Origin of the sequence: Pseudomonas benzenivorans, from assembly GCF_024397895.1 — a bacterium.
Taxonomy (GTDB): Bacteria; Pseudomonadota; Gammaproteobacteria; order Pseudomonadales; family Pseudomonadaceae; genus Aquipseudomonas; species Aquipseudomonas benzenivorans_A.
The window spans coordinates 1,816,928-2,726,799 of record NZ_CP073346.1; the positions used below are offsets into that span (position 1 = coordinate 1,816,928).

Annotated in this window: 829 protein-coding genes, 4 tRNA genes, 1 other RNA gene, 10 pseudogenes and 1 riboswitch (1 of these 845 cut by a window edge); of the genes and pseudogenes, 447 read left to right on the forward strand and 397 right to left on the reverse strand. The window is 66.4% G+C overall.

What is annotated here, in order from left to right:
• On the reverse strand, window positions 1–1,228 hold the 5' portion of the coding sequence (locus tag KDW96_RS08555) for a putative bifunctional diguanylate cyclase/phosphodiesterase (RefSeq protein WP_255840498.1). The gene continues 1,169 nt to the left of window position 1, outside the view; only the first 1,228 of its 2,397 coding nucleotides appear in the window; the start codon lies at window positions 1,226–1,228; its stop codon lies beyond the left edge, outside the window.
• 487 nt (window positions 1,229–1,715) lie between these two features.
• Between KDW96_RS08555 and KDW96_RS08560 the strand changes: the two genes are divergently transcribed.
• Both KDW96_RS08560 and KDW96_RS08565 read left to right on the forward strand, forming a co-directional pair.
• Window positions 1,716–2,558 carry a DMT family transporter gene (locus KDW96_RS08560; RefSeq protein ID WP_255839996.1) on the forward strand — a complete coding sequence of 281 codons (843 nt, stop codon included), beginning with the start codon at window positions 1,716–1,718 and terminating at the stop codon, window positions 2,556–2,558.
• Window positions 2,559–2,619: 61 nt separating this feature from the next.
• The gene (locus KDW96_RS08565) at window positions 2,620–3,102 is read left to right on the forward strand and encodes an LEA/WHy family protein (RefSeq protein ID WP_255839997.1); all 483 of its coding nucleotides are present in this window, start codon (window positions 2,620–2,622) and stop codon (window positions 3,100–3,102) included.
• A gap of 1,647 nt (window positions 3,103–4,749) precedes the next feature.
• Here the strand turns inward: KDW96_RS08565 and KDW96_RS08570 are convergent.
• A complete protein-coding gene (locus tag KDW96_RS08570; protein ID WP_255839998.1) occupies window positions 4,750–5,718 on the reverse strand; it encodes a mechanosensitive ion channel family protein in 969 nt (322 codons plus the stop codon).
• Between the two features lie 164 nt (window positions 5,719–5,882).
• Here KDW96_RS08570 and KDW96_RS08575 point away from each other — a divergent pair, with 164 nt between their 5' ends.
• The 6 genes from KDW96_RS08575 to KDW96_RS08600 all read left to right on the forward strand — a co-directional run bounded on the left by KDW96_RS08575 (window position 5,883) and on the right by KDW96_RS08600 (window position 9,967).
• The gene (locus KDW96_RS08575) at window positions 5,883–6,512 is read left to right on the forward strand and encodes a glutaredoxin family protein (RefSeq protein ID WP_255839999.1); all 630 of its coding nucleotides are present in this window, start codon (window positions 5,883–5,885) and stop codon (window positions 6,510–6,512) included.
• A gap of 29 nt (window positions 6,513–6,541) precedes the next feature.
• The gene (locus KDW96_RS08580; RefSeq protein WP_255840000.1) at window positions 6,542–7,312 is read left to right on the forward strand and encodes a phytanoyl-CoA dioxygenase family protein; all 771 of its coding nucleotides are present in this window, start codon (window positions 6,542–6,544) and stop codon (window positions 7,310–7,312) included.
• A 100-nt stretch (window positions 7,313–7,412) separates the two neighbouring features.
• Window positions 7,413–7,799, forward strand: coding sequence for a hypothetical protein (locus KDW96_RS08585; RefSeq protein WP_255840001.1), 387 nt, complete (start codon window positions 7,413–7,415; stop codon window positions 7,797–7,799).
• Window positions 7,800–7,912: 113 nt separating this feature from the next.
• Window positions 7,913–8,257 (forward strand): zinc ribbon domain-containing protein YjdM, encoded by a 345-nt coding sequence (locus KDW96_RS08590; protein WP_255840002.1) that lies wholly within the window; start codon window positions 7,913–7,915, stop codon window positions 8,255–8,257.
• Between the two features lie 126 nt (window positions 8,258–8,383).
• Window positions 8,384–9,109 (forward strand): endonuclease, encoded by a 726-nt coding sequence (locus KDW96_RS08595; RefSeq protein ID WP_255840003.1) that lies wholly within the window; start codon window positions 8,384–8,386, stop codon window positions 9,107–9,109.
• Between the two features lie 120 nt (window positions 9,110–9,229).
• Window positions 9,230–9,967 (forward strand): substrate-binding periplasmic protein, encoded by a 738-nt coding sequence (locus KDW96_RS08600; RefSeq protein WP_255840004.1) that lies wholly within the window; start codon window positions 9,230–9,232, stop codon window positions 9,965–9,967.
• Between the two features lie 29 nt (window positions 9,968–9,996).
• On the opposite strand, the gene KDW96_RS08605 is transcribed toward KDW96_RS08600, so the two are convergent.
• Complete coding sequence (locus tag KDW96_RS08605; protein WP_255840005.1) at window positions 9,997–11,979, reverse strand: GGDEF domain-containing protein; 1,983 nt, start codon at window positions 11,977–11,979, stop codon at window positions 9,997–9,999.
• Window positions 11,980–12,289: 310 nt separating this feature from the next.
• On the opposite strand from KDW96_RS08605, the gene KDW96_RS08610 reads away from it, so the two are divergent.
• Window positions 12,290–13,096 (forward strand): NYN domain-containing protein, encoded by an 807-nt coding sequence (locus KDW96_RS08610; protein ID WP_255840006.1) that lies wholly within the window; start codon window positions 12,290–12,292, stop codon window positions 13,094–13,096.
• A 95-nt stretch (window positions 13,097–13,191) separates the two neighbouring features.
• Here the strand turns inward: KDW96_RS08610 and leuD are convergent, their stop codons facing one another.
• From leuD to KDW96_RS08630, 4 genes are all read right to left on the reverse strand, one after another.
• Window positions 13,192–13,845 (reverse strand): 3-isopropylmalate dehydratase small subunit, encoded by a 654-nt coding sequence (gene leuD, locus KDW96_RS08615; RefSeq protein WP_255840007.1) that lies wholly within the window; start codon window positions 13,843–13,845, stop codon window positions 13,192–13,194.
• 19 nt (window positions 13,846–13,864) lie between these two features.
• A complete protein-coding gene (leuC, locus tag KDW96_RS08620) occupies window positions 13,865–15,268 on the reverse strand; it encodes a 3-isopropylmalate dehydratase large subunit (protein WP_255840008.1) in 1,404 nt (467 codons plus the stop codon).
• A 76-nt stretch (window positions 15,269–15,344) separates the two neighbouring features.
• Window positions 15,345–16,283 carry a hydroxymethylglutaryl-CoA lyase gene (locus KDW96_RS08625; RefSeq protein WP_255840009.1) on the reverse strand — a complete coding sequence of 313 codons (939 nt, stop codon included), beginning with the start codon at window positions 16,281–16,283 and terminating at the stop codon, window positions 15,345–15,347.
• 22 nt (window positions 16,284–16,305) lie between these two features.
• Window positions 16,306–17,523, reverse strand: a complete 1,218-nt coding sequence (locus KDW96_RS08630) for a CaiB/BaiF CoA transferase family protein (RefSeq protein ID WP_255840010.1) — start codon at window positions 17,521–17,523, stop codon at window positions 16,306–16,308.
• Between the two features lie 699 nt (window positions 17,524–18,222).
• On the opposite strand from KDW96_RS08630, the gene KDW96_RS08635 reads away from it, so the two are divergent.
• The 3 genes from KDW96_RS08635 (at window position 18,223) to KDW96_RS08645 (ending at window position 22,381) form a co-directional block, all read left to right on the forward strand.
• Window positions 18,223–19,218: a TAXI family TRAP transporter solute-binding subunit gene (locus KDW96_RS08635; protein ID WP_255840011.1), complete on the forward strand. Its 996-nt coding sequence runs from the start codon at window positions 18,223–18,225 to the stop codon at window positions 19,216–19,218.
• A gap of 187 nt (window positions 19,219–19,405) precedes the next feature.
• Window positions 19,406–21,340, forward strand: a complete 1,935-nt coding sequence (locus KDW96_RS08640; protein ID WP_255840012.1) for a TRAP transporter permease — start codon at window positions 19,406–19,408, stop codon at window positions 21,338–21,340.
• Window positions 21,341–21,418: 78 nt separating this feature from the next.
• Entirely contained in the window at window positions 21,419–22,381 is a 963-nt protein-coding gene (locus KDW96_RS08645) for a D-2-hydroxyacid dehydrogenase family protein (protein ID WP_255840013.1), read from the forward strand.
• Here KDW96_RS08645 and KDW96_RS08650 read toward each other — a convergent pair.
• The 3 genes from KDW96_RS08650 to pnuC form a co-directional block, all read right to left on the reverse strand.
• Complete coding sequence (locus tag KDW96_RS08650) at window positions 22,378–23,301, reverse strand: LysR family transcriptional regulator (protein ID WP_255840014.1); 924 nt, start codon at window positions 23,299–23,301, stop codon at window positions 22,378–22,380. The two genes, KDW96_RS08645 and KDW96_RS08650, sit on opposite strands and share 4 nt — an antisense overlap.
• 111 nt (window positions 23,302–23,412) lie before the next feature.
• Window positions 23,413–23,937, reverse strand: a complete 525-nt coding sequence (locus KDW96_RS08655; protein WP_255840015.1) for an AAA family ATPase — start codon at window positions 23,935–23,937, stop codon at window positions 23,413–23,415.
• Window positions 23,934–24,500, reverse strand: a complete 567-nt coding sequence (gene pnuC / locus KDW96_RS08660; RefSeq protein WP_255840016.1) for a nicotinamide riboside transporter PnuC — start codon at window positions 24,498–24,500, stop codon at window positions 23,934–23,936. Before pnuC ends, KDW96_RS08655 begins: the two co-directional genes overlap by 4 nt.
• A gap of 201 nt (window positions 24,501–24,701) precedes the next feature.
• Here pnuC and KDW96_RS08665 point away from each other — a divergent pair, with 201 nt between their 5' ends.
• The 3 genes from KDW96_RS08665 (at window position 24,702) to KDW96_RS08675 (ending at window position 26,797) form a co-directional block, all read left to right on the forward strand.
• Window positions 24,702–25,577 (forward strand): alpha/beta fold hydrolase, encoded by an 876-nt coding sequence (locus tag KDW96_RS08665; RefSeq protein ID WP_255840017.1) that lies wholly within the window; start codon window positions 24,702–24,704, stop codon window positions 25,575–25,577.
• Window positions 25,578–25,584: 7 nt separating this feature from the next.
• A complete protein-coding gene (locus KDW96_RS08670) occupies window positions 25,585–25,758 on the forward strand; it encodes a hypothetical protein (RefSeq protein ID WP_255840018.1) in 174 nt (57 codons plus the stop codon).
• A 448-nt stretch (window positions 25,759–26,206) separates the two neighbouring features.
• Window positions 26,207–26,797 carry a hypothetical protein gene (locus KDW96_RS08675; protein WP_255840019.1) on the forward strand — a complete coding sequence of 197 codons (591 nt, stop codon included), beginning with the start codon at window positions 26,207–26,209 and terminating at the stop codon, window positions 26,795–26,797.
• 378 nt (window positions 26,798–27,175) lie between these two features.
• Here KDW96_RS08675 and KDW96_RS08680 read toward each other — a convergent pair whose 3' ends face one another.
• Both KDW96_RS08680 and aptA (KDW96_RS08685) read right to left on the reverse strand, forming a co-directional pair.
• Window positions 27,176–28,672 carry a CoA-acylating methylmalonate-semialdehyde dehydrogenase gene (locus tag KDW96_RS08680; RefSeq protein ID WP_255840020.1) on the reverse strand — a complete coding sequence of 499 codons (1,497 nt, stop codon included), beginning with the start codon at window positions 28,670–28,672 and terminating at the stop codon, window positions 27,176–27,178.
• 73 nt (window positions 28,673–28,745) lie between these two features.
• Window positions 28,746–30,092: an omega-aminotransferase AptA gene (aptA, locus tag KDW96_RS08685; RefSeq protein WP_255840021.1), complete on the reverse strand. Its 1,347-nt coding sequence runs from the start codon at window positions 30,090–30,092 to the stop codon at window positions 28,746–28,748.
• 120 nt (window positions 30,093–30,212) lie between these two features.
• Between aptA (KDW96_RS08685) and KDW96_RS08690 the strand changes: the two genes are divergently transcribed.
• Window positions 30,213–31,133 carry a LysR family transcriptional regulator gene (locus tag KDW96_RS08690; protein WP_255840022.1) on the forward strand — a complete coding sequence of 307 codons (921 nt, stop codon included), beginning with the start codon at window positions 30,213–30,215 and terminating at the stop codon, window positions 31,131–31,133.
• 69 nt (window positions 31,134–31,202) lie between these two features.
• Here the strand turns inward: KDW96_RS08690 and KDW96_RS08695 are convergent, their stop codons facing one another.
• Window positions 31,203–32,090 (reverse strand): PA4780 family RIO1-like protein kinase, encoded by an 888-nt coding sequence (locus KDW96_RS08695; protein ID WP_255840023.1) that lies wholly within the window; start codon window positions 32,088–32,090, stop codon window positions 31,203–31,205.
• A gap of 108 nt (window positions 32,091–32,198) precedes the next feature.
• Complete coding sequence (locus KDW96_RS08700) at window positions 32,199–33,089, reverse strand: LysR family transcriptional regulator (protein WP_255840024.1); 891 nt, start codon at window positions 33,087–33,089, stop codon at window positions 32,199–32,201.
• A 102-nt stretch (window positions 33,090–33,191) separates the two neighbouring features.
• On the opposite strand from KDW96_RS08700, the gene KDW96_RS08705 reads away from it, so the two are divergent.
• From KDW96_RS08705 to ada, 3 genes are all read left to right on the forward strand, one after another.
• A complete protein-coding gene (locus tag KDW96_RS08705; RefSeq protein ID WP_255840025.1) occupies window positions 33,192–33,833 on the forward strand; it encodes an NAD(P)-dependent oxidoreductase in 642 nt (213 codons plus the stop codon).
• Between the two features lie 52 nt (window positions 33,834–33,885).
• The gene (locus KDW96_RS08710) at window positions 33,886–34,167 is read left to right on the forward strand and encodes a DUF2218 domain-containing protein (RefSeq protein ID WP_255840026.1); all 282 of its coding nucleotides are present in this window, start codon (window positions 33,886–33,888) and stop codon (window positions 34,165–34,167) included.
• A gap of 90 nt (window positions 34,168–34,257) precedes the next feature.
• Window positions 34,258–35,289, forward strand: coding sequence for a bifunctional DNA-binding transcriptional regulator/O6-methylguanine-DNA methyltransferase Ada (gene ada, locus KDW96_RS08715; protein WP_255840027.1), 1,032 nt, complete (start codon window positions 34,258–34,260; stop codon window positions 35,287–35,289).
• Between the two features lie 7 nt (window positions 35,290–35,296).
• Here the strand turns inward: ada and KDW96_RS08720 are convergent, their stop codons facing one another.
• Together KDW96_RS08720 and KDW96_RS08725 are read right to left on the reverse strand one after the other, a co-directional pair.
• Window positions 35,297–36,070 carry a sulfite exporter TauE/SafE family protein gene (locus KDW96_RS08720; protein WP_255840028.1) on the reverse strand — a complete coding sequence of 258 codons (774 nt, stop codon included), beginning with the start codon at window positions 36,068–36,070 and terminating at the stop codon, window positions 35,297–35,299.
• A gap of 184 nt (window positions 36,071–36,254) precedes the next feature.
• Window positions 36,255–37,769, reverse strand: a complete 1,515-nt coding sequence (locus tag KDW96_RS08725; RefSeq protein WP_255840029.1) for a BCCT family transporter — start codon at window positions 37,767–37,769, stop codon at window positions 36,255–36,257.
• A 423-nt stretch (window positions 37,770–38,192) separates the two neighbouring features.
• On the opposite strand from KDW96_RS08725, the gene KDW96_RS08730 reads away from it, so the two are divergent.
• From KDW96_RS08730 to KDW96_RS08765, 8 genes are all read left to right on the forward strand, one after another.
• Entirely contained in the window at window positions 38,193–38,783 is a 591-nt protein-coding gene (locus KDW96_RS08730) for an amino acid synthesis family protein (RefSeq protein ID WP_255840030.1), read from the forward strand.
• Between the two features lie 26 nt (window positions 38,784–38,809).
• Complete coding sequence (locus KDW96_RS08735; protein ID WP_255840031.1) at window positions 38,810–39,643, forward strand: alpha/beta fold hydrolase; 834 nt, start codon at window positions 38,810–38,812, stop codon at window positions 39,641–39,643.
• Entirely contained in the window at window positions 39,640–41,121 is a 1,482-nt protein-coding gene (locus KDW96_RS08740; protein ID WP_255840032.1) for an aldehyde dehydrogenase, read from the forward strand. The genes KDW96_RS08735 and KDW96_RS08740 overlap by 4 nt, the downstream gene beginning before the upstream one ends.
• A 35-nt stretch (window positions 41,122–41,156) precedes the next feature.
• Complete coding sequence (locus tag KDW96_RS08745; protein WP_255840033.1) at window positions 41,157–41,642, forward strand: flavin reductase family protein; 486 nt, start codon at window positions 41,157–41,159, stop codon at window positions 41,640–41,642.
• Window positions 41,643–41,721: 79 nt separating this feature from the next.
• On the forward strand, window positions 41,722–43,173 hold the full coding sequence (locus KDW96_RS08750) for an NAD-dependent succinate-semialdehyde dehydrogenase (RefSeq protein ID WP_255840034.1): 1,452 nt from the start codon (window positions 41,722–41,724) through the stop codon (window positions 43,171–43,173).
• A gap of 22 nt (window positions 43,174–43,195) precedes the next feature.
• A complete protein-coding gene (locus KDW96_RS08755) occupies window positions 43,196–43,585 on the forward strand; it encodes a carboxymuconolactone decarboxylase family protein (RefSeq protein WP_255840035.1) in 390 nt (129 codons plus the stop codon).
• 94 nt (window positions 43,586–43,679) lie between these two features.
• Window positions 43,680–44,432 carry a GntR family transcriptional regulator gene (locus tag KDW96_RS08760; RefSeq protein ID WP_255840036.1) on the forward strand — a complete coding sequence of 251 codons (753 nt, stop codon included), beginning with the start codon at window positions 43,680–43,682 and terminating at the stop codon, window positions 44,430–44,432.
• 4 nt (window positions 44,433–44,436) lie between these two features.
• Entirely contained in the window at window positions 44,437–45,000 is a 564-nt protein-coding gene (locus tag KDW96_RS08765) for an NUDIX hydrolase (RefSeq protein ID WP_255840037.1), read from the forward strand.
• A gap of 21 nt (window positions 45,001–45,021) precedes the next feature.
• Here KDW96_RS08765 and KDW96_RS08770 read toward each other — a convergent pair whose 3' ends face one another.
• On the reverse strand, window positions 45,022–45,315 hold the full coding sequence (locus KDW96_RS08770; protein WP_255840038.1) for a DUF1330 domain-containing protein: 294 nt from the start codon (window positions 45,313–45,315) through the stop codon (window positions 45,022–45,024).
• A 94-nt stretch (window positions 45,316–45,409) separates the two neighbouring features.
• Between KDW96_RS08770 and ribBA the strand changes: the two genes are divergently transcribed.
• Together ribBA and KDW96_RS08780 are read left to right on the forward strand one after the other, a co-directional pair.
• Window positions 45,410–46,519: a bifunctional 3,4-dihydroxy-2-butanone-4-phosphate synthase/GTP cyclohydrolase II gene (ribBA, locus tag KDW96_RS08775; protein WP_255840039.1), complete on the forward strand. Its 1,110-nt coding sequence runs from the start codon at window positions 45,410–45,412 to the stop codon at window positions 46,517–46,519.
• A gap of 324 nt (window positions 46,520–46,843) precedes the next feature.
• Window positions 46,844–47,329 carry a flavin reductase family protein gene (locus KDW96_RS08780; RefSeq protein ID WP_255840040.1) on the forward strand — a complete coding sequence of 162 codons (486 nt, stop codon included), beginning with the start codon at window positions 46,844–46,846 and terminating at the stop codon, window positions 47,327–47,329.
• A 60-nt stretch (window positions 47,330–47,389) separates the two neighbouring features.
• On the opposite strand, the gene KDW96_RS22210 is transcribed toward KDW96_RS08780, so the two are convergent.
• Both KDW96_RS22210 and KDW96_RS22215 read right to left on the reverse strand, forming a co-directional pair.
• On the reverse strand, window positions 47,390–48,157 hold the full coding sequence (locus KDW96_RS22210; RefSeq protein WP_370295442.1) for a methyl-accepting chemotaxis protein: 768 nt from the start codon (window positions 48,155–48,157) through the stop codon (window positions 47,390–47,392).
• A 135-nt stretch (window positions 48,158–48,292) separates the two neighbouring features.
• Window positions 48,293–49,336: pseudogene (locus KDW96_RS22215) on the reverse strand (cache domain-containing protein); the annotation flags it as partial.
• A 208-nt stretch (window positions 49,337–49,544) separates the two neighbouring features.
• On the opposite strand from KDW96_RS22215, the gene KDW96_RS08790 reads away from it, so the two are divergent.
• Both KDW96_RS08790 and KDW96_RS08795 read left to right on the forward strand, forming a co-directional pair.
• A complete protein-coding gene (locus tag KDW96_RS08790; RefSeq protein ID WP_255840042.1) occupies window positions 49,545–50,588 on the forward strand; it encodes an LLM class flavin-dependent oxidoreductase in 1,044 nt (347 codons plus the stop codon).
• 216 nt (window positions 50,589–50,804) lie between these two features.
• Window positions 50,805–51,821, forward strand: a complete 1,017-nt coding sequence (locus KDW96_RS08795; RefSeq protein WP_255840043.1) for an ABC transporter substrate-binding protein — start codon at window positions 50,805–50,807, stop codon at window positions 51,819–51,821.
• A gap of 140 nt (window positions 51,822–51,961) precedes the next feature.
• On the opposite strand, the gene KDW96_RS08800 is transcribed toward KDW96_RS08795, so the two are convergent.
• Window positions 51,962–53,239, reverse strand: a complete 1,278-nt coding sequence (locus tag KDW96_RS08800) for an acetyl-CoA C-acetyltransferase (RefSeq protein WP_255840044.1) — start codon at window positions 53,237–53,239, stop codon at window positions 51,962–51,964.
• Window positions 53,240–53,332: 93 nt separating this feature from the next.
• Between KDW96_RS08800 and KDW96_RS08805 the strand changes: the two genes are divergently transcribed.
• From KDW96_RS08805 to KDW96_RS08850, 10 genes are all read left to right on the forward strand, one after another.
• Window positions 53,333–54,688, forward strand: a complete 1,356-nt coding sequence (locus tag KDW96_RS08805) for a 3-oxoacyl-ACP reductase (protein WP_255840045.1) — start codon at window positions 53,333–53,335, stop codon at window positions 54,686–54,688.
• Window positions 54,689–54,720: 32 nt separating this feature from the next.
• The gene (locus KDW96_RS08810; protein WP_255840046.1) at window positions 54,721–55,578 is read left to right on the forward strand and encodes a MaoC family dehydratase; all 858 of its coding nucleotides are present in this window, start codon (window positions 54,721–54,723) and stop codon (window positions 55,576–55,578) included.
• Window positions 55,579–55,625: 47 nt separating this feature from the next.
• Window positions 55,626–55,931 carry a nucleotide pyrophosphohydrolase gene (locus tag KDW96_RS08815; RefSeq protein WP_255840047.1) on the forward strand — a complete coding sequence of 102 codons (306 nt, stop codon included), beginning with the start codon at window positions 55,626–55,628 and terminating at the stop codon, window positions 55,929–55,931.
• Complete coding sequence (locus KDW96_RS08820) at window positions 55,928–56,677, forward strand: methyltransferase domain-containing protein (RefSeq protein ID WP_255840048.1); 750 nt, start codon at window positions 55,928–55,930, stop codon at window positions 56,675–56,677. The genes KDW96_RS08815 and KDW96_RS08820 overlap by 4 nt, the downstream gene beginning before the upstream one ends.
• A gap of 12 nt (window positions 56,678–56,689) precedes the next feature.
• On the forward strand, window positions 56,690–57,295 hold the full coding sequence (locus KDW96_RS08825) for a DUF4136 domain-containing protein (RefSeq protein ID WP_255840049.1): 606 nt from the start codon (window positions 56,690–56,692) through the stop codon (window positions 57,293–57,295).
• A 31-nt stretch (window positions 57,296–57,326) separates the two neighbouring features.
• Entirely contained in the window at window positions 57,327–57,887 is a 561-nt protein-coding gene (locus KDW96_RS08830; RefSeq protein WP_255840050.1) for a DUF4136 domain-containing protein, read from the forward strand.
• Between the two features lie 72 nt (window positions 57,888–57,959).
• Window positions 57,960–58,451: a GNAT family N-acetyltransferase gene (locus KDW96_RS08835; protein WP_255840051.1), complete on the forward strand. Its 492-nt coding sequence runs from the start codon at window positions 57,960–57,962 to the stop codon at window positions 58,449–58,451.
• A gap of 364 nt (window positions 58,452–58,815) precedes the next feature.
• Window positions 58,816–60,303: a SulP family inorganic anion transporter gene (locus KDW96_RS08840; RefSeq protein WP_255840499.1), complete on the forward strand. Its 1,488-nt coding sequence runs from the start codon at window positions 58,816–58,818 to the stop codon at window positions 60,301–60,303.
• 11 nt (window positions 60,304–60,314) lie between these two features.
• Entirely contained in the window at window positions 60,315–61,166 is an 852-nt protein-coding gene (locus KDW96_RS08845) for a universal stress protein (protein WP_255840052.1), read from the forward strand.
• A 168-nt stretch (window positions 61,167–61,334) separates the two neighbouring features.
• Window positions 61,335–62,456 (forward strand): GGDEF domain-containing protein, encoded by a 1,122-nt coding sequence (locus KDW96_RS08850; RefSeq protein ID WP_255840053.1) that lies wholly within the window; start codon window positions 61,335–61,337, stop codon window positions 62,454–62,456.
• A gap of 25 nt (window positions 62,457–62,481) precedes the next feature.
• Here KDW96_RS08850 and KDW96_RS22220 read toward each other — a convergent pair whose 3' ends face one another.
• Together KDW96_RS22220 and KDW96_RS22225 are read right to left on the reverse strand one after the other, a co-directional pair.
• Window positions 62,482–63,219: a methyl-accepting chemotaxis protein gene (locus KDW96_RS22220; protein WP_370295443.1), complete on the reverse strand. Its 738-nt coding sequence runs from the start codon at window positions 63,217–63,219 to the stop codon at window positions 62,482–62,484.
• A gap of 177 nt (window positions 63,220–63,396) precedes the next feature.
• Window positions 63,397–64,413 (reverse strand): annotated as a pseudogene (locus KDW96_RS22225) (cache domain-containing protein); the annotation flags it as partial.
• 458 nt (window positions 64,414–64,871) lie between these two features.
• Here KDW96_RS22225 and KDW96_RS08860 point away from each other — a divergent pair.
• Together KDW96_RS08860 and KDW96_RS08865 are read left to right on the forward strand one after the other, a co-directional pair.
• Window positions 64,872–65,609 carry an AzlC family ABC transporter permease gene (locus tag KDW96_RS08860; protein WP_255840055.1) on the forward strand — a complete coding sequence of 246 codons (738 nt, stop codon included), beginning with the start codon at window positions 64,872–64,874 and terminating at the stop codon, window positions 65,607–65,609.
• Window positions 65,606–65,932, forward strand: a complete 327-nt coding sequence (locus tag KDW96_RS08865; RefSeq protein ID WP_255840056.1) for an AzlD domain-containing protein — start codon at window positions 65,606–65,608, stop codon at window positions 65,930–65,932. Before KDW96_RS08860 ends, KDW96_RS08865 begins: the two co-directional genes overlap by 4 nt.
• Here the strand turns inward: KDW96_RS08865 and KDW96_RS08870 are convergent.
• On the reverse strand, window positions 65,923–66,942 hold the full coding sequence (locus tag KDW96_RS08870) for a zinc-dependent alcohol dehydrogenase family protein (RefSeq protein WP_255840057.1): 1,020 nt from the start codon (window positions 66,940–66,942) through the stop codon (window positions 65,923–65,925). The genes KDW96_RS08865 and KDW96_RS08870 overlap by 10 nt on opposite strands.
• Before the next feature lie 96 nt (window positions 66,943–67,038).
• On the opposite strand from KDW96_RS08870, the gene KDW96_RS08875 reads away from it, so the two are divergent.
• Window positions 67,039–67,947: a LysR family transcriptional regulator gene (locus KDW96_RS08875; RefSeq protein ID WP_255840058.1), complete on the forward strand. Its 909-nt coding sequence runs from the start codon at window positions 67,039–67,041 to the stop codon at window positions 67,945–67,947.
• 44 nt (window positions 67,948–67,991) lie between these two features.
• Here the strand turns inward: KDW96_RS08875 and KDW96_RS08880 are convergent, their stop codons facing one another.
• Window positions 67,992–69,029, reverse strand: coding sequence for a GlxA family transcriptional regulator (locus KDW96_RS08880; RefSeq protein ID WP_255840059.1), 1,038 nt, complete (start codon window positions 69,027–69,029; stop codon window positions 67,992–67,994).
• A gap of 122 nt (window positions 69,030–69,151) precedes the next feature.
• Between KDW96_RS08880 and KDW96_RS08885 the strand changes: the two genes are divergently transcribed.
• Window positions 69,152–69,733 (forward strand): OsmC family protein, encoded by a 582-nt coding sequence (locus tag KDW96_RS08885; RefSeq protein ID WP_255840060.1) that lies wholly within the window; start codon window positions 69,152–69,154, stop codon window positions 69,731–69,733.
• A gap of 243 nt (window positions 69,734–69,976) precedes the next feature.
• On the opposite strand, the gene pbpC is transcribed toward KDW96_RS08885, so the two are convergent.
• Entirely contained in the window at window positions 69,977–72,334 is a 2,358-nt protein-coding gene (gene pbpC / locus KDW96_RS08890; RefSeq protein ID WP_255840061.1) for a peptidoglycan glycosyltransferase PbpC, read from the reverse strand.
• Between the two features lie 160 nt (window positions 72,335–72,494).
• On the opposite strand from pbpC, the gene KDW96_RS08895 reads away from it, so the two are divergent.
• Complete coding sequence (locus KDW96_RS08895) at window positions 72,495–72,788, forward strand: hypothetical protein (RefSeq protein WP_255840062.1); 294 nt, start codon at window positions 72,495–72,497, stop codon at window positions 72,786–72,788.
• A 37-nt stretch (window positions 72,789–72,825) separates the two neighbouring features.
• On the opposite strand, the gene KDW96_RS08900 is transcribed toward KDW96_RS08895, so the two are convergent.
• Window positions 72,826–77,736, reverse strand: coding sequence for an alpha-2-macroglobulin family protein (locus KDW96_RS08900; RefSeq protein ID WP_255840063.1), 4,911 nt, complete (start codon window positions 77,734–77,736; stop codon window positions 72,826–72,828).
• Between the two features lie 175 nt (window positions 77,737–77,911).
• Between KDW96_RS08900 and KDW96_RS08905 the strand changes: the two genes are divergently transcribed.
• Together KDW96_RS08905 and KDW96_RS08910 are read left to right on the forward strand one after the other, a co-directional pair.
• Window positions 77,912–79,294, forward strand: a complete 1,383-nt coding sequence (locus KDW96_RS08905) for an MATE family efflux transporter (protein ID WP_255840064.1) — start codon at window positions 77,912–77,914, stop codon at window positions 79,292–79,294.
• Between the two features lie 10 nt (window positions 79,295–79,304).
• Window positions 79,305–79,760, forward strand: coding sequence for a DUF2214 family protein (locus tag KDW96_RS08910; RefSeq protein ID WP_255840065.1), 456 nt, complete (start codon window positions 79,305–79,307; stop codon window positions 79,758–79,760).
• A 58-nt stretch (window positions 79,761–79,818) separates the two neighbouring features.
• On the opposite strand, the gene speA is transcribed toward KDW96_RS08910, so the two are convergent.
• From speA to KDW96_RS08930, 4 genes are all read right to left on the reverse strand, one after another.
• A complete protein-coding gene (gene speA, locus KDW96_RS08915) occupies window positions 79,819–81,732 on the reverse strand; it encodes an arginine decarboxylase (protein ID WP_255840066.1) in 1,914 nt (637 codons plus the stop codon).
• Window positions 81,733–81,869: 137 nt separating this feature from the next.
• On the reverse strand, window positions 81,870–82,241 hold the full coding sequence (locus KDW96_RS08920) for a translation initiation factor Sui1 (protein WP_255840067.1): 372 nt from the start codon (window positions 82,239–82,241) through the stop codon (window positions 81,870–81,872).
• Between the two features lie 256 nt (window positions 82,242–82,497).
• A complete protein-coding gene (locus KDW96_RS08925) occupies window positions 82,498–83,031 on the reverse strand; it encodes an NUDIX hydrolase (RefSeq protein WP_370295399.1) in 534 nt (177 codons plus the stop codon).
• Window positions 83,031–84,098, reverse strand: coding sequence for a DUF2333 family protein (locus KDW96_RS08930; RefSeq protein WP_255840501.1), 1,068 nt, complete (start codon window positions 84,096–84,098; stop codon window positions 83,031–83,033). Before KDW96_RS08930 ends, KDW96_RS08925 begins: the two co-directional genes overlap by 1 nt.
• A 263-nt stretch (window positions 84,099–84,361) precedes the next feature.
• Between KDW96_RS08930 and KDW96_RS08935 the strand changes: the two genes are divergently transcribed.
• The 13 genes and pseudogenes from KDW96_RS08935 (at window position 84,362) to KDW96_RS08995 (ending at window position 102,352) form a co-directional block, all read left to right on the forward strand.
• Window positions 84,362–85,978: a response regulator gene (locus KDW96_RS08935; protein ID WP_255840068.1), complete on the forward strand. Its 1,617-nt coding sequence runs from the start codon at window positions 84,362–84,364 to the stop codon at window positions 85,976–85,978.
• Between the two features lie 1,585 nt (window positions 85,979–87,563).
• Window positions 87,564–88,073 (forward strand): annotated as a pseudogene (locus tag KDW96_RS22230) (methyl-accepting chemotaxis protein); the annotation flags it as partial.
• A gap of 105 nt (window positions 88,074–88,178) precedes the next feature.
• On the forward strand, window positions 88,179–89,954 hold the full coding sequence (locus tag KDW96_RS08945) for a protein-disulfide reductase DsbD (RefSeq protein WP_255840070.1): 1,776 nt from the start codon (window positions 88,179–88,181) through the stop codon (window positions 89,952–89,954).
• 123 nt (window positions 89,955–90,077) lie between these two features.
• The gene (gene aroQ / locus KDW96_RS08950) at window positions 90,078–90,521 is read left to right on the forward strand and encodes a type II 3-dehydroquinate dehydratase (RefSeq protein WP_255840071.1); all 444 of its coding nucleotides are present in this window, start codon (window positions 90,078–90,080) and stop codon (window positions 90,519–90,521) included.
• A 23-nt stretch (window positions 90,522–90,544) separates the two neighbouring features.
• Window positions 90,545–91,006 carry an acetyl-CoA carboxylase biotin carboxyl carrier protein gene (gene accB / locus KDW96_RS08955; protein WP_255840072.1) on the forward strand — a complete coding sequence of 154 codons (462 nt, stop codon included), beginning with the start codon at window positions 90,545–90,547 and terminating at the stop codon, window positions 91,004–91,006.
• Window positions 91,007–91,023: 17 nt separating this feature from the next.
• Entirely contained in the window at window positions 91,024–92,373 is a 1,350-nt protein-coding gene (accC, locus tag KDW96_RS08960; protein WP_255840073.1) for an acetyl-CoA carboxylase biotin carboxylase subunit, read from the forward strand.
• Window positions 92,374–92,537: 164 nt separating this feature from the next.
• Complete coding sequence (gene prmA, locus KDW96_RS08965; RefSeq protein ID WP_255840074.1) at window positions 92,538–93,416, forward strand: 50S ribosomal protein L11 methyltransferase; 879 nt, start codon at window positions 92,538–92,540, stop codon at window positions 93,414–93,416.
• A gap of 82 nt (window positions 93,417–93,498) precedes the next feature.
• The gene (locus KDW96_RS08970) at window positions 93,499–94,797 is read left to right on the forward strand and encodes a DUF3426 domain-containing protein (RefSeq protein ID WP_255840075.1); all 1,299 of its coding nucleotides are present in this window, start codon (window positions 93,499–93,501) and stop codon (window positions 94,795–94,797) included.
• 180 nt (window positions 94,798–94,977) lie between these two features.
• Window positions 94,978–95,976, forward strand: coding sequence for a tRNA dihydrouridine synthase DusB (gene dusB, locus KDW96_RS08975; protein WP_255840076.1), 999 nt, complete (start codon window positions 94,978–94,980; stop codon window positions 95,974–95,976).
• Window positions 95,973–96,293 (forward strand): DNA-binding transcriptional regulator Fis, encoded by a 321-nt coding sequence (fis, locus tag KDW96_RS08980; protein ID WP_255840077.1) that lies wholly within the window; start codon window positions 95,973–95,975, stop codon window positions 96,291–96,293. Before dusB ends, fis begins: the two co-directional genes overlap by 4 nt.
• A gap of 78 nt (window positions 96,294–96,371) precedes the next feature.
• Window positions 96,372–97,979 (forward strand): bifunctional phosphoribosylaminoimidazolecarboxamide formyltransferase/IMP cyclohydrolase, encoded by a 1,608-nt coding sequence (purH, locus tag KDW96_RS08985; RefSeq protein ID WP_255840078.1) that lies wholly within the window; start codon window positions 96,372–96,374, stop codon window positions 97,977–97,979.
• 199 nt (window positions 97,980–98,178) lie between these two features.
• Complete coding sequence (gene purD, locus KDW96_RS08990; protein ID WP_255840079.1) at window positions 98,179–99,468, forward strand: phosphoribosylamine--glycine ligase; 1,290 nt, start codon at window positions 98,179–98,181, stop codon at window positions 99,466–99,468.
• Window positions 99,469–99,580: 112 nt separating this feature from the next.
• The gene (locus tag KDW96_RS08995) at window positions 99,581–102,352 is read left to right on the forward strand and encodes a hybrid sensor histidine kinase/response regulator family protein (protein WP_255840080.1); all 2,772 of its coding nucleotides are present in this window, start codon (window positions 99,581–99,583) and stop codon (window positions 102,350–102,352) included.
• Window positions 102,353–102,376: 24 nt separating this feature from the next.
• Here the strand turns inward: KDW96_RS08995 and KDW96_RS09000 are convergent.
• The 7 genes and pseudogenes from KDW96_RS09000 to KDW96_RS09030 all read right to left on the reverse strand — a co-directional run.
• Window positions 102,377–102,721, reverse strand: a pseudogene (locus tag KDW96_RS09000) (beta propeller repeat protein); the annotation flags it as partial.
• A 116-nt stretch (window positions 102,722–102,837) separates the two neighbouring features.
• Window positions 102,838–103,305: a hypothetical protein gene (locus KDW96_RS09005; RefSeq protein WP_255837573.1), complete on the reverse strand. Its 468-nt coding sequence runs from the start codon at window positions 103,303–103,305 to the stop codon at window positions 102,838–102,840.
• Between the two features lie 34 nt (window positions 103,306–103,339).
• On the reverse strand, window positions 103,340–104,338 hold the full coding sequence (locus tag KDW96_RS09010) for a phage integrase (RefSeq protein WP_255837572.1): 999 nt from the start codon (window positions 104,336–104,338) through the stop codon (window positions 103,340–103,342).
• Window positions 104,338–105,615, reverse strand: coding sequence for a phage replication initiation factor (locus KDW96_RS09015; RefSeq protein ID WP_255837571.1), 1,278 nt, complete (start codon window positions 105,613–105,615; stop codon window positions 104,338–104,340). Before KDW96_RS09015 ends, KDW96_RS09010 begins: the two co-directional genes overlap by 1 nt.
• Before the next feature lie 456 nt (window positions 105,616–106,071).
• Window positions 106,072–106,461: a hypothetical protein gene (locus KDW96_RS09020; RefSeq protein ID WP_255837570.1), complete on the reverse strand. Its 390-nt coding sequence runs from the start codon at window positions 106,459–106,461 to the stop codon at window positions 106,072–106,074.
• Complete coding sequence (locus KDW96_RS09025) at window positions 106,454–106,669, reverse strand: hypothetical protein (RefSeq protein ID WP_255837569.1); 216 nt, start codon at window positions 106,667–106,669, stop codon at window positions 106,454–106,456. The genes KDW96_RS09020 and KDW96_RS09025 overlap by 8 nt, the downstream gene beginning before the upstream one ends.
• Entirely contained in the window at window positions 106,666–106,890 is a 225-nt protein-coding gene (locus KDW96_RS09030; RefSeq protein ID WP_213640738.1) for a helix-turn-helix domain-containing protein, read from the reverse strand. Before KDW96_RS09030 ends, KDW96_RS09025 begins: the two co-directional genes overlap by 4 nt.
• Window positions 106,891–107,017: 127 nt before the next feature.
• Between KDW96_RS09030 and KDW96_RS09035 the strand changes: the two genes are divergently transcribed.
• The gene (locus KDW96_RS09035) at window positions 107,018–107,278 is read left to right on the forward strand and encodes a DNA-binding protein (protein WP_255837568.1); all 261 of its coding nucleotides are present in this window, start codon (window positions 107,018–107,020) and stop codon (window positions 107,276–107,278) included.
• Window positions 107,279–107,403: 125 nt separating this feature from the next.
• The gene (locus KDW96_RS09040) at window positions 107,404–107,904 is read left to right on the forward strand and encodes a hypothetical protein (RefSeq protein WP_255837567.1); all 501 of its coding nucleotides are present in this window, start codon (window positions 107,404–107,406) and stop codon (window positions 107,902–107,904) included.
• 231 nt (window positions 107,905–108,135) lie between these two features.
• Here KDW96_RS09040 and KDW96_RS09045 read toward each other — a convergent pair whose 3' ends face one another.
• On the reverse strand, window positions 108,136–109,140 hold the full coding sequence (locus tag KDW96_RS09045) for a WD40/YVTN/BNR-like repeat-containing protein (RefSeq protein ID WP_255840081.1): 1,005 nt from the start codon (window positions 109,138–109,140) through the stop codon (window positions 108,136–108,138).
• A 14-nt stretch (window positions 109,141–109,154) separates the two neighbouring features.
• On the reverse strand, window positions 109,155–109,424 hold the full coding sequence (locus KDW96_RS09050; RefSeq protein ID WP_255840082.1) for a MoaD/ThiS family protein: 270 nt from the start codon (window positions 109,422–109,424) through the stop codon (window positions 109,155–109,157).
• A gap of 228 nt (window positions 109,425–109,652) precedes the next feature.
• Here KDW96_RS09050 and tspR point away from each other — a divergent pair, with 228 nt between their 5' ends.
• From tspR to KDW96_RS09065, 3 genes are all read left to right on the forward strand, one after another.
• Window positions 109,653–110,249 carry a MarC family protein gene (tspR, locus tag KDW96_RS09055; protein ID WP_255840083.1) on the forward strand — a complete coding sequence of 199 codons (597 nt, stop codon included), beginning with the start codon at window positions 109,653–109,655 and terminating at the stop codon, window positions 110,247–110,249.
• A 111-nt stretch (window positions 110,250–110,360) separates the two neighbouring features.
• Entirely contained in the window at window positions 110,361–110,930 is a 570-nt protein-coding gene (locus KDW96_RS09060; RefSeq protein ID WP_255840084.1) for a GNAT family N-acetyltransferase, read from the forward strand.
• Window positions 110,875–111,432 (forward strand): GNAT family N-acetyltransferase, encoded by a 558-nt coding sequence (locus KDW96_RS09065; RefSeq protein ID WP_255840085.1) that lies wholly within the window; start codon window positions 110,875–110,877, stop codon window positions 111,430–111,432. Before KDW96_RS09060 ends, KDW96_RS09065 begins: the two co-directional genes overlap by 56 nt.
• Before the next feature lie 62 nt (window positions 111,433–111,494).
• Here the strand turns inward: KDW96_RS09065 and KDW96_RS09070 are convergent, their stop codons facing one another.
• The 4 genes from KDW96_RS09070 to KDW96_RS09085 all read right to left on the reverse strand — a co-directional run bounded on the left by KDW96_RS09070 (window position 111,495) and on the right by KDW96_RS09085 (window position 114,856).
• On the reverse strand, window positions 111,495–112,310 hold the full coding sequence (locus tag KDW96_RS09070; protein WP_255840502.1) for a substrate-binding periplasmic protein: 816 nt from the start codon (window positions 112,308–112,310) through the stop codon (window positions 111,495–111,497).
• A 102-nt stretch (window positions 112,311–112,412) separates the two neighbouring features.
• The gene (locus KDW96_RS09075; protein WP_255840086.1) at window positions 112,413–112,679 is read right to left on the reverse strand and encodes a DksA/TraR family C4-type zinc finger protein; all 267 of its coding nucleotides are present in this window, start codon (window positions 112,677–112,679) and stop codon (window positions 112,413–112,415) included.
• 94 nt (window positions 112,680–112,773) lie between these two features.
• The gene (locus KDW96_RS09080; protein ID WP_255840503.1) at window positions 112,774–113,637 is read right to left on the reverse strand and encodes an isocitrate lyase/PEP mutase family protein; all 864 of its coding nucleotides are present in this window, start codon (window positions 113,635–113,637) and stop codon (window positions 112,774–112,776) included.
• A gap of 271 nt (window positions 113,638–113,908) precedes the next feature.
• The gene (locus KDW96_RS09085) at window positions 113,909–114,856 is read right to left on the reverse strand and encodes a substrate-binding domain-containing protein (protein ID WP_255840087.1); all 948 of its coding nucleotides are present in this window, start codon (window positions 114,854–114,856) and stop codon (window positions 113,909–113,911) included.
• A gap of 235 nt (window positions 114,857–115,091) precedes the next feature.
• Here KDW96_RS09085 and KDW96_RS09090 point away from each other — a divergent pair, with 235 nt between their 5' ends.
• The 3 genes from KDW96_RS09090 (at window position 115,092) to KDW96_RS09100 (ending at window position 117,667) form a co-directional block, all read left to right on the forward strand.
• Window positions 115,092–115,820, forward strand: a complete 729-nt coding sequence (locus KDW96_RS09090; RefSeq protein ID WP_255840088.1) for a VC0807 family protein — start codon at window positions 115,092–115,094, stop codon at window positions 115,818–115,820.
• A gap of 55 nt (window positions 115,821–115,875) precedes the next feature.
• Window positions 115,876–116,313, forward strand: coding sequence for a YqaA family protein (locus tag KDW96_RS09095; protein WP_255840089.1), 438 nt, complete (start codon window positions 115,876–115,878; stop codon window positions 116,311–116,313).
• Between the two features lie 88 nt (window positions 116,314–116,401).
• On the forward strand, window positions 116,402–117,667 hold the full coding sequence (locus KDW96_RS09100; protein ID WP_255840090.1) for an Hsp70 family protein: 1,266 nt from the start codon (window positions 116,402–116,404) through the stop codon (window positions 117,665–117,667).
• A 76-nt stretch (window positions 117,668–117,743) separates the two neighbouring features.
• On the opposite strand, the gene KDW96_RS09105 is transcribed toward KDW96_RS09100, so the two are convergent.
• The gene (locus KDW96_RS09105) at window positions 117,744–120,035 is read right to left on the reverse strand and encodes a YgiQ family radical SAM protein (protein ID WP_255840091.1); all 2,292 of its coding nucleotides are present in this window, start codon (window positions 120,033–120,035) and stop codon (window positions 117,744–117,746) included.
• 242 nt (window positions 120,036–120,277) lie between these two features.
• Between KDW96_RS09105 and KDW96_RS09110 the strand changes: the two genes are divergently transcribed.
• The 3 genes from KDW96_RS09110 to KDW96_RS09120 all read left to right on the forward strand — a co-directional run bounded on the left by KDW96_RS09110 (window position 120,278) and on the right by KDW96_RS09120 (window position 123,605).
• Window positions 120,278–122,140 carry a diguanylate cyclase gene (locus KDW96_RS09110; RefSeq protein ID WP_255840504.1) on the forward strand — a complete coding sequence of 621 codons (1,863 nt, stop codon included), beginning with the start codon at window positions 120,278–120,280 and terminating at the stop codon, window positions 122,138–122,140.
• Between the two features lie 216 nt (window positions 122,141–122,356).
• Window positions 122,357–122,722, forward strand: coding sequence for a VOC family protein (locus KDW96_RS09115; RefSeq protein ID WP_255840092.1), 366 nt, complete (start codon window positions 122,357–122,359; stop codon window positions 122,720–122,722).
• A gap of 181 nt (window positions 122,723–122,903) precedes the next feature.
• On the forward strand, window positions 122,904–123,605 hold the full coding sequence (locus KDW96_RS09120; RefSeq protein ID WP_255840093.1) for a helix-turn-helix transcriptional regulator: 702 nt from the start codon (window positions 122,904–122,906) through the stop codon (window positions 123,603–123,605).
• A gap of 17 nt (window positions 123,606–123,622) precedes the next feature.
• Here KDW96_RS09120 and dnaB read toward each other — a convergent pair whose 3' ends face one another.
• From dnaB to rnr, 7 genes are all read right to left on the reverse strand, one after another.
• A complete protein-coding gene (gene dnaB / locus KDW96_RS09125; RefSeq protein WP_255840094.1) occupies window positions 123,623–125,017 on the reverse strand; it encodes a replicative DNA helicase in 1,395 nt (464 codons plus the stop codon).
• Between the two features lie 117 nt (window positions 125,018–125,134).
• The gene (gene rplI / locus KDW96_RS09130; RefSeq protein WP_213639506.1) at window positions 125,135–125,581 is read right to left on the reverse strand and encodes a 50S ribosomal protein L9; all 447 of its coding nucleotides are present in this window, start codon (window positions 125,579–125,581) and stop codon (window positions 125,135–125,137) included.
• 21 nt (window positions 125,582–125,602) lie between these two features.
• Window positions 125,603–126,496, reverse strand: coding sequence for a YybS family protein (locus KDW96_RS09135; RefSeq protein WP_255840095.1), 894 nt, complete (start codon window positions 126,494–126,496; stop codon window positions 125,603–125,605).
• Between the two features lie 36 nt (window positions 126,497–126,532).
• On the reverse strand, window positions 126,533–126,763 hold the full coding sequence (gene rpsR / locus KDW96_RS09140) for a 30S ribosomal protein S18 (RefSeq protein ID WP_003246847.1): 231 nt from the start codon (window positions 126,761–126,763) through the stop codon (window positions 126,533–126,535).
• Between the two features lie 28 nt (window positions 126,764–126,791).
• On the reverse strand, window positions 126,792–127,217 hold the full coding sequence (gene rpsF, locus KDW96_RS09145; RefSeq protein ID WP_208708158.1) for a 30S ribosomal protein S6: 426 nt from the start codon (window positions 127,215–127,217) through the stop codon (window positions 126,792–126,794).
• Between the two features lie 212 nt (window positions 127,218–127,429).
• Complete coding sequence (rlmB, locus tag KDW96_RS09150) at window positions 127,430–128,185, reverse strand: 23S rRNA (guanosine(2251)-2'-O)-methyltransferase RlmB (protein WP_255840096.1); 756 nt, start codon at window positions 128,183–128,185, stop codon at window positions 127,430–127,432.
• Window positions 128,182–130,710: a ribonuclease R gene (gene rnr, locus KDW96_RS09155; RefSeq protein WP_255840097.1), complete on the reverse strand. Its 2,529-nt coding sequence runs from the start codon at window positions 130,708–130,710 to the stop codon at window positions 128,182–128,184. The genes rlmB and rnr overlap by 4 nt, the downstream gene beginning before the upstream one ends.
• Before the next feature lie 206 nt (window positions 130,711–130,916).
• Between rnr and KDW96_RS09160 the strand changes: the two genes are divergently transcribed.
• Both KDW96_RS09160 and KDW96_RS09165 read left to right on the forward strand, forming a co-directional pair.
• Window positions 130,917–131,003: transfer RNA gene (locus KDW96_RS09160), tRNA-Leu, on the forward strand.
• An 81-nt stretch (window positions 131,004–131,084) separates the two neighbouring features.
• Window positions 131,085–131,171, forward strand: a tRNA-Leu gene (locus KDW96_RS09165).
• 93 nt (window positions 131,172–131,264) lie between these two features.
• Here KDW96_RS09165 and KDW96_RS22235 read toward each other — a convergent pair.
• From KDW96_RS22235 to KDW96_RS09230, 14 genes and pseudogenes are all read right to left on the reverse strand, one after another.
• Window positions 131,265–132,149 carry a methyl-accepting chemotaxis protein gene (locus tag KDW96_RS22235; RefSeq protein WP_370295445.1) on the reverse strand — a complete coding sequence of 295 codons (885 nt, stop codon included), beginning with the start codon at window positions 132,147–132,149 and terminating at the stop codon, window positions 131,265–131,267.
• A gap of 21 nt (window positions 132,150–132,170) precedes the next feature.
• Window positions 132,171–133,115, reverse strand: a pseudogene (locus tag KDW96_RS22240) (methyl-accepting chemotaxis protein); the annotation flags it as partial.
• Window positions 133,116–133,340: 225 nt separating this feature from the next.
• On the reverse strand, window positions 133,341–134,636 hold the full coding sequence (locus tag KDW96_RS09175) for an adenylosuccinate synthase (protein WP_255840099.1): 1,296 nt from the start codon (window positions 134,634–134,636) through the stop codon (window positions 133,341–133,343).
• 54 nt (window positions 134,637–134,690) lie between these two features.
• The gene (locus KDW96_RS09180) at window positions 134,691–135,878 is read right to left on the reverse strand and encodes an ATP phosphoribosyltransferase regulatory subunit (protein ID WP_255840100.1); all 1,188 of its coding nucleotides are present in this window, start codon (window positions 135,876–135,878) and stop codon (window positions 134,691–134,693) included.
• Between the two features lie 37 nt (window positions 135,879–135,915).
• Window positions 135,916–136,101 (reverse strand): DUF2065 domain-containing protein, encoded by a 186-nt coding sequence (locus KDW96_RS09185; RefSeq protein WP_255840101.1) that lies wholly within the window; start codon window positions 136,099–136,101, stop codon window positions 135,916–135,918.
• Window positions 136,102–136,207: 106 nt separating this feature from the next.
• Window positions 136,208–137,077: a protease modulator HflC gene (gene hflC, locus KDW96_RS09190; RefSeq protein ID WP_255840102.1), complete on the reverse strand. Its 870-nt coding sequence runs from the start codon at window positions 137,075–137,077 to the stop codon at window positions 136,208–136,210.
• A complete protein-coding gene (hflK, locus tag KDW96_RS09195) occupies window positions 137,077–138,234 on the reverse strand; it encodes an FtsH protease activity modulator HflK (RefSeq protein WP_255840103.1) in 1,158 nt (385 codons plus the stop codon). The genes hflC and hflK overlap by 1 nt, the downstream gene beginning before the upstream one ends.
• 97 nt (window positions 138,235–138,331) lie before the next feature.
• Window positions 138,332–139,633 (reverse strand): ribosome rescue GTPase HflX, encoded by a 1,302-nt coding sequence (hflX, locus tag KDW96_RS09200; protein WP_255840104.1) that lies wholly within the window; start codon window positions 139,631–139,633, stop codon window positions 138,332–138,334.
• A gap of 14 nt (window positions 139,634–139,647) precedes the next feature.
• Window positions 139,648–139,908 carry an RNA chaperone Hfq gene (hfq, locus tag KDW96_RS09205; RefSeq protein WP_213639519.1) on the reverse strand — a complete coding sequence of 87 codons (261 nt, stop codon included), beginning with the start codon at window positions 139,906–139,908 and terminating at the stop codon, window positions 139,648–139,650.
• A gap of 100 nt (window positions 139,909–140,008) precedes the next feature.
• A complete protein-coding gene (miaA, locus tag KDW96_RS09210) occupies window positions 140,009–140,983 on the reverse strand; it encodes a tRNA (adenosine(37)-N6)-dimethylallyltransferase MiaA (RefSeq protein WP_255840105.1) in 975 nt (324 codons plus the stop codon).
• Between the two features lie 30 nt (window positions 140,984–141,013).
• A complete protein-coding gene (mutL, locus tag KDW96_RS09215; protein WP_255840106.1) occupies window positions 141,014–142,891 on the reverse strand; it encodes a DNA mismatch repair endonuclease MutL in 1,878 nt (625 codons plus the stop codon).
• The gene (locus tag KDW96_RS09220; RefSeq protein WP_370295403.1) at window positions 142,888–144,318 is read right to left on the reverse strand and encodes an N-acetylmuramoyl-L-alanine amidase; all 1,431 of its coding nucleotides are present in this window, start codon (window positions 144,316–144,318) and stop codon (window positions 142,888–142,890) included. The genes mutL and KDW96_RS09220 overlap by 4 nt, the downstream gene beginning before the upstream one ends.
• A gap of 9 nt (window positions 144,319–144,327) precedes the next feature.
• A complete protein-coding gene (tsaE, locus tag KDW96_RS09225) occupies window positions 144,328–144,756 on the reverse strand; it encodes a tRNA (adenosine(37)-N6)-threonylcarbamoyltransferase complex ATPase subunit type 1 TsaE (protein ID WP_370295446.1) in 429 nt (142 codons plus the stop codon).
• 26 nt (window positions 144,757–144,782) lie between these two features.
• Window positions 144,783–146,285 carry an NAD(P)H-hydrate dehydratase gene (locus KDW96_RS09230; protein ID WP_255840109.1) on the reverse strand — a complete coding sequence of 501 codons (1,503 nt, stop codon included), beginning with the start codon at window positions 146,283–146,285 and terminating at the stop codon, window positions 144,783–144,785.
• Window positions 146,286–146,343: 58 nt separating this feature from the next.
• Between KDW96_RS09230 and queG the strand changes: the two genes are divergently transcribed.
• The gene (gene queG / locus KDW96_RS09235) at window positions 146,344–147,429 is read left to right on the forward strand and encodes a tRNA epoxyqueuosine(34) reductase QueG (RefSeq protein WP_370295404.1); all 1,086 of its coding nucleotides are present in this window, start codon (window positions 146,344–146,346) and stop codon (window positions 147,427–147,429) included.
• Here the strand turns inward: queG and orn are convergent.
• Entirely contained in the window at window positions 147,426–147,968 is a 543-nt protein-coding gene (gene orn / locus KDW96_RS09240) for an oligoribonuclease (RefSeq protein WP_255840111.1), read from the reverse strand. The genes queG and orn overlap by 4 nt on opposite strands.
• A gap of 36 nt (window positions 147,969–148,004) precedes the next feature.
• A complete protein-coding gene (locus tag KDW96_RS09245) occupies window positions 148,005–148,805 on the reverse strand; it encodes a class I SAM-dependent methyltransferase (protein ID WP_255840112.1) in 801 nt (266 codons plus the stop codon).
• 129 nt (window positions 148,806–148,934) lie between these two features.
• Here KDW96_RS09245 and rsgA point away from each other — a divergent pair, with 129 nt between their 5' ends.
• On the forward strand, window positions 148,935–149,966 hold the full coding sequence (rsgA, locus tag KDW96_RS09250; protein WP_255840113.1) for a small ribosomal subunit biogenesis GTPase RsgA: 1,032 nt from the start codon (window positions 148,935–148,937) through the stop codon (window positions 149,964–149,966).
• A 47-nt stretch (window positions 149,967–150,013) separates the two neighbouring features.
• Here rsgA and motB read toward each other — a convergent pair whose 3' ends face one another.
• Window positions 150,014–151,048 carry a flagellar motor protein MotB gene (gene motB / locus KDW96_RS09255; RefSeq protein ID WP_255840114.1) on the reverse strand — a complete coding sequence of 345 codons (1,035 nt, stop codon included), beginning with the start codon at window positions 151,046–151,048 and terminating at the stop codon, window positions 150,014–150,016.
• 6 nt (window positions 151,049–151,054) lie between these two features.
• A complete protein-coding gene (gene motA, locus KDW96_RS09260; protein WP_255840115.1) occupies window positions 151,055–151,906 on the reverse strand; it encodes a flagellar motor stator protein MotA in 852 nt (283 codons plus the stop codon).
• A 113-nt stretch (window positions 151,907–152,019) separates the two neighbouring features.
• Between motA and KDW96_RS09265 the strand changes: the two genes are divergently transcribed.
• The 5 genes from KDW96_RS09265 to KDW96_RS09285 all read left to right on the forward strand — a co-directional run bounded on the left by KDW96_RS09265 (window position 152,020) and on the right by KDW96_RS09285 (window position 159,504).
• A complete protein-coding gene (locus tag KDW96_RS09265; protein WP_255840116.1) occupies window positions 152,020–153,546 on the forward strand; it encodes an HDOD domain-containing protein in 1,527 nt (508 codons plus the stop codon).
• A gap of 45 nt (window positions 153,547–153,591) precedes the next feature.
• Window positions 153,592–154,407: a rhodanese-like domain-containing protein gene (locus KDW96_RS09270; RefSeq protein WP_255840117.1), complete on the forward strand. Its 816-nt coding sequence runs from the start codon at window positions 153,592–153,594 to the stop codon at window positions 154,405–154,407.
• A gap of 35 nt (window positions 154,408–154,442) precedes the next feature.
• Entirely contained in the window at window positions 154,443–155,306 is an 864-nt protein-coding gene (gene asd / locus KDW96_RS09275; RefSeq protein ID WP_255840118.1) for an archaetidylserine decarboxylase, read from the forward strand.
• Window positions 155,307–155,553: 247 nt separating this feature from the next.
• The gene (locus KDW96_RS09280) at window positions 155,554–157,371 is read left to right on the forward strand and encodes a cyclic-di-GMP receptor FimW-related protein (protein ID WP_255840119.1); all 1,818 of its coding nucleotides are present in this window, start codon (window positions 155,554–155,556) and stop codon (window positions 157,369–157,371) included.
• A gap of 63 nt (window positions 157,372–157,434) precedes the next feature.
• Window positions 157,435–159,504 (forward strand): EAL domain-containing response regulator, encoded by a 2,070-nt coding sequence (locus tag KDW96_RS09285; protein WP_255840120.1) that lies wholly within the window; start codon window positions 157,435–157,437, stop codon window positions 159,502–159,504.
• A gap of 54 nt (window positions 159,505–159,558) precedes the next feature.
• Here KDW96_RS09285 and serB read toward each other — a convergent pair whose 3' ends face one another.
• Window positions 159,559–160,773, reverse strand: a complete 1,215-nt coding sequence (gene serB, locus KDW96_RS09290) for a phosphoserine phosphatase SerB (protein WP_255840121.1) — start codon at window positions 160,771–160,773, stop codon at window positions 159,559–159,561.
• A 175-nt stretch (window positions 160,774–160,948) separates the two neighbouring features.
• Between serB and KDW96_RS09295 the strand changes: the two genes are divergently transcribed.
• Entirely contained in the window at window positions 160,949–162,427 is a 1,479-nt protein-coding gene (locus KDW96_RS09295) for an AhpA/YtjB family protein (RefSeq protein ID WP_255840122.1), read from the forward strand.
• 78 nt (window positions 162,428–162,505) lie between these two features.
• Here KDW96_RS09295 and KDW96_RS09300 read toward each other — a convergent pair whose 3' ends face one another.
• The 10 genes from KDW96_RS09300 to thiC all read right to left on the reverse strand — a co-directional run bounded on the left by KDW96_RS09300 (window position 162,506) and on the right by thiC (window position 173,699).
• Window positions 162,506–163,213: a PqiC family protein gene (locus tag KDW96_RS09300; protein ID WP_255840123.1), complete on the reverse strand. Its 708-nt coding sequence runs from the start codon at window positions 163,211–163,213 to the stop codon at window positions 162,506–162,508.
• A gap of 145 nt (window positions 163,214–163,358) precedes the next feature.
• Window positions 163,359–165,608, reverse strand: coding sequence for a DNA topoisomerase IV subunit A (gene parC / locus KDW96_RS09305; RefSeq protein WP_255840124.1), 2,250 nt, complete (start codon window positions 165,606–165,608; stop codon window positions 163,359–163,361).
• 7 nt (window positions 165,609–165,615) lie between these two features.
• Window positions 165,616–166,140 (reverse strand): retropepsin-like aspartic protease family protein, encoded by a 525-nt coding sequence (locus KDW96_RS09310; RefSeq protein WP_255840125.1) that lies wholly within the window; start codon window positions 166,138–166,140, stop codon window positions 165,616–165,618.
• Complete coding sequence (locus KDW96_RS09315) at window positions 166,137–167,120, reverse strand: esterase-like activity of phytase family protein (protein ID WP_255840126.1); 984 nt, start codon at window positions 167,118–167,120, stop codon at window positions 166,137–166,139. The genes KDW96_RS09310 and KDW96_RS09315 overlap by 4 nt, the downstream gene beginning before the upstream one ends.
• On the reverse strand, window positions 167,120–169,018 hold the full coding sequence (gene parE / locus KDW96_RS09320) for a DNA topoisomerase IV subunit B (RefSeq protein ID WP_255840127.1): 1,899 nt from the start codon (window positions 169,016–169,018) through the stop codon (window positions 167,120–167,122). Before parE ends, KDW96_RS09315 begins: the two co-directional genes overlap by 1 nt.
• Before the next feature lie 16 nt (window positions 169,019–169,034).
• Entirely contained in the window at window positions 169,035–169,652 is a 618-nt protein-coding gene (locus KDW96_RS09325) for a YqiA/YcfP family alpha/beta fold hydrolase (protein ID WP_255840128.1), read from the reverse strand.
• A gap of 77 nt (window positions 169,653–169,729) precedes the next feature.
• Window positions 169,730–170,545: a 3',5'-cyclic-AMP phosphodiesterase gene (gene cpdA, locus KDW96_RS09330; RefSeq protein WP_255840129.1), complete on the reverse strand. Its 816-nt coding sequence runs from the start codon at window positions 170,543–170,545 to the stop codon at window positions 169,730–169,732.
• 132 nt (window positions 170,546–170,677) lie between these two features.
• Window positions 170,678–171,130 carry a DUF1249 domain-containing protein gene (locus KDW96_RS09335; RefSeq protein ID WP_255840130.1) on the reverse strand — a complete coding sequence of 151 codons (453 nt, stop codon included), beginning with the start codon at window positions 171,128–171,130 and terminating at the stop codon, window positions 170,678–170,680.
• Window positions 171,121–171,720 carry an ADP-ribose diphosphatase gene (nudF, locus tag KDW96_RS09340; protein ID WP_255840131.1) on the reverse strand — a complete coding sequence of 200 codons (600 nt, stop codon included), beginning with the start codon at window positions 171,718–171,720 and terminating at the stop codon, window positions 171,121–171,123. The genes KDW96_RS09335 and nudF overlap by 10 nt, the downstream gene beginning before the upstream one ends.
• Window positions 171,721–171,815: 95 nt before the next feature.
• Entirely contained in the window at window positions 171,816–173,699 is a 1,884-nt protein-coding gene (gene thiC, locus KDW96_RS09345; RefSeq protein WP_255840132.1) for a phosphomethylpyrimidine synthase ThiC, read from the reverse strand.
• 99 nt (window positions 173,700–173,798) lie between these two features.
• Window positions 173,799–173,906, reverse strand: a riboswitch (TPP riboswitch).
• A 220-nt stretch (window positions 173,907–174,126) separates the two neighbouring features.
• Between thiC and KDW96_RS09350 the strand changes: the two genes are divergently transcribed.
• On the forward strand, window positions 174,127–175,566 hold the full coding sequence (locus KDW96_RS09350) for a TolC family outer membrane protein (protein WP_255840133.1): 1,440 nt from the start codon (window positions 174,127–174,129) through the stop codon (window positions 175,564–175,566).
• 84 nt (window positions 175,567–175,650) lie between these two features.
• Here the strand turns inward: KDW96_RS09350 and waaA are convergent, their stop codons facing one another.
• Window positions 175,651–176,934 (reverse strand): lipid IV(A) 3-deoxy-D-manno-octulosonic acid transferase, encoded by a 1,284-nt coding sequence (gene waaA, locus KDW96_RS09355; protein ID WP_255840134.1) that lies wholly within the window; start codon window positions 176,932–176,934, stop codon window positions 175,651–175,653.
• 33 nt (window positions 176,935–176,967) lie between these two features.
• On the reverse strand, window positions 176,968–177,852 hold the full coding sequence (locus tag KDW96_RS09360) for a LysR family transcriptional regulator (RefSeq protein ID WP_255840135.1): 885 nt from the start codon (window positions 177,850–177,852) through the stop codon (window positions 176,968–176,970).
• Between the two features lie 86 nt (window positions 177,853–177,938).
• On the opposite strand from KDW96_RS09360, the gene KDW96_RS09365 reads away from it, so the two are divergent.
• From KDW96_RS09365 to KDW96_RS09380, 4 genes are all read left to right on the forward strand, one after another.
• A complete protein-coding gene (locus tag KDW96_RS09365) occupies window positions 177,939–178,271 on the forward strand; it encodes a DMT family transporter (RefSeq protein ID WP_255840136.1) in 333 nt (110 codons plus the stop codon).
• 64 nt (window positions 178,272–178,335) lie between these two features.
• Entirely contained in the window at window positions 178,336–179,508 is a 1,173-nt protein-coding gene (locus tag KDW96_RS09370) for an NAD(P)/FAD-dependent oxidoreductase (protein WP_255840137.1), read from the forward strand.
• Window positions 179,508–180,317, forward strand: a complete 810-nt coding sequence (locus KDW96_RS09375; RefSeq protein WP_255840138.1) for an aldo/keto reductase — start codon at window positions 179,508–179,510, stop codon at window positions 180,315–180,317. Before KDW96_RS09370 ends, KDW96_RS09375 begins: the two co-directional genes overlap by 1 nt.
• Window positions 180,318–180,356: 39 nt before the next feature.
• Window positions 180,357–181,313 carry a metal ABC transporter ATPase gene (locus KDW96_RS09380; protein WP_255840139.1) on the forward strand — a complete coding sequence of 319 codons (957 nt, stop codon included), beginning with the start codon at window positions 180,357–180,359 and terminating at the stop codon, window positions 181,311–181,313.
• A 37-nt stretch (window positions 181,314–181,350) separates the two neighbouring features.
• Here the strand turns inward: KDW96_RS09380 and hldE are convergent, their stop codons facing one another.
• The 4 genes from hldE to msbA all read right to left on the reverse strand — a co-directional run bounded on the left by hldE (window position 181,351) and on the right by msbA (window position 186,983).
• On the reverse strand, window positions 181,351–182,772 hold the full coding sequence (hldE, locus tag KDW96_RS09385; protein WP_255840140.1) for a bifunctional D-glycero-beta-D-manno-heptose-7-phosphate kinase/D-glycero-beta-D-manno-heptose 1-phosphate adenylyltransferase HldE: 1,422 nt from the start codon (window positions 182,770–182,772) through the stop codon (window positions 181,351–181,353).
• A 100-nt stretch (window positions 182,773–182,872) separates the two neighbouring features.
• Window positions 182,873–184,267, reverse strand: a complete 1,395-nt coding sequence (locus KDW96_RS09390; RefSeq protein WP_255840505.1) for a PIG-L deacetylase family protein — start codon at window positions 184,265–184,267, stop codon at window positions 182,873–182,875.
• 2 nt (window positions 184,268–184,269) lie between these two features.
• The gene (locus tag KDW96_RS09395; RefSeq protein WP_255840141.1) at window positions 184,270–185,166 is read right to left on the reverse strand and encodes a GNAT family N-acetyltransferase; all 897 of its coding nucleotides are present in this window, start codon (window positions 185,164–185,166) and stop codon (window positions 184,270–184,272) included.
• The gene (gene msbA / locus KDW96_RS09400) at window positions 185,166–186,983 is read right to left on the reverse strand and encodes a lipid A export permease/ATP-binding protein MsbA (RefSeq protein ID WP_255840142.1); all 1,818 of its coding nucleotides are present in this window, start codon (window positions 186,981–186,983) and stop codon (window positions 185,166–185,168) included. Before msbA ends, KDW96_RS09395 begins: the two co-directional genes overlap by 1 nt.
• Window positions 186,984–187,130: 147 nt before the next feature.
• On the opposite strand from msbA, the gene KDW96_RS09405 reads away from it, so the two are divergent.
• Together KDW96_RS09405 and KDW96_RS09410 are read left to right on the forward strand one after the other, a co-directional pair.
• Window positions 187,131–188,315, forward strand: coding sequence for an O-antigen ligase family protein (locus KDW96_RS09405; protein WP_255840143.1), 1,185 nt, complete (start codon window positions 187,131–187,133; stop codon window positions 188,313–188,315).
• The gene (locus KDW96_RS09410) at window positions 188,315–188,953 is read left to right on the forward strand and encodes a phosphotransferase (RefSeq protein WP_255840144.1); all 639 of its coding nucleotides are present in this window, start codon (window positions 188,315–188,317) and stop codon (window positions 188,951–188,953) included. The genes KDW96_RS09405 and KDW96_RS09410 overlap by 1 nt, the downstream gene beginning before the upstream one ends.
• 18 nt (window positions 188,954–188,971) lie before the next feature.
• Here KDW96_RS09410 and KDW96_RS09415 read toward each other — a convergent pair whose 3' ends face one another.
• The 15 genes from KDW96_RS09415 to glnE form a co-directional block, all read right to left on the reverse strand.
• Window positions 188,972–189,607: a CatB-related O-acetyltransferase gene (locus KDW96_RS09415; RefSeq protein WP_255840145.1), complete on the reverse strand. Its 636-nt coding sequence runs from the start codon at window positions 189,605–189,607 to the stop codon at window positions 188,972–188,974.
• Window positions 189,608–189,613: 6 nt separating this feature from the next.
• Complete coding sequence (locus tag KDW96_RS09420) at window positions 189,614–190,498, reverse strand: glycosyltransferase (RefSeq protein WP_255840146.1); 885 nt, start codon at window positions 190,496–190,498, stop codon at window positions 189,614–189,616.
• Window positions 190,495–191,646, reverse strand: coding sequence for a glycosyltransferase (locus KDW96_RS09425; RefSeq protein WP_255840147.1), 1,152 nt, complete (start codon window positions 191,644–191,646; stop codon window positions 190,495–190,497). Before KDW96_RS09425 ends, KDW96_RS09420 begins: the two co-directional genes overlap by 4 nt.
• Window positions 191,643–192,524 (reverse strand): DUF6625 family protein, encoded by an 882-nt coding sequence (locus KDW96_RS09430; protein WP_255840148.1) that lies wholly within the window; start codon window positions 192,522–192,524, stop codon window positions 191,643–191,645. The genes KDW96_RS09425 and KDW96_RS09430 overlap by 4 nt, the downstream gene beginning before the upstream one ends.
• A gap of 42 nt (window positions 192,525–192,566) precedes the next feature.
• Entirely contained in the window at window positions 192,567–193,682 is a 1,116-nt protein-coding gene (locus KDW96_RS09435; protein WP_255840149.1) for a glycosyltransferase, read from the reverse strand.
• A complete protein-coding gene (locus tag KDW96_RS09440) occupies window positions 193,669–195,423 on the reverse strand; it encodes a carbamoyltransferase family protein (protein WP_255840150.1) in 1,755 nt (584 codons plus the stop codon). The genes KDW96_RS09435 and KDW96_RS09440 overlap by 14 nt, the downstream gene beginning before the upstream one ends.
• Before the next feature lie 11 nt (window positions 195,424–195,434).
• Window positions 195,435–196,904: a lipopolysaccharide kinase InaA family protein gene (locus KDW96_RS09445; protein ID WP_255840151.1), complete on the reverse strand. Its 1,470-nt coding sequence runs from the start codon at window positions 196,902–196,904 to the stop codon at window positions 195,435–195,437.
• On the reverse strand, window positions 196,901–197,647 hold the full coding sequence (locus tag KDW96_RS09450; protein ID WP_255840152.1) for a lipopolysaccharide kinase InaA family protein: 747 nt from the start codon (window positions 197,645–197,647) through the stop codon (window positions 196,901–196,903). Before KDW96_RS09450 ends, KDW96_RS09445 begins: the two co-directional genes overlap by 4 nt.
• Window positions 197,644–198,378 (reverse strand): lipopolysaccharide kinase InaA family protein, encoded by a 735-nt coding sequence (locus KDW96_RS09455; RefSeq protein ID WP_255840153.1) that lies wholly within the window; start codon window positions 198,376–198,378, stop codon window positions 197,644–197,646. Before KDW96_RS09455 ends, KDW96_RS09450 begins: the two co-directional genes overlap by 4 nt.
• The gene (rfaP, locus tag KDW96_RS09460) at window positions 198,378–199,184 is read right to left on the reverse strand and encodes a lipopolysaccharide core heptose(I) kinase RfaP (RefSeq protein WP_255840154.1); all 807 of its coding nucleotides are present in this window, start codon (window positions 199,182–199,184) and stop codon (window positions 198,378–198,380) included. Before rfaP ends, KDW96_RS09455 begins: the two co-directional genes overlap by 1 nt.
• Window positions 199,181–200,302 carry a glycosyltransferase family 4 protein gene (locus KDW96_RS09465; RefSeq protein WP_255840155.1) on the reverse strand — a complete coding sequence of 374 codons (1,122 nt, stop codon included), beginning with the start codon at window positions 200,300–200,302 and terminating at the stop codon, window positions 199,181–199,183. Before KDW96_RS09465 ends, rfaP begins: the two co-directional genes overlap by 4 nt.
• A complete protein-coding gene (gene waaC, locus KDW96_RS09470; protein ID WP_255840156.1) occupies window positions 200,302–201,318 on the reverse strand; it encodes a lipopolysaccharide heptosyltransferase I in 1,017 nt (338 codons plus the stop codon). Before waaC ends, KDW96_RS09465 begins: the two co-directional genes overlap by 1 nt.
• Window positions 201,318–202,352 carry a lipopolysaccharide heptosyltransferase II gene (waaF, locus tag KDW96_RS09475; protein ID WP_255840157.1) on the reverse strand — a complete coding sequence of 345 codons (1,035 nt, stop codon included), beginning with the start codon at window positions 202,350–202,352 and terminating at the stop codon, window positions 201,318–201,320. Before waaF ends, waaC begins: the two co-directional genes overlap by 1 nt.
• A gap of 109 nt (window positions 202,353–202,461) precedes the next feature.
• Window positions 202,462–203,385 (reverse strand): branched-chain amino acid transaminase, encoded by a 924-nt coding sequence (locus KDW96_RS09480; protein ID WP_255840158.1) that lies wholly within the window; start codon window positions 203,383–203,385, stop codon window positions 202,462–202,464.
• A 72-nt stretch (window positions 203,386–203,457) separates the two neighbouring features.
• Complete coding sequence (glnE, locus tag KDW96_RS09485) at window positions 203,458–206,403, reverse strand: bifunctional [glutamate--ammonia ligase]-adenylyl-L-tyrosine phosphorylase/[glutamate--ammonia-ligase] adenylyltransferase (RefSeq protein ID WP_255840159.1); 2,946 nt, start codon at window positions 206,401–206,403, stop codon at window positions 203,458–203,460.
• A 272-nt stretch (window positions 206,404–206,675) separates the two neighbouring features.
• On the opposite strand from glnE, the gene aceE reads away from it, so the two are divergent.
• On the forward strand, window positions 206,676–209,321 hold the full coding sequence (gene aceE, locus KDW96_RS09490) for a pyruvate dehydrogenase (acetyl-transferring), homodimeric type (protein WP_255840160.1): 2,646 nt from the start codon (window positions 206,676–206,678) through the stop codon (window positions 209,319–209,321).
• An 11-nt stretch (window positions 209,322–209,332) separates the two neighbouring features.
• Window positions 209,333–210,982: a dihydrolipoyllysine-residue acetyltransferase gene (gene aceF, locus KDW96_RS09495; RefSeq protein WP_255840161.1), complete on the forward strand. Its 1,650-nt coding sequence runs from the start codon at window positions 209,333–209,335 to the stop codon at window positions 210,980–210,982.
• Between the two features lie 89 nt (window positions 210,983–211,071).
• Here aceF and KDW96_RS09500 read toward each other — a convergent pair whose 3' ends face one another.
• Window positions 211,072–211,602: a hypothetical protein gene (locus KDW96_RS09500; protein WP_255840162.1), complete on the reverse strand. Its 531-nt coding sequence runs from the start codon at window positions 211,600–211,602 to the stop codon at window positions 211,072–211,074.
• Window positions 211,603–211,679: 77 nt separating this feature from the next.
• Between KDW96_RS09500 and KDW96_RS09505 the strand changes: the two genes are divergently transcribed.
• Together KDW96_RS09505 and msrA are read left to right on the forward strand one after the other, a co-directional pair.
• Window positions 211,680–214,352: a putative bifunctional diguanylate cyclase/phosphodiesterase gene (locus KDW96_RS09505; protein ID WP_255840163.1), complete on the forward strand. Its 2,673-nt coding sequence runs from the start codon at window positions 211,680–211,682 to the stop codon at window positions 214,350–214,352.
• Between the two features lie 68 nt (window positions 214,353–214,420).
• Window positions 214,421–215,068, forward strand: a complete 648-nt coding sequence (msrA, locus tag KDW96_RS09510) for a peptide-methionine (S)-S-oxide reductase MsrA (RefSeq protein ID WP_255840164.1) — start codon at window positions 214,421–214,423, stop codon at window positions 215,066–215,068.
• A gap of 20 nt (window positions 215,069–215,088) precedes the next feature.
• Here msrA and KDW96_RS09515 read toward each other — a convergent pair whose 3' ends face one another.
• Window positions 215,089–215,937 (reverse strand): 23S rRNA (adenine(2030)-N(6))-methyltransferase RlmJ, encoded by an 849-nt coding sequence (locus KDW96_RS09515; protein ID WP_255840165.1) that lies wholly within the window; start codon window positions 215,935–215,937, stop codon window positions 215,089–215,091.
• A gap of 115 nt (window positions 215,938–216,052) precedes the next feature.
• Between KDW96_RS09515 and KDW96_RS09520 the strand changes: the two genes are divergently transcribed.
• The 5 genes from KDW96_RS09520 (at window position 216,053) to selO (ending at window position 225,806) form a co-directional block, all read left to right on the forward strand.
• Window positions 216,053–217,096 (forward strand): NAD(P)H-dependent flavin oxidoreductase, encoded by a 1,044-nt coding sequence (locus KDW96_RS09520; protein ID WP_255840166.1) that lies wholly within the window; start codon window positions 216,053–216,055, stop codon window positions 217,094–217,096.
• A gap of 81 nt (window positions 217,097–217,177) precedes the next feature.
• A complete protein-coding gene (locus tag KDW96_RS09525; protein ID WP_255840167.1) occupies window positions 217,178–218,980 on the forward strand; it encodes an acyl-CoA dehydrogenase in 1,803 nt (600 codons plus the stop codon).
• 133 nt (window positions 218,981–219,113) lie between these two features.
• Window positions 219,114–220,859 (forward strand): potassium/proton antiporter, encoded by a 1,746-nt coding sequence (locus tag KDW96_RS09530; RefSeq protein WP_255840168.1) that lies wholly within the window; start codon window positions 219,114–219,116, stop codon window positions 220,857–220,859.
• Window positions 220,860–220,895: 36 nt separating this feature from the next.
• A complete protein-coding gene (gene mscK, locus KDW96_RS09535) occupies window positions 220,896–224,240 on the forward strand; it encodes a mechanosensitive channel MscK (protein WP_255840169.1) in 3,345 nt (1,114 codons plus the stop codon).
• A gap of 99 nt (window positions 224,241–224,339) precedes the next feature.
• Window positions 224,340–225,806: a protein adenylyltransferase SelO gene (gene selO, locus KDW96_RS09540; protein WP_255840170.1), complete on the forward strand. Its 1,467-nt coding sequence runs from the start codon at window positions 224,340–224,342 to the stop codon at window positions 225,804–225,806.
• A gap of 39 nt (window positions 225,807–225,845) precedes the next feature.
• Here selO and KDW96_RS09545 read toward each other — a convergent pair whose 3' ends face one another.
• Entirely contained in the window at window positions 225,846–226,553 is a 708-nt protein-coding gene (locus KDW96_RS09545) for an aspartate/glutamate racemase family protein (protein WP_255840171.1), read from the reverse strand.
• A gap of 232 nt (window positions 226,554–226,785) precedes the next feature.
• Between KDW96_RS09545 and KDW96_RS09550 the strand changes: the two genes are divergently transcribed.
• Both KDW96_RS09550 and KDW96_RS09555 read left to right on the forward strand, forming a co-directional pair.
• A complete protein-coding gene (locus KDW96_RS09550; RefSeq protein WP_255840172.1) occupies window positions 226,786–228,576 on the forward strand; it encodes an SLC13 family permease in 1,791 nt (596 codons plus the stop codon).
• A 111-nt stretch (window positions 228,577–228,687) separates the two neighbouring features.
• The gene (locus KDW96_RS09555; protein ID WP_255840173.1) at window positions 228,688–229,968 is read left to right on the forward strand and encodes a bifunctional O-acetylhomoserine aminocarboxypropyltransferase/cysteine synthase; all 1,281 of its coding nucleotides are present in this window, start codon (window positions 228,688–228,690) and stop codon (window positions 229,966–229,968) included.
• 101 nt (window positions 229,969–230,069) lie between these two features.
• Here the strand turns inward: KDW96_RS09555 and KDW96_RS09560 are convergent, their stop codons facing one another.
• A complete protein-coding gene (locus tag KDW96_RS09560; RefSeq protein ID WP_255840174.1) occupies window positions 230,070–230,996 on the reverse strand; it encodes an alpha/beta hydrolase family protein in 927 nt (308 codons plus the stop codon).
• 63 nt (window positions 230,997–231,059) lie between these two features.
• Entirely contained in the window at window positions 231,060–231,956 is an 897-nt protein-coding gene (locus KDW96_RS09565) for a LysR family transcriptional regulator (RefSeq protein WP_255840175.1), read from the reverse strand.
• 79 nt (window positions 231,957–232,035) lie between these two features.
• Between KDW96_RS09565 and trxC the strand changes: the two genes are divergently transcribed.
• Window positions 232,036–232,470, forward strand: a complete 435-nt coding sequence (gene trxC / locus KDW96_RS09570; protein ID WP_255840176.1) for a thioredoxin TrxC — start codon at window positions 232,036–232,038, stop codon at window positions 232,468–232,470.
• A gap of 195 nt (window positions 232,471–232,665) precedes the next feature.
• A complete protein-coding gene (locus tag KDW96_RS09575) occupies window positions 232,666–233,463 on the forward strand; it encodes a universal stress protein (RefSeq protein WP_255840177.1) in 798 nt (265 codons plus the stop codon).
• An 87-nt stretch (window positions 233,464–233,550) separates the two neighbouring features.
• On the opposite strand, the gene KDW96_RS09580 is transcribed toward KDW96_RS09575, so the two are convergent.
• Window positions 233,551–234,324, reverse strand: coding sequence for a ParA family protein (locus KDW96_RS09580; RefSeq protein WP_255840178.1), 774 nt, complete (start codon window positions 234,322–234,324; stop codon window positions 233,551–233,553).
• Window positions 234,325–234,562: 238 nt separating this feature from the next.
• Here KDW96_RS09580 and KDW96_RS09585 point away from each other — a divergent pair, with 238 nt between their 5' ends.
• Genes KDW96_RS09585 through KDW96_RS09685 form a run of 21 tightly spaced genes read left to right on the forward strand, consistent with a single transcriptional unit; the run spans window position 234,563 to window position 252,332 of the window.
• Window positions 234,563–235,276: a beta-ketoacyl synthase chain length factor gene (locus tag KDW96_RS09585; RefSeq protein ID WP_255840179.1), complete on the forward strand. Its 714-nt coding sequence runs from the start codon at window positions 234,563–234,565 to the stop codon at window positions 235,274–235,276.
• The gene (locus tag KDW96_RS09590; RefSeq protein ID WP_255840180.1) at window positions 235,249–236,046 is read left to right on the forward strand and encodes a lysophospholipid acyltransferase family protein; all 798 of its coding nucleotides are present in this window, start codon (window positions 235,249–235,251) and stop codon (window positions 236,044–236,046) included. Before KDW96_RS09585 ends, KDW96_RS09590 begins: the two co-directional genes overlap by 28 nt.
• Window positions 236,039–236,299 (forward strand): phosphopantetheine-binding protein, encoded by a 261-nt coding sequence (locus KDW96_RS09595; protein ID WP_255840181.1) that lies wholly within the window; start codon window positions 236,039–236,041, stop codon window positions 236,297–236,299. Before KDW96_RS09590 ends, KDW96_RS09595 begins: the two co-directional genes overlap by 8 nt.
• Window positions 236,300–236,309: 10 nt before the next feature.
• Window positions 236,310–236,567, forward strand: a complete 258-nt coding sequence (locus KDW96_RS09600) for an acyl carrier protein (protein WP_255840182.1) — start codon at window positions 236,310–236,312, stop codon at window positions 236,565–236,567.
• The gene (locus tag KDW96_RS09605; protein WP_255840183.1) at window positions 236,564–237,109 is read left to right on the forward strand and encodes a COG4648 family protein; all 546 of its coding nucleotides are present in this window, start codon (window positions 236,564–236,566) and stop codon (window positions 237,107–237,109) included. The genes KDW96_RS09600 and KDW96_RS09605 overlap by 4 nt, the downstream gene beginning before the upstream one ends.
• The gene (locus tag KDW96_RS09610) at window positions 237,106–238,767 is read left to right on the forward strand and encodes an acyl-CoA synthetase family protein (RefSeq protein ID WP_255840184.1); all 1,662 of its coding nucleotides are present in this window, start codon (window positions 237,106–237,108) and stop codon (window positions 238,765–238,767) included. Before KDW96_RS09605 ends, KDW96_RS09610 begins: the two co-directional genes overlap by 4 nt.
• On the forward strand, window positions 238,760–239,494 hold the full coding sequence (locus KDW96_RS09615) for a glycosyltransferase family 2 protein (protein WP_255840185.1): 735 nt from the start codon (window positions 238,760–238,762) through the stop codon (window positions 239,492–239,494). The genes KDW96_RS09610 and KDW96_RS09615 overlap by 8 nt, the downstream gene beginning before the upstream one ends.
• Window positions 239,491–240,435: a lysophospholipid acyltransferase family protein gene (locus tag KDW96_RS09620; RefSeq protein WP_255840186.1), complete on the forward strand. Its 945-nt coding sequence runs from the start codon at window positions 239,491–239,493 to the stop codon at window positions 240,433–240,435. Before KDW96_RS09615 ends, KDW96_RS09620 begins: the two co-directional genes overlap by 4 nt.
• A complete protein-coding gene (locus tag KDW96_RS09625; RefSeq protein WP_255840187.1) occupies window positions 240,416–241,957 on the forward strand; it encodes an HAL/PAL/TAL family ammonia-lyase in 1,542 nt (513 codons plus the stop codon). Before KDW96_RS09620 ends, KDW96_RS09625 begins: the two co-directional genes overlap by 20 nt.
• Complete coding sequence (locus tag KDW96_RS09630; protein ID WP_255840188.1) at window positions 241,950–242,375, forward strand: acyl-CoA thioesterase; 426 nt, start codon at window positions 241,950–241,952, stop codon at window positions 242,373–242,375. The genes KDW96_RS09625 and KDW96_RS09630 overlap by 8 nt, the downstream gene beginning before the upstream one ends.
• On the forward strand, window positions 242,372–242,965 hold the full coding sequence (locus KDW96_RS09635) for an outer membrane lipoprotein carrier protein LolA (protein ID WP_255840189.1): 594 nt from the start codon (window positions 242,372–242,374) through the stop codon (window positions 242,963–242,965). The genes KDW96_RS09630 and KDW96_RS09635 overlap by 4 nt, the downstream gene beginning before the upstream one ends.
• A complete protein-coding gene (locus KDW96_RS09640) occupies window positions 242,934–245,339 on the forward strand; it encodes an MMPL family transporter (protein ID WP_370295409.1) in 2,406 nt (801 codons plus the stop codon). Before KDW96_RS09635 ends, KDW96_RS09640 begins: the two co-directional genes overlap by 32 nt.
• Complete coding sequence (locus KDW96_RS09645) at window positions 245,326–246,585, forward strand: NAD(P)/FAD-dependent oxidoreductase (RefSeq protein WP_255840191.1); 1,260 nt, start codon at window positions 245,326–245,328, stop codon at window positions 246,583–246,585. The genes KDW96_RS09640 and KDW96_RS09645 overlap by 14 nt, the downstream gene beginning before the upstream one ends.
• A 10-nt stretch (window positions 246,586–246,595) precedes the next feature.
• Window positions 246,596–247,339, forward strand: coding sequence for a class I SAM-dependent methyltransferase (locus tag KDW96_RS09650; protein ID WP_255840192.1), 744 nt, complete (start codon window positions 246,596–246,598; stop codon window positions 247,337–247,339).
• The gene (locus tag KDW96_RS09655) at window positions 247,336–247,836 is read left to right on the forward strand and encodes a DUF3261 domain-containing protein (protein WP_255840193.1); all 501 of its coding nucleotides are present in this window, start codon (window positions 247,336–247,338) and stop codon (window positions 247,834–247,836) included. Before KDW96_RS09650 ends, KDW96_RS09655 begins: the two co-directional genes overlap by 4 nt.
• The gene (locus KDW96_RS09660; RefSeq protein ID WP_255840194.1) at window positions 247,836–249,035 is read left to right on the forward strand and encodes a beta-ketoacyl-[acyl-carrier-protein] synthase family protein; all 1,200 of its coding nucleotides are present in this window, start codon (window positions 247,836–247,838) and stop codon (window positions 249,033–249,035) included. Before KDW96_RS09655 ends, KDW96_RS09660 begins: the two co-directional genes overlap by 1 nt.
• Entirely contained in the window at window positions 249,032–249,496 is a 465-nt protein-coding gene (locus KDW96_RS09665; RefSeq protein ID WP_255840195.1) for a hotdog family protein, read from the forward strand. Before KDW96_RS09660 ends, KDW96_RS09665 begins: the two co-directional genes overlap by 4 nt.
• A complete protein-coding gene (fabG, locus tag KDW96_RS09670; protein ID WP_255840196.1) occupies window positions 249,493–250,221 on the forward strand; it encodes a 3-oxoacyl-ACP reductase FabG in 729 nt (242 codons plus the stop codon). The genes KDW96_RS09665 and fabG overlap by 4 nt, the downstream gene beginning before the upstream one ends.
• Window positions 250,221–251,447, forward strand: a complete 1,227-nt coding sequence (locus KDW96_RS09675) for a beta-ketoacyl-ACP synthase (RefSeq protein ID WP_255840197.1) — start codon at window positions 250,221–250,223, stop codon at window positions 251,445–251,447. The genes fabG and KDW96_RS09675 overlap by 1 nt, the downstream gene beginning before the upstream one ends.
• A gap of 21 nt (window positions 251,448–251,468) precedes the next feature.
• The gene (locus tag KDW96_RS09680) at window positions 251,469–251,861 is read left to right on the forward strand and encodes a hypothetical protein (RefSeq protein ID WP_255840198.1); all 393 of its coding nucleotides are present in this window, start codon (window positions 251,469–251,471) and stop codon (window positions 251,859–251,861) included.
• A 27-nt stretch (window positions 251,862–251,888) separates the two neighbouring features.
• Entirely contained in the window at window positions 251,889–252,332 is a 444-nt protein-coding gene (locus tag KDW96_RS09685) for an excinuclease (protein ID WP_255840199.1), read from the forward strand.
• A 74-nt stretch (window positions 252,333–252,406) separates the two neighbouring features.
• Here the strand turns inward: KDW96_RS09685 and hemE are convergent, their stop codons facing one another.
• The 11 genes from hemE to KDW96_RS09740 form a co-directional block, all read right to left on the reverse strand.
• Window positions 252,407–253,480, reverse strand: a complete 1,074-nt coding sequence (hemE, locus tag KDW96_RS09690) for a uroporphyrinogen decarboxylase (RefSeq protein WP_255840200.1) — start codon at window positions 253,478–253,480, stop codon at window positions 252,407–252,409.
• Window positions 253,481–253,616: 136 nt separating this feature from the next.
• Entirely contained in the window at window positions 253,617–255,035 is a 1,419-nt protein-coding gene (locus KDW96_RS09695) for an FAD-dependent oxidoreductase (RefSeq protein ID WP_255840201.1), read from the reverse strand.
• A 33-nt stretch (window positions 255,036–255,068) separates the two neighbouring features.
• On the reverse strand, window positions 255,069–259,517 hold the full coding sequence (gene gltB / locus KDW96_RS09700) for a glutamate synthase large subunit (protein WP_255840202.1): 4,449 nt from the start codon (window positions 259,515–259,517) through the stop codon (window positions 255,069–255,071).
• Window positions 259,518–259,755: 238 nt separating this feature from the next.
• Window positions 259,756–261,336, reverse strand: coding sequence for an SPOR domain-containing protein (locus tag KDW96_RS09705; RefSeq protein WP_255840203.1), 1,581 nt, complete (start codon window positions 261,334–261,336; stop codon window positions 259,756–259,758).
• A 7-nt stretch (window positions 261,337–261,343) separates the two neighbouring features.
• Complete coding sequence (gene aroB, locus KDW96_RS09710) at window positions 261,344–262,450, reverse strand: 3-dehydroquinate synthase (protein WP_255840204.1); 1,107 nt, start codon at window positions 262,448–262,450, stop codon at window positions 261,344–261,346.
• A 51-nt stretch (window positions 262,451–262,501) separates the two neighbouring features.
• On the reverse strand, window positions 262,502–263,020 hold the full coding sequence (gene aroK, locus KDW96_RS09715; protein WP_255840205.1) for a shikimate kinase AroK: 519 nt from the start codon (window positions 263,018–263,020) through the stop codon (window positions 262,502–262,504).
• Window positions 263,021–263,023: 3 nt separating this feature from the next.
• On the reverse strand, window positions 263,024–265,102 hold the full coding sequence (locus KDW96_RS09720; RefSeq protein WP_255840506.1) for a type IV pilus secretin PilQ: 2,079 nt from the start codon (window positions 265,100–265,102) through the stop codon (window positions 263,024–263,026).
• Between the two features lie 54 nt (window positions 265,103–265,156).
• Entirely contained in the window at window positions 265,157–265,681 is a 525-nt protein-coding gene (pilP, locus tag KDW96_RS09725) for a type 4a pilus biogenesis lipoprotein PilP (RefSeq protein ID WP_255840206.1), read from the reverse strand.
• Window positions 265,678–266,301 carry a type 4a pilus biogenesis protein PilO gene (gene pilO / locus KDW96_RS09730; RefSeq protein WP_255840207.1) on the reverse strand — a complete coding sequence of 208 codons (624 nt, stop codon included), beginning with the start codon at window positions 266,299–266,301 and terminating at the stop codon, window positions 265,678–265,680. The genes pilP and pilO overlap by 4 nt, the downstream gene beginning before the upstream one ends.
• Window positions 266,298–266,870, reverse strand: coding sequence for a type 4a pilus biogenesis protein PilN (pilN, locus tag KDW96_RS09735; protein ID WP_255840208.1), 573 nt, complete (start codon window positions 266,868–266,870; stop codon window positions 266,298–266,300). The genes pilO and pilN overlap by 4 nt, the downstream gene beginning before the upstream one ends.
• A complete protein-coding gene (locus KDW96_RS09740) occupies window positions 266,870–267,934 on the reverse strand; it encodes a pilus assembly protein PilM (protein ID WP_255840209.1) in 1,065 nt (354 codons plus the stop codon). The genes pilN and KDW96_RS09740 overlap by 1 nt, the downstream gene beginning before the upstream one ends.
• Before the next feature lie 184 nt (window positions 267,935–268,118).
• On the opposite strand from KDW96_RS09740, the gene KDW96_RS09745 reads away from it, so the two are divergent.
• The gene (locus KDW96_RS09745) at window positions 268,119–270,539 is read left to right on the forward strand and encodes a penicillin-binding protein 1A (RefSeq protein WP_370295410.1); all 2,421 of its coding nucleotides are present in this window, start codon (window positions 268,119–268,121) and stop codon (window positions 270,537–270,539) included.
• 90 nt (window positions 270,540–270,629) lie between these two features.
• Here KDW96_RS09745 and KDW96_RS09750 read toward each other — a convergent pair whose 3' ends face one another.
• The 4 genes from KDW96_RS09750 to rpmE form a co-directional block, all read right to left on the reverse strand.
• A complete protein-coding gene (locus KDW96_RS09750; protein WP_255840211.1) occupies window positions 270,630–271,898 on the reverse strand; it encodes a malic enzyme-like NAD(P)-binding protein in 1,269 nt (422 codons plus the stop codon).
• A gap of 103 nt (window positions 271,899–272,001) precedes the next feature.
• A complete protein-coding gene (locus tag KDW96_RS09755; RefSeq protein WP_255840212.1) occupies window positions 272,002–273,441 on the reverse strand; it encodes a M48 family metalloprotease in 1,440 nt (479 codons plus the stop codon).
• Window positions 273,438–274,238, reverse strand: a complete 801-nt coding sequence (locus KDW96_RS09760; protein WP_255840213.1) for a thermonuclease family protein — start codon at window positions 274,236–274,238, stop codon at window positions 273,438–273,440. The genes KDW96_RS09755 and KDW96_RS09760 overlap by 4 nt, the downstream gene beginning before the upstream one ends.
• Before the next feature lie 26 nt (window positions 274,239–274,264).
• The gene (rpmE, locus tag KDW96_RS09765; protein WP_255840214.1) at window positions 274,265–274,480 is read right to left on the reverse strand and encodes a 50S ribosomal protein L31; all 216 of its coding nucleotides are present in this window, start codon (window positions 274,478–274,480) and stop codon (window positions 274,265–274,267) included.
• 168 nt (window positions 274,481–274,648) lie between these two features.
• Here rpmE and KDW96_RS09770 point away from each other — a divergent pair, with 168 nt between their 5' ends.
• From KDW96_RS09770 to KDW96_RS09815, 10 genes are all read left to right on the forward strand, one after another.
• A complete protein-coding gene (locus KDW96_RS09770; RefSeq protein ID WP_255840215.1) occupies window positions 274,649–276,868 on the forward strand; it encodes a primosomal protein N' in 2,220 nt (739 codons plus the stop codon).
• A 105-nt stretch (window positions 276,869–276,973) separates the two neighbouring features.
• Window positions 276,974–278,713, forward strand: a complete 1,740-nt coding sequence (argS, locus tag KDW96_RS09775) for an arginine--tRNA ligase (protein WP_255840216.1) — start codon at window positions 276,974–276,976, stop codon at window positions 278,711–278,713.
• Window positions 278,714–279,400 (forward strand): SPOR domain-containing protein, encoded by a 687-nt coding sequence (locus KDW96_RS09780; protein WP_255840217.1) that lies wholly within the window; start codon window positions 278,714–278,716, stop codon window positions 279,398–279,400.
• A gap of 150 nt (window positions 279,401–279,550) precedes the next feature.
• Window positions 279,551–280,084, forward strand: a complete 534-nt coding sequence (gene hslV, locus KDW96_RS09785) for an ATP-dependent protease subunit HslV (protein WP_255840218.1) — start codon at window positions 279,551–279,553, stop codon at window positions 280,082–280,084.
• A 26-nt stretch (window positions 280,085–280,110) separates the two neighbouring features.
• Window positions 280,111–281,451, forward strand: coding sequence for an ATP-dependent protease ATPase subunit HslU (gene hslU, locus KDW96_RS09790; protein WP_255840219.1), 1,341 nt, complete (start codon window positions 280,111–280,113; stop codon window positions 281,449–281,451).
• Window positions 281,452–281,505: 54 nt separating this feature from the next.
• A complete protein-coding gene (locus KDW96_RS09795) occupies window positions 281,506–281,880 on the forward strand; it encodes a gamma-butyrobetaine hydroxylase family protein (protein WP_255840220.1) in 375 nt (124 codons plus the stop codon).
• A 341-nt stretch (window positions 281,881–282,221) separates the two neighbouring features.
• A complete protein-coding gene (gene phaC, locus KDW96_RS09800) occupies window positions 282,222–283,901 on the forward strand; it encodes a class II poly(R)-hydroxyalkanoic acid synthase (RefSeq protein WP_255840221.1) in 1,680 nt (559 codons plus the stop codon).
• 156 nt (window positions 283,902–284,057) lie between these two features.
• Complete coding sequence (gene phaZ, locus KDW96_RS09805) at window positions 284,058–284,912, forward strand: poly(3-hydroxyalkanoate) depolymerase (protein ID WP_255840222.1); 855 nt, start codon at window positions 284,058–284,060, stop codon at window positions 284,910–284,912.
• Between the two features lie 176 nt (window positions 284,913–285,088).
• Complete coding sequence (gene phaC / locus KDW96_RS09810) at window positions 285,089–286,771, forward strand: class II poly(R)-hydroxyalkanoic acid synthase (protein WP_255840223.1); 1,683 nt, start codon at window positions 285,089–285,091, stop codon at window positions 286,769–286,771.
• A gap of 60 nt (window positions 286,772–286,831) precedes the next feature.
• A complete protein-coding gene (locus KDW96_RS09815) occupies window positions 286,832–287,446 on the forward strand; it encodes a TetR/AcrR family transcriptional regulator (protein WP_255840224.1) in 615 nt (204 codons plus the stop codon).
• Between the two features lie 60 nt (window positions 287,447–287,506).
• On the opposite strand, the gene KDW96_RS09820 is transcribed toward KDW96_RS09815, so the two are convergent.
• The 3 genes from KDW96_RS09820 to KDW96_RS09830 form a co-directional block, all read right to left on the reverse strand.
• Window positions 287,507–288,295: a phasin family protein gene (locus tag KDW96_RS09820; RefSeq protein WP_255840225.1), complete on the reverse strand. Its 789-nt coding sequence runs from the start codon at window positions 288,293–288,295 to the stop codon at window positions 287,507–287,509.
• A gap of 10 nt (window positions 288,296–288,305) precedes the next feature.
• Window positions 288,306–288,740: a phasin family protein gene (locus tag KDW96_RS09825; protein ID WP_255840226.1), complete on the reverse strand. Its 435-nt coding sequence runs from the start codon at window positions 288,738–288,740 to the stop codon at window positions 288,306–288,308.
• 117 nt (window positions 288,741–288,857) lie between these two features.
• On the reverse strand, window positions 288,858–289,136 hold the full coding sequence (locus tag KDW96_RS09830) for a polyhydroxyalkanoic acid system family protein (RefSeq protein ID WP_255840227.1): 279 nt from the start codon (window positions 289,134–289,136) through the stop codon (window positions 288,858–288,860).
• 157 nt (window positions 289,137–289,293) lie between these two features.
• On the opposite strand from KDW96_RS09830, the gene ubiE reads away from it, so the two are divergent.
• From ubiE to KDW96_RS09885, 11 genes are all read left to right on the forward strand, one after another.
• A complete protein-coding gene (ubiE, locus tag KDW96_RS09835) occupies window positions 289,294–290,064 on the forward strand; it encodes a bifunctional demethylmenaquinone methyltransferase/2-methoxy-6-polyprenyl-1,4-benzoquinol methylase UbiE (protein WP_255840228.1) in 771 nt (256 codons plus the stop codon).
• Window positions 290,064–290,681 (forward strand): ubiquinone biosynthesis accessory factor UbiJ, encoded by a 618-nt coding sequence (locus tag KDW96_RS09840; protein ID WP_255840229.1) that lies wholly within the window; start codon window positions 290,064–290,066, stop codon window positions 290,679–290,681. The genes ubiE and KDW96_RS09840 overlap by 1 nt, the downstream gene beginning before the upstream one ends.
• The gene (gene ubiB, locus KDW96_RS09845; protein ID WP_255840230.1) at window positions 290,678–292,267 is read left to right on the forward strand and encodes a ubiquinone biosynthesis regulatory protein kinase UbiB; all 1,590 of its coding nucleotides are present in this window, start codon (window positions 290,678–290,680) and stop codon (window positions 292,265–292,267) included. The genes KDW96_RS09840 and ubiB overlap by 4 nt, the downstream gene beginning before the upstream one ends.
• Window positions 292,268–292,333: 66 nt before the next feature.
• The gene (hisI, locus tag KDW96_RS09850; protein WP_255840231.1) at window positions 292,334–292,735 is read left to right on the forward strand and encodes a phosphoribosyl-AMP cyclohydrolase; all 402 of its coding nucleotides are present in this window, start codon (window positions 292,334–292,336) and stop codon (window positions 292,733–292,735) included.
• Complete coding sequence (locus KDW96_RS09855; protein ID WP_255840232.1) at window positions 292,728–293,060, forward strand: phosphoribosyl-ATP diphosphatase; 333 nt, start codon at window positions 292,728–292,730, stop codon at window positions 293,058–293,060. Before hisI ends, KDW96_RS09855 begins: the two co-directional genes overlap by 8 nt.
• A gap of 28 nt (window positions 293,061–293,088) precedes the next feature.
• Window positions 293,089–293,322 carry a twin-arginine translocase TatA/TatE family subunit gene (gene tatA, locus KDW96_RS09860; protein ID WP_255840233.1) on the forward strand — a complete coding sequence of 78 codons (234 nt, stop codon included), beginning with the start codon at window positions 293,089–293,091 and terminating at the stop codon, window positions 293,320–293,322.
• Window positions 293,323–293,334: 12 nt separating this feature from the next.
• Complete coding sequence (tatB, locus tag KDW96_RS09865) at window positions 293,335–293,703, forward strand: Sec-independent protein translocase protein TatB (protein WP_255840234.1); 369 nt, start codon at window positions 293,335–293,337, stop codon at window positions 293,701–293,703.
• Window positions 293,700–294,521: a twin-arginine translocase subunit TatC gene (gene tatC, locus KDW96_RS09870; protein WP_255840235.1), complete on the forward strand. Its 822-nt coding sequence runs from the start codon at window positions 293,700–293,702 to the stop codon at window positions 294,519–294,521. The genes tatB and tatC overlap by 4 nt, the downstream gene beginning before the upstream one ends.
• On the forward strand, window positions 294,518–295,225 hold the full coding sequence (locus KDW96_RS09875) for a 16S rRNA (uracil(1498)-N(3))-methyltransferase (RefSeq protein WP_255840236.1): 708 nt from the start codon (window positions 294,518–294,520) through the stop codon (window positions 295,223–295,225). The genes tatC and KDW96_RS09875 overlap by 4 nt, the downstream gene beginning before the upstream one ends.
• 372 nt (window positions 295,226–295,597) lie before the next feature.
• A complete protein-coding gene (locus KDW96_RS09880) occupies window positions 295,598–296,188 on the forward strand; it encodes a 2-hydroxychromene-2-carboxylate isomerase (protein ID WP_255840237.1) in 591 nt (196 codons plus the stop codon).
• A gap of 130 nt (window positions 296,189–296,318) precedes the next feature.
• On the forward strand, window positions 296,319–296,789 hold the full coding sequence (locus tag KDW96_RS09885; RefSeq protein ID WP_255840238.1) for a UPF0158 family protein: 471 nt from the start codon (window positions 296,319–296,321) through the stop codon (window positions 296,787–296,789).
• Here the strand turns inward: KDW96_RS09885 and dtd are convergent.
• Together dtd and pip are read right to left on the reverse strand one after the other, a co-directional pair.
• Complete coding sequence (gene dtd, locus KDW96_RS09890) at window positions 296,752–297,189, reverse strand: D-aminoacyl-tRNA deacylase (RefSeq protein WP_255840239.1); 438 nt, start codon at window positions 297,187–297,189, stop codon at window positions 296,752–296,754. The two genes, KDW96_RS09885 and dtd, sit on opposite strands and share 38 nt — an antisense overlap.
• Entirely contained in the window at window positions 297,186–298,157 is a 972-nt protein-coding gene (gene pip / locus KDW96_RS09895) for a prolyl aminopeptidase (protein WP_255840240.1), read from the reverse strand. The genes dtd and pip overlap by 4 nt, the downstream gene beginning before the upstream one ends.
• A gap of 126 nt (window positions 298,158–298,283) precedes the next feature.
• Between pip and KDW96_RS09900 the strand changes: the two genes are divergently transcribed.
• Complete coding sequence (locus tag KDW96_RS09900; RefSeq protein ID WP_255840241.1) at window positions 298,284–298,718, forward strand: hypothetical protein; 435 nt, start codon at window positions 298,284–298,286, stop codon at window positions 298,716–298,718.
• A gap of 36 nt (window positions 298,719–298,754) precedes the next feature.
• Here KDW96_RS09900 and KDW96_RS09905 read toward each other — a convergent pair whose 3' ends face one another.
• From KDW96_RS09905 to KDW96_RS09965, 13 genes are all read right to left on the reverse strand, one after another.
• Complete coding sequence (locus tag KDW96_RS09905; RefSeq protein WP_255840242.1) at window positions 298,755–300,677, reverse strand: autotransporter domain-containing SGNH/GDSL hydrolase family protein; 1,923 nt, start codon at window positions 300,675–300,677, stop codon at window positions 298,755–298,757.
• A 531-nt stretch (window positions 300,678–301,208) separates the two neighbouring features.
• Entirely contained in the window at window positions 301,209–302,783 is a 1,575-nt protein-coding gene (hutH, locus tag KDW96_RS09910) for a histidine ammonia-lyase (RefSeq protein WP_255840243.1), read from the reverse strand.
• On the reverse strand, window positions 302,770–303,612 hold the full coding sequence (locus tag KDW96_RS09915; protein WP_255840244.1) for a quaternary amine ABC transporter ATP-binding protein: 843 nt from the start codon (window positions 303,610–303,612) through the stop codon (window positions 302,770–302,772). The genes hutH and KDW96_RS09915 overlap by 14 nt, the downstream gene beginning before the upstream one ends.
• Window positions 303,609–304,460 (reverse strand): ABC transporter permease, encoded by an 852-nt coding sequence (locus KDW96_RS09920; RefSeq protein WP_255840245.1) that lies wholly within the window; start codon window positions 304,458–304,460, stop codon window positions 303,609–303,611. Before KDW96_RS09920 ends, KDW96_RS09915 begins: the two co-directional genes overlap by 4 nt.
• 83 nt (window positions 304,461–304,543) lie before the next feature.
• The gene (locus KDW96_RS09925; protein ID WP_255840246.1) at window positions 304,544–305,512 is read right to left on the reverse strand and encodes an ABC transporter substrate-binding protein; all 969 of its coding nucleotides are present in this window, start codon (window positions 305,510–305,512) and stop codon (window positions 304,544–304,546) included.
• Between the two features lie 41 nt (window positions 305,513–305,553).
• The gene (hutU, locus tag KDW96_RS09930) at window positions 305,554–307,218 is read right to left on the reverse strand and encodes a urocanate hydratase (RefSeq protein WP_255840247.1); all 1,665 of its coding nucleotides are present in this window, start codon (window positions 307,216–307,218) and stop codon (window positions 305,554–305,556) included.
• Window positions 307,219–307,564: 346 nt separating this feature from the next.
• Window positions 307,565–308,578 (reverse strand): ABC transporter substrate-binding protein, encoded by a 1,014-nt coding sequence (locus tag KDW96_RS09935; RefSeq protein ID WP_255840248.1) that lies wholly within the window; start codon window positions 308,576–308,578, stop codon window positions 307,565–307,567.
• 196 nt (window positions 308,579–308,774) lie between these two features.
• On the reverse strand, window positions 308,775–309,332 hold the full coding sequence (locus KDW96_RS09940) for a lipocalin family protein (protein ID WP_255840249.1): 558 nt from the start codon (window positions 309,330–309,332) through the stop codon (window positions 308,775–308,777).
• A 10-nt stretch (window positions 309,333–309,342) separates the two neighbouring features.
• The gene (bamE, locus tag KDW96_RS09945) at window positions 309,343–309,597 is read right to left on the reverse strand and encodes an outer membrane protein assembly factor BamE domain-containing protein (RefSeq protein ID WP_213639654.1); all 255 of its coding nucleotides are present in this window, start codon (window positions 309,595–309,597) and stop codon (window positions 309,343–309,345) included.
• Window positions 309,598–309,664: 67 nt separating this feature from the next.
• Window positions 309,665–310,267, reverse strand: coding sequence for a DUF924 family protein (locus tag KDW96_RS09950; RefSeq protein WP_255840250.1), 603 nt, complete (start codon window positions 310,265–310,267; stop codon window positions 309,665–309,667).
• A 3-nt stretch (window positions 310,268–310,270) separates the two neighbouring features.
• Window positions 310,271–311,278, reverse strand: a complete 1,008-nt coding sequence (locus KDW96_RS09955) for a class 1 fructose-bisphosphatase (protein WP_213639656.1) — start codon at window positions 311,276–311,278, stop codon at window positions 310,271–310,273.
• A gap of 112 nt (window positions 311,279–311,390) precedes the next feature.
• The gene (locus KDW96_RS09960; protein WP_255840251.1) at window positions 311,391–312,743 is read right to left on the reverse strand and encodes a DUF3999 domain-containing protein; all 1,353 of its coding nucleotides are present in this window, start codon (window positions 312,741–312,743) and stop codon (window positions 311,391–311,393) included.
• Window positions 312,740–316,318, reverse strand: coding sequence for a DUF2339 domain-containing protein (locus KDW96_RS09965; RefSeq protein WP_255840252.1), 3,579 nt, complete (start codon window positions 316,316–316,318; stop codon window positions 312,740–312,742). The genes KDW96_RS09960 and KDW96_RS09965 overlap by 4 nt, the downstream gene beginning before the upstream one ends.
• Before the next feature lie 245 nt (window positions 316,319–316,563).
• Between KDW96_RS09965 and KDW96_RS09970 the strand changes: the two genes are divergently transcribed.
• The gene (locus tag KDW96_RS09970; protein WP_255840253.1) at window positions 316,564–316,965 is read left to right on the forward strand and encodes a YkgJ family cysteine cluster protein; all 402 of its coding nucleotides are present in this window, start codon (window positions 316,564–316,566) and stop codon (window positions 316,963–316,965) included.
• A 72-nt stretch (window positions 316,966–317,037) separates the two neighbouring features.
• Here KDW96_RS09970 and gloA read toward each other — a convergent pair whose 3' ends face one another.
• The 3 genes from gloA to thiI all read right to left on the reverse strand — a co-directional run bounded on the left by gloA (window position 317,038) and on the right by thiI (window position 321,217).
• A complete protein-coding gene (gloA, locus tag KDW96_RS09975; RefSeq protein ID WP_255840254.1) occupies window positions 317,038–317,571 on the reverse strand; it encodes a lactoylglutathione lyase in 534 nt (177 codons plus the stop codon).
• Between the two features lie 206 nt (window positions 317,572–317,777).
• Window positions 317,778–319,598 (reverse strand): translational GTPase TypA, encoded by a 1,821-nt coding sequence (typA, locus tag KDW96_RS09980; RefSeq protein WP_255840255.1) that lies wholly within the window; start codon window positions 319,596–319,598, stop codon window positions 317,778–317,780.
• Window positions 319,599–319,762: 164 nt separating this feature from the next.
• Window positions 319,763–321,217 carry a tRNA uracil 4-sulfurtransferase ThiI gene (thiI, locus tag KDW96_RS09985; protein WP_255840256.1) on the reverse strand — a complete coding sequence of 485 codons (1,455 nt, stop codon included), beginning with the start codon at window positions 321,215–321,217 and terminating at the stop codon, window positions 319,763–319,765.
• Window positions 321,218–321,544: 327 nt separating this feature from the next.
• Here thiI and glnA point away from each other — a divergent pair, with 327 nt between their 5' ends.
• From glnA to ntrC, 6 genes are all read left to right on the forward strand, one after another.
• Window positions 321,545–322,951 (forward strand): glutamate--ammonia ligase, encoded by a 1,407-nt coding sequence (gene glnA, locus KDW96_RS09990; protein ID WP_255840257.1) that lies wholly within the window; start codon window positions 321,545–321,547, stop codon window positions 322,949–322,951.
• 142 nt (window positions 322,952–323,093) lie between these two features.
• A complete protein-coding gene (locus tag KDW96_RS09995; RefSeq protein WP_255837515.1) occupies window positions 323,094–324,056 on the forward strand; it encodes an IS1595 family transposase in 963 nt (320 codons plus the stop codon).
• A gap of 98 nt (window positions 324,057–324,154) precedes the next feature.
• Window positions 324,155–324,682: a DUF4124 domain-containing protein gene (locus KDW96_RS10000; protein ID WP_255840258.1), complete on the forward strand. Its 528-nt coding sequence runs from the start codon at window positions 324,155–324,157 to the stop codon at window positions 324,680–324,682.
• Window positions 324,683–324,699: 17 nt separating this feature from the next.
• Complete coding sequence (locus KDW96_RS10005; protein WP_255840507.1) at window positions 324,700–325,314, forward strand: DUF4124 domain-containing protein; 615 nt, start codon at window positions 324,700–324,702, stop codon at window positions 325,312–325,314.
• Between the two features lie 195 nt (window positions 325,315–325,509).
• A complete protein-coding gene (gene glnL / locus KDW96_RS10010; protein WP_255840259.1) occupies window positions 325,510–326,598 on the forward strand; it encodes a nitrogen regulation protein NR(II) in 1,089 nt (362 codons plus the stop codon).
• Entirely contained in the window at window positions 326,595–328,031 is a 1,437-nt protein-coding gene (gene ntrC / locus KDW96_RS10015) for a nitrogen regulation protein NR(I) (protein ID WP_255840260.1), read from the forward strand. Before glnL ends, ntrC begins: the two co-directional genes overlap by 4 nt.
• A gap of 270 nt (window positions 328,032–328,301) precedes the next feature.
• Here ntrC and KDW96_RS10020 read toward each other — a convergent pair whose 3' ends face one another.
• Window positions 328,302–328,742, reverse strand: a complete 441-nt coding sequence (locus KDW96_RS10020) for a hypothetical protein (protein ID WP_255840261.1) — start codon at window positions 328,740–328,742, stop codon at window positions 328,302–328,304.
• Here KDW96_RS10020 and trmL point away from each other — a divergent pair.
• Window positions 328,741–329,202 (forward strand): tRNA (uridine(34)/cytosine(34)/5-carboxymethylaminomethyluridine(34)-2'-O)-methyltransferase TrmL, encoded by a 462-nt coding sequence (gene trmL, locus KDW96_RS10025; protein ID WP_255840262.1) that lies wholly within the window; start codon window positions 328,741–328,743, stop codon window positions 329,200–329,202. The genes KDW96_RS10020 and trmL overlap by 2 nt on opposite strands.
• Window positions 329,203–329,263: 61 nt before the next feature.
• Here trmL and secB read toward each other — a convergent pair whose 3' ends face one another.
• The 3 genes from secB to KDW96_RS10040 are packed head-to-tail and all read right to left on the reverse strand — an operon-like array spanning window position 329,264 to window position 330,464.
• Window positions 329,264–329,752, reverse strand: coding sequence for a protein-export chaperone SecB (gene secB / locus KDW96_RS10030; protein WP_255840263.1), 489 nt, complete (start codon window positions 329,750–329,752; stop codon window positions 329,264–329,266).
• Window positions 329,753–329,794: 42 nt separating this feature from the next.
• Window positions 329,795–330,049, reverse strand: a complete 255-nt coding sequence (gene grxC, locus KDW96_RS10035) for a glutaredoxin 3 (protein WP_255840264.1) — start codon at window positions 330,047–330,049, stop codon at window positions 329,795–329,797.
• A 1-nt stretch (window position 330,050) separates the two neighbouring features.
• On the reverse strand, window positions 330,051–330,464 hold the full coding sequence (locus tag KDW96_RS10040; protein ID WP_255840265.1) for a rhodanese-like domain-containing protein: 414 nt from the start codon (window positions 330,462–330,464) through the stop codon (window positions 330,051–330,053).
• Between the two features lie 143 nt (window positions 330,465–330,607).
• On the opposite strand from KDW96_RS10040, the gene gpmI reads away from it, so the two are divergent.
• The 3 genes from gpmI (at window position 330,608) to KDW96_RS10055 (ending at window position 334,834) form a co-directional block, all read left to right on the forward strand.
• Window positions 330,608–332,143, forward strand: coding sequence for a 2,3-bisphosphoglycerate-independent phosphoglycerate mutase (gene gpmI, locus KDW96_RS10045; RefSeq protein WP_255840266.1), 1,536 nt, complete (start codon window positions 330,608–330,610; stop codon window positions 332,141–332,143).
• A 106-nt stretch (window positions 332,144–332,249) separates the two neighbouring features.
• A complete protein-coding gene (locus KDW96_RS10050) occupies window positions 332,250–333,491 on the forward strand; it encodes a murein hydrolase activator EnvC family protein (protein ID WP_255840267.1) in 1,242 nt (413 codons plus the stop codon).
• A gap of 32 nt (window positions 333,492–333,523) precedes the next feature.
• Complete coding sequence (locus KDW96_RS10055) at window positions 333,524–334,834, forward strand: S41 family peptidase (protein WP_255840268.1); 1,311 nt, start codon at window positions 333,524–333,526, stop codon at window positions 334,832–334,834.
• A 59-nt stretch (window positions 334,835–334,893) separates the two neighbouring features.
• On the opposite strand, the gene KDW96_RS10060 is transcribed toward KDW96_RS10055, so the two are convergent.
• From KDW96_RS10060 to KDW96_RS10100, 9 genes are all read right to left on the reverse strand, one after another.
• Window positions 334,894–335,649: a substrate-binding periplasmic protein gene (locus KDW96_RS10060; RefSeq protein WP_255840269.1), complete on the reverse strand. Its 756-nt coding sequence runs from the start codon at window positions 335,647–335,649 to the stop codon at window positions 334,894–334,896.
• 129 nt (window positions 335,650–335,778) lie between these two features.
• Window positions 335,779–336,534 (reverse strand): substrate-binding periplasmic protein, encoded by a 756-nt coding sequence (locus KDW96_RS10065; RefSeq protein ID WP_255840270.1) that lies wholly within the window; start codon window positions 336,532–336,534, stop codon window positions 335,779–335,781.
• 103 nt (window positions 336,535–336,637) lie between these two features.
• On the reverse strand, window positions 336,638–337,372 hold the full coding sequence (locus KDW96_RS10070; protein ID WP_255840271.1) for a substrate-binding periplasmic protein: 735 nt from the start codon (window positions 337,370–337,372) through the stop codon (window positions 336,638–336,640).
• 135 nt (window positions 337,373–337,507) lie between these two features.
• The gene (hisF, locus tag KDW96_RS10075; protein ID WP_255840272.1) at window positions 337,508–338,278 is read right to left on the reverse strand and encodes an imidazole glycerol phosphate synthase subunit HisF; all 771 of its coding nucleotides are present in this window, start codon (window positions 338,276–338,278) and stop codon (window positions 337,508–337,510) included.
• Window positions 338,279–338,361: 83 nt separating this feature from the next.
• A complete protein-coding gene (hisA, locus tag KDW96_RS10080; RefSeq protein WP_255840273.1) occupies window positions 338,362–339,099 on the reverse strand; it encodes a 1-(5-phosphoribosyl)-5-[(5-phosphoribosylamino)methylideneamino]imidazole-4-carboxamide isomerase in 738 nt (245 codons plus the stop codon).
• A 38-nt stretch (window positions 339,100–339,137) separates the two neighbouring features.
• Window positions 339,138–339,398 carry a DUF2164 domain-containing protein gene (locus KDW96_RS10085; RefSeq protein ID WP_255840274.1) on the reverse strand — a complete coding sequence of 87 codons (261 nt, stop codon included), beginning with the start codon at window positions 339,396–339,398 and terminating at the stop codon, window positions 339,138–339,140.
• Complete coding sequence (gene hisH, locus KDW96_RS10090; RefSeq protein WP_255840275.1) at window positions 339,399–340,037, reverse strand: imidazole glycerol phosphate synthase subunit HisH; 639 nt, start codon at window positions 340,035–340,037, stop codon at window positions 339,399–339,401.
• A complete protein-coding gene (gene hisB / locus KDW96_RS10095; protein WP_108107293.1) occupies window positions 340,038–340,631 on the reverse strand; it encodes an imidazoleglycerol-phosphate dehydratase HisB in 594 nt (197 codons plus the stop codon).
• Window positions 340,632–340,769: 138 nt separating this feature from the next.
• Window positions 340,770–342,431, reverse strand: coding sequence for an OFA family MFS transporter (locus tag KDW96_RS10100; RefSeq protein ID WP_255840276.1), 1,662 nt, complete (start codon window positions 342,429–342,431; stop codon window positions 340,770–340,772).
• A 152-nt stretch (window positions 342,432–342,583) separates the two neighbouring features.
• Between KDW96_RS10100 and KDW96_RS10105 the strand changes: the two genes are divergently transcribed.
• From KDW96_RS10105 to dctM, 22 genes are all read left to right on the forward strand, one after another.
• On the forward strand, window positions 342,584–342,982 hold the full coding sequence (locus KDW96_RS10105) for an acetyl-CoA sensor PanZ family protein (RefSeq protein WP_255840277.1): 399 nt from the start codon (window positions 342,584–342,586) through the stop codon (window positions 342,980–342,982).
• Between the two features lie 12 nt (window positions 342,983–342,994).
• Window positions 342,995–344,101 (forward strand): NAD(P)/FAD-dependent oxidoreductase, encoded by a 1,107-nt coding sequence (locus KDW96_RS10110; RefSeq protein WP_255840278.1) that lies wholly within the window; start codon window positions 342,995–342,997, stop codon window positions 344,099–344,101.
• Window positions 344,102–344,162: 61 nt separating this feature from the next.
• Window positions 344,163–346,394, forward strand: coding sequence for an AsmA family protein (locus KDW96_RS10115; RefSeq protein WP_255840279.1), 2,232 nt, complete (start codon window positions 344,163–344,165; stop codon window positions 346,392–346,394).
• Window positions 346,391–347,470: an A/G-specific adenine glycosylase gene (gene mutY / locus KDW96_RS10120; protein WP_255840280.1), complete on the forward strand. Its 1,080-nt coding sequence runs from the start codon at window positions 346,391–346,393 to the stop codon at window positions 347,468–347,470. Before KDW96_RS10115 ends, mutY begins: the two co-directional genes overlap by 4 nt.
• Window positions 347,467–347,739 carry an oxidative damage protection protein gene (locus KDW96_RS10125; protein WP_255840281.1) on the forward strand — a complete coding sequence of 91 codons (273 nt, stop codon included), beginning with the start codon at window positions 347,467–347,469 and terminating at the stop codon, window positions 347,737–347,739. Before mutY ends, KDW96_RS10125 begins: the two co-directional genes overlap by 4 nt.
• A 90-nt stretch (window positions 347,740–347,829) precedes the next feature.
• Window positions 347,830–347,905, forward strand: a tRNA-Phe gene (locus tag KDW96_RS10130).
• Window positions 347,906–348,092: 187 nt separating this feature from the next.
• The gene (locus KDW96_RS10135; RefSeq protein WP_255840282.1) at window positions 348,093–348,284 is read left to right on the forward strand and encodes a hypothetical protein; all 192 of its coding nucleotides are present in this window, start codon (window positions 348,093–348,095) and stop codon (window positions 348,282–348,284) included.
• A 925-nt stretch (window positions 348,285–349,209) separates the two neighbouring features.
• Window positions 349,210–349,983, forward strand: a complete 774-nt coding sequence (locus tag KDW96_RS10140) for an ABC transporter ATP-binding protein (protein WP_255840283.1) — start codon at window positions 349,210–349,212, stop codon at window positions 349,981–349,983.
• Between the two features lie 17 nt (window positions 349,984–350,000).
• The gene (locus KDW96_RS10145) at window positions 350,001–350,753 is read left to right on the forward strand and encodes an ABC transporter substrate-binding protein (protein WP_255840284.1); all 753 of its coding nucleotides are present in this window, start codon (window positions 350,001–350,003) and stop codon (window positions 350,751–350,753) included.
• A 50-nt stretch (window positions 350,754–350,803) separates the two neighbouring features.
• Window positions 350,804–351,499, forward strand: coding sequence for an ABC transporter permease (locus KDW96_RS10150; RefSeq protein WP_255840285.1), 696 nt, complete (start codon window positions 350,804–350,806; stop codon window positions 351,497–351,499).
• The gene (locus tag KDW96_RS10155; RefSeq protein ID WP_255840286.1) at window positions 351,496–352,185 is read left to right on the forward strand and encodes an ABC transporter permease; all 690 of its coding nucleotides are present in this window, start codon (window positions 351,496–351,498) and stop codon (window positions 352,183–352,185) included. Before KDW96_RS10150 ends, KDW96_RS10155 begins: the two co-directional genes overlap by 4 nt.
• 40 nt (window positions 352,186–352,225) lie before the next feature.
• Entirely contained in the window at window positions 352,226–353,491 is a 1,266-nt protein-coding gene (locus tag KDW96_RS10160; protein ID WP_255840287.1) for a methyltransferase, read from the forward strand.
• 249 nt (window positions 353,492–353,740) lie between these two features.
• Window positions 353,741–353,816, forward strand: a tRNA-Thr gene (locus KDW96_RS10165).
• A gap of 161 nt (window positions 353,817–353,977) precedes the next feature.
• On the forward strand, window positions 353,978–355,033 hold the full coding sequence (rfbB, locus tag KDW96_RS10170; RefSeq protein WP_255840288.1) for a dTDP-glucose 4,6-dehydratase: 1,056 nt from the start codon (window positions 353,978–353,980) through the stop codon (window positions 355,031–355,033).
• Between the two features lie 12 nt (window positions 355,034–355,045).
• Entirely contained in the window at window positions 355,046–355,918 is an 873-nt protein-coding gene (gene rfbA, locus KDW96_RS10175) for a glucose-1-phosphate thymidylyltransferase RfbA (protein ID WP_255840289.1), read from the forward strand.
• Window positions 355,915–356,460 (forward strand): dTDP-4-dehydrorhamnose 3,5-epimerase, encoded by a 546-nt coding sequence (rfbC, locus tag KDW96_RS10180; protein WP_255840290.1) that lies wholly within the window; start codon window positions 355,915–355,917, stop codon window positions 356,458–356,460. The genes rfbA and rfbC overlap by 4 nt, the downstream gene beginning before the upstream one ends.
• Entirely contained in the window at window positions 356,457–357,326 is an 870-nt protein-coding gene (gene rfbD, locus KDW96_RS10185) for a dTDP-4-dehydrorhamnose reductase (RefSeq protein WP_255840291.1), read from the forward strand. The genes rfbC and rfbD overlap by 4 nt, the downstream gene beginning before the upstream one ends.
• A 256-nt stretch (window positions 357,327–357,582) precedes the next feature.
• A complete protein-coding gene (locus KDW96_RS10190) occupies window positions 357,583–359,394 on the forward strand; it encodes a sensor histidine kinase (RefSeq protein WP_255840292.1) in 1,812 nt (603 codons plus the stop codon).
• Window positions 359,391–360,779: a sigma-54-dependent transcriptional regulator gene (locus tag KDW96_RS10195; protein ID WP_255840293.1), complete on the forward strand. Its 1,389-nt coding sequence runs from the start codon at window positions 359,391–359,393 to the stop codon at window positions 360,777–360,779. The genes KDW96_RS10190 and KDW96_RS10195 overlap by 4 nt, the downstream gene beginning before the upstream one ends.
• Before the next feature lie 306 nt (window positions 360,780–361,085).
• Window positions 361,086–362,078, forward strand: a complete 993-nt coding sequence (gene dctP / locus KDW96_RS10200; protein WP_255840294.1) for a C4-dicarboxylate TRAP substrate-binding protein DctP — start codon at window positions 361,086–361,088, stop codon at window positions 362,076–362,078.
• A 141-nt stretch (window positions 362,079–362,219) separates the two neighbouring features.
• Entirely contained in the window at window positions 362,220–362,867 is a 648-nt protein-coding gene (locus KDW96_RS10205; RefSeq protein WP_255840295.1) for a TRAP transporter small permease, read from the forward strand.
• On the forward strand, window positions 362,864–364,147 hold the full coding sequence (gene dctM / locus KDW96_RS10210) for a C4-dicarboxylate TRAP transporter large permease protein DctM (protein WP_255840296.1): 1,284 nt from the start codon (window positions 362,864–362,866) through the stop codon (window positions 364,145–364,147). Before KDW96_RS10205 ends, dctM begins: the two co-directional genes overlap by 4 nt.
• A gap of 131 nt (window positions 364,148–364,278) precedes the next feature.
• Here the strand turns inward: dctM and KDW96_RS10215 are convergent, their stop codons facing one another.
• Entirely contained in the window at window positions 364,279–365,928 is a 1,650-nt protein-coding gene (locus KDW96_RS10215; protein WP_255840297.1) for an acyl-CoA synthetase, read from the reverse strand.
• Window positions 365,929–366,178: 250 nt separating this feature from the next.
• Between KDW96_RS10215 and KDW96_RS10220 the strand changes: the two genes are divergently transcribed.
• Window positions 366,179–368,086, forward strand: coding sequence for a beta-ketoacyl synthase (locus tag KDW96_RS10220; RefSeq protein WP_255840508.1), 1,908 nt, complete (start codon window positions 366,179–366,181; stop codon window positions 368,084–368,086).
• 55 nt (window positions 368,087–368,141) lie between these two features.
• On the opposite strand, the gene KDW96_RS10225 is transcribed toward KDW96_RS10220, so the two are convergent.
• Window positions 368,142–368,948: a helix-turn-helix domain-containing protein gene (locus KDW96_RS10225; RefSeq protein WP_255840298.1), complete on the reverse strand. Its 807-nt coding sequence runs from the start codon at window positions 368,946–368,948 to the stop codon at window positions 368,142–368,144.
• Window positions 368,949–369,086: 138 nt separating this feature from the next.
• On the opposite strand from KDW96_RS10225, the gene KDW96_RS10230 reads away from it, so the two are divergent.
• Window positions 369,087–369,743, forward strand: a complete 657-nt coding sequence (locus KDW96_RS10230) for a class I SAM-dependent methyltransferase (RefSeq protein WP_255840299.1) — start codon at window positions 369,087–369,089, stop codon at window positions 369,741–369,743.
• A complete protein-coding gene (locus KDW96_RS10235) occupies window positions 369,740–370,144 on the forward strand; it encodes a hypothetical protein (RefSeq protein WP_255840300.1) in 405 nt (134 codons plus the stop codon). Before KDW96_RS10230 ends, KDW96_RS10235 begins: the two co-directional genes overlap by 4 nt.
• Window positions 370,145–370,194: 50 nt before the next feature.
• Here the strand turns inward: KDW96_RS10235 and cysQ are convergent, their stop codons facing one another.
• Together cysQ and nudE are read right to left on the reverse strand one after the other, a co-directional pair.
• Window positions 370,195–371,016: a 3'(2'),5'-bisphosphate nucleotidase CysQ gene (cysQ, locus tag KDW96_RS10240; protein WP_255840301.1), complete on the reverse strand. Its 822-nt coding sequence runs from the start codon at window positions 371,014–371,016 to the stop codon at window positions 370,195–370,197.
• A complete protein-coding gene (gene nudE, locus KDW96_RS10245; RefSeq protein ID WP_255840302.1) occupies window positions 371,013–371,579 on the reverse strand; it encodes an ADP compounds hydrolase NudE in 567 nt (188 codons plus the stop codon). The genes cysQ and nudE overlap by 4 nt, the downstream gene beginning before the upstream one ends.
• Window positions 371,580–371,715: 136 nt before the next feature.
• Between nudE and yrfG the strand changes: the two genes are divergently transcribed.
• The 5 genes from yrfG to KDW96_RS10270 all read left to right on the forward strand — a co-directional run bounded on the left by yrfG (window position 371,716) and on the right by KDW96_RS10270 (window position 378,410).
• Entirely contained in the window at window positions 371,716–372,372 is a 657-nt protein-coding gene (yrfG, locus tag KDW96_RS10250) for a GMP/IMP nucleotidase (protein WP_255840303.1), read from the forward strand.
• Between the two features lie 120 nt (window positions 372,373–372,492).
• Entirely contained in the window at window positions 372,493–373,311 is an 819-nt protein-coding gene (gene fdhD, locus KDW96_RS10255) for a formate dehydrogenase accessory sulfurtransferase FdhD (protein ID WP_255840304.1), read from the forward strand.
• Window positions 373,312–373,480: 169 nt separating this feature from the next.
• Entirely contained in the window at window positions 373,481–375,127 is a 1,647-nt protein-coding gene (locus KDW96_RS10260) for a DUF6531 domain-containing protein (RefSeq protein ID WP_255840305.1), read from the forward strand.
• A gap of 17 nt (window positions 375,128–375,144) precedes the next feature.
• The gene (locus KDW96_RS10265) at window positions 375,145–377,895 is read left to right on the forward strand and encodes an RHS repeat-associated core domain-containing protein (protein ID WP_255840306.1); all 2,751 of its coding nucleotides are present in this window, start codon (window positions 375,145–375,147) and stop codon (window positions 377,893–377,895) included.
• Window positions 377,892–378,410 carry a hypothetical protein gene (locus KDW96_RS10270; RefSeq protein WP_255840307.1) on the forward strand — a complete coding sequence of 173 codons (519 nt, stop codon included), beginning with the start codon at window positions 377,892–377,894 and terminating at the stop codon, window positions 378,408–378,410. The genes KDW96_RS10265 and KDW96_RS10270 overlap by 4 nt, the downstream gene beginning before the upstream one ends.
• Window positions 378,411–378,983: 573 nt before the next feature.
• Here KDW96_RS10270 and KDW96_RS10275 read toward each other — a convergent pair.
• The gene (locus tag KDW96_RS10275; protein ID WP_255840308.1) at window positions 378,984–379,940 is read right to left on the reverse strand and encodes a LysR family transcriptional regulator; all 957 of its coding nucleotides are present in this window, start codon (window positions 379,938–379,940) and stop codon (window positions 378,984–378,986) included.
• Window positions 379,941–380,226: 286 nt separating this feature from the next.
• On the opposite strand from KDW96_RS10275, the gene KDW96_RS10280 reads away from it, so the two are divergent.
• Complete coding sequence (locus KDW96_RS10280) at window positions 380,227–381,273, forward strand: hypothetical protein (protein WP_255840309.1); 1,047 nt, start codon at window positions 380,227–380,229, stop codon at window positions 381,271–381,273.
• Window positions 381,270–381,848 (forward strand): c-type cytochrome, encoded by a 579-nt coding sequence (locus tag KDW96_RS10285; protein WP_255840310.1) that lies wholly within the window; start codon window positions 381,270–381,272, stop codon window positions 381,846–381,848. The genes KDW96_RS10280 and KDW96_RS10285 overlap by 4 nt, the downstream gene beginning before the upstream one ends.
• A gap of 225 nt (window positions 381,849–382,073) precedes the next feature.
• Here KDW96_RS10285 and KDW96_RS10290 read toward each other — a convergent pair whose 3' ends face one another.
• The 4 genes from KDW96_RS10290 to KDW96_RS10305 all read right to left on the reverse strand — a co-directional run bounded on the left by KDW96_RS10290 (window position 382,074) and on the right by KDW96_RS10305 (window position 387,339).
• Window positions 382,074–382,316 carry a formate dehydrogenase subunit delta gene (locus tag KDW96_RS10290; RefSeq protein ID WP_255840311.1) on the reverse strand — a complete coding sequence of 81 codons (243 nt, stop codon included), beginning with the start codon at window positions 382,314–382,316 and terminating at the stop codon, window positions 382,074–382,076.
• An 83-nt stretch (window positions 382,317–382,399) separates the two neighbouring features.
• The gene (gene fdhF, locus KDW96_RS10295) at window positions 382,400–385,243 is read right to left on the reverse strand and encodes a formate dehydrogenase subunit alpha (RefSeq protein ID WP_255840312.1); all 2,844 of its coding nucleotides are present in this window, start codon (window positions 385,241–385,243) and stop codon (window positions 382,400–382,402) included.
• A 15-nt stretch (window positions 385,244–385,258) separates the two neighbouring features.
• On the reverse strand, window positions 385,259–386,848 hold the full coding sequence (locus tag KDW96_RS10300; RefSeq protein ID WP_255840313.1) for a formate dehydrogenase beta subunit: 1,590 nt from the start codon (window positions 386,846–386,848) through the stop codon (window positions 385,259–385,261).
• Window positions 386,845–387,339 carry a formate dehydrogenase subunit gamma gene (locus KDW96_RS10305; RefSeq protein WP_255840314.1) on the reverse strand — a complete coding sequence of 165 codons (495 nt, stop codon included), beginning with the start codon at window positions 387,337–387,339 and terminating at the stop codon, window positions 386,845–386,847. The genes KDW96_RS10300 and KDW96_RS10305 overlap by 4 nt, the downstream gene beginning before the upstream one ends.
• Before the next feature lie 203 nt (window positions 387,340–387,542).
• On the opposite strand from KDW96_RS10305, the gene KDW96_RS10310 reads away from it, so the two are divergent.
• From KDW96_RS10310 to KDW96_RS10325, 4 genes are all read left to right on the forward strand, one after another.
• The gene (locus KDW96_RS10310) at window positions 387,543–388,631 is read left to right on the forward strand and encodes a substrate-binding domain-containing protein (protein WP_255840315.1); all 1,089 of its coding nucleotides are present in this window, start codon (window positions 387,543–387,545) and stop codon (window positions 388,629–388,631) included.
• A gap of 79 nt (window positions 388,632–388,710) precedes the next feature.
• Window positions 388,711–389,619, forward strand: coding sequence for a substrate-binding periplasmic protein (locus KDW96_RS10315; RefSeq protein WP_255840316.1), 909 nt, complete (start codon window positions 388,711–388,713; stop codon window positions 389,617–389,619).
• 203 nt (window positions 389,620–389,822) lie between these two features.
• Window positions 389,823–390,299: a YMGG-like glycine zipper-containing protein gene (locus KDW96_RS10320; RefSeq protein WP_255840317.1), complete on the forward strand. Its 477-nt coding sequence runs from the start codon at window positions 389,823–389,825 to the stop codon at window positions 390,297–390,299.
• Window positions 390,300–390,355: 56 nt separating this feature from the next.
• Window positions 390,356–390,808 (forward strand): YMGG-like glycine zipper-containing protein, encoded by a 453-nt coding sequence (locus tag KDW96_RS10325; RefSeq protein WP_255840318.1) that lies wholly within the window; start codon window positions 390,356–390,358, stop codon window positions 390,806–390,808.
• A gap of 59 nt (window positions 390,809–390,867) precedes the next feature.
• Here the strand turns inward: KDW96_RS10325 and KDW96_RS10330 are convergent, their stop codons facing one another.
• Window positions 390,868–391,287, reverse strand: coding sequence for a lysophospholipid acyltransferase family protein (locus KDW96_RS10330; RefSeq protein ID WP_255840319.1), 420 nt, complete (start codon window positions 391,285–391,287; stop codon window positions 390,868–390,870).
• 110 nt (window positions 391,288–391,397) lie between these two features.
• Complete coding sequence (locus KDW96_RS10335; protein WP_255840320.1) at window positions 391,398–394,235, reverse strand: AMP-binding protein; 2,838 nt, start codon at window positions 394,233–394,235, stop codon at window positions 391,398–391,400.
• Between the two features lie 186 nt (window positions 394,236–394,421).
• Between KDW96_RS10335 and KDW96_RS10340 the strand changes: the two genes are divergently transcribed.
• Window positions 394,422–395,729 carry an MFS transporter gene (locus KDW96_RS10340; protein ID WP_255840321.1) on the forward strand — a complete coding sequence of 436 codons (1,308 nt, stop codon included), beginning with the start codon at window positions 394,422–394,424 and terminating at the stop codon, window positions 395,727–395,729.
• Window positions 395,730–395,737: 8 nt separating this feature from the next.
• Here the strand turns inward: KDW96_RS10340 and KDW96_RS10345 are convergent, their stop codons facing one another.
• Both KDW96_RS10345 and KDW96_RS10350 read right to left on the reverse strand, forming a co-directional pair.
• Window positions 395,738–396,184 (reverse strand): acyl-CoA thioesterase, encoded by a 447-nt coding sequence (locus KDW96_RS10345; RefSeq protein WP_255840322.1) that lies wholly within the window; start codon window positions 396,182–396,184, stop codon window positions 395,738–395,740.
• Between the two features lie 61 nt (window positions 396,185–396,245).
• Complete coding sequence (locus tag KDW96_RS10350; RefSeq protein ID WP_255840323.1) at window positions 396,246–397,409, reverse strand: iron-containing alcohol dehydrogenase; 1,164 nt, start codon at window positions 397,407–397,409, stop codon at window positions 396,246–396,248.
• Window positions 397,410–397,617: 208 nt separating this feature from the next.
• Between KDW96_RS10350 and KDW96_RS10355 the strand changes: the two genes are divergently transcribed.
• Complete coding sequence (locus KDW96_RS10355) at window positions 397,618–398,667, forward strand: polyamine ABC transporter substrate-binding protein (RefSeq protein ID WP_255840324.1); 1,050 nt, start codon at window positions 397,618–397,620, stop codon at window positions 398,665–398,667.
• A 46-nt stretch (window positions 398,668–398,713) separates the two neighbouring features.
• On the forward strand, window positions 398,714–401,161 hold the full coding sequence (locus KDW96_RS10360) for a putative bifunctional diguanylate cyclase/phosphodiesterase (protein ID WP_255840325.1): 2,448 nt from the start codon (window positions 398,714–398,716) through the stop codon (window positions 401,159–401,161).
• A gap of 174 nt (window positions 401,162–401,335) precedes the next feature.
• Here KDW96_RS10360 and KDW96_RS10365 read toward each other — a convergent pair whose 3' ends face one another.
• The 4 genes from KDW96_RS10365 to KDW96_RS10380 all read right to left on the reverse strand — a co-directional run bounded on the left by KDW96_RS10365 (window position 401,336) and on the right by KDW96_RS10380 (window position 403,968).
• Window positions 401,336–401,746 carry an HPF/RaiA family ribosome-associated protein gene (locus KDW96_RS10365; RefSeq protein ID WP_255840326.1) on the reverse strand — a complete coding sequence of 137 codons (411 nt, stop codon included), beginning with the start codon at window positions 401,744–401,746 and terminating at the stop codon, window positions 401,336–401,338.
• A gap of 320 nt (window positions 401,747–402,066) precedes the next feature.
• Window positions 402,067–402,363: an SCP2 sterol-binding domain-containing protein gene (locus tag KDW96_RS10370; protein WP_255840327.1), complete on the reverse strand. Its 297-nt coding sequence runs from the start codon at window positions 402,361–402,363 to the stop codon at window positions 402,067–402,069.
• A 14-nt stretch (window positions 402,364–402,377) separates the two neighbouring features.
• Window positions 402,378–402,851, reverse strand: coding sequence for a hypothetical protein (locus KDW96_RS10375; RefSeq protein WP_255840328.1), 474 nt, complete (start codon window positions 402,849–402,851; stop codon window positions 402,378–402,380).
• Window positions 402,852–402,861: 10 nt separating this feature from the next.
• On the reverse strand, window positions 402,862–403,968 hold the full coding sequence (locus KDW96_RS10380) for a DSD1 family PLP-dependent enzyme (protein ID WP_255840329.1): 1,107 nt from the start codon (window positions 403,966–403,968) through the stop codon (window positions 402,862–402,864).
• Between the two features lie 79 nt (window positions 403,969–404,047).
• On the opposite strand from KDW96_RS10380, the gene KDW96_RS10385 reads away from it, so the two are divergent.
• Window positions 404,048–404,707, forward strand: coding sequence for a TetR/AcrR family transcriptional regulator (locus KDW96_RS10385; protein ID WP_255840330.1), 660 nt, complete (start codon window positions 404,048–404,050; stop codon window positions 404,705–404,707).
• A gap of 135 nt (window positions 404,708–404,842) precedes the next feature.
• Here KDW96_RS10385 and KDW96_RS10390 read toward each other — a convergent pair whose 3' ends face one another.
• Together KDW96_RS10390 and KDW96_RS10395 are read right to left on the reverse strand one after the other, a co-directional pair.
• Window positions 404,843–405,184, reverse strand: coding sequence for a cupin domain-containing protein (locus KDW96_RS10390; protein ID WP_255840331.1), 342 nt, complete (start codon window positions 405,182–405,184; stop codon window positions 404,843–404,845).
• A 382-nt stretch (window positions 405,185–405,566) separates the two neighbouring features.
• Window positions 405,567–405,728 carry a hypothetical protein gene (locus KDW96_RS10395; RefSeq protein WP_255840332.1) on the reverse strand — a complete coding sequence of 54 codons (162 nt, stop codon included), beginning with the start codon at window positions 405,726–405,728 and terminating at the stop codon, window positions 405,567–405,569.
• 238 nt (window positions 405,729–405,966) lie between these two features.
• On the opposite strand from KDW96_RS10395, the gene KDW96_RS10400 reads away from it, so the two are divergent.
• From KDW96_RS10400 to KDW96_RS10415, 4 genes are read left to right on the forward strand one after another with little or no spacing between them, the layout of a single operon-like run.
• Window positions 405,967–407,112: an MlaE family ABC transporter permease gene (locus KDW96_RS10400; protein ID WP_255840333.1), complete on the forward strand. Its 1,146-nt coding sequence runs from the start codon at window positions 405,967–405,969 to the stop codon at window positions 407,110–407,112.
• Window positions 407,109–407,897 carry an ABC transporter ATP-binding protein gene (locus tag KDW96_RS10405; RefSeq protein ID WP_255840334.1) on the forward strand — a complete coding sequence of 263 codons (789 nt, stop codon included), beginning with the start codon at window positions 407,109–407,111 and terminating at the stop codon, window positions 407,895–407,897. The genes KDW96_RS10400 and KDW96_RS10405 overlap by 4 nt, the downstream gene beginning before the upstream one ends.
• Window positions 407,898–408,815, forward strand: a complete 918-nt coding sequence (locus tag KDW96_RS10410) for an MlaD family protein (RefSeq protein WP_255840335.1) — start codon at window positions 407,898–407,900, stop codon at window positions 408,813–408,815.
• Window positions 408,812–409,450, forward strand: coding sequence for an ABC-type transport auxiliary lipoprotein family protein (locus KDW96_RS10415; protein WP_255840336.1), 639 nt, complete (start codon window positions 408,812–408,814; stop codon window positions 409,448–409,450). The genes KDW96_RS10410 and KDW96_RS10415 overlap by 4 nt, the downstream gene beginning before the upstream one ends.
• Here KDW96_RS10415 and KDW96_RS10420 read toward each other — a convergent pair.
• Window positions 409,447–411,393, reverse strand: coding sequence for a RecQ family ATP-dependent DNA helicase (locus KDW96_RS10420; protein WP_255840337.1), 1,947 nt, complete (start codon window positions 411,391–411,393; stop codon window positions 409,447–409,449). The genes KDW96_RS10415 and KDW96_RS10420 overlap by 4 nt on opposite strands.
• A 136-nt stretch (window positions 411,394–411,529) precedes the next feature.
• Here KDW96_RS10420 and KDW96_RS10425 point away from each other — a divergent pair, with 136 nt between their 5' ends.
• Together KDW96_RS10425 and KDW96_RS10430 are read left to right on the forward strand one after the other, a co-directional pair.
• Window positions 411,530–411,880, forward strand: coding sequence for an ArsR/SmtB family transcription factor (locus KDW96_RS10425; protein ID WP_255840338.1), 351 nt, complete (start codon window positions 411,530–411,532; stop codon window positions 411,878–411,880).
• Window positions 411,881–411,940: 60 nt separating this feature from the next.
• Window positions 411,941–413,017 (forward strand): flavin-containing monooxygenase, encoded by a 1,077-nt coding sequence (locus KDW96_RS10430; RefSeq protein ID WP_255840339.1) that lies wholly within the window; start codon window positions 411,941–411,943, stop codon window positions 413,015–413,017.
• A 100-nt stretch (window positions 413,018–413,117) separates the two neighbouring features.
• Here KDW96_RS10430 and KDW96_RS10435 read toward each other — a convergent pair whose 3' ends face one another.
• On the reverse strand, window positions 413,118–414,659 hold the full coding sequence (locus tag KDW96_RS10435) for a phosphoenolpyruvate carboxykinase (protein WP_255840340.1): 1,542 nt from the start codon (window positions 414,657–414,659) through the stop codon (window positions 413,118–413,120).
• A gap of 159 nt (window positions 414,660–414,818) precedes the next feature.
• A complete protein-coding gene (hslO, locus tag KDW96_RS10440; RefSeq protein WP_255840341.1) occupies window positions 414,819–415,712 on the reverse strand; it encodes an Hsp33 family molecular chaperone HslO in 894 nt (297 codons plus the stop codon).
• A 97-nt stretch (window positions 415,713–415,809) separates the two neighbouring features.
• Here hslO and KDW96_RS10445 point away from each other — a divergent pair, with 97 nt between their 5' ends.
• On the forward strand, window positions 415,810–416,616 hold the full coding sequence (locus tag KDW96_RS10445; protein WP_255840342.1) for a phosphatase PAP2 family protein: 807 nt from the start codon (window positions 415,810–415,812) through the stop codon (window positions 416,614–416,616).
• A gap of 33 nt (window positions 416,617–416,649) precedes the next feature.
• On the opposite strand, the gene KDW96_RS10450 is transcribed toward KDW96_RS10445, so the two are convergent.
• Window positions 416,650–417,048: an RNA-binding S4 domain-containing protein gene (locus KDW96_RS10450; protein WP_255840343.1), complete on the reverse strand. Its 399-nt coding sequence runs from the start codon at window positions 417,046–417,048 to the stop codon at window positions 416,650–416,652.
• A 116-nt stretch (window positions 417,049–417,164) separates the two neighbouring features.
• Between KDW96_RS10450 and rimB the strand changes: the two genes are divergently transcribed.
• Window positions 417,165–417,632, forward strand: a complete 468-nt coding sequence (gene rimB / locus KDW96_RS10455; RefSeq protein WP_440447121.1) for a retropepsin-like aspartic endopeptidase RimB — start codon at window positions 417,165–417,167, stop codon at window positions 417,630–417,632.
• A complete protein-coding gene (gene rimK / locus KDW96_RS10460) occupies window positions 417,629–418,534 on the forward strand; it encodes a 30S ribosomal protein S6--L-glutamate ligase (protein ID WP_255840344.1) in 906 nt (301 codons plus the stop codon). Before rimB ends, rimK begins: the two co-directional genes overlap by 4 nt.
• 8 nt (window positions 418,535–418,542) lie before the next feature.
• Here the strand turns inward: rimK and KDW96_RS10465 are convergent, their stop codons facing one another.
• Window positions 418,543–419,856 (reverse strand): ATP-binding protein, encoded by a 1,314-nt coding sequence (locus KDW96_RS10465; protein ID WP_255840345.1) that lies wholly within the window; start codon window positions 419,854–419,856, stop codon window positions 418,543–418,545.
• Window positions 419,857–419,911: 55 nt separating this feature from the next.
• Window positions 419,912–420,646 carry an osmolarity response regulator transcription factor OmpR gene (gene ompR / locus KDW96_RS10470; RefSeq protein WP_255840346.1) on the reverse strand — a complete coding sequence of 245 codons (735 nt, stop codon included), beginning with the start codon at window positions 420,644–420,646 and terminating at the stop codon, window positions 419,912–419,914.
• A gap of 221 nt (window positions 420,647–420,867) precedes the next feature.
• On the opposite strand from ompR, the gene KDW96_RS10475 reads away from it, so the two are divergent.
• The 9 genes and pseudogenes from KDW96_RS10475 to tssD form a co-directional block, all read left to right on the forward strand.
• Window positions 420,868–423,180 (forward strand): Tex family protein, encoded by a 2,313-nt coding sequence (locus KDW96_RS10475; protein WP_255840347.1) that lies wholly within the window; start codon window positions 420,868–420,870, stop codon window positions 423,178–423,180.
• 3 nt (window positions 423,181–423,183) lie between these two features.
• Complete coding sequence (locus KDW96_RS10480) at window positions 423,184–423,570, forward strand: PaaI family thioesterase (RefSeq protein WP_255840348.1); 387 nt, start codon at window positions 423,184–423,186, stop codon at window positions 423,568–423,570.
• A gap of 257 nt (window positions 423,571–423,827) precedes the next feature.
• Complete coding sequence (gene gshA, locus KDW96_RS10485) at window positions 423,828–425,408, forward strand: glutamate--cysteine ligase (protein ID WP_255840349.1); 1,581 nt, start codon at window positions 423,828–423,830, stop codon at window positions 425,406–425,408.
• Between the two features lie 111 nt (window positions 425,409–425,519).
• The gene (gene rmf, locus KDW96_RS10490) at window positions 425,520–425,723 is read left to right on the forward strand and encodes a ribosome modulation factor (protein WP_255840350.1); all 204 of its coding nucleotides are present in this window, start codon (window positions 425,520–425,522) and stop codon (window positions 425,721–425,723) included.
• Between the two features lie 359 nt (window positions 425,724–426,082).
• Complete coding sequence (locus KDW96_RS10495; protein ID WP_108490538.1) at window positions 426,083–426,601, forward strand: Hcp family type VI secretion system effector; 519 nt, start codon at window positions 426,083–426,085, stop codon at window positions 426,599–426,601.
• 171 nt (window positions 426,602–426,772) lie between these two features.
• Entirely contained in the window at window positions 426,773–428,863 is a 2,091-nt protein-coding gene (locus tag KDW96_RS10500) for a type VI secretion system Vgr family protein (protein ID WP_255840351.1), read from the forward strand.
• The gene (locus KDW96_RS10505) at window positions 428,860–432,096 is read left to right on the forward strand and encodes a hypothetical protein (protein ID WP_255840352.1); all 3,237 of its coding nucleotides are present in this window, start codon (window positions 428,860–428,862) and stop codon (window positions 432,094–432,096) included. Before KDW96_RS10500 ends, KDW96_RS10505 begins: the two co-directional genes overlap by 4 nt.
• 8 nt (window positions 432,097–432,104) lie before the next feature.
• On the forward strand, window positions 432,105–433,301 hold the full coding sequence (locus KDW96_RS10510; protein ID WP_255840353.1) for a hypothetical protein: 1,197 nt from the start codon (window positions 432,105–432,107) through the stop codon (window positions 433,299–433,301).
• An 11-nt stretch (window positions 433,302–433,312) separates the two neighbouring features.
• Window positions 433,313–433,508: pseudogene (gene tssD, locus KDW96_RS10515) on the forward strand (type VI secretion system tube protein TssD); the annotation flags it as partial.
• 135 nt (window positions 433,509–433,643) lie between these two features.
• On the opposite strand, the gene argA reads toward tssD, so the two are convergent.
• The 4 genes from argA to KDW96_RS10535 all read right to left on the reverse strand — a co-directional run bounded on the left by argA (window position 433,644) and on the right by KDW96_RS10535 (window position 438,292).
• Window positions 433,644–434,942: an amino-acid N-acetyltransferase gene (argA, locus tag KDW96_RS10520; RefSeq protein ID WP_255840354.1), complete on the reverse strand. Its 1,299-nt coding sequence runs from the start codon at window positions 434,940–434,942 to the stop codon at window positions 433,644–433,646.
• A gap of 144 nt (window positions 434,943–435,086) precedes the next feature.
• A complete protein-coding gene (gene argE, locus KDW96_RS10525) occupies window positions 435,087–436,238 on the reverse strand; it encodes an acetylornithine deacetylase (RefSeq protein ID WP_255840355.1) in 1,152 nt (383 codons plus the stop codon).
• Between the two features lie 69 nt (window positions 436,239–436,307).
• The gene (locus KDW96_RS10530; protein ID WP_255840356.1) at window positions 436,308–437,576 is read right to left on the reverse strand and encodes an inorganic phosphate transporter; all 1,269 of its coding nucleotides are present in this window, start codon (window positions 437,574–437,576) and stop codon (window positions 436,308–436,310) included.
• Window positions 437,577–437,614: 38 nt separating this feature from the next.
• A complete protein-coding gene (locus tag KDW96_RS10535) occupies window positions 437,615–438,292 on the reverse strand; it encodes a TIGR00153 family protein (RefSeq protein ID WP_255840357.1) in 678 nt (225 codons plus the stop codon).
• A gap of 114 nt (window positions 438,293–438,406) precedes the next feature.
• Between KDW96_RS10535 and KDW96_RS10540 the strand changes: the two genes are divergently transcribed.
• The 3 genes from KDW96_RS10540 to KDW96_RS10550 all read left to right on the forward strand — a co-directional run bounded on the left by KDW96_RS10540 (window position 438,407) and on the right by KDW96_RS10550 (window position 443,442).
• The gene (locus tag KDW96_RS10540) at window positions 438,407–439,771 is read left to right on the forward strand and encodes a CYTH domain-containing protein (protein WP_255840358.1); all 1,365 of its coding nucleotides are present in this window, start codon (window positions 438,407–438,409) and stop codon (window positions 439,769–439,771) included.
• A gap of 124 nt (window positions 439,772–439,895) precedes the next feature.
• Complete coding sequence (tfpB, locus tag KDW96_RS10545) at window positions 439,896–441,680, forward strand: type IV pilus assembly ATPase TfpB (RefSeq protein WP_255840359.1); 1,785 nt, start codon at window positions 439,896–439,898, stop codon at window positions 441,678–441,680.
• A gap of 55 nt (window positions 441,681–441,735) precedes the next feature.
• Entirely contained in the window at window positions 441,736–443,442 is a 1,707-nt protein-coding gene (locus KDW96_RS10550) for a sensor domain-containing diguanylate cyclase (protein ID WP_255840360.1), read from the forward strand.
• A 9-nt stretch (window positions 443,443–443,451) separates the two neighbouring features.
• Here KDW96_RS10550 and KDW96_RS10555 read toward each other — a convergent pair whose 3' ends face one another.
• Window positions 443,452–444,141, reverse strand: a complete 690-nt coding sequence (locus KDW96_RS10555; protein ID WP_255840361.1) for a murein L,D-transpeptidase catalytic domain family protein — start codon at window positions 444,139–444,141, stop codon at window positions 443,452–443,454.
• A gap of 138 nt (window positions 444,142–444,279) precedes the next feature.
• On the opposite strand from KDW96_RS10555, the gene KDW96_RS10560 reads away from it, so the two are divergent.
• The 4 genes from KDW96_RS10560 (at window position 444,280) to KDW96_RS10575 (ending at window position 447,728) form a co-directional block, all read left to right on the forward strand.
• Complete coding sequence (locus KDW96_RS10560) at window positions 444,280–445,869, forward strand: L,D-transpeptidase family protein (protein ID WP_255840362.1); 1,590 nt, start codon at window positions 444,280–444,282, stop codon at window positions 445,867–445,869.
• An 88-nt stretch (window positions 445,870–445,957) separates the two neighbouring features.
• On the forward strand, window positions 445,958–446,878 hold the full coding sequence (locus tag KDW96_RS10565; RefSeq protein ID WP_255840363.1) for an SPFH domain-containing protein: 921 nt from the start codon (window positions 445,958–445,960) through the stop codon (window positions 446,876–446,878).
• Window positions 446,879–446,881: 3 nt separating this feature from the next.
• Complete coding sequence (locus KDW96_RS10570) at window positions 446,882–447,331, forward strand: NfeD family protein (protein ID WP_255840364.1); 450 nt, start codon at window positions 446,882–446,884, stop codon at window positions 447,329–447,331.
• Window positions 447,332–447,422: 91 nt separating this feature from the next.
• Window positions 447,423–447,728 carry a DUF2388 domain-containing protein gene (locus tag KDW96_RS10575; RefSeq protein ID WP_255840365.1) on the forward strand — a complete coding sequence of 102 codons (306 nt, stop codon included), beginning with the start codon at window positions 447,423–447,425 and terminating at the stop codon, window positions 447,726–447,728.
• A gap of 64 nt (window positions 447,729–447,792) precedes the next feature.
• Here the strand turns inward: KDW96_RS10575 and gcvP are convergent, their stop codons facing one another.
• The 9 genes from gcvP to KDW96_RS10620 form a co-directional block, all read right to left on the reverse strand.
• Window positions 447,793–450,669, reverse strand: coding sequence for an aminomethyl-transferring glycine dehydrogenase (gene gcvP / locus KDW96_RS10580; protein ID WP_255840366.1), 2,877 nt, complete (start codon window positions 450,667–450,669; stop codon window positions 447,793–447,795).
• Window positions 450,670–450,754: 85 nt separating this feature from the next.
• A complete protein-coding gene (gcvH, locus tag KDW96_RS10585; RefSeq protein WP_255840367.1) occupies window positions 450,755–451,144 on the reverse strand; it encodes a glycine cleavage system protein GcvH in 390 nt (129 codons plus the stop codon).
• Between the two features lie 127 nt (window positions 451,145–451,271).
• Complete coding sequence (gene gcvT / locus KDW96_RS10590) at window positions 451,272–452,369, reverse strand: glycine cleavage system aminomethyltransferase GcvT (RefSeq protein WP_255840368.1); 1,098 nt, start codon at window positions 452,367–452,369, stop codon at window positions 451,272–451,274.
• 231 nt (window positions 452,370–452,600) lie between these two features.
• Window positions 452,601–454,217 (reverse strand): ABC transporter permease, encoded by a 1,617-nt coding sequence (locus tag KDW96_RS10595; RefSeq protein ID WP_255840369.1) that lies wholly within the window; start codon window positions 454,215–454,217, stop codon window positions 452,601–452,603.
• A 140-nt stretch (window positions 454,218–454,357) separates the two neighbouring features.
• Window positions 454,358–455,359, reverse strand: coding sequence for an extracellular solute-binding protein (locus tag KDW96_RS10600; protein ID WP_255840370.1), 1,002 nt, complete (start codon window positions 455,357–455,359; stop codon window positions 454,358–454,360).
• 107 nt (window positions 455,360–455,466) lie between these two features.
• The gene (locus KDW96_RS10605) at window positions 455,467–456,684 is read right to left on the reverse strand and encodes a 2-octaprenyl-3-methyl-6-methoxy-1,4-benzoquinol hydroxylase (RefSeq protein WP_255840371.1); all 1,218 of its coding nucleotides are present in this window, start codon (window positions 456,682–456,684) and stop codon (window positions 455,467–455,469) included.
• 98 nt (window positions 456,685–456,782) lie between these two features.
• Window positions 456,783–457,970 carry a 2-octaprenyl-6-methoxyphenyl hydroxylase gene (ubiH, locus tag KDW96_RS10610; protein ID WP_255840372.1) on the reverse strand — a complete coding sequence of 396 codons (1,188 nt, stop codon included), beginning with the start codon at window positions 457,968–457,970 and terminating at the stop codon, window positions 456,783–456,785.
• A gap of 4 nt (window positions 457,971–457,974) precedes the next feature.
• Complete coding sequence (gene pepP / locus KDW96_RS10615) at window positions 457,975–459,309, reverse strand: Xaa-Pro aminopeptidase (protein WP_255840373.1); 1,335 nt, start codon at window positions 459,307–459,309, stop codon at window positions 457,975–457,977.
• A 35-nt stretch (window positions 459,310–459,344) separates the two neighbouring features.
• Entirely contained in the window at window positions 459,345–459,896 is a 552-nt protein-coding gene (locus KDW96_RS10620) for a YecA/YgfB family protein (protein ID WP_255840374.1), read from the reverse strand.
• A 146-nt stretch (window positions 459,897–460,042) separates the two neighbouring features.
• On the opposite strand from KDW96_RS10620, the gene KDW96_RS10625 reads away from it, so the two are divergent.
• The 4 genes from KDW96_RS10625 to KDW96_RS10640 all read left to right on the forward strand — a co-directional run bounded on the left by KDW96_RS10625 (window position 460,043) and on the right by KDW96_RS10640 (window position 461,418).
• Complete coding sequence (locus KDW96_RS10625; protein WP_208707910.1) at window positions 460,043–460,252, forward strand: TIGR02449 family protein; 210 nt, start codon at window positions 460,043–460,045, stop codon at window positions 460,250–460,252.
• Window positions 460,249–460,563: a cell division protein ZapA gene (locus tag KDW96_RS10630; RefSeq protein ID WP_255840375.1), complete on the forward strand. Its 315-nt coding sequence runs from the start codon at window positions 460,249–460,251 to the stop codon at window positions 460,561–460,563. Before KDW96_RS10625 ends, KDW96_RS10630 begins: the two co-directional genes overlap by 4 nt.
• Before the next feature lie 30 nt (window positions 460,564–460,593).
• Window positions 460,594–460,772, forward strand: a non-coding RNA gene (gene ssrS, locus KDW96_RS10635) — 6S RNA.
• Between the two features lie 49 nt (window positions 460,773–460,821).
• Window positions 460,822–461,418 (forward strand): 5-formyltetrahydrofolate cyclo-ligase, encoded by a 597-nt coding sequence (locus tag KDW96_RS10640; RefSeq protein ID WP_255840510.1) that lies wholly within the window; start codon window positions 460,822–460,824, stop codon window positions 461,416–461,418.
• Between the two features lie 34 nt (window positions 461,419–461,452).
• On the opposite strand, the gene KDW96_RS10645 is transcribed toward KDW96_RS10640, so the two are convergent.
• Complete coding sequence (locus KDW96_RS10645; protein ID WP_255840376.1) at window positions 461,453–461,584, reverse strand: hypothetical protein; 132 nt, start codon at window positions 461,582–461,584, stop codon at window positions 461,453–461,455.
• A gap of 198 nt (window positions 461,585–461,782) precedes the next feature.
• On the opposite strand from KDW96_RS10645, the gene KDW96_RS10650 reads away from it, so the two are divergent.
• Window positions 461,783–462,232 (forward strand): EVE domain-containing protein, encoded by a 450-nt coding sequence (locus KDW96_RS10650; RefSeq protein WP_255840377.1) that lies wholly within the window; start codon window positions 461,783–461,785, stop codon window positions 462,230–462,232.
• Between the two features lie 25 nt (window positions 462,233–462,257).
• Here KDW96_RS10650 and KDW96_RS10655 read toward each other — a convergent pair whose 3' ends face one another.
• Complete coding sequence (locus KDW96_RS10655; protein WP_255840378.1) at window positions 462,258–462,662, reverse strand: flagellar basal body-associated FliL family protein; 405 nt, start codon at window positions 462,660–462,662, stop codon at window positions 462,258–462,260.
• Between the two features lie 156 nt (window positions 462,663–462,818).
• Here KDW96_RS10655 and KDW96_RS10660 point away from each other — a divergent pair, with 156 nt between their 5' ends.
• Window positions 462,819–463,796, forward strand: a complete 978-nt coding sequence (locus tag KDW96_RS10660; RefSeq protein WP_255840379.1) for an NADPH:quinone oxidoreductase family protein — start codon at window positions 462,819–462,821, stop codon at window positions 463,794–463,796.
• Between the two features lie 35 nt (window positions 463,797–463,831).
• Here the strand turns inward: KDW96_RS10660 and KDW96_RS10665 are convergent, their stop codons facing one another.
• From KDW96_RS10665 to trxA, 5 genes are all read right to left on the reverse strand, one after another.
• Complete coding sequence (locus KDW96_RS10665) at window positions 463,832–464,059, reverse strand: hypothetical protein (RefSeq protein WP_255840380.1); 228 nt, start codon at window positions 464,057–464,059, stop codon at window positions 463,832–463,834.
• 10 nt (window positions 464,060–464,069) lie between these two features.
• Window positions 464,070–465,038 (reverse strand): CDP-6-deoxy-delta-3,4-glucoseen reductase, encoded by a 969-nt coding sequence (locus KDW96_RS10670; protein ID WP_255840381.1) that lies wholly within the window; start codon window positions 465,036–465,038, stop codon window positions 464,070–464,072.
• Window positions 465,038–466,504 (reverse strand): 4-hydroxy-3-polyprenylbenzoate decarboxylase, encoded by a 1,467-nt coding sequence (gene ubiD / locus KDW96_RS10675; RefSeq protein WP_255840382.1) that lies wholly within the window; start codon window positions 466,502–466,504, stop codon window positions 465,038–465,040. Before ubiD ends, KDW96_RS10670 begins: the two co-directional genes overlap by 1 nt.
• 129 nt (window positions 466,505–466,633) lie before the next feature.
• Window positions 466,634–467,893: a transcription termination factor Rho gene (gene rho / locus KDW96_RS10680; RefSeq protein ID WP_255840383.1), complete on the reverse strand. Its 1,260-nt coding sequence runs from the start codon at window positions 467,891–467,893 to the stop codon at window positions 466,634–466,636.
• Window positions 467,894–468,138: 245 nt separating this feature from the next.
• Window positions 468,139–468,465 (reverse strand): thioredoxin TrxA, encoded by a 327-nt coding sequence (gene trxA / locus KDW96_RS10685; protein ID WP_208707902.1) that lies wholly within the window; start codon window positions 468,463–468,465, stop codon window positions 468,139–468,141.
• Between the two features lie 250 nt (window positions 468,466–468,715).
• Between trxA and ppx the strand changes: the two genes are divergently transcribed.
• Window positions 468,716–470,218, forward strand: a complete 1,503-nt coding sequence (ppx, locus tag KDW96_RS10690) for an exopolyphosphatase (protein WP_255840384.1) — start codon at window positions 468,716–468,718, stop codon at window positions 470,216–470,218.
• Here ppx and ppk1 read toward each other — a convergent pair.
• Window positions 470,205–472,406: a polyphosphate kinase 1 gene (gene ppk1 / locus KDW96_RS10695; protein ID WP_255840385.1), complete on the reverse strand. Its 2,202-nt coding sequence runs from the start codon at window positions 472,404–472,406 to the stop codon at window positions 470,205–470,207. The two genes, ppx and ppk1, sit on opposite strands and share 14 nt — an antisense overlap.
• 17 nt (window positions 472,407–472,423) lie before the next feature.
• On the reverse strand, window positions 472,424–473,437 hold the full coding sequence (gene hemB, locus KDW96_RS10700; protein WP_255840386.1) for a porphobilinogen synthase: 1,014 nt from the start codon (window positions 473,435–473,437) through the stop codon (window positions 472,424–472,426).
• A 211-nt stretch (window positions 473,438–473,648) separates the two neighbouring features.
• Between hemB and KDW96_RS10705 the strand changes: the two genes are divergently transcribed.
• From KDW96_RS10705 to KDW96_RS10720, 4 genes are all read left to right on the forward strand, one after another.
• Window positions 473,649–474,203, forward strand: coding sequence for a DedA family protein (locus tag KDW96_RS10705; protein WP_255840387.1), 555 nt, complete (start codon window positions 473,649–473,651; stop codon window positions 474,201–474,203).
• 146 nt (window positions 474,204–474,349) lie between these two features.
• A complete protein-coding gene (locus tag KDW96_RS10710; RefSeq protein ID WP_255840388.1) occupies window positions 474,350–475,180 on the forward strand; it encodes a dienelactone hydrolase family protein in 831 nt (276 codons plus the stop codon).
• A gap of 13 nt (window positions 475,181–475,193) precedes the next feature.
• Window positions 475,194–475,856 (forward strand): isoprenoid biosynthesis glyoxalase ElbB, encoded by a 663-nt coding sequence (gene elbB, locus KDW96_RS10715; protein WP_255840389.1) that lies wholly within the window; start codon window positions 475,194–475,196, stop codon window positions 475,854–475,856.
• A gap of 119 nt (window positions 475,857–475,975) precedes the next feature.
• On the forward strand, window positions 475,976–476,443 hold the full coding sequence (locus KDW96_RS10720; RefSeq protein ID WP_255840390.1) for a thioesterase family protein: 468 nt from the start codon (window positions 475,976–475,978) through the stop codon (window positions 476,441–476,443).
• On the opposite strand, the gene KDW96_RS10725 is transcribed toward KDW96_RS10720, so the two are convergent.
• Window positions 476,440–476,892, reverse strand: coding sequence for a YaiI/YqxD family protein (locus KDW96_RS10725; protein WP_255840511.1), 453 nt, complete (start codon window positions 476,890–476,892; stop codon window positions 476,440–476,442). The genes KDW96_RS10720 and KDW96_RS10725 overlap by 4 nt on opposite strands.
• 259 nt (window positions 476,893–477,151) lie before the next feature.
• Here KDW96_RS10725 and KDW96_RS10730 point away from each other — a divergent pair, with 259 nt between their 5' ends.
• A complete protein-coding gene (locus KDW96_RS10730) occupies window positions 477,152–477,925 on the forward strand; it encodes an SDR family NAD(P)-dependent oxidoreductase (RefSeq protein ID WP_255840391.1) in 774 nt (257 codons plus the stop codon).
• A gap of 9 nt (window positions 477,926–477,934) precedes the next feature.
• On the opposite strand, the gene rhtB is transcribed toward KDW96_RS10730, so the two are convergent.
• The 4 genes from rhtB to KDW96_RS10750 form a co-directional block, all read right to left on the reverse strand.
• Window positions 477,935–478,567: a homoserine/homoserine lactone efflux protein gene (gene rhtB, locus KDW96_RS10735; RefSeq protein WP_255840392.1), complete on the reverse strand. Its 633-nt coding sequence runs from the start codon at window positions 478,565–478,567 to the stop codon at window positions 477,935–477,937.
• A gap of 94 nt (window positions 478,568–478,661) precedes the next feature.
• Window positions 478,662–479,429 (reverse strand): TerC family protein, encoded by a 768-nt coding sequence (locus KDW96_RS10740; protein WP_255840393.1) that lies wholly within the window; start codon window positions 479,427–479,429, stop codon window positions 478,662–478,664.
• A 6-nt stretch (window positions 479,430–479,435) separates the two neighbouring features.
• Entirely contained in the window at window positions 479,436–479,735 is a 300-nt protein-coding gene (locus tag KDW96_RS22245) for a mechanosensitive ion channel domain-containing protein (RefSeq protein ID WP_370295448.1), read from the reverse strand.
• Window positions 479,736–480,019: 284 nt separating this feature from the next.
• Window positions 480,020–481,936, reverse strand: coding sequence for an ATP-binding cassette domain-containing protein (locus KDW96_RS10750; protein ID WP_255840395.1), 1,917 nt, complete (start codon window positions 481,934–481,936; stop codon window positions 480,020–480,022).
• 50 nt (window positions 481,937–481,986) lie between these two features.
• Here KDW96_RS10750 and KDW96_RS10755 point away from each other — a divergent pair, with 50 nt between their 5' ends.
• Window positions 481,987–482,451 (forward strand): TIGR02444 family protein, encoded by a 465-nt coding sequence (locus KDW96_RS10755; protein WP_255840396.1) that lies wholly within the window; start codon window positions 481,987–481,989, stop codon window positions 482,449–482,451.
• Here KDW96_RS10755 and KDW96_RS10760 read toward each other — a convergent pair.
• From KDW96_RS10760 to KDW96_RS10800, 9 genes are all read right to left on the reverse strand, one after another.
• Entirely contained in the window at window positions 482,448–483,431 is a 984-nt protein-coding gene (locus tag KDW96_RS10760; RefSeq protein ID WP_255840397.1) for an AlgP family protein, read from the reverse strand. The genes KDW96_RS10755 and KDW96_RS10760 overlap by 4 nt on opposite strands.
• Before the next feature lie 448 nt (window positions 483,432–483,879).
• Window positions 483,880–484,353 (reverse strand): sigma D regulator, encoded by a 474-nt coding sequence (gene rsd / locus KDW96_RS10765; RefSeq protein WP_255840398.1) that lies wholly within the window; start codon window positions 484,351–484,353, stop codon window positions 483,880–483,882.
• A 257-nt stretch (window positions 484,354–484,610) separates the two neighbouring features.
• A complete protein-coding gene (locus tag KDW96_RS10770; protein ID WP_255840399.1) occupies window positions 484,611–485,102 on the reverse strand; it encodes a disulfide bond formation protein B in 492 nt (163 codons plus the stop codon).
• A 146-nt stretch (window positions 485,103–485,248) separates the two neighbouring features.
• Window positions 485,249–486,496 (reverse strand): heme biosynthesis HemY N-terminal domain-containing protein, encoded by a 1,248-nt coding sequence (locus KDW96_RS10775; protein ID WP_255840400.1) that lies wholly within the window; start codon window positions 486,494–486,496, stop codon window positions 485,249–485,251.
• Complete coding sequence (locus tag KDW96_RS10780) at window positions 486,493–487,650, reverse strand: uroporphyrinogen-III C-methyltransferase (protein ID WP_255840401.1); 1,158 nt, start codon at window positions 487,648–487,650, stop codon at window positions 486,493–486,495. The genes KDW96_RS10775 and KDW96_RS10780 overlap by 4 nt, the downstream gene beginning before the upstream one ends.
• 16 nt (window positions 487,651–487,666) lie before the next feature.
• On the reverse strand, window positions 487,667–488,440 hold the full coding sequence (locus KDW96_RS10785) for a uroporphyrinogen-III synthase (protein WP_255840402.1): 774 nt from the start codon (window positions 488,438–488,440) through the stop codon (window positions 487,667–487,669).
• Window positions 488,437–489,375, reverse strand: a complete 939-nt coding sequence (gene hemC / locus KDW96_RS10790; RefSeq protein ID WP_255840403.1) for a hydroxymethylbilane synthase — start codon at window positions 489,373–489,375, stop codon at window positions 488,437–488,439. The genes KDW96_RS10785 and hemC overlap by 4 nt, the downstream gene beginning before the upstream one ends.
• 119 nt (window positions 489,376–489,494) lie before the next feature.
• On the reverse strand, window positions 489,495–490,241 hold the full coding sequence (locus KDW96_RS10795) for a LytR/AlgR family response regulator transcription factor (RefSeq protein ID WP_208707882.1): 747 nt from the start codon (window positions 490,239–490,241) through the stop codon (window positions 489,495–489,497).
• Complete coding sequence (locus tag KDW96_RS10800) at window positions 490,238–491,320, reverse strand: sensor histidine kinase (protein ID WP_255840404.1); 1,083 nt, start codon at window positions 491,318–491,320, stop codon at window positions 490,238–490,240. The genes KDW96_RS10795 and KDW96_RS10800 overlap by 4 nt, the downstream gene beginning before the upstream one ends.
• Window positions 491,321–491,575: 255 nt before the next feature.
• Here KDW96_RS10800 and argH point away from each other — a divergent pair, with 255 nt between their 5' ends.
• Complete coding sequence (gene argH, locus KDW96_RS10805) at window positions 491,576–492,970, forward strand: argininosuccinate lyase (protein WP_255840405.1); 1,395 nt, start codon at window positions 491,576–491,578, stop codon at window positions 492,968–492,970.
• Window positions 492,971–493,015: 45 nt separating this feature from the next.
• Here argH and KDW96_RS10810 read toward each other — a convergent pair whose 3' ends face one another.
• The gene (locus tag KDW96_RS10810; RefSeq protein WP_255840512.1) at window positions 493,016–493,714 is read right to left on the reverse strand and encodes a winged helix-turn-helix transcriptional regulator; all 699 of its coding nucleotides are present in this window, start codon (window positions 493,712–493,714) and stop codon (window positions 493,016–493,018) included.
• A 103-nt stretch (window positions 493,715–493,817) separates the two neighbouring features.
• On the opposite strand from KDW96_RS10810, the gene KDW96_RS10815 reads away from it, so the two are divergent.
• The 3 genes from KDW96_RS10815 to KDW96_RS10825 all read left to right on the forward strand — a co-directional run bounded on the left by KDW96_RS10815 (window position 493,818) and on the right by KDW96_RS10825 (window position 496,262).
• Window positions 493,818–494,759: a carbon-nitrogen hydrolase family protein gene (locus tag KDW96_RS10815; protein WP_255840406.1), complete on the forward strand. Its 942-nt coding sequence runs from the start codon at window positions 493,818–493,820 to the stop codon at window positions 494,757–494,759.
• Window positions 494,760–494,829: 70 nt separating this feature from the next.
• Window positions 494,830–495,264: a GFA family protein gene (locus KDW96_RS10820; protein ID WP_255840407.1), complete on the forward strand. Its 435-nt coding sequence runs from the start codon at window positions 494,830–494,832 to the stop codon at window positions 495,262–495,264.
• A gap of 236 nt (window positions 495,265–495,500) precedes the next feature.
• Entirely contained in the window at window positions 495,501–496,262 is a 762-nt protein-coding gene (locus tag KDW96_RS10825; RefSeq protein WP_255840408.1) for an endo alpha-1,4 polygalactosaminidase, read from the forward strand.
• 20 nt (window positions 496,263–496,282) lie between these two features.
• Here the strand turns inward: KDW96_RS10825 and KDW96_RS10830 are convergent, their stop codons facing one another.
• Window positions 496,283–496,744, reverse strand: a complete 462-nt coding sequence (locus KDW96_RS10830; RefSeq protein WP_255840409.1) for a chemotaxis protein CheX — start codon at window positions 496,742–496,744, stop codon at window positions 496,283–496,285.
• A 190-nt stretch (window positions 496,745–496,934) separates the two neighbouring features.
• Here KDW96_RS10830 and KDW96_RS10835 point away from each other — a divergent pair, with 190 nt between their 5' ends.
• From KDW96_RS10835 to KDW96_RS10850, 4 genes are all read left to right on the forward strand, one after another.
• Window positions 496,935–497,222, forward strand: coding sequence for a hypothetical protein (locus KDW96_RS10835; RefSeq protein ID WP_255840410.1), 288 nt, complete (start codon window positions 496,935–496,937; stop codon window positions 497,220–497,222).
• Between the two features lie 151 nt (window positions 497,223–497,373).
• Window positions 497,374–497,619, forward strand: coding sequence for a TIGR02647 family protein (locus KDW96_RS10840; protein WP_255840411.1), 246 nt, complete (start codon window positions 497,374–497,376; stop codon window positions 497,617–497,619).
• 121 nt (window positions 497,620–497,740) lie between these two features.
• On the forward strand, window positions 497,741–500,596 hold the full coding sequence (locus tag KDW96_RS10845) for a class I adenylate cyclase (RefSeq protein ID WP_255840412.1): 2,856 nt from the start codon (window positions 497,741–497,743) through the stop codon (window positions 500,594–500,596).
• An 18-nt stretch (window positions 500,597–500,614) separates the two neighbouring features.
• Entirely contained in the window at window positions 500,615–501,262 is a 648-nt protein-coding gene (locus tag KDW96_RS10850; RefSeq protein ID WP_255840413.1) for a glycine-rich domain-containing protein, read from the forward strand.
• Window positions 501,263–501,313: 51 nt separating this feature from the next.
• On the opposite strand, the gene rnk is transcribed toward KDW96_RS10850, so the two are convergent.
• The 3 genes from rnk to cyaY all read right to left on the reverse strand — a co-directional run bounded on the left by rnk (window position 501,314) and on the right by cyaY (window position 502,363).
• The gene (gene rnk / locus KDW96_RS10855; protein ID WP_255840414.1) at window positions 501,314–501,727 is read right to left on the reverse strand and encodes a nucleoside diphosphate kinase regulator; all 414 of its coding nucleotides are present in this window, start codon (window positions 501,725–501,727) and stop codon (window positions 501,314–501,316) included.
• Between the two features lie 119 nt (window positions 501,728–501,846).
• Window positions 501,847–501,963 (reverse strand): DUF1289 domain-containing protein, encoded by a 117-nt coding sequence (locus tag KDW96_RS10860; RefSeq protein WP_255840415.1) that lies wholly within the window; start codon window positions 501,961–501,963, stop codon window positions 501,847–501,849.
• A gap of 67 nt (window positions 501,964–502,030) precedes the next feature.
• Window positions 502,031–502,363 (reverse strand): iron donor protein CyaY, encoded by a 333-nt coding sequence (cyaY, locus tag KDW96_RS10865; RefSeq protein WP_255840416.1) that lies wholly within the window; start codon window positions 502,361–502,363, stop codon window positions 502,031–502,033.
• A gap of 433 nt (window positions 502,364–502,796) precedes the next feature.
• Here cyaY and lptM point away from each other — a divergent pair, with 433 nt between their 5' ends.
• The 6 genes from lptM to KDW96_RS10895 are packed head-to-tail and all read left to right on the forward strand — an operon-like array spanning window position 502,797 to window position 507,356.
• Window positions 502,797–502,922 (forward strand): LPS translocon maturation chaperone LptM, encoded by a 126-nt coding sequence (gene lptM, locus KDW96_RS10870; RefSeq protein WP_255840417.1) that lies wholly within the window; start codon window positions 502,797–502,799, stop codon window positions 502,920–502,922.
• Between the two features lie 9 nt (window positions 502,923–502,931).
• Complete coding sequence (gene lysA, locus KDW96_RS10875) at window positions 502,932–504,179, forward strand: diaminopimelate decarboxylase (RefSeq protein ID WP_255840418.1); 1,248 nt, start codon at window positions 502,932–502,934, stop codon at window positions 504,177–504,179.
• Between the two features lie 5 nt (window positions 504,180–504,184).
• On the forward strand, window positions 504,185–505,015 hold the full coding sequence (gene dapF, locus KDW96_RS10880) for a diaminopimelate epimerase (RefSeq protein WP_255840419.1): 831 nt from the start codon (window positions 504,185–504,187) through the stop codon (window positions 505,013–505,015).
• On the forward strand, window positions 505,012–505,710 hold the full coding sequence (locus KDW96_RS10885) for a DUF484 family protein (RefSeq protein WP_255840420.1): 699 nt from the start codon (window positions 505,012–505,014) through the stop codon (window positions 505,708–505,710). The genes dapF and KDW96_RS10885 overlap by 4 nt, the downstream gene beginning before the upstream one ends.
• A gap of 57 nt (window positions 505,711–505,767) precedes the next feature.
• A complete protein-coding gene (gene xerC, locus KDW96_RS10890; RefSeq protein WP_255840421.1) occupies window positions 505,768–506,664 on the forward strand; it encodes a tyrosine recombinase XerC in 897 nt (298 codons plus the stop codon).
• On the forward strand, window positions 506,661–507,356 hold the full coding sequence (locus KDW96_RS10895; protein ID WP_255840422.1) for an HAD family hydrolase: 696 nt from the start codon (window positions 506,661–506,663) through the stop codon (window positions 507,354–507,356). The genes xerC and KDW96_RS10895 overlap by 4 nt, the downstream gene beginning before the upstream one ends.
• Before the next feature lie 87 nt (window positions 507,357–507,443).
• Here the strand turns inward: KDW96_RS10895 and sutA are convergent, their stop codons facing one another.
• From sutA to glnK, 4 genes are all read right to left on the reverse strand, one after another.
• Window positions 507,444–507,770, reverse strand: a complete 327-nt coding sequence (gene sutA / locus KDW96_RS10900; protein WP_255840423.1) for a dormancy-specific transcriptional regulator SutA — start codon at window positions 507,768–507,770, stop codon at window positions 507,444–507,446.
• Between the two features lie 230 nt (window positions 507,771–508,000).
• The gene (locus KDW96_RS10905; protein ID WP_255840424.1) at window positions 508,001–509,251 is read right to left on the reverse strand and encodes an ammonium transporter; all 1,251 of its coding nucleotides are present in this window, start codon (window positions 509,249–509,251) and stop codon (window positions 508,001–508,003) included.
• Window positions 509,252–509,327: 76 nt separating this feature from the next.
• Window positions 509,328–509,558, reverse strand: a complete 231-nt coding sequence (locus KDW96_RS10910; protein WP_255840425.1) for a hypothetical protein — start codon at window positions 509,556–509,558, stop codon at window positions 509,328–509,330.
• Between the two features lie 36 nt (window positions 509,559–509,594).
• Entirely contained in the window at window positions 509,595–509,933 is a 339-nt protein-coding gene (glnK, locus tag KDW96_RS10915; RefSeq protein WP_003096476.1) for a P-II family nitrogen regulator, read from the reverse strand.
• Window positions 509,934–510,357: 424 nt separating this feature from the next.
• Between glnK and KDW96_RS10920 the strand changes: the two genes are divergently transcribed.
• Window positions 510,358–510,630, forward strand: a complete 273-nt coding sequence (locus KDW96_RS10920; protein WP_255840426.1) for an accessory factor UbiK family protein — start codon at window positions 510,358–510,360, stop codon at window positions 510,628–510,630.
• A gap of 37 nt (window positions 510,631–510,667) precedes the next feature.
• On the forward strand, window positions 510,668–512,164 hold the full coding sequence (locus KDW96_RS10925) for a YifB family Mg chelatase-like AAA ATPase (RefSeq protein WP_255840427.1): 1,497 nt from the start codon (window positions 510,668–510,670) through the stop codon (window positions 512,162–512,164).
• A gap of 24 nt (window positions 512,165–512,188) precedes the next feature.
• Here the strand turns inward: KDW96_RS10925 and KDW96_RS10930 are convergent, their stop codons facing one another.
• Window positions 512,189–513,109 carry a LysR substrate-binding domain-containing protein gene (locus KDW96_RS10930; protein WP_255840428.1) on the reverse strand — a complete coding sequence of 307 codons (921 nt, stop codon included), beginning with the start codon at window positions 513,107–513,109 and terminating at the stop codon, window positions 512,189–512,191.
• A 138-nt stretch (window positions 513,110–513,247) separates the two neighbouring features.
• Between KDW96_RS10930 and KDW96_RS10935 the strand changes: the two genes are divergently transcribed.
• Window positions 513,248–514,627: a NorM family multidrug efflux MATE transporter gene (locus KDW96_RS10935; RefSeq protein WP_255840429.1), complete on the forward strand. Its 1,380-nt coding sequence runs from the start codon at window positions 513,248–513,250 to the stop codon at window positions 514,625–514,627.
• Here KDW96_RS10935 and KDW96_RS10940 read toward each other — a convergent pair.
• Window positions 514,624–516,303, reverse strand: a complete 1,680-nt coding sequence (locus KDW96_RS10940; RefSeq protein ID WP_255840430.1) for a putative bifunctional diguanylate cyclase/phosphodiesterase — start codon at window positions 516,301–516,303, stop codon at window positions 514,624–514,626. The genes KDW96_RS10935 and KDW96_RS10940 overlap by 4 nt on opposite strands.
• A gap of 204 nt (window positions 516,304–516,507) precedes the next feature.
• Window positions 516,508–518,172 carry a putative bifunctional diguanylate cyclase/phosphodiesterase gene (locus KDW96_RS10945; RefSeq protein ID WP_255840431.1) on the reverse strand — a complete coding sequence of 555 codons (1,665 nt, stop codon included), beginning with the start codon at window positions 518,170–518,172 and terminating at the stop codon, window positions 516,508–516,510.
• A 179-nt stretch (window positions 518,173–518,351) separates the two neighbouring features.
• On the opposite strand from KDW96_RS10945, the gene rep reads away from it, so the two are divergent.
• Together rep and KDW96_RS10955 are read left to right on the forward strand one after the other, a co-directional pair.
• On the forward strand, window positions 518,352–520,364 hold the full coding sequence (gene rep, locus KDW96_RS10950; RefSeq protein ID WP_255840432.1) for a DNA helicase Rep: 2,013 nt from the start codon (window positions 518,352–518,354) through the stop codon (window positions 520,362–520,364).
• Window positions 520,365–520,431: 67 nt separating this feature from the next.
• A complete protein-coding gene (locus KDW96_RS10955; RefSeq protein ID WP_255840433.1) occupies window positions 520,432–521,004 on the forward strand; it encodes a xanthine phosphoribosyltransferase in 573 nt (190 codons plus the stop codon).
• On the opposite strand, the gene KDW96_RS10960 is transcribed toward KDW96_RS10955, so the two are convergent.
• The 5 genes from KDW96_RS10960 to dadA all read right to left on the reverse strand — a co-directional run bounded on the left by KDW96_RS10960 (window position 520,988) and on the right by dadA (window position 526,992).
• A complete protein-coding gene (locus KDW96_RS10960; protein WP_255840434.1) occupies window positions 520,988–523,123 on the reverse strand; it encodes an acetyl-CoA hydrolase/transferase C-terminal domain-containing protein in 2,136 nt (711 codons plus the stop codon). The genes KDW96_RS10955 and KDW96_RS10960 overlap by 17 nt on opposite strands.
• Window positions 523,124–523,249: 126 nt before the next feature.
• On the reverse strand, window positions 523,250–523,666 hold the full coding sequence (locus KDW96_RS10965; protein WP_255840435.1) for a c-type cytochrome: 417 nt from the start codon (window positions 523,664–523,666) through the stop codon (window positions 523,250–523,252).
• 123 nt (window positions 523,667–523,789) lie between these two features.
• Complete coding sequence (locus KDW96_RS10970; protein WP_255840436.1) at window positions 523,790–524,338, reverse strand: cupin domain-containing protein; 549 nt, start codon at window positions 524,336–524,338, stop codon at window positions 523,790–523,792.
• A gap of 103 nt (window positions 524,339–524,441) precedes the next feature.
• A complete protein-coding gene (gene alr, locus KDW96_RS10975) occupies window positions 524,442–525,515 on the reverse strand; it encodes an alanine racemase (protein ID WP_255840437.1) in 1,074 nt (357 codons plus the stop codon).
• Window positions 525,516–525,693: 178 nt separating this feature from the next.
• A complete protein-coding gene (dadA, locus tag KDW96_RS10980; protein WP_255840438.1) occupies window positions 525,694–526,992 on the reverse strand; it encodes a D-amino acid dehydrogenase in 1,299 nt (432 codons plus the stop codon).
• Between the two features lie 155 nt (window positions 526,993–527,147).
• On the opposite strand from dadA, the gene dadR reads away from it, so the two are divergent.
• Entirely contained in the window at window positions 527,148–527,636 is a 489-nt protein-coding gene (gene dadR, locus KDW96_RS10985) for a transcriptional regulator DadR (RefSeq protein ID WP_255840439.1), read from the forward strand.
• A 133-nt stretch (window positions 527,637–527,769) separates the two neighbouring features.
• On the opposite strand, the gene KDW96_RS10990 is transcribed toward dadR, so the two are convergent.
• Window positions 527,770–528,369 carry a LysE family translocator gene (locus KDW96_RS10990; protein ID WP_255840440.1) on the reverse strand — a complete coding sequence of 200 codons (600 nt, stop codon included), beginning with the start codon at window positions 528,367–528,369 and terminating at the stop codon, window positions 527,770–527,772.
• A gap of 109 nt (window positions 528,370–528,478) precedes the next feature.
• Between KDW96_RS10990 and gcvA the strand changes: the two genes are divergently transcribed.
• Window positions 528,479–529,396 (forward strand): transcriptional regulator GcvA, encoded by a 918-nt coding sequence (gene gcvA, locus KDW96_RS10995; RefSeq protein ID WP_255840441.1) that lies wholly within the window; start codon window positions 528,479–528,481, stop codon window positions 529,394–529,396.
• Between the two features lie 81 nt (window positions 529,397–529,477).
• Here the strand turns inward: gcvA and KDW96_RS11000 are convergent, their stop codons facing one another.
• A complete protein-coding gene (locus tag KDW96_RS11000; protein ID WP_255840442.1) occupies window positions 529,478–529,831 on the reverse strand; it encodes a YkgJ family cysteine cluster protein in 354 nt (117 codons plus the stop codon).
• A gap of 176 nt (window positions 529,832–530,007) precedes the next feature.
• Between KDW96_RS11000 and KDW96_RS11005 the strand changes: the two genes are divergently transcribed.
• Entirely contained in the window at window positions 530,008–531,321 is a 1,314-nt protein-coding gene (locus KDW96_RS11005) for an NAD(P)/FAD-dependent oxidoreductase (RefSeq protein WP_255840443.1), read from the forward strand.
• 34 nt (window positions 531,322–531,355) lie between these two features.
• On the forward strand, window positions 531,356–532,465 hold the full coding sequence (locus tag KDW96_RS11010) for an aminotransferase-like domain-containing protein (protein ID WP_255840444.1): 1,110 nt from the start codon (window positions 531,356–531,358) through the stop codon (window positions 532,463–532,465).
• Here the strand turns inward: KDW96_RS11010 and KDW96_RS11015 are convergent.
• Window positions 532,462–533,622, reverse strand: coding sequence for an MFS transporter (locus tag KDW96_RS11015; RefSeq protein WP_255840445.1), 1,161 nt, complete (start codon window positions 533,620–533,622; stop codon window positions 532,462–532,464). The genes KDW96_RS11010 and KDW96_RS11015 overlap by 4 nt on opposite strands.
• Before the next feature lie 142 nt (window positions 533,623–533,764).
• The gene (locus tag KDW96_RS11020; RefSeq protein WP_255840446.1) at window positions 533,765–535,258 is read right to left on the reverse strand and encodes an aldehyde dehydrogenase; all 1,494 of its coding nucleotides are present in this window, start codon (window positions 535,256–535,258) and stop codon (window positions 533,765–533,767) included.
• A gap of 231 nt (window positions 535,259–535,489) precedes the next feature.
• Between KDW96_RS11020 and aptA (KDW96_RS11025) the strand changes: the two genes are divergently transcribed.
• From aptA (KDW96_RS11025) to KDW96_RS11035, 3 genes are all read left to right on the forward strand, one after another.
• Window positions 535,490–536,827, forward strand: a complete 1,338-nt coding sequence (gene aptA / locus KDW96_RS11025) for an omega-aminotransferase AptA (RefSeq protein ID WP_255840447.1) — start codon at window positions 535,490–535,492, stop codon at window positions 536,825–536,827.
• Window positions 536,828–536,848: 21 nt separating this feature from the next.
• Window positions 536,849–537,214, forward strand: coding sequence for a cupin domain-containing protein (locus tag KDW96_RS11030; protein ID WP_255840448.1), 366 nt, complete (start codon window positions 536,849–536,851; stop codon window positions 537,212–537,214).
• Window positions 537,215–537,400: 186 nt separating this feature from the next.
• On the forward strand, window positions 537,401–538,309 hold the full coding sequence (locus KDW96_RS11035; protein WP_255840449.1) for a haloalkane dehalogenase: 909 nt from the start codon (window positions 537,401–537,403) through the stop codon (window positions 538,307–538,309).
• Window positions 538,310–538,410: 101 nt separating this feature from the next.
• On the opposite strand, the gene rpmG is transcribed toward KDW96_RS11035, so the two are convergent.
• The 3 genes from rpmG to radC all read right to left on the reverse strand — a co-directional run bounded on the left by rpmG (window position 538,411) and on the right by radC (window position 539,809).
• Window positions 538,411–538,566 carry a 50S ribosomal protein L33 gene (gene rpmG / locus KDW96_RS11040; protein WP_003464575.1) on the reverse strand — a complete coding sequence of 52 codons (156 nt, stop codon included), beginning with the start codon at window positions 538,564–538,566 and terminating at the stop codon, window positions 538,411–538,413.
• A 10-nt stretch (window positions 538,567–538,576) separates the two neighbouring features.
• Window positions 538,577–538,813, reverse strand: a complete 237-nt coding sequence (gene rpmB, locus KDW96_RS11045) for a 50S ribosomal protein L28 (protein ID WP_255840450.1) — start codon at window positions 538,811–538,813, stop codon at window positions 538,577–538,579.
• A gap of 321 nt (window positions 538,814–539,134) precedes the next feature.
• Window positions 539,135–539,809, reverse strand: a complete 675-nt coding sequence (gene radC, locus KDW96_RS11050; protein ID WP_255840451.1) for a RadC family protein — start codon at window positions 539,807–539,809, stop codon at window positions 539,135–539,137.
• Between the two features lie 138 nt (window positions 539,810–539,947).
• Between radC and coaBC the strand changes: the two genes are divergently transcribed.
• The 4 genes from coaBC to argB all read left to right on the forward strand — a co-directional run bounded on the left by coaBC (window position 539,948) and on the right by argB (window position 545,227).
• Window positions 539,948–541,156: a bifunctional phosphopantothenoylcysteine decarboxylase/phosphopantothenate--cysteine ligase CoaBC gene (coaBC, locus tag KDW96_RS11055; protein WP_255840452.1), complete on the forward strand. Its 1,209-nt coding sequence runs from the start codon at window positions 539,948–539,950 to the stop codon at window positions 541,154–541,156.
• Between the two features lie 30 nt (window positions 541,157–541,186).
• Window positions 541,187–541,642 carry a dUTP diphosphatase gene (gene dut / locus KDW96_RS11060; RefSeq protein WP_255840453.1) on the forward strand — a complete coding sequence of 152 codons (456 nt, stop codon included), beginning with the start codon at window positions 541,187–541,189 and terminating at the stop codon, window positions 541,640–541,642.
• 1,257 nt (window positions 541,643–542,899) lie between these two features.
• A complete protein-coding gene (algC, locus tag KDW96_RS11065) occupies window positions 542,900–544,294 on the forward strand; it encodes a phosphomannomutase/phosphoglucomutase (protein WP_255840513.1) in 1,395 nt (464 codons plus the stop codon).
• 27 nt (window positions 544,295–544,321) lie between these two features.
• Window positions 544,322–545,227: an acetylglutamate kinase gene (gene argB, locus KDW96_RS11070; RefSeq protein WP_255840454.1), complete on the forward strand. Its 906-nt coding sequence runs from the start codon at window positions 544,322–544,324 to the stop codon at window positions 545,225–545,227.
• Between the two features lie 82 nt (window positions 545,228–545,309).
• Here argB and KDW96_RS11075 read toward each other — a convergent pair whose 3' ends face one another.
• Both KDW96_RS11075 and pyrE read right to left on the reverse strand, forming a co-directional pair.
• Window positions 545,310–545,903, reverse strand: coding sequence for a DUF4124 domain-containing protein (locus KDW96_RS11075; RefSeq protein WP_255840455.1), 594 nt, complete (start codon window positions 545,901–545,903; stop codon window positions 545,310–545,312).
• Between the two features lie 29 nt (window positions 545,904–545,932).
• Complete coding sequence (gene pyrE, locus KDW96_RS11080) at window positions 545,933–546,574, reverse strand: orotate phosphoribosyltransferase (RefSeq protein WP_255840456.1); 642 nt, start codon at window positions 546,572–546,574, stop codon at window positions 545,933–545,935.
• A 93-nt stretch (window positions 546,575–546,667) separates the two neighbouring features.
• Between pyrE and crc the strand changes: the two genes are divergently transcribed.
• Window positions 546,668–547,447 carry a catabolite repression control protein Crc gene (gene crc / locus KDW96_RS11085; protein WP_255840457.1) on the forward strand — a complete coding sequence of 260 codons (780 nt, stop codon included), beginning with the start codon at window positions 546,668–546,670 and terminating at the stop codon, window positions 547,445–547,447.
• A 58-nt stretch (window positions 547,448–547,505) separates the two neighbouring features.
• Here crc and KDW96_RS11090 read toward each other — a convergent pair whose 3' ends face one another.
• Together KDW96_RS11090 and rph are read right to left on the reverse strand one after the other, a co-directional pair.
• Window positions 547,506–547,874: a DUF4870 domain-containing protein gene (locus KDW96_RS11090; protein ID WP_255840458.1), complete on the reverse strand. Its 369-nt coding sequence runs from the start codon at window positions 547,872–547,874 to the stop codon at window positions 547,506–547,508.
• 27 nt (window positions 547,875–547,901) lie between these two features.
• A complete protein-coding gene (gene rph / locus KDW96_RS11095) occupies window positions 547,902–548,624 on the reverse strand; it encodes a ribonuclease PH (RefSeq protein ID WP_255840459.1) in 723 nt (240 codons plus the stop codon).
• 142 nt (window positions 548,625–548,766) lie between these two features.
• Here rph and KDW96_RS11100 point away from each other — a divergent pair, with 142 nt between their 5' ends.
• From KDW96_RS11100 to KDW96_RS11125, 6 genes are all read left to right on the forward strand, one after another.
• Window positions 548,767–549,630 carry a YicC/YloC family endoribonuclease gene (locus KDW96_RS11100; RefSeq protein ID WP_255840460.1) on the forward strand — a complete coding sequence of 288 codons (864 nt, stop codon included), beginning with the start codon at window positions 548,767–548,769 and terminating at the stop codon, window positions 549,628–549,630.
• Between the two features lie 65 nt (window positions 549,631–549,695).
• The gene (gene gmk, locus KDW96_RS11105) at window positions 549,696–550,316 is read left to right on the forward strand and encodes a guanylate kinase (RefSeq protein ID WP_255840461.1); all 621 of its coding nucleotides are present in this window, start codon (window positions 549,696–549,698) and stop codon (window positions 550,314–550,316) included.
• Window positions 550,317–550,435: 119 nt separating this feature from the next.
• Window positions 550,436–550,699, forward strand: coding sequence for a DNA-directed RNA polymerase subunit omega (gene rpoZ / locus KDW96_RS11110; RefSeq protein ID WP_255840462.1), 264 nt, complete (start codon window positions 550,436–550,438; stop codon window positions 550,697–550,699).
• Window positions 550,700–550,758: 59 nt separating this feature from the next.
• On the forward strand, window positions 550,759–552,867 hold the full coding sequence (gene spoT / locus KDW96_RS11115) for a bifunctional GTP diphosphokinase/guanosine-3',5'-bis pyrophosphate 3'-pyrophosphohydrolase (protein WP_255840463.1): 2,109 nt from the start codon (window positions 550,759–550,761) through the stop codon (window positions 552,865–552,867).
• A gap of 141 nt (window positions 552,868–553,008) precedes the next feature.
• Entirely contained in the window at window positions 553,009–553,389 is a 381-nt protein-coding gene (gene ridA / locus KDW96_RS11120; protein WP_255840464.1) for a RidA family protein, read from the forward strand.
• A gap of 54 nt (window positions 553,390–553,443) precedes the next feature.
• Window positions 553,444–554,178: a hypothetical protein gene (locus KDW96_RS11125; RefSeq protein WP_255840465.1), complete on the forward strand. Its 735-nt coding sequence runs from the start codon at window positions 553,444–553,446 to the stop codon at window positions 554,176–554,178.
• Here KDW96_RS11125 and KDW96_RS11130 read toward each other — a convergent pair.
• Window positions 554,175–555,050, reverse strand: coding sequence for an SDR family oxidoreductase (locus KDW96_RS11130; RefSeq protein WP_255840466.1), 876 nt, complete (start codon window positions 555,048–555,050; stop codon window positions 554,175–554,177). The two genes, KDW96_RS11125 and KDW96_RS11130, sit on opposite strands and share 4 nt — an antisense overlap.
• Window positions 555,051–555,145: 95 nt before the next feature.
• Here KDW96_RS11130 and KDW96_RS11135 point away from each other — a divergent pair, with 95 nt between their 5' ends.
• From KDW96_RS11135 to KDW96_RS11145, 3 genes are all read left to right on the forward strand, one after another.
• Window positions 555,146–556,072, forward strand: coding sequence for a hydrogen peroxide-inducible genes activator (locus KDW96_RS11135; RefSeq protein ID WP_255840467.1), 927 nt, complete (start codon window positions 555,146–555,148; stop codon window positions 556,070–556,072).
• Window positions 556,073–556,081: 9 nt separating this feature from the next.
• Window positions 556,082–558,157 (forward strand): ATP-dependent DNA helicase RecG, encoded by a 2,076-nt coding sequence (recG, locus tag KDW96_RS11140; RefSeq protein WP_255840468.1) that lies wholly within the window; start codon window positions 556,082–556,084, stop codon window positions 558,155–558,157.
• Between the two features lie 93 nt (window positions 558,158–558,250).
• Complete coding sequence (locus tag KDW96_RS11145; protein ID WP_255840469.1) at window positions 558,251–559,657, forward strand: aminoacyl-tRNA deacylase and HDOD domain-containing protein; 1,407 nt, start codon at window positions 558,251–558,253, stop codon at window positions 559,655–559,657.
• A 60-nt stretch (window positions 559,658–559,717) separates the two neighbouring features.
• On the opposite strand, the gene KDW96_RS11150 is transcribed toward KDW96_RS11145, so the two are convergent.
• The 12 genes from KDW96_RS11150 to glcD form a co-directional block, all read right to left on the reverse strand.
• Complete coding sequence (locus KDW96_RS11150) at window positions 559,718–560,449, reverse strand: hypothetical protein (protein WP_255840470.1); 732 nt, start codon at window positions 560,447–560,449, stop codon at window positions 559,718–559,720.
• 65 nt (window positions 560,450–560,514) lie between these two features.
• Window positions 560,515–560,904 (reverse strand): helicase, encoded by a 390-nt coding sequence (locus tag KDW96_RS11155; RefSeq protein WP_255840471.1) that lies wholly within the window; start codon window positions 560,902–560,904, stop codon window positions 560,515–560,517.
• Window positions 560,905–561,052: 148 nt separating this feature from the next.
• Window positions 561,053–561,325, reverse strand: coding sequence for an HU family DNA-binding protein (locus KDW96_RS11160; RefSeq protein WP_208707821.1), 273 nt, complete (start codon window positions 561,323–561,325; stop codon window positions 561,053–561,055).
• Between the two features lie 186 nt (window positions 561,326–561,511).
• The gene (locus KDW96_RS11165; protein WP_255836328.1) at window positions 561,512–562,660 is read right to left on the reverse strand and encodes an NAD(P)/FAD-dependent oxidoreductase; all 1,149 of its coding nucleotides are present in this window, start codon (window positions 562,658–562,660) and stop codon (window positions 561,512–561,514) included.
• 84 nt (window positions 562,661–562,744) lie between these two features.
• Window positions 562,745–562,912: a rubredoxin gene (locus KDW96_RS11170; RefSeq protein WP_255836329.1), complete on the reverse strand. Its 168-nt coding sequence runs from the start codon at window positions 562,910–562,912 to the stop codon at window positions 562,745–562,747.
• A 115-nt stretch (window positions 562,913–563,027) separates the two neighbouring features.
• Complete coding sequence (locus KDW96_RS11175) at window positions 563,028–563,195, reverse strand: rubredoxin (RefSeq protein ID WP_213639853.1); 168 nt, start codon at window positions 563,193–563,195, stop codon at window positions 563,028–563,030.
• Between the two features lie 148 nt (window positions 563,196–563,343).
• Window positions 563,344–565,044: an L-lactate permease gene (locus tag KDW96_RS11180; RefSeq protein ID WP_255836330.1), complete on the reverse strand. Its 1,701-nt coding sequence runs from the start codon at window positions 565,042–565,044 to the stop codon at window positions 563,344–563,346.
• A 190-nt stretch (window positions 565,045–565,234) separates the two neighbouring features.
• Window positions 565,235–567,412, reverse strand: a complete 2,178-nt coding sequence (locus KDW96_RS11185) for a malate synthase G (protein ID WP_255836331.1) — start codon at window positions 567,410–567,412, stop codon at window positions 565,235–565,237.
• An 81-nt stretch (window positions 567,413–567,493) separates the two neighbouring features.
• Window positions 567,494–567,895 carry a heme-binding protein gene (locus KDW96_RS11190; protein WP_255836332.1) on the reverse strand — a complete coding sequence of 134 codons (402 nt, stop codon included), beginning with the start codon at window positions 567,893–567,895 and terminating at the stop codon, window positions 567,494–567,496.
• Window positions 567,896–567,907: 12 nt separating this feature from the next.
• Window positions 567,908–569,125 carry a glycolate oxidase subunit GlcF gene (glcF, locus tag KDW96_RS11195; protein WP_255836333.1) on the reverse strand — a complete coding sequence of 406 codons (1,218 nt, stop codon included), beginning with the start codon at window positions 569,123–569,125 and terminating at the stop codon, window positions 567,908–567,910.
• 3 nt (window positions 569,126–569,128) lie between these two features.
• On the reverse strand, window positions 569,129–570,193 hold the full coding sequence (gene glcE, locus KDW96_RS11200; protein WP_255836334.1) for a glycolate oxidase subunit GlcE: 1,065 nt from the start codon (window positions 570,191–570,193) through the stop codon (window positions 569,129–569,131).
• Window positions 570,193–571,692 (reverse strand): glycolate oxidase subunit GlcD, encoded by a 1,500-nt coding sequence (gene glcD, locus KDW96_RS11205; protein ID WP_255836335.1) that lies wholly within the window; start codon window positions 571,690–571,692, stop codon window positions 570,193–570,195. The genes glcE and glcD overlap by 1 nt, the downstream gene beginning before the upstream one ends.
• Before the next feature lie 257 nt (window positions 571,693–571,949).
• Between glcD and glcC the strand changes: the two genes are divergently transcribed.
• The 6 genes from glcC to KDW96_RS11235 all read left to right on the forward strand — a co-directional run bounded on the left by glcC (window position 571,950) and on the right by KDW96_RS11235 (window position 577,951).
• Window positions 571,950–572,723: a transcriptional regulator GlcC gene (gene glcC, locus KDW96_RS11210; RefSeq protein WP_255836336.1), complete on the forward strand. Its 774-nt coding sequence runs from the start codon at window positions 571,950–571,952 to the stop codon at window positions 572,721–572,723.
• An 83-nt stretch (window positions 572,724–572,806) separates the two neighbouring features.
• Complete coding sequence (locus tag KDW96_RS11215; RefSeq protein ID WP_255836337.1) at window positions 572,807–573,358, forward strand: chorismate--pyruvate lyase family protein; 552 nt, start codon at window positions 572,807–572,809, stop codon at window positions 573,356–573,358.
• A 113-nt stretch (window positions 573,359–573,471) separates the two neighbouring features.
• Window positions 573,472–574,362 carry a 4-hydroxybenzoate octaprenyltransferase gene (ubiA, locus tag KDW96_RS11220; protein WP_255836338.1) on the forward strand — a complete coding sequence of 297 codons (891 nt, stop codon included), beginning with the start codon at window positions 573,472–573,474 and terminating at the stop codon, window positions 574,360–574,362.
• 107 nt (window positions 574,363–574,469) lie between these two features.
• Window positions 574,470–575,159 (forward strand): phosphate regulon transcriptional regulator PhoB, encoded by a 690-nt coding sequence (phoB, locus tag KDW96_RS11225; RefSeq protein ID WP_255836339.1) that lies wholly within the window; start codon window positions 574,470–574,472, stop codon window positions 575,157–575,159.
• 77 nt (window positions 575,160–575,236) lie between these two features.
• Window positions 575,237–576,544 carry a phosphate regulon sensor histidine kinase PhoR gene (gene phoR / locus KDW96_RS11230; RefSeq protein WP_255836340.1) on the forward strand — a complete coding sequence of 436 codons (1,308 nt, stop codon included), beginning with the start codon at window positions 575,237–575,239 and terminating at the stop codon, window positions 576,542–576,544.
• A 66-nt stretch (window positions 576,545–576,610) separates the two neighbouring features.
• Complete coding sequence (locus tag KDW96_RS11235; protein ID WP_255836341.1) at window positions 576,611–577,951, forward strand: hemolysin family protein; 1,341 nt, start codon at window positions 576,611–576,613, stop codon at window positions 577,949–577,951.
• A 5-nt stretch (window positions 577,952–577,956) separates the two neighbouring features.
• On the opposite strand, the gene KDW96_RS11240 is transcribed toward KDW96_RS11235, so the two are convergent.
• From KDW96_RS11240 to KDW96_RS11265, 6 genes are all read right to left on the reverse strand, one after another.
• On the reverse strand, window positions 577,957–578,823 hold the full coding sequence (locus KDW96_RS11240) for a DMT family transporter (protein ID WP_255836342.1): 867 nt from the start codon (window positions 578,821–578,823) through the stop codon (window positions 577,957–577,959).
• A gap of 48 nt (window positions 578,824–578,871) precedes the next feature.
• Entirely contained in the window at window positions 578,872–579,660 is a 789-nt protein-coding gene (locus KDW96_RS11245) for a maleate cis-trans isomerase family protein (RefSeq protein ID WP_255836343.1), read from the reverse strand.
• 1 nt (window position 579,661) lies between these two features.
• Window positions 579,662–580,606, reverse strand: coding sequence for a cyclodeaminase (locus KDW96_RS11250; RefSeq protein ID WP_255836344.1), 945 nt, complete (start codon window positions 580,604–580,606; stop codon window positions 579,662–579,664).
• Entirely contained in the window at window positions 580,593–581,588 is a 996-nt protein-coding gene (gene eutB / locus KDW96_RS11255; RefSeq protein ID WP_255836345.1) for a hydroxyectoine utilization dehydratase EutB, read from the reverse strand. The genes KDW96_RS11250 and eutB overlap by 14 nt, the downstream gene beginning before the upstream one ends.
• 65 nt (window positions 581,589–581,653) lie before the next feature.
• Window positions 581,654–583,060 carry an aspartate aminotransferase family protein gene (locus KDW96_RS11260; protein WP_255836346.1) on the reverse strand — a complete coding sequence of 469 codons (1,407 nt, stop codon included), beginning with the start codon at window positions 583,058–583,060 and terminating at the stop codon, window positions 581,654–581,656.
• A 54-nt stretch (window positions 583,061–583,114) separates the two neighbouring features.
• Complete coding sequence (locus KDW96_RS11265; protein WP_255836347.1) at window positions 583,115–584,587, reverse strand: NAD-dependent succinate-semialdehyde dehydrogenase; 1,473 nt, start codon at window positions 584,585–584,587, stop codon at window positions 583,115–583,117.
• Between the two features lie 420 nt (window positions 584,588–585,007).
• Between KDW96_RS11265 and KDW96_RS11270 the strand changes: the two genes are divergently transcribed.
• The gene (locus tag KDW96_RS11270; RefSeq protein ID WP_255836348.1) at window positions 585,008–586,150 is read left to right on the forward strand and encodes a BCCT family transporter; all 1,143 of its coding nucleotides are present in this window, start codon (window positions 585,008–585,010) and stop codon (window positions 586,148–586,150) included.
• A gap of 36 nt (window positions 586,151–586,186) precedes the next feature.
• On the opposite strand, the gene KDW96_RS11275 is transcribed toward KDW96_RS11270, so the two are convergent.
• The 4 genes from KDW96_RS11275 to doeA form a co-directional block, all read right to left on the reverse strand.
• Complete coding sequence (locus tag KDW96_RS11275; protein ID WP_255836349.1) at window positions 586,187–586,666, reverse strand: Lrp/AsnC family transcriptional regulator; 480 nt, start codon at window positions 586,664–586,666, stop codon at window positions 586,187–586,189.
• Window positions 586,667–586,755: 89 nt separating this feature from the next.
• Window positions 586,756–587,784: a TRAP transporter substrate-binding protein gene (locus KDW96_RS11280; RefSeq protein WP_255836350.1), complete on the reverse strand. Its 1,029-nt coding sequence runs from the start codon at window positions 587,782–587,784 to the stop codon at window positions 586,756–586,758.
• A gap of 56 nt (window positions 587,785–587,840) precedes the next feature.
• Window positions 587,841–588,899 (reverse strand): N(2)-acetyl-L-2,4-diaminobutanoate deacetylase DoeB, encoded by a 1,059-nt coding sequence (doeB, locus tag KDW96_RS11285; protein WP_255836351.1) that lies wholly within the window; start codon window positions 588,897–588,899, stop codon window positions 587,841–587,843.
• Window positions 588,900–588,915: 16 nt separating this feature from the next.
• Entirely contained in the window at window positions 588,916–590,103 is a 1,188-nt protein-coding gene (gene doeA / locus KDW96_RS11290; protein ID WP_255836352.1) for an ectoine hydrolase DoeA, read from the reverse strand.
• Window positions 590,104–590,374: 271 nt separating this feature from the next.
• On the opposite strand from doeA, the gene ehuR reads away from it, so the two are divergent.
• The 3 genes from ehuR to KDW96_RS11305 all read left to right on the forward strand — a co-directional run bounded on the left by ehuR (window position 590,375) and on the right by KDW96_RS11305 (window position 593,755).
• A complete protein-coding gene (gene ehuR / locus KDW96_RS11295) occupies window positions 590,375–591,775 on the forward strand; it encodes a MocR-like ectoine utilization transcription factor EhuR (RefSeq protein ID WP_255836353.1) in 1,401 nt (466 codons plus the stop codon).
• Between the two features lie 147 nt (window positions 591,776–591,922).
• Window positions 591,923–592,459 carry a TRAP transporter small permease gene (locus KDW96_RS11300; RefSeq protein WP_255836354.1) on the forward strand — a complete coding sequence of 179 codons (537 nt, stop codon included), beginning with the start codon at window positions 591,923–591,925 and terminating at the stop codon, window positions 592,457–592,459.
• A gap of 18 nt (window positions 592,460–592,477) precedes the next feature.
• The gene (locus KDW96_RS11305) at window positions 592,478–593,755 is read left to right on the forward strand and encodes a TRAP transporter large permease (RefSeq protein ID WP_255840514.1); all 1,278 of its coding nucleotides are present in this window, start codon (window positions 592,478–592,480) and stop codon (window positions 593,753–593,755) included.
• A 72-nt stretch (window positions 593,756–593,827) separates the two neighbouring features.
• Here KDW96_RS11305 and KDW96_RS11310 read toward each other — a convergent pair whose 3' ends face one another.
• From KDW96_RS11310 to KDW96_RS11340, 7 genes are all read right to left on the reverse strand, one after another.
• Complete coding sequence (locus KDW96_RS11310) at window positions 593,828–594,724, reverse strand: peptidoglycan DD-metalloendopeptidase family protein (protein WP_255836355.1); 897 nt, start codon at window positions 594,722–594,724, stop codon at window positions 593,828–593,830.
• A 147-nt stretch (window positions 594,725–594,871) separates the two neighbouring features.
• A complete protein-coding gene (locus KDW96_RS11315; RefSeq protein ID WP_255836356.1) occupies window positions 594,872–595,771 on the reverse strand; it encodes a response regulator in 900 nt (299 codons plus the stop codon).
• A 107-nt stretch (window positions 595,772–595,878) separates the two neighbouring features.
• On the reverse strand, window positions 595,879–596,610 hold the full coding sequence (phoU, locus tag KDW96_RS11320; protein WP_255836357.1) for a phosphate signaling complex protein PhoU: 732 nt from the start codon (window positions 596,608–596,610) through the stop codon (window positions 595,879–595,881).
• 91 nt (window positions 596,611–596,701) lie between these two features.
• Window positions 596,702–597,535: a phosphate ABC transporter ATP-binding protein PstB gene (gene pstB, locus KDW96_RS11325; RefSeq protein WP_255836358.1), complete on the reverse strand. Its 834-nt coding sequence runs from the start codon at window positions 597,533–597,535 to the stop codon at window positions 596,702–596,704.
• Window positions 597,536–597,605: 70 nt separating this feature from the next.
• Window positions 597,606–599,222: a phosphate ABC transporter permease PstA gene (gene pstA, locus KDW96_RS11330; protein ID WP_370295449.1), complete on the reverse strand. Its 1,617-nt coding sequence runs from the start codon at window positions 599,220–599,222 to the stop codon at window positions 597,606–597,608.
• Window positions 599,223–599,303: 81 nt separating this feature from the next.
• Window positions 599,304–601,589, reverse strand: a complete 2,286-nt coding sequence (locus KDW96_RS11335) for an ABC transporter permease subunit (RefSeq protein WP_255836360.1) — start codon at window positions 601,587–601,589, stop codon at window positions 599,304–599,306.
• Between the two features lie 181 nt (window positions 601,590–601,770).
• Window positions 601,771–602,739, reverse strand: coding sequence for a PstS family phosphate ABC transporter substrate-binding protein (locus KDW96_RS11340; protein ID WP_255836361.1), 969 nt, complete (start codon window positions 602,737–602,739; stop codon window positions 601,771–601,773).
• A 255-nt stretch (window positions 602,740–602,994) separates the two neighbouring features.
• Between KDW96_RS11340 and KDW96_RS11345 the strand changes: the two genes are divergently transcribed.
• Window positions 602,995–603,396 carry an acyl-CoA thioesterase gene (locus KDW96_RS11345; RefSeq protein ID WP_255836362.1) on the forward strand — a complete coding sequence of 134 codons (402 nt, stop codon included), beginning with the start codon at window positions 602,995–602,997 and terminating at the stop codon, window positions 603,394–603,396.
• An 85-nt stretch (window positions 603,397–603,481) separates the two neighbouring features.
• On the opposite strand, the gene KDW96_RS11350 is transcribed toward KDW96_RS11345, so the two are convergent.
• Window positions 603,482–604,582 carry a TRAP transporter substrate-binding protein gene (locus tag KDW96_RS11350; RefSeq protein WP_255836363.1) on the reverse strand — a complete coding sequence of 367 codons (1,101 nt, stop codon included), beginning with the start codon at window positions 604,580–604,582 and terminating at the stop codon, window positions 603,482–603,484.
• Window positions 604,583–604,777: 195 nt separating this feature from the next.
• Between KDW96_RS11350 and KDW96_RS11355 the strand changes: the two genes are divergently transcribed.
• From KDW96_RS11355 to KDW96_RS11510, 32 genes and pseudogenes are all read left to right on the forward strand, one after another.
• Window positions 604,778–605,323, forward strand: a complete 546-nt coding sequence (locus KDW96_RS11355; RefSeq protein ID WP_255836364.1) for a TRAP transporter small permease subunit — start codon at window positions 604,778–604,780, stop codon at window positions 605,321–605,323.
• Window positions 605,316–606,692 carry a TRAP transporter large permease gene (locus tag KDW96_RS11360; RefSeq protein WP_255836365.1) on the forward strand — a complete coding sequence of 459 codons (1,377 nt, stop codon included), beginning with the start codon at window positions 605,316–605,318 and terminating at the stop codon, window positions 606,690–606,692. Before KDW96_RS11355 ends, KDW96_RS11360 begins: the two co-directional genes overlap by 8 nt.
• 119 nt (window positions 606,693–606,811) lie before the next feature.
• Entirely contained in the window at window positions 606,812–607,717 is a 906-nt protein-coding gene (locus tag KDW96_RS11365) for a D-hexose-6-phosphate mutarotase (protein WP_255836366.1), read from the forward strand.
• A 473-nt stretch (window positions 607,718–608,190) separates the two neighbouring features.
• Window positions 608,191–609,753, forward strand: coding sequence for a type VI secretion system protein TssA (gene tssA / locus KDW96_RS11370; RefSeq protein ID WP_255836367.1), 1,563 nt, complete (start codon window positions 608,191–608,193; stop codon window positions 609,751–609,753).
• A 33-nt stretch (window positions 609,754–609,786) separates the two neighbouring features.
• Window positions 609,787–610,293 carry a type VI secretion system contractile sheath small subunit gene (gene tssB / locus KDW96_RS11375; protein WP_255836368.1) on the forward strand — a complete coding sequence of 169 codons (507 nt, stop codon included), beginning with the start codon at window positions 609,787–609,789 and terminating at the stop codon, window positions 610,291–610,293.
• Between the two features lie 25 nt (window positions 610,294–610,318).
• Window positions 610,319–611,794: a type VI secretion system contractile sheath large subunit gene (gene tssC / locus KDW96_RS11380; protein ID WP_255836369.1), complete on the forward strand. Its 1,476-nt coding sequence runs from the start codon at window positions 610,319–610,321 to the stop codon at window positions 611,792–611,794.
• Window positions 611,795–611,800: 6 nt separating this feature from the next.
• The gene (gene tssE / locus KDW96_RS11385; protein ID WP_255836370.1) at window positions 611,801–612,205 is read left to right on the forward strand and encodes a type VI secretion system baseplate subunit TssE; all 405 of its coding nucleotides are present in this window, start codon (window positions 611,801–611,803) and stop codon (window positions 612,203–612,205) included.
• Window positions 612,206–612,216: 11 nt separating this feature from the next.
• Window positions 612,217–612,756 (forward strand): PAAR domain-containing protein, encoded by a 540-nt coding sequence (locus tag KDW96_RS11390; RefSeq protein WP_255836371.1) that lies wholly within the window; start codon window positions 612,217–612,219, stop codon window positions 612,754–612,756.
• A 2-nt stretch (window positions 612,757–612,758) separates the two neighbouring features.
• Window positions 612,759–613,358, forward strand: coding sequence for a T6SS effector amidase Tae4 family protein (locus KDW96_RS11395; protein WP_255836372.1), 600 nt, complete (start codon window positions 612,759–612,761; stop codon window positions 613,356–613,358).
• The gene (locus KDW96_RS11400; RefSeq protein ID WP_255836373.1) at window positions 613,358–613,966 is read left to right on the forward strand and encodes a hypothetical protein; all 609 of its coding nucleotides are present in this window, start codon (window positions 613,358–613,360) and stop codon (window positions 613,964–613,966) included. Before KDW96_RS11395 ends, KDW96_RS11400 begins: the two co-directional genes overlap by 1 nt.
• A 236-nt stretch (window positions 613,967–614,202) precedes the next feature.
• A complete protein-coding gene (locus tag KDW96_RS11405; protein ID WP_255836374.1) occupies window positions 614,203–614,721 on the forward strand; it encodes a hypothetical protein in 519 nt (172 codons plus the stop codon).
• Between the two features lie 14 nt (window positions 614,722–614,735).
• Window positions 614,736–616,529, forward strand: a complete 1,794-nt coding sequence (gene tssF, locus KDW96_RS11410) for a type VI secretion system baseplate subunit TssF (protein WP_255836375.1) — start codon at window positions 614,736–614,738, stop codon at window positions 616,527–616,529.
• Window positions 616,493–617,500, forward strand: a complete 1,008-nt coding sequence (gene tssG, locus KDW96_RS11415; protein ID WP_255836376.1) for a type VI secretion system baseplate subunit TssG — start codon at window positions 616,493–616,495, stop codon at window positions 617,498–617,500. Before tssF ends, tssG begins: the two co-directional genes overlap by 37 nt.
• A 13-nt stretch (window positions 617,501–617,513) precedes the next feature.
• The gene (gene tssH, locus KDW96_RS11420) at window positions 617,514–620,117 is read left to right on the forward strand and encodes a type VI secretion system ATPase TssH (protein ID WP_255836377.1); all 2,604 of its coding nucleotides are present in this window, start codon (window positions 617,514–617,516) and stop codon (window positions 620,115–620,117) included.
• Window positions 620,118–620,127: 10 nt separating this feature from the next.
• The gene (locus KDW96_RS11425; RefSeq protein WP_255840515.1) at window positions 620,128–621,639 is read left to right on the forward strand and encodes a sigma 54-interacting transcriptional regulator; all 1,512 of its coding nucleotides are present in this window, start codon (window positions 620,128–620,130) and stop codon (window positions 621,637–621,639) included.
• A gap of 17 nt (window positions 621,640–621,656) precedes the next feature.
• Window positions 621,657–623,630: pseudogene (locus tag KDW96_RS11430) on the forward strand (type VI secretion system Vgr family protein); the annotation flags it as partial.
• A 738-nt stretch (window positions 623,631–624,368) separates the two neighbouring features.
• The gene (locus KDW96_RS22250) at window positions 624,369–625,151 is read left to right on the forward strand and encodes a hypothetical protein (protein ID WP_370295451.1); all 783 of its coding nucleotides are present in this window, start codon (window positions 624,369–624,371) and stop codon (window positions 625,149–625,151) included.
• The gene (locus KDW96_RS11440) at window positions 625,148–625,822 is read left to right on the forward strand and encodes a DUF2931 family protein (RefSeq protein ID WP_255836378.1); all 675 of its coding nucleotides are present in this window, start codon (window positions 625,148–625,150) and stop codon (window positions 625,820–625,822) included. Before KDW96_RS22250 ends, KDW96_RS11440 begins: the two co-directional genes overlap by 4 nt.
• Window positions 625,823–625,902: 80 nt before the next feature.
• Window positions 625,903–626,865, forward strand: a complete 963-nt coding sequence (locus KDW96_RS11445; RefSeq protein ID WP_255836379.1) for a PoNe immunity protein domain-containing protein — start codon at window positions 625,903–625,905, stop codon at window positions 626,863–626,865.
• A 73-nt stretch (window positions 626,866–626,938) separates the two neighbouring features.
• Window positions 626,939–627,523: a hypothetical protein gene (locus tag KDW96_RS11450; protein ID WP_255836380.1), complete on the forward strand. Its 585-nt coding sequence runs from the start codon at window positions 626,939–626,941 to the stop codon at window positions 627,521–627,523.
• 98 nt (window positions 627,524–627,621) lie between these two features.
• On the forward strand, window positions 627,622–627,720 hold the full coding sequence (locus tag KDW96_RS11455) for a type VI secretion protein (RefSeq protein WP_370295452.1): 99 nt from the start codon (window positions 627,622–627,624) through the stop codon (window positions 627,718–627,720).
• A gap of 19 nt (window positions 627,721–627,739) precedes the next feature.
• A complete protein-coding gene (gene tagH, locus KDW96_RS11460) occupies window positions 627,740–628,936 on the forward strand; it encodes a type VI secretion system-associated FHA domain protein TagH (RefSeq protein WP_255836382.1) in 1,197 nt (398 codons plus the stop codon).
• A gap of 5 nt (window positions 628,937–628,941) precedes the next feature.
• The gene (gene tssJ, locus KDW96_RS11465; protein WP_255836383.1) at window positions 628,942–629,421 is read left to right on the forward strand and encodes a type VI secretion system lipoprotein TssJ; all 480 of its coding nucleotides are present in this window, start codon (window positions 628,942–628,944) and stop codon (window positions 629,419–629,421) included.
• A 3-nt stretch (window positions 629,422–629,424) separates the two neighbouring features.
• The gene (gene tssK, locus KDW96_RS11470; RefSeq protein WP_208707766.1) at window positions 629,425–630,756 is read left to right on the forward strand and encodes a type VI secretion system baseplate subunit TssK; all 1,332 of its coding nucleotides are present in this window, start codon (window positions 629,425–629,427) and stop codon (window positions 630,754–630,756) included.
• 1 nt (window position 630,757) lies between these two features.
• Window positions 630,758–631,639 (forward strand): type IVB secretion system protein IcmH/DotU, encoded by an 882-nt coding sequence (gene icmH / locus KDW96_RS11475; protein ID WP_208707765.1) that lies wholly within the window; start codon window positions 630,758–630,760, stop codon window positions 631,637–631,639.
• On the forward strand, window positions 631,636–635,157 hold the full coding sequence (gene tssM, locus KDW96_RS11480; RefSeq protein ID WP_255836384.1) for a type VI secretion system membrane subunit TssM: 3,522 nt from the start codon (window positions 631,636–631,638) through the stop codon (window positions 635,155–635,157). The genes icmH and tssM overlap by 4 nt, the downstream gene beginning before the upstream one ends.
• Entirely contained in the window at window positions 635,157–635,891 is a 735-nt protein-coding gene (locus KDW96_RS11485) for a PP2C family protein-serine/threonine phosphatase (protein ID WP_255836385.1), read from the forward strand. The genes tssM and KDW96_RS11485 overlap by 1 nt, the downstream gene beginning before the upstream one ends.
• A 10-nt stretch (window positions 635,892–635,901) precedes the next feature.
• Complete coding sequence (locus KDW96_RS11490) at window positions 635,902–636,906, forward strand: serine/threonine-protein kinase (protein WP_255836386.1); 1,005 nt, start codon at window positions 635,902–635,904, stop codon at window positions 636,904–636,906.
• A 37-nt stretch (window positions 636,907–636,943) separates the two neighbouring features.
• Complete coding sequence (locus tag KDW96_RS11495) at window positions 636,944–638,992, forward strand: type VI secretion system Vgr family protein (RefSeq protein WP_255836387.1); 2,049 nt, start codon at window positions 636,944–636,946, stop codon at window positions 638,990–638,992.
• Window positions 638,993–639,052: 60 nt separating this feature from the next.
• Window positions 639,053–641,389, forward strand: coding sequence for a DUF8812 domain-containing protein (locus KDW96_RS11500; RefSeq protein ID WP_255836388.1), 2,337 nt, complete (start codon window positions 639,053–639,055; stop codon window positions 641,387–641,389).
• A gap of 3 nt (window positions 641,390–641,392) precedes the next feature.
• Window positions 641,393–641,794 (forward strand): hypothetical protein, encoded by a 402-nt coding sequence (locus KDW96_RS11505; RefSeq protein ID WP_255836389.1) that lies wholly within the window; start codon window positions 641,393–641,395, stop codon window positions 641,792–641,794.
• Window positions 641,795–642,087: 293 nt separating this feature from the next.
• Window positions 642,088–642,843, forward strand: coding sequence for a lysozyme inhibitor LprI family protein (locus KDW96_RS11510; RefSeq protein ID WP_255836390.1), 756 nt, complete (start codon window positions 642,088–642,090; stop codon window positions 642,841–642,843).
• A gap of 61 nt (window positions 642,844–642,904) precedes the next feature.
• Here KDW96_RS11510 and KDW96_RS11515 read toward each other — a convergent pair whose 3' ends face one another.
• Entirely contained in the window at window positions 642,905–643,390 is a 486-nt protein-coding gene (locus KDW96_RS11515) for a hypothetical protein (RefSeq protein ID WP_255836391.1), read from the reverse strand.
• A gap of 467 nt (window positions 643,391–643,857) precedes the next feature.
• Here KDW96_RS11515 and KDW96_RS11520 point away from each other — a divergent pair, with 467 nt between their 5' ends.
• On the forward strand, window positions 643,858–646,056 hold the full coding sequence (locus tag KDW96_RS11520) for a M14 family zinc carboxypeptidase (protein ID WP_255836392.1): 2,199 nt from the start codon (window positions 643,858–643,860) through the stop codon (window positions 646,054–646,056).
• 104 nt (window positions 646,057–646,160) lie between these two features.
• Here the strand turns inward: KDW96_RS11520 and KDW96_RS11525 are convergent, their stop codons facing one another.
• From KDW96_RS11525 to purE, 5 genes are all read right to left on the reverse strand, one after another.
• Window positions 646,161–648,224: a cation:proton antiporter gene (locus KDW96_RS11525; RefSeq protein ID WP_255836393.1), complete on the reverse strand. Its 2,064-nt coding sequence runs from the start codon at window positions 648,222–648,224 to the stop codon at window positions 646,161–646,163.
• A 216-nt stretch (window positions 648,225–648,440) separates the two neighbouring features.
• On the reverse strand, window positions 648,441–648,974 hold the full coding sequence (locus KDW96_RS11530; RefSeq protein ID WP_255836394.1) for a DUF3299 domain-containing protein: 534 nt from the start codon (window positions 648,972–648,974) through the stop codon (window positions 648,441–648,443).
• 38 nt (window positions 648,975–649,012) lie between these two features.
• Window positions 649,013–649,258 carry a GlsB/YeaQ/YmgE family stress response membrane protein gene (locus KDW96_RS11535; RefSeq protein ID WP_255836395.1) on the reverse strand — a complete coding sequence of 82 codons (246 nt, stop codon included), beginning with the start codon at window positions 649,256–649,258 and terminating at the stop codon, window positions 649,013–649,015.
• Window positions 649,259–649,389: 131 nt separating this feature from the next.
• The gene (locus KDW96_RS11540; protein WP_255836396.1) at window positions 649,390–650,475 is read right to left on the reverse strand and encodes a 5-(carboxyamino)imidazole ribonucleotide synthase; all 1,086 of its coding nucleotides are present in this window, start codon (window positions 650,473–650,475) and stop codon (window positions 649,390–649,392) included.
• 148 nt (window positions 650,476–650,623) lie between these two features.
• Window positions 650,624–651,115 (reverse strand): 5-(carboxyamino)imidazole ribonucleotide mutase, encoded by a 492-nt coding sequence (purE, locus tag KDW96_RS11545; protein ID WP_255836397.1) that lies wholly within the window; start codon window positions 651,113–651,115, stop codon window positions 650,624–650,626.
• Between the two features lie 452 nt (window positions 651,116–651,567).
• Here purE and KDW96_RS11550 point away from each other — a divergent pair, with 452 nt between their 5' ends.
• Window positions 651,568–651,927: a VOC family protein gene (locus KDW96_RS11550; protein WP_255836398.1), complete on the forward strand. Its 360-nt coding sequence runs from the start codon at window positions 651,568–651,570 to the stop codon at window positions 651,925–651,927.
• Here KDW96_RS11550 and KDW96_RS11555 read toward each other — a convergent pair whose 3' ends face one another.
• Entirely contained in the window at window positions 651,928–652,920 is a 993-nt protein-coding gene (locus KDW96_RS11555) for a GlxA family transcriptional regulator (RefSeq protein ID WP_255836399.1), read from the reverse strand.
• 186 nt (window positions 652,921–653,106) lie between these two features.
• On the opposite strand from KDW96_RS11555, the gene KDW96_RS11560 reads away from it, so the two are divergent.
• From KDW96_RS11560 to KDW96_RS11580, 5 genes are all read left to right on the forward strand, one after another.
• Window positions 653,107–653,964 (forward strand): alpha/beta hydrolase family protein, encoded by an 858-nt coding sequence (locus tag KDW96_RS11560; RefSeq protein WP_255836400.1) that lies wholly within the window; start codon window positions 653,107–653,109, stop codon window positions 653,962–653,964.
• Between the two features lie 2 nt (window positions 653,965–653,966).
• Complete coding sequence (locus KDW96_RS11565; RefSeq protein ID WP_255836401.1) at window positions 653,967–654,761, forward strand: acyl-CoA thioesterase; 795 nt, start codon at window positions 653,967–653,969, stop codon at window positions 654,759–654,761.
• A 105-nt stretch (window positions 654,762–654,866) separates the two neighbouring features.
• Window positions 654,867–655,859, forward strand: a complete 993-nt coding sequence (locus KDW96_RS11570) for an AraC family transcriptional regulator (protein ID WP_255836402.1) — start codon at window positions 654,867–654,869, stop codon at window positions 655,857–655,859.
• Between the two features lie 229 nt (window positions 655,860–656,088).
• Entirely contained in the window at window positions 656,089–657,117 is a 1,029-nt protein-coding gene (locus KDW96_RS11575; protein ID WP_255836403.1) for a histone deacetylase family protein, read from the forward strand.
• A 109-nt stretch (window positions 657,118–657,226) separates the two neighbouring features.
• Window positions 657,227–658,339 (forward strand): polyamine ABC transporter substrate-binding protein, encoded by a 1,113-nt coding sequence (locus tag KDW96_RS11580; RefSeq protein WP_304665554.1) that lies wholly within the window; start codon window positions 657,227–657,229, stop codon window positions 658,337–658,339.
• Window positions 658,340–658,405: 66 nt separating this feature from the next.
• Here the strand turns inward: KDW96_RS11580 and KDW96_RS11585 are convergent, their stop codons facing one another.
• From KDW96_RS11585 to KDW96_RS11600, 4 genes are all read right to left on the reverse strand, one after another.
• Window positions 658,406–659,317: a metal ABC transporter substrate-binding protein gene (locus tag KDW96_RS11585; RefSeq protein WP_255836404.1), complete on the reverse strand. Its 912-nt coding sequence runs from the start codon at window positions 659,315–659,317 to the stop codon at window positions 658,406–658,408.
• Window positions 659,314–660,222 (reverse strand): metal ABC transporter permease, encoded by a 909-nt coding sequence (locus KDW96_RS11590; protein WP_255836405.1) that lies wholly within the window; start codon window positions 660,220–660,222, stop codon window positions 659,314–659,316. The genes KDW96_RS11585 and KDW96_RS11590 overlap by 4 nt, the downstream gene beginning before the upstream one ends.
• Entirely contained in the window at window positions 660,222–660,965 is a 744-nt protein-coding gene (locus KDW96_RS11595; RefSeq protein WP_255836406.1) for a metal ABC transporter ATP-binding protein, read from the reverse strand. The genes KDW96_RS11590 and KDW96_RS11595 overlap by 1 nt, the downstream gene beginning before the upstream one ends.
• A gap of 270 nt (window positions 660,966–661,235) precedes the next feature.
• Window positions 661,236–662,084, reverse strand: coding sequence for a LysR family transcriptional regulator (locus KDW96_RS11600; protein WP_255836407.1), 849 nt, complete (start codon window positions 662,082–662,084; stop codon window positions 661,236–661,238).
• A 166-nt stretch (window positions 662,085–662,250) separates the two neighbouring features.
• Here KDW96_RS11600 and KDW96_RS11605 point away from each other — a divergent pair, with 166 nt between their 5' ends.
• Together KDW96_RS11605 and KDW96_RS11610 are read left to right on the forward strand one after the other, a co-directional pair.
• Window positions 662,251–663,336 carry an amidohydrolase family protein gene (locus KDW96_RS11605; protein ID WP_255836408.1) on the forward strand — a complete coding sequence of 362 codons (1,086 nt, stop codon included), beginning with the start codon at window positions 662,251–662,253 and terminating at the stop codon, window positions 663,334–663,336.
• 17 nt (window positions 663,337–663,353) lie between these two features.
• Window positions 663,354–663,710, forward strand: a complete 357-nt coding sequence (locus tag KDW96_RS11610; protein WP_255836409.1) for a Rieske (2Fe-2S) protein — start codon at window positions 663,354–663,356, stop codon at window positions 663,708–663,710.
• Between the two features lie 168 nt (window positions 663,711–663,878).
• Here the strand turns inward: KDW96_RS11610 and KDW96_RS11615 are convergent, their stop codons facing one another.
• The gene (locus tag KDW96_RS11615; RefSeq protein WP_255836410.1) at window positions 663,879–664,784 is read right to left on the reverse strand and encodes a LysR substrate-binding domain-containing protein; all 906 of its coding nucleotides are present in this window, start codon (window positions 664,782–664,784) and stop codon (window positions 663,879–663,881) included.
• Window positions 664,785–664,956: 172 nt separating this feature from the next.
• On the opposite strand from KDW96_RS11615, the gene KDW96_RS11620 reads away from it, so the two are divergent.
• A complete protein-coding gene (locus KDW96_RS11620) occupies window positions 664,957–666,381 on the forward strand; it encodes an aspartate ammonia-lyase (RefSeq protein ID WP_255836411.1) in 1,425 nt (474 codons plus the stop codon).
• Between the two features lie 5 nt (window positions 666,382–666,386).
• On the opposite strand, the gene KDW96_RS11625 is transcribed toward KDW96_RS11620, so the two are convergent.
• Window positions 666,387–667,277, reverse strand: a complete 891-nt coding sequence (locus KDW96_RS11625; RefSeq protein ID WP_304665579.1) for a LysR substrate-binding domain-containing protein — start codon at window positions 667,275–667,277, stop codon at window positions 666,387–666,389.
• A 139-nt stretch (window positions 667,278–667,416) separates the two neighbouring features.
• Here KDW96_RS11625 and KDW96_RS11630 point away from each other — a divergent pair, with 139 nt between their 5' ends.
• From KDW96_RS11630 to KDW96_RS11655, 6 genes are all read left to right on the forward strand, one after another.
• On the forward strand, window positions 667,417–668,496 hold the full coding sequence (locus KDW96_RS11630; protein WP_255836413.1) for a tartrate dehydrogenase: 1,080 nt from the start codon (window positions 667,417–667,419) through the stop codon (window positions 668,494–668,496).
• A 258-nt stretch (window positions 668,497–668,754) separates the two neighbouring features.
• A complete protein-coding gene (locus tag KDW96_RS11635; RefSeq protein WP_255836414.1) occupies window positions 668,755–669,957 on the forward strand; it encodes an aromatic ring-hydroxylating oxygenase subunit alpha in 1,203 nt (400 codons plus the stop codon).
• 57 nt (window positions 669,958–670,014) lie between these two features.
• Window positions 670,015–671,463: an NAD-dependent succinate-semialdehyde dehydrogenase gene (locus tag KDW96_RS11640; protein WP_255836415.1), complete on the forward strand. Its 1,449-nt coding sequence runs from the start codon at window positions 670,015–670,017 to the stop codon at window positions 671,461–671,463.
• Between the two features lie 30 nt (window positions 671,464–671,493).
• Window positions 671,494–672,462: a PDR/VanB family oxidoreductase gene (locus KDW96_RS11645; protein ID WP_255836416.1), complete on the forward strand. Its 969-nt coding sequence runs from the start codon at window positions 671,494–671,496 to the stop codon at window positions 672,460–672,462.
• A 146-nt stretch (window positions 672,463–672,608) separates the two neighbouring features.
• The gene (locus tag KDW96_RS11650; protein ID WP_255836417.1) at window positions 672,609–673,715 is read left to right on the forward strand and encodes a PAS domain-containing protein; all 1,107 of its coding nucleotides are present in this window, start codon (window positions 672,609–672,611) and stop codon (window positions 673,713–673,715) included.
• A gap of 516 nt (window positions 673,716–674,231) precedes the next feature.
• Complete coding sequence (locus KDW96_RS11655) at window positions 674,232–675,887, forward strand: BCCT family transporter (RefSeq protein ID WP_255836418.1); 1,656 nt, start codon at window positions 674,232–674,234, stop codon at window positions 675,885–675,887.
• A 180-nt stretch (window positions 675,888–676,067) separates the two neighbouring features.
• Here the strand turns inward: KDW96_RS11655 and pdxR are convergent, their stop codons facing one another.
• Window positions 676,068–677,534 (reverse strand): MocR-like pyridoxine biosynthesis transcription factor PdxR, encoded by a 1,467-nt coding sequence (gene pdxR / locus KDW96_RS11660; protein ID WP_255836419.1) that lies wholly within the window; start codon window positions 677,532–677,534, stop codon window positions 676,068–676,070.
• Between the two features lie 89 nt (window positions 677,535–677,623).
• Here pdxR and KDW96_RS11665 point away from each other — a divergent pair, with 89 nt between their 5' ends.
• Genes KDW96_RS11665 through KDW96_RS11675 form a run of 3 tightly spaced genes read left to right on the forward strand, consistent with a single transcriptional unit; the run spans window position 677,624 to window position 679,422 of the window.
• Window positions 677,624–678,268, forward strand: a complete 645-nt coding sequence (locus KDW96_RS11665; protein WP_255836420.1) for an FMN-binding negative transcriptional regulator — start codon at window positions 677,624–677,626, stop codon at window positions 678,266–678,268.
• A gap of 2 nt (window positions 678,269–678,270) precedes the next feature.
• The gene (locus tag KDW96_RS11670; protein WP_255836421.1) at window positions 678,271–678,714 is read left to right on the forward strand and encodes a GNAT family N-acetyltransferase; all 444 of its coding nucleotides are present in this window, start codon (window positions 678,271–678,273) and stop codon (window positions 678,712–678,714) included.
• Between the two features lie 12 nt (window positions 678,715–678,726).
• Entirely contained in the window at window positions 678,727–679,422 is a 696-nt protein-coding gene (locus KDW96_RS11675) for a GNAT family N-acetyltransferase (protein ID WP_255836422.1), read from the forward strand.
• A gap of 6 nt (window positions 679,423–679,428) precedes the next feature.
• On the opposite strand, the gene KDW96_RS11680 is transcribed toward KDW96_RS11675, so the two are convergent.
• Window positions 679,429–680,247 (reverse strand): helix-turn-helix domain-containing protein, encoded by an 819-nt coding sequence (locus tag KDW96_RS11680; protein WP_255836423.1) that lies wholly within the window; start codon window positions 680,245–680,247, stop codon window positions 679,429–679,431.
• A 157-nt stretch (window positions 680,248–680,404) separates the two neighbouring features.
• On the opposite strand from KDW96_RS11680, the gene KDW96_RS11685 reads away from it, so the two are divergent.
• The 3 genes from KDW96_RS11685 (at window position 680,405) to KDW96_RS11695 (ending at window position 683,465) form a co-directional block, all read left to right on the forward strand.
• The gene (locus KDW96_RS11685) at window positions 680,405–681,850 is read left to right on the forward strand and encodes an alanine/glycine:cation symporter family protein (protein ID WP_255836424.1); all 1,446 of its coding nucleotides are present in this window, start codon (window positions 680,405–680,407) and stop codon (window positions 681,848–681,850) included.
• A 63-nt stretch (window positions 681,851–681,913) separates the two neighbouring features.
• Window positions 681,914–682,903 (forward strand): asparaginase, encoded by a 990-nt coding sequence (locus tag KDW96_RS11690; protein ID WP_255836425.1) that lies wholly within the window; start codon window positions 681,914–681,916, stop codon window positions 682,901–682,903.
• 106 nt (window positions 682,904–683,009) lie between these two features.
• Window positions 683,010–683,465, forward strand: a complete 456-nt coding sequence (locus tag KDW96_RS11695) for a GNAT family N-acetyltransferase (protein WP_255836426.1) — start codon at window positions 683,010–683,012, stop codon at window positions 683,463–683,465.
• Window positions 683,466–683,494: 29 nt separating this feature from the next.
• On the opposite strand, the gene glsB is transcribed toward KDW96_RS11695, so the two are convergent.
• The 5 genes from glsB to KDW96_RS11720 all read right to left on the reverse strand — a co-directional run bounded on the left by glsB (window position 683,495) and on the right by KDW96_RS11720 (window position 689,100).
• On the reverse strand, window positions 683,495–684,403 hold the full coding sequence (gene glsB / locus KDW96_RS11700) for a glutaminase B (protein ID WP_255836427.1): 909 nt from the start codon (window positions 684,401–684,403) through the stop codon (window positions 683,495–683,497).
• Window positions 684,404–684,495: 92 nt separating this feature from the next.
• Window positions 684,496–684,798: a DUF3240 family protein gene (locus KDW96_RS11705; protein ID WP_255836429.1), complete on the reverse strand. Its 303-nt coding sequence runs from the start codon at window positions 684,796–684,798 to the stop codon at window positions 684,496–684,498.
• 1 nt (window position 684,799) lies between these two features.
• Entirely contained in the window at window positions 684,800–685,741 is a 942-nt protein-coding gene (locus KDW96_RS11710; protein WP_255836430.1) for a sodium-dependent bicarbonate transport family permease, read from the reverse strand.
• A gap of 122 nt (window positions 685,742–685,863) precedes the next feature.
• Window positions 685,864–687,669, reverse strand: a complete 1,806-nt coding sequence (oadA, locus tag KDW96_RS11715) for a sodium-extruding oxaloacetate decarboxylase subunit alpha (RefSeq protein ID WP_255836431.1) — start codon at window positions 687,667–687,669, stop codon at window positions 685,864–685,866.
• Window positions 687,670–687,684: 15 nt separating this feature from the next.
• Window positions 687,685–689,100 (reverse strand): acetyl-CoA carboxylase biotin carboxylase subunit, encoded by a 1,416-nt coding sequence (locus tag KDW96_RS11720; protein WP_255836432.1) that lies wholly within the window; start codon window positions 689,098–689,100, stop codon window positions 687,685–687,687.
• A gap of 227 nt (window positions 689,101–689,327) precedes the next feature.
• Between KDW96_RS11720 and KDW96_RS11725 the strand changes: the two genes are divergently transcribed.
• Window positions 689,328–690,275 (forward strand): LysR family transcriptional regulator, encoded by a 948-nt coding sequence (locus tag KDW96_RS11725; RefSeq protein ID WP_255836433.1) that lies wholly within the window; start codon window positions 689,328–689,330, stop codon window positions 690,273–690,275.
• Here KDW96_RS11725 and KDW96_RS11730 read toward each other — a convergent pair.
• Together KDW96_RS11730 and hexR are read right to left on the reverse strand one after the other, a co-directional pair.
• The gene (locus KDW96_RS11730; protein WP_255836434.1) at window positions 690,217–690,441 is read right to left on the reverse strand and encodes a PA3496 family putative envelope integrity protein; all 225 of its coding nucleotides are present in this window, start codon (window positions 690,439–690,441) and stop codon (window positions 690,217–690,219) included. The two genes, KDW96_RS11725 and KDW96_RS11730, sit on opposite strands and share 59 nt — an antisense overlap.
• Window positions 690,442–690,537: 96 nt before the next feature.
• Window positions 690,538–691,407 carry a transcriptional regulator HexR gene (gene hexR, locus KDW96_RS11735; protein ID WP_255836435.1) on the reverse strand — a complete coding sequence of 290 codons (870 nt, stop codon included), beginning with the start codon at window positions 691,405–691,407 and terminating at the stop codon, window positions 690,538–690,540.
• Between the two features lie 111 nt (window positions 691,408–691,518).
• Here hexR and zwf point away from each other — a divergent pair, with 111 nt between their 5' ends.
• Window positions 691,519–693,006, forward strand: a complete 1,488-nt coding sequence (gene zwf / locus KDW96_RS11740; RefSeq protein WP_255836436.1) for a glucose-6-phosphate dehydrogenase — start codon at window positions 691,519–691,521, stop codon at window positions 693,004–693,006.
• A 3-nt stretch (window positions 693,007–693,009) separates the two neighbouring features.
• On the opposite strand, the gene KDW96_RS11745 is transcribed toward zwf, so the two are convergent.
• Window positions 693,010–694,257, reverse strand: coding sequence for an MFS transporter (locus KDW96_RS11745; protein ID WP_255836437.1), 1,248 nt, complete (start codon window positions 694,255–694,257; stop codon window positions 693,010–693,012).
• Between the two features lie 197 nt (window positions 694,258–694,454).
• On the opposite strand from KDW96_RS11745, the gene KDW96_RS11750 reads away from it, so the two are divergent.
• Window positions 694,455–695,372: a hypothetical protein gene (locus KDW96_RS11750; protein WP_255836438.1), complete on the forward strand. Its 918-nt coding sequence runs from the start codon at window positions 694,455–694,457 to the stop codon at window positions 695,370–695,372.
• A 12-nt stretch (window positions 695,373–695,384) separates the two neighbouring features.
• Here the strand turns inward: KDW96_RS11750 and KDW96_RS11755 are convergent, their stop codons facing one another.
• On the reverse strand, window positions 695,385–698,270 hold the full coding sequence (locus tag KDW96_RS11755; protein WP_255836439.1) for a putative bifunctional diguanylate cyclase/phosphodiesterase: 2,886 nt from the start codon (window positions 698,268–698,270) through the stop codon (window positions 695,385–695,387).
• Window positions 698,271–698,489: 219 nt separating this feature from the next.
• Here KDW96_RS11755 and uvrD point away from each other — a divergent pair, with 219 nt between their 5' ends.
• The 4 genes from uvrD to KDW96_RS11775 all read left to right on the forward strand — a co-directional run bounded on the left by uvrD (window position 698,490) and on the right by KDW96_RS11775 (window position 703,591).
• Entirely contained in the window at window positions 698,490–700,679 is a 2,190-nt protein-coding gene (gene uvrD, locus KDW96_RS11760; protein WP_255836440.1) for a DNA helicase II, read from the forward strand.
• Window positions 700,680–700,722: 43 nt separating this feature from the next.
• Window positions 700,723–701,817, forward strand: a complete 1,095-nt coding sequence (locus KDW96_RS11765; RefSeq protein WP_255836441.1) for a TRAP transporter substrate-binding protein — start codon at window positions 700,723–700,725, stop codon at window positions 701,815–701,817.
• A gap of 102 nt (window positions 701,818–701,919) precedes the next feature.
• Window positions 701,920–702,498, forward strand: a complete 579-nt coding sequence (locus tag KDW96_RS11770; protein ID WP_255836442.1) for a TetR/AcrR family transcriptional regulator — start codon at window positions 701,920–701,922, stop codon at window positions 702,496–702,498.
• Window positions 702,499–702,751: 253 nt separating this feature from the next.
• Window positions 702,752–703,591 carry a Tim44 domain-containing protein gene (locus KDW96_RS11775; RefSeq protein WP_255836443.1) on the forward strand — a complete coding sequence of 280 codons (840 nt, stop codon included), beginning with the start codon at window positions 702,752–702,754 and terminating at the stop codon, window positions 703,589–703,591.
• Window positions 703,592–703,759: 168 nt separating this feature from the next.
• On the opposite strand, the gene KDW96_RS11780 is transcribed toward KDW96_RS11775, so the two are convergent.
• Window positions 703,760–704,230 (reverse strand): aminoacyl-tRNA deacylase, encoded by a 471-nt coding sequence (locus tag KDW96_RS11780; protein WP_255836444.1) that lies wholly within the window; start codon window positions 704,228–704,230, stop codon window positions 703,760–703,762.
• Between the two features lie 254 nt (window positions 704,231–704,484).
• On the opposite strand from KDW96_RS11780, the gene KDW96_RS11785 reads away from it, so the two are divergent.
• The 4 genes from KDW96_RS11785 (at window position 704,485) to KDW96_RS11800 (ending at window position 706,960) form a co-directional block, all read left to right on the forward strand.
• Window positions 704,485–704,895 (forward strand): SMI1/KNR4 family protein, encoded by a 411-nt coding sequence (locus KDW96_RS11785; protein ID WP_255836445.1) that lies wholly within the window; start codon window positions 704,485–704,487, stop codon window positions 704,893–704,895.
• A 254-nt stretch (window positions 704,896–705,149) separates the two neighbouring features.
• On the forward strand, window positions 705,150–705,908 hold the full coding sequence (locus tag KDW96_RS11790) for an SDR family NAD(P)-dependent oxidoreductase (protein WP_255836446.1): 759 nt from the start codon (window positions 705,150–705,152) through the stop codon (window positions 705,906–705,908).
• 104 nt (window positions 705,909–706,012) lie between these two features.
• On the forward strand, window positions 706,013–706,495 hold the full coding sequence (locus KDW96_RS11795; protein ID WP_255836447.1) for an acyl-CoA thioesterase: 483 nt from the start codon (window positions 706,013–706,015) through the stop codon (window positions 706,493–706,495).
• A gap of 84 nt (window positions 706,496–706,579) precedes the next feature.
• Window positions 706,580–706,960: a DUF3301 domain-containing protein gene (locus tag KDW96_RS11800; RefSeq protein WP_255836448.1), complete on the forward strand. Its 381-nt coding sequence runs from the start codon at window positions 706,580–706,582 to the stop codon at window positions 706,958–706,960.
• 15 nt (window positions 706,961–706,975) lie between these two features.
• On the opposite strand, the gene blaOXA is transcribed toward KDW96_RS11800, so the two are convergent.
• The 3 genes from blaOXA to KDW96_RS11815 form a co-directional block, all read right to left on the reverse strand.
• Entirely contained in the window at window positions 706,976–707,758 is a 783-nt protein-coding gene (blaOXA, locus tag KDW96_RS11805) for a class D beta-lactamase (protein WP_255836449.1), read from the reverse strand.
• 84 nt (window positions 707,759–707,842) lie between these two features.
• A complete protein-coding gene (locus tag KDW96_RS11810; protein ID WP_255836450.1) occupies window positions 707,843–708,721 on the reverse strand; it encodes an alpha/beta fold hydrolase in 879 nt (292 codons plus the stop codon).
• Between the two features lie 105 nt (window positions 708,722–708,826).
• The gene (locus tag KDW96_RS11815) at window positions 708,827–709,789 is read right to left on the reverse strand and encodes a CobW family GTP-binding protein (RefSeq protein ID WP_255836451.1); all 963 of its coding nucleotides are present in this window, start codon (window positions 709,787–709,789) and stop codon (window positions 708,827–708,829) included.
• A gap of 109 nt (window positions 709,790–709,898) precedes the next feature.
• Between KDW96_RS11815 and KDW96_RS11820 the strand changes: the two genes are divergently transcribed.
• A complete protein-coding gene (locus tag KDW96_RS11820) occupies window positions 709,899–710,252 on the forward strand; it encodes an NADH:ubiquinone oxidoreductase (protein WP_255836452.1) in 354 nt (117 codons plus the stop codon).
• 13 nt (window positions 710,253–710,265) lie between these two features.
• Here the strand turns inward: KDW96_RS11820 and KDW96_RS11825 are convergent, their stop codons facing one another.
• Both KDW96_RS11825 and zigA read right to left on the reverse strand, forming a co-directional pair.
• Window positions 710,266–710,910, reverse strand: a complete 645-nt coding sequence (locus tag KDW96_RS11825; protein ID WP_255836453.1) for a DUF1826 domain-containing protein — start codon at window positions 710,908–710,910, stop codon at window positions 710,266–710,268.
• Window positions 710,910–712,118: a zinc metallochaperone GTPase ZigA gene (gene zigA / locus KDW96_RS11830; protein WP_255836454.1), complete on the reverse strand. Its 1,209-nt coding sequence runs from the start codon at window positions 712,116–712,118 to the stop codon at window positions 710,910–710,912. Before zigA ends, KDW96_RS11825 begins: the two co-directional genes overlap by 1 nt.
• A gap of 347 nt (window positions 712,119–712,465) precedes the next feature.
• Here zigA and KDW96_RS11835 point away from each other — a divergent pair, with 347 nt between their 5' ends.
• Both KDW96_RS11835 and KDW96_RS11840 read left to right on the forward strand, forming a co-directional pair.
• Window positions 712,466–714,358 carry a DUF294 nucleotidyltransferase-like domain-containing protein gene (locus KDW96_RS11835; protein ID WP_255836455.1) on the forward strand — a complete coding sequence of 631 codons (1,893 nt, stop codon included), beginning with the start codon at window positions 712,466–712,468 and terminating at the stop codon, window positions 714,356–714,358.
• The gene (locus KDW96_RS11840) at window positions 714,355–715,092 is read left to right on the forward strand and encodes a 3'-5' exonuclease (RefSeq protein ID WP_255836456.1); all 738 of its coding nucleotides are present in this window, start codon (window positions 714,355–714,357) and stop codon (window positions 715,090–715,092) included. The genes KDW96_RS11835 and KDW96_RS11840 overlap by 4 nt, the downstream gene beginning before the upstream one ends.
• A 60-nt stretch (window positions 715,093–715,152) precedes the next feature.
• On the opposite strand, the gene KDW96_RS11845 is transcribed toward KDW96_RS11840, so the two are convergent.
• Window positions 715,153–716,814 carry a BCCT family transporter gene (locus KDW96_RS11845; RefSeq protein ID WP_255836457.1) on the reverse strand — a complete coding sequence of 554 codons (1,662 nt, stop codon included), beginning with the start codon at window positions 716,812–716,814 and terminating at the stop codon, window positions 715,153–715,155.
• A 246-nt stretch (window positions 716,815–717,060) separates the two neighbouring features.
• Between KDW96_RS11845 and cls the strand changes: the two genes are divergently transcribed.
• Window positions 717,061–718,506 (forward strand): cardiolipin synthase, encoded by a 1,446-nt coding sequence (gene cls / locus KDW96_RS11850; protein WP_255836458.1) that lies wholly within the window; start codon window positions 717,061–717,063, stop codon window positions 718,504–718,506.
• A gap of 92 nt (window positions 718,507–718,598) precedes the next feature.
• Window positions 718,599–719,336 (forward strand): substrate-binding periplasmic protein, encoded by a 738-nt coding sequence (locus KDW96_RS11855; RefSeq protein ID WP_255836459.1) that lies wholly within the window; start codon window positions 718,599–718,601, stop codon window positions 719,334–719,336.
• Between the two features lie 118 nt (window positions 719,337–719,454).
• On the opposite strand, the gene KDW96_RS11860 is transcribed toward KDW96_RS11855, so the two are convergent.
• The 5 genes from KDW96_RS11860 to KDW96_RS11880 form a co-directional block, all read right to left on the reverse strand.
• Window positions 719,455–719,880: a DUF1850 domain-containing protein gene (locus tag KDW96_RS11860; RefSeq protein ID WP_255836460.1), complete on the reverse strand. Its 426-nt coding sequence runs from the start codon at window positions 719,878–719,880 to the stop codon at window positions 719,455–719,457.
• The gene (locus KDW96_RS11865; RefSeq protein WP_255836461.1) at window positions 719,877–721,904 is read right to left on the reverse strand and encodes a TRAP transporter permease; all 2,028 of its coding nucleotides are present in this window, start codon (window positions 721,902–721,904) and stop codon (window positions 719,877–719,879) included. The genes KDW96_RS11860 and KDW96_RS11865 overlap by 4 nt, the downstream gene beginning before the upstream one ends.
• Before the next feature lie 153 nt (window positions 721,905–722,057).
• On the reverse strand, window positions 722,058–723,011 hold the full coding sequence (locus tag KDW96_RS11870; RefSeq protein ID WP_255836462.1) for a TAXI family TRAP transporter solute-binding subunit: 954 nt from the start codon (window positions 723,009–723,011) through the stop codon (window positions 722,058–722,060).
• Window positions 723,012–723,393: 382 nt separating this feature from the next.
• Entirely contained in the window at window positions 723,394–724,737 is a 1,344-nt protein-coding gene (gene mifR / locus KDW96_RS11875; RefSeq protein ID WP_255836463.1) for a sigma-54-dependent transcriptional regulator, read from the reverse strand.
• Window positions 724,738–724,805: 68 nt separating this feature from the next.
• Entirely contained in the window at window positions 724,806–726,560 is a 1,755-nt protein-coding gene (locus KDW96_RS11880; protein WP_255836464.1) for a sensor histidine kinase, read from the reverse strand.
• A 122-nt stretch (window positions 726,561–726,682) separates the two neighbouring features.
• On the opposite strand from KDW96_RS11880, the gene KDW96_RS11885 reads away from it, so the two are divergent.
• Window positions 726,683–727,537: an AraC family transcriptional regulator gene (locus tag KDW96_RS11885; protein ID WP_255836465.1), complete on the forward strand. Its 855-nt coding sequence runs from the start codon at window positions 726,683–726,685 to the stop codon at window positions 727,535–727,537.
• Here KDW96_RS11885 and KDW96_RS11890 read toward each other — a convergent pair.
• From KDW96_RS11890 to KDW96_RS11930, 9 genes are all read right to left on the reverse strand, one after another.
• A complete protein-coding gene (locus KDW96_RS11890) occupies window positions 727,519–728,106 on the reverse strand; it encodes a LysE family translocator (RefSeq protein WP_255836466.1) in 588 nt (195 codons plus the stop codon). The two genes, KDW96_RS11885 and KDW96_RS11890, sit on opposite strands and share 19 nt — an antisense overlap.
• Before the next feature lie 129 nt (window positions 728,107–728,235).
• Entirely contained in the window at window positions 728,236–729,420 is a 1,185-nt protein-coding gene (gene cfaB, locus KDW96_RS11895) for a C17 cyclopropane fatty acid synthase CfaB (RefSeq protein ID WP_255836467.1), read from the reverse strand.
• Between the two features lie 81 nt (window positions 729,421–729,501).
• Window positions 729,502–730,287, reverse strand: a complete 786-nt coding sequence (locus KDW96_RS11900) for an HvfC/BufC N-terminal domain-containing protein (protein WP_255836468.1) — start codon at window positions 730,285–730,287, stop codon at window positions 729,502–729,504.
• On the reverse strand, window positions 730,278–731,123 hold the full coding sequence (bufB, locus tag KDW96_RS11905; RefSeq protein WP_255836469.1) for an MNIO family bufferin maturase: 846 nt from the start codon (window positions 731,121–731,123) through the stop codon (window positions 730,278–730,280). Before bufB ends, KDW96_RS11900 begins: the two co-directional genes overlap by 10 nt.
• A gap of 220 nt (window positions 731,124–731,343) precedes the next feature.
• Complete coding sequence (locus KDW96_RS11910; protein WP_255836470.1) at window positions 731,344–732,258, reverse strand: HD-GYP domain-containing protein; 915 nt, start codon at window positions 732,256–732,258, stop codon at window positions 731,344–731,346.
• A 224-nt stretch (window positions 732,259–732,482) separates the two neighbouring features.
• Window positions 732,483–732,737, reverse strand: a complete 255-nt coding sequence (gene bufA2 / locus KDW96_RS11915) for a BufA2 family periplasmic bufferin-type metallophore (protein WP_255836471.1) — start codon at window positions 732,735–732,737, stop codon at window positions 732,483–732,485.
• A 188-nt stretch (window positions 732,738–732,925) separates the two neighbouring features.
• The gene (locus KDW96_RS11920; protein WP_255836472.1) at window positions 732,926–734,380 is read right to left on the reverse strand and encodes an aldehyde dehydrogenase family protein; all 1,455 of its coding nucleotides are present in this window, start codon (window positions 734,378–734,380) and stop codon (window positions 732,926–732,928) included.
• A gap of 133 nt (window positions 734,381–734,513) precedes the next feature.
• A complete protein-coding gene (locus KDW96_RS11925) occupies window positions 734,514–735,875 on the reverse strand; it encodes an aminotransferase class III-fold pyridoxal phosphate-dependent enzyme (protein ID WP_255836473.1) in 1,362 nt (453 codons plus the stop codon).
• A gap of 47 nt (window positions 735,876–735,922) precedes the next feature.
• Window positions 735,923–737,332, reverse strand: a complete 1,410-nt coding sequence (locus KDW96_RS11930) for an APC family permease (protein WP_255836474.1) — start codon at window positions 737,330–737,332, stop codon at window positions 735,923–735,925.
• 196 nt (window positions 737,333–737,528) lie between these two features.
• Between KDW96_RS11930 and KDW96_RS11935 the strand changes: the two genes are divergently transcribed.
• Window positions 737,529–738,422 (forward strand): LysR family transcriptional regulator, encoded by an 894-nt coding sequence (locus KDW96_RS11935; protein ID WP_255836475.1) that lies wholly within the window; start codon window positions 737,529–737,531, stop codon window positions 738,420–738,422.
• Window positions 738,423–738,506: 84 nt separating this feature from the next.
• On the opposite strand, the gene maiA is transcribed toward KDW96_RS11935, so the two are convergent.
• The 3 genes from maiA to gtdA are packed head-to-tail and all read right to left on the reverse strand — an operon-like array spanning window position 738,507 to window position 740,966.
• Window positions 738,507–739,151, reverse strand: a complete 645-nt coding sequence (gene maiA / locus KDW96_RS11940; RefSeq protein ID WP_255836476.1) for a maleylacetoacetate isomerase — start codon at window positions 739,149–739,151, stop codon at window positions 738,507–738,509.
• 45 nt (window positions 739,152–739,196) lie between these two features.
• Window positions 739,197–739,895 (reverse strand): fumarylacetoacetate hydrolase family protein, encoded by a 699-nt coding sequence (locus KDW96_RS11945; RefSeq protein ID WP_255836477.1) that lies wholly within the window; start codon window positions 739,893–739,895, stop codon window positions 739,197–739,199.
• Between the two features lie 15 nt (window positions 739,896–739,910).
• The gene (gene gtdA / locus KDW96_RS11950) at window positions 739,911–740,966 is read right to left on the reverse strand and encodes a gentisate 1,2-dioxygenase (protein WP_255836478.1); all 1,056 of its coding nucleotides are present in this window, start codon (window positions 740,964–740,966) and stop codon (window positions 739,911–739,913) included.
• 176 nt (window positions 740,967–741,142) lie between these two features.
• On the opposite strand from gtdA, the gene KDW96_RS11955 reads away from it, so the two are divergent.
• Window positions 741,143–742,129: a LysR family transcriptional regulator gene (locus tag KDW96_RS11955; protein ID WP_255836479.1), complete on the forward strand. Its 987-nt coding sequence runs from the start codon at window positions 741,143–741,145 to the stop codon at window positions 742,127–742,129.
• A gap of 145 nt (window positions 742,130–742,274) precedes the next feature.
• Here KDW96_RS11955 and KDW96_RS11960 read toward each other — a convergent pair whose 3' ends face one another.
• Entirely contained in the window at window positions 742,275–742,769 is a 495-nt protein-coding gene (locus KDW96_RS11960) for a winged helix-turn-helix transcriptional regulator (protein WP_255836480.1), read from the reverse strand.
• Between the two features lie 143 nt (window positions 742,770–742,912).
• Here KDW96_RS11960 and KDW96_RS11965 point away from each other — a divergent pair, with 143 nt between their 5' ends.
• The 11 genes from KDW96_RS11965 (at window position 742,913) to KDW96_RS12015 (ending at window position 755,283) form a co-directional block, all read left to right on the forward strand.
• On the forward strand, window positions 742,913–743,227 hold the full coding sequence (locus KDW96_RS11965; RefSeq protein WP_255836481.1) for a hypothetical protein: 315 nt from the start codon (window positions 742,913–742,915) through the stop codon (window positions 743,225–743,227).
• Window position 743,228: 1 nt separating this feature from the next.
• A complete protein-coding gene (locus tag KDW96_RS11970) occupies window positions 743,229–744,530 on the forward strand; it encodes a DUF1329 domain-containing protein (RefSeq protein WP_255836482.1) in 1,302 nt (433 codons plus the stop codon).
• 676 nt (window positions 744,531–745,206) lie between these two features.
• A complete protein-coding gene (locus KDW96_RS11975) occupies window positions 745,207–746,292 on the forward strand; it encodes a TRAP transporter substrate-binding protein (protein WP_255836483.1) in 1,086 nt (361 codons plus the stop codon).
• Between the two features lie 79 nt (window positions 746,293–746,371).
• Window positions 746,372–746,980 (forward strand): TRAP transporter small permease subunit, encoded by a 609-nt coding sequence (locus KDW96_RS11980; protein WP_255836484.1) that lies wholly within the window; start codon window positions 746,372–746,374, stop codon window positions 746,978–746,980.
• A 16-nt stretch (window positions 746,981–746,996) separates the two neighbouring features.
• On the forward strand, window positions 746,997–748,367 hold the full coding sequence (locus KDW96_RS11985) for a TRAP transporter large permease (RefSeq protein WP_255836485.1): 1,371 nt from the start codon (window positions 746,997–746,999) through the stop codon (window positions 748,365–748,367).
• Between the two features lie 57 nt (window positions 748,368–748,424).
• Entirely contained in the window at window positions 748,425–748,670 is a 246-nt protein-coding gene (locus KDW96_RS11990) for a helix-turn-helix domain-containing protein (protein WP_255836486.1), read from the forward strand.
• Window positions 748,671–748,916: 246 nt separating this feature from the next.
• Window positions 748,917–749,432, forward strand: a complete 516-nt coding sequence (locus KDW96_RS22255; RefSeq protein WP_370295017.1) for a hypothetical protein — start codon at window positions 748,917–748,919, stop codon at window positions 749,430–749,432.
• Window positions 749,433–749,513: 81 nt separating this feature from the next.
• On the forward strand, window positions 749,514–750,779 hold the full coding sequence (locus tag KDW96_RS12000; RefSeq protein WP_255836487.1) for an OprD family porin: 1,266 nt from the start codon (window positions 749,514–749,516) through the stop codon (window positions 750,777–750,779).
• Between the two features lie 356 nt (window positions 750,780–751,135).
• Window positions 751,136–751,906, forward strand: coding sequence for a 3-hydroxybutyrate dehydrogenase (locus tag KDW96_RS12005; RefSeq protein WP_255836488.1), 771 nt, complete (start codon window positions 751,136–751,138; stop codon window positions 751,904–751,906).
• Between the two features lie 483 nt (window positions 751,907–752,389).
• A complete protein-coding gene (locus KDW96_RS12010; RefSeq protein WP_255836489.1) occupies window positions 752,390–753,316 on the forward strand; it encodes an IS5 family transposase in 927 nt (308 codons plus the stop codon).
• 287 nt (window positions 753,317–753,603) lie between these two features.
• Entirely contained in the window at window positions 753,604–755,283 is a 1,680-nt protein-coding gene (locus KDW96_RS12015) for a methyl-accepting chemotaxis protein (protein WP_255836490.1), read from the forward strand.
• Window positions 755,284–755,500: 217 nt separating this feature from the next.
• Here the strand turns inward: KDW96_RS12015 and KDW96_RS12020 are convergent.
• The 6 genes and pseudogenes from KDW96_RS12020 to KDW96_RS12045 form a co-directional block, all read right to left on the reverse strand.
• A pseudogene (locus KDW96_RS12020) lies at window positions 755,501–755,741 on the reverse strand (hypothetical protein); the annotation flags it as partial.
• Window positions 755,738–756,001 (reverse strand): annotated as a pseudogene (locus tag KDW96_RS12025) (transposase); the annotation flags it as partial. The pseudogenes KDW96_RS12025 and KDW96_RS12020, both read right to left, overlap by 4 nt.
• Window positions 756,002–756,201: 200 nt before the next feature.
• Window positions 756,202–757,545, reverse strand: a complete 1,344-nt coding sequence (locus KDW96_RS12030; RefSeq protein WP_255836491.1) for a short-chain fatty acid transporter — start codon at window positions 757,543–757,545, stop codon at window positions 756,202–756,204.
• A gap of 122 nt (window positions 757,546–757,667) precedes the next feature.
• The gene (locus tag KDW96_RS12035) at window positions 757,668–758,846 is read right to left on the reverse strand and encodes an acetyl-CoA C-acetyltransferase (protein WP_255836492.1); all 1,179 of its coding nucleotides are present in this window, start codon (window positions 758,844–758,846) and stop codon (window positions 757,668–757,670) included.
• Between the two features lie 182 nt (window positions 758,847–759,028).
• A complete protein-coding gene (locus tag KDW96_RS12040; protein WP_255836493.1) occupies window positions 759,029–759,685 on the reverse strand; it encodes a CoA transferase subunit B in 657 nt (218 codons plus the stop codon).
• 30 nt (window positions 759,686–759,715) lie between these two features.
• The gene (locus KDW96_RS12045) at window positions 759,716–760,414 is read right to left on the reverse strand and encodes a CoA transferase subunit A (RefSeq protein ID WP_255836494.1); all 699 of its coding nucleotides are present in this window, start codon (window positions 760,412–760,414) and stop codon (window positions 759,716–759,718) included.
• A 125-nt stretch (window positions 760,415–760,539) separates the two neighbouring features.
• Between KDW96_RS12045 and KDW96_RS12050 the strand changes: the two genes are divergently transcribed.
• Entirely contained in the window at window positions 760,540–761,478 is a 939-nt protein-coding gene (locus tag KDW96_RS12050) for a LysR family transcriptional regulator (protein ID WP_255836495.1), read from the forward strand.
• A gap of 185 nt (window positions 761,479–761,663) precedes the next feature.
• Here KDW96_RS12050 and glmS read toward each other — a convergent pair whose 3' ends face one another.
• From glmS to rpmH, 21 genes are all read right to left on the reverse strand, one after another.
• Entirely contained in the window at window positions 761,664–763,514 is a 1,851-nt protein-coding gene (gene glmS, locus KDW96_RS12055) for a glutamine--fructose-6-phosphate transaminase (isomerizing) (protein WP_255836496.1), read from the reverse strand.
• Window positions 763,515–763,524: 10 nt separating this feature from the next.
• On the reverse strand, window positions 763,525–764,295 hold the full coding sequence (locus KDW96_RS12060) for a DeoR/GlpR family DNA-binding transcription regulator (RefSeq protein ID WP_255836497.1): 771 nt from the start codon (window positions 764,293–764,295) through the stop codon (window positions 763,525–763,527).
• A gap of 178 nt (window positions 764,296–764,473) precedes the next feature.
• Window positions 764,474–765,838, reverse strand: coding sequence for a bifunctional UDP-N-acetylglucosamine diphosphorylase/glucosamine-1-phosphate N-acetyltransferase GlmU (gene glmU / locus KDW96_RS12065; protein WP_255836498.1), 1,365 nt, complete (start codon window positions 765,836–765,838; stop codon window positions 764,474–764,476).
• Window positions 765,839–765,925: 87 nt separating this feature from the next.
• Entirely contained in the window at window positions 765,926–766,354 is a 429-nt protein-coding gene (locus KDW96_RS12070) for a F0F1 ATP synthase subunit epsilon (protein ID WP_255836499.1), read from the reverse strand.
• Window positions 766,355–766,431: 77 nt separating this feature from the next.
• The gene (atpD, locus tag KDW96_RS12075) at window positions 766,432–767,808 is read right to left on the reverse strand and encodes a F0F1 ATP synthase subunit beta (protein ID WP_255836500.1); all 1,377 of its coding nucleotides are present in this window, start codon (window positions 767,806–767,808) and stop codon (window positions 766,432–766,434) included.
• A 30-nt stretch (window positions 767,809–767,838) separates the two neighbouring features.
• Window positions 767,839–768,699, reverse strand: a complete 861-nt coding sequence (gene atpG, locus KDW96_RS12080) for a F0F1 ATP synthase subunit gamma (RefSeq protein ID WP_255836501.1) — start codon at window positions 768,697–768,699, stop codon at window positions 767,839–767,841.
• 50 nt (window positions 768,700–768,749) lie between these two features.
• Window positions 768,750–770,294 carry a F0F1 ATP synthase subunit alpha gene (atpA, locus tag KDW96_RS12085; RefSeq protein WP_255836502.1) on the reverse strand — a complete coding sequence of 515 codons (1,545 nt, stop codon included), beginning with the start codon at window positions 770,292–770,294 and terminating at the stop codon, window positions 768,750–768,752.
• Window positions 770,295–770,315: 21 nt separating this feature from the next.
• Window positions 770,316–770,852 (reverse strand): F0F1 ATP synthase subunit delta, encoded by a 537-nt coding sequence (locus KDW96_RS12090; RefSeq protein ID WP_255836503.1) that lies wholly within the window; start codon window positions 770,850–770,852, stop codon window positions 770,316–770,318.
• Window positions 770,853–770,866: 14 nt separating this feature from the next.
• Window positions 770,867–771,337 carry a F0F1 ATP synthase subunit B gene (locus tag KDW96_RS12095; protein ID WP_255836504.1) on the reverse strand — a complete coding sequence of 157 codons (471 nt, stop codon included), beginning with the start codon at window positions 771,335–771,337 and terminating at the stop codon, window positions 770,867–770,869.
• Between the two features lie 57 nt (window positions 771,338–771,394).
• A complete protein-coding gene (gene atpE / locus KDW96_RS12100) occupies window positions 771,395–771,652 on the reverse strand; it encodes a F0F1 ATP synthase subunit C (RefSeq protein ID WP_003097235.1) in 258 nt (85 codons plus the stop codon).
• Between the two features lie 157 nt (window positions 771,653–771,809).
• Window positions 771,810–772,676 carry a F0F1 ATP synthase subunit A gene (gene atpB, locus KDW96_RS12105; RefSeq protein ID WP_255836505.1) on the reverse strand — a complete coding sequence of 289 codons (867 nt, stop codon included), beginning with the start codon at window positions 772,674–772,676 and terminating at the stop codon, window positions 771,810–771,812.
• Between the two features lie 16 nt (window positions 772,677–772,692).
• Complete coding sequence (locus KDW96_RS12110) at window positions 772,693–773,100, reverse strand: F0F1 ATP synthase subunit I (protein WP_370295020.1); 408 nt, start codon at window positions 773,098–773,100, stop codon at window positions 772,693–772,695.
• A 160-nt stretch (window positions 773,101–773,260) separates the two neighbouring features.
• Window positions 773,261–774,133 carry a ParB/RepB/Spo0J family partition protein gene (locus tag KDW96_RS12115; protein ID WP_255836506.1) on the reverse strand — a complete coding sequence of 291 codons (873 nt, stop codon included), beginning with the start codon at window positions 774,131–774,133 and terminating at the stop codon, window positions 773,261–773,263.
• A 10-nt stretch (window positions 774,134–774,143) separates the two neighbouring features.
• A complete protein-coding gene (locus KDW96_RS12120; protein WP_255836507.1) occupies window positions 774,144–774,932 on the reverse strand; it encodes a ParA family protein in 789 nt (262 codons plus the stop codon).
• 12 nt (window positions 774,933–774,944) lie between these two features.
• Window positions 774,945–775,592 (reverse strand): 16S rRNA (guanine(527)-N(7))-methyltransferase RsmG, encoded by a 648-nt coding sequence (gene rsmG, locus KDW96_RS12125; protein WP_255836508.1) that lies wholly within the window; start codon window positions 775,590–775,592, stop codon window positions 774,945–774,947.
• A complete protein-coding gene (gene mnmG / locus KDW96_RS12130) occupies window positions 775,592–777,484 on the reverse strand; it encodes a tRNA uridine-5-carboxymethylaminomethyl(34) synthesis enzyme MnmG (RefSeq protein ID WP_255836509.1) in 1,893 nt (630 codons plus the stop codon). Before mnmG ends, rsmG begins: the two co-directional genes overlap by 1 nt.
• A gap of 525 nt (window positions 777,485–778,009) precedes the next feature.
• Window positions 778,010–779,377, reverse strand: coding sequence for a tRNA uridine-5-carboxymethylaminomethyl(34) synthesis GTPase MnmE (mnmE, locus tag KDW96_RS12135; protein ID WP_255836510.1), 1,368 nt, complete (start codon window positions 779,375–779,377; stop codon window positions 778,010–778,012).
• A 75-nt stretch (window positions 779,378–779,452) separates the two neighbouring features.
• A complete protein-coding gene (gene yidC / locus KDW96_RS12140) occupies window positions 779,453–781,126 on the reverse strand; it encodes a membrane protein insertase YidC (RefSeq protein WP_255836511.1) in 1,674 nt (557 codons plus the stop codon).
• 2 nt (window positions 781,127–781,128) lie between these two features.
• Window positions 781,129–781,374 carry a membrane protein insertion efficiency factor YidD gene (yidD, locus tag KDW96_RS12145; protein WP_208707653.1) on the reverse strand — a complete coding sequence of 82 codons (246 nt, stop codon included), beginning with the start codon at window positions 781,372–781,374 and terminating at the stop codon, window positions 781,129–781,131.
• Window positions 781,367–781,768 (reverse strand): ribonuclease P protein component, encoded by a 402-nt coding sequence (gene rnpA, locus KDW96_RS12150; protein WP_255836512.1) that lies wholly within the window; start codon window positions 781,766–781,768, stop codon window positions 781,367–781,369. Before rnpA ends, yidD begins: the two co-directional genes overlap by 8 nt.
• A 15-nt stretch (window positions 781,769–781,783) precedes the next feature.
• Window positions 781,784–781,918: a 50S ribosomal protein L34 gene (gene rpmH / locus KDW96_RS12155; protein ID WP_002551315.1), complete on the reverse strand. Its 135-nt coding sequence runs from the start codon at window positions 781,916–781,918 to the stop codon at window positions 781,784–781,786.
• Between the two features lie 524 nt (window positions 781,919–782,442).
• On the opposite strand from rpmH, the gene dnaA reads away from it, so the two are divergent.
• Genes dnaA through gyrB form a run of 4 tightly spaced genes read left to right on the forward strand, consistent with a single transcriptional unit; the run spans window position 782,443 to window position 788,578 of the window.
• Window positions 782,443–783,909, forward strand: coding sequence for a chromosomal replication initiator protein DnaA (gene dnaA / locus KDW96_RS12160; RefSeq protein WP_255836513.1), 1,467 nt, complete (start codon window positions 782,443–782,445; stop codon window positions 783,907–783,909).
• Window positions 783,910–783,941: 32 nt separating this feature from the next.
• The gene (gene dnaN / locus KDW96_RS12165; RefSeq protein WP_255836514.1) at window positions 783,942–785,045 is read left to right on the forward strand and encodes a DNA polymerase III subunit beta; all 1,104 of its coding nucleotides are present in this window, start codon (window positions 783,942–783,944) and stop codon (window positions 785,043–785,045) included.
• A 7-nt stretch (window positions 785,046–785,052) separates the two neighbouring features.
• Window positions 785,053–786,156: a DNA replication/repair protein RecF gene (gene recF, locus KDW96_RS12170; protein WP_255836515.1), complete on the forward strand. Its 1,104-nt coding sequence runs from the start codon at window positions 785,053–785,055 to the stop codon at window positions 786,154–786,156.
• A 4-nt stretch (window positions 786,157–786,160) separates the two neighbouring features.
• The gene (gene gyrB / locus KDW96_RS12175; RefSeq protein WP_255836516.1) at window positions 786,161–788,578 is read left to right on the forward strand and encodes a DNA topoisomerase (ATP-hydrolyzing) subunit B; all 2,418 of its coding nucleotides are present in this window, start codon (window positions 786,161–786,163) and stop codon (window positions 788,576–788,578) included.
• A 198-nt stretch (window positions 788,579–788,776) separates the two neighbouring features.
• Here the strand turns inward: gyrB and KDW96_RS12180 are convergent, their stop codons facing one another.
• Window positions 788,777–789,385 (reverse strand): hypothetical protein, encoded by a 609-nt coding sequence (locus tag KDW96_RS12180; protein ID WP_255836517.1) that lies wholly within the window; start codon window positions 789,383–789,385, stop codon window positions 788,777–788,779.
• A 310-nt stretch (window positions 789,386–789,695) separates the two neighbouring features.
• On the opposite strand from KDW96_RS12180, the gene KDW96_RS12185 reads away from it, so the two are divergent.
• Window positions 789,696–790,658, forward strand: a complete 963-nt coding sequence (locus KDW96_RS12185) for an IS1595 family transposase (protein ID WP_255836518.1) — start codon at window positions 789,696–789,698, stop codon at window positions 790,656–790,658.
• A gap of 286 nt (window positions 790,659–790,944) precedes the next feature.
• Here the strand turns inward: KDW96_RS12185 and KDW96_RS12190 are convergent, their stop codons facing one another.
• The 4 genes from KDW96_RS12190 to glyQ form a co-directional block, all read right to left on the reverse strand.
• The gene (locus tag KDW96_RS12190; protein WP_255836519.1) at window positions 790,945–791,718 is read right to left on the reverse strand and encodes a lysophospholipid acyltransferase family protein; all 774 of its coding nucleotides are present in this window, start codon (window positions 791,716–791,718) and stop codon (window positions 790,945–790,947) included.
• 35 nt (window positions 791,719–791,753) lie between these two features.
• Window positions 791,754–792,290: a D-glycero-beta-D-manno-heptose 1,7-bisphosphate 7-phosphatase gene (gene gmhB, locus KDW96_RS12195; RefSeq protein WP_255836520.1), complete on the reverse strand. Its 537-nt coding sequence runs from the start codon at window positions 792,288–792,290 to the stop codon at window positions 791,754–791,756.
• 69 nt (window positions 792,291–792,359) lie between these two features.
• Complete coding sequence (glyS, locus tag KDW96_RS12200; RefSeq protein ID WP_255836521.1) at window positions 792,360–794,414, reverse strand: glycine--tRNA ligase subunit beta; 2,055 nt, start codon at window positions 794,412–794,414, stop codon at window positions 792,360–792,362.
• The gene (gene glyQ / locus KDW96_RS12205; RefSeq protein WP_255836522.1) at window positions 794,411–795,358 is read right to left on the reverse strand and encodes a glycine--tRNA ligase subunit alpha; all 948 of its coding nucleotides are present in this window, start codon (window positions 795,356–795,358) and stop codon (window positions 794,411–794,413) included. Before glyQ ends, glyS begins: the two co-directional genes overlap by 4 nt.
• 83 nt (window positions 795,359–795,441) lie before the next feature.
• Between glyQ and KDW96_RS12210 the strand changes: the two genes are divergently transcribed.
• The 3 genes from KDW96_RS12210 to KDW96_RS12220 all read left to right on the forward strand — a co-directional run bounded on the left by KDW96_RS12210 (window position 795,442) and on the right by KDW96_RS12220 (window position 797,368).
• Window positions 795,442–795,996 carry a DNA-3-methyladenine glycosylase I gene (locus KDW96_RS12210; protein ID WP_255836523.1) on the forward strand — a complete coding sequence of 185 codons (555 nt, stop codon included), beginning with the start codon at window positions 795,442–795,444 and terminating at the stop codon, window positions 795,994–795,996.
• A 97-nt stretch (window positions 795,997–796,093) separates the two neighbouring features.
• The gene (locus tag KDW96_RS12215) at window positions 796,094–796,981 is read left to right on the forward strand and encodes a lysophospholipid acyltransferase (RefSeq protein ID WP_255836524.1); all 888 of its coding nucleotides are present in this window, start codon (window positions 796,094–796,096) and stop codon (window positions 796,979–796,981) included.
• 123 nt (window positions 796,982–797,104) lie between these two features.
• Entirely contained in the window at window positions 797,105–797,368 is a 264-nt protein-coding gene (locus KDW96_RS12220; RefSeq protein ID WP_255836525.1) for a PilZ domain-containing protein, read from the forward strand.
• Between the two features lie 3 nt (window positions 797,369–797,371).
• On the opposite strand, the gene KDW96_RS12225 is transcribed toward KDW96_RS12220, so the two are convergent.
• The 5 genes from KDW96_RS12225 to def are packed head-to-tail and all read right to left on the reverse strand — an operon-like array spanning window position 797,372 to window position 801,937.
• The gene (locus KDW96_RS12225) at window positions 797,372–797,692 is read right to left on the reverse strand and encodes a tetratricopeptide repeat protein (protein ID WP_255836526.1); all 321 of its coding nucleotides are present in this window, start codon (window positions 797,690–797,692) and stop codon (window positions 797,372–797,374) included.
• A 45-nt stretch (window positions 797,693–797,737) separates the two neighbouring features.
• Entirely contained in the window at window positions 797,738–799,111 is a 1,374-nt protein-coding gene (trkA, locus tag KDW96_RS12230) for a Trk system potassium transporter TrkA (protein WP_255836527.1), read from the reverse strand.
• Window positions 799,112–799,123: 12 nt separating this feature from the next.
• Complete coding sequence (gene rsmB / locus KDW96_RS12235; RefSeq protein ID WP_255836528.1) at window positions 799,124–800,434, reverse strand: 16S rRNA (cytosine(967)-C(5))-methyltransferase RsmB; 1,311 nt, start codon at window positions 800,432–800,434, stop codon at window positions 799,124–799,126.
• The gene (fmt, locus tag KDW96_RS12240) at window positions 800,431–801,375 is read right to left on the reverse strand and encodes a methionyl-tRNA formyltransferase (protein ID WP_255836529.1); all 945 of its coding nucleotides are present in this window, start codon (window positions 801,373–801,375) and stop codon (window positions 800,431–800,433) included. The genes rsmB and fmt overlap by 4 nt, the downstream gene beginning before the upstream one ends.
• 55 nt (window positions 801,376–801,430) lie before the next feature.
• A complete protein-coding gene (gene def / locus KDW96_RS12245; RefSeq protein ID WP_255836530.1) occupies window positions 801,431–801,937 on the reverse strand; it encodes a peptide deformylase in 507 nt (168 codons plus the stop codon).
• A gap of 153 nt (window positions 801,938–802,090) precedes the next feature.
• On the opposite strand from def, the gene KDW96_RS12250 reads away from it, so the two are divergent.
• The 3 genes from KDW96_RS12250 to tsaC all read left to right on the forward strand — a co-directional run bounded on the left by KDW96_RS12250 (window position 802,091) and on the right by tsaC (window position 804,937).
• Window positions 802,091–803,116 (forward strand): LysM peptidoglycan-binding domain-containing protein, encoded by a 1,026-nt coding sequence (locus tag KDW96_RS12250; protein ID WP_255836531.1) that lies wholly within the window; start codon window positions 802,091–802,093, stop codon window positions 803,114–803,116.
• A gap of 86 nt (window positions 803,117–803,202) precedes the next feature.
• Window positions 803,203–804,303, forward strand: a complete 1,101-nt coding sequence (dprA, locus tag KDW96_RS12255; RefSeq protein ID WP_255836532.1) for a DNA-processing protein DprA — start codon at window positions 803,203–803,205, stop codon at window positions 804,301–804,303.
• A 76-nt stretch (window positions 804,304–804,379) separates the two neighbouring features.
• Window positions 804,380–804,937, forward strand: a complete 558-nt coding sequence (tsaC, locus tag KDW96_RS12260) for an L-threonylcarbamoyladenylate synthase type 1 TsaC (protein ID WP_255836533.1) — start codon at window positions 804,380–804,382, stop codon at window positions 804,935–804,937.
• 46 nt (window positions 804,938–804,983) lie between these two features.
• On the opposite strand, the gene KDW96_RS12265 is transcribed toward tsaC, so the two are convergent.
• Window positions 804,984–805,961, reverse strand: a complete 978-nt coding sequence (locus KDW96_RS12265; protein ID WP_255836534.1) for an NADPH:quinone reductase — start codon at window positions 805,959–805,961, stop codon at window positions 804,984–804,986.
• 188 nt (window positions 805,962–806,149) lie between these two features.
• Between KDW96_RS12265 and hemF the strand changes: the two genes are divergently transcribed.
• Complete coding sequence (gene hemF / locus KDW96_RS12270) at window positions 806,150–807,070, forward strand: oxygen-dependent coproporphyrinogen oxidase (RefSeq protein WP_255836535.1); 921 nt, start codon at window positions 806,150–806,152, stop codon at window positions 807,068–807,070.
• A complete protein-coding gene (aroE, locus tag KDW96_RS12275; RefSeq protein ID WP_255836536.1) occupies window positions 807,070–807,894 on the forward strand; it encodes a shikimate dehydrogenase in 825 nt (274 codons plus the stop codon). The genes hemF and aroE overlap by 1 nt, the downstream gene beginning before the upstream one ends.
• Window positions 807,895–807,977: 83 nt before the next feature.
• On the opposite strand, the gene KDW96_RS12280 is transcribed toward aroE, so the two are convergent.
• The 3 genes from KDW96_RS12280 to betC all read right to left on the reverse strand — a co-directional run bounded on the left by KDW96_RS12280 (window position 807,978) and on the right by betC (window position 812,151).
• A complete protein-coding gene (locus KDW96_RS12280; protein WP_255836537.1) occupies window positions 807,978–809,546 on the reverse strand; it encodes a SulP family inorganic anion transporter in 1,569 nt (522 codons plus the stop codon).
• Between the two features lie 90 nt (window positions 809,547–809,636).
• On the reverse strand, window positions 809,637–810,563 hold the full coding sequence (choX, locus tag KDW96_RS12285) for a choline ABC transporter substrate-binding protein (RefSeq protein ID WP_255836538.1): 927 nt from the start codon (window positions 810,561–810,563) through the stop codon (window positions 809,637–809,639).
• A 79-nt stretch (window positions 810,564–810,642) separates the two neighbouring features.
• Window positions 810,643–812,151, reverse strand: a complete 1,509-nt coding sequence (gene betC, locus KDW96_RS12290) for a choline-sulfatase (RefSeq protein ID WP_255836539.1) — start codon at window positions 812,149–812,151, stop codon at window positions 810,643–810,645.
• Window positions 812,152–812,264: 113 nt separating this feature from the next.
• Between betC and KDW96_RS12295 the strand changes: the two genes are divergently transcribed.
• The 8 genes from KDW96_RS12295 to KDW96_RS12330 all read left to right on the forward strand — a co-directional run bounded on the left by KDW96_RS12295 (window position 812,265) and on the right by KDW96_RS12330 (window position 818,663).
• Window positions 812,265–813,182, forward strand: a complete 918-nt coding sequence (locus KDW96_RS12295) for a choline sulfate utilization transcriptional regulator (RefSeq protein ID WP_255836540.1) — start codon at window positions 812,265–812,267, stop codon at window positions 813,180–813,182.
• Window positions 813,183–813,316: 134 nt separating this feature from the next.
• Window positions 813,317–814,228 (forward strand): D-alanyl-D-alanine endopeptidase, encoded by a 912-nt coding sequence (pbpG, locus tag KDW96_RS12300; RefSeq protein WP_255836541.1) that lies wholly within the window; start codon window positions 813,317–813,319, stop codon window positions 814,226–814,228.
• 169 nt (window positions 814,229–814,397) lie between these two features.
• On the forward strand, window positions 814,398–815,387 hold the full coding sequence (locus tag KDW96_RS12305) for a phospholipase C/P1 nuclease family protein (protein WP_255836542.1): 990 nt from the start codon (window positions 814,398–814,400) through the stop codon (window positions 815,385–815,387).
• Window position 815,388: 1 nt separating this feature from the next.
• The gene (locus KDW96_RS12310; RefSeq protein WP_255836543.1) at window positions 815,389–816,639 is read left to right on the forward strand and encodes a peptidyl-prolyl cis-trans isomerase; all 1,251 of its coding nucleotides are present in this window, start codon (window positions 815,389–815,391) and stop codon (window positions 816,637–816,639) included.
• Window positions 816,636–817,241 (forward strand): hypothetical protein, encoded by a 606-nt coding sequence (locus KDW96_RS12315; RefSeq protein WP_255836544.1) that lies wholly within the window; start codon window positions 816,636–816,638, stop codon window positions 817,239–817,241. The genes KDW96_RS12310 and KDW96_RS12315 overlap by 4 nt, the downstream gene beginning before the upstream one ends.
• 275 nt (window positions 817,242–817,516) lie before the next feature.
• Window positions 817,517–817,804: a hypothetical protein gene (locus tag KDW96_RS12320; protein WP_255836545.1), complete on the forward strand. Its 288-nt coding sequence runs from the start codon at window positions 817,517–817,519 to the stop codon at window positions 817,802–817,804.
• A gap of 105 nt (window positions 817,805–817,909) precedes the next feature.
• Complete coding sequence (locus KDW96_RS12325; protein WP_255836546.1) at window positions 817,910–818,389, forward strand: WGR domain-containing protein; 480 nt, start codon at window positions 817,910–817,912, stop codon at window positions 818,387–818,389.
• A gap of 55 nt (window positions 818,390–818,444) precedes the next feature.
• Window positions 818,445–818,663: a DUF6500 family protein gene (locus tag KDW96_RS12330; protein ID WP_255836547.1), complete on the forward strand. Its 219-nt coding sequence runs from the start codon at window positions 818,445–818,447 to the stop codon at window positions 818,661–818,663.
• A gap of 488 nt (window positions 818,664–819,151) precedes the next feature.
• Here the strand turns inward: KDW96_RS12330 and trpA are convergent, their stop codons facing one another.
• A complete protein-coding gene (trpA, locus tag KDW96_RS12335) occupies window positions 819,152–819,961 on the reverse strand; it encodes a tryptophan synthase subunit alpha (protein WP_255836548.1) in 810 nt (269 codons plus the stop codon).
• On the reverse strand, window positions 819,958–821,169 hold the full coding sequence (gene trpB, locus KDW96_RS12340) for a tryptophan synthase subunit beta (protein ID WP_255836549.1): 1,212 nt from the start codon (window positions 821,167–821,169) through the stop codon (window positions 819,958–819,960). The genes trpA and trpB overlap by 4 nt, the downstream gene beginning before the upstream one ends.
• A gap of 106 nt (window positions 821,170–821,275) precedes the next feature.
• Here trpB and KDW96_RS12345 point away from each other — a divergent pair, with 106 nt between their 5' ends.
• The 3 genes from KDW96_RS12345 (at window position 821,276) to KDW96_RS12355 (ending at window position 823,565) form a co-directional block, all read left to right on the forward strand.
• Window positions 821,276–822,163, forward strand: a complete 888-nt coding sequence (locus KDW96_RS12345) for a LysR family transcriptional regulator (protein WP_255836550.1) — start codon at window positions 821,276–821,278, stop codon at window positions 822,161–822,163.
• Between the two features lie 86 nt (window positions 822,164–822,249).
• A complete protein-coding gene (locus tag KDW96_RS12350; RefSeq protein ID WP_255836551.1) occupies window positions 822,250–822,465 on the forward strand; it encodes a dodecin in 216 nt (71 codons plus the stop codon).
• 95 nt (window positions 822,466–822,560) lie between these two features.
• Complete coding sequence (locus KDW96_RS12355; protein ID WP_255836552.1) at window positions 822,561–823,565, forward strand: LLM class flavin-dependent oxidoreductase; 1,005 nt, start codon at window positions 822,561–822,563, stop codon at window positions 823,563–823,565.
• A 13-nt stretch (window positions 823,566–823,578) separates the two neighbouring features.
• Here the strand turns inward: KDW96_RS12355 and KDW96_RS12360 are convergent, their stop codons facing one another.
• Window positions 823,579–824,001, reverse strand: a complete 423-nt coding sequence (locus tag KDW96_RS12360; protein ID WP_255836553.1) for a PA0061/PA0062 family lipoprotein — start codon at window positions 823,999–824,001, stop codon at window positions 823,579–823,581.
• 85 nt (window positions 824,002–824,086) lie between these two features.
• On the opposite strand from KDW96_RS12360, the gene KDW96_RS12365 reads away from it, so the two are divergent.
• Together KDW96_RS12365 and KDW96_RS12370 are read left to right on the forward strand one after the other, a co-directional pair.
• Window positions 824,087–825,196 (forward strand): aminopeptidase, encoded by a 1,110-nt coding sequence (locus KDW96_RS12365; protein ID WP_255836554.1) that lies wholly within the window; start codon window positions 824,087–824,089, stop codon window positions 825,194–825,196.
• Window positions 825,197–825,225: 29 nt separating this feature from the next.
• Window positions 825,226–825,456, forward strand: a complete 231-nt coding sequence (locus KDW96_RS12370) for a DUF1161 domain-containing protein (protein WP_255836555.1) — start codon at window positions 825,226–825,228, stop codon at window positions 825,454–825,456.
• A gap of 11 nt (window positions 825,457–825,467) precedes the next feature.
• Here KDW96_RS12370 and KDW96_RS12375 read toward each other — a convergent pair whose 3' ends face one another.
• Window positions 825,468–826,115, reverse strand: a complete 648-nt coding sequence (locus KDW96_RS12375) for an HAD family hydrolase (RefSeq protein WP_255836556.1) — start codon at window positions 826,113–826,115, stop codon at window positions 825,468–825,470.
• Between the two features lie 23 nt (window positions 826,116–826,138).
• Window positions 826,139–826,684, reverse strand: coding sequence for a gamma carbonic anhydrase family protein (locus tag KDW96_RS12380; protein ID WP_255836557.1), 546 nt, complete (start codon window positions 826,682–826,684; stop codon window positions 826,139–826,141).
• Between the two features lie 136 nt (window positions 826,685–826,820).
• On the opposite strand from KDW96_RS12380, the gene prlC reads away from it, so the two are divergent.
• Entirely contained in the window at window positions 826,821–828,869 is a 2,049-nt protein-coding gene (gene prlC, locus KDW96_RS12385; protein WP_255836558.1) for an oligopeptidase A, read from the forward strand.
• Window positions 828,870–828,880: 11 nt separating this feature from the next.
• Window positions 828,881–829,153, forward strand: a complete 273-nt coding sequence (locus KDW96_RS12390) for a YheV family putative zinc ribbon protein (protein WP_255836559.1) — start codon at window positions 828,881–828,883, stop codon at window positions 829,151–829,153.
• 72 nt (window positions 829,154–829,225) lie between these two features.
• Here KDW96_RS12390 and KDW96_RS12395 read toward each other — a convergent pair whose 3' ends face one another.
• Window positions 829,226–831,214: a sigma-54-dependent Fis family transcriptional regulator gene (locus tag KDW96_RS12395; RefSeq protein ID WP_255836560.1), complete on the reverse strand. Its 1,989-nt coding sequence runs from the start codon at window positions 831,212–831,214 to the stop codon at window positions 829,226–829,228.
• Window positions 831,215–831,530: 316 nt separating this feature from the next.
• Here KDW96_RS12395 and KDW96_RS12400 point away from each other — a divergent pair, with 316 nt between their 5' ends.
• The 7 genes from KDW96_RS12400 to KDW96_RS12430 all read left to right on the forward strand — a co-directional run bounded on the left by KDW96_RS12400 (window position 831,531) and on the right by KDW96_RS12430 (window position 837,085).
• On the forward strand, window positions 831,531–832,541 hold the full coding sequence (locus KDW96_RS12400) for a TIM barrel protein (RefSeq protein WP_255836561.1): 1,011 nt from the start codon (window positions 831,531–831,533) through the stop codon (window positions 832,539–832,541).
• A gap of 221 nt (window positions 832,542–832,762) precedes the next feature.
• Window positions 832,763–833,107, forward strand: a complete 345-nt coding sequence (locus tag KDW96_RS12405; RefSeq protein WP_255836562.1) for a nuclear transport factor 2 family protein — start codon at window positions 832,763–832,765, stop codon at window positions 833,105–833,107.
• Between the two features lie 127 nt (window positions 833,108–833,234).
• The gene (locus KDW96_RS12410; RefSeq protein ID WP_255836563.1) at window positions 833,235–834,227 is read left to right on the forward strand and encodes a thiamine pyrophosphate-dependent dehydrogenase E1 component subunit alpha; all 993 of its coding nucleotides are present in this window, start codon (window positions 833,235–833,237) and stop codon (window positions 834,225–834,227) included.
• Window positions 834,228–834,299: 72 nt separating this feature from the next.
• On the forward strand, window positions 834,300–835,277 hold the full coding sequence (locus tag KDW96_RS12415; protein WP_255840519.1) for an alpha-ketoacid dehydrogenase subunit beta: 978 nt from the start codon (window positions 834,300–834,302) through the stop codon (window positions 835,275–835,277).
• A gap of 10 nt (window positions 835,278–835,287) precedes the next feature.
• The gene (locus tag KDW96_RS12420) at window positions 835,288–835,524 is read left to right on the forward strand and encodes a biotin/lipoyl-containing protein (RefSeq protein ID WP_255836564.1); all 237 of its coding nucleotides are present in this window, start codon (window positions 835,288–835,290) and stop codon (window positions 835,522–835,524) included.
• Between the two features lie 10 nt (window positions 835,525–835,534).
• Window positions 835,535–836,317: a 2-oxo acid dehydrogenase subunit E2 gene (locus tag KDW96_RS12425; RefSeq protein ID WP_255836565.1), complete on the forward strand. Its 783-nt coding sequence runs from the start codon at window positions 835,535–835,537 to the stop codon at window positions 836,315–836,317.
• A gap of 21 nt (window positions 836,318–836,338) precedes the next feature.
• Complete coding sequence (locus KDW96_RS12430) at window positions 836,339–837,085, forward strand: lipoyl protein ligase domain-containing protein (protein ID WP_255836566.1); 747 nt, start codon at window positions 836,339–836,341, stop codon at window positions 837,083–837,085.
• A 53-nt stretch (window positions 837,086–837,138) separates the two neighbouring features.
• Here the strand turns inward: KDW96_RS12430 and KDW96_RS12435 are convergent, their stop codons facing one another.
• Window positions 837,139–837,930: an AraC family transcriptional regulator gene (locus KDW96_RS12435; protein WP_255836567.1), complete on the reverse strand. Its 792-nt coding sequence runs from the start codon at window positions 837,928–837,930 to the stop codon at window positions 837,139–837,141.
• A 97-nt stretch (window positions 837,931–838,027) separates the two neighbouring features.
• Between KDW96_RS12435 and KDW96_RS12440 the strand changes: the two genes are divergently transcribed.
• From KDW96_RS12440 to KDW96_RS12490, 11 genes are all read left to right on the forward strand, one after another.
• Complete coding sequence (locus tag KDW96_RS12440; protein ID WP_255836568.1) at window positions 838,028–839,023, forward strand: bile acid:sodium symporter family protein; 996 nt, start codon at window positions 838,028–838,030, stop codon at window positions 839,021–839,023.
• A gap of 88 nt (window positions 839,024–839,111) precedes the next feature.
• Window positions 839,112–840,170, forward strand: a complete 1,059-nt coding sequence (locus KDW96_RS12445) for a PA0069 family radical SAM protein (RefSeq protein WP_255836569.1) — start codon at window positions 839,112–839,114, stop codon at window positions 840,168–840,170.
• A 189-nt stretch (window positions 840,171–840,359) separates the two neighbouring features.
• On the forward strand, window positions 840,360–841,265 hold the full coding sequence (locus KDW96_RS12450; RefSeq protein WP_255836570.1) for a helix-turn-helix domain-containing protein: 906 nt from the start codon (window positions 840,360–840,362) through the stop codon (window positions 841,263–841,265).
• Window positions 841,266–841,480: 215 nt separating this feature from the next.
• Window positions 841,481–842,791, forward strand: coding sequence for an ABC transporter substrate-binding protein (locus KDW96_RS12455; RefSeq protein WP_255836571.1), 1,311 nt, complete (start codon window positions 841,481–841,483; stop codon window positions 842,789–842,791).
• A 92-nt stretch (window positions 842,792–842,883) separates the two neighbouring features.
• On the forward strand, window positions 842,884–843,816 hold the full coding sequence (locus KDW96_RS12460) for a carbohydrate ABC transporter permease (RefSeq protein WP_255836572.1): 933 nt from the start codon (window positions 842,884–842,886) through the stop codon (window positions 843,814–843,816).
• A gap of 10 nt (window positions 843,817–843,826) precedes the next feature.
• Window positions 843,827–844,660 carry a carbohydrate ABC transporter permease gene (locus KDW96_RS12465; protein WP_255836573.1) on the forward strand — a complete coding sequence of 278 codons (834 nt, stop codon included), beginning with the start codon at window positions 843,827–843,829 and terminating at the stop codon, window positions 844,658–844,660.
• 15 nt (window positions 844,661–844,675) lie between these two features.
• The gene (locus KDW96_RS12470; protein ID WP_255836574.1) at window positions 844,676–845,779 is read left to right on the forward strand and encodes an ABC transporter ATP-binding protein; all 1,104 of its coding nucleotides are present in this window, start codon (window positions 844,676–844,678) and stop codon (window positions 845,777–845,779) included.
• 33 nt (window positions 845,780–845,812) lie between these two features.
• Window positions 845,813–847,285, forward strand: coding sequence for a mannitol dehydrogenase family protein (locus KDW96_RS12475; protein ID WP_255836575.1), 1,473 nt, complete (start codon window positions 845,813–845,815; stop codon window positions 847,283–847,285).
• A gap of 62 nt (window positions 847,286–847,347) precedes the next feature.
• Window positions 847,348–848,289: a carbohydrate kinase family protein gene (locus KDW96_RS12480; RefSeq protein WP_255836576.1), complete on the forward strand. Its 942-nt coding sequence runs from the start codon at window positions 847,348–847,350 to the stop codon at window positions 848,287–848,289.
• Window positions 848,290–848,339: 50 nt separating this feature from the next.
• Complete coding sequence (pgi, locus tag KDW96_RS12485) at window positions 848,340–850,004, forward strand: glucose-6-phosphate isomerase (protein ID WP_255836577.1); 1,665 nt, start codon at window positions 848,340–848,342, stop codon at window positions 850,002–850,004.
• 246 nt (window positions 850,005–850,250) lie between these two features.
• Window positions 850,251–850,976: a carbonic anhydrase gene (locus tag KDW96_RS12490; RefSeq protein ID WP_255836578.1), complete on the forward strand. Its 726-nt coding sequence runs from the start codon at window positions 850,251–850,253 to the stop codon at window positions 850,974–850,976.
• Between the two features lie 50 nt (window positions 850,977–851,026).
• Here the strand turns inward: KDW96_RS12490 and KDW96_RS12495 are convergent, their stop codons facing one another.
• Entirely contained in the window at window positions 851,027–851,686 is a 660-nt protein-coding gene (locus tag KDW96_RS12495) for a hypothetical protein (protein WP_255836579.1), read from the reverse strand.
• 363 nt (window positions 851,687–852,049) lie between these two features.
• Here KDW96_RS12495 and coxB point away from each other — a divergent pair, with 363 nt between their 5' ends.
• The 4 genes from coxB to KDW96_RS12515 are packed head-to-tail and all read left to right on the forward strand — an operon-like array spanning window position 852,050 to window position 856,243.
• Complete coding sequence (gene coxB / locus KDW96_RS12500; protein ID WP_255836580.1) at window positions 852,050–853,174, forward strand: cytochrome c oxidase subunit II; 1,125 nt, start codon at window positions 852,050–852,052, stop codon at window positions 853,172–853,174.
• Between the two features lie 4 nt (window positions 853,175–853,178).
• Entirely contained in the window at window positions 853,179–854,762 is a 1,584-nt protein-coding gene (gene ctaD / locus KDW96_RS12505) for a cytochrome c oxidase subunit I (RefSeq protein WP_255836581.1), read from the forward strand.
• Between the two features lie 18 nt (window positions 854,763–854,780).
• Complete coding sequence (locus KDW96_RS12510; RefSeq protein ID WP_255836582.1) at window positions 854,781–855,344, forward strand: cytochrome c oxidase assembly protein; 564 nt, start codon at window positions 854,781–854,783, stop codon at window positions 855,342–855,344.
• Window positions 855,345–855,355: 11 nt separating this feature from the next.
• A complete protein-coding gene (locus KDW96_RS12515; protein WP_255836583.1) occupies window positions 855,356–856,243 on the forward strand; it encodes a cytochrome c oxidase subunit 3 in 888 nt (295 codons plus the stop codon).
• A 5-nt stretch (window positions 856,244–856,248) separates the two neighbouring features.
• Here KDW96_RS12515 and KDW96_RS12520 read toward each other — a convergent pair whose 3' ends face one another.
• On the reverse strand, window positions 856,249–856,452 hold the full coding sequence (locus KDW96_RS12520) for a twin transmembrane helix small protein (RefSeq protein WP_255836584.1): 204 nt from the start codon (window positions 856,450–856,452) through the stop codon (window positions 856,249–856,251).
• Between the two features lie 74 nt (window positions 856,453–856,526).
• On the opposite strand from KDW96_RS12520, the gene KDW96_RS12525 reads away from it, so the two are divergent.
• From KDW96_RS12525 to KDW96_RS12545, 5 genes are read left to right on the forward strand one after another with little or no spacing between them, the layout of a single operon-like run.
• Complete coding sequence (locus KDW96_RS12525) at window positions 856,527–857,258, forward strand: SURF1 family protein (protein WP_255836585.1); 732 nt, start codon at window positions 856,527–856,529, stop codon at window positions 857,256–857,258.
• A complete protein-coding gene (locus KDW96_RS12530; protein WP_255836586.1) occupies window positions 857,233–857,811 on the forward strand; it encodes a PA_0111/PP_0108 family redox-active disulfide protein in 579 nt (192 codons plus the stop codon). Before KDW96_RS12525 ends, KDW96_RS12530 begins: the two co-directional genes overlap by 26 nt.
• Window positions 857,812–857,820: 9 nt before the next feature.
• Entirely contained in the window at window positions 857,821–858,882 is a 1,062-nt protein-coding gene (locus tag KDW96_RS12535; RefSeq protein WP_255836587.1) for a COX15/CtaA family protein, read from the forward strand.
• Between the two features lie 25 nt (window positions 858,883–858,907).
• Complete coding sequence (cyoE, locus tag KDW96_RS12540) at window positions 858,908–859,807, forward strand: heme o synthase (protein WP_255836588.1); 900 nt, start codon at window positions 858,908–858,910, stop codon at window positions 859,805–859,807.
• 11 nt (window positions 859,808–859,818) lie between these two features.
• Window positions 859,819–860,454, forward strand: coding sequence for an SCO family protein (locus KDW96_RS12545; RefSeq protein WP_255836589.1), 636 nt, complete (start codon window positions 859,819–859,821; stop codon window positions 860,452–860,454).
• Window positions 860,455–860,538: 84 nt separating this feature from the next.
• Here KDW96_RS12545 and KDW96_RS12550 read toward each other — a convergent pair whose 3' ends face one another.
• Window positions 860,539–860,964, reverse strand: a complete 426-nt coding sequence (locus tag KDW96_RS12550) for a VOC family protein (RefSeq protein WP_255836590.1) — start codon at window positions 860,962–860,964, stop codon at window positions 860,539–860,541.
• A gap of 110 nt (window positions 860,965–861,074) precedes the next feature.
• Between KDW96_RS12550 and KDW96_RS12555 the strand changes: the two genes are divergently transcribed.
• Window positions 861,075–861,929, forward strand: coding sequence for a LysR family transcriptional regulator (locus tag KDW96_RS12555; protein ID WP_255836591.1), 855 nt, complete (start codon window positions 861,075–861,077; stop codon window positions 861,927–861,929).
• 122 nt (window positions 861,930–862,051) lie between these two features.
• Here KDW96_RS12555 and KDW96_RS12560 read toward each other — a convergent pair whose 3' ends face one another.
• From KDW96_RS12560 to zur, 7 genes are all read right to left on the reverse strand, one after another.
• A complete protein-coding gene (locus KDW96_RS12560; protein ID WP_255836592.1) occupies window positions 862,052–862,822 on the reverse strand; it encodes a MetQ/NlpA family ABC transporter substrate-binding protein in 771 nt (256 codons plus the stop codon).
• A gap of 43 nt (window positions 862,823–862,865) precedes the next feature.
• Window positions 862,866–863,531, reverse strand: a complete 666-nt coding sequence (locus KDW96_RS12565; RefSeq protein WP_255836593.1) for a methionine ABC transporter permease — start codon at window positions 863,529–863,531, stop codon at window positions 862,866–862,868.
• A complete protein-coding gene (locus KDW96_RS12570; RefSeq protein ID WP_255836594.1) occupies window positions 863,531–864,538 on the reverse strand; it encodes a methionine ABC transporter ATP-binding protein in 1,008 nt (335 codons plus the stop codon). Before KDW96_RS12570 ends, KDW96_RS12565 begins: the two co-directional genes overlap by 1 nt.
• 201 nt (window positions 864,539–864,739) lie before the next feature.
• A complete protein-coding gene (locus KDW96_RS12575; protein ID WP_255836595.1) occupies window positions 864,740–865,588 on the reverse strand; it encodes a PA5502 family lipoprotein in 849 nt (282 codons plus the stop codon).
• Window positions 865,589–865,674: 86 nt separating this feature from the next.
• Window positions 865,675–866,463, reverse strand: coding sequence for a zinc ABC transporter permease subunit ZnuB (gene znuB, locus KDW96_RS12580; protein ID WP_255836596.1), 789 nt, complete (start codon window positions 866,461–866,463; stop codon window positions 865,675–865,677).
• A complete protein-coding gene (znuC, locus tag KDW96_RS12585; RefSeq protein WP_255836597.1) occupies window positions 866,456–867,259 on the reverse strand; it encodes a zinc ABC transporter ATP-binding protein ZnuC in 804 nt (267 codons plus the stop codon). The genes znuB and znuC overlap by 8 nt, the downstream gene beginning before the upstream one ends.
• Window positions 867,256–867,741, reverse strand: a complete 486-nt coding sequence (zur, locus tag KDW96_RS12590) for a zinc uptake transcriptional repressor Zur (RefSeq protein WP_255836598.1) — start codon at window positions 867,739–867,741, stop codon at window positions 867,256–867,258. The genes znuC and zur overlap by 4 nt, the downstream gene beginning before the upstream one ends.
• Window positions 867,742–867,807: 66 nt before the next feature.
• Between zur and znuA the strand changes: the two genes are divergently transcribed.
• From znuA to KDW96_RS12605, 3 genes are all read left to right on the forward strand, one after another.
• On the forward strand, window positions 867,808–868,794 hold the full coding sequence (znuA, locus tag KDW96_RS12595) for a zinc ABC transporter substrate-binding protein ZnuA (RefSeq protein WP_255836599.1): 987 nt from the start codon (window positions 867,808–867,810) through the stop codon (window positions 868,792–868,794).
• A 145-nt stretch (window positions 868,795–868,939) separates the two neighbouring features.
• The gene (locus tag KDW96_RS12600; protein ID WP_255836600.1) at window positions 868,940–871,081 is read left to right on the forward strand and encodes an adenosylcobalamin-dependent ribonucleoside-diphosphate reductase; all 2,142 of its coding nucleotides are present in this window, start codon (window positions 868,940–868,942) and stop codon (window positions 871,079–871,081) included.
• A 40-nt stretch (window positions 871,082–871,121) separates the two neighbouring features.
• On the forward strand, window positions 871,122–871,808 hold the full coding sequence (locus KDW96_RS12605) for a TSCPD domain-containing protein (RefSeq protein ID WP_255836601.1): 687 nt from the start codon (window positions 871,122–871,124) through the stop codon (window positions 871,806–871,808).
• Window positions 871,809–871,829: 21 nt separating this feature from the next.
• Here KDW96_RS12605 and KDW96_RS12610 read toward each other — a convergent pair whose 3' ends face one another.
• Both KDW96_RS12610 and KDW96_RS12615 read right to left on the reverse strand, forming a co-directional pair.
• A complete protein-coding gene (locus tag KDW96_RS12610; protein WP_255836602.1) occupies window positions 871,830–872,780 on the reverse strand; it encodes a homoserine kinase in 951 nt (316 codons plus the stop codon).
• A 12-nt stretch (window positions 872,781–872,792) separates the two neighbouring features.
• Complete coding sequence (locus tag KDW96_RS12615) at window positions 872,793–873,077, reverse strand: DUF2782 domain-containing protein (RefSeq protein WP_255836603.1); 285 nt, start codon at window positions 873,075–873,077, stop codon at window positions 872,793–872,795.
• 74 nt (window positions 873,078–873,151) lie between these two features.
• Between KDW96_RS12615 and polA the strand changes: the two genes are divergently transcribed.
• Window positions 873,152–875,935, forward strand: a complete 2,784-nt coding sequence (polA, locus tag KDW96_RS12620; protein WP_255836604.1) for a DNA polymerase I — start codon at window positions 873,152–873,154, stop codon at window positions 875,933–875,935.
• A 335-nt stretch (window positions 875,936–876,270) separates the two neighbouring features.
• Here polA and yihA read toward each other — a convergent pair whose 3' ends face one another.
• A complete protein-coding gene (gene yihA, locus KDW96_RS12625) occupies window positions 876,271–876,909 on the reverse strand; it encodes a ribosome biogenesis GTP-binding protein YihA/YsxC (protein ID WP_255836605.1) in 639 nt (212 codons plus the stop codon).
• Window positions 876,910–877,157: 248 nt separating this feature from the next.
• Here yihA and KDW96_RS12630 point away from each other — a divergent pair, with 248 nt between their 5' ends.
• The 5 genes from KDW96_RS12630 (at window position 877,158) to KDW96_RS12650 (ending at window position 881,708) form a co-directional block, all read left to right on the forward strand.
• Window positions 877,158–877,448 (forward strand): c-type cytochrome, encoded by a 291-nt coding sequence (locus tag KDW96_RS12630; protein ID WP_255836606.1) that lies wholly within the window; start codon window positions 877,158–877,160, stop codon window positions 877,446–877,448.
• A 46-nt stretch (window positions 877,449–877,494) separates the two neighbouring features.
• Window positions 877,495–878,103 carry a c-type cytochrome gene (locus KDW96_RS12635; RefSeq protein WP_255836607.1) on the forward strand — a complete coding sequence of 203 codons (609 nt, stop codon included), beginning with the start codon at window positions 877,495–877,497 and terminating at the stop codon, window positions 878,101–878,103.
• Window positions 878,104–878,258: 155 nt separating this feature from the next.
• A complete protein-coding gene (locus KDW96_RS12640) occupies window positions 878,259–878,888 on the forward strand; it encodes a thiol:disulfide interchange protein DsbA/DsbL (protein ID WP_255836608.1) in 630 nt (209 codons plus the stop codon).
• Between the two features lie 22 nt (window positions 878,889–878,910).
• Entirely contained in the window at window positions 878,911–879,792 is an 882-nt protein-coding gene (locus KDW96_RS12645; protein ID WP_255836609.1) for an endonuclease/exonuclease/phosphatase family protein, read from the forward strand.
• The gene (locus tag KDW96_RS12650) at window positions 879,789–881,708 is read left to right on the forward strand and encodes a diguanylate cyclase (protein ID WP_255836610.1); all 1,920 of its coding nucleotides are present in this window, start codon (window positions 879,789–879,791) and stop codon (window positions 881,706–881,708) included. The genes KDW96_RS12645 and KDW96_RS12650 overlap by 4 nt, the downstream gene beginning before the upstream one ends.
• On the opposite strand, the gene KDW96_RS12655 is transcribed toward KDW96_RS12650, so the two are convergent.
• The gene (locus KDW96_RS12655; RefSeq protein WP_255836611.1) at window positions 881,705–883,123 is read right to left on the reverse strand and encodes a DASH family cryptochrome; all 1,419 of its coding nucleotides are present in this window, start codon (window positions 883,121–883,123) and stop codon (window positions 881,705–881,707) included. The genes KDW96_RS12650 and KDW96_RS12655 overlap by 4 nt on opposite strands.
• A gap of 193 nt (window positions 883,124–883,316) precedes the next feature.
• Here KDW96_RS12655 and KDW96_RS12660 point away from each other — a divergent pair, with 193 nt between their 5' ends.
• The 3 genes from KDW96_RS12660 (at window position 883,317) to KDW96_RS12670 (ending at window position 886,046) form a co-directional block, all read left to right on the forward strand.
• Window positions 883,317–883,910, forward strand: a complete 594-nt coding sequence (locus KDW96_RS12660; RefSeq protein ID WP_255836612.1) for a MarC family protein — start codon at window positions 883,317–883,319, stop codon at window positions 883,908–883,910.
• Complete coding sequence (locus KDW96_RS12665) at window positions 883,907–884,683, forward strand: N-acetylmuramoyl-L-alanine amidase (protein WP_255836613.1); 777 nt, start codon at window positions 883,907–883,909, stop codon at window positions 884,681–884,683. The genes KDW96_RS12660 and KDW96_RS12665 overlap by 4 nt, the downstream gene beginning before the upstream one ends.
• A gap of 133 nt (window positions 884,684–884,816) precedes the next feature.
• A complete protein-coding gene (locus KDW96_RS12670) occupies window positions 884,817–886,046 on the forward strand; it encodes a nucleoside recognition domain-containing protein (protein WP_255836614.1) in 1,230 nt (409 codons plus the stop codon).
• Here the strand turns inward: KDW96_RS12670 and KDW96_RS12675 are convergent.
• Entirely contained in the window at window positions 886,028–887,140 is a 1,113-nt protein-coding gene (locus tag KDW96_RS12675) for a DUF5924 family protein (RefSeq protein WP_255840520.1), read from the reverse strand. The genes KDW96_RS12670 and KDW96_RS12675 overlap by 19 nt on opposite strands.
• Window positions 887,141–887,337: 197 nt before the next feature.
• On the opposite strand from KDW96_RS12675, the gene KDW96_RS12680 reads away from it, so the two are divergent.
• The 3 genes and pseudogenes from KDW96_RS12680 to KDW96_RS12690 all read left to right on the forward strand — a co-directional run.
• Window positions 887,338–888,300 (forward strand): NAD-dependent epimerase/dehydratase family protein, encoded by a 963-nt coding sequence (locus tag KDW96_RS12680; protein ID WP_255836615.1) that lies wholly within the window; start codon window positions 887,338–887,340, stop codon window positions 888,298–888,300.
• Between the two features lie 156 nt (window positions 888,301–888,456).
• Window positions 888,457–889,428, forward strand: coding sequence for a TAXI family TRAP transporter solute-binding subunit (locus tag KDW96_RS12685; protein WP_255836616.1), 972 nt, complete (start codon window positions 888,457–888,459; stop codon window positions 889,426–889,428).
• 128 nt (window positions 889,429–889,556) lie between these two features.
• Window positions 889,557–892,082, forward strand: a pseudogene (locus KDW96_RS12690) (TRAP transporter permease); the annotation flags it as partial.
• Window positions 892,083–892,402: 320 nt separating this feature from the next.
• Here the strand turns inward: KDW96_RS12690 and KDW96_RS12695 are convergent.
• From KDW96_RS12695 to KDW96_RS12705, 3 genes are all read right to left on the reverse strand, one after another.
• Window positions 892,403–893,008: an RNA polymerase sigma factor gene (locus tag KDW96_RS12695; protein ID WP_255836617.1), complete on the reverse strand. Its 606-nt coding sequence runs from the start codon at window positions 893,006–893,008 to the stop codon at window positions 892,403–892,405.
• A 120-nt stretch (window positions 893,009–893,128) separates the two neighbouring features.
• Window positions 893,129–894,775 (reverse strand): Na/Pi cotransporter family protein, encoded by a 1,647-nt coding sequence (locus tag KDW96_RS12700; RefSeq protein WP_255836618.1) that lies wholly within the window; start codon window positions 894,773–894,775, stop codon window positions 893,129–893,131.
• A 189-nt stretch (window positions 894,776–894,964) separates the two neighbouring features.
• Window positions 894,965–895,636 carry a haloacid dehalogenase type II gene (locus KDW96_RS12705; RefSeq protein ID WP_255836619.1) on the reverse strand — a complete coding sequence of 224 codons (672 nt, stop codon included), beginning with the start codon at window positions 895,634–895,636 and terminating at the stop codon, window positions 894,965–894,967.
• Between the two features lie 172 nt (window positions 895,637–895,808).
• Here KDW96_RS12705 and recC point away from each other — a divergent pair, with 172 nt between their 5' ends.
• The 4 genes from recC (at window position 895,809) to KDW96_RS12725 (ending at window position 905,316) form a co-directional block, all read left to right on the forward strand.
• Window positions 895,809–899,078: an exodeoxyribonuclease V subunit gamma gene (gene recC / locus KDW96_RS12710; protein ID WP_255836620.1), complete on the forward strand. Its 3,270-nt coding sequence runs from the start codon at window positions 895,809–895,811 to the stop codon at window positions 899,076–899,078.
• Window positions 899,075–902,614 carry an exodeoxyribonuclease V subunit beta gene (gene recB / locus KDW96_RS12715; protein ID WP_255836621.1) on the forward strand — a complete coding sequence of 1,180 codons (3,540 nt, stop codon included), beginning with the start codon at window positions 899,075–899,077 and terminating at the stop codon, window positions 902,612–902,614. The genes recC and recB overlap by 4 nt, the downstream gene beginning before the upstream one ends.
• The gene (gene recD / locus KDW96_RS12720; protein ID WP_255836622.1) at window positions 902,614–904,452 is read left to right on the forward strand and encodes an exodeoxyribonuclease V subunit alpha; all 1,839 of its coding nucleotides are present in this window, start codon (window positions 902,614–902,616) and stop codon (window positions 904,450–904,452) included. Before recB ends, recD begins: the two co-directional genes overlap by 1 nt.
• Before the next feature lie 93 nt (window positions 904,453–904,545).
• Window positions 904,546–905,316 carry a substrate-binding periplasmic protein gene (locus KDW96_RS12725; protein WP_255836623.1) on the forward strand — a complete coding sequence of 257 codons (771 nt, stop codon included), beginning with the start codon at window positions 904,546–904,548 and terminating at the stop codon, window positions 905,314–905,316.
• A 9-nt stretch (window positions 905,317–905,325) separates the two neighbouring features.
• Here the strand turns inward: KDW96_RS12725 and KDW96_RS12730 are convergent, their stop codons facing one another.
• Entirely contained in the window at window positions 905,326–906,234 is a 909-nt protein-coding gene (locus KDW96_RS12730) for an AEC family transporter (RefSeq protein ID WP_255836624.1), read from the reverse strand.
• A 91-nt stretch (window positions 906,235–906,325) separates the two neighbouring features.
• On the opposite strand from KDW96_RS12730, the gene KDW96_RS12735 reads away from it, so the two are divergent.
• Complete coding sequence (locus tag KDW96_RS12735; protein ID WP_255836625.1) at window positions 906,326–906,730, forward strand: GFA family protein; 405 nt, start codon at window positions 906,326–906,328, stop codon at window positions 906,728–906,730.
• 26 nt (window positions 906,731–906,756) lie between these two features.
• On the opposite strand, the gene KDW96_RS12740 is transcribed toward KDW96_RS12735, so the two are convergent.
• The 4 genes from KDW96_RS12740 to KDW96_RS12755 form a co-directional block, all read right to left on the reverse strand.
• Window positions 906,757–908,709, reverse strand: a complete 1,953-nt coding sequence (locus KDW96_RS12740) for a DUF7844 domain-containing protein (RefSeq protein ID WP_255836626.1) — start codon at window positions 908,707–908,709, stop codon at window positions 906,757–906,759.
• Window positions 908,706–909,026, reverse strand: coding sequence for a DUF2388 domain-containing protein (locus KDW96_RS12745; RefSeq protein ID WP_255836627.1), 321 nt, complete (start codon window positions 909,024–909,026; stop codon window positions 908,706–908,708). The genes KDW96_RS12740 and KDW96_RS12745 overlap by 4 nt, the downstream gene beginning before the upstream one ends.
• Before the next feature lie 152 nt (window positions 909,027–909,178).
• Window positions 909,179–909,496 carry a DUF2388 domain-containing protein gene (locus KDW96_RS12750; RefSeq protein WP_255836628.1) on the reverse strand — a complete coding sequence of 106 codons (318 nt, stop codon included), beginning with the start codon at window positions 909,494–909,496 and terminating at the stop codon, window positions 909,179–909,181.
• Between the two features lie 97 nt (window positions 909,497–909,593).
• Window positions 909,594–909,800 carry a DUF1127 domain-containing protein gene (locus KDW96_RS12755; RefSeq protein ID WP_255836629.1) on the reverse strand — a complete coding sequence of 69 codons (207 nt, stop codon included), beginning with the start codon at window positions 909,798–909,800 and terminating at the stop codon, window positions 909,594–909,596.
• Between the last annotated feature and the right edge of the window lie 72 nt (window positions 909,801–909,872).

The following is a 909,872-nucleotide window of genomic DNA, read 5'->3' on the forward strand; positions in this document are numbered from 1 at the left end:
CGTTCAGCACCTTGAAGTTGTCCAGATCGATGAGAATGACCGCGCTCGTGCTCAGGCTTCGAGCGCTGCCCGACAGCGTGTGCTGCAAACGGTCCAGCAGCAGTCGCCTATTGGCCAGGCCGGTCAACTGATCGTAGAAGGCCAGTCGATTGACCTCCTGCTCATTTAGCTTGCGCTGGGTGATATCGGTGTTGATCGACAGGACGGACTGCGGCTGGCCGTTCTCGTCTCGCACCAGCGTTCCGCGACTTTCCAGGGTAGTGCAGCTGCCATCCTGGCGCCGAAGGGAGACCTCACCCGCCCAGTCTCCCGTCTCGATCAGGCACTCGAGGGCCGACTTGCAGGCGTCATCGCCCTGATAGATCAACTCTCGTGCCGATCGGCCGAGCGCCGCCTCCCCTGAGACCGTGTAGAGACGTTCGGCGCTCTTGTTCCAGTAGAGAATGCGCAGATCCATCCCGTGCACGACGATGGCGTCCTGCGCCTTGTCGAGCAATGACGCCTGCTGGCGGAACTGCCGTTCACTTTCGCGCAACTCCTGAAGATACCCCTCCCTTTCCGCGGCATACGCCTCCATTTCGCGCCGGATCTTGCTGCCATAGGCTACGGCCGCACTGACCATGATCAGCACGAACGCCATGATCGCGTACTCGACCTGGCGCAGCACCTCTACCGACTCCAGCTCTTCCTGCAGGAGCGTGCCTTGAATCTGGCCGACGCGCCCGCGCACGGTGGCGAGAGAGGCGAGCAGCTCGGCATATTTCCGGTCCATTGTGGCCATCCGCTTGCCGGCCCTATCAGGCTGATCCGCCTTGAAGAAGGAAAAGATCAGCGAAGCCTCGTTGACCATCTCCCCCATCGCCACATCGACGGCATCCACCTCATCCTTCAGCGCAAGCGTGAGGGCCTGGATATCCACACCGCTCCCGGCTTGATCCTCCATTCGAACCTGTAGCTGCGCTTTGGCCATTGCCAGGTGTTCGTTGAAGACGCGCAACGCCTCACTCATTCTGCGCGACTCCGCTTCGACCTCGAGGGTATCGAACACGTTGTTGCCAGGCGCGTTGACCTCGGAGGCGAAACTCCCCAGCGCCGAGTAGCTCGAGAGTTGCTGGACCCATGACTGGTTGGCCTGGATCGACCGGTGATAGGTGTCGACGATCTGATGATTCAAGAGCACACCGAGCACCACAACCAGCACATCGAATCCGGCAAGAAAGAAATACATGAGGTGCCATTTTTTCGAGCCAGAGCCGTGCTGATTGCCGAGGACATCGGCCTTGCCGCCATGTTCACCATCGGGAAAAACCATTGAAAGGCCTCCAACTGCACACTTTCTAGATCTGCCTGCAACAGTGCTTTCCGGAAACTCATCCGATTTCGATGCGACAACCTTTCTGCCCGAGGAGCTCACGCGACCAGCCCACGGTTGTTGGCGCAGAGGCCAATCCGCCTGCCGACATGGACGGCGATAGCGGTAAAGCGATAGTGCGAGTGAGGCGCCCTTTTACGAGGGTCGAGCAGATAAGGGGGAAGTCCGCATCGCGCCCTGCAAGGTGGCTTGGCGCCTCTAGATACGATAGTCAAAAAAACCCTTTCAGCAGGCTTGCGGTGACGACCGTCTTGAATGGTCGAGGACGGGCCACCTAGCCCGCGAGCGGCGGCGCGGCCCAATTGTGCTTAGATTGGCCGGCACCGACCGCCGCGGATTACCCATGACTGCTCGAACCCTGCTGCTGACCGCCTTGGCCATGGTTGCCTTCGCCGGTAACTCCCTGCTCTGCCGGCTGGCACTGCGCGACACGGATATTGACGCGGCCAGCTTCACCAGCCTGCGCATCGTCTCCGGCGCCCTGACCCTTTGGCTGCTGCTGCGCCTGCGCGCCAGCGACAACGCAGGCGCCGGCAGCTGGTTCGCCGCCGCTGCGCTGCTGGCCTATGCCGCGGCCTTCTCCTTCGCCTACCTCAGCCTGGATGCCGGGGTCGGCGCCTTGCTGCTGTTCGGTGCGGTTCAACTGAGCATGAGCGCCTGGGGCCTGTATCGCGGCGAGCGTTTCAGACGCCAGGCCAGCGCCGGCCTGGCGCTCGCGATCGGCGGCCTGCTGGCGCTGTTGCTACCCGGCGCCAGCGCGCCGCCGCTCGGCGGCGCGCTGCTTATGCTGCTGGCGGGCGTGGCCTGGGGGGCCTACTCCCTGCTCGGCCGTGGTGTGGCCGACCCACTGGCGGCCACGGCCGGCAACTTCCTGCGCGCCGTACCCATGGCACTGTTGATCAGCGCACTGCTGGTGGGCCAGGCCAGCTTGGACGTGGCGGGACTGGGCTATGCCGTGCTGTCCGGTGCGCTGACCTCGGGGGTCGGCTACGCCATCTGGTACAGCGCCTTGCGTGGCCTGCAAGCTTTCCAGGCCGCCACCGTGCAGCTCAGCGTGCCGATCCTCGCCGCCCTGGCCGGCAGCCTGCTGCTCGACGAGGCCTTGACCCTACGCCTGATAGTCAGCGCCGCGGCCGTACTCGGCGGCATCGCCCTGGTGCTGAGCGCCAAGCAGCACGGCCGCTAAGGCGGTCACCTCGACGCGATCTTCTATGCTCTCCCCACAGCCCGCCGTGGAATGCCGAACCATGCTTCTTCGCTCACGCCCTCTCCTGCGCGCCCTGCTGCTTTCACTGCTGGCCTGCAGCCTCAGCGCCTGCGCCAACCTGATGCTCGACCCGCTGCGCATCGACCTGGTCGGTCTGGAGCCGCTGCCAGGGCAGGAACTGGAAATGCGCTTCTCCCTGAAACTGCGGGTGCAGAACCCGAACGACGGAGCCGTCGACTACGACGGCGTGGCGTTGGAATTGGAGGTGAACGGGCAACCGCTGGCCAGCGGCGTGAGTGATCAGCAGGGGCAGGTGCCTCGCTTCGGCGAAGCATTGATCAGCGTGCCGGTGAGCATTTCCGCCTTCGCCGCGATCCGCCAGGCCTGGGGCGCCGCGGGCTATCAACCCGGCCAGGGTCTGCCCTACGCGCTGAGCGGCAAGTTGGCGGGCGGTTTGTTCCGGACCATGCGCTTCGAGGATCAGGGGGTGCTGAACTGGCCGGAGCCGCCCACCGCCCCTTGAACATCGCCGCGCACTGATCACACAGGGCAGCGGAAACCGCCCTCTTTCTCAGGCTGCGGAGCGCCAGGTGATCGAGACAGGTGCTCAGTGGTGACCGCGGCCCTGCTTCCCGGGTACGACACTTGAGCGCTTGAGCGGCGAAAAGCAGGTCCCGGTTGCCGCCAGGTGATGGCCCGGGCCGAAAACAAGCCGCTTGAGCGCGAGCCAGGTGCAGCGCAGCGTTGCCCACAGGGCTGCTCCGCAGGCGGCCAGGCTGAGTACGCGGTTCTGCGCGCCACGTTGCAAGTGCCGTGCGGAGAGCATGCGAGCGCCTTGTACAACATCGCCCGAGCCCTTATGAGGCCGCAGAAGACTGCTGAGGTAGTGCCCGGCGATGATCGGTGCATCGGCGTCGGACCAGTGATCGCTACTGCCTCCCGGATAACGACTCGGCATCGCCCGTGCTACTCGCGGATAGCCTCCCGGCATCCCCGTACTGCTCTTGGTACCCATTGTTCGTCCCGTCCTGTCGTGAGATCCACCGAATCGCCAGCATGGCGATCATTCTCATCCTCAGGCTTCCCAGCCGTGCCGCTTCTTCTCCGCCAACGGCTTGCAGCGCCACACTGAACAGCGCCCTTGCCGTGTTATTGGTTTAGCTGCGCCACGGACGAACGTCAAGACTCCGACAAATCATCAAGCCCACCTAAAATCCATACTAAATATATGAAACTAAAGACTATTCTCTAATTGTAAAAAATATAAAAAGCTTCCCTTATAGCCAATGAATAGCGCCATACATCCCCGTTTGATGCACGCTCGTCCGTTGGTTCGCCCACCTCGACGACCCCATTCGGGAACAGCCGCGGTCGATCGGCGTCGCGGCACAGTGGGCCCGCGTGGTGATTGGCCGATTCGTGATCATAGGGGATCGCCAAAGCCGCTTCGCTGGCAAACCGTACAGGGAGAATGGCGGGCGCCCAACGGCTGCCCTGTGCCGTCCCGGCAGCAGTCTTGGGTGTCCTACCAGGGTCACACGCCCCTTACCCGGCTTGGAGCAGCGCGCCATCCGAGCAATCGGCCCGGCAGCGCTGCCGTTCAGAGCACCACATCCACTGCGACCAGCGCCGCCAGCAGGGTGGCCGCCAACAACAAGAGCGAGCAACAGTGAACCCCGACAAGCGTTGATCTGTCCCTGACAGGTGCTTCCTTCTGCGTGGATGAACCGACCAGTAATGGCCGTGACTTTTCCCACCTACCCGCATTTCTGGCCATTTCATTGCCTCCCTCGTACTGCGCGACGCCAAGGGGCAAGGTCGCAGTCTGTGCTGCCGCACGGTAAGCGGGGAAAGAGCCAATGGCAGCATCCGCTTCCCGAATCAGGCTTGAACAGAACTCCCACAGGGGTCGAGAACGACTCAGGCGGACCATGCACCATTGCCCTGGCAGTGCAGCGAGCCGAGCTCCGCCCCGAGGGCGTTGGGCGCTCTTCTTTGCGCGAGCGTATCTAAGGTATTAGTAGCGCCAGGCGCTCACGTCAAAATCATGCCTTGGCCTGATACAGATCGATCAAACCTGATAACCACTTGATTAACAAAGCCATTCAATAACAACAGTCACTGAGCAAGGAGATGTTCGCCGCGGATCCGACATACGGTTCGCTGCCTCTTAGCGATGCGGGTCCTCACCCTTGCGCGGCGCATCGCCCGACACCTGCAGCCGTTGGCCATCGCCCAGATCCAGGCGCAGGCTGCCCGAGCGCAGGTGCAGGTCGCGCTGGGGAAAGGGAATCTCCACCTCGGCCGCGCGCAGTTGGTCCTCGATGGCCCACAAGAAGCGCGCATGGGTGGCACCGGGGGAGACCATCAGGTCGTGCTCGACCCACACCACCAGCTCGAACTCCAGGCTGCTGTCGCCGAAGCGGGTCAGCCACACGTCTGGCTGGCGCCCCGGCAGGCTGGTGATACAGCCCGGCACGTCCTCCACCGACTTGAGCACCGCCGCCTTGACCCTGTGCTTGTCGCTGCCGTAGGCCACGCCGAACGGCACATGGATGCGCCGGTACTTCTCGTCGAAGCTCCAGTTGGTCACCCGGCCGTTCACGAACTCGGAGTTGGGCACGATGATGTCGACCAGGTCGTTGGTGGTGATGCGCGTGTAGCGCATGCCTATCTCGGTGACCCGACCCATCACCCCGGACTGCAGGTCGACGAAGTCGCCGACCTTGAGGGTCTTCTCCAGCAGCAGAATCAGCCCGGAGATGAAGTTGCTGAAGATGTTCTGCAGGCCCAGACCGATACCGACGCCGATGGCGCCGCCGACCAGGGCGATGTTGGTCAGATCCAGGCCCAGGTAGCGCAGGCCCACCAGGGTGCCGATGATCCACACCGCGTAGCGGATGATGCGGGTCAGCGCATACATCCCCGAGGAGTTCATGTGGATGCCCTTGCCCCGCGCCGCGACGTTGTGCAGGCCGTGCTCGAGCAGCGAGGAGAACCACCAGGCGAAGAACAGGATCAGGCCCAGGCCGACCAGGCGGGCCAGGTGCAGATCGGTCTCGCCGATCTGCAGCCAGGGCGTGGTCGCCCAGCGCCAGAGGGTCTCGAGAACGTTGTCGGTGAGTTTGTCCAGTTCCATGCTCGGCGCCTGCGCTGGGGAAAAAGGGCGCGATGCACGGCCGCAGCCGTCTCGCTTGTCTGAGGATAGCTGCCAGCCCGCGCACGCCCCGCCAGGAAGGGTGCGCGGCGGTGCTTGGCTATGCTCAAGGGAGCGCCGCCAACCGACCCCATGCAGGCACGCCCATGAGCACCGCAGCCGTTCGCATCACCCTCTACCGCTGGGCCGGCGCCTTCGGCCCGTTGAAGATCAAGGTGCCCTGCGGCGAATGCGCCCTGACCCGCGACGTGATCGAAGACTGCCTGGCCTCCGAACTGGCCGACATCCCCGTGGAGCTGCAGGTGCGCGACTGGCTGAGCCTGTGGTGGCGCCCCCTGCTCAAGGGCGGCTGGCATGCGCCCATCGTGATGGTCGAGGGGCGGGTGATCAGCCAGGGCAACGCCCTCAATCGCGGGGTGCTGACCGAAGCGGTGATCGCCCACCACGCCGGTCGCAGCCCGGTCAGCGGCAACCACCTGTTCGGCAAGGCGAGCTGCCCGCACTGCCAGCGGGCCAAGGGCTACCTGACGCGCGCCGGCATCGACTTCCGCTACCACGACGTGGTCAAGGACTCCCGCGCCCTGTACGAGATGCTGGCGCGGGTCAAACCGCTGGTGGGGCCGAGCACGCCGATCACCGTGCCGCAGATCTGGCTGGACGGTCACTACATCGGCGGCGCCGACCAGCTCGGCGAGCGCCTGCACAGCAGCGTGGAGCCCAACCCCGAGCGCGGCCAGTCGTCCCTGGCGGTTCACGACCTGACGCGCCACCACTGAGGCGGAAGGCGCAAGCCGAGGAGCGAGCCATGCAGGCAGACCCCGTAGCGCCGAGCACCACCGCGGCGCACCTGCAGGCCCTGCACGGGCGCGGCTTCGTCCTGCTGCCCGGCGTATTGTCGGCGTCGCAGGTCGCCGAGCTGCGCCAGGCCATCGACCGCCTGCAACCGCAACACTGGGACTACAGCGGACTGCTCGACCACTACAAGTGCGTGTTCAACCGCGACCCGCTGTGGTTGCCCTACCTCGACCCACCCGGGGTGATCGACCTGGCCGAGGCCGCCCTCGGCGCCGACTGCCACGTCATCGGCCAGACCGCCTGGCGCTGCCACCCTGGTTTCGTCGGCGCAGAGCTGCACCTGGACTACCTGGTGATGCCGCTACCGCCAGTGCTGCTGGCCGATCCGGGGTTCGAGCTGCCGATGCAGATCCTCACGGCGCACCTTTACCTCGATGACATCGATGCCGACCTCTGCCCCACCCGCGTGGTGCCCGGCAGCCACCGCGCCGGTCGCGCGCCGCAGCCCGGCGAGCAGCACTGGCAGGGCACGCCGGCGCAGCCGGTGCTGTGCCGGGCCGGCGATGTGCTGATGTTTCGCAGCGAGCTGTGGCACGCCGGCAGTCGCAACCGCAGCCACGACCGCAGCCGTTACCTGCTGCAGGTGCACTACGGCCGGCGCATGGTCGCGCAGAAGTTCTCACCCTACCTGGCCTGGCGCTTCAACCCCGAGGTGCTGGCCGCCTGTACCCCGCGCCAGCGCCGCCTGCTGGGTGAGCATGAGGAAGCGGAATACGATTGAGGCGCGCCTTTACACAAGCTTTACTTCGCCCCCGCGGATTTTCGCCCGCATGCATGGTCAAAAAATAACCAACCCGGCAACTGCCGAAGGAGGTTCCTCCATGCTTGGCCGCTTTTCCCTGGTTAGCCTGCTGCTCGCCAGCCTGGTGATCAGCAGCGATGCCTCGGCACGCGGATCGCGGCACGATGCCGCGGTCGCCGGGGCGCTGGTCGGCGCGGTGATCGGCGGGGTGATAGTCGCCAACAGCCGCTACGAGCGCGCGCCTGTGTATGTCGAGATAGGTCCGCCGCCGCCCCGGGTGATCTACTACGAACCCTATCGGGGCTACTACTCGCCGCCGCGGGCGTACTACCACGCCTACCCACGGGTGGTCGAACCGGGCCACGGCTACAAGCCGCGCTTCCACAAGCATCACCACCGGCATCACCACAAGCACCACCATCGCCGTCATCACCGCCACGGCGGCTACTACGGCTCGCGCTGGTAGGCTCACCGCGCGGCGCCCTCGTCTATCCCGAGGGCGCGAGCGCGGGCGGCCTTATCGCCGCTAAACCCTATACACTGTGCGGCTTTCAGCCTATTGCCCTGCGAGGAGCCTCAGTGAGCACCCTGCCACCCTGCCCGAAATGTCAGTCCGCCTACACCTACGAAGACGGCCAGCTGCTGGTCTGCCCGGAATGCGCCCATGAATGGTCCGCCAGCGCCGAGGCGCCGGGCGCCGGCGAAGAGGCCAAGGTGATCAGGGATGCGGTGGGCAACACCCTGCAGGACGGCGACACCGTCAGCGTGATCAAGGACCTCAAGGTCAAGGGCTCGTCGCTGGTGGTCAAGGTCGGCACCAAGGTCAAGGGCATCCGCCTGGTCGACGGCGACCACGACATCGACTGCAAGATCGACGGCATCGGCGCGATGAAGCTCAAGTCCGAGTTCGTCAAGAAGGTCTGACAGCCGCCCATCGGGCGCTCCCGGGAGCCCGAGCAAGCCTTTGAAATTATTGAATAAAAAGGCGTCCTGTAGGCCTTTTCGGCGCCCCGAGCGGCTATCATGCGCGGCTTTTGCCCCGAGCCCCGTATGCCCCGCCTGCTTGTCCTGCTATGCCTGCTGTTCACCCTCCCCGTCCACGCCGAAGCCCCGCAGTCCTTCTCCGCCGCCAAGAAGATCGCCTGGAAGCTCTATGCCCAGCAGCAGACCACCTTCTATTGTGGTTGCGCCTATGAGGGCAACCGCGTGGACCTGGCCAGTTGCGGCTACCAGCCGCGCAAGCAGCTGCGTCGCGCCCAGCGCCTGGAGTGGGAACACGTGGTCCCGGCCTGGGTGATCGGCCACCAGCGCCAGTGCTGGCAGCAGGGCGGGCGCAAGAACTGCAGCCGCAACGATCCAGTATTCCGCGCCGCCGAAGCCGACCTGCACAACCTGGTGCCGAGCATCGGCGAGCTGAACGGCGACCGCTCCAACTACGCCCTCGGCATGCTCGGCGCCGCGCCCGACCAGTACGGCGCCTGCCCGATGCGCGTCGACTTCAAAGCCAGGACCGCCATGCCCCCGGTGCCGGCGCGCGGCGCCGCGGCGCGCATCTACCTGTACATGGCCGATCACTACCGCCTGCGCCTGTCGCGCCAGGACCGCCGCACCTACGAGGCCTGGCACCGCCAGTACCCGGTCAGCGCCTGGGAGCGCTGGCGCAACCAGCGGGTCGGCTGCGTCATGGGCCACGGCAACCCCTACGTAGGCGCCGTCGATCAGCGGGCCTGCACGCCGCAGCAGCGCGCCGGCACTTTCCATTCGTCCAACGGCTGACAGACGCAAATTCCTGGTCAACACTTGCCATTCGATAGCCGTACACACACACGACGGAGGGGCATTGCCCGACAGCCGCTGACCGTGCCATGCTCCGTCGCCCAGCCAACTGGAAATTCCATGCGCTATCTGCTGCTTTGCCTGCTTCTGACGCTTGGTTCCACCTCAATGGCCGAGCCCTGGAAGGTGGTCGGTGACGAGCAGTTCGCCCCCTACAGCTTTGTTGCCGGGCCCGACACGGCGCCCCAGGGACTGGACGTCGAGCTGATCAGCACCGTGCTGCGGACCGCCGGGGTCGACTATAAGCTGCGCCTGTACCCCTGGCAGCGGGTCAAACGCATGCTCGAACAGCGCATGGTCGACATGGCCTTCCAGTTCGCCGGCACCGCCGAGCGCCACGCCCAGTACCTGCTGGTCGGCCCGATCCGTACCGGCTCCACCGTGTTCATGACCACCCACAAGGTCCCCTTGGCCGACTGGCAGCAACTCAGCGACCTGAGCCCCTACGTCATCGGCCAGGTTCAGGGCTACGCCTATGAATCGACCTATGATCAGGCCGCCCTGAAACGTGACAGCGGCGCCCAGACCCCGCGGCAACTGGTGGCCATGCTGCTGGCCGGGCGCGTCGACCTGATCGTCGGCGACCACATCCAGCTGCTGCATTTTGCCCGCGAAATGCGGGGCGAACAGAAGCTGCGCATCCTGCCCAGTCCATTGACGCAGATGCCACGCTACGTCGCCTTCGCCAAGGACGACCAGGCGCGCGCCGAGCGCTTCGCCGCGGCGCTCGAGCGCCTGCAGAACGAAGGTCAGCTGGACGCCATCTACCAGCGCTGGGGCCTCTCCCCGCAAAGCTGAAGGCGACGACGTCGCCCCGTACCCGCCACTCAGCGCACCTCCAGTTCGAGGGTTTTCGCCTGATCGCCGCTACCGCGGATCAGCACGATCCTGGCCTGGTCGCGGCCATTCTGCTTGGCGAGATAGAGCGCGTCGTCGGCCAGTTTATACAGGCGCTCCAGGCTCAGGTCGGCGCCGGCCTGGACGCAGGCGATGCCGACCGACACGGTCAGGCGGCAGGTCGCCCCCTGCTCCGGCACCTCGATGACCAGGTTGCGCACCGCCTCGAGCACATGCCCCGCGAAGGCTTCCACCTTAGCGCCGTCGACCTGATCGCCGCTGGCGAACAGGGCGAACTCCTCGCCGCCGAGGCGAAAGCAGTGATCCCCAGCGCGCCGGTGCAGCCCAGCCAGGCATGCACCGAGCTGACGGATCGCCTGGTCGCCGACCCCATGGCCATAACAGTCGTTGATGAGCTTGAAGTGGTCGATGTCGAGGATTGCCAGGGTCGCCCACAGGGGCGTCGCCTGCAGGCGGACCAGGCGCGCCACTTCCAGCGGCACCACATGCAGGAACTGACGGCGGTTGTGCAGTCCCGACAGTTCGTCGGTGATCGCCAGCATGGCCAGGCGCTGGTTGGCCTGGGTCAGTGCCTCGGTGCGCGCGGCGACCTGGGCATCGAGGTCGCGGTTGGCCGCCAGCAACGCCTGACGCGAGGCCTCCAGCTCGCTCGCCGTCTCGCGAAAGCGCTTGGCCAGCAGGCCGAACTCGTCGCGGCGCCGCGGCAGTTCGCTGCCCTGCAAGGCGCTCAAGCCCTCCCCGCCGACCTTTTCGGTCACCCGGATGAAGCGCCGCAACGGCGCCAGCACATAGCGCGCGATCAGCAGCCAGAGCACGGCGAACTCCGAGAGCAAACCGAGCAGCGCAATCCCGAGGATGACCGTGGCGGCCGCCATCGCCTTGTTCTGCAGCAACTGCTTGGGATAGACGTTGACCAGGTACCAGTCCGGCCCGTCGATGCGGGTGTAGGCCAGGAAGGCATCCTCGGTCTCGACTACGCCGCTGCGCCGACTCTGCCCGGTGACGGCAGTGAAGATGCGCTGCAACTGCGGACGGGCTCCGTCGATCTTCAGGGCGCCACCGGCGGCCTGAACCTCCGCCAGCAGCGGCTCGTAGGCGACCAGGCTGCCATCGGCGGCGAAGGCCAGGTTCTCGGTGCCGTCCAGGGCATCCTTGAGGGTGCGCTGCACGAACTCGTCCAGCAGGATGTCCTGGCCCAGGGTGGCCACCAGGCGGTCTCCCAGGTAGACCGGCTTGAGGCTGCTGAGCATCCACATCTTGGCGGTCGCGTCGAAATAGAAGTGGGTCCAGACCGTTTGGCGCTGGGGATTCCGCGTTTCGTTGGCGCTGGCGACGAAGATTTCGTCGGGGAAATGGGTGTCGGCCGGCACCTGATGCAGATAGGGCACGCCGATGAACTCACCAAGCAGCAGGTTTTCCGGCGCCGACAGGAAATAATTGATGTATTGGCCGGTGGCGGTCCAGGCGCTGCCGTACCAGTCCAGCAGCCCGGCCATCAGGGCCGCGCGGTGGCGCAACTCGGGCGTCAGCTCGACGTCGCGTCCGATGAAGCCGGTGAAGCCGCGATGCTGCAAGCCGTCCTTGAACACCAGGCCGTCGTACCAGCCGCGCCGGGTGCGCCAGGTGCCGTCGGGCCAGGGCTCGAAGTAGTCATCGAACAGCGCGGTGCCGGTCGCCAGCGGCACCGCTTGCAGTTGCTCGAGCAAGGCCTGCTCCACCGCCTGATGGTGGCGTTCGGTCTGCAGGAACTGCTCCGAGTCACGCCGGCCGCGCTCGGCGATGAACTGCTCGAGCTGCTCGATCACGCCCTCCTCGAGCATGCCCGCCACATGGTAATAGCTGGCCACGCACAGTAGCGCGGCGATCACCAGGCTGCGCAGGGCACCGCGCACGATGATCTGGGTTCGCAGGGAGGTTCGCGCGGGCTCAGCAGCGGCTTTGTCGACGGTCATCGCGGTGTCTCGACTGCAGTCACAGGTTCGGATCGCCCTCGATGCCGGCGCAACAGACGCAGGCGGAAATCCAGTGGCGGGCAGCAGTTCGGTTGTTACGGGCCCGTCGAGATGCGCCGACGACGCAGGGCGCGGACGCCTGTCGTCCCTGCAGGCAGTTAGCCATCAAGCAGGTGGGGCGCGCAAGCCCCGCCGGCCGGGCCGATCAAGCGTTCGCCGAACCAGCCGACCAGGTGCACGTCCTGCCCGGGCCTGGCGCCACGCCGGCATCCGCAGTATGGTCGAGACACCTTCAGATCAAGGACGAGCCATGGCCGCCAAACCCAGCGCAACCCAGCAACAGAAGCTGCTCGCCGTACTGATCGACGCCGACAACGCCTCGGCCGCCATCGTCGAGGGCCTGTTCGAGGAAATCGCCAAGTTCGGCGTGGCCAGCGTCAAGCGTATCTATGGCGACTGGACCCAGCCCAACCTGGGCAAGTGGAAGCAGGTGCTGCTCGACCACAGCATCCAGCCGATCCAGCAGTTCGCCTACACCCGCGGCAAGAACGCCACCGACAGCGCGTTGATCATCGACGCCATGGACCTGCTCTACACCCGGCGTTTCGATGGCTTCTGCCTGGTCTCCAGCGACAGCGACTTCACCCGCCTGGCCGCCCGCCTGCGCGAGGAGGGCCTGACCGTATACGGCTTCGGCGAGGAGAAGACGCCCTCGCCCTTCGTCTCGGCCTGCGACAAGTTCATCTACACCGAGATCCTCCGCGCCGATGCCGACGAGCCGGCCGAAGGCACCGACAAGGCGCCGGCACCTGCCAGCGATGGCCCGGGCGCCGCGCCGGCCAAGGCGGCGACCAAGAAGAAGCCGCAGCGGGTGCCGGTGGACTTTATCGCCAAGCTGATCGACGACATCGACGACGAGGACGGCTGGGTCGAACTGGGCGTGCTCGGGCAGAACATCAGCAAGCTGCGCCCGGCCTTCGACGCGCGGCTGTACGGTTTCAAGAAGCTCAGCGAGCTGATCAAGGGCCAGGCCAAGCGCTTCGAACTGCAGGTGCGCGGCAGCAGTGCGACCGGCGGCGAGGCGCTGTATGTGCGCAATCGCAAGGCGGGGAAATAACGCGAGGCACGGCGGCCAGCCGGTCGACCAGGCCCCGCGGCCGAACACAAAAAAGGCCAGTCTCCGACTGGCCTTTTTTGTGTGGCGGGGAGCGATCAGGCCGGCGCCTGGCCGGCGAAGACCCAGGGTTCGGCCGCCTGGCGGGCGCTCTCGAAGTCGCGAATGCGCTCGGCGTGCTGCAGGGTCAGGCCGATGTTGTCGATGCCGTCGAGCAGGCAATGCTTGCGGAAGGGCTCGACCTCGAAGCGCAGCTGCCGGCCATCCGGCAGGCTGACGCTTTGCTCGCGCAAATCGACCGCCAACCGGTAGCCCTCGGTGGCCCCCACCGCGGCGAACAGCGCCTCCACCTCGGCAGGCGGCAGGACGATCGGCAGCAGGCCGTTCTTGAAGCAGTTGTTGAAGAAGATGTCGGCGAAGCTCGGCCCGATCAGCACCCGTATGCCGAAGTCTTCCAGTGCCCAGGGCGCATGCTCACGGCTCGAACCGCAACCGAAGTTGTCTCGGCACAGCAGGATGCCGGCGCCCTGGTAGCGCGGCTGGTTGAGGACGAAGTCCGGATTCAGCGGACGCGTCGCGCAATCCTGGTCCGGCTGGCCCTCGTCGAGGTAGCGCCAGGTGTCGAACAGATTCGGGCCGAAGCCGCTGCGCCGAATGGACTTGAGAAACTGCTTGGGCAGGATGGCATCGGTGTCGACGTTGACGCGGTCGATCGGTGCCACCAGGGCCTCGAACTGGGTAAAGGCTTGCATGGGGAGATCCTCGCAGGGTTCAGAGCTGACTGACGTCGACGAAATGGCCGGCCACGGCGGCGGCCGCGGCCATGGCCGGGCTCACCAGGTGGGTGCGGCCGCCGGCCCCCTGGCGGCCCTCGAAGTTGCGGTTCGAGGTCGAGGCGCAACGCTCACCGGCACCCAGCCGGTCGTCGTTCATGCCCAGGCACATGGAGCAGCCCGGCTCGCGCCACTCGAAACCGGCCTCGATGAAGACCCGATCCAGCCCCTCGGCCTCGGCCTGCGCCTTGACCAGACCGGAGCCCGGCACCGCCAGGGCCAGCGTGATGTTCGGCGCCACCTTGCGCCCGCGCAGCACCTCGGCGGCGATGCGCAGGTCCTCGATGCGCGCATTGGTGCAGGAGCCGATGAAGACCTTGTCCAGGCGGATGTCGGCGATCGCCGTGTGCGGCTGCAGGCCCATGTAGTCGAGGGCGTGCCTGAGGTTCTGCGCCTTGGCCGGATCGGGATGCTGGGCCGGGTCCGGCACCCGACCGTCGATGCTCGCGACCATCTCCGGCGAGGTGCCCCAGGTGACGTGGGGACGGACGACGGCCGCATCGAGCTCGATTTCCTGATCGAAGTGCGCCCCGGCATCGCTGCGCAGGGTGCGCCAGAACGCCACCGCGCGATCCCAGTCCGCACCGCGCGGCGCCATCGGCCGGCCATGCAGGTAGTCGATGGTCTTGTCGTCGACCGCCACCAGGCCGACCCGCGCGCCGGCCTCGATGGCCATGTTGCACAGGGTCATGCGCGCCTCCATCGACAGCGCCGCCACCGTGCGGCCGGTGAACTCGATGGCATGGCCGGTGCCGCCGGCCGTGCCGATCCGGCCGATCAGCGCCAGGGCCAGGTCCTTGGAGCTGACGCCGCGAGCCAGCTCGCCCTCGATGTTCACGCGCATGGTCTTGATCGGCGCCACCTGCAGACACTGGGTGGCCAGCACGTGCTCGATTTCCGAGGTGCCGATGCCGAAGGCCAGCGCGGCGAAGGCGCCGTGGGTGCTGGTGTGGGAGTCGCCGCAGACGATGGTCATGCCCGGCAGGGTCGCGCCCTGCTCGGGGCCGACCACGTGGAGGATGCCCTGGCGATGGTCGTGCATGCCGTACTGGGTGATCTTCAGGTCGCTGCAGTTGCGCTCCAGGGTCTCGACCTGCAGGCGCGCGACCGGGTCGGCGATGCCCATCAGGCGAACAGTGGTCGGTACATTGTGGTCGGCGGTGGCCAGGACCGACTGCGTCCGCCAGGGGGTGCGCCCGGCCTGGCGCAGGCCCTCGAAGGCCTGGGGACTGGTGACCTCATTGACCAGGTGGCGATCGATATAGAGCAGGGCCAGGCCATCGGCCTCCTGGTGCACGATGTGGCTCTGCCACAACTTCTCGAACAGGGTTTTCGCGGTCATCGCGCTTTCCTTCTTACGGATCAGTTTACGGATCAGTGGCGACCCCGGGACAGGGTCTAGACGGGGCGAGGGGCGCTCAGGCGGCGACGCGGCGCTCGCGCAGTTCGGCGCGCTTGCCGGCGCGCATCACCTGCCCCGGCACCTCGTGACCGAGCAGCTCAGGCAGGCCCCGGGCCAGGCCCAGCAGGGCATCGAGATCGACCCCGGTGGCGATGCCGCAGGACTCGAACATGTGCACCAGGTCTTCGGTGCAGATGTTGCCGGTGGCGCCCGGGGCGAAGGGGCAGCCGCCAATGCCGCCGAGCGAGGCGTCCAGGCTGGTGACCCCGGCGTCGACCGCCGCCAGCGCGTTGGCCAGGCCCATGCCGCGGGTGTTGTGGAAGTGCAGGGTCAGGGGCACGCCGGGGAAGGTCTCGATAAAGCGGCGACACAGCTGGGCGACCTGCAGCGGGTGGGCCATGCCGGTGGTATCGGCCAAGGTCACGCTGTGCATGCCCAGGCCCAGGTACTGCTCGGCGGCCCAGATAACCCGGTCCACCGCCTGATCGCCCTCGAAGGGGCAGCCGAAGGCGGTGGCGAGAGTGCCGTTGACCTGGGTCCGGCCGCCGCGCACCACGTCCATGACCTGGGCGAACTGCTCCAGCGACTGCTCGCAGGTCATGCGCATGTTGGCCAGGTTATGGCTCTCGCCGATGGACATCACCAGGTTGATCTCGTCGACGTCGCAGGCCAGCGCCCGCTCGCAGCCCCGCACATTGGGCACCAGCGCGACATAGGTCACCCGTGGATGGCGGGCGATACCACGCATCACCTCCTCGGCGTCGCGCAGGTTGGGGATGGCCTTGGGCGAGACGAAGGAGGTGACCTCGATCTTCGCCAGGCCGCTCTGCGACAGGCGGTCGATCAGGGCGATCTTGTCCGGCGTCGGCACGAAACGCGCCTCGCCCTGGAAGCCGTCGCGCACGGCCACTTCGTTGATGAACAGGCGCGCGGGGGCATTGGCTAGCAGACTCATGCGGTTCTCCTGAGGGATGTATTCAGACCACGCCTTGGGCGCGCAACTGTTGCAGGGCGGCGGCGTCGATACCGAGGCCAGCCAGCACCTCACCGGTATGCTGGCCCAGCTCCGGGCCCAGCCAGTCGGTGCCGCCGGGGGTGCCGCTGAGCTTGGGCACCACGCCGGGCAGCTCGATCGGCTGGCCGTCGGGCAGGTCGTGCTGCTCGATCATCTGGCGGGCGCGGTAGTGCGGATCGGCGTGGATGTCGGCGGCCGTGTAGATGCGCCCGCTCGGCACCGAGGCCGCTTCGAGGATCTCCAGCACGGACTCCAGGTCCCGCTGTCCGGTCCACTCGCTGATGGCCTGGTCGAGCCGGTCGTTGTGCTGGACGCGGCCATCGTTGCGGGCCAGCTGCGGGTCATCGGCCAGGTCCTGGCGGCCGATCGCCCCCATCAGGCGCTTGAAGATGCCGTCGCCGTTGCCGGCGATGATCACGTAGCGGCCGTCGCCGCAACGGTAGGTATTGGACGGCGAGATGCCCGGCAGGCTGGCGCCGGTGCGCTCGCGGACATGGCCGAAGCTGGCGTATTCCGGGATCAGGCTCTCCATCACGCCGAACACCGACTCGTACAGGGCCACGTCGACGAACTGGCCCTCGCCGTTGCCGTTTTTCAGGTGGTACAGGGCCATCAGCGCGCCGATCACCCCGTACAGCGAGGCCAGGCTGTCGCCGATGCTGACGCCGACCCGCACCGGCGGCCGGTCCGGGTAGCCGGCCAGGTTGCGCAACCCGCCCATCGACTCGGCGATGGCGGCAAAGCCGGGCCGGTTGCTGTAGGGACCGTCCTGGCCGTAGCCGGACACCCGCACCATGACCAGTTTCGGGTTGATCCGCTTGAGGTCTTCCCAGCCCAGCCCCCAGGACTCCAGCGTGCCGGGGCGGAAGTTCTCGATGACGATGTCGGCGTCCTTGACCAGGTCGCGGATGATGGCCTGGCCGGCTTCGGACTTGAGGTTGAGGGTCACCGACTTCTTGTTGCGGCTCTGCGAATACCACCAGAGCGAGGTGCCGTTGTGCAGCTTGCGCCACTTGCGCAGGGGGTCGCCGGTGCCGGGGGACTCGATCTTGATCACCTCGGCGCCGAACTGGGCCAGCAGGCCGGCGGCATAGGGACCGGCAATCAGGGTGCCCAGCTCGATCACCTTGACGCCCTTGAGCGGGCGCTGCTGATCCGCGGGGGTGGTCTGCGTATTCATCTGCGTTTCCTTTCAATCATTGCGTCGGCTGAAGGGCGATCGGCGAACCGCTGTCGGCTGCTTGGCCATCCACCCTGAAGTGCTTGCGGCGGCATGCGGCGTCGCGCCCTGGGCGCCCGCTGTCGCTCGACGCCGATTCGGTGCGGGTCCGCCTCGGCCTGCGATTCATACTGCAGAAGCCCTGCAGGCCCGCAAAACAGCAATGCGCGAAGCTGCCATCGTGAAATGCGATGGCAGAACCGCCCCGCTGCACGCACCGCAGCGCCAGGCCGCCATCCGCCGCTGGCCACGGCGTCGCCCGACCGCGGCAACCCGGGTCGATCCATTGGTCGACTGGACAAAACCGCGCATTCCGTGCCCTCCCTTCTCGAACCCGAACCGGCTGGGGCCGCGCCGGGGGCTCCACGGCGGGCTCTGCGAAGGATCGCGGGCAAGGGTCCAGGCCGCGGCCGGCGCCGCCATCGCGGCTCGCGATGGCAGCTTCGCGAGATGTAGCTTCCACCACCCCGGTCAGGGGGATAGAAAAGACCGCACGGTTGATGACCGATTGGTCATACCCCTGCTCCGACGACGGTCCCGGACACCGGTCCGAGGCATTGCGCCAAAGCACGGTCAACCGCAAACCCTGCAACAGTCCTGAAGACAATAAAAAGGCGCGCCGGCTTTCCGGCCCGTTCAGATCGCAAGGAGATCGGCCCCATGAACACCCTGAAAACCACCCTGAAGAACACATTCAAGCGCACCTGGCTGCCGGCCCTGGCCGCCGGGGCCCTGGCCTTCAGCGGCAGCGCCTACAGCCAGACCTCCTACAACCTTGGCGCGGTGCCCACCGGTACCGGCTGGTTCTTCGGCATCTCCGAAGGCGCCCGGGTGATCAACGCCAACACCCCCTACGAGATCACCATCCGGGAAACCGGCGGCACCTCGGAGAACGCCACCCGCCTGACCACCGGCGATATCCAGCTCGGCTTCATCGAGGCGCTGGTGGGCCAGGAGCTGTACAACGGCAGCGGCCGTTTCGAGAAGCGCGCCAACCCCGATGCACGCCTGATCTACTGGATCGCCCCGTCGACCATGCACTGGGCGGTCGCCCAGGATTCCGGGGTCAAGACCCTCAAGGACCTCGAGGGCAAGCGCTTCAACCCGAGCAGCATCGGCGGTGGCGGCGAATACATCACCGACCTGGTGTTCAAGTCCCTGGGCATCAAGCCTGACTTCCAGCGCATGCGCATCGACGATGCCGCCGAAGGCGTGGTCGATGGCCGCCTGGTCGGCTTCAGCTACAACGGCGTGCCGCCGATCCCGGCCTTCACCGAAGTGCACTCCTCGCGCCCGCTGCAGCTGCTGTCGCTGGATCAGGAGCAGGTGGCCAAGGTGGTCAAGGACCTGCCGTTCCTCTCCCCCGCGGTAATCCCGGCTGACACCTACCGTGGCATGTCCGAGGCCACCACCATGGGCATCTACATGGGCATCGGCACCACCAAGAAGGTACCGGAGGAGGTCATCTACAACATGACCAAGGCCTACTGGGAGAACCACGACGCGGTCGCCAACGCCTTCGCCCCGGCCAAGGGCGTGACCCCGCAGGACACGGTCAACAACGCCACACTGCCGCTGCATGCCGGCGCCATCCGCTACTACCGCGAGATCGGCCTCGACATTCCCGCCAGCGTGATTCCGCCGGAAGCGCTGTAAGCACGACACCTGCAAGCTGCGGCGGATCGGTCGAGGCACGACTGATCCGCCGCGTTCCCGCACGACCCGGCGCTCCCTTGCAGGGCGAGCCGACGCCGTTCCAGCAACAACCCGCTGACCCATGGCCGCAACCTCGGCCCCGGTTCAGCAGCCCCTCGGGCGCGAAGCTTCATTCAGGAGCGAGACAATGAGCACTAGCGTGAAGAACGCCGAAGTTATCGAGAAATTTTCCGAGGATGGCGGCAAGCGCAAACTGGTCGGGGGCTGGGCGCAGGCCCTGCGCCTGATCGCCAGCGCCATGGCCCTGTTCCACCTGTACACGGCGGCGACCGGCCCGGTGGCGACCCAGAACGCCGTGCACCTGATGTTCGCCCTGCCGCTGATCCTGCTGGCCTACCCCGCCAGCAACCGGACACGCGCCGGCGTGGCCTGGCTGGAACTTGTGCCGATCAGCCTCAGCGTGGCGATCAGCGCCTATTACATCTACCACTTCGAGCGAATCATCTACGACCTCGGCTACCTGATGCCGACCACCCTCGACCTGGTGTTCAGCGTCACCGCCCTGCTGCTGCTGCTCGAGGCCTGCCGCCGCGCCATCGGCCTGGCGTTCCCGATCCTGGTGCTGATCGCCCTGGCCTATGCCGCCTTCGGCCAGCACCTGCCCGGCGTCTGGGGTCACGCGGGCTTCCGCTGGGACGACCTGATGGCGACCTTCTACCTCGGGCCGACCGGCGTCTACGGCAGCCTGATGCGCACCTCCTCGACCATCATCATCATCTTCATCATGTTCGGCGCCTTGCTGGTCACCACCGGCGGCGGCGACACCTTCATCAAGCTGTCCTCGTCCCTGGCCGGTCGCCTGACCGGCGGCCCGGCCAAGGCCGCCACGCTGTGCAGCGCTCTGTTCGGCAGCATCAGCGGCAGCACCGCAGCCAACGTCGCCACCACCGGCATCTTCACCATTCCGCTGATGAAGCGCTGCGGCTACTCGCCGCGTTTCGCTGCCGCCACCGAGGCGGCCGCCTCCACCGGCGGGCAGATCCTGCCGCCGATCATGGGCGCTGCGGCCTTCGTCATGGCCGATGTCACCGGCACCAGCTACCTGACCATCATCGGCGCGGCGCTGATCCCGGCCCTGCTGTTCTACCTCGCCATCTGGATGAGCGTGCACTTCGAGGCCAAGCGCACCGGCGTGCAGCCGCTGCCCGAGTCCGAGCGCCCGAGCCTGCGCGAAGCCCTGGCACACTGGGAAACCCTGTTCATTCCGCTGGCGGTGCTGGTGGTGATGCTGATGGTACGCTTCACCCCGACCACCGCGGCCATGGCGGCCTACCTCAGCGCCGTGGCGATCTACCTGTTCTCCTGGCGCAGCCCCGGCCGCCTGATCGACCGCCTGAAGACCCTGCCGGCGGCCCTGGAGGCCGGCGCCATGACCGCCGCGATGATCGCGGTGATCATCGGCAGCGTGGCGATCATCGCCTCGGTCATCAGCCTGACCGGTCTGGGACTGAAGGTGTCCTCGGTGATCCTCGCGGTCAGCGGTGGCAGCGTCATCGTCACCCTGGTCCTGGCCATGCTGGTGGCGATCATCCTGGGCATGGGTCTGCCGACGGTGGCCGCCTACATGCTGGCCGCCACCGTGGTCGCCAGCGCCTTCGTCGAAGCCGGCCTGCCGGCGCTGTCCTCGCACCTGTTCATCCTGTACTTCGCGATCCTCTCCGGCGTGACCCCGCCGGTGGCCCTGGCCGCCTATATCGGCAGCGCCATCTCCGGATCGCACTGGTTCAGCACGGCGGTGACGGCCAGCAAGATCGCCCTGGGCGGCTTCCTGATCCCCTTCATGTTCATCTACCACCCGCCCCTGCTGGGCCAAGGCAGCGCGCTGGAGATCTTCCAGGCCAGCGCCACCGGGGTGATCGGCATCATCGCCCTGGCGGCGGCGACCATCGGCTACTTCCTGCGCCCCTGCGCCTGGTACGAGCGCCTCGCCCTGCTGACCTCCGCGCTGCTGCTGGTGTCCGGGGGCCTGGCCACCGACCTGGCCGGCATCGTGCTGATCGGTATCGTGCTGCTCTGGCAACACTGGGGCAACAAGGCGGCCACGCCGGCCGCGGTCATCTAGCACCGCCGCCCTCCACCCTCAACTCCATACGCGGCCCTCGGGCCGCGTATGCGTTATCCCTCCAGAAAAGGAACGCCCATGAAGGTCGTGATACTCGATGACTATCAGGATGCCGTCAGGACGCTGCCCTGCTTTGCCCTGCTGCAGGGACACGCGGTGCGGGTGTTCAACGACAGCACCCAGGACCTCGATGTGCTGGCCGCGCGCCTGGCCGGCGCCGAAGCCCTGGTGCTGATCCGCGAACGCACCCCGATCAGCGCCGCGCTGCTGGACCGACTGCCGGACCTGCGGCTGATCAGCCAGACCGGCAGGGGCATCGCCCATATCGACCTGAAAGCCTGCAGCCGGCGCGGCGTGGCCGTGGCGGTGGGCAGCGGCTCGCCCCACTCGACCGCCGAACTGACCTGGGCGCTGCTGCTGGCGGCGATGCGTCAGCTGCCCCAGGAGGTGGCGCGCCTGAAGGCCGGCCAGTGGCAGGGCAGCCTCGGTACCGGCTTGCGCGGGCGCACCCTGGGCCTGTTCGGCTTCGGCAACATCGGCCGCGTGGTGGCCGGCTATGGCCAGGCATTCGGCATGCGCGTGCTGGTCTGGGGCCGCGACAGCACCCTGGCGCGGGCTCGCGAGCAGGGATTCGAGACCGCGCCCAGTCAGCAGGCGCTGTTCGAGCAGGCCGACGCCCTGAGCCTGCACCTGCGCCTGGTGGAACAGACCCGCGGCATCATCGGCGCAGGCGACCTGGCGTGCATGCAACCGGGCGCGGTGCTGGTCAACACCAGCCGCGCCGAGCTGATCGAACCCGGCGCGCTGCTCGCCGCCCTGCAGGCCGGGCGGCCAGGGCGGGCGGCGGTCGATGTCTACGAAGAGGAACCGGCGCCGGACCATCCGCTGCTGCGCCTCGACAACGTGATCTGCACGCCCCACCTGGGCTACGTCGAACAGGACAGCTACCAGCTGTATTTCACAGCGGCATTCGAGCACCTGCTGGCCTTCGCCGCAGGCGCGCCGTGCAACCTGGTCAACCCCGAGGTGTTGGGCGCCTAGCCCGCCGGCTGCACCAGGTCGGGCGCTGCGCCGCCGGCCCGCCTGCGCAGATGGTCGACCAGCAGCCGGGCCGCCACCGGCAGGGCATCGTAGCGGCGCACGCAGATCTTCAGTTCGCGCCGCGCCCAAGTCTCGTCCAGGGGAATGATCCGCAGCTTCAGCGCCGGCGCATGCAGCCGCGCCACCGCCTCGGGCAGCACGCCAATGCCGTGGCCGGCCTCGACCATCAGGCACAGCACGTCATAGCCGGTGACCTGCATGCGCAGCTGCACGGCGCGCTCGCGCTCGCTGGCGACGCCCTGGATCAGGGTGTTGATCGCGCTGCCGGCATGCAGGCCGACGAAGTCGTAATCGAGCATCTCGTCGAGGGTCAGGCGCGGCCGGGCCGACAGGGGGTGATCCTCGGCGACTATCACCGCCAGGGTGTCCGGATGGTAGCCGAACACCTCGACCCCGGGAGGATGGCTGCCCGGGGTGTAGATGCCGATATCCGCGGCGTTGTCGGCCACCGCGCGGGTGACCGCGGTGCTGATCTTCTCCTCCAGGTGAATTTCCACCTGGGGGTGCTCGGCGAGGAAGTCCTTGAGTTCGCGGGGCAGGAACTGGGTGATCGCGGAAATGTTGGCGAACACCCGAATATGCCCGCGCACCCCGCTGGCGTAATCCTGCATCTGCACGTAGACCGCTTCCAGCTCATGCAGGGCGCGCCGGGCCAGGTTGAGCAGGGCAACGCCCGCCGCGGTGGGCTCGACGCCCTTGTTGGTGCGCAACAGCAGCTGGGTATTGAGGGTCGACTCGAGCTCGCTGATGCGCCGGCTGACCGCCGCCGCGGCGATGAACTCCTTTTCCGCGGCGGCGGCGATGGTGCCTTCCTCGACCACGCGGACGAACAGCTTCAGGGAAGTGGGATCGTGTTTCATGGCGTGTACCCGCCTCGGCGGCTCAGTCGTTGATTGCGCCACGGGAAACCGCCCCGTGCGGCTAAAGGGCAAATTATAGCGCCCGCCCCCAGGGCGAAGACCGGCCCGGGGTCACTCGCCCAGCCACTCGACCACATGCGCCAGGGCCCGCTGCTCGCGCTCCGTCCAGTCGCCCTGCAGGTTGTGGACGCGCTGGTCGTGGGCCCGCAGCCAGTCGTGGCAAGCCCGGTGAAAGCGCAGACGCGCATCCAGCTGCGGCTGGCAGCGCTGGCCGTCCTCGACCCAGGGCACGCCCTGGGGGTCGAGCAGCAGGTGCAGATCGTAGCGCCGCTCCAGCAGCGCCTGCTCGATCCAGACCGGGCAGTCGCCGAACAGCGTGCGGCTCCACAAGAGGTTGCTCAGCAGGTGGGTGTCGAGGATCAGCAGGGGCGGCGCCGCGGCGCGGGCCCGGTCCTCCCAGTCCAGCTGTCCGCGGGCGATCGCCGGAATATCCCCATAGCAGGTGTCGCGGCCCTGCTGCTCGATGAAATGACGCACGTACTCGCCGACCACCAGGCCGCCGAAGCGCGCCTGCAGGGCTTGGGCCAGCCAGCTCTTGCCGGTCGACTCAGGGCCGGTCAGCACCAGCACCTTCATGCGCCGGCCAGTGCCGGGGCGCGGCGCCAGCTCTGCCAGCCGTGCAGCGCCAGCAGGCAGAACAGGCCGTAGAGGCCGGCGGTGAGGTACAGCTCCTTGTGCACGAACAGGCCGACGAACACCACGTCCAGGGTGAACCACAGCGGCCAGCATTCCAGGCGCTTCTGCGCCATCCACACCTGGGCCACCAGGCTGAAGCCGGTCAGCGCGGCATCCAGCCAGGGCGCCGCGGCGTCGGTATAGGTGGCCATGACATAGCCCAGGCCCAGGCTGCCGGCGGCGCCGACCAGCAAGCTGAAGGCCAGGCCTGCGCCGCTCAGGCGCGAGACCTCGCGGCCCTGGTGCCGATCGCCGCCGTTTTTCCACTGCCACCAGCCATACAGCTGCAGCACGGCGTAGACCACCTGCAGCAGCATGTCCGAATACAGCTTCACCTCGAAGAAGATCCAGCTGTACATCGACACCATCACCAGACCGATGGGCCAGCACCAGATGTTCTGTTTGACCGTCAGCCAGACGGCGATCACGCCGAGCGTGGCGGCGCAGAGTTCAAGGGGCGACATCGCGAACCTCAGGAGAGTGCGCCGGGCGTGGCGCGGAAAAAGAGCGGCGAATTGTACCCAATCGCAGACACAGGCGCAGACCGGCCGCCGACCTGCCGCGAAAGGGCAGTTGCCCCTGCATTCTGGCGCGATCCCCCTTTGCCCCGGCGTTGCTCAATCCCTACTGTGTTTCGAACGATTCGCCAGGCCATGAGGAACACCATGAAGCACTCCAACGCCGCCGCGCGCCTGCCGGTCAACGCACAGTGGCTGCACTGCGGCGACCAGGGCGTGCCCGCCCACTTCTATCACGCCAACGGCTTCCCGCTGCGGGTCTACGAGCCCCTGCTCAGCCGCCTGGGCGGCACCCTGGCGCTCAGCGGCCTGGCCTGCCGCGCGACCTGGCCGGACATCGGCCCGCCGCCGCGGCGGCGCGACTGGCAACTGTATGCCGATGACCTGATCGCCTTCATCGAACAGGAGTACCGGGAGCCGATCGTCGGCATCGGCCATTCCCTGGGCGCCACCTGCACCATCCTCGCCGCCGCCAAGCGCCCGGAGCTGTTCAAGGCCCTGGTGCTGATCGAGCCGGCCATGGTTTCCCCCACGCTGGCGCGGCTGGTGCGCTGGCTGCCCAAGGCGCTGATGAACCGCACCGACCCGGCCAGGAGCACCCTGCGCAAGGCCGATCGCTGGCCCAGCCGCGAGGCGTTCCTGCAACAGTGCCAGAGCGCCCGGGGCTACAAGCGCTTCGGCGCCGAAGCGCTGCAGGCGCTGGCCCAGCACGCGGTGGTGGAAGGCGCCGACGGCCAGTTGCAGCTGGCGTTCCCCAAGCACTGGGAGGCGCACAACTACACCCAGCCGCCCAACGTGATGGCGCAGCTGCAATGGCTGCCGATGCCCTGCGTGGCGATACGCGGCAAGCCCTCGGTGTTCTTCACCGAGCAACTGTGGCAGGAGTGGCAGCGACGCTGCCCCCAGGCCCTGTTCCTGGAAGACCTGGCGCACGGCCACCTGCTGCCGCTGGAAAACCCCGCCGGCTGCCAGCGCCTGATCGAACAGGGCCTGAGCGCCATCGGCGTACTGCCCCAGCGCTGAGTTCGGCTTGCGGCTGCAACTGCTGCAGGTAGGCAGCCCGCTCGGCGATGCGCTGGTCGCTGCAGCCATCGGCGATGGTCATCATCACCGAGCCGACACGGCTCGGGTCTTTGTCGCGGAAACGGATTCGCTCATGGCCGGCCTCTTAGGCCTGCTGGCGCAGCACCGGGTCGGCGGTTAGCTGATTGAAGCGCTGCATCACCTCGTTGCTTGGCGAAGCAACCAAGCAGTGCAAGGGCGAGCGCACGCATGGCGGAATTCCTTTCCTGATTGATCGCGGGCTGAAATGTCAGCGCGGGACTATAGAGCCCCACACCGCAACGAACCCCGGCACAGACCAAGCAAAGTGCAGACTGTCTCGCCAGCAGGCACCGCCATGCTGGCATCCGCAGCATGTTCAACGTATCTAATGCTAAAGAAGGCCTGAGAACAGCCAGGCAGCACCCCGGCGACGGAAATATCCCCAGCACTGAGCGGCACTGACGAGGAGCCATCCCCACGACTTTAAAGCGCCACAAAGTCAATTTGCCATCACTCAGTGCAGCCGATAGCCTACGTAGCGCTTAGGGAACGAGCTCACTGCTGGAGGCGGCCCCTAGCGCCCCATGCAGTAACCACAAGGACTAGGTATGAAGAGATTCGCGTATCTGCTGGTACTCGCGCTTTGCGCAGGTGTAACTGGCTGCACCATCAACCACCCGATCGACAAGGATTATGCGGCCTACCTGGCGAACAATCAGGGTGAAAGTGCATTACCCAAGGCGCAAGGGCCAGCCGACTACCTGCTAGCCCCGGCCACCGAAACGCACCATTATGAATTCCGCTCGGCACTGGTCGGCCACGCCAACCTGTGGATCGTCGACTTCGGCAAGCTGCTCGACATGACCCTCGCTTCGCAAGACGTGCAACAGGCCTTTGAGGGACTCAAGCGCCACGATGGCGCAAGCAGCAGTGCACCGGTATTGCGTTTCGAGCTGATGCAGTATCGCTTTGAAGATTTCCGAGCCTACGTGACCTTGAACGTCGAGGTGGCCTCTGCCGGGCAGCAACTGTTCAGCAAGACCTATCAGGTAGAGGGAAAGAGCCAAGGCGGCAAGATGTTTTGGGGTGGCGCCTTCGCCATGAAAAATGCCGTACAACAGTCAACCAAACTGGCCATGGATGAGATCCTTCGTAACTTCATTAGGGATTTCAATCAACTCAAGCTTGCACAGAACTGACCGGGTTCCGAGTATCGGAAAGCTTGATCTGCCCGAGCCGCAGGCTGGTTAGCAAGTAGCCTGGATATCCGTAGGGTGGACAACGCGACGCTTGTCCACCCTCGATCTCGCGAACCTTGCCTGGCCTTGAAGTATCGCTTTCGCCCTCGCTTCGCGAAGCCCTTCGCTGGCGGGCGTAAATGCAGTTAACCCGGACAATGCCAAAGGGCACTCGCCGTAGAGCGAAACCCTCTGTTCAGGAGAGGCAAGTCACCCGGGTGCGCGCGGTGGAAAATGCTGCGCAGTTTTCCACCCTGCCCGCTGACCACGACCAGCACGGCCAGCAAACAAAAAGGCCAGTCTCGCGACTGGCCTTTTTGCTTACAGCTGGCGACTCACTCAGCCATTGCTGGGAAAGGCGAACTGCGCCGCCTCATGGCTGGCGCGCTGCGGCCAGCGCTGGGTGACGGCCTTCTTGCGGGTGTAGAAGCGCACACCGTCCGGGCCATAGGCGTGCAGGTCGCCGAACAGCGAGCGCTTCCAGCCGCCGAAGCTGTGGTAGCTGACCGGCACCGGCAGCGGTACGTTGACCCCGACCATGCCCACTTCGATCTCGTCGACGAACAGCCGCGCCGCCTCGCCGTCACGGGTGAAGATGCAGGTGCCGTTGCCGTACTCGTGCTCGTTGATCAGGGCCATGGCGGCTTCCAGGCTGTCGACGCGGACGATGCACAGCACCGGGCCGAAGATCTCGTCGCTGTAGATGCTCATCTCGGGGGTGACCCGGTCGAACAGGGTACCGCCGACGAAGTAGCCGTTCTCATGGCCGGCCACCTGCAGGCCGCGGCCATCGACCACCAGCTCGGCACCGGCTTTGATGCCGGCGTCGATGTAGCTGGTGACCCGTTCCTGGGCCGCACGGGTGACCAGCGGGCCCATGTCCAGGCCACAGTTGGTGCCGGCGCCGATCTTCAGTTCCTGGATCTGCGGGGTGATCTTCTGCACCAGGGCATCGGCGATCTGGTCACCGACGCACACCGCCACCGAGATGGCCATGCAGCGCTCGCCGCAGGAGCCGTAGGCCGCGCCCATCAGCGCGCTGACCGCGTTGTTCAGATCGGCATCGGGCATCAGCACCGCGTGGTTCTTCGCGCCGCCGAGGGCCTGCACACGCTTGCCGCGCTTGGTGCCTTCGCTGTAGATGTACTCGGCGATCGGGGTCGAGCCGACGAAGCTCAGGGCCTTGACCTCTGGCGCCTGGATCAGCGCATCGACCGCTTCCTTGTCGCCGTGCACCACGTTCAGCACACCCTTGGGCAGGCCGGCCTCGTGCAGCAGTTCGGCGATGTACAGGGTGGAGCTGGGGTCGCGCTCGGACGGCTTCAAGATGAAGCAGTTGCCGCAGACGATGGCCAGCGGGTACATCCACAACGGCACCATGGCCGGGAAGTTGAACGGGGTGATGCCGGCGACCACGCCGACCGGCTGCAGGTCGCTCCAGGCGTCGATGTCCGGGCCGACGTTGCGGCTGTATTCGCCCTTGAGAATCTGCGGCGCGCCACAGGCGAACTCGACGTTCTCGATGCCGCGCTTGAGCTCGCCGGCGGCGTCCTCGAGGGTCTTGCCGTGCTCTTCGCTGATCAGCCTGGCGATCTCGGCTTCGTGCTGCTCGAGCAGCTGCTTGAAGCGGAACATCACCTGGGCGCGCTTGGCCGCCGGGGTCTTGCGCCAGGCCGGGAAAGCGGCCTTGGCGGCGTCGACGGCCTGCTGGATGACGGCGCGATCGGCCAGGGCGACCTGCTTGGTCACCTCGCCGGTAGCCGGGTTGAAGACGTCTGCACTGCGGCCTTGGCCCTGGATGTGCTCGCCGTTGATCAGGTGGGCAATGGTAGTCATGGGAAGTCTCCGTCAATCGAATTCGTAGGGTGGATGGGCGGGCCGCGCAGACGCGCGCCCGCCACCGCAGGGCTTAATTCAGCTGGTTCAGGGTCTCGCCGACCGCGTCGAACATGCGCTCGAGGTCGTCGATCCTGGCGTTGAAGGTCGGCCCGAACTGCAGGGTGTCGCCGCCGAAACGCACATAGAAGCCGGCCTTCCACAGGGCCATGCCGGCCTCGAACGGGCGGATCACCGGGTCGCCGTCGCGCGGGGCGATCTGCAGGGCGCCGGCCAGGCCGCAGTTGCGGATGTCGAGGATGTGCTTGGCGCCCTTCAGGCCATGCAGGGCCTTCTCGAACTGCGGCGCCAGCTCGGCGGCCTGCTGCACCAGGTTCTCGCGTCCCAGCAGCTCCAGCGAGGCCAGGCCGGCGGCGCAGGCCACCGGGTGGGCCGAATAGGTGTAGCCGTGGGTGAACTCGATCATGTGCTCGGGCGAGGCCTGCTGCATGAAGGTGTTGTAGATCTCGCTGCTGGCGATGACCGCGCCCAGGGGCACCGCGCCGTTGGTGATCTGCTTGGCGGTGTTCATGATGTCCGGGGTGACGCCGAAGTACTCGGCGCCGCTCCACTTGCCCATCCGCCCAAATGCGGTGATCACCTCGTCGAAGATCAGCAGGATGCTGTGCTGATCGCAGATCTCGCGCAGGCGCTGCAGGTAGCCCACCGGCGGCACCAGTACGCCGGCCGAGCCGGACATGGGCTCGACGATCACCGCGGCGATGTTCGAGGCGTCGTGCAGCTCGATCAGCTTGAGCAGTTCGTTGGCCAGCTCGACGCCGCCGGTCTCGGCCATGCCCGGGGTGTAGGCCAGGTGCGGCTGCAGGGTGTGCGGCAGGTGGTCGACGTCCATGAACTGGCCGTACATCTTGCGGTTGCCGCCGATGCCGCCGAGGCTGGTGCCGGCGATGTTGACGCCGTGGTAGCCACGGGCACGGCCGATGAACTTGGTCTTGGCCGGCTGGCCCTTCAGGCGCCAGTAGGCCTTGGCCATCTTCACCGAGGTGTCGGCGCACTCGGAGCCGGAGCTGGTGAAGAACACATGGTTCAGCTCGCCGGGCATCAGGTCGGCGATCTGCTCGGCCAGCTTGAACGACAGCGGGTGGCCGTACTGGAAGCCCGGCGAATAGTCGAGGGTGCCGAGCTGCCTGGCCACCGCCTCCTGGATTTCCTTGCGCGAGTGGCCGGCGCCGCAGGTCCACAGGCCGGACAGGCCGTCATAGATCTTGCGGCCGCGGTCGTCGGTGAGCCAGCTGCCTTCGGCGGCAACGATCAGACGCGGGTCGCGCTGGAAGTTGCGGTTGGCGGAAAACGGCATCCAGTGAGCGTCCAGCTTGAGCTGGCTGGCCAGAGGCTGGAGGTCGGTCTGCGGCATGTTCATGGCGTGGCCTCGCAAAAGGGGATGTTCTGGTTTGGATCAACAGTTGCCAGCCAAGGTGCCACGGGAATACATTCAGAAAAACGTCACTTTTCTTATCCTTGGTTAATGGATCACTAAACAATGACCACGCGCCGCCCCGACCCCCTGGCCCAGGTCAGCGACTTCGAAATCCGTCTGCTCAAGCTGTTTCGCAGCGTGGTGGAATGTGGCGGCTTCTCCGCCGCGGAGTCCGTGCTGGGCATCGGCCGCTCGGCCATCAGCCAGCAGATGAGCGACCTGGAGCAGCGCCTGGGCCTGCGCCTGTGCCAGCGCGGCCGCGCCGGCTTCGCCCTGACCGAGGAAGGTCGCGAGGTGTACCAGTCGACCCAGCAACTGCTGGCGGCGCTGGAGAGCTTTCGCACCGAGGTCAACGGCCTGCACCAGAACCTGCGCGGCGAGCTCAACATCGGCCTGACCGACAACCTGGTGACGGTGCCGCACATGCGCATCACCAACGCCCTGGCGCGCCTCAAGGAGCGCGGCCCGGACGTGCGCATCCACATCCGCATGACGCCGCCGAGCGAGGTCGAACAGGGGGTCCTCGACGGCCGCCTGCACATCGGCGTGGTGCCCCAGGCCGGCGCCCTGTCCGGGCTGGACTACCAGAGCCTGTACGACGAGCGCTCGCTGCTGTACTGCGCGGTGGGCCATCCGCTGTTCTATGTCGACGACCAGCAGCTGGCCGACGAACGGCTGGATACCCAGGACGCCATCGCCCCGACCTTCCGCCTGCCGCCGGAGATCCAGCAGCACTACCAGCGGCTCAATTGCACGGCCAGCGCCTCGGACCGCGAGGGCATGGCCTTTCTGATCCTCACCGGGCGTTATATCGGCTACCTGCCGGATCACTACGCGAGCGCCTGGGTGCAGCAGGGCCGCCTGCGCGCGCTGAAAGCCGGCTCGCGCTACTACGACCTCAGCCTGGCCTCGGTGACGCGCAAGGGCCGCCGGCCGCACCTGGTGCTGGAGAGTTTCCTCGAGGCCCTGGCGGCCACCGGTTGATCGGCAGCCGGGGGCGAGGGCCCAGGACGGGAAAGCGGCACCCGGCGAGCGCCGGGTGCGGGCTGGGGGTTACTGCATCCAGGGCGGCGGCGGCTCTTCGCCGCGCGGCGCGTCCTCGGCATTCAGCAGGGCCTGGCGGCGCGCTTCCTCGGCCAGGGCGGCCTTGATCTCGCGCATCACCGCATCGACATCGGCGGAGTCCTCGGGATCGGCGAATTCACCGGTCAGCGGGCTGTCCGGGGTCAGCTTGCCTTCCTCGTACAGCGCCCACATCTCCTTGGCGTACTTGCTGAACTTCAGCTCCGGGGCGAACTGGCCGAAGTAGGCGGCCATGTTGCCGACGTCGCGCTCGAGCATCTTGAACGCATGGTTGTTGCCGGCCGCATCCACCGCCTGCGGCAGGTCGATGATCACCGGCCCCTCCGGCCCCAGCAGCACGTTGAACTCCGACAGGTCGCCGTGCACCAGGCCGGCGCAGAGCATCTTGACCACTTCCTGGATCATGAAGGCGTGGAACTCGCGGGCGTCGTCCGGGTGCAGGTCGACGTCGTTCAGGCGCGGTGCGACCCCGCCCTCGCCGTCGGAAACCAGCTCCATCAGCAGCACGCCCTCGAGAAAGTCATAGGGCTTGGGCACCCGTACGCCGGCGTTGGCCAGGCGGAACAGCGCCGCCACCTCGGCGTTCTGCCAGGCGTCCTCCTGGCCCTTGCGCCCGTACTTCGAGCCCCGGGCCATGGCGCGGGCGTCGCGGCTGTTGCGCACCTTGCGCCCTTCCTGGTATTCCACGGACTGGCGAAAGCCGCGCTTGTTGGCCTCCTTGTAGACCTTGGCGCAGCGCAGCTCATCGCCGCAGCGCACCACGAACACCGCGGCCTCCTTGCCGCTCATCAGCGGGCGTATGACCTCGTCGACCAGACCATCCTCGACCAGGGGTTCAATACGTTTTGGTGTCTTCATCGGCTTTGATCGCGGGTCCTGTGTTGCCCAATTCGCGTGTGCCGCCCCTTATACGGCAATCGGCGCCCATAACCCACCCTGACGCGACCATTACCCGACGGCGGATGCTCAATCTCGCAACAAAAGCTGTCGCAGCGCCTCGATGGCATAGCGCACCTTGGCCGGCTGGGCGTCGCGGCGCGGGGTGACCAGATAGATCCCCAGGGATGGCAAGTGCCAGCCAGGCAGGAGATCGCGCAGGCTGCCAGCCGCCAATTCCGCGCGTACCTCATGCGCCGGCTGCAGCGACACGCCCATCCCGGCCAGGGTGAACTGGCGCACCGCGAGGATGTTGTTGCAGCCGACCCGGCTTTCGATGCGCAGCTTCTCCTGCTCGCCCGCCGGCCCCTGGAGGCTGAGGGTGTTGAAGCGGGCATCGGTGTTCAAGGTCAGCCAGTCGAGGCCGACCAGGTCGGCGGGGCGGCCGATCGGTGCCCGCCGCGCCAGGTAGCTCGGCGCCGCACACAGCAGCATGCGCGCATCGCCGATATGTCGCGCCACCAGGCTGGAGTCCGGCTGACTGCCGACCCGAATCGCCAGGTCGATGCGCTGTTCCACCATATCGATCGGCTCGTCGTGAAAGAACAGTTGCAGGCTCAACCCGCCGTGCGCCTGCAACAGCGGCGCCAGGGCCGCGCAGATGGGTCCGCCGGCAAAGCCCACCGGGGCGGCGATGCGCAGCTCGCCGACCGGCGCATCGCGCAGTTCGGCCAGCCGCTGCTCGGCCTCTTGGGCCAGGGCCAGCACCTGGGCGCAACTCTGGTAAAAAGTGGCGCCGGCCTCGGTCAGGGTCAGCTTGCGGGTGGTGCGGTGCAGCAGACTGACCTGGGTACCGTCCTCCAGCTTGCGGATCTGCTGGCTGACCGCAGAGGGGGTCATGCCAAGCACCTCGGCGGCGGCCACCATGGAGCCGCGCTCGACCACCGTGGCAAAGATCGCCATGCGCTTGAGCTGTTCCATTAATTAGCCCTGCTTAATAGTTAAAGCGTTTTTAGCCTATTTTTCCGACCTTTATCCAGCTGCGATTATCTCCCTCGACGAAAATCACCCGAGGAGACACCCATGAACATCGCCCTGATCGGCGCCAGCGGCTTCGTCGGCGCCGCCGTTCTGCAGGAGGCCCTGAACCGTAGCCACCTGGTCACCGGCCTGGTCCGCCAGCCGCAGAAGCTGCCCGCGCACCCGGCGCTGAATGCCGTGGCTGCCGATGCCTATGACACCGAGGCGCTGGCCGCGGCCCTGCGCGGCCATGATGCGGTGGTCCACGCCTTCAACCCCGGCTGGGGCCAGGCGAACATTCGCGAGCGGTTCGTCCAGGGCACCCGGGCGATCTATGCGGCGACCCGGCAAGCCGATATCCAGCGCCTGCTGGTGGTCGGCGGCGCCGGCAGCCTGTATGTCGCCCCGGGCCTGCAGCTGATCGACACCCCGGACTTCCCCGCCGAATACAAGGAAGGCGCCGAAGGCGCGCGCCAGGCCCTCGAGCTGATCCAGGCGGAAACTGCGCTGGACTGGAGCTTCATCTCGCCGCCAGCGCTGCTGCAACCGGGCGCGCGCAGCGGCCAGTTCCGCATCGGCGGCGACCAGCTGCTGATGAACGGCGAGGCGCCGGCGAACATCACCGTGGCCGACCTGGCCGTGGCCATCATCGACGAACTGGAGCAGCCGCAACACGTCCGCCAGCGCTTTACCGTCGGCTACTGAGCCCCGGCAGCCGCGCCCCCGCGCGCCTGCACCACCCGTTTCTGGAGATCCCATGCCCCTGACCGCCACCGCCCATGTCGCCACCACCACGCCAGCCCGCTATATCGGCCGCCTGTGCAAGCACTTCGCCCACAAGATCCCGACCAGCTTCGACCAGCAGCAGGGACGTATCGAGTTCCCATTCGGCCTCGCCCTGCTGACCGCCGACGACGATGGACTGCGCCTGAGCGTGCAGGCCGCCGAAGTGGAGCAGCTCGACAAGCTCAAGCACGTGGTGGCCAGCCACTTCGAACGCTTCGCCTGGCAGGAAGCGCTGACGCTCGACTGGCAGTGAACGAGCCACCGGCGATTTGAAAGTGCGATTCGGATTGGCGGGATTGGCGCCAGCGCCGACAATCGAGCCATAGCCCCCAGGAGCCGCGCCATGCTCGATCCCGACCTCTGCTGGCAGGCCGTCTGCGCCCGCGACGCCGCGCGCGACGGCCAGTTCGTCTTCGCCGTGCGCTCCACCGGCATCTACTGCCGGCCGAGCTGCCCGGCGCGGCGGCCGCTGCGCGCCAACGTCAGCTTCCATGCCGACCCGGCCTGCGCCGAGGCCGCCGGCTACCGCCCCTGCCGGCGCTGCTCGCCCCGCGGTGCCAGCCCGGCCGAGCAGCTGGATGCACTGGTCGCCGCGGCCTGCCGCCTGCTCAGCGAACTGGAGCCGGCGCCGACCCTGGAACAACTGGCCGCACGCATCGGCCTGTCGCCCTCGCACCTGGTGCGCGCCTTCAAGGCCCGCACCGGGCTGACTCCCAGGGCCTGGCTCAAGGCCCGGCGCCGCGCCGAGCTGGAGGCCCGCCTGCCCGAGGCCGACTCGGTGCTGGAGGCGGCGCTGGCCACCGGTTATTCCGGCACCCGCGCCCTCTACGAAGCGCGCGAGGCCCTGAGCCCGGCGCAACGCCGTCGGCGCGGCGAAGGCGAGCGGCTGCGCTACGCCATCGCCCCCTGCCCCCTCGGCCAGCTGCTGCTGGCCAGCAGCGCCAAGGGCGTGTGCGCCCTGCTGTTCGGCGACAACGCCGCACAGCTGGAGTCGGAGTTGCAGCAACGCTTCAGCGCCGCCGAGCTGCAGCGCGACGACCCCGGCCTGGGCGACTGGCTGCGCCAGGTGGTACGGCAGATCGAAGAGCCCGAGCGCGCCGCCCGGCTGCCCCTGGACCTTCGCGGCACCGCCTACCAGCAACGGGTGTGGCAGGCGCTGCGGCAGATCCCGGCGGGCCAGACCCGGCGCTATGGCGAACTGGCCGCCGCCCTGGACAGCCACCCGCGCGCCGTGGCCCGCGCCTGCGCCAGCAACCCGCTCGGCCTGCTGGTGCCGTGCCACCGGGTGGTCGGCGCCAACGGCGCCCTGGGCGGCTATCGCTGGGGCGTCGAGCGCAAGGCGGCGCTGCTGAGCCGCGAACGGAACGAGAACTGAGCCGCGCTCAGCCTCGATACAGAGCCAGCAGTTCCGGCACCGCCTCGGCGATCAGGCTGCCGCCGGCCAGGAGCAGCAACACGAACACCAGAAGCCGCACCGCCCGCAGCGACAGCTTCGGCGGATAGCGGCGCACCAGCCAACTGAGCAGCATGACCAACGGCAGGGCCTCGGCGCTGAGCCACAGGGTGTCCAGCGACAGCTGACCCTGGACCGTGACCAGCCCCAGACGCATGGCCGCGTTGCAGGCGAATACGGTGATCAGGGTATTGCGGATCAGCTCGTAGGCCAGGGGCTGGCGATACAGGTGGTAGACGATCGGCGGTCCGCCGCTGGAGAACAGGCCGTTGAGCACGCCGCAGAGGCCACCGGCGACCCAGTACGCCGAGAAGGAAGAAGGCTGCTCGCGCGGCTTGCTCTGCAGCACCAGCATCAGACTGGCGAGGATGATCACCCCGCCCAGCAGCAGGCGCAGCCAGGCGATCTGCCGGCCGTCCAGGGCGCCCAGCCCCCAGATGCCGAGGCACACGCCGAGCAGGCTGCTGATCAACAGGGGCGTGAGAATCGTGCGGTCCAGCTGCGGCTTGGGGCCGGCCACCGTGACCAGGGCATTGCCCAAAGTGAGGATGCTGATCACCACCGCCACTTCACCGAGCGGCAGCAGCTGCAGGACGGCGACCAGGCCGATGAGGATCAGGCCGAAGGCGAAGCCGGTCAGGCACTGGGCGAAGGTGGCCAGGGCCACGCAGAAAAGGAACAGCAGGTGTGTTTCCAGGCTCATGCCAGCGTCCTTGTCGAACCGGCGGGCCCCGATGACTTGCGTCCGCAGGCCCGTCAGGGGTTGGCAAGCGCCGTTACTCTACCCCGCCATCTGAAACGATGCGACGCGCGAGCCCCTCGATACACCGATAGAAGGTCTCGCGCGCCGACTCACTCAATCAGCCGAAGGCTGGGGCGCCCAGAACTCAGGCGCCCTGGGCCTCCCGCACGCAGAGCGACTCGCGCTCTTCCTGGTGCAGTGCCCGCACCAGGCTGTAGCAGATCACCAGCAACACCACGGAGAACGGCAGCGCCGCGGCGATGGTCGCCGCCTGCAGGCCCTTCAGGCCGCCGGCCAGCAACAGCACACCGGCCAGCGCACCCAGGCCCAGACCCCAGATGATGCGGAAGCGCTGCGGCGGGTTCTGGTTGCCCATGGACAGGATGGTGCAGATCACCAGGGTGGCCGAGTCGGCCGAGGTGACGAACCAGCTGACGATCATCAGGGTAGCCAGGCCGGCCATGGCCATGGTCGCCCAGGACACGTTCAGCCCCTCGATGGTCTTGTACAGCACCATGGTCACGTCCGAGTTGGCCACGGCGTTCAGGTCGATGGCGCCGGCCAGCTGCAGCGACACGCCGGTACCGCCCATGATCACGATCCACAGGAAGGCGCCCAGGGTCGAGGCGAGCATGCCGCCCAGGACCACCTGGCGCACGGTGCGACCACGGGAGATGCGGGCGATGAACATGCCGACGAACGGGCCCCAGGACAGCCACCAGCCCCAATAGAAGATGGTCCACCAGCCCTGCCACTGACGCTCGGGGTTGGAATCGGTCCACATGCCCATGGGGATGAAGGTGGCCAGGTAGTCGCCCAGGCTGGTGGCGTACAGACCGAGGAGGAACACGGTCGGCCCTGCCAGCAGCAGGAACAGGAACAGGATGCTGCTCAGGCGGATGTTCCACTCGCTGAGCCAGAGGATGCCCTTGCGCACCCCGGACACCGCCGAGAGGGTGGCGACCACCGCGGTAGCCGAAATGAGGATCAGCTGATTGGTGGTGGAGATCTCGATGCCGAACATGTAGTTCAGGCCGGCGTTCATCTGCGACACGCCCAGGCCGAGGGTGGTGGCGGTACCGAACAGGGTGCTGAAGATCGCCAGCAGGTCGACCGCATGGCCGATCGGGCCATAGATACGCTCACCGATCAGCGGATACAGCGCCGAACGCACGGTCAGCGGCAGGTTATGCCGATAGGTGAAGTAGGCCAGGATCAGGCCGACGATGATGTAGATGCTCCAGCCGTGCAGGCCCCAATGGAACATGGTCACGCGCAGGGCGATCTGCGCCGCTTCCGGCGTGTTGGCGGCGACGCCGGCCATCTCCATGAAGGGGTTGCCCTGCATGTGCATCAGCGGCTCGGCGATGCTCCAGAACAGCAGGCCGGTACCGACCGCGGCGCTGAACAGCATGGCGAACCAGGAGAAGTTGCTGAATTCCGGACGCTCGTCGTCGCGGCCCAGACGCAGGTTGCCGAAGCGGCTGAGTCCGACCCAGAAGGTGAAGAACAGCACGCCACTGACCACGGCCACGTAGTACCAGCCCAGGGAGCTTTCGATCCACTGTTTGGCGCCGGTATAGAGACTGTTGGCCAGTTCACTGAAGGACACGGTGAACAGCACGAAGACCAGCACCATCACCAGGGATGAGATGGCCATCGTCGGATTTACGCCTGCGAACAGACGCTGAGAGCCTTGCATAGGATGTTCGCTCACGAGCGCGCCTCCTCCTTATTTTTGTATGGGACACACATAGAAGTGCTTGTCGCCAATGTCGCCTGCAACCGCTCGGGCGTTGAGTTTCCTCAGACGATGGCAGTCGTCCTCGGTCACTCCGGCAGCGCCCGAATGCGACCGCAGTGGATGCAGCAACATTCGCTTGTCATATGGTATACCATAGACCGGAATACAGAAGCAAAGCACTTGACCCGAGAAAATTCAGCTCGCGGTGATCGCTCCCGCTTCTAGCCAAGCCGCCAGCGGCGCAGGGCCACTGGATCGCTTGACTTGCCACGCTAGTCTTATGGTATACCATAATACGACTACGGCGATTACGCCCCATCCGCAGCCCAGGAGAGCCTAATGAGCTTTGAAATCCGCAAGATCGTCAGCTACGTGGAAGAAACCCTTATCGAAGGTGGCAAGGCCACCGACAAGCCGGTCACCATGGTCGGCCTGGCCGTGGTGATGAAGAACCCCTGGTCCGGCCGTGGCTTCGTCGAAGACCTGCGCACGGAAATCAAGGCCAACTGCTCCGAGCTCGGCGCGCTGATGGTCCAACGCCTGGTCGACGCCATCGGTGGCGCCGAGAAGATCGAGGCCTACGGCAAGGCCGCCGTGGTCGGCGCCGACGGCGAGATCGAACACGCCTCCGCGGTGATCCACAACCTGCGCTTCGGCAACCACTACCGCCAGGCGGTGAACGCCAAGAGCTACCTGAGCTTCACCAACAAGCGTGGCGGCCCGGGCACCTCCATCCAGATCCCGATGATGCACAAGGACGACGAAGGCGCGCGCTCGCACTACGTCACCCTGGAAATGCAGATCGAGGACGCACCGCGCGCCGACGAGATCGTGGTGGTCCTGGGCGCCTCCGACGGTGGCCGCCTGCACCCGCGTATCGGCAACCGCTACATCGATCTGGAAGAACTGGCCGCTGAGCAAGCCCAGTAATTGGACGGCGCGCGCAGGAGCAACCCATGATTCGGCTCACCGCTGAACAGACCCCGGCCGGCACCAGCTACCTGGCGACCGGCCAAGGCCAACCCGTGGTGCTGATCCACGGGGTCGGCCTGAACAAGGAAATGTGGGGCGGGCAGATCGTCGGCCTGGCCCCGCACTTCCGCGTGATCGCCTATGACATGCTCGGCCACGGTTCCAGTCCGCTGCCGCCGGCGGATACCGAGCTACCGGCCTATGCCGAACAGCTGCTGGAGCTGCTCGACCACCTCGACCTGCCCCAGGCGGTGGTGGTGGGGTTTTCCATGGGCGGACTGGTGGCGCGGGCCTTCGCCCTGCAGCACCCGACGCGCCTCAACGGCCTGGCGGTGCTCAACAGCGTGTTCAACCGCAACGCCGAGCAGCGCGCCGGGGTGATCGAGCGCACCAGCCAGGTCGCCGAGCACGGCCCGGCGGCCAACGTCGAAGCCGCCCTGACCCGCTGGTTCAGCCGCGAGTACCTGGCCGCCAACCCGGCACAGGTCGCCGCCATCCGGCAAACCCTGGCGAACAACGACCCGCAAGGCTACCTGACCACCTACAGGCTGTTCGCCACCCAGGACATGTTCGGCGCCGACGCGCTGTCGTGCATCCAGGTGCCGACGCTGGTCGCCACCGGTTCGCTGGACGCGGGCTCGACGCCCGAGATGGCCGAACAGCTGGCCGAGCGGATTACCGGAGCCCGGGCCGCCATACTGGAGGAACAGCGGCACATGATGCCGGTGGAATCGCCGCGCCTGGTCAACCAGCTGCTGCTCGACTTCCTCGAGCGCACCCAGCCCACTCCGCACCCCGTTAAGGAGATCCTTGCATGAGCCTCGAACGCTTTCGCATGTGCATCGACGGTCAGTGGCTAGATGCCCTGTCCGGCAAGACCTTCCAGAGCCTCAACCCGGCGCTCGCCGAGCCCTGGGCAGAGCTGCCCGACGCCGATGAAGCCGACGTCGAGCGCGCCGTCCAGGCGGCGCAGAAGGCTTTCGAGGGCCCGGACTGGCGCAACCTGACCGCCACCGCCCGCGGCAAGCTGTTGCGCCGCCTGGGTGACCTGATCGCCGAGAACAAGGAACAGCTGGCCCAGCTGGAAAGCCGCGACAACGGCAAGTTGATCCGCGAGACCCGCGGTCAGGTCAGCTACCTGCCGGAGTTCTTCCACTACACCGCCGGCCTGGCCGACAAGCTCGAGGGTGGCACCCTGCCCTTGGACAAGACCGACATGTTCGGCTACACCGTGCTCGAGCCGCTGGGCGTGGTAGCCGGGATCATTCCCTGGAACAGCCCGCTGTACCTCACCGCGATCAAGCTGGCCCCGGCCCTGGCCGCCGGCAACACCGTGGTGCTCAAGCCCTCGGAGCATGCCTCCGCAACCATTCTGGAGCTGGCGCGCCTGGCCCTCGAAGCCGGCATCCCGCCGGGCGTGGTCAACGTCGTGACCGGCTACGGACCGAGCACCGGCGCGGCGCTGACCCGCCACCCGCTGGTGCGCAAGATCGCCTTCACCGGCGGCGCCTCCACCGCCCGCCACGTGGTGCGCAGCAGCGCCGAGAACTTCGCCAAGCTGTCCCTGGAGCTGGGCGGCAAGTCGCCGAACATCATCTTCGCCGACGCCGACCTGGACAGCGCCATCAACGGCGCGGTAGCCGGCATCTATGCCGCCTCGGGACAGAGCTGCGTGTCCGGCTCGCGCCTGCTGGTGCAGGACGAGATCTACGACGAATTCGTCGAGCGCCTGATCGAGCGCGCCCGTCGCATCCGCATCGGCAACCCGCAGGATGACAACAGCGAGATGGGCCCCATGGCCACCGCGCAGCAGCTGGCGGTGGTCGAGGGCCTGGTCGCCGACGCCCTGGCCGAAGGCGCGACCCTGCGCCTGGGCGGCAAGCGTCCGCAGATCGAGGGCAACGGCTGGTACTACGAGCCGACCCTGTTCGAGTGCGACAGCAACTCGATGAAGATCATGCAGGAAGAGGTGTTCGGCCCGGTCGCCTCGGTGATCCGCTTCAAGGACGAGGCCGAGGCCCTGGCCATCGCCAACGACTCGCAGTTCGGCCTGGCCGCCGGCATCTGGACCCGCGATCTGGGCCGCGCCCACCGCCTGGCCCGTGACGTGCGCTCGGGGATCATCTGGGTCAACACCTACCGCGCCGTCTCGGCCATGGCGCCGATCGGCGGTTTCAAGAACAGCGGCTACGGCCGCGAGAGCGGCATCGACTCGGTGCTCGCCTACACCGAGCAGAAAACGGTGTGGATCAACCTCTCGCAAAGCCCCATGGCCGACCCCTTCGTGATGCGCTGAAGCGCACACGACCGGCAACATATAGGTAGTCAAAGATGATCGAACCAGGCATTTACAAAGAAGTGATGGGCTCGTTTCCCTCGGGGGTCACGGTGATCACCTGCCTCGACGCGGACGGCGGCATCGTCGGCATCACCGCCAGCGCCTTCAGCGCCCTGTCGATTGACCCGGCGCTGGTGCTGTTCTGCCCCAACTACGCCTCGGACTCCTACCCGGTGCTGCGGGCCAGCAAACGCTTCGCCATCCACCTGTTGTCCGCCGAACAGCAGGCGGAGGCCTACGCCTTCGCCGGCAAAGGCAAGGACAAGGCCAAGGGCATCGACTGGCAGCTCAGCGCGCTGGGCAACCCGCTGCTGAGCAAGGCCACCGCGATCATCGAGTGCGAGCTGTGGCGCGAGTACGAGGGCGGCGACCACGCCATTATGGTCGGCGCCGTGCAGAACCTGATCATCCCCGAGGTCGAGCTGACCCCGATGGTCTACCACCGCGGCAAGTTGGGCGCCCTGCCTGCCATCGCCTGATCGAGACCACCTGACATCTTTTTTGGGGTCGCCTGCCGTTCACCCTGGTGGCGGCCCCTTTTTTATTTCCGGAGCCGACATGACCCCAGCAGCCACACACCTGTTCCGCCAGCAGGCCTTCATCGACGGGCAATGGTGTGACGCCCAGGACGGCACCCAGCAGGACATCTTCAACCCGGCCAACGGCGCCCTGATCGGCCGGGTGCCGAACATGGGCAGCGCCGAGGCCCAGCGCACCATCGCCGCCGCCAATGCCGCCTGGCCGGCCTGGCGCGCGCGCACCGCCAAGGAGCGCAGCACCATCCTCAAGCGCTGGCACGCGCTGATGCTGGAGCATGCCGACGCCCTGGCGGAGATCCTCACCCTGGAGCAGGGCAAGCCGCTGGCCGAGGCCAAGGGCGAGATTCTCTACGCCGCCAGCTTCATCGAGTGGTTCGCCGAAGAGGCCAAACGCATCTACGGCGACACCATCCCCAGCCACAAGGGCGATGCCCGCATCGTCGTGAGCAAGGAGCCAATCGGCGTGGTGGCCGCCATCACCCCCTGGAATTTCCCCGCCGCGATGATCACCCGCAAGGCCGGCCCGGCCCTCGCGGCGGGCTGTCCCTGCATCGTCAAGCCGGCCCCGGAGACCCCCTTCTCCGCCCTGGCCCTGGCCGCCCTGGCCGAGCAGGCGGGCATCCCGGCCGGCATATTCAACGTCATCACCGGCGATGCCGTGGCCATCGGTGGCGAGCTGACCGCCAGCGCCGAAGTGCGCAAGCTGTCGTTCACCGGCTCCACCAACATTGGCAAGCTGCTCATGGCCCAGTGCGCGAGCACGCTGAAAAAGGTCTCCCTGGAGCTGGGCGGTAACGCACCGTTCATCGTCTTCGACGACGCCGACCTGGAGCGCGCGGTCGAGGGCGCGCTGATCGCCAAATACCGCAATGCCGGGCAGACCTGCGTCTGCGTCAACCGCTTCCTGGTTCAGGACGGTATCTACGAGGCCTTCGTCAGCCGTCTGGCCGAGCGGGTCGCCGAATTCAAGGTCGGCGACGGCTTCGCCGACGGGGTCAACCAGGGCCCGCTGATCAACGAGCGTGCCGTGGCCAAGGTCGAGGAGCACGTGCAGGACGCCCTGGGCAAGGGCGCGCGCCTGCTCTGCGGCGGCGAGCGCCACTCCCTGGGCAACGGCTTTTTCCAGCCGACCGTGTTGGCCGACCTGACCACGGAGATGAAGGTCGCCCGCGAGGAAACCTTCGGCCCCCTGGCCGCCGTGTTCCGCTTCAGCAGTGAGGCCGAAGCCGTGCAACTGGCCAACGACACCGAGTACGGCCTGGCCGCCTATTGCTACACCCGTGACCTGGGCCGCGCCTGGCGCATGAGCGAAGCCCTGGAATATGGCATGGTCGGCATCAACGAAGGGCTGATCTCCACCGAGGTCGCGCCCTTCGGCGGCATCAAGTCCTCGGGCCTGGGCCGCGAAGGCTCCAAGTACGGCATCGAGGACTACCTGGAAATCAAATACACCCTGATGGGCGGGCTGTAGGCCCGCATCCGAGGAGAGCGCCATGAGCAACGAAAAGTACGAAAAGGGGCTGGCGATCCGCACCCAGGTGCTGGGCGAGGCCTATGTCAGCAAGTCGATCGACAACGCCGACGACTTCAACCGCCCCCTGCAGGAGCTGGTCACCGAGTACTGCTGGGGCCATGTCTGGGGCCGCGACGGCTTATCCCTGGCCGAACGCAGCATGATAAACTTGGCCATGATTTCGGCGCTCAATCGCCCGCATGAGCTGAAGCTGCATATCCGTGGCGCCTTGCGCAACGGTCTCAGCCGTGAGCAGATTCGCGAGATCCTGCTACAGGTCGGCATCTATTGCGGCGTACCCGCTGCCGTGGACAGTTTCCGCATCGCCCGCGAAGCCTTCGCCGAGGCTGATGCCGAAAGCCAAGCCTAAACCCAGGCCTGAAGCAAACATTCCGAGCACCCTCGATCCAGCGATCTGGGTGCTTTTTGCTTTTTTACGGACAGTCCCAACCAGAGCGGAACCCATGAAACGCTTGCCTCTCGACGATAGCTTCAAGGTCAATCGCAACCCGGTCACCCTGCGCGAGATCGTGCTGGACAAGCTGCGCAGCGCCATCATGAACTTCCAGCTGCTGCCCGGCGACCGCCTGGTGGAACGCGACCTCTGCGACCGCCTGGGGGTCAGCCGCACCTCTGTGCGCGAAGCCCTGCGTCACCTGGAGTCGGAAGGGCTGGTGGAGTTCGCCGACGCCAAGGGCCCGCGCGTGGCCATCATCACCCTGGAGGATGCCCGCGACATCTACGAGCTGCGCTGCGTGCTCGAAGGTCTGATCGTCCAGCTGTTCACCCTCAATGCCAAGGCCAAGGACATTCGCGCCCTGGAGCGCGCCCTGGAGGCGAACCGCAAGGTCCTCGAGGAAGGCGAACTGCAGCAGGTGCTCGAGTCCGTGCAGGGCTTCTACGACGTGCTGCTGGAGGGCTCGGGCAACCACATCGCGGCGACCCAGCTGCGCCAGTTGCAGGCCCGCATCAGTTACCTGCGCGCCACCTCGGTGTCCCAGACCAACCGCCGCGGCAGCAGCAACCAGGAAATGGAACGCATCGTCGAGGCAATTAAGAGCGGCGACCCACAGGCCGCCCACCAGGCCTCGGTGGACCACGTACGCGCCGCGGCCAAGGTGGCCCTGGACTACCTGAAGTCCAAGCAGGAGGAGCCGGGCAAGCTGCGCGAGATCGCATCGCCCATCGCCCTCAACGACCCGCGCATCGGACGCTGACCCCATGACAGCCCCGCGCTTCTGTCCGCAATGTGGTGGCGACGGCCTGAACCGACAGGCACCACCCGGCGACACCCACGAGCGCCTGATGTGCGCGGGCTGCGGCTACATCCACTACGAGAACCCGAAGATCATCGCCGGCTGCATCATCGAGCGGGACGGCAAGTACCTGCTGTGCCAGCGCGCCATCGCGCCGCGCCCCGGCACCTGGACCCTGCCGGCCGGCTTCATGGAGCGCGGCGAGACCACCGAGGAAGCCGCCTTGCGCGAGGTGTGGGAGGAGAGTGGGGTGCGCGCCGAGATCCTCTGCCCCTATTCGATCTTCAGCGTGCCGAAGATCAGCGAGGTGTACATCATCTTCCGCGCGACGGTGCTGGAAGCGACCGGCCAGTTCGGCCCGGAGACCCTCGACTACCGCTTCTTCGCCCCGGACGAAATCCCCTGGGAGAGCATCTACTACCCGGCGATCCGGCAGATTCTCGAGCGCTACATCGAGGAGCGCCAGGCCGGGGTCTACGGCATCTACGTCGGCAACGACGACACCGGCAAGGTGCACTTCATCCGCTGAAGCAGTCGCCGCCGCACGGGGTCAGGGTACGCAGCCCTCGACTATGATCACCTCGGCCAGGGCCGCACCCTGGCGGTGGCCGCAGGCGTCCTGGTACTCGGCCGAGCGGTAGCAGGCCAGGGCCTGCTCGTAGGACGCGAATTCGATGACCACGCTGCGCTGCGGCGTCGCCCGCCCCTCCAGCGCCTCGGCGCGCCCACCCCGGGCCAGGATCCGCCCGCCGTGCTGGGCGATGGCTGCCGGCGCCCGGCAGCTGTATTCGCCATACTGCTCGGGGTCGGTCACATCGACATGGGCAATCCAGTAAGCCTTCATCTTTACCTCGGGTGCTCGTCAGAATTTCGTAATATGGTATACCATACGGCCTGTCGAACAACCGCTACCCATCGCAAACCCTGAGAGCATTGGCATGGCATTCAACAGCATCGAAGAAATCATCGAAGACTTCCGCCAGGGCAAGATGGTCCTGCTGGTCGACGACGAGGACCGCGAGAACGAGGGCGACCTGCTACTGGCCGCAGAAGCCTGCACACCGGCCGCGATCAACTTCATGGCCCGCGAGGCGCGCGGCCTGATCTGCCTGACCCTGACCGACGAGCACTGCCAGCGCCTCGGCCTGGAGCAGATGGTGCCGAGCAACGGCAGCGCCTTCTCCACCGCCTTCACCATCTCCATCGAGGCCGCCACTGGGGTGACCACCGGCATCTCCGCCGCCGACCGCGCGCGCACCGTGCTGGCCGCCGTGGCGCCGGACGCCAAGGCCGAAGACCTGGTGCAACCCGGGCATATCTTCCCCCTGCGCGCCCGCGACGGTGGCGTGCTCAACCGCGCCGGGCACACCGAGGCCGGCTGCGACCTGGCGCGCCTGGCCGGCTTCAGCCCGGCGTCGGTGATAGTCGAGGTGATGAACGAGGACGGCAGCATGGCCCGTCGCCCCGACCTGGAGAAGTTCGCCGCCCAGCACGGCATCAAGATCGGCACCATCGCCGACCTGATCCACTACCGCCTGAGCACCGAACACACCGTGACCCGCATCGGCGAGCGCGAGCTGCCCACGGTGCACGGCGACTTCCGCCTGATCACCTACGAGGACCGCATCGAAGGCGGCGTGCACATGGCCATGGTGATGGGCGAGATCGAGCGCGACGAGCCGACCCTGGTGCGCGTGCACGTGATCGACCCGCTGCGCGACCTGGTCGGCGCCGAGTACACCGGCCCGCAGAACTGGACGCTGTGGGCGGCGCTGCAGAAGGTCGCCGAGGAAGGTCGCGGCGTGGTGGTGGTGCTGGCCAACAACGAGTCGTCCCAGGCCCTGCTGGAACGCGTGCCGCAACTGACCCAGCCACGCCAGCAGTTCAACCGCTCGCAGTCGCGCATCTACTCGGAGGTCGGCACCGGCGCGCAGATCCTCCAGGACATCGGCGTCGGCAAGCTGCGCCACCTCGGCGCGCCGCTGAAGTACGCCGGCCTGACCGGCTACGACCTGGAAGTGGTGGAAACCCTGACGTTCGGCGGCTGACGCACCGCGGCAGTCGACTCCCGGCCAGCGCGCCACTGCGCCGGCCGATCCCCGCAGCCCCTTGCGCCTGCCGCCCAGGCCAAGGGGCTGTGTGTTTCCGGCCCCGATGCAGGCGCCTGGCTTCGGCCCCGTTCCCGCCCCCTAGTCAACCGGCCCTGGCCGAGCCGATCAGCAGCGGACGACCGTTCGCCGCCGACCACAAATAATTCTTGCGAACACTGTATTACGGTATACCATCATCCACATCGAATCGCCGGAACAAGCCGGCGATGCCAGCCCCACCATGGCTGCCGGTCGCAGCCACGCTCTGCCGAGGTACTCGAGATGATCGACGCAACTGCCTACAAACACGTCATGGGCTCCTTCCCCTCCGGCGTCACCGTGATCACCACCCTGGACGATAACGGCGGCATCGTCGGCCTCACCGCCAGCGCCTTCAGTTCGCTGTCCATGGACCCGGCCCTGGTGCTGTTCTGCCCCAACTACAGCTCCGACTCCTACCCGGCGCTGATCAAGAGCCAGCGCTTCGCCATTCACCTGCTGTCCGCCGAGCAGCAGGGCGAGGCCTACGCCTTCGCCCGCAAGGGCAGCGACAAGGCCAAGGGCATCGAGTGGAGCCTCAGCGAACTGGGCAACCCGATCCTGCGCAACGCCACCGCGATCATCGAGTGCGAGCTGTGGCGCGAGTACGAAGGCGGCGACCACGCCATCCTGGTCGGCGCGGTGAAGAACCTGATCGTGCCGGAGCAGGAAGTCGCGCCCATGGTCTATTGCCGCGGCAAGATGGGCGCCCTGCCCGCCTTCGCCTGAGCCTTCCCCCCTTGATACCCGCCCGGGGCTGGCGCGATCCGGCCCCGGGCGCGACACACCTCAGGTCTTGAAGCGCCGGATCAGCGCGCTCAGCTCCTCGGACAGGCCCGCCAGGGTCTTGGCATCCACGCTGGTGGTCCCGGCCAGGTCTGCCACCAGGCGGGCATCGGCGTGGATCTGGCTGATGTGCCGGTTGATGTCTTCGGCCACCTGATGCTGCTCCTCGGCGGCCGTGGCGATCTGGGTGTTCATGTCGCGAATCACATCCACCGCATCGCGAATCCGCTCGAAACTGGCACTCGCCTGGCTGATCGAGGCCACCGTCAGCTGCGACACCTCGAGGCTGCCCTGCATCTGCGTGCCCATCTGCTGGGTGCGCCGCGCCAGGCCGCCGAGCAGGCCATCGATTTCCTCGGTGGAGTCGGCGGTGCGCTTGGCCAGGGCGCGCACCTCATCGGCGACCACTGCGAAACCGCGGCCCTGCTCACCGGCGCGGGCGGCTTCGATGGCCGCATTGAGCGCCAGCAGGTTGGTCTGCTCGGCGATCGAGCGGATGGTGCCGAGGATCGACTGGATATCCTGGCTGTCCTGCTCCAGTTGGCGCATGGCGCCGGCCGACTGCTGAATCTCGCCGCTCAGACGGTTGACCCGCTCGACCGCCTCGTCGATCTGCCGCTGCCCGGCATGGGCCTGGCGCTGTCCGCTGTCGGCGGACTCGGCGGCCTGGGTGCAGGAACGCGCAACCTCATTGGCGGTCATGACCATCTCATGGAAGGCGGTGGACACCATGTCCACCGCCTCACGCTGGCGCGCCGCCACCTCGGCCATCTCCCCGGCCACCTCGCTGGAGCTGCCGGAACTGCTGTGAATCTGCCCCGCCGCCTGGCCGATGCGCTGGATCAGCTGGCGGATGCTGCCGAGGAACTGGTTGAACCAGCCGGCCAACTGCGCGGTTTCATCCGCACCGCGCACCGCCAGGCTGCCGGTCAGGTCGCCGTCGCCCTGGGCGATGCCCTCCAGGCCACCCGCCACCGAGCGGATCGGACGGACGATCAGGCCGGCGAACCAGGCGCCGACGAAGGCGAACAGCACGGCCAGGGCCAGGGCGATGGCGGCGATCAGCCACGCCAGGCGGGTGGCGGAACCGAACACCTCGTCCTGGCGAATCAGGCCAACGAAACGCCAGCCCAGCTGTTCGGACGGCCACACATTGGCCATATAGCGCTGGCCATCGATCTGCACTTCCACCAGGCCCTGCTCGGCCCGGGCCAGCTCGCTGTAGCCACCGCCCAGCTCCGCGAGGCGCTTGAAGTTGTGCGCCGGCTCGCTCGGGTCCACCAGCACGGTACCGTTGTCTTCCATCAGCAGCAGATAGCCACTGTCACCCAGCTTGATCTGCTTGACCAGGTCGGTCAGCTGCTTGAGCGACACATCGATATTCACCACCCCACCCGGGCTGCCCAGGCGGTTGGCGAAGCTGCGCACCGTGCTGACCAGCACCACATCGTCCGCCGCCCAATAGTAGGCCGCGGTGCGCCGGGTCTTGCCCGGCTCGGCCATGGCGGCCTGGTACCAGGGACGCGTGCGCGGGTCGTAGTTGCTCAGGTTCGGATCGCCCGGCCAGAACACATAGCCGCCCTCGCGGGTGCCCAGGGACAGGTAGGCGTAGGCCGGATGACTGGCGGCCAGGGCGGCGAACAACTCGAATACCCGCTGGTCCTGCGCGCCCATCTCGACCTGCGCGGCGTCGGCGGCGATATAGCGCTTGAGGTCGCCGTCGATCGCCGTGAGCTGCGGCTGACTGGCGAGAAAATCGACGTTCTGGCGGATGCTCTCGAAGAACAGCTGCATGGCATTGTCGACCTGGCGGATCTCCCGGGCGCTGCTGTCGAGGAACGCCGTGCGTGCTTCACTGCGCAGATTCAGGATGATCAGCAGCGCGACCAGGATGACCGGCACGCAGGCAATCACCGCGAACGCCAGGGTTAACTTCTGCTTGATGTTCATCCTCTCTCCTTGGGTACGGTGCGTTGGGCAGAAAAATTTTGTGGATACTGCGTATTATGGTATACCAACACACAACGTTCCGCTCAGCCATTTACTGGCCGTCTACCCGACGCAGCGGAATCAACCGCGATGCAGCGCCGCGCGCTCTTCACCCTTTCGGCCGACCACCGGGCTACGGCCGCTCAGCAACAGGTTCGAGGTAAATGCCATGAAGTTTTCATTGTTCGTGCATATGGAGCGCTACGACGAGCAAGTCAGCCATCGTCAACTGTTCGAGAATCTCACCGAGTTGACCCTGATGGCCGAGGCCGGCGGCTTCAGCACCGTCTGGATCGGCGAGCATCACGCGATGGAATACACCATCTCGCCGAGCCCGATGCCGCTGCTGTCCTACCTGGCTGGCAAGACCACGACCATTCGCCTGGGCGCCGGCACCATCATCGCGCCGTTCTGGCATCCCATCCGCGTCGCCGGCGAGTGCGCCCTGCTCGACGTGATCAGCAACGGTCGCATGGAAGTGGGCCTGGCCCGCGGCGCCTACCAGTACGAATTCGACCGCATGGCCGGTGGCATGCCGGCCTCCTCGGGTGGCCAGCACCTGCGCGAGATGGTCCCGGTGGTCAAGGCCCTGTGGCAGGGCGACTACGCCCACGACGGCGAGATCTGGAAGTTCCCCAGCTCCACCTCCTCGCCCAAACCGGTACAGCAACCGGGCCCGCCCGTGTGGATCGCCGCTCGCGACCCCGACTCGCACAACTTCGCGGTGAAAAACGGCTGCAACGTGATGGTCACCCCGCTGATGAAGGGCGACGAAGAAGTGGTCGACCTGATGAACAAGTTCGAGACCGCCCTGGCCAACAACCCCGAGGTGCCGCGCCCGCAACTGATGGTGCTGCGCCATACCCACGTGCACAGCGAAGATGACCCGGAAGGCTGGCAGGTCGGCGCCAAGGCCATCTCGCGCTTCTACCGCACCTTCGACGCCTGGTTCGGCAACAAGCAGACCCCGGTCAACGGCCTGCTGGCGCCGAGCCCGGAAGAGAAGTTCAAGGAGCGCCCGGAGTTCGAGCTGGAGAACATCCACAAGAACACCATGATCGGCACCCCCGAGGAGATCATCGCCCGCATCCGCCACTACCAGGAACTGGGCGTCGACGAGTTCAGCTTCTGGGCCGACAACGGCCTGTCCCACGAGGAAAAGAAGCAGTCCCTGGAGCTGTTCATCAAGCACGTGGTGCCGGCGTTCCGCTGAGCCCCAGCTGAGCAGCACAGAAAGCCAGATCAGCGATGATCTGGCTTTTTTCGTTCAGCCGCGAAAATGCGCATCCGCGACAGGATGGTAATAACCAGATCGTATAAATGTGCGGCCGGTCTAGTCATGTATTACGGCATGCTGGTATACCGAATCCCACAATTAGAACGCGATCCATCGCAGCATGGATTCGCCGCACACGCTGGGGGTTTGGTTATGAAGTTGGCAAGACCGGTTTTCGTCCTGTTGGGCGCCTTGTGGGTGGGCAGCCAAGTCGCTGAGGCGCAGGAGAGCCTGACCTTCGTCAGCTGGGGCGGCTCGACTCAGACCGCCCAGCAGAAAGCCTGGGCGGAGCCTTTCAGCCGGGAAACCGGTATCGCCGTTCAGCAGGCCGGCCCCACCGACTATGCCGCGTTCAAGGCCATGGTCGAAAGCGGCGACGTGACCTGGGACGTGGTCGACGTCGAACCGGACTTCGCCCTGCGCGCCGGCCGCGAGGGCCTGCTCGAGCCCATGGACTTCAAGCAGATCGCCCAGACGCAGATCGACCCGCGCTTCGTTACCCTCTACGCCGTGGGTTCCTTCTACTTCTCCTTCGTCCTCGGCTACAACAGCGAGCAACTCACCGCGCAGCCCCAGGACTGGGCGGCGCTGTTCGACACCCGCAACTTCCCCGGCAAGCGCGCGCTGTACAAGTGGCCGAGCCCTGGCGTTCTGGAACTGGCGCTGCTGGCCGATGGCGTTGCCGCCGAGCGCCTCTACCCGCTGGACCTGGACCGCGCCTTCGCCAAGCTCGAGCAGATCAAGGCCGATATCCTCTGGTGGGACAGCGGCGAGGAGTCCCAGCGCCTGCTGACCTCGGGCGAGGCCAGCCTGGGGATGTTCTGGAACGGCCGGGTCGGTGCCCTGCAGCAGAGTGGAGCGCCGGTCGGCATCAGCTGGCAGCAGAACCTGGTCAGCGGTGACTTCCTGGTGATTCCTCGCGGCGCCAAGAATGCCCGGGCCGCCAAGCGCTTCCTCGGTTTCGCCAGCAGCCCGCAAGCCCAGGCCGACTTCGCCATCCTCAGCGGCTATGCCCCTGTCAACCTGCAGAGCCCGAGCAAGGTGCCGGCGGTGCTGGCGGACAACCTGCCCAGCGCCCACAGCGACAGCCAGGTGACCCTGGATTTCAAATACTGGAGCAAGCACGGCGAGACCATCGCCGAGCGCTGGCAGGCCTGGCAGCGGCAGTAAGGCGGCTCGACGCCGACTTCGCGGCCTGCCGGGCTCGGTGTAGGCACAAAAAAAAGGCGGCCCCAACTGGCGGGGCCGCCCTCAATCATGGAGTTGCGTACATCGCGTGGCCGCGATGACAGACGGCCACAGTTATTGGATTACCTTTCCAGGATCGCGGTCACACCCTGGCCGCCGGCGGCGCAGATCGAGATCAGCCCGCGCCCCTGCCCGGCCGCCGCCAGCAGCTTGGCCAGGTTGGCGACGATGCGCCCGCCGGTGGCGGCGAACGGGTGGCCGGCGGCCAGGGAGCTGCCCTTGACGTTCATCCGGCTGCGCTCGATGGCCCCCAGCGGTTGCGCCAGGCCCAAGCGATCCCGGCAGTAGTCGGCATCCTCCCAGGCCTTGAGGGTGCACAGCACCTGGGCGGCGAAGGCCTCGTGAAGCTCGTAGTAGTCGAAGTCCTGCAGGCTCAGGCCGTTGCGCGCCAGCAGCCGCGGCACCGCGTACACCGGCGCCATCAGCAGGCCCTCCTGGCCCGTGACGAAATCCACCGCCGCCGCCTCGCCATCGCGCCAGTAGGCCAGCACCGGCAGGCCGCGGGCCTTGGCCCAGTCCTCGCTGGCCAGCAGCACCAGCGAGGCGCCGTCGGTCAGCGGTGTCGAGTTGGCCGCGGTCAGGGTACCGTTCAGCCCGCGGTCGAACACCGGCTTGAGGTCGGCGAGTTTGTCGAGATCGATGTCCGGGCGCAGGTTCTGGTCGCGGGTCAGGCCGAGGAAGGGGGTGAGCAGGTCGTCCTGCCAGCCCTCGGCATAGGCCGCGGCAAGATTCTGGTGGCTGGCCACGGCCAGGCGGTCCTGTTCGTCGCGCCGGATGCCCCAGGCCTGCGCCATCCGCTCGCAGTGCTCGCCCATGGACAGCCCGGTACGCGGCTCGCTGTTGCGCGGCAGCGACGGCGCCAGGTGGCGCGGGCGCAGCTGCAACAGGCTCTTGAGCTTGTCGCCGGTGCTCTTGGCGCGGTTGGCCTGCAGGAGGATCTTGCGCAGCCCCTCGCTGACCGCGATGGGCGCGTCTGAGGTGGTGTCGACGCCGCCGGCGATGCCGCAGTCGATCTGCCCCAGGGCGATCTTGTTGGCCACCAGCAGTGCCGCTTCCAGGCCGGTGCCACAGGCCTGCTGCAGGTCGTAGGCCGGCGTCTCGGCGGCCAGGCGCGAACCCAGCACGCACTCACGGGTCAGGTTGAAGTCCCGCGCATGCTTGAGCACGGCGCCGGCCACCACTTCGCCCAGGCGCTCGCCGTGCAGGTTGAAACGCTCGATCAGGCCCTCCAGGGCACTGGTGAGCATCTCCTGGTTGCTCGCCGTGGCGTAGGCGCTGTTGGCGCGGGCGAAGGGAATGCGGTTGCCGCCGACTACGGCGACGCGGCGCGGCTGGCTCATGCTGGACTCCTGACGATTCGGGGCTGGAATGAGGCTCAGGCTAGCCTATGGTTGCACTAGTGCACCGGGCGATCCGCCCATCAGGAGCCCGCCATGTCCGACCGCTACCTCGCCTTCGCCAACTCCGCCGCCGGGCGCCGCCTGCTGCGGGCCCTGGGCCTGCCGACACCGGTGCGCCTGGAGCGCTGGGCGGCCGGACACGCCCGAGTGCTGGACGGTGCCCTGCTGCTCGCCGGCGATGGCGACCTGCTCGCGTCCGTGCTGGGCTTCGCCCACCGGCTCAGCGGCGAACGCTACGCCGAACGCCCGGACCGCCTCGGCCTGCCCTGCTGGAAACTGGCGGAGGGTCCCCGACTCAAGGCCCTGGTGTTCGACGCCAGCGGTCTGAATCGCTTCGAACAGCTGAGCGCACTGCGCGCCTGCTTCCAGCCTGCGCTCAAGGGCCTGGGCAAATGTCCCCGACTGGTGCTGCTGGGGCGTCCACCGGAGAGCCTGGAGGACCCGCAGGCCGCCAGCGTGCAGCGCGCGCTGGAGGGCTTCAGCCGCTCCCTGGGCAAGGAGGTGCGCCGCGGCGGTTGTGTGCAGCTGCTGTATGTCGCCGCAGGGGCCGAACCCCAGCTGGAAGGCGCGCTGCGCTTCTTCCTCTCGCCCAAGAGCGCCTACGTATCCGGCCAGGTATTGCGCCTCGCCCCCTGCACCGCGCAGGTCAAGGACTGGACCCGGCCCCTGGCCGGCAAGCAGGCGCTGATCACCGGCGCGTCGCGCGGCATCGGCGCCGCCATCGCCGAGACCCTGGCGCGCGACGGCGCCGAAGTCGTGCTGCTGGACGTGCCGGCCGCCGAAGACGCCCTCGCCGCCCTGGCCGCGCGCTTCGGCGGCCGCGCCGTCACCCTGGACATCCGCAGCGAGGATGCTCCGCACAGGCTGGTGGAGGCCCTGCCCGACGGCATCGACATCCTCGTGCACAACGCCGGCATCACCCGCGACAAGACCCTGGCGAAGATGAGCGAGGCGCAATGGGACGCGGTCATCGAGGTCAACCTGCAGGCTCCGCAGCGGCTGACCCAGGCGCTGCTGCACGCGAACAAGCTGCGCGAGCAGGCGCGCGTGGTGTTGATCGCCTCGATCAGCGGCATCGCCGGCAACCCGGGGCAGAGCAATTACGCCACCAGCAAGGCCGGGCTGATCGGCCTGGCCCAGGCCTGGGCGCCGGCGCTGGGCGAGCGCGGCATCAGCATCAACGCGGTGGCACCGGGATTCATCGAGACCCAGATGACCGCCGCCATGCCCCTGGCCCTGCGCGAGGCCGGCCGGCGGATGAACGCCTTGGGCCAGGGCGGCCTGCCCCAGGACGTCGCCGAGGCGGTGGCCTGGTTCGCCCAGCCGGGCTCCGGTGCCGTCAGCGGCCAGGTGCTGCGGGTCTGCGGGCAAAGCCTGCTGGGCGCCTGACACCCATGCCCAACCTAGCCGAGGACAGCGTTATGGCCACCGACTGGCGCGAGCTTCCCGAACCACCTCCGCTGCCCGGCCTGTATGCCCGCGCCCTGTTGCGTCGCGGCATCCGCGGCCGCTGCCTGCCGGACCTGGGCCTGCGCTGTCCGGTCAGCGTCGAGCCCGAACACCTGGCGCGTTATCGCGACATCTGCGCCTTCGACGACGACGCCCGCCTGCCGCCCACCTACCCCCACGTGCTGGCGTTCGCCCTGCAGCTGCAGCTGCTCGGCGATCCGGCCTTCCCCTTCCCCCTGCTCGGCCTGGTGCACCTGGAGAACCGCATTCGCGTGCTGCGCCAGCTGGCCGGCCTGGGGCCCTTCACCATCAGCGTGCACACGGCCGACCTGCGCCCCCATGCCAAGGGCGCCCAGTTCAGCCTGATCACCCGCCTGGAGGACCAGCTCGGCCTGCTCTGGGAGGGCGACAGCGCCATCCTCTGCCGCGGCCTCACACTCGCGGGGCCGCCGCCGGATCACCAAGCGTTTCCCGAGCTGGCGCTGTCGGAGTTGGCGCACTGGCAGGCGCCCGCCGACATCGGCCGGCGCTACGCCCGTATCGCCGGCGACTACAACCCCATCCACCTGAGCGCCCTCAGCGCCCGGCTGTTCGGCTTTCCCCGGGCCATTGCCCACGGCCTGTGGAACAAGGCGCGCTGCCTGGCGGCCCTGGGCCAACAGCTGCCGCCGGCCGGTTACGCGATCGAGGTACGCTTCCAGAAACCGGTGCTGCTGCCCGCCGAACTGCGCCTGCTGGCCAGCGCGCCGGCGGCCCAGGGCCAGGGCCAGCTGCGCCTGCTCGGCGGCGACGACCTGCCGCACATGGTTGGCCGCTGGAAGGCGCTCTGACCCCGTGAAACAATGCCCGTCCCGCCGAACCCTAGCGCCGGAGCCCCATGGACCTCGCCGAACTCACCGCCCGCCTGCACATCATCCGCGACCGTAACGACTGGCGCCAATTCCACAGCCCGAAGAACCTGGCCATGGCCGCCAGCGTGGAGATGGCCGAACTGGTGGAGATCTTCCAATGGCTGAGCGAGGAACAGTCGCGCCAGCTGCCCGCCGCGCAACTGGAGCACGCCGGCCAGGAGGTCGGCGACATCGTCCTCTACCTGCTGCTGCTGTGCAGCGAGCTGGGCATCGACCTGGAGCAGGCGGTGCGCGCCAAGCTGGCCGACAGCGAACGGCGCTTCGGCCGATGAAGGACCGCCACTTCGACGAACTGGCCACCCGTTTCGCCGAAAAGATCTACGGCGGCGCCAAGGGCGCGATTCGCCTGGCGGTGCTCCAGGCCGACCTGGCCGAAGCCCTGCCGGACCGCCCGCTGCGGGTCCTGGACATCGGTGCCGGCCTCGGCCACATGGCCCTGTGGCTGGCCGGCCGCGGCCATCTGGTGACCCTGGCCGAGCCGGCCGCGCCCATGCTCGAAGGTGCCCGTGCGCGCTTCGCCGGCGCCGGCCAGCCGGCCACCTTCATCCAGGCGCCCTGGCAGGAGCTGCTCGGCCAGCTCAACCAGCCCTATGACCTGGTGGTCTGCCACGCGGTGCTGGAATGGCTGGCCGAGCCCGAGGCCATCCTGCCGGTGCTGCACCAGCTCACCGCCCCCGGCGGCTGGCTGTCGCTGGCCTTCTACAACAAGGACGCGCTGATCTACCGCAACCTGCTCAAGGGCCACTTCCGCAAGCTGCGCAAGGCCGAGTTCGCCGGCGAGAAGAGCAGCCTGACCCCGCAGCGTCCACTCGACCCGCGCGAGCTGGCGGCGCAACTCGACGGGCTTTGGCAGGTCGAAAGCCAGAGTGGCGTGCGAGTATTCCACGACTACATGGCGCCCGAGTTCCAGCTCAAGGCCGAGCCCATCGACCTGCTGGAAATGGAGCTGGCCTACCGCCGCCACCCGAGCTTCGCCGGCCTGGGCCGTTACCTGCACTGGATCTGCCGGCCACGCTGACAGGAGGACGCAATGACCCGAGTCGCCACGTTGCTGCTGTGCCTGACCCTGGCTGCGTGCCAGGGCCCGAACCCCTACAGCGCGCAATCCACGCCCCTGCCGCCGGCACCGGCACCGGCGCAGGCCGCCGAGGCGCTGGACCGCAGCGCCTACCCCGCCGCCCCACGCGACTACGCCCGCTACCGCAACTGGGCCTGGCACAACGACCAGCCGCCGGCCGGCAGCGCCTGGGCCAGCAGCGAGCAGGTGCAGGAGGCCTTGAGCAACGCCCTCGACCAGCGCGGCCTGCGCCCGGCGCAGAGCCCCGCCGCGGCGGACTTGCGCGTGCACAGCGAACTGCGCCTGGAGCGGCGCATCCGCCAGGTGATCGATCATTACGACGACCACTACGACCGTGGCTATTACGCCGACTACCCGGGCCACTGGGGACGCATGCCGGTGGAGCGCGCCTACGAGGTGGAGGTGCTGGTGGTGAGGATCGAGCTGTTCGACAGCCGCGACGGCCAGCCGGTGTGGCAAGGGCTCGCCGAGCTGCCCAGCGGCGGCAGCCAGGCCGAGCGCGCCGACGCCCTGCGCGCCGCCTGCAAGCGCGCCCTGCAAGGCTTCCCCCCGGCCTGAAGCCGAGCCCGCCCTCCGAGGAGAATCGACCATGCGCCTGTCCCTGTTACTGATCGCCAGCCTGCTGCTGGTGACGGCCTGTCAGGCCACCCGCCTCAACCGCGACTTCGACCCGCAACGCGACTTCGCCAGCTACCGCAGCTGGAGCTGGCAGGAACCGGCCGTGCAGTACAAGCCCGACGACCCCAGGCTGAACAGCGGCCTGACCGAACAGCGCCTGCGCACGGCGATCGCCGCCCAGCTCGAGCAACGCGGCCTGCGCGCCGCGAAGCCCGGGGCCACCGCCGACCTGCGGGTCCAGGCCTGGCTGATCGTCGACGACCGCCAGCAACAGGTCAGCACCAGCTACGGCGGCGGCTGGGCCGGACACTGGGGCGGCGTCTGGGGCGGCCCGGCCTATGTCGAGACGCGCACCCTGGACTACCAGGTCGGCACCTTGCAGATCGACCTGTTCGACGGCCGTGATGGCCAACTGGTGTGGCGCGGCAGCGCGGCGCAAAGCCTGCGCGGCGACGCCGCAGGCCCTGCCGAGCGCGACGCGACGATTCGCCAGACGGTGGCCAAGGTCCTCGGCCAGTACCCACCGCGCTAGTGCCGCCGAAACACGCGCACGCGAGGCTGCTAGAAACGAACCCAAGCGCCGTCCCGGCCAGCAGGAGCCCCCATGAACCACCCCGCCACTCTCAGCCACCGAGCCGCCTGCGAAGCCGACCTGGCGACCGTGGTCGAGTTTCCCCGGAGCGCCCAGGAACTGTTCTTCAGCTACCCCAGGGCCAGCTGGCCGCTGACCGTCGCGCAACTGGCCGCGGCCATGGCCGAACGCAACAACAGTACGGTGGCGCTGCTGGACGGCCGGGTCGCCGGCTTCGCCAACTTCTACCAGACGCAGGCCAATGAACTGTGCGCCCTCGGCAACCTGATGATCGCCCCCTGGGCCCGCGGCCAGGGCGTCGCGCACTACCTGATCGCCGAAATGGAGCGCCAGGCCCGCGAGGACTTCAATGCCACGCTCATGCGCGCCTCCTGTCACAACGACAACGCCGCCGGCCTGCTGCTCTATGCCCGGCTCGGCTACCGCGCCCGCGACATCGTCGAACGCCGCGATTTCCAGGGCCGCCGGGTGGCCCTGGTGCAGATGGAGAAGGCCCTGCCCTGAACGGGTCGAAGGCACCGGTGGGCCGCGGCCCGTTCGCCGGGCGGCCGATAGTCGCCGGCATCTGGCTGATTCGCCCTGATGGAGGCGCATCGCCTTGCCCGCGCGGGTGCGGCACGGGGCCCGCTGTGGTAGCGTAGGCGCCCTTTTTTGGCCCGCAGTCCCCGAGACGGCTAGCCATTGCGTGCGCCCAGGCGTCACGCGATCCGCCTAAGCTCAGTTGCGTCGAACCCTTCGCGCCAGGTGCGCGCCCCATCCGGGCCGCGCGCATGTCCGTACCGGGTCCTGGCCCCTTGCGCCCTCTGTCGCTCACCCGCTCCACCTTCGGCTTGTTCATGCCGACGGAGCACAGCCCATGGAACAGCCGATGCTGCACAGCCTGAAACAAACCTGGTTATTCAACATCCGCGGCGACGTACTCGCCGGCCTGGTGGTCGCCCTGGCGCTGATCCCGGAGGCCATCGCCTTCTCGATCATCGCCGGGGTCGACCCCAAGGTCGGCCTCTATGCCTCCTTCTGCATCGCCGTGGTCATCGCCTTCATCGGCGGGCGGCCGGGGATGATTTCCGCCGCCACCGGGGCCATGGCCCTGGTCATGGTGACCCTGGTCAAGGAGCACGGCCTGCAGTACCTGCTGGCCGCCACCCTGCTCACCGGGGTGCTGCAGATCGGCGCCGGCTACCTGCGGCTCGGCAGCCTGATGCGCTTCGTCTCGCGCTCGGTGGTCACCGGCTTCGTCAACGCCCTGGCGATCCTGATCTTCATGGCCCAGTTGCCCGAGCTCACCAATGTGACCTGGCACGTCTACGCCATGACCGCCGCCGGCCTGGGCATCATCTACCTGTTCCCCTATGTGCCCAAGGTCGGCAAGGTCATCCCCTCGCCGCTGGTGTGCATCCTGTCGATGACCGCCGTGGCCATGATCATGGGCCTGGACATCCGCACCGTCGGCGACATGGGCGAGCTGCCGGATACCCTGCCGATCTTCCTCTGGCCGGACGTACCGCTGAGCTTCGAGACCCTGGCGATCATCTTCCCCTACGCCGCCGCCCTGGCGGTGGTCGGCCTGCTGGAGTCGATGATGACCGCCACCATCATCGACGACCTGACCGACACCAACAGTGACAAGAACCGCGAGTGCAAGGGCCAGGGCGTGGCCAACATCGCCTCCGGCCTGCTCGGCGGCATGGCCGGCTGCGCGATGATCGGCCAGTCGGTGATCAACGTGAAATCCGGCGGCCGCGGTCGCCTGTCGACCCTGGTGGCCGGCGCGGTGCTGCTGCTGATGGTGGTGTTCCTCAGCGACTGGGTCAGCCAGATCCCCATGGCCGCCCTGGTGGCGGTGATGATCATGGTGTCGATCGGTACCTTCAGCTGGGACTCGCTGCGCAACCTCAAGAGCTTCCCGCTGTCGACCAACCTGGTGATGCTGGCCACCGTGGCGGTCACCGTGTACACCCACAACCTGGCCTATGGTGTGTTCGTCGGCGTGCTGCTGGCGGCGCTGTTCTTCGCCAACAAGATCGGCCACTTCCTGTACATCGACTCCGAGATCGATGCCGACGGCACCCAGCGCCGCTACAGGGTGGTCGGTCAGGTGTTCTTCGCCTCCGCCAACAAGTTCGTCGGCGCCTTTGACTTCAAGGAGGCCCTTGATAAGGTCGTGATCGACCTGTCGCGCGCGCACTTCTGGGACATCACCGCCGTCGAATCCCTGGACAAGGTGGTGCTCAAGCTGCGCCGCGAAGGCACGCAAGTCGAAGTTCTGGGCCTCAACGAGGCCAGCGCCACCATCGTCGACCGCTTCGGCGTGCACGATAAGCCGGATGCCGTCGACAACCTGATGGGCCACTAAGGAGCAACAGCATGAGCCACGTAATGGCATGCATCGACGCCTCGCCCGCCGCCCCGGCCGTGTGCGACTACGCCGCCTGGGCCAGCCAGCGCCTGGACGCGCCGCTGAGTTTCCTCCATGTGCTGGACCCGGTGCAGTACCCGCAACAGAGTGACCTGTCCGGCGCCATCGGCCTGGGCAGCCGCGAGCATCTGCTCGAGGAGCTGGCCGAGCTGGACGAGAAGCGCAGCAAGCTGGCCCTGGAGCAGGGTCATCTGATGCTCGAGGCCGCCAAGGCCCGCGCCGCGGCCGCCGGCGTCGCCGAGGCCCAGCTGCGCCAGCGCCACGGCGACCTGGTCGACAGCCTGGCCGAGCTGCAGCAGGACATCCGCCTGCTGGTGATCGGCCGCCAGGGTGAGGCCAGCGCCAGCCAGACCGAGCAGGTCGGCAGCCACCTGGAGAATGCCATCCGCACCCTGCAGCGGCCGATCCTGGTCAGCTGCGGCGCGTTCAAGGCGCCGCAGAGCTATATGTTTGCCTTCGACGGCAGCGCCACCGCGCGCAAGGGCGTCGAACTGCTCGCCGCAAGCCCCCTGCTCAGGGGCCTGCCTTGCCACCTGGTGATGGTCGGCGCCGACACCAACGATGCCTGGGAACAGCTCAAGGCCGCCGAACGGACCCTGCAGGGTTCGGCCAGCGAGGTGCACCTGGCGATCCGCGCCGGGGAGGTCGAGCCGACCCTGCACGCCTACCAGGCCGAGCACGGCATCGACCTGCTGGTGATGGGCGCCTATGGCCACTCGCGGATTCGCCAGTTCCTGGTCGGCAGCACCACCAGCCACCTGCTGCGCTCCAGCAACAGCCCGCTGCTGATCCTGCGCTAACCCAGACGCAGCAGCGCCCTCCCCTCGCGGCCGAATCGTCCTGATTCGGCCGCGACACCCCGTCCGCCCCGGGATTACGCCCGCCAAGCGCCATTATATGGCCACTATCCGATGCCGACGCCCAGGAAACGCTATGCTCTTACTCGGCTGCTTTAGTGATTACTTGCCATGACGCCTAGCGATATCCCTCAGGACCCCACGGCCTTTGCCCACTGGCGCGAAGCTCAGGACCTGCGTGCGCGCTCGCACCTGGCCGGGCTCTATTACCTGGTCGCCTGGCTGCTGGTGTGGATGATGAGCGCCGAGCCGACCGAGCATCTGGTGTTCGGCTTGGCCGGCACCGCCTGCTTCGGTTCGCTGTTGATCCTGCGCCTGGCGCACCGCTTGCCCGAGCAGAACACCCAGGCCCTGCTGCAGCGCTGGCTCAATCGCCAGTGGACGCTGATCCTGCTGGGCGCCCTGGCCTGGGGCCTGGCACTGGGCTGGATCATCCACAGCAGCGAGTTCGAGGAATCGCGCGTCATCGCGATCATGGCCACCATCGCCTTCAGCACCGCCAGCGTCTATCACCTGGCCATGCGCCGCTACCTGTCCATGCTGCTCCTGCCCCTGCTCTATGCACCCGGACTGCTGGCCCTGCTCCTGGACTGGCATACGCAGCGGGGCCACTTCGTCGCCCTGGTCGCCTACCTCAGCTACCTGGTGCTCGCCCTCAACCGCAACCGGCAGATGTACCGCGACCACCTGGCCCTGGAACTCAAACTGCTCGAGCAACAGCAGAGCCTGGAACAGCTCAGCCGCACCGACAGCCTCACCCAGTTGGGCAACCGCTACCAGTTCAACAGCCTGTTCCCGGTGATGGTGGCCAACGCCCACCGCCAGAGCGAGCCGCTGTCCCTGGTGCTGCTGGATATCGATTTCTTCAAGCGGATCAACGACGAGTACGGCCACACCTGCGGTGATGCCTGCCTCAGCGCCTTCGCCGAGCGCATGCGCGAGGTGTTCCGCCGCGACAGCGACGCCTTGCTGCGCCTGGGCGGCGAAGAGTTCGGCGTGCTGATGCCCAACACCCCGCTGGAACAGGCCCGCCAGCTGGCGGAGAGTTTCCGCCAGGAGCTGATGCAGCAAGGCTTCAACGTACAGGGCAACACCCTGCCGCTGACCGCCAGCCTCGGCGTCGGCTGCTTCGCCCCGGAGCGCGACAGCAGCGCCGAGGCCTTCTTCAAGCGCGTCGACGACGCCCTCTACCTGGCCAAGGACGCCGGCCGCAACCGCCTGGCCCTGGCCTGAGCGGGCCGGCAACCGGCCCCGAACACTAGAGGCGGAAGCTGCCCATCTGCTTGGCCAGGTCCTCGGCCAGCGCGCTCAGGCTGCGGCAGTCCTCGCGGCAGCTCAGCACTTCCCCGGCCGTGGCATGGGCCAGGTCGGCGATGCCCTGGACGTTGCGGTTGATCTCCTCGGTCACCGACGACTGCTCCTCGGTCGCCGCGGCCACCTGGGTGTTCATGTCGCTGATCTTCTCCACCTGCTCGGTGATGGCGCCGAGCGACTGGCCGGTGCGCTGGCTGGCCTGCACCCCGGTACCGGTGGCGGCCTGACCGGCGTGCATCGAGTTGACCGCGGTTTCCGCGCCCTGCTTGAGACGCTGGATCATGTCCTGGATCTCGTCGGTGGAGCTCTGGGTGCGGCTGGCCAGGGTGCGCACCTCGTCGGCGACCACGGCGAAGCCGCGGCCCATCTCGCCGGCCCGCGCCGCCTCGATGGCGGCGTTGAGGGCCAGCAGGTTGGTCTGCTCGGAGATGCCGCGGATCACCGCCAGCACCTGGTCGATGGACGCCACCTGACCAGCCAGCTCGCTGACCGCCTCGGCCGCGCCGCCGATGTCGGTGGACATCTTCTCGATGTGGGCGATCGACTGGCCGACCACCTGACGCGCCCCCTGGGCCTCGTCGCGGGCGCTGTGGGAGGCCTGGGCGGCGCTGCTGGCATTGCGCGCGATCTCCTGCACGGTGAGGCCCATCTCGTGCACCGCGGTGGCCACCATGTCGGTCATTTCCTGCTGGCGACCGGCGCGGCCGGCGGTGTTCTCCACCACCTGGGCGACCTGGCCGACGGCGCTGCGCAGACGCTCGCTGGTGGTCAGCACATCGCCGATCAGACTGCGCTGGCTGCCGATGAAGCGGTTGAAGCCGCGGGCCAGGTCGCCCAGCTCGTCGGCCCGCGACTCGTCCAGGCGGCGGGTCAGGTCGCCGCCGCCACCGCCGATCTCCACCAGCGCCGCGGTGACCTGGCGGATCGGCCGCACCAGACCGCGGGCCAGCAGCACCACCAGGCCGAGGAACAGCAGGGCCACGCCCACGCCGATCAGGCTGCTCATCCACAGCGCCTGGCGCGCCTCGGCGTAGATCTCCGCCTCGGGAATCTCGCTGACCAGCAACCAGTCCAGCGCCTGCAGCGGCTGGGCGATGGCCAGGAAGGCCTCGCCGTCGCGCTCGAAGCGCAGGGCCTCGCGGCGCTTGCCGAGCAGGCCGCCGGCCGCCTCGCTGCCGACCAGCTGCGCCAGCTCGCGGCTGTCGTTGAGTTCCGACTGCGGATGCACCTTGACCCGGCCGTCGGCGCTGACCAGATAGACCCGCCCGGCCTCGCCGAAACGGAAGTCGCGAATCATCTCGGACATGGCGCTGAGGCTGAAGCCGAGGCCGGCCACGCCCAGGGTCTTGCCGCCGACCGCGACCCGCTGGTTGATGAACAGGGTCGGCTGGCGGGTGCTCTGATCGATGTCGATATCCAGCGAGCGCTCCTTGCCGCTGTCGACGAAGCCGTAGAACCAGCCGTTGTCCGCCGGGCCACGGGTCAGGGTGCGCTTGAGCCCCTCGCCGGTGTAGTAGTAGCCGCTGTCCAGGCTGACGATAAAGGTGGTCAGGGCCTTCTGCTGCGCCTGCACGCCGGCCAGGTAGCGGGCGAAGGCGTCGCGCTGGGCGGCATCCTCACCGCTGCTCAGCCATTCCGCCACCAGGCTGTTCTGGGCGATGCCACGCGCCGCAGTGAGCGGCTCGGCGAGCACCCGTTCGAGGTCGTTGCGAATCGCCAGGATGCTCGCCGGCAGCGCCTCCTCGACCAGGTAGCGCTCGGCCAGGCGATTGACCACTGCGGTATAGATACCCACCACGATGAGGATGCTGGCGAGCAGCGCCGCACCCATGCTGAGGATCAACTGCCACTGAATACTGCGTTGCCAGAGGCGCATGGAGGCTCTCCCGTTGTTATTGTCGGATCACGGACGGTAGTTATTTTGGATACAGCATTGTGCACAAATTACCGATTTGTGACAGCCATGCTCCTTTATCGACGCCTGCCAGGCAGAGTTGAACGGGACGGGCGGCGGGCCGACGTATGGTTGCCCAGGAGACCGAGGCGAGCCGCTGAAACAGGCCGGCCATGGGCCGCCAGCGGCGCGCGCGTAAGGCCAGTGGGCGGATTGAGTCGCCCCGGGCCGAGCTGTGCATACCGGGGTCGCGACAGCCCCAGGCATGCCCACGCAGCGGGCCTGCCGGGGTGCAATTCTGCGTCGTGCATGGAACAGCAGCAGCGCGCGCGGCGCCCTAAGCTTGTGCCCCGCCCCAGCACCGAGGCGTCTCTTGCAAGCGCCGGACTCAGGCGCCTGTGCCGGCCCGCACTCACAGACAGGTAACGTCAGGAGACTCCATGGCCTTTTCCACAAACCCGGCCTTCCGTGCCGGCGCCAAGGCGGTCGCGCCCCTGCTTCCGGGGTTGGTTCCGTTCGGCATGATCGCCGGCATCGCCGCCATCGACGCCGGACTGTCCCCCGGGGCCGCCCTGGCCATGTCGTTCGTGATCTTCGCCGGAACGGCGCAGCTGGTGGCCGCGCAGCTGATGGGCCTCGGCACCTTGCCGCTGGTCATCATCCTCACCGCCCTGGTCATCAACGCGCGCTTCATCATGTACAGCGCCTCGATCGCCCCGCACTTTCAGGGCCTGAGCGGGCGTTGGCGCTGGCCCATGGCCTACCTGCTCACCGACCAGGCCTACGCGCTGAGCATCACCCGCTACACCCTCGAGCCCCAGGCCCCGGCCAAGCACCTCTATTACCTGGGCGCGGGGCTGCCGTTGTGGCTGGTCTGGGTGGCGTCCTGCGCCGCCGGCATCTTTCTCGGCGCCGGGGTGCCGGCGAGCTGGTCCCTGGAGTTCACCATCCCGCTGTCCTTCCTGGTGCTGCTGATTCCGTCGATCCGCGACCTGGCGACCCTGGCGGCGGCCCTGGTCGGCGGTGTGGTGGCGGTGGCGGCGGCCGGCCTGCCCCTCAACCTGGGCCTGTTCCTGGCGGCCGCCAGCGGCATCGCCGCCGGCCTGCTGGTGGAACGGCTGCAGCCGCCCGCCCCGCCGCCCATCGACACCCGCCCGCCCGCGAAGGACGCCCAATGACCAGCGACACCACCGCCTGGCTGATCATTCTCGCCATCGGCGTCGGCACCTACGCCCTGCGCCTGTCGTTCATCGAGCTGCTCGGCCGGGCCAGCCCGCCTCCCTACCTGCAACGCGCCCTGCGTTTCGTCCCGGCCGCGGTGATGGCGGCCCTGGTGCTGCCGGCCCTGGTCAACCTCGACGGCGCCCGCGACCTGTCCCTGGGCAACGAGCGCCTGCTGGCCGGCGCCCTGGCCGCCTTCGTCGCCTGGCGCACGCGCCAGGTGTTGCTCACCCTGGCGGTGGGCATGGCCGCACTCTGGTTGCTCCAGGCCTATGCCTGAGCCGCCCGGGCCGGCTCGGCGGCCGGGATGTCGACCACCACCTTGCCGACCGCCGCCCCGCTCTCCAGGCGCCGGTGCGCCGCCGGCAGCTCGGCCAGATCAAAGCGTTCGGCGTCCAGCAACGGCGTGATCCGCCCGTCATCGGCCAGACGCGCCAGTTCCCGGAGGATCTCGCCATGCCGGGCGCGCTCCAGATCGTGCAGCATGGGGATCAGCATGAACACGATATGGAGGCTCAAGCCCTTGGCGAACGCGGCGCTGAGGTCGTAGCTCTGCCGCGCCACCAGGGTCACCACCTGCCCTTGCGGTCGCGCCGCCTGGATGGCGAGGTTCAGGTTATCGCCGCCAACCGCATCGAACACCAGGTCGAAACCCAGCCCGTCGGTCAGGCGCTCGACGTAGTCGTCCGGGCCTTCGTCGCGGTACAGCACCACCTCATCGGCGCCCAACGAACGGGCCACGGCGGCCTTCTTCGGCGTCGACACCACCGCCGAGACGTGGGCGCCGCACGCCTTGGCGATCTGCACGGCGAAGTGACCGACGCCACCCGTTGCCCCGTACACCAGCACCCGCTGCCCCGCCCGTACCCGCGCCCGATCCACCAGCCCCTCATAGGCGGTGATCCCCGCCAGGGGCAGCGCCGCCGCCTGGCGCAGACTCAAACTGGGAGGGCGGCGCGCGAGCAAGTGCACATCGGCCGCGATGTACTCTGCATAGCTGCCGTGCATACCACGCACCCCGCCGGCGCAGCCGAACACCTGATCGCCGATGGCAAACGCGCTGACGCCAGCGCCCAGCGCCACCACCTCGCCGGCCACATCGGCGCCGAGCACGGCCGGCAGCTCTGGCCCGAGGGCCGAGCCGTTCAGGCGGATCTTGCAGTCCGCCGGGTTCACGCTGGTGGCGTGCAAGCGCACCAGCACCTCGCCGGGGCCCGGCTGCGGTTGGGGCCAATCCTGGTAGCTGAACTGCTCGGGTTCGCCCGGCCGATAGAGCACCTGCGCTTTCATGGGGATGCCTCCTGGGTTGTTTGCGCCAGTGTATTAACCTGACAAGAACAGGTTAATCGACCAATATCAGGCAGCTCTGTTCGAGATTATTTGAAAATGAACGAAGACGATCTGCGCCTGTTCCTGCGTATAGCCAGCCTCGGCACGCTCAGCGCCGCCGCCCGCGAGGCGCACCTGTCGCCGGCGGTGGTCAGCCACCGCCTGGCCCAGCTGGAGAAACAGTTGGGGGTGCGACTGTTTCATCGCACCACCCGCGCCCTCAGCCTCAGCGAAGACGGCCGGGTGTTTGCCCGCTACGCGGAAACCCTGGTCGAGACCATGGCCGAGGCGCGCGCTGCAGTGGCCGCACCGAACCAGCAGCCGAGCGGCTCCCTGCGTGTCACCTGCTCGGCCTCCTTCGGCCGCCAGCACCTGGGACCAGCCCTGGCGGCCTTTCTCGAGCGCTACCCGAGCCTGAAGGTCGACCTGCAGCTGTCCGACCAGATCGTCGACCTGGTGCAGGACGGCTTCGACCTCGGTATCCGCATCGCCCCCGTCATCGAGCCGGGCCTGGTCGCCCGCAAGCTGGCCGACAGCACCCGGATACTCTGCGCCGCGCCGCGCTACCTCGCCCGCCACGGCGCGCCAGAAGTCCCCCGCGACCTGGCCCGGCACCAGTGCCTGGTGCTGCACGAGCAGAACACCTGGACCCTGTGCCACGCCAATGGCGAGAAGTCCGCAGTGCACGTCAGCGGCCCCCTGCGCAGCAACCACGGCGAAAGCCTGCGCGACGCGTCCCTCAGCGGCCAAGGCATCAGCATCCAGTCGCTGTGGAGCATCCACCGCGAGCTGGCCGACGGCAGCCTGGTGCCGGTGCTCGCCGATTACCCCCTCGATGCCCAGTCGAGCATCTGGGCGGTCTACCCCAGCGGCCGCCTGCTCGCCGCCAAGGTGCGCTGCTTTATCGACTTTCTGCTGCAGCGCTGGGCCGATCCGCCCTGGCAGTCCCACGGCCGAACGCCCTGACGCCTGCCGCGATGGCGCCCTCAGGTGGCGGGCCGGCCTGAGTGTCAGCCCTCAGGCTCCGAGGCCTTCAACACCGGATGGAACAGGCGACGGTACTGGCTGGGGGTGAGGCCCGTGCAGCGCTTGAACAACCGGCGAAAGAAGGAAGGGTCGTCGTAGCTGACGGCGGCGCTGATCTCGTCCACCGGCAGCGCGCCGGACTCCAGCAGGCGCTTCGCCTCTTCGATCCGCAGGTTCTGCAGGTACTCGATCAGCGAGCTGCCGGTCGCCGCCTTGAAGCGTCGCTTCAGGGTGCGTTCGGGCACTTGCGCCTGCGCGACCACACCATGGATCACCCCGCTGGCGCGGAAGTGCTCGGCCAGCCATTCCTCGCAGGCGCGCACCACGTTATCGCCGTGCAGCGTGCGGCGGACCAGGGACTCGTAGGGCAGCTGGCCCTCGTCGTGCCACTTGAGCAGATAGACCTTGGCCACGCGCAGCGCCTCGCCCGGACTGCTGTGGCGGGCAATGATGTGAATGGCCAGGTCATGCCAGGAGGTCGTGCCTCCCGCGGTGACGATGCGCGCCGAACTGTTGGCGAACACCAGGTTCGGCTCCGGGCGAAAGCGCACCTCGGGGTAGCGCTTGCTGAACAGCTCCCGGTAGCCCCAATGGGAGGTGGCCTCACAGCCATCGAGCAGGCCGGTCTCGGCCAGCATGACGGCGCCGGAACAGGCGGAGTAGAGGGTGGCGCCCGCGGCATACTGGCGGCGGATCCAGGCCATCAGCTCGGGGTAGCGTCCGTGCAGGTCTTCATCGGGGCCCAGCCAGAGTTCGGGGAGGATCAGGATGCCCGCCCGGGGCTCGTCGGCAACCGCGCAGGCCGGCACCACGGGGATGCCGTTGCCGCAGGTGAAGGGCGCCTCGCAGGGCGAAACGATGTTCACCCGGAACAACGGGCGACCCGGCTCCGCGCTGACCAGGTTCTGCCACACCTGCCCCGCCGCCAGCAGCACGTCCACCATGCCGTAGAGGGACGAGCCCGCGGTCTCGGGAACCGCGACGATCAGGATATCCACAGGCCCCTGTTCTGAACGGTTCAAGGCGGCCTCCTCGCTCGGTGGCACGAATGCCCCTGTTTTGGCCAGAAGCCATCTTACTGCCGGGTGTTTGCGCGCCTATCGTAGATGCGCCGCTCCAAAAGCCAGCGGCGCCGGAGGACACCATGACAACCCAACAAAGCCAGACGCGCAACGGCCTGAACGTGCAGCAGATGGTGCAGACCGTCGAGGCCATCAAGAACGATCCAAGCTTGGCACGTTTCGAGTTCCGCGCACGCAACCAGTGGATCAACGGCGGCGAGAACCGCTCGACCATCAAGGATTTCTATGGCGCCGGGGCCGAGGACACCTCGCGCAGCGCCTCATTCGAGTTCATCAACGGCGAACCGCCGGTGCTGCTCGGCGGCAACGAGGGCGCCAACCCCGTCGAATTCCTGCTCCATGCCCTGGCCGGCTGCGTGACCACCACCACCGTGCTGCACGCCGCCGCCCGCGGCATCCAGATCCGCAGGCTCTCCACCGAACTGGTAGGCACTATCGACGTGCAGGGCTTGCTCGACCTGAATGCCTCGGTGCCGGTCGGCTACGAGCAGATTCGCATCAAGATGGACATCGAGGCCGACTGCAGCGATGCAGAACTGGACGACCTGCTCACGTTCGCCCAGGCGCACTCGCCGGTCTGCAACACCGTTTGCCGGCCGGTGCCGGTGACGGTTGAGCGGGTCAGGCACGCGAAGGCGGCCTGATACAAGGGGGGCTATTGGTCGTATCAGGTGCGCCGTCTGACGCTGCAGTATCGCGTTGCGGCGCTTTGAGAACGGGCAAGGAAAATGGAGCTGGGGACAGGGCTGCTGAACTGCCGGAACAGGCACGAAAATAGAACTGCCCCCATTCGCCCCCCCCCCCGCGTTGCAGTGCTTTCCTGATCCCGGACACCGACTCAGTCCATCGGCAATCACCAAGGCGCCGGCGCAACCTTACCCAGAGCTCTACTCATCCACGCGGAACTCCAGGCTCGCCGTCTGGCCACTTTCGTCCAATACGCTGAGCTGGTAGCGGCCGGAATTGGCGAACGCCTGGTCGAAGGCGGCGTCGGCGCCGGTTTCGCCCACGGGATGGCCGTCGACGAACCACCAGCGCCGGCCGCTGCCACCAATGGCCGACAGCTGCAGGCGCAACGGTTCGACCGTGGCGGCGGGACGCCGCAAGCGGTCGCCGTCGCTCACCCCGACGATGGACAAGGGCGCGACCTGACCGGCCTGGCGCGGCGCGCAGGTCGGGTCGATGGCCGGCAGGCGCGAGCTGCGCCGTTCGCGGCGCGGCAGCCAGGGCTCCAGCGGGGCCGGCCACAGGGCGATGCTGTGGGCCCGGGCGCCCAGGCAGCCGGCATCGACCCGCATGCCCTTGGCGTTGAGCCAGAGGGTTTCCTCGAGTCCCAGGCCCAGGGGCTGGTCCAGTGCCTGCAGGGTGGGCGGCGTGGTGCCGGCCAGGGTCCAGGCGAAGCGCTGGCGGCGGCAGTTCGGATCGCTGCGTTCGAGCGCCTGCCCCAGCGGCCAGCAGATCGCCGCCACGCCGACCTCGGCGGGCTGCGGCTGGACTGGCAGGCCGAGGCCGCGCTGGCTGTCGCGGTTGACCAGCAGGTCGTGCAGCTGCAGCAGCAGCGGCGCCGCCGAGGCCAGGCCGAACTGGCCGGGCACCGGGGTGCCGTCGGGCCGGCCGATCCACACCCCGATCACATGGCGCGGCGCCACGCCTATCGCCCAGGCATCGCGAAAGCCGTAGCTGGTGCCGGTCTTCCAGGCCAGGGCCGGGCGTTGTACCAGCTGCGCCCGCGGGTCGCGATCCGGCCGCGCCTGGCCGCTGAGGATGCGCCGCACTATCCAGGCCGCGCCGGGCGACAACAAGCGCCGCTCCTGCAGGGCGTCCTCGGGGCGCAGGCGCAGGCGCGCGGCCTTGCCGCCGCGGGCGAGGGCGCTGTAGCCGCTGACCAGGTCCTCCAGACGGCTGCCGACGCCGCCGAGAATCAGCGCCAGGTTCGGCTCGGCCAGGGGCGGCAGGGCCAGGGGCACGCCGGCATGCCGCAGCTCGCCGGCGAATCGCTTGGGCCCGTAGGCTTCCAGCAGCTGCACCGCCGGCAGGTTGAGGGAACTGGCCAGGGCCTGGCTGGCCGACACCGCGCCGCTGAAGCCGGCGGCGAAGTTGCCGGGCCGGTAATCGCCGTAGCGGCGCGGCACGTCCTGCAGCAGCGATTCGGAATGGATCAGCCCGGCGTCCAGGGCCAGGCCGTAAAGAAACGGCTTGAGGGTCGAGCCGGGCGAGCGCACGGCCTGGACCATGTCGACATGACCGAAGCGCCGGGCATCGCCAAGGTCCAGGGAACCGAGGTAGGCGCGCACCGCCATGCTCGGCACCTCGACCACCAGGATCGCCGCCGAGGTGCGCTCCGGCAGGCGCGCACGCCAGCCCAGCAGCAGGTCCTCCAGGCGCCGCTGCAAGGCCGCATCGAGGGTGCTGCGGATCAGCGGCGGGCTGCCCGGCACGTTCAGCCGCCGCGCCAGCAGCGGGGCCAGGCTGGGCTGGCGGCGCGGCGCCAGCAGCACCGCCTCCTCCAGGGCATCGCTGACCGCAGCCTGCGGCCACACGCCGAAACTGGCCAGGCGCCGCAGCACCTTGTCCCGCGCGGCCTGGGCCCGCTGCGGATGGCGGTCCGGGCGCAGGCGGCTGGGCGCCTGGGGCAGCACCGCCAGCAGAGCCGCCTCGGCGCGGGTCAGGCTGGCCGGCGACTTGCCCAGGTAGCTCCAGCTGGCCGCCGCCACGCCCTGCAGGGTGCCGCCGAAGGGCGCGCGGTTGAGGTACAGGCCGAGGATCTCCTCCTTGGACAGGTGCCACTCCAGCTGCAGGGTGCGCCACAGCTGCTTGAGCTTGCCGGCCAGCGAACGGTCATGGGGATCGAGCAGGCGCGCCACCTGCATCGACAGGGTGCTGCCGCCGGACACCACACGCCCGCCGCGCAGGTTCTGCCAGCTGGCGCGAACCAGGGCCAGGGGGTTGATGCCCGGGTGGTGGTAGAACCAGCGGTCCTCGTAGGTCAGCAGCGCCTGCAGGTAATAGGGCGAGACCTGATCGGCGGCCACCGGGTAACGCCACACCCCCTCGGCATCGGCGAAGCGCCACAGCGGCGTGCCGTCCTCGGCCAGCACCACCCGGGCCAGGTCGTCCTGCGGCAGCGGCAGGGGAAACAGCCGGTCGGCCAGCCACAGCGCGGCCAGCAGCACCAGCGGCGCGGCCAGCCAGCGCAGGCTGCGACGCCCCGGCAGGCGGCGCACGGCCCCGCTAGGCCCGCCCATGGCGCACCGCCCCTCGCGCGGCAGCGGGATCGCGCCGACGACCGCGCAAAGCGCCTGCGATCATCGCCAATGACTGGCACACTGAGCGCCAATCGCGACCAAGTGCCGCGCGCCGACCGGGGCGGGGCTTCGTGTTCGCAGGGCTTACGGGAACTATCAGATGCATGTAGAGAGCTTTTTCGAATGGCTGGGCCGGGCGCTTGGCGAGCTGATCCGTTTCATCGTCGAGGGCCTGAGCGGGTTTCTCGGAATTTTCGGCAGCGCGGTCAGCAGCTTTATCCATGGCATGTCCCAGGCCCTGGGGATCACTCCGTCGCTGCTCGGCATCGTCGTACTGGTGATAGGCCTGTTGCTCCTCTACGCGGCGCTGCGCGCCTTCCTGCGCCGCTCGATCATCGCCGGGCTGGTGTGGCTGTTCCTCGGCCTGTGGCTGCTCAGCGGCCTGATTCAATAGGCCCGGCCCGCCGCCCGTGGGGCGGGCCGCATCACCCTCAACGCTCCTTGACCACCAGGCGTCCCGGCGACTCGCCCAGGGCCTGCCAGTTCGGCCGGTACATCGATTCGACCTGCGGCGGCGGCACCCGGTAGCTGCCGGGGGTCACGGCGCGTGCCAGGTACAGCAGGTGGGCGGTGCCGTGGCCATCGAGGTCGAGGGCGGCGACGTAGCGATCGCCGCGAAACTCCTGATGCTTGAGCCGGGCATCGTGCATCGACCGCTGCCACTCCTGCACCGCGCTGCCGGCATCGGCCAGACTGGCGGCGCTCTGCGCCAGGTTCTGGTTCTCCAGCTCCAGGCCGGCCGGCAGCAGGTCGACCACCAGGGCGTCCGGCACCCGCTGCGTGGCGGCCACCGCCAGGTGCACCAGCACCAGCTCGCCACTGCGCAGGTCGCCGATGTCCAGCGGACGGCCGTCCATACCCAGGTATTCGCGGAAGATTCGCAGGTTCTCGCCACCGGCGCTCGGCGCCTGGGCCGGGTAGCCGGACAGGGTCAATTGCTGGTACAGCGGCTCGGTGCCCGTTGGGCTGATGCTCAGGGGGCCCGCCAGGTCCTCGCCCTCCAGCTTGATGCCGGACTGGCGGTCGCTCAGGTCGAAGGCGAAGGCCCCGCTGCGCAGCGCGGCCGTCCAGGCGGGCTCGGGCTTGCCGAGCAGACCGCGCCCGGCCAGGTACAGCGCGTTGCGCTCCTGGGTCGACAGCCAGCCCTGGGCGGCCACTTCGTCGGCCAGGGCGAACAGTCGCTGCTCGCGGCTGCCCGCCGCCAGCTCGTGCTCCTCCAGCAGCGCCAGGACCAGCGCCTGGTCGCGCAGGGCGCTGCCGTAGTCGGCCAACCAGCGGTCGCCGTCGCGGCTGCGTGTCAGGCCGGCGGCCAGGGCCTGCTCGGCGCGTGGCCGGTCGCCCATCGTCCGCAGGGCGACGGCCAGGTGCACCAGGGGCAAGCCGGAGCGGGCGTCGTCGCGGCGCTCGAACAGGCTGCGCAGGGCGCCCAGCGGCGCCTGCTGGCTGCGCGCCAGCACATAGCCGGCATAGGCCTGCACGGCGAAGCGGCTGTGGTTGGCGTTTTCGCTGAAGTCGACCTCGATCAGGTTGCGCTCCTGCAGGTAGCGCAACAGCCGCTCGTTGGCCTTCTTCAGGGCCTCGGCCGGCACGCCGAAACCCTGTTCGCGGGCCCGCAGGAGGAAATCGCTGACATAGGCGGTGAGCCAGAATTCCTCGTCACCGTCCGCGCCCCACAGGCCGAAGCTGCCGTTGTAGCGCTGCATGCCCAGCAGCCGCTCGATGCCCAGCTCGATGGCGCGGCGGCGCTGCTCCGGGGGCTCGGCCTGGATGCCGAGGCGCTGGAGGCTCGCCGCATCGGCATAGAGCGACGGATACAGGCCGCTGGTGGTCTGCTCCAGGCAGCCGTAGGGGTAGGCCTTGAGCGCGCGGATCTGCTCGCCGAGATTCAGCGGCGGGCGGCTGGACAGCACCAGGCGTGCCTGCAGGCCGGCCGGCTCGAAGGCCTGCAGGGCGCCGTCCGGCAGGTGCCAGGGTTGCCCCTCGAGCACCGCCCGGAACTGCCGCAACTGCGCCGGATAGGCCGGGCGCACCCCCAGGGTCCAGTCGCGACTGAAGGGCGGCAGCTGCTCGTCGGGCAGGCTCAGGCCCTGCACCTCGACGCGCACCCGGCCCTGGCCGTAGCCGCCGAGGGCGCGCACCGGGATGCGCAGGATGCGGCGTTCGCCCTTGGCCAGGCCGATCGCCCGTTCGCCATCGGCCGGCGCGGCCAGGCTCAGCTGCCCCGTCGCCCGCAACCGCACCTGTAGCTGCTGGGCCTGGCCGGACAGGTTGTGCAGGTCCAGCGCCAGGCTGGTCTCATCGCCACCGGCGAGGAAGCGCGGCGCCGACAGCTCGGCGATCAGCGGCGCGGCCACCCGGGTCTTGGCCTCGGCCACGCCGTAGCGCTCGTCGGTCCAGGCCTGGGCCATCAGGCGCAGCTCGCCGTTGAAGTCGGGGATGTCCAGGCTGACCTCGCCCTCGCCGCGCGCGTCCAGCAGCAGCGGCTGGCTCTGCTGGGCGACGATCAGCACGCTGGTGTCCGGGCGCTTGCCGCCGGCGGCCAACGCCGCGTCGCCACCGAAGGCCAGCTTGGCCACCCGGCCCTGACCGGCCTCGATCAGCTGGCCGTAGACGTCCAGCTGGTCGGCGCCATAGGCCTTGCGGCCGAACAGCGCGGCGAAGGGGTCGGGCGTGGGGTAGTCGGTGATATTGAGGATGCCGGCATCCACCGCCGCGACCAGCACCCGCGCCTGCTGCGCCGGGCTGCCGTCGGCGTTGCGCGCCTGCACCTTGATCGTCAGCGCCTGGTTGGGGCGCATCTGCGTCGCCGCCTCCAGGCTCAGCGCCAGCTGGCGCGGCGCGCGCTCGAGCGGCAGGTGCAGCAACCCCACCGCGCGCTTGGGCGTGGCGTTGCTCTGCCGCTCGCCGGGGCGAATGACCAGGGCGCTGATGTACAGGTCGTGGCGCGCCCAGTCGTGGGCAATGGGAATTTCGAACGCCTTGCCCGCGGCCGGCACCTCGATCTCCTGCCACCACAGCGGGCCGTCGCTGGACTCGACCAGCAGGTAGCCGCTGCCGGCGGCCGGCGGCGTCACCGTCACCCGGGCGCTGTCGCCGGCGACATAGGCCGGCTGGTCCAGGGCCAGCTTGACCTGGTCCGGACGCACCGCGCCGCCGCCGGCGTTGTCCTGCCAGCGGTAGCCGGCCCAGAAGCGCAGGCTGCTGAGCAGGCCGGTCTGGCCGTCTACCACCTCGACCCGGTACGGCCCCCACTCCACCGGGAAGCTGACCTTCGCCGTGCCGCCAGCGGCGACGCTGACGGGCTGCTCGCTGAGGGTCAGGTACTTCTCGTTGTAGTGATGGCTCCAGCCGTCGCGCTCGGAGAAGTTCCAGTAGTAGTCGCGGCGCTCGCGCACCAGGCGCACCGTCAGCTGCTCGGCGGCCAGCTTGCGGCCGACGGCGTCGGCCACCAGCACCTCGAACTCGGCCAGGCTGTCGGCGTCGACCTGCTCGCCGGCGAACAGCCCGCGCAGCCCCGGCAGGCGCTCGGCCGGCCACACCGGCTGCACCAGGCGGCGGGTGATGGGGCGACCGCCGGACTCCTGCAGGCTGGCCTGGAGGATCAGCTGCAGCGGCGACTTGGCCTCGCGCCAGCGGCTGTCAATCGCCAGGCGGGCCTGGCCCTGCTCGTCCAGCACGGTCTCCTCCAGCTCGATGTCCTGGCTCAGCTCCTGCTCGGTGATCGAGCCGAACTGGTAGCCCGGCAAGCCGGCCAGCGCCTCGCGCAGCGGCCGCACGTAGAGCTGGCCGCTGAGGCGGTTGCCGGCGGCCGGGGCGCCGTAGAGGTAGCGCCCGCTGACCGCGAACTCGGCGTCGTCCGCCGGCCTGAACGGTGCCTCGCGGCCCTTCAGCTCCAGCGCCAGGCGCTCGGGCAGGAAGTCCTCGACGGCGAACTCGTAGAGCTGCGGCTGGCCGTCGCCCAGGTCGAACAGCAGTTGCCAGCGCCCGGTCGGCGCCTCCTCGGCCAGGGCCAGGCGGTACTGGTAGAGGCCGGCGTCATCGGCCTGCCAGACGAACTTGCGGCTGACCTGTTCGTCCGGCCGGCGCACCTCGACGCTCACCGGCTGCGCCGGCACCGCGCGGCCATCGGCGTCGCGCAGCAGGCCGTTGAGCAGCACGGTCTCGCCCGGGCGGTAGAGATCCCGCGGGCCGAACACGAAGAACTGCAGGGGGTGCGCCCTGGGTCCGGCGATATCGAATTCGGCCAGGTCCAGGGCCGGCCCGGCCAGGCGCAGCAGACTGACCTGCTCGCCCTGGCGCGCCAGCAGCAGGTCGGCCTTCTTCGCCAGCGGCAGTTCGGCGTGGCCGGCCGCGTCGGTCTGGCCCACGGCCAGCTGGCGGCCCTTGTGGTCGAGCAGCTCCAGCTCGACTCCGGCCAGGGCCCGGCCGCCGTCCAGGGCCTGGGTGAACACGTCCAGACGCTTGCCGTAGCGGTGCGCGGACAGGCCGATGTCGCTGAGGCTGAACAGGGTGGCCGGCTGCGAGTAGGCGTAGCGGCCGGCCTCGCGCATCACGGCCAGGTACACCCCGGGCTGCTGGAACGGCGCCAGGCCGGCGATCGGCAGCAGCAGGGTCTCGCGGGTGTTGCGCGCGGGCTTGAGGTCGAAGCGTCCGCCATACACCAGCTCGGCCATCGGCAGCAGCTGCTGCGCCTCCCAGGTGTCCAGGTTGCTGCTACGCCCCCACTGGCCGAGAAAGCGCGGCAGGGCCTGGTCCTTGATGCGGAAGAACTCGACGTTGACCTGGTCGACGTTCAGGGCGATCACCGGCAGCCCCTCGGCCAGCCGGGTCGGCAGCAGCGAGCCGCGGCTGGCGAAGCCGACGCTGGGCTGCAGGTCGCGGGTTTGCAGGCGGCTGATATGTTCACCGGCCAGCGTCTTGCCGTTGATCCCGCGCAGCCCGGCATCCACGGTGAGCACCAGCTTGCGTCGCGGCTCCAGGTGGCGCAGGCGCAGCTCCATCAGATTGTCGGCCAGTTCCCAGGCGCCGTCGACCTTGCCCGCCTTGCTGTCGACCAGGTGCAGGCGCTCGGCGAAGGCCTGTTCGGGCTCCAGCGGCACCGAGAAGCTCACCGACAGAGCACTGGCGCCGTCCAGCTGGACCTCGGAGACATCCACCACACTCAGCTCGTGACCGGCATAGCGCGCGGCCAGGGCCTTGCGGTCGACCCGGGGCGGCGCCGGAGGCGCGCTGCTGGCCGGTGCCGACGCCGGCGTGGCGCTGACCTGGGCCGGCTCGGTGGCGGAATCACAGGCGCCGAGCAGGCTGAGGATAAGTGCCAGAAGCAATCCTTTGTTCGGCATCGCGGGCTCCAACTAGGGCGGGTGCTGGGCCGCACACTATAGCCGAGCGTGCCGCGCAGCGACGAGCGCGGACGGAGCAAAGCCGCGAGCGACGCACCGCCGGCGACGCCTTCGCCCTCGGGATTCCGCTACGGCCAGGCTCCCGGCCTATAATCGGCCATTTGCCGGAGCCACCATGTCCACACTGCTCGCAGCCTGGCAGCACCGCCCGAGCCACAGACGGGTCTGGGCCCTGGCGGCACCGATGATTCTCTCCAACCTGTCCGTGCCCCTGGTGGCGCTGGTCGACAGCGCGGTGGTCGGCCACCTGCCCCACGCCCACCAGCTGGCGGCGGTGGCGGTCGGCGCCAGCCTGTACACCCTGCTGGCCTGGACCGTGGGTTTCCTGCGCATGGGCACCACCGGCTTCGCCGCCCAGGCGGCCGGCCGCGAGGACGGCGGCGCCCTGCGCCAGGTGCTGTGCCAGGGCCTGCTGCTGGCAGGCTCCCTGGCGCTGCTGTTGATGCTCCTGGCGCTGCCGTTCAGCGGTCTGGCCCTGTCCCTGATGCAACCCTCGGCGGCGCTCGATGGACTGGCCCGCAGCTACCTGCACATCCGCCTGCTCGGCCTGCCCGCGGCCCTGGCCAGTTACGCCCTGATCGGCTGGCTGCTCGGCACCCAGAACGCCCGCGGGCCGCTGGCCATTCTGCTGACCACCAACCTGCTCAACGTGGCCCTCGACCTGCTGTTCGTGCTCGGCCTGCAATGGGGCGTGGCCGGCGCCGCCTGGGCCTCGGTGCTGGCCGAATGGAGCGGCGCGCTGCTCGGCCTGTACCTGGCGCGCCGCGCCCTGAGCGCCTATGTCGGGCGTATCGACTGGCCGCTGCTGCGCCGCTGGGCCAGCTGGCGCCCGCTGCTGGCGGTCAACCGCGACATCTTCATCCGCAGCCTGGCGTTGCAATCGGTGTTCTTCCTGGTCACGGTGCAGGGCACCCGCCTGGGCGACGCCACCGTGGCGGCCAACGCCCTGCTGCTCAACGGCCTGCTGCTCACCGCCCACGCCCTGGACGGCCTGGCCCATGCGGTCGAGGCGCTGTGCGGCCACGCCCTCGGCGCCCGCGACCGCCTGGCCCTGCGTCGCAGCCTGATCGTCGCCGCCGGCTGGTCGCTGCTGGCCAGCCTCGGCTTCGCCCTGTTCTTCGCCCTCGTGGGACACTGGTTCATCGCACTGCAGACCGACATCGCCGTGGTCCGCGCCACCGCTTTCGTGTACCTGCCCTACCTGGCCCTGCTGCCGCTGATCGCGGTGTCGAGCTACCTGCTCGACGGCCTGTTCATCGGCGCCACCCGGGCGCGGGAGATGCGCGACGCGATGCTCCTGGCGCTGCTGCCCAGCCTGGCGCTGGGCTGGCTATTGCGACCCCTGGGCAATCACGGGTTGTGGCTGGCCTTTCTGGCCTTCATGCTACTGCGGAGCCTCAGTCTGGGTGGCTATGCGTATCGCCTGACCCGCCGCGACGCGTGGTTCGGCGCCCCCGGGCCGGCCCGCCCTCGTCCAACCGACTGCCCCACCGAGTAAGGAAACTCCCATGGCCGAAGCCATTGCCGCCTACCTGCACTACCTGTCGATCTTTGTCCTGTTCGCCCTGCTCACCCTCGAGCACCAACTGTTCAAGCTGCCCCTGGACCTGCCCCGGGCGCGCAGCCTGGTGCGCCTCGACGCCGCCTATGGCATGAGCGCGGTGCTGGTGCTGCTCACCGGCGGCGCCCGGGTCTTCTGGTTCGCCAAGGGCCTGGACTACTACCTGCACAACGGCCTGTTTCACGCCAAGCTCACGCTGTTCATCCTGGTCGGCCTGCTGTCGATCGTGCCGACCCTGGTGTTCCTCGGCTGGCGCAAGCCCCTGAAGGCCGGCCAACTGCCCGAGGTCAGCCCGAGCCAGGCCAGACGGGTGACCCTGGTCGTCCGCCTGGAACTGCTCCTGCTGCTGCTGATTCCGCTGCTGGCGAGCCTGATGGCCCGCGGCTTCGGCTTCTTCGGCTGATCCCGCGGAAACGAAAAAGCCCGGCCAAGGCCGGGCTTTTTCATGCAGCCAAGGAGGCTCAGGACGCCAGGTAGGACGAGCGGGTCAGGCCCAGACGCAGGGCGTCGAGGAACTGGGTGCGCTCGCGGGCGCTGATCTTGGCGCTGGCCACCTTGTCGCGGTAGTGGGTCATCAGCTCCTCCGGCGACAGGTGCACGTAGCGCAGCATGTCCTCGATGGTGTCGTGGGTCTCGATGCCGGCGCTGTACACGCTGCCGTCCTGGTTCTGGTAGATGTTCACCGAGTCGGTGTCACCGAACAGGTTGTGCATGTCGCCGAGGATTTCCTGGTAGGCGCCGACCAGGAAGATGCCCAGCAGGTAGTCCTCGCCCTCGCGCAGGGCATGCACCGGCAGGCTGGTCTCGATGCTCTGCTCGTCGACGTACTGCTTGATCTTGCCGTCCGAATCGCAGGTCAGGTCCTGCAGCACGGCGCGACGCAGCGGCTCCTCGTCCAGGCGGTTGAGCGGCAGGATCGGCAGCACCTGGTCGATGGCCCAGGTGTCCGGCAGACTCTGGAACACCGAGAAGTTGCAGATGTACTTGTCGGCCAGCTTGTCGTTGAGCTCGTCGAGCACCTGGCGATGGGAGCGCTGGCGCGCCTTCAGCGAGTCGTACAGGCGCCGGCACACGGCGAAGTAGCACTGCTCGGCCAGGGCCTTCTCGCGCAGCCCGACCTTGCCCTCGGCGTACTGGGCGGCCACGTCGCTGATGTAGTGGGTGGCGCGCCAGTAGGTCTCGGTGACCATCTCGATGTCGGTGGGGCCGAGCAGCTCGACCAGGTACTGCACGGTCTCCGGCAGGCTGGCCTTGTCCTCGATCACCGGCACTTCGTCGTTGTGCTTCTCCACGTCGGTGACCTGCACGATCAGCACGGCGTGATGCGCGGTCAGGGAGCGGCCGCTCTCGGAGAAGATCCGCGGGTGCGGCAGCTCCTGGGCGTCGCAGAACTCCTTGAGCATGCCCACCACCACGCCGGCGTAGTCGTCCATGTCGTAGTTGATCGAGCTGGCGTTGCGCGAGTGGGTGCCGTCGTAGTCGACCCCCAGGCCGCCGCCGACGTCGACGTGATCGACCGGCAGGCCGAGGCCGCGCAGCTCGCCGTAGTAGCGGATGGCCTCGCGGAAGCCGTGCTGGTAGTCGGCCAGGTTGGCGATCTGCGAGCCCATGTGGAAGTGCAGCAGGCGAATGCCCTGGTCCAGCCCCGCCCCGCGGAAGCGCTCGACCACCGACAGCAGCTGCGCCGCGGACAGGCCGAACTTGGACTTCTCGCCGCCGGTGTCGGCCCACTTGCTCGAGGCCAGGGACGACAGGCGCACGCGCAGGCCGATCTGCGGGGCGACCTTGAGCTCGGCCGCCTCCTCGATCACCAGCTGCACCTCGGACTCCTTCTCGATGACGATGAACACGCTGTGGCCGAGCTTCTGGCCGATCAGCGCCAGGCGGATGAACTCGCGGTCCTTGTAACCGTTGCAGACGATGGTGCCGCCCTTCGGCGCCAGGGCCAGCACGGCCAGCAGCTCCGGCTTGGAGCCGGCCTCCAGGCCGATGGAGACGTTCTGCGTGGCGATGATGTTCTCCACCACCGCCTCCTGCTGGTTGACCTTGATCGGGTACAGGGCGGTGTACTGGTTCTCGTAGCCGAGCCGCGCGATGTTGGCGTCGAAGGCGCCGGTCAGACCGCGCACCCGATCCTGCAGGATGTCCGGGAAGCGCACCAGCAGCGGCAGGCTCAGGCCGCTCTCGCGCAGCTCCTCGACCTGGGCGAACAGGTCGATCGGCGTGCTGTCCGGGCCATTGGGACGCACTTCGACGCGGCCGCTGTCATTGATCGCGAAATACCCCGCGCCCCAATGACGAATGCCGTAGACGCTGCGGCTGTCCGCGACTGTCCACTGGCTACCGTCATCTTTGCGTGTGCGTCGTGCAGACATCGAGTTCTCCCTTGCTAGAGATAGAGGCCCGGGGGTCAACCCGGGCAACAGCGGATTAGAGTGAGTGAATGAACCCAGCTCGGCAGTCGACCATCGACTTGCCGAGGAAGTTTAGAAGACTTGGGGAAATAGCCCGGCTAGCCGCCGGACTTCTTCGCCTTGAAGCCGCGTTTGAGCAGTTCGTCGAGGAGCAGCTGGACGTGATCGCCCTGGATCTCGATCACCCCGTCTTTCAGTGCGCCACCGCAGCCGCAGCGCTTCTTCAGCGCGCTGGCCAGTTCCCTGAGCGGCTCTTCGGCCAGGGGCACGCCGCTGACGGTGGTGACCGTCTTGCCGCCACGGCCCTTGGTTTCGCGGCGCACGCGCGCCACGCCGTCGCCGGCGGGAATCTGGGTCTTGCTGCAGATGCAGGCGTCCACCGGTTGACTGCAGTCGGGGCAGTGCCGACCGCTGTCGGTGGAATACACCAGGCCGCCGAGGGCGGACAATGACGAAGCTTTCTTGACCACCGGCTTGTCCTCGTAGGGGTCAGGATAGCGACTGGCTGATGGGGATCAGCCGCGAAGCCCCACTCTGGCAGGGGCAGCGCAGCCGAGCTGGACGGCTCGGGCTATAGAGGGCGCGCAGTGTAAAGGCAAACTCCGGCGATGCTAAGTACAAATTTGCGCCATACCCCGACAGATTGGCGACCCCGTCCAACATAGCGCACGCCGCTGCGCCGCGATGTTGCACATATCCGTGCACGGGCCACCGAGGTCGACCGTTTCAGGCGGCCAGGTAGCGCCGCAGCGCCTCCAGCGAGTCCGGGCAGTAGGGCTTTTCGTTGGTCTCGGCCAGCGCCTGCTGCGGCGCGATGAAGTGCGCTTCCAGCACCTCCTCCGGCTGCAGCACCAAGGGCGCGTCGGAGACTGCCGAGAACACCGCGCACCACAGGCGATTGCCCGCCTGGTCGAAGAAGAAACGCTCGTGCTCGCGCAACTCGACCCCGGCGATACCCAGCTCCTCCGCCAGCTCCCGGGTCGCGGACTCGGCATAGCTTTCCCCGGCCAGCACCATGCCGCCGGCGGCCACGTCCCAGTAACCGGGGTACAGCGCCTTGCTCAGGGTGCGCCGGTGCACGCACAGCTGGCCGGCCGAGTTGAACAGCAGGATGAAGGTGCCGCGGCCGATCAGGCCGCGCCGGCTCAGCTCGGCACGCGGCAGGCTGCCGAGCAGCCGGTCGTGTTCGTCGACCCAGGCCACCCGCTCGGCGTCGGAGGCGGCCCGGTGGGCCGCCTCGGCCGCGGATAGCGCATCCATCAGCCCTGGCTCAGCAGGGTACGCAGGTCGATGATCGCCGCATTGGCCCGCGAGATGTAGTTGGCCATCACCAGTGAGTGGTTGGCCAGCAGGCCGTAGCCGCTGCCGTTGAGGATCATCGGGCTCCACAGGGTTTCCTGGGCGGCCTCCAGCTCGCGGATGATCTGCCGCACGCTGATGGTGGCGTTCTTCTTCGCCAGCACATCGGCGAAGTCCACCTCGATGGCGCGCAACAGGTGCGAAAGCGCCCAGGCCTGACCACGGGCTTCATAGAACACGTTGTCGATCTGCATCCACGGCGTCTCGTAGATGCCCTCGGCGATGCCGCCGGTGCCCTCATCGGTCAGTGCCGGGTCCGGCAGGTCGGTGTTCAGACGCACCTGACCGACGCTGGCGGACAGGCGCTGCGACAGCGAGCCGAGGCGGGTGGCGGCGTCGCCCAGCCAGTTGTTCAGGTTGTCGGCGCGGGTGAAGAACTGCGCGCCGGGCTGGCTCGGGTCGGCCAGGCGGGCCAGGTAGCGGTCCAGCAGCTTGATGCCGTCGCGATACTCCGACTCGGACGCCGGCAGCGCCCAGCTCTTGTTGTCGAAGTTGAAACGCGGCTCGGCCTTGGCCAGGTCGACGTCCTCGGTGGACTGCGACTGCGAGCGGGAGAAGTCCTTGCGCAGCGCCCGCGACAGATCGCGCACCTGCACCAGCACGCCATATTCCCAGCTCGGCATGTTGTCCAGCCACAGGCCGGGCGGCGCCAGGTCGTTGGCCAGGTAGCCGCCGGGCTTGTCCAGCAGGGTGCTGGCGACCTCCTTGAGGGTTTCCACCGTGGTGTAGCCATTGACCATCGGCCGCTCGGCTTTCTGCGCCGCGGCCTGGGCCTGCAGCTGCACCGGGAACAGTTCGGGCTCCTGGCTCCAGTACCAGCCGACCACCACGGCCAGCAGCAGGTAGAGGCCGATCAGGCTGCCCAGCACCCGGCCGAGCCAGCCGCCCCCAGATTTGTCGCGTGCGCTCTCGCCCGAATCTTCGAGGCTGTCGCGCACACCAGCAGCGCCCTTCTTCCAGTCCAGCATGGCAAAGTCCTTCATCTACGGCATTCGGTTGTCCGACCACAATCCCCGAAGGAGGTTGCGCGGCGGTCTTGCACTATAAGGGAAGCATAGGCCGCTGCGCAGCGCCGACCGGCAAACTTAATCCCCAGGCCACGACGCCTCGGTCGGCGAGATGGTGGGCTGCCGATACGGGACCGGCGGCACTGTTTTGCCCCGCGGGCGCTGCTAGCATAGCGCCAGCACGCGGAGCGCCGCGCGCGCCCACTCGTCAGTAGACCCCGGCCATGACCGACCACATCGACCCCAGCTCCGACCGCCTCAAGCAGCACTTCGCCCAGCGCGTGATCAACCAGGCCCGCCAGGTGCTGGAGGTCTGGCAACGCCTGCAGCGTCTCGACTGGAACGAGGCGCGCATGCTCGAACTGCGCGAGGCCGCCCAATTGCTGCAGCGCTATGCCGAGCGCTTCGAACAGGCCGAGCACCGCCAGCTGGCCGAGGGCATCGGCCATTGCATGCAGGCGGTGGCCGACAACCGCGGGCGCCTCAGCAGTGGCGTGATCAGCGAACTCAACCTGCTGATGCAGCGCCTGGCGCGCACCGGCCTGCGCCACGGCGACCGCTTCGAGCAGACCGTCCTGCCGCCGCTGCGCAAACCGGTGTACCTGGCCCTGCAGCATCTGGAGCGCGCCGAGCGCCTGGCCCAGCAGCTGGAATTCTTCGGCATGACCGCGCAACCGCTGGACAGCGCCAACGCCTTTCGCGCGGCGATGCTCGAGCGCCATCCGGCGGCCATCCTCATGGAAGTGGATTTCTCCGGCCCGGGCTGCGGCCTGCAGCTGGCCCAATCGGTGCAACAGGGACTGGAGCAGAAGATCCCTCTGCTGTTCTACAGCCACGACGACACCGACACCCCGACCCGCCTGGCGGCGGTAAGAGCCGGCGGCCAGGAGTTCTTCACCGGCACCCTGGACGCCTCCACCCTGCTCGAGCGCATCGAGGTGCTCACCCATGTGGCCCAGTACGACCCCTACCGGGTGCTGATCATCGACGACTCGCGGGCCCAGGCCACGCACACCGAGCGGGTGCTGAACGGTGCCGGCATCGTCACCCGCACCCTGACCGAGCCAATCCAGGCGATGGCCGAGCTGGCCGAGTTCCAGCCCGACCTGATCATCCTCGACATGTACATGCCGAACTGCACCGGCACCGAATTAGCCAAGGTGATCCGCCACAACGAGCGCTATGTCAGCGTGCCGATCATCTACCTGTCCGCCGAGGACGACCTGGACAAACAACTCGACGCCATGAGCGAGGGCGGCGACGACTTCCTGACCAAGCCGATCAAGCCGCGCCACCTGATCGCCACGGTGCGCAATCGCGCCGCCCGTGCACGCAACCTCAAGGCGCGCATGGTGCGCGACAGCCTGACCGGCCTGTACAACCACACCCACACCCTGCAGCTGCTGGAAGACGCCCGCTACCGCGCCCAGCGCGACGGCCAGCCGCTGAGCTTCGCCATGCTGGATATCGACTTCTTCAAGAAGGTCAACGACACCTATGGCCACCCCATGGGAGACCGGGTGATCAAGAGCCTGGCGCTGTTCCTCAAGCAGCGCCTGCGCAAGAGCGACCATATCGGCCGCTACGGCGGCGAGGAGTTCGCCGTGGTCATGCCCGGCACCGACGCCCAGACCGCGCGCCAGGTGCTCGACGGGATTCGCCGGCGCTTCGCCGAGATCCGCTACCCGGCGCACCCCCAGGACCTGTCCTGCACCTTCAGCGCCGGCATCGCCGAACTGCGTGGCGACCTCGACAGCAAGCGCCTGTCCCAGCAGGCCGACGAGGCGCTGTACCGGGCCAAGCACGGCGGGCGCAATCGGGTGGAGCTGTTCGGCGACTGAGGTCAACCCAGAAAAAACTGTGAAGCCCTCCACGCTGTCACGCTAACGTCATCAAAACGCAATAAGTTCATAGACTTAGCGGTCACCCCGTGACGGGGTGATCTACACCGTCTCATGTCGGTCGAGTTCTATGCGCCTGAAATCCCTCACCAACCTCAACACCCTGCTGCTGGTCGCCGTGTGCATCGCCCTGGGCGCCACGCTCTGGTGGTCGCAACGCGCCCTGGAGCGCCCCTACCAGTTGATGGAGCGCTACCTGAGTCTGTCGCAGCAGTTCCAGCAGCAGGTCGCGCGCAACACCCTCGACTACCTCGACAGCGGCGACGCCCTGCGTCACAGCAGTGCCCTGCAGGCCATCGACGACCTGGCTCCGGCCCTCGCCGCCCTGCCCGCGCAATTGGCCGAAGGCCTGCGTCAGAGCCTCGCCGAACTGCGCGAGTTCGGCGCCGGAGAGCTGCTCGCCGCCGGCAAGCTGGCCGGCGACCCCCAGGGCCTGCTGATCCAGGCCGAACGGGAAATGGCCGGCGCCCTGGAGCAACTGGCGCAGTATGCCGACAGCGCCGATGCAGGTGCCGCCCAGGCCTACCGTCGCCCGCTGTTCGACGCGGCCCAGCACTTAGGCCGCCTGGCCCAGGCCCGCAACAAGCTGGTGAGCAGCGGCCGCGGCGAACTGCTCGACGACGTCGAGCGCGAATTGACTGCGCTGACCCGCCAGACCGAGGCGCTCGACGCGCTGCCGCTGCTGGGCGTCGCCGAGAACAGCCAGTCGGCCAGCGACGGTTTCGCCGCCCTGCTCGGCCTGGACACCGACAACGACAGCAGCCAGGCGGAGGACCGGGGCATCGCCCTCAAGCGCGACCTGGCCGGCCTGCTCGGTCGCTACCCGGCCGAGCTCAAGCGCACCCAGGCCCTGGTCGAGCGACGCGGCCAGCTGCTCGAATCCACCCGGCAACGACTGGATACCGTGCAGCAGGCCCTGGGCGCCCTGGAGCCGCTGGTGCGCGCCGAGCACGGGCGGATCCAGGCCGAGGTACGCCTGATCCAGGGCTTGATGATCGGTCTGATCCTGCTCATCGCCCTGACCATCGACCGCATCCAGCGCCGCCTGACCCGGCTGCTCGAGCGACTGGTGCCGGCGCTGTCGGCCTGGGCCGAGGGCGACTTCGGCGGGGACATCCAGCTGGACACCCGCACCCGCGAACTGTGCGACATCGAGGCCTCGCTGAATCGCCTGCGCGCCTACCTGGTCGAGCTGGTCGGCACCATCCGCGAGCACGCCGAGCAGGTCGCCGGCTCCAGCCGCACCCTGGCCGACCTCAGCGGCGGCCTGCACGCCGGAGCCGAGCGCCAGGCCGGCGACACCGGGCAGATCCGCGACGCCCTCGGCGAGCTGGAGACCACCATTCAGCAGGTCGCCGGCGACGCCAGCCAGGCCGCCGCCGCCAGCCGCGATGCCGACCGCGCCCTGGGCCAGGGTCAGCAGGTCATCGGCCAGAGCCTGAGCGGTCTGCACGCGCTGGTCGGCGAAGTGCAGGGCAACGCCCAGGCGATCGAGCGCCTGGCAACGGAAACCGCGACCATCGGTGACGTGCTGACGGTCATCCGCGGCGTCGCCGAACAGACCAACCTGCTGGCGCTCAACGCCGCCATCGAAGCGGCCCGGGCCGGTGAAGCCGGGCGCGGTTTCGCCGTGGTCGCCGACGAGGTGCGCTCGCTGTCGCAGCGCACCAGCAGCGCCACCGCGGAAATCCAGGAGCTGATCGGCCGCCTGCAACTCGCCGCGCGCCAGTCGGTGGACGCCATGCGCAGCCAGGTCGAGCACGCCGAAACCACCGCCAGCCAGGCCGAAGCCGCCGACGGCGCGCTGGACGAGATCGTCACGGCGATCCGCACCATCGCCAGCATGGCCGAGCGCATTGCCGCCGCCACCGCCCAGCAGAGCGGCGCCGTCAGCGAGATCCGTGGCCACAGCGAACGCATCCACCAGCTCGGCGGCGACAACCTGCGGCGCATCGGCGCCGGACGCGACCAGGGCGAGCAACTGCTGCGCCTGGGCGAGCAGCTGCACACCGCGGTGCAGGCGTTCCGCCTGTAATCGGCCAACCATCCGCGCCGCGGACACGACCGCTTACAGCCTGGACCCTGCCACCCGGCCGCGGCCTTGGTTATGATGCGGTCATTAGCCGATTACGAGACCTCCATGCGCCGCCTGTTCTGCCTGATCCTGCTGCTGTTCGCCCTGCCCGCCGGGGCCGGCCTGCTCGACAACCGCCCCGCCTCCGCCCCGCTGGGCACGGCGCTGAACAACAGCGCCGACTTTCTGCCGGTGCGCGAGGCGTTCAAGCTGAGCCTGGTCGACAGCTCGGCCGACTCGATCAGGCTGCGGTTCGTCGCCGCCGAGGGCTATTACCTCTACAAGCACCGCTTCAAGTTCACCACCGAGCCCGTCGATGTCGGCCTGGGCGAGGCCCGCCTGCCCGCCGGCGAGCCCAAGACCGACGAGTACTTCGGCGAAGTCGAGGTCTACTACGGCGTGCTGGATATCGAGTTGCCTCGCGACAAGCCCGGGCAGCGCCCGCTTAACCTGCAGGTCACCTACCAGGGCTGCGCCGACAAGGGCCTGTGCTATCCACCGGAAACCGAGGTGCTGGCGATCGACGGCGGCCTGAGCGCCGGCGGCGGCAGCCCTGTCACCCTGGGCGCGACCTGGGGCTGGACCGACCTGGCGCTGTTCTTCCTCGCCGGCCTGGGCCTGACCTTCACCCCCTGCGTGCTGCCGATGCTGCCGATCCTCTCCGGCGTGGTGCTGCGCGGACGCCCCAGCAACCGCCGCGGCCTGGTCCTGTCCCTTGCCTACGTGCTGCCCATGGCGGCCTGCTACGCGGCGCTCGGCGCGCTGATGGGGGTATTCGGCGCCAGCCTGAACCTTCAGGCCATGCTGCAATCGCCCTGGGTGCTGGTGCCCTTCGCCGCCTTCTTCGCCTTGTTCGCCCTGGCCATGTTCGGCCTGTTCGAACTGCGCCTGCCGGCCTTCATTCGCGAGCGCCTCGATCGCAAGGCGGCGCAGACTCGCGGCGGCACCGTGGCCGGCGCCGCCACCCTCGGCGTGCTGTCCAGCCTGATCGTCTCGCCCTGCGTGACCGCCCCGCTGACCGGCCTGCTGCTGTATATCAGCAGCACCGGCGACGCCGTCGGCGGCGGCCTGCAGCTGTTCGCCCTGGGCCTGGGCATGGGCGCACCGCTGGTGCTGATCGGCGCTGGCGGCGGCGCCCTGCTGCCCAAGAGCGGCGCCTGGATGGCCGGCGTGCGCAACCTGTTCGGCGTGATGCTGCTGGCCGTCTCGGTCTGGCTGCTCGAGCGGGTATTGCCCGGCCCCCTGTCGCTGGCCCTGTGGGGCCTGCTCGCCGGCGGCGCCGCGCTGTTCCTCGGCGCCCTGGAGCTCGGCCCGAAAACCCACCGGCAGAAGCTCAGCCAGCTGGCCGGCCTGGTGCTGCTGGTCTATGCCCTGGCCAGCTGGACCGGGGCCCTGCAGGGTCAGGACGACCCGCTGCGCCCCCTCGGTCGGCCGGCGCCCCTGGCGGGTACGCCGACCACCCAGTTCGGCGTCGAAGGCTGGCAGACGATCAGCAGCCCCGCCGAACTCGAGGCCGCCCTGGTCGCGGCCAAGACCACCGCCCAACCCTTGCTGCTCGACTGGTACGCCGACTGGTGCATCAGCTGCAAGGTCATCGAACGCGAGGTCCTCAGCGCACCGCAAGTGGGCAGCCAGTTGAGTGCGTTTCGCCTGGTGCGTTTCGACATGACCGACAGCACCCCGGCCCAGCGCGCCCTGCTCGACCGCTACCAGCTGTTCGGCCCGCCGGCGATCCTGCTGTTCGACCCCAGGGGCGAGGAATGGCTCGACCTGCGCGTGGTCGGCGAGGTGGATGCCACGTCCTTCGCCTCGCGCCTGACCCAGGCGCGCGAACGCCTTTAAGGTTCGCAGTCATATATCTGCCGCAAACTACTGACATCGTGTCGGCTATTGCCGACAACTGGACAGACCTGCGCCATCTCCGGCATAGTCGCGCGCAGCACCAGAGACCTTAGGAACACGACCATGGCCACCTTGCTGGTATTGCACGGCCCCAACCTGAACCTGCTGGGCAGCCGCGAGCCGGGCGTCTACGGCGCCACCACCCTGGAGCAGATCAACCTCGACCTGGAGCGCCGCGCCCGCGAGGCCGGCCATCACCTGCAGTACCTGCAGAGCAATGCCGAGTACGAGCTGATCGACCGCATTCACGCCGCAAAAGGCGAAGGTGTCGACTTTATCCTGATCAATCCCGCCGCTTTTACCCATACCAGCGTCGCATTACGTGACGCATTGCTGGCGGTGAGCATCCCATTCATCGAAGTGCACCTGTCCAACGTGCACAAACGTGAACCTTTCCGCCATCACTCCTACTTTTCCGACGTTGCGGTGGGAGTGATCTGCGGCCTTGGCGCCAGCGGTTACCGGCTGGCCCTGGAGGCCGCGCTTGAACAACTTGAACGGCCCTGACCTCACCTGGGAGTGGAGCAACTATGGATATTCGTAAAGTCAAAAAATTGATCGAGCTGCTGGAAGAGTCCGGCATCGACGAGCTGGAGATTCGCGAAGGCGAAGAGTCCGTGCGCATCAGCCGCCACAGCAAGCAGCCGGCCTTCATGCAGCAGCCGGTCTATGCCCAGGCCCCAGCCCCGGCACCGGCCGCTGCTCCGGCCGCGCCTGCCGCCGCTGAAGCCGCCGCCCCGGCCGCGCCCAAGCTGAACGGCACCGTGGTCCGCTCGCCGATGGTCGGCACCTTCTACCGCGCCTCCTCACCCACCTCGGGCAACTTCGTCGAAGTGGGTACGAGCGTGAAGAAAGGCGACATCCTCTGCATCGTCGAGGCGATGAAGATGATGAACCACATCGAGGCCGAGACCAGCGGCGTGATCGAATCCATCCTGGGCGAGAACGGCCAGCCGGTGGAATACGATCAGCCCCTGTTCACCATCGTTTGAACCGGGGAGAGCCTGCGATGTTGGAAAAAGTCCTGATCGCCAACCGCGGCGAGATTGCCCTGCGCGTGTTGCGCGCCTGTAAGGAGATGGGCATCAAGACCGTGGCGGTGCACTCCACCGCCGACCGCGAATTGATGCACCTGGCCCTGGCCGACGAGTCGGTCTGCATCGGCCCGGCAGCCGGCACCCATTCGTACCTGAATATCCCGGCGATCATCAGCGCCGCGGAAGTGACGGGCGCCACCGCCATCCACCCCGGCTACGGCTTCCTCGCGGAAAACGCCGACTTCGCCGAGCAGGTGGAGAACTCCGGTTTCGCCTTCGTCGGCCCGCGCGCCGAGACCATCCGCCTGATGGGCGACAAGGTCTCGGCCAAGGATGCGATGATCAAGTCCGGCGTACCCGTGGTCCCCGGCTCCGACGGCCCGCTGCCGGAAGACGAGGAGACCGCCCTGGCGATCGCCCGCGAAGTCGGCTACCCGGTGATCATCAAGGCCGCCGGCGGCGGCGGTGGTCGCGGCATGCGCGTGGTGCACAAGGAAGAAGACCTGATCAAATCGGCCAAGCTGACCCGCAGCGAAGCCGGTGCGGTGTTCGGCAACCCGATGGTCTACCTGGAGAAGTTCCTCGGCAATCCACGTCACGTGGAAGTCCAGGTGCTGTCCGACGGCCAGGGCAACGCCATCCACCTGGGCGATCGTGACTGCTCGCTGCAGCGCCGCCATCAGAAGGTCCTGGAAGAAGCGCCCGCCCCATTCATCGATGAACAAGCGCGCGCCGAGGTGCTCGATCGCTGCGTAGCCGCCTGCATCGAGATCGGCTACCGCGGTGCCGGCACCTTCGAGTTCCTCTATGAAGACGGCAAGTTCTACTTCATCGAGATGAACACCCGGGTTCAGGTGGAGCACCCGGTCACCGAGATGGTCACCGGCGTCGATATCGTCAAGGAGATGCTCAGCATCGCCGCGGGCAACAAGCTGTCGATCAAGCAGGAAGACGTGGTGATCCGTGGCCACGCGCTGGAATGCCGGATCAACGCCGAAGACCCGGACAACTTCATGCCGTGCCCGGGCAAGGTCAAGCACTTCCATGCCCCTGGCGGCTTTGGCGTGCGGGTCGATTCGCACCTGTACAGCGGTTATACCGTGCCGCCGAACTACGACTCGCTGATCGGCAAGCTGATCACCTACGGTGCCAGCCGTGAAGAGGCGCTGGCGCGCATGCGCAACGCCTTGGAGGAGATCGTGGTCGACGGTATCAAGACCAACATCCCGCTGCACCGCGACCTGGTCATCGACAAGGGCTTCTGCCAAGGTGGCGTGAACATCCATTACCTGGAAAAGAAACTGGGTATGGACAAGCACTGACACTGCCATGTCGAACCACAAGGGCTGCCCACGGGCGGCCCTTGTCATTTCCGTCCCGGCGGAAACCGACGCGGTGGTAGGCTGCCCGCCCGTCAAGTAAGCTTGCCGACCTATCGCGGCACCCCGTTCGCTCAACACCACCGCATCGCGCAAGAGGTTTCCCCATGCCCTGGTTGCAAGTCCGTCTCGCCATCACCCCGGAACAGGCGGAAACCTACGAGGACGCCCTGCTCGAAGTCGGCGCCGTATCGGTCACCTTCATGGACGCCGAAGACCAACCGATCTTCGAACCGGACCTGGGCACCACCCCGCTGTGGTCGCACACCCATTTGCTGGCGCTGTTCGAGGCCGACACCGACGCCGACAGCCTGGTCGCCCACCTGCAGCTGCTGACGGGCGGCGCCCTGCCCGAGTACCAGCTGGAACGCATCGAGGACCAGGACTGGGAGCGCAGCTGGATGGACAACTTCCAGCCGATGCGCTTCGGCCGTCGTCTGTGGATAGTGCCGAGCTGGCACGCGGCGCCGGAACCGCAGGCGGTCAACCTGCTCCTCGACCCCGGCCTGGCGTTCGGCACCGGCACCCACCCGACCACCGCGCTATGCCTGGAGTGGCTGGATGCCCAGGCGCTGGACGGCTGCACCGTGCTCGATTTCGGCTGCGGCTCGGGCATCCTGGCCATCGCCGCGCTGCTGCTCGGTGCGCCACAGGCGGTGGGCACCGACATCGACCCCCAGGCCCTGGAGGCCTCGCGCGACAACGCCGGGCGCAATGGCATCGCCGCCGAGCGGTTTGCCCTCTACCTGCCCGCCGACCTGCCGCCGCAGCCGGTGGAGGTGGTGGTGGCCAACATCCTCGCCGGCCCCCTGGTGTCCCTGGCCCCGCAGATCGCCAGCCTGGTCAAGCCCGGCGGCCGCCTTGCGCTGTCCGGCATCCTCGCCGAGCAGGCCGAGGAAGTCCGCGCCGCTTACAGCGACAGCTTCGCCCTGGACCCGACCGCGAGCAAGGACGGCTGGGTGCGCATCAGCGGCGTGCGTCGCTGATGCCCTGCCCTGCTGCTTCGCCTGGCACTTGCGTTAGACTGATCGCCCTGTTTTACCTGCCCCAAGGCCGCCGGACCCGCGCATGAGCGAAAGCTTCATCACCCAGTGCCCCCACTGCCATACCAGCTTTCGGGTCAACCAGACCCAGCTGGGCGCCGCCCACGGGGTGGTCCGCTGCGGGGCCTGCCTGCACGTCTTCAATGCCGCCCAGCAGCTGCGCGAGCAGGGCCACGCGCTGCCCGGCGACGCCCCGGCCAAGCCGCCAGCCGCCAGCCCTGCAAGCCCAGCCAAGCCGCCTGCGCCGCCGAGCGCGCCAGCGCGACCGCCCGCCGGCGACGCCGTTGCGGGCAAAGCCCCCGGCAGCGAAACCCTGTGGATTCACGACGACCTCGACCTGGACAGCCTCGACCTCGATGAGGAGCTGGCGAAACTGGAAGAGCAGGAGCAGCAACTCTCCCGGCAGTTCATGGCGCTCGAGCAGCCGCCCCGCTATGCCGAAGCCTTCCGCCCGCTGAGCGACGACACCGCCGAGCACGCCGACGAACAATGGGCCGAGGCACTGCTGCGTGACGAAGCCCCCAAGGCCCCGCTCAGCCTGAGCCCGGGCGCTGCCGAGGAAACGCCGACGGAGCCGCCAGCCGCCAGCCAGGCGCCATCTCCCCCAGCGCCGCGCAACGAACCTCGCTTTGACTTGAGCGAGGCCGACATGGCTGACGCCCTGCCGCTCGAAGACGAATTGCGCCTGAGTACGACGCCTGACGAGCCCGTGCCGGAGCTGGACGAGCCCTTCATCGAGCCCGCCCGCAGGGACGACCGCAACGAGCCCGAGTTGCGCGACGAGCACCTGTTCGAGCTCGACGACGAGCCCCTGCAACTGGACTGGCAGCCACCACGCAAACCCTGGGCCCGCTGGCTCGGCTGGGGCCTGCTCAACCTGGTCGCAGCCGGCGCCCTGGCCAGCCAGTACCTGATCTATCACTTCGACGAACTGGCGCGCCAAGACGCGTATCGCCCTTGGTTCGAGCAGCTGTGCCCGAGCATCGGCTGCATGCTGCCGTCCAAGGTCGATATCGAACAGATCAAGAGCAGCAACCTGGTGGTACGCAGCCACCCCGAGTTCAGCGGCGCCCTGGTGGTCGACGCGATTCTCTACAATCGCGCGCCGTTCGCCCAACCCTTCCCGCTACTGGAAATGCGCTTTGCCGACATCAACGGCCAACTGCTCGCCAGCCGCCGCTTCAAACCCAGCGAATACCTCGCTGGAGAACTCGCCGGTCAGGCGGAGATGCCGCCGCAGACACCGATCCATGTGTCCCTGGATATTCTCGACCCAGGCGCCCAGGCGGTGAACTACAGTCTCAGTTTCCACTCTCCGGAGTGAGGCGAACGCGCAGCCGCGCCGGGTCGCACGTAGCAACCTAACCCTTGGCGATAAGGCCGCAGCTGTTCAGAATTTGTTCAAAACAGCCTTTATCCGGTCACCCAGAGCGGGTATTATTCCCAGCCTTTTTCGCACTCTCCTATTTGTCTCAACAGCACGTCTCTTGAGCAGGGAAGCCCTATGTCGGCGTTATGCATCGGCCCCTACAAGTTGCCCAATCAGCTGATTCTCGCGCCCATGGCCGGAGTCACCGACCGCCCCTTTCGCCAGCTGTGCCGGCGACTGGGTGCGGGTCTGGTCGTCTCGGAGATGGTCACCAGCGACGTGCGCCTGTGGAACACCCGCAAGTCCAGCCTGCGCCTGCTGCACGCCGGCGATCCGGAGCCGCGCTCGGTGCAGATCGCCGGCGGCGACCCGCAGATGCTCGCCGAGGCGGCCCGGCGCAACGTCGAACTGGGCGCCCAGATCATCGACATCAACATGGGCTGCCCGGCCAAGAAGGTCTGCAACAAGGCCGCCGGCTCCGCCCTGCTGAAGGACCAGCAGCTGGTGCGTGAAATACTGGATGCGGTGGTCGCCGCGGTGGACGTGCCGGTGACCCTGAAGATCCGCACCGGCTGGGACCGGCAGAACAAGAACGGCGTCGAGGTGGCGAAGATCGCGGAACAGGCCGGGATCAAAGCGCTGGCCGTGCATGGCCGCACCCGCGCCGACCTCTACACCGGCGATGCCGAATACGACACCATCGCCGCGATCAAGCAGGCGGTATCGATCCCGGTGTTCGCCAACGGCGACATCGACTCACCGGAAAAAGCCAAGGCCGTGCTCGCCGCCACCGGCGCCGACGCCCTGCTGATCGGACGGGCGGCCCAGGGCCGGCCGTGGATCTTTCGCGAGATAGAGCACTACCTGCGCACCGGCGAGAAGCTCCCGGCGCCGGACCTGCTCGAACAGGAACGGATCCTGCTTGAGCACCTGACCGCGCTGCACGTCTTCTATGGCGATGTAATGGGCGTGCGCATCGCCCGCAAGCATGTCGGCTGGTACCTCGCAACCCTGCCGGGCGCCAGGGAGTTCCGCGCCCAGTTCAACCGTCTGGACAGTACGGACGCGCAGCGCACGGAGATTCGCCTGTTTTTCGGCGACCGGCGAAACGATGGAGAGGGGGTGGCCGCATGACGTTGATGACCGAGAATTTAGTGAGTGGAATTGCACCCGTGAGTGACTGCACCAGTTTGAAACAGCACCTGACCACGCCGAGCGAAGAGGGCCAGACCCTACGCGGCAGTGTCGAGAAAGCGCTGCACAACTATTTCGCCCACCTGGAAGGCGCGGACGTCACCGACGTCTACAACCTGGTGCTGACCGAGGTGGAAGCACCGCTGCTGGAGACCGTGATGAACTACGTCAAGGGCAACCAGACCAAGGCCTCCGAGCTGCTCGGCCTGAACCGCGGCACCCTGCGCAAAAAACTCAAGCAGTACGACCTGCTCTAACGTCCCATACCCCCAGGCCGGGCGGCGCCACGAGGGGCCGCCCGGCCTGCTGATTTCCCTGCTCTGATGGACTCTGAAATGACCGACCAGACCACCCGCCTTCCCGTCCGCCGCGCGCTGATCAGCGTCTCCGACAAGACCGGCGTCCTCGACTTCGCCCGCGAATTGTCCGCCCTCGGCGTGGAAATCCTCTCCACCGGTGGCACCTACAAGCTGCTCAAGGACAACGGCGTCGCCGCCGTGGAAGTGGCCGACTACACCGGCTTCCCGGAAATGATGGACGGCCGGGTGAAGACCCTGCACCCGAAGATCCATGGCGGCATTCTCGGGCGTCGCGCCCTCGACGGCGAGGTCATGGCCCAGCACGGCATCCAGCCAATCGACCTGGTCGCGGTCAACCTCTACCCCTTCGAAGCCACGGTGGCCAAGCCTGATTGCGCCCTGGCCGACGCCATCGAGAACATCGACATCGGCGGGCCGACCATGGTCCGTTCGGCGGCGAAGAACCACAAGGACGTCGCCATCGTGGTCAACACCGGCGACTACGCCGCCATCGTTGAAGCACTCAAGGCCGGCGGCCTGAGCTACGCCCAGCGCTTCGACCTGGCACTGAAAGCCTTCGAGCACACCGCCGCCTACGACGGCATGATCGCCAACTACCTGGGCACCATCGACCAGGCCGCCGAAACGCTCAGCACCGAAAGCCGCGGCGCCTTCCCGCGCACCTTCAACAGCCAGTTCATCAAGGCTCAGGAGATGCGTTACGGCGAGAACCCGCACCAGAGCGCAGCGTTCTACGTCGAGGCCAAGAAAGGCGAGGCCAGCGTCTCCAGCGCCGTACAGCTGCAAGGCAAGGAGCTGTCGTTCAACAACGTGGCCGACACCGACGCCGCCCTCGAGTGCGTCAAGAGCTTCGTCAAGCCGGCCTGCGTGATCGTCAAGCACGCCAACCCCTGCGGCGTCGCCGTGGTCCCCGAAGACGAAGGCGGCATCCGCAAGGCCTACGATCTGGCTTACGCCACCGATACGGAATCCGCCTTCGGCGGCATCATCGCCTTCAACCGCGAACTGGACGGCGAAACCGCACAGGCCATCGTCGAGCGCCAGTTCGTCGAGGTGATCATCGCCCCGAAAATCTCCCAGGCCGCCCGCGATGTCGTGGCCGCCAAGGCCAACGTGCGCCTGCTCGAGTGCGGTGAGTGGCCGGCCGAGCGTGCGCCGGGCTGGGACTTCAAACGGGTCAACGGTGGCCTGCTGGTGCAGAGCCGCGACATCGGCATGATTGCCGCCAGCGACCTGAAGATCGTCACCCAGCGCGCGCCCAGCGAGCAGGAAATCCATGACCTGATCTTCGCCTGGAAGGTGGCCAAGTTCGTCAAATCCAACGCCATCGTCTACGCCAAGAACCGCCAGACCGTGGGCGTCGGCGCCGGCCAGATGAGCCGGGTCAACTCCGCGCGCATCGCCGGGATCAAGGCCGAACACGCCGGTCTGCCGGTACCCGGCGCGGTGATGGCCTCCGACGCCTTCTTCCCCTTCCGCGACGGCATCGACAACGCGGCCAAGGCCGGCATCACCGCGGTGATCCAGCCCGGCGGCTCCATGCGCGACAACGAAGTGATCGCCGCCGCCGACGAGGCGGGGATTGCCATGGTGTTTACCGGCATGCGCCATTTCAGGCATTAAAATCGGCCGCACTCGGACAGGCATCTGCGGCGTTGCCCGGCCCTTCCCCCATGCTCATTGCCAGAAGGCAACTGCGCTGGGTGAAGCGCCGGGCGCCTGGCATCCACCAGCCCGATCGCGACCTCGACATTCGTAGGGTGGATAGCGCTTCCCCTATCCACCAAACGGGCCGCAGGCCCGCCTCCTGAAGGAGAACCCCATGAACGTACTGATCATCGGCAGCGGCGGCCGCGAACACGCCCTGGCCTGGAAAGTGGCGCAAGACCCGCGCGTCGCCAAGGTCTTCGTTGCCCCGGGCAACGCCGGCACCGCCCTCGAGGCCAAGTGCGAAAACGTCGCCATCGACGTGCTGGCCCTGGAGCAACTGGCCGACTTCGCCGAAAAGAACGTGCAGCTGACCATAGTCGGCCCGGAAGCACCGCTGGTGAAAGGCGTGGTCGACCTGTTCCGCGCCCGTAGCCTGGACATCTTCGGCCCCAGCGCCGGTGCGGCCCAGCTGGAAGGCTCCAAGGCCTTCACCAAGGACTTCCTCGCCCGCCACAACATTCCCACCGCGGCCTACCAGAACTTCACCGAGATCGAGCCGGCCCTGGCCTACCTGCAAAAGGTCGGCGCGCCGATCGTGATCAAGGCCGACGGCCTGGCCGCCGGCAAGGGCGTGATCGTCGCCATGACCCTGGAAGAAGCCGAAGCCGCGGTGCGTGACATGCTCGCCGGCAATGCCTTCGGTGACGCCGGCTCGCGGGTGGTCATCGAGGAGTTCCTCGATGGCGAGGAGGCCAGCTTCATCGTCATGGTCGATGGCGAGAACGTACTGCCGATGGCCACCAGCCAGGATCACAAGCGCGTCGGCGACGGCGACAGCGGCCCCAACACTGGCGGCATGGGCGCCTATTCACCAGCGCCGGTGGTGACCGCCGACGTGCACCAGCGGGTAATGGACGAGGTGATACTGCCGACGGTGCGCGGCATGGCCGCCGAGGGCAATGTCTACACCGGCTTCCTCTATGCCGGTCTGATGATCGACAAGAGCGGCGCGCCCAAGGTCATCGAGTTCAATTGCCGCTTCGGCGATCCGGAGACCCAGCCGATCATGGTGCGTCTGGAGTCGAGCCTGGTGCTGCTGATCGAGGCCGCCCTGGCCAAGGCTCTGGACAAGGTCGAAGCGACCTGGGATCCACGCCCCACGGTGGGCGTGGTCCTCGCCGCTGGCGGCTATCCGGGCGACTATGCCAAGGGCGCGGTCATCGAAGGCCTGGACGCCGCCGCCGAACTCGACGGCAAGGTGTTCCACGCTGGCACCGCGCTCAAGGACGGCCAGACCGTCACCGCCGGCGGCCGCGTGCTGTGCGCCACGGCCATCGGCCCGAGCGTGGCCGAGGCCCAGCAGCAGGCCTACCGCCTGGCCGAGCGAATCCGTTGGGACGGTTGCTTCTACCGCAAGGACATCGGTTACCGGGCCATCGCGCGCGAGCGCGGCGAGGACTGAGGGCAGCCGTTGCCTTCCCCTGCCGAGGGCGGCCGCAAGTCCGCCCCAGGCATGGTCCTCGCGAACGCGCCGCAGCTATAATCGGCCCACTTATTTTCAAAGGGAATTCACCGTGCGCCGGCTGAGGATTGCCACAGGATTGTTTATCGGCCTACTGCTGATGGCGCTTGGTCAGTTGCCAGCGCAGGCGCAAAGCAGCTGGTCGGCGCTGAATGACGACAGCGCGACCCTGCAGCTCGACAATATCCGTGAGCCGCTGCACCGCTCGCGTTTCGCCCCGACTGAACTCGGCGACCTCTATACCCCTGGCGGTGACGCCGCGCTGTGGCTGCACTACCGCCTGCCGGCCAGTCAGCAGGCGCGCATGCTGCGCATCTTCGCCCCCTACCTGGCCTACCTCGACCTGTACGTGCTGCAGGGCGACCAGCTGCTCGATCACACCCGCACCGGCAGCAGCCTGCCGTTCTCCAGTCGCCCCCTCGCCAGCCGCGACTACCTGCTGCCGCTGCCGCAGGCCGACGTCCCCCTGGACCTCTACCTGCGCCTGGCCTCCGAGCACGCGCTGCGCCCGACCATCAGCCTGCAGAGTGCCAATGCCATCGCCGCCGACGACAGTCGCGCGCTGCTGCTCGGCCTGCTGCTCGGGGGCATGGGCATGTTGGTGATCTACAACCTCGTGCGCTTCGCCTACACCCGCGCCGCCAGCGGCCTGTGGCTGTCGGCGACCCAGGCTTGCCTGCTGCTGACCGCCATCAGCGTACTGGGCATCAGCAGCCCCTGGCTGGGCGAATGGCAGCCGCTGCAGCCGCAGATCGCCAACCTGTCGATGCTGGCGAGCATGCTCTGCGCCCTGGCCTTCACCGCCAGTTTCTTCCACGGCGTCTGTGCCAATACCCCGCTGCGCCGCCTGCTGCTCGGCGAGATCGTCGTGGTCGGTCTGCTCGGCGTAACCCTGCTGATCGCCAGCAACCTGCAGTTCAACCAGCTGGTCTACCTGCTGGGCGCCGTCAGCGGCCTGAGCATGCTGCTGGTTGCCCTGTATCACTGGAGCCACGGCTACCGGCCGGCGCGCCTGTTCAGCGTGGCGCTGCTGCTGTACTGCGCGGCCTTCGTCGGCGCCCTGCCCATCCTGTTCGGCTACTGGTCGCTGCAGACCGACTGGCTGGCCTACGGTCTGCTGGCCATGACCGTGGTCAGCGGCTTCATCATCAGCATGGCCCTGAGCGAACGCCAGCGTGGCATCGTCCAGGACCAGTTCAGCACCAGCCGCGCCCTGGCCGCCAGCTCCGCCGAGCTCAAGGCCAAGGCCGAGTTCCTGGCCAAGATCAGCCACGAGATCCGTACTCCGATGAACGGCGTACTGGGCATGACCGAGCTGCTGCTCGGCACCCCGCTGTCGGCCAAGCAGCGGGACTACGTGCAGACCATCCACAGCTCGGGCAACGAACTGCTCACCCTGATCAACGAGATTCTCGACATATCCAAGCTGGAGACCGGGCAGATCGAACTGGACGACGTGCAGTTCGACCTCAACGCACTGATCGAGGACTGCCTGGACATCTTCCGCGCCAAGGCCGAGCAGCAGAAGGTCGAGCTGATCAGCTTCATGCAGCCTCAGGTGCCCCGGGTGGTCAGCGGCGACCCGACGCGCTTGCGCCAGACCCTGCTGAGCCTGCTGGACAACGCCTTCAAGCAGACCGCCGAAGGCGAGGTGCTGCTGGTGGTGGCCCTGGACAACAGCGCCGACCAACCACGCCTGCGCATCGCCGTGCAGGACAGCGGCCAGCCGCTGCCGGCGGGTGAGCGCGAAGCGCTGCTGCATGCCGAGCTGAACACCCGTGACTTCCTCTCCGCCACCAAGCTCGGCGGTCGCCTGGGCCTGCTCATCGCCCGCCAGCTGGTGCGCCTGATGGGCGGTGAATTCGGCATCCAGAGTGGCGGCAAGCAGGGCTCGACCCTGTGGCTGACCCTGCCGCTCGACGCCGCGCGCCTCGAGCAGACCACCGCCGACCTCGACGGCCCCCTGCAAGGCGCCCGCCTGCTGGTGGTCGACGACAACGACACCTGCCGCAAGGTGCTGATGCAGCAGTGCAGCGCCTGGGGCCTGAGCGTCAGCACGGTGCCGTCCGGCAAGGAGGCCCTGGCCCTGCTGCGTACCAAGGCGCACCTGCGCGAGTACTTCGACGTGGTCCTGCTCGACCAGGACATGCCAGGCATGACCGGCATGCAGCTGGCGGCCAAGATCAAGGAAGACCCCAGCCTCAACCACGACATCCTGATCATCATGCTCACCGGCATCAGCAATGCGCCGAGCAAGATCGTCGCGCGCAACGCCGGCATCAAGCGCATCCTGGCCAAGCCGGTGGCGGGCTATACCCTCAAGGCCACCCTGGCCGATGAACTGGCCCAGCGCAGCACCGGCGCGCCGCAATTCACGCCGACCACGGTGACCGCGCCGCTGAACGTGCCCAATGACTTCCGCATCCTGGTCGCCGAGGACAACAGCATCTCAACCAAGGTGATCCGCGGCATGCTCGGCAAGCTCAACCTGCAGCCGGATACCGCCAGCAACGGCGAAGAAGCGCTCACCGCGATGAAGGCTCAGCACTACGACCTGGTGCTGATGGACTGCGAAATGCCGGTACTCGACGGCTTCTCCGCCACCGAGCAGCTGCGCGCCTGGGAGCAGGCGGAGAACCGCGATCGCACGCCGGTGGTGGCCCTTACCGCGCATATTCTCAGTGAACACAAGGAGCGCGCACGGCTGGCCGGCATGGACGGGCACATGTCCAAGCCGGTGGAGCTGTCGCAACTGCGCGACCTGCTCGAGCACTGGATCAGCGAACGGGAAGTCCGCCGCCAGCGCACCGCCCTGCCCTACTGACCTGGCATAGCGGCCTCGCCGAGTTCAGGCGAAGCGCAACGCATGGATCGGTGGCAGGTGACCGGCCAGCAGCTGCCAGGTCTCGCCCTGGTCCGCCGACCACCACAGATGACCGGTGGTCGAGCCCATCGCCAGACACTGCCCGCTGTCATCGATGGCCAGACCGTGGCGGTAGACCAGGTCGAAGCAGTGTGCCTGGGGCAAGCCGGCACTCAGTAGCTGGAAACTCGAGCCGCCGTCGCGCGTGCGGGTGACCACCAGGCGCTGATCCACCGGCACCCGGCACTCGTCCTTTACCGCCGGCACGAACCAGGCGGTGTGCGCCTCGGTCGGATGCACGACCACGGCGAAGCCGAAGGTCGAGGGTTCGATTCCCTTCGCCCGCTCCAGAATCCAAAAGATAAAGCCCTGTTTTTACAGGGCTTTTTCGTTTCCAGCCTTTCCGGTGTCGAAAATGTGTCGAAAGGCTTGGAAAGAGGAAGCAGCTAGCGCTGATGCGCCCGCCCTTCAAGCAAACCTCTCCCCAGAGAAAAGAACCAGCACTGCGCCAGTAGTGCCAACCCCAAGATGATGAAGAATCCCACCTTCGAGAACTGAAACGTTTCAGGCTCATACCTGGCCCAAAGAACAGGAATAGCCAGGAGAAGCCCAGTCAGTACGCGCCACAAAGAATGAAGTGCAGTCCCAATCTCTGCCCAAGTAGAGCGCCAGAAAGCCGAACGAGCCCTCATCAAATCTGTTCTCTTCCAGACATAGCGATCAAAAATCACAGCCACAAGATAAGGTGCCGGCAAGAAGAACGAATACCAGAGCACTGATTCAGGTGGCATCTGAGCCTTAACAACAGAATCCAGCAACTCAACCCCTCCAGACCAGTAAGCAATAAAGGCAGGCATGCTCCCCAAGGCGACAGCAATGATGAGCTCCTGATACAGCCTTTTGTGTTTGTCCATAAACCCTCAACCGGTCAATTTTGAAGCGCCATTATCATGGCATTAGGCCACTCCCCGCGAGAGGGCCCAATCTGATTGCATCATGCAAATGCTCAGGCGCCAGGTGTGCGTACCGCATCGTCATGCTCAGCGAGGCATGCCCCAGGATCTCTTTCAGCGTCACGATATGCCCACCGCCCATGATGAAGTGAGCCGCGAAGGTGTGGCGGAGGATGTGGCTGGATTGCCCCTTGGGCGGTTTGATCGAGGTTTCGAGCAGCACCTTGCGGAACACCCCTATACAGTTGCTGAACGGTCCATGCTCGCGCCAATGCGCTTGGATCGACTCCACCAGGGCAGGCGCCACCGGAACCGCCCTCACCCGCTTCGACTTGGTGTTGGCAAAGGTTATAACCCCCGCGCCGATCCTTTCCGGGGTCAAAGCCTGAGCCTCCCCCCATCGCGCCCCAGTAGAAAGGCAGATCACCGCGACCATGTAGGTGTGTGGGGCCGTATCGCGATTCCGTAGAGCCCCCAGCAACTCGGCTATCTGCGGCTTGGTCAGGTAGGCCAACGGCCTTTCCTGCAACCGAATGGGCTTGATGCGGGTGAAGGGACAAGGGAAGTCGAGCACGTCGAGCTTGTGCAGCTCGTTGTACACGGATTTCAGATAGCCGAGCCGATTGTTGGCAGTCTTACCTGTAACACCCAGGGCGAGCCAGCGGGCGCGAACCGTGGCGATCGCAGCGCCATCCACCTTACTGGCGATCGGGTCACCCATGAACTCAGCGGCAGCCTTGAGAATGGCGAACCTGCGAAGTCCATCAGAGAGCGCAACACCGTGCATCTCGTACCAAAGCTTCACCAGCTCGGAGAGGCGACGTTTGTCTTTAGGTCGCGGCGACCAATCCGCATCGACGATCATTTTGCTACGGCAGGTCGACTCGAACCGCAGGGCTTCCCCCTTGGTCTTGAACGTCTTGCGAAAGCGCTTGCCCTTGATGGGCTCTACATCGACCTTCCAACGTCCGTCTGGCAGTTGGTGGATCGCCATCAGACGGCACGCCCCCACCTCACCTGTCGTTCCTCGAGCAGGTCTTTTATGTGCCGGTAGATGTCACGCTCAGTCTTTTCCTTGGCCGCGTAGTGATCCCGTATAACGGGCCAACAGTCCCACTGTTTTAGGGTGGAGAACGCCTTTTTTGCGCCCACCTGCTCCCTTGCCAGTAGGCTTACGAAGTTTCCCAGGAACAGCTCCACGTTCTTGCCCGAGAAGCCCCGCGACGTTTTGTAGTAGCGCTTGTACTCGGTCTGATCGAGCAGGGAGTCCACCGGCAGATCGACCCGCACGTCATCGCGAATCAGGGTCCAGATCGCCTCGAAATGACCAGGGCGAGCCAGCAGCTTGAATTGCCCCAAGCCATAGCGCCACAGGCCGTCCAGATGGCCGGAGAAGGCGGCAAACGAGCGGGTGTCGATGGCCTCACCCGTCCGCACGTCAATGGAGCCGCTGGCGAACTGCTGGATGATCGAGTGGTGATAGCGCAGCTCCACCCGCCACACATCTTGCTCCGGGTCGTAGTTGTTGGGGTCGTCTGCGTCGAAGCTGTCGCGCCGCTTCCAGACGCTTTCCCAGTAGTCGAGCTTGTCCGTGGCGCGGGCCTGTTCGGTCTTGTTGTAGATGGCCAGTTGCACGCCACCGGCCGAACCGAACATGGAGGTTTCGCCGCGCCCGTAGACGCTCGACTTGGTCGCCCAGCTGACCTCACTGATTCCCGAGATATCCCGGTGCGTGCGGGCCTTGCAGTGCATCCGGGCGACCAGATCGGCGGGCGGCGTCCAGCCTTGCAGGTCCAACGCCAGATGGACCGCGCACTGGTTGATTTCCAGGTGGCTCAACACGGCGTCGGCGTAGTGGTCCAGGTGTTCTTGCAGCCGCTCCGGCGACAGCGCGTCGATCGCGTGGGGTGACACTTCGATCTTCAGGTGCGGGCCGATGTTGTCGAGCTTGGCGTTGAAGTTCTTGATCAGCAGGATCAGCCCAAGGTCGGCGTTTTGCAGCTTGTACTGGTAGCCCGAATCGCGGCCGACGCGACCCGAGTGCCAGCGCTGGCCGGCAAAGTCGACCATGACGCCCGGCGTTTCGAACAGCGCCATCACTTCCGGGCGGATCATGCCCCGGTACAGCTGACGCACCGTGTCGACGCCGCAGCGCAGCAGGCGGACTTTCGACAGGTCGGTGATCTTGGCGTTGCCGCGCTCAACGAACAGGCGGCCGGTTGGGCTTTCGAAGCCATCGAGGTTTAACCGAATCTGATCCTTAGCTTTCATTTTTCAGTTCTCCAACATTGACCAGTACTGGCCTGTTCATTTGGTATTTATCTGACGTGTTACAGGGACGTCAGCTGGCGGGGCGGCGCACCTGCGCGCTCGTGCCTCGCGCACACCTGTGCCGCCGCGCCCGCAGCTGACGCTTTCATCTATCCCGATGGCTGACTGCTGATTGCCCGGTGGCACGGCGACTACCCCGCTACTCCAGGGCGCGGCGAGAATCAGCAGCAGAAGAAGTCCGAGAAGGACTGGACGCGCATCCTGCACGGCCGGCAGGTGCAGCAGGCGGGGGCGATCAGCGAGGGAGGCAGGGGCTTGGCACGGGTGCTGGGCAGAGGCGAAGCACACCAAGGGCTCTGCCCTTGTCATCCCGCTCTTGCCGCCGAGGGCTCGGGAGCGCGGGGCGGTAAAGCTGCCCCTTGCTCCCATGGATAGGCTGATCATGGCCGTGATGCGTCAAGGGTGCGCTGCGCCCGTGCTTCCGTTCGCCGGAACGGTGGAGCTGTTCCGACGAGCCGGGAGCGCGGCCCTTGACCCAGCCTGGTTAGGACGGGCGATACGGCCCAGTACGTTGCCGGAACCCTGCCGGTCGCGGTACCGCATCGCCCGAATGGTTCGGATGGTGTTGAAGAAGATCTCGGTCGGAAAATCGGTGCTGTCGTTGAAGGGAACAGTCAGGAAATAGCCATCCTCGTAAACACCCTCGAGGGGCAACACCACGCCAACGATGTGCTTGAAACGCCAGATAGCTTCCGGGTCGTCGTCCCAGACCAGTTCAACGAGAACGGTCTGGCCGATGTAGCCGATAGCCGTAGCGGCATCCAGGGTGAGCGTTTGACTAGACATGGCTGTAGTCCCCCTCTTTGAAGGTGGTCTTGCCCTTGAGCAGGTCTTCACGCAAGCGCGCCAGATTGACCATGCGGAAGTCAGCCAGCTTGAGGCTGGGGATCGTTCCGTTATCCACCCAGCCAATCGCCTCCTCGACCGATATGCCGCTCATTTCGGCGAAGGTGATGACGCTACAGAGGTCCAGGCTCTCATCGGCTTTGCTCATGCCAACCACTCCTTTTCCAAAAGTTGCTGGGTCAGCAGTGCCACGTTGACCATGACGTGCTTACCTACCTTGTGTGAGGGGATGTAGCCGTTACGAATCCAGCCCCATACGGTGTTGTGGTCGTCGGCCATGCGAATCCAATCCGCGAACTCGCGCCAGGGCAGAACCGGCGGGGTCGGGAGCAGGCCTTTCGGAGTGAGGTTGCTTTCTTCCAAGTCCATGGGCTTTCCTGCACTATGTTGGTCTTTGTTGGGCTAGCGATATGGAATATATCCATATGGAAATCATCCATAAAACCTGCTCGTATGGCAACAGTCCATATGATTGTCTTTGACAATGAGTACCCGAATGCTTGATAGAGCCCTTGAATTGCTTGAGACGACGAGCCTCAAAGACCTTGCTGAGGTAAACAGCAAGGAATACGTGAGGTGGCAAAGCATCAAGCGAGGCAAGGCGAGGATTAGTGCGGAAGAAATTGAGCAGCTCGGGACGCTGTACCCGGGCTATCGCTGGTGGCTGATGACTGGTGAGGTTATGCCGGATAAAGGCCAGACCAGCCCCGAATACGACGAAGCCAACCGAAACTTGACCAGTCAAAACGCGGGATAGCAATCACAAAGGAAGTGACTAGACGCTGGTACGCCCGAACAAGGTCAAGGATGAGAGAAGGGTAAAAGAACAGGCTTGCGTTTGCCTGATGTAGCTTGTAGTCACGCCCGTCGAAAGGAGTCGACATGACCACACTTAAATTACTTACTACCGCCATTGTCTCTGCAGTTGTCACCGCTCCGTTAGCTATCTGGCTAACGAACACCCCTCCCCTCCAGAAAGAACTCACTATCCCCCCACTATTATTCTCAGAAGATAACGGAGAGCTGGTCATTTGGGGCGCATGGAGCACCATCGAAGGCTACAAACACCCATCCACCGTAGCCACTGAGATCCGTTGCTCCAAAGAGCTAATGACCTGCACAGAGGGTTTGGGAATGCTGCTCCTTCATGACTATGGTCAGGATTTGGAGGCCCAGACATTCACCTATCAAATAAACGATTGGAGTAGCGAAGCTATTAGCGCTATCGCTAAAAATCTGATGGTCGAGTGTTTGCAGAGAATGCTCTCCATCGACCTAAGTAGGCAGGCAGCGGTGCTGAGCTGGGCGCCAACTAGTACCTGTGATGATGGAGACACAGGGAAGGCCATTCTCATAGGCGATGAGGTTGATAACAGAGGTTGAGCCCCACCAGAGCTACCCCAGTAGGGCGATCAGAGACTAAACGTCAGTGACAATGGAAAGGTTGGGAGCCAGCATGACAACATTGGCCAGGCGGCGAGCTTTTACGGCAGCCCCCACCATGAGCAACTGTTTCAGTCCCACTAGCAGAGGTGACGGAATGAACGCTCTGCGCGAATGCGGCTTGAGCACCAATCGCCAACCCCATGACCACTACCGCACTAGCCAAATTTTTCAGAAACATACTTCCTCCTTAAAGCTTTTTCTCGGTCGTATTACGTGTAGCACCTTCTTTATAGCATGCTGGCCGCAGGCCATCGTATGGCCAGAGCAAAATAGACCTAGCAAGCAACGGCACCTAGTTTCTGGGTCGATAAAGTGTCGAAAAAATGTCGAAAACATAGACCAGAGAAGGCCTGCACTGACCTGAAGAGCGAACAGGGATGCCGCAAAATGCCTAGTTTTGGCCAAGATATGCCGGCGACAGACAGACTTGGAAACGGGTTCGACGCCCTCGATCTCGCGCCAATGCATGCCGCCATCTCGAGACAGGAAGATGCCGTTGTGATGCTGTACCCACAGGGTGTCCGGCTGGGCCGGGCAGGCCACCATGCGGTGCGGGTCCTGGATTTCCGGGGTATGGGCCAACTCCGGCGGCATATAGGCGGCACGCATGCCCTGGGTCCGGCAGACCCAGCTGGAACCAGCGTCGTCGCTGCACCAGCCCCCACCACAGGACACCGCGACCTGCAGCCGCGCGCTGTCGCGCGGGTCGATGCAGATGGAGTGTATGCCCGGCTGGTCGTAACCACCGCCGAACCACTGGGCACGTTCCGGCCGTTGCCACAGCGCATCGTTCAGCTCCCAGGACTCGCCCCGGTCATCCGAGCGGAACAGCGCCCCGGGTAGTGTCCCGGCCCAGAGTGTCTGCGGCTGGTCGACGCCACCGCACTCCAGCGACCAGATCATCTCGACCGAGGGCCCCTGTCCATCCGCATTGGCGGCGAAGGCCGGCGCGGCGATCTCGACCCAGTGGCGCCCACCGTCTGCCGAACGCCACAGCTTGGGACCGAAATGCCCCAGGTGGAGCGCCGCGTAAAGGTGGCCATCGCGCCGGTCGGCCAGCACCATGCTCACGGGCTCACCGAGGAAGTCGCTGCGCGCGAGCGCCCAGGCGCCGGCCGTTCGGGTAAAGGTCAGCAGTCCCTTGCGCGTGGCCACATGGAGCACATCCGCCATAGCCCTCACCTCCTTCATCCGCCGGAAAGCGCCTGTACCACGAAGATTTCGCTGCTGCCCACCACCCGATCACGCAGCCCCTGACGGTCGTCCACCTGGGTGCCATCGACGAAGATCGCCACGTGCTGGCGCAGTCGCCCCTGGTCATCCAGCAGGTAGCTGCGCAGCCGCGGATTGCGCGCGAAGACCTCCGCCAGCACCTCGCTCACCGTGGCGCCAGGCGCCTCGCACGCGGGGACGTCGAGGTGGCGCTGCAGATTGACGGTAAAGCTGACGTGGGCCATCGCGCGGCTCCCGACTGGCGCTCGCAACAATCACGGGTTCAAGCCACAGGTATAGCCGAAGTCGCCCGCGGGCCTGCGACCGGACGCCGAACGGTCAGGCCAACAAAGTTGCCCGCCGCACTGGAGATCGCACCGCCAATCCCGGATCATTCCCTCTCTAGGGCGACGGGCGGTACGCTGGCGCCCGATCTTCACGCTCAGCCCAAACCTCCAAGAGACGATTCCCCCATGGCGTCCGAGCTATTCAGTCTGTATTTGAAGTTGCTGGTGCTCTACAGCCCGTTCTTCGTGTTGTCCTGTTTTATCGGCCTGAGCCGCGGCTACACGGTCAAGGAACGCAAGCGTCTGGCCTGGAAGGTCGCCGCCGGCGTGCTGGTCGCCAGCGTGCTGCTGTACCTGTTCGGTCGGCACATCTTCACCCTGTTCGGCATCACCATCGACGCCTTCCGCATCGGCGCCGGCAGTGTGCTGTTCATCTCCGCCCTGGGCATGGCCCAGGGCAAGTCGGCGGTGCAGAGCGACAATGTGCAACAGGACGTGACCATCGTGCCGCTGACCATCCCGCTCACCGTCGGCCCCGGCACCATCGGCGCGCTGCTGCTGATGGGCGCCAGCCAGCCGCACTGGGACGACAAGTTACTCGCGGTGGTCGGCATCGCCTTGGCCAGCCTCACCGTCGGCGTGGTGCTGTACCTGTCCAACCAGTTCGAGCGGCTGCTCGGCGACCAGGGCCTGCAGATCGTCAGCCGGCTGATGGGCCTGTTCGTCTGCGCCCTGGCGGCGCAGATCATCTTCACCGGGGTGAAGAACTACCTGGTGCTCTGAACGGGGCCTCCCTGCCGCCCCGCGACAGAAGCCCGCTATGGACCGCACGACACGCGCAATGGACAATCGGCCAGGCTCGACCGCCGCCCCAGCGACCAACCGGAGGTGCGCATGGATTATGTGATTGGCGACGCCACGGCCGCAGACCTGCCCGGCATCCTGACCATCTACAACGACGCCGTGGCCAACACCACGGCGATCTGGAACGAGACCCTCGTCGACCTGAGCAACCGCCAGGCCTGGCTGGCCGAGCGCCAGGCCGCCCGTTTCCCGGTGCTGGTCGCGCGCACCGTCGACGGCACCGTGCTCGGCTACGCCAGCTACGGCACCTGGCGCAGCATCGAGGGCTTTCGCCATACAGTGGAGCACTCGGTCTACGTGCGCGACGACCAGCGCGGCCGCGGCCTCGGTCCCATGCTGATGCAGGCACTGATCGAGCGGGCGCGCGGCGCCGGCCTGCACGTGATGGTCGCCGCCATCGAGAGCGGCAACAGCGCCTCCATCCGCCTGCACCAGCGCCTCGGCTTCGTCACCAGCGGGCAGATGCCCCAGGTCGGCCGCAAGTTCGGCCGCTGGCTGGACCTGACCTTTATGCAACTGATTCTGCCCACGGAAGGGGATCCCCATGCATCCAGCTCTCCTGGCGAGCGCGACACTTCAGCCAACCCGGATCGGGCCTGAGCAGTTCGAGACCTATAGACAGGGGCTGGTCGAGTTGCTGATCGACGGTGTTCGCCACGGCGCGTCAATCGGCTTCCTCGCCGACCTTAGCCTGGCGGAAGCCAACGCCTATTTCGACGAGGTACTGACGGGCCTGCAGGACGGCTCGCGCCTGCTGTGGGTCGCCGGCGAGCCGTCACAGCTGCTCGGCAGCGTGCAGCTGTGCCTGTGCCAGAAGCGCAACGGCCTCAATCGGGCGGAAATCCAGAAACTGCTGGTGCTGGCGAGCGCGCGCAGAAGGGGCCTGGCCCGTGCGCTGATGCACGGCGTGGAAGCCCAGGCCCGCGAGCTGCGCCGCGGCCTGCTCTACCTGGACACCGAAGCGGGCAGCCCGGCCGAGTACCTCTATCGGTCACTGGGCTACACCTGCATCGGCGGCTTGCCCGACTATGCCTGCGGCCCGGATGGGCAATACCGGGCGAATGCCATCTACTACAAGACGCTGTCGAGCCCCGCCTTATGACGCCCCGCCAAAGAGCTGAGTAGGCGCGCGCCACGGCGCGGACAGACGGCAGTGCCCCAGTTTTAGGGCAGGGGAGGCTCGGCTGGCGATAGCGGGCTGCCACTCAACAGAGCAGCCGGCAGCGGCAGATCGGGGAACCAACGCCGATAGAGCTCGCCAAACTCCCCGGCACGTTTCATCTCATCCAGTGCCGCCTGCCAGCGCGCGACAATGGCCGGGGCGGTCGCGGGCGAAAAGGCCAGGTAGGATTGGTGTTCGAGAAAGACGAACTGCGGCTCAACCTGCTCCGGCGTCATCCCGGCCATCGCCAGCAGGGCCGGCAGCGCGAGCTCGCTGGCGGCCAGCAGATCGGCGCGGCGCTTGCCGAACATCTGCATCATCTTGTCGGGCGCCGTCACCGTGTAGAGGTCGGTGAAACCCCGGGCGCTAAGATACTCATGGGTATACCAGTTGCGAAGCAAGACCAGGCGCCCAGCGCGCGCCGCCTGCTCGAGGCTATCAATGCGCAGACCCGCGCCCTTGTGGGTGTAGAAGCGATTGCGCGTCTGCACCAGCGGCCCGACCCACTGGAACGCCTTTTCCCGCCCGGCGATACGGGCGATGGAGAACACCCCGCTGTTCGCCGAGGTCATCGCCTTGCCATAGCCACGCGTCCAGGGCCCCAGCTCGATCCGCACCCCGTCCCCCGTGCGCTCGGCCAGCGCGCGCACGACCTCGGTGGAAAAACCACTCAGCTCGCCGCCCTGACTGAAGTTCAGCGGCGGGTTTTCCTCGGTGTACAGGACCAGCTGCGCGGCATGCACCGGCAGGGCGCCCAGCAGGACAGCCCACACCAGCAGGCGCCCGCGCCGCAGAACCGGCCGCAGGAGGCTCAACACTTCAAACAAGACTCGCCCCCTTATCCAGGAAGATTGAATAGATCTGGCCGGCTCAGTGCCGGACGCTGGCCACCGAGGATACGAGAGCGCTCATGCAGAGCATCACCTTAGCTGACTGTCCTTGCTGCCCCGGCGGTTATAGCCGCCATTGGCCTTCAGCGCCTTGTCATGCTCGGACTGGCAGGCCACGCACAGGCGCACACCGGGGATGGCCTGGCGCCTGGCTTCGGGTATCGCCGCGTCGCACTCTTCGCAGTGACGCAGGCTCTCGCCCCGGGGCAGCTGGCTGCGGGCGCGGGCGATGGCGTCCTCGATGCTGCTGTCGATCTGTTCCTGTACCGCCCCGTCACTCGCCCAACCACCGGCCATGCCCATCTCCCAAGCACTCGTTGCAATGGCACTAGATATGCGCGCCCGCGCCCACGATTACAAGAGCGGCTCATCGGCTGGTGCCTGCCGAGGACTACTCCTTCACATTCATGAACTCTTCCGCCCAGACCAGGTACTCCTCGGGCAGGGTGTACTTGTGCGCCAGTTCCGAGGCGCTGAGTTCGGATGCCGCACCGCCGCGCTGCTCGCGCAGGCAGTCGTAGGTGGCCTTGATCGCGGCGAAGTAGGCGGCGTGGCCGTTGACCACGATGCGCACACCCAGCTTGGCCAGGCGCTCGTTGTCGCGCAGCTGGGGGTTGCCATAGGTGACCAGCATCAGCGGGACGCTCAGGGCGGCGGCGATCTGCTCCAGGTGGGCGAAGTTCTCCACGCCGACCAGACAGATGGCATCGGCACCGGCGGCCTGGTAGGCCAGCGTGCGGCGGATCACCTCGTCCACGGCCAGCACGCCGGCATGGGTGCGGGCGATGATCGCCAGCGCCGCATCGACCCGCGCCTCCAGCGCCGCGCGGATCTTGCCGACGCCCTCGTCGACCGGGATCAGGTCGGTGGACTTGCGCCCGAACTGGGCCGGCAGCAGGGTGTCCTCGATGGTCAACGCGGCGATGCCGGCGCGCTCCAGCTCGACCACCGTGCGCATCACGTTGAGCGCATTGCCGTAGCCGTGGTCGGCGTCGGCGATCACCGGCAGGCGACTGACCCGCCCTATGCGGGTGGCCTGCTCGACGAATTCGCTGAGGCTGATCAGGGCGAAGTCCGGCGCGGCGAGCACCTGCAGGGAGGCCACCGAGCCGCCGAGGATGCCCACCTCGAAGCCGAGATCGGCGGCGATCCGCGCCGACATGGGGTCGAAAACCGAGGCGGTGTGGAAGCAGTCGTTGCTGCTCAGCAGCGCGCGAAAGGCGCTGCGCAGCTCATGATGGGAAGCACGTTGCATGGTCGACATGGGGATCATCCAAAACGATGGGAAACGGGTCCGCGCAGTTGTTTTCAGAGGGATCGACAGGTCGCTGGCGTGAGCCTGGCCCGGCAACCCCGGAATGGTTGGGCGCAAGGTTCCGTAGCGGCAGGCCGCACTGCCGCAAGGGGAAAATAGCCGCCCACTCTACGAACAGCATGCCGCAATGCCAATGCGACGAAGGCACTAACCCTGCGCCACGGCCGATGCCGCCCGAACGCCGCGCGCCCGAGCGACTGGCGGCCCGCGTTCAGGGCCGTTCGGGCAAGGCCAGTAGTTTCCTGATCGCCGGGCTGTCGAGATTCTCCCGCGTCACCAGCACCGCGTCCAACTCGATCACCCGACGGCGCGGCTCGATACGCCCCGAGCGCAAGGCCTGTGCGGCCAATTGCACACCCTGGTAGCCCATGGCGTAGGGCTGCTGCACCATCAGCGCCTCGATCTGCCCGGCCTTGAGGGCATCGAGCAGTACGGGGTCGGCATCGAAGCCTACATGCAACAGCTGTCCCGCCTCCTGCATGCGCAGGAGCGCGGCGTAGGCCTGCCGGGTCGATGTGCCATTCGGGGTGAACAGCACATCGAGTTGCGGCAACTGCCCACGCAAGGCCTCGAAGGTGGCCTGGGATGGATCACCCAGGGGGCGATCGAAGCTGATGCGCAAGCCCGCAGCCTCCACCGCCTGGATAAAGCCGCGCTGCCGCGCGCTGGTCGAGGCGATCGCCGGCGTCATGCGTATCAACCCGACCCGCCCGCTTGAGCCCAGACGCTGGGCCACATAACGACCCGCCGCCTGGCCGGCCTGGTAGTTGTTGGTGGCGATCAGTGCCTGCACAGCGTCACCGCCGACATCGCGGTCGATATAGAAGGTCAGCACCCCGCGCGCCTTGAGCGCGCGGGCCCTGGCGTTGATCTCGGCGCCGGCCGGGGCGATGACCAGCGCCCTGCACCCCTGCTCCACGACCTTGTCGATCAGTTTCAGCTGAGTGGCGACGCTACCCTCCTTGCGAGGCCCACGCACGTACAACTCGATGCCGGCGTCCACGCCTGCCTGCCGCGCGCCCGCCTCCACCTGCTTCCAAAAAGTGTGGGCACTGGCCGATACCACGCCGATGCAGTCCTTTGCCGACACCGGACCTGACTGTAAGGCGCACAGCGCACAGAGCAGACAGGCCCATTGCACAGCCTTGGGGGACTGCATATTCGGACTCCCGCGGTCATCGCGACCGCCACTAACCGGATGATGTCACTTTAGTATCAACGGATTAGACCCGCCAGCACAATGTCGACCGCCGGCAGCCAACATCCCGGCAGCCATCGGACGCCGGATGGCGGGCGATTCGTACAACTTTGTCACAGTCCAGCCGACAATCGGGCTGGCGGGCGCGGCTCAGGCAGGCGATCATCGCCATTCTTTCCTGCGCTTCGACCGAGACATGACCCCTACCACGCCGAAACCCGCTGCCACGCACAAACCACGGCCACTGATCGACCTGCTGGTCAGCATCCTGATTCCCTCGCTGATCCTGATGAAACTCAGCGGCGAGTCGCGACTGGGTGCCGACGGCGCCCTGGTATTGGCCCTGGCGTTCCCCCTCGGCTGGGGCGCGCTCGAGCTGATCAAGTACCGCAAGTTCAACTTCATCGCCCTGCTCGGCCTGATCAGCGTGCTGCTCACCGGCGGCATCGGCCTGCTCAAGCTGGACAACCAGTGGCTGGCCATAAAGGAAGCCGCGGTACCCGGGCTGATCGGCATCGCCGTGCTGGTGTCGACCTATACCCGTTACCCGCTGATCCGCACCATGCTGCTCAACAAGGCGGTGCTCGATGTGGACAAGATCCACCAGCGCCTGGAACAGGGCGGGCACACGGCGGCGTTCGAAGCCCGCCTGCTGCGCGCGACCTACTGGCTGAGCGGCACCTTCTTCTTTTCCTCGGTGATGAACTATGTCCTGGCCAAGTGGATCGTCATCAGCCCGGCCGGCAGCGAGGCCTTCAACGCCGAGCTGGGCCGCATGAACCTGCTCAGCTACCCGATGATCGCCATTCCCTCGATGATCATGCTGATGGCCATCTTCTATTACCTGTGGCGCACCATCCACGGCCTCACCGGCCTGAAGCTGGAAGACATCATGGCCCACGCCGGGCAGGAATCGCAGTCCTGATTCCGCCTCGAGGCGCGTCACCCCGGGTGACGCCCCCAGCCGCGCCCCACTCCACATGCTGACCCTCTCGGCCTATTTCGGCCTGTTCTTCGCCGCACTCGGCGCCGCCACCCTGCTGCCGCTGCAGTCCGAGGCGGTGCTGGTCGGCCTGCTGCTCAGCGACGCCTACCCCGTATGGGCACTGCTGGCGGTGGCCAGCGCCGGAAACGTGCTCGGCGCCCTGATCAACTGGCTGCTCGGCCGCTACCTGGAACACTTTCGCCACAAGCGCTGGTTCCCCCTGAGCGAGCGCCAGCTCGACCGCGCCCAGGGCTGGTACACCCACTACGGCTACTGGTCGCTGCTGCTCAGCTGGATGCCCTTTATCGGCGATCCGCTGACCCTGGCCGCGGGCATCATGCGCGAGCCCTGCTGGCGCTTTTTGCTCATCGTCAGCCTGGCCAAGACCGGGCGCTACGCGGTGCTGGCGGCACTGACCCTGGGCTGGAGCTGAACGCCGGCAGCCGTCACGATGATCGGGGCAGCAATCGCCCGGCGTCTCGCATAGAATGCGCGGCCGTTTTTCTGGAACAGCGCGCAGCATGTCTTTCTCCTCCCCAGCCCGCGCCTGCGGCATCGACTTCGGCACCTCCAACTCCACCGTCGGCTGGCAGCGCCCCGACTGCGACGCCCTGATCGCCCTGGAGGACGACAAGATCACCCTGCCCTCGGTGCTCTTCTTCAACTTCGAGGAGCGTCGCCCGGTCTACGGCCGCCTGGCCCTGCACGAATACCTGGAGGGCTACGAGGGCCGCCTGATGCGCTCGCTCAAGAGCCTGCTGGGCTCCAAGCTGCTCAAAAGCGAGACCACGGTGCTGGGCAGCGCGATGCCGTTCAAGGACCTGCTCGGCCTGTTCATCGGCCAGCTCAAGCAGCGTGCCGAGGCGGTGGCCCAGCGGCCCTTCGAGGAAGTGGTGCTGGGCCGTCCGGTGTTCTTCGTCGACGATGACCCGATCGCCGACCAGGAGGCGCAGAACACCCTGGTGGCCGTGGCCCGCAAGCTCGGTTTCAAGGACGTGTCGTTCCAGTACGAACCCATCGCCGCGGCCTTCGACTACGAGAGCGGCATCGCGCGCGAGGAACTGGTGCTGATCGTCGACATCGGCGGCGGCACCTCGGACTTCTCCCTGGTGCGCCTGTCCCCCGAGCGCCGCGCCATCGCCGAGCGGCACGAGGACATCCTCGCCACCGGCGGCGTGCATGTCGGCGGCACCGACTTCGACAAGCAACTCAGCCTGCAGGGCGTGATGCCGCTGTTCGGCTACGGCAGCCGAATGAAGAGCGATGCCCTGATGCCCACCAGCCACCACCTCAACCTGGCCACCTGGCACACCATCAACGCGGTGTACGCGCAGAAGTCGCAGCTGGCGTTGCAGAGCATGCGTTACGACATCGTCGACCCCAGCGGCATCGACCGCCTGTTCAAGCTGATCGAGCAGCGCGCCGGGCACTGGCTGGCGATGCAGGTCGAAGACAGCAAGATCGCCCTCACCGACAGCGACAGCCGGCCCATCGACCTGGGCCGCATCGAGCCGGGACTGGTCGCCGAGCTGAGCCGCGGGCTGTTCGAAGGGGCGATCGAGCCGCTGCTGCAGCGCATCCGCGCCAGCGTCGGGCAATTGCTGGAAACCGCCGGGGTCGGCGCCGAGCAAATCGATACCGTGTTCTTCACCGGTGGCTCCAGCGGCATCCCGGCGCTGCGCCAGGGCGTGGCGGCGCTGCTGCCCAGTGCCCGCCATGTGGAAGGCAACACCTTCGGCAGCATCGGCAGCGGCCTGGCCATCGAGGCGCGCAAGCGCTACGGCTGAGTCGGGCCGACAAACGCTCCGAGCCGTAACGAAAACGCCAGCCCCGGGGCTGGCGTTTTCGTTTTAGCGCAGCGAATCAGCGCGGTGCCACCGGCTTCTTCGCCGGCTTCTTGCCCTTGCCTTTGCCGGCTTCGGCGCGCGCCTTGGCGGCTTCCTGATTCTTGGCGAAGGCCGCGGCCTTGGCCTGCTCGCGCTTGTCCCAGGGCTTGCTGCCGTCGCTCGCACGCGGCGGCAGACCGCTGTGCTGGGTGAGCAGCACCTTGCCGACCTTCTTGCTGCCGGCCGGCGTGGAGTTCTTGCGCCGCGCACTGTGGTACTCGTCGACCTTGGGCTGATAGGCCGGGATCAGCTGGTGCTTGCCGTTGCCGATCAGGTCGCTGCGGCCCATGCGCTCAAGGGCCTCGCGCAGCATCGGCCAGCCCTTGGGGTCGTGGTAGCGCAGGAAGGCCTTGTGCAGGCGACGCTGCGCCTCGCTCTTGACGATGCTCACGCCGTCGCTCTTGTAGGTCACCTTGCGCAAGGGGTTCTTGCCCGAGTGATACATGGCGGTGGCGGTGGCCATCGGCGAGGGGTAGAACGCCTGCACCTGGTCGGCCCTGAAGTCGTTGCGCTTGAGCCACAGCGCGAGGTTCATCATGTCCTCGTCGCTGGTGCCCGGGTGCGCGGCGATGAAGTAGGGGATCAGGTACTGCTCCTTGCCCGCCTCCTTGGAGTACTTCTCGAACATCCGCTTGAACTTGTCATAGCTGCCGATGCCCGGCTTCATCATCTGGTTGAGCGGCCCCTCCTCGGTGTGCTCCGGGGCGATCTTCAGGTAGCCGCCGACGTGGTGGGTGACCAGCTCCTTGACGTACTCGGGCGACTCCACGGCCAGGTCGTAGCGCAGCCCCGAGGCGATCAGGATCTTCTTCACCCCCGGCAGCTCGCGCGCCGAACGGTACAGCTGGATCAACGCCGAGTGGTCGGTGTTGAGGTTCTCGCAGATCCCGGGGAACACGCAGGACGGCTTGCGGCAGTGCTTCTCGATCTCCGGGTCCTTGCAGGCGATGCGGTACATGTTGGCGGTCGGCCCGCCCAGGTCGGAGATCACCCCGGTGAAGCCCGGCACCTTGTCGCGGATCTCCTCGATCTCGCGGATGATCGACTCGTGGGAGCGGTTCTGGATGATCCGCCCCTCGTGCTCGGTGATCGAGCAGAAGGTGCAGCCGCCGAAACAGCCACGCATGATGTTGACCGAGAAGCGGATCATCTCGTAGGCCGGGATCTTCTCCTTGCCATAGGCCGGGTGTGGCACGCGCGCATAGGGCATGCCGAACACGTAGTCCATTTCCTCGGTGGTCATGGGGATGGGTGGCGGGTTGAACCAGACGTCCACCTCGCCGTGCCTCTGCACCAGGGCGCGGGCATTGCCCGGGTTGGTCTCCAGGTGCAACACGCGGTTGGCGTGGGCATAGAGCACCGCATCGCCGCGCACCTTCTCGAAGGACGGCAGGCGGATCACCGTCTTGTCGCGCTCCAGGCGCGGGTGCGGCAACAGCTGCACCACCTTGGCCTCGTTCGGGTCTTCGCCGGGACCCTTGTCCTGCTCGATGGCGCAGGCGGCGGTGTCCTGGGTGTTCACGTAGGGGTTGATGATCTTGTCGATCTTGCCCGGGCGGTCGATGCGCGTGGAATCGATCTCCAGCCAGCCCTCGGGCGTGTCGCGGCGGATGAAGGCGGTGCCGCGGATATCGGTGATGTCCTCGACCTTCTGCCCGTAGGACAGGCGCTGGGCGATCTCCACCACGGCGCGTTCGGCGTTGCCGTACAGCAGGATATCGGCGCAGGCGTCGATCAGGATCGAGTGGCGCACCTTGTCCTGCCAGTAGTCGTAATGGGCGATGCGCCGCAGCGAGGCTTCGATGCCGCCGAGCACGATGGGCACGTGCTTGTAGGCTTCCTTGCAGCGCTGGCTGTACACCAGGCTGGCGCGATCGGGGCGCTTGCCGGCCAGGCCGCCCGGGGTGTAGGCATCGTCCGAGCGGATCTTCTTGTCGGCCGTGTAGCGGTTGATCATCGAGTCCATGTTGCCGGCGGCCACGCCAAAGAACAGGTTGGGCTCGCCGAGCTTCATGAAGTCGGCTTTGCTGGTCCAGTCCGGCTGGGCAATGATGCCGACGCGAAACCCCTGGGCCTCGAGCAGACGGCCGATAATCGCCATGCCGAACGAGGGATGATCCACGTACGCGTCACCGGTGACGATGATGATGTCGCAACTGTCCCAGCCGAGCTGATCCATCTCTTCCCGGCTCATCGGCAGGAAAGGTGCCGGGCCGAAGCACTCCGCCCAGTATTTTGGATAGTCGAATAACGGCTTGGCTGCTTGCATGGAAATGACCGAGGTTTCAGGGGTTAGAACGGCCGCGGAATATAGCACAAAAAATGACCAAATCCGACTTCTGCGCTGGGTTTAATGCCCCCGAGCCGAGATATCAAACAGCCATGTATTCTGTGATCCCGGTTATCGCACGCGGCTATACTCGGGTGCGGAGACAGCACAGCTCCAGCAGCAGTCGGGTTAAAGGAGTTCATGCGGTGCAGCAGTTCGTCACCTCAGTAATCCTGCTGCTGATGCTCGCGGGCGCGGCCGTCGGCGCGCCCGCGGCATTGACGCTGGCCAGCAGCGGCCAGTCGCTCAACGGCCAGATCGAGCTGCTCGAAGATGTCGGCGCTCGCCTGCACATCAGCGACATGGCCACCCCGGCCGTACAGGCCCGTTTCCAGCCCGCCGCCGGCAGGGTCAGCGTCGGCCAGAGCCACAACCCCTGGTGGATCAAGCTGCAACTGCATCGCGCTGCGGATGCGCCAGCCCAGTGGTGGCTGGAGGTCGGTGCGGTGACCCTGCAGGACCTGCAGCTGTTCCTGCCGGACAGCCAGGGCGGCTGGCTGCAGCGCCAAGGTGGCGAGCGGATCAGCTTCGCCGACGGTCGCGACGCCCCCTACCGGCGTGCGCTGTTTCGCCTGCCGGCACTCGACGAGCAGCCTGTGACCCTGTACCTGCGCACCTTCGACCCGGCCGGCAACTCCTTCCCCCTGCGCGCCTGGCAACTGGACGACCTCGAACGCCACTCGAGCCGGGAAAATCTCGGCCTGGGCATGATCTACGGGGTGATCTTCGCCCTGCTGCTGTACAACCTGTTCATCCTCCTGGCGCTGCGCGACCGCGCCTACCTGTGGTATGTGCTGAGCATGGCCGCCTCCCTGGTGTTCATCGCCAGCATGAGCGGCCACGGCTTCCAGTACCTGTGGCCTGACGCGCCGGTGCCGCCCTGGCTCAATCGCATCACCCTGCCGGTACTGGTCTGCATCGGCATCCTGCGTTTCACCCAGGAGCTGCTCTACACCGGCCGCAGCCTGCGCTGGGCCCACCAGCTGCTGAACGGCTGCATCCTCCTGTACCTGCTGGCCCTGATCGGCAACCTGGCCGGCTACCGCGGCGAAGCCGCGCAACTGATCGGCCTGCTGGCCATCCTCAGCGTGCCGACCCTGCTCATCTGCGCGGCCATCCGCTGGAAGCAGGGCTTCACCCCGGCACTGCTCTACCTGCTGGGCTACGGCAGCGTGCTGTTTAGCTTCGTGATCCTGGTGTTACGCGCCGCAGGGGTGGTGCAGCCCAGCGAGCTGACGGCTTACCTGTTCCCCCTGGCCGTCGCCGCGGAGGCCATTCTGTTCTCCTTCGCCCTGGCCTATCGCATCCAGCTGCTCAAGCGGGAAAGAGCCCAGGCCCTGCGCGAGGCCGACCGCGAGAAAGCCGCGCGTCTGGCCCTGGCGCAAGCCAACGCCGACACCTTGCAGCGCGCGGTCGAGCAACGCACAGCCGAGCTGGCCGCGACCAACACCCGCCTGCTGCAGCGCGAGCTGGAGCTGCAGTATGCGGCCTTTCACGACCCACTGACCGAACTGCCCAACCGCCGCTTCCTGGTCGAACGCACCGGCTCGGCCCTGGCCCATGCCGAGCGTCACAACGAGAGCGTGGCCCTGATGCTGATCGACTTGGATCATTTCAAACCGATCAACGACAGGTTCGGCCACGACGCGGGCGATCTGATGCTGCAGGAAATCGCCGCACGCCTGCGCCAACACGTGCGCGGCAGCGACACCGTGGCGCGCCTGGGCGGCGACGAATTCGCCGTGCTGATCGGTGGCGCCGATGCCGAAGCCCACGCCCGGGAGGTGGCTGAGCGGCTGTTGCCCGAACTGGCCCGGCCGGTGCGTTATGGCGCCGAGCGCCTGACCGTGAGCATCAGCATCGGCGTGGCGCTCTACCCGCACCATGCCCTGCAGTTCGCCGGCCTCTACAAGGCCGCCGATGAGGCGCTGTACCGGGTCAAGTCCCGCGGGCGCTCGGGCTGGTCGATCTGTGGCGCGGATGGCGAACTGAGCCCCAGCGCACGCCTGCACCTGGACGTGATCAAGGTCAGCAGCGGACTCTGAATCCCGCCCAGCGCCCCGGAGCGGACGCCGACTCCGGCCCCCCCCACGACCTTCGCAAGAGGATGCGAGGCCGCTCGCCACTCCGCGCCCATGCCACCCCTAAGACTGCTGACAGCAGGCTGTCAGCAGCCCCTGCGTAGAGTGATCTCAGCGGCCCGGCACGCACCCAGCGCGACGGAAGCCAGCTGACGCCACAAACCTACAAGGAGAGGCAACATGAACGCAATTAACTGGTTTGAACTGTTTGTCGATGACTTCCAGCGCGCCCGGAAATTCTACGAGCAGGCGCTGGCAACCCCCCTGCAAGTCATCGACGGCATGGGCGGGCCGATGGCCCTGCTCCCCTGCGACCCGGACCATGGTGTCGGCGGCTGCCTGAGCGCTGAACAGAGCCAGCGCCCGGGCGGCGGGGGTACACGCGTGTACCTGAACACCGAGGGCCAGCTGGATGAGGTGCTGGACCGGGTCCCGGGAGCCGGCGGGCGGATTCTCCAGACGAAGACCGAGATCGGCTGTCACGGCTTCATCGCCCTGATAGAAGACAGCGAGGGCAACCACGTGGGCCTGCACAGCATGTCCTGAGGCGACGCGGCAGTGGGTGGGCGTTTGCCCATCCACTTCGCCGAACCTGCAGGCTCTCGTTGCCGAGGCCGCGACCCGCCCGAGTGTCACCGGCAAACCCGCTACAGCACTGTATCGGCCATCCCAAGGCGCATAGACTGCTAGAGCCGACCGGACTTAGCGACGGCCACAGGGAGTGAAGATGAGACGCGCCGACCGCCTGTTCCAGATTGTGCAGTTTTTGCGCAGCCGCCGACTGACCACTGCCCAGTGGCTGGCCGAGCGGCTTCAGGTGTCGGTGCGCACCATCTATCGCGACATCCAGGACCTCTCGCTGTCCGGCGTCCCGCTGGAAGGCGAAGCCGGGGTCGGCTATGTGCTGCGCCAACCGATGGACCTGCCACCGCTGATGTTCGAGCGCGAAGAGCTCGAGGCCCTGCTGATCGGCGCGCGCATGGTCAACGCCTGGGCCGACCCGCAGTTGCAGCGGGCCGCCGAATCGGCGCTGGCGAAGATCCACGGCGTGCTGCCTGCGTCCCTGCGCGACGAGTTCAACCGCAATCAGCTGTTCGCCCCGGAGACCCGCCCCTATCCGCTTCACTGGCTGGGCCAGTTGCGTCAGGCGATCCGTGAGCAGCGTGCCCTCCAACTCAGCTACTGCAGCGAAAGCCGGCAAACCACCGAGCGGCGCGTGCACCCCCTCGGCCTGTTCTTCTGGGGCCAGGCCTGGACGCTGTGCTGCTGGTGTGAACTGCGCAACGACTTCCGCAACTTTCGGGTCGACCGGGTGCAAGCCCTGCTGGACACCGGCGAGTGCTTCGCGCCGGTCGCGGGCCAACGCCTGGAGGACTTCCTCGCCCGCCATGCCCGCGCCGACCTCAGCGCCCCGACCTACAGAAGCTGACTCCGGCGCATGTGCGGTTATTCGTCGTCGAACTGGTAGCTGCCCGGCGCCAGGTTCTCGAAGCGCGAGTATTTGCCGAGGAAGGCCAGGCGCGCGGTGCCCAGAGGACCGTTCCGCTGCTTGCCGATGATGATCTCGGCCACGCCCTTGTACTCGGTCTCCGGGTGATAGACCTCGTCGCGGTAGACGAACATGATGATGTCGGCGTCCTGCTCGATCGCCCCGGACTCGCGCAAGTCTGAGTTGATCGGGCGCTTGTTCGGCCGCTGTTCAAGGCCGCGGTTGAGCTGCGACAGGGCGATCACCGGGCAGTTGAACTCCTTGGCCAGGGCCTTGAGCGAGCGGGAGATCTCGGAAATCTCGTTGACCCGGCTGTCGCCGCTGGAGCCGGGGATCTGCATCAGCTGCAGGTAGTCGACCATGATCAGGCCGATCTCGCCATGCTCGCGAGCCAGGCGCCGGGTGCGCGCGCGCATCTCCGACGGGCTGATGCCGGCGGTATCGTCGATGAACAGCTTGCGGTCGTTGAGCAGATTGACCGCCGAGGTCAGGCGCGGCCAATCGTCGTCGTCCAGGCGACCGGCCCGCACCTTGGTCTGGTCGATCCGCCCCAGGGAGGCGAGCATACGAATGACGATGGACTCGGACGGCATCTCCAGCGAGTAGACGAGGATCGCCTTGTCGCTGCGCATCAGGGCGTTCTCCACCAGGTTCATGGCGAAGGTGGTCTTACCCATGGACGGACGGCCGGCGACGATGACCATGTCGGCCGGCTGCAGGCCGCTGGTCAGGTCGTCCAGGTCGGTGAAGCCGGTGGACAGGCCGGTGATCGCATCCCCGGCATTGAACAGGGTGTCGATACGGTCGATGGCCTTGACCAGAATATCGTTGATCCCCACCGGCCCGCCGGTCTTCGGCCGCGCCTCGGCGATCTGGAAGATCAACCGCTCGGCCTCGTCGAGGATCTCCCCGCCGGTGCGCCCCTGGGGGGCATAGGCACTGTCGGCGATCTCGCTGCTGATGCCGATCAATTGGCGCAAGGTGGCGCGCTCGCGAATGATCTGCGCATAGGCCTTGATGTTGGCCACCGAGGGGGTGTTCTTGGCCAGCTCGCCGAGGTAGGCCAGGCCACCGACCTGGGACAGCTGGCCTTCCTTGTCCAACTGCTCGGACAGGGTCACCACGTCGAAGGGGTGGTTGCGCTCGGCCAGCTTGTAGATGGCACGGAAGATCAGCCGGTGGTCATGGCGGTAGAAGTCGCCATCGGACACCTGATCGAGCACCCGCTCCCAGGCGTTGTTGTCCAGCATCAGGCCACCCAGCACGGCCTGCTCGGCCTCGATCGAGTGCGGCGGCACCTTCAGCGCGGAGGTTTGCAGGTCGTATTGCTCGGGAATACTGATGTCGTTCATAGGGCTCTGGAAAGAAATTCTGGGGCGTAAAAACAAAGGGCACGGCAGCGCTTACGCAATGCCGTGCCCGATGTTAGCGAGCCTGCACCTGAGTGCAAGTCCGCTTGGTCGCATGCCTTAGGCGGCGACTACGACAACCTTGACGGTTGCTTCGACGTCGGTGTGCAGGTGCACAGCCACGTCGTATTCGCCAACCTGGCGAATGGTGCCGTTCGGCAGACGCACTTCGGCCTTGGCCACTTCCACGCCGGAGGCGGTCAGGGCGTCAGCGATGTCGTGGGTGCCGATGGAACCGAACAGCTTGCCCTCATCGCCCGCGGTAGCGGTGATGGTGACTTCCAGCTCGGCCAGCTGAGCGGCGCGAGTTTCGGCCGAAGCCTTCTTCTCGGCAGCCAGCTTTTCCAGCTCGGCGCGACGCGCTTCGAACGCAGCAACGTTCGCGGCGGTAGCGGCGGTGGCCTTGCCTTGCGGCAGCAGGAAGTTACGGCCGTAACCGGCCTTAACGTTCACTTTGTCGCCCAGGTTGCCCAGATTGGCGATTTTTTCCAGCAGGATGACTTCCATTTGGGTCTTACCTCTTAACTTTTAACCTTCACCGTCCGTGGGCCCCGCGCCGTGCTTGCGCGCAAAGCGACCACGAAAATCAAACAGACTGTCGACGATGGCCAAGACCACCAGTAACGGATAGGTCAGCTGCATGAACAACAGCAGCGTGATGTACAGCCCGACCAGCCAGAACTTCGCCAGTCGCCCTTGCGCCACCAGCCCGTGCAACAGGCCGATACCGGCAAACGCCAGCGGCACGCTGCACAGCGGTGTCAGCATCGCCAGTTGCGGCCCCAGATTGGGGCTCAACAGCATGCCGACCAGCAGCAACATCGCCTGCGCCGGCGGCAGTCGCAGGGCGCGGAACTCGCGCCCGAAACCACCGGGGTTGTACAACAGCGCCTGCCAATAACGCCCGAGCATCAGGCTCAGCAGGCTGACGATCTGCAACAGGGCCGCCAGTAATCCGGTCAGTACCGGTGCAATCAGGCTCTCCAGGTGCGCTCGCTCACCCACCGACATCTGTTGGTGGACCCCATCGAGCATCTGCGGCAGGAGCTTCTGCAGCTCCCCCGCCATTGCCTCGATGGGTTCGCGGAACACCGCACCCAAGACCAGCCCATACACCAGGCCCAATGCCACGCTGCACAGCAGCACACGATTCCAGGACTGGCTGGCGCGCAACAACAACGCCAGCCCCAGCGCACCGAGCAACACCAACAAGGTGCGCGGCTCACCGAAATACCACCAGCCAATCGCCGGCAGCAGGGCCCAGGCGAGGATGCCCAGGGCATCACTCGTACCGCGCCGCAGAAGCACCAGGCTTCCCGCGGCGGCACTCAACCAGAACAACAGCGGCAACGCCGCAGAACCCACCACCACGAGGGTGGCCTGCACGCGGCCGCGCATGATGAATTCAGCCAAGGCGCGCATGCGATCTATCCCTTACTACTTGTCGAGCATCCGGTCTCAGCGGCCGTGGCTGTCGGTGTAGGGCAGCAGGGCCAGGAAGCGGGCGCGCTTGATAGCGGTGGCCAGCTGACGCTGATAACGAGCCTTGGTACCGGTGATACGGCTAGGAACGATCTTGCCGGTTTCCGAGATGTAGGCTTTCAGGGTGTTGAGATCTTTGAAATCGATCTCTTTCACGTCTTCAGCGGTGAAACGGCAGAATTTACGACGACGGAAGAAACGTGCCATGTGATTGGCTCCTCAATAGATCCGTGGATTACTCGTCAGCGTTGTCGCTGTCGTTGCTGTCGCTGTCATCGCTGCTGTCGTTCGACTCAGCGTTTTCAGGACGGTCACGACGCTCGCGGCGCTCACTGCGGTTTTCTTCGGCCTTGAGCATCTCGGACTGACCGGTAACGGCTTCGTCGCGACGGATGACCAGGTTACGGATCACGGCATCGTTGTAACGGAAGTTGTCTTCCAGCTCGGCCAGGGCCTTGCCGGTGCACTCGACGTTGAGCATCACGTAGTGAGCTTTGTGGACGTTGTTGATGGCGTATGCCAGCTGACGACGGCCCCAATCTTCCAGGCGGTGGATCTTGCCGCCGTCTTCTTCGATCAGCTTGGTGTAACGCTCGACCATGCCGCCGACTTGCTCGCTCTGGTCCGGGTGAACCAGAAAGATGATTTCGTAATGACGCATAAATGCTCCTTACGGGTTGTAGCCTGCCACTGGACGCGGTCAGGCAAGGAGTGAATGACACTGTGGGTCTTGCCGAAGGAAGGGCACGAAGGCGCCTGCCGTCGCGGCAAGGGGCGCCATTCTAGAGAAGCCCCCTGCCACAAGCAAGGCGAACTGGTGATTATTTGAACAACAGCCGAAGCGCCACCCGATTCCTGCCGGGCGGCGCGACCTCAGGCCTTCGGCACCTTGGCCTTGCGCTGGCGCAGGGCCTCGAACAGGCAGACGCCGGTGGCGACCGAAACGTTCAGGCTGCTGACGCTGCCAGCCATGGGCAGGCGCACCAGGTAGTCGCAGTGCTCGCGAGTCAGGCGGCGCATGCCCTTGCCCTCGGCCCCCATGATCAGCACTGTGGGGCCGGTCAGGTCCTGCTGGTACAGCTCCTGCTCGGCCTCACCGGCGGTGCCGACCACCCACAGACCACGCTGCTGGAGCTTTTCCAGGCTGCGCGCCAGGTTGGTCACCGCCACCAGCGGCACCACCTCGGCGGCACCACAGGCGACCTTGCGCACCGTGGCATTGAGCGTCGCCGACTTGTCCTTCGGCACTATCACCGCCAGTGCACCTGCCGCATCGGCGGTGCGCAGGCAGGCGCCCAGGTTGTGCGGATCGGTCACGCCATCGAGGACCAGCAGCAGCGGCGGCCCTTCGGCACGATCGAGCAGCTCCTCGAGCATGGCCTCACCCCACACCTGGCTCGGACTGACGTCCGCCACCACCCCCTGGTGCACGCCCTCGACCCAGGCGTCCATCTCGCGCCGCTCGCACTGGCCGACACTGACCCGCGCCTGGGACGCCAGCTCGATCAGGGTCTGCACCCGCGGATCGCTGCGCCCCTCGGCCAGCCACACCTGCTTCACCCGCTTGGGGTGGTGGCGCAGCAGCGCCTCCACGGCATGCACGCCGTAGATCTTTTCCAACTGACTCATGACTTCGCCTTACGCTTGCGCGGCCCACCGCCAGTGCCGCCGGCCTCGGACTTCGGCGCCCCCTTGCGGTGCTTGCTGAGCTTGGCGCCCGAGCTCGCCTCGGCCTTGCCGCCGCGCCCCTTGCCAGACTTGGCCTTGGACTCGGCGAGCAACGCCTTCTTCACTTCCCGGCTTTTCTGCACATCGGTGCTGCCCGCACTCGCGCGCCCGGCCCGACCAGCGCCCTCATCGGCGCCCCGCCGCTTGCGCCCGACTGCGGCTTCCGCGACGCCCTGGGCCAGCTCGAAATCGATCTTGCGCTCGTCCAGATCGACGCGCATGACCTTGACCGCGACCGTGTCGCCGAGGCGGAAGCTGCGGCCGCTGCGCTCACCGGCCAGACGATGGTGCACCGGATCGAAGTGGTAGTAGTCGCCCGGCAACGCGGTGACGTGCACCAGGCCCTCGACATAGATATCGCTCAGCTCGACGAACAGGCCGAAACCGGTCACCGCAGTGATCACCCCGGGGAAGGTCTCGCCGACCCGGTCCTTCATGAACTCGCACTTGAGCCAGTTCACCACGTCGCGGGTCGCCTCGTCGGCGCGCCGCTCGGACATCGAGCACTGCTCGCCGAGCTGTTCGAGGGTCGGCTCGTCGTACGGGTAGATACGCGCCTTGGGCATGCTCACCGCGCCCGCGCGCTTGACGTGCGGAGTGCCCTGCTTGGAGCGGATCACGCTGCGAATCGCCCGATGGATCAACAGGTCCGGATAGCGGCGAATCGGCGAGGTGAAGTGGGCATAGGCGTCGTAATTGAGGCCGAAGTGGCCGTGGTTGTCGGCGCTGTAGACCGCCTGACTCAACGAGCGCAGCATCACGGTCTGGATCAGGTGGTAGTCCGGGCGCTCGCGAATACTCTCGAGCAGCGCCTGGTAGTCCTTGGGCGACGGCCCCTCCTTGGCCTTGCCGCGGTGCAGCGACAGGCCCAGCTCGGTGAGGAACGCCTTGAGCTTTTCCAGGCGCTCGGGCGGCGGGCCGTCGTGCACCCGGTACAGCGCCGGTATCTCGTGCTTCTGCATGAACGCCGCGGTGGCGACGTTGGCCGCCAGCATGCACTCCTCGATCAGCTTGTGCGCATCGTTGCGCTGGGTCGGGCGGATTTCGGCGATCTTGCGCCCAGAGCCGAAGATGATCCGGGTTTCCTGGGTCTCGAAATCGATGGCGCCGCGCTCATGGCGAGCGGCCAACAGCACCTGATACAGCGAATAGAGCTGCTTGAGGTGCGGCAACACCTCCTTGTACTCACCGCGCAGGGCCTTGCCCTCGCTGCTCTTGGGCTGCTCGAGCATGGCGCTGACCTTGTTGTAGGTCAGCCGTGCGTGGGAGTGGATCACCGCCTCGTAGAAGCAGTAGTCGGTCATCTTGCCGGTCTTGGAAATGCTGATCTCACAGACCATGGCCAGGCGGTCGACCTGCGGATTGAGCGAGCACAGACCGTTGGACAGCTCCTCAGGCAGCATCGGGATCACCCGCTCGGGGAAGTACACCGAGTTGCCGCGCACCTGAGCCTCGGCATCCAGCGCCGAATCCACCTTCACATAATGAGAAACGTCGGCGATGGCGACATAGAGCTTCCAGCCGCCGGAGAACAGCCGCCAGTTGCTGCCACTCTTCTCGCAGTAGACCGCGTCGTCGAAGTCGCGGGCGTCCTCGCCATCGATGGTGACGAACGGCAGGTGGCGCATATCGATGCGCTTCTCCTTGTCCTTCTCCTCGACTTCTGGCTTGAGCTTGCGCGCCTCCTTGATCACGGCCTCCGGCCACACATGGGGAATGTCATAGCTGCGCAGGGCAACATCGATCTCCATGCCCGGAGCCATGTAGTTGCCTACCACCTCGAGCACATCACCCTGGGGCTGGAAGCGCGGGGTCGGCCAGTGGGTGATCTTCACCTCGACGAACTGGCCCTGCTTGGCCCCGGCATTGCGCCCCGGCGTGACCAGCACTTCCTGCTGGATCTTCGGGTTGTCGGCGACCACGAAGCCGATACCGCTCTCTTCGTAGTAGCGACCGACGATGGTTTCGTGGGCGCGGGCGATCACCTCGACGATGGCGCCCTCGCGACGGCCCCGGCGATCAAGGCCGGACACCCGCGCCAGGGCGCGGTCGCCATCGAACACCAGGCGCATCTGCGCCGGGCTGAGGAACAGGTCATCGCTGCCGTCGTCGGGCACCAGGAAGCCGAAGCCGTCACGGTGACCGCTGACCCGACCGAGAATCAGGTCGAGCTTGTCCACCGGCGCGTAGGTGCCGCGGCGGGTGTAGATCAGTTGACCGTCACGCTCCATCGCGCGCAGGCGGCGGCGCAGGGCTTCGATCTGTTCGTCGGTATCGAGGCCGAACTCGTCGAGCAGCTGCTCGCGGTTTGCCGGCTCGCCGCGCTCGGCGAGGTGCTGAAGGATCAGCTCGCGGCTGGGAATGGGGTTATCGTATTTTTCCGCCTCACGAGCGGCCTCGGGATCGAGGGATTGCCAATCGGCCATTAGAGGGAGTTCACCTTTTCTATATAACGTCGGTTTGCCATATGTCTATTGAAGCGCGAAACCGGGGTTCGGGTCAGCCCGGCACGCAGAATAAAATTTCTTCTCGCCTAGGGGTTTACAAGGCACAGGAGCGACCGTATAGTTCGCGCCCACAGCGTCGAGCAGACGTTGTAACACGAAGTAGATGAGCAATCATCGATTTCAGTGCCCAGGTGGCGGAATTGGTAGACGCGCTGGTTTCAGGTATCAGTGATCGCAAGATCGTGGAAGTTCGAGTCTTCTCCTGGGCACCATTTTCAAACCGAACCTCAAGGTCCGGCGAGTAACAAACGGTCGCAGTGATCCGTGTCGGTAACGACGAACATTGTAGCAGTGCCCAGGTGGCGGAATTGGTAGACGCGCTGGTTTCAGGTATCAGTGATCGCAAGATCGTGGAAGTTCGAGTCTTCTCCTGGGCACCAAAATTTCAAAAAACCGAGCCAATGGCTCGGTTTTTTTATGCCTGTATCTAGCCCGCCCTTGGCACGGCGCCACCGAAGTGACGCCGTCGCACCTTATACGCGGAACTGCCCGAGGCTGGCCTTCAACTGCTCGGCCAGACCATCGAGCACTCGCCCGCTCTGGGCGGTCGCCGCAACAGCCTCGGCTGCGCGCTGCGCCTCGGCGTGAATCACCTCGACCCGCCCGCGCACCGCATTGGCCCCCTCGGCCTGATGGGCCGCCGCCAGGGTCGCGGCGTTGATGGCGCCGTGCACCTCTTCCACCGCAGCCTGCACCGCCTGCTGCACCCGGGCGCTTTCGCGCAGCGCCAGCAACCCCTTGTCGGCCTGCTGACCGGCCTGACCAATCACCCCAACCGCCTCCCGCGCACCCTCCTGCAACGCGCCGATATGGGCCTGAATATCGCCGGTCGATTGCTGGGTCTTGCTTGCCAGGGCGCGCACCTCATCGGCCACCACGGCGAAGCCGCGACCGCTCTCGCCGGCGCGCGCAGCTTCGATCGCCGCATTCAGCGCCAGCAGGTTGGTCTGCTCGGCGATACCATGAATGACCGTCAACACCACCTCGATCTGCTCGCTCTGCCGCGCCAGGCGCTCGATCACGGCCGCGCCGTCGCTGACCCGACCGACCAGTTCGTCGATGGCGCCGCCGACCCGCACGGCGATCGCCGCATTGTCGTCGGCCGCCTGGCGAATCGCCGCGACACGCTGCAGCGCCTCCTGCATGGCCTGACTCTCCGCTTGCGCCTCGTCCGCCATCTGCGCCAGAGCCTGCAGGCTGCCGGCCACCTCGTCACGCTGGCGCCCAGCCGCCGCCTCCGCCGCCGCGCTGCGCGCCGCCAAACCACTGATCTCCTTGCCCGTGCGCACCGCCACCTCGCCCGCCTCGCGCACAATCGGCTGCAACTTGGCGACGAAGCGATTGACCACCGCGGCCATTTCGCCGATCTCGTCGCGACTGTCCAGCTCGACTCGCCGAGTCAGGTCCCCTTCGCCCGCCGCCCAATCGTTCAGCACGCCGATCAGGGTATGCAGCTTGCTGACCACCCTGCGCCCCAGAACCAGCGCCAACACCAGGAGAATGCCCAGACCGACAAGGACCAACCCCAGGCTGATATTCCAGCGCAGCTCGGCGGCGGCTGACTCGATCGCCTGGCGACTGTTCTGACTCATGCTCTCCGCTGCCTGCTGCGCACTACCCAGGCGCGCCGCCAGCGCCGAACCGCTGTCGGCTGCGGCCTGACTCAGGCCTGCGGACACCAGCTGGCCACTGCTGCCAATGAGCGCCGCGAAGCGCTGATCCAGGGCCGTCAGCTCCTGCTCGACCTCGACGGTCGAGACGCCGAGCAACACCTTGCCGATCGCCTCGCCCATGGGGCTGATGGCCGCCTCGGTGACATACACACCGGGGTCACTGGCCGCGGCATTCAGCAGCTTCTCCTGAGCGCCGCGCCCCTGGCCCTTGGCGATCAACGCCTTGACCCGCGGATCCTGGCGGTTCACATGGCGCGTCAGGCGCTCACCCCGGGCATCGACATACACCGCGAACAACACTCCGGGATTGCGATGAGCCATGCGGGCCAGCTCGGTCAGCGCCGGCACGTCGTTGTCCCAGATAGCCTTCGGCGACACCGCAGCCAACAGCTGCGCCTGGTCATCGGCCGACTGCCGAAGGTTCCTTCCCAGCGCCTCGCGCACCTGTGCCTGCTCGGCGCTCAAGCGCTGCTTCAGGCCATCGGTGAGATTGCCCTGCAAGCGCACGGACACACCCTCCAGACCACCTCGAACCTCCTGCCCGGCCGCCTCGAGGTCGGCCGACAGGCGCTGGGTATCAGCCCCCAACCGCCGGCCAAGATCGTCCACCAGCGCCGTCACCGTGGTCCGGGTAAGCACCACCGCGACCATCACCTGCACCAGCAAGGCGACCCCCAGGGCCAAAAATACCGGGCGCAGCAGACGACTGCGCAACAACAAGACGATGGCGGACACGGGCAGAACTCCTCTAAAGCCGTACAGGCTATAACGGCTGCTGGCGGGAAATATTGAGAGCGGATGGAGCCTCAACAAAGCGCCTCGCAGAAACGACAAAGGGCCGCACGAAGCGACCCTTTGCAATAGCGGCGTGCGCGATCAGGCGAACGGATGACGCAACACGATGGTTTCGTTGCGATCCGGGCCGGTGGAGATGATGTCGATCGGTGCGCCGACCAGCTCCTCGACACGCTTGATGTAGGCGCGAGCGTTAGCCGGAAGCTCGTCGAGGCTCTTGGCGCCGAGGGTCGACTCGCTCCAGCCCGGCATTTCCTCGTACACTGGCTGCAGACCGAGATAGCTGTCGGCATCGGTGGGCGCGTCAACCAGCACCTGGCCCTCGGCATCCTTGTAGCCGGTGCAGATGCAGATGGTCTCCAGACCATCGAGCACGTCCAGCTTGGTGAGGCACAGACCGGAGATGCTGTTGATCTCGATGGCGCGACGCAGGATCACCGCATCGAACCAGCCACAACGACGGGCGCGACCGGTGGTGGCGCCGAACTCGTGACCACGCTTGGCGAGGAAGGCGCCGACGTCGTCGAACAGCTCGGTGGGGAACGGACCGGAACCGACCCGCGTGGTGTAGGCCTTGGTGATGCCGAGAATGTAATCCAGGTACAGCGGGCCGAAACCGGAACCGGTGGCGATGCCGCCGGCGGTGGTGTTCGAGCTGGTCACGTAGGGATAGGTGCCGTGGTCGATGTCCAGCAGCGAGCCCTGGGCGCCCTCGAACATGATGTCCTTGTCCGCACGACGCAGTTCGTGCAGCACCGCGGTGACGTCAGCCATCATCGGCTTGAGCAGCTCGGCGTACTCCATGCACTCGTCCAGGGTCTTCTGGAAGTCGATGGCCGGCTCCTTGTAGAAGTTCTGCAGGACGAAGTTGTGGTAGTCCAGCAGCTCACCGAGCTTGGCGGCAAAGCGCTCACGGTGGAACAGATCGCCCACGCGCAGGCCGCGGCGCGCGACCTTGTCTTCGTAGGCCGGGCCGATGCCGCGACCGGTGGTGCCAATCTTGGCGTCGCCCCGGGCCTTCTCGCGAGCCTGGTCGAGGGCCACGTGGTAGGACAGAATCAGCGGACAGGCCGGACTGATGCGCAGGCGCTTGCGCACTGGCACGCCCTTCTCTTCCAGCTTGGTGATTTCGCGCATCAACGCATCGGGCGCGACCACCACGCCGTTACCGATCAGGCACTCGACGCCCTCGCGCAAAATGCCCGACGGAATCAGGTGCAACACGGTCTTCTCACCGTTGATCACCAGGGTATGGCCAGCATTGTGCCCGCCCTGATAACGCACAACGGCAGCGGCATGCTCGGTCAGCAAGTCAACGATCTTGCCCTTGCCCTCATCGCCCCACTGGGTGCCCAGGACTACGACATTCTTACCCATAACACTTGTCCTCTTCGCGCAAGCTTGATGCCGGCCGTGGCCGGCGGAAAGGATTCAGGGCGCCAGCGGCGCCACCTGCCAACGGCCATCGCGCAGCAGCAGCTGACGATCACAGCCGGCCTCATGCGCATCGGTCAATTCCTGGCCTGGCAAGGCTTGCACCACGCGCGCACCTTCGCCGCGCAGGCGCCGTATTGCCTGCCACAGGTATACATCATGGTTATCCGGGGCCCAGATGCCGGCCGGCTGCTCGCCAAGCTGCATCTGCCCCAGACTGACCAGGGTCTTCAGATCGGTGGAGAACCCGGTCGCCGGGCGCGCCCGGCCAAAGTCCGCGCCGATATCGTCGTAGCGACCGCCCTGGGCGATCGACTGACCGACCCCGGGTACGAACGCGGCGAACACCACGCCGGTGTGATAGTGGTATCCGCGCAGCTCGCCCAGATCGAAGTACAGCGGCAGCTCCGGATAACGCAGGCTCAGCGCATCGGCGATCGCCACCAGCTCGTCCAGCGCAGCATGCACCTCGTCCGGCGCTTCGACCAGACAGGCCTGCGCCAGGTCCAGCACCTCACGCCCGCCACAGAGTTCGGCCAGCGCGCGCAGCATCTTGCCCAGCGGCGCCGGCAGCGACGCGGTCAGCGCGGCAATTTCATCCACGGCCTTGCGCTGCAGGGCGTCGAAAAGCTGCTGCTCGACCTCGCCGGACAGGCCGGCGGCGCGAGCCAGGCCGCGGTAGATGCCCACATGCCCCAGGTCCATGTGCACGTCCGGCACCACCGCCAGCTCGAGCATGTCCACCAGCAGGCTGATGACCTCGACATCACTGGCCGGACTGGCGTCGCCGTACAGCTCGGCGCCGAGCTGGATGGGGCTGCGCGAGGTGGTCAGCGCACGGGGCTGAGCATGCAGCACACTGCCGGCGTAGCACAGACGGCTCGGCCCCTCACGGCGCAGGGTGTGGGCATCGATGCGCGCCACCTGCGGAGTGATGTCGGCGCGAAACCCCATCTGCCGGCCCGACAGCGGGTCGGTTACCTTGAAGGTGCGCAAGTCCAGATCCTGGCCGGCGCCGGTGAGCAGCGACTCCAGGTACTCGATATGCGGCGTCACCACGAATTCATAGCCCCAGCGCTGGAACAGGTCCAGCACCTGACGGCGCGCCACTTCGATGCGCGCCGCTTCCGGCGGCAGTACTTCTTCGATGCCATCTGGCAGTAGCCAGCGGTCTACCGTTGCCATTTCGCCATTCCCCTCTTGATCCGGGCGGCACAAGCCATCAGTGAAGCAGATAAAGGAGAGCCGTTCCCAGCAGCATGCTGGTCAGCCCCATCAGACGCAGTCGTCGATCCGACAGCCGTATCAGCTGCGCGACCGCTCCGCGCCATTGGCGCGGATAGAGGAAGGGCAGGATGCCTTCCAGCACCAGCACGAGACAAACTGCGATGCCCAGTTCCTGCCACATGATTCCCACAGACGCAAAAAAGCCGGGATTTTCCCGGCTGCCGCATCATACCACGTTTTGCGCGATGGTCACCCCGACGACCGCCTCGCGGCCGCCGGGATTTGCCTCAGGGCTTGGACTTCTCCAGGTAGCGGAAGAAGTCGCTCTTCGGATCCAGCACCAACACGTCGCTCTTGTCCGCGAAGCTTTCGCGGTAGGCCCGCAAGCTGCGATAGAAGGAGTAGAACTCCTGGTCCTGGCCATAGGCCCCGGCATAGATGGACGCCGCCTGGGCGTCGCCATCACCGCGCAGCTCTTCGGCCTCACGGTAGGCCTCGGCCAGCAGCACCCGACGCTGACGATCGGCATCGGCGCGAATCCCTTCGGCCAGCTCCTTACCCTTGGCGCGATGCTCGCGAGCCTCACGCTCACGCTCGGAGCTCATGCGATCGAACACGCTGCGGTTGACCTCTTTCGGCAGGTCGATGGTCTTGACCCGGACGTCGACCACCTCGATACCCAGCTCGTTCTGCGCGGCCCGGTTCAAGGACGCCGTCACGTCGGCCATCAGCGCATCACGCTCGCCGGACACCGACTCGTGCAGGGTACGTTTACCGAACTGGTCACGCAGCGATGCCTCCAGTCGACGCGCCAGACGCTCGTCGGCGATCTGCTTCATCCCCGAGGTGGCGGTGTAGTAGGCCTCGGCGTCGAGCACCCGCCACTTGGCGAAGGCATCGACCATCAGCGCTTTCTTTTCCAGGGTCAGGAAGCGCGAGCTGCTGGAATCCAGCGTCAGCAGACGGCCATCGAACTTGCGCACCTGATTGACGTACGGAATCTTCACATGCAGGCCCGGCTTCACGTCCGGCTCGACGATCCGGCCGAACTGCAACAGCACCGCACGCTCGGTTTGCGCAACGATATAGAAACTGTTCCAGGCGACGATCGCCAGCACCACGCCGACAATCAGGGCGATCAGCGATTTATTGCTCATCAGCGACTCTCCCTCGTGCGCAGCTCAGGCTGACGCTGACCACTGCTGCTCATGCGCGCCCCCAGATCACCCGCACCGGCGCCCGAGATGGGGCTCGGCTGGGCACTGCTGCGGCCATCGATCATCTTGTCCAGCGGCAGGTAGAGCAGGTTGTTCTGCCCCTGGTCGCCCGTGACCAGCACCTTGCTGGTATTGCCCATCAGCTCCTGCATGGTGTCCAGATACAGGCGCTCGCGCGTCACCTCTGGCGCCTTGCGATACTCGGCGACCAGTTTGCTGAAGCGATCCGCCTCACCCTGGGCGCGGGAGATCACCTCGTCGCGGTAACCGCTGGCATCCTCGATCATCCGCTGAGCCTGACCACGAGCCTCGGGGACCACGCCATTGGCGTAGGTTTCAGCGAGGTTCTTCTCGCGCTGCTCGTCCTCACGCGCGCGGATCACGTCATCGAACGCTTCCTGCACTTCGCGCGGCGCCGCGGCACTCTGCACGTTGACCTGGGTCACCAGGATGCCGGTGCGGTAGGTATCGAGGAAACGCTGCAAGCGCTCCTTGACCTCGCTGGCCAGCAGCTCACGACCCTCGGTCAGCACCTGGTCCATCTCGGTGGAGCCGACCACGTGACGCACCGCGCTGTCGGTCGCATGCTGCAGACTGACCTCGGGCTGATCGACGTTGAGCACGAAGTCCTGCAGGCTGCTGATCTTGTACTGCACGGTCAGCGGCACTTCGATGATGTTCTCGTCCTCGGTGAGCATCTGCCCCTGCTTGCTGTATGCACGCTCGCGGGTGACGTTCTCCTGGAACTTGCGATCGATCGGCGGGAAGTAGATGTTCAGGCCCGGGCCGACGGTCTCGTAGTACTTGCCGAAGCGCAGCACCACCGCCTGCTCCTGCTCGTCGACCACATAGATCGCGCTGTACAGCCAGACCAGCGCCAGCAGGCCGAGACCCACGAACAGCAGGCCGAAGCCGCCACTCTTGCCGGCGCCATCATCGCTGCCACGTTTCTTACCACCACCGAACAGCCCGTTGAGGCTTTCCTGCAGCTTGCGGAAGGCCTCGTCGAGATCCGGCGGCCCCTTGCGATCGCCGCCACGGCGCCCACCCCAAGGATCCTGATTGTTCGAGTTGCCACCCGGCTCATTCCAAGCCATAGCGCTCTCCATACTGATAAAGCAAAGACGCGCCCACGGCGCGCCAGCCCATGCTACCGAATGCCCACCACCAGCGGCAAAGCCACTGCAGCAGGCTTTATTGCAAAGTGTGTTGCTCGAGAAATTCCAACGGCTGCAACCCTTCGCGACTGACCAGCCGATTCAGCTCGACGCGCGGCAAGCGCACCGCCAGCAAACTGCTGCCATCTTCGGCGTGCCCCTCGCTCTGCACCGCCCCCAGCGCGAAGAACTGAGCGCGCAAACGCCCCAGGCGCTGAGGCAGGCAGAGGGTGCCGACAAACAGATCATTGCCTAACAGCTCGGCGACCGCCTGCTCCAGCAGCGGCAAGCCACGGCCGTCGCGCGCAGACAACCAGACACGCTGCGGTCGCCCATCTGCATCGCGCTGGATCTGCGGCTCGACGCCTTCGAGCAGATCCAGCTTGTTGTACACCTCCAGCATAGGCAGTTCCTGGGCGCCAATCTCGCCCAGCACCGCAACGACCTGCTCGATCTGCGCCATGCGCTCGGGCTCATGGGCGTCGATCACGTGCAGCAGCAGGTCAGAGTTACTCGACTCCTCCAGGGTTGCCCGGAATGCCTCGACCAGCTTGTGCGGCAGGTGACGGATGAAGCCCACGGTGTCGGCCAGCACGATCGGCCCCAGGTCATCCAGCTCCAGGCGACGCAGGGTCGGATCGAGGGTGGCGAACAGCTGGTCGGCAGCATAGACCTGCGAAGTGGTCAGGGCGTTGAACAGCGTGGACTTGCCGGCGTTGGTGTAACCGACCAGCGAGACCGAAGGGATGTCCGCGCGCTTGCGCCCGCGCCGTGCCTGTTCGCGCTGACTGCGCACCTTGTCCAGCTTCTGCTTGATCTGACGGATGCGCACCCGCAACAGCCGGCGGTCGGTCTCCAGCTGGGTTTCACCCGGTCCACGCAGGCCGATACCGCCTTTCTGCCGTTCCAGGTGGGTCCAGCCGCGCACCAGACGGGTGCTCATGTGGTCCAGCTGGGCCAGTTCGACCTGCAGCTTGCCCTCATGGGTGCGCGCGCGCTGAGCGAAGATATCGAGGATCAGCCCGGTGCGGTCGAGCACGCGACACTCGAAGACGCGCTCGAGGTTGCGCTCCTGACTGGGCGTAAGGACGTGATTGAAGATCACCAGATCGGCTTCGGCAGCTTTGACCAGGTCGCGCAACTCTTCGACCTTGCCGCTGCCGATCAGGAACTTCGCAGTCAGCCTGTTACTCGGGACGCTGAGAAAAGCTACGGTCTCAGCGCCGGCCGAGAGGGCCAGCTCCTGAAACTCTTGCGGATCTTCGCGCGCCTCGGAGTCTTGGCCTTCCAGATGAACCAGTATGGCCCGTTCACCACCTTCATGGCGCTCGAAGAACAATGCAGCCCCCTACTTTAGGCGTTACCAGGCTCGGCTTCCGCCTGCTCGGACTCAGAAGCGCTCGGCAGACGCACCGGACGGCTCGGCACCACGGTGGAAATGGCGTGCTTGTAGACCATCTGGCTGACAGTGTTCTTCAGCAGAATCACGAACTGGTCGAAGGACTCGATCTGACCCTGCAGCTTGATGCCGTTGACCAGGTAGATGGAAACCGGGACGCGTTCCTTACGCAGGGTATTGAGGTAAGGGTCTTGTAGCGAATGCCCTTTTGACATGTGCCGCACTCCTATAAAGGTCAAAAACAATAATTTTAATAAACCAACAAATGGCTTTAAGCCCTCTACCCCCCAAGGATAGACGGCCCACGGCAAGGTCTCAGGTCAATATGGAGACCGATGCCAGGTATTTCAAGGCGCGCGACAGATTGTCGCGATCCAGGCTATCCAGCCAGTGCACGCCGTCCCAGCCGCGCAGCCACGTAAACTGACGCTTGGCCAGCTGGCGCGTGGCGACGATGCCGCGCTCGCGCATCTGCGTGTAGCTCAGATTGCCGTCTAGATAATCCCAGACCTGGCGGTAGCCCACCGCCCGTATAGACGGCAACCCGACGTGCAAGTCACCTCGCCGACGCAGGCCTTCGACCTCGGCGACGAAGCCCTGTTCCAACATCAGCTGAAATCGTTGCGCAATCCGCGCGTGCAGCACCGAGCGCTCGGCCGGCGCAATAGCCAACTGCGCGACAGTATAGGGGAATTGCCCCGCGCCAGCCCCTCCGCCGCCAGGTTTTTCTGCTGCCTGTCGCTGGCGGTGCGTGGTCATCGTCATACCGCTCAGTCGGTAGACCTCCAGCGCCCGGGTCAGGCGCTGCGGATCGTTGGGATGGATACGCGCCGCCGATTCCGGGTCCACGGCCTGCAACTCGCGGTGCAGCGCGGCCCAGCCCTCGGCCTGCCCCCGCGCCTCCAGCTCGGCGCGCAGCTGCGGGTCCGCGCCGGGCATATCGGCCAGCCCTTCCAGCAGCGTCTTGTAGTACATCATGGTGCCGCCCACCAGCAGGGGAATTCGCCCCCGCGCGGTGATCTGCGCCATCGCCGCCAGGGCGTCATCGCGGAATTCGGCCGCCGAATAGCTTTCGGCCGGGTCGCGGATATCGATCAGGCGGTGGGGAAACGCGCCCAGCACGGCCTTGTCGGGCTTGGCGGTGCCGATGTCCATGCCGCGATAGATCAGCGCCGAGTCGACGCTGATCAGCTCGCAGGGCAATACCCGCGCCAGCTCCATGGCCAGATCGGTCTTGCCGGCTGCAGTCGGCCCCATCAGGAAAATCGCCGGCGGCAGGCGCTCGGACATGGTCAGACCTTCTTCGTGTGCGGCGGCCAATCAGCGGCCACGCAGGAACAACTTGTCGAGCTCGTCCATGCCCAGCTGCGTCCAGGTCGGCCGCCCGTGATTGCACTGGCCACTGCGCTCGGTGTGCTCCATGTCGCGAAGCAACGCGTTCATTTCCGGCAGGCTCAGACGGCGGTTGGCGCGCACCGCGCCATGACAGGCCATGGTGCCGAGCAGTTCGTTGAGGTGTGCCTGGATGCGGTCGCTGCTGCCGTACTCGAGCAGGTCGGCCAGCACGTCACGCACCAGCTGGGTCGCCTCGGCCTGCTTGAGCAGCGCGGGGATCTGCCGGATCGCCAGGCTTTCCGGCCCGAGGCGCTGCAGCTCGAAGCCCAGGCGCTGGAACCAGGTCCCGTGCTCCTCGGCGCAATCCGCCTCGCGCTGACTGACGGCCAGCGATTCGGGCACCAGCAACGGCTGGCTGCGCAGCCCCTCGCTGGCCATGGCGACCTTGAGCCGCTCGTAGGTGATACGTTCATGAGCCGCATGCATGTCGACCAGCACCAGGCCCTGGACGTTCTCGGCGAGGATATACACCCCCTTCAACTGGGCGACGGCATAACCGAGCGGCGGTACGTCGCCCTGCGCCTCGGGCAGGCTGGCAGGGGCGGCGGACGGCGTCAGTGGCGCAAAATACTCGCGATAGGCGCCGCGGGCCTCGGCCGCCGGCAGCGAGGGCTCGGGCCTCGGCGCCTGATAGCCGGCGCCCGGCGACTGCCAGACGGAATCGCCCTGCGGCCGCTCCAGCACGCTGGCGGCCAGGCCGATCTCGCCCTGCGGGCCGAACTCGCCGGCCGCCTGGCCGGTCGGCCGCACCATCGTGCCGACCGCCGCAGGCGCCGCCAGTTGATCCTCGGGCCGGACCTCGCCCAGGGCGCGATGCAGGGTGCCGTAGAGGAAGTCGTGAACCATGCGACCGTCGCGAAAGCGCACCTCATGCTTGGTCGGGTGCACGTTGACATCGACCACCCCCGGGTCGATCTCCAGGAACAGCACGAAGGTCGGATGCCGGCCGTTGAACAGCACGTCGCGATAGGCCTGGCGCACCGCATGGGCCACCAGCTTGTCGCGGATCATTCGCCCATTGACGTAGAAATACTGCAGGTCGGCCTGGCTGCGCGAGAAGGTCGGCAGGCCGACCCAGCCCCACAGGTGCAGGCCGTTGCGCTCGATCTCGATCGGCAGGGCCTGCTCGAGAAAGGCCGGACCGCAGACCGCGGCGACCCGCCGCGCGCGCCCCGCCTCGTCGTTCGCCTCATGCAGCGCCAGCACCACCTTGCCGTTGTGGCGCAGGTGGAAGGCCACATCGAAACGCGCCAGGGCCAGTCGCTTGATGACCTCCTGCAGGTGATCGAACTCGGTCTTCTCGGTACGCAGGAACTTGCGCCGCGCCGGGGTATTGAAGAACAGGTCGCGCACCTCCACCGAGGTGCCGACCGGGTGTGCCGCCGGCTGCACCCGCGGCTGCATGTCACGCCCCTCGGTCTCCACCTGCCAGGCCTGCTCGGCGTCGGCGGTACGGGAAGTCAGGGTCAGGCGGGCGACCGAACTGATCGAGGCCAGCGCCTCGCCACGAAAGCCCAGGCTCATGACCTGCTCGAGGTCCTCCAGCTCGCGAATCTTGCTGGTGGCATGGCGCGCCAGCGCCAGGGGCAGGTCATCCGGGGGGATGCCACCGCCGTCGTCACGCACCCGCAGCAACTTGATGCCACCCTGCTCGACATCCACCTCGATACGCCGGGCGCCGGAATCCAGGCTGTTCTCCAGCAGCTCCTTGATTACCGAGGCCGGCCGCTCGACCACCTCGCCGGCGGCGATCTGGTTGGCCAGCCGCGGGCTGAGCAGCTGGATTCGCGCCGCGCCACTCACGGCTGAGCCGCCAGCGCGGTGGCGGGAATCTGCAGGGTCTGACCGACCTTGATCACGTCGGAGCGCAGGGCATTGGCGCTGCGCAGCGCGCCGAGGCTGATCTGATAGCGCTGGGCAATCAGCGCCAGGCTCTCGCCGGAGCTGACCACATGCTCGCGGGGTCCCGGGGCAATCTTGCCGTTGTCACGCAGCCAGGCCAGGTAGGTGCCGGGCGGCGGGTTCTGCTGGAAGAACTGGCGCACCCCGGAGAGGATCGAGCGCGACATCGCCTGCTGATAGCTCAAGGTGGCCAGCTTGCGCGCCTCGCCGGGGTTGGAGATGAACCCAGTCTCAACCAGGATCGACGGAATATCCGGCGACTTGAGCACCATGAAGCCGGCCTGCTCGACCCGCCGCTTGTGCAGATGAGTGATCTGCCCCATGTTGCTCAGCACCTTCTGCCCGACGTTCAGGCTCGACGACAGCGAGGCGGTCATCGACAAATCCAGCAGCACGCCGGCGAGCATCTTGTCCTTGTCGTCGAGGCTGACGTTGCCGGCACCGCCGATCAGGTCCGACTGGTTCTCCGAGTCGGCCAACCAACGCGCCGTCTCCGAGGTGGCGCCACGGTCCGACAGGGCATACACCGAGGCGCCGGAAGCCGAGGCCCGCGGCGCCGCGTCGGCATGAATGGAGACGAACAGGTCGGCGCCCTTCTTGCGGGCGATCTCGGTGCGCTTGCGCAGCGGGATGAAGTAGTCGCCGGTGCGCACCAGCTCGGCGCGAAAGCCCTTCTCCGCATTGATCTGGCGTTGCAGCTCCTTGGCTATCGCCAGGGTCACGTGCTTCTCGTATTGGCCCTTGACCGGCGACAGGGCGCCCGGGTCTTCACCGCCGTGACCGGCGTCGATGGCGATGACGATATCGCGCTTGCCACCGGGCACGGGGATCAGCTTCGGCGGCGCCTGGGTCGGGGTGACCGGCACGGGCGCGGCACTGGCGGTCGCCGTCGAGGGCCGACTGGGCGCCGCGTCGGCCTGCTGATCGAACAGGTCGACGACCAGACGATGGCCATACTGCTGATTGGGCGCCAGGGTGAAGCTCTTCGGCGTCACCGCCGCTGCCAGGTCGATCACCACGCGCAACTGGTCGGCGGTGCGTTGCGCCGAGCGCACGCCGGTGATCGGCGTATTGCTCAGGGCCAGCTGGTCGAACCCGGTGGCCAGCTTGGCGCCCGCGACATCGATGACGATACGATTCGGTGCACTGAGGGTGAACACGCTGTGCTCAACCGGCCCGGACAGGTCGAAGACCAGGCGGGTATTATCCGGCGCGCGCCACAGCCGCACGCTGCGCACATCCGAAGCGGCAAACACCTCGGCGGCAAACGCCGCCATTACCACCCCTACCGCGATGAAACGCGCGCCTATGCGCATAGCCAACCCCATCTGTTTTAATCATGCTCCGATGGCCAGGGCGGCACACCAGGCTTCGCCGCGCGCGCTCAGCGCCTGCAGGCGCAGCGAACGGCCGGCCGCTTGCGGGCTAATGGTAATGTCCAGGTCGGCCTTTGGCAAAATGCCCGCGCCGCGCTGGGGCCACTCCACCAGACACAAGGCGTCCCCGGCGAAGTAGTCACGAATGCCGAGAAACTCCAGTTCCTCCGGATCGAGCAGACGATACAGGTCGAAGTGAAAGGCCCGCACCCCGTCAATTTCATAGGGCTCGACCAGGGTAAAGGTCGGACTCTTGACCGCGCCGACATGACCCAGACCGCGGATAATGCCGCGCGCCAGGGTGGTCTTGCCGGCGCCCAGGTCGCCGTGCAGGTAGATCACCCCCAGCCCCTTGCTGGCCTGGGCGATGGCCGCCCCCAGGGCATACATGGCCGCTTCATCGGCGGCGTAGCGTTCTAATTCGGACAAGCGCACTGCTCCTGCATCATCTGACGAATGGCGTCGCACAAATCGCTCGCCGCCAACCCAACCCCCTTGCCGGCCAGCACCTCGCCAGCCCGCGCATGCAGCCACACGGCCAGGCTGGCCGCCGCCAGCGGCGCCAGCCCCTGCCCCAGCAAGGCGCCGATCAGGCCGGCCAGCACATCGCCCAGGCCGGCGCCGGCCATGACCGGATGACCGCGATCGCACAGGCGCAAGGTCCCGAGCGGGTCGGCGACCAGGGTGCCGGCCCCCTTCAACACGCAAACCGCCTGGTAGCGCCGCGCCAGCTCCAGCGCCGCCGCCGGGCGATCGGCCTGCACCTCGGCCGCGTCGACGCCGAGCAGGCGCGCCGCCTCGCCCGGGTGCGGGGTGATCACACTCCCAGCCGGCAGCTGGACCGCGCCGGACGCCAACAGGTTGAGGGCGTCGGCATCCCACACCTGGGGCACGGAGGCCGTGGCCGCCGCCGCCGACAGCAGACTGCGCCCCCAGGCGCCCTGCCCCAGCCCAGGACCAACCACCCAGACGCTCGCCCCCGCACCCAGCGCCAGCAGCTGATTGGCCGAGGCCACCGCCACGCTCATCACCTCGGGCAGGCGTGCCTGGGCCGCCGCCAGATGCTCGCCGCGGCTGGCCAGCGACACCAGGCCGGCGCCGCCGCGCAGGGCGCTCTGCGCCGCCAGCAGGGCCGCGCCGGCGAAACCGCGATCGCCGCCGACCACCAGCACATGGCCAAGCCGGCCTTTGTGCACCGTGCGCGGCCTGGCGGGCATGCGCGGCAGACTGCCCGGGGCCAGGCGCTGGGCGACCCGGGCCTGGTCATCGACCAGTTGCGGATCGGCCTGCAAATCGTCATGGACCAGTTCACCGACCCAGTCGGGCGCCACCCCGGTGAACAGACCGATCTTCAGGCCGATCAGGGTCACCGTCAGCTGCGCGCGCACCGCCACCCCCAGCACTTGGCCGCTGTCGGCACACAGGCCGCTGGGAGTGTCCACCGCCAGCACCGGCAGGTCGGCGGCGTTGAGCTGGCGAATGGCCTGGGCGTAAGGCTCGCGCACGGCGCCCCGCAGGCCGGTGCCGAGCAGGGCATCGACCACCACCCCCTCGAGCGGTGCGCACTCGCTCCAGGCCTGCAGCGCCACCCCGACGCCAAGCGCCTCATCCCGCGCCCGCGCCGCATCGCCCTGCAGCTGTGCCGGGTCGCCAACCGCCAGCACCCGCACGCGCCAGCCGGCGCGCAAGGCCAGGGCGGCAACCAGGTAGCCATCTCCGGCGTTGTTGCCGCGCCCGGTCAGCACGGTGACCGCGCCGGCGTCCGGCCAGCGCCGGCGCAGGGCCCGCCAGATGGCATGGGCGGCGCGACTCATCAGCTCGAAGCCCGGGGTACCGGCGGCGATCAGCCGAGCATCGAGCTCGCGCACCTGGGCGGCGCTGTAGAGGGCAAGTGGAAGACTGTCTGGCGATTGCGGCATGCGTCGGCTCCGATGTCTGGCAGAATTATACCCACCTCCACTCAGGTTTCCGCTCAGCATGTCCGTCTCTTGCACCGATCTCGCCACGCTCGCCCAGTCGATCAAGGACTGGGGCCGCGAGCTGGGTTTCCAGCAGGTGGGCATTGCCGGCCTGGACCTGGGCGAGCACGAGGCGCACCTGCAGCGCTGGCTGGCCGCCGGCTACCAGGGCGAGATGGACTACATGGCCGCCCATGGCAGCAAGCGCTCGCACCCCGAGCAGCTGGTGCCCGGCACCCTGCGGGTGGTGTCGCTGCGCATGGACTACCTGCCCGCCGACACCCAGATGGCCGAACGCCTGGCGCAACCGCAGAAGGCCTATGTGTCGCGCTACGCCCTGGGTCGCGATTACCACAAGCTGATCCGCAAGCGCCTGCAGCAGCTGGCCGAGCGCATCCAGCAGGAGATCGGCCCGTTCGGCTATCGCGCCTTCGTCGACAGCGCCCCGGTACTTGAGAAAGCCATCGCCGAGCAGGCCGGGCTCGGCTGGATCGGCAAGAACACCCTGGTGCTCAACCGCAAGGCCGGCAGCTACTTCTTCCTGGGCGAGCTGTTCGTCGACATTCCCCTGCCCGTCGATGCGCCCCACGCCAGCGAGCACTGCGGACGCTGCAGCGCCTGCCTGGACATCTGCCCGACCCAGGCCTTCGTCAGCCCCTACCAGCTGGATGCGCGGCGCTGCATCTCCTACCTGACCATCGAGCTGAAGGGCCCCATCCCCGAGGGGCTGCGCGCGCCGATCGGCAACCGGGTGTTCGGCTGCGACGACTGCCAGATGGTCTGCCCCTGGAACCGCTTCGCCCGCCCCAGCGAGCAGGGCGACTTTCAGCCACGGCATCAACTGGACAACAGCGAGCTGGCCGAGCTGTTTCGCTGGAGCGAGGAGGAGTTCCTCAGCCGCACCGAAGGCTCGCCGCTGCGCCGCGCCGGCTACGAACGCTGGCTGCGCAACCTGGCGGTCGGCCTGGGCAACGCGCCATCGAGCATTCCGGTGCTCGAGGCGCTGCAGGCGCGCCGCGCGCACCCTTCGGCGCTGGTACGCGAGCATGTGGAGTGGGCGCTGGCCCAGCATGCTGCCCGCGGCGCCGCGGTGAGCGGCGTTTAGAACTTGAGGAAGTGCTCGCGGTAGTACTTGAGCTCGGCGATCGACTCGCGGATATCGTCCAGGGCCTGGTGACTGGCCTTTTTCTGGAACCCTTCCTTGAGCTGCGGCGCCCAGCGGTCGGCGAGGATCTTGAGGGTGGTGACGTCCAGGTAGCGGTAGTGGAAATAGGCTTCCAGGTCCGCCATGTAGCGGTAGAGGAAGCGCCGGTCCTGGGCGATGCTGTTGCCGCAGATCGGCGACTTGCCCTTGGGCACCCACTGTTCGAGGAAGGCCAGGGTCTGGGCCTCGGCCTCGGCCGGGCCGATCTTGCTGTCGCGCACGCGCTGGGTCAGGCCGCTCTCGCCATGGGTGCGGGTATTCCACTCGTCCATGCCGGCGAGCGCCTCATCGCTCTGGTGCACCGCGATCACCGGTCCCTCGGCCAGGACGTTGAGCTCGCTGTCGGTGACGATGGTGGCCATTTCGATGATGAGGTCTTTCTCCGGATCCAGACCGGTCATTTCCAGGTCGATCCAGATCAGGTTCTGTGGGTTCTGCATGCTGCGCTCCTCGGCTAGGATCGCCAGTTTAGCGAATTATTCGCCCGGCGATGCGCCTGACTCGCCGCCCATGCGCCACAGCAGCAGGCGAGACCGGCGCCAGTCGTGCAGTTCGATCGCGCGGTCCGCCGCCACCCCGGGCACCTCGAAGCTGTTGCTGACCAGCCAGGCGTCCGCCTTCATCTGCGCCCGGGCCTTTTCCCAGAGCGCCGCCATGGGCGCCGGAGAAAGGAAGCAGTAGACCACCTCGAAGGCGGACAGGTCGGTGCGCCACAGGCTGGCGTAGCGCACCCGGCAGTTGCCCCGCCCCAGGCAGCGCAACCAGGCGATGGCGAAGGTCAGAGGGGCGGTCTCGACGCCGACGAACTGCGCCTCGGGAAAGCGCCGAGCCAGGTGCAGCAGGGTGCCCGCCGGGCCGCAGCCGAGGTCGACGAAGCGAAAGTCCGCCGCCCGCGCCGCCAGCAGCGCCACCAACTGTTCGCGGCAGCGCGCGCCGCTCAGGTACAGGGGTACGCGCTCGATCAGGCTGTTCCAGTTGAGCAGCAACAGCAGCGCGAAGGCGACCAGAAACACCCATCCTGGCAGCCGCGCGCCACTGCCGAGCAACAGCGCCGGGACGAACAGCAGGTTCAGCCACCACCACCAGCGCGCCAGGCCCAGCCATTGCCCCAGACAGGCCGCCACCAGCCCCTGCGCCAATCCGGCCAGCAGCCAGGGCGCGCGCCAGTCGGACAGCTGCGCCCCCAGGTAAACCAGCCCGCCAACCAGCAGGGTCGCCGCCAGTTGCGCCAGCAGCGCCCGCAACGCCGGATTGCGGCCTCCTACGCTATCGCCCATTCGTCTGCCCACCCCGAAAGATGCCCGGCAGTGTACCGAGCGCATTGGCCTGGCGCAGCCGACGAGTCGTACCCGCCGCGTGCTAAACTCGCGGCCGGTTTTCACTGCGACTCAACCCTCGAGATCCCCATGGCCAAACGCCAACTCAACCGCCGGCAAAGCTGGCGCATCGAAAAGATCCAGGGCGAGCGCGCCGCCCGCGCCGCCAAGCGCGAGTCACACGCCGTAGAGATCCTGGAAGGCGGTGACCTCGGCCCGGAACAGACAGGCCTGGTGATCGCCCACTTCGGCGTGCAGGTCGAGGTCGAAGCCGAGGAAGGCGAGCAGCGCGGCCAGGTGTTCCGCTGCCACCTGCGCGCCAACCTGCCGACGCTGGTCACCGGCGACCGCGTGGTGTGGCGCGCCGGCAACCAGGGCATCGGCGTGATCGTTGCCCAGCTGCCGCGCGTCAGCGAGCTGTGTCGCCCCGACAGCCGCGGCCAGCTCAAACCGGTGGCGGCCAACGTCGACCTGATCGTCATCGTCTTCGCGCCACTGCCGGAACCCCACGCCAATCTGATCGACCGCTACCTGGTGGCTGCCGAGCACGCTGGCATCCGCCCGCTGCTGCTGCTGAACAAGGCCGACCTGATCGATGAGCAGAACGCGGTGGCGCTCAACGCCATGCTCGCCGTCTACCGCCAGCTCGGCTACCCGCTGCTGGAGGTCTCGGCCCACCACGGCGACGGCATGGAAAAGCTCAAGCAGCAGCTGGACGGCCACGTCAGCGTCTTCGTCGGCCAGTCCGGGGTGGGCAAGTCGTCACTGGTCAACAGCCTGCTACCCGGGGTCGACACCCGGGTCGGTGCGCTGTCGGAACTGACCGGCAAGGGCACCCACACCACCACCACCGCGCGGCTGTTCCACTTTCCCGGCGGCGGCGAGCTGGTCGACTCCCCCGGCATTCGCGAATTCGGCCTGGTGCACGTCAGTCGCGACGACGTCGAGGCCGGCTTCATCGAGTTCCACGAGTTGCTCGGGCAGTGCCGGTTCCGCGACTGCAAGCACGACCGCGAACCCGGCTGCGCGCTGCTCAAGGCGCTGGAGGAGGGACGCGTCCACCCGCAGCGCATGGCCAGCTACCGGCACATCCTCGCCAGCCTCCCGGAAGCCGACTACTGATACGACCAGGCCGCGATCACTCGCGGCCTGGTCTCAACGGGTGCTGGTCACTGCTCTGGCGGGTTGAATTGCAGCACCCCGTCCTCGAAGATGTTCGAGCGAGGACTCAGCCCCTCGGTCGGCACCGGCGGCGTTGAGTCTCCCGCAGACGCCGGCACTTCAGGCACGGTCTCCACCGGTGTCGCCGAGGATGCCGACTCGTCCCCCGGCAGCTCGCCCTCGATGGCACGCTGGGCCTTCCTGGTCAGCACGACGATATCGATGCGCCGGTTGATCGGATTGAGCGGGTCCTGCCGGTCGAACAGGGCCGAGGAGGCATACCCCACCACCCGCGCCACCTGCTCCTCGTCATAACCGCCGGCCACCAGCACGCGGCGGGCGGCATTGGCGCGATCGGCAGACAACTCCCAGTTGCCGAAATCGCCCGTGCCCGCGAAGGGCTTGGCATCGGTGTGACCGCTGATGCTGATCTTGTTCGGTACCGCCTTGATGGTGTCGACCATGGCCAGCAGAATGTCTTCGAAATAGGGCTGCAGCTGCGCACTGCCGAGGTCGAACATCGGCCGGCTCTCGGCATCGACGATCTGGATGCGCAGGCCATCCTGGGTGATCTCGAACAGGATCTGATCCTTGAAGCGCTGCAGCTGGGGATTTTCCTCGACCTTGTTCTGCAACTCCTGCAGCAGCAGCTCCAGGCGCTCGCGCTCCAGCTCCTCGGCCAGACCTTCGGCCAGTTCCTCCACCTGCTGCGAGGCCGCATCAACCGGCTCGCTCTCACTGTCCTGGGTGACCGCAGGGTCCTGAACCTCCGGATTCAGCGTGCGCTCCGGCGCCGGTGTTGGCGACCCGCCGAGGTCAATTACATAGGGGCTGGCACTCTCGCTGAAGCCGATCGGGTCCTTGAAGTACCCGGAGATCAGCTTCTTCTGCTCAGGCGATGCCGAGGACATCAGCCACATCACCAGGAAAAACGCCATCATCGCCGTGGCGAAGTCGGCGAAGGCGATCTTCCAGGCGCCACCGTGGTGGCTGCCGGCAGTCTTCTTGACCCGTTTGACGATGATCGGCTGGTTGTTTTCCATGGTTCATCAGTTCCCGCGCATCGCCTGTTCCAGCTCGGTGAAGCTCGGGCGATGGGCCGGGAACAGGGTCTTGCGGGCGAACTCCACGGCCAGCGACGGCGGCATGCCCGACGCCGAGGCCACCAGCGCGGCCTTGATCGCTTCGAATACGTTGAGCTCCTCCTTGGCGTCGTGCTCCAGCGCGGAGGACAGTGGACCAAAGAAACCGTAGGAAGCGAGAATGCCGAGGAACGTACCGACCAACGCGGTGCCGACCTTCTCACCGATTTGCGCGTTGTCGGCCTCGGCAAGAATCGACATGGTCAGCACGATGCCCAGCACCGCCGCGACGATCCCCATCGCCGGCAGACCGTCGGCAACCTTGGACACCGCATGCGCAGGATGCTCTAGGTCTTCCTTCAGGCTGGCCAGTTCCATGTCGAACAGCCCCTCCAGCTCGTGCGGGGCCATGTTGCCGGACGACATGATGCGCAGGTAGTCGCAGATGTACGCGGTCATCCGCTCATCCTGAAGGATCGCCGGGTACTTGCTGAAGATCGGGCTGGCCGCCGGGTCTTCGAGGTCGGCCTCGATGGCCATCATCCCCTCTCGTCGGCTCTTATTGAGGATCTCGTAGAGCAGCCGCAACACTTCCAGGTAGAAGGTATGGGTGAAGCGCGAACTGAACATCTTCAGGGACTTCTTGAAGACGCGCATGAAGGTACTGCCCGGATTGGCCTGCAGGAAGCCCCCCAAAGCAGCGCCGCCGATGATCATCACCTCGAAGGGGTGCACCAGCGCCATGAACTGTCCCCCGGACAGGATGAAGCCGCCGAGCACGCTGGCGATGACCACAATGATGCCAATGATTTTTGCCATAGGAAGGAAACTTGCAGCAGCCAGAGAAAGGGATTGTTTAAACAACCCTTCTATTTATCGGAAGTTATGCGCGAGACTATAGCCTGTTAAGGTCAAAAGCCAGCTCGCCCCACATGCCGACGCCCTCCCCCCGCAGTCTCGACGCCTGGCTCAAACAGCTGGACAAGCAACTTTTGCCGGTGCCTGCCGATTGTCACCAGCGGGTCTGTCGCGCCCTCGGCGACAGTCGCCGCTCGCTACGTTACATCGCCGACCTGATGCAGGGCAGTCCGGCCCTGGCCCTGCGGGTGCTGCGCGAGGCCAATCGACAAACCGGCGCCCTCGGCGAACCGGCGGAGAGCCTGGAGAATGCGATCGGCCGCCTCGGCTTGCAGCGCACCGAGGAGCTGCTGCACCGCCAGCCGACCCTGCCGGCCGAAGATATTCCTCGGGCCCTGCGGCAGGTCCAGCTGATCAGCCAACATGCCAGCCAGCAGGCCAACGGCCTGTTCGCCGGGCGCCTGGCAAGGCTGTGGCAGGAGATCCACTGGGGCAGCCTGCTGTTTCTGGCGCCGGTGTGGACCCTACTGGCCGCGCAGCCGGAGCTGTTCGACCAGTGGGAGCAACGGGTGCTGATCGAGGGCGAGCCGGCCAGCCGAGTCGAGCAGGAACTGCTCGGCGTGCCCCTGCTCCAGCTCTGCCTGGCGCTGGCCGAGCATTGGCGACTGCCGGAGTGGGTAGTCCAGGGCTATCGCCTGCTGACCCAGGACCGCCGCCTGCTGATCAAGGCGCTGCATATTGCCCGCGACAACGAACACCCGCTGCATCAGCAACAGTTGCTCGATGCCGAACCCCAGCTGCGGCGCTGGCTGACCCAGCCGGGAAACACCATCGTCCTGGCCAACGGCCTGGCCCTGTCGGCGCATCAGGCCTGGAGCAGCCCCCACAGCCTGCGCTGGCAGCGCCTGACGGGCCTCTACCTGCAGCTGCCGCTGCACGAGGTACAGCAGCAAATCCATCAGCAAGCCGCCCAGAGCGCGCGCCAACATGCGGTGAGCGGCCTCTGGCACCCGGCCGAAGCGCTGCTGTGGCCAAGCGGAGCCCTCCATTTGCGCGTCCCCGCCCAGGCGACCGGCGCCCCGCCGCCGCCGAAAGTGACGGAAGTCGATGAGTGGCGCCACTTGTGCACCCAACTGCTCGCCCAACCCAGCGCTTTCCACAACCTCGAACAGCTCGGCAGCGCCGCTGGCCAGGCCTTGCAAGCCTGCGGCCTGCAGCGGGTGTTGCTGCTCATGGCGGATCGCAGCCATAGCCGTTTGCGCGCGCTGTACCACGCCGGCCTGGATCAGTCGGCGACCGGTCTGCTTCTCGAGCCACAGCACAGCCAGGTGCTGCGCCGACTGCTCAAGGAGCCCGGACAGCTGCGCCTGACCCCCGGCAACTTCGCCCAGTTTTCCGCCCTGCTGCCTGGTGCACTGAAGCTGCTGTTTCCCAGCGAGCACCTGGTCTTTCGCTCACTGGTCTGCAACGGCCGGGTCGCGCTGTTGCTGGTGGTAGACCGCCAGGGCAGCCCCTTCAGCGAGGCCAACCTGCAGGCCTTCGGCAAAACCGCACAATGCATCGAGCGCGCCCTGGCCAGCTTTGCCAAACGCACACCCTAGGCTTTCCGCTACAATTCGTGCCCTTCACCGACTATGAGGTCCAGCATGACTGCCTTCGACGAGTTGCCGTTGGTCATCGAGCCCGCCGACCTGGCCAGCCGCCTGCACGCTCCCGAGCTGATTCTGGTCGACCTGACGAGCGCGGCGCGCTACGCCGCCGGACACATTCCCGGCGCCCGCTTCGTCGAGCCGAAGCGCACCCAGCTGGGCCTGCCGCCCGCGCCCGGCCTGCTGCCGGCGCGCGCAGACCTGGAGCAACTGTTCGCCGAGCTCGGGCACAACCCGGACGCCGTGTACGTGGTGTACGACGACGAAGGTGGCGGCTGGGCCGGGCGCTTCATCTGGCTGCTGGATGTCATCGGCCACGGCCGCTACCACTACCTCGACGGCGGCCTGCCGGCCTGGCTGGCCGAGGATCGGCCGCTGAGCGGCGAGCGACCCGCCCCCCATTCCGGCGAACTGTCGCTGAACCTCAGCGAAGCCCCCGGCGCCAGCCGTGAATACCTGCACAGCCGCCTGGGTGCGACCGACCTGGCGATCTGGGACGCCCGCTCGCCCGCCGAGTACCGTGGCGACAAGGTGCTGGCGGCCAAGGCCGGACACATTCCCGGCGCGGTGAACCTGGAGTGGACCGACTGCATGGATAAGGCCCGCTCCCTGCGCATTCGCCAGGACCTGCAACAGCAGCTCGAAGACCTCGGCATCACCCCCGACAAGGAGGTGATCACCCATTGCCAGACCCACCACCGCTCCGGCCTCACCTACCTGGTGGCCAAGGCCCTCGGCTACCCGCGCGTGAAGGCCTATGCCGGCTCGTGGGGCGAGTGGGGCAACCATCCCGACACCCCGGTCGAACGATGAATCGCCGCGCCCCGGCCGGCCCTTAAGGAAACTCGATGAAACAGCGTCTATTTATCCTCAGCCAGTACCTGCTGCCCCATCACCTGCTGTCGCGGCTGATCGGCTTCGCAGCGGAGTGCCGCGCGCCCTGGTTCAAGAACCGCCTGATCGACTGGTTCATCAAGCGCTACCAGGTGGACATGAGCGAAGCGCAAACCGAGCAAGGCAGCGCCTTCGAGCACTTCAATGCCTTCTTCACCCGCGCCCTGAAGGACGGCGTCCGCCCGCTGGACGACAGCCCGGACGCGGTGCTGTGCCCCGCCGATGGAGCGATCAGCCAGCTGGGACGCATCGAACACGGGCGCATCTTCCAGGCCAAGGGCCACAGCTTCAGCGCGGTCGAACTGCTCGGCGGCGATGCGCAGCGCGCTGCGCCATTCATGGGCGGCGAGTTCGCCACCGTCTACCTCTCGCCCAAGGACTACCACCGCGTGCACATGCCCCTGGCCGGCACTCTGCGGGTAATGATCTACGTGCCGGGCCGGCTGTTCTCGGTCAACCAGACCACCGCGGAGAATGTTCCGGAGCTGTTCGCGCGCAACGAGCGGGTGGTTTGCCTGTTCGACACCGAGCGCGGCCCCATGGCCGTGGTGCTGGTCGGGGCGATGATCGTGGCCTCGATCGAAACCACCTGGGCCGGGCTGGTCACCCCCCCCAAGCGCACGCTCAAGACCTTCCGCTACGATGCAGCGGCCCGCGCGCCGATCGCCCTGGACAAAGGCGCCGAACTCGGCCGCTTCAAACTGGGCTCCACCGCCATCGTCCTGTTCGGCGCGAATCAGGTGCAGTGGGCCGAGCAGCTTGGCGCCGACAGCAAAGTGCGGATGGGCCAGCGACTCGGCGGCAAGCGCGACACCTGATCCAGGCTCCCCTCCCCCCGGGCAGTCCTCACCGGCTGCCCTGACGCCAAGACACACCGCCACTTTCCTAGCGCTCGACAGTCAAAGACTTACCGATCGCCGCGAACGCAGCCGCGCCGGAATCCTGTCACAGTGCACGTAGGTGGCGCTGTCTAGGGCTGCGCCCTCGTACGGATGCTGCTAGAGTCTGCAACATTATTATTAGAACGACTCGCCTCAGCTGTTGGCGTTGGAGTCTCCAATTTAGATGGATAAACAGAGCCCTCACCAGCTGCTCCGCGTCCCCACACCCAACAAGCAGGGCCTGTCCTTCTGCGATGCCAGCCCGCGCGACCTCAAGCGCTGGATCGGTGGCTTGCCCAAGGCCAACATCGGAGAAACGGCCCGCCAGTTGTACCAGGCCCTGGTCGAACTCAATCAACTGCTGGCGTCCACGGACGCGCGCCTGCAACTGCTGGAGCTGCTGAGGCCCGAGGTGTATTACGTCTGCAAGCACCTGGAGCGGCACTTCCTTAACCAAGCCATCGTCCTCGACGAACGCCCGCGCAAGGTCGCCAACCTCTGCCAGGCCCTGCAGAACCACCTGGCGGTCGGCTACAAGCTGGTCATCTCCCAACTGGCGCCGCAGTCCGGGCGCGAGATTGCCCAGCCGCTGACACTGGCGCTGCAGCGCGCGACCCACAGCCTGTGCGCGCCGCTGATTCGCACCAGCCAACTCTATTGCCCGGTACCCGAAGGCCTGTGGCTGGAGCTGCACCAGCTCTACCAGATCGCCCTCGAGCGCAACCTTCATCGCGTGGCAGTCGGCGACCCCCTGGCCTCCCATACCAAAGGGCTGAGCATCGAGCAGAACTATCTGGTGGCGCTGATGCTCGGCAGTGCACGCTGCAACCAGATGCGCCAGAACAGCATCGCACGCCTGGCCGAGGTCCTCGAACCCTGGAGCGCACTGGTTCGCCTGCAGCCGGGCGATGCGCCCGCCAGCCTGTTCGCCGTGGCACCTCTGCAGGACGGCCCGCCGCGTTACAGCTCGCTGTTCCAGCCCCGCGAGCGGCAGCAGGCGCTCGGCATCGACCCGAGCCCCCTGGTCGATGCCATCAAGGAATACCTGCTGCTGCCGGCCGAGGACCGCGCCAGTGCCCGTCTGCTGGTTCCCGAAGGTTTCAGCCAGGACCTGCTGCAGCACCTCAGCTCGGCCTGGGGCGATATCGCCGAGCGAACCTTTCAGCGCACCCCGGGCCAGGGCGCGCTGACCCTGTGCATCGGCATGAGCGCGCTGCATTTCTTCCTGTCCAACCGACGCCCCTTCAGCCAGATGCTGCAGTCGCCCAGCGCCAGCAGCTCCGCGGTCTTCAAGCCTAGCAGTGGCGCGCCCGACGTCTGGTCCAAGGCGTTCGACGCCCAGCAAGCGACCAACTGGGAGCACGGGCTGCCCTTCGAGGAGATCGAATACAGCAAGCCCCCCTCGAAAACCGCCCAGGGCGGTCAGCACGCGACCGCCGAGAGCGAAGAAGGCTACCCGACCTACGCGCTGCCGATAGTCAACCACAGCCCTGGCGGCTACTGCCTGTCCTGGCCGAAGGAGGTGCCCGGCCAGCTGCAAGCCGGCGAGCTGCTCGGCATGCAGGACAGCCCCACCCAGGGCTGGAGCGTCGCCGTGGTGCGCTGGATTCGCCAGGTACGCGGCGGCGGCACGCAGATGGGCATCGAGCTGATCGCGCCGCATGCCCAAGCCTGCGGCCTGCAACTGGTACGCAAGGCCGAGCAGAGCAGCCAGTACCTGCGAGCCTTGCTGCTGCCGGAAATCAGCGCGATCTCCCGCCCGGCGACGCTGATCACCCCGCGACTGCCCTTTCAGGAAGGCAACAAGGTGATGATCAACATCAGCGGTACCGAGCGCCGCGCCGTGCTCAGCCGCCGCCAGACCAGCACCGGCAGTTTCAGTCAGTTCGAGTACCGCAGCCTCGACCAACCCGGCAACGCCCCAGGGAAGCCCGTCACATCCCCGGGAACCCGCAGCGCAGATGGGGAGGAAGACTTTGACTCGCTCTGGAAGTCGCTGTAGATTGCCGATTCATCACCTTTTGTCGCCTTTTCGCGCCCGTTCGGCGCAAACCTGATCCCCGCCATGGCCATCGAAAAAAAAACTATTCGGCTGCTGATACTGGAAGACTCGCAGAATGAGGCCGAACGCCTCGTCAGCCTGTTCCGCAACGCCGGCCGCGCGACCCGGGTACACCGCCTGAGCTCGAGCGAGGACCTGGCCGAAGCCCTGCAGCAGAGCTGGGACCTGCTGATCGCCGCGCCCAGCAGCGAACACCTCGCCCCCGGCGAGGCCATCAGCGCGATTCGCCGCCAGGCCAAGGACATCCCGGTCATCCAGCTGCTTGCCGACAACGACTCCGACAGCATCACCGAGGCCCTGACCCTGGGCGCCCAGGACGCCCTGCCGCAAGGCGAGGATGAGCGCCTGGTACTGGTCGCCCAGCGCGAATTGAGCAACCTGGAGGAACGCCGCGCGCGGCGCGCGGCCGAGGTGGCCTTGCGCGAAGCGGAAAAGCGCTGCCAACTGCTGCTGGAAAGCTCGGTCGACGCCATCACCTACGTGCATGACGGCATGCACATCTATGCCAACCGCGCCTATCTCGAGCTGTTCGACTACCAGGACGCCGACGAACTGGAAGGCATGCCGATGATCGACCTGATCGCCGCCGCCGACCAGGCAGGGTTCAAGGATTTCCTGAAGAGCTACCAAGGCCTCGAGGGCAGCGCCGAGCTGGCCTGCGCCGGGCTCAGAGCCAGCGGCGATACCTTCCCGGCCCGGATGAGCTTCTCCCCGGCCAGTTATGACGGCGAGCCCTGCATTCAGGTGGTGATTCGCGGCGAAGTCGGCAACGCCGAGCTGGAGGAAAAGCTGCGCGAGATCAGCAGCCAGGACCTGGTTACCGGCCTGTACAACCGCAACCACTTCCTTGGCCTGATGGACGCCGCCGCCGAGCGTGCGGTAAAAGCCGGCCAGCCGGCCAGCCTGGCCTACATCCGCGTCGATCACTACGCCAGCCTGCTCGCCGAAGTCGGCCTGGCCGGAATCGACTTGCTGCTGACCGACCTGGCCAGTCTGTTGCGCGCGCACTTCCCCGGCGATGCGCAGCTGGCCCGCTTCGGCGACGACGTGTTCACCGTACTGCAACCCGGCCTGACGCCGGAGCAGTCGCAGGCAAGCTTGACCAGCTTGCTGAAGAAAGTCGAAAGCCACCTGTTCGACATCAGCGGCCGCACCGCCCAGACCACCCTGTCGATCGGCATCGCCGGCCTCAGCGAAAAGACCACCAAGGCCCAGGAGGTGGTCAACCGCGCGCAACGCTGCGCCGACGACCTGAGCGACGGCAATGCCCTGAAGCTGTTCGACCCTTCCGCCGAGCTGGCCGCCGCCGCCAACCGCGGCAGCATTGTGGCCATGGTCCAGCAGGCCCTTGAGCACAACAGCTTCCGCCTGCTGTTCCAACCGATCATCAGCCTGCGGGGCGACAGCCACGAGCACTATGAGGTGCTGCTGCGCATGCTCAATCCGCAGGGACAGGAGGTACCTCCACCGGACTTCCTCAACGCGGCCAAGGATGCCGGGCTCGGCGAGAAGATCGATCGCTGGGTGATACTCAACTCGATCAAGCTGCTCGCCGACCATCGCAGCAAGGGTCACAGCACCCGTCTGTTCATTCACCTGTCTAGCGCCAGCCTGCAGGATCAGACCCTGCTGCCCTGGCTCAGCGTGGCCTTGAAGGCCGCTCGCCTGCCCTCGGATGCGCTGGTCTTCCAACTTAGCGAGCCGGACGCCATTGCCTACCTGAAGCAGGCCAAGGCCCTGAGCCAGGGCTTGCACGAGCTGCACTGCAAGGTCGCCCTGAGCCAGTTCGGCTGCGCCCTGAATCCGTTCAACACGCTCAAACACCTGCAGCTGGACTTCATCAAGATCGACGGTTCGTACTCCCAGGACCTGAGCAAGCCCGACAGCCAGGAAGCCTTGAAGACCCTACTGGCCAGCCTGCACGCCCAAGCCAAGCTGACCATCGTGCCCTTCGTCGAGAGCGCCAGCGTCCTCGCCACGCTCTGGCAGGCCGGGGTCAACTACATCCAGGGCTACTACCTGCAGGCGCCCAGTCAGTCGATGAATTACGACTTCTCCTCCGACGACGAGTGACGCAACGCCAGCCCCATGAAAAAGCCGCCCGCGGGCGGCTTTTTCATGCCTGGCCTATTCCAGCCCGTCGCGGTCGCGGAACCCCAGCAGGTAGAGGATGCCGTCCAACCCCAGGGTGGAGATGGCCTGCTTGGCCGACTGCTTGACCAGCGGCTTGGCGCGGAACGCCACGCCCAGCCCGGCAATCGCCAGCATCGGCAGGTCATTGGCGCCATCGCCCACGGCAATGGTCTGCTCCAGGCGCAAGCCTTCCTTCTCCGCCAGTTCGCGCAACAGGTCGGCCTTGCGCTGGGCATCGACGATCGGCTCGACGGCCACGCCCGTGACCCGGCCATCGACTATCTGCAGTTCGTTGGCAAACACGTAGTCGATGCCCAGCTTGGCTTGCAGCTGCTTGGCGAAATAGGTGAAACCGCCCGAGAGGATCGCGGTCTTGTAACCCAACCGGCGCAGCTCGCTGAACAGCGTTTCGGCACCCTCGGTCAGGCGCAGCGAGGCGCCGATATCGGCCAGCACGGTTTCCGGCAGCCCCTTGAGCAGGGCCAGGCGCTCCCTGAAGCTGGCGGCGAAGTCCAGCTCGCCGCGCATGGCCCGCTCGGTGATCGCCGCGACCTGTTCACCGACCCCGGCCGCCTTGGCCAGCTCGTCGATCACCTCGGCCTCGATCAGCGTCGAGTCCATGTCGAACACCGCCAGGCGACGGTTGCGGCGAAACAGCGAATCGCGCTGGAAGGCGATATCCACGTTCAGCTCCTGCGCCACGCTGAGGAACTCGGCACGCAGCGCCGCCGGATCGGCCGGTTCGCCGCGCACGGAGAACTCGATGCAGCCCTTGCCCTGCTCCGCCGGGGTATCCAGCGGCATGCGCCCGGACAGGCGGTCGATATGGTCGATATTGAGGCCATAGCGGGCGGTGATCGCACTGACCCGCTGCAACTGCTCGGCAGTGACCTTGCGGGTCAGCAGGGTGACGATATGCCGGGCCTTGCCCTGGCCGCCCACCCACTGCTGGTAGTCCGCCTCGGAAACCGGTGTGAAGCGCACCTGCTGATCCAGCTTGTAGGCGGTGAACAGCACATTCTTGAGCACCGAGGAGGCCTGCTCGGTGCCGGGAATCTCGACCAGGATGCCGAACGACAGGGTGTCGTGGATCACCGCCTGGCCGATGTCGAGGATATTCACCCCGCCCTGGGCCAGCACGCCGGTGATGGCGGCGGTAAGACCCGGGCGGTCCTCGCCGGTGATATTGATCAGGACGATTTCGCGCACGGCGCACCCCCAAGGCTCGGTGAACAGATGGACAGCTCGCCGAATGACCGGCAAGCGGGAGAAAAGCCGCACATTCTACCCATTTTCGCGGCCGTACGGGCATGCGCGGCGCTTTGCCCGCTGCAGGGCGGTCGCTATACTGCGCGGCAACTCCAGTCGACAAGAGCCGAGCTCTGTGAACCGGCCCGCCCCCGTAAAGCCCGACAACTTCTTCCTCCTGCTGTTCCAGGCCCTGCGCCAGCGCCGGGTTCCCCTGGCCCTGCGCATTGCCAGCCACAGCCTGCTGCTGGTGGCCCTGGCGCTGGTGATCTATGCCTGGGTCATCGGCATGCAGTTCAAGCAGGCCATGCAGCAGCAAGCCGAAGCCCTGGGCACCAGCCTGATCACCCAGACCGCGGCGTCGGCCACCGAACTGCTGGTCTCCAACGACATTCTCAGCCTCAACGTGCTGCTGAACAACCTGGTGAAGAACCCGCTGGTGGCCCATGCGGCCATCTACAGCGTGGACAACCGCCTGCTCGCCGAAGCCGGCGCCCGCCCGAGCAAGAGCATGCTCGGCGAAACCGAGGGCCTTTACTCGACCCCCATCACCTTCCAGGAGGTGATCGCCGGCCAGCTGCGTATCAGCCTGGACATGCGCCAGTTCCAGCAGCCGATGACCATCAGCCTGCAGAGCATGGGCATCCTCAGCCTGATTCTGCTGGCGCTGACCCTGAGCCTGAGCCTGCGCCTGGGCCGCCATATCTCCACGCCGCTGCTGCAGCTGCGGGTCTGGCTGCGCGATCCGGACGACCCGGCGCCCGGCGCCGGCCGCCAGGACGAGATCGGCGACCTGGCGCGCCAGCTGCAGTCTCGCCTGGTACCGGAGAAGCCGGAGCCCGAGCAGCCGGACGAAGACGCCGAAACGCGCGACGAGGACGACTACCCGCTGGAATCGATCGACCGGGAGCCGCGTTTCGCCGTGCCGAACCTGCGCGACGAACAGGACGACGACCTGACTGGCGAGGGCGACGAAGACCTCGACCCGTTCGCCGACCTGCAGGATGTCACGGCCGAACAGCCGCCTGCCGTCGCGCCGGCAACGCCACAACCGAGCGCGGTGCTGGCAATCCAGCTGGGCGCCCAGGAACAACTGCGGCGCCTGCCGCGGGCACGCCTGCTCGACCTGCTGCAGCGCTACCGCGATTGCCTGAACCAGGCTGCGGCGCTCTATCAGGGCGAGTTGCACACCCTCAGCGACGGCAGCAGCCTGATGCTGTTCCACAGCCGCGACAGTGGCGACGACTACCTGACCCACGCGATCTGCTGCGGCGAACTGATGCGTGCGCTCGGCCACGCCCTGCAAATCGAGGTCGCCGACAGCGGCATCACCCTGCAGCTGCAGCTGGGCCTGACCCAGGGCACCGAGCTGCTCGGCCTCAGCCAGGGCGACCTGCTGCTCAGCGACACCGCCCAGGAGGCCCTGGCCCTGTCTCAGCACAGCCGCAACCTGCTGCTGCTGGAACGGCGCATCGCCGAGGACCCGCTGGTTCGCCAGCGCAGCCGCATCCGCGCCATCACCAGCCCGGAAGGCGCCTGCTGCGTGGAGCGCCTGCTGGAGCCCTACCCGTCGCTGCTGGAGCGCCAGCTGGCGCACATGCACGAAAGCCACTGAGTGGGCAGCACCCACAAAAAAGCCCCGCCTTGAGCGGGGCTTTTTATGGACGACAGCTCAAGCCGGCGAGTCGGCGAGTCAGAAGCGAAAGACCTCGCCCTCGATCCTGATCGGCTCGACCACCGGCGCCTTCGGTCGAGCTGGCTTGGCCGCGGGCGCGACCGGAGTCTTCTTGCGTGGCTCCTCGGCCACCACCGGAGGCAGATTGCCGTACTCCTGCACCGCCAGGGCCACCTGCTCGACCAGCTGACGCATCACCAGGCTCTGGGCGCGCACCTGGTCGGCGATGGTGCCCTGATGGGCCTCCTCCAGGCGGACCAGGCGGCCGTCGAGGAGCTTTCCATCGGGGTTCAGCAGGCGCCAGTGCGCCTCGAGCACGGCCGGCAGCTGCGGCCCGGAATCCAGGCGGCTGATCGACAGCAGCACCTGCACCTGAGGCGTGAAACCGGGCGTCGCCGGCGCCATGGCCAGGCGCTGGCTGTTCAGCCGCGCGGCCAGTTGGCGCAACAGCTGGCGGTCGATGTCCGCCGCCAGACTGCCCGCCCAGCGCCCCTCGCTGGTCGCCGTCAGGCTGCCGTCGGGCTGGCGCTGCAGCAGCGCCTCGCGCTGCAGGTAGTCGGCAATCGACACCGGCCCCAAGAGCACGGCCACCCCGCCCTTCTCGTCAGGCAGCTCGGCGTTGCCACCGTCGAGCTGATACAACGGCACTGGCTGGTAGGCCGTACAGCCGACCAGACCGAGCAGGCCGGTCAACAGCAGGATCAAGGGAAGGCGCACTACAGTCATTACTCTCATCCGGCCGGCCTGGACTGCCGGCAGTCTAACCTGGGTTGGCGAACGCGCTCAGCCGACCTGGCGCATTCCATGGCCGACTATCATCCGCCAAAGCGCCGCACGACTCCAGCCTCGTGCGCCGCAAGACTCGGACGGTCTACTCGACCAGCAGCGCATCGACCCGCTGGAAACCGCGCGGCAGCTTGTTGCCGCGCCGCCCGCGCTCGCCCTTGTAGTGCTCCAGGTCGTCGGCCTTGAGCGACAGGGTGCGCTTGCCCGCCTGCAGGACCAGGGTCGCGCCGGCCGGCAGCACCGCCAGGTCGCTGAGGAACTCCTCGCGGCTGGCGACCCGCTCGCCGGGTATGCCGATGATCTTGTTGCCCTTGCCCTTGCCCAGCTGGGGCAGGTCGGCGACCTTGAACAACAGCAGCCGGCCCTCGGTGGTCACCGCGGCCAACCAGTCCTCTTCGCGACTGGCCAACGGCTTGGGCGGCACCACCCTGGCCCCTGCCGGCAGGCTGAGCAGGGCCTTGCCGGCCTTGTTCTTGGCCTGCAGGTCCTCGCCCTTGACCACGAAGCCGTAACCGGCGTCGGAGGCGATCACATAGAGCGCGTTGTCGTCCGGCAGCAACACACAGTCGAAGGTCGCCCCCGGCGGCGGCGCCAGGCGCCCGGTCAGTGGTTCGCCCTGACCGCGGGCCGATGGCAGCGAATGGGCGGCCAGCGAATAGCTGCGTCCGGTGGAGTCGATGAACACCGCGTACTGGTTCGAGCGCCCTGGCGCGGCCGCCTTGAAGCCATCACCGGCCTTGTAGGACAGGCCGGTTGCGTCGATGTCGTGGCCCTTGGCGCAACGCACCCAGCCCTTCTCGGACATCACCACAGTGATCGGCTCGGTCGGCAGCAGCTCGGTCTCCGACAGTGCGCGGGCCTCGGCGCGGGCGACGATCGGTGAGCGGCGGGCGTCGCCGTAGGTCTCGGCGTCCTTGATGATTTCGTCGCGCACCAGCTTCTTCAGCTTGGCTTCGCTGCCGAGCAGGGCCAGCAGCTTGGCCCGCTCCTTGGCCAGCTCGTCCTGCTCGCCGCGGATCTTCATCTCTTCCAGGCGCGCCAGCTGGCGCAGGCGGGTGTCGAGAATGTAGTCGGCCTGCACGTCGGTGAGGCCGAAACGCGCCATCAGCACCGGCTTGGGCTGATCCTCGGTACGGATGATGTGGATCACCTCGTCGAGGTTGAGGAAGGCGACCAGCAAGCCCTCCAACAGGTGCAGGCGCTTTTCCACCTTGTCCAGGCGGAACTGCAGGCGCCGGCGCACCGTGTTCACCCGGTACTCCAACCACTCACGCAGCATCTGCCGCAGGTTCTTCACCTGGGGCTTGCCGTCCAGGCCGATGACATTGGTGTTGACCCGGTAGCTGGACTCCAGATCGGTGGTGGCGAACAGGTGGGTCATCAACTCGTCGGCATCGACCCGGTTGGAGCGCGGGATGATGACGATGCGGCAGGGATGCTCGTGATCCGACTCGTCGCGCAGGTCGGCGACCATCGGCAGCTTCTTGGCCTGCATCTGCCCGGCGATCTGCTCCAGCACCTTGGCCCCGGATACCTGATGCGGCAACGCGGTGACCACGATGTCGCCATCCTCGATGCGGTACACCGCACGCATTCGCACCGAGCCACGGCCGGTCTCGTAGATCTTCAGCAGATCGGCGCGCGGGGTGATCACCTCCGCCTCGGTGGGGAAGTCCGGCCCCAGCACATGCTCGCACAGCTGCTCGACCGTGGCGTCCGGCTGATCCAGCAGACGCACGCAGGCCGCGGCGACTTCGCGCAGGTTGTGCGGCGGCACGTCGGTGGCCATGCCCACGGCGATGCCCGTGGTGCCGTTGAGCAGCAGGTTGGGCAGGCGCGCCGGCAGGGTCGCCGGCTCGTTGAGAGTACCGTCGAAGTTCGGCACCCAGTCCACCGTGCCCTGCCCCAGCTCGGTCAGCAGCACCTCCGAATAGCGCGACAGGCGCGCCTCGGTGTAGCGCATGGCGGCGAAGGACTTGGGATCGTCGGGGGCGCCCCAGTTGCCCTGCCCGTCCACCAGGGTATAGCGGTAGCTGAACGGCTGGGCCATCAGCACCATGGCCTCGTAGCAGGCCGAATCGCCGTGGGGGTGGAACTTGCCGAGCACGTCACCGACGGTACGCGCCGACTTCTTGTGCTTGGCATCGGCATCCAGGCCCAGCTCGCTCATGGCATAGACGATGCGCCGCTGCACCGGCTTCAAACCGTCGCCGATATGCGGCAGGGCGCGATCCATGATCACGTACATCGAATAGTTGAGATAGGCCTGCTCGGTGAAGTCGGCAAGCGAGCGGCGCTCAACGCCATCCAGGCTCAGATCGAGGGATTCGCTCATGGGAGTCTCATTGCAAGGTTGATTGGCGCAACATCAGGGTGCCGTCGCGCTGAGTGAATTCGAGTTGTTTCAGGGCGCTCATGCCCAGCAGCACTTCCTCGCCGCCCATGCCGGGGGCGATCAGCGCGTCGACATCGTGCAGCACGATATCGCCCAGCTGCAGGCTGGCCAGTTGCGTGCGGTGGGCCGTGGCACGGCCGTTGGCGGTGCTGATGGTGATCGCCGTGCCGGCGCGCAAGCCCAGGCGCCTCGCCACCTCGACGGGCACCGCCACCTGGGTGGCGCCGGTGTCGAGGAGGAAGGTCACCGGCTCGCCGTTGATCCGCCCATCGGCGCGGTAATGCCCCTGACGACTGCTCGCCAGGCGCACTTCCACGTAGTCGCTGCCGTGCACCGACTCGGGATGCCGATTGGGGTTACGCCGGGACTCCTCCCAATCGCCGAAGAAGCGCGTGGCCAGCAGCAACGCGGCGCCCCAGGCCAGCACCAGCATCACCCGTCCGGCCCGCCGCCCCGGCGCTTGCGTGCTCATCGGCGGGCGCCCCAGCCGCCCTGCGGCGCGGCGAAACGCCAGACGATCGGCCGCGCCTCGCCATCGGCGCGGGCCTGGCCCTCATTGTCCAGCCCCACCCAGGCGCCGTCGGCGTCGATCCACAGGGCCTCGGTCTGGCCGTACGCCGAAGGATAGCGACGCGCCTCGGCGAGCGCCTCCGCGGCGAACGACCAGCAGCGCTCGACCGCGCCGTCACTCAGCTGGCGGCGACAGATGCGATGGGCCTGGCGCTCCAGGGTGAAGAGTTTTTCCTGGTGGAACGCCAGCCCGGAGAAGTCTCGCGGCCGGGCCTCGCCGCCCAGCTGCGCCGGCGCCGGCTCGCTACCGCCCTCGCCGACCAGTACACAGCCGCCGCTGCAGCGCCAGGACGCGCCGTGCCGATGCACCACCAACAGGCCGCGCCGATTGCGCTCGGCCGCCAGCCACAGGCGCTCGCCGGCCGGATCGACCGCCACGCCCTCGAACATCGCATTGAACCCGAGCAGCATGCCACTGGCGCGGGCCTGGCGCACCACGGCCTCCGGCAGCGCCAGCCAGTTCGCCTCACCATGGGCAGTCAGCTGCAGCACCGCGGCCTTGGCCTCGCTGACCAGGTAACGGTTGCCCTGCCGGTCACAAGACAGCCCTTCGAAGTCCAGTCCGCCACCGCGCACCTGGCCAGCGACCCAGGTGCTCATGCGCAGCCCCCAGGGCAGCGGCACGGCCGGCGCCGGCGGCGCCTCGAAACGTTCGACCTCGGCCTGCCAGACCTCGGCGCCAGTCTGCAGACGGTACAGCCGATCATCCTCGCGATCCGACACCGCCCACAGGGTTTCGTCGCAGCGGGCCAGGCCCGAGAGGTTGCCGCCGACCATGCCCTCGACCGGGTGCTCGCCAATCAGCCGCAGCTCCTCGGGAGGCGGCGCGTCGGCCAGCGCCGCCGCCGCCACCAGCAGCAGCGCGACGCCCAGGCAACGCATCAGAGCAGCACCTCGGCCAGGTTGCCCTTGGACTCCAGCCAGGACTTGCGGTCGCCGGCGCGCTTCTTCGCCAGCAGCATGTCCATGATTTCCCGGGTGCCTTCGAAGTCGTCCAGGGTCAGCTGCACCAGGCGCCGGGTGTTGGGGTCCATGGTGGTCTCGCGCAGCTGCGGCGGGTTCATCTCGCCGAGGCCCTTGAAGCGGGTGACCTGGGGCTTGCCGCGGCGTTTCTCGGCGACCAGACGATCGAGGATGCCGTCACGTTCGGCTTCATCCAGGGCGTAGAAGACTTCCTTGCCGAGGTCGATGCGGTACAGCGGCGGCATGGCCACATAGACGTGGCCGGCATCCACCAAAGGGCGGAAGTGGCGGACAAACAGCGCGCACAACAGGGTAGCGATGTGCAGGCCGTCGGAGTCGGCGTCGGCGAGGATGCAGATCTTGCCGTAGCGCAATTGGGAGAGGTCGTTGGAGCCGGGGTCGATGCCGATGGCCACGGCGATGTCATGCACCTCCTGGGAGGCCAGCACCTCGCCGCCATCGACTTCCCAGGTGTTCAGGATCTTGCCGCGCAGCGGCATGATCGCCTGGAACTCCTTGTCACGCGCCTGCTTGGCCGAACCGCCGGCGGAGTCACCCTCGACCAGAAACAGTTCGGAGCGCAGCGGGTCCTGCCCCGCACAATCGGCGAGCTTTCCGGGCAGTGCCGGCCCCTGGGTGATGCGCTTGCGCTCGACCTTCTTGCCGGCCTTGAGGCGGCGATTGGCGTTGCTGATCGCCAGCTCGGCAAGCTGCTGACCGAACTCCGGATGGGCGTTGAGCCACAGGCTGAAGGCGTCCTTGACCACCCCGGAGACGAAGGCCGCCGCCTCGCGGGAGGACAGGCGCTCCTTGGTCTGTCCGGAGAACTGCGCATCCTGCATCTTCATCGACAGGACGAAGGCGATACGCTCCCAGATGTCCTCGGGCGCCAGCTTGACCCCGCGCGGCAACAGGTTGCGGAACTCGCAGAACTCGCGCATGGCGTCCAGCAGACCCTGGCGCAGGCCGTTGACGTGGGTGCCGCCCTGGGCGGTGGGAATCAGGTTGACGTAGCTCTCCTGCACGCTCTCGCCGCCCTCGGGCAGCCACAGCAGGGCCCAGTCGACCGCCTCCTTGTTGCCGGCGAGACTGCCGCAGAACGGCTGCTCGGGCAGCCGCGGAAATTCGCTGACCGCATCCACCAGGTAGGAACGCAGGCCATCCTCGTACAGCCACTCGACGCGCTCGCCGCTGGCCTTGTCCTCGAAGCTGACCGCAAGGCCCGGGCACAGCACCGCCTTGGCCTTGAGCACATGCTTGAGGCGACTGACCGAGAACTTGTGCGAATCGAAATACTTGCCGTCCGGCCAGAAGTGCACGCTGGTGCCGGTGTTGCGCTTGCCCACCGTGCCGATCACCTCCAGGTCGCTGGCCTTGTAGCCATCGCCGAAGGCCATGCGGTACTCGCTGCCGTCGCGCTTGACCCGCACCTCGACCCGGGTCGACAGGGCGTTGACCACCGAAATGCCGACACCATGCAGGCCGCCGGAGAACTGGTAGTTCTTGTTGGAGAACTTGCCGCCGGCATGCAGCTTGGTGAGGATCAGTTCGACCCCGGGTACGCCCTCCTCGGGATGAATGTCCACCGGCATGCCGCGCCCGTCGTCGAGCACCTCGAGCGAATTGTCCTCGTGGAGGATCACCTGGATCGACCGGGCGTGGCCGGCCAGGGCCTCGTCGACGCTATTGTCGATGACCTCCTGGGCCAGGTGGTTGGGCCGGCTGGTGTCGGTGTACATGCCGGGGCGCTTGCGCACCGGGTCCAGGCCGGAAAGGACTTCGATGGCGTCTGCGTTATAGGCGTTCTGCTGGGCCATGGGGTCTCGAATCGTCTTAAAGGTCGGAAAAGTCGGCGTCGCGCCACAGGTCGGCGGGCACGCCGGCAAAAGCAAAGAGCATCGGCAGGCGCGCGGCGAAGCCCTGGAAGCCATGGTCGCCACCGGCCTGGATGCGCAGCGCGCAGGCCCGGTAGTAGGCTTCTGCCTGGCGGTAATCGAGGGTTTCGTCGGCGGTCTGCAGCCACACCTGGTAGCGCGCGGGGTCCTGCGGTGGCGGCACTTCCAGCTCGCCCAGGGCCGCCACATGCTCGGCTGTCAGCTCCCAGGTTTCATCGCTGTAGTAGTTCTTCTGCGGACCCAGGTAGCCGTCGAACAGCCGGTGCGGCCGCACCGCCGGATTGATCAGCAGGGCGCGCAAGCCATGCCGCTCGGCCAGGTGGGTCGCATAGTAGCCGCCCAGGGAGCTGCCGACCAGCACCGGCCGACCGAGCTCGGCGATCAGTGTCTCGAGCTGGGCGATGGCCTGGCGCGGGTGGTGGTGCAGGGCCGGCACCCGCAGCCGCGCGGCCAGGCCCAGGCGCGCCATGGCCGCGTGCAGCTGGCGGGCCTTGAGCGAAGCCGGCGAACTGTTGAGGCCGTGGAGGTAGAGAATGCTGGGACTGCTTGCGAGCATGGCTGACGGGACTGATGGCTAGGAACGGGAGGCGGAACGGTAGCAGCTTTCGCGGAGCGGCCTCCAGTGCGCGGCTATCAATAGCCCTTGACGCTGTAGTCCACCTCGAACTGGATGCCGGTGACGCGCGATACGCCGGTGTCCAGGCGCCCGTCGTCGTGCAGGCGCAGCCAGCGGTAGCCCGGGGCACTGCTGTCGACCTGAAAATCGTCGCTGCCCGGGGTGAACTGCACGCAGGTCGAGGGCGAGGCCAGCAGGCGCAGGTCGCCCTCCTGCGTGTCGAACTCCTGGTGCACATGGCCCCAGAGCAGCGCCCGCACCTGGCTGTGACGCGCCAGCACGGCGAACAGCGCCTCGGGGTTGCGCACCCCTATCGGCTCCATCCAGGCGCAGCCGATGGACACCGGATGGTGATGCAGGCAGATCAGGTGGTGGCGGTCGGGGGCTTCGGCCAGGGCGCGTTCGAGCAGCTGCAATTGCTCATCGGCAAGGAACCCGGGCACGGCGCCGGGAATCGAGGAGTCGAGCAGGATGATCCGCCAGTTACCCAGATCGACCACCGGCTCCAGCAAGTCGCTGCCGGCACTGGCGCTGCGCATGGCCGGCACCTCGTCGTGGTTGCCGGGAAACCAGCGGGCCGGCGCGGGGATCACCGCGGTCAACTGACGGAAGCGGGCATAGGAGGCCTCGCTGCCGTCTTGCGACAGGTCGCCACTGGCCAGCATCAGGTCGATCTGCGGCTGCTCCTGCAGCACCAGGTCGATCACCCGCTGCAGGCTGTCCTGGGTGTCCATGCCCAGCAGCTTGCCGCTCGCCTCGGCGAACAGGTGGCTGTCGGACAACTGCACCAGCAGTACCGAGGAATCAGCAGCGGAAGTAGGCACGCTCGGCAAGACCGTCTCCTTGAGCAGGGTGCATGGATTATGCTGGCTAGCGCCGGCGATGGTAAACCCGTGAAGCGCGACTGGGTCACAGAAAAACCGCCGTGCAGGCAGCCAAACGCGACAAAACGACTCTCAGGCCGCTCAGAACACCGGTGCCGGCTCGTGGCCGCAGGCCAGGCAGTGGCTCAGCCACTCACCGAGGAACAGGTTGAGCTGGCTCTTCTCGTCCGGCTGGTGCATGGCGGCGTTCGGGTAGGGGTAGATGGTGCGAAAGCGCCGGGTACTCTCGGCGCTGACCACCTCGGCCATGCGCGCGTCGTGGTACACCCGCACCTCCAGCTGCGGCACCGGCAGCCAGGGCAGGCTGTGCTCCTGGCGCACCAGCAGGGTGGTGGTGTAGGGGCAGGCCTCCAGCACGTCCAGCGCCAGCACACCCAGTACCCGGTCGCCCTGACTGAGGGCGACCCGGCGAGTTTTCTCCTCGCTGCGCATCTCCGGCAACAGGCGCATCAGCCGCGCATAGTTGGCCTCGCAGACCGCCTGCAGCTCCACCAGGTCGACCCGGTAGCGCTCGCGCAACAGGTTCACGACCACAACCCCCTGACCTCGGCGCGGTTGAGCGCCAGCCATTGCAGGGCGATGATGCTCGCCGCGTTGTCTATACGCCCGTCCTTCAGCGCATCCAGAGCGTCCTCCAGCGGCCAGACATGCACGCGAATGTCCTCACCCTCCTCGGCCAGCCCATGCACGCCACCGGCGCCCTCGCTGTCGCAACGACCGACAAACAGATGCACACGCTCATCGGAGCCACCGGGCGACGGGTAGTACTGGGTGATCGGCCAGAGCGAGCCCAGGGTCACCCCCGCCTCCTCGACCGCCTCGCGGCGCGCGACCTCCTCCGGTTCTTCGTCCTTGTCGATCAGCCCGGCGACCAGTTCCAGCAGCCAGGGACTGGCGCTCTTGTCCAGGGCGCCGACGCGGAACTGTTCGATCAACACCACGGTGTCGCGCTGCGGATCGTAGGGCAGCACACACACCGCATCGTGACGCACGAACAGCTCGCGACTGAGCTGCGGGCCCATGCCGCCATCGAACTTGCGATGGCGCAGCTGCAAGCGATCGAGCTGGTAGAAGCCGCGAAAACAGGCCTCACGCTCGATAATTTCAACATCGTCTCGCTGCATAGCGCCCCCCTATTAGCAGGAACGGGCCCGAAGGCCCGCCCTGTCTCCCATTTCCGCCTGCCCAGACCGCGACAGACGGAAGCGTTATTCCCCCATCACACCTTGTGATAGAGCTGCGCACCTTGCGCCTTGAACTCCTCGGCCTTGGCCTGCATGCCCTGCTCGACTTCCAGGTCGATGGCGGCGATGCGTTGCTCCTCAGCATAGACCCGCACTTCCTGGGTGATCTTCATCGAGCAGAACTTCGGCCCGCACATGGAGCAGAAGTGTGCCACCTTGGCCGAGTCCTTGGGCAGCGTCTCGTCGTGGTAGCTGCGCGCCGTGTCCGGGTCCAAGCCCAGGTTGAACTGGTCCTCCCAGCGGAACTCGAAGCGCGCCTTGCTCAAGGCATTATCGCGAATCTGCGCGCCTGGATGGCCTTTGGCAAGGTCGGCGGCATGAGCGGCAATCTTGTAGGTGATGATACCGGTCTTGACGTCATCCTTGTTCGGCAACCCCAGGTGCTCCTTGGGGGTAACGTAGCAGAGCATGGCGCAACCGAACCAACCGATCATCGCCGCGCCGATGCCCGAGGTGATGTGGTCGTAACCCGGGGCGATGTCGGTGGTCAGCGGGCCGAGGGTATAGAACGGCGCCTCGTCGCAGCATTCCAGCTGCTTGTCCATGTTCTCCTTGATCAGCTGCATCGGCACGTGGCCGGGGCCTTCGATCATCACCTGGACGTCGTGCTTCCAGGCAATCTTGGTCAGCTCGCCGAGGGTTTCCAGCTCACCGAACTGGGCCTCGTCGTTGGCGTCGGCGATCGAGCCGGGACGCAGGCCGTCGCCCAGCGAGAAGCTGACATCGTAGGCCTTCATGATCTGGCAGATTTCCTCGAAGTGGGTGTAGAGGAAGTTCTCCTGGTGGTGCGCCAGGCACCACTTGGCCATGATCGAACCGCCGCGGCTGACGATGCCGGTGACCCGCTTGGCGGTCATCGGCACATAGCGCAGCAACACGCCGGCGTGGATGGTGAAGTAGTCCACGCCCTGCTCGGCCTGCTCGATCAGGGTGTCACGGAACAGCTCCCAGGTCAGGTCCTCGGCGACGCCGCCGACCTTTTCCAGGGCCTGGTAGATCGGCACCGTGCCGATCGGCACCGGCGAGTTGCGGATGATCCACTCGCGGGTCTCGTGGATGTGCTTGCCGGTGGACAGGTCCATCACGGTGTCCGAGCCCCAGCGAATGCCCCAGGTCAGCTTGGCCACTTCTTCCTCGATGGAGGAACCCAGCGCCGAGTTGCCGATGTTGCCGTTGATCTTCACCAGGAAGTTGCGGCCGATGATCATCGGCTCCAGCTCCACGTGGTTGATGTTCGCCGGAATAATCGCCCTACCGCGGGCGATCTCCTCGCGGACGAATTCCGGGGTGATCTCCTTGGGAATGCTGGCGCCGAAGCTGTGACCTGCGTGCTGCTGGTCCAGCAGGCCGGCGGCGCGGGCCTCCTGCAGCTTCAGGTTTTCGCGGATGGCGACGTATTCCATCTCCGGGGTGATGATGCCCTGGCGCGCGTAGTGCATCTGGCTGACGTTCTTGCCGGCCTTGGCGCGGCGCGGGTTGCGCACGTGGGCGAAGCGCATGGCGGTCAGTTCGGGGTTGGCCAGGCGCTCCTGACCGAAGTTGGAGCTGAGGCCGTCGAGCAGCTCGGTGTCGCCGCGGTCCTCGATCCAGGCCGAGCGCACGTCGGCCAGGCCCTGGCGCACGTCGATGGTCACAGTCGGGTCGGTGTAGGGGCCGGAGGTGTCGTAGACCAGCACCGGCGCGTTGATCTCGCCGCCGAAGTCGGTCGGGGTGACGTCCAGGCTGATCTCGCGCATCGGCACGCGGATGTCCGGGCGCGAGCCCTGCACGTAGATCTTCTGCGACCGCGGGAAGGGCTGGATCGACTGCTGGTCGACCTGGGCGGACTCACTCAGGTTCTTCTTTTCTTGTGCACTCATCGGCTGGTTCTCTCCTGGGATGATTGCCGGAGCGAACCTGGGACGGACGAGGAGTGCGGGGCGCACCGGGACTGGTGCCGAGAGAACTCGCCGAGGGATGGGCGAGGACATCTTGTTCCCTACGCAGGCCTTTAACCTGATCAGGTTCAACGGGATCCGGCAGCTGCCAATCTCAGCCCCGCATATGGGGCACCCCGACAAGAACCGCACCAGTCTAATCAACAGCGGCCGATAAAACCAACCGCCAAGTCAAAAAGGCCTGACCCACACGTCGGATAATGACGCCACGGACGCCCGCCCGCCGATTGTTGCAACCAGGCAACATAGCTTGTCGCAAACTACACTCCTGACGCCATGAGCACTGCTTGACCCCTCCGGGCGGGCCCGCTTAGCCTTGCCGATTACCGCCAAATCTAGGATTCCCCGAATGCTGCGCAGACTCTCCCTGGCTCTTGCCGTGGCCTCCGCCTCCGCCGGATTGGCCTGGGCCGAACAGGCCCCGCTGTCCGCCAAGACCGACCTGATCACGGTCTATCAGGAAGCCGCCGCCAACAATGCCGACCTGGCGGCCGCCCGCGCCGATTACCAGGCCCGCCGCGAAGTGGTGCCCCAGGCCCGCGCCGGCCTGCTGCCTAACCTGTCGGCCGGGGCCAACCTGAGCGACGCCCGCACCGAGATCGACTCACCGGCCAACACCAGCACGCGCAGCGGTACGGTGTACCAGGCCAACCTCAGCCAGCCGCTGTTCCGCGCCGACCGCTGGTTCCAGCTGCAGGCCGCCGAAGCGAGCAGCGAGCAGGCCGCCCTGGAGCTGTCCGCTGTCGAGCAAAGCCTGATCCTGCAGAGCGCCGAGACCTACTTCGCCGTGCTGCGCGCCCAGGACACCCTGGCCTCGACCAAGGCCGAAGAGGCCGCCTTCAAGCGCCAGCTCGACCAGGCCAACGAACGCTTCGACGTCGGCCTGTCGGACAAGACCGACGTGCTCGAAGCCCAGGCCGGCTTCGACACCGCACGAGCCAACCGGATCATCGCCCAGCGCCAGGTCGAGGACGCCTTCCAGGCGCTGATAACCCTGACCAACCGTGAGCACGGCGCTCTCGAGGGCATCGAACACAGCCTGCCGATCCTCGCGCCGACGCCCAACGACGCCAAGGCCTGGGTCGACACCGCGGCCGCGCAGAACCTCAATCTGCAGGCCAGCAACTACGCGGTCAACGCCGCCGAAGAGACGCTGCGTCAGCGCAAGTCGGGGCATGCGCCGACCCTAGATGCGGTGGCCAGCTACCAGCAGGGCGACAACGACAGCCTCGGCTTCAGCAACAGCAGCGCCAGCGCCGCCACCTTCAGCGGCGACGTCGAGCAGCGCTCGATCGGCCTGCAGCTGAACATCCCGCTGTACAGCGGCGGCCTGACCAGCTCCCAGGTACGCGAGGCCTACCAGCGCCTGACCCAGAGCGAGCAGTTGCGCGAGGGCCTGCGCCGCCAGGTGGTACAGGACACCCGCAACCTGCACCGCGCGGTCAATACCGACGTGGAGACCGTACAGGCGCGCAAGCAGTCGATCATTTCCAACCAGAGCGCCGTGGAAGCCACCGAAATCGGCTACCAGGTCGGCACCCGCAACATCGTCGACGTGCTCAACGCCCAGCGTCAGCTGTACAGCTCGGTGCGCACCTACAACGACGCGCGCTACGACTACATCCTCAACAACCTGCGTCTCAAGCAGGCCGCCGGCACCTTGAGCCCGGCCGACCTCGAGGCCCTGGGCAATTTCCTCAAGCCGGACTACGACCCGGACCAGGACTTCCTCCCGCCGGACCTGGCCAAGGCCGCCGAAGCGCAGCTGCGCAGCAATCCGGATTACTGATAGACGCCCATGAAAAAGCCGGCCCAGGTGGCCGGCTTTTTCATGCCCGCAGGACCATGGCGGCGCCCGGCGGCTGGTCGCCGGCTAGTCGAGCAGGCGCCCGACCCCGTCGAGCAGGCGCTGCAGCGCCCCCTGATTGGCCTGCATCACCGCCAGCCCGGCCTCGCGCATCCGCGCCGCCCGCTGCGGCTGTTGCCACAAGTCGGCCACCATGGCGGCCAGCTGCTGGGCATCCGCGACTTCGCCAAGCGCCCCGGCCTCGCGCAGCTGGGCGGCGATCTCGAGGAAATTGAACAGGTGCGGACCGCTGAGCACCGGCTTGCCCAGGGCCGCCGGCTCCAGCAGGTTGTGCCCGCCGTTGGCCACCAGGCTGCCGCCGACGAAGGAGCAGTCGGCCAGGGCATAGAGAAACAGCAACTCACCCATGGTGTCGCCAAGCAGCACCTGGTCGGCCGCCGCCGGTGCCTCGCCAGCCGAACGGCGCCGGGCGGCAAAACCCTGGCGGCGGCACAGTTCGAACACCGCGGAGAAGCGTTCGGGGTGACGCGGCACCAGGATCAGCAGCGCGTCCGGCTGCCGGACCAGCAGCTGGCGGTGGGCGGCCAGGACGATCTCGTCCTCGCCGGCATGGGTGCTGGCGGCGATCCACAGCGGCCGTCGCTGCGCGCCCCACTGCGCACGCAGTTCAGCGGCCCGCGCGGTAAGCGCCGGGTCGATGTGCAGGTCGTACTTGATCGAGCCGGTCACCTCGACGCACTCAGCGCGCGCGCCCAGGCTCCGGAAGCGCGCGGCCTCGGTGGCGGTCTGTACCGCGATCAGGCTCAGCTCGGCGAGCATCGGCGCGGTCAACTTGGCGAAACGGGCATAACCGCGGGCCGAGCGCTCGGACAACCGCGCATTGGCCAGGACAACCGGAATGCCGCGACGGGCGCACTGATGAATATGGTTGGGCCACAGCTCGGTTTCCATGATCAGCGCCAGGCGCGGGCGCAGCCGCTCGAGAAAGCGCGCGGCGGCCCAGGGCAGGTCATAGGGCAGGTAGCAATGCTGCACCCGGCCGGCGTACTCGGGCGCGGCGAACAGCGCGCGGATTCGCTCCGAACCGGTCGGGGTCATGCAGGTGACGGTAACCGGCAGCTGCGGGTAGCGCGCCAGCAGTTCGCGGATCAGCGGCGCGGCGGCGATGCTCTCGCCCACCGAGACGGCGTGCACCCAGATGCCGCCGGGCGCGAGCGCCGGCAGGCCGAAGGCGAAACGCTCGCCGATGCGCTTGGCATAGGCCGGTGCCCGCCAGGCGCGATAGGCGAGACGCAGGCCGACCAGGGGCAGGCCGAGATGGAACAGCAGGCTATAGAGGGTACGATTCATGGGCGCGCAGCTTAGCAGAGCCGCGCGTGCCGATCAGCCAATGGCCAGCAGGTGTTCGGCCAGGCAATCGGCCAGCCACAAGGCCGCCGGGCCCAGCGCCTCGTCACGCCGACAGACCAGCTCCACCACCAGCGGCGGTGGCGTCCAGTCGCTGCGCAACTCCACCAGTTTGCCGAGATAGGTCGGGTACTGCGCCACATGCCGCGGCAACCAGGCCCAGCCCAGGTTGCGCGTCAGCAGTTCGGCCATGGCATAGAAGCTGTCGGCGCGCCAGACCTGCGGGCTGATCTGCTCGCCACCGGGGTAACGGCTGTCCTGGGGCGCCATCAGCAGCTGCCGGTGGCGCGCCAGTTCGCGGCGGTCAACGTAGGCGCACGCGGCCAACGGATGACCGACCCCGCACACCGTGACCATGTCGATGGCGCCGAGGCGCTGGCGCTCCAGGGCTTCGGGCATACGCTCGTGGTGAAACAGCACGCCGAGGTCGGCCCGGCGCTCCAGCAGCTTGCGCGCCACCTCGCCCTGGGCGGCGCTGGCGACCTGCACCTCGAGCTGCGGAAACTGCCGGGCCAGCGCCTCCAGACTGTCGAGCACCAGGGAATAGGGCATTGCCTCCTCCTGGGCCAGGCGCAGCAGGGCCTCCTCGCCGCGGGCGAGTCCTTGCGCACGGCCCTCCAGGCGCTCGCACTGGCGCAAGACCTCGCGCGCCTCTTCGAGCAGGGTGGCGCCGGCCGCCGTCAGCTGCGGCTGACGACCGCTGCTGCGGGTGAACAGCGTCACGCCCAGATCGACCTCCAACTGGGCAATCGCGGTGCTGACCGCCGACTGCGCCCTATTCATCTGCCGCGCCACGGCGGAAAAGGATCGGCCCTCGGCCACACTGACGAAGAGGCGGACCTGCTCAAGATTCCACTGCACAACCCATCTCCTTTACAGATAGGTATTAAGTTTATCCCATCGCGAATATCCCTAGAATGTCGGTCAGCGCCAACAGGAGGTCCACCATGACCGGCTATCTCTACCTCGCCATCGCGATTTCCGCCGAAGTCGTCGCCACCGCATCGATGAAGGCGCTGGACGGTTTCAACCGGCCCCTGCCCCTGCTGCTGGTGGTGGGCGGCTACCTATTGTCCTTCTGGATGCTCAGCCTGGTGGTCAAGACCATCCCGGTCGGCGTCGCCTACGCGGTCTGGGCCGGCCTGGGCATCGTCCTGGTGAGCGTCGCCGCCGCCTTCCTCTACCAGCAGCGCCTGGACCTGCCGGCGCTGATCGGCATGGGCCTGATCGTCGCCGGCGTGGTGGTGATCCAGCTGTTCTCGCAAAGCGTCGGCCACTGATCGGGGCAGCCGCGGCGACCACGCGGGTTATACTGCGCGCCTGTTTTCCTGACGAGGCGCGCCCATGCCCCAAGCTCTGAGTACGGACATTCTGATCGTCGGCGGCGGTATCGCCGGCCTCTGGCTGAATGCGCGCTTGCGCCGCCAGGGCTTCGCCACCCTGCTGCTGGAAAACGCCAGCCTGGGCGGCGGGCAGAGCGTCAAATCCCAGGGAATCATCCACGGTGGCGCCAAGTACGCCCTGCACGGCGCCCTGAGCGGCGCCTCGGAAGCCATCGCCGACATGCCGCGGCGCTGGCGCGAGGCCTTGGCCGGCAGCGGCGAGCTGGACCTCTCCGGCGTGCGCCTGCTGTCCGAGGCCCATTACCTGTGGTCGCCCGGCAGCCTGGCCGGCAACCTGACCAGCTTCTTCGCCAGCAAGGCGGTGCGCGGCCGGGTCGACCAGGTCAAGGGCGAGCAATTGCCGCCGGCACTGCAACACCCCAAGTTCAAGGGCAAGGTCTACCGCCTGGCCGAACTGGTGCTCGACGTGCCCAGCCTCATTGCCCGCCTGGCCGAACTGGCCGGCGATGGCCTGCTGGCGGCCGAGCGCATCGAACCGCTGCGCGAACAGGGCGCGCTGGTCGGCCTGCGCGTCGACGGCCGGGAAATCCGCGCCCAACGCATCGTCCTCAGCGCCGGGGGCGGCAACGCGGAACTGCTGGCGGCACTCGAGCTCAAGCAACCGGCCCAGCAACTGCGCCCCCTGCATATGGTGCTGGTCAAGGGGCCGACCCTGAAGCCGCTGTATGCCCACTGCCTGGGCGGCGGACCGAAGCCGCGGGTGACCGTCACCAGCCACCCGGCGGCAGACGGCCAGTGGGTCTGGTACCTGGGCGGTGACCTGGCCGAGGCCGACGGCGTGGCCCGCGACGCCGCCACGCAGATCAAGGCGGCGCAGAAGGAGCTGGGCGACCTGCTGCCTTGGGTCGACCTGGGCAGCGCCCAGTGGGCCACCCTGCGGGTCGAGCGCGCCGAGCCGGCGCAGTCCGGCCTGGTGCGTCCGGACAACGCCTTTCTCGCCGAACAGCAGCGCCTGCTGGTCGGCTGGCCGACTAAACTGGCCTTAGCCCCGGACTTCGCCGACCGCGTGCTGGCGACACTGGCGCGCGACGGCATCCGCCCCGCGGCGCATCCGCCACTGCCCGATCTGCCACGCCCGGCCATCGCCCGCCCCGCCTGGGAGGAATTGTTCTAATGCACACCCTGCACAATCTCCACCGCCCGCTGGGGGCGACCGAGCTGCTGGTCTCGCCGCTGGGCCTGGGCACCGTCAAACTGGGCCGCGACCAGGGGGTGAAGTACCCCAGCGGTTTCCGCATCCCGGACGATGCGGCGGCGCGCGAGCTCCTGGCCCAGGCCCATGAGCTGGGCATCAACCTGATCGACACGGCCCCCGCCTACGGCACCAGCGAGGCGCGCCTCGGCCCGCTGCTGCGCGGCCAGCGCGAGCAGTGGGTGATCGTCAGCAAGGTCGGCGAGGAGTTCGAGCACGGCCAGTCGCGCTTCGACTTCTCGCCGGCGCACACGCGCCTTTCCGTGGAGCGCAGCCTCAAGCGCCTGGAGACCGACTTCATCGACCTGCTGCTGGTGCACTCGGACGGCAACGACGTCGCCATCCTCCAGGGCAGCGGCATCTACGAGACCCTCGCCGAGCTCAAGCGCGAGGGCAAGATCCGCGCCTTCGGCCTGTCCGGCAAGACCATCGAGGGCGGCCTGCTGGCACTCGAGCAGGGCGACTGCGCGATGGTCACCTACAACCTCAACGAGCAGGCCGAGGTGCCAGTGCTGGACTACGCCGAGCTGCACGGCAAGGGCATCCTGGTGAAGAAGGCCCTGGCCAGCGGCCACGCCTGCCTGCAGCCGGGCGAGGACCCGGTGCGCGCCAGCTTCGAGCTGATCTTCGGCCACCCGGCGGTCAGCAGCGCGATCATCGGCACCATCAACCCGCAGCACCTGGCCCATAATGTCGCGACGGCCGCAGCGGTGATCCAGGACATCGCCTGACCCGCGATCGCGGCCAGCCCCCCCCCGAAAGGAACCGAGATGGCCCGCACCCTGATCCGCAAGAACCCCAGCGTGTTCAAGACCCTGCCACTGTTCGTCGAAGCGGGTCCGGACAGGCTGAGCTACCAGGGCATCGGCCAGCCGCTCAACTTCACCCAGATGCTGGCGCGACGTCAGGCGATCAGCCTCGGCGACAGCCAGCGCTTCGCCGTGGAACTGGCCAACCTGGGGGTGTCGGTGCGCCTGACCCTCAGCTGGCAAGGCCGCGAATACTGGCTGCTGGTGCGCCAACGGCGCCTCGACCGCGGCGACGTGGTGCTCAAGCTGATCTCCGGCTACGTGCCCACCCACGAGCTGAACCTGCCGCTGCACACCGCGATCCAGGAAGTCGCCGAGGAATGCCTGGTGGAGACGCCGGAAGGCTGGCTGTATGGCCGCTTTGGCGACACCTGGCTGCCGGCACCCTACGAGCGCGCCCTGCATTACCGCGAGGCCGCGCACTTTCGCCTCAGCCCGCTGTCCGGCGCGGCGCGCCCGGTGCAGTGCGGAAACCTGACCCTGCTCGAGCGCCCGCGCGCCTACGTGCACCTGCCGACCGCCTCCCTGCAGCTGGTCTACGACCTGTGCCTGGAGCTGCCGAAAGAGGCCAGGTCCCCCAGCCTGTTTCACGTCGACGAGCACCTGGAGGATGGCCAGCTGGTCGCCCGCCTCGACCGCATGCGCCCCGACCTGTACCTGATACCCCTGCACAACGGCAAACCGAGCGCCGAACTGCTGACCCTCAGGGAGGGCAAGTTGGAAGCCGCCAGCACCCGGGGCCTGTGGCTGGCGGAGAGCTTTGCGCCACAGGACGGCTGGCTGGTGCGTGAAGAACGCATTCGCTGGAAGGACTGGCTGAAGCTCCAGGGCCTCACAGCCTCGACGAGCAATGGCGGCAGGGCAACCGGCCAACCGCCAACGCCGCCGCTCGGGATGGACGCCGCCGGCTCCACCTGAAGGCCCTGACGGCAGACCAGGCAGGGCGGCCAAGCGGTTACTTGCTGCGAATCTTCTCGACGATGGCGGTGGTCGAGCTGTTCTCCACCAGGCCGAGCACCCGCACCTCACCGCCATAGGCGGTGACGATCTCGGCACCGACCACCTGGTCGATGCCGTAGTCGCCGCCCTTGACCAGCACATCGGGCTGCACCAGCTCGAGCAGGCGCTCCGGGGTGTCCTCGGCGAAGCTCACCACCCAGTCCACCGCGCCGAGCCCGGCCAGCACGGCCATGCGCCGGTCCACCGAGTTGATCGGCCGGCCGGGGCCCTTGAGGCGACTGACCGAGGCGTCGTCGTTGACCGCCAGCACCAGGCGATCGCCCTGGGCCCGGGCCTGCTCCAGGTAGGTCACGTGGCCGGCGTGGAGGATGTCGAAGCAACCGTTGGTGAAGACGATCTTCTCGCCATGGGCGCGGGCGTCCTCGATGGCCAGCAGCAGCTGATCCAGGCTCAGCACACCGCGCTCGGAGCCCTGCTCGCGCTGCACCGCGCGGCGCAGCTCGGGGGCGCTGATCGCCGCGGTGCCGAGCTTGCCGACCACGATGCCCGCCGCCAGGTTGGCCAGGGCCACCGCCTGCGGCAACTCCTCGCCGGCGGCCAGGCTGGCGGCCAGGGTGGAGATCACCGTGTCGCCGGCACCGGTGACATCGAACACCTCGCGGGCACGGGCCGGCAAGTGCAGCGGCGCGTGGTCCGGGCGCAGCAGGGTCATGCCGTGCTCGCCGCGGGTCACCAGCAGCGCGCCGAGGTCCAGCTCGCGCATCAGCGCCGCACCCTTGGCCACCAGCTCGGCCTCGTCGGCGCAGCGACCGACGATGGTCTCGAACTCGTTGAGGTTGGGGGTGATCAGGCTGGCGCCGCGGTAGATGGAGAAGTCCTTGCCCTTGGGATCGGCCAGCACCGGGATACCGCGCGCGCGGGCGGCCTGCACCAGGACCTGATGATTCTTCAGCGCGCCCTTGCCGTAGTCCGACAGCACCAGCACCTTGACGCCCTCGAGCAGCGCCTCGACATCACGGGCGATGGCCTCGGCATCGGTGCTGAAGGCCTCCTCGAAGTCCATGCGCAACAGCTGCTGATGGCGGCTCAGAACCCGCAACTTGACGATGGTCGGCTGGTGCGCAATGCGCTGGAAGCGGGTCTTCACCCCCACCGCCTGCAGGCTGTTGCTCAGACTGTCGGCGGCCTCGTCGGCACCGGTCACCCCGACCAGCACGGCAGGAGCACCGAGGGCGGCGATGTTCAGGGCGACGTTGGCCGCGCCGCCGGGGCGGTCCTCGATCTGCTCGACCTTGACCACCGGCACCGGCGCTTCGGGGGATATCCGCGAGGTGCCGCCATGCCAGTAACGATCGAGCATGACATCACCCACCACCAGAACGGGGGCTTGGTCGAAACGGGGCATGGACAACTTCATGGGGACTCCGGAGCGGCAAAATCGCCGCAGATCATAGCATGTGGGGTGAGCCACCAGCGGCGCGCGGGCGCGGGCTGGGGGCGCCGGGTGTGCGACCCGTCTACAGGGCGCGCACCCAGAACAGTTCGTGACGGCGGACGGCCTTGCGGAAGAATTCGTCCTCGCCGCTGGCCGGCCAGCGGCGCCCGGCGAGCAGCCGCTGGATCAGCCGGCGCACACGCTTCTTCGCCGGCAGCGGCCCCTGCAGGTCGTGCTGCATGGCCAGCGCCATGGCCTTGTCCACCTGCACCTCGGCGCTCAGGCCCGGGCTCCACAGACCGTCGGCCGGCAGCGGTTCGATGGCCGGCGGCAGGGCGATGCCCTGGCCGGCCGGGCCCATGGGCCAGCGGTCGTTGTCATGCAGGTGATTGGCATAGAGCAGCAGGGTCTGCGGCTTCCAGCTGCTGCGCCCGATCGCCTCGTGCAGGGCGCGGGTCGCGGCGACATGGTCGCTGTGGGGATCCAGCTCCGGGTGCGGGGTGACCAGTACCACGGGGCGGTAGTGCTCCAGCAGCGCCGCCAGGTCCGCCACCAGATTCCGCCAGCTGGCCAGCCCATCACTATCGCCGGGCAGCGGCAACGGGTTGTGCTGGCGGGCGCTGCGGATATCGCGTTCGCCGGATTCGCGGGAGCCGAACCCCTGTTCGGGCTGCTCCGCCATCGCCGGCAGCTGCAGGCAGTAGTAGCCGAGCTGCACACAGCGCTGTGCAGGGATCCCGCCCCACAGCGGCACCGCCAGGCTGTCCCAGGTGCGCAGGCGGCCCTTGAGGCGCGCCGCCGCAGCCTGATCCAGGCCCAGGCGGCGATAGGCGTCGGCCTCGATCTCGCCCTGGGTCAGGGTGACGATGCTTGCCTGCGCGGCGCGACTGTAGAGGCCGAAAGCGGCCAGTTCGGCATCGTCGGCGTGGGGGGCGATGACCATCAGCCGCTGCCGGGCGTAATCGGGATTGCGCAGTGCATGGAGTGTGGCGCTGGCGCCCAGGCGACAGAAGCGCCCGCGAATCGGCAGGCCCCGCCCGGCAAGGACCTCGCCCTGGCCGGACAGATTGAGGTAACGCCGCCCACTGACACCACGCTCGAAGTCCTGGCGATCGTCGCCGACCCGCACCCCGGGGTCGAGCCAGCGCCCCAGCCAGCTGGCGCGGACGTCCAGCTGCAGGATCAGGGTGTCGGCGCCGGCGAAATCACCGTCCACCGTCAGCAAGCCATCGACCACTCGCGCCGGCAGCTGCCGGGTGGCCGGCGGAAACTCATAGCGGTAGTCATCGCCGGGCGAATAGAACAGGTGATCGGCGAACCAGGCCTCGTGTGCGATCCAGCCCAGCACCAGCAACAGCGGCACCAGCCACCAGGCCAGCAGGACGCCCAGCAGCGCCAGCAGCAGCAAGCCGACCAGCAAGGCGATGCGCTTGTGCCGACGGTGACGGTTGAGCAGCAGCTGCTTGCGCCCGGCCATGTTCACACCTGATAGACCGGCACGCGATTGCACCAGCGATCCTTGTATTCCCGATCGGCGCGGCCGAAGGAATAGCGCAGCGGCTTGCCCAGGGCGCGGGCATCGGCCCAGGCGGTCTGGGTATTGACGAAACTGAGCACGCTGCCGGGGCTGAACTCGCGGTTCTGCGGGTCGACGCCGCCGTTGATGTACTCCAGGCTGACCCACTGCGGCGCCTCGACCCGGTAGAGCACCTGGATGGCCACGGGTTCGTCGTTGAGGTAGATCAGCGACCCGGTCATGAACTCGCGCATCAGCGCGAATACCTCGGCCAGGTGCGCCTTGCCGGTCGCCTCGAAGCCCCAGCGGCGCTGGAACAGATCGGCGTAGATCGTCGCCTGTTCGCCGGCGCTCAGCTCCAGCATCGGCCGGATCACCCCGCCCGCCTCTTCCAGCAGACGCTGCTCGCGGCGCTGGTTGTAGCGGAACTTCTTGCTGTACTGCTCCGGCTCACGCGCCAGGGCCAGGCCCTCGGGCTGTTCGCGCAGCGAGGTGATGCGCTCGCTATGCAGATCAGAAACGTAGCGCGCCTTGTGCCGCAACTGCACCCGCGCGTCAGGGGCCAGCGGCGGGATGATCTCGGCGTTGCCCAGGTCGAACAGCCCGCGGCGGCCTTGTTTTTTCAGCACATCCTTGGACAGCGCCATATGACGCCCCCAAGTGGCTATAGCGGCCTTCAGCTCCCCCTGTTGCGCCCAGCCCAGATAGCGCACCGGGATACCCGCCAGATCGGCCAGGCGCTCGACGACCTGGGGGTGGGTGGCGACGCTGCCGCCATGACGCTGCCAGAGCTCGGCATAGGTGGCGGCATCGATAGGGGTCCAGCCCTGCTCGCGCCAGAAGCGCAGATGACTCAGCATCAAACGTCCTGCTCCACCACGGTTTCGCCGCCAACCTCGAACTGCTTGGCGTGCAGGCGCGCGTAGTAGCCGTTCTGCGCCAGCAGCTCGCGGTGCGTACCGCGCTCGACGATACGCCCCTGGTCCATCACCAGAATCAGGTCGGCCTTCTCGATGGTACTCAGGCGGTGGGCGATGACCAGGGTCGTGCGCCCCTTCATCACCTCGTCCAGCGCCGCCTGGATATGCCGCTCGGACTCGGTGTCCAGCGCCGAGGTGGCCTCGTCGAGCACCAGCAGCGGGGCATCCTTGAGCAGGGCCCGGGCAATCGCCAGGCGCTGGCGCTGGCCGCCGGAGAGCAGCACGCCGTTCTCGCCGACCAGGGTGTCGTAGCCTTCCGGCATGGCGCTGATGAACTCGTCGGCATAGGCCGCCTCGGACGCGCGACGCACCTGCTCGAGCGGCGCGCCGGCCACGTCTCCGTAGGCGATGTTGTTGGCCACCGTATCGTTGAACAGGGTGACGTGCTGGGTGACCAGGGCGATGTGCCGGCGCAGGTTGCGCAGCTTGTAGTCCTCGACATCCAGGCCATCCAGAAGGATCTGCCCCTGATCGTGGTGGTAGAAGCGCGGAATCAGGCTGGCCAGGGTCGACTTGCCACTGCCGGAGCGCCCCACCAGGGCGACCATCTGCCCGGGCTCGACACTGAAGGAAATATCGTTCAGCACCGGCTTCTCGGCCCCCGGATAGACGAAACTCAGGTCGCGCACCTCGAGGCGGCCGCTGACCCGCTCCCGCTCCTGGGTACCGTGATCGACCTCCGGCGCCTCGTCCAACTGCTCGAAGATGCTCTCCGCGCCGGCCACACCTTTCTGAATGGTCGAGCTCACCTCGGACAACTGGCGGATCGGCTTGGGCAATAACCCGGCCAGGGTGATATAGGCCACCAGGTCACCGGCGGAGGCATCACCGCGCATGAACAACACCAGGAACATCAGCACCGCCATGGCGCTGTAGATCACCAGCTGCAGCATGGGCGTGTAGACCGCGCCGGTCTTGGTCATGCGCAGCTGCTTTTCCGTGTTGCTCATGCTGGAATTGAGGAAGCGCTCCTGCTCGTAGGCCTCGCCGCCGAAGCTGCGCACCACCCGATAGCCCTGGATGGTTTCCGAGGCGACGTGGGTGACGTCGCCCATGGCCACCTGGATCTTCTTGCTCTGCTTGCGGAACTTGCGGCTGGCACTGCTGACCATCACGCCGATCACCGGAAGGATGGCAACCATCACCAGGGTCAGCTTCCAGTTCATCCACAGCAGGGTGGCGAACAGGAAGATCACCGTCATCCCTTCGCGGATGACCACCTTGATCGCGTCGGTTGCCGCACCGGTGACCATGGTCACGTTGAAGGTGATGCGCGAGATCAGGTGCCCCGAGTTGTGGTTGTCGAAATAGCGGTTGGGCAGGACCAGCAGGTTGTTGAACAGGGCCACGCGCAGATCATGCACCAGCCCCAGCGACACCTTGGCGAGGAAGTAGTTGCCCAGATAGGAGCCAATGCCCTGCCACAGCGCGATCAGCACAATCAGCAGCGGCACCGCCTCGACCAACTGCAGATCCTGAAGGTAGGGAACGCCTGGAAACAGGCTGGCTGCAGGGTTGGACAGGCCGTCGACGAAGTACTTGAGCACATAGCCGAACATGGGCTGGGTCGAGGCAAAAATCAGGAAGCCCAGGATACTCAGCATGAAGAGTCCCAAATAGGGACGAACATACGAGAGCAAGCGCAGATAGATCTTCAGACTCGATGTGGAGTCCTGGCTTGCAGCTTTTTCGCTCATCGGGTGGGGCCTTGGATCGTATAAAAGCGGGATACTATCACAGCGCCGAAGCCTGGGATTGAGGGGACAAGTGTCTCAATCCGCAAGAAATTCACCGCCTGTTCCAGTAGAATCGCCGCCTCCTAGCCAGCTCGAAAGCAGAGGCAGATGCACTCAACCACCGCCAACCTGCGCCAGCGCAGCTTCACGTTCATCTGCAACTGGCTGCTGCCACTGGGGCTACTTTGTCTGCTGATCGGCCTGCCTCTGCTCCCCGACCGCAGTATCTATCACAAGCTGTTTTACGCACTGATCGCGGCGCCTGCCCTGGTGGCCTTGCTGCTCCGCCCGCAGGAACTCAGGCTGTTGCTGCGGGAACCCATCGTCCTTGCGTTTCTCGCCTATGCCGCCTGGGCGCTGCTGAGCATCAGTTGGTCCGATACCGACGCCTCCATCGGCAGCCTGCTGAAACGCCCGTTGTATATCTTCATGCTAGTGGCTGGTTGCTGCTTGCTGACCCAACAAAATCAACGGCGCTTTACCCACTGTATGCTTATTGCGGCCCTCGCGGTGCTCCCAATTGCCTTCTATGCTCTCGCCGAAGTCGCCACAACATGGAAGCCCGGCCACAGGCTGGTCGGAACAGGCGCGCTGGACAACCCGCTGCTGAGCTCCCACCTGTTCGGCTTCTTCTGCATCCTGTGGCTCGGCCTCGGAATGACACTGCCGCGCCAGCAAGGCTGGCTCGCCGCGCTCCCCGTACTGGTACTGGGGGTAACGCTGCTGGCCACAGGTTCCCGCACGCCCCTTCTCGCGGCCTCGCTGGCCGGCGCCTGGCTGGCCCTGGCCTGCTGGAACAAACGCTCGATAGCGCTGACCCTGATCGGCCTCTCTGCCCTGAGCACCCTGCTGCTGCTTTATCCCGAGGCGCTGCTAGCCCGCGGAACCTCCTATCGACTCGAGCTCTGGCAAGACACGCTGAGCAGAATCAGCCAGAAACCCTGGCTGGGATTTGGCTTCGATGCCCAACTGGCAATTCAGCTCCCGGGGTTCTCGGTACCGTTCAGTGAACCCCACAGCTTTGCCATCGGCGTGCTCTACTACACCGGAATCATCGGACTTTGTCTGTGGTTCGCCATGCACCTGGTGGCGCTGCGGCAGTGCTGGGTGAACCGGGCCAACTACCTATTCGTAATCGCCGGCGCCCTCATGGTCTATGGCCTCGGTGGCGGTCTGGCCGAAGGCGGTGGAATACTCGCAAGACCCAAAGAGCACTGGTTCCTGACCTGGATCCCCTTGGCGCTGATAGCTGCACTCAGCTTTTCTCAACGAACCTCGGGGACGCGCACCTGATGCATCGACTGTCGCAGAAAGAGCTCGACGGACTCACGGAAAACGCTGCGGTGCTGGAAAGCGACGGCCTCGGCGCAAAGGTGCTGAAGCTGAACGACGGCAGCTTTCTCAAGCTCTTCCGCAAACGCTCGCGCTGGTCCAGCGAGACGCTGCGCCCCTATGCCAGGCGCTTCGCCGAGAATGCCAGAGATTTGCAGCGCCTCGGCTTTACCAGCCCGGAGATCATTCAGGTCTATGCCCTGCCCGGCCCGATCAATGCGACCGCCGTGCACTACTGGCCGCTTCCGGGCAAGACCTTGCGCCAGGCGCTTAGCCAGAGCTCGCCCGAGCAACGGCGAGCCCTGGTGGAAAGATTTGGCGAGCTGCTGGCGAAGCTGCATGAAGCCGGGGTGTATTTCCGCTCGGTACATCTGGGCAATGTGCTGGTGCTACCCGACGGCCAGTTCGGCCTGATCGACCTGGCGGACATGCGCATCGGCCGCTTCCCGCTCAGCCTGGGCAAACGCCAGCGCAACTTGAAGCACATGCGCCGTTATGCCGAAGATAATCGCTGGCTGTTCGAGGAAAACCGCGACGCGTTGCGCGCCGGATACAGCAGGCCAGCCCCGAGAAAGGCACAGCAGCTGTTCCCCGGCTGACTGGTTCTGGTCTGGCTGCTAGCCGGACGCCATGGCCGCCTCACGCTGCCGGGCATACTCGAGAAACTCATCGATCCGATCGCTGCACAACAGTCCGGCGACGCGGCGCACCTCCTGCTCCGGCCATCCCCACCAGGCGCTCGCCAGCAACGCCGCGCGCTGCTCCTCGGGAAAGCGCCAACGAACGTGCCGGGCCGGGTTGCCGGCAACGACCGAATACGGCGCCACATCGCGGCTGACCACCGCCCCCGCCGCCACCACGGCGCCATGCCCCACCGTGACACCCGACAGTATGATCGAGTGGGTGCATAGCCAGACGTCGCTGCCGATGACGACATCGCCGCGACTCACTGCGTAATCGGGAATATCCGCCGCCTCGGCAACCATCGCCGGAAATGGATAGGTGCTGACCCAGTCCGCGCGGTGATGGCCGCCCAGAAAGATCTCCACCTGTTCGGCTATGGAGCAGTAGCTACCGATGCACAGGTTCGCCCCCTCCTGCCAGTCGTGCACGATGGGCAGGCCATAGCTGCCCACCCCCATCTGGTAGTGCGGATAACGGCGCAGAAACTTGGCCTGGCCCTGGTGCAGTTTGGGCAAGGCGCGGATCCGCTTCTTGGCGCGCTTGTCCAGGTAACGAGCCCAGAAACCCACGGCGAATCAGCTCTTTTCCAGGGGCGAGAAATACAGGCGCATCAGACCCCGCCAGGTCTTCTTCGACCAGCTCTTGAGGGGAATCTGCGCCAGCAGCTCACGGGCCAGGGCGCGATCCCGGTTCGAGCACTTGAGGAACATCGAACTGAGAAAGCGCGTGCGCACGAACTCATACTGCGGATGCTCACTGAACAGCGCGTAGGTGCGCAGAATGCTGTCGATCATGAAACGGTGGTTCTTGTAGGAGTTGCTGGCATGCTTGCGATAGCGCGCCAAGACCTCGCCCAAGCAGTCGATGTAGTAACCGGCATGAGTGATCTTCAGCTCGATCAGCAGGTCCTCCAGACGGATCTGAGGATCGAAGCCGCCGACCTTCTCCAGGGCCTCCTTGCGGAACATCAGGGTCGGCGCGGGAGGATAGGGCTTGCGCTCCATGAACACGTCGTCGAAATTAAGGCGGCGAAACGGCACATCGCGACGCTGGCGTTTCTCCGGGAAAAGCTTGCCGTCGGCGTCGATCAGTTCGATATTGCCCGCGCAAATCCCGACCTCCGGCTTGCCCTCCATATAGGCGACCTGCTTGGCCAGGCGTTCTTCGAGCATGATGTCGTCCGAGCCGAAGGGCACGATCAGGCTGCCCTTGGCACGTTTGATGGCCGCGTTGAGCGTGTGGGTCAGCCCTTGGTTCTGCTGCACCCGGAAATCGAAGCCATGTTCGGCCTGCAAGCGGCTGATGCGCTCGACGCTGTCGTCTTTGGAGCCGTCGTCAATGACCAACAGCTCGACATTCGGATAGGTCTGCTGCAGCACGCTTTGAATGCATGCCTCGATGTATGGCCCATGGTTGTATGACGCGATGATCACCGTGACCAATGGCTGATGTTCACTCATGATGCTTGGCTCACCTGATTCAGCGACTCGTCGATGAGACGCAAATACTGCTGACGGAAGGATTCGATATCGTGATTGGTCTGCAGGTAGCGGTATGCCTGCTCACCTTTCGCCCGCAGCTGTTCGTCGCTAAGCGCCAGGTATTCGTCCAAGGCTGCGCTCAGGCTGTCGACATCTGCGGGCGTCACGGACAGGCCTCCAGCACCCTCGATCAGGGGCAGCATGGCTGGCACGCTCGAGGCAATGACCGGGAGGTGCCCGCTCATTCCCTCGAGTAGGGCCAGGCCCAACCCCTCAGCCAGCGAAGGCATGGTCCAGAGGTCGAAGGCGCGCACGTACTGCAAGGCATTTTCACGAAAACCCAGCAAATGGACGCGGCCCTCGAGCCCCAGCTTGTCGGCCTCGGCCTTGAGCCTAGCCTCCTCGCGGCCCTTGCCGATGATGGCGAGCTGCGCCCGGGGGTATCTGTCCTTGAGGCGGGCGAAGGCGCGCAACAGATAAACGTGTCCTTTGACGGGTACCAGGCGACCCAGGGCGCCGATCAGCCTCGCCTCGGGGTCGAGCCCCAGCTGCCGTCGTGCCTCATCGCGCTGCAGCTGCAGCGCTTCGGCCTGCTCGATATCGATGGCATTGGTGATCGCCACCGTATTCTCGGCGGTGAAGCCGCAGTCGCAATCCAGCAAATATTGCTTCACCGCCGGGGAGACCCCGACGAAGCGCCAGGCGGAATCAATCAACCCTCGCGCCTGGCGCCGCCGGTAGAAGCGATCGTACTCACCAAAACCGTGGGAAATGCCGATGCACAGCGGCACCTTCAGCCAGCGGTTCAGCTGCAACAGCATGTTGACCGGCTTGAAGCGGTTGCAGATCACCACATCGAAGCGCTCTTCTCGGCAGAAGCGATAGAGCTGCCACATGGCCCGCAGCCGCAGCCCCTTGAGCTGTTTGTCGGCAAAATTGAAGTACACCGAACGATCGGCCCGACTCACCGGCTCCCCAGGCGCAGGCTCGCCACGCAGAAAAGCGGCGACCACCTCATAACGCGCCTTGGGCAACGCCTTGACGATCTGCTCGGCCAGGTCGGCGAAGTCGTGGGACTTGACGTTGTAGTCCGGCTGCAACTGCAGCACCTTGATCCGCCTGCTCATTGCTCACCCTGCTGAAAACCCTGGGCACTGATCTGCCATACCGGCTCGCGCGCCAGGCGCTCGACCGCTTCGGCAGACGGCAGCTCGAGCGCCGGCCAGGCGTCGCGCTTCCACACCACGAAATGGAAATAGGGAAACTCCCTCCCGGAGTCCAGATCGTTGCTCAGGCGGCCTTCACGCCAGAACCAGCGAGTGGGAAATACGAAGCTGCCATCGATCCATGGAATGCAGCCGCTTGGGGTACTGAACGCTTCACGGAACTCACTGCGGCGACGCCAGGGATTGAACAGACCGACCAGCTTGAACAACGGACGGGGGAAGTTCTTGCGCCAGAGAAATATCCGGCTAAATGCCCCCTCGTCCAGGGCATGATGCTGCTGATCGCAGAAGCGCGCCTGCCAGTCCGGCATGCGCATGAAGGCCTCACGCATTCGCGGCGTATTGCGCATCAGGCACAGATGGCCGGAGACGCGGCGCTCGTGGGTGGAGAACAGGTCGCGACGCGCCAGGCGTTCGGCCGTGAAGTAGTCACGCAGCCTGCCGAACACCAGGTCGATGTCGCCGAACGCCCAGAAGTCGTAGCCGCCCAGGCGGTCCTCATGAATGAAGCCCAGGGCCGGCTTGATGTCGCACAGCTTGTAGGCATTCTCCGGCGCGAACGGAATATTCAGGCGCCGTGCGACCAAGGCGCAATAGTCCGCATAACTGATGCTCTCGATGCGCACGTTCTTCGGCAGATCGGCTGGCACCCCGCAGTCACTGAACAGCAACCAGTCGACATCCGGATTGCGTCGGCAGCTCTCCAGAAAGAACGGCATCCAGAAGGGCCAGTGGCCGAAATACGGAATCACGAAACAAATACTCGGCTGAGCCGTCATGGCGCATCCCCCCTGCACTGAAGTCGGCTGGTCATCTGCAGCTCACCTGAGGATGGTCGTGTCGAGTAGCCAGAAGGCTTCGCGCACGGCTCGGTCGGAGAAGTGCGTCTCGACCCGCTGCAGCATGCGGCTGGCACAGAGCTCGCGCTGCTCGTCGTCGAGTCCGGCCATGTGGCGCAGGGCGGCTGCCAGCGCGGCCGTGTCGGCCAAGGGGAACAGCACGCCGACACCTTCTACCACCTCACGTCCGCCGCCACAGTCGCTGGCGACCACCGGCACGCCTGCCACCATTGCCTCCAGCAACACCATGCCGAAGGGCTCATGGTCGGAGCTCAGGGCGAACACATCGAAGGCACGGAAGAAACGGCGGCCAGCCGGCACCTGACCGAGGAATAGCACCGATCCGGCGACGTTAAGCTCCCGCGCCAGCCCCTTGAGGGACGCCTCCAGGCGTCCGCTGCCCATGATCCCCAGCAGACTGCCGGCCGGCAGTTGCGGCAGGGCCTGAGCGAAGCCGCGGATCAGGGTGGCCTGGTCCTTGTCCGGGTGCAGGCGGCCGACGTTGCCGACCACCCAGGCGTCACGCGGCAGGCCCAGTGCGTCACGCGCGGCTTCGCGGTCGAGCAGCTCGGCCTGCAGGGCCTGGATGTCGATGCGGTTGTACAGCGTCTCGATGCGCGGCGCCGGCCAGTCTGGCAGGGACTCACGCATGTCGTCGCGCACCGCATTGGACACCCCGAGCAGGGCCAGGCGCCGCTTGAAGGCGTTGGCAAACAGCCGGCGCGACAGCCGGCGGTAGTCGCCGAAGGCATGGTGCACGCCGATAACCGGCAGGCGGGTACCAAGCAAGGCGACATAGACGGGCTTGAAGCGGTGGGCGATGCACAGCTTGAAGTCGCCGCTGGCGGCGATCCGCCGGATATCGCGGATCGCCTTGAGCTTGAGGCCACGCACCTCGCGGCTCGAGTAGTTAAGGAAGATCACCTCGTCGGAGGCCGAACCCGCTTCGACCTCCGCGCTGGGAGCCCCGGTCAGGTACACGGTGGTGACCTTGTACTGGGTGCCGGCAAACAGGGCGGCGTATTGACGGGCGCAATCGAGGAAAGGCCCGTCATAGCCGTGGCAGAACTGCAGGATGCGCGGCTCAGGCCTGCTCATACCAGTCCTTGCCGTCCTTGACCACGAGGATGTCCTCCATGATCAGGTACTGCAGGTCGGAGCCGTAGAACATGTTAAGCGCGTCGGTCGGCGAGCAGATCATCGGCTCGCCGCGGCGGTTCAGCGAGGTGTTCAGCGACACGCCGTTGCCGGTGAGTTTCTCCAGCTCCAGCATCATGTCGTAGTAGCGCGGGTTGTACTCGCGCTTGAGCACCTGGGCGCGGGAGGTACCGTCCTCGTGCACCACTTCGCTGACGCGGGTCTTCCACTCCTCGTTGACTTCGAAGGTGAAGGTCATGAAGGGGCTCGGGTGGTCGACCTTGAGCATCTGCGGGCCGACGGTGTCGAGCATCGACGGACAGAAGGGGCGCCAGCGCTCGCGGAACTTGATCTGCTCGTTGATGCGGTCGGCCACCCCGGGAATGCTCGGGCAGCCGATGATCGAGCGACCGCCGAGGGCGCGCGGGCCGAACTCCATGCGCCCCTGGAACCAGGCCACCGGGTTGCCGCCGACCATGATCCTGGCGATGCGCTGGGGCATGTCGGCGATCTGCTTGAACACCGGCTTGCTCGGGTGGCGGGCGCAGGCGGCGATGACGTCCTCGTTGGAGTACGAGGGGCCGAGGTAGACGTGCTCCATCTTCTCCACCGGCACGCCGCGCCGGTGCGACACATAGGCGGCGGCGCCCACCGCGGTGCCGGCGTCGCCGGAGGCCGGCTGGACGAACAGTTCCTTGACCTCGGGACGGGCGATGATCCTTTGATTCAGCTTGACGTTCAGCGCGCAGCCGCCGGCGAAGGCGATCTTGCCGGTCTGCTTGATGATGTCGCCGAGGTAGTGGTCCATCATCTGCAGCGCCAGCTTCTCGAACAGCGCCTGCATGCTGGCGGCATAGTGGATGTAGGGGTCGTCGGCGATGTCGCCTTCGCGCTTGGGCCCCAGCCACTCGATCAGCTTCTTGGAGAAGTAGAAGCCCTTGCCCTTCTCCTTGTAGCGACGCAGGCCGATGACGTTGGCGTACTCGGTGTTGATCAGCAGCTGGCCGTTCTCGAAGGAGGCCAGGCGCGAGAAGTCGTACTTGCTGGCATCGCCGTAGGGCGCCATGCCCATGACCTTGAACTCGCCGTCGAGCATCTCGAAACCGAGGAACTCGGTGATCGCGCCGTACAGGCCGCCGAGCGAATCCGGATCGTAGAACTCCTTGATCTTGTGGATCTTGCCGTTCTCGCCGTAGCCGAAGAAGGTGGTGGCGTACTCGCCCTTGCCGTCGATGCCGAGGATCGCGGTCTTCTCGCTGAAGCCCGAGCAATGGTAGGCACTGGAGGCATGGGCCAGGTGGTGTTCGACCGGCTCGATCTTGACCTTCTTCGCATCGAAGCCCAACTGCTCCAGGCACCAGACGATCTTCTTGCGGTAGCGCTTGTAGCGGCGATTGCCCATCAGGATGGCGTCGAGGGCGCGATCCGGTGCGTACCAGTAGCGCTTGGCATAATGCCAGCGGGCCTCGCCGAACAGGCTGATGGGGGCGAAGGGAATGGCCACCACGTCGACGTCGGCGGGCTTGATCCCGGCCTGCTCCAGGCAGAACTTGGCCGACTCGTAAGGCATGCGGTTCTTCGCGTGCTTGTCGCGCACGAAGCGCTCTTCTTCGGCGGCCGCGATCAGCTTGCCATCGATATACAAGGCAGCCGACGGATCATGACTGAGGGCGCCGGAAAGGCCGAGAATGGTCAATGCCACTGGTTTTGCCTCTATTCAGGGCAGGTGCCGGGCACCTGCGGTAAACGTTCGTCGAGCAGTTGGTGGAGCGCCGAGTCGGCCGGCCAGTTACGCAAAAAGCGGGCGCGGTCGCGGGCATAGGCCCGGGCGAAACTGCGCATGCTGTGGTGCTGACGCATGGCATCGAGGTCGATCAACGACCAAGCGCCCCTGCGCTCGTCCCAGAACAGGTTGTGCCCCTTGAGGTCGCCGTGACTGATGCGCTCGCGCACCAAGGCGGCGAACAGACGATCCAGCGCCAGGAGCTCGTGTTCCGGAGGTGAACTGCGCCCTTCTTTAGCCAGGTAGGGCTTAAAACGCGCGATTATATCCTGCCCGCCGCAGTAATCGGTAATCAGGTAGGCGCGCCCGCGCAGCCAGCACCAGCGCCGCTCCAGCACGGCCAGCGGACGCGGCGTGGCGATGCCGAGCAGGTCCAGGCGGTGGCCCTCGACCCAGCTGTGCCAGGCCCGGCTGGGACGCCAGAAGCGCTTGAGCCAGTGACCGAAGTGCTTGATGTTGTAGCGCTTGACCACCAGCGGCCGGCCGGCCAGCTCGACCCGCGCCACGGTGGCGGCGCCGCCGGTCTTGTACACATGGCCCTGCTCGGTGAGCCGGTCGAGGTCGGCCAGCAGCGGTTGCAGCTCGGCCTGCTCCTCGCGGCGCACCACGCGCAGGCCGAAGGCGCCGATCTTGGCGCTGAACAAGCTGCAATCGCGGGCGATCTTGCGCAGATAATCGCGCAGGCGCCAGCGCCGGACCTTGGCGACGTCCTTGAGCAGCGTTTCCAGCGGCAACGCGTGCTCGCCATTGACCAGCAGGTAGTGCACCAGCAGCTCTTCGATAAAGGGCTCCAATTCGACGGGCAGCTGGGCGAACAGTACGCCGAGGTTCTCCAGCACCAGCTCCCGTGACAGGGGCTGACCCGGGACCTGCGCCTGCACCCCGCCGCCGTCGATCACCCACAGCCGGTCACCCTGGCGCAGCAGATTGTCCAGGTGCAGGTCGGCCTGCCACAGGCCCCTGGCGTGCAGCTGCGCCACCGTCGCCAGGGCCTGGCCGAGCACCGCCTGCTGAGTTGCGCTGAGCAGGGGCTGGCACTCGACCTCACGCCAGGCGTCCCAGAGACTCTCGGCGCCTTCGAGGTAGTCGAACAGCAGCCAGCCGCCCTCACCCTCGCGCAGACCGTCGGCCAGCAGCAGCGGCGTCGCCAGCCCCTGCCCGGCGAACAGGCGGGCGCCGTCCAGCTCGCGGCGAAAGTGGCGCGCCGCCTTGGCGCCGACCAGCAGCTTGGCCAGCACCTTGCGCCCACGCCATTCGGCCAGGCCGACGTAGCGCTGCCCCGGCAGCACGCGCAGCAGGCTGATCAGGGTCAGCTCCGCCGGGCCGGCGGCGTCCGCCAGCTCGAGTCGCAGCGGCAGCGTCGGCGCTCGGCCGGCCCGGGCCAGTTCGGCCAGGGTCATCGCCGCGCCACCTTGTTCTGGCGACGCCGGCCCAGGCGATCGTGCCAAGGCGCCACCCCGGCGCCTGCAGGCAGGTAGGCCGCCAGCAGCTGGCCCACCTCGTCCTCGGACCAGACACCGGCGCGGCGCAGCAGCGGCTCGAGGTCCTTGACCCGGTCGCGGTCGCCGAACAGCAGCGGCCGGGTCTTCTCCAGATCGATCAGCTGGGCGTCGAAACCGTCGTCCGCTTCGCGCAGGAAGATGTGCTTGGGGTAGAAACAACCGTGCACCTGCCCCGCCCCGTGCAGTCGACGGGCCAGCTCGCCGCAGGCGCGCAGGATCGCCTGCCGCTGCGGCGCGCGGAGCTCACTCCAACGGTGCAGCCAGTGCTCCAGGTCCTGCCAGCCATCCAGGGCGCGGGTCAGCAGCACCGCCCGGCGCTCCCCGGGCGCGCGGCGCTCGGCGAAGAAGGCGGCCTGCAGGGCCGGAATGCCCAACCGGCCATAGCGCTGGATATTGCGGAATTCGCGGGCGAAGGTCGGCTCGCCGAGGGGGTGCAGCAGGCTGCGGGTCAGGTGGTTGCTCTGGCGCTTGAGGTAGAAGGCCGCGTCGCCCAGCTCCAGGCGATAGACGCTGCTCCAGCCGCCGCGCTCGGTATTCGGCTCGTCCACTGCCTCCAGCTGCAAGGCCCACAGCGCATCGAAACTGGCCAGACCATGGTGCTCGAGCAGCGCGCGGTCCTGGGCGGCGATGAAATCCGTCATTCCCGCCCCTCGAAGAAGTCCACGATCTGACGGATGCAGCGCTTGTCCCGCTCGCTCAGGCGCCGGCGCCCGCGGTACTGCAGATAGAAGCGCAGGCGCTGGCTGCGCGACAGGGCGCGCTTGGCGACCTTGTCCAGGCAGGCCAGGTCCTTGATGATCCGGTAGCGCAGCAGCGGCCCCCACCAGAAGGCGCCGGTCGGGCAGTCGATGAAGAACAGCTCGGCCTGTTCATTGACCAGCAGGTTGCGCCACTTCAGATCGTTATGGGTGAAGTGGTGACCATGCAGGGCCCGGGTCGCCTCGGCCAGCTGGCGGCTGATGCGGTCGACCCAGTGGCGGTCGCGCAGCCAGGGATGATCGCGAACGGCCAGGTGGTTCATGTCCAGGGTGTCGCACAGCTCACGGGTGACCAGGGCGCCGCGAACGAAGGCGCCGAGCCTGCGCTCCAGGCCATAGGCGACGATGGGGGCGGTGGGGATGCCCCACTTGTCGAAGTGCTTGAGGTTCTGCCACTCGGCCTTGACCCGCGGCCGACCGATGTAGCGGCGCAGCCCCTTGCCGGCGCCCCAGTAGCGCTTGACGTAATAGCGCACGCCATCGCGTTCGATAAGGATCACTTCGGACAATGGGTCCTTGGTGATCCGCTCACCCTCGAGGGCGAAGACCGCCTCCAGACTACCAAACTCGGCAGCCCGCTCGGCGAACTCGGGCAGCAGCGTCCAGCCGCCCATCAGAGCGCATCTCCGTAGCGCTGCTTGCGGGCGTAGAGCTTGTCGGCGCGACGTTCCAGCCAGGCGAGCAGACGCGCCTCGTCGCGCAGGATCTGGCGCAGCGGCAGGCGGAAGTAGCCCTTGAGAAAGCGCAGCTTGTCGCGCCGGCTCAGGCCGATGTTCAGGGCGGAGAAGTACAGCCCGGCCAGGTCCTTGTCGCGCCAGCGGCGCGGTACCGCGCTGCGGGTCTGGGCCCGGTGCAGGTCGATCAGCGACAGGCGCAAGTCGTCGGCCGTCACCGCTCGATCGGTGTGCAGCAGGAAGTGGCAGATGTAGCAGTCGCGGTGATTGACCCCGGCGCGGTGCATGGTGCCGGTCATCCTGGCCACCTCGCCGATCAGCGCACGCTTGAGCGCGGGCGCTGGCGGCTGCCTGGACCAGTCCAGGCTGAAGTCTTCCAGGCTGAGGGTCGGGGCCAGCTCTTCGGTGACGATGAAGGATTTCTGCGTGGCGGGATTGCCGCCGCGCTCGCCGTAGGCCACCGCGGTCATGGTCGGCACGCCGGCCTCATGCAGGCACTCGAGCGCCCGCCACTCCTGACCGGCGCCGAGCACCGGCAGCTTGGCACTGAGCAGGTTCTTGACGATCTCGCCCCAGCCGATGCCGCGGTGGATCTTGACGAAATAGCCGCGCCCGGCCACCTCGGTGCGCAGGGTGCGGCGCCCCTCCAGCTCGCGATAGACCTGCCCCTGCAGGGCCTCCACCTCGACGAAGGGGTCCTTGCCGGCCCACAGGGACTTGAACGGCTCGCTGAGCAACAACTTCATGGGCGTTCCGCCAGAATCACGTCGGCCGCCCGCTGCGGCATGGAATAGAGGTCGGCCGAATCGGCGAAGGCCAGGCCGTTGCGCTGCCACTGGGCACGCTGCCCATCATCCTCGAGCATCTCGCGCAGGCTGCGGTTGAGCTGCTGCTGCTCGAAGGGGCTGGCCAGCACCCGACCGGCGTCGGCCTCGGCGATGTAGTGGGCATAACCGCAGACGTCGGTGACCAGCACCGGCAGGCCGGCGACCAGGGCCTCCAGCAACACGGTGCCGGTGTTCTCGTTGTAGGCCGGATGGATCAGCAGGTCGGCGCCGAGGAGGAAGCGCGGAATGTCGCTGCGCCCCTTGAGGATCTGCACCTGCTCGGAGATGCCCAGGGCCTTGACCTGCAACAGGAACGGCCGGGGGTCGTCCTGGCCGATGACGATCAGCCGGGTACGCTGGCGCAGCTCGCGCGGCAGCGCGGCGACGGCCTTGAGACTGCGATCCAGGCCCTTGGTCTTGAACCCGGAGCCGATCTGCACCAGCAGCAGCTGGTCCTCCGCCAGGCCGAACTCGGCGCGAAGCTCGGCGCGAAGCTCGGCGGCATTGGCCGGCGCCCGACGGTCCTGGGCGATGCCCGGCGGCAGCAGGTGGAAGCGCTCGGCCGGAGTCCCGTAGTGCTTGACGAACAGCGGCTGCTGCACCTCGGAGATCATCAGGATCGAGGTTGCAGACTCGGGGGCGAACACCGCCCGCTCGTAGTCGGCGAAGTGCTTGTAGCGGCCCCAACGGCGATACAGCGGATTGCGCAGGGTCTGCGCCTTGTCCTCGAAGCAGCCGTCGGCGGCGTAGTAGACGTCCAGCCCCGGCATCTTGTTGAAGCCGATCACCCGCTCGACCGGGCGCCTGGCCAGGTCGGCCTCGACCCAGGCGGTGAGCTTCTCGTTGCGCTTGTGGTTGAACAGCGCCTTGACCGGCACCACCACCACCTCGAAGCCCGCCGGCACCTCGCCCTCCCAGATGGGGGTATAGACGCGGATGGCATGGCCACGCCGCTGGCACTCCAGGGCGATGCGCAGGAAGTCACGCTGCAGGCCGCCGTACGGAAAGTACTTGTAGAGAATAAACGCCAGCTGCATCAGACGTGCCCCTCGAACAGGCTGGGCGGCGCCAGCAGCAACGCCTGCAACTCGGTGGCCACCCGCTCGGGGCGCAGCGCGTCGAGGCAGGGCTTGTGGCGATCGCCGAGGCCGGCATTGGGGCCGCTGGCGCACAGATGGATCTGGGCGCGGCCATAGGCGCCGACACGCCCCGGCAGGGTCGGGCCGTAGAGGGAGATGCTCGGCACATCCAGCGCGGCGGCCAGGTGGCCGAGACCGGTGTCCACCGCCACGCAGGCCTGGGCCCCGGCGATCACCTTGGCCACCCCGGCCAGGTTCAGCTTGGGCAGCACCGCGGCATGCTCCACCCCGGCGGCGATGCGCTCGGCCCGCGCCCGCTCTTGCTCGTTGCCCCAGGGTAGGCGAATCGCCCAGCCCTGCTCACTCATCTGCTCGGCCAGCTCGCGCCAGTAGGTTTCCGGCCAATGCTTGCTCGGCCAGGTGGTGCCATGCAGGAACAGCACATAGGGCTGCGCCGCCGGCGCGGCCAGCTGCGCGCGGTTCAGGCCGTAGTCGCCGAGCCCCGCGGGCAGCGGATAGTCCAGTGCCTGGGCGAACAGCTGGCGCACGCGCTCCAGGGCATGCTGCTCGCGGGGCACGTTGTAGGTCCGGTCATAGAAACGGCTGGCGATGGGCTCGCGCGCCGAGTCGCGGTCCAGGCCGGCTACCGGCGCCTTGACGTAGCGGGTCAGCCAGGCGCTCTTCAGCAGGCCCTGGGCATCGATCACCAGGTCGTAGCGGACCTCGCCCAGGCGCGCCTTGAAACGGCGCCACTCGCCATGCTTGAGGGTCTGCCAGAGATTCTTGCGCCAGCGCCGGATCGCCACCGGGATCACCCGGGCCACGGCCGGATGCCAGGCGGGAATCTCGGCGAAACCCTCCTCCACCACCCAGTCGAACTGGATGCCGGGGATGGCCCGGGCGGCATCGGTGAGCGCCGGCAGGCTATGCACCACATCGCCCAGGGAGGACGTCTTGATCAGCAGCACCCGCATCAATCGACCTCGACCGGATCGCCGACCAGGCGATCGAGGGCTTCGAGCACCGGCTGCGGCGCCAGCTCGCGCAGGCAGTTGTAGTGGCCGAAACGGCAGGTGCGGTCGAAACAGGGGCTGCACTCCAGGCCCAGGCGGACGATCTCCACCTGCTCGGCCAGGGGCGGGGTGAACTGCGGCGAGGTCGAGCCATAGACCGCCACCAGCGGGCGGTTCAGCGCGGCGGCCACGTGCATCAGGCCGGAATCGTTGGACACCACCGCGGCGGCGCAGGACAGCAGGTCGATGGCTTCGGCCAGGCTGGTCTCGCCGGCAAGATTGACCGCCTCCTCGCGCAAGCCGGGGATCAGCCGGGCGCGAATATCCTCGCCGACCGGATGATCGTTTTTCGAACCGAACAGCCAGACCTGCCAGCCGGCCCGGATCTTCGCCTCGGCGACCCGGGCGTAGTACTCGCTGGGCCAGCGCTTGGCCTCGCCGAACTCGGCGCCGGGACAGAGCGCCAGGACCGGCCGGTCAAGGGTCAGCGCGAAACGGCCCAGGGCGGCGTCGCGACTGGCCGACTCGATGCGCAGGCTCGGCCGCGGGTAGGGCCGGGGCAGGTCCGCCCCCGGCGCGAACGCCAGGGCCATGAAGCGCTCGATCATCAGCGGGTAGCGCTGCTCGTCCAGGCGCCGCAGGTCGTTGAGCAGCCCGTAGCGCATCTCGCCCTTCCAGCCGATGCGCTTGGGAATGCCGGCGAAGTAGGGCACCAGGGCGGACTTGAGGGAGTTGGGCAGCAGGATCGCCTGATCGTACTCGCCGGCCAGGGACTTGCCGATCCGCCGCCGGGTCGCCAGCTGCAGCACGCCATGGCCGAGCGGAAAGCTCAGGGCACGCCGCACCTCGGGCATGCGCTCGAGGATCGGCCGGCTCCACTCGGGCGCCAGCACATCGATCTGGCAGTCGCCGTGGCGCTGCTTCAGGCACTGGAACAGCGTCTGCGCCATCACCATGTCGCCCACCCAGCTGGGGCCTACGATCAGTATTCTCATGCCTATCCCAGAAACGACCGAGGAGGCTTGCGCCTCCCGGTTGTAGTTGCCTTATCGCTCAGTTAGCGACCACCCACCGCCTCGACGGGCGGCTGCCCGCCCCGCACTCTTACTTGACCAGGGTGCGCCATTCGGCGTGATTGCGGGTCTTGCCGGTCACCAGGTCGAAGTAGGCGGTCTGCAGCTTTTCGGTTACCGGGCCGCGGCGGCCGGCGCCGATCTGGCGGCCATCGACTTCGCGGATCGGCGTGACTTCGGCGGCGGTGCCGGTGAAGAAGGCCTCGTCGGCGATATACACCTCATCGCGGGTGATGCGCTTCTCGATCACCTGGATGCCCAGCTCCTCGGCCAGGGTCAGCACGGTGTTGCGGGTGATGCCGTTGAGGCAGGAGGTGACTTCCGGGGTGTACACCACACCATCCTTGACCAGGAAGATGTTCTCGCCCGAACCCTCGGCCACGTAGCCTTCCGGGTCCAGCAGCATGGCCTCGTCGGCGCCGCCGGAGATGGCTTCCTGCAGGGCCAGCATCGAGTTGATGTAGTTGCCGTTGGCCTTGGCCCGGGTCATCGAGATGTTGACGTGGTGACGGGTGAAGGAGCTGGTGCGCACCTTGATGCCGACCTGCAGGGCCTCGTCGCCCATGTAGGCGCCCCAGTTCCACGCTGCCACGATCACCTGGACCTTCAGGCCGCTGGCGCGCAGGCCCATGGCTTCGGATCCGTAGAACACCATCGGGCGGATGTAGGCGCTTTCCAGGTTGTTCTCGCGGACCGCGGCGCGGGTCGCCTCGTTGATCTCGTCTTTGCTGAAGGGAATCTTCATGCCCATGATGTGGGCGGAATCGAACAGGCGGTCGGTGTGCGCCTGCAGGCGGAAGATCGCCGTGCCATCGGGGGTGTTGTACGCACGCACGCCCTCGAACACGCCCATGCCATAGTGCAGGGTGTGGGTCAGCACATGGGTGGTGGCGTCGCGCCACGGCACCAGCTTGCCGTCATACCAAATCACACCATCACGATCGGCCATCGACATAGTTGCCTGCTCCTCAAATTCGATTCGTACACCGCGACCGGCCGACACTGCGCCCGCCGATCGACACTCAATTCAGTTCAAGCCAAGCGCCTGCCAGATGCGCAGCACGCTGCGCCGTTCGACATGAAACTGGTCGCCGCTCACCACCCCCGGCTGCTTCTGCAGCGCCTGACGGTGGGCCGCCTGGCGGTAGGCCTTGTAGATCTCCTGCAGCAGCAGGGCGTCTTCGCCCGGCAACAAGCCCACGCGCTCCAACCCTTCCAGTATGCGGATGTTGTCGGTGAACTCGAGCAGCTCCGGGTACTGTCGCGACCAGGCCAGGGCCGCGTATTGCACCATAAATTCAATATCGACGATACCTCCGGCATCCTGCTTGAGGTCGAAGGGCGCCGCGGCCTCGAAGGCATTGGCCGCAGTGCCGGCAGCCGTGGCCTTGCTGCCGAGGTTGTCGCGCATCTTCGCGCGCATCTCGCTGACCTCCGCGCGCAGCGTGTCGAGATCGCGCTCGCGCCCCAGCACCGCTGCGCGCACGGCCTCGAAGGCCTGACCGACGCGCGGACATCCCACCAGCACCCGCGCACGCACCAGCGCCTGATGCTCCCAGGTCCAGGCCTCGCTCTCCTGGTAGCGCTGGAAGGCACCGAGGGAGCTGACCAGCAACCCCGAGGCGCCGGAGGGGCGCAGGCGCATGTCCACCTCGTAGAGCTGCCCCGAGTTGGTCTGGGTGGTCAGCAGGTGGATGATGCGCTGCCCCAGGCGGGTGAAGAATTGCGCGCCGTCGATGGGCTTTGCGCCATCGGTCTCGGCCTGCGGGTCGCCATCGTGGATGAACACCAGATCCAGATCCGAGCCGTGCCCCAGCTCGATGCCGCCGACCTTGCCGTAGCCGACGATGATGAAGTCGGGGTCGCAGGCGCTGCCATCGGCGCGGCGCGGCGTGCCGTGCTTGGCCACGGTTTGGCGCCAGGCCAGGGCCAGCACCTGGTCGAGGATCGACTCGGCCAGCCAGGTCAGGTAGTCGCTGACCTTCATCAGCGGCAGGGTGCCGGCGATCTCCGAGGCCGCCACACGCAGGCGGTGGGCCAGCTTGAAGTGGCGCAGCGCCTCCATCTGCTGCTCCAGGTCGTCCTCGGGGATGCGCATCAGTCGCTCGCGCAGCTCGGCGGCCAGCTCGGGCGCCTGCGGCGGCTTGAACAACCGCCCCTCGTTGAGCAACTCGTCGAGCAGCAGCGGAAAGCGGGTGATCTGCTCGGCGATCCAGGGGCTGGCGGCACACAGGGTCAGCAGGCGCTGCAGGGCGCCGGGATTCTCCGTCAGCAGCACCAGGTAGGCCGAGCGCCGCGCCACCGCCTCGACCAGCGGCAACACCCTTTCGAGCACCAGGTCCGGGTCATCATGCTCCACGGCCTGAGCCAGCAATCGCGGAATGAAGGCATCCAGCCGCTCGCGCCCGAGGCGCTGCATGGTCCGCACCTGATTACTGCTGCGCAGGCCGGCCAGGCGCTGGCGGGCCGCCAGGGCATCGGCAAAGCCGGCATCGCCGAGCTGGCGGCAGGCCGCCGCCTCGTCCTGGGCGTCCTCCCACAGCGGCAGCCATTCGCCGCCAATCACCTCGTCGATTTCGCCGTCCTGATCCTCGTCCGGATCGGCGATCACCTGCCGGAAGTGCCAGTCGACCCGCTCGCGCCAGTGCATCAGCCGCTCGTGGAACGCCTGCCAGTTGTCGAAGCCGAGGATGAAGGCAACCCGCGCCCGATCCAGGTCGCCGTCCGGCAGCATCTGCGTCTGCCGGTCGTCGATCGCCTGCAAGGCATGTTCGGTGTAACGCAGAAACTCGTAGCCCTCGCGCAGCTCGTCGGTCACCGCGCCAGGCAGGTAACCCTGCCCCTCGAGGGTGCGCAAGACCTTGAGCAGGGGACGCTGCTGCAGGCTGAGGTCGCGCCCGCCGTGGATCAGCTGGAACGCCTGGGCGATGAACTCCACCTCGCGGATGCCACCGGCGCCGAGCTTGATATTCTCGGCCATGCCCTTGCGCCGCACTTCCTGCTGGATCAGCAGCTTCATGCTGCGCAGCGCCTCGATGGCGGAAAAGTCCAGGTAGCGCCGATAGACGAAGGGCCTCAGCATCTCCAGCAGCTGCTCGCCGGCGACCGGGTCGCCGCCGACCACCCGCGCCTTGATCATGGCGTAGCGCTCCCAGTCGCGGCCCTGATCCTGGTAGTACTGCTCCAGCGCATTGAAGCTGAAGACCAGGGCACCGGACGAGCCGTAGGGACGCAGACGCATGTCGGTGCGGAACACGAAGCCTTCGACGGTGATGGCATCCAGCGCCTTGATCAGCCGCTGCCCCAGGCGGATGAAGAACTCCTGATTGTCCAGGGAGCGGCGCACCCCCTCGGTCTCGCCGCCTTCCGGGTAGCCGAAGATCAGGTCGATGTCCGAGGACAGGTTGAGCTCGTGCGCCCCCAGCTTGCCCATGCCGAGGATCACCATGTGCTGGGGCTGGCCACTGCGCCGCCCGATCGGCGTGCCGAACTGAGCGCAGTGGTGGGGATAGAGCCAGTGGTAGGCCAGATCGATGCAGGCGTCGGCCAGGTCGGAGAGGTCGCGACAGGTCTCGACCAGGTCGGCCTGACGAGCGACATCGCGCCAGATGATGCGCAACTGCTGACGGTTGCGAAAACGTCGCAGGCGCAGTCCCAGCTCGTCCTCGTCAGCGCAATCCTGCAGCGCGGCCACCAGCTGATCGCGCAGCTCCCCCGCCGACAGGCTGCGCTCCAGCTCGCCCGATTCGGCTAGCTCCAGCAGCATCTGTGGATCGCGCAGGGCCTGCTGCGCGACGAAGTCGCTGGCCGCGGCCGCGCGCTTCCACGCCTCGCGCCGGACCTGCGGCCAGGCGTCGAAACGCACCACGGCGGCGTCGCCGAGATCGGCCAGGGCCGCCCTGAAGGACTGCTCGGCGCGTTGCGCCAAGGGGTCGAGAGAGGCGGGCAAAGAGACCAGCACTGGCAGGCTCATGGTCTATCCTTTTCGGCGGGCTGCAGGTGGCGCGCGAAATAGCTGGATTCCGCAGGCCTCGCCGCGGTGCGCGCGACGATCAGCCAAAATAAAGTGTAGTTTTGCTACTAAAGTTTGTATCCAAAGGGCTGAAATCGCCGTCGATATGTAGTAAAACTACACGAGGCCGGTCCTACCCCCGGTGAATCCAAGAATTTACGTGTCCCGCTCACGAAGCCGGCCACGAATCCCTGGCCTCCGATTCTGGAAGCCTTTCCGCCCTGGAGCAAGCCATGCAAGACCTCGATCCCGTCGAAACCCAGGAATGGCTGGACGCCCTAGAGTCCGTCCTCGACCATGAGGGTGAAGACCGCGCTCATTACCTGATGACCCGCATGGGCGAGCTGGCCACCCGCAGTGGTTCCCAGTTGCCCTACGCCATCACCACGCCCTATCGCAACACCATCCCGGTGACCCACGAAGCACGCATGCCTGGCGACCTGTTCATGGAACGCCGCATCCGCTCGCTGGTACGCTGGAACGCGCTGGCCATGGTGATGCGCACCAACCTGCAGGACCCGGACCTGGGCGGTCACATCTCCAGCTTCGCCTCCTCCGCAACGCTGTATGACATCGGTTTCAACTACTTCTTCCAGGCCCCGACCGACGAACACGGCGGCGACCTGGTCTTCTATCAGGGCCACGCCTCCCCCGGCATCTACGCCCGTGCCTTCATGGAAGGCCGGATCAGCGAAGACCAGCTCAAGAACTTCCGCCAGGAAGTGGACGGCCAGGGCCTGTCGTCCTACCCGCACCCCTGGCTGATGCCGGACTTCTGGCAGTTCCCCACCGTATCCATGGGCCTGGGCCCGATCCAGGCGATCTACCAGGCGCGCTTCATGAAGTACCTGGAAGCCCGCGGCTTTATCCCCGCCGGCAAGCAGAAGGTCTGGTGCTTCATGGGTGACGGCGAGTGCGACGAGCCGGAATCCCTCGGCGCCATCTCCCTGGCCGGCCGCGAGAAGCTGGACAACCTGATCTTCGTCATCAACTGCAACCTGCAGCGCCTCGACGGCCCGGTGCGCGGCAACGGCAAGATCATCCAGGAACTGGAAGGCGTGTTCCGCGGCGGCGGCTGGAACGTCAACAAGGTGGTCTGGGGCCGCTTCTGGGACCCGCTGCTGGCCAAGGACGTCGACGGTATCCTGCAACGCCGGATGGACGAAGTGATCGACGGCGAATACCAGAACTACAAGGCCAAAGACGGCGCCTTCGTCCGTGAGCACTTCTTCAACAGCCCGGAACTCAAGGAGATGGTCAAGGACCTCTCCGACGACGAGATCTGGAAGCTCAACCGTGGCGGCCACGACCCGTACAAGGTCTATGCGGCCTACCACCAGGCGGTCAACCACCAGGGTCAACCGACCGTCGTCCTGGCCAAGACCGTCAAGGGTTATGGCACCGGTGCCGGCGAGGCGAAGAACACCGCCCACAACACCAAGAAGGTCGATGTCGACAGCCTGAAGAAATTCCGCGACCGCTTCGACATCCCGGTCAAGGACGACGAGCTGGAGAACCTGCCGTTCTTCAGGCCGGCGCCCGACAGCGCCGAAGGCAAGTACCTGCGCAAGAAGCGCGAGGCCCTGGGCGGTTTCGTGCCGCAGCGCCGCGCCAACAGCTTCGCCGTGCCGACCCCGCCGCTGGATACCCTCAAGGCCATCCTCGACGGCTCCGGCGACCGCGAAATCTCCACCACCATGGCCTTCGTGCGCATCCTCGCGCAGCTGGTCAAGGACAAGGAACTGGGCGAGCGCATCGTGCCGATCATTCCCGACGAGGCGCGCACCTTCGGCATGGAAGGCATGTTCCGTCAGCTCGGCATCTACTCCTCGGTCGGCCAGCTGTACGAGCCGGTCGACAAGGACCAGGTGATGTTCTACCGCGAGGACAAGAAGGGTCAGATCCTCGAGGAAGGCATCAACGAAGCCGGCGCCATGAGCTCCTTCATCGCCGCGGGCACCAGCTACAGCTGCCACAACCAGCCCATGCTGCCGTTCTACATCTTCTACTCGATGTTCGGCTTCCAGCGCATCGGCGACCTGGCCTGGGCCGCCGGCGACAGCCGCACCCGTGGTTTCCTGATCGGCGGCACCGCCGGCCGCACCACACTGAACGGCGAAGGCCTGCAGCACGAGGACGGTCACAGCCACCTGATGGCCGCGACCATCCCCAACTGCCGCACCTATGATCCGACCTACGGCTACGAGCTGGCGGTGATCATTCGTGAAGGCACGCGGCGGATGATGGAAGAGCAGGAGAACGTCTTCTACTACATCACCGTGATGAACGAGGCCTACCAGCAGCCGGCCATGCCCGAAGGTGTCGAGGAAGGCATCATCAAGGGCATGTACCTGCTCGAAGAGGACAAGAGGGAAGCCGCCCACCACGTGCAGCTGCTGGGCAGCGGCACCATCCTGCGCGAAGTGCGCGCCGCGGCGAAGATCCTCCGCGAGGAGTACAACATCGGCGCCGACGTGTGGAGCGTGACCAGCTTCAACGAACTGCGCCGCGAAGGCCTGGCGGTGGAGCGTCACAACCGCCTGCACCCGGAGCAGAAGCCGCAGCTGACCTACGTCGAGCAGTGCCTGAAGGGCCGTCAGGGCCCGGTCATCGCCAGCACCGACTACATGAAGCTGTTCGCCGACCAGATCCGCCAGTGGGTTCCGAGCAAGGAATACAAGGTGCTGGGCACCGACGGCTTCGGCCGCAGCGACAGCCGCCAGAAGCTGCGCCACTTCTTCGAAGTGGACCGCAACTGGATCGTCCTGGCCGCCCTGGAAGCCCTCGCCGACCGTGGCGATATCGAACCCAAGGTGGTGGCCGAGGCCATTGCCAAGTTCGGCATCGACCCGGAAAAACGTAACCCGCTGGACTGCTAAGGAGACGCACTGTGAGCGAACTAATCCGCGTACCCGATATCGGCAGTGGCGAAGGTGAAGTCATCGAGCTGATGGTCAAGGTCGGCGACCGTATCGAAGCCGACCAGAGCCTGCTGACCCTCGAGTCGGACAAGGCCAGCATGGAAATCCCGGCCCCCAAGGCCGGGATCATCAAGAGCCTCAAGGTCAAGCTGGGCGACCGTCTGAAAGAAGGCGACGAACTGCTCGAGCTGGAAGTCGAAGGGGCGGCCGAGGCCGCGCCCAAGGCCGAACAGCCGGCCAAGGCCGAGGCCCAGGAAGAGAAGCCTGCCGCCAAGGCCGAACAACCCGCGGCAGCGCCGGCGAGCGAGTCGGTGCAGGACGTGCACGTCCCGGATATCGGCACAGACGGCAAGGTCAAGGTCATCGAAGTGCTGGTCAAGGCCGGTGACAAGGTCGAAGCCGACCAGTCGCTGATCACCCTGGAGTCGGACAAGGCCAGCATGGAGATCCCCTCTCCGGCCGCCGGCACAGTGGAAAGCGTCGAGGTCCAGCTGGACGCCGAAGTCGGCACCGGCGACCTGATCCTCAAGCTGAAGGTCGTAGGCGCCGCGGCCCCTGCGGCCGAAGCCGCTCCGGCCCCGGCTGCCGCCCCGGCGGTGCACAGCACCCCTCCCGGCGCGTCCCCGGAAGTGGCCGCCGAAGTCAGCGCCATCGCCAAGCTGGCGGCAGCCGCCGCCAGCGTCACCGGCGCGCCCAAGCGTGACGGCGCCAAGGTGCATGCCGGTCCGGCGGTGCGCCAGCTGGCCCGCGAGTTCGGCGTCGAACTGGGCGCCATCAACGGCAGCGGCCCCAAGGGTCGAATCCTCAAGGAAGACGTGCAGGTCTACGTCAAGGCGATGATGCAGAAGGCCAAGGAGGCGCCGGCCGGCGCCACCGGCGGCGCTGGCATCCCGCCGATTCCGGCCGTGGACTTCAGCAAGTTCGGTGAAGTGGAAGAAGTGGCGATGACCCGCCTGATGCAGGTCGGCGCCGCCAACCTGCACCGCAGCTGGCTCAACGTGCCGCACGTGACCCAGTTCGACTCGGCCGACATCACCGAGCTGGAAGCCTTCCGCGTCGCCCAGAAGGCGGTCGCCGAGAAAGCCGGGGTCAAGCTGACCGTGCTGCCCCTGCTGCTCAAGGCCTGCGCCTACCTGCTCAAGGAGCTGCCGGACTTCAACAGTTCACTGGCGCCCAGCGGCAAGGCGGTGATCCGCAAGAAATACGTGCACATAGGCTTCGCCGTGGACACCCCGGACGGCCTGCTGGTGCCGGTGATCAAGAACGTCGACCAGAAGAGCCTGCTGCAGCTGGCCGCTGAAGCGGCGGCCCTGGCGGAGAAAGCGCGCACCAAGAAGCTCTCGGCCGATGACATGCAGGGCGCCTGCTTCACCATTTCCAGCCTCGGTCACATTGGCGGCACCGGCTTCACGCCGATCGTCAACGCTCCGGAAGTGGCGATCCTCGGCGTCAGCAAGGCCACCATACAGCCGGTCTGGGATGGCAAGGCCTTCCAGCCCAAGCTGATGCTGCCACTGTCGCTGTCCTACGATCACCGGGTGATCAACGGCGCCGCCGCCGCACGCTTCACCAAGCGTCTGGGCGAGGTGCTGACGGACATCCGCACCATGCTGCTGTAAGCGCAAGCCGCAACTTTCGAGCACGCCACGCTCGTACCCTCGACCCCGCCTGACTAGGCGGGGTTTTTTTTGCCCGCTCGCCTTGCGCCCTACCCCTTCTGCAGGTTGCGGATCAGGAAGCTCAGGGCCTTGGCCAGCTCGGCGGCGCCCTTGTGATCACGCACGATGCTCAGCAGCGGGCTGCCGTCCGCCGGGCTGAACAGCACACAGCTGATACCAGAAGTCGGGCAGTCGTAGCGGATATAGGGGTCGACGCCGAACAGCGCGATGCGCTGGTTGCGCACGGCGACATCCGCCCCCTCGGCGCTGCGGATCTCCTCGCGCAGCAGCAGCTCCCCGGGGCCGCCCAGGCGCAATTGATAGCGCAGGTCCTGGCGCTGCGCCTGGCCGACCTGGTAGGCCGCGCTCAGGGCATAGGTCTTGAGCAGATCGTTGCTGTGCGCGAGCAGCGCCTGACGCTCATCCTGGGTCAGGTACAGGCGCTTGAGCTCGGCCAGGTAGCGATCCTGTTCGGCACCGCCGAGGCTGGAGGCAGACTCGGCGGCGTAAAGCGGGCCGGCCAGCAGACAGCCGCCAAGCAGCACGGCGGAAATTACTTTACTTGTCAGTCGTAATAGCATGATGCACCCTTACCCGACGCGATAGTGAAGTGGGCCGAGACCCCGACTCGGTCAGCATACTGGAAGCCAGCCCCTCAATGAAAAGCCATCCCGATGCCGCGAGCCTCCTAGCGGCCGAGGTTGTGACGCAGTTGCCAGCGCCCGAGCGCCTCGGCCTGCTGCGCTTCGAGCGGCTGAACGAGGCCAGTTGGACGCTATTGTTTCTCGACCCCGACTGCGAGCAGCGCCTCGGCATTGCCGCCAGCGAACTCTGCGCCCTGATCGATGCCCCCTACGCCAGCCTGATGGAGCCCGAGGCGCGCCATCGCCAACACGACTCGATTCAGCAGCAACTGGCGTGTAACGCGCGCTATCTGGTGCACTACACCCTGCATACGCCGCGCGGCGCGCTCAGGCTCACGGAGCTCGGCGAACCCTTCAAGCAGCGCAACCGCCACCTGCTGCGTGGTTACCTGCTGATCGCCGAGCCGGAATCGCCGTTCGCCGAAACGCCAGGGCCGAACCTCGACGGCCTGCTGGCATTGACCCCGCCGGCCCCTCTCGCCCAAGCCTTCGATCAGGCCTTTACCCGCGCCCAGCAGGTGTTGACCCAGCGCCTGGCGAGTCATCGCTACAGCAGCGGCGACTCGCTGCATCAAGCCGCCGAGCTGATTACCCGCGCCGCCTGCGACACCTACGCGGTGGCCAGGGCCGGCATCTGGCACCTGCAGGGGGCCACTCTCGAGCCGGTGAGCCTGTACCGTCGCGACCTCGACCTGCACGAGCCGGGCGCCACCCTGGACGCCGGCCAGTACCCGGTCTATCTGCACGCCCTGCAGGGCGGCCGGGCCATCGACGCCCACGACGCCCTGCGCGACCCGCGCACCTGCGAACTGAACGAGCACTACCTGCGCCCCATGGGCATCGGCGCCATACTCGATACCGCCATCCGAGTCGACGGCAAAGTGGCCGGCGTGTTCTGCCTGGAGCATGTCGGCGGGCCACGCACCTGGCAGGCGGGCGAGGTGGCCTTCGCCGGCGAGCTGGCCGCGCAGTATGGGCAGATCCTCGTCGACCATCAGCGACGCAGCACCGCCAGCGCCCTGCACCTGTTCCAGCGCGCGGTCGAGCAGAGCGCCAGCGCCTTTATCCTGCTCGACCGCGACGGCCTGGTGGAATACGTCAACCCCAGCTTCACCACCATCACCCAGTACAGCGCCGCCGAGGTCCAGGGCCGTCGGCTGTCCGAGCTGCCGGCCCTGGAAAACCTCAACGACCTGTTGTTCGAGGCCGGTTCCGGGCTGTCCGAGCACAACAGCTGGCAGGGCGAGTTCAAGAGCCGGCGCAAGAATTTCGAGCCCTACTGGAGCCAGCTGTCGATTTCCAAGGTGCATGCCGATGACGGCAGCCTCACCCACTACATCGGCATCTACGAAGACATCACCGAAACCAAGCACGCCCAGCAGCGCATCGAACGCCTGGCGTTCAGCGACAACCTCACCGGCCTGGGCAACCGCTACGCCTTCATCCGCGCCCTGGAGGATCGCTTCGCCCTGGCTGACGGCAGGCCGATGAGCCTGCTGCTGGTGGACATCGACAACTTCAAGCGGATCAACGACAGCCTCGGCCACCAGACCGGCGACAAGCTGCTCAGCAGTCTGGCCCGGCGCCTGCGCAACAGCCTGACCCCGAGCAGCGTGCTGGCCCGCTTCGCCAGCAACGAGTTCGCCATCCTCCTCGAGGACAGCGGCGACGAGGACGGCCAGTGCATCGCCCGGCAGATCCTGCAGACCCTGGACAAGCCGCTGTTCGTCGACAGCCAGTTGATCAGCATCACCGGCTCGCTGGGCCTGGCCTGCGCACCGCACCATGGCCGCGACCCGCAAACCCTGATGAAGCACGCCGGCCTGGCCCTGCACAAGGCCAAGGCCAACGGCAAGCACCAGCTTCAGGTGTTCACCGACGCGCTGAACGCCGAGGCCGACTACAAGCTGTTCCTCGAGAGCAACCTGCGCCGCGCCCTGACCCAGAACGAACTGGAAGTCTTCTACCAGCCCAAGCTGTGCCTGAAGAGCGGCCAGCTGCTCGGCCTGGAGGCCCTGTTGCGCTGGCACCACCCGGAAAAGGGCATGATCCGCCCGGACCAGTTCATCAGCGTGGCCGAGGAGACCGGCCTGATCATCCCCATCGGCAAATGGGTGCTGCGACAGGCCTGTCGCATGAGCCGGCAGATGACCCGCCTCGGCCTCGGCGACCTGCAGGTGGCCATCAACCTGTCACCCAAGCAGTTCTCCGACCCCGACCTGGTCGGCTCGATCGAGGCGATCCTGCGCGAGGAACAGCTGGCCCCCGCGCTGCTGGAACTGGAGCTGACCGAAAGCCTGCTGCTGGAAGCTACAGACGACACCCGCGAGCAGCTCAGCCACCTGAAGAGCCTGGGCCTGACCCTGGCGATGGACGACTTCGGCACCGGCTACTCGTCCCTGAGCTACCTGAAGAAATTCCCCATCGACGTGATCAAGATCGACCGCAGTTTCATCAACGACATCCCGGAAAATCAGGACGACATGGAAATCACCTCGGCGGTGATCGCCATGGCCCACAACCTCAAGCTCAAGGTGGTCGCCGAAGGCATCGAGAGTGCCGCCCAGCTGGGCTTCCTGCGCCGCCAGCAGTGCGATATCGGCCAGGGCTACCTGTTCGACCGGCCGATCGCCGGGCGGGAGCTGATCGACAGCCTGAAACGCTACCCCTGCCGCCCGCAGGGCTGATTGATCTGTAACACCGCGGCCCACGCGCGGTCTATCTGCACACCCCTTCTTCGTTGAGGACACGGCTTATGGTTCTGCGTTCGCAAATACTCGCCCACAAACTCGAACTGCCCACTGCCGAGCAGGCCCTGCCCGGCCGCGCCACGCCGCTGCCGGTGCCCCAGGCCCACTACGTCAACGGCAATCCGCTGCAGCCGCCCTTTCCCGCCGGCCTGCAACAAGCCGTGTTTGCTCTCGGCTGTTTCTGGGGCGCCGAACGGCGCTTCTGGCAGCAGCCGGGGGTGTGGACCACCGCAGTCGGCTATGCCGGCGGCCACACGCCGAACCCGACCTACGAGGAAACCTGCTCGGGCCTGACCGGCCACACCGAAGCGGTGCTGGTGGTCTTCGACCCGCAGCAGACCAGCTTCGAGGCCCTTCTGAAGGTGTTCTGGGAGGCGCACAACCCGACCCAGGGCATGCGCCAGGGCAATGACGTCGGCAGCCAGTACCGCTCGGCGATCTACTGCCAGGATGCCGCCCAACTGGACGCCGCCCTGGCCAGCCAGGCCGCCTTCCAGGCCGAACTGGACAAGGCCGGCCTCGGCGCCATCACCACCGAGATCGCCGAGGCGCCACCCTTCTACTATGCCGAGGCCTATCACCAGCAGTACCTGGCGAAGAACCCCGGCGGCTACTGCGGTCTCGGTGGCACCGGGGTGTGCCTGCCGGCCTGACGCGGCCGCGACGGCCCGGCTCAGCCGGGCGCCTTTTCCTCGATCAGCCAGTCCAGGCGCCAGCCGCCCTGGCCCTGGGCCAGGCGCTCGGCCAGCCAGGGCAGCAGCTGCCTGAGTTCCTCCTCCAGGCCCCAGGGCGGATTGCTGATGACCAGGCCGGAGCCGTTCAGGCGCTGCGCCTCGTCGGTCGACTGCACGTAGAGCTCGACGCGCAGCAGCTTGGGCGCCGCACTCTTTTCCAGGTCGCGGTAGAAGCGCTTGAGCTGGTCCAGCGCCTTGATCGGATACCAGATCGCCACCACCGCCTGACGCATGCGGCCGATGGCCTCGTTCAGCGACTGCACGCAGCGCTCCAGCTCATCGGCCTTCTCGAACGGCGGGTCGATCAGCAGCAGCACGCGCTTTTCCCGCGTCGGCAGCAGGGCCCGCGGCACGTGCCAGCCCTCGCCCAGGTGCACGGCCACGCGCCGATCGCCGGCCATGTTCTCCTTGAGCAGGCGGCCGTCTTCCGGGTGCTTCTCGTTGAGCTGCAGGCGGTCCTGCTCGCGGCTGAGCAGGCGCACCAGTTCCGGCGAACCCGGGTAGTGGCGCAGCACGCCATCCGGGTTCATGGCGCGCACCACCTCGAGGTAGTCGAGCAATTGATCCGGCACGTCCTCGGCCTGCCACAGGCGGGCGATGCCCTCCAGCCACTCACCGGTGCGGCTGGCCTGATCGCCAGCCAGGTCATAGAGACCGACGCCGGCATGACTGTCGAGGTAGGCGAAGGGGGCCTCCTTGCGCGACAGCAGGGCGATCAGGCGACAGAGAATCAGGTGTTTCAGCACGTCGGCGTGGTTGCCGGCGTGAAAGGCATGGCGGTAGTTCATCGGGGCTCCCTCGGGACAGGGGCGCAGTGTAACCGCCAGCGGCCACCGGCGACGAACCGACACACAATTGTGGCAAGCTGCCCCGGTCACACAGCCCTTGGCCAAGGAGGCCCCCATGAACCTGCAGGAACTGCTCGGCAGCGAACTTCCCATCATCCAGGCGCCCATGGCCGGCGCCCAGGACCAGCGCCTGGCCATCGCCGTATGCCAGGCCGGCGGCCTTGGCTCGCTGCCGGCGGCCATGCTCGACGCCGCCGCCCTGCGCACACAGTTGCTGGCCCTGCGGGCTGCCACCGCGCGGCCGTGCAACCTGAATTTCTTCTGCCACCCGCAGCCACAACCGGATGCCGCGCGCGAGGCGGCCTGGCGGCAGCGGCTCGCCCCCCTCTACGCCGAGTTCGAGCTCGACCCCGAGACCATCCCTTCCGGCCCCGGACGCCAGCCGTTCGACGCGGCCATGGCCGATCTGGTGGAGGAGTTGCGCCCGGCGGTGGTCAGCTTCCACTTCGGTCTGCCGGCGCCCGACTTGCTGCAGCGGGTACGGGCCAGCGGCGCGAAGATCCTCGGCTGCGCCACCACGGTGCGCGAGGCCCTGTGGCTCGAAGCCCGCGGCGTCGATGCGATCATCGCCCAGGGCCTCGAAGCCGGCGGCCATCGCGGCCTGTTCCTCGACATGGACCTGTCCAGCCAGCTCGGCACCTTCGCCCTGCTGCCGCAGGTGGTGCAGGCCGTGGGCCTGCCGGTGATCGCCGCCGGCGGTGTCGGCGACGCCCGCGGCGTGGCCGCGGCCCGGACGCTGGGCGCGGCCGGGGTGCAGGTCGGCAGCGCCTACCTGCTGTGTCCCGAGGCCACTACCAGTGCGGTACACCGCGCCGCCCTGCAGAGTCCGGCGGCGCAGCACACCGCCCTGACCACCCTGTTCAGCGGCCGCCCCGCACGCGGCATCGTCAACCGCCTGATGCGCAGCCTCGGGGCCATGCCCGACGGTGTGCCAGCCTTCCCCCTGGCAGGCGCTGCCATCGCGCCCCTGCGCGCCGCCGCCGAAAGCCGGGACCTGGGCGACTGCTCGCCGCTCTGGGCCGGGCAGAACCTCGCCGGCTGCCGGCCCATCGGCGCCGCCGAGCTGACCCAGCAACTGGCCGCGGGGCTGGCCATGTGAACCTTTATCACGCCCATCGATAGTGCTGGGCAGCCCATGAGCGGCTGCCTAGACTCGGCCCCATTCACTGGAGGCCCGACCATGTCCGAGACCCTGCTGAGCGCCCGCAACCTGGCCTTCGAGCTCTACGAAGTGCTCGATGCCCAAGCCCTGACCGAGCGCGAACGCTTCGCCGACCACAGCCGCGAAACCTTCGACGCCGCCATCGACACGGCGCGCAGCATCGCCGAACGCCTGTATGCCCCGCACAACCGCAAGGGCGACGAACAGGAGCCGCAGTACGTCGACGGGGCCGCCGTGCTGATCGACGAAGTCGCACCGGCCCTGAAGGCCTTCCATGAGGCGGGGTTTCTCAACGCTACCCGCGACTTCGAGGCCGGCGGCATGCAGCTGCCCAACCTGCTGTCCCAGGCCTGTTTCGCCCATTTCCAGGCGGCCAACATCGCCACCAGCTCCTACTCGCTGCTGACCATGGGCGCGGCCAACCTGATCGAGGCCTTCGGCAGCCCGGAGCAGAAGGAGCGCTTCCTCCAGCCTATGCTCGAGGGCCGCTGCTTTGGCACCATGGCCCTGACCGAGCCCCATGCCGGCTCCTCCCTGTCGGATATCCGCACCCGCGCCGAACCGGCCGCCGACGGCAGCTACCGGATCCGCGGCAACAAGATCTTCATTTCCGGCGGCGACCAGCCGATTTCCGAGAATATCGTGCACATGGTCCTGGCCAGGCTGCCGGACGCGCCGCCCGGGGTGAAGGGCATCAGCCTGTTTATCGTGCCGAAGTTCCTGGTCGGCGACGACGGCGCCCTCGGCCCGCGCAACGACGTGCTGCTGGCCGGGCTGTTCCACAAGATGGGCTGGCGCGGCACCACCTCCACCGCGCTGAACTTCGGCGACAACGGCGACTGCGTCGGCTACCTGCTGGGCCAGCCGCACCAGGGCCTGTCCTACATGTTCCAGATGATGAACGAGGCGCGCATCGGCGTCGGCATGGGCGCCACCATGCTCGGCTACGCCGGCTACCTGTATTCCCTGGACTACGCCCGCCAGCGCCCCCAGGGCCGCCAGCCCGACGGCAAGGACCCGAGCAGCGCGCAGGTGGCGATCCTCGAGCACGCCGACGTGCGGCGCATGCTGCTGGCCCAGAAGGCCTACGTCGAAGGCGCCTTCGACCTCGGCCTGTATGCCGCGCGGCTGTTCGACGACACCCAGACCCTGGCCGACGAGCAGGCGCGCAAGGACGCCCTGGAACTGCTCGACCTGCTCACCCCGATCGTCAAGTCCTGGCCCTCGGAGTTCTGCCTCAAGGCCAACGAACTGGCGATCCAGGTCCTCGGCGGTCACGGCTACACCCGCGAGTACCCGGTGGAGCAGTACTACCGCGACAACCGGCTCAACCCGATCCACGAGGGCACCCACGGCATCCAGTCCCTCGACCTGCTCGGGCGCAAGGTGGCGATGAACGGCGGCGCTGCGCTCAAGCAACTGCTCAAGCTGATCCAGAGCACCTGCCAGCGCGCCGAGGCTCATCGGTCGCTGGACGCCCTGCGCCAGCCCCTGGAGCAGCTGCTGGCGCGCCTGCAGGCGGTGACCCTGGCCCTGCTCGGCGACCTGATGAGCGGCCAGGTCAACCAGGGCCTGGCCAACTCGGCGCTGTACCTCAAGGTGTTCGGCCACCTGGTCATCGGCTGGCGCTGGCTGGAACAGGCGATTCGCGCCGAGCAGGGCCTGGCCGGCGGCCAGGCGGCCGACGCCGACTTCTATCGCGGCAAACTGCAGGCCGCGCGCTACTTCCTGACCTGGGAAGTGCCGGGCTGCCAGCACGAACTGGCGCTACTGGAGGCCCGCGACGACTGCACCTTGAGCATGCAGGGGGCCTGGTTCTAAGCGCCCGGCGCCGTGTACGCAATCACCCCGCCCTGGCGGGGTGTTTTTTTGACAGCGCGGCAAAGGCGCGGGTTAGAATCACTGGCACGCGCCATGCATAAGGCGCCCTCTCCTTATAACCCGGAGCAGCCCCTTGGACGCCAGCGCCATCAATAACCTGTTCCTGATCGGTGCATTGCTGGTGGCCCTGAGCATCCTGGTCAGCGCCCTCGGCTCGCGCTTCGGCATCCCCATCCTGGTGATCTTCCTCGCCGTCGGCATGCTCGCCGGCACCGACGGCCCTGGCGGCATCGACTTCGCCGACTACTCCCTGGCCTACCTGGTGGGCAACCTGGCGCTGGCGGTGATCCTCCTCGACGGCGGCATGCGCACCCGGGTCAAGAGTTTCCGGGTGGCGCTCTGGCCCTCCCTGTCGCTGGCCACCGCCGGCGTGCTGATCACTGCCGGACTGACCGGCATCGCCGCCGCCTGGCTGTTCGACCTGAGCCTGGTGGAGGGCCTGCTGATCGGCGCCATCGTCGGCTCCACCGATGCCGCCGCGGTGTTCAGCCTGCTCGGCGGACGCGGCCTCAACGAGCGGGTCAGCGCCACCCTGGAGATCGAGTCCGGCAGCAACGACCCGATGGCGGTGTTCCTCACAGTGACCCTGATCGCCATGCTGGTCCGAGGACAGAGCGGCTTCAGCTGGGACCTGATTCTTCAGCTGTTGCTGCAGTTCGGCCTCGGCGGCGTGCTGGGCCTGGGTGGCGGCTGGCTGCTGCTCAACCTGGTCAACCGCATGAGCCTGGCCAACGGCCTCTACCCGCTGCTGGTGGTCAGCGGCGGGTTGATCATCTTCGCCATCACCAACGCCGTGGGCGGCAGCGGTTTCCTCGCCATCTACCTGTGCGGCCTGCTGCTGGGCAACCGGCCGATCCGCTCGCGCCACGGCATCCTGCACATGCTCGACGGCCTGGCCTGGCTCAGCCAGATCGGCATGTTCCTGGTCCTCGGCCTGCTGGTCACCCCCCATGAGCTGCTGCCCATCGCCCTGCCAGCCCTGGGCCTGGCGCTGTGGATGATCCTGATCGCCCGGCCGCTGTCGATCTACCTGGGCCTGCTGCCATTTCGCGGCTTCCACGACCGCGAGAAACTGTTCATCGCCTGGGTCGGCCTGCGCGGCGCGGTGCCGATCATTCTCGCCGTATTCCCGCTGATGGCCGGACTGGAGAACGCCCAGCTGTTCTTCAATTTGGCCTTCTTCATCGTCCTGGTCTCGCTGCTGCTGCAGGGCACCAGCCTGCCCTGGGTGGCCAAGTGGCTGCGGGTCACCGTGCCACCGGAGCCGGCACCGGTGTCGCGGGCCGGCCTGGAGGTGCACCCGACCAGCCAGTGGGAGCTGTTCATCTACCGCCTGGGTGCCGAGAAGTGGTGCATCGGCGCCGCCCTGCGCGAGCTGAAGATGCCCAAAGGCACGCGTATCGCCGCGCTGTTTCGCGGCCAGGAACTGCTCCACCCATCCGGCAGCACCACCCTGCACTCAGGCGACCTGCTCTGCGTGATCGGCCACGAGCACGACCTGCCGGCCCTCGGCAAACTGTTCAGCCAGGCGCCCACCCGCGGCCAGGATCTGCGCTTCTTCGGCGACTTCGTGCTGGAAGGCGACGCCGAGTTGAGCGCGGTGGCGGCGCTCTACGGCCTGAAGCTCGACGGCCTCAACGGTGCCCAGCCCCTGGGCCGCTTCATCGCCCACGAGATCGGCGGTGAACCGGTGATCGGCGACCAGGTCGAATGGCAGGGCCTGACCTGGACAGTCGCGGCAATGGAAGGGAACAAGATCCGCAAGGTCGGCGTCAGATTCCCGGAAGGCACGCGCCCGGGCCCGGGCCTGTTCCTCTAAACTCAGCACTTTCATTCGAGCCGTACGATCGCGCCCATGCCCTTTTTCCGTATTGTCTTCACCGCAGCACTGCTCGGGCTCTGCCTGGGCGCCCCCCTGGCCCAGGCCGTCGACTCGACGAAGCTCGCCGAGGTCAAGCGCAACCTCGACAACCTGGCCGAGCGCAAGCTGCCGGAAGCCGAGCTGCAGGCGCTCAAGCAGACCTACGAGAAGACCCTGAGCCTGCTGATGGAGCAGGCCGACAGCGAAAAGCGCCTGAAAGAACTCAAGCAGCAACTCGACCAGGCACCGCGCCTGATTGCCGAGGCGCAGCGCGAGCTGGGACAGCTCAAGGCCAGTCAGCCGCCGCCGGCGGCCCAGCGCCATGCCAACTCCGCGGTGCCGCAGCTCGAGCAGCAGATCGCCGAGCGCAGCAGCCAGCTGGGCGAATGGCAGAAGCAGCTCAGCGACGCCAACAGCCTGATCATCACCGCGCAGACCCGCCCCGAGCGCGCCCAGGCCGAGATCAGCAGCAACCAGACCCGCACCCAGGACATCAACAACGCCCTGAAGAGCGGCAAGGAAAGCGGCAAGCCGCTGACCACCGAACGCCGCGACCTGCTCAGCGTCGAGCTGGGCCAGCTCAACGCGAAAACCCAGCTGCGCCGTCAGGAGCTGGCCGGCAACAGCCTGCTGCAGGACCTCGGCAATGCCCAGCGCGATCTGCTCGAGGAGCGCATCAAGCGCGCCGAGCAGGAGCTGCTCGACCTGCAGACCCTAGTCAACGAGAAGCGCCGCGCGCAATCGGAGAAGACCGTCGCCGAACAGTCCCGCGAGGCCGAGAAGGCCGGTTCCGACAAGCTGCTGGCCAGCCAGAGCGCGCGCAACCTGAAACTCTCCGACTACCTGCTGAAGGCTACCGACCGGCTCAACGAGCTGACCCAGCTGAACCTGCAGACCAAACAGAAGCTCGACAGCCTCAACCAGAGCGACCAGGCCCTGGACGAGCAGATCAGCGTGCTGCAAGGCAGCCTGCTGCTGTCGAAGATCCTCTACCAACAGAAACAGGCGCTGCCCGCCCTCGAGCTGGACAACAACCTGGCCAATGAGATCGCCGACCTGCGCCTCTATCAGTTCGAGCTGAACCAGCAGCGCGAGCGCCTCAGCAACCCGACGGCCTATGTCGAGCAACAGCTCGCCAAGCAGCCGCCCGAGGAAGTCACCCCCGAGCTGCGCAACGCCCTGCTCGAGCTGATCAACACCCGCCGCGAACTGCTCGATCGCCTCAATCGCGAGCTCAACGCCCTGCTCAACGAGTCGATCACCCTGCAGCTCAACCAGAAGCAGCTGCAGAGCACCGCCAGCGCGCTGCGCGCCACCCTCGACGAGCAGATGTTCTGGATCCCCAGCAACAAGCCGCTGAATCTCGAGTGGTTCAGCAGCGCCCCGGGACTGCTCAAGCGACAGATCGCCGAGCTGCCCTGGGGCGCCAACCTGCGCGCCCTGGGCGCCGGGCTGATCGAGCGGCCGGTGCTGTTCCTGCCGCTGCTGCTGCTGATCGGCCTGCTGCTGTGGAAGCGCGGCTTCCTCTACCGCAAGCTCGGCGACCTGCACCAGGACATCGGCCACTTCAAGCACGACAGCCAACTGCACACGCCCATGGCGCTTCTGCTCAACGTGCTGCTGGCCCTGCCCGGCACCCTGTTCCTGGCACTCTGCGGCCTGGCCCTGCAGCTCGACGCCCGCGGCCAGAACGCCAACCTGGGCACGGCGCTGTTCGGCATGGCCCTGGCCTGGCTGGTGTTCTACACCGTCTACCGCATCGTCACCCCGGGCGGCGTGGCCGAACTGCACTTCCACTGGCCACGCCGGCACGTGAGCTTCCTGCACCGGCAGCTGCGCTACCTCGGCCTGGTGGTGATGGCCCTGGTCGCCGTGGTCGCCGTGGCCGAACACCAACCGGCGAGCCTGGCCGAAGACGTCATCGGCATCGCGGTGGTGCTGGCCTGCTTCGGCCTGATGGCCTGGCTGCTGAACAAGCTGCTGCTCAGCGGCCCGGCACGCGAGCATGCCTCGAATTTCCGTACCCTGGTCGGCCTGCTGTTCAGCCTGCTGCCTTTGGCACTGATCGTCGCGGTCGGCTTCGGCTACTACTACACCGCACTGAAGCTCAGCGACCGCCTGATCAGCACCCTGTACCTGCTGATAATCTGGACCATAGTCGAGGCCGCCTTCGTTCGCGGCCTGGCGGTGGCGGCGAGGCGCCTGGCCTATCAGCGGGCCATGGCCAAGCGCCTGAACCCGCCCAAGGAGGGCGCGGAAGGCGAAGCGGTGGTCGAGGAGCCGACCCTGGACATCGAACAGGTCAACCAGCAGTCGCTGCGGCTGATCCGCCTGACCCTGCTCGGCCTGTTCATCGCCGGCCTCTATTGGGTCTGGGCCGACCTGCTGTCGGTATTCGCCTACCTGGACAACATCAGCCTCTACGAATACACCAGCGGCAGCGGCGACAATGCCAGCCTGGTGCCCATCAGCCTCAGCGACGTGCTCGGCGCCCTGGTCATAGTGGCCATCACCGTGGCCCTGGCCCGCAACCTGCCGGGCCTGCTCGAAGTGCTGGTGCTGTCGCGCATGAGCCTGGCCCAGGGCAGCGCCTACGCCACCACCACCCTGCTGTCCTACGTGATAGTCGGCGTCGGCTTCGTGGTCACCCTGTCGACCCTCGGGGTCAGCTGGGACAAGCTGCAATGGCTGGTGGCGGCGCTCTCGGTGGGCCTGGGCTTCGGCCTGCAGGAGATCTTCGCCAACTTCATCTCCGGCCTGATCATCCTGTTCGAGCGCCCGGTGCGCATCGGCGACGTGGTGACCATCGGCAACCTCTCCGGCACGGTCAGCCGCATCCGCATCCGCGCCACCACCATCACCGATTTCGACCGCAAAGAAATCATCGTGCCGAACAAGACCTTCGTCACCGATCAGCTGATCAACTGGTCGCTGAACGACACCGTCACACGGGTGATCATCAAGATCGGCGTGGCCTACGAGACCGACCTGCCGCTGGCCCGCGAGCTGATGATGCAGGCCGTCACGGAGAATCCGCGGGTGCTGCGCGACCCCGAGCCGCAGCTGTTCTTCCTGACCATCAGCGCCAGCACCTTCGACTACGAGCTGCGCTTCCACGTGCGCGAACTGGGCGATCGCAACGCCTCCACCGACGAGATCCTCACCCGCATCGCCCTGAGCTTCCGCGAGCACAAGGTCGAGATGGCCTTCAACCAGGTCGAGGTGACGCTGAAGAACCAGCACGGCCAGGAGCTCGACCTCGGCACCGGCCAGGCCACCCTCGCCCAGCACCCGCAAGGACAGCCACAGCCGGCGGCGCCGGCAGTCGACCCGCAATGAGCCACGGGGTATGGTCAGGGACTCGGCTCCCTGGCCACGCCGCGGCCGAAACCGAAGCGCGCGCCAGCGGTTCGCCCACCACCCTCCAGGAGAGTTGTCTTGAAGTCGCTCACCGACCTGACCTTCGATAATCGCTTCGCCCGCCTCGGCGACGCGTTTTCCACCGAGGTGCTGCCCGAGCCGATCGCCGAGCCACGCCTGGTGGTGGCCAGCACGGCAGCCATGGCCCTGCTCGACCTCGACCCGGCGGAGGCCGAACTCCCGGAGTTCGCCGAGCTGTTCGCCGGACACAAGCTGTGGAACGACGCCGAACCCCGGGCGATGGTCTATTCCGGCCATCAGTTCGGCGTGTACAACCCGCGCCTGGGCGACGGCCGCGGCCTGCTGCTCGGCGAGGTGCTCAACGACGCCGGCGAGCACTGGGACCTGCACCTCAAGGGTGCCGGCCAGACCCCCTATTCGCGCATGGGCGACGGCCGCGCGGTACTGCGCAGCTCGATCCGCGAGTTCCTCGCCAGCGAGCATCTGCACGCCCTAGGCATCCCCACCTCGCGGGCGCTGTGCGTCACCGCCTCGAGCACCCCGGTGTGGCGTGAGAAGCAGGAGAGCGCCGCCATGCTGCTGCGCCTGGCGCGCAGCCACGTGCGCTTCGGCCACTTCGAGTATTTCTACTACACCCGCCAGCCGGAGCAGCTGAAACAGCTCGGCGAGCACGTGCTGAACTGCCACTTCCCCGGCTGCCTGCCCCAGGACGAGCCCTACCTGGCGATGTTCCGCGAGGTGGTCGAGCGCAACGCCGCGCTGATCGCCCACTGGCAGGCCTACGGCTTCTGCCACGGGGTGATGAACAGCGACAACATGTCGATCCTCGGCATCACCTTCGACTACGGCCCCTACGCCTTCCTCGACGACTTCGACGCCAAGCACATCTGCAACCACTCGGACGACACCGGACGCTACAGCTTCAGCAACCAGGTGCCGATCGCCCAGTGGAACCTGGCCGCCCTCGGCCAGGCCCTGACCACCTTCGTCGAAATCGACGCCCTGCGCGAGGCGCTGGCCCTGTTCATGCCCCTGTATCAGGCCCACTACCTCGACCTGATGCGCCGGCGCCTGGGCCTGCGCAGCGCCGAGGAAGGCGACGAGGCCCTGGTGCAGCGCCTGCTGCAGCTGATGCAGGGCAGCGCGGTGGACTACAGCCAGTTCTTCCGCCGCCTGGGCGACAGCCCGCCGCAACAGGCCCTGGCGAGCCTGCGCGAAGACTTCGTCGACCTGGCCGGCTTCGACGCCTGGGCCGCCGACTACCTGCCGCGCAGCCTGCGCGACTATGGCGAGCAGGACCAAGGGCAACGCCAGGCGCGCATGCACGCGGTCAACCCCAAGTACATCCTGCGCAACTACCTGGCCCAGCAAGCCATCGAGGCCGCCGAGCAGGGCGACTATGCCCCGGTGCGCGAACTGCACGCCGTACTCAGCCGGCCCTTCGACGAACAACCGGGCATGGAGCGCTATGCCCAGCGCCCGCCGGACTGGGGCAAGCACCTGGCCATCAGCTGCTCCTCCTAGTCCACGTCGGGCCTTTCTGCAGGGTGGATGGGTGCAGCGTCATCCACCCTGCGCATCGGCCAGCAGCCATTCCAGCCCCATCGCCACATGCCGCTCGCAGCTGTCCAGCAGCGGCAGCGGCGAGGCGACGCCCTCGAGCAGCAGGCCGATCTCGGTGCAGCCCAGTATCGCCACCTCGGCACCGTCCTCGCGCAGCTGCTCCAGGCACTCCAGGTAGAAGGCCCGGGCCGGGGCGCTGAACTGGCCGCGGCAGAACTCGGCGAAGATCAGCCGATCGATCTCGGCCATGGCCGGCACCGTGGGCACCAGCAGCTCAATGCCGAAGCGCTGGGCCAGGCGCTGGCGGTAGAAGTCTTCCTGCATGGTGAAGCGGGTGCCGAGCAAGGCCGCGCGGCGCGCGCCCCCGGCCTGCAGGGCCTGGCCGACTGCGTCGCCAATGTGCAGCAAGGGAATCTCCAGCGCCACCTCGATGGCTGGCGCCACCTTGTGCATGGTGTTGGTGGCCAACAGCAGCGCCTCGGCCCCGGCGCGCTGTACCCCCTGGGCCGCTGTCGCCAGCACTTGCCCGGCGGCCTGCCAGTCCTCCTGCCGCTGCAGCTCGGCGATCTGGGCGAAATCCACCGAGTGCAGCAGCAAGGGGGCCGAATGCAGACCGCCCAGGCGCTCGCGCACCCCCTGGTTGAGTAGCCGGTAGTAGCTGGCCGTGGACTCCCAGCTCATGCCGCCGAGGATGCCTAATGGACGCATGGATCGCACCTCAAGAAAAAAGAACCGAGCCTAGCCCGCAGGCGATTTCAGTCACAGGCACAGCGCCTGATCGGATGAGCATTACAGCCTTCTCCATCAAGTAGAAAAGGCATATAAACCTTCTCAAACATTCTTAGACTATCTAAGCAAAGGCCACTATCTTGGCGACCTTGCGCGGCCGCCGCTTGGCGGGCCTGCCACCTCACACGAGATTCGCACGCTAAGGACGAAGATGTTCTGGGACTCTCTGCCGTTGCTGTTCGTCGGCGCTCTGCTGGTCTGGGTGCTGGTTGCCTTTGTCCGCGAGACGTGGAGCCCGGACGTGGTGGCGGCGATCGCCGTGGCCGCCCTGCTGGTGACCCAGCTGCTGGAGCCCAGGGAAGTGCTCAGCGTGCTGAGCAACTCGGCGCCGGTGACCATCGCCTGCATGTTCGTGCTGTCCGCCGCCCTGGAGCGCACCGGCTGCATCGACGCCCTGGGCAACTGGCTGGGCAACCTGGTCGGCACCAGCCCGATCCGCGTGCTGACCGGCCTGACCCTCACCGCCCTGGTGATTTCCGCCTGCCTGAACAACACCCCGGTGGTGGCCATCCTCACCCCGGTGGCCATCTCCCTGGCCCGCCGCGCCGGCACCCAGCCGTCCAAGCTGCTGATCCCGCTGTCCTACGCCACCATCCTCGGCGGCACCCTGACCATGATCGGCACCTCGACCAACATCCTGGTCGACGGCGTGGCGCGCAAGGCCGGTCTGGCGCCCTTCGGCATCTTCGAGATCACCGGCGCCGGGCTGATTCTCGCCGCGGTCGGCATGCTCTACCTGCTGACCATCGGCCGCCACCTGCTGCCGCAGCGCGAAACCCTGTCCAAGCAGCTGCGTCCGGATCTGGAGCGCACCTTCATGACCGAACTGCTGGTGCCGCAGGATTCGCCGGTGGTCGGCAAGACCCTGGCCGAGGCCAGCCTCAACGGCGGCGCCGGTCTGCAGGTGCTCAAGCTGTTCCGTGAGGACCTGGAACTCACCGAGCCGCCCCATCACACCCAGCTGGCCAGCGGCGACCGCCTGGTGCTGCACGGCCAGGTGAAGAACGTGGTCGAACTGCGCGAAAGCGGCCACCTGTCGTTCAATCGCGGCGATGCCTTCGAGACCATCAGCAGCCATGACGTGATCCTCGCCGAGGCCATAGTCGGGCGTAACTCGCGCTACAGCCACCGGCCCATGCGCGACCTCGACCTCACCGCGCGCTACGGCATCGCGGTGCTCGCCGTGCACCGCCAGGACGAGAACATCCAGGGCAACCTCGACGACTTCGAACTGCAGTTCGGCGACGTGATGCTGGTCGAGGGCACCCCGGCGCAGATCAAGCGCTTCGCCGACAACGGCGAGCTGATCAGCCTCAATGCCGTGCAGGAGCGTGCCTTCCGCCGCGACAAGGCGCCGATCGCCATCATCGCCACCCTGGCGGTGATGCTCCTGGCCGCCCTCGGGGTGATGCCCATCGAAGGCCTGGCGATCATCGGCGCGGTGACCGTGCTGGCGACCCGCTGCCTGGACGTGGAGGATGCCTACAAGGCGGTGGACTGGAAGATCCTCAGCCTGATCTTCGGCATGCTGGCGATCAGCATCGCCATGGACAAGGTCGGCCTGGTCAAGCTGCTGGTCGAGAACATGACGACCCTGATGCCCGGTGCCGGCCCGCTGCTGATGCTGTCGCTGATCTACCTGTTCACCTCGATCCTCACCGAGGTGCTGTCGAACAACGCGGTGGCCGTGCTGGTCACCCCCATCGCCATCGGCCTGGCCCAGCACCTGGGGGTCGACCCGCGGGCCTTCGTGGTGGCGGTGATGTTCGCCGCCAGCGCCAGCTTCGCCACACCGATCGGCTACCAGACCAACACCTTCGTCTACAACGCCGGCGGTTACCGCTTCACCGACTTCATGAAGGTCGGTATTCCGCTCAACCTGCTGCTCTGGGCGGTGGCGTCCGTGGTGATTCCGCTGTTCTGGCCGCTGACCCCGGTCTAAGCGACAACGATCGGTCGTTGCCCTTGGCCACGCTCAGCCCTACCGACATTGACCGGGGCTGGACGCTTTCTTCATGCTGCGCTCCTCGTCACTTGCCCGAAGGAACGTCGCATGAAACTGGAAACCCTGGCCATTCACGCCGGCTACAGCCCCGACCCCACCACCAAGGCGGTGGCGGTACCGATCTACCAGACCAGCTCCTACGCCTTCGACGACACCCAACACGGTGCCGACCTGTTCGACCTGAAGGTCGCCGGCAACATCTACTCGCGGATCATGAACCCGACCAACGACGTGCTGGAGCAGCGCATCGCGGCGCTGGAAGGTGGCGTCGGGGCACTGGCCGTGGCCTCGGGTATGGCGGCCATCACCTACGCCATCCAGACCGTGGCCGAGGCCGGCGACAACATCGTCTCGGTGGCCAAGCTGTATGGCGGCACCTACAACCTGCTCGCGCATACCCTGCCGCGTTTCGGCATTCAGACCCGCTTCGCCGCCCATGACGACATCGCCGCCCTGGAAGCGCTGATCGACGACAGGACCAAGGCGGTGTTCTGCGAGTCCATCGGCAACCCGGCGGGCAACATCGTCGACCTGCAGGCCCTGGCCGATGCCGCGCACCGTCATGGCGTGCCGCTGATCGTCGACAACACCGTGGCCACGCCGATCCTCTGCCGGCCCTTCGAGCACGGCGCCGACATCGTCGTGCATTCGCTGACCAAGTACATTGGCGGCCACGGCACCAGCATCGGCGGCATCGTCGTCGACTCCGGCAACTTTCCCTGGGCCGACCACAAACAGCGCTTCGCGCTGCTCAATACCCCCGACCCGTCGTACCACGGGGTGACCTACACCGAGACCTTCGGCCCAGCTGCCTTTATCGGCCGCTGCCGGGTGGTACCGCTGCGCAATACCGGGGCGGCGCTGTCGCCGTTCAACGCCTTCCTGATCCTGCAGGGTCTGGAGACCCTGGGCCTGCGCATGGAGCGCCACTGCGAGAACGCCGTGAAGGTGGCCGAGTTCCTGCAGAGCCATCCGCAAGTCGCCTGGGTCAAGTACGCCGGCCTGAGCGATCACCCCGAGCATCACCTGGCGCAGCGCTACATGCAGGGCAAGCCCGCGTCGATCCTGTCCTTCGGCATCCAGGGCGGCTTTGATGCCGGCGCCAGGTTTATCGACGCGCTGCAACTGGTGGTGCGCCTGGTGAATATTGGCGACGCCAAGTCGCTGGCCTGCCACCCCGCCTCCACCACGCACCGCCAGCTCAACGACGAGGAGCTGGAGAAGGCCGGGGTACCCCGTGACATGGTGCGCCTGTCGATTGGCATCGAGCATATCGAGGACATACTCGCCGACCTCGACCAGGCCCTCGCCGCCGCCCTGCGCGGATAGCGGCGCCGATGGCAGCTTTCAGCCGGCCGCCGCACGCGGCGCCTGGCTGGAAGCCTGCTCCAGCCAGGCCAGCTGAACGTCCCACCGCGCCGCCACCGTCTTCATCCCTCTGCTCTCATTGGTATCGTTTGGCTGAAAGCATCCCGCGCATCGCTTCGGCCCACGGCCCCAAGCGGCTGCAGACCGAGCGCACTTTCCAGCCAATCCAACTGCTGGTTCCACAGCGCGCGCGGCGTATCGCGGCGGAAGAAACCAAAGTGCCCGAGCTTGCGCAGGGCCCAGTCGGCCGGATCGACGCTCAGCACTTCGCGCTCCGCAGCTGTATAGAAACCGGCCAGGGCCTCCACCGCCCGACGCGGCCCAAAGGCCTGATCGTCGGTGATCGCCAGGAAGCGCGCCGGCGCCTGCAACTGGGCGAAATGCGGGCGCCAGGCCTTGCCATCCGTGGTGCTGATAAAGGCCGGCGTGCGGCACCAGCGCGCCCACTCCAGCGCCACCTCGCGCGGCAGCGCCTCGCCGCCGATCAGCCAGCCCGGCAACTGGCCGCAGGCGCGACTCAGCAGCGGAATCGCCGCGTACCAGTTGAACGCCAGGCGCGGCTGCTGCAGCGCCGGCCACAGCCGCCAGTAGCCAGACTGCGCGGCCACCCCGAGAAGGCCCCGAATGCGTCCGACGTTGTCGGCCAGGCCCGGCAGCTGCCCGCCCACCGAGTGGCCGAGCAGCGCCAACGGCAGATCGCCGGGCAGATGATCGAGCAGACTCGCCTGGTCGATGCTGCCCCAATGTGCCATGGTCGGCGCCGCGCCTGTCCAATCGCTCGCCCGGCTGGCCGCGATGCCCCGATAGTCATAAGTGAACACCCAGGCTCCGCGGCTGGCCGCATGTTCGGCGAAGCTTTTGTAGAAGCGCTGGCCGACGCCCGTGGCGCCGTTCATCAACAGGCTGTAGCGCGGTCGGGCCGGGCGAAAGGCCGTGACCGCCAGCGGGTAGCCATCGCGGGCGGGCAACTTATAGGTATCGATACGCATGGCGGACTCCTCGTGCAAAGACCGCCACTCTTGCCGACCGGGGGCGACCGGAAAAGCGAGATTTCAGCCCCCCAGTACTGAGAAAAACTCAGCACTACGCGCCTCCATCTCAGCCAGACGCTGCTCCAGCCGATCAACCACGCGCAGCAGCGCCGGGGTCTCCGCCGCAGCTGGCCAGACTGCCCAGAGCGCACCGCCACTGACCTCGCGCCCCGGCCACAGCGGTCGTAACCCGCCCCGCTGCAAGGCGTTGATGCACAGCGGCAGGAAACCGATGGCCACCCCCAGGCCTTGCTCGGTGGCGTTCAACACCGCCGCGTAGCTGTCCAGCTCCAGACCGTCGGACGCTGGCTGCCAACCGTGCACCGCGGCCCACTGCCCCCAGCCGTGCTGCTCCTTGCTCAGGCGCACCGGCAGCAGTTCGTCGGTCGGCGGCCAGGGCACATCCGGGAAAGCCGCCGCCACCAGGGGCGTCAGCTGAAAGCCGCTCAGGCGCCGCGCCCGCAACTCGCCCCAGTGCGCCGGGTCGACGGCAAAGCGCAAGCCGAGGTCTATGCCATGTCCCTCGAGATCAAGAATCTCGCGGCGGGTATCGAGGCTCAGCAGGCGCTCGCCGAGCAGCGCCTGCAGTTCACCCAGGGCAGGCAGGACCACCGACTGCGCGAGGAAGGGAAAGCTGGAAATGCGAAACGGCCGGCGCACCTGGCGCGCCCGGCTGGCGGCTTCCAGCTGGCGAATCGCTGGCGCCACCTCCGCCCAGAACGACCGCCCGGCGTCGGTTAGCGCCAGGCCGCGAGGCAGGCGCTGGAACAGCCTGCAGTCCAGGGCCGCCTCCAGATCGCGCAACTGGTGGCTGACCGCAGTCGGCGTGACGTGCAGGCGCTCGGCAGCGCGCCTGACGTTGAGGGTGTCGCCGAGCACGGCGAAGGTGCGCAGCAAATTCAGCGAGGGTAGTGCCATGGAGCCTCCTGTGCCGCTCACTCTACCCTTGTTTTCGGCCCATTCCGCCACCACCTTGAGAGCAGCCTAGGAGTACGCCATGAATCAACCCCTGCTGATCCCCTGCCCAGCCTGTAATGGCCTCAACCGCGTCCCCAGCCAACGCCTGGGCGACAAACCCACCTGCGGACGCTGCAAGAGCGCGGTGCTGCCCGCGGCGCCGATCGAGCTGAACCAGGCCAACTTCGCCAGCCAGCTGAAGGGCGACATGCCCCTGCTGGTCGATGTCTGGGCGGACTGGTGCGGCCCGTGCAAGGCCTTCGCCCCGACCTTCGCCCAGGCCGCCAGTCAGCTCCAGGGCAAGGCGCGCCTGGGCAAGCTGGACAGCGAGGCCAATCGGCAACTGGCCGGCCAGCTCGGCATCCGCTCGATCCCCAGCCTGATCCTGTTCAAGCACGGCCAGGAGGTCGCCCGGCAGAGCGGCGCCCTGCCCTTGCCCCAACTGCTCGCCTGGCTCAGCGGTCAAGGCATCTGAAGGGCGGCCTGGGCACATGTCCTCACAGGACAGGCGAGGGATTGAACGAAAGGGAAATTGAGCGAGGACAACGGCCAAACAGCGGCGAAATGTCGCAATTGTGCGCGCCCTGACGCCTGACCTTGCGGCAGGTCAATACAGCAGCTAAGCCTGTGGGGATAATTTCTGTTCTCATTGGCCGGAGCGCCCGTTCCCATGTTCAACCATATCCTCGTCGCCCACGACCTGCGCGACACCGCCGATCTGGCCCTGTGCCGGGCCGCCCAATTGGCCCGGCAGCACAATGCCCGGCTGACACTGCTGCATGTCCTCGACCCCAGCCTCGGCGCCCCAGAGCAGGACCAGGCACGCCAGGCGCTGGATCGCAGCCTGACCCGTTACGCCCCCCCTGGCAGCGAGCTGTGCCTGCGCAGCGGCAAGCCCGCCGAGGTGGTGCTGCAGCAACTGCAGGCGCTCGGGTGCGACCTGCTGGTGCTCGGCGCCCACCATCAGCGTCATGACTTCTTCTCCGGCACCAGCCTAGATCGTATCGCCCGCAGCTGCCCCGTGCCCCTGCTGCTGGTCGCGCGCAACGACTTCCAGCCGTACCAGCGCGCCATCGCCGCCCTCGATTTCTCACTGTGCGCCTGCAGCGCCCTGGGCCGGGCCTACCACCTGCTGCCGGCAGGCGCCGAGCTGCATGCCGTGCACGTATTCGAGCCGGACAAGGGTACGGCGCAGCAGGTGGAGGCGCAGCTGCAGATCCAGCGAGCACTGATCGAGCAACTGCTTACCGACGAAGCACAGAACCTTCCCAGCCAGGGTCCGACGCTCAGCCACGAGGTGTTACAGGGCGGCATCCTGCGCTGCCTGCAGGAACAGCTGAAGACCCGCCGCAGCGAGCTGCTGGTGCTCGGTTGCCATGGCCGCAGCGCCCTGTCCCAGGCGCTGCTGGGCAGCCTGGCGCAGCACTTTCTGCACCGTGCGCCCTGCGACATCTTCGTCGTCCGCTAAAACGGCGGCCGAGGGCCGTGGCCAAGCACCTCGAGGCCACAAACGCACAGGGCGCCCGTCGGCGCCCTGTGCGTTCAGCAGGAACCGCTAGGTCTCGGCATTGAGCAGGTCGTGCAACTCGACGAACTGCTGGGTCAGCTTGTGCCGGGCGTCCAGGTGGATCAGCGGCGTGCAGGCCTGGTGCGACTCGCGCATCTTCACCGAACTCATCAGGTTCACCGGCAGCACCGGCAGCCCCTCGGCGATCAGCTCATCGAGCAGCATCTGCGGCAGGGACGCTCGCGGCTGGAACTGATTGACCACGATGCCTTCGACCTCCAGCGCCTCGTTATGGTCCTCGCGCAGCTCCTCGATCTCCTGAAGCAGGCCATACAGGGCATTGCGGGAAAAACTGTCGCAATCGAAGGGAATAAGGCAACGATCGGCAGCGATAAGCGCGGAAACCGCATAGAAATTCAAGGCTGGCGGGGTGTCCAGGTAGATCCGGTCGTAGTCCTCGCCCAGCTCATCCAGCAGTTTGCGCAGCTTGTTGATCTTGTGCTTGGCCTCGAGCTTGGGCTGCAGATCGGCCAGCTCGGCGGTGGCGGTGACCACGTGCAGGTTGTCGAACGGCGTCTCGTAGATATCGACCTTGCCCTTCTTGGCGAAAGGCCCGCTGGCCAGGGTCTGCTTGAAGAACTCGGCGATCCCCGTGGGAATCTCGGCGCCGGTAAGCCCGGTGAGGTAGTGGGTGGAGTTGGCCTGGGCATCCAGGTCCACCAACAGCGTCCGATAGCCCTGCGCCGCACTCACCGCCGCCAGGTTGCAGGCGATGCTGGACTTGCCCACGCCTCCCTTCTGATTGAATACCACGCGCCGCATCGCACATCTCCCTGAGCCCGGAATGGAGCTGGATTCTATGCAATGCGCGTGACAAGCGCGAGGTGAGCGGCCAAGAAGAGCCGCCCGCCGATCCGAAGCGCCCCCGTAACAATTGCGCAGAATGCGCACCATCTAGATAATGCCGCCACTTCGCCATGGACCGTCCACGCCCCTGCGGCAGAACGGGACGGCCGCAGTTGACAAGGATGCCCGAAGGGGCCGGGAAGCTTTCCGAGTGATGCATTTCAGGATCGATCAATGGCGTGCCTGGGCCCCTGGCCTGGATAGCACGGACGACTGGCGCGCGTGGTGCCGGGCTCCGGCACCACTGGAGGACGGCCAGCAGCAGCCGGACGTCGGCTTTCTGCCCGCCCTGCAACGCCGCCGCCTGAGCCGCCTGGCGCGAATGATGCTCCATGTCGCCTGGCCACTGGCCGAGGGCCACGAAGCCCTGCCCCTGGTGTTCGCCTCACGCCACGGCGATGCCCCCCGCACCTTGGCGCTGCTCAGCGAACTGGCGCGCGGCGAGCCCTTGTCGCCGACCCAGTTCAGCCTTTCGGTGCACAATGCGATCATCGGTTTGTGGTCGATCCAGCGCGGCGACACCAGCGAAATGACTGCCCTGGCGGCCGAAGGTGACGGCCTCGAGCAGGCCCTGCTGGAGGCCGTCAGCCTCCTCGGCGAGGGCGCTCCGGCCGTGCTGCTGGTGGTCGCGGAAGAGATGCCGCCAGCCCTCTATTCCCCCTATGTCGACGACGTGCCCTTTCCCTACGCCGTCGCGCTGCGCCTGACGCCCGGGGTCGACTGGCGACTGCAACTGCAATCCGGCAGCGGTCCGCGCGCCGACTGGCCCCACGCCCTCAACCTGCTGCGCGCCCTCTGCGACGAGCGGCACTGTCTCGAGCATTACTGGAAGAATCGCCAATGGACCTGGTCACGCACCACGGCCTGAGCCGCCACAGCGCCCCTTACGGGTGGCGCCTGATCGCCACCGCCCTGAGTTTCGCCCTGTTCGGTATCGGCGGGGTACTGCTGCGGGCGCTGGTATTCCCCCTGCTCGCGCTGCTGCCCGGCGACTCCACGATTCACCGCACCCGCGCCCGCGTCACGATAAGCCGGGCCTTTCGGCTGTTCGTTCAGTTCATGTTCCGCACGGGCGTGCTCACCTACGAGGTCGAGGGTGTCGAACGCCTGGGCCGTCCCGGACAGATGGTGATCGCCAACCACCCTTCGCTGATCGACGTCGTGGTGCTGATCGCCTTCATTCGTGACGCCAACTGCGTGGTCAAGCAGAGCCTGTGGGACAACCCCTGCATGCGCGGCCCGATTCGCGCCGCCGGCTACATCAGCAACAGCGGAAGCCTGGACATGCTCGATGAGGCCGCGGCCTCGCTGCAAGGCGGCCAGACCCTGATCGTGTTCCCCGAGGGCACTCGCACCACGCCGGGGCAGGCACCGCAATTTCACCGTGGCGCCGCCGCGATTGCCGTACGCGGCGCGCGCATCGTCACCCCCGTGGTGATCAGCGTGACGCCCACCACCCTGACCAAGGCCGAGCCCTGGTACAGCATTCCGTCGCGACGTTTTCACTTTCGCCTGCGCGTCGGCCAGGATATCGACCCGCAGGCTTTCCTGGCGCAAGGGCCGGCCCCTATCGCCTCGCGCAAACTTAACGAGCATCTGCACCAGCACTTCATAAAGGAACTCGCCCAAGATGAGTGATCTACACACCGAGATTAAGCAGCTGATCATCGAGGCCCTGGGCCTGGAAGACATGGTCGCCGAGGACATTGCCGCCGACCTGACCCTGTTCGGCGAAGGCCTGGGCCTGGATTCGGTCGACGCCCTGGAACTCGGCCTGGCGATCCAGAAGCGTTTCGGCATCAAGATCGACGCCGAAGCCAAGGACACCCGCACGCATTTCGCCAACGTGGCCAGCCTCGCGGCCTTCGTTTCCGCCCAGCAGACTGCCTGAGGACACCCCCATGCAAAACCGTGACGAGATCTTCGCCACCCTGCGCGATGCCATGGTGGAACTGTTCGAGCTGGATGCCGAGCGCATCACCCTCGAGGCCAACCTGTATCAGGACCTGGAAATCGACAGCATCGACGCCGTCGACCTGATCGACCACATCAAGCGCCAGACCGGCAAGAAAATCGCCGCCGAGGAGTTCAAGTCTGTGCGCAGCGTCGGCGACGTGGTCGAAGCCGTACACCGACTGGTCAACGCGGACGGCCTATGAATCGGCTGCTCGGCCTGGTGCTGGTAGTCGCCGGCCTGGCCTACCCCTTTGCCGTGTATTTCGGCATCGAGCACCTGTCGCCGCGGGTCTTTGCCGCCCTGCTCGGCGGCCTGTGGCTGGCGCGCCTGCTGCTGGCAGAACGGCGCCCGGGTGGCCGCTGGATGCCGCTGGGCGCCCTGGCCTTCTGCCTGCTGCTAGGCGTTGCCGGCGAGCCGGCACTGCTGCGCTGGTACCCGGTGCTGCTCAGCGCCCTGCTGCTCGCCCTGTTTGCCCTCAGCCTGAAGTTCGGCCCGCCGTTGGTCGAGCGTCTGGCGCGCCTGCGCGAACCGCAACTGCCTGAGCGGGCGGTGCGCTACACACGCCAGGTGACCCAGGTCTGGGCGCTGTTCTTTCTCGGCAACGGCCTGATCGCCGCCGCCCTGACCCTGTGGGCGCCGCTGTCCTGGTGGACCCTGTACAACGGCCTGATCGCTTATGGGCTGATGGGCCTGCTGTTCGCCGGCGAATGGCTGGTACGCCGCCGCGTGCGGAGGCCGGCATGAGCTGGATCGCCCTCGCCGATATCCTGCGGACCCCGCATGCCGCGCGCGCCGTCACGCCGGACCTCGACCATTCCGAGCTGTGCCGCCGTGCCCTGCGCCTGGCGGCCGGTCTGCGCGCCCGCAACCTCGAGCGAGTCGCCCTCTACCTGGAGGACGCCGGCGACCTGGCCATCGCCCTGCTCGGCGCCTGGCAGGCCGGCGCCCGCGTGCTGCTGCCCGCCGACGGCCAGGCGCAGACGCGCCAGCGCCTGGCCGACCAGGTCGACCTGTGGCTGGACAGCCTGGACGACGAAGACGACACCGCGCCTCTCGCGGCCACCGCCCTGGACCTCGACAGCTGCCAGCTGATCCTGTGCACCTCCGGCTCGAGCGGCGAAGCCAAAGCGATCAACAAGACCCTGCGCCAGCTGAGCAACGAGGTCGAGGCCCTGGAGCAACTCTGGGGGCCATCCCTGGGCGCGGCGACCCTGGTCGGCAGCGTCGCCACCCAGCATATCTATGGCCTGCTGTTCCGTGTGCTCTGGCCGCTGTGCGCCGGCCGCCCCTTCCTGCGCCGCGCCCTCCCCTTCCCCGAGGACCTGCAGCGCGCCAGCCTGGATCAGCCGAGCTTTGCCTGGGTCGCCAGCCCGGCGCTGCTCAAGCGCATGGGCGACAACCTCGACTGGCCGGCCCTGCGTACGGTGCGCCGGGTCTTCTCCTCCGGCGGCGCGCTGCCGGCGCAGGCCGCAGCCGCGCTGCACCAGCGTCTCGGACAATGGCCGACGGAAATCTACGGCAGTTCGGAAACCGGCGGCATCGCCTGGCGCCAAGGCGATGAGACGTGGCAGGCGTTCGCCGGCGTCGAGCTCAGTCTGAACGCGGAAGGCGCCCTGCGCCTGACCTCGCCCTACCTGCCCGTCGGCCACTGCGAACAGACCGCCGACGCCGTCGAACTCCAGGCCGACGGCCGCTTCCTGCTGCGCGGGCGCCTGGACCGCATCGTCAAGCTGGAGGAGAAACGCATCGCCCTGCCCATGCTCGAGCAGGCCCTGATCAACCACGCGTGGGTCGCCGATGCCCGCCTGGGCGTGCTCCAGGAAGGACGCGCCTTTCTCGGCGCGCTGCTGGCCCTGAGCCCGGCTGGGGTGCATGCCTTGCGTAACCAGGGCCGCCGCCAATTGACTGAAAACCTGCGCCGGCACCTGGCCGGCTACTGCGAGGCCATCGCCCTGCCGCGGCGCTGGCGCCTGTTGCGCGAACTGCCCTACAACAGCCAGGGCAAACTGCCCCAGGCCAGCGTCGACTCGCTGCTCCAGGCACCGCGGCCGACCGGAATCACCCCCTTGACCGCCAGCGAACAGGACGGCGAGTGGCAACTGCAGCTGGAGGTGCCGCTGGACCTGGCGCACTTCACCGGCCACTTTCCCCAGACACCGGTGCTGCCCGGCGTGGTGCAGATCGACTGGGCCCAGCAGCTCGCCCGCCAGCTGATTCACGACCTGCCGCCGCGTTTCGCCGGCATGGAAGTGCTGAAGTTCCAGCAACTGGTGCGTCCCGGCGACCGCCTGCAACTGTCCCTGCGCTTCGACGCCAGCCGCGGCAAGCTGTATTTCGCCTACCGCAACGGCCAGGCGGCCTGCTCCTCCGGCCGCATTCTCCTGCAGGCCGCCCATGCATAAGCCCTGCGCGGTGATCCCGGTGTACAACCACGAGCACGCCTTGCCCCAGGTGGTCGCGGCGCTGCGCGTCCGTGGCTTGCCCTGCGTGCTGGTGGACGATGCCTCAAGCCCGGCCTGCGCCGCGGTGATGGACGCGCTGGCACTGGCAGAGGACTGCTTCCTGGTGCGCCTGGCGGTCAACCAGGGCAAAGGCGGCGCGGTGATGGCCGGCCTGCGCGAAGCCATGCGCTTGGGTTTTTCCCATGCCCTGCAGGTGGATGCCGACGGCCAGCACGACCTCGGCGACGTCGCCCAGTTTCTCGAGCGTTCCCGCGCGCAGCCGCAGGCCCTGATCTGCGGCTACCCGCAATTCGACGCCAGTGTGCCCAAGGGACGCCTCTATGCCCGCTACCTGACCCATGTCTGGGTGTGGATCAACAGCCTGTCGCTGCAGATCCGCGATGCCATGTGCGGCTTTCGCGTGTACCCGCTGACGGCCACCGTGGCACTGCTCGACTCGGCCCGACTGGGCAGGCGCATGGACTTCGACCCGGAAATCCTCGTCCGCCTGGCCTGGCGCAACCAGCCGATGGATTGGCTGCCGACCCGCGTGCACTACCCGCTGGACGGTCTCTCGCACTTCCGCCTGCTGCACGACAACGCCCTGATCTCGAAGATGCACGCCAAGCTGTTCTTCGGCATGCTGCTGCGCGCGCCGCTGATCCTCTGGCGACGGTGGCCCAGATGAACGAGCGGATCAGGCCCGAGCACTGGGCCCGGCAGCGCGAGCGCGGCAGTTTCCTGCTGATGAAGTTCACCGCCCTGGCCGCTCGTCGCCTCGGTCGCCGCGCCCTGAGCCCGCTGCTGCACGCCATAGTGCTGTACTTCTTCCTGTTCGGCGGCAAGGCGCGCCGCAGCATCTGGGACTACCAACGACACCTGGCCGCCTGGAGCGGCCGCGCCGAGCTGCGTCCGAGCCTGGGCTCGGTATTCCGCCAGTTCATGGCCTTCGCCGACGCCCTGCTCGACAAGCTGGACATCTGGCGCGGGGCCCTGGGCCTGCAGCAGGTCACCTTGCTCGACCCCCACGGACTGCGCGAGCAATTGCGCGGCGCCCGCGGCCAGCTGCTGGTCGGCGCGCACCTGGGCAACCTCGAGGTGTGCCGGGCGCTGGCCGAACTCGGCGAAAAGGTGCGGATGAACGTACTGGTGCACACCAAGCACGCCGAACAGTTCAACCGCCTGCTCGGCGAAGCCGGCGCCAGCCACCTGCGTCTGATTCAGGTCAGCGAGCTGGACCCGGCGATCATGCTGCAACTGTCCGAGCGCCTGGAGCGCGGCGAATGGCTGGCGATCGCCGGCGACCGGGTGCCGCTGCACGGCGGGCGCAACGTCACGGTGGACTTCCTCGGCCGCCCGGCCGCCTTCCCTCAGGGCCCCTGGCTGTTGGCCGGGCTGCTGCGCTGCCCGGCCAACCTGCTGAGCTGCGTGAAGATCGACGGCCGCTACCAGGTGCTGCTGGAGCCTTTCGCCGAGCAGGTGCAGTGGAAGCGGGGCGAGCGCGACGCGGTGATCCGCAGTTGGGTAGAGCGCTACGCCGAACGCCTCGGCCGGCGCTGCCTGGACGCCCCCCACCAATGGTTCAACTTCTATCCCTTCTGGAAATCACATGACGACACATCAGCCTGAGCCGGTGATTTTCGGCGAAGCCCACCTGAGCATCGAACAGCTGGTCAGCCTGGCCCAGCGCCGCGCCCAGCCACTGCTGCAGGACGACCCCGCCTATCGCGAGAAGATCGCCAAGGGCGCGCGCTTCGTCGACAGACTGCTCGACAAGGAAGGCGTGATCTACGGCATCACCACCGGCTATGGCGATTCCTGCGTGGTGCCGGTGCCGTTGCACCAGGTCGAGGCGCTGCCACGCCACCTCTACACCTTCCACGGCTGCGGCCTGGGCCAGCTGCTGAGCGAGGAAGCCACACGCGCGGTGCTGGCCGCACGCTTGCAGTCGCTGTGCCATGGCGTCTCCGGGGTACGGGTCGAACTGCTCGAGCGGCTGCAGGCCTTCCTCGACTTCGATGTGCTGCCGCTGATCCCCGAGGAGGGCTCGGTCGGCGCCAGCGGCGACCTGACGCCGCTGTCCTACGTGGCCGCCACCCTCTGCGGCGAGCGCGAGGTCATGTTCCGCGGCGCCCGGCGCAGCGCCGCCGAGGTGCACGCCGAGCTGGGCTGGACGCCGCTGGTCCTGCGCCCCAAGGAAGCCCTGGCGCTGATGAACGGCACCGCGGTGATGACCGCCCTGGCCTGCCTGGCCTACGCCCGCGCCGACTACCTGCTCAAGCTGGCCACGCGCATCACGGCGCTCAACGTGGTGGCGCTGCAGGGCAACCCCGAACACTTCGACGAGCGCCTGTTCGCCGCCAAGCCCCACCCGGGGCAGATGCAGGTGGCCGCCTGGCTGCGCCAGGACCTGGCCATCGAGGCGCCGACCGCACCGCTGCACCGCCTGCAGGACCGCTACTCGCTGCGCTGCGCGCCCCATGTGCTGGGCGTCCTGGCCGACAGCCTGGGGTTGCTGCGGCAGTTCATCGAGACCGAACTGAACAGCGCCAACGACAACCCGCTGATCGACGCCGAAGCCGAGCGCGTGCTGCACGGCGGCCACTTCTACGGCGGCCATATCGCCTTCGCCATGGACAGCCTGAAGAACCTGGTGGGCAACCTCGCCGACCTGCTCGACCGCCAGCTGGCCCTGCTGGTCGACGTGCGCTACAACCACGGCCTGCCCAGCAACCTGTCCGGCGCGCCGAGCCACAGCGCGATGATCAACCACGGTTTCAAGGCGGTGCAGATCGGCGCCAGCGCCTGGACCGCCGAGGCGCTGAAGAACGGCATGCCGGCGAGCCTGTTCTCGCGCTCCACCGAATGCCACAACCAGGACAAGGTGAGCATGGGCACCATCGCCGCCCGCGACGCCCTGCGCAGCCTGGAACTGACCGAACAGGTCGCCGCGGCGACCCTGCTGGCGGCCAACCAGGGCGTCTGGCTGCGCCTGCGCAGCGCCGACCATGCCCTGCCGGCGCCACTGGCGAGCATGTGCGAACAGCTGGCGACCGACTTCCCCCCGGTCATCGAGGACCGCGCCCTGGAGGGCGAGCTGCGCCTGTGCCTGGCGCGCATCCGCGCGCAGCACTGGAGGCTCTATGCGTAGCCGCGGCGTATTGCAGGCCGAGGTCGAGCTGGTCGTGCCCTTCTTCGACGTCGACTCGATGGAAGTGGTCTGGCACGGCCACTACGTCAAGTATTTCGAGGAGGCGCGCTGCGCCCTGCTGGACCGCCTCGGTCACAACTACCGGCAGATGCGCGAGGCCGGTTATGCCTGGCCGGTCATCGACCTGCAGCTGCGCTATATCCGCGGCGCCCAGTTCGGCCAGCGCATCAGGGTGCGTGCCGACCTGGTCGAGTGGGAGAACCGTCTGAAGATCCACTACCTGATCAGCGACGCGGCCAGCGGCGAACGCATGACCCGCGGCAGCAGCGTGCAGGTGGCGGTGGAGATCGCCAGCCGCGAGATGCTGCTGGCCTCGCCGCGCGTCTTCGTCGCCGCCGTGGAGCAGGCACTGGCATGACCCGCCTTCTGCTCCTGGCCACCTGGCTGCTCTGCGCGCCCCTGGCCCAGGCCTTCGACCTGGCCCAGCTCAGCGCCCAGCTGGCCGCGCCGGCGGTGGTGCGTGGCCCCTTCATCCAGGAGAAGCACCTGCGCGCCCTGGACCGGCCGCTGACCAGCCAGGGCGTGTTCGTGCTGTCCGCCAGCCAGGGGCTGCTCTGGCAATTGCGCAGCCCGTTGCAGCTGGATTACCGCATCGACGAGCAGGGCATCGCCCGCCGCACGCCCGCCGGCTGGCAGCTGCAACCCGGCCAGGACACCGCGGCCCAGCAGAGCCGCCTGTTCCTCGCCGTGCTGCGTGGCGACCGCTCCGGGCTGGAGCGCGACTTCGAACTGCGCCTGGTGGGCAGCGCCGAGGCCTGGGAGCTGCACCTGCGCCCTCGCTCGCTGCTGCTGCAGCAGGTCTTCAGCGCCATCCACATCCAGGGCGGTGCGCTGGTGCAACGCATCGAACTGCTGGAGACCCAGGGCGACCGTACCCTGCTGCGCCTGCCGCAGAGCCAGGCGGACAACGCCCTCAATGAGCAGGAGCGCGACGCCTTTGCCCGCTGAGCCTCGCCCTTTCGAGCGCCTCCTGCCGCGCCTGTTTCTTGCCCTGCTGCTGGCCCTGCTGGGGCTGACCGCCTGGCAGTGGCGCGACGGCGCTCCGCTGTCGGCCGGGCTGCTCGACCTGCTGCCGCAGGGTGCCGGCGATGCGCGGCTGCGACAGGCCGAGCAGCGCATGCAGGAACCGCTGAACCGCGAGCTGCTGCTGCTGATCGGCCACCCGCAGCGCCAGCGGGCCATCGCCCTGGCGCAACAGCTGGGCCGCGACTGGCAGGCCAGCGGGCGCTTCGCCAAGGTGCAGTGGCGCCTGGATGCCGACCTCGAGGATGTACGCCGGCAGCTGCGTGCCAGCCGCCTGGCGCTGTTGCCGCCCGCCGATCGCCAGCAGTTGATCGAGCGGCCGGACGCCTTCATCCAGCAACGCGCCGCCGAGCTGATCGACACCTTCGCCGGCCTCGGCCTGTTGCCCATCGCCCAGGACTGGCTCGGCCTGGGCCTGCGCGCCCAGCATGCGGTAACCGCGCAGGGGGGCGTGCAGGCCGACCTCGGCAGCGGCGCGCTGCTGCTGGAGGCAGAAGGCATGACCTGGGCGCTGGTGCGCGCCCGCAGCCACGCCGACGCCTTCGACCTGCAGGCGCCACCGGCGATCGCCGCCGAAGTGCAGCGGCTGCGCGCCGAGCTGAACGCTCAGGGCGGCCAACTGCTGGCCAGCGGCGGCATGCTCTACGCCGCCGCCGGGCAAGCCAGGGCCACTCACGAAATCGGCCTGATCGGCGGGGTGGCCATCGTCGCCACCCTGCTGCTCCTGCTGCTGGCCTATCGTCGGCCGCGGGTTCTGCTCAGCCTGCTGCCGGTCGGCGTGGCCCTGCTCGCCGGCAGCAGCGCCTGCGTGCTGGTGTTCGGCCAGATCAACGCGCTGACCCTGGTGCTCGGCGCCAGCCTGATCGGCGTGGCGGTGGATTTTCCCCAGCACTACCTGAGCAAAAGCTGGGGCACCGGGCCCTGGCACAGCTGGAGCGCCCTGCAGGCCACCCTGCCCGGCCTAAGCCTGAGCCTGGCAACCAACCTGATCGGCTATCTGGCCCTGGCCTTCACGCCGTTTCCCGCCCTGACCCAGATCGCCCTGTTTTCCGCCGCAGGCCTGATCGGCGCCTACCTGTGCGCGGTGTGCCTGCTCCCCGCCTGGCTCAATGGCGTGCACCTGCGCCCCGCGCCGGCCCTGCTCGGCAGCGCCGAACGCCTGCTGGGCTGGCGCACGCGCCTGCTCGACAGGACCGGCAGCCGCGCGCCGTTGGCCGTGCTCCTGCTGTTCTGTGGCGGCGGCCTGTGGCAGCTGCAGACACAGAACGATCTGCGCCAATGGCTCGGCGCCGAACCGCGCCTGCAGGCCGAAGCGCAGCGCATCGCCGAGCTCACCGGCCAGCAGCCGACCAGCCAGTTTTTCCTGGTACGCGCCGACGATGAGGCGCAGCTGTTGCAGCGCCAGGCCCGCCTGGGCAAACGCCTCGAACGGCTGCGCGGCGCCGGCCAGCTGCGCGACTACCGCGCCCTCAGCCAACTGGTCGCGCCAGCCGCCGAGACCAAGGCCCTGCGCAACGCCTTGCAGGCCCTCCCGCAATACTGGCAGCCGCTGCTGCAGTTGGGCGTGCCGCAAGCGGCCCTGCAGGCGGAGCTCAAGCAGTTGCTCGATGCTCGCCAGCCGACGCTGGAGCAGGCCCTGGCCGGGCCGCTGGGCGAGCCCTGGCGGCCACTCTGGCTGGGGCGCGACGCCGAGGGTGGCGTGGCCGGATTGGTCAGCCTGCAGGGTCAAGCCGATGCCGCGCGCTTGCGCGACGCCGCCGCCGGCCTGGACGGGGTCCTGCTGGTCGACCGCCTCGGCGAGCTGGACCGGCTGTTCGCGGCCACTCAGCTCAGCGCCGCCGAACTCAAGCTGCTGTCCTGCCTGGCAATCGTCCTGCTGCTGTGCCTGCCCTTCGGCCTGGCCGGCGCGCTGCGGGTGGTCTGCCTGCCGCTGCTGGCGGCCATGACGGCCCTGGCCTGCCTCGGCTGGCTGGGTCAGCCGCTGACCCTGTTCAGCCTGTTCGGCCTGCTGCTGATCACCGCCATCGGCGTCGACTACAGCATCCTCATGCGCGAGGCCATCGGTGGCCCGGCGGTGTGCCTGCTCGGCACCCTGCTGTCGGCGCTGACCAGTTGGCTGTCGTTCGGCCTGCTGCTGCTCAGCCAGACCCCGGTGATCGCCAACTTCGGCTTGGCCGTCAGCCTTGGCCTGTTTTTCTGCTTCCTCCTGTCGCCTTGGGCGAGCCCGCCGCCGCGCATCGACAACGCACGCATCAGCCATACCAATAACGAGGCACGAAGCCCCCATGAAGTCACTTGAAGTCGAACAACGCCAGGTTGTGGTAATCGGCGCCGGCCCGGCCGGTGCCATCGCCAGCGCGCTGCTCAAGCGCCACGGACATGACGTGCTGGTACTGGAGCGCCAGCGTTTTCCGCGCTTCTCCATCGGCGAGAGCCTGCTATCCCATTGCCTGGACTTCGTCGAGGAGGCCGGGATGCTCGAGGCGGTGCGCGCCGCCGGCTTCCAGACCAAGCACGGCGCGGCCTTCGCCTGGGGCGAGCGCTACACCGACTTCGACTTCCGCGACACCTTCACCCCGGGCCAGGGTTCCACCTATCAGGTGCAACGCGCCCAGTTCGACCAGCTGCTGGCCGACGAGGCGGCGCGCCAGGGGGTGGAGATTCGTTACGAAGAGGAGATCATCTCGGCCGACTTCGACGGCGACTGCCCGCGCCTCGGGGTGCGCCGCCAGGATGGTAGCCAGTACCGAGTGGAAACCGCCTTCGTCCTCGACGCCAGCGGCTATGGACGGGTGCTGCCGCGCCTGCTCGACCTCGACCTGCCGTCGAGCTTCCCGGTGCGCCAGGCACTGTTCACCCACCTCGAGGACCGCATCGACACGTCCAGCTGCGCCGGCCGGGGCTTCGACCGCGAAAAAATTCTCATCACCACCCACCCGCACCTGCGCGACGTCTGGTTCTGGACCATCCCGTTCAGCAACGGTCGCTGCTCCCTCGGCGTCGTCGCCGCTGCCGAGCGCTACCAGGGTCGCGACGCCGACCTCGAAGCCTGCCTGCGCCAGTTCGTCGCCGAAACGCCCTCGCTGGCACGAGTGCTGGGCAATGCCGTGTGGGACACGCCGGTGCGCGCCCTGGGTGGCTACGCGGCCAACGTCAAGCGCCTGCACGGGCCCGGTTTCGCCCTGCTGGGCAACGCTGCGGAGTTCCTCGACCCGGTGTTTTCCTCCGGGGTGACCATCGCCATGCGCTCGGCGAGCATGGCCGCCGGCCTGCTGCATCGCCAGCTCAGTGGCGAGTCGGTGGACTGGGAACAGGACTTCGCCGTGCCGCTCAAGCGCGGCGTGGACTGCTTCCGCGCCTACGTCGAGGGCTGGTACGACGGCTCCTTCCAGGACGTCATCTACTTCCAGAAGGCCTCCCCGGAGATCCGCCGGATGATCAGTTCGATCCTCGCCGGCTATGCCTGGGACGTGCGCAACCCCTATGTCGCCGAGCCCAAGCGCCGCTTGCGGGTGCTCGCCGAACTCTGTGCCACCAGCGAATAAGGGACTGCCGATGGAGCGCGCCGCCGCCACCTATGTCGAAGAGACCGGATTCGGTTTCTGGTTTCTGCAGAGCCATGTCTGGCAACACCACGTGCTGCGCGTGGCGATCGCTGACCTCCAGCGCCTGATCGACCACCCGCTGCCGAGCGCTGCGGTGCTGCTGGACGCTGGCTGCGGTCAGGGCAAGTCGTTCGCCCTGCTCGCCGAAGCCTTCCAGCCGGCGCAGCTGATCGGCCTGGACGCCGACCCGCACAGCCTCGAGTGCTCACGCGCCGAGGCCGAGCGCCAAGGCCTCGCGGTGCAGCTGGTCGCCAGCGACTGCGCAGCGATCCAGCTGGCCGATGCCAGCGTCGACCTGCTGTTCTGCCACCAGACCTTCCATCACCTGGTCGAGCAGGAAGAGGCTCTCGCCGAGTTCTGGCGGGTGCTCAAGCCCGGTGGCCTGCTGCTGTTCGCCGAGTCGACCAAGTTCTACATCGACACCTGGGTGATTCGCTGGCTGTTCCGCCACCCGATGGAGGTCCAGCGCAGCGCCGGGGAGTACCTCGAGATGCTGCGCCGGCAAGGCTTCCAGTTTGCCGAGGGCAATGTCTCCTATCCCTACCTGTGGTGGAGTCGCGCCAAGGATTTCGGTCTGCTGGAGCGCCTGGGCATTCGCCGGCCCAAGCCAGTCGGCCAGCGCGACGAAACCCTGGTCAACGTGGTGGCGCGCAAGCCGCAGGCCGCCACACCGCCCGAGCCCGCCGACCGATGATCCGCGCCATCGCCCTGGGTCTTTGCCTGTTGCTCGGCGCCTGTGCCGCGCACACGCCGCTGCCCAGTGACATCCCGGACCTCGAGGCGAGCCTGCCGCTGTCGCTGCACATCCAGCGCGAGCAGGCCGGCATGCGCCAGGACTGGCTGCTGATCATTCAGGCCGACGGCTCCGGCCTGCGCTGGTCGTTGTTCGATCCGCTCGGCGTGCCCCTGGCGCGCCAGCGCCTGCACGCAGGTGCCTGGCAGGACGACGGCCTGCTGCCACCGAACGCCGAAGCCCGCCCGCTGTTCGCCGCCCTGCTGTTCGCCCTGACCCCGGCCAAGCAGCTGGCGCGCGGCTATCCAGCCGGCAGCTGGCAACTGGATGCCGACGGTCAGCGCCGGCTTAACCCGAACTGGCGGATAGGCTACCGTTCGCCTTTGGACTTCACCCTGAACAGCGCGCCAGATACGACCTACCAGGTCAGCGCGCTGCCCCCCGCAGAGAATCTCTGATGCCAAGCTACTTGAACGCCCTCGGCCTGCTCTGCGCCCTCGGTCAGGGCAAGCAGGCCGTGGCCGAGGCCCTGTTCGCCGGTGACGCCTGCGGGATGCGCACCGAGGACCACTGGGTCGAAGGTCGCCCACTGACCGTCGGCTCGGTGCGCGGCGAGCTGCCGCCCATGCCGACCGGCCTGCAGACCTCGCTCAGCCGCAACAACCAACTGCTGCTGGCCGCCGCCCTGGAGATCGAACCGCAGATCCGCGCCACCATCGCCCAGTACGGCGCGGCGCGCGTCGGCGTGGTGATCGGTACCAGCACCTCGGGTATTCATGAGGCCAGCCAGAGCATTGCTCACTTCGTGCGAGATGGCGCGCTCCCCGCCGACTACCAGTACGCCCAACAGGAAATGGTGGCGCCGGCCGCCTTCCTGGCCGACTGGCTCGGCCTGAGCGGGCCGACCTACTGCCTGTCCACCGCCTGCACCTCCAGCGCCCGGGCCCTGCTCAGTGCCCATCGCCTGCTCCAGCAGGGGCTCTGCGACGCCGTGCTGTGCGGCGGCGCCGACAGCCTGTGCCAGCTCACCCTGAGCGGCTTCTCCGCCCTGGAGGCGGTGTCCGCCCAGCCCTGCAACCCATTCTCGGTGAACCGCCAGGGCATCAACATCGGCGAGGGCGCGGCGCTCTTTCTGATGACGCGCGAGCCGATGAGCGAGGATGCGCGCCCCATCGCCCTGCTCGGCGGCGGCGCCAGCTCGGACGCCTACCACATCTCGGCGCCACAGCCCGAAGGGCTCGGCGCACAGCAGGCGATGCGCAGTGCCCTGACTGGTGCAGGCCTGTCCGCGGAGCAGATCGACTACCTCAACCTGCACGGCACCGCCACCGCCCACAACGACGCAATGGAGAGCCTGGCGGTGCAGGCGATCTTTCCCGCTGGGGTGCCCTGCTCCTCGACCAAGCCCTTGACCGGTCATGCCCTTGGCGCGGCCGGCGCCCTGGAGGCCGCGTTCTGCTGGCTGACCCTGAGCGCGCACAATCACGAGCAGCGCCTGCCCCCTCACCTCTGGGATGGCCAGGCCGACCCGCAGCTGCCGCGCCTGGCGCTGGTCGAGGCGGGCCGCCGGGCCGATCGGCCGCCACGCTACCTGATGAGCAACTCCTTCGCCTTCGGTGGCAGCAACCTGTCACTGATTCTCGGAATCCCGTCATGAGCCCGTGGCCCATCGCCGAGTTGTTACCCCATGCCGGCGACATGATCCTGATCGACGAAGTCCTGAGTTTCGACGAGGACAGTGTGCAGACTCGTCTGCGCGTGCGACCCGGCGGCCTGTTCAGCCAGGCCGATGGCAGCCTGCCGGCCTGGGTCGGCGTCGAGCTGATGGCCCAAAGCGTCGCCGCCTACGCCGGCTGCCGCGCCCGCCAGGCCGGCAATCCGGTGCAGCTGGGCTTCCTGCTCGGCACCCGCAGCTACCAGTGCAACGTGGAGCGCTTCCCCGCCGGCAGCGAACTGCACATCCGCGCCCTGCGTTCGCTGCAGGACGACAACGGCATGGGCGTGTTCGAGTGCCACCTGGATGGCCCCGGCATCCACGCCGAAGCACGCCTCAACGTATTCTGTCCGCCCCAGGTGGACAGCTATCTCCAGGAACAACCCCAGGAACCCGACTCATGACTGACCCGATTCTGGTCACCGGCTCCAGCCGCGGCATCGGCCGGGCCATCGCCCTGCGCCTGGCCCGGGCCGGCCACGACCTGGTCCTGCACTGCCGCTCGCGCCGCGAGGAGGCCGAGGCGGTACAGGCGCAGATCCAGGCGCTCGGCCGCCGCGCGCGCATCCTGCAGTTCGACGTCGCCGACCGCTCCGCCTGCCGCGCCCAGCTGGAGGCCGACGTCGAGGCCAATGGCGCCTACTACGGCGTGGTCTGCAACGCCGGCCTGACCCGCGACGGCGCCTTCCCGGCGTTGAGCGAGGACGACTGGGACCAGGTACTGCGGACCAACCTGGACGGCTTCTACAACGTCCTGCAGCCCCTCACCATGCCGATGATCCGCCGCCGCCAACCGGGGCGCATCGTCTGCATCACCTCGGTGTCGGGGCTGATCGGCAACCGCGGCCAGGTCAACTACAGCGCCTCCAAGGCCGGCGTGATCGGCGCGGCCAAGGCCCTGGCAATCGAGCTGGGCAAACGCAGGATCACGGTCAACTGCGTGGCGCCGGGGCTGATCGACACCGAGATGCTCGACGAACACCTGCCGCTGGACGAGATGCTCAAGATGATCCCGGCGCAGCGCATGGGCACCCCGGAGGAAGTGGCCGGGGCGGTGAATTTTCTGATGTCCGAGGAGGCGGCCTACATCACCCGTCAGGTCCTCGCGGTTAACGGTGGATTGTGCTGATGAAACGAGTAGTAGTCACCGGCATGGCCGGCATCACCTCGCTCGGCGAGGATTGGGCGAGCATCGAAGCGGCCTTTCGCAGCAATCGCAGCGGTATTCGCCGCATGCACGAGTGGGACAGATTCAGCGAGCTGAATACCCGCCTCGGCGGGCCGGTGGACGACTTCGCCGTGCCCCGGCACTGGACCCGCAAGCAGACCCGCAGCATGGGCCGGGTATCCAAGCTGGCGGTCTATGCCGCCGAGCGCGCCCTGGCGGATGCCGGTCTGCTCGGCGATCCGTGCATCCAGGACGGCCGCATGGGAGTGGCCTGCGGCTCATCCACCGGCAGCACGGAGGAAATCAAGGCCTTCGGCAACATGCTGCTCAACTCGGTGGCCGACGGCCTCAACGCCAATTCCTACGTGCGCATGATGCCGCACACCACCGCAGCCAATATCAGCATCTTCTTCGGCCTCAAGGGGCGCCTGATCCCCACCTCGAGTGCCTGCACCAGCGGCAGCCAGGGCATCGGCTACGCCTATGAGGCGATCAAATTCGGCCGCCTGCCGCTGATGCTCGCCGGCGGCGCCGAGGAGCTGTGCCCCACCGAGGCCATGGTGTTCGACGCGCTCTACGCCACCAGCCTGAAGAACGATGCGCCGCACAGCTCCCCGCGCCCTTACGACAGCGGCCGCGACGGCCTGGTGATCGGCGAAGGCGCCGGCATCCTGGTGCTCGAGGAGCTGGAGCACGCCTTGGCCCGCGGGGCGAAGATCCATGCCGAGATCGTCGGTTTCGGCAGCAACGCCGACGGCCAGCACACCACCAAACCTGAGCAGGCGACCATGCGCCGCGCCATGGAACTGGCCCTGGAAGACGCCGCTCTGGCGCCCGAAGCCATCGGCTACGTCAACGGCCACGGCACCGCCACCGAACAGGGCGATATCGCCGAATCCCTGGCCACCAGCAGCCTGTTCGGCCCGCGCATGCCGATCAGCTCGCAGAAAAGCTTCCTCGGCCATACCCTTGGCGCCTGCGGGGCCCTGGAGTCCTGGTTCAGCATCGAGATGATGAACCGCGACAGCTACGTGCACACCCTCAACCTTGACGCCATCGACCCTGCCTGCGGCGAGCTGGACTACCTGCGCGGCGAGCTGCGGCCGATGAGCAACGAATACGTGATGAACAACAACTTCGCCTTCGGCGGCGTCAACACCTCGTTGATCTTCCGCCGCTGGCGCTGAGCCACCATCTGGAGATACGGAATGTCCCGTCTTACTCGCACCCTGCTCGCCGCCCTGCTGATTCTTGGGTTGGCGGCTTGTACCACACGCAACCTCTATGCCCCGATCCAGGCGCTGCCGCCGGGGCGCGAATACAGCCAGGTTGAGCTCCAGCATGCGATTGTCAGCGCGCTGGAAGCGCGCCAGTGGGAGGTTCGGCAGGTGAGCCAAAGCCAGGTCCTCGCCCAGATCACCGTGCGCGGCCGCCACCACGCGGAAATCGCCATTGATTACAGCCCGGCCGAGTTCCAGATCCGCTACCTCAGCAGCTCGGGACTGGACTACGAAGACGGCAAGATTCACCGCAATTACAATCGCTGGATCAAGAAACTGCGTAACGACATACTCCAGCAGTTGCACACCAACAGCGGCTAATTACCGCTCATCGTCAAGGAGAAGACCATGCGACTCAAACACTGGACCGCGGCCAGCCTTATCCTCGCCGCCAGCCTTCCAGGCCTGAGCCAGGCGCGCGACACCACCCACCATTTGGATTTCGATTCAGTCGTGCAGCAGGCCGCCCAGGCCGGGCGGCTGGACGGCAGCGTGAAATTCTACATGGCCGGCGAGCAGGTGCCGGGCAGAGTCACCCGGCTCAATGATGCGGTCACCAACAAGAAGACCAACGCCTTCAACAAGAGCGACGAGGAAGCCTGCGCCTGGGTGCTGCAGTCGGCCCTGATCACCCTGCAGGACGCCGCGAAGCGCGCCGGGGCCAACGCGGTGGTGGATATCGTGAGCTACTACAAACGCAACGAGTTCAGCGACCCGCAGAAGTACGAGTGCCATGCCGGCGCCTTCGTCGCCGGGGTGGCGCTCAAGGGCAAGATCGCCAAGACCGAATAGCACCCTGAGCGGGTGCTACCCGCCCCAATACCGACGCACAGGAAAAAGGCCGCTGATGCGGCCTTTTTCTTGCTTTACGCCTGGCGGTGATAAGGCGCCGACAACTCGTGCACCGCTTCGAGGAAGGCGCCGGCATGGGCCGGGTCGACCTCCGGGGTGATGCCGTGGCCGAGGTTGAATACGTGACCGGAGCCTGCTCCGTAGCTGGCGAGGATGCGCGCCACCTCGGCGCGGATGGCAGCCGGCTTGGCATAGAGCACCGTGGGGTCCATGTTGCCCTGCAACGCCACCTGATCGCCGACCCGGCGGCGCGCCTCGCCGATGTCGCAGCTCCAGTCCAGGCCGAGGGCGTCGGCGCCGGTGGCGGCGATGGACTCCAGCCACAGGCCGCCGTTCTTGGTGAACAGGATCACCGGAATCTTGCGCCCGTCCTGCTCGCGGATCAGCCCATCGACGATCTTCTGCATGTAGGCCAGGGAGAACGCCTGGTAGGCCGCCGACGACAGGTTGCCGCCCCAGGTATCGAAGATCTGCACCGCCTGGGCGCCCGCCTTGATCTGCCCGTTGAGGTAGCTGGTGACCGACTGCGCCAGCTTGTCGAGCAGGGCATGCATGGCCTCAGGGTTGTCGTAGAGCATCGCCTTGGACTTGCGGAAGTCCTTGCTGGAGCCGCCCTCGACCATGTAGGTGGCCAGGGTCCAGGGGCTGCCGGAGAAGCCGATCAGCGGCACCCGGCCGTTCAGTTCGCGGCGGATGGTACGCACCGCGTCCATCACGTAGCCGAGGTCCTGCTCCGGGTCGGGGATCGGCAGGGCCTCGATGTCGGCGGCACTGGAGATGACCTTCTTGAAGCGCGGCCCCTCGCCGGTCTCGAAGTACAGGCCCTGGCCCATGGCATGGGGAATGGTGAGGATGTCGGAGAAGAGGATCGCCGCGTCCAGCTGTGGGTAACGATCCAGCGGCTGCAGGGTGACCTCGCAGGCGAACGCCGGGTTCATCATCAGGCTCATGAAGTCACCGGCCTTGGCCCGGCTGGCGCGGTACTCGGGCAGGTAGCGACCGGCCTGGCGCATCATCCACACCGGGGTGACGTCGACGGGTTGCTTGAGCAGGGCGCGGAGGAAGCGATCGTTCTTCAGGGCAGTCATGGCAGTTCCTGAGACAAAGTAGGCGGCAAAAAAGTGCGGGCATTTTCGCAGACCGGAAAACAAAAGGCACGGCGAGAGCCGTGCCTTTTATCCATTGCGACGATTTGACTCGACCCCTAGGGGCGGGTCGAGCCGCTTAGACGCCGAGGTAGTCGAGGATGCCTTCGGCGGCGTTACGCCCCTCGAAGATCGCCGTCACCACCAGATCGGAACCGCGGACCATGTCGCCACCGGCGAAGATCTTCGGGTTGCTGGTCTGGTGCTTGAACGAGCCCTTCTCCGGCGCCACCACACGGCCCTGGCTGTCGGTCTGGATCTCGAACTGCTGGAACCAGGGGGCCGGGCTCGGGCGGAAGCCGAAGGCGATCAGCACGGCCTCCGCCGGGATGACCTCCTCGGAACCCGGGATCGGCTCGGGGCTGCGACGGCCACGGGCATCCGGCTCGCCGAGACGGGTCTCGACCACCTTGACGCCCTCGACCTTGTCCTCGCCGACGATGGCGATGGGCTGGCGATTGAACAGGAACTTCACCCCCTCTTCCTTGGCGTTCTTCACTTCCTTGCGCGAACCCGGCATGTTCTCTTCGTCGCGACGATAGGCACAGGTCACCGACTTGGCGCCCTGGCGGATCGAGGTGCGATTGCAGTCCATGGCGGTGTCGCCGCCGCCGAGCACGACGATGCGCTTGCCCTTCATGTCGATGAAGTCTTCCGGGGTCTTCTCGAAGCCCAGGTTGCGATTGACGTTGGCGATCAGGAAGTCCAGCGCGTCATAGACGCCCGGCAGGTCCTCGCCGGGGAAGCCGCCTTTCATGTAGGTGTAGGTACCCATGCCCATGAATACGGCGTCGTACTCTTCGAGCAGCTGCTCCATGGTCACGTCCGTGCCCACCTCGGTGTTGAGGCGGAACTCGATGCCCATGCCGCTGAAGACCTCGCGACGATTGCTCATCACGGTCTTTTCCAGCTTGAACTCGGGGATGCCGAAGGTCAGCAGGCCGCCGATTTCCGGGTTCTTGTCGAACACCACCGGGGTCACGCCGTTGCGCACCAGCACGTCGGCGCAGCCGAGGCCCGCGGGGCCGGCGCCAATCACCGCGACGCGCTTGCCGGTCGGCTTGACCTTGGACATGTCCGGGCGCCAGCCCATGGCGAAGGCGGTGTCGGTGATGTACTTCTCCACCGAACCGATGGTCACCGCGCCGAAGCCGTCGTTGAGGGTACAGGCACCCTCGCACAGACGATCCTGCGGGCAGACCCGGCCGCAGACTTCCGGCAGGGTGTTGGTCTGGTGCGACAGTTCCGCCGCCGCCAGGATGTTGCCTTCGGACACCAGCTTCAACCAGTTGGGAATGAAGTTGTGCACCGGGCACTTCCATTCGCAGTACGGGTTGCCGCAGCCCAGGCAACGGTGCGCCTGGTCGGCGGCCTGGGCCGGCTTGAAGTTGTCGTAGATCTCGACGAACTCCTTCTTGCGCTGACGCAACAGCTTCTTCTTCGGGTCTTTGCGCCCGACTTCGATGAACTGGAAGTCGTTATTAAGACGTTCAGTCATTTCAAAACCTCATCAACCTACTGCAGGCGCAAATCATTGGGGGTTGGCACGGGTGCTGGTGAGCAGCGACTTCAGGCTTGCGGCCTTCGGCTTGACCAACCAGAACTTGCGCAGGTAGTCATCCAGGTTTTCCAGCAGGGTACGCCCCCACTCGCTGGCGGTCTCCTCGACGTATTCGGCGAGCACACGCTGCAGGTGGCTGCGATAAGCCTCCATGGCCTCGTTGTTGATCCGCTGGATCTCCACCAGCTCGTGGTTCACCCGGTCGTAGAAGCTGTTGTCCAGGTCGAGCACGTAGGCGAAGCCGCCGGTCATGCCGGAACCGAAGTTGTAGCCGGTCTTGCCCAGCACGCAGACGAAGCCGCCGGTCATGTATTCGCAGCAGTGGTCACCGGTGCCTTCCACCACGGTATGGGCGCCGGAGTTGCGCACGGCGAAACGCTCGCCCGCGGTACCGGCGGCGAACAGCTTGCCGCCGGTGGCGCCATACAGGCAGGTGTTGCCGATGATGGCGCTGTCCTGGGTCTTGAACGGACTGCCGGCAGGCGGGGTGATGACCAGCTTGCCGCCGGTCATGCCCTTGCCCACATAGTCGTTGGCATCGCCCTGCAGGTACAGGTTCAGGCCCCCGGCGTTCCACACGCCGAAGCTCTGCCCGGCTGTGCCCTTGAAGCGGAAGGTGACCGGCGCCTTGGCCATGCCCTGGTTGCCATGCACACGGGCGATTTCGCCGGATACGCGGGCACCGATGGAGCGGTCGCAGTTGCAGATGTCCAGCTCGAACTCTCCGCCACTGGCGGCATCGATCGCCGGCTTGGCCAGCTCGACCATCTTCTCGGCCAGCAGGCCCTGGTCGAACGGCGGATTCCTTTCAACCCCACAGAACTGCGGCTTGTCGGCCGGGATGTGCTCGCTGCCGAGCAGCGGGCTGAGGTCCAGATTGCCCTGCTTGGCGGTCTCGCCCGGCAGCAACTCGAGCAGGTCGGTACGGCCGATCAGTTCCTGCAGGCTGCTCACGCCCAGCTTGGCCAGCCACTCGCGGGTTTCCTCGGCGACGTAGGTGAAGAAGTTCATCACCATCTCGACGGTGCCGATGAAGTGATCCTTGCGCAGCTTGTCGTTCTGCGTGGCCACGCCGGTGGCGCAGTTGTTCAGGTGGCAGATGCGCAGGTACTTGCAGCCCAGGGCAATCATCGGCGCGGTGCCGAAGCCGAAGCTCTCGGCGCCGAGGATGGCCGCCTTGATCACGTCCAGGCCGGTCTTCAGGCCGCCGTCGGTCTGCACCCGTACCTTGCCGCGCAGGTCGTTGCCGCGCAGGGTCTGGTGCGTCTCGGCCAGGCCCAGCTCCCAAGGGGCGCCGGCATAGCGGATGGAGGTCAGCGGCGAAGCGCCGGTACCGCCGTCGTAGCCGGAGATGGTGATCAGGTCTGCGTAGGCCTTGGCCACGCCGGCGGCGATGGTGCCGACGCCGGCTTCCGCCACCAGCTTGACCGAGACCAGCGCCGCCGGGTTGACCTGCTTGAGGTCATAGATCAGCTGCGCCAGGTCTTCGATCGAGTAGATATCGTGGTGCGGCGGCGGCGAAATCAGCGTCACCCCCGGCACCGCATAGCGCAGGCGGGCGATCAGGCCGTTGACCTTGCCGCCGGGCAGCTGGCCGCCCTCACCGGGCTTGGCGCCCTGGGCCACCTTGATCTGCAGCACCTCGGCGTTCACCAGGTACTCCGGCGTGACGCCGAAGCGGCCGGTGGCCACCTGCTTGATCTTCGAGCTGCGGGCGGTGCCGTAGCGAGCGGGATCTTCGCCGCCCTCACCGGAGTTTGAGCGCGCGCCAAGACGGTTCATCGCCTCGGCGATGGCCTCGTGGGCCTCGGGCGACAGCGCGCCAAGGGAGATACCCGCGGAATCGAAGCGCTTGAGGATGGCCTCCAGCGGTTCGACCTGATCGAGCGCCAGCGGCTTTTCGGCCAGCCTGGGCTTGAGCAGGTCGCGGATCATCGACACCGGGCGGGTATCGACCAGCGCGCTGTATTCCTTGTACTTCTCGTAGTTGCCCTGCTGCACCGCGGCCTGCAGGGTGCTGACCACATCCGGGTTGTAGGCGTGGTACTCGCCGCCGTAGACGAACTTGAGCAGGCCACCCTGCTGGATCGCCTTGCGGTTGTTCCAGGCCTCGGCCGCCAGCAGCTTCTGCTCGGTCTCGAGGTCGGCGAAACGCGCGCCCTTGATCCGGCTGGCAACGCCGCGGAAGCACAGCTCGGTGACCTCGTCGGCCAGGCCGACGGCCTCGAAAAGCTGGGCGCCACGGTAGGAGGCCATGGTCGAGATGCCCATCTTCGAGAGGATCTTCAGCAGGCCCTTGGAGATGCCCTTGCGGTAGTGCTTGAACACTTCGTACAGATCGCCCAGCACCTCGCCGGTGCGGATCAGGTCGCCCAGCACCTCGTAGGCCAGGAAGGGGTAGACCGCCGAGGCGCCGAAGCCCAGCAGCACCGCGTAGTGGTGCGGGTCACGGGCGGTGGCGGTCTCGACCAGGATATTGCAATCGCAGCGCAGGCCCTTCTCGACCAGGCGGTGATGCACCGCGCCGGTGACCAGCGCGGCGTGGGCCGGCAGCTTGCCCGGGGCGATATGGCGGTCGGTGAGCACCAGCAGCACCTTGCCGGCGCGCACCGCTTCCTCGGCCTGGTCGGCCATGTTGCGCACCGCGGCTTCCAGGCCCAGGCTCTCGTCATAGTTCATGTCGATCAGCTGGCGCTCGAACCCTGCACGCTCCAGGGTCATCAAGGCGCGCCACTTGGCCGGCGAGATCACCGGACTGCTGAGGATCACCCGTGCGGCGTGCTCCGGCGACTCGCTGAAGATGTTGCGTTCGGCGCCCAGGCAGACTTCCAGGGACATGACGATCGCCTCGCGCAGCGGGTCGATCGGCGGGTTTGTGACCTGGGCGAACTGCTGGCGGAAGTAGTCGTAGGGCGAACGCACGCGCTGGCTCAAGACCGCCATCGGCGTGTCGTCACCCATGGATCCAACGGCCTCCTGGCCCTGCTCGCCGAGCGGGCGCAGCACCTGATCACGCTCCTCGAAGGTGACCTGGTACATCTTCATGTACTGCTTGAGCTGGTCGACATCGTAGAAGGCCGAGCCGTGGTCACGGTCTTCCAGGGTCGCCTGGATGCGCTGGGCGTGCTTGCGCAGCCACTGCTTGTAGGGGTGGCGCGACTTCAGACGGTTGTCGATGTCGTCGGCCGCCAGCACCTGGCCGGTCTCGGTATCGACCGCGAGGATCTGCCCCGGGCCGACACGGCCCTTGGCGATCACGTCTTCCGGTGCGTAGTTCCACACGCCGATTTCCGAGGCCAGGGTGATGTAACCGTTGCTCGTGGTGACCCAGCGCGCCGGGCGCAGGCCATTGCGGTCGAGCAGACAGACGGCGTGGCGGCCGTCGGTCAGCACCACGCCGGCCGGGCCATCCCAGGGCTCCATGTGCATGGAGTTGTACTCATAGAACGCGCGCAGATCGGCGTCCATGGTCTCGACGTTCTGCCAGGCCGGCGGAATGATCATGCGCACGCCGCGGAACAGGTCGATGCCACCGGTGACCATCAGCTCGAGCATGTTGTCCATGCTCGAGGAGTCGGAACCGACGCGGTTGACCAGCGGCCCCAGCTCATCTAGGTCGCCGATCAGCTCGTTGGCGAACTTGGTGCGACGGGCCTGGGCCCAGTTGCGGTTGCCGGTAATGGTGTTGATCTCGCCGTTGTGCGCGAGGAAGCGGAACGGCTGCGCCAGCGGCCACTTCGGCAGGGTGTTGGTGGAGAAGCGCTGGTGGAACACACAGATGGCGGTCTGCAGGCGTTCGTCACCCAGGTCCGGGTAGAACTGCTGCAGGTCGGCCGGCATCATCAGGCCTTTGTAGATGATGGTCTTGTGCGAAAAGCTGCAGATGTAGTGGTCGCTGTCCTCGGCGTTGCTCACCGAGGAGCGGCGCCGGGCGCTGAACAGCTTGATGGCGAACTCCTGGTCGCTGAGACCGTCGCCACCGATGAACACCTGCTCGATCTGCGGCAGACGCTCCAGGGCCAGGCGGCCGAGCACGCTGGTATCCACTGGCACCTTGCGCCAGCCAACCAGGCTCAGGCCAGCGGCGAGAATCTCGCGGTTCATGTTCTCCCGCGCACGCTCGGCCTTGGTCGGATCCTGGTTGAAGAACACCATGCCGACGGCGTACTGCTGCGGCAGCTCGGCAGTGAAATGCTCCCGGGCCATGGCGCGCAGGAAGGCATCCGGCTTCTGAATCAACAGGCCGCAGCCATCACCGGTCTTGCCGTCTGCGTTGATCCCGCCACGGTGGGTCATGCATGTCAGCGCTTCGATCGCGGTCTGCAGCAGGTGATGGCTCGCCTCGCCCTGCATATGAGCGATCAGGCCGAAGCCGCAGTTATCCTTGAACTCATCAGGACGGTACAAACCTGCTTTCATAGGGACTCTCACCAGACTGCCTTTTACAAGGCAATTGCTTTCTAATTCAACCACTTACCGTGCGCGCAGGACTGAACCCCGGCTTTGCGCAGGCAAAAGGGAGGTCATTGTACATATCCGTTCGACTCGTCACAAATGCGCGCGACGAGCCGATGAAAACTTATGTCGCCAAAACGAATGAATGGACCGCTCGGTCGTGCTAGCGACCGAGCGGTCGAGCATGAACCGCCCGAGCCCGCTAGCGCGCCGAGGCGATTTCCTGACGGATGCTGGCGAACGTACGCGGCCACGGCTTTCCCGCCTGCACCTGCGCCGGCAGCGTCTTGAGCGCGGCCTGCGCCGCCTCGCGGGTGGCGAAGCTGCCGTAGGTCACGACATACAAGGGCTGCCCCTGGTGCTGCTTCTTGAAGTAGTGGTACTCGGCGCCATGCTGGCGCACGAAGGTTTGCGCACTGCTTTCCGCGCGCGCCCCCAGCACCTGCAAGGTGTAGCGCGAAGCCGCCTGCGCAGCATACCAGCCGGCACCCGCTGGAGCTTGGGTCGGCACAGCAACCGGGGCCTTCGGCTTTGCCGGTGCTACGGGAGCGGGTGCAGGCGCAGGCGGCGCAACAGGCTGCGCCACGGACACAGCTGGAACCTCTTTCACCGATGGCGCAGCCGCCGCAGCTACGGGGGGCGGAGCGGCCGGCGCCGACACAACTTCGCTTTCGACAACAACGGAGGCGTCTTCCGCCGCACCCTCGACCTCCTCGGCAGAACTCAGCCCCGCCGCCTGCGCCAACGGCTGCCGAATGACCGGCTGAGCCTCACCCACCAAAGGCAGGGGAAGCGGCTGACTGGCGCCGGCAAACTCGATCGCTGGCGGCTCTACCGGGGCAGCGGCCGGACTCCCTTCGCCAGCGACCACGGGCTTCTCGCCCTGCCCCAGCGGCAGCTGGGCCGTCGCCGGAGCGACCACCTCGCCACCCGACTGCCCTTGCATCAGCCAGGCCGCCAGCACCCCAACTCCAACGACCACCAGTGCCAGCAGGTGCTTCTTCGGCAGGCTCAGTGCAAACCCCGAGCGCCGTGCCGCGCCACGCTGAGCCAGCATGGCCTCGATCAGCGCTTCGCGCGCGGCATCATTGATACCACCCGGCCACCCACCAGACTGCTCGTGGACATTCGCAACCTGTTGATCAGAAAGCAGCTCGATCCCTTGACCAGCGCCTTCCAGGCGCAGCGCCAAATACTCGCGAGTCTCATCTTCGCCGTAGGGCTGCAAAGCCAGAGCATGGAAACACTCCTCGCCTTCGACCAGCGTCTCCAGCCGCGCGACCAGCTGGGGCTCGGCGAACAGAAACACATGGGGCCGCCCTTCCGCATTGCCCTCGGCCAAGGCCAGCAGACCGGTCAACGCCGCATCGCTCAGCTGCTCCGCATCGTCGACCAGCACGTAGACTTCCTGGCCGGTTAACGCCAGCTGCCCGACCTTTGCCAGGATCGCGCCAGTATCAGCCTGCTGAAGCTGCAGCCCCTGAGCGACCTGACGCAGCACGGCACCGGGCTCGGCGGCACCACGGGCGGAAAGCACGACACTGTGCACAGTCTGCTTGTTGGTGCTGGCGACCAGCGCCTGACGCAGCAGCGTCTTGCCACTGCCCTGGGGCCCCGTCACTACCAACAACAGCTGACTGTAGCGGGCAAGGTGGTGCAACTGCCCGAGCACCGGCTTGCGCTGAGCAGGGAAGAACTTGAAGCCCGGCACGCGGGCTGCAAACGGGTCATGGCTGAAATGGTAATGATCGAGAAAAGCCTCGTCAGCGTGCAGACTGGTCATGGGGCACTCATTGGTTTTTTAACTGTTCCACCAGCGCCGTGTAATCCGCACTGAGGGTGGCATGCAAAATCTCGCGCGAAAAATCTGCGGTCACCACCGCCTCGCCCAGGCGGCGAAGCAGGACGAGCCGCAAACGACCATCCAGGACTTTCTTGTCCACCGCCATGTGCTCGATATAGTCATCTGGCGACATATCGGTAGGCGGCACTACCGGCAAGCCCGCAGCCTGGAACAGGCGAACCGCCCGATCGCGCTCGGCCTCGGTAATCCAACCCAACCGCCGCGACATTTCCAGCGCCATCACGGTACCCGCCGCAACCGCCTCGCCATGCAGCCAGACCCCATAACCCTTGTGCGTCTCGATGGCGTGGCCAAAGGTATGACCAAGATTGAGCGTGGCACGCACGCCCGACTCGCGCTCATCGGCGCCGACCACCCTGGCCTTGGCCGCACAGGAACGCTCGATGGCGACCGTCAAAGCGGCTTGATCGAGCGCGCGTAAAGCAGCCATGTTCTGCTCAAGCCAGCCCAGGAACGGGGCATCGCAGATAAGCCCATACTTGATCACTTCCGCCAAGCCCGCCGACAACTCCCGGGCCGGCAAAGTAGACAGACTGGCAGTATCGATCAGAACCGCCTGAGGCTGATAGAACGCTCCGACCATGTTCTTGCCCAGGGGGTGGTTGATTCCGGTCTTCCCGCCGACGGAGGAATCCACTTGCGACAGCAAGGTGGTCGGCACCTGGATGAAATTGACCCCACGTTGATAACAGGCCGCGGCGAAACCCGCCATGTCACCAATTACCCCTCCACCCAGCGCAATCACAGTGGTCCGGCGGTCATGCCGCGCCGTCAGCAGACCGTCGAAGATAATCTGGAGGGTTTCCCAGGTTTTGAAGGCCTCACCGTCAGGCAATACGATGGAGGTCAGCGAAAAGCCACCCAACGCTGACTCAAGCTCTTGCAGATAGAGCGGAGCCACGGTCTCGTTGGTGACAATCGCGACTTGCCGACCGACTATATGTGAAGCCAACAGATCGGAACGAGCCAAAAGGCTGGCTCCGATATAGATGGGATAGCTGCGCTCACCGAGATCGACCTGAAGTGTTTGCATGGAGCCCCCGCATAGAAAAGGGGCCTAGGATAGCGCAGTTCAGGCCACGCTTTAACGGGGCGACAGCGCTTCCAAGCGCTCCAATATCTCCTGCACGACCAAGCGCGGCGGACGCTCATCGGTTTCTACTATTACATCCGCGATTTCCCGATACAGCGGGTCGCGTATCGCTAGCAGATCGCTGAGCACCTTGGCCGGATCGGCGGTGCGCAACAAGGGACGATTACGGTCTCGCGAGGTCCGATCGAGCTGCTGCACCACGGAGGCGTGCAGGTAGACCACCCGCCCGCCCCGCCTCAGCGCCGCGCGATTCTCCGGACGCAAGACCGCCCCGCCCCCGGTCGCCAGGACCATACCATCGACCTCGCACAGCTCGGCAATCACCGCCTGCTCGCGCTCGCGAAAGCCTTGCTCGCCCTCGACATCGAAAATCCAGGGAATATCGGCGCCCGTCCGCTGCTCGATTTCCTTATCCGAGTCTTTGAACGGCAACCGCAACTCTTTGGCAAGCAAACGCCCGATGGTGCTTTTACCAGCACCCATCGGGCCAATGAGGATCAGATTTCTCACAAACTAGCGGCTCACAGAGATGGCCTGATTGTTCATGATACGCGGAGTGAGAAAGACCAGCAGCTCCGACTTACTGTCCTTGACGACATCGCGCCGAAACATTGCCCCAATGAACGGGATGTCGCCCAACAATGGCACCTTGTCGACCGACTTACTTTGCGTATTGGAGAACACGCCACCAATTACTATCGTCTCGCCGTCAGCCACCAGCACCTTAGCGTTCACCTCATTCTTGTTGATTGCCGGCACCCCGCCGCTCGCCGCAGCGTTTGAGAAGTCGGGCGCATCCTTGGTGACCTTGACCTCCATGATAATCCGGTTGTCGGGCGTGATCTGAGGTGTAACCTCGAGAGACAGCGCAGCTTCCTTGAACGAGGTAGTAGTCGCACCACTGGAGCTGGCCTCCTGATACGGGACTTCTGCACCTTTTAATATTTTTGCAGTTTCCTTATCCGAGGTGACCACCTTAGGCTGCGACACCACTTCCCCGTTACCGGTTTTCTCCATGGCCGAGAGCTCAAGATCCAGCAACGTATTGTTGGTAATAAAGCCTAGGTTGAGGCCGGTATTAGCTCCTGCCGCACCTAGATCGACGAAGGTACCCGCCTGGAAGTCAAGCGGATCCGAACCCTTAATCAGACTATTGGTCCCGCCCACGACAAAGTTATTGTCTCCAAGGCTTACCCCGCGCCACTCAACACCGAGGGCCTTGTCATAATCGACGTTGGCTTCAACAATTCGCGCCTCAATCATCACTTGTCGAACCGGGATATCCAGCTGGGACACAATGCGGCGCAACTCGTCCAGCCGGTCCTGGGTTTGATAGGCGATAATGCTGTTGGTCCGATCATCCACCGTAATAGACCCGCGCTCATCGGAGCTTCCTTCTGCGCTGGTCACCGACTGGAATAACTTAGCCATGTCAGCGGCCTTGGCGTAGTTGACCTGAATCAGCTCACGGCGCAATGGGGCCAGTTCGGCGATCTGCTTCTGCGCCTCCAGCTCCTGGCGCTCGCGGGCGGCTATTTCGTCCGCCGGCGCCACCAGCAACACATTGCCGACCTGACGCTTGTCTAACCCCTTCGTTTTCAACACCAAGTCCAGAGCCTGGTCCCACGGAACGTTTTGCAACCGCAAGGTAATATTGCCTTGCACAGTATCACTTGCAACCAAGTTCAAATCAGTAAAGTCAGCGATCAACTGCAGAACCGAGCGCACATCGATGTCTTGAAAATTCAGAGACAGCTTTTCACCGGTATACGCAAAGCGGTCATTCTTACGTTTCTCGGCCTCATCTTCAGTCAACGGCTTGATACTAAGCGTCAACTTATTATCTGTCTGATAAGCCAAGTAATCGTAGAGCCCTGTCGGCTCGATAATAATACTTGTTCTATCTGCAGTACCCGTCGCACTCACAAATTGTACGGGAGTGGCGAAGTCCTTCACATCCAGGCGCACGCGTAAGGCCTCAGGCAGTTGAGTCTTCGCGAAGTCCAAGCGGATTTTACCACCTTGCTCCTGGATATCCGGGCTCACCGACGCGTCGGACAAAGTAATAACAACATTACCCTCGCCCTGCTCGCCTCGTTGAAAGTCGATATCACTAATGGCCTTGCGCTGCGGCGCGTAAACCTTGGCAGCTGGAGCTACCGCCACAGGCGTCGATGTCGCTAGAGGCTGCGCGGCGGCGCCGCTTCTATTGCCAGCATCACCGACAAGCACGTAAAGATTTGAGCCGTCGACGCGAGTACTATAAGGAGCCAGATTGGTCAGATTGATGATCAACCGAGTGCGGTCCTTGGCCTCGACCACTGTCACGCTGCGCGCGTTACCCACGCCCAGCTCGCGATTCTTTGCTCCCAACTTATTGGAGACGCCAGGCAAATCCAAAGCGATACGCGCGGGCTGTTCGATCGTGTAACCCCGTGGTGCGGGAACGGGCTCATCAAACGACAGCTTCAATTCAACCCTGTCGCCAGGCAAGGCGGCCACATCGAGCGCTTGCAGGTCCGCTGCCAACAGCGCCGGCGACAACAACATCGCCGACAGAGAAATACCTATACGTGAAAGGGAGCTATTCATTAGCGGATTCCGTTGGGCAGACCAGTTATTCTTCTTCATATTCACTTCGCTCCCTCAAGAGCGCTCCTTAAGGGAGAGACTACGCGGCCGCTCGAGCCAGCCACCCTCACCATCTGGAACGATTTCAACCACATCAACTTTGGACTCATCAATCGCGAGAATGCGACCGTGATTGCGCCCGAGATAGTCCCCAACTTTTACGCGGTGCACCCCCCCCGCGCCACTGACCAAAGCATAGACGGCTTCTTCATTCGCAAGTGTGCCGACCATCTCGAAAACCTCAATATTGAAGCCCTCAAGGAACTGTTTGACCCGCGCATCATCTGGCTTAACGTCTTGGGACCCCTTCTGACGATTCGCCATATCTATCTTGATCGGAGGCTGAAACGGACTGCGCAGAGCCGCCGCGCTGTAGGTGAAGCTTTCATACGGCTGAAACTTGGGGAGAGGCTCAATCGCTCCTTTGGGACGCGCGCGAACCTCATCCATATGGGCCTGCAAGTCGCTAAAATCGCTAGTTGGCCCACAACCAGCCACCCCCACAAACATGAGCAACAATACAAGACGGGAGGATTTCATTGCTGCACCCCCTTGTCATTATAACGGTAGGTCTTTGCGAGAATACTCATACGCAGCTTAGAAGTACTATCCGCTTCGGCCGGAAGAAGCTCAAAATCATGCAGCGTGACAATACGTGGCAGACTGGCAACGCCGCTGACAAAAGTTGCGAGATCATGATAGGCCCCCACAACTTTTATCTGTATGGGCAGCTCGATATAGAATTGTTGCGTGACTTCCGGCAGGAGCTTAATCTCCTCGAACTCCAAACCACTCCCCAGTCCCGTGCGGGTTATATCCTCAAGCAGCCCCGGCACCTCAGTATCGCTCGGCAGCTGCTTGAGAAGAGCACCGAACGAAACCTCCATTTCTTCCATTTGCGCTCGATAGGCTTCCAAGTTAGCGGCCTGAAACGCCTTGGTCGCAAACTGCTGCTTGAGTGACGCCTCTTGAGCCTGCTCTCTTTCCAGTTGCGCCTGCAGATCTTTCAAATGAAAGTGGTAGCCCAGCGCCAACACGACCACCAGCAAGATAATGCCAGCAATAAACTTTATTGCGGCCGGCCAAGAGCCAACATTGTTGAAGTCCAGATCACTGAGATCTATTTTACGTAAGCTGTCCAGCGATTCGCTTAAGCTCATTGCGCAACCTCCTCAGCTTCCAGCCCCGGCTGAGTCTGCTGCACGGTCAGCTTGAATACGTTTGCTTGATCGACAGCCCCGGCCGTCACCGCCTTGACCTCCGTCAAGTTCGGCGACTCCAGCCATTCGGACGAGTCCAGATTACGCATCAGGTTGGAGACCCGATTGTTCGATTCCGCAGCCCCCAGAATAGCGATGCTTTTGCCGGTCAACTTAAGTCCAGTAAAGTAGACGCCATCCGGCAGTGTCCTGACCAACTGATCGAACACCCGACCGATAATTGGCCGATTTCCCTGCAGATCCTGAATGATCTTCATCCGCTCCAGCAGCTGCTCGCGACGAGTTTTCAGCTCGCTGATTTCCTTTATGCGAGCATCCAGCACCGCAATTTCCTTGCGCACAAACTCATTGCGTGAATTTTGCTGTTCGATGGCTCCATTCAGATATTGATCGCCAAGAAATACGGCGCCCGCCGCGACTACCAGGACACCACCAAGGGCAACCAGAAAGCGCTGTTTGCGCTCCTCGCGTAATTGCTCGCGCCATGGAAGCAGGTTAATCCGCGCCATTAGTCAAAACTCCTCATGGCCAGCCCACAGGCAATCATCAACGATGGTGCATCACTGGCGAGGGCTCCCGCATTGACCTTGCCGCCCAGCGCCATGTCCGCGAACGGGTTGGCCACCAGCGTCTGCGTGCCGATCTTCTGTTGAATCAGCCGATCCAGATCGGGAATTGAAGCGGTGCCACCCGCCAGCAGGATGTAGTCGACATCATTGAACTGTCCTGCGGCGAAGAAGAACTGCAAGGAACGCGAAACCTGCTGCACGACCGCCTCTTTAAAGGGCTGCAACACCTCGCTGTCGTAGTCATCCGGCAGGCCGCCCTGCTTCTTGGCCAGTCCCGCCTCTTCAACAGAGAGGCCATAACGCCGCTGGATCTCCTCGGTCAGCTGCTTGCCGCCGAACAACTGCTCCCGGGTGTAGATGGTGCGACCGTTATGCAGAACGCTCAGGGTCGTCATGGTCGCACCGATGTCGACTACGGCGACTGTCAGCTCTTCCTGGCCGCTGCCGAGTTGCTCCGCAAGAAGGCTGTACGCCCGCTCCAAGGCATAGGCCTCGACGTCGACAACCTTGGCCGTCAGGCCAGACAAGGCCAGCGCCGCCTCCCGGACTTCGACGTTCTCTTTGCGACAGGCGGCCAGCAGCACCTCGACCCGCTCACCGTTGCGAGGCGATACGCCTTGCACCTCGAAGTCGATCGCTACTTCCTCGAGCGGGTACGGAATGTATTGGTCCGCCTCGATCTTCAGCTGGTTCTCCAGCTCATCGTCAGAAAGCCCGGCTTCCATTTCGATGGTCTTGGTGATCACTGCCGAGCCGGCCACTGCCACGGCGACGGATCTGGCGCTGGTCTTGGCCTTGCTCAGTACGCGAGAGAGGGCCTGGCCGACACCTTCCAGTTCGGCGATGTTCTTCTCGACCACTGCGTTTGGGGGGAGTGGCTCGACTGCGTAAGCCTCTACCTTGTAGCGGCTTCCGGAGCGACTCAATTCGAGGAGCTTGACCGAGGTCGAACTGATATCGATCCCCAGCAGCGTATTCGCATTCTTATTGAAGAGCCCTAGCACGACCGATTTCCTATTGGCATCCGCGACTTACGGACTATTTATGTTTTTTCACATTAAATAACAGTCTTGACAGAAGCGCAAATGGCTCCCCAGGAAAAAAAACGCATATAATGTGAACAGTTTTCCCCTTTTGGCGTTGCCTACCGCTTAACTCGTTCTTTTATCTGGAAATCCAAAAATCTTGATGCGTCTGCTGAAATTTTTCTGCTGGTCTTGTGTCGCCGTCTTTTGCGGGCTGTTACTCAGTTTGAGCGGCGCGTTTCTCTATCTTAGCCCGAGCCTACCGTCCGTCGAGTCGCTGCGCAGCATTCAGCTGCAAATACCGCTGCGCGTCTACAGCAGTGACGCCAAGCTGATTGCCGAATTCGGCGAGATGCGCCGCTCTCCCGTGGCATTCGCCGACATCCCCGCCGATTTCACCAGCGCCCTGCTCGCCGCCGAAGACGACAACTTTGCCAATCATTATGGCGTCGACGTGGCCAGCCTGTTGCGCGCTGCCACGCAAATATTGAAGAGCGGGCAGATCCAGTCCGGCGGCAGCACCATCACCATGCAGGTGGCGAAGAACTACTTTCTTACCAGCGAAAGGAGCTTCTCGCGCAAGATCAACGAGATCCTCCTCGCCCTGCAGATCGAGCGGGAGCTGAGCAAGGACGAGATCCTCGAGCTCTACGTCAACAAGATCTACCTCGGCAACCGCGCCTACGGCATCGAGGCCGCTGCCCAGGTCTATTACGGCAAGTCGATTCGCGACCTCAGCCTGTCGCAGATGGCCATGATCGCCGGCCTGCCGAAGGCCCCCTCGCGCTTCAATCCATTGGTCAACCCGACCCGCGCCCAAGAGCGGCGTGACTGGATCCTCGGACGTATGCACCTGCTCGGAAAGATCGATCAGCAGCGCTATGACGAGGCGCTGGCCGAGCCGATCAACGCCAGCCACCACGTCCCAACTCCGGAAGTGGCCGCCCCCTACGTGGCGGAAATGGCCCGCGCGGAAATGGTCGGCCGCTTCGGCAGCGACGCCTATACCGAGGGTTTCAATGTCACCACCACGGTGCCGAGCGATCTGCAGGACACGGCCAACCGCGCGGTTCGCGAGGGCCTGATCGCCTACGACCAACGCCACGGCTACCGCGGACCGGAGAGCCGCCTGCCGGGCATGACCCGGCAGACCTGGCTGGCTGAACTGGTCAAACAGAGCTCCCTGGGTGGACTCGAGCCGGCGATCGTCACCCAGGTCGAAACCAGCGGCATCCTCGTGCTGACCCGCAGCGGCGAGGAGGAGGCAGTCGCCTGGGACAGCATGAAATGGGCCCGCCCCTTCCTCAACACCAACAGCCTGGGTCCGCGGCCCAAACAGCCCGCAGACGTCACCCAGGTCGGCGACCTGGTTCGCGTTCAGCGCCAGGATGACGGCAGCCTGCGTTTCGTCCAGCTCCCCGCGGCGCAGGGTGCGCTGGTGTCGCTCGACCCGCGCAACGGCGCCATCCGCGCCCTGGTCGGCGGTTTCTCCTTCGAACAGAGCAACTACAACCGCGCTGCGCAGGCCAAGCGCCAACCCGGCTCGAGCTTCAAGCCGTTCATCTACAGCGCCGCTCTGGACAGTGGCTACACCGCCGCCAGCCTGGTCAACGATGCGCCGATCGTGTTCGTCGATGACTACCTCGACCAGGTCTGGCGACCGAAGAACGACAACAACACCTTCCTCGGCCCGATCCGCCTGCGCGAAGCCCTGTACAAGTCGCGCAACCTGGTGTCGATCCGCCTGCTGCAGGCCGTCGGCATCGAAAACGCCCTGGACTACGTCAGCCGCTTCGGCTTCAACAAACAGGATCTGCCGCGCAACCTGTCGCTGGCCCTGGGAACGGCGAACCTCACGCCGCTCGAGGTGGCCAGCGGCTGGACGACCTTCGCCAACGGCGGCTACAAGATCCAGCCCTACCTGATCGAGCGCATCGAAGATCGTCAGGGCCAGCCGCTCTTCGTCGCCAACCCGGCGAGCGTGCCGAACGGCCAGCCGGCAGCGGAGAGGGTCGTCGAGAATGGCCTTGTCGCCACCGCCCAGGCGACCGAACCCGCCACGGCCGAACCTATGGTCGCCGAGCGCATCATCGACGAGCGCACCGCCTACATCATGACCAGCATGCTGCAGGACGTGATCAAGCGCGGCACCGGGCGCCGCGCCATGGCCCTGGGCCGCGACGACCTGGCCGGCAAGACCGGTACCACCAACGAATCCAAGGACAGCTGGTTCTCCGGTTATAACGCCGACTATGTGACGACCGTGTGGACCGGTTTTGACCAGCCCGAGAGCCTGGGCCGCCATGAGTACGGCGGCACCGTCGCCCTGCCGATCTGGATGAGCTACATGGGCGAAGTCCTCAAGGACAAGCCCAGCCACCCACCGGCCGAACCCAGCGGCCTGCTGACCCTGCGCATCGACCCCCACAGCGGCCGTACGGCCCTGCCGGGCACCCCGGATGCCTACTTCGAGGTATTCAAGAGCGAGGACTCGCCACCGCCTATGAGCGAACTCGACCCGAGCCTGGGCATTCCCGGCAGCCCGCTGCCTGCCGACGAAGCGGCGCCGCTGGATCTGTTCTGAGCCAAGGCTGGCGACACGCCTCGGACTGCGAAGTCCAACCTGTCCACCATAAGAAAACCCGCCGAAGCGGGTTTTCTTATGGTGTCGGCCTTAGCCGTTGAACACATCATCCACCGACTGCAGCGGGTAGTGCTTCGGATAGGGCTGGGTCGCCACACCACTCTCGATGGCTGCCTTGGCCACGGCGTCGCACACGACGGTGATCAGGCGCGGGTCCATCGGCTTCGGAATGATGTACTCGCGGCCGAACGAAAGCGCAATGCCACCGTAGGCGTCACAGACTTCCTGGGGCACCGGCAGCTTGGCCAGGTCGCGCAGGGCCAGGGCCGCGGCGATCTTCATTTCTTCGTTGATGCGGGTAGCGCGAACGTCCAGGGCCCCACGGAAGATGAAGGGAAAGCCCAGTACGTTGTTGACCTGGTTCGGGTAGTCGGAGCGACCGGTTGCCATGATCACGTCATTGCGCGCCTCATGGGCCGATTCCGGCTTGATTTCCGGGTCGGGATTGGAACAGGCGAACACGATCGGGTTGGCCGCCATGCGCTTGAGGTCTTCCTGGCTCAGCAGGTTGGCGCCGGACAGGCCGACGAACACATCGGCACCTTCCAGGGCATCGGCCAGGGTGCGCTTGTCGGTTTCGGTGGCGAACACCGCCTTGTACTGGTTCAGGTCGTCGCGGCCGGCGTGAATCACGCCCTTGCGATCGATCATGAAGATGTTCTCGACCTTGGCGCCCATGCTCACCAGAAGCTTCATGCAGGAGACTGCCGCGGCGCCGGCACCGAGGCAGACGATCTTCGCCTGTTCCAGGCTCTTGCCAGCAATTTCCAGGGCGTTGAGCATGCCGGCTGCGGTGACGATCGCGGTGCCGTGCTGGTCATCGTGGAAGACCGGGATGTCGCACTGTTCGATCAGCGCACGCTCGATCTCGAAGCACTCGGGCGCCTTGATGTCTTCCAGGTTGATGCCACCGAAGGTGATGGAAATGCGCTTGACCGTGTCGATGAAAGCCTGCGGGCTCTCCGAGTCGACTTCGATGTCGAACACGTCGATACCGGCGAAACGCTTGAACAGCACACCCTTGCCTTCCATGACCGGCTTGGACGCCAGCGGACCGAGGTCGCCGAGGCCGAGAATCGCGGTACCGTCGGAAATGACCGCCACCAGGTTGCCCTTGCCGGTGTAGCGGTAGGCGAGTTCGGGGTCGCGCGCGATCTCACGCACTGGTTCGGCGACGCCCGGGCTGTAGGCCAGCGACAGGTCGCGGGCGGTCGCGGTGGGCTTGGTCAGCTCGACACTCAGTTTCCCAGGGCGGGGTTGGGCGTGATATTCGAGAGCGGCAGTTTTCAGATCAGACATAGTGGCATTTCCGCTTTTTTGGCTGTTGAACAGGCTGGCGTGCGAGGATACGCAACTTGTATACACGGACACAAGACCACCAGGTCAGCCTGTCGACGGTCCGCTAGCGCACGACCTTGAGTCGATCGCCGGGCCGCGGCTCGCCCACGGGATAGAGGTTGTTAAGCAGGCGCAGGCTGGCCTCGGCATCGCCCGGCAGCTTGCTCTGCCGCGCCAGGTCAGCCATCTGCTGCCCCGGTTTAGCACTGATCATGCGCAGGCGCAGCGGTTGCGCCAGCTTGCGCTCGGCGGCCGTGATGGGCCGGAAGCTCTGGATCACCTCGAGAAAGCGGGCGTCCTGGCTTTCCAGAGAGGCGCCGCCGCGCACCGCCGCCACGAACAGGTAAGCCCGCGCTCCGTGCAGCAGCACCGCCACACGCCGCGCGGTGCTGCCGGGAATGATCGCGCTATGCCCCTTGAGGCCGGCCTGCTGCAACTCCCGCTGATCGACCAGGCGCTGTCCGCCGGCTCGCTGGCGCAGCAATTGGGCGGCGCTCAAGCCTTGCGGGTTGCCCTCCAGAACCATGGCGATGAAAGCCTGCTGATCCGCGGAATGGCCGATCAGGGCATCCGCTCGATTGATGAGTTCCCAGCCCTCGGGGAAGCCCAGGGTGACCGCCAGTTCGCCATGGTAGAAGCGCTGTCCGCGACGCACGCCGCTGGCGGCCGAGTCGCCGAACGGCAACCCGTCCAGATGCTGGAGAAAGACCTCGCGATTGACCTCCTGCTGCCCCGTCGCCAAGGCCCGGGCCGGCCCCAGTACCTGCTGCAGGCGACGGTCGTTGTCCGGATGGGTGTCGAACAGCCCGTGGTAACCGGACGCGGGCTGGGCCTCGCCGCGTTGCGCCGCCTGGTCGCGGGCGAAGTCCTCTTGCGCCTTGAGCACCTTGACCACTTCGATCATCGCCTGCGGGTCGTAGCCGCTGCGCGCCAGGTACTGGGCGCCCAGGCCATCGGCTTCGAGCTCCATGTCGCGGCCGTAGCCGCGGACGAAGGCGCCGCCGAGGACATTGGTCAGGTCCGCCACGGCGCCAATGCCCGTGCCGATCGCCACCGCCTGCCCGAGGATGTTCCAGGCGCTCGACTGGCTCTGCTGCTGCACGCTGTGGCGCGCGGTGACATGGCCCACTTCGTGGCCCAAAACGGCTGCCAGCTCGGCTTCCGAGTTGAGGTAGGCCAACAGGCCGCGATGGATATAGATGTAGCCGCCCGGCAAGGCGAAGGCATTGATGTCGGGACTGTCCACCACGGTGAACCGGTAGTTCAGCTGGCTGCGATGACTGTGCCTGGCGACCCGCTCGCCGACCCGCTGCACGTAGGCCTGCAGCTTTTCGTCGGCGTAGCGCGGGTACTGCTTGAGCACTTCCTCGTTGTAGCGCTGGCCCAGTTCCAGTTCCTCGCGCTCGCTCATCATCACGAAATCACTGCGCCCGGTCGCCGGGTTGAGCGCGCAACCGGCCAGCTGCAGCAACCCCAAGAGCACAACCCAGCAACCCAGTCTCATCGCACCACCTCCAGCATCGCCGCATGGCTCAAGGGTAAGAGCCAACGGGCTTGCTCTGGTTTTACGCCGCCACGCCGCGAGCGGTCAACCACCCAGCCGCGCGCCTCGACCCGTTGTCCGGCCAGGCTTTGCAAACGTTGCACGTCGAAATACCGCAGCACTGCGGGGGCCACACGCAGCACCAGCGGGCCCTCCAGCTCCAGCCAGATTCCACCGCCATTGCGCTCGACCCGCTCGATACGACCGCGGATCAGGGCGAAGCCGCTACGCATCAGCTGTTGCGGCGACTGCAAGGGCGACTGACGCCACAACCCCAGGCGCCGCTGACGCGCACTGCGCTCGGCGGTCCGCTGACAGTCGACCAGCTGCAGGTTAGGCGGAATCGCCACCAGATAGCCCAGGCCCTCGGCCAGCAGCTGCGCCTCGAGGTTGCGCCCTCGGGCGTCGTAGCCATGGGCCAGGGTACGCCCGTAGCGGTCCCGGTCCTGCTGCCCCGACTGCAGGCCGATGCGGCCGTCGCTGGCCGCCACCAACTCGGCCAACCGGCGCCTGGCCCGCTCGGCATAGGGCTCGGCCGGGCGCCCCTGACGGCCCAACTCCGGACTGTTCAGGCCGATCAGACGCACGCTGCGACCATCCGCCAGGCGCAAGGTGTCGCCGTCCACGACCTTCTGCACCTCGGCGACCGGCAGCGGGCCGGGCAACGGGCACTGCGCATGCCCGGCCCCCAGGTAGAAAGCAGAAACAAAAAAGGCGCCCACCAGGGACGCCTTTTTCAGTAGCGCGGAACCAGCCAATCGGCTTTTCCTCGCAGGTCGGCTGCTTACTTGGAAGCGCCGAACATGCCGAAGCGCTGCTTGAAGCGATCGACACGGCCGCCGGTATCCAGCATTTTCTGCTTGCCGGTGTAGAACGGGTGGCACTCGTTGCACACGTCCAGGCTCATCGGCTTGGCCAGGGTGGAGCGAGTTTCGATCACGTTGCCGCAGCTGCAGGTAGCGGTCATCGCTTCGTAGTTCGGATGGATATCGGCTTTCATGGTGTATTCCTCAGGGCTGACGTGCCGCCACCCAACACTATTATTGGGTACCGCACGGAAATAGGCCGCGGATGATACCAGACCGCCAACCCGATGCAAGCCGCCAACCCTGCCGGCTGTCGCGGAGCCCCATGCTAAGATCGCCGCACCCTTGCCTGGAGCCTCTGCGTGCCCGACGCCATTCTGCGCCTCGCCCTGCCCTCACCGCTGCGCCGCCTGTTCGACTATCGCGCGCCAGCCGGTGTGCCGCGCAGCGCCCTGCAGCCCGGGATGCGCCTGCGCGTGCCCTTCGGCCGGCGCGAGCTGATCGGCATCCTGATCGAAGTCTGCGAGCGGAGCGACGTGCCGGAGGACAAGCTCAAGCCCGCCCTCGAGCTGCTCGACAACCAGCCGCCGCTGCCGCCGGCCTTGTTCAGGCTATGCCTGTGGACCGCCCAGTACTACCAGCACAGCCTCGGTGACACGCTCAGCTGGGCCCTGCCGGTACTGCTGCGCCAGGGCGAGCCCGCCGAGGCCCGCCAGGAGCGCTTCTGGCTGCTCAGCGACGGCGCCCGAGCCGACGACCCGCGCCTGGCCCGGGCGCCGCGCCAGCGCGAGGCTCTGAAGGTCATCGCCCAGCACCCTCACGGCGTTGCCCATCAGCTGCTCGGGCAGCTGCAACTGAACAAGGACAGCCTCGATCTCCTGCGGGCGAAGGGCCTGGTGCATATCGAGGTGCGCCGCCACGCCCCCAGGGAGCGGCACGCCAGCTGGCTGGCCCAGCCCGAACTGCCGCTGAATGCCGAACAGCAGGTCGCGGAGCGCGCCGTGCGCGCCGGCTTCGGTCGCTTCGGCGCCTTCCTCCTGGCCGGGGTGACCGGCAGCGGCAAGACCGAGGTCTACCTGCAGCTGATCCGCGCCACCCTGGAGGCCGGCAAGCAGGCCCTGGTGCTGATCCCCGAGATCAACCTCGGTCCGCAGACCCTGGCGCGCTTCGAGCGGCGCTTCAATGCGCGGATCGCCCTGCTGCACTCGGCGGTCAACGACCGCGAGCGCCTGGACGCCTGGCTGGCGGCGCGCGACGGTGAGGCCGACATCATCATCGGCACCCGCTCGGCACTGTTCACCCCGATGCAGCGCCCCGGGCTGATCATCATCGACGAGGAGCACGACGCGTCCTATAAGCAGCAGGAGGGCCTGCGCTACCACGCCCGCGACCTGGCCCTGGTGCGGGCCCGCCAGGAAGACGTGCCGATCCTGCTCGGCTCGGCGACGCCCTCGCTGGAAAGCCTGCACAACGCCAACAGCGGACGCTATGGCCTGCTGCGCCTGGAGCATCGCGCCGGCGGCGCCCAGCCACCGCGCTTCCTGCGCCTGGACATCAAGAGCCTGCCACTCGATTCCGGTATCTCCGGGCCCATGCAGCAGGCCATCCGCAAGACCCTGGAGGCCGGCCAGCAGGTGCTGGTGTTCCTCAACCGCCGCGGCTTTGCCCCGACCCTGCTGTGCCACGATTGCGGCTGGCTGTCGGAGTGCCCACGCTGCGACGCGCGGATGACCGTGCACCAGCGCTCGAACGAACTGCGCTGCCACCACTGCGGCCACGTCGAGCGGCGGCCCAGCCAGTGCCCGAAGTGCCAGAAGCTCGATTTGCGCCCGGTCGGCGCGGGCACCGAGCGGGCCGAGGAGCGCCTGGCAATTCTCTTTCCCCAGGTGCCGGTGCTGCGGGTCGACCGCGACAGCACGGCGCGCAAGGAGGCGATGAACAGCCTGTTCAACACCATCCAGCGCGGCGAGCCCTGCATCCTGGTCGGCACCCAGATGCTCGCCAAGGGCCACCATTTCCCCCGCGTCACCCTGGTGGCCATCCTCGATGCCGACGGCGGGCTTTTCTCGGCGGACTTCCGCGCCAGTGAACGCATGGCCCAGCTGATCGTCCAGGTCGCCGGCCGCGCCGGCCGCGCCGAGGAACCGGGCAGGGTGATCGTCCAGAGCCACCTGGCCGACCACCCGCTGCTGGTGCAGCTGACCGAGCAGGGTTACTTCGCCTTCGCCGAACAGGCCCTTGGCGAGCGCCGGAACGCCGGCCTGCCGCCGTTCTGCCACCTGGCCCTGCTGCGCGCCGAGGCGCACAAACCGGGCCAGGCCGAGGGGTTCCTCGACGAGGCCTGCGGCGAGGCCGAGCTGCTGCTCAACGAACTGCAACTCGATGGTATCGAGCTGCTCGGTCCGGTGCCGGCACCGATGGAGCGCCGCGCCGGCCGCTACCGCGCCCAGCTGCTGCTGCAGAGCAGCGCGCGCGCACCGCTGCACCGCCTGCTGCACAGCTGGCTGGCGGCGCTGGAGCAGATGCCCAGCGGCCGCGCTGTGCGCTGGTCGCTGGATGTCGACCCGATCGATCTGTTCTGATCGCCGACGACAGCGGTTGGCAAGCCCGGATGGGCCACGGATAATGCGCAGTTTTCAACCAGCGCCCCAGGGCGCCGCCGCCCCACGCGGCCGGACGAGCAGACCATGAAAGACAGCATTCGCCACCTGATCCAGCAAGCCCTGACCCGCCTGACCACCGAAGGCGTTTTGCCCGAAGGCCTGAGCCCGGCGATCCAGGTGGAGAACACCAAGGACAAGAGCCACGGCGACTTCGCCAGCAACATCGCCCTGATGCTGGCCAAGCCCGCGGCCATGAAGCCGCGCGAGCTGGCCGAGAAGCTGATTGCCGCGCTGCCGGCCGATCCGCAGATCAGCAAGGTGGAGATAGCCGGTCCGGGCTTCCTCAACTTCTTCCAGAACAGTGACGCCCTGGCCGGGCGCCTGGAGGCGGCCCTGGCCGACGCGCGACTCGGCGTGCTCAAGGCCGGCGCGCGCCAGCGCGTGGTGGTGGACCTGTCCTCGCCGAACCTGGCCAAGGAGATGCACGTGGGCCACCTGCGCTCGACCATCATCGGCGACGGCGTGGCGCGGGTCCTCGAGTTCCTCGGCGACGAGGTGATCCGGCAGAATCATGTCGGCGACTGGGGCACCCAGTTCGGCATGCTGCTGGCCTATCTGGAGGAACAGCCGGCCGCTGCCGAAAGCGAGCTGGCCGACCTGGAAGTGTTCTATCGCGCGGCGAAGAAGCGCTTCGACGAGTCCGCCGAGTTCGCCGACCGCGCCCGTGAGCTGGTGGTCAAGCTGCAGGCCGGCGACGAACAGTGCCTGCGCCTGTGGCAGCGCTTCAACGACATCTCCCTGTCCCACTGCCAGAAGGTCTACGACCGCCTCGGCGTCAAACTCAGCCCGGCCGACGTCAAGGGCGAGAGCGCCTACAATGCCGAACTGGCCGACATCGTCCAGGCGCTGCGCGAGCGCGGCCTGCTGACCGAAGACAAGGGCGCCCAGTGCGTATTCCTCGATGAGTTCAAGAACGCCGAAGGCAACCCGCTGCCGGTGATCGTGCAGAAGGCCGGCGGCGGCTACCTCTATTCGACCACCGACCTGGCCGCCATGCGCTTTCGCAGCCAGGTGCTGAAGGCCGACCGCGCCCTGTATTTCGTCGACCAGCGCCAGGCCCTGCACTTCCAGATGGCCTTCGAGGTGGCGCGCCGCGCCGGCTTCGTGCACGAGGCCATGCAGCTGGAGCACATGGGCTTCGGCACCATGAACGGCGCCGACGGCCGGCCGTTCAAGACCCGCGACGGCGGCACGGTAAAGCTGGTCGACCTGCTCGACGAAGCCGAGCAGCGCGCCTACGCCCTGGTCAAGGGCAAGAACCCTGAACTGGACGAGACCGAACTGCGACAGATCGCCCGCTCGGTGGGCATCGGCGCGGTAAAGTACGCCGACCTGTCCAAGCACCGCACCAGCGACTACAGCTTCAACTTCGAACAGATGCTCAGTTTCGAGGGCAACACCGCGCCCTACCTGCTGTACGCCTACACCCGGGTCGCCAGCGTGTTCCGCAAGCTGGGCAAGGGCATCGACGAGATCGGCGGCCAGATCAACCTGGTGGCCGAGCAGGAACAGGCCCTGGCCGCCAAGCTGGCGCAGTTCGGCGAGGTGCTGAACAGCGTCGCCGACAAGGGCACCCCGCACCTGCTGTGCACCTACCTGTACGACCTGGCCGGGCTGTTCTCCAGCTTCTACGAGAACTGCCCGATCCTCGCCGCCGCGGACGAGGCCACCCAGCAGAGCCGCCTGCGCCTGGCAGCCCTGACCGGCCGCACCCTGCAGCAGGGCCTGCAACTGCTCGGCCTGGAAACCCTGGAGCGCATGTAAGTGGCCGCCGCCCGCAAGAAGCCCGCCGCCAAGCGCGGCGCCAGCCGCTACAAGGCGCCGGCGAAGAAGCCGGTGCCGGCCTGGATCTGGCTGGCCTGCGGCCTGGCGATCGGCGGCTTCATGACCTTCTTGTTCAGCCTCGAGCCCGGTCGCGACGAGATCAAGCGCGACCAGGCCACGCAGGCCAGCGGCAAACACAATGGCAAGGCCGCCGGCGCCACGCCGAGCAAGGCCGAGCCGGCCAAGCCCAAGTACGACTTCTACACCCTGCTGCCGGAGTCGGAAGTCATAGTCCCGCCCCAGGCCCTGGAGCAGCCGCCGCAGCCGACGGAGCAGAAGCCGGTAAGCGCCGAGGAGGCGGCGAAGATCGATGCCGCCCGTGCCGAGGCCGCGCTCAAGGGCGAGGTGCCGCCACCGCCGCCGGTGATCGCCCAGGCCCCGCTGACCACCCAGTTCTTCCTCCAGGCCGGCTCGTTCCGCCGCAAGGACGATGCCGAGAGCCTGCGTGCGCAGATCATCCTGCTCGGCCAGAACGTGCGCGTGGAGTCCGGCACGGTGCGCAAGGAAGTCTGGCACCGGGTGCTGATCGGCCCCTTCGCCGACCGCCAGCAGCTGGCCCAGTCGCAGAAGGCCCTGGCCGCCAACGGTTTCAGCAACCTGCTGCTGCAGCAGCGCCAGGTGCGCTGAGCGGCGCAACGGGCGCATCGCAATTCCCTGTTACAGCCGGGTGACGGCCACTCGGCCGAGAATCGCCCGGCGCCGGTTGAAAAGCGCCGCACGCCCCCCCATCTGAGTCTGCATTGGGCATTTTCGCCCCACTGCGTGGAGACTCTCCCCTTGACCACCATCGTTTCAGTGCGCCGCCACGGCAAAGTCGTCATGGGCGGCGACGGCCAGGTTTCCCTCGGCAACACCGTGATGAAAGGCAACGCCAAAAAGGTCCGCCGCCTCTACCACGGCCAGGTGCTGGCCGGCTTCGCCGGTGCCACCGCGGACGCCTTCACCCTGTTCGAGCGCTTCGAGGGCAAGCTGGAAAAACACCAGGGCCACCTGATTCGCGCCGCCGTCGAGCTGGCCAAGGACTGGCGCACCGACCGCTCGCTGAGCCGCCTGGAGGCCATGCTGGCGGTGGCCAACAAGGACGCCTCGCTGATCATCACCGGCACCGGCGACGTGGTCGAGCCCGAACACGGCCTGATCGCCATGGGCTCCGGCGGCGGCTACGCCCAGGCCGCGGCCATGGCCCTGCTGCAGCACACCGAGCAGATGTCCGCCCGCGAAGTCGCGGAAACCGCGCTGAACATCGCCGGTTCCATCTGTGTGTTCACCAACCAGAATCTGACCATCGAGGAACTGGACTCGGCCGTCTGAGCCGCCGTCCGTTCAGGAGCCGAATCATGTCCATGACCCCTCGCGAAATCGTCCACGAGCTCAGCCGCCACATCATCGGCCAGGACGATGCCAAGCGCGCCGTGGCCATTGCCCTGCGCAACCGCTGGCGACGCATGCAGCTGCCGGCCGAACTGCGCGCCGAGGTAACCCCGAAGAACATCCTGATGATCGGCCCAACCGGGGTCGGCAAGACCGAGATCGCCCGGCGCCTGGCCAAGCTGGCCAACGCCCCCTTCCTCAAGGTCGAGGCGACCAAGTTCACCGAGGTCGGCTACGTCGGCCGCGATGTCGAGTCGATCATCCGCGACCTGGCCGACGCCGCGGTGAAGATGCTGCGCGAGCAGGAGATGGTCAAGGTCCGGCACCGCGCCGAGGACGCCGCCGAGGAGCGCATCCTCGACGCCCTGCTGCCGCCGGCGCGCACCGGCTTCAACGAGGACGCGGTGCCGAGCGGCGACTCCAACACCCGCCAGCTGTTCCGCAAACGCCTGCGCGAGGGCCAGCTGGACGACAAGGACATCGACATCGAGGTGGCCGATTCCCCGGCCGGCATCGAGATCATGACCCCGCCGGGCATGGAGGAGATGACCAACCAGCTGCAGAACCTGTTCTCCAACCTGGGCAAGGGCAAGAAGAAGAGCCGCAAGCTCAAGGTCAAGGAAGCCCTCAAGCTGGTCCGCGACGAGGAAGCCGCACGCCTGGTCAATGAAGAGGAACTCAAGGCCCGCGCCTTGGAGGCGGTGGAGCAGAACGGCATCGTCTTCATCGACGAGATCGACAAGGTCGCCAAGCGCGGCAACACCAGCGGCGCCGACGTGTCCCGCGAGGGGGTGCAGCGCGACCTGCTGCCACTGATCGAGGGCTGCACGGTCAACACCAAGCTGGGCATGGTCAAGACCGACCACATCCTGTTCATCGCCTCCGGCGCCTTCCACCTGAGCAAGCCCAGCGACCTGGTGCCCGAGCTGCAGGGCCGCCTGCCGATCCGCGTGGAGCTCAAGGCCCTCAGCCCGGAAGACTTCGAGCGCATCCTCACCGAGCCCCATGCCTCGCTGACCGAACAGTACGCCGCCCTGCTGAACACCGAAGGGCTGAACATCGAGTTCGCCGCGGACGGCATCAAGCGCCTCGCCGAGATCGCCTGGCAGGTCAACGAGAAAACCGAGAACATCGGCGCGCGGCGCCTGCACACGCTGCTCGAGCGCCTGCTCGAGGAGGTCTCCTTCAGCGCCGGCGACCTGGCGGCCAAGCACGAGGAGACGCCGATCCGCATCGACGCCGCCTACGTCGACGGTCATCTCGGCGAACTGGCCGAGGATGAAGACCTGTCGCGCTATATTCTCTAGATCAGCCACCCAGGCCGCCCGGAGCCTCTCCGGGCGGCGCAGCAGTCGAAGACCATGAGCCAGATCCCCAGCGCCATAGAGCTGCACAAAGCCTCCAAGACCCTGACCCTGAAGTACGGCCAGACCAGCTACACCCTCAGCGCCGAGTTCCTCCGCGTGCATTCGCCCTCCGCCGAGGTGCAGGGGCACGGCACGCCGATCCTGCAGACCGGCAAGCTGCACGTCGGCCTCAGCGGCATCGAGCCGGCGGGCAATTACGCCGTGAAGCTGTGCTTCGACGACGGCCACGACAGCGGCCTGTTCAGCTGGGACTACCTGTACAACCTGGCCACCCGCCAGGAGGAGCTGTGGGCCGACTACCTGGCCGCGCTCGCCGCCGCGGGCAAGTCCCGCGACCCGAACGAGACCGTGGTCAAACTGATGCTCTGATCCACCGCTCCGGGCCTGGCATCGCCAGGCCCCCACCCGCTATCCGCCCGCCCCAAGGGCCCACCACGACCGCCCCCGTCTACCCGGTTAGAGCGCATTTTCTAATCCTTACCGGCATACTTGCTGCGCATTCGGCTCGATTCGCAGCCAGCTTGCGCAAATTCGCAAACTCGGGTAACCAGGGTACTGGCAGGTTCCCTGCATTTGCCGAACCGGCAATTGCAAAAAAAGTCGCGGAATACTCCGCCTTCGGTAACCCGAGCAATACCCGGCCCTTTGGCCCTGTGTCTCCGCGCACAGCAGTACGCCGGTATTCGCCTCAGGACAATGGAGCGTCGTTGATGACAGATAAACCCAGTGATGACCTGAAGAACCAAGCCTCCGAGAACACCCTCGGCCTGAGTCCGGTCATAGGTATTCGCGGCAAGGACCTGTTGAGTTCGGCGCGCACCGTGCTGACCCAGGCCATCAAGCAGCCCCTGCACAGCGCCAAGCACGTGGCCCACTTCGGCCTGGAGCTGAAGAACGTCCTGCTCGGACAGTCCGAGCTGACGCCCGAGGCCGGCGACCGCCGCTTCACCGACCCGGCCTGGAGCCAGAACCCGCTGTACCGGCGCTACCTGCAGACCTACCTGGCCTGGCGCAAGGAACTGCACGACTGGGTCGAGGAAAGCGACCTGTCGGAACAGGACGCCAGCCGCAGCCACTTCGTCATCAACCTGATGACCGAAGCCATGGCCCCAAGCAACGGCATGGCCAACCCGGCTGCGGTCAAGCGCTTCTTCGAGACCGGTGGCAAGAGCCTGCTCGATGGCCTGTCGCACCTGGCCAAGGACATCGTCAACAACGGCGGCATGCCCAGCCAGGTCAACATGTCGGCCTTCGAGGTCGGCAAGAACCTGGCCACCACCGAAGGCGCGGTGATTTTCCGCAACGAAGTGCTGGAGTTGATCCAGTACAAGCCGATCACCGAGCAGGTGTACGAGCGCCCCCTGCTGGTGGTGCCGCCGCAGATCAACAAGTTCTACGTGTTCGACCTGTCGCCGGAAAAGAGCCTGGCCCGTTTCCTCCTGCGCAATAACGTACAGACCTTCGTGGTCAGCTGGCGCAACCCGACCAAGACGCACCGCGAATGGGGCCTGACCAGCTATATAGATGCGCTGAAAGAAGCCATCGACGTGGTCACCGCCATCACTGGCAGCAAGGACATCAACATGCTCGGCGCCTGCTCCGGCGGCCTGACCACCACCTCGCTGCTCGGGCACTATGCGGCCATCGGCGATCCGAAGGTGCATGCCCTGACGCTGCTGGTCAGCGTTCTGGACAATCGCCTGGAAACCGACGTGGCCCTGTTCGCCGACGAGAAAAGCCTGGAAGTCGCCAAGCGCCGCTCCTACCAGGCCGGAGTGCTGGAAGGCCGAGACATGGCCAAGGTGTTCGCCTGGATGCGCCCCAACGACCTGATCTGGAACTACTGGGTCAACAACTACCTGCTCGGCAACGAGCCGCCGGTATTCGACATCCTCTACTGGAACAACGACACCACCCGCCTGCCGGCAGCCCTGCATGGCGAATTCATCGAGATGTTCAAGACCAACCCGCTGATCCGTCCCGGCGCCCTGGAGGTCTGCGGTACGCCGATCGACCTCAAGCAGATCACCGCCGATCTGTTCTGCGTCGCCGGCACCACCGACCACATCACGCCCTGGGAGTCCTGCTACAAGTCGGCCAACCTGTTCGGCGGCAAGGTGGAGTTCGTGCTGTCCAACAGCGGCCATATCCAGAGCATTCTCAACCCGCCGGGCAACCCCAAGGCACGGTACATGACCAACAGCGAGATGCCGCTGGACCCGAAAGAGTGGCAAGCCAGCTCGACCAAGCACACCGACTCCTGGTGGCTGCACTGGCAGAAGTGGCTGGCCGAGCGCTCGGGCAAGACCAAGAAGGCGCCCAGCAGCCTGGGCAACAAGGCCCATCCGGCGGCCGAGGCCGCGCCCGGCACCTATGTTCACGAACGCTGATCGACTGCGCCTTGCGCAGCACTGCCCGCGGCACCAGGAGGTGCCGCTCGACCACCCGGCCGTGACGGCCTGGGCAACGAGCCAGGCATCGCCCTGGTGGACCTGGAGGGGCCCGGACGGCCCGCCCCAGCGGTTTAACTCATAGGGCCTCTGCGCATGTCGTTACCCTTTGTCTTTCGCACCATCGAGCTGGACGGCCAGACCCTGCGAACCGCCGTTCGCCCTGGCAACGGCAAGCTGACGCCACTGCTTATTTTCAATGGCATCGGCGCCAACCTCGAGCTGGTGATGCCGTTCGTCCGCGCCCTGGACCCCAATCTGGAAGTGATCGCCTTCGACGTACCGGGCGTGGGCGGCTCCTCCACCCCCAGCACGCCCTACCGCTTTCCCGGCCTGGCCAAGCTGGCGGCACGCATGCTCGACTACCTGGACTACGGCCAGGTCAATGCCATCGGCGTGTCCTGGGGCGGCGCCCTGGCACAGCAATTCGCTCACGATTATCCGGAACGCTGCAAGAAACTGATTCTCGCCGCCACCTCGGCCGGCGCCGTGATGGTGCCGGGCAAGCCCAAGGTGCTCTGGCGCATGGCCAGTCCGCGGCGCTACATCCAGCCGTCCTACGGCGTGCAGATCGCTCCCGACATCTATGGCGGCGCCTTCCGCCGCGACCCCAAGTTGGCCCTGGCCCACGCCAGCAAGGTCCGCTCGGGGGGCAAGATGGGCTACTACTGGCAGCTGTTCGCCGGCCTCGGCTGGACCAGCATTCACTGGCTGCACAAGATCCGCCAGCCGACCCTGGTGTTGGCCGGTGACGACGACCCGCTGATTCCGCTGATCAACATGCGCCTACTGGCCTGGCGCATCCCCAATGCGGACCTGCACGTGATCGACGACGGCCACCTGTTCCTGGTGACCCGGGCCGAGGCGGTGGCGCCGACCATCATGAGGTTTCTCGAAGAGGAGCGGCAGCGCGCGGTGATGCACCCGCACCCGAGCAACGCGCGCGGCTGAGCTGCGTCGACATCCAACTGTCGCACTGCTGTAGTGCAACGCTCACATACTTGACCCATTAGCGGGCGCAGGCTAATAACACTGACCCGCGCGCGGCCTTTTGCGCAGCCTGGTACAAGCCTTGCTGCGAACAGCGGAATCTAGATCTCAGCGGACAGACGACGGAGTGTTGCCCCATGCGAGACAAGCCACGTATCGGCGCCCTACCCACCCCTGCAACCTTTATGACCGCGCAGAACGCGGTGGTCGGCCTGCGCGGTCGCGACCTGCTGTCCACCCTGCGCACCCTGGCCCTGCAGGGCATCCGGCAGCCGGTGCACAGCGCACGCCATGCACTGGCGCTGGGCGGCCAGTTGGGCCGCGTGCTGCTGGGCGACACGCCTCACCGGGTCAATCCGCAGGATGCCCGCTTCGCCGACCCCACCTGGCAACTGAATCCTCTGTACCGACGCGGGCTGCAGGCCTACTTGTCCTGGCAGAAGCAGCTGAACCGCTGGATCGACGAGAGCAGCCTGTCCGCCGATGATCGCGCACGCGCGCGCTTCGTCACGGCGCTGCTCGGTGACGCCCTGGCACCGTCCAACTCCCCGCTCAACCCGCTGGTGCTCAAGGAACTGCTCAACAGCGGCGGCAGCAGCCTGGTCAAGGGCCTGGGCCAGCTGATCGACGACCTGCTGCACAACCACGGCCTGCCCAGCCAGGTCAGCAAGCATGCCTTCGAGGTCGGTCGCAACTTGGCCGCCACGCCTGGCACGGTGGTGTTTCGCAACGAACTGCTGGAACTGATCCAGTACCAGCCGATGAGCGAGAAGCAGTACCTGCGGCCCTTGCTGATCGTGCCGCCGCAGATCAACAAGTACTACATCTTCGACCTGTCCAACGAGAAGAGCTTCGTCCAGTACGCCCTGAAGAACGACCTGCAGACCTTTATCGTCAGCTGGCGCAACCCCGATGCCCGCCATCGCGAGTGGGGCCTGTCGACCTATGTACAGGCCCTGGAGGAAGCCGTGGACGCCTGCCGGTCCATCACCGGCAGCAAGTCGGTCAACCTGCTGGGCGCCTGCGCCGGCGGCCTGACCATCGCCGCCCTGCAGGGCCATTTGCAGGCCAAACGCCAGCTGCGCAAGGTCGCCAGCGCCACCTACCTGGTCAGCCTGCTGGACAGCCAGGTCGACAGCCCGGCCATGCTGTTCGCCGACGAGCAGACCCTCGAGGCCGCCAAGCGCCGCTCCTATCAGCAAGGCGTGCTGGATGGCCGCGACATGGCCCGGGTGTTCGCCTGGATGCGCCCCAACGACCTGATCTGGAATTACTGGGTCAACAACTACCTGCTCGGCAAGCAGCCGCCGGCCTTCGACATCCTCTACTGGAACAACGACTGCACGCGCCTTCCGGCCGCGCTGCACGGCGACCTCATCGACTTCTTCAAGTACAACCCGCTGACCCACCCGGGCGGCCTGGAAGTGTGCGGCACCCCGATCGACCTGAAGAAGGTCGGTGTCGACAGTTTCAGCGTCGCCGGGATCAACGATCACATCACACCCTGGGACTCGGTATACCGCTCGACCCTGCTGCTGGGCGGCGAGCAGCGCTTCATCCTGTCCAACAGCGGGCATATCCAGAGCATTCTCAACCCTCCGGGCAACCCCAAGGCCACCTTCATGGAGAGCGCCAAGCTGACCGGAGACCCACGCGCCTGGTACCACGACGCCCGCAAGCACGACGGCAGCTGGTGGCCGCAGTGGCTGGGGTGGATCCAGGCACGCTCCGGCGAGCAGCGCGAGACCCAGCCGGATCTGGGCAGCCCGCAGTACCCGACCCTGGAAGCGGCGCCCGGCACCTATGTGCATGCGCGCTAAGCCGATCGGGCGCCGACCATGCTTCCTGCCCCTTCACGCGGCCCACAATAAGAACTGCCCATGAAAACCCGCGACCGCATCCTCGAATGCGCCCTGTTGCTGTTCAACCAGCAGGGCGAACCCAACGTCTCCACCCTGGAGATCGCCAACGAGCTGGGCATCAGCCCGGGCAACCTGTACTACCACTTCCACGGCAAGGAGCCTTTGATCCTCGGCCTGTTCGAGCGCTTCCAGAGCGAACTGGCGCCGCTGCTCGACCCGCCGGCGGACGCACGCCTGGATGCGGAGGACTACTGGCTGTTTCTGCACCTGATCGTCGAGCGCCTGGCCCATTACCGCTTCCTGTTCCAGGACCTGTCCAACCTGGCCGGACGCCTGCCGAAACTGGCCCGCGGCATCCGTCAGTGGCTCAACCTGCTCAAGCGCACCATGGCCACCCTGCTGGCGCGCCTGAAAGCGGAAAACCTGCTGGTCAGCGAGACCCAGGCCCTGGGCCAATTGGTCGAGCAGATCACCCTGACCCTGCTGTTCTCCCTCGACTATCAGCGCATTCTCGGGGTTCAGGCAGACAGCCGCCTGGTGGTGTATCAGGTGATGATGCTGGTGGCGCCGCACCTGACCCGCGAATCGCGCGAGGCCGCCGAACAATTGGCCCGGCGTTACCTGGAGGCCTGAGCCCCGCAAAAACGCAAACGCCCGGCACAGGGCCGGGCGTTGCGGATCACAGGGTCAGGCTCAGGACTGGCTGGCTGGCGTGCTCGGCGCCGGCGTCTCGGTCGCTGCCGGGGCGGCTACCGGTGCCGCTGGCTCCGACGAAGCCGGGGCCACGACCTTGGCCAGAGGGGTCTTCTTCACCGCCGGCTTTTTCGTCGCTACCGGCTTGGCGGCGACCTTGGCTGCCGCTTCTGCGACCGGGTCAGCCGCTACCTTGGCTGCCGGTTTCGCAGCGGCCTTGGTTGCCGGCTTGGCCGCAGCTTTCGCCGCCGGCTTGGCGGCCGGTTTAGCGGCGGCTTTGCTGGCCGGTTTCGCTGCAGGCTTGGCCGCTGCCTTGGCGGCCGGCTTGGCAGTGGCTTTACTGGATGGCTTCACCGATTTGGCGGAGACGCCGGTCAGCTCCTCGATCTTCTTGGTCAGGCTCTCGACCTTGTCGTTGAGCGCCTTGACCTCGCCGCGGCTGGGCACGCCCAGACGCGAGATGGCGTTGTGCAAACGCTTGTCGAAGGCTTCCTCCAACTCGCCCCACTTGCCGAGGGCCTTGTCCTTGACTTCGTCGACCTTGGAGCGGGCGGTACCCACTTTCGACTCGACCGTGGACTTCACCGCATCGACCTGCTTGTCGACGCCGCTCTTGGCCTGCTTCTCGGCTTTCTCGCCATCCTTGACCAGTGAATCGAAGAGCTTGGTGCCGTCGTTGCTGACTTTGGAATAGGCACCCAAGCCGGCCAACCAGATCTGGCGCGAGTACTTCTCGACCTCGCCGATCCAGGAGCTGGTCTGTTTCTCGGTTTTCTTCTTAGCAGCCATCCCGCTCTCCTTATTTGCTACGCGCGACATGCTCAAGCAATGTGCTCAATTCATCCAGCTTAGCAGAGAGCGCTTCGATATCTTGCTTGGTCGGGATGCCGATACGCTTGAGGGCGCCGGCCACGCGGTTGTCGAAGGCCTTCTCGATCTTGTCGATCTGCAGGTCGACCTTGCCCTTGACGCTGGTCACGCGAGTCTTGACGCCGACGAGCTGGCTGTTGGCCGCCTCGACCTGTTCGCCGACCAGCTTCTTGCCCTGCTCCTCGACGCCTTCACCGGTCTTGACCAGTTCCTTGAAGTACTCGGCGCCCTCGTGCCCGGCCTTGGCGTAGGCACCCAGGCCGGCCAGCCAGACCTTGCGGGCGTATACTTTGACATCGCTCAGTACGCCGGCTTTGGCTTCGGCTTCGACTTCGGCTTTCTTCTTGATTGCAACTTTCGACATGGTGCACCTCACGCGCAGTGGTTTGAGGAAACGCCCACGGAATGCAGGCTTGGCACCAAGGTATCGAGGAAAATTAGAAACCGCATACTAGCCGGCGCAATTCGCCCCGCGCCGATCTCAAGCCTTGAGATTCTTGTCCAGCACCTCTTCGATCTGCCGCTTGATGCTGCCGCCCATGGCCGACAACAGCAGGCCGAGCTTGAGTTCCACGCGCACGCGGTCTTCGCCTACCTCGATACGGCCGTCGGCACCGCTGCGCTTGAATTCCAGGATGTCGCCGCTCCAGCGGTACTGCACGTCGAAATCACGGGCCAGGCGCTCGGCCAGCTGCTCGGCCTTCTCCCGGGCCGCCTCACGGCCAAGGCTATGGGGGCGTTCCACGGCAATTCTGGTCATGATCTTTCTCCTCACTGCGAGCTTCGATGGCGCGACTATATCAGCCCCTGGCCGCTGCTCGCGCGGCCCGGCGCTGCGCACGCCAAGACAAAGGTAGGCCGCAGGTTTAGAATGGCCGCCACTTTGATTCAGCCTCTTTTGTTTAGGTAAGGGCGACATGACCGACACGCGCAAGCGCAGCGACAGCGAACCCACCACGCACTTCGGCTTTCAGGACGTCCCGGAAAGCCAGAAGGCGCAGAAGGTCGCCGAAGTCTTCCACTCGGTGGCCGCCAAGTACGACCTGATGAACGACTTGCTCTCCGGCGGCATGCACCGCCTGTGGAAGCGCTTCACCATCGAGCTGTCCGGGGTACGCCTGGGCAATCGGGTACTGGACATCGCCGGCGGCACCGGCGACCTGACCAAGCAGTTCGCCCGCCTGGTCGGCCCGGAAGGTGAGGTTGTGCTGGCCGACATCAACGAATCGATGCTCAAGGTCGGCCGTGACCGCCTGCTCGACCGCGGCGTGGCCGGCAACGTCAAGTTCGTCCAGGCCGACGCCGAGAAGCTGCCGTTCCCCGACAATCACTTCGACTGCGTGACCATCGCCTTCGGCCTGCGCAACGTGACGCACAAGGAAGACGCCCTGCGCTCCATGCTGCGCGTGCTCAAGCCCGGCGGCCGGCTACTGGTGCTGGAGTTCTCCAAGCCGTCGAGCGCGCTGCTGTCGAAGGTCTACGACACCTACTCGTTCAGCTTCATGCCGCTGATGGGCAAACTGATCACCAACGATTCCGAGAGCTACCGCTACCTGGCCGAGTCGATCCGCATGCACCCGGACCAGAACACGCTCAAGGCGATGATGATCGAGGCCGGCTTCGAGCGGGTGACGTACCACAACATGACCGGCGGCATCGTCGCCCTGCACCGCGGCATCAAGCCCTGATGCTCCTGAGCGGGCTGCTGGCCGGGGTCGAACACGGCCTCAACCGGGTCCTGGCGATGGACGGCACGGCCCTGCCGCGCCTGGCCCGCCTGCGCGGCCGGGTGATCGAGCTGGACTGCCGACAGCCCAGCCTGCAGCTGTTCGTCCTGGCCGACGAGCAGGGCCTGCGCCTGGCGGCGAACTGGGCCGGCGAGGCCGACTGCCGCCTGAGCGGCCCGGCCGCCAGTCTGCTGCGCCTGGCCACTAGCGATGACAAGAGTGCCGTGCTGCACAGCCCCGAGGTCGAGCTGGAAGGCGACAGCGCCGTGCTGCTGGAGCTGGTCGGCATTCTCCAGGACCTCGAGCTGGACTGGGAGTACGAGCTGGCACGCTGGCTCGGCCCGGTCGCCACTCAGCTGCTCGGCAGTCACCTGCGCAGCCGCGCCGAGTGGACCGCCCAGAGCCTGGACAGCCTGCGCCTGAACCTGGCCGACTACCTCAGCGAGGAGTCGCGCAGCCTGGTCGGCCGCCGCGAGGCCGATGCCCGCTTCGCCGAACTGGACAGCCTCAAACTCGCCCTCGACCGTCTCGATGCGCGTATCGAACGCATCGCCCAACGCCATAAGCCCACTCCATGAAGCTGCTCGCCGTTCGCCGTCTGCTGCGCATCCAGCGCGTGATCATCCGCTACCAGCTGGATGACCTGCTGTTCGACCTGCCGCTGCCGCTGTGGCTGCGCGCCCTGCGCTACGCGCTGCCGTGGCACTGGCTGCCGCGCAGGATCGCGACCCAGTCGCGAGGCGCGCGGGTGCGCCTGGCACTGGAAGAGCTGGGCCCGATCTTCATCAAGTTCGGCCAATTGCTCTCCACCCGCCGCGACCTGCTGCCACCGGATGTGGCCGATGAGCTGGCCAAGCTGCAGGACCAGGTGCCGCCCTTCGACCCGGCCCATTCCGTGGCTCTGATCGAGGCCCAGCTGGGCGCCAAGGTCGGCGAGCTGTTCGCCCGCTTCGACGCCAAGCCGCTGGCCTCCGCCTCGGTCGCCCAGGTCCACGCCGCGCAGCTCAAGAGCGGCGAAGAAGTGGTGGTCAAGGTGATCCGCCCCGGCCTCAAGCCGGTGATCCGCCAGGACCTGGCCTGGCTGTTCGTGCTCGCCAAGCTGGCCGAGAAGGCCTCCCCCGACGCCCGTCGCCTGCGTCCGGTGGAGGTGGTCAGCGATTACGAGAAGACCATCTACGACGAGCTCGACCTGCTGCGCGAGGCGGCCAACGCCAGCCAGCTCAAGCGCAATTTCGAGGGCTCGCCGTTGCTCTACGTGCCCCAGGTCTACTGGGACCTGTGCCGGCCCAAGGTGCTGGTGATGGAGCGCATCTACGGCGTGCCGGTGACCGACCTGGCCAGCCTGGCCGACCAGCGCACCGACATGAAGCTGCTGGCCGAGCGCGGCGTGGAGATTTTCTTCACCCAGGTGTTCCGCGACAGCTTCTTCCACGCCGACATGCACCCCGGCAACATCTTCGTCAGCACCCGCCAACCGTGGAACCCGCAGTACATCGCCATCGACTGCGGCATCATCGGCAGCCTCACCCCAGAAGACCAGGACTACCTGGCGCGCAACCTGCTGGCCTTCTTCAAGCGCGACTACCGCCGCGTCGCCCAGCTGCACATCGACTCCGGCTGGGTGCCGGCCACCACCCGGGTCAACGACTTCGAGGCGGCCATCCGCACCGTCTGCGAGCCGATCTTCGAGCGGCCGCTCAAGGACATCTCCTTTGGCCAGCTGCTGCTGCGCCTGTTCCAGACCGCGCGGCGCTTCAACATGGAGGTGCAGCCGCAACTGGTGCTGCTGCAGAAGACCCTGCTCAACATCGAGGGCCTGGGGCGCCAGCTTTACCCGGACCTCGACCTGTGGAGCACCGCCCAGCCCTTCCTCGAGCGCTGGATGCGCGAGCGCATCAGCCCGCGCCACCTGCTGCGCAACCTGCAGCAGCAGGTCGAGCAGGTCCCTCACCTGTCGCAGATGGCCCGCGATACGCTGGAGCGGCTCAATCAACAGCAGCCGGTGGTCCGGGTCGAGTCGGCGGACAACCGGCAATGGCCGATCCGCCTGCTCGGTGCGCTGCTGATTGCCGGCGCCGCGGCCCAGGGTCTGACCCTCAGCCTGCCCGCCTGGCCCAGCTGGGCCATGCTGGCCGGCGGTCTATACCTGGTGCTGCGCCGATAGCCAGGTCCGAGCGGCACTGGCACACTAGACCTCTATCCGACAGGCCCGCGACGGGCGGAAGTAGCGATGAACGATTGGCTAGACGAGATCAACTGGAGCAGCGACGGCCTGGTGCCGGCGATTGCCCAGGACCACCAGACCGGCCGCGTGCTGATGATGGCCTGGATGAACCGCGAGGCCCTGGCCCTGACCGCGGCCGAACAGCGGGCCATCTACTGGTCACGTTCGCGGGGCAAGCTGTGGCGCAAGGGCGAGGAGTCCGGCCACGTGCAGAAGCTGCATGAGCTGCGCCTCGACTGCGATGCCGACGTGATCATCCTCAAGGTCGAACAGCTGGGCGGCATCGCCTGCCACACCGGCCGGGAAAGCTGCTTCTACCGGGTGTTCGACAACGGCGCCTGGAAAACCGTCGATGCGGTGCTCAAAGACCCGCACGCCATCTACAGCGCAGGACACTCCCATGACTGACACCCTGAGTCGCCTGGCCGAGGTGCTGGAGGCGCGCAAGGGCGCCGCCGCCGACAGTTCCTATGTCGCCAGCCTGTACCACAAGGGCCTGAACAAGATTCTCGAGAAGGTCGGCGAGGAGTCGGTGGAAACCATTCTCGCCGCCAAGGACGCCGCCGCCAGCGGCGACTGCAGCGACCTTATCTATGAAACCGCCGACCTGTGGTTCCACAGTATGGTCATGCTCGCCGCCCTCGGCCAGCATCCGCAGGCGGTGCTGGACGAGCTGGACCGGCGCTTCGGCCTGTCCGGGCACGCGGAAAAAGCCGCGCGCCCGCAGAACTGAATCACTCACTTACAACGGAGTACGCATCATGGGTTTCGGTGGCATTAGCATTTGGCAACTCCTGATCATCCTGCTGATCGTGGTCATGCTGTTCGGCACCAAGCGCCTCAAGGGCATGGGCTCCGACATCGGCGACGCGATCAAGGGTTTCCGCAAGTCGATGGGCAACGCCGAAGAAGACAAGCCGGCGGTGGACGAGCACAAAGGGCAGACCATCGACGCCCAGGCGCGCAAGGTCGAAGAGCCGGCGAAGAAAGACTAAGAGCCGACCATCATGTTCGACGTAGGCTTTACCGAACTGCTGCTGGTCGGCCTGGTTGCCCTGCTGGTGCTCGGCCCCGAGCGCCTGCCCGGCGCCGTGCGCACGGCAGGCCTGTGGATCGGCCGGATCAAGCGCAGCTTCAGTGCCATCAAGGCCGAGGTCGAGCGCGAGATCGGCGCCGACGAGATCCGCCGCCAGCTGCACAACGAGCAGATTCTCGAGCTGGAGCGGGAGATGAAGGCGATGAAGCAGGACCTGCTCTCGCCGGGCTCGGCGGCCAAGACTGAAGCGTCCGCCAAGGCCGAGCAATCTGCAGCGGCTCCGGAACCCAGCACCAGCGCCTCGAAAGCGCCCAGCCAGGATAAACCCGCACAACCATGAGCCGACTAACGGAAAGCGACCAGGAAATGCCTCTGGTATCGCACCTCACCGAGCTGCGCTCGCGCCTGCTGCGCAGCGTCGTCGCCGTGCTGGCGCTGTTCGCCGGGCTGTTCTATTTCTCCCAGGACATCTACGCGCTGGTCGCCGCACCGTTGCGCGCCTACCTGCCGGAAGGCGCGACGATGATCGCCACCGGCGTCGCCTCGCCCTTCCTGACGCCGTTCAAGCTGACCATGATGGTCGCGCTGTTCCTGTCGATGCCGATCATCCTGCACCAGATCTGGGGCTTTATCGCCCCGGGGCTGTACAAGCACGAGAAGCGCATCGCCGTGCCGCTGCTGATCTCCAGCATCTTTCTGTTCTATGGCGGCATGGCCTTCGCCTACTTCGTGGTGTTTCCGATCATGTTCGGCTTCTTCGCCAGCGTGACGCCGGAAGGCGTGGCGATGATGACCGACATCGGCCAGTACCTGGACTTCGTCCTGACCCTGTTCTTCGCCTTCGGCGTGGCCTTCGAGATCCCGGTGGCGACCTTCCTGCTGATCTGGGTGGGCATCATCGATGTCGCCACCCTGCGCAAGAGCCGTCCCTATGTGGTCGTCGGCTGCTTCGCCGTGGGCATGGTGCTGACCCCGCCGGACATTTTCTCCCAGACCCTGCTGGCCCTGCCGATGTGGCTGCTGTTCGAGGCCGGGGTGTTCTTCGGCAGCCTGGTCAAGGGCCGCGCCGAACACGAGGCGGAAGCCGCAGCCGCAGCCTCAGCCGAGGCTGACACCGAGGCAAAATCCGAAGACCAGCCGCCCGCCCCGCAACCGTGAACCTGCTGCTGCTGGAAGACGGCGACTTCGTCGCCGCCGATCGGGTGCGCCTTAGCGGCCGACGCCTCAAGCACCTGCATGAAGTGCATCGCGCCGAGGCCGGCGACAGCCTGCGGGTCGGCCGAGTGAACGGCCTGATGGGCCGCGGGCAACTGCTCAGCCTCAGCGCCGACACAGCCGAACTGCAGGTCGAACTGGATCAGGCGCCGCCGGCCAAGCTGCCGCTGACCCTGCTGCTGGCCCTGCCAAGGCCGAAAATGCTGCGCCGCGTGCTGCAGACGGTCAGCGCCATGGGCGTGCCGCGGCTGATCCTGCTGAACAGCTACCGGGTCGAGAAAAGCTTCTGGCAGACCCCCTTCCTCGCGCCCGAAGCGATCCGCGAACAACTGATCCTCGGTCTGGAACAGGCCCGCGACAGCGTGCTGCCCGAGGTGACCATCGAGAAGCGCTTCAAGCCCTTCGTCGAGGACCACCTGGCCCAACTGGCCGCCGGCAGCCTCGGCCTGGTCGGCCACCCCGGCGACTACCCGGCGTGCCCGCGGGCGGTCGAGGGCCCCGTCACCCTGGCCATCGGCCCGGAGGGCGGCTGGATTCCCTACGAGGTGGAGAAGCTGCAGCAGGCCGGTCTGCAGCCGGTCCAGCTCGGCGAGCGCATCCTGCGGGTGGAAACGGCCGTCAGCGCCCTGCTCGCCCGCCTGTTCTAAGCGCAACCGCTGGCAACAGGCGTCCCTTGAGCGCCGACGCGCGCTCCAGCTGGACGGCGCCTAGCAGCAACGTCTCGCCACATTCCGAGCACCCCGGAACACCCTGCATCTGCCGGCCACAGTGACGGCGCACCCGGTGCATCGGCGACCAGCGGCCCCTCGTTCATTTAGCGACCAAGGGCCGGGGAGCCAGGCTGCATGTCGCGTGCATCCCAACCCATGAGCGATCCTCCAGCCATCGGTGCATTACCTTTGCTTGACAGGTTCCAAGATGGAACCGACCATGGATCAGGTTCCATGACGGAACCCAATAGAACCCCAACGGCGTAGCCCAGGGCCGCCGCAGGGCACAAGCACTCCACGAGGATCACCATGAGCAAAACGCTAGAGTTCTTCTTCGATTTCGGCAGCCCGGCCAGCTACCTGGCCTGGACCCAGCTGCCGCGGATCACCGGTCAAACAGGCGCCCAGGTTCGCTGGCGACCGATGTTGCTCGGCGCCGTGCTGAAGGCCAGCGGCAACCCGCCACCGATCGCCGTGCCGGCCAAGCGCCGTTTCATGCTGCAGGACCTCGCCCGCTTCGCCGAGCGCTATGGCGTGCCACTGGTGTTCAACCCCTGCTTTCCATTCGACACCATGACGCTGATGCGCGGCGCCGTCGCCTACCTCGACAGCGCCGCATTCGCGCCCTATGTGGCGGCCATCTTCGATGCCATGTGGGTGCAGAAGAAGGCATTGAGCGATCCAGCGGTGGTCGTCGAGGTGCTGGAAGCGGCCGGCTTCGATGTCGCGGAATTCGAGCTGCTGGTTGCCGACGAAAAGGTCAAGCAGCAGCTCAAGGCGAACACCGAAGAGGCCGTCGAGCGCGGCGTGTTCGGCGCCCCGAGCTTCTTCGTCGGCGACACCCTGTACTTCGGCCAGGATCGCCTCGACTTCGTCGCCGAGGCCCTCGCGCAGCCCTAGCGCCAGGAGCGAGACGGACAGGCGCAGCTGGCGCCTGCCGCCCGACGGCGACTGGAGGCGCCAGACGGCATGGCCAAGCCCCGTTCGCGGGGCTATGGTCGGAGCAGGACAGTCGCTGGAGTACGCCGCCATGCATCCCCTGACCCTCGATCTGCCGCGTATCGAACAAGCCCTGCTCAGCCAGGCGGAACTCGAACACTATCTGGACCTGACCACCGGCAACGTGCTGACCGTCATCCCTGGCGACCCGCCCCCCGGCGCCGACGAGAAATACGACGTGCAGCCGGACCGCTACCTGGCCATCGAGCCCTTGCCCCAGGTCCAGGCGCTGGCCCTGCGCGAGGCCTTCCTGTTCGGCCTCCACGACCCTCACGCCCACACCCTGCTGAGCCACGCCCTGGCCGGTCGCAAGCCGCTGCGCACCTTCGACTATCAATTGGAAAATCTACCGCGGGCGCGCGAGGCTTGGCTCGCCTTCCAGGCACAACAGGTGCGTGAGCTGGCGCTGGAGTGGCTGCAGGACAACGGCCTGGAACAGGTTCGGCACCCAAGCGCCGAGTCTTTCAGACCTCGAGGAGAAAGGTCACCGGCCCGTCATTGACCAGGTGCACCTGCATGTCGGCGCCGAAACGACCGGTGGCGACCTGCGGGTGCCGTGCCCGCGCCTGCTCGACCAGCAGCTCGAACAGCGCCGCGCCCTGGGCCGGCGGCGCGGCACTGGAAAAACTCGGCCGCAGACCGCTCCTGGTGTCGGCCGCGAGGGTGAACTGGGAGACCAGCAAGAGGCCGCCGCCGACATCGGCGAGGGACAGGTTCATCTTGCCCTCGGCGTCGCTGAAGACCCGGTAATTGAGCAGCTTGTGCAGCAGCTTGGCGACCGTCTCGGGACTGTCCTGGGGCTCCACCCCGACCAGCGCCAGCAGGCCCTGGTCGACCGCGCCGACGATCTCGCTGGCGACCTCGACCCTTGCCCCCCGCACCCGTTGGATCAGCGCCTTCATGCTTCGTCCGGCGACAGGTTGAGCAGGCGCCGGGCGATCTGGTTGGCGGCCCGCACCAGGGCATCGGTGATGCCCACTTCGGCCGCCGAGTGGCCGGCATCGCGAATGATCTGCAGCTCGCTGTTGGGCCAGGCCTGGTGCAGCTCCCAGGCGTTGTCCAGGGGGCAGATGACGTCGTAGCGACCGTGCACGATCACCCCCGGCAGATGGGCGATCTTGGGCATGTCGCGAATCAGCTGGTCGGCCTCGAGGAAGGCGTTGTTGACGAAGTAGTGGCACTCGATGCGGGCGATCGACAGGGCCCGATGGGCCTCGCTGAAGCGGTCGACCACCTGCGGATTGGGGCGCAGGGTCGCGGTGCGCCCCTCCCAGCTCGACCAGGCCTTGGCCGCGTGCATCTGGGCGATCTGGTCGGGGCCGGTCAGGCGCTTGTAGAACGCCTGCATCAGGTTGCCGCGCTCCTCGACCGGGATCGGCGCCAGGTAGTCCTGCCAGTAGTCGGGGAACAGGCGGCTGGCGCCTTCCTGATAGAACCAGTGAAACTCCTGGGGCCGGCAGAGGAAGATGCCGCGCAGGATCAGCGCATGCACCCGCTCCGGGTGCGTCTGGGCATAGGCCAGGGCCAGGGTCGAACCCCAGGAGCCGCCGAACAGCACCCACTTGTCGATGCCCAGGTGCTCGCGGATGCGCTCCATGTCGGCGACCAGGTCCCAGGTGGTGTTCTTCTCCAGACTCGCGTGGGGCGTGGAGCGGCCACAGCCACGCTGGTCGAAGGTGACGATGCGGTACAGGTTGGGATCGAAGAAGCGCCGACTCAGGGCGTCGCAGCCGGCGCCGGGGCCGCCGTGGATGAACACCACCGGCAGACCGTCCGGCGACCCGCTCTCGTCCACGTAGAGCACGTGCGGTTCCTCGACCGCCAACTCATGACGGGCGTGGGGTTTGATCTCCGGATACAAAGTCTGCATGGCTTGCTCCTGAATGTATGCGTACGGTGCGTTCCAGGCTTCGGCGAGCGTGCGGCGTGCCCTGGCCGGGCTAAGCTGCCCTGTTCCGCTCTGCCCCGCATCATAACCATGAAAAAGGAGTTCGGCATGCCGACAAGGCAAATTGCCCTGGCTTTACTGGTGCTTTTCACCCTGCTCAGCGGCTGCAGCGCGGCCGACGACCCACAAGCCGCCTTGGACGCCGCGGTACAGCAGCTGCAGGACAACCTGGAGGCGAAGGACAGCGGCGCGGTGATGGCGCAGCTGCATCCGCAGTTTGCCGCCCAGCAGCAGTTCGATGGCGACTGGGCCCGGCGCACCATGGCCCTGCTGTTCCTGCGCCACCAGCAGGTCAGGGTGCTGGCCCTGAGCAAGAACAGCCACCTGGACCCGACTTACAGCACCAAGGGTCACACCGAGGCGCAACTGGCCCTGACCGGCGCCGAGGGGCTGATCCCGGACAGCGCGCGGCATTATGCGGTCAAGCTGGAGTGGTGGCTGGAAGAAGACGAGTGGCGACTGGCGCGCCTGAGCTGGGAGTGAGGCCACCCGCGCGAGCCTGCGCGGGTGGCCCGGGCCTTACAGGTCCCAGTTGAGGGACAGGTTGATGCCGTGCTGGCGGTCGTCGGTGCCACGGAACTGGTAGGCCGCGCGCACCTGCAGCGACTCGGCCAGCGCATGGCTGATGCCCAGCGAGCCAAGGGTCTGGCCGCCGGACGGGGTGTGCCCCTGCAGTTCGAAGCGGTTGCCCGCCACCGAATTGAGCCCCATGCCCAGCTGACGCGGGTCATCCTCGAACTCGCGCTCGCGGGCCACCTCGGCGAACACCTGGGTCGCCGAACTCAGCTGGTAGTTCATCTGCACACCCACGCCCAGGCGCCTGCTGTCGCGCTGCTGGTCGTCGAAGTTGAGCGCGGTGGAGCTCGTACCGTGCTCGCTGTAGCCGTCGACATCCACCCGGGCGAAATCGGCGCTGACGAACGGGCTGACCCGCCAGCCGGTGCCAGCATTGGCCAGGTCATAGCCCAGGCGCGCGGACAGCGCCCAGAGCTGGCCGTCGGTGTCGCCCTTCTCGCTGCGCTTGGCGATGCCCAGGGCGAACTGGCGGTTGAGGTCGCTGTAGTCAAGGTGGCCCAGGCTCAGGCTGCTGTCCGCCCACACCCGGCCGTTCTGGTACTGGGCGAAGGCACTGAGCAGGTAGCTGCGCAGGTCGTACTCGGAGTCGGCTTCACCGGCTTCCAGGCTCTGCTCCTGCAGACCGAGGGCCAGGCCCAGGCGCCAGTTGTCATCCAGCCGGTAGCTGCCACCCAGGTTCAGACCCAGACCGTGGCTGTCGCCGCTGGCCACCGCCTCGCCTTCCTGAAACTGCTGACGCTGGCCACTGGCAGCGACGAAGCTGCGCCACTGACCCTCGCCCTGCCAGGCGCCGCGATCGGCCTGCCACTCGCTGCGCAGTTGCTGCTGGTGGCCGTTGAGGCTGGCCATGGCCATTTCCGGCAGCAGCGACACCTCCCAGGGCGCCGAGAGGATCGAGTAAGTGTAGTCGGCGGTGATCTGCTGTACCGCGGCGGTGGGGTGCACGCCGTCATTGAACAGCAGGCGATCCGGGTTGGGCGAGGCGCCGCCCAGGCCCCAGGTCGGGTCCGCCAGGCAACTGCTGCCGCTGAAGCAAACGTTGGTTTGGGCGACCAGCGGGTCGAAGCCGTATGCGGCCAAGTCAGCCTGCACTTCACTCAGGAGGCCGCGGTAGTTCAGGCGAATGACGTTGCCACCAAGAGCCGAAAGCTGACTGCCCAAGGCATCGTTGTAAAGTGCTGCGGCCCCCGACCAGGCTGCACGGAAGCCACTGGCGAAGCCGGCGGGCGTGAGGCCAACGTCCGGCAGGTCGGAGACGATGATGGTGCGGGCTCCGGCCCTTTGCAGGGCGGCAACGCCGGCTACCAGGTTAGCGGCAGACGTGGCGGCACTGGCCGGATCGACCACCACACCCTGCAGCACATCGTTGCCACCACCGTTGACGTAGAACAGCGCATTGGGGTCTACCCGCGGCACATCCACCAAGTAGCCGTTGCGCGTTCTGATAGTGCCACCACCGGCATTGACCACTGAGCCGTTGGCAGCGGTAATCGAATTGAGTATCTGGTCGGTACGGTAGCCGCCGACGGCATAATTGGTGCCGTCCGGGTTACCGGTCAGCGCCTGGGGCAGGATGGGCGTAGACGGCAGCGCCTGCAGACCGAGATGGGCGCCCAGGCGCTGGGTCGAGACCGCAGAGTAGTACTCGGTGTTGTTGTTCAGGTAGTTGGGGCCGGTGCGGTTGGTGAAACGCAGGCCGCCGGTCGGGTTGCCGCCGAGCAACGGGCTGCCCGTATCGGGGAACTGGCCGCTGTCGCTCAGCGAATCACCAAAGATCACCAGTTGGCTGTAGGGGTTCGCGTAGGTCGCGGCCGGTAGAGCGGCCAGGAGTACTGCAGCGGTCAATGCTTTGATGGGGAAAGTCATGGCTACTCCGTCTTGTTGTATTGCCGACAGGCAAGGGCGGCAGAGTAGCCAGTTCGCAGTTTTTAGACGCTCACCCAAATGGGCGATTAAAAACCTATCGACAAAAACATAATTGCTCACCACTTGATCAAAATGACAGATACAGTCACGAAAGGAGCCTCGCCACGGGTGGTAGACCCGGGAGATAGGCGGAAGGCATTAGTCTATTTTCCGGCTCCTTGTGTCAGCTTCAGCAGTGCCGGATGGCTTCACTGCTGCGACTGCCCCGAGCGGGGGCACGCATGACCACCGGAGAAGCGGTCGTGAGGCGAGCTGCTGCAGGCCGACGGCCCATGCACTGGTCCAGCGCGGGTGGATACAACTTGATCCTCCGTCGCAGTGGCTGAGGACCTCGGCGAGCCTGAGCGCTCTGGGGCAGACCTTGAAACGGGGCCGACGTGATGCCGGCCCCGGTGGAATCACACGGCGCTGCGACTAACTGCCGATAATCGCTGCACAAAGCCAAAGCGTGCCGGCGATAACGGGGCGCTGTCAGCCCAAGGCGCTCAGCTTCATGCTCAGCTCACCGCGCACAGCCTCTTCGCGCATCAGCCTGGCCGCACTGGCGATGTCCGGGGCCAGCCAGCGGTCCTGATCGAACGCCGGGACACGCTGGCGCAGCAACTGCCAGGCGTAGCCGGTGCCCGCACCGAAGCCTCGGTCCTTGATGAACTCGAACGCCTGGGCCGCCAACAGGTATTCGATGGCAAGAATCTGCGCGCAGTTTTCCAGCACTTTGTGCAGCTTCAGCGCGGCATTGGTGCCCATGCTCAGGTGGTCCTCCTGCAGCGCGGAGGTGACGAAGTTGTCCACCACCGCCGGCTGCGCCAACTGACGATTCTCCGCGCACAGCGAAGCCGCCACGTACTGGACGATCATCATCCCGTTGTTCACCCCCGGCTGGCTGACCAGAAAGGCCGGAAGGCCGCTGATCAACGGGTTGACCAGGCGGTCCTGGCGGCGCTCGGAAATGCCGCCGATCTCGGTCATGGCGATGGCCATCAGGTCCGCGGCCATGGCCACCGACTGGCCATGGGGGTTGGCTTGCATGACCACCCGGTAGTCATCCGGCGTCCCCAGCACCAGCGGGTTGTCGTTCGCCGAGTTCAGTTCGATCTCGATCTGCCGCGCGGCATGCTGCAGCTGATCGCGGCAGGCGCCGTGCACCTGGGGAATGGAACGAATGCTCAGGGCATCCTGGGTACGTATGCCGCGGTTGCCCGCCACCACCTCACTGCCGGCCAGCAGCGCGCGCAGGTTGGCGCCCACCGTCTGCATGCCGGCATGGGGCTTGAGCGCGAGGATCTCCGGGTCATAGGCATCGATCTGCCCGCCAAGGGCCTCGAAGCTCATGGCGCCCACCACGTCGGCCCAACCCACCAGGCGCGTCGCGTCATCCAGCGCCAGGCAGCTCAGCCCGGTCATGCAGGGAGGACCGTTGACCAGGCTGAGCCCATCCTTGGCGCCCAGCCGAACCGGCGCCAGCCCCTCGGCTTCCAGGGCCTGGCTGGCTGGCACGACCTGTCCCTTGTAGGTCACCTCGCCGATGCCGAGCAGGCTGATGCCAATGTGGGCCATGTGGGTCAGGTAGCCCACCGATCCCTGGGCAGGCACCAGCGGGGTGATGCCGCGATTGAGCAGGTCCAGCAAGCCCTGGACCAGGTGTCGCTGCAGGCCGGACTTGCCCTGGCTGAAGTTGCTGATGGCGGCGCAGATGATCGCCCGGGTCTGCTCCTCGGTGAGGGGCGCACCGACGCCGCAGGCATGACTGACCAGGGTGTTGTAGGAGAGCGCGGCCAGCTGTTCGCCCTGCAGGGTCACATTGCACAGTGCGCCGAGACCGGTGTTGACGCCGTAGGCGCGCTCGCCACTGGCGACGATGCGCTCGACGATCGCGCGCGCGTTGTCGATACGCGCCCAGGCCTGCTCGGACAGTTCCAGCGGCGCCCGACGGCGCGCCACGGCGACCACATCCTGCCAGCGCAGCGGGGCATCACCAATGACGACCTGTTCAACTGTCGACGGAGCGCTGCTTGCTTGCGAACCAATGGATTCAACTGACGACATCTAGGAGGTTTCCTTCAAGGGTGGCCACATGGCGCTGGACGAAACGGTCGACGTATTCGTCGGCGGGTTGATAGAGGATTTCCCGGGGGGTACCCACTTGAATCAGGCGGCCATCTTTAAGGATGGCGATGCGGTTGCCGATGCGTACCGCTTCGTCGAGGTCGTGGGTGATGAAAACGATGGTCTTGCGCAGACCTTTCTGCAGCTCCAGCAACTGATCCTGCATCTCCGCGCGAATCAGCGGGTCGAGGGCGCTGAAGGCCTCATCCATGAGGATGATGTCGGTGTCCGAGGCGAGTGCCCGGGCCAGGCCGACCCGCTGGCGCATGCCACCGGAGAGCTGATGGGGATAGGACTTCTCGTAGCCTTTGAGGCCGACCATGGTGATCCAGTGCTGCGCCCGCTCGACGCAGCGGGCCTTGCCCTCGCCACGCACCTTGAGACCGTAGGCGACGTTGTCCAGCACGGTCTTGTGCGGCAGCAGGCCGAAGCTCTGGAACACCATGCTGATCTTGCTGCGGCGAAACTGCCGCAATGCCTGCCTGTCGTAGCGCAGGATGTCCTCGCCATCGACCAGTATCTCGCCGCTGGTCGGGTCGATCAGGCGGTTGAAATGGCGCACCAGGGTCGACTTGCCCGAGCCGGACAGGCCCATGATGACGAAGATCTCGCCCGGCTCGATGGACAGGGACAGGTCGTTCACCCCGACCACGCAGCTGGTCTTCGCCAGCACCTGGTCCTTGCTCTTGCCTTCGCGGATCAGCGCCAGGGCCTCATCGGCCCGCGAACCGAAGATCTTGAAGACGTTCTTGACCACTATCTTGCTCATTGGCTGACCTCGTGCCGCGAGCGCCCGTAGGCCTGGGTGATGCGGTCGATGACCACGGCGAGGATGACGATCGCCAGGCCGGCTTCCAGGCCCTTGCCGACGTTCAGGGTCTGGATGCCGACCAGAACGTCTTCACCCAGGCCGCGGGCACCGATCATCGAGGCGATCACCACCATCGACAGGGCCATCATGGTGGTCTGGTTGAGCCCCGCCATGATGCTTGGCAGCGCCAGGGGCAGCTGCACGCCGAACAGCTGCTGCCAGCGACTGGCGCCGAAGGCGTTGACCGCTTCCATGACCTCGCGATCGACCTGGCGGATCCCCAGGTCGGTGAGCCGGATCAGTGGCGGTGCGGCATAGATCACGGTGGCGAAGATGGCCGGCACCTTGCCCAGGCCGAACAGCATCAGCACCGGGATCAGGTACACGAAGCTGGGCATGGTCTGCATGATGTCGAGCAGCGGCATCAGCAGGGTCCGCAGCCGATCGCTGCGGGCCGAAAGAATCCCCAGGGGTATGCCGATCAACACCGCGATCAGCGTCGCCACCAGCATCAGCGCCAGGGTCTGCATCAGCTTGTCCCACAGCCCCACTGCGCCAACCAGAAACAGCAGGCCGACGATGACCACCGTCGGCAGCGCCCGCCGGGTCGCATGCCAGGCGATGGCGGCGAAGATGCCGAGCATCAGCCACCAGGGCGTTGCGCGCAGGTAGCCCTCGAGGTTGACGATGACCCACAGCACGGAGTCCGAGATCTGCCGGAACACATCGCCGTAATTGACCACCAAGGCGTCGACCCAGTCATTGACCAGGTTGGCGATGGAGAATGTAAATTGCTCGGGAAACATAGAGTGCTCTCGGTCGACTGGCCGGGGAGGCCGCTCATCACAGCCGCCGGGAGGGCCGCCCAGGCCCTCCCGGACTCAGCTTGCTACAGGCTCGCTTCGATCTTTCTCGCCGCGTCCTCACTCACCCAGCGGTGCCAGATCCCCGGGTTTTCCTTGAGGAAGGCCTTGGCCAGCACCGGCGACTCGATCCGGTCCTTGGCCATGCGCCCGAGGTTCTGGTTGAGCACGTCGATCGGCACGTTCACCTGCTCGAGCACGGCGACCAGTTCCGGCGCCTGCTCATGGAACTCCTTGGACAGGCCAATCTGGATGGAGATGCTGTTCGCGTGACCCGGCTCGTCCTCCAGCTTGACCAGATCGACCTGGCCCATCAGCGGAGTCGGCGACCAGTAGTAGAACAGGATCGGCTCGCCACGCTTGTAGCTGGACAGCACCGCGGCATCCAGTGCCGGACCGGTGCCAGGGCGGAAGTTGGTGAACTTCTCTTCCAGGCCCGAATCCTTCAGCTTCTTGCTGTTCTCCTGCTCGCAGCTCCAACCGGCCGGGCAGTTGTAGAAGCGGCCCTTGGCCGGCTCCTCGGGATCGCGGAACACCTCGGTGTACAGGGCCAGATCGGCAACCTTCTTGAGATTCGGGGTCTTGGCTTCCAGCTTGCGGTTGGCATCGCCCTCCACCAGATAACGCGGCACGTACCAGCCCTCGTCAGCGCCGACGATAGGCGCGCCGACACCGACCACCTTGCCCGCCGCCGCCGCCTTGTTCCACACATCGCTGCGCCCCACCCATTCCTCGGCGAACACTTGGATGTCGTTGGTGCTCAGGGCCTGTTCCATGGTGATGGAGTTGCCCGGCAGGCTGTCGGTTTTGCAGCCGTAGCCTTCCTTGAGCACGATCTGGATGACATCGGTGAGCAGCATGCCGCTCTCCCAGTTGAGCCCGGCAAACTTCACCGGCTTGCCGGACTCGCACCAGCCGGCGGCCTGCGCGGAAACCGAACCGGCCAACAGGCCCAGAGACAGCAAGGTGTTCAGCAGCTTCTTGTTGCTTTTCATCGCGTCACTCCTAATGCATGGATGTTAACGGTGGTGCAGGTTCAAGCCCCGAGCATGGGCAGATTGAGCCCCTGCTCGCGGGCGCAGTCGATGGCGATCGGATAGCCGGCGTCGGCATGTCGCATTACGCCGCTTGCCGGGTCGTTGTGCAGCACCCGGGCGATGCGCTCGGCGGCCTCGTCAGTGCCGTCGCAGACGATCACCATCCCGGCGTGCTGGGAGAAGCCCATGCCGACGCCGCCGCCGTGGTGCAGCGAGACCCAGGTGGCGCCGCTGGCGGTATTGAGCAGGGCGTTGAGCAGCGGCCAGTCGGACACGGCGTCGGAGCCGTCCTGCATGGCTTCGGTCTCGCGGTTGGGGCTGGCCACCGAGCCGGAGTCCAGGTGGTCGCGACCGATCACCACCGGCGCGGAGAGTTCGCCGCTGCGGACCATCTCGTTGAACGCCAGGCCGAGCTTGGCGCGCTGGCCCAGGCCGACCCAGCAGATTCGCGCCGGCAGGCCCTGGAAGGCGATGCGCTCGCGGGCCATGTCCAGCCAGTGGTGCAGGTGGGCGTCGTCGGCGATCAGCTCCTTGACCTTGGCGTCGGTCTTGTAGATGTCCTCGGGGTCGCCGGACAGCGCGGCCCAGCGGAACGGGCCGACGCCGCGGCAGAACAGCGGACGGATATAGGCCGGGACGAAGCCGGGGAAGTCGAAAGCGTGCTCGACGCCCTCCTCCAGCGCCATCTGGCGGATGTTGTTGCCGTAGTCGAAGGTCGGCACGCCCTGCTTCTGCAAGTCGAGCATGGCCTGCACGTGCACGGCCATGGACTGCTTGGCGGCCTTGACCACCGCCGCCGGCTCGCGCTGGGCGCGCTCGCGGTACTGCTCCCAGCTCCAGCCGATGGGCAGGTAGCCGTTGAGCGGGTCGTGGGCGCTGGTCTGGTCGGTGACCATGTCCGGGCGCACACCGCGCTTGACCAGCTCAGGGAGGAGCTCGGCGGCGTTGCCGTGCAGGGCAATGGAGATGGCCTGGCCTTCGGCGCAGTACTTGTCGATGCGCGCCAGGGCGTCGTCCAGGTCCTGGGCCTGCTCGTCGACGTAGCGGGTCTTCAGGCGGAAGTCGATGCGGCTCTGCTGGCATTCGATGGTGAGCGAAGTCGCGCCGGCCAGGGTGGCGGCCAGGGGCTGGGCGCCGCCCATGCCGCCGAGGCCGGCGGTCAGCACCCACTTGCCCTTGAGGTCGCCGCCGTAGTGCTGGCGGCCGGCCTCGACGAAGGTCTCGTAGGTGCCCTGGACGATGCCCTGGCTGCCGATGTAGATCCAGCTGCCGGCGGTCATCTGGCCGTACATCGCCAGGCCCTTCGCGTCCAGCTCGTTGAAGTGTTCCCAGGTGGCCCAGTGCGGCACCAGGTTGGAATTGGCGATCAGCACCCGCGGCGCGTTGCTGTGGGTCTTGAACACGCCGACCGGCTTGCCCGACTGCACCAGCAGGGTCTCGTCGTCGTTGAGCTGCTTCAGCGACTCGACGATGGCATCGAAGCACTCCCAGTTGCGCGCGGCCCGGCCGATGCCGCCGTAGACCACCAGTTCCTTGGGGTTCTCCGCCACGTCCGGGTCGAGGTTGTTCATCAGCATGCGCAGCGGCGCCTCGGTCAGCCAGCTCTTGGCGTTCAGCTGGGTGCCGCGCGGGGCGCGGATTTCGGTGTCACGGAATTGGCTCATTGCTGATTTCTCGAAAAGAATCCTAACGCTGGCATGGCTAGATCGTGCTTGCAGGCACTCAAACTCTAGGCACTTTCCCCGGCAGCAAGGCCGCGGCGGCGACGTACCGAGCCAGACACCCCTTTACTTGTACACACAAGCATATGCAAGCAAGGGGCCAACACATGACTGACATTGGCAAGCTCATCGCCAAATCGCCGAAGGGCTCGAATACTCTAGGAAATGTGACCGGTCAGTCCCGCCAGATCGATACGGGCAACCCAGGCACGCCTGTTACCCGAGCGGCGCGGCGCGCAGATAGGGAGCAATGCGAGCACCAAGATGGGGCCCGCGGTAACAAGGCTACTCAGTTCAGGGCCGCGTCGATCCGCGCCGCGACCTCGGCCGGGACCCAGGTCGACCAGATATCCCGGTGCTCGCGGTAGAACTGCCGACTGACGTCCTCGGCCTCGCTGTGCTGCTCGGACATCCCGGCGAGGATGGCGTTGAACAGCGGCAGGGGAATCTGCACCTTGTCGAATACCTTGACCAGCTCGGGGGCGCTGGCATGGAAGTCGCGGGAGACGCCGATGGAGATCTTCGCCGGCAGCGAGCGGCTGCCGACGGGGTTGGGATGATTGCCGTCGATCAGGGTTGCCCAGGCCTTGGGGTCGAACGGCGGCTCCTCCAGCTGCACCAGGTCGTAACGCCCCATCAGCGGCGTTGGCGACCAGTAGTAGAAGAGGATCGGCTCCTGCCGGCGGATCGCCGAGCTGATCGCCGCGTCCAGTGCCGGCCCGGCGCCGGTGCGGAAGTTCACGTAGCTGTCCGTCAACCCGTAGGCCTTGAGCTTCTGCGAGTTGACCACGGCACAAGTCCAGCCGCTCGGGCAGTTGTAGAAGCGCCCCTTGTCCGGCTCCTCGGGGTCGCGGAACAGCGCCTTGTAGCGCGGCAGGTCACTCACCGACTTGAGCCCGGCCGCCGGAGCATCGCCCCCCTTGACCAGATACTCGGGCACCCACCAGCCCTCGGTCGCCCCCTGTACCGGCTCGCCGACGGCGAACACCTCGCCGGCCTCCTCGGCCTTGCGCCAGATCTCGCTGCGCCCGGCCCATTGCTCGGCGATCACCTGCACATCGTTCTGCTTAAGTGCGTTCTCCATGGTCAGGGTGTTGCCCGGCAACGCGTCGGTCTGACAGCCATAGCCCTTCTCCAGCAGATCGCGCAGCACCTGGGTGGCGAACATGCCGCTTTCCCAGTTGAGCCCGGCGAACACCACGGTGCTCGGATAGGGGCAGGGGGCCGGCGCGGCCAGTGCAGGGGCGCAAGCCAGCACCCCCACCAGGGTCAGCACAGCGAATACAGGACGAAGCAGCGGCATGGCAATCTCCCGGTCAACCGCAAGGGGATGTCGCCTCTGCCCTGGCTGAGAGCCAGCGGCAGACGACTACCAAGGGTTTAGACCCGGGCGGCAGATTTGCCCAGTTTTTCCGCGATCTGGCGGACGCCGAGCAGCCGCGAGCTCGGCGCGAAGCGGCCCAACGACCCGTTGCGGTGCGAATGGCTCCGCTGGGCGGCTAGGGCTTGATCTCGCCGTCCGCCGTCCGCCAGATCAGGGCCTCGGTGTCATAGCCCTGCTCGCGCGCCACCTGTAGCAGATTGTCGCGCAGCGCCGGATCGACTTGCGGGCTGCGCGCCAGCAGCCACAGGTAGTCGCGATCGGGATGGCCGACCAGGGCGCTCTGGTAGTCGTCGTCGAGATAGAGTAGCCAGTACTCGCCTTGCGCCACGCCGGGCAGCAGGCGGCTGAACCAGTTGTCGAAACGCACCCACAGCTTGTCGGTCTCGCCCGCCACCTGCGGCACGGCCACGCCTTCGACCTGCTGCCACTCGCCCTCCCGGGTACGGCAGCGGTTGACCACCGCCAGGCTGCCGTCGGCCTGCAGGGCATAATGCGCCTCGGACTGGGCGCAGTTGCGCTGGAAGAACATGGGCAGGCGTGCCCACTCGTACCAGGTGCCCTGGTAGCGCTGCAGATCGACGGCGTCGACGGTCTGCGGCGGCACCGGCCCGGTGCCGGAGTTGACGCAGCCTGCCAGCAGCGCCGCCATCATCACACTCAACACGCCACGCATCCTGACCTCCTTACTTGAGTCCCTTGCCGGAGAACATCAGCACCTGATCGCCGGCGAACTGCACGCTGATGAAGCTCTGCTCGTCGCCCCAGGTGCAGCTGGTGATGCCCAGGGCGCCGGCGCATTCGCTGGGCGCACCGAGCAGCTGCTCGACCTCGGGCTTGCTCATGCCGGCCTGCAGTTTCGAGTAGTTGGCCTGGTTGACCTTGTTGCAGGCGACCAGCAGCACAGAAGCTGCGATCAGGGCGAGGGCGCGAAACGACATGCAGGGACTCCGCTGGATAAAGGTTCGAGCCCGCCTGATGCAGGCCCGCGATACGCTCGGTTGGACGTCAGAAGCGCGAGCCGGGTTCCTCGAGGAAGCGCAGTTCCTCCTCGCTCGAGGCGCGACCGAGAATCGCATTGCGATGGGGAAAGCGGGCGAAGCGGGCGATTATTCGCTGGTGGCGTTCGGCGTAATCGAGGTAATCGGCGAACAGCTTGTGCTCGGCGGCAGGCGCGGCATCGAGCAGGCGACTGAAGCGTCGCACCGCCTCGTCCTGCAGCAGCAGGTCCTCGGCGTGCTCCAGCACCAGGTAGATGAACACCCGCTGGATCGGCGCCAGCGCCGCTTCGCGCTCGCCATCCAGGCCGTCCAGCACCAGCTGGCGGGCACGGGCGTCACCGGCGAAGGCGCGCGGGTCGTCACGATGGATCATGCGCGGCAGCTGGTCGAGCAGCAGGGTCAGCGCCAGCCAGCCTTCGGCCTGCTCGGCCCAGTCGCCGAGACCACCGGCCAGGGCCTGCTCGACCAGGGCACCGAAGCGTTCGCGGGCCTCGGCATCCTGGCTGTCACGCTTGCCGAACCACAGCCCGGAGCGCGCCGCGGCCACCTCGCCCGCCGTCGTCAGGGGGCCGAACCACCAGTCGAGCAGAGGCTGCCAGGGCGCGCTCATGGTTCACTCCTGGTGGTAGGCGGTAACGCGCTCGACTTCCTGCTTGGAGCCGAGGAACACCGCCACCCGCTGGTGCAGCGAGCTCGGCTGGATGTCGAGAATGCGCTGGGTGCCGTTGGTGGCGGCACCGCCGGCCTGCTCGATGATGAAGGACATCGGGTTGGCCTCGTACATCAGGCGCAGCTTGCCGGGCTTCTCCGGCTCGCGGGCGTCGCGCGGGTACATGAAGATGCCGCCGCGGGTGAGGATGCGGTGCACGTCGGCCACCATCGAGGCGATCCAGCGCATGTTGTAGTTCTTCTCCAGCGGCCCGGTCTCGCCGGCCAGCAGCTCGCCGACGTAACGCTGCACCGGCGCCTCCCAGTGGCGCTGGTTGGACATGTTGATGGCGAATTCCTTGGTGGTCTCCGGCACCTTGATGTTGTCGTGGGTCAGCACGAAGCTGCCCAGCTCGCGGTCCAGGGTAAAGCCCTTGACGCCGTTGCCCAGGGTCAGCAGCAGCATGGTCTGCGGGCCGTAGATGGCGTAGCCGGCGGCGACCTGCTGGGTGCCCGGCTGGAGGAAGGCGTCCTCGCCCAGGTCCCCCACATCGCCATTGCGCTCGGGGCAGCGCAGTACCGAGAAGATGGTGCCGACCGAGACGTTGACGTCGATGTTCGACGAGCCGTCCAGCGGGTCGAATACCAGCAGGTAGGCGCCCTTGGGGTAGCGGCCGGGAATCTGGTAGGCGTTGTCCATCTCTTCGGAGGCCATGCCGGCCAGGTGGCCGCCCCACTCGTTGGCTTCCAGGAGGATCTCGTTGGACAGCACGTCGAGCTTCTTCTGCACCTCGCCCTGTACGTTCTCGGTTTCCATGCTGCCGAGCACGCCGCCCAGGGCGCCCTTGGACACCTGATGGCTGATCGCCTTGCAGGCCCGTGCCACCACTTCGATAAGGAAACGCAGATCGGCGGGGGTGTTGTGGCTGCGGGTCTGCTCGATCAGATAGCGGCTCAGGGTAACGCGGGACATGGACGGCTCCGGGAAGGAAGAAAAATCGCGCGCAGTTTAACCCTTTATCGGCTTCGGCGCCTCAGCAGGTGGATGGAAGGCCCCGGAGCAGGCCTCCATCGCGGGCTTGAGCTCAATGGCTGGGTGCCCGGCGCAGCAAGCTGGCGGCCATCAGGCCCAGCACCGCCACGCCCAGCAGCAGCACGACCCACAAGCCCCAGCGCTTCCAGTCCGGAGCGGAGCCCGGCGGCGACATCGCCTGCACCTTGGCGCCCGCCACCACCTCGGCCGAGGCGAGCTGTTCCAGGCGCTGCGGACGAAAGCCCGGAATCAGCGTTTCCAGAGGCAGGGCCGCCGACACCGCGTCGGCATTGCCCAGCGCCAGCCGATAGGGCGGGCTGCCACGGCCGAGAAACACCAGGTGGGTGGCGCGCACGCCGATCCGCAGGAATGGCGCGGCGCCCAGCCCGCCGCCGCGCGCGTCCACCTGCAGGCGCAGCTGCTGCACGGCGACACCGGGCAGGGCCAGTTCATCCTGTCGCTGCTCGCCCTCCGGCTCCGGCAGGCGATAGAGCAGGCCGCTGCCCAGTGTCCGCCAGCGGCCCTGACCGCCACCGCGGCCACTGACCCGCACCGGCACCAGGCGGTTGTCCTGGCCCAGTTCGAGGCGGATCCGCTGCACCGGCAACGTGCGTGGCAACTTCCAGCGGAAAGAGTCGTCGGCGGCGCGGTCGGCCGGCAGCGGCTCGGACCACACCAACGGCAACGACAGGCTGCCCGCTGGCCGACTGAACAGGCGCGCGACGGTCAGTGGCGGCGCCTCTCGCGGGCTCTCCCACATCAGCCGCAGGTAGCGCGCCTGCCGGCCCGGCAAGTCGATCTGACGCCGTTCGATGCGCTCGTCGGCAAACGACAGGCGTGCCAGCTGCGCCTGCCCCCAGGAGCGCCAGGTGCGCAGGTCGTCACTGGCCTCGATGCGCAAGCGCTGAAAGCCCTCGTGGTCGCTGCTCCAGTCCAGCTCCAGGCGCACCAGGGGGTCCTCGACGGCGCTGGCATCGAGCAGCCAGCCGCGCCGGGCAGAGGCCTGCGCCGATGGAGCCGTCTCGACCAGTTCGATCAGCGTGCCCCTGGCGCTGCGCTGCACGCGCAGGCCCGGCGAGTCCGTCAGGTCGTCCGCTTCGGCATGCAGCGCGAACCAGCGCACCTCGTGCTCGTGCAAGGTCTCCTCGGCCGGGCTGCGCACCAGGGCATAGGCCAGGGGCTCCCCCTCGCCGTTGAACACCCGCAGGTCGCGCAGGTCGGCGAAATCAGCCGCCAGGTGCACGGCCATGGGCAGTTCCAGGCGATACCAGGGGCCCTCCCCGGTCAGCGCCAGGGGCAGCTGCCAGGCGTAGTCGCCGGGCCGCTCCGCAGCCTGGCCGACAAGGCTGCACAGCAGGCCCACAAGCAGCAGCCAGGCGCGTCCAGGGTGCTTGTTAATGCTCATGCCTGCTCCTGTTTCATCTGGCCCGCCTCGTCTTTTCTGGCGGGTGGCAAGGGGGCGAAATAACCGACCACCAGGAGCAGCCCGCCGACGCCGATAAAGGACACGATGCGCTCCAGCCCGCCGCGGTTGCCCAGCTCGACGAAGAACAGCTTGGCCACCACCACGGCGATCAGCAGCGCGCCGAGCAACCACAGCTCGCGGCGCTGGCGCAGGTGACCGAAGACCATCAGCGGCAGGGCGATCAGGGTCCAGACGATGGACAGCCCGGCCTGCACCAGCATCGAGTCGAGCAGGATCGGCAGGCGGTAGGGCACTCCGCCCCAATGGTGCGCCGTGCGCATCACCAGGGCGGTGAACAGGGCGAACAGCGAGGCGCCGAGCAGTCCCTGGAGCAACAGGCGGCCGCGTGCGGCCGACATACCCAGCTGCGGCAGGCTCACCGAAGACCAGGCATAGAGCGCCGCCAGGGCGAGCAGCAGGCCCAGCTCCAGGGGGTTGAGCAACGGCAGGTAGGGCAGCGGCGCGGCGCCACCGTCACTGGCGAGGTTGGCCAGCCAGAACCAGGCGAGCATCGACAGGGCCAGCGGCAACGCCGCCAGCACCCGGTACTCGCGAGGGTGCTCAACCAGCGGCCAGGGCCACTTCTGCGGCTTCGCCATCCACCACAGGTAGGCACTGGGCAGCAGCGCCCAACCGAGCCAGCGCCAGGCGTTGTAGTGCGCGGACAGGGCGAGGAACTGGTAGCGCAGCTCCAGGGCCAGCACCGCCAGCAGCAACCAGCAGCCGAATACGTGGGCCGCGCTGCGGGCGCCGCCCGGCAGCTTCGGGCCCAGGCGGCGCTGTAGCCAGAAGTGCGCGGCGAACAGCACCGGCCAGGCCAGCCAACCGAGATGGGCCAACGGCTGGTAGCGCAAGCTCCAGCTCTGCAGCAACACCGCCGCCGCAACCGGCACCAGCAGGCACGCGAGCAGCGCCAGCTGCGGCCAATCCCGGCGCAGCGCCACTGTCCCGGCCAGCACCGCGCTCAGCGCGGCCGCCAGCAACAGGGCGCTGCTCTGCAGGCCGGTACTGGCGACGAAGCGCAACACCTCGGCGGCCAGCGCCAGCCCCAGCCAGGCCACGCCCCACACCAGCAGCCACAGGGCCAGCGGCGCACCCGTGCGCTCAAGCAGCGGCAAGCCCTCGCCCCGCTCCAGCATGTGCAGCCACCACGCGGCAAACAGCGCGGCGAGCGCCAGGGACGCGGGGGCCCAGAACTCGGTATGGAGCAACGGCCGCAACCCGTCGCCGTCGCCCGGGACGAGCAGCAGCTCAAGGCCGACAAGCACGGCCAGGGCGCAGGCGAACTGCAGTCCCAGGGCGAAGAGGAAGCCGGCACGCTGCTGCAGGTGCAGGCTGAGCCCGAGCACCAGCAACGCACCGGCGCCGTATACGGCGCCACTGCCGGGCAGTCCGAGCACCCGAGCCAGATACAGCCAGACCAGGCCCAGCAGCGACAGCGCCGCCAGCCCCAAAAGCAGCCGGCGCTCTCCGCCCAGGCGCAGCACGCGCATCGCGGCGAACACGCCAGCGATCAGCAGCCCGGCAACCAGTGCGGCGGCCAGCAAAGCAGTTCCGTCACGCCCGTCATCGAACAGCGGCGCGCTGCCCATCTGCAGCGCAAGCAACAGGCCGCCGAGCAGCTGAACCGCGCAGGCCGCCAGCAGCAGGCCCCGCGCCTGCAGGCGCAGGCCGAGCAGCAGGGTCAGCAACCCCGCTGCCGCCCAGGCGATCACCGTGCCGGCGGCAGCGAAGCTCAACGGCGCCATCAGGTAGAGGAACGCCAGGCCGCTGCCGGCCAGCAGCGGCAGGCCGCGGCGCTCCCAGGTACTGCTCGCTGCCGCCGGCGCCAGGCGCAATTGCCAGGCGCTGAACGACAGCGCCACGCCGAGCAGCAGGGCGCCCAGCACCGCGCCGCTCAACAGGCTGTCCTGGCCGCCGCGCAGCTCGCCGAGGTAGGCCAGCGCCGCACCGAATTGCAGCAGCAGGGCGAAGGCCCGTGCCAGGCCGCGGCGCTGATGCAGGGCCAGCCAGTAGACACCGGCGCCCTCCACCGCCCAGGCCGCCGAGGTCCAGCCCGCATCCAGGCCCAGGGGAATCGCCAGGCTGGCGAACACCACCCCAAGGGCCAGGCAGGTTTCCACCAGCAGCAGCGCCCGCCCTGCGGTACGCCCGGCCAGCACCCGGGCCAAGGCCAGATACAGCAGTCCCAGGCCCAAGGCGCTGAAGGCGGCGGCGAACTCGATGTGCTGCACCAGGGCGAACTGCAGGCCGAAACCGATCAGGGGCGGACCGAGCAGCACCGTGGCGTCGATGTAGTCGCCCTGCTCGGCCGACCAGCGCAGCAGCTCGCCGCGCTCGGCGGGGGCAGCGGTTGCCTCGCGCAGCTTGCGCCGGGCAAACAGCAGGCCGATGGCCAGGTACATCAGGAAGAACAGCCACAGGAACGGCGCGGTGCTCCAGAGCAACTCCGGGGTGTAGGCGCGCAGGCCCCAGGCCAGGCCGATGCTGAAGGTGCCGACGAAACCGATCAGGTTGAGCAGACGCCAGGCCTTGAACCAGGCGATGGCGAAGATGCCGGCGTTGAGCAGGGCGAAATAGCTGAACAACGCGACATGGTCGCCGCTGCCGGTGGAGGTCAGGATGGGCGCGGCGAAGCCGCCCAGGGCCGCCGCCGCGGCCAGGCCCAGGGCATTCTGCGCCACCGCGAGGATCGCCGAGGCGCAGGTCACCAGCACCAGCAGGGCCAAAGCCATGCTCGCGGGCAGCAGCGGGTGCAGGCGCATCGCAGCGAATACCGTGAGGTAGAGCACGGCGACCCCGGCGCCCTGGAGCATCAGGGCATAGCCGGGATTGCGCAGGCGCAGCCACCAGCCCAGGCCAAGCAGAGCAATGGCGCTGGCCGCGACGCCGGCATAGCGCAGCTCCACCGGCAGCACCAGCCCCTCGGTGGCGTAGCGCAGGAGGAAGGCCAGGCCGAGGAACAGCAGCACGACGCCAACCCGCAGGACGGTGTTGCCGCCTAGCAGCCAGGCCTTGGCCAGGCTCAGCGCACGGTCGAGCGCCGTTGGCTGGCGCGGCACTTGGGACCCGCCGTCCTCGGCGGACCGCGGCGTGCCGGCCGCCTGGGGAGCGGACTGAACGTCCTCGGCGACGGCCGCGAGCGGCTCCGCCTCCGGACTCGCCTCCGCCGCATCGGCCCGCGGCTCCAGTTCGAGGCTCCAGTCCAGCTCGACCTCGGCCGCGGCGCCGGGTTCTTCGCCGGTGGAGCCCGGCGCGGGCTGCGCCGCCTCGGCCTTGTCCAACGCCTGCTCGACCTTGAGCAGGCGTTCGTGGACGGCCGTGGTGCCACGCTCGAAACGCGCGGCAAAGTTCTTCAATTCCGCCGCCAGTTCGCCGTTCTGCCGCACCAGCGCCTGCAGCCTGAACGCCTGACCCAGGCTCAACCCCAGCAGGCCACCGAGCAGCGCCGCGCTCGGCGACTCGCCGACCAGCGTCCCCAGCACCACGCCAACCAGCATGAAAATCCATTGCATGCAGCAGTTCCCGATCCGTTGAACAGATTCGCCCACGTCCCTGCACGGGAGCCCGGTGTCCGGGGCGATATCCCAGTATAGGGGCCGACATCCTCGTTATTCAGGGAGACGTCCGCCGCGACCAAGGCAGGCACACTGAGGCTACCGGCGATGCGAAATACCGACCAACCGGCAGAAGCTTGTTCACTTTTTCACCAGCACGGCTATCATCGCCCGCCGCACAGCCGATACCTGCCGATAGCCCGATGAAGAACAACCTGATCGCCGCCGCCGAACTCGACCGCCTGGACACCTGGGCCAAATACACCAGCGACATGTGCCACAGCTGCATGTCCAGCTGCTGCACCCTGCCGGTCGAGGCGCGCATCGGCGACCTGATCCGCATCGGCGTGGTCGACGACTTCGAGCGCGGCGAACCGGCCAAGAACATCGCCAAGCGCCTGCAGAAAGACGGCATCGTCGAGCGCTTCAACCAGAAGACCGGGGTCTTTACCCTGGCGCGCATGAGCAACAACGACTGCCTGTATCTGGATCGCCAGTCGCGCCTGTGCACCATCTACGACAAGCGCCCCGACACCTGCCGCAACCACCCCAAGGTCGGTCCGCGCCCGGGCTACTGCGCCTACAAGCCGAAACCCCTGAAGTAGGCCCGCAGCCTGAAAATAAGCCCCCGCCGGCGAGAGCCGACGGGGGCTTTTTCGTTTGCCCACGGAGGCGGCTCAGGCGCGGCCGATCTCGCCGTTCAGGCTCGGCTGGACGATCTCGATCCAGTAGCCGTCGGGGTCGGTGATAAAGGCGATGTTGCGCATCGAGCCCTGCTCCAGGCGCTTGACGTAGTTGACCCCCAAGGCCTCGAAACGGGCACAGGCGGCCTGCACGTCCGGCACGGCGAAGCAGATATGGCCGAAACCGCGCGGCTCCTTGTTGCCGTTGTGGTACTGGGTGTCGTCGTGCTCGCTGCCCCAGTTATGGGTCAGCTCCAGCACCGACTGACGGCCGAAGGTGTAGCGCTGACGCTCGGCGACGTCCTCTGGTACCGCCTCGCCCTTGGTCATCGCCAGGAAGTACAGGGAGAACTTGCCTTCGGCGAAGTCCAGGCGGCGCAGCAGGCGCATGCCCAGCACGCGGCTGTAGAAATCCAGCGAGCGCTGCGGATCCTTGATGCGCAGCATGCTGTGGTTGAACACGTAGTCCTGGGTGACTGCATCCGGCTCGAGGCAGACCCCGGCCTGGGTTTCCGTATTGAACGCCATAAAAATCTCCGAGGCTGAAAGTCCGGGTGATTGTAGGGACGCGGGGACCCGCGCGGGTAGCCGCCAGCTACTACCTGAGACGCCAGCGAGAGCCCGACCCGGCCATCCGCCAGACGCGCTCATCGCACAGTCCCTGCAAGGCTGCGCGCGCACAAAAAACCCCCGCCGGCCTGCGCCGACGGGGGTTCTTCATTCAGCCTGACGAATCAGTTCTTGGCTTTCTTGGCAGCGCGGGTGCGCTCGCCTTCGTCCAGGATCTTCTTGCGCAGACGGATCGACTTCGGCGTGACTTCGCACAGCTCGTCGTCCTGGATGAACTCCAGGGCCTGCTCCAGGGTGAAACGAACCGGCGGCACCAGCGCGATGGTTTCGTCTTTACCGGAAGCACGCATGTTGTCGAGCTTCTTGCCCTTGGTGGGGTTCACGCCCAGGTCGTTGTCGCGGCTGTTCAGGCCGACGATCTGACCGTTGTAGATTTCCTGGCCGTGCTCGACGAACAGCTTGCCGCGCGCCTGCAGGGTTTCCAGGGAATAGGTCAGGGCCTTGCCGGTATCGATCGAAACCAGTACGCCGTTCTGACGGCCGGACATGTGGCCGGACTTCATGGTGTCGTAGCGATCGAAGATCGAGGTCAGGATGCCGGCACCGTTGGTCAGGGTCAGGAACTGGTTACGGAAACCGATCAGGCCACGAGCCGGGATGTTGTACTCCAGGCGCACACGGCCCTTGCCATCCGGCACCATGTTGCTCAGGTCGCCCTTGCGCAGACCCATCTCTTCCATGACCTTGCCCTGGGCGTCTTCCGGGATGTCGATGGTGACGTTCTCGAACGGCTCCTGCTTGACGCCGCCGACTTCACGGATGATCACTTCCGGACGGCCTACGCCCATCTCGAAGCCTTCGCGGCGCATGTTCTCGATCAGTACCGACAGGTGCAGTTCACCACGGCCGGAGACCTTGAACTTGTCAGCCGAGTCGCCCTCTTCGACGCGCAGGGCCACGTTGTACAGCAGCTCCTTGTCCAGACGCTCCTTGATGTTGCGGCTGGTGACGAACTTGCCTTCCTTGCCACAGAACGGCGAATCGTTGACCTGGAACGTCATGGAAACGGTCGGCTCGTCGACGGTCAGCGGCTTCATCGCTTCGACGTTGTTGATGTCACACAGGGTGTCGGAGATGAACAGCTCGTCCATGCCGCTGATGCAGACGATGTCGCCCGCGGTGGCTTCTTCGACGTCCACACGGTGCAGACCGTGGTGGCCCATCAGCTTGAGGATACGGCCGTTGCGCTTCTTGCCTTCGGTGTCGATGGCGACGACCGGGGTGTTCGGCTTGACGCGACCGCGGGCGATACGGCCAACGCCGATGATGCCCAGGAAGCTGTTGTAGTCCAGTGCCGAGATCTGCATCTGGAACGGGCCGTCAACGTCGACCTGAGGAGCCGGTACGTGGTCGACGATGGCCTGGTACAGCGGGCTCATGTCTTCGGCCATGGCGGTGTGATCCAGACCGGCGATGCCGTTCAGGGCCGAGGCGTAGACGACCTGGAAGTCGAGCTGCTCTTCGGTAGCGCCGAGGTTGTCGAACAGGTCGAAGATCTGATCCAGCACCCAGTCAGGACGCGCGCCCGGACGGTCGACCTTGTTGATCACCACGATCGGCTTCAGGCCGGCTTCGAAGGCCTTCTTGGTCACGAAGCGGGTTTGCGGCATCGGGCCGTCTTGGGCGTCGACCAGCAACAGGACGGAGTCGACCATCGACATCACGCGCTCCACTTCACCGCCGAAGTCGGCGTGGCCGGGGGTGTCGACGATGTTGATGCGGTAGTCGTTCCAACGGATGGCGGTGTTCTTCGCCAGGATGGTAATGCCGCGCTCTTTTTCCTGGTCGTTGGAGTCCATCACGCGCTCGTCGTTGAGCTCGCCGCGCTCCAGGGTGCCGGACTGACGCAGGAGTTTGTCTACCAGGGTGGTCTTACCATGGTCAACGTGGGCAATGATGGCGATGTTACGTAGATTCTCGATCACTTTATGTATCTCGATCAGTGGATTCGGTGTGCCGCGAAGTCTGGGCGGCGGAGATTGACTAGTTGCGAATTCGGCCAGGCGGTGCAAAGACCTGGCGGCAGCTTCAGGCTGCCCCGCGGTCGGGGGGGCGATGGCGGATGCTGCCGCCATTCAGCCCGGGGGTCTTATGTCGGACGATAAACGCGCACATTGGCATGCCCCTCGCTCAACAGATGGTGGGCATGCAGGCGGCTCATCACCCCCTTGTCGCAATACAGCAGGTACTGGCGGGTCTCATCCAGCTCCTTGAACTTGCTGTTCAGGGCGTAGAAAGGCAGCGCCTGAACCTCGATGCCGGGCAGTTCCAGCGGCTCGTCGTCGACCGCGTCGGGGTGACGGATGTCGATCACCACATGGCCGGCCAGGGCCTCGTCGACCTCCTCGACCTGCACGTCCTTGCCCAGCTCGTCGATCACCTTGTCGATCGGCAGCAGGGTGGCGCGCTCCAGGGCGCGCTCGAGAATCGCCATGTCGAAGTGCGATTCCTCGTAGGCGATGCGCTCGGGCTTGGCCTTGGTGGTCGGGTTGACCGAAATCACCCCGCAGTATTCGGGCATGTGCTTGGCGAACTCGGCGGTGCCGATGGCATAGGCGGTGTCGATGATGTCCTGCTTGTGGCTGGCGATCAGCGGCCGCAGCACCAGCTTGTCGGTGGCCGAGTCGATCACCGAGAGGTTCGGCAGGGTCTGGCTGGACACCTGGGAAATCGCCTCGCCGGTAACCAGGGCATCGATCTGCAGACGCTCGGCCATGCGCGTGGAGGCGCGCAGCATCATGCGCTTGAGGATCACGCCCATCTGGCTGTTGTCGACCTTGCCGAGGATCTCGGCCAATACTTCCTCGAACGGCACGCTGATGAACAGCACGCGCTGGGAACGGCCGAACTTCTGCCACAGGTAGTGGGCCACTTCCATCACGCCCAGCTCGTGGGCGCGGCCACCGAGGTTGAAGAAGCAGAAGTGGGCGACCAGGCCGCGGCGCATCATCTGGTAGGCGGCGACGGTGGAGTCGAAGCCGCCGGACATCAGCACCAGGGTCTGCTCCAGCGAGCCCAGCGGATAGCCGCCCAGGCCGTTGTGCTGGCGATGGACGATGAACAGGCGCTGGTCGCGAATCTCCATGCGCACTTCGACCTCGGGCTTCTTCAGGTCGATGCCGGCGGCGCCGCATTGCTGGCGCAGCTGGCTGCCGACGTAGCGCTCGATGTCCATCGAGGTGAAGCTGTGCTTGCCGCCGCGCTTGCAGCGCACGGCGAAGACCTTGCCCGGCAACTGGCCGGCGAAATGGGTCTTGCACTTGTCCAGCACGTCGTCGAAGTCGCCCAGTGGGTACTCGTGGACTTCGAGGAAATGGATCAGGCCGGGGGTGCAGCGCAGCCGCTCGATCATCTCCTGCAGCACTTTCGGCTCACTGATCGCGGTTTCCACCTCGAGGTTGTCCCACACACCGCTGACCTGCAGCTGCGGATCGAGATCGCGCAGCACGGTACGGATGTTCTTGGCCAACTGCCGGATGAAATGCTTGCGCACCGGGCGGCTCTTGATGGTGATTTCGGGGAAAACTTTAACGATCAGTTTCATGAAAACAGTGCGTGCCGGGGCAGCCGAAAAACAGGGGCGCGGATTATAGCGGAAATTGTTCAAGCTTTGATCAAAAATCCCACCCAGCAAATGCAGCGCACCAATTCAGAGCACGCCAGAATTTATCCGCCCCATTATGGTGCGAAAAACAACGCAATATCGCCACGCAGCCCGCGCCGCCCCTGAGATTGAGCCATTTAGCCCATTCCGGGGCACTGGCATGCAATTTGCTCCCTTGTGAGGCAGGTTGTCCTGGCGGACTATCGCGCCGGGCTTCATCGAACTATTGAGGGCTCACAGTTGAGCCTTATCCATCTGGAGGACAGCATGTCGAAGTCGATTCAACTGATTAAAGAACACGACGTGAAGTGGGTTGACCTGCGCTTCACCGACACCAAGGGCAAGCAGCACCACGTCACCATGCCGGCTCGCGACGCCCTGGACGAAGACTTCTTCGAGCACGGCAAGATGTTCGACGGCTCCTCCATCCACGGCTGGAAAGGCATCGAAGCCTCCGACATGATCCTGATGCCGGTCGACGAGACCGCCGTGCTGGATCCCTTCACCGAAGAGCCGACCCTGATCATCGTCTGCGACATCGTCGAGCCGAGCACCATGCAGGGCTACGACCGCGACCCGCGCTCGATCGCCAAGCGCGCCGAGGAATTCCTCAAGACCACCGGCATCGGCGACACCGTATTCGTCGGCCCGGAGCCCGAGTTCTTCATCTTCGACGAAGTGAAGTTCAAGTCCGACATCTCCGGCTCGATGTTCAAGATCTACTCCGAGCAGGGTTCCTGGATGACCGACCAGGACGTCGAAGGCGGCAACAAGGGCCACCGCCCGGCCGTCAAGGGCGGTTACTTCCCGGTTCCGCCGTGCGACCACGACCACGAAATCCGTACCGCCATGTGTAATGCCATGGAAGAAATGGGCCTGGTCGTCGAAGTGCATCACCACGAAGTGGCCACTGCCGGCCAGAACGAAATCGGCGTGAAGTTCAACACCCTGGTGGCCAAGGCTGACGAAGTTCAGACCCTGAAGTACTGCGTGCACAACGTCGCCGACGCCTATGGCAAGACTGCTACCTTCATGCCGAAGCCGCTGTACGGCGACAACGGCTCGGGCATGCACGTGCACATGTCGATCTCCAAGGACGGCAAGAACACCTTCTCCGGCGAAGGCTATGCCGGCCTGTCCGACACCGCCCTGTACTTCATCGGCGGCATCATCAAGCACGGCAAGGCGCTGAACGGTTTCACCAACCCGGCGACCAACTCCTACAAGCGTCTGGTCCCGGGCTTCGAAGCCCCGGTCATGCTGGCCTACTCGGCGCGCAACCGCTCCGCCTCGATCCGCATCCCGTACGTGTCCAGCCCGAAGGCCCGCCGCATCGAGGCGCGCTTCCCGGACCCGGCCGCCAACCCGTACCTGTGCTTCGCCGCCCTGCTGATGGCCGGCCTGGACGGCATCCAGAACAAGATCCACCCCGGCGACGCGGCGGACAAGAACCTGTATGACCTGCCGCCGGAAGAAGGCAAGCTGATCCCGCAGGTATGCGGCAGCCTGAAGGAAGCCCTGGAAGAGCTGGACAAGGGCCGCGCGTTCCTGACCAAGGGCGGCGTGTTCTCCGACGACTTCATCGATGCCTACATCGAACTGAAGAGCGAAGAAGAGATCAAGGTGCGCACCTTCGTGCACCCGCTGGAATACGACCTGTACTACAGCGTCTAAGCCGGCCGCGCGCCATCCAGGCGCGCGACTCGAAAGGCCCCGCCCGGCTCTGCCGGCGGGGCCTTTTTTATGGCTATGTACCAACGATGTGTTGCGAGTACTAATCTAAACGGCAGAGTTCCAATCAGGAGGTCTGCCGATTATGGATACTCAAGCCTTTCACCACTGGCTGGCTCAACTGAGCCAACTCAGCGCCCATCAGAAATCTACGCTTCATCAGGCACTGCGGAACCCGCCGGCGACAGAAGTGCTCGATTGCCTGCCGGCGCTGCAGCGTTGCCCGCATTGCCAGACCAATGCGAATCAGCTTGCGCCCTGGGGTTGGTCGCGCAGTCTGCGCCGCTATCGTTGCCGTAGTTGTCGACGGACTTGCACCGCGCGCTCAGCAACAGGCCTTGCCCGCCTGCACTACCCCGAACGCTGGAAAGACTACGCCCAGGCACTGATTGACGGGCTTAGCGTGCGCAAGGCGGCCCAGGCATGCGGCATCAGCAAAAACACCGCTTTCCTCTGGAGGCACCGCTTCCTGGCTGCAGCGGCTGAGCATCACGCCACGCATGAGGCAGGGATTGTCGAAGTGGATGAGACGTTCTTTCTGGAGTCCTTCAAGGGCCAGAGGCAGTTGCCTCGGCCGCCCCGTAAACGAGGTGGGGTGAGCGTGACCCGCGGCACGGGTAAAGACCAGATCCCGGTGATGGTGGTGCGCGACCGGGAGGGCCACACCGCTGACTTCAAGTTGGCCAAGCTCGATGCCAATCATGTGCGAGAGGCGTTGATGCCGCTGATCGACCGGGAGGCCGTGCTCTGCAGTGACGGGGCGGCAGTCTATGCCAGCTTTGCCCGGGCACAGGGCATCACCCATCAGGTCGTGCATGCCCGCCCCGGCCAGCGAGTGCGCCAAGGCGCTTTCCATATTCAGAACGTCAACGCCTACCACAGCCGCTTGAAGAGCTGGATGACCCGCTTTCACGGCGTGGCCACCCGCTACCTCCCGAATTACCTGGGCTGGCGCCGCATGCTAGAGCGCTATCAGCGGAATATTCGGCCGGCTCACTGCATTCAGGAGGCGGTAGGCAGAACCCTGCAACACGCTATTGGTACATAGCCTTTTTTATGGGCGACATTCACAGCTCGACGGCGCCGCGCTTGCCAGGGCGCCCAAGCGGTGCAAGGCTTAGCAGCACGATACCCGGGAGATTGGCCATGCGCCGGATGCTCACCTGCCTGCTGCTGTCCCTGCCACTGCTGGCCAGTGCGCAGATCTACAAGTACACCGATGCCCAGGGCAATACGGTCTTCACCAACCAACCGCCGGACGGCAGCGCCGCGCAAAGCGTCGAGTTGCCGCCGACCAACACCGTGCAGATGCAGGCCCCCAACACACCGCCGGCGTCCAGCTCGCCAGCCGAGCCGCAAGCGCCCTACCGCACCCTGCAATTGACCGACCTGCCCGACGACGCGGCACTGCGCGCCAACAACGGCACCTTCAGCGTCGGCGTCAGCCTGGAGCCGGCCCTGGCCTCCTCCCACCGCCTGCGCCTGCTGCTCGATGGCCAGCCCTACGGCCAACCGAGCAACGGCACCTCGCTGCAGCTGACCAATATCGCCCGCGGCGAGCACAGCCTGGCGGTCGAGGTACTCAATGGCACCCAGCGCATCCAGCAGAGCGACACCGTCACCTTCACCGTACAGCGCATCAGCGTGAACAGCCCGGCCCGGAGCGCGCCGTGACCACCAACCCCCAATGCATGCAGATCGCCCTGTTCTGCCTGAGCCTGCTCTGCCTGCCGCTGCAGGCCGCGGTGTACACCTATATAGACGCCGACGGCAACCGGGTCTTCACCGACCAGCCCGGCACCGGCAACGCCCAGCGCATCGAGCTGGCACCGTCCAACAGCATGCCCGCGCCACCCCGCGCGGCACCACCGGCGCCCGAGCCCAGCGCGCCGCAGGCGCCGGCCTATCAGCTGCTGCGCATTCTCGTGCCGCAACCCGACGCAACCATCCGCGACAGCGCCGGCAACCTGATCGTCACCGCCAGCAGCGACCCGGCGCTGCTCCCGGGCCACGGCTACCGCCTGCTGCTGGACGGTCAACCCCTGGGCGAAGCCAGCCGCAGCCCGGTCTTTCCCTTGGAGAATATCGACCGCGGCACCCACCAGCTGGCGGTGGAAATCGTCGACGCCCAGGGCCGCACCCAGGAGCGCACCCCGAGCCAGCCGCTCCACATGCTGCGCATCTCCCTGGCGCAGAAGCGCATGGTGCGGCCGTGCAAGAAAGCCGACTACGGCGTGCGCCCGGAGTGCCCGCTTAAGGACAAGCCGCCGGAAAAGAAAGACATCCCGCTGATCCCCTTCATCTGACCTCCCGGCAGCCGCACCACATTGGTGCGGTTGCGTGCACCGCTTTCTATACTCTCCCTGTTTTGGTTCACCCGCAGCCGGGGCCCACGCGCCGAAACACGGCTGCCGGCGTCGATTGCGCGCGCTGCGCGCGTCTTTTCGGGGCTTTGGTTTGCTTCTTGCATTTTCCTGTCCATCGCCGGAAAGCCCTCGCCTATGACTATCAACGATGCACTGCACCGCCTGCTGCTCGACAACCTGACCACCGCCACCCTGCTGCTCAACGCCGAACTGCGGCTCGAGTACATGAATCCGGCGGCGGAGATGCTCCTGGCCGTCAGCGGCCAGCGCAGCCACGGACAATTCATCAGCGAACTGTTCACCGAGTCGGCGGAAGCCCTCAGCGCGCTGCGCCAGGCCGTCGAACAGGCGCACCCGTTCAACAAGCGCGAAGCGGTGCTGACCGCGGTGACCGGCCAGACCCTGACAGTCGACTATGCGGTGACGCCCATCCTCAGCCGCGGCGCGACCCTGCTGCTGCTGGAGGTGCACCCGCGCGACCGCATGCTGAAGATCACCAAGGAAGAGGCGCAGCTGTCCAAGCAGGAAACCACCAAGCTGCTGGTGCGCGGCCTGGCCCATGAGATCAAGAACCCCCTCGGTGGCATCCGCGGCGCCGCCCAGTTGCTGGCCCGCGAGCTGCCGGAAGAGGAGCTCAAGGACTACACCAACGTCATCATCGAGGAGGCCGACCGCCTGCGGAACCTGGTCGACCGCATGCTCGGCTCGAACAAGCTGCCCTCCCTGGCGCCGACCAACGTGCACGAGGTGTTGGAGCGGGTCGCCAGCCTGGTCGAAGCGGAAAGCCAGGGCGGCATCATCCTGGTGCGCGACTACGACCCGAGCATTCCCGATCTGCTGATCGACCGCGAGCAGATGATCCAGGCGGTGCTCAATATCGTGCGCAACGCCATGCAGGCCATCGCCGGGCAGAAACACGGCCTGGGCCTGGGCCGCATCACCCTGCGCACCCGCACCCTGCGCCAGTTCACCATCGGCCATACCCGCCACCGCCTGGTGGCGCGCATCGAGATCATCGACAACGGCCCCGGCATCCCCCAGGAGCTGCAGGAGACCATCTTCTACCCGATGGTCAGCGGCCGCGCCGACGGCACCGGCCTCGGCCTGGCCATCACCCAGAACATCATCAGTCAGCATCAAGGTCTGATCGAGTGCGAAAGCCACCCCGGCCATACACTGTTCTCGATCTTCCTGCCGCTGGAACAAGGAGCACCTGCTGCATGAGCCGAAGTGAAACCGTCTGGATCGTCGACGACGACCGCTCCATCCGCTGGGTCCTGGAAAAAGCCCTGCAACAGGAAGGCATGACCACCCAGAGCTTCGACAGCGCCGACGGCGTGCTCGGCCGCCTGAGCCGCGAGCAACCGGACGTGGTCATCTCCGACATTCGCATGCCGGGCGCCAGCGGCCTTGACCTGCTGGCGCGCATCCGCGAACTGCACCCGCGCCTGCCGGTGATCATCATGACCGCCCATTCCGACCTGGACAGCGCGGTGGCCAGCTACCAGGGCGGTGCCTTCGAGTACCTGCCCAAGCCGTTCGACGTCGACGAAGCGGTCTCCCTGGTCAAGCGGGCCAACCAGCACGCCCAGGAACAACTGGGCCTGGCGGCGCCGGTCGAGCAACCGCGCACCCCGGAGATCATCGGCGAGGCGCCGGCCATGCAGGAGGTGTTTCGCGCCATCGGCCGCCTCTCCCACTCCAACATCACCGTGCTGATCAACGGCGAGTCCGGCACCGGCAAGGAGCTGGTCGCCCATGCCCTGCACCGCCACAGCCCGCGCGCTGCGTCGCCGTTCATCGCACTGAACATGGCGGCGATCCCCAAGGACCTGATGGAGTCCGAGCTGTTCGGCCACGAGAAGGGCGCCTTCACCGGCGCGGCCAACCTGCGCCGCGGCCGCTTCGAGCAGGCCGACGGCGGCAGCCTGTTCCTCGACGAGATCGGCGACATGCCGGCCGACACCCAGACCCGCCTGCTGCGCGTGCTGGCCGACGGCGAGTTCTACCGGGTCGGCGGTCATACCCCGGTGAAGGTCGACGTGCGCATCATCGCCGCCACCCACCAGGACCTGGAAAGCCTGGTGCAGGCCGGCAAGTTCCGCGAGGACCTGTTCCACCGCCTCAACGTCATCCGCATCCATATCCCGCGCCTGGCCGATCGTCGCGAGGACATCCCCACCCTGGCCCGCCACTTCCTCGGCCGCGCGGCGCTGGAACTGGCGGTGGAGCCGAAGCTGCTGAAGAGCGAGACCGAGGACTACCTGCAGCACCTGCCCTGGCCGGGCAACGTGCGCCAGCTGGAGAACACCTGCCGCTGGATCACGGTGATGGCCTCGGGTCGCGAGGTGCACGTCGACGACCTGCCGCCGGAACTGCTGGCCCAACCCCAGGACAGCGTGCCGGTCAGCAGCTGGGAACAGGGCCTGCGCCAGTGGGCCGACCAGGCCCTGAGCCGTGGCCAGTCCAGCCTGCTCGACAGCGCGGTGCCGGCCTTCGAGCGAATCATGATCGAGACCGCCCTCAAGCACACCGCCGGTCGCCGCCGCGACGCCGCCGTGCTACTGGGCTGGGGCCGCAACACCCTGACGCGCAAGATCAAGGAACTGGGCATGAAGGTCGACGGTGCCGAGGACGACGGCGACGACGACAACTGAGCCGCCTCCTGCGCTCAACCAAGCGGGCCTTGCGCCCGCTTTTTTGTGCCCGAAACCCATGCGCTGTCTCGGCGCGGCGCCGCACCGCCATGCACCACCGCGGCACGCCCGGCTCCGCGCCAGCGATGACCGCACATCGGGTTTCGCCCCGCACGCCAGTGCTTTCGGGCTCTGGAGCACATTGCAATAAAACTGGCACAGCGAGTGCATAGACTAAGGCATTCCCAGTTTCGGGGACCTTGGTACAGGCAGGCCGGGGATTCCCCGCTTTTATTCCAGCGCCAGGCGGACCGCCAACCGCCAGCGACCCTCCACTTCCTCGACGTGCCACTGGCCACGCAGGGGACGGGTCGCGACCAGGCGCAACACCAGCTCACGTCGCTCACGCTGCAGCCGCCAGCTCACCGGGCGCCGATCCAGTTGCAGCTGCCCTCGCTGCTCGCGCCCCAAGCACTCCACCCGCAAGACGAAGGCACCTTCCAAATGGCCGGCGTGCACCTGGGGGTGTTCGTTGAACCACAGATCCAGCCCCTGTTCCACCACCTGCACCTCGGCCAGGCGCAACTCCGCCGGCTGCAGCAGGCGGCCGACCATCATGCCGATGAGGAAACCGAACAGCGCCAGCGAGGCGATGACCCGTAGCCAGGGACGCGGCCGTTCGCCGCTATCGGAGGTAGAATGCTGGCCGTCTTCAGGCCGGGAGCCGCGCATGTTTCACGTGATCCTCTTTCAACCGGAAATTCCGCCGAACACCGGCAACATTATCAGGCTCTGCGCCAACAGCGGCTGCCACCTGCACCTGATCGAGCCCCTGGGCTTCGAGCTGGACGACAAGCGCCTGCGCCGCGCCGGCCTGGACTACCACGAATACGCCACGCTCAAGCGCCACGCCGACCTCGACAGCTGCCTGGCCAGCCTCGGCCAGCCGCGCCTGTTCGCCTTCACCACCAAGGGCTCGCAGCCCTTTCACGAGGTCCAGTACCAGCCCGGCGACGCCTTCCTGTTCGGCCCAGAGAGCCGCGGCCTGCCCCAGGAGATCCGCGACGCGCTGCCCACCGAGCGGCGCGTGCGGCTGCCCATGCGCGAGGGCTGCCGCAGCCTCAACCTGTCCAACACCGTGGCCGTGGCAGTCTACGAAGCCTGGCGTCAGCACGGCTTCGCCATGACCTGAGTCGACCGCCCGGCCATAAAAAAACGCCCCGCAGGGCGTTCTTGGGGCGAGGCGGCGCGGCTCAGTTGGCCGGCGCCTGCTCGGTGCCCTGCTGCATGCGCTTGAGCTCTTGGGCATAGAGCGCATCGAAGTTCACCGGCGCCAGCATCAACGCCGGGAACGAGCCGCGTACCACCAGGCTGTCCAGGGTCTCGCGGGCGTAGGGGAACAGGATGTTCGGGCAGAAGGCGCCCAGGGTGTGGCTCATGGCCGCTGCTTCCAGGCCCTTGATCAGGAAGATACCGGCCTGCTGCACTTCGGCGATGAAGGCAGTTTCTTCGCCGTTCTTCACCGTCACCGAAAGGGTCAGCACCACTTCGTGGAAATCGCCGTCCAGGCTCTTCTGCCGGGTGTTCAGGTCCAGGGAAACGCTCGGCTTCCACTCCTGACGGAAAATCTCCGGGCTCTTCGGCGCCTCGAAGGACAGGTCACGGATGTAGATACGCTGCAGGGAGAACTGCGGGCCCTGTTCGGCCTGAGCGGCGGCGTCACTGCTGGCTTGTTCAGTCATGGCAAATCCTTGTGGTTGGGGTCTAGGTAGAGCCTATTGATCTCATGCCTCGAGCAGCGCGTCCAGCTTGCCGGCGCGCTCCAGGGCATACAACTCGTCGCAACCACCGACATGGGTGGCGCCGATCCAGATCTGCGGCACCGAGGTGCGCTGCGCCTTGCGCGTCATTTCGGCGCGCAGCTCGGGCTGGCCGTCGACCCTGACTTCCTCGAAGTCGATGCCCTTGCTCGCCAGCAGCTGCTTGGCGCGAATGCAGTAGGGGCACCAGTCGCTGGAATAGATCAGAACGTCCCGCATGTCACTTCACCAGCGGCAGGTTGTCGCCACGCCAGCTGGCGATCCCGCCGGACAGCTTGGCGGCGTTGAAGCCGGCCTTCTTCAACTCGCGGCTGGCGGTGCCGGCGTGCTGGCCCATGGCATCGACCACGATCAGGGTCTTGGCCTTGTGCTTTTCCAGCTCGCCGACACGCCCGGTCAGCTTGTCGTGGGGGATGTGCAGGGCGCCGGCGATATGCCCGGCGGAGTAGTCCTTCTGCGCACGCACGTCCAGCACCACACCCTGTTCGGTGTTGATCAGCGCGGTGAGTTCGCGACTGCTCAGGCTCTTGCCGCCCTTGAGCAGCTCGGTGAAAACCAGCAGCGCCAGGAGGACGACAAACGCTCCGCTCAGTACATAGTGGGTAGTAGCAAATTCAATCAGGTTGGCAAGCATTGCGCGGTTCCGGGACGGTAAAATGTCGGCCAGTATACACAGCCCCACAGGTCGGCCAAACCCCGCCTGGCGGTGACGCCTGTGCCACTTGGCCGTAGAATGCCAAGCCTTTTTTGCCCCCTCAAGCAGAGCGAGCCAGCTTTATGAGCGCCACGCCCAAACCCCTGGTACTGATCATCCTCGATGGCTTCGGCCACAGCGACAGCCCCGAGTACAACGCCATCCACGCTGCCAACACGCCGGTTTACGACGGCCTGCGCGCCACCCAGCCCCATGGTCTGATCTCCGGCAGCGGCATGGACGTGGGCCTGCCGGATGGGCAGATGGGCAACTCCGAGGTCGGGCACATGAACCTCGGCGCCGGCCGCGTGGTGTACCAGGACTTCACCCGGGTCACCAAGGCCATTCGCGACGGCGAGTTCTTCGACAACCCGGCCATCTGCGGCGCGGTCGACCGGGCGGTGGGCGCCGGCAAGGCGGTGCACATCCTCGGCCTGCTGTCCGACGGCGGCGTGCACAGCCACCGGGAGCACATCGTCGCCATGGCCGAGCTGGCGGCCAAGCGTGGCGCCGACAAGATCTACCTGCACGCCTTCCTCGACGGCCGCGACACCCCGCCCAAGAGCGCCCAGTCGTCCATCGAGCTGCTCGACGCCGCGTTCGCCAAACTCGGCAAGGGCCGCATCGCCAGCCTGATCGGCCGCTACTTCGCCATGGACCGCGACAACCGCTGGGACCGGGTCGAGCAGGCCTACCAGCTGATCGTCGACGGTCAGGGCCAGTACCAGGCTGACGACGCCAGCAGCGGCCTGGCGGCCGCCTACGCCCGCGGCGAAAGCGACGAGTTCGTCAAGGCCACGGTCATCGGCGCCGCGGCGCCGGTGCAGGACGGCGACGCCGTGGTGTTCATGAACTTTCGCGCCGACCGCGCCCGCGAGCTGACCCGCGCCTTCGTCGAGCCGGACTTCAAGGAGTTCGCCCACAGCCGCTGCCCGCAACTGGCCGACTTCGTCATGCTCACCCAGTACGCCGCGAGCATCCCGGCGCCCAGCGCCTTCAAGCCGGAAGCCCTGACCAATGTGCTCGGCGAATACCTGGCCAAGCAGGGCAAGACCCAGCTGCGCATTGCCGAGACCGAGAAATACGCCCACGTCACCTTCTTCTTCTCCGGCGGCCGGGAAGAGCCGTTCGCGGGCGAAGAGCGCATCCTCATTCCCTCGCCGAACGTCGCCACCTATGACCTCAAACCGGAAATGAGCGCACCGGAGGTCACCGACCGCATCGTCGAGGCCATCGAGCAGCAGCGCTACGACCTGATCGTGGTCAACTACGCCAACGGCGACATGGTCGGCCACACCGGCGTGTTCAGCGCCGCGGTCCAGGCCGTGGAATGCCTGGATGCCTGTGTCGGGCGCATCGTCACGGCCCTGGACAAGGTCGGTGGCGAGGCGCTGATCACCGCCGACCACGGCAACGTCGAGCAGATGGAAGACGCCTGCACCGGCCAGGCCCACACCGCCCACACCTGCGAGCCGGTGCCCTTCATCTATGTCGGCAAGCGCGCGGTGAACCTGCGCCAAGGCGGCGTGCTGGCGGACGTGGCGCCGACCCTGCTGACCCTGATGGGCCTGCAGGTACCAGCGGAAATGACCGGCACCAGCATCCTCAGCCTGCCGTAAGTGCGATAAACGCCTAAACGCCCCACTCCCTGCGGACTGGGGCGTTTTTTTTGCCCGTCACCACGGGCATACTAAGGCCACTCCCCGCCCCGGTGCCGTCATCTCCATGTTTCGCGCCCTCGTACTGATTGTCCTGTCCTGCCTGTTCGCGCCGGTCTTCGCCGACGAGAAGGCCGACGCCCAGAAGCAGCTGGAAGCCGCCCGCAGCGATGTCGCCGAGCTGAAGAAGCTGCTGCAGCAGCTGCAGCAGGAGAAATCCGGGGTACAGAAGGACCTGCGCAAGACCGAAACCGAGATGGGCGAGCTGGAGAAACAGGTCGAGGGCCTGCAGCAGGAGCTGCAGCAGAGCGAAGAGGAAATCCAGCGCCTCGACAGTGAGAAAAAAAAACTCCAGGGCGCACGCCTTGAGCAGCAGCGGCTGATCGGCATCCAGGCCCGCGCGGCCTACCAGAGCGGCCGCCAGGAATACCTCAAGCTGCTGCTCAACCAGCAGAACCCGGAAAAGTTCTCGCGCACACTGACCTACTACGACTACCTCAGCGAAGCGCGCATGGAGCAGCTGAACCTGTTCAACGAAACCCTGCGCCAACTGCACAACGTCGAACAGGACATCGCCAACCAGCAGCGCCAGCTGCAGGAACAGAAGAGCGCCCTGGACAGCCGCCGCGAGCAACTCGCCCAGGCGCGCCAGGAGCGCCAGCAGGCCCTGGCCAAGCTGAATCAGGAATTCTCCGCCCGCGACCGCAAGCTCAAGACGCGCCAGCAGGAACAGCAGCAGCTGGCGCGGGTGCTGAAGACCATCGAGGCGACCCTCGCCCGCCAGGCCCGCGAAGCCGAAGAGGCGCGCCAGCGGGCCCTGGCCGAAGCCCGCCAACGGCCACGCCAGGATGGCAGCGCCAACGCCGGCGGCCCGCTGGTCAGCGCCGGGGCCAGCTATGGCGGCCCCTTCGCCAAGGCCCGCGGCAAGCTGCCCTGGCCCGTCGACGGACGCCTGGTGGCGCGCTACGGCACGCCGCGCGGCGGCGACGCCCGGACCAAGTGGGACGGCGTACTGATCGGCGCCGCCGCCGGCAGCCAGGTGCGCGCGGTGCATGGCGGCCGCGTGGTCTTCGCCGACTGGTTGCGCGGCGCCGGGCTTCTGGTCATTCTCGACCATGGCAACGGGTACCTGAGCCTGTACGGGCACAACCAGAGCCTGCTGAAGGACCCCGGCGATCTGGTCAAGGCCGGCGAACCCATCGCCACCGTCGGCACCAGTGGTGGCCAGGACACGCCAGCCCTGTATTTTGCGATTCGCCAGCAGGGCCGCCCCAGCGATCCGGCACAATGGTGCCGGGCGCAAGGATAAGCGCCACCTCATTCCGTAGGAGTTAGTTCGACATGCCGCATCTGCCTCGTCTCACCACTCTGGCCCTGAGCATCGCCCTGCTTGGCGGCGCGCCCCTGCTGCACGCGGCGGAACCGTCGGAGGCGGCCGAGCCCACGGTGAGTGACAAGGCGCCACTGCCACTGGAGGACCTGCGCACCTTCGCCGAGGTGCTCGACCGCATCAAGGCAGCCTATGTCGAGCCGATCAGCGACAAGACCCTGCTGGAAAACGCGATCAAGGGCATGCTGAGCAACCTCGACCCGCACTCGGCCTACCTCGACATCGACGCCTTCCGCGAGCTGCAGGAAAGCACCAGCGGCGAGTTCGGCGGCCTGGGCATCGAGGTCGGCATGGAGGACGGTTTCGTCAAGGTGGTGTCGCCGATCGACGACACCCCCGCCTCCAAGGCCGGCATCCAGCCGGGCGACCTGATCATCAAGATCGACGGCCAGCCGACCAAGGGCCTGTCCATGCTCGAGGCGGTGGACAAGATGCGCGGCGAAGCCGGCAGCAAGATTCAGCTGACCCTGGTCCGCGAAGGCGGCAAGCCGTTCGACGTCGAGCTGACCCGCGCGGTGATCAAGGTCCGCAGCGTCAAGAGCCAGCTGCTCGACGACGGCTACGGCTACCTGCGCATCACCCAGTTCCAGGTCAACAGCGGCGAAGAGGTACTCAAGGCACTGAACAAGCTGCGCAAGGACAACGGCAAGAAGCTGCGCGGCCTGGTCCTGGACCTGCGCAACAACCCCGGCGGCGTGCTGCAGGCCGCGGTGGAGGTGTCCGACCACTTCCTCAAGAAGGGCCTGATCGTCTACACCGAGGGGCGCATCGCCAACTCCGAGCTGCGCTTCTCCGCCGACCCGGCCGACGCCAGCGAGGGCGTGCCGCTGGTGGTGCTGATCAACGGCGGCAGCGCCTCGGCTTCGGAAATCGTCGCCGGCGCCCTGCAGGACCACAAGCGTGGCGTGCTGATGGGCACCGGCAGCTTCGGCAAGGGCTCGGTGCAGACGGTGCTGCCGCTGAACAACGACCGCGCCCTGAAGCTCACCACCGCGCTCTACTACACGCCCAATGGCCGCTCGATCCAGGCCCAGGGCATAGTGCCGGATATCGAAGTGGCGCGCGCCAAGCTGACCCGCGAACAGGACGAAGGCAACTTCAAGGAAGCCGACCTGCAGGGCCACCTGGGCAATGGCAATGGCGGCGCCGACCAGCCGAGCAAGGCCAAGAGCAAGAAACCGCTACGCCCGCAGGACGACGACTATCAGCTGGCCCAGGCGCTCAACCTGCTCAAGGGGCTGAACGTCACCCGCGGCGAATGATCCCCCGCCCAAACAAAAAAGCCCGGCACTGAGTCCGGGCTTTTTTGTTGCCTTGGCGGTTACAGGTAGCTGTCGGTCATGTCATCGACGAAACCTTCGCTGCGCAGCTCGTCCAGGGCCTTCTGCAGACGCTGCACCACCTCGTCCGGGGTGTCCTTGTTCAGCGCCAGGTAGAGCTCGGCCTCGTTGAAGCGCAGCACCGTGGTCAGGCCGCTGACGCCTTCCTGCTTGGCCAGGTAGCGACCGACCGGATCGGTGGTGGCCCACAGGTCGATCTGCCCCTTGAGCAGCTTCTGCACGTTCTGCTGGTCGCGCAGCGCATTGATCGGCTGCAGTCCCTGGGACTCCAGGTGCTGGCTGACCGCGTCGTTCTTGTAGGCGCCGACCTTGTATTGCCCCGCCTCCTTCAGGCTTTTCAGACTGAGGTTGTTGCCCGGTGCGGCGAGCAGCACCCAGCCGGACTTGGCGATCGGCCCGACCCACTTGAACAGCGGCTGGCGCTCGGGGGTGAAGGTGGTGGAGAACAGCCCGTAGTTGGGCTTGTCCAGGGTCAGCCGGTACAGGCGATCCCAGGGAAAGCGCAGGGTCAGGCTGTAATCGATCTTGGCCCGCTTGAACATGGCGCGGACGACCTCCGCGCTGATGCCGTCGATGCCGTCGTCCCGGGCGAAGTTCTTGTCGTCGACCGCCATGTTGAACGGCGGGAAGTTCTCGGTCAGCAGCACCACCTTGTAACCATAGGGCAACTCGGCATGGGCCGCACAGGCACTGAGGATGAGCCCGAACAACAGGCCGATTTTCAAAGTTTTCAACATAAGTCTCCCCGCTCGCTTGATTTGTGATTATGGCTAGCGGCTTCCCTGCTTGGGCGAAGCCCCGGCGACGAATGACGCTGGCGTCGACCGTCCTTGTCAGTGCGCCGGCTTGTGGCCGGCGCACAGGTGTTACAGATAGCTGTTGAGGATATCGTCGACGAATCCCTCGTCGCGCATCTTGTCCAGCTCGCTTTGCAGCTTCTCCACCACCTCATCCGGCACTTCCTTGTTGAGTGCCAGATAGAGTTGCGCACTGTCGAAACGCAGCACGGTTTTCAGTCCGGAGATGCCGGACTGCTTCGCCAGATAACGGCCGGCCGGATCGCCAGTGGCCCAGAGGTCGATCTTACCTGCCACGAGCTTCTCGGCGTTCATCTGGTCGCGCAACGCGGTGATCGGCTGCAGCCCCCGTTCCTCCAAGTGCTGGGCGATGGCATCACCCTTGTAGGCGCCGATCTTGTACTGCTTGGCCTCTTCCAGGCTGCTCAGGCTGATCGGGCTGTCGCCCCGGGCGAGCAGCACCCAGTCGTCCGGACCGATCGGCCCGACCCACTTGAACAGCGCTTCGCGCTCCGGCAGGCGTGCGGTGACGAATACCCCGTAGCCCGGCTTCTCCAGGGCCAGTTTGTAGATGCGGTCCCAGGGAAAGCGCAGGGTCAGGTTGTACTCGATGCCAGTGCGCCTGAACATCTCGCGGACGATGTCCACGGCGATGCCATCGAGGTTGTCTTCCTGGGCGAAGTTCTTGCCGTTGATCGCCATGTTGTAGGGCGGAAAGTTCTCGGTGAGCAGCACCATGCGGTAGTCCGGGTCGATCTCGGCGTGGGCCGCGCCCGCCATCAGCACCAGGGTGCCGGCCAAGGCCAGCCACAGACGTTTAAACATGGATGCTCCCGTTGTTATAAATGCACAGGCGGGCCAGCATACCCAGCATGACCCGCTTCGCCCAGCCTCCATTGGCAAATCGCGGCGGCGCCTGCGCCGGACCTCAGTAGCGCGCCACGATAGCGCTCAGTTCGCCCTCGGCACGCAGGGCATCCAGGGCACCCTGCAGGCGCTGCACCAGCTCGTCGGGGGTGGCCAGGTTGAGCGCCAGGTAGAGCTCGGCGGTGTGGAAGCGCTGCACCACCCTGAGCGCGTCCAGGCCCTCCTGCCTGGCCACGTAGCGCCCGCTCGGGTCGGCGGTCACCCACAGGTCTATCTGCCCCTTGAGCAGCTTCTCGACGTTCTTGTTGTCGCGCAGCGCGGTTTGCACCGGCAGGCCCCGGTCGATCAGGTACTGACTGATGGCATCGCCCTTGTAGCCGCCGATGCGGTACTTCGCCGCCCCTTGCAGATCGCTCAGCTGGATCGGGCTGTCGGCCTTGGCCATCAGCACCCAGTCGTTGCTGGCAATCGGCCCGACCCACTTGAACAGTTTCTCCCGCGCCGGCGTGCGAGCCGTGGAGAACAGACCGTAACCGGGCTCGTCGAGCGCCTGCTGGTACACCCGCTGCCAGGGGAAGCGCAGGATCTGCTGGCACTCGACCTCGGCACGCTTGCAGACCGCGTGCAGGGTGTCCGAGCTGATGCCGGTGATGCCGTCGTTCTTGGCGAAGTTGCGGCCGCTGACCGACTGGTTGAAGGGGGCGAGGTTTTCGGTGAGCAGGACCAGGTTCTGGGCTTGCGCAAGACTGCCGCCAAGCAGCAGAAGAACAGCAGCGAATAGCCGTACAGCAGGCATCGGGGACTCCGTGTCGGATAACAGCGATCTGGGGCACACGGACGGCCGGTGCGCGGACGCTGAAATTCTAACGAAGCGAGTGCGGCGGGTCTGTCGACTCCGCCGCACTCCACGCCGCTGGGCGCGCCTGGGCGGTCAGCGCACCGTGATGCCGCGGCTGGCCAGGTAGGCCTTGGCCTCCGGCACGGTGTACTCGCCGAAGTGGAAGATGCTCGCGGCCAGCACCGCGTCGGCCTTGCCCTCGAGGATGCCGGCGGCCAGGTGCTCGAGGTTGCCGACGCCGCCGGAAGCGATCACCGGGATGCCGACGAACTCGCTGATGGCGCGGGTGACGCCCAGGTCATAGCCGCTCTTGACGCCATCCTGATCCATGCTGGTCAGGAGGATTTCGCCGGCGCCCAGGTCTTCCATCTTCTTCGCCCAGAGCACCGCGTCCAGGCCGGTGGGCTTGCGCCCGCCGTGGGTGAAGATCTCCCAGCGCGGCGCCTCGCCCGGGCCGGAGACCTTCTTGGCGTCGATGGCGACGACTATGCACTGCGAGCCGAAACGCGAGGCGGCCTCGCCGACGAACTCGGGGGTGAATACCGCCGCGGTATTGATCGACACCTTGTCGGCGCCGGCGTTGAGCAGGTTGCGGATGTCCTGCACGGTGCGCACCCCGCCGCCAACGGTCAGCGGGATAAACACCTGGCTGGCCATGCGCTCCACCGTGTGCAGGGTGGTGTCGCGGCCGTCGACGCTGGCGGTGATGTCGAGGAAGGTGATCTCGTCGGCGCCCTGCTCGTCGTAACGGCGGGCGATCTCCACCGGGTCGCCGGCGTCGCGGATGTTCTCGAACTTGACGCCCTTGACCACGCGGCCGTTGTCCACGTCGAGGCAGGGGATGATGCGTTTGGCGAGGGCCATGGCAATCTCTCTCGTAGGGTGCGCCGGGCGCACCGAAAACCGTCACAGGTGCGCGAGGCCTAGGCGGCCCCGCACACCCGACCTCAGCCGTTGTAGGCGTCGCAGTAGGCCTGGGCCTCGGCCACGTCCAGGGTGCCTTCGTAGATCGCCCGGCCGGTGATGGCGCCGATGATCCCCGGCGCCTTGGCGGCCAGCAGCTTGCCGATGTCGCCGAGGTTGTGGATGCCCCCGGAGGCGATCACCGGGATGCGGCTGGCGGCAGCCAGGGCAGCGGTCGCCTCGACGTTGCAGCCCTGCATCATGCCGTCCTTGGCGATGTCGGTGTAGACGATCGCCGACACGCCATCGGCCTCGAAACGCCTGGCCAGGTCCACCGCCTGCACGGTGCTGACCTCGGCCCAGCCGTCGGTGGCGACGAAGCCGTCCTTGGCGTCCAGGCCGACTATGACCTTGCCGGGGAAGGCCTTGCACGCCTCGGCGACGAACTCCGGCTGCTTGACCGCCTTGGTGCCGATGATCACGTAGCTGACGCCGGCCTTGACGTAGTGCTCGATGGTTTCCAGGGAGCGGATGCCGCCGCCGATCTGGATCGGCAGGGTCGGGTAGCGCCTGGCGATGGCGGTGACCACCTCGCCGTTGACCGGCTGGCCCTCGAAGGCGCCGTTGAGGTCGACCAGGTGCAGGCGACGGCAACCGCCCTCCACCCACTTGGCGGCCATGCTCACCGGGTCATCGGAAAACACCGTGGAGTCTTCCATGCGGCCCTGGCGCAGACGCACGCAGGCGCCGTCCTTGAGATCGATAGCGGGGATAATCAGCATTGGATGAACCTGTTCGAGTCTGTGGAAGTCGGTGCGGGTCAGCTCTTCTCGAGCGCCCACAAGTCGCTTTCGATGCTCTCGAACCTGTCCTTCAGGTGCGCTTGCACATCGAAAATCGCCTTGTTGTAAAACTGTGGGGCAATGTCGCGGGCGAACAGGTCGAGCAGCTCCTGCACCTCGAAACTGCCCAGCTGCAGCTCGAAGCGCTCGTCCAGAAAGCGCTGCAGCAGGCGCAACGCGGCCTGTTCCTGCTCGGCGTCCAGGCGCAACAACGGCGCCCGATCCTTGCCCCGGCTCATCTACCAGCGGCCATCCCAGGCGGCGAAATTCTGCAGCAGCTGCAGGCCGTGGGTGTGGCTCTTCTCCGGATGGAACTGCACGGCGAAGCGCGAACCCTCGGCCAGCGCCGCGGCGAAGTCCTTGCCGTAGTGACCGCGACCGACCACCTGCTGGGCCTTGCCCGCCTCGACGTAGTAGCTGTGCACGAAGTAGAAGCGCGCCTGGTCGGGGATGTCGTGCCACAGCGGATGCCTGACCGACTGGCTCACCTGGTTCCAGCCCATGTGCGGCACCTTGAGCTGTTCGCCCTCCTCCTCCATGCCCTTGCCGAAGAAGCGCACCTGGCCGGGAAACAGGCCGATGCAGTCGACCCCGTCGTTCTCCTCGCTGCGCTCGAGCAGCGCCTGCATGCCGACGCAGATGCCGAGGAAGGGGCGGTCCTGACTGACCTCACGGACCAGGCTGTCGAAGCCCAGGCGACGGATCTCGGCCATGCAGTCGCGAATCGCGCCGACCCCGGGGAATACCACCCGGTCGGCCTCGCGGATCACCTGGGCATCGCTGGTCACCAGCACCCGGCCGGCACCGACGTGCTCAAGCGCCTTGGCCACCGAGTGCAGGTTGCCCATGCCGTAATCGATAACAGCGACCGTCTGCATTTACAGGCAACCCTTGGTCGACGGCATCTGCCCGGCCATGCGCTCGTCCAGGGTCACAGCCATGCGCAGGGCGCGGCCGAAGGCCTTGAACACGGTCTCGATCTGATGGTGGGTGTTGGTGCCCCGCAGGTTGTCGATGTGCAGGGATACCAGGGCATGGTTGACGAAGCCCTGGAAGAATTCCTGGAACAGGTCGACATCGAAACCGCCGACCACCGCGCGGGTGAAGGGCACATGCATCTGCAGGCCGGGACGACCGGAGAAGTCGATCACCACGCGCGACAGCGCCTCGTCCAGCGGTACATAGGAATGGCCGTAGCGGGTCATGCCCTTCTTGTCGCCGATGGCCTTGGTGAAGGCCTGGCCGAGGGTGATGCCGACGTCCTCGACGGTATGGTGGTCGTCGATGTGCAGATCGCCCTTGCACTCGATATCCAGGTCGATCAACCCATGGCGGGCGATCTGGTCGAGCATGTGCTCGAGAAAGGGCACGCCGATGTCAAAGCGCGCCTTGCCAGTGCCGTCCAGGTTGATCGAGACCTTGATCTGGGTCTCCAGGGTGTTGCGCTCGACGAATGCCGTACGTTCGGCCATCACCTGCTCCACAAAATCAGTGTGCGAAAGGGGCGACATTATAGGCCGATATGGGCGCATCCTTGAAGCAAGCCGACCATATGCAAAAAATCCCGCCGGCACACCGGGTGCCGACGGGATTCGAGGGCAGTGCGCGACCTACTGGAACAGGGTCACGGTCTTCTGCAGGGTGATCCAGATCCCCCAGCTCAGCGGAATGCCCACTACCAACCAGGCGGTGACCGCCAGCGGCTTGGACGCCGGATCGGCCGACCATTCCAGCACCGCCGCTTCACCCTTGCTGCCGTCATGGCTGAGCGCACGCTCGGCGGCCAACTCGGCGTCGGTCATGAAGTACTTGTCGGCGACCGGGCGCACCAGCAGGTTGCAGATGAAGCCCAGCACCAGCAGGCCGGCGAGGATGTACAGGGTGATGTCGTAGGCGGCCGCACGCTCCACGCCGATGCTCAGCTGATACTCACGCAGGTAGTTGACCAGCACCGGACCGACCACGCCGGCTGCCGCCCAGGCGGTCAGCAGGCGGCCATGGATGGCCCCGACCATCTGGGTCCCGAACAGGTCGGCGAGGTAGGCCGGCACCGTGGCAAAACCGCCACCGTACATCGACAGGATGATGCCGAACGCCAGCACGAACAGCGCCAGACTGCCCAGGTGCCCGAGTAGCGGTACCGAGGCATAGAGGGCGAAGCCCAGACCGAAGAACAGGAAGTAGGTGACCTTGCGTCCGAGGAAGTCCGAGCAGGACGCCCAGAAGAAGCGCCCGCCGATGTTGAACAGGCTGAGCAGGCCGGTGAAGCCGGCGGCAATCGCCGCGATCTGCCCCAGCTGCGCGGTGCTCAGCTCACTGTAGGACAGGCCGTTGCCCAGCAGCTGACCGGCGAAGACCTCCTGCAACAGCGGCGACGCCATGCCGATGATGCCGATACCCGCCGATACGTTGAGGCACAGCACGGCCCAGACCAGGCGGAACTGCGGGGTCTTCCAGGCGACGCTGACGTGCACGTGACGATCGGTGATCATCGAGTTGCCCGCCTTGGCCGCCGGCGCCTTCCAGCCAGCCGGCTTCCAGCCGGTCGGCGGCACCCGGTAGGCCAGAGCGCCACCGACCATGAACACGAAGTAGATCGCCGCCATGACCACGAAGCTCTGCCACACACCGACGCTGGTGTCGCTGGCGAAGTGATTCATCAGCTCGGCGGCCAGCGGCGCACCGACCATCGCACCACCGCCGAAGCCCATGATCGCCATGCCGGTGGCCATGCCGCGCTTGTCCGGGAACCACTTGATCAGGGTCGAGACCGGCGAGATGTAGCCCAGGCCCAGGCCGATGCCACCGATCACCCCGGAGCCGAGCCACAACAACCAGATCTGATGGCTATAGATGCCCAGCGCCGAAATCAGCAGGCCGCCGCACCAGCACAGCGCCGAGACCAGGCCGGCCTTGCGCGGACCGGCGTGCTCCAGCCAGCCGCCCCAGACGGCCGCCGAGCAGCCGAGAAACACGAAGAACAGGGTGTAGACCCAGCCCAGCATGGAGATCTGCCAGTCGCAGTTACTGGCGAAGATCTGCTGGAAGAAACCCATCTCGGGCGAGCAGGCCATTGGCGCGGTGATGCCGATGGCTTTGGACAACGGCAGCCAGAACACCGAAAAGCCATAGGCCATGCCGATACACAGGTGAATGGCCAGGGCCGCCGGCGGTACCAGCCAGCGGTTGAAGCCGGGAGAAGCAATAATGCGTTCCTTGGACAGGAACGCAGGCTGAGCGACGGGTCCGTCCAGTACTAGAGCATCAGTCATGGGGGTATTCTCTTGTCAGAACCATGGCTGAAATGCGACGGCCGGATAGCCGTCGCCAGGACAGCGCCATGGGCCGCAGACATTAGCACCCGCCTTGCCGAAACCAAGCAGGCAAGGCGTCATCAATTAGTCGCATACACACAGGTCGGAACATGCCCGTCATCGTTGAAACCCCGTCCCCGGAAAATCCACAGAACCTCATCGACCTGAACAAGATCTACCGGGACGCGCCGGACTGGCTGCTGCCCCCCTATGCCGACGGCGCCGCGCTGATCCAGGCGAACCTCGGCACCGGCAGGCTGCTCGCCGGGCGCTTCAACGACCGCCTGCTCGGTGCCGCACTGCTCGAGCGCGACAACGACTGCTGGCGCCTGTCCCACCTGTGCGTGCGCGCCATCACCCGCAACCGTGGCGTGGCCCGGCGCCTGCTCGACGAAGCCAGTCGTCTGGCCCGGGAGGCCGGCAAACCGTTGCACCTGGTCGCCCCGGCCGGGCAGCTGGAGGCCCAGGCACTGGCCGCACGCCACGGCCTGCCCCTGGACAGCCACTGAGCGATTGGCGCCTTGGACAGTGTCGACACCCTGATCATCGGCGCCGGGGCCCTCGGCCTGGCCTGTGCCACGCGCCTGGCCCGGCCGAACCGGAGCACCCTGATAGTCGAGGCGGAAAGACTTGTCGGCAGCCACACGTCCAGCCGCAACTCCGAGGTCATCCATGCCGGCCTCTACTACCCCCCCGGCTCGCTGAAGGCCGAGCTGTGCCTGGAGGGGCGCGAGCGCCTGTACGCCTGGTGCGCCGAGCACCGGGTCGGGCACCGGCGCCTGGGCAAGCTGCTGGTGGCGGTCAGCGAGGCCGAGCGCGCCAACCTCGAGGTCCTCGCCACCAACGCCGAAGCCTGCGGCGTGCACGACCTGCAGGCGCTTACCCACGCGCAGCTGCGTCGGCTGGAGCCCGCCGTGCACGGTGCAGCGGCGCTGCTGTCGCCAAGCACCGGCATCATCGACAGCCACGCCTACCTGCAGTCGCTGCTCGCCGCCGCGCAGCAGCAGGGCGCACAACTGGTCCTCGACAGCCGGGTGGAGCGCCTCGAGCCCGACGCCGACGGCTGGGTCGCCCGCGGCAGCAGCGCCGGCGAGCCGTTCCAGCTCAAGGCCCAGTGCGCGGTCAACGCCGGCGGCCTGTTCGCCCAGCAGCTGGCGCAGCACACCGCCGGCCTGCCCGCGAGTCGAATTCCGCGCTTGCACCTGTGCCAGGGCCGCTACTTCGGTTACCGCGGTCGCTCGCCGTTCAATCACCTGATCTACCCGATGCCGGAAGCCAACACCGCCGGACTGGGCATCCACGCCACCCTGGACCTGGGCGGCCAGCTGCGCTTCGGCCCGGACACCCGCTACCTCGAGCAGATCGACTATGGCGTCGACGAACAGCTGCGCGACGCCTTCGCCGCCGCGATTCGCCGTTATTTTCCGGACCTCGACAGCACACGCCTGACGCCTGGCTACAGCGGCGTTCGCCCCAAGCTCTCCGGCCCCGGGGAACCACCCGCCGACTTCGTCATCCAAGGCCCGGATGCCCATGGCCTGGCCGGCCTGGTCAACCTGTACGGCATCGAGTCACCCGGGCTGACCGCCAGCCTGGCCATCGCCGAGCGTGTGGCGCAATCCCTTTGATCTGCGCGGCGTTATACTTCCGCGTTCAACTTTCCATGCCATTCAAAACAAGGATTCGTCCATGAAAGCGCTCGGCAAGATCCTGGGTCTGTTTTTCCTCGGACTGCTGCTGATCATCGTGGCTCTGGGCTTCGCCCTGACCCACCTGTTCGACCCCAACGACTACAAGGACGAAATTCGTCAGCTGGCCCGCGACAAGGCCAACCTCGAGCTGACCCTCAAGGGCGACATCGGCTGGAGCCTGTTCCCCTGGCTCGGCCTGGAGCTGACCGACGCCACCCTGGCCAGCGCCACCACGCCGCAGCAACCCTTCGCCGACCTGCGCCTGCTTGGCCTGTCGGTGCGCGTGCTGCCGCTGCTGCGCAAGGAGGTGCAGATGAGCGACATCCGCATCGAAGGCCTCAATCTCGACCTGCAGCGCGACAAGAACGGCCGCGGCAACTGGGAAGATGTCGGCCGCCCGGCCGCTGCGGCCGAGGCCGCGCCCACGGCGACCGGGACCGCCGGCAGCGACGGCGCTCCCGAGGCGCCGGCCGGCCCGGCCGAGCGCGAGCAGCCGATCAAGCTGGACATCGACAGCCTGATCGTCAACAACGCCCGCATCGACTACCGCGACGCCCGCAAGGGCCAGCAGTTCAGCGCCGAGAGCATCCAGCTGACCACCGGCGCCATCCGCGAAGGCGCCAGCATCCCGGTCAAGCTCAGCGCCTTCTTCGGCACCAGCCAGCCCTTGCTGCGCGCACGCAGCGAGCTGCAGGGCCGGCTGCGTTTCGATCGCGCGCTCAAGCGCTACCAGCTGGAAGGCGCCCGGCTCTCCGGCGAGGCCTCGGGCGAACCGCTCGACGGCCAGACCCTGACCTATGCGATCCAGGGCGAACTGCTGGTCGACCTGGCCGCCCAGGTCGCCGAGTGGAACGGCCTGAAGCTCTCGGCCAACCAGCTGCGCGCCCTGGGCGAGCTCAAGGTGCGCGACCTGGACAAGACGGCCAAGCTGTCCGGCGGCCTGTCCATCGCCCCGCTCAACCTGCGCGACTTCCTCACCGGCATCGGCCAGCCGCTGCCGCCGATGAGCGACGCCAAGGCCCTCGGCGAATTCGAGCTGGTCACCCGCCTCAGCGGCACGCCGAACAGCCTGACCCTGGATGAGCTGCAGCTGAAACTCGACGACAGCAGCTTCAGCGGCCAGCTGGTCATCAGCGACTTTGCCAAGCAGGCGCTGCGCGTACAGCTCAAGGGCGACCGCCTGGACCTCGACCGCTACCTGCCACCACCGAGCAAGGAGGAGCAGGGCGCCGACGCCGCGCGCCAGGTCGAAGTCAAGGAGGCCGTCGCCCGTGCCGGCAGCAACGGCAGCAGCCCGCTGCCCGACGCGCCGACCCAGCAAGCCTGGAGCGCCAGCCCGTTGCTGCCGATCGAGCCGCTGCGCAAGCTCGACCTGCAACTGGCGTTGAACCTCGAGCAGCTGACCGTCAAGAAGCAGGCCATCGGCGCGCTGGAGCTCGCAGCCAAGAGCAAAGCCGGCGTGCTGACGCTGGAGAGCCTGCGCGGCAAGCTCGCCGACGGCAGCTTCGACGCCAAGGCGCGCATCGACGTGCGCCCGGCCATTCCGCTGCTCAGCCTGCAGCAAAGGCTCAAGCGCATTCCCCTCGAGCCCTTCCTGAAGAGCGAAGAGCAACCCTCGCCGATCAAGGGCCTGCTGGACCTGCAGGCCGACCTGAGCACCAGCGGCAACAGTGAGAAGGCCTGGGTCGATGGCCTCAACGGCACTGCCAACTTCGCCCTGGCAGACGGCGTGCTGGTTGACGCCAACCTCGAGCATCAGCTGTGCCGCGGCATCGCCACCCTCAACCGCAAGGTCCCGAGCAACCCGCCAAGCGGCAAGGACACGCCCTTCGAGACCCTGCAGGGCAGCCTGGTCCTGCGCAACGGCGTCGCCAGCAATGACGACCTCAAGGCGCGCATTCCCGGTCTCAGCGCCAAGGGCGAGGGCGACCTCGACCTGCGCGTGCTCGGCCTCGACTACCGGGTCGGCGTCACCATCGAGGGCGACCGGCGCGCCATGCCCGACCCGGCCTGCCAGGTCAACGAACGCTATGTCGGCATCGCCTGGCCGCTGCGCTGCCGCGGCCCGCTGGAGCTCGGCGCCAAGGCCTGTCGCCTGGACCAGGACGGCCTCGGCAAGGTCGCCGCCAAGCTGGCCGGCAACAAGCTCACCGAGAAGCTTGAGGAGAAGCTCGGTGACAAGGTCAGCCCCGAGCTCAAGGACGCGCTCAAGGGTCTGTTCAAGCAATGAGTCCCGAGCAGTTCGCCGCCGCGGTGCTCGACTGGTATGACCGCCACGGCCGCAAGGACCTGCCCTGGCAACAGGGCATCACCCCCTACCGGGTGTGGGTCTCGGAAATCATGCTGCAGCAGACCCAGGTCAGCACCGTGCTCGGTTATTTCGACCGTTTCATGGCCGCCCTGCCCAGCGTGCAGGCATTGGCCGAGGCCGCCGAAGACGAGGTGCTGCACCTGTGGACGGGCCTGGGCTACTACACCCGCGCCCGCAACCTGCAGAAAGCCGCGCGGATCGTCATGGCCGAGCACGGCGGCGAGTTCCCCCGCGATGTCGAGGCCCTCACCGCCCTGCCCGGCATCGGACGCTCCACCGCCGGCGCCATCGCCAGCCTGAGCATGGGCCTGCGCGCGCCGATCCTCGACGGCAACGTCAAGCGGGTGCTCGCCCGCTACGTCGCCCAGCAGGGCTACCCCGGCGAGCCCAAGGTGGCCAAGCAGCTCTGGCAGGTCGCCGAGCGTCTGACCCCAGAGGCCCGGGTCAATCACTACACCCAGGCGATGATGGACCTCGGCGCCACTCTCTGCACACGCAGCAAGCCAAGCTGCCTGCTGTGCCCCCTGCGCGGCGGCTGCCAGGCCCACCTGCTCGGCCTGGAGATTCGCTACCCGATGCCCAAGCCGCGCAAGGCCCTGCCGCAGAAGCGCACCCTGATGCCGCTGCTGACCAATGCGGCCGGCGAGATCCTGCTCTACCGCCGCCCTTCCAGCGGCCTGTGGGGCGGCCTGTGGAGCCTGCCCGAGCTGGACGATCTCGAGGGCCTCGAAACCCTGGCCGAGCGCCACGCCCTGCGGCTCGGTGCGCGCCAGGAACTGGATCGCCTGACTCACACCTTCAGCCACTTCCAGCTGACCATAGAGCCCTGGCTGATCCGCGCCGATGGCGCACCCCACGCCGTGGCCGAGGCCGACTGGCTCTGGTATAACCTCGCCACCCCGCCACGCCTGGGCCTCGCCGCCCCAGTGAAGAAACTGCTGAAGCGCGCGGCCGACCAACTGAATCCCGCCCCACTTACTGGAGAGCAGCCATGACCCGCACCGTGATGTGCCGCAAGCACAAGAAAGAGCTACCCGGCCTGGATCGCCCGCCCTACCCAGGCGCCAAGGGCGAAGACATCTACAACAACGTCTCCAAGCAAGCCTGGGACGAGTGGCAGAAGCACCAGACCCTGCTGATCAACGAACGCCGCCTGAACATGATGAACGCCGAGGACCGCAAATTCCTCCAGGCCGAGATGGACAAGTTCCTCTCCGGCGAGGAATACGCCCAGGCCGAAGGCTATGTGCCGCCCAGCGAATAGGCCCCTGAACGTAAACACCCGAAATAGTTAAATATTTTTTAATCTCACGCTTGACAGGCATAAGCCAAAACCGTCTAATAGCGCCCCGTTGCCCAGGTAGCTCAGTCGGTAGAGCAGGGGATTGAAAATCCCCGTGTCGGCGGTTCGATTCCGTCCCTGGGCACCACCTTTCGTTTTCAGGTGGTGTCAAAATCACCCGAAAGCCCACAAGAAACCCGCCTAGTGCGGGTTTTTTGTTGTCTGTGATTCTCAGGCGTTGCCTTGCAAGTCCAAAGTACTGGGGGTGTATCCGGCGAACCCCCAGTTCGGCCCAGAACGGCGCCCCCAGAACGGACGCCGGGCTGGATAGCAGGGTGCTTGCAGCGCTCAAGCCGAAAGAGAGGGCTTACAAGTTTGGAGCCGGAGCCGGAGCCGGGCGGTATATTGAGGTGATGCTGCGCGACTCAAAGCGAAACGAAATCGCCGAAGGGCAGAAGCTCATGCAAGAGAGCGGACAACTTTTCCGGGAGCACTTTCCGGCACTCGAGTTTAAAAGCGGCACCTGATCAGGCCGTATAACGTTTCTTCCGGCGGGGCTCGCCCCGCCGAACCCGATCTTGCATTCCAGCCCAAGCAACTCGAAAGCCCCTCTTACAGCGCATCTCGCACCATAAGGGACAGCCGCAAAGCGCTGAACCGAGGCGACCGCGAGCAACCATCCTGCGATGCATCGGCGTGGCTCATGAAGGGTCAGCACAAGCCTTTTTCACCCATCACAGCCCGGCTATTCCGCCCGCAGCGAGGCACGGAACAGTGGAAGAATGCGGAATGGTTCACGTTTTCTCGATCTAAAGACTCGCGTTGTTAGTTTATTATCGCGATGCTACTGGCGCCGAGACTCCAGCAAGCTTGCCCAGCCCATGCAGTATCCAACTGAATACGGGAAACCGACCAGCAGGCCTTTAAGAATGCACACCCCTGTACCGGAACAGCGCTCGCTTCACTCAATGCGCAAACACATCGATCGCATGCTTGCGAGGGGCTGGTCGATCACCGGACGAGACCCGCTTCGACTGGAGTCCGCCGGACGCACCTGCGTGGTTCAACACGGCATGCTGATCAGCGAGCTGAAAGCGGCATAGCTGTCACCCCGTTACCCCGCGATGTTGTTGCAACCTCACCTGCCGGACGCAGCGACCGCAGCCCCCAAGACAGCCCCCACTGCTGGCAAAACAAGCGCCGAGCGATCAAACACCGCGCTGAGGCGAAGCACTAACGGCACACCTCGCTCACTGGGCAGCCCGCACCATCCCATCGGCCTTCTTGCGCTCGCGCGACAGACAGCTGCAGCCAGGCGACACTCGTGACTCATCAGGCCGCAGCCGCCCCGTAAACGGCTTGGCGGTCAGCGAAACGCTATGCTAGCTTGGCGCCACGCCAGGAAGGCCCAACCGCAGCCCGGAGCGCATCCGCACAAGAAGAGGACCCCCCATGGCCGAGGCCACGCCCGCGCTGGAAATCCGCAATCTGCACAAACGCTACGGCGACCTTGAGGTGCTCAAGGGCATCTCCCTCACGGCGCAAGATGGCGACGTGATTTCCATCCTTGGCTCCTCCGGCTCCGGCAAGTCGACCTTCCTGCGCTGCATCAACCTGCTGGAGAACCCCAATCAGGGGCAGATCCTCGTGGCGGGTGAAGAGCTCAAGCTCAAGCCTGGCAAACAGGGGGACCTGGTTGCTGCGGACAGCAAGCAGATCAACCGCCTGCGCAGCGAGCTGGGCTTCGTCTTCCAGAATTTCAACCTGTGGCCGCACATGAGCGTGCTCGACAACATCATCGAGGCGCCGCGCCGGGTACTGGGCCTGAGCAAGGCCGAGGCCACCGAGCGGGCCGAGGCCCTGCTGGCCAAGGTCGGCATCGCCGACAAGCGCCACGTCTACCCGAACCAGCTGTCCGGCGGCCAGCAGCAGCGCGCGGCGATCGCCCGCACCCTGTGCATGGAGCCCAAGGTGATCCTGTTCGACGAGCCGACCTCGGCCCTCGACCCGGAGATGGTCCAGGAAGTGCTCAACGTGATCCGCGCGCTTGCTGAAGAAGGTCGCACTATGCTGCTGGTGACCCACGAGATGAACTTTGCCCGCCAGGTGTCCAGCGAAGTGGTGTTTCTCCACCAGGGCCTGGTCGAAGAACAGGGTCCACCCCAACAGGTGTTCGACAACCCGAAGTCGGCGCGCTGCAAACAGTTCATGTCCAGCAATCACTAAAAATGGAGCTACAACGCATGCAGAAATATAAGAAGATCCTGCTGGCTGCGGCCGCCACCCTGGCCTTCGGCACCAGCGCCGTGGCCGCCGACAAGCTGAAGATCGGCACCGAAGGCGCCTACCCACCGTTCAACCTGATCGACTCCAGCGGCCAGGTGGTCGGCTTCGACGTGGAAATTGCCCAGGCCCTGTGCGCCAAGATGCAGGCTGAGTGCGAAGTGGTCACCTCCGACTGGGACGGCATCATCCCGGCGCTGAACGCCAAGAAATTCGACTTCCTGGTCGCCTCCATGTCGATTACCGAGGAACGCCAGCAGGCGGTGGACTTCACCGAGCCGTACTACACCAACAAGCTGCAGTTCATCGCGCCCAAAGGCAGCGAGTTCAAGACCGACGAAGCCAGCCTCAAGGGCAAGGTGATCGGCGCCCAGCGCGCGACCATCGCCGGCACCTGGCTGGAAGACAACCTCGATGACGTGGTCGACATCAAGCTGTACGACACCCAGGAGAACGCCTACCTGGACCTCTCCTCCGGCCGCCTCGACGGCGTGCTGGCCGACACCTTCGTCAACTGGGAATGGCTCAAGAGCGACGCCGGCAAGGGCTTCGAGTTCAAGGGCGAGCCGGTGTTCGACAACGACAAGATCGGCATCGCCGTGCGCAAGGGTGACCCGCTGCGCGAGAAGCTCAACGCCGCGCTGAAGGAAATCGTTGCCGACGGCACCTACAAGCAGATCAACGACAAGTACTTCCCGTTCAGCATCTACTGAGCAGCCTGCCCTGCGTCGCCCTCCCGGGCGGCGCAGGCCTCTGAGCCCCCATGACCCTAGACCTCTACGGATTCGGCCCGGCCCTGGCCGCCGGCACCCTGATGACCATCAAGCTGGCGCTCAGCGCGCTGTGCCTGGGTCTGGTGCTCGGCCTGCTCGGCGCCATGGCCAAGACCTCGCCGTACAAGCCGCTGCAATGGCTCGGCGGCACTTATTCGACCATCGTGCGCGGCGTCCCCGAGCTGCTCTGGGTACTGCTGATCTATTTCGGCACGGTCAACCTGATGCGCGAGCTGGCCGACCTGCTCGGCATGGAAAGCCTGGAGCTGTCGCCCTTCGCCGCCGGCAGTATCGCCCTCGCCCTGTGTTTCGGCGCCTACGCCACCGAGGTATTCCGCGGTGCCATTCTGGCCATCCCCAAGGGCCATCGCGAAGCCGGCCAGGCCCTCGGCCTGTCCAGGCCGCGAATCTTCTGGCGCCTGATCCTGCCGCAGATGTGGCGCATCGCCCTGCCGGGCCTGGGCAACCTGTTCATGATCCTGATGAAGGACACCGCCCTGGTCTCGGTGATCGGCCTGGAGGAGATCATGCGTCGCTCGCAGATCGCCGTGACCTCGAGCAAGGAACCCTTCACCTTCTTCCTGGTGGCCGCGCTGATCTACCTCGGCCTGACCATCCTCGCCATGATCGGCCTGCACTTCCTCGAGAAGCGTGCCAGCCGTGGCTTTGTCCGGAGCGCCGCATGAACTGGGAAGTCATCATCAAGTGGCTGCCACGCCTGGCCGAAGGGGCCATGCTGACCCTGGAGCTGGTCGCCGTCGCGGTGCTCGCCGGGCTGATCCTGGCCATCCCCATGGGCATCGCCCGCGCCTCCAAGCACTGGTACATGCGCGCCCTGCCCTACGGTTACATCTTCTTCTTCCGCGGCACCCCGCTGCTGGTGCAGCTGTTCCTGGTCTACTACGGCCTGGCGCAGTTCGATGCGGTGCGCGAAGGACCGCTCTGGCCCTACCTGCGCGACGCCTACTGGTGCGCCATCATCACCATGACCCTGCACACCGCCGCCTACATCGCCGAGATCCTCCGTGGCGCGATCCAGGCCGTGCCGTCGGGTGAAGTCGAGGCGGCCCGGGCCCTTGGCATGGCGCGCTGGCAGACCATGCTCTACATCGTCCTGCCGCGGGCCGCGCGCATCGGCCTGCCGGCCTACAGCAACGAAGTGATCCTGATGCTCAAGGCCAGCGCCCTGGCCAGCACCGTGACCCTGCTGGAGCTGACCGGCATGGCCCGCACCATCATCGCCCGCACCTATCTGCCGGTGGAGATCTTCTTCGCCGCCGGTCTGTTCTACCTGGGCATCGCCTTCGTTCTGGTGCGCGGCTTCAAACTGCTGGAACGCTGGCTGCGCGTCGACGCCTGCCAGGGTCGATGAGCCTGTCGCGGCAACTGACCGACATCGACCGAACGCGAGCATGCACAGCCAATTCCTAAGCGGCGACGCCCTGCTCCAGCGCTTCAGAGCGCTGGATTCGCTGCTGGTCGAGCACCAGAGCCTCTGGCGACCACAGCCCTTCACCCAGCACCGGCTGCCCTGGGAAGACCGCCACCGCGAACTCGCTCGCTGGCTACGCGCCCGCAGCCTGGAGCAAGCCGAGGCCGATCATGGCCGCCCCGACCTCATCGATGCTCCCGAGCCTTTCGCCGCAATCGCCAGGCGGGTCCAGGCGCTGACTGAGCTCGGCGAACTGCCACAGCTACCACTGGCGGAGCCGCCCGCGCGCCTCTCGCTCGACGTGCCGGGACGCAAGTGGCAGCAGATTCGGGCCTTCGCCAGCCGCCTGCAGTTTCGCGACGCGCCACAGCACTGGCTCGACTGGTGCGCGGGCAAGGGCCACCTCGGTCGCCTGCTGGCCCGCGAGGGGCAGCCGCTAACCTGTCTGGAGCACGACGCGCAGCTGGTAGCCGACGGCCAACGACTCAGCCAGCGCCTGGGGATCGCTGCCCAGCACCTGCGCCAGGACGTACTGGCGCAGGACGCTGCAGAGCGGCTCAGCGCCGAACACAGCCCGGTCGCCCTGCACGCTTGCGGCGAGCTGCATGTGCGCCTGATGCAGCTGGCCAGCCAGGCCGGCTGCCGTCAACTGGCGATCGCCCCCTGCTGCTACAACCGGATCGCCACCCCCGACTATCAACCGCTATCGGCCCCCGCCCGGGCCTCGAGGCTGCGCCTGTCGCGGGAGGACCTCTCCCTGCCGCTCAAGGAGACCGTCACCGCCGGCGCCCGGGTGCGCCGCCAGCGGGATATGTCCATGGCCCGACGGCTGGCCTTCGACCTGCTGCAACGGCGGCTGCGCGGCGTCGATGAATACCTGCCCACGCCCTCCCTGCCGCCGGCCTGGCTGGACAAGGACCTGGCCGGCTACTGCCGGGACCTGGCCGCCCTCAAGGGCCTGGCCGACCCGGGTCCACTTCACGACTGGGCGGAACTGGAGACTCAGGGCTGGCAGCGCCTGGCGGAAGTCCGCAACCTGGAACTACTGCGCGCCCTGTTTCGCCGCCCCCTGGAGCTGTGGCTATTGCTCGACCGTGCCCTTTACCTACAGAACCAGGGTTTTACCGTACGCCTGGGCACCTTCTGCCCGCGACAGCTCAGCCCGCGCAACCTGCTACTGCTCGCCGAGCGCACAACCACCGAGTTGCCCACACAATCTGTGGATAACTGTGTTGATAGATTCTGAGCAAACAGCTGCGGAGCCCTGCTTATCCAGCCGCATGGCTGCTGACTGTTTTTTAAGCAGAGCATAAAAGCCAATAAAAACATGACCTTGAGAAAATCCGTGAGAAAGCCCACAGTTTTTACCGATAACCAGGGTGGCAGCCTGCCAGTTGTGCATAAGGCCCCGCCGGCTGATAGCCAAACCCGCGCCAAACTGCGCCGGAACGGCTTTACTCGCACGAACGAATGGATATAATGGCGGCCCTTCAGTGCCGGTATAGCTCAGCTGGTAGAGCAACTGACTTGTAATCAGTAGGTCCCGGGTTCGACTCCTGGTGCCGGCACCATACAAACAAAAGGCTCGCAGCGATGCGGGCCTTTGTTGTTTCTGCGATTGAGGGAAATGGCCACCCTCGTACCATTTCGCCCCATGCAACGCTTGCAGCCGCTGCGCTCAGCCGACAAGCTAGGCGGTACACTCGCAGCCTGAACAATGAGGCCAATCTCTATGCGCATTCTGGTCACCGGCGGTGCCGGCTTTATCGGCTCGGCACTGATCCGTCACCTGCTGAACGAAACCGAGCACCAGGTGCTCAACCTGGACAAGCTGACCTACGCCGGCAACCTCGAATCCCTGGCAACCGTCGCCGCTAGTCCCCGCTACCAGTTCGTCCAGGCCGACATCGGCGACCAGCCCAAGGTGGCCGAGATACTCGCCGAGTTCCAACCGGATGCGCTGATGCACCTGGCCGCCGAGTCCCACGTCGACCGCTCCATCGACGGCCCCGCCGCGTTCATCCAGACCAACATCGTCGGCACCTACAGCCTGCTGGAAGCGACCCGCGGCTATTGGTCCGCGCTGCCGGACGGGCGCAAGCAGGCGTTTCGCTTTCACCACATCTCCACCGACGAGGTCTACGGCGACCTCCATGGTGTCGATGACCTGTTCACCGAAACCACGCCCTACGCCCCCAGCTCCCCCTATTCGGCGAGCAAGGCGGCCTCCGACCACCTGGTGCGCGCCTGGCAACGGACCTACGGGCTGCCGGTGCTGCTGACCAACTGCTCGAACAACTACGGCCCCTACCACTTCCCGGAAAAGCTGATCCCCCTGGTGATTCTCAACGCCCTGGATGGCAAGCCGCTGCCGGTCTATGGCAACGGCCAGCAGGTGCGCGACTGGCTGTACGTCGAGGACCACGCCCGCGCCCTGCTCAAGGTGGTGACCGCGGGCCAGGTCGGCGAGACCTACAATATCGGCGGCCACAACGAGCAGAAGAACCTGCACGTGGTGGAAAGCATCTGCGCGCTGCTGGATGAACTGGCGCCGCGCCAAGCAGGCGGCTCCTACCGCGAGCAGATCAGCTTCGTCGCCGACCGCCCCGGCCACGACCAGCGCTATGCCATCGACGCCAGCAAGATCGAACGCGAACTGGGCTGGAAGCCCGAGGAAACCTTCGCCAGCGGCCTGCGCAAGACCGTGCGCTGGTACCTGGACAACCTCGACTGGTGCCGCCGCGTGCAGGACGGCAGCTATCAACGCGAGCGCCTCGGCGCCCTGTAAGGAGCAGTATCCATGAAAGGCATCATCCTGGCGGGCGGCTCCGGTACCCGCCTGCACCCGATCACCCTGGGCGTGTCCAAGCAGCTGCTGCCGATCTACGACAAGCCGATGATCTACTACCCGATCTCCGTGCTGATGCTCGCCGGCATCCGCGACATCCTGATCATCTCCACCCCCCACGACCTGCCCCAGTTCGAGAAGATGCTCGGCGACGGCAGCCAGTTCGGCGTGCGTCTCTGCTATGCCGAACAGCCGTCGCCGGATGGCCTGGCCCAGGCGTTCCTGATTGGCGAGTCGTTTATCGGCGACGACTCGGTGTGCCTGATCCTCGGCGACAACATCTTCCACGGCCAGCACTTTGGCGAACAGCTGCAACGCGCGGCGAGCCTTGCGAGCGGCGCCACCGTCTTCGGCTACTGGGTCAGCGACCCGGAGCGCTTCGGCGTGGTCGAATTCGACGCCCAGGGGCGCGCCGTGTCCATCGAGGAAAAACCGGCCAAGCCGAAGTCCAGCTACGCGGTCACTGGCCTGTATTTCTACGACAACGACGTGGTGGAGATCGCCAAGGCGGTGAAACCTTCAGCCCGCGGCGAGCTGGAGATCACCGACATCAACAACACCTACCTCAAGCGCGGCGACCTGCGCGTCGAGCGTTTCGGCCGTGGCTTCGCCTGGCTCGATACCGGCACCCACGACAGCCTGCTGGAAGCCTCGCAATATGTGCAGACCATCGAGCACCGCCAGGGCCTGAAAGTCGCCTGCCTGGAGGAGGTGGCCTTCCAGAACGGCTGGATCGATCGTGACCAGTTGCTCAGCCAGGCGCAAGCCTTCGGCAAGACCGGCTACGGCCAGTACCTGTTCAAGCTGGCGGAGGAGCACGCGTGAACATCATTCAGACCGACCTGCCAGGCGTGCTGATCCTCGAACCCAAGGTGTTCGGCGATGAGCGCGGCTTTTTCTACGAAAGCTTCAACGCCCGCGCCTTCGCCGAGGCCATAGGCATGGACCGGGAATTCGTCCAGGACAACCATTCGCGCTCGCAGCGCGGCGTGCTGCGCGGCCTGCACTACCAGGTGCAGCAGGCCCAGGGCAAGCTGGTGCGGGTCACCGCCGGCGAGGTCTACGACGTGGCGGTGGACATTCGCCGCGCCTCGCCGACCTTCGGCCGCTGGATCGGCGTGCAGCTGTCCGCCGAGAACAAGCGCCAGCTCTGGGTGCCGGAAGGCTACGCCCATGGTTTCCTGGTGCTCAGCGAGTTCGCCGAGTTCCTCTACAAGACCACCGACTACTACGCCCCGGCCCATGAGCGCTGCATCCGCTGGGACGACCCGAGCCTGGCCATCGACTGGCCGCTCGCCGCAGCGCCGCAGCTGTCGGCCAAGGACCAGGCCGGCCTCAGCCTGGGCGAAGCGGAGCTGTTCCCATGAAAATCCTGTTGCTCGGTCAGCACGGCCAGGTCAGCCAGGAGCTGCAGCTGTGTCTTGCTGGGCAGGCAGAGTTGGTCGTGCGCGGGCGCGACCAGCTCGACCTCGGCCAGCCGGAGCAGATTCGCCAGCTGGTCCGCGCCCTGCGCCCCGAGCTGATCATCAATGCCGCGGCCCACACCGCGGTCGACCAGGCCGAAAGCGAGCCCGAGCTGGCCTTCGCGATCAACGCCATGGCGCCCGAGGTCCTGGCGCAGGAGGCGGCTGCCCTGGACGTGCCGCTGATCCACTATTCCACCGACTACGTGTTCGACGGCGACAAGCCGACGCCCTACATCGAGGCCGACGAGCCCAACCCGCTGGGCGTCTACGGGCGCAGCAAGCTGGCCGGCGAACAGGCGATCCAGGCGGTCGGCGGCGCGCACCTGATCCTGCGCACCAGCTGGGTCTATTCGCTGCACGGGCGCAATTTCCTGCTGACCATGCAACGCCTGCTGCAGGAGCGTGACGCGCTCAAGGTCGTGGCCGACCAGATCGGCGCGCCCACCTGGGCCGGCAGCATCGCCGCCGCCACCGCCGAGCTGATCGGCCATTGGCGCTCCGGCCAGGCCGGCCCCTGGGGCACCTACCACCTGACCGGGCAGGGCGAGACCTCCTGGTTCGGCTTCGCCAGCGCCATCGCCGAGCAGCTGCGCACCCAAGGCAAAGCCACCGCCCAACTCGAGGCCATCCCCAGCAGCGCCTACCCGACCCCGGCGCAACGCCCGCTCAACTCGCGCCTGGACTGCTCGCGCCTGCAACGGGATTGGCATATCCAGCTGCCCGACTGGCACGACGCCTTGCTGGAATGCCTGGCCAACCCGCGCTAAGGGCTTGATGCCCGCCGTCAGGCCGCGGCGGCCATGAGCGGCCATAGCTGCCCGGGCCTGTTCGCCGGTTGAAGCGGCAAACGCCAGGCAGTGCGCCGGGCAGCAAGAGCAGCCGCTACCCGCGCGCCAGCCATCGGCTGGGCCTCGACAACATCCCCCAGCTGTCGCTGCCTGGTCCGACAATTGCTTTATGCTCAGTTCCGGGGCGCCGCGCCCCTTACTATGCTCAGCATTACCGCGATCGAGTCATCCGCCCATGCCCTCCACCGCATTACCCCGCCGCCCGCGCTGGCGCAGCCTGGCCCTGCTGGCGATAGCCCTGGCCTCCCTGCTCTGGCCCCTGCAGCAACTGGCCGAGCGCTACTACCGTGACGCCCTGGACCGGCAGAGCGGCCAGACCCTCGACCTCTATGTCGCCAACCTGCTCGGCACCCTGCGCCGCTATGAGGTGTTGCCACCGATCCTCAGTCAGCTGCCGGCCTTGCGCCAGCTGCTGCAGCAACGCGACGACGGCGGCCTGCGTGACCAGGCCAACCGCCTGCTCGGCGGCCTGCAACAACAGACCGGCGCCGACGTGATCTACCTGATGGCGCCCGACGGCCAGACCCTGGCGGCCTCCAACTGGGATCAGGCCGACAGCTTCGTCACGCGCAACTTTTCCTATCGCCCCTACTTCCTGGAAGCCATGCAAGGCCGCGCCGGGCGCTTCTTCGGCCTCGGCACCACCTCGCGCAAGCGTGGCTACTTCTTCGCCGCGCCGGTGCGCGAGGGCCTGCGGATCATCGGCGTACTGGTGGTCAAGGTCGACCTGGACCACAGCGAAACCCTGTGGGGCAGTCGCCCCGAGCAATTGCTGGTAACCGACAGCCATGGCGTGGTGATCCTCACCTCCCACCCCGACTGGCGCTTCCACGCCACCCGCAAGCTGGACAAGGCCGAGCGGGCGACCATCGCCGACACCCAGCCCTACCTGATTCAGTCGCCGCCACCGCTGCGCCTCGATGATCAGGCCTGGCTTCGCCAGGCGCGCGATCTGGAGGACATCGGCTGGACCGCCAGCATCCTGGTCCCGCGCAGCCTGCTCGACCGTCCCGTGCGCTCGGCCGTCGCCATCGGTGGCGCCGCGCTGCTGGTGCTGATCCTGCTGCTAGGGCTGCTGATGCAGCGGCGCCGCCACTACCTCGAGCGCATCGCCCTGGACGCCCGGGCGCGCCAGTTGCTGGAACAGCGCGTACAGGAGCGCACCCAGGACCTGGAGCGGCTCAACAGCCGCCTGAAACAGGAGGTGCTGGAGCGCGAACAGGCCCAGCAGGAGCTGGTGCGGGCCCAGGACGAAGTGGTCCAGGCCGGCAAGCTCTCGGCCCTCGGCACCATGAGCGCGAGCATCAGCCACGAACTCAACCAGCCCCTGGCGGCGATTCGCAGCTACGCCGACAACGCCGGCGTGCTGCTCGACCACCAGCGCGCCGAGGACGCCCGCGACAACTTGCGCCTGATCAGCCAGCTGACCGAGCGCATGGCCTCGATCATCGCCCACCTGCGCGCCTTCGCCCGCCGCGATCGTCACGCCCCGGAGAGCGTCGCCCTGCAGCCGGCCATCGACGACGCCCTGGCCCTGCTGGCCAAGCGCCGCCAGGCCCAGCAGGTCGAACTGATCCGCGACCTGCCGGACGCCACCCTGTGGGTCCAGGCCGGCGAGACCCGCCTGCGCCAGGTGCTCGGCAACCTGCTGGCCAACGCCCTCGACGCGCTGGCCGAAATGCCGCCGCCGCGGCGCCTCTGGCTCAGTGCCGAACGCAGCGGCGACGGCATCGAATTGCAGCTGCGCGACAACGGCCCGGGGTTTTCCGCCGAGGCCCTGCAACGCGCCCGCGAGCCGTTCTTCACCACCAAGACCAGCGCCCAGGGCCTGGGCCTCGGCCTGGCGATCTGCGACACCCTGATGCGCGCCCTGGGGGGCGAGCTGCTGCTGGCCAACCACCCCGCCGGTGGCGCCCTGTTGACCCTGCGCCTGCGCGCCGCCGAGCACGGCGTGAACATTCAGCCGCCCGAGGACTTTGCCCCATGACCCTGCCCTTCGACGCCCGCACCCAGGTCCTGCTGATCGACGATGACCCCCACCTGCGCGGGGCCCTGAGCCAGACCCTCGACCTGGCCGGGCTGAAGGTCGCCAGCCTGGGCGACGCCCGGGGCGCAGCCGCACGCATCGAGCGCGACTGGCCTGGCGTGGTGGTCAGCGATATCCGCATGCCGGGGATCGACGGCCTGCAACTGCTCGAACAGCTGCATCAGCAGGACCCGGAGCTGCCGGTGCTGCTGATCACCGGTCACGGCGACGTGCCCCTGGCCGTGCAGGCGATGCGCGCCGGCGCCTATGACTTCCTGGAAAAACCCTTCGCCAGCGACGAGCTGCTCGACAGCGTGCGCCGCGCCCTGGCCCTGCGCCGCCTGGTGCTGGACAACCGCAGCCTGCGCCTGGCCCTGAGCGACCGCCACGAGCTGTCCGCGCGCCTGGTCGGCCAGTCCCCCGCGATGCAGCGCCTGCGCGAGCAGATCGGCGCCCTCGCCGGGATCGCCGCCGACGTGCTGATCCTCGGCGAAACCGGGGCCGGCAAGGAGGTGGTGGCGCGCGCCCTGCACGACCTGTCCAGCCGCCGCGGCGGGCCCTTCGTGGCGATCAACGCCGGCGCCCTGGCCGAGTCGGTGGTGGAAAGCGAGCTGTTCGGCCACGAGCCGGGCGCCTTTACCGGCGCGCAAAAGCGCCGCATCGGCAAGTTCGAGTTCGCCAACGGCGGCACCCTGTTCCTCGACGAGATCGAGAGCATGAGCCTCGAGGTGCAGGTCAAGCTGCTGCGCCTGCTGCAGGAGCGGGTGGTCGAGCGACTCGGCGGCAACCAGCTGATCCCCCTGGACATCCGGGTGATCGCCGCGACCAAGGAAGACCTGCGCCAGGCCGCCGATCAGGGGCGCTTTCGCGCCGACCTGTACTACCGGCTGAACGTCGCACCGCTGCGCATCCCGCCACTGCGTGAGCGTGGCGACGACATCCTGCTGCTGTTCCAGCACTTCACCGAGGCCGCCAGCCAGCGCCACGGCCTGAGCCCCCGCGAGCTGCAGTCCGCACAGCGCGCGCAGCTGCTGCGCCACCCCTGGCCGGGCAACGTGCGTGAGCTGCAGAACGCCGCCGAGCGCTTCGCCCTGGGTCTGGACCTTGGTCTGGAGCTGGAGCCCCACGGTCAAGCGCTCGAAACGGCCGCCGGCGGCACCCTCGGCGAGCAGGTGGAAGCCTTCGAGCGGGCGCTGATCGCCGCCGAACTGGGCCGCGACCATGGCTCGCTGCGCAGCGTCGCCGAGGCCCTCGGCGTGCCGCGCAAGACCCTGCACGACAAACTGCGCAAACACGGCCTGAGCTTCGCCGAGGCTGGCGGAAGCTCGCCAGACGCGCCGGAGTAGCTGGCGGATATCCGCCACACCTGCGCCCACAGCCGGCGCCGGCATTCAGCGCCAAAGCCACCACGGCGGTCATATCCCCCCTCTAGCGCCGGCTGTAGCGGCCTGCGCTCGGCCCATCGCGCGCCCGAGCGCAACCCTGGCATGGCGGTTGCTCTAGTCACTCCAGGCGATCCCACAGATTCCAGTCCGGGCCGGTTCGGCCCTGCGTCCGTCACTTTTCGACAGGCCGCCTAGACTTGAAGCTGTTCGCCCGTTTCCGGCGCTGCGGCGCTCAACGCGATAAGCACAACAAGAGGAAGCACTCACATGTTCAAACTGACTGCCAAGGCGCTGGCGTGCGCCCTGTCCCTGACCATCGCCGGTCTGGCCCAGGCGGCCGACCCGATCGTCATCAAGTTCTCCCACGTAGTCGCCGAAAACACCCCGAAAGGCCAGGGCGCCTTGATGTTCAAGAAGCTCGCCGAGGAGCGCCTGGGCGACAAGGTGCGGGTCGAGGTCTACCCGAACTCCTCTCTGTTCGGCGACGGCAAGGAAATGGAGGCGCTGCTGCTCGGTGACGTGCAGATGATTGCCCCCTCCCTGGCCAAGTTCGAGCAGTACACCAAGCAGCTGCAGGTGTTCGACCTGCCGTTCCTGTTCAACGACATCGCCGCGGTCGACCGTTTCCAGCAGAGCGCAGAAGGTCAGGCGCTGCTCAAGTCCATGGAAAGCAAGAACATCACCGGCCTCGGCTACTGGCACAACGGCATGAAGCAGCTGTCGGCCAACAAGGCCCTGCGTGAGCCCAAGGACGCCCGCGGCCTGAAGTTCCGCGTGCAGGCCAGCGCCGTGCTCGATGAGCAGTTCAAGGCCGTGCGCGCCAACCCGCGCAAGATGAGCTTCGCCGAGGTCTACCAGGGCCTGCAGACCGGCGTGGTCAACGGTGCCGAGAACCCCTACTCGAACATCTACAGCCAGAAGATGCACGAGGTGCAGAAGTTCATCACCGAGTCCGACCACGGCGTACTGGACTACATGCTGATCACCAACACCCAGTTCTGGGAAGGCCTGCCGGCCGACGTGCGCGGCGAGCTGGAGAAGATCAACGTCGAGGTGACCGCCGAGGTGAACAAGCAGGCCGACGCGCTGAATCAGGAGGCCAAAGAGGCCATCATCGCCGCCGGCACCAGCGAGATCATCCAGCTGACCCCCGAGCAGCGTGGCCAGTGGCGCGACGCCATGAAGCCGGTGTGGGGCATGTTCGAAGCCGAGATCGGCGCCGACCTGATCAAGGCCGCCGACTCCGCCAACCAGCAGTAAGGCCGTCTGGCGCCCGGGCGGTTTCGCCCCGGGTGCCCCAAGGGCGCTGCCTCTGGTAGCGCCCGGCATCACCCGGTGGGTCAGCGCCCACGCCTGGCCCGCCCCATGTGTTATCCACCTGTTCACCGGGAGACTCGAACGATGAACGCCTTGCGGCGCGTCTGGGACCACTTCGAGGAAGGCTTTATCGCCTTCCTGCTGGGGACCATGACGCTAGTGACATTCGTCTATGTGATCCTCAATAACCTCTACACGGTGTTCTACAGCCTTGGCGACAACTGGCCGGCGGCCAGCGACCTGTTCTTCGCCATCGGTGACAGCGTGATCGAGATGGCCCAGGCCATGACCTGGAGCATCGCCCTGACCAAGGCCCTGTTCGCCTGGCTGATCTTCTTCGGCCTGGCCTATGGCGTGCGTACCGCCGGGCACATCGGCGTCGACGCCCTGGTCAAGCTGGCCAAGAAGCCCACCCAGCGCATCATCGGCCTGATCGCCTGCCTGTGCTGCCTGGGCTATGCCGGGTTGATCAGCGTGGCCAGCTTCGACTGGGTGCGTACCCTGCTGACCGCCGGTATCGGTGCCGAGGACCTCGGCCACTACGGCATCAAGCAATGGCATATCACCCTGATCGTGCCCTTCGGCTACGCCATGGTGTTCATCCGTTTCCTGGAAATCTTCGTGCGCATCCTGCGTAACCAGCAGACCGGCCTGGGCCTGGCCGACGAGGCCGCCGAGGCGATGAAACTGACCGAGCACGACGACGCATCGAAGAAGGACCCCAAGCCATGACCATTCTGTTCCTCTTCGTCCTGCTGTTCCTGCTGATGTTCATCGGCGTGCCGATCGCCGTGTCCCTGGGCCTGGCCGGCTCCATGACCATCATGCTGTTCAGCCCGGACTCGGTGCGCTCGCTGGCGATCAAGCTGTTCGAGACCTCCGAGCACTACACCCTGCTGGCCATCCCGTTCTTCCTGCTGTCCGGCGCCTTCATGACCACCGGCGGCGTGGCCAAGCGCCTGATCGACTTCGCCAACGCCTGCGTCGGCCATATCCGTGGCGGTCTGGCGATTTCCGCGGTGCTCGCCTGCATGCTGTTCGCCGCCCTGTCCGGCTCCAGCCCGGCCACCGTGGCCGCGGTCGGTTCCATCGCCATCGCCGGCATGGTCCGCTCCGGCTACCCCCAGGCGTTCGGCGCCGGCATCGTCTGCAACGCCGGCACCCTGGGCATCCTCATCCCGCCGTCGATCGTCATGGTGGTCTATGCCGCGGCCACCGAGCAGTCGGTGGGCAAGCTGTTCATGGCCGGGGTGATGCCCGGGCTGCTGCTCGGCCTGGCGCTGATGACGGCGATCTACATCGTCGCGCGCAAGATGAACCTGCCGGCCATGCCGCGGGCCAGCTTCCGCGAGCTGGTCGCCACCGGGCGCAAGGCGATCTGGGGCCTGCTGCTGATGGTGATCATCCTCGGCGGTATCTACACCGGCATGTTCACCCCGACCGAGGCTGCGGCGGTGGCGGCGGTCTACGCCGGCTTCGTGGCGCTGTTCGTGTACAAGGACATGACCATCCGCGAGTGCCCCAAGGTGCTGCTGGAGTCCGGCAAGCTGTCGATCATGCTGATGTTCATCATCGCCAACGCCATGCTGTTCGCCCATGTCCTGACCACCGAGCAGATCCCCCAGCAGATCACCGCCTGGGTGGTGGAGATGGGCCTGCAGCCCTGGCAGTTCCTGATGGTGGTGAACATCGTGCTGCTGATCGCCGGCGCCTTCATGGAGCCCTCGGCGATCATCCTGATCCTCGCGCCGATCCTCTTCCCGATTGCCGTGCAGCTGGGCATCGACCCGATCCACCTGGGCATCATCATGGTGGTGAACATGGAGATCGGCCTGATCACCCCGCCGGTGGGCCTGAACCTGTTCGTCACCTCGGCGGTGACCGGCATGCCCCTGACCTCGGTGATCCGCGCGGCCTGGCCGTGGCTGATGCTGCTGCTGAGCTTCCTGCTGGTGATCACCTACATCCCGGCGGTGTCCCTGGCCCTGCCGAACTGGCTGGGCATGAGCTAAACGCCCCTGCTTCGGGACCTCCCGTACCCATTGTGCCCGGTCCCAGCGCCGGGCTTTTTTATGCCTGGGACCCAGTCGAGGGCGCCGTACGGCTCGGCTCAGCGCCGGGCCGCAACCTCGCGCGCCAACCCTCAGGCGGCAGTCTGTCCGGCCGCCAGGGCCTTGGCCTGCTCGCGCAGCAGGAATTTCTGCACCTTGCCGGTGGAGGTCTTCGGCAGACTGGTGAAGACCACGCAACCCGGCGCCTTGAAGCGCGCCATGCGCGCCTGGCAGAACGCGATCACCGCCTCGGCGCTGAGCGTCGCCCCCGGCTTGAGGGTGACGAAGGCGCAGGGCGTCTCGCCCCATTTCTCGCTGGGCATGGCCACGACCGCGGCCTCGAGTATCTGCGGATGGCGGTAGAGCACGTCTTCCACCTCGATCGAGGAGATGTTCTCGCCGCCGGAGATGATGATGTCCTTGGAGCGGTCCTTGATCTCCACATAGCCGTCCGGATGCCAGACCGCCAGGTCGCCGGAATGGAACCAGCCGCCGGCGAAGGCCTCGGCGGTGGCCTTGGGGTTCTTCAGGTAGCCCTTCATCACCACGTTGCCGCGCATGAAGATCTCGCCGATGCTCTGGCCGTCCTTGGGCACCGGCTGCAGGGTGTCCGGGTCGGCCACCATCAGCCCGTCGAGCAGCGGCGCCCGCACGCCCTGGCGCGACTTGAGGCGTGCACGCTGCTCCGGGCTCTCGCCGTCCCACTCCGCCTTCCACTCGCAGGCCACGCTGGGGCCGTAGGTCTCGGTCAGGCCGTAGACGTGGGTGACGCGAAAATCCAGGGCCTCCATGGCCTCGATCACCGCCGCCGGCGGCGCCGCCCCGGCGGTCAGCACCTTGACCGGGCGGGTCTTCAGCGCCTTGAGCTCGTCCGCCGCATTGGCCAGCATGTTCAGCACGATGGGCGCGCCGCAGAAATGGTCGACGCCGTGTTCGGCCAGCAACGGGTAGATCGCCTCGGCGCGCACCTGCCGCAGGCACACGCTGGTGCCGACGTAGGCGGCCAGGGCCCAAGGAAAGCACCAGCCGTTGCAGTGGAACATCGGCAGGGTCCAGAGGTACACCGGGAACCGCTGCATGTCCCAGCACAGTGCATTGGACAGCGCGTTGAGGTGGGCGCCGCGGTGGTGGTAGACCACCCCCTTGGGATTGCCGGTGGTGCCGGATGTGTAGTTCAGGGCGATGGCCTGCCACTCGTCGGCCGGCAGCTGCCAGGCATAGTCCCCATCGCCCTCGGCCAGCAGCGCCTCGTAGTCCAGCTCGCCGAGCAGCAGGCCGGCGTCGTATTCGGGGTCGTCGATGCCGATGATCAGGGGCGGGCTGCTCAGCTGGGCGACGGCGCGCTGCGCCAGCTCGCCGAACTCCTTGTCAACCAGCAGCACCCTGGCCTCGCCATGCTGCAGGATGAAGGCGACGGCCTCGGCGTCCAGACGCGTATTGACGGCATTGAGCACCGCGCCGCACATCGGCACGCCGAAGTGCGCCTCGAACAGCGCCGGACCATTGGGTGCCAGCAGCGCAACCGTATCGCCCAGGCCGATGCCGCGCCCGGCCAGCGCCGAGGCCAGGCGGATGCAGCGGCTGTAGGTGTCGCCCCAGGACTGGCGCAGGCGACCGTTGATCAGTGCCAGGCGCTGCGGGTAGACACTGGCCGCACGCTCGATAAAGCTCAAGGGGCTGAGCGCCTGGAAGTTCGCCGCGTCGCGCGGCATGCCGTTTTCGTAAGGGTTGACGCTGTTCATTGTTGTTCTCCAGCTCAATCTTAGGCGCCATTAACCCTAGCAGTCGTAGGGCCTTATCCAAGCCCTACCTTGGTCGAAGCCGTGACTCACAGGTCATGAACCACGTCAGCATAGGCATCCGAACAGCCGAGCCGGCGCTCGCCCTTGCGGCCCATCCGCGGGCTAGAGGGGCTCCCGTTCCGCACGACAGGCCTGCATCGCCCCACCTGCGCCTGTCCTGACGAATTCATTTGAAGGAGTTTTCCACGTGATATCTCGCCTACCCGTGATCGTTGGCTTTGGTGGTTACAACGCTGCCGGGCGCAGCTCCTTTCACCACGGCTTCCGCCGCACGGTGCTGGAATCCATGGACACCCAGGCGCGTCAGGAAACCCTCGCCGGCCTGGCGGTGATGATGAAGCTGCTGCGCGTGGTCGACGGCGCCTACCAGGATCAGGACGGCACGGCGCTGAGCCTGGCCGAGATCGACGCACGCTTCGCCGAGCAGATCCTCGCCGCGACCCTGGTGCGGCGCATCGAGAAGAGCTACCTGGACGTCGACGCCGCCCACTGGCAGAAGAGCATCACCCTCAGCGAAACGCCGGGCAGCCAGCTGAGCTTCATCGCCAGCCGCAAGCAGCTCCCCGAGCCGCTGCCGGCCAACTGGACGGTCGAGGCGCTCAACGCCGCCGAGGTGCGGGTCACCCTGCACGACAACTGCGAATTCAAGGTCGACAGCTACCGGGCCCTGCCGGTGAAGTCCGCCGGCCAGTTGCCCAGCGGCTTCGAGCCGGCCGAGCTGTACAACTCGCGCTTCCACCCGCGCGGCCTGAGCATGGCCATCGTCGGGGTGACCGACGCCCTGCGCTCCATCGGCCTGCCCTGGCAGTCGATCGTCGACCGCGTGGCGCCGGACGAGATCGCGGTGTTCGCCAGCTGCATCATGAGCCAGCTCGACGAGAACGGCTTCGGCGGCCTGATGCAGTCGCGCCTCAAGGGCGGCCGGGTCACCGCCAAGCAGCTGGCCCTGGGCCTCAACACCATGCCGGCGGACTTCATCAACGCCTACGTGCTCGGCAGCGTCGGCACCACCGGCGCCGTCACCGGTGCCTGCGCCACCTTCCTCTACAACCTGCAGAAAGGCATCGAGCAGATCGCCTCGGGCAAGGCGCGGGTGGTCATCGTCGGCAGCAGCGAGGCGCCGATCAACCAGGAATGCATCGAGGGCTACGGCGCCATGGGCGCCCTGGCCACCGAGGACGGCCTGCGCCAGATCGAGGGCAAGGACCAGGTGGACTTCCGCCGCGCCAGCCGCCCGTTCGGCGAGAACTGCGGCTTCACCCTGGCCGAAGCCTGCCAGTTCGTGGTGCTGATGGACGACGAACTGGCCCTGGAGCTGGGTGCCGACATCCACGGCGCGGTGCCGGACGTGTTCATCAACGCCGACGGCTTCAAGAAATCGATCTCCGCTCCCGGTCCGGGCAACTACCTGACCATGGCCAAGGCCGTGGCCAGCGCCGTGCAGCTGCTCGGCAGCGACGCGGTGCGCCAGCGCAGCTTCATCCACGCCCACGGCTCCAGCACCCCGGCCAACCGGGTCACCGAGTCGGAACTGCTGGACCGCATCGCCGCCGCCTTCGCCATCGAGCAATGGCCGATCACCGCGGCCAAGGCCTTCGTCGGCCACTCCCTGGCCACCGCCAGTGGCGACCAACTGATCGCCGCCCTGGGCAGCTTCAAGTACGGAGTAATTCCGGGGATCAAGACCATCGACGGCGTCGCCGACGACGTGCACCAGCAGCACCTGAGCATCGCCACCGAGGACCGCCGGGTCGGCGAACAGGCGCTGGACGTGTGCTTCATCAACTCCAAGGGCTTCGGCGGCAACAACGCCAGCGGCGTGGTGCTGGCGCCCCACGTGGTCGAGCGCATGCTGCGCAAGCGCCACGGCGAGGCGGCCTTCGCCGACTACTGCACACGCCGCGAGCAGACCCGCGCCGCCGCCCTGCAGTACGACCAGCAGGCGCTGCTGGGGCAACTGGAGATCATCTACAACTTCGGCAATGACCTGATCGACGACACGGCCATCGAACTGGGCGACACCCAGGTCAAGGTGCCTGGCTTCGCCCAGCCCCTGGTGTTCAAGCAGGACGACCGCTACCGCGACATGCTCGACTGATGGCCCCGGGGTGCCATTCTCGCGAGTACTAGGCCGCTAAAGCTTGTTGCCGAGCCTAGCGGCCGTGGTCCCGCTGCTGCCGACGCCAGGCGCCCGGCGTTTGGCCAAAGCGTTTGCTGAACTGGCGAATAAAGTGGGTCACATCCTGCCAGCCCACCAACTCAGCTACCTGGGCGACCGTGGCACTGCTATGCAGCAGATGGGTACAGGCCTGGTGCAGGCGGTTACTGGTGATCCATTGGCCCACACTCGCACCGGTGGCGAGCTTGACCCTATGGGTGACATAGGCCGGACTCTTGTGCACCACCGCCGCCACCTCCGCCAGGCTCAGGGGTCGGCAGCAATGCAGCTGGATATAGTCCAGCACGTTGCCTACCAGCGCATCGCGGGTCAGCGCGACCGGCATCATGGCGCTGCCCACTTCGGCCAGAATCAGGTTGAGCAGACTCTTCGCGAGCTCAGGGTTGGCCGGGCCGGCAGCCGCACTCAGACGCTTGAGCTCGGCGAAATACTGCGCCAGCAGCGCGCGCCTGGCGGGGTCGATGCTGACCGCAGGTGAGGCGCCCAGGCGCACCTGGCGAAAGGGCAACATGGGCCCCTGGTTCTCGTGCAACCCAAGGCAGCCGGGGCAAAAACCCACCCACCAGATCTGCAGGCCATGGCCCGACAACAGTTGATGGGGCACCCCTGCGGGCACCAGCACCACACTGCCCGCCGTCACCGTCAAGGTTTCGCCATGGCTCATCTGCAACTGCCCCTCGACGATAAAGGACAGCACGTACTCGACGTGATGGGCCTCCCGCTCGGTGCTCAGCTGCTCGATATGGAAGTGTTCGACCTGCAGCGGGGCGATTGAGTGCATCCGCAGTCTCCTGAACGTGCGGGCCAGTATAGCGACGCATGATCGAAAGATAAGCCGATTCTTCCCGCGTATTGCCCCTGCCTGGCGCTGCCCCGCCTCTCTAATCTGGCGACATTAGCAACCACCGAGGAACGCCCGATGTCATCACCCACCAAGCCAAACGAGCCCTGGGATGAGTCCACCGCCAACTGGTATGCCACCCATTACGGTGACTGGCCCACCACCTGCATGCCGATTCAGGCCGAAACCTGGCGGCCGGACGAGGCCCTGGTCGATATCGGCTGTGGCACCGGCAGCAGTTTGCGCCACTTGACCGCGCTCTGCCCTCAGGGCCGTTTGGTGGGTATAGAGCCTTCGCCCGCCATGCTGGCCATCGCCCAGCAACAGACTCAGCAGCTCGGCCTCGGCGCACGCATCGAGTTCTACTGTGCGGCGGCCGAAGCCCTGCCACTGGCCGATGCCAGCATGGACAGCGTCCTGGCCTTCAGCAGTTTCCATCACTGGCAGGACGCCGCCCTTGGTTTGCGCGAGGTGCTGCGGGTGCTTAAGCCAAACGGCCGCCTGCTGCTCAGCGAAGAACCGGAGATCCTCAGGCTTCACGGCATCATCCTGGAGAGCCTGCAACAGCAGCTGCAGGCGGCAGGCTTTAGCCCGCCGACGCAGAGGCTGCTGACCCAGGACGCTGCCGCTTGCCATCTTATAGTCGCCCGCAAACCCGCACTGGGGGTACTCGATAAGCCGCAGCCCCCAGGCCATGAGTCGGCACCAGCGCCGCACACGCAGGAGGCCCGATGAATATCACCCTGGCCCTGATGGGGCTGTCCCTCTACCTGCTGCTCTGGGAAAAGCTGCCGGCCTGGGGCACCTGGTTCAACAGACTTATCGCCCACCTGCCCAGACCGCTGGCCTATCTCTATGAGGCGTGGCGCTGCCCTTACTGTTTCGGATTCTGGATAGCGCTGGCGCTGCACGTCCTGACCGGAATCCAGACCATTCCAGCCCTGCATAACGCGCCACAAGCCCTAGGCATCGGCGGCGATGTGCTGTTCTGGTTTCTCGATGCCCTGGCGAGCGCCACCCTGATCATGCTCGGCAAGCTCGGCCTCAGCGCCCTTGCTGTCCCGGCGATTAAAGGCCATCAGCTGACTCAGGAGTTCAAGAAAGCACGGTCTGTCCAGGCAGCGGCCGAGCAATAAGCGGGACACGAAAACGACCTGGCGCTTGCTCACTCGTCAGCGCGCGGCCGCTAAGCCAGGGCTCGCGCCAGCTGGATCAGCTCGGCCCGCCACTCGGCCGCCGCCGGCAGGGCGAGGAAGGACGGGTTGAGCAGGGACTCGCGGGCCTCGTAGGTCAAGGCCTCGCCCTTGAGGGTCAGCACCTCGCCGCCGGCGCCTTCCAGCACGCCCTGGGCGGCGGCGGTGTCCCACTGCGAGGTCGGCGCCAGGCGCGGGTAGCAGTCGGCCAGGCCTTCGGCCAGCTGGCAGAACTTCAGCGAACTGCCGACACTGGTCAGCTGCAGGTCGCCGAAGCGCTCGCTCAGCCCCTCCAGCAGGCGCTCCTGGGCCGGACTGGAATGGCGGCGGCTGGCCACCAGGGTGAAGGCCTCGGCCGGCGCCAGGCGCACGCTGATCGCCTGTTCCGCGCCATCGGCCTCGGCACGCCACGCGCCCAACCCGGCGCCGCCGTAGTAGCAACGGCCATTGGCCGGGATGCCGACCACGCCGAACACCACACGGCCGTGCTCGATCAGGGCGAGGTTGACGGTGAACTCCTCCGAACCGGCGATGAACTCCTTGGTGCCGTCCAGCGGATCGACCAGCCACCAGCGGCTCCAGCCGGCGCGCTCGCTCAGGGGAATGTTCGCCGCCTCCTCGGACAGCACCGGGATGCTCGCGTCCAGCGCCCGCAGGCCATCGGCCAGCAAATGGTGGGCGGCCATGTCGGCGGCCGTCACCGGCGAGGCGTCGGCCTTTTCGGTGACCGTCACGCCAGCGCGCCAATGGGGCAGGATGACCGTGCCGGCGGCACGCACCAGCTGGATCACTGCGGGAATCAGGGGATGGTTCACAGGACGAAATCTCCACGGTGGCTAAGCAGGTCGCGCGCCAGGTAGAGGGCGGCCAGGGCACGCCCCTCGCTGAATTGGGGGTGCTGCATCAGGCTCGACAGCTCGCGCAGGTTGACCCGGTCCACCCGCATCGGCTCCGGCTCGTCGCCCGGCAGGCGCTCCTCATAGAGGTCGCGGGCCAGCACCACCTGGATCTTCTGGCTCATGTAGCCGGGCGACAGGCTCAGCTCGGTGAGGTGCTCGAGCTGGCGGGCGCCGAAGCCGGCTTCTTCCTTGAGCTCGCGGTTCGCCGCCGCCAGCACGTCCTCGCCCGGCTCGATCAGGCCCTTGGGCAACGACAGCTCGTACTCGTCGGTACCGCCGCAGTACTCCTCGACCAGCAGCGCGTGCTCGGCGTCCACCATCGCCACCACCATCACCGCGCCGTAACCGACGCCCTTGCCGACCAGCCGCTCGTAGGTGCGCTCCACGCCGTTGGCGAAACGCAGCTGCAGTTCCTCGACGCGAAACAGGCGACTGCTGGCGACGATCTCGCGGGCGAGTACGGTGGGCTTCTGGCGCATGATGCGGCTCCTTGGCATGACCGGGCGGGTTATCATACCCCGGCTTTTCCGATTAGCCCCGGCGGAGATTGCGCGATAGACGACGGCTGCCGACCGAATCGCGACAGACTCCGCACCAGACGCCGAAGACCCCGCCATGCCGCCGTTACCCTGGAGCGAGATCGACACCGTCCTGCTGGATATGGACGGCACCCTGCTCGACCTGCACTTCGACAACCATTTCTGGCTCGAGCACCTGCCCCGGCGCTATGCCGAGCACCACGGCATCAGCCGCGCCCTGGCCGACGCCGAACTGCTGCCGCTGTTCCGCGAGCATGCCGGCCAGCTGACCTGGTACTGCACCGACTTCTGGACCCGCGAGCTCGCGCTTCCGATCCGCGAACTCAAGCGCGAAGTGGCCGACCTTATCGCCCTGCGGCCGGACGCCGACACCTTCCTCAAAGCCCTGCGCGCCGCCGGCAAGCAGGTGGTGATGATCACCAACGCCCACCGCGACTCGCTGTCGCTCAAGCTCGAACGCATCGAGCTGGCGCCCTACTTCGAGCGCCTGATCAGCTCCCACGACTATGGCTTTCCCAAGGAGAACCAGCAGTTCTGGCATGCCCTGCAGCAGGACCTGAGCTTCGATACGGCGCGCAGCCTGTTCATCGACGACAGCCTGCCGGTGCTGCGCAGCGCCCGCGAATTCGGCGTCGGCCACCTGCTGGCGGTGCGCCAGCCGGACAGCCGCCAGGGGCCGAAGGACACCGAGGAATTCGCCGCGGTGGAGGATTACCGCGCGCTGCTGCCCTGAGCCGGTCCGGACCAAAAGCGACCCGGGACTGCCCAGCCTCGGCACAGGGGTGCGCAGCATTAGACGCCGGCGCCCCAGGGGCTTAGGCTAGGCCCATCACCCTTTTCGGAACGCTCGAACATGGCGCGCGCTGCAACCACCCCAGCCTCAGGCGACGGCCCTCCGCAGGACGCTTACGCCTTCGTCGAACTGGACGCCGCCGCCCAGGCGGGCGAGGCCGTGCTGGCCGAGGAGTGCGCCCTGGCGATCAGCTACAACGGCATCAGCCATGCGGTGATGATGGTCTCGCCCTCGGCGGTGGAGGATTTCGTCGCCGGCTTCAGCCTGAGCGGCGCCCTGGTCGACGGCCTCGACGACATCTACGACATCCAGGTCAAGCGCGCCGGTGCCGCCCTGAGCGCCGAGGTGCAGATCAGCAGCCGCGCCTTCTGGGCCCTCAAGCAGCAGCGGCGCAACCTGGCCGGCACCAGCGGCTGCGGCCTGTGCGGCGTCGAGGCACTGGAACAGGCACTGCCGCAGCTGGACGTGCTGGCGGGCAGCCCACTGCCGCCGGCCGACCACCTGCAGGGCCTGCGCGATCGCATCGGCACCTACCAGCGCCTGGCCCGGCAGAGCGGCGCCCTGCATGCCGCGGCCTTCATCGACGGCAGCGGCGAGATCCGCCTGTGCCGCGAGGACATCGGCCGCCACAACGCCCTGGACAAGCTGATCGGCGCCCTGCTGCACGAACGCCTCGACCCGCGCCAGGGCTTCGCCCTAGTCACCAGCCGCTGCAGCCTGGAGCTGATCCACAAGGCGGTGCGGGCGAAGATCGGCACCTTGGTCAGCCTCTCGGCACCGACCAGCCTCACCGTGCAATGGGCACGCCGCCACCACCTCAACCTGATCCACCTGCCGCACCACAGCGCCCCGCGGGTTTACAGCCCGGCGCCGGCTTGAGCAGCGCCCCCACCTGACTCGGCACCAACGCCACGCGCCCAAGGCACGAGATGCCGGCTACGTGTCAATGAGTCGATTATGCGCAGCGCTGCTCATTTGCCCGCTAGCAAGATTCTCATCCGCGCCTTAGGCTTCGCCGCGTCACTTATCCACGGCAGGATTCCAGAACATGGATCGTTCCTCTTGCGGGCTCAGTCTCGCCCTCGTTTTCTCCACCTGTGCCTTCATCCCCCAGTCCGCCCTCGCCGCAGCAAGCTGCACGACAGGCGGCGTCAGCTACTTTGGCACCGAAGTCTATGCCGCGCCGCAAACCCCGAACGGGCAAGGCCAATACCTCTACAAGATCGCAGGCCTGCAATGCTCCGGCGGCAAGGTCATCAAGTGGACCGAGAGCAGCGCTTGGTACACCCCCGATGAGATGCTGGCCACGATCAAGCAGGCCAACGGCAACATGCGTCGAGCCTTCCCCAACACCTGCAAGACGCATGCAGTGCTGCTGCACGACAACTTCACCGGTTCGGTCGACGGGGTTGCAGCCACCAGCTATACCGGGGCCAACCAAACCCACTATGACGTCTTCGCCGGCCCGGTTTTCTATGACCGCCCCAACGAACTGATTTGCCCTGAGGTGAACGGAATCGGTAACCCCGACCTGCCGGGCACTTGCCCCGTGCAAAGCGCCGAGCCGATGCTTGCCCGCTCAGGCGCCCCCAGCCAGGCCCAGGGCGACCCGATCAACGTCTCCAACGGCAATAGCTATCAGGTCGAGGTCGACTACCAGGGGCTTCCCGGTACCCAGCTGCACTTCGCGCGCTACTACAACAGCAAGACCGCGAATTGGACCCATAGCTATTCGGCCAGGTTGAAGACATCTCCCAGTAAAGCGCTGCTGGTCAATGCCGATGGCCGAGAGAGTCTGTTCACTGTTTCCGGCAGCACGGTAACCGCTTCGCCGAAGGAACTGGGACGGCTGGAAAAGACGGCCCAGGGTTGGCGCTACGACTCGCCACAGAACGAGCGCTTGCACTTCGACACCGAGGGTCGGCTGACGCGAATAGATCGCGCCAATGGTACGCACGAAACCCTGACCCATGGCACCAACCAGATGGTGGTCAGCGACTCACTCGGCAGGTCGGTGACGCTCACCCTCAACAGCGCCAAGCGCCTGACCGGACTCAACGCCGGGTCGCTACAGGTGACCTACACCTACAACGCCGCCGGGCGGATGACCAAAGCGACCCGCACTCAAGCCGGCCAGAGCCACTCGCGCACCTATCACTACGAGGACGCCCGCGAAGGCGGCTGGCTGACCGGCATCACCGACGAACGTGGCGTGCGCTATGTCACCTGGGCCTTCGACGCCCAAGGGCGCGCCATCAAGAGCGAGCTGAACGGCGGCGTCGACAGGTGGCTGTTCACCTACAACAGCAATGGCACCACCACCCTGACCAACCCGCTTGGGAAGAAGTCCACCTATAGCTTCCAGACCATTGCCGGTGCCAAGCGCATCACCGCACTGGCCGGTGTTGCCTCGCCCAACTGCCCAAGCAGCAACTCGACCTTCACCTATGACAACCGCGGCCTGATCAAGACCAGAACCGACAATAAGGGCTACGTCACCCGCTACGACTACGACACCCGTGGCTTGGAAATCTCCCGTACGGAAGCCTCAGGCACGCCACAGGCGCGTACCGTCACCACCGAATGGCACCCAACGCTCTATCTACCGGTAACCATCACCGAGCCCGGGCGCGTGCTGCGCTTCGAATACGACGCTCAAGGCAACCAGCTAGGCCAAACCATTACCGAACGTTGATCAGAAGGAACTGACCGATGAACACTTTGCATCGCGCAAGCCTGCTCTCGCTGGCGCTGACAGCGGCACTGGGGGCGTCCGGCGCCCAGGCCAGCGAACGCAGCTGGAGCTACACCTACACGCCCCAGGGCCTGATCGAGACTGCCGACGGTCCGCGCACCGATGTGCAGGACGTCACCCGCTACGCCTATGACGCCCAGGGCCGCCTGACCCAGGTGACCAACGCCCTCGGCCATATCACCCAGCTGTCCAACTTCGACAACTATGGCAACCCGCAGAGCCTGACCGACGCCAACGGCGTCACCACCGACCTGAGCTACAGCCCCCAAGGCTGGCTGGCCTCGGTCAGCACCGCCGGTAGCACCACGAGCTTCGAGCACGACGCCGTGGGCCTGATCACCAAGGTCACCCGCGGCGACGGCAGCTGGTTGAGCTACACCTGGGACGGCGCGCGGCGCCTGACCAAGATCGCCAACAACCTCGGCGAGACCGTCGAGTACGACCTCGACGCCATGGGCAACCGCACCGCCCAGCGCCTCAAGGACGCCTCCAATAGCCTGACCCAGCAGCAGAGCTGGGTCTACGACGAACTCGGCCGCCTGCTGCGCGCGGTCGGCGCCGCCGGGCAGACCAGCCGCTATCAGTACGACCTCAACGACAACCCGAGCGCCAGCACCAACCCGCGCCAGTTCAGCCACAGCCAGGCCTACGACGCTCTCGATCGACTGGTCAGCAACACCGACCCGCTGGGTGGCGTCACCACCGTCGGCTACGACGCCCAGGACAACCTCACCGAGGTCAAGGACCCGCGCGGGGTCACCACCCGCTATGTGTATGACGGCCTCGGTAACCTGACCCAGCTGGTCAGCCCGGACAGCGGCACCACCCGCTACAGCCACGACGCCGCCGGCAACCTGATCAGCAAGACCGACGCCAGCGGCGTGGTCACCACCTACAGCTACGACGCGCTGAACCGCCTCACCGGCCGCCAGTACACGGCCAGCCCGGCGCTCAACGTGCAGTACCACTACGACATGACCGCCGAAGGCAACCACGGCATCGGCCGCCTCACCGCCGTGCAGGATGCCAGCGGCGTGCTCGGCTACCGCTACGACGCCCGCGGCAACCTGGTCGAGCAGATCCGCTCGGTGGCGGTGGGCGGCGTCGACCAGTACGACCGCCTCGGCTACGCCTATGACGGCGCCAACCAGCTGACCCGCATCGACTACCCCCTGGGCCTGAGCGTGCTCTACCCGCGCAACGCTGCCGGCCAGGTGCGCGAGGTGCAGCTGCAGGTGGGCAACAACCCGCCCAGCGCCTTCGCCGGCGCCATCGCCTACCTGCCCTTCGGCCCGCTCAGCAGCCTGACCTGGGGCAACGGCGTCAGCCTCAGCCGCACCTTCGACCAGGACTACCGCCTCAGCCAGCAGACCGTGGCCGGCTGGAACAGCAGCTACGGCTACGACGCCAACGGCAATATCGAAACGCTGGGCAGCAGCCTGCTCGGCGACCTCAACTACCGCTACGACGCCCTCGACCGCCTCACCGAAGAGCGCAAGGCCGACCTAGAGCAAGGCTATAGCTACGACGCCGTGGGCAACCGCACCGGCAAAACCGTCACCCCCATAATCAATGGCCAGGCGCAGGCCGGCAGCACCCACACGTACCAGTACGCGGCCAACAGCAACCGCCTGAGCGAGATCGACGGCCTGGCGGTACTCAGCGACGCCGCCGGCAACCTGACCCGCGACCGCGCCGAACGCGAACTGGAATACGACGCGCAGAACCGCCTGACCCGGGTGAAGCTCGCCGGCAACACCGTCGCCGAGTTCCGCTACAACGCCCTCGGCCAACGCACCCGCAAGCTCGGCGCAAACGGCACCACGGTGTTCCTCTACGGACCGGGCGGCCAGCTGCTCGGCGAAGAGCGCTACGACGCCCAGGGCGCCAAGCTCAGCGGCCAGTTCTACATCTGGCTCGACAGCCTGCCCCTGGGCGGCATCACGGTGAGCTACGACGGCCAGGGCGCCGTCGCCAGCAGCACGCCCTTCTACCTGCACAGCGACCACCTCAACACCCCGCGCCTGGCCACCAATCAGAGCCAGCAGAGCGTGTGGCAGTGGCAATCGGATGCCTTCGGCGTCGGCCAGGCCAGCGGCAGCCTGACGATGAACCTGCGCTTCCCGGGGCAGTATTTCGATCAGGAGAGCGGGCTGCACTACAACTACTTCCGGGATTACGACCCGCAGACCGGGCGGTATATGGAAAGTGATCCGATTGGGCTTAAGGGTGGCTTGAATACCTATGGGTACGTTGGAGGTAATCCGGTTAAATATGTCGATATATATGGCCTTGACACGATCTCAGTGGGCGGCTCAGTTAATTTTCCGGGTATTTTGGATATATTTACTGACCATCCAGCGCCACCGCAGGGGGTGAGTTGTGGCATTGCCTTTTCTTTCCCTGGCCCCTTAGGAGGAAAATGGGATTTTGGCGCATACGGAACTGTAGCAGCAGGCGGCGGTAGTGCAGGATTTGGAGCGAGCGCCTCAATTGATGCTGGATATAACGAGGGCTCAGTGGGTGACCTGAGCGGGTCGGGTGCCGAAGCAGGAGCGCAATTCAACAAAATAGGTGGGTCAGCTGACTATAGCGATACTGGGGATTGGACAGGTGGCTCCGTACATTACGGTGGTGGCTATAGAGCTGGTGCATCTGGCACGATCACTGGTACAGCGAGCTTTGCGGATGGTCTTAGATCAAAATGAGTAAATACTTTGAAAAGATAGTTAAGTTCTTTGCTTACATGCTCTGCGAGAGAAATGAGTTGCTTCCCGGGGGGAGCAATTTAAAGGATATTAAGGTCGCCCTTGCAAAGACAAAATTTAGTAAATACTCATGGTTGGAGCGAGGCAATGAAGTTCGTATAGAAAAGAGATCCATATTTTTTCCTGCCTCACACTACCTTACCCTAAAGGTTGAGAATGGAGGTCTTCGCTGCAAAACAAAAGTCAATACTATTGAAAGGCTGTTCTTGATTTCCTTTCTGGTGCTATTATTGTCGGCAGTAGCTTCTACTCCGTTCATTGCGTTAATTTTTGTTAATGAGTCGCCAGGCAAATATAATATATTAATAGCGGTGCCTGCATTGCTTGCTGTGTCCATTGCATTGATGGCTTGGTTAAAATTAATCTGTTTAACTCTTGCCTATTTTTCGGGTGTTTCAAAACTGGCAGAGTGGGTTCGATGCTACAACGCATCCGGGGAAATGGCACCTGAGTGACCCCTCACATCAGGAAAACGGACAGGTTTATTGAGTTCACCTGACTGTCTAAGAAACTCTAAGCTCAGCCCTGTGCTGGGCTTTTTTTATCCGCGATGTAGCCGATTGCCTTGCACAACGTAGTGCTTGCTGATGGGGTTTCTCCGGTCACTTTACGCAGCAGGGTGTTCAGACTTTTTCGGTTTCATGTATCAGATTAGGCCGGCGCGGTGTTCACGTTGGGCCACCCCCTACAAGTGTGGGGGCCGGAAGAATTAATACGGCCTGCTGGTTTGAGTTGATACCTTGTGCCGGAAAAATATGAACACACTGCTGCTAGCCCGGTAGGGCGGGTCATTGACCCGCGCTGATCGGCATCCTGGTTAATGCGTTATTTGTGCATGCCTGTAATTGGTTTGCGTGACTTGGGGTAAACCACTACTTCGTGGTTTTCGTGTGACACCATGGCCGTGCGACTTTGGCGTTGGTCACACCATCGCTCGGCGGGTTACGCCTTCGGCTAACCCGCCCTACGTGTCTACCGGCTTTGGTTTGTATTTGAAGCGCTTGCGCCACCAAAGGGGTCGGATTGATTTATTTATCCCCTTGTTCAATCGAGCCCTTTTCCATTCCGGCTGCAATGTTCGGCCACGATCCCTCCCTCGGATAGGCCTTCTCGAAGAACTCCACAAAGGCGCGCACCTTCGCCGGCAGGTAGCGGTTACCCGGATAGACCAGCATCAGCGGCAGGGCCTCAACCGAATACTCGGTCAGAAACGGCTGCAACTGGCCGCTCGAAATGGCGCCCTGTACCAGCGGCTCCGGGACATAGGCCACCCCGAGCCCGGCGACCGCCGCGGCGATCGTGGCGTCCAGTGAGGTAAGCCGCAGCCTTCCCCGAGGGGTAAAGGCGACCCGTTTGCCGTTCTCGTCGAATTGCCAATCACAGCCGCGCCTGGTCGAGGGCGACACGTATTGGATGCAATCGTGCCGGCTCAGGTCCGCGACTCGCTCTGGTGCTCCGCGCCCTGCGAGATAGCCTGGCGCGGCGCAGGTCAGCCAGCGCACGCTGGTCAGCTTTCGCGCGACCAGGTCGGCGTCCGCTGGAACTTTGCCGCTGCGCAGCGCGCAGTCGATGCCCTCATCGACAAGATTGACCATGCGATCGGTGATGATCACATCCACCGAGAGGTCCGGATAGCTCGCCATGAACTGCGCAAGATTCGCAAAGAACGCCAGGGGCACGATGGATTGGGCGACGGACACCCGTAGACGACCACGGGGCAGGGAGCGCCCGCTGGAAAGGTTGTCTTCGGCTTCCGCGATTTCACCCAGAATGCGCACGCAATCCTGGTAATAGGCGCGCCCCTCGTCGGTCAGACTGAGTCGCCGCGTCGTGCGGTTCAACAAGCGTACGCCCAGACGCTGTTCCAGTTGCGCGACGGCGGTGGTGACCGACGCCCGGGAGGTATTCAGGTTATCGGCGGCACGCACGAAGGCGCCGTGTTCGACCACCCTCACGAATATCCGCATGCAGGCCAGCTGGTCCATCTCATTGTTCCGAATCACCGAATCATCCGTTCAGTGTAATGCTGTTTTTCCCTCCGCTACGCGCCCATAAAGTGCGCCCACCTGGCCAGCGGAAAGGCGCTGGCAAGCAGACCCCGATCAATGTGGAGAACGCTGCGATGAGCCCAAGTCCGTGCAATGCCGCTTTCGCAGCCCAAGGCGCCATGCAGGGCGGCCTGGTCCGCGCGCGGCTGGCGGACCCGCAGCGGCAGCTCCGGGTGCGCAACGACGCAGCGGGCCTCGGTCGGCCATGAAGCAGCGGGCAGGGATGTCCTGGTGGCTGGCCGCGCTGGGCGCCGCGCTTGGCCTTGCGTCGACTGCGAGCCTCGCGCGACCGGCGACAGGCCCGTCGAGCGAGCTGCCGGCGCTGCTAAGCGAAACCGGGCTGTTCGCACCGGGCTCCCGCGCGATCGCCAGCGGCCTGCTGGCCTTCGCGCCGCAATACCCCTTGTGGACCGACGGCGCCGAAAAACGCCGCTGGCTGTCACTGCCGCCGGACGCGGCGATCGATGCCTCGACCCCGGATGCCTGGACTTTCCCCAAGGGCACACGGCTGTGGAAGGAGTTTGCCTACGCCGGCCAGCCCGTCGAAACGCGCTTTATCGAGCGCCTGGTGGACGGCTCCTGGCGCTACGCGGCCTATATCTGGGCGGCCAATGGCGAAGACGCCACGCTGGCCCCGGCCGAAGGCGTGACGCTGGCCGTCGCCGCGGCGCCGAGCGGCCGCTACGCCGTGCCGTCACGCGATGATTGCCGCGGCTGCCATGAAGCCGGCCCGGTGCCGGTGCTGGGCTGCAGCGCCTTGCAGCTGTCACCGGATCGGGATGGGCTGGCACTTCACGGCGCAACCGTCGAGACCGACCCTGTCGACCTCGAGGGACTGTTGCGGCGCGGGCTGCTGCGCAACCTGCCGCGGGATCTGCTCGACCAGCCGCCGCGCATCGCCGCACGGTCGCCGACCGAACGGGCGGCCCTGGGCTATCTGCACGGCAATTGCGGCCATTGCCATAACGCGTCCGGACCGTTGGCCCTGCTGGAGCTGAGCCTGACCCAGGGCGCCGGCTCGGCCGCCGACGCCGAACGCAGCCTGCGCACGACCCTAGGCCGCTTGAGCGAGTCGCGCTTGAAAGACCTGGACACCCGCATCGTGCCCGGCGATGCAGCGCGCAGCCTGCTCCTGGCCCGGATGCGTTCGCGCAATCCCGTGCTGCAAATGCCTCCGCTCGGCACGGCGCAGACCGATGCCCAAGCCAACGCCCTGATCGAGCGGTGGATCGAGCACGAACTTCCATTCCTAGAGGAGAAATCACCATGAGAATCACAAGCGCTGTTCTTCGCCGCGCCTCGGCGCTGTATCTGGCTGTCATGACCAGCGCCGCGCTGGCGGCGAGTGACACGGGGCAGACCCATGCCGAGAACCCGACGGCCAGCGTGACCCGCGGCAAATACCTGGTCGATACCTCGGGTTGTCATGATTGCCATACGCCCTGGGCCATGGGGCCGGACGGGCCGGCGCCGGACATGAGCCGCGCGCTGTCCGGCCATCCCCAGTCGCTGGAGATGCCGCCCGCGCCCAAGCTTCCCGAGGGACCCTGGCTGGTCAGCATCGCGGCCACCAACACCGCCTATGCAGGCCCCTGGGGCGTCAGCTTCACGGCCAACCTGACCCCGGACAGGGAAACGGGGCTGGGCAAGTGGACCGAACGCAACTTCATCGAGACCATCCGCACGGGCCGTCACCTGGGGCGTGGACGACCGGTCTTGCCGCCCATGCCGGTTCAGGTGTACCGGAATATGACGGACGGCGATCTGGCGGCGATCTATGCCTACCTGCAGAGCATTCCGTCGGTGAGCAATCGGGTTCCCGCGCCGATCACACCGGAGGAATAAGCCAGTAGCCTGGATATCCCCGGAGGAAAAGGCTCCGCCGTTTTCCACCCTACGCAAGCTGCGTGGGCCACGTGACTAAAGGGGTCGGAGTCGTTTAATCGAGCATGACCGGCCCCTGCAACAAGCAGCCCTTTTTCACTGCCCGTAACAGCCAACAAAAAGCCCGCATCGCGCGGGCTTCTTGCTGGCTGGTGCCTGACCTGAGTCGGGTCGCCTGAGCGTCGATCAGGCGCTCTTGGCTACCGGCTCGATCTCTGCGCGCTGGTCGCGCATCGCCTCCAGGGCGAAGGCGCTGAGGCCTTCGCCGGCGCTGGCATCGATGTGGGCGTAGAGCGCGACGCGCATCTGCGGGTCCCACTGTTTCTTCAGGTGCACGGCGAAATCCGCCCGTGCCTGGGCGGCATTCGGCTGGGAAGCGAAGAAGGCGCCGATCTGGTTGGCCATCTTGATCAGTTGCGTGGCGTTCATGCCCATCTGCGAACCCCTGTGTGGTCGTAGAGGTGGAAGAAGTACAGCGGCGGGCCATCGCCAGGATGGCCCGCCGCCGTCGGTCAGAGCTGGGTCACCTTGATCCGCGGCAGGAAGTCGAGCTGCTCCTTGGTGAAGGCCTGGAACTCCTCCTGCCACTGCGAAGGCGCCTCGACCTTGCTGACCTGCACCGCGGTGACCTTGTACTCGGGACAGTTGGTCGCCCAGTCCGAGTTGTCGGTGGTGATCACGTTGGCGCCGGACTCCGGATGGTGGAAGGTGGTGTAGACCACCCCCGGCTGCATCCGCTCGGTCACCACCGCGCGCATCACGGTCTCGCCCGCGCGGCTGTTGATGCCGACCCAGTCGCCGTTGTTGATGCCACGGTCCTCGGCGTCCACCGGGTGCAGCTCCAGCACGTCCTCGGCGTGCCAGGCACCGTTGTCGGTGCGACGGGTCTGCGCGCCCACGTTGTACTGCGAGAGGATGCGCCCGGTGGTGAGGATCAGCGGCCGCTTGCGCGAGGTGCGCTCCTCGGTCGGGATGTACTCGGTGACCATGAAGCGACCCTTGCCGCGCACGAAGGCGTCCTCGTGCATGATCGGGGTGCCGTCCGGCGCCTCGTCGTTGCACGGCCACTGGATGCTGCCCATGCGATCGAGCTTGGCGTAGCTGACGCCGGTGAAGGTCGGGGTCAGGCGGGCGATCTCGTCCATGATCTGCGACGGGTGGGTGTAGTTCATCGGGTAGCCGAGGGCGTTGGACAGCGCCACGGTCACCTCCCAGTCTTCCTTGCCGGCCAGCGGCGGCATCACCTTGCGCACCGGCGAGATACGCCGCTCGGCGTTGGTGAAGGTGCCGTTCTTCTCGAGGAACGAAGCGCCCGGCAGGAACACGTGGGCGAACTTGGCGGTTTCGTTGAGGAACAGGTCCTGCACCACCACGCACTCCATTTCCTTCAGCGCGTCGGTGACGTGCTGGGTGTCCGGGTCGGACTGGGCCGGGTCTTCACCCTGAATGTAGATGCCCTTGAAGGTGCCGGCATGGGCGGCAGCCAGCATGTTGGGGATGCGCAGGCCCGGCTCGTCGAGCAGGGACACACCCCAAGCCTCTTCGAACAGCGGCCGGATCACCGGGTCGGAGACGTGGCGGTAGCCCGGCAGCTCATGGGGGAAGGAACCCATGTCGCAGGAACCCTGCACGTTGTTCTGCCCGCGCAGCGGGTTGACGCCGACACCGGCGCGGCCGATGTTGCCGGTGGCCATGGCCAGGTTGGCGATCGCCATCACGGTGGAGGAACCCTGGCTGTGCTCGGTCACGCCCAGGCCGTAGTAGATCGCCGCGTTGCCACCGGTGGCGTACAAGCGCGCCGCGGCGCGCACTTCGGCCGCCGGCACGCCGGTGTTGGCCTCCATGGCTTCGGGGCTGTGCCGCTCGTCGGAGACGAAGGCGCGCCACTGCTGGAAGTCTTCGGCTTCGCAGCGCTCGGCGACGAAGGCTTCGTCGACCAGGCCCTCGGTGACGATGACGTGGCCCAGGCTGTTGAGCAGGGCGACGTTGCTGCCGGGGCGCAGCTGCAGGTGGTGCTGGGCCTTGATGTGCGGCGAACGCACCAGGTCGATGCCGCGCGGGTCGGCGACGATCAGCTTGGCGCCCTCGCGCAGGCGGCGCTTGAGCTGGGAGGCGAACACCGGGTGGCCGTCGGTGGGGTTGGCGCCGATAACCAGCACCACGTCGGCGGCCAGCACCGAGTCGAAGTCCTGGGTACCGGCCGACTCGCCGAGGGTGACCTTGAGGCCGTAGCCGGTCGGCGAATGGCAGACGCGGGCACAGGTGTCGACGTTGTTGTTGCCGAAGGCGGCGCGTACCAGCTTCTGCACCAGGTAGGCTTCTTCGTTGGTGCAGCGCGAGGAGGTCAGGCCGCCGACCGCGTTCTGCCCGTACTGCGCCTGGATGTCCTTGAAGCGCTTGGCGGCGTAGCCGATCGCCTCGTCCCAGCTGACGGTGCGCCAGGGCTGGTCGATGCTGTCGCGGATCATCGGCGCCTTGATGCGGTCCGGGTGGGTGGCGTAGCCCCAGGCGAAGCGGCCCTTGACGCAGGAGTGGCCGTGGTTGGCGTGGCCATCCTTGTTCGGCACCATGCGCACCACTTCGTTGCCCTTGACCTCGGCCTTGAACGAGCAGCCGACGCCGCAATAGGCGCAGGTGGTGGTGACGCTGCGCTCGGCCTGGCCCATCTCGATCACCGACTTCTCCATCAGCGTGGCGGTCGGGCAGGCCTGCACGCAGGCGCCGCAGGACACGCACTCGGAGTCGAGGAAGTCCTCGTCCTGGCTGGCGGCCACGCGCGAGTCGAAGCCGCGGCCGTCGATGGTCAGGGCGAAGGTGCCTTGCACCTCCTCACAGGCGCGCACGCAGCGGTTGCAGACGATGCACTTGGCGGGGTCGTAGCTGAAATAGGGGTTGGACTCGTCCTTGGGCTCGGCCAGGTGGGTCTTCACCGGGTCGTAGCGCACTTCGCGCAGGCCGACCACGCCGGCCATGTCCTGCAGCTCGCAGTTGCCGTTGGCCGAACAGGTCAGGCAGTCCAGCGGGTGGTCGGAGATGTACAGCTCCATGGTGCCGCGGCGCAGCTCGGCCAGCTTCGGGCTCTGCGTGCGGACCTTCATGCCCGGCTCCACCGGGGTGGTGCAGGAGGCCGGGAAGCCGCGGCGGCCTTCGATTTCCACGGTGCACAGGCGGCAGGAGCCGAACGGCTCGAGGCTGTCGCTGGCGCACAGCTTGGGCACCGAAATGCCGGCTTCCTGGGCCGCGCGCATCACCGAGGTGCCGGCCGGCACGGTGATGGCGTTGCCGTCGATTTCCACCGTTACCGGGGCACCGGTGCGGGCGGGGGTTCCATAGTCGAGCTCACGATACAGGGCCATGACGACGCCTCCGGATCAGCGGGCTTCGGTGGCGTCTTGCGACGCCCCGAAGTCCTCGGGAAAGTGGTTGATGGCGCTGAGCACCGGGTAGGGTGTCATGCCGCCGAGGGCGCACAGCGAGGCCCCGAGCATGGTGTCGCAGAGACTCTTGAGCAGCTCGATGCGACCCGGCTGCGGGCCTTCGGAGCGGGCCACGATGATCTGGTCGAGCAGTTCCTCGCCGCGGGTCGAACCGATCCGGCACGGCGTGCACTTGCCGCACGATTCCACGGCGCAGAACTCCATGGCGTAGCGGGCCATGTCGGCCATGTCCACCGTATCGTCGAATACGACTATGCCGCCGTGGCCGAGCACCGCGCCGAGGGCGGCGAAGGCCTCGTAATCCAGCGGGGTGTCGAACTGCGACTCCGGCAGGTAGGCGCCCAGCGGGCCGCCGACCTGCACCGCGCGGATCGGCCGGCCACTGGCCGAACCGCCGCCGTATTCATACAGCAACTCGCGCAGGGTGACGCCGAAGGCCTTCTCGATCAGGCCGCCACGGGCGATGTTGCCAGTCAGCTGGATCGGCAGGGTGCCGAGCGAGCGGCCCATGCCGTAGTCCTTGTAGTAGGCACCACCCTTGTCGAGGATGATCGGCACCGAGGCCAGGGAGATCACGTTGTTGATCACCGTCGGCTGGCCGAACAGGCCCTCGATGGCCGGCAGCGGCGGCTTCGGCCGCACGGTGCCGCGCTTGCCTTCGAGGCTTTCCAGCAGCGCGGTTTCCTCGCCACAGATGTAGGCGCCGGCGCCGCGACGCAGCTCCAGGTGGAAGGCCTTGCCGCTGCCGAGCACGTCGTCGCCCAGGTAGCCGGCGGCGTAGGCGCTGGCGATGGTGGCGTTGAGCGTGGCCTCCGCATGGGGGTACTCGGAACGCAGGTAGATGTAACCCATGGTGGCGCCGACGGCGAGACCGGCGATGGTCATGCCCTCGATCAGCACGTAGGGGTCGTCTTCCATCACCATGCGGTCGGAGAAGGTGCCCGAGTCGCCTTCGTCGGCGTTGCAGACGATGTACTTCTGTGCGGCCTCGCAGCCGGCCACGGTGCGCCACTTGATGCCGGTGGGGAAGGCCGCGCCGCCACGGCCGCGCAGGCCGGACTCGGTGACTTCGGCGACGATCGCCTCGGGCTGCATGGTCAGCGCGCGCTTGAGGCCACGGTAGCCGTCATGGGCGATATAGTCGTCCAGCGACAGCGGGTCGGTGATGCCGGCGCGGGCGAAGGTCAGGCGCTCCTGGCGCTTGAGGTAATCGATCTCCTCGGTCAGGCCATGGCCCAGGGCATGTTCCTTGCCCTCGAGGAAGCCGGCGTCGAACAGCCCCGCCACGTCCTTGGTCTTGACCGGGCCATAGGCCACGCGACCGGCCGGGGTGCTGACCTCGACCATCGGCTCGAGCCAGAACAGCCCGCGCGAGCCATTGCGCACCAGCTTGATGTCCAGGTTGCGCGCCTTGGCCTCGGCGGCGATGGCCTGGGCCACGCGGTCCGCGCCCAGGCTCAGGGCGGTGGCGTCGCGGGGGACGTATACGGTCAGGGTGCCTGCACTCATCTTCGCCTCGCTCATGCCTTTGCCTCCTGTTCTGCCAGCAGGGCCAGCAGGCCCTCGGCGTCGACCCGCCCGTGCAGCTCGCCGTTGAGCATGGCGTTCGGCGCACAGGCGCAGTTGCCCAGGCAGTACACCGCCTCGAAGGTCAGGCTACCGTCCTCGCGGGTCTCGCCCAGCTCCAGGCCGAGCTTGTTCTGCAGCTCCGCGGTCAGCGCCTTGACGCCCATCGACTGGCAGGCCTCGGCCTGGCACAGCTTGAGGTGCTGGCGACCGGGCGGGCTGGCGCGGAAGTCGTGGTAGAAGCTGACCACCCCGTGCACCTCGGCGCGCGACAGGCAGAGTTCCTCGGCGATCATCGGCAGCAGCTCGGGCGGTACGGCGCCGAGACGGTCCTGGATGTCATGGAGGATGGGTAGCAGGGCGCCGGGTTGACCACGGTGCGCGGCCAGTACCTCACGGGTAACGGCCTGGCACTGCTCGGGGTCGAAGCGCTGGGGAAGAGTGGCCATGTACGATGCTCCAGCCGGCAGGCTTAGCCGGTGCTGTCGGGGAGATGACTCGGTCCATTCACGGTTAGATGGGCCGGTTATCTCTGGCGGCGCCTATCGGCTCGCCACATATGAAATAAAGTTCTTATACTCGGACGCAGAAAAGCCCCGATGAGGCAAAGTATCATGGGCTACCCCTCGATCAAATATGAAGTCCAGAGCATATGATCCGTATCGAAATCCAACCGCGCTGGCGTTTCCACCAAAAAGACGGCAGCAGCCTCGATCCCCAGGGCCTGGCCCTGCTCCAGGCGGTACACGACACCGGCAAGCTGACCGAGGCCGCCGCCCGGGTCGGCTACTCCTATCGGCACGCCTGGAACCTGCTGGGCAAGTGGCAGGAGTTCTTCGGCAGCCCGCTGATCGACCTGGAGCGCGGCAAGGGTGCGCGCCTGGCCCCCCTCGGCGAGAAACTGCTGTGGGCCGACCAACGGATACGCGCGCGTCTGTCGCCGCAGCTGGACAACCTCGCCGGCGAGCTGGAGCTGGAGCTCAACCGCGTGCTGCAGGCCAGCAACCCCGGCCTGCGCATCCACGCCAGCCACGGGTTCGCCGTGGCCGCCCTGCGCGAGTGGCTGGAGCAGGATCAGAACCGCCAATGGGACGTGCAGTTCCGCAGCGGCAGCGAGGCGATGATCGCCCTGCACCGGCGCGAATGCGAGGTGGCCGGCCTGCACGTGCCCTGCGGCCCACTGGGCGCCCTGGCCATGAGCCGGATCCAGCCCTGGCTGCGCCCCGACCACCACATCATCACCTTCGTCAGGCGCACCCAGGGCTTGATCCTCGCCCCCGGCAATCCGCACCAGGTGCAGGGCCTGGGCGACCTGCTGAGCGGCAAACTGCGCTTCGTCAACCGCGAGCAAGGCTCCGGCACCCGCACCCTGCTCGAGAGCCTGCTGCGCCGGGAGAACCTGGACAGCGCGGCGATCAACGGTTTCTACAACGAGGAGTTCACCCACGCGGCAGTGGCGGCCTACGTGGCCAGCGGCATGGCCGACGCCGGCTTCGGCGTCGAGGCGGCGGCGCGTCAGTTCGGCCTGACCTTCATTCCCATGGCCCGCGAGCACTATTGCCTGCTGTGCCGCGAGGACAGCCTCGGCCTGCCGGCCATGGCCGCGCTGCTCAAGGTGCTGCAGAACCCGGAGTTCCAGGCGCAGATCAGTCAACTGCCGGGCTACGCCCTGAGCCGCCCCGGCGACGTGCTGCCGCTGGCCCAGGCGCTGGATCAGTGGCGCAAGGAGGCGCTGCTGTGACCCTGGCCCGCCCACTGACCATGGCCAGCGAAGGGGCGGCCTGAGTACAATCACGCCCTCCCCACTTGAGGCCAGATGCATGCGCGGACGCTGGCGACTCGGTCTTCTCCTTCTCTGCAGCTTCAGCGCGGCCTTCGCCCGTGGCGACGTGCGGGTCTGCCAGCACGATCCCAGCAAGTACGCCTACCGGATCGAGCTGAGCAACCTGATTCTCGCCCGCACCGCAGCGCGCTATGGCGAGCGCCGCATCATCCCCAGCGAGGCCGCCGACCCGAGTCAGGACCGCTGCCTGGCCATGCTGCGCGAGGGCCTGGTGGACCTGGCCTATGTGCCGCCGACCGACGAGCGCCTGCGCAAATTCCGGGTGCTGCCCTTCGACCTGCACAACGGCATGCTCGGCTATCGCGTGCTGCTGATCCGCCGCGACGACGCCGCTCGCTTTGCCCGGGTCCGCAGCCTCGACGACCTGCGCCAGCTGCGCGGCGGCTTCGGCAAGCACTGGGGCGATTTCCCCCTGTTCGATCGCAACCGCCTGCCGGTGGTCGGCGTGGCCAACCCCGATAACCTGCTGCCGATGCTCAGCCGCGGCCGTTTCGATTACTACCACCGCGGCCTGCATGAGGCCTGGCGGGAGCTGGAGGCGCATCAAGAGGCGCATCCCGGGCTGATGGTCGAGCCGCACCTGGCGCTGGTCTATGACCTGCCGGTGTTCTTCACCTTCAACCTTCAGGACGAGGAGCTGCAGCAGCGTTTTCGCGAAGGCCTGGAGCAGATCCGCGCCGACGGCAGCTTCCGCGCGCTGTTCCTCGCACACTTCGGCCAGCTGGTCGAGATGGCGCGCCTGCACGCGCGCACCCTGCTGCCCATCGATCACCCCAGCGCCACGGGCCTGCCCGCGCCGGACAGCAGCCTGTGGCTGCGGGCACCTGAACGCGCTCACGACAGCCGGGCGTCAACCGACGAACAGCGTTCGAGCAACGCCCCCTGAATAGCCAGTACCGAGATGCGGAAAACCGCCACTTCCTGGCCAGACCAAGCTGCCTCTGACCCACCAATTTCGCCGAAGTTCTGCCCATAAAACAAATATTTGCGATATGCGAGCAAAGTCGTGCAGCTCGTCGGCAGAGGCTTGCGCAGACCTCCGGACGGCCCGAGGATCGCCGCCATGTTCACCAGGAGGTTCTCCCAGCCATGAAGTACTTCTCGATCCTTATGCTGTCCCTGAGCCTGGCCAGCGGCACGGCACTGGCCGGCACCAGCGAAGCCGGCGTCGGCGGCGCCCTGGGCGGGGTGCTGGGCGCCGTGGTCGGCCAGCAGGTCGGCGGCAATACCGGCGCGGCCATCGGTGCCGGGGTCGGCGGCGCGGCCGGCAGTGCGGTCGGCGCCGACCGCCGCAATCGCACCGAGGCTGCCATCGGCGGCGCCCTGGGCGGGGCCGGTGGCAACGTCATCGGTCGCCAGGTCGGCGGCTCCACCGGCGCCCTGATCGGCGCCGCGCTGGGTGGTGGCGGCGGCGGTGCCCTGGGCAACTACTATGGCAACAAGAGCCGTTACGACGACGATCGCCGCCACTACCGCGACGACCATCATCACGGCCACCGCCACCATCGTCACAAGCGCCACAAGCACCGCGGCTGGCACCATGGGCACGACCACGACGACGACTGAAACTGAGCGTGCTCGCCGCCATTGCAGCCTCCCAACATCCTATTGAGATCGATCCTATGCGCACATTCGTTTCCGCTCTGGCCTTGGCCGCCCTGCTGGCCCCGGCCGCCTTCGCCGGCGACAGCACCAAGGTCGCCATCGGCGCCGGCGTCGGCGGCGCCCTGGGCAACGTCATCGGCCAGCAGGTCGGCGGCAGCACCGGCGCGGCCGTGGGCGCCGGTCTCGGCGGTGCTGCGGGCGGGGTGATCACCGCCCGCGACGGCAACAAGACCGAGGCCGCCCTGGGCGGCGGCCTGGGCGCCGCCGGCGGTTCGGTGATCGGCGGCAAGCTCGGCGGCAGCACCGGCTCGACCATCGGCGCCGGCCTGGGTGGCGCCGCCGGCGGCGCACTGGGCAACGTGCTGGCCAACGACGGCCGCCGGGACGACCGTGGCCATTACCACGACGGCCATCACCACTCCCACGGCCACAAGCACAAGAAACACAAACACAAACACAAACACCACTGAGTCCCGCGACCCCGACGTGAAAAGCCCGCCTGATGCGGGCTTTTTGCTGTCTGTTCGCTTCAGCTGGCCAGCCGCAGCCGGTCCGGCTCATCCAGGCGCTGCAGCAACACCGCGCGCGCCTTGTCGCGCAGCTTGATCGCATCCAGCCACTCGTGACCGTCCGCCAGCAGGTGCCCGCAGAGGTCGACCCGCACCTCGCCGCGATGGGGGAACCACTGGCCGTCGCGCAGCACCATGCGCGTGCCGCCCAGGGCCACCGGCAGCAACGGCACGTCGGCCCGCGCGGCGAGGACGAAGGCGCCCATGCGGAATGGCTGCAGCCCCGGCTCGCGACTCAGGGTGCCCTCGGGGAAGAACACCAGCGATTGGCCGGCGTCCAGGATCGCGGCCAGGGCCTCGGCATCGGCGGCGGCGCACTGGGCAACGTGCTGGCCAATGACGGCCGCCGGGACGATCGTGGCCATTACCACGACGGCCATCACCACTCCCACGGCCACAAGCACAAGAAACACAAACACAAACACCACTGAGTCCCGCGACCTCGACGTGAAAAGCCCGCCTGATGCGGGCTTTTTGCTGTCTGTTCGCTTCAGCTGGCCAGCCGCAGCCGGTCCGGCTCATCCAGGCGCTGCAGCAGCACCGCGCGCGCCTTGTCGCGCAGCTTGATCGCATCCAGCCACTCGTGACCGTCCGCCAGCAGGTGCCCGCAGAGGTCGACCCGCACCTCGCCGCGATGGGGGAACCACTGGCCGTCGCGCAGCACCATGCGCGTGCCGCCCAGGGCCACCGGCAGCAACGGCACGTCGGCCCGCGCGGCGAGGACGAAGGCGCCCATGCGGAATGGCTGCAGCCCCGGCTCGCGACTCAGGGTGCCCTCGGGGAAGAACACCAGCGATTGGCCGGCGTCCAGGATCGCGGCCAGGGCCTCGGCATCGGCGGCGCCGCGCTGGGCATCGAAGCGCTCGACGAAGCAGGTGCCGAGCTGGCGCAGGAAACGCCCGGCGACGAACTGCTCGGCCAGCTCATGCTTGGCGACGAAGCTGAAGGTCGGCGGCAGCACGGCGCACAACACCACCCCGTCCAGGTAGCTGGCATGGTTGGCGACCAGCACCCGCACCTCCGGCAGACGCAACTGGCCCAGGCCGCTGACATTCAGCGGCACCCCGGCCAGGCGCAGGAAGCCGCGCGCCGCCACCCGGGTCAGCCGGCGACACCAGCTGCGCCTTGGCAGCAGCGCCACCGCCAGCCAGGTCAGGCTGGCGACGATCAGCAGCAGAGCCCAGAAATAGCCGGCGTAGAGCAGGGCGCCGAGCGCCCGCAGCAGGCGCCCGGCCTGGGCCCGCACGGCCGCCTCGACCAACCGCAGCAGTTGGCGCCACACCGCCCGGCGCGGCTGACCGACCTCGCCGCGCTCGTACAGCTCGCGACTGGCGGCGCGACGGATCTTGCCGCTGGAGGTCTTCAGCACGCTGTGCGGCGGTGCCAGCACCACATCGTCCGGCGCCACCCCGGTGAGGTCCAGGGCCGCGCGACTGATCGCCTGCTGCAGCGCGCGCCGCGCCGCCGTGTCCTGCTCGTTGGTCTCGGCCAGCACCACCAGGCGCTCGCTGCCGCTGGCCGCATCGCCGCTGCCGAACACCGCCACGCAGCCCTTGCGCAGACCGTCCAGGTTGCCGACCGCGGTCTCCAGGTCATAAGGGTAGATGTTGCGTCCGCCGCGGATGATCAGGTCCTTGGCGCGGCCACTGAGGTAGAGGTCGCCACCCGCCATGTAGCCGAGGTCGAGGGAGTCGAGCCACTGGCCGTGGCGCACCCGCGCACTCTCCGCCTCATTGGCGAAGTAGCCCTCGGTGGTCGAGGGCCCCTTGAACTGCACATGGCCCTCGGTGCGTTCGGGCAGCTCCACGCCCTGGCCGTCGACCACCCGCAGCTGGTGCCCCGGCAGCGGCCGGCCACAACAGACGAAGCGCAGCGCATCCGCACTCCCTGGCGCGACTGGTTGGGCCCGGCCACTGGCCTGGTAGGGCCCACGACGCACCCAGTCGATCAGCGGCCCGCGGCCCAGCGGCGGAAAGGCCACGCCCAGGGTGGCCTCGGCCAGGCCGTAGACCGGAGCCATTGCCTCGGGGGCCAGGCCACAGGCGGCGAAGCGTTCGGCGAAGCGCTGCAGGGTGTCCGGGTTGACCGGCTCGGCGCCGTTCAGGGCCAGGCGCCAGCTGCTCAGGTCGAGCCCCTCGAGGTCGCGCGCCTCGAGCTTGCTCAGGCACAGCTCGTAGGCGAAGTTCGGCGCGGCAGAAAGGGTCGCGCGGTACTGGTGGATGGTGCGCAGCCAACGCACCGGACGGGCGAGGAAGGCCAGCGGTGACATCAATACCAGGTTGAAACCGTAGTACAGGCTGCCGAACCAGGCGCCGATCAGGCCCATGTCGTGGTACATCGGCAGCCAGCTGACGAACACATCCTCGGCATCGACCTTAAGCGCCTTGCCCATGGCCCGCAGGTTGGCCAACAGGTTGGCGTGGCTGACCATCACCCCCTTGGGCTGGCCGGTGCTGCCGGAGGTGTACTGCAGGAAGGCCAGGTCCCCGGCCTGACGCGGCTGTGCGCGCAGGCTGCCCTGGCTCGCCGACAGCTCGGCGACGCTGAGGATGCCCCCCAGGCTCGGCACCTGAGGTTTGAGCAGGTGCGCGAGCAGCTTGGCCTCGCTGACGGTGATCAGCATGCTGGCCTCGGCGTTGCCGAGGATGGCGGCCTGGCGGCGCAGGTGGTCCTCGATCTGCGACAGGCGCATCGGCGGATAGATGGGCACCGGCACGCCGCCGGCCAGGAGGATGCCGAAGAAGCCGAAGAGAAAATCGCGGCCGGTCGGCAGCATCAGCGCCACCCGCTGCCCGGCTTCCAGGCCGCGCTGCTGCAGCCCCACCGCGACCGCCTCGGCCCCCTGCTGCAGCGCCGCGTAGCTGATGTCGTCGCTGCCCTCGCCGTCGCCCAGAAGTCGCACATGGCAGCGCTGCGGATGCCGGCGCACGTGCCAGTCGAGCACCTCCATCAGGGTCTGCGCCTGTTCGGGCGTGGCCAGGTCCGCGACCGCAGCTGCGCCGTCGGCGTCAGCAAGCGGCGCCGACTCGGCCGCCACGCCGGTCTGCGCATTCAGGGCCTCGAGCAGGTCGCGGGGCGTATCAGCCGTGGCGAACAACGCTTCGGGCAGGCGCACGCCGAACTCACGCTCGATGCGCGACCACAGCTCGACACGGCCCAGGCTGTCCACGCCCAGGTCGCGATCGAGGACGCTGTGCAGGTGAATCGCCGCCTCCTCGGCGGCATGCGGGCGCAACTCGAGTACGGTCTGCCGGACGATGGCCAGCAGCTTCTGCTCGGTCCCTTGAGCGTCCCTATTGGCGGCTGTTGCATGAGGCAGGCGACTCATCGGCGACCCCTCAGGTTCGAGCGGCCTTCGACGACCACCCTCGCCTTAGCACCATAAGCCTTTGCCGGCCGTGGCGATAATAACTCTCATCCATAACAAGCCCGGGCTTATAGCCACAGGCGCCCTCGCCGCGCCGGCCTGCCCCGGCTAGGCTTGCCTGACCTGAGCAGTCAAGGGAGCACCAGCATGCCAGCCAGCCTCGCCCGCGGCGTAACGAGACGAGAAGCCTGGGCCTGGGCGATGTACGACTTCGCCAACTCCGGCTACACCACGGTGGTGATCACCGCCGTGTTCAGCGCCTATTTCGTCGCGGTGGTGGCCGATGGCGCCAGCTGGGCGACCCTGGCCTGGACCAGCGCCCTTGCCGTCTCCTACGCCCTGGTCATCCTCGGCGCGCCGCTGCTGGGGGCCTACGCCGACGCCTTCGCCTGCAAGAAACGCCTGCTGCTGTACAGCACCCTGGGCTGCGTCGCCGGCACCGCCGCCCTCGCCTTGGCCGGGCCCGGCGCCCTGGGGCTGGCCCTGCTGTTCATCGTGCTGTCGAACTGCTGCTTCGGCTGCGGCGAGAACCTGATCGCCGCCTTCCTCCCGGAGATCGCCCGCGAGGACGCCATCGGCCGGGTCTCCGGCTGGGGCTGGGGGCTGGGCTATATCGGCGGTCTGGTCAGCCTCGGCAGCTGCCTCGGCTATGTCGCCTGGGCCCAGGCCCAGGGCCAGACGGCGGCGCAGTTCGTACCGGTGTGCATGCTGATCACCGCGGCGCTGTTCGCCGTGGCCAGCCTGCCGACCTTCCTCTTTCTGCGTGAGCGCAGCCAGCCACAGTTGCAGCCCGGCGCGCGGCACGACGCCGGGGTGGCCTGGCGGCGCTTCGCCCGCACCCTGGGCGAGGCCGGGCGCTACCGCGATCTGCTGCGCTTTCTCGCCTGCACCGTCTGCTACCAGGCCGGCATCGCCGCGGTGATCACCCTGGCGGCGATCTACGCCAATCAGGCCATGGGCTTCTCCACCCAGGACACCCTGCTGCTGATCCTGCTGGTCAATGTCACCGCGTCGATCGGCGCGCTGCTGTTCGGCCACCTGCAGGACCGCCTGGGCCATCGCCCGACCCTGGCCCTGACCCTGCTCGGCTGGCTGCTGATGATCGGCCTGGCCTTGGCCGCGGAAGGCCCGCCGCTGTTCTGGCTGGCGGCGAATATCGCCGGCCTGTGCATGGGCGCCAGCCAGTCGGCCGGGCGCGCCATCGTCGGCCTGCTGGCGCCGCCGACCCGCCTGGCCGAGTTCTTCGGCCTGTGGGGCCAGGCGGTGAAGCTGTCGTCGATCCTCGGGCCCATGACCTACGGCCTGACCAACTGGCTGTCCGGCGGCGACCATCGCCTGGCGATCCTGATCACCGGCAGCTACTTCATTCTCGGCCTGTTGATCCTCGCCAGCGTCGACCTCAAGCGCGGCCGCCGCGCCGCCCTGGCCGAGCTGGCGGCCCCCCAGCCCGGCTAACCGCCCTGCTACGCGGAAGCTGCGGCGAGGTGCAGGGCCGCCAGCGCAGCGCGCAGGCGCTCGGGTATCGGCACCGGCTGGCTGCTGGCGCGGTCGACGAAGACATGCACGAAACGCCCCGCCGCACAGGCCTGCTGCTCGCCCTGCTTGAACACCGCCAGCTCGTACTGCACCGAGCTGTTGCCCAGCCTGGCGACCCGCAGGCCGCACTCCAGGCGCTCGGGGAAGGCAATGGAGGCGAAGTAGTCGCAGCTGGAGCTGACCACGAAGGCGACCACCTCGCCGCGGTGGATATCCAGGCCGCCGACCTCGATCAGGTAGGCGTTCACCGTGCTGTCGAAGTAGCTGTAGTAGGTCACGTTGTTGACGTGGCCGTAGAGGTCGTTGTCGTGCCAGCGGGTAAGGATCGGCTGCAAGTGCGGGTAGTCGTGGCGCAGGTGCTGGGGTGGGTTCATGGCCTGTCCTGGTCAATGGAGGGTGCGCGGGGCGCAGCCCAGGGGCAACGGCGCCCGCGCCTCAATAGGCGGACTGGTAGATGGCCAGGGCATGGGCCTCGGTCATCTCACGGGGATTGTTCACCAGCAGGCGCTGTTGCTGCATGGCATCGGCCGCCAGTTGCGCCAGCAGCGCTTCGGGCACCCCGGCATCGCGCAGGCGGGTCGGCAGGCCGCTGCGGGCGCTGAAGTCGGCCAGGGCGCCGATGAACTGCTCGGTCTGCGCCATGGCATCGCCGGGGCGCAAGCTGTCGCCCAGCACCAGCGGCGCCAGCTCGGCATACAGCGGCGCGGCGACGCTGGCGTTGAAGCCCAGTACATGGGGCAGCAGCAGCGCATTGGCCAGGCCGTGGGGGATATGCAGATGGCCGCCGAGGGGATAGGCCAGGGCGTGCACCGCGGCCACCGGCGCATTGGCGAACGCCTGCCCGGCCAGGCAGGCGCCGAGCAACATGGCCTGGCGCGCCTCGCGGTTGTCGCCGTGGGCCACCGCCTCGTCGAGGTTGGCGGCCAGCAGGCGCAGCGCCTCCCGGGCCAGCAGGTCGGACAGCGGGTTCTTCTTCAACACGCTGGTGTAGGCCTCGATGGCGTGCACCATTGCGTCGATGCCGGTGGTGGCGGTGACCGCCGGCGGCAGGCCGAGGGTCAGGTCGGCATCCAGCAGCGCCAGGTCCGGCAGCAACAGTGGCGAGACCACGCCCTGCTTGCTGTTTTCGCCGGTGCTGACGATCGCCACCGGCGTCACTTCCGAGCCGGTGCCGGCGGTGGTCGGCACCTGGATCAGCGGCAGGCGCTGACCGCGGGCCTGGTCGACGCCGTAAAGATCGGCCAGGGCCTGCAGGCACTGCGGATGGGCCAGCAGCGCCACCAGCTTGGCCACGTCCAGCGAGCTGCCGCCGCCGAAGCCGATCACCAGCTCGGCCTTCAGCGCCCGGGCCTGTCTCACGGCATCGAGCACCACGGCGTCCGGCGGGTCGGCGGCGACCTGGTCGAACACCTGGGCGGTGATCCCTTCCTGCAGGAACCCCGGCAGCACCTCGGCCAACAGGCCGAGGCGGGTGATGCCGGGGTCGGTGACGATCAGCACCGAACGCGCGCCGCGCCCCTGGCACAGCGCCGCCAGACGGCGGGCCGCGCCGGCTTCGCAGATGATCCGGGCAGTGGTCGCGAAACTGAATGAATGCATGCTGGCTCCCCAGGTCTGGATAGACGCCGCCGCAGGCCCTCGAGGTGGACGCTCCGCTCGGCTCTTGCGAGGTCATGCCGGCGAAACCCGGGCGAAGGCCACTGCGTCACGGCTTCTCTGCACGAGAATACTCCGTGCAAAGGACCAAGGTGCCAAAAACACGGCTAGGCTTGAACAACGCTGACAGGCTTAAAAGGGAATTCCAAGCATGCAAGCACGCCATCCCCTGGGTTTCATCCTGAGCACCTGCCTCCTCTTGCTGCCAGTGCTGGGCCAGGCCAGCCAGCGGCAGCTGACGATTCTCAACTGGGGCGACTACCTGGCCCCCGAAGTGGTCACCGCCTTCGAGCAACAGCACCAGGTCAAGGTGGTGGAGAGCCTCTACAGCTCCGACGATGACCGCACCCGCCTGCTGATGGAGAACGACGGCGAAGGCTACGACCTGATCCTCGTCGCCGGCAGCGACCTGGCCAGCTATGCCAAGCGCGGCTGGATCGTCCCACTGGACCCTGCCCGGCTGCCCAACCTCAAGCATCTCGAAACGCGTTGGCAGCAGGCCTTTGCCGCCGCGCACACGCACGGCGTCCCCTACTTCTGGGGCACCCTGGGCATCCTCTACCGCAGCGACCTGGTGAGCACGCCCATTACCAGCTGGCTGCAACTGTTCCGCCCGGCAACGGAACTGCAGGGCAAGATCGCCATGCTCGAAGACGGCCGCGACATCATCGGCGCCAGCCTCAAGGCCCTCGGCCATTCGCTCAACAGCAGCGACACCGAGCAGCTCAAGGCCGCCCAGGCGCTGCTGCGCGAGCAGAAGGCCCATGTGCGCACCTACGACTCCATCTCCCTCGATGAGCACTCACCCATTCTCAGCGGCGAGATCGTCGCCACGATCATCTACAACGGCGACGCGCTGATGCTCAAGGAATACAACCCGCACCTGCGTTACGTGGTGCCGCGCGAAGGCGGCAACCTCTGGGTCGACTATTTCACCCTGGGCGGCAAGGCCCGGGACGTCGACCTGGCCTACAGCTTCCTGAACTTCATCAACGAGCCGCCACAGGCCGCCCGCCTGGCGCTGTTTTCCCATTACGCCTCGCCCAACCGCGCGGCCCAGGCCCTGCTTCCGAAGGCCATGCTGAGCGACCCGATCGTCTATCCCGATGCCGCCAGCCTGGCCACCTCTGAGGCCTATGCGCCCCAGCCGGCGCGCGCCCAGCGCCTGCGCAACCAGATCATTGCCGACGTTCTGGACTAGGCGCGCGCACCACTGAACCCGCAAGCCCGGGTCACATGAGGCCATCATGAAGCTGCGTACACGCCTGCCCCTGCTGGTGGTGCCCCTGATCACCGCCCCGCTGCTGCTGGTCGGGCTGCTGGCCTTTGTCGAACTCAAGGACAGCGCCCGCAGCAGGGCCGATCAGCAGACCCAGCTGCTGCTGGAGCGCTTCGACGCGCAACTGCAGCAGCAGATCCGCAGCGCCACAGCCAACGTGCTGCTGTTCTCCGAAGACCCGCTGCTGCAGAAATACCTGCTGGCCGGGGATGCGACCGAGCGCTATGCGCTGCTGCAGCGCCCCCTGCAGCGCAAGCTTCGCGGCATTCAGCGGGTCTTTCCGCAGTATTACGAGATTCGTGTGCTGCTGCCCGACGGCTTCGAAGACCTGCGCGTCGACGATGGCGCCCTGCCCAACCTCACCGAGGAGGAGGGTCGCACGCCGCTGTTCCTCGCCATTCAACGCGCGCCCCAGGACACCCTGACGCAGATCGCCATCAACCCGGACAATCGACAGCCAGCGCTCTACGCCACCCACGCAGTGCGCATGATCGACCCGTCGCTCGACTCCTACAACGCCACTCCGCAGCTGCGCGGCTACCTGAGCCTGACCGTCAGCCTGCAAGCGCTGCTGGGCACCCTGACGCCCTCGCCCTGGCCCAAGGGCGGCATTGCCCTGAGCGACGCCCGAGGCCGGCCTCTGGCCGCATCACAAGAGCTCGAGGACTCCGGCCTGCTCCAGCCGTCCACCCTGGCGGCCCTGACCTCGGCGTCCGAAGGCGAGCGCCAGGTCCGCCTTGCCGACCAGGCCTATCAGCATCAGGCCAGGCGCCTGACCGACGACCTGTGGATTCATCTACTGGTTCCCGAAACCGTTCTGCTCAACGAATCACGCAAGATCGGCAACCTGGTGCTGCTCATCTGCCTGGGGGCCATCGCCCTGTCCGTGCCGCTGCTGTTGCTGGTGCTGCGCGGCCAGTTCATCAGGCCGTTGGAGCGTCTCAACAACGCCCTGGCGACGCTCGGCCAGCAGCAACAGCTGGTGCAGGTTACCGTGCAGAGCGCGGACGAGATCGGCGAACTGAGTCGCTCCTTCAACCAGATGAGCCTGGCCCTGTACCAATCCAACGAACGGATCCGCGACCTGGCATTCAGTGACAGCCTGACCGGACTGCCCAACCGGCTGATGTTCATCAAGACCCTGCGCCGCGAAATCGAGCAGGCCCGCCAGCACCAGAGCCGCTTCGCCCTGCTGTTTCTCGACCTGGACAACTTCAAGCACATCAACGACACCCTGGGCCATGCGGCGGGCGACCAGCTGCTGATCAAGGTGACGGAGATCTTCCAGGCCAACCTGCGCGGCTACGACTACCTGAGCCGCCCGGTGGGCATCGAGGTCAGTCGCGACATGGCGCGCCTGGGCGGCGACGAGTTCACCCTGCTGCTCAACCATCCGGAGGTCGACCAGCTGGCGGGCCCGGTGGCCGAACGCATCATCAACGCGCTGGCCGAGCCGATCGACCTCGACGGCAGCGAATGCTATGTCGGCTGCAGCATCGGTATCGCCATCTACCCCGAGGACGGCAACAGCGTGGAAGATATGGTCAAGCATGCCGACCTGGCCATGTACCAGGCCAAGACGCGCGGCAAGAGCAACTACCAGTTTTTCTCCAGCGCCATCGCCGAGCGCTCCCAGGAGCGGGTGCTCCTGGACCAGCGGCTACGCAGCGCGGTGGAGTCCTGCAACTTCCACCTGCACTACCAGCCGATAGTCGACAGCCGCAGCCTGCGCATCAAGTCGGTGGAGGCGCTGATCCGCTGGGACGACCCGGAGCTGGGCAGGGTTCCGCCGGATCAGTTCATCCCGCTGGCCGAGGAGAACGGCCTGATCCTGCAGATTGGCCAGTGGGTGCTCGAGCAAGCCGCCGGCCAGCTCGCCGCCTGGAAGCAAGACCAGACGGCGGACTTGCGGATGGCGGTCAACGTGTCCAGCGTGCAACTGGCCCAGCCAGGCTTCGCCCGCCAGGTCGCCCGCCTGCTGCGCCAGTATCAGCTGGGTGCCGACGAGCTGTACATCGAACTGACGGAAACCGCCGTGCTGCAGGGCCGCGAACAGGCCCTGGCCAATCTCCACGAACTGCGCGACCTGGGGGTCAAGGTCGCCCTCGACGACTTCGGCACCGGCTACTCCTCGCTGAGCTACCTGCAGACCCTGCCAATCGACATCCTCAAGATCGACCGAAGTTTCATTCTCAACCTGCAGGAGAACAACAACGGCGTGATCCTCTCGGCCATCATCACCATGGCCCATTCGCTGGGCATGCAGGTGGTCGCCGAAGGCGTGGAAGACCAGGCTCACCTGAACTTCCTCACCAGCGAGGGCTGCGACCTGCTGCAAGGCTATCTGTTCAGTCGCCCGCGTCCCGCCGATGAGATCGTGGGGCTACTCAGTCAGCCGCTGCCGGAAGCCTGCTAGAGCCGATCCGCCTGGTTCTAAAGCCGTAAGCCCTGAAGATGCGCCGCGGCAGATTCGCCGAGAGGCGGTAGATGCAGCAGCGCCCGAAGCGCAGGCACAACTGAAGAGGGGTTCCCATCTGCATGGGAACCCCTCGTGATCAATCAGTTGAATGGGTCAGGCGGGCCGAACAGACTAAACCCTGTCGAGCTCTTCCTGCTTGGCCAGAAACTCTTCCTGCAGCAGGGCATCGACAGGCTCCTCGCTGGCGCTGTTGAGGCTGCGCGGGGCAGTCGCCCTGGCTTCGAGCTTGCCGACCAGGTGCTCGAGGGCGTGGCGCATTTTTTCGCCGGCGCCGTCCACCGCCTGCTCCAGATCCTGGGCCTTGTGGGTCACCGAAATGGCCTGCTGCCCCTTGGGCCTGGCCTCGATCTGGCAGCGCTTGTCGTCTGGCCCGGACTTGTGGGCATTCTCGTCGCTGATGTGCACTTCTATGCGGGTAAGCAGATCGGAGTAGCGCTCGAGCCTGTCGGTCAGGGTCGAACCTATCCACTTCTGAAGTCGGGCGTCACCGTCGATCTGATGGATGTTCACTTGTACTTGCATAGGGCTTCCTCGTTTTGACCTGGGTGTTCGTTCGAGGTACTGCGTGGGCCGGAGCTCCAGTCGATTGCATGCCCTCCTGTCGCGGCGCCGGCTGCGTGGGAATGCAGCGCACGGCTCTAGCCAGATGCAATCGGCCTACAAACACCGACGCCTCCATGATTAACAAAAACCTGCCAAGTAAGCTAGGACTAACGCCCCTTCCGGGAAAATATCTCGTGGTCACACAGGGCGCCTGTGCGCCCCGGCATTGAGCCCATCGAGGCAATCGCACCTCCCGACGCAGATACCGGGGCGCCAACAGGCTGGCCAGCCGCGCGCCTTCAGAACATTTCCGCGGCCCGCATCGCCAACTGCATGTTCCCTTGCACCTTGAGCTTGCCAAGCAGAAACAGCGGCTTAACCTTGCTGACTCGCGTAACCAGCCTCTCGAAGGACAGGGCGTCGGTGGTGATAACCGCAGCGACCTCACATTCCTCTTCGTGAAACACCGGCACCGCTCCCGTGCCGTCCCAATAGATGGTGCCCAGTGCACCGACCCGCATCGCGATACAACCCTCGATCGGCTTATGTTGTGCGGCCATGTCAAAAAGCTTCTGACGCATGCTGATAAAGTCCATGGTGACCTCTTGGTCTAGTGGGAAGGGTTGTTGATATGTGCGGGTATCAGGTCGCTCATGTCGGCGCCGCGCCGGCGCATGGCAACCTGGCAACGGCTGACGCCGGGCTGGGCCTGCGAGCGCAGGACAACGAACTCGCCACCGATATGTTCAAGCAGCGTGCGGTCGTACTCCATCATGCGATAGCACGCCGCGGTGTCGGCACTGCCGCGCAAGGGGCAATCGGTGCTGATTTCGGCGTACACCGTGTCGTCGGTGACCGCGATGATCGGATGGTCTTCGATACTGGAAAACCCCAGCTGCCAACGTTTCCCGAGCTCGTGCAGATCCCGCGCCGGGGTAATGGCGCTGGCCTTGATGACCTTGCGCGCCAGCATCTGCAGATACCGGTCGGAAATGGGTTGCCAGGAGGGCCGCCGGGACAGGAAGGCAGCGAGATGCAGCAAGCCCCGGCTCAGGCGCACCATCAGGCGACGTGTAATGGTCATGCTGATGCCCTCACGCTGAGCGCCCGCGGGCATCGATCGGCAGGGTACGCAGCAACTCGCCGTCACGCACCAGGTGGTAATCGCTGTAGAGGTTGACCGTTGGATCACAATGGGGCGCCGCGCAGACGATCAGCTCGCCTAGCTGCGGACGCGGGGTGCCCTCTTCGACTATCAGCATGCCGTGCTCATCACCGAAGAAGGCATAGTCGCTGCCCCGCAGCTCATCGGACCACACTTCCGGGTTGGGCCCATCGGTCGCGAAGGCCTTGAGGCCTGCATCGGTTGTCACCCAACCATCGTTGTTCACGCTGATCACACTGGTGTAGACGAACAGCGCTTGCTCGAACGGCCACTGCGCGCCATCGGGGCGCTGCACCTCGCGGTACTGAGTGTCCATGAACACGTAGGAGCCGGTCTGCAACTCGCTCAGCACCCCCGCGGCGATGTCGAACTCGAACGTACCGGTGCCCCCGCCTGTCACGATGGGCAGCGCATGACCCTGCTCCCGCAAGACCATGACGTAGCCCTGCAACTCCGTCATCGCCAGCTTGACCAGCACTTCACGGGCGTCACTGTCCTCGACATGCATCAGATGCCCCGCGTACCCCTGCACCCCAACCAGTTGCAAGTGGCGGCAGGCCTCGATCGCGGCAGCCAGCTCCAGGGCTTTGCGATGCGACCTGACGCCGGTGCGTTCCTGTCCGATGTCGATATCGATCAGCACGCGCAGCGGCTTGTCCTGGTCCTCCAACTCGGCAACCAGGCCATGCAGATTGGCCAGGTCATCGACCACCACCGACAACCCCTCGACCCGCTGATTAAGGCTGACCAGCCGGCGAATGCCGTTCGCCGTCACCACGGGTGAGGTGACCATCAGGCCCTGGATGCCGGCATCGCCGAGCACCTCCGCCTCGCCGAGTTTGGCGCAGCAGATCCCCACCGCGCCGGCCTTAAGCTGGGCGCGGGCTATCTCCACGCTCTTGTGGGTTTTCGCGTGGGGCCGCAGCTGAATCCCCGCTGCCGCCGCAATCTCCGCCATGCGGCTGACATTGCGCTCGAACGCCGACGCGTCGAGCACCAGCGCCGGGGTATCGATTTCACCTGCAATTGATTTCATAGTGCACTCCGGATAGCTGTGGCGGTAAAATGCAAAACATGAACAACGGTTCACGTAAGCAATATATGAACGAGGTTTCATGTTGTCAACGCGCAACCTCCAGAACAGAGGGAACGAGATGGAAAAACGGCCGCAACAGGAGCGCAGCAAGGCTCGCGTGGAAAAAATCCTCCTGACCACCGGAGAACTGCTACGGGACATCGGCTACGAGGCCCTGTCCACCAAGCAGGTGGCGGCGCGCGCGGGATTGCCGGTCGGTACGATCTATCAGTTCTTTCCGAACAAGGACGCTCTGGTACAGGCGCTGGTTGCGCGGCTGCAGGAGGACGTTGAGCAATTGGCGCAGGAATTGGCCTCTGTAGAAGCCACTCGGCTCCAGGATCTCGGGCCTTTCATCGCCCGGCTCGTGGATGGCATCGCCGCCATCCAGGGCCGCTCAGCCGGGTTCGTCTGCCTGTTCGCCGGCAGCCCGGTAAACAGCGAGTTCGAAGGGCTCGTCAGCGGTCTGCGCGACAGCCTCCTGCAACAAGTCGAGCGCGCGCTGAAGGATGCTGCGCCGCACCTGACCGCGCGCTCACTCAGTCAAACCCTGATCATCATGAGCGAGATCACGCGGGGCATCATTGCCCAGTTCGACCGCGCGGAACCGGCCGAACGCGCAGCCCTGATCGAAGAACTCAAGACTGCGCTGACCGCCTACGTGAACGTCAAAGTGCGCGCGGCGGTCGATGCAAGCTGACGCCGCACGCCCAGTGAGCACACCAGGAGTAGCTGATATCCCTGGCAGCCGAGAACCGCCAGGCCCATCCCTGAGGCGGTGGGAAGAAAGCCCGCAACGGCGGGCAAAAAACACTGGTACGAAGCGCAGAGCGGGTCAGGCGAAGACGAAGTACTTGCGCACGGTCTCGACCACTTCCCAGGTACCGGTCATGCCCGGCTCGACCACGAAGATGTCGCCGGCCTTGAGGTGGATCGGCTCCTGACCGTCCGGGGTGATGATGCAGTAGCCTTCCTGGAAGTGGCAGTACTCCCACTTGTCATAGGCGACCCGCCACTTGCCGGGGGTGCAGATCCAGGTGCCCATGATCTTCTTGCCGTCTTCGGAGGTGTAGGCATTGAGGTTGACGGTGTGCGGATCGCCGCCGATGCGCTCCCACTTGCAGGCATCGATGACCGGGACGGGGGTGGTGTCGCGAAGTACGGTGATAGGTTGCATGTCTGCTCCAAGGTTGTCGGGCTGAAATAGCACCCGGCTACGCTAGCGCTGCAACGCGTGGCGCGAATGTCTGAAGTCGACCCCCAACTGCCTGGAAACGCGCAGTGCATCGACCGCCCCCAACGGACTCTTTGCCGCCCACGAGCGCCGCGCCAACAAAAAAGGGCACGCCAGCGGCGTGCCCTTTTTTGTTCGAATTGCACGGTCAATGTTCGCCCCAGCGAAGCCGGCATCCTCTGCAGGCGCCGTGACGGGGCTCATGCGTCGGTGTCTGGAAGGTCGTGCGGACGCTGCGGGACGAGTTCCGCCTCAGACGCAAGCAAGCGCTGAGGCGTCAGAGCCGGCGATACGCCCGCGGGCGTCAGCGCTCGGGTGGGGGACGTTAGGCGGCGAGGTCTTCGCTGATCAGCATGCCGTGGTTGACCACCCAGCTCTTGCGGCCCTTGCGCAGCGCCAGGGGATTGCGGCCGGCGATGACCCAGCCTTTGCCGATCAGTTGGTCGATGTGCGCGCGTAGCGCCGGGAGTTTGCGTTGCTCTTTCATGGTCGAATCCTTTCTTCCATTGGCGGTTCAGTAGGCGGGGCGGTGCCTTCACCACGTTCGTGAAGCACGTCACGCAGAATGACCGACCTGCAATCGCCCGCAAAGTCCCACAATCGGGTGAGCGCGGCGCGAGTCGGGCCTGAAGCAAGCCCCGTCGGCCAAGACCGCTGGCTAGCTATTCGGGCGTCCTCGGCTCCCGATCCGTCGCAGGTGACGGCCGCGAACTAAGCTTGGGGCTATGAGCGCCACCCCGTACATCACCCCGTGTCAGTCGCGCGGCAGGGACGCCGCCCCCGGCCTGCAGATCGGCGGCGACTGGACCCTGCCCCATTACACCGCACTGCAACCCCAGGTGCTGGCCTTGCGCGGCAGCGTGCCGGACGACGCGGCGGTAGAGCTCGCAGGTCTGGGCGCGCTCGACACCGCCGGCGCCGCCCTGCTGGTGGAATTGCTCGGCAGTCAGCGCCTGGTCGAACTGGCAACCAGCGCCCCGGGACTGCCGGACGAACGCCGCGCCCTGCTCAAGGTGGTCTGTCAGGCCATGGCCGGCGCGGCGCCCGCGGCGCCGGCACGCCGGCCCTCGACCCTGCACGAGCTGCTCGGCACCATCGGCGCCGCCCTGGAGGGCCTGTGGCGGCAGAGCGGCGCCCTGCTCGGCTTTATCGGCCTGACCCTGGCCGCCCTGCTCGCCAGCCTCTGGCGCCCCAGCCGCTGGCGCGTCACCTCGCTCGTGGTGCACCTGGAGCAGAGCGGGCTCAATGCCCTGCCCATCGTCGCCCTGTTGACCTTCCTGGTCGGCGCGGTGGTGGCCTTTCTCGGCGCCACCGTGCTGGCCGGCTATGGCGCCAGCTTCTACACGGTCAACCTGGTGGCCTTCTCCTTCCTGCGCGAGTTCGGCGTGCTGCTCACCGCGATCCTCGTGGCCGGGCGCACGGCCAGCGCCTTCACCGCGCAGATCGGCTCGATGCGCGCCAACGAGGAGGTCGACGCGATCCGCACCCTCGGCCTCAGCCCCCTGGAGTTGCTGGTGCTGCCCAGGGTGCTGGCGCTGCTGATCGCCCTGCCGATCCTGACCTTCGTCGCCATGCTCAGCGGCATCCTCGGCGGCGCCGTGGTCTGCGCCCTGACCCTGGACATCACGCCGACCATGTACCTGGCCATCCTGCAGGAGAAGATCGCCATGAGGCACTTCCTGGTGGGCATGGCCAAGGCCCCGCTGTTCGCCTTCCTGATCGCGGTGATCGGCTGCCTGGAGGGCTTCAAGGTCACCGGCAGCACCCAGTCCGTGGGCGAGCGCACCACCTCCAGCGTGGTCCAGTCGATCTTCGTGGTAATCCTGCTGGACGCGGTGGCCGCGCTGTTTCTGATGGAGATGGGCTGGTGAGCGGCGAGGTGATCATCGACGTGCACGACCTGTGCAACCGCTTCGGCGCGCAGGTGGTGCACCAGGACCTGCAGCTGCAGCTGTTGCGCGGCGAGGTGCTCGGGGTGGTCGGCGGCTCGGGCACCGGCAAGTCGGTGCTGCTGCGCAGCATCCTCGGTCTGCGCCGGCCGACCTCCGGCCGCGTGCGGGTGTTCGGCGAAGACCTGCTGAGCCTGGCGCCGGCGCAGCGCACGCGCATGGAGCGACGCTTCGGCGTGCTGTTCCAGCGCGGCGCACTGTTTACCTCGTTGACGGTGACCGAGAACATCGCCCTGCCGCTGATCGAGCATGCCGGCTTGCCGCGGCCGGCGGCCGAGCACCTGGCCCAGGTCAAGCTGGCCCTGGTCGGCCTGCCGCTGGAGGCCGGCAAAAAATACCCGGGCGAGCTGTCCGGCGGCATGATCAAGCGCGCCGCCCTGGCGCGGGCCCTGGCCCTGGATCCGGAAATCCTGTTTCTCGACGAGCCCACTTCCGGCCTCGATCCGATTGGCGCGGGAGCCTTCGACCAGCTGCTGCGCACCCTGCGCGATGCCCTGGGACTGAGTGTGCTGCTGGTCACCCACGACCTCGACGCGTTGTACAGCCTGTGCGACCGGGTGGCGGTGCTGGTCAATCAGCGGGTACTGGTGGTCGATAGCCTGGAGCAGGTCGCCGCCTACGACGATCCGTGGATTCGCGACTACTTTCACGGCCCGCGCGGACGCGCGGCCGAACGGGCCGCCGCCGGCGTGTCGGGGAGGGCCTGAATGGAACCGCGCGCCCACCACGTGCTGATCGGCCTGTTCGCCGTGCTGAGCCTGGCGGCGGCGCTGCTGTTCGCCCTGTGGCTGAACAAGTCCACGGCCGACCAGGAACTCAGCGACTACGTGGTGATCTTCGACGAGACCGTCAGCGGTCTGTCCAAGGGCAGCGCCGTGCAGTACAGCGGCATCACCATCGGCGAGGTGGCCAGCCTCGACCTCGACCCCGTCGACCCACGCCAGGTGCGCGTGCGCATCCGCGTGCTGAGCCAGGCGCCGATCAAGCGGGACACCCGCGCCCGCCTGTCGATCACCGGGATCACCGGTATCGCGGTGATCCAGCTGCTTGGCGGCACCCCGCAGAGCCCCAGACTCGAGGGTCGCGGCGGGCAGCCGCCCGAGATCATCGCCGAGCGTTCACCGCTGGCGCGCCTGATGACCAATGGCGACGACCTGCTGCTGACCCTCACCCGCCTGCTCAACCGCGTCGACCGGCTGTTCTCCGACGCCAATATCGAGCGCGTATCCCGCACCCTCGAGCACCTGGAACAGACCACCGCCAGCGTCGCCGAGCGGCGCGACCAGTTGCGCCAGAGCCTGCAGCAGTTTGGCGCCGCCAGCGAAGAGACGGCGAGACTGATGCGCAGCGCCCACCAGCTGCTCGACGGCGAGGGGCGCCAGACCCTGGCCAACGCCGGACGCCTGATGGCCTCGCTGGAGCGCAGCAGCCGCAACCTCGATCGCCTGCTCAGCGACAACCGCGAGGCGCTCGACAGCGGCCTGCAGGGGCTCGGCGAACTGGGGCCGGCGATCAGCGAGCTGCGCGATACCCTCGGCGCGTTGCGCGCCTTCTCCCGGCGCCTGGAGCAGGACCCCGCCGGCTACCTGCTGCGCAGTGAACGGATCGAGGAGTACCAGCCATGAAGCGCCTGCTCGGCATCCTGCTGCTGGGCGGCCTGCTCGGCGCCTGCACGCTGCTGCCCGAGAGCGAGCCCCTGGCGCTCTATCGGTTGCCGGCCAGCGCCCTGCCCGGCCAGGTGCAGCGTGGCGCGCCGCTCGACTGGGCATTGCGGGTCAACACCCCCGCCGCCAGCGCCCTGCTCGACAGCACGCGGATCGCCGTGCTGCCCCAGGGCGACCGCCTCAGCGCCTACCAGGGCACGCGCTGGGTCGACCGCGCCACCCTGCTGCTGCGCGACCGCCTGCTCGACGGCTTTCGCGACGACGGTCGCCTGGCCGCGGTGAGCGGCGACGGCAGCGGCCTGCGCGCCGACCTGCTGCTGGACAGCGACCTGCGCGCCTTCCACGGCGAGTACCGGGGCCACCAACCGCAGGCCCATATTCACCTGGAAGCGCGCCTGGTGCAGGCCGGCAGCCGACGCATCCTCGCCAGCCGTCGCTTCGTGGTGCGCCAGGCGGCGGCCGAACGCTCGGTGGCGGCGATGGTGACGGCCTTCGGCCAGGCTGGGGATGAGCTGACCCGCCAGCTGGTGGCCTGGACCCTGGACCAGGGTCGGGCTGCGCGCCGCGCCCGCGGGACGGGCGGCGCGACGGACTAGTCCGGCTGGGCCGGCACCTGGGCCAACACCCAGTCGCGCACCGCGGCGTAGGGGTAGGCCTCCAGCGCGGCAAACCCGGGCAGGCTGCGCGCCTTGAGCTTGGTCAGCAACGGCGCGCTGACACCGCAGAGAAAACGGGTCAGGCATTCGGCGCTGGGCGCCTCGCCCAGTGCCTGCCGGTGGCGCTGGATAAGGTCGCTGCACAGGCGCTGCAGATCCTGCCCCTCCAGCGCCGCCAACGCCGGTGGCTGCGGCAGCTGAGCCACCTGGCCTTGGCACACGGAGCAGTGGCCGCAGCGCTGCGGCGCCTGGGCGTCGCCAAAATAGCCGGCCAGGCGCCGACTCAGGCATTGCCCGCTCTCGAACAGCCCGAGCATGGCGTGAATGCGGGCGATCTCGCTGCCTTCCTGCTGGCGGAAGTACTGGTGCAGGTCGGCGCTCAGCGCCGACGCCTCGAACTGCGGCTCGAGCAGGGCATAGACCTCGGTCATCTGCTTGCTTTCCAGCTCGATCCAGCCCTGCTCCTGGAAATAGTCCAGCGCCTTGACCACCCGGCTCCGCTCGGCCTGATGCTGGCGGTACAGCGCCTCGAAATCCAGGGTGCACCAGGTGCGCGCCCGGGGCGCGCTGGCCACCAGGGCCTCGACGAACCGGCGGCGCTCGCCCTCGAAGCGGGCCAGCAGGTCCGCCGGCTCGATCAGGTACTTGAAGCGGTATTCGGCGAAGTAGGCGTAGCGCGGGGCGATGATGCCGCGCAGCTCCAGCTGCACCAGCAGCGTCTTGAGCGGCAGCGGGCGGATGTTGCTGCGCTCGCTGAGGGCCCCCAGCATCAGTTCCCACTGGCCGTCCTCGCCGGCAGCCTGCAGCTCGTCCAGCACCCGGCGAATGCCCCCCTGCTCCGGGGTATCGCCATAGACGAAGTTCTCCAGCAGGTTGAGGCTGTCGCGATTGGCCAGTACCAGGCAGTCCGAGGCCAGGCCATCGCGTCCGGCGCGGCCGATCTCCTGGCTGTAGTTCTCGATCGACTTGGGCAGGTCGAAGTGCACCACGTTGCGGATGTCGCGCTTGTCGATGCCCATGCCGAAGGCAATGGTGGCGACGATGCAGTTGATCCGCCCCGCCATGAACTGGCGCTGAATCGCCTCGCGCGCCTCATGGGCCATGCCGGCATGGTAGGCGCTGGCCGGGACGCCCTGGCGGCTCAGGTGCTCGGCGACCTGCTCGGCGCTCTTCTGCTGGGTGACATAGACGATGCTCGGCTGGCCGGGCCTGGCGACCAGCCATTCGACCAGGCGACGGCGCTTGTCCGCGCCACTGACCGGCTCGACCAGCAGGTTGAGGTTGGCGCGGTAGAAGCCGGTGGTCACCACATCGTCCGCGGCAATGGCGAACTTGCGCTGCATGTCGGCCACCACCTGCGGGGTGGCGGTGGCGGTCAGCAACAGCACCTGGGGAATGGCGAACTGACGCTGGTAATCGGGCAACTTCAGGTAGTCCGGGCGGAAGTTGTGGCCCCACTCGGAGATGCAGTGGGCCTCGTCGACCACCAGCAGGGAGATCGGCACCTGGGCGATAAAGTTACGGAAGCGCTCGTTCTTCAGGCGCTCCACCGAGATCATCAGGATCTTCAGCGCGCCGGACCTGGCGCGGTTCATCACCTCGGCGGCCTGCTCGCGGCTCTGCGCCGAGTCGATGCTGGCGGCACTGATGCCGTGGCGCGCGAGAAAGGCCAGCTGGTCCTGCATCAGCGCCAGCAGCGGCGACACCACCAGGGTCAGGTGCGGCAGGTGCAACGCCGGCAACTGGTAGCACAGCGACTTGCCCGAGCCGGTGGGGAAGATCGCCGCCGCCGAGCGTCCGGCCAGCACGGCCTCGATCACCTGCCGCTGACCGGCGCGCAACTGCTGAAAGCCGAATACCTCGGCGAGGCTTTGCTGGTACATGGGGCCATTCCTTCGAGCAAACACGCTCAGGGCAGCCATTGTAGGCGCCCCGGCCGGCTCCGGGCGAACGAACGGGCACGGACCGGGCCGTCCCACCGATTGACGCGTGCATATAAATGCACATAAATTGCTCGCCATGAACGACTCGCCAATCAGCAGACAACAAGCCATCGAGGCGGCCATCGCCACCTTCGACAGCACCTTCTTCAAGGCCCTCTGCGAGCCTTCGCGCATCGGCGTGCTCAAGCGCGTGATGCTGCTGGGGCGCGCCGACATCAGCGCGATCGCCGCCGAACTGCCGCAGGAACGCTCGGTCGTTTCGCGCCACCTGCAAACGCTGCAGGAGGCCGGCATCCTGCGCACCGCCAGGGAGGGACGCCAGGTCTTCTACGAGGTGGATGGCCCGGCCATCGTCAACCGCCTGGAAGCGACGCTGCGTGAGTGCAAGCGCATAGCGCCCTACTGCTGTCCCGGCGCCCCCGGCTGACCGACCGCCGCCACAGGCACGCCATTTTTAACGAGCCATTACGTGCATAGGTGCACACATATGATTACACCAAAGCAACATGCCGTGATCATCATTGGCGCCGGCCAGGCTGGCCTGGCCATGGGCCGACAGCTGCAGCGCCAGGGCGTGGACTTTCTGATTGTCGAGGCCGCAGACCGTGCGGGTGGCAGCTGGCGCCACTATTACGACAGCCTGCAACTGTTCTCCCCAGCCGCCTACTCCGCGCTGCCAGAACTGCCCTTCCCCGCAGCGCCCAGACACTACCCGCGGCGCGACGAAGTGGTGCGCTATCTGGAGCTGTATGCCGCGCACTTTCGGCTGCCGATCCGCTGCAACAGCCGTATCGAGCGGGTCAGCCGCCAGGGCACCGGCTTTCGGCTGCAGGACGCCGATGGCCTGGCTTACCAGTGCGACGCCCTGGTGGTCGCCTCGGGCGCTTTCAGCCAGCCCTACATCCCGCCTATCAGCGGGCTCGAAGGCTTCCGCGGCCGCGTGCTGCACAGCAGTGCCTACCGCAACACCCAGCCCTTTGCCGGCCAGCGCGTGGTGGTAGTCGGCGCCGCCAACTCGGCGGTGCAGATCGCCCACGAACTGGCCGCGGTCGCCGAGGTGAGCCTGGCCACCCGAGCGCCGGTCCGCTTCTTCCCCCAGCGCCTGCTCGGCCTCGACTTCCATGCCTGGCTGCACTGGAGCGGCCTGGAGCGCACCCGCTGGCTCAGCGACCAGGGCACGCCGGTGTTGGACGACGGACGCTACCGGCGTGCCCTGCGCGAGGGACGCTACCGCCAGCGCCGCATGTTTCGGCGCGTCGAGGGCGACGCCCTGATCTGGGCCGATGGCCGCCGCGAACCTGGCGATGCGCTGATATTCGCCACCGGATTCCGCCCCAACCTGTCGTTTCTCGCCGAGCTGCCCGCGCAGAATGCGGAGGGCCTGCTGCTACAACGCGACGGCCGCGCCAGCCAGGTACCGGGACTGTTCTTTATGGGCCAGCCCAGGCAGCGCAACTTCGCCTCGGCCACCTTGCGCGGGGTCGGCCCCGACGCCGCCCATCTGCTGCCGGCCCTGCTCACGCACCTGCGCCAGCCAAAGGCGCCGACGCTACAGGCCCTGTAATGCTGCCCAGCCAAAGCCAAAGCCTGAGCCGCCCAGCGCCGCCTTGCTTCGGACAAAAGAAAACCGCCCGAAGGCGGTTTTCTGTGTCGCGGCTGCCGGCTTAGAGCTGGGGGCCGGCGTTCTTGATGGCCTCGGAGACCTCGAACTTCTGGAAGTTGTCGATGAACAGCTTGGCCAGGCCCTTGGCGGCCTCGTCGTAGGCGTTCTGGTCCTCCCAGGTGTTGCGCGGGTTGAGCAGATTGGTTTCCACACCCGGCACCGACTTGGGTACGTTGAGGTTGATGATCGGCAGGTGCTCGGTCTCGGTTCCGATCAGCGCGCCACTCTGGATGGCCGCGATCACCCCACGGGTGGTGGGAATGTTGAAGCGCTTGCCGACGCCGTAACCGCCGCCGGTCCAGCCGGTGTTGACCAGGTAGACCTTGGAGCCGAAGCCGCGAATGCGCTTGATCAGCAGCTCGGCGTACTCGCCGGCCGGGCGCGGGAAGAACGGCGCGCCGAAGCAGGTGGAGAAGGTCGACTTGATGCCGCTGCCCGAGCCCATCTCGGTGGAGCCGACCAGCGCGGTGTAGCCGGAGAGGAAGTGGTAGGCCGCCTGCTCTTCGTTGAGGATCGACACCGGCGGCAGGACCCCGGTGAGGTCGCAGGTGAGGAAGATCACCGCGTTCGGCTCACCGCCGAGATTGCGCTCGCTGCGCTTCTCGACGTGCTGCAGCGGGTAGGCGGCGCGGCTGTTCTGGGTCAGGCTGTCGTCGCTGTAGTCCGGCACGCGCTGCTCGTCGAGCACCACGTTCTCCAGCACGGCGCCGAACTGGATGGCCTTCCAGATCACCGGCTCGTTCTTCTCCGAGAGGTCGATGCACTTGGCGTAGCAGCCACCCTCGATGTTGAACACCACGCCCTCGCCCCAGCCATGCTCGTCGTCGCCGATCAGGTAGCGGCTCTCGTCGGCCGACAGGGTGGTCTTGCCGGTGCCGGACAGGCCGAAGAACAGCGTCACGTCGCCGTCTTCGCCGATGTTGGCGGCGCAGTGCATCGGCAGCACGTCGGCTTCCGGCAGCAGGAAGTTCTGCACGCTGAACATGGCCTTCTTCATCTCGCCGGCGTAGCGCATGCCGGCGATCAGCACCTTCTTGGCGGCGAAGTTGATGATCACGCAGCCGTCGGAGTTGGTGCCGTCACGCTCGGGCACGCACTCGAAGTTGGCGACGTTGAGCACTTGCCACTCGACCTTGGCGGCCGGGTTGTACTGCTCTGGATTGATGAACAGGCAGCGGCCGAACAGGTTCTGCCAGGCGGTGGCGGTGGTCATCTTGACCGGCAGGTAGTGGGCCTCGGCCGAACCTACGTGGACATGGGAGACGAAGCTGTTCTGGGCGTCGGAGAAGGCCTGTACGCGATCCCACAGGGCATCGAACTTGTCCGCCGGGAACGGCCGGTTGATCGGCCCCCAGGCGATCTTCGCCTCGGTGCTCGGCTCCTGGACGATGAAGCGGTCGGCGGGCGAGCGGCCGGTGCGATGGCCGGTACGGACCACCAGCGAGCCGTTGGCGGCCAGTTCGCCTTCGCCGCGACGGAGGGCTTCTTCGACCAGTTGGGCAGTGCTGATGTCGGTGTACACGGCGTTGTTGGCTTGCGTCATGTGGGTCCCCGTCGGCCCGCGGGCCGAGTCTTCCAAACGATTTGTAGTAAAGATTGACACACTACTACAGCGAGAAAAAAGTCGCGGGAGTATGCCAGAAAGCACATGCCTTGGCAGTACCCGAACCGCCAAGCGGGCCGATAGACGCCCGCTATCGACTCAGTGGCGGGTATCGGAGGGCGCCTCGCTGCCACCACCGGCGAACAACTGGGCGACGTCGGCGGCATCGAAGGCGTACTGCTGGTTGCAGAACTGGCAGTCGATCAGCACCTGCCCGTCATGCTCGCTGAGCAGCAGCTCGGCATCGGCCTGGCCCAGGCTGACCAGCGCCCGGGCCGAGCGCTCGCGCGAGCAGCTGCAGCGGAAGCACAGCTGGCGCGGCTCGAACAGGCGCAGGGGCTCCTGGTGGTACAGGCGGTGCAGCAGGGTCTCGTTGTCCAGACCGAGCAGCTCCTCGGTGGTCAGGGTGCCGGCCAGGGTCACCACGTGCTCCCAGCTGGCCTGGCGCGCCTCGGCTTCCTTCAGACGATCGGCCGGCAGCTGCTGCAGCAACAGCCCGCGGGCGCGCTGACCGTCGGCACACAGCCAGAAGCGTGTGGGCAGCTGCTCGGAGGTGGCGAAGTAGTTGGTCAGGCAGTCGGCCAGGGTGGCGCCGTCCAGGTCGACGATGCCCTGGTAACGCTGGCCCAGCTTCGGGTCGACGGTCATCGCCAGCACGCCATCGGGCATCAGCTCGCGCAGTCCCGCGTCGCTCGCCACCTGCTCTTCGTGGTAACGGGCGATGCCGCGCAGCTCTCCGTCGCTGGAGCACTCGACCATCAACAGGGGCACCGGCCCGGAGGAGCGCACCTGCAGCACCAGCAGGCCGTCGAATTTCAGGGTGTTGATCAGCAGCGACGCCGCCGCCAGCAATTCGCCGAGCAGCTGGGCGACCGGCTGCGGATAGCGGTGCTTGGCCAGCACGTGCCGGTAGCTCTCGCCCAGGCCGACCAGCTCACCGCGGACATCGGTGTCGTCGAAGAGGAAACGCTGAGTGTGATCGAAATCGTGCATTGGGCAACCAGATGTGAACAACAGATGACAAAACGGCGCGACATCTTTATAAACGCGTCGCCATTTTCAGGGATGACTATTTAAGGAGCGACATTCTATGGATAAAGACAACCGCATCCAAGCCGCCTGGCGATGGCCGGCCCTGCTCGGCCTCAACCTGCTGGCCGCTGCCGTGCTCGCCAGCTGGCTGCTGCCGGCCACCCGCGCGCTGTGGGACGGCGCCGACCTGTGGCTGTTCCAGAGCCTCAACGGCTCGCTGGGCCACTCCGCGCTGTGGGACGGTTTCTGGGCCGTGACCAGCACGCGCCTGAGCGATGCCCTGGTCGGCGTGCTGATGCTAGCCCTGATGCTGCACTCGCGCTGGGTGTTCCGCGCGGGTGAGCTGCGTCCGGCGCTGTTCACCTTCCTCGGCCTGCTGCTGATGCTGCTGGTCATCCGCGTGCTGTTCAACAAACTGGTCGGTGTCCTCGACTGGCAGCATGCCAGCCCCTCGACCCTGGTTGCGGGCACCTACCACCTGAGCGGCGCCTTCCCCGAGCTGGAGCGTCTGTTCGAGCTGAAGGACCGCTCCAGCCGCAGCTTTCCCGGCGACCACGCCTCGGTGCTGCTGCTCTGGGGCCTGTTCATGGCGCAGTTCAGCCGCGGCTGGAAGCTGGCCGCCAGCCTGGCACTGGTGGTGCTGTTCATGCTGCCGCGCCTGGTCGCCGGCGCCCATTGGCTGGTGGACGTGGCCGTTGGCGGGCTGTTCATCGCCCTGGTCAGCTACGCCTGGGGTTACTGCACGCCACTGGCCGGCCACATCGCCAGGGGTCTGGCCTGGCTCTGTCAGCCGCTATGGACGCTGTTGCAGCGGCTGCCGCTGATCAACCGGCTGTTGGTGGTCAACCCACAGCGCGCGGCCTGACCAGGCTGCGCCGCCGGCCGCACTGCATCGCCCTCAGTCGTCCCGGTCACCGCGGAACTGGTGCAGCTGGCGACGCTGTTTCTTGGTCGGCCGGCCATCGGTCTGCACGCCCAGGGCACCGGCCTTGCGCTGCGCCGCGGCCTGTTCGCGGCGAACGATGCTGTCGGCGGTTTCGGCGTACAGCTCCTGGGCCTGGGGCGCGCCACGGCGCACCACCGACAGCGCCTGGATCACCACCGTGCGTTCGTCGAAGCCCGTGCGGATCACCAGTTCGTCGCCCACCTTGGGCTCCTTGCTCGGCTTGCAGCGCTCGCCACGGCAATGCACCTTGCCCCCTTCGATAGCGGCCTTGGCCAGGGCGCGGGTCTTGTAGAAGCGCGCCGCCCACAGCCACTTGTCCAGGCGCACCTTGTCGTCGTCTTTCTCGCTCATCGCTCTCTCGATCAAAAAATGCCGCTGCACGGCGATTCTGCCTGATGCAGTTGCCCCGACGCACAACTAGAATGCCGGGACCATAGGCCAGCAAGGCCCGACGGAAACAGCCCAGTGTGAAGACCTTCGACCATCTCAGCGTGATCGGCCTGCGCGAATGGATCAACCTGCCGGAATTGGGCATGGTCGGTCTGCGCGCGAAGATCGACACCGGTGCCAGCACCTCTTGCCTGCACGCCAGCGATATCCAGCCGTTCGAACGCGACGGCGCCGACTGGGTGCGCTTCACCGCGCACCTCGGCACCCTGGTGCAGCGGCGCCATCGCTGCGAGGCGCCGCTGGTGGCGGTCAAGCGCATCAAGAGCTCCACCGGCCACGTGCAGAGCCGCTACGTGATCCGCACCGAGCTGATACTCGGCGATCGCCGCTGGACCGTCGAGTTCACCCTGACCTGCCGCAAGACCATGCGCTATCGGGTGCTGCTGGGCTCCAAGGCGCTGATCGACGGCCAGCTGGTGGTCAATCCGGCGCTGACCTATGTGCAAGACAAACCCTCGCTCCTCGACCTTCCGGGTGCCCCATGAAAATCGCCGTCCTGTCGCGCAACCCGCGCCTCTATTCAACTCGCCGCCTGGTCGAAGCCGGGCAGCAGCGCGGTCACGAGATGGTGGTGATCGACACCCTGCGCGCCTACATGAACATCGCCAGCCACAAACCGCAGATCCACTACCGCGGCGAGCCGCTGGAGGGGTTCGACGCGGTGATCCCGCGGATCGGCGCCTCGGTGACCTTCTACGGCTGCGCGGTGCTGCGCCAGTTCGAGATGATGGGGGTGTTTCCGCTCAACGAGTCGGTGGCCATCACCCGCTCGCGCGACAAGCTGCGCTCGCTGCAACTGCTCTCGCGCAAGGGCATCGGCCTGCCCGTGACCGGCTTCGCCCACTCGCCGGACGACATTCCCGACCTGATCCAGATGGTCAACGGCGCGCCGCTGATCATCAAGGTGCTGGAGGGCACCCAGGGCATCGGCGTGGTCATGTGCGAAACCCAGAAGGCCGCCGAGTCGGTGATCGAGGCGTTCATGGGCCTCAAGCAGAACATCATGGTGCAGGAGTACATCAAGGAAGCCGGCGGCGCGGACATCCGCTGCTTCGTGGTCGGCGACAAGGTGATCGCGGCGATCAAGCGCCAGGCCAAGCCCGGCGAATTCCGCTCCAACCTGCACCGCGGCGGCGAGGCCAGCCTGATCAAGATCACCCCGGAGGAACGCATGACCGCCATCCGCGCGGCCAAGGTCATGGGCCTGTCGGTCGCCGGGGTGGACATCCTGCGCTCCCACCACGGTCCGCTGGTGATGGAGGTGAATTCCTCGCCCGGCCTGGGCGGCATCGAAAACACCACCAGCAAGGACGTCGCCGGGATGATCATCGAGTACATCGAGAAAACCGCCATGCCGCACCAGACCCGCACCAAGGGCCGCGGCTAGGGCGGTAATCACACCGCGTCGCGCGGCAGCAGCAGCCCCAGCGGCAGGCACACCCGCGCCTCCAGGCCACCGCCAGAGCGGTTGCGCAGCTCGACGCTGCCGCCGTGCAGCGCGGCGATGCGCTTTACGATGGCCAGGCCGAGCCCGGCGCCCTGGCCGCCACGGGCGCGGTCGCCGCGGATGAACGGATTGAAGATGCTGCTCAGCTCGGCCGGATCGATGCCGGCGCCGCGGTCGAGCACGCTGAGCACGGCATAGGGCGCACCGTGGTTGCCGGACAGGTAGGCGGCCACCTCCACCGCATCGCCGCCGTAGCGCAGGGCGTTCTCGATCAGGTTGACCAGCAGGCGCTTGATCGACACCCGGCGCAGCGGCATAGCCGGCAGCGGCTCCAGGCACAGGCGCACCAGCTCCTGCTGCTGGTTGTAGGGCGTCACCACCTCGCGGATCAGCTCGCCCAGATCGAGCTCTTCCAAGGGCTCGTCACGGCCGTCGCGGATAAAGGCGAGGAACTGGTCGAGAATCGCGTCCATGTCCTCGATGTCGCGGACCATGTCCTCGGTCAACTCCGAGTCGCTGTTGAGGAACTCCATGGACAGGCGCAGGCGGGTCAGCGGCGTGCGCAGGTCGTGGGACACCCCGGCCAGCATCAGCTCGCGCTCGCGGGCCGCCTGCTCGACGTCCTCGGCCATCTGATTGAAGGCCCGATAGACCTCGGTCATCTCGCTGGGCGTATCACTGACCGGCAGGCGCACGCTGCGCCCCTGGCCGATCTGCCGGGCGGCAAACACCAGGCGCTTGAGCGGGGCGCTGAGCTGGCGCACGAAGATCCAGGCCGCGGCGGTGGACAGCAGGCCGATGCCGAGGAACCAGCCGAGCACGCTCCAGATCCGCTGACCGCGCAGCGGGTGCGGGTAGAGCGGCACGCGCAGCCAGTCATCGCCCAGGTTGGGCGCGTGAACCCAGAGCGCCGGCGGGCTATTGACCCGCACCCGCACTTCGGTGTCCGGCCCCAGCTCGGCCTGCATCTGGCGCTGGAATATCTCGCTGTAGGGCCAGTGCTGCTCGCTGGCCGGCACCTTGTTGAACGGCACCCGCTTCAGCCCCGCCGCCGCGGCGACGAGTTCGCGGTCCTGCGGCGGCACCGCCCAGTAGGCACGCAGGGTCAAAGCCGCGCCGTGGCTGTACTGGCGATCGACCAGCACGTCCTCGTTCATCATCAGGTAGACCAGGGTCAGCGCCTTGGAGAACAGCACCACCACCAGCACCAGCCAAAGAGTGCGGGCGAAGAAACTTTGCGGGAACCACAGCGGGGTTTTCATGGCTGAGCGGGGACCGCCTGGCGGCTCGCAACGCAGGGGAGGGGATCGATCGGCACTACTTATTACCATCCGGCACGAACACATAGCCCACGCCCCAGACGGTCTGGATATAGCGCGGCTTGGACGGGTCCGGCTCGATCAGCCGGCGCAGGCGCGAGATCTGCACGTCGATCGAGCGCTCCAGCGCGTCCCACTCGCGGCCGCGGGCCAGATTCATCAGCTTGTCGCGGGTCAGCGGCTCGCGGGCATGCTGCACCAGGGCCTTGAGCACGGCGAATTCGCCGGTGGTGAGCATGTGCACCTCCTCGCCCTTCTTCAGCTCGCGGGTGGCCAGCGACAGCTGGTAGTCACCGAAGCTCACCGTCTCGTCCTCGCTGCCCGGCGCCCCCGGCACCACCGGTGCCTGGCGGCGCAGCACGGCCTTGATCCGCGCCAGCAGTTCGCGCGGGTTGAACGGCTTGGCCAGGTAGTCATCGGCGCCCAATTCGAGGCCCTGGATGCGGCTGGCCTCGTCGCCCTTGGCGGTGAGCATGATGATCGGCACCTGGTTGTTGCCCTCGCGCAACCGGCGACAGGCGGACAGGCCGTCCTCGCCCGGCAGCATCAGGTCGAGCACCACCAGGTTGAACAGTTCGCGCGACAGCAGGCGGTCCATCTGCTCGACGTTCTCCACCGTGCGCACCCGGTAGCCCTGTTCGTCGAAGAAGCGCTCGAGCAGGCGGCGCAGGCGCGCGTCGTCGTCGACGACGAGGATTTTCTCGCCTTCCAGCGTAGGGGCGGTGCTGCTCATAGAGGCTCCTTGACCGGGGATCTGCGCCGCCCGCACGGACGGAACAGCTTACATGCCCGGCATTATGGCCCAGTCGCCGCGCGCGGCGGGCCGGCCATTGTTAGCAGATTTTTCCCCGAACGGTTCCCAGCTCCCCGGCGGGCGGTGTTTATAATGCGCCGCTTCGTGTCTGGCCCGTGGTCTGCGTGGCCGGTTTTTCGTTTCAGTGTGGGTAGCTCTATATGGACAGCATCAACAACCGCATCGCCGAAGAACTGGGCGTGCGCCCGCAACAGGTCGCCGCCGCCGTGGCGCTGCTCGACGAGGGCTCGACCGTGCCCTTCATCGCCCGCTACCGCAAGGAAGTCACCGGCAGCCTGGACGACACCCAGCTGCGCCACCTGGAAGAGCGCCTGCGCTACCTGCGCGAGCTGGACGATCGCCGCGCCAGCATCCTCGCCAGCATCGAGGAGCAGGGCAAGCTGACCCCCGAGCTGGCCCGCGAGATCAACCTGGCCGACACCAAGACCCGCCTGGAAGACCTCTACCTGCCGTACAAGCAGAAGCGCCGCACCAAGGGCCAGATCGCCCTGGAAGCCGGCCTCGGCGAGCTGGCCGACGCGCTGTTCGCCGACCCGTCCCTGACCCCGGACCAGGAGGCCCAGCGCTTCATCGACGCGGAAAAGGGCTTCGCCGACGTCAAGGCCGTGCTCGAGGGCGCCAAGTACATCCTCATGGAACGCTTCGCCGAAGATGCCAACCTGCTCAGCAGCCTGCGCAGCTTCCTCAAGGACCACGCCACCCTCAGTGCCCGGGTGGTCGCCGGCAAGGAGGAGGAAGGCGCCAAGTTCCGCGACTACTTCGAGCACGACGAGCCCCTGAAGAGCGCGCCGTCGCACCGCGCCCTGGCGATCTTCCGCGGGCGCAACGAAGGCGTGCTCAGCGCCAGCCTCAAGGTCGGCGAAGAAGCCCCTGGCACCCTGCACCCCTGCGAGCTGATGATCGCCGAGCGCTTTGCCATCGAGCAGCGCGGGCGCGCCGCCGACAAGTGGCTGGGCGAAGTGGTGCGCTGGACCTGGAAGGTCAAGCTCTACACCCACCTGGAAACCGACCTGCTCGGCGAGCTGCGCGAAGCTGCCGAAGACGAAGCCATCAACGTCTTTGCGCGCAACCTGCACGACCTGCTGCTGGCCGCCCCGGCGGGCCCGCGTGCCACCCTGGCACTGGACCCGGGTCTGCGCACCGGCTGCAAGGTGGCGGTCGTGGATGCCACCGGCAAGGTACTGGACACCGCCACCGTGTATCCGCATGCACCGCGCAACGACTGGGACGGCACCCTGGCGATCCTCGCCAAGCTGTGCGCCAAGCACGCCGTCGACCTGATCTCGATCGGCAACGGCACCGCCAGCCGCGAGACCGACAAACTGGCGGCCGACCTGATCAAACAACTGCCGGGCCTCAAGCTGACCAAAGTGATGGTCAGCGAAGCCGGCGCTTCGGTGTACTCCGCCTCGGAGCTGGCCGCCAAGGAGTTCCCGGACATGGACGTGTCGCTGCGTGGCGCGGTGTCCATCGCCCGCCGCCTGCAGGACCCCCTGGCCGAGCTGGTGAAGATCGATCCGAAATCCATCGGCGTCGGCCAGTACCAGCACGACGTGTCCCAGCTCAAGCTGGCGCGCAGCCTGGACGCCGTGGTGGAAGATTGCGTGAACGCCGTCGGCGTGGATGTGAACACCGCCTCCGCCGCCCTGCTGGCGCGCATCTCCGGGCTCAACGCGACCCTGGCGCAGAACATCGTCGCCCACCGCGACGCCAACGGCGCGTTCAAGACCCGCGACGCCCTGAAGAAGGTTTCGCGCCTGGGCGAGAAGACCTTCGAGCAGGCCGCCGGCTTCCTTCGCGTGATGAACGGCGACAACCCGCTGGACGCCTCGGCGGTGCACCCGGAAACCTACCCGCTGGTGCAGCGCATCGCCGCCGATACCGGCCGTGACATCCGCTCCCTGATCGGCGACGCCACCTTCCTCAAGCGCCTCGATCCCAAGCAGTTCACCGACGAGCGCTTCGGTCTGGTGACCATCGGCGACATCCTCGCCGAGCTGGAGAAGCCCGGGCGCGACCCGCGCCCGGAGTTCAAGACCGCCGCGTTCCAGGAAGGCGTCGAGACCCTCAAGGACCTCGAACTGGGGATGATCCTCGAGGGCGTGGTGACCAACGTCACCAACTTCGGCGCCTTCGTCGACATCGGCGTGCACCAGGACGGCCTGGTGCACATCTCGGCGCTGTCGGAGAAGTTCATCAAGGACCCGCACGAGGCGGTCAAGGCCGGCGACGTGGTCAAGGTCAAGGTGATGGAGGTGGACATCGCGCGGGGCCGCATCGCCCTGACCATGCGCATGGGCGACACCCCCGGCGAGAAGGTCGAGGGCCCACGCGGCGGCGGCAAGCGCGGCAACACCCCGCGTAGCGAGCGCCACTCCAGCCAGGACAAGCCGGCCGCGGGCAACAACGCCATGGCCTCGCTGTTCGCCAACGCCAAGCAACTGAGGAAGTAAGCCATGGCCACCACCTCCCCTGCCGGCCAGGACAGCGCGTTCAGCACGCTGCTCGGCATGACCATCGAGAAAGCCGAGAACGGCGAGTCCCAGGTGCGCATGAGCATGCAGGATCACCTGCTCAACCTGCACGGGCGCATGCACGGCGGTGCGCTGTTCTCGCTGATCGACACCGCGCTCGGCCAGGCCAGCCACAGCCTGTTCGGTGGCGAGGCCGGCAGCATGACCCTGGAATGCAAGGTCAACTACATCCGCGCGGTCGACCACGGCGAAATCGTCTGCAATGCCCGCGTGCTCAATGCCGGGCGCAAGGTGCATGTGCTGGAGGCACGGGTGCAGCAAGGCGAAAAACTGGTCGCCACGGCCCAGGCCACCTTTATCTGCAAGTGAACCGCCAGCCCCGGCGGCGCCGACAGCGCCCGCCGGGGTCGACTGTTCACAGCCGACGTGCGCCCTGGGTGGCCAGCTGGTCGCTCAGGCGCACGCCACCTTCGCCTGCGTGTAACCGCAGCCGTCCTGGCTGGTCTAGGGTGAGTGGGCGCCCCCTGATCGAGACTGCGGGGGCAGAGCGCCGTTACCGATTCCCCCTTGTAGAGCAAGCGTTCCACCCCCATATTGGGCCGATCGACGCGTGAAGGAATGCAATCTTGAGCGACCTGTTCTCCCGCCGCCTGGCCCTGCTCGGCGAGCGCGCCAACCTCTCCCTGCTTTCCCAGTGCTTGCACGGCATCGAGCGCGAATGCCTGCGCGTCGACAGTGACGGCCAGCTGGCGTTGACCCCGCATCCGGAGAAGCTTGGCTCGGCACTGACCCACCCGCAGATCACCACCGACTATTCCGAGGCGCTGCTGGAGTTCATTACCCCGGCCGAGCCCGACCCGGCGACCACCCTGGCCGATCTCGAGCAGATCCATCGCTATGCCTACAGCAAGCTCGACGGCGAATACCTGTGGAGCCCGTCGATGCCCTGCGCCCTGCCGGACGAGGAGACGATCCCGATCGCCCGCTACGGCGACTCGAATATCGGCCGGCTCAAGTACGTGTACCGCAAGGGCCTGGCGCTGCGCTACGGCAAGACCATGCAGTGCATCGCCGGCATCCACTACAACTTCTCCCTGCCCGAAGGCCTGTGGACCCTGCTGCAGCAGGCCGAAGGCGACCATCACAGCGCCCGCGACTACCAGTCGGCGCGCTACATCGGCCTGATCCGCAATTTCCGCCGCTACAGCTGGCTGCTGATGTACCTGTTCGGCGCCTCGCCGGCCCTGGACAAGGGCTTCATGCGCGGCCGCCCGCACCAGTTGCAGCAGCTCGACGCCGACACCCTTTACCTGCCCTACGCCACCAGCCTGCGCATGAGCGACCTGGGCTACCAGAGCAACGCCCAGGCCGGCCTGACCCCCTGCTTCAACGACCTCGCCAGCTACATCGACAGCCTGCGCCAGGCGGTCGCCACCCCCTACCCGGCCTACGTCGAAGCCGGTACCCACCGGGACGGCGAGTGGCAGCAGCTCAACACCAACATCCTGCAGATCGAGAACGAGTACTACTCGAGCATCCGCCCCAAGCGGGTCACCGCCAGCGGCGAACGGCCGATTCAGGCGCTGATGGCCCGTGGCGTGCAATACATCGAGGTGCGCTGCCTGGACATCAACCCCTTGCTGCCGCTGGGCATCGATCTGAACGAAGCGCGCTTCCTCGACGCCTTCCTGCTGTTCTGCGCCCTGCAGGACAGCCCGTTGCTGGAAAGTGGCGAGTGCCACGCCTGCACCGACAATTTCCTTGCTGTGGTCAAGGAAGGTCGCCGGCCTGGCCTGCTGCTACAGCGTCAGGGCCAGCCGGTGCCCCTGCAGGCCTGGGCCGAGGAGCTGCTCGCGCAGATCCAGCCGCTGGCCCAGCTGCTCGACCGCAGCAACGGCGGCGACGCCCATGGCCAGGCCCTGCAAGCCCAGCGTGCCAAGGTCGCCGACGTCAGCCTGACGCCCTCGGCCCAGGTGCTGACCGAACTGCAACAGGGGGAAAGCTTCACCCAGTTCGCCCTGCGCCAGAGCAAACGGCACGCCGAGTACTTCCGCAGCCAGCCGCTGAGCGTCGAGCAGCAGAGCGCACTGGAAGCGGCCTCCGCCCAGTCGCTGCGCGACCAGGCCGAACTCGAAGCCCAGGAAGAAGGCGACTTCGACACCTTCGTCGCGGCCTACCAGGCCAGCATCCTGGCCCTGGCGGTTTAGTCGAGCCGGTCACAAAAAACGCCAGCGGCGTTAAAAGCGGGACCGGCGGCCAGGTAATCACCGGCCGGCGCGGCTAGCATGGGCACAGTGAACGTAACGCGAGCTGTGCCCATGGCGTCCGACGCCCAACCCGACGATGACCGCCAGTGGAGCCTGGAGAGCCTGAACAAGGCCTACCAGCAGGGCTACATGGCCGGCCTGACCGGCCAACCCAACAGCAACCTGCCTTACACCGCGGAAGTTCCCGGCGCAGCCTGGGAAGCCGGCTGGGACGACGGCCACGGCCAACTGCTGCGCCAGCAGAAAAGTGCCTGACGCGACACCTCCGGCAATTGGCGGGCCCCATTCCAGCCGCAGTGCAATTCACTGCGAGCACGCACTGCGGCCCTGCCAACTGCGCAGCTTGTTGCGCGCCCGACCGCACCCAAGCCTGTGGATAGAAGCGCCGAACGCCCAGCCCGCCACGCTCCGGCAGCGATTGCGCAAACTCTTGCACAGCCCTGCGCCAGTCTCTGCGCAACATTTCGTGACCGGCCTCGCAGCGCCCCTCAACCCGAACCACGAATTATTTTTAAAGCATTGTTTTTTAAGATTTTTATTTTCATGGCACGGTCTTCGCTCTAACCCCGGTTCCCGGATCAACAGGATCCATGAACCAGGCAAGGAGAGCACTCATGCCAACACCCGCGTATCTGTCCCTCGAAGGCACCAAACAAGGTCTGATCACCGCTGGCACCTTCACCGAGGACTCGGTCGGCAACATTTTCCAGGAAGGTCACGAAGATCAGATTCTGGTTCAAGCCTTCAACCACCAGGTCATCATCCCGCGCGACCCGCAGTCCGGCCAGCCGACCGGCCAGCGCGTGCACAAGCCGCTGATGATCACCAAGGTGTTCGACAAGTCCTCGCCGCTGATCTTCAACTCCCTGACCTCCGGCGAGCGCCTGAGCAAGTGCCGCCTGGAGTGGTACCGCACCTCCTCCACCGGTACCCAGGAGCACTACTTCACCATCGAACTGGAAGACGCGGTGATCGTCGACGTGCAGTCGCGCATGCCGAACTGCCAGGACCCGAACATGTCCCACTTCACTCACCTGGAAGACGTCTACTTCACCTACCGCAAGATCGTCTGGACCCACGAAGTCTCCGGCACCTCCGGCTCCGACGATTGGCGCACCCCGATCTCCGCCTAAGGTGATCGTGCGCTAATGCTGACCTCGGCCAGGCATCGTCCTGGCCGAGGTGTTTCAGCGCCAAGGAAATCCCGGAAAAGTCGAGTACGCACGTTCACCCGGCAGCGCCTGGGTTAAAACGGCGCCGCGCGTACTGGCGCTACTCAAGGAACGATGGAAGAGGAACAACGGATGTTCGCCCCAGCCAACCAGACCCATTTCAGCCTGGACATCGAAGGCGTCAGCCACGACCTCCAGATCCTCGAATTCAGCGGCCGCGAGGCGATCAGCCAGCCCTTCGCCTTCGAGCTGGAGCTGGTCAGCGAACGCCCCGACCTCGACCTGGAAGCCCTGCTGCATCGGCCGGCCTTCCTCGCCCTGTCGCCAGCCGGCAACGGCATCCACGGGCACATCTACCGCGTCGCCCAGGGCGAGTCCGGGAAACGCCTGACCCGCTACCACCTGAGCCTGCGCCCGCAGCTGGCCTACCTGGCGCACCGCATCAACCAACGCATCTTCCAGCACCTCACGGTGGAGAAGATCATCGGCCAAGTGCTCGAAGAGCACGGCATCCAGGCCAACGCCTACCGCTTCCAGCTCGGCTCGGTGTACCCCGAGCGCGAGTACTGCGTGCAGTATGACGAATCCGATCTGCACTTCGTCCAGCGCCTGTGCGAGGAAGAGGGTGTCCACTACCACTTCCAGCACAGCGCTCAGGGCCATGTATTGGTGTTCGGTGACGACCAGACGCCCTTCCCCAAGCTGGCCCCCACCGCCTACCAGCAGGACAGCGGTCTGGTTGCCGACACGCCTGCGATCAAGCGTTTCGGCGTGCGCGTGGAAACCCGCACCAGCCGGGTGACCCGCCGCGACTACGACTTCGAGAAGCCCACGTTACTGCTGGAGGCCGACGCCAAGAGCCCCTTCATTCCGGACCTGGAGGACTACGACTACCCCGGCCGCTTCGTCGCACGCGAGCGCGGCAAACACCTCAGCCAGCGCGCCCTGGAACGCCACCGCCACGACTTCGAACTGGCCGAGGGCGAGAGCGACCAGACCCTGCTGGTCAGCGGCCACTTCCTGGCCTTCACCGACCACCCACGGCCCAGCTGGAACGACCTCTGGCTGCTCAGCGAAGTGCAGCACCAGGGCAAGCAGCCCCAGGTACTGGAAGAGGCCGTGACCAGCCACACCGATACAGCCGATGGCTTCCAGCAGGGCTACCGCAACCGCTTCAGCGCCACGCCCTGGACGGTGCCCTACCGGCCGAGCGTGCGCCACCCCAAGCCGCGCATCCTCGGCAGCCAGAGCGCCGTGGTCACCGGCCCCGCCGGCGAAGAGATCCACTGCGACCAATACGGCCGGGTCAAGGTGCAGTTCCATTGGGACAGACAGGGCCAGGCCGACGACAAGACCAGCTGCTGGCTGCGCGTGTCCAGCAGCTGGGCCGGCGACCGCTACGGCGGCATCGCCATCCCGCGTATCAGCATGGAGGTGCTGGTGACCTTCCTCGAAGGCGACCCCGACCAGCCGCTGGTCACCGGCTGCCTGTACCACAAGGAACACCAGGTCCCCTACGACCTGCCGGCGAACAAGACCCGCAGCCTGTTCAAGACCCTCAGCTCCCCCGGCGGTGGCGGCTACAACGAGCTGCGCATCGAGGACCGCAAGGGCGCCGAGCAGATCTACATCCACGCCCAGCGCGACTGGGACGAGAACATCGAACACGACCAGAAGATCCGCATTGGCTTTGAGCGCCACGACACCGTCGAGGCCAACAGCTACAGCGAGTTCAAGGCCGAGGAACACCGCACCACCCGAGCCGACCGCAAGAGCGAAATCAAGGCCAACGACCACCTCAGCGTCGGGCAAAACCAGCACATCAAGATCGGCACCGGCCAGTTCATCAGCGCCGGTCAGGAGATCCATTTATCCAGCGGCCAGAAAGTGGTGCTTGAGGCCGGCAGCGAACTGACCTTCAAGGCCGCCGGCAGCTTTATCAAGCTCGATGCCGGCGGCATCACCCTGGTCGGGCCGGTGATCAAGATCAACTCCGGCGGCAGGCCGGGCAGTGGTTCGGGGGCGGCGCCCATCTTGCCGATCATTCCCAAACCCGCCGATACCGCGCCGGTCGGCGAAAGGACCGGCAAGGCCAATATCAATCCGCTGTTGCCGCTGGCAAGCCTGGGCAAGCAAGGGCCGCAACAACTGATCGTCGACGTATGGGGCGACCCCGCCTTGGGTGGCCAAGTACAACTGCTCGACCCGGAAGGTGACGCATGAGCGAGCTAATGGATCAGCCCATCGATCAGGGCACCCGCAAACGCGCGGAATACGACAACGCCCGCCACGCGCGGTTGGCGCTGAATATCGAGCGCAGCGATGGTGGGATGCTGCAGATTCCCGTCGAGTCGGACATGCGCAGCCACGAAGAAGAGCCGGAGATCCAGCAGAATACCTTTCTCGCCCTCGTACCCATGGCGCGACTGCCCGGCTATGACCAGTACGATATAGCGCCGAAAGGCGCACTGCCTCGACCTGGGCGCATTTATGTTTTTCAGAACGGCAAGCTGTGGCGTGAGTTGGCCTGCGACGGCCAAGGCAACCTATCGGACGTGGATGTCGCCCATTGGCGCAAGCTGGCGACCCAGGGCAGACCGGCAGATGATCGAGCAGCAGTCGGTAGACCATTGGCGCTGACGCTGGTGCCCATGCTGCTGCAAGGCCGCTTTGTCGGCGACCAGTACAGCATGGCCTACAGCGAAATGGCCTGGACCTGGGAATACATCGCCTGGTTGGAAGCCAGCAGTGGCCGGGTCCAGAACCGCTGCCAAAATGTAGCGCCGGCGTGGTCGGCGGCGGTTGTCGGCGGCGAACAGTGGAGGCCAACACAGGCGATGCCGATTGTCGTGATCGACAAGCAAGTCGAGGGGCTTAGGCCACGCGACTTGCATATTGAGTGTGCGTTGCGCGACCCCGCGACTTTTACCCCGGCAATGACCGCGCTCGATCCCCAAGAACTATTCGTCGTACTGCATAAGCAACAGCAAGCGCTCGCACGGCATATGGGGGCTGCCGCCCCAGCTGCGCCGCCAGGGCTGCCTGCGGGCAAGGATGTTCTCGCAGAGAAAAGCTTGCGCGGTTATCCAAAACTGGTCGGCTTCATGTTGGACGACCCCTTGTTCGAGTTGCGCCATGCGGTGGAGCAGTCCCGCCTGGCAACCGAGGCCTTGCAAACCTATAACGCCCTGGTGCCGTTCCAACCGTTCGGTCGTTACGCCGAAGTGCTGCATCAATGGTCGATGCCAAGCAACGCGCCATTGGCTGACCTGCGCAAGCATATCGATATGGCCGCGCTTGAGAAAACCATGCTGCATACCGAACGCCAAGGTGCGCGCGAGTGCATTCATCGCCAGCTCGAGCGGACCTTGGCACTATCGCAGCGCAAATTGACCGCCGTATGGAGCGACTGGGTCTACAGCAACGATGAGCGCTTGCTGGAACCTTACAGCCTGCTGATCGATATGCTGGAAATGCTCAGTCGCCTGCCTCAAGGCAGTGATGCACGCAGTACCGACGCCGAGGATCGGGCACTCGCGCAAGCGGTGGAGCGCCTGATCAGGCAGCTGGCGGAGGCCAATCATCCGCTTACCCGCGCAGCCCTGGCCGACCAAAATGGAACACTGCCAGAACTGGCCAAGCGGCTGGCAAAGCTGGCGGCGACAAACCAGGCCATCAACCCGGAGAACCTGGGTATCAGCTCCTTGGCGATGTTCGCCGGGCTGGAGAGCCAGCAGTCGGCCAACTATCAGTACGCGGCACAGAACCTGGCTCTGGCGGTAGAGGAATGGCTGAACCACCTGAGTAAAGCCGTGCTGCTGACGCTCAGACAGTTGCGTACCAACGCTGCCACCGTCCAGTTGGATATGCAGCGACTCTACACGCCGACGGTGGGACTGCTGAGCAAGCTGCATAGCCAGGCCAAGACGATCAAGTTCATGCCCCAGGGCGAGGCCCTCGCACAGAATATGGTGGTGCTGGGCGTGCATGGCGGCGGGCTCAGCTTTGGCCTGACGCCCAGCGAACGCACCACCCTGACTCGGCAGAATTACCTGTATGGCAACTTGCAGGGGCGCGGCGGCAATGTACTGGGCACCACCAGTGGCAAGCTGGCGGAGGCCAACCGCTTCGCCAGCAAGGACCTGGGGCGTTTTATGGTCGTGGCCGCGCCGGCCAATGATCCACTGGTGCAAGAGTTGAACAGCTGGCGGCTCGGCGCCGCCAACCTGCGCCGCGCAGGACAAATCGCCAAGTCGCCGGTATTGCCGCTCTTTGCCACGTTAATGGCGGCTTATAACCTGCATGTAAATACGGTGGGGGCCAAGGCTCTATTGGAGAGTGATGAAGGAAGATGGGGAGCCGGTTTCGCTTCGGCTACTGCTGACCTTTTCCTTGCCTCAAACAACGTCGCGCTAAAAATCATCGAAGGCTCAGGCGTCCGCTCACCCTGGTATGCGCTATGGGAAAAGGGCCGTATCGACGTCTCGAAGATATCGGAGCGCTGGGCCAGCAACCTCAGTAACCGCACGGGCGGTAGTACTTGGCTAAACGCCTCAAGGGCCGGCTCATTCGTAGCAATGGGCGTTACTTCAGTACTATTTGCGTGGGACGCAAAGCGTGCCTTCGACCAAGGCGATAAGGACGTCTCCGTTGCCAATGCCATTGCCGCCTCCGGCGGGGCCACGTGGGCGCTCTATACGGTGGGAATATTGGCCAGCCCCTGGGTCCTGGGCGCGGGTATCCTGTTGTTGCTGGGCGGTGCGGTTGCCGCCGCGCTATTGGCCGATGGCGCAATCGAACAAGCAATTAAGCATGGGCCATTTGGCAAGGAGCAGCGCCTGGCGCATATGAACGACCCCAGAATCGCCTATCAGCAACTGCTCGGCGCTATCGGCCAACCTCGAGTACGCATCGAGCGCCTGGAACACTGGCAGAAAAGCGCCTCCGAAGAGGATCAGGCGAAACTGCAGGCCGCGGAAGCCCGGGGTAATAGCGACCTCGATTCGCTGGATTGGGTGGTCGAGTTGCAATCCGGGCTGTTGAGCCAATACCCCAGTAATCTGGGATTTACCCTGCTGACGTCCGAGCTCGAACTGGAGCGCGGTCATCACAGTGGTTGGCAGCGCCGGCCAGCCAAGGTTATTCCGCAGGAAAAGCTCGGAGCCGTGGTAATGGGCGGCGGTCGCGTACTCTACGTGCTCCCTTATCAGCATCAACCGGCCTTTAGCCCTTTGGCCGCCAGCCAATATGCCCTCAAGGTGCGCGCGCAGTTCCGCCTTGAACATCAAGCGTGCCGAGTCGGCGATCCTTTCCCGGCCTATGACGACTTGATTTTGCCGCAGCCGAGTCCGCGCCAATGGACGGCCTTCAATCCAGCGCTGCTGCCCGAGGAAGACGACGTGATGGATGACGTACCCTATTGGCTGATCGAACAGAGCGACTACCGCAAATTATGAATGCCCCCGTGATTGAGCAAAGCCCTTATACGGCTAGCGCCTACAACTCCACCGATATTCCGACCCAGCCGCCGCATAAATGGCGGCAGGACGCCAACCGCAGTAACCTGCGCCGCACTCAATTGCGCTGGGGCCACTATGCCAACTTGCAGCCCTGGCAGGTGGTCGATATGCAACTGCAGGCCAAGGAGCATACTTTCGTAGAGCGTACGGGGGAGGCCGAGCTGTATTGCGATCAGCAGCGCTGGCGGTTTGAGAACTTTAATAAACTGTTAATGTTAATACCGTTTTTAAAAATTACTGCTCTATTTGTGGTGCCGTGGTTTTTCTGGATGTTTGCCACCATAGACCTGCTGCCAAACACCCTATGGGATAATTTTATAGTGCCGCCACTTATAGTTCTGATGGTCGGCGTTAGTGGCTGGCTCTATTGGGAGAAAAGTTTAAAGGCTTATTTAATTCAAGTAGGCACTGGCTTGGCAACGGCCCTGCTTAGTGCGGCATTTACTTACAATACGTCCAGCTACGGTACCGATCTGTTTTGGTTTTGCGGGATCATGGCCTTTTCCATCTTTATGGGTGTGGTCGGCTTCGACTTTCTGCTGGATCTGTATTTGCGCTTATTCAAATACGATGGCAGTGAGTTCAACAGGCAAACCGGCATGGTGACCATCGCCCGGCGCTTTCGTAAGCCGTTCGTGGCACCTTTCTACGAGTTCGACGCCACCATGGAATTTCGCCCGGGGCCGCATGGCAGTGGCGGCATGGCGCTGTGGTTGCATCACCGTTATGCCGATTGCGAAATATTCCTCGGCGGCAAGATGCATCCACTCGGCCTCACCCCAGAAGAGGCACTGGCCTTCTGGGACTGCCTGCAACGCTATATGGATATCAGCCAGCCACTACCCGAGCTGCCGGTGCTCGAACAGTTCCGCCACCTTGACCCGGTCACCGCCGAGCATGACCGCCAGAGCAAGCACGACCCGCGCCGCTGGCGCGATATGCCCTACCGCGCCTGGCAAGACCGTGGGCAATCGGAAGCGATGAAGCGCAATCAGAATTACCCCTGGCAACAGCAACCCTGCATCCTCCAGGCAAAGATTGGTTCCAGCCTGAGCATCGAGGCGTACTACCGCAGCCAGGAAGCCAAAGGCATCCTGGCCACACCCAAGGGCGATGACTACGACAATATTCATCGCAGGTGAGAAAAGCTTCTCTGCACCCAAAAACACCCGTGTATCTGTCCCTCGAAGGCGCCAAACAAACTCTGATCACCGCTGGGCCCCTTCACCGAGGACTCGGTCGGCAACATTTTCCAGGAAGGTCATGATGATCAGATTCTGGTTCAAGCCTTCAACCATCAGGTCATCATCCCGCGCGACCCGCAGTCCGGTCAGCCGACCGGCCTGCGCTTTACTCCTCAACGACGGTGATCGTAGCGCGCGGATGCGGCCGATTTATCCCACTACACGCCGCCAACTGGCCTGGGGACGGACACGAACCAATCCTGGGCGCAGCGCGGCCTGCGCCCAGAGCGGGCCGCGGACCTACAACCCCTTCTCGAACACCTGCGAATTGCGCTGGAAGTTGTACAGCGAGGCCCGCGCCGCCGGCAGGCGGTCGACGCTGCTGGGCGCGAAGCCGCGTTCGCGGAACCAGTGGGCGGTGCGGGTGGTGAGGACGAACAGGGTCTTGATGCCCTGGGCGCGGGCGCGCTCTTCGATGCGTTCGAGCAGTTCGTCACCGCGACCGCCGTGGCGGTAGGCCGGATTGACCGCCAGGCAGGCCAGCTCGCCGAAGTCCGAGTCGGCGATCTGGTACAACGCGGCGCAGGCGATGATCATGCCGTCACGCTCGACGATGCTGAACTGCTCGATCTCCCGCTCCAGCACTTCGCGCGAGCGGCGCACCAGGATGCCCTGCTCTTCCAGCGGACTGATCAGCTCGATCAGCCCGCCGACGTCCTCGATGGTCGCTTCGCGCAGCGATTCGAACTGCTCCTGGTCGACCAGGGTGCCGCCGCCGTCGCGGGTGAACAGCTCGGTGAGCAGCGAACCGTCGTCGGCATAGCTGACGATATGGGCGCGCTTGACCCCGCCGCGGCAGGCCTGGGCGGCGGCGTCGAGCAGTTCGGCCTGGTAGCTGCTGCCGAGGCGTGCCAGGTAGGCGGGCACCTGCTGCGGACGCAGTTCGCGCACCAGCTTGCCCTGCTCGTCGAGCAGGCCGCGCTCGGGGCTGAACAGCAGCAGCTTGTCGGCGCCCAGGTCGATGGCGGCGCGGGTGGCCACGTCCTCGCAGGCGACGTTGAAGATCTCCCCGGTGGGCGAGTAGCCGAGCGACGACAGCAGCACGATGCTGCGCTCGTCGAGCAGGCGGCCGATGCCCTTGCGGTCGATGCGGCGTACCTCGCCGGTGTGGTGATAGTCGATGCCATCGACCACGCCGATTGGCCGGGCGGTGACGAAATTGCCGCTGGCCACCCGCAACCGGGCGCCATGCATGGGCGAGGCGGCCATGTCCATCGACAGGCGCGCCTCGATGGCGATGCGCAGCTGGCCGACCGCGTCGATCACGCACTCCAGGGTCGGCCCGTCGGTCACCCGCAGGTCGCGGTGAAAGTGCGGGGTCAGGCCGCGGGCGGCGAGGCGCGTCTCGATCTGCGGGCGCGAGCCATGCACCAGCACCAGGCGCACGCCGAGGCTGTGCAGCAGCACCAGGTCGTGGACGATATTGCCGAAATTCGGATGGGCGACGCCGTCGCCCGGCAGCATAACCACGAAGGTGCAGTCGCGGTGAGCGTTGATATAGGGCGAAGCGTGGCGCAGCCAGTTGACGTAGTCGTGCATTGCAGAGGAAACCTTAACCGAGTAGGAACGCTTAGAAAGGCGCGGCACGCGCCTGGTGAAGCAGCCAGCGGCACCCGCTCTATCGTCGCAGTTGGGGCAGCATCACGCGTTCTCTCCTTGCGCTGGCAAAGGCCACCGCCGGGCTCAAGCGGCCGGGCTCAGGCAGTAGTGTTGGATCAGTTCACGCAGCAGACGCACGCTCGGCTCGATGCGTGACATCTCCAGGTATTCGTTGGGCTGGTGGGCGCAGTCGATGTCTCCCGGCCCGAGCACCAGGGTCTGGCAGCCGAGCTGCTGAAGATAAGGCGCTTCGGTGGCGAACGCCACCGCCGCTGCCGGATGGCCGGTCAGCCGCTCGGCCAGGCGCACCAGCTCGGCATCGGCACCCTGCTCGAAGGGCGGCACACTGGGAAACAGCGGGGCGAAATCGATCTTCACCTGATGCTGCTCGGCCAGCGGCTGCAGCTTCTGGCGGATCGCCGCGCGCAGGGCCTCGGGTTGCATGCCGGGCAGCGGGCGCAGGTCGAACTCCAGGGAACATTGGCCGCAGATGCGGTTGGGGTTGTCGCCGCCGTGGATGCAGCCGAGATTGAGGGTCGGCTGCGGCACGCTGAACTGCGGGTTGCAGTACTGCTGCTGCCAGTCGCGGCGCAGCTGCATGAGCTCGCCCATCACCGCGTGCATCGCCTCCAGCGCACTGTGGCCCAGGCTCGGGTCGGAGGAGTGGCCGCTCTGCCCGAGGATGTCGATGCGCTCCATCATGATGCCCTTGTGCAGGCGAATCGGCCGCAGGCCGGTCGGCTCACCGATCACCGCCGCCCGGCCCAACGGCCTGCCGGCCTCGGCCAGGGCACGGGCGCCGGACATCGAACTCTCCTCGTCGCAGGTGGCGAGGATCAGCAATGGCTGCTGGAAGCGCTGACTCAGCAACGGCTGCACGGCCTCGATGACCAGGGCGAAGAAGCCCTTCATGTCGCAACTGCCGAGGCCGAGCCAGCGGCCGTCGACCTCGGTCAGCTTGAGCGGGTCGGTCTGCCACAGCTCGGCGTCGAACGGCACGGTGTCGCTGTGCCCGGCCAGCACCAGGCCGCCCGCACCGCTGCCATAGCTGGCCAGCAGGTTGAACTTGCCGGGCTCGATCTCCTGCACCTCGCAGGCGAAGCCGAGGTCGCCGAGCCAGCTGGACAGCAGCTCGATCACCGGGCGGTTGGACTGGTCCCACTGCGCCTGGGTGCAACTCACCGAAGGCGCGGCGATCAGCGCGGCGAATTGCTCTTTGAACGAAGGCAGGGTCATCTACGGTCTCCACGGGCGATGCATCCATCATAGGACCATCGCCCGCACAGATGAAACCGCCGATTCCCCTCAGACGCCGCCGAAGACGGCGCGCAGGATCAGGAAGAACAGGATCGACAGCGCCGCGCCGACCGGCAGGGTGATGATCCAGGACATGAAGATCTTGCCGATCACGCCCAGGTTCAGCGCGCCGATGCCGCGGGCGATGCCGACGCCCAGCACCGCACCGACCAGGGTGTGGGTGGTGGACACCGGCAAGCCGATGGCCGAGGCGCCGACCACGGTGGTGGCGGTGGCCAGCTCGGCGGCGAAGCCGCGGCTCGGGGTCAGCTCGGTGATTTCCTTGCCGATGGTGGCGATCACCTTGTAGCCGTAGGTGGCCAGGCCGATGACGATACCGACGGCGCCGAGCAGCAGCACCCAGCTCGGCAGCGCCGCCTTGGCGCCGACCGCTTCGCCACCGGACTGGATCACCCCGACGATCGCCGCCAGCGGGCCGACGGCGTTGGCCACGTCGTTGGAGCCGTGGGCGAAGGCCATGGCGCAGGCGGTGAAGATCATCAGCACGGCGAAGACTTTCTCCACGCTGGCGTAGTGGAAGGCCTTGTCCGCCTCCAGGTCGATCTTGATGCGGCTGAGCAGAGCGATGCCGAGCAGCATCACCGCCACGCCGATCGCCAGCGACAGGAAGAAGCCCTCGCTACCGGACAGGTTCAGACCAATGTGCTTGAGACCCTTGGTCACCGTCATGATCGACACCATGAAGCCGGTGAGGAACATGTACACCGGCACGTAGCGCTTGGCGTTGAGGAAGGGCTGGTCGGTATCGATGATCAGCTTCTGCACGCTGACGAACACACCGAAGGCCACCACCCCGGACAGCACCGGGGAAACCACCCAGCTGGCGACGATCGGCCCGACCTTGCTCCAGTGCACCGCATCCATGGACACGCCGAAGGCGGCGAAGCCGATCACCGCACCGACGATCGAGTGGGTGGTCGAGACCGGCCAGCCGCGGGTCGAGGCCACCAGCAGCCAGGTACCGGCCGCCAGCAGCGCCGACATCATGCCCAGCACCATCAGCTCGGGGCTGATTATCGAGGCGTCGACGATGCCGCTCTTGATGGTTTCGGTAACCTGGCCACCGGCCAGGTAGGCGCCGCAGAACTCGAAGACCATGGCGATGAGGATCGCCTGCTTGATGGTCAGGGCGCGGGAGCCCACCGAGGTGCCCATGGCGTTGGCGACGTCGTTGGCGCCCACGCCCCAGGCCATGAAGAAGCCGAACAGGCAGGCGAGCAACAGCAGTACGAGACCGTAGTCCGCAATCAGAGACATAAGTTAAGTTCCGTTGATCCCAGAAAGGACACTGGCGCTTAGCGCGCCAGCAGTTGTTCCAGTCGGTTGCCCACTCGTTGGGCGCGGTCGGCTACATCGCCGATCCAGTCGATGATCTGGTAGAGAAACATCACATCGACGGGAGGAAGTTCCTTCTCCAGTTTGAACAGCTGGCGGCGCACGTCGATCTGCAGGCTGTCGGTGTCCTGCTCGATGACACCGAGTTCCTCGATCAGGGTTTCCACCAGCACCGCCTCGCGGCCGGCGAATCCGGTCTCCAGCAGCTCGTCCAGCTCGTTCATGGCCTTCAGCGCCTGGGCGCTGGCGTCCACGGTGCGCTGCACGTAGCTGCGCATGATCGGCTGCAGGGCCTGAGGAATCATCATCTCGCGGCCCAGCATCAACCCGGCGATGTCCTTGGCGCGGTTGGCGACTTTGTCCTGTACACTCAGCAGCTCGAGCAGATCCGAGCGCGGCACCGGCAGAAACAGGCTCTTGGGCAGGTGCAGACGCACGCTTTTCTTGAGTTTGTCGGCTTCGTGTTCCAGACGCGCCATATCCTGTTGCACCTGCTCCACTTTGGCCCAGTCCTCGGCCATCACGGCCTCGAAGAAGGGCACAAGGTTCGCCGCACACTCGTGGGCCTTGGCAATGTGCTGCTGCATCGGCCCGATGGGCGAACGCCCGAACAGGCTGACAAAGGGATTGACTGGCATAGGGTGAACCCTGGTCTTTTCGAAAGGCGGCAAGTATACGGATCGCTCCCGGTGCCCGCCATCGCAGGTCATCGCACCGTCACAAATTTATAGTAGGCGCTTAAGTTCCCCACCATGGTCAAAGAAACCGAAATCAAATTGCGGGTCAGCCGCGAAACCCTGGCCGCCCTGCGCGAACATCCGCTGCTGAAGAAGCGCAACAAGAGCGGCTGGGAGCAGCGCGAGCTGTTCAATCAGTACTACGACACCCCGCAACGGGACCTGGCCCAGGCCAAGGTCGCGCTGCGCCTGCGCCGCGACGGCGAGCAGTTCATCCAGACCCTGAAGACCCGCGGTCAGAGCGTCGCCGGACTTTCCGAGCGCAACGAATGGGACTGGTACCTGAGCGAAGCCGCGCTGGACCTGCCGCAGCTCGATGACAGCTGCTGGCCGGCGAACCTGGCCGAACTGGACAAGCAGCAGCTCAAGCCGATCTTCAGCACCGACTTCGTGCGCCAGCGCGCCGAAATCGCCTGGGGCCGCGGCAAGGCCAAGGTGGTGATCGAGGTCGCCCTGGACCTCGGCCAGGTCATCGCCGGCGAGCAGCAGGAGGAAATCTGCGAGCTGGAACTGGAGCTGCGCCAGGGTGAGCCTGCGGCGCTGCTGGAACTGGCTGCCGAGCTGGCCGCCGATCTGCCCCTGATGCCCTGCGACATCAGCAAGGCCGAGCGCGGCTATCGCCTGTTCGACTCCAGCAGCTATGCCCTTAGCCTGGCTGCCCCGCCACTGGCCGCGGAAACCAGCCTGGACGACGGTTTCGCCGCCCTGGCCTGGCACCTGCTGGGCAGCACCCAGCGCCTGGCCGAACAGTACCGCTTCAATGGCCACTGGCGCCTGCTGGTCGACTGGCTGGACCAGCTGATCGACCTGCGCGCGCTGCTCGGCAGCCTCGGCCAGGCCGCGCCGCGGGTCAGCAGCCGCGAATTGCGTGAAAGCCTCGACGCCCTGCTGCTGGACTGGCGTCCGCGCGTGCAGGCCGGCCACGATGACGAGGTCGTGCGGCAGAACGCGCCGGCCCAGTTCGCCGCCGAACTCGGCCAGACCCGCTGGGGACAGTTCTCCCTGCACGCCTCGCACTGGCTGCTGACCCGCAGCTGGACCGCCGAACGCAACAACCGCGGCAACCGCCAGGGCGCCGCGCCCCTGGGCAACTGGCTGCCGACCCTGCTGGCCGAGGAAGGCGCCGCCCTGCAGCTCAAGCGCTACCAGCAGCAACCGGAAGACCTCGGCGAGCAGCTGCCGCGCATCGAGCGGCTGCAGGCCTGGCTGCGCCTGGCCAGGGCGCTCCTGGATGTCCCGGAAGTCGACCGCCTCTATGGTGAGCTGCTCAAGCTGGGCGACCTGGCCCGGCAGGCGCGCAGCGAGGAGACATTGGAAGCACGTCGCAGCCAGGCCCATACTGTGGCAACGTTGAAGGCCTGGAAGCTGCTGGTGAGGTGACCGAGCTTGCCCGCGGAGCGCACCACGCTCCGCGCGCTGAAGCTCGATGGAGTCGGCAGACAAGCGCCGCGCCGCACGGCACACTGACTGCTTCGCGCCGCACGCCACGACTGCAGGGAGTTCTATGTCCTCGTTAGCCTCGCCCACCCAGGATCGCCCACTGGAGCTCAACGACCTGCTGCGTGAACTGGTCAACCAGGGCCGGATCGACCAGGACAGCGCCGAACAGTGCCTGGCGATTCGCCGCAGCGCAGTGAAGAACCAGCAGCATCCCCTGGAGTTCCTCGCCGCGCAGCAGGTGGACGACCTCAAGCGCCCGGGCAAGAAGCACGACCTGGAAAGCCTCACGGTCTGGCTGGCGGAGTTCGCCGGCCAGCCCTACCTGCGTATCGACCCGCTGAAGATCGATGTCGCCGCCGTCACCCCGCTGATGTCCTACGCCTTCGCCCAACGCCACAAGATCCTCGCCGTGGCGGTGGACAGCGAGCAGGTCACCATCGCCAGCGCCCAACCCCTGGTGCACAGCTGGGAAGCCAACCTGACCCATGTGCTCAAGCGCCCGATCAAGCGGGTGGTGGCCAACCCGGCGGATATCCAGCGTTTTACCGTGGAGTTCTACCGCCTGGCCAAGTCGGTCAGCGGCGCCACCGCGGTGGACCAGAAGGTCAGCAGCGTCGGCAACTTCGAGCAGTTGCTCAGCCTCGGCGCCCAGGACCAGGAACCGGATGCCAACGACGCGCATATCGTCAACATCGTCGACTGGCTGTTCCAGTACGCCTTCCAGCAGCGTGCCAGTGACATTCACATCGAGCCGCGCCGCGAGCAGGGCAGCGTGCGCTTTCGCATCGACGGCGTGCTGCACACCGTCTACCAGTTCCCGCCCCAGGTGACCATGGCCGTGGTCAGCCGCCTGAAGAGCCTGGGGCGGATGAACGTCGCCGAGAAGCGCAAGCCCCAGGACGGCCGGGTCAAGACCAAGACCCCGGAAGGCGGCGAGGTCGAGCTGCGCCTGTCCACCCTGCCCACCGCCTTCGGCGAGAAGATGGTGATGCGTATCTTCGACCCCGAGGTGCTGCTCAAGGGCTTCGACCAGCTGGGCTTTTCCGCCGACGACCTGAAGCGCTGGCAGAGCATGACCAGCCAGCCCAACGGCATCATCCTGGTCACCGGGCCGACCGGCTCGGGCAAGACCACCACGCTGTACACCACGCTCAAGCAACTGGCCACAGACGAGGTCAACGTCTGCACCATCGAGGACCCGATCGAGATGATCGAGGGTGCCTTCAACCAGATGCAGGTGCAGCACAACATCGACCTGACCTTCGCCAGCGGCGTGCGCGCGCTGATGCGCCAGGACCCGGACATCATCATGGTCGGCGAGATCCGCGACCTGGAAACCGCCGAAATGGCGATTCAGGCAGCGCTCACCGGCCACCTGGTGCTCTCCACCCTGCACACCAACGATGCCCCCAGTGCCATCACCCGCCTGCTGGAGCTGGGCGTGCCGCACTACCTGCTCAAGGCTACCCTGCTCGGCGTCATGGCCCAGCGCCTGGTGCGCACCCTGTGCCCGCATTGCAAGGCGCCGCACGGCCTGGAGGAAAGCGACTGGCTGAGCCTGACCAAACCCTGGAAGACGCCCATGCCGAGCGGCGCGCACAGGGCCGTGGGCTGCCTGGAGTGCCGTGACACCGGCTACCGTGGCCGCGCCGGGGTCTACGAGATCATGCTGCTGGGCGACTCGATCAAGCCGCTGATCACCGCCGACACCGACCTCGTCGCCCTGCGCCGCCAGGCCTTCAAGGAAGGCATGCGCAGCCTGAGGCTGTCCGGTGCACAGAAGGTCGCCTCGGGCCAGACCACCATCGAGGAAGTGCTGCGCGTCACACCGCAGAGCGAACAACGCTGATGAACCGGCAGGCTTGCAGCTACCCGCCCTCATCCCTACGTCGTGCGAGTGGCGAATGACGGCGCGCCCGGCCTGGCTGCCCTGGCTCTGCTGGCTGGCCTGGCTGATTGCCCTTCCGGCCCCGGCGCTGGCCTGGTACGAGGTCGCCGAGCAGAGCCAGCCCCTCGGCCTGCACCTGAGCCTGCTCCCCACCCCTGAACCCATCAGCCTCGCGGCGGCCATCCGCGCCCGGCAAAACGGCGCCTTCCAGCCTTCGCAGCACGACGTACCACGCCTGGGCATCGGCGCCGCCGCCCATTGGCTGTATCTGCCGTTGTTCAACCCGTCCGATCGGCCACTGCGGCGAACCCTGCAGCTGGGCAAGGCCTGGGTCGACCAGCTGGATGTTCACCTGCTGAGCAACGGGCGCCTGCTGCAACAGCTGCAGGCCGGGGACGATCAGCTGCGCGGGCTGCAAGCCACCCCTGGCATGGGCTATCTGCTGGCGCTGGAGTTGCCACCGGGGCGCTCGGAGCTCTATGTCCATGCCCGCAGCACGGACCCCCTGGTCCTGCCCATGCGCCTGCTGAGCGACAGCGACGTCCAACAAGCTAGCGCGGCCGTCCAGTACAGCTACGGCGCGCTCTACGGCTTTCTGCTGGCCCTGATGGCCTACAACCTGATGCTCTGGGCCGGCCTCAAGGACCGCAACAACCTCAACTACTCGCTCTACCTCGGCGCCTTCATCCTGCTCAACCTGTCCTACACCGGCCACGCAGGGGCCTGGCTATGGCCGGACTCCCTGTTCCTCAAGCGCTATGCCAACCCGGCCATGATGAGCGCGGCCGCCTGGCTCGGCTTGCACTTCGCCCGACATTTCCTCGAACTGGATGCCCATGCGCCGCGCCTGGCACGAGCGGTCAGCCGCGGCGCGACGACGAGCGTGCTGCTGATGCTGCTGTGCATCGGCCTGGACTGGCACGCCCCGGCCCTCTGGCTGGCCTTCGTCAGCGTGCTGGTCTACACGCTGCTGATGGTCTTGCTGGGCTGCATCTGCCTGCGCCATGGGCAGGTGGCCGCCCGCTATTTTCTCGCGGCGACCCTGTGCGGCATGCTCGGCACCGCCCTCACCGATCTCAGCGTATGGGGCCTGGTGCCCTTTAGCACCCTGACCTACCGCGCCGTGGATATCGGCATCGCCCTGGAAGCCTCCCTGCTGGCCCTGGCCCTGGCCTACCAGATGCGCCAGCATCAACGGGCCCTGCGCCGGGCACAATCGCTGGCGTACAGCGACCCGCTGACCGGCCTGCTCAACCGCCGCGCCTTTATCGAACAGGGCAATGCACTGTGGAGCACGACACGGCGCCACGGGCAACCTCTGACCCTGATCATGTTCGACCTGGATCACTTCAAGCGCATCAATGACGAGCATGGCCACGACATGGGCGACGACTGCCTGACCGCCACCGCCCGCGTGCTCACCCAGCAGTGCCGCGCCGGCGACCTGCTGGCGCGCTGGGGTGGCGAGGAATTCTTGCTGCTACTGCCGGCCACCCGCGTGGACGAGGCCGTGGCGCTGGCCGAGCGGCTGCGCCACGCCATTGCCAGCCTGACCCTGGAGAGCCGCGTTGGCCAGCTGACCCTGAGCGCCAGCTTCGGCGTGGTCAGCCGTGAACAGCATACGCGCCTGGAAGAGCTGATCAGCAGCGCGGATGAGCGCCTGTACCGGGCCAAGCAGGACGGCCGCAACCGCGTTTGCGGCCCGCAGACGGACTACTGCTGAACGCCTGTATCAGCGCAGCGCCGCCAGTTGCTGGGGACGGCAGTTGAGGTAGGCCGAACTCTGCAGCCAGCGCTGATCCGGATACCAGGCGAACATGAACTGGCCACCCTTGAGCTGGTCCACCACCAGGCGCGCCACCTGGGGCCGCACGGCCGGGCAGCCGAGGCTGCGGCCGATGCGTCCCTGGGTGCTGGCCAGCCGGGGATCGACGTAGCTGGCACCGTGGATGACGATGGCGCGCTCGCGGGCGCGATCGTTGACCCCCGCCTCCAGGCCATCCATGCGCAATGAATAGCCATGTTTGCCGCGGTAGCTTTCGGCGGTGCGGAACAGGCCCAGGCTCGACTGGTAACTGTCGAGCACATTGGAGAAGCGCCTGGCGTGATTCTCCCCGGACAGACGTCCGTGGGCGACCAGATCGTGCAGCACCAGTTTCTTGCGCTCGAGATCGAAGATCCACAGGCGCTTGGCCGTGGACGGCAGCGAATAGTCGATCACCGCCAGGCGACGCGCCGGATCGGCGCCATGGTTGACCGCGCACTGCATGGCCGCCACGGCATGCCGCAGGACCTGGCGATCAAGCCCCGTGGCGACCCGGGCCAGGCTGTCCTCCAGGTCAGGCGTCGCGGCCTGCAGTGGCGAAGAAAGCAGGCCGAACAATAGCCCCTGCAGGCACAGGCGTCGAAGCAGTTGAATCACAGTTCCCCCATCACAGCCTTGCGTCTGGTCCCTCCCCCTCCGGGTGCTGGGCTCCGATCAACCACGGCCATGGTTTGCGTAATTGGTGAAAGCCTGTTCGACTAGGCTTGCTAGCGAACCATGGGCTGGAGTCGACAAGTGTACAAAAAAACCGCACATGGCCTAATCACCGGCTGTCTGCTGCTCGCTGCAGCCGGCGCCCACGGCGCCGGCGCGGAACTGACCGACACCCTCCGCCAGACCCTCGAACAACGCCCGGATGCCTGCGCCCCAGGCCTGGCCGCCAGCGAGTTGGCGCCACTCGCCCCGCTCCACGCCCTCTACGCTGGTCAGGCCTTCACCCCACTCTGGCAGGATTCCGCCCGACGAGCGGCACTGCTGAACGAGCTGGGGCACCTGCTCGACGACGGTCTCGACCCCAGCGACTACCCGCTCGACTGGCCCGTCCAGGGTGCCAGCGCACCGGTTCAGCGGCGGGTCTGCGCCGACCTGCTGATCAGCCGCAGCTACCTGCAGGCGCTCCAGCACCTGGCCCAGGGACGCCTGCCGCAGGAGTCGTTCGAGCCGTTCTGGCGCGCGCCGCAGAGCGCGTCGCCAACTTCCCGCCCGAGCCTGCTCAACCTGGCCTGGCGTGGCCTGGATGCCCCCGCGGCGGCCTTCGCCGCAGCGCGGCCCAGCCTGCCGCAATACCAGGCGCTACGCCGTGCCTACGCCGAACGCCGGCGCCAGCCCCTGAAACGATGGGCGCCCATTCCACCCGGGCGCCTGCTGCGCCCGGGCGTGCGTGACGACCGGGTGGTGTTGCTGGCCGCGCGCCTGGCCGTCAGTGGCGATCTGAGCGAGCGCCCGCAGGGCGACGCCCGCTTGTACGAACCCTCTCTGCTGGCTGCGGTGCAGCGCTTTCAAAAGCGCCACGGCCTGCAGGCCGACGGACTGGTCGGCCCGGATACCCTGGAAGCCCTGAACACCCCCGCCCGCGCCCGCCTCGGCCAGCTGCGGGTGAACCTGGAACGCTGGCGCTGGCTGGCCGGCGACATCGAGGGGGAAACCCTGCTGGTGGACATCGCCGGCGGCCTGCTGAGCTACTACCGCGACCAGCAGCTGCGCTGGCAGGGCCGCACCGTGGTTGGTCGAGCCGACCGGCAAACGCCACAGCTCAAGTCGCTGGTCAGCCGTCTGACACTCAACCCCACCTGGACCGTGCCGCCAACCATCCTGCGCGAAGACAAGCTGCCGGAAATCCTCCGCGATCCGACCTATCTGGAGCGCGAGCAGTTGCGCGTGCTCGACTATGACGGCCAGCCGCTCGACCCCGCCGGCATCGACTGGGAAAACCCGGGAAGAATCATCCTGCGCCAGGACGCCGGGCCGGATAACCCCCTGGGCCAGCTGGCCATCCGTTTCCCCAATCCCTTCTCGGTGTACCTGCACGACACCCCCAGCCAGCACCTGTTCGCCAAGTCGCCGCGGGCCTTCAGCTCCGGCTGCGTGCGCATCGAAGGCATCCTGGAGCTGCTACAGTCACTGCTGCCGGCCGAGGATTGCGCAGAGATCGATCGCCGCCTGGCCAGCAAGCGCACCCAGAACTACCCCATCAGGCGACGCCTGCCGATCGTCATGGCCTACTGGACCGCGCATGTGAACCCGGACGGCGCGCTGATTCTGCGCAACGACATCTATGCCCGCGATGCCCGGCTGCTCGCCGCGCTGGAAAAGCCTGGGCACTGAATCACAGCTCGGCCTGGCGCTCCGGCAAAGCAGCGGCTATAGGCATACAATCGCCCCCGATTCGTACAGCACAAGGAACAAGCGCTTAATGGAAATCGGCAGTGTCATCTTTCTCTTCGTCGGCCTCGCCGTGGCCGTGGTCTTCATGGGCTTCAAGGTGGTACCCCAGGGCTCCCAGTGGACGGTGGAGCGCTTCGGTCGCTACACCAACACGCTCAAACCCGGCCTGAACATCATCGTCCCGGTGATGGACCGCATCGGCCGCAAGCTCAGCGTGATGGAGACCGTGCTGGATATCGAGCCGCAGGAGGTGATCACCTCCGACAACGCCACCGTGCAGATCGACGCGGTGTGCTTCTTCCAGGTGATCAACGCGGCCCAGGCCGCCTACGAGGTGAACGACCTCGAACATGCGATCCGCAACCTGGTGATGACCAATATCCGCACCGTGCTCGGCTCCCTGGAGCTGGACGCCATGCTCAGCCAGCGCGACGCGATCAACGAGCGCCTGCTCAAGACCGTGGACGAGGCCACCGCGCCCTGGGGCATCAAGATCACCCGCATCGAAATCAAGGACATCACCCCGCCGGCCGACCTGATGGCGGCCATGTCCGGGCAGATGAAGGCCGAGCGCATCAAGCGCGCGCAGATCCTCGAGGCCGAGGGCCTGCGCCAGGCCGCCATCCTCACTGCCGAAGGCAAGAAACAGGCGCAGATCCTCGAGGCCGAAGGTGAGCGCCAGGCCGCCTTTCTGGAAGCCGAGGCTCGCGAACGGGCGGCCGGCGCCGAAGCCGAGGCGACCCGCGTGGTATCCGACGCCATCGCCAGCGGCAACGTGCAGGCGATAAATTACTTCGTTGCACAGAAGTACGTCGATGCCCTTGGCCAGCTGGCCAGCGCCAACAACAGCAAGGTGATCCTGATGCCCCTGGAGGCCAGCCAGGTGATAGGCGCCGTGGGCGGCATCGGCGAGATCGTCCGGGCCACCTTCGCCGAGCAGAAGGGCTAAGCCATGTGGGACTACCTGCAGCACCTGTCGTTCTGGGACTGGCTGGCCGTCGGCACCCTGCTGCTGATTCTCGAGGTGTTCGGCGCCGGCGGCTACCTGCTGTGGATCGGCATGGCCGCCGCCGCGGTCGGCATCCTGACCTACCTGTTTCCCGCCCTGCCCTGGGCCCTGCAGTTCCTGTTGCTCGGCCTGTTTTCGGTGCTCAGCGCAGTGCTCTGGTGGCGACGCCAACGCACTGCGGCCAAGCCCTCCGATCAACCCGGCCTGAACGATCGCGGCAGCGAACTGCTGGGCCGGCAGTTCGTCCTGCATGAGGGGATCAGCGGCGGGCGCGGCAAGATCAAGGCCGGCGACTCGCTGTGGCTGGTCAGCGGTCCGGACCTGCCGGCCGGCAGTCGGGTCAAGGTGGTGGGCCAGGAAGGCGTCTTGCTCAAGGTCGAAGCGGCAGCATAAGCCCCGCAGCCCGTGCATTCGGTCGCCTCACCGGAACCCCGCAGGCGCTCGACGACTCTGAGCAGTATCAGCCCACCGAGGAGTCACCGCCATGCGTCGCTTCAGCCTGCCCCTCCTAGCGGTTCTGTCCCTGGCCGCCATGCCGGCCTTCGCCGAGACGACTTGGCGCGACATCCTCTCGTCCGGGGCGACCACCGCCTCGACCTACCTGACCTTCAAGGACAAGAAGCTCGTCGTCCCCGCTCAGGACGACGCCAGCAGCTTTATCGCCAGCGCCGGGCAGATTCGCGGCCCCTACCTGGAGGCGGCGTTGCAGCAACTGCGCCGCGAGCACCCGGACCTGCAGGCCAGTGACCTGGAGCTGGCCGCCGCCATACTCGCGAGCGAGCCGCGCTAAGCCCGTAGCAACTTTAGGAAAAGCACGAGGCCGCCCACGGGCGGCCTCGTGCGTCGACGACCGCTCACTCCCGGTAGGCGTCCAGCGGCACGCAGGCGCAGAACAGGTTGCGATCGCCGTAGACGTTGTCCACCCGATTGACCGTCGGCCAGTACTTGTGCGCCCGGCAGTGGGCCGTCGGGGTCACCGCCTCCTCGATGCTGTAGGGGCGCTGCCAGGGCCCGACGATGTCGGCCAGGGTATGCGGGGCGTGTTTCAGCGGATTGTCCTCGGCCGGCCATTGGCCGCTCTGCACCTTGGCGATCTCCGCGCGAATGCCCAGCATGGCCTCGATAAAACGGTCGAGCTCGTGCTTGTTCTCGCTTTCGGTCGGCTCGATCATCAGCGTGCCGGGCACCGGGAAGGACATGGTCGGGGCGTGAAAGCCGTAGTCGATCAGGCGCTTGGCCACGTCCTCCTCGCTGATCCCGGTCTCCGCCTTGAGCGGCCGCAGGTCGAGGATGCACTCATGCGCCACGCGACCATTGCGACCGCTGTAGAGCACCGGGAAGGCCCCGCCCAGCTGGCTGGCCAGGTAGTTGGCACTGAGGATCGCCAGCTCGGTGGCGTCCGCCAGCTGCGGGCCCATCATGGCGATGTACATCCAGCTGATCGGCAGGATGCTGGCGCTGCCCCAGGGCGCCGCACTGACCGCACCGTTCTGCGGGTTGGGCCCCTGCAGCTCGATAACCGGATGGTTGGCAACGAAAGGCGCCAGGTGCGCGCGCACGCCGATCGGCCCCATGCCGGGGCCGCCGCCGCCGTGGGGAATGCAGAAGGTCTTGTGCAGGTTCAGGTGGGAGACGTCGGCGCCGATATCGGCCGGGCGGGTCAGGCCGACCTGGGCGTTCATGTTGGCGCCGTCCATGTACACCTGGCCGCCCTGGGCGTGGATCACCTGGCAGATCTCGCGGATACCTTCCTCGTAGACGCCATGGGTCGAGGGGTAGGTGGCCATCAGGCAGGCCAGCTGCTCGCCGGCCTCGGCCGCCTTGTGCTTGAGGTCGTCGAGGTCGACGTTGCCCTCGGCATCACACTCGACGATCTGCACCCGCATGCTGGCCATCTGCGCCGAGGCCGGGTTGGTACCGTGGGCCGAAGCCGGAATCAGGCAGATGGTGCGCTGGCTGTCGCCACGGCTCTCGTGGTAGCGGCGGATCGCCAGCAGCCCGGCATACTCGCCCTGGGCCCCGGAGTTGGGCTGCATGCTCACCGCATCGAAGCCGGTGATGGCGCACAGCCAGGCCTCCAGCTCGTCGATCATCAGCTTGTAGCCCTGGGCCTGCTCCCTCGGCGCGAAGGGGTGCAGGTTGGCGAACTGCGGCCAGGTGATGGGGATCATCTCGCTGGTGGCGTTGAGCTTCATGGTGCAGGAGCCGAGGGGAATCATCGCCTGGTTCAGCGCCAGGTCCTTGTTCTCCAGCTGCTTGAGGTAGCGCAGCATCTCGGTTTCGCTGTGGTGGGCGTTGAACACCGGGTGGCTCAGGTAGCCCGAGGCGCGCACCAAAGCGGCGGGAATACCGTCGGCGATCTCGCCCTGATCGAGCTTGGCCACGCTGAGACCGTGATCGGCACCGAGGAAGACGGCGAACAGGCGCATCACCGTCTGCTCGTCGCAGGTTTCGTCGAGGCTGACGGCGAGCTTGCCGCGGCCGAGGATGCGCAGGTTGATCCGCGCGTCCTTGGCCGACTCGATGATCGCCGCCTGGCTGCCGCCGACCTCCAGGGTCAGGGTGTCGAAGAAGTGCTTGTTGTCGCGGGCGATGCCGTTCTGCGCCAGGCCGGCGGCGAGGATCGCGGTCAGCCGGTGCACGCGCTGGGCGATGCGCCTGAGGCCCTCGGGGCCGTGGTAGACCGCGTAGCAACTGGCGATATTGGCCAGCAGCACCTGGGCGGTGCAGATATTGGAGTTGGCCTTCTCGCGGCGGATGTGCTGCTCGCGGGTCTGCAGGGCCATGCGCAGCGCGACATTGTCACGGGCGTCCTTGGACACGCCGATGATCCGTCCGGGCAGGGCCCGCTTGAACGCGTCGCGGGTGGCGAAGAAGGCCGCATGGGGGCCGCCGTAGCCCATGGGCACGCCGAAGCGCTGCGCCGAGCCGAACACCACGTCGGCCCCCTGCTCGCCAGGTGGGGTGAGCAGCAGCAGGCTGAGCAGGTCGCTGGCGACGCAGGCCAGGGCCTGCTGGCCATGCAGCTGCTCGATCAGCGGCCGCAGGTCACGGATCTCGCCATGGGTGTCGGGGTATTGCAGCAACGCACCGAATACCTGGTGCTCGGCCAGCTCGTCCACCGCCGCGACCACCAGGTCGAAGCCGAACGCCTCGGCGCGGGTCTGCACCACGGAAATGGTCTGCGGGTGGCAGTTCTCGTCGATGAAGAACAGGTTGCTCTTGCTCTTGGCCACGCGCTTGGCCAGGGCCATGGCTTCGGCGGCGGCGGTGGCCTCGTCGAGCAATGAGGCACTGGCCAGCTCCAGGCCGGTCAGGTCGATGGTCAGCTGCTGGAAGTTCAGCAGCGCCTCCAGGCGTCCCTGGGCGATCTCCGGCTGATAGGGCGTGTAGGCGGTGTACCAGCCGGGATTTTCCAGCACGTTGCGCAGGATCACCGTGGGGGTGATGGTGCCGTGGTAGCCCATGCCGATCAGGCTGGTCCACACCTGGTTCTGCTCGGCATAGCCCCAGAGTTTCGCGAGGGCGGCCTGCTCGTCCAACGCCGCGGGCAAGTCCAGCGGGCGGTTCAGGCGGATCGCCGGCGGTACCGTCTGCTCGATCAGCGCGGCGCGGCTGGGCAGGCCGAGGCTCGCCAGCATGGCCTGCTGTTCGGCGGCATCCGGTCCGAGGTGGCGACGCAGGAAGGCGTCGGGCTGCTGCAGCTGGGAAAGGCGGGGTGTCTGGGACATGGCCATCACTCTGCTAAAAATGACAAAGCCTCGACTAGGCGAGGCTCTATCAGCTTAGGAAAAACTCAGAGTTCTGCCCGGACTATTAGGCATCCGCGTCGGCGTTGGCCTTGTAGCTGGCGGCGTCGAGCAGCTTGTCCAGCTCGCTGACATCGCTCGGCTTGAGCTTGTAGAACCAGCTGCCGTAGGGGTCGCCGTTTACGCTCTCCGGGCTGTCGGCCAGGGCCTCGTTGATGGCGATCACCTCGCCGCCAATCGGCGAGTAGATGTCGGAAGCAGCCTTGACCGACTCCACCACCCCGGCTTCCTGGCCGGCGGCGAGGGTCTTGCCGACCTCCGGCAGCTCGATGAAGACCACGTCGCCGAGGGCTTCCTGGGCATGGTCGGAGATACCCACGGTGACGCTGCCGTCCGCCTCCAGGCGGGCCCATTCGTGGCTGGCGGCGTAACGCAGATCGGCGGGGATAGTACTCATGTGTCGTTCCTCATCTGACAGGACGGCGACCGCGCCGTCTGGAAAATTTAGCAGGCACTGCTTATCGCGCGGGCCATGCATCCGAAAAATTCGCGCCGGGGCGTGGCGCCCGGCCCGTTGGCAAAGCCTAGATCAAGGCCTTGCCATGGCGCACGAAGGTCGGCTGGACCACCCGCACCGGGTACCACTTGCCGCGGATCTCCACCTCGGCGCGCTCCGCCGTGGCCGCGGGCACCCGGGCCAGGGCGATGGACTTGTTCAGGGTCGGCGAGAAGCTGCCGCTGGTGATTTCGCCTTCGCCCAGACCCTCGACCCGCACCACCTGGTGGGCGCGCAGCACGCCGCGCTCCTCCAGCACCAGACCAACCAGCTTGGCCTGGTTGCCGGCTGCACGCTGGGTTTCCAGGGTAGCGCGACCGACGAAGCGGCGCGCGGCCGGCTCCCAGGCGATGCTCCAGGCCATGTTGGCGGCCAGTGGCGAGACGCTGTCGTCCATGTCCTGACCGTACAGGTTCATGCCCGCTTCCAGGCGCAGGGTGTCGCGCGCGCCCAGGCCGATCGGCGAGATGCCGGCGCCGACCAGGTCGTTGAAGAACGCCACCGCCTGTTCGGCCGGCAGCATGATCTCCAGACCGTCCTCACCGGTGTAACCGGTGCGGGCGATAAACCAGTCGCCCTCGGCCAGGCCCTGGAAGGGCTTGAGTTCGTGAATCAGGGCGGCGCGGGCCTGGGTCACCAGCTCGCAGGCCTTGGCCCGCGCCTGGGGGCCCTGGATGGCCAGCAGGGCCAGCTCGGGACGCTCCTGCAGCTCGACGGCGAAACCACTGCTCTGCTGACGCATCCAGGCCAGGTCCTTGTCGCGGGTCGCGGCGTTGACCACCAGGCGGTAGGCCGGCTGGCCATCGGCAGCGCCGGCAAGGTAGACGATCAGGTCGTCGACCACCCCGCCCTGCTCGTTGAGCATGGCGCTGTAGAGCGCCTTGCCCGGCAGCTGCAGGCGCTCGACATCGTTGGCCAGCAGGTGTTGCAGGTAGGCCTTGGCCTGCTCGCCATGGACATCCACCACGGTCATGTGGGACACGTCGAAGACGCCGCAGTCGCGGCGTACCTGGTGGTGCTCCTCGACTTGCGAACCGTAGTGCAGCGGCATGTCCCAGCCGCCGAAGTCGACCATCTTGGCCCCCAAGGCGAGGTGCAGGTCGTAAAGAGCTGTGCGCTGTCCCATAGGTATCTCCTTCCGGGCTTGGCGGGGCTGCGAACAGGCGCTGAAATCCGTGCACACCCCATGATCCGGGCGCTTGCAGGGATTCCGCCCTCCCGATGGCAATGACCGGTCGCAGCGAATGGCGCGCATTGTAGCCGCAAGGCCGAGGCGGGTCATCTCGGCCGGCAGCTCACTGCTCGGGGCTAAGCAGCAGCGCGCCCGGCCCGGATCGGACGAGCGGTTGCGCCGGGTCTAGCCGATGCGCCGTGCGGAGCGACGAATCAGCAGAATCACCGGCAGCAGGCCGACCAGCACCAGGGTCAGGGCCGGCAGGGCGGCACGCGCCCACTCGCCTTCGCTGGTCATCTCGAACACCCGCACCGACAGGGTGTCCCAGCCGAACGGGCGCATCAGCAGGGTCGCCGGCATCTCCTTGAGCACATCGACGAACACCAGCAGCGCCGCCGACAGGGCGCCGGGGACCAGCAGCGGCAGGTAGACCCGCAGGAACAGGCCGACGCCACCCACACCGAGGCTGCGCGAGGCCTCCGGCAACGACGGGCGGATCCGCGCCAGGCTGTTCTCCAGCGGCCCATAGGCCACCGCCATGAAGCGGATCAGGTAGGCCAGCAGCAGCGCCGACAGGCTGCCCAGCAGCAGCGGCTGAGGGTCACCGCCGAGCCAGCTGGACAGCGGTATCACCAGGTGGCGGTCCAGATAGCTGAAGGCCAGCATGATCGCCACCGCCAGCACCGAACCGGGCAGGGCATAACCGAGATTGGCCAGGCCGACCGTCGAACGCATCAATCGGGTCGGCGCCAGGCGCCGGGAAAACGCCAGCAACAGCGCCACGCTGACGGTGATCAGGGCGGCCAAACCGCCCAGGTAGAGGGTGTGCAGGATCAGCGCACTGTAGCGCTCGTCCAGATCGAAACGCCCGCGCTGCCAGAACCACACCAGTAGCTGCAGCATCGGGATGACGAAGGCGCAGGCGAAGACCAGCCCGCACCAGGCGCTGGCCAGCAACGCCTGGCCGCCCTTGAGGTGGTACAGCGCCTTGCCCCGCGGCCGCTCGTTGCTCGGCCGCACCGCACCGCGGGCGCGGCGCTCGCCGTACAGCGCGAGCATCACCGCGAACAGCAGCAGGCTGGCCAGCTGGGTGGCGCTGGTCAGGCTGTAGAAGCTGTACCAGGTCTTGTAGATGGCGGTGGTGAAGGTGTCGAAGTTGAACACCGACACGGCGCCGAAGTCGGCCAGGGTCTCCATGACCGCCAGGGCCAGGCCGGCACCGATAGCCGGCCGCGCCACCGGCAGAGCCACCCGCCAGAACGCCCGCCAGGGGCTCAGGCCCAGCACCCGCGCCGCCTCCATCAGACCCTTGCCCTGGGCCAGGAAGGCATTGCGCGCCAGCAGGTAGACGTAGGGGTAGAACACCAGGACCAGAACAACGATCACCCCGCCGGTGGAGCGCACCGGCGGCAGGCGCAGGCCGCTGCCGAACCACTCACGCAGCTGCGTCTGCAGCGGCCCGGCGAAATCCAGCAGGCCGACGAAAACGAAAGCCAGCACATAGGCGGGAATGGCGAACGGCAGCATCAGCGCCCAGTCCAGCCAGCGCCGTCCGGGGAACTCGCAGAGACTGGTCAGCCAGGCCAGACTGACCCCGAGCAGGGTCACGCCGACACCCACCCCCAGCACCAGCACCAGGGTGTTGCCGACCAGACGCAGCAACTGGGTCTGCCACAGGTGAGCCCAGATCTGCCGGTCCACTTCGTGCCAGCTGAACAGCAGCACGCTCAGTGGCAGCAGCACCAGCAGTGCGGCGGCAAAGGCGATGGGGTACCAGCGACGCTGGGCAGGGTGGGCCACGCAGAATCCTCGAAGCGGAGAAAGCACAACGCCCCGGACTGAGCCGGGGCGCCGAGTATAACGGCTAGCAAGCCTGCGGGAAGGCGCCGCGGCCCGGCCTCAGGCCGATTCGCGGCGCAGGCTTGCACCCACGCGGTGGATCAGTTCCAGCCGGCGCGATCCATCAGCATGGTGGCCTCGGCCTGGCGCTTGCCGGCCACTTCCACCGGCACGCTGTCGGCCTTGAAGCTACCCCAGGCAGCGACTTCCTCGGACGGGGCGATTTTCGGGTTGGCCGGGAATTCCTGATTCAGGCGGGCGAACATGCTCTGGGCTTCCTCGGTGGTCATCCACTCCAGCAGCTTCTGCGCGGCCTCAGGATGGGGCGCATGCTTGGTCACACCGGCCCCGGACAGGTTGACGTGCACGCCGCGACCATCCTGGTTCGGCCAGAACAGCTTGGCCTTGATGTCCGGCTGCTGCTTGTGCAGGCGAACGAAGTAGTAGCTGTTGACGATACCGACGTCGCACTGGCCGGCGTCGATCGCCTTGATCAGCGCGGTGTCGTCGGAGAACACGTCGGTGGCCAGGTTGCCCACCCAGCCCTTGATCAGCGCTTCGGTCTTTTCGGCGCCATGGTTTTCGATCAGGGTGGAGGTCAGCGACTGGTTGTACACCTTCTTGCTGGTGCGCAGGCACAAGCGGCCTTCCCAGTTCTCGTCGGCCAGGGCCTCGTAGGTGCTCAGCTCACCGTCCTTGACCCGCTCGGTGGAGTAGACGACGGTCCGCGCACGCAGCGACAGGCCGGTCCAGCTGTTGGTGCTGGAGCGGTACTGCGACGGGATGTTCTGCTCGATGACGGTCGACTGCACCGGCTTGAGCACGCCTTCCTGCTCGGCCTGCCAGAGGTTGCCGGCATCCACGGTGATCAACATGTCGGCCGGGGTGTTCTCGCCCTCGGCCTTGAGGCGTGCCAGCAGCGGCGCTTCCTTGTCGGTGATGAACTTCACCGGCACACCGGTCTTGGCGGTATAGGCGTCGAACACCGGCTTGATCAGCTCGTCGATACGCGCGGAGTAAACCACCACTTCGTCAGCGGCCTGCACGGCGCCGGCCAGCGCGGTGAGGGTGAGGGCGGCGAACAAACGCTTGCTTACCTGCATGGGAACTGCCTCTTGGTCGAAGGTGATGCGAAAGGCCAAATAATAGTGAATAGCATTTAGTTTCTCAACCATAGATTGTCGGGCAGCGCGGCCGACCGACCGAGCCGTCAGGGGCGAGCCAGCTCGGGCAGGTCGCCGGACAGCCCCAGGGCCTGGCGCACGAACAGCGCCTTGGCCTCCGGCTGGCCGTCGACCCAGTTGAGGCCGGCATTGCGCAGCCAGCGCAACGGCAACGGGTCGGCCTGGAACAGGCGCTCGAAGCCCTCCATCGCCGCCATCATCGCCAGGTTGTGGGGCATGCGGCGGCGCTCGTAGCGGCTCAGCACCCGCTCATCGACCAGCCTCTCGCCGCGCGCCTGGGCGCGCTGCAGCACCTCGGCGAGCACCGCGACATCGAGGAAGCCCAGGTTGACCCCCTGCCCGGCCAGCGGATGGATGCTGTGGGCGGCGTCGCCGATCAGCACCAGGCCGTCCTCCACATAGCGCTTGGCGTGGCGCTGGCGCAGCGGGATGCACAGGCGGCGATCGGCGTGCAGCACCGCGCCCAGGCGCTGCTCGAAGGCCTTGCCCAGCGCCCCGCAGAAGGCCTCGTCCGGCAGGTTCATCAGCCGCTCGGCCTCGGCCGGCACACAGGACCAGACGATGGAGCACCAGTGCTCGTCGGGCCCCGCGTCCAGCGGCAGGAAGGCCAGCGGACCGTCATCGGTGAAGCGCTGCCAGGCCGTGGCCTGGTGCGGTTCGGCGCAGCGCACGCTGGTGACGATGGCGTGGTGCAGGTAATCCCATTCACGGGTGGCGCAGCCGGCCAGGCGGCGCACCGCCGAATTGGCGCCGTCGGCCGCCACCAGCAGGGGCGCGCGCAACTCGCGACCGTCCTCCAGCTTCAGCAGCCAGCCGTCGCCGGAGCGGCGCAGGCGCTCCAGGCGCGCGTTGGCCAGCAGGCCGACCCGGCTGTCGTGCAGGCGCTCGAGCAGGGCATCCTGCACCACCCGGTTCTCGACGATATGGCCGAGGGTCTCGGCATGCACGCTGGCCGCGCTGAAGTGGATATGGCCGGTGCCGGCACCGTCCCACACCTGCATCTCGCCATAGGCGCTGGTGCGCCGGGCGGTGACGCCCGGCCATACGCCGAGACGCTCGAGCACCCGCTGGCTGGCCGCAGAGAGCGCACTGACCCGCGGCTCGAAGGGCGCAGCGCGGTCGAAGGGCACCACGCTGAGCGGCCCGCCATCGACCAGCAGAATCTCCAGCCCCGTGTCCTGCAGCGCCAGCGCCAGCGCGCTGCCGACCATACCGGCGCCGACGATGATCAGATCCGCATCCATGTCCATTCCTTAGGCTGCCTGCCGTGTGGGCGGCTTGAGCCGTACGTAGAGAGTGTTGTGCGCCCGGCGCAACCCGCCCGCCTCGCCCATGAACCGGCTCAAGATGGCGCGCGAGTGCCCAGCCCCATGGCCTGGCGGGCGAACCAGCGCTTGGCCGGCGGCAGCAGGTCGAGGCCGAGCAGACCGAGGTTGCGCCCGGCGGCGAGCAGGGGCTCGCCGTTGCTGAACAGGCGGGTGACCCGGTCGGAGAAGCCCAGGGTCAGCTGCTGATCGCCCTGCTGGCGCTGCAGATAGCCCTGCAGCACGGCGAAGTCGCCGAGCCGTGCAGGACTGGCCAGCAGCGCCTCGGCCAGCGCCTGGGTGTCGCGCAGCGACAGGTTGTAACCCTGGCCGGCGATGGGATGCAGGCTGTGTGCGGCGTTGCCGAGCACCACCAGGTGCGGGCGCACCTGTTCCTGGGCCTCGACCAGCGCCAGCGGGTAGAGGTGGCGGGCGCCGATCTGGCGAATGGCCCCGAGGCGATAGCCGAAGGCCTGCTGCAGCTCGTCGCGAAAGCCGGCCTCGTCAAGGCGCAGCAGGCGCTCGGCATCGGCCTCGGCGCGGGTCCAGATCAGCGCGCAGCGGTTGTCCGGCAGCGGCAGCAGGGCCATGGGCCCGTCCTCGGTGAAGCGCTCGAAGGCCTGGCCGCGGTGCGCCTCCTGCGGACTGAGGTTGGCGATCAGCGCACTCTGGCCGTAGGGCCGATGGCTGACACCGATGCCGAGCTGCTCGCGCAACCCCGAACGACCGCCCTCGGCGAGCACCGCCAGCTCGCACTCCAGGGTGGACTCGTCGTCCAGGGTCAGCCGGTAGCCGCCCGGCAGCGCGTCGAGGCGCGTCACCTGGGCCGGGCTGCGCCAGCTGACCACCTCGGCATCCAGGGCCTGCCACAGGCACTGGCCCAGCCAGGCATTCTCCACCACATAGCCGAGCGCCGGCACGCCCTCCTCCAGGGCGCTGAGGCGCGCCGCGGCGAAACGCCCGCGGTCGGAGACGTGGATCTGCTGGATCGGCTCGGCGCGCCGGGCCACCTGTTGCCAGATGCCCAGGCGCTGGTAGATCTGCTGCGAGCCATAGGACAGCGCGGTGGAGCGCGCGTCGTAGCTGGGCTGGTAGCCGTCGCCCGGGGTGAAGGCCTCGATCAGACAGATCGTCCAACCGCGCGCCTTGGCCGCGCCCTGCAGGGCCAGCGCCAGGCTGGCGCCGACCAGGCCACCGCCGATGATCGCGAGGTTGGCGCGCTGCATGGCCTCAGGCGACCTCGCGGCGCGCCGCGGCCATCAGCGCCTCGATCTCGGCGACGGTCTTCGGCACGTCGGTGGTGAGGACCTCGCAGCCGTCCTTGGTCACCACCACGTCGTCCTCGATGCGCACGCCGATGCCGCGCCATTTCTTCGCGACATGCGGGTTGTCCACGGCGATGTAGATGCCCGGCTCGACCGTCATGGCCATGCCGACCTCCAGCTCGCGCCAGACACCGCCGACCTTGTAGTCGCCAACATCGTGCACGTCCATGCCCAACCAGTGGCCGGCGCGGTGCATGTAGAACGGTTTGTAGGCCTCGCTGGCGATCAGTTCATCGACCTCGCCCTGCAGCAGGCCGAGCTCGACCAGGCCGGCGGTGATCACCCGCACCGTGGCTTCATGGGCCTCGTTCCAGTGCTTGCCAGGGGCGATATGCTTGAACGCCTCTTCATTGGCGGCCAGCACCAGCTCGTAGATGGCCTTCTGCTCGGGCGAGAATCGGCCATTGACCGGAAAACAGCGGGTGATGTCGCTGGCGTAGCAGTCGATCTCGCAGCCCGCGTCGATCAGCACCAGGTCGCCATCCTTGAGCGGCGCGTCGTTCTCGCGGTAATGCAGGATGCAGGCGTTCTTGCCGGCGGCGACGATCGAACCGTAGGCCGGCATCTTCGCCCCGCCCTTGCGGAACTCGTAGTCCAGCTCCGCTTCCAGGTGGAACTCGTGCAGCCCGGCCCGACTGGCCTGCATGGCGCGGATGTGGGCGCGCGCGGAGATCTGCGCGGCCTCGCGCATCACCTTGACCTCGGCTGCGCTCTTGTACAGACGCATGTCGTGCAGCAGGTGGTCGAGGGCGACGAACTCGTTCGGCGGCTGGGCGCCCTGACGGGCCTTGGAGCGGATCACGTTGATCCACTCCATCAGGTGGCGGTCGAATTCCTGGTTGGTGCCCATGGCGTAGTAGACCCGCTCGCGGCCCTCGATCAGGCCGGGCAGGATGTCGTCGATATCGCCGATGGGAAAGGCGTCGTCGGCGCCGTACTGGCTGATGGCGCCGTCCTGGCCGGCGCGCAGACCGTCCCAGAGCTCCCGTTCCGGGTCGCGCTCGCGGCAGAACAGCACGTATTCGCCGTGCTCGCGGCCGGGGATCAGGGCGATCACCGCCTCCGGCTCGGGAAAGCCGGAGAGGTACTGGAAGTCGCTGTCCTGGCGGTAGACGTGCTCGACGTCGCGGTTACGGATGTACACCGGCGCGGCCGGCAGGATGGCGATGCTGTTGGGTTCCATCTGCGCCATCAGCGCCTTGCGCCGACGGGCGTATTCCGACTTGGGGATGCTGGTCATGGGCAGGCAGGGTCCAGTGCGTGGGGCATGAAGAATCAGTGCAGTGACGGCTTGGCGGCCGCCACCGGCTTGGCGCATTCGCTGAACAACAGCAGCGGGGCGACGCGCAGGTATTCCATCACTTCCATATAGTCGTTTTCGCCGTCTTCCGACTCGTCCAGGGCGTTCTGCACCTGGGCGATGGCCGACAGGTCCTGCAACACCTCCATCGACTCTGCGCTCAGGGCACGGTCGCCGGCGGTCAGGCCGAAGCCGCCAAGGAAGCCCTGGCACCACTGGCCCAGGGCCTGAGCACGCTCGGTGAGCGGCGCCTCGTCAGAGGGCAGCAACAGCACCACGGTGACCTCTTCGCCGGTCAGCTCGCCCTTGACCATCTCCTGCAGACCGATCAGTGCCTGGCGCACCGTGTCCTCGGGGGCGCCGCCGAGCAGCTCGGCGGCATCCGCCAGCCAGGGGGCCACCTCGAAGCCGGCGCCGGCGCAGCTGCGACCCAGCAGCAAGCCGTGCAACTCGGCGGGGGAAACGGGATTGGCGCTGCTGGCGAGCAACGCGGCGAAGGCGGAATAGGCGGAACTGGAAGTCGGCATAGATAACTAGGCGCCAGACGGCGCAATCACTAGAATGGAGGCCTCGTATCCTAGCACCGGCAGGCGCGGCAAGACCATCAGAGGGTTTGACCTCGAGGGCGCTCGCTTCTATATAGTCCGGTCAATCCTTGCCTTAGCGAGAACCCATGGAAGACGCCGATCTGCACGCCCTTACGACCAAGCTGGACCTGCTGATCCAGCGCGTCGAGCAGCTCAAGGCCCACAACCGACTTCTCCTGGCGAATGAAAAGGCCTGGCGCGAGGAACGCGCCCATCTGATCGAAAAGAACGAAATGGCCCGGCACAAGGTCGAATCGATGATTTCGCGCCTCAAAGCCCTGGAGCAGGACTCATGACCCAGTCGAATACCGTCACCGTCCATATCCTGGACAAAGAATATTGCATCGCCTGTCCGCCGGACGAACGCGCCAACCTGGAGAGCGCCGCCCGCTACCTGGACGGCAAGATGCGCGAGATCCGCTCGAGCGGCAAGGTCATCGGCGCCGACCGCGTGGCGGTGATGGCCGCCCTGAACATTTCCCACGAATTGCTGCACAAGGAGCAGCACCTGGCGCAGCACACCAGTGCCACCCGCGACCAGGTGCGCAGCCTGCTCGAGCGGGTCGATGGCGCCCTGAACAACGAAGTCGATGGCCACAATGGCTGACGGCAGCGTCGATTCGGGTATACTGGCCGCCACTCCCTGGGGTGTGCGCCAGTTGGTGATGTCCCTGAGCCGATACGCACAAACCCGGGGGTTGCATGTTGAGGCAGGTGTGCATGTCCGCCTGACGGAAAGCCTTAACGCCTCCTGCAACCTCCACCTTGAACTCTCGGGTTCAAGGGCTAAACCGACAGCGGCACGTCGGGGAGTCACTCTTCTCCACCCCTTGCCCGTCCGCGACAAGGGTTCTCGCGCTTGAGCATGATCGAAACCACCGACCTGTCCCGCCCGCAACTGCGCCGCCTGTTGCGCCAGGCCCGTCGCCGACTCAGCCCACAGGCGCAGCGTCGCGCCGCTCAGGGCCTGTACCGCCAACTGGCGCAGCACCCCGTGTTCCGCCGCGCCAAACACATCGCCCTGTACTTGCCCAGCGATGGCGAAATCGACCCCAGACCGCTATTGCGCGCCGCCCAGCGGCGGGGCAAGGCGACCTACCTGCCGGTACTCAGCCCCTGGCCGTGCACCAAGATGGTGTTTCAGCGGGTGCGCGCCGACGAGAAGATGACCCCGAACCGCTTCCGCATTCCCGAGCCCAGGCGCAATCGCGCGCAGCAACGCAAGGTCTGGGCGCTGGACCTGATCCTCATGCCGCTGGTCGGCTTCGATCGCCATGGCGGCCGGCTCGGCATGGGCGGCGGCTTCTACGACCGCAGCCTGGCCTACCGCGGCCGGCGCAAAAATTGGCACAAGCCGACGCTCTTGGGCCTGGCCCATGAGTGTCAGCAAGTGGAACGGCTGGCGCTGGCCAGTTGGGATGTGCCGCTCACGGCGACGGTAACGGACAAGGGCTGGTACTGAAGGCGGGCGCAGATCCTGCCCCCGGCCGACGGCCTCAGGGCTGCTGAGTGACCTCGACCGGTGGCTGATCCTGGCGATCCCACAGGCTCTGGGTGTAACCAGTGGTAACCATGCCCAGGCTGAACAGAATGACCAATACCCACAATATGTCTGGCTTGCGTTTCATCGGATGCCTCCCCCTTCAAGGCACACTGCGCACGGTGGACCGGCGGCGTTATTGTTATCGGTCGCGCGCGCCCTCCGGCGCGAGGGCCGGCATTGTCGAGCAACCTTGGGCGCATCGCAATATCAGGCGCCAAACGGTTGTCGGTTGCGCGTACGACCATCCGTCCGTTAAACGGACCGACCGAATGGAGCAAAGTTCATGCCTTATTGGCTGATGAAATCCGAACCGGATGAATTATCCATCTTCGACCTGCAGCGCCTCGGTGAAACCCGCTGGGATGGCGTGCGCAACTACCAGGCGCGCAACTTCCTGCGACAGATGCAGGCGGGGGACTCGTTCTTCTTCTATCACTCCAGTTGCCCGGAACCCGGCATCGCCGGCATCGCCCGCATCAGCCGTCCGGCCTATGCCGACCCGACGGCGCTGGATCCCCAGAGCCACTACTTCGATGCCAAGGCCAGCGCCGAAAAGAACCCCTGGAGCGCCGTCGACGTCAGCTTCGTCGAGGCATTCGCCCGGGTCATCCCGCTGGCCGAGCTGAAGCAGCAGAGCGCCCTTCTGGAGCTGCCCCTGGTGCAGCGTGGCAGCCGCCTGTCGGTGATGCCGGTCAGCGCCGAACACTGGTCGGCGATCCTCGCCCTGCGCTAGCCAGCGCACAGGGCGAGCCGCGGCGTCAGCGCTGCAGGATAAGGTTGTTGAACAGCAGATCCTCGACCACCGGCTGGCCCTCCTCCAGGCTCAGCACCTGCTGCACCTGCTTCAACGCCTCCTGGCGCAGGACCTCCTTGGCGTCCGGCGCGCTCAATGCTTCCTCGGTCTGCTGGGCGAACAGCATCACCAGCTGATTGCGGATCAGCGGCTCGTGATGCTTCACCTTGGCCACGGCCTCGGGCCCGCTGACCCGCAGGGCGACATCGGCCTTGTAGAATTTCAGCTTCGGCCCGCTGCCGAAATTGCCGACCAGCGCCGGGAACAGATTGTGGTAGATCACCTGCGGCGCGGCGGCCTTTTCCTCCTCTTCGGCCAGGGCCGACAGGGGCAGCGACAGGGCGAGCAGTGCAGCGATAAGGACTTTCACGAACGAGATCTCCACTTGAGTGCGGCCTAGCATAGCCATTGCCGAGCCGCCGCCCAAGCCCGCTGCTTATGCCGCGCCATCAGGACCGACCATGCTCGTTGACCGACGGCGCCGGCTTTCTACACTGCGGACCATACCCGCAAAGGACAAGTCCCGATGAAAGCCGTGCTGTGCAAAGCCTTCGGCCCCGCCGAAACCCTGGTTCTGGAAGAAGTCGCCAGCCCCGAGGCGAAGAAGAACGAGATACTTCTGGAAGTCCATGCCGCCGGAGTCAATTTCCCGGACACCCTGATCATCGAGGGCAAGTACCAGTTCAAACCGCCCTTCCCCTTCTCGCCAGGCGGTGAAGCGGCCGGCGTGGTCAGGGCGGTCGGTGAGAAGGTCGGCCACCTCAAGGTCGGCGACCGGGTCATGGCCCTCACCGGCTGGGGCAGCTTTGCCGAGGCGGTGGCGGTGCCCGGCTACAACGTCATGCCGATCCCGCCGCGCATGGATTTCCTCACCGCAGCGGCGTTCGGCATGACCTACGGCACCTCGATGCACGCGCTCAAGCAGCGGGGCAACCTGCAGCCCGGCGAAACCCTGCTGGTGCTCGGCGCCTCGGGCGGCGTCGGCCTCGCCGCGGTGGAGATCGGCAAGGCCATGGGCGCGAAGGTTATCGCCGCGGCCAGCAGCGCGGAGAAGCTGGAGGTGGCCCGCGCCGCCGGCGCCGACGAGCTGATCAACTACAGCGAACAGAGCCTGAAGGATGAGGTCAAGCGCCTGACCGGCGGCCAGGGCGCCGACGTGATCTACGACCCGGTGGGCGGCGACCAGTTCGACGCCGCCGTGCGCAGCATCGCCTGGAACGGCCGCCTGTTGGTGGTCGGCTTTGCCAGCGGGCGCATCCCCGAGCTGCCGGTCAACCTCGCCCTGCTCAAGGGAGCCGCGGTGGTCGGGGTGTTCTGGGGCGCCTTCGCCCAGCGCCAGCCCCAGGACAATGCCGCCAACTTCGCGCAGCTGTTCGCCTGGCATGGCGAAGGCAAACTCAAGCCGCTGGTCTCGCAGACCTTCCCGCTGGAGCAGGCCGGCCAGGCGATCGACTGCCTCGGTCGGCGCCAGGCCGTGGGCAAGCTGGTGGTGCAGGTGCGCTGAACACAGCGCGGGAGCGGAGTAGATGCTCTCCGTTATCAGCCTCTCTTGCGCTGGACCGCCCCCAGCAACCCCAACACCGCAAGAGCCACCAAACTGATATTCGCCACCCAGAAACGAACCGGGTGAACTGCCTGACTAACCCAATAAAATCCTGTTTTGCCAAATCCCAGAGTGCTTCCGGTACGCAAGCTTTCGATCAAGAGAATCAAACATGCAACGCTGACCAGCGGCTTGACCACTCTAAAGAAAAGGCTGTTTTCCACGACAAACCTCTCAGCCGCGCGGCGCGTAGGCGAAGACATCGGCGCGCATCTGGTGCGCGTCCATGCCCGCTTCGACCAGCGCATCCAGGGTCGCGTAGACCATCGCCGGCGAGCCGCTGGCGTAGACATGCAGCGGCTTGAGGTCGGCAAAGTCCTCGCGCACCGCCTCGTGCAGCAGACCGCAGCGGCCCGACCAGTCACAGGGGTCGCTGACCACCTGATGCAGGATCAGGTTGTCCAGCTGCTGCCAGTCGCCCCAGCACGGCAGCTGATAGAAGTCCTCGGGCCGCCGCGCCCCCCAGTACAGGTGCACCGGATGCTCAAAGCCAGCCGCGCGGCAGTGCTCGATCAGGCTGTGCATCTGCGCCATGCCGGTACCCGCGGCGATCAGCACCAGCGGTCCTGCCGGCAGTTCGGCCAGGTGGGTGTCACCGAGTGGCAACTGCACCCGGGCAAAGCCCTGGCGACGGAGAAAGGCCAACAAGCCGCGGGTCGCCTCGTCGCGGGCGAGGATGTGCAGCTCCAGCTCGCGACCGCAGTGCGGCGCCGAAGCCAGGGAAAAGGCGGCGTACTCGCCGTTCTCGCGCTGCAGCAGCAGGTACTGGCCGGCGTGGTAGCGCGGGCTCTTGCCGGCCGGCGTGCGCAGGTGCACGCGGAACACATCGCCGCCGATCTCAACGCAGTCGATCAACTGACAGCTCAGCTCGCGCACCGGCAATTCACCGGGCGCCATCACGCCGTCCCAGTGCAGCACGCAGTCGCCCAGCGGCTCGGCCAGGCAGGTAAGCAGCTCGCCATGGTCCAGCTCGGCATCGCCTTGCCGCACCCGGCCCTCGACCAGCAGCGCGGCGCAGATGTGGCAGTTGCCGTTGCGGCAACTTTGCGGGCAGTCGTACCCCAGGCGCCGCGCGGCGTCGAGAATGCGCTCACCGGCCCGAATCTCGAGCACCGCGCCTGAAGGTTGCAGAGTGACACGCATCAATCAATTCCCAACTCGGTCCATAGTTCGTCGACCCGTCGTTTCACCGCTTCGTCCTGGACGATGGCCCGGCCCCACTCGCGCGTGGTCTCGCCCGGCCACTTGTGGGTGGCATCCAGGCCCATCTTTGAGCCTAGCCCGGAGACCGGCGAGGCGAAGTCGAGGTAGTCGATCGGCGTGTTGTCGATCAGCACCGTGTCGCGCTTGGGGTCCATGCGCGTGGTAATGGCCCAGATCACGTCGTTCCAGTCCCGCGCATTGATATCGTCGTCGGTGACGATAACGAACTTGGTGTACATGAACTGTCGCAAAAACGACCAGACCCCGAGCATGACCCGCTTGGCGTGGCCCGGGTACTGCTTCTTCATGGTCACCACCGCCATGCGGTAGGAACAGCCTTCCGGCGGCAGGTAGAAGTCGGTGATCTCGGGGAACTGCTTCTGCAGGATCGGCACGAAGACTTCGTTGAGCGCCACGCCGAGGATCGCCGGCTCATCCGGCGGCCGGCCGGTGTAGGTGCTGTGGTAGATCGGCTGCTGACGGCGGGTGATGCGCTCGACGGTGAACACCGGGAAGCGATCGACCTCGTTGTAGTAACCGGTGTGGTCGCCGTAGGGCCCTTCATCGGCCATCTCGCCGGGATGGATCACCCCCTCCAGGACGATCTCGGCGCTGGCCGGCACCTGCAGGTCACTGCCACGGGCCTTGACCAGCTCGGTCCTGTGGCCGCGCAACAGGCCGGCGAAAGCGTACTCGGAGAGGCTGTCCGGCACCGGCGTGACCGCACCGAGGATGGTCGCCGGGTCGGCGCCCAAGGCGACCGCGACCGGGTAGGGGCGCCCCGGGTACTTCTCGCACCAGTCGCGAAAATCCAGGGCACCGCCGCGGTGGCTCAGCCAGCGCATGATCAGCTTGTTGCGGCCGATCACCTGCTGACGGTAGATACCGAGGTTCTGCCGCTCCTTGTTGGGCCCCTTGGTGATGGTCAGGCCCCAGGTGATCAGCGGCCCGACATCCCCGGGCCAGCAGGTCTGCACCGGCAGCCTGGACAGGTCGACGTCCTCGCCCTCCTCGATCACCTCCTGGCAGGGCGCGTCCTTGAGCACCTTGGGCGCCATGGCCAGGACCTTCTTGAAGATCGGCAGCTTCGACCAGGCGTCCTTCAGGCCCTTCGGCGGCTCCGGCTCCTTGAGGAAGGCCAGCAGCTTGCCGATCTCGCGCAGCTCGCTGACATCTTCGGCGCCCATGCCCAGCGCCACTCGCCTGGGGGTGCCGAACAGGTTGCCGAGCACCGGCGTATCGAAACCCGTGGGGTTCTCGAACAGCAGCGCCGGACCACCCTTGCGCAGGGTACGGTCGCAGATTTCGGTCATTTCCAGCACCGGGGACACCGGCGTGTGGATACGCTTGAGTTCGCCGCGCTGTTCCAGACCGCGAATAAAATCGCGCAGGTCGCGATACTGCATGCAGGAGCCTCGTCTCGGGCCAGCCAGTGGGGCGCAAAGTTTAGCGCCGAACTGGGTTATTCAGAAGGATAGCGGCCGTGCAGATGCACAAAAGCCGGGTTTCCCCGGCCTTTGTGACAGCGCAGCGACTTACTTGCGACGCATCGACAGGAAGAACTCGTCGTTGGTCTTGGTCGCCTTCAGCTTGTCGATGAGGAACTCGATGGCGGCGATCTCGTCCATCGGGTGCAGCAGCTTGCGCAGGATCCACATGCGCTGCAGCTCGTCGTCGGCGGTCAGCAACTCCTCGCGGCGGGTGCCCGAGCGGTTGATGTTGATCGCCGGGAACACGCGCTTCTCGGCGATGCGCCGGTCCAGCGGCAGCTCCATGTTGCCTGTGCCCTTGAATTCCTCGTAGATCACCTCGTCCATCTTCGACCCGGTTTCCACCAGCGCGGTGGCGAGGATGGTCAGCGAACCGCCTTCCTCGATGTTGCGCGCGGCGCCGAAGAAGCGCTTGGGCTTCTCCAGGGCGTGGGCGTCGACACCACCGGTGAGCACCTTGCCGGAGCTCGGGATCACGGTGTTGTAGGCCCGCGCCAGGCGGGTGATGGAGTCGAGCAGGATGACCACGTCCTTCTTGTGCTCGACCAGGCGCTTGGCCTTCTCGATCACCATTTCGGCGACCTGCACGTGGCGGGTTGGCGGTTCGTCAAAGGTCGAGGCGACCACTTCGCCGCGCACGGTGCGCTGCATCTCGGTTACTTCTTCCGGGCGCTCGTCGATCAGCAGAACAATCAGGTGGCACTCGGGGTTGTTGCGGGTGATGTTCGCCGCGATGTTCTGCAGCATGATGGTCTTGCCGGCCTTCGGCGGCGCCACGATCAGGCCACGCTGGCCCTTGCCGATCGGCGCGCAGAGGTCGATGACCCGCCCGGTGATGTCTTCGGTGGAGCCGTTGCCGGCTTCCATGATCAGACGCTGGTTGGGGAACAGCGGCGTCAGGTTCTCGAAGAGGATCTTGTTCTTCGCGTTCTCGGGACGGTCGTAGTTGATGGTGTCGACCTTGAGCAGCGCGAAGTAGCGCTCGCCTTCTTTCGGCGGACGAATCTTGCCGACGATGGTGTCGCCCGTGCGCAGATTGAAGCGGCGGATCTGGCTGGGCGAGACGTAGATATCGTCCGGGCCGGCCAGGTAGGAGGCGTCCGCGGAGCGGAGGAAGCCGAAACCGTCCTGGAGGATCTCCAGCACGCCATCACCGGAAATTTCCTCGCCGCTCTTCGAGTGTTTCTTCAGCAGCGAGAAAATCACGTCCTGCTTGCGCGAACGGGCCATGTTCTCGATGCCCATCTGTTCGGCCATTTCCAGCAGTTCGGTGATCGGCTTTTGCTTGAGTTCGGTCAGATTCATAGGAATGACGTAATCATGAAGGAGGGAGAATAAGCTATTAGCTTGGGAGGCCGCGCCGCTGAGAAGGCGAACGGATCGCCTACTGGTGTAGCGAAAGTATTCGAGTAGGAATGCGTCGGCGACGGCTTGCAGAGGGCTGCATAGGAAATGCAGCGAGGCCGAATGTAACACCGGCCCGACGAAGGCGTCTAGCCTTCAAACAGAAAAAAGCCCCGCTGGTTCGGGGCTTCTTCGCACACCGTGACTTAGATGTTGCTGTCGAGGAAAGCGGCCAGCTGCGACTTGGACAGGGCGCCGACCTTGGTCGCTTCGACATTGCCGTTCTTGAACAGCATCAGGGTCGGGATACCGCGCACACCGTACTTCGGCGGAGTGTCCTGGTTCTCGTCGATGTTCAGCTTGCAGACCTTCAGCTTGCCTTGGTAGGTCTGGGCGATCTCGTCGAGGACCGGGGCAATCATCTTGCATGGGCCGCACCACTCCGCCCAGTAATCGACCAGTACCGGACCTTCAGCCTGGATAACTTCTTCATCGAAGCTAGCATCGCTGACGTTGGTGATGAATTCGCTCATGGAAAGTCTCCGTGTTCGGAAGCAAAAAGTGATCGACATCATAGCCCGGCTTGCCTGGCACAGGAAGGCAGAGACCATTGAGCTTAACTATGGCCCCGCACAAAGCTCTGCGCCCAGTGACGCTGCGGCCTGGGGCCCGCAGCGTCGACCTGTCGTTCGGGCCGGCGCACAGCCGGCGCGCGCAGTATGCGTTGGCTCACCCGGTCTATCGTGGCAGGATGACAGCGTTCCGCACCGAGATCTACGCACCATGCCGCATACCCCTGCCGAGTGTTTTCCCTTGATTGCAGCTATCGACCTGGGCTCCAACAGCTTCCACATGGTTCTGGCCAAGGCCGATCACGGCGAGATTCGCGTGCTCGAACGGCTGGGCGACAAAGTCCAGCTGGCCGCCGGCATCGACGAGGAGCGCATGCTCAGCGAGGAGGCCATGGTTCGCGGCCTCGACTGCCTGCGCCGCTTCGCCCAGCTGACCGCCAGCCTGCCGGAAGGCGCGCTGCGCATCGTCGGCACCAATGCCCTGCGCGAGGCGCGCAACCGTGCCGAGTTCATTCGCCGCGCCGAAGATATCCTGGGGCACTCGGTTGAGGTCATTTCCGGCCGCGAGGAAGCGCGGCTGATCTACCTCGGGGTGTCCCACAGCATCGCCGACACGCCGGGCAAGCGCCTGGTGACCGACATCGGCGGCGGCAGCACCGAGTTCATCGTCGGCCAGCGCTTCGAACCGCTGCTGCGCGAGAGCCTGCAGATGGGCTGCGTGAGCTACACCCAGCGTTTTTTCAGGGACGGCAAGATCACCCCGGCCCGTTACGCCCAGGCCTACACCGCAGCACGCCTGGAGGTGATGGGCATCGAGCACGCCCTGCGTCGCCACAAGTGGGAAGACGCGGTGGGCGCCTCCGGCACCATCAAGGCCATCGGCCTGGCCATCCAGGCCGCCGGCCTGGGCGCCGGCGAGGTCACCCCGGAGGGTCTGGCCTGGCTCAAGCGCAAGATCTTCAAGCTCGGCGAAGTCGACAAGCTCGACCTCGACGGCATCAAGCCGGACCGCCGCGGTATCTTTCCCGCCGGCCTGGCGATTCTCGAGGCCATCTTCGATGCCTGCGACATCCAGCGCATGAGCCATTCCGAAGGCGCGCTGCGCGAAGGCGTGCTCTACGACCTGCTCGGCCGTCATCACCACGAGGACGTGCGCGACCGCACCCTGAGTGCGCTGATGGAGCGTTACCACGTCGACCTGGAACAGGCCGCGCGGGTCGAAAGCAAGGCACTGGAAGCCCTGGAGCAGGTCAAGGACAGCTGGGCGCTGAGCGATGACTGGCACCGCGAGCTGCTGATCTGGGCCGCACGGGTCCACGAGATCGGCCTGGACATCGCCCACTACCAGTACCACAAGCACGGCGCCTACCTGGTCGAGCACTCCGACCTGGCCGGTTTCTCGCGCCTCGACCAGCAGATGCTGGCGTTATTGGTGCGCGGCCACCGGCGCAATATCCCCAAGGACAAGCTCGCCGACTTCGGCGCCGAAGGCGTCAAGCTGGTGCGCCTGTGCGCCCTGTTGCGCTTCGCCATCCTCTTCCACCACATCCGCGGCACCCAGGAAATGCCCCAGGTGCAGCTGCGGGCAGACCAGAGCAGCCTGGAGATTCACTTCCCCGACGACTGGCTGGCGGCCAATCCGCTGACCCAGGCGGACTTCACCCAGGAAGCGGAGTGGCTCAAGCGCGTCGGCATCGAGCTCAGCGTGCGCTGACCACCGGCGCCGTCAGCTTCTCCAGCAGGCCGGCCTGGGCGCTACGCGGGTTCTGGTTGCCGTGCGGGCTGCAGCGCAGGTAACGGCCATCGGGCTGCAGCACCCAGGCCTGGGTGTTGTCGGTCAGGTAGCTTTCCAGCTCCTTCTTCACCCGGGTGACCAGCTTCTTGCCCTCCACCGGGAAACAGGTCTCCACCCGCTTGTCCAGGTTGCGCTCCATCCAGTCGGCGCTGGACAGGTAGATTTTTTCCTCGCCCTCGTTGAGGAAGTAGAACACCCGGGTGTGCTCGAGGAAGCGGCCGATGATCGAGCGCACCTGGATGTTGTGCGACACCCCCGGAATGCCCGGGCGCAGACAGCACATGCCACGCACCACCAGGTCGATCTTCACGCCGGCCTGACTGGCCTTGTACAGCGCGCGGATGATCTTGGCGTCGGTCAGCGAGTTGAACTTGGCGATGATGTGCGCCGGCTTGCCCTCGGCGGCCAGCACCGTCTCGCGGGCGATCATATCGAGCAGGGTCTTCTTCAGGGTGAAGGGCGCATGCAGCAGCTTCTTCATGCGCAGGGTCTTGCCCATGCCGATCAGCTGACTGAACAGCTTGGCCACGTCCTCGCCGAGCGCCATATCGGCGGTGAGCAGGCTGTAGTCGGTGTACAGGCGGGCGTTGCCGGCATGGTAGTTGCCGGTACCGACGTGGGCGTAACGGACGATGTCGCCGTTCTCGCGGCGCAGGATCAGCATCATCTTGGCGTGGGTCTTGAAGCCGACCACGCCGTAGATCACCACCGCGCCCGCCGCCTGCAGGCGGCTGGCCAGGGCCAGGTTGGACTCCTCGTCGAAGCGCGCGCGCAACTCGACCACCACCGTGACTTCCTTGCCGTTGCGCGCCGCCTCGACCAGCGCATCGACGATCTCCGAGTTGGCGCCGCTGCGGTACAGGGTCTGTTTGATCGCCAGCACGTGCGGGTCCTTCGCCGCCTGGCGCAGCAGGTCGACCACCGGGGTGAAGGACTCGAAGGGGTGCAGCAGCAGCACGTCCTGCTTGCCGATCACGCTGAACAGGTTCTCGCTGTTCTGCAGCAGCTTGGGAATCAGCGGGGTGAAGGGGGTGAACTGCAGCTCGGGGTGGCTGTCCAGGCCGGTGATGCTGAACAGCCGGGTCAGGTTGACCGGGCCGCCGACCTGGTACAGCTCGCCCTCGGTCAGGCCGAACTGCTTGAGCAGGTAGTCGGACAGGTTCTTCGGGCAGCTGTCGACCACTTCCAGGCGCACCGCGTCGCCGTAGCGCCGCGAGAACAGCTCGCCGCGCAGGGCGCGGGCCAGGTCTTCGACGTCCTCGGTGTCCACCGACAGGTCGGCGTTGCGGGTCAGGCGGAACTGGTAGCAGCCCTTGACCTTCATGCCCTGGAACAGGTCGTCGGCATGGGCATGGATCATCGAGGAGAGGAACACGTAGTTGGCGCCCGGGCCGCCCACCTCCTCCGGCACCCGGATCACCCGCGGCAGCAGCCGCGGCGCCGGGATGATCGCCAGGCCCGAGTCGCGGCCGAAGGCGTCGACGCCCTCCAGTTCGACGATGAAGTTCAGGCTCTTGTTCACCAGCAAGGGGAAGGGGTGGGTCGGATCGAGGCCGATCGGGGTGATGATCGGCGCGATCTCGTCGCGGAAATAGCGGCGCACCCAGGCCTTGAGCTTGGTGTTCCAGTGGCGACGGCGGATGAAGTTGATGTTGTGCTTGGCCAGCGCCGGAAACAGCACGTCGTTGAGGATCGCGTACTGCCGGCCGACCTGCTCGTGCACCAGCTCGCTGATCCGCGCCAGCGCCTGGTGCGGCTGCAGGCCGTCGGCACCGGCCTGTTCGCGGGCGAAGTTGATCTGCTTCTTCAGCCCGGCGACGCGGATCTCGAAGAACTCGTCGAGGTTGCTGGAGAAGATCAGCAGGAACTTCAGGCGCTCGAGCAGCGGATAGGACTCGTCCAGCGCCTGCTCCAGCACGCGGATGTTGAACTGCAGCTGCGACAGCTCGCGGTGGATGTACAGGCTGCTGTCGTCCAGGCTCGGCACCACCAGCGGCGGCGCCGGCGTGGGCACTTCGACGGGCGGCGGCGGCGCCTGCTCCGGCAGCTCCACTGCCGGCGCCTGCGGCTCGAGCACTTCGCTCTGGGTGAGTCCTTCGGTATTCATCGTCTGGTCCTGGGGGACTACTGCCCCTGCTGCAAGAGTTCGGCCGCGCGAACGGCGAAATAGGTGAGGATGCCATCGGCGCCGGCGCGCTTGAAGGCGGTCAGCGACTCGAGGATCACCGCCTCGGAGAGCCAGCCGTTCTGGATCGCCGCCATGTGCATGGCGTACTCGCCACTGACCTGATAGACAAAGGTCGGCACGCGAAATTCGCTTTTCACCCGGGTGACGATGTCCAGGTAGGGCATGCCCGGCTTGACCATGACCATGTCGGCGCCTTCGGCCAGGTCGGCGGCCACCTCGTGCAGCGCCTCGTCGGCATTGGCCGGGTCCATCTGGTAGGTGTTCTTGTTGCTCTTGCCGAGGTTGGCCGCCGAGCCGACCGCATCGCGGAACGGGCCGTAGTAGGCGCTGGCGTACTTGGCCGAGTAGGCCATGATGCGCACGTTGCTGTGATCGGCCAGCTCCAGGGCCTCGCGAATCGCCTGCACCCGGCCATCCATCATGTCCGAGGGCGCGACGACCTGGGCGCCGGCCTCGGCGTGGGACAGGGCCTGCTTAACCAGGGCGTCGACGGTGATGTCGTTCTGCACGTAGCCGCTGTCGTCGAGGATGCCGTCCTGGCCGTGGGTGGTGAAGGGGTCCAGGGCCACGTCACTGATCAGCCCCAGCGCCGGGAAACGCGCACGCAGGGCGCGGATCGCGCGCTGGGCGATGCCGTCCGGGTTCCAGGCCTCGGCGCCGTCCAGGGACTTCTTCTCCAGCGGCGTCACCGGGAACAGCGCCAGCGCCGGAATGCCCAGGGTCACCCACTTCTCCGCCTCCTGCAGCAGCAGGTCGATGGACAGGCGCTCGACGCCCGGCATCGACGCCACGGCCTCGCGGCGGTTGTCGCCGTCGAGCACGAACACCGGCAGGATCAGGTCGTCGACACTCAGGCGGTGCTCGCGCACCAGGCGCCGGGAGAAGTCGTCGCGACGGTTGCGGCGCAGGCGGGTGGCGGGGAACAGGCGGTTGGCGGGGGTAAAGCTCACGGCAGACTCCAGAGCCCGCGCGAACGGGCGAGTGTGACAGTTATAAGCGGCCATTATGACCAATAGATGACGGCCGGATCGAGTCTGCGACGGCGGGTCGCAGCGGGGGATCACCATTGTCGCCGCGCCGGCGCGCTTGCGTCGAGTCGCCCGCAGTTTTCTGCGCTGTCGCCAGGGAGTAGTCTTAACGCCTATTCCCGCGGTTATCCCCATGCTTGAAGACCTGCTGCGACAGTTCGGCTATCCCGCCCTGGTGCTGGGCACCTTCCTCGAGGGCGAGATGTCGCTGCTGCTGGCGGCCTACCTGGCGCTGCGTGGCTACCTGCGCATCGAGTGGGTGATGCTCTGCGCCTTCTGCGGCACCTATGCCAGCGATCAGCTGTGGTACTACCTGGGCCGCCGCCACGGCCGGCAGATCCTCGACCGCCGCCCGCGCTGGCACGCACTGGGTGAAAAAGCCCTGGGCCACCTGCGGCGCTACCCGGATCTGTGGGTGCTGAGTTTTCGCTTCATCTACGGCATGCGCACGGTGATGCCCCTGGCCATCGGCCTGTCCGGCTACTCCTGGCGCCGCTACCTGCTGCTCGACGGCATAGGCGCGGCGCTCTGGGCCACGGCGCTGGGCACCGCTGCCTACCACCTGGGCGCCGCCCTGGAGGTGCTGCTCGGCGACTTGCGCCGCTATCAGCTCTTCGTCCTCGGCGCGCTGCTGGTGTTCTTCACCGCACTCTGGCTGCGCCGCCGGCGTCGCCGCTCGGCCGAATGAGCCGGGGCTCGCCCGCCCGGCTACAACCGCCCATCATTGCGCCTGAGGGCGTTTCGCCGCGCGGCGTCTACGACTAGCATTGCTAGGAAAGTTAACCCGTCCGACGGTCTCCACCCCGGACAGCGCGCGTGAGATGGGACGAGAGTATGCGCAGACCTCTTCGCTGGCTCCTGATCGGCCTGGCCCTGCTGAGCAGTGGCGCCGTGCTCGGCCTCTACCCCTATCGCGCCGCGCTGTTGCCGGAGACGGACGACCTGGCCAGGGCCAAGGCCCGCCTGGCGCCGCACCTGCGGCTGTTCACCCCGGCAGGCGAAGGCCCCTTCGCCACCGTACTGGTGTTTCACGGCTGCAGCGGCCAACGCCAGACCCTGCTCGACAGCGTCAACGACTGGCTGCTGCCGGCCGGCTACGCCGCACTGTTCGTCGACAGCCACGCGGCCCGCGGCATCGACGACTGGCGCCCGGTGTGCGCCGGCAAGCAGCTGTGGGGCAACCAGCGCGCCCTGGACGTCTACGCCGCCATCGAATTGGCCGCCCAACTCCCCCGGGTCGACGGCCAACGCCTGGCCCTGCTCGGCTTCTCCCATGGCGGCTGGAGCATCCTCGACGCCCTGGCCTACGGCGGCGAGGCCGGCCACGGTTTCAGCGCGCCCGGCCGGCAAGGGCTGCAACGCATCAAGGCGGCTATCCTCTACTATCCGTACTGCGGCTTTCCCGCCCAGCTGCGCCGGCACATGAACCCGCAACCGCCGCAGCTGATGCTGCTGGCCGGGAAAGATCACATCACCGATCACCAGCAATGCCTGGACGCCCTGCAGCAGCTACAGCCGGGCGCCATTCAGGTGAAGCGCTACGCCCACGCCGACCATGGATTCGACCATCTCAGCGATCTAGCCACCTACCAACCCCAACTCGCCAAGGATGCGCAGCAGCAGGCCAGACGTTTCCTGCACAGCCATCTCGGCCCAGCGCAATGACCAGGAGCACAGGATGAACAAGAAAGTAGCGGTGATTCTTTCCGGCTGTGGCGTCTACGACGGCTCGGAAATCCATGAAAGCGTGATCACCCTGCTGCGCCTCGATCAGCGCGGCGCCGAGGTGCACTGCTTCGCACCGAACATGGAGCAGCTGCACGTGGTCGACCACTACAGCGGCGACGAAATGGACGAGACCCGCAACGTGCTGGTCGAGTCGGCGCGCATCGCCCGCGGCAAGATCAAGGACGTGCGCGAGCTGCACGCCGACGACTTCGACGCGCTGATCATGCCCGGCGGCTTCGGCGCGGCGAAGAACCTCACCGACTTCGCCCTCAGCGGCGCCAACCTCAAGGTGCAGCCGGACGTGCTCAACGCCGCCAAGTCCTTCGCCAGCGCCGGCAAGCCGGTCGGCCTGATCTGTATCTCGCCGGTACTGGCCGCGCGGATCTTCGGCAACGGCGTGGAATGCACCATCGGCAGCGATCACGACACCGCCGCGGCCCTGACCCAGATGGGCGCGGTGCACCGCGAATGCGAAGTCAGCGAAATCGTCGAAGACCCGGCACGCAAGCTGGTCACCACGCCGGCCTACATGCTCGCCCAGTCGATCAGTCAGGCGGCCTCGGGGATCAACAAGCTGGTCGACCGTGTGCTCGAGCTGACCCACCACGACTGAAGCGCTGGGATGTCATCAGGCCGAACCAGCCAATGCGCGCGGCACTCCCGCCGCGCCACTGGTCAAGTCCGCCGCACTGCGGCAGCGTGGCGGGCAATCCCGCATAGGCGCGCATTTCCATGACCCAACCCTACGAATTCACCGCAGAGCTGCAGGAGGCGGTGAGCAGCTTCATGCAGCGCATTCCATTCAACCAGGTGCTCGGCATTCAGCTCGAGCAGCTGTCGCCGGAGAAGGTCATCATGACCCTGCCGATGAAGGACGAGCTGATCGGCAATTTTCTCCACGGCATCCTCCACGGCGGAGTGATCGCCTCGCTGCTAGACGTAGCCGGCGGCGCCATGGCACTGATTGGCGCCTTCGAGCGCCACCACCAGCTGCCGGGCAACGAGCGCCTGGCACGGCTGTCGAAGCTCGGCACCATCGACCTGCGCATCGACTACCTGCGCCCCGGTCGCGGCCGCTGCTTCACCGCCACCGCGGTGCTGCTGCGCTCGGGCAACAAGGTGGCGGTGGTGCGCAGCGAACTGCACAACGATGAGGGCGTGCTGGTCGCGGTGGGCACCGGCACCTACCTGTGCGGCTAGCCCCGCGCCAGGCGGGTGAGGATGCGGTCCAGCGCGTTGGCGAAGGCCTGGCGGTCCTTGTCCGAATAGGCGCCCTGGCCGCCACCGACCTGGCCCTGCTCGCGTAGCTCGGTAAAAAGGTTGCGAGTGGCCAGCTTGTCGCCCATATTGCGCTCGTCGAATTCACGGCCGCGCGGATCGAGGGCGGCGACGCCCTTCTTCACCAAGCGATCGGCCAGCGGCACGTCGCTGCAGATCACCAGCTCGCCGGGCACCGCATGCTCGACCAGGTAATCGTCCGCCGCATCCGGACCACTCGGCACCACGATCAGGCGCACGCAGGCGAAGCTCGGCCGCGCCACCGCCTGACCGGCCACCAGCACCACCTCGAGGCCACGCTTGAGGGCGAACTTCACCACCTGATCCCGTGCCGCCCGCGGGCAGGCGTCGGCATCGATCCAGACTCGCAGGGTCATGCATTTCTCCGCAAATGATCAGCCAGGGCGGCAGGCGTCTCCTGCCGCTCGATGCCGCCCATTCTATGCCAGGACGCAGAATGCCCGCGCCAGCAGGCGCTCGCCGAACAGTTGCAAGCCCGAATACACCCGGGACTCGACTGGAGATACGAAGGCGCCGCCGTTGCCTGTTACCCTCCAGGTGACTTGCCTCGACTGCCCGCCCCCTATCCTCTTGCGATCGCTGATCGCCCATAGCTGCGGAGTTTGCCCGATGACGTTCTGGAGCCGCCTGCAAGAACCCGCCACCGCCCTGGTCTGCGGCGCCAGCCGCGGCATCGGCCTGGCGCTCAGCGAACAGTTGCTGGCCCGCCCGGATGTGGCTTGCGTCTGGGCCCTGGCCCGTCAGGCCGGCCAGTCCGAGGGCCTCGCGGCCCTCGCCGTACAGCACGGCGAGCGCCTGCAGCGGCTGGATATCGACGTGACCGACGAAACGCAGCTGGCCGAGCTGGGCCTGCGGCTCAAGGCTGAGATCCCCCGCCTGCACCTGCTGCTGTGCACGGTCGGCGTGCTGCAGGGCGGCGCCTCGAAGGCCGAGAAGGGTTTGGCCCAGCTCGACCTGGCCGGCTTGCAGGCGACCTTTCAGGTCAACGCCTTCGCCCCGATCCTGCTGCTCAAGCACCTGCTACCGCTGCTGCGTGGCCGCCATCCCTGCACCTTCGCCGCATTGTCGGCGCGGGTCGGCTCGATCGGCGACAATCGCCTCGGCGGCTGGTACAGCTACCGGGCCAGCAAGGCGGCGCTCAACCAATTGCTGCACACCGCCAGCATCGAGCTGAGCCGCCTGAATCCGCAGAGCTCGGTGCTGGCGCTGCACCCGGGCACCACCGACACCGAGCTGTCGCGGCCCTTTCAGGCCAACGTACCGCCGGCGCAGCTGTTCGAGGTTTCCTTCACGGCGCAGCGCCTGCTGGAGCAGGTCGAGCGCCACGGCCCCGAACAGTCGGGCAGCTTCTGGGCCTGGGACGGCCAGCCGATCGAGTGGTAGGCCGCGGCCTCAGGCCGGACCGCGGCGCACGGTGGCCAGCAGGGCGGCGGCGCCGATGAACAGGGCGCCGAAACAGCGGTTCATCAGGCGCTGCTGACGCGGCGTGCGCAGCAGGCGCAAGACTCGCGAGGCCAAACCGGTGTAGCCGGCCATGACCAGCAGATCAATGCAGATCATGGTCACGCCCATCAGCAGGTACTGGGGCAGCAGCGGCGCATGGGGATTGAGGAACTGCGGCAGCACCGCCAGCATGAAGATGATCGCCTTGGGGTTGCTGATGTTGACCAGAAAACCGCGCAGCACCAGGGTCAACGGCCGCCCGATGGGACGCTGGTCGGGAGTTGCCGCCAGGTCGGCGGGCAGCGCGCGCCACTGGCGGTAACCGAGGTAGACCAGGTACAGCACGCCGAACCATTTGATCAGGCTGAAAGCCAAGGCAGATGCGGCGAGAATCGCCCCGACCCCGGCGGCGACGATGACGATCTGCAGGGCGAGGCCGAGCTGCAGGCCCAGGGCGGTCCAGTAACCGCGCCAGAAACCGTATTGCAGGCCCGACGACATCGAGGCGATGGCCCCCGCCCCAGGCGACAGGCTGATCACCCAACAGGCAACGAAAAACGCGAGCCAGGTCTGCAAGGCCATGGCGGACACCTCGAAACGAATGGTTGAAGGGCATTGCCCAGAATAAAAAAGGGGCAGGCTTCTCAGCCTACCCCTTCGCGTGCCGAGTGCCCAGTTACACGGGTTGGTCCGGCGTGTTCTTGCGCAGGTGCACCGGCTCAACGCCCTTCTTCCGCGCCATGGCGCCGCGCAGGCGGATGTTGATCGCCTCCACCGCCAGCGAGAAGGCCATGGCGAAGTAGACGTAGCCCTTGGGCACGTGCACATCCAGGGATTCGGCCACCAGCACGGTACCGACCACGATCAGGAACGACAGGGCCAGCATCTTCAGGCTCGGGTGCTTGTCGATGAAGTCGCTGATGGTGCCGGCCGACAGCATCATCACGATGACCGAGATGACGATGGCGGCGACCATCACCGGCACGTTGTCGACCAGCCCGACCGCGGTGATCACCGAGTCCAGGGAGAAGACGATGTCGATGATGGCGATCTGCACGATGATGCCCATGAAGCCATAGGCCTTGCCGGCCGCCTGCTGCGCCTCCTCGGCGCCCTCCAGGCTGTGGTAGATCTCCATGGTGCTCTTGAACAGCAGGAACAGGCCGCCGAAGAACAGGATCAGGTCACGCCCGGAAATGCCCTGCTCGAATACCTGGAACAGGTCGGCGGTCAGACGCATCACCCAGGTGATCGACAACAGCAGCAGGATGCGCGTACCCATGGCCAGGGCCAGGCCGAAGAAGCGCGCCTGCGGCTGCTTTTCCTTGGGCAGGCGGCTGACCAGGATCGAGATGAAGATGATGTTGTCGATGCCGAGGACGATTTCCAGGGCGGTCAGGGTGAGAAATGCGACCCAGAGTTCCGGGTTGGCGAGCCATTCCATAGTGCGTTAGATCTCGTAGTTGCGGGATGTGGGAAAAGTACCGTTGCGCCAGCGGCGCACGGCTTTCTGAAAGAACAGGCTGTTGGGCACCTGCACCAGCGCGCCGGGACTGTCCGAACCCTGGTCTTCCAGGGTGGTGTAGAACAGGTTGATCGCCAGCACCCGGCCCTTGACCCCGGGCTTGTCGGCGCTCTCGATGATCTCGACGCTGTCGCCCAGGCGGAACGGCGCCAGGGTGAAGATCAGCAGCGCACAGAACAGGTTGGACAGCACGCTCCAGACCGCGAAGAAGGCAATGGCGGCCACCGCCGCGAAGCCGGTCAGCGCCGTCCACAGCACCTGGGCGGACACCCCCAGGCGCTCCAGCACCAGCAGCACGGCGCCGCCAACGACCAGCCAGCGCAGGCCGTTGCGCAGCGACCCCAGGGCCGTCGCCGGGACCTGCGGGTAGCGTTCGCCAAGACGCTTGAGACCGCGCGCCATCAGGCGTTGCAACAGCCAGGCGAGCAGCAGAATCAGCAGCACCTGGGCCACGCGCAGCAGCGGCTCGCTCCAGGTCGCCAGCCAGGGCCACTCGAGCAACAGCGGGTTCAACTGGCCGCCTCGAGCTGGGCCTGCAGCGCCTCCAGGCTTTCCAGGGCGAGCATCCAGCGCTCCTCCAGATCGGCCTCGCGCCCCTTGAGCCTGGCCTGCTCGGCCAAGAGGTCGCGCAGCTCGTCCTTGCGCGCCGCCTCGTACAGGGCGCCATCACCCAGGCGGGCTTCGATCGCGGCGAGCTGTTCGTGCAGCTGGCCGAGCTCGCGCTCCAGCTTGTCGGCCTCGCGCTTGTGCGGGGCCAGCTGCTGGCGCAGCGCCGCCGCGGCCTGGCGCTGGGCGCGCTTGTCGGTCTTGTCCAGACTGCTGTCGGCCACACTCACCGATGTCGGCGCCTGGCGTGCCCGGTAGTCGAGCAGCCAGCGGGCATAGTCCTCGAGATCGCCATCGAACGGCTGCACGCGGCCGTCGGCGACCAGCAGGAACTCGTCGGTGGTGCTCTTGAGCAGATGGCGGTCGTGGGACACCACCACCACGGCCCCGGCGAACTCCTGCAGGGCCAGGGTCAGCGCCAGGCGCATCTCCAGGTCGAGGTGGTTGGTCGGCTCGTCGAGCAGCAGCAGGTTCGGTCGTTCCCAGGCGATCAGGGCCAAGGCCAGGCGCGCCTTCTCGCCGCCGGAAAAGTTAAGCACCGGCTCGTCGCAGCGCGCGCCGCGGAAGTCGAAGCCGCCGAGGAAATCGCGCAGGGCCTGCTCCCGTTCGCTCGGGGCAAGGCGCTGCAGGTGCAGCAGCGGACTGGCCTTGTCGTCGAGGGCGTCGAGCTGGTGCTGGGCGAAATAGCCGACCACCAGGTTCTCGCCGCGCTGCAGGCGGCCGCCGAGGGGCTGCAGCTCGCCGGCCAGGTTCTTGATCAGGGTCGACTTGCCGGCGCCGTTCGGCCCCAGCAGGCCCAGGCGCGCGCCAGGCGCCAGATTCAGCTTGACCTGCTCCAGTACCGCCTTGTCACCGTAGCCGAGGCGGCCCTCGGCCAGGTCCAGCAGCGGGCTGGATATCTTGCTGGCCTCGCGGAAGCTGAAGTCGAAAGGCGAGTCGACATGGGCCGGGGCCAGCTCCTCGAGGCGCTCCAGGGCCTTGATCCGGCTCTGCGCCTGGCGCGCCTTGGTCGCCTGGGCCTTGAAGCGGGCGATGTATTTCTCCATGTGCGCGCGCTGCGCCTGCTGCTTCTCGTAGGCCTGCTGCTGCTGGGCCAGGCGCTCGGCGCGGGTGCGCTCGAAGGCCGAATAGCCACCGCGATACAGCGTCAGCTTCTGCTGGTCCAGATGGGCCACGTGGTCGACCACCGCGTCGAGGAAATCGCGGTCGTGGGAGATCAGCAGCAGGGTGCCGGGATAGCTCTTCAGCCAGCCTTCCAGCCAGAGGATCGCGTCCAGGTCCAGGTGGTTGGTCGGCTCGTCCAGCAGCAACAGGTCCGACGGGCACATCAGCGCCTGGGCCAGGTTCAGGCGCATGCGCCAGCCACCGGAGAAGTCGCCGACGCGGCGGTCCATCTGGCCATGCTCGAAGCCCAGGCCGGCCAGCAGCTTGCGCGCACGGGTCGAGGCCGTGTAGCCGTCGGCGCTGTCCAGTTCGGTGTGCAGGCGGGCGATGGCGGCGCCATCCTGGGCGGCTTCGGCCGCCGCCAGCTGGGCCTGCAGGCCGCGCAGGCGGACGTCGCCGTCGAGCACATAGTCGACCGCCAGGCGCTCGAGATTGTCGACCTCCTGACGCATATGGGCGATGCGCCAGTCCGCCGGCAGCAGGCAATCGCCCGCGTCGGGACCCAGCTCGCCGCGCAGCAAGGCGAACAGGCTGGATTTGCCGGCGCCATTGGCGCCGATCAGGCCGGCTTTCTGGCCGGCGTGCAGGGTCAGCTCGGCGCCTTCTAGCAGGCGCTGCGGACCACGCTGTAGCGTGAGGTTCTGGAGTCGGATCATAATGGCGGCGAATTCTATCAGAGTCGCCCGCCACATACCCGGAAAGCACCATGCCCACTGATCTGTGGCGTTTCGCCGAACACTACTACCAACGCCCCGGCGTCGAGGCGGCCTGCCTGCAGCTGCAGGCCAGTGGCGCCGATGTCTGCCTGCTGATCTGCGGCGTCTGGCTCGGTCGCCGTGGCGTCGCCTGCAGCGCAGTGCGGATCGAGCAGCTAAAGGCCATCGCCCAGCCCTGGCAACACCAGGTGGTCGAACGGTTGCGACAGCTGCGCCAGGACTGGCGAGGCGCGGCCCAAGGCGACGAGACCCTGGCCGCGCTGCGCGAACAGGTCAAGCGTCTGGAGCTGGAAGCCGAGCGGGAACAGTTGCATCGCCTGGCCATACTGAGCCAGGCCTGGCCGATTGGCGCCGCGCAGGATCTGCAGAGCTGGCTGGAGGCCTTCTCCCCCACGACCACTGAAGCGGACCGCGACGCGCTGCAACAGCTGCGCGTCGCGGCCCTGCAGCCCTAGGAGGCGGCCGGCGGAGTACCGCCGCCACTCTCCGGGGTCGTGCTCGACGCAGACGGGTCCGCCTTCGCAGCGGTAGCCGCCGAGGCGCTACTGGTCGGCTTGGCGGCAGCGGGCTTGCGGGCGACCGTTCGCTTCGTCGCCGGTTTCGCGGCGGACTTGGCCGGCGCCTTCGCCACAGGTTTGGCGGTCGCCTTGGCCGGCGTCTTGCGCGCTGGTGCCTTCACCGGCGCTTTCGCCGCCGCGGCGCTGGCGTCGGCCTCCGCCGCAGGCTTGACGGCCGGTTTCGCAGCGGCCCGCGCCGGGGCCTTGGCGGCGGGTTTAGTCGCCTTGGCAGCAGGCCGAGCAGCAGGTTTGGCAGCCGGCGCTGCGGCGGCCGACGTCACGCTCGCCGACTTCGCAGCGGCGGCGGGTTTCCGCGCTGCGGGCTTGGTCACGCTTTTCGCTACAGGCTTGGCGGTCGCCTTGGCCGGGGCCTTGGTTGCCGTGGCCTTGGCTTTGGCGGGTGCCTTCACGGCCGAGCTCTTGGCTGCGGGCTTGCTGGCCGCCTTGGCGGCCGCCGGCTTGGCCTCACGACTGCTCAGCGCCTTGCCGGCTGCCTCCTTGACCTTGCCCACGCCCTGGGCCAGCTTCAGGCTCTGCTGGGCATCACGCTTGAGTTGCAGGATATAGTCGCGGGTCTCGGTTTGCCGATCCTTCAGGGTATCGAGCAGGTCCTCCAGTTCGGCCACCAGGGTCTTGGCCTTGGCCTGGGTCTTGGCCTTGCCGGCCGCCGCGGCGTCCTGCAATTTGCCGCGGGCCTTGTGCAGTTTTTCCTGGGCGTTGCCGCGCTGTTTCTCCAGCTTGGCCAAGAGCTTTTCGGCATCGACCTGGGCTTGCGAGCAGGCTTTTTCCAGATGCTCGAGCAGGCTGTTGGACAGCTGATGGAGCAGGTGCAGGGGGGTAGATACCGTACTCTTCTTAGGGTTCTTCTTGGCCGACATGTCGCGCCTCCTGGCGGGTGTAGATGCAGCCCATACTAGTCCGCCGAACTGGCAGTCGCTAGTTCACCCATTGGTTGGGCGCCACTCGCCAGGCTATTCGGAACGCGACTTACGGGGCGAAGTCGCCCCCATAGAGTCCCACCCACCGAACGCCAATCCCGGTGCGGTAGTCGCTTGAGGATTACCGGCTCACCAACGCAGAGTGCGGGAAACGGTTTGAGTTCAGCAGGGGAAACTACGGCGGCAGGCGAATGCCTGCACAAGGAAGGCCTCGCGCTTCGCTCGGCTCAGGGCCGGACGCGCCGCAAAGGCTTGGGTGATGAGGATCGAATGAGCGCGGACGCGCAGTGCTGCGCGGAATCGCCCTGTGGGGCAGGCCAGCAAAGCAAGCGGCCTGATCCGGCCGTAGCTGAGGCAGCACCGAGCAATCGGTGCTGCCGCGAGCGGTTCAAAGCGCGGCGGTGGCCTGCTGCTGATGGGCGTTGTGCAGCACCTCGATCAGGCAGTCTTCCAGTTCGAAGCGCTCGTGCAGCAACTGGCCGAGGCGATTGAGTTCCTCATTCAGCGGCACGCTGTCACGGCAGTCGCCGTTGTCGCAGCGGTCGTTGAACGACAGCGCCACTTCGGTGATCGCTTCGATACGCGGATAGATCTGCTTGGCCAGCTCCAGGCCACGCTGATCGCCAAAGGCCTTGGCCTCATTGGTCAATTGTTCGTAAACCTCGAAATGTCCGGCCGACACATAGTCGACCAGCACTTCGCAGAATCTCTGCAGGGTTTGCGCATTGGCACTGGGTGCTCGCTGGGTTTCGCTAATGGCCGCAAAGGCGGCAACCAGTTCCTGGCGCTCCTGCAACCAGCGGTCTATCAGCAGGTGAACCCCACCCCAACGTTCCTGGGCGTTCTGACAACTCTCGAGCATGACGACCTCACTTCCCTTATCGGTATTCCTGTTATACGTCCGATCCGAGACGGTTTTTTGTCAATCGGTGCATGGTCTTGGGAAGGCAACCGCGTAATGGCAACTTTCCGGCGGTGCGTGCGAGCCAGATTATGCCCGCGGGGCGACGTCGACAAGGCGCAGGCCTGAGATAATTTCATACGATCGTTTAATCGGCGCCCCGCACGCCACCTGGCTTTCTCTCGGCAGGACAGGCGCGCGGCGGGGTGGCGGCGCAATCAGTCGCGGCGCAACAACTGCAGCAAGGCGAAGCCCGACAGGCCGACGAATCCGAGCAGACTCCACTCCGGGATGCTCATGCCGAACAGGGTCCAGCTGACCTCGGCACAATCGGCCGAACCGTGCAGCACCAGGCGGATAATTTCCTGGAACGGCAGGGCATCCATCATGTAGTCGAGGCTCGGCAGGCAGGCCGGCAGCTGGTCGGCGGGCACGCCCTGCAGGTAAATCTGCCGCCCCGCCGTGGCGCCACCGGCCGCGGCGAACAACAGTGCCAGCCCGGCATAGGCGCGGCGCCCCGCGCGCGCCGGGGCATGCAGGGCAGCGACCAGGCAGACCAGGCCGAAACCGATCACGCAAACGCGCTGGACAATGCACAGCGGGCAAGGCTCCAGGCCAACCACGTGCTCCAGATAGAGGGCCGCAGCCATCAGCGCCAGACAACCGAGGAAGGCGAGTGAGTAGAGCGAGCGGGGACTGGCCAGGGGCATGACGACTCCGAGGAGGAAAACGAAGCCGCCTACGGTAGAGGAAAGCGCCTGGCCCGATCAAGGCGCAACAGCGAAGCAGAGCGGCTAGCCGTCCGGCTAAAAGCGCCATGCGTCTGCCGAAGAGGCCCTCGGACCAGGCGCTGTCGTTATTGAATCGCCGGCTGTGGCAGCGGCAGACCACCGAGACGCTGGTCCAGCAGGCCCAGCCCCTCCTGGAACAGCTGGTTGCTGCGCTCGACCTCGCCCAGGCGCGCCAGCAGACGGGCCAGCTCCGCACAGGTCTCCGGGTCGCGCTGAAAGATCAGGCTGCTCTCGAAGTATTCCTTGGCCTTGCCCCACAGCTGGTTCTGCAGGCACAACCTGCCGACGGTCAGCAGCAGCCCGGCGTCCTGCGGATGCTGCTTCAGCCAGCCCTCCGCCGCCTGCAGCTGGCGCGCCGGATCCTGGCCTCGCAGCAGGCCGTAGAGGCGCACCAGGCGGCTGTCGTAGTTGCGCTTCAAGGCGTGGTGCAGCAGCTCTTCCGCCTCGCGCTCGGCACCCAACACCCGCAGCTGCTCGGCGTATACGGCGAGCAGCTGCGGGTCCTGGCGCTGGCCCGAGGAAAGCTGTTCCCAGGACTGGGTCAGCGCTGCCAGGGCGCCCTGCGCGTCGCTGCCAACCGGTTGCCCGGCAGTGGCCAGGCGACCATGCCAGGCCTGGCGCTCCAGCTCCGCCAGCTCGGCGGCGCCGAGGACCTTCTGCTTGCGCAGCTCCGGCAGCAGGCCGAGCAGCGCCGACCAGTCACCGGCCTGCAGGTACAGGCGCTGCAGCTGGCGCAGCACCTGGCTGTGCTGTGGGTAGCGCTCGCGCATGATTTCCAGGGTTTCGCGTGCGGCATCGCGCTGCCCGCGGTCCTGCTGCAGCCTGGCATGGGTCAGGGCGATCGCCAGCTCGGCATCGGGCTGGCGCTTGAGCGCCCGCTCCAGCAGGGCGTCGCTGTCCTCATGCTGGCCCAGCTTGTGCGCCGCACGGGCGGCGCTGAGGTAATACATCAAGGGCTGCGGATCGCTTTCCGCGGCGCGGCGCAGGTAGCGCAGCGCCGGCACCCAGCGACCTTCGGCCAGGTCGACGAAGCCCTGCTCGGAGGCCACGCGCACCCGGCGACTGCGGTGCAGGCGCGACCAGGGGTTGATCAAGCGCCCCGAGGTCACCAGCACACCCAGCACCAGACGCAACAGGCGAATCAGCAACCAGAGCGCCAGCAGCAGCCCCAGGAAGGCCCACAGGCTGGATTCGTAACGGAAGCCCTGGTAGGCGAACAGCACGTAACCCTTGTGCTCGACGATGGCCATGCCAAGCAGGCCCAGGCCGGCGACCACCAGCAGTACGGCAAGCAGGAGCGCGACACGCTTCATGGGCGCGCCTCCTCATCGTTCGCGGCGGGGTCAGCCGGCGCCTCGGGTACGACCCCGTTGCGCGCCGACTCCTTGCGTTGCAGATACGCCTGCACGGCATTGAGCGAGTCCGTCAGATCCGGTGCCACCACCTCGACCGACTGGCCAATGAGTTCATCGATGCGCATGCGCAGGGCCCGACTCGCCGGATTCTCCCGATCGAAATGGCCATCCAGTACCTCGGCGGCCTGCAGCAATGCCTGGCGATACACCTGGGTTTCACCATGCAACGCCGCCCACTGCGCCTGCTCCAGGGCGAGGCTGAGGGCCAGGCGCACCTGGCTCAGGCTCTGCCCGGCGAGCAGCGGACGGATATTCTGGTCGGCGCTGAAATCGATGCGGAAATACTCCGCCAGGGTCTGCAGCCCCTGGGACCACCAGCTGGCGCCGTCACCCTCTGCAGCGAGCTCGCCGAGCACACCGCCCTGGCTTTCGAACGCCGGGTTGAGCGCGCTCAACTGCCCGGCCTGGTCACGCAGGGCACCGAGCTGCAGGAACAAGCCGGTGCGGTCGGGGTTGGGGGTCGCACGCAGGGCCTCCAGGCTCTTGGCCAGTTGCTCGCGAGCGGCGAACGCGGCCGGGTCGTCCTGATCCCGCAGGATCTCGTCGGCGCCCTGGACCAGCGCCTTGGCGCTGTCGATGTCCTGCAAGGCGGACAGGCGCAGGCTGGCCAGACGCAGCAGATGCTCGGCCTCGGCCAGGCGCCAGTCCTGGCGACTGGCGCCGAGCACGGTTTCCAGACGCTTATTGAGCAGCTGCTGATCGCCCTGCAGACGTGCCAGCAGGCGCCGGCGCTCCTCCAGCTCGGCCACCGTCGGCAGCTGCTGGAGCCGCGCACTCAGCGCCTCGGCCTGCTGCACAGCGGTCTCGGACTGCTCGCGCACGCCCTGCAACTGGTCGAGTTGCTGCTGATCCTTGCTCTCCAGCGCCCGCAACTGCCAGAGGCTCCAGCCGCCGGCCAGCGCAGCCGCGATGGCGAGCAACAGGGCCAGCAGCGCCAGCAACAAGGCGACCTTGCCGGGTCCGCTGGGTTTGTCTTCGCTGGCTGGCGGCGCCGCATCGGGGGCGGCCCGTGCGGGTTGCTCTTGCTCGTTCGGGGAAGTCGCTTCGCTCACGTGTCCATCCTTTGCATCAGAGGTCCGGGGCGGGTTGCGCCTGCAACGCCGCCAGCAAGGCCGCGGCGCTGGCGCCGCGGCAGTCCACAACAATCTCGGCGCCTGCGGCACGCGCCTGATCGGCGACGCGCGGGCTGGGTACAAACAAGGGTAGCCGAGCCAGCTCGGGCCAGTGCTCGGCCGCCAACAGCTGCAGATGACTGAAGCCCTGTCCGCTGCTGACCACCAGGCCATTCAGGCGCTGGCTGCGCACCCGCTCGCTCAGGGTTCCGGCCGGATAGTCCGGCAGCAGACGGCGATACAGCGGCAGATACTCGACCTGCACGCCCTGCTCGCGCAATCGCTCGGCGAGCAACTCGCGGCCGTCCTCACCACGCAGGATCAGCACCCGCGGCGTGAAGGCCTCGGCCAGCGCCCGCTGCAACTGGGGCAGCGCCAACAGGCTTTCGCTGTCGTCGCCGCCCTCCGGGAAATACACCTGCAGGCCATAGTCGGCGAGGATCTCGGCGGTGGCCGCGCCGACGCTGAACCACGGCTGCTCGGCCAGCGGTTGCGGCCAGTAGCGGTCGAGCAGCGCCAGGCCCAACCTGGCCGCCGGTTTGCTCACCACGATCACCGCGCTGTAGCGATCCAGGTCGAGAATGGTTGCCCGATGCTCGGCGGTCTCGTCCAGCGCCTCGATCGCCAGCAGCGGCAGGCTGCTGCTGTGGACGCCCTCGGCGGCCAGTGTCGCCGCCAGCGCCGGGCATTCCTCCGCCGGGCGGGTCAGCAGCAGGCGCCAGGCACTCACTCGGGATCGGCCTCGCCGTAGATCGCCTGCAGGATGGCCGCCGCGCCCTTAGCCAGCAGGGCTTCGGCCACCCGCACGCCGAGCTGCTCGGCCTCCGCTGACGGCGCGCGACTCTCGGCGCGCAGCAGCAACCCGCCATCCGGCTGGCCGACCAGGCCGCGCAACCACAGCTGCTCGCCTTCGAGCACCGCATAACAGGCGATCGGCACCTGACAGCCGCCGTTCAGGCGCTTGTTCAGCGCGCGTTCGGCCGTCACCCGCAGGGCCGTGTCGCCGTGATGCAGGGGTGCCAGCAAGGCATGGATCTCCGTGTCGGCGCTGCGACACTCGATACCCACCGCGCCCTGGCCGCCAGCCGGCAGGCTGTCCTCGGCGCTGATCGAGGAACGGATGCGATCGGCGAAACCGAGGCGAATCAGCCCGGCGGCGGCGAGGATGATGGCGTCGTAGTCGCCGGCATCGAGCTTGGCCAGGCGCGTATTGACGTTGCCACGCAGGAACTGGATCTTCAGGTCCGGGCGGCGCGCCAGCAACTGCGATTGCCGGCGCAGGCTGGAGGTACCGACCACGCTGCCGGGCGGCAACGCATCGAGGCTGTCGAAACGATTGGAGACGAAGGCATCGCGCGGATCTTCGCGCTCACAGATGCAGTACAGGCCCAGGCCATGGGGGAAGTCCATCGGCACATCCTTCATCGAATGCACGGCGATGTCGGCCTGGTTCTCCAGCAGCGCGGTTTCCAGTTCCTTGACGAACAGGCCCTTGCCGCCGATTTTCGCCAGCGGCGCATCGAGCAGCTTGTCGCCGCGGCTGACCATGGGCACCAGGCTGACCTTCAGCCCCGGGTGCGCCTGTTCCAGGCGGGCCTTGACGTGTTCGGCCTGCCACAGGGCCAGGGCACTTTTACGGGTGGCAATGCGGATTTCGCGGGGCATGGGCAATTCCAGATTTCGAACCGCCGAGGATGATAACAGGCTGATCCGCCCGGAGCCTGCGGCCGAATGCAGCGCCTGCCAGGTCGGCGACTGTGCAGGGCCTCGAAGCGGGCGCGCGGCTAGAGGCTGTTCATCAGTTTGCGCACCCCGGCGACATGCCGGCGACTGACGATCAGCGCATCGCCATCCAGCCCCTTGAGGTACAGCTGGAAATGCCCGAGCGGGGTGCGCTGCAGGCGCTCGATGCGATCGCGCGCCACCAGGGCATTACGGTGGATGCGCACGAAACGCTCGCCGAACTCGTCCTCCAGGGCCTTCAAGGGTTCGTCCAGCAGAACCTCGCCGCCCTCATGGCGCAGCGTCACGTACTTGTGGTCGGCGATGAAGTAGATCACCTGATCCAGGGGAATCAATTCGATGCCCTTGCGGGTGCGGGCACTGATGTGGGTGCGCGGGCCGCCGCCGGTTTCCGCGGCCGGGCGGGTCAGGGCGGCAAGCTGCACACGGTTGGGCCGCTCGGCTTTCTTCAGGGCTTCGCTGAGGCTTTCCGGGCGCACGGGTTTGACCAGGTAACCCACGGCGCTGACCTTGAACGCCTCAAGGGCGAATTCGTCGTGAGCGGTACAGAAGATCACCGCCGGCGGCGCCTCGCGCTCGCAGAGTTTCGCCGCCACCTGCAGGCCGTCGAGCCCGGGCATGCGGATATCCAGCAGCACGATATCCGGCCTCAGGTTGTCGATCAGGGTCAATGCCTCTTCACCGTTGCTGGCAGCGGGCTCGAGAACTCTATAGCCATCGAGGTCGCCGACCATACGGCTGAGGCGGTCGCGGGCCAAGGGTTCGTCATCGACTATCAGGACATTCATAATGCACGGGCTTCCTGCGTGAGTCTCGCACAAGGATAGCGTAGACAGGTGTAGTGACGGCCGTCACGGCGCTCCACGCTGAGACTGGCCCGCGCACCGAAAAGTGCGGCGAGGCGCGCATCGATGTTGTTCAGCGCCTGATGGGTGCCGCGCGAAGGCCGCTGCTCCCCCTGCAGCTCGTAGGGGTTGCTGACGCAGAGACGGAAGATGCCCTCCGAGTAGCTCGCCTCGACCCGCACCAGGCCGCCTTCGACCCGCGGCTGGATGCCATAGACCAGGGCATTCTCCAGCAGCGGCTGCAGGGTCAGCTGCGGAATCGGCAAATCGTTCGGCACGTCGGCTACCTCCCACTGCAACTGTAGCCGCTCGCCGAGCCGGTAATGCTCGATCGACAAATAGCGCTTGGCCAGCTCCAGCTCCTCAATCCAGGGCACCAGGCTGCCAGGCTTGGCCAGGCTGGCGCGAAACAGGTCGGACAGATCCAGTACCGCCTGTTCGGCCTTGTACGGATCGACTGCGACCAGACTGGCGATGCTGTTCAGGCTGTTGAACAGAAAGTGCGGGCGGATCCGCGCCTGCAATGATTCGATGCGCGCGCGCAGTTCGGCCTGCTCCTGCCGACGCCATTGGCTCTGCAGATAGAAATAGCGTAGCAGCAGTGCCGACATGATCATGCCGATCAGGGCGTGACGCAGGTAGAGGTTGACCTCGCCGTCGTGGGGCAGCGGCCCGCCGAGCTGGTAATAATCGGCCACCGCGGTGCAGGCCAGGGTCAGGGCGACCACGATCGCGCAGCACAGGCTGCCGGCCAGGGCCGCGCGCAGGCGCGCCAGCAGCGGTCGCAGTCGGCACAGCAACGCCGCCGACAGCAGCACGATCCACTGCACGAACAGCGACGTCAGGGCCAGGCGCACCCAGTTGAAGCCGGGCAGCATCGGCTCGGCGAGCACCAGCACCAGCACCAGCAGCTCGGCGAGCAGCACCAGGCTCAGCAGCGCCTCCGGCTGACAGAGCTCCGGGATGAAGAAGTCGTCATCCGGCGCGGCGGTGTTCTTATTGTTGTTCCATTGAGTAGGCATCGGCGCAGTTTCCGTGTAGCGCGTCCAGGCGGCAAGACGGCCCGCTCCGGCCGGGCGAAATAAAGCCCTGAAATACCCGCCGGCACCTCAAATTGTGATCCGCCCTACATTGGCATCCCGTCATCCGACGCGCTCGACCGGCAAAACCGCCGCGGCGATTTTGCCCGCGACCCTGTTATTATCGACGGACTTTTTCCGCCGCGCCGGCCGTTATCCGCGGCCTGCACGAATCAGCGCACCAGCCGAGCGAATCCCATGAGCACAGAGAAGACCAACCAATCCTGGGGCGGCCGCTTCAGCGAGCCCGTCGACGCCTTCGTCGCCCGCTTCACCGCCTCCGTCGAGTTCGACAAGCGCCTGTATCGCCACGACATCATGGGCTCCGTCGCCCACGCGACCATGCTGGCCCAGGTCGGCGTGCTCAGCGAGGCCGAACGCGACAACATCGTCGACGGCCTGCAGCAGATTCAGGGCGAGATCGAGGCCGGCCGCTTCGACTGGCGCGTCGACCTGGAAGACGTGCACATGAACATCGAGGCCAAGCTCACCGAGCGCATCGGCGTTACCGGCAAGAAACTGCACACCGGCCGTTCGCGCAACGACCAGGTGGCCACCGACATCCGCCTGTGGCTGCGCGATGAGATCGACGTCATCCTGGCCGAGATCACGCGCCTGCAGCAGGGCCTGCTGGAGCAGGCCGAGCGGGAGGCCGAGACCATCATGCCCGGCTTTACCCACCTGCAGACTGCCCAGCCGGTGACCTTCGGCCACCACCTGCTGGCCTGGTTCGAGATGCTGTCCCGCGATTACGAGCGCCTGGTCGATTGCCGCAAGCGCACCAACCGCATGCCCCTGGGCTCGGCCGCGCTGGCCGGCACCACCTACCCGATCGACCGGCAGGTCACCGCCCGCCTGCTGGGCTTCGACAGCGTCGGCGGCAACTCCCTGGACGGCGTCTCGGACCGCGACTTCGCCATCGAATTCTGCGCCGCCGCCGCCCTGGCGATGATGCACCTGTCGCGCTTCTCCGAGGAGCTGGTGCTGTGGACCAGCGCGCAGTTCCAGTTCATCGACCTGCCCGACCGTTTCTGCACCGGCAGCTCGATCATGCCGCAGAAGAAGAACCCGGACGTGCCGGAGCTGGTGCGCGGCAAGACCGGCCGCGTGTTCGGCGCCCTGACCGGCCTGCTGACCCTGATGAAGGGCCAGCCGCTGGCCTACAACAAGGACAACCAGGAAGACAAGGAGCCGCTGTTCGACGCCGCCGACACCCTGCGCGACAGCCTGCGCGCCTTCGCCGACATGATCCCGGCGATCAAGCCCAAGCACGCGATCATGCGCGAAGCGGCGCTGCGCGGCTTCTCCACCGCCACCGACCTGGCCGACTACCTGGTGCGCAAGGGCCTGCCCTTCCGCGACTGCCACGAGATCGTCGGCCATGCGGTGAAGTACGGCGTCGACAACACCAAGGACCTGGCCGAGATGAGCCTGGACGAACTGCGCCAGTTCAGCGACCAGATCGAGCAGGACGTGTTCGCCGTGCTGACCCTGGAGGGTTCGGTGGGCGCCCGCGACCACGTCGGCGGCACCGCACCCAACCAGGTGCGCGCCGCGGTCAAGCGCGGCCAGGCACTGCTGGCCGCTCGCTAACAGGGGCATACCCGGCGGCGCGCAAGGCGCCGCCGGCACAAGCCCTCAGCCGCGTCGCGGCCCGGAACGTTTGCGCCGAGTCTCGGCAAAGGCACTGGTGCCCAGCCAACTCCACAGCCTGCGAGCATCCGCCTCGCCGCCCTCCACGCGCAACTCATCGGCGCGGATCACCTCTTTTGGCGTGCGATCGCCGGCCCATACCTCGGTCAGGGCCCGCACCGTGGCATCCACCACCAGGGTCAGCTCGCGCCCAGGATCGTCGCGGCACAGGTCGGCTACACCCTCTTCGACCACCAACCACCAGCTCGCCTCCCCCGGGCGGGCATCACGAAAGCAGAACTGGATGACCACCGGGCAGGGCGGAAAGGCTTCGAGCTGGACGAAGCGGCGCACGTCCCACATCAATAATCCCGCATCGAGCTGATCGTCGCGCAGGCGGCTGCCGATCCACTGGGCGCCCCAATGTCCCAGGGCCATGACGATCGGTCGCAGATCCTCGCCAGCGGCCGTCAGGCTGTACTCCCAGACATTGCCAACGGCGGTGCGCTGGACCACGCCTATCTCCTCCAGGTGGCGCAGGCGCTGGGTCAGCAGGCTGCTGGACATGCGCGGCACGCCGCGGTGCAGATCGTTGAAGCGTTTGCTGCCGCACAGCAGCTCGCGCACCACCAGGGGCGTCCAGCGGCTGCACAGCGCCTCGGCGCCGCGCGCAACGGTACAGAACTGGCCGTAGCTGTCGTCCATCGTCAGGCCTCGGGATAGCAACACTTCAGATTCTGGACTAGTTGCGCCATTGCGCCAGGCGCAGGCTAAAGCTCACGAGTTCACCGCAATGAGGAGAACGACCATGAGCATGATCGCAATCATCCAGCGCCCGCCGGTATTGCTCGACCGCGCGGCCACCCTTGCCCGGGCCCTGGACTCGATAGGCGAAGCGGCCGCGGCAGGCGCCGAACTGGTGGTACTGCCGGAGCAGCACATCCCGGGCTACCCGTCGTGGATCTGGCGCCTCGCGGCCGGTCGCGACGGCGCCCTGCTGGGCCAGTTGCACGCACAGCTGCTGGCCAACGCCGTGGACATCGCCCGCGGCGACCTCGAGCCCCTGCAAGCCGCCGCCCGTACTCACAAGCTGACCATCGTCTGCGGCCTCAACGAGTGCGAGCACGCCCGCGGCGGCGGCACCCTGTACAACAGCGTGGTGCTGATCGGCGCCGACGGCACGTTGCTCAATCGCCACCGCAAGCTGATGCCGACCAACCCCGAACGCATGGTGCATGGCCTGGGCGACGCCGCCGGCCTGCGCACGGTGGACACCCCGGTCGGCCGGGTCGGCACCCTGATCTGCTGGGAGAGCTACATGCCCCTGGCGCGCTACAGCCTGTATGCCGAGGGGGTGCAGGTCTACGTCGCGCCCACCTACGACAGCGGCGAGGGCTGGTTGGCGACCCTGCGCCACGTCGCCCTGGAGGGCCGCTGCTGGGTCCTGGGCAGCGGCACTGTGCTGCGCGGCCGCGACATCCCGGCCGATCTGCCGGGGCGCGAACAGCTGTTCCCCGAGCCGGACGAGTGGATCAACGACGGCGACTCGGTGGTAATCGACCCCAAGGGCTGCATCGTCGCCGGGCCACTGCACCGCGAGAGCGGCATTCTCTACGCGCAGATCGACAGCAACCAGGTGGCCCCTGCGCGCCGGGCCCTGGACGTATGCGGACACTACGCGCGCCCGGACATTTTCGAACTGCAGGTGCGGCGCACGCCTGCCCAGGCGGCGCGCTTCATCGACCAGTAACCCCCGAGCCCTGCCGAGCGCCCCGAGCCGCTGACCCGGCCTGGGCTCGGCCATCGAGAGGAGAAACCCCATGAACAGCCAACCCACCTACCAAGGCCAATGCTTCTGCGGCGCCGTCCAGTTCACCGTCAGCGGCGAACCGGTCGCGATGGGCTATTGCCATTGCGCGTCCTGTCGCCACTGGTCGGCCGGTCCGGTCAATGCCTTCACCCTTTGGTCTCCCGAGGCCCTCCAGGTGACCCGTGGCGCCGAGCACATCGGTCGCTACAACAAGACCCCGCAGAGCACGCGCCAGTGGTGCAGAAAGTGCGGCGGTCACCTGTTCACCGAGCATCCGGAGATGAAGCTGATCGACGTCTCCGTCGCGCTGCTTGGCCAGGACGACTTCGCCCCGGCGGTACATGTGCACTATCAGGAGGCAGTCTTGAGGATCAAGGATGGCCTGCCCAAGTGGCAGGACGTGCCCAGCGAAATGGGCGGATCGGGCGTCGCCCTGGCAGAATGACGGCGCTGCCCAAAGGGCGGCGGAACGGCCCGACTTGGCGGAGCAGGCGAGCGTGCGGGCGGCAGCTTGACCCGCGAAAACTCGCCGCGATTGCAGCGTCAACGAACCATCTGCCAGAATCGTGACGCAGCGCACCCCCGATAGCCGGCCAAAGGCTCTAGGCTGGACGCTACGCAGGTCCGGATCGCCCGGGCTAAGCCTCACGCGATAGGACGCCAGCCCGGGAGTAAAGCGCCATGAAAAGGATCCTCCAAAGCCTCTTGCTGTTCGCCGGCCTGGGCGCCCTATCGGCCTGTGCCACGCCCCTGGTGATCCCCAGCCAGGTGAGCTGGCACATGCAGCTGAACGGCAAGCTGCAGAGGCCCGACCGTCAGCTGTACGACATCGACCTGTACGACACCTCGGCGCAAACCATCGGCGACCTCAAAGCCGTCGGCCGGATCGTCATCTGCTACTTCAGCGCCGGCAGCTGGGAGGACTGGCGACCGGACGCGGCGTCCTACCCGAGCGCAGCGCTCGGCGCGCCGTTGGCCGATTGGCCGGGCGAGCGCTGGCTGGACATTCGCCGTGCGGACGTTCGCGCGCTGCTCGCCAAACGTATGGACCTGGCAGTCAGCAAGGGTTGTCACGGCGTCGACCCGGACAACGTGGATGGCTACAGCAACCCCAACGGCCTGCAGCTGACCGCCGCCGATCAACTCGACTTCAACCGCTGGCTGGCCCGCGAGGCCCACGCCCGCGACCTGGCCGTGGGCCTGAAGAACACCGTGGACTTGCTGCCGCAGCTGGTCGACGACTTCGACTTCGCGGTCAACGAAAGCTGTTACGCCTACCAGGAGTGCGACGGTTACCGGCTGTTCCGCCAGCAGGGCAAGCCGGTATTGATCGCCGAGTACCGCGCCTACAACAGCAAGATGTGCGCAAAGGCCGCAGCGGAAGGCTACCGGCTGCAGTTCTTCAAGCGCTCACTCAAGGGCGTCGGCAGGCCCTGCAGCTGAGACAGGGCGGCGCCTGGCCGCTACTCGAAGCAGATCTCGATGACCGCCCGGCCGAACGGCGATTCGAAGGGCATGACGATCCTTGGCCCCTGGGCGTGATGGCTGATGCTGTGGTCGGTGCCGGCCACCACCATCGGCGTGGCCATCTCGAAGTCGAAGCCCTTCTCGGCCAGGCGGCGCTTGGCGCCGCCGGTGACCATGTTGGTGATTTCGCCGACCATGTCGGTGACTTCCTCGTTGATCTCCGCCGGTGCCTCGCCGAGCATCCGGCGCATCGCCTCCAGGGCCAGGCCCTTCTGGAAGGTCACCGACATCGAGCCACGGGTCTGCGGACCGATCATGCCGATCAAGCCAGAGACATCGCCCAGCGCCCGCTCGTCGGTCTTGCGCTGCGGCTTGCCGGGGGTCAGATCGAGGCGCGCCATGGTGCTCATCACCTCGAGCATCGACGCCAGAAAGGGATTGACGAATTCCGCCCGCATGCTTGCCGCCTCCAGTGCCGCGGCCGCGCCGACCTCGGCCGCGGCGTTCGTTTCAGTGATGACCCGGGCACAGACTACGCCGGGCACCCGGCCAGTGGCCAGCCCCGCTCCGACCATTTCCGCCCCAGAATGGCGAGGCGCGGTGGCGGCGGCCGTGGCACACTGGCCGCTCAGCCCCAGGAACCCCGACATGAGCGAACACCCAGAAGCCGAAGACGAAGCCTTCGCCGAAGCCGCACTGCTGCAGGCCATCGAGAATCAGATCGAGGCCGGCGAGCCCGCCGCCGCCCTGGCCGTGCTGAACAAGCTGAGTCTGGTCGGCTACGAGCGCGACGAAATCCTGCAGATGATGGCGCTGGTACTGGCCCACGAGGTCAAGGCCATGCTTGCCGAAGACCGCCCGTTCGACAACACTGCCTACGAGCAGGCCTTGCGCGCGCTGCCCGAGCTGCCGGAAGATCCGGCAGAGGCGGAGTGACGCCACCGCGCTACGCCAGTCGCCCAAGCCTGCGCACTCACACCGGGCTCGCTACACTGCAGACACCCGACACTGCCATCGGCCGTGCGGGCCACCTACCAGCCGGGCACCAACAGTGCGCGGCGCAAGACAACAAGAACCGGGAGCACTTATGACCTTCACCCCTGATCTGGTCGCCGAGCTGGAACTGCTTGCACTGTTCAACCTGAGCAATACCCAGGAGGGCCTCAAGGTTCACCATGTCGCCGCCCCCCAGGCGATTGCCGCCGCCCAGCGCCTGCACGACAAGGGCCTGGTCACCCAGGCCGATGGTGGCTACCTGACCAGCCTCGGGCTGGAGGCCGCCGAGCACGCCCAGAGCCTGGTGACCATCCTCAGCGTCAGCGAAAACGCCTGACCCAAGGCGCCACCCAGACCGCCGCTCGGCACCGCGAGCGGCGGCACGACCGACCACCCGAACTCCGCCGCGAGGCATGGGCGGCTGCAAGCCGTTGCATTCTGCCCCGCCGAGCCCCGACATGAGCCGCACCCAGGAAATCCGCCCGGACATCGACAACGGCATCGACCGCAAGGTGCTGGCGCAACTGCGTGCGCGCTTTCTCAAGGTCAACGACGGCCGCCTGCAGCGCGCCCTGCAGGCGCTGTCGACGCGCCAGCAACTGGTCCTGCGCCTGCTGCCGCTGCTGTTTCACGTCAACCACCCGCTGCTGCCGGGCTATGTCTCCGGACTGACCCCGGCCGGCTTGTCCGGCTTCGAACCCGACGACGCCCTGCTCGCCGAGGCCCAGCGCCTGACCCGCTCCTTCGCCTACAAGGCCCGCCGCGGTCCCGCGCCGCAACCGATTCACGGACTGTTCCTGATGGGCAGCCTGGGCACCGTGGCCCAGGCCGAACAAAGCGACATGGACCTGTGGGTCTGCCACGCGCCGGACCTCAGCCCCCAGGAACTCGACGAGCTGAGCAAGAAGTGCGCACTGCTCGAGGCCTGGGCCGCGACCCAGGGCGCCGAGGCGCATTTCTTTCTGGTCGACCCGGCCCGTTTCAGCCTCGGCGACCGCGATGCCCAGCTGACCTCCGATGACTGCGGCACCACCCAGCATTACCTGCTGCTCGACGAGTTCTACCGCTCGGCCATCTGGCTGGCCGGGCGCACGCCGCTGTGGTGGCTGGTACCGGTGTACGAGGAGGCGCGTTACCACGACTACACCCGCGCCCTGCTGAGCAAGCGCTTCATCCGCGCCGAGGAGGTGCTGGACCTCGGCCACCTGGCGCGCATCCCGCCGGAGGAGTTCATCGGCGCCGGCATGTGGCAGCTGTACAAGGGCATCGAGTCGCCCTACAAGTCGGTGCTCAAGCTGCTGCTCACCGAGGTCTATGCCAGCGAACATCCCCGGGTCGAATGCCTGTCGCTGCGATTCAAGCAGGCGGTCTACGCCAACCGCCTGGACCTCGACGAGCTGGACCCCTATGTGCTGGTCTACCGGCGCCTGGAGGAGTACCTGAGCGGACGCGGCGAACTCGAGCGCTTGGCCCTGGTGCGCCGCTGCCTGTACCTGAAGGTCAACAAGAAACTCAGCCGCACGTCGCGCGACCGCCGCAAGAGCTGGCAACGCCTGCTGCTCGAGCGCCTCACCGGCGAATGGCAGTGGGACCAGCGCCAGCTGACGCTGCTCGACAGCCGCAGTCAGTGGAAGCTGCGTCAGGTCAGCAGCGAACGACGCACGCTGGTCAACGAGCTGACCTACAGCTACCGCTTTCTCTCGCAGTTCGCCCGCCGCGAACAGGCCGGCAGTTCGCTCAACCGTCGCGACCTCGGCGTGCTCGGTCGGCGCCTGTATGCCGCCTTCGAGCGCAAGGCCGGCAAGGTCGAGATCATCAACCCGGGCATCGCCCCGGACCTGGGCGAGGACATCCTCACCCTGGTGCATGGCCCGAGCCCGCAGGCGCCGGGTGAGCCCCAGTGGGCGCTGTTTCGCGGCAGCCTCGGCGCCCAGGAATGGGCGGACTTCGCCCCGCTCAAGCGCGCCGGCGAACTGATCGAACTGCTCGCCTGGTGTCATCGCAACGGCGTCATCGACAGCAGCACCCGGCTGTCGCTGCACCCCGGCAGCAGCGACCTCAGCGAGCCCGAACTGTTCAACCTGCTGGGCAGCCTGCAACAGGCCCTGCCACTGCCGCTGCCGCCGATTGAGGAAGCCGCGCTGCTGCGCCCCAGCGTGCCATGCACGGTCTTGCTGCTGGTCAATGTCGGCCTCGACCCGCTGCGCCAGCACAGCCAGATGGACGTGCACATGACCAGCGAGCGCACCGATGCGCTGGGCTATTCGGGAACCCGGGAAAACCTAATCCTGAGCCTCGACCAGGTCAACCTGAACAGCTGGAACGAGCTGACGGTGCAGCGTTACGCCGGGCCCAACGCCCTTCTCGACTGCCTGCGCGGCCTGCTCGACGGCCTGCCGGCCGGCGCCGAGCACCCCCGACTGCAGGTGCGCTGCTTCTGCCGCAACCGCGCCATGGCCATCGCCGAGCGGGTCGACGGGCTGCTGCGCGACGTGCTCAAGCACCTGGGCGCCGAACCGCGCAACCGCTACCTGCTGCAGATCCAGCAGCACTACCACGTGCTCGAACGGGTGCCCGGCCAGACCCGGCATACGGCGCTGCATGACCTGCCCGCCCTGCTCGCCTACCTGGGCAACGAGCAGCCGGACTACAGCCCGCTGCACCTCGACCGCAACGCCCTGGAGGGCGAGGACCTGGCGTTGATCCTGGCGCTCGGCCGGCCCGACTGCATCCAGGTGTTCTACCGCCTGCACGAGAGCCAGGCGACGGCGGAGCTGACCGTGCTGGACGAGCACAATGCGCTGTGGCGCCAGACGCTACCCTTTCACGACGAGCAGAGCCTGCTGACACCGCTGCAGCGCTTCCTGCGCGCCTTTCTGTATCGGCGCAATGCCACAGTGGCGCTGGACAGTCCGGTGCCGCCGGCGCCGCCGGAGGTGCTCTACTATCAGGTGCTGCCGGCCGCGCCACTGCGCGCGCAGCGCCTGGAGCGGCGCCCGCCACCGCCGGCCCCGGTCAACCACCCGTTCTATGACGTCCAGGCGATCGTCGAGCCGGGCACAGGCCGGCGCCCGAGCATCACCCTGTACTGCAATCACCGCGAGTTTTCCGAGCTGGAGTACCGCGACGGCCTGTTCGCCGCCGCGGCCCGCCACATCCTCGCCCAACGTCGCACGGGCGAGCGCTACCCCTGCTACATCACCGACCTCGACCTGTCCGCCGTGCTCGGCAACCGGCCGACACAGACGGTCCAGCACCTGCGCTACAAGGCGGAACTGGAAGCAGCGCTGAACAACGCCCTGGCACACGCCTGAGCCTCGAGCCTTTCGCCCATGACCCTGACCACCTCGCTGTTCATTGCCACCTCGCTGCTGATGGCCTACTGCTGCTGGCGAGCGCTATGTCGGCGCCGCGAAGCCTTCATCGCCGACTATCGCTTCCCCGAGCGGCTGCGCATCAAGCTCGCCGAACGCTACCCGCACCTCAGCACGCAGCAGATCCAACAGGTGCTGACTGGCTTGCGCGAGTATTTTCAGTTGTGCCGGATGGCCCGGCGGCGCATGGTCGCCATGCCGTCCCAGGCAGTGGATGTGGCCTGGCACGAGTTCATCCTCTACACCCGCCAGTACCGCGACTTCTGTAACAAGGGACTGGGGCGCTTCCTGCACCACACGCCGAACGACGCCATGCCCCACTCCCAGGCCGCCAATGCCGGCATTCGCCGGGCCTGGCGGCTGGCCTGTGCCCGCGAGTCGATTGCCCCGCGCCAGCCCACCCGCCTGCCCCTGCTGTTCGCCCTGGACGCCGAACTGGGCATCGCCGACGGCTTCATCTATCGCCTGGATTGCGGCGCCAGTGGAGCGGCGGGCGCCTACTGCGCCAGCCATATCGGCTGCAGCTCCGGCTGCGCCGGCACTGGCTGCAGTGGGTCGGGCGGCGACAGCGGAGGCGGGGGTGGTTGTGGCGGAGGCTGCGACTGAATGCAGGTCAGCACCGGGCGCAATACCCAGGCCGACGCAGCGACAAGCGGCTCAAGCCGGGCGACTGTACTCCCCTGCAGCCTCGGGCTGGTACTCCACCGCCAGCAGGGCCAGCTTCAGCGACTTGCCGCTCGGACCCACCCAGTCGATGTGCTGGCCGACCGACAGGCCGAGCAGGGCGCTGCCAACCGGGGCGAGGATCGACACCCGTCCCTCGCCACCGGCGTCCTGCGGGTAGACCAGGGTCAGGTGGTAGTCCTTGCCACTGCTTTCCTCGCGGCAATGCACCCGCGAGTTCATGGTCACCACACCGGCCGGCACCTCGTCGTGACCGACCACCTCGGCGCGATCCAGCTCGGCCTGCAGGGCCACGGCGCCCGCGCCGAAGTCCTCCAGGCTGTCGAGCAGGCGCTCCAGACGCTGCAGGTCGAGGCGGGTTATGGTGATCGGCGGTGCGCTGCTCATGCTGGGACGAGGCTCCTTAGCGGGAGGCGAAAAAAGCAAAACCCCACCAGAGCGGCGGGGTTTTGCGAGGGGTTTCAGCCGACCGTAACACAGCCATCCAAATAAACAAGACCGGCCGGTCAGCGCCGTTGCTGCAAGCGTGCCTGGGCATCCTGGCAGATCAGCCGGCGGCGACCGTTGTCGGCACGCCTCCACTCCAGGATCTCCGTGAGCAGCCGGCCGCAACCCAGGCACATGTCGCGCTCGTCCAGGCAGCACTGGCGCCGGCACGGTGAGGCGACGGCTTCAGAGGCGGCGCGCTCCTCAGAGCTCGTCGAACTCAAGATCGGCGCCCGCCTGGTCCAGGGTGATGCGCGCCAGCATTTCGCCGAGCAGTTCGTCGCTGCTGTCGCAGATCCAGCGCTCGCTGGCCGCGTCGTAATCGAAGTGGAAGCCGCCGGAGCGCGCCGCGACCCATAGCTGGCGGATCGGCTCCTGGCGACTGAGGATCAGCTGGCTGCCGTTCTCGAAACGCACGGTCAGCACCCCGGCGGAGTTTTCCAGGTCGAGGTCCAGGTCGCTGTCATCGAAGATGTCCTCCACCGCTTGCTGCGCGGCATCGACCAGATCGTGAAAGCGGGCTTCAGTCAAACTCATTACGGCTGTCCTCGAAAAATTCAGGTGTATCAGGCATGCGCAGCGCTGCTGGGGCATGTGCACGTCGGCGGGCGGCGCCGAGGCGCACGAATAATGCAGCAGCCGTCACCGGCCTGTCGCGTTCGGCAATGGGCAGAAGGATAAACCGACTTCGCCCAACCGGCGCTGCTGATTTGCCGACCGGAGACCGACCGTTCGGCGTGCCCGCGCGCTTTCAATGCCGAGACCAGGCGTATCCAAGGCCGGCCAGAGCGGTCCGATCGGCGGAGTCGGCCCGCCTTGTGAACGCCCCCGCCAGCAATCCTCCAGCCCCCTCGCCAGCGCCTTGAAACCCGCGGCAAAGCCCCGCCGGACGGGAATCCCGGCGCATAGGCAAGGCGCCGGGGGGCCGGTATACTCCGGCCCAATCGTGCTTTTTTACAAGGATTTCCCCATGAAGCGGCTGCTAACTGCCCTCATCGCGCTCGTCGCCGTCACCTCCCTGCTTGCCGGCTGCGGCCAGAAAGGCCCGCTGTACCTGCCGGATGACAGTTCATCCGCCTCCGCGCAAGACGAATAAGGACGGCTCATGGACGTTTTCAACTACCGCGACGGCGAGCTGTTCGCGGAGGGCGTGGCCTTGTCCGCCATCGCCCAGCGCTTCGGTACACCCACCTATGTCTACTCGCGCACGCACATCGAAGCCCAGTACCACGCCTACGCCGACGCCCTGCAGGGCATGCCGCACCTGGTCTGCTTCGCCGTCAAGGCCAACTCCAACCTCGGCGTGCTGAACGCCCTGGCGCGTCTCGGCGCCGGCTTCGACATCGTTTCCCGGGGCGAACTGGAGCGGGTCCTGGCCGCTGGCGGTGAGCCTGCCAAAATCGTCTTCTCTGGCGTCGGCAAGAGCCGTGACGACATGCGCCGCGCGCTGCAAGTGGGCGTGCACTGCTTCAACGTCGAATCCACCGACGAACTGGAACGCCTGCAGGTGGTCGCCGCCGAACAGGGCGTAAAGGCGCCCGTGTCGCTGCGGGTCAACCCGGATGTCGATGCAGGCACCCATCCCTACATCTCCACCGGCCTGAAAGAGAACAAGTTCGGCATCGCCATCGCCGACGCGGAGGCTGTGTACGCCCGCGCCGCCGCTCTGGCGAACCTGGAGGTGATCGGCGTCGATTGCCATATCGGCTCGCAGCTGACCAGCCTGCCTCCCTTCCTCGACGCCCTCGAGCGCCTGCTGGCCCTGGTCGATCGCCTGGCCGCGCGCGGCATCGCCCTCAAGCACCTGGACCTGGGTGGCGGCCTCGGCGTGCAGTACCGCGACGAGCAGCCGCCACTGGCCGGCGACTACATCAAGGCCGTACGCCAGCGCATTAGCGGTCGCGACCTGGCCCTGGTGTTCGAGCCGGGTCGTTCGATCGTCGCCAATGCCGGCGTGCTGCTGACCCGGGTCGAGTACCTCAAGCACACCGAGCACAAGGATTTCGCCATCGTCGATGCGGCGATGAACGACCTGATCCGCCCGGCGCTGTATCAGGCCTGGATGGACGTGGTCGCGGTGCAGCCGCGCGACGCCCAGGCCCGCCCCTACGACATCGTCGGACCGATCTGCGAGACCGGCGATTTCCTGGCCAAGGAGCGCGCGCTGGCCCTGGCCGAGGGCGACCTGCTGGCCGTGCGCTCGGCCGGCGCCTACGGTTTCGTCATGAGCTCCAACTACAACACCCGCGGCCGCGCCGCCGAGGTGATGGTGGATGGCGAGCAGGCCTTCGAGGTACGCCGCCGGGAAACCCTCGACGAACTCTTTGCGGGCGAAAGCCGCCTGCCGGAGTGACCTCGATGCTATTGCGCTTTACCAAGATGCACGGCCTGGGCAATGACTTCATGGTCCTCGACCTGGTCAGCCAGCACGCGCATATCCAGCCGAAGAACGCCAAGCAGTGGGGCGACCGCCACACCGGCATCGGCTTCGACCAGCTGCTGATCGTCGAGCCGCCGAGCAACCCGGACGTCGACTTCCGTTACCGCATCTTCAACTCCGACGGCTCGGAAGTGGAGCAGTGCGGCAACGGCGCGCGCTGCTTCGCCCGCTTCGTGCTGGACAAGCGCCTGACCGTGAAGAAGCAGATCCGCGTCGAAACCAAGGGTGGCATCATCGAGCTGGACGTGCGCAACGATGGCCAGGTCTGCGTCAACATGGGCGCGCCGCGCCTGGAACCGCAGCAGATTCCCTTCCAGGCCGACGCCGAGGCGCTGAGCTATCCGGTCCAGGTGGACGGCCAGACCGTCGAGCTGGCCGCCGTGTCCATGGGCAACCCCCATGCGGTGCTGCGCGTGGACAGCGTCGACAACGCGCCGGTGCACAGCCTGGGCGCCAAGCTCGAACACCACCCGCGCTTCCCGCAGCGGGTCAACGTCGGCTTCCTCCAGGTCATCGACCGCCAGCGCGCACGCCTGCGGGTGTGGGAACGCGGCGCCGGCGAGACCCAGGCCTGCGGCACCGGCGCCTGCGCGGCGGCAGTGGCGGCGATTCGCCAGGGCTGGATGGATTCGCCGGTGCAGCTCGAGCTGCCGGGCGGACGCCTGACCATCGAGTGGGCAGGCCATGGCCAGCCCGTTATGATGACCGGGCCCGCAGTCCGCGTATTCGAAGGACAGGTTCGCCTATGACCGACCAGCCGCAAGCGCCCAAGCCACTCGACTCGGAGACGGTCGCCGCCTACCTGCGCCTTCATCCGGAGTTCTTCATCGACCACGACGAGCTGATCCCCGAGCTGCGCATCCCGCACCAGCGCGGCGACACCGTGTCCCTGGTCGAGCGCCAGGTGAAGCTGCTACGCGAGCGCAACATCGAGATGCGCCACCGCCTGTCGCAGTTGATGGACGTGGCTCGGGAGAACGACCGGCTGTTCGACAAGACCCGCCGCCTGGTGCTCGACCTGCTCGACACGACCAGCCTGGAAGAGGTGGTCAGCGCCGTCGAGGACAGCCTGCGCAGCGAATTCAAGGTGCCCTTCGTCAGCCTGATCCTGTTCAGCGAGGCGCCGCTGCCGGTTGGCCGTTCGGTCAGCAGCGCCGAGGCGCACCAGGCCATCGGCGGCCTGCTGGCCGGCGGCAAGACCATCTGCGGCGTGCTGCGCAAGCACGAGCTGACGTTCCTGTTCGGCGCCGACGACGCCGAACAGGTCGGCTCGGCCGCCGTGGTGGCCGTGTCGCATCAGGGCCTGCACGGCGTCCTGGCGATCGGCAGCGCCGATCCGCAACACTACAAGAGCTCCATTGGCACCCTGTTCCTCGGCTATATCGCCGAGGTCCTGGCCCGCGTGCTGCCGCGCTTCGCCGCCCCGCTGCGCTCGGTGCGCTGAAGCCTGCCAAGCGCGCCGGGCCGCCAGGCTCGGCGCCGGCTTCCCGTCGGAGTCACCATGCAAAGCCGCCTCGACGCCTACCTCGAACACCTGCGCAGCGAACGGCAGCTGTCCGCCCACACCCTGGACGGCTATCGCCGCGACCTCGGCAAGCTGCTGGCCTACTGCGAAGAACAGCAGCTGTCCGCCTGGACCGCACTGGATACCCGCCGGCTGCGGCACCTGGTGGCCAAGCTGCACCAGCAGGGCCAGTCCAGCCGCAGCCTGGCGCGCCTGCTCTCGGCGGTGCGTGGCCTCTACCGTTACCTGATCCGCGAAGGCCTGGCCCAGCATGACCCGGCCAGCGGCCTGAGCCCGCCGAAGGGTGAGCGGCGGCTGCCCAGGGCGCTGGACGCGGACCGCACCGCACAACTGCTCGACGGCGCCCTGGAGGACGACTTTCTCGCCCGCCGCGACCAGGCCATGCTCGAGCTGTTCTACTCCTCGGGGCTGCGTCTGTCCGAGCTGGTCGGCCTGAACCTCGACGGCCTCGACCTGGCCGCCGGCCTGGTACGTGTCTGCGGCAAAGGCAACAAGACCCGCGAACTGCCGCTCGGGCGTATGGCCCGCCAGGCGCTGGAGCAGTGGTTGGCCCTGCGCGCCCTGGCCGGCCCGGTCGACGGCGCGCTGTTCATCAGCCAGCGCGGTCGGCGCCTCGGCCCGCGCGCGGTGCAACTGCGCGTGCGCCAGGCCGGGGTGCGCGAGCTCGGCCAGCACCTGCACCCGCACATGCTGCGCCACTCCTTCGCCAGTCACCTGCTGGAGTCCTCCCAGGACCTGCGGGCGGTGCAGGAACTGCTCGGCCATGCCGACATCGCCACCACCCAGGTCTACACCCACCTGGACTTCCAACATCTGGCCACGGTGTATGACCGTGCCCATCCACGGGCCAAACGCAAAGGCGACGCAGAATGACCATCGAACTGATCACCTTCGACCTCGACGACACCCTGTGGGACGTGACCCCGGTGATGCAGGACGCCGAAGCGGCGCTGCGCAACTGGCTGAGCCTGCATGCCCCGCGCCTGGGCGCCATGCCGGTCGATCACCTGTGGACCATTCGCGCCCAGTTGCTGGACGACGAACCGGCGCTCAAGCACCGCCTCAGCGAACTGCGCCGACGCATCCTGCTCAACGCCCTGGAGAGCGCCGGCTACGGCCATGAGGAAGCGGTCACCCTGGCCGAGTGCGGCTTCCAGATATTCCTCGCCGCGCGCCATCAGGTCGAGCTGTTCGCCGAGGTGCACCCGACCCTGGAAGCCCTGGCCAACCGCTTCCAGCTCGGGGTGATCACCAACGGCAACGCCGACGTGCGTCGCCTGGGCCTGGCCGACTACTTCCAGTTCGCCCTGTGCGCCGAGGAGCTGGGCGTCGGCAAGCCCGACCCCAAGCCCTTTGCCGAGGCGCTGGCGCGCGCCGGGGTAAAGGCGGAGCACGCGGTGCATATCGGCGATCACCCCAGCGACGACATCGCCGGCGCCCAGGCCGCCGGCCTGCGGGCGATCTGGTTCAACCCCCAGGGCAAGCCATGGCAGGCGAGCGGCGCGCCCGACGCGGAGATCGGCAGCCTGGCCGAGCTGCCGGCACTGCTGGAGCGCTGGATCTAGCACGCGCCACTCCCGCCCTGTCCCGGGCAGACGTGCAGGCAGAAAAAAGCCCGCCGACAGGCGGGCTCTGACAGCACGGTGCGGCCCTCAGATGGGGCGGCTCCCGTACTTGCTGTCCGGCTTCTTGGGTGGGTCGGAAACCACGTTGGGCTCGACCTCCTGGACCTTGCCGCCGCGCGCCAGGAATTCTTCCATGGCGCGCGCCAGGGCATCGCGCTCCTTCTGCTTGGCTTCGACGCTGGGCAGCTCATCGGCGTCGGCGCTGGCCTTGCTCTTGGCCTTGCTCTTGACCGGCGCTACGGCATCGCTGCCGCTGTCCTCACCGCTGTCGTCGTCCTCGGCGGCAGCCAGCTCCTCGCCATCATCCTCGTCAGCCCCTTCCAGGTCGTCTTGTTCCAGATCTTCGTCGCTCATGTTCAACCTCATGACTTGCGAAAAGCAGGTTAGTTATAGACCAGCTGCGTAACCTATCGTACACCGCCGGTAAAAAATCCAGTGCCCTTGCCCGACACAGCCGCCAGAAGCGGAGCGGCTCGGGGGGAGCCCGTTGCGCCAGCGCAAACGTGCTCAACGGCGGGCATTCTAGCGCGCTGCGAGAAAAAACAAAGGGCGCCCGAAGGCGCCCTCGTGGAAAGTCCGGCCAATCAGGACTTGGTGAACTCCGGATAGGCTTCCATGCCGCACTCGGCAAGGTCGACGCCTTCGTACTCTTCTTCCTCGCTGACGCGCAGGCCGATCACCGCCTTGAGGATCGACCAGACGATCAGGCTGGCGACGAAGACCCAGGCGAAGATGCAGGCGATACCCAGCAACTGGGCGCCCAGGCTGGCATCGGCGTTGGTCAGGCAGACCGCCAGCAGGCCCCAGATGCCGACCACGCCGTGCACCGAGATGGCACCCACCGGGTCGTCGATCTTCAGCTTGTCCAGGGCGAGGATGGAGAACACCACCAGCGCGCCACCGACCCCGCCGATCAGGGTCGCCTGCAGGGCGCCCGGGGTCAGCGGCTCGGCGGTGATCGATACCAGGCCGGCCAGGGCACCGTTGAGCACCATGGTCAGGTCGGTCTTGCCGAACAGGATGCGCGCCACAATCATCGCGGCGATCAGGCCACCGGCGGCGGCCATGTTGGTGTTGACGAATACCTGGGCGACGGCGTTGGCGTCCTCGACGGTGCTCATCTTCAGCTGCGAACCGCCGTTGAAGCCGAACCAGCCCATCCACAGGATAAAGGTACCCAGGGTTGCCAGCGGCAGGTTGGAGCCGGGGATGGCGTTGATCTGGCCGCTGGGGCCGTACTTGCCCTTACGCGCACCGAGCAACAGGACCCCGGCCAGGGCGGCGGAGGCGCCGGCCATGTGCACCACCCCGGAACCGGCGAAGTCGAGGAAGCCGGCCTCGTTGAGGAAGCCCGAGCCCCACTTCCAGAAGCCCTGCACCGGGTAGATGAAACCGGTCATGACCACCGCGAAGGCGAGGAACGCCCACAGTTTCATGCGCTCGGCCACCGCGCCGGAGACGATCGACATGCAGGTGGCGGCGAACACTACCTGGAAGAAGAAGTCGGAACGGGCCGAGTAGTAAGGCGCGTCATCGCCACCGCCGAGCACCGCATCGGCGCCGTTCTCGTCGCCGAGCAGGAAGCCCAGGCTCGGCAGGATGCCGCCCTCGGGGCTGGAGTACATGATGTGGTAGCCAAGCACCAGGTACATGACGCTGGCCACGGCGTACAGGGAGATGTTCTTGGTGAGAATCTCGGTGGTGTTCTTGGCCCGTACCAGCCCGGCCTCGAGCATGGCGAAACCCGCCGCCATCCACATCACCAGGGCGCCGCAGACCAGAAAGTAGAAGGTATCAAATCCATACTGCAATGCAGTCAATGCTGTGTTGTCCATGCTTCACCTCTTGCCGTTGCGCTTTTTCGCGCTATTCGGTTAGGCGTCCGTGTTGGCGGCGGACGTCTTTCGTGTCTTAAAGGTTATTGCCACGCTCGTTGTTCAGATCAGCCGTAATCAGGGCCTTGAGCTTCGATTCAGCGCGACCAGGCATAGCCATTACTAGGAAGAGCACGAGACCGGCGAGGGTCAGGCAAAGCGCGGCAGAGACTGGAACACTGCCTGCGGTTTCTGCCTCCACTTCCAGGGCAAAGCCTGAAATTGGCGACAAAAGGGCTCCTAGCCCTGCGAAGGTTCGCAGAGTCATGGTTTAACTCCTGGGGCGTGGGGGTTCGAAGGGTGCTTAGATCGCGTCGGTATCGGTTTCGCCGGTACGGATGCGAATGGCCTGTTCCAGGTTGACCACGAAAATCTTGCCGTCACCGATCTTGCCGGTGTTGGCGGCCTTGGTGATGGCCTCGATCACCCGATCCAGCTGATCGTCGGCGATGGCCACGTCGATCTTCACCTTCGGCAGGAAGTCGACCACGTACTCGGCGCCGCGGTACAGCTCGGTGTGGCCCTTCTGCCGCCCGAAGCCTTTGACCTCGGTGACGGTAATGCCCTGCACGCCGATCTCCGACAGTGACTCACGGACGTCGTCCAGCTTGAACGGCTTGATGATGGCAGTGACTAGCTTCATGAAACTTTCTCCCGTGTAAGGTGGACTTGCCCCAGGAATTACGAACCCGGCTCAAGTCTATGCGCAGTGCCTGGCTTTTGTAATGCATCGACCGCCCTAACTCGGCCGCTACCGCACCAATGTCCATCGACCGCCTCAGTCGAGGCACTCCCCCGCCCCGACTGACGCACCGAAACTCATTGGTGCATGGGTAACTAGGACTAAGCAGAAACCTTGCCAGGTCCTCTAAAACCCCTCTACTTCAGGCATATGAGGCCTGACCACCACCCCGGCACCGTCGTTCCGGCACGCAGAACGCACAATTATGGTGCAGCCATGTAGCGATGGACGCGCAATAACCGTGCGCGCTGCTGCTTAGATTCGAGGCGGCGCCCTGCCAGAGGGCGCGTGCTACACTGCCGCCGTTTGCCACTGGAACCGCACCATGCTGCCACCCAAAGCCCTGCTCGACGCCCTCGGCGCCCATGCCTCGCGCCTGTTCAATGGCGACACCCCGCTGCCCCGCAGCGAATTCGAAGCCCAGTTCAAGGCGCTGCTGCAGAGCGGCTTCAGCAAGCTCGACCTGGTCAGCCGGGAAGAGTTCGACAGCCAGATGACCGTGCTGGCGCGCACCCGCGCTCGCCTGGAGGCGCTGGAGGCCAAGGTCGCCGAACTGGAGGCACGCCTGGAAAGCGCGCCGCAACCGCCCGCCGAGTAACCGCTCACCCGCGAGGCAGACGATCAAGGAGTGATCGATGTCCCTGGCCATAGTCCATAGCCGCGCCCAAGTCGGCGTCGAGGCCCCCGCCGTCACCGTCGAGGCGCACCTGGCCAACGGCCTGCCGTCCCTGGCGCTGGTCGGCCTGCCCGAAACGGCCGTCAAGGAAAGCAAGGACCGGGTGCGCAGCGCCATCCTCAACTCGGCCTTCGACTTTCCGCCCCGCCGCATCACCCTGAACCTGGCCCCGGCCGACCTGCCAAAGGACGGCGGGCGCTTCGACCTGGCCATCGCCCTGGGCATTCTCGCCGCCAGCGGCCAGGTGCCCGGCGCGGCGCTGGAACAGCTGGAGTGCCTCGGCGAACTGGCCCTGTCCGGCGCCGTGCGCCCGGTGCAGGGCGTATTGCCGGCCGCCCTGGCCGCGCGCGCCGCCGGACGCACCCTGGTGGTGCCCAAGGCCAACGCCGAGGAGGCCAGCCTGGCCTCGGGGCTGACGGTGATCGCCGTCGACCACCTGCTGGAGCTGGCCGCCCACCTCAGCGGCCAGACGCCTATCGCGCCCTTCCAGTCCCTCGGCCTGCTGCGCCAGACCCGGCCCTATCCGGACCTGGCCGAGGTGCAGGGCCAGGCCGCCGCCAAGCGCGCGCTGCTGGTTGCCGCCGCCGGCTCGCACAACCTGCTGCTCAGCGGCCCGCCCGGTACCGGCAAGACCCTGCTGGCCAGCCGCCTGCCCGGCCTGCTGCCGCCGCTGGACGAGCAGGAGGCCCTGGAAGTCGCCGCCATTCAGTCGGTGGCCAGTCACGCGCCGCTGGACGCCTGGCCCCAGCGGCCGTTCCGCACGCCCCATCACAGCGCCTCCGGGCCGGCCCTGGTCGGGGGCGGCAGCCGTCCCCAGCCCGGCGAGATCACCCTGGCCCATCAGGGCGTATTGTTCCTGGACGAGCTGCCCGAGTTCGATCGCAAGGTACTGGAGGTGCTGCGCGAGCCCCTGGAAAGCGGGCAGATCGTCATCGCCCGGGCCCGCGACAAGGTGCGCTTTCCGGCGCGCTTCCAGCTGGTGGCGGCGATGAATCCCTGCCCCTGCGGCTATCTTGGCGATCCCAGCGGCCGCTGCCGCTGCACCCCGGAGCAGATCGCCCGCTACCGCGGCAAGCTCTCCGGCCCGCTGCTCGACCGCATCGACCTGCACCTGACCGTGGCCCGCGAGACCACCGCCCTGCATGCACCCACCAGCGTTGGCAGCGACACCGCCAGCGCAGCCGCCCAGGTGGCCTCGGCGCGGCAGCGCCAGCTCGGCCGCCAGGGCCTGGCCAACGCCTTTCTCGACCTCGCCGGGCTGCGCCAGCACTGCGCCCTACCGGCCGAGGACCAGCGCTGGCTGGAGTCCGCCTGCGAACGCCTCGGCCTGTCCCTGCGCGCGGCGCACCGGGTGCTCAAGGTGGCGCGCACCCTGGCCGACCTGGAGCAGGTCGAGCAGATCGGTCGCGGCCACCTGGCCGAGGCGTTGCAGTATCGCGGCGATCCACAACGCTGAACCACGGCAGGGCAATGGCCGACTTCAGCCGCGGCGCTCGACATCCGGCAGACGCATCGCCGCCACCTCCGTCAGGAGGAAGTCGCGCAACAGGCGGAAACGCTCCTGACCGCGCCGGGCCTTCGGCCAGACCAGGTAGTAGCTGCTGCCACTGGGCACCGCGCAGGGCCAGGGCAGCGCCAGGCGGCCCTGTTCGACATCCTCGGCGACCATCACCAGGTCGCCGATCGACACCCCATAGCCGCGCGCGGCGGCGACCATGCCCAGCTCCAGGGTGTCGAACACCTGGCCGCCCTTGAGCGGCACCTGCTCGCTGAGCTCCATGGCCTGCAACCACTGGCGCCAGTCGCGGCGGTCCGGGGTCGGGTGCAAAAGCTCCGCCTCTTGTAGGCGCGGCAGGTCCCACAGGCCGGTGCCAGCCGCCGCCGGGGCGCACACCGGGATCAGCCACTCGGTAAATAGCAGGGCACTCTCCCACTCCTGGTCGAACCCGCCACTGCTCAGCAGCACCGCGCAGTCGAAGGGCTCGTGGAGGAAGTCCACCCGGTCCACATCCATCCAGGCGCTGGTCAGCTGCACCTCGATGTCGCGGTGCTGCAGGCGAAAACGCGACAGGCGCGCCAGCAGCCAGCGCATGGTCAGAGTCGAGGGCGCCTTCAGGCGCAGGATCGCGTCGTCCACCCGCAGCGTGGTGCAGGCGCGCTCCAGGGCATCAAACCCCTCCCGAACGCCCGGCAGCAGCAGCCGCGCCGACTCGGTCAGCTGCAGGCTGCGCCCGCGCCGCTCGAACAGGCGACAATCGAAGTGCTCCTCCAGGGTGCGGATATGCCGGCTGACCGCGCTCTGGGTGATGGCCAGCTCTTCGCCGGCGCGGGTGAAGGAGGCGTGCCGAGCGGCGGCCTCGAAGGCACGCAGGGCATAGAGCGGTGGCAGGTGTCTGTTCATCGCCCGAAATCATGAGTATTAGTCATGCAATGCATCGCATTTATCCTTTTGTTCCGCCCACCAGGGCTCTTCAGAATTGTGTCATACGACCCCATGCCGGAAAGCTCTCGGCAAGCCTAACACTGAGTCAGACTCATCATGCAAGCGCCCCTTCGCCTCGAGCTTATGGCCATTCTGCGCCTGGCCGGCCCCTTGATCGCCGCCCAGCTGGCCCATGTGCTGATGGTCTTCACCGACACGGTGATGATGGGTCTGCTCGGGCCCCAGGCCCTGGCCGGGGGCGGACTCGGCGCGGCCGGCTACTCGTTCGTCTCGATCTTCTGCGTCGGCGTGATCGGTGCGGTCGGCAACCTGGTCGCCATCCGCCATGGCGCCGATGACGCCGCCGGGGTCGCGCGCCTGACGCAGAACGGACTGTGGCTCGGTTGGGCCCTGGCACTGGTTGCCGGCCTGTTGCTGTGGAACCTGCAGCCGCTGCTGCTGCAGCTCGGCCAGGCGCCGCAAAGCGTGCACGGCGCCATGCAGTTCCTGTCCACGCTGGTGTTCGCCCTGCCCGGCTACATGAGCTTCATGGCCCTGCGCGGCTTCACCAGCGCCATCGGCAGGCCCGGGCCGGTGATGGCCATCAGCATCGGCGGCGCCCTGGCCAACTTCTTCCTCAACTACGCGCTGATCAAGGGCTGGTTCGGCCTGCCGGCGCTGGGTCTGGCCGGCATCGGCCTGGTCACGGCGCTGGTGATGAACGCCATGGCCCTGCTGCTCGCCTGGCACCTGCTGCGCAGCCCGGATACGGCGGCCTACGCCCTGTTGCGCGGCCTGCTGCGCCCGCAGTGGACGGAAATGAAGGAACTGCTGCGCCTGGGCCTGCCGATCGGCGGCACCTATGCGGTGGAATCCGGGCTGTTTACTTTCGCCGCCCTGTGCATGGGCGCGCTCGGCAGCAGCCAGCTGGCCGCCCACCAGATCGCCATCCAGTCGGTGCACGTGGCCTTCATGGTGCCGGTGGGCATTTCCTACGCCATCACCTTCCGCATCGGCCAGCACTACGGCGGCGGCCGCCTGCTCGAGGCGCGCCGGGCCGGGCGCCTGGGCATCGGCATCGGCGCCCTGTGCATGTTCGCCTTCGCCGTGCTGTTCTGGCTGGCGCCGCAGTGGGTGGTGGGCCTGTTTCTCGATCCGCTCGACCCGGGCTACCGCGAGGTGGTCGCCCTGGCCGTCGGCCTGCTGGCCATCGCCGCCTGGTTCGAGCTGTTCGACGGCATCCAGACCATCGCCATGGGCGCGATTCGCGGCCTCAAGGATGCCAAGACCACCTTTCTGGTCGGGCTCCTGTGCTATTGGGCGGTCGGGGCGCCCCTGGCCTGGACCCTGGCCTTCCCGCTGGGCTGGGGCGCCGCGGGAGTCTGGTGGGGACTGGCCGGGGGCCTGGCCTGCGCGGCGATCGGCCTGAGCCTGGGCTTCGAGTGGAAGACGGCGCGCCTGCTGCGGCCGGCGCCGCAGCAGGCGTTGCTGATCTAGGCCAGTGGCGTACCGAGCAGGGCCTGACGCTGACCGAAGACCAAAAAGCGCGCCAGCTCGCTCAGCGGCAGGGCCCTGCTGATCAGGTAGCCCTGCACCTGATCGCAGCCGAACTGGCGCAACAGGGCCAATAGCTCGGGGGTTTCCACGCCCTCGGCGACCACTTCGAGATCGAGGTTGTGCGCCAGGTTGATCATCGCCCGCACCAGTTGACGGTTCTCCGGGCGCCCGGCCATGCCGGCGACGAAGCTCTTGTCGATCTTCAACAGGGTGATCGGCAGGCTGTTGAGATGGACGAAGGAGGAGAAGCCGGTGCCGAAGTCGTCCAGGGAGAAACGCACGCCGAGTCGTCCCAGGGCCAGCATGGTTTGCTGCACCTGATCGCTGCGCCGCATCACCGCAGTTTCCGTCAGCTCGAACTCCAGCCACTGCGCTTCCACGCCGCGCTCCTCAATCAGCCGGCCCAGGGTGGCCAGCAGCTGACTGTCCTGGAACTGGCGGAACGAAAGGTTGACGGCCATGTGCAGGGGCGGCAGGCCGCGCCCGCGCAGCCACTGCATGTCACGCAGGGCGCGGGCGATCACCCAGTAGCCGAGCGGCACGATCAGTCCACTTTCCTCGGCCAGCGGCACGAACTCGCTCGGGGCCAACAGGCCACGCTCGCCGTGCCGCCAGCGTACCAGCGCCTCGAGGCCGACGACCTGGCCGCTCTTCAGACACAGCCGCGGCTGATAGTGCAGCTCCAGCTCGTCGCGGCGCAGGGCCCGGCGCAAGTCGCCTTCCTGCTCCGCCCGGCTGCGCGCGGCGCGCTGGGTGCGCTCGTCGAACACATGGTAGGTGCAGCCCTGCTGCCCCTTGGCCTGCTGCATGGCCATGTGCGCGTGCCACATCAGCGCATCGGCGCTGCCCCCGGCGCGGCCATGCACCAGCCCCAGGCTGCAGCCCAGCAACAGGCTTTCGCCGTCGACCCAATAGGGCTCGGCCAGCGCCTCACTGAGCCTCTCGGCCAGGCGATCGATGCGCCCGGGGCCGCCGCGGGCATCGAGCAGCAGGGCGAACTCGTCGCTGCCCAGGCGCGCCAGTTGGTCACCGGCCTGGAGCTGCGCCTGCAGCCGCGCCACCAGTTGCAGGATCAGGCGATCGCCGGCCTGGTGGCCGAGGGCGTCGTTGACGCTGCGGAAGTTGTCCAGATCCAGGTGGCCGAGGGCCAGTCCGGCACCGCCGGCTTCACCCAGGCGCGCCGCCAGCAGGGCATGGAAGCCCTGACGGTTGGCCACGCCGGTCAAGGCATCCTGCTCGGTCAGGCGTCGCAGGCTGGCCTGCAGGCCACTGCGCTCACCGGCATAGCGCAGGCAGCGACGCAGGGCGTCGGCGTTGAAGGTCTCGGCCACCAGCCAGTCGCAGACGCCGGCAGGGACCTTGGCCGGCTCGGGCTCGTGCTCCAGCAGCAGCACGATCGGCAGAGTGCAGAGCCCCGCCGCCGGCAACTGCGCGGGGGTGCACAGCAGCAGCGCATGGCCGGCCCCCTCGAACAGACCGCTGGCCGCCGCCCAGGAAGGCGCGGTGATCAGGCCATGGGCGACGCCCAGGGCGCACAACTGCTCGCGCAGCCGCACGATCCAGGGCGCCGACTCGGTCAGCAGGAGCAAACGCAGGGATTGAACGGGCGCGGCCACACGACTTCCTTCGACTGACGGCGCAAACGGGCCGTCTGCGCTGTTTTACCCGCACCTCCAGGTGCCGGGTCCGGCCATGGGCGCGGAAGCCGTACAAACTAACCAACCAGGGCCGTGGCGGCCAGCAGCAGAGGGGGAAGCTGTGAGCGGGATCATGCCCCGGTGCCGATCGGTGGCCGGCAAAGGGCGTCGTGCGGGCTCGACTCAGCCGAGCGAGAGACTGAGCAACGGCTCCTCACGCCGCGGCTGGCGCAGCAGGAACTGCTGCAGCTCGGCCAGCGGCAGCGCCTTGCTGATCAGGTAGCCCTGGCCCTGATCGCAACCGAACTGCTGCAGCAGCGCCAGCTCGGCTTCGCTCTCCACCCCCTCGGCGACCACCTCCAGGCCCAGGTTGCGCGCCAGACTGATCATCGCATTGACCAGCCGCGACTGCTCCGGGCGCACCGCCATGCCGGAGACGAAACTCTTGTCCAGCTTCAGCAGGGAAATGGGCAGGCTGGCCAGGTGGACGAAGGAGGAGAACCCGGTGCCGAAATCATCCAGGGAGAAACGCACCCCCAGATCGCCGAGGGTGCTCATGGTGTCCAGCACGTAGTCGCTGCGGCGCATCATGGCGGTTTCCGTCAGCTCGAACTCCAGCCAGCGGCCGTCCACCCCGCAGCTCTCGATCAACCGTTTCACCGTCGGCAGCAGCTGGCTGTCCTGGAACTGGCTGAACGACAGGTTGATCGCCAGGTGCAGCAGCATGTCGCGCTCGGCCAGCCAGCGCAGGTCGCGCAACGCGCGGTCCACCACCCAGTAGCCGAGCGGCACGATCAAGCCGCTCTGCTCGGCCAGCGGAATGAAGTCCAGGGGATACAGCAGGCCGCGATTGGGGTGGCGCCAGCGGATCAGTGCCTCGACTCCGACGATCGCGCCGCTGACCAGGTCCTGGCGTGGCTGGTAGTGCAGCTCCAGCTCGTCGCGGCGCAGCGCCCGGCGCAGTTCGGACTCGACATCGGCCAGGCTGCGGACCTGGCTGGAAATGCGCTCGTCGTACAGGTGGTAGGTGCAACCGTCCTTGTGCTTGGCCTGCTGCATGGCCATGTGGGCGTGCCATAGCAGCGGGTCGGAGTCCTCACCGGCGCGGCCGTAGGCCAGCCCCAGGCTGCAGCCCAGGGTCAGGCTCTCGCCCTGGATCCAGTAAGGCTCGGCCAGGGCCTGCATCAGCGCCTGGGCCATGGGCTCGACCCGCGCGCTGGACTGGCTGACGTCCAGCAGCAGGGCGAATTCGTCGCTGCCCAGTCGGGCCAGGCAGTCCTGAGGGGCGAGCACGTCGCTGATGCGCTGCGCCACCTGCTGGATCAACTGATCCCCGGCGCGGTGTCCCAGGCTGTCGTTGGCATGCTTGAAGTTGTCCAGGTCCAGATAGCCCAGCAGCAGCCCGCGCCCGCGGTTCTGCTGCAGGCGCTTGTGCAGCAGCGCCTGGAAGCCCTGGCGGTTGACCACACCAGTGAGAGGATCGCGATCGGCGAGGATTTGCAGGGCCTGGCGTTGTCGGCTGTAATCCAGGCAGCGGCGCAGCACCTCGGCGGTCAGGCTGTCGCGGGCCAGCCAGTCCTGGACGCCGGGCAGAGCCCCCTGGGGCGGGCGTTCGAGCAACAGGATCGGCAATTGCGGAGATTGCTCGGCCGCGGGCTGACACTGCGGAGTGCAGAAGATGAAGTCGGGGGAGCAATTCGGGTAGCGCTGCTGAGCCTCCTGCCAACTGCTGGCGACCAGCAACCAGACGGGCTCTTCCTGCTCGCCCAGCAAGGCGTCGAGCAGGCGCACCCAGTGGCTTTCTGTCGCCAGGACCAGCAGCTGGCAGAAATCGCTTTGGCAGGACACAACACCTCCGCAGCTCACAACCTAAGAAGTTACATTAACTTATAGCCGCACTAGCCTAATTAAGCATCAAAATCTACACGATAAATTCTTCCGGCGACAAACCGTCAGCGCAGACGCCTGCGCCGCGCGCCCCAGAACTGGTAGAATTTGCGGCCTTTTTACCCGACCCCGATAGCCCCATGTCCCGACTGAATCCTCGGCAACAGGAAGCCGTGAACTACGTCGGCGGCCCTCTTTTGGTGCTCGCCGGCGCCGGCTCCGGCAAGACCAGCGTGATCACGCGCAAGATCGCCCACCTGGTGCAGAACTGCGGCATCCAGGCGCGCCATATCGTCGCCATGACCTTCACCAACAAGGCCGCCCGCGAGATGAAGGAGCGGGTCGGCAGCCTGCTCAAGGGCGCCGAGGCGCGCGGCCTGACGGTGTCGACCTTCCACAACCTGGGGATGAACATCATCCGCAAGGAGTATGCCCGGCTGGGCTACAAACCGGGCTTCTCGATCTTCGACGAGGGCGATATCAAGGCGCTGCTCGCGGACATCATGCAGAAGGAATATGCCGGCGACGACGGCGCCGACGAGATCAAGAACTACATCGGCGCCTGGAAGAACGACCTGATCCTGCCCGAGCAGGCCCTGGCCGAGGCGCGGGGCCCCAAGGAGCAGACCGCGGCGATCGTCTACCTGCACTATCAGCGCACCCTCAAGGCCTACAACGCGGTGGACTTCGACGACCTGATCCTGCTGCCGGTGAAGCTGTTCCAGGATCACCCCGACATCCTCGAGAAGTGGCAGAACCGCATTCGCTACCTGCTGGTCGACGAATACCAGGACACCAACGCCAGCCAGTACCTGCTGGTCAAGCTGCTGGTCGGCACGCGCAACCAGTTCACCGTGGTCGGCGACGACGACCAGTCGATCTACGCCTGGCGCGGCGCCCGTCCGGAAAACCTGATGCTGCTGAAGGAGGACTACCCCTCCCTCAAGGTGGTGATGCTGGAGCAGAACTACCGCTCCACCAGCCGCATCCTCAAATGCGCCAACATCCTCATTGCCAACAACCCCCACGCCTTCGAGAAACAGCTGTGGAGCGAGATGGGCATGGGCGACGAGATCCGCGTGATCCGCTGCCGCAACGAGGATGCCGAGTGCGAGCGGGTGGCCCTGGAGATTCTTACCGAGCACCTGCGCACCCAGCGGCCCTACAGCGATTTCGCCATCCTCTACCGCGGCAACTACCAGGCCAAGCTGATGGAGCTGAAGCTGCAGCACCACCAGATCCCCTATCGCCTGTCCGGCGGCACCAGCTTCTTTGCCCGCCAGGAGGTGAAGGACCTGATGAGCTACTTCCGCCTGCTGGTCAACCCGGACGACGACAACGCCTTCCTGCGGGTGATCAACGTGCCGCGTCGCGAGATCGGCTCCACCACCCTGGAAAAACTCGGCAACTACGCCACCGAGCGCAAGATCAGCATGTACGCCGCCGCCGGCGAGATCGGCCTCGGCGAACACCTCGACAGCCGCTTCACCGAGCGCCTGGCGCGCTTCACCCGCTGGATGGACGGCGTGCGCCAGCAGTGCGCGCAGAACGATCCGATCGCCGCGATCCGCAGCATGGTGATGGACATCGACTATGAGAACTGGCTGCGCCAGAACGCCTCCAGCGACAAGGTCGCCGACGCCCGCATGGGCAACGTCTGGTTCCTCGTCGACGCCCTGAAGAACACCCTGGAGCGCGACGAAGAAGGCGACATGACTATCGAGGACGCCATCGGCAAGCTGGTGCTGCGCGACATGCTCGAGCGCCAGCAGGAGGAGGAGGAAGGCGCCGAAGGCGTGCAGATGATGACCCTGCACGCGTCCAAGGGCCTGGAATATCCCTCGGTGTACATCCTCGGCGTGGAGGAGGATATCCTGCCCCACCGCTCCAGCATCGAGGCCGACACCGTCGAGGAAGAGCGCCGCCTGGCCTACGTCGGCATCACCCGGGCCAAACGCAACCTGACCCTGACCTTTGCCGCCAAGCGCAAGCAGTACGGCGAGATCATCGAGTGCTCGCCGAGCCGCTTCCTCGACGAGCTGCCACCCGAGGACCTTGTCTGGGAAGGCCAGGAAGACGCGCCCCCGGCCGTCAAGGCCGCCACCGGCAACTCGGCGCTGGCCAATATGCGCGCCCTGCTGAAAAAAGCCTGAAGCCGCGCTACGTTCAAGCACTCCGGCGCAGACCGGGCATCAGAGCAACAACCAAGAGGGAATCCGCGTGGACGCACTGAAGCAGAAGATTCGCGAAGAAGGCACCGTACTCTCCGAGCAGGTGCTCAAGGTCGATGCCTTCCTCAACCACCAGATCGACCCGCTGCTGATGCAGCAGATCGGTCACGAGTTCGCCCGGCGCTTCGCCGGCCTGGGCATCACCAAGATCGTCACCATCGAGGCCTCCGGCATCGCCCCGGCGGTGATGGCCGGGCTGGAGCTGGGCGTGCCGGTGATCTTCGCGCGCAAGTACCAGTCGCTCACCCTCAAGGACGACCTGCTGACCTCCAAGGTGTTCTCCTTCACCAAGCAGACCGAAAGCACCATCGCCATCTCGGCCAAGCACCTCAATGCCGACGACCATGTGCTGCTGATCGACGACTTCCTCGCCAACGGCCACGCCGCCCGGGCGCTGATCGACCTGATCGGCCAGGCCGGCGCGAGCATCGCCGGGGTCGGCGTGGTGATCGAGAAGTCGTTCCAGAGCGGCCGCACCGACCTCGACGCCCGGGGCTACCGGGTCGAGTCCCTGGCACGCATCAGCTCCCTGGCAGGCGGCACCGTCAGCTTTCAGGAATAGTCGCGTGCAGGCCGGCCAGCACTAGGCGCTGGTACAACTCTTCGCGCCAGCCGTGCGGCTGTGCCAGGCCCATGCGCGCCAGGTGACGGGCAAAGTCGTCCGGCGGCGGCGCCTCCAGCGCTGCCTTGCCCAACTCGAGGGCCTCGCTGAGCTTGAACTTGCCCTTCAACCAGTTCAGCGCGCGTAACAGGTCGCGCTCCTCGCGGCCGAAGTCGCTGCCCAGCGGATACTCGTCGAACAGAGTCGGGTGGCGTGCCTGCAGCGCCTGCAGGCGCTCCGGCCGATTGTCGAGGAAGCGCGGGTCGAGGCGGAAATGGCGCGGCAGCTTGCCGGCCTGCTGGGCCTGCTCGATCAGCTCCGCCTGGAAGCGCGAATCGCAGATATTCAACAGCGCCTCGATCACCTCGGCATCGGTCTTGCCGCGCAGGTCGGCGATGCCGTACTCGGTCACCACCAGGTCGCGCAGGTGCCGCGGAATGGTGACATGGCCGTAATGCCAGACGATGTTGGAACTGAGTCGCCCGGCCGATTCGCGCCAGCTTCGCAGCAGCAGGATCGAACGCGCGCCCTCCAATGCCTGGGCCTGGGCGACGAAGTCGTACTGGCCGCCGACGCCGCTGAGCACCCGGCCGTCCTCCAGTTGGTCGGCCACCCCGGCGCCGAGCAGGGTCATGCAGAACACCGTATTGATGAAACGCGCATCGCGGCGCTGCAGGCGCTTGAGTTCCTCATCGCCATAGAGTTGATTGACGAAGCCGATGCCGGTCATGGCGAAGCGTCCGAGTCGCTCGCGCGCCAGCTCGCGCAGACGCTGATAGAAGTCCGTCGGGCCGAGGAAGAAGCCACCGTGCAGCAGCACGCCGTCGGGGGCCTGGCCGAGCTGGGCCTGCAACGCGGACTGGGTGTAGGGGTCCTGCAGGTCGCTCGACAGCTCGCGGCCATCGGCCATGTGCAGGCGCTCGCCGCGCAGCCGCAGCGACCCGTTCAGCAGCCCTTTGGCCTGCAGCCAGCCCAGGCCGTCTGCATCCAGGCGCGCCGGCAGGCCGGCGTCCAGCAGCGCCTGCACGCTGCGGGGGCGGCCCTCGGCGTCCAAGGCGCCGGCACTGGCCAGTTGCTGCAGGCGCAGGTCGGGATAGACCCGACGACGCAACACGCCCGCTTCGGCCAGCGCCAGCAGGCCATTGACGAACATCTCGCTGCAGCCATACAGGCCTTCGGCGAAGGGCTCCCGGCCGCCCACCGCGTCGACTAGCCCGGCCCAGGCATCGCCCTGCAGCGCCTCGAGTCCGGCCCGGTAGGCCGCGTTGTCCGCATGCCGGGCCAGCAACGCGGCAGTCAGCGCATCGCCCATGGCCCCAATGCCGATTTGCAGGGTGCCGCCGTCACGCACCAGGCTGCTGGCGTGCAGGCCGATGCACTGGTCCTGCAGGGTCACCGGCATGTTCGGCGTGGAAAACAACGTACTGCGCTCCGGTTCCTGCAGCAGGAGGTCGAAGCGCTCGCGGGCGACCTCCGCCGAACCCGTCATATAGAGCAGGTCCTCATGCACCTGGGCCAGGCACAGAATGGGCTCGCCGGCCGCGCGACGTCGCTCCAGCCGGGGCAGCAGGTCGAGGGTGATGTCCGGGTTGCAGCTCAGGCTGAAAAGCCCTGGGCGCTGCGGATCACGGGCGACCAGCTGGGCGATCAGGTTGACGCCCTTGGCATCGAGGTCGCGGGTGACCTGGCTGTAGTTGCAGCTGTTGTAGTCCTGCTGCGCCGACGGACAGTCCAGCAGGCTGCCCGGCTGCAGGAAGAACTGCTCGATGCGCACGTTGTCCGGCAGGTTGCCGGCATGCAGGTCGGCGAGAAAGTCCAGCTCCGGGTAGTCGCCGTAGACGCGCTCGACGAAGGGCTCGAGAAAGCGCCGCTGCAGCTCCTGGCTGGCGAGCGGGCGCCCCAGGCACAGCGCCGTGTAGATGGTCAGCTGACGCTGTGGCAGCTGCTTGATCCGCGCGTACAGGGCGTTGACCCAGCGGTTCGGCTTGCCCAGGCCCAGGGGCAGGCCCAGGCGGATAGGCCCATCAATGGCGCTCAGCACGCGATCGACGGCCTGCTCGATGGAACATACCTCCGGCATCTGGCGACTCCTGACGGCATCCCTGGCATGTCAGGTTTGACTGCATCGCAGTCGATTTTGCTGCAATCCCGTCGGCACAATGCAAAAAACCGCCCGAGGGCGGCTTTTCAGTGCAGCAGCGTCGACTTACAGGCCAGACATTTTCTCGATGGCGGCGCGCAGTTCGTCGTCGGAGCAATCGCCACAGGTGCCTTTCGGCGGCATGGCGTTGATACCGGCGATGGCATTGGCCAGCAGGCCATCCACACCATTGCTGGCGCGTGCCTGCCAGGCGGCGGTGTCGCCGATCTTCGGCGCGCCCAGCACGCCAGCGCTGTGGCAGGCGCTGCAGTTCTTGGCGACGATATCATCGGCGGTGCGCGCACCGCCGCCGGCGGAGGCCGCGACCGCTTCGACGCCCTTGCATTCCTCGCCCATCACGCAGACTTCACCCACCGGCTTGAGGCGCTCGGCGATCTCGTCGTTGGTCGCGGCCTGCGCAGTCACTGCCCACAGGGCCAATACGGCGGCCGGCGCCACCAGCATCTTGCTAATTAGGTTCACGGGTACACCCTCATCGTGGCTAGTCACGCCCGCGGCCACGGTTTCGCGAGCGGGCAACAGTATAACGGGAAGGCCGCCGGGCCGAAACAACCCAGTTTGTCGCAGGGATGGTGGCCCTATCGGTCAGAAATTGGCGGGCGTGGTGGCGCTGATCAGCCGCGCCGGCGCGTCGAAGGGGTTGCGGAAACGGTGCGGCTTGCTGCTCTCGAAGTAGTAACTGTCACCCGGCTCGAGGATGAACACCTCGCTGCCCACGGTCAGTTCCAGGCGGCCCTCGACCAGCATCCCGGCTTCCTCGCCCTCGTGGCTGTACATCTCGTCGCCGGTGTCGGCGCCGACCGGATAGGTCTCGTCGAGAAATGCCAGGGCCCGGCTGGGGTGGGCCTTGCCGACCAGCTTCATGGTCACGGCGCCGTCGGAAATGTCGATCAACTCACCGGCCCGATATACCACCTGAGTGTGGTTGTCCTGATCCGTTTCCAGGGAGAAGAATTCCACCAGGGACATGGGAATGCCGGCCAACACCTTCTTCAGCGAGCTGATCGAGGGGCTCACGCTGTTCTTCTCGATCATCGAAATGGTGCTGTTGGTGACCCCGGCGCGCTTGGCGAGTTCACGCTGGGAAAGGCCTTTGAGTTTGCGGATGGATTGCAGGCGTACACCGACGTCCAATGCTGGAGTCCCCCTCGGGAAGATACGGAAAATGTGCCCGTATCATGGCAACAGCGTTCAGTATTTACAACACCTTGCTTGCGAATCCTGCCCAGCGCCCGGTTCAGCCCCCGGAATAGACCAGCGGCACCCGGCGCAGGTTGCAGAACAGCTGATAGGGAATGCTGCCGGCGCGGATCGCCACGTCGCTGGCCAGCACCTGCTTGCCCCACAGCTCGACCCGGCTGCCCAGTCCGGCCCGGGGCAGGTCGCTGAGGTCGACGGTGAGCATGTCCATCGACACCCGGCCGATCAGTCGGCTGGGCTGGCCGTCGATGGTCACCGGCGTGCCGGTCGGCGCGTGCCGCGGGTAGCCGTCGGCATAGCCCATGGCGACCACCCCGACCCGGGTCGGCCGCTCGGTGACGAAGCGCGCGCCATACCCGACCGGCTCGCCGGCGGGCAGTTCGCGCACGCTGATGATCTTCGACTCCAGGGTCATGACCGGCTGCAGGCGCGCCGCCAGGGCCTGTTCCTGCTCGAAGGGGGTGGAGCCGTAAAGCATGATGCCGGGGCGCACCCAGTCGCTGGGGATGTTGGGCCAGCCGAGCACGGCCGGCGAGTTGCGCAGGCTGATCTCCGCCGCCAGACCCTGACGGGCCTGCTCGAACACCGCCAGCTGCTCTTCGCTGCGCGGGCAATCCAGCTCGTCGGCGCGGGCGAAGTGGCTCATCAACACGATCTTGCTGACCTTGCCGCTGGCCAGCAGCCGGCGATAGGCCGCCTGGTACTCGGCCGGCGCCAGGCCGACCCGGTGCATCCCCGAGTCCATCTTCAGCCAGAGGGTCAACGGCTTGGCCAGGGCGCTGCGCTCGATCGCCTCGATCTGCCACTGGGCATGCACCACGCACCAGAGGTCGTGCTGCTCGATCAGGGCCAGCTCCTCGGCCTCGAAGAAGCCCTCGAGCAGCAGGATCGGTGCGCGGATGCCGGCCTCGCGCAACTGCAGGGCCTCCTCGATACAGGCCACGGCGAAACCGTCGGCCTGCGCCTCCAGAGCCTGCGCCACGCGTACCGCGCCGTGCCCGTAGGCATCGGCCTTGATCACCGCCAGCGCCTTGGCAGCCGTGACTTCGCGGGCCAGCTGGTAGTTGTGACACAGGGCTTGTAGGTCGATCAGGGCGCGGGCTGGACGCATGGCTCTCACACTTCTCACGGGGAACGATGAATAAAAAAGCCCGGCAGAGCCGGGCCAAGCAGGATTCAGTGTCGCATTCATGGCCGAGGGAATACGACGGCTAGTGGCTCAGACCGTAGTCACCAGCATTTCGACCCGCATGATCGAGGGAGCGTGCCACCTCGACGCCGAGCCGGTCTCAGTGCGCCGGCACCGGGCTGGCATGCTTGGGCGCCTCCTTGGACTTGCTGTAACGGAAGATATCCAGGCCTTCGGCGCTGATCTGCGGACGTTTCTTGGCCATCAGGTCGGCGAGGAAGCGTCCGGAACCGCAGGACATGGTCCAGCCCAGGGTGCCGTGCCCGATGTTCAGGAACAGGTTGCGGAAGCCGGTGGCGCCGACGATCGGCGTGCCATCCGGGGTCGCCGGGCGCAGGCCGGTCCAGAAGTCCGCCTGGCCCAGGTCGCCGCCCTGGGGATAGAGATCGCCGACGATCATCTCCAGGGTCTCGCGCCGACGCGGATTCAGGCTCAGGTCGAAACCGGCGATCTCGGCCATGCCGCCGACCCGGATGCGGTTGTCGAAACGGGTGATGGCCACCTTGTAGGTCTCGTCGAGGATGGTCGAGGCCGGGGCCATGTCACCGTTGGTGATCGGCACGGTCAGCGAATAGCCCTTGAGCGGGTAGACTGGCGCGCGGATACCCAGCGGCTTGAGCAGCTGCGGGCTGTAACTGCCCAGCGCCAGCACGTAGCGGTCGGCGGTTTCCAGCTTGCCGTCGATCCACACGCCGTTGATCCGGTCACCGGCGGAGTCCAGGCGCTCGATGTTCTGGCCGAAACGGAACTCGACGCCCATCTGCTTGGCCATCTCGGCCAGCTTGAGGGTGAACATGTGGCAGTCGCCGGTCTGGTCGTTGGGCAGGCGCAGGGCGCCGGCCAGCTTGTGCTTGACGCTGGCCAGGGCCGGCTCGGCGCGGGCGATGCCGTCACGGTCGAGCAGCTCGAAGGGCACGCCGGACTGCTGCAGCACGGCGATGTCCTTGGCGGCGTTGTCCACCTGGGCCTGGGTGCGGAACAGCTGGGTGGTGCCCAGGCGGCGGCCTTCGTAGGCGATGCCGGTCTCGGCGCGCAGTTCGTCGAGGCAGTCGCGGCTGTACTCGGACAGGCGCACCATGCGCTCCTTGTTCACCGCGTAACGACTGGCGGTGCAGTTGCGCAGCATCTGCGCCATCCACAGGTACTGGTCGACATCGGCGGTGGCCTTGATCGCCAGCGGCGCATGCTTCTGCAGCAGCCATTTGATGGCTTTCAGCGGTACGCCGGGAGCGGCCCAGGGCGAGGCATAGCCGGGCGACACCTGGCCGGCGTTGGCGAAGCTGGTCTCCATGGCCGGCGCGGCCTGGCGATCGACCACCACCACCTCGAAACCCTGACGGGCCAGGTAGTAAGCGCTGACCGTACCAATAACACCGCTGCCCAGAACCAGAACCCGCATGCTTCACTCCTCGCCGCGACTATGCGCTGGCGTTTGTTTTTCAGAGAGTTGATGCGCGCAGTATATTGAGCACCAGCCAGTGCTTCTCACTATATTAGCTACTATATTTGGAGAGAAATCTCGGCAAAAATCCTTTTTACGGAGGGGGATCCCCCATGCGCACCCAGCACCAGAGCCGTCGCGAACTGGACAAGATCGACCGCAACATCCTGCGCATCCTCCAGGAGGACGGGCGCATCTCCTTCACCGAACTGGGCGAGCGGGTCGGCCTGTCCACCACGCCCTGCACCGAACGGGTCCGGCGCCTGGAGCGCGAAGGCATCATCATGGGCTACAACGCCCGCCTCAATCCGCAGCACCTCAAGGCCAGCCTGCTGGTGTTCGTCGAGATCAGCCTGGACTACAAGTCCGGCGACACCTTCGAGGAATTCCGCCGCGCCGTACTCAAACTGCCCCACGTACTGGAGTGCCACCTGGTGTCCGGTGACTTCGATTACCTGGTCAAGGCGCGCATCAACGAGATGGCCAGCTACCGCAAGCTGCTCGGCGACATCCTGCTCAAGCTGCCCCACGTGCGTGAATCGAAGAGCTATATCGTCATGGAAGAGGTGAAAGAGTCGCTGCAGCTGCCAGTGCCGGAATAGCCCTGCGGGAAAGGGCCCTGAAGCCCCTGCCATGGAGACGGCGACTCATACCACCAGGGTCTGGGCGAATTGCCTCAGAACGCCCTCTCGCCTGCGGCAATCGGGCGGAGCGACGATGGAAGGTCAGCGTCGCTCAAACTGAAACCATATAAACCGCCACCGCGACCATCAAGCCCCCGAAGACCAGCCCCTGTATCCGTAGCGCCTGGTCTGAGGTGAACCGCCCCAGAATCAGCTGCCCGCCGTAGATCCACGGGAAGTGGCAGACAATTCCCACCACCAGAAAAGCGCCAGTCAGCAGCAGCACCTGAGGCACCAGTGCCCGATCCGGCCGCATAAACTGGGCGAACATGACCGCCACCATCGAGTGGATCTTGACGTTCAGCAGCACGGCAACGATGCCGCTGACCATCCCCATGCGCTCCACCGTCTGGGCCTTGGCGCCAGGTGCTGCGGAGCGAAAGAATCCCCAGGCCAGATACAGCACATAGGCCGCACCCGCCCACAGCATCACCGTATGGCTTTGCGGGTATTGCAGTAGCAGGGCCCCGAAACCGAGGCCATACAGCAGGCATAGCAGAACATTGCCGATTTCGAATCCCAGCCAGAACAGCCCGGTACCTCGCACCCCGAAACGAGCGCCGGACAGTGCCAGCACCGTGTTCCCCGGCCCCGGACTGATGACCATCGGTACCGCAAACCCGAGAAAGACCGCAACGAGCTCCAGTGGCATGACACCCTCACATTTACCAAATGATTTCAGGGAGTTAACCGGCGTTTTCAGCAGCGGGGAAATGATCTAATCTCGGGCATTCGATAAATACAGCTAATGGAAGAGACTCATGCGTCGTCTGCCGCCGCTGGGGGCCGTCCGCGCGTTCGAAGCTGCCGCCCGCCACCTGCATTTCACCCGTGCCGCCGATGAACTGGCGGTAACGCAGGCCGCCATCAGTCATCAGGTACGCCTGCTGGAAGAGTGGCTCGGCCAACCCCTGTTCGAACGACGAGGCAGGGTGCTGGCCCTGACCCCCACAGGGGCCGCCTATCTGAACGACCTTACCCCCGCGCTGGACCGTATCGCCGCTGCCAGCGCCACGGCCCGTCGCCCGGCCAATGGCCCGGTGCGGATGACCGTGCTGCCATCGCTTGCCTCGCGCTGGCTGATGCCGCACCTTCCCGCGCTCCAGGCCGCCCACCCGGAGATCGATCTGCAACTGACCACCACGGCCGAACTATGGGATGGCAAGGACACCCGCTTCGACCTCGGTTTGAGGTCCGGCCCTGGCGGTTGGCGCGGGCTGAACAGTGCCTTGCTGGCCACAGAAACCCTGACCCCACTGTGCAGCCCGGCCCTGCGGCAGGCCCTGCCAGTCCCCTGCGCACCAGTAGACCTGCTAGACCATCGCCTGCTGCACGACACCCCGAAAGGAAACTGGGGCCGCTGGTTCAGTGCTGCCGGTCACCCTGATCTGCCGGTGCCCGCTGGACTGAACCTGAGCGATTCCGCCCTCGCTCTCCAGGCCGCTGCCGATGGACAGGGCATTGCGCTGGGACGGTTGTTTCTGGCAGCAGGCGACTTGCGCGCCGGGCGCCTGGTTATGCCCTGCCCGCAGCTACGGATCCACAACGACTATGCCTATTGGCTGGTCTGGCCACCGCGCCATGACGCGAACCCGGCCATCACCGCTGTCAGGGACTGGATACGCGCCACTGCACAAGCGGAAATAACAGGCCTGGAACAGGTTCTGAACGACCGGTAGCTGTCGCGACAGCAGACCGGCGAAGCCCACTGACAGTGCGCTGTACGAAAATCACCTGGCCTGCTGAGGTAGTGCCGTCCTCTACAGCAAACGCTGCCGCGTGCTGGCGATCAGGCGGTGGACCCGGTGCTCCACGGCCGGTTCGATTGGCTGCTCAGGTCCACGGCCATTTGGGCAAGGCAGGTTCGGCGTGGTGCCGAACAGACGACAGATCAGCGGGCGCTGGTCATACACTTCGCAGCCATTGGGCCCCAGGTGCACGCAGTTGTAGTCGGCCAGCGCCGCCTCGTGCGCAGCAATGCCCTTGACCGGCAGCCGCGCCATCTCTTCGCTTGATGCGGTCACCGGGCCACAGCAGTCGTGGCAGCCCGGCACGCACTCGAACGCGGGAATCTGCAAACGCAGCTGATCGATCTTGCGGCTGGTACAGGTCATCGCAGACGGGTCCGGGAGAAAACCCGCGCATCTTACCGCTGACGATCAATGAGGGCGCCCGCGCAACGGGTTTTGCCGACGGAACTGCAGTTTTTTACCTTGCCCCCTTGGCGACCGGCCGGCACCGCGCTTATCCTGCGTAAAATTTTCCAAACATAACAAACAGGATTTCACACATGAACGCCCGCGTTCGCCAGCCTGTGCACAGCACCCAGCACGCCGACTCCTACTACGCCGCCAGCACCCGTCGCCAGCTCGACTTCCCGCCCCTGGGCGGTGAGCTGCGCGCCGATGTGTGCGTGGTCGGCGGCGGCTTCTCGGGGTTGAACACCGCCATCGAGCTGGCCGAGAAGGGTTTCTCGGTGGCGCTGCTGGAAGCGCGCAAGGTGGGTTGGGGCGCCAGCGGGCGCAACGGCGGCCAGCTGATCCGCGGGGTCGGCCACGGGGTCGAGCAGTTCGAATCGGTGATCGGCGCCGACGGTGTGCGCCAGCTCAAGCTGATGGGCCTGGAGGCGGTGGAGATCGTCCGCGAACGGGTCGAGCGCTTCCGGATCGACTGCGATCTGACCTGGGGCTACTGCGACCTGGCCAACAAGCCCAGCCATCTGGCCGGTTTCGCCGAGGACCTGGAAGAGCTCAAGTCCCTCGGCTACCGCCACGAACTGCGCCTGCTGCAGGCCGAGCAGATGCACGAAGTGGTCGGCTCCAGCCGCTATGTCGGCGGCCTGATCGACATGGGCTCCGGCCATCTGCACCCGCTCAACCTCGCCCTGGGCGAGGCCGCAGTGGCGCAAGCTATGGGGGTGCAGCTGTTCGAGAACTCGCCGGTGACGCGCATCGACTACGGACCCGAGGTCCGGGTGCACACGGCCCACGGCACGGTGCGCGCCGCTCAGCTGGTGCTCGCCTGCAACGCCTACCTGGGCGAGCTGAATCCGACCCTGGGCGGCAAGGTGCTACCGGCCGGCAGCTATATCATCGCCACCGAGCCGCTCTCGGAAAGCCAGGCCAAGGCGCTGATCCCCCGCAACATGGCGCTGTGCGATCAGCGGGTGGCACTCGACTACTACCGCCTGTCCGCCGACCGGCGCCTGCTGTTCGGCGGTGCCTGCCATTATTCCGGCCGCGATCCGGCGGATATCGCCGGCTACATGCGGCCGAAAATGCTCGAGGTGTTTCCGCAGCTGGGCGAGGTCAAGATCGACTACCAGTGGGGCGGCATGATCGGCATCGGCGCCAACCGCCTGCCGCAGATCGGCCGGCTCAAGGATCAAGCCAATGTCTACTTCGCCCAGGCCTATTCAGGCCACGGGGTCAACGCCACCCACCTGGCCGGCAAGCTGCTGGCCGAGGCCATCGCAGGCCAGGCTGGCGGCGGCTTCGAGCTGTTCGCCAAGGTGCCGCACATGACCTTCCCTGGCGGCCGCTATTTGCGCTCGCCGCTACTGGCCCTCGGCATGCTCTGGCATCGGCTCAAGGAACTGGCCTGAGCGCCGCATCGGCCTAGTTGTATCTCTCAGTAGGTTGTTCATCCGTGGCATTCCCGACATCAGCAGCCCCACCCTGAAACCCCTGCTGCGCTCGCTGTCGCGCCTGGGCCGGCGGCAATCGGTGGAAGGCTTGAGCTACGGCTGCATCCACGGCGACCCGAAGCTGCGCGAGCAGCTGTCGCGGCTGATGCTCGATTCCGGCTGCCAGATCCCGCCCGAAGAGATCGTCATCACCACCGGCGGCCATGAGGCGCTATCGGCGGCGATCTGCGCGACCTGCAAGCCCGGCGACATCGTCGCCCTCGACTCGCCGAGCTTCCATGGCGTGATGCAGGCCCTGAAGGGCTTTGGCATCAAGGCCCTGGAGCTGCCCACCGACCCGCTCAGCGGCATCAGCCTGGATGCCCTGGAGCTGGCCCTCGAGCAGTGGCCGATCAAGGCCATCCAGCTCACCCCGACATGCAACAACCCGCTGGGCTACATCATGCCGGAGGCCAACAAGCGCGCCCTGCTGACGCTGGCCCAGCGCTACGACGTGGCGATCATCGAGGACGACGTCTACGGCGAGCTGGCGTACAGCTACCCGCGCCCGCGCACCATCAAGTCCTACGACGTCGATGGCCGCGTGCTGCTCTGCAGCTCGTTCTCCAAGACCCTGGCGCCGGGGCTGCGCATCGGCTGGATAGCGGCCGGGCGCTACCAGCCGCAGATCCTCCACCTCAAGTACATCGGCACCGGCATGACCGCGCAGCTGCCGCAACTGGCCCTGGCCGAGTTCATCGCCGCAGGGCACTACGAGCCGCACCTGCGGCGCATGCGCAGCCAGTACGCGCGCAACCGCAACCGGATGACCGACTGGGTCAGCCGCTACTTTCCCAGTGGCACGCGGGTCAGCCAGCCCCATGGCGGTTTCATGCTCTGGGTCGAGCTGGACAGCGCCTTCGACAGCCAGCAGCTCAATCGCGTGCTGCTGCCGCACAAGCTGCAGATCGCCCCGGGCAGTATCTTCTCCGCGGCCGGCAAGTACCGTAACTGCCTGCGTCTGAACTATGCCGCGCCACTGACGGCGGAACTGGAAGAGGCCGTGCGCCGCGTCGGCGCAGCCGCAGGCGAGCTGCTGGCGGAGCTGCGCCGAACGGATTAGTCGCCGCGCGCCGGGGCGCCGGCCAGCACCGGCTCGAAGCCGGTACCGCGCCAGGCCAGCACCACGAACACCGCGGCGCCGAGGGCCATCAGCAGTGGCAGGGCATGGCTGCTCAGCCACTGGCTGGCGGCCCCGGTGGCCAGCGGCCCGAGCAGACAGCCGATACCCCACAACTGCGCCACATGGGCATTGGCCCGCACCAGTTCGTCGTCGCGGTAGCGCTCGCCGATGAGAATCAGCGACAGGGTGAACAGCCCCCCGGCGCTGGCGCCGAACAGCACCAGCAGCGGCCAGATCAGCGGCGAGTGCAGCAGCAACGGAATGGCCAGACTGGAGCCCAGCAGGATCACCCCGCAGCCGCGGAACAGGCTGCCGCGCGACATGCGGTCGGCGAGCAGGCCGATCGGCAGCTGCAGCACGGCATCGCCCACCACCACCACGCTGACCATGAACAGCGCGACCTCCTGGGTGAAGCCCTGACGCAGGCCGTAGATAGGCAGCAGGGTGAGCATCATCGCCTCGAACGCGGCGAACAGCATCACCGCCCAGGCGATCGCCGGCAGCTTGCGGCAGAAGGCCGGCAACCCACGCCCCGAGACGCTCTGCGCATCGACCCGCGGCGCGCCGCGGCGCCCCACCAGCAGCAGCGAGCCGCCGATCAGCAGCGCGGTGCCGGCCCAGAAGCCGCGGTCGCTTGCCGTGCCCAGCGCCGTCAGCAACAGTGGACCGCAGAGCTGGCTCAACGCATAGCCGGTGCCGTACAGCGCCACCAGCCGGCCACGCCACTTCTCCACCGCCAGCTGGTTGATCCAGCTCTCGCCGAGGATGAATACCAGGGTCAGGGCCACGCCGATCAGCAGGCGCAGCACCAGCCAGACCGCGTAATCCTGCAGCTGCGCCAGCAGCGCCACCGACAGCGCACTGCACAGCAGGCTCGCCTGCATCAGCCGGGTCGTGCCCAGCCACCCGGCCAGGCGACCGGCCAGGGACGCACCGAGCAGCACCCCCACCGCTGGCGTGGCCGCCATCACGCCGATGGCGAAGGAGCCGTAGCCCCAGCCCTCCAGACGCAGCGACACCAGCGGCATGGTCACGCCGAGGGCCAGGCCGATGCTGATCACCGCCGAGCAGACGGCGAAATAGGTACCCCAACGCATTACCAGACTCCTTCCTGTTGTCGTGGCCGTTCAAAACGAAACGGCCGGGTTTCCCAAGGGAACCCGGCCGCAGGTGTGGCTCATGGGAGCCGGCCCCGAAGGGCGGACCTTCAGGCGGTTGCCCGCCCGTGGTATCGCGCGCTTACAGCCTGATCCAGGTCGCCTTCAGCTCGGTGTACTTGTCGAACGCGTGCAGCGACTTGTCGCGGCCGTTGCCGGACTGCTTGAAGCCACCGAACGGCGCGGTCATGTCGCCGCCATCGTACTGGTTGACCCACACACTGCCGGCGCGCAGGGCCTTGGCGGTCAGGTGCGCCTTGGACAGGTTGCTGGTCCACACCGCCGCTGCCAAACCGTAGGGCGTGTCGTTGGCGATGCGCACGGCTTCCTCGGCGTCGTCGAAACCGATCACCGAGAGCACCGGGCCGAAGATCTCCTCGCGGGCGATCTTCATGGCGTTGCTCACGCCGTCGAAGATGGTCGGCTCGACATACACGCCGCCGGTCTCCTCCAGGGTGCGCTTGCCGCCGGCGACCAGCTTGGCACCATCGGCCTGCCCCGCCTCGATATAGCCGAGCACGGTATTGAGCTGCTGCTGATCGACCAGGGCGCCGACGTTGGTCTGTGGGTCCAGCGGGTGACCCGGCTTCCAGGTCTTGAGGGCCTCGACCACCAGGGGCACGAACTGCGCCTTGATCGAGTTCTCCACCAGCAGACGGGAGCCGGCGGTGCACACCTCGCCCTGGTTGAAGGCGATGGCGCCGGCGGCGGCCTCGGCGGCGGCCTGCAGGTCCGGGGCGTCGGCGAAGACGATGTTCGGGCTCTTGCCGCCGGCCTCCAGCCACACGCGTTTCATGTTCGACTCGCCGGCGTAGACCATCAGCTGCTTGGCGATCTTGGTCGAGCCGGTGAATACCAGGGTGTCGACATCCATGTGCAGGGCCAGGGCCTTACCGACGGTGTGACCGTAGCCCGGCAGCACATTGAACACGCCGGTCGGGATACCGGCCTCGATGGCCAGCTGGGCCAGGCGGATGGCGGTCAGCGGCGACTTTTCGGACGGCTTGAGGATCACCGAGTTACCGGTGGACAGCGCCGGGCCGAGCTTCCAGCAGCTCATCAGCAGGGGGAAGTTCCACGGCACGATGGCGGCTACCACGCCGATCGGCTCGCGGGTCACCAGGCCCAGTTCGTTGTGCGGGGTGGCGGCCACTTCGTCGTAGATCTTGTCGATCGCTTCGCCGCTCCAGCGGATGGCCCGGGCGGCGCTGGACACATCGATGCCCAGCGAATCGCTGATCGGCTTGCCCATGTCGAGGGTTTCCAGCAGGGCCAGCTCTTCACCGTGCTGCTCGATCAGGTCGGCGAAGCGGATCATCACCTCCTTGCGCGCCACCGGCGCCAGGCGCGACCAGACGCCGGAGTCGAACGTGGCCCGGGCATCCTGTACCGCCCGTTCGGCGTCGGCCTGGTCGCAGCTGGCGACATTCGCCAGCATGCGTCCGTCCACCGGGCTGATGCATTCGAAGGTCGCACCGGACGCCGCCGCGCAGTATTCGCCGTGGATAAAGGCACGGCCCTCGATCTTCAGGTTCTGGGCGCGTTGTTCCCAGTCGGCGCGAGTCAGGCTAGTCATTCGAGCATCCTCTATCAGTAAAAAGTGCGGCGGAGCTACTCCGGCGCACTGTCAATAATTCTGCAAGGCCCGCATGGGCCCAATCCTGCTGGCAACACTAAACCAGAGGGCTACAGCTTTTCAATATTTTTGACAGTTGCACAGCAAACCCTCTTGTAATGTTCATTTTATTAAACATAGACTGCGCGAAATTGCCCTAAACCCTACCTTTCGCGCGTTCGGATGGCCAGAATGACGACCCATACCCCCTCGCAAACGAACAGAATAAACAACAAGCTCAACGATTTCTGGATGCCGTTTACCGCCAATCGTCAGTTCAAGGCCAAACCGCGTCTGCTGGAAAGCGCCGAAGGGATGTACTTCACCAGCGACGACGGCCGCAAGATATTGGACGGCACCGCGGGCCTTTGGTGCTGCAACGCCGGTCACGGTCGTCGGCAAATCACCGAGGCGGTCAGCCGGCAGATCGCCCGGCTGGACTTCGCCCCCACCTTCCAGATGGGTCATCCCCTGCCCTTCGAGCTGGCCAGCCGCCTGGCGGAGATCGCGCCCGCCGGGCTGAACAAGCTGTTCTTCACCAACTCCGGCTCGGAGTCGGCCGACACCGCACTGAAGATCGCCCTGGCCTACCAGCGCGCCATCGGCCAGGGCACCCGCACCCGCCTGATCGGCCGCGAACTGGGCTACCACGGCGTCGGCTTCGGCGGCATCTCGGTCGGCGGCATGGTCAACAACCGCAAGGCCTTCCCCCTGCAGCTGCCCGGCGTCGATCACCTGCCGCACACCCTGGAGATCGAGCGCAACGCCTTCAGCCGCGGGCTGCCGCAGTTCGGTATCGAGAAAGCCGACGAACTGGAGCGCCTGGTGGCCCTGCACGGCGCCGAGAACATCGCGGCAGTGATGGTCGAGCCGATGTCCGGCTCGGCCGGTGTGGTGCTGCCGCCACAGGGCTACCTGCAGCGCCTGCGCGAGATCACCCGCAAGCACGGCATCCTGCTGATCTTCGATGAGGTGATCACCGGCTTCGGCCGCGTCGGCAAGGCCTTCGCGTCCGAGCGCTGGGGCGTCACGCCGGACATCATCACCTGCGCCAAGGGCCTGACCAACGGCGCCATCCCCATGGGCGCGGTGCTCGTCGATGACAGTATCTACCAGGCCTTTATGCAGGGTCCGGACGGCATCGAGCTGTTCCACGGCTATACCTACTCGGGTCACCCGGTCGCCTGCGCCGCTGCCCTGGCGACCCTCGACATCTACCGGGAGGAGGAGCTGTTCGAGCGGGCCATCGAACTGGAAAGCTATTGGCAGGATGCCCTGCACAGCCTGCAGGGCCTGCCCAACGTGATCGACATCCGCGCCGTCGGCCTGGTCGGCGGCGTGCAGCTGGCGCCCAGCAATCAGGGGGTCGGCCAGCGCGGCTACCAGGTCTTCGAGCAGTGCTTCCGCGACGACCTGATGGTCCGCGTGACTGGCGACACCCTGGCCATGTCGCCGCCCCTGATCGTCGAGAAAGGGCAGATCGACACCCTGGTGGAGAAACTGGCCGGCGCGATCCGCAAGGCCCAATAACCCACAACCACGGACCCGCAGATGAATATCCAACAGATAGTCGACTTCGCCCACGCCAACAGCACCCCGGAGCACTACCGTCCGGCGCCGGAAAAGGTACTCAAGGGCGACCCCGCACAGACCGTGCGCAACCACTACACCAGCCCCTGCGGCCAGTTCAACAGCGGCATCTGGGAAGGCGACGTCGGCCAGTGGACGGTCCGCTACAGCGAGCACGAATACTGCGAGATCCTCCAGGGTGTCTCGGTGCTGCGCGACCGCGACGGCCACGCCAAGACCCTGCGCGCTGGCGATCGCTTCGTCATCCCCGCCGGGTTCGAAGGCACCTGGGAGGTGCTGGAACCCTGCCGCAAGGTCTATGTGATCTTCGAGCAGGCCGTGCGCTGACCTGCCCGTCATTCATGCGTCACCCTTTGGCCCGCTTCGTGCGGGCTTTTTTCCGCCATTGCGCGCCTCGAGCCGGCGACCCGTCATCGCCGCAATTGATGCACCGCTATTCCCCACACTTAGCCAGGTGTCCGACGCCGGACAGGCGCCGCAGAATACCGGTCCAGCCAACACGAGGAGCCGCCCATGGACGTTCTGCGCACACCCGATGAATGCTTCGACCAGCTGCCCGACTATGGTTTCGCCCCGCACTACGTGCAGGTGGACGACCAGGAGGGTGGCCAGCTGCGCGTGCATTACGTGGACGAAGGCCCGGCCGGCGCCGACCCGGTGCTGCTGATGCATGGCGAGCCATCCTGGAGCTACCTGTACCGCAAGATGGTGCCGACCTTGCTGGCCGCCGGGCACCGGGTGATCGCCCCGGATCTGGTCGGTTTCGGTCGTTCCGACAAACCCACCCGGCGCGAGGACTACAGCTACCAGCGCCATGTCGACTGGATGCGGTCGCTGCTCGATCAGCTGCAACTCAGCCGCATCACCCTGGTCTGTCAGGACTGGGGCGGACTGATCGGCCTGCGCCTGGTCGCCGAGCACCCCGAGCGTTTCGCGCGCGTCGTGGCGGCCAACACCATGCTGCCGACCGGCGATCATGACCCGGGCCCGGCATTCAAGAGCTGGCAGAAGTACTCCCAGGAAGTGCCGACCTTCCCCGCCGGCGCGATCATCCAGCGCGGCACCTGCAGCGAACTGCCCCAGGCCGTGATCGATGCCTACGACGCCCCCTTCCCCGACGATCGCTACAAGGAGGGCGCCCGCCAGTTTCCACTGCTGGTGCCCATAACGCCGGATGATCCGGCGGCGGCGGCCAACCGTGCGGCCTGGGCCGTGCTGAGGCAATGGCGCAAGCCCTTCCTCACCGCATTCAGTGATTCTGATCCGGTCACCGCGGGGGGCGACAAGCTGATGCAGAAGCTGATACCCGGCACGCAGGGCCAAGCGCACACCACCGTGATCGACGGCGGTCATTTTCTGCAGGAGGACAAGGGCGAGGAACTGGCGCAGCTGGTGACCGGCTTTATCGCCGCCAACCCATAGCGCTGCCAAGGGCCGGAGGCGCATCGGGCAGGGCCGAGCAATCTGCAGGCAAGAAAAAGCCCGCCATATAGGCGGGCTTTTTCGGCAGGGCGCCGGATCAATTACTTGATCTTGGCTTCCTTGTACATCACGTGCTTGCGCACGACCGGATCGAATTTCTTGATTTCGATCTTGTCGGGGGTGGTGCGTTTGTTCTTGTCGGTGGTGTAGAAGTGGCCGGTACCGGCACTGGACACCAAACGGATCAGTTCGCGCATGATTTGCTCCTTAAACCTTTTCGCCGCGAGCGCGCAGCTCAGCCAGCACTACGTCGATACCACGCTTGTCGATGCAGCGCATGCCCTTGGCGGATACGCGCAGACGCACGAAGCGCTTCTCGGACTCGACCCAGAAGCGATGATGCTGCAGGTTCGGCAGGAAACGACGACGGGTTTTGTTGTTTGCGTGGGAAATGTTGTTCCCGGTTACCGGACCCTTACCGGTAACTTGACAGACTCTCGACATGCCTCAGCCCTCTAAAACCACATGCCCAACCCGGCATGGGTTGGCCGCTTAAACTCAATGTCATTGGCGCTCTGCGCCGCGTTTCTCGAGGGTCTTACCGGTCACACCTGAAAGCGCAACAACCGGGCCCCTAGAAAAGAGCGCTGCTTTATACCAGAAACCCTATAGGGCAACAAGGCAAAACGTACTTCGCTGCGCATTTGGCGGGCGCCGGGTCGGCGCCCTGCGGCCGCCGGCCTGGCCCGCAGAGCAACTCGACCACTCGTCGCGCCGCCCGGCCATTCTACCGCGAACCCGCCCGGCCGGGGACTGACGGCTCGGCTAGAGCCAGCCGTACTCGGCCAGGGACAGCGGCTCGCCGTCGCCGACAATGAAGTGGTCGAGCACCCGCACGTCCACCAGTTCCAAGGCCTCCTTAAGGCGCCGGGTCAGCAGCCGATCGGCCTGGCTGGGCTCGGCCACCCCGGAAGGGTGGTTGTGGGTGAGGATCAGCGCCGCCGCGTTATGCGCCAGGGCGCGCTTGACCACCTGGCGCGGATAGACGCTGGCGCTGTCGATAGATCCATGGAACAGCGCCTCGAAGGCCAGCACCCGGTGCTTGGCGTCGAGGAACAGGCAGCCGAACACCTCGTGGGGCTCGTGACGCAGCAGCGCCTTCAGGTAGTCGCGCACCGCCTGCGGGCTTTCCAGCGCCGAGTCCCGCCGCAGCTGCTCGGCCAGGTGGCGGCGCGCCATCTCCAGCACCGCCTGCAACTGGGCGAACTTCGCCGGGCCCAGCCCCAGGCGCCGACTGAACGCCGGCAGGTCGGCCTGCAGCAGGGCGCGCAGCCCGCCGAAGTCACCCAACAGATGGCGCGCCAGATCCACCGCGCTCTGCCCGGCCACGCCGGTTCGCAGGAAGATCGCCAGCAGTTCGGCGTCGCTCAGGGTAGCGGCCCCCAGGGCCAGCAGTTTCTCCCGCGGGCGCTCCGCCGCGGGCCAATCGCGAATGCTCATCGCACCTCCGTGTCGAGCTGGGCGCCGCTGCTCCGCTGCGGCCGCTGTGCTATCGTAGCCCATCTTTTTGCGCGGCGATCGGCCTGGGGAGGCGTCATCGCCGCGGCGCACATCCACCTTTATATAAAAGGCAGGCCTATGCAGCGGCTTTATCGCAAACGCGTCATTGTCGGCGTTGGAGGTGGCATTGCCGCCTACAAGAGCGCCGAACTGGTTCGCCGGCTCAAGGATCAGGGCGCCGAAGTACGGGTGGTGATGACCCAGGGCGGACGCGAGTTCATCACCCCGCTGACCCTGCAGGCCCTATCCGGCCATCCGGTGCACCTGGACCTGCTCGATCCCGCCGCCGAGGCCGCCATGGGGCATATCGAGCTGGCCCGCTGGGCCGACCTGGTGCTGGTCGCCCCGGCCACCGCCGACCTGATGGCGCGCCTGGCCCAGGGCGTGGCCGATGACCTGCTGACCACCCTGGTGCTGGCCACCGACGCCACGGTCGCCCTGGCGCCGGCGATGAACCAGGCCATGTGGCGCGATCCGGCGACCCAGGCCAATGCCCAATTGCTGGCCGAGCGCGGCCTGCGCCTGTTCGGCCCGGCCGCCGGCGAGCAGGCCTGCGGCGACGTCGGCCTCGGCCGCATGCTCGAGGCCGAGCAGCTGGCCCAGTGCGCCGCCGACTGCTTCGAGCGTCAGTCGCTGACCGGCCAGCACGTGCTGATCACCGCCGGACCGACCCAGGAAAACATCGACCCGGTGCGTTACATAACCAACCACAGCTCGGGAAAGATGGGCTTCGCCCTGGCCGAGGCCGCTGCCGAAGCCGGCGCCAAGGTCACCCTGGTCAGCGGCCCGGTGCACCTGCCGACGCCGGAACGGGTCAACCGTATCGATGTGGTCAGCGCCCGCGACATGCTCGCCGCCTGCGAGGCGGCGATGCCCTGCGACGTGCTGATCGCCGCCGCCGCGGTCGCCGACTACCGCCCGGAAGTGGTAGCTCCGCACAAACTTAAGAAAGACCCCAGCAGCGGCGACGGCCTGCTCCTGCAGATGGTGCGCAACCCGGATATCCTCGCCACCCTGGCCCAGCGCAGCGACCGGCCGTTCAGCGTCGGCTTCGCCGCCGAGACCGAGAACCTGCTGGAGTACGCCTCGCGCAAGCTCAAGGACAAGAATCTCGACCTGATCGTCGCCAATGATGTGGCCAACCCGAGCATCGGCTTCAACAGCGAGGACAACGCCATCACCATCATCGACCGCGAGCTGCAGCAGAGCGGCTTCGCCCAGACCAGCAAGAGCAAGATCGCCCGCCAGCTGGTGGCGTTTATCGCCGAACGATTGCCGCGCGCCTGATGCGCCCATTCACCGACCACAGAGCCTGACATGCACGCCCTACAAGCCAAGATTCTCGACCCGCGCCTCGGCGACCAGTTCCCCCTGCCGCAGTACGCCACACCGGGCTCCGCCGGCCTCGATCTGCGGGCCATGCTGGCGCAGGCGCTGATCCTGGAGCCCGGCCAGACCGTGCTGATCCCCACCGGCCTGTCGATCTACATCGGCGACCCCGGCCTGGCAGCGATGATCCTGCCGCGTTCCGGACTCGGCCATAAGCACGGCATCGTGCTGGGCAACCTGGTCGGTCTGATCGACTCGGACTACCAGGGCGAGCTGATGGTCTCCTGCTGGAACCGTGGCCAGAGCCCCTTCACCATCGAAGTAGGCGAACGCATCGCCCAGCTGATCCTGGTACCGGTGGTGCAGGCGCACTTCGAGCTGGTCGAGCAGTTCGACGAGAGCCAGCGCGGCGCGGGTGGCTTCGGGCACTCGGGCAGCCATTGATTGCCGTGATTTTTTCAGGATGAACCGCCGAGGAGCCCGTCGATGAAACTCTTCCAGCGCACCGCCAAGGACGCTCACGCCAGCACCTCGCCAGGTAAACTTGCGAAACGAGGCGCGGGCGCCGATCGCCAGCCGCTTCGGGCCCTGCTGCCCGGCATGCTCGCCGCCACCTTCGGCCTGTTGCTGGCCGCCGGCCTGCTATGGTTCGGCGTCCTGGGCAGCGCCCAGCAGCGCCAGCAACAGCAGCTGGTCCAGGCCTGGGGCGGCAGCCAGGCGGCAGCCCTGCAACAGGCGCTGACCCTGCTGGCCAGCGATACCCTAAGTGCCGCACGCAACCCGACCCTGCTGGAGGCCCTGCAGAGCCAGGAGCCGGAGCGAATTCGCGCCGCCGAGCGCGACCTCGGCTATTGGGCCGGCGTGGTCGATGCCCACCTCAACGCCCGCGGCCAGGCGGCGCAAGACATGAATCGCGATGCGCCGATGAACTTTGCCGCCCTGGACCTGCTGCGCCGAGTGGAAAACGGCCAGACGCCCGCGGCGGAGGCCTACAAGGTCGGCGAGCGCTGGCTGGTGTACAGCGTCGCCCCGGTGCGCCTGAGCGACGACCAGCCCCTGCAAGGCACCCTGCTGCTGGCTTTCGACCTCAACCACCTGCTCGCCAGCCTGCCGCCACTGCCGGCCGGGGTCGGCCAACTGCAACTGCTCCAGCAATTCACCGGTGCCGCGCCGCAACTGCTGGCTCAGCGCGGCCAGGGCACAGGCGCCGGGGCCAGCGAGCGATTCGACACGGGCAACCGCAACTGGCAGCTCAGTTTCACCCCCGGCCCGACCCTCGTCGCTGGGGACACCCCGCTGCCCGCGCTAGGCCTCGCCGCCCTGCTGGCCCTGATCGGCGCCCTGCTCGGCCTGGTGCTGCTGTACAGCAGCCTGCAGCGCCAGCTGCGCGCCGACGTCCGACAACTCGACCAGCTGGTCCGCGAACTCTCGACCGGCAGGGCCGTCAAAGCCTTCAGCCTGAGCCTGCCGGTACTCGACGGCCTGGCCCAGACCCTGGCCCGCCTGCCGCGCCGCGCCCACGAAGGCGCCTCGGGGTCAGCGGCGCAAGCGCGCCAACAAGGCGCCACCCCCCCGGCGGCCAGCGAGCCGCCGCACGATCCAGCGGATCTGGTCGATCCGCTGTTCCAAGACACCGATATCCTCGATATCGACATCCTCGACGAAGACCAGGATCTCCTGGGACTGGAGCAGACACCCGCAATGAGTACTCCGCAAGCCGCCCCGAACCTTCCCGCAGACATCTTCCGCGCCTATGACATTCGTGGCGTGGTCGGCAGCAGCCTGACCGCCGAAACCGCCTACTGGGTCGGTCGCGCCATCGGCTCGCAGAGCCTGGCGCAGGGCGAGCCGAACGTCGCCGTCGGCCGCGACGGCCGCCTGTCCGGGCCGGAACTGGTGCAGCAGCTGATCCAGGGCCTACTGGACTGCGGCTGCAATGTCAGCGACGTCGGCATGGTGCCCACCCCGGTGGTCTACTACGCCGCCCACGTGCTCAGCGGCAAGTCCGCGGTAATGCTCACCGGCAGCCACAATCCGCCGGACTACAACGGTTTCAAGATCGTCATCGCCGGCGACACCCTGGCCAACGAACAGATCCAGGCGCTCAAGACGCGCATCGACAACAACGACCTGGCCAGCGGCGTCGGCAGCGTCGAGGAAGTCGATGTGCTGCAACGCTATTTCCGCCAGATCCGCGACGACATCGCCCTGGCCAAGCCGCTGAAGGTGGTGGTCGACTGCGGCAACGGCGCCGCCGGGGTGATCGCTCCGCAGCTGATCGAGGCCCTCGGCTGCACGGTGATCCCGCTGTACTGCGAGGTGGACGGCACCTTCCCCAACCATCACCCGGACCCGGGCAAGCCGGAAAACCTGGCCGACCTGATCGCCAAGGTGAAGCAAGAGCAGGCCGACGTCGGCCTGGCCTTCGACGGCGACGGCGACCGCGTCGGCGTGGTCACCAACACTGGCACCATCGTCTACCCGGACCGCCTGTTGATGCTGTTTGCCAAGGACGTGGTGTCGCGCAACCCGGGCGCCGACATCATCTTCGACGTCAAGTGCACGCGCCGCCTGACCCCGCTGATCAGCGGCTACGGCGGCCGCCCGGTGATGTGGAAGACCGGCCACTCGCTGATCAAGAAGAAGATGAAGGAGACCGGCGCCTTGCTGGCCGGCGAGATGAGCGGGCATATCTTTTTCAAGGAGCGCTGGTTCGGCTTCGACGACGGCATCTATGCCGCCGCCCGCCTGCTGGAAATCCTCAGCCAGGACAAGCGCGACGCCGAGCAGGTGTTCGCCGCCTTCCCCAGCGACATCTCCACCCCGGAAATCAATATCCAGGTTACCGAGCAGACCAAGTTCGGCCTGATCGACAGCCTGCAGCGCGACGGCGTGTGGGGCGAAGGCAACATCACCAGCCTGGACGGCGTGCGCGTCGACTACCCCAAGGGCTGGGGCCTGGTCCGGGCTTCCAACACCACGCCGGTACTGGTGCTGCGCTTCGAGGCCGACAGCGAGGAGGAGCTCGAGCGCATCAAGGGCGTGTTCCGCGGCCAGCTGCAGCGCGTTGCCGCCGATCTTAATCTACCGTTTTGAATGAGCGATTCAGCATTGGAGTCCCGCATGACCCTCGAGCGTGATGCCGCCACCCAGGTGGCCAAGGTTCTATCCGAAGCCCTGCCCTATATCCGCCGCTTCGTCGGCAAGACCCTGGTGATCAAGTACGGCGGCAACGCCATGGAAAGCGAAGAGCTCAAGCAAGGCTTCGCCCGCGACATCGTGCTGATGAAGGCGGTCGGCATCAACCCGGTGGTGGTGCATGGGGGCGGCCCGCAGATCGGCGACCTGCTCAAGCGCCTGTCGATCGAGAGCCACTTCATCGATGGCATGCGTGTCACCGATACCGCCACCATGGACGTGGTCGAGATGGTCCTCGGCGGCCAGGTCAACAAGAGCATCGTCAACCTGATCAACCAGCACGGCGGCAGCGCCATCGGCCTGACCGGCAAGGATGCCGGGCTGATCCGCGCCAAGAAGCTCAAGGTCAGCCGCCAGACCCCGGAGATGACCCAGCCGGAGATCATCGACATCGGCCATGTCGGCGAGGTTACCGGGATCAATACCGACCTGCTGAACATGCTGGTCAAGGGCGACTTCATCCCGGTGATCGCGCCGATCGGTGTCGGCGCCGACGGCGAGTCCTACAACATCAACGCGGACCTCGTCGCCGGCAAGGTCGCCGAGGCGCTGAAGGCCGAGAAGCTGATGCTGCTGACCAATATCGCCGGCCTGATGGACAAGGAGGGCCAGGTGCTGACAGGGCTGACCACCGAGCAGGTCGACGGCCTGATCGCCGACGGCACCATCTACGGCGGCATGTTGCCGAAGATCCGCTGCGCCCTGGAAGCGGTGCAGGCCGGCGTGACCAGCGCGCACATCATCGACGGCCGGGTACCCAACGCGGTATTGCTGGAGATCTTCACCGACAGCGGTGTCGGCACCCTGATCTGCAACCGCAAGCGCCCCTGAGGGCTCCGCATGGGCGAATCAACCGGCGCTGGCCGTACTTGATTCGCCGCGCTCCGGCGCGTCGGGCGAAGCCTGAAGGGCGCTAAGGACGGGCGCCGAGCAATTCGCTGAGCCGCGCCCGGTCCGCGGCAAAGCTGGCCTGGGCTTGCTTGCGCGCGTCCTGATAACGGGCGATGTCCTTCTTCAGCCGCTGCTGCTCGGCGATCTGATTGTCGATCTGCGCCAGCAGGTGCTCCGGCACCTGGCGGCCGGCGCGCTCATGCTCGGCGGCCTGGCTCTGCAGGTTGCCCTGCTGGGTGCGCGCCGACTGCAGATTGCCGCGGACGACGTCGATCAGCGCGTCCAGCTCGGCCAGCTTGCGCGCCAGCGCCCGGTCGACATCCTCGGGACTGGTATACAGCCGCAGCAGCTGCGCATCGGTGCCGGCCCGAGCCTTATCGGCAAGCAGGCGGCGACGCTCCTCGGCGCTGGGCGCCGGCGGCACCACCTGGATGACCCGACCCTGCTCGTTCAGCACCTCGTAGCCCTTGGCGATGAATTCCGGCGGCACGCCCTGGCGACTGAGCACCGTGACGCCCTGATTGTCGACGTAGCGGTACAGCTCGGCCGCGCCGGCCACCACGGGCAACAGCAGGCCAACTACCAGCGAACAGCGGATCAGGGCCGGCTTGCGCATCGGGCACTCCCTACCTTCAGGTCCGGAAACTAGATTCCATACTCGGCGCGATACGCCTCGACTGCCGGTAGATACTGCTTGAGTTGCGCATCGCCTGCCAGATATTCAAGCACCTGTTCCAGCGACACGATGCTCACTACCGGCATACCGAAGTCGCGCTCGACCTCCTGGATCGCCGACAACTCGCCGCGACCGCGCTCCTGACGGTTCAACGCGATCAGCACCCCGGCCGCCTCGGCGCCCTGGGCCTGGATGATCTGCATCACCTCGCGGATGGCGGTGCCGGCGGTGATCACGTCGTCGATGATCAGCACCTTGCCGGCCAGCGGCGCGCCGACCAGGGTGCCGCCCTCGCCATGATCCTTGGCCTCCTTGCGGTTGAAGCACCAGGGCAGGTCACGCTGGTGGTGCTCGGCCAGGGCCACTGCGGTGGTCGCCGCCAGGGGAATACCTTTGTAGGCCGGACCGAACAGCACGTCGAAGGCAATCCCGCTGTCGACCACCGCCGCCGCATAGAAACGCCCGAGCTGGGCCAGCGCCAAACCGCTGTCGAACAGCCCGGCGTTGAAGAAATACGGGCTGGTACGCCCGGACTTGAGGGTGAACTCACCGAAGCGCAGCACCCCGCGCTCGATGGCAAAACGAATGAATTCGCGCTGGTACGCTTGCATGAAAAGTCCCGGACGGCACGGATTTGGCTAGGAATTTAGCTAATTGAAGTCGAGCTCGGGTATCATACACGCACGTGTTTTTGGGGGCCATTTATGCGGATCATCAGTGTGAACGTGAATGGTATTCATGCTGCAGTCGAGCGCGGTTTGCTCAGCTGGCTGCAAGCACAGAATGCCGACGTCATCTGCCTGCAGGACACCCGCGCCTCCGCCTTTGAACTGGACGACCAAGCCTTCCAACTGGACGGCTATTTCCTCTATGCCTGCGATGCAGAAGTACCAAGCCAAGGTGGCGTGGCGCTCTACTCGCGGTTGCAACCCAAGGCGGTAATCAGCGGTCTCGGCTTTGAAATGGCCGATCGCTATGGGCGCTACCTGCAGGCCGATTTCGACAAGGTGAGTATTGCCACCCTGCTGCTGCCATCCGGGCAGAACGGGGACGAGGGCTTGAACCAGAAGTTCAAGTTCATGGACGACTTTACCCATTATCTGGACAAGCAGCGCCGCAAGCGCCGCGAGTACATCTATTGCGGCTCGCTGTACGTGGCGCATCAGAAGCTGGACGTGAAGAACTGGCGCGACTGCCAGCAGTCGCCCGGCTTCCTGGCGCCCGAGCGCGCCTGGCTGGACGAGGTGGTCGGCAGCATGGGCTATGTCGACGCCCTGCGCGAGGTCAGCCGTGAAGGCGACCAGTTCAGCTGGTGGCCGGACAGCGAGCAGGCCGAGTTGCTCAACCTGGGCTATCGCTTCGATTACCAGCTGCTCACCCCGGGCATGCGCCGCAGCGTGCGCACCGCGCGCCTGCCACGCCAGCCGCGCTTCTCGCAGCACGCGCCGCTGATCGTCGATTACGACTGGATCCTCAGCCTGTAAGACGAACACCCACAAAAAAGCCGGCATCAGCCGGCTTTTTTTGTGCCTTGCAGCGGACCTATTTGATCAGCCGCCAGTTGAACGGGTAACGATAGGCCTCGCCGCCATTGGCCTTGATCCCGGCGATGATGGTCAGCACCAGCGCAACCACACTGACCAGCAACATCAACGGAAAGCCTATGATGACCCAGGCCAGCACGCCGCAGACCATCATCGCCAGACTGAAGGTAATCTGGAAATTCAGCGCCTCTTTGCCCTGATCATCGATGAAGGCGGCGGTGTCTTTCTTCATTTGCCAGATGATCAGCGGGCCGATCACGTTGCCCACCATTGGCACCAGGAACCAGCAAAAAGCGGCGTAATGACAGAACATCGCCCACTTGCGCGCTTCCGGCCCGGGTGTGGGCACAAGCTCCTGTGGCGCCATAATCAGCCTCCGAATCACTCAAGCCTGTCAGTCAGCCAGCGCCGCCCGCTGCAGCTCGAACAACTCGCCAACGCCCTTCTGCGCCAATGCCAGCATGGCGTTCAGCTCCTCGGGCTGGAACGGCGCGCCCTCGGCGGTGCCCTGCACCTCGATGAAGCCGCCGGCGCTGGTCATCACCACGTTCAGGTCGGTCTCGGCGGCGGAGTCTTCCAGGTAGTCCAGATCGAGCACCGGCTCGCCCTGGTACATGCCCACCGACACGGCGCCGATCATCTGCTTGAGAGGGTCGCCGCCCTTAAGGCCGCCGCGCTTCTTGATCACCTTCAGGGTATCGACCAGGGCCACCATTGCACCTGTGATCGACGCGGTACGGGTGCCGCCATCGGCCTGGATCACGTCGCAGTCGACGTACAGGGTGATCTCACCGAGCTTGGACATGTCCAGCGCCGCACGCAGCGAGCGGCCGATCAGCCGTTGGATTTCCAGGGTACGGCCGCCCTGCTTGCCGCGGCTGGCTTCGCGCTGGTTGCGCTCACCGGTGGCCCGCGGCAGCATGCCGTACTCGGCGGTCAGCCAGCCCTGGCCCTTGCCCTTGAGGAAGCGCGGCACACCGGACTCGACGCTGACCGTGCAGATCACCTTGGTATCACCGAACTCCACCAGCACCGAACCCTCGGCGTGCTTGGTGTAGTTGCGGGTGATGCGGATGGAGCGCAACTGATCGGCCGCGCGGCCACTGGGACGTTTCATCAAGGAATACCTGCTCTGGAGTTAAATCTGCCCCGCATTATAGGGGCCATGGCCCGGCGACGACATGACCAATTGGGAGCGACCGACGCACTGCGCTACAATCCTGCGCCTTTCGTCCCGACATTCCGCGAGGTTCGCCCCCATGATCCACAGCATGACGGCCTTCGCCCGCGCCGAGCAGGCCGGGCCAAACGGCACCCTGAGCTGGGAGCTGCGCTCGGTCAACCATCGCTACCTGGAACCCCACCTGCGCCTGCCGGAAGCCTTCCGCGACCTCGAGGGCGCGGTGCGCGAAGCGTTGCGCCAGGGCCTGTCGCGCGGCAAGGTCGAATGCACCCTGCGCTTCGCCGAAGACAGCGCCGGCAAGCCGCTGCAGGTCGATCGCGAGCGCGCCGCCCAACTGGTCGCCGCAGCGGAAAGCGTGGCCAGCCTGATCCAGCAACCGGCGCCGCTCAACCCCCTGGAGGTGCTCGGCTGGCCGGGCGTGCTGGTGGCCGACGCGGCCGATCCGCAGGCCCTCAACAAGGCCGCACTGACCCTGTTCAACCAGGCCCTCGGCGAACTGAAGAGCGGCCGCGCGCGCGAAGGCGCCGAGCTGGCCAAGCTGCTCGGCGAACGCCTGGATGGCATTCTTGCGGAGGTCGCCGCCCTGCGCGAATTGGTGCCGCAGATGCTCGAGGCCCAGCGGCAGAAGGTCCTCGACCGCTGCAGCGAGATGCAGGTCGAGCTCGACCCCCAGCGTCTCGAGCAGGAACTGGTGATCCTGGCGCAGAAGAGCGACGTGGCCGAGGAGCTCGATCGCCTCAGCACCCACGTCAGCGAAGTGCGCCGCGTGCTCAAGGCCGGCGGCGCAGCCGGCCGGCGCCTGGACTTCCTCATGCAGGAGCTCAATCGCGAGGCCAACACCCTGGGCTCCAAGGCCTTCGACCCGCGCAGCACCCAGGCGGCGGTCAACCTCAAGGTGCTGATCGAGCAGATGCGCGAACAGGTACAGAACATCGAGTAGGCGCACCCCATAAGCCCAGGCACGGGCGCTGCTACTCTTCGAACAACGCTTTCCAGGATTCATCCATGAGCCTCACCACCGGCACCCTGTACATCATTTCGGCCCCCTCCGGCGCCGGCAAGACCAGCCTGGTCAAGTCCCTGGTCGACAGCGAGGCGCTGATCCGCGTCTCGGTCTCGCACACCACCCGCGCCATGCGCCCCGGGGAAGTCGACGGGGTGAACTACCACTTCGTCAGCCACGAGCAGTTCCACGCCATGCTCGACGAAAATGCCTTTCTCGAGCATGCCGAAGTGTTCGGCAACCTCTACGGCACCTCCCAGCACTGGGTCGAGCAGACCCTCGCCGAAGGCTACGACCTGATCCTCGAGATCGACTGGCAGGGCGCCCAACAGGTGCGCCGCCTGATGCCGCAGTCCAAGTCCATCTTCATCCTGCCGCCGACCCAGGAGGCCCTGCGCCATCGCCTGACCAACCGCGGCCAGGACAGCGGCGAGATCATCGAGCGGCGCATGCGCGAGGCGGTCAGCGAGATGAGTCACTACGTCGAGTACGACTACCTGGTGATCAACGACGATTTCACCCATGCCCTGAGCGACCTGAAGGCCATCTTCCGCGCCAACCAGTTGCTGCAAGGTCCGCAGCAGCAGCGCCACAGTGGCCTGCTCGGCGAGCTGCTGGCCTGAGGGCCGGCGCGTGCCCGTAGAAAACAGTGCTTCCCTTAATGCTGGTGATTTTTTAGACTATTCAGTCCGCTCGCCCATTCGGGCCCAGCTCTTTATTTGCATTTGCTACGAGGAACACCATGGCCCGCGTAACCGTCGAAGATTGCCTGGACAACGTTGATAACCGCTTCGAGCTGGTCATGCTCGCCACCAAGCGTTCGCGCCAACTCGCCACCGGCGGCAAAGAGCCGAAAGTGGCTTGGGAAAACGACAAGCCAACCGTGGTCGCCCTGCGCGAAATCGCCGCCGGCCTGGTCGACTATGACGTCATCGCCCAGGACGAAATCGTCGAAGAAGAGCCGCTGTTCGCCGCCTTCGATGAAGAGGCCAACGAGCCTCTGTAAGCCATGCCTGGTCGAAGTGGCAGGGCGCCAGGTCACAAGGGTCGGCAGGGAGAACTTCCATGCCGAGCATAGACGCCCTCGCCGAACGGCTTTCGACCTATCTCGACGGTGACCAGGTCAATCTGGTCCGCCGCGCCTATTTCTACGCCGAACAAGCCCACGACGGCCAGCGCCGTCGCAGCGGCGAGGCCTATGTCACGCACCCGCTGGCCGTAGCGGGCATTCTTGCCGACATGCACATGGACCATCAGAGCCTGATGGCGGCCATGCTGCACGACGTGATCGAAGACACCGGCATCGCCAAGGAAGCGCTCAACGCGCAGTTCGGCGAGACCGTGGCCGAACTGGTCGACGGGGTCAGCAAGCTGACCCAGATGAACTTCGAGACCAAGGCCGAGGCCCAGGCCGAGAACTTCCAGAAGATGGCCATGGCCATGGCCCGCGACATCCGCGTAATCCTGGTCAAGCTGGCCGACCGCCTGCACAACATGCGCACCCTGGAAGTGCTGTCCGGCGAGAAACGCCGGCGCATCGCCAAGGAAACCCTGGAAATCTACGCCCCCATCGCCAACCGCCTGGGCATGCACAGCCTGCGCGTGGAATTCGAGGACCTGGGCTTCAAGGCCATGCACCCGATGCGCTCCGAGCGCATTCGCGCCGCCGTGCGCCGGGCCCGCGGCAACCGCAAGGAAATCGTCAACAAGATCGAGGAGTCGCTGGTCCACTGCCTGGCTCGCGAGGGAATGGAAGGCGAGGTGATCGGCCGCGAGAAGCACCTCTACAGCATCTACCAGAAGATGCGCGGCAAGCGCCGGGCGTTCAACGAGATCATGGACGTCTACGCCTTCCGCATCGTGGTCGACAAGGTCGATACCTGCTACCGCGTGCTCGGCGCCGTGCACAATCTCTACAAGCCGCTGCCCGGGCGCTTCAAGGACTACATCGCGATCCCCAAGGCCAACGGCTACCAGTCGCTGCACACCACCCTGTTCGGCATGCACGGGGTGCCCATCGAGATCCAGATTCGCACCCGCGAAATGGAAGAGATGGCCAACAACGGCATCGCCGCCCACTGGCTGTACAAGTCCGAGGGCGACGACCAGCCCAAGGGCACCCATGCCCGCGCGCGGCAGTGGGTCAAGGGCGTGCTGGAGATGCAGCAACGCGCCGGCAACTCCCTGGAATTCATCGAGAGCGTGAAGATCGACCTGTTCCCGGACGAGGTCTACGTGTTCACGCCCAAGGGCCGCATCATGGAGCTGCCCAAGGGCTCCACCGCGGTGGACTTCGCCTACGCGGTGCACACCGATGTCGGCAACACCTGCATCGCCTGCCGCATCAACCGCCGCCTGGCGCCGCTGTCCGAGCCGCTGCAGAGCGGCTCTACCGTGGAAATCGTCAGTGCCCCCGGCGCGCGCCCGAACCCGGCCTGGCTCAACTTCGTGGTCACCGGCAAGGCGCGCACCCACATCCGCCACGCCCTCAAGCTGCAGCGCCGCTCCGAATCGATCAGCCTCGGCGAACGCCTGCTGAACAAGGTGCTGGCCAGCTTCGACAGCCATCTGGAGAAGATTCCGGCCGAGCGCGTCAAGGCGGTGCTCGGCGAGTACCGCCTGGAGCTGATCGAGGACCTGCTCGAGGACATCGGCCTGGGCAATCGCATGGCCTATGTGGTCGCCCGCCGGCTGCTGGCCGAGGGCGGCGACGAACTGCCGAACGCCGAGGGTCCGCTGGCGATTCGCGGCACCGAAGGCCTGGTGCTGAGCTACGCGAAGTGCTGCACGCCGATTCCCGGTGACCCCATCGTCGGCTACCTGTCGGCGGGCAAGGGCATGGTGGTGCACCTGGAGAGCTGCCGCAATATCGGCGAGATCCGCCACAACCCGGAGAAGTGCATCCAGCTGTCCTGGGCCAAGGACGTCACCGGCGAGTTCAACGTAGAGCTGCGCGTCGAGCTGGAGCACCAGCGTGGCCTGATCGCCCTGCTGGCTGGCAGCGTCAACGCCGCCGACGGCAACATCGAGAAGATCAGCATGGACGAGCGCGACGGCCGTATCAGCGTGGTGCAGCTGGTGGTCAGCGTGCATGACCGCGTGCACCTGGCCCGGGTGATCAAGAAGCTGCGTGCCCTCGCCGGCGTCATCCGCATCACCCGCGTACGCGCCTGACTCCCGACCGACGAGTCATTTCCAGCCAACTGTACTTTGACAGCGGCCCCGGCTTTCGCCGACCCTAGTCGGCCGCCGCTGCGCGGCGCCCAATAGCGCGACGCAGCGCCTAATCCCTCGCAACCCTTTTCAGGAGTTCCCATGAGCAAGAGCGTGATCAGCAGCGACAAGGCCCCAGCCGCTATCGGCACCTATTCCCAGGCGATCAAGGCCGGCAACACCGTCTACATGTCCGGACAGATTCCGCTGGACCCCAAGACCATGGAACTGGTCGAGGGCTTCGAGGCGCAGACCGTGCAGGTGTTCGAGAACCTCAAGGCCGTGGCCGAGGCCGCTGGCGGTTCGTTCAAGGACATCGTCAAACTCAACATCTTCCTTACCGACCTGTCGCACTTCGCCAAGGTCAACGAGCTCATGGGCCGCTATTTCGAGCAGCCCTATCCGGCCCGCGCCGCCATCGGCGTGGCCGCCCTGCCGCGGGGCTCGCAGGTGGAAATGGACGCTATTCTGGTACTGGAATAAGTCCAGCGGCGGGGCATGACGCCCCGCCCTTCTCCCGCGTGCAAGGAATCACCGATGCGCACAATCCTCATTGCGCCGCTGTTCATCTGGCTGCTGGCCGGCTGCGCCAGCCAATCCGTCGACCCAGGTGGCATCTGGATCAACCAGGCGGCGATCGACGCCGCCAGCCAGGACGGTCATCTGCGCGAAGCCCTGCTCGCCTACGGCCCCAACCTGGAATGGCGGATCGAACCGCAACGCCGGCGCGCCAGCTACAGCAATGGCTATGAGCACGACGAAGGCCGGTTGGTGCGCGAGGCCGACGAACGCCTGCGAATCGATTTCTACGGTGATTACCACGAATACCTCAGCCTCGACGGCGACCAGCTGGTGCAGGCCGCCAGCGGCACCTGGCCGGAGCAGCGCTTCGTCCAACCGACGACGGCTGCTGCTGCCCACGCCCCGGCCGGCAGCAGCTTCGAGCAGGCGCTGTACAAGGCCTACCTCGGTGGGCGCTGGACGATCCAGCACGGCCCGGGTCAAGGCGGCCTGGTGCTGTTTCACGCCGACGGCCGGGTCGAGGGCCTGCCCGGCGCCGAACGCTACGCCCTGTGCCTGGCCGGCGACTGTGCGGCGATGAGCGGCGAGTACGACAGTTTATGGCTGCAATTCGGCGAGCAGGGCCAGGCCTGGCTGTTCGAGCGCGATGGCGACCGCTTGAGCATCTACGACGCGGTCAACCAGGCGCAAATCGACGAGATGCCCGAATACCGCAAGGGCCCGCGGCGCTGGCGGCTGCAGCGCCACTAGCTGCCGACCGGCCCCTCGCCCTGCGCCTGCAGCGCACCATAGCCTTCCCGGTAGCTGGGATAATTCGGCGTCCAGCCCAGCGCCCGGGCGCGAGCGTTGCTGCAGCGCTTGCTGCCGGCCCGGCGCACCGCCGACGCCTCGTCCCAGTGACTGACACCCAGCTGCTGACGCAGCCAGGCCACCACTTCATGCAGCGGCGCCGGCGCGTCATCGACGCCGAGGTAGCAATCGGCCAGCGCCACGCCGTCGACATCGGCCTGTAGCAGAAACGCCAGCAGACCCGCGGCATCGTCGACGTGGATGCGGTTGGCGTACAACGGCGGTTCGCTGGCCACCCGGTAGCCCTGGCGTACCTGGTTGAGCAGCCACTGCCGGCCCGGACCGTAGAGTCCGGCCAGGCGCACCAAAGTGGCGGCCAGGCCGCTGTGCAAGGCCATTTGCTCGGCCTCGCGCATGACCCGCCCGGAGAAGCCCTCGGCCTCGGCCGGGGAGTCCTCATCCACCCATTCACCCTGCTGCTGGCCATAGACGCCGCCGCTGGAAACGAACAGCAGGCGCTTGGGTCTTTGCCCGTGCTGCGCCAGCCAGCCCAGCACCCGGCGCAGGCCCTCGACATAGATCACCCGGTAGCCGGCCTCATCGCGCTGGTTGGCGGCGGCGCAGTACACCAGGTAATCCAGAGGGCCACTGGGCCAGGCGGGGGGGCAGTCATCGCCCTGCAGGTCGCCGGCCACCGGTCTGATTGCGGCAGGCAGGCGCTCCACCGAGCGGCGCAGCCCGTACACCTCCCAGCCGCACTCGGCCAGCCTCAACCCGAGACGGCTGCCGACGTCACCGCAGCCGGCGATCAACACGCAGGCAGAACTCGCCATGGGCACCTCCATATTTTCGCAATGAGGCAGTGTAGCGCGGTTGGTTCGTTGCAATGCAAAGGCTATGCTTAGCGGCACTTCAATGGATATACGCTATGACCCTCACCGAACTGCGCTACATCGTCACCCTGGCCCAGGAACAGCATTTCGGTCGCGCCGCCGAGCGCTGCCACGTCAGCCAACCGACCCTTTCGGTGGGGGTGAAGAAGCTCGAGGACGAGCTCGGCGTGTTGATCTTCGAACGCAGCAAGAGCGCGGTGCGCCTGACCCCGGTCGGCGAGGGCATCGTCACTCAGGCGCAGAAGGTGCTGGAACAGGCCCAGGGCATCCGCGAGCTGGCCCAGGCCGGCAAGAACCAGCTGACCGCGCCATTGAAGATCGGCGCCATCTACACCGTCGGCCCCTACCTGTTTCCCCACCTGATTCCCCAGCTGCACCGGGTCGCCCCGGAAATGCCGCTGTATATCGAGGAAAACTTCACCCACGTGCTGCGCGACAAGCTGCGCACCGGCGAGCTGGACGCCATCATCATCGCCCTGCCGTTCCAGGAAGCCGATGTGCTGACCAAGCCGCTGTACGACGAACCCTTCTATGCCCTGATGCCGACGGGCCACCCCTGGGCTGAGCTGAAGAGCATCGACAGCAAGCTGCTCAACGACAAGAGCCTGCTGCTGCTCGGCGAGGGCCACTGCTTCCGCGACCAGGTGCTGGAGGCCTGCCCGAGCCTGCGCAAGGGCGGCGAGGAACACGCCAAGCACACCACGGTGGAATCCAGCTCGCTGGAAACCATCCGCCACATGGTCGCCTCCGGCCTCGGCGTCTCGATCCTGCCGTTCTCCGCGGTGGACAGCCACCACTACGCCCCGGGGGTGATCGAAGTCCGCCCGCTCAGCCCCCCGACGCCGTTCCGCACCGTGGCCATCGCCTGGCGCGCCAGCTTCCCGCGGCCGAACGCCATCGAAGTGCTGGCCGACTCGATCCGCCTGTGCTCGGTGGCCAAGCCCCAGGCGCAGCCCGCCTAAGTCCGGCCCATGAGCGAACTGGCCGCCATCTCCGTCGCCGCGCTGAAAGGCGTCGGCGCCGCCCTGGCCGAGAAACTCGCCAAGGTCGGCCTGGAGACCCTGCAGGATCTGCTGTTCCATCTGCCGCTGCGCTACCAGGACCGCACCCGCATCGTGCCGATCGGCGCCCTGCGCCCCGGTCAGGACGCGGTGATCGAGGGCACAGTCGCCGGCGCCGACGTGGTCATGGGCCGCCGCCGCAGCCTGCTGGTGCGCCTGCAGGACGGCAGCGGCACCCTCAGCCTGCGCTTCTACCATTTCAGCCAGGCGCAGAAGGAAGGCCTCAAGCGCGGCACCCTGGTGCGCTGCTACGGCGAGGTGCGCCCCGGCTCCTCCGGGCTGGAGATCTACCACCCCGAATACCGCGCGCTGTCGGGCGGCGAGCCGATCGCCGTGGAACAGACCCTGACGCCGATCTACCCGACCACCGAAGGCCTGACCCAGCAGCGCCTGCGCAGCCTCAGCGAGCAGGCCCTGGCCCGCCTCGGCCCGCACAGCCTGCCGGACTGGCTGCCCGAGGAGCTGGCCCGCGACTACCGCCTCGGCCCCCTGGACCAGGCCATTCGCTACCTGCACCGGCCGCCGCCGGACGCCGATCTGGAGGAGCTGGCCGAGGGCCGTCACTGGGCCCAGCACCGCCTGGCCTTCGAGGAACTGCTGACCCACCAGCTGTCGCTGCAACGCCTGCGCGAACAGGTACGGGCGCAGCAGGCGCCGCACCTGCCGATCGCCAAGCGCCTGCCGCAGCAGTTCCTGAGCAACCTGGGCTTCCCGCCCACCGGCGCGCAACAGCGGGTCGGCGCCGAGATCGCCTACGACCTGAGCCAGGACGAGCCGATGCTGCGCCTGGTCCAGGGCGACGTCGGCGCCGGCAAGACCGTGGTCGCCGCCTTCGCCGCCCTGCAGGCCCTGGAGGCCGGCTACCAGGTGGCGCTGATGGCGCCGACCGAGATCCTCGCCGAGCAGCACTTCCTCAACTTCAGCCGCTGGCTGGCGCCGCTCGGCCTCGAGGTCGCCTGGCTGGCCGGCAAGCTCAAGGGCAAGGCGCGCGCCGCCGCCCTGGCGCAGATCGCCGGCGGCGTGCCGATGGTGGTCGGCACCCACGCGCTGTTCCAGGACGAGGTGCAGTTTCGCAACCTGGCCCTGGTGATCATCGACGAGCAGCACCGCTTCGGCGTACAGCAGCGCCTGGCGCTGCGCCAGAAGGGGGTCGGCGGGCGGCTGTGTCCGCACCAGCTGATCATGACCGCCACCCCCATCCCGCGCACCCTGGCGATGAGTGCCTATGCCGATCTGGACACCTCGATCCTCGACGAGCTGCCGCCCGGACGCACGCCGGTGAACACCGTGCTGGTCGCCGACGGCCGCCGCCTGGAGGTGATCGAGCGGGTGCGCTCGGCCTGCAACGAGGGGCGCCAGGCCTACTGGGTCTGCACCCTGATCGAGGAGTCCGAGGAACTGACCTGCCAGGCCGCCGAGACCACCTTCGAGGACCTCGCCGCCGCCCTGGGCGGCCTGCATGTCGGGCTGATCCACGGGCGCATGAAACCGGCGGAAAAAGCCGCGGTGATGGAACAGTTCAAGCAGGGCCAGTTGCAGCTGCTGGTCGCCACCACGGTGATCGAGGTCGGCGTCGACGTGCCCAATGCCAGCCTGATGATCATCGAAAACCCCGAACGCCTCGGCCTGGCCCAGCTACACCAGCTGCGCGGGCGGGTCGGCCGCGGCAGCGCGGCCAGCCACTGCGTGCTGCTCTACCACCCGCCGCTGTCGCAGCTGGGTCGTGAGCGCCTGGGCATCATGCGCGAGACCAGCGACGGCTTCGTCATCGCCGAGAAGGACCTGGAGCTGCGTGGCCCCGGCGAAATGCTCGGCACCCGGCAGACCGGCCTGCTGCAGTTCAAGGTCGCCGACCTGATGCGCGACGCCGACCTGCTGCCGGCCGTGCGCGATGCCGCCCAGGCCCTGCTGGCGCACTGGCCGCAGCACGTCAGTCCGCTGCTGCAGCGCTGGCTGCGTCATGGTCAACAATATGGGCAGGTGTGATGCCGCGGGCGACGCGTCTGTCGTCTCGCCGTGCGTCTGCCCGCCCGCTGTTTATACTTCGGGGCAATCGCTCCCCCTACGCCGGATTCCCTCATGACTGAAGCCGCCCTCGCCCCCGAGTCCACGCCGCGTCCACCGGCCGTGATCCTGCAGCTGCTCGACAAGCTCGCGCTTGCCTACCGGGTTTGCGGCGACAGCCCGCAGCTGCCTGCGGCGCGGCGCGTGCAGGCGGTACTGCTCGACGATGCGGTCGGCGCCTTGCTGGTGCTCTACCCGCAGAACCAGCTGCTCGACCTCAATCGCCTGGCCGAACTGACCGGGCGCAAGCTGGCCGCGGTCAAACCCGAGCGCCTGGCGCGCATGCTCGACAAGCACGAGCTGGGCGAGCTGCCCGGGCTGCCGCCGCTGACCAGCTCGCCCTGCCTGTATGACGAGCGCCTGCTGCAGGAGCCCAACCTGTACGTCGCCTCGGGCCAGCCCGGGGTGCTGCTGGAAATCGCCAGCGAGGCCTTCAAGGGCCTGCTGAGCAAGGCCAGCGCGGCGCGCTTCGGCGAACCGCTGAGCCATATCCAGCCAAACCTCGACCGCCCGGACGACGACCGCGACGAAATCAGCCAGGCGGTGCAGGCCTTCACCGCCCGGCGCATCCAGCAACGCCTGGAGGAAACCATCGAGATTCCGCCGCTGCCGCAGACGGCGCAGCGGATCATCAAGCTGCGGGTCGATCCGGACGCCACGGTGGACGACATCACCGGCGTGGTCGAAACCGACCCGGCCCTGGCCGCCCAGGTGGTCAGCTGGGCCGCCTCGCCCTACTACGCCGCCCCCGGCAAGATCCGCTCGGTGGAGGACGCCATCGTCCGCGTGCTGGGCTTCGACCTGGTGATCAACCTGGCCCTCGGCCTGGCCCTGGGCAAGACCCTGAGCCTGCCCAAGGACCAGCCGCAGCAGGCCACCCCGTACTGGCAGCAGGCGATCTACAGCGCCGCGGTGATCGAGGGCCTGACCCGCGCCATGCCCCGGGCGCAACGTCCGGAGGCCGGGCTGACCTACCTTGCCGGTTTGCTGCACAACTTCGGTTACCTGGTGCTGGCCCATGTCTTCCCGCCGCACTTTTCGCTGATCTGCCGGCACCTGGAGGTCAACCCGCACCTGTCCCCCGGCTACATCGAGCAGCACCTGCTGGGTATCACCCGCGAACAGATCGGCGCCTGGCTGATGCGCTACTGGGACATGCCCGAAGAGCTGGCCAGCGCCCTGCGCTTCCAGCACGACCCGGAGTACGCCGGCCCCCATGCCGCCTACCCGAACCTGGTGTGCCTGGCGGTCAGCCTGCTGCGCAATCGCGGTATCGGCGCCGGGCCCCAGGGCGAGATCCCGCAGAGCCTGTTCGACGCCCTGGGCCTGAGCCGGGACAAGGCCGAGGAGGCGGTCGACAAGGTGCTGGCCGCCGAGGCGGCCCTGCGCGAACTGGCGGCCCAGTTCCACCCGCTGCACTGAGCGCTCGCCTGAGCATGAAAAAGGGGCCATAGGGCCCCTTTTCTCATGCCAGCGGAATGCCTACCTGAGCGCGTCGCGACGCACGGCGAACAGCTGCGGCATCACCTGCACGCTGCTCTCCAGCAGATGGCTGAGGGCGGGTTGCTCGTAGAGCGCGACGTACTCGGCCAGCTGCTCGCTGGGAATGCGCCGATAGGCGAAGAGCATGAAGGATTCCACCGCCGCTGCACTGGATTTTCGCAGGGCCTCGGCCTGGACCTGGGTCTGGCTGCTCAGGGCCTGCTCGTCGATCGATTCGCCACGTTCCCTGAGCGCCAGCAAGGCCTGGGTCTTGCCCACCTCGTAGCGCAGCAGGGCGGCCAGGGCGGTGGTGCGCGCAGCCGCATCCAGACGCCGCACCAGGGCCAGGCGATCCTGGCGCGGCGGGCGCGCCGCGAGCTGCGCCCGATAACTGGCCAGGGCCGCGCCCCCGTCGTCGCCAACCGCCCGCTCGGCTGCGGTGAACCGCCGGGCCAGCGGGCTGTCGAGCAATTGCTGCGCCTGCTGCAGCTGGCGCCGATCGACCCGGTCTGCCAGGCCCTTGGCCAAGTCGCGGCACACGCCATCGGCGGCGAAGGCCTGGCTCAGTTGCGCCTGCTGCGCCGGACTCATGCCGCGTTGCAGCAGGGGCGCACCCTGCTCACAGAGCAGGCGCAAGCCCGCCATTTCCAGCAGCGGGTCGAAGGCCTCGGCCTTGGGCGGCGCGGCATGCGCCACCCCAATGGCCAGCATGGCCGCAACAATCAAACGCATGGACGCTCTTCCACAATGAGTGCGCCCAGCCTAACCAAAGCACCGAACGCCAGCCAGTGGTGGTTTCAGGCGGCCTTCTGCTCGATGCGCTTCTTCGGCGCCAGGTACTTGGTCAAGCCCTGGAACCACAGCACCAGCGCAGGATTGCCCTGGATCTGGATATCCTTGTTCTGGATGCCCTGCATGAAGGCCAGCTGCTTGTTCTTCGCGTTGAAGGTGGCGAAACCGTAGGCGCCATCGCGAAAGCCCAGGGCAAAGGCCGGCTCCCTGGCCGGACCGCGCTTGCTGCTGATGCGCTGGTCCTTGACGATGAAGTGCCGGGCGACCTTGCCGTCCAGGGTGTGCAGCTGGAACACCATGTCGCGGTCTGCCAGTTGTTGCTGGAAGGCGGGATTTTCGCGGCTGGCCTTGGCCATCAGGCGGCCCAGCATCCACAGGAGAAAACGGAACTTCATGCGCACGGCCTCGGCGGGTGACGTAAATGGCGGCGCATTGTAGCGGGATGGACGGGAGAGCACAGCCAAACCAAAGCATGGTCGTGGCCGGGGAACAGAGAGGGTTGGGGAGATGGCCCGGAGCCGTGCGACTCCGGGCGGGCGTTGCTCAGTTGACTGCGTCTTTCAGGGACTTGCCCGGTTTGAAGGCGACGGTGTTGCTGGCCTTGATAGTGACCGGCTGGCCGGTCTGCGGGTTTTTGCCGGTGCGCGCACCTCGGTGACGCTGGACGAAGGTGCCGAAGCCAACCAGGGTCACACTGTCCTTGCGGTTCAGTGCACCGGTGATTTCTTCGAGTACGGCATTGAGTACGCGGCTGGCCTGATCCTTGGTGAGATCGGCCTTTTCAGCGATGGCGGCGGCGAGTTCCGGTTTACGCATAATTGCCTCTTAGACGGTTATTGTTGTTGTGTCCGAGCTGTTCGACCAGAACAGCGGCCAAGGCGCCGCAACGGCTCTACGCTGCGGCAGACCCAGGGAGGATGGCATGTGATCTGGCCCTGCGCCAGTGTCACTCGACAGTTCGACCGGACGATACCAGGGCATAAACGCCGGATTGAATGGCAATCAGGCCAGCAGCGGCGGCAACAGCTTATTCAGCGCCAGCTTTTCCTGCACGGCCGCGCCGGTCAGGGCATAGCCCAGCAGATTGCCCGCGGCATCCCGGCACAGCGCCTTGATGTCGCTGCCGCTCCCCTCCACCGTCCACTCGCCCGCCAGGCCGCGCGGCGGTGGCGAGACCACCAGCGGGCACACCGGGGTCTTCACCGTGACCGGCATGGGGCCATAGGCAACCCGCGTCGGCTTGCCGGCCAGGGTCTGGGCCAGGGCCCGCGCGCAACTCATCAGCGGCATCACGTAGAGCAGGTTGAGGCCGTCGACCTCGGCGCAGTCGCCCAGGGCGTAGATATTGGCGTGGGAGGTGCGCAGCTGGCGATCGACCATCACCCCGCGATTGACGTCCAGCCCGGCGGCCGCGGCCAGTTCGGTGCGTGGGCGCAGGCCGACGGCGGAGACCACCAGGTCGCAGTCGATCAGGCTGCCGTCGGACAGCTGGGCCACCAGGTCTTCGCCCTGGTGGTTGACGCTGGCCAGCACCGGGCCGAGGTGGAAGCGCGCGCCCAGGCTTTCAAGCCCGGCCTGCACCGCCGCTGCGGCCGCCGGGTGCAGCAGGCCGGGCATCACCTGCTCGCAGGGCGCGACCAGTTCCACCTGGTAGCCGCCGACGCTCAGGTCGTTGGCGAACTCGCAGCCGATCAGCCCGGCGCCCAGCAGCAGCACGCGGCGCTTGCCGGCCACGGCGGCGCGAAAGCGCGCGTAGTCCTCCAGGTCGTTGATCGGGAAGATCGCGTCGTCGGCATCGCCGGCCACCGGCACGCGGATCACCTCGGCGCCCCAGGCGAGCACCAGGTCCCGGTAGGGCACGGCCTCCTCGCCGATCCACAGGCGCCGGTGCCCGGGGTCGATGCCGGTGATGCGGGTGTGGGTGCGAATCTCGGCGTTCAGCTGCTCGGCCATGGCGCCGGCGTCGGCCATGCTCAGGCCGTCGGCATCCTTGTGCTTGCCGAAACCGGTGGAGAGCATCGGCTTGGAGTAGGAGCGGCCATCATCGGCGCTGATCAGCAGCAGCGGCGTGCTGCTGTCGAGCTTGCGGAACTCGCGGGCGAGGTTGTAGCCGGCCAATCCGGTGCCGACGATCACCACGGGTGCACTCATCATCCCTTCCTCATCTGCTGCTGGGGCGCGACGACAGCGGGGTGTCGGCGCGCATTGGGCGACTGGCTTCGCAGACCGGGTCGCTCAGGAAAGCTCGATCATCTCGAAATCGGCCTTGCTCGCGCCGCAATCCGGGCAGAGCCAGTCGGCGGGAACGTCTTCCCATCGGGTGCCGGGCGGGATGTCCTCATCCGGCAGGCCTTCGGCTTCGTCGTAGATGAAGCCGCAAACGATGCATTGCCACTTGCTCATGGGGGCTCCGTGTAGCGGAAACTTCAGCAGACCCTACTGCAATTGCCGCCCCGCGGCCAAGATCGGCTGGCGCATAAAAAACGGCGGCCAGGGCCGCCGTCTGCAATTCTTGGCCTCAGGCGATCTCGATCATCTCGAAATCCATCTTGCCGACGCCGCAGTCCGGGCACAGCCAGTCTTCGGGCACGTCCTGCCACGGCGTTCCGGCGGCGATGCCTTCATCGGGCCAGCCCTGACGCTCGTCGTAGATCAGCCCACAGACCACACATTGCCATTTCTTCATAGCCACCTCTGGCGAGTCTCACGGTTTTGCGCGGGGCACGCTACCGCAATTGTGCAGATGCGCCAAGCCGCCGGGCGACGAATGTCACCCGGCGGCTTGGCCCTGGGTCGGGAACTGCCCGCCAGGCGGCGGGCAGCAGCGCAGGCGCTTAGCGCGCTTGCAGCAGCGGGTCGGTGATGCCCATGCCGTACATGGCGATCATGGTCAGGCTACCGGCAGCCACGAGGTAGTAGAGGGTCGGCAGCATGGTCTTGCGCAGGGTGATGCCTTCGCGACCGAGCAGGCCGACGGTGGCCGACGCCGCCACCACGTTGTGGATGGCGATCATGTTGCCCGCCGCGGCGCCAACCGACTGAGCGGCCACCATCATCGCGCCGGAGACCCCGAGCAGGCCCGCCGCGTTGAACTGGAACTGCGACAGCATCAGGTTGGACACGGTGTTGGAGCCGGCGATGAAGGCACCCAGGGCGCCGACTGCAGGGGCGAAGAACGGGTAGATGCCGCCAACGCTGTCTGCCACCAGTTGCGCCATGGCCACCGGCATCGACATCAGGTCGGAGGCGTTGACCCCCGAGTTGATCAGGATGCGCACCATCGGGATGGTGAAGATCAGCACGAAACCGGCGCCCAGCAGGGTGCGGCTCGACTCGTGAACCGCGGCACCCAGTTCCGAGAGGCGCATGCGGTGCAGCAAGGCGGTGATCAGCACCACGGCGCAGAGGATGCCGCCGGGCAGGTACAGCGGCTCGATCTTGCCGGAGATACCGGTCTCGCCGAGGATATCGATCCAGCCGAAGCTGACGCTCATCAACGCGGCCTTCAGCTCCGGGAACACCCGCGAAGCCACCAGGAAGATCGCCAGCAGGACGTAGGGCGCCCAGGCCATGCGCACGGAGATCGGCGTCTTGCCGACGATATCCTCCAGCTTCATCTCGATCTTGCCCATCCACTCGGCCGGCCACTCTTTGGCGTCGGCGAAGTCCCAGGTGGTCTTGGGCAGCAGGAAACCGGCCTTGGCGGCTGGGATCACGATGGCCAGACCGACCATGGCGCCGATCATCGACGGGAACTCCGGGCCGAGGAACACGCCGGCGGCCATGTAGGGCAGCACGAAACACAGGCCGGTGAAGATGGCAAAGGGTGCCATTTCCAGGCCTTCCTTCCAGGACTGATTCTTGCCGAAGAAGCGGGTCATGATCGACAGCATGATCAGCGGCATGAGGATGCCGATCAGGCCGTGGGTGATGGCCACCCGGGAGAAGATCATGTGGAAGAACACGTCCCAGCTGCTGTTCAGCGCGGCCAGCTGAGTGGTCATGCCGGCCTGATCCAGACCACCGGCGACGCCCACCAGGATCGGCGTACCGACGGCGCCGAAGGATACCGGCGTGGACTGCACCATCATGCCCAGCACCACCGCGGCCAGGGCCGGGAAGCCCAGGGCCACCAGCAGCGGCGCGGCGACTGCGGCCGGCGTGCCGAAACCCGATGCACCCTCGATGAAGCAGCCGAACAGCCAGGCGATGATCAGTGCCTGGACCCGGCGGTCGGGGGTGATGGTGGCGAAGCCGCGGCGGATGGCGGCGATGCCACCGGAGTGCTTCAAGGTGTTGAGCAGCAGGATCGCACCGAAGATGATCCAGAGGATCGCCGCGGTGAGGATCAGGCCTTGCAGACTGGAAGCCAGGACCCGGTTGAAGGACATGTCCCAGGCCGTCAGGCCGATGATCGCAGTGAGCAGGAAGACCACCGGCATGGCGTACTTGGCTGGCCAGCGGAAGCCGATCAGCAGCACACCCGCCAGCACCAGCGGCACGAAGGCCAGGATCGACAGCAGTGTTTGACTCATGGGTTGGTTCCTGATTGTTTTTGTGAACCGTCATATTCCGGGGTGACCCGGCGCCATGCATTTGGCCTGCCCGGGCAATTGACCCGGGCCGACCTGTCGACGCCCGCACCCGGAATGCCCGGGGCGTGCGTCCATGCTCTGCAGCCCCGGCCGCGTGTGGTGGCCGGGGTTCTACCGCTCGCTCCGCGAATCAGGCCTGCTGCTTGAAGCGCAGACGCCAGGCGTGCAGCAGCGGCTCGGTGTAGCCGCTGGGCTGCTCGCGGCCCTTGAACACCAGATCGCTGGCCGCCTGGAACGCCGCCGACTGGGCGAAGTTCGCCGCCATCGGCCGGTAGTGCGCATCACCGGCATTCTGCTGATCGACCACCTTGGCCATGCGCTCCAGGGTCTCGCGCACCTGGCCCTCGCCGACCACGCCGTGGTGCAGCCAGTTGGCGATGTGCTGGCTGGAGATGCGCAGGGTGGCGCGGTCTTCCATCAGGCCGACGTTGTGGATGTCCGGCACCTTGGAGCAACCGACGCCCTGCTCGACCCAGCGCACCACGTAGCCGAGGATGCCCTGGCAGTTGTTGTCCAGTTCTTCCTGGATCTCGCTGGCGCTCCAGTTGCGCTCGGCGGCCACCGGCACACTGAGCAGGCCGTTGAGCAGTTCGTCGCGCTGGCTGTTCAGGTCGATGGCCTCCAGCTCGCGCTGCACCGCCTGCACGTCCACCTGGTGGTAGTGCAGGGCATGCAGGACGGCGGCGGTCGGCGACGGCACCCAGGCGGTGTTGGCGCCGGCCTTGGGGTGGCCGATCTTCTGCTCGAGCATGGCCGCCATCAGGTCAGGCATGGCCCACATGCCCTTGCCGATCTGGGCACGGCCGCGCAGGCCGCAGCTCAGGCCGACCAGCACGTTGTTGCGCTCGTAGGCCTGGATCCAGGCACTGCTTTTCATGTCGCCCTTGCGCAGCATGGCGCCGGCGGCCATGGCGGTGTGCATCTCGTCGCCGGTGCGATCGAGGAAGCCGGTGTTGATGAAGGCCACCCGCGCGCTGGCGGCGGCGATGCAGGCCTTGAGGTTGACGCTGGTGCGCCGCTCCTCGTCCATGATGCCCATCTTCAGGGTGTGGCGCGGCAGCTTGAGCAGGTCCTCGATGCAGCCGAACAACTGGTCGGCGAAGGCCACTTCGGCCGGGCCGTGCATCTTCGGCTTGACGATGTAGACGCTGCCGGTGCGCGAGTTGCCGCGACGCTGCAGGTCGTGCAGGGCGATCAGGCTGGTCATCACGCCATCGAGGATGCCCTCGGGGATCTCGTTGCCTTCGCCGTCGAGGATCGCCGGGTTGCTCATCAGGTGGCCGACGTTACGCACGAACAGCAGCGAGCGGCCGTGCAGCTTCAGCTCGCCACCGGCGGCGGCGGTGTATTCGCGGTCCGGGTTGAGGCGACGGACGATGCGCTTGCCGCCCTTCTCCAGTTCCTCGGTCAGGTCGCCCTTCATCAGGCCGAGCCAGTTGCGGTAGACCACCACCTTGTCGTCGGCATCGACCGCGGCCACCGAGTCCTCGCAGTCGAGGATGGTCGACAGCGCGGCCTCGATCAGCAGGTCCTTGACGCCGGCGGCGTCGGTGGCACCGATCTGGCTGTTCGGGTCGATCTGGATTTCCACGTGCAGGCCGTTGTTCTTCAGCAGCACGGCCTTGGGCGCGCTGGCCTCGCCCTGGTAGCCGATGAACTTGTCGGCCTGGGCCAGGCCGGTCTGGGTGCCGTCCTCCAGGGTCACCTGGAGCTGGCCGTCGACCACCCGGTAGCTGACGGAGTCGGCGTGGGAGCCGGTCGCCAGGGGCGCGGCCTGGTCGAGGAAGGCGCGGGCGAAGGCGATGACCTTGGCGCCGCGGGTCTGGTTGTAGCCCGGGCCCTTCTCCGCGCCGCCTTCTTCGGAAATGGCGTCGGTGCCGTACAGGGCGTCATACAGCGAGCCCCAGCGGGCGTTGGCGGCGTTCAGCGCGTAACGCGCGTTCATCACCGGCACCACCAGCTGCGGGCCGGCCTGGCTGGCGATCTCGCTGTCGACGTTGGCGGTGCTGGCCTGCACGCTGTCCGGCTGGGCCAGCAGATAGCCGATGGACTCGAGGAAGGCGCGGTAGGCCGGCATGTCGCCCACCGGGCCCGGGTTCTCGCGGTGCCAGGTGTCCAGCTTGGCCTGCAGGGCATCGCGCTCGGCCAGCAGCGCGCGGTTGCGCGGCGCCAGGTCGTGCACCAGGGCGTCGAATCCGGCCCAGAACGCCTCGCGCTCGATACCGCTGCCCGGCAGCACTTCCTCGTCGACGAAACGTTGCAGGTTGGCGGCCACTTGCAGGCGCTGGCAGTTCACGCGATCGGTCATTTCTCTACTCTCCATCAAACTTCACTCAGGCGGCGCCGGGCGCCGGCAGCGGCTCCCGAGGGCGCCGCGTCAGTATTCGAATCAGCCCAGGGCGGCGATGCCGGCCTTGGCCACTTGCGCGTCCTGGTCGGCCTTGACCCCGGACACGCCCACCGCGCCGACCACCTGGCCGTCGACGATCACCGGCACGCCGCCTTCCAGCGAGGTCACCAGGGGGGCGGACAGGAAGGCGTTGCGACCGCCGTTGACCATGTCCTCGTAACCCTTGGTCTCGCGACGGCCGATGGCCGCGCTGCGGGCCTTCTCGGTGGCGATGTAGGCGCCGATCGGCGCGCAACCATCGAGGCGCTCCAGGGCCAGCGGGTGGCCACCGTCGTCGACCACGGCAATGGCCACGGCCCACTGGTTCTGCTGGGCTTCGGCGCGGGCGGCGGCGAGGATGCGACTGACTTCGGTCTGGCTCAATACGGCTTTGGTATACATGGTGATCTCCGGTTAATTCAGGGCTTCTTCGACGAGTTCGATCCAGTGCCGCACGGGGGTGCGGCCGGCGCCGTCGAGGTGGGTCTGGCAGCCGATGTTGGCGGTGACTATCACCTCCGGCTGGCCGCTCTCCAGGGCGTCGAGTTTGTTGTCACGCAGCTGCTTGGACAGCTCCGGCTGGGTCAGCGAATAGGTGCCGGCCGAGCCGCAGCACAGGTGGCTGTCCGGCACGGCGGTGAGGCTGAAGCCGAGGCGGCTGAGCACGCCTTCGACCGCGCCGCCGAGCTTCTGCGCGTGTTGCAGGGTGCAGGGGCAATGGAACGCCAGGCGCTTGTCGCCGCGCACCCCGAGCTGCTCCAGGGGCTCGGCGCCGAGCACCTCGACCAGGTCCTTGGCCAGGGCGCTGACGCGCTTGGCCTTCTCGGCGTAGGCCGGGTCCTGGGCCAGCAGGTGGCCGTATTCCTTGACGAAGGCGCCGCAGCCGCTGGCGGTCTGCACGATGGCCTCGGCGCCCTGCTCGATGGCCGGCCACCAGGCGTCGATGTTGCGCCGGGCGCGCTCCAGGCCCTTGTCCTGGGCGTTGAGATGGTAGTCCACGGCGCCGCAGCAGCCGGCCTCGAAGATCGGCGTGACGCTGATGCCGAGGCGATCGAGCACCCGCGCCGTGGCCGCATTGGTGTTGGGCGACAGGCCCGGCTGCACGCAGCCTTCGAGCATCAGCACGCGGCGCCCGTGGCGCGGCTCGGGACGCGGCTTGGCGGCACGGGCGGCGCGCGGCAGCTTGGCCTGGAGGGCCTCCGGCAGCAGCGGGCGGAACACCTGGCCGACCTGGGTCAGGCCCTTGAACAGGCTGGCGTTCGGCACCACGGCGCGCAGGCTCTCGCGCAGCGCACGCTGGGCCAGCGGACGCGGCACGGCCGCATCGACCACGGCACGGCCGATGTCCAGCAGGTTGTGGTACTGCACCCCCGAGGGGCAGGTGGTTTCGCAGTTGCGGCAGGTCAGGCAACGGTCCAGGTGCAACTGGGTCTTGGCGGTGACCTCGTTGCCTTCGAGCACCTGCTTGATCAGGTAGATGCGCCCGCGCGGCCCGTCCAGCTCGTCGCCGAGCAGCTGATAGGTCGGGCAGGTGGCGTTGCAGAAGCCGCAATGCACGCAGGTCCGCAGGATGCGTTCGGCTTCTTCGCCACGCGGCAGACGCTTGGCTTGTTCACTCAGGTTCGTCTGCACGGCTTACACCTCGGAATACATGCGGCCAGGGTTGAAGATGCCCTGGGGGTCGAGCTGGGCTTTCAGCTGGCGGTGGTAGCGCTGCAGGGGCGCCGCCAGCGGCTGGAACGGGGTGTCGCAGTGACCGGCGCTGAAGCAGGTGGCGTGGCCACCGACTTCGCCGACGATCTGCCGGATCGAGGCGGCATCGGCATCGGACTTCAGCCAGCGTTGGGCGCCGCCCCAGTCGATCAGCTGATCGCCGGGCAGTGCCAGCACGCCGGTGTTGGTCGGCACGGCCAGGCGCCACAACGGCCGCGCATCGGCGAAGAAGGCCAGGCGCTGGTCGCGCAGGTCGGTCCAGTAGTCGCCCTCGAGCGCCTCACCGCCGAGGCGCTCGCGGGCCGCGGCCACCGAACCCTCGCCGCCTTCCAGGCGCAGGTGCAGGGCCTGGCCGTCATGGCTGGCGGCGCTCAGCGGGATCGGCTGCTGGCCCCATTCGGCGAGCTTCTGCAGGGCCTGGGCGGCGTCCATCTGCAAACGCAGGCTGAGGGTCTGGCGCGGCTTGGGCAGTACCTTGAGCGACACCTCGGTGATCACCCCCAGGCAGCCGAAGCTGCCGGCCATCAGGCGCGACAGGTCGTAGCCGGCGACGTTTTTCATCACCTCGCCACCGAAGCGCAGGTGCTTGCCCATGCCGGTGATCACCCGGGTACCGAGGACCAGGTCACGAACCGCGCCGGACCAGGGCCGACGCGGGCCGGACAGGCCGGCGGCGATCATGCCGCCGACCGTGGCGTCCTCGGTGAAGTGCGGGGCCTCGCAGGTGAGCATCTGCCCGGCCTCGTCCAGCGCCGCTTCCAGCTCGACCAGCGGCGTGCCGGCGCGGGCGGTGATCACCAGCTCGGTCGGGTCGTAGCTGACGATGCCGCGGTGGGCACGGGTGTCGAGCACCTCGCCGTCGACCCTGCGACCGAGAGAGGCCTTGCTGTTGCCGCCCTGAATGCGCAGCGCAGTCGAGCTGTTAAGGGCGTTATTGACTTGTTCCAGCAGCGCCGCACTGGCGTCTGCGTCGTGACGCGTGACCATTAGAAACGCTCCAGTTCGGGGAAAGGCAGCTGCCCGTGGTGCACATGCATGGAGCCGAACTCGGCGCAGCGGTGCAGGGTCGGGATGTTCTTGCCGGGGTTGAGCAGGCCGCTCGGATCGAAGGCCGCCTTCACCGCGTGGAACAGGGTCAGCTCGTCGCTGTTGAACTGGGCGCACATCTGGTTGATCTTCTCGCGGCCCACGCCGTGTTCGCCGGTGATGCTGCCGCCGACCTTGACGCAGAGCTCGAGGATCTTGCCGCCGAGGGCCTCGGCGCGCTCCAGCTCACCGGGCTGGTTGGCATCGAAGAGGATCAGCGGGTGCATGTTGCCGTCGCCGGCGTGGAACACGTTGGCCACGCGCAGGCCGAACTCCTCGGACAGCTCGGTGATGCCCCTGAGCACGCCGGGCAGCTCGCGGCGCGGGATGGTGCCGTCCATGCAGTAGTAGTCCGGCGAGATGCGCCCGACCGCCGGGAAGGCATTCTTGCGTCCGGCCCAGAACTTGACCCGCTCGGCCTCGTCGCGGGCCAGGCGCACCTCGGTGGCGCCGGCCTGCTTGAGCACCGCCTCGACCCGCGCGCAGTCGTCCTGCACGTCGGCCTCGACGCCGTCCAGCTCGCACAGCAGGATGGCTTCGGCCTCCACCGGGTAGCCGGCGCGGATAAAGTCTTCGGCAGCACGGATCGCCAGGTTGTCCATCATCTCCAGGCCGCCGGGGATGATGCCGGCGGCGATGATGTCGCCCACGGCGCGCCCGGCCTTCTCCACCGAATCGAAGCTGGCCAGCAGCACCCGCGCCACCTGCGGCTTGGGCAGCAGCTTGACCGTGACCTCGGTGACGATGCCGAGCATGCCCTCGGAGCCGGTGAACAGCGCCAGCAGGTCGAAGCCCGGGGCGTCCAGGGCATCGCTGCCCAGGGTCATGCGTTCGCCCTCGACGGTGAGGATCTCCACCTTGAGCAGGTTGTGCACGGTCAGGCCGTACTTCAGGCAGTGCACGCCACCGGCGTTCTCGGCGACGTTGCCGCCGATCGAGCAGGCGATCTGCGAGGACGGGTCCGGTGCGTAGTACAGCTCGTAGGGGGCGGCCGCCTGGGAGATGGCCAGGTTGCGCACGCCGGGCTGGACCCGGGCGAAACGACCCTCGGGGTTGACCTCGAGGATCTGCTTGAAGCGCGCCATCACCAGCAGGATGCCCTGCTCCAGCGGCAGCGCGCCGCCGGACAGACCGGTGCCGGCGCCACGGGCCACCACCGGCACCTGAAGCTGGTGGCAGAGCTTGAGCAGGCTTTCCACCTGCTCGACCCGCTCGGGCAGCACCACCATCAGCGGCGTGGTGCGATAGGCGGACAGACCATCGCACTCGTAGGGCTTGAGGTCTTCCTGGGTGTGCAGGATTTCGAGGTCCGGCAGGCGCGCTTGCAGCTCGCTCAGCAGTGCGGACTTGTCGACCTTGGGCAGCGCGCCGTCGACGCGCTCGTCGTACAGAATATTCATTAGCAGGCTCAATCAGGCAGCGTCATGGTTCTGGTCAACCCGGGAATCGCGTTCCCGGACTGCTGATGTGACGCCAATATGTAGACCGGACGAATCTCCACGTCCATCGCAATTGACACTGGTACGACCAGTTTTTAGCGACGAATAACCTGATATCTCTTGGATTTCTCCTTATGAAATAAGGACTTCAGGTTTATAGTTGCAATCCTGTGGATATCTTTACTGAACTGGTCCTACCAGCTTAGCGAGGCACCGTGATGAGCGAATCAACTGCCGCCCCCCGCCGCCAGGTCAGCGACGTGGTGGCCGAACGCATCGAGCGCCTGATCGTCGACGGCGTGCTCAAGGTCGGCCAGCCGCTGCCGTCGGAGCGGCGCCTGTGCGAAAAGCTGGGCATTTCCCGCTCGGCCCTGCGCGAAGGGCTCAAGGTTCTGCGCGGGCGCGGCATCATCGAGACCGCCCAGGGCCGCGATTCGCGGGTCGCTGCGCTGAGCGGACCGCGCGACGCCAGCCCGTTGATGAGCCTGTTCAGTTCGCAGCCACGCACCCTTTACGACCTGCTGGAAGTGCGCGCGCTGCTGGAAGCCGAGTCGGCGCGCCTGGCGGCCCTGCGCGGCACCGATGCCGACTTCGTCCTGCTGACCCGGCGCTACGAGGAGATGCTCGCCGCCCACGACCGCCCCGAAGGCGTCGAGCCGCGGGAGCACGCACGCCTCGACCACGCCTTCCACCTGGCCATCTGCGAGGCCTCGCACAACCCGGTGCTGCTGCACACCCTGCAGTCGCTGACCGACCTGATGCTCAGCACGGTGTTCGCCTCGGTGAACAACCTCTATCACCGGCCGCTGCAGAAGCGTCAGATCGACCGCCAGCATGCGCGCCTGTACCACGCGGTGATCGAGCGCCTGCCGGAACAGGCGCAGCGCGCGGCCCGCGAGCATATCCACGGCATCCGCGACAACCTGCGCGACATCGAGCAGGAAGAACAGCGCCTGGTGCGCGCCACCATGCGCCTGGAGGGCTGGTCCTAGGCGCCGCCGCGAGTGGCCCCGCGGCAAACGGCGGCGAACGCCGTGGTAGACTCGCGCGCTTCCGATTCGCGGTGAACCTGTCCGTGCCCCACGCCTCCCTAGCCCACCCGCCCCGCTGGCTGAGCGCCAGCCAGTTGCATCCGACGCCCGCCGCCGGGGTGCGCGACTGGCTGTTCAACCAGGACTCACTGACCCGCCGCCTGACTGCCCTGGCCGCCGGCGGCTTCAGCGTTACCCCCTTGGTCGAGGGCTGGCAGCGCCTGCGCAACGACGAGTGCGTCGCCCTCGGCGTGGCCGCCGGCAGCCTCGGCTGGGTGCGCGAGGTCTACCTGCGCGGCCATGGCCAGCCCTGGGTGTTCGCCCGCAGCGTGGCCGCACGCAGCGCCCTGGAGGGCTCGGGCCTGGCCCTCGACCAGCTCGGCAGCCGCTCGCTCGGCGAACTGCTGTTCAGCGACCGCGCCTTCGACCGCGGCGCCTTGCAGGCCTGTCACTACCCCGCCGCCTGGCTGCCCGCCGAGGCGCGCGCCGAGCGCCTGTGGGCGCGGCGCTCGTGCTTCAGCCGTGGCGCCCTCGGCGTGCTGGTGGCCGAGGTGTTCCTGCCGGCGCTGTGGGACGCCGCCGGGATCGACACCTAGGGCGACGCGCGCTCCATCCGGCAAGGCGCAATGCCGGCTATTGGAAACGGCGTCATCCACCCGCCATGGTTATCGCCCGTATAATCCGCGCAACCCGCACGGAGACGCGCCCGATGTATACCCGCCTGCTGAAATCCTTCGATCGCCTGCACCCCCGCGCCTGGGACTTCATCCAGCTGATGCGCCTGGACAAGCCGATCGGCATCTACCTGCTGCTGTGGCCGACTCTCTGGGCGCTGTGGGTGGCGGCCGAGGGTGTGCCAAGCGCGAAGAACCTGTTCATCTTCGTCACCGGGGTGATCCTGATGCGCGCCGCCGGCTGCGTGATCAACGACTACGCCGACCGCGACTTCGACGGCCATGTCGCGCGCACCCAGGCGCGGCCGCTGGCCAGCGGCCGGGTTCAGCCGCGCGAGGCCCTGCTGCTGTTCGCCATGCTGGTGGCGGCCGCCTTCGTGCTGGTGCTGCTGACCAACGCCGCGACCATCTGGCTGTCCTTCGGCGGCCTGGCCCTGGCCGCCTGCTACCCCTTCATGAAGCGCTACACCTTCTACCCCCAGGTGGTGCTCGGCGCGGCGTTTTCCTGGGGCATGCCGATGGCCTTTACCGCCGAGACCGGCGGCGTGCCGCCGGAAGCCTGGCTGCTGTACATCGCCAACCTGCTGTGGACGGTGGCCTACGACACCTACTACGCCATGGCCGATCGCGAGGACGACCTGAAGATCGGGGTCAAATCCACCGCCATTCTGTTCGGCGATGCCGATCGCCCGATCATCGCCAGCCTGCAGGGCCTGGCGCTGCTCTGCCTGCTGCTGGCGGCGGCGCGCTTCGAGCTGGGCCTGTACTTCCACCTCGGCCTGCTGGTCGCCGCCGGCTGCTTCGCCTGGGAGTACCACAAGACCCGCAACCGCAAGCCCATGGCCTGCTTCAACGCCTTTCTGCACAACCACTGGGCCGGGCTGGCGATCTTCCTCGGCCTGGTCGCCGACTACGCCCTGCGCTGACAGCGCAGCGCCGGGGTGTAGACTGGCCAGGGGGAGCTGTCACATAGCTGCAACAATTCCGTTATCTAATGCGGCGCAAGACAGTTCAACGAACCGAGGCGGGACCCATGGTTGGCAAGAACATCCTGATCGTCGATGACGAAGCACCGATCCGCGAGATGATCGCGGTGGCCCTGGAGATGGCCGGATACGAGTGCCTGGAAGCGGAAAACACCCAGCAGGCTCACGCCATCATCGTCGACCGCAAGCCCGACCTGATCCTCCTCGACTGGATGCTCCCCGGCACCAGCGGCATCGAGCTGGCCCGGCGGCTCAAGCGCGACGAGCTGACCGGCGACATCCCGATCATCATGCTCACCGCCAAGGGCGAAGAGGACAACAAGATCCAGGGCCTGGAAGTCGGCGCCGACGACTACATCACCAAGCCGTTCTCGCCGCGCGAACTGGTCGCCCGCCTCAAGGCGGTGCTGCGCCGCGCCGGTCCCAGCGACAGCGAAGGGCCGATCGAAGTGGGCGGGCTGCTGCTCGACCCGATCAGCCACCGGGTGACCATCGACGGCAAGCCGGCCGAGATGGGCCCCACCGAATACCGCCTGCTGCAGTTCTTCATGACCCACCAGGAGCGCGCCTACACCCGTGGCCAACTGCTCGATCAGGTCTGGGGCGGCAACGTCTATGTCGAGGAGCGCACCGTCGACGTGCATATCCGCCGCCTGCGCAAGGCCCTCGGCGAGGGCTACGAGAACCTGGTGCAAACCGTGCGCGGCACCGGCTATCGTTTCTCCACCAAGAGCTAGCAGCCAGCCCTATGGGTTAGGATACCCGGCCCGTAACAGGGACTGGCTGAAAGGATCGATTGGCGGATGATTTTCACGTGAACCAAAACTGGCATGGCGCCCTGACGCGCCGCCTGCTGCTGCTGGTCGGCGCCTGCCTGCTGCTGGGCCTGATCACCGGCCAGACCGCCTGGGCGCTGGTCATCGGCCTGGCCGGCTACCTGGCCTGGAACCTCAGCCAGCTGCTGCGCCTGCACAAATGGCTGCGCGAGCATCAGCCCGACGAGCCGCCGCCGGATGGCTACGGCCTGTGGGGCGAGGTGTTCGACAGCATCTACAACCTGCAACGGCGCAACGAGAAGGCGCGCGGCCGGCTGCAGGCGGTCATCGACCGGGTGCAGGAGTCCACCGCGGCACTGCGCGACGCGGTGATCATGCTCGACCGCGACGGCAACCTGGAGTGGTGGAACCGAGCCGCGGAGACCCTGCTCGGCCTGCAGACCCCCCAGGACAGCGGTCAGCCGATCAGCAACCTGGTGCGCGACCCACGCTTCAAGGAGTACTTCGAGCGCGAGCACTACCTCGAGCCGCTGGACCTGCCCTCGCCGGTCAACAGCCGCGTGCACCTGCAGATCCAGATCACCCAGTACGGCAACAACGAGCACCTGATGCTGGTGCGCGACGTCACCCGGCTGCATCAGCTGGAGCAGATGCGCAAGGATTTCGTCGCCAACGTTTCCCACGAACTGCGCACCCCGCTGACGGTGATCAGCGGTTACCTGGAAACCCTGCTGGACAACGTCGAGGCCCTCAGTCCGCGCTGGCTGCGCGCCCTGCAACAGATGCAGCAGCAGGGCGCACGCATGCAGGCCCTGCTCAACGACCTGCTGTTGCTGGCCAAGCTGGAAGCCACCGACTACCCCACGGACAACCAGCCGGTGGCGGTCGACCTGCTGCTGCTGACGATCAACAACGACGCCCAGGCCCTGTCCGGCGAACGCCGCCACCGCATCAGCCTGGAGGCCGACCAGGACCTCAAGCTCAAGGGCAGCGAGGCGGAACTGCGCAGCGCCTTCTCCAACCTGGTGTTCAACGCGGTGAAGTACAGCCCCGGCGGCGGCGAGATCAACATTCGCTGGTGGGGCGACGAACAGGGCGCGCACCTGGCGGTGCGGGACAACGGACCGGGCATCGAGGCCAAGCACCTGCCGCGCCTGACCGAACGCTTCTACCGGGTCGACGCCAGCCGCGCCAGCAACACCGGCGGCACCGGCCTCGGCCTGGCCATCGTCAAGCACGTGTTGCTGCGCCATCGCGGGCGCCTGGACATCAGCAGCAGCCTGGGCAAGGGCAGCACCTTCACCTGCCATTTCCCCACCGCCCAGGTGGTGCGTCGGACCAAGTAACAGCGGCGCTTGCAAAGCCGGCCGACAAACCCCACCCTTAGCCGTCTTTGGTCAACCGAACCCTTTATGGACCCCTCCTCTAGCTACTCCGCCGCTGCCTATTTCGCCGATTTCGGCCTGGTTCTATTCGCACTCTTCCTGGTTCTGCTCAACGGCTTCTTCGTCGCCGCCGAGTTCGCCATCGTCCGCCTGCGCGCGACCAAGGTCGAATCCCTGGCCGAGCAGCACGGCTGGCGCGGGCATATCCTGCGCACCGTGCACGAGCAGATGGACGCCTACCTGTCGGCCTGCCAGCTGGGCATCACCCTGGCCTCCCTGGGCCTGGGCTGGGTCGGCGAGCCGGCCTTCGCCCACCTGCTCGAACCGCTGCTCGGCGCCATCGGCATCGAGTCGCCGAAGCTGGTCAGCGCCATCGCCTTCTTCAGCGCCTTCGCCATCATCTCCTACCTGCACATCGTGGTCGGCGAGCTGGCGCCCAAGTCCTGGGCGATCCGCAAGCCCGAATTGCTGTCGCTGTGGACAGCTGCACCGCTGTACCTGTTCTACTGGCTGATGTACCCGGCGATCTTCCTGCTCAACGCCAGCGCCAACGCCATCCTGCGCGTCGCCGGTCAGGGCGAGCCTGGGCCGCACCACGAGCACCACTACAGCCGCGACGAACTCAAGCTGATCCTGCACTCCAGCCGCGCCCGCGACCCGGGTGACCAGGGCATGCGCGTGCTGGCCTCGGCGGTGGAGCTGGGCGAACTGGAGGTGGTGGACTGGGCCAACTCCCGCGAGGACCTGGTCTACCTGGAGCTGAACGCACCTCTGGAAGAGGTGTTCAGCGTGTTCCGCCGGCACAAGTACAGCCGCTACCCGGTGTACGACACCGAGGCCGAGGACTTCGTCGGCGTGCTGCACATCAAGGACCTGCTGCTGCACCTGTCGCTGCTGGAAATGCTGCCCTCGGCACTGAAGATTTCCGAGCTGATGCACCCGATCGAACGGGTCACCCGGCATATGCCGCTGTCCAGCCTGCTCGAGCAGTTCCGCCAGGGCGGCGCGCACTTCGCCCTGGTCGAGGAGGCCGACGGCAAGGTGATCGGCTACCTGACCATGGAGGACGTGCTGGAGGCCCTGGTCGGCGACATCCAGGACGAACACCGCAAGGCCGAGCGCGGCATCCTCGCCTACCAGCCGGGCAAGCTGCTGGTGCGCGGCGACACGCCGCTGTTCAAGGTCGAGCGCCTGCTCGGCGTCAACCTCGACCATATCGAGGCGGAAACCCTCGCCGGACTGGTGTACGAGACGCTCAAGCGGGTACCGGAGGAAGAAGAGGTGCTGGTGGTCGAGGGCCTGCGCATCATCATCAAGAAGATGAAGGGTCCGAAGATCCTCCTGGCCAAGGTCCTGCGCCTGGACTGAGCCGCTCAGCCGGGCTGCGGCGCCGCGCGCCGCCAGCCCAGCAGGCTGTGACCGCACAGGGTGAGGAAGATCAGGCCGCCGCCCAGCAGCACCTGGCGGCTCGGCGCCTCGCCCAGCAGCCACCAGACCCACAGCGGCCCGAGCACCACCTCCAGCAGCAGCAACAGCCCCACCTCGGTGCCGCTGATCCAGCGCGGGCCGAGCTGGATCAGGGTGAACGCCAGCGGCAGCAGCAGCCCGGCCATGAAGGCCAGACCGGCCCACTGCGGCACGCTCAGGGCCGGATGGCCGCCGAACAGGAACCCCAGCAGCGACACCAGCAGGGCACCGGGCACCAGCGACGGGCTCATGTCCACCGCCGGGCGACTGCGCGCCAGGGTGAAGTTGCCCGCCAACAGGGTGGCGGCCGCCAGGGCCCAGGCGTTGCCCGCCAGGCTGTTGCCCGGCGAGCGGTCGGCGACGATCAGCAGCACCCCGCCGACGCAGATCAGGATCGCCAGCAGGGTGCGCAGGGCCAGGCGTTCGCCGAGAAAAATCCAGGCCAGGGCCGCGGCGATCAGCGGGGCGATGCTGAGGATCAGCAGGGTGTTGGCCGCCCCGGCCAGGCTGATCGCCTGGACGAAGCCGATGGTGCTGACGCAGTAGCACAGGGCGCAGCCGAGGCCGGTCCAGCCACAGCGGCGGGCGGCGGCCGGCAGCTCGCCGCGGTAGCGCCAGGCCAGCAGCAGACCCAGGCCGACGGCCATCAGCAGGCCACGCCAGGCCAGGATCTGCATGGCATCGGCCGCCAGCCAGCGCAGCACCAGGGCGTCCGGGGACAGCACCAGCACCCCGAAGGCGGTCAACAGCAAGCCCTTCTGCCTGTCCTGCACCTCAGACTCCCCGATCCAGCCCGTCGCGCCGGCGCACCCGCGCGCCCGTCACGCCAACGCGTAGCTGTCGGTCAGCAAGGTACCGAAACCCTGGGGCCGATGCACGCAGCCAGCCAGCTGCAGGGCATGCCAGAACATCGCCTGGTTGCTGGAGATCACCGGCAGGCCCAGGCTGCGCTCCAGCTCGCCGAGCATGCCCAGGGTGCGCAGGTTGGTGCAGGAGAGGAACAGCGCGTCGACCCGCTGGCCGATCAGCAGCTCGCGTGCCGCCTGCTTGATGGCCGCCTCGGGAATCCGCGGAATCTCGGCATCCTCCAGCACGCCGAAGGTGCCGAAGGCCGCCACCTCGTGGCCGGCCCGCTGCAGGCCCTGGTAGATCGGGTAGTTGACCTCGCCGATGTACGGCGTGAGCACCGCGATGCGCCGCGCGTCGAGGCCGCGCAGGGCCGCCTTGACCGCGCTCCAGGGGTTGGTCACCGGCACGCCGGGGTGGGCCTGGTTGATCAGCCGGGTCACCTCCTGCTCGCCGATCAGCATGCTGCCCGAGGTGCAGCCGAAGGCCAGCACGTCCAGGGGCATGCCCGGCACCAGCAGCGCGCTGGACTGGCTCAGGCCCTGGGCCAGGCCGCGCAACCCGTCCGGGGTGACGGTCGGGCTGCAGGGGGTGCGGGTGCTGTACAGCTCGACCCGCTCACCGAGCAGCTGGCGCCACTCGTTCTCCAGGGTGAAGTCGCTGGCCAGCTGCACCAGACCGATGCGCACATGGCCGTCATCGCTGGCCCGTACGTGCTCGAAGGTCTGCTGCAGGGCCTGGAACTCGGCGAAGGACTGGACCATCTCAGGCCTCCTCGAGCAGGCGCGCGGCGTAGTTGGCGATGGCGGTGTCCTGCACCCCGGTGCCGGTCAGGTCGCATACGGTGACCTGCTCGGCAGAGCTGCGCGCCTGGCGCTCCTCGGCGATCAGGCGGCCCAGTTCGAACACCTCGCGCTGCAGGTCCGGGGCGTGGTGCAGCTCGCCGAGGGCGCGGGACTGACTGAGGCGATCGACCACCAGCACGTCGGCGTTGGCCAGGATGCTCGGCTCCAGTTCCTGCTTGTGCGGGTTGTCCGAGCCCATGGCGGTGACATGCACGCCCCTGGGCAGGTCGCTCCAGCGCAGCACCGGCTCGCGGGCCGGGGTGGTGGTGACCACGATGTCGGCCTGGGCACAGGCGTCGGCGGCGCTGTCGTGCACCGTCACCGCCAGGCCGTACTGCTCGCGCATGCGCGTGGCATAGGCCTCGGCCTTGCTGCGCCCGCGGGCGTGCACATGCACCTGGCGGATGTCGCGCACCAGGCGCAGGGCCGCCACCTGCAGCTCGGCCTGCAGGCCGGCGCCGATCACCGCGACCCGCTGGGCATTCTCGCGGGCCAGGTGCTTGGCGGCGATGGCGCCGGCCAGGGCGGTGCGGATGTCGGTCAGGTAGCCCTCGTCGAACAGCACCGCATCGACCAGCCCGGTCTTGGCCGAGAACAGCAGCATCAGGCCGTTGAGGCTGGGCAGGCCGAGCTTGGGATTGTCGAAGAAGCCGGGGCTGATCTTCACCGCGAAGCGCGGCCAGCCCTGGATGTGGGCGGTCTTCACGTCCACCTCGCCGTTGCTCTCGGCGATGTTCATGCTGAGGATCGGCGGCATCTCCACCTCGCCACGGCCGAGGGCGGCGAAGCCGGCTTCCACGGCGGCCAGGGCCGCCGGGTCGAGCTTCACCTTGGCGGCGATCTGCTCACGCTTATAGATGTTCATAGGGGCGCTCTCCGGCCAGGCGGCAGGCCTCGGCAAAGGTGGCGGTGGACAGGTTCTGGCCGCTGACCACGAACGCCACGCGGCGCCCGCTCAGGTCCAGCTGGTGCTGCTCGACGGCGGCCACGCCGACGGCGGCGGCGCCCTCGACCAGCAGTTTCTCTTCTCGCAGGAAGTGCACCATGGCGCGGGCGATCTGCTCCTCGTCGACCCGGTAGCCACGGTCCATGTAGCGCTGGGTCATGGCGAAGCTCCAGGCGTTGTCCAGGCCCACGCCGCCGCCCAGGCTGTCGGCCAGCGACGCCACTTCGGGCACCTGCACCGGATGGCCGGCGGCCAGGCTCTCGAGCATCGCCGCGCCCTCGTTCATGCTCACGCCGATCACCTCGGCCCGCGGGTTGATGGTCTTCACCGCCAGGCCTATGCCGGCGATCAGGCCGCCGCCGGACAGGCCGGCGAACACCAGGTCGATCTCCGGCTGCTCTTCCATGATCTCCAGCCCGCAGGTGCCCTGGCCGGCGATCACCAGCGGATCGTCGAACGGCGAGACATAGGCCAGGCCCTGCTCGTCGCGCAGGCGGCGCGCCTCGACGTCGGCCTCGTCCTGGATCTGGCCGTGGATCACCAGATCGGCGCCGCTCTGGCGCAGAGCCTCGACCTTGTTGTCCGGCACCAGGCGCGAGATGCAAACCTTGACCGGAATGCCCAGGTGCTGGCCGGCGTAGGCCAGGGCGCGACCGAAATTGCCGGTGGACATGGTCACCACGCCGCGCTGGCGCTGTTCGGCGTCCAGGCCCAGCAGCGCGTTGACCGCGCCGCGCAGCTTGAAGGCACCGGTCGGCTGCAGGCAGTCCAGCTTCAGCCAGGCCTCGCAGTTCCAGCGCCGCGACAGCGATTCGGAACGCACCAGCGGCGTGCGCAGGGCCAGCCCGGCGATGCGCCGGCGCGCCAGGTAGATGTCTTGCAGTGTCAGTTGTTTGCTCATGGCTAAGTCCAACCTGTGAACGCAGGCGGGGTCGCCTGCACGACGACCCCGCATTGACCTGGCGCTTACTTGGCCTGCCAGGCGCCGCTGCTGATCAGCTTGTCGGTGACCTTGTTCACCGCCCGCTCGGCACGGGCGACGATGTCGTCGACCTCGCCGCGGGTGACCACCAGCGGCGGGGCGAAGCCGAGGATGTCGCCGTGGGGCATGGCGCGAGCGATCAGGCCCTCTTCCAGGCAGGCGGCGGAAATCTGCGGGCCGACCTTGAGGTTCGGGTCGAAGTGCTGACGCTTGCTGCGGTCGGCGGAGAACTCCAGGGCCGCCAGCAGGCCGATGCCGCGCGCCTCGCCCACCAACGGGTGGTCGGCGAAGGTTTCCTGCATGCGCTGCTGCAGGTAGGCGCCGGTGTCACGGGCGTTGCCGGTGAGGTTCTCGCGCTCGATGATGTCCAGGTTGGCGATCGCCGAGGCGATGCCCATGGGGTGCCCGGAGTAGGTGTAGCCGTGGCCGATGGCGCCGTAGGTGTCGGTGCCCTGCTCCAGCACCTGCCACACGCGCTCGCCGACGATGACCCCGGACAGCGGCTGGTAGGCCGAGGTCAGGCCCTTGGCCACGGTGATCAGATCCGGCTTCATCTCGTAGTACTGCGAGCCGAAGTCCACGCCCAGGCGACCGAAGCCGCAGACCACCTCGTCGGCGATCAGCAGGATGTCGTACTTGTCCAGCACCTTGCGGATTTCGCTCCAGTAGCCCTGCGGCGGCGGCACGATGCCGCCGGTGCCGAGCACCGGCTCGCCGATCATGGCGGCGACGGTGTCCGGGCCCTCGGCCAGGATCATCTCCTCGAGCTTCTGCGCGCAGTAGCGGGAGAACTCCAGTTCGCTCATGCCGTCGTCGGGGCGGCGGTAGTAGACCGGCGCCACGGTGTGCTTGATGCGCTCCAGCGGCAGGTCGAAGTGGGCGTGGAACACCGGCAGGCCGGTCATGGAGCCGGAGGCGATGCTCGAGCCGTGGTAGCCGCGGTCGCGGGAGATGACCTTCTTCTTCTCCTTACGGCCGAGGATGTTGTTGTAGTACCAGACCAGCTTGAGCTGGGTCTCGTTGGCGTCCGATCCGGACATGCCGTAGTAGACCTTGCTCATGCCCTGGCCGGCGAGCCTGACGATGCGCTCGGACAGGGTGGCCATGCCCTCGGTGGTGTGGCCGACATAGGTGTGGTAGTAGGCCAGCTGCTTGGCCTGCTCGTAGATCGCCTCGGCCATCTCGGTGCGGCCGTAGCCGATGTTCACGCAGTACAGGCCGGCGAAGCCGTCGATGAACTCGTTGCCCAGGGAGTCCTGGATGCGGATGCCCTTGGCGCCGGTGACGATGCGCGCCGGGCTCTCGCCGTGGGCGTGTTGCTTCAGGTGGGTGGAGGCGTGAAAGACGTTCTGGCGGTCGATCTCGATGATCTTCTGGGTGTCGATGGTCATGGCAGTGCCCTCGTTCGATTCGGTTTCAGGTGGCGTTCAGGCGGCTGAGCGCGGTTAACTTCCGCTGGCGCTGGGCAGGTTGCCCAGGCAGTAGTACTTGATCTGGCTGTACTCATCGAGGCCGTGGCGCGAACCCTCGCGGCCGAGGCCGGACTGCTTGACGCCGCCGAAGGGCACGGGCGGGCCGGTCATCTTCACCGAGTTGACGCTGACCATGCCGAACTCCAGGCCGCGCAGCAGGCGCCACACCTGGCGCATGTCGTAACCATAGACATAGGCGGCCAGGCCGTACTCGGTGTCGTTGGCCTGGGCGATGAGCTGCTCCAGGTCGTCCCAGGCCAGCACGCCGGCCACCGGGGCGAAGTTCTCCTCGCGGTAGACGCGCATGTCCTCGCTCACGTCGGCCAGCAGGGTCGGCATGAAGAAGTTGCGCCCCGGCGCCTGATCCTGCTCGCCGACCAGCAGCCGCGCACCCTTGGCGACGGCGTCGTCCACCAGCTCCTGGGCCTTGGCCACCGCCTTGGCGTTGATCAGCGGGCCCTGGCTGACCCCGCGGACCAGGCCGTTGCCCACCGTCAGCTCGCCCATGCGCCGGGCGAAGGCGGCGAGGAAGGGCTCATACAGCGAGCGATGGACGAAGATGCGGTTGGCCGCCAGGCAGTCCTGGCCGGTGGTCTGGAACTTGGCGTCGATCGCCGCCTGGGCGGCCTGCTCCACGTCCATGTCCGGCAGCACGATGAAGGGCGCATTGCCGCCCAGCTCCATCGAGCACTTCTTCACCGTGGCCGCGGCCTGCTGCAGGAGCAGGCGACCGACCCGGGTCGAGCCGGTGAAGGACAGCGCCTTGACCTTGTCGCTGGCGCAGAGCACCTGGGAGACCATCTCCGGCTCACCGGTGATGACGTTGAACACCCCGGCGGGGAAGCCGGCGCGCTCGGCCAGCTCGGCCAGGGCCAGGGCGGAGAACGGCGTCTCGCCGGCCGGCTTGACCAGCACGGTGCAGCCCACGGCCAGGGCCGCGGCGGCCTTGCGGGTGATCATCGCGCAGGGGAAGTTCCACGGCGTGATCAGGGCGGCGACGCCGATCGGCTCGCGCACGCTGCCCAGCTGGGCATTGCGGATATGGCTGGGGATGGTCTCGCCGTAGGCGCGGCGCGCCTCCTCGGCGAACCAGCGGATAAAGGAGGCGGCGTAATCGATCTCGCCACGGGCCTCGTCCAGCGGCTTGCCCTGCTCCAGGGTCATCAGGCGGGCGAGGTCTTCCTTGTTCTCCAGCAGCAGGTCGTGCCACTTGCCGAGGATGGCACCACGCTCGTCCACCGAGCGGGCGCGCCAGGCCGGGAAGGCGGCGTCGGCGGCATCGATGGCGGCGCCGACCTGGTCCTGGTCGAGCAGGGTGCAGCGGCCGATGGTTTCTTCGCTGGCGGGATCGATGACCGCTTCGTCGCGGCCTTCGTTGCCGGCGACCCACTTGCCGTTGATATAGGCCAGCTGGCGAACCAGGCGCGGATCTTTGAGTGTGTGCATGGACGGCGTCCCCTCTACAGGCCCTGGCGCATCGGTGTCGCGTGGCAGGGCGTGGTACGTGTTTACGGCTTCCACTTTAGGGGGGATGGGCGAAGGATTTTTTCTCTTGGCCGGCCCTCGGCACCTGGTTTTTTTTCTTTGCGCGGCCCTTTGCGCGGTTTTTTTCGGCAGTGACGAAATTGGCTGGATCGGGGCGCAGATTGGCTGGAACGCCGTGCCCACGCCGGCGGCGGGCCGGGATCGGGACTTTCGGCGACGCCCTCGGGCATGCAGCGGTCGCTTTGCCTGGTCAGGATGGTTGCGCCATCGGCCAAGCCAGGCGCGGCCGACGGCGAGACGTCACTCCAACAAGAAAATCACCGTCGAGCCCGGCGATGGGCTGCGCACAGCCCGCTCCGGCTCGCGGCACATGAGGGCTCTATGAATCTGATTTTATCGGCGGCGATCATCGCCTTGCTGGCGGCCACCCTGCTGGTCCTGGTCCGCTGGGGCAACCTGCGTTGCACCGGACCGGAACCGGTGGGCCTGTTCACCTTCCTCGCCATCCTCTTCACCTCCGGCCTGGACATGGGCCTGATCATCTTCCCGCTGACCGAGTTCCCCACCTACGCCGAAGAGGCCCAGTACCAGTTCTCCAACCCCCTGGCGGTGGAGTTCGGCTTCTGGGGCTTTCTGATCTGGGCCTTCTATTTCATCACCACCTTCTACTTCTGCGTGGTCGAGCCGCGGGTCAAGCTGTTCGAACTGCGGCCGGTGAAGCTGATCAACAACCTGGTGATCATCTCCACCTGCGCCTTCACCGCTTACCTGTTCCTGGTCAACATCGCCTGGTACGCGCCCGAGCTGGGCGACGGCCTGGCCTACCTGGTGGTGGTGGGCATCATCCTGGCGGCGGTCTATTCCAGCACCGACATCCGCTACCTGAAGATCCTCAGCGTCGGCTCGACCTGGCTGTTCTTCGCCCTGATCCTCGGCATGTGGTGGGCGGCGGATCTCGGCCTGGGCTACTTCGGCGAGGCGGCGGCGAAGATCGGCAGCGGCTACTTCGCCCAGTTGCCCGGCTTCATCCTGCCCCTGGGCGACTACCACGCCTTCTACCTGTTCTGGTGGTTCGCCTGGAGCGTGATGATCGGCCAGTTCGTCTCGCGCTTCGTCGGCGGCCTGCGCACCTGGCAGCTGCTGCTGGCCCTGCTGGTGATCCCGTCGATTCCCCTGGCGATCTGGTTCTCCGTGCTCTACGGCTACTTCGACCTGGGGCTGGAGGTCAGTCAGTTCTGGAAGCTGGCCATGCTCGGCGTCGGGGTTATCTTCGTGATCAACTCGGTCGACTCGCTGGTGCGCCTGTACACCGACAACCTCGGCATCACCGTGGCGAAGCTCGGCCATGGCCGCTTCATCGCCCTGAACGTCGGCCTGCTGACGACCCTGGTGCTGCTGTTCAAGTTCACCCCGTTCGAGATCCAGTGGGTGGGCCTGGTGGTGATCGGCCTCTACGCCGTGACCCTGGTGCTGCTCATGGCGCGCCACCGCACGGCCCTGCAGGGCATCGGCGCCAGCCGCTAAGCGCAGCGGGCCGCTGGCCGGCCCGCCTTGCCGTGGCTAGTCGGCGTCGCCGCCGTCCAGCTCCAGCGGCGGCTCGACGTGCTTGATGGTCTTGGTGACGATGTAGGTGAAGTAGCGCTCGATGCCCAGGTCGGCCATCAGCCAGCGATCGACCAGGCGCTGGTACTGGTCGATGTCCTGGGCCATGACCTTGACGATGTAGTCGACGCCGCCGCCCGTGGCGTAGCACTCGGTGACCTGGGGGCATTCCTGCATGGCCTTCTCGAAACGCGCGAAGGCCTCGCGGTTGTGCTGCTTGAGGGTGATCTCGATCAGCACCGCGGCGCGCTTGAGCAGCACCTCGGTGTTCAGCTGGGCGCCGTAGCCGCGGATGATGCCGGCCTCCTCCAGGCGCTTGACCCGTTCCCAGCAGGGGCTGACCGACAGGTTGATGGCCTCGGCCAGGCTGGATTTGGTGATGCGCCCGTTGTGCTGGAGGATGCGCAGAATCTTCAGGTCGTAACTGTCCAGACGCATAGAACCGCTCCGGCGCGGGACTGGCCCGCGCACCAGATGTGACAAAGCCGGCGGGGCAACCCCGCCGGCTCACGCATGACGCTCGCCGCTTAGTACTTCTGTTCCAGCTTGGCGATCTCGGCTTCCAGCGACTCGAGAGCGGTGCCGGCTTCCGGACCGGCCAGCTCCACCAGCTTGTCACGCAGCGGCTCGCTGGCCTTGCGGAAGGCGGCCTGCTCTTCCTCGGTCAGGTGCACCACCTGGATCCCCGGCTTGGCCTTCTGGATCTTCTCCAGACGCTCCTGGTTGTACTTGGCCTGGGTGTCGAAGATATAGGGCGCCAGCTCGTCCACGGTCTCGTCGATGATCTTGCGCTGCTCGGCCGGCAGGCCCTGGTACCAGGACTCGCTGGACAGCACCGCGACGGTGAACTGCTGATGGCCGGACCAGGTCAGCACGTCGGTGACCTCGTAGAACTTCATCTCCTCGATGGCGAAGATCGGGTTCTCCTGGCCGTCGATCATCTTCAGCTGCAGGGCACCGTACACCTCGGAATACGGCAGCGGAGTGGGCACCGCGCCGAACGACTTGTAGGTTTCCACCAGCATCGGCGAGGCCATCACGCGCATCTTCACGTTGTTGAAGTCGGCCGGCTTGCGCACCACCTTGTTGGTGGTCCAGACCATCTCGCCTTCCGGGTACATGCTCAGCAGACGCAGGTTGCGGGTCTTCAGCTTGTCGGCCATCGGTCCATAGATGGTCGGGCTCTCGGTCAGCAGCTCCTGGTTGACCTTGTTGTTCTGCGACAGCAGGTAGGGCATGGAGAACACCTGCATCGACGGCGCGGTGGAGCCGAGGATGCCGGTGGAGCCGTGGGTGAACTGCAGCACGCCGTTGGCCACCAGCTCGGTAAGGTCTTCCGACTCGCCCAGGGCGCCGTACGGGTAGACGGTGACGGTGATGTCGCCGCCGCTCTTCTCTTCCACCAGCTGCTTGAACTTCTGCGCATAGGCGTCCTGCACGCTGCCGCTGATCTCTTCCAGGGCGAACTTCCATTCGTCCGCCACCGCCTGGCCCGCCAGGGCCAGGCCCATTGCCGCGGCCAGGGCCGCCTTCTTCAGGGTACTGAATTTGCTCATGGTGAAGTCTCCGCTTGTTGTTATGTTCCAGAATGTTCGACTGAGCCTGCTTGCCTTCAGCCGTCGATTACGTCGGCGATCACCGCCAGGGTGTCGCCTATGTCCACCAACGCCGGGAAGCGCCGTGCCACCAGCATGCCGTCACGCTCGGCGCGGTACTCCACCGCCGGCGTGCCAGTGCGCTCGAAGGCATGCACCCGCGCCACCAGGTCGCCGCGCCGCACCCGATCACCCAGGCTGAGGGCGAGCTCGAGAATGCCGCGGTGCACGCTCTGCACGTAGCAGCTGGCGTCGGGCATATCCAGCTGCAGCGCCGGCTCGTCCGCCAGTTCCAGTTCGCCTTCGATGATCCCGGCGAACTTGAGGAAGTTGCGCACGCCGCGATCGGCCAGGGCCATGGTCTGCGGCGTGCTGGTGCCGCCGCCGCGCAGCTCGGTGGTGACGAACACCTTGCCCTGGGCTTCCACGGCGGTGTCGTACAGCGAGGCCGCATCCAGCTCGAAGAGGATCATGCTGGCGGCGGTGCCGAACAGCCGGGCGCCCTCGATGCACTTGGCTTCCTGCTCCGGGTCGGGCAGCCGATGGGCCGCGGCGAAGGGCAGGATGTCCAGGGTCTTGCCGCCGGAGTGGATATCCAAAGCGTAGTCACACAGCGGGATCAGGTAGCGCTGGAAGTAGTCGGCGATGCGCTCGGTCATCCCGCCATGGGGATTGCCCGGGAAGGAGCGGTTCATGTTGCCCTTGTCGATCGGCGAGGTGCGGCTGCCATTCTGCACCGCCGGGTAGTTCATCGCCGGGACGATGATCACCCGGCCCTGGACCTCCTCGGCCCGCAGCTCACCGGCCAGCTTGAGCAGGGCGGTGATGCCCTCGTACTCGTCGCCGTGGTTGCCGCCGGTGAGCAGCGCGGTCGGGCCGGCGCCGTTCTTCACCACGGTGATGGGGATCATGATGCAGCCCCAGGCCGACTGGTCGTGGGAGTACGGCAACTTGAGGAAGCCGTGCTGCACACCGTCGCGCTCGAAGTCGACGGTGCTGCTGATGGTGCTTTCGCCGACCTCGGCGATGGTCGAGAGACTGGTCGCCTGGAGGTCGGATTCGGGGGAAATATTCATTTCTGCTGCGCTCATCTCAGGCCTTCACGAACAGTTCACGCGGGTAGTCGCAAAGGGTTTCCACACCGCTGTCGGTGATCAGGATGCTTTCGGTGGTCTCCAGCCCCCAGTCGTCCAGCCACAGGCCCGGCATGAAGTGGAAGGTCATGCCCGGCTGCAACACCGTGGTGTCGCTCTCGCGCAAGCTCATGGTGCGCTCGCCCCAATCCGGCGGATAGCTCAGACCGATGGGGTAGCCGCAGCGGTTGTCGCCGCGGTCATAGCCATAGCGGCGCAGGGTGCTGTTCAGTTCGCGGGCGATGTCGCCGCAGGTGTTGCCCGGCTTGGCCATCGCCAGACCGGCCTCGAGGCCGGCGTTGATCGCCTCCTCGGCCTTGCGGAACGCCGCCGAGGGCTCGCCCAGGTAGACGGTGCGCGACAGCGGGCAGTGGTAGCGCTTGTGGCAGCCGGCGATCTCGAAGAAGGTGCCTTCGCCCTTCTTGAACGGGCGGTCGTCCCAGGTCAGGTGCGGCGCCGAGGCGTCCTTGCCCGAGGGCAGCATGGGCACGATGGCCGGGTAGTCGCCGAACTTGCCGTCGTGGCCGACGCAGGCCACCCGGTAGATCTCGCCGACCAGCACGTTCTTCGGCAGGCCCGGCTCGATCATCTCGACGATAGCCCGGTGCATGTTCTCGACGATGCGGGCGGCGACGCGCATGTACTCGACTTCCTGCGCCGACTTGATCGCCCGGCACCAGTTGACCAGGCCGGTAGCGTCCACCAGCTGGGCCTGGGGCAAGCCGCGCAGCAGCGCCTGGTGCGAGGTGGCGCTGTAGTAGTAGTTGTCCATCTCCACGCCGATGACGCCGGCGGTCCAGCCACGGGCCGGCAGCACCTGCTCGCACAGGTAGTCGAGGGCATGGTGCGGCGGGTTCATCACATAGCGGTCGCTGTAGGAGGCGATATCCTCCTCCGGCAGGTAGACGGTGCGCCGCGCGCCGTTGGCGTCGATGCCGCGGCCGTACCACAGCGGGTTGCCGCTCTGGCCGACCACCACGCACTGCGGTGTATAGAAGGACCAACCGTCATAGCCGGTGAGCCAGGCCATGTTCGACGGGTCGTGGACGATCAGCGTGGCGATCCCCCGCTCGGCCATGGCGGCACGCACCTTGGCCAGTCGCTGGGCGTACTCTTCACGGCTGAAATTCAACGCGATTTCACTCATGACAGCATCTCGATAACGAACGCCGTGGCGTTCAGGCCTCTATCAGCCCGCCGGGCAGCCCCCGGGCGGACGACATCGCTGCGGCGCAAGAGCCAGGCGCAAGCCTGTTCATACGCCCTCCAGGCTGCATGCCGTCCCGGCACCGCGGACGTCTGCCCGCCTGGAGAAATTGTACTGAAACCTGCTAAAGTGACCGCGACAAATACAGGTCAATACGCATTGAGGCCCATAGTATGATCATTACAATCATCGTCAAGGAATTTATTGTTCTATGACAATTGACCTGAAGCCCTTTATCCGCTCCGGCCAACCCAAGTACCTGGCCATCGGCAATGCCCTGACCGAGGCGATCAACAGCGGTGCGCTGCTGCCCGGCAGCAAGCTGCCGACCCACCGCGAGCTGGCCGAGACCTTGGGCGTCAGCGTGCAGACGGTGAGCAACGCCTACGCCCACGCCGAGAAACAGGGCGCCATCTACGCCCAGGTCGGCAGCGGCACCTTCGTGCGCAGCCGCCACGTCAGCCACGAGTCGGACTACCTGTCCACCGACGAGCATGAAGACCCCCACCGCGGCATCGACCTGTCCACCGCCCATCCGGTCTGCACCCAACGCCACGTCAAGCTCTACCGCGAGGGTCTGGAGCGCCTGGCACGGGAGGGCCGCGACGACTTCATCACCTCCTTCCACCCGACCCAGGGCCTGACCCAGCACCGCGAAGTGGTCTGCACCTGGCTGGCGCAGCAGAAGATGCCGGCCAACCCCGACCACATGCTGTTCTGCAACGGCGCCGCCCATGCCCTGACCATCGCCATGGCCACCGTGCTCAAGCCCGGCGACACGGTGCTGTGCGAGCGGGAGACCTGCATGCTGCTGCTGGCCCTGGCGCAGACCCTGCATTTCAACCTCAAGGGGCTGGCCACCGACGATCAGGGCCTGCTGCCCGACGCACTGGAGGCGGCCTGCAAGCAGGGCGGCGCGCGGGTGCTGTTCTGCACCCCGACCATGAACAACCCGACCAGCGACACCATGGGCCTGGAGCGCCGCCAGGCGATCGCCGAGCTGGCGCGGCGCTACGACCTGACGGTGGTGGAGGACGACGTCTACGGCGCCCTGCAGCCGGACCGCCACCCGCCGCTGTCGGCGCTGATCCCGGAGCGCAGCTTCTACGCCACCAGCCTGACCAAGGTCACCCTGCCGGGCATGCGCGCCGGCTACCTGATCACCCCGCCACACCTGGTGCAGCAAGCCATCGGCCGCCTGCGCAGCACCACCTGGATGGCCACCCTGATGCCGTTCGAGATCGCCAGCTGGTGGATGCAGGACGGTACCCTGGAGCGCATGGTCGCCTTCCAGCAGCAGGAGTTCGCGGCGCGCCAGCAGCTCGCCCGCCAGTTGCTCGACGCCTGCCGCTTCAGGGCCCATCCCAATGGCATGCACATCTGGGCCGAGTTGCCGGCGCACTGGCAGCCGGAGAAGTTCGCCCGCCGCGCGCGCCAGGAAGGGGTGATGATCTTCCCCGCCGAGCCCTTCCTGGCCACCCCCGACCGCAGCAACCAGCACGTGCGCATCAGCCTGGGCGCCGAACAGAGTCGCTCGCGCCTGCAGGCCGGGCTGGCTACGCTCAATGGGCTGTTCGGCGAAACCCCGCCGCCCATGCATTTCGTGTTCTAAAACAGGGAAAAATCATTACACACGCCCCAACATGGAACAAATGTACTGATCCAAATATTTAATTGACATGGTTTTTTGCCAGGGATAAGGTCTGGCTTCCACAACAAGAACAGCGTCCGCCGATTAGACGACGGACCGGAGGTGGCTATGTCTTGGTTGCACAAGTTGGATTGGCTGCTGGAAAAGCTCGAGGCCTTCATCCTCGCCAGCGCCATCCTGCTGATGGCCGTGAACTCGGTCGGCAATGTGTTCGGCCGTTACCTGTTCAACCAGAGCATCTACTTCTCCGAGGAGCTCAACCAGTTCCTCATCATCTTCGTCACCTTCGTCGGTTGCAGCTACGCCGCCCGGCAGAACCGCCACATCAGCATGAGCGCCTTCATCGAGCACCTGACCGGCAAGCCCGCGGCCGCCAGCCTGCTGCTGATCAACCTGCTCACCGCCGCGCTGATGCTCTGGCTGACCTGGGCGGCGATCGGCTACGTGGAGTCGGCCGCCCGCGTCGGCCGCTCCTCCTCGGCGCTGCAGATGCCGCTGCACTACGTCTACCTGGTGATTCCCCTGGGTCTGGGCATGACCGGCCTGCAGTTCCTGCGCCACGCCTTCACCCAGCTGCTGGTCCTACTCGGCCGCCGCGAGGCGCCGCCCCGCCACGTCGACGCCCCTCTTCCGCCGCAACCCTGAGTCCTTGCCGCCATGGATATGACCACCGCCCTGCTGCTCATCATGCTGGTCCTGCTGCTGGCAGGCTTCCCGATGATGACCACGCTGCTGGCCGCTGCCGCCGCCGGCTTCATGTTCTTCTTCACCATGGGCCCGGAGTTCATCGTTCAGCAGATGATCGCCGGCATCCGCCCCGCCGCCCTGGTGGCGGTGCCGATGTTCATCCTCGCCGCCGACATCATCACCCGCGGCGCCACCGCCAATCGCCTGCTGGACGTGGCCATGGCCTTCGTCGGCCACGTGCGCGGCGGCATGGCGGTGACCACGGCCCTGAGCTGCGCGCTGTTCGGCGCCCTGTCCGGCTCGACCCAGGCCACCGTGGTGGGAGTCGGCAGCATCATGCGGCCGAAGATGCTGCAACAGGGCTACAAGGACAGCTTCGCCATGTCGCTGATCATCAACGCCTCGGACATCGCCCTGCTGATTCCACCGAGCATCGGCATGATCATCTACGGCGTGGTGTCCGGCACCTCGGTGGCGGAGCTGTTCATCGCCGGCATCGGTCCGGGCCTGCTGCTGATGACCCTGCTGGCCGGCTACTGCTACGTCTATGCGCGGATCACCGGCATTCCCAAGGCGGAGAAATTCAGCTGGATGGAACGCCTGGTCACCTGCCGCCGCGCCATCCTGCCGCTGCTGCTGCCGGTGATGACCATCGGCGGCATCTACACCGGAGTGTTCAGCCCCACCGAGGCGGCCGCGGTGTCGGTGCTCTATGCCCTGGTCCTGGAAATGCTGATCTACCGTCGGGTCAAGTTCAGCGAGCTGTCGTCGATCGCCCTGTCCACCGGGCTGATCACCGCCGTGGTGTTCATCCTGGTGGCGGCCGGCTCGGCCTTCTCCTGGGTGATCTCGTTTGCCCAGATCCCGCAGCAGATCCTCAGCGGCATCGGCATCATGAGCGCCTCGCCGACCGAGTTGCTGATCATCATCTCGATCGCCTTCTTCATCGGCTGCATGTTCGTCGACCCGATCGTGGTGATGCTGATCCTGGTGCCGATCTTCGCCCCGGCGGTGCGCCTGTCCGGGCTCGATCCGGTGCTGGTCGGCACCATTATCACCCTGCAGGCGGCCATCGGCTCGGCGACGCCGCCATTCGGCTGCGACATCTTCACCGCCATCGCCGTGTTCCGTCGCCCCTACGTCGACGTGGTGCGCGGCAGCCTGCCGTTCTTCCTCATCCTGCTGCTGATGTCGGTGCTGCTGATCATGTTCCCGCCGATCACCCTGTTCCTGCGCGACCTGGCGTTCCGCTAGCGCAGCGGCTTGCCGGCCAACAAAAAATCCCGCTGCCAGCTCGACGTCGATCGAGCTGGCAGCGGGATTTTTTCATTCGCCACCGACGGCGAAGTTGGGCAGGCTGTCGACCGGCTGGGTGAAGCTGAAGGGGATTGATTCCAGGGCCAGGCCGACGTTGCGCTGCACCACGAAGTGCAGATGCGGGCCGGTGCTGTTGCCGGTGTTGCCGGAGCGCGCGATCTGCTGGCCGGCCTTCACCCGGAGGCCTTCCTGGACCCTTACCGAACCCTTCATCAGGTGCAGGTAGACGCCCATGGTGCCGTCGTCGTGGAGGATGCGCACGTAGTTGCCGGAGGGGTTGTTGCCCCGTCCGCTCTGCTGGTTCTCGGTCTTCACCACCACGCCGCTGCGCGCCGCCACTATGGGCGTGCCCTCGGGCATGGCGATGTCCAGGGCATAGCGGCCCTTGGGCGTGAAGTGGCTGTACTTGCCATTGGCGCCCTGACTCAGGCGGAACGGCCCGCCGCGCCAGGGCAGTGGATAACGCTGCTCGGTCGGCACCAGTCGCGGGTCGCCGAGGGCGTAGCGCAGCTTCGGCGTGTAGCGCAGCGGCTGTTCGGCATCGCGCGGGGCCAGGGTGGCCAGGCGAATCTTGCTGCGCGGCGGCAAAACCCAGGTGATCGGCTGATCCGGGGCGCCGACGGCATTGTCGACATCCACCAGCTTCAGTTCGATCTGCACCGGCGCGTACAGGTCGTTGCGCACCTGCAACGTCTCACCGGCGGCGTGCTTGCGGGTTTCCAGCTTCACCTGGTTGTCCAGGCGCTCGACCATGCGATCGCGGAACACGAACACCTGGGCGCCCGGTGCGGCCTGGTCGGAATAGGTCACCACACCGTTGGCATCGGTGTACTTGTAGATGGTCAAGGCCGCAACCTGGCCGGCTGCGGACAATAGACTGCAGAGTAGTATCAGACGCCCTAGCATATCGACTCGGATCTTATGGCTTTTTGATATCCGGTCCCCGAAGACTAGCAGCCCCCCGAGCGTGGCGCGAGGCGCCGCACCCGGGGTTGTGAGCCAGCTCGCGTCGCCGGACCGCGGCGCGACCAGCGGTACAGCGCGGCCGGCAACTCAGGCGCCGGGGCTGAAATGCTTCTGCGCGGTGCCGCGGGCGATCAACCGCGACAAATAGTCGAGCTTCTGCGGGTCGCGGTCGACGAAACGCAGGGTCAGCTGCAGCCACTCGCTGTCGGGCTTCGGTTCGAAGGCGGCGACGGCATGCAGGTAGCCGTTGAGCCGGGCCACTTCACCGCCCTCGCCCTGCTCCAGATCCAGTACCGCGCTTTCCAGCACCTGGGGCAGCGATTCGCCGCGTTTGACCACCAGCAGCGCCTCCTTGAGACTCAGCGCCTTGATCACGCAGGCCGTGGTGCCGCCCGGCAGGCGCAGTTGCCCCTGACCACGCCCGGCGGTGATTGCCCGCGCCGCCGGTTTCGGCGCCAACGGCTGCACGCCGGCAGCGGGCTTCGCCGGATCACCGTCGTCGCTCTTGATCACTTCCGCCTTGCCGCCGGTCAGGGCGGCCAGGGAGTCATTGGCAAAGCCGGTGGCCAGGGCCTTGGGCCCCTGAGACTGGAGCGCCTGCAGCTTGCCGGTGCGGCTCAGGGCCTTCCTCACCTTGGTGACCAGCTGCTCGTTGGAGAAGGGTTTGCCGATGAAGTCCGAGACCCCGGCCTGGATCGCCTGCACCACGTTTTCCTTGTCACCGCGGCTGGTCACCATGATGAAGGGGATGCCCTTCAGGACCTCCTCCTCGCGACACCAGCTGAGCAGTTCGAGGCCCGACATCTCGGGCATCTCCCAGTCGCAGAGGATCAGGTCGATGGCGACCCGGCCAAGCAGCTGCTGGGCCTTGCGCCCGTTGATGGCTTCGTGGATCTGCACGCCCGGAAAGTGGTCGCGCAGCCCCTTCTTCACCAAATCGCGGATGAAGGTCGCGTCGTCCACCACCAGCACGTTGACTCTACTCATCGGCCACTCCCCCTCGAATGGTCCCTAGCATAGTCGCGGCGGCTGGCCCCTGACCAACCCTAAAGCGGCGAAGGGCGACGCAGGTCCGCTCTCGGCACCATCCGACCTCAGGCCTTCTTGCCGCCGCCCTGCACTTCTTCCTTCATGCGGGCCAGGCCGATGTGCTTCACGTCGGTGCCGCGCACCAGATAGATCACCAGTTCGGCGATGTTGCGCGCGTGGTCGCCGATGCGCTCCAGCGAGCGCAGCGCCCAGATCACGTTGAGTACCCGGGAGATCGAACGCGGGTCTTCCATCATGTAGGTGACCAGCTCGCGCAGGGCGGTCTTGTACTCACGGTCGACGGTCTTGTCGAACTGCGCCACCGACAGGGCCAGGTCGGCATCGAAACGGGCGAAGGCGTCCAGCGCCTGCTGCACCATCTTGCGCACCTGGTCGCCGATATGGCGGATCTCCACGTAGCCGCGCGGCGACTCGCCTTCCTCGCACAGGAGGATGGCGCGCTTGGCGATCTTGGTCGACTCGTCGCCGATGCGCTCCAAGTCAATCACCGACTTGGAGATGCTGATGATCAGGCGCAGGTCCGAGGCCGCCGGCTGCCGGCGGGCGAGGATGCGCACGCATTCCTCGTCGATGTTGCGCTCCATCAGGTTGATCTGCTCGTCGACCTCACGCACCTGCTCGGCCAGACCGGAGTCGGCTTCGATCAGCGCGGTAACTGCGTCGTTGACCTGTTTCTCGACCAGGCCGCCCATGGCCAGGAAGTGACTGCGCACCTCCTCGAGCTCGGCGTTGAACTGCTGGGAGATGTGGTGGGTGAGGCTGTCTTTGTTGATCATGTGCGAACCCTTGAATTAACCGAACACGTTTACCCTAGCAACGCTGCTGGCGGAGGCAGCCGACGCCGGCCCGAGCACTCCGCCATGACCATTAGCCATAGCGGCCGGTGATGTAGTCCTCGGTCTGCTTCTTCTCCGGGTTGGTGAACAGGGTGTCGGTGTCGCCGTACTCGATCAGCTTGCCCATGTACATGAACGCCGTGTAGTCCGACACCCGCGCCGCCTGCTGCATGTTGTGGGTAACGATGACGATGGTGTACTTGGATTTCAGTTCGTAGATCAGCTCTTCCACCTTCAGGGTGGAGATCGGGTCGAGCGCCGAGCACGGCTCGTCGAGCAGCAGCACTTCCGGCTGCACCGCCACGGTACGGGCGATCACCAGACGCTGCTGCTGACCGCCGGACAGGCCCAGGGCCGAATCGTGCAGACGGTCCTTGACCTCGTCCCACAGCGCCGCGCTCTTCAGCGCCCACTCCACGGTCTCGTCGAGCACGCGCTTCTGGTTCACGCCCTGGATGCGCAGGCCGTAGACCACGTTCTCGTAGATGCTCTTGGGGAACGGGTTGGGCTTCTGGAACACCATGCCGACGCGACGGCGCAGTTCGGCCACGTCTTCGCCCTTGCGGTAGATGTTGTGCCCGTCGAGGTTGATCTCGCCTTCCACGCGACAGCCATCGACCAGGTCGTTCATGCGATTGAAGGTGCGCAGCAGGGTCGACTTGCCGCAGCCGGACGGGCCGATGAAGGCGGTCACGCGCTCGCGCGGGATGTTCAGTTTGACGTCGAACAAGGCCTGCTTGTCGCCATAGAACAGGTTGAGGCCAGGTACTTCGATGGCCACGGTTTCCTTGCTCATGTCGAGGCTCTGCTTGTCGCGGCCCAGCGCAGACATGTCGATGCCGTGGGTCTGTGGTTGATGCTGCATGGGATGCTCCCTACGCTATCAAATCGTTGGCCGCGCCCGCGCCATGACGGGCAGCGGCAGAATAAGGGTCTTAGTGATCCAGCGCCTTGTACTTCTCGCGCAGCTGGTTGCGGATATACACCGCACTCAAGTTGAGCAGGGCGATCACCAGCACCAGCAGCAGCGCGGTGGCATACACCAGCGGCCGCGCGGCCTCGACGTTGGGGCTCTGGAAGCCGACGTCGTAGATGTGGAAGCCCAGGTGCATGATCTTCTGGTCCAGATGGAGGTAGGGGTAGTTGCCGTCCACCGGCAGCGCCGGGGCCAGCTTGACCACACCCACCAGCATCAGCGGCGCCACCTCGCCGGCAGCGCGGGCCACGGCGAGAATCAGACCGGTCATCATCGCCGGACTGGCCATCGGCAGCACCACCTTCCACAGCGTCTCGGCCTTGGTCGCGCCGAGCGCCAGGGAGCCCTCGCGCAGGGCACGTGGCACGCGCGCCAAGCCTTCCTCGGTGGCGACGATGACCACAGGCACGGCGAGGATCGCCAGGGTCAGCGAGGCCCACATCAGGCCCGGCGTGCCGAAGGTCGGCGCCGGCGCCGACTCGGGGAAGAAAAGACTGTCGATCGAGCCGCCCAGCACATAGACGAAGAAGCCCAAACCGAACACGCCATAGACGATCGACGGCACGCCGGCCAGGTTGTTCACCGCGATGCGGATGATCCGCGTAAGCGTGCCCTGCTTGGCATACTCGCGCAGATAGATGGCCGCCAGCACGCCAACCGGGGTGACGATCACCGCCATGATCAGGGTCATCATCACCGTGCCGAAGATGGCCGGGAAGATGCCACCCTCGGTGTTCGCCTCGCGCGGGTCATCGCTGACGAACTCCCAGACCTTGGCGAAATAGAAACCGAGCTTGTCGAGGACACCCATGGCATTCGGCTGGTAGGCCCTAACCACCTTGCCCAGGCTGATCTCCTGCTCGCGGCCATCGGCGGTCTTGACCGTGATACTGTCGCGATTGAACTGCTGATTGAGTTCGATCAGCTGCGCTTCCAACACCTTGTACTCGGCGTCCCACTGTGCGCGCTCGGCGTCCAGGTCGGCCTGGGCGGCCGCATCCAGCCGACCTTCGAGCTCCAGCCTGCGGCTTTTGAGGCGCAGCGACTCCAGGCCGTGGTTGATCCGCCCGATGTCCTTCTTCTCCAGCCGGGTGACCTGCTCATGCAGCTCGTCGATGCGGGCGAGGCGCTGCTGCAGCTCGTTCCAGGCGGCGTCGCCCTCGGCGACCAGCTGGCCGCTCTGCTTGACGTTGACCAGATAGCCATAGAAGTTGCCCCACTCGCGGCGCTCCATCACCAGCAGCTGGGCCGGCGTATGGGATTCGCGCAGCCACTCGGCGACCACCCAGTTGAAATCGGCGCCGAACACTTCGCGGTTGCCCACCTTGAGCAGCTGGCGCGTCATGAACTCGCCGCCCTCGGTTTCCACAGGCAGCCCGGCCGCCTTCAGGCGGGCGCGAGGCACCTCCTCGGACTGCACCAGCTCGCCGGCCAGCAAGCGCGGACTTTCGCCCGGCACCTGATAGGTGGACTCGATCACATCGGCCGGCCAGAAGTGCGCCAGACCACGGGTGGCAATCACCGCCAGCAGGCCGAGGGTCATGATCACCGCGATGGCAACGCCACCGCCGGTCATCCAGACCCAAGGCGTGCCGCTCTTGAACCAGGACTTGAGGTTTTGCTTTTTCACGTTCACGGACGTCTACCTTTCCGAGTCTTAGAGCGAGGCGTATTTCTTGCGCAGGCGGGTACGAATCACTTCCGCCAGCGTGTTCATCACGAAGGTGAAGGACAGCAGCACCAGCGCGGCGAGGAACAGCACGCGGTAGTGGGTACTGCCAACTTCCGACTCCGGCATCTCCACCGCCACGTTGGCGGCCAGGGTGCGCAGACCCTCGAAGATGTTCATCTCCATGATCGGCGTGTTGCCGGTGGCCATCAGCACGATCATGGTCTCGCCGACGGCGCGGCCCATGCCGATCATCAGCGCCGAGAAGATGCCCGGGCTGGCGGTGAGGATCACCACTCGGGTCAGGGTCTGCCAGGGCGTCGCGCCCAGGGCCAGGGAGCCGAAGGTCAGGCTCTTGGGCACACTGAACACGGCGTCCTCGGCGATCGAGTAGATGTTCGGGATCACCGCGAAGCCCATGGCCAGGCCCACCACCAGGGCGTTGCGCTGATCGAAGGGAATGCCCAGGTCATTGGTCAGCCACAGGCGCATGTCGCCATCGAAGAACCAGTTCTCCAGGTACCCGCTCATGCTCAGGGAGAAGGTCCCCACCAGCAGGATTACCGGAATCAGCAGGGCCGCTTCCCAGCCATCCGGCACCAGCAGACGGATGCGCTCCGGCAGGCGGCTCCAGCCGTAGGCGGCCAGCAGGATACCGAGCGGGGTGAGCAACAGCAGGCTGAAGATGCCGGGCAGATGCCCTTCCACATAGGGGGCGAGGAACAGGCCGGCGAAGAAGCCGAGGATCACCGTCGGCAGCGCTTCCATCAGCTCGATCACCGGCTTGACCTTGCCGCGCAGGGCCGGGGCCATGAAGTAGGCGGTGTAGATCGCCGCGCAGATGGCCAGCGGCGCGGCCAGCAGCATGGCGTAGAAGGCCGCCTTCAAGGTACCGAAGGTCAGGGGCGAGAGGCTCAGCTTGGGCTCGAAGTCGCTGTTGGCCGAGGTCGACTGCCAGACGTACTTGGGCTCGTCGTAGCTCTCGTACCAGACCTTGCCCCACAACGAACTCCAGGACACTTCAGGGTGCGGGTTGTCGACCACAAAAGGCTGGATCTGCCCGTTGGACTCCACCAGCACGCGACTGGCGCGCGGCGACAGGGTCGCGACGGCGGCGCCCTCGGCGACCTGCTCGACCAGCAGGGTGCGGTGCGCGGTACTGTGGAAGATGCCCAGCTGGCCAGAGGCATCCAGGGCCAGGAAGCCCTTGCGACGCTCCTCCGGCAGGAACTGGGTAATGGCGCTGTCACCCAGCTTGAAATCGCGAATACGGGTCAGGGTGGATTCACCCTCTTCGTCACGCACCATGAACCACTGGGCGATCCCACCCTTGCTGTCGCCAACCAGCAGGGAAATGCCGCCGAGCAGCGGACTCATGGCGGTGACCCGGGCATCGCCCTCGAGCAGCTTGTAGCGACCATTCAGGCGCTCGCTGCGCAGATCGAAGACATCGGCCGTGGCCCGACCGTTGAACACGTAGAGCCACTGCTGGCGCGGGTCGATCAGCAGGGCGCCGATCGGTTCGGCGATCTGCGGCAGCTCGATGCGCCGCTCTTCCTGGGTCACCTCGCCGGTGAAGTCATTCTCTTCCCGACTCATTGACAACACGTGCAGCTCCGCGCCGGTGGAGGCGCTGAGCATCAGGGTGCCGTCGCTCTGGCTCATCGTCACGTGCTCCAGGGCGCGCCCCTGGGGATCGAGGGTGATCGGTGCCTCGCCGAAGGGGTACTCCAGGGTCGGGGTGATGGTCTTGACGTCATCGGGGTAGGTCACCCGATAGTTCTGCTTGAACACCAGCACCTGACCGTTGGACAGGCCCAGGACAACCCGGCGGCTGCCCGGCTGATCCTCGCCGAACGAGACGATGCTGGCGCCGTCAGGCAGCGGCAAGTCGATGCGACTCAGCGCCGCGCCATCCTTGGCCTCGAAGAATTGCACCTGACCGGTGCGACTCAGGCGCATGGCCACCTTGTTCTGCTCTTCCACCGCCAGCAGCAGGGCTTCGCCCTGCTCGGCCAGCCAGGCAGGCTGTTGCGCCGGGCGCGTTTCCAGCTCGGCGCCCGAGAACATCGGCAGCACCACGTGGGCCAGGTAGAAGAAGATCAGGGTGATCGCCCCCAGCACGACGAGGCCGCCGATCGACACGTACCAGTGCGCCAGGCGGTCCTTGAGGGCACGGATGCGGCGCTTGCGCTGCATCGCGGGGGTGTTGAAGTCCAGCCGTTGACTGGTTTTCTCAGGTGCGATCATGGTGTCGGGGGCCAAGTCGGTCATACAAGGATCTCTGGGCGGTTGCGCACACGCGCCGCTGGATAAGCGGCGGCAAAGTCTAACCGTCTTGTATGACAGAAAGATTACAGCGCAGTGACGCGACAAAGCCCGCAACTCCTTAGGGAGGTGCGGGCGCTTTTGCCGCTTGCCGCAGCATCCGGCTGCGGCAGGCTTTTGAGTCTAGTTACAGACCCAGTTCCTTCAAGGTCTTCTCGGCCACCTTGGCCGGCACCGGAATGTAGCCGTCCTTGACCACGACTTCCTGGCCCTGCTTGGACAGCACCAGCTTGATGAACTCGGCGTCCAGCGGGCTCAGGGCCTTGTTGGGTGCCTTGTTGACGTAGACGTAGAGGAAACGCGACAGCGGAAACTTGCCGGCCAGGGCGTTTTCTTCGCTCGCTTCGAAGGCCTCACCGCCTTTCTTCGACAGCGGAACGGCGCGGACGCTGGCGGTCTTGTAACCGATGCCCGAGTAACCGATGGCATTCACGGTACTGGAGATCGACTGCACCACCGAGGCCGAACCCGGCTGCTCGTTGACGTTAGGCTTGAAGTCGCCCTTGCACAGGGCTTCTTCCTTGAAGTAGCCGTAGGTGCCGGACACCGAGTTGCGGCCGAACAGCTGCATCGGCTTGTTTGCCCAGTCACCGGTCAGACCCAGGTCACCCCAGGTGGTGATGTTCTTCGCACCGCCGCACAGGCGGGTATTGGAGAAGATGGCGTCGACCTGAGCCATGTCCAGGCTCTTGATCGGGTTATCCTTGTGCACGAACACCGCCAGGGCATCGATCGCGACCGGGATGGCGGTCGGCTTGTAGCCGTACTTCTCTTCGAAGGCCTGCATCTCGGCGTCCTTCATCTTGCGGCTCATCGGGCCGAGGTTGGAGGTCCCCTCGGTCAAGGCCGGTGGCGCGGTGGACGAACCGGCCGCCTGGATCTGGATGTTCACGTTCGGGTAGAGCTTTTTGTAGTCCTCGGCCCACAGGGTCATCAGGTTGGCCAGGGTGTCGGAACCTACGCTCGACAGGTTGCCGGAAACGCCCGAAGTCTTCTCATAGGCCGGCAGAGCCGGATCGACTGCAGCGACCGCGGTAGCGGTGGCAGCACTGGCGGCTACAAAAGTCATGGCCGCCATCAAACGCGTAAGTTTCATGCCTTGCTCCTAACAAATTAGGGTGGGGGTGGGTCGAGGCCAAGTATCTGCAGGCCGTGTGACCAATCTATGAAACCAATGTGACAGTTAGATGACCGTAGCCAATTTTGCGCGCAACTCCAGAAAATGCGGACGAACGCACTGCGGCCAAGCACCATGGTCGCCCGTCGACCGTGCAGTCGGTATACTCGCTGCACCCGCACTCTTGCGGGCTCCGCGCCCACAACAACAACCGCGCCGCGAGCCATTACCGAGATGAACGAATTCGAACAGGATGACCCGATTCCACAAGGCGACCTGGCCCTGCAGATCACCGCACTGCCGCGCGAGACCAATGGATTCGGCGATATTTTCGGCGGCTGGCTGGTTTCGCAGATGGACCTGGCCGGCACCGCCATGGCCAGCAGGGTTGCCGGTGGTCGCGTAGCCACGGTGGCGATCGACCGCATGGCGTTCCTGGTGCCCGTGGCCGTCGGCGCCCAGTTGTCCTTCTACACCCAGACCCTGGAAGTCGGCCGCAGCTCGATCCAGATGCTGGTCGAAGTGTGGAGCGACGACCCGCTGTCCAGCGAGTGGCGCAAGGTCACCGAGGCGGTGTTCGTGTTCGTCGCCATCGACGGCAGCGGCCGCACCCGTCCGGTACCGCCGCGCCGCTAGGCGCCGCCGACCGCAGCCCCGCATACGATGGCGGAGTCAAACAAAAACGCCGGCTCGAGAGCCGGCGTTTTTATCTGCGGGAAGATCAGCCGCGGATGTTGTAGATGAGCTTCTCGTTGAACTCGGCGTACTCGGCCAGACGCTGCAGGTAGGCCTTCTGCTGCGCCCACACCTTGGCAGCGGCCGGGTCGGCCGCGGCGCTGGCTTCGACCACTTCGGCCGCCACTTCCTTGAGCTTGGCCAGCACCTCGTCCGGCAGGCTGCGGACGTCGACGCCCTCGGCCTTGAGCTGCTCCATGGCCTCCATGTTGCGTGCGTTGTAGGCGTCGAGCATGTCGGCGTTCACGTCGCGGGCGGCGGCGCGGACGATGGCCTGCAGGTCGGCCGGCAGGGTTTCCCAAGCCTTGATGTTGATGTCCAGCTCGAAGGTGACATTCGGCTCCTGCCAGCCCGGGGTGTAGTAGTACTTGGCGGCCTTGTGCAGGCCCAGGGCCTGGTCGTTGTACGGGCCGATCCACTCGGTGGCGTCGATCGCGCCGGTCTGCAGGGCGGTGAAGATCTCACCGGCCGGCATGTTGACCACGGTACCGCCCATCTTGGTCAGCACTTCGCCGCCCAGACCCGGGGTGCGCATCTTCAGGCCCTTGAAGTCCTCGACCGAATTGATTTCCTTGTTGAACCAACCAGCGGTCTGTACGCCGGTTGCGCCACAGGCCATCGGCAGCACGCCGAACGGCTTGTAGACCTCTTCCCACAGCTCGATACCGCCGCCCTTGTGCAGCCAGGCGTTCATTTCCTGGGCATTCGGGCCGAACGGCAGGGCGCAGAAGAACTGCGCGGCCGGAACCTTGCCCTTCCAGTAGTAGGGCGCGCCGTGGCCCATTTCCGCGGTGCCGCGGGAAACCGCGTCGAACACTTCCAGCGCCGGGACCAGCTCGCCAGCCGCGTAGATCTTGACCTTCAGGCGACCCTTGCTCATTTCCTCGACCAGGGTGGCGAAGCGCTCGGCGCCGACGCCCACACCCGGGAAATTCTTCGGCCAGGAGGTGACCATTTTCCAGTTAAAGGTCTCCCCGCTCGCGCCCTCTTGAGGCTTGGCAGCGGTTTCGGCCTCCTTGTTGCAGCCAGCCAGTGCGGTGGCGGCCAGGCCTACGCCCGCGGCTGCGAGAATCTGACGACGTTTCATGCAATGCTCCTTGTTTGTATTATTGGTCTGACCACAGGATCGCTGAAATTAGACCGTGCCTGGATAACATAGGGCTTACTGACCCTCAAGCCTAGTAGATAAGACTAAAGTTGTAGGGCCATTGCTGCCTTCGCCCGGGCCCGCCTAGAATTGCCGGCTGCCTGCACCCCCCACCCTTAATGACAAGGACTCCACATGTCCGACACGCCACCCATTCCGTTGCGCATTGCTCGCTTGATCGATGCGCTGAACACTCGTTTTGGCCAAGGATGCGCCTGGTTGACCCTGTTCCTGGTGATCGGCACCGCCATTGTCGTGGTGCTGCGCTACGGTTTTGGCATCGGCGCCACCGCCCTGCAGGAAGCCGTGCTCTATGCCCACGCCCTGGTGTTCATGGGCGCCGCCGCCTGGACCCTGATCCGCGGCGCGCATGTGCGCGTGGACATCTTCTACCAGAAGTTCAGCGGACGCCGGCAAGCCCTGGTCGAAGTCTTCGGCAACCTGCTGCTGCTGCTGCCGCTGTGCCTGTACCTCGGCTGGTCCAGCTGGGATTACGTCGCCAACTCCTGGTCGACCCTGGAGGCCTCCAGTGAGTCGGGCGGGCTGAAATACGTCTATGTGCAAAAGAGCATCATCCTGGTACTGGTCTTCAGCCTCGCCCTGCAGGGCATTGCCGACCTGATCAAGGCGGCCTACCTGGTCGCCGGCCGCTTGCCCGATTCGGAGGTAAAAAATGGCTGAGTTGATGGCGATTCTGCTGTTCGTCAGTATCTGCTTGGCCCTGATGGCCGGCTTCCCCGTGGCCTTCACCCTCGGCGGTGTATCGTTGATTTTCGCCGGCATCGGCGCACTGACCGGCACCTTCGACGCCGGCTACCTGAGCGCCCTGCCCAACCGCCTGTTCGGCATCATGAACAACCAGACCATGCTGGCCGTGCCGCTGTTCGTGTTCATGGGGGTGATGCTGGAGAAGTCCCGGGTCGCCGAAGACCTGCTGGAGTCCATGTCGCGCCTGTTCGGCACCCTGCGCGGCGGTCTGGCGATTTCCGTCTGCGTGGTCGGTGCGCTGCTCGCCGCCAGCACCGGCATCGTCGGCGCCACGGTGGTGACCATGGGCCTGATGGCGCTGCCGACCATGCTGCGCCGCGGCTACGACCCGGCCATCTCCACCGGCACCCTGGCCGCCACCGGCACCCTGGGGCAGATCATTCCGCCATCGATCGTCCTGGTATTGCTGGGCGACGTGATGTCCAGCGCCTACCAGCAGGCCCAGTTGAAGATGGGCATCTTCTCGCCGAAGACCGTCTCGGTCGGCGACTTGTTCGTCGGCGCCTTCATCCCCGGCATGCTGCTGGTCGGCCTGTACATCCTCTACATCGTCGGCGTCGCGATCCTGCAGCCGAAGAAGCTGCCGGCGCTGCCGAAGGAAGAACTGGGTCCGATCGAATGGGGCAAGCTGATCAGCGCCCTGCTGCCACCACTGGCCCTGATCGCGGCGGTGCTCGGCTCGATCCTCGCCGGTTACGCCACGCCGACCGAAGCGGCGGCCCTGGGCGCCCTGGGCGCTATGATCCTGGCCTTCGGCAAGCGCAAGCTCAACTTCGGCCAACTGCGCGAAGTGGCCTATGGCACCACCGAAATCAGCGCCATGGTGTTCATGATCCTGATCGGCGCCTCGCTGTTCTCCCTGGTGTTCCGTGGTTTCGGCGGTGAAGAGCTGATCGAGGACGTGTTCGCCCAGCTCCCCGGCGGCGTGCTCGGCGCCTTCTTCCTGGTGATGCTGGTAATCTTCCTGCTCGGCTTCATCCTCGACTTCATCGAGATCACCTTCGTGGTGGTGCCGATCGTCGGCCCGGTGCTGCTGGCCATGGGCCTGGACCCGGTCTGGCTCGGGGTGATGATTGCCCTGAACCTGCAGACATCCTTCCTCACCCCGCCGTTCGGCTTCGCCCTGTTCTACCTACGCGGGGTTACCCCCTCGTCGGTGGCGACCAGCACCATCTACAAGGGTGTGCTGCCGTTCATCCTGATCCAGCTGATACTGCTGATCATCGCCTACCAATTCCCGGGGCTGATCACCTGGCTGCCGGAGCAGGTATACGGCAACTAACGCTGCCGTAGCGCCACGAAACGCCCGTCAACACGACGGGCGTTTTGCTTTCTGCCTCTTGGACTGCCGGCCAAGCTGCGTTCCAATAGGCTTATCTCTACTGGCGACAGGGCATACCGATGGCCACTTCCAATGTTGAACGGATCGAACTGGGCGCCTTGACCTGCTGGCGCATCCGTCACGCCGACGCCGAACTGCTGGTCGCCCAGCAGGGCGCCCAGCTGCTGAGCTACCAGCGCGACGGCGAGCGACCGCTGATCTGGCTGAGCGAGCAGGCAGCCTACGAAAGCGGGCGCAGCGTACGCGGCGGCGTGCCGGTGTGCTGGCCCTGGTTCGGCGACCTGCGGCGCAACCCGCAAGCCGTGCAGGGCATGCACGAGGGCGGCAACCTGGTGCCGTCCCACGGCCTGGTGCGCGATCTGGAGTGGAACCTGCTGGGCATCGACAAGCGCGACGACGGGGTCAACCTGGACTTCGCCTACAACAGCGCCGAACAGCCGCTGCCGAACTGGCCCCAGGCCGCCGAGCTGAAGCTGCGCATCCGCCTCGATCAGCACCTGCACCTCGAGCTGGTGAGCCGCAACCTCGGCGATGCACCGCTGGCCCTGAGCCAGGCCCTGCACAGCTACTTCGCCGTCGGCGACATTCGCCAGGCCCAGGTCGAGGGCCTGCAAGGCTGCCGCTACATCGACACCCTGGATGACTGGACCGAGCGCCAGCAGCTCGACCCGCTGCGCTTTGCCGGCGAAACCGATCGCATCTACCTCGACACCCCGGCGCGCATGAGCATCCTCGACCCCGTCTGGCAACGGCGCATCCAGCTGCGCAGCAGCGGCTCGCGCTCGGCGGTGCTGTGGAACCCCTGGACCGACAAGGCACGGCGCCTCTCCCAGTTCGCCAGCGACGCTTGGCAAGGCATGCTGTGCATCGAACACGCCAATGTCATGGAAGACATCCTGGTGCTGGCGCCCGGGGCAGAACATCGCCTCAGCGTCAGTATGTGGAGCGAGCCGCTGACGGACTGACGCCACGGCGGGTGAAGGTTTCCCAGCCCTCACCCGTCACCGCCTGCCTGCAGGTGCAGGCCCAAGCACAACCCCACCAAACAGACCCTGACACCGCTCACAGGTGCGCGCCGACTTCGGCGAATTTTTGTGATGCGCCACTAATTTGCCAGTAAGTAATTACCTACAAGCTCCGCGCGCAATCGCTGACACCCGTAACAGCCTTTAATATTTGCCTATTAGTTCGCGAAAGTTTCGGGAACTCCCAGCCTCATTACTGAATCAGCGGATATTTATCGCTGATACACACTTCACACTTTTGCCGGTTGCCGATCCCCAGCCATCGGACTAGGATGCCCACCCCATAAGGACTTTGCGCAACTTGTTGCACATTGATGTGCGCAGAAAGTTGCACAATCCAGGTAATTAAGCGGCGGCTTCTATATAGAAACCGCCGCAACTTGGGTTGCCAGGCTACAGCACCGAGTCATGGAATGACCTATTCAAACAAGCTCACCGCCCACTATTTGGCGCTGGCAAAACTTCCTATTAATCAAGGAGATTTCGCCGGCAGCGATGTGCGTTATTCCAGCGAATACGAAATGCTGGAAAACGAACTGGGCAAGGCCAGCGCGCTGCACGAAGCCGGCGCCATCGACTGGCAGAAAATCCGCGAAGGCAGCGAAGCGCTGCTCGGCGCCCAGTCCAAGGACTTGCGCGTAGCCGCCTGGCTGATCTGGGGCCTGTATCAGCGCGAATCCTTCGCCGGACTGCAGGCCGGCCTGGGCCTGCTGCATTACCTTTGCCTCAACCATTGGGCCGAGCTGCACCCGCGCAAGCCGCGTACCCGCGGCGCCGCCATCGGCTGGCTGCTGCCACGCCTGGAGCAGGCCCTGGCCGACCATGTGCCGGTCGGCGAGCAGCTGGCGCTGTTCCGCAGCCTCGCCGAGCAGCTGCGCGCCCTCGAAGCCTGTCTGTCCACGCAGCTCGGCGAAGAGGCGCCGCTGCTGCTGCCGCTGTGCCGACGCCTGGACGAACTGGTCGAGCGCGCCAGCCAGGGTCAGCCGGAACCGGGCAGCGTCGGCGCGGCGCTGGCCCAGGTCAAGCAGGTCGCCAGCCAGCTCCTCACCCCTGGCGCACCGGTGGACAACGAGAAGGACGCCCACAAGAACCTGCGCAGCCTGCAGGACCAGGCCCGGCCGCTGTGCGCCTACTGGCTCAAGCAGAAGGCCAGCGACCTGCGCGCCCTGCGCCTGGCCCGTACCCTGCTGTGGCTGCCGATCGACAGCCTGCCGGAGCGCAACGCCGAGCAGGTCACCGCCCTGCGCGGCCTGCCGGCGGACAAGCTGGCCAGCTACCAGGAACGCTACCAGCAGGGCCAGTACGCCGACCTGCTGGTCGACCTGGAAGCCAGCATCGCCCGCGCGCCCTTCTGGCTCGATGGCCAGCACCTGGTCTGGCAGTGCCTGCAGGGCCTGGACGCCGAGCAGGCGATGCGCGAGGTGGAAATCCAGCTAGCGCTGTTCCTGCAGCGCATGAACGGCCTGGAGGCGCTGCGCTTCCACGACGGCAGCGCCTTCGCCGACGCCCAGACCCGCGCCTGGATCAGCGCCCACGTGCTGCCGCACCTGCACGCACCCGCCGCCGACAGCGCGCCAGCGAGCACGGAAGGCGGCGACCAGCCGGCCTGGGACCTGGCCCTGCAGGAGACCCTGCCGCGCTTGCGCAAGGACGGCCTCAAGGCCTCGGTGCAACAGCTCAAGCAGGGCCTGGCCCAGGCCAGAGGCGGCCGCGAACGCTTCTACTGGCAGCTGAACCTGGCCCGCCTGTGCTTCGCCGCGAAGAAATACGAACTGGCCAAGACCCAACTCGACTCGCTCGACCAGCTGCTGCAGGCCGCCGGCCTCAGCGACTGGGAGCCCGATCTCAGCCTCGACGTGCTGCGCCTGCTGCACAGCTGCTGCGAACTGCTGCCGCAGAACCATGCCGTGCGCGAGCACAAGGACGAGATCTACCGCAGGTTGTGCCACCTCGACCTCGAAGTGGTACTGGACTAGGCCCTCGGGCCATAACCGCAACGGAGAATGACCATGGCCAAAGAAGGCTCGGTAGCCCCCAAGGAACGCATCAACGTCACCTTCAAACCCGCCACCGGCGGCGCCCAGGAAGAGATCGAACTGCCACTGAAGCTGATGGTGCTGGGCGATTTCACCCAGCGCGCCGACGAGCGCAAGATCGAAGACCGCAAGCCGATCAGCATCGACAAGAACAGCTTCGACGAGGTGCTGGCCAAGCAGGAGCTGAACCTGACCTTCGGCGTGCCCAATCGCCTGCAGGACGAGCAGAGCGACGACGAGCTGGCCGTGCAGCTCAAGATCAACTCGATGAAGGACTTCAACCCGGCCAACCTGGTCGAACAGGTGCCCGAGCTGAAGAAGCTGATGGAGCTGCGCGACGCCTTGGTCGCCCTGAAAGGCCCGCTGGGCAACGCCCCGGCCTTCCGCAAGGCGATCGAGAGCGTGCTCGCCGACGACGACTCGCGCGACCGCGTGCTCGGCGAACTCGGCCTGGCCGCCCAAGCCACCCTGGACTCCTGACTTCAACTGACAAGGACGCTGATCAATGAGCACTAGCACAGCACTCGAGAGCGGCCACAGCGCCGCCGAACTCGGCATTCTCGACCGCATCATCGCCGAGACCAAGCTGACCCCGGACGACGAGGCCTACGACATCGCCAAGCGCGGCGTATCGGCCTTCATCGAAGAATTGCTGAAGCCACACAACGAGCACGAGCCGGTGAAGAAGGCCATGGTCGACCGCATGATCGCGGAGATCGACGCCAAGCTCAGCCGGCAGATGGACGAGATCCTGCACAACGCCGAGTTCCAGGCCCTGGAATCCTCCTGGCGCGGCCTCAAGCTGCTGGTGGACCGCACCAACTTCCGCGAGAACATCAAGCTGGAGATCATCAACGCCTCCAAGCAGGACCTGCTCGATGACTTCGAGGACAGCCCGGAGATCGTCCAGTCCGGCCTGTACAAGCACATCTACACCGCCGAATACGGCCAGTTCGGCGGCCAGCCGGTCGGCGCCCTGATCGCCAACTACTTCTTCGACCCCAGTGCGCCGGACATCAAGACCCTGCAGTACGTCGCCAGCGTCGCCACCATGTCCCACGCGCCGTTCATCGCCGCCGCCGGGCCGAAGTTCTTCGGCCTGGAAAGCTTCACCGGCCTGCCGGACCTGAAGGATCTGAAAGATCACTTCGAGGGCCCGCAGTTCGCCAAGTGGCAGAGCTTCCGCGAACAGGAAGACGCCCGCTACGTCGGCCTGACCGTGCCGCGCTTCCTGCTGCGCAACCCCTACGACCCGGAAGACAACCCGGTGAAGACCTTCGTCTACAAGGAGAACGTTGCCGGCAGCCACGAACACTACCTGTGGGGCAACACCGCCTACACCTTCGCCAGTCGCCTGACCGACAGCTTCGCCAAGTTCCGCTGGTGCCCGAACATCATCGGCCCGCAGAGCGGCGGCGCGGTGGAGGACCTGCCGCTGCACCACTTCGAGAGCATGGGCGAGATCGAGACCAAGATCCCCACCGAGGTGCTGGTCTCCGACCGCCGCGAATACGAACTGGCCGAGGAAGGCTTTATCGCCCTGACCATGCGCAAGGGCAGCGACAACGCCGCGTTCTTCTCCGCCAACTCGGCGCAGAAGCCGAAGTTCTTCGGCATCAGCGCCGAGGGCAAGACCGCCGAGCTGAACTACAAGCTCGGCACCCAGCTGCCCTACCTGTTCATCGTCAATCGCCTGGCCCACTACCTCAAGGTGCTGCAGCGCGAGCAGATCGGCGCCTGGAAGGAGCGCACCGACCTCGAACTGGAGCTCAACAAGTGGATCCGCCAGTTCGTCGCCGACCAGGAGAACCCCAGCTCCGAAGTGCGTAGCCGCCGCCCGCTGCGCGCCGCCCAGGTGATCGTCAGCGACGTCGAAGGCGAGCCGGGCTGGTACCGCGTCAGCCTCAACGTGCGCCCGCACTTCAAGTACATGGGGGCTGACTTCACCCTGTCGCTGGTCGGCAAGCTGGACAAGGAATAAGCAGCCATGGCCTACGGCAGCCTGTTCGAACGCCTCGGCGGCGAGGCCGGCCAACGCGCCGGCTGGAGCCGCGAGGTCGCCGCCATGGCATCGGTGGCTGCCCACCTGGCCAAGATGCTCAGCACCCGGGCGGGCAGCGTGCAGACGCTGCCCGACTACGGGTTGCCCGATTTGAACGATATGCGCCTGTCGCTGCACGACTCGCTGCAGCAGGCGCGTATCGCCATCGAACGCTTTATCGAGGCGTACGAACCGCGTTTGCGCCAGGTGCGGGTGATCTCCCTGCCGCGCAGCCACGACCCGCTGAGCCTGTCCTTCGCCATCGAAGGCCTGCTGCAGGTCGAGGGCATCAAGCGCTACGTCAGCTTTTCCGCGAGCCTGGATGGCAGCGGACAGGTCAAGGTCCAGTAAGGAGAGCCCGAATGTCCGGTAAGCCCGCCGCCCGCTTGAACGATCCCACCGCCTGCCCGATCCCCGGCCACGGCAGCAACCCGATCGCCGCCGGCTCGCCCGACGTGCTGTTCGACGGCCTGCCCGCCGCCCGCATGGGCGACCCCTCCGCCTGCGGCGGCGCCCTGGCCAGCGCGGTGATCCCGAACGTGCTGATCAACGGCAAGCCGGCGACCGTCGTTGGCACTGTGGGCAGCCATGGCAATGTGGTGACGGCGGGCTCGGGGACTGTGCTGATTGGCACTAGCGGCGGTGGGGCGGCGTTTAGTGGCATAACCCCACTGGCGAGCCACATTGTTCAGGACGTTTTCGATGAAAAAATCCAGCTAGTCGATTCGGTAACTGGAACCCCAATCGTTGACTATCCATATTTCGCCATTACATCAGATGGCACCAGCTACTTTGGGCGAACTGATTTGCAAGGCAATACCCAGAGGATGTCTACGAAACAAGCGGGTGATATATCAGTATTCTGGGGCGATGAAGCTCTGCATAAACAGGATGAGATATAAATATGCCTAATCGCGCCAGCGTTATAAAAACCAACAGTCAACCGGGGTCTACGCAGGTTGTTAGTCATGCCGCAATAAAATTCGAAGACTTATGGGGCAGTTATCCCAGTGGTTCGATCAAGCATCTCGACAGCAAGACCGGGAGAGACGTGTTTGATGATCATTGCGCAATCAATGTAAGCCAAAGCCTATATAGCTGCGGAGTATTACTTAAGTCATTCAAGGGTACAAAGTGCTGGTCATGTCCGAGCAAAGACAGCTCAGGTAAAGGCATCCATGCCATTCGCGCTCAGGAGTTGGCGTCCTACCTAAGCACCAGGCCTTTCGCGAGTTGTCCAGTTCCCCAACGCCTCACTGGCTCAAGCTATGAGACAGCGGTAAAGGGTAAGACCGGTATTATCTTTTTCAAAGACTACTGGCAACGCTCAGGTGAGAGCGGTAGAACTGGCGATCACATTGATCTGTGGCGCGAAAGTAAGCTGGCCAGCATTGGCGGTGCGCTAACATTTATCCGTCAAACCTTTCCGGGAATAGCGGAAAATTATCTGGACATGTCTGATCTGCGCCGTGCTAGCGAAGTTTTATTTTGGGAAATAGCATAATGGCGGCGCTTCGCATTCTTTTTTATGCGGTCATCGGTCTGGCATTAAGCGCCAGCATCTTTGTTTTGAATTTGCTATTTTTTGCCAAGCCGCTGTATGCCCTTTACGCCGACTTGTTGCAGTCTGGACAGATGTATCAGGGCGAAACTCGTGCGTTTATGTACAACCGCTTTCTTTTAACTGTAATTGCCCCTACTAGCCTTCTTCTGGGGGGGGGGCTGACATGGTTGTCGATAAAGCTCCGTTGGCTCGCCTTCATCTTAGCTGCACTGGCTCTTGTCACTATATTGTCGGCGGCAATTTTCATGCGCTTTGAGCCTGTTGTTATTTCACCAGCACCGCTACGTGATCACCCCAACGCTCAATGGAGCGGCGGTGTAGATGGGGGAGCATTTTTTGAAATCACGGAGGCCGATCCGCCCCGTTACTTTCTCGAGATTCGCTACGAGAACGGAAGTCTCTGGGCTAAAGGCTGGGTAAACGGGCAAGAGCAAGCTCTGACCAATAGTGATTTTCTTGGTTATTACGGCGGAAATTCCATCGACCTCAAAAGTAATAAGCAGCTTCGGCTGGAGAACCAAGATGGCACTTCAATCGATTTTGATTAAGTAAGGGTAGAGGTCAATAAAATGCCAAACACTAGCATTTCCGGTTACCTGGCCACTGTAGCGGACAGCGATCTGTTTGGGATATTGGCCATCTACTGTTTTGCTACTGCCATCCTCGGGCTCTTTGAGCGAGCGCGGAATACATGGCTATACCGATCCATGGCGCTTCTAGGCCTTTTGACTGTTCCAGCTCTGCATGTTGCAGGCACTTATTTTCTTAACCAAGTGCCTGCCTGATGACCATGTCCCCTCAAGTGACAACGTCGTTCGCGACCTACCCGCGCAAGGTATTCATCGGTGAGCAAGACGCTGCAAATCACTACTGCGTCCTGATGATTACCGAAGAGGAGCTCGACCAGCTTCATGAGCTGATCGCAGAGCAATTTGGCCAGACAACCATTGAGCTCGGGCAGACGGCCCATGCTGTGAGCGTCGACGAAGGGGCGCTGAAACTGTCTGCACGCCGCGAGTTCAACGGCCTGATCATCGAGTTGGTCACCAACTCGAAGACGTTTCTCGAGAGGCTGGATGCTTCCTTCAAGGCGCCGCCATCGCCCTGGTTTGCATTTCCCGACATGCAACCCATCGAGGCGATCATGAACAAGCAGGGCAGCCTCGAATACTGGTGGGACTGGATTTGGAATCCCTTTTGGGAGCACGCCTCTGCCGAAACTCGAGCGGATTATCTGAGTGCGCACAAGGCCAGCGATGAATGGATCGAGTGTTTGGCTGGACAAGCCAATGGCTCCGACTGATCAGGGATAGATAGATGTCTTTTAACCACTACTACCAGAGCGAACTCAGCGCCCTGCGCCAACTGGGCAAGCGCTTTGCCGAGCGCAGCCCGGCGTTGGCGCCGTTTCTCGGGCAGAGCGGGCGCGACCCGGATGTCGAGCGGCTGCTGGAGGGTTTCGCCTTTCTCACTGGGCGCCTGCGGCAGAAGCTCGACGACGAGTTGCCGGAGCTGACCCATTCGCTGATGCACCTGCTGTGGCCGAACTACATGCGTCCGCTGCCGGCCTTCAGCATGTTGCAGTTCGACCCGCTCAAGCGCCCCGGTCCGGCCCTGCCGGTGCCGCGCCATACGCCGGTGGAGTCCAGGCCGATCCAGGGCGTGACCTGTCGCTTCCGCACCGCCTTCGCTACCGAGGTGCTGCCGCTGGCGCTCAACGGACTGGATTATTCGGTCAAGGGCGACGGCGCCCTGCTCAGCCTGCGCCTGACCATGAGTGCCGACGGCCACCTGGGCGAGCTGAACCTCAAGCAGCTGCGCCTGCACCTGGCCGGCGAACGCTATATCAGCCAGCTGCTCTACCTCGGCCTGCTGCGCCATCTGAGCGGCATCCAGCTGGTGCTGCTCGGCGCCGACGGCCAGGCCCTGGTCAAGGACACAGGCGGCCAGGCGGTGGCCAACCTGCGCCTGGGCGCCGAACAGTTGCAGCCGGTGGGTTTCGACGAAGATCAGGCGCTGATCCCCTACCCGCTGAACACCTTCCGCGGCTACCGCTACCTGCAGGAATACTTCGCCTTCCAGGACAAGTTCCTGTTCGTCGACCTCAAGGGCCTGGACGGCCTCAAGCGCCTGCCGCCGGAGCTGCTCGAACGGGCCCGCGGCATGGAGCTGCGCTTCGATATTCGCAAGGCCGGGGTGCAGCGCATCCGCCCGACCCTGGACAACGTGCGCCTGTACTGCACGCCGGTGGTCAACCTGTTCGCCCACGACGCCATCCCGATCCGCCTGGACGGCAAGCAGGACCAGTACCTGCTGCTGCCGGCCGAGTTCGATTCGCAGCACTGCGGGGTGTTCTCGGTGGACCGGGTCACCGGCTGGAAACCCGGCGGCCAGGGCTACGAGGAATACGTGCCGTTCGAGTCCTTCGAGCACGACCCGAGCTTCGACGTGCCCCTGGCGCGCCCGCACTACAGCGTGCGCCAGCAACCCTCGCTGCTCGGCGACGGCCTGGAAACCTACCTGAGCTTCGGCCTGCGCAACCTCGACCAGCACGAGACGCTGTCGATCGAGCTGTCCTGCACCAACCAGAACCTGCCGCGCCAGCTCGGCCTCGGCGATATCTGCATGCCCAGCGAGGACACCCCGGAGTTCCTGACCTTCCGCAATATCAGCGCGGTGACGCCCAGCTACGCGCCGCCACTGCACCGCGACTTCCTCTGGAAGCTGATCAGCAACATGTCGCTGAACTACCTGTCGTTGGCCAACGTCGAGGCGCTCAAGGTGATCCTCGAGACCTACGACCTGCCGCGCTACTACGACCAGCACGCCGAAAAGGTCAGCAAACGCCTGCTCGGCGGTCTGCAAGGCATCCGCCACCAGCACGTCGACCGCCTGCACCGCGGGCTGCCGGTGCGCGGGGTGCGCACTGAGCTGACGATGAACCCCGAAGGCTACGTGGGCGAGGGTGACCTGTTCCTCTTCGCCTCGGTGCTCAATGAATTTTTTGCCCTGTACGCCAGCCTCAACTCGTACCACGAGCTGCGCGTGCAGAGCACACAGGGAGAGGTGTACCAATGGACGCCGCGCATGGGGCAACAGCCCCTGCTCTGAGCCGCTTGAGCCGGGGCATCCGCGAGTACAGCCTGTTCCAGGGTGTACAGCTGGTGCTGGAGCGCCTGCGGGCCGCCCATCCCCATCTGGATGAGGAGGCTCTGCAGCAGCGCCTGGAATTCCAGGCCAACCCCAGCCTGGGCTTTCCCGGCAGCGATATCGATCGCGTGCAGTTCTTCGAGGAGCACGGCGAGCTGCGCGCGCGCCTGCGCATCAACCTGGTCAGCCTGTTCGGTGCCGGCTCACCGCTGCCGGCCTTCTATGGCGAACAGGCCCTGGGCGACAGCGAAGACGGCAATCCGACGCGCGACTTCCTCGACCTGTTCAACAATCGCTTGCAGCGCCTGCTGCTGCCGATCTGGCAGAAGTACCGCTACCACGCGCGCTTTCACAGCGGCGCCCTGGACCCGTTTTCCGAACAGCTGTTCGCCCTGATCGGCCTGGGTGGCGCGCAGATCCGCGCCGCCACCGAGCTGAACTGGAAACGCCTGCTGCCCTACCTCGGCCTGCTCAGCCTGCGCGCCCATTCGGCGGCGCTGATCGAGTCGGTGCTGCGCTACTACTTCAAGCACGCCGAGCTGCATATCGAGCAATGCCTGGAACGCCAGGTGGAGATCCTCGGCGAACAACGCAACCGCCTCGGCCTGGCCAACAGCCAACTGGGCGAGAGCCTGGTGCTGGGCGAGTTCGTGCGCGACCGCGGCGGCAAGTTCCGCATCCATATCCGCCAGCTCGGCTGGCAGCGCTTCCACGAATTCCTGCCGATCGGCAGCGGCTACCAGCCCCTGTGCGCACTGGTGCGCTTCACCCTGCGCGACCCGCTGGACTACGACATCCGCCTGGAGCTGCGCCAGGACGAGATCCGCGAACTGTGCATCGGCGCCGACAACCCCTGCCGCCTCGGCTGGACCAGCTGGCTCGGCCGCGACCGGGCCGACGGCCTGGTCACCCTCGGCAGCAAAGCTCACTAAGGACAGAGAGACAATGATCAACGTCGACTTGCAACAACTGGTACAGGCCCTGGACGCCGAGACCCGCCGCGACCTGGAGGCCGCCGCCGAGCGCTGCGTGATCCGCGGCGGCAGCAAGATCCTGGTCGAGGACCTGCTGCTCGGCCTGCTCGAGCGCCCCGATGGCCTGCTCGGACGGGCCTTGCAGGACGCCGAGGTGGACCCCGGCGAACTGGCCCGGGCCCTGCAACCACGCGGCGAGCACAGCGAGTCGCACAACCCGGTGTTCTCCACCGAACTGGTGCAATGGCTGCAGGATGCCCTGCTGGTCGCCAACCTCGAGCTCGGCCAGAGCCAGGTGGCGCAGGCCGCGCTGATCCTCGCCCTGCTGCGCAACCCGATGCGCTATGCCGGCAGCCACTATCAGCCGCTGCTGGCCAAGCTGAACGCCGAGCGCCTGCGCGACTTCGCCCTGGCCCAGCAACCCGAGGCGGCCACGGGCAAGGCGGCAGCAGGCGGCGAGTCGAATCTAAAGCGCTTCACCCACAACTTCACCCAGCAGGCCCGCGACGGCAAGCTCGACCCGGTGCTGTGCCGCGACGCGGCGATCCGCCAGATGGTCGACATCCTCGCCCGCCGCCGCAAGAACAACCCGATCGTGGTCGGCGAAGCCGGCGTCGGCAAGACCGCCATCGTCGAGGGCCTGGCCCTGCGCATCGCCAGCGGCGAGGTGCCGGAGGCGCTCAGGGGCGTCGAACTGCTGTGCCTGGACCTCGGCCTGCTGCAGGCCGGCGCCAGCGTCAAGGGCGAGTTCGAGCGCCGCCTGCAAGGGGTGATCGACGAGGTCAAGGCTTCGCCCAAGCCGATCATCCTGTTCATCGACGAAGCCCACAGCCTGATCGGCGCCGGTGGCCAGGCCGGCAGCGGCGACGCCGCCAACCTGCTCAAGCCGGCCCTGGCGCGCGGCGAGCTGCGCACCATCGCCGCCACCACCTGGAGCGAGTACAAGAAGTACTTCGAGAAGGACCCGGCCCTGGCCCGGCGCTTCCAGCCGGTGCAACTGCACGAGCCGACAGTCGCCGAGGCGCTGACCATTCTCCGCGGCCTGGCTCCGGTCTACGAGAAGAGCCACGGCATCTACCTGCGCGACGACGCGGTGGCCGCCGCCGCCGAACTGTCCGCCCGCTACCTGGCCGGTCGCCAGCTGCCGGACAAGGCAGTGGACGTGCTCGACACCGCCTGCGCCCGCGTGCGCATCAGCCTGGCCGCCGCGCCGGAGGCCCTGGAGCGCCTGCGCGGCGAGATCGCCGAAGGCCAGCGCCAGAACCAGGCCCTGCGCCGCGACCGCGACGCCGGCCTGGCGATCGACGCAGACGCCCTGGCCCAGTTGCAGACGCGCCTGGGCGAAGCGCGCGCCGAACTGGAGCAGCTGGAAACCCGCTGGGCCACGCAGCGCGAACTGGCCGAGCGCCTGCTGGAACTGCGCCAGCTGTGTGCAACTGCACGCCAGGGCTCCGGCGACGAGCAAGCCGACGCCGAACCGGCAGCCGATCTGCAGCAACTGGAAGCCGAGCTGCGCGAGACCCAGGCGCAGCTGGCCGCCGCCCAGGCCGCCGAGCGCCTGGTCAGCCATGAAGTCTGCCCGCGCCTGGTGGCCGAAGTGATCAGCCATTGGACCGGCGTGCCGCTGAGCCAACTGGCTCGCGAGCACAACAGCAAGGTGCTCAGCTTCGCCAGCGACCTGGCCCAACGGGTGCGCGGCCAACCCCAGGCGATCGCAGCCCTGGACCGCGCCATGCGCGCCACTGCCGCCGGCCTGAACAAGCCCGACGCGCCGGTCGGGGTGTTCCTGCTGGTCGGCCCCAGCGGCGTCGGCAAGACCGAAACCGCCCTGGCCCTGGCCGACCTGCTGTACGGCGGCGAGCGCTTCCTCACCACCATCAACATGTCCGAGTTCCAGGAGAAGCACACGGTATCGCGGCTGATCGGCGCCCCCCCCGGCTACGTCGGCTACGGCGAGGGCGGCATGCTCACCGAGGCGGTGCGCCAGAAGCCGTACTCGGTAATCCTCCTCGACGAGGTGGAAAAGGCCGACACGGACGTGATGAACGTCTTCTACCAGATCTTCGACAAGGGTGTGGCCAACGACGGCGAAGGGCGCGAGATCAACTTCCGCAACTGCCTGATCCTGATGACCAGCAACCTCGCCAGCGAGCGCATCGATGCCCTTTGCCAGGCCGGCCAGCGCCCGGCCAGCGAGGACCTGGAGCTGGCCATCCGCCCGACCCTGAGCCAGCACTTCAAGCCGGCGCTGCTGGCGCGCATGCGCGTGGTGCCCTACTACCCGGTCGGCGGCGAGGTGCTGAACGAGCTGGTCACCCTCAAGCTGGCCCGCTTCGGCGAGCGCCTGGCGCGCCGCCAGCTGCAGTTCAGCCACTGCCCGGCCCTGGTGACGCACCTGGCCGAGCGCTGCAGCCAGGGCGACAGCGGCGCGCGTCTGATCGACCACCTGCTCGACCAGCACCTGCAGCCCCTGGTGGTCGACCGCCTGCTCGCCGCCATGGCCGGCGGCGAGGCGCTGCAGCGGGTACATGCCACCCTCGATGGCGAAGGAGCGCTGGTCTGTGAATTCGCCTGAACTGCCGCCGCTGTTTCATCAGGTCCCGCGGCCACTGCACTTCGCCGAGGCCCTGCTGCAGCGCTACGCCGGGCTGGTGCGCACGGCCGATGTCGACAGCCTGCTCGGTGGCCTGGTCGAAGCGGCCGCACAGCTGGCCGACTGCCAACTGAGCCAGCTGTACCTGCTCGACAGCACCCACACGCGCCTGACCCTGTGTGCCGAATGGCTGGACGGCCTGCTGCAGCCACGCCAGGCCGACAGCCTGCCGAGCGACTACGACGGCGAACAGCTGCTGCAGTTCTGCCTGTGCCAGAACCAGGTGCTCAGCCTCGCCGAGCTGGACGCCAGCCTGCACCAGAGCGGCTTTCTGCCGGAAGCCGCACGGCCCTGGCGCAGCCTGCTGTGCCTGCCGCTGCTGGACGAGCGCAAGCGCGTCAGCGGCCTGCTGCTGTGCGCCGACCACGCCCCCCGCGAGCTGCTCGGGTTCGCCGGCGCCCTGGGCCAGCTCGGCGCCTTCGTCATCGCCCAGCTGCACCTGCTGCAACGCCTGCGCGCGCCCAGCGGTGACAAGCCGCCGGTCGCCCAGCCCGGCCCCTGTGCCAGCGGCTACGGCCTGATCGGCGACAGCCCGCGCATGCGCGACGTCTACCGCCTGCTCGGCAAGGTGCTGCACAACCCGGTCAGCGTGCTGCTGACCGGCGAGACCGGCACCGGCAAGGAACTGGTGGCCCGCGCCATCCACGACTGCGGCCTGCGCCGCAGCAAGGCCTTTATCGTGCAGAACTGCGCCTCGCTGCCGGAGAACCTGCTGGAAAGCGAGCTGTTCGGCTACCGCAAGGGCGCCTTCACCGGTGCCGAACGGGACCGCAAGGGCCTGTTCGATGCGGCCGATGGCGGCACCCTGTTCCTCGACGAGATCGGCGACATGCCCCTGAGCCTGCAGGCCAAGCTGCTGCGCGTGCTGCAGGAGGGTGAGGTACGCCCGCTGGGCTCGACCTCCACGCACAAGGTCGACGTGCGCATCGTCGCCGCCACCCACCGCGACCTGCGCAGCCAGGTCGAGCAGGGGCGCTTCCGCGAGGACCTGTTCTATCGGCTGTCGCACTTCCCCATCGAGCTGCCGCCGCTGCGCGAGCGCGACGAAGACATCCTGCGCCTGGCCCGGCATTTCGCCGACAAGGCCAGCGCCTTCCTCCAGCGCGACCCGTGCCGCTGGTCCGACGCCGCCCTGGCGCAACTGGCCAGCTACGCCTTTCCCGGCAACGTGCGCGAGCTCAAGGGCCTGGTCGAGCGCGCCGTGCTGCTGTGCGAAGGCGGCGAACTGCTGCCCGAGCACTTCAACCTGCAGCACGACAGCCAGGCCGACGACGCCTGCATGAACCTGCGCGAACGCCTGGAGCGGGTCGAGCGCAACCTGCTGCTCGACTGCCTGCGCAAGAACCGCGGCAACCAGAGCCAGGCCGCCCGCGAACTGGGCCTGCCACGGCGCACCCTGCTGTACCGCATGGACCGGCTGAGCATCAGCCCGGCGGACGTATAAGGCTCAAGGAGAAGAGCATGTTCAATGCAGCCAACCAGACCCACTTCAGCCTCAACCTCGGCGGTGCCGAGCACGACCTGCAGGTGCTCGCGTTCAGCGGCCGCGAGGCGCTCAACCAGCCCTTCGAGTTCGAGCTGGAGCTGGTCAGCGAGCGCCCCGATCTCGACCTGGAAAGCCTGCTGCACCAGCCGGCCTTCCTCGCCTTCGCGCCGGGCGGCGGCGGCATTCACGGGCTGGTCTACCGCGTCGCCCAGGGCGACTCCGGCCAGCGTCTGACCCGCTACCACCTCAGCCTGCGCCCGCAACTGGCGTACCTGGCGCACCGCCTCAACCAACGCATCTTCCAGCACCTGCCGGTCGCGAAGATCATCGGCCAGGTGCTCGAGGAGCACGGCATCCAGGCCAATGCCTACCGCTTCCAGCTCGGCTCGGCCTATCCCGAGCGCGAGTACTGCGTGCAGTACGACGAGAGCGACCTGCACTTCATCCAGCGCCTGTGCGAGGAAGAGGGCATCCACTACCACTTCCAGCACAGCGCCGACGGCCATGTGCTGGTGTTCGGCGACGACCAGACGGTGTTCCCTCGGCTGGCGCCTACCGCCTACCAGCAGGACAGCGGCCTGGTGGCCGACGAGCCGGTGATCAAGCGTTTCGGCCTGCGCCTGGAAACCCGCAGCAGCCGGGTCGGCCGCCGCGACTACGACTTCGAGAAGCCGCGCCTGCTGATGGAGGCCGCCTTCACCAGCGAGTTCAGCCCGGACCTGGAGGACTACGACTACCCCGGTCGTTTCGTCGAGCGCGAGCGCGGCAAGCACCTGAGCCAGCGAGCGCTGGAGCGTCACCGCCACGACTACGAGCTGGCCCGGGGCGAAGGCGATCAGCCGCTGCTGGTCAGCGGCCATTTTCTCGACCTCAGCGACCATCCGCGCCAGGACTGGAACCAGCTGTGGCTGCTCAACGAAATCTTCCACGAGGGCAAGCAACCGCAAGTGCTGGAAGAGTCGGTGACCAGCGAGGTCGATGCGGCCGACGGTTTCCAGCGGGGCTACCGCAACCGCTTCAGCGCCACCCCCTGGGACGTGGCCTTCCGCCCGGCCCTGCGTCACCCCAAACCCCAGGTGCTGGGCAGCCAGACCGCCGTGGTCACCGGCCCGGCCGGCGAGGAGATCCACTGCGATCAGTACGGCCGGGTCAAGGTGCAATTCTTTTGGGACCGCCATGGCCAGGCCGACGACAAGACCAGCTGCTGGCTGCGCGTGTCCAGCAGCTGGGCCGGCGACCGCTACGGCGCCATCGCCATCCCGCGTATCGGCATGGAAGTGCTGGTGACCTTCCTCGAAGGCGACCCCGACCAGCCTTTGGTCACCGGCTGCCTGTACCACGCCGAACACCTGGTGCCCTACGACCTGCCGGCGAACAAGACCCGCAGCCTGTTCAAGACCCTCAGCTCCCCCGGCGGTGGCGGCTACAACGAACTGCGCATCGAGGACCGCAAGGGCCAGGAACAGATCTACCTGCACGCCCAGAAGGACTGGGACGAAAACATCGAGCACGACCAGAAGATCCGCGTCGGCCACCAGCGCCACGACACCGTCGAGGCCAACAGCCACAGCGAGTTCAAGGCCGAGGAACACCGCACCACCCACCTCGACCGCAAGATCGAAACCCGCAGCGACGACCACCTCACCGTCGGCCAAACGCAACATGTGAAGGTCGGCAGTGGCCAGTACGTCGAGGCCGGCAACGAGATCCACTACTACGCCGGCAGCAAAGTGGTAATCGACGCCGGCATGGAACTCACCGCCGCAGGCTGCGGCAGCTTCCTCAAGCTCGACCCCGGCGGCGTCACCCTGAGCGGCGCGACTATCAAGATGAACTCGGGTGGTGCGCCGGGGAAGGGGACTGGCATAGGCATTCTGTCAGCCATTACTCCTGCGGCTGCCGCAATGGCCTTGGCGGGCAACCTGCTTAAAGGCCCGGCAGCCAATACATTGGTGGCACCGCCTAAGCCACTAAAACTGGTCGAAGTGCTGGATAAGGAAGAGGAAAAAGATGAACTGGAAGAAGAAACGCCTGTAGGTATCACCCTGCGTATAGGCGTGTTTTTTGATGGTACCGGCAATAATCTGGCCAACTCGGAACAGACCGAACAATGCCGCCGCGATGACCTGGCCCTGCTCGACAAACAGCAACTGGGGGAAGTCATCAAAGCATGTCACGCACATGGCTACCGCGACCTGAGCGATGGCAACTTTAGCCGCACGCCGGATAACAGCTACGGAAATGCGGCGAGTAATGTAGCCCGTCTGTATGACTTGTACCAAGACGACTCAGATCAGGTGCTGTCCCCGGATGAGGGCTCAGCCTATTTGGCTGTTTATCTTGAAGGTATAGGTACGACCAGCGGCGCGTCCGATTCGACGATCCTCCAAGGTACCGGGACGGGCGACGTCGGAGTGCTCGCACGGGTGGAACAAAGCCCGGACAAAGTCCAGGCTGTATTACTTAAATTTGTTCGCACTAACCCCACCGTAGAAATCAAAAATATTGAGTTCGATATTTTCGGATTCAGTCGGGGTGCCGCAGCGGCACGTCACTTTGCCAATGAGTTGCTTAAGCCTAGCGGCGGCCTACTAGCCACAATACTCAACCCACAGACGCCTGGCATTACGGCAGGTTTCAACTGGGAAGAACGCACCAGCATCAACTTTATCGGCCTATTCGATACGGTGGCCGCCATTGTCAACCCGATGCGAGGCGACTTTAGCCCAGCCAACGACTACAACCCAGGGGTTAACCTGTACCTGCCCGCCGGCTGTGCACGCAAGGTTGTACAACTGGCGGCCCGCGATGAAAAACGCCTCAACTTTGCACTCAACAGCGTGGCACCGCAGCATCAGGAAATCAGCGTCCCGGGCGTGCACTCCGATATAGGCGGGGGTTACCCACCACGCGCACAGGAAAACCTGTTGGTCAGCCGCCCACGCTCTACCCTGGTAACCCCAGCCCAGCCGCTGGAGCGCAGCCAGGCCTGGCGGGAAACTCTAGAGGCTATTGGCCGGCTGGAGCAGCGCGGCCTGCCCGGCGAGGGCGAAATTAAACCCGCTAAATGGTTCTTTGCCTTGCCCGGCCGCGCTGGCGAAAGCCAACAAACCCAGAGAGCCATGGTCGCCGCGGCCATCACCCGCACAGTGCGGGGTGAGCTATCACGGGTCTACCTGCGGCTGATGCGCGAGCTGGCCGTACAGCACCAAGTGCCCTTTGATCGGATAGACGAGAGCGATAACCGAGTAAGCATTCCCCAAGACTTGCAACCTATTGCCGACGCCATTATGGCTCAGGCACTTAGCGGCAGTGTGCAAGTAAGCCAAGCCGAAGACCGTCATCTGCATGCCCGCTATATCCACCTGTCCGCACACTGGGTGCCCACCCAAGGGCTGTTGATCAACAAGCCCGCGGAAAACCGCCGCGCGGTGTACGCCAATAAACCGCAAAAAGGATACCCCGAATGAAACTCCCTTCAATGCTGTTATGGCTGGCCGCTCTGTGCCTAAGCGGTTGCGCCAGCGGCCAAAGCCAACCGAAGCTGCCCTACGACGCGTGGAGTATTGGTTTGCTGGCCCCTAACTATATGGAAGTCTGGGTGGAAAGCGTGGATGTGATAGATCGCCGCGGTCTGGTGTTCGAAAGAGTACATGGCGGCACCGTAGCCATGCGTAGCCCGGTCAATAACAAAGGCAACCCCAATTGGCCATCCATCACACAGGTTGGCTCAGGCAAAAGCAAAGCCATCACCGGAGTCGACCTGCCCAAAACCCTCTATGTGCGCTGGCAATCATTGGTTGAACCGCAAACCTATAACGTGCGGATCAACGTACCGGAATGGGCCAGGGAAGCCATGGTGACCAAAAAACAACCGGTATGCCCATGGAAAAGTGACTGGGGCAAGAACCTGCCCAGTTTCGGCTATTCCGACCACATCACCATTGGTTTAGCGCCCGGCGGCATTGCCAAAGTCTGGCTGCAAGGCCCCTGCTTGGACCCCATAGAAATTGGCCGTTTCGAAGGGGTAATTAATAAAAATGGTCCTTATGACGGAACATCTGGAGGCAAGCATCGCCCCCTTTCCGAGGCATCCAAAGCTTATATCAAAGAGTTCGGCATTCCTTATGGAAGCTGGTGAGGAGTTGTATCTATGCAAAGGATTATTTCGCTTCCTATGCCTACTCTTATCTACCTGCGCCTTCTCCAACGAGGCCTGATATGAACAGAAGACAACCATTCATAACCGAAGCTTACTATAAGAGCCTCGCATCTCTTTATGACTCGTCAGAGGAGTTCTGGCGTGACAAGGACCTGGATGAAGACGCTCCAGGTCAGGAGGCATCACTTAAAGCCTATGAATACAAACAGGACGCGCTCAGCGCCCTGATCATCCGCTATACCGCGGGAGAGCCAATAGAGTCACTTATCCAGCCGCTCGAAAAAGTCATTCTGAACTTTGAGCACTACCAGAAAACCCTCGCCGACTATGAGCAAGTAGCCAATATCTCTCCCCTCGCGATCGACGATTGGCCAGGAGAGTATGAAGAGTGCGTGCAGGTGATAAGCCTGTGCATTCTGCTGCACCGGATCGACTTGCTGGAACGCTTTGTCGCCTTGCTCGACAACGCCGGTTATGCCGGTGAAGACACGCTGTATGAAGACCTGCTGCGCAAGGTACTACCCAATCGCAAGGACTTGGACGAGTGGTATCACGATATTTATACGCCACTGATCCGAACCATTTATGCCCCCAGCAAAGAAGAGGCATCAACGTTACTAAAGCTTTATTGCGATCAGTGGTACAGCGCTTTCGAAGACAAGCAGACCAATTGGCACGATACCCACCTGAATATCGACGGTGACCGTGGCAGCTATTACGGCTACTGGGCCTTCGAAGCCGCTGCCATCGCCTTTCTCTACGACATAGACGACAGCGCTGTCGATCACATGGTCTACCCCAAGGACCTGGTCGCTTACGCCCGCAAGTTCAACCCGCCTTCCAACTCTGCGCAGATCGGCCGCGTCGAGTCCGGACAGCCCTGCCCCCGCGCAGGCTGTTGGTTCACCCCGGCTCAAGCCAATTCGCGACGCGCCTTCAAGCAGGGCGAAATCATGCCGGCCTTCGAGGGTTCCCGCTGGGGTGCAACGCTCTGGTACTGGTCAGGCGAGGACAACACTTAGTCGCTGCATAGAACCCATGACTGGGGCGGGACAAATAAATCTGAAATTCAATCTACAGCGATAACATTGAAAAATGGAAGCACTAACAGCTGTCATAAGAGCAACATTATTAGCATGCGCCTACCTAATTATGACCGGATGCGTGGGCATCGGTGCAATTGCACCGATGGAGCGCCCTGCATATGACGACAGCGCAATCGCTCCACGCACTATTTCCCTAGAACACGATCCAGAAAAAAATAACCGCACAGTTCGCCATACTTACAATGGCGCCGGGTCAGATAAGCGATATAACACGGAAGAGGTACGACGGGCATGGGGCATACCTGATGAAACAGCCTCCAATGGGCGCTATACCGTCTGGACATACCGCGAGCAAACACTGCTGTGGAGCGGCATTGCCCTGCATGCATTGGTAACCATTCCGCTGGCCTTACCGACTGGAAAAGAAAAATACGTCCTGTATTTCAACAACGATAAGCTTGAAAAAGTTTTGCACCATACATTTTCCACAAAACTTCTCGTCTGCGACCCCGCTTACATGCTTGTTGGCAGCATGGCGGCCGGTATGTCGCCAACCGGCAGAGGCTCGGTACCAGGTCTATGCAACGTCATAGAAAGGGAAGGCATGTATTTCCACTACCTGATGAACTACTGACAGCACCTCGAACAACAGTTCAATACAGTTTTTTTAAATATCAAGATATAACGGAGGGACCCTTGAGATATATCAAATACCTTTTTTGCCTAGTCGCCCTGTCTCTGCACCTCACCGGCTGCAGCGGCAACTACAAGTACAGCGACGACGCCTACCGCCCCCTGGGCGACCCGCAAGCCGAAACCCGCGGCAACTGACCGCCAGGAGCAAAACACCATGGAACTGGTCTTCGATGTGGTCAGTGCACAGCAGTTCGTGCCAGGTCTATTGACCACCAAAACCTTCAAACAGGCCGGCGGCGTCATCGGCCGGGCGGAGGAGTGCGACTGGGTGATCCCCGATCGCAAGCGCGTGCTCTCCGGCCGCCATGCCGAGGTGAGCTACCGCGACGGCGCCTTCTACCTGACCGACACCAGCAGCAACGGCGTGCAGCTCAAGGACAGCGGCGCCTGCCTGCGCAAGGGCGAGCCGCAGCGCGTCGAGCATGGCAGCGTGTACTGCCTCGGCGATTTCGAGATCCGCGCGCGGCTGATCCGCGACCCGGCGCTGTTCGAGGGCGATATCGGTCGGCCGCAGCCGGCCGGCAGCATCATCCCCGACGATGCCTTCCTCGACCTCGACCCGCTCACCGCCCTGGAGCAGCAGGAGCGGGTGTACGCCGAGGTCGACGACCTCACCGCGATCATCCGCCCGCGTTCGGTGCCGGCGCAGCAGCGCGACTACGCGCAGATCGACGAGGAAAACCTGCGGGTGCCGGAACTGGTGATGCCTACCCCCGCGCCGCAGCCCAGGCCCGCCCCCGAGCCGCAGCGCCTGCCGCCGAGCTTCTGGGAGAAGTTCGGCGAGGCCCTGGGGGTGCGCCTCGACGACCTCGACGACGACGCCCGCGAGGCCCTGGCGCTGAACGCCGCCAAGCTGCTCAAGCAGAGCGTCGGCAGCCTGCAGCAGAGCCTGCGCACCCGCAGCGAGCTGAAGAGCGAGATGCGCCTGGCCCTGACCACGGTGCAGAGCGCGGGCAACAACCCGCTCAAGCACAGCGGCGATGCCGGCGAGGCGCTAAGCGCCCTGCTGCGCGGCGGCAAGGCCGGCCAGCTGCCGGCCGAACAGGCGATCAACCGCGGCTTCCGCGACCTGCAGGCGCACCAGGTGGCGCTGCTGGCCGCCAGCCGCGCGGCGGTCAAGGGCCTGTTCGAGCAGCTGTCGCCGGAGCAACTGGCGCTGCGCTTCGAGCGCGAGGGGCGCAAGCCGCTGATCGCCACCGCCGGCAGCCGCTGGCGCGCCTATCGCCGCCTGCACGGTGCCCTGCAACAGAACGACGACTGGAGCGAACGCCTGTTCGCCCGCGATTTCGCCCAGGCCTACGAAGAACAGGTGCGCCTGATCGCCACCCTCAACACCGACGCTCAAGGATGATCCCCATGCTCCGCCTATCCCTTTTCGCCCTGCTCGCCAGCCTGCTGGCCCTGGCCGGCTGCTCGGCGCTGTCGCCCTACTCGACGATGACCAAGCTCGACCTCGAACTCAGCGGCAGCGACCAGCTCAACCCGGACCTCAATGGCCGGCCCTCGCCCATCGTCCTGCGCCTGATCGAACTCAAGCACCCGGTGGCCTTCGCGAACGCCGACTTCTTCTCCCTCTACCAGCGGCCGAAAAAGGCCCTGGCGCCGGATCTGGTGACCCAGGAGGAGCTGGAGCTGCGCCCCGGCGAGACCCGCCGGCTGAAGCTCTCCGTGCAGGAGGGCAGCCGCTATGTCGGCGTGCTCGCCGCCTACCGTGACCTGCCGGAAACCAGCTGGCGCTACGTCATCCCGCTGCAGGCGCAGGCGCGCAACCAGATCGCCCTGACCCTGGATGCCCAGGGCATCCAGGCGCTCGACGACAACCAGGACGAGGACTGAGCCATGACCATGCACAAGGTGGTCTGGCAGGAAGGCATGCTGCTGCGCCCGCAGCACTTCCAGCAGAGCGACCGTTACTACGAGCACCAGCTCAAGACCCGCACCCAGAAGCTGGCCAGCTACGCCTGGGGCTTCTTCGAGCTGGAGATCGACCGCCAGTTCCTCAACATGGGCAAGCTGGTGGTGAGCAAGGCCAGCGGCGTATTGCCCGACGGCAGCCTGTTCGACATCGGCGCCGAGCGCGAACCGCTGGCCCTGGACGTGCCGCCGAATACCGGCAATACCCCGGTGTACCTGGCCCTGCCGCTGGTCACCGGCAACCATATCGAGAGCCGCCGCCCCGAGCAGCAGGACGTGCTGGCGCGCTACACCGCCTTCGACGAGGAAGTGGCCGACTCCAACGCCGGCGACAGCGCCTCCAGCCAGGTCAGCTGCGGCCGTCCGGACTTCCGCCTGCTGCTCGGCGAGCAGCAGAGCGACCAGGCCTACGTCAAGCTGCAGCTGTGCGAGGTGCTGGACACCACCCCGGACGGGGTGATCAGCCTCGACCCGGAGTTCATCCCCACCTACGTCAATTTCCAGGCCTCCGGCTACCTGCTGTCCTGCCTCAAGGAGGTGATCAGCATGCTCGGCCACCGCGGCGACATCCTCGCCGAGCGCATCCGCGCCACCGGCAAGGTCGGCGGCGCCGAGGTCGGCGACTTCATGATGCTGCAGCTGATCAACCGCTTCGAACCGGTGCTGCGCCACTACCTGGGCATCGAGCAGGTGCACCCGGAACAGATCTACCGCGAGCTGCTGGGCCTGCTCGGCGAACTGGCGACCTTCTCCAGCGAGACCAAGCGCCCGCGCCTGGACAGCCGCTACCAGCACAGCGACCAGGGCTTGAGCTTCCGCAAGCTGATGGACGCGATCCGCCAGGTGCTGTCGATGGTGCTGGAGCAGCATGCCATCGAGCTGCTGCTGCAGCAGCGCCAGTACGGCATCCAGGTGTCGCCGCTGCACGACCACAAGCTGCTCGGCACCTCCGCCTTCGTCCTCGCCGCCAGCGCCCAATGCGATTCGGAGGAGCTGCGCCAGCGCCTACCGGCGCACCTGAAGATCGGCCCGGTGGAGCGCATCCGCCAGCTGGTCAACCTGCACCTGCCGGGAATCAAGGTCAAACCGCTGCCGGTGGCGCCACGGCAGATTCCCTTCCACTCCGGCAAGACCTACTTCGCCTTGGAGCTCGGCTCCGAGGACCTGGCGCAGCTGGAAAGCTCCGGCGGCTTCGCCTTCCACGTGTCCGGCGAGTTCTCCGGGCTTGAGCTGAAATTCTGGGCGATCAGGAACTGATATGACGACCAAGGACATGGAATACGGCCAGGACGACAAGACCGTCATCCTCAACCGCCAGGGCGATGCCCCGGCGCACAGCCCGCTGACCGACTTCGCCGCGGCGCCGAAATTCGAGCAACTGGAGGAGCGGATGATCTACGCCGCGCGCCTGCGCCCGGCGGAGAGCTTCAACATCAGCCTCAACCCGCTGGTGGCCGCGGCCTCCGCGCTGCTCTCGGAGGTGGTGCGGCTCAAGCACAGCTTCGACAGCGAGGACCTGCACAGCCTGCACCAGCGCCTGTCCGGCGCGATCAAGCTGTTCGAGCACCGCGCCCTGCACGACGGCGCCGAGAGCAGTCAGGTGATGGCCGCGCGCTACGTGCTGTGCACCGTGGTCGACGAGGCGGTGGTGACCACCCCATGGGGCAACGAGAGCGAATGGTCGCAGATGAGCCTGCTGTCCTCCTTCCACAACGAGACCTTCGGTGGCGAGAAGTTCTTCCAGCTGCTCGAGCGCCTGTCGCGCAACCCGGTCAAGCACCTGCCGATGCTCGAGCTGATGTACCTGTGCCTGTCGCTCGGCTTCGAAGGCAAGTACCGCGTGCTGCCACGCGGCATGCTCGAGCTGGAGGCGGTGCGCGACAGCCTGTACCGGCAGATCCGCCAGATGCGCGGCGACGTGCCGCGGGAGATCTCGCCGCACTGGCAGGGCCTCAAGGACACCCGCCGGCGCCTGGTGCGCATCGTCCCCTGGTGGCTGGTGGCGCTGCTGACCCTGGTCAGCCTCGGGGTGATCTATGGCGGTTTCGCCTGGGTCCTGGGCGAGCAGCGCGCGACCGTTCTGCAGCCGTACGAGCAACTCGACCCGTCCGCGGGTGCACTCATGGATGATCTGAAATGAAGAGCTTTTTCGGCAAGTTAGCCGCATTTTTCCGCAAGACCTGGGTCTGGAGCCTGTGCCTGGTATTGGTTCTGGCCCTGCTGGTGTGGTTCGCCGGCCCACTGCTGGCGGTCGACGATTACAAGTTCTGGGAACCCGCCACCAGCCGCCTGCTGAGCATCAGCCTGCTGTTCCTACTCTGGGGCCTGGCCATGGTCTTCGCCAGCTGGAAGGCCACGGCGCGCAAGAAGGCCGAGGAGGACGACGCCGGCGCCCAGGAGCGCCTGCGCCGCGAAGGCCTGATCGACGAGGAGCAGCTCGAGCTGCGCAACCGCTTCAATGACGCCCTGCGCACCCTCAAGCGCTCCAGCCTGTACCGCGGGCGCAGCGAGAAATGGCGCAACGAGCTGCCCTGGTACCTGCTGCTCGGCCCCCGGGGCAGCGGCAAGACCAGCCTGCTGGACTTCTCCGGCCTGGACTTCCCGCTCAACCGCGGCGACAACCAGCGGCTGACCAAGGATGTGTCCGGCACCCGCTACGCCGACTGGTACTTCGCCGACCACGCGGTGCTGATCGACACCTGCGGCCGTTACCTGAGCCAGCCCGACCCGCTGGTCGACGGGCGCGCCTGGGACTGCCTGCTCGGCCTGCTGCGCAAACGCCGCGCGCGGCCACTGAATGGCGTGCTGGTGAACATCCCGGTCGAGCAGCTGCAGGGCGGCAGCGAAGTCGAACTGGAGAACCTGGCCCGGCAGGCCCGCCAACGCCTGCACGAGATCCACCAGCGCCTGGGCGCCAGCGTGCCGGTCTACCTGGTGCTGAGCAAGGCCGACAAGGTGCTGGGCTTCGACGAGTTCTTCGACCAGCTGTCGCGCGAGGAAAGCGAACAGGTGCTCGGCGCCAGCTTCCGCAAGGAGCAGGACGCCACCGACGTCGCCGTGGTGCGCCAGGAGTTCGAGGAACTGCTGCGCCGCCTCAACAGCCAGGTGATCCTGCGCATGCACCAGGAGCGCGACACCCAGCGCCGCGGCCGTATCCTCGACTTCCCGCACCAGCTCGGGCAGATCGGCGAGCGCCTGTGCCTGTTCATCGAGCTGGCCTTCAGCGGCAACCGCTACCAGCGCGCCAGCCAGTTGCGCGGCTTCTACCTGACCAGCGCCCCGCAGCTCGGCGACCAGCTCGACCCGAGCACCAGCGGCATCGGCCGCAACCTCGGCCTGGCCAGCAGCGCCCTGCCGACCTTCCGCAGCGGCCGCGCGCGCTTCATCCACCAGCTGCTCGACCGGGTGATCTTCCCCGAGGCCGAGTTGGCCGGCCTGGACCAGAAGGAGGTGCGGCGCATCGACTGGGGCCAGCGCGCCATGTACGCCGGCGCCTTCGCCGTCCTGGCGCTGTTCGGCGCCCTCTGGGCCAGCGGCTTCTCGAGCAACCACGGGCGCCTGGAACAGCTGCGCGAGATCGCCCAGCAGCTGACCCGCCAGCATGACGCGGTGGCCGCCCAGGACGACGCCCTGCGCACCCTCGAGGCGCTGGACAGCAGCTATGCCGCCACCCGCGTGTTCCCACCGGTCGACCAGCTGTCCTACCTGCAGCGCGGCGGCCTGTACCAGGGCGAGGCGCTCGCACCGACCCTGCAGCGCGCCTACCGCGGCGAACTGGAGAACCTGCTGCTGCCACGGGTCGCGCGCCAGCTGGAGGCGCAGATCCGCGCCAACCTCGGCGATCGAGAGCGTCTGCTCAACAGCCTGCGCGCCTACCTGATGCTCAACCTGGAAGAGCGTCGCGACGTGGCCTTCCTGCAGGAATGGCTGGCGGCCGACTGGTCGCTGCGCTACAGCGGCAACAGCGCCGCCCAGCGCGGCCTCAACCAGCACTTCGAGCGCCTGCTGGCCGAGCCCTTCGCGCCCTACGCGCTGAACGCACCGCTGGTGGCCCAGGCGCGCCAGGTGCTGCGCAGCGAGTCGCTGGCGGCGGTGGTCTACCGCGTGCTGCGCGAGCAGGCCCGCAGCCTGCCGGACTACCGCCTGAGCCAGAAACTCGGGCCCCAGGCCGGGCTGTTCGTCGGCAGCGACTATGCCATCCCCGGTTTCTACACCCAGGCCGGTTACCAGAAGCTGTTCGTCACCCAGGGCGGCGACCTGGTGCGCGACCTGCTGCGCGACAACTGGGTGCTCGGCGAAGGCGACAGCCTGAGCAGCAACGACCTCGGCCGCCTGCTGGTGGAGATGGAGCAGCTGTATTTCCGCGATTACGCCAACTACTGGGGCGAAGCCCTGGCCCAGCTGAGCCTGGAGCCGATCGCCAGCGCCAACCAGGGCGCCCTGCAGCTGGCTGGCCTGACCGCCGCCAACTCGCCGCTGCTGCAACTGCTGGTGGAGGTGCGCGACAACACCCGCTTCAAGGGCCTGGCCGAGGCCGCCGATGACGCCGGCGCCGCCGCCGATGCGCTCAAGGGCGCCAAGGGCAAGCTGGCCAGCGCCGCGGCGCAGCAGGCCCAGGCCGCCCCGGTCAAGAACCTGCCGGACACCGCACGCAAGACCCTGGAACGGCGCTTCGAGCCGCTGCACCGCCTGCTCGACGACAACGGCGGTGCCGGCGCCGAACTGGCCGGCACCCTGCAGGCGCTCGACGCCCTGCAGCTGCAACTGGCCGGCCTGGCCCACTCCAGCGCGCCGGAGCAGGCCGCCTTCGAACTGGCCAAGGCGCGCATGAACGGTCGCCGCGACGCCATCAACCAGCTGCGCGGCAGCGCCGCCCGCCTGCCACAGCCGATCGGCAACTGGCTGGCCCTGCTCGCCGAAGACAGCTGGATGCTGGTGCTCAGCGACGCCTACCACTACCTCAACCAGCGCTACCAGAGCGAGCTGTACGCCGCCTACGACGGCTCCCTGAAGCAGCGCTACCCGTTCAGCGCGCACAGCGAGAGCGAGGTGGCGATCGCCGACTTCCGCGAGTTCTTCAAGGGCCAGGGCATCGCCCAGCGCTTCTTCGACGGCTACCTCAAGCCCTTCGTCAGCGGCAGCGCCGGCCAGTACCGTCTGCGCCAGGTCGATGGCCGCGGCCTGCCGCTGTCGCGCGAATTCCTGCTGCAGATGAGCCACGCGCAAACCATCCGCCACAGCTTCTTCGCCGAGGACCCGAACGCGCCCAAGGTGCTGTTCAAGCTCGAGCCCTACTCGCTGGACTCCAGCCTCAGCCGCGCCGACTTCCGCTTCGGCAGCCAGCAGCTGGAGTACCGCCACGGGCCCATCGTGCAGACCGCCTTCAGCTGGCCGGCCGAGGCCGACGAAGGCCGCACCAGCCTGGTGGTCGAGGAGCTCGGCGGGCGCCGCGTGGGCATCGAGAAGAACACCGGCCCCTGGTCGCTGTTCCGCCTGCTCGACCTGATGCAGGTGGACTACCACAGCGGCCGCGACGTGCTGATGCTCAAGGCCGACCTGGGCGGCCTGCGCGCCAACTACCTGCTGCACAGCCAGCGCTCGCCGAACCCCTTCGACCTCGGCCTGCTGCGCAGCTTCAAGCTGCCGGCGACGCTCTGATGCCGGCAATCGCCACGCGCGGCTGGCGCAGCGCCGCGCGCACCGACACCGGCAAGGTCCGCGCGCGTAACGAGGACGCCTTCCTGGCCCTGCCGGAGCAGGGCCTGTGGGCGGTCGCCGACGGCATGGGCGGGCACCAGAACGGCGCCCTGGCCAGCCGCCTGATCGTCGAGCAGCTGGCCGAGCTGCCTGCCGCGGGCGACCTGCAGCAGCGCCTGGGACGGCTGCGCCAGTGCCTGCACGGACTCAACCGGCACCTCAGCCAGGCGCTGACGGTGACCGCCGAGCGCCCGGATACGGTGATCGGCAGCACCGTGGTCGCCCTGCTGATCGAGGACGAGCGCGCCGCCTGCATCTGGGCCGGCGACAGCCGCTGCTACCTGTGGCGCGGCGGCCGCCTGTACCAGCTCAGCCGCGACCACTCGCTGCGCCAGCAGCTGATCGACGAACAGGGCCTGGCGCCCCAGGAAGCCGCGCGGCATCCGGCGGCCCATGCCCTGACCCGCGCCATCGGCGCCAGCGAGACGTTGCAGCTGGACATCCTCGAGCTGGACGTGCTGCCCGGCGATGCCTTCCTGCTGTGCAGCGACGGCCTGTACCAGGGCCTGTCGGTCGACGAACTGAGCGCCGCCCTCAACCTGCCCTCGCCGCAACTGACGATGAACCGGCTGTTCCAACAGGCCCTCGACGGCCCGGCGCGGGACAACCTGAGCGCCGTGGTGATTCGCCAATGAGGACCGAGGAATGAGTGAAGCCTTGCTCGATGGCACGCCGGCACTCGGCGGCGAAGCCAGCGACCTGACCTACTTCGCCCTGGCTGCCACCGCAGCCCCGGCGCAGGCGGCGCCCGCCCACGAGCCGGTGCGATTAGGCGAGCTGCCGGAGGTACTCGGCGGCCGCTACCGCATCGAACGCCTGCTCGGCGTCGGCGGCATGGGCGCGGTGTACCGTGCCCGCGACCTGCTGCGCGAGCAGTTCGGCGACCCCGAGCCCTATGTCGCGGTCAAGACCCTGAGCGACGACTTCGCCGAGTACCCGGACGCCAATACCCTGCTGTACAGCGAGTTCGCCCTCACCGCGCGGCTCAGCCACCGCCATGTGGTGCGCCTGTTCGGCTTCGAGGTGGACCTGCCGAGCCAGCGCGCCTTCCTCACCCTGGAACTGCTCAAGGGTCCGACCCTCGATCAGCTGCTGGGCGAGCGTCCCGAGGGCCTGAGCTGGCCCGAACTGCACGAGATCGCCATCGCCCTGCTCGAGGCCCTGAGCTACTCGCACGACCAGGGCGTGCTGCACGGCGACCTCAAGCCCAGCAATGTGATGCTCGCCGCCGACGGCCTGCGCCTGTTCGACTATGGTCTCGGCCAGCCGCTGGAGGGGCTGCTGCCCGGTCTGCCGCGCCTGTGCCGCAGCCGCTTCGCCGCCTGGACGCCGCGCTACGCCGCGCTGGAACTGCTCGACGGCGCGCCGCTGTCCGCCGCCGCCGATGTCTATGCCCTGGCCTGCGTGCTGTACGAGCTGAGCAGCGGTCGCCACCCGTTTCGCCGCCTCAGCGCCAAGCAGGCCAAGGCCATGCAACTGGACAGCGACCTGTCACGGCCGCCCCAGCTGCCGCCCCACTGCTGGCACGCCCTGCGCACGGCCCTGGCGTTCGATCCGGCGCAACGCAACATCGGCTGCGCCGAGCTGCTCGAAGCATTTCGCACGCCGCCGCCAACGCGGCTGCAACGCTGGCTGCGCCCGGCGCGCTGACGGCCCCCATGGATGAGTTCTGCACAAGGAAATCGCAATGTTCAACCCGGCCAACGCAAGCCATTTCAGCCTGAGCATCGAAGGCGTCGAGCACGACCTGCAGGTGCTCGCCTTCAACGGTCGCGAGACGATCAGCCAGCCCTACGCCTTCGAGCTGGAGCTGGTCAGCGAACGCCCCGACCTCGACCTGCAGAGCCTGCTGCACCAGCGCGCCTTCCTCGCCTTCAACCCGGATGGCCCGGGCATCCATGGGCTGATCCATCGAGTGGCCCAGGGCGAATCCGGCAAGCGCCTGACCCGCTACAGCCTGCGCATCGTACCGCAGCTGGCCTACCTGGCCCATCGTCACAACCAGCGCATCTTCCAGCACCTGACGGTGCCGCAGATCGTCGCCACGGTGCTGGAAGAGCACGGCATCCTCGCCGACGCCTACCGCTTCCAGCTCGGCCCCACTGTCTACCCCGAGCGCGACTACTGCGTGCAGTACGACGAGAGCGACCTGCACTTCGTCCAGCGCTTGTGCGAGGAGGAAGGCATTCACTACCACTTCCGGCACAGCACGGACGGCCATGTACTGGTGTTTGGCGACGAGCAGAGCGCCTTCGCCAGGCTCGGCCAGCCCACCGCCTACCTGCAGGACAACGGCATGACCGCCGATGAGCCGGTGATCAAGCGCCTGCGGGTACGCCTGGAAACCCGCACCAGCCGCACCACCCGCCGCGACTACGACTTCGAGCAACCACGCCTGCTGATGCAGGCGGCGCACAAGGCCGAGCGCGACCCCGAGGCCGCGCCGCTGCCGGACCTGGAGGACTACGACTACCCCGGGCGCTTTTTGGACCGCAAGCGCGGCAAGCACCTGAGCCAGCGCCAGCTGGAGCGACATCGCGCCGACTACCGTCTGGCCGAAGGTCGCAGCGACCAGCCCAGGCTGGTCAGCGGCCACCTGCTGGAAATCTCCGAGCATCCGCGCCGCGAGTGGAACGACCTGTGGCTGCTCACCGAGGTCGTCCATGAGGGCAAGCAACCGCAGGTGCTGGAAGAGTCGGTGACCAACGACGTGCAAATCGCTGATGGTTTCACTCAGGGCTACCGCAACCGCTTAACCGCCACCCCCTGGGACGTGCCCTTCCGCCCGCCGCTGGCCCATCCGAAACCGCGCGTGCTCGGCAGCCAGAGCGCGGTGGTCACCGGCCCCGCCGGCGAGGAAATCCACTGCGACGCGTACGGCCGGGTCAAGGTGCAGTTCCACTGGGATCGGCACGGCCAGGCCGACGACAGCACCAGCTGCTGGCTGCGCGTGGCCAGCAGCTGGGCCGGCGACCGCTACGGCGCCATCGCCATCCCGCGCATCGGCATGGAGGTGCTGGTCACCTTCCTCGAAGGCGACCCCGACCAGCCCCTGGTCACCGGCTGCCTGTATCACAAGGAACACCAGGTGCCCTACGACCTGCCGGCGAACAAGACCCGCACGGTATTCAAGACCCTGAGCAGCCCGGGTGGCGGCGGCTACAACGAACTGCGTATCGAGGACCGCAAGGGCGCCGAGCAGATCTACCTGCACGCGCAGCGCGACTGGGACGAGAACATCGAACACGACCAGCGCATCCGCGTCGGCAACGAGCGCCACGACACGGTCGAGGCCAACAGCTACACCGAGCTGCAGGCCGAGGAGCACCTCACGGTGCACGGCGATCGCAGGGTCCAGGTCAAACCCGACGACCACCTCACGGTCGGGCAGAACCAGCACATCAAACTCGGCAGCGCCCAGCTGACCAAGGCCGGCCGGGAAATCCACCTCAAGGCCGGGCAGAAGATGGTGATCGAAGCCGGCACCGAACTGACCCTCAAGGCCGGCGGCAGCTTCATCAAACTCGACCCCGGCGGCATCACGATTTCCGGCCCCCTGGCCAAGATCAACGCCGGCGGCTCACCGGGCAAGGGCTCGGGCATCAAGATCAAACCGCCGGTACTGCCGGGGGCAGCGGACAGCGACAAGGCGGGCAACCTGCTGGACGAGGCGCTGCTGAACTCGCTGGCGCAGAAGAAGAAAAAGCCCAAGCGCATGCTCAATTTCTCCGGCTGACAGGGATAGACGCAAGCCACCGCATGGCTTGCACACAAGGATTAGGGATTCGGAAAAATCATGGCAGACAGCAAACCGATCAACTGGGCGTATCCGTTTCCAAACACGGGGACGGCGATCAACCCTCTGCAGTATCTGACCAATATGGCCAAGGCCAGTGGTGGCTACTACCCGACAGGCGAAAACGGTCTATGGCATGGCGGCGTGCATTTCGACAAAGGCACCGCCGCAGTCTTCGATCAATCCAGCGTGCGCTGCATCGCCGACGGCGAGGTGATCGCCTACCGAATTAATGACAGCTACCCGATCAGCGAGTACCGCGACGATGTTCCCATGGTCAAGCGCGCACCATTTTCTTCGGGGTTCGTCCTGGTCAAACATAGGCTTCAGCCCCCCCGACCGAGCAACGGAGGCGCAACAACCAGCGAACAGTCCCCCCCCGCGCTGACCTTTTACAGCCTGTATATGCACCTGCAGGATTGGGCCGCCTATCAGGCCAAATCAAGCCTCCCCCGGCCAACATTCTGGGGGGCGGACACGTATATAGTCGACACCAAGGATCAAGGCCTCAATGTCCGTGCCGAGCCCAACACCAACGGGGCGAAATTGGCGGTGCTGAGCAAAGGTGCGCAGGTTACCGTCAGCCATTCAGGGGGCGATTTCTGTAAGTTGCTCAGCATCGTCAGCGGTGCAGCCGAACCGGCCCTGACGCCAGACAGCGAAGGCAAGCTACCCGGCTTTGTCGCCTTCAAATTGCTCAAGGCCCAGCTCGAACCCAAAGCCAAGGACAGTGTGGTGGTGCTGGACACAGGCATCGCGATCAAGGCCGGCGACCTGATCGGTCATCTAGGCACCTATCAAAACCACAACGGCGCAGCACAACCTCTGCTGCATCTGGAAGTGTTCAGCTGCGAAGACGTGCCTGGCTTTATCAGCAAAAGCCAAGCCTGGGCCCGTACCCTGCCAGATGCCGATAAAACCCTGCTCAAGGTCCACAAGGATGCCAGCCGGCTGATCTCGCACCGTGACGATATCAAGCCCGACAACCCGCCCAAACAAGGCGATCCGGGCAACCGGATCGGTGTAGACCTGATCATTCCGCAAGCCTTGCTGGACGGATTGCCGGCCACCCACAAAATCAAGGTCAGCAACGCGGCCTCCGGCAGCAGTACGACCAACACAACCAACTGGTGGCGTCTGGACGGGCTGTTCGCCGACAAGGATGGCAACCCCATCAACGGCTGGCTTGCTGAACAGGACCTCATCACCACGCGCCATAGCCCCTGGGAATGGCCAGGTTTCCAATGCATCGAAGACACTGGCACACCGGTCGAAAAGCTCGCCTATACCTTCAACGCCAAAGGCATGCTGAGTGAGGAGGAAAAACAAAACTATCGCACCCAGATCAACAAGGCCGACGGCGGCCCTGTCCTGGCCATTGCCCGTCTCTTCGACATCGTCGACAGCGACAAAGACGGCGTACTAACCAGCGACGAAATTCGCGCAGCCCTCGGCAAACCCTGGCACACCCAAGTGCTGGGTCACCTCATCACCAAATACGAGAGCGAGTGGTACTGGGACAAGATCAAATGGGACGAACTCGACCCGTTGCTGGCAGAGGAACCCGGCAAGCCGAACCAAATCTGGGAGATCGAAAAACAGCGGATCGAGAAGCTGAGCTGGTGGAAAGAACTGGCGGGGCAGCATGGGATTAGTGAGGATGGGAAGGCGTGGCATTTTCAAGTAATAGGGCTAATTGGTAGTTTCAGCCTCCTAGACGATGAGAATGATCTTAAGTGGCTAGAAGTTCCGCGCGGACAGCTAACATTCGACGTAGAAGGAAATGACATTACCAGCTCAATTCATTTTAGCCGTGTGGCTCACTGGCCCAAGGGTGCTTCAGGGGTGACCATCGGGAGAGGCTATGACCTTGGCCAGCGCCCTAACCCAGAAGCTGATCTTACAGAAGCAGGTGTGCCAGAGCCTCTATTTAGCTGGCTAATAGGTGCCAAAGGCTTAAAAGGACAAGCTGCAAAAACATATTTAGATGGCGCAAGCGACGAAATTAAAAAATTCCAAATCACAAGAAAGCAGCAATATAGATTATTTATACCAGTTTATGAATTCATGAAGAGCGAAGTAATACGAATATCTGGATCGCCCTCGAACATTGAAAGTTACGGATCTCTTAACTGGAATAAAATCAATAGTAAAATTCAAGACATTGCCGTCGATTTAATATATCGAGGCGACTACACTCCAAGCACCAGAAAACTAGTACAGCAACATATTGTTGACAATGACCTACCTGCGCTAAGCGCAACAATCGCTGATAACTCAAAATGGCCTGGCGTACCAAGCGATCGATTTAATAGACGAGCAAGCTACCTGAGATAATACATGAGAAAAATATCCGAATTATTTATCCTGGCATTTCTCCCAACAGTAGCCATTGGCGGTGAGGTTGATTATTCAAAAATAGCCGAAGCAAGCTCTGCGCGAATCGGAGATACACTCGTACGATACTCCAGGCTATATGAAGAACCATGCGCATACATTCAAATAATTAACCCGAAAAACTGGCAAGCAATAGAAACAGCACGTATTTGCGAATTTAACGGCCTGTCTTTTGCTACGGAAGTTGCTGATGCATATTTTAGCAACCCTGAATTCTCCAAAAACGGCGTCCATCTACAGCTAAGCATAACGCCCTTGGAGCCTACAGGAGAACAAAACAAAAGATGCTTCGTACCGATTCAAAACAAACAAATCGGGACTCTCGAATGCATAGATAGCAATTAGACTAGCCGTCCCGAATCAACAGAACAATAAGAGGCAAGGAACAGAGGACAGACCACGACTTATTAGGGAGAGGGGACAACTCTATTTGTGGCAGGCGACGCACGCTTCTGGATAAATAAATCTTCCTACACTCCCAACATAGCGGCATTCTTCTAAAAAGCCAGAAAATCCATATACGGATAAATATACGAATGGAAAAAAGATAGATTTATTTATACGACTGCCAACATTCCAAACAAATGAAACTGCAATTTTCTCGCCTCCGGATTTTTTCCTACAGTTGAGTTTAATTAATGCACAATATCAGTATGTGCTTTGTTATTATTTTTCTTTCAGCCGCGCAGGCAATGGCTGCATGCCGTACGCCTACAGATGATTTCAATGGGTTGCGCTGCTTAAGTGAAGCCTATAAAAACTCAGACATATCTCTAAATCAATCTTATACCAAACTCATATCGTCGCTAGACATGAAAGGCAAGCAGGTTGCTAGAGAAAGCCAGCTAAGTTGGATCAGATTGAGGGATGGTCAGTGCGGATATAGTCAGCCTTATCAGTTTTTATTTGATATGGACTGTGCAATAAAAATCACCCAAGAGCGAAATTTATATCTGCGGGCACTGCAGAATGAGTGCAGAGGACCAGATTGCCTCTACAGCGATCTAGGTCTGGCCCGGCGTATCGACATAAAAACTGCATTCTTGACCGGATTTCTGAGCTCAATAAAGTCAAAAGATGTGAAGCGTTTTATGCAACACATGAACAAGGAATATCTTGAAGAACAACTCTATGGTTTTCTAAAAGGTGATTATGATTATTTTATTAATTCATTTCTTTGGGGTAGAAACACCCTTGACAATAGCTATGCCAATATAGCGATTGACTCAATAGAAGAAATCGAAATCACCTCATACAAAGCAAATCAAGACAACCCTTTAGCATTCAATGTTAAAGTACTCGTTTTTTGGAGGGAGGGAAAATCAGAGTGTGAATTCGTCATGCGTTTTGACCCTGATTCAGGCATATTTTCGATAATAGGAAGCTATGGTTAGACGCCAGGATTAAATGGGACAAAAAGGGGAAAGATTTATTAATCAAACAAATCTGCCCCCATTACTCATACAGCAACCACCACCCCGCCGCCCTGACCTCCTCACCGTCCACGGCAAACAGCAACTGGTCGTGTTGTCCGCGCCACTCATAGGCCCAGAGTTCGCCGCTAGGTTGGCCTTGCCAGTTGGTCTGGCGCAGGCCATCTGCGTACTCGGCCGCTGCGGGGGCTAAGACCCTATCCGGGGCGCCGAACAGGGTACGCAGTTGGCTGGCGTCGTAGCGCTCGGCCCAGGCCAAGTCGAGCAGCTGCTGCATCAGTAGGTGCTTGGCGCCCTGCCATTTGTCGACCTGGTCGTCCCACGCGCCGCCGGTGAAATGTCCCGGTTTGGCGCGCATCGCTTGCCACTTGTGGGCCAGGCGCTGGGCTTCGGTCGACAGCTGCGGCGTGGGTTCGGCGACGGCGCAGGCCGTCAGCAGGGCGGCCAAGCCACTGGCTGCCAGCTTGCCGAGCAGGCTGCCCAGTGCCGATCTTCGTGAATGCGACATATCCTTATATCTCCGTGATCGATTCGACACTTCCCGCGCGCGAAGTAACGGCAATTCAAGGCGCTGGCACGGCCGTCATTTATCTGGCTGCCAACGCCGCGAAATCCTTCGCCATCCATCGGCGGCGCTAACCGATTGATTCGAAAAACCAGGCAATGCGCTCGACCGCGCCGCGGTTCTTCTGCGCCACGCGCAGGCTGTCGCTTATAGCGTACTGAATGCCCAAAAAGCCGTACTTTCCCCGGATTTAGCCGGGAATTGACAGCAAATTAGAGCACTTCTACTTTGCAACGGTTCCCTGCCCGCGCTGGCACCAGTAGCCGATCGGGGTCAGTTGAGGAAGTACTGACCCCGTTCCCGGCTGGCAGCGGAATGCGTTCCCTAGCCGTCCTGAGTTCCACAAGAACTCTTCCCATCGCGAAGCCCATCCCGCTTCGCCGAGCAACTTTATTCGAAGGAAATGAATAATGAAGACAGCTCTACACACCTTCTCTGCCATCGCCCTGCTGGTGGCCAGTGTCAATACCGGCCTGGCGTTGGCTGCCCCCAACGCCTCGCAGGACGACTTTCTCCTGCTCGAGCAGGAGAAGGCCTCCAACAAGATCTACAAGGCGTTCTTCCCCAACAAGGAGGTGGCGCGCAAGGCGGCCATCAGTTTCCACGGCCAGATGCTCGAGTCGCATTACAACGACGGCTACCTGGTGATGGAGTTGAACGACGAAGAGATGCAGAAGCTGCAGGTGTTCGGCTTCACCTTCGCCGCGGCCAGCGAGTTCATCGAGAAGCGCAACCAGGTGCTGACCGACATGCAGAACCGTCTGCTGCTGAAACAACAGGCGAAGTCGAGCGACAGCATGAGCACCAGCAGCGCCGCCGCCAGCGGAATTCCCGGCTACTCCTGCTACGCCACGGTGGAGGAGACCTTCGCGGTGGCCGCCGGGATGGCCAGCAGCAAGCCGACCCTGGCGCAGTGGCTGGACGTCGGCGACTCCTGGGAGAAGAGCAACAGCCTGGGCGGCCACGACATGCGCGTGCTCAAGCTGACCAACCAGGCCAAGACCGGCAGCAAGCCCAAGCTGTTCATCAACAGCGCCATCCATGCCCGCGAGTACACCACCGCGGCGCTGACCCTGGACTTCGCCCGCTGGCTGGTCGACGGCTATGGCCAGGATGCCGATGCCACCTGGATCCTCGACCACCACGAGGTGCACATCATGCTGATGGCCAACCCGGACGGCCGCAAGAAGGCCGAGACCGGCCTGTCCTGGCGCAAGAACACCAACCAGAACTACTGCGGCGCCAGCAGCAACAGCCGCGGCGCCGACCTCAACCGCAACTTCAGCTTCGGCTGGAACAGCACCAACGGCCAGGGCTCCAGCGGCAGCCAGTGCAACGACACCTACCGCGGCCCGAGCGCCGGCTCCGAGCCGGAAATCCAGGCCCTGCAGAACTACGTGCGCGGTCTCTGGCCGGATCGTCGCGGCCCGGGCAAGAACGACGCGGCGCCCAGCGACACCAGCGGCATCCATCTGGATATCCACAGCTACAGCGAACTGGTGCTCTGGCCCTGGGGCGACACCAGCACCCCGGCGCCCAACGGCACAGCCCTGCAGACCCTCGGGCGCAAGTTCGCCTTCTTCAACGGCTACAGCCCGCAGCAGTCCATCGGCCTCTACCCCACCGACGGCACCAGCGACGGCATCAGCTATGGCGAACTCGGCGTGGCGGCCTACACCTTCGAGCTGGGCACCCAGTTCTTCCAGAGCTGCACCACCTACACCAACACCATCAAGCCGAACAACCTGCCGGCGCTGATCTACGCCGCCAAGGTGGTGCGCACCCCCTACCTCACCCCTGCCGGTCCTGACGTGACGGCCCTCAGCCTGAGTGGCGCAGCGGCGACCACCGGGGTACCGGCCGGCACCGCAGTGACCATCAGCGGCACGGCCAGCGACGCCCGCTTCAACAACAGCAACGGCAGCGAAAGCACCCAGGCGATCGACGCGGTGGAGGTGTACATCGACAAGGCGCCCTGGGAATCCGGCGCCACGCCTGCGGCCCTGCAGGCCAGCGACGGCAGCTTCAACAGCGCCACCGAGGGCTTCACCGGCAGCCTGGTCACCGCTGGCCTGAGCGAAGGCAAGCACCTGGTCTATGTGCGCAGCCGCGACAGCTCCGGGGCCTGGGGCGCGGTCAGCGCCAGCTTCCTGGTGATCAACAAGGATGGCGGCACGCCGCCGGCGCAGTACTGCAGTGCCGCCAGCGGCAGTGCCAGCTACGAGTGGATCGGCAAGGTGCAGCTCGGCAGCTTCAGCAACGCCTCCGGCGCGGCCAGCTACAGCGACTTCACCGGCCAGCAGATCAACGTGCTGCGCGGCAACAACAGCCTGACCCTCACCCCACAGTTCGCCGGCACCGCCTACAAGCAGTACTGGAAGGTGTGGATCGACCTCAACCAGGACGGTGATTTCAGCGACGCCGGCGAGCAGGTGTTCAGCTCCGGCAGCGCCAAGACCACGGTGATCAACGGCAGCCTGAACATCCCGACCAGCGCCATCAGCGGCAAGACCCGCATGCGCGTGGCCATGCGCTACAACAGCGCCCCCAACGCCTGCGGCAGCTACGACTACGGTGAGGTGGAGGACTACAGCGTCATCATTCCGTAAGCCGCTCGCAGGGCCGGGAGACGCCTCCCGGCCCTGTCCCCCCGGCTTCGCTGCGGCGCATCGCGTCGGCAGCGAGCCCTGCATCCTAGCGCGTCCAACACAGGCTAGGGCTGCCGGTCAAGGGCGTCCGCCCGCCCGCGCGCCAGCTCGAACATCCGCTGCTCCACCCGATCGATCAGCTTGTGACTCTCCGCCGGCTCCAGTACGCCCTCGTCCGCCAGGTGTTGCACCGCATCGCGCTGCCGATTGAGCAGCAAGCGCAGCGCCGTGTAGCTCTCCAGCTGGCCGACCGCGGCGCCATGGTCGCGCCGCAGTTGCGCCAGGCACTGCCGCGCCTGTTGCAGATTGGCGTCGATCTGCCGTTGCGCGGCATCGGCCATGGCCGGGTCCGGGGCCAGGTCGGCGGCCAGGGCCCGCATCGCCTGCTGGGCCTGCAGGTAGCCGCGCAGGGTGCCGTAGACGGCGGCCAGGTGACGAAAGCGCGTGCGATGCAACCAGCCCCAGCGCGCCAGGCGCTCGAGCCAGGGCGGATCGGACCACAGCGCCAGCAGCTTGGGCCGCGGCCCCAGCTCGGGCGTGCCGTCCAGCGCCGCCTCCACCGCCTCCACCAGGCGCCCCGCCGCGCCATGATCGAGCAGCCCCAGGCCGAACTGGTTCCAGTAGCTCTGCCGCTCGCTCTCCAGCAGCTGGCGCTTGTAGAAGATCTCCAGGTCCTCCTCCGGCCCCGGATCGCTGGCCTCGAACTGCGGACTCAGGCGCAGCCCCTCGAGGCTGCGCTCGATGCTCGCCCAGTCGGCGTGGGCGAGCAGTTCGTCCTTGCGCAGGAAGCTGAGCAGATCGGCCACCTCGGCGTGAATCAGCCCCTCGGCCTTGACCACCGTGGCGCGCTTGGCCGCCGGCAGCTGGGCCAGGCCGAGGAACTGCAGCAGGGCGCTGATGGTGCCGCCGTTGATCACGATGGTCAGCACCACCAGGCCGGCGGTGAGGAACAGCACCTGTTCGCGGATCTCCGCGGCGATCTGGCTCTGCTGCGCCACCGACAGCGCCAGGGCCAGGGCCACCGCGCCGCGCAGGCCGCCCCAGGTCAGGACGATGGCCTTGTCGCGGGTCAGGCCGATGCCCAGGCGCGCCAGCAGCGGCGACAGCAGGGCGATGGTGGTGCCGCGAATCAGGTTGACCCCGATATAGAGCAGCAGCAGGCTCAGCCACATGCCCAGCGACGGCAGCGCCACCAGGCGGGCGATGATGATGCCGACCAGGAGAAAGATCAGGGTGTTGAAGATGTAGGCCAGCATCTCCCAGAAATGCCGCAGGTAGTGCATCACCTCCGGGCTGAAACGGGTGCGGCCGACGCCGGCCAGCAGCACCGCGGTGGTCACCACCGCGACCACGCCGGAGGAGTGGAAGCCGTGTTCGGCGACGATGAAGCCGAGGTAGGCCGCGGCGATGGTCACCACGGTTTCCAGCACCGCGTCGTTGAACACCTTGCCGACCCAGAGCACCACCACCGCCGCCACCAGCAGCCCCACCAGGGCGCCGACGCAGACCACGCGCAGGAATTCCAGGCCGACCTCAGCGACCCCGCTGTCGGTCACGCTGCCCAGGACCATGCCGTAGAACAGCACGAAGAACACGATGGCGGTACCGTCGTTGAGCAGCGACTCACCCTCGATCAGGGTCTCCAGGCGCTTGCGCGAACTCTGCTCCTTGAGCAGCGAGACCACCGCCACCGGGTCGGTGGCGCTGACCAGGGCGCCGAACATCAGCGCCACCGGCCAGCCCCAGTCCAGCGGCAGCGCCAGGCGCACCAGCAGCGCGGTGAGCAGGGTCGCGATGATCAGCCCGGGCACCGCCAGCAGGGCGATCTGCGGCAGCATGCGGCGAAACAGGTGCACCTCCATGGCGAAGGCGGACTCGAAGATCAGCGCGGGCAGAAACAGGAAGAGGATCAGCTGCGGCTCGATGCCGGCCACATGCTCGATGCTCTGGCCGAACTCCCCGGCCCAGGACGGCAGCCAGGGTTGCTGCGCCACGGCGCCGAGCGCCAGCCCGAGCAGCAGCAGCGCCACCGAATAGGGCACCCGGCTGCCGTGCAGCAGGAAGCGCAGCAACGCCCCGCTGAGCAGGGCGAAGACTGTAAACAACAGAATCGCCAGACCGTTCGACATGGCTCGCTCCCCGAGTCAGGGCAGGCGCAGGCCTATCCGTGCTCTGGAGCCAGGCAGCTGGCACGAAAGGGACACCTAGCTTCAAGCATAGGCAAAGGTGGGTTCTTGCGGCCGGTCAGGCCCGACGCACGGGCCCAGTAGGCTGCGCCATGGGCACCACGGGCAACCTGGCTTTTGGTGCGCGCAGCGCACCCTATGCGCGCGGATCGCCGTCCTTTAGAGGTCCGCCTCCTCTACCAGGCGCACCGAGCCGGCATCCAGGGCATAGGCCGCGTCGGCCAGTTCGTTGCTGACCGGCTCGACCCGCAAGGTACCGCTGACCCACAGCGGCGCGTAGATATCCGCCAGCTCGATTCCACGCGGATAGCGCACCAGCACCAGCTGGTTCGGCGGCGGCGGCGGCACGTGGATGCAGGCACCGGGATAGGGCACCAGGAAGAACAGGGTGCTGCGGCCTTCGGCATCGCTTTCCAGGGGCACCGGATAGCCGCCCAGGCGGACCGGCTTGCCGTCCAGGGTCGCCACCGTCTTGGCCGAGTACATCACCGGCGGCAGGCTCTGGTCCTGCTGCCTGAGGCCGCCGGGGGTGTAGAAGGCGCCATCCTGCTCCGCGCCGTCGTGGCTGATCTCAGGCATGGCCTCCAGAGCCTGGCGGTCCGCTTCCGGCATCAGCTCCAGCCAGTCGAGTTCGGCCGGCTCGGCCAGCGCCAGGTGACTGAGCAACAGCAGGGGCAGCAGCAGGTAACGCATGGAGGGTCTCACCGCATTGGAAAGGGAGGGGGCTGGACTCAGCCCTTCTTGATCGCGCCGTAGAGGATCAGCAGGACGATGGCACCGACCACCGCACCGATGAAACCGGCCGACTGGCCGACCTGGTAGATGCCCAGCGCCTGGCCGCCGTAGGTGGCGGCGATGGCGCCGCCGATACCCAGCAGGATGGTCATGATCCAGCCCATGCTGTCGTCGCCGGGCTTGAGGAAGCGTGCGATCAGGCCAACGCTCAGGCCGATGATGATGGTGCCAATGATGCCCATGAAGGTACTCCGAATAGGTGGCCGGGAGTCACGCAGCGGTCGCTGCGTGGCGCTATGCCATCAGACGGGTTTGAACCCAGGAGGTTCCATGAACGATTCGGCGCCGCCCCGGGCGGCGCCGAACAGTCGCCTCAGGCCTTGACGATCAGCGCCTGAACGGCGGCGATCTTGTCGTCCAGGGTGGTGCGATCGACGCAGCGCAGGGTGGCGTGGCCGACCTTGCGGCCGACCTTGAAGGCCTTGCCGTAGTGGTGCAGGTGGCAATCGTCGATCGCCACGACCTTGTCGACCGCCGGCACTTCACCGATGAAGTTGAGCATGGCGCTCTCGCCGAGCTTGGCGGTCGAGCCCAGCGGCAGGCCGGCGACGGCGCGCAGGTGGTTCTCGAACTGGCTGCACTCGGCGCCTTCGATGGTCCAGTGCCCGGAGTTGTGCACCCGCGGGGCGATCTCGTTGGCTTTCAGGCCGCCGTCGACCTCGAAGAACTCGAAGGCCAGCACGCCGACGTAATCCAGCTTGCTCAACACGCGGCCGACGTAGTCCTCGGCCAGGGCCTGCAGCGGGTGATCGGTGCTGGCGATCGACAGGCTGAGGATGCCGCTGTCGTGGGTGTTGTGCACCAGCGGGTAGAAGCGCGTCTCGCCATCGCGGCCGCGCACGGCGATCAGCGACACTTCGCCGCTGAACGGCACGAAGCCCTCGAGGATGCACGGCACGCTGCCCAGCTCGGCGAAGGCGTCGACCACGTCCGCAGGCGCACGCAGGACCTTCTGGCCCTTGCCGTCATAGCCCAGGGTGCGGGTCTTGAGCACCGCCGGCAGGCCGATGCTCAGCGCCGCGGCGTCCAGGTCGGCCTGGCTCAGTACGTTGGCGAACTCCGGCGTGGGAATCCCCAGGTCCTTGAACATCGACTTCTCGAACCAGCGGTCGCGGGCGATACGCAGGGACTCGGCGCAGGGGTAGACCGGCACGAACTGGGAGAGGAAGGCCACGGTCTCGGCCGGCACGCTCTCGAACTCGAAGGTCACCAGGTCGACCTCGTCGGCCAGCTGGCGCAGGTGGTCCTGGTCACCGTAGTCGGCGCGGATATGCTCGCCGAGGGCCTGGGCGCAGGCGTCCGGCGCCGGGTCGAGGAAGGCGAAGTTCATGCCCAGCGGAGTGCCCGCCAGGGCCAACATGCGGCCCAGCTGACCGCCACCGATTACACCGATTTTCATCTAGAAAGCCCCTTTCACCAGGTGGCGAGACCCGGCAGTTGTGCGTCGAGCGCCGCTCAAAACGCGGAGTTTACACCCAGGTCGAACGCGTGCCGAGCCAGGCACGACGCGCCCGGGCGCCGTGCCGAACACTCGGCGGGAGCGGCCCTCAGGCCTGACGCGGGTCCGGATTGTCCAGCACGGTCTCGGTCTGTTCCTGACGGAACTTCTTCAGCGCCGCGTGGAATTCCGGGTGCTGGTGGCCGAGGATGCTCGCCGCCAGCAGCGCCGCGTTGACCGCACCGGCCTTGCCGATGGCCAGGGTGGCGACCGGCACGCCGGCCGGCATCTGCACGATCGACAGCAGCGAATCGACACCCGAGAGCATCGACGACTGCACCGGCACGCCCAGCACCGGCAGGTGGGTCTTGGCCGCGCACATGCCGGGCAGGTGGGCAGCGCCGCCGGCACCGGCGATGATCACCTGGATGCCACGGCCTTCGGCCTCTTCGGCGTACTGGAACAGCAGGTCCGGGGTGCGGTGGGCGGAGACCACCTTGACCTCATGGGGAATGCCCAGCTTTTCCAGCATCTCGGCGGTGTGGCTAAGGGTGGACCAGTCGGACTTGGAGCCCATGATCACGCCAACCAGTGCGCTCATCGTCGTGCCTCTTCATCAGGCGCCTGTCGGCGCGTCAAAAACCAACAAGCCACGCACAGGGCGTGGCTTGTCATGTTTGGGTCAAACCCGCGAGCCGGCGGATTTTAAGGCGGCGCAGTATAACGTAACGCCACAAATAGCGCCCCCCCTGCATGACCGTCCGTCGCCAGGCACTGAGCCATACCTTCGCTGGTGGCCCCTGTCGCCCCAATAGCCGCTGCGTTGCGCCCTGCTCCTCAGCCAGTGGCCCAGGCCATGCCGCTGAAAAGGGTGCGTAGCTTGCCACCCTAGCTGCCGTCGAGACTTGGACGACAGCGAGAATCGAAGCGACTTGCGAAGGGTGGGCAGCGCTTTGCTGGCCTGCCCGTGAGAGGGGCGGAGCGAAGGGTGGCCAGTTCTTATATATGCTGAACCTGTAGACCTGTCCCGTTTACGCCAGGGAGAACAGCGCAATGAACCAGCACGATAAGCTCAACTACGTCGAGTTTCCGGCCAAGGACCTGGCCGCGACCAAGGCATTCTTCCAGGCCGCGTTCGGCTGGGTCTTTACCGATTACGGCCCCGAGTACACGGCGTTTGCCGATCAGGGCCTGGATGGCGGTTTCTTCAAGTCCGAACTGTGCGCCTCACAGGACCGGGGCAGCGCGCTGATGGTGTTCTACAGCGCCGCCCTGGAGGAAACCCAGGCCAAGGTCGAGCGGGCCGGCGGGCGGATCAGCAAGGCCATCTTCGCCTTCCCCGGCGGTCGGCGCTTTCACTTCATCGAGCCCAGCGGCAACGAGTTTGCCGCGTGGAGCGACATCGGCGACTAGCTAGCGCTCGCCGCCGCGCTGCTGGCTGTTGAAGCGCCGCCGGTAGGCGCCCGGCGCGATGCCGACCCGCTGCTTGAACAGGCGGCGGAAGGAGCTGGCGTCCTCGTAGCCCACCTGCTGGGTGATGCGCTCGAAGTTCTCCTGCCCGCCCTCCAGCAGGTGCTTGGCCCGCTCGATGCGCAGGTTCTGCAGGTACTGCCCGGGGCTCTGCCCGGTGGCGTCCTTGAAGCGCCGGATCAGGCTGCGCGGGGTCAGGGCGAAGCGGTCGGCGACCTGCTCCAGGGCAATGGGCTCGGCCAGGTGCTTCTCCAGCCAGATCTGCACCTTCAGCACCTCCTGGTCCTGGTGGGTCTTGTCGAACGGGCCGCTCATGTAGGGCGTCTGGCTGCGCTCGGCGCTGTCGACCAAGAGTTTCTTCGAGCACTCGGCGGCCAGCTGGGGCGAGGCGAAGCGGCGGATGATGTGCAGCAGCAGGTCGCTGCCGGTGGTCGAGCCGGCCGAACAGAGCAGCAGGCCATCGTCGGTCACCGTGCGCTCGGCCTGCAGCCGCACCCGCGGGAAGTGCCGGGCGAACTGCTCGGCGAAGATCCAGTGGGTGGTGGCGCGCTTGCCGTCCAGCAGGCCGGCCTGGGCGGTGACGAAGGTGCCGGTGCACATGCTGGCGATATAGCCGTTGCGGCCATGGTGATGGCGCAACCAGGCGCACACCGGGCCCATCTCGGGCAGTACCGCGAGGATGTTGAACATGAAGCCCGGCACTATGACCAGGTCGCTGTCCTCGACCTCGGCCAGGGCCTTGTGCGGCGTCAGGCGCAGGCCGCCGGTGCAGGTCACCGGCGCACCGTCGATGGACACGCTCTGCACCTCGAAGGGGGCGGGGCCGGCACCACCGGTGGCGAACTGGTGCAACACGTTGGCGCACTCGAGGAACTCCAGGGCCGCCGATACGCTGGTGGCCGAGCAACGATCGGCCATCAGAACCGTCACCTTCATCGCAATGTCCTCACTTCCCTGCCTCGCCTAGCTTTTTCAACGGCCTGCTAGCCGCGCTTTTCGCACGTATTTCGTCATTTTCACCCATGGTGAGCCCGTCCCCCGCTGCCTAGCATGGCGCCCCACCAGGGGATGAGAGGCGCCGCCACGGGCGACTTCGTACCATGGTCCAAGAGGAGCGCGGCGATGAAACATACAGCCTATCGACTGTTCAAAAAACCCTTCTTCGGCCGCTTCATGCGGCCCTGGCGCTGGCCGGACGGTATCGACCAGGGGCCCTGGCAGCGCCTGAGCATCGCCAGCGGCTCCGGCGCCCGCCTGGCCGCCCTGCTGGCCGAGGCCCATGCGCCCGAGGCCAAGGGCGCGGTGCTGCTGGCCCACCCCATGGGCACGGCAGCCAAGGGCTTCTGGCTGAAACAGGGCCACGCCGAGCTGCTGCGCCGGGCCGGCTATCACGTGATGCTGTTCGACCTCAACGGCTTCGGCGAGAGCAGCTCCACCACCATGGACTACCCCCTGGACGTGCTGGCCGCCGGCCAGGCCCTGCAGGCGCGCTACCCGCAACTGCCGCTGGCGCTGCTCGGCGCCTCCATGGGCGCGGCCATGAGCGTCTGCGCCCTGGCCCAGGCCGGACATCCGTTCAAGGCCGCGGTGCTCGAGTCGGCCTTTCCGACCCTGCTGCACTTCTGGCGCCGCTACCCCATTCCCCGGCTCGGCATCCAGTTGTCCAGGCTGCTCTATCCGGCCGGCGAGCGGCGCCTGCGCCCGCTCCATGCCGCCACCCGGCTGGTGGGCCAGCCGCCCCTGCTGCTGATCTACGGCGAAGACGACCCCTACACCCCGGTGCGGGACGGCCGGCAGCTGCACCAGGCCCTGGCCCAGGCCACCCATAGCGAGTTCTGGCAGGTGCCGGGGGCCCAGCACACCCTGGCCTATGCGGCGCAGCCCGAGGCCTACGCGCAGCGGGTGAGCGCCTTCCTCGACAGTCATCTGGCCGCTCAGGGCCACCCCCATAGCCACGCCATCGCCCAACCAGAGGAATGACCATGAATTTTGCCGACCTGCTGCACGCCGCCTGCGCCTCATCCCCCACCCAGGTGCAGATTCCCGAGCACTGGGGCCAGGGCCGGGCCACCTTCGGCGGCCTGCTGGCCGCCTGCCTGTTCGAGAAGATCCGCCCGCGGGTGGCCGCCGAGCGGGCGCTGCGCTCGCTGATGGTTTCATTCGTCGCCCCGGTGGCACCCGGTGCCCTGGATGTGCAGGTCAGGGTGCTGCGCGAAGGCAAGGCGGCGACCCAGGTGCAGGCCACGGCCTATCAAGACGATCAGCCCTGCGTGGTGATGCTGGCCAGCTTCGGCGGCGACCGCGCCTCGGCCGTGAGCGTGGCGGCCATGTACGCACCGACCACCAGGAGCCCGGAAGCCGCAACGCAGTTTCCCTTCATCCCCGGCCTGACGCCGGACTTCACCCAGCACTTCGACTACCGTTACGCGGTCGGCAAGATGCCCTTCATGGGCGGCCGGGAGCCCCACCTGGGCGGCTGGATTCGCCTGCGCGAGCCGGGCGACCAGGTGGCCGGGGTGGCCGAACTGCTGTGCCTGCTGGATGCCTGGCCGCCGGCGGTATTCAGCCTGCTCAAGGCCCCGGCCGCCGGCAGCACCCTGACCTGGAGCCTCGGCTTCGTCGAGCGCCCCGAGGCCTGCACGGGCGGCGACTGGTGGCAGTACCTGGCCGACATCCAGCATGCCGCCAACGGCTACAGCCATATCGATGCCACCCTGTGGGACCGGCACGGCCATACGGCGCTGGTCAGCCGCCAGACGGTCAGCGTCTTCGCCTGAACGAGCAGCGCTCGGCGCAACGCGGCACGACCGGGGGTGACCGCACAACAGACGCGGTATGCTTCTTGCTGTCTATCGGTCACCCAAGGCCCGCGGAAATCGCCGATGCTGCATGCCCACCTGACCACCCTGCACGTGGTCGCCCTGATCCTCGAGCTGCTCGCCGAGCGGCCCGAGCAGGCCGAGGCCCTGCTGGCCGGCAGTGGCATCCGTCCCGCCGAGCTGGCCAGCGGCGAGCGCCGCATCACCCGCACCCAGGAGTTGCAGGTGTGTGCCAATGCCCTGGAGCGGCGCGCCGACCTCGGCCTGGCGCTGGGCCGGCGCCTGCATGTGTCGTCCTACGGCCTGCTCGGTTACGCCGCGCTGTCGGCTGCCACCTTCGGTGACGCCTGGCGCCTGCTGCTGCAGTACCCGGCCCTGCTCGGCACCTACTTCAAGCTGGAGCTGAGCGTCGAAGGCGAACTGGCCTGGGTCGGCGCCGCCGACTACCGCCATTACGCGGCGCTGGAGCGCTTCAACGTGGAGATGTGCCTGGCCTCGCTCGGGCTGGTCTGCGACGAGCTGCTCGGTCGGTCGCTGCCCCTGGCCGCGGCACAGTTCCGCCATGCCCGGCCCGACTACGTCGCGCGCTACACGGCCAGCTTTCCCTGTCCGCTGCAGTTCGACGCTCCTCGCAATGCCTTCGCCTTCCCCGCCGAATGGCTGCAGCGGCGCCTGCCGCTGGCCGACCCGGTCACCCACCAGGACATGCTCGAACGCTGCCGCAAGCAGAACGTCGAGTTCACCACGCGCCAGCAATGGCTGCAGCGGGTGCGCGAGGCTCTGGCCGGCCAACTGGCCGCGCCGCCGGGTCTGGAGCAGTTGGCGCAGCAGATGCACTGCTCGCCGCGCACCCTGCGCCGCCACCTGCAGGAACTCGGCACCCACTACCGGGAACTGCTCGACGAGCTGCGCTTCGCACGGGCCAAGGCCCTGCTCGGCCAGGAGGACTGGCCGATCTGCCGCATCGCCGAGGCGCTGGGCTTCAGCGAGAGCGCCAGCTTCCGCCATGCCTTCCAGCGCTGGAGCGGGGTGGCACCGAGTCGCTTCCGCGCCTGACCGTCCAGGCCTCTCCATAGTGACCTGCCCGTAGGGTGCGCTGTGCGCACCAGGGCCGGCGCGCAAACGGCTGGTGCGCGTGGCGCACCCTACGACTGCCGCGGGCATGAGCACTGCGGCCGGTCAATTTGGCCACTTCGATCCCCTATTGGCCGTTGCCAGCGTTCTCCACTCGCCCCCCGGGGCGAACAATGACTCCCACAACGACGACCTGGGAGCCTCCCTGCACATGCTGACCTACTACAGCGACGACCATCACCTGCACCACGGCAGCTGCGAGCTGATCGACGGCCAGCTGCTGCCCTGCTTCGAGAAACCGCAGCGCGCCGAGCATATCCTGGCGCGGGTCAATGAGCGCGGACTCGGCGAGGTACGCGCGCCCAAGGACTTCGGCCGCGCGCCGCTGGCGCGCATCCACTCGCCGGCCTACCTGGACTTCCTCGAAGGCGCCTGGGCCCGCTGGCAGGCTCAGGGCGGCCAGGGTGACCTGCTGCCCTACACCTGGCCGGCGCGCACCCTGCGCCAGCAACTGCCCAGCAGCCTGCACGGCCAGCTCGGCTACTACAGCTTCGATGCCGGCGCGCCGATCACCGCCGGCACCTGGCAGGCGGCCTACAGCGCCGCCCAGGTCGCCCTCAGCGCCCAGGCGCAGATCGCCGCTGGCGCCCACAGCGTGTTCGCCCTGTGCCGGCCGCCGGGCCACCACGCCGCCGCCGATGTGATGGGCGGCTACTGCTACCTGAACAACGCCGCCATCGCCGCCCAGGCCTTCCTCGACCAGGGCCGGGCCAAGGTGGCGATCCTCGACGTCGACTACCACCACGGCAACGGCACCCAATCGATCTTCTACCGGCGCAACGACGTGGTGGTCGCCTCGATCCACGGCGACCCGGCGGCCGAGTTTCCGTTCTTCCTCGGCTATGCCGACGAATGCGGCGAGGGCGCCGGCGAGGGCTGCAACTTCAACTACCCGCTGCCGGCCGGCAGCGACTGGGCCACCTGGAGCGCGGCCCTGGGGCAGGCCTGCCAACGCATCGCCGAATCCGGCGCCGAGGTGCTGGTGGTGTCGCTGGGGGTGGACACCTTCAAGGACGACCCGATCTCCCAGTTCAAGCTCGACAGCCCGGACTACCTGCGCATGGGCGAACGCATCGAGGCCCTCGGCCTGCCGACCCTGTTCGTCATGGAAGGCGGCTACGCGGTGGAGGCGATCGGGGTCAATGCGGTGAACGTGCTGGAAGGTTTCGAGGGCGCGTAGGGTGGATGGTGCTTTATCCATCCAGCAGACCCCGGTGGATGAAAAGAGCGTCATCCACCCTACGCCGACCGCCACGGCAAACACTTAGAACAAGACTGGAGTGACCCTGATGAACAGACTCAGCCGCACCCTGACCGCCGGCCTCTGCGCCGGCGCCCTGCTCGGCGGCCTCGGCCAGGCCCAGGCCGCCGACAAGCCGCGCGAGCTGCGCGTGTACAACTGGGCCGACTACATGCTGCCCTCGGTGCCCAAGGCGTTCCAGGCCAAGAGCGGCATCCAGCTGACCTGGGACGTGTTCGACACCAACGAGGCCCTGGAGGCCAAGCTGCTCACCGGCAACTCGGGCTACGACCTGGTGGTGCCGTCCAATACCTTCCTCGACACCCAGATCCGCGCCGGCGTGTTCCAGAAGCTGGACAAGCGCCAGCTGCCCAACTGGCAGCACCTCGACCCGGCGCTGCTCGAGCTGATGACCGCCAACGACCCGGGCAACGCCCACGCGGTGCCCTACATGTACGGCACCGTGCTGCTCGGCTTCAACCCGGACAAGGTCAGGGCCGCCCTCGGCGCGGACGCCCCGGTGAACAGCTGGGATTTGATCTTCAAGGAAGAGAACGCCGCCAAGCTGGCCCAGTGCGGGGTGACCCTGCTCGACTCGCCCGGCGAGATCCTGCCGATCGCCCTGCACTACCTGGGCCTGGACCCCTCCAGCACCCGGCGCGAGGACTACGACAAGGCCACCGCACTGCTGCTGAAGATCCGCCCGCACGTGCGCTACTTCCACTCGGCCAAGTACATGACCGACATCGCCAACGGCAACATCTGCGTGGCCGTCGGCTACTCGGGCAGCTTCTACCAGTTCGCCAACCGCGCCAAGGAAGCCGGCAACGGCGTGGTCATCGACTGGCGCCTGCCCAGGGAAGGCGCGCCGCTGTGGTTCGACTCCTTCGCCATCCCGGCCAGCGCCAAGAACGTCGAGGAGGCCCACGAGTTCCTCAACAACCTGCTCGACCCGCAGGTGGTGGCGCCGATCAGTACCTTCCTCGGCTACCCGAACCCGAACAAGGACGCCATGCCACTGGTCAGCGCGGAGATCCGCGACAACGCCGACCTGACCCCGACCGCCGAGGCGCAGAAGACCCTGTACGTGCTCAAGCCGCTGCCGCAGAAGGCCGAGCGCCTGCGCACCCGCGCCTGGACGCGGATCAAGTCGGGGACCTGAGCCGCGCTGCGCCCCTGACCGTGGCGGCCACCACGGCCGCCGCGGCCTCGCACGGCTAACGCAGGGCTACCGCAGGGCGGCAAGGATGGTGCGGATGTTCGCCTCGAGCATGCCGGCATAGCTGTCCCCGGGCTCGCCGGGCAGGCCCAGGGAGTCGGTGTACAGGCTGCCGGCGATAGGGATGCCGCTCTCGCGCGCGACCATCTGCATGCTGCGCGGGTCGATGCTGGTCTCGACGAACAGGGCCGGCACCTGGCGCTGCTTGAGCAGCTCGAGCAGGGCGATGACCTGTTGCGGGGTGCCCTGGTTCTCCGCATTGATCTCCCAGATGTAGCCGGCCTCGAAACCGTAGGCGGCGCAGAAATACTTGAACGCCCCCTCGCTGGTGACCAGGTAGCGGCGTTCGGCCGGAATCTCGGCGAAGGCCGCCAGCGCCCGGGCGTGCAGCTGTTCGAGCTGGCCGATATAGGCCGCGGCATTGCGCCGGTAGCTGGCGGCGTGGGCCGGGTCGACCCGGATCAGGGCTTCCCGGGCATTGCGCGCGTACTGGATGCCGTTGCGCACATCCAGCCAGGCGTGGGGGTCCTCGCTGCCGGCCTGGCCGGTGGAGGTCAGGTAGTGCGCGGTGACGCCGTCGCTCAGACGAAATACCGGGGCGGCGTCGCCGGACTTGCCGGCGGTCTGCAGCAGTTTGTCGAACCAGGCGTTGCCGGCTTCCAGGTTGAGGCCGTTGTAGAACACCAGGTCGGCATCGTTGGTCTTCTGCACGTCCAGCGGCAGGGGGTCGTACTCGTGGGGGTTGGAGCCCACCGGCGCCAGGCTGTGAATCTCGACCCGCTCGCCGCCGACATTGCGGACGATGTCGTAGAGAATCGAGTAGGTGGTGACCACCTTGAGCTTGTCATCGGTATCGGCCCAGGCGGGAGCCAGCCAGGAGCCGATCAGTCCGAGGGCGATGAGGGAAAGGGATTTGATCACGGGGTTACCTCGCGCTTGATCAGGCTGGGGGCTGGCTCGTTGGCGGTCAAGCGGCTCTGCTGACGCCGGCGCCTGGTCTGCAGGCCGCGCCATAGCAGGCCCTGGCAGGGGGAGAAGAGCAGCGCGGTCAGGAACAGCAGGGTCGAGGTCATGACGATGGTGGCGCCAGAGGCCAGGTTGTAGGTGAAGCTCAGGTAGATGCCGGAGAAAGCCGAAACCAGGCCCAGGCCGGCGGCCCAGCAGATCATCAGGGACAGGCGATTGGTCAGCAGGTAAGCGGTCGCGGCCGGGGTGATCAGCATGGCGACAACCAGCACGATGCCGACCGTCTGCAACGAGGCCACCGTGACCAGCGTCAGCAGGGTCATGAGGAAGTAGTGGATGAGCTTGATCGGCAAGCCGTAGGCCGCTGCCATGGTGGCGTCGAAGGTGCTGACCAACAGCTCCTTGTAGAACAGGTAGACCGAGGCGAGCACCAGGGTGCCGATCACCAGGGTCACCCACATCTCTTCGGGACGCACCGCCAGTACGTTGCCGAAGAGTATGTGGTAGAGGTCGGTGCTGCTCTTCTGCAGGGTGATAAGGATGATCCCCAGGGCGAAGGCGGCGGTGAACATCACGCCGATCGACACGTCGTGCTTGATCCGGCTGTGCTGGCTGACGTAGCCGATGGCGATGGCGGTCAGCAGCCCCGACAGTACGGCGCCGATCAGCAGGTTGATGCCCAGCATGAAGGACAGGGCGACCCCGGGCAGCACGGCATGGGAGATGGCGTCGCCCATCAGCGCCATGCCGCGCAGGATGATGAAGCAGCCGATCACCCCGCAGATGATGCCGACCATGGCCGAGGTCAGCAGGGCCTTCTGCAGGAAGTCGTATTCCAGCACCGCCTCGACGAACGTCATCAGCAGGCCCCTGCGGCCTGGCCTTGCCAGGGCATGCCGCCGAGGTAGGCCTTGGCCAGGATATCCGGACGGCATACCTCGGCCGCGTCCCCGTAATCGAGAATCCGCTGGTTGATCAGGACCAGTCGGTCGAAGTACTCGGTGGCCTTGCTCAGATCGTGATGCACCACCAGTACGGTTTTCCCCGCGTCCCGCAGGGACTTGAGGATGCCGATGATGGTGCGCTCGCTCAGCGCGTCGATGCCGACGAAGGGCTCGTCCAGCAGGTACAGGTCCGCATGCTGAACCAGCGCCCGGGCGAGGAACACGCGCTGTTGCTGACCGCCCGACAGCTCGCCGATCTGACGCAGGGCGAAGTCCTGCATGCCGACCCGGCGCAAACACTCCAGGGCGCGCTGTCGCTCCTGGCGCCCGGGCTTGTTGAACCAGCCCAGGTTCGGATAGGTGCCCAGGACCACGGTGTCGAGCACGGAGATCGGGAACTGCCAGTCGATCTCGCTACGCTGGGGCACATAGGCAACATTGCGGCGCGCATGGCGCAGCGGGCGGCCAAAGATCTCGACGCGGCCGTGGTCGCTGGGGATCAGCTCCAGCAGGGCCTTCAACAAGGTGGATTTGCCCGCGCCGTTGGGCCCGACGATGCCGACCAGCAGGCCTTCTTCGATGCACAGGCTGGCGTTCTGTACGGCTGGGTGGCCGGCATAGGAGACGCTCAGATTCTCAACCCGCAGGGCTTGGTTCATGTCCGCTTTCCTCGTGCATGGGCGGGCGTTCGCTGCGCCCGGCTGGTCTCGGTAGTCGCTATCCACTTTCTCGCTGACGGCGCCGGAATGGCTTCATTCGGCTGGCGTCATCGTATCAATCCGCATGATGCTTTAAATGCGGATCATCAATCGCTAAATACGATTTAAGTATTTGTGACGTGGACAGACCCCGTGGCCCGGGTGCCGCCGGACGATTGCGTGGGTGCACGGCGGGCCGGCGGGTCGAGGCTGCAAGGAAGGCGGGAGGTGTCAGTCGAGGGCGATCAGGCGCAGGGCACTGAGCGCCTTGCTGATCTGTGGGCGATGCCGGTTCTTGCTGAGGAAGGAGACGAACACCGGCTGCTCGATCTGCGGTGCATCCAGCACCGGAAAGAACTGGCCGCTGTCGATGTAGCGCTGCGCCAGGTCGGCCTGCAGGTAGGCGGCGCCGCCGCGGCCCTTGAGGTACTCCACACTCATCGCCCCCAGGCCCATGGACACCGGCGCCAGTTGCAGGGCCGGCAGCAGCTCGCCGTGGCGGGCGACGAAATGCGGGCTGATGGCGACGAACACGTAGCTTTCCACGCTGACGTCGGCGAGTGCTTGCGGCTGCGAGGAAACCATCACGAAGCGTTCGTTGAACAGCGGCTGAATCTCCAGCTCTGGACGGTACTGCGGGGTGTAGAGCACCGCGATGTCCAGGTTGCCGAAACTCAGCTCGTCGATCATGGTCTTCGAGTAGTCGGCCTCCACATGGATGGCCGTCTTGGGAAATTCCTGGCGCAGCCAGAACACCCATTTGCTGATCAGCCGCGGCCACAGGCTGACCTGGGTGGCGATGCGCAGCCGCCCCTGGTAATCGCGCGGCATGCTGATGTCCTGGCGGGCCTGGTTCCAGCACAGGCGCAGGTTGGCGGCGTAGCTCTCGAAGCGCCGGCCCTCCGGCGTCAGCTCGGCGCCCGCGCGCCCGCGGATGAACAGCTGGGCACCAATGGCTTCCTCCAGGCTGCGGATGCGCATGCTCACCGTCGATTGGGTGACGCACAGCCGCTCGGCCGTGCGATTGAAATTACGCGTCTCCACCAGGTCGGCGAAGGTGTCCAGAAACTCGATCTTCATCCACGGGCTCCGTGCGGGGCATTAAATCGTATTTTCGCATTAATAGCGCACTTCTAATTCATTATCAAAATTCAAGGAGGGCTCATAGGATGGCTGCCATCACCCAGTCGAGGTGGCCCGCAGCTTCGGCAGCCGGCCGCTTCGTATCACTACAGGAGCCTGACAGATGAGCATGATCATCGACTGCGATTGCCATAACTACTGGATGTCGGCGGAGGTGCTACTCCCCTACATGGACGGGATCTTCAAGGACTTCTTCATCCGTGGCGAGCAGCCCGGTCCGGCCGGTGCCTTCCCCCATGGTCATCGCCCGTGGCTGCATCCGGAAGGCTTCAAGCGCGCGGACATCAATCCGACGACCCAGGACGAGCACTACAGCATCATGAAGGAGAAGCATCTCGATCGTTACAACATCGACTATGCGATCCTCACCGGTGACGAAGCCCTGGAGGCCTCGACCCTGGCCAACCCTTACTACGCCGCAGCCCTGGTGCGCGCCTACAACGACTGGATGGTGGACTACTGGCTGCCCAAGGACCCGCGCTTCAAGGGCTCGCTGCTGATCAGCCCAACCGATCCGCATGGCGCGGCGGCAGAAATCCGTCGCCTCGGCGGCCATCCGGACATCGTCCAGGTACTGGCCTCCCATGGCGCCCAGCGGCCTTACGGCGACCCCTTCTACCACCCCATCTACGAGGCTTGCGCCGAGATGGGCCTGCCGTTCGCCATCCACCTGGGCGGCCAGGGCGGAGTCAACAGCAACCCGATCGGCGCGGGCCCGACCACCTTTTTCTGGGAAACCCACGCGCTGTTGCCGCAGTCGGCGATGACCCACGTGGCCAGCATGATTGCCCAGGGCGTATTCGAGAAATGGCCCGACCTGTATTTCATCGTCATCGAGTGCGGCGTGGCCTGGGTGCCGAGCGTGCTGTGGCGCCTGGACGCCAACTACAAGGCGCTGCGCAAGGAAACCCCGTGGCTGAAGATGCTGCCGAGCGAATACTTCAAGCGCAACATCCGCTTCACCACCCAGCCGTTGGAGCAGCCGGGCACCAAGGTGGAGCACCTGTGGGCGATTCTCGAGGCGATGGATGGCGAGAACACCCTGCTGTTCGCCTCCGACTACCCGCACTGGGACTACGACAGCGTCGAGTCCCTGCACATCCCGCCGCAGTGGCGCGACAGCATCCTCGGCGGCAACGCGCTGAAGGTCTACTCGCGCCTGCCGCAGCCCTTGGCCATGACTGCCTGATTAAGGAGGAGCACAACATGAATGCGAAGAAGGTTCTGGCCTGCAAGACCCACGAAGTCGCCACGGGCAAGCAGAAGATCGTCAAGCTCGGCAGCCTGCCGGTGGGCATCTTCAACGTCGGCGGTGAATTCCACGCCATGCTGAACGTGTGCCCACACCGGGGCGCCTCGCTGTGCGAAGGCCCGCAGTGCGGCACCACCGAGCAGACCGCTCACTACGACTTCATCTACGGCAAACAGGACGATCTGGTGCGCTGCGCCTGGCACGGCTGGGAGTTCGAGATCAGGACCGGCGAGTTCATCGTCGATCGCAGCATCAAGGCCAAGACCTACCCGGTCAGCGTCGAGGGTGAGGACATCTACGTCCACCTCTGAGCCCCCTCGGGACGCTCCGCAGGCAGCGATCGCGGCGGCCGCACAGGGAGGTGCGGCGCCGCCAGCCCCCCATCTCCTCTCTGCCCTCACCCGGCGCGGCACACCCCAGCTCATTCCAGTCGCCGCGGCCCCAGCCGATCTCCAGACCGGCGGCGCCCGCCGCGCGCCTCAACGCCCCACTTCACCGCTCTCCAGCTTGCGCCACAGCAGGCGCACCGCCGCCTTGCGCACCAGGGCGCAGCGGTACAGGCGGATCTCCAGCGGCGCCTGCCACTGCTCGTCGCCGCACACCGCCAGCTCGCCGCGGGCCAGCTCCGTGGTCACCGACAGGCGCGGCACCCAGGCCACGCCCATGCCCTGCAGGGCCATGCTCTTGAGGCTGTCGGCCATGGCCGTCTCGTACACCGTGGTCGAGCGCAGGGCGCGCTGGCGCAGCAGCAGGTTGACCGAACGGCCGAGGAAGGCCCCGGCGGTATAGGCCAGCAGCGGCACGCTCTGGCCGCTGGCCAGGTCGAACAGCGGCCGGCCCTCGGCGTCCACGGCGCAGACCGGGAGCATTTCGGTGCGCCCCAGGTGCAGCGAGGGGAAGATTTCCGGGTCCATCTGCAGCGCCGCATCCGGGTCGTAGTAGGCGAGGATCAGGTCGCAGGCACCTTCGCGCAGGGCGTGCACCGCCTCGCCGACGTTGCTCGCCACCAGCCGGGTGCTGAGCGGCAGGCCTTCGCGGCGCAGGCGGGCGATCCACGCGGGGAAGAAGCCCAGGGTCAGCGAGTGCGCCGCGGCGATCTGCAGCACCTCGCCCTGCTGGCCCTCGAGGTTGTGCAGGTGGCGCACCACCTCGCCGAGCTGCTCCACCAGGCTGCGCGCGGTGACCAGGAACAGCTGGCCGGCCTCGGTCAGTTCCACCGGCGTGCAGGCGCGGTTGACCAGGGTCAGGCCGAGCATCTGCTCCAGCGCCTTGATTCGCCGACTGAAGGCCGGCTGGGTGACGAAGCGCTTCTCGGCCGCCTGGGAGAAGCTGCGGGTGGCGGCCAGGGCGACGAAGTCCTCCAGCCATTTGGTTTCCAGGTTCATGTTCAGCCTTCGCGGTTTCGCGGCATACGTCCGTCGAGTTTAGGACGTCACGCCGACATTATGCCGATTGTGCATAGCCCAGCGCTTAACAGCATTGGCCGTTTCACGGACGCAGCCCTTAGTCTAGAGGTCATCGCGGCCTCAGCCGCACTTCCCAGAGAACCTCGCCATCATGTCCGCTGCTGCATCCTTCCGCGTCGAAAAAGACCTGCTCGGCACCCTCGAAGTCCCGGCCGAAGCCTATTACGGCATCCAGACCCTGCGCGCGGTGCACAACTTCCGCCTGTCCGGCGTGCCGCTGGCGCACTACCCGAAGCTGGTGGTCGGCCTGGCCATGGTCAAGCAGGCCTCGGCCGACGCCAACCGCGCCCTGGGCCACCTGAGCGCGGCCAAGCACACGGCCATCAGCACCGCCTGCGCCCGCATCATCCAGGGCGAGTTCCACGAACAGTTCGTGGTCGACATGATCCAGGGCGGCGCCGGCACCTCGACCAACATGAACGCCAACGAGGTGATCGCCAATATTGCGCTGGAGGCCATGGGTCACGAGAAGGGCCAGTACCAATACCTGCACCCGAACAACGACGTGAACATGGCGCAGTCGACCAACGACGCCTACCCCACCGCCATCCGCCTGGGCCTGCTGCTCGGCCACGACAGCCTGCTGACCGCCCTGGACAAGCTGATCCAGTCGCTGGCGGCCAAGGGCCTGGCGTTCGGCCATGTGCTGAAAATGGGCCGCACCCAGCTGCAGGACGCCGTGCCCATGACCCTCGGCCAGGAGTTCCGCGCCTACGCCACCACCCTCGGCGAAGACCTGCAGCACCTCAAGCTGCTCGCCCCGACCCTGCTCACCGAGGTCAACCTGGGTGGCACCGCGATCGGCACCGGGATCAACGCCGACCCGGCCTACCAGGCCCTGGCGGTGCAGCGCCTGGCCGTGATCAGCGGCCACCCGCTGACGCCGGCCGCCGACCTGATCGAGGCCACCAGCGACATGGGCGCCTTCGTGCTGTTCTCCGGCATGCTCAAGCGCACCGCGGTCAAGCTGTCGAAGATCTGCAACGACCTGCGCCTGCTCTCCAGCGGCCCGCGCACCGGGATCAACGAGATCAACCTGCCGCCGCGCCAGCCGGGCAGCTCGATCATGCCGGGCAAGGTCAATCCGGTGATCCCCGAGGCAGTCAACCAGGTGGCCTTCGAGGTGATCGGCAATGACCTGGCGCTGACCATGGCGGCCGAGGGCGGGCAGCTGCAGCTCAACGTCATGGAGCCGCTGATCGCCTACAAGATCTTCGACTCCATCCGCCTGCTGACCCGTGCCATGGATATGCTGCGCGAGCTGTGCATCGACGGCATCACCGCCAACGAGGCGCGCTGCCGCGAACTGATGGAGAACTCCATCGGCCTGATCACCGCCCTGAACCCCTACATCGGCTACGAGAACGCCACGCGCATCGCCAAGCAGGCGCTGGACAGCGGCCGCGGCGTGCTGGAACTGGTGCGCGAGGAAAAACTGCTGGGCGACGCCGAGCTGGACGACATCCTGCGCCCGGAGAACATGATCGCGCCGCGCCTGGTGCCGCTCAAAGCCTGAGCCGGCTAGCCGTCCCTGGCGTCTGGCTCGACCAGGCGCAAGCGCTCGGCGAAGTAGTCGCGCAGATGCTCAACGGTGACCCGCACCTTGGCCGAACGGGCCAGGGGCGCGGCGTACACCGCCCAGATATCCGCCGGCTGGCTGTAGGCCGGCAGTATCTGCACCAGCCGGCCCTGCTCCAGGCTGTCGTACAGGTCCCAGTACGAACGCAACAGGATGCCCCTGCCGTCGATGCCCCACTGGTGGGCGATCTCGCCGTGATTGGCCGACAACGAGCCGGTCACCTTGATCTGCTCCACCCCCTCCGGCCCCTGCAGGCGCCATAGCCCGAGCGGATGCTCGCGCTCCTTGATCACCAGGCAATCGTGCTGGGCCAGTTCGTGCAGGCTGCGCGGCTGGCCGTGCTCGGCCAGGTAGGCCGGCGCCGCGCAGAGAATCCGGCTGTTGGCCGCCAGGCGCTTGGCGATCAGGTGCGGCTCGATGCTGTCGCCGACGCGGATGTCCAGGTCATAGCCTTCGGCGATCAGGTCCACCGCACGATCGAACACCTCGAAGTGGATGTCCAGCTGCGGGTAGCGCGCCGACAGCGCCGACAGCGCCGGCGCCACGTGGCGCCGGCCCAGGCCGAAGCTGCTGACGATGCGCAGCTCGCCGCGCGGCTCCTGCTGCAGCGAGGACACGTCGTCGCTCATGTGCTCGACCGCATCGAGAATGCGCTGCGCCCACTGGTAGGCGCGCTCGCCCTCCTCGGTCAGCGCCACGCGCCGGGTGGTGCGGTGCAGAAGGCGCGCCCCGAGCTGCTCTTCCAGCAGGCGGATGCGCTTGCTCACATAGGCCGGCGAACAGCCCTGCTCCTGCGCCACCGCGGCGAAATTGCAGCGGCGCACCACCTGCATCAACAGGCGCAGGTCGGTCAGGCTGGGCAGATTATTCACGTTTCGTGTCCTATGAATTCACATTTGCGCCGATTATCTATCGAATGAACCTGTATAGCATCCACCGCCATCGGCAAACAGCGACAGGAGCAACGAACAGATGAGCAAGGCATTTCGCATCGCGGCGATTCCCGGCGACGGCATCGGCCAGGAAGTCCTCCCCGAAGGCCTGCGGGTGCTGGAGGCGGCGGCCCGAAAGTGGGACCTGAACCTGCAGATCGAGCTGATCGACTGGGTCAGCTGCGACTACTACCTGGAACACGGCAAGATGATGCCGGACGACTGGTTCGAGCGCCTCAAGGGCTTCGACGCGATCTACTTCGGCGCCATCGGCTGGCCCGACAAGGTGCCCGACCACATTTCCCTGTGGGGCTCGCTGCTCAAGTTCCGCCGCGACTTCGACCAGTACGTCAACCTGCGCCCGGTGCGCCTGTTCCCCGGCGTGCCCTGCCCCCTGGCCGGCCGCGAGCCCGGCGACATCGACTTCCTGGTGATCCGCGAGAACACCGAGGGCGAGTATTCCTCGGTAGGCGGGCGCATGTTCGAGGGCAGCGAGCACGAGTTCGTCCTGCAGGAGTCGGTCTTCACCCGCCGCGGCGTCGACCGCATCCTCAAGTACGCCTTCGAGGTCGCCCAGCAGCGCCCGCGCAAACTGCTGACCGCCGCCACCAAGTCCAACGGCATGGCGGTGAGCATGCCCTACTGGGACGAGCGCGTGGCCGCCATGGCGGACAACTACCCCGAGGTGCAATGGGACAAGCAGCACATCGACATCCTCTGCGCGCGCTTCGTCCTGCAACCGGATCGCTTCGACGTGGTGGTGGCGTCCAACCTGTTCGGCGACATCCTCTCCGACCTCGGCCCGGCCTGCGCCGGCACCATCGGCATCGCGCCCTCGTCCAACCTCGACCCGCAGCGCCGCTTCCCCTCGCTGTTCGAGCCGGTGCACGGTTCGGCGCCGGACATCTTCGGCCAGAACATCGCCAACCCGATCGCCATGATCTGGTCCGGGGCGCTGATGCTGGACTTCCTCGGCAACGGCGATGAGGCCTACCGCGCCGCCCACGACGGCATCCTGCGCGCCATCGAGCAGGTCATCGCCAGCGGGCCCAAGACCCGCGACCTGGGCGGCAGCGCCTCGACCCAGGACGTCGGCCAGGCAATCACCGCCGCCCTCTGACCCCGGGCGCAGCAGCGCTCACGCCAGGCCCTCAGCCCAGGGGCGCATCAATCGATGCGCCCTTCTTCGTTATACCGGGCGTAAACCCGCGACCTGACCGTTCATCAAAAAAACCCGCCACCCGCATCCACACCGGGGCGCCGACCTCTTGCACAGGAAGTGCACTTTGCGCATACTGTTAACCATCAGTGATCGTTAACCACTAGTTAACCAGATCATTACTAACAACAACCGTGCATCTCAAAGTAGGGCCTAGTGATGAGTGATTTCGAACAGCTGCCAGCCGACCTCGGTACCAACCCGCAAGAGGCTTACATCATCCCGCCGAGCCACCTGCGCGCCAAGGATAGTTTCGAAAAGCTGCCGGTCGACTTCTGCTCCAATCCGGAAGAGGCCCACACCATCCCGGCCTACTACTACACCTCGCCGGCGGTCTTCGAGGACGAGAAAGAGCGCATCTTCGCCAAGAGCTGGATCTGCGTCGGCCATGGCAGCGAAGTGCGCGAAGCCAACGCCTACATCACCCGCGAGATCATCGGCGAGAGCATCATCATCGTGCGCGGCCGCGACATGGTCCTGCGCGCCTTCTACAACGTCTGCCCGCACCGCGGCCACCAGCTGCTGAGCGGCGAAGGCAAGGCCAAGAACGTCATCACCTGCCCGTACCACGCCTGGGCCTTCAAGCTCGACGGCGAGCTGGCCCACGCGCGCAACTGCGACAACGTGGTCAATTTCGACAAGGAAAATTCCAGCCTGGTGTCGCTCAAGGTCGAGGAGTACGCCGGCTTCATCTACATCAACATGGACCCGAACTCGGGTAGCGTCGAAGACCAGCTGCCGGGCATGGGCGCCACCCTGCGCGAAGCCTGCGCGGTGATCGACGACCTGCACCTGGCCGCCCGCTTCGTGTCCCGTACCCATGCCAACTGGAAGTCCATCGTCGACAACTACCAGGAGTGCTACCACTGCGGTCCGGCCCACCCCGGCTTCTCCGACTCGGTGAAGATCGAGACCTACTGGCACAAGCTGTTCCCGAACTGGAGCCTGCAGTACGGCGAAGCCAAGTCCTCGGAGAAGTCGTTCAAATTCGACGAGAGCGCCGGCGGCGCCAGCTTCAATGGCTTCTGGCTGTGGCCGTGCACCATGTTCAACGTGCCGCCGAGCGCCCAGTTCATGACCGTGATCTACGAGTTCCCGGTCAGCGCCGACGAGACCCTGCAGCACTACGACATCTACTTCCTCAACAAGGATTTGACCGAGGAGCAGAAGAGCCTGATCGAGTGGTACCGCGACGTGTTCCGTCCGGAAGACCTGGGCCTGGTGGAAAGCGTGCAGAAGGGCCTGAAGTCCCGCGGCTACCGCGGTCAGGGCCGGATCATGGTGGACAAGCAGCGCAGCGGTATCAGCGAGCACGGCATTTCCCACTTCCACAGCCTGCTGGCCAAAGCCCAGCACGCCTGATCGCCCTCGGCCGGGCAGTCACTGCCCGGCTTTCGCGCCTTATTGGGGATGCATTACGTGAAACTCAAAGATCAACAGTTGTTCCGCCAGCAGTGCTACATCAACGGCAGCTGGTGCGATGCCGACAGCGCCGAGCGCGTCGAGGTCACCGACCCGGCCACCGGCGAACTGATCGGCCATGTGCCGCAGATGGCGGGCGCGGAAACCCTGCGCGCCATCGAAGCCGCCGACGCCGCCCTGCCGGCCTGGCGCGCGCTGCCGGCCAAGGAACGCGCACGCCTGCTGCGCCGCTGGTTCGACCTGGTCATCCAGCATGAAGATGACCTGGCCGCACTGATGACCTGGGAACAGGGCAAGCCGCTCAGCGAAGCCGTCGGTGAAATCCGCTACGCGGCCTCCTTCATCGAGTGGTTCGCCGAAGAGGGCAAGCGCGCCTATGGCGACATCATTCCTTCGCCCAGTGCCGACAAGCGTCTGCTGGTGATCAAGCAGGGCATCGGCGTGTGCGCCGCCATCACGCCGTGGAACTTCCCGGCCGCGATGATCACCCGCAAGGTCGCCCCGGCCCTGGCCGCCGGCTGCACCATCGTGGTCAAGCCGGCCAACGAAACGCCGTTCTCGGCCCTGGCCCTGGCCGAGCTGGCCGAGCGCGCCGGCCTGCCGGCCGGGGTGATCAACATCGTCACCGGCGATGCCGTGGCCATCGGCAAGCAGCTCACCGAGCACCCGCAGGTGCGCAAGTTCAGCTTCACCGGTTCGACCCCGGTCGGCCGCCTGCTGATGAGCCAGTGCGCCAGCACCGTGAAGAAGGTCTCCCTGGAGCTGGGCGGCAACGCGCCGTTCATCGTCTTCGACGACGCCGACATCGATGCGGCCGTCGAAGGCGCCATGGTCTCCAAGTACCGCAATGCGGGCCAGACCTGCGTCTGCGCCAACCGCATCTTCGTCCACGACAAGGTCCACGACGCCTTCGCCCAGGCCTTCGCCGCCCGGGTCCGCGACCTGAAGATCGGCAACGGTTTCGAGCCGGGCACCCAGGTCGGCCCGCTGATCAGCACCAAGGCCGTGGCCAAGGTGCGCAGCCTGATCGACGACGCCCTCGGCAAGGGCGCACGCCTGGTCACCGGCGGTCAGGAGCACGCCCTCGGCGAGCAGTTCTTCGAGCCCACGGTGCTGGCCGACGTCACGCCGGGCATGCAGATCCTCGACGAGGAGATCTTCGGGCCGGTGGCACCGCTGGTGCGCTTTACCAGCGACGAAGAAGTGGTGCGCATGGCCAACGACACGCCCTATGGCCTGGCCGCCTACTTCTACAGCCGCGATATCGCCCGCGTGTGGCGCATCGCCGAGCAGCTGGAGTACGGCATGGTCGGCGTCAACACCGGGCTGATCTCCAACGAAGTGGCGCCCTTCGGCGGTCTCAAGCAATCCGGCCTCGGCCGTGAAGGCTCCAGGTACGGCATCGACGACTACCTGGAAATCAAATACCTGTGTCTAGCGGTGTAATGCGGCGGTAAGCGCGCAGTGGAGGAAACCATGTCCAACAAGTATCAGATGATCGACGTGCGGGTGACCGCCGTGGAGCAGGTGACTCCGCTGATCAAGCGCTTCACCCTGTGTGCCCTGGATGGCAGCGCGCTGCCCGCCTTTACCGGCGGCAGCCACATCATCGTGCAGATGCACGATGGCGATAAGCTGTACAGCAACGCCTACTCGCTGATGAGTTCGCCGCGCGACACCTCGTCCTACCAGATCGGCGTGCGCCGCGAAGAGCAGTCCAAGGGCGGCTCGGCGTTCATGCACGACAAGGTCGAGGTGGGCAGCCAGCTGACCATCGCCGCGCCGAACAACCTGTTCGCCCTGGACCCGGCGGCCGGTCGTCACGTGCTGATCGCCGGCGGCATCGGCATCACCCCCTTCCTCTCGCAGCTCTACGAGCTGCAGGAGCAGGGCGCCAGCTACGAGCTGCACTACGCCTTCCGCGCCCCCGAGCACGGCGCCTTCGCCGACGAGCTGCGCGACGGGCCCCACGCCGAGCAGACGCGCTTCTACATCGACAGCCTGCAGCAGGGCCTGGACCTGGCCGCGCTGATCGCCGGCCTGGACGCCGACGCCCACCTCTACGTCTGCGGCCCCAAGCCGCTGATCGACGCGGTGATCAACACGGCCAAGGCCCAGGGCATCGCCGACGCCCGCGTGCACTGGGAACAGTTCGCCGTGGCCCCGGCCGAAGGCGCCGCCTTCACCCTGGTGCTGGCGCGCTCGGGCACGGAGATCCGCGTCGAGGAAGGCGTGAGCATTCTCCAGGCCATCGAGAAATCCAACGCCGCGGAGATCGAGTGCCTGTGCCGCGAAGGCGTGTGCGGTACCTGCGAGACCACCATTCTCGAAGGCGAGGTGAATCATCGCGATCAGTACCTCAGCGACGAGGAGAAGGCCCTGCAGAAGACCCTGATGGTCTGCGTCTCGCGCGCCCGCACCCCACGCCTGGTGCTGGACCTGTAACACCGCCATGGTGCCGGGGCTGCTGTGTATAATCGCCAACCACAGCGCCCCGGCCCGGCCCTATTCCCTGCCTACTGCAGTCGCCCGTCCGGGACTATTCCCGACCCTGCGCCGTGCCAGTACGGCGCCCCTTAGCAGGCCGAGCGATGGAACCTGACAGTTTTGCTTTTCGCCTCAAGGAACTGCTCGAGCTCAAGAAACTGAGCCTGCAGGCCGTGGCCAGCGCCCTGGGTATTTCCCGCACCGCCGTACACAAGTGGACCCGCGGCGGCGCCATCGACGAGGATCGCCTGCGCAGCCTGGCCGAGTTCCTCGACGTCAACTGGATCTGGCTGCGCTACGGCGAGCAGGGCCAGCACGAGGCCGACAGCGCCGAAGCCGTGGAACTGCCGATGACCGACGTACGCCGCCAGTACGCCGCCGAGATCATGGAGAGCGAGGCGCGCATGCGCCTGGCCCTGCAGAACGCGCGCATCGTCATCTGGGAATGGAACCTGCTCAGCGACGAGGTCACCTACTCGCACAACGTGGAGAAGATCTACGGCTGGCCGGTGAACCGCAACGAAGACTTCTGGCCCCATGTGGTGCCAGAGGATGCCGATGCCCTAAGGGCCGTTACCGAACAGGCCATCGCCACCGGCGAACCCTACGACATCGACTTTCGCATCATCCTGGCAAGCGGCGAGGTGCGCTGGATCTCCTCGCGTGCCACGCCGATTCGCGACGCCCAGGGCCGGGTGCTGCGCATGACCGGCGTGAGTACCGACAGCACCGAACGCAAGATCGCCGAACAGGCCGTGCGCGACAGCGAGGAGCGCTTTCGCACCATCTTCGAACAGGCCTGCGGCGCCATGGCCTATATCGAGCTCGACGGTACCTGGCTCAAGGTCAACCAGCGCCTGTGCTCTCTCCTCGGCTACAGCAGCGAGGAACTCTGCGGCCAGCGCTTCCAGCTGCTCAGCCACGAGGACGAGCTGGCCCACAACCTGGGCTTGCTGGAGCGGCTCATCGCCGGTGAAGTGGACATGTACGAGATCGAGAAGCGCATGCGCCACCGCGACGGCCACTTCATCTGGATCCGCGCGCGCACCTCGCTGCAGCGCAACCCCATCAGCGGCGAGGCCGAGCACCTGATCACCTTCCTCGAGGACATCACCGAGCAGCGTGCCGAGCGTGAGCGCATGCACGAGCAACTGGCTCGCTGTCAGGCGGAGCTGGCGGCGCTCAAGGACAGCCAGCGAGCCACTTCGTAGCATATTTCGCACATCACGCCACCTGGAAAGTGCGCCCTCCGCGGCTGAGCACGGCCGTGTTGCAGCCCTGAAAACCCTCCACTGCGTGCCCCGCTCCACGACAGACCGGCCGATGCAACCGCACCCTGTCTGCGACCTGTGACGGTCTATTAGCGTCGTCTTCAGGCCACCGCGCACCGGCTCCTGGCTGGTTTCCGCACACCCCGAAAACATCCGATGAACGCGCGTAACTTGGGGCTTGCGCAGGGGATTCGTATCGGATACCGTTAACCCACGGTAGATGTTAACTATTGGTTAACGACCAATCAGGAGCTTCATTTGCGCAGGAGCGCAGCCCAGACGGGCGGCCTTTTGATGCTGTGCGCCAGGCACAGCTGCGCGCACTTCGGCACCGTTGCCTGACGGCCGAAGCGCGATATGCGCAGCCTACCGACGCACCGCACTGCAGTAGGGCCGTACATTATAAAAAACGACCACGAACGGGCATGCCTGGCCCGTTCGCGAGGTAACGAGTCCATGAACAAAAACAACAGCCTTGCCGGCAAAGGTATCGAGCAGACGATCTTCTGGCCCGCCGTGGTCGCCGTGCTCTGTACCAGCGTTCCCCTCATGCTGTTTCCGGAAGCCGGATCACAGATCGTCAACAACCTGTTCGCCTGGATCACCGGCACCTTCAGCTGGCTGTTTCTGCTGACCGGCGTGGCCTCCTTCGCCTTCATGGGCTGGCTGGCCTTCGGCCCCCTGGGCCGCATCAAGCTCGGCGCCCCGGAAGACGCACCCGAATTCAGCACCGGTGCCTGGATCACCATGCTGTTCTGCGCCGGCATCGGCATCTCCATCTGCGCCTGGTCGTTCGCCGAGCCGATCTACCTGCTCGATGGCCCGCCCCTGCACCTGGCCAAAGGCACCACCGCGGCCACCGAGTGGGCCGCCATGTACCCGATGTTCCACTGGGGCCTGATCCCCTGGGCCATCTACCTGCTGCCTGCCGTACCCATGGCCTACTACCTGTACGTGCGCAAGGGCAACGTGCTGCGCCTGTCCGAGGCCTGCCGCGGCGTGTTCGGCGGCCTGATCGACGGCCCCCTGGGCAAGCTGATCGACGTGATCGTGATGTTCTCCATCATCGGCGCCGTCGGCACCTCCCTGGGCCTGTCGGTACCGCTGGTATCCGCCCTGTTCCAGGAAATGTTCGGCCTCGAGCAGTCCTTCCTGCTGCAGCTCGGCGTACTCGCCCTGTGGACCCTGATGATCGCCTGGAGCGTGTGGAACGGCCTGAGCAAGGGCATCCAGACCCTGTCCAACTTCAACGGCGTGCTGGCGCTCCTGATGCTGGTGTTCGTGCTGGCAGCGGGCCCGACCCTGTACCTGATGGGCCTGTGGACCAACAGCATGGGCCTGTACCTGGACAACTTCTTCCACATCTCCACCTGGACCGACCCGGTCGAGAAGGGCGGCTTCCCCGAGGGCTGGACCGTCTTCTACTGGGCCTGGTGGGTGGCCTACGCACCGATGATGGGCCTGTTCGTCGCGCGCATTTCCCGCGGCCGCACCATCAAGGACCTGGTCCTCAATGGCGTGATCTGGGGCAGCGTCGGCTGCTGGGCGTTCTTCGCCATCTGGGGCGGCTACGCGGTGCACCTGCAGACCACCGGCGTGGTGGACCTGCTGAGCATCCTCAACAACCAGGGCATGCCGGCCATGGTGGTGGCGGTGATGAAGACCCTGCCGTTCTCCGGCCTGATCATCCCGGCCTTCACCGTGCTGTGCTTCGTGTTCCTGGCGACCACCGTCGACTCCTCGGCCTACACCCTGGCGTCGATCAGCACCCGCGAGCTGAACGGCTATGAAGAGCCGGCGCGTGCCAACCGCATCCTCTGGGCGGTCCTGCTGGCCCTGTTCGGTGTCGGTCTGCTGGTGGTGGGTGGCCTCAAGGCCGTGCAGACCTCGACCCTGGTCGTGGCCCTGCCGATGCTGCCGGTGATGCTGATCATGGCCATCTCCCTGGTTCGCTGGGCCCGTGAGGACTTCGGCTCCGCCCTGGACAGCAAGGTCTGCAGCCTGCGCCTGAGCAATGGTCGCCACGAAGTGGTGGATCAGCTCGACGCGGCACCTGCTGCGCAAGCCGCACCGGCCACCGTGATGGCCAAGGCGCAACCCGCCAGCAACTGATACCGCGTTGAAAACGGACGCCTGCCCCAGTGGCAGGCGTCCGCCTTACCGAGCCACCGATTCCCCCGCTTCGCGCTTCTCCCTCCGCCGTAAACCGCCCTCCTTCCCCAGTCGATTTCGCACACAGCATCGCGCTGCCTGGCTGCGCCCAGACTCTGGCGCACGTCGCAGTGGAGTCCGCTACAGCTTCCAGGCCTGACGCAACGCCTGCAGGGCCTCGGCGATGCGCGCCTCGGGCACCGCGGCGAACCCCAGCACCAGCCCGGCACGCCAGTCTGCGGGCGTCTCGCTGCCTTCCAGCCAATAGTCGCTGAGCCCGTTCAGCTCGACCCCGACCGCCGCGGCGCTGGCGATCAGCTGGCGTTCGCGGGCCAGGCTGTCCACCCGCACGCACAGGTGCAACCCCGCTTCCACCCGGGGCAGCGGCGCGCAGCCCGGCACCGGCTGCGGCCAGCCGGCCAGCAGGGCGTCGCGGCGGCTGCGCGCGGCACCGCGCATGCGCCGGATATGCCGCTGGAAGTGGCCGGCGGCGATGAACTCGGCCATCACCGCCTGGCTGCCGATATCCGAGTGGCGCATGTCCAGGGCGCGGCGGCGGGCGAAGGCCTCGGCCAGGCCGGCCGGCAGCAGCAGGTAGCCCAGGCGCAGCGCCGGGAAGGCGATCTTGCAGAAGGTGCCGACATAGAGCACCCGGCCGCGTCGGTCCAGCGCCGCCAGGGGCGCCAGCGGCGTGCCGCTGTAGCGGTACTCGCCGTCGTAGTCGTCCTCGACTATCCAGGCGTCCTGGCGCTCGGCCCAGTCCAGCAGCTCCAGACGCCGCGCCAGGGACAGGGTGACCCCGGTGGGGTACTGGTGCGAGGGCGTGACGTAGGCCAGGCGGCAGCGCCCCGCCCGCTCCAGCGCCGCCGTGTCCAGCCCCTCGGCGTCCACCGCGATGCCTTTTAACTCGCCGCCGGCCAGGGCGAAGGCATGGCCGGCGGCGCGGTAGCCGGGGTTCTCGATGGCCACCCGGTCGCCCGCCTCGACCAGCAGCTGGGCGCACAGGCTGATGGCCTGCTGGGCGCCGCAGGTGACGACGATCTGCGCCGGGTCGCAGTGCAGGCCGCGGCTGTGGCGCAGGTAGGCGGCGATCAGTTCGCGCAGCTGCGCATCGCCGGCCGGGTCGCCATAGCCCAGGCGCGCCGCCGATGGCTTACGCCAGAAGCGCGCGCTGAGGCGGGCCCAGGTCTCGAAGGGAAACAGGTCGAAGGCCGGCACACCGACCCGGAACGCCCGCGGCGCGCCCTCCAGCGGCTCGCCCAGGTGATGCCGCTGCAGGCGCTGCAGGGCCTGGCTCGGCGGCGCGGCGCTGCCGGGTGCGGGCGGCGGACGCACCACCGCGCTCAGCGCGGCGACATAGGTGCCGGCACCTACGCGGCCCTCCACATAACCTTCGGCATACAGCTGGTCGAAGGCCCGGGTCACGGTGTTGCGGGCGATACCCAGCAGCTGCGCCAACTCGCGGCTGGCCGGCAGCCGCGCGCCGCTGGCCAGGCGCCCGTCGAGAATGCGCTCGCGCAGCGCCTGGTACAGCTGGCGCGCCAGCCCCTGGGCCGGATCGAGGCGCAGGCCGGAGAGGTCGACGGGCATAAGCGCAGGCGCTGACATGAATTGGCTCCAGCAAAGTCGCAGTAAGTGGATCTTACAACAGGCCAATATCCTGCCTAGCATGGCGTCATCACCTCAGGAGACTCGCCATGTACCGCCCCGCCGCCTTTCGCCAGGACGACCTGGCCGCATTGCACCAGGAAATCGCCGCCTGTGGCCTGGCCACGGTCGTCAGCCAAGGCTCGGCCGGCCTGCAGGCCAGCCATCTGCCCTTGCTGCTGGCTCCCGAGGAAGGCGAGTTCGGCACCCTCTACGGCCACTTCGCCCGGGCCAATCCGCACTGGCAGGCGCTGACGGGCGAGAACCAGACCCTGGTGATCTGCAATGGCCCGGACGCCTACGTCACCCCCGCCTGGTACGCGGGCAAGGCCGAGCACGGCAAGGTGGTGCCGACCTGGAACTACATCGCCGTGCACGCCCACGGCCGCGCCGAGGTGTTCGACGAGCCCGAGCGCCTGCTGCAACTGGTCAGCCGCCTCAGCGAGCGCCACGAGGCAGGCCGCGCCCGGCCCTGGTCGGTGAGCGACGCGCCGCGCGAGTACATCGACAGCATGCTGCGCGCCATCGTCGGCTTCGCCTTGCCGATCCAGCGCCTGGAAGGCCAGTGGAAGCTCAGCCAGAACCGCAGCGCCGCCGACCGGGCCAGCGTGCACGAAGGCCTGCAGGCCAGCGCCGCCGACCGCGATCGCGCCCTAGCCGCGCGCATGGGCACCACTCACAGCGCCGGGGAATAGCCATGGCCATCGAGATTCGCCCGGTCAGCGCCGCCGACCACGCCGCCTGGCTGTCGCTGTGGCAGGGCTACCTGGACTTCTATCGCACCGCGCTGCCCGCCGAGGTCAGCGCCGCGACCTGGCAGCGCTTCCTCGACCCCGCCGAGCCGACCCATGCCGCCCTGGCCTGGCGCGACGATACGGCGGTGGGCCTGGTGCAGTGGATCTTCCACCGCTCCAACTGGTCGCTGGAAAACAGCTGCTACCTGCAGGACCTGTTCGTCGCCGCCGACACCCGCGGCGCCGGCATCGGCCGGTTGCTGATCGGGCATGTCTACACCCAGGCCCGCGCCACCGGCGCCACCCGGGTGCACTGGCTGACTCACGAAAGCAACGACAATGCCATGCTGCTGTACGGGCGCATCGCCGAGCGCTCGGGCTTTGTCCAATACCGCAAGAGCCTGTAAGGGAGCCTCGCCATGACCCGCGCCGACTTGACCGACTGGCAGCCCTGCCCTGTGCCGCAGCGCGCCCCGCTGCAGGGCCGCTATGTGCGACTCGAAGCGCTGCAGCTCGCGGCCCACGGCGAGGACCTGTGGTGGGCCCTGCAGGGGCCGGAGGCCGATCCGCAGCTGTGGGACTACCTGCCCTACGGCCCCTTCGCCGAGCGGCCGGCCTTCGATGCCTGGATGGCGGCCAACGCCGCCAGCACCGACCCGCTGTTCTTCGCCGTGGTCGAACTGACCAGCCGACGCGCCGTCGGCCTGCTGAGTTTCTTGCGTATGGCACCCAAGGACGGCTGCATCGAGATCGGCCATATCGCCTTCGGCCGCGTCATGCAGCGCTCGCCGGCCTCCACCGAGGCGGTCTACCTGCTGGCCGAGCTGGCCATGGAGACGCTTGGCTACCGCCGCCTCGAATGGAAGTGCAACGCCCTGAATGCCCGCTCCATGCGCGCCGCCGAGCGCCTGGGCTTCGTCCACGAAGGCACCTTCCGCCAGCATATGGTGGTCAAGGGGCGCAACCGCGACAGCGCCTGGTTCGCCCTCCTCGACCACGACTGGCCGGCCTGCCGCGCGGCCTTCACGCGCTGGCTGGCGCCCGACAACTTCGATGCCCAGGGCCGCCAGCGGCGCACGCTGGAGCAGCTGCGCGAAGACACTGCGCGGGCCTGAGCCCGCTCACTCGATCTCGAACAGGCCATCGCGCAGATGCGCGGCGCCCAGGCGCTGGCGCACCTCGGCATCGATGCGCGGATCGTCAGGGGCATAGAGCATCACCTGGCGGTAGGCGTTGACCCGGTTCACCTCGGCTCCGAGAAACTCCCAGACCACCCGGGTGCAGGCCGGGGTGCGCCGGTCGCCGCTGGAGACCCCGGTCTTCAGGCCGTTGAGGCGGGTGATGCGGCTCTTGAAGCTGGGGATCAGGATGGTCTGGCTCATCTCGTTGCCGGTCAGCGACTCGTAGTCGATCAGGAACAGGCGGTCCTGCAGGTAGAACGCCGCGCCCAGGTAGCGACAGCGCACCGAATCGTCGGCCTCGGGGCCCGGCCCATGGGGGCGGCCCTGGCGCTCCTGGCGCTCGAACAGGTAGCTGCCGCGCTCCTCGCGCAGCTGCACCAGCGACACCAGGATCTGCCCCGGCACCGACATGCAGTTGGCGTACTCCAGGTAGTAGCCGCAGTAGCGCGACAGGCTGCTGGCGTGCTCGCGCAGCGGCTGCAGCAGTTCGAGCAGCGGGTCGCCGGCCGCTGCGCGCTCCTGCGCGCCGCTGCGCGCGCCGATCAGGCCGGCGAACTGCTCCGCCGGCAGGCCCAGCTCGTAGTCCTCGACGCCGAAGAAGTCGCAGATGCGCTTGAGGTTGTAGGCCGTCGGCCGGCTCTGCCCGCTCAGGTACTTGTTGAACTGGGCGCGGTTGATCGCCAGCTGGCGGCAGACCTCGGCGATCGAGCGGTAGTGACTGCAGAGCAGCTTGAGGTTGGGGCTGAAGTGATCGGACATGGGGCCTGCCGGGAGTGATGCGAGCGGCGCGACTATAGCATCGACTCGCATCAGGTCGCCGCAGCCCGCGAAATTGCCCGCGGCGCGCCTTTACCCAACCATGCCCCGGTCACCCGCTGGCGTGGCGTCCCCGGATAACTACAAGAGAGACTCTCTCATGCTCGACCTTCTGAACGACCTGCTCTGGAGCAAGCTGCTGATCGTCATGCTGATCGGCCTCGGGCTGTACTTCAGCGTGCGCTCGCGCTTCGTCCAATTCCGCTACTTCGGCCGCATGTTCCGCATCTTCGCCGAAGCCTTTCAGCGTCAGCCGGGCCAGCTCAGCTCGTTCCAGGCCTTGATGCTCAGCGTCGCCGGCCGGGTCGGTGCCGGCAACATCGCCGGGGTCTCCGTGGCCATCATGCTCGGCGGTCCGGGTGCGATCTTCTGGATGTGGGTGGTCGCCCTGGTCGGCATGGCCACCAGCTACTTCGAATGCGCCCTGGCCCAGCTGTACAAGCGCCGCGACGCCGACGGCAGCTACCGTGGCGGCCCGGCCTTCTACATCGAGCACGGCCTCGGCCAGCGCTGGCTGGGCATCGTCGTCTCCCTGCTGCTGCTGGTGACCTTCGGCTTCGGCTTCAACGCCGTGCAGTCCTTCACCGTGGCCAGCTCGCTGCACGACACCTTCGGCCTGCCCACCCATGTCAGCGGCATCGCCCTGGTGGTGGTGATCGGCCTGATCATCTTCGGCGGCATCAAGCGCATCGCCAAGATCGCCGACATCCTGGTGCCAAGCATGGCCTTCGCCTACATCGCCATGGCGCTGTTCGTGATCGGCAGCCAGCTCGACCAGGTACCCCAGGTGTTCGCCCTGATCGTCAAGAGCGCCTTCGGCCTGGAACCGGCCTTCGCCGGCGGCATCGGCGCGGCGATCATCATGGGCGTCAAGCGCGGCCTGTTCTCCAACGAGGCCGGCCTGGGCAGCGCGCCCAACGTCGCCGCGGTGGCCGAGGTCAAGCACCCGGCGGCCCAGGGCATCGTGCAGTCGCTCAGCGTGTTCATCGACACCCTCATCCTGTGCACCTGCACCGCGTTGATCATCCTGCTGTCCGGCGTCTACCAGCCGGGCGCCGAGATGGCCGGTGTGGTCCTGACCCAGAGCGCCATGGCGGCCGTGGTCGGCGAGTGGGGCCGGGTGTTCGTCAGCCTCGCCCTGCTGCTGTTCGTCTTCACCACCCTGATCTACAACTACTACCTGGGTGAGAACGCCCTGGGCTTCTTCACCAGCAAGCGCCTGCCGGTGCAGGTCTACCGCGTGCTGGTGATCGCGCTGGTGCTCTGGGGTTCGGTGCAGGACCTGGGCACGGTGTTCGCCTTCGCCGACGTGACCATGGGCCTGCTGGCGGTGGCCAACCTGGTGGCCCTGGCCCTGCTGTTCAAGGTCGGCCTGCGCCTGATGCGCGACTACGACAGCCAGGTCGCCGCCGGTGTCGAGTCGCCGGTGTTCGATCCCAGGCAGTTCGCCGACCTGGACCTGGACCCGGCGGCCTGGCCCGCCAACCCGACGGGCGCCGCGCCGGCAGCGGATGCCGAGGTCGCCTACAGCGCCCATCAGCGCTGATCGGCCAGGGACGTGATACAACAGGGGCCGACACGGCCCCTGTTGCTTATTGAGGAGACGCCAATGGCTTCAACAAAACTTCTGGTGCTCTACACCGGTGGCACCATCGGCATGCAGCAAACCGCCGCCGGCCTGGCCCCGGCCTCCGGCTTCGAGTCGCGGTTGCGCTCCCAGCAGGCCCTGGAAACCGGGCGCCAGCTGCCCGGCTGGACCTTCCGCGAGCTGCTGCCACCGATCGACAGCGCCAACATGAACCAGGCCAACTGGCTGGCGATGGTCGAGGCGATCCGCGCCGGCGTCGAGCAGGACGGCTGCGACGCGGTACTGGTGCTGCACGGCACCGACACCCTGGCCTACAGCGCGGCGGCGCTGAGCTTCCTGCTGCTCGGCCTGCCGGTGCCGGTGGTGCTGACCGGCTCCATGCGCCCGGCCGGCGCCGAGGACAGCGACGCCTGGTCCAACCTGTTCGGCGCCATGCAGGCGCTGCACAAGGGCGTCGCCCTGGGCGTGCACCTGTACTTCAATGGCCGGCTGATGCCGGGCAACCGGGTCAGCAAGCTGGGCAGCGCGGTCTTCGACGCCTTCGCCGAGCTGCCGCGCCAGCGGGTCGCCGCGCGGGCCGGGATGATTCCCGCCGAGCTCGACTACCGTCAGCCACGCCAGCCGGTGAACCTCGCCGTGCTGCCCTTCTACCCGGGCATTCGGGCCGCCCAGGTCGAGGCCGCGCTGGCCGGCGACGTGCGCGGGCTGCTGCTGGAGTGCTACGGCAGCGGCACCGGGCCGTCGGACGATGCCGCGCTGCTCGCCGCGCTCAAGGCCGCCCACGAGCGCGGCGTAGTGCTGGCGGCGATCAGCCAGTGCCCCCACGGCCATGTCGAGTTCGGCGTCTATGCCGCCGGCAGCCAGCTGGCCAGCGCCGGCCTGGTCTCGGCAGGCGGCATGACCCGCGAGGCGGCCCTGGGCAAGCTGTTCGCCCTGCTCGGCGCCGGCCTCTCGCAGACAGAAGTCGAGGACTGGTTCGCCGTCGACCTGTGCGGGGAAAACGCCGACTGACCGCGACCGCGACCGGCGCCGGCGAGGCTCGCGCTGCCGGCGCAGGGCTTGCACCGCGGGCGCAAGGGTTTCAGGATGACAGGTCAGACCCACAGGAGCCTGCCCCATGCCCTTTCGTATCGACGTTGAGATCCGCCCGGTCGGCGCCGACGACCAAGCCGCTTGGCTGCCGCTGTGGCAGGGCTACCAACGCTTCTACATGACGGAAATCCCCGCTGCCGCCAGCGACCAGGCCTGGCAGCGCTTCCTCGACCCCGGCGAACCCATGCACGCCGCCCTGGCCTGGCACGATGGCAAGGCCGTCGGCCTGGTGCACTGGATCTTCCACCGCTCGACCTGGACCGCCGGCGACTACTGCTACCTGCAGGACCTGTTCATCGCCAAGGACCTGCGCAGCAGCGGCGTCGGCCGCCAGCTGATCGAACATGTCTACGACCAGGCGCGCCAGGCCGACTGCGCGCGGGTCTACTGGCTCACCCACGAAACCAACAGCCGCGCCATGCTGCTGTACGAGCGCGTCGCCGAGCGCTCGGGCTTCGTCCAGTTCCGCAAGCTGCTGTAGTAGGACTCAGGCGCCGGGCGGCGGTCGACTCAGAACACCGACCAGCCAATGCGCTGGCTGAGCAGCTCCAGCGCCGCCATGCCGGCCAGGGAGTTGCCGGCGGCGTTCAGTTCCGGTGACCAGACGCAGACGCTGAAGCGCCCCGGCACCACCGCGACGATGCCACCGCCGACCCCGCTCTTGCCCGGCAGGCCGACCCGGTAGGCGAAGTTGCCGGCCTCGTCGTACAGCCCGCTGGTGGCCATGATGGCGTTGACCTGCTTGACCTGGCGGGCGCTGAGCACCTGCTCGCCGCTGTGCGGGCAGTAGCCGTCGTTGGCCAGGAAGCTGAAGGCGCGCGCCAGGTCGACGCAGCTCATGCGCAGGGCGCAGTGGCTGAAGTAGCTGCGCAGCACCGCCTCGACATCGTTGTGGAAGTTGCCGAAGGCCTGCATCAGGTAGGCCATGGCGGCGTTGCGCGCGCGGTACTGGTACTCCGACTCGGCCACCTTGTTGTCGATCACCAGCTCGGGGTTGCCGGCCAGGCGGCGGGCGAAGTCGCGCATCGACAGCGCCGGGGCGGCGAAACGCGACTGGTTGATGTCGCAGATCACCAGGGCGCCGGCATTGATGAAGGGGTTGCGCGGCCGGCCGCGCTCGAACTCCAGCTGCACCAGCGAGTTGAACGGCTGCCCGGACGGCTCGTGGCCCAGGCGCTGCCAGATCGCCTCGCCGGAATGACCGATGGCCTGGACCAGGCTGAACACCTTGGAGATGCTCTGGATCGAGAAGGCCGTGCGCGCATCGCCGGCCACATGCAGCTCGCCGTCATTGCTGTAGACGGCGATGGCCAGCTGGTCGGGTGCGACGCCGGCCAGGGCGGGAATGTAGTCGGCCACCTTGCCCTGGCCGATCAGCGGGCGGACTTCGTCGAGAATCTCGTTGAGCAGGTCTTGCATGGCGGCGCTCGTAGCGGGCCCCGGGCGGCGCCCGGGCTATGGCTGCTAGACGCTCGGCGCGCGGCGCTGATCACAGCGGCGCGCCGCCCCACTCAGAACTTCTGCGGGCGCAGCACCTCGACCTCGGCCAGGTAGCAGATCATCGCGTAGTCGGCGTAGTAGCGCTGCTGCAGGTGCCCGGCCAGCTGCTCGGCCAGTTCGCGGGCGCAGATGATCTCCACGCGGATATTGCCTTCGGTGTCCCAGCCGGCGCTGCGCACGCCATGGGCGCCGCGGCCGCGGGCATCGGAGATGGTCCAGCCGGGCGCGCCCAGGTGCTCCAGGTCGGCCAGCAGCTTCTTCTCCAGCGCCGCCTCGCAGATCACGGTGAGCAGGGTACGGGTCGATACATTCATGTCAGAGCCCCCAGGCGATGAGTTGTTCGGCCAAGCCGTGATAGAGCGGAATACCGATCAGGATATTGAAGGGGAAGGTGATCCCCAAGGACGCGGTCAAGGATAGCGACGGGTTGGCCTGGGGCAATGCCAGGCGCAGGGCCGCCGGCACGGCGATGTAGGAGGCGCTGGCCGCCAGGGTGGCGAGCATCGCGGTACCGCCCAGGGACAGGCCCATGAAGCGCGCCAGCAGGGCGCCGATCAACGCGCCGAGCAGCGGCATCAGCAGGGCGAAGCCCACCAGGCGCAGGCCGAACTGCTTGAGCGAACCGAGCTGGCCGGAGGCGATCAGGCCCATTTCCAGCAGGAAGAACGCCAGCACCGGCTTGAACATGCTGGTGTACAGCGGCTCCAGCGGCTTGATCGCCTCCTTGCCGGCCACCGCACCGATGATCAGGCCGCCGAGCAGCAGCATGATGCTCTTGCCGAGGAAGATCTCCCGGCCCAGCTCGCGCCAGTGAGTGTCACGGCTGATGCCCTTGGCCAGGATGATGCCGACCAGGATCGCCGGGACCTCGAGGATGGCCACGAACAGGGGCATGTAGCTCTCGAAGGCGATCTCGCGGGAGACCATGTAGGCCACCACCACGGCGAAGGTACCGGCGCTGACCGAGCCATAGTGCGCCGCCACCGCCGCCGAATTGACGCGGTCGAAGCGCAGGCCGCGCAACAGGACGAAGGCCAGCAGCGGCAGGCCGATGCCCAGCAGCAGCACCAGCGCCGACTGGCCGAGCAGTTGCGCGCTGGCCTGCTCCGCCAGCTCCACCCCGCCGTGCAGACCGATGGCCAGCAGCAGGATGATCGACAGCGTCTCGTACAGTGCCGGCGGCAACTTCAGCTCGCTTTTCAGCAGGCCGGCGGCCAGGCCGAAGACGAAGAACAACACTACGGGATCGATACCCATCTCACGCTCCAGAATCGGCCGCTACGGGACGGCCGGGCAAAAAAAGGGAGCCTTGCGGCTCCCAGAGGACTCACTCGTTACAAGACGTTGAAAAGCCTAGTAGGCGATACATGCCAGCGCCTTCATTCGATCTCGATCAGCACTTCGCCCGGGTTGACCCGGTCGCCCTTGGCCACGTGCACGGCCTTGACGGTGCCGGCGATCGGCGCCTGCACCTCGGTTTCCATCTTCATCGCCTCGGTGATCAGCACCGCCTGGCCGGCTTTGACTGCGTCACCTTCCTTGACCAGCACATCGACGATATTGCCCGGCATACTGGTGCTGACGTCGCCCGGCGCCGAGGCAACCTTGCGCTTGCCACCTGCGCCTGCGACGAATTCGTTGAGCGGCTCGAACACCACCTCCTCCGGCACCCCGTCGATGGACAGGTAGAAGTGACGCTTGCCCTCGCCCTTGACGCCGACGCCGGTGATGTCGACGCGGTAGCTCTCGCCGTGCACGTCGACCACGAACTCGGTCGGCACGCCTTCACCGCCCGCCCGGGCAACACCGCCGGCTTCGGGAATCGGCAGCAGCGCCTCCGGGGTCAGGGTGCCGGCCTCGCGCTCCTCGAGGAACTTGCGGCCGATGTCCGGGAACATGGCGTAGGTCAGCACGTCTTCCTCGGACTTGGCCAGGCCGCCGATCTCGCCGCGCAGCTTGACCATTTCCGGCTTGAGCAGGTCGGCCGGGCGCACGTCGATCACCTCTTCGCTGCCGATCGCCTGCTTGCGCAGCTGCTCGTTGATCTTGCCCGGGGCCAGGCCGTAGCGGCCCTGCAGGTAGAGCTTCACCTCGTTGGTGATGGTCTTGTAGCGCTCGCCGGCCAGCACGTTGAACACCGCCTGGGTGCCGACGATCTGCGAGGTCGGGGTGACCAGCGGCGGGAAGCCGAGGTCTTCGCGCACCCGCGGGATTTCCGCGAACACCTCGTTGATGCGGTCCAGGGCGCCCTGTTCCTTGAGCTGGTTGGCCAGGTTGGACATCATGCCGCCCGGCACCTGGTTGACCTGCACCCGGGTATCCACGGCGGTGAATTCGCTCTCGAACTGGTGGTACTTCTTGCGCACCGCGTAGAAGTACAGGCCGATTTCCTGCAGCAGCTCCAGGTCCAGGCCGGTGTCGAACTCGCTGCCCTTGAGCGCGGCGACCATCGACTCGGTGCCCGGGTGGCTGGTGCCCCAGGCCATGCTGGAAATGGCGGTGTCGATGTGGTCGGCGCCGGCCTCGATCGCCTTGAGCTGGCACATGGCGCCCAGGCCCGCGGTGTCGTGGCTGTGGACGAATACCGGCAGGTCGACTTCTTCCTTCAGCGCCTTGACCAGGTCGAAGGCCGCGTAGGGGGTGAGCAGGCCGGCCATGTCCTTGATCGCCACCGAGTCGATACCCATGGCCTGCATGGCCTTGGCCTGCTTCACGTAGGCCTCGACCGTGTGCACCGGGCTGACGGTGTAGGCCAGGGTGCCTTGGGCGTGCTTGCCGGCGGCCTTGGTCGCCTCGATGGCCACGCGCAGGTTACGCACGTCGTTCATGGCGTCGAAGATGCGGAACACGTCGATGCCGTTGACCGCGGCCTTGGCCACGAAGGCCTTGACCACGTCGTCGCTGTAGTGGCGGTAGCCGAGCAGGTTCTGCCCGCGCAGAAGCATCTGCAGCCGGGTGTTGGGCAGCCCCGCCTTGAGCTTGCGCAGGCGCTCCCAGGGGTCTTCCTTGAGGAAGCGGATGCAGGCGTCGAAGGTGGCGCCGCCCCAGACTTCCAGGGACCAGTAGCCGACCTTGTCGAGCTTGTCGCAGATCGGCAGCATGTCCTCGGTGCGCATGCGCGTGGCGAGCAGCGACTGGTGGGCATCGCGCAGGATGGTATCGGTGACGGTGATCTTCTTGCTCATGTTCTGATCCTTCCCTTACAGGCCAGCGTGGGCCGCGATGGCAGTGGCGATGGCGATGGCCAGGTGCGACGGGTTGCGTTTGATCGAGTACTCGGTCAGTTCCGGGTGGCTTTCGACGAAGCTGGTGTTGAACTGGCCGCTGCGGAATTCCGGATTGCGCAGGATTTCCTGGTAGTAGGCGGCGGTGGTCTTGACCCCCTGCACGCGCATGTCGTCCAGGGCGCGCAGGCCGCGGTCCATCGCCTCTTCCCAGGTCAGTGCCCAGACGATCAGCTTCAGGCACATCGAGTCGTAGTAGGGCGGAATGGTGTAGCCGGTGTAGATCGCCGTGTCGGTGCGCACGCCCGGGCCGCCGGGGGCGTAGTAGCGGGTGATCTTGCCGAAGCTGGGCAGGAAGTTGTTCTTCGGGTCCTCGGCGTTGATGCGGAACTGCAGGGCGAAGCCGCGGTGGATGATGTCCTCCTGCTTGACCGACAGCGGCAGGCCGCTGGCGATGCGAATCTGCTCGCGGACGATGTCCAGACCGGTGATTTCCTCGGTGATGGTGTGCTCCACCTGCACCCGGGTGTTCATCTCCATGAAGTACACCTCGCCCTCGGCGAGCAGGAACTCCACGGTGCCGGCGTTCTCGTAGCCCACCGCCTGGGCCGCGCGCACCGCCAGGTCGCCGATATAGGCGCGCTGCTCGGGGGTCAGCTGCGGGCTGGGGGCGATCTCGATGAGCTTCTGGTTGCGGCGCTGGATCGAGCAGTCGCGCTCGTACAGGTGCACGGTGTTGCCATGGCTGTCGGCGAGAATCTGCGCCTCGATGTGCTTGGGGTTGACGATGCACTTCTCGAGGAACACCGAGGCCGAGCCGAAGGCCTTGGTCGCCTCGGAGATCACCCGCGGGTAGGCCTGCTCCAGCTCCTCGCGGCTGTTGCAGCGACGGATGCCGCGGCCGCCACCGCCGGAAGTGGCCTTGAGCATCACCGGGTAGCCGATGCGCTCGCCTTCGCGCAGCGCCTCGGCGAGGTCGGCGACGTTGCCTTCGGTGCCCGGGGTGACCGGCACCCCGGCCTTGATCATGCTGCGCCGAGCCTCGGTCTTGTCGCCCATGCGGCGGATCACCTCGGCGGAAGGGCCGATGAACTTGATCCCGCGTTCGGCGCAGATCTCCGCCAGTTCGGCGTTCTCCGACAGGAAGCCATAGCCCGGGTGCAGGGCGTCGCAGCCGGTCTCCACCGCCAGGTTGACCAGCTTGCGCGGGTTCAGGTAGCCGGCCAGCGGATCGTCGCCGATACCGTGGGCTTCGTCCGCGCGCTTGACGTGCAGCGCCATGCGGTCGGCGTCGGAGTAGATGGCCACCGAGCGGATGCCCATCTCGGCGCAGGCACGCACGATGCGGACGGCAATCTCACCACGGTTGGCAATCAGGATTTTCTTGATCACAAGGGTTTTCCTCGGCCAGGCTCAGATAATCGGTTCTAGCACCCCGGATCAGACCGGTCTGCACGTGACCGCTGTCCAGCTAGCGGTCGCGTCAACACCCTACGCCGAACAGCGGATTACCTAAAATCAATAATAATTTGATTGGCTATAAGTAATTACTAATACACACTGCCTGGCCGATCACCCCAATCGTTCGACGTTCGAGGTAAAGAGTGCGTAAGTCATTGATGCGCATGACATTGCGCCAGCTTCAGGTGTTCCGCTCGGTGTGCCAGCAGCGCTCCTACAGCCGCGCCGCGGAGGAGATGTCACTCACCCAACCGGCCGTCAGCCTGCAGATCCGCCAGCTCGAGGAGCTGCTCGGCCAGCCGCTGTTCGACTACGTCGGCAAGAAACTGCACCTGACCGACGCCGCCGAGGCGCTGCAGCTGGCCAGCGCCGATATCTTCGGCCGCCTGGAGAGCCTCGACATGCAGCTGACCGACCTGCAGGGTTCGCTGCAGGGGCAGCTGAGCCTGGCGGTGGAATCCAGCGCCAAGTACTTCGTTCCCCACCTCTTCGCCGCTTTTCGTCGGGAATACCCCGAAGTCAACCTGCAGCTGGTGGTGGTCAACCACGCCCAGGCGCTCAAACGCCTGAGCGCCAACCGCGACGACCTGCTGATCATGTCGCTGGTGCCCTCGGACATGGCCCTGGAGTTCCTGCCCTTCCTCAACAACCCCATCATCGCGGTGGCGCCGCCCGGGCACCCGCTTTGCGCACGGGAGCAGCTGAGCCTGCAGGACCTGACCGCCTGGCCGCTACTGGTGCGCGAGCCCGGCTCCGGCACGCGCAAGGCCTGCGAGGAGTACTGCCACCAGAAGCGCGCGCACTTCGCCCAGACCCTGGAGGTCGGCTCCATGGAGGGCCAGGCCGAAGGGGTGATCGCCGGCCTCGGCCTGGCCCTGCTGCCGCGCCATGCGGTGCGCCGCGAGCTGGCCCAGGGAGTGCTGCGCGAATTACCGGTGGCCGAGCTGCCGCTGATGCGCAGCTGGTGCGTGGTGCACCCACGCGGCAAGTACCTGTCGCCGGTGGCCCAGGCCTTCTTCGCCTTCGTGCGCAGCCAGCGCAGCCAGATCAGCGCCCTGGCTGAGCGCTTCGCCGCGTCGGGGCCCGGGACGCCACCCGGTAGCTAGCGGCGATCAGCTCGGGATAGTCGGACAGTTGCTGCTGCAGCAGGCGCTGCTCGGCATAGCTCTCGATGGCGCGACGGTATTCCATGCGCCGTTGATCCAGCTGCTTGCGGCGGGCCTTGGCATCGAGCCTGGCTGACGACTGTGCTTCATCCAAATAGCGAGACATGGGCTGACTCCCAGGCTGAATATCGGGAGTACCAGCATGGCCAGGACGTGTGACGCTATGACGGCGAAGCGGTGACGCTGGGGTGACGGGCGGGGACTAGTGCTCCTCGACCACCTTCACCGACTTGGGCGACAGGCGCAGGCTGCGCAGGCTGCGCTTGACGCTCTTGAGGTGGTTGACCAGGCTCGGCCCGCGCGCCATGGCCACGCCCATGGCCAGCACGTCGATCACCACCAGGTGGGCGATGCGCGAGGTCAGCGGGGTGTAGATCTCGGTGTCTTCCTGCACGTCGATCGCCAGCACCACCGAAGCCAGGTCGGCCAGCGGCGTCTGGCTCGGGCACAGGGTGATCAGCGTGGCGCCGGTCTCACGCACCAGGTTGGCGGTGATCAGCAGGTCCTTGGAGCGGCCGGACTGGGAGATGCAGATGGCCACGTCGGTGGGTTTCAGGGTCACCGCGCTCATCGCCTGCATGTGCGGGTCGGAGTAGGCCGCGGCGTTCAGCAGCAGGCGGAAGAACTTGTGCTGGGCGTCCGCCGCCACCGCGCCGGAGGCGCCGAAACCATAGAACTCCACGCGCTGGGCCTGGGCGCAAGCGGCGATGGCCTGCTGCAGCGCCTGCGAATCGAGGTGCTCGCGCACCTCCATCAGGGTGTGCAGGGTGGTGTCGAAGATCTTCAGGCTGAAGTCGGCGACCGAGTCGTCTTCATGGATGGCGAACTGGCCGAAGCTGGCGCCGGCGGCCAGGCTCTGCGCCAGCTTCAGCTTGAGGTCCTGAAAGCCGCCGCAGCCGATGGCCCGGCAGAAGCGCACGATGGTCGGCTCGCTGATGCCGACATTGTGGGCCAGCTCGGCCATGGAGCTGTGCATCACCGCAGCCGGGTCGAGAAGTACGTGGTCGGCGACCTTGAGTTCCGACTTGCGTAACAGGTGGCGGGACTGGGCGATGTGCTGCAACAAATTCACAAGTATTAGGCTCGGCTTTAGGGATGGCGTATCCGTCGACAGCCCTCATCCGAGTGACGACTCGGTTATGATCGGGACAGCCGGGTTGTAGTGAGCTTGTAGTTATACTACATGACCGCCTGCCCCGCACGGTCAAACCGAGTCGGAGTTCCTGCTTTGAGCATTTCCTGTGACATGCTGGTCTTTGGCGGCACCGGCGACCTCGCCCTGCACAAACTGCTGCCCGCGCTCTACCACCTGCACCGCGAGAAGCGCCTGCACGCCGATGTGCGCATCCTCGCCCTGGCCCGCAGCCAGCGCACGCGCGCCGCCTACCAGGCCCTCGCCGAGCGGCGCTGTCGCGCCCAGGTGGCGCGCGCCGACTTCGACGACGAGACCTGGCAAAGCTTCGCCGCCCGCCTCGACTACTTCGCCATGGATGCCGGCCAGAGCGCCGATTTCGGTCGCCTGGCCAAGTCCCTGGGGGGCGACGATGGGCGCGTGCGGGTGCACTACCTGGCCACCGCGCCGGACCTGTTCGAGGACATCGCCACCCACCTGCAGATCGCCGGCCTGGCCGGCCCCAAGGCGCGCATCGTGCTGGAGAAGCCGATCGGCCATTCCCTGGAGTCGGCCCAGGCGATCAACGCGGCGATCGGCGCGGTGTTCGACGAGTCGCGGGTGTTCCGCATCGATCACTACCTGGGCAAGGAAACCGTGCAGAACCTGATGGCGCTGCGCTTCGCCAACGGCCTGTTCGAGCCGGTGTGGCGCGCCGGGCATATCGACCATGTGCAGATCAGCGTGTGCGAGACCCTCGGCGTGGAGAACCGCGGCGGCTACTACGACCATGCCGGAGCGATGCGCGACATGGTGCAGAACCACCTGCTGCAGCTGCTCTGCCTGGTGGCCATGGAAGCGCCGGTACGCTTCGACGCCGAGGCGGTGCGCAACGAGAAGGTGAAGATCCTCGAGGCGCTCAAGCCGCTGTCCGGCCTCGACGTGCAGGACAAGACCGTGCGCGGCCAGTACACCGCCGGCAAGATCGGCGGCCAGGAGGTGCCGGCCTACTACTTCGAGAAGCAGGTGGACAACGACAGCGACACCGAGACCTTCGTCGCCATCCAGGCCGAGATCGACAACTGGCGCTGGGCCGGGGTGCCCTTCTACCTGCGCACCGGCAAACGCATGGCGCGCAAGGCCTCGGAGATCCTCATCCAGTTCAAGCCGGTGCCGCACCGTCTGTTCGGCGACGGCGAGGCCAATCGCCTGCTGATCCGCCTGCAGCCGGAGGAACGCATCAGCCTGCAGCTGATGGCCAAGCGCCCCGGCAAGGGCATGCGCCTGAAACCGGTGGAGCTGGACCTCAACCTGGCCGACGCCTTCAACAAGCAGCGCCGCTGGGACGCCTACGAGCGCCTGCTGCTCGACGTGATCGAGGGCGACTCGACGCTGTTCATGCGGCGCGACGAGGTGGAAGCCGCCTGGGAGTGGATCGATCCGATCATCAAGGGCTGGCACCAGCACTACCAGAGCCCGCGCCCCTACCCGGCCGGCAGCAACGGCCCGGAGCAGTCGCAGAACCTGCTGGAGCGCCACGAGCGGCAGTGGGCGGACTGACCCTCAGCCCGCGAGCGGCTGCGCCCGACGCCAGTACAACGGCAGCAAGCCAAGGGCCAGCAGGCCCAGCGCACCGGCCGTCAGAAACAGCCCGGCATAGCCGATCCAGCCGGCCAGCAGCCCGCTGGCGGCGCCGACCAGGCCGCCGAGCAGCAACTGCGCGGAGGCCTGCAGGGTAAAGTCGGCGCCCTCGTGCTCGGCGCGGCACTGGCGCATCATCGCGGCGAACAGCGCCACCGTGGACATGCCGTCGGCCGCCTGCTCGAACAGCGCCAACCCATAGACCAGGCCGTGGTCACCGCCGGCCTGCACCAGCGCGGCCATGGCGGCGATGCCGAGGGCCTGCAGCAGACCGAACAGCAGCAACGCCCGCAGCACGCCGAGGCGCGCGTAGAGCAGGCCGCCGAGCAGCGCCCCGGCGATGCCCGCCAGGCTGCTGATCAGGGTCAGCTGGCCCAGCTCGGCGGCGCTCCAGCCCTGGTCCACCAGCATCGGCTTGATCATCGGCGAGCCGAGGGCATCGCCGAGCTTGAAGCTCAGCAGCACCGCCAGCCACAGGCCCATGCCCGGCTGCGCCAGCAGGCCGCGGTAGTGCCGCAGCAGCAGCCCGGGGCCCGCCGGCTCGGCCAGCGCCGGGCGAAAGGGCAACTGCTGGCGTTCGGCGAAGCGCCAGATCGGCAGCAGGGTGAGCACCAACAGCAGCACCAGCAGGGCCATCGACAGGCTCCAGCCGGCGCCGTCGTAGACCAGCAGCAGGCCGCTGCCGCTGACCAGCATGCCAACCTTGTAGCCGCCCACCTGCAGGCTGTTGCCCAGGCCGCGCCAACGCTCCGGCAGCAGGCGCACGGTTAGGCCGTCGGTGGCGATGTCCTGGGTCGCCGCCGCCAGGTTGACCAGCAGCAGCAGGCCCAGCAGCAGCGGCAGCTGGCGGCCGAACAGCTCGTTCGGTGTCAGCAGCGCCAACCCGGCGACCACCAGGGCGATACCGCCCTGCAGCGGCAGGATCCAGCCGCGATGATGGCCCAGGCGCCTGGAGGACAGGCGATCGACCCAGGGCGCCCAGAGCACCTTGAGCAACCAGGGCAGGGCCAACAGTTTGAGCAGGCCGATCAGGGCCAGGTCGACGCCGTGCTGACGCAACAGTACCGGCAGGGAGTGGGCGATCAGCCCGGAAGGCAGGCCCTGGGCGCAATAGAGCGAGGCCAGCAACAGCAGGGTGGCGTTGGCCGGACGGCTAGCGGGGGTAGGCATAGGGCGTGTCTCGCGGTGCGGAGCACGCGACAGTAGCGGGACGCGCCCCGTGCGAACAAGAGCCCCCCGCGCGCGGCCGGTGCGGTACAGCTGATGGGCAGCATGGCTGCCACTCCACCGTCGGTCGCGGCGCCTTGCGTCGTCCCGAGTAGCTGCTATCGCTAATGGAAGGACCCACCCAGCGAAGGGACTTCGCCATGTTCAGATATCCCCTGATCACCCTGCCCGTTCTGTTCTTGCTCCTTTCCGGCTGCATGCTCAACCGTTCCGGCCTCGGCCCCGCGCCGGGCGAATTTGGCGTGCGCCCGACCCTGGCCTGCCCGGGCGACACCGTTCTCATCGACTGGGACCTGCAGGTCCGCGCCCACCCCGGCTTCTGTCGCTTCGCCAACGGCAACACCCCCAGCCTGCAAAGCTGCAGCAGCGCCTCCGACTGCGCCCGCGGCGCCTCCTGCGTGGATGGCCAGTGCAATGCCTGCGCGGCGATCGCCAATGTGCGCAACCGCACCACCGATTGCGCAACCCCCAGCAGTGCCGGCTGCCTGCCCAACATGAATGCGCGCATCGAACTGACACCCGAGCCGACCCCGGCACTGGAGCGGGCCAGGGATATCTGGAACGAACACAGCGGCGGACGCCAGTTCGTGATCGAAGAAACCACCCACATCGGCTTCTTCAGCGAGGTGGTCGACATCGACGGCCAGCGCGCCGGCGTACCCGGGTCGCTCGGCCGCTTCGATGCCGGCGCCACCGTGGTGGTGGTCGACCCCAGCCTGACCCGTACCTCGCCCCACCCCTACGAATGCCGTGGCATGCCGACCTGGGCCGATGCCGCGCTGGACGAGCTGTTCGCCGGCGCCTCGGACAGGCTGCGCGTGGTCTCGGTGCGCAACCCCAACGGCTTTGCCGTGGAGGTCAGCGGTTTGACCCCGACGCCCTTGATCCTGGCGCCCGGCGCCGCTCAAACATTGAACATGAGGGTCAGCGGACGCGTCGACGCGCGTCCCGATGCCGCCCATCTGGCGACCTTGCCGCCGGTGATGTGCACGGCGGTACAGAGCTCGGGGAGCTACCCCGATGCCCCCCTGGAGCTGACCGTCGGCTGTCAGCCCTGAGCCGAATCAGGCTCAGGGCTGCAGCGCGGCGGCCTGGTCGTGCAACAGCTGGGCGAACGCGGCGGCCTCGACCGGCCGACTGATCAGGTAGCCCTGGATCTCGTCGCAATGCTGGGCCTTGAGGAAGTCCATCTGCGCCTGGGTTTCCACGCCTTCGGCGACCACCTTGAGGTCCAGGCCGTGGGCCATGGCGATGATCGCCCGGGTGATCGCGGCATCCTCGCCGGCGGCCGCCAGGTCGCGGATGAAGCTCTGGTCGATCTTCACGTAGTCCACGGGGAAGCGCTTGAGGTAGCTGAGCGAGGAGTAGCCGGTGCCGAAATCGTCGATCGCCAGCTTCACCCCCAACTCGCGCAACTGGCGGAAGGTGCTGATCACGCTCTCGACGTTGTCCAGCAACTGGCTCTCGGTCAGCTCCAGCTCCAGGTTGCCAGGGGCCAGGCCGGTTTCCTCCAGCACCTGGCGCACCTGGCTGATCAGCTTGCCCTGGCGCACCTGGTGCACCGACAGGTTGACCGACACGCGCAGATCGCCCAGCCCCTGCAGCTGCCAGGCACGCGCCTGCTGGCAGGCCTGGCGCAGGACGAACTCGCCGATCGGCGCGATCAGGCCGGTCTCCTCGGCCAGGCCGATGAACTCGCCCGGCGGCACCAGGCCCCGCTCGGGGTGACGCCAGCGCACCAGCGCCTCGGCGGCATGCACGCGGTCCTCGGCCAGGCACAGCTTGGGCTGGTAGAACACCTCCAGCTGGTTCTCCTCGATCGCCTTGCGCAGCTGGTTTTCCAGCTGCAGGCGCTCCAGGGTGCAGGCCTGAAGGTTGTCGGTGTAGAACTGGAAAGTGTTGCCGCCCAGGTGCTTGGCGTGCTGCATGGCCATGTTGGCCTGGCTGATCAGCGCGGAAATTTCCCGGGCATTGTCCGGCAACAGGCTGACGCCCACCGAAGCGCTGACCACCAGCTCCTGACCGCCCACCGTGATCGGCAGGCGCAGCTTGGCCAGCAGGCGACTGGCCATGCGCGCCAGGCTCGACAGGCTGCCGTAGGCATCGAGCAGCACGGCGAACTCGTCGCTGGACAGCCGGGCGATGGTGTCCGCCTCGGGCGCGGCCTGGGTCAGGCGGCGACTCATCTCGCGCAGCAGCTGGTCGGCCAGCTCGTGGCCGAGGCTGTCGTTGAGCACCTTGAAGCGATCCAGGTCGATGTGCAGCAGGGCCAGGCTGCGCCCGCTCTGCCGCGCTCGCTGGCTGGCTTCGTGCAGGCGCAGCTTGAACAGGCTGCGGTTGGCCAGGCCGGTCAGCTCGTCGTAGTGGGACAGGTAGCGCAGGCGCTCCTCGGTCTCGCGGCGTGACGACAGGTCCGCGAAGAAACCAACGATGTGGCTGGCCTGGCCCTTGCCGTCGCACACCACCTTGAGCTGCAGCCACTGCGGGTAGAGCTCGCCGTTCTTGCGGGTTTCGATCAGCTCGCCCTGCCAGCTGCCGACCGCTTCCAGCTCCAGGCGGATCATCTGGTACTGACGGCGCGATTCGCGGCTGCCGATCAGGGTGGCCACGCTCTGCCCCACCAGCTCCTCCTGGCGATAGCCGGTGACCTGGCGAAAGGCCTGGTTGGCGGCCAGCAGGCGGTACTCCGGGTCGAGGATGACGATGCCTTCGCTGGCCGCCTCGAATACCGTGGCAGCCAGCCGCTGCTGCTCTTCCAGATGTTTGCGCGCACTGATGTCGCGCCGAGTGCCGAGCATGCGCAGCACCCGGCCACCGGCATCGCGCTCCACCGCACGGCCGCGGTCCTCGATCCACACCCAGTGGCCGCGGGCGTGCTGAATGCGGTATTCGATCTGGTAGCCGTCGCTGCGGCCCTTCATGTGCTCGACCAGGGCGCGGCGCAACAGCGGCAGATCGTCCGGGTGCAGGCGCGGCTTGAGGTCGCGCAGCATGATCTGCACCGCCTCGGGCGCCAGGCCGAACAGCTCGCGCAGGTGGGTGTGGTGCACCTCGTCGCTTTCCAGGTTCCAGTCCCACAGCCCCAGCTCGCTGGCCTCCAGCGCCAGGGTCAGGCGCGCCTTGCTCCGGCCCAGTGCCTGGGTCGCGGCATCCAGCTCCAGGGTGCGCTCGATCACACGCAACTCCAGCTCGCCATGGGCCTCGCGCAGCTCGCGTTCGGCGCGGCGGCGCTGCTCCACTTCACGGGCCAGCTCGGCGTTGAGCGTCTCGCCCTGCTGCTTCGCCTGCTTCAGGTTGTCGATCAGCGCCTGGTTCTGAAAGCGCTGCAGCAGGCTGCGCTGCACCAGGCGGTTGACCTGCCAGGCCACCACCAGCAGCGCCAGGGCCAGGATAGAACCGACCAGGCCCCAGCCGCGCAGCAGCTGCTGATCGCTCAGCAGAAGGTAGCTCAAGGTCGGCAGCAGGCAGGGTAGGACGAAGGTCAGGAAGGCCGGCAGGCTGACGGCGTAAGCGACACTGGCGGAAAGGATCGCCGCGGAGAGCAGTCCGTAGAGCAGGGCCTGCTGGAAGAACGCGTCGGCCGGTACCAGGGCGATGGCGGCGAAGGCCAGGGTCAGGCCGGAAACCCCGGCGCCGATGAGAAAGCGCCAGCGCCAGTGCGACTGGGCCTGGGCCTCTGCCGGCGCGGCATCGAAGGCCGTGACCTGAAGCAGGCGCAGCAGCGCCAGCAGCACCAGCCAGACCAGCCAGCCGCACAGTAAAAGACGGTTCTGCGGCGACCACAGCAGGAAGGCACAGGCCAGACCGTTGAGCAACAACAACAGGGTCGGCGCCCGCGAGCCGTGATAGAGCAGGCGTGTGCGTTCGACGGCGATGTCGGTGGCGAACTGGCGGCGGATCAGGTTGCCATCGTGCAGCGGCAACTCCGTCAGCGGGGCGTTCGAAAGGGCAGTCATAGGCGATGTTCTTGTAGTGGTTGCCTAGGCGTCGGCGGAGCATACCCGAGCAGGCCGCGCCGCCCAACCGCGGCGCCGACAAATTTCCCTCGAGGCGCGGCACCTTTCGTCGGCCCGCGCGCGGGCGGGTGGCAGCCCTGCCGGCACTCGGCGAATGCAGCGGCGCGGGCCGCGCCCGGCTGGTTTGCCCTCGTCGGCCGCGCCCCCTAGAATGCCGCGATGCAAAATGACCCCGAACTCCTGATCGCTTCCCTCAATGACGCCCAGCGTCAGGCCGTGGCCGCCCGTCTGGGCCGGCAACTGGTACTGGCCGGCGCCGGTTCCGGTAAAACCCGCGTGCTGGTGCACCGCATCGCCTGGCTGATCCAGATCGAGCGCGCCTCGCCACACAGCATCCTGTCGGTGACCTTCACCAACAAGGCCGCCGCCGAGATGCGCGCGCGCATCGAGCAGATGCTCGGGATGAACCCGGCCGGCATGTGGGTCGGCACCTTCCACGGCCTGGCCCATCGCCTGCTGCGTGCCCACTGGCAGGAGGCCGGACTGGCCGAGAACTTCCAGATCCTCGACTCCGACGACCAGCAGCGTCTGGTCAAGCGGGTGATCCGCGAACTGGGCCTGGACGAGCAGCGCTGGCCGGCGCGCCAGGCCCAGTGGTTCATCAACGGGCAGAAAGACGAGGGCCTGCGGCCGAACAACATCCAGCCCGGCGGCGACCTGTTTCTGGCCACCATGCTGAAGATCTACGAGGCCTACGAGGCCGCCTGCGCCCGCGCCGGGGTGATCGACTTCTCCGAGCTGCTGCTGCGGGCGCTGGACCTGTGGCGCGACAAGCCCGGCCTGCTCGAACACTACCAGCGGCGCTTCCGCCATATCCTGGTCGACGAGTTCCAGGACACCAACGCCGTGCAGTACGCCTGGCTGCGCCTGCTGGCCAAGGGCGGCGACAGCCTGATGGTGGTGGGCGACGACGACCAGTCGATCTACGGCTGGCGCGGCGCGCGGATCGAGAACATCCAGCAGTTCTCCGACGACTTCAAGGACGCCGAGGTGATCCGCCTGGAGCAGAACTACCGCTCCACCGCCGGCATCCTCAAGGCCGCCAACGCGCTGATCGCCAACAACCAGGGACGCCTGGGCAAGGAACTCTGGACCGAGGGCGGCGACGGCGAGCCGATCAGCCTGTATTCGGCGTTCAACGAACACGACGAGGCGCGTTATGTGGTCGAGTCGATCGAGGACGCCCTGCGCAAGGAAGGGCTCAAGCGCAGCGAGATCGCCATCCTCTACCGCTCCAACGCCCAGTCGCGGGTACTGGAAGAGGCCCTGCTGCGCGAGAAGATTCCCTACCGCATCTACGGCGGCCAGCGCTTCTTCGAACGCGCCGAGATCAAGAACGCCATGGCCTACCTGCGCCTGCTCGACGGCCGCGGCAACGACGCGGCGCTCGAAAGGGTGGTCAACGTGCCGGCGCGCGGCATCGGCGAGAAGACCGTCGAGGCGATCCGTGAGTACGCCCGCGGCCATGACGTCTCCATGTGGGAGGCGGTGCGCCTGATGCTGGCGGGCAAGGCCCTGCCCGGCCGCGCCGCCGGCGCCCTGGCCGGCTTCGTCGAGCTGATCGACAACCTCGCCGCCAAGGTGCTGAGCATGCCGCTGCACCTGATGACCCAGACGGTCATCGAGCAGAGTGGGCTGATCGCCTACCACAAGGCGGAGAAGGGCGAGAAGGCCCAGGCGCGCATCGAGAACCTGGAGGAACTGGTCAGCGCCGCACGGGCCTTCGAGAACGACGAAGACGACGAGCTGACGCCGCTGCAGGCCTTCCTCAGCCACGCCTCGCTGGAAGCCGGCGACACCCAGGCCGCGGAGAACGAAGACAGCATCCAGCTGATGACCCTGCACAGCGCCAAGGGCCTGGAGTTCCCCCAGGTGTTCCTGGTCGGCATGGAAGAGGGCCTGTTCCCGCACAAGATGAGCCTGGAGGAGCCCGGCCGCCTGGAAGAGGAACGCCGCCTGGCCTACGTCGGCATCACCCGCGCCATGCACAAGCTGGTCATCACCTACGCCGAGACCCGCCGCCTGTACGGCAGCGAGACCTACAACAAGGTGTCGCGCTTCGTGCGCGAAGTCCCACCGCAACTGATTCAGGAAGTGCGCCTGTCCAACAGCGTCAGCCGTCCGCTGAGCTCGGGCAACCGGAACATGAGCGGCGCCAGCATGTTCGCCGGCAGCGCCGTACCGGACACCGCCTTCAGCCTCGGCCAGCGGGTGCAGCACTCGTTGTTCGGCGAAGGCACCATCCTCAACTTCGAAGGCGCCGGCGCCCAGGCACGGGTGCAGGTGAACTTTGAAAGTGAAGGCAGCAAGTGGCTGATGCTCAGCTACGCCAAGCTGGAAGCGCTTTAACAAGACCAACAACCACACCACTGCGCAATTGGGGAGATTCTCGATGAACCGCCGTTTCCTGTTCGGCACCGCCGCGGCCCTGCTGGCCGCCATCGGCCTGGCCGGCTGCAAGGACGACAAAGTCAGCACTGAGCAAGCCGCGACCGAGCAAGCACAACGCTATGAATGGAAGATGGTCACCGCCTGGCCGAAGAACTTCCCCGGCCTGGGCACCGCCGCCGAGCGCCTGGCCGAGCGGGTCAGCGCCATGAGCGACGGCCGCCTGACCATCAAGGTCTATGCCGGCGGCGAGCTGGTGCCGCCGCTAGAGGTGTTCGATGCGGTGTCGCGCGGCACCGCCGAGATCGGCCATGGCGCCGCCTACTACTGGAAGGGCAAGGTGGCGGCGGCGCAGTTCTTCACCGCCGTGCCGTTCGGCCTGTCCACTCCGGAAATGAACGCCTGGCTGAGCAAGGGCGGCGGCCAGGCCCTGTGGGACGAGGCCTACGCCCCCCATGGCGTGAAACCCCTGGCAGTGGGCAACACCGGCATGCAGATGGGCGGCTGGTACAACAAGGAAATCAACTCCCTGGATGACCTCAAGGGCCTGAAGATCCGCATGCCGGGCCTCGGCGGCGAGGTGCTCGGCCGCCTCGGCGCGACCACCGTCAACCTGCCCGGCGGCGAGATATTCACCGCCCTGCAGACCAACGCGATCGACGCCACCGACTGGGTCAGCCCCTACAACGACCTGGCCTTCGGCCTGCACAAGGCGGCCAAGTTCTACTACTACCCCGGCTGGCAGGAGCCCCAGGCGGTGCTCGAGCTGCTGATCAACCAGAAGGCCCTCGACAGCCTGCCGGCCGACCTGCAGGCGATCCTCACCGAGGCGGCCCGCGCGGCCAACCAGGACATGATGGACGACTACGTCTACCACAACGCCCTGGCCCTGGATCAGCTCAAGCAGCAGGGCACCCTGCTCAAGCGCTTCCCCGACGAGGTCCTGCAGGCCATGCAGCTCCAGGCCGAGGTGGTACTCGGCGAGCTGGCCGCACAGAGCGAGCTGAACGGCCGTATCTGGGCGTCGATGAAGGCCTTCCAGGCCCAGGTCAGCCAGATGCACCAGCTGTCCGAGAAGGAGCTGTACAACTGGCGTTGAGCGCCCCCTGCCTCACCACGGAAACGGAGCCTGCGGGCTCCGTTTGTCGTTTCCGCCCAGCCCCTGCGTGCACGCGGCCCATACTCGAACCGAGGTGAGCCGATGAAAAAAACCAGTATCACAGCGCCGAAGATCCTCGACGCCGCGCTCGAACTGGCCGATGTCTGCGGCTGGGAGCGTCTGCACCTGTTCGATGTGGCCGAGCATCTGGGCGTTGGCCTGGACAGCATCGCCGCGCACTATCGGGAAAAGGATCAGCTGGTAGAAGCCTGGTTCGACCGCGCCGATCACGCCTTGCTGAGCCGGGCGACAGCCGCCGACCTGCTGACTTTGGACCCGGCCAAGCGCCTGGAAGAACTGCTGATCGCCTGGTTCGACTGCCTGGCCGGCCACCGCGCGGTCACCGGGCAGATGCTGCTGTACAAGCTCGAACCGGGACACGTGCACCTGCAGCTGGCCGGCCTGCTGCGGGTCAGCCGCACGGTACAGTGGTGGCGCGAGGCGGCGCAGCGTGGGTCCATTCACCTGCACCGGATCGCCGAAGAAAGCCTGCTCAGCGGCGCCTACCTGCGCTGCGTGCTGCACTGGCTGCGGCATCCCGACGAAGAACCCGCCGAGTTCCGCGCCTACCTGCGCCGGCAACTGCGCTGCGGCCCGCTGCTGGTATTGCTGCGACGCTGAGCGCGACCGGAAACCGACGAGCGGGACGGCCCGTTTGTCCGCCCGGGCCCGTGGCTGAATGCCCTGGCCATGTCCTTTCAAACGCAGGCCCTGGGGCGGCAGGCAGGGCTTCTTCGCAACCATGGAATGGCGCACCGGCACTGGCCACGCTCCGGCTGCAAAGCAAAAGTCCGATACATTCTGCGGCTGGCCTTCCTCGCCCAAGCCGTGCAAGATGCGGCGCAGCGTTCCAACCACCAAGAGACGACCGAACATGCAGCGTTTCCTCAGCATTGCCCTGGCCATGTGCCTGAGCCTGGGCCTAACCATGAGTTTCGAAGCCGAAGCCAAGCGTCTGGGCGGCGGCAAATCCTTCGGTTCTGCGCCGAGCCATCAGACCCGCCAGACGCCGGCCCAGAATCAGCCCGCCGCCACCGCGCCGACCGCCGGTCGTCAGCCCGCCGCCGCCAGCGGCGCTTCGCGCTGGCTCGGCCCTTTGGCCGGCCTGGCCGCCGGTGGCCTGCTGGCCTCCATGTTCATGGGTGACGGCTTCGAGGGCCTGCAGATCATGGACATGCTGATCTTCGGCCTGATCGCCTTCCTGCTGTTCCGCTTCCTCGCCTCGCGGCGCAAGAGCCAGCCGGCCATGGCCGGCGGCGCGCCGTACCAGCGGGAAGTCCCGGCGGCAGCCAATCCGGTGTTCGGCAGCAGCGCCGGCGCGGCCATCAAGCCGGTGATCAACGCCCCGGCCTGGTTCAACGAGCAGAGCTTCGTCAGCGCCGGCCGCGAGCACTTCCTCAGCCTGCAGCAGCACTGGGACGCCGACGAGATGGACAAGATCGCCGAGTTCGTCACCCCGCAGCTGCTGGACTTCCTCAAGCGTGAGCGCGCCGAGCTGGGCGACGGCTTCCAGTCCACCTACATCGACAATCTCGACGTGCAGCTCGATGGCGTCGACGACATGAGCGACAAGACCGTGGCCACCCTCACCTTCAGCGGCGTGTCGAAGACCTCGCGCTTCGACCAGGGCGAAGCCTTCAGCGAAAGCTGGCGCCTGGAGCGTGCAGTCGGTGACAACCAGCCCTGGCTGGTGGCGGGCATCCGTCAGAACTGATCGGTTCTACCGCGCACTCCGAACCCCAGGCTTGCCTGGGGTTTTTTATGCCTGCGCCGCAGCACCGAGCAGAGGCTTCAGCGCCGCCCACCGCCTTGTTTGCCGCAGCGGTGACGCTGGCGACAGGCGATGGAGCGGCGCCAGTAGTAGACCGGTGGCCGCGCCCGCTCAGGTTTGCGGACACAGCTCGCAGACTTCGGCACGGGGCACCAGCTTGAGAAACTGTTCGGTGCTCATGTGCACCAGGCTCTCGTGATCGCCGGCCTCGAAGTAGATGTCCTGTTGACGGGTGAGCAGCGGGTCGACCCGCATGTTCATCCCGTAGGGCTCGCCGACCGCCGGTACGGCACCGAGCTCGCAGTCCTTGAACAGACTGGCGATGTCCGATTCGCTGCTCAGTTGCCAGAGTTCGTCACCCTTGCAGACCATGCTCATGTCCAGGTGGCGATTGGCCGGCACCACGGCCATCAGGTAATGCCCCTTGCGGTCGTCGAGGATCACCGACTTGGCCAGGCGTTCGGCCGGCACGCTGGCGACCCGCGCCGATTCCAGGCTGCTCTCCGAATGCGGGTGAGGGACGATATCGAATTGAATCTGCGCGCGCTCCAGGCTGCGCTGTACTGTTGCTGCCATATGCATGATGCACCTCCGGTCAAGGCCCGCGCTGCGGACCGCGGATAAGCGTCCAACTCATGCTTGAATTCTAGTCGCCGGGACCAGGCCGGCAGGACCACTTGATGCTAGCAAGGGCCGCTAACAGCAGTTCCGGGCCTATACGACCGTTCGCGGCGAGCGAGCCCAAGCAGCGGATTGAGCCTGGATGCGACACGGCTTTTTGCTCCTGGCACCGGCTGCTGTATAAAGCCCATCTCACTGCATGAGGGCCTGTTACCGTGGAAGAAGTCATCGATCAGCTGCGCGAATTGAACGAACCGGTGCCGGTGCCGCTGGAGCTGCCGGACGAGGAGACCCTGGTGGAGATCCAGGAGCAGATCCTTATCCACCTGCCGTTCGCATTGCGCGAGTTCCTGCTGACCGTCAGCGACGTCGTCTACGGCCGCCTCGAGCCGGTGACCGCCGCCGACCCGCAGTCCCACACCTACCTGCCGGAGGTGGCCTCGGTAGCCTGGTCCCTCGGCGTGCCGCGCGAGTATGTGCCGCTGTGCGAGGACCAGGGCAACTACTACGTGGTGGAAGAAGACGGCACCGTGCTGCTCTGGGAAGCCGACACCGAAGAGATCAACGAGGACGAATCCTGGGAGTCGGTGTGGCACTGGGTGCGCGACGTCTGGCTGGAGAGCTGAGCGGCAAAGCCCACTGGGCAGGCCGACGCTGCCCCCCCGCGGCCACCCGCCTTGACACCCGGGCGATCGCCTGTGGATGATGTGTAAAAAATCGAACGCATCGTTCAACAAACAACGCCATCATTCAGCGAATCCGCTGCGGCTTGCGCGCAGGGCTCACCGAGGTGCGCCGAGTTCGACTTCGTCCGCCTCGGCCTGCAAAGCGACAGCCGTTACCTACACTGGATACACCACCGCCCCTGGAGGACCACCCCATGAGCACGCCCGTCATCCTCATCACCGGCGCCGCCGGCGGCCTCGGCCGCGCCATCGCCAAGCGCTTCTCCCAGAGTCACTGGCGGGTCACGGCCACCGATGTCGACAAGGGTGGCCTGCATGCGCTCAACGGTCAGGTGCCGCTGGATTTCAGCAGCACCGCCGACCTGCGCAGCGCCGAGAACTGCCATGAGCTGATCGCCAAGGTGATGGCCAGCACCGGACGCCTGGACGCGGTGGTCAATGCCGCCGGGGTGTGGCGCGAGGGGCCGGTTGAGCAGTTCAGCGAAGAGGACTTCGACCTGGTCATGGGGGTCAACCTGAAGGCCGCCTTCTATCTCAGTCAGGCGGCCATCCCGCACCTCAAGGAGTTCCGCGGCTGTATCGTCAATATCGCCAGCGATGCCGGGCGCCAGGCCTATCGCGGGTCGGCCGCCTACTGCGCGAGCAAGGCGGCCCTGGTGATGCTGAGCAAGACCCTGGCCCTGGAGCTGGCCGAGCACGGGGTGCGGGTCAACGCGGTATCGCCCGGCGACATCGCCACGCCGATGCTCGACTACCAGGCCGAGCGTTACGGCAAGGGCAACCCGACGGCCTACAAGCGCGAGCTGCTCAACCTCTACCCGCAAGGCCGCGGGGCGCGCTTCCTGCGCCCGGAGGAAGTGGCGGAAATGGTCTGGTACCTGTGCCAGCCCCATGCCGAGGCGATCACCGGCGCCGATCTGGCGATCGACTTCGGGCTCTCCGCCGGCAAGTAGCCGTGGCGCCAGCCCGCCGGGCTGGGACGACTCAGGCGTGACCCAGCGTCCGCCTGAGTCGTTCTGATCACCATGTCCCTTCTACAGCCATACAGAGCCCCACCATGGAACCCGGAAACGCCCAGCTGTCGATGACCGTACTGATGACCCCGGATATGGCCAACTTCTCCGGCAACGTGCACGGCGGCACCCTGCTCAAGTACCTCGACGAGGTCGCCTACGCCTGCGCCAGCCGCTATGCCGGCTGTTACGTGGTGACCCTGTCGGTTGACCAGGTGACCTTTCGCGAACCCATCCACGTCGGCGAGCTGGTGACCTTCCACGCCTCGGTCAACTACACCGGCCGCAGTTCCATGGAGATCGGCATCAAGGTGGTCACGGAGAATATCCGCGAGCGTTCGGTGCGCCATACCAACAGCTGCTTCTTCACCATGGTCGCGGTCGACGAAAAAGGACGGCCCACGCCGGTGCCGCTGCGCCAGCCGCAGACGGCCGAGGAGAAACGCCGCTTCGCCCAGGGGCAGCAGCGCCGGGCGATCCGCCAGGAACTGGAACAGCGCTACCAGGAGCTCAAGGGCGAGGACTGAGACAGCAGCCAAGACAGCGCCCCGGCCCCCTGGCAGAATGCGAGTTCACCCCCGGCCGGCTCAAGCGGCTGCTTGGAGTTCCCTATGCTGACCCTCGGCAATATTTTCGTCCTGATGCTGCTGGCCACCGCCGGCGCCTGGCTGTGGCACGCCCACGGCTTGCGCGAGCGGGCCCTGGCCCTGGTCAAGCAGCACTGCGCGAAGGCCGAGGTCGAGCTGCTCGACGGCAACGTCGCCCTGCGCAAGATCACCCTGCTGGCCGACGCCCGCGGCCGCAAGCGCCTGGCGCGGGTTTATGGCTTCGAGTTCACCGTCACCGGCGAACAGCGCCATGTCGGCAGCATCGTGATGTTCGGCCAGCACCTGGGCCGCATCGAGCTGGCTCCCCATCCGTTCAGCGCACCACCGCCCGACACGGCGCGGGTGATCGACCTGGAGCGCTGGCGCCACGGGCGCGACCAGTGACTGGAGCCCAAGGCCCTAGAGCAGCTTGAACAGCCGCAGGCTGGCCTTGCCCAGTTCGATGCGCTTGGGCAGGTCCGCCTCACCGTGGGTGTCGATATTCAGGGCAAAGCTGTAGCGCTTGCCCTGCTGCTCCACCCAGCCGACCCACCAGCCGACATCGGGGTCGCCGGACGTGGCCCAACCGGTCTTGCCGTACAGGCGCCAACCCGGCCCCTGCTCGAGCAGGCTGATGTCCCGCACTTGTGCCTGGATGGCTGGGGTAACGGGCAGCCCGTCCTGGACCAGGCGGGCAAGGAAGCGGGTCTGCTCCACCGCACTGATGGCCAGCGGCCCGCGCAACCAGAACTGATCGACCTGGCTGCCTATCTGGCCATTGCCATAGTCCAACGCACCGACCCGGCCGCGCATGCGCGACAGGCCGATGCGTCGCGCCAGTGCCTGGTAGACCGACACGTTGGAGACCTTGAGCGCCTCGCGCAGGCCCATGTCCTTCTCCCAGCTCTTGAGGAACTTGGGCTTGCCGTCGTAAGGAAAGACCTCGTCCACACTGCTGACCGCGCCGGTATCCAGGCCAATCAGGGTATGGGCAAGCTTGAAGGTCGAGGCCGGGCTGTAACGGGTCAGCGCACGCTGACGGTTGTGCCCTTGCCACCGCTCGCTGCCGACTTCATGGAGTACGAAGGTGCCGGTCACCCCGGCGCGGGCAAACGCCTCGGCGACCGCCGGACTGTCCCGCCAGTCAATGGCCTGAACCTGGCCGGCAAGCACCAGCAGTAAGCCGCAAATTATCCGTTTCATCAGCACGTCCTTTCGTTTGGGTCCAGGGCTAGACAGCGCCTGCCCGGCCCGGTTCCGCACAGCTGACGTCGCGGCGTGCCGTGCTTATCCCTCCGCCCGGAGAAACGCCCTTACCCGCTCGGCGCTTTCCTCCGGCTGCTCCTGCATGAAGCAGTGGCCGCCGTGGACCACCTGGGCATGCACATGAGCATTGCTCGCGCACCAGCGCGCCACCGACTTGGCGACAAAGGGATAGCTGCCCTGGCCATAGAGCACCTGGGTCGGCGTCACCACCTTGGCCAGCGACGGCCACAGGCGCTTGGGGAAGGAGGCGAAGATATCCGCCTCGCGGCTCGGCCGGCATTTCAGCTCGACGCCCTCCTCGGTGTCGCGCAGGGCATGGTTGAGATAGGCCTCGAACGCCGCCTCGGTCCAGCCGCGGAACATGCCGCGGCCATGCAGGGCGGCATGGGCGGCGAGCCGATCGGGCCATTTCTGGCGCCGCTTGCGCGCCTTGCTTGCCAGGGTATTGCGCTGGCTCAGGCCGACCACGTCGGACAGCGCCATGACCCCGATCATCGCCGGGGTGAACAGCACCGGATCGAGCAGCACCGCACGCTGGAACAGCTGCGGTTGCTGGGCCAGCATCAGGGCGCTCAGCACTCCGCCGAAACTGTGGCCGACGGCGAAGGCTGGCACCCCGGCAAACCGCTCGCGACCCATGGCGAAGGCCTCCAGCGCCAGCTCGGCGCTGCGATTCCAGCCGTGGAAGCGGCCGCCGTGATCACTGTCGCCATGCCCCTGCACGTCGCACAGCCACAGGTCGAAGTCCTCGGCCAGGCACGCCAGCAACGGCTCATAGACCCGGCCGCAGTAGCCGTTGCCGTGCAGGAAGTGCAGCAGCGGCTTGCCCGAGGGCGGACTGTGCCAGCCGCGCAGGGTGAAACCGGCGGAACAGGCGTGGGACCAGGACTCTAGATGCATGGCGGATTTACGCGCGAGGAAGACGACGACGAAGCTTATCAGCCCTGACCAGGTGACTCGCCAGTTCTGCCGACAAACCGCTGCCTGACCGCCAGGTCGACCCCGCTAGAGCCTGCAGGCGCTTATGGCGAGGCGCAGCGCCTCGGCGTCCTGGGCCGCGTCGAAGATCAGCTCCAGCCGCGAATCCTTGCGCCAGGGACTGGCCTGCCAGCGCAGCGGCTGGCCGGCCAGGGCGTTGGCCGAGCACCAGCCTTGATCGCTGTGCAGCACCAGCTTGGCGCGCTGCCACGGCAGGGATTCGAGCCAGTGCTGCACGCGCTGCTGGGCGAAGCGCTGGCTTGGGTGCCAGGACCAGCCGATGCTCCAGCCTTCAGCCTGCGCCTGAACCTGGCAGATCGGATCGCTCGGCGAACGCCAGATGCTCGGCAGCGGCGCACGCGCCGTGGGCAGATCTGCCAGACCGTCGGCCGCCTCGGCCTGGCTGGCGTAGCCCGGCAGTTGCGTCAACGGCAACGCGGCCTGGCTGGTCCAGCACAGCGGCCGTGCGGGCAGCTTGGCCTGTACCCGCGCCTTGGCCGCCGGGTCCAGGCCCTCGGCCTTGTTCAGCAGCAAAAGTCCGGCGCTGCTCAGCGCCGCCTGCTGGCTGTCCGCCAGGGACTGTCCGGCGGCGAGCGCGGCGGCGTCCAGCACCAGCAGCGCCGGTTGCACCGCCAGCACCCCGGCCCAGGGCGGCTGGCGCAGCTGCTCCAGCAACTGCGCGGGGTGGCCGAGGCCGGAGGGCTCGATCAGCAGGCGCTGCGGCCGCGCCTTGCGCAGCAGGCGAGACAAACCGACCTGGAAAGGCACGCCGTTGACGCAGCACAGGCAGCCGCCGGCCACTTCGCCAAGCGCCACGCCCTGGGCGTCGGTCTCCAGCAGGGCGGCGTCCAGGCCGATCTGGCCGAATTCGTTGATCAGTACCGCCCAGCGCTCGTGCGCCGGCCGCTGCGCCAGCAGCTGACGGATCAGGCTGGTCTTGCCGGCGCCCAGGGGGCCGCCGATCAGGTGAGTCGGAATATTCTTCAACATGGCGCCATGGTGCGGTCAAAATTCCAGGAGGAGAAGCCCCGGCGCACGACGCAGACGCGGCAAAGGCGCCGTGCTAGAGTCGCCGGCATCTTTGTCGGGAGTTCATTCGATGCGTCGTCTAGCGCTGCTGAGTCTCTGCGCCCTGTCTTCCCTGGCCTGGGGCGAGGCCTGCGTCATTCACAGCCAGGCCGAGCGCCTGGACGTCAAGGTCTGCCAGCAGAACCGCAGCATCCCGCCACAACTGTTTCGCAACGGTTTCTGCCAGCCGCAGCTCAAGGGCCAGAAGGTCGAAGTGGCCTTCGTCGAGCAGTGCCCGATCGGCGCCTTCGGCGTCTGCCGCAGCGCCAAGGTGGGCGGCACCCCCTACCAGCAGGACATCCACTACTACGGCGTGGGCAGCGACGCCAGCTACCTCAAGCCCTTCTGCGAAGGGCAGAACAAGGGCGTGTGGATGGCCCGCTGACGGGCCGACCCGGCTACCCCAGCCAGTCCAGGGTCAGCAGCAGCCGGCGCTTGCCGCTGTGCGGTTGAGGCGAGCGATGAATCAGGCCAGCGCCTTCGTTACCCGACCACTTCTCGCCCTTGGCCAGCAACACATGCCCGGCCAAGCTGCTGTTGATCAGCGCCGGGTCCTGCGGTTCAGCCGCCGGTTCACCCAGGCGCTGGCGCACCATCGCCCCTTCGGCCAGCCACTGGCTGCCGGGGCCGGCATAGCTGGTGATCAACCGCACGGGCACCCGGTCGACGTGAAAGCGCGGGCACATCGGCCGATCCAGCACGCGCAGGCGCAGCCCGATACGCCTGGCCCCGAGCAGACAGGCGAAGGCGCTGACCAGCCAGCCAATATCGCTCAGACAGTCCTCCTGACCCGGGATATGGCGGTACTCGGCAAGCAAGCCGCTCAGATCGGCCGGGCTCTCCGCAGTCGCCAGCTCCACAATCAGGGTCTGCGCCAATGCATGCCCCTGGGCCAACAGCTGGGCGACGAATGCGTCGATCTGCGCCGGCAGGCGACGCTGCCAGATCGCCAGGTTGACCTCCTCACGCAGGATTTCGGTGAACACCTCCAACTGCTCGCCGAGCACCTGGACGGGCGGCTGCCGATATTGGAGCGCATGCATCAGGCCGCGTCCTCCTCGACCCAGGCGCCGAACGGGTCAGCCAGGGCCGCCCAGCCAGACTCGCCCATGGCCATCTCCGCGTCGTCGAGCAGACAGGCATCCAGCTCGGCATGCAGCCGAGCGAAATCGATGCGCTGACCGATAAACACCAGCTCCTGGCGGCAGTCGCCGACGTCGGCCTGCCAGCTCCGCTCGATCGCCTGCCGCCCCTCGTCATCCTGGGGCCACTGGTTTCTCGGCACAAAGCGCCACCAGCGCCCGGCCAAGCCATGGCGCATCAGGCCGCCGGCCTGGGACCAGCTGCCGGCTTCCCGGTGTTTGCTGGCCATCCAGAAAAACCCCTTGGAACGCAGCAAGCGGCCATTCACCCAGTCCCTGGCGATGAAGTCGAAGAAACGCTGCGGATGGAAAGGCCTGCGCGCGCGATAGACGCCGGAGGCGATGCCGTACTCCTCGGACTCCGGCACGTGCTCGCCGCGCAGCTCCTTGAGCCAGCCAGGGGCCTGTGCCGCGCGCTCGAAATCGAAGCGGCCGGTGTCGAGGATCTTGTCCAGCGCGATCTGGCCCATGCTGATCGGCAGGATCTCGGCGTGGGTGTTGAGTCCCCGCAGAATCGCCGTCAGCTCCTCGCGCTCGGTCTGGCTGATCAGGTCGATCTTGCTGATCAGGATCACATCGGCGAACTCCACCTGCTCGATCAGCAGGTCGGTGATCGAGCGCTGGTCCTCTTCGCCCAGGGTTTCGCCGCGGCTGGACAGGTCCTCGGCGGCATGGAAATCCCGGAGGAAGTTGACCCCGTCGACCACGGTGACCAGGGTGTCCAGACGTGCCAGATCGGCCAGACTCTGGCCCTGCTCGTCTCTAAAGGTGAAGGTCTCGGCCACCGGCAAGGGCTCGGAGATGCCGGTGGACTCGATCAGCAGGTAGTCGAAGCGACCCTCGCCGGCCAGGCGCGCGACCTCCTCGAGCAAGTCCTCGCGCAAGGTGCAACAGATGCAACCGTTGCTCATCTCCACCAGCCGTTCCTCGGCGCGATTGAGGCTGACATCGCGCTGAACCGCGCGGCCATCGATATTGATCTCGCTCATATCGTTGACGATCACCGCGACCTTCAATCCTTCGCGATTCTTCAGCACGTGGTTGAGCAGCGTGCTCTTGCCGGCGCCGAGGAAGCCGGAGAGTACGGTTACGGGTAGCCGATCAGGCATTGCACGGACTCCTGATGAGAGTGATGACGAACGAGCGGGAGAGTGGATCGTCATAATAAAGTTATAACATAACAATATCGCAAGATAGGGGTGAATTCCAGGCTTGTTGTCCCGGTCCCCACTGATGAATCGGCAGCGCTGGGCGGGTTCCACGTGGAACTGCCGGCCCGGCAGCCGTATTTCCCCCCCCCGGCCCACGGCGATGGGCGAGATCCGATGTTCTGCGATAGGCTGGTCATCCTGGCCCCGCAATACCCTGCCAGGCGCCACCCGCCGAGGGGGCGATGGATCGAGCCGCCGATAGACGACTGATCCTCTCGCCCACAGGCCACTGCCATGAGGACTCCATGCAGGTCGAACTGATCGAAATTCGCGACCACCTGAGCCGACACGCGCCCTTCGATGCGTTGCCGGAAGACACCGTCGACGATATCGCCCGCCAGGTGGAAGTCGGCTACTTCAAGGCCGGCAGCGACATCCTCAGCTACGGCGCGCCGATCGAGGATTTGCATTACATCCGCAGCGGTGCGGTGGAGATCTACCGGCGCAACGGCGAACTCTACAACCGCCTGGCCGAGGGCGAGGTCTTCGGCCAGTTCGGCCTGCTGCGCGGGCACAAGGTACGCCTGCCGGCGCGCGCCATCGAGGACAGCCTGATCTACTTCATCCCCGGCGCCATGTTCGAGCAGCTCTGCGAGGCGAATGACGCCTTCGCCGACTTCGTCGAGGCCGAGGGCGTGTCACGCCTCAAGCCGCGCGAGGCGCCCCAGGGCAACGCCACCGAACTGATGAGCACCGAGGTGCGCAAGCTGATCACACGCCGCACCGTCAGCGTGCCATTGGGCACCTCGGTGCAGGACGCCGCGCGGATGATGACCGAGCACAGCGTGTCGTCCCTGGTGATATTCGGCACCAAGGCCGCCGGCGACAGCGGTCCGACCCAGATCATGGCCGGCATCACCACCGACCGCGACCTGCGCACCCGGGTGCTGGCCGAGGGCCTGGCCCTGGACACGCCGGTGGACCAGGTGATGTCACCCAATCCGATCACCATCCAGGCCGAGGATTCGGTGTTCGAGGCGATGCTGTGCATGCTGCGCAACAATATCCATCACCTGCCGGTGGTGCACCGCCAGCGGCCGGTCGGGGTGATCAACCTCTCCGACATCATCCGCTACGAATCCCAGAGCAGCCTGTACCTGGTCAACAACATCTTCAACCGCCAGTCGGTGGCGGAGCTGCAGGGGCTGTTGCCGGACCTGCGCGCGACCTTCCTGCGCCTGGTCAACGAACAGGCCAACGCCCACATGATCGGCAGCGCCATGTCCGGCATCGGCCGCAGCCTGACCCAGCGCCTGCTCGAACTGGCCGAGCAGGAACTCGGCCCGCCGCCTATACCCTACTGTTTCCTGGCGCTGGGCTCGATGGCCCGGGATGAGCAGCTGATCGTCACCGACCAGGACAACGCCCTGGTGCTGGACAACCGCTTCGATCCGCGGGTGCACGACGAGTACTTCCTCAAGCTGGCGACCTTCGTCAGCGACGGCCTGGCGGCCTGTGGCCACACCTACTGCAAGGGCGGCATCATGGCCACCAACCCCAAATGGCGGCAGCCGCTGCGGGTGTGGAAGGGCTATTTCACCCAGTGGATCGAGCGCCCCAACCCGGAAACCCTGCTCAACGCCTGCATCTTCTTCGATCTGGACAGTGTCTATGGCGAAGCGCCGCTGGCCGAGAGCCTGAAGGCACTGCTGGCGGAAAAGGCCAGCAACAGCCCAATGTTCCTCGCCAGCCTGGCGCGCAACGCGCTGAACCGCACGCCACCCCTGGGATTCTTCCGCACCTTCGTGATGGAAAAGGACGGTCAGCAGAACAACATCATCAACCTCAAGGGCCGCGGCACCGCGCCGTTGACCGACCTGATCCGCGTGCATGCCCTGGCCTGTGGCTCCAAGGCGCAGAATTCCCTGGAGCGCCTGGATGCCATCGGCGAAACCAAGCTGCTCACAGAGGAGGCCATCACCCAGCTGCGCTATGCCCTGGAGTTCCTCTCCATCGTACGCATTCGCCACCAGGCCATGGACCTCCAGGAAGGCCGCGAGCCGGACAACTACATCGAGCCGGAGCACATCTCCGCCGCCGATCGGCACAGCCTCAAATCGGCCTTCCAGGTGCTGAGCAATGCGCAGAAGTTCCTGCGCTTCCGCTATCCGGGGCAAGAATCGGGGCGACCGCTATGAGCCTGCCCGGCGCCCTGCGCAGGGAAGCCAAGTCGGCGGTACACGACTGGCCAGGCATTCTCAGGGATCTTGCGGCCAAGACCAGCGATCAGCGGCTATCGCGCTTCTATCAAGCCGGAACCGTGAGCGCCGACACGCCACTGGAGCAGGTGCCCCTGCTGGCTCTCGACGTGGAGACCACCGGCCTGGACAGCCAGCGCGACTCGATCGTCAGCCTCGGCCTGGTGCCCTTCAACCTGCGGCGCATCCGCTGCGGCGAGGCCAAATACTGGGTGGTCAAGCCGGTGTGCGAATTGAGCAGCCAGTCGGTGACCTTCCACCACATCACCCACTCGGACATCCAGGATGCACCGCCATTGGCCAGCGTGTTCGACGAACTGCTGGCCGCCATGGCCGGCAAGGTGGTGGTGGTGCACTACCGGCGCATCGAGCGCGGCTTTCTCGATCACGCCATGCGCCAACTGGTCGGCGAAGGTCTGCACTTTCCGCTGATCGATACCATGCAACTGGAGGCCCGCCTGCACCAGGGCAAACACCGGCCCGGCTGGCTGGGCCGGCTTATGGGCAAGAAACCGGTGTCGATCCGCCTGGCCGACAGCCGCCTGCGCTATGGACTGCCCCTCTACCATGCCCACCACGCCCTGACCGACGCCCTGGCCACCGCCGAACTGCTGCAGGCCCAGGTGGCCCGCCTCGACGCCGAGCAGATGGCGGTCGGCGAACTCTGGCAATAAAAAAGGCGCGCCCGCTAGCGGGCACGCCCTTTTCCACAACAGCCTGTCTGCGCGACCCGCTTAGCGCGGTTCGGACATCAGGCCCTTGACGATCGCCACACAGCCCACCAGCAACACGATGGTGAACGGGAAGCCGGCGGACACCGCCATCGCCTGCAGGGCCACCAGGCCGCCACCGAGCAACAGGGCAATCGCCACCACGCCCTCGAGAATCGCCCAGAAGGCACGCTGCGGTACCGGCGCGTTGACCTTGCCGCCGGCGGTGATGGTGTCGATCACCAGGGAACCGGAGTCCGACGAGGTGACGAAGAACACGATCACCAGCACGATGCCGACGAAGGAGCTGATCTCGGTCAGCGGCAGTTCACCGAACATGGCGAACATCTTCAGCTCAAGGGCGGCATCCTGCACCCCGGTGAAGCCGTCACCGAGCAGTTGGTTGAGCGCCGTGCCGCCGAAGGCGGTCATCCACAGCACCGAGACCAACGAGGGCACCAGCAACACGGCGATGAGGAACTCGCGCACGCTGCGGCCGCGGCTGACTCGGGCGATGAACATGCCGACGAACGGCGACCAACTGATCCACCAGGCCCAGTAGAAGGCGGTCCAGCCCTGGCTGAAGTTGGCATCTTCACGACCGAAGGGATTGGACAGTGCCGGCAGGTTGACCAGGTAGCTACCCAGGTTGCTGAAGAAACCCGTGAGGATCGCCAGGGTCGGGCCGACCACGATGATGAACACCAACAACAGCGCCGCCAGCACCATGTTGATCTCCGACAGGCGCTTGACCCCCTTGTCCAGACCCGCCATCACCGAGATCAGGGCGATCACGGTGATGCCCACCACCAGCAACACCATGCTGGTGTCGTTGGATGGAATACCGAAGAGGTACTCAATACCGGCCGACGCCTGCTGCGCGCCGATGCCAAGGGAGGTGGCCAGACCGAACAGGGTCGCGAGCACAGCCAGGATATCGATGATGTGCCCCGGCCAACCCCAGACCCGCTCACCGAGCAGCGGATAGAAGATCGAGCGGATGCTCAGCGGCAAGCCCTTGTTGAAGGAGAACAGCGCCAGGGACAACGCGACGATGGCGTAGATCGCCCAAGGGTGCAGGCCCCAGTGGAAGATGGTCGCCGCCATACTCAGGCTGGCAGCCGCCTCGGCATCACCGGCGGCAGCGCCCAGCGGCGCCCAGTCGGTGCGTACACCGTCCTCGCCGATGCTGGTTCCGCCCATGGCCGAGCCGTAGTGCGACATCGGCTCGGCGACGCCGTAGAACATCAGGCCGATGCCCATACCGGCGGCGAACAGCATGGCGAACCAACCGGTGTAGGTGTAGTCCGGCGTAGCTTCCTTGCCGCCAATGCGCACTCTGCCCAGGGGCGAGAAGATCAGCCCGACGCACAGCAGCACGAAGATGTTCGCCGAACCGATGAAGAACCAGGCCAGGTTGCTGGTCAGCCAGTTGCGCACGGCGGTGAACAGTGGCTCGACCTCGCTCTGCAAGGCCAGGGTCAGCACCACGAACAGCACGCTGAGCAGCGCCGAGATGGTGAACACCTTGCCATGGATGTCCAGGTTGAAGAGGAAGCGCCCCTTGATGTTGTCCTGGCCGATGACGTAGTCGGTGTCGATCAGGTTCGCTGCCCCGGTTGGGGCCGGGATGCTATCCACGCTGTCCGTTGGCGGGGCCGTGCCCTGCGCAGGATCTTTTGCCATGTGACGTGCTCCTTTATTGTTTGACTTGCAGATAGACGCAGACAGAAGCCTGCGCCCTGCATGTTTCGACCGATTTTCAACTCGGTTAACGACAAGCGTAACAGGCCAATCGACAACCTGCCGCCCCGAACGCGGCGCGTCCCTAGGCGAGGGCGTCATAACTTGTCGCCTCAGCCCTGGTTGATGCCACACTGCAGCCTGTGGTCTGCGCTGCTTCGAACCGGTTTCTGCATCACAGGAATGCACATGCTCACGGATTTCGGCATCCCCCACCTGCTCACCTACCTGATCGCCGCGATCCACACGCTCGGCGTGCTGGCCGCCGTCCACGCCGTGCTCACCGTGCGCACCGCCCAGGGCGCCATCGCCTGGGCGGTGTCGCTGTTTTTCATGCCCTACCTGACCCTGCTGCCCTACCTGGTCTTCGGCCGTAGCCGCTTCGACGCCTATATCAAGGCCCGGCGCCTGGCCGACCAGGAGATGCACAGCGCCATAGCCGCGCTGAACTGGCGACCCTGGGTCGAGGAGGCCCTGACGGCCAGGGAGTCCAAGGCCTTCCGGCGCCTGCGCGCGCTGCCGCGCCTGGGCCAGATGCCCTGCCTGGCGAACAACCAGGTGCAACTGCTGATCGACGGCGAAGCGGCCTTCGCGGCGATCTTCGCCGCCCTGGCCGAGGCCCGCCAGGTGATCCTCCTGCAGTTCTTCATCGTCCGCGACGATGGCCTGGGCCGGCGTCTTCAGCAACTGCTGCTGGAGCGTGCCCGCGCCGGCGTACGGGTGTACGTCTTGTACGACGGCATTGGCAGCCATGCCCTGCCGCGCCACTACATCGACCCCCTGCGCGGCGCCGGCGTGCAGGTTCACGCCTTCCCCACCCGCGGCGGCCTGCTCAACCGTTTCCAGCTGAATTTCCGCAACCACCGCAAGATCGTCGTGGTCGACGGCGAGCGCGGCTTTCTCGGCGGGCTCAACGTCGGCGAGGAATACCTCGGACGCAAGCCGCCGCTGGCGCCCTGGCGCGACACCCACGTCGAGGTCCGCGGCCCGGTGGTCGCCTGCCTGCAGGAGTCGTTCGCCGAGGACTGGTTCTGGGCCACCCGGCAGATGCCGCCGCTGCTGCTGCCCGAGGCCTACCCCAGCGCCGGCCTGCTCTGCCAGGTGATCACCAGCGGCCCGGCGGACCCCCAGGAAACCGGCTCGCTGCTGTTCGTCGAAGCGATTCACGCGGCGCGTGAGCGCATCTGGATCACCAGCCCCTACTTCGTCCCCGACGAGGCCCTGTTCAGCGCCCTGCGCCTGGCCGTGCTGCGCGGGGTCGACGTGCGCATCCTGCTGCCGGCACGCGCCGATCACCGGGTCGTCTACGCCGCCTCCAGCCTGTACGCCTTCGAGGCGCTGCGCGCCGGGGTGCGGGTATTCCGCTACCAGCCGGGGTTCCTGCACCAGAAGGTCATGCTGATCGACCAGGGCGCCTGCACCATCGGCAGCGCCAACCTGGACAACCGCTCGTTCCGCCTCAACTTCGAGATCACCCTGCTAACCGTCGACGATGGCTTCGCCGCCCAGGTCGCGCAGATGCTCGAAGAAGACTTCGCCCGCTCACGGGAGCTGGTCAGCGCCGACCGGCGCAAGGTGCGCCGCCTGCAGCAACTGGCCATGCGCGTGGCGCGGCTGATCTCGCCAATTCTCTAGAACGATGAAAAGCGCTCGAGAGCCGGCTTCAGTGGCTATGGTTAGAGCTGGATCGCGAGCTTTGCATTACGGGTCTGGACGAGAATCTGCCGATGAAAACCTGGTTGCCGGTCATCCTCAGCTTGAGCCTGTTGGGCGTCGCCGCCAGGGCGACGGCCGAGCAGTTTCGGGTCGGCGTCGAGCGCCAACCCGACCTGCCCTATTTCACCGTGCAGGACGGTCGTTACCAGGGCTACGCCCGCGAATTGCTGGACGCCTTCGCCGCCGACCAGGGCCATGAGTTCATCTATGTGCCACTGCCGGTCAAGCGCCTGCTCGGCGACTACCTGGCCGGCAAACTGGACTTCAAGTTTCCCGACCATCCGCACTGGAAGGCCAGGCAGAAACAGGGCCACCGGATTCACTACAGCCAGCCCGTGGCCCCCTACACCGACGGCGTGATGGTGTTGCCCGGCCATCTCGGCCTGGGCAAGGCGAGAATAAAGGTGCTCGGCACCCAGCTGGGCTTCACCCCCTGGCCGTATCTGGCAGACATCGAAGGCGGCCAGATCACCCTGAAGCAGAACAACCACATCGACTCGCTGCTGCACATGGCGACCAGCGGACGCGTCGATGCCATCTACCTCAACCCGCGGGTGGCGCGCCACGCCTTGCTCGCCGAGGGCCTGCCGGACGACGCCCTGGTGTATGACCCCGCCCTGCCCCATGTCGACGACCACTATTACCTGTCGAGCCGCCTGCACCCCGAGGTGATCGCCGCCTTCGACCGTTTTCTGCAGCAACAGCCGGAACGGGTGCGCCGCCTCAAGGCCAAGTACGCCATCGACTGAACGCCCCGGCGGCATCGATGAGCCAGCCATAGACGAACAAAACCCCCAGCGGTCGGGCCGCATGGGGGTTTTCTTCCTGTTGCCAGCGGCGCTTGTGGCGCCGGGAGCGGGCGCGGCCTCAGCCGTTGCCCAGGCCCTCATCCACTGGGAATGAGGGGGAGCCGAGCTCACAGCTCCAGAGTTCCAGCGCCGGCCGGCTCGCTTGTGGCGGGCCGAGCCAGTCGCTCAGGGAGCGACAACGCTGGTCGAAACACAGTTGGTAATCCCCTGCCTCGGGGGTTCGCCCCAAGCGCAGCGGTTGCAGGGGCGGTAGCTGGCGGCGGTAGTGCCAGCTGCCCTCATGCAGTTCGGCGCCGTCCGGGATCTCCATGCCGGCGCCCGAACCCTTGACCCGCGCCTCGCCGAGCAGCAGCCCCTCGGCGGTGACGCGGTAATCCTCTTCCCAGCGAACCTTCTCGATGGTGTGCCGCCAGGCCAGGGTGAACTCGGCCGTGGGCACCTGCGCCCACACCGCGCCCGCCAGGCCCATGCACAGGCCGATCACGCGGCGGCGGCCTGGACGCGGCGCCCGCGCCAGAAGTGCACGGCGAGGAACAGCACCACCAGGGCGAAGCCGATCTCGTCGCTCATCGGCGTGGCCAGGATCAGACTGGCGCCGGCCGCGAAGCCCAGAGCACGCTCCCACCAGGGCATCTTGCACTGCAGGAAGCCGGTGAACACCGCGCCCCAGACGCCGATGGCCACGGCCGCCTTGAACAGGATGTAGAGGGTGGCCAACCAGCCGCCGCCCTGCAGCATCAGTGCCGGGTCGTAGACCGCCATGAAGGGCACAACGAAACCGGCGATGGCGATGCGGATGGCCCACAGGCTGATCTTCAGGCCCTTCTCCTTGGCGATGGGGGCGGCGGCGAAGCAGGCCAGGGCCACCGGCGGGGTGAGGTCGGCCATGATGCCGAAGTAGAAGACGAACATGTGCGAGACGATCAGCGGCACGCCCAGCTCCAGCAGGGCCGGCGCGGCGATCGAGCTAGTGATGATGTAGTTGGGGATGGTCGGGATGCCCATGCCCAGCACCAGGCAGGTGAGCATGGTCAGCACCAGCGAGAGGAACAGGTTGTCCTGGCCGATGGCCAGGATATAGCCGGCGAAAGTCGAGGCCACCCCGGTCAGCGACACCACGCCGATGATCACCCCCACCAGTGCACAGGCGATGCCCACCGGCACCGCATGGCGCGCGCCTTCGACCAGCGCATGCAGGCAGATGGTCAGGGTGTCGCGGCCGCCCTTGAGAAACCAGCAGGTCGCCACCAGCAGCCCGACCACGCCGAACACCACGCCGATGCCGAGCTGGAAGAAGCCGGCGCAGAGCACACCGAGAGCGATCCAGAAGACCATGCGCAGGGCGGTCGAGGAGACCCGCAGGATGATCGCCGAGCCGAGGATGACGATGGCGGTCAGGGCCAGGCCGACCATCCCGGAGAACAGCGGCGTGCGCCCGGAGAACAGCAGGTAGATGAGGATGAACAGCGGAATCAGCAGGTACCAGCGCTGCTTCACCGCGGCCCAGGGGTTGGGGCACTGGTCCTTCGGCAAGCCCTGCAGGTTGGCGCGCTTGGCTTCCAGGTGAACCATCCAGAACACCGAACCGAAATACAGCAGCGCCGGCACCAGGGCGGCCTTGGCCACCTCGAAGAACGGCACGTTGATGGTCTCGGCCATGATGAAGGCCACCGCGCCCATGATCGGCGGCATGATCTGGCTGCCCATGCTCGAGGTAGCCTCGACGCCGCCGGCGAAGGCCGGGCGGTAGCCGAAACGCTTCATCAGCGGGATGGTGAACTGGCCGGTGGTGACCACATTGGCCACGCCGGAGCCGGTGATGGTGCCCATCAACGCAGAGGACACCACCGAGACCTTGGCCGGGCCGCCGAGCTTGTGGCCGAACAGGCCCATGGCGAAGTCGGTGAACAGCTTGATCATGCCGGCCTGCTCGAGGAAGGCGCCGAACAGGATGAACAGGAAGATGTAGGTGGCCGACACATAGGTCGGGGTGCCGTAGAAGCCCTCGGTGCCGAAGGACAGCTGGTTGACGATCTGGTCCAGGCCGTAGCCGCGGTGCGCCAGGTCGCCCGGCAGGTATTGGCCGAGCAGGCCGTAGGCGAGGAACAGGCCGCAGATCAGCGGCAGGGCGATGCCCATCACCCGCCGCGCCGCCTCGAACACCAGCACGGTCAGCAGCAGGCCGATGGCCATGTCCATGTCGGTCAGGTCGCCGGAGCGCTGGATCAGATCGGCCTCGAACACCCACTGGTAGATGGCCGTGGCCATGCCGGCCAGGCCCAGCAGCCAGGCCAGGGGCTGCCACGGCTTGTCCTTGCCGTCGGCGGGGAAACTGAGAAAGACCACCAGCAGCAGGAAGCCCACGTGCACGGCACGGAGGATCTGGCTGGACACCGGGTGAAAGGCCGCGGTGATGATCTGGAAACAGGAGAACAGCAGCGCCACGTAGAACAGCGCCTTCGGCCAGTCGGCCGGACTCGCTGCGAGGCCTTGGTTGTGTTCACTCATGGAGGTCGCGCCTTCAATACATCATCGAGAGAGCTGAAGAGCCGCTAACAAAACCTGCCGTGTGCGCCACGCTGGTTTTACTAGCGCCTCTGCGTGCAGTCAGAAGCGGGACCGACGGCCGCCGCGAGGGCGGGCGTCGGTCCGCAGGCTGGCTTAGAGCGCGCCGGCTTCCTTGTAGAAGCGCTCGGCACCCGGGTGCAGCGGGATCGGCAGGTTCTTCGCCGCGGTTTCCAGCTTGATGTCCTGGGCCGCGGAGTGGGCGGTGCCCAGGCGCTCCAGGTTGTCGAACATCAGTTTGGTCATCTGGTAGGCGACTTCGTCGGACACCCCTTCGTGGCTGACCAGGATGTTGGTGATGGCCACGGTCGCGACCTCGGTCTCCTGACCGTCATAGGTGCCGGCCGGGATGGCGGCGGCCTGGTAGGCGGCGTTGCCAATCTTCGCGGTCACATCAGCCGGAATGGCGACAAAGGTGATCGGCAGGGTCGCGGCCAGGTCGCGGATCGCCGCCATGCCCAGGCCCGAGGACTGCAGGGTGGCGTCAAGCTGACGGTTCTTGATCAGCTCGACCGACTCGGCGTAGGGCAGGAACTCGACCTTGCCCATGTCCTCATAGCTCAGGCCGGCGGCCTCGAAGATGGCGCGGGCGTTCAGCTCGGTGCCGGACTTCGGCGCGCCGACGGAGATGCGCTTGCCCTTGAGGTCGGCCAGGCTGGTGATGCCGGACTCCTTGCTGGCGACGATCTGGATGTAGTTCGGGTAGGTGGCGGCGATCGCCCGCAGCTTCTTCAGCGGCGTCTTGAAGCCGGCGTCTTCGACACCCGCCCAGGCGTCGGCGACCGAGTCGCCCAGGGCCAGGGCCAGTTCGCCACGACCCTGCTGCAGCAGGTTGAGGTTTTCCACCGAGGCCTTGGTCGCCTGCACCGAGGTCTTGGCGCCTTCGATGCCGTTGCTGTAGAGCTGCGACAGGCCGACACCGATCGGGTAGTACACACCGCTGGTGCCGCCGGTGAGGATGTTGATGAAGGTCGGTGCGGCGAGCACCGCGGTGCTGGCAGTGAAGGCCGCAGCAGCGGCAAACAGGCTGAAACGCTTGGTCAATCGCATGGAAGAATCTCCGTCGTTGTTATGGCTTTGTGCAGAGTTTTCACTGTAGACGATGCCCGTCCGCCAACGCGGGGGCGCCGTCCGGGGACTAGCGGATTGGGCGAAAGCGGCGATTGCCGGCACCGGGCCTGAGCCTGGCGCGCAAGAGCTGACGGAGAACGGCGGGGCGAGCCAGGCTCGCATTGGGGCAGTGGCGGTTCATCGGCAGACCTCTTGTCTTTCTTATGGTCACCCGCGCCGAAGCGGCGCATGGCTGACAAAGAACATTGCAGATGCCGTGCCAGAGCACATAAGCCCCGAGATAGAGCGGTACAGCCCAGATTACCTGGACGCAGTGAGCAGATTTGCGCCTATACCGACCCGAAGATAGGCGGAAACTTGCCTATTCGTCGTCCGGGCTGCCCGCCGGCCGGTAGCTGCTGCGTTGCAGGCCGTGCCGCTGCATCTTCTCGTTGAGGGTGCGCCGCGGCAGCTGCAGCAGGGCCATGACCTGGGTGATATTGCCCTGGCAGCGCTGCAGCGCGTTGTGCAGACACTGGGCCTCGAAGGCCTCCATCTGCTCGGCCAGCGACAGGCTGCCGCCTTCCTGTTCCGTCGTGCTGAGGCCCAGGGCGTGGCGCTCGGCGGCGTTGATCAGTTCGCGCACGTTGCCCGGCCAGTCGTGAGCGAGCAGCCTGGCCAGTTCGCCCGGGGTGAGCGCCGGCGCCTCGCGAGCGTTGCGCTGGGCCGCCTGGCGGGCGAAGTGCTCGAACAGCAGGGGGATGTCCTCGCGCCGCTCGCGCAGCGGCGGGATACGCAGGGTCGCCACGTTCAGGCGGTAATACAGGTCCTCGCGAAAGCGCCCGGCACGCACCTCGTCCAGCAAGTCCGGCTTGACCGCGCTGATGACCCGCAGGTCGACGCGGATGCTCTTGTTCGAGCCGAGGCGTTCCAGGGTCTTCTCCTGCAGCACGCGCAGCAGCTTGACCTGTTGCGCCAGCGGCAGGCTCTCGATCTCGTCGAGGAACAGGGTGCCGCCGTCGGCATGCTCGATGCGGCCGATGCGCTTGCCCTGGGCGCCGGTGAAGGCGCCGCTCTCGTGGCCGAACAGCTCGCTCTCGAACAGGTTTTCCGGAATCGCCGCGCAGTTCAGGGCGACGAAGGGTTTGCCGGCGCGGGCGCTGAAGTCGTGCAGGCAGCGGGCGACCCGCTCCTTGCCGCTGCCAGTGTCGCCGCGGATGAGGATGTTGACCGAGGTGGCGGCCAGCTCGAGGATCTGCCGGCGCAGGTTTTCCATCGGCTTGGACACACCGAGCAGCTGCCCCTCGATGCTGTCCTTGAAGGCGAACTGCTGGCGCAGCTGGCGGTTCTCGCAGACCAGGCGGCGCTTGTCCAGGGCGCGGCGCACGCTGTCGAGCAGGCGCTCGGGGGTGAAGGGCTTCTCGATGAAGTCGTAGGCGCCCTGGCGCAGGGCCTGCACCGCCATCGGCACGTCGCCGTGGCCGGTGACCAGGATCACCGGCAGGTCGCGATCCAGCGCCACCAGCTTGTCGAGCAGCTGCAACCCATCGCTGCCGGGCATGCGCACATCGCTGACCACCACGCCGGGAAAGTCGCGGTCGACCAGGGCCAGGGCCTGCTCGGCGCTGGCGCAGCTCTGCACGCGAAAACCGGACAGCTCCAGCCACTGCTGCACCGCCTCGCGGATCGCCGCCTCGTCATCGACCACTATCACCTGACCGCTCATGCCACCTCCTCTCTCGACGGCCCCAGTGTATCGCGCAAGGCGCAGCGACCGAAGCCGCCGCCGTCTGCCTAGGACGTCGGAGCCAGGGGCAGGCGCAGGCTGAACAGGGCGCCGTCGCCGCGGTTGCCCGCCTCCAGGCTGCCGCCCAGTTCGCGGACGATACCGTAGGACACCGCCAGCCCCAGGCCCAGACCCTGCCCCACCGGCTTGGTGGTGAAGAAGGGCTCGAACACCTGATCCAGGTGCTCGCGGGCAATGCCGCCACCGCTGTCGGCCACCTCCAGCCGGCAGCAGTCGCCGTCGCGCCGCAGCGTCAGGCTCAGCACCCGCTTGTCCACAGCGGCCATGGCGTCCAGGGCGTTATGCAACAGGTTGAGCAGCACCTGCTCGAGGCGAATGGCGTCGCCCAGCACCTGCACGCCGGCGTCGACTTCGCGGCGCAGTTCCACCTGCTCGTTGCGCAGGCGCGGCGCCAGCAGCAACAGGGCCTGCTCCAGCACCTCGCTCAGGCGCAGGCGCTCGCTGAGGCCGGCCGGGCTCTTGCGGGCGAAGGTCTTGAGGTGGCCGGTGAGCTTCGCCATGCGCTGCAACAGACCGTCGATGCGCTGCAGGCCCTCGCGCGCATCATCCTGACGGCCGCTGTCGAGCAGCAGGCGCAGGCTGCCCAGCTGCATCTGCATGGCGGTCAGCGGCTGGTTGATCTCATGGGCCATGGCCGCCGACATCTGCCCCAGGGCCGCCATCTTCGCCGCGTGCACCAGGCCTTCCTGGGCCTCGCGCAGTTCCGCCGTGCGCAGCGTCACCTCTCGCTCCAGGCGCTCGCGGATGCCGGCCTGCAGGCGCTGGTTGTTGCGCCGCTGGGCGAGGTAGAGCAGGAGGAAGGCCAGGGTCATCCACACCCCGGCGGCGGCCAGGCGATAGCTGCGCACGCTGTCGACCAGGCTCTGCGGCTCGACCAGCAGGTGCAGGGTCCACTCCTCCTCCGGCAGGGTCTGGCTCTGCCAGAGGTAGTCGCGGCTGCCGTCCGGCCCCTCCACCCGGCGCCACTCGGCACCCTCGTCGATGCGCCGACGCAGCACGCTGGGCAGCGGCTGCAGGGCCTGCTCGGCGTACTTGCGCACCTCCACCAGCTCGGCGCGGTCGCCGTCGTCGAGTTCGCCGAGCACCCTGAAACGCCAGCCCGGACGGCTGCTGAGAATCACCACCGAATAGCCGTCGGCGACCAGCAGCACGCCGGGCTGGGCGGCCCATTCGCGCTGCAGCTCGTCCAGCTCCAGCTTGACCACCAGCACCCCGAGCACGCCGCCGTCGTCGTCGCGCACCACGTGGGAAAGGAAGTAGCCGGGGATTCCGGTGGTCACGCCGACGGCGAAATAGCGTCCAGCCGACTGGCGCAGGGCGTCCTGAAAGTAGGGCCGGAAGGCGTAGTTGTTGCCGACGAAGCTGCTCCACTCGCTCCAGTTGCTCGCCGCCAGGGTGTCGCCGCGGCGATCGAGCAGGTACAGCACGTTGGAGCCGGCGGCGGCGTTGAGCTGCTCCAGGCGGCGATTGAGGCGGTCGCGCAGCGGCCGATCGGCCGGCGCGCGCAACAGCGACTTGATATCGCTGTCCAGGGCCAGCACCTCGGGTACCGAACGAAAGCGCTCGACCAGGGTGTGCAGCGACTGCGCGTACAGCTGCAGTTGCCCGCGCGCCTCGCTGCTGCGCTCCTCCCAGGCGCGCCGCTCGGCATAGTGACCGGCCAGCCAGGTACTGGCGAGCAGACCGCAGAGGATCAGCAACACGATGAAAACGACGCGGTAGCGCAGGAAAAAGGTGGGCATGCACGGCTCGTGCTCGGAACGATGCCGGCATGGTAAGGCAATGCGCCGCCTGTTGCAGGCGCTGCTTTGTGCCGTGGAGCGTCAGCGCTATAGTCGGAAAAGTAGGAGCGGCCGGCAGGCGAATGACCATGACACAGACGAATCAGGCAGGCACGCCACGCTTCTGGCGCGACCCGGCACTGCCGTTCATCGAGGCCCGCGACGTGCTGGATGGACGCCAGCTGTGTTACGCCAAGCACGCCCACGAGACCTTCTCCATCGGCGCCATCACCCGGGGCCGCAGCACCTACCTCAACGAGCGGGCGCAAGAGCGGATCGGCGCCGGCACCCTGGTGCTGATGAACCCGGGCGACGTGCACGCCTGCAACCCCATCGAGGGCCAGCCCTGGTCCTACCAGATGTTCTATGTCGACGCGGCTTGGCTGACCGAGCTGCAACACCAGCTGGGCTTCAACCGCAATCATGGCTGGCAGCCCTTCTCGGCCATCCTCAACCAGGATCCCGGGCTCTACGCCGGCCTGACCGGCCTGTATCGCCTGCTCACCGACCCGCAGGCCGACACCCTGGGCAAGCACTGCGCCCTGCTGGCGTTCTTCGACGAGTTGCAACAGCGCCTGCAGCCGGCGCCCGCCAGGCGCCGCGACGACAATCCGCGCCTCGAGCTGGCCGCCGATTTCATCCACGCCCACTGCACCGAACCCCTGAAGCTGGAGGCGATCTGCGCCGCGGCCGGCCTCTCCCCCTCCTACCTGAGCCGCAGCTTTCGCCGCCGCTACGGCATGACCCCCCATGCCTACCTGATCAACAGCCGCATCCAGTACGCCCAGGCCCGGCTCAGGCGTGGCGGCGAGATCGCCGAGGTGGCGCTGGCGGCCGGCTTCGCCGACCAGGCGCACCTGCAGCGCACCTTCAAGCAGCTGCTCGCCGCCACCCCCGGGCAATACCGCCGGGCCGGCGATCATGCCGCCAGCAGATAGGCCGCCGAAGCCACCAGCAGCAGCGCCAGGCCGCGATTGAACAGGCGCATGCGCCGCGGTGCCTGCAGGTACTGGCCCATAAGGGCCCCGGCATAGGCCCAACTGGCGATGGACAGGAAGCAGATGACGAAATACAGGGCGGCGAACTGGCCGATCAGCCCGAGTTCCCCCCCCGCCGCGTAGGCGCCCATGCCGGCCAGGGACGCCAGCCAGGCCTTGGGATTGAGCCACTGCATCAGCGCGCCGCCGAACAGCGACGGTGCCTGTTGAGCGCTGCCGCCGTTCAGACGGCCATCATCGCGAGCCAGGCCGTAGGCCATGTACAGCAGGAAGGCGACGCCCGACCAGCGGATCAACGCCTCCAGGAGGGGCCACTGGCTCAGCAGCCGCTGCAGGCCCAGGCCGATGGCCAACAGCAACAGGGTGAAGCCCAGGGTCGCCCCGGTCACATGGCGCAGACTGGCGCGCAGGCCATAGCGGGCGCCGGCACTCAGCGCCACAAGATTGACCGGACCGGGGGAAATCGAGGCGGCCAGGGCGAAGGCCGCCATGGAAAGCAGGATAGTCATCATGCACCTACAACTGTCGTCAGAAGGAGGCTGCAGACTGACGCCGTTGCAGGTCGCGGTATTGAAGAAAAATGCCCTTCCCCGGTCCCGGCTTGAGCCAGGCCGGGGAAAGTCGCGGCTTGCCGCCGCTCAGGAATACAGGTCGGCGCGGGTCCAGGGCAGGTCGTGGCTGCCGTCGGCGCGGGGCTTGACCGCGAGAATCTGGTGCAGGCTCATCCAGCCCCGGGCGAAGCCGTAGGCGCAACCGGCCAGGTACAGCCGCCAGATGCGCAGGGCCTGCTCCGGCACCAGCTGCGCGGCCTGCTCCAACTGGTCCTCCAAGCGTGCGCTCCAGTGCTCCAGGGTGCGCGCGTAGTGCAGCCGCAGGTTCTCCACATCGACCACCTCCAGGCCCGCCTCGCTGATCCGCGCGGTGATGGTGGCCAGGTGCGGCAGTTCGCCCTCGGGGAACACATAGCGTTCGATGAACTCGCCGCCGCCGCGGGCCACCGGGCGGCCGTCGGTGTACTTGGCAGTGATGCCGTGGTTCATCACCAGGCCGCCGTCGCACACCGCGCCGAACAGGCGCTGGCAATACAGCGGCAGGTTGGCGTGGCCGACGTGCTCGAACATGCCGACGCTGACCACCTTGTCGAAGCGACCGTCCTGGGGCAGTTCGCGGTAGTCCAGCAGCTCCAGCTGCACCTGCCGCTCCAGGCCCTCGGCGGCTACCCGCTGACGGGCCAGATCCAGCTGCGCACGACTGAGGGTGATGCCGTACACCTCGACGCCGAACTCGCGGGCGGCGAAGCGCGCCAGCCCGCCCCAGCCGCAGCCGACATCCAGCAGGCGCTCGCCCGGCTGCAGGCGCAGCTTGCGGCACAGGTGACGCAGCTTGGCCTGCTGCGCCTGATGGATATCCTCGGTGCCGGTTTCGAAATAGGCGCAGGAGTAGATCAGCTCGCGGTCCAGCCAGAGCCCGTAGAAGTCGTTGGACAGGTCGTAGTGGTAGCTGATGGCGGCGGCATCGGTGTCCTTGTCGTGGGGCTGGAAGTCCGGCTCGACCGGTGCCTCATCGCCGATCAGCGCCTGGCTGAGGGCATCGCCGATCTCGATCACTTCGCTGATCGGGCCTTCCAGCTCGATGCGCCCCTCGACATAGGCGCCGCCCAGGGCATCCAGGCTCGGATGGGCCAGCTGCGTCACCAGGCTCGGGTCCTTGACCACCAGGGTGACCCGTGGCTCTGGCCCGAGATCGATCTGCTTGCCATCCCACAGGCGCAAACGCAGGGGCAGTTGCAGGTCACGCAGATTTGCCGGCAGATACGCGAGCATGGCACCTCCCTCCTCTCCACATCAGTGGAAAGAGTAGTTCAGAAGACCCGCCTGTCAGACCATCGGTTCCCCGAAAGCTGGCTAACCGCCATGCCGCTGCAGCAGCCCCTCGCTGAGCCATTGGCGCAACCAGCTGGCGGCCTGCAGCGGCGCGTTGTCGCCCAGCTCGCTGAGCTGCTCGCACAGCTCGGCGAAGTTCCAGCCCTCGTTCACCATGCCCTGCAGGGCCCGCTCCTCCTCGGGATTCAGGCTGCGGTAGTGGCTGACCAGGCCTTGGCGCCAGATCAGGCAGACATGGGCCTGGGGCAGCGCCAGGCTGCCGGGGAACGCCTCCTGCCCCTTGTGCGCCCGCCAGATCGCCAGGCTGTTGAAGCGGCACACCTGCCACTGCACGCTGGGCAACAGGCGCACCTGAAGGGCCGGCCACTCCTCCGGCGCCAGGCTGGCCATCCGCTCCAGGGTCAGGGGCTCGCCGGCCGGCGCGTCGAAGGCCAGGGTGAAGGCCCACTCCAGACGCGCCAGCTCGCCCAGGGGCGCGGCCTGTTGCGGCACCAGGTAGCCGTCGAGGAAGTCGGCCAGGCGATCGCCCAGCCAGCGCAGGCTGAAGTGGCGGGACGGATGGGCGTCGACATAGGCCTGGACCAGGGCGTCAAACTCCTCGTCGCCGAGCCAGCCGTGCAGCGCGCCGTAATCGCCGCGCAAGGCTTCGAGCAGACGCGCCCGGTAGGCGTTGTGATAGATCGCCAGCCCCTGATCGACATCCAGTGCCGGACTGCCGCGCAGGCTGCCGCGCAGCGCCGGACTGGCCTGCGCATCGCTGCCCAACAGGTAGTTTTCGATCTGCCGCTGCCAGTCGTTCAGAAGCATGGTGATTCGGCCTCCAGAACCGCGGCCGCCACGGCGCGGGCCTTGCTCAATTCGTCGAGCAACTGCGCCAGCGGCGGGTAATGGTCGTCGCGCTCCAGCAGGGTCGCCACCGGGCCCAGCAGACCCAGGGTGCGCCCATAGAGCTGCCAGACCGGGTCGCTGACCGGCTGGTCGTGGGTGTCGATCAGGTAGCTGCCATAGTCGCTGTGTCCGGCCAGGTGCAACTGGCGGATGCGCTCGGCCGGCAGGCCGCTGATGAAGTCCCAGGGATCGAAGCCATGGTTACGGGCGCTGACGTAGACGTTGTTGACGTCGAGCAACAGTTCGCAGCCGGTCAGTTCGGTCAGCGCGGCGAGGAATTGCCATTCGCTGAACTGGTCGTCGGCGCTGCGCAGGTAGCTGGAGACATTCTCCAGCACCAGCGGCCGCTCGATCACCTCCTGCACCTGGCGCACCCGCGCGGCGACGTGCTGCAGGCTCTCCTCGGTGAACGGCAGCGGCAGCAGGTCGTGCAGCTGATGGGCGCTGCCACGGCTCCAGCACAGGTGATCGGAGATCCAGGCCGGACGCACCCGATCCGCCAGGCGCTTGAGGCGCTGCAGGTAGTCGCGGTCCAGCGGGTGGGGACCGCCGATCGACAGCGACACGCCGTGCATTACCAACGGGTAATGTTCGCCGATGGCCTCCAGGTAGTAGAGCGGTTTGCCGCCCTCCACCAGGTAATTCTCGGAAACGACCTCGAACCAGTCGACCGCCGGCCGCTGCTCGAGAATCTCTTGGTAGTAAGGGGTGCGCAGGCCCAGGCCGAAACCCAGGCAGGCTGCATCATTGGGCATGCCCGCCTCCTCTCCTTGCAAAACATGGACGGCCCCGCAGGGGCCACCCGATGAGGGTCACTCGCCGACCGTACCGCCGGCCTCGCTGCACTCGCTCAGTGCGTCGGCGCCGTACAACGGCGGCGGAGCCTACTCAGCGATTAGAGTGGGCACAAGCGACGGCGTTACACCGGCGTTGACGGGCGCCTGGTGGCGAGGCCCGATCAGCTCCGCAGCGCACTCAAGTCGCCAGCTGTCGTAGCGGCCGTGCGGAGTCCTGTACCAACTCGCCGATCAGTTGCTCATCGGCCTGCGGCGCAAGGTCGGCCGGGCTGCCGCGAACGCCGGTGGGCGTGGCCAGCAGACGTCCATCGGCGTCGGCTTCGAGGCGATATTCACCGCCGCAGGAGCGGCAGTAGAGGCACTCGCCGGCCCGCTGATCGCGGCGCTGCACCAAGGTTGGCCCACACATGACGCAGGTCTGCAGGGGAATGCCGAGGTCGCTGTGGCCGACGATGTGGTCGAGCTTTCCGGCCCGGCCCAGCTGGATAAAGCGTACCCCCAGTTCGGCGTCGAACTGCCGGCCGAGGTTACTCTCGATGATGCTCAGCGCCTCGTCGACTGCCATTCCGACCCGGTAGGGGCGGCTGCTGGTCATTGCATCGAAGGCATCGCCAATGCCGACGATCCGCGCCATCGGCGGAATCTCGCCGCCCTTGAGGCCCAGTGGGTAGCCGCGTCCGTCCGGCCTTTCGTGATGCAGTCGCACCGCGTCGCCGACCAGCGCGGCCAAGGGGTGCCCGTGCAGCATGCGAAAGCCCACCTCCGGATGGGTCCTGATCACCGCATATTCGTCATCGCTGAGACTCGCCCGCTTGTTCAGGATCGCGTCCGGCATGCCGATCTTGCCGAGGTCATGGAGAAAGCCGCCGAGACTGATCTGGGCGACCTCGCCCTCGCCCAGACCGGCCTCTCGAGCCAGCAACTCGGCAAACCGCGAAACGCGCCACAGGTGCCCCCCCGTGTAGGGATCGCGGGCCTCCACCACCCAGGCCAGTGCCAGCAGGCTGGCCAGCAGTTGCGCCTGCGTTTCGCCACCGCTTGGCAGGCCGGCACCACCCCAGAGGGTGCGGTGCAAGAAATTCAGCAATCCCATAACGGACTCCCCGGACAAGGCGCTGCAGACAGCCTAGTCGCTCGTACGTCCGCAAGGCACTAGGGCATATCGGAAGACCAGGTGCAGGCAACCAGCCCGCCTGCAGCCAGGGTGAAGAAATCACGACGATCCGGTGCCATAGACTCGTCCCTAGGGGAATGGGGAATGGGGAATAGTTGTTTGCTTGCCCGGAGGGCCGGCCGACACGGCCGGCCCCGCCGCGGTCACTCGCCGACTTTACCCCTGGCGGCATTGCACTCGGCCAGGGTCATGGTCTTGAAGCCCTGGCCCTTGCACGATCCCTGCCCTTTGCAGGCGTTGCTGGCGGTCTTGCAGTCGTTCTGGCCCTTGCAGGCGTTGACGCCATAGCAATGGATCTGGGCCTCCTCGGCGACGGCAACGGTGCTGGTCAGGCCAGCGAACAGGGTGGCGGCAGCAAAGGCCAGGGCGGCGCCGGTGGCGGCTGTCTTGGTATTCATGGAGTGATCCTCGAATAGTCTGATTGAGCCGATGACACCTCGGTGTGGGCCATCGGTACAGAACTAGAGGACGGGCTGCGGCCGGCGTTACAGGCCGGCGAAAAAATGCTCGCCCCGCTATGGCGGCGGGCGGCGGGCGGCGGGCGGCGGGCGGCGGGCAGCATTCGACCGTGCTGCCCGCCGGTGGATCAGGCGGACAACCCGGGTTTCAGATTGATGTGCTTGAACTCGGTGAAGTGCTCGATCGCCGAGGGACCGTTGAGGCGGCCGAGACCGGACATCTTGGTGCCGCCCTCCTCGAACTCGTCGTGCACACAGGCCCAGTCGTTGACCCACACGGTGCCGACATCCAGCGCCCGGGCCAGGCGCAGCGGCCTATCGATATCGCGGCTCCAGACGCTGGCGGCCAGGCCGTAGGCGCTGTGGTTGGCCAGGCGAATCGCCTCCTCGTCCGAGTCGAATACCTGCACGGTCATGACCGGGCCGAAGGTCTCGTTGGCCACGATGGCCGCATCGGGATCGGACACCTTGAGCAGCACCGGACGGTAGAAGGCGCCCTGGGGATGACTGCCCGCCTCTGGATGGCCGCCCCGGTAGATGACCTGTGCGCCCTGGGCAATGGCCTGCTCGACCAGCCCATCGACCCGCTCGACCGCCGCCTGGTTGATCATCGGCCCCATGTCGCTGCTCGGATCGCTCGCGGGGCCGACCTTGACCTGCGCCAGCCGCGAGGCCAGCAGGTCCAGCACCCGGCCCTCGAGCGAACGGTGCACCAGCAGGCGCGAACCGGTCATGCAGAACTGCCCGGCGAACACGGTTACCGACTTCTCAAGCACCGGCAGCAAGGCGTCCACGTCGGCGTCGTCCAGCAGGATGATCGGTGTCTTGCCGCCGAGCTCCAGGCTGAGGCGCTTCAGGGTCTTGCTGCCGGCCTGGGCGATGGCCTGGCCGGTCTGGGTGCTGCCCGTGAAACTGATGGCCGCCACATCGGGAGAATCGACCAGGTACTTGGCGCCCTCGGCGCCGGACTCGGTAAACAGGTTGATCACTCCGGTCGGCAGCGACGGTACTTCGGCGATCACCCGGGCAATCAGGGCATTGGTCAGCGCCGTCTCGCCCGGCATCTTGGCCGCTACCGTGGCACCAGCCGCCAGCGCCGGCGCCAGGGAGCGCACCAGCAGCACCACCGGTGAGTTCCACGGCACGATGATGCCGGCCACGCCGATCGGCTCGCGCAGCAGAATCGACAACTTGCCGGGCACCGCGTCGAGTGCCCGACCGTAGTCGGTTCTGACCAGCGAGGCGTAGTAGCGCAGCTTGTTCGGCACCATCGTCACTTCGAAGGTGGCCTCGGGCCGGGTCTTGCCGTTCTCCAGGCACAGCTGATCGATCAGGGCATTGGCATACAGCTCGAAGGCATCGGCGAGGTCGTTGAGGACCTTCACCCGCAGTTGTCTGTTGCTCTTCCATGCGGGCTCGGCGAAGGCCTGCTTGGCGGCCGCGATCGCCGCTTGAGCCTGGTCCTCACCGCCGTCGGCATAGGTCCCGAGCAGCTCCCCGTTGGCCGGGTTGTAGGACGCTCGGGTGGTGCCAGAGTCCAGCCACTCACCACCTATCCAGTGCAAGGCTTTGTTCGTGCTCATCGATAACTCCACAGGGTATTCGGGCGACGGCACCCGGCATCTGCCGGGTGCCGTTCGCAGGTGAGTCGGGGAGTGCCTGAGTGGTCTCGGCGGCACTCCCGATCGGCCGCATCAGCGGCACAGGGTCCGCACCTCAGTGGCGGTCCAGGGCATCGAAGGCATAGGTGAGCGCCTCGACGATCTTGTCGCACTCGGCATCGTTGATCACCAGGGGTGGCGAGGCGATCAGCTTCCCGCCGGCCGGACGGATGATCACCCCGGCCTCCATCACCTTGCTCGCCAGTTGCTGGACGAATCCCTCGTCCACCGGCTCCTTGGTCTTCTTGTCGCTCACCAGCTCGAGACAGACCATCAGGCCCATGCCGCGCACGTCCCCCACCGACTTGTAGGTCGTCCCGAAGTGCTTGACCGCCGACAGCATGCGCTCGCCCTGGCGCTTGGCATTGCCCGGCAGGTCTTCCTTCTCTGTGATGTCCAGGCAGGCCAGGGCCGCCGCGCAGGCCACCGGGTGGCCGCCGTAGGTGTAGCCGAGGGTCAGAATGCCGGCATCGGAGGTGCTGTTCTCCCAGGCCGAGGTGACCTTCTCGCTCAGCACGGTGGCGCCCAGGGGGATGTAGCCGCTGGAGATCCCCTTGGCCAGGGTCATGATGTCCGGCTTCACGCCCCAGGCGCGCACCCCGAACATTTCCCCGGCACGGCCGAAACCGGTCACCACTTCGTCGGCGATCAGCAGGATGCCGTACTTGTCGCAAATCGCGCGCACCCTCGGCCAGTAGCTGGCCGGCGGGATGATGATGCCGCCAGCGCCCTGGACCGGCTCGGCGATAAAGGCGGCAATGGTCTCCGGGCCCTGGAAGACGATTTCCCGCTCCAGCAGGTCGGCACAGATCGCCGCCAGCTCCTCCGGGTCCTGGGTCCAGGGATTGTGGTACAGCCAGGGCGTCGCCACGTGATAGCAGCCCGGCAGCAGCGGCTCGTAGTTGCTGCGGAAGAAGGTATTGCCGTTCACCGAGGCGCCGCCGATGTGGATGCCGTGATAGCCCTGCTTGAGCGAAAGAAACTTGGTGCGTTCGCCCTTGCCCTGCACGCGCCAGTACTGCCGGGCGATCTTCAGGGCGTTCTCCACGGCGTCCGAGCCACCGGAGGAGAAGATCACCTTGTCCATACCCTCCTGGGCGGTCATCTCGATGAGCTTCTTCGACAGTTCGATCGACGGCGGCGTGGTGGTGCCGAGGAAGGAGGCGTAGTACTCGATCTGATCGAGCTGGTCGGCGATCGCCTGCTTGATCTCCTGGCGGTTATGCCCGACGTTCACGCACCACAGTCCGGCCAGGCCGTCGACGTAGCGGTTGCCGTCGATATCCTCGACATGACAGCCGTCGCCCCTGGCGATAACGATCGGCCTCCAGTCCTTGTCGCGTCCTGGCTGAGTATGGGAGTGCCATTGATACTTGGTGTTGTTGTCGCGAATAAATGCTTTATTGAGCGCTTTCATGTTCATTCTCCGGTTCAGCAGCTATCAATGTGTTGATCCGCCAGGTGTTAAACACCGACTTCCTGTTCACCCAGACGCACTCCCGACTTGGCCAACTGGTAGCCTGCCAACCAGCTGATCGCGATCAGCACCGGGAAGGAATACGCGACCCAGGACTCCGAACCGCTCAACAGGTCGAGATTGGCAATGACCAGGACCAGACAGGCGAGCAAACAGAGCGCTGCCAGGCCCGGGGCCAGCAGGCCGCGGCGAATCGACACCTGATGCGCGTTTCTCAGGAAGTAACAAATGACCGCAACCATCACCAGGAGCTGAACAAACAACAGGCCGATGGTTGAAATGGTGCTCATCCACGAATAGAGGACGGCGAAGGGATCCTGCTGCAACGCCGCGAAACCACCCACCAGCAACAGTGCCGTAATGGATTGCAGCGCGCCGGCATTGGTCGGAATCTGATGAACCGGGTTCACCTCGGCAAACTTCTTCGGCAATACCCCGGCTTTTGCCAGCGCGTGGTAATAACGCACCAGGGCGTTATGGAACGACAACAGCGCGGCAAACAGGCTGGTCACCAACAGCACACTCATGACCCGCGTGGAGAATTCGCCGACATAGGCGGTATTGATGTCGAAGACGAAACTGGCCGGTGCATTCTTGGCTGCGTCCACCACCTCATTCACACCGTAACCGAGCACCAGGGACGCCGTGCTCAGGGTGTAGACCAGGGCAATGACGATGACCGAGATATAAGTGGCCTTCGGCACGTTGACTTCCGGATTCCGGACCTCCTCGGCATAGATGGCGGTGGCTTCGAAGCCGAGGAAACAGGTCACGGCAAAGATGATGGTGATGCCGAGTCCAGGTGAAAAGATGTTGTCCGCGGAAAACACTTCGCGGACCACTTCGGCGTGGCCATCCGCACTCACCAGCGCGACCAGGTCGAACAGCAGCAGCGAGGCCACTTCACCGGCCATCAGGACCAGCAGCAGTTTCGCGTTGAAGTCGATGTTGCGGCTGCCGCACAGGTGCACCAGGAACAGCGCGCCCAACGAATACACCCACCAGGAAACCTGCACCCCGAGCGGGCCGGAAAGCATTTCCTCCAGCATCAAACCGAACAGGCCGTAGATCGCGCACTGCACCGTGGTATAGGTCACCACCGCGACGAAGGCCGCACCCATTCCCGAGGCGTTGCCCAGACCCAGTGCCACATAGCTGTAGAAGGCGCCGGCGCTCTTGACGTGCTTGCTCATAGCCATGAAGCCGATGCTGAAGATCAGGTACATGAGACCGACGAAGGCGTAGACCGCCGGCACGCCCAGACCGTTGCCGAAGGAAAAGGCGGCCGGCGATGCGCCGACCGTCGCGGCCAACGGCCCGGCAGCCGCAATGACGAAACACACCAATTGCATGGGGCCAATTGAGTTTCTTTTTAACTCATAGTTCTTGTCGCTCATCTGCACACCTCATTGTTATCGTCGTGACACCCTGGCAGTTGCCAATAACTGCAACGTGTTGTGTTTCGCCTACTTAGTTCCTTACCCGCGCGTTCCATCCCAGTAGGGAATGTTTTAAGGGCATTACCTTCGCTTGAATACGCCCAACCTTCTGTCTAAGATGATCTAATTTTTAGATGCAGTGACAGGCACACCCATGAACATTGAAAGCCTCTCCCTCGATCAATTGCGGGTGTTGTTAACCATCGTCGAGGAAGGCAGTTTCGGCGCCGCCGCCAGGCGTCTACGGCGCGCACAGTCGGCCGTCAGCTACTCAATATCGACACTTGAGTCGCAACTGGATGTTGAACTTTTTGATCGAAGCGGTTATCGGCCGGTATTGACCGCCGCCGGAAAGACACTGTTGGGCGAAATCAGGGAAATTATCGCCAGAACTGATCGACTCAAGACGCACGCGCGGGCAATGTCCGCCGGACTGGAGGCCGAAGTTTCAATTGTCAGCGACTTGGTTTTTCCGCTCGCCCCCCTATGCTCCATTTTTTATGAATTCAATCGACAGTTCCCCGGAGTATCGTTGCGCATTTATTCCGACTCGCTCGGCGGCGTTGCCGATCTGGTGCTAAACGGAACTTGTAGCCTCGGTATTCTCGCCACCCTCCCCGAAGTTCCCGCCGGACTTATCGGCCATGCCTTGTCATCCATCGATACCCAGGTGGTGGCGGCCCCTGGTCACCCACTGGCCCAAGTCGACGGGCGCATTTCCACCCACTCGCTACGGGATCATCCGCAGATCGTCTTGTCCGACCGCAGCAACTTCACCAGCGGCCGCGACTTCAACGTGTTCTCCTCCAACAGCTGGCGCGTGTCCGATATCCAGATGAAACTGCAGCTGATCCGGTCCGGTGTGGGCTGGGGCAGTTTGCCGGCGAACCTCACCCGCCCGCACATCGACGAGGGATCACTCGTCGCCCTGCAACTCGAAGCCCTTCCCGTGGCCGGCGAAGCGCTCGCCGCCTTTGTGGTTCAACGCGTCGGCTCGGAACTCGGCCCCGCGACCAGCTGGCTGCTGGAACATATCCGCGGGCACTAGTCCGGGTACTGTGCCGGGCCCTGGCAGGGGTGCGCGCAAAGCGGCGAATCCAGCGGGCGGATGGCCGATCCTGCGCGTCGCCGACTAACCGATGAAGTCGGGTTGATTGGCCGGCGCCGCCGCCTGAAATGCCGGTTGCGCGAGGCAGTGTTGATAGACCGCCATCACTCGCGGGTACGCCTGCAGGTCGCAGCCCATGCGCTGGGCATTGGCCACCTGCGGCACCAGGCAGCAATCGGCCAGGGTCGGGGTGTCGCCCAGACAGTAGGGGCCGACCTGGCCCTGGCGCTGCAGCAATTGCTCCACCGCACCCAGGCCCTCCGCCACCCAGTGCCCGTACCAGGCGCTCTGCTGCTCGGGCGAGCTGTCGAACTCCCGCTTCAGGTAGTTGAGCACCCTCAGGTTGTTGATCGGGTGGATGTCGACGGCAATCAGACAGGCGATCTCCAGCACGCGTGCCCGCGTTGGCGGCTCGAGCGGTATCAGCCGCGGCTGCGGATAACGGCCATCCAGGTAGTCGATGATCGCCAGCGACTGGGTCAGCTCGGCGCCGTCTTCGCTGATCAGCACCGGTACGCCGCCGATCGGGCTGCGCTCACGATGGTCTGCGCTGTACTGCTCGCCGCCGCGCAAGTTCACGCCGTGGTAGTCATAATCCAGTCCCTTGAGCGCCAGCGCGATGCGCACCCGGTAGGAGGTGGAACTGTTAAAAAAGCTGTAGAGCTGCATGGCCTGCTTCCCCCATTCGATAAGTCCGCCCTGACGGACTGCGCCTTACACCACGCGCACCTGGATATCCCCAAGGCCATCCACCCCACCGACCATCAGGTCGCCCGGGACGACCGCACCCACGCCTTCGGGTGTGCCGGTCATGATCAGGTCGCCGGGCTGCAGCTCGAAGAATCGCGACAGGTAGCAGATGGTCTCCGGCACCGACCAGATCAGCTTGGCGATGTCGCTGCGCTGCTTATCGCTGCCGTTGACCTGCAGCCAGATACCGGCGTCCTTGAGCGCGCCGACCTGCGCCGCCGGATACAGCGGTGCGATAGGTGCCGAGGCGTCGAAGGCCTTGCCCAGCTCCCAGGGTCGGCCCATTTCCCGCATCTTTATCTGCAGGTCGCGACGGGTCATGTCCAGCCCCACGGCATAACCGAAGATGTGGGATTCGGCTTGCTCCAGGGAAATGTCATGCCCCGCCTTGCCGATGGCCACCACCAGTTCGATCTCATAGTGGTAATTGCGGGTCTGCGTCGGATACGCCAGCTCCAGCGTCTGACCATGGGCCACGCCGACCACGGCATCGGCGGGCTTGCAGAAGAAGAACGGTGGCTCACGGTCTGGATCGAAACCCATCTCGATGGCGTGGGCCGCATAGTTGCGCCCTACGCAATAGACGCGGCGCACCGGAAACTGTTGGTCGCTGCCGACGACTGGGAGCGTGGTCGGGGCCTGCGGTGGAAATACATAAGTCATGGTCTTCTCCTCCTGTCACTGGGGTTCGCGCAGCTCGCGCAGAATGCCGAGCGCTTCCTGGACCGGGCGGTCGGAGTAGCTGAACAGCACGCAATCTTCATCCGTCTGGAAGCTCACGGGAGCCCAGCTCGGCACCACGAAGGTGTCCTTGTCCTGGAATTCGAAACGCTCACCGGCGATCCTCACGCTGCCCTTGCCCTCGACCACGGAGAACACGGTGGCATCGGTGCTGCGATAGGTCTGTCCGCGGAAACCGCGTGGCAGGATCTGCATAAAGGTGGCGATGGTCGGCATGGCCCAGCCGCCGGTAGTCGGGTTGACGTAGCGCAATTTGACGCCGTCCCAGGCATCCACTTCGCCCTGCCTCAACAAGGTGTCGAGGGCCTCTCGGGTGCGGGCGTAGGGATAGTTGAAGATCGGCGAAGTTGGGGACTTTCTCTGCTGCCGCACCGGCAGCAGGCTCATGCCATAGCGAGCCATGCTGTTACCTTCCTGGCGAGTCAACGGCTGTACCGCCTGTTCGGCATCTTCGGCGAAGGTGGCGCCGAAGAAGCGCACCAGCGGAATGTCCAGGCCATCCAGCCACACCACCGGCTCACCGCCCTCGACGACCGCCGGGTTGCCGTGGTCGTGCCAGGTCCAGGAGGGGGTGATGATGAAATCGCCCGGCTCCATGGTGGTCCGCTCGCCGTCGACCGCGGTATAGGCGCCCCGTCCCTCGACCACGAAACGCAGGGCCGATTGACTGTGGCGGTGGCTCGGGGCGATCTCGCCCGGCAGGATCAGCTGCAGGCCGCCGTACAGCGAAGGGGTAATCGACGCCTGACCGCGGATCGCCGGGTTTTCCAGCACCAGCACCCGACGGATCGCTTCCTCCGCGGTAATCAGCTCACCGGCCTCCATCAGGAAGGGGCGCAACTCGCGATAGCGCCAGAGGGCCGCCACGCCGTTGGCAGCCGGTTGCGCCGGCACCAGGCTGTGGAGCTGCTCCCAGAGCGGAAACAATGCGTGGGCATCGATGCGGCGATAGAAGTCTGTCCGTGAGGCGCCAATGGTCTCGTGGCTGTCCATTCTTCATCCCCCTCATGCAAACAAGTTGATCGTCTGCCTGCGCGTCGCGCTCGGCCGCCGAAGCACCGGCTTGGCTGCAAGCGCAGTGCGTTCGTGGGGAGGATTATTCAACTCGAACACATATACTAATAATGATATTTTGATATGCATCCATATCATTAATCGTATATTAAGCCATGAACTGGACTCGCCGCCTGCGCCTGCATCACCTGAACCTGCTGACCATCCTCAGCGAAACCGGCAGCCTCAGCGAGGCCGCACGCGTTGCCCACACCACCCAGCCCGGGCTTTCGAAATGGCTCAAGGAGCTGGAAGAGGATGTCGGCGCAACGCTGTTCGAGCGCCACGCCCGCGGCCTCAAGCCCACCGCCGAGGGGCAATTGCTGCTCAACCACGCACGACGCATCCTCAGCGAAATGGAGCGGGCGCAGCATAATCTGGCGGCCTTGCAGGAATTTGGCGCGCCCCAGGTCGCCCTCGGCACCTCCCCGGCGGCGGCGCCAAGTCTGGTTCCCGACGCGGTCATGGCCTTTCTTCGCCGCCACCCCAGGGGTCGGGTAGAGCTGCAGGAAAACACCATGAACACCCTGCTGGAGAAGCTCGAGCAGGGCGAGCTGGATGTAGTGGTGGGTCGCCTGGACAATTATCAGCCGCGCACCAGCCTGCACAGCGAGATGCTTCAGCGTGAGCCGATGCGCATCGTCGCGCGCCCCGGACACTGCCTGGCCAACCGCAAGCAGCTTCAATGGCAAGACCTGCAGGCCCAGGACTGGGTGCTCTGGCCACAAGGCACGCCCATTCGCAGCCGCCTCGATGCGGCGCTCAGCAGCGCCGGGCTCAAACCCCTGTCCTGCCGGGTCGAGTCCACCTCGTTGATGGCCAACCTGTGGTTGCTGCAGAGCAGCAACATGCTGTCGGCGGTCTCCGGGCGGGTGGCCGAGCACTTCACCGGGCGCGGACTGGTCAAGATTCTCGACTTCGAACTGGATGGCGAAGGCATGCTCGGCATGTGCTGGCGCGACGAGCCGCATCAGGACCCAGTAGTGGACGACTTGCTGGAAAGCCTGCGTGAAGCCGCGCGCTTGCCGGCCACCGGTGTACCCCAGGCGAACTCCGACACGGCTGGCAACGAAGACTCGCCCTCCGATAGCTTGACGACCTAGGCGAATAGCACGCAGAAAACCGCCCGAGAGTTGAGCGCGATAGCCACCGCATTCAGGCGCGGGCAATTGCGCTGTTGCGGACGCCCGCGCGCGGCGGCGCCGCTTCGCCTGCTTCGTTCGACCGCGGCCCCGCGAATGGGCTCGGCTAGTCCATGGCGCGCTTCAGGTGTACCAGGCGAATCCGCTCACGCGTCTCCGCATTGGCCCCCGGACCGGCGCAGACGCCAATGTCTTCCAGGCTCACCTCCTGACCGTCCTGGTCACAAAACTTTACGTGCGCCAGTGGCGAGCCGGTTTTCTTGTTTATCAGCACGACCGGCGGTCCCTCGGTGTGGGGATACCAGCGGTCCCCCCACTGCAGCATGCCCATGATGATCGTGTTGATCTCCTGACCTTTTGCCGTGAGGTAGTAATCGACGCTGCCACCGCGGTTCTGTTTCTGCAGAACCTCATGTTCGAGAAGCAATTTCAACCGCTTGGAAAGGATGCTCTTGGACATGCCCAGATTGCGTTGGAAGTCATCAAACTTGGTCGCGCCCCATAGCGCCTCCCTGACGATCAGCACATTCCACCAGTCGCCGAGGACGTCGAGAGACCGTGCCAGCGAGCAATTTCGTGCTTCAAAGCTCACTCTTTCCATAAACAAACACCTAAAACTCTGAAAAATAAAGGGAATTAATCAAGCTCGGAAACGTCTTGACAGGTTCTATAATCGAACCTAGGCTGTTGATGGTTTCATCATGGAACCCAATGCGCCGCAAGTCAAATTTTGGAGCGATCGACATGAGCAGAATGTTGCACCTCAGCCTGGTGGCCGTCGTCATGACGTGCCTGGCGGGCTACGCCTCCGCAAGTCAAGAGCAGCTCGAACAAGCCTGCCTGACCAATGAGATAGATAAGGAATTGATCAGCAGCAGCATGGCCATCACCGCCGGCGAGTGCCACCTGAGTGCTGCAAACAGCGATAAGCAGCTTGCCATGCAGCATGCGCAATTCGCCTACAGCTGGTTTTCCTATGCCCAACAGATATCAGGCGGCATCAGTCCGACCTACCTGAAACTGGCCGCCGCTAAAATTGACGAACTGCAGGCTAAATAATATGAAGAAAAATATTCTGCTTTCTTTGTTGTTGCTGGGGTGCGTGTCTGCCCATGGCCAGGAACTGACCGCGCTGGGCGCTGAAGTGGCGGCCAACGCCGACGGCTCGATCCCCGCCTGGACCGGTGGCCTCAAAGTATCCGGCTCCGAACTTTCCGATCCCTTTGCCGGTGAGTCATCGCTGCTGCGCATCACCCCTGAAAACTACCAGGCGCACAAGGGTCATCTCACCGATGGCCAGGTCGCCATGCTGCAGCGCTACCCGGACAGCTACTTTATCAATGTCTATCCGACCCACCGCACCGCTGCGCTACCTGAGTCAGTGCTGGAGGCCGCCAGGTATAACGCGCGCCACGCGAAGTTGAGTGCCGACGGCAACGGGGTGGAGGGCTACAAGGGCTACTACCCCTTCCCAGCGCCGAAGAATGGCGTCGAGGCCATCTGGAACCATTTCATGCGCTACCGGGGGGGAAGCCTGGTCCGCGATCAGTTGCAGGTCATCACCCAGGCCAATGGCAGCTTCAGCGAAGTCAGGATGAAAGAGGAGGGGGCCTGGCCGGAAAAACTCGATGGCTATGATGAGGTCGATGACAAGAACGTCCTGTTCTTCGCCCGCCAGGCCGTGGTCGCTCCGTCACGCCTTGCCGGCAACATTCTGCTGGTTCATGAAACCGTCAACCAGGTGGAACAGCCGCGCCTGGCCTGGATGTACAACGCCGGTCAGCGCCGGGTGCGGCGCGCGCCGCAGGTTGCCTATGACGGCCCCGGCACTGCGGCGGACGGTCTGCGCACTTCGGATAACGCCGACATGTATATCGGCTCGCCGGATCGCTACGACTGGACGCTGGAAGGCAAGCAGGAAATCTACATTCCCTACAACAACTTCCGCCTGACCGACCAATCGCTTACGGTCGCCGATGTCGCCAGCAAGGGCCATGTCAATCAGAACCTGACCCGGTACGAGAAGCATCGGGTGTGGAAAGTGGTCGGCAAACTGAAGCCCGGCATGCGTCACATCTACAGCAAGCGCGTGTTCTACCTCGATGAGGACACCTGGCAGATCGCCCTGGCCGAGCAATACGACAACCGCGGTGAACTGTGGCGCGTATCCGAAGGCTTCCACGTGCAATTCCATTACGCCGACGTGCCCTGGTATGCCGGCGAGGCGATCTACGACCTGAACAGCTCGCGCTACCTGATTTACGGCCTGCTGGTAGATGCCCAGCATCCCATCCAGTTTGGCGTCAGAACCTCCAAGAGTGAGTTCCAGCCTGCTGCGCTGCGCCGTATGGGAGTCAAGTAGGTCGGCCTCGACGACTGATGGCGGCGCGACTCATCGGGTTAAAGCGCAGTACCACCGATGAGTCGCCAACCGCCATTCGAGGGTGAAACGCCGTCTGGTTTTCCCTGCGCCCGGCAACGAGTGGCGGCGGCATCTGCGAGTACTGGAGCCCCCACGGTCGCGCCTACCAGGGTTGCTACACCGTTGGTGGCGACCATGGACCCGAACAGCCTGCCCGGGCTAGACACCGGGGTCAGGCAGACGGCCAGCGGCGATTTGACGCCGGACCATGCTGCAACTCGACCTTCATCCGACACAGACCTGGCCCCCGGAGTCCCGGATGCGCTCGAAGCGGGCGCCGATTACCGGATGAAGAACATCGCCAGCGCTCCTCGACCCGCCGCTACGCCCCCTTCGACAGGATTGGCAAGTGTCCAGAAGACTGGGCGAGTCGGTCTTGATTACTGAACATAGTGGCCAGCACGCCACACTACAGTGTCCATATATTCGGAATTGGCTGCTCGACGACTTCTAACCAACTCAATAAATTGTTGTTTTAAAAGAATATTCTTGATTGGCATGGAGTTAGCAATGGCCATGAGCTTACGGCTAGCGCCCTTCCAACGCGGACTTCCGCTGGTGCAGGTGCGCGCCCAGGTCGTGACTGTTTCGAAACAACAACAAGAAGGAACTCCGTATGTCGATCAAGCAACAGCTTTCCCGCCTCACCTGCGGCATCAGTGCCGCCACGCTGCTGTCTTCCAGCCTGCTGGCCACCCCGGCGGTCGCCACCGAGAAGGTCCGCTGGCAGGTGCCGCTGGCCTTCCCTTCGCACCTGGTCGGCCTGGTTACCCCGGTCAAGCACCTGGCCGACCAGCTCAAGGCGATTTCCGGCGGCGACATGCAGTTGCGCTACTACGAGCCGGGCGAGCTGGTCCCGCCGTTCGAGATCATGAATGCGGTGAGCACCGGCAAGTACCCGGCCGGCTTCACCTGGGTCGGCTATGACCAGGGCACCATCCCCGCCCTGCCGCTCTATTCCGGCGCACCCTTCAACCTGGAGCCGCCGGCCTACCTGGCCTGGTACTACCAGGGCGACGGCAAGAAGCTGCTGGAGGAGATCTACGCCGAGCACAACATCCACCCGATGCTGTGCAGCGTCATCGGCCCGGAGGGCGCCGGCTGGTTCGCCAAGCCGATCAACGACCTGAAGGACTTCGACGGCCTGCGCATTCGCTTCGCCGGCATCGGCGGCAAGGTGCTGGAGAAGCTCGGCGCCTCGGTCACCATGATCCCCGGCGGCGAGATCTACCAGGCGCTGGAGCGCAAGACCATCGACGCCACCGAGTTCTCCCAGCCGGCCATCGACAAGATGCTGGGGCTGGACCAGATCATCAAGAACTACATCATGCCGGGCTGGCACCAGACCCTGACCACCTCGCACCTGCTGGTCAACCAGGGTGTGTGGGACAAGCTCCAGCCGCAAAGCCGCGCGCTGATCGAGATGGGCTGCGAGTCGGCCACCCTCAAGGGCTTCGCCGAGAGCGAGTGGGCCCAGCCAACCGCCCTGGCCGAGTACCAGAAGGAAGGCGTGCAGGCGCAGAACCTGCCGGAGCCGGTGCTGCGCGAGCTGCAGCGGGTGACCAACGAGGTGCTGGACGAAATCGCCGGCCAGGACGCCATGTTCAAGCGCGTGCTGACCAGCCAGCGCGACTTCATGCAGCACCACGCCACCTGGCACCGCATGGGCTACCTGCCGCGCGACTTCTACCAGCAGGACTGATCGCACCACCCCGAACCTCGACGGGCCCGGCCATGCCGGTGCCCGTCGATTGCCTTTGCCTGCCAAGCCCGAGGTATTTGTGTCTCAGCCCTCCGCTTCTCCCGACCTGCCTGCCACTGCCCCGCAGCCGCTGCCGAGCAACCGTCTGTCCTGGTACCTCGATCGCCTGATCGTCGCCATCGGCCGGGCCAGCGCCTGGCTGTGGCTGCTGGTGCTGCTGGTGGTGCTCAGCAACGTGTTCAGCCGTTTCGTCATGGCCCGCGGTTCGATCGGCCTGGAAGAGCTGTCCTGGCACCTGTTCGGCGCCGCCATGATGCTGTCGCTGGGCTACGCCGTGGTGCGCGACGATCACGTGCGCGTCGATGTGCTGCGGGAGAAGCTCTCCCTGCGCACCCAGGCCCGCATCGAGCTGCTGGGCATCGCCCTGCTGGCACTACCGGTGGTCTCCCTGATGATCCATACCCTGGTGCCCTACGCCTACACCGCGTTCATCTACCAGGAGCACTCCCAGGCACCCAGCGGCCTGCCCTACCGCTTCATCTTCAAGAGCGTGCTGCCCCTGGGCCTGATCCTCGTGGCCATCGCCCTGGTCTCCCGGGCCTCGCGCTGCAGCACCCTGCTGTTCCAATTCCCCCGGGCCATTCAAACGCCTGCCGATGACCGCAACGGCGGCCATCCGAATCCCTGATCACGAGGCTGAAGTAATGGGTCTGGAAGAAATTCTTGTTATTGCCATGTTCGCCAGCTTCATGGGGCTGCTGCTGCTCGGCTTCCCCGTGGCCTGGTCGCTGGCCGGCATCGGCCTGGTGTTCGCCATCACCGGCCATGTGCTGATCGAATATTTCGACGCCGATCTCTGGTTCACCTGGGGCGGCACCATCGGCGTGCTGGATGCGCGCATCTACGGCATCGTCGCCAACGAGCTGATGGTGGCGCTGCCGCTGTTCATCTTCATGGGCATCATGCTCGATCGCTCCGGCATCGCCGAGCGCCTGATGCACAGCCTGGTACGGGTACTGGGGCCGCTGCGCGGCGGCTACGCCATCACCGTGGTCATCGTCGGCGTGCTGCTGGCCGCCTCCACCGGCATCGTCGGCGCCTCGGTGGTGCTGCTCGGCATGCTGTCGCTGGGGCCGATGCTGCAGGCCAACTACAACAAGTCGCTGGCGGTCGGCACCGCCTGTTCCGTGGGCACCCTGGGCATCCTGGTGCCGCCGAGCATCATGCTGGTGCTGATGGCCGATCGCCTGGGCACGCCCGAGGCCTCGGTCGGCAAGCTGTTCATGGGCGCACTGATTCCCGGGATGATGCTCGGCGCGTTGTACATCCTGTATATCGTGATCGCCGCCTGGCTGAAGAAGGACTTCGCCCCGGCACCGAAGGACCGCCAGCCGCTGGACATGCGCGCCCTGCTCGATGTGTTCTGGGCAGTGGTGCCGCCACTGGGGCTGATTCTGGCCGTGCTCGGCTCGATCTTCTTTGGCATCGCCACCACCACCGAGGCCTCGGCCGTGGGCGCCGCCGGCGCGCTGCTGATGGCCCTGGTCAGCCGCCGCCTGGACCTGGCCGTGCTCAAGGAGGCGCTGTACCAGACCAGCCGCACCACCGCCTTCATCTTCGGCATCTTCATCGGTGCCACGGTGTTCGCCGCGGTGCTGCGCGGCCTGGGCGGCGACGATGTGGTGCGCGCGGCACTGACCGGGCTGCCGTTCGGCCAGACCGGGGTGTTGCTGACGGTGCTGTTCATCACCTTCCTGCTGGGCTTCTTCCTCGACTGGGTGGAGATCACCCTGATCATCCTGCCGCTGGTGGCGCCGGTGCTGTTCGCCATGGGCGTGGACCCGCTGTGGTTCGCCATCATGTTCGCCATGTGCCTGCAGACCTCGTTCCTCACCCCGCCGGTGGGCTTTGCCCTGTTCTACATCAAGGGCGTGTGCCCGCCGGGCATCACCACCCGCGACATCTACCTGGGCGTCATGCCCTACATCGCCCTGCAGCTGCTCGCCCTGGCCCTGGTGTTCTGGTTCCAGCCGCTGGCCACCTGGCTGCCCAACGAGGTCTATGGCGGTCCTTGAGCCGCTCGCCGTAGCGACCACGCCGAGGCCGGCAACGGCCGAGCCTTGGCGTTGGCCATGCCACTACTGTTCGACCTTCTCATCGCCCCGGTGCAACCCCTGGCACCGAGCATCGCCAGCGCAGAGCGCAACGCCCTGCTGGCGGCGCTACAGCCGAGCAATGGCAGTCGCCGCCGCGCCGCCCTCGAGTTCGGCACCTCCCGCGCCAGCCTGTATAGCAGGCTGCGGCAAAACATCCTGAAGCAGCGCTCATCGATGCGTCCAGAAGGCTGGAAAGCGCCGTGCCGGCCATCGCCACGCTGAACATGTCCAGTTTCTTGGAGCACCTATGCCTCAACACATGGGCCAAAAATCCTCCGACGAGTCCCCTCAACTTCCCGAGCAAAGCCCCGTGGTGACTAGGCCGCAGCTCGGCCAGAAGCTTTTCCACGACCGATCCGAGCTACCTGGCACATCTTTCGCTCTAGGCAAGTCACTACTCGTCGGACTCGACGTCGACGTGCCCTAGAGCACGCCAGAAAACAACAACAAGAAGGAATCGCCCTCACTATGGGTACCTTGGATATTTTGCTGTCCCTCTGCCTGGCGATGGACCTCGCCTACCGCGGGTTCGACGTCCTCATCCTCGCCCCGTTGCTGGTTTTGTTAGCCGTGCTGTTGCGCGAGGCCGGCATTCCCAGGCACCTGCTGCCGGGCGCCATCGCCCTCGGCGCGTTCACGTTCACCATGGCCGCGCTGCCCGGCACCCCGGCGATCCTGAGCGCCATCCCCAGCCCCTTCTTCGGCACCGATGCCTTCACCGCGCCCATTCTCGGCCTGATCGGCGGCAGCATCATGCTGCTGCTCGGCGAAACGAGAGACGAGATGGGCGAGGTGACAGGTGCCGCCGCAGCGGTGCGTCCCCAGGATCGCGCCAGCCTGGGCAGCCGCGGTTTCGTCGGCAAGGACTTCGGCCCATCGCGCACCAACCGAAGTCTATGGCTGCACGACTGCTTCGCGCCGAGCGGCACGCTGTGCGCGGGCCTCTCACCCCTTGAGGCCAACTCTTGGCCTCGCGTGTTCTAGGTGTCCCCCTATCCCATGGCGCGACCAGAAAGGCCGTGGGCAACAAAGCTGTAGCAACAATAACTACAAGAGGAACTACCCATGCGACAAAAGCCGACACTCTCCTGCCAGCTGCTGGCCACGAGTATCGCCCTGGGGCTGACGCCCTCGGCATTCGCCGCCTTCGTCGACGACAGCAAGGCGACGCTGGATGCCCGCAACTTCTACATGAACCGCGACTTCCGCCAGAGCGGCGCCGCCCAGGCCAAGGCTGAAGAGTGGGCCCAGGGCTTCATGTTGCGCTTCGAGTCTGGCTATACCGAAGGCCCCATCGGCGTCGGCATCGACGCCATCGGCCTGCTCGGGATCAAGCTCGACTCCAGCCCGGACCGGGTCGGCACCGGCATCCTCAAGAGCGACCGCGAGGCGCCGAAGCGCGCCCAGGACGAGTACGGCGAGGCCGGCCTGACGGCCAAGCTGCGCGCTTCCAACAGCACCCTCAAGCTCGGCACCCTGCAACCGGTGCTGCCGGCGCTGATGCGCAACGACAGCCGCCTGCTGCCGCAGACCTTCCGCGGCGCCTGGCTCAACAGCAACGAGGTGGAGGGCCTGAGTCTCGACCTCGGCCGCATCGACCGGGTCAACCAGCGCGACTCCTCGGACAATCAGGACATGACCGTGTTCAACGGCGGCAAGCGCAACATCGTACTGGGCAGTGCCAAGACCAGCGACGAATTCCTGTTCGCCGGCGGTCGCTACCAGTGGACCCCGGAGCTTTCCACCAGCTACTACTACGGCGGCCTCGACGGTATCTACAAGCAGCACCTGGTCAACCTGGTGCACCAGCTGCCATTGGCCGAGGGGCGCAGCTTCAAGTCGGATATCCGCTTCGCCCGCTCCAACGATGACGGCGGCAGCAACGTCGACAACGATGCCTTCGGCGCCTTGTTCACCTACCGTCTGGGGGCCCAGGGGTTCACCGCCGGCTACCAGCACCTCTCCGGCGACACCGGCTTCGCCTACATCGCCGGCTCCGACAACGCGCTGGTCAACCTGGTGCAGATCAACGACTTCGGCAACCAGGACGAACGCTCCTGGCAACTGCGCTACGACTTCGACTTTGCCGCCCTCGGGGTGCCTGGACTGACCTTCATGACCCGTTACCTGTCGGGCGACAACGTCGATCGCGGTGCAGGCCAGAGCGAAGGAAAGACCTGGGAGCGCAACACCGACATCGCCTACGTGTTCCAGGACGGACCGCTGAAGAACCTCGGCCTGCGCCTGCGCAACGCCACCACGCGCAGCAACGTCGGCAGCGATCTGGACGAGAACCGCTTCATCGTCAGCTACAGCCTGCCGCTCTGGTAAGGCGGCGCCGACGCATTGCGACTACTCCTCGTGGAAGTCTTGCCGGGCCACGCAGGCCCGGCCTTTTCAGCCGTTGGCAGGCGAATTCTGCCGGTGCAGTAGAGTGAACATCCAACGAGCTGACGTGCGGCGGGGCATCGACTGAATACGGCAGTGATTCGGCTCGCAGCTGAATCCTTGGAGAAATACCGGAAGCGCGGTCCTCTCGGGGACTGCCCAGCCGGGGACGATTTACCCGGGTTGGGTTTGTAGCACAGACAAGCCCCAGGGTGCCGGCGGCCCGCGCACCATTCGGTGCGCGGGCGCGGGTTCCGCATGGCCCGATTACATTCTTGGCTGCATGAAAAGGAGGCCCTATGGCGCTCAGTGGAAAAACTGCCCTGATAACAGGTTCGACCAGTGGCATCGGCCTAGGCATTGCCGAAGTGCTAGCCCGCAGTGGTGCCAACGTCATCCTTAACGGTTTCGGCGACTGGCAGGCGGCGGCGGCCCAGCTGTCCAACTTCGGCGGACGGGTCGGCTATCACGGCGCCGACCTCGGCGACCCAACCCAGATCGAGGCGCTATTCGACTACGCCCGCCGCGATTTCGGCCGCGTCGATATCCTGGTCAACAACGCCGGGATACAACACGTATCGCCTGTGGAGAACTTTCCGGTTGAGCGCTGGGACTCGATCATCGCGCTCAACCTCTCGGCGGTGTTTCACTGCACGCGACTGGCTCTACCTGACATGCGCGCGCAGGAGTGGGGGCGCATCATCAACATCGCCTCCGTGCATGGCAGCGTCGGTTCCACCGGCAAGGCGGCCTATGTCGCGGCTAAACATGGCGTGCTCGGGTTGACCAAGGTGGTGGCATTGGAAACCGCCCTGAGCAGTATCACCTGCAATGCCATCTGCCCCGGCTGGGTGCTCACCCCGCTCGTACAGCAGCAGATCGATGCACGTGTCGCCGCCGGCGAATCACCCGAGCAAGCGCGCACGGCGCTGCTGGCGGAGAAGCAGCCTTCTCAGGCGTTCGTCACCCCGCAGCAGCTGGGCGAGCTGGCACTGTTTCTCTGCAGCTCGGCCGCAGAGCAGGTACGCGGCGCAACGTGGAACATCGACGGCGGCTGGCTGGCGCAGTAAGGCGGAGCAGCCTACTTGTTTCACCTAAGCCAGGGGCGAGACATTGGCTAAGTTTGCCGCCACCGGATCGGCGCCCCCAGGATAGGCGCATCAGTCAGATCATATGGTCCCGCGATGATGGACGAAGAAGTTGTCACACGGCTCGCCGGTCGCCTCAACCGACGTACTGATGCCCCCATCTACCAAGCCCAGGGTTTAGAGCTTCGCCAAGTATTTTGCTGCTACCGGAGTATGGCTATGCCAGCCAAGGCCATGCAGAGCCAGAAGGGTTGCGCTATCTGACACACCACTACAACCACCAGCGCCGGCACATTACCCCGGAAACCAGACGCCAGCGGAAACTGAATCTCTCACCGGGTGAACACCAAACCAGTGTCCAAACTTTGTTGACCACTACATACCGTGATCACCTCCCTAGGGAAACTCTGAAGAAGACTTCCTAGCGTTGGCAAAGTACCCGGATTCCACCCGCTGAGCTTGCCGATGAAGAAGATGACCTTCGCCGACGCCGAGTACGTCGGCAACCACAAGCAGGCCCGCAAGGACTTGCTCCTAATCGAGATGGATCAGGTTGTGCCGTGGAAAGGATTGATTGCCTCGATCGATCCACATTACCCCAAGGGTGGAGGTGGTCGGGCTGCCTACCCGCTAATGGCAATGGCGCGTGTGCATTTGATGCAGAACTGGTTCGGCTACATCGACCCGGCGATAGAAGAAACGTTGTACGAGATCACAATCGTCGACTTCCGTAGCCTGCAGGAAGAACACGAACTGACGATTGGGATACTGGCGGTGATCAATGGCTATCTCAGTGACCGCAGCCTGTCGCTGCGCCAGGGCGCCATCGTCGATGCAACGCCGATCAGCGCGCCCAACTCGATCAGGAACAAAGACGGCAAGCGCGACCCGGACATGCACCAGACAAAGAAGGGCAACCAGTATTACTTCGGCTTGAAACCGCATATGGACGTGGACGACGAATCGGGTTTGGTGCATAGCGTGGTGGGCACAGCAGCCAACGTCGCAGACGTTACTCAGGTCGACAAGTTGTTGCATGGTTCGGAGAACGTGGTCTGTGCTGATACCGGTTATATCGGTATTGAAAAGCGCCCGGAGCATGGCGGGCGCAAGGCTATCTGGCAGATGGCGGCACGCCGCTGCACCTATAAAAAACTTGCCAAGAACAGCGCGCTATACGTAGCCAGGCACAAGATCGAGAAAGCCAAGGCCCTGGTGCGAGTCCAAGCCGAGCCCCCGTTACTGGTGATCAGGCGTCAGTTCGGTTATGTGAAGAGACACTCCCGTGGCCTGGCCCAAAATAACGCGCAACTAGTAACACTGTTTGCGCTGTCGAACCTATGGGTGGCACGCCGACATTCGCTGACGAATGCAGGAGACGTGCGTCTGTAGTATGGAAAATGGCCAATGCGAAGTGCTCGCGTCGGCTAAAAAAGCAGAAACAAGCGGACGGCCTGATCGTTTTTGGTTGAATCGTCGCTTTCAACATCGGCAGAGACTTAAGTCAGACAAGAATACATGACTACTTCAGACCATCCCAATACAACAAGCTGCATACCCTCGTGCCATAACCCAAGAATGCGTCGTAGAGTCACCCGGCAAGACCTGAAATTTCATCCCTCTTAAAAACGTCCGCTGAAGTCTGGTAGAGCCCGTCCTGCTTACATAAGGAAATCACCGTGATATTAAGCCTACACCGCAAGATCATCCTCCTCGCCATCATCCCTAGCCTATTGCTGGCTGCGGTGATCAGTTGTATCACTTGGGTTGTTCTGCAAAAACTGGCAGCCCAAGAAGTTGAGCAGACTCGAGCATTGCTTCTGGATGAGCGGAAACTGTCACTAAAGAACTACCAGCAGATTGGCGAGGCGGCCATCAAACCGATTTACGAGGCATCCGCGCCGGGAGACATGGAGGCCCGTGATCGTGCGCTCAAAGTCCTGAGGAATTTGCAGTACGACAAGGCAAGTTACTTCTTCGGGTACAACTCGCAATACGTGCGCGTGTTTTGGGCCGACAAGGACGCGGATATTGGCAAGAACTTCGCCGATGCCAAGGATGCCAATGGCGTCTACGTGATCCGCGGCCTGGTGGACAAGGCAAAAGATGGCACGCATTTCTTCCGCTACGACTGGCCGACCCCTGGCAGCGACAAACCAATTCCGAAATTGGGTTACACCTCGTATTTAGAAAAGTGGGACTTGGCGTTCGGCACTCAAGTAAACTTGGATGACATCGATAATCAGATTATGGCTATCGAGCAACTGACCCAAAGCCGCATTGGATCTTCAGCCACATTGATCGTGACGATTGTCGCGGTGTTCCTGATAGTTGTTGCACTGGTTGGCGTGTTCATTGGCAATGGACTGGTCAAGCCGGTGCTAGTGATCAAGCAGAACCTCGACGACATCGCTGCAGGTGACGGTGACCTGACCCGTCGCCTGCCGGAAAACGGCAATGACGAACTAGGTGCTCTGGCTCGATCCTTCAATCAGTTCGTAGAGAAGATTCACGGACTGGTGCGGCAAATAGCCGAAATGACCGGCCAGTTGAACAGCCTGGTGGGCGATATGTCGTCCCAAGCCCAGCGTTCGGAACAGGCCATGGGCCACCAGCGGCAGGAAACAGATCAGGTCGCGACCGCCATTCATGAGATGTCTTCGGCGGCGCATCAGGTATCAATCAGCGCCCAGAGTGCTTCCCAGGCTGCTCGCAAAACCAGCGATGTGGGGCTGGAGGCCAAGTCAGTAGTTAACAAAAGCATCGGCAGCATTCACGTGTTGATCGGCGAAATTGGCGAGAGCAGTTCGTCGCTCGATCATCTGCGTCGGGACGTGCAATCCATCGCAACAGTGGTCGATGTAATTCGTTCAGTCGCCGAGCAGACCAACTTGCTAGCCCTCAACGCCGCGATTGAAGCGGCGCGCGCTGGCGATGCTGGACGTGGTTTCGCAGTGGTCGCCGACGAAGTGCGTGCCCTGGCCAGCCGTACCCAGCAAAGTACTCAGGAAATCCACGACATGATCAGCTCGTTGCAGCGCGGCGCAAAGGAAGCAGTGGTCGCCATGAGCCGCTCCAGCGACACCGGCAAGACCACCGGCGAGCTGGCCAACGAGGCAGGGAAGTCGCTCGATGCAATTGCTCAATTGATCGAAACCATCAGCGACATGAACGCCCAGATTGCCAGCGCATCAGAAGAACAAACCGCCGTCGCGGAAGAAATCAGCCGCAGCATGACTCAGATCGCCCATTCCGCTGACATCGTCGCCGACGACGCCCAAAACGGCGCCCAGACCGCACGCAGCCTGACCGATCTGGGTGATCGACTTGGTGGACTGGTGAAGCAGTTCAGAATTTAAGCACACTTATTATGAGCGCCTCCCGGAGCTCAACAGGTAGCGATGTTGGCGTAATGGTAGGAGCAGTCTTGTATCCGGCCTGTTGTGCAGGCCGGAAACCTACTGCCCCGACGGAATTCGCCAGCGAGGTCCTGATCTGATAATCGAGCTGAAGGCTGGGCCCTTGGCTCATATTCCCTACTAGGTTTACCTCGTCACGGTCTGACCCATTTTGTCATCATGTGCTTGTCGCCTGCGCTCCTTGCGCTCTGTAGATTGCTATTTTCAATGCCCTTGGAATGCATGCCGTAAAGGGTTCGGCCCGATATGGCAGGTCACTGGCTAGCTAGCACGGCCCAAAGGGCTCTGGCGAGGTTGTTTGCCGCCGCGGCGACTGCCACGTTGTAAGGCCGCCTGGACAACACGCTTTCAAGCCGCTCTGACCGATGCCTTCTATTGAGTATCGAGCGAGCGCGGTGCCGTACCGATCGCGCGGCACATCGATAGGTAGATCGTCGAACTCGCCCTTGAGCTTCGTACGACTGAAACCTTTACGGGTATTGCCGGCAGGGTTGTTAACCGACTGATGTTTGTCGTGCCCCGAGTGATGGGCCAGCTCTGCATCCAGTCCGCGTTCGACCAACTTCCTGGTCAATTGCTTGAGGATGCCGTCGAGACCGAAAAGGTCTTCAGGGCTCTGATAGTTGCTGAGAAGCTGACCTAGCAACTCATCGGTGATGGCATGTTTCGTTTTTGCTCAGGGTGCCAGCCGGCCCGCGCACTGTTCGATGCACAGGCGCAGGCTATGTATGGCTCGACTACATCTGTTGCCTGAATGAAAGAAGGCCCTGGAAAAGCAGCCCTAAAACAGGCTCAACCATTGGCATTAGCCTAGGCATTGCCGAAGTGCTTGTAGGCCAAGTACTTCGGCTGCGCCAATTAGCCGAGGAAGTAGAACGCGCCGCAGATCACCGCGCCCGAATACAGCAGCACGATCAGGCAGTAGCCCATGATGTCGCGTGCGCCGAGACCGGCGATGCCGAGCAGCGGCAGGGCCCAGAACGGCTGGATCATGTTGGTCCAGGCGTCGCCCCAGGCAATCGCCATGGCGGTTACGGTGGGCGATACGCCCAAAGCCTGGGCCGCCGGCAGCATGATCGGGCCCTGTACCGCCCACTGGCCACCGCCGGAGGGGACAAACACATTGACCACGCCGGCGCTGAGGAAAGCCAGCAGCGGGAAGGTGTCAGCCGAAGACCAGGAAATGAAGGTCTCGGTGATTTGCCGGCCGAGGGAGATGCCGTCGGCGTTGGCGCCCATCATCATGCCCATGATTCCGGCGTAGAAGGGGAACAGCAGGACGATGCCACCTATGCCGCGCACGCTCTCGTCCACCGCGCGCATGTAACGCTCGGGAGTTCCATGTAGGAGCAGGCCGCAGAACAGGAAGAGGGCGATAACCACGTCGAGGCCAAGCACCAGACCCTTGCTGCTGAAGTGGTTGAACAGGTAGATCGCCGCCATCGCCACCAGCGCCAGGCCGAGGATGCGGCTGTCGTCCAGGCGCTGCGCCGGGGTTTCGCGGGCCGGCCGTTCGGCATGGGACTCCACCAGCTTGGCCGGGTCGGCCACCTTGGCGCCCTGGCGCGGGTGCATGGCACGGTTGAGCAGCGGCAGGCCAATCACCAGCAGCACGACGATGGTCAGGTTCTGCGCGCTGAACAGGGTTTCGGTGATGCTCACCGGAGCGCTCAGCACGCCGGCGGTGATGCGTGCCAGGTCCGCGCCGCCAGTGGCCAGCGACAGCGGGATGGAGCCAGCCAGGCCGCCGTGCCAGACGAGAAAGCCGGAGTAGGCCGAGGCCACCAGCAGCGGGTAGTCCACGCCCTCGACCTGGCGTGCCAGGGCACGGGCGAACACCGCGCCGATCACCAGGCCGAAGCCCCAGTTGATCCAGCAGCCGACCAGGGCCACCAGGGTGACCAGCAAGATCGCCTGGCCTGGCGTGCGGGCCAGACCGGCCAGGCGGTCGAGCTGACGGTTGACGATGGGCGCGCTGGCCAGGGCATGGCCGGTGACGAAGACCAACGCCATCTGCATGGCGAAGCCGAGCAGGGTCCAGAAGCCACTGCTCCAGTGCTGCACCATGGCCGGTAGCGTCTGCTCGGTGGAGAAGATGCCGGCGATCAGCACGGCCAGAGTCAGCAGTGCGGAGAACACGAAGGGTGAAGGCAGGTAGCGCTGTACCAGGTTCACGCTCAGGTGGGTGAGGGTGTTGAACATGAATGAAGTCTCTTTCTTATGGTTGTGAGTTGGGCTTGCGACCAGCTATCCGAGGTTGCCTGAGCCTCGGCTGATATGACAAAGCCCGGTACGAGGCCGGGCCAGTCGTTTCTCGCGTGTGCTCAGCGCTCGATGGCCAACGCCACGCCCTGGCCGCCACCTATACACAGGGTGGCCAGGCCCTTCCTGGCATCGCGCTTGATCATCTCGTGCAGCAGGGTCACCAGCACACGGCAGCCGGAGGCGCCAATGGGGTGACCGAGGGCGATTGCGCCACCGTTGACGTTGACCTTGGCTGCATCCCAGCCGAGTTCCTTGCCGACCGACAACGCCTGGGCGGCAAAGGCCTCGTTGGCTTCGATCAGATCCAGGTCGTCCAGTTGCCAGCCGGCCTTCTGCAGACAGCGGCGAGTGGCGGAAACCGGACCGATTCCCATGAATGCCGGATCGACGCCGGCATTGGCGTAGCCGGCGATGCGCGCCAGTACCGGCAGGCTCAGGGCCCTGGCTTTCTCGGCACTCATCAGCAGCACGGCGGCGGCGCCGTCGTTGAGGCTGGAGGCGTTGCCGGCGGTGACACTGCCATCCTTCTTGAAAGCTGGCTTGAGCTTGGCCAGCGACTCGGCGGTGGTGACGGCTCTGGCCTGTTCGTCGGTGGCGAAGCTGACCGCCTCGCCCTTGCGCGAAGGAATCAGGATCGGAGTGATCTCGTCGCTGAAGCGCCCGGACTCGATGGCGGCCGCGGCCTTGCGCTGCGATGCGGCGGCGAAGGCGTCCTGCTCCTCGCGGCTGATGCCGTACTTGTCCACCAGATTCTCGGCGGTGATGCCCATGTGGTAGTCATTGAAGGCATCCCACAGGCCATCCTGGAGCATGCTGTCGACCAGCTTGCCGTGGCCCATGCGCAGGCCGGTACGGGCGGCAGGCATGACGTAGGGCGCCAGGCTCATGTTCTCCATGCCGCCGGCGATAATCACCTCGGCGTCGCCGCAGCGGATTGCCTGGGCGCCGAGGTGCAGGGCCTTGAGTCCGGAGCCGCAGACCTTGTTCAGGGTCAGCGCCGGCACGGCGTTGGGCAGGCCGGCACGGATCGCCGCCTGGCGCGCCGTGTTCTGTCCTGCGCCGGCGGTGAGCACATGACCGAGGATCACCTCATCCACTTCGCTGCCGGCCAGGCCGCTTTGCTCCAGCAGGCGCTTGATCACGGCAGCACCCAGTTCGACGGCGGGCACGCTGGCCAGGGAGCCCAGGAAGCTGCCGATGGCGGTGCGGGTTGCGGCGACTATGACGACTTCGTGCATCTTTGATTCTCCTGGGCGGCTGGATGAACCGCGTAGAGGTCGTTGGCGTTGAACGGGTCGAAGCCCGACATTCCAGCTGCGAAAAACGAGCATGGGTATCGCTGCGCGATAGCCATCCAGCGATCAAAAGACCGCCCCGAAAGCGGCCATGCGTGGTGGCTGCGGTCGGGGCGGCAGAACAATCAGAAGCGCATTTCGACCACATCGTCCGGGACGATCAGGGGGCCGGCGGTTTTCTCGGCAATCTCGGCAATGCTCACGCCCGGAGCAGTCTCGCGGAGGACAAAGGTGCCATCCTTGATTTCCAGGTAGGCCAGGTCGGTGAGCACCTTGCGGATGCAGCCGGCCCCCGTCAGCGGTAGGGAACAGCGCTCCAGCAGCTTGGACTCGCCGTCCTTGGAGGCATGGGTCATGGTGACGATGATGTTATCGGCACCGGCCACCAGGTCCATGGCGCCACCCATGCCCTTGACCAGTTTGCCGGGGATCATCCAGGAGGCGATGTTGCCCTGCACGTCCACCTCGAAGGCGCCGAGCACAGTCAGGTCCACGTGGCCGCCACGAATCATGGCGAAGGACTCGGCGGAGGAGAAGATCGACGCGCCCTGGACGGCGGTGACGGTCTGCTTGCCGGCATTGATCAGGTCGGCGTCCACTTCGTCCTCGGTGGGAAAGGCGCCCATGCCCAGCAGGCCGTTCTCCGATTGCAGCATCACCTGCATGCCTTCGGGGACGTAGTTGGCTACCAACGTGGGGATGCCGATCCCCAGATTCACGTAGTAGCCATCCTTGAGTTCGCGGGCCACGCGCTGGGCCATCTGTTCGCGGGTCAGTGCCATATCGGTTTCCTCGGATTCTTCTTGTGCTGATCAGGAGCGGACGGTGCGTTTCTCAATCCGCTTTTCAAAGGTTCCGCAGATGATGCGATCCACGTAGATGCCAGGGGTATGGATGTGCGCCGGGTCCAGTTCACCGGGCTCGACGATCTCTTCGACTTCCACCACGGTGATGCGGCCGGCGGTGGCCACCACCGGGTTGAAATTCTGCGCAGTGTGGCGGTAGATCACATTGCCGAAATGGTCCGCCTTCCAGCCCTTGACGATGGCAAAGTCGCCGGTGATTGCCCGCTCAAGAATGTAATGGCGACCGTCGATATCACGGGTTTCCTTGCCTTCGGCCACCGGGGTGCCATAACCCGTCGCGGCGAAGAATGCCGGGATGCCGGCGCCGCCAGCACGCAGGCGTTCGGCCAAGGTGCCCTGGGGCGTGAGTTCCACTTCCAGCTCGCCAGACAGCAGCTGTTTCTCGAACAGCCCGTTCTCGCCGACGTAGGAGGCAATCATCTTGCGAATCTGGCGGTCTTCCAGGAGCACGCCGAGGCCGAAACCATCTACGCCACAGTTGTTGGAAACCACGGTCAGGCCCTTGGCGCTACGACGGCGGATCTCGGCGATCAGATTTTCCGGGATGCCACAGAGGCCGAAGCCCCCTGCCAGGATGGTCATGTCGTCGGTCAGCCCGACCAGGGCCTCTTCGTAGGAACCTACGCGCTTGTCGAGTCCGCTCACGCTTTGCGCCTCTTGTCGTTATTGGAGAGCGGCGGGATGCCGCTGATGAGTGAGGCAGATCTTCTCGCCCGAATACTTATTTGTTAAGTTTGTTTTTCATTGCAATTAATCCGCTTTCCAAATAAATGACCGTAAAGCAACTGCGCGCCTTCCTCGCCGTGGCTCAGGGCCTGAGCTTTGCCCAGGCCTGCGAGCGCCTGCACCTGTCCCAGCCCGCCCTTTCCCTCGCGATCAAAAACCTCGAGGAATCACTCGGAGGTCAGTTGCTGGCGCGCACCACCCGCAGCGTCGCTCTCACTCCGGAGGGCGAGACGCTAATGCCCATCGCCCGTCGCCTGCTGGCCGACTGGGACAACACCGAGGAATTGCTGCGACAGCACTTCACCCTGCAACTGGGCAAGGTTTCCATCGCCGCCATGCCCTCCTTCGCCGGCAACCTGCTGCCGGTGGCACTCAAGGCCTTCCGCGACCTTCATCCGAAAGTGAACGTAGCTGTGCACGATGTGATCAACGAACAGGTGCTGGAGATGGTGCGCAACCGGCGAGTGGAACTGGGCATCGCCTTCGAGCCGGAGAACCTCGAGGACCTGGCCTTCACCCCCTTCTACACCGACCGTTTCGTCGCCGTGGTGGCGGCGGATTGCAGCCTGGCGCAGCGTTCCGAGCTGGCTTGGGCGGAGTTGCTGGAGCGGCCCTTCATCAGCCTGCAACGGCCGTCGACGGTACGCCTGATGCTGGAAGATATAGTCGCGAGAGAACACGGCAAGCTGCCGGTAGCCTTTGAAAGCCACCAGTTGACCACCGTCGGTCGCATGGTGGCCCAGGGTCTGGGGGTCAGTGCGGTGCCCAGCCTGTGCATCCATCAGATGCAGGAGCTGGGGGCCCGTTGCGTGGCCCTGGGCAAGCCACAGCTGGAGCGGCGCGTCGGGCTGCTCCGCCTGGCCTCCCATAAGCTCTCCACCGCCGGCCAGGCCATGAGCGATGTGCTCCTCCACATGCGGGACTGGAGCAGTGTCGGCCTGCCTGCAGCATCAGCCGACAACGACCGAACCCAGGGCAGCTAGCCGAAAGGAAGGCGGCCGAATGGGCCGGTCGCCGTGCACGTCCAGAGTCTGGGCGCCTACATGGGTTTCTGCAGACCGCTCGGTGCCGCAGAAGACTTGGGGGCAGGGAAGACGGGCCCGGGCTGAGCAGGGCCTACCCCGAACAGACGTCATTCCCGAGCTGCATCCCCCTCGCTCGAATCGCCCTACTCCACTGTCACGCTCTTGGCCAAATTGCGCGGCTGGTCCACATCGGTGCCCTTGAGCACGGCGACGTGGTAGGACAGCAGCTGCAACGGGATGGTGTAGAGGATCGGCGCCAGCACTTCGTGGATGTGCGGCATGTTGACCACATGGGTGCCCTCGCCGTTGCTCATGCCGGCCTGCTCGTCGGCGAACACGATCAGTTCGCCGCCGCGGGCGCGGACTTCCTGCAGGTTGGACTTGAGCTTCTCCAGCAGTTCGTCGTTCGGCGCCACGGTGACCACCGGCATATCGCTGTCGACCAGGGCCAGCGGGCCATGCTTGAGCTCGCCGGCCGGGTAGGCCTCGGCGTGGATGTAGGAAATCTCCTTGAGCTTGAGCGCACCCTCCATGGCCACCGGGTACTGGGCGCCACGGCCGAGGAACAGGGTGTGGTGTTTTTCGGCGAAGTGTTCGGCAACCTTTTCCACCACCGCGTCCATGGCCAGGGCTTCGCCGAGGCGGGCCGGCAGGCGGCGCAGCTCCTCGACCAGCTCGGCTTCCAGGTTCGCGTCGAGGGTGCCGCGCACGCGGCCGAGGGACAGGGTCAGCAGCAGCAGGGCCACCAGCTGGGTGGTGAAGGCCTTGGTCGAGGCCACGCCGATTTCCGGGCCGGCCTGGGTCAACAGGGTCAGGTCGGACTCGCGCACCAGGGAGCTGATGCCGACGTTGCAGATCGCCAGGCTGGCCAGGTAGCTACCCTGCTCCGGGCTCAGCGCCTTGGCGTTGCGCAGTGCGGCCAGGGTATCGGCGGTTTCGCCGGACTGGGAGATGCTGACGAACAGCGTATCGGGCTGCACCACCACCTTGCGGTAGCGGAATTCGCTGGCCACCTCGATCTGGCAGGGTACACCCGCCAGGGCCTCGAGCCAGTAACGGGCAACCATGCCGGCGTGATAGCTGGTGCCGCAGGCGACGATCTGCACATTGCGCACCTTGGCGAACAGCTCGGCGGCCTGGGGGCCAAAGGCCTGGGTCAACACATGGTCGGCGGCCAGGCGGCCTTCCAGGGTGCGCTGCACCACCTTGGGCTGTTCGTGGATTTCCTTGAGCATGAAGTGGCGGTACTCGCCCTTGTCGGCCGCTTCCGCGCCCTCGTGGTACTGCACGCTCTCGCGCTGCACCGGCTGGCCGTCGACCGTCCAGATCTGCACGGCATCGCGGCGGATCTCGGCGATATCGCCCTCTTCCAGGTACATGAAGCGATCTGTGACCTGGCGCAGCGCCAGCTGATCGGAGGCCAGGAAGTTCTCCCCCAGGCCCAGGCCGATTACCAAGGGGCTGCCGCTGCGAGCGGCCAGCAAACGGTCCGGCTGCTTGGCGCTGATCACGGCCAAGCCGTAGGCGCCGTGCAGCTCCTTGACCGCTTCCTTGAGTGCGACGGTGAGATCCGGCTGGCTCTTCAGCTTGTGGTCGAGCAGGTGGACGATGACCTCGGTGTCGGTATCCGAGCTGAACACGTAGCCCAGGCCCTTGAGCTGGGTGCGCAGGGCCTCGTGGTTCTCGATGATGCCGTTGTGCACCACCGCCAGGTCGCTGCCCGAGAAATGCGGGTGGGCATTGTGCTCGCTGGGCGCACCATGGGTGGCCCAGCGGGTGTGGGCAATGCCCAGGCGACCGGCCAGGGGCTCGGCGTCCAGCGCCTGCTGCAGCTCACTGACCTTGCCCACTCGACGGCGGCGCTCGAGCCGGGCCTGATCGCCCAGCAGCGCCACTCCGGCGCTGTCGTAGCCGCGGTATTCCAGGCGCTTGAGGCCTTCAACCAGCACGGCGGTGATGTTGCGTTCGGCGACTGCGCCCACGATGCCACACATAGACTTCTCCTTAAGCGTCGACGCTTGCGCAGATCAGGTTGACCCCGCGCGCCGTCAGTTGTTCACGGGCCTCGGCATCGAGGCGCTCGTCGGTGATCAGGGTATGGACGCTGCTCCAGGGCAGCTCCAGGTTGGGAATCTTGCGGCCGATCTTGTCGCTCTCGACCATGACGATGACTTCGCGGGCCACCTCGGCCATGACCCTTGAGAGCCCCAGCAGTTCGTTGAAGGTGGTGGTACCACGCGCCAGGTCGATGCCGTCGGCGCCGATGAACAGCTGGTCGAAGTCGTAGGAGCGCAACACCTGCTCGGCGACCTGACCCTGAAAGGACTCGGAGTGGGGGTCCCAGGTTCCGCCGGTCATCAGCAGTACCGGCTCGTGCTCGAGGTCGCGCAGGGCGTTGGCCACGTTCAGCGAGTTGGTCATCACCACCAGGCCCGGCCTGTGGCCCAGCTCGGGGATCATCGCCGCGGTGGTGGTGCCGCTGTCGATGATGATCCGCGCGTGCTCGCGAATGCGCGCCACCCCGGCGCGGGCGATGGCCTGCTTGTAGCGGGAAATCGGCTGCACGGCGTCGCCGATCAGCTCCTGGGGCATGGGCACCGCGCCGCCGTAGCGACGCAGCAGCAGGCCGTTCTTCTCCAGGGCGGCGAGGTCCTTGCGGATGGTCACCTCCGAGGTGGCAAAGCCTTTGGCCAGCTCGTCGACGCTCACCTCGCCCTGGGTATTAAGCAGGGCAAGGATGGCGTGGCGGCGCTGTGGGGTGTTGCGCTTCGACATGGATAAGTTTCGATTCGAAAGTTAGTGGCGCGAATCAAAACCTAATGGCGCTTTTGCGTCAAGGGGCAATCGACCTGGGGTGGATGACGGATTGCTCATCCACCCCAGCGTTCGATCGAGAGTCCAGCGGAAAACGCGACGCGATCTCCTCCAGGGTGGCGACGCCCCTAGACCGACCTCACTTCTTGATCTTCACCGGACGCTTCCAGCCTTGGATATTGCGCTGCTTGGCGCGGCCCACCGCCAGGCCGTCCGCCGGTACGTCGGTGGTGACCACCGAGCCCGCGCCCGTGGTAGCGCGATCGCCCAGATTGACCGGGGCGACCAGGGCGCTGTTGGAGCCGATGAACACGTCCTCGCCCATCACCGTGCGGAACTTGTTGGCGCCATCGTAGTTGCAGGTGATGGTGCCGGCGCCGATGTTGCTTCGCGCGCCGATCTCGGCGTCACCCAGATAACTCAGGTGGCCGGCCTTGGCGCCCTCGCCCAGCACCGCGTTCTTCAGCTCGACGAAGTTGCCGACGTGGGCCTTCGCACCGAGCACCGCGCCGGGACGCAGGCGGGCGAAGGGACCGCAGTCGGCGCCTGAGCCCAGCTCGGCGCCGTCCAGGTGACTGTTGGCCTTGACCACTGCGCCGGTGCGCAGGGTGCTGTCCTTGATCACGCAGTTCGGGCCGATCTCGACACCGTCCTCGATGACCACCCGGCCCTCGAGAATCACATTGATATCGATCAACACGTCGCGACCGACCGTCACTTCGCCGCGCAGATCGAAGCGCGCCGGATCGCGCAGCGTCACGCCCTGGGCCATCAGCTGTCGCGCCGCACGCTGCTGGTAGTGGCGCTCCAGCTCGGCCAGCTGGATGCGGTCGTTGGCGCCCTGCACCTCCATGGCATCCAGCGGTTGCTCGGTGGCCACCACCAGGCCGTCGGCCACCGCCATGGCGATCACATCGGTGAGGTAGTACTCGCCTTGGGCGTTGCTGTTGGAGAGCCGGCCCAGCCAGTCGCCAAGGCGCTTGCCCGGAACGGCGAGAATGCCGGTATTGCCCTCGCAGATCTGCCGCTGCGCAGGCGTCGCATCCTTGTGCTCGACGATGGCCTGCACCACGCCGTCTGCATCGCGGACGATGCGGCCGTAGCCGGTCGGGTCATTCAGGTCGACGGTGAGCAATGCCAGCTGGTCATCCGCCACCTTATGCAGCAGGCGCTCCAGGGTCGCCTGCTCGATCAGCGGCACGTCGCCGTAGAGGATCAGCACCCGTTCGGCGGTCAACGCCGGCAGCGCCTGGGCGACAGCGTGCCCGGTGCCGAGCTGTTCGCGCTGCAGGACGAAATTCAGATCCTCGCTCGCCAGCCGCTCCCTGACCGTCTCGGCGCCATGGCCGATCACCACATGGATGCCCTGGGGCGACAGCTGCCGTGCGGTATCGACCACATGGCCGAGCATGGACTTGCCCGCAACCGGATGCAGGACTTTGGGCAAGGCGGAACGCATGCGGGTGCCTTGGCCGGCGGCGAGAATGACGATATCGAGGGACATGGGCAGGACCGATCCAAAAAAATGCGGGCAAAGAAAAAGGGTAGCCAAGGCTACCCTTTTACTGACTTGCGATGAAGTGCAGCGGTATCAGCTACCGCCGAACTTCTTGCGCAGCTGCTGGACGGTGCGCAGCTGAGCTGCAGCCTCGGCCAGGCGAGCGGCGGCGGAACCGTAGTCGAACTCGGCACCATGTTCGTGCAGAGCCTTCTCGGCCGCCTTGACGGCCTCCAGGGCAGAGGCTTCGTCCAGGTCGGCGGCGCGCTGCACGGTGTCGGCAAGAACCTTGACCATGTTCGGCTGCACTTCCAGGAAGCCGCCGGAGATGTAATACACCTCCTCTTCGCCACCCTGCTTGACCACGCGGATCGGCCCCGGCTTGAGGTCGGTGATCAAGGGCGCGTGGCCCGGAGCGATACCAAGATCCCCCAGGTTGCCGTGCGCGATCACCATTTCCACCAGACCGGAGAAAATCTCTGCTTCTGCGCTGACGATATCGCAATGGACTGTCATAGCCATACGCTTGCCTCACGTGACAGGCTGAGGATAACAGCTTATCCACAACCTGATGCGCCCGTTGCCAGGCGCATGGGTGATTACAGTTTCTTCGCTTTCTCGATGGCTTCTTCGATGCCGCCGACCATGTAGAACGCCTGCTCTGGCAGGTGATCGTAGTCGCCCTTGAGAATGCCGCCGAAGCCCGCGATGGTGTCCTTCAGGGACACGTACTTGCCTGGCGAACCGGTGAAGACTTCGGCCACGAAGAACGGCTGGGACAGGAAGCGCTGGATCTTACGAGCACGGGATACCAGCTGCTTGTCCTCTTCGGACAGTTCGTCCATACCGAGGATGGCGATGATGTCCTTCAGTTCCTTGTAGCGCTGCAGCACGTACTGCACGCCGCGGGCGGTGTCGTAGTGCTCCTGGCCGATCACGTTCGGGTCCAGCTGGCGCGAGGTGGAGTCGAGCGGATCGACCGCCGGGTAGATACCCAGGGAGGCGATGTCGCGGGACAGTACCACGGTGGCGTCGAGGTGGGCGAAGGTGGTCGCCGGGCTCGGGTCGGTCAAGTCGTCCGCAGGTACGTAGACGGCCTGGATCGAGGTGATCGAGCCTTTCTTGGTGGAGGTGATGCGCTCCTGCAGAACGCCCATCTCCTCGGCCAGGGTCGGCTGGTAACCTACTGCGGACGGCATACGGCCGAGCAGTGCGGATACTTCGGTACCGGCCAGGGTGTAACGGTAGATATTGTCGACGAAGAACAGTACGTCACGACCTTCGTCACGGAACTTCTCGGCCATGGTCAGGCCGGTCAGTGCCACGCGCAGACGGTTGCCTGGCGGCTCGTTCATCTGACCGTAAACCAGGGCTACCTTGTCGAGAACGTTGGAATCCTTCATCTCGTGGTAGAAGTCGTTACCCTCACGAGTACGCTCACCCACACCGGCGAACACGGAATAACCGCTGTGCTCGATGGCGATGTTACGGATCAGTTCCATCATGTTTACGGTTTTGCCGACACCGGCACCACCGAACAGACCGACTTTACCGCCCTTGGCGAACGGACAAACCAGGTCGATAACCTTGATGCCGGTTTCCAGCAGTTCGTTGGAGCCAGCTTGTTCGGCATAGGACGGCGCCGGACGGTGAATGCCCCAGCGCTCTTCTTCGCCAATCGGACCAGCTTCGTCGATCGGGTTGCCCAGCACGTCCATGATACGGCCCAGGGTTTTCACCCCGACCGGAACCTGGATACCTGCGCCAGTGCTGCCGACGTCCAGGCCACGCTTGAGGCCTTCGGTCGAACCCATCGCAATGGTACGTACCACGCCGTCGCCCAGCTGCTGCTGGACTTCCAGGGTGGTTTCGGCGCCGACTACTTTCAGCGCTTCATAAACACTCGGCACCTGATCACGCGGGAATTCCACGTCGATAACGGCGCCGATGATTTGAACGATACGTCCGCTACTCATCTTTGGTTCCTCTGAATATTTGAACCGTTCTTAAACCGCGGCAGCGCCGCCGACGATTTCCGAAATCTCTTGGGTGATCGCTGCCTGACGCGCCTTGTTGTAAACCAACTGCAGGTCTTTGATGATGTCGCCAGCGTTGTCGGTGGCGTTCTTCATCGCGATCATCCGCGCAGCCTGCTCGGCCGCGTTGTTCTCGACCACCGCCTGGTACACCTGCGACTCCACGTAACGCACCATCAAGCCGTCCAGCAGCTCCTTGGCGTCGGGTTCGTACAGGTAGTCCCAGTGGTGCTTGAGCTCTTCATCCGGAGTCGCCTCCAGCGGAATCAACTGCTCCACTGTCGGCTGTTGCGTCATGGTATTGATGAACTTGTTCGAGACCACGGACAAACGGTCGATGCGACCCTCGAGGTACGCATCGAGCATCACCTTGACGCTGCCGATCAGATCGTTGATCGACGGTTCTTCGCCCAGGTGGCTGATCGCAGCGACTACGTTGCCACCAAAGTTGCGGAAGAATGCCGCACCCTTGCTGCCAATCACGCAGAGATCGATCTCCACGCCGCGCTCGCGATTGCTCGCCATGTCCTTGACCAGAGCCTTGAACAGGTTGGTATTCAGGCCACCACACAGACCACGGTCCGAACTCACCACCACATAACCGACGCGCTTGATTTCACGATCGTTCATGAAGGGATGACGGTATTCCGGGTTGGCGTTGGCCAGATGACCGATGACCTGGCGGATACGCTCCGCGTAGGGACGGCTCGACGCCATGCGCTGTTGAGCCCTGCGCATTTTGCTGACCGCCACCTTTTCCATGGCGCTGGTGATCTTCTGCGTGCTTTTGATGCTCGCAATCTTGCTGCGAATCTCTTTTGCGCCTGCCATTTGACACCTATCGGGTTAGCAGGCGGGGGCCGCGAGGCCCCCGCTGCGGCTTACCAGGTTTGGGTGGCCTTGAACTTCTCGATACCGGCTTTGAGCTGGCCATCGATGTCGTCGTTGAAGTCACCCTTCTCGTTGATCTTGGCCAGCAGAGCGGCGTGATCCCGGTTGAAGTAAGCGATCAGGGCCTGCTCGAAGGCGCCGACTTTGGCGACTTCGATGTCCCGCAGGAAACCACGGTCGGCGGCATACAGCGACAGCGACATGTCGGCGATCGACATCGGCGCGTACTGCTTCTGCTTCATCAGCTCGGTAACGCGCTGACCATGCTCGAGCTGCTTGCGGGTGGCTTCGTCCAGGTCAGAGGCGAACTGGGCGAAGGCCGCCAGTTCACGGTACTGCGCCAGGGCGGTACGGATGCCACCGGAGAGCTTCTTGATGATCTTGGTCTGCGCGGCACCGCCTACGCGGGATACCGAAATACCGGCGTTGACCGCCGGACGGATGCCCGAGTTGAACATGGCCGATTCCAGGAAAATCTGACCGTCGGTGATCGAGATCACGTTGGTCGGAACGAACGCGGAAACGTCGCCTGCCTGGGTTTCGATGATCGGCAGGGCGGTCAGGGAACCGGTCTTGCCTTTCACTTCGCCGTTGGTGAACTTCTCGACATACTCTTCGGAAACGCGCGATGCACGCTCCAGCAGACGGCTGTGGAGATAGAACACGTCGCCCGGGTAAGCTTCGCGGCCTGGCGGACGGCGCAGCAGCAGGGAGATCTGGCGGTAAGCCACGGCCTGCTTGGACAGATCGTCATACACGATCAGCGCGTCTTCGCCGCGGTCGCGGAAGTACTCGCCCATGGTGCAGCCGGCGTACGGTGCGATGAACTGCAGCGCAGCGGATTCGGACGCGGACGCCGCCACCACGATGGTGTTGGCCAGGGCGCCATTCTCTTCCAGCTTGCGCACGACGTTGGCGATGGTCGACTGCTTCTGACCGATGGCCACGTAGACGCAGCGGATGCCGCTGTTCTTCTGGTTGATGATGGCGTCGATAGCCAGGGCGGTCTTACCGATCTGACGGTCACCGATGATCAGCTCACGCTGGCCACGGCCGACCGGGATCATGGCGTCAACCGACTTGTAGCCGGTCTGTACCGGCTGGTCGACCGACTTACGCCAGATCACGCCCGGTGCAACCTTCTCAACGGCATCGGTCGCGGTGTTGTTCAGCGGACCCTTGCCATCGATGGGGTTACCCAGGGCATCGACCACGCGGCCCAGCAGCTCCGGACCAACCGGAACTTCCAGGATGCGCCCGGTGCACTTGGCGCTCATGCCTTCGGCCAGGCTGGTGTAGGCGCCCAGGACCACGGCACCGACGGAGTCCTGCTCCAGGTTCAGTGCCATGCCGAAGACGCCGCCCGGGAACTCGATCATTTCGCCGTACATCACATCGGCGAGACCGTGAATGCGCACGATGCCGTCGGAAACGCTGACGACAGTGCCTTCGTTACGGGCTTGGGAAGAGACGTCGAGTTTCTCGATGCGCCCCTTGATGATTTCACTAATTTCGGAAGGATTGAGTTGCTGCATAGCTCTGCTGCCCCTTCAAACTCAAGATTTCAATGCTTCGGCCAGCTTCGCGATCTTGCCGCGAACTGAGCCATCGATAACCAGGTCGCCGGCGCGGATGACGACACCACCAATCAAGGCGGTATCCTCCGCGGCGTGCAGACGCACTTCTCGGCCGAGCCGTGCACTGAGAACCTTGGCGAGTTTGTCTTGCTGTTCATCGCTCAATGCGAAGGCACTGGTGACATCCACGTCGATCGACTTTTCCTGTTCGGCCTTGTAAAGCTCGAACAGCTCGACGATCTCCGGCAACAGGGCCAGACGATCGTTCTCGGCGAGAACGTGGATGAAATTGCGTACCTGGGCGTCGAACTTGTCACCACACACCTCGCTAAAGGTGGTGGCCTTATCTGTACTCGTCAGACGCGGGGCCTTGAGTACGCGCTGCATGGTGTCGTCTTGCGACACCGCAGACGCCAGGCCGAGCATGGCTGACCAATCGGCCAGCTGCTGGTGTGCCTGGGCGTACTCGAAGGCAGCCTTAGCGTAAGGTCGGGCCAGCGTGGTCAGTTCTGCCATGATCGCGCCCTCGCTTAAATTTCGGCTGCCAGTTTGTTAACCAGCTCCGCATGCGCGTTTTGGTCGATGGATACGCCCAGGATCTTTTCGGCGCCGCTGACCGCCAGGCCACCCACTTGGGCACGCAAGGCGTCTTTGACGCTGTTCAGTTCCTGTTCGATCTCGGCCTGAGCCTGAGCCTTTACACGGTCAGCTTCGACGCGAGCCTGTTCACGGGCTTCGTCGACGATCTGGGTACCGCGTTTCTTGGCCTGCTCGATGATCTCGGCTGCCTGAGTTTTGGCTTCGCGCAGTTGTTGGGCCACTTTCTCATGGGCCAACTCCAGGTCACGAGCCGCTCGGTTGGCAGCGTCCAATCCATCTGCAATCTTCTTCTGACGCTCCTGCAAAGCCGTAATGACCGGAGGCCACACGTACTTCATGCAGAACAGCACGAAGATGAAGAAGGCAACGGACTGGCCAATCAGGGTTGCATTAATGTTCACGCCAACACCTCGCTCGTTCGTTGTCCGTCAAACCAAATCACTCGAAGGGTCGAGTGATTAGCCTGCAATTTGACCAACGAAGGGGTTCGCGAAGGTGAAGAACAGTGCGATACCAACACCGATCATGGTCACGGCGTCGAGCAGACCGGCGACGATGAACATTTTCACTTGCAGCATCGGAACCATTTCCGGCTGACGCGCAGCGCCTTCCAGGAACTTGCCGCCCAGCAGGCCGAAGCCAATGGCGGTACCCAGTGCACCCAGGCCAATCAGCAGAGCAACAGCGATCGCGGTCAGACCAACTACAGTTTCCATTTTTCCTCCCGACTTTTATGTCGTATTGGTTAAGGTTTTCTAAGGTAGAGCGGTAAAGCTAAATCGTTTGCAGCTTGCCCTTGCGGGCGTCCCCCAACATCACCACACCCGGGCCGGCGCCTCGTCGAGGAGTCGGCTTACGGATGCGTAAGAGCTGTTAGTGGTTGTCTTCGTGCGCCATCGACAGGTAGACGATGGTCAGCATCATGAAGATGAACGCCTGCAGGGTGATGATCAGGATGTGGAACACAGCCCAGGCCCAGTGCAGCACGATGCCGAAGGCGCCCAGCAGCCAGCCGGCGCTGAATACCACGGCGATCAGGATGAAGATCAGTTCGCCGGCGTAGAGGTTGCCGAACAGACGCAAGGCCAGCGAGATTGGCTTGGCGATCAGGGTCACGAACTCCAGCAGGAAGTTGACCGGCACCAGCAGAGCCTGGACCAGGACGTTCTTGCTGCCGAACGGGTGCAGGGTCAGTTCGCCGAGGAAGCCGCCGATACCCTTGACCTTGATGCTGTAGAAGATGATCAAGGCGAACACCGAGAACGCCAGGCCCAGGGTGGCATTCGGGTCGGTCGTCGGCACCACGCGGAAGAACAGGTGGCTGTCACCCGAGATCTTGGCGGCAGCCATCGGCAGCCAGTCGACCGGAATCAAGTCCATGAAGTTCATCAGGAAGACCCAGACGAAGATTGTCAGGGCGAGCGGCGCGATCAGCGGGTTTCGACCGTGGAAGGTTTCCTTGACGCTGTTGTCGACGAACTCCACCAGAACTTCGACGAAGTTCTGCAGGCCGCCGGGTTGACCGCTGGTCGCGCGCTTGGCGGCCATGCGGAACAACAGGACAAAGAGCAGGCCCAATACGACGGACCAGCCCAGGGTGTCCACGTGAAAAGCCCAGAAGCCCATTTCTTTGGCTTCCTCAGCGGTGTGGGCAAAGCTCCAGCCATTCACCGGGTGCTGACCGTAGGTCAGGTTCTGCAGGTGGTGCTGGATATAGCCCGAAGCGGTTTGTTCTGCCATGGTTGCCTCAAACGCCCTAAGGTCTAAAAAGTCTTATTTTCATCAGCAGGGGTGCAAACCAGTTGACCGCTTGGGTCAGGAGGAATACGCCGAACAACGCCAGCGCTTCCAATGGCTTGACGCCCGCAAACGCCAGTGCAAACAGCACCGCCGTCAAAATCAGTTTTCCCGCCTCGCCAGCGTAAAACGACCGGACGATGGCTTGAGCAGCCCGCGCTCCGGAATACCGGAACGCCTTGTGGGCAAAATACAGGTTAGGTAGCCAAGCAATCAGGCCGCCCAACAACCCAGAGTATCCCTGTACCGCGCCGCGCCATTGCCACAACACGACAGCGGCAAGCAGAACAACGACCAGCTGGACCACCAGGACCGGAAAAACCGGCAAGCGATGGAAGGGCAAGCGGTTCGGCGTGCGAACATCCATCGGTTACTTTTCCTGGAAACGGCTCTCTGGTGTCGGCACCTAAAATCAGTGACTTGGCATACTTTGTGCCGACGAAATGCGCGCAGAGTATAGGGGTGCTTCCCCCCCCATTCAACCTTCAACCCGCGATTTCCGACCATTCGTTTCGACTGCAAGTGTTTCAGCGAATGTGCGCGAGCACGCCCTGCAACTCATCCAGTGAGTTGTAGCGAATCACCAGTTGCCCCTTACCCTTCTGTCCATGCTTGATCTGCACCGGCGAGCCCAGGCGCTCAGCCAGGCGCTGTTCGAGACGACTGATGTCGGGGTCTGCCTTGACCTTTTCGACAGGTTTTTCCTTGGTGTTCAACCATTGCCGCACCAGTGCCTCGGTCTGGCGCACGGTGAGCCCGCGTGCGACAACGTGTCGCGCCCCTTCGATCTGCTGTTCCAGGGGCAGGCCCAACAGGGCGCGGGCATGGCCCATTTCCAGGTCGCCGTGGGCGAGCAGGGTCTTGATCTCCTCCGGCAGGGCGATCAGGCGCAACAGGTTGGTGATAGTCACTCGCGACTTGCCGACGGCTTCGGCCACCTGCTGCTGGGTCAGCTGGAACTCCTGCTGCAGTCGCTGCAGGGCCACGGCCTCCTCGATCGGGTTGAGGTCCTCGCGCTGGATGTTCTCGATCAGCGCCATGGCAATCGCGGCCTCGTCCGGCAGATCGCGGACCATGGCCGGAATCTTCTCCAGGCCTGCCTGGTGACAGGCGCGCCAGCGGCGCTCGCCGGCAACGATCTCGTAGCGTCCGCCATCGATCGGGCGGACCACGATCGGCTGCATCACGCCTTGGGCCTTGATCGACAGGGCCAGCTCTTCCAGTGCGGTAGGGTCCATATCGCGCCGGGGCTGGTACTTGCCGCGCTGGATCAGGTCCAGTGGCAGGTGCTGCAGTTCCTGGCGGTCGGCCCGGGCGGCTTCTTCCTGCAACGCGTTAACGCTGGTCCCCCCCAGCAGGGCGTCCAGGCCTCGTCCTAGCCCTCGTTTCTTGGCGGCCATGCGGAATTCCTTATGCGGTAGCGGTGTGGGCGGCGGCGCGCTGACGGCGAACCAGTTCGCCGGCCAAGGCCAGGTAGGCGATGGCTCCACGGGATTGCTTGTCGTACACCAGCGCCGGCATACCGAAGCTCGGCGCTTCGGCCAGGCGCACATTGCGCGGGATCACGGTCTGGTACAGCTGGTCGGCGAAATGCGCCTTGAGCTGCGCCGAGACGTCATTGGTCAGGCTGATGCGCGGGTCGTACATGGTGCGCAACAGGCCTTCGATCTTCAGGTTCGGATTGAGCATCTGGGCGATACGCTGGATGCTGTTGACCAGGTCGCTGAGCCCCTCCAGGGCGTAGTACTCGCATTGCATGGGGATGATCACCCCGTCGGCGGCGACCAGGGCGTTGACCGTGAGCATGGACAGGGCCGGCGGGCAGTCGATGAGGATGTAGTCGTAGTTCTCGCGGATCGGCGCCAAGGCATAACGCAGGCGGCTCTCCTTCATCTTCATTTCCAGCAGGGCGACTTCGGCGGCGGTGAGGTCGCGGTTGGCCGGCAGCAGCTGGTAGCCCCCGTGCTCGGAGACCTGCATGGCCTCGGCCAGGTCGCACTCGCCGATCAGCACGTCGTAGATCGAGTGCTCCAGCCCGTGCTTATCCACACCGCTGCCCATGGTGGCGTTGCCCTGGGGATCGAGGTCGATCAGCAGCACCCGGCGCTTGGTCGCCACCAGCGAGGCCGCCAGATTGATGCAGGTGGTGGTCTTGCCCACGCCGCCTTTCTGGTTAGCGATTGCGAATACTTTAGCCATCTGCCGTTCCCCCTAGACCGAGCGACGCAGTATCAACAGATGGCGCTGACCTTGGCAACCGGGAACCTTGAGCACTTCGGTGGCGATGAGCCGGAAGTCCGCCGGTAGCGCCTGCAGCTCGTCATCCGGGTGCACGCCTTTCATCGCCAGCCAGCGTGTCTGGCCATCGCCCAGGTGACGGGTCCAGTTGGCGAAATCCTCCAGCGCGCTGAAGGCCCGCGAGCAGATGCCGGCGAAGGGCTGAGGCGGCTGGAAGGCCTCGACCCGGCTGTGGATAACTTCCAGGTTGGCCAACTTGAGCTCGAGCTTCACCTGGGTGAGAAAGCGGGTCTTCTTGCCATTGGAGTCGAGCAGGGTAAACCGCCGCTCGGGAAACAGGATGGCCAGGGGAATGCCCGGCATGCCGCCGCCGCTGCCGACGTCCAGCCAGCTGTCGCCGGCCTCCGCGACGTAAGGCACGACGCTGAGGCTGTCGAGCAGGTGCCGCGAGACCATCTCGTCCGGATCGCGCACGGCGGTCAGGTTGTAGGCCTTGTTCCACTTGATCAGCAGCGCAAGGTAGGCGAGCAGTAGTTCCTGCTGCTCCGCGGACACCTCGACGCCGAATTCGCGCGCGCCCTGGGCCAGCTCTTCGGCATGGCGTTGAGTGACCACTGACATCAGGCGCTGTGCTCCAGCTGTTGACCCGCACTGCGCTTCTTCAGGTGAATCAGCAGCAGCGAGATGGCCGCCGGGGTGACTCCTGGAATGCGCGAGGCCTGGCCGAGGGTTTGCGGGCGAGTCTCGCCGAGCTTGTGCTGGATTTCCTTGGACAGGCCGGAAATGCCCGCGTAGTCGATATCGGCCGGCAACTGGGTGTCCTCGCTAGCCCGCAGGCGAGCGATCTCTTCCTGCTGTCGGTCGATGTAGCCGGCGTACTTGGTCTTGATTTCCACCTGCTCGGCAACCTGAGGGTCCTGCGCGCCGCCGCCGGTAAGCTCGACCAAACCGGCATAGTCGATCTCCGGGCGGGCGAGCAGGTTGAGCAGGTTGTACTCGTGGGTCAGCGGCGTGCCGAAGCGCGTGGCAATGGCGTCGCCCTGGGGGGTGTTCGGGCGGACCCAGGTGCCCTTCAGCCTCTGCTCCTCCTGGACGATACCGTCGCGCTTGGCCACGAAGGCGGCCCAGCGCACATCGTCCACCAGGCCGAGTTCACGGCCCTTCTCGGTCAGACGCAGGTCGGCGTTGTCCTCACGCAGGATCAGCCGGTACTCGGCGCGGGAGGTGAACATGCGGTAGGGCTCCTGGGTGCCCAGGGTGATCAGGTCGTCGACCAGCACGCCGAGGTAGGCTTCGTCACGGCGCGGGCACCAGCTGTCCTTGCCCTGGGCTCGCAGCGCGGCATTGGCCCCCGCCAGCAGGCCCTGGGCGCCGGCTTCTTCGTAGCCGGTGGTGCCGTTGATCTGCCCGGCGAAGAACAGGCCACCGATCACCTTGGTCTCCAGGCTGTACTTCAGGTCACGGGGGTCGAAATAGTCGTACTCGATGGCGTAGCCGGGACGCACGATATGGGCGTTCTCCATGCCGCGGATGGAACGCACCACCTGCAACTGGACATCGAACGGCAGCGAGGTGGAGATGCCGTTGGGATAGAGCTCGTGGGTTGTCAGGCCCTCGGGCTCGATGAACACCTGGTGGCTGTCTTTGTCGGCGAAGCGGTGGATCTTGTCCTCGATCGACGGACAGTAGCGCGGCCCGACCCCTTCGATCATCCCCGAGTACATGGGCGAGCGATCGAGGTTGGCGGCGATGATCTCGTGGGTGCGGGCATTGGTGTGGGTGATCCAGCAACTGATCTGCCGCGGTTGCTGCTCGGCCTTACCGAGAAAGGACATCAGCGGGGTCGGGGTATCGCCCGGCTGTTCGGTCATCATCGAGAAATCCACCGTACGACCGTCGATGCGCGGCGGCGTGCCGGTCTTCAGTCGCCCGACCCGCAGGGGCAATTCGCGCAGACGCTGGGCCAGGGCGATCGAAGGTGGATCGCCGGCGCGGCCGCCGGAGTAGTTCTGCATGCCGATGTGGATAAGTCCACCGAGGAATGTGCCGGTGGTCAGTACCACCGAGTCGGCGAGAAAACGCAGGCCCATCTGGGTGACCACGCCCCGGACCTCGTCGTTCTCGACGATCAGGTCATCGGCCGCCTGCTGGAATATCCACAGGTTGGCCTGGTTTTCCAGGGTCTCGCGGATGGCGGCTTTGTACAGCACCCGGTCCGCCTGGGCACGGGTGGCGCGCACGGCCGGACCCTTGCGGCTGTTGAGTACACGGAACTGGATGCCGCCACGGTCGGTGGCCTCGGCCATGGCGCCGCCCAGGGCGTCGATTTCCTTGACCAGATGGCTCTTGCCGATACCGCCGATGGCCGGATTGCAGCTCATCTGCCCAAGGGTTTCCACGTTGTGGGTCAGCAGCAGGGTTTTTACCCCCATGCGCGCTGCGGCAAGGGCAGCCTCCGTGCCGGCGTGGCCGCCGCCGATGACGATCACCTGAAAACGGGAAGGGAAATCCACCACGCACCTCGTGCCTGTTGAGAATTGGGGGGGCTTTTGGGTCGAAAAGCTGGAAAGCCGGCAAGTATAGGCAGTTAGCCGGGTTGAAAGAAGCCTTTTGTACAAGAAATAGCCAACGCGGATGAGGCGGGCAGGACGGGCGGTTAATAAAGAATATATGAATGAATTTTTATAAAGCTTTGTTTTTATGTTTATTACTTATGCCCGGCTTTTCTGTGGATAGATGGCTGCAGGCCATACAGCTCGTGCTGTACAGCGATGTATAAGGCTGTGCCGATCCGGTCAGCAGCCAGTGCACCACAGGTGTCTAACCTGTGGATGAAAGCATGGGTTATGCACAGGAGCGATTATCCTCAGTTTTGCCACCGGGTTATCGACCGGGCTTAGGGGCGGTTTTCCACAGGGCTCAGGGGGTCGGTGGAGGGTCTCGGCAGATGTCGGTGCGCAGGCGAAAGCCCCCTGCCGGAGGCCGGCAGAGGGGCGAAGATAAGTGTGTTTTGAAGTCTGGGCGAACCTAGTGGTGGGCTACTTGCCGATGCAGAAGCTGGAGAAGATGCGTCCGAGCAGCTCATCCGAGCTGAAGGCCCCGGTGATCTCGCCGAGGGCGTGCTGGGCCTGACGCAGGTCTTCGGCCAGCAGCTCGCCGGCCCCCGCCAGGGTCAGCTGGGCGTGACCGTGATCGAGGCTGCTGGCGGCGTGGCGCAGGGCCTCCAGGTGCCGGCGCCGCGCGCTGAAGCCGCTCTCGGCGGTCTGTTCGTAGCCCATGCAGGCTTTGAGGTGGTCACGCAACAGCTCCAGGCCGCTGCCGGACTTGGCCGACAAGCTGAGGGTCACATGGCCATCGTCGCAGACGTTCAGGGCCACGGGGTCGCCGGACAGGTCGGCCTTGTTGCGGATCAGGGTGACCTTGGCCGGGTCCGGGCGCTGTTCGAGGAATTCCGGCCAAAGGGCAAAGGGATCCGCCGCCTCGGGCGCCGTGGCGTCGACCATCAACAGGATCCGGTCGGCCTCGGCGATGGCCTTCAGGGCGCGCTCCACGCCGATGCGCTCCACCTGGTCCTCGGTGTCGCGCAGGCCGGCGGTGTCGACCACGTGCAGCGGCATGCCGTCGATGTGGATATGTTCGCGCAGTACGTCGCGGGTGGTGCCGGCGATTTCGGTGACGATCGCCGCTTCGCGGCCAGCCAGGGCGTTGAGCAGGCTGGATTTGCCGGCGTTCGGCCGACCGGCGATGACCACGGTCATGCCGTCGCGCAACAGCGCACCTTGACCGGCCTCGCGCAGCACTGTGGATAAGTCCGCGCGTACCCCTTCCAGCAAGCTGAGGACGTGGCCATCGGCGAGGAAGTCGATCTCTTCCTCGGGAAAGTCGATCGCGGCCTCGACATAGATACGCAGCTGGATCAGCCGTTCGGTGAGGGCGTGGACGCGCCGGGAGAACTCGCCCTGCAGTGATCGCAAAGCGTTGCGTGCAGCCTGCTCGGAGCTGGCCTCGATCAGGTCGGCGATCGCCTCGGCCTGGGCCAGGTCGAGCTTGTCATTGAGGAAGGCGCGCTCGCTGAACTCGCCGGGGCGAGCCTGGCGCGCCCCGAGCTCGAGGCAGCGACGCAACAGCAGATCCATGACCACGGGGCCGCCATGACCCTGCAGCTCCAGCACGTCTTCGCCGGTAAAGGAGTTCGGGCCCGGAAAGTACAGGGCCAGGCCTTCGTCGATGAGCAGCTCTGGGCCGGCGTAGAAGGCGCCGTAGTGGGCATAGCGAGGCTGCAGCTGGCGCTGGCAGATGGTCATGGCAATTTGTCCCGCCAAGGGGCCGGACACGCGCACGATGCCCACTCCGCCACGGCCTTGGGCGGTCGCGACGGCGGCTATGGTTTCACGGGCTGTATGCATGCTGAACTCCAAAAGCTGGATAGCAAGACGCCCCACTGCGGGGGCGTCTTGTTAACTCTCAGAAGCGGCGGCGGTTCAGGCGGCAGCGGCCTTGCTCGCGGCTTCGATCTTGCGGGTAATGTACCACTGCTGGGCAATGGACAGGACGTTGTTGACCACCCAGTACAGCACCAGGCCTGCCGGGAACCAGAGGAAGAAGAAGGTGAAGATGATCGGCATCATTTTCATCACCTTGGCCTGCATCGGGTCCGGCGGCGTCGGGTTGAGCTGCTGTTGGATGAACATGGTGGCGCCCATGATGATCGGCAGGATGAAGAACGGATCCTTGATCGACAGGTCGGTTATCCACAGCAGCCAGGGGGCCTGACGCATTTCCACGCTTTCCAGGAGCACCCAGTAGAGCGCGAGGAAGACCGGCATCTGCACCAGGATCGGCAGGCAGCCGCCCAGCGGATTGATCTTTTCCTTCTTGTACAGCTCCATCATCGCCTGGGACATCTTCTGACGATCGTCGCCGAACTGTTCCTTCAGCGCCTGCAGCTTCGGCGACACCGCGCGCATGCGCGCCATCGACTTGTAGCTGGCGGCGGACAGCGGGAAGAACGCCAGTTTGATGATGATGGTCAGAACGATGATCGACCAGCCCCAGTTACCCAGCAACGTGTGGATATGGCCAAGGAGCCAGAAGATCGGCTTGGCCAGGAACCAGAGGATGCCGTAGTCGACCGTCAGGTCCAGACCGGGGGACAGGGCCTCGAGGTTGTCCTGGGTCTTGGGACCGGCGTAGAGGATGGCACTGGTTTCGGCACTGGCGCCGGCCGGCACGTTCAGGGCCGGGCCGGTGAAGCCGATGATGTAGTTGCCCTGGCTGTCCTTGCGGGTCTGCACCAGGTTGGTGCTGTCCTTTTGTGGAACCCAGGCGGTGACGAAGTAGTGCTGCAGCCAGGCGACCCAGCCACCTTCTACGGTTTCCCGCAGGTTCTGGTCGTCCATGTCACCGGTCGAGACCTTGGTGTAGGGCTTTTCCTTGGTCCAGAGTGCGGCACCCAGGTAGGTCGCGGTGCCGGTGGCGGTACTCGAGGACGGATCGCCGCTGTCGTCACGCTTGAGCTGGGCGAACAGGTTGCCGGTCCAGGCCTGGGCACTCTGGTTGTCGATCTGATAGCTGACGTTCAGGTCATACTGGCCGCGCTCGAAGGTGAAGCGCTTGACGTAGTTGACCCCGGCCTCGCTGAACTTGAGTTCGACCACCAGTTGTTCCTGGTCTTCCTGCAGGCGGTATTCACGCTGCTGGGTGCTGTACAGCGGGCGGCCGCTGGCCCGCGCATCGGGGCCGTTGGCACCGGTCAGGCCGCTCTGGGCCAGGTACAGGCGCTCGCCGCCGTTGTCGAACAGCTGGAAGGGCACATCCGGACGGTCCTGCCGACGCGGGTACTGCAGCAGGTGCAGTTGTACGACGTCGCCACCACGAGGATCGATGGACAGATCGAGGACATCGGTCTTCACCCGGATCAGCTCGTCACTGACCGGACTGCTGATCACGCTCGGTTCACTGACCTCGGTGCCGGCCGTCGGTACATCCGCGCTGCTGGACGCGACAGCGGTTTCCGGCAAGCCCGGCACGGTGCTGCTGGATGTGGCGGTCTGAGTCGGCAGGGCAGCTTGGCCGTAGTCCTGGTTCCACTGGAGAACCATCATATAGGACACGATTGCCAGGGCGACGATCAGGATCGTGCGTTGAATATCCATGATTATTCGGCCATCGAAGAGGAACGGGAGGTATTCGAGAGGGGTACCGGGTCGTAGCCACCGGGATTCCACGGGTGACAGCGACCTAGCCGACGCAGGGTCAGCCAGCCACCGCGCAGGAGGCCATGATGCTCGATGGCCTCCTGCGCGTAGCAGGAACAGCTGGGGTAGAAGCGACAGTGGTTCGCCATCAGCGGGCTGATGGCGTAGCGATAGAACTGGATGGAAGCGAGTGCCAGTTTACGCATCGGGACTGTCGTTCACCCCGGGGTGGGCATTGGCCTGCGGGCCGGGCTTGTTACGTGCCAGGCGCTGCCAGAGTTTGCCGAACTGTTGAGCCAGTTCGGCGTTCTGCAGATCGCCCAACCCTTTACGCGCAACCACCACGATATCCCAACCTGCCAGTTTGTCCTGGTTCAGGCGGAACGATTCGCGGATCTGGCGTTTCAGGCGGTTGCGCTCAACCGAGAGCTTGACGCTCTTCTTGCCGATCACCAGGCCCAGTCGGGGGTGATCGGAGTCGTTGTTGCGCGCGAGCAGCAGGACATTTTTGCCCGGAGCTTTGCCGCTAGGGGAGTCGAAGACTGCCTTGAACTGGCGGGGAGTCAGCAGACGCTTTTCCCGGCCGAAGCCTCGACTCACCACAAGACAGAATGCTTAGACGGCCAGACGCTTGCGGCCCTTGGCGCGACGACGCGACAGGACGGCGCGACCGTTCTTGGTGGCCATACGGGCACGGAAACCGTGGGTGCGAGCGCGCTTGATGGTGCTGGGTTGGAAAGTGCGTTTCATGGTGCGGTACCTGGTGGTCGACGACGGGCCGGAATGGCCCCGGTTTTAAGAGACCGGCGATTGTAGAGAAAGCCGAGGGTGAGGTCAATTTCCAACCAGCCTTTCTTCTGACCAAAAGAAATATAAAGAAGAGAATATTTAAAGATCTTTTATAGAGTCTGTAATGATTAGTCGCGGCGGATTCTGTGGATAACTGCCTGTAGGGCCCATGTGGCAAGGCGTGGTGGCGTGGGGTAAGCCTGTCGAGAAACGGTGGTCCTGCTGTGGGCTGGGGGCGGATAAGCTGGGGATGAAAGCGGGAGTTACCCACAGGCCACTTTTCCACGGGCTTATCCAGCGGGTTACCCAAGTGGTTTTTGCCTGGTTATCCACAGAGCTTGCTGCGCGTTTCGGGGTTATGCTCAAGGCCAATAAGGTATTGATTTTCCTTGGCCCGCTTAGCGCATTCATGTGGATAACTCGGTGCTCGGCGGCTACAATAGCGGCTGTTTTTGCCTCACCGCCTTCCGACTTAGGGGATATCCGTGTCCGTGGAACTTTGGCAGCAGTGCGTGGAGCTTCTGCGCGATGAACTGCCTGCTCAGCAATTCAACACCTGGATCCGTCCACTGCAGGTCGAAGCCGAAGGCGACGAGCTTCGTGTCTATGCGCCCAACCGTTTCGTTCTCGATTGGGTCAACGAAAAGTACCTGAGCCGCCTGCTGGAGCTGTTGGCCGAGAGGACCAACGGTCTGGTCCCGGCGCTGTCCTTATTGATAGGCAGCAAGCGTTCGGCGGCCTCGCGCGTCGCAGCCGGCACCACCAGCGCTCGGGTCGCGCCCAGCATCGGGGCTGCCAGCCAGCCAGCGGTCAGCGCGTCGCCAGTCGAGCAGCCGTCGCGCTCGAAGTTCGACAGCATGGCGCAATCGTCCCCCGCCCCGCAGCCAGCACGCAGCGAGCGCACGGTGCAGGTGGAGGGCGCGCTCAAGCACACCAGCTACCTGAACCGGACCTTCACCTTCGACAATTTCGTCGAGGGTAAGTCCAACCAGTTGGCCCGCGCGGCCGCTTGGCAGGTCGCGGACAACCCCAAGCATGGTTACAACCCGCTGTTCCTCTATGGAGGTGTCGGCTTGGGCAAGACGCACCTGATGCACGCGGTAGGCAACCACCTGTTGCAGAAGAACCCCAATGCCAAGGTGGTCTACCTGCATTCGGAGCGGTTCGTCGCCGACATGGTCAAGGCGCTGCAGCTCAACGCGATCAACGAGTTCAAGCGTTTCTACCGCTCGGTGGATGCGCTGTTGATCGACGATATCCAGTTCTTCGCCAAGAAGGAGCGCTCCCAGGAGGAGTTTTTCCACACCTTCAACGCGCTGCTCGAGGGCGGTCAGCAGGTGATCCTCACCAGTGACCGCTACCCGAAGGAGATCGAGGGCCTGGAAGAGCGCCTGAAGTCCCGTTTCGGCTGGGGCCTTACGGTGGCGGTGGAGCCGCCGGAGCTGGAGACCCGGGTGGCGATCCTGATGAAGAAGGCCGACCAGGCCAAGATCGATCTGCCCCATGACGCGGCGTTCTTCATCGCCCAGCGGATCCGCTCCAACGTGCGCGAGCTCGAAGGTGCGCTGAAGCGGGTGATCGCCCATTCGCACTTCATGGGCCGGGATATCACCATCGAGTTGATTCGCGAGTCGCTGAAGGACCTGTTGGCGCTGCAGGACAAGCTGGTCAGCATCGACAATATCCAGCGCACGGTCGCCGAGTACTACAAGATCAAGATTTCCGACCTGCTGTCCAAGCGGCGCTCCCGTTCGGTGGCCCGCCCGCGACAGGTCGCGATGGCGCTGTCCAAGGAGCTGACCAACCACAGCCTGCCGGAGATCGGCGACGCCTTTGGCGGCCGCGACCATACGACGGTATTGCATGCATGCCGTAAGATTGCTGAACTTAGGGAATCCGACGCGGACATCCGCGAGGACTACAAGAATCTCCTGCGTACACTGACCACTTAACTACGCATTTCCACTAGGCAAGGGACTAGACCATGCATTTCACCATTCAACGCGAAGCCCTGTTGAAACCGCTGCAACTGGTCGCCGGCGTCGTGGAACGTCGCCAGACCTTGCCGGTGCTTTCCAATGTGCTGCTGGTGGTCGAAGGCCAGCAACTGTCGCTCACCGGTACCGACCTGGAAGTCGAGCTGGTCGGTCGAGTCACGCTGGAAGATGCGGCCGAGCCGGGCGAGATCACCGTGCCTGCGCGCAAACTGATGGATATCTGCAAGAGCCTGCCGAGCGATGCGCTTATCGATATTCGCGTCGATGAGCAGAAGTTGCTGGTCAAGGCCGGGCGTAGCCGTTTCACCCTGTCGACCCTGCCGGCCAATGATTTTCCCACCGTCGAGGAAAGCCCCGGTTCGCTGACCTTCAGCCTGGTGCAGAGCAAACTGCGTCGTTTGATCGAGCGCACCAGCTTCGCCATGGCGCAACAGGACGTGCGTTATTACCTCAACGGCATGCTCCTGGAGGTGCAGAGTGGCGTGTTGCGCGCCGTCGCCACCGACGGTCATCGCCTGGCCATGTGCTCGATGGCGGCTGCCATCGAGCAGGACGGCAGACACCAGGTGATCGTGCCGCGCAAGGGCATCCTGGAGTTGGCGCGCCTGCTCACCGAGCAGGATGGCGAGGTTGCCATCGTCCTTGGTCAGAATCATATCCGTGCGACCACCGGCGAGTTCACCTTCACCTCCAAGCTGGTCGACGGCAAGTTCCCGGACTACGAGCGCGTGCTGCCGCGTGGTGGCGACAAGTTGGTGGTGGCCGATCGTCAGGGCCTGCGGGAAGCCTTCAGCCGCACCGCCATTCTGTCCAACGAGAAATATCGCGGGATCCGTCTGCAGCTGGCGGCGGGCCTGCTGAAGATCCAGGCGAATAACCCGGAGCAGGAAGAGGCGGAGGAAGAAATCGCCGTCGACTACAACGGCAGCGCCCTGGAGATCGGTTTCAACGTCAGCTACCTGCTCGATGTGCTGGGCGTGATGACCACCGAGCAGGTGCGTCTGATCCTCTCTGATGCCAATAGCAGCGCGCTGGTTCAGGAGGCCGACAACGACGATTCCTCCTACGTCGTCATGCCGATGCGCCTGTAACCCTTAAATGTCCCTGACCCGCGTCACGGTCACCGCGGTGCGTAACCTGCATCCGGTGACCCTCTCCCCCTCCCCCCGCATCAATATCCTCCATGGCGCCAACGGCAGCGGCAAGACCAGCTTGCTGGAGGCCATCTACCTGCTCGGTCTGGCCCGCTCCTTTCGCAGCAATCGACTATTGCCGCTGATCCAGTACGACCAGCCGACCTGCACCGTATTCGGTCAGGTCCAGCAGGCCGATGGTCGCCTGTGCAACCTGGGGGTTTCCCGGGATCGCCAGGGCGAGTTGTTGATTCGCATCGACGGACAGAGTGCCCGCAGTACCGCCCAGCTGGCCGATGCGCTGCCGCTGCAGCTTATCAATCCAGACAGTTTTCGCCTGTTGGAGGGCGCACCGAAGATTCGCCGGCAGTTCCTCGACTGGGGTGTGTTCCACGTGGAACCTCGGTTTCTGACAGCCTGGCAGCGCCTCCAGAAGGCCCTGCGGCAGCGGAACTCGTGGCTGCGGCATGGTACACTTGACGCCGCTTCGCAGGCGGCCTGGGACCGTGAATTGTGCCTGGCCAGCGATGAGATAGACGCCTATCGGCGTGCCTACATTCAGGCGCTGAAGCCGGTGTTCGAGCGAACCCTGAGTGAGCTGGTCGAGCTGCAAGGGCTGACACTCAGCTACTACCGTGGCTGGGACAAGGAGCGAGAGTTGAGCCAAGTGCTGGCCTCTTCCCTTCCCCGCGATCAGCAGATAGGCCACACCCAGGCGGGACCGCAGCGCGCCGATCTCAGGTTGCGGCTGGGGGCCCATAACGCCGCGGAAATTTTATCTCGCGGCCAGCAGAAGTTGGTCGTCTGCGCCCTGCGCATTGCCCAGGGCCACCTGGTTGACCAGGCCAAGCGCGGCCAGTGCATCTATCTGGTGGATGACTTGCCGTCAGAACTGGATGAGCAGCACCGTCGTGCGTTGTGCCGTTTATTAGAAGATTTGCACTGCCAGGTGTTCATCACCTGTGTAGACCATGAATTGTTGAGGGAAGGCTGGCGCACGGACACGCCAGTTGCCATGTTCCACGTGGAACACGGCGGTATCACCCAGACCCACGACCACCGGGAGTGAAGGCATGAACGAAAACCAAACGTACGACTCCAATAACATCAAGGTCCTCAAAGGCCTGGATGCCGTACGCAAGCGACCTGGTATGTACATCGGCGATACCGACGATGGCAGTGGTCTGCACCATATGGTGTTCGAGGTGGTCGACAACTCGATCGACGAGGCCCTGGCTGGATACTGCAGCGAGATCACCATCACCATTCATCCGGACGAATCCATCAGCGTGCGCGACAACGGTCGTGGGATTCCGGTGGACATCCACAAGGATGAAGGGGTCTCCGCTGCAGAAGTGATCATGACCGTCCTGCATGCCGGCGGTAAGTTCGACGACAACAGCTACAAGGTCTCCGGTGGCCTGCACGGCGTCGGCGTCTCGGTGGTCAATGCGCTGTCCAAGGAGCTGATCCTGACCATCCGCCGTAACGGCAAGATTTGGGAGCAGACTTATGTCCACGGTGTGCCCCAGGCACCGTTGGCGGCTGTGGGCGATACCGACGGCACCGGTACCCAGATCCACTTCCGCCCCTCCGAAGATACCTTCCACAATATTCATTTCAGCTGGGACATCCTCGCCAAGCGCCTGCGTGAACTGTCGTTCCTCAACTCCGGCGTTGGCATCGTCCTCAAGGACGAGCGCTCCGGCAAAGAGGAGCTGTTCAAGTACGAGGGCGGCCTGCGGGCGTTCGTCGAATACCTGAACATCAACAAGTCCACGGTCAATCAGGTATTCCATTTCAGCGTGCAGCGCGAGGACGGCGTCGGCGTCGAGGTCGCCCTGCAGTGGAACGACAGCTTCAACGAGAACCTGCTGTGCTTCACCAACAACATTCCGCAGCGCGACGGCGGCACGCACCTGGCCGGTTTCCGATCGGCACTGACGCGCAACCTGAACACCTATATCGAGCAGGAAGGCCTGGCCAAGAAGCACAAGATCTCCACCACCGGTGACGACGCCCGTGAAGGCCTCACGGCGATCATCTCGGTGAAGGTGCCGGACCCCAAGTTCAGCTCCCAGACCAAGGACAAGCTGGTCTCCTCCGAGGTGAAGACCGCGGTGGAACAGGAGATGGGCAAGTACTTCTCCGAGTTCCTTCTGGAAAACCCCAACGAGGCCAAGGCCGTGGTCGGCAAGATGATCGACGCCGCCCGTGCCCGCGAGGCCGCGCGCAAGGCGCGGGAGATGACCCGCCGCAAGGGGGCGCTGGACATCGCCGGTCTGCCCGGCAAGCTGGCCGACTGCCAGGAAAAGGACCCGGCACTGTCCGAACTCTACATAGTGGAGGGTGACTCCGCCGGTGGCTCCGCCAAGCAGGGCCGCAACCGCAAGACTCAGGCGATCCTGCCGCTGAAGGGCAAGATCCTCAACGTCGAGAAGGCACGCTTCGACAAGATGATTTCCTCCCAGGAGGTCGGGACCCTGATCACGGCCCTCGGCTGTGGCATTGGCCGCGAGGAATACAACATCGACAAGCTGCGCTACCACAACATCATCATCATGACCGATGCCGACGTCGACGGTTCGCACATCCGTACCCTGCTGCTCACCTTCTTCTTCCGCCAGCTGCCCGAGCTGGTCGAGCGGGGCTACATCTATATCGCCCAGCCGCCACTGTACAAGGTCAAGCGCGGCAAGCAGGAGCAGTACATCAAGGACGACGAGGCCATGGAAGAGTACATGACCCAGTCGGCCCTCGAGGACGCCAGCCTGCACGTCAACGAGAGCGCCCCTGGCCTTTCCGGTGAGTCCCTGGAGCGCCTGGTCAACGACTACCGGATGGTCATGAAGACCCTCAAGCGCCTGTCGCGCCTGTACCCCCAGGAGTTGACCGAGCACTTCGTCTACCTGCCTGCGGTTACCCTGGAGCAGCTGGCCGACAAGGACGCCATGCAGGCCTGGCTGGATCTGTTCGCCGTTCGCCTGAAGACCATGGAAAAGTCCGGCCTGGTGTACAAGACCAGCCTGCGCGAAGACCATGAGCGCCACCTGTGGCTGCCGGAAGTCGAGCTGATTTCCCATGGCAACTCCAGCTACATCACCTTCAACCGTGATTTCTTCTCCAGCAACGACTACAAGACGGTCACCAGCCTGGGCGATCAGCTGAACAACCTGCTGGAGGAAGGCGCCTATGTGCAGCGGGGCGAGCGCAAGAAGCCGGTCAGCACCTTCAAGGAGGCGTTGGGCTGGTTGATGACCGAGAGCACCAAGCGTCACAGCATCCAGCGCTACAAGGGGCTCGGCGAAATGAACCCGGACCAACTGTGGGAAACCACCATGGACCCGGAAGTGCGGCGCATGCTCAAGGTGCGGATCGAAGACGCCATCGCCGCCGATCAGATCTTCAATACCCTGATGGGCGACGAAGTCGAGCCACGTCGCGACTTCATCGAGACCAACGCCCTGGCGGTGTCGAACCTCGACGTTTAAGCCGCTGTAAACCGTCAGGCTTACGTAGCATCAAGCGATCAAACAAGAATCCCCGGCCATCACCGGGGATTTTTTTTCATCGGGCTCGGCAGTGCTGGCGACGCCCACACCGTGTTTGCCTGTTTTGAATCCGGGTGATGAGCGCTGGCAGTCCAGGAAGCCCGGCGAGGTAGCCGATCAGTTGGAATAGCCAGCACGCTACGCTGAATACTCAGGTAAGCGCTCGCCCTCCAGATCGTAGGCCTGCCCGGTCAGGTTCATCGCGAGGCGGGTTCCCTCGCAAGCGGCGGTCAGCTCGCCGCCGCAACCCGGGTGAGAGAAACCTATCCGTACCGGTGGAGCTGCTGTATCGAAGTAGTCCACCTCGTACGGAGGAAAGCGTAGGCAATCCTCTGCGCCGCAGTTAAGGCAGCGAGGATGCGTGTTTCTGGCCGCAAGCGCCTGACGAAGGCGTTGATAGTCGCTCAGTCGCGCCTTGGCCGCCTCGAGCTGGGATTCGAGAAAGGGGCGCGCGCTGTCCTTGGGGGTTTTGAACTGCCACCAGCGCTTCCTGGGCGGCGGACTCGTGTCCATCACCCTAAGCCTGGATTGCAGATCGGCCAGCTCGTCCTGCAGCTTCACCTCGGCGTCCGCCGAGGGCAACACTTCAATGGCCCGCAGGTCATCACAGCTGTGACACCAGCCCGCGGCCGAGCTCATCGGTAGCCTTGATTCGCCAGCGAGGTAGTAACCCCTTCCCCAGGTGATTGAGCCTAAGCGCATGAAGCTGCAACTCGTGCATCGGTAGGTCAAAACGGGTAGCGACATGGTGATCTTCCTTGGGAGGGCCATGGAGCAAGCGTGAGCCACGCAAGTCTGAGCCTATAGCCAATGGCTTACACGACGCAGAGGAGTTTGGCGCTATCTCGTCGTCACGGGCTTGATTAATCTATACCCATCCACTGAGCGAAGGAATCGCTCGGAATCATGGATGATGGGCCATCGCAGGACGCGCCGACAGGATGTCGAATGGCCAGGAGAAAACCCGCTTCGGCGGGTTTTTTGTTGGCTATGTACCAACGATGTGTTGCGAGTACTAATCTAAACGGCAGGCATCCAGTCAGGAGGTCCGTCGATCATGGATACTCAAGCCTTTCACCACTGGCTGGCTCAATTGAGCCAGCTCAGCACCCAGCAGCATTCCACCCTTCATCGAGCACTGCAGAACCCGCCGGCGACAGAAGTGCTCGATTGCCTGCCGGCGCTGCAGCGTTGCCCGCATTGCCAGACCAATGCGAATCAGCTTGCGCCCTGGGGTTGGTCGCGCAGTCTGCGCCGCTATCGTTGCCGTAGTTGTCGACGGACTTGCACCGCGCGCTCAGCAACAGGCCTTGCCCGCCTGCACTACCCCGAACGCTGGAAAGACTACGCCCAGGCACTGATTGACGGGCTTAGCGTGCGCAAGGCGGCCCAGGCATGCGGCATCAGCAAGAACACCGCTTTCCTCTGGAGGCACCGCTTCCTGGCTGCAGCGGCTGAGCATCACGCCACGCATGAGGCAGGGATTGTCGAAGTGGATGAGACGTTCTTTCTGGAGTCCTTCAAGGGCCAGAGGCAGTTGCCTCGACCACCCCGTAAACGAGGTGGGGTGAGCGTGACCCGCGGCACGGGTAAAGACCAGATCCCGGTGATGGTGGTGCGCGACCGGGAGGGCCACACCGCTGACTTCAAGTTGGCCAAGCTCGATGCCAATCATGTGCGAGAGGCGTTGATGCCGCTGATCGACCGGGAGGCCGTGCTCTGCAGTGACGGGGCAGCGGTCTACGCCAGCTTTGCCCGGACACAGGGCATCACCCATCAGGTCGTGCATGCCCGCCCCGGCCAGCGCGTGCGCCAAGGCGCTTTCCATATTCAGAACGTCAACGCCTACCACAGCAGCTTGAAGAGCTGGATGACCCGCTTTCACGGCGTGGCCACCCGCTACCTCCCGAATTACCTGGGCTGGCGCCGCATGCTAGAGCGCTATCAGCGGAATATTCGGCCGGCTCACTGCATTCAGGAGGCGGTAGGCAGAACCCTGCAACACGCTATTGGTACATAGCCTTTTTGTTGCCTGTATGAAAGGGCCAGCCCTGGCCCAGGCACCTCTCCTCTTCAGTCCCGCAAGGGCTAGCTGTGTCTGGGCAGTCTTTGTGGCAAGAGGCTTCTCGGCCTTTGGCATCAGACGAAAAAGCCGGCTCAAATAGCCGGCTTCGTTGTGTTTGCAAGAAACTTACCCACTAAAAAGGTAGATTCTGACTATTTGATTTAATACTTATTTTTCAGATAGTTAGGATTCATTTTTTGAAGATATCGAGTTTCCTTGCACAGCTTATCCACAGCTGAGCTCAGGTTGGCTCGACGGACTCGGTGGGCGTCGCATCAGCGCGGAGCGCGCCGATCTCGCGCTGCGCCTGGGCGACCCAGGCAAAGGCGCGGTCGTTCAGCTCGGCGATCGCCCGGGGGCCGCTGCCTTCGGCATGCAGGGACGGGCCTATGACGACCTGGATGGTGCCCGGCCTCTTGCCCCAACCCTCCTTTGGCCAGAACTCGCCGGCGTTGTGCGCCACCGGCAGTACCGGCAGGTTGGCGTTGACCGCGAGGGCCGCACCGCCGCGGGAGAACTTGCCGATCTGTCCGGCGGGGATGCGCGTGCCTTCAGGAAAAATCAGTACCCAGGCGCCCTTCTGCAGGCGCTCGTGGCCCTGCTTGGCGAGCTGCTTGAGCGCCGCCTTGGGGTTGTTGCGGTCAATCGCGATAGGGCTGAGCATGGCCATTGCCCAGCCGAAGAACGGTATGTGCAGGAGCTCGCGTTTGAGCACCTGGCTAAGCGGTTCGAACAGCGCGGAGAGGAAGAAGGTTTCCCAGGTGCTCTGGTGCTTGGCGAGGATCACGCACGGCTGCCGCGGGATGTTCTCCAGGCCTTTCACTTCATAGCGAATGCCGACCAGCACCTTGGCTAGCCAGACGGCGAAGCGGCACCAGGTCTGGTTGACGAAGCGGTAGCGGGCGCGAAACGGCAGCAATGGCGCGACGAAAACGCTGAGGATGCACCAGAAGCAGGCGCTCAGCGCCAACAGCAGGTAAAAAAGGGCGGTTCTAACGGACTGCACTGGCGACATAGGAGCTTTACCGTGGCAGGTCGGAGCCTGCGTTATCAGGAGAGGAGATGGTCGGCGACCGCCGCCATATCCTCGAATACCAGGGTTCCCGCTGGCAATGTTTTGGCCAGGGTACGTTGGCCCTTGCCGGTCTTGACCAATACGGGCTGACAATCGACGGCGCGGGCGGCTTCGAGGTCACCGCTGCTGTCGCCGACGAACCAGACACCGGCCAGCGGGAGCCCGTAGTGCGCGGCAATGGCCTTGAGCATGCCGGGCCTGGGCTTGCGGCAGTCGCAGCCGTCGTCCGGCCCGTGCGGGCAATGAACGATCAGGCCGACTTCTCCGCCCTGCTCCGCCACCATCTGGCGCAGGCGGGCGTGCATCGCCTCCAGGGTCGGCAAGTCATAGTAGCCACGGGCCAGGCCCGACTGGTTGGTGGCCACCGCCACGGTCCAGCCGGCCCTGGACAGGCGCGCGATGGCTTCGATGGCTCCCGGCAGTGGAATCCACTCCTCGAGGCTCTTGATGTAGGCGTCGGAGTCGTGATTGATCACGCCGTCGCGGTCGAGAATCAGTAGTTTCATATCCAAAGCTTCGTGTGGCGGAGCGTGGCGGCCGAGGCCGTAAACCTTGGCCGCCACGCCCGTCCTGGCCGGGGCTCAGCCCAGCACGGAGATATCGGCGACGCCGAGGAACAGGCCGCGCAGACGCGCCAGCAGCGCGTAGCGGTTGGCCCGCACGGCCGGCTCGTCGGCGTTGACCAGTACCGCCTCGAAGAAGCTGTCGACCGGCTCGCGCAGGCTGGCCAGGTGCTCCAGCGCTTCGCGGTAGCAACGGGCGGCCGCCATGGGCAGGACCGCCTGCTCGGCGTTTGCCACGGCCTCGGCCAGGGCCTGTTCGGCGGGCTCCTGCAGCAGTGCGGCGTCGACCTGGGCCGGCACCTCGCCGTCGAACTTGCTCAGCAGGTTGGACACGCGCTTGTTCGCCGCAGCCAGGGCTTCGGCTTCGCTGCGGGCACGGAAGGCCTGGACCGCCTGCACGCGCTGGTCGAAGTCGAGCGGTGCGCTCGGGTTGAGGGCGCGCACCGACTGGTACACCGCCACATCCACACCCTCGTCCTCGTAGCGGGCACGCAGGCGGTCGAAGACGAAGTCCTGCACCTGGGCGGCCAGGCCGTCGGCCTTGACCTTGTCGCCGAACTGCTCGATGGCGAAGGCCACGGCATCGTTCAGATCCAGGTCCAGGCCCTTCTCGATGAGGATGCGCAGCACGCCCAGGGCAGCGCGACGCAGGGCGTAGGGGTCCTTGCTGCCGGTGGGCAGCATGCCGATGCCGAAGATGCCGACCAGGGTGTCGAGCTTGTCGGCCAAGGCCACGGCGGCGCCAGTCAGGGTGCTCGGCAGTTCGGCCCCTGCCCCGCGCGGCATGTACTGTTCGTTCAGCGCCAGGGCGACGTCCTCGGCCTCGCCGTCGTGCTTGGCGTAGTAGTAGCCGGCGATGCCCTGCATCTCCGGGAACTCGCCGACCATCTCGCTGGCCAGGTCGCACTTGCAGAGGATGCCGGCACGGGCGGCACGCTCGGCGTCGCCGCCGGTCCGCTCGGCGATAAAGGCCGCAAGCCTGGAAACACGCTGGGCTTTCTCGAAGACCGAGCCGAGCTGGGCCTGGAACACCACACCGGCCAGGCGCTGGTTGAAGTGTTCCAGCGGCTGCTTCTTGTCCTGCTTGAAGAAGAACTCGGCGTCGGTCAGGCGCGGGCGCACCACCTTCTCGTTGCCCGAGATGATCTGCGCCGGGTCCTTGCTCTCGACGTTGGCCACGGTGATGAAGCGCGGCAGCAGCTTGCCTTCGGCGTCCAGCAGGCAGAAGTACTTCTGGTTGTCCTGCATGGTGGTGATCAGGGCTTCCTGGGGCACCTCGAGGAAGCGCTCCTCGAAGGAGCAGACCAGCGGCACCGGCCACTCGACCAGGGCGCTGACCTCATCGAGCAGCGCCGGCGGCACGATGGCGCTGCCCTGCTGCTCGGCGGCCAACTCGTCGATGCGCCGGGCGATCAGCTCGCGGCGCTCGCTGAAGTCGGCCAGCACGTAGGCGCTGCGCAGGTCTTCCAGATAGGTCGCCGGTGTGCTGATGCGCACCTTGCTCGGGCTGTGGAAACGGTGGCCACGGGACTCGCGGCCGGCCTTCTGGGCGAGGATTTCGCAGTCGATCACGTTGTCGCCGAACAGCATCACCAGCCACTGGGTCGGGCGCACGAATTCATCGCGGCGGGCGGCCCAGCGCATGCGTTTGGGAATCGGCAGTTCGTTCAGCGAGGCCTCGACGATCGCCGGCAGTAAGGCGCTGGCCGGTTGCCCCGGAATGCGCTGGGTGTAGCGCAATTTGGGGCCGCTCTGGTCGATCTCGGCGAGCTCGACCCCGCACTTCTTGGCGAAGCCCAGGGCGGCCTGGGTCGGTTCGCCGGCGGCGTTGAAGGCGGCCTGCAGCGGCGGGCCGTCGAGGTTGTGGCTGCGATCGGGCTGCTGGCTGGCCAGCTGGTCGATCTGCACCGCCAGGCGGCGCGGCGCGGCGTACATGCGGCTGGCCTGGTAGTCGAGGCCGGCGGCCTTGAGGCCCTTTTCGATGCCGGCCAGGAAGGCCTCGCCGAGGCTCTTCAGGGCTTTCGGCGGCAGCTCTTCGGTGCCCAGTTCGACGAGGAAATCCAATGCACTCATTCTGCAGCCTCCAGCTTGGCCAGTACTTCGTCACGCAGTTCGGGGGTGGCCATGGGGAAGCCGAGTTTGCGCCGCGCCTGCAGGTAGCTCTGGGCTACGGCGCGGGCCAGGGTGCGCACGCGCAGTATGTAGCGCTGGCGTTCGGTCACCGAGATGGCGCGGCGGGCGTCGAGCAGGTTGAAGGTATGCGAGGCCTTGAGCACCATCTCGTAGGTCGGCAGCGGCAGCTCCAGGGCGATCAGGCGGTTGGCTTCGCTCTCGTAGAAGTCGAACAGCTCGAACAGCTTGTCGACGTTGGCGTGCTCGAAGTTGTAGGTGGACTGCTCCACCTCGTTCTGATGGAACACGTCGCCGTAGGTCACCTTGCCGAACGGGCCGTCGGTCCACACCAGGTCGTAGACCGAGTCGACGCCCTGGATGTACATCGCCAGACGCTCGAGGCCGTAGGTGATCTCGCCGGTCACCGGGTAGCACTCGATGCCACCGGCCTGCTGGAAGTAGGTGAACTGGGTGACTTCCATGCCGTTCAGCCAGATTTCCCAACCCAGGCCCCAGGCGCCCAGGGTCGGCGATTCCCAGTTGTCTTCGACGAAGCGGATGTCGTGCACCAGCGGGTCGATGCCGATGGCCGCCAGCGAGCCCAGGTACAGCTCCTGGAAATTCTCCGGGTTGGGCTTGAGTACCACCTGAAACTGGTAGTAGTGCTGCAGACGGTTGGGGTTCTCGCCATAGCGGCCGTCGGTGGGACGGCGGCTGGGCTGCACGTACGCGGCGTTCCAGGATTCCGGGCCGACGGCGCGCAGGAAGGTGGCGGTGTGGAAGGTGCCGGCGCCCACTTCCATATCGTAGGGCTGCAACACCACGCAGCCCTGCTCGGCCCAGTACTGCTGCAGGGTCAGGATCAGGTCTTGGAAGGTGCGCACGGCAGGCGTAGTCTGGCTCACGAAAAATTCACCTGTTGAGGCTGCGACAGAAAGGGCGGGAGTATACCCCAATCCGTACAGCCTCCACTGCCCGGGAAGGCCTTATGCCACGCTGCTTCTGGTGCACCGAAGACCCGCTCTACCAAGCTTACCACGACCAGGAATGGGGGGTGCCGCAGCGCGATCCCCAGGCCCTGTTCGAGTTGCTGCTGCTGGAAGGATTCCAGGCCGGCCTGTCCTGGATCACCGTGCTGAAGAAGCGTGCGCGCTATCGCGAGGTGCTGTTCGGCTTCGACCCCGAGCGCCTGGCGCAGCTGAGTGACGAGGAGATCGAGCGGCTGATGCAGGACCCGGGCATCATCCGCAACCGTCTCAAGCTCAGGGCTGCGCGGCAGAACGCCCAGGCCTGGCTCAGGCTGGAGGACCCGGTGGGGCTGCTCTGGTCGTTCGTCGGTGGCGCGCCCAAGATCAACCACTTCAGCGAGCGCAGCCAGGTGCCTGGCGCCACCGCCGACGCCGAGGCCATGAGCCGTGCGCTGAAGAAGGCCGGTTTCACCTTCGTCGGGCCGACCATTTGCTACGCCTACATGCAGGCCGCCGGCATGGTCATGGACCACACCACCGACTGCGACCGCTACGCCGCGCTGATCGCGAGCTGAGCGTGTCGAGGGCGGTGCCGCTCGAGCCGCAGCTCCAACCTGCATGGCGGCCACCGGCGTGGTTACAATAGGCCCTTTGCGATTTCTGGAGTTGCCTGTGGAGAAGCTCAAAGGAGCCCTGGTGGTGGGCTTTCTGTACCTGCTCGCGCTGTTGCCCTGGCGCGCCGTGCAAGGCCTGGGGGCGGCCATCGGCTGGCTGATGTGGAAGCTGCCCAACGGCTCGCGCGACGTCGCCAGCATCAACCTGAGCAAGTGCTTCCCGGAGCTGGATGCGGCGGCCCATCGGCGCCTGTTGCGCGACACCCTGGCGGACATCGGCAAGACCCTGACCGAGAGCGCCTGCGCCTGGGTGTGGCCGGCGCAGAAGTCGTTGGCCCTGGTGCGCGAAGTCGAGGGCCTGGAGGTGCTGCAGCAGGCCCTGGCTTCCGGCAAGGGAGTGGTGGGCATCACCAGCCACCTGGGCAACTGGGAGGTGCTCAACCACTTCTACTGCGCCCAGTGCAAGCCGGTCATCTTCTACCGTCCGCCCAAGCTCAAGGCGGTGGACGAGCTGCTGGCCCGGCAGCGGGCGCAGATGGGCAACCGGGTGGCGCCCTCGACCAAGGAGGGCATCCTCAGCGTCATCAAGGAGGTGCGCCGCGGCGGCGCCGTGGGGATTCCCGCCGACCCCGAACCAAGCCTGTCGTCCGGCGTGTTCGTGCCCTTCTGTGGCGTGCCGGCCCTGACCAGCAAGTTCGTGCCCGGCATGCTCGCCGGCGGCAAGGCGCTGGGGGTGTTCCTGCACGCCGTGCGGCTGGACGATGGCAGCGGCTACAAGGTCGTGCTCGAGGCCGCCCCCGAAGGCATGTACAGCGAGAAGGTCGAGGAAAGCGTGGCGGCCATGAGTGCGGTGATCGAGCGTTACGTGCGTCGCTACCCGAGCCAGTACATGTGGAGCATGAAGCGCTTCAAGAAGCGTCCGCCAGGCGAAAAGAAGTGGTACTAGCGGCGCACTCGCGCTGAAGCGGTGGAAAAATCCCTCTGTCTGAGGTTTTTCTGCCGGCCCCGCTGGGCTTGGCGGGCATCTTGCGCTATTAACTCTGAAGCCCAGTCGAGGAATGTCGCCCCTATGCCCAACCAGCGCCAACACATCCGCACGTCGATGAAGTGCCGAATCAAGATCTGTCATCCGAGCTTCGGTGAGCTGGTGGCCCAGACTCGGGACCTGTCCGACGGCGGGGTCTACGTCAAGCACCCGCAACTGGCCGCCCTGGAGGCTGGCACTCGGGTCACCGGGCAGGTTCAGGACCTGCCGATCGAAGCACCGGTGCTGGAAATGGAAGTGATGCGCGTGGACAGCGAGGGGGTCGGCCTGCGTTTCGTCGAGGACTGAGGCTCAGTCCTGCGGCGCCTGGCGCTGCAAACGCTTGAGAAACACCGTCATCTCCTTCTCCGCCTGCTTGTCGCCGTGGCCCTGGGCCGCGGCGATGCCCTGTTGCCAGGCCTGTTCGGCGCCCTGCCGGTCGCCCAGTTCCAGGCACGCCTTGCCCAGCAGCTTCCAGGCCGCCGAGTAGGCCGGATCGTGCTCCACACAGCGCTGAAAGTGCTCGGCGGCGCGGGCGAATTCGCCGGCATCCAGATAGCCCTTGCCCAGGCCGAAGCGCAGCAGGGCGTTATCCATGCCCTGTGCCAGCATTTTCTCAAGGGATTCCAACATGGCGACTCCGGACTCCGAATGGGCTGGGGATTGTTCGGCAATCCCTTAGAAGAAGGTTAGCCCGACCTGGAACAGGCTCTCGGCATCGCGGATGTATTTCTTGTCGACCAGGAACAGGATCACGTGGTCGCCGGACTCGATCACCGTGTCGTCGTGGGCGATCAACACCTCTTCGTCGCGGATGATCGCGCCGATGGTGGTGCCCGGCGGCAGGGCGATCTCCTCGATCGCGCGACCGACCACCTTGCTTGACTTGGCGTCGCCATGGGCGATGGCTTCGATGGCCTCCGCCGCGCCACGGCGCAGTGAGTGCACGCTCTCGATATCGCCGCGGCGCACATGGGTCAGCAGGGTGCCGATGGTGGCCAGCTGCGGACTGATGGCGATGTCGATCTCGCCGCCTTGGACCAGGTCGACGTAGGCCGGGTTGTTGATGATGGTCATCACCTTGCGTGCGCCGAGACGCTTGGCCAGCAGCGAGGACATGATGTTGGCCTCGTCGTCGTTGGTCAGGGCGAGGAAGATGTCGGCATCGTTGATGTTCTCCTCCACCAGCAGGTCACGGTCCGAGGCACTGCCCTGCAGCACGATGGTGCTGTCCAGGCTCTCCGACAGGTAGCGGCAACGCGCCGCGTTCATCTCGATGATTTTTACCTGGTAACGGCTCTCGATGGCCTCGGCCAGGCGCTCGCCGATATGTCCGCCGCCGGCGATCACCACCCGCTTGTAGCTGTTCTCGAGGCGGCGCATCTCGCTCATCACCGCGCGGATATGCGCCTTGGCGGCGATGAAGAACACCTCGTCGTCGGCCTCGATCACCGTATCGCCCTTGGGCATGATCGGCCGGTTGCGGCGGAAGATCGCCGCCACCCGGGTGTCGACGTTGGGCATGTGCTCGCGCAGCTGACGCAGCTGCTGGCCGACCAGCGGACCGCCGTAATAGGCCTTGACCGCCACCAGCTGGGCCTTGCCGTCGGCGAAGTCGATCACCTGCAGGGCGCCGGGGTATTCGATCAGGCGCTTGATGTAGTTGGTGACCACCTGTTCCGGGCTGATCAGCACGTCGACCGGGATCGACTCGTTGTTGAACAGGCCGCTGCGGCTCAGGTAGGCGGCCTCGCGCACCCGGGCGATCTTGGTCGGCGTGTGGAACAGGGTGTAGGCCACCTGGCAGGCGATCATGTTGACTTCGTCGCTGTTGGTAACGGCCACCAGCATGTCGGCGTCTTCCGCGCCGGCCTGTCGCAGCACCGCGGGAAAGGAGCCGCGGCCCTGCACGGTACGGATGTCCAGGCGGTCGCCGAGCTGGCGCAGGCGGTCGCTGTCGGTGTCCACCACGGTGATGTCGTTGGCCTCGCTGGCCAGGTGTTCCGCCAGGGTGCCACCGACCTGGCCGGCGCCGAGAATGATGATCTTCATCCGCTGTATTCCTCAGCCGCGGTCGGCGGCGATCTTGATCAGCTTGGCATAGTAGAAACCGTCATGGCCGTCTGCCTGGGCGAGCAGCTGGCGGCCATGGGGCTGTTTCAGGCCGAACGGCCCGGCGATATCCAGCTCGCGGGCGCCGGGAGTGCGGGCGAGAAAGCCGGCGATCACCTCGGTGTTTTCCGTGGGCAGGGTGGAACAGGTGGCGTAAAGCAGGATGCCGCCGACCGCCAGGGTCGGCCACAGCGCATCCAGCAGTTCACCCTGCAACTGCGCCAGGGCGGGGATGTCCTCGGCCTGGCGGGTCAGCTTGATATCCGGGTGGCGGCGAATCACCCCGGTGGCGGAACAGGGGGCATCCAGGAGGATGCGCTGGTACGCCCTGCCGTCCCACCACTGCTCGACTGCCCGGGCATCGGCGGCGATCAGCTCGGCCTGCAGGTTCAGCCGCGCGAGGTTCTCGCGCACCCGCACCAGGCGTTTTTCCTCCAGGTCCACCGCCACCACCGCGGCCAGTTCGGGCTGCGCCTCGAGCAGGTGACAGGTCTTGCCACCGGGCGCGCAGCAGGCGTCCAGCACCCGCTGTCCGGGGGCCAGTTCGAGCAGCTCGGCGGCCAGCTGGGCGGCTTCGTCCTGCACGCTGAGCCGGCCTTCGGCGAAGCCAGGCAGGCCGGTCACGTCGCAGGCCTGCTGCAGGCGGATGCCGTCACGGCTGTAGGCGCAGGCTTCGGCCGCGATGCCGGCGTCGCGCAGTTCCGCGAGGTAGTCGTCGCGGCTGCCGTGGCGGCGGTTGACCCGCAGCATCAGCGGCGGGTGGGCGTTGTTGGCTGCGCAGACGGCCTCCCAGTGTTCGGGCCAGTGGGCCTTCAGGGCCTTCTGCAGCCAGCGCGGGTGAGCGGTGCGCACCACCGGATCGCGCTCCAGCTCGGCCAGCAGCTGCTCGCCCTCGCGCTGGGCGCGGCGCAGCACGGCATTGAGCAGGCCCTTGAGCGAGGACTTCTTCAGCTTGTCGACGCAGGCCACGGTCTCGCCAATCGCCGCATGGGCCGGGATGCGGGTGTAGAACAGCTGATACAGGCCGACCAGCAACAGCGCCTCGACATCGCGGTCGGCGGCCTTGAAGGGTTTCTGCAGGAGTTTCTCCGCCAGCAGGGCCAGGCGCGGCTGCCAGCGGGCGGTGCCGAAGGCCAGCTCCTGGGTCAGGCCGCGGTCGCGCGGCTCGACCCTGTCCAGCTGCGCCGGCAGGCTGCCGCCCAGGGAGGCCTTGCCGTTGAGCACGGCGGCCAGGGCGCGGGCGGCGGCCAGACGCGGGTTCATGCGCCCAGCACCGTGCCGAGGGCGAACTGCTCGCGCCGGCTGTTGTACAGGTCGGCGAAGGCCAGGGCCTTGCCACCCGGCAACTGCAGACGGGTCAGGCGCAGGGCGCCGCGGCCACAGGCCACCGTCAGGCCGACCTTGTCGGCGGCGAGTATCTGCCCCGGCTCGCCCTGTTGGTCCGCCAGCTGCGCAGCCAGCACTTTAAGCGTTGCACCGTTGAGCGTGCTGTGACAGATCGGCCAGGGATTGAAGGCGCGAATCAGCCGTTCCAGCTCCTCTGCCGGGCGCGTCCAGTCGAGGCGCGCCTCGTCCTTGTTCAGCTTGTGCGCGTAGGTGGCCAGGCTGTCGTCCTGCACTTCGCCGACCAGCGTGCCGGCGGCCAGGCCGTCGATAGCCTCGATCACCGCCTGGGGACCGAGAACGGCAAGGCGGTCGTGCAGGCTGCCGCCGCTGTCGTCGGCGCCGATCGGGGTGCAGGCCTTGAGCAGCATGGGCCCGGTATCCAGGCCCGCTTCCATCTGCATCACGGTCACCCCGCTCTCGCCGTCGCCGGCCTCGATGGCGCGCTGGATCGGCGCCGCGCCGCGCCAGCGTGGCAGCAGCGAGGCATGGCTGTTGATGCAGCCGAGGCGCGGGGTGTCGAGTACCACCTGGGGCAGGATCAAGCCGTAGGCCACCACCACCATCAGGTCGGGCGCCAGCGCCGCCAGCTCGGCCTGAGCCGCCGGGTCGCGCAGGGACAGGGGCTGGTAGACCGGGATATCGTGCTGCAACGCCAGCTGCTTGACCGGGCTGGGCGTGAGCTTCTGCCCACGACCGGCCGGGCGATCCGGCTGGCTGTAGACCGCGATGATCTGGTGGCGGGTGTCGAGCAGGGCCTTGAGGTGCTCGGCGGCGAATTCCGGGGTGCCGGCAAAGACGATGCGCAGTGCTTCAGTCATGGGGTCTCGCTAAAGAAAAAGGCTTGCCGCAGCAAGCCTTTATACAGGTGGTGGCTCACGCCCGCTGGCGATGTTGCTTTTCCAGCTTCTTCTTGATGCGGTCACGCTTGAGCGTAGACAGGTAGTCGACGAACAGCTTGCCGTTGAGGTGGTCGCATTCGTGCTGAATGCACACCGCCAGCAGGCCTTCGGCGATCAGCTCATAGGGCTGGCCGTCGCGGTCCAGCGCCTTGATCTTGACCTTCTGCGGGCGGTCGACGTTCTCGTAGAAGCCGGGTACCGACAGGCAGCCTTCCTGGTACTGGTCCACTTCGTCGGTCAGCGGCTCGAACTCGGGATTGATGAATACCCGCGGCTCGGAGCGGTCTTCCGACAGGTCCATTACCACCAAGCGCTTGTGCACGTTGACCTGGGTCGCGGCGAGGCCAATGCCCGGGGCTTCGTACATGGTTTCGAACATGTCGTCGATCAGCTGACGCAAGGCGTCGTCGACCACGTCCACCGGCTTGGCGATGGTGCGCAGGCGCGGATCGGGAAATTCGAGGATGTTTAGGATCGCCATATGCGTTTGTGATGCACTTGTGGAATAAAGTCAAAATCCGCTGCTAAGATGATGAGCAGCATTGAAAAACGGCTTCACGCCGCAGTTTCACTGGGTTTCAGTCGCGGCGCTAGGGCGCTCCACGTGAAGACACATAATAAAGGGATTCACCGTATGAGGAAATCACTACTCGCCCTGCTGCTGCTGGCCGCAGGTGGCTTGGCCCAGGCGGAAGTGCAACTCAAGGAAGGTCACCCTGACCATTACACCGTGGTCAAGGGCGATACCCTCTGGGATATTTCCGGTCGGTTCCTCAGTCAGCCGTGGAAGTGGCCGGAGATCTGGCACGCCAACCCGCAGGTGGAAAACCCCCATCTGATCTATCCCGGCGACGAGCTCAGCCTGGTCTACGTCGACGGTCAGCCGCGCCTGATGCTCAACCGCGGCGAGTCCCGCGGCACCATCAAGCTGTCGCCCAAGGTGCGCGTCACGCCGATGGCCGAAGCCATTCCGACCATTCCGCTGGAGGCGATCAACAGCTTCCTGCTGAGCAACCGCATCGTCGACAACCCGGAAGAGTTCCAGGGCGCCCCCTATGTCGTGGCCGGTAACGCCGAGCGGGTGGTCAGTGGCGCCGGCGACCGCGTCTATGCCCGCGGCCAGTTCGACGAGCACGCACCGGTGTACGGCATCTTCCGCCAGGGCAAGACCTACGTCGATCCGGAGACCCAGGAGTTCCTCGGGATCAACGCCGACGACATCGGCGGTGGTGAGATCGTCGCCGAGGAAGGCGACATCGGCACCATGAACCTGACCCGCTCGACCCAGGAAGTACGCCTGGGTGACCGTCTGTTCCCCACCGAGGAGCGGGCGATCAACTCGACCTTCATGCCCAGCGAGCCGACCAATGAAGTTCGCGGCCTGATCCTCGACGTGCCGCGTGGCGTGACCCAGATCGGCCAGTTCGACGTGGTCACCCTGAACAAGGGCGCGCGGGACGGCCTGGTGGTGGGCAACGTGCTGGCGGTGTACAAGACCGGCGAAACCGTACGCGACCGGGTCACCGGCGAATCGGTGAAGATTCCCGACGAGCGTGCCGGCCTGCTGATGGTCTTCCGCACCTACGACAAGCTCAGCTACGGGCTGGTCCTCGGCGCCACCCGCCAGCTGGCGGTGATGGACAAGGTCCGCAACCCGTAACGTCGAAAAGCCCCGCTCCCGCGGGGTTTTTTTTGCCTGCCGATTTTCTGCCGCCCGAGTGGCGCGACCGATCAAGGATGATCAGCATGTCGCAGCGTCTGTCCCCTGCCGAGCTCGAAGCCCGTTTGCGCCTACATGGTCTGCCGGAACTGGGGCCGCGGCGTTTTCGCAAGTTGCTGGCGGCCTTCGACACCGCCTCGGCCGCCCTCAGTGCGCCGGCCAGTGCCTGGCGCGCCCTGGGCCTGCCGGCGGTCTGTGCCGAGGCGCGGCGCAATGCCGAGGTGCGTGAGCGGGCCAGGGCCGCCCTGGCCTGGCTGGAGGCCCGGGACCGGCACCTGCTGATGTGGGATGACCCGGCCTATCCGGGCCTGCTCGCCGAGCTCGACGATGCCCCGTCGCTGCTGTTCGTCGCCGGCGAGCCCAGCCTGCTCGAGCAACCGCAGCTGGCCGTTGTCGGCAGTCGCCGCGCCTCCCGCCCCGGCCTGGATACCGCCCACAGTTTCGCCCGCAGCCTGGCCGCCGGCGGCTTCGTGATCACCAGCGGCCTGGCCCTCGGTATCGACGGCGCGGCACATCAGGGGGCGCTGGACGCCTCGGGAAAGACCATCGCGGTCCTGGGTACCGGGCTTGAGCAGCTGTATCCGGCACGCCATGCCAGACTGGCGGCGGACATTGTCGCGGGGGGTGGCGCGCTGGTGTCCGAGCTGCCGCTGGACTGCCCGCCCCAGGCGGGCAACTTTCCCCGGCGCAACCGCATCATCAGCGGTCTGTCCCTCGGTGTGCTGGTGGTCGAGGCCAGCCCGTCCAGCGGCTCGCTGATCACCGCCCGCCTGGCGGCCGAGCAGGGCCGTGAAGTTTATGCGATTCCCGGCTCCATCCATCATCCCGGGGCGCGGGGTTGCCATCAGCTGATCCGCGAAGGGGCCACCCTGGTGGAAAGCATCGAGCACATTCTCGAGGCCCTGCGCGGCTGGCAGGTCCAGATGCCGCCTGCGGCCGAGCCCGCTGCGTCCCTGCAACCAAGCCATCCCCTGCTCGAGCTGCTGCATGCCGCGCCGCACAGCAGCGAAGCCCTGGCAGCGGTCAGTGGCTGGCCGCTGGCCGAAGTGCTGGCGGCCCTCACCGAGCTGGAGCTGGAAGGGCGCATCGCCCGCGAAGGCGGCCGCTGGGTCGGGCGTGGCGGCTGAGCTGCACGCTGGGGTCCGGCAAGGGTTGGCAAGCTTGGATACACTGCCCTGCAGGGGTAAATGGGGAGAGCGGCGGATGGCCAGTCATTGGCAGGTGCAACAGGCGGCACGGGTGGTGAGCCAGGGCGGGGTGATCGCCTATCCGACCGAGGCGGTGTGGGGGCTGGGTTGTGACCCCTGGGACGAGCTGGCGGTGGCCCGTCTGCTGGCGCTCAAGGAGCGGCCGATGGACAAGGGCCTGATCCTGGTGGCCGACTGCATCGAGCAGTTCGATTTTCTCCTCGAGGATTTGCCGGACGTCTGGCAGGAGCGCCTGGCCAGCAGCTGGCCGGGGCCCAACACCTGGCTGGTGCCGCACCAGCAGCGCCTGCCGGAATGGATCAGCGGACGGCATGCCAGCGTGGCCCTGCGGGTCAGCGATCATCCCCTGGTGCGCCGGCTGTGCGCCCTCACCGGCCCGCTGGTGTCGACCTCGGCCAACCCGTCCGGGCGCCCGGCGGCGCGCACCCGCCTGCGCGTGGAGCAGTATTTTCCGCGGCAGCTGGACCTGGTGCTCGGTGGTGCCCTGGGCGGGCGCCGAAACCCCAGCGTGATCCGTGACCTGGCCAGCGGCCAGGTGCTGCGCCCGGCTTGAGCCAACCGGCCGTGCCGCCTGGCCTTCGTCAGGCGGTAGCTGCTGGTCAGGGCAGCAGAATGGTCGAGCCGGTGGTCTGTCGTGCGGCCAGGGCGGTCTGCGCCTGAGCGGCGTCCTTGAGCGCGTGGCGGCTGCTGATCTCCACCTTGAGCCGGCCGCTGGTGATCATCGCGAACAGCTCGTCGGCCATGGCCTGCAGGCGTTCTGGGGTATCGGCATAGCCGGCCAGGCTCGGCCGGGTGACGAACAGCGAACCCTTCTGCGCGAGGATGCCCAGGTTGACCCCGGTGACCGCGCCGGAGGCGTTGCCGAAGCTGACCAGCAGGCCGCGCGGGGCGACGCAGTCCAGGGAGGTTTCCCAGGTGTCCTTGCCGACGCCGTCGTAGACCACCGGGCACTTCTGTCCGTCGGTCAACTCCTGCACCCGTTGCACCACGTTCTCGTGGCTGTAGTCGATGGTCGCCCAGGCGCCCTGCTCCATCGCCCGCGCCGCTTTTTCCGGCGAACTGACGGTGCCGATCAGCTTGACCCCCAGGGCCTTGGCCCACTGGCAGGCGAAGGAACCGACGCCGCCGGCGGCGGCATGGAACAGGATGGTTTCGCCGCCCTTGAGCGCATAGGTCTGGCGCAACAGGTACTGCACGGTGAGGCCCTTGAGCATGACCGCCGCGGCCTGCTCGAAGCTGATCGCCTCGGGCAGCTTGACCAGTTTGCTGGCCGGCAGCACGTGCAGCTCGCTGTAGGCGCCGAGCGGGCCGGTGGCGTAGGCCACACGATCGCCGACCTGGAACTGGCTGACCCCCTCGCCCACCGCCTCGACGATGCCGGCACCCTCGGTGCCCAGGCCGGACGGCAGCGCCGGCGGCGGGTAGACGCCACCGCGGTAATAGATATCGATGAAGTTCAGGCCGATCGCCTGGTTCTGCACCCGCACTTCATGGGGGCCGGGTGCGGCCGGCTGGTAATCGAGGTACTCGAGCACTTCGGGGCCGCCGTGGCGGCTGAACTGGATTCGCTTGGCCATATCAGGCTCCTGTGCAGTGGGGATCGCGCCTGGCCATGATGCCTCCGGGCGCTTGCGCGGGCACCTATCCAATCGTCCCTATTGACCTGCGTCAACTGCGGGTCGCCGGTGGCAAATGCTATGCTGGCCGCCGATTTCGTCGACAGGGCCGCGCCCTGCCGGCCTGACTCGTTTTTCAAGGTGCCGCCGTGAGTGACCGTACTGAGGCCGTGAAGGCCTATCTGCTCGACCTGCAAGACCGTATCTGTGCCGCCCTGCAAGCCGAAGACGGCAGCGCCGACTTCATCGAGGACGCCTGGCAGCGTCCCGCCGGCGGTGGCGGGCGCACGCGGGTGCTGGAGAACGGCGCGCTGATCGAGAAGGGAGGGGTGAACTTCTCCCACGTCCATGGCAGTGGCCTGCCGCCCTCGGCCAGCGCCCACCGCCCGGAGCTGGCCGGCCGCGGTTTCGAGGCCCTCGGCGTGTCCCTGGTGATCCACCCGCACAACCCCCATATCCCCACCTCCCACGCCAACGTGCGCTTCTTCATCGCCGAAAAGGAAGGCGAGGAGGCGGTCTGGTGGTTCGGCGGCGGCTTCGACCTGACCCCCTACTACGCCAACGAGGAGGACTGCGTGCACTGGCACCGGGTGGCCCAGGCCGCCTGCGCGCCCTTTGGCGAGGATGTCTACCCGCGCTACAAGGCCTGGTGCGACCGCTACTTCCACATCAAGCACCGCGACGAGCCACGCGGCATCGGCGGGCTGTTCTTCGACGACCTCAACCAGTGGGACTTCGACACCAGCTTCGCCTTCATGCGCGCCATCGGCGATGCCTTCCTCGAGGCCTACCTGCCGATCGTGCAGCGGCGCAGGAACACCCCCTTCAGCGAGCGTCAGCGCGAGTTCCAGGCGTTCCGTCGCGGCCGCTACGTGGAGTTCAACCTGGTCTACGACCGCGGCACCCTGTTCGGCCTGCAGTCCGGCGGGCGCACCGAGTCGATCCTCATGTCGCTGCCGCCGCAGGTGCGCTGGGGCTATGACTGGAAGGCCGAGCCCGGCAGCGAGGAGGCGCGCCTGACCGAGTACTTCCTGCAGGACCGCGACTGGCTGCAGGAGGCAAAGGCCTGATGGACCGCTATGGCGTATTCGGCAACCCCATCGGCCACAGCAAGTCGCCGCTGATCCACCGCCTGTTCGCCGCCCAGACCGGCCAGCAGCTGAGCTACGAGGCGCTGCTGGCGCCGCTGGACGACTTCCCCGGCTTCGCCCGGAACTTCTTCGCCGAAGGCAAGGGTGCCAACGTCACCGTGCCGTTCAAGGAGCAGGCCTTTCAGCTGGCCGACGAACTGAGCGCCCGGGCCCGCCGCGCCGGCGCGGTGAACACCCTGATGAAGCGCGAGGACGGCAGCCTGCTCGGCGACAACACCGACGGCGCCGGCCTGGTGCGCGACCTGACGGTCAATGCCGGCTTCGCGTTGCGCGGCAAGCGCATCCTCCTGCTCGGTGCCGGCGGCGCGGTGCGTGGCGTGCTCGAGCCGCTGCTGGCGCAGCAGCCGGCGGTGCTGGTGATCGCCAACCGCACGGTGGCCAAGGCCGAGCAGCTGGCCGGCGAGTTCGCCGACCTGGGGCCGCTGGTGGCCAGCGGCTTCGACTGGCTCGACGCGCCGGTGGACCTGATCGTCAACGGCACCTCGGCCAGCCTGGCCGGCGAGTTGCCACCGATCGCGCCGAGCCTGATCGAGTCGGGCCATACCCTGTGCTACGACATGATGTACGCCCGGGAGGCTACCGCCTTCAATCGCTGGGCCGCCGAGCAGGGCGCGGCGCGCACCCTCGATGGCCTGGGCATGCTGGTCGAGCAGGCCGCCGAGGCTTTCTTCCTGTGGCGCGGGGTGCGCCCGGACAGCGCGCCGGTGCTGGCCGAACTGCGCCGCCAGCTTCGGCAGGGCTGATTCCGTAGGGTGCGCCACGCGCACCGATGCTTCTAAGCGGGTGACAAGGCTGGCGCGGTTCTGGTGCGCGTGGCGCACCCTGCCTAGTCCTCGAACAGCACCGGACAGTGCTCGGCCCCTTCCAGCTTGTGGATCTCCTCGATCACCTGGGGCCGCGCCCGACGCATGATCAGGAAGCGGTTCTGCGCCTTTAGGCGGCGCGCCTCCTGGTGCAGCATCTCGACCCCGGCGTAGTCGATGAAATTGACGTGGTGGGCGTCGATGACCACGCGTCCCTTGCGGGTGCGCTGCAACAGCTGCTGCACGTAATGGCAGGCGCCGAAGAAGATCGAGCCCTCGACCCGCAGCAGGTCTTCCTCGTCCTCCTGCCAGAACTTCACCCGCGGCTGCGAGGTGCGCTTGAGGTAGAAGAACAGCGAAGCCAGCACCCCGGCGTAGATCGCCGTCTGCAGCTCCAGCAGCAGGGTGGCCAGCAGGGTCAGGGCCATCACCAGGAACTCGGCGCGGCTGACCCGGTACAGCGCCCGCGCCCCGGCGATGTCTACCAGCCCCCAGCAGATCAGCAGGATGCCGGCGGCCATGCAGGGCAGCGGGATCAGCGCGATCAGCCGCGCGCCGAACAGGGCGAACAGCGCCACCAGCAGCGCCGAGCACACCCCGGCCAGCGGCGAGCGGGCGCCGGCCTGCAGGTTCAGCGCCGAGCGGGTGAAGGAGCCGGCCGACAGGTAGCCGGAGAACCATGGGCCGATCAGATTCGACAGGCCCTGGGCGCGTACCTCCTGGTTGGCGTCGAGGAACTGCTGGGACTTGCTGGCCAGGGCGCGGGATATCGACAGGCTGGTGACCAGGCCGAGCATGCCGCAGGCCACCGCCGCCGGCAGCAGCTGAAGCAGGCTGGACAGCTCCAGGCGCAGCGGGCTGAACGGCGGCAGGCTGCCCTCGAAGGCGCTGACCAGGGCGATCCCGCTCATCTGCTGCGGCAGCAGCAGGACCACCAGACTGCCGGCCACCAGGCCCAGCAGCAGGGCCGGCGCCCGTGGCCACAGCTTGCGAATCAGCAGGCTCAGACCCAGGGTGAACAGGGCCAGGGCCAGGGCGCGCCAGTCGCTGTCGAGCAGGTGTTCGCCGATGTTCAGCAGGGTTGCCAGGGCGGTGGCCTGGCTCGGTACCTCGATGCCCAGCAGGTTGGGCAGCTGGCCGAGGGCGATGACCACGGCGGCGCCGATGGTGAAGCCGAGCACCACCGAGTGGGAGACGAAGTTGACCAGGGCGCCGAAGCGCAGCAGGCCGAGCAGCCATTGGAACAGCCCGGCGACGAAGGTCAGCAGCAGCACCAGGGCGATGAAGTCCGCGCTGCCCGGGATGGCGAAAGGGCTGACGCTGGTGAAGATGACGATGGAGATCGCTGCGGTCGGCCCGCAGATCAGGTGCCAGGACGAGCCCCACAGGCAGGCGATGATCACCGGCACGATGGCCGCGTACAGGCCGTACTCGGCCGGCAGGCCGGCGATCAGGGCATAGGCGATGGACTGCGGCAGGGCCAGGATGGCGCCGCTCAGGCCCACCAGCAGGTCATTGCCGAGGCTGCGACGGCTGGTGTTGGGCAGCCATCGGAGGAAGGGCAGCAGGGTCTGGCGGCTGGGTAGCGGCATCGGTGAGGTTCTGTGCGAGGGTGGGCTGCGGCCCACCACGTGCGACAAGGGTAGGCCGAAGCCTACCCTAAGCCAAGTTTACCTAAGGGGTCAGAGGCGCGCTTTCACCGCCGCCAGCGCGTCGCCGCCGTCGCGGGTGGTCACGCCCTGCAGCCAGCCGTCGAGTACCGCCGGGTTGGCTTTCACCCAGGCCTTGATCGCCTCGGCGTTGCTGGCCTGCTTGCTCAGCACCTGATCCATGATGCTGTTCTCCATCTGCTGGGTGAATCTGAGGTTGCTCAGCAGCTTGCCGACGTTCGGGCACTGCGCGGCGTAGTCCTTGCGCGCCAGGGTGTTGACGCTGCCGCTCTCGCCGAAGTACTTCTCGCCGCCCTTGAGGTACTTCATGTCGTAGTTGACGTTCATCGGGTGCGGGGTCCAGCCGAGGAACACCACGAACTGGTCGCGCTTCACCGCCCGGCCGACCTGCACCAGCATGGCCTGCTCGCTGGATTCGACCAGCTTCCAGTCGCCCAGGCCGAACTCGTCGGATTCGATCATCTGGCGGATCGACTCGTTCGCCGGCGAGCCGGAGGCGATGCCGTAGAGCTTGCGGTCGAACTTGTCGGCATGCTTGTCCAGGTCGGCGAAGGTCTTCACCCCGGCCTCATAGGCATAGGTCGGCACGGCCAGGGTGTATTCGGTGCCCTCGAGGTTCTGCGCCAGCTTGGCCACCTGGCCACTGGCGACGAACTTGTCGTAGTTGCTCTGCTGCGCGGGCATCCAGTTGCCGAGGAACACGTCGACCTGGCCCTTTTGCAACCCGGCGAAGATGATCGGCACCGCCAGGGTCTGGCTCTGCGCCTTGTAGCCGAGGCCCTCGAGCAGGAAGCCGGCGACGCCGTTGGTCACCGCGATGTCGCTCCAGCCCGGATCGCCGAGCTTCACCGTGGCGCAACTCGCGTCCTCGGCCTGGGCCTGCATGGCGCCGGCCGCCAGGATCAGGCCGCCGGCCAGTGCTGTACTGAATCTGTTCATGCCTAGTCTCCGCTTTGTCGCTCTTGTTCTGAGGGTGAAAGGCAGGCGCAACGCTGGCGGCGCCTGCCGGGGGCTGGGTTCAGGGCTGGGGATAACGGGCGCGGCGCTCCAGGTCGTCCAGGTCGATATGGTTGCGCATGTACTGCTGGCTGGCGTCGACCATCGGCTGGTGGTCCCAGCTCTTCAGCTTGCCGTGGGTCAGCGCCTCGGCGACCAGGCGCCGGCGGCGCTGGCTGGCCAGGGTGGCCTGGTGGATCGCCGGGATGTCCCAGCGCGCCCGCGCCTCGGCGACGAACGCGTTGAGCAGTTCCTGGTGGTCGGGCGACTGCGCCAGGTTCTCGCACTCCCGGGGATCGTTGCGCACGTTGAACAGCAGCAGCGGATCCACCTCGGAGTAGATGAACTTCCACTCGCCGCGGCGGATCATCATCAGCGGGCCGATGCTGCCCTCGGCCATGTACTCGCCGAGCACCTCGTCATGCCCGCCCTCGCCCTGCAGGTGGGGCAGCAGCGAACGACCGTCCAGGGCCAGGCCCGGCTCGAGGCTGCCACCGGTCAGCTCCACCAGGGTCGGCAGCAGGTCCATGGTCGACACCGACTGGCTCACCCGGCGCGCGGCGAAACGCTTGGGCGCGTGCACCAGCATCGGCACCCGGGCCGACATCTCGAACCAGTGCATCTTGTACCAGAGGCCACGCTCGCCGAGCATGTCGCCGTGGTCGCCGGAGAAGACGATGATGGTGTCCTCGGCCAGGCCGCAGTCCTTGAGGGTCTTCAGCAGCTTGCCGACGTTCGCGTCGATGTAGCTGCAGGCACCGAAGTAAGCGCGGCGCGCGTCCTTGATCTTCTGCTCGGGCATCTCCTTGCCCCACAGGTCGATGACCTTGAGGATGCGCTGCGAGTGCGGGTCCTGTTCGGCCTGGTCGATGGTCTGGCTGGGCAGCGGGATGTCTTCGTCGCGGTACAGGTTCCAGAATTCCTCGGGAATGGTGTAGGGGTCGTGGGGGTGGGTCATCGACACCGTCAGGCAGAACGGCTGGTCGGCGCTGGTGCGCACGTGGTCGTAGAGGTACTGCTGGGCCTTGAACACCACCTCCTCGTCGAAGTCCAGCTGGTTGGTGCGCACGCAGGGACCGGCCTGCAGCACCGAGGACATGTTGTGGTACCAGCTCAGGCGCTCTTCCGGCGCGTCCCAGTTCACCGCCCAGCCGTAGTCGGCCGGGTAGATGTCGCTGGTCAGGCGCTCCTCGTAGCCGTGCAGCTGATCCGGGCCGCAGAAGTGCATCTTGCCCGACAGCGCGGTGCGGTAGCCCTGGCGGCGCAGGTAGTGGGCGTAGGTCGGCACGTCGCCGGGGAAGTCGGCAGCATTGTCGTAGGCGCCGATCTTGCTCGGCAGCTGGCCGCTGACCAGGGTGAAGCGCGACGGCGCGCACAGCGGACTGTTGCAGTAGGCGGAATCGAACACCACGCCTTCGGCGGCCAGGCCCATCAGGTTGGGCAGCTTGATCGGCGAGGCGGCGTCGTGCAGTGGCAGGAGCGGCGCGGCCATCTGGTCGGCCATGATGAAGAGGATGTTGGGACGTTTCATGGCGAGCCTGTTTTCCATATGGAAGGTTTATGCGAAATTGCTGGTTCGATCATTGCGTCTCAGGGCAAGCGGGTAAACCCGCCGGGAATACATGACTCGGATAAGTACAGCTTATGTTTAAACACTTCGATGGGCTGTCCCTGGATGCCCTGCTGGTGTTCGAGTCAGCCGCGCGCCACCTCAGCTTCACCGCCGCCGCCGCCGAGCTGGGCAGCAGCCAGCCGGCGATCAGCCAGCAGATCAAACGCCTCGAGCAGCAACTGGCCACCCGCCTGTTCGACCGGGTCTACCGCGGCATCGTGCTCACCGAGGCCGGCGAGCTGCTGTTGCGCCATGTGCGCGACGGCCTGCAGAGCCTGGACGCCGGCCTGGCGGCGGTTACCGCCCAGCCGCAGCACGAGGTGCTGCAGGTGGCCACCGACTTCGCCGTCGCCGCCTACTGGCTGATGCCGCGCCTGCACCGCTTCAATCGGCGCCATCCGGAGGTGGACGTCAGCCTGATCACCACCAATCGCGACCTCGGGATGCTGCCGCCGGAGATCGACGTGGCCATCGCCTTCGGCGACGGCCGCTTCAAGCATGGCGAGGCCCATCTGCTGTTTGCCGAAGCGGCCTTTCCGGTGTGCAGCCCGCAGTTGTTGCGCGGCCGCCAGCCGCCCCTGGCGCCGGCGGCGCTGACCGAGCTGCCGCTGCTGCACCTGCGCCCGGAAACCCGCTCGCGCTGGCTGGACTGGCATGGCCTGTTCCGCGCCTTCGCCATCGCCCAGGCGCCGAGCCCCGGCAGCCTGCGTTTCGACAATTACACCCTGCTGATCCAGGCCGCCATCGCCGGTCAGGGCGTGGCCATCGGCTGGCATCATCTGGTCGACGACTTGCTCGCGCAGAACCTGCTGTGCCGCGTGTGCGGCGGCGAGGCGCGCACCGCGTTCGGCTATTACGTGGTACTGCCCGAACGCAAGCGTCGCCAGCGCCTGACCGAGCAGTTCGTCGCCTGGCTGAAGGACGAGCTGAGTGGCAGCGAGCCGCTCTAGGGCGGTCCCCGGAGACTGGCGAAAGGCCGCCGGATGCCCCGTCGCCCCCTGCAAGAACGCGGGCCGACTGCCTATACTGTCGGGGTCGGAACCCGCTGTTCCGTCGTCCCCCACCCAACCCAGTGAAGCCTTCCGTGAAAATCCGTGATTCGATAGTAAGCCTGCTGCTGATCTGCAGCTGCGTTGTAGTTGCTTCGAACAGCCTGGCCGCGCAAAAACTCCCGCGCCATCAGGAACTCGCCGCCGGCAGCGCCCTGCTGGTCGACCTCAAGACCGACCAGGTGCTGTATTCCAGCAACCCCGATCTGGTGCTGCCGATTGCCTCGGTGACCAAGCTGATGACCGCCATGGTGACCCTGGACGCCAAGCTGCCGCTGGACCAGGTGCTGCCGATCACCATCCGCGACAATCCGCATATGAAAGGGGTGTATTCGCGGGTGCGCATCGGCAGCGAAATCAGCCGCCACACCATGCTGCTGCTGACCCTGATGTCCTCGGAAAACCGCGCGGCTTCCAGCCTGGCCCACCACTATCCGGGCGGCTACGGCGCCTTCATCGCGGCGATGAATGCCAAGGCCAAGGCCATCGGCATGCACAGCAGCCGCTTCGTCGAGCCCACCGGCCTGTCCGAGGACAACGTCTCCAGCGCCAAGGACCTGGTGGTGCTGCTCAAGGCCAGCCAGCAGTACCCGCTGCTCAGCCAGCTGAGCACCACCTCGGAGAAGACCGTGAGCTTTCGCAAGCCCGCCTACAGCCTGGGCTTTCGCAACACCAACGGCCTGGTGCGCAAGGCCAACTGGAGCGTGCAGCTGAGCAAGACCGGCTTCACCAATGCGGCCGGCCACTGCCTGGTGATGCGCACCGTCATGGCCAAGCGCCCGGTGGCCTTCGTGGTGCTGGATGCCTTCGGCAAGTACACCCACATGGCCGACGCCAATCGCCTCAAGCGCTGGCTGGAAACCGGCCAGGTCACCCCGGTGCCGGCGGCGGCCATCAGCTACCGCAAGCAGAAGCAGGCCCAGCGGGTTCTGCAGAAGGCGCAATAAAGGCGCCGCGGCGGGGCGCCGACCCTGCTCTGGTCTAGACCGGCCCAACCTTGGTTGGGTAGATGGGGCAAGCGCGACTGCGCTTTAGTTGGAGTCCGGCGTTGCAATGGTTCTGCCATCAACGCCGGCTAGTACTGCTCAACTCCAACTACAAAAGAGCGCCCTGCCCATGAAAACCATCTCCACCCTGCTGCTTGGCCTAGGCCTGGCCTGCTGCGCCGGTCAGGCGGCCGCCTGGTCGCAACCCACCCACAAGAACATCGTCAAGGACGCCCTGGCGTTCATGAACTCCGGCTCCGCCAGCGCCGAGATGCGCCGCGCCTACCAGTTCTATGTCGGCGCCGCCGGCAGCGAAGCCAAGGCCGGCGAGGTCCTCGGCCAGGCCGCCTATGACGTCGACGACTTCAAGGACACCCGCCTGGGCGGCTGGTGGGTCGGCTACGAGCACGCCCCGGTTGGGGGCGCGGCCGCCTCCATCGTCAACTACACCTCCTACTGGCACTTCATCAACATGGCCCGCCAGGGCGACGCCCACGGAAACGACCACGGCGGCTACGACTACCGCTACCGCAAGGTCGACGGCAGCTGGAGCGGCGACGTCGACTGGTACGCCATGGTCTACCTGTACAACCGCGAGCTGAAGAAGAGCGACTTCGACAGCACCGAGGCCCACTACCGCCAGGGCAGCCGGTCGAACTGGCAGGAGCATTACGGCGACTTCCAGACCGCCGCCTTCCAGCCCATCGACAACCTGGCCAAGTACTGGTTCGACCAGTTCAAGGCCGCGCCCTCGCTGCAGACCATCGGCTATTCGCTGCACGCTACCGGCGACGTGGCCCAGCCGCACCACGCCTGGGTCACCTCGGGCAACGGCCATTCCGGCTGGGAAGGCTGGGTCGACGACCACTACTTCAGCGAGCGCCTCAACGACCCATCGGCAGTCGCCAACCTGGTCGGTCGCTACGATCCGCAGAAGCCGCTGCGCGACCTGCTGACGCAGACCGCCCAGGTCGCCTACCAGCACCCCGAGCCGCTCTACGACACCGGCTACGCCACGCGCTTGCGGGTGGCCAAGGCGCTGATCCCGGAGTCCATCGCCTTGACCGTCAACGTGCTGACCAAGGGCGCGAACAGCTTCCACGGCCAGGGCGGGCTCTGAGGTGGCGGCTTTTCTGAGCCGTGCCCTGGTCGTGCTGGGGCTGGCAGGCATTTGCCTGTCGGCCCAGGCCGCCCAGGACCTGCATATCGACGGCGAACGCCTGCCGGGCAAGAGCATCGCCCTGCTCGAGCAGGCCCTGACCCGGGTCAAGTTCAACACCGACCCGGCGCAGCTGCGCGCCGGCCTGGTGGAGAACCGCCTGCTGGCCCGGGACGTCGAGGCCGAGCTGCAGCCCCGCTACCGCACCGATCTGGAGGCATTGGTGGAGGTCGAGGCGGCCAACCTGGTCGAGCAGGTCCATGGCCGGCGCTTCGAGCATGACGTGCGGCCGTTCCTGCGCCAGCTACAGCCGCTCAGTGCCGAGCGCCTGCGCGGGGTGCTGGCGTCGCAGCAGCAGGGGGTGGTGCTCGATAGCCTGCAGCTGAGCCCGGCGCAGCAGGCCGAAGCGCGGGAGGTGCAGTTGATCGCCTGGCAGTTCCCCGGCCAGGCCGAGCGGCGCCTCGACCTGCTGGCGCTGTACCAGGGCGACAACGTCCAGGGCCGGGTCGAGCTGCAGCAGGGCAACCTCGCCTACCTGGCCGAACAGGTGCGTCAGCACGTGCTGCGCGACTACCTCTGGTACCAGCTGGCCGAGCAGGGCTTCGACGCCGCCGAGCGCCAGGGCCTGCGCCTGCTGGTGCGCGACAAGCTGGTGCGCCACCAGTACCTGCACCAGATCGGCCTGCACGGCGATTTTCATCACGAGACCGACAGCCTCAAGCAGCTGGCCCGCCAAGTCAGCGATGCCGACGCCGAGGCCTACTACCGGCGCCACCTGGCGCAGTACCGCAACGTCGCCCAGGTTCAGGCCGCGCACATCCGCCTGGCCGACCAGGCCAGCGCCGACCGGGTGCACGCCGAACTCGTCGCCGGCCTGGACTTCGACGAGGCGGTGCGCCGCTATTCCCTGGCCGACGACAAGGGGCGAACCCCGCCCGGCGACCTCGGCCTGATCCGCCCGCAGGACGGGGACCTGGACTTCCTGCGCAAAACCGCCCTGCTGCAGAAGGCCGGCACCTTCTCCCAGCCGATGCTGATCGACGGCGCCTTCGAGATCGTCCAGGTGCGCCAGCGCGAGGACCGCCAGCTGCCCCTGAGCGACCCCAGCGTGCGCTACGAGGTCAATCAGGCAGTGGCCAAGGAACAGCTGGCCAGCCAGTTGCAGGCGCGCCTGCAGGCCCTGCGGGCCAACAGCAAGGTAGAAGGGCTGTGAGGCGCTGGCTGGGGGCGGCCCTGCTTGGCTGTGGCGGCGCCGTGGCCCTGACCCTCTGGTTGTCGCCAGCGGCGGCGCCGGTTCGGTTGTCCGCGCCGGCCCGGGCCAAGCTGCTGCCCGAGCCTGCACGGTTGGCGCCTGTCGCGGTGGCGCCCGCTACCGTCCAAGCGCAGGCGACAGTCAGCGCTGCGGCTGCGGAGTCGCCTGCCGAGGCGCCGGTGCAACCCAGCCTCGAGCCAGTGGAAGCCCAGGTGCTGATGCAGCTCATGCTGGAACGCGGCGACCCGCGCAGCCCGCCGCTGGGCGAACTCAAGCCGCGTCCCACACCATCGCCGGCGGAACTGGCCGACCCGGTCCAGTACCAGGCCTTCGAGGATCGCCACAGCCGCGCCGAGTTGCAGGCTTATGCCGGCGGCGTGCAGCAGATCCCGGCGATCCGCGCGCGCATCGAGGAGGCCGCCCAGTCCGGCGAACGCAACGCCGCCGAACTGAACGAAGCCCGCGCGGCCCTGGAGCAACTGGAGATGCTTCAGCGCAAGTTAGAGCGCGAGGCGCCGGAGCTGCTGCCGGGCGCGCCGCCACCCGGCAGCGGCGGGTCCTGAGTCAGCCGCTGACAGTGAGGTACACCAGTGGGCGGTCGCCGCGCCCGTATTGCTTCCCGCGCGCCCCACAGGCTACTGTCGCGGGCTCCTGCCCCGACAAATGGACTTGTTTCGATGGTGTATAAACCCCTCCCCCCCAGTCGCCCCTGCCGAGCCCCCGCGCCAGGGCGCGCCGCGCTCAACTTTCCCAGATTGCTATCCACCAATTGGTGCGTTTAAACGCACCAATTGGGGTCTAATTTTAATTAGAGAACTATCAGAAAAGGAGTATTCGCATGGAAGAAAACGCATCGGAAACAAAGCCAGAGGCAACCTTTGGGCTTGCAGCTAAATTTGCACTTCGACTATTGGCGCTCACCATTCTATTCAGTATCATCCCCTTGCTTTTTGTAAATCTACCTCTAAATATGTTCCTAACGAACTTCGGCAACCTATACATCCCAGCAATGCTAGTCGCAAACTGTCTCGCAGTATTTCTCTCCTGCGCGCTTGCTATAAAATTAATACTGGCATGGGGTGTCGGCGGCTTTCAGTTTACGCTAACAAAAGAAGCCAAGGTGTAGCTTTCTAACTACGCGCTCAACCTCGCTCACTTCGTTCGCTGGACAGTCAAAAGCTTAGCTTTTGCCTGCCGCTTAGCTCAAACGTTAGCCATATCGAGTACCCACATGCTGAAACTCTATCGGCTCACCGACGCCAAGAAAGATTACTGGGAAACATGGGACAACGAAGATGGTTCCCATACCGTTCACTGGGGTGAGCTTGGGACAACCGGCCAATCCAAAACAGTCAAATCTACACTCCTAAAAAAAGCGGAAGCATCGATACAAAAGAAAATCGATACCCTTGTTGCCCAAGGCTTTCATCCGGTCGATATTGAAGATCACATCACTCTACTCATTGAGTACGCAGTCGATGGCATGGGGTCGCGGGAGGATGTCGAGAAACGACACCGCCTAGAAGAAAGAATGAATGAAACTCTCGGTTGGGCGGGCCTTGGTGCTTGTGACGGTGGCAGCATTGGCAGCGGCACAATGGAGGTCTGCAATTTCGTAGTGGACTTTGAGACTGCAAAGGCAGTGATCGCGAAAGACTTAGAAGGTACGGAATTTGCCAACTTCACACGAATCTATGACGAAAATGTGTAGGCATATGGCTAGCACTACGCTCCAAGAGACGTTAGGCACAGGGTAACTCAAATTAATGCGACAAGTTTTAAGAAAGAAAATTATCGGTGTGTGTGCGAAGAAAATACTCGCCAAGGGTGAGTCAGTTGGCGTTTCTTTTTACGCCTTCTTCGCAAATAAAAATGATGACCCAGAGCTTCTTATGGAGGCTGCAACATGGTGGATAAAAAACCACAAACTAGACCATTTCGAGAAAGCTACAAAAATAAAACAAATGGTTGAATTCGGGCTCTGATTTATTTGGTTTATAACCAGCTCATTAAGCTGGCTATAAGGCAGACCAAGAAACAAAGCGAAGGAAACGCATGAAACAGCACAGACAATCAAAAGCAATGTTGGAAATCGTGCTGTTTCCGCTTACAGCGTTCGGCTCAAGCGCGAACCTAACAAGTATATATGGGTGCTCCCCACAAGCAGTGAGGAATCGCTTTTCAAGGCTGTCGTCAGTGCGGTTGCATGCGTATACCCGGCCTGTTGTGGGCTGTAATGCCCTGGCCATTCTGTAGTTCGCACAGCGGGGGCCAAGCGTTCAAACGATCCCGAAGATCAGCATGGTTATCGGCCTTGTTCCGCTGCAGGGCTCGCCTGTTGCGACAGTCGCGCTTCTCACGCACCACCCGCCAGGGCTATTGGCCGTAACCCTTCGCCGGCGGAACGCTAGACATTAAGAAGCCGCTGTTCCCTCATGGTAACAGCGGCTTTTTCTTGGCTGGGGTTTGGGCTTTAGCCGCGCGCGCCGCGTACCCCTTCGGCCAGTTGGCGGCACAGGCCGAGCACGCCGTCCACGGCCTGCTTGTCGTCCTGGGCATTGGCGATCTGGTCGATCAGCGCCGAGCCGACCACCACGCCGTCGGCCAGGCGGGCGATGGTCGCCGCGTGGTCCGGGGTGCGGATGCCGAAGCCGATGCTGATCGGCAGGTCGGTGTGGCGGCGCAGGCGTGCCACCGCCTGCTCGACATGCTCGACGGTGGCCGAGCCGGCGCCGGTGACGCCGGCCACCGAGACGTAGTAGACGAAGCCGGAGCTGCCGTTGAGCACCTTGGGCAGGCGCGCATCGTCGGTGGTCGGGGTGGTCAGGCGGATGAAGTCCAGGCCGGCGACCTGGGCCGGGTCGCACAGGTCGGCGTTATGTTCCGGCGGCAGGTCGACCACGATCAGGCCGTCGACCCCGGACTCCTTGGCCTCGGCGATGAAGCGCTCGACCCCGTACTTGTGGATCGGGTTGAAGTAGCCCATCAGCACCAGCGGCGTCTTCTGCTCGCCTTCACGGAATTCGCGGACCATCTGCAGGGTCTTGGCCAGGTCCTGCTTGGCGGCCAGGGCGCGGATGTTGGCCAGCTGGATGGCCGGGCCGTCGGCCATCGGGTCGGTGAACGGCATGCCCAGCTCGATTACGTCGGCGCCGGCCGCCGGCAGGCCCTTGAGGATCGCCAGGGAGGTGTCGTAGTTCGGGTCGCCGGCGGTGACGAAGGTCGCCAGGGCGGCGCGGTTCTGCTCTTTCAGCTCGGCAAAGCGGCTCTGCAGGCGGCTCATGCGTGCTTCTCCTGTTCGCTCATGTGGTGCATCACGGTCTGCATGTCCTTGTCGCCGCGGCCGGACAGGTTGACCACCATCAGGTGATCCCTGGGCAGCGAGGGCGCGCGCTTGAACACTTCGGCCAGGGCGTGGGCGCTTTCCAGGGCCGGGATGATGCCCTCCAGGCGGCAGCACTGGTGGAAGGCGGCCAGGGCCTCGTCGTCGGTCACCGAGGTGTATTCGACCCGGCCGATGTCGTGCAACCAGGCGTGTTCCGGGCCGATGCCCGGGTAGTCGAGGCCGGCGGAGATCGAGTGGGCGTCGATGATCTGGCCGTCGTCGTCCTGCAGCAGGAAGGTGCGGTTGCCGTGCAGCACGCCCGGCACCCCGCCGTTGAGGCTGGCGGCGTGCTTGCCGGTGTCGATGCCGTAACCGGCCGCCTCGACGCCGACGATCTGCACCGACTCGTCGTCGAGGAAGGGGTGGAACAGGCCCATGGCATTGGAGCCGCCGCCGATGCAGGCGACCAGGCTGTCGGGCAGGCGGCCTTCCTGGGCCTGCATCTGCTCGCGGGTTTCCTTGCCGATGACCGCCTGGAAGTCGCGGACCATCGCCGGGTAGGGGTGCGGGCCGGCGACCGTGCCGATCAGGTAGAAGGTGCTGTCGACGTTGGTCACCCAGTCGCGCAGGGCCTCGTTCATGGCGTCCTTGAGGGTGCCGGTGCCGGCGGTGACCGGGATCACCTCGGCGCCCAGCAGCTTCATGCGGAAGACGTTGGCCTGCTGCCGGTCGATGTCGGTGGTGCCCATGTAGATCACGCATTCCAGGCCGAAGCGCGCGGCCACGGTGGCGGTGGCCACGCCGTGCATGCCGGCGCCGGTCTCGGCGATGATGCGCTGCTTGCCCATGCGCCGGGCCAGGAGGATCTGGCCGATGCAGTTGTTGATCTTGTGCGCGCCGGTGTGATTGAGCTCCTCGCGCTTGAGGTAGATCTTGGCGCCGCCGCAGTGCTCGGTCAGGCGTTCGGCGAAGTACAGCGGGCTGGGCCGGCCGACGTAGTCACGCTGGAAGTAGGCCAGTTCCTCGGCGAACGCCGGGTCCTGCTTGGCCTTCTCGTACTCGGCGGCCAGCTCGTGGATCAGCGGCATCAGGGTTTCGGCGACGTACTGGCCGCCGAACGAGCCGAACAGGCCGTTGGCGTCGGGGCCGGTGGTCAAAGAGTTCATGGCGTTCTCCTGGGGAGCGTGCGAATGGGCGATGGGCAGAGGATAAGGCTGTGGCGCCGATGGTAAAAGCGATAAGATCGCCTGGACCTGTCAGGAAATCTCACATATGAGCCAGGAGCTTCCCCCACTCAATGCCCTGCGTGCCTTCGAGGCGGCGGCGCGGCTGCAGAGCGTCAGCCAGGCGGCCGAGCAGCTGCACGTCACCCATGGCGCGGTCAGCCGGCAGATTAGGGTGCTGGAGGAGCACCTGGGAGTGGCGCTGTTCGTCAAGGACGGGCGCGGCCTTAAACTCACGGATTCCGGGCTGCGCCTGCGCGACGCCAGCGGCGAGGCTTTCGCCCGCCTGCGCACGGTCTGCGCCGAGCTGCAGCAGGTCCAGGCCGATGCGCCGTTCGTCCTCGCCTGCCCCGGCAGCCTGCTGGCGCGCTGGTTCATCCCGCGACTGGACCGCCTGCAGCGCGAGTTGCCGGAGCTGCGCCTGCAACTGTCGGCCAGCGAGGGCGAGCTGAACCCGCGCCGCGCCGGGGTCGATGCCACCCTGCTGTTCGCCGAGCCGCCCTGGCCGGCGGACATGCAGGTGTTCGAGCTGGCCGCCGAACGCATCGGCCCGGTGCTCAGCCCGCACCATGGGCGCTTCGCCGAGCTGCACCGGGCGCCGGTGACGGCGCTGCTGGGCGAACCGTTGCTGCACACCAGCTCGCGGCCCCAGGCCTGGCCGAGCTGGGCGAGCCGCAGCGGGCTGGATGAGAAAACCCTCAGCCTCGGGCAGGGCTTCGAGCACCTCTACTACCTGCTGGAGGCCGCCGCCGCCGGTCTGGGCGTGGCCATCGCCCCGCAGCAGCTGGTGGCCGATGACCTCGCCAGCGGTCGCCTGGTGGCCCCCTGGGGCTTCGTCGAGACCCCGGCGCGCCTGGCCCTGTGGGTGCCGGCGCGGCAGCTGGACAGGCGTGCCGAGCTGCTGGCCGAGTGGCTGCGCGGCGAGCTGGGCGGCTGAGCGGCCGGCCGGTTCCGCAACAATCCGGAGCACATGGCCGGCACTTCTCGTCTAGCGTTTAACTATCGCCCAGAGGAGGAATCGCCATGTCGAACCATCACACCTACAAGAAAATCGAGATCGTCGGCTCATCGCCCGTCAGTTCCGACGAGGCGATCAACAACGCCCTGGCCGAGTGCGCCAAGTCCATTCGCAACCTCGAATGGTTCGAGGTGATGGAAACCCGCGGGCACATCGAGAACGGCAAGGTCGGCCACTACCAGGTGACCCTCAGGATCGGTTTCCGCATCGCCAATAGCTGAGGCCCTTGGAATCCGCTGATTAAGCCCCACTATTGCACTCGGGTATTGGCGTCGTCCCGGCGCCGATCACGAGCGGACTATGAGCAGGCGGGCCGATGAGCGTTCTAGACCAGACCAGGATTTCCATACTCGACCTCGCGCCGATCCGCGACGACGGCGGTCCCGCCCAGGCGTTGGGCAACTCGCTGAAGCTGGCCCGGCATGCCGAGCGCCTCGGCTTCAGCCGTTTCTGGGTGGCCGAACACCACAACATGGACGGCATCGCCAGTTCGGCCACCGCGGTGCTGCTCGGCTACCTGGCCGCCGGCACCTCGAGCATCCGCCTCGGCTCCGGCGGGGTGATGCTGCCCAACCATGCGCCGCTGGTGATCGCCGAACAGTTCGGCACCCTGGCCACGCTCTATCCGGGGCGCATCGAGCTGGGCCTGGGCCGGGCCCCGGGCGCCGATCAGTTCACCGCCCGGGCGCTGCGCCGCGAACGCTCCGGCAGCGCCGACGACTTCCCCGAGGATGTCGCCGAGCTGCAACGCTACCTGGGCCCGCGCAGCCCCGAGCAGCGGGTAATCGCCATGCCCGGCTGCGGCACCCAGGTGCCCCTCTGGCTGCTCGGCTCCAGCCTGTTCAGCGCCCAGCTGGCCGGGCAGATGGGCCTGCCCTACGCCTTCGCCTCGCACTTCGCGCCGCGCTACCTGCACGAGGCGATCCGCGTCTACCGAAACCATTTCAAGCCCTCGGCGGTGCTCGAGCGGCCCTATGTGATGCTCGGCGTGCCGCTGGTGGCGGCCGACAGCGACGAGCGCGCCGACTACCTGGCGACCTCGGTGTACCAACGCGTGCTCGCCCTGCTGCGTGGCCAGAGCCTGGTGCAGCGCCCGCCGGTGTCGAGCATGGACGGCCTCTGGCTGCCCCACGAGAAGCAGGCGGTGGGCGATTTCCTCGGTCTGGCGGTGATAGGCGGCCCGCAGAAGGTGCGGGCGCGGCTGGAGGTGCTACTGGAGCAGACCGGCGCCGACGAGCTCATCTTTACCGGCGACCTGTACGACTTCGACGATCGCCTGCGCTCTTTCGAGCTGCTGGCGGAACTGCGGCGGAGCGCCTAGGGCGAGGTCACGCTTAGAAGGTGCCGCAGCGCAGCACCCGGCCGCGGGCCAGGACGTTGCGCTGGTCGTCGTACAGCCAGGCCTGGGCGTTGTACATGATGGAGCGCGCCTCCAGACGGTAGCGCTGGCCGGCGGCGAAGTCGGCGTAGCGCACGCGGATCTCGCAGGTGCGCTGGATCGGCTCGGACATCATGTCGGAGCCGCCACCGCCACCCGGCACCTCGAACAGGAAGCGGCTGATCAGCTCATGGGAGCCCGGCGAGACCTGGAAGTAGCGGCCGTCGTTGAGGCGCTCGCCGTCGAGCTCGTCGGCCATCAGCAGGTCGCTGGCCGGGGTGTACAGCTCGACCCAGGCCTGGCCCGGGTCGTGCGGCGGCAACGGCGAGGCGCAGGCACCGAGCAGGGACAGGCTGGCGATCAGGGCGAAGCGACGCATGACAGTCTCCAAAACGAAGTGGCGGGCGCGGATTTGGCCGATCCCATGGTGGAGGCAGTGGCGGCAATGCGCTAGCGTGGCGCGCATGACGCACAACACGACTCCCTTCTCTATCGACTCGTCGGCCTGGCGCTGGGTTCCGCTGCTGGCGGCGCTGCTGCTGGCCGGTTGCAGCACCCTGGACTACTACGGCCAGCTGGTGCGCGGTCAGCTCGAGGTGCTGCGCGCGCGCCAGCCGGTGGAGCGCCTGCTGGCCGACCCCGCCACCGCCGCGCCGCTGCGCCAGCGCCTGGCCCTGGCCCTGCAGGCGCGGCGTTTCGCCAGTGCCGAACTGGCCCTGCCGGACAACCAGAGCTACCGGCTGTACGCCGACCTGCAGCGGCCCTATGTGGTGTGGAACCTGTTCGCCACCGATGAGTTTTCCGTGGAGCCCGAGCTGCACTGCTTTCCCATCGCCGGCTGCGTCGCCTACCGAGGCTACTACAGCCAGGGCCGTGCCCGCGGCGCGGCCGCGCTGCTGCGTCAGCAGGGGCTGGACACCTATATCGGCGGCGTGGAGGCCTATTCGACCCTGGGCTGGTTCGATGACCCGCTGCTCAACACCATGCTGGCCTGGAGCGACGAGCGCCTGGTGGCGGTGATCTTCCACGAACTGGCGCACCAGCAGCTGTACGTGGTCGACGACACGGCGTTCAACGAGTCATTCGCCAGCTTCGTCGAGCGCGAGGGCCTGCGTCAGTGGCGCGGGAGCCGTGGCCTGCCCGAGGCAGACGCGGCGCAGGACCGGCAGCGCGCCCGGCTCACCGAACTGGTGCTGGCCAGCCGCGAGCGCCTGCGCCGCCTGTATGCCCGCGATCTGCCGCTGGCGGCCAAGCGCGCCGCCAAGCAGGCCGAGTTCGAGCGCCTGCGCCGCGACTACCGGGCGCTGCGCGAGCGTGAATGGGGCGGCGTGGGGCGCTACGACGCCTGGATCGAGGCGCCGCTGAACAACGCCAAGCTGCTGCCCTTCGGCCTGTATGATCGCTGGGTGCCGGCCTTCGCCGGGCTGTTCCGCCAAGTGGCGGGGGACTGGCCGGCCTTCTACCGGCGCGTCGAGCGGCTCGGCCAGCTGTCGCCGTCGCAGCGCACCGAGGCGCTGCAGGCCTTGCAGGCCGCCGAGCAGAACCTTGCTCCGGCCGCGGCGGTCCAACCCTAGGAATCGTTCGAACCAGAGAGGCGCAGCGCATGAACAGATGGATGCTGGTACCTGTGTTGGGCCTGCTCGGCGCCGTCGCGCTGGCGCAGCCCAAGCCCTGCGAGGAGCTGAAGCAGGAGATCGAGGTGAAGATCCAGGCGGCCGGGGTGGCCAGCTATACCCTGGAGATCGTGGAGAACGACGAGGTGCACGACCCGAGCATGGTGGTCGGCAGCTGCGAAAACGGCACCAAGAAGATCCTCTACCAGAAGAACGGCTGAGCGCCTGGAGTTCAGGCGGCGAACGCGTGGTGCAGCTCGTCCAGCGTGGCGAAGTGATAGGTCGGCGCCTCGGCCTGCAGTTCCGCGGCACTGCCGAAGCCATAGCCCACCGCCGCCGCATCCAGGCCATTGCGCCGGGCGCCGATCAGGTCGTGCTTGCGGTCGCCGATCATCAGCGTGCTGGCGGCGTGTAATCCTTCCACGTGCAACAGATGGCCGATCAGCTCGGCCTTGTCGGTGCGGGTGCCGTCCAGCTCGCTGCCGTGGATTGCGCGGAAATGTCGGGCAAAGCCGAAGTGCTCGGCGATCTGCACGGCGAACAGGGTCGGCTTGCTGGTGGCGATGTACAGGGTGCGACCCTGCGCGGCCAGGGCCGTGAGCAGGGGGTCGACGCCGTCGAACACGCGGTTCTCGTACAGGCCGACCTCGGCGAAGCGCTCGCGGTAATGGCGCACCGCCTGCCAGGCGGTGGCCTCGTCGAAGGCATAGCTGTGCATGAAGCAATGCAGCAGCGGTGGGCCGATGAAGTGCTCCAGGGCCTGCAGGTCGGGTTCGTCGATGCCCAGCTGGGCCAGGGCGTACTGCACCGAGCGGGTGATGCCCTCGCGCGGGTCGGTGAGGGTGCCGTCGAGGTCGAAGAGGACGTTCCGGTAGTGCATGGACAACCTTGTGCGGGGCGCGATCAGTTGGAGGAGAAGCCTTCCATCAGGTGCTGGTCCTTCAGGCGCACGTAATTGTCGGCGCTGTAGCGGAAGTAGCTGCGTTCCTCCTCGGTCAGCTGGCGGGCCTGTTTGGCCGGGCTGCCGACGTACAGGTAGCCGCTTTCCAGGCGCTTGCCCGGTGGCACCAGGCTGCCGGCGCCGAGCACCACCTCGTCCTCGATCACCACGCCGTCCATGATGATGCTGCCCATGCCGATCAGCACCCGATTGCCGACGCTGCAGCCGTGCAGGGTGACGTTGTGGCCTACGGTCACATCGTCGCCGATGTTCAGCGGGTAACCGCCGGGGTTGAAGGGGCCGGCGTGGGTGATGTGCAGCACGCTGCCATCCTGGACGCTGGAGCGCTCGCCGATGCGGATGCTGTGCATGTCGCCGCGGATCACCACCAGCGGCCAGACCGAGCTGTCGTCGCCGATCTCCACGTCGCCGAGAATCACGGCGGAGGCGTCGACGAACACCCGCTCGCCGAGTTGCGGGGTGAACTGTTGGTAACTGCGAATCGCCACGATAGAAACCTCTTGGGCTGCGGTGAGCGTTGATTGTAATTAAGATAGCTGGCAAATCCGCTGAAACTTGGCTCTGCAGGCTTTTTGCCAGCGCCGGCATCAGCATGAAACTCCCTTGGTTACAGGTGACTCAGTCGTGACTGCCAACAACCCCCTGCTGCAAGACTTCGACCTGCCACCCTATTCCGCCATCCGCCCCGAGCATGTCGAGCCGGCGATGGACGCCATCCTCGCCGACAGCCGCGCGGCGATCGGCGAACTGCTCAAGCAGCAGTCTGGCACACCGAGCTGGGACGGCCTGGTGCTGGCGCTCGATGAGCTGCACGCTCGCCTCGGCCGCGCCTGGGGCCCGGTCAGCCACCTCAACGCCGTGTGCAACAGCGCCGAATTGCGTCAGGCCTACGAGGCCTGCCTGCCCAAGCTGTCCGAATACTGGACCGAGCTGGGCCACAACCGCGCGCTCTACCAAGCCTACCAGGCTCTGGCCGACAGCCCGGCCGCGGCCCGGTTCGAGGTGGCCCAGCAGACCATCCTCAAGCACGCCCTGCGCGATTTCCACCTGTCCGGCATCGACCTGCCAGAGGCCGACAAGCAGCGCTTCGGCGCCATCCAGAGCAAGCTCGCCGAGCTAGGCAGCCGTTTCTCCAACCAGCTGCTCGACGCCACCCAGGCCTGGACCAAGCACATCGCCGACGAGGCCCAGCTGGCTGGCCTGACCGAGTCGGCCAAGGCGCAGATGCAGCAGGCGGCCGAGGCCAAGGGCCTGGACGGCTGGCTGATCAGCCTGGAGTTCCCCAGCTACTACGCGGTGATGACCTACGCCGACGACCGCGCGCTGCGCGAAGAGCTGTATTCCGCCTACTGCACCCGCGCCTCCGACCAGGGGCCGAACGCCGGCCAGCACGACAACGGCCCGGTGATGGAGCAGATCCTCGACCTGCGCCAGGAGCTGGCCAGGCTGCTGGGCTTCGGCAACTACGCCGAGCTGAGCCTGGCCACCAAGATGGCCGAGTCCAGCGAGCAGGTGCTGAGCTTCCTGCGCGACCTGGCGGTGCGCAGCAAGCCCTTCGCCGCCCAGGACCTGGAAGAGCTCAAGGCCTTCGCCGCCGAGCAGGGCTGCAACGACCTGCAGAGCTGGGATGTCGGCTACTACGCCGAGAAGCTGCGCGAGCAGCGCTACAGCATCTCCCAGGAGATCCTGCGGCCCTACTTCCCGGTGGACAAGGTCCTGAGCGGCCTGTTCGCCATGGTCGAGAAGCTCTACGGCATCCAGATCCAGGAGCTCTCCGGATTCGACACCTGGCACCCGGACGTGCGCCTGTTCGAGATCAAGGAGCACGGCCAGCACGTCGGGCGCTTCTTTTTCGACCTCTACGCCCGCGCCCACAAGCGCGGCGGCGCCTGGATGGACGGCGCCCGCGACAAGCGCCGCAGCGCCAGCGGCGAGCTGATCAGCCCGGTGGCCAACCTGGTGTGTAACTTCACCCCTGCGGTGAACGGCAAGCCGGCGCTGCTGACCCACGACGAGGTCACCACCCTGTTCCACGAGTTCGGCCATGGCCTGCACCACCTGCTGACCCGGGTCGAGCAGGCCGGCGCCTCGGGCATCAACGGCGTGGCCTGGGACGCGGTCGAGCTGCCCAGCCAGTTCATGGAGAACTGGTGCTGGGAGCCCGAAGGCCTGGCGCTGATCTCCGGCCATTTCGAGAGCGGCGAGCCGCTGCCCCAGGACCTGCTGGACAAGATGCTGGCGGCGAAGAACTTCCAGTCCGGGCTGATGATGGTGCGCCAGCTGGAGTTTTCCCTGTTCGACTTCGAGCTGCACGCCCACCACGGCGACGGCCGCAGCGTGCTGCAGGTGCTCGAGGGCGTGCGTGACGAGGTCTCGGTGCTGCGTCCGCCGGCCTACAACCGCTTCGCCAACGGCTTCGCCCACATCTTCGCCGGCGGCTACGCGGCCGGTTACTACAGCTACAAGTGGGCCGAGGTGCTGTCCGCCGACGCCTTCTCGCGCTTCGAGGAGGAGGGCGTGTTCAACGGCGACACCGGCCGCGCCTTCCGCGAGGCGATCCTGGCGCGCGGCGGTTCCGAGGAACCCATGGTGCTGTTCGTCGATTTCCGCGGCCGCGAGCCGCGCATCGACGCCCTGCTGCGTCACCTCGGACTGAGCCAGGAGGCCGCGTAAGCGGAGCGCCCATGAGCATCACCACCAAACGCTTTATCGCCGGCGCGGTGTGCCCGGCCTGCAGCGAGATGGACACCATCAAGATGTGGGACGAGGACGGCGTGCCGCACCGCGAGTGCGTCAGCTGCGGCTACGCCGACACCCTGGACGAGCGTGGCAACTCGGTGCCCAAGGAACTGCCGACCCGGGTCAACGTCAGCGCGCTGAAACCCAAGGCCGCCGATCCCAAGGTCAAGGCCGTGCAGTTCTTCCCCAACCCCAAGCTGAACAAGCCCAAGGAGTAGGCGATCCGTCCGGCGCGCTGGCTGCCTGTTCGGCAGCCGGTGCCGCGGACCTAAAGCGCCTGAGTCCGAGACTCAGGACGCGTCCTGCAGGTTCGGCGGCACGATGCCCAGGCGCTTCATGTGCCGGTAGATGGTCGGCCGCGACAATCCCAGTTCCCGGGCCACGGCGCTGATGTTCCAGTGCAGCCGGCTCAGGGCTTCCTGCAGCGGATCCTCGCCGCGGCCCGGCCCGGGCGCGATCCCGGCCGCATCCGGCGTGCCGGCGGGAATGCGTGCCGCGGGATGCGCCAGGCGCCCGCTGGTGCATTCCGCCGGCAGATCGCTGACCACCACCTCGTCGCCTTCGCAGGTGGCCAGCGCATAGCGCAGGGCGTTCTGCAGCTCGCGGATATTGCCGGGCCAGGGGTAGGCCAGCAGGGCGCTCATGGCGTCGCCGCGCAGCCGCACCCGCTGTCCGCCGCGCTCGGCCTGCAGCTCCTGCAGCAGTCGCCGGATCAGGTAGCTCTGGTCGGCCCGCTCGCGCAGGGGCGGCAGGCGCAGGCTGGCGCCGTTCAAACGGTAGAACAGGTCCTCGCGGAAGCCGCCCGCCTCGATCAGGATGCGCAGGTCGCGGTGTGTCGCCGCCACCACGCGCAGGTCAACCTTGATCGGCCGGCTGGCGCCGATGGGCAGCACCTCCTGCTCGGCCAGCACCCGCAGCAACCGGGTCTGCAGCTGCAGCGGCATGTCGCCGATCTCGTCGAGGAACAGGGTGCCGCCGTCGGCCTGGGCGATCAGCCCCTTCATGCCCTTGCTGCGGGCGCCGGTGAAGCTGCCCGGCTCATAGCCGAACAGCTCGCTCTCGATCAGCGACTCGGGCATGGCGGCGCAGTTGATGGCCACGAAGGGCTTGTCGCGGCGCCGGCTCGAGTCATGCAGCGCCCGGGCCATGCGCTCCTTGCCGGTGCCGGTCTCGCCGATCACCAGGATGTTGATCGGCTCGTTGCGCAGCCGCGCGGCCCGGTTCAGGGTATCGCGCATCGCCGGATCGTCGTCGGCCAGCGCTTCCAGCGGCGCCAGGCTCGACTCCTGCTGGCTCGCCCCGGCGCTGGGCGCGCGGCGGCGTTGCGGTTCGATCAGGGTGGCGAAGTGCAGTTCGTGGTGGCGACGGGTATGGAAGGCCTGGACCCGATCGTCGGTGTTCTGGGGAATGGCCAGCACCTCGTCCACCTCCGCGTTGAGCAGGTCGCGGATGTTCCAGGCCTTGAAAGGACGAGTCTCCCCGGGACCGGGCAACGGCAGCTCATGGTGAGCCAGGAGCTTGCGCCCGGCGGTGTTGGCGGCCACCAGGCGGCCGTCCTCCTCGATGGCGATCAGGTAGCGCCGGTAGATCTGCACGAATTCCCGCGAGCGATCCAGGCCGACCAGGTGGTAGCCGCTGTACTGCTGCAGGAAGTAGGCATCCTCGATCATCTTGGCGGTGAACTTCACCAGCTGCAGGGCGAAGGTCTGCGAGCTCTTGGATTCCGGCGAGCGGTAGGCGGAGATGTCGAGCACTGCCAGCAGCTCGCCGTGGGGGTCGAAGATGGGCGCGGCGGTGCAGGTCAGGCCGATATGGTGGGCGCTGAAGTGATCGCTGTGGTGGCAGGTCAGGGCGGTGCGCTCCTGGATGCAGGTGCCCACCGCACAGGTGCCGGCGTGGGCCTCGCTCCAGTCCGCCCCGAGGAACAGTCCGCTGCGCTGGTGCTCGTGCCGGTTGGCCTCGTCGCCGAGGAACTGCACGGCGATGCCACGGGCATCGGTGAGCAGAACCACATAGCCGAGAGACGACACCTGGCGATAGAGCTGCTCGACCCCGGAGCGGGCCACCTGGAGCAGCGCATCGGCCTGATCCAGGCGTTCGCGCAGCGTGGGGGCGGGAACGTAGCGGGCCGGGGTGGGTCGGCTCGGGTCGAGGCCATAGCGGTCGATGCACCGTCGCCAGGAGCGCTCGATGATTTCCTCTTCTCCTGCCTGGGCCGGATTGGCCAAGGCCCTGAAGATGGATTCGACGTGCTGACGCTGGCTCAAGGAGGTGGTCATGAGCTGTCTCTGCTGCTTGTGATTGTTATGCCGGTACTTATACCAAGCTACCGCGAGGAGGCGTACTTCCGAAACACGACGTTCGTCGCCTCATTACACCTGTAACGTCGTTACAACGAGCTTTACAGGAGTCATTACAGCTGTTGTCACGTTTTCCCGGTGCTCCCCTGTAAATTTGCGGTGCAATTTCTTAAAAACATTTAAATAACAGCAAGTTAAATATTCTGGCATGGGGTTTGCCCTTTCCGTTGTGAGCGTAAGACAGCGTTCTTGCAAAACGCTCCAAACCAATCACCGGATTCGGGAGACAACAACAATGAAATCATTCCGCATGAAGTCCCTTGCTGCACTCTGCCTGACGTTGGCAGGTGGACTCTCCAGCACTGGCGTGCTGGCTCAAGAAGGGCCGAGTGGCCAGCAGCTGCTGGCGTCACACTGGATGCACGCCGGGCCGACAGAACCGTTCAGTGGTCGGATGTGGAGCTCCTGGAGCTTCCAGGATCGGGTCGAGGAACTGGGGCGCGTAGGCTTCACCGGAATCGGTCTGTTCCAGGATGACATTGCCTACATCCTGAAAAATGAAGCCCAAGGCGAGACCCGCACCGAGAAGCTGCAGTGGATGAAGGAGCAGCTCGACAAGAATGGCATCAAGACGGTCGAGCTCGAGTTTCTCGTCAACTGGATGTATCCGGAAGGTCACCCCAAGCGTTTGGAAGAACAGGAAATTCGCGACCTTCTGCTTGAAGCGGGCAAGGTGCTCAAGGCCCGTCACCTGAAGGTAGGCAATATCTTTGGCGTGGTGGCACCGGTTGCACAGCTGAAGGAAACCTTCGCCGATATGTGCGCCGATACCAAGCAGGCCGGCATGAAGCTGGGCATGGAGATCATGCCGCCAGATCCTAACTCCCGCACCCTGAAGCAGGCGCTCGAGTGGATTGGCAATGACCCGGATTGCGGGATCTATCTCGATACCTGGCACGTCAATCACATTAGCACCATCACCTATGACGATATTGCCGCGCTGAAGCCGGGCAATATCGTTGCAGTCGAACTCGATGACGGGTTTGTACCGGAGCCGGAACTGCAGCACGTGTTCAATGAAGTTGGATCGCCTGGTTTCATCGAACAAACCGTCAACCTGCGCAGAATTCCGGGTGATGGCAATTTCGATGTCGTGGGTTTCATCAAAGCCGTCAAGGCCTCCGGGTACACCGGCCCCTGGGGCAATGAAATTCTCTCCGAAGAATACCGCCGCCTGCCCAAAGAGATCGCTTATCGGCGCGTCTTCAACGCCACCAGCGAGCACATGGAAAAGGCCAAGCAATAAGGCCTGCACCCTTCGTGTGCGGGGCTGGGCAGGTCTCGATCCGAGTCCTGCCTGCCGCCTGAAGACGGAAGACGTTGAGGCCTCACCTGTCTCGGAAAAAGCATGAGCACGGCGAACCAAAGCGATGGCCATGCTTTTTTCCGACCGGTGATTGGTCCTGAAAGGACGGGCACGCAGCGGCGTCCTCACATTCCCAAATCGTATTCAACGGAGTAGTTGTCATGAGTGCTGAAGAAGTACTGGATCATCACCTGGACTGCTTTGGTCGTGGTGATGTCGACGGAATCATGTCCGATTATGAAAGTGACTCGGTGCTGTTTCTGCCAGAAGGGGTTCTGGTGGGAAAGGAAAAGATCAGGGCCTTTTTCGAGGGCCTGATTGCCGAATTCTCCAAGCCGGGCATGTCATTTGATCTGGCCGTGAAGGCCGTTGAAGGGAAGGCCGCCTATCTCGTCTGGTCCGCGACGACGCAAGACCATGTTTACGAATATGCCACCGACACTTTTGTCATTGAAAAAGAAAAGATCACGATTCAAAGCTTTGCCGCAAAGGTAGTCCCGAAATAACCGACGACTTACCTGCCATAACGGCTTTGCATGCGGCCGCATTATTCATGTGATCGCAATACCGGTCTTTGTCTGAACAGTCGGCGAGCGCAGTTCGTTTGCCGACAGCGCGTGATGGAGAAACATCATGGATCCTACTCCTACTATTGAACAACGCCTCTGGATGTACCGCCATATGGTGCTCAGCCGCTACCTGGAAGAGCGCATCGAAGCGATTTACATGGAGGGCAAGACGCCGGTATTCAACATGGCCAAGGGGCCCATTCCCGGCGAGATGCACCTCTCCAACGGCCAGGAGCCCTGTGCGGTCGGCGTCTGCGCCCACCTCAACGCCGAGGACGTTGTCGTCGCCACCCATCGCCCGCACCACATCGCCGTGGCCAAGGGCGTCGACCTGGATGCCATGGTCGCCGAGATCTTCGGCAAGGCCACCGGTCTTTCCGGGGGCCGCGGGGGGCACATGCACATCTTCGACGCCGACGTGAATTTCTCCTGCTCGGGGATCATCGGCCAGAGCCTGGGCCCGGCGGTGGGCGCCGCCTTGTCGCGCAAGATGCAAGGCAAGCCCGCCGTGGCGGTGTCCTTTCTGGGCGAGGGGGCGGCGAACCAGGGTGCCTTCCACGAGGCCCTGAACCTGGCCGCCGTCTGGCAGCTGCCAGTGGTGTTCGTCATCGAGGACAACGCCTGGGGCATCTCGGTGGCCAAGCAGGCCTCCACTGCTGTGCCGCGCAACGACACCCGTGCGGCTGCCTATGGCATGCCCGGCTATCACGTGGCTGACAACGATGTGGATCGGGTGTTCGCCGTGGCCGGCGAGGCCATCGCCCGGGCTCGTGCCGGGCAAGGGCCGAGCCTGATCGAGATCGAGACCTCGCGCCTGGCCGGCCACTTCATGGGCGACAGTGAGGACTACCGGCCCAAGGGCGAAAAGTCCGGTCTGCAGAGCCGCGATCCCATCAGCCGTTATCGCCAGGCGCTGATCGCGGCGGGGGTGCTCGACGAGGCCCAGGATGCCGACCTGGTCGGCGAGGCCCATGCACGCGTCGAGGCCGCCATCCACTTCGCCCGGGAGAGCGACTTCCTGCCCCCCGAGGCGGCCCTTGAAGCCGTCTTCATCTGATTGCTCAGGAGAGTTCCCATGACAACAACAACCACCTCCAGCGGCTCTCGCAAGCTGACAATCGCCCGGGCGATGGCCGAGGCCACGGCCCAGGAAATGCGCGCCGACCCGACCGTCTTCCTGATGGGCGAGGACGTGGGCCCCCTCGGCGGGGTCTTCGGCAACACCCGGGGCCTGTATGCCGAGTTCGGCGCCGAACGGGTACGCGATACCCCGATCTCCGAGACCGCCTTCATCAGCGCCGCCGTGGGCGCGGCCGCCGATGGCATGCGCCCCATCGTCGAGCTGATGTTCGTCGACTTCTTCGGCGTGTGCATGGATGCCATCTACAACCTGATGGCCAAGAACACCTACTTCTCCGGCGGCAAGGTCAAGGTGCCGATGGTGCTGATGACCTCCACCGGGGGCGGCTATTCCGACGGCGGGCAGCACTCCCAGTGCCTCTACGGCACCTTCGCCCACCTGCCGGGCATGAAGGTGGTGGTGCCGAGCAACGCCTACGACGCCAAGGGGCTGATGACCGCGGCGATCCGCGACGACAACCCGGTGGTGTTCATGTACCACAAGGCGCTGCAGGGCATGGGCTGGCTGGGCACCGAGAAGGGCGCCACCGTGTCGGTACCCGAGGAGCCCTATACCGTCGAGATCGGCAAGGCATCGGTGGTGCGCGAGGGCCGCGACCTGACCCTGGTCAGCCTGGGCGTTGGCGTGCATCACTGCCTGCGCGCGGCCAAGGCCCTGGAGAGCAAGGGTGTCGACGCCGAGGTAATCGACCTCCGCAGCCTGGTGCCGCTGGACCGCGAGACGGTGCGCGCCTCGGTGGCCAAGACCGGCCGCCTGATCGTGGTCGACGAGGACTACCACAGCTACGGCGTCAGCGGCGAGATCATCGCCAGCGTGGTCGAGCACAACCATCGCCTCAAGGCGGCGCCGGCCCGGGTCGCCTACCCGGACATCCCGATCCCCTTCGCGCAACCCATGGAGCAGTGGGCCCTGCCCAATGCCGACAAGATCGTCGCGGCCTTCCACCAGATGCAACAAGAGCGTTGAGGAGAGAAACATGACAACCGATATCACCGTACCCCAGGACCTCTGGGAGGGCGACAGCGAAGGCGTGATCACCTCCTGGTTTGTCGACGACGGCAGCCAGGTCAATCAGGGCGACCTGGTGGCCGAGGTGATGGTGGAAAAAGCCCAGTATGAGATCGAAGCGCCGGCCTCGGGTCGGCTGAGCATCAGTATCGGAGAGGACGAGGTGGTGACCAAGGGTACCGCCATCGCCAGCATCGAGACCTGAGAGGCCTGCCATGAAACTGTATGACGATGACGCGCCAGTAGCCCGATCCGCCCCTCTGGGGGCGGGCCCCGCCAAGTCGGAGGAGCGGGTGCGGGGGCGGGAGATCCCGCTGCGCGCGATGCGCGGCATGATCGCCTCGAAGATGCTGCAGAGCCTGCAGTCCAGCGCCCAGCTCACCCACCATGCCGGCGCTGAGCTGGGCGCGGTGCAGGCGTTGCGTGAACACTGCCGGGCGAGGAACCTGACGCCGCCCTCGGTGCAGGACATCCTGCTGCGCCTGCTGGTGCAGACGCTCGCCGAGTTCCCGGCGCTGAACGCGACCCTGGAAGACAACCGCATCACCGAACATCCCGCGGTGCACCTGGGCCTTGCGGTGCCGCTGCCCGATGACCTGCTGCTGGCGCCGGCGCTGTTCGACGCCCAGGCGATCCGCCTGGGTGCCCTGCCCCAGGCCCGTCGTCACCTGGTGGCGCAGGCCCAAGCAGGCAAGCTCGGCGTGCGCGAGCTGGCCGGGGCCACCTTTACCGTGACCAATCTGGGACGCTCCCGGGTGCACCACTTCACGCCCATCCTCAATGTGCCGCAGGTGGCCATCCTCGGCATCGGCGGCACGACGTGGCGGGCCGCGCCGGCTGCCGATGGTGGTGTGCGCCTGGCCGAGGTGATCGGCCTGTCGCTGACCTTCGACCATCGGGCGGTCAACGGCGCGCCCGCGGCGGCGTTTCTCGACAGGCTGGGAGAGCGTATCGAGACGCTGGCCCCCGATGCCTTCGATCATGAACTGATCGACTGAACCGGGAACAGGAGGGCGATCATGTCCGGCCCAGGCGTCGTTTCCAACATGAAGCTGTCCAGCATGACCCTGCAGCGTCCGACGGTGCAGGAGGGACTCGTCGCCGAGGAGGCCCTGCTCGACATGATCTGCCAGGGCGAGGCCTCGCTCGGCTGGCTGGCCTGGTCGCCGCGGGATCGGGCACTGGTGATGCCCCATCGCCACGCGCGGCTGGCGGGCTTTAGCGAGGCCAGGCAACGCCTGGCCGAACAGGGCTGGCCGATCCAGTTCAGGGGCACCGGGGGCACGCCGGTGCCCCAGGGTCCGGCGGTGGTCAACGTGGCGCTTGCCCTGCGTTGTCGGCTGGGCGGCCCGGAGACGCACCTGGAGTGGGGCTATCATCGCCTGGGCGACGTCTGGTGCGACTGGCTCGGTGCCCTGGGGGTGGGTGAGGCCGATCTGGGGCCGGTGCCCGGCGCCTACTGCGATGGGCGCTTCAACGTGCGCATCGGCCGGCGCAAGCTGGTCGGCACCGCCCAGCGCTGGCGCCGGGTCCGGGACGGTCGGGCCATGGCCGTGCTGGTTCATGGCGCGATGCAGGTCGACGACGGCCCGGAGGCGCTGGTCGGGGTGGTCAATGCCTTCCAGGCCGCCATCGACGATCCCCAGCGCTTCCGGGGCGAAAGCCATATCGCCCTGCGCGACGTGCTGCCGGAGCTGGACCTCGACGCCCGCGTGCCTGAGCTGCTGGCGCGGCTGGTGACAACGGCAGACGTCGTGCAGGCCTGAGGCGTCGCTGTATGGGCCTCGCCGCCAGTCTCGGGGCGGATGGAGAGGCGTATCTAGGGGCGAAAGAACTCGCCGGGGGTGCAGCCGAACTGCTGGCGGAAGGCGGCGATAAAGGCCGAGGTGGAGTCGTAGCCGCTGGCCAGGGCCACGTCGGTGACCCGCTGGCCCTGCTCCAGCGGGGTCAGGGCAGAGAGCAGGCGCAGGCGCTGGCGCCAGGCGCGGAAGGTCAGGCCGGTGTCACGCAGGAACAGGCGGCTCAGGGTCTTCTCGGAAACCGCCAGCTCGGCGCTCCACTGGCCCAGGCTGCGGCCGTCGTCCGGCGCCGCCTGCAGCTGCCGGCACAGTCGCTGCAGGCGCGGGTCCCTGGGCAGGGGCAGGGACAGGCTCACCTCCGCGGCGCCGTGCAGCTGATCCAGCAGCACCTGGGCCAGGCGCCCGTCGGCCCCCTCCGGATCGTATTCCACCGGGCCGGCGCAGAAGCGGCTGATCAGCTCGCGGGTCAGGCGGTCGATCTGCAGCACCCGGCAATGGGCCGGCGCCCAGGCGGTGGCGGCGCAGTCCAGGTACAGGCTGCGCATCTCGGTATGGGCCGAGCTGATCACCCCGTGTTCCAGCCCGGCGGGAATCCAGATCGCCCGCTGCGGCGGGGCGACGAAGCTGCCGGCGCTGGTGTGCACATGCAGCACCCCCTCGATGGCGTAGGACAGCTGCACCCAGGGGTGGCTGTGCCAGGCGGTGCCGACCTGGCGCGGCAGCGATTCGTTGCGCGCGTAGAGCGGCCGCGGCAGCCGCTGCAGTGCCGGTATCGGCCGTTCGGGCAGTGCGTGTTGTCCGTTTGGCGACATTCTCTGGCCTTATGGCGTTAGTCGGCAATTCGCTGCCAAGGTAGTGTGGGCGGGCCCCTTGTGGCAAGCCCGTACTCCTGCTTCGGAACTCATCGCCATGGCCCGCTCCCGCCTGCTCCCCGACAACTTCACCCTGAGCCTGCTCGCGGTGGTCGCCGTCGCCTCGCTGCTGCCGGTCAGCGGTCAGGCCGCCGTGGCTTTCGGCTGGCTCACCAATGCCGCCATCGCCCTTCTGTTCTTCCTGCACGGGGTCAAGCTGTCGCGCGAGGCGATCATCGCCGGCGCCGCCCACTGGCGCCTGCACCTGCTGGTGTTCGCCTGCACCTTCGTGCTGTTCCCGCTGCTCGGCCTGGCGCTCAAGCCGCTGCTGTCGCCGCTGGTGGGCGACCAGCTGTACCTTGGCCTGCTCTACCTCTGCGCCCTGCCGGCCACGGTGCAGTCGGCCATCGCCTTCACCTCCCTGGCCCGCGGCAACATTCCGGCGGCGATCTGCAGCGCGGCGGCCTCGAGCCTGTTCGGCATCTTCCTCACCCCGCTGCTGGTGGCGCTGCTGCTCGACGTGCAGGGCGACGGCGGTTCGACCCTGGACGCCATCGGCAAGATCACCCTGCAGCTGCTGGTGCCCTTCATCGCCGGGCAGGTCGCCCGCCGCTGGATCGCCGCCTGGGTCGGGCGCAACAGGGATTGGCTGAAGTACGTCGACCAGGGTTCGATCCTGCTGGTGGTCTATGCCGCGTTCAGCGAGGCGGTGGTCGAGGACATCTGGCACCAGGTGCCGGCACCGGCGCTGCTCGGCCTGGTGCTGGCCTGCTTGGTGCTGCTGGGCCTGGTGCTGCTGCTGACCCATCTGCTCGGCAAGTGGCTGGGCTTCAACCAGGAAGACCGCATCACCATCGTCTTCTGCGGCTCGAAGAAGAGCCTGGCCACCGGCATCCCCATGGCCCAGGTGCTGTTCGCCGGCGGCCCGGTCGGCCTGCTGATCCTGCCCTTGATGCTGTTCCACCAGATCCAGCTGATGGTCTGCGCGGTGCTGGCCCAGCGCTACGCCAAGCGCCCGCCCGAAGCGGCCCTGGGCGAAACCCGGACGTCCTGAGCGGGCCCATAGCCGAAGGCGACGACGGGGACTTGGTGAAACGACCGATTAACTGTATGTTTGTACAGTATCCTGTCGGAGTCGCTCCATGTCCGTTTCCCTGCCGCCGCGAGGCCGTGGCACCGCCAGCAACCCCGCCAATCGCTACGCGCCGAGTCGCTCGGTGGTCGAAGACGACGGCTGGTTCCAGGAAGTGCCGCCCAGCCGCGCCACCGAGGTGCGGGTGGAGATGGCCAAGAGCATCATCACCCGCAACCAGTCGCCGGACCTGCCGTTCGACCGCTCGATCAATCCCTACCGGGGTTGTGAGCACGGTTGCATCTACTGCTACGCGCGGCCCAGCCATGCCTACTGGGACCTGTCGCCGGGGCTGGACTTCGAGACGAAGCTGATCGCCAAGACCAACGCGCCGAGCCTGCTCGCGCAGCAGTTGGCCAAGCCCGGCTACGTCTGCGCGCCGATCAACCTGGGCTCCAACACCGACCCCTACCAGCCGATCGAGCGCCAGCAGCAGCTGACCCGCCGCACCCTGCAGGTGCTGCTCGATCACCGCCATCCGGTGACCATCGTCACCAAGGGCGCGCTGATCCTGCGCGATCTCGATCTGCTCAGGCAGCTGGCCGAGCAGCGCCTGGTGACGGTGATGATCAGCCTGACCACCCTGGACGACGAACTCAAGCGCATCATGGAGCCGCGCGCGGCCTCGCCGGCGGCGCGCCTGCGGGCGATCCGCGTGCTGCGCGAGCAGGGTGTCCCGGTGGGCGTGCTCTGTTCGCCGATGATTCCGATGATCAACGACATGGAGCTGGAGCGCCTGCTCGAGGCGGCCAAGGCGGCCGGGGCGCAGCGCGCGTCCTACATGTTCCTGCGCCTGCCGCGCGAGGTGGCGCCGCTGTTCGAGGAGTGGCTGCAGGCGCACTACCCGCAGCGCGCCGAGCACGTCCTCAGCCTGGTACGGCAGAGCCGCGGCGGCGAGCTGTACGACAGCCGCTTCGGCGCGCGCATGCGCGGCGAGGGCGCCTTCGCCGCCCTGCTGGCGCAGCGCTTCGCCGTGGCCAGCAAGCGCCTCGGCCTGCGGGGCCGCCAGGACTTCGACCTGGATTGCTCGCGCTTCTGCCCACCGGGCGGGCAGCTGGCGCTGCTGTAAGCGCCGTGCGTAGCGCGCTGCGCCCTGCACGGACCCTGCCGATCGGCTGGGCGCCAGTCACCTGGCCGGCGGGGCTACTATGCTAAAACGAGTACCATGGGTGAGGCGCGACCGGTCGGTCCGAGTCACCTCGGCATTGTGCCCGGCGCTGCCGCGCAACCTGCAACCAGCCTGAATCTGCCAGCCACTATGAACCGTACCCTTCGCGTCCCCGAACCCTCCTTCGAATTGATGGACGATCACGAGGGCCACTCGCTGATCTATCGCGAGCATGGCTTTCCCAGTCCGCTGGTGCGCTGGCATTTCCACAAGGAATACGAGCTGCACCTCATAGTCGCCAGCTCCGGCAAGGTGTTCATCGGCGACTACATCGGCAACTTCTCCCCGGACAGCCTGTTCCTCACCGGGCCCAACCTGCCGCACAACTGGATCAGCCAGACCGAAGAGGACGAGGTATTCGCCGAGCGCGACATGCTGGTCAACTTCACCGACAAGGTGCTGGACAGCGGCATCCCGGTATTCGACGAGCTGAAGAGCCTGGCACCGTTGCTGGCGCGGGCGCAGTTCGGCATCGAGTTCCGCGATCCGCGCTGCATCCGCGAGGCGCGGCAGCTGCTGCAGAAGATCGCCGACACCCAGGGCGCGACCCGACTCGGCCACTTCTTCATCCTGCTCGAGCTCCTGGCCGCCAGCGAGGACTACCAGCTGCTCTCCGGCCGGCTACCCACGCAGCCGGCCGACGAGCTGCATGTCGACCGCATCAACCGGGCGGTCGACTACATCTTCGAACGCTACGCCCAGGACCTGAGCCAGGAAGAGGTGGCCGAGTACCTGGGCATGACCCCGACCTACTTCTCGCGCTTCTTCAAGAATGCCACCGGCCGGGGCTTCGTCGAGTTCGTCAATCGCCTGCGGGTGAGCAAATCCTGCGAGCTGCTGAGCCAGAGCGACATGCCGGTGACCGAGGTCTGTTTCGAGTCCGGTTTCAGCAACATTTCCAACTTCAACAGACGCTTCCAGCAGTTGAAGGGCATGACGCCATCGGACTACCGCAAGCAGGTGGTGCAGCGTCTGACCGAGCAAAACCTGTACTGATTTGCCTGTTGGGTCGCCTGATAGGCACGGTTTTACTGGCCTTCGGCAGGGTTTGTGGCTGGTTTGCCGGGTTGTTCAGTGCAAAAAAGTATCAATCTATGTGCAGTCGAGGATTTGTTCGAGGCTGCGTCACGGAGGTGTAATGCAGGTCGACTAATACAAAAACAATATCGATCTCCGGTCGCCATGGCGATGCAGGAGGGGAGTTCAGAACAATGAACAAATTAGCTACAGCATTAGTTGCCGTTTCCTGCCTGTCCCTGTCGGTGTCTGCCTACGCCGCCGAAAACCTGACCATCGCCACGGTCAACAACAGCGACATGATCCGCATGCAGCGGCTCGCCAAGACCTTCGAAGAGCAGAACCCGCAGATCAACCTGAAGTGGGTGGTGCTCGAAGAGAACGTCCTGCGCCAACGCCTCACCACCGATATCGCCACCCGCGGCGGCCAGTTCGACGTGCTGACCATCGGCATGTACGAGGCAGCGCTGTGGGGCGAAAAAGGCTGGCTGGAGCCGATGACCGACCTGCCGGCGGACTACGCCCTGGACGACGTGTTCCCCTCGGTACGCGAAGGCCTGTCGGTGGATGGCAAGCTCTACGCCCTGCCGTTCTACGCCGAAAGCTCGATCACCTACTACCGCACCGACCTGTTCGAGCAGGCCGGCCTGCGCATGCCCGAGCACCCGACCTGGGAGCAGATGCGCGAGTTCGCCGCGGCCCTGCACAAGCCGGAGCAGGAGCAGTACGGCATCTGCCTGCGCGGCAAGGCCGGCTGGGGCGAGAACATGGCGTTGATCAGCACCGTGGCCAACGCCTACGGCGCACGCTGGTTCGACGAGCAGTGGCAGCCCGAATTCACCGGCAGTGAGTGGAAGCAGGCACTGAACTTCTACGTCGATACCATGAAGCAGTTCGGCCCGCCGGGCGCTTCCAGCAACGGCTTCAACGAGAACCTGGCGCTGTTCAACAGCGGCAAGTGCGCGCTGTGGGTGGACGCCAGCGTGGCCGGCTCCTTCGTCACCGACACCAGCCAGAGCAAGGTCGCCGACAAGGTGGGCTTCAGCCACGCGCCGCAGCAGGTCACCGACAAGGGTTCGGCCTGGTTGTATTCCTGGGCCCTGGGCATTCCCACCAGCTCCAAGGCCAAGGCGGCGGCCAAGCGCTTCAGCGCCTGGGCCACCTCCCAGGAGTACGCCAAGCTGGTCGCCGAGACCGATGGAGTGGCCAACGTGCCGCCGGGCACCCGCGCCTCCACCTACAGCGACGCCTACATGACGGCCGCGCCGTTTGCCAAGGTCACCCTGCAGTCCCTGAAGCAGGCCGACCCGGCGGATCCGACGCTCAAGCCGGTGCCCTATGTGGGTATCCAGCTGGTCACCATTCCCGAGTTCCAGGCCATCGGCACCCAGGTCGGCATGCAGTTCACTGCAGCGCTTACCGGCCACATGTCGGTCGACCAGGCGCTCATGGCGGCCCAGCAGTCCACGGCGCGCGAAATGAAGCGCGCGGGCTATCCCAAGTAGCCCACCCCACCTAGACCGTCCAGGCACCGCGCTTACTGCCCCGTAGGCCGGTGTCCGACCGTCCGTTCTCGCCGAATCAACACGGAGTCGCCATGACTACTTCGACCCTCGACACGCACCTGAAAAGTGCACCTGCGCCCGCCGGCGGCAAGCGCTTTGCGTTCAAGCCGGGCTGGTTTCTGGTCAGCCCTTCAGTGGCGTTGCTGCTGCTGTGGATGATCGTGCCGCTGGGCATGACCATCTACTTCTCGCTGATTCGCTACAACCTGCTGTATCCCGGCGAGAACCAGTTCGTCGGTCTGGAGAACTTCGAGTACTTCCTCAGCGACGCCGGCTTCATGCCGGGTGCGCTCAACACCCTGCTGCTGGTCGGCAGCGTGCTGCTGATCAGCGTGGTGTTCGGTGTGCTGATCGCCGCGCTGCTGGAGGCCTGCGAGTTCTGGGGTCGGGGCGTGGTGCGGGTGCTGCTGATTTCGCCCTTCTTCATCATGCCCACGGTCAGTGCGCTGGTGTGGAAGAACCTGATCTTCCATCCGGTCTCGGGGATCCTCGCGGCGATCTGGAAGTTCTTCGGCGCGCAGCCGGTGGACTGGCTGGCCGAATACCCGCTGCTGTCGATCATCTTCATCGTCTCCTGGCAGTGGCTGCCGTTCGCCATCCTGATCCTGATGACCGCCATGCAGTCGCTGGACCAGGACCAGAAGGAGGCCGCGCGCCTCGACGGTGCGGGCTCGCTGGCGATCTTCTGGCACCTGACCCTGCCGCACCTGGCCCGGCCGATCGCCGTGGTGGTGATGATCGAGACCATCTTCCTGCTCTCGGTGTTCGCCGAAATCTTCACCACCACCAGCGGCGGTCCGGGCTTCGAGTCCACCAACCTGGCCTACCTGATTTACAACCACGCCCTGCTGCAGTTCGACGTCGGCATGGCGTCCGCCGGCGGCTTGATCGCGGTGGTCATCGCCAACCTCGCGGCGATAGTGCTGATCCGGATGATCGGCAAGAACCTCACCAACCAGCAATGAGGCCTTGATCATGTTGACGCTCAAACAATCCCGTCGCCTGCAGAGTGTGCTGGTGGGTACTTCGGCCTGGGCTATCGCCGCGCTGATCTTCTTCCCGATCCTGTGGATGATCCTCACCAGCTTCAAGACCGAGATCGCCGCGTTCGCCACGCCGCCGCAGTTCCTCTTCATGCCGACGCTGGAGAACTACCTGCTGATCAACGAGCGCAGCGACTACTTCAGCTTCGCCTGGAACTCGCTGCTGATCTCGGTCACCGCGACCCTGCTGTGCATGCTCATCGCGGTGCCGGCGGCCTACTCCATGGCCTTCTTCGAGAGCCGCAATACCAAGCGCACGCTGCTGTGGATGCTGTCGACCAAGATGTTGCCGCCGGTGGGCGTGCTGATGCCGATCTACCTGATCTGCCAGAGCCTGGGCCTGCTCGATTCGCGCATCGCGCTGATCGTCATCTACACCCTGATCAACCTGCCGATCGTGGTGTGGATGGTGTACACCTACTTCAAGGACATCCCCGTCGACATCCTCGAAGCCGCTCGCCTGGATGGCGCCACCACCCTGCAGGAAATCGCTCGCGTGCTGCTGCCGATCGCCCGTGGCGGTCTGGCCTCGACCATGCTGCTGTCGCTGATCCTGTGCTGGAACGAGGCCTTCTGGTCGCTCAACCTGACCAGCTCGGCCGCCGCTCCGCTGACCGCCCTGGTCGCCTCCTACTCCAGTCCTGAAGGCCTGTTCTGGGCCAAGCTCTCGGCCGTTTCGACCCTGGCCTGCGCGCCCATCCTGATTTTCGGCTGGATCAGTCAAAAACAACTCGTGCGCGGCCTGTCCTTCGGCGCCGTCAAGTAACAAGAGGATTTCCCCATGGCTAATTTGAAGATCCGCAACCTGAAGAAAGGCTTCGACGGCACCGCCATCATCAAGGGCATCGACCTGGACATTCGCGATCGCGAGTTCGTGGTGTTCGTCGGCCCGTCCGGCTGCGGCAAGTCCACCCTGCTGCGCCTGATCGCCGGGCTGGAAGAAGTCACCAGCGGCCACATCGAGCTGGACGGCAAGGACATCACCGACATGGCCCCGGCCAAGCGCGACCTGGCCATGGTGTTCCAGACCTACGCCCTGTACCCGCACATGACCGTGCGCAAGAACCTGTCCTTCGCCCTCGACCTGGCCGGCGTGGACAAGCGCGAGGTGCAGGAGAAGGTCGACAACGCCGCGGCCATCCTCGAGCTCAAGCCCCTGCTCGAGCGCAAGCCCAAGCAGCTCTCCGGCGGCCAGCGCCAGCGCGTGGCCATCGGCCGGGCGATCGTGCGCAACCCGAAGATCTTCCTGTTCGACGAGCCGTTGTCCAACCTCGACGCCGCCCTGCGCGTGCAGACCCGCCTGGAGCTGGCGCGCCTGCACCAGGACCTGCAGGCGACCATGATCTACGTGACCCACGACCAGGTCGAAGCCATGACCCTGGCCGACAAGGTGGTGGTGCTCAACGGCGGTCGGGTCGAGCAGGTCGGCTCGCCGATGGAGCTCTATCACCATCCGGCCAACCTGTTCGTCGCCGGCTTCCTCGGCACGCCGAAGATGGGTTTCCTGCGGGGCCAGTCCGGCCAGGCCGACGACGCCGGCTGCGAGGTGAAGCTGGAGTGCGGCGCGCGGCTGAGCCTGCCACTGGCCGCCGGCGGCCTGGCCGCGGGTAGCGCGGTGACCCTGGGCGTGCGTCCCGAGCACTTCAATATCGTGCCGAGTGGCCAGGGCCAGCTGCAGGTCACCGCCGATGTCAGCGAGCGTCTGGGCAGCGATACCTACTGCCACGTGCGCTGTGCCTCCGGGGAGATGCTGACCATCCGGGTACGCGGCGATTTCGCCCCGCGCGCAGGCGAAGTCCTCGACCTGGCCTTCGATCCGGCCGACTGCCACCTGTTCGATGCCGATGGCCAGGCCATTGCCAAACGACTCCAGCAGGCGGCCTGAGGCCGCCCGTCAGCCCCATCCAGGAATTCTCAGATGAAACTCAATCGCCAGCATCTCGACCGGCTGGCGGCGCCTATCGCGCTGCCCGCCTACCGTGCCGACGCCACCCAGCAGGGCATCGTCCATATCGGCGTCGGTGGTTTCCACCGCGCCCACCAGGCGTTCTACACCGAGGCCCTGATGAACCAGGGCGAGGCCCTCGACTGGAGCATCTGCGGCGTCGGCCTGCGCGGCGCCGACCGCGCCATGCGCGATGCCCTGGCCGCGCAGGACTACCTCTACACCCTGGTCGAGCTGGGCGACGACACGGGCAACGCGGTGCAGGTGGTGGGCGCCATCAGCGGCATGCTGCTGGCCGAGGATTCGCCCCAGGCGCTGATCGACAAGCTGGCCGATCCGGCGATCCGCATCGTCTCGCTGACCATCACCGAAGGTGGCTACTGCATGGACGACAGCAGCGGCGAGTTTCTCGCCCAGCTGCCGGACATCCAGCATGACCTGGCTCATCCCGAGGCGCCGCGCAGCGTCTTCGGCTTCCTCTGCGCGGCCCTGGCCAGGCGCCGCGCCGCCGGCACCCCGGCCTTCACCCTGATGTCCTGCGATAACCTGCCGCACAACGGCACGGTGACCCGCAAGGCGCTGCTCAGCTTCGCCAACCTGGCAGACCCTGGGCTGGCCGCCTGGATCGAGGCCAATGTCAGCTTCCCCAATGCCATGGTCGACCGCATCACGCCGATGACCAGCGAGGCCCATCGCCAGCAGCTGGTCGAGCGCCATGGCATCGAGGACGCCTGGCCGGTGGTCTGCGAGCCCTTCGTGCAGTGGGTGCTGGAGGACAAGTTCGTCAATGGCCGGCCGGCCTGGGAAAAGGTCGGCGTGCAGTTCACCGACGACGTCACGCCCTACGAAGAGATGAAGATCAAGCTGCTCAACGGCGGCCATATGGCGCTGACCTATCTGGGCTTCCTCAAGGGCTATCGCTTCGTCCACGAGGCGATGGGCGATCCATTGTTGCGCCGCTACCTGCGCACCTTCATGGACCTGGACGTCACCCCGCAGCTGGCGCCGGTGCCGGGTATCGACCTGGAGTCTTACAAGGACACCCTGATCGAGCGCTTCTCCAACCAGGCCATCGCCGACCAGCTGGAGCGGATCTGCTCCGATGGTTCCTCGAAGCTGCCCAAGTTCATCGTGCCGACCCTCAACTGGCTGATCGACGACGAGCGCGCGCTGGAGCGCGCGGCGCTGGTGGTGGCGGCCTGGGCGCTGTATCTCGAGGGTGTCGACGAGCGCGGCGTGCGCTTTGCCATCGCCGACCCGCGCGCCGCCGAGTGCCAGCAGCTGGTGGCCGACCGCGAGCAGATCAGCGCCCGGCTGCTCGGCGCCGAGGCGATCTTCGGCACGGCGATCCCGCGCTCGCCGGCGTTCGTCGCCGCCTTCCAGCGCAACCTCGACAGCCTGCGCAGCCAGGGGGTCACGGCCACCCTGGAGACCCTGCTGGCCTGATCCGCCAGAAATCCCGGTCCGCCTTGGGCGCCCAGGCGCCCTCATCTCATGTGGAGTCAGTTATGTATCTGGTATGTGGCGAAGCCCTGTTCGATGTCTTCAGCCAGGACGCCAGCGCGCGCAGCAGCGAGCTGGAGCTCAGGGCGATTGCCGGCGGATCGCCGTTCAACGTGGCCGTCGGCTTGCGCCGTCTGGCCGCCGATTCGGCGCTGTTCGCCGGGATTTCCACGGATTTTCTCGGTGACCGACTGCGCCGGGTGTTGCACGAGGAGGGTGTGAGCGGCGACTACCTGGTATCCAGCGATGCGCCCACCACCCTGGCGATGGTCGCGGTCGATGCCCAGGGCGTGCCGCACTACAGCTTCCGTGGCGAAGGCTGCGCCGACCGGCTGCTACAGACCGAGCATCTGCCGCACCTCGACGCGCGGGTGCGCGGCATCCATGTCGGTTCCTACTCCCTGGTGGTGACGCCCGTCGCCGATACCCTGCTGGAACTGGTGCGGCGCGAGAGCGAGCGGCGCCTGATCAGCCTCGATCCCAATGTGCGGCTCGGGGTCGAGCCGCGGGTCGCCGTCTGGCAGCAGCGCATCGAGGCCTTCGCGGCGCAGGCGCACCTGATCAAGGTCAGCGAGGAAGACCTGGCCCTGCTGTACCCGGACCGCGAGCCCCATGAGGTGGTCGGGCACTGGCTCGGGCAGCGCTGCCAGCTGGTGTTCCTCACCCACGGCAGCGACGGCGCCAGCGTGTTCAGCCGCCTGCACGGCCATTGGTCGGTGCCGGCGCAAGCGGTGGCCACCCGCGACACCGTCGGCGCCGGCGACACCTTCCAGGCCGCGCTGCTGGCGTACCTGGCCCGCCACGGGCTGGACAGCCCCGCCGCCCTGGCCGAGCTGTCCCGCGGGCATATCGAGGCGATGCTCGCCTACGCCGTGCGCGCCGCCGCAGTGACCTGCTCGCGGGTCGGACCGGATCTGCCCTACGTCCATGAACTGGAACAGCCTTGAGCCCCTTCGGCGCCTCAGGCCTTTCGTCCATTACCTTCGCAGGAGTTGTCATGCCGCACCCTCAGCCTTCCCACGATGTCACGCAGCTGCCCGCCTGGCAGGGCCTGGCCGCGCACCGCGAGTGCTTTGCCGAGTTCAGCATGCGCGACGCATTCGCCGAGCAGCCGCAGCGTTTCGCCGAGTTCTCCCTGAACGACTGCGGCCTGTTTCTCGACTACTCGAAGAACCTGATCACCCGCGAGACCCGCGACCTGCTGGTGCGCCTGGCCGAAGAATGCGGCCTGCGGCAGGCGATTGGCGCGCTGTTCGACGGCGAACGGCTCAATGCCTCCGAGGGCCGCCCGGCCCTGCACACCGCCCTGCGCCGACCGATCGGCGACAAGGTGCTGGTCGACGGCGTCGACGTGATGCCCGAGGTGCACCGGGTGTTGCAGCAGATGACCGAGCTGGTTGGGCGGGTGCATGACGGCCTGTGGCGCGGCTACAGCGAGAAGCCCATCACCGATGTGGTCAACATCGGCATCGGCGGCTCCTTCCTCGGCCCCCAGCTGGTCTCCGAGGCCCTGCTGCCGTTCGCCCAGCGCGGCGTGCGCTGCCATTACCTGGCCAATATCGACGGCAGCTCGTTCCACGAGCTGGCGGCCAAGCTGCGCGCGGAAACCACCCTGTTCATCATCTCCTCGAAGACCTTCGGCACCCTGGAGACCCTGAAGAACGCCCAGGCCGCGCGCAGCTGGTACCTGGCCCAGGGCGGCTCGGAAGCCGAGCTGCATCGTCACTTCATCGCCGTGTCGAGCAATGTGCCGGCGGCGGTGGCCTTCGGCATCCGCGAGGAGAACATCCTGCCGATGTGGGACTGGGTCGGTGGGCGTTACTCGCTGTGGTCGGCCATCGGCCTGCCGATTGCCATGTCCATCGGCATGTCCAACTTCAAGGAGTTGCTGTCCGGCGCCTATCGGATGGACGAGCACTTCCAGAGCGCGCCCTTCGAGCAGAACATGCCGGTGCTGCTGGCGCTGCTGGGCATCTGGTACGGCAACTTCTGGGGCGCCCAGACCCAGGCGATCCTGCCGTACGACCACTACCTGCGCAACATCACCAAGCACCTGCAGCAGCTGGACATGGAGTCCAACGGCAAGCGCGTGCTGCAGGACGGCCGCCCCGTGCCCTGCGCCACCGGCCCGGTGATCTGGGGCGGGGTCGGCTGCAACGGCCAGCACGCCTATCACCAGTTGCTGCACCAGGGCACCGCGCTGATTCCGGCCGATTTCATCGTGCCGGTGGTCAGCTACAACCCGGTGGCCGACCACCACCAGTGGCTCTACGCCAACTGCCTGTCGCAGAGCCAGGCGCTGATGCGCGGCAAGACCCAGGCCGAAGCCGAGGCGGAACTGCGGGCCAAGGGCCTGGACGAGGACGAGGTGCAGCGCCTGGCGCCGCACAAGGTGATTCCCGGCAACCGGCCGAGCAACACCCTGGTGATGGAACGGGTCAGCCCGCGCCGTCTCGGCGCCCTGGTGGCCCTGTACGAGCACAAGGTCTTCGCCCAGAGCGCGATCTGGGGCATCAACGCCTTCGACCAGTGGGGCGTGGAGCTGGGCAAGGAGCTGGGCAAGAACGTCTACTCGCGCCTGCTGAGCAGCGAACCGGGGCCGGCCGAGGACCCCTCCACCCAGGGCCTGATCGACTTCTTCCGCGGCCGTCATCGCGGCTGAACGGCGGCGGGATCCCGCCAGGCGCCCGCTGCAGCCGTCCGGGCGAGCGTCTTCTGCGAGTCGGCGGGGCAATTCCCGGCCCATTCTCGGGGCCGGCAGCATGGGATTGCTCGCGCGTCTGTTCGTCGGGCGGGCAACTCGCGCCGCTGTGAAGTGTGACTCTTCGGGGCCGGCGGCTGTCCGCATGGCAGTCTGGTAGTCTTCACCTTCGCGACCGCGCGACAGTTTCAGCAAGAGGTAGATGCAATGCCCTACAAGCACGACGCCATTCCCTTGAAAGCACGTACCGCGCCGGAGAGCGCCGATGAGGCGCTGAATGCCATAGTCGGCGGCTTCAAGCGCTTCCGCCATGAGGTCTTCCCGCAGCAGCAGGAGTTGTTCAAGGCGCTGGCCACCGCGCAGAATCCGCGCGCCATGTTCATCACCTGCGCCGACTCGCGCATCGTGCCCGAGCTGATCACCCAGAGCGCCCCGGGCGACCTGTTCGTCAGCCGCAACGTCGGCAACGTGGTGCCGCCCTACGGGCAATTACTCGGTGGGGTGTCCACCGCCATCGAGTATTCGGTGATGGCGCTCGGCGTACAGCACATCATCATCTGCGGGCATTCCGACTGCGGGGCGATGAAGGCGGTGCTCGATCCGCAGACCCTCGAGCGCATGCCGACGGTCAAGGCCTGGCTGCGTCATGCCGAGGTGGCCAAGACGGTGGTGGCGGAGAACTGTGGCTGCGCCGATCACAACACCCTGGAGGTGCTCACCGAGGAGAACGTGGTGGCCCAGCTCGATCACCTGCGCACCCACCCCTCGGTGGCCGCGCGGCTGGCCAGCGGGCAGCTGTTCATCCATGGCTGGGTCTATGACATCGAGACCTGCGCGATTCGCGCCTACGACGCGGAGAAGGGCGAGTTCCGTCCGATCGACGACGGTCCGCTGCCGATGGCGACGCCACGGGCGCGCTACCCTCAGAGCTGAAGGGTGGTGAGCGACGGCGCGGCGGCAAGCCTCCGCGCCGTAGACGCCGATCAGCTCGCGGCGCGGGGCTGATCCAGCTGCAGTTCCACGCCCAGTTGCCGCGACAGGCAGGGCCAGCGCTGCCACGCCTCCTCGGTATGCGGGTCGCTCAGGCGCTCGCGAAAGGCGCGCACCGACGCCTGGGTGAAGCTGTCCTCGTCGAGCATGCCCTCCACCGCGTGATGCACCGCTTCGTCCAGCTGGTTGGCGAAGGGCTCGCCGATCAGCTGGTGGGCGATCAGGTTGGCCACCGTGGTGTCCAGCGGAATCAGCGGCTGGCCCAGATGGGTCATGTAGCGGTCGTTGACTTCCTCGACCAGGCGATGGGCCAGATAGGCCTCGTCGAGCAGCCCGTCGAGGCCTTCATGCCCTTCCATCAGCGCCGGCGGCTGCAGGAAGAACTGCTCGGCCACCTTCAGCACCGGTTTGATCTGCGTCTCGATGCCCGCTTCGCGGGCCACCTGGCTGGCGGCGTCCAGTACATCCGGCACCTGTTCGATATAGGCCGTGACGAAGCGCGTCAGCACGCCGAGGGCATCCTGGCTGGGCAGGCGGATGGAGGGGTGCAGGCGCTCGAGCTGGCCAGCGGCCAAATGGCGAGCGAGCTGGCCGCTGGCGGCTTCGTGGTGGTGGGCGCGCTGGATCAATTCGCGCAGGGCGGCAGTGTTCATGACAGCTCCTGAGATAAGGACATGGACGTGAACCTTAGCTGGCCGGGCGGGCCAGCTAAGATGCAATTGTCATAATTTTTTAATGCTTATGCGAGCGCGCTATATCCCTGCGCGCCTGATTTTCTCTGGCGATGGCCACGCGTGGCGTTTAGGACAAGGCTTGCGCGGCTTCGGACATTTTCGTTTGCGCGTTGCCAGCCAGAAGTCGCCGTCTATACTCGAACGCGATAGGCAGTATCTGATGGAACCGGACGGGCTTCGGCACGGAGAGGTTTCGACAGTGGTCGCCAGCAGTTATGGCAGTCGATCCCTTTGCCGCAGGCTCCGCCGGCGGGATAACAAGAATCATAAGGGGAACCCGCAATGATGCGACATCCACGAGTCTGGATGGGCCTCCTGCTGTGGTTGGCAATCGGCTCGGCGCAGGCCGAGTGGGGCGTGAACTTCGCGCCCGGAGCCACCGAGGTCAGCCGCTCAGTTTTCGACTTGCACATGACCATCTTCTGGATCTGCGTCGTCATCGGCGTGGTGGTCTTTGGCGCCATGTTCTGGTCGATGCTGCTGCACCGCCGCTCCAACGGCCAGGAACCGGCGCATTTCCACGAAAGCACCACGGTGGAGATTCTCTGGACCGTGGTGCCGCTGGCGATCCTGGTGCTGATGGCCATCCCGGCGACCAAGACGCTGATCGACATCTACGACAGCAGCGAGTCGGAGCTGGATATCCAGGTCACCGGCTATCAGTGGAAGTGGCACTACAAGTACCTGGGCCAGGACGTCGAGTTCTTCAGCAACCTGACCACGCCCCAGGAACAGATCAACAACCAGGCGAAGAAGGGCCCGCACTACCTGCTCGAGGTCGATGAGCCGCTGGTGGTGCCGGTGGGCAGCAAGGTGCGCTTCCTCATCACCTCGGCCGATGTCATCCACTCCTGGTGGGTGCCGGCGCTGGCGGTGAAGAAGGACGCCATTCCCGGCTTCGTCAACGAATCCTGGACCCGCATCGACGAGCCCGGCATCTTCCGCGGCCAGTGCACCGAGCTGTGCGGCAAGGACCACGGCTTCATGCCGGTGGTGGTCGAAGCCAAGTCCAAGGAAGACTTCGCCGCCTGGCTGGCCGAGCGCCAGCAGGCCGCCGCGGCCGAGAAGGAGCTGACCAGCAAGGAATGGACCCTGGAGGAACTCATGGCCCGCGGCGAGAAGGCCTACAACACCAGCTGCGCCGCCTGCCACCAGCCGACCGGCGAGGGTCTGCCGCCGATGTTCCCGGCCCTCAAGGGCTCGCCCATCGCCATCGGCCCGGCCCAGGACCATATCGACATAGTGGTCAACGGCAAGCCGGGTAGCTCCATGGCCGCCTTCGGCAAGCAACTGTCGGAAGTCGACATCGCCGCCATCATCACCTACGAACGCAACGCCTGGGGCAACAAGGTCGGTGACATGGTCACCCCGCAGGACATCGTCGCGTTCAAAAAGGCTCAGGAGTAAGGACATGAGTGCAGTGATCGATCACGGTCATACTGACCACCACCATGGCCCTGCCAAGGGTCTGATGCGCTGGGTGCTGACCACCAACCACAAGGACATCGGCACCATGTACCTGTGGTTCAGCTTCGCCATGTTCCTGCTTGGCGGCAGCATGGCGATGGTGATTCGCGCCGAACTGTTCCAGCCCGGTCTGCAGATCGTGCAGCCCGAATTCTTCAACCAGATGACCACCATGCACGGCCTGATCATGGTCTTCGGCGCGGTGATGCCGGCCTTCGTCGGCCTGGCCAACTGGATGATCCCACTGATGATCGGCGCGCCGGACATGGCCCTGCCGCGGATGAACAACTTCAGCTTCTGGCTGCTGCCGGCCGCCTTCGGCCTGCTGGTCAGTACCCTGTTCAGCGCCGGCGGCGCGCCGAACTTCGGCTGGACCTTCTACGCCCCGCTGTCGACCACCTACGCACCGGAAAGCGTCACCTACTTCATCTTCGCCGTGCACCTGATGGGCATCAGCTCGATCATGGGGGCGATCAACGTGGTCGCCACCATCCTCAACCTGCGCGCCCCCGGCATGACCCTGATGAAGATGCCGCTGTTCGTCTGGACCTGGCTGATCACCGCCTTCCTGCTGATCGCGGTGATGCCGGTGCTGGCAGGCTGCGTGACCATGATGCTGATGGACGTGCACTTCGGCACCAGCTTCTTCAGTGCCGCCGGCGGCGGCGACCCGGTGCTGTTCCAGCACGTGTTCTGGTTCTTCGGCCATCCCGAGGTGTACATCATGATCCTGCCGGCCTTCGGCGCGGTCAGCGCGATCATCCCGGCCTTCGCCCGCAAGCCGCTGTTCGGCTACACCTCGATGGTCTACGCCACCGCCTCGATCGCCTTCCTGTCGTTCATCGTCTGGGCGCACCACATGTTCACCGTGGGCATTCCGCTGACCGGCGAGCTGTTCTTCATGTACGCCACCATGCTGATCGCCGTGCCCACCGGGGTGAAGGTGTTCAACTGGGCCAGCACCATGTGGCAGGGCGCGATGACCTTCGAGACGCCGATGCTGTTCTCCGTGGCCTTCGTCATCCTCTTCACCATCGGCGGCTTCTCCGGGCTGATGCTGGCCATCGCCCCGGCGGACTTCCAATACCACGACACCTACTTCGTGGTGGCGCACTTCCACTACGTGCTGGTGCCCGGTGCGATCTTCGGCATCTTCGCTTCGGCCTACTACTGGCTGCCGAAGTGGACCGGACACATGTACGACGAGACCCTGGGCAAGCTGCACTTCTGGATGAGCTTCGTCGGCATGAACCTGGCGTTCTTCCCCATGCACTTCGTCGGCCTGGCCGGCATGCCGCGGCGCATTCCCGACTACAACATGATGTTCGCCAACTTCAACATGGTCTCCTCGATCGGCGCCTTCATGTTCGGCGCCACCCAGTTGCTGTTCCTGTTCATCGTCATCAAGTGTATCCGCGGCGGCGCGCCGGCCGCGGCCAAGCCCTGGGACGGTGCCGAAGGGTTGGAGTGGACGGTGCCGTCGCCGGCGCCCTACCACACCTTCCAGACCCCACCGGAAGTCAAATAGGGACGGGGAGTGACCGCCATGAGCGATGCGATCAGCACTCGCCGTCTGGTTCTGCGCCTGTTGCTGGTGGTGCTGGCCATGTTCGGTTTCGGTTTCGCCCTGGTGCCGATCTACGACGTGATGTGCCAGGCCTTTGGCATCAACGGCAAGACCGCCGGGGCCTATCAGGGTGCCCAGGTGGCGGACGAACAGCGTCAGGTGCGGGTGCAGTTTCTCGCCACCAATGCCGCCGGCATGGCCTGGGAGTTCCGTCCCCTGGACGACGAGTTGCTGACCCATCCGGGGGCGAGCAACCAGATGCTGTTCGTCGCCTACAACCCGACCGACCGGCCGATGACCGCCCAGGCCGTGCCCAGCGTGGCGCCGTCCAAGGCCGCCGCCTACTTCCACAAGACCGAATGCTTCTGCTTCACCCAGCAGGAGCTGCAACCCGGGGAGCGCATCGAGATGCCGGTGCGCTTCATCGTCGATCGGGATCTCCCCGAGGACGTGCACCACCTGACGCTGGCCTACACCCTGTTCGATATCACTGCGCGTAAACCGCCTGTCGCCCAGGCGACCCTTGCCCGGGCGGCTCCATAAGGAGAACAACAATGTCGAGTCACGAGCAGTACTACGTTCCGGCCCAGAGCAAGTGGCCGATCATCGCCACCCTGGGCCTGCTGATCTCGGTCTATGGGGTCGGCACCTGGTTCAACGACATGAAGGCCGAGCGTGCGGACTCCAACGGTCCGCTGATCTTCTTCATCGGCAGTCTGCTTCTCGCCTACATGCTGTTCGGCTGGTTCGGCAACGTGATCAAGGAAAGCCGCGCCGGCATGTACAGCGCGCAGATGGACCGCTCCTTCCGCTGGGGCATGAGCTGGTTCATCTTCTCCGAGGTGATGTTCTTTGCCGCCTTCTTCGGCGTGCTGTTCTACGTGCGCACCTTTGCCGGGCCTTGGCTCGGCGGCGAGGGCGCCAAGGGCGTGACCAACATGCTGTGGCCGACCTTCGAGTACACCTGGCCGCTGCTCAACACCCCGGACCCCAAGCTCTACCCGGCGCCTAGCGGCATCATCAGCGCCTGGGGGCTGCCGCTGCTCAACACCGTGCTGCTGGTGACCTCCAGCTTCACCCTGACCTTCGCCCACCATGCCCTGCGCAAGAACCAGCGCAAGCCGCTGACCCTTTGGCTGGCGCTGACCGTGATTCTGGGCGCTGCCTTCCTGGTGTTCCAGGTCGAGGAATACGTGCACGCCTACACCGAACTGGGGCTGACCCTGGGCTCGGGCATCTACGGCGCGACCTTCTTCATGCTCACCGGTTTTCACGGCGCCCACGTGACCCTGGGGGCGATAATGCTGACGGTCATGTTGATCCGCATCCTGCGCGGGCACTTCAGTCCCGATCAGCATTTCGGTTTCGAGGCCGCCGCCTGGTACTGGCACTTCGTCGACGTGGTGTGGATCGGCCTGTTCGTCTTCGTCTATGTGCTGTGACGTCTCTACCAGGTGACCTGGGAGCTCAGCTGGCCGCTGTAGAAGCCCCAGGCGATCAGGCCGACGGTGAGCGCGGTGAGCGTCACGCGGACGGTCAGGGCATTGACCAGGCGGGAGCTGCGGCCCTCGTCCTTGACCAGGAAGAACAGGCCGCTGAACAGGCTGACCAGGGTGGCCAGCAGCAGGATGACGATCGCGGCCTTGAGCATGTGGGACTCCGGGGAAGGGAAATGGGCGTTAGAGGCAGTATACCCAGCTTGATCGGTGCGTTTGTGGGGCGTCCATGAGCGCCTTTCGCCCCGGCGTGCTGCCCAGCCTGGTGGTCATGGCGCTGTTGCCGCTACTGCTGGCGCTGGGCGCCTGGCAGCTGTCGCGGGCCGAGGAAAAGCGCGAGCTGCTGGCCATGCACGAAGCCCGGCGCCTGGCCCCCCCCGTCACCGTCGACCAGCTGGAGCGCCGCCAGGACCGGGCCTACGTGCGGGTGCGCCTGCACGGCAGCTTCGATGCCGAGCATGGCCTGCTGCTGGATAACAGCATCCGTGGCGGACAGGCCGGGGTGGAAGTCCTGCAACCTTTCTACGACCAGGCCAGTGGTCTGTGGCTGCTGCTCAACCGCGGCTGGCTGCCCTGGCCGGATCGGCGCATTGCGCCCACTTTCGCCACCCCCGAAGGCCCCTTGAACTTGACGGCCTGGGCCTATGTGCCGCTGGGCGAGCCGTTCCTGCTGCAGCAGGCCCAGGCGGCGCAGGGTTGGCCCCTACTGATCACCCTGGTCGAGCCCCAGGCGCTATGGCAGCGCCTGGGGCGCGCCGGGCTGCCTCAGGAGCTGCGCCTGGAGCCTGGGCCGGCAGCCTTTCAGGTCGACTGGCCGGTGGTCGCCATGAGCCCGGACAAGCACCTGGGTTACGCCGTACAGTGGTTCGCCCTGGCGGCCGCCCTGCTCGGTCTGTTCATCTATTTCGGTTTGCATAACGCGCGGGAGACTCGCCATGAACCCAGCCATCACACTGCCTGAAGCCTCGACACGGCGCCGCCGCGGTCGCCTGCAACTGATCCTGTTGCTGGCGGTGGTCATTGGCCCGATGATTCTGGCCAGCGCCATGTACCAGTGGCGCTTCTGGGTGCCGGAAAGCCGCAGCTATCACGGCGAGCTGATCGGCAACGGCCAGACCCGCGCCGATCTGGGCGTGGCGGCCGAGGAGAGCCGCTGGCAGCTGCTGGTGACCACACCCGACGCCTGCGCCGCCGATTGCCAGCAGCTGGTGTTCCTCGCCCGGCAGATCCATATCGGCCTCAATCGTGAGGCTACGCGTGCCGCCCATGCCCTGGCCAGCGCCCTGCCGCTGGAAGCGGACTACGCGGCCACCCTGCGCCGCGAATACCCGCAGCTCACGCGCTATCCCCTGCAACCAGCAGCGCACGCGCGGACAGCCGGCGAGGGCGCCGGTGCCCAGCTGTGGATCGTCGACCCCCACGGCAATCTGGTGTTGCGCTACGACAGTCGCAGCAAGGGCAAAGGCATCCTCGACGACCTACGCTATCTGCTTAAGATCTCGCAAATCGGCTAAGGACTGACGATGCATAAACCCGGATATCGCCTGGCCCTGTTCGCCACCCTGCTGGCCCTGCTGGTGGTCATGCTCGGGGCCTACACCCGGCTCAGCCACGCCGGCCTGGGCTGCCCGGACTGGCCCGGCTGCTACGGCTTCATCGGCGTGCCGATGAGCGAGCAGAGCCAGGCCCTGGCCGAGGCGCGCTTTCCCGAGGCGCCGCTGGAGGTGGCCAAGGGCTGGGCGGAAATGGTCCATCGCTACTTCGCCGGCAGCCTTGGCCTGGTGATCCTCGCCTTGGCCGTACAGGCACTGCGCCAGCGTGGTACGCCGGGGCAGCCACTCAAGCTGCCGTTGCTGCTGCTCGGGCTGGTCACGCTGCAGGCCGCGTTCGGCATGTGGACGGTAACCCTGAAACTTTGGCCGCAGGTGGTCACCGCCCACCTGCTGGGCGGCTTCGCCACCCTCAGCCTGTTGTTCCTGCTGACCCTGCGGCTGTCCGGTGCGGCCGCGCCGTTGCCCCGGCTACCCGTTGCGCTGCGCGGTCTGGCGGCCCTGGCACTGGCTCTGCTGATCGGCCAGATCGCCCTCGGCGGCTGGGTCAGCAGCAACTATGCGGCGGTCGCCTGTGTCGACCTGCCGACCTGCCACGGCCAATGGTGGCCGGCGATGGATTTCGCCAACGGCTTCCACCTGACCCAGCACATCGGCCCGAACTACCTCGGCGGCCAGCTCGACAGCGACGCGCGCACCGCCATCCACATGAGCCACCGCCTCGGCGCCCTGCTGGTCACTGGGGTGCTGCTGCTGCTGGCCTGGCGCCTGCGCGCCGCCGGCCTGCCGCGCCTGGCTGCCCTGCTGGTGCTCGCACTTGGCGTGCAGGTCGGCCTGGGCATCAGCAACGTGCTGCTGCACCTGCCACTGGCCGTCGCCGTGGCCCACAACGCCGGCGGCGCCCTGCTGCTGCTGTGCCTGGTACTGATCAATCAGCGGCTGCACCTGGCCGTCATGGCTTGGGCCGGCGCGCTTCACACGCAGCGAGACGCACAGTCGGGCAACAGCCGTCTGCACGTACTGCCAAGCGAATAACAAGAACGATCGAGGAGAAACGCCGATGGCTACTCTATTGCGCAAGCAGCACGTTCACGCCGGCTGGCGCGACTATCTGGAGCTGACCAAGCCCAGGGTGGTGGTGCTGATGCTGATCACTTCGCTGGTGGGCATGTTCCTCGCCACCCGCGCCGGGGTGCCCTGGCAGGTGCTGCTGTTCGGCAACCTCGGCATCGGCCTGTGCGCCGGCGCGGCAGCGGCGGTCAACCATGTGGTGGATCGACGCATCGACTCGATCATGGCGCGCACCCACAAGCGTCCGCTGGCCGAGGGACGGGTTTCGCCGGCTGCGGCCCTGAGCTTTGCCCTGGTGCTGGCGGTCGCCGGCCTGGCCCTGCTGCTGAGCTACACCAACCAGCTGGCGGCGTGGCTGACCCTGGCTTCGCTGCTCGGTTACGCGGTGATCTACACCGGCTTCCTCAAGCGCGCCACGCCGCAGAACATCGTCATCGGCGGCCTGGCCGGCGCCGCCCCACCGCTGCTCGGCTGGGTCGCGGTGACCGGCCAGCTGTCTGCCGAACCGCTGCTGCTGGTGCTGATCATCTTCGCCTGGACCCCGCCGCACTTCTGGGCCCTGGCCATCCACCGCAAGGCGGAGTACGCCAAGGCCGACATTCCCATGCTGCCGGTGACCCATGGCGAGCACTACACCAAGGTGCACATCCTGCTCTACACCTGCGTGATGTTCGCGGTGACCCTGCTGCCCTATGCCATCCACATGAGCGGCCTGCTGTACCTGGTATGCGCCGTGGGGCTGGGCGCGCGCTTTCTGCACTGGTCCTGGGTGCTGTACCGTGACAGCAGGCCACACGCGGCGATCAACACCTTCAAGTACAGTATCTGGTACCTGTTCCTGCTGTTCATCGCCCTGCTGGTGGATCACTATCTACTGCTCAACCTGTAATCGTTGGTCTCATGACTCGTACTCAGAAAACCGTCTTCATACTCGTCGCCGTGGTTGCACTGATCATCGGCCTGACCGTCAACAAGGTCCTCACCGGCAAGGGCCAGGCCGACCCCACCGCCCTGCTCGACGCCGGAATCGTGCTGCTGCCGCAGAGCCGCGAACTGCCTGAGTTGAGCCTGGTCGACCAGGACGGTCAGGCGTTCGCCGTCGATCAGCTCAAGGATCAGTGGAGCCTGCTGTTTTTCGGCTACACCTTCTGTCCGGACATCTGCCCGGCCACCCTCGCCGAGCTGCGCCAGCTGCGCAGCCTGCTGCCGGAGGAGGCGCGAGACAACCTGCGCGTGGTGATGGTGAGCGTCGATCCCCATCGCGACACGCCGGAGCAGTTGAAGAAATACCTGGGCTATTTCGACGCTGACTTCACCGGCCTGACCGGCGATCCGGATGCCATCCAGAAGCTGGCCAATGCCGTGAGCGTTCCTTACATCCCGGCCGACACCCGCGAAGAGAACTACACCGTCAACCACAGCGCCAACCTGGTCATCCTCGGGCCGGACGGCACCCAGCGCGGCTTCATCCGTGCGCCGCTGAACAACCAGAAGCTCGTCGTGCAGCTGCCCGAACTGCTCAAGCCCGCCGGCTGATTTCACCCCGCCTATTGGCTGAATCCCCCCGCCGCGCCTTGTGCGGCGGCGGTCTTCGGCTGCGCCGTCGGCCCCTGGACGCGGTTACTTGGCGAACAGCTGGCCGATGTCCCTGAACGCCTTGAACTCCAGGGCATTGCCGCAGGGGTCGAGAAGGAACAGGGTGGCCTGCTCACCGACCTGGCCTTCGAAGCGCACATGGGGCTCGATGACGAAGCGTGTGCCCCTGGCTTGAAGCCGATCGGCCAGTCGCTGCCAGTCGTCCCATCCCAGCACCACGCCGAAATGCGGCACAGGTACGTCGTGGCCGTCCACCGGGTTGCTGTGGGCCGCCTCCTGATACGCCATCTTCGGCGCCTCGTGGATCACCAGCTGATGGCCGAAGAAGTCGAAGTCCACCCACTGCGCACTGCTGCGGCCTTCGGCGCAGCCGAACACCTCGCCGTAGAAATGCCGGGCGGCAGCCAGGTCGTGCACGGGAATGGCCAGGTGAAAGGGGGCGAGTGACATGGGGAGGCTCCTTGGGGTCGATGTTCAGCCCATTCTAGTAACTAACAATTTGATTAAAAGCGAATATCCTTGCGCGTGAGCACAAACAAAATCGATCAGTCGAGGCGTCCATGCTGCGCGAGCTGAAAACCTTCCTGATGGTTGCCCGCCACGGCACCTTCTCCGCCGCCGGTCTGCACCTTGGCCTGACCCAGTCGGCCGTCAGCGCGCAGATGCGCGTGCTGGAGCAGCACCTCGGCGTGCGCCTGTTCGATCGCAGCGGCCGCGCCGCCGTGCTCAACGCCGCCGGCCGGCATGCCCTGCCGCTGGCCGAGCAGATCCTCGCGCTCTATGCGCAGATGGCCGTGCCCACCGCCGTGGCCGACTGGCAGGGCGAGCTGCGCATCGGCGCCATCGCCACTGTACAGACCGGCCTGCTACCCGAGGCCCTGCCGCGTTTTCGCACCGCCGCGCCGCGGGTCGAGCTGAAGCTGGTGCCGGGGGTGTCCCTGCACCTGCTCAGTCAGGTGGACGCAGGCGAGCTGGATTTGGCGCTGCTGATCAGGCCGCCGTTCGACCTGCCCAAGGAGCTGGTGCAGCTCAGCCTGGCCCGGGAGCCCTTCGTATTGATCGCGCCCCAGGGGGTCGAGGGTGACGATCCGTTGCGCCTGCTCGCCGAGCAGCCCTTCGTGCGCTACGACCGCCACTCCTTCGGCGGTCGCCGGGTCAGCCAGTTCCTCCGCGAGCAGCGCCTGAGCGTGCGCGAGGCGCTGGAGCTGGATGAGCTCGAGGCCATCGTGCGGATGGTCGAATGCGGTCTGGGGGTGTCGCTGATTCCCCGCGCCGGCCTGTGGCTGCAGCGACCGACCCGGTTGCGGGTGATCGAACTGGGCCCGCTGACCTTCCACCGCGAACTGGTCGCGGTGATGCGCCGGGCGCAGCGGCAGCCGGCGCTGGAGTGTCTGCTGGACTGCCTGCGCGGTTGAGGTGGTGCGCGTGGCGCACCCTACGTCCCGAGTAGGGTGCGCCACGCGCACAATTGCGCAGCGGCCGACATGAAAGAGCCCGCACGGGGCGGGCTCTGGGTAGCGAGGGGTGAGTGGTCGGCTTAGAACGCCGGCACCACGGCGCCCTGGTACTTCTCGGCGATGAAGGCCTTCACCTCGGCGCTGTTCAGCGCCTTGGCCAGCTTCTGCAGGGCGGCGTTGTCCTTGTTGTCGGCACGGGCGACCAGGATGTTGACGTAGGGCGAGTCGCTGCCTTCGATGGCCAGGGCGTCCTGGGTCGGGTTGAGCTTGGCCTCCAGCGCGTAGTTGGTGTTGATCAGCGCCAGGTCGACCTGGTTCAGCACGCGCGGCAGGGTGGCCGCTTCCAGCTCACGTACCTTGATGCCCTTGGGGTTCTCGGCGATGTCCTTGGGCGTGGCGAGGATGTTGCTGGCGTCCTTGAGCGTGATCACCCCGGCCTTCTGCAGCAGCAGCAGGGCGCGGCCGCCATTGGTGGCGTCGTTGGGGATCACCACCTGGGCGCCCTCGGGCAGGGCGTCGAGGCTCTTGATCTTGCTGGAGTAGGCGCCGAAGGGCTCGACGTGCACGCCGGCGACGGCGACCAGCTCGGTGCCGCGGCTCTTGTTGAACTCATCCAGGTAGGGCTGGTGCTGGAAGAAGTTGGCGTCCAGGCGCTTCTCGGCCACCTGCACGTTGGGCTGCACGTAGTCGGTGAAGACCTTGATCTCCAGTTCCACGCCGTCCTTGGCCAGGGCCGGCTTGACGAATTCGAGGATCTCCGCGTGCGGCACCGCGGTGGCGGCGACGCTGAGGGATTCCGCCTGGGCGGTGAGGGCGGTGAGGGCGGCGAAGGCCGCGAGCAGTTTTTTCATGTTCGACTCCTTGTGGGTTCGGCGGTGGCGGCGGATGGCCGCGCTATTTTCTGGAGAAGTGCACCACCAGCTTGTCGCCGGTGCTTTGCAGGATTTGCACGAGGATCAGCAGCAGCACCACGGTGACCAGCATCACGTCCGGCTGGTAGCGCTGGTAGCCGTAGCGCACGGCGAGGTCGCCGAGGCCGCCACCGCCGATCAGGCCGCTCATGGCGGTGTAGGACACCAGGGTGATGGCAGTCACGGTGACGGCGGCGACCAGCCCCGGCAACGCCTCGGGCAGCAGGGCGTTGAGGACGATCTGGCGGGTGGTCGCGCCCATCGCCTGGGTCGCCTCGATGATGCCGCGGTCGACTTCGCGCAAAGCGGTTTCCACCAGGCGCGCGAAGAACGGCGTCGCCCCCACCACCAGCGGCGGAATGGCGCCGGCCACGCCCAGTGAAGTACCGGTGACCAGCACGGTGAGCGGGATCATCAGGATCAGCAGGATGACGAAGGGTATCGAGCGCAGCACGTTGACCAGCAGCGAGACCACGCCGTACAGCGCCTTCTGCTCGAACATCTGCCGCGGCCCGGTGAGGAACAGCAGCACGCCCAGGGGCAGGCCGAGCAGCACGGTGAACAGCAGCGAACCGCCGAGCATGCTCAGGGTATCCAGGCTGGCCTGCCAGATTTCCGGCCAGTCGACGTTGGGGAGCAGCGTATCCATCAGCGCAACACCTCCAGGTGCACGTCGGCGGCCTCGAAGCGCGCCAGTGCGGCGTTCAGATCGCCGCCGGTGAGGGCCAGAGTCAGTTGACCGTAGGGCGTGTCCTTGATCCGGTCGATGCGCCCGGCGAGGATGCTGTAGTCGACCCCGGTCTCCCGGGCCACGGTGCCGAGCAGTGGCGCATATGTGGCCTCGCCCTGGAAGGTCAGGCGCAGGATGCTGCCTTCGACATGGGCGAAATCGTCGTGCTGCTCGTGTTCGTCGACATGCTCGGACTCCAGCACGAAGCGCCGGGTGGTGAGGTGGCGTGGGTGCAGGAACACCTCGGCCACCGGTCCCTGCTCGACGATGACGCCGGCATCCATCACCGCCACGCGGTCGCAGACCCGGCGGATCACGTCCATCTCGTGGGTGATCAGCACGATGGTCAGGCCCAGCTCGCGGTTGATCTCGGTCAATAGCTGCAGCACCGAGGCGGTGGTCTGCGGGTCGAGGGCGCTGGTGGCCTCGTCGCACAGCAGGATCTTCGGCTCGGTGGCCAGGGCGCGGGCAATGCCGACCCGCTGCTTCTGCCCGCCGGACAGCTGCGCCGGGTACTTGTTGGCGTGCTCCTGCAGGCCGACGCGGGCCAGAAGGGCGGCGACCCGCTGCTCGATGTCGCGGCGCGACAGTTCGCCGGCCAGCTTCAGCGGCAGGGCGACGTTGTCGGCCACGGTCTTGGAGGACAGCAGGTTGAAGTGCTGGAAGATCATCCCCACCCGCTGGCGGAAGCGCCGCAGACCGTTCGCGTCCAGGGCGGTGGCGTCGACGCCGTCGACGACGATGCGCCCCCCGGAGGGCTCCTCCAGGCGGTTGATCAGGCGCAGCAGGGTGCTCTTGCCGGCGCCGGAGTGACCGATGATGCCGAACACCTCGCCGCGGGCGATGTGCAGGTCGGTCGGCTGCAGGGCCGTAATGGCGCGTCCGGCGACGTGGTACGCCTTGTGGACAGACTGGAATTCGATCACGCGGGAAACCTTTTGGGTTCGTCGAGCGGGCGGGTAGGCCGTAGAGGTCGGCTAGTCTACCCGCCGCTGGTTAGGTCGCAAAAATCTTTGTAGACCTATGCTTATAGCTTAATTGCATTAGTGAGCCGGACTGTCCGAAGCAGTTTAGCCAGCCCAAAGCAAACGGCCGGGCGAGCCCGGCCGTGCCTACCAGGCGTTCGCCTACTGGCGGTGGGCCGGGCTGAGCAGCAGGCGCGGCGTCTGCGCCGGCTTGATCACCTGGGTCAACTGCGGGCTGAAGCTCGGGTCCAGGCGCTTGATCCGCACGTTGAGCAGCGCGGCAACCCACTGGAAGTCCTTGGCCTGGCGCACTTCGACGCGCACCGCGCAACGGAACGCCACCACGTCTTCGGCGACCTGGTCGAGCAGGCTGCGCAGGGCTTCGTTGTCCTGCCTGTCCAGCATCGGCAGCGGCACCAGGCTGCTGGCGGCGCTGGGGTCGATCACCCTGGCCTGGGGCTGGCCCGGCGTCTTCGGGGTGTCGGGCAGTTGGCTCGCCTGGATGGCGGCGGCCTGGCTGGCGGCAGCCTGGCGCAGCTGACGGGCCTGTTCCTGGCGGGCCGCCTCGGCGCGCGCGGCGGCCTGCTCGGCCGCACTGTGGGCGCGGTCGGCGGCATCCAGCTCGGCGTCCCGGGCGTGGGCGATGGCGCCGTCCAGGCCGGTGGTCAGGGCCGGGGCCTCGGGCATCAGGCTGCGGGCCTGGCTCAGGGCCTTGGTGGCGCGGTCCAGGTCGCCGCTCTGCAGGGCCTGCTGGCCTCGCAGCAGGTAGGCTTCGGCCAGTTGCCGCTGGTACTGTTCCAGGCGGGTATCGCCGTCGGCACGCTGCTGCAGGGCGGCGAGCTGGCGCTCGGCGGCTTCCAGCTGGCCCTCGCTCAGGCTGTGGTCGAGTTGGCGAAAGGCGCTGACCAGTTCGTCGGTGGGCGGCGCCGCGACCTGGGGCGCCTGCTGGCAGGCGGTCAACAGCAGCGCAGCCGCGATCAGGACTAGACAACGTGAGGCGAACGACTTCATGGCTGCGAGTCTCGAGTTGTGCAAAAAGTGCGCGAGTCTACACCCCCGGACCGGGCGGCACCAAACGCTGTCATGGCGGCCGCGGATCAGGCCGTGCGCCGCGGCCAGGCCAGGCTCAGCAGGAACAGGCTGGCGGCGGCGACCACGATCGACGGGCCGGCCGGGGTGTCCTGGAACCAGGATAGACTGAGCCCGCCGCAGACCGCGAGGACGCCCAGCAGGCTGGCGCCCAGGGCCATCTGCTCCGGCGTTCGCGCATGGCGCTGGGCGGCGGCGGCGGGAATGATCAGCAGCGAGGTGATCAGCAGCACCCCGACTATCTTCATCGCCACGGCGATCACCACGGCAATCAGCAGCATCAGGCTCAGGCGGATCGCCGCCACGGGCAGGCCTTCGACCCTGGCCAGTTCCTCGTGCACGGTAATCGCCAGCAGGGGGCGCCAGAGCAGGCACAGCAACAGCAGGACCAGGGCGCTGCCGGCGAGAATCCAGGCCAGGTCGGCGGCGCCGACGGCCAGCAGGTCGCCGAAAAGGTAGCTCATCAGGTCGATGCGCACCTCGCGCATGAAGCTCAGCACCACCAGGCCGAGGGACAGGGTGCTGTGGGCGAGGATGCCCAGCAGGGTGTCGGAGGCCAGCGGCTGGCGGGTCTGCAGGGTCACCAGCAGCACCGCCAGCAGCACGCAGCCGACCGTCACCGCCAGGGTCGGGCTGACGTCCAGCATCAGTCCCAGAGCCACGCCGAGCAGCGCGGCGTGGGACAGGGTGTCGCCGAAATAGGCCATGCGTCGCCACACCACGAAGGAGCCGAGGGGGCCGGCGACCAGGGCCAGCGCCAGGCCGGCGAGCAGGGCGTTGAGCAGAAAATCAGCCATGGTTGCAGCCATCTCCGTGGACGTGCGGCTTGACCGGACCCTGGATCTTCAGGCCGTCGCGCGCCTCGACCACGGCGCCGTGCAGGTCGTGTTCGTGGTCGTGGTGGTGGTGATAGACCGCCAGGCTCTTGGCGTCCTGGCCGAACAGCTCGACGAAGGCCGGGTCGAAGCTGACCTGCTCCGGGTGGCCGGAGCAACAGACGTGGCGGTTGAGGCAGACCACCTGGTCGGTGGTGCTCATCACCAGATGCAGGTCGTGGGAGACCATCAGCACGCCGCAGCCGTGGCGGTCGCGCAGGCGGGTGATCAGGCGGTACAGCTCGGCCTGGCCGGCCACATCGACGCCCTGCACCGGCTCGTCCAGCACCAGCAGCTCCGGCTTGCGCAGCAGGGCGCGGGCCAGCAGCACGCGCTGCAACTCGCCGCCGGAGATACCCTGCAAGGGGCTGTCGATCACCTGGCCGGCGCCGACCTCGGCCAGCGCGGCCTGGGCGCTGCCGCGGTCGACCCCCGGCACCAGACGCAGGAAGCGCAGCACGCTGAGCGGCAGGGTGGCGTCGACATGCAGCTTCTGCGGCATGTAGCCGATGCGCAGTTTGGGTTTGCGCCAGACGCTGCCGCTCTCGGGCTTGAGCAGGCCGAGCACGGCGCGCACCAGGGTGGTCTTGCCGGCGCCGTTGGGGCCGATCAGGGTGACGATCTGCCCTGGTTCGACGCTTAGCTGCACGTCTTGCAGCACGGCCTGCCCGGCGAAGCTGACGCCCACGCCGTCGAGGCGGATCAAGGCCGTGCTCATTCGGCCTCCCGACAGCCGGCGCACAGGCCGACCACTTCCACGGTCTGGCTGTCGACGCTGAAACCCACAGCCGCGGCTGCCGTGACTATCGCCTGGCTGATCGCCGCCTGCTCCAGTTCGATCGCCGCGTGACAGTCGCGGCAGATGAGGAACTGGCCCTGGTGCGCGTGCTCCGGCTGGTTGCAGCCGACGAAGGCGTTGAGCGAGGCGATGCGGTGCACCAGGCCATGCTCGAGGAGGAAGTCGAGGGCGCGGTACACGGTTGGCGGTGCGGCGCGGCGACCGTCTTCCTCGCTCAGCACGGCGAGGATGTCGTAGGCGCCGAGCGGCTTGTGGCTCTGCCAGACCAGCTCCAGCACGCGCTTGCGCAGCGCGGTCAGGCGCAGGCCCTGGCGCGTGCAGATACTTTCGGCCTCGGCCAGGGCCTGGCTGACACAGCGCGAATGGTCGTGGGGGCGTGAAGCCAGCGGCGTGAGAATCATGGGCGGCGACGACCTGATTGAGAGACGTTATTATATTACCTGTTCCGTCCAGCCTGAGTATTCCCCGTGCCGCGTCTTTTTCCTGCCTTCAGTCTGTTGTTCGTCCTTCTCGCCTTTACCGGCATCGCCCAGGCCGAGGTGCGTCTGCTGACCTCCATCAAGCCGCTGCAGCTGATCGCCGCGGCCGTGCAGGACGGCGTCGGCAGTCCCGAGGTGCTGTTGCCGCCCGGCGCCTCGCCGCACCACTACGCGCTGCGTCCCTCGGATGTGCGCCGGGTGCGCGAGGTCGAGCTGCTGTACTGGATAGGCGCCGACCTGGAGACCTTCCTGCCACGGGTGCTGGAGGCGCGGGACAAGCCGAGCGTTGCCGTGCAGGATCTGCCGGGCCTGCAGCTGCGACACTTCGGCGACGAGCACGACGAGCACGACGAGCACGACGAGCACGACGAGCACGACGAGCACGACGAGCACGACGCTTCCCACGACAAGCACGAGGCCGAGGCGCACGAGCACGACCATGCCCACCGCCCTGGCAGCCTGGATGCGCACCTGTGGCTGCTGCCGGCCAATGCCCGGGTGATCGCCGCGCGCATGGCCGCCGACCTGGCGCTCGCCGATCCGCAAAATGCGCCTCGCTACCGGGCCAACCTGGCGGCCTTCGAAGCGCGCCTGGCCGCCCTCGACCAGCGCCTGCGCACGCGCCTGGCCGGCATCGCCGGCAAGCCCTACTTCGTCTTCCATGAAACCTACGACTACTTCGAGGCCGCCTACGACCTGCGCCACGCCGGGGTGTTCAGCATCGCCGGCGAGGTGCAGCCGGGCGCCCGCCACGTGGCGGCCATGCGCGCACAGCTGCAGGCTGTTGGTCCTACCTGCGTGTTCAGCGAGCCGCCGCTGCGTCCGCGCCTGGCCGAAACCCTGTCGGCCGGTTTGCCGGTGACCCTGGCCGAGCTGGACGCCATGGGCGGCAGCCTGGCGGTCGAGGCCGGTGGTTACGAGCGACTGCTCGAGCAACTGGGCGACAACCTGGCGAGCTGCCTCGAGCGCCTGTAGGGACGCAGACGCCGTCACCCTCGGCCGACTTTTCGCCACGCTGGCGGCGCAGGGGCTAAGGTAGAAGGCAGTGGCCCCGATGGCTGCAGGTCGGCTGCAGCCGCTCTTGGTCTGGGCCGCCCGGCACGTCGACGGGAGGACGGACATGGGCAAACGCGGCAAGACTGCACCGGCGGCTGCGCCTGACATCCCGCTGCAGGCGGCCGCGCTGGACATCTGGGCGCAGAAGTACTGCCTGCGTGATGGCGACGGCCAGCCGCTGGATGCCAGCGTCGATCACGGCTGGCAGCGCATCGCCCGGGCGGTGGCCGAAGTCGAGGCGCCGGCGCTGCGCGAGCACTGGTACCAGGAGTTCCTCTGGGCCCTGCGCCACGGTGCCATCCCGGCCGGGCGCATCGTCGCCAACGCCGGCGCCGGGGCCTACAAGCCGGCCACCTCGACCATCAACTGCACCGTCTCGGCGACCATCGAGGACGCCATGGAGGCGATTCTCGGCCGCCTCTTGGAGGCCGGGCTGACGCTCAAGGCCGGCTGTGGCGTCGGCTACGAGTTCTCCACCCTGCGTCCCCGCGGGGCGCGGGTTTCCGGGGCGGGCGCACAGACCAGCGGGCCCCTGTCGTTCATGGATATCTACGACAAGATGTGCTTCACGGTCAGTTCGGCCGGCGGTCGCCGCGGCGCGCAGATGGCCACCTTCGACATCGCCCACCCGGACGTGCGCGCCTTTATCGACGCCAAGCGCGAGGATGGGCGGCTGCGTCAGTTCAACCTCAGCCTGCTGGTCGGCGACGATTTCATGCAGGCGGTCGAGCAGGACGCCGACTGGCCCTTGCTGTTCCCGGTCCATCCCAAGGAACGCGAGGGCCTGGACTTCGACGATCCGGCCCAGGTGCGCTGGCGCGACTGGCCGCTGCAGCAGGGCTACTGCGTGGATGAGCAAGGCCGGGTGGCCTGCAAGGTCCATGGCAGCCTGCCGGCCCGCCAGCTCTGGGACCAGTTGATGGCCGCCACCTACGCCTACGCCGAGCCGGGCTTCATCCTCATCGACCGGGTCAACCAGTGGAACAACAACTGGTGGTGCGAGAACATCCGCGCCACCAACCCCTGCGGCGAGCAGCCGCTGCCGCCCAACGGCTCCTGCCTGCTCGGCTCGATCAACCTGACCCGCTTCGTCCTCGACCCCTTCGGCGCTCAGGCACGCTTCGACTGGGACGGTTTCCGCCGCGTGGTGCGCATCTTCACCCGCCTGCTGGACAACGTGGTGGAGATCAACGGCCTGCCGTTGCCGGCCCAGCGCGAGGAAATCCTCGGCAAGCGCCGCCACGGCATGGGCTTTCTCGGCCTGGGGTCGGCGTTGGCGCTGCTCAAGTTGCGCTATGGCAGCGCCGAGGCCTGCGTGTTCACCGAGGAGGTGGCGCGCGAGATGGCCCTCACCGGCTGGCAGGTGGCCCTCGAACTGGCCGAGGAGAAGGGCCCGGCGCCGCTGCTATGCGAGGCGTTCGAGGTGACCGCGCAGATGCTGCGGCTGCGCCCGGAAATGGCGGCCGATGGTTACCAGGTCGGCGACTCCGTGCCCGGGCGCGTGCTGCATGCCCGCTACTCGCGCTATATGCAGCGCCTGGCCGAGCATGCTCCCGAGCTGGTGGCGGCCCTGGCCGAGCGCGGCGCGCGCTTCACCCACCACAGCTCCATCGCCCCCACCGGCACCATCAGCCTGAGCCTGGCCAACAACGCGTCCAACGGCATCGAACCGAGCTTCGCCCAGCACTACTGGCGCAACCTGATCCGCCCCGGGCGCAAGAGCAAGGAGCGGGTCGAGGTGTTCAGCTACGAGCTGCTGGCCTATCGCTGCCTGATCAACCCGCGGGCCATGCCCGGCTCCGACGACCCGACCGAGCGCCTGCCCGACTACTTCGTCAGCAGCGAGGACATCGGCCCCACCGAGCACGTGGATATCCAGGCGGCGGCGCAGAAGTGGGTCGACTCGTCGATCTCCAAGACCGCCAACGTACCCACCGACTACCCCTTCGAGGCCTTCAAGGACATCTACCGCTACGCCTGGCGCCAGGGCCTCAAGGGCTGCACCACCTTCCGCTTCAACCCGGCGGCGTTCCAGGGGGTGCTGGTCAAGCCGGCGGACCTGGCGCGCACCCGTTACCGCTTCGAGCTGGAGGACGGCAGCCAGGTGGAGCTGCAGGGCGACGAGGAGGTGGAGTACGACGGCCAGCTGCACAGCGCCGCCAACCTGTTCGAGGCGTTGAAGGAAGGCTACTACGGTAAGTATTGAGCGGCGCTGCGCCCCCCTGGGCAGCCCGGTGGAGAAGAGCATGGCGGTCAAGATCGAACAACGCATCACGGGTTTCCAGCTGGTCGACGAGGTGCCATCGGCGCAGCGCACCGCGGCCGAGGCGACGCCGGCACCGGTGCAGATGGACGAGACCCTGCAGCGTCCGGAGACCCTGTTCGGGGTGACCTACAAGATCAAGTCGCCGCTGTTCGAGCATGCCCTGTACGTCACCATCAACGACATCCTGCTCAACGCCGGCACGCCCCATGAGCAGCGGCGCCCCTTCGAGATCTTCATCAACTCCAAGGGCATGGAACATTTCCAGTGGATAGTGGCGCTGACCCGGATCATGTCGGCGGTGTTCCGCAAGGGCGGCGACTGTACCTTCCTGGTCGAGGAGCTGAAGGCGGTGTTCGACCCGCGTGGCGGCTACCTCAAGCGTGGCGGGGTGTACATGCCGTCGCTGGTGGCGGAGATCGGCGCGGTGCTGGAGCGCCACCTGACCGCCATCGGGCTGCTCGAAGGCCATGAGCTGGACGCGCAGCAGCGGCGGATGCTGGCGGAGAAGTGGGCGGTCTACCAGGCCAGCCAGGACGCCGCCTCGGTGGAACCCGGAGAGGGCTTTCCGCCGGGCGCCCAGTTGTGCGGCAAGTGCCAGACCCAGGCGGTGGTGCAGCTGGAAGGCTGCGCCACCTGCCTCAATTGCGGCTATTCCAGGTGCGGCTAAGGCAGCTGCCGTAGGGTGCGCTCAGAGGGCGAACGGCAGCGGCAGGTCGACCCGCTGGCGCTGGGCCAGGCGGCGGAGGAACTCGTTGGGGTCGTGGATCAGCACTTCCTGGCCGGCGAAGGACTCGGCGGCGATCAGCCGGGACAGCCAGAAGCGCACGCAAGCCACGCGCAGCATGGCCGGCCACAGCTCCGCCTCGGCGGCGCCGAACGGCCGTAGCGAGGCATAGGCGCCGAGCAGGGCCTGGGCGCGGGCGTGATCGAGGCTGCCATCGGGCTCCGAGCACCAGTCGTTGAGGGTGATCGCCAGGTCGTAGAGCATCGGCCCCGAACAGGCGTTGTAGAAATCGATCACCCCGGTCAGGTGGTTGCCGTCGAACAGCACGTTGTCGCGGAACAGGTCGGCATGCAGGTTGGCCCGCGGCAGGGCGAGAATCTTCGGCTTCAGCGCGGCGATCTCGGCCAGGGCGTCGCGCAGCAGCGGCAGGTCGGCTTCCGGTAGCTTGAGGGCCAGGCTCGGGCCTTCGGCGAGCATCCAGTCCAGGCCGCGGTCGCTCTTGCGCTCGAGGATCTGCTTGCGGGTGGCCAGGTGCAGGTGGGCCAGCAGGCTGCCGACCTCCGCGCAGTGGTGCGGGTTGGGGTGGGTGATGTGCTTGCCGGGCAGGCGCGGCTGCAGCAGCGCCGGCTTTTCCGCCAGCTCGCGCAGCGCCTCGCCGGCCTCGGTGCGCAAGGCGTAGGGCACCGGCAGGTCGGCCTCGTGGAGCACGTCGAGCAGTTCGATGAAGAACGGCAGGTCGGCGCTCGGGCCGCGCTCGATCAGGGTCAGGACGAACTCGCCCTGCTCCAGGCTGACGAAGAAATTGCTGTTCTCGCTTCCGGCGGCGATGCCCTGGAAGTCGCGCAGGCGACCGAGCCCGTAAGGCGCGAGAAAGGCTTCCAGCTCATGACGCTCGAGGGGGGTGAAGACCGACATATCAGGATCGCTTTACCATTTGAAGATTTCCCAGGCCGGAATCAGCATGTCCGGTTGGTCGGAGCGCACGAAGTTGCCATCGCTGCCATCGGCACGCACCAGGAAGTAGGGGACACCGCCTTTCGGGATGACCTTGATTGCATAGAGGAAGCCATTGACCCGGTACTCCTCGATGGTCTTGTCGCCCTCCTGGCGGATGGTCACGTCCGGTTCCGCGGACACCGGATCCTCGGCGTGCGCCGCGAGCGACGCACATGCCAGCAGGCTGGCCAGCAACAGGCGATTGACTGTGCGCATGATAACCTTGTCCCTTTGTCGTCAATGGTGCAGTCATTCTAGCGCTGCCTCCGCCGAAAAGGTTGATCCTGCTCATGAGCCAAGCCCCTCTCGTCCTGGTCGACGGGTCCTCGTACCTGTACCGCGCCTTCCATGCCCTGCCGCCGCTGACCACCTCCAAGGGCCTGCCCACCGGCGCGGTCAAGGGCGTGCTGAACATGCTCAAGAGCCTGCGCAAGCAATACCCGGGCAGCCCCTTTGCCGTGGTCTTCGACGCCAAGGGCGGGACCTTCCGCGACGAACTCTATGCCGAGTACAAGGCCAACCGGCCGTCGATGCCCGATGACCTGCGCGTGCAGGTCGAGCCGTTGCACGCCAGCGTCCGCGCCCTGGGCCTGCCGCTGCTGTGCGTCGAGGGCGTGGAGGCCGACGACGTGATCGGCACCCTGGCCCGCCAAGGCGCCGCCCAGGGCCGCGACGTGGTGATCTCCACCGGTGACAAGGACATGGCGCAGCTGGTCTGCCCGCACGTTACGCTGGTCAATACCATGACCGGAAGCGTCTACGACGTGGATGGCGTGAAAGAGAAATTCGGCGTCGGTCCGGAACTGATCATCGACTACCTGGCGCTGATGGGCGACAAGGTCGACAACATCCCCGGCGTCCCCGGAGTCGGCGAGAAGACCGCGCTGGGCCTGCTGGTCGGCATCGGCGGCGGCCTCGACGTGCTCTACGCCAACCTCGACAAGGTGCCGGCGCTGCCGATCCGCGGCGCCAAGACGCTGCCGGCCAAGCTCGAGGAACACCGCGAGATGGCCTACCTGTCCTACGAGCTGGCGACCATCAAGCTGGACGTGCCGCTGAACATCGAGATCGACGCCCTGCAGCCGGGCGAGCCGGACCAGGCGGCGCTGGCCGAACTGTATGCCGAGCTGGAGTTCAAGAGCTGGCTGGACGACCTGCTGCGTCAGGACAAGCGCCTGGCGCAGCAGGCCGCGGCCCCGGCCGGCGACCTGTTCGCCGCGCCGGCGGCGGAAACCACCGCAGAGGCCGCGGCCGTCGAGGCGGACTACCAGGTCGTTCTGGAGCAGGACCAGTTCGAGACCTGGCTGGGCAAGCTCAAGGCGGCCGAGCTGATCGCCTTCGACAGCGAAACCACCAGCCTCGACGCCCAGCAGGCGCAGCTGGTCGGCCTGTCCTTCGCGGTCAGCGCCCACGAGGCGGCCTATATCCCCCTGGCCCACTCCTACATGGGCGTGCCCAGGCAGCTGGATCGCGACGCGGTGCTGCAGGCGCTCAAGCCGATCCTCGAGGACCCGGCCAAGGCCAAGGTCGGCCAGCACGCCAAGTACGACATCAATGTCCTGGCCAATGCCAGCACGCCGATCGCCGTGCAGGGCGTGGCCTTCGACACCATGCTCGAGTCCTATGTGCTGGACGCCACCGCCACCCGTCACGACATGGACAGCCTGGCGCTCAAGTACCTGGGCCACAGCACCACCCGTTTCGAGGACATCGCCGGCAAGGGCGCCAAGCAGCTGACCTTCGACCAGATTGCCCTGGAGCAGGCCGGACCCTACGCGGCGGAGGACGCCGACATCACCCTGCGCCTGCACCAGACGCTGTGGGCCAGGCTCGAGACCGAGCCATCCCTGGCCAAGGTGTTGCGGGAGATCGAGATGCCGCTGGTGCCGGTGCTGGCGCGCATCGAGCGCCAGGGCGCGCTGGTCGATGCCAAGCTGCTCGGCGAGCACAGCCAGGAGCTGGGCGACAAGCTGGTGGAGCTGGAGCGTCAGGCTTTCGCCATTGCCGGCGAGGAGTTCAACCTGGCCTCGCCCAAGCAGCTCGGGGTGATTCTCTATGAAAAACTCGGCCTGCCGATTATCAGCAAGACCGCCAAGGGCCAGCCGTCCACCGCCGAGGCGGTGCTCGCCGAACTGGCCGAGCAGGACTTCGAGCTGCCCAAGGTGCTGATGCAGTACCGCAGCCTGAGCAAGCTCAAGAGTACCTACACCGACCGCCTGCCGGAGCAGATCAACCCGCGCACCGGGCGCATCCACACCAGCTATCACCAGGCGGTGGCGGCCACCGGGCGGCTGTCGTCCAGCGATCCGAACCTGCAGAACATCCCGATCCGCACCGCCGAGGGCCGGCGCATTCGCCAGGCCTTCGTCGCGCCCAAGGGCTACAAGCTGCTGGCCGCCGACTACTCGCAGATCGAGCTGCGCATCATGGCCCACCTGGCCAGGGACGAAGGCTTGCTGGACGCCTTCCGCCATGATCGCGACGTGCACCGCGCCACCGCCGCCGAGGTGTTCGGCGTGGCCCTGGACGAGGTGACCACCGAGCAGCGGCGCAGCGCCAAGGCGATCAACTTCGGCCTGATCTACGGCATGAGCGCCTTCGGCCTGGCCAAGCAGATCGGTGTCGACCGCAAGCAGTCCCAGGCCTATATCGACCGCTACTTCTCCCGTTACCCCGGCGTGCTCGCCTACATGGAGCGCACCCGCGAGCAGGCCGCGCAGCAGGGCTTCGTCGAGACCCTGTTCGGCCGCCGCCTGTACCTGCCGGAGATCAACGCGAAGAACCAGGCGCTGCGCAAGGGCGCCGAGCGCACGGCGATCAACGCGCCGATGCAGGGCACCGCGGCGGACATCATGAAGCGCGCCATGGTCGCGGTGGATGCCTGGCTGAGCGAGTCCGGGCTGGACGCCAAGGTGATCCTGCAGGTGCACGACGAACTGGTGCTGGAGGTGCGCGAGGACCTGCTCGAGCAGGTCGGCGAGCGGATCAAGGCGTTGATGGGCGGCGCGGCGGAGCTGGCGGTGCCGCTGCTGGTCGAGGTCGGCGTGGGGAACAATTGGGACGAGGCGCACTGATACCTTGGGGTTGTGCCGCGGCGCCTGCGGCGTGATGCCTCGGGCGCCGGGCCCTTAGATCCAGGGGGTATTGTCCGTGCGTTACTTATTGCCAATAGATTCTAAAAACGCGCTGAACTTTGCGTTTGCACCGGCAGTCACAGTCTAGGAACGGCTGATCAAGCCTTCGATGCTCCTATGTTGTGTTAAGTGTTGGCAGACATCTGAACCCCGCCCTAGCGGTTCAGACCCTTAAACCCCGAACTTCTCCCTCCCCATCCGAAGCTCGGGGTTTTTTTTGCCCGCAGGAAAGTGCCGCGGGGCCGTCGGACCGCAGCCCTACCCGCCCGCCTGCGTCACTCGTCGTCTGTGGCCGGCTGGCTCAGCTCCATCCACTCGGCCAGCACCGCCTGGGCCTGTTCCACGCCCTGGCGCTTGGGCGCCGAGAACAGCTGAATGCTGACGCCATTGCCCCAGCCTTTGCGAATGTCCTGCTGGACCTTGAGCAGCGCGTTCTTCGCCGCGCCGAAGGCCAGCTTGTCGGACTTGGTCAGGAGGATATGCATGGGCATCTGGCTGGCGCCCGACCAGTCCAGCATCAATTGGTCGAACTCGGTCAGCGGGTGGCGGATGTCCATCATCAGGATCAGCCCGCGCAGGCTCTCGCGGCTGCCCAGGTAGGCCTCCAGGTGTTTCTGCCAGTGCTGCTTGAGCGGGATCGGCACCTTGGCGTAGCCATAGCCGGGCAGGTCGACCAGGCGGCGCTCGTCGTCCAGGCGGAAAAAATTGAGCAGCTGGGTGCGCCCCGGGGTCTTCGAGGTGCGCGCCAGGCTGGCGTGGGTCAGGGTGTTCAGGGCGCTGGACTTGCCGGCGTTGGAGCGTCCGGCGAAGGCCACCTCATAGCCCTGGTCATCCGGGCATTGGTCGACTTTCGCGGCGCTGATAAGGAAGCTGGCCTGTTGGCACAGACCGATAATGGGGTTCTTGGCTTGCATCGGGGCATCCGTTGAGGGCGGGCGTGGGGACGTGGTGAGGCGCGTGGCCCTTGCGACAATTGCGCACAGCCTGCCGGGCGCTCGGCCGCGCGGCAAGTGGCGTCGTTTCCGTTTCAGTGGCGCCAGTATATAATGCCGGCGATTTTGTGTGCGCTTTGTCCCAGCTGCTGGATAAGTGTTCACGGGAACGCTATAGATCATCTGCCCCTAGAAAGCAGGACGTTCCCCTCTCCGATGAGGCTGATCTCATGAAAAAAATACTGCTCGCCGCCGTTGTGTCGATGTTGTCCCTCCAGGTCCAGGCCGCCCAGGATCCGGAGGCCGTGTACGCGCGCGCCTGCGCAGCCTGCCATAACGGTCAACTGCCGATGGCGCCGAAACGGGGCGATCAGGCAGCCTGGGAGCCGCGACTGGCCAAGGGCATGGACGTGCTGGTACAGAACGTCACCAATGGTCTGAATGCGATGCCGCCCCGCGGCCTGTGCATGGACTGCACCGCCGAGGACTACCAAGCGGTCATCAAGTTGATGTCCGAGTAAGCCCGACGCAAACCTCTTTCACTCTTAGCCGTAGTTGGATTAGCTGATGAACAAAGTACTCGTGAGTCTGCTGTTGACCCTGGGCATCACCGGCCTGGCCCAAGCCGCTGGCGGTGACGCTGCCGCCGGTCAGGGCAAGGTTGCCGTGTGTGGCGCCTGCCATGGTGCCGATGGCAACAGCGCTGCACCGAACTTCCCGAAACTGGCCGGTCAGGGCGAGCGCTACCTGCTCAAGCAGCTGAAAGACATCAAATCCGGCAACCGTGCCGTGGTGGAAATGACCGGCCTGCTGGACAACCTCGGCGAGCAGGACCTGGCCGACATGGCCGCCTACTTCGCCAGCCAGAAGATGAGCGTCGGCGCGGCGGACCCGAAGCTGGTCGCCCAGGGTGAAGCCCTGTTCCGCGGCGGCAAGCTGGATCAGGGCATGCCGGCCTGCACCGGTTGCCATTCGCCGGACGGCGCCGGCCTCGACGCCGCCGGCTACCCGCAACTGGGTGGTCAGCACGCCGCATACGTGGCCAAGCAGCTGACCGATTTCCGCGAGGGCAACCGCACCAACGACGGCGACAGCCAGATCATGCGTGGCATCGCCGCCAAGCTCAGCAACAAGGACATCGAAGCGCTGTCCAGCTATGTGCAAGGCCTGCACTGATGCCGACACAGCCTGCAATGCTGTGACTGGGAAAGGGTGGCTTCGGCCACCCTTTTTCGTTGGCCGCGCCGCTACAATAGCCGGAACCCGGAACCGCTCAGGCGGGTCGAACGCTGGTCGCCGCAGGGCACCGCTCAATCGTCAAGGAGTCACACATGCGTAACCTGATTCTCAGTGCTGCACTCGCTACAGCCAGCCTGTTCGGCATGGCTGCCCAGGCCGAGCCGATCCAGGCCGGCAAGCAGTACGTCGAACTGACCAGCCCGGTGCCCGTGTCCAAGCCGGGTCAGATCGAAGTGGTCGAGCTGTTCTGGTACGGCTGCCCGCACTGCTATCAGTTCGAGTCGACCATCAACCCGTGGGTCGAGCAATTGCCCGAGGACGTCAACTTCGTCCGCGTGCCGGCGCTGTTCGGCGGCGTGTGGAACGTGCATGGCCAGGCCTTCATCACCCTGGAGAGCATGAAGGTCGAGCAGAAGGTGCACGACGCCGTGTTCGACGCGATCCACAAGCAGGGCAAGAAGCTGGCGACCCCGGAGGAGCTGGCCGAGTTCCTCGCCACCCAGGGCGTCGACAAGGACAAGTTTCTCAGCACCTACAATTCCTTCGCGGTGAAGGGCCAGATGGAGAAGGCCAAGAAGCTGGCCATGGCCTATCAGATCAGCGGCGTGCCGGTGATGATCGTCAACGGCAAGTACCGTTTCGACATCGGCAGCTCCGGTGGCCCGCAGCAGGCCCTGCAGGTGGCTGACCACCTGATCGCCCAGGAGCGCGCCGCGCAGTAGCGGCCCGCCGCGAGCGCCGAGCATGCTGCGCCGATGGTCCAACGCCCGCCCGGCAGGCCTGTGCGACCCGCGGGTCAACCCGGGCTGCCCGGCCGCCGGCGACTGGCCTAGTGATGGGCGCCTGCGCCTGCTCAGTTTCAACATCCAGGTCGGCATCAGCACCGAGCGCTATCGCCACTACCTGACCCGCGGTTGGCAGCATCTGCTGCCCCACCCCGGCCGCGCCGGCAACCTGCAGCGTATCGGTGCGCTGCTCGGCGATTACGACCTGGTGGCGCTGCAGGAGGCCGATGGCGGCAGCCTGCGCTCCGGCTTCATCAATCAGGTCGAGCACCTGGCCCACCTCGGTGCTTTTCCCTACTGGTACCAGCAGCTCAACCGCAATCTCGGTCGCCTGGCCCAGCACAGCAACGGGGTGCTCAGCCGCCTGCGTCCCAGCCTGCTGGAGGATCACCCGCTGCCGGGCCCGCCAGGGCGCGGGGCAATGCTCCTGCGCCTCGGCGAGGGGCCCGATGCTCTGGTGGTGGTGATGATGCACCTGGCCCTCGGCGCCCGCACGCGCACGCGCCAGCTGGCCTACATCCGCGAGCTGATCGGCGACTACCGCCATCAGGTGCTGATGGGCGACATGAACACTCATGCCCGTGACCTGCTGCAGCATTCGCCGCTGCGCGATCTTGGCCTGTTGGCGCCGCAGGTCGAGGCGACCTTCCCCAGCTGGCGCCCGCAGCGCTGTCTCGATCACATCCTGCTCAGCCCGGAGCTGCAGCTGGAGCGTTTCGAGGTGCTGGCTCTGCCGATTTCCGACCACTTGCCGGTGGCGGTGGAGATCCGCCTGCCGAACGCCCCGGAACCGCGGCGCACGGCTGTGGTAACTCGTCCACCTGTGGGAGGCTTGGCATGAGCGACGACGCGCAGCGCTGGAAAGACAAGTACCTGGCCAGCCTGGAGCAACAGGAAAAACTCGAGCGGCGCTGGGACGCCCGACTCGACTTGCTGCGCCGCAGTCTGGTGCGCAGCAGCCTGGCCGCCGAGGGGGCGGACAAGGCGGTCGACCAATGCATGCAGGACCTGCGCGAGATTCTTCGGCGCGACGACATCGATGTCAGCCTCGCGGCCCTGGTCCCGCGCCTGGAGCGGGCGGTGCTGGACTCCGAGCAGCAGCGCGGGCAGCGCATCGCCCAGGTTGCCAGTGCGCTGGCGGCGCTGGTCGAGCCGCTGCTGGCGCTGGAGCTGCCGCGCGAGGTGCGCAAGCCGCTGAAGAGCTTCGCCAAGCGCCTTCACGAGCGAACCGGTCAGGTGCGTGAGTGGCCGGCGCTGCTCGCCGAACTCGCCCAATTGCAACAGCAGGCGCTGGCCGAGCATGAGCAGGCGCCGCGTGGGCGGGCGGGGCTGCTGCAGCGCTGGTTCGGCGGTCGCGATGGCGGCGCAGTCACCAGGCCGCTTGCGCCGCCGGGCGACACCGTGCTGGCAGCCGCGGCTGCGACGCCGGGCTTGCCGCAGGTGGCGAGTCAGGCCGCGCCAGAGCAGGCCGAGGCGGTCGCCCTGGCGTCGCCGCTGACCAGTGCGCCGCTGGACAGCCTGCCCGCCCCCGCCGATCTGCTGCCGCACGAGCAGAGGCCGGACCCAGGGCCAGAGGCAGAACCAGGCGTTGAGGCGGAGCCAGAACAAGAGCCGACTGCGTTGGCCGTGCTGCCGGGGCTCGCTGCGCCCGAGCAGCCGCCCGGCCAGGGTGCGGAGGCCGAGTACGCCTTGCCGGCGCCGCCCGAGCCCGGCTACAGCGCCATCGCCAACCATGTCGAGGCGACCCTGCTCGGCCTGCTGGACGAGCTGCCCCTGCCGGAGCGTCACCAGGCCCAGGCCGAGCTGTTGGCCGAGCGCATCCGGGCTGGGCTGAACATGTACGAGCTGGTGCCGGTGCTGGACGACCTGGCCGTGCTGATGCTGGCCATCGCCGATGTCGGCCAGCGCGACTTCGAGGCCTATCTCAAGCAGCTCAACGAGCGCCTGTCGACCTTTCAGGGCTCCCTGGAGGACGCCCATGAGGGTTACGCCGACTCGATCAACGTGGCGCGCGAGCTGGACAGCGAGTTGCGCCAGCAGGTCGACGGCCTGCACAGCAGCGTGCGCCAGGCGACCGATCTGGGCAGCCTGAAGGAGTTGGTGGAAAGCCGCCTGAACGGCCTGCTCGACACCATGCAGCAGTACCAGCGTCAGCGTGACGAGCGTGACCAGTCGGTGGGTGGACGCCTGCAGACCCTGGTCGAGCGGGTGGCGCACATGGAGCAGGAAGCCAAGGGCTTTCGCCAGCACCTCGAGGAGCAGCGGCAGAAGGCCCTGCTCGACCCGCTCACCGGCCTGCCCAATCGCGCGGCCTGGAGCGAACGCCTGGACCTCGAGCTGGCCCGCTGGCAGCGCTATGGCGGTGACCTGCTGCTGGCGATGGTCGACATCGATCACTTCAAGCGGATCAATGACGCCTACGGGCACCTGGCCGGCGACAAGGTGCTGAAGATCATCGCCCAGGAGCTGCGCAAGCGCCTGCGCAAGATCGACTTCATCGCCCGCTTCGGCGGCGAGGAGTTCGTCCTGCTGCTGCCCTCGACGCCGCTGGAGGGCGGGCTGCAACTGCTGGAGACGTTGCGCGAGGGCATCGAGTCCTGCCCGTTCCACTTCCGTGGCGAGCGGGTGAGCATCAGCCTGTCGGCCGGGATCAGTGCCTTCGCCGAGGGCGAGCACAGCGACTTGGTCCTGGAACGCGCCGACCAGGCCCTGTATCGGGCCAAGCGCGGCGGGCGCAACCGGGTCGAGCCGGGCTAGGCCGCCGCTGCCAGGTAGGGCCGCCAGGTCTCGGGAATCTGCTCCAGGCGCGGGTAGTTCAGCGCCTGCAATTGCAGCTGCGGCAGCAGGAACGGGGTGTGCCGCTGGTGCTGCGGCAGGTGACGCAGCTCCGGCAGCCAGAGGCTGACGTAGGCGGCGTCGCGGTCGAAGGCGCGGGCCTGGCGCAGGGCATTGAACATGCGGCTGCGCTGCGGGTCGCAGGCGATCCCGGCGAGGTAGGCCCAGTTGCCCCAGTTGCTGGCCGGGTCGTAGTCGATCAGGTGTTCCTCGAACCAGGCGGCGCCGTGTCGCCAATCCTGCTGCAGGTCGTTGATCAGGTAGCTGGCGACCACTTGGCGACCCCGGTTGGACAGGTAGCCGGTGGTGGCCAGCTCGCGCATGTTGGCGTCCACCAGGGGCAGGCCGGTGCGGCCGAGGCACCAGTGCCGGAAGCGCTGGTCGAGCTGGCTGGGCGCGCGCTCGGTGGCCTTCACCCCGCCGCGGCGAAACAATGCGGCGCCATGGCGCACCAGGGTCCAACGGAAGAAGTCACGCCACAACAGTTCCAGCCATAGGGCATAGGTCGAGTCGTTGCGCCCGGCCTGGGACTCGTGGCGGCGCAGCTCGGCGACGATGCGCCGGGGCGACAGGCTGCCGTTGGCCAGCCAGGGCGAAAACTTGGACGAGTACTCGCTGCCGATCAGCTGGTTGCGGGTCTCGTGGTAGTGCCGCACGGCCTGGCTGTCCCACAGGTAGTCGCGCAGCCGGGCCTGGCCGGCTGCTTCGCCGCCGGAGAAGGGAAAAGCGCTGGCCGGCACGCTCAGCGGCTCGCCAAGGCCTAGCTGGGACAGGCTCGGCAGCGGCTGCAACAGCGCCGTGGCGCCTTCGGGCAACCCTGGCAGGCGGCTCGGCGCCGGGTGCGGTTGGAACACCTGCAGGCGCTGCTCGACCAGTTCGCGGAACTGGCTGTAGACGGCCGGCAGCTGGTCGATGGCGCAGGGCAGGTCTTCGCTGCGCAGCAGGCTGTTGCCCGTTGCCTGCAGCAGCGGCACCTCGCCGAGGCCGCGCTGCACCCGCGCCAGCTGGGCGCGTTCTTCCGGGGCGATTTCCTCCAGGGTCAGCACCCGGTCCAGGCCCAGGCGCGCGACCAGCTCGGGAATCACCTGCTCCGCACGGCCGGGCAGCACCAGCAGCTGGGAACCGCGCTGACGCAGGGCGCCGTTCAGCGCGGCGAGGCTTTCCAGCAGAAAACGCGTGCGGTGCACCCCGAGGCGACGGGGGCCGAATTCGCCCGGCTGCAGTTGTGCCGGGTCGAAGACGAACAGCGGCAGCAGGCATTCGGCGCCCAGGGCGGCCTGCAGGGCCGGGTGGTCGTCGAGTCGCAGATCCTGTTTGAACCAGAGCAGGGCGCGCATGGTGGAGTCCTCGGAAGCCTGGCGAAGCCCAAAGGAAACTACTGCAGGGGCAACGGATAATGTGTCTTATGTCGCGTCGCCCTGTCAGCCGCAGACGGACAAGCGTCGCCGATCCCCGGGCCGAAGGGCGCTTTACCGACAGACGGGCGTGTCGCATAACACTAAACTGTGTCGATGCGTTGAGGAGTGCAGCATGGAAATTTTCGGCATCGCCGCGTTGATCTTTCTGGTCACCGACCCCTTCGGCAATATCGCCATCTACATCGCCGCCCTGAAGAATGTCGAGCCCAAGCGCCGCCTGTGGGTGGCCGGTCGCGAGCTGCTGTTCGCCCTGGCCCTGCTGCTGCTGTTCCTGACCTTCGGCGACAAGGTCCTCAGCGGCCTCGGGCTGTCGCGGGAGGCGACCGCCATCGCCGGCGGCATCATCCTCTTCGTCATCGCCATGCGCCTGATCTTCCCCAGCCCCCAGGGCCTGCTCGGCGACGTACCGGACGGCGAGCCGATGCTGGTGCCGCTGGCCACCCCGGCGGTGGCCGGGCCTTCGGCCCTGGCGGTGCTGATGACGCTGCGCAACACCCACGAGGGGCCGCTGTGGGAGCTGTACCTGGCGGTGATCCTGGCCTGGGCGGCGACCGCCTTCATTCTCCTGCAGGCGTCGTTTCTGCAGCGCTTCCTCGGCGCCCGCGGCCTCACCGCGGTCGAGCGCCTGATGGGCATGCTGCTGATCATGCTCAGCGTCGACATGCTGCTCGACAACCTGCAAAGCGTGTTGCACATCCGCCCATGAGAGTGCTTTGCCTCACCCTGTGTCTCGCCCTGCTCGCCGGTTGCGCCCGGGGGCCGCGCATCGATACCCAGCACCAGGCAATCGGCCAGAGCAGCCGGGTGCAGTACATCATCCTGCACTACACCTCGACCGGCCTGGCGCGCTCGCTGCGCCTGCTGACCCAGGGGGACGTCAGCAGCCACTACCTGATCGGCGACGCGCCGGCGACCATCTACCGCCTGGTCGACGAGGATCGCCGCGCCTGGCACGTCGGCGACAGTCAGTGGCGCGGGCGCACCTGGCTCAACGCCAGCACGATCGGCATCGAGCTGGTCAATCACGGCTATGCCGAGGGCCCCGACGGCCGCACCTGGGAGGCCTACCCGCCGGCGCAGATCGATGCCCTGATCGCCCTGCTCAAGGACATCATGCAGCGCCATGACCTGGCTCCCGGTAGCATCCTCGGGCACAGCGACGTGGCGCCGCAACGCAAGGTCGACCCGGGCCCTCTGTTCCCCTGGCGGCGCCTGGCCGAGGCGGGCCTGGTGCCTTGGCCGGATGCCCAGGCGGTGGCGCGCCAGCAGGCGCTGTTCGCCAGCAACCTGCCCAGCGTGGCCTGGTTCCAGGCCCAGCTGGCCCGCCAGGGCTACGAGGTGCCCAGCCATGGCGAATTGGACGAGGCCACCCGCAATGTGCTGGCCGCGTTCCAGATGAAGTACCGAGCGGCCCGTTACGATGGCGCGCCGGATGCCGAGACCGCCGCCCTGCTGCTGGTGCTCAACAGCCAGTTCTGATCCGTCCGCCGCCGCCACCGGCCTACCTGGCTGGCGCGTCATTCGTGCGCGGCAGCGCCTTCCTCGTACAGGTCTCGCTCCAGCCGGCCTCAGCCGGGCTATTATCCGCCCCATCAATTGGGGGGGATGGAGCATGCTCAACGGCCTGTGGCTGAGTTTTTTCCTGGTGGCCGCGATAGCCGGCCTGTCGCGCTGGCTGCTCGGCGACGATCCGGCGGTGTTCGCCGCCATGGTCGAGAGCCTGTTCGCCATGGCCAAGCTGTCGGTCGAGGTGATGGTGGTGCTGTTCGGCACCCTGACCCTCTGGCTCGGCTTCCTGCGCATCGCCGAGAAGGCCGGGCTGGTCGATCTGCTCGGGCGCGCCCTCGGTCCGCTGTTCGCCCGGCTGATTCCCGAGGTACCGCGGGGCCATCCGGCGCTGGGTTTCATCACCCTCAACTTCGCCGCCAACGGCCTGGGCCTGGACAACGCCGCCACGCCGATCGGCCTCAAGGCCATGCGCGCGTTGCAGGAGCTGAATCCGAGCCAGACCGTGGCGAGCAATGCGCAGATCCTCTTCCTGGTACTCAACACCTCGTCGCTGACCCTGTTGCCGGTGAGCATCTTCATGTACCGGGTGCAGCAGGGCGCCGACGACCCGACCCTGGTGTTCCTGCCGATCCTCCTGGCCACCAGCGCCTCGACCCTGGCCGGTCTGCTGGCCGTGGCCCTGGTCCAGCGCCTGCGCCTGTGGGACCCGGTGGTGCTGGCCTACCTGATTCCCGGGGCGCTGCTGCTCGGCGGCTTCATGGCCCTGCTCGGCGGGATGAGCGCCACGGCGCTGGCGGCGCTGTCCTCGCTGCTCGGCAACCTGACCCTGTTCGGGCTGATCCTGCTGTTCCTGCTGGTGGGGGCGCTGCGCCGGGTGCCGGTGTACGAGAATTTCATCGAGGGCGCCAAGGAAGGCTTCGACGTGGCCAAGAGCCTGTTGCCCTATCTGGTGGCGATGCTCTGTGCGATCGGCGTGCTGCGGGCCTCCGGCGCCCTGGACATGGGCCTCGACGGGGTGCGCGCGCTGGTCCAGGCGATCGGCTGGGACACCCGCTTCATCGACGCCCTGCCCACCGCGCTGATGAAGCCCTTCTCGGGCAGCGGGGCGCGGGCCATGCTCATCGAGACCATGCAGAACTTCGGCGTGGACAGCTTCCCGGCTCTGGTGGCAGCCACGGTGCAGGGCAGCACCGAGACCACCTTCTACGTGCTGGCGGTGTACTTCGGCTCGGTGGGCATCCAGCGCGCCCGCCATGCCGTGGGCTGCGCGCTGCTGGCCGACCTCAGCGGCATCATCGCCGCCGTCGCGGTGTGCTACTGGTTCTTCGGCTGAACCGGCAGCGCCGGCTCGTCGACCTCCAGGGCCGCGTCCGTCGGCGTGACGGGCGCGGTTGAGGGCGCCGCGGCCGTTGGCGCCAGGACCCGGAAGCGCAGCACGCCGATCATCTGCCCGGCCTCGGTGACGACCTGGACCTGCCAGCGACCGAGGGCGTCGGTGGGGAAGTTCTGTTTGCGGGTCCAGGCGCGATAGCCCTGCTTGCGCCCTCCGTGGATGGTCAGGGCGATGCGCTCAACCTCCTTACCCTCGTGCAGCCAGACATGGTAGATGCGTTCGTCCAGGCCCCGCGGCGCGCTGATCGCGGCGTAGGCGTAGAGGCCCTGGCGGCGCAGCTGCTCGAGATCGAGCTGCTTCACCCGCTTGCCCGGCGTGCGCCGGTAGCCGTCGAACTCGCTGGACAGCGCCACCTCGGTCAGCCACAAGGTCGCCGGCGGCACCCAGAAGCGCGCCAGCCAGCCGCTGGCGCCGAGCGCCAGGGTCAGGCCGAGCAGCAGCAGGCCGCGCCACCAGGCCGCCACGTTGATGCTGCCGTACAGGCTGGGGAACGACAGCAGCACCGCCACCGCCAGGGCCAGCTGGTAGCTCTGCGCCGTGGTCAGCTGGAGGATGATCGGCAGCGCGGTGAGCAGTACGGCGAACAGCGTCAGGGTGTGGAAGGCCAGGAACAGCCAGCGCCGCGGCGCCAGCCAGCGGTAGTACAGCGGGTCGATGATCGACACCAGCGCGGCCGCCCCGAGCAGGGCGCTGAACAGCGCCTGGCCGCTGTTCCAGGTGGTGGTGATGAAGAAGAACGGCAGGACGAAGAACAGGCTTTCCTGGTGGATCAGCTGGGTCGCATAGCGCAGCAGCGGCGGCGGCAGCTTGAGGCCGAACCAGCGGGCGATGCTCGCGCGCAGCAGGTTCTCCAGGGCCAGCCACAACCAGCTGGCCAGCATCACCAGGGCCAGCACGCTGGCCAGCTGAGCCTGACGTTCCACCAGCAGGAAACTGGCCAGGCCGGAGGCGAAGCCGAAGATCGCCACCAGCCAGGGATGGCGCTGGATCAGGGCGGCGAGACGCAGCAGCGTGGGCAGGCTGCGCTGGAGCATGGGCAGGGGCAAGGGGCGACTCGCAGCGAGGGGTGGACCGCCCAAGGATACTGCATCCGCCCCGTTCAGGCGGTGCCTGGCCGTCGGTCGCATCGGGCAACCAGGAGGGTCGCCTGACCTATGCTGACACCAGGCGGAGCCGGGTCCGTTCCGGTTCGCGCTATTGCACCGGCGGGTTGCCGGGTGGGGAGGTCTTCATGCGCGTCCTGATCACCGGCGCCGCGGGCTTCATTGGCCGGCAGGTGCTCAGCGAACTGGCCATTCAGCATCCGCAGTGGACGTTGATCGCGGCCGATGTCCGTCCCGTAACCCTGCAGGGCCTGCAGCTCAACGTAGAGACGGTGCAGCTGGATATCAGCCGACCCGGGGAGGTCCGTGAGTGCGTCGCCGACTACCGGCCGCAGGCCATCCTGCACCTGGCCGCGGTGGTCAATCCGCCGGCCGCCATGGGCGAGGCCCGGCTGCATGCCATCGAGGTAGGCGGCACCCAGGCGCTGCTGGAGGCGGCGCTGGCTAATGGCGTCGAGCAATTGATCGTCACCAGCTCCGGCGCGGCCTATGGCTACTGCGCGCAGAACCCCGAGTGGCTCGACGAAGATCAGCCGCTGGCTGGCGATGGGCAGTCCGCCCATGTCCGCCACAAGCGTGAGATCGAGCAACTGCTGGCCGTCGCTCGCGTGCGCCACCCGCGGCTCAGGCAACTGGTGCTGCGTCCCTGCACCATACTCGGCCGGCGCATCGACAGCCGGGTCAGTGAGCTGTTCGACCGGCGCGCAGTGCTGGGCGTGAAAGGCCACGACAGTCGATTCGTGTTCATCTGGGAGCAGGATGTGGTGAACGTGATTCGCCAGGGCCTGGAGCGCGGGCGCGAAGGCATTTTCAACCTGGCCGGTGATGGCGCCTTGTCGCTGCGGGACATCGCCGGCCTGTTGGGCAAGCCCTATCGGTCGTTGCCCGCTGCCGTGCTGGGCACTGCCTGGCGACTGCTCAAGCCTCTGGGGCTGAGCCGAAGCGGCGCCGAACAGCTCGATTTCCTCTGCTATCGGCCGCTGCTGGCCAACCGCCGCTTGAAGGAATCGTTCGGCTACACGCCACGCTACACCAGCCGCGAGGCGTTTCTCGCGTACCTGCAGGTGCGCGGCATTGCGCCTCGAGGCTGATTGCGCGAACGGCTTGAGGTGGTGCCGGGCGCTCTATTTCGGGGCTGCCGGCGATCGCGTCCGTGCAATATTTGTCTGAGTGGTTAGACTAAGTGGGTTCCGGCCCCCGTCCAGAAGACGCCGCCGGCCCAAAAATCAAGAAAAAGGAGAATTCCCATGAAAGGCAAATCCCTCGCATGGGTCCTGTCGGCTGCGCTCGCGGGTATCACCCTCGGCGGTGCGGCACAGGCCGAGGAAAAGTTCGTCACCATCGGTACCGGCGGCCAGACCGGCGTCTACTACGTGGCCGGCCAGTCCATCTGCCGCTTCGTCAACCGTGGTGCGGCTGAACATGGCATCAAGTGCAACGCCCCGGCCAGCGGCGGCGGCGTGGCCAACGTCAATGGCCTGCGCAGCGGCGAATTCAACCTCGGTGTCATGCAGTCGGACCACCAGTACAAGGCGCTCAAGGGGCTGGCCCCGTTCGAAGCCGAAGGCGCGATGGACGACATCCGTGCCCTGTTCTCCCTGCAGAGCGAGGTGTTCACCATTCTCGCCCGCCGCGACGCCAACATCGCCGGCCTCGATGACCTCAAGGGCAAGCGCGTCAACGTCGGCAACCCGGGCTCCGGGCAGCGCGACACCCTGGAAGAGATCATGCGCGTGAAGGGCTGGGACAAGTCGGTGTTCGCCCTGTCCGCCGAACTCAAGCCGGCCGAGCAGGCCTCCGCCCTGGGCGACAACAACATCGATGCCATGACCTACTTCGTCGGTCACCCCAATGGTGCGATCCAGGAAGCCACCACCACCACCGATGCGGTGCTGGTGCCGGTGACCGGCGCGGATATCGACAAGCTGCTGGCCGACAAGACCTACTACACCAAGGCCGAGATCCCGGCCGGTCTGTACAAGGGTAATGACGCCGCGACCCCGTCGATCGGCGGCAAGGCGGTGCTCTCCACCACCGCCAAAGCCGACCCGGAAGTGGTCTACCAGCTGGTCAAGGCAGTATTCGACAACCTCGACCGCTTCAAGCGCCTGCACCCTGCCTTCGCCGATCTGAAAGCCGAAGACATGATCAAGGTCGGCCTCACCGCGCCGCTGCATGAAGGCGCCGTGCGCTACTACAAGGAGCGCGGCTGGCTGTAACGGCAGCGCTCGCCTCGGCGCCCGGCAACGTCCGGCGCGCCAATCTTGACTAAGCTTGAACCAAGCCCGCGCGCCGCCAGGCCGCGGGTTTTTGCCGTTCTTTCACCTCTCGAATGCAGGTTGCACCCATGCATGACAAGCAATTGTCCACCGAAGAACTGATTGCCCAGGACGTCGGCGCGCGCACCCCCGAGGGCGCCATGGCCCGGGTGATCGCCGGCCTGGCCCTGCTCTGGTCGCTGTTCCAGTTGTGGATAGCTTCGCCGCTGCCCTTTCTGCTCAACTTCGGTGTGCTGAACAATACCGAGACCCGTGCCATCCACCTGGCCTTCGCCCTGCTGCTGGCGTTCCTGGCCTTTCCGGCGTTCAAGCGCTCGCCGCGCGAGCGCGTGCCGCTGGTGGATGTCGCCCTGGGGTTGGTCGCCGCGGCCAGCGCCGCTTACCTGTTCATCTTCTATCAGGACCTGGCCCAGCGCCCCGGCAGCCTCACCACCGCCGATCTGGTCACCGCCTGCATCGGCATCCCGCTGCTGCTCGAGGCCACCCGCCGCGCCCTCGGCCCGCCGCTGGCGATCATCGCCCTGATCTTCCTCGTCTACAGCCTCGCCGGCCCCTACATGCCCGGTCTGCTGGCCCATCGCGGGGTGAGTTTCACCGCGCTGGCCAACCACCAGTGGATCACCACCGAGGGGGTGTTCGGCATCGCCCTCGGCGTGTCCACCAGCTTCGTCTTCCTCTTCGTGCTGTTCGGCGCCCTGCTGGAGCGGGCCGGCGCTGGCCATTACTTCATCCAGCTGGCCTTCAGCTTGCTCGGTCACCTGCGCGGCGGCCCGGCCAAGGCGGCGGTGGTCGCCTCCGGCCTGACCGGGATGATTTCCGGCTCGTCGATCGCCAACGTGGTCACCACCGGCACCTTCACCATCCCGATGATGAAACGTACCGGTTTCTCCGCCGAAAAGGCCGGCGCGGTGGAAGTGGCCTCCTCGGTCAATGGCCAGATCATGCCGCCGGTGATGGGTGCGGCGGCCTTCCTGATGGTCGAGTACATCGGCATGCCCTATGTCGACATCATCAAGCACGCCTTCCTGCCTGCGGCGATCTCCTATATCGCCCTGCTCTACATCGTCCACCTGGAGTCGCTCAAGCTCGGCCTGCAGCCGATCGGCGGCCACCAGCCCAAGCCCTGGCTGCGTCGCCTGACCGGCTTCGCCTTCGGTGCGGCACTGATCAGCGGCCTGTCCCTGGCCGTCTACTACGGCCTCGGCTGGCTCAAGCCGGCCCTCGGCGACTACGCCCTGGAAGGCATAGGCGCGCTGCTGGCGCTGGTCTACCTGGGCCTGCTGAAGATAGCCGCCAGCGTCGCCCCGCTGGAGCCCGAGGACCCGGATGCGCCGCTCGACGCCCTGCCGCAGACCCGCGCGGTGTTGCTGTCCGGCCTGCATTTCGTGCTGCCGGTGGTGGTGCTGGTCTGGTGCCTGATGATCGAGCGCCTGTCGCCCGGGCTGTCGGCCTTCTGGGGCAGTGTCATGCTGGTGATCATCCTGCTGACCCAGCGGCCGCTGCTGAGCTGGTTGCGCACCGATGGCCTGCATGAACACGGCACCTTCATGGACGGGTTGGTCGATCTGCGCGAAGGACTGCTGGCCGGCGCGCGCAACATGATCGGCATCGGCATCGCCACGGCCGCGGCCGGGATCATCGTCGGCGCGGTCTCGCAGACCGGCGTCGGCCTGGTGCTGGCCGACCTGGTCGAACTGTTGTCGATGGGCAACCTGCTGCTGATGCTGATGCTCACCGCGGTGTTCAGCCTGGTGCTGGGCATGGGCCTGCCGACCACCGCCAACTACATCGTGGTGTCCAGCCTGCTGGCGCCTGTGGTGGTCACCCTGGGGCAGCAGAACGGCCTGATCGTGCCACTGATCGCGGTGCATCTGTTCGTCTTCTACTTCGGCATCATGGCCGACGTCACCCCGCCGGTGGGCCTGGCCTCGTTCGCCGCCGCCGCGGTGTCCAAGGGCGACCCGATCAAGACCGGCATCACCGCCTTCTACTACAGCCTGCGCACCGCGGCGCTGCCGTTCCTGTTCATCTTCAACACCGACCTGCTGCTGATCGACGTGGACTTCTGGCACGGCTTGCTGATCTTCGTGGTGGCCACCGTCGCCATGCTGATCTTCGCCGCCGGCACCCAGGGCTTCTTCCTGGTGCGCAGCCGCTGGTACGAGGGGCTGTTGCTATTGCTGGTGGCGTTCACCCTGTTCCGCCCGGGCTTCTGGATGGACCTGCTGCACGACCCCTACCGCAACACGCCGCCGGCGCAGCTGGCGCAGGTGTTGGGCGAGGTCGAGGCGGGCAGCCAGTTGCGTCTGCGCATTCGTGGTGAGGACGCGGTCGGCGATGCCCGCGAGTTCGCCCTGTTGCTGCCGGTACCGGAAGGGGCCAGCGGCGAGGAACGCCTGGAGGCGCTGGGCCTGCTGACCTACGAGGACGGCGACAAGGTGCTGATCGACAGCGTCGCCTTCGGCAGCCTGGCGGCCGAGGCCGGCTTGCAGTTCGACCAGGAGATCCTGGTGGTGCGCGCGCCGACCGAGCGCTGGCCCAAGGAGTTGATGTGGTTGCCGGGCTTCGCCCTGTTCGGCCTGGTGGTCTGGCTGCCAGCGGCGCCTGAGGCCCTGAGCCGGCGCCCCGGCCTGGGGCGTTGGAATAAGGCGCGGAGGGAACGGCAAGCGTCCCGCCGCGTCGATTCAGGTGCCCGGCTCGGTGGGTGCTCGGCTGGCGGCGAGGATCGCCGCGCTGTCGACCTGCTCGTCGTCCAACGGCAGTCGCCGCAGGGTTTCCGAGGTCAGCCGCAGCTGGTCGATATACAGCTGGCAGCGATCGCACCGGCGCGTGTGCATCAGCACCGCGAGGCGCATGCGCCAGCTCAGGCGCCGGTCGATGATGTCCGATCCCAGTTCCGACATTTCCTGGCAGCTCAACATGTGCCTACCTCCTCGAAGTGCTCCAGCATCGCATGCAAGCGTTGCCGCCCGCGGTGCAGCAACACCCGCACGTTGCCTTCGGCCAGCTTCAGGGACTGGGCGATTTCGCTGAAGTCCAGGCCGGCGACCTCACGCAGCATCACCACCGACTGCTGGTCCCGGGGCAGCTTGTGCAGGTGCTGGCGGATGCATTGGTAGAGTTCCTCCTCGGTCAGCAAGGCCTCCGGTGAGTCGTGGTGCCAGCGGATCGGTGGCCGGGTCCAGGTGCCATCGCGGTTGAAACGGCCCTCGATGGGCGAGCCGCCATCGGCGCCCCAGGCGTCCCAGGCGACCTCGCGCTTGGCTTTACGCAGCATCGCCCGCGCCTCGTTGAGGGCGATGCGCGCCAGCCAGGTGCGCAGCTTGGAGCGCCCCTGGAATTGGCCGATGGCGGCGAAGGCCTTGATCCAGGTTTCCTGCGCCACATCCTTGGCCAGCTCGGGACCGGCCAATGGCGTGGCCATCAGCACCAGAAAGTGGTGGTGGGCCCGGATCGCGGCCTCCAAGGCATGGGGGTCGCCCCGTTGCATGCCGCTGATCAGCTCCTGCTCGTTGTCCATCGGGTCCTCCTGGGCATGATGCTGCCGCAGAGGGCGGACCGCATCGTCGGAGACGGCCCTCCCAGTTATTCGAAGGCGCCCGCGCGGCGCTGTTACACCTTCCGTCCGCGCGGCGCCGGATTACTCGCCGGCCATCTCCTCGACCTTCAACGCGCCGGTCTCCCCGGCCTCCAGCACCACATAGGCGCTGCCGCAGAACAGCGAGTTGAGACGCTTCATGTCGCTGATCAGCTCCAGGTGCAGGGCGCTGGTCTCGATGCTCTGCACCACCTGGCGATGCAGGCGGGCGACGTGGGCGTGGGCCAGGCGCCGCTCGCGGGCGCGGAAGCGGCGTTTCTCGCGCAGCAGCTGGCGCGCGCTCTCGGCGTCGCCGGAGAGGAATACGTTGAGCCCCAGGCGCAGGTTGGCCAGCAGCTGCCCGTGCAGTTCCGTCAGCTCCTCCAGACCGCTGTCGGAGAAGGCGCGACGCTGGGCGGTCTTCTCGTCCTGCACCTTGCCGAGCATGCGCTCGATGATGTCGCCGGCCTGTTCCAGGTTGACCGCCCATTCGAGGATCTCCGCCCAACGCCGACTGTCGCGCTCGCTGAGGGCGTCGCGCGACACCTGGGCCAGGTACAGCTTGACCGCGCTGTACAGCGAGTCGACGTCGTCGTCCAGGCGCCTGAGCTCTTTGCTCAGGGCCGGCTGGTTGCTGCGCAGTACTTCCAGCAGGTGGCGCAGCATGGTCTCGACCAGGTCGCCGATACGCAGGGTCTCGCGGACCGCGCCGGACAGTGCCAGGCTCGGTGTGTCCAGCGCGGTGCGGTCGAGGTGGCGTGGGCTGGCTATGCCGGTTTCATCGGGGCGGTCCGGCAGCAGCCAGTTGCAGAAGCGCGCCATGAGGCCGACGCTGGGCAGCATCAGCAGGCAGCGCAGGCCGTTGTAGAGCAGGTGAAAACCGATCACCAGCTCCGCCGGCCGCCAGTCCAGGCTATCCAGCCAGGCCACCAGCGGGTTCAGCAGGGGGATCACCAGCAGCAGGCCGATCACCTTGTACAGCAGGCTGCCCAGGGCCACCCGCCGGCCGGCCGGCGTCTGCAGGCTGGCGGTCATGAAGGCCAGCAGGCCGCTGCCGATGTTGGCGCCGATGACCAGGCCGATGGCCACCGGCAGGCTCAGCAGTCCGGCGCCGGCCAGGGTGGCGGTGAGCAGTACGGCGGCCAGGCTGGAATAGGAAATGACCGCGAACAGTGCGCCGACCAGGGCGTCGAGCAGCAGGTCGCCGGTCAGCGAGGCGAACAGCACCTTGATGCCCTGGGCCTGGGTGATGGGCGTGGCGGCGCCGACAATCAGCTCCAGGGCCAGCAGGATCAGGCCCAGACCGATGCCCACGCGGCCGAGTTGGCCGGCGCGGGTCTGCCGGCGCGAGAGGAAGAAGATCACCCCGAGGGTGATCAGCAGCGGCGACAGCCAGCCCAGGTCCAGGGTCAGCACCCGTGCCATCAAGGCGGTGCCGACGTCGGCGCCGAGCATGATCGCCAGGGCCGGGGTCAGTGCCATCAGGCCCTGGCCGACGAACGAGGTGACCAGCAGGGCCGTGGCATTGCTGCTCTGCACCAGCGAGGTGACGCCGATGCCCGCGGCGAAGGCCATCGGCAGTCGGCTGACGTTGTGGCTGAGCACCTTGCGCAGGTTGGAACCGTACACCCGCAGGATGCCGGTACGGACGATATGGGTGCCCCAGATCAGCAGGGCGACGGCCGATAACAGATTGAGCAGGGTCAGCATCGTGCATCTCCCTGTCTTGGGTCACCCAAAAGGGGCGACGAGCGGATGTGGTGCATCTGACCCCCAGGCACAGTCGGTAACGGCCGGGCCAAGTGGTCGGTCCGGCCTTGGTGGTTTTCTGCCGGACCCTATTTAAGCTGTAGACGGCGAATGGCCTTGGCGCCAGCCGCCGGTCGCCCTTCGGCACGCTCAGTCGGGCAGGCGTTTGGCCAGTTCCACCAGGCTGGCGACCTGCAGATCGGGCTCCAGGCCCCAGGGGTCGAACTGGGCCCTGTCGCTGCGCTTGACCCAGGCGCTGCGCAGGCCGGCGTGACGGGCGCCGAGCACGTCGAAGGGGTTGCTGGAGACCAGCCAGGTGGCATCCGCCTGGCTTGCGGTACGGCTCAGCAGGTACTCATAGACCGCCGGCGCCGGCTTGAAGCTGTGCACCGTTTCGACGCTGACGACTTCGACAAAGTAGTCGGCCAGGCCCGCCTGCTCGAGCAGGGCGCTGACCGCCGCTCGGCTGCCGTTGGAAAACGCATAGAGCCGGGCGCCCTGTTGCTGCAGCTGTTGCAGGCCGGCGGCGCTGTCGGCGAAGGCCGGCAGCTGGCTCCAGGCGTCCATCAGCTGCGTTTGGGTCTGAGCGTCGAGTCCGGTCTGGGCGCTGGCATTGATGAAGGCCAGGGCCTCGCGGGTGCACTGGGAGAAGTCCACGTAGGCGCCCATCAGGCCGCGGCGAAAGCTGTACTCCAGCTGCTTGTCGCGCCAGCGCAGGTAGAAGTCCTCGGCCTGGTCGCCCAGCAGCGCGCGCAGTTGGCGGGTCACGTCGCTGGGGTCGATCAGGGTGCCGTAGACATCGAAGGTCAGGCAGGGCGTCATGGGGCGTACCTCGGTTGGAAGTTCGTCTTCAGGGTTACAGAGTGAAGCACAGGCGACACTTGGCCATTGGTCGCAGAGGCCATCGACGGGGCGGCGACACAAACTGTCGGCCGACCCCGGCAAGCTGAGCGAACTGGTAACCTAGCCCGATTGAACGGAAGCGACCTGCCCGATGCTCAGCCTCTACCATGCCCCCGACCTGGAAACCCTCGGTGAACTGGCCACCACCCTGCTGGCGCAGCCCTTGCGCGAGCCGTTCGCCGCCGCCCAGGTGGTGGTGCCGAGCCAGGGTATCGGCCGCTGGCTGACCCTGGAGCTGGCGCGCAAGCAGGGCATCGCCATGCAACTGGAGGTGCAGCTGCCGGCGACCTTCGTCTGGGACCTGTCGCGCTTGGTGCTCGGCCAATTGCCGGAGCAGTCGGCGTTCAAGCCCGAGACCCTGACCTGGCGCCTGTACGACTGGCTGTGCGAACCGCAGCAGCTGGCCGAGGCGCCGCGCCTGGCTCACTACCTGGCGGGCGGCGACGAGCGTCGGCGGCTGTCGCTGGCCGGCAAGATCGCCGACGTCTTCGACCAGTACCTGCTGTACCGCGACGACTGGCTGGCCGCCTGGGAAGCAGGCGAGCTGCTCGGCCTCGGCCCGGACGAGGCCTGGCAGGCGCTGCTCTGGCGCGAGCTGACCCGCGATGGCCACCCGCACCGCGCCCGGTTGCTCGACGAGTTGCTGCAGCGCCTGTACGCCGAGCCTGCCATCGCCGGGCTGCCCGAGCGCCTGCTGGTGTTCGGCATCAGCGCCCTGGCGCCGCATCACCTGCGGGTGCTCGACGGCCTGGCGCGGCATACCGAGGTGGTGGTCTTCGCCCTCAACCCCTGCCGCGAGGCCTGGGGCGAGATTCGCGATGTCCGCGAGCTGGCCCGGCACTCCGAGCTGGCCCCGGACGACTGGTACCTGGACGTCGGCCACCCGCTGCTGGCCAGCCTGGGCAAGCAGGGCCGGGACTTCTTCGATTCGCTGTTCACCCTGGCCTCGAGCGAGGGCAGCCAGGAACTGGGCCTGTATTCCGAGGACGCCGACCTGCACGACGGCAGCCTGCTGCAGGCCCTGCAGAACGACATCCTGCGCCTGCGCAGCCGCCAGCCCGAGGAGCGTCTGGTGTTGCGCGAGGACGACCGCTCGCTGGAGGTGCACATCGCCCACTCGCCGCTGCGCGAGGTGGAGATCCTCCACGACCAGCTGCTCGCCCGCTTCGCCGCCGATCCGACGCTGACCCCGGACCAGGTGGTGGTGCTGACCCCGGACGTGGAGCGCTATGCGCCCTATATCGAGGCGGTGTTCGCCGCCAGAAGCGGCGCGCCGCGTATTCCTTTCAGCCTGGCCGACCGCAGCCTGCGCGCGGAGGTGCCGCTGATCGAGGCCTTCCTCGAGCTGCTCGCCCTGCCCGACAGCCGCTTCGGCGCCGAAGAGGTGCTGGGCTGGCTGGAGCAGCCGGCCCTGGCCCGCCGCGCCGGGATCGAGGCCGAGGACCTGACGCTGCTGCGCGACTGGCTGCGCGAGGCCGGCGTGCGCTGGGGCCGCGACGCCGGCCACCGGGCCCAGCTCGGCCTGCCGGCGGATGCCGCCTTCACCTGGCGCCAGGGCCTGGACCGCCTGCTGCTGGGTTTCGCCGCACCGCCGCAACTGGCCGGCGAGGGCGCGCCCCTGCTCGGCGACAGCTGGCCGCTGGATGCCCTGGAAGGCGGCCGCGCCCAGTTGCTCGGCCGCCTGGCCGCCTTCGTCGAGCGTCTCGCCAGCCTGGCCCAGGGCCTGCAGCGGCCGCGGCCGCTGGCCGAGTGGGCGCAGGCCCTGGTCGAGCTGGTCGACGCCCTGTTCGACGAGCGCGAGGCCGGCGACACCCTGCTGTTGCTGTCGAAGGCCTGCGCCGCCCTCGCCGAGCAGGCCCAGGCGGCCGGCATCGAGCGGCCGCTGGAGCTGGCCCTGGTGCGCCAGCAGCTGACCGCGGCGCTGGAGCAGGGCGGCGGCGCCTCGGGCTTTCTCACCGGTGCGGTGACCTTCTGCACCATGGTGCCGATGCGCAGCCTGCCGTTCCGCCAGGTCTGCCTGCTCGGCCTGGACGACGGCGCCCTGCCCCGGCGCACCCCGGCCGCCGGCTTCGACCTGATCGCCCAGAAGCCGCGGCGTGGCGACCGCGCCCGGCGCCTGGACGATCGCTACCTGCTGCTCGAGACCCTGCTCTCGGCGCGCGGCGGCCTGTACCTGAGCTACGTCGGCCGCGACCCGCGCAGCAATGCCGAGCTGCCGCCCTCGGTGCTGGTCAGCGAACTGCTCGAGGTGATCGACCTAACCGCCGTCTGCGCCGATGGCAGCCCGGCCGCCGCCCACCTCACCCTGGAGCACCCGCTGCAGCCTTTCGCTCCGGACAACTTCGCCGGTGGCCGCCATGCCGGCTTCGCCGCATCCTGGTTCCGCGCCGCGCAGTGCTTGAGCGAGGCCGTCGCGGCGCCACGACCCTTCGCCGAGGCCCTGCCGGCGCCAGGCGAGGGCGGGCCGGGCGACGACCCGCTGACCCTGGAGCCCAGCCAGCTGATCCACTGTTTCAAGCACCCGGCGCGCTACCTGCTGGAGCAGCGCCTCGGCCTGCGCCTGGCGCAGAGCGAAGAGGCCCTGGCCGGCGACGAGCCGTTCAGCGTCGAATGGACCAGCCAGCACGGCCTGCGCCAGCTGGCGCTGCAGGCCGTCGAACGGGGCTGGAGCGAGGCCGAGGAGCGCGCGGTGGCCGCGGCTTCCGGTTGGCTGCCGGTGGGTGAGCTGGGCCAGGCCCACTGGGGGCAGATACGCGGACCGATCCGCGCCTTCGCCCCGACCCTGTTCGACGAACGCCCGAGCGATACGCCGCAGCCGCTGCTGGTGGATGTGCAGCTGGCCGGCGTGCGCATCCACGGCTGGCTCGATGGGGTCACGGCCTGCGGCCTGTTCGATTACCGCCTGCGCGACCTCGGCGCCTGGGAGCTGGCGCCGTTCTGGCTGCGCCACCTGCTGCTGGGCTGCGCCGCCACCCCGGGCATCGCCTGCGACAGCCGTCTGCTGTCGCCGAAGAGCGAATGGCGCCTGGGCCCGCTGGCCAATCCCCTCGACTTGCTCGAGCCCTGGCTCGAGGCCTACAAGTCGGCGCTGTGCGAGCCGCTGCCGGTGCTGGCCAAGTGCAGCTACGGCTTCGCCAAGAAATGGCGCAAGCCGGGGCGCAAGGAGCCGCTGGAGGCGGCGCGCAGCGAGGCGCGCGTCATGTGGCTGGGCAACGACTTCATGACCGGCGAGAGCCAGGACCCCTGGAACGCCCTGGCCTTTCGCGACCGCGACCCGCTGGATGCGCGCTTCGAGGCCCTGGCCGAGCAGCTATACGGCCCGGCCCTGGACGCCCTGCAGGGCGAGGAGGACGAAGCATGAGCGGCGCCAACCTGGACCTGCTGCAGGACAGTTTTTCCGGCCGCTCGCTGATCGAGGCCAGCGCCGGCACCGGCAAGACCTGGACCCTGACCGCGCTGTACGCCCGCCTGCTGCTGGAGAAGCAGCTGTCGGTGGCGCAGATCCTGGTGGTCACCTACACCACCGCGGCCACCGCCGAGTTGCGCGAGCGCGTTCGCCGGCGCCTGGCCGAGTTGCTGGCGGTCTACGAGCAGGGCCCCGGGGCGGACGAACTGCTCAACCGCCTGCACGCCCAGTACCCCGACCCGGCCAGCCATCGCCGCCTGCTGCTGGCGGTGCACGGCTTCGACGAGGCGGCGATCTTCACCATTCACGGCTTCTGCCAGCGGGCCCTGCAGGACGCGGCCTTCGAGGCCGGCGGCGACTTCGACAACGAGCTGACCCAGGACGACCGCGAGGTGCTCGATGCCCTGCTCGCCGATCTCTGGCGTCATGAGCTGGCCGCCGCCGAGCCGCAGTGGGCGGCCTTCCTGGTGCAGCACAAGCTCACCCCGCAGCGCCTGCGCCAGCGCCTGCGCAGCCACCTGGGCAAGCCCTACCTGCGCATCGAGCCGGCGCCGGGCGCCCAGGCCGATCTCGGCGCCCTGGGCGCTGCCTGGGAGCAGGCGAGCGCTGCCTGGCAGCGCCACAGCGGCGAGTGGCTGACGCAGCTCAAGGCCTTCGAGGGCTTCAAGAGCAACATGGTCGATGCCACCAAGCTGGGCGCCTGGCAGCAGGCGCTGGATGGCTACTTCAGCGATGCGGCCGCCCTGTTCGGCGCCCTCGATGCGCTACCGCGGCTGTCCCGGGAGGGCCTGCTCAAGGCCAGCAAGAAGGGCGCCAGCGTGCCGCAAAGTCCCCTGGCCGATGCCCTGCAGCAGCTGTGCGAGGCGCTCGAGGCCGCGCGCCCCGCAGCCGAGCAGCGGTTGATCGACCTGCAGGTGCGGCTGATCGGCCAGCTCAACCAGCAGCTGCCGCAGCGCAAGGCGGCCCAGCGCCTGCTGGCCTTCGACGACCTGCTCAACCAGCTGCAGCAGGCCTTGTACGGCGAGGGCGGCGAGCACCTGGCCGGCACCCTGCGCACGCAGTACCCGGTGGCCCTGATCGACGAATTCCAGGACACCGATCCGATCCAGTACCAGATCTTCCGTCGGGTCTACGCGCACGAGGGCGATCTGTGCTTTGTCGGCGACCCCAAACAGGCCATCTACGCCTTCCGCGGCGCCGACCTGGCCACCTACCTGCAGGCCCGCCGGGAGGCCGCCCGGCAGTACAGCCTGGCCACCAACCACCGCTCCACCCCCGCACTGATCGCCGCCCTCAACCAGCTGTTCGGCCGGCCCATGTCCTTCGCCGAGCCGGGCCTGGACTACCCGCCGGTGGGCGCCAGCGCGCGGCCGCGGCCGCGCCTGGTGCTGCCGGAGGAGGCCCAGGGCGCGCCGCTGGCGCTGGTCTGGCTGGACGACGACCACCTGACCAAGGGCCAGGCCGGCGCCCTGGCGGCACGCGACACGGCGCGGCGGATCGCCGCGGTGCTGGCGGCCAGTGCCCGCGGCGCGGCCTATTTCGATCAGCCGGGTGAACAGACTCCGCTCAAGGGCGGCGATATCGCCGTCTTGGTGGCCAGCCACCGCCAGGCCGCCGAGGTGGCCGCCGAACTGGCCGCGCGCGGCGTGCCCAGCGTGCGCCGCGGCAAGGAGAACGTCTGGCACAGCGAGGAGGCCGAGGCCTTGGCCGCGGTGCTCGCCGCCTACGCCGAGCCGGGCCGCGAGGGCGCCCTGCGCTACGCCCTGGCCAGCCGTCTGCTGGGCCGCAGCGCCCGTGACCTGGCGGCCTGCCAGGATGATGCGCGGGCCTGGGACGAGGAGCGCGAGGCGGCCGAACGCTACCACCAGCTGTGGCAGCAGCACGGCTTCATGCGCGCCTTCCGCGCCTGGCTGGACGAACAGCGGGTGGCCGAGCGGCTGCTGGCCCTGGTCGATGGCGAGCGCCGCCTGACCAATCTGCTGCACCTGGCCGAGCTGTTGCAGGGCGAGAGCCTGCAGCGCCCGGGCCTTGAGCAATTGCTGGCCTGGTTCGACGACCAGCGCCGCGCCGAGGCCCATGGCGAGGAGGCCCTGCTGCGCCTGGAGAGCGATGCCGAACGGGTGCAGATCGTCACCATCCACACCTCCAAGGGCCTGGAGTATCCGCTGGTGTTCTGCCCCTTCCTGTGGGATGGCGGCCTGCTGCGCAAGCAGGAGGACATCAGCTGCCATGCCGACGACGGCACGCCGCTGCTCGACCTGGGCGGCGCGCAACTCGACATCCATCGCCAACGTGCCCGCCAGGAGCGCTTCGCCGAGCGCCTGCGCCTGACCTACGTGGCCCTGACCCGCGCCCGCGATCGCCTGTGGCTGCATTGGGGGCCGGTGGACTGCAAGCCGAAGAAGGACGGCAGCCTCGGCGAGGAGGGCCTGCACAGCAGCGCCCTGGCCTGGCTGCTGCACGGCCGCCAGCTGCCGGGCGACGACGCCCTGGGCGAGCTGGCGGCGCATCTGCAGGACCTGAGTCCGGCGGGGTTGCGTGGCGAGCTCGACGCGCTGGTCACCGCCAGCGCCGGCAAGATGGCCCTGCAGCCCTTGCACGAGCAGGAGGCCAGCGCCGCCGGCGAGCGCCGGGCGCCGGCCCCGCAACACTTGGCCAGCCTGCAGCGCAGCCTGCACAGCGCCTGGCGCATCGGCAGCTTTTCCGGTCTGGCCGCCGGCCTGCACCTGGAGGCGCCGGACCGCGATGCCCTGGCCCTGCCGGATGCCGGCGAGCCGGGCACTGGCTTCTTCGCCTTCCCCCGGGGCGCCCGCGCCGGCACCTGCCTGCACGCCATTCTCGAGGACTGGGCGCGGGGCAAGGGCTCGCTGGGCGAGCTGGTCGAGCCGGCGCTCGGCGGCCATGGCATCAGCGCCGACTGGCAGGAGGTCGCGACCGTACAATTGCAGGCGGTGCTCGACACCGACCTGGATGGCAGCGGCCTGCGCCTGTCGGCCCTGACGCCGGCGCGGCGCCTGCCCGAGCTGGGTTTCACCTTCCCGGTCGCCGGCCTCGATGTGATTCGCCTGCGGGCGATCCTCGGCGATCCGGCTCACGGCCTGCCGGCGCCAATGCGCGAAGCCGGCGCGCGCCTGGAGTTCGACAGCCTCAAGGGCTTCCTCAAGGGCTTTATCGACCTGACCTTCGAGCACGACGGGCGCTGGTACATCGCCGACTACAAGTCCAACTGGCTCGGCCCGGATGCCGGCCACTACCAGGGCGAGCGCCTGGTGCAGGCCCTGGCGAGCGAACACTACTACCTGCAGTACCTGATCTACCTGGTGGCGCTGCGGCGCTTCCTGCGTCAGCGCCTGAGCGACTTCGACGACAGTCAGCTGGGGGGCGCCTACTACCTGTTCCTGCGCGGCATGCCGCAGGCCGGGGTGTATTTCGCGCGCCCGGCCGACCGCCTGCTGGACGCCCTGGATCGACTGTTCGCGGAGGGGCACTGATGCCGTTGGATGACATGCCGCTGGGCCCGCTGGAGCGCGCCCTGGTCGACAGCCTGCGGCGTCTCGACCCCGCGGCCGAGCCGCTGGTGCTGGCTTCCGCGGCGTTGCTGTGCAGCGCCCTGGAGCAGGGCGACGTGTGCCTGCCGCTGGTGCGCCTGGCCGGCCAGCGGCCCTGGCCGGAGCATGAATTGCGTCTGCCGAGCCTCGCCGACTGGCGCAGCCGCCTGCAGGCCTCGGCCCTGGTTGGCGCGCCAGGCGACTTCGCGCCGCTGATCCTCGTCGGCGAGCGTCTGTACCTGGCCCGCTACGAGGCCTATGAACGGCAGCTGGCCGCGCAGCTGCTGGCCCGCGCCGGCGACCGGCCCGAGGTCGATGAGGCCCGGCTGGGCGAGAGCCTGGCGCGGCTGTTCGCCTTCAACGCGTCGTCACAAGCAGGGCAGCAACCCGACTGGCAGCGCCTGGCCGCCGCCCAGGCGGTGCGCCGGCGCCTGGCGGTGATCTCCGGCGGTCCTGGCACCGGCAAGACCACCACCGTGGTGCGCCTGCTCGCCGCGCTGCTGGAGCAGGGCGCCGGGCTGGCCATCGGTTTGGCGGCGCCGACCGGCAAGGCGGCGGCGCGCATGGCCGAGGCGATCCGTGGGGCCAAGGCGGCGCTGCCGGTCGAGGAGGCGGTCAAGGCCGCCCTGCCGGAGGAGGCGCGCACCCTGCACCGCCTGCTCGGCAGCCGCGGCGATTCCCCGGCCGTGCGCCACCATGCCGGCAACCCGCTGGCCCTGGACGTGCTGGTGGTGGACGAGGCCTCGATGGTCGACCTGGCGCTGATGGCCAAACTGGTCGATGCCCTGCCGCCCGGCGCGCGGCTGATCCTGCTGGGCGACAAGGACCAGCTGGCGGCGGTGGAGGCCGGCGCGGTGTTCGCCGAGCTGTGCGAGGGCCGCGGCTTCGACGCCGCGGCCGCCGCCGAGTTGCAGCGCATCACCGGCCAGCAGGTGGCGGTGGAGCAACCCACCTCGGCCCTAGGCGATGCGGTGGTGCTGTTGACCCACAGCCATCGCTTCGCCGGCGACAGCGGCATCGGCGAATTGGCCCGGCGGATCAACGGCGGCGATGTCGCCGGCACCTTGCGCCTGTTGCAGGAGGACCGCGCCGACCTGGCGTGGAACGCCGAACCGACCCCCCAGGCCCTGCTCGAGCGCCTGGAGCAGGGTTACGCGCCCTTCCTCGCGGCCGCTCAGGGCGGCGATCCGGCCGCGGCCTTCGCCGCCTTCAATGCCTTCCGCGCGCTCTGCGCCCAGCGCGAGGGGGCCTGGGGCGTGAGCGGCATCAACGAGGCGCTGGAGGCGCGGATCAAGCGCCGTGGCCAGGTTGCCAGCCGCGAGCGCTGGTATGTCGGCCGGCCGGTGATGGTGCGGCAGAACGACTACGCCCTGGGCCTGTTCAACGGCGATATCGGCATCTGCCTGCACGGCGAGCACGGCCTGCGGGTGTTCTTCGAAGGCGAGGATGGCTTCCGTCCGTTCGCCCCGGCGCGCCTGCCGAGCCACGACAGCGCCTTCGCCATGACGGTGCACAAGAGTCAGGGTTCGGAGTTCGCCGAGGTGCTGCTGGCGCTGCCCGAGCAACCCAGCCCGCTGCTCACCCGCAGCCTGTTCTACACCGGCATCACCCGGGCCAAGCAGCGGGTGGAGATCTGGGGCCTGGCGGCGCGTCTGGGCGAGGCGGTGGCGACCCGCGCCGAGCGTGCAGCGGGGCTGGCGGAGCGCCTGGCGCAGCGGCCGGTGGCCTCGGTAGAGGAGTTGAAAGTCGCGGCCACCGGGCAGCTGGGGCTGTTCGATTGAATGGGATTACGCCAGGGACCTGAGGCTATACACTGAGCCCGGGCAGTTGTGGCTCAGACGCCCGGTCACTGGTCGAAGGAAGGATACTGTCGGTTGATACGGACGAGCAGATTCGGTTGGCTGGTATTGTTGCTGTGCCTGGTCGCGCGAGCCGAGGCCAACGACCTGCGCCTGGTCACCGGCGATGGCTATGCCCCCTTCACCAGCAAGGAACTGCCGGGCGGCGGCCTGCTCGCTCAGGTGGTCGAGCAGGCCCTGGGCCAGGCGCACGTCGCCAGCAGTCTCGACTGGTTGCCCTGGAGCCGTGGCCTGCGTATGACCCAGCAGGGCAAGTACGATGCCACCTTCCCCTATATCCGCACCGAGGCGCTGGGCGAGCAGTTCCTGTTTTCCGAACCGCTGATGGTGGTCAGGCAGCACCTGTTCAGCCTGGCCGGCAGGGCTTACGAGGTCGATGACCTGTCGACGCTGAGCGGCCGGCGCTTGTGCTATCCCCTCGGCTGGCAACTGCCCACGGCGATTCAGGCCATGGTCGAGCAGGGTCGGCTGCTGCGTCATGCGCCCAAGGGATTGAACGAGTGCGCCCGCCTGTTGCTGCTCGGTCGCGACGACTTCTTCATCGCCAATGGCCCCATAGGCGCTGCGGCGCTCGCCGCCACCGGCCAGCCCGCCAGCCGCTTTCGCCGCTCGCGGAGCAGTTTTGGCGAGATCAGCCTGCACGTCATCGTGTCGCGTGCACACCCCCGCGCCGAGCAACTCATGCAGACCATCAACCTGAGCCTGCTGCAGTTTCGCGGCAGCGACCGCCACCTGCGCCTGCTCGACGCCTACCTTGAAGCCCGCGACCGTCAGGCCCAGCGCTGAGCCTCGGGCTCAGAGCGCCAGCAGCATCAGCACCAGCGGCAGGCTGGCGGCGGCCAGCAGGGTCTGCAGGGTGATCAGGCCGGCCATCAGTTGACTGTCGCCGCCCAGCTGGCGGGTCAGCACGTAGGCGGTCGGCGCCGTGGGCAGGGCGAAGAACAGCACCAGCACCGTGCTTTCCGTGGCCGGCAGGTGCAGCGCGTAGGCCACGGCCCAGGCCAGCGCCGGCATGGCCAGCAGGCGCAGCAGGCTGTTCCAGCCCAGGGCCGGAATCTCGCCCCCCAGTTGCTCGGGCTTGAGCGCCGCGCCGACGCAGAACAGGCCCAGCGGCAGGCTGGCGGCGGCCAGCAGGCCCAGCAGGCGCCCGGTGCCGCCCGGCAGGCCGAGGCCGCTGAAGTTGACCAGGGCGCCGCCGAAGCAGGCGAGGATCAAGGGGTTCTTGAGAATCGGCAGCAGCAGGCTGCGGGCGCTGACGCCGCGCTCGGCCGTCAGCGACCAGACCGACAGCACGTTCACCGTCGGCACCATCAGCGCCAGCATCAGCGCCGCCAGGGTCAGGCCTTCCTGGCCGAACAGGCTGGCCACCGCGGCCAGGCCCAGGTAGGTGTTGAAGCGCAGGGCACCCTGGGTGAAGGCGCCGAAGCGCGCCGCCCGCCAGCCGCGCAGGCGCCGCAGCAGCAGCAGGGCCAACCAGGCGATGCCCAGGGCGAGCATCACCGCCAGGCCCAGGCGCGGCAGCGCCGGATTGTCCAGCGGCGCAGTGGCCAGGCTGCTGAACAGCAGGGCGGGAAACAGGATGAAGTAGTTCAGCCGCTCGGCGCCGGGCCAGAAGGCTTCGTTGGGAAACTCCCAGCGGCGCAGGTAGTAGCCGGCGACGATCAAGGCGAACAGTGGCCACAAAGCCAGCAACAACTCCAGCACGACATTCCCCGGCGGCGGTCAAACGGCCATATTGGCCAGCACTGCCTGGCGAGGCAAGGGCGACGAGCAAGTAAACACCAGGAGGTGAGTGATGGACGAGGTTCATGGCGGCGGCTGCCAGTGCGGCGCCTTGCGTTACCGGTTCCGGGCACCGTTGCGCGATATCGCCCATTGTCACTGTACGGTGTGCCGGCGCAGCAGCGGCGGCATCGTCACTACCTGGATCAGCGTGCCCCTGAGCAGCTTCCAGTGGCTGGCCGGCACGCCCCGGGAATACGCCTCGTCCGGCAGCTGCACCCGCAGCTTCTGTGGTCAGTGCGGCGCTCAACTGACCCTCTTCACCACCCTCAGCCCAGAGACCCTGGATGTCACGGTGGCCACCCTGGATCACCCCGAGCAGGCCCCGGCCGAGCGGCATATCTGGGTGCAGAGCCGGCTGCCCTTGTTGCACCTGGACCCGCAGTTGCCGGATGAGCAGCAGGAGCTGATCCCCTGACCGCCGGATGATTCCGGGCGGCGACCTCAGGGCAGCTGCAGGCCGCCGCCGGCCCGGTGCAGGGCGCGCAGGTGGGCGCGCAACGCCAGCAGATTGGCCTCGCCGGCTTCCAGTTCGGCCAGCAGGGCCGGCGCCAGCAGCGCGCGCACTTCTAGGTCGAGGTCGTCGCTGAGGCGGCGCAGCTGCTGTTGGCGGGCCTGACTCTCGGCTTCCAGGCGCTGCCACTCGCCGGCCTGGGGCAGGCCGTAGCCGCCGTCGAGCAGCTCCGCCGGGCGACTGAGAAACCCGCTGTTGGCGAGGATCTGCTGCAGCGCGTCGCCGGCCTTGTGCAGGCCCGGGTTCGTGCTGCCGAGGTCGCCGAGGTAGCGTTGCTTGAGCTGGTCCTGGGCCAGCAGCAGCTGGCGGCGCAGGGCCGCCTGTTCCAGCAGCAGCAAGGCGGCGGCAGCGCGCAGGTCGGCCTCGGCGAACCAGCGGCGCCGCGCCTGGGCCGGTTGCGCCAGCCAGTCTTCGACGCGCCGCTGGGCGATCGGCAGGCGCTCGCGCAGCACGGCGAACATCGCCTGGTAGCGCTCGCGAAAGGAGTCGAAGCGATAGCCCAGGCGCAGCGCCTCGCGCGGATCGTCGAGCACGCTGCGGTCGGCCAGCTCGCGCGCCACCAGGCCGTCCAGCAGGCCGTTGGGCAGGATGCTGTCGAAGCCCTGTAGCGCCGGCGTCTGGACGGCGCTGCGCAGCAGCTTGAGGGTCTCCACCGCGCAGTTGTTGGCGATGAAGTAGTAATCGCCGTCGTAGCTCCAGTGCTGCTCGGCGGCGCGGGTCACCAGGGCCTCCAGCTGCGCGCGTTCGAGCTTGAGCGGCACCGAGGCCAGGCTGCGCAGCTCGACCTTGGTGTACTCCTCGATCACCTGGGCCAGGGGCAGGACGAACAGCCGCGACGGATAGGCGCCGGTCAGGCCGTCCCAGCTGGACAGCTGCAGGTCGCCGACGAAGGCGCGGTAGGACAGCACCAGGTGCTGGTCGAGGTCCAGGCGGCAGTCCGGGCCGCGCGGTCGGCCGGGTGCGCAGATCACCAGGCGCAGCATGCTGTGGCCCCAGCGGCTGGCCCAGTCCTGGTTGGCTTCGGCGAGCAGGTAGTCGACCTGGTAGACCCGCTCGGGGTCCAGGCGGCCCAGCGGCTGGCGGGCGAAGTCGCGGCCGGCGTTGAGGTAGGCGTAGCCATCGACGCAGGGCTGGGACAGCGGCGGTGCCCAGGCGAAATGGGCGCGAAAATAGCGCGCCAGCGACGGCCGACGGCAGGCGTAGCTGGGGTCCAGCAGGAAGTACTCGAGATTGACCGCGACGAACTCCCGGGGGTTGCTCAGTTCGTAGACATCCGGACTGCGTGCCAGCTGGGCGTTGACGTGTTCGCGCCGGCCGCGGCTGCCGACCCGCTGCGGCCAGCCGGCCAGATCGAGCAGGTAGGGATCGTCGCTCAAGGTGAAGCGCCGTGCGTCCTGGCCGCGGCAGGCGTCGGGCTGGCCGATCGGCCCCAGGCTGGCGGCGAGACGGCGGCAGCGTTGCAGCTGGCGGCGTTCGGCGGCGGGCCACAGGCGCGCGCGGTCATACAGGTGGGCGACTTCGTGCACCAGGGTGGCCAGCAGTTCGCGGCGCAGGGTGCCGTGGGCCCGCCCGCTCGCTGCGCTGGCGGCGCTGCCGTCGCTCAGGGCCGGCAACAGCGCGGCGTTCAGCTCGATGCCGCTGAAGCGCCCGGCGCGGCCGTAGACCCGGCTCGGCATGTCGCGCCAGCGCACCCGGACGCGGCGATCGAGCTGCTGGCGCAGGCGCGGCGGCAAGGCCTCGAGGGCCTCGTCCAGGAGCGTCTGGCTGGCCAAGCGCTGCTGGCCGTTCAGGCCCTCGGCGTCCAGCCCCAGGCGCAGCTCGGCGTGGCTGCAGCTGCTGGCCAGCAGGGTCAACGCCAGCAGCCAGGCGCGGCCGCGGTTCACCGGGCGAGGATGGCTTCGGCCAGCTGCTGATCGGAGGCGGCCTGGGCTTCGGGCACGCGGCTGCGAATGACGCCGAGCGCCGCTTCCAGGTGGGCGCCGCGGATCGCGCCCTGGCTGGCGACGAAGCTGGCGGCGTCGTCGCGGGCCTCGACCACCACCTTCAGGTCACGGATCGAGGTGGTGGTGTCCGAGGTGAAGTCGAGGCTGCGGTCCAGCGCGCGAACGATGATGTTGCTGGTGGCGACCAGGGTTTGCGCCTGGGCGCTGCCGGCGGACAGGGCGATACAGACGATGACGGCGAGCAGCGGACAGTGCATGGAGGGTCTCCGGGAGACGAGCGATGGCTATTGGACGCGGGACGGGTGGCGCGGTTCCTGCGCGCAGGGGCCGGACGGCGGCGGCAAGGCTAGCCGAATGCGTGTCGCCCGGCCAGAGACAGGCGTAGCGCTTGGGACGAGTCGGCTGCCTCTCAGAGGCCGAGAATGGCCCTGGCCAGTTGCAGGTCACCGGCCTGCAGGTTCGGGTGCTGCCGACGGATGTGCTCCAGGGCTGCCTCCAGGCGAACGCCGCGGATCTGGCCCTGACTGGCGACGAAGCTGGCCGCGTCGTCCCGGGCGCCGAGCACCAGCTTGTCGTCGCGTAGCGATGAGGTGGCATCGGTACTGGCGTCCGAGGTGCCGACCAGGGCGTTGCCGAGGGCGTCGGTGGTGCCGATGAAACTGGAGGCCGCCGCGCCGCCGCTGATCAGCAGCAGCGCGGTCAAGCCGAGTGAGGGAATGGTGTTCATGGTGCGGACCTCCCGAGAGGTCGCCGCCGGGCGCGGCGACTGGCTGTGTGCGAAGGCCCAAGCCTAGCCCAGCGACGACCCCGTCGTACATCGGCGGTCACTGCCAGAAGGGCTTGTCCAGCTCACTGCGGCGCTCGCTCGGGGTGATGCCGGCGTCCGCCAGCAGGCGTTCGTCGAGGTTGGCCAGTTGCCGGCGGGTACGGACGTTGCGCAGCCAGCGGGCGCCGGTGGCGTGCAGGCTGTCGAGCCAGTGGGTATGGAGGGGCTGGCGGGTCAATACGTTGCTGTTGAGTATGCGCTCCATGACAGTCGACCTTCCCGCACGGGGCGGGGATTGGTGTATGGAGCACCATGATCGCGAAGCGCCGGGTCGGTT

Coding starts and splice junctions, on each gene's coding strand:
- KDW96_RS08560 (WP_255839996.1), top strand. CDS start 1,716: ATGACTGCTCGAACCCTGCTGCTGACCGCCTTGGCCATGGTTGCCTTC.
- KDW96_RS08565 (WP_255839997.1), top strand. CDS start 2,620: ATGCTTCTTCGCTCACGCCCTCTCCTGCGCGCCCTGCTGCTTTCACTG.
- KDW96_RS08570 (WP_255839998.1), bottom strand. CDS start 5,718: ATGGAACTGGACAAACTCACCGACAACGTTCTCGAGACCCTCTGGCGC.
- KDW96_RS08575 (WP_255839999.1), top strand. CDS start 5,883: ATGAGCACCGCAGCCGTTCGCATCACCCTCTACCGCTGGGCCGGCGCC.
- KDW96_RS08580 (WP_255840000.1), top strand. CDS start 6,542: ATGCAGGCAGACCCCGTAGCGCCGAGCACCACCGCGGCGCACCTGCAG.
- KDW96_RS08585 (WP_255840001.1), top strand. CDS start 7,413: ATGCTTGGCCGCTTTTCCCTGGTTAGCCTGCTGCTCGCCAGCCTGGTG.
- KDW96_RS08595 (WP_255840003.1), top strand. CDS start 8,384: ATGCCCCGCCTGCTTGTCCTGCTATGCCTGCTGTTCACCCTCCCCGTC.
- KDW96_RS08600 (WP_255840004.1), top strand. CDS start 9,230: ATGCGCTATCTGCTGCTTTGCCTGCTTCTGACGCTTGGTTCCACCTCA.
- KDW96_RS08605 (WP_255840005.1), bottom strand. CDS start 11,979: ATGACCGTCGACAAAGCCGCTGCTGAGCCCGCGCGAACCTCCCTGCGA.
- KDW96_RS08610 (WP_255840006.1), top strand. CDS start 12,290: ATGGCCGCCAAACCCAGCGCAACCCAGCAACAGAAGCTGCTCGCCGTA.
- leuD (WP_255840007.1), bottom strand. CDS start 13,845: ATGCAAGCCTTTACCCAGTTCGAGGCCCTGGTGGCACCGATCGACCGC.
- leuC (WP_255840008.1), bottom strand. CDS start 15,268: ATGACCGCGAAAACCCTGTTCGAGAAGTTGTGGCAGAGCCACATCGTG.
- KDW96_RS08625 (WP_255840009.1), bottom strand. CDS start 16,283: ATGAGTCTGCTAGCCAATGCCCCCGCGCGCCTGTTCATCAACGAAGTG.
- KDW96_RS08630 (WP_255840010.1), bottom strand. CDS start 17,523: ATGAATACGCAGACCACCCCCGCGGATCAGCAGCGCCCGCTCAAGGGC.
- KDW96_RS08635 (WP_255840011.1), top strand. CDS start 18,223: ATGAACACCCTGAAAACCACCCTGAAGAACACATTCAAGCGCACCTGG.
- KDW96_RS08640 (WP_255840012.1), top strand. CDS start 19,406: ATGAGCACTAGCGTGAAGAACGCCGAAGTTATCGAGAAATTTTCCGAG.
- KDW96_RS08645 (WP_255840013.1), top strand. CDS start 21,419: ATGAAGGTCGTGATACTCGATGACTATCAGGATGCCGTCAGGACGCTG.
- KDW96_RS08650 (WP_255840014.1), bottom strand. CDS start 23,301: ATGAAACACGATCCCACTTCCCTGAAGCTGTTCGTCCGCGTGGTCGAG.
- KDW96_RS08655 (WP_255840015.1), bottom strand. CDS start 23,937: ATGAAGGTGCTGGTGCTGACCGGCCCTGAGTCGACCGGCAAGAGCTGG.
- pnuC (WP_255840016.1), bottom strand. CDS start 24,500: ATGTCGCCCCTTGAACTCTGCGCCGCCACGCTCGGCGTGATCGCCGTC.
- KDW96_RS08665 (WP_255840017.1), top strand. CDS start 24,702: ATGAAGCACTCCAACGCCGCCGCGCGCCTGCCGGTCAACGCACAGTGG.
- KDW96_RS08675 (WP_255840019.1), top strand. CDS start 26,207: ATGAAGAGATTCGCGTATCTGCTGGTACTCGCGCTTTGCGCAGGTGTA.
- KDW96_RS08680 (WP_255840020.1), bottom strand. CDS start 28,672: ATGACTACCATTGCCCACCTGATCAACGGCGAGCACATCCAGGGCCAA.
- aptA (WP_255840021.1), bottom strand. CDS start 30,092: ATGAACATGCCGCAGACCGACCTCCAGCCTCTGGCCAGCCAGCTCAAG.
- KDW96_RS08690 (WP_255840022.1), top strand. CDS start 30,213: ATGACCACGCGCCGCCCCGACCCCCTGGCCCAGGTCAGCGACTTCGAA.
- KDW96_RS08695 (WP_255840023.1), bottom strand. CDS start 32,090: ATGAAGACACCAAAACGTATTGAACCCCTGGTCGAGGATGGTCTGGTC.
- KDW96_RS08700 (WP_255840024.1), bottom strand. CDS start 33,089: ATGGAACAGCTCAAGCGCATGGCGATCTTTGCCACGGTGGTCGAGCGC.
- KDW96_RS08705 (WP_255840025.1), top strand. CDS start 33,192: ATGAACATCGCCCTGATCGGCGCCAGCGGCTTCGTCGGCGCCGCCGTT.
- KDW96_RS08710 (WP_255840026.1), top strand. CDS start 33,886: ATGCCCCTGACCGCCACCGCCCATGTCGCCACCACCACGCCAGCCCGC.
- ada (WP_255840027.1), top strand. CDS start 34,258: ATGCTCGATCCCGACCTCTGCTGGCAGGCCGTCTGCGCCCGCGACGCC.
- KDW96_RS08720 (WP_255840028.1), bottom strand. CDS start 36,070: ATGAGCCTGGAAACACACCTGCTGTTCCTTTTCTGCGTGGCCCTGGCC.
- KDW96_RS08725 (WP_255840029.1), bottom strand. CDS start 37,769: ATGGCCATCTCATCCCTGGTGATGGTGCTGGTCTTCGTGCTGTTCACC.
- KDW96_RS08730 (WP_255840030.1), top strand. CDS start 38,193: ATGAGCTTTGAAATCCGCAAGATCGTCAGCTACGTGGAAGAAACCCTT.
- KDW96_RS08735 (WP_255840031.1), top strand. CDS start 38,810: ATGATTCGGCTCACCGCTGAACAGACCCCGGCCGGCACCAGCTACCTG.
- KDW96_RS08740 (WP_255840032.1), top strand. CDS start 39,640: ATGAGCCTCGAACGCTTTCGCATGTGCATCGACGGTCAGTGGCTAGAT.
- KDW96_RS08745 (WP_255840033.1), top strand. CDS start 41,157: ATGATCGAACCAGGCATTTACAAAGAAGTGATGGGCTCGTTTCCCTCG.
- KDW96_RS08750 (WP_255840034.1), top strand. CDS start 41,722: ATGACCCCAGCAGCCACACACCTGTTCCGCCAGCAGGCCTTCATCGAC.
- KDW96_RS08755 (WP_255840035.1), top strand. CDS start 43,196: ATGAGCAACGAAAAGTACGAAAAGGGGCTGGCGATCCGCACCCAGGTG.
- KDW96_RS08760 (WP_255840036.1), top strand. CDS start 43,680: ATGAAACGCTTGCCTCTCGACGATAGCTTCAAGGTCAATCGCAACCCG.
- KDW96_RS08765 (WP_255840037.1), top strand. CDS start 44,437: ATGACAGCCCCGCGCTTCTGTCCGCAATGTGGTGGCGACGGCCTGAAC.
- KDW96_RS08770 (WP_255840038.1), bottom strand. CDS start 45,315: ATGAAGGCTTACTGGATTGCCCATGTCGATGTGACCGACCCCGAGCAG.
- ribBA (WP_255840039.1), top strand. CDS start 45,410: ATGGCATTCAACAGCATCGAAGAAATCATCGAAGACTTCCGCCAGGGC.
- KDW96_RS08780 (WP_255840040.1), top strand. CDS start 46,844: ATGATCGACGCAACTGCCTACAAACACGTCATGGGCTCCTTCCCCTCC.
- KDW96_RS22210 (WP_370295442.1), bottom strand. CDS start 48,157: ATGGCCGAGGTGGCGGCGCGCCAGCGTGAGGCGGTGGACATGGTGTCC.
- KDW96_RS08790 (WP_255840042.1), top strand. CDS start 49,545: ATGAAGTTTTCATTGTTCGTGCATATGGAGCGCTACGACGAGCAAGTC.
- KDW96_RS08795 (WP_255840043.1), top strand. CDS start 50,805: ATGAAGTTGGCAAGACCGGTTTTCGTCCTGTTGGGCGCCTTGTGGGTG.
- KDW96_RS08800 (WP_255840044.1), bottom strand. CDS start 53,239: ATGAGCCAGCCGCGCCGCGTCGCCGTAGTCGGCGGCAACCGCATTCCC.
- KDW96_RS08805 (WP_255840045.1), top strand. CDS start 53,333: ATGTCCGACCGCTACCTCGCCTTCGCCAACTCCGCCGCCGGGCGCCGC.
- KDW96_RS08810 (WP_255840046.1), top strand. CDS start 54,721: ATGGCCACCGACTGGCGCGAGCTTCCCGAACCACCTCCGCTGCCCGGC.
- KDW96_RS08815 (WP_255840047.1), top strand. CDS start 55,626: ATGGACCTCGCCGAACTCACCGCCCGCCTGCACATCATCCGCGACCGT.
- KDW96_RS08820 (WP_255840048.1), top strand. CDS start 55,928: ATGAAGGACCGCCACTTCGACGAACTGGCCACCCGTTTCGCCGAAAAG.
- KDW96_RS08825 (WP_255840049.1), top strand. CDS start 56,690: ATGACCCGAGTCGCCACGTTGCTGCTGTGCCTGACCCTGGCTGCGTGC.
- KDW96_RS08830 (WP_255840050.1), top strand. CDS start 57,327: ATGCGCCTGTCCCTGTTACTGATCGCCAGCCTGCTGCTGGTGACGGCC.
- KDW96_RS08835 (WP_255840051.1), top strand. CDS start 57,960: ATGAACCACCCCGCCACTCTCAGCCACCGAGCCGCCTGCGAAGCCGAC.
- KDW96_RS08840 (WP_255840499.1), top strand. CDS start 58,816: ATGCTGCACAGCCTGAAACAAACCTGGTTATTCAACATCCGCGGCGAC.
- KDW96_RS08845 (WP_255840052.1), top strand. CDS start 60,315: ATGAGCCACGTAATGGCATGCATCGACGCCTCGCCCGCCGCCCCGGCC.
- KDW96_RS08850 (WP_255840053.1), top strand. CDS start 61,335: ATGACGCCTAGCGATATCCCTCAGGACCCCACGGCCTTTGCCCACTGG.
- KDW96_RS22220 (WP_370295443.1), bottom strand. CDS start 63,219: ATGACCGACATGGTGGCCACCGCGGTGCACGAGATGGGCCTCACCGTG.
- KDW96_RS08860 (WP_255840055.1), top strand. CDS start 64,872: ATGGCCTTTTCCACAAACCCGGCCTTCCGTGCCGGCGCCAAGGCGGTC.
- KDW96_RS08865 (WP_255840056.1), top strand. CDS start 65,606: ATGACCAGCGACACCACCGCCTGGCTGATCATTCTCGCCATCGGCGTC.
- KDW96_RS08870 (WP_255840057.1), bottom strand. CDS start 66,942: ATGAAAGCGCAGGTGCTCTATCGGCCGGGCGAACCCGAGCAGTTCAGC.
- KDW96_RS08875 (WP_255840058.1), top strand. CDS start 67,039: ATGAACGAAGACGATCTGCGCCTGTTCCTGCGTATAGCCAGCCTCGGC.
- KDW96_RS08885 (WP_255840060.1), top strand. CDS start 69,152: ATGACAACCCAACAAAGCCAGACGCGCAACGGCCTGAACGTGCAGCAG.
- pbpC (WP_255840061.1), bottom strand. CDS start 72,334: ATGGGCGGGCCTAGCGGGGCCGTGCGCCGCCTGCCGGGGCGTCGCAGC.
- KDW96_RS08895 (WP_255840062.1), top strand. CDS start 72,495: ATGCATGTAGAGAGCTTTTTCGAATGGCTGGGCCGGGCGCTTGGCGAG.
- KDW96_RS08900 (WP_255840063.1), bottom strand. CDS start 77,736: ATGCCGAACAAAGGATTGCTTCTGGCACTTATCCTCAGCCTGCTCGGC.
- KDW96_RS08905 (WP_255840064.1), top strand. CDS start 77,912: ATGTCCACACTGCTCGCAGCCTGGCAGCACCGCCCGAGCCACAGACGG.
- KDW96_RS08910 (WP_255840065.1), top strand. CDS start 79,305: ATGGCCGAAGCCATTGCCGCCTACCTGCACTACCTGTCGATCTTTGTC.
- speA (WP_255840066.1), bottom strand. CDS start 81,732: ATGTCTGCACGACGCACACGCAAAGATGACGGTAGCCAGTGGACAGTC.
- KDW96_RS08925 (WP_370295399.1), bottom strand. CDS start 83,031: ATGGATGCGCTATCCGCGGCCGAGGCGGCCCACCGGGCCGCCTCCGAC.
- KDW96_RS08930 (WP_255840501.1), bottom strand. CDS start 84,098: ATGCTGGACTGGAAGAAGGGCGCTGCTGGTGTGCGCGACAGCCTCGAA.
- KDW96_RS08935 (WP_255840068.1), top strand. CDS start 84,362: ATGACCGACCACATCGACCCCAGCTCCGACCGCCTCAAGCAGCACTTC.
- KDW96_RS08945 (WP_255840070.1), top strand. CDS start 88,179: ATGCGCCGCCTGTTCTGCCTGATCCTGCTGCTGTTCGCCCTGCCCGCC.
- aroQ (WP_255840071.1), top strand. CDS start 90,078: ATGGCCACCTTGCTGGTATTGCACGGCCCCAACCTGAACCTGCTGGGC.
- accB (WP_255840072.1), top strand. CDS start 90,545: ATGGATATTCGTAAAGTCAAAAAATTGATCGAGCTGCTGGAAGAGTCC.
- accC (WP_255840073.1), top strand. CDS start 91,024: ATGTTGGAAAAAGTCCTGATCGCCAACCGCGGCGAGATTGCCCTGCGC.
- prmA (WP_255840074.1), top strand. CDS start 92,538: ATGCCCTGGTTGCAAGTCCGTCTCGCCATCACCCCGGAACAGGCGGAA.
- KDW96_RS08970 (WP_255840075.1), top strand. CDS start 93,499: ATGAGCGAAAGCTTCATCACCCAGTGCCCCCACTGCCATACCAGCTTT.
- dusB (WP_255840076.1), top strand. CDS start 94,978: ATGTCGGCGTTATGCATCGGCCCCTACAAGTTGCCCAATCAGCTGATT.
- fis (WP_255840077.1), top strand. CDS start 95,973: ATGACGTTGATGACCGAGAATTTAGTGAGTGGAATTGCACCCGTGAGT.
- purH (WP_255840078.1), top strand. CDS start 96,372: ATGACCGACCAGACCACCCGCCTTCCCGTCCGCCGCGCGCTGATCAGC.
- purD (WP_255840079.1), top strand. CDS start 98,179: ATGAACGTACTGATCATCGGCAGCGGCGGCCGCGAACACGCCCTGGCC.
- KDW96_RS09005 (WP_255837573.1), bottom strand. CDS start 103,305: ATGGACAAACACAAAAGGCTGTATCAGGAGCTCATCATTGCTGTCGCC.
- KDW96_RS09010 (WP_255837572.1), bottom strand. CDS start 104,338: ATGGCGATCCACCAACTGCCAGACGGACGTTGGAAGGTCGATGTAGAG.
- KDW96_RS09015 (WP_255837571.1), bottom strand. CDS start 105,615: ATGAAAGCTAAGGATCAGATTCGGTTAAACCTCGATGGCTTCGAAAGC.
- KDW96_RS09020 (WP_255837570.1), bottom strand. CDS start 106,461: ATGTCTAGTCAAACGCTCACCCTGGATGCCGCTACGGCTATCGGCTAC.
- KDW96_RS09025 (WP_255837569.1), bottom strand. CDS start 106,669: ATGAGCAAAGCCGATGAGAGCCTGGACCTCTGTAGCGTCATCACCTTC.
- KDW96_RS09030 (WP_213640738.1), bottom strand. CDS start 106,890: ATGGACTTGGAAGAAAGCAACCTCACTCCGAAAGGCCTGCTCCCGACC.
- KDW96_RS09035 (WP_255837568.1), top strand. CDS start 107,018: ATGCTTGATAGAGCCCTTGAATTGCTTGAGACGACGAGCCTCAAAGAC.
- KDW96_RS09040 (WP_255837567.1), top strand. CDS start 107,404: ATGACCACACTTAAATTACTTACTACCGCCATTGTCTCTGCAGTTGTC.
- KDW96_RS09045 (WP_255840081.1), bottom strand. CDS start 109,140: ATGGCGGATGTGCTCCATGTGGCCACGCGCAAGGGACTGCTGACCTTT.
- KDW96_RS09050 (WP_255840082.1), bottom strand. CDS start 109,424: ATGGCCCACGTCAGCTTTACCGTCAATCTGCAGCGCCACCTCGACGTC.
- tspR (WP_255840083.1), top strand. CDS start 109,653: ATGGCGTCCGAGCTATTCAGTCTGTATTTGAAGTTGCTGGTGCTCTAC.
- KDW96_RS09060 (WP_255840084.1), top strand. CDS start 110,361: ATGGATTATGTGATTGGCGACGCCACGGCCGCAGACCTGCCCGGCATC.
- KDW96_RS09065 (WP_255840085.1), top strand. CDS start 110,875: ATGCATCCAGCTCTCCTGGCGAGCGCGACACTTCAGCCAACCCGGATC.
- KDW96_RS09075 (WP_255840086.1), bottom strand. CDS start 112,679: ATGGCCGGTGGTTGGGCGAGTGACGGGGCGGTACAGGAACAGATCGAC.
- KDW96_RS09080 (WP_255840503.1), bottom strand. CDS start 113,637: ATGCAACGTGCTTCCCATCATGAGCTGCGCAGCGCCTTTCGCGCGCTG.
- KDW96_RS09085 (WP_255840087.1), bottom strand. CDS start 114,856: ATGCAGTCCCCCAAGGCTGTGCAATGGGCCTGTCTGCTCTGTGCGCTG.
- KDW96_RS09090 (WP_255840088.1), top strand. CDS start 115,092: ATGACCCCTACCACGCCGAAACCCGCTGCCACGCACAAACCACGGCCA.
- KDW96_RS09095 (WP_255840089.1), top strand. CDS start 115,876: ATGCTGACCCTCTCGGCCTATTTCGGCCTGTTCTTCGCCGCACTCGGC.
- KDW96_RS09100 (WP_255840090.1), top strand. CDS start 116,402: ATGTCTTTCTCCTCCCCAGCCCGCGCCTGCGGCATCGACTTCGGCACC.
- KDW96_RS09105 (WP_255840091.1), bottom strand. CDS start 120,035: ATGCAAGCAGCCAAGCCGTTATTCGACTATCCAAAATACTGGGCGGAG.
- KDW96_RS09110 (WP_255840504.1), top strand. CDS start 120,278: ATGCTCGCGGGCGCGGCCGTCGGCGCGCCCGCGGCATTGACGCTGGCC.
- KDW96_RS09115 (WP_255840092.1), top strand. CDS start 122,357: ATGAACGCAATTAACTGGTTTGAACTGTTTGTCGATGACTTCCAGCGC.
- KDW96_RS09120 (WP_255840093.1), top strand. CDS start 122,904: ATGAGACGCGCCGACCGCCTGTTCCAGATTGTGCAGTTTTTGCGCAGC.
- dnaB (WP_255840094.1), bottom strand. CDS start 125,017: ATGAACGACATCAGTATTCCCGAGCAATACGACCTGCAAACCTCCGCG.
- rplI (WP_213639506.1), bottom strand. CDS start 125,581: ATGGAAGTCATCCTGCTGGAAAAAATCGCCAATCTGGGCAACCTGGGC.
- KDW96_RS09135 (WP_255840095.1), bottom strand. CDS start 126,496: ATGCGCGCCTTGGCTGAATTCATCATGCGCGGCCGCGTGCAGGCCACC.
- rpsR (WP_003246847.1), bottom strand. CDS start 126,763: ATGGCACGTTTCTTCCGTCGTCGTAAATTCTGCCGTTTCACCGCTGAA.
- rpsF (WP_208708158.1), bottom strand. CDS start 127,217: ATGCGTCATTACGAAATCATCTTTCTGGTTCACCCGGACCAGAGCGAG.
- rlmB (WP_255840096.1), bottom strand. CDS start 128,185: ATGAGTCAGTTGGAAAAGATCTACGGCGTGCATGCCGTGGAGGCGCTG.
- rnr (WP_255840097.1), bottom strand. CDS start 130,710: ATGGCCGATTGGCAATCCCTCGATCCCGAGGCCGCTCGTGAGGCGGAA.
- KDW96_RS22235 (WP_370295445.1), bottom strand. CDS start 132,149: ATGGCCGCGGTGGTCAATCGCTTCGTCGCCAAGTTGCAGCCGATTGTG.
- KDW96_RS09175 (WP_255840099.1), bottom strand. CDS start 134,636: ATGGGTAAGAATGTCGTAGTCCTGGGCACCCAGTGGGGCGATGAGGGC.
- KDW96_RS09180 (WP_255840100.1), bottom strand. CDS start 135,878: ATGGCAACGGTAGACCGCTGGCTACTGCCAGATGGCATCGAAGAAGTA.
- KDW96_RS09185 (WP_255840101.1), bottom strand. CDS start 136,101: ATGTGGCAGGAACTGGGCATCGCAGTTTGTCTCGTGCTGGTGCTGGAA.
- hflC (WP_255840102.1), bottom strand. CDS start 137,077: ATGAGCAATAAATCGCTGATCGCCCTGATTGTCGGCGTGGTGCTGGCG.
- hflK (WP_255840103.1), bottom strand. CDS start 138,234: ATGGCTTGGAATGAGCCGGGTGGCAACTCGAACAATCAGGATCCTTGG.
- hfq (WP_213639519.1), bottom strand. CDS start 139,908: ATGTCAAAAGGGCATTCGCTACAAGACCCTTACCTCAATACCCTGCGT.
- miaA (WP_255840105.1), bottom strand. CDS start 140,983: ATGTCCGAGCGCCTGCCGCCGGCGATTTTCCTGATGGGGCCGACTGCA.
- KDW96_RS09220 (WP_370295403.1), bottom strand. CDS start 144,318: ATGGGGTTGGCTATGCGCATAGGCGCGCGTTTCATCGCGGTAGGGGTG.
- tsaE (WP_370295446.1), bottom strand. CDS start 144,756: ATGTATGCCCTGGGGGCGGCCATCGCCCAGGCCAGCAAGGGGCTGGGG.
- KDW96_RS09230 (WP_255840109.1), bottom strand. CDS start 146,285: ATGCCGCAATCGCCAGACAGTCTTCCACTTGCCCTCTACAGCGCCGCC.
- queG (WP_370295404.1), top strand. CDS start 146,344: ATGTCCGTCTCTTGCACCGATCTCGCCACGCTCGCCCAGTCGATCAAG.
- orn (WP_255840111.1), bottom strand. CDS start 147,968: ATGCAGAACCCACAGAACCTGATCTGGATCGACCTGGAAATGACCGGT.
- KDW96_RS09245 (WP_255840112.1), bottom strand. CDS start 148,805: ATGGGCGATAGCGTAGGAGGCCGCAATCCGGCGTTGCGGGCGCTGCTG.
- rsgA (WP_255840113.1), top strand. CDS start 148,935: ATGGCCAAACGCCAACTCAACCGCCGGCAAAGCTGGCGCATCGAAAAG.
- motB (WP_255840114.1), bottom strand. CDS start 151,048: ATGGAAAACAACCAGCCGATCATCGTCAAACGGGTCAAGAAGACTGCC.
- motA (WP_255840115.1), bottom strand. CDS start 151,906: ATGGCAAAAATCATTGGCATCATTGTGGTCATCGCCAGCGTGCTCGGC.
- KDW96_RS09265 (WP_255840116.1), top strand. CDS start 152,020: ATGCCGACGCCCTCCCCCCGCAGTCTCGACGCCTGGCTCAAACAGCTG.
- KDW96_RS09270 (WP_255840117.1), top strand. CDS start 153,592: ATGACTGCCTTCGACGAGTTGCCGTTGGTCATCGAGCCCGCCGACCTG.
- asd (WP_255840118.1), top strand. CDS start 154,443: ATGAAACAGCGTCTATTTATCCTCAGCCAGTACCTGCTGCCCCATCAC.
- KDW96_RS09280 (WP_255840119.1), top strand. CDS start 155,554: ATGGATAAACAGAGCCCTCACCAGCTGCTCCGCGTCCCCACACCCAAC.
- KDW96_RS09285 (WP_255840120.1), top strand. CDS start 157,435: ATGGCCATCGAAAAAAAAACTATTCGGCTGCTGATACTGGAAGACTCG.
- KDW96_RS09300 (WP_255840123.1), bottom strand. CDS start 163,213: ATGACTGTAGTGCGCCTTCCCTTGATCCTGCTGTTGACCGGCCTGCTC.
- parC (WP_255840124.1), bottom strand. CDS start 165,608: ATGAGCGAATCCCTCGATCTGAGCCTGGATGGCGTTGAGCGCCGCTCG.
- KDW96_RS09310 (WP_255840125.1), bottom strand. CDS start 166,140: ATGAGCACGCAAGCGCCGGGGCGGCGGGCCGGACGGGTGATGCTGGTG.
- KDW96_RS09315 (WP_255840126.1), bottom strand. CDS start 167,120: ATGCGTTGCCTGGGCGTCGCGCTGCTGCTGGTGGCGGCGGCGGCGCTG.
- parE (WP_255840127.1), bottom strand. CDS start 169,018: ATGGCCCAGCAGAACGCCTATAACGCAGACGCCATCGAAGTCCTTTCC.
- KDW96_RS09325 (WP_255840128.1), bottom strand. CDS start 169,652: ATGCTCGCAAGCAGTCCCAGCATTCTCTACCTCCACGGCCTCAACAGT.
- nudF (WP_255840131.1), bottom strand. CDS start 171,720: ATGCAGCGAGACGATGTTGAAATTATCGAGCGTGAGGCCTGTTTTCGC.
- thiC (WP_255840132.1), bottom strand. CDS start 173,699: ATGAGTGCACAAGAAAAGAAGAACCTGAGTGAGTCCGCCCAGGTCGAC.
- KDW96_RS09350 (WP_255840133.1), top strand. CDS start 174,127: ATGCTGCGCAGACTCTCCCTGGCTCTTGCCGTGGCCTCCGCCTCCGCC.
- waaA (WP_255840134.1), bottom strand. CDS start 176,934: ATGAATCGTACCCTCTATAGCCTGCTGTTCCATCTCGGCCTGCCCCTG.
- KDW96_RS09365 (WP_255840136.1), top strand. CDS start 177,939: ATGACCGGCTATCTCTACCTCGCCATCGCGATTTCCGCCGAAGTCGTC.
- KDW96_RS09370 (WP_255840137.1), top strand. CDS start 178,336: ATGCCCCAAGCTCTGAGTACGGACATTCTGATCGTCGGCGGCGGTATC.
- KDW96_RS09375 (WP_255840138.1), top strand. CDS start 179,508: ATGCACACCCTGCACAATCTCCACCGCCCGCTGGGGGCGACCGAGCTG.
- KDW96_RS09380 (WP_255840139.1), top strand. CDS start 180,357: ATGGCCCGCACCCTGATCCGCAAGAACCCCAGCGTGTTCAAGACCCTG.
- hldE (WP_255840140.1), bottom strand. CDS start 182,772: ATGAAGTTGTCCATGCCCCGTTTCGACCAAGCCCCCGTTCTGGTGGTG.
- KDW96_RS09390 (WP_255840505.1), bottom strand. CDS start 184,267: ATGGCCGGGCGCAAGCAGCTGCTGCTCAACCGTCACCGTCGGCACAAG.
- KDW96_RS09395 (WP_255840141.1), bottom strand. CDS start 185,166: ATGCTGAGTCATCTGCGCTTCTGGCGCGAGCAGGGCTGGACCCCTATC.
- msbA (WP_255840142.1), bottom strand. CDS start 186,983: ATGAGCGAAAAAGCTGCAAGCCAGGACTCCACATCGAGTCTGAAGATC.
- KDW96_RS09405 (WP_255840143.1), top strand. CDS start 187,131: ATGCACTCAACCACCGCCAACCTGCGCCAGCGCAGCTTCACGTTCATC.
- KDW96_RS09410 (WP_255840144.1), top strand. CDS start 188,315: ATGCATCGACTGTCGCAGAAAGAGCTCGACGGACTCACGGAAAACGCT.
- KDW96_RS09420 (WP_255840146.1), bottom strand. CDS start 190,498: ATGAGTGAACATCAGCCATTGGTCACGGTGATCATCGCGTCATACAAC.
- KDW96_RS09425 (WP_255840147.1), bottom strand. CDS start 191,646: ATGAGCAGGCGGATCAAGGTGCTGCAGTTGCAGCCGGACTACAACGTC.
- KDW96_RS09430 (WP_255840148.1), bottom strand. CDS start 192,524: ATGACGGCTCAGCCGAGTATTTGTTTCGTGATTCCGTATTTCGGCCAC.
- KDW96_RS09435 (WP_255840149.1), bottom strand. CDS start 193,682: ATGAGCAGGCCTGAGCCGCGCATCCTGCAGTTCTGCCACGGCTATGAC.
- KDW96_RS09445 (WP_255840151.1), bottom strand. CDS start 196,904: ATGACCCTGGCCGAACTGGCCCGGGCCGGCCGAGCGCCGACGCTGCCG.
- KDW96_RS09450 (WP_255840152.1), bottom strand. CDS start 197,647: ATGACGGATTTCATCGCCGCCCAGGACCGCGCGCTGCTCGAGCACCAT.
- KDW96_RS09455 (WP_255840153.1), bottom strand. CDS start 198,378: ATGGGCGGCTGGACGCTGCTGCCCGAGTTCGCCGAGCGGGCTGCCGAG.
- rfaP (WP_255840154.1), bottom strand. CDS start 199,184: ATGAAGTTGTTGCTCAGCGAGCCGTTCAAGTCCCTGTGGGCCGGCAAG.
- KDW96_RS09465 (WP_255840155.1), bottom strand. CDS start 200,302: ATGCAGCTGGCGTTTATTCTCTACAAGTACTTTCCGTACGGCGGCCTG.
- waaC (WP_255840156.1), bottom strand. CDS start 201,318: ATGCGGGTGCTGCTGATCAAGACGTCCTCCCTGGGCGATGTGGTGCAT.
- waaF (WP_255840157.1), bottom strand. CDS start 202,352: ATGAGAATACTGATCGTAGGCCCCAGCTGGGTGGGCGACATGGTGATG.
- KDW96_RS09480 (WP_255840158.1), bottom strand. CDS start 203,385: ATGTCGATGGCCGATCGTGATGGTGTGATTTGGTATGACGGCAAGCTG.
- glnE (WP_255840159.1), bottom strand. CDS start 206,403: ATGAGCCTGCCAGTGCTGGTCTCTTTGCCCGCCTCTCTCGACCCCTTG.
- aceE (WP_255840160.1), top strand. CDS start 206,676: ATGCAAGACCTCGATCCCGTCGAAACCCAGGAATGGCTGGACGCCCTA.
- KDW96_RS09500 (WP_255840162.1), bottom strand. CDS start 211,602: ATGCTATTACGACTGACAAGTAAAGTAATTTCCGCCGTGCTGCTTGGC.
- KDW96_RS09505 (WP_255840163.1), top strand. CDS start 211,680: ATGAAAAGCCATCCCGATGCCGCGAGCCTCCTAGCGGCCGAGGTTGTG.
- msrA (WP_255840164.1), top strand. CDS start 214,421: ATGGTTCTGCGTTCGCAAATACTCGCCCACAAACTCGAACTGCCCACT.
- KDW96_RS09515 (WP_255840165.1), bottom strand. CDS start 215,937: ATGAACTACCGCCATGCCTTTCACGCCGGCAACCACGCCGACGTGCTG.
- KDW96_RS09520 (WP_255840166.1), top strand. CDS start 216,053: ATGAACCTGCAGGAACTGCTCGGCAGCGAACTTCCCATCATCCAGGCG.
- KDW96_RS09525 (WP_255840167.1), top strand. CDS start 217,178: ATGTCCGAGACCCTGCTGAGCGCCCGCAACCTGGCCTTCGAGCTCTAC.
- mscK (WP_255840169.1), top strand. CDS start 220,896: ATGCCCTTTTTCCGTATTGTCTTCACCGCAGCACTGCTCGGGCTCTGC.
- KDW96_RS09545 (WP_255840171.1), bottom strand. CDS start 226,553: ATGCGTCCATTAGGCATCCTCGGCGGCATGAGCTGGGAGTCCACGGCC.
- KDW96_RS09550 (WP_255840172.1), top strand. CDS start 226,786: ATGTTCTGGGACTCTCTGCCGTTGCTGTTCGTCGGCGCTCTGCTGGTC.
- KDW96_RS09555 (WP_255840173.1), top strand. CDS start 228,688: ATGAAACTGGAAACCCTGGCCATTCACGCCGGCTACAGCCCCGACCCC.
- KDW96_RS09560 (WP_255840174.1), bottom strand. CDS start 230,996: ATGCGTATCGATACCTATAAGTTGCCCGCCCGCGATGGCTACCCGCTG.
- KDW96_RS09565 (WP_255840175.1), bottom strand. CDS start 231,956: ATGGCACTACCCTCGCTGAATTTGCTGCGCACCTTCGCCGTGCTCGGC.
- trxC (WP_255840176.1), top strand. CDS start 232,036: ATGAATCAACCCCTGCTGATCCCCTGCCCAGCCTGTAATGGCCTCAAC.
- KDW96_RS09575 (WP_255840177.1), top strand. CDS start 232,666: ATGTTCAACCATATCCTCGTCGCCCACGACCTGCGCGACACCGCCGAT.
- KDW96_RS09580 (WP_255840178.1), bottom strand. CDS start 234,324: ATGCGGCGCGTGGTATTCAATCAGAAGGGAGGCGTGGGCAAGTCCAGC.
- KDW96_RS09585 (WP_255840179.1), top strand. CDS start 234,563: ATGCATTTCAGGATCGATCAATGGCGTGCCTGGGCCCCTGGCCTGGAT.
- KDW96_RS09590 (WP_255840180.1), top strand. CDS start 235,249: ATGGACCTGGTCACGCACCACGGCCTGAGCCGCCACAGCGCCCCTTAC.
- KDW96_RS09595 (WP_255840181.1), top strand. CDS start 236,039: ATGAGTGATCTACACACCGAGATTAAGCAGCTGATCATCGAGGCCCTG.
- KDW96_RS09600 (WP_255840182.1), top strand. CDS start 236,310: ATGCAAAACCGTGACGAGATCTTCGCCACCCTGCGCGATGCCATGGTG.
- KDW96_RS09605 (WP_255840183.1), top strand. CDS start 236,564: ATGAATCGGCTGCTCGGCCTGGTGCTGGTAGTCGCCGGCCTGGCCTAC.
- KDW96_RS09610 (WP_255840184.1), top strand. CDS start 237,106: ATGAGCTGGATCGCCCTCGCCGATATCCTGCGGACCCCGCATGCCGCG.
- KDW96_RS09615 (WP_255840185.1), top strand. CDS start 238,760: ATGCATAAGCCCTGCGCGGTGATCCCGGTGTACAACCACGAGCACGCC.
- KDW96_RS09620 (WP_255840186.1), top strand. CDS start 239,491: ATGAACGAGCGGATCAGGCCCGAGCACTGGGCCCGGCAGCGCGAGCGC.
- KDW96_RS09625 (WP_255840187.1), top strand. CDS start 240,416: ATGACGACACATCAGCCTGAGCCGGTGATTTTCGGCGAAGCCCACCTG.
- KDW96_RS09630 (WP_255840188.1), top strand. CDS start 241,950: ATGCGTAGCCGCGGCGTATTGCAGGCCGAGGTCGAGCTGGTCGTGCCC.
- KDW96_RS09635 (WP_255840189.1), top strand. CDS start 242,372: ATGACCCGCCTTCTGCTCCTGGCCACCTGGCTGCTCTGCGCGCCCCTG.
- KDW96_RS09640 (WP_370295409.1), top strand. CDS start 242,934: ATGAGCAGGAGCGCGACGCCTTTGCCCGCTGAGCCTCGCCCTTTCGAG.
- KDW96_RS09645 (WP_255840191.1), top strand. CDS start 245,326: ATGAAGTCACTTGAAGTCGAACAACGCCAGGTTGTGGTAATCGGCGCC.
- KDW96_RS09650 (WP_255840192.1), top strand. CDS start 246,596: ATGGAGCGCGCCGCCGCCACCTATGTCGAAGAGACCGGATTCGGTTTC.
- KDW96_RS09655 (WP_255840193.1), top strand. CDS start 247,336: ATGATCCGCGCCATCGCCCTGGGTCTTTGCCTGTTGCTCGGCGCCTGT.
- KDW96_RS09660 (WP_255840194.1), top strand. CDS start 247,836: ATGCCAAGCTACTTGAACGCCCTCGGCCTGCTCTGCGCCCTCGGTCAG.
- KDW96_RS09665 (WP_255840195.1), top strand. CDS start 249,032: ATGAGCCCGTGGCCCATCGCCGAGTTGTTACCCCATGCCGGCGACATG.
- fabG (WP_255840196.1), top strand. CDS start 249,493: ATGACTGACCCGATTCTGGTCACCGGCTCCAGCCGCGGCATCGGCCGG.
- KDW96_RS09675 (WP_255840197.1), top strand. CDS start 250,221: ATGAAACGAGTAGTAGTCACCGGCATGGCCGGCATCACCTCGCTCGGC.
- KDW96_RS09680 (WP_255840198.1), top strand. CDS start 251,469: ATGTCCCGTCTTACTCGCACCCTGCTCGCCGCCCTGCTGATTCTTGGG.
- KDW96_RS09685 (WP_255840199.1), top strand. CDS start 251,889: ATGCGACTCAAACACTGGACCGCGGCCAGCCTTATCCTCGCCGCCAGC.
- hemE (WP_255840200.1), bottom strand. CDS start 253,480: ATGACTGCCCTGAAGAACGATCGCTTCCTCCGCGCCCTGCTCAAGCAA.
- KDW96_RS09695 (WP_255840201.1), bottom strand. CDS start 255,035: ATGACTGAACGTCTTAATAACGACTTCCAGTTCATCGAAGTCGGGCGC.
- gltB (WP_255840202.1), bottom strand. CDS start 259,517: ATGAAAGCAGGTTTGTACCGTCCTGATGAGTTCAAGGATAACTGCGGC.
- KDW96_RS09705 (WP_255840203.1), bottom strand. CDS start 261,336: ATGACCAGTCTGCACGCTGACGAGGCTTTTCTCGATCATTACCATTTC.
- aroB (WP_255840204.1), bottom strand. CDS start 262,450: ATGCAAACACTTCAGGTCGATCTCGGTGAGCGCAGCTATCCCATCTAT.
- KDW96_RS09720 (WP_255840506.1), bottom strand. CDS start 265,102: ATGAATAGCTCCCTTTCACGTATAGGTATTTCTCTGTCGGCGATGTTG.
- pilP (WP_255840206.1), bottom strand. CDS start 265,681: ATGAAATCCTCCCGTCTTGTATTGTTGCTCATGTTTGTGGGGGTGGCT.
- pilO (WP_255840207.1), bottom strand. CDS start 266,301: ATGAGCTTAAGCGAATCGCTGGACAGCTTACGTAAAATAGATCTCAGT.
- pilN (WP_255840208.1), bottom strand. CDS start 266,870: ATGGCGCGGATTAACCTGCTTCCATGGCGCGAGCAATTACGCGAGGAG.
- KDW96_RS09745 (WP_370295410.1), top strand. CDS start 268,119: ATGCGTCTGCTGAAATTTTTCTGCTGGTCTTGTGTCGCCGTCTTTTGC.
- KDW96_RS09750 (WP_255840211.1), bottom strand. CDS start 271,898: ATGTCTGATCTGAAAACTGCCGCTCTCGAATATCACGCCCAACCCCGC.
- KDW96_RS09755 (WP_255840212.1), bottom strand. CDS start 273,441: ATGAGACTGGGTTGCTGGGTTGTGCTCTTGGGGTTGCTGCAGCTGGCC.
- rpmE (WP_255840214.1), bottom strand. CDS start 274,480: ATGAAAGCCGATATCCATCCGAACTACGAAGCGATGACCGCTACCTGC.
- argS (WP_255840216.1), top strand. CDS start 276,974: ATGAAAGACAGCATTCGCCACCTGATCCAGCAAGCCCTGACCCGCCTG.
- hslU (WP_255840219.1), top strand. CDS start 280,111: ATGTCCATGACCCCTCGCGAAATCGTCCACGAGCTCAGCCGCCACATC.
- KDW96_RS09795 (WP_255840220.1), top strand. CDS start 281,506: ATGAGCCAGATCCCCAGCGCCATAGAGCTGCACAAAGCCTCCAAGACC.
- phaC (WP_255840221.1), top strand. CDS start 282,222: ATGACAGATAAACCCAGTGATGACCTGAAGAACCAAGCCTCCGAGAAC.
- phaZ (WP_255840222.1), top strand. CDS start 284,058: ATGTCGTTACCCTTTGTCTTTCGCACCATCGAGCTGGACGGCCAGACC.
- phaC (WP_255840223.1), top strand. CDS start 285,089: ATGCGAGACAAGCCACGTATCGGCGCCCTACCCACCCCTGCAACCTTT.
- KDW96_RS09815 (WP_255840224.1), top strand. CDS start 286,832: ATGAAAACCCGCGACCGCATCCTCGAATGCGCCCTGTTGCTGTTCAAC.
- KDW96_RS09820 (WP_255840225.1), bottom strand. CDS start 288,295: ATGGCTGCTAAGAAGAAAACCGAGAAACAGACCAGCTCCTGGATCGGC.
- KDW96_RS09825 (WP_255840226.1), bottom strand. CDS start 288,740: ATGTCGAAAGTTGCAATCAAGAAGAAAGCCGAAGTCGAAGCCGAAGCC.
- KDW96_RS09830 (WP_255840227.1), bottom strand. CDS start 289,136: ATGACCAGAATTGCCGTGGAACGCCCCCATAGCCTTGGCCGTGAGGCG.
- ubiE (WP_255840228.1), top strand. CDS start 289,294: ATGACCGACACGCGCAAGCGCAGCGACAGCGAACCCACCACGCACTTC.
- KDW96_RS09840 (WP_255840229.1), top strand. CDS start 290,064: ATGCTCCTGAGCGGGCTGCTGGCCGGGGTCGAACACGGCCTCAACCGG.
- ubiB (WP_255840230.1), top strand. CDS start 290,678: ATGAAGCTGCTCGCCGTTCGCCGTCTGCTGCGCATCCAGCGCGTGATC.
- hisI (WP_255840231.1), top strand. CDS start 292,334: ATGAACGATTGGCTAGACGAGATCAACTGGAGCAGCGACGGCCTGGTG.
- KDW96_RS09855 (WP_255840232.1), top strand. CDS start 292,728: ATGACTGACACCCTGAGTCGCCTGGCCGAGGTGCTGGAGGCGCGCAAG.
- tatA (WP_255840233.1), top strand. CDS start 293,089: ATGGGTTTCGGTGGCATTAGCATTTGGCAACTCCTGATCATCCTGCTG.
- tatB (WP_255840234.1), top strand. CDS start 293,335: ATGTTCGACGTAGGCTTTACCGAACTGCTGCTGGTCGGCCTGGTTGCC.
- tatC (WP_255840235.1), top strand. CDS start 293,700: ATGAGCCGACTAACGGAAAGCGACCAGGAAATGCCTCTGGTATCGCAC.
- KDW96_RS09880 (WP_255840237.1), top strand. CDS start 295,598: ATGAGCAAAACGCTAGAGTTCTTCTTCGATTTCGGCAGCCCGGCCAGC.
- KDW96_RS09885 (WP_255840238.1), top strand. CDS start 296,319: ATGCATCCCCTGACCCTCGATCTGCCGCGTATCGAACAAGCCCTGCTC.
- dtd (WP_255840239.1), bottom strand. CDS start 297,189: ATGAAGGCGCTGATCCAACGGGTGCGGGGGGCAAGGGTCGAGGTCGCC.
- pip (WP_255840240.1), bottom strand. CDS start 298,157: ATGCAGACTTTGTATCCGGAGATCAAACCCCACGCCCGTCATGAGTTG.
- KDW96_RS09900 (WP_255840241.1), top strand. CDS start 298,284: ATGCCGACAAGGCAAATTGCCCTGGCTTTACTGGTGCTTTTCACCCTG.
- KDW96_RS09905 (WP_255840242.1), bottom strand. CDS start 300,677: ATGACTTTCCCCATCAAAGCATTGACCGCTGCAGTACTCCTGGCCGCT.
- hutH (WP_255840243.1), bottom strand. CDS start 302,783: ATGTCGTCAGTTGAATCCATTGGTTCGCAAGCAAGCAGCGCTCCGTCG.
- KDW96_RS09915 (WP_255840244.1), bottom strand. CDS start 303,612: ATGAGCAAGATAGTGGTCAAGAACGTCTTCAAGATCTTCGGTTCGCGG.
- KDW96_RS09920 (WP_255840245.1), bottom strand. CDS start 304,460: ATGTTTCCCGAGCAATTTACATTCTCCATCGCCAACCTGGTCAATGAC.
- KDW96_RS09925 (WP_255840246.1), bottom strand. CDS start 305,512: ATGAAAAGCAACAAGAAGCTGCTGAACACCTTGCTGTCTCTGGGCCTG.
- hutU (WP_255840247.1), bottom strand. CDS start 307,218: ATGAGCCAATTCCGTGACACCGAAATCCGCGCCCCGCGCGGCACCCAG.
- KDW96_RS09935 (WP_255840248.1), bottom strand. CDS start 308,578: ATGCCGCTGCTTCGTCCTGTATTCGCTGTGCTGACCCTGGTGGGGGTG.
- KDW96_RS09940 (WP_255840249.1), bottom strand. CDS start 309,332: ATGCGTGGCGTGTTGAGTGTGATGATGGCGGCGCTGCTGGCAGGCTGC.
- bamE (WP_213639654.1), bottom strand. CDS start 309,597: ATGTCGTTTCGCGCCCTCGCCCTGATCGCAGCTTCTGTGCTGCTGGTC.
- KDW96_RS09950 (WP_255840250.1), bottom strand. CDS start 310,267: ATGAGCGCGCCCTGGCAGCCTCTGCTCGACTGGTGGTTCGGCCCCCTG.
- KDW96_RS09955 (WP_213639656.1), bottom strand. CDS start 311,278: ATGTCCCGCGTTACCCTGAGCCGCTATCTGATCGAGCAGACCCGCAGC.
- KDW96_RS09960 (WP_255840251.1), bottom strand. CDS start 312,743: ATGAGCATTAACAAGCACCCTGGACGCGCCTGGCTGCTGCTTGTGGGC.
- KDW96_RS09965 (WP_255840252.1), bottom strand. CDS start 316,318: ATGCAATGGATTTTCATGCTGGTTGGCGTGGTGCTGGGGACGCTGGTC.
- KDW96_RS09970 (WP_255840253.1), top strand. CDS start 316,564: ATGAAGAACAACCTGATCGCCGCCGCCGAACTCGACCGCCTGGACACC.
- gloA (WP_255840254.1), bottom strand. CDS start 317,571: ATGGCGTTCAATACGGAAACCCAGGCCGGGGTCTGCCTCGAGCCGGAT.
- thiI (WP_255840256.1), bottom strand. CDS start 321,217: ATGAAACTGATCGTTAAAGTTTTCCCCGAAATCACCATCAAGAGCCGC.
- glnA (WP_255840257.1), top strand. CDS start 321,545: ATGTCGAAGTCGATTCAACTGATTAAAGAACACGACGTGAAGTGGGTT.
- KDW96_RS09995 (WP_255837515.1), top strand. CDS start 323,094: ATGGATACTCAAGCCTTTCACCACTGGCTGGCTCAACTGAGCCAACTC.
- KDW96_RS10000 (WP_255840258.1), top strand. CDS start 324,155: ATGCGCCGGATGCTCACCTGCCTGCTGCTGTCCCTGCCACTGCTGGCC.
- KDW96_RS10005 (WP_255840507.1), top strand. CDS start 324,700: ATGCAGATCGCCCTGTTCTGCCTGAGCCTGCTCTGCCTGCCGCTGCAG.
- glnL (WP_255840259.1), top strand. CDS start 325,510: ATGACTATCAACGATGCACTGCACCGCCTGCTGCTCGACAACCTGACC.
- ntrC (WP_255840260.1), top strand. CDS start 326,595: ATGAGCCGAAGTGAAACCGTCTGGATCGTCGACGACGACCGCTCCATC.
- trmL (WP_255840262.1), top strand. CDS start 328,741: ATGTTTCACGTGATCCTCTTTCAACCGGAAATTCCGCCGAACACCGGC.
- KDW96_RS10020 (WP_255840261.1), bottom strand. CDS start 328,742: ATGCGCGGCTCCCGGCCTGAAGACGGCCAGCATTCTACCTCCGATAGC.
- secB (WP_255840263.1), bottom strand. CDS start 329,752: ATGACTGAACAAGCCAGCAGTGACGCCGCCGCTCAGGCCGAACAGGGC.
- grxC (WP_255840264.1), bottom strand. CDS start 330,049: ATGCGGGACGTTCTGATCTATTCCAGCGACTGGTGCCCCTACTGCATT.
- KDW96_RS10040 (WP_255840265.1), bottom strand. CDS start 330,464: ATGCTTGCCAACCTGATTGAATTTGCTACTACCCACTATGTACTGAGC.
- gpmI (WP_255840266.1), top strand. CDS start 330,608: ATGAGCGCCACGCCCAAACCCCTGGTACTGATCATCCTCGATGGCTTC.
- KDW96_RS10050 (WP_255840267.1), top strand. CDS start 332,250: ATGTTTCGCGCCCTCGTACTGATTGTCCTGTCCTGCCTGTTCGCGCCG.
- KDW96_RS10055 (WP_255840268.1), top strand. CDS start 333,524: ATGCCGCATCTGCCTCGTCTCACCACTCTGGCCCTGAGCATCGCCCTG.
- KDW96_RS10060 (WP_255840269.1), bottom strand. CDS start 335,649: ATGTTGAAAACTTTGAAAATCGGCCTGTTGTTCGGGCTCATCCTCAGT.
- KDW96_RS10065 (WP_255840270.1), bottom strand. CDS start 336,534: ATGTTTAAACGTCTGTGGCTGGCCTTGGCCGGCACCCTGGTGCTGATG.
- KDW96_RS10070 (WP_255840271.1), bottom strand. CDS start 337,372: ATGCCTGCTGTACGGCTATTCGCTGCTGTTCTTCTGCTGCTTGGCGGC.
- hisF (WP_255840272.1), bottom strand. CDS start 338,278: ATGGCCCTCGCCAAACGCATCATCCCCTGCCTCGACGTGGACAACGGC.
- hisA (WP_255840273.1), bottom strand. CDS start 339,099: ATGCTGATTATCCCCGCTATCGATCTCAAGGACGGCGCCTGCGTGCGT.
- KDW96_RS10085 (WP_255840274.1), bottom strand. CDS start 339,398: ATGAGCCGGGGCAAGGATCGGGCGCCGTTGTTGCGCCTGGACGCCGAG.
- hisH (WP_255840275.1), bottom strand. CDS start 340,037: ATGCAGACGGTCGCTGTTATCGATTACGGCATGGGCAACCTGCACTCG.
- hisB (WP_108107293.1), bottom strand. CDS start 340,631: ATGGCCGAACGTACGGCATTCGTCGAGCGCAACACCCTGGAGACCCAG.
- KDW96_RS10100 (WP_255840276.1), bottom strand. CDS start 342,431: ATGACTGATGCTCTAGTACTGGACGGACCCGTCGCTCAGCCTGCGTTC.
- KDW96_RS10105 (WP_255840277.1), top strand. CDS start 342,584: ATGCCCGTCATCGTTGAAACCCCGTCCCCGGAAAATCCACAGAACCTC.
- KDW96_RS10115 (WP_255840279.1), top strand. CDS start 344,163: ATGAAAGCGCTCGGCAAGATCCTGGGTCTGTTTTTCCTCGGACTGCTG.
- mutY (WP_255840280.1), top strand. CDS start 346,391: ATGAGTCCCGAGCAGTTCGCCGCCGCGGTGCTCGACTGGTATGACCGC.
- KDW96_RS10125 (WP_255840281.1), top strand. CDS start 347,467: ATGACCCGCACCGTGATGTGCCGCAAGCACAAGAAAGAGCTACCCGGC.
- KDW96_RS10140 (WP_255840283.1), top strand. CDS start 349,210: ATGGCCGAGGCCACGCCCGCGCTGGAAATCCGCAATCTGCACAAACGC.
- KDW96_RS10145 (WP_255840284.1), top strand. CDS start 350,001: ATGCAGAAATATAAGAAGATCCTGCTGGCTGCGGCCGCCACCCTGGCC.
- KDW96_RS10150 (WP_255840285.1), top strand. CDS start 350,804: ATGACCCTAGACCTCTACGGATTCGGCCCGGCCCTGGCCGCCGGCACC.
- KDW96_RS10155 (WP_255840286.1), top strand. CDS start 351,496: ATGAACTGGGAAGTCATCATCAAGTGGCTGCCACGCCTGGCCGAAGGG.
- KDW96_RS10160 (WP_255840287.1), top strand. CDS start 352,226: ATGCACAGCCAATTCCTAAGCGGCGACGCCCTGCTCCAGCGCTTCAGA.
- rfbB (WP_255840288.1), top strand. CDS start 353,978: ATGCGCATTCTGGTCACCGGCGGTGCCGGCTTTATCGGCTCGGCACTG.
- rfbA (WP_255840289.1), top strand. CDS start 355,046: ATGAAAGGCATCATCCTGGCGGGCGGCTCCGGTACCCGCCTGCACCCG.
- rfbD (WP_255840291.1), top strand. CDS start 356,457: ATGAAAATCCTGTTGCTCGGTCAGCACGGCCAGGTCAGCCAGGAGCTG.
- KDW96_RS10190 (WP_255840292.1), top strand. CDS start 357,583: ATGCCCTCCACCGCATTACCCCGCCGCCCGCGCTGGCGCAGCCTGGCC.
- KDW96_RS10195 (WP_255840293.1), top strand. CDS start 359,391: ATGACCCTGCCCTTCGACGCCCGCACCCAGGTCCTGCTGATCGACGAT.
- dctP (WP_255840294.1), top strand. CDS start 361,086: ATGTTCAAACTGACTGCCAAGGCGCTGGCGTGCGCCCTGTCCCTGACC.
- KDW96_RS10205 (WP_255840295.1), top strand. CDS start 362,220: ATGAACGCCTTGCGGCGCGTCTGGGACCACTTCGAGGAAGGCTTTATC.
- dctM (WP_255840296.1), top strand. CDS start 362,864: ATGACCATTCTGTTCCTCTTCGTCCTGCTGTTCCTGCTGATGTTCATC.
- KDW96_RS10215 (WP_255840297.1), bottom strand. CDS start 365,928: ATGAACAGCGTCAACCCTTACGAAAACGGCATGCCGCGCGACGCGGCG.
- KDW96_RS10225 (WP_255840298.1), bottom strand. CDS start 368,948: ATGCACTCAATCGCCCCGCTGCAGGTCGAACACTTCCATATCGAGCAG.
- KDW96_RS10230 (WP_255840299.1), top strand. CDS start 369,087: ATGTCATCACCCACCAAGCCAAACGAGCCCTGGGATGAGTCCACCGCC.
- KDW96_RS10235 (WP_255840300.1), top strand. CDS start 369,740: ATGAATATCACCCTGGCCCTGATGGGGCTGTCCCTCTACCTGCTGCTC.
- nudE (WP_255840302.1), bottom strand. CDS start 371,579: ATGCGCCAGAAGCCCACCGTACTCGCCCGCGAGATCGTCGCCAGCAGT.
- yrfG (WP_255840303.1), top strand. CDS start 371,716: ATGCCGCCGTTACCCTGGAGCGAGATCGACACCGTCCTGCTGGATATG.
- fdhD (WP_255840304.1), top strand. CDS start 372,493: ATGGCGCGCGCTGCAACCACCCCAGCCTCAGGCGACGGCCCTCCGCAG.
- KDW96_RS10260 (WP_255840305.1), top strand. CDS start 373,481: ATGGATCGTTCCTCTTGCGGGCTCAGTCTCGCCCTCGTTTTCTCCACC.
- KDW96_RS10265 (WP_255840306.1), top strand. CDS start 375,145: ATGAACACTTTGCATCGCGCAAGCCTGCTCTCGCTGGCGCTGACAGCG.
- KDW96_RS10270 (WP_255840307.1), top strand. CDS start 377,892: ATGAGTAAATACTTTGAAAAGATAGTTAAGTTCTTTGCTTACATGCTC.
- KDW96_RS10275 (WP_255840308.1), bottom strand. CDS start 379,940: ATGGACCAGCTGGCCTGCATGCGGATATTCGTGAGGGTGGTCGAACAC.
- KDW96_RS10280 (WP_255840309.1), top strand. CDS start 380,227: ATGTCCTGGTGGCTGGCCGCGCTGGGCGCCGCGCTTGGCCTTGCGTCG.
- KDW96_RS10285 (WP_255840310.1), top strand. CDS start 381,270: ATGAGAATCACAAGCGCTGTTCTTCGCCGCGCCTCGGCGCTGTATCTG.
- KDW96_RS10290 (WP_255840311.1), bottom strand. CDS start 382,316: ATGAACGCCACGCAACTGATCAAGATGGCCAACCAGATCGGCGCCTTC.
- fdhF (WP_255840312.1), bottom strand. CDS start 385,243: ATGGCCCTGTATCGTGAGCTCGACTATGGAACCCCCGCCCGCACCGGT.
- KDW96_RS10300 (WP_255840313.1), bottom strand. CDS start 386,848: ATGAGCGAGGCGAAGATGAGTGCAGGCACCCTGACCGTATACGTCCCC.
- KDW96_RS10305 (WP_255840314.1), bottom strand. CDS start 387,339: ATGGCCACTCTTCCCCAGCGCTTCGACCCCGAGCAGTGCCAGGCCGTT.
- KDW96_RS10310 (WP_255840315.1), top strand. CDS start 387,543: ATGATCCGTATCGAAATCCAACCGCGCTGGCGTTTCCACCAAAAAGAC.
- KDW96_RS10315 (WP_255840316.1), top strand. CDS start 388,711: ATGCGCGGACGCTGGCGACTCGGTCTTCTCCTTCTCTGCAGCTTCAGC.
- KDW96_RS10320 (WP_255840317.1), top strand. CDS start 389,823: ATGAAGTACTTCTCGATCCTTATGCTGTCCCTGAGCCTGGCCAGCGGC.
- KDW96_RS10325 (WP_255840318.1), top strand. CDS start 390,356: ATGCGCACATTCGTTTCCGCTCTGGCCTTGGCCGCCCTGCTGGCCCCG.
- KDW96_RS10330 (WP_255840319.1), bottom strand. CDS start 391,287: ATGGCCGTCGTGGTAATGGCCACGATCGTCCCGGCGGCCGTCATTGGC.
- KDW96_RS10335 (WP_255840320.1), bottom strand. CDS start 394,235: ATGAGTCGCCTGCCTCATGCAACAGCCGCCAATAGGGACGCTCAAGGG.
- KDW96_RS10340 (WP_255840321.1), top strand. CDS start 394,422: ATGCCAGCCAGCCTCGCCCGCGGCGTAACGAGACGAGAAGCCTGGGCC.
- KDW96_RS10345 (WP_255840322.1), bottom strand. CDS start 396,184: ATGAACCCACCCCAGCACCTGCGCCACGACTACCCGCACTTGCAGCCG.
- KDW96_RS10350 (WP_255840323.1), bottom strand. CDS start 397,409: ATGCATTCATTCAGTTTCGCGACCACTGCCCGGATCATCTGCGAAGCC.
- KDW96_RS10355 (WP_255840324.1), top strand. CDS start 397,618: ATGCAAGCACGCCATCCCCTGGGTTTCATCCTGAGCACCTGCCTCCTC.
- KDW96_RS10360 (WP_255840325.1), top strand. CDS start 398,714: ATGAAGCTGCGTACACGCCTGCCCCTGCTGGTGGTGCCCCTGATCACC.
- KDW96_RS10365 (WP_255840326.1), bottom strand. CDS start 401,746: ATGCAAGTACAAGTGAACATCCATCAGATCGACGGTGACGCCCGACTT.
- KDW96_RS10370 (WP_255840327.1), bottom strand. CDS start 402,363: ATGGACTTTATCAGCATGCGTCAGAAGCTTTTTGACATGGCCGCACAA.
- KDW96_RS10375 (WP_255840328.1), bottom strand. CDS start 402,851: ATGACCATTACACGTCGCCTGATGGTGCGCCTGAGCCGGGGCTTGCTG.
- KDW96_RS10380 (WP_255840329.1), bottom strand. CDS start 403,968: ATGAAATCAATTGCAGGTGAAATCGATACCCCGGCGCTGGTGCTCGAC.
- KDW96_RS10385 (WP_255840330.1), top strand. CDS start 404,048: ATGTTGTCAACGCGCAACCTCCAGAACAGAGGGAACGAGATGGAAAAA.
- KDW96_RS10390 (WP_255840331.1), bottom strand. CDS start 405,184: ATGCAACCTATCACCGTACTTCGCGACACCACCCCCGTCCCGGTCATC.
- KDW96_RS10395 (WP_255840332.1), bottom strand. CDS start 405,728: ATGAAAGAGCAACGCAAACTCCCGGCGCTACGCGCGCACATCGACCAA.
- KDW96_RS10400 (WP_255840333.1), top strand. CDS start 405,967: ATGAGCGCCACCCCGTACATCACCCCGTGTCAGTCGCGCGGCAGGGAC.
- KDW96_RS10410 (WP_255840335.1), top strand. CDS start 407,898: ATGGAACCGCGCGCCCACCACGTGCTGATCGGCCTGTTCGCCGTGCTG.
- KDW96_RS10415 (WP_255840336.1), top strand. CDS start 408,812: ATGAAGCGCCTGCTCGGCATCCTGCTGCTGGGCGGCCTGCTCGGCGCC.
- KDW96_RS10420 (WP_255840337.1), bottom strand. CDS start 411,393: ATGTACCAGCAAAGCCTCGCCGAGGTATTCGGCTTTCAGCAGTTGCGC.
- KDW96_RS10425 (WP_255840338.1), top strand. CDS start 411,530: ATGAACGACTCGCCAATCAGCAGACAACAAGCCATCGAGGCGGCCATC.
- KDW96_RS10430 (WP_255840339.1), top strand. CDS start 411,941: ATGATTACACCAAAGCAACATGCCGTGATCATCATTGGCGCCGGCCAG.
- KDW96_RS10435 (WP_255840340.1), bottom strand. CDS start 414,659: ATGACGCAAGCCAACAACGCCGTGTACACCGACATCAGCACTGCCCAA.
- hslO (WP_255840341.1), bottom strand. CDS start 415,712: ATGCACGATTTCGATCACACTCAGCGTTTCCTCTTCGACGACACCGAT.
- KDW96_RS10445 (WP_255840342.1), top strand. CDS start 415,810: ATGGATAAAGACAACCGCATCCAAGCCGCCTGGCGATGGCCGGCCCTG.
- KDW96_RS10450 (WP_255840343.1), bottom strand. CDS start 417,048: ATGAGCGAGAAAGACGACGACAAGGTGCGCCTGGACAAGTGGCTGTGG.
- rimK (WP_255840344.1), top strand. CDS start 417,629: ATGAAAATCGCCGTCCTGTCGCGCAACCCGCGCCTCTATTCAACTCGC.
- KDW96_RS10465 (WP_255840345.1), bottom strand. CDS start 419,856: ATGAAAACCCCGCTGTGGTTCCCGCAAAGTTTCTTCGCCCGCACTCTT.
- ompR (WP_255840346.1), bottom strand. CDS start 420,646: ATGAGCAGCACCGCCCCTACGCTGGAAGGCGAGAAAATCCTCGTCGTC.
- KDW96_RS10475 (WP_255840347.1), top strand. CDS start 420,868: ATGGACAGCATCAACAACCGCATCGCCGAAGAACTGGGCGTGCGCCCG.
- KDW96_RS10480 (WP_255840348.1), top strand. CDS start 423,184: ATGGCCACCACCTCCCCTGCCGGCCAGGACAGCGCGTTCAGCACGCTG.
- rmf (WP_255840350.1), top strand. CDS start 425,520: ATGGCGTCCGACGCCCAACCCGACGATGACCGCCAGTGGAGCCTGGAG.
- KDW96_RS10495 (WP_108490538.1), top strand. CDS start 426,083: ATGCCAACACCCGCGTATCTGTCCCTCGAAGGCACCAAACAAGGTCTG.
- KDW96_RS10500 (WP_255840351.1), top strand. CDS start 426,773: ATGTTCGCCCCAGCCAACCAGACCCATTTCAGCCTGGACATCGAAGGC.
- KDW96_RS10505 (WP_255840352.1), top strand. CDS start 428,860: ATGAGCGAGCTAATGGATCAGCCCATCGATCAGGGCACCCGCAAACGC.
- argA (WP_255840354.1), bottom strand. CDS start 434,942: ATGCACGACTACGTCAACTGGCTGCGCCACGCTTCGCCCTATATCAAC.
- argE (WP_255840355.1), bottom strand. CDS start 436,238: ATGACCCTGCCTTCGTTCAAAGAGCAATTCGCCGCGCTGATCGCCGCG.
- KDW96_RS10530 (WP_255840356.1), bottom strand. CDS start 437,576: ATGTCTCTGATTGCGGACTACGGTCTCGTACTGCTGTTGCTCGCCTGC.
- KDW96_RS10535 (WP_255840357.1), bottom strand. CDS start 438,292: ATGCCAGTCAATCCCTTTGTCAGCCTGTTCGGGCGTTCGCCCATCGGG.
- KDW96_RS10540 (WP_255840358.1), top strand. CDS start 438,407: ATGGTCAAAGAAACCGAAATCAAATTGCGGGTCAGCCGCGAAACCCTG.
- tfpB (WP_255840359.1), top strand. CDS start 439,896: ATGTCCTCGTTAGCCTCGCCCACCCAGGATCGCCCACTGGAGCTCAAC.
- KDW96_RS10550 (WP_255840360.1), top strand. CDS start 441,736: ATGACGGCGCGCCCGGCCTGGCTGCCCTGGCTCTGCTGGCTGGCCTGG.
- KDW96_RS10565 (WP_255840363.1), top strand. CDS start 445,958: ATGGAAATCGGCAGTGTCATCTTTCTCTTCGTCGGCCTCGCCGTGGCC.
- KDW96_RS10570 (WP_255840364.1), top strand. CDS start 446,882: ATGTGGGACTACCTGCAGCACCTGTCGTTCTGGGACTGGCTGGCCGTC.
- KDW96_RS10575 (WP_255840365.1), top strand. CDS start 447,423: ATGCGTCGCTTCAGCCTGCCCCTCCTAGCGGTTCTGTCCCTGGCCGCC.
- gcvP (WP_255840366.1), bottom strand. CDS start 450,669: ATGTCCCAGACACCCCGCCTTTCCCAGCTGCAGCAGCCCGACGCCTTC.
- gcvH (WP_255840367.1), bottom strand. CDS start 451,144: ATGAGTACTATCCCCGCCGATCTGCGTTACGCCGCCAGCCACGAATGG.
- gcvT (WP_255840368.1), bottom strand. CDS start 452,369: ATGGGACAGCGCACAGCTCTTTACGACCTGCACCTCGCCTTGGGGGCC.
- KDW96_RS10600 (WP_255840370.1), bottom strand. CDS start 455,359: ATGCAGGTAAGCAAGCGTTTGTTCGCCGCCCTCACCCTCACCGCGCTG.
- KDW96_RS10605 (WP_255840371.1), bottom strand. CDS start 456,684: ATGGATGCGGATCTGATCATCGTCGGCGCCGGTATGGTCGGCAGCGCG.
- ubiH (WP_255840372.1), bottom strand. CDS start 457,970: ATGCAGCGCGCCAACCTCGCGATCATCGGCGGTGGCCTGGTCGGCGCC.
- pepP (WP_255840373.1), bottom strand. CDS start 459,309: ATGACCAGCATCCCCAAGTCGGAATACGCCCGTCGGCGCAAGGCGCTG.
- KDW96_RS10620 (WP_255840374.1), bottom strand. CDS start 459,896: ATGCCGACTTCCAGTTCCGCCTATTCCGCCTTCGCCGCGTTGCTCGCC.
- KDW96_RS10625 (WP_208707910.1), top strand. CDS start 460,043: ATGGAAGACGCCGATCTGCACGCCCTTACGACCAAGCTGGACCTGCTG.
- KDW96_RS10630 (WP_255840375.1), top strand. CDS start 460,249: ATGACCCAGTCGAATACCGTCACCGTCCATATCCTGGACAAAGAATAT.
- KDW96_RS10640 (WP_255840510.1), top strand. CDS start 460,822: ATGATCGAAACCACCGACCTGTCCCGCCCGCAACTGCGCCGCCTGTTG.
- KDW96_RS10645 (WP_255840376.1), bottom strand. CDS start 461,584: ATGAAACGCAAGCCAGACATATTGTGGGTATTGGTCATTCTGTTCAGC.
- KDW96_RS10650 (WP_255840377.1), top strand. CDS start 461,783: ATGCCTTATTGGCTGATGAAATCCGAACCGGATGAATTATCCATCTTC.
- KDW96_RS10660 (WP_255840379.1), top strand. CDS start 462,819: ATGAAAGCCGTGCTGTGCAAAGCCTTCGGCCCCGCCGAAACCCTGGTT.
- KDW96_RS10670 (WP_255840381.1), bottom strand. CDS start 465,038: ATGCGTGTCACTCTGCAACCTTCAGGCGCGGTGCTCGAGATTCGGGCC.
- ubiD (WP_255840382.1), bottom strand. CDS start 466,504: ATGCAGTATCGCGACCTGCGCGATTTTATTCGCGGTCTGGAACAGCGC.
- rho (WP_255840383.1), bottom strand. CDS start 467,893: ATGAATCTGACCGAACTCAAGCAAAAGCCGATCACCGAACTGCTGGAA.
- trxA (WP_208707902.1), bottom strand. CDS start 468,465: ATGAGCGAATTCATCACCAACGTCAGCGATGCTAGCTTCGATGAAGAA.
- ppx (WP_255840384.1), top strand. CDS start 468,716: ATGCCGCATACCCCTGCCGAGTGTTTTCCCTTGATTGCAGCTATCGAC.
- ppk1 (WP_255840385.1), bottom strand. CDS start 472,406: ATGAATACCGAAGGACTCACCCAGAGCGAAGTGCTCGAGCCGCAGGCG.
- KDW96_RS10705 (WP_255840387.1), top strand. CDS start 473,649: ATGCTTGAAGACCTGCTGCGACAGTTCGGCTATCCCGCCCTGGTGCTG.
- KDW96_RS10710 (WP_255840388.1), top strand. CDS start 474,350: ATGCGCAGACCTCTTCGCTGGCTCCTGATCGGCCTGGCCCTGCTGAGC.
- elbB (WP_255840389.1), top strand. CDS start 475,194: ATGAACAAGAAAGTAGCGGTGATTCTTTCCGGCTGTGGCGTCTACGAC.
- KDW96_RS10720 (WP_255840390.1), top strand. CDS start 475,976: ATGACCCAACCCTACGAATTCACCGCAGAGCTGCAGGAGGCGGTGAGC.
- KDW96_RS10730 (WP_255840391.1), top strand. CDS start 477,152: ATGACGTTCTGGAGCCGCCTGCAAGAACCCGCCACCGCCCTGGTCTGC.
- rhtB (WP_255840392.1), bottom strand. CDS start 478,567: ATGGCCTTGCAGACCTGGCTCGCGTTTTTCGTTGCCTGTTGGGTGATC.
- KDW96_RS10740 (WP_255840393.1), bottom strand. CDS start 479,429: ATGGAATGGCTCGCCAACCCGGAACTCTGGGTCGCATTTCTCACCCTG.
- KDW96_RS10750 (WP_255840395.1), bottom strand. CDS start 481,936: ATGATCCGACTCCAGAACCTCACGCTACAGCGTGGTCCGCAGCGCCTG.
- KDW96_RS10755 (WP_255840396.1), top strand. CDS start 481,987: ATGCCCACTGATCTGTGGCGTTTCGCCGAACACTACTACCAACGCCCC.
- KDW96_RS10760 (WP_255840397.1), bottom strand. CDS start 483,431: ATGTCGGCCAAGAAGAACCCTAAGAAGAGTACGGTATCTACCCCCCTG.
- rsd (WP_255840398.1), bottom strand. CDS start 484,353: ATGCTCGAGAGTTGTCAGAACGCCCAGGAACGTTGGGGTGGGGTTCAC.
- KDW96_RS10770 (WP_255840399.1), bottom strand. CDS start 485,102: ATGCCCCTGGCCAGTCCCCGCTCGCTCTACTCACTCGCCTTCCTCGGT.
- KDW96_RS10775 (WP_255840400.1), bottom strand. CDS start 486,496: ATGAAGCGTGTCGCGCTCCTGCTTGCCGTACTGCTGGTGGTCGCCGGC.
- hemC (WP_255840403.1), bottom strand. CDS start 489,375: ATGCCCCGCGAAATCCGCATTGCCACCCGTAAAAGTGCCCTGGCCCTG.
- KDW96_RS10795 (WP_208707882.1), bottom strand. CDS start 490,241: ATGAATGTCCTGATAGTCGATGACGAACCCTTGGCCCGCGACCGCCTC.
- KDW96_RS10800 (WP_255840404.1), bottom strand. CDS start 491,320: ATGCCTACTCAATGGAACAACAATAAGAACACCGCCGCGCCGGATGAC.
- argH (WP_255840405.1), top strand. CDS start 491,576: ATGAGCACAGAGAAGACCAACCAATCCTGGGGCGGCCGCTTCAGCGAG.
- KDW96_RS10810 (WP_255840512.1), bottom strand. CDS start 493,714: ATGGACGACAGCTACGGCCAGTTCTGTACCGTTGCGCGCGGCGCCGAG.
- KDW96_RS10815 (WP_255840406.1), top strand. CDS start 493,818: ATGAGCATGATCGCAATCATCCAGCGCCCGCCGGTATTGCTCGACCGC.
- KDW96_RS10820 (WP_255840407.1), top strand. CDS start 494,830: ATGAACAGCCAACCCACCTACCAAGGCCAATGCTTCTGCGGCGCCGTC.
- KDW96_RS10825 (WP_255840408.1), top strand. CDS start 495,501: ATGAAAAGGATCCTCCAAAGCCTCTTGCTGTTCGCCGGCCTGGGCGCC.
- KDW96_RS10830 (WP_255840409.1), bottom strand. CDS start 496,744: ATGCGGGCGGAATTCGTCAATCCCTTTCTGGCGTCGATGCTCGAGGTG.
- KDW96_RS10835 (WP_255840410.1), top strand. CDS start 496,935: ATGAGCGAACACCCAGAAGCCGAAGACGAAGCCTTCGCCGAAGCCGCA.
- KDW96_RS10840 (WP_255840411.1), top strand. CDS start 497,374: ATGACCTTCACCCCTGATCTGGTCGCCGAGCTGGAACTGCTTGCACTG.
- KDW96_RS10845 (WP_255840412.1), top strand. CDS start 497,741: ATGAGCCGCACCCAGGAAATCCGCCCGGACATCGACAACGGCATCGAC.
- KDW96_RS10850 (WP_255840413.1), top strand. CDS start 500,615: ATGACCCTGACCACCTCGCTGTTCATTGCCACCTCGCTGCTGATGGCC.
- rnk (WP_255840414.1), bottom strand. CDS start 501,727: ATGAGCAGCGCACCGCCGATCACCATAACCCGCCTCGACCTGCAGCGT.
- KDW96_RS10860 (WP_255840415.1), bottom strand. CDS start 501,963: ATGTGCCTGGGTTGCGGCCGGCTGCTCACGGAGATCCTGGAGTGGAGG.
- cyaY (WP_255840416.1), bottom strand. CDS start 502,363: ATGAGTTTGACTGAAGCCCGCTTTCACGATCTGGTCGATGCCGCGCAG.
- lptM (WP_255840417.1), top strand. CDS start 502,797: ATGAAGCGGCTGCTAACTGCCCTCATCGCGCTCGTCGCCGTCACCTCC.
- lysA (WP_255840418.1), top strand. CDS start 502,932: ATGGACGTTTTCAACTACCGCGACGGCGAGCTGTTCGCGGAGGGCGTG.
- dapF (WP_255840419.1), top strand. CDS start 504,185: ATGCTATTGCGCTTTACCAAGATGCACGGCCTGGGCAATGACTTCATG.
- KDW96_RS10885 (WP_255840420.1), top strand. CDS start 505,012: ATGACCGACCAGCCGCAAGCGCCCAAGCCACTCGACTCGGAGACGGTC.
- xerC (WP_255840421.1), top strand. CDS start 505,768: ATGCAAAGCCGCCTCGACGCCTACCTCGAACACCTGCGCAGCGAACGG.
- KDW96_RS10895 (WP_255840422.1), top strand. CDS start 506,661: ATGACCATCGAACTGATCACCTTCGACCTCGACGACACCCTGTGGGAC.
- sutA (WP_255840423.1), bottom strand. CDS start 507,770: ATGAGCGACGAAGATCTGGAACAAGACGACCTGGAAGGGGCTGACGAG.
- KDW96_RS10905 (WP_255840424.1), bottom strand. CDS start 509,251: ATGGACAACACAGCATTGACTGCATTGCAGTATGGATTTGATACCTTC.
- KDW96_RS10910 (WP_255840425.1), bottom strand. CDS start 509,558: ATGACTCTGCGAACCTTCGCAGGGCTAGGAGCCCTTTTGTCGCCAATT.
- glnK (WP_003096476.1), bottom strand. CDS start 509,933: ATGAAGCTAGTCACTGCCATCATCAAGCCGTTCAAGCTGGACGACGTC.
- KDW96_RS10920 (WP_255840426.1), top strand. CDS start 510,358: ATGCTGCCACCCAAAGCCCTGCTCGACGCCCTCGGCGCCCATGCCTCG.
- KDW96_RS10925 (WP_255840427.1), top strand. CDS start 510,668: ATGTCCCTGGCCATAGTCCATAGCCGCGCCCAAGTCGGCGTCGAGGCC.
- KDW96_RS10930 (WP_255840428.1), bottom strand. CDS start 513,109: ATGAACAGACACCTGCCACCGCTCTATGCCCTGCGTGCCTTCGAGGCC.
- KDW96_RS10935 (WP_255840429.1), top strand. CDS start 513,248: ATGCAAGCGCCCCTTCGCCTCGAGCTTATGGCCATTCTGCGCCTGGCC.
- rep (WP_255840432.1), top strand. CDS start 518,352: ATGTCCCGACTGAATCCTCGGCAACAGGAAGCCGTGAACTACGTCGGC.
- KDW96_RS10960 (WP_255840434.1), bottom strand. CDS start 523,123: ATGCCGGAGGTATGTTCCATCGAGCAGGCCGTCGATCGCGTGCTGAGC.
- alr (WP_255840437.1), bottom strand. CDS start 525,515: ATGCGTCCAGCCCGCGCCCTGATCGACCTACAAGCCCTGTGTCACAAC.
- dadA (WP_255840438.1), bottom strand. CDS start 526,992: ATGCGGGTTCTGGTTCTGGGCAGCGGTGTTATTGGTACGGTCAGCGCT.
- dadR (WP_255840439.1), top strand. CDS start 527,148: ATGCGCACCCAGCACCAGAGCCGTCGCGAACTGGACAAGATCGACCGC.
- KDW96_RS10990 (WP_255840440.1), bottom strand. CDS start 528,369: ATGCCACTGGAGCTCGTTGCGGTCTTTCTCGGGTTTGCGGTACCGATG.
- gcvA (WP_255840441.1), top strand. CDS start 528,479: ATGCGTCGTCTGCCGCCGCTGGGGGCCGTCCGCGCGTTCGAAGCTGCC.
- KDW96_RS11000 (WP_255840442.1), bottom strand. CDS start 529,831: ATGACCTGTACCAGCCGCAAGATCGATCAGCTGCGTTTGCAGATTCCC.
- KDW96_RS11005 (WP_255840443.1), top strand. CDS start 530,008: ATGAACGCCCGCGTTCGCCAGCCTGTGCACAGCACCCAGCACGCCGAC.
- KDW96_RS11015 (WP_255840445.1), bottom strand. CDS start 533,622: ATGCGTTGGGGTACCTATTTCGCCGTCTGCTCGGCGGTGATCAGCATC.
- KDW96_RS11020 (WP_255840446.1), bottom strand. CDS start 535,258: ATGACTAGCCTGACTCGCGCCGACTGGGAACAACGCGCCCAGAACCTG.
- aptA (WP_255840447.1), top strand. CDS start 535,490: ATGACGACCCATACCCCCTCGCAAACGAACAGAATAAACAACAAGCTC.
- KDW96_RS11030 (WP_255840448.1), top strand. CDS start 536,849: ATGAATATCCAACAGATAGTCGACTTCGCCCACGCCAACAGCACCCCG.
- KDW96_RS11035 (WP_255840449.1), top strand. CDS start 537,401: ATGGACGTTCTGCGCACACCCGATGAATGCTTCGACCAGCTGCCCGAC.
- rpmG (WP_003464575.1), bottom strand. CDS start 538,566: ATGCGCGAACTGATCCGTTTGGTGTCCAGTGCCGGTACCGGCCACTTC.
- rpmB (WP_255840450.1), bottom strand. CDS start 538,813: ATGTCGAGAGTCTGTCAAGTTACCGGTAAGGGTCCGGTAACCGGGAAC.
- radC (WP_255840451.1), bottom strand. CDS start 539,809: ATGAGCATTCGCGATTGGCCCGCGGCGGAGCGCCCGCGGGAGAAACTG.
- coaBC (WP_255840452.1), top strand. CDS start 539,948: ATGCAGCGGCTTTATCGCAAACGCGTCATTGTCGGCGTTGGAGGTGGC.
- dut (WP_255840453.1), top strand. CDS start 541,187: ATGCACGCCCTACAAGCCAAGATTCTCGACCCGCGCCTCGGCGACCAG.
- algC (WP_255840513.1), top strand. CDS start 542,900: ATGAGTACTCCGCAAGCCGCCCCGAACCTTCCCGCAGACATCTTCCGC.
- argB (WP_255840454.1), top strand. CDS start 544,322: ATGACCCTCGAGCGTGATGCCGCCACCCAGGTGGCCAAGGTTCTATCC.
- KDW96_RS11075 (WP_255840455.1), bottom strand. CDS start 545,903: ATGCGCAAGCCGGCCCTGATCCGCTGTTCGCTGGTAGTTGGCCTGCTG.
- pyrE (WP_255840456.1), bottom strand. CDS start 546,574: ATGCAAGCGTACCAGCGCGAATTCATTCGTTTTGCCATCGAGCGCGGG.
- crc (WP_255840457.1), top strand. CDS start 546,668: ATGCGGATCATCAGTGTGAACGTGAATGGTATTCATGCTGCAGTCGAG.
- KDW96_RS11090 (WP_255840458.1), bottom strand. CDS start 547,874: ATGGCGCCACAGGAGCTTGTGCCCACACCCGGGCCGGAAGCGCGCAAG.
- rph (WP_255840459.1), bottom strand. CDS start 548,624: ATGAAACGTCCCAGTGGCCGCGCGGCCGATCAGTTGCGCTCCATCCGC.
- KDW96_RS11100 (WP_255840460.1), top strand. CDS start 548,767: ATGATCCACAGCATGACGGCCTTCGCCCGCGCCGAGCAGGCCGGGCCA.
- gmk (WP_255840461.1), top strand. CDS start 549,696: ATGAGCCTCACCACCGGCACCCTGTACATCATTTCGGCCCCCTCCGGC.
- rpoZ (WP_255840462.1), top strand. CDS start 550,436: ATGGCCCGCGTAACCGTCGAAGATTGCCTGGACAACGTTGATAACCGC.
- spoT (WP_255840463.1), top strand. CDS start 550,759: ATGCCGAGCATAGACGCCCTCGCCGAACGGCTTTCGACCTATCTCGAC.
- ridA (WP_255840464.1), top strand. CDS start 553,009: ATGAGCAAGAGCGTGATCAGCAGCGACAAGGCCCCAGCCGCTATCGGC.
- KDW96_RS11125 (WP_255840465.1), top strand. CDS start 553,444: ATGCGCACAATCCTCATTGCGCCGCTGTTCATCTGGCTGCTGGCCGGC.
- KDW96_RS11130 (WP_255840466.1), bottom strand. CDS start 555,050: ATGGCGAGTTCTGCCTGCGTGTTGATCGCCGGCTGCGGTGACGTCGGC.
- KDW96_RS11135 (WP_255840467.1), top strand. CDS start 555,146: ATGACCCTCACCGAACTGCGCTACATCGTCACCCTGGCCCAGGAACAG.
- recG (WP_255840468.1), top strand. CDS start 556,082: ATGAGCGAACTGGCCGCCATCTCCGTCGCCGCGCTGAAAGGCGTCGGC.
- KDW96_RS11145 (WP_255840469.1), top strand. CDS start 558,251: ATGACTGAAGCCGCCCTCGCCCCCGAGTCCACGCCGCGTCCACCGGCC.
- KDW96_RS11150 (WP_255840470.1), bottom strand. CDS start 560,449: ATGCGTTTGATTGTTGCGGCCATGCTGGCCATTGGGGTGGCGCATGCC.
- KDW96_RS11155 (WP_255840471.1), bottom strand. CDS start 560,904: ATGAAGTTCCGTTTTCTCCTGTGGATGCTGGGCCGCCTGATGGCCAAG.
- KDW96_RS11160 (WP_208707821.1), bottom strand. CDS start 561,325: ATGCGTAAACCGGAACTCGCCGCCGCCATCGCTGAAAAGGCCGATCTC.
- KDW96_RS11165 (WP_255836328.1), bottom strand. CDS start 562,660: ATGAGTGCACCCGTGGTGATCGTCGGCACCGGATTGGCCGGCTACAAC.
- KDW96_RS11170 (WP_255836329.1), bottom strand. CDS start 562,912: ATGAGCAAGTGGCAATGCATCGTTTGCGGCTTCATCTACGACGAAGCC.
- KDW96_RS11175 (WP_213639853.1), bottom strand. CDS start 563,195: ATGAAGAAATGGCAATGTGTGGTCTGTGGGCTGATCTACGACGAGCGT.
- KDW96_RS11180 (WP_255836330.1), bottom strand. CDS start 565,044: ATGAGTCAAACACTGCTGTCGATCCTGGCCTTCGTGCCGCTGGTGCTG.
- KDW96_RS11185 (WP_255836331.1), bottom strand. CDS start 567,412: ATGACCGATCGCGTGAACTGCCAGCGCCTGCAAGTGGCCGCCAACCTG.
- KDW96_RS11190 (WP_255836332.1), bottom strand. CDS start 567,895: ATGTATACCAAAGCCGTATTGAGCCAGACCGAAGTCAGTCGCATCCTC.
- glcE (WP_255836334.1), bottom strand. CDS start 570,193: ATGGTCACGCGTCACGACGCAGACGCCAGTGCGGCGCTGCTGGAACAA.
- glcD (WP_255836335.1), bottom strand. CDS start 571,692: ATGAATATTCTGTACGACGAGCGCGTCGACGGCGCGCTGCCCAAGGTC.
- glcC (WP_255836336.1), top strand. CDS start 571,950: ATGAGCGAATCAACTGCCGCCCCCCGCCGCCAGGTCAGCGACGTGGTG.
- ubiA (WP_255836338.1), top strand. CDS start 573,472: ATGTATACCCGCCTGCTGAAATCCTTCGATCGCCTGCACCCCCGCGCC.
- phoB (WP_255836339.1), top strand. CDS start 574,470: ATGGTTGGCAAGAACATCCTGATCGTCGATGACGAAGCACCGATCCGC.
- KDW96_RS11235 (WP_255836341.1), top strand. CDS start 576,611: ATGGACCCCTCCTCTAGCTACTCCGCCGCTGCCTATTTCGCCGATTTC.
- KDW96_RS11245 (WP_255836343.1), bottom strand. CDS start 579,660: ATGGTCCAGTCCTTCGCCGAGTTCCAGGCCCTGCAGCAGACCTTCGAG.
- KDW96_RS11250 (WP_255836344.1), bottom strand. CDS start 580,606: ATGAACATCTATAAGCGTGAGCAGATCGCCGCCAAGGTGAAGCTCGAC.
- eutB (WP_255836345.1), bottom strand. CDS start 581,588: ATGAGCAAACAACTGACACTGCAAGACATCTACCTGGCGCGCCGGCGC.
- KDW96_RS11260 (WP_255836346.1), bottom strand. CDS start 583,060: ATGACCATCGACACCCAGAAGATCATCGAGATCGACCGCCAGAACGTC.
- KDW96_RS11265 (WP_255836347.1), bottom strand. CDS start 584,587: ATGCACACACTCAAAGATCCGCGCCTGGTTCGCCAGCTGGCCTATATC.
- KDW96_RS11270 (WP_255836348.1), top strand. CDS start 585,008: ATGAATCTGATTTTATCGGCGGCGATCATCGCCTTGCTGGCGGCCACC.
- KDW96_RS11275 (WP_255836349.1), bottom strand. CDS start 586,666: ATGCGTCTGGACAGTTACGACCTGAAGATTCTGCGCATCCTCCAGCAC.
- KDW96_RS11280 (WP_255836350.1), bottom strand. CDS start 587,784: ATGAGCAAATTCAGTACCCTGAAGAAGGCGGCCCTGGCCGCGGCAATG.
- doeB (WP_255836351.1), bottom strand. CDS start 588,899: ATGAATATTTCCCCCGAATCCGACCTCCAGGCGACCAGTCTCTCGACC.
- doeA (WP_255836352.1), bottom strand. CDS start 590,103: ATGAGTGAAATCGCGTTGAATTTCAGCCGTGAAGAGTACGCCCAGCGA.
- ehuR (WP_255836353.1), top strand. CDS start 590,375: ATGACAATTGACCTGAAGCCCTTTATCCGCTCCGGCCAACCCAAGTAC.
- KDW96_RS11300 (WP_255836354.1), top strand. CDS start 591,923: ATGTCTTGGTTGCACAAGTTGGATTGGCTGCTGGAAAAGCTCGAGGCC.
- KDW96_RS11305 (WP_255840514.1), top strand. CDS start 592,478: ATGACCACCGCCCTGCTGCTCATCATGCTGGTCCTGCTGCTGGCAGGC.
- KDW96_RS11310 (WP_255836355.1), bottom strand. CDS start 594,724: ATGCTAGGGCGTCTGATACTACTCTGCAGTCTATTGTCCGCAGCCGGC.
- KDW96_RS11315 (WP_255836356.1), bottom strand. CDS start 595,771: ATGAGTAGAGTCAACGTGCTGGTGGTGGACGACGCGACCTTCATCCGC.
- phoU (WP_255836357.1), bottom strand. CDS start 596,610: ATGATCAACAAAGACAGCCTCACCCACCACATCTCCCAGCAGTTCAAC.
- pstB (WP_255836358.1), bottom strand. CDS start 597,535: ATGCAGCATCAACCACAGACCCACGGCATCGACATGTCTGCGCTGGGC.
- pstA (WP_370295449.1), bottom strand. CDS start 599,222: ATGACCGGCGGTGGCGTTGCCATCGCGGTGATCATGACCCTCGGCCTG.
- KDW96_RS11335 (WP_255836360.1), bottom strand. CDS start 601,589: ATGACCGACTTGGCCCCCGACACCATGATCGCACCTGAGAAAACCAGT.
- KDW96_RS11340 (WP_255836361.1), bottom strand. CDS start 602,739: ATGAAACTTACGCGTTTGATGGCGGCCATGACTTTTGTAGCCGCCAGT.
- KDW96_RS11345 (WP_255836362.1), top strand. CDS start 602,995: ATGAACGAATTCGAACAGGATGACCCGATTCCACAAGGCGACCTGGCC.
- KDW96_RS11350 (WP_255836363.1), bottom strand. CDS start 604,582: ATGAAACGTCGTCAGATTCTCGCAGCCGCGGGCGTAGGCCTGGCCGCC.
- KDW96_RS11355 (WP_255836364.1), top strand. CDS start 604,778: ATGTCCGACACGCCACCCATTCCGTTGCGCATTGCTCGCTTGATCGAT.
- KDW96_RS11360 (WP_255836365.1), top strand. CDS start 605,316: ATGGCTGAGTTGATGGCGATTCTGCTGTTCGTCAGTATCTGCTTGGCC.
- KDW96_RS11365 (WP_255836366.1), top strand. CDS start 606,812: ATGGCCACTTCCAATGTTGAACGGATCGAACTGGGCGCCTTGACCTGC.
- tssA (WP_255836367.1), top strand. CDS start 608,191: ATGACCTATTCAAACAAGCTCACCGCCCACTATTTGGCGCTGGCAAAA.
- tssB (WP_255836368.1), top strand. CDS start 609,787: ATGGCCAAAGAAGGCTCGGTAGCCCCCAAGGAACGCATCAACGTCACC.
- tssC (WP_255836369.1), top strand. CDS start 610,319: ATGAGCACTAGCACAGCACTCGAGAGCGGCCACAGCGCCGCCGAACTC.
- tssE (WP_255836370.1), top strand. CDS start 611,801: ATGGCCTACGGCAGCCTGTTCGAACGCCTCGGCGGCGAGGCCGGCCAA.
- KDW96_RS11390 (WP_255836371.1), top strand. CDS start 612,217: ATGTCCGGTAAGCCCGCCGCCCGCTTGAACGATCCCACCGCCTGCCCG.
- KDW96_RS11395 (WP_255836372.1), top strand. CDS start 612,759: ATGCCTAATCGCGCCAGCGTTATAAAAACCAACAGTCAACCGGGGTCT.
- KDW96_RS11400 (WP_255836373.1), top strand. CDS start 613,358: ATGGCGGCGCTTCGCATTCTTTTTTATGCGGTCATCGGTCTGGCATTA.
- KDW96_RS11405 (WP_255836374.1), top strand. CDS start 614,203: ATGACCATGTCCCCTCAAGTGACAACGTCGTTCGCGACCTACCCGCGC.
- tssF (WP_255836375.1), top strand. CDS start 614,736: ATGTCTTTTAACCACTACTACCAGAGCGAACTCAGCGCCCTGCGCCAA.
- tssG (WP_255836376.1), top strand. CDS start 616,493: ATGGACGCCGCGCATGGGGCAACAGCCCCTGCTCTGAGCCGCTTGAGC.
- tssH (WP_255836377.1), top strand. CDS start 617,514: ATGATCAACGTCGACTTGCAACAACTGGTACAGGCCCTGGACGCCGAG.
- KDW96_RS11440 (WP_255836378.1), top strand. CDS start 625,148: ATGAAACTCCCTTCAATGCTGTTATGGCTGGCCGCTCTGTGCCTAAGC.
- KDW96_RS11445 (WP_255836379.1), top strand. CDS start 625,903: ATGAACAGAAGACAACCATTCATAACCGAAGCTTACTATAAGAGCCTC.
- KDW96_RS11450 (WP_255836380.1), top strand. CDS start 626,939: ATGGAAGCACTAACAGCTGTCATAAGAGCAACATTATTAGCATGCGCC.
- tagH (WP_255836382.1), top strand. CDS start 627,740: ATGGAACTGGTCTTCGATGTGGTCAGTGCACAGCAGTTCGTGCCAGGT.
- tssJ (WP_255836383.1), top strand. CDS start 628,942: ATGCTCCGCCTATCCCTTTTCGCCCTGCTCGCCAGCCTGCTGGCCCTG.
- tssK (WP_208707766.1), top strand. CDS start 629,425: ATGACCATGCACAAGGTGGTCTGGCAGGAAGGCATGCTGCTGCGCCCG.
- icmH (WP_208707765.1), top strand. CDS start 630,758: ATGACGACCAAGGACATGGAATACGGCCAGGACGACAAGACCGTCATC.
- tssM (WP_255836384.1), top strand. CDS start 631,636: ATGAAGAGCTTTTTCGGCAAGTTAGCCGCATTTTTCCGCAAGACCTGG.
- KDW96_RS11485 (WP_255836385.1), top strand. CDS start 635,157: ATGCCGGCAATCGCCACGCGCGGCTGGCGCAGCGCCGCGCGCACCGAC.
- KDW96_RS11490 (WP_255836386.1), top strand. CDS start 635,902: ATGAGTGAAGCCTTGCTCGATGGCACGCCGGCACTCGGCGGCGAAGCC.
- KDW96_RS11495 (WP_255836387.1), top strand. CDS start 636,944: ATGTTCAACCCGGCCAACGCAAGCCATTTCAGCCTGAGCATCGAAGGC.
- KDW96_RS11500 (WP_255836388.1), top strand. CDS start 639,053: ATGGCAGACAGCAAACCGATCAACTGGGCGTATCCGTTTCCAAACACG.
- KDW96_RS11505 (WP_255836389.1), top strand. CDS start 641,393: ATGAGAAAAATATCCGAATTATTTATCCTGGCATTTCTCCCAACAGTA.
- KDW96_RS11510 (WP_255836390.1), top strand. CDS start 642,088: ATGCACAATATCAGTATGTGCTTTGTTATTATTTTTCTTTCAGCCGCG.
- KDW96_RS11515 (WP_255836391.1), bottom strand. CDS start 643,390: ATGTCGCATTCACGAAGATCGGCACTGGGCAGCCTGCTCGGCAAGCTG.
- KDW96_RS11520 (WP_255836392.1), top strand. CDS start 643,858: ATGAAGACAGCTCTACACACCTTCTCTGCCATCGCCCTGCTGGTGGCC.
- KDW96_RS11525 (WP_255836393.1), bottom strand. CDS start 648,224: ATGTCGAACGGTCTGGCGATTCTGTTGTTTACAGTCTTCGCCCTGCTC.
- KDW96_RS11530 (WP_255836394.1), bottom strand. CDS start 648,974: ATGCGTTACCTGCTGCTGCCCCTGCTGTTGCTCAGTCACCTGGCGCTG.
- KDW96_RS11535 (WP_255836395.1), bottom strand. CDS start 649,258: ATGGGCATCATTGGCACCATCATCATCGGCCTGAGCGTTGGCCTGATC.
- KDW96_RS11540 (WP_255836396.1), bottom strand. CDS start 650,475: ATGAAAATCGGTGTAATCGGTGGCGGTCAGCTGGGCCGCATGTTGGCC.
- purE (WP_255836397.1), bottom strand. CDS start 651,115: ATGAGCGCACTGGTTGGCGTGATCATGGGCTCCAAGTCCGACTGGTCC.
- KDW96_RS11550 (WP_255836398.1), top strand. CDS start 651,568: ATGAACCAGCACGATAAGCTCAACTACGTCGAGTTTCCGGCCAAGGAC.
- KDW96_RS11555 (WP_255836399.1), bottom strand. CDS start 652,920: ATGAAGGTGACGGTTCTGATGGCCGATCGTTGCTCGGCCACCAGCGTA.
- KDW96_RS11560 (WP_255836400.1), top strand. CDS start 653,107: ATGAAACATACAGCCTATCGACTGTTCAAAAAACCCTTCTTCGGCCGC.
- KDW96_RS11565 (WP_255836401.1), top strand. CDS start 653,967: ATGAATTTTGCCGACCTGCTGCACGCCGCCTGCGCCTCATCCCCCACC.
- KDW96_RS11570 (WP_255836402.1), top strand. CDS start 654,867: ATGCTGCATGCCCACCTGACCACCCTGCACGTGGTCGCCCTGATCCTC.
- KDW96_RS11575 (WP_255836403.1), top strand. CDS start 656,089: ATGCTGACCTACTACAGCGACGACCATCACCTGCACCACGGCAGCTGC.
- KDW96_RS11580 (WP_304665554.1), top strand. CDS start 657,227: ATGAACAGACTCAGCCGCACCCTGACCGCCGGCCTCTGCGCCGGCGCC.
- KDW96_RS11590 (WP_255836405.1), bottom strand. CDS start 660,222: ATGACGTTCGTCGAGGCGGTGCTGGAATACGACTTCCTGCAGAAGGCC.
- KDW96_RS11595 (WP_255836406.1), bottom strand. CDS start 660,965: ATGAACCAAGCCCTGCGGGTTGAGAATCTGAGCGTCTCCTATGCCGGC.
- KDW96_RS11600 (WP_255836407.1), bottom strand. CDS start 662,084: ATGAAGATCGAGTTTCTGGACACCTTCGCCGACCTGGTGGAGACGCGT.
- KDW96_RS11605 (WP_255836408.1), top strand. CDS start 662,251: ATGAGCATGATCATCGACTGCGATTGCCATAACTACTGGATGTCGGCG.
- KDW96_RS11610 (WP_255836409.1), top strand. CDS start 663,354: ATGAATGCGAAGAAGGTTCTGGCCTGCAAGACCCACGAAGTCGCCACG.
- KDW96_RS11615 (WP_255836410.1), bottom strand. CDS start 664,784: ATGAACCTGGAAACCAAATGGCTGGAGGACTTCGTCGCCCTGGCCGCC.
- KDW96_RS11620 (WP_255836411.1), top strand. CDS start 664,957: ATGTCCGCTGCTGCATCCTTCCGCGTCGAAAAAGACCTGCTCGGCACC.
- KDW96_RS11625 (WP_304665579.1), bottom strand. CDS start 667,277: ATGCAGGTGGTGCGCCGCTGCAATTTCGCCGCGGTGGCGCAGGAGCAG.
- KDW96_RS11630 (WP_255836413.1), top strand. CDS start 667,417: ATGAGCAAGGCATTTCGCATCGCGGCGATTCCCGGCGACGGCATCGGC.
- KDW96_RS11635 (WP_255836414.1), top strand. CDS start 668,755: ATGAGTGATTTCGAACAGCTGCCAGCCGACCTCGGTACCAACCCGCAA.
- KDW96_RS11645 (WP_255836416.1), top strand. CDS start 671,494: ATGTCCAACAAGTATCAGATGATCGACGTGCGGGTGACCGCCGTGGAG.
- KDW96_RS11650 (WP_255836417.1), top strand. CDS start 672,609: ATGGAACCTGACAGTTTTGCTTTTCGCCTCAAGGAACTGCTCGAGCTC.
- KDW96_RS11655 (WP_255836418.1), top strand. CDS start 674,232: ATGAACAAAAACAACAGCCTTGCCGGCAAAGGTATCGAGCAGACGATC.
- pdxR (WP_255836419.1), bottom strand. CDS start 677,534: ATGTCAGCGCCTGCGCTTATGCCCGTCGACCTCTCCGGCCTGCGCCTC.
- KDW96_RS11665 (WP_255836420.1), top strand. CDS start 677,624: ATGTACCGCCCCGCCGCCTTTCGCCAGGACGACCTGGCCGCATTGCAC.
- KDW96_RS11670 (WP_255836421.1), top strand. CDS start 678,271: ATGGCCATCGAGATTCGCCCGGTCAGCGCCGCCGACCACGCCGCCTGG.
- KDW96_RS11675 (WP_255836422.1), top strand. CDS start 678,727: ATGACCCGCGCCGACTTGACCGACTGGCAGCCCTGCCCTGTGCCGCAG.
- KDW96_RS11680 (WP_255836423.1), bottom strand. CDS start 680,247: ATGTCCGATCACTTCAGCCCCAACCTCAAGCTGCTCTGCAGTCACTAC.
- KDW96_RS11685 (WP_255836424.1), top strand. CDS start 680,405: ATGCTCGACCTTCTGAACGACCTGCTCTGGAGCAAGCTGCTGATCGTC.
- KDW96_RS11690 (WP_255836425.1), top strand. CDS start 681,914: ATGGCTTCAACAAAACTTCTGGTGCTCTACACCGGTGGCACCATCGGC.
- KDW96_RS11695 (WP_255836426.1), top strand. CDS start 683,010: ATGCCCTTTCGTATCGACGTTGAGATCCGCCCGGTCGGCGCCGACGAC.
- glsB (WP_255836427.1), bottom strand. CDS start 684,403: ATGCAAGACCTGCTCAACGAGATTCTCGACGAAGTCCGCCCGCTGATC.
- KDW96_RS11705 (WP_255836429.1), bottom strand. CDS start 684,798: ATGAATGTATCGACCCGTACCCTGCTCACCGTGATCTGCGAGGCGGCG.
- KDW96_RS11710 (WP_255836430.1), bottom strand. CDS start 685,741: ATGGGTATCGATCCCGTAGTGTTGTTCTTCGTCTTCGGCCTGGCCGCC.
- oadA (WP_255836431.1), bottom strand. CDS start 687,669: ATGAGCAAGAAGATCACCGTCACCGATACCATCCTGCGCGATGCCCAC.
- KDW96_RS11725 (WP_255836433.1), top strand. CDS start 689,328: ATGCGCATGACATTGCGCCAGCTTCAGGTGTTCCGCTCGGTGTGCCAG.
- KDW96_RS11730 (WP_255836434.1), bottom strand. CDS start 690,441: ATGTCTCGCTATTTGGATGAAGCACAGTCGTCAGCCAGGCTCGATGCC.
- zwf (WP_255836436.1), top strand. CDS start 691,519: ATGACCGCCTGCCCCGCACGGTCAAACCGAGTCGGAGTTCCTGCTTTG.
- KDW96_RS11745 (WP_255836437.1), bottom strand. CDS start 694,257: ATGCCTACCCCCGCTAGCCGTCCGGCCAACGCCACCCTGCTGTTGCTG.
- KDW96_RS11750 (WP_255836438.1), top strand. CDS start 694,455: ATGTTCAGATATCCCCTGATCACCCTGCCCGTTCTGTTCTTGCTCCTT.
- KDW96_RS11755 (WP_255836439.1), bottom strand. CDS start 698,270: ATGACTGCCCTTTCGAACGCCCCGCTGACGGAGTTGCCGCTGCACGAT.
- uvrD (WP_255836440.1), top strand. CDS start 698,490: ATGCAAAATGACCCCGAACTCCTGATCGCTTCCCTCAATGACGCCCAG.
- KDW96_RS11765 (WP_255836441.1), top strand. CDS start 700,723: ATGAACCGCCGTTTCCTGTTCGGCACCGCCGCGGCCCTGCTGGCCGCC.
- KDW96_RS11770 (WP_255836442.1), top strand. CDS start 701,920: ATGAAAAAAACCAGTATCACAGCGCCGAAGATCCTCGACGCCGCGCTC.
- KDW96_RS11775 (WP_255836443.1), top strand. CDS start 702,752: ATGCAGCGTTTCCTCAGCATTGCCCTGGCCATGTGCCTGAGCCTGGGC.
- KDW96_RS11780 (WP_255836444.1), bottom strand. CDS start 704,230: ATGCATATGGCAGCAACAGTACAGCGCAGCCTGGAGCGCGCGCAGATT.
- KDW96_RS11790 (WP_255836446.1), top strand. CDS start 705,150: ATGAGCACGCCCGTCATCCTCATCACCGGCGCCGCCGGCGGCCTCGGC.
- KDW96_RS11795 (WP_255836447.1), top strand. CDS start 706,013: ATGGAACCCGGAAACGCCCAGCTGTCGATGACCGTACTGATGACCCCG.
- KDW96_RS11800 (WP_255836448.1), top strand. CDS start 706,580: ATGCTGACCCTCGGCAATATTTTCGTCCTGATGCTGCTGGCCACCGCC.
- blaOXA (WP_255836449.1), bottom strand. CDS start 707,758: ATGAAACGGATAATTTGCGGCTTACTGCTGGTGCTTGCCGGCCAGGTT.
- KDW96_RS11810 (WP_255836450.1), bottom strand. CDS start 708,721: ATGCATCTAGAGTCCTGGTCCCACGCCTGTTCCGCCGGTTTCACCCTG.
- KDW96_RS11815 (WP_255836451.1), bottom strand. CDS start 709,789: ATGTTGAAGAATATTCCGACTCACCTGATCGGCGGCCCCCTGGGCGCC.
- KDW96_RS11820 (WP_255836452.1), top strand. CDS start 709,899: ATGCGTCGTCTAGCGCTGCTGAGTCTCTGCGCCCTGTCTTCCCTGGCC.
- KDW96_RS11825 (WP_255836453.1), bottom strand. CDS start 710,910: ATGCATGCGCTCCAATATCGGCAGCCGCCCGTCCAGGTGCTCGGCGAG.
- zigA (WP_255836454.1), bottom strand. CDS start 712,118: ATGCCTGATCGGCTACCCGTAACCGTACTCTCCGGCTTCCTCGGCGCC.
- KDW96_RS11835 (WP_255836455.1), top strand. CDS start 712,466: ATGCAGGTCGAACTGATCGAAATTCGCGACCACCTGAGCCGACACGCG.
- KDW96_RS11840 (WP_255836456.1), top strand. CDS start 714,355: ATGAGCCTGCCCGGCGCCCTGCGCAGGGAAGCCAAGTCGGCGGTACAC.
- KDW96_RS11845 (WP_255836457.1), bottom strand. CDS start 716,814: ATGGCAAAAGATCCTGCGCAGGGCACGGCCCCGCCAACGGACAGCGTG.
- cls (WP_255836458.1), top strand. CDS start 717,061: ATGCTCACGGATTTCGGCATCCCCCACCTGCTCACCTACCTGATCGCC.
- KDW96_RS11855 (WP_255836459.1), top strand. CDS start 718,599: ATGAAAACCTGGTTGCCGGTCATCCTCAGCTTGAGCCTGTTGGGCGTC.
- KDW96_RS11865 (WP_255836461.1), bottom strand. CDS start 721,904: ATGAGTGAACACAACCAAGGCCTCGCAGCGAGTCCGGCCGACTGGCCG.
- KDW96_RS11870 (WP_255836462.1), bottom strand. CDS start 723,011: ATGCGATTGACCAAGCGTTTCAGCCTGTTTGCCGCTGCTGCGGCCTTC.
- mifR (WP_255836463.1), bottom strand. CDS start 724,737: ATGAGCGGTCAGGTGATAGTGGTCGATGACGAGGCGGCGATCCGCGAG.
- KDW96_RS11880 (WP_255836464.1), bottom strand. CDS start 726,560: ATGCCCACCTTTTTCCTGCGCTACCGCGTCGTTTTCATCGTGTTGCTG.
- KDW96_RS11885 (WP_255836465.1), top strand. CDS start 726,683: ATGACCATGACACAGACGAATCAGGCAGGCACGCCACGCTTCTGGCGC.
- KDW96_RS11890 (WP_255836466.1), bottom strand. CDS start 728,106: ATGACTATCCTGCTTTCCATGGCGGCCTTCGCCCTGGCCGCCTCGATT.
- cfaB (WP_255836467.1), bottom strand. CDS start 729,420: ATGCTCGCGTATCTGCCGGCAAATCTGCGTGACCTGCAACTGCCCCTG.
- KDW96_RS11900 (WP_255836468.1), bottom strand. CDS start 730,287: ATGCTTCTGAACGACTGGCAGCGGCAGATCGAAAACTACCTGTTGGGC.
- bufB (WP_255836469.1), bottom strand. CDS start 731,123: ATGCCCAATGATGCAGCCTGCCTGGGTTTCGGCCTGGGCCTGCGCACC.
- KDW96_RS11910 (WP_255836470.1), bottom strand. CDS start 732,258: ATGGGATTGCTGAATTTCTTGCACCGCACCCTCTGGGGTGGTGCCGGC.
- bufA2 (WP_255836471.1), bottom strand. CDS start 732,737: ATGAATACCAAGACAGCCGCCACCGGCGCCGCCCTGGCCTTTGCTGCC.
- KDW96_RS11920 (WP_255836472.1), bottom strand. CDS start 734,380: ATGAGCACGAACAAAGCCTTGCACTGGATAGGTGGTGAGTGGCTGGAC.
- KDW96_RS11925 (WP_255836473.1), bottom strand. CDS start 735,875: ATGAAAGCGCTCAATAAAGCATTTATTCGCGACAACAACACCAAGTAT.
- KDW96_RS11930 (WP_255836474.1), bottom strand. CDS start 737,332: ATGAGCGACAAGAACTATGAGTTAAAAAGAAACTCAATTGGCCCCATG.
- KDW96_RS11935 (WP_255836475.1), top strand. CDS start 737,529: ATGAACATTGAAAGCCTCTCCCTCGATCAATTGCGGGTGTTGTTAACC.
- maiA (WP_255836476.1), bottom strand. CDS start 739,151: ATGCAGCTCTACAGCTTTTTTAACAGTTCCACCTCCTACCGGGTGCGC.
- KDW96_RS11945 (WP_255836477.1), bottom strand. CDS start 739,895: ATGACTTATGTATTTCCACCGCAGGCCCCGACCACGCTCCCAGTCGTC.
- gtdA (WP_255836478.1), bottom strand. CDS start 740,966: ATGGACAGCCACGAGACCATTGGCGCCTCACGGACAGACTTCTATCGC.
- KDW96_RS11955 (WP_255836479.1), top strand. CDS start 741,143: ATGAACTGGACTCGCCGCCTGCGCCTGCATCACCTGAACCTGCTGACC.
- KDW96_RS11960 (WP_255836480.1), bottom strand. CDS start 742,769: ATGGAAAGAGTGAGCTTTGAAGCACGAAATTGCTCGCTGGCACGGTCT.
- KDW96_RS11965 (WP_255836481.1), top strand. CDS start 742,913: ATGAGCAGAATGTTGCACCTCAGCCTGGTGGCCGTCGTCATGACGTGC.
- KDW96_RS11970 (WP_255836482.1), top strand. CDS start 743,229: ATGAAGAAAAATATTCTGCTTTCTTTGTTGTTGCTGGGGTGCGTGTCT.
- KDW96_RS11975 (WP_255836483.1), top strand. CDS start 745,207: ATGTCGATCAAGCAACAGCTTTCCCGCCTCACCTGCGGCATCAGTGCC.
- KDW96_RS11985 (WP_255836485.1), top strand. CDS start 746,997: ATGGGTCTGGAAGAAATTCTTGTTATTGCCATGTTCGCCAGCTTCATG.
- KDW96_RS11990 (WP_255836486.1), top strand. CDS start 748,425: ATGCCACTACTGTTCGACCTTCTCATCGCCCCGGTGCAACCCCTGGCA.
- KDW96_RS22255 (WP_370295017.1), top strand. CDS start 748,917: ATGGGTACCTTGGATATTTTGCTGTCCCTCTGCCTGGCGATGGACCTC.
- KDW96_RS12000 (WP_255836487.1), top strand. CDS start 749,514: ATGCGACAAAAGCCGACACTCTCCTGCCAGCTGCTGGCCACGAGTATC.
- KDW96_RS12005 (WP_255836488.1), top strand. CDS start 751,136: ATGGCGCTCAGTGGAAAAACTGCCCTGATAACAGGTTCGACCAGTGGC.
- KDW96_RS12010 (WP_255836489.1), top strand. CDS start 752,390: ATGAAGAAGATGACCTTCGCCGACGCCGAGTACGTCGGCAACCACAAG.
- KDW96_RS12030 (WP_255836491.1), bottom strand. CDS start 757,545: ATGTTCAACACCCTCACCCACCTGAGCGTGAACCTGGTACAGCGCTAC.
- KDW96_RS12035 (WP_255836492.1), bottom strand. CDS start 758,846: ATGCACGAAGTCGTCATAGTCGCCGCAACCCGCACCGCCATCGGCAGC.
- KDW96_RS12040 (WP_255836493.1), bottom strand. CDS start 759,685: ATGGCACTGACCCGCGAACAGATGGCCCAGCGCGTGGCCCGCGAACTC.
- KDW96_RS12050 (WP_255836495.1), top strand. CDS start 760,540: ATGACCGTAAAGCAACTGCGCGCCTTCCTCGCCGTGGCTCAGGGCCTG.
- glmS (WP_255836496.1), bottom strand. CDS start 763,514: ATGTGTGGCATCGTGGGCGCAGTCGCCGAACGCAACATCACCGCCGTG.
- KDW96_RS12060 (WP_255836497.1), bottom strand. CDS start 764,295: ATGTCGAAGCGCAACACCCCACAGCGCCGCCACGCCATCCTTGCCCTG.
- glmU (WP_255836498.1), bottom strand. CDS start 765,838: ATGTCCCTCGATATCGTCATTCTCGCCGCCGGCCAAGGCACCCGCATG.
- KDW96_RS12070 (WP_255836499.1), bottom strand. CDS start 766,354: ATGGCTATGACAGTCCATTGCGATATCGTCAGCGCAGAAGCAGAGATT.
- atpD (WP_255836500.1), bottom strand. CDS start 767,808: ATGAGTAGCGGACGTATCGTTCAAATCATCGGCGCCGTTATCGACGTG.
- atpG (WP_255836501.1), bottom strand. CDS start 768,699: ATGGCAGGCGCAAAAGAGATTCGCAGCAAGATTGCGAGCATCAAAAGC.
- atpA (WP_255836502.1), bottom strand. CDS start 770,294: ATGCAGCAACTCAATCCTTCCGAAATTAGTGAAATCATCAAGGGGCGC.
- KDW96_RS12090 (WP_255836503.1), bottom strand. CDS start 770,852: ATGGCAGAACTGACCACGCTGGCCCGACCTTACGCTAAGGCTGCCTTC.
- atpE (WP_003097235.1), bottom strand. CDS start 771,652: ATGGAAACTGTAGTTGGTCTGACCGCGATCGCTGTTGCTCTGCTGATT.
- atpB (WP_255836505.1), bottom strand. CDS start 772,676: ATGGCAGAACAAACCGCTTCGGGCTATATCCAGCACCACCTGCAGAAC.
- KDW96_RS12110 (WP_370295020.1), bottom strand. CDS start 773,100: ATGGATGTTCGCACGCCGAACCGCTTGCCCTTCCATCGCTTGCCGGTT.
- KDW96_RS12115 (WP_255836506.1), bottom strand. CDS start 774,133: ATGGCCGCCAAGAAACGAGGGCTAGGACGAGGCCTGGACGCCCTGCTG.
- KDW96_RS12120 (WP_255836507.1), bottom strand. CDS start 774,932: ATGGCTAAAGTATTCGCAATCGCTAACCAGAAAGGCGGCGTGGGCAAG.
- rsmG (WP_255836508.1), bottom strand. CDS start 775,592: ATGTCAGTGGTCACTCAACGCCATGCCGAAGAGCTGGCCCAGGGCGCG.
- mnmE (WP_255836510.1), bottom strand. CDS start 779,377: ATGCATACAGCCCGTGAAACCATAGCCGCCGTCGCGACCGCCCAAGGC.
- yidC (WP_255836511.1), bottom strand. CDS start 781,126: ATGGATATTCAACGCACGATCCTGATCGTCGCCCTGGCAATCGTGTCC.
- yidD (WP_208707653.1), bottom strand. CDS start 781,374: ATGCGTAAACTGGCACTCGCTTCCATCCAGTTCTATCGCTACGCCATC.
- rpmH (WP_002551315.1), bottom strand. CDS start 781,918: ATGAAACGCACTTTCCAACCCAGCACCATCAAGCGCGCTCGCACCCAC.
- dnaN (WP_255836514.1), top strand. CDS start 783,942: ATGCATTTCACCATTCAACGCGAAGCCCTGTTGAAACCGCTGCAACTG.
- recF (WP_255836515.1), top strand. CDS start 785,053: ATGTCCCTGACCCGCGTCACGGTCACCGCGGTGCGTAACCTGCATCCG.
- gyrB (WP_255836516.1), top strand. CDS start 786,161: ATGAACGAAAACCAAACGTACGACTCCAATAACATCAAGGTCCTCAAA.
- KDW96_RS12180 (WP_255836517.1), bottom strand. CDS start 789,385: ATGTCGCTACCCGTTTTGACCTACCGATGCACGAGTTGCAGCTTCATG.
- KDW96_RS12185 (WP_255836518.1), top strand. CDS start 789,696: ATGGATACTCAAGCCTTTCACCACTGGCTGGCTCAATTGAGCCAGCTC.
- KDW96_RS12190 (WP_255836519.1), bottom strand. CDS start 791,718: ATGTCGCCAGTGCAGTCCGTTAGAACCGCCCTTTTTTACCTGCTGTTG.
- glyS (WP_255836521.1), bottom strand. CDS start 794,414: ATGAGTGCATTGGATTTCCTCGTCGAACTGGGCACCGAAGAGCTGCCG.
- KDW96_RS12210 (WP_255836523.1), top strand. CDS start 795,442: ATGCCACGCTGCTTCTGGTGCACCGAAGACCCGCTCTACCAAGCTTAC.
- KDW96_RS12220 (WP_255836525.1), top strand. CDS start 797,105: ATGCCCAACCAGCGCCAACACATCCGCACGTCGATGAAGTGCCGAATC.
- KDW96_RS12225 (WP_255836526.1), bottom strand. CDS start 797,692: ATGTTGGAATCCCTTGAGAAAATGCTGGCACAGGGCATGGATAACGCC.
- trkA (WP_255836527.1), bottom strand. CDS start 799,111: ATGAAGATCATCATTCTCGGCGCCGGCCAGGTCGGTGGCACCCTGGCG.
- rsmB (WP_255836528.1), bottom strand. CDS start 800,434: ATGAACCCGCGTCTGGCCGCCGCCCGCGCCCTGGCCGCCGTGCTCAAC.
- fmt (WP_255836529.1), bottom strand. CDS start 801,375: ATGACTGAAGCACTGCGCATCGTCTTTGCCGGCACCCCGGAATTCGCC.
- def (WP_255836530.1), bottom strand. CDS start 801,937: ATGGCGATCCTAAACATCCTCGAATTTCCCGATCCGCGCCTGCGCACC.
- KDW96_RS12250 (WP_255836531.1), top strand. CDS start 802,091: ATGAGGAAATCACTACTCGCCCTGCTGCTGCTGGCCGCAGGTGGCTTG.
- dprA (WP_255836532.1), top strand. CDS start 803,203: ATGTCGCAGCGTCTGTCCCCTGCCGAGCTCGAAGCCCGTTTGCGCCTA.
- tsaC (WP_255836533.1), top strand. CDS start 804,380: ATGGCCAGTCATTGGCAGGTGCAACAGGCGGCACGGGTGGTGAGCCAG.
- KDW96_RS12265 (WP_255836534.1), bottom strand. CDS start 805,961: ATGGCCAAGCGAATCCAGTTCAGCCGCCACGGCGGCCCCGAAGTGCTC.
- aroE (WP_255836536.1), top strand. CDS start 807,070: ATGGACCGCTATGGCGTATTCGGCAACCCCATCGGCCACAGCAAGTCG.
- KDW96_RS12280 (WP_255836537.1), bottom strand. CDS start 809,546: ATGCCGCTACCCAGCCGCCAGACCCTGCTGCCCTTCCTCCGATGGCTG.
- choX (WP_255836538.1), bottom strand. CDS start 810,563: ATGAACAGATTCAGTACAGCACTGGCCGGCGGCCTGATCCTGGCGGCC.
- betC (WP_255836539.1), bottom strand. CDS start 812,151: ATGAAACGTCCCAACATCCTCTTCATCATGGCCGACCAGATGGCCGCG.
- KDW96_RS12295 (WP_255836540.1), top strand. CDS start 812,265: ATGTTTAAACACTTCGATGGGCTGTCCCTGGATGCCCTGCTGGTGTTC.
- KDW96_RS12305 (WP_255836542.1), top strand. CDS start 814,398: ATGAAAACCATCTCCACCCTGCTGCTTGGCCTAGGCCTGGCCTGCTGC.
- KDW96_RS12320 (WP_255836545.1), top strand. CDS start 817,517: ATGGAAGAAAACGCATCGGAAACAAAGCCAGAGGCAACCTTTGGGCTT.
- KDW96_RS12325 (WP_255836546.1), top strand. CDS start 817,910: ATGCTGAAACTCTATCGGCTCACCGACGCCAAGAAAGATTACTGGGAA.
- KDW96_RS12330 (WP_255836547.1), top strand. CDS start 818,445: ATGCGACAAGTTTTAAGAAAGAAAATTATCGGTGTGTGTGCGAAGAAA.
- trpA (WP_255836548.1), bottom strand. CDS start 819,961: ATGAGCCGCCTGCAGAGCCGCTTTGCCGAGCTGAAAGAGCAGAACCGC.
- trpB (WP_255836549.1), bottom strand. CDS start 821,169: ATGAACTCTTTGACCACCGGCCCCGACGCCAACGGCCTGTTCGGCTCG.
- KDW96_RS12345 (WP_255836550.1), top strand. CDS start 821,276: ATGAGCCAGGAGCTTCCCCCACTCAATGCCCTGCGTGCCTTCGAGGCG.
- KDW96_RS12350 (WP_255836551.1), top strand. CDS start 822,250: ATGTCGAACCATCACACCTACAAGAAAATCGAGATCGTCGGCTCATCG.
- KDW96_RS12355 (WP_255836552.1), top strand. CDS start 822,561: ATGAGCGTTCTAGACCAGACCAGGATTTCCATACTCGACCTCGCGCCG.
- KDW96_RS12360 (WP_255836553.1), bottom strand. CDS start 824,001: ATGCGTCGCTTCGCCCTGATCGCCAGCCTGTCCCTGCTCGGTGCCTGC.
- KDW96_RS12365 (WP_255836554.1), top strand. CDS start 824,087: ATGACGCACAACACGACTCCCTTCTCTATCGACTCGTCGGCCTGGCGC.
- KDW96_RS12370 (WP_255836555.1), top strand. CDS start 825,226: ATGAACAGATGGATGCTGGTACCTGTGTTGGGCCTGCTCGGCGCCGTC.
- KDW96_RS12375 (WP_255836556.1), bottom strand. CDS start 826,115: ATGCACTACCGGAACGTCCTCTTCGACCTCGACGGCACCCTCACCGAC.
- KDW96_RS12390 (WP_255836559.1), top strand. CDS start 828,881: ATGAGCATCACCACCAAACGCTTTATCGCCGGCGCGGTGTGCCCGGCC.
- KDW96_RS12395 (WP_255836560.1), bottom strand. CDS start 831,214: ATGACCACCTCCTTGAGCCAGCGTCAGCACGTCGAATCCATCTTCAGG.
- KDW96_RS12400 (WP_255836561.1), top strand. CDS start 831,531: ATGAAATCATTCCGCATGAAGTCCCTTGCTGCACTCTGCCTGACGTTG.
- KDW96_RS12405 (WP_255836562.1), top strand. CDS start 832,763: ATGAGTGCTGAAGAAGTACTGGATCATCACCTGGACTGCTTTGGTCGT.
- KDW96_RS12410 (WP_255836563.1), top strand. CDS start 833,235: ATGGATCCTACTCCTACTATTGAACAACGCCTCTGGATGTACCGCCAT.
- KDW96_RS12415 (WP_255840519.1), top strand. CDS start 834,300: ATGGCCGAGGCCACGGCCCAGGAAATGCGCGCCGACCCGACCGTCTTC.
- KDW96_RS12420 (WP_255836564.1), top strand. CDS start 835,288: ATGACAACCGATATCACCGTACCCCAGGACCTCTGGGAGGGCGACAGC.
- KDW96_RS12425 (WP_255836565.1), top strand. CDS start 835,535: ATGAAACTGTATGACGATGACGCGCCAGTAGCCCGATCCGCCCCTCTG.
- KDW96_RS12430 (WP_255836566.1), top strand. CDS start 836,339: ATGTCCGGCCCAGGCGTCGTTTCCAACATGAAGCTGTCCAGCATGACC.
- KDW96_RS12435 (WP_255836567.1), bottom strand. CDS start 837,930: ATGTCGCCAAACGGACAACACGCACTGCCCGAACGGCCGATACCGGCA.
- KDW96_RS12440 (WP_255836568.1), top strand. CDS start 838,028: ATGGCCCGCTCCCGCCTGCTCCCCGACAACTTCACCCTGAGCCTGCTC.
- KDW96_RS12445 (WP_255836569.1), top strand. CDS start 839,112: ATGTCCGTTTCCCTGCCGCCGCGAGGCCGTGGCACCGCCAGCAACCCC.
- KDW96_RS12450 (WP_255836570.1), top strand. CDS start 840,360: ATGAACCGTACCCTTCGCGTCCCCGAACCCTCCTTCGAATTGATGGAC.
- KDW96_RS12455 (WP_255836571.1), top strand. CDS start 841,481: ATGAACAAATTAGCTACAGCATTAGTTGCCGTTTCCTGCCTGTCCCTG.
- KDW96_RS12460 (WP_255836572.1), top strand. CDS start 842,884: ATGACTACTTCGACCCTCGACACGCACCTGAAAAGTGCACCTGCGCCC.
- KDW96_RS12465 (WP_255836573.1), top strand. CDS start 843,827: ATGTTGACGCTCAAACAATCCCGTCGCCTGCAGAGTGTGCTGGTGGGT.
- KDW96_RS12470 (WP_255836574.1), top strand. CDS start 844,676: ATGGCTAATTTGAAGATCCGCAACCTGAAGAAAGGCTTCGACGGCACC.
- KDW96_RS12475 (WP_255836575.1), top strand. CDS start 845,813: ATGAAACTCAATCGCCAGCATCTCGACCGGCTGGCGGCGCCTATCGCG.
- KDW96_RS12480 (WP_255836576.1), top strand. CDS start 847,348: ATGTATCTGGTATGTGGCGAAGCCCTGTTCGATGTCTTCAGCCAGGAC.
- pgi (WP_255836577.1), top strand. CDS start 848,340: ATGCCGCACCCTCAGCCTTCCCACGATGTCACGCAGCTGCCCGCCTGG.
- KDW96_RS12490 (WP_255836578.1), top strand. CDS start 850,251: ATGCCCTACAAGCACGACGCCATTCCCTTGAAAGCACGTACCGCGCCG.
- KDW96_RS12495 (WP_255836579.1), bottom strand. CDS start 851,686: ATGAACACTGCCGCCCTGCGCGAATTGATCCAGCGCGCCCACCACCAC.
- coxB (WP_255836580.1), top strand. CDS start 852,050: ATGATGCGACATCCACGAGTCTGGATGGGCCTCCTGCTGTGGTTGGCA.
- ctaD (WP_255836581.1), top strand. CDS start 853,179: ATGAGTGCAGTGATCGATCACGGTCATACTGACCACCACCATGGCCCT.
- KDW96_RS12510 (WP_255836582.1), top strand. CDS start 854,781: ATGAGCGATGCGATCAGCACTCGCCGTCTGGTTCTGCGCCTGTTGCTG.
- KDW96_RS12515 (WP_255836583.1), top strand. CDS start 855,356: ATGTCGAGTCACGAGCAGTACTACGTTCCGGCCCAGAGCAAGTGGCCG.
- KDW96_RS12520 (WP_255836584.1), bottom strand. CDS start 856,452: ATGCTCAAGGCCGCGATCGTCATCCTGCTGCTGGCCACCCTGGTCAGC.
- KDW96_RS12525 (WP_255836585.1), top strand. CDS start 856,527: ATGAGCGCCTTTCGCCCCGGCGTGCTGCCCAGCCTGGTGGTCATGGCG.
- KDW96_RS12530 (WP_255836586.1), top strand. CDS start 857,233: ATGAACCCAGCCATCACACTGCCTGAAGCCTCGACACGGCGCCGCCGC.
- KDW96_RS12535 (WP_255836587.1), top strand. CDS start 857,821: ATGCATAAACCCGGATATCGCCTGGCCCTGTTCGCCACCCTGCTGGCC.
- cyoE (WP_255836588.1), top strand. CDS start 858,908: ATGGCTACTCTATTGCGCAAGCAGCACGTTCACGCCGGCTGGCGCGAC.
- KDW96_RS12545 (WP_255836589.1), top strand. CDS start 859,819: ATGACTCGTACTCAGAAAACCGTCTTCATACTCGTCGCCGTGGTTGCA.
- KDW96_RS12550 (WP_255836590.1), bottom strand. CDS start 860,964: ATGTCACTCGCCCCCTTTCACCTGGCCATTCCCGTGCACGACCTGGCT.
- KDW96_RS12555 (WP_255836591.1), top strand. CDS start 861,075: ATGCTGCGCGAGCTGAAAACCTTCCTGATGGTTGCCCGCCACGGCACC.
- KDW96_RS12560 (WP_255836592.1), bottom strand. CDS start 862,822: ATGAAAAAACTGCTCGCGGCCTTCGCCGCCCTCACCGCCCTCACCGCC.
- KDW96_RS12565 (WP_255836593.1), bottom strand. CDS start 863,531: ATGGATACGCTGCTCCCCAACGTCGACTGGCCGGAAATCTGGCAGGCC.
- KDW96_RS12575 (WP_255836595.1), bottom strand. CDS start 865,588: ATGAAGTCGTTCGCCTCACGTTGTCTAGTCCTGATCGCGGCTGCGCTG.
- znuB (WP_255836596.1), bottom strand. CDS start 866,463: ATGGCTGATTTTCTGCTCAACGCCCTGCTCGCCGGCCTGGCGCTGGCC.
- znuC (WP_255836597.1), bottom strand. CDS start 867,259: ATGAGCACGGCCTTGATCCGCCTCGACGGCGTGGGCGTCAGCTTCGCC.
- zur (WP_255836598.1), bottom strand. CDS start 867,741: ATGATTCTCACGCCGCTGGCTTCACGCCCCCACGACCATTCGCGCTGT.
- KDW96_RS12600 (WP_255836600.1), top strand. CDS start 868,940: ATGGGCAAACGCGGCAAGACTGCACCGGCGGCTGCGCCTGACATCCCG.
- KDW96_RS12605 (WP_255836601.1), top strand. CDS start 871,122: ATGGCGGTCAAGATCGAACAACGCATCACGGGTTTCCAGCTGGTCGAC.
- KDW96_RS12610 (WP_255836602.1), bottom strand. CDS start 872,780: ATGTCGGTCTTCACCCCCCTCGAGCGTCATGAGCTGGAAGCCTTTCTC.
- KDW96_RS12615 (WP_255836603.1), bottom strand. CDS start 873,077: ATGCGCACAGTCAATCGCCTGTTGCTGGCCAGCCTGCTGGCATGTGCG.
- polA (WP_255836604.1), top strand. CDS start 873,152: ATGAGCCAAGCCCCTCTCGTCCTGGTCGACGGGTCCTCGTACCTGTAC.
- yihA (WP_255836605.1), bottom strand. CDS start 876,909: ATGCAAGCCAAGAACCCCATTATCGGTCTGTGCCAACAGGCCAGCTTC.
- KDW96_RS12630 (WP_255836606.1), top strand. CDS start 877,158: ATGAAAAAAATACTGCTCGCCGCCGTTGTGTCGATGTTGTCCCTCCAG.
- KDW96_RS12635 (WP_255836607.1), top strand. CDS start 877,495: ATGAACAAAGTACTCGTGAGTCTGCTGTTGACCCTGGGCATCACCGGC.
- KDW96_RS12640 (WP_255836608.1), top strand. CDS start 878,259: ATGCGTAACCTGATTCTCAGTGCTGCACTCGCTACAGCCAGCCTGTTC.
- KDW96_RS12645 (WP_255836609.1), top strand. CDS start 878,911: ATGCTGCGCCGATGGTCCAACGCCCGCCCGGCAGGCCTGTGCGACCCG.
- KDW96_RS12650 (WP_255836610.1), top strand. CDS start 879,789: ATGAGCGACGACGCGCAGCGCTGGAAAGACAAGTACCTGGCCAGCCTG.
- KDW96_RS12655 (WP_255836611.1), bottom strand. CDS start 883,123: ATGCGCGCCCTGCTCTGGTTCAAACAGGATCTGCGACTCGACGACCAC.
- KDW96_RS12660 (WP_255836612.1), top strand. CDS start 883,317: ATGGAAATTTTCGGCATCGCCGCGTTGATCTTTCTGGTCACCGACCCC.
- KDW96_RS12665 (WP_255836613.1), top strand. CDS start 883,907: ATGAGAGTGCTTTGCCTCACCCTGTGTCTCGCCCTGCTCGCCGGTTGC.
- KDW96_RS12670 (WP_255836614.1), top strand. CDS start 884,817: ATGCTCAACGGCCTGTGGCTGAGTTTTTTCCTGGTGGCCGCGATAGCC.
- KDW96_RS12675 (WP_255840520.1), bottom strand. CDS start 887,140: ATGCTCCAGCGCAGCCTGCCCACGCTGCTGCGTCTCGCCGCCCTGATC.
- KDW96_RS12680 (WP_255836615.1), top strand. CDS start 887,338: ATGCGCGTCCTGATCACCGGCGCCGCGGGCTTCATTGGCCGGCAGGTG.
- KDW96_RS12685 (WP_255836616.1), top strand. CDS start 888,457: ATGAAAGGCAAATCCCTCGCATGGGTCCTGTCGGCTGCGCTCGCGGGT.
- KDW96_RS12695 (WP_255836617.1), bottom strand. CDS start 893,008: ATGGACAACGAGCAGGAGCTGATCAGCGGCATGCAACGGGGCGACCCC.
- KDW96_RS12700 (WP_255836618.1), bottom strand. CDS start 894,775: ATGCTGACCCTGCTCAATCTGTTATCGGCCGTCGCCCTGCTGATCTGG.
- KDW96_RS12705 (WP_255836619.1), bottom strand. CDS start 895,636: ATGACGCCCTGCCTGACCTTCGATGTCTACGGCACCCTGATCGACCCC.
- recC (WP_255836620.1), top strand. CDS start 895,809: ATGCTCAGCCTCTACCATGCCCCCGACCTGGAAACCCTCGGTGAACTG.
- recB (WP_255836621.1), top strand. CDS start 899,075: ATGAGCGGCGCCAACCTGGACCTGCTGCAGGACAGTTTTTCCGGCCGC.
- recD (WP_255836622.1), top strand. CDS start 902,614: ATGCCGTTGGATGACATGCCGCTGGGCCCGCTGGAGCGCGCCCTGGTC.
- KDW96_RS12735 (WP_255836625.1), top strand. CDS start 906,326: ATGGACGAGGTTCATGGCGGCGGCTGCCAGTGCGGCGCCTTGCGTTAC.
- KDW96_RS12745 (WP_255836627.1), bottom strand. CDS start 909,026: ATGCACTGTCCGCTGCTCGCCGTCATCGTCTGTATCGCCCTGTCCGCC.
- KDW96_RS12750 (WP_255836628.1), bottom strand. CDS start 909,496: ATGAACACCATTCCCTCACTCGGCTTGACCGCGCTGCTGCTGATCAGC.
- KDW96_RS12755 (WP_255836629.1), bottom strand. CDS start 909,800: ATGGAGCGCATACTCAACAGCAACGTATTGACCCGCCAGCCCCTCCAT.